Genomic DNA, 892,832 nt, shown 5'->3' with positions numbered 1-892,832 from the left:
AGAGCCGTTTGCGTTTCGGCGGAGAGACGGCCCGCTGGCGCGGGGCGATCGCACACTGGCCGGTCAGGGGCCGTCGCATGGACGGATGACAGTTCGTGAGGGACTTAGCTGTTGTGTTCGCTCCTCGAACCCCGAAAGGCTATTTCCACGGGCCGGACAACCACCGGTATGCCAGTCTCTCATTCTGGACAGCGCGTGACCGTCCTCGCGGACGCGCAGAACCTCTATCACACGGCTCAGAGCATCTACTCGCGGAACATCGACTACTCGTCGCTGCTCGACGGTGCCGTCGACGGCCGGGAACTGACCCGCGCGATCGCCTACGTCATCCGCGCCGACTCCCCCGAGGAGGAGACGTTCTTCGAGGCGCTCGACGACATCGGCTTCGAGACGCGGATCAAGGACATCAAGACCTTCCAGGACGGCTCGAAGAAGGCCGACTGGGACGTGGGGATGAGCCTCGACGCCGTCACGCTCGCGAAACACAACGACGCGGTGGTCCTCTGTACGGGCGACGGCGACTTCGCACGGCTCTGTCGGTATCTCCGTCACGAGGGCTGTCGCGTCGAGGCGATGGGCTTCGAAGAGTCGTCCTCTGAAGACCTCAAGGAGGCTGTCGATATGTTCGTCGACCTGAGCGAGGACACCGAACGGTTCCTGCTCTAGACGGCGCGGCCGTCTTCGGAGGTGCCGACCAGCAACGATCCGGCGGCGAGTCCCAGCGCGGCGACCGCTGCCGCGTACACCGGAACGCCGAGCGATAGCTGACCCGTACCGAGAATCAGGACACTGCTGACGAACAGCAGCAGCGCACCCAGTCCGACCTTTCGCGTATCTGTTGCCATGGGATCAGCTATGGATTCATCCGGTATAAATTTCCCCAAAACCGCCAGAGGGGCGTACGATAAATCATGATAGATTCCGAGAAGGCCGTCAACACTACACACGCTCGTGGACCGAAACACCGTTGTCCGCGGCCCGTCCAGAGCGACCATGACCGACCGAGAGCTCCGCGGGCTCCGCCGCTCGGCCGACTATCAGTTCGGTCGGGGCGCCGGAGCGGCGCTGTTTTCCCCGCCCGACGACCTGACGGTGACCCACACGTCGTCCGGTCGACCCCGGCAAGTCCACGACGGGGACGGCCGAGTGGTGACCTACGGGAGCGACGGCCGATTCAGGCTCGGACCGGCCGGCGGCACACGGCTCGCGGACGGGTTCGCGGCCCCCCGTCACCGCGTCGTCGTCGGCGACGAGAGCGAACCGTTCGTCCGTGAGGGACGCAACGTCTTCGCGAAGTTCGTCCAGCGGGCCGACCCCGAACTGCGCCCCGGCGACGAGGTGCTCGTACTGCACGAAGAGGGCGACCTGCTGGCCGTCGGACGGGCGGAACTGCCCGGCGCAGGCATGGCCGACTTCGAGACCGGGATGGCCGTGAAGGTCCGCCAGGGCATCGAGGACTGAGCGCTCCGGACGGCGGTCGGGTCGCTATGTTTTTCCGGACGGAACGCGCACCTCCGGGTATGTTCGGCGGAGGCGGCGGGATGAACCCGCGCAAGATGAAACAGATGATGGAACAGATGGGCATCGACATGGACGATATCGATGCCGAAGAGGTAATCATCCGCACACCCGACGAAGAGCTCGTCTTCACGGACGCGGAGGTCCAGCTGATGGAGGCCCAGGGCCAGAAGACCTACCAGGTCGTCGGCGAACCCGAGTCCCGGGAACTGGGCGCGGGCGAGCCAAACGAGGACGACACCGACGCGGACGACGGCGACGACGACAGCGCTATCGACGCCGACGACGTGGAACTCGTGGCGATGCGGGCCGGCGTCGACGAGGAGACCGCCCGCGAGGCGCTAGAAGCCAACGACGGCGACCTCGCCGACGCGGTCGACCAGCTGGAGTAACGTGGCCTACCTCTTCGTCCACGAGGACCGCGAGTACCTGCTGGAACCCGGCGAGCGCTTCGAGTCCGATCTTGGCATCCTGGAGGTCCCCGAGGACGTGACCCCCGGCGATGTCGTCGAGACCCATCTGGGCACCGGCTTCACCGTGCGGGCGCTGCGCGGGCCGGACCTCTTTACCCACCTCGAACGGACCGGCGCGCCGATGATGCCCCGCGACGTTGGGCTCGTCCTGGGGAAGACCGGAATCTCGGCTGGTGACCGCGTCCTCGACGCCGGGACCGGGACCGGTATCCTGGCCGCCTACATGGGGCGGGCCGGTGCCGAAGTGGTGACCTACGAGCGCGACCCCGACTTCGCTGCGGTCGCCCGCGAGAACATGGCCGTCGCCGGCGTCGCCGACACCGTCGCGGTCAGAACCGGCGACGTGACCGACGACCTCGCCGATCTGGCGGGGTTCGACGCGCTGACGCTCGATACCGAGGACGCGCCGACGGTCGTCGAGCGAGCGCCGACGCTGTTGTCCAGAGGCGGGTCGCTTGCGGTGTACTCGCCGTTCGTCGAGAACACCCGCGAGGCGGTCGCGGCCGCACGCGAGGTGGGTCTCGACGGGATCGAGACGCTGGACACGATCCAGCGGGAGATGGACTTCGACGACCGCGGGTCGCGCCCGTCGACGGGCGGGGTCGGTCACACCGGCTATCTCACCTTCGCGCGCCGGCCCTGATCGGGAGTCGGGGCGGGGTTTCAAACCCTTCTGGCCCCTACGGACAGGTAGATGAGCGACTCAGACACCACCGAGACGACCACATGGCCGGAACTGGCGATCGGACTCTACGACCGGCTGACCGGGCGAAACGCCGAGATCACCTACGATTTCGAGGAGATGGAGGTCGACGTGCCGAGTCGAACCGGCGACGACCCCGAGTACGCCCACTGGCGCATCGACGGCACAGTGACGGTCAGGACCCGCGAACAGGACTGAGCCAGTGACGACGACCCAGCGATCGCCGGAGGAACCGATCGAGACGGTCGCGGAACTACTGGATGTCATCGAACGCCGTCCGTCGCTCGCAGTCGAGGCCGACCTCACCGTCGCCGTCGACGGGACCGCCGTCGCCATCACCGGCTACGACGATGTCGTCGCGGCCGACGTGGCCTCGTTCGGTCCCGTCGTCGCGCTCTGGCGCCGCTACGGCGACCGGACGATGGACGGCGCCGCCGCGCTGGCCTCGGTCGGACTGACCGCGAGCTGCGCGTCCGTGGCGTCCCGGTGGCCCGCCTGGGTGCCGACGCCGATCCGAGCCCGCTCGCGCGCCGGCTCGGACTCGGGCCGGTCGAACTCGTTCCGGAAGGGCCGTTGCTGGCGGCGATCACTCGACGGCGCGGATGAGCCCGAGCAGTTCCTCCCGGTAGTCACGGCTCGGTCGCGTGAGCACGTCGGCGGGCGAGTCGATGTCGAGCACGTCCGCGACCGGCCGGTCGGGGTACGCGCCCGCCGCGATCCGGAACCCGTCGCCGTGCCAGACCGCGACCCACCCCTCGATCGAGAGCGTCGAATCGGCGTCTGTGAGCTCCAGCGACGCCGTGTACCGCCGGATGCGAGCGCGGTCGCCGCTGTCGACGCGGACGCGTTCGGTCCGGTCGCGGTCGACGGCGGCGAACCCCGCTCGCGCAGTTCGTCCGCGAAGGCCGACTGGGCCTCCGAGCGGACCGTCGGGAGGATCATCGCCGGGCCGATACCGGGCGACAGCGGCGGCTGGAAGGTCAGCCGCGTCGCGAAGAAAAAGCGCCACTGGCGGTCGATCCCGGTCGCCGTCTCGGCGGCCGCCCGCGTTCGGACATCGTCGTACAGCTTCGTCGCCCCGTCGACGCGCGCCGTCGGGAGCTTGAACACCGTCTCGACGCTCTCGTCGATCAGCTCCCAGCCGCCGTCGGCCAGGTCGTCGTCCGAAACGGTCGGGAAGGCGGCGTCGGACACACTACCGCCTCAGTGGTCGTCCTCGCGCCACTTGTGCTCGCACTCGGTACAGGTGAAAAAGCGCGTCTCCGACTCGTCGGCGGCCCGGATCTGTTTCATCTCGTAGTACGCGCGCTCGTTGCCACACTCCGGACAGCGCGCGCCCGTCGTCGGGCCCATGTCCTCGGCGTCGACCTCGGAGGTGTCGACGATCTCGGACTCCTCCTGGCCCTGTGTCGTCACCGCCATCTCCTGTTCGGCAGCCTCGTCGCGCAGCGTCTCGTAGCCACAGCTCCCACAGACCCAGCTGTCACCCTCGGTCTTCATCATCGAGCCGCAGTCGTCGCAGAATTTCATTGTTGTGCTCCTTTAGGCCGCTGGACCGTGTTAAACGCCGGGGTTCGGCTCAGTCGTTTTTCGTCCAGGCCGAGCAGGCGTCCATGTCGTCCATCAGTTCCTCGTGGAACCCGCAGTACGGTTCGATGTCGCCGTCGGCCATCACGTACTGGAAGTGCCGGCAGTTGCCACAGTAGGTGTCGGGTTCGCCGCGGTGGACGGCAGTGTCGGTGATCGGATCGCCCGAGAGACTCTGGGTCCCGCCGTCGGCGCTAGCGGTCGACTCCGGCCCGGCCTGGACGATGTCGGTGTCGAGGTCGGGCTGTGCCTGGTCCTGTGTCTGGCGCGGTCGCTCCGGCGACCGCTGTGGGTCGGTGTCGACCGTCTCGGTGCCCGCCGGAGACTCGCCGCCGGAACTGTGCTGGTGGTCCGTGGCGCCGCTCCCGTCGCTCCGGGCGGCCGACTGGCCCGCCCGGTTGGTCTGGGTCTCGACATCGCCGTCGGGCTCACCGCCGAAGAGACCGACGCCGCCCATCGACGGCACCGACCGGGCTTCCTCGACGAGGCGGATCGTCCCGGACTCGGTGACCTCCATCCGCGCGGTCCCGCCCGGATCGTTGCGGGTCTTGAACGTCGCCACGGCGGCAAACAGCGCCCAGAACGCGGCCAGGATCCCGAGCGAGTAGACGATGCTGACACCGAGCGCCAGCAGCGGCGCCGACTCGACCCAGTTGTAGGGGTAGATGCTGCGGAACAGCGCCACGCCGAGGACGGCGACGCTCGTCCCCAGCGCGGCGGCGGCGCGGGTCCGCCGGCCCGACGGCAACACGGTGAAGACGCCGAGGATGACCGCCGGCAACCCTAGCCCGGCGACCGTCCCCGCGACCTCCCGAGCCGCGTACTCCCCGAGCGCGAACCGCTGGCCGATCGGTGTGGTGGCGAAGGCGATGGCCGCGACGAGTCCCGCGGCACCCACCAGAAACAGCCCCATCCCGACGACCTGCTGACGGCGCGATGCGACGCGTCCGACCTCCCCGTCGTACACGTCAGTTAAACTAGTCATGATGGGCTCTAGCACCGCAACCGGCAAAACACCCCGTCAGACACGCGCATGACGCCCGGGGGAGCGGTCGACACCGAAAACACTAATCGAACCGACTGGCACAGTCCAGTTATGAGCGACGACGAGGAAGACGAGGAACCAGCCGTCGAACTCGGCGAGGGGCCCGATGTCGAGGGGGCACCGCTGGCCCGCGTCTCCGCACGGCTCACCTGGGGTATCGAGCACAGCACGATCGTCGACCGGGAGGGCGAGACGACCATCCGTACCCCCGACGGCCCACAGGAGCTGGCCGACGTGCTCGACGATGTCGACGTGCCGTACTTCTCGGATCGGCGCGAGTTCGAGTCCGCGGTCCGAGACGCCATCGGCACCGGTCCGGTCCCGACCGAGTAACGGTCACTCCCCGTTTTTCGAGTCCGCTGTGCCGGCCGAGCCGGGCTGGTCGTCGGCGTCCGGCGCTCCCAGACGCTCCCGGTCCGCCGAGAGCTCCTTGTCGACGTGGTCTTTGCGGTCGCCCGTCCACTCGTCGCGGGTGATGTAGACGGCGACGCCCAGCACGAGCACCACCGGAATGACCATCGCGACGAGCAACAGCGCGATCACGAGGAGGTCACCCACCCCCGGGCCGGCCTGTGCGAGCAGGAGCATACCGCGGTCTGGTCGGCGCGGCGGGTAAAGTGTTCGGAGAGCTATCGCATGTTGTCAAGCGCACAGACGGTATCCGAGGCCAGCCACTCCGTCTCGTGGTCGCCCTCGATGCTGAGCGCGAAAAAGGAATCGCGACCGTCGTCGACGGTGATCTCGTAGGCGTGGCTGGTCAGTCGCTCGGGCATATCGGGCCCAGTTCGCTCCGGAGACACACCTATCGCTCACAGGTTGGGACCGATAAACGGAACGGTTCGCCGGACAGAGCGTCTGTGATCGCATAATTCGGCTCTCGTCGGGTACTTTTCGAGCCGGCGAGCCCCGAGAGAACTACCGGTCGGGGTCGTCGGCCGCGTCGGCCGGACTACTCCGGCGTTTCCCGATCAAGTACGCACCGAGGAGGAGGACGGCGGGGACGACGAGCATCAGCATCAGCATCACGAAGACGACGAGCAGTTCCACGCCGCCCGGGATACCGGGGAACAGGAGGGAGACCATACCGGCGCTTGCGCGCCCGGGGTCGTATGTGTTCCGCCCTCAGAAGTCCGAGAGCTGTGACTGGAGCCCCGCGACCAGTTCCGACTTCCGGCGCAGCGGCCCGAGCCCGACCGGGAGCTGGTCGGAGACCGCCTCGAGCGTCTCGCGGAACGACTGCCCGATACCCGGTTCGCCCTCGAAGGCGTTGCGCACGCCTTCCCGGACCTGCCAGACGCCGACCGGCGCCCAGTAGTCGTCGGTGATCTCCCGGAGGACCAGACACTTTGCCTGGCGGCCCCGTCGTTCGAGTTCTTCGAGGACGCCCAGGCGGGCCGCGTAGTAGGCGCCGGCGGTCTCCTCGACGTAGCCGGTCCGCCCCTCGGCGCCCTCGTGGGCGCTGGCGAGGTAGTAGCCGGCTCCGGGGCGTGGGTTCCAGACGCTCTCGGGGGCTTTCATCTCGACGAGTTCGAACTCCCACCGGCCCGGTGCCAGCAGCACCCAGTAGCGGTTGCCCATGTACTCGTTGTACCAGACTTCCGGCTTGTCGATCGTGTCGGCGGTCCGCAAGGTCCCACGGAGGTACTGGCCGACGGTGTCGTCGACGGCAGTGATCGACCACCGGGTCGGGACGAGCGAACGCTCGCTGGCCCGGCCCAGCGCCCCCGCCGAGAGGATCGTGTTGATGTCGTACACGTCGAACCCGCGCCGGTAGAGGTAGGTCATCGCGCCCTCCGCGGCCCAGTCGTCGTCCGAGAGGGTCTTCTCGACCGAGCGCGGGACGTGGGGGTTCTCCGTGAGGTCCACGCCGGTCGCGTTGGCCCGTGGCCCGGTCGGCGTCCGCACGTCGTCGAAGCCCACGTCGATCTCCGGGGTCCCGTCCAGCCCGACCTCCACGTCGACGGGATGGTCGGCGATCGCGACCTCGCGCTGAACCCCGACGAACCCGTCCCACACGTCGTGGACGCCGCCGCGGTGCTGGACGGAGTCGACCGAGAGCGACTGTGCGGAGTTGAGCAGCCCCGTCCGTCGCTGGAGGACATCCTCGATGCCCAGCCCCGAGTCGTACCAGTCGCTACTGGTCGCGAACCCCTCGGCTGCCGCGTCGCGCTCGACGGGCGAGAGCAGCCCCGTCGAGACGTTCGGGTAGCCCGACCGGCCGACGAAGATCTCCGGGGCCGTCGAGCCGACGAGCGTGTCGTCCTGGACGACCTGCTGGACCTGGCGTTCGACGGTTTCGAGGTGGTCCGTGATCGCGTACGACTTCTCGGCGGCCAGGCGGCGCCGCTCGGCCGCCTCGTCGCGCTCGAACTCGTCGATGAACTCGTCGAGCCGCATTCATCCCGCGTTGGCGCCTGGCCGGCATGAACCTGTCCCCCCGGAACCGTCAACAACTATTACGTAGGAGGGTCGAGTAACAACAGGTGTAATAAATCATGTCCGAAACGAGAACTACCGCACTCAAGTGGGGGACGATCGTCGCGGCGCTGCTCAGTTTCGCCATAATCGGGCTCGTCGCGGTGTACAGACCGGCCCACGAGCAGGCGCTCATCAACCTGCTCCTGGGAGAGATCGGTGCGCTCGCGATCGGTCACACGGCCTATCGGATCTCCTCGGGGAAGCAGGCGAGCCCGCTCGGTGCCGGGGCCGCCGTGTTCTGTGGGCTCGTCCTGGCGGGCACGCCGTTCGTGTTCGCGAACTTCGATCCCTTCCTGACGATCCAGCTCGTCTGCGGGCTGGTGCTGGCCGTCGCCGGGCTCGGTGCGCTGGCCGAGCGCTACGTGGGCGGCGAGGAGGGACGCCGCACCGGTGCCGAGCGGATCGCGAGCCGCTCCGGGAACTGACGACCGCACGTTTTCGGCCCGACCACAACCGCTATACCGACAGGTCGGCCACCCACAGACGATGCCGGTCATCGAATGTGACGAGGCGGCGGCACGCGAACGGCTCGAAGCCGCGGGCGTCGCCATCGAGTCGGGCAACACCGATCACGAGCGCTGGCGCGCCGACTACGGGGGCGCGACCGCGGTCGCCTACGAGGGGAAAGTCGTCGTCCAGGGCGGTGACACCGCGCGACTCGAAGGGCTGTTGCGCGACGACGGGGGTCGGGTCCACCTCTATTCGGACGGGGCCGCCCGGGGCAACCCCGGCCCGGCCGCTATCGGCTACGTCCTCGTCGACGACAGCGGGATCGTCACCGAGGCCGGCGAGACCATCGGCCGAGCCACCAACAACCAGGCGGAGTACGACGCACTGATCCGCGCGCTGGAGGTCGCCGCCGACTACGGCTTCGAGGAGGTCCGGATCCGCGTCGACGCGGACCTGTTGGTCAAGCAGATCCGCGGTGAGTGGAACACCAACGACCCCGACCTGCGCGAGAAGCGGGTGACGGTGCTTGAACTCCTCCAGCGGTTCGACGACTGGTCGATCGAGCACGTTCCGCGAGAGATAAACGAGCGGGCCGACAAGCTAGCCAACGACGCACTCGACGATGACTGAACTCCCAGCCGACGTGATCGAGGAGGCCGAACGCCTCACCAGACTCGCGCGCGAGGCCGTCGACGAGGACGAGGCGGCGGCCTATCGAGCCGACCGCGACGACCTGCTCGCGGCCCACGACTACACCGCACGGGTCCGCGAGGACGACACGGGCGATGTCCTGGTCTGTCATCCCGAGGAGTGGGTCGCCGACGGCGTCATCCACCCCGACCGTGTCGAGGACATCGACCGCGGCGTCGAACGACAGCTCTCGGGGACCGGCGACCCGGACGAGTGGGACGATGTCGCCGACGCCAACGAGACCATCGCCGAGACCGTCGCCGAGGAACACGGCCCGGTCCACGGGGCGACGGCACGGGCGCTCGCCGACTTCATGAGCAACCACTACGCCAAACGGATCGCCGACGCGACGCCGGCCGAACTCGACGAGTTCGAAACCGAGTACTTCCCGCGGAACGCCTGGCCCAGCGAGGAACAGCGGTCGCTGGTCGGGGAGTCCGTCCAGATAGCTGTCGAAGAATCCGACGGTCGCCGTCCGGAGCCTTAGTTCTGCTGTGCGTCGACCAGGTCGTGGAGTTCGTCCGCGCGGCCGTCGTCGGTGACGAACTTCGAGAACACCCAGCCAAGCTGGTCGAGGACGGCCGCTTTGCCGTCCTCCGTCAGCGAGTACTGGTTGGTCCGCTTGTCGAGTTCGCTCTTCTCGACGAGTCCCATCTCGACCAGATCGTCGAGGTTCGGGTAGAGCCGGCCGTGGTTGACTTCGTCGTCGTAGTAGGATTCGAGCTCCCGTTTGATCGCGAGCCCGTAGCGTGGTTCCTCGGCGAGAATGACGAGGATGTTCTGTTGGAACGCGGTGAGTTCTTTTGCGATACCTGGGCTGCTCGTAACTGTTTGTGCCTCTGACATGGGTATAGACATGTCGTCAAACTATTTAACACTTGTTAACTCAGACATCCTATAAGGATTATTTGCGGGACAGCGCCGTCCCGAGGAGAGTAATGTCTTTGTCGGCAAACAGGCTAATAACAGGTGTTGTAACCGTATCGGCGCGCACCGTCGGGCGCCTCGCTAATATTCCGAGATGGCTGGAGAAATATCTTGTGACACACGATAGGGCGATGACGAAAGTCATTTTTGATGGCGCGGCGCACTCGCGGGTGATGACGAACCTCTGGGAAGACCTCGAAACCGGACCGAACCCGCCCGAAGAGATCTACGCCGTCGTCGAGTGTCTCAAAGGCGAGCGCAACAAGTACGAGTACGACAAGGACATCCCCGGCGTCGTGCTGGACCGGGTGCTCCACAGCAACGTCCACTACCCCAGTGACTACGGCTTCATCCCGCAGAGCTACTACGACGACGAGGACCCCTTCGACGTGCTCGTGCTGGTCGAGGACCAGACGTTCCCCGGTTGTGTCATCGAGGCCCGCCCGGTCGCGCTGATGAAGATGGACGACGACGGCGAGCAGGACGACAAGGTCATCGCCGTCCCCACCGAGGACCCCCGCTACGACCACATCGAGGACCTCGACGACATCCCCCAGCAGCAACTCGACGAGATCGACGAGTTCTTCGCGACCTACAAGAACCTGGAGGAAGGGAAAGAAGTCGAGACGCTCGGCTTCGAGGACAAGCAGGCCGCGAAGGACGCGATCGAACACGCCCAGGACCTCTACGACGAGAAGTTCGACTGACCCCGCGACCGCCGCGCCATGCTCATCGATAATATCGGCGTGTGTTGCCGATGATTTATGAGCATGGGTAATCTTTTGGGCGTGGGAGCGGTACCACCGTGTGTGATGGCGACCGACCAGACAGACGCCGTGCTCGACCACACGACGGTCGTTCCGGAGCGTGCGGACAGTGAACCGCCGGGAATCGACCACCTGACAGTCGTCCCCGAGAACGCCGAGACCGGCGAGTGACGCGGTCGCCGACGGACGGATTGCCGCTTCTCCCGACAGCACTGCGAAAAGAAGCTTCTTGTCCCCGTCACCAGTAGGGACGCCCATGGGACTATTCGACCGTCTGAAGGGTGACGACGGCCCCCGGGTCGCGTTTTTCGGCATCGACGGCGTACCGTACAGCCTCATCGACCAGCATCCGGACGTGTTCCCGAATCTCACTGAACTGGCGGCCGACGGGAGCGCCGGTGCGATCGACAGTATCGTCCCGCCGGAGTCGAGCGCCTGCTGGCCCTCGCTGACGACCGGCGTCAACCCCGGCCAGACAGGCGTCTACGGCTTCCAGGACCGGGAAGTCGGTTCCTACGACACGTACGTGCCGATGGGGCGGGATGTCCAGGCCGACCGCCTCTGGGACCGGATCACCGAGGACGGCCGCGACGCGACGGTGCTGAACGTCCCCGTCACGTTCCCGCCCCAGCGCAACGTCCAGCGGATGGTCTCGGGCTTTCTCTCGCCCGGCGTCGACAAGGCGGCCTACCCCGACGAACTGCGTGACCGCCTCCAGGCGACGGACTACCGGATCGATGTCAACGCGAAACTCGGCCACGACGACGACAAGACCGAGTTCATCGAGGACGCCCACGAGACCGTCGAGAAGCGATTCGAGACGTTCGAACACTACGTGCAGGAAGACGACTGGGACCTCTTTTTCGGCGTGTTCATGACCACCGACCGGGTCAACCACTTCCTGTTCAAGGACTACGTGAACGAGACCGACAACCGCGAGGCGTTCCTGAACTTCTACAGCAAGGTCGACGAGTACCTCGGGAAACTCCGCGAGATGCTCCCCGACGACGTGACGATGGTCGTCGCCTCCGACCACGGCTTCACCGCGCTGGACTACGAGGTCCACTGCAACGAGTGGCTCCGCCAGGAAGGCTGGCTCGACTACGCGGACGACGACCACTCGGAACTGGGCGACATCAGCGACGACACGAAGGCGTACTCGCTGATCCCCGGTCGCTTCTACGTCAATCTCGAAGGCCGCGAGCCAAACGGGAGCGTCCCACAGGACGAGTACGAACGGGTCCGCTCGGAACTCAAATCCGAACTCGAAGCCCTGGAGGGTCCCGACGGGAACCCGGTCGCCGACCGCGTCGTCACGAAAGAGGACGCCTTCCGTGGCGACCACGACGACATCGCGCCGGATCTGGTCGTCGTCCCGAACCACGGGTTCGACCTCAAAGCCGGGTTCAAAGGCTCGGACGATGTCTTCGGAGTCGGCCCGCGCAACGGGATGCACAGCTTCGACAACGCGACCCTGCTCGTCGAGGACGACGACGCCCGCATCGAGGACGCGGACCTCTACGACATCGCGCCGACGATCCTCTCGCTGATGGACCACGACTACGACCGCTCGGCGTTCGACGGCGCGAGCCTGGTCTGAGCCGGCGACCGCTCAGTAGATCAGATCGTCGTCGTTCTCGACCATGTACAGCGTCCGCGCGGCGATGTTGACCGCGTGGTCGCCCACGCGCTCGATATCGCGGATCGTCAACAGCAGGCGTGAGACATCGGCCATCAACTGCTCGATGTCCGTCCCGCTGGAGTCGGCGTCGATCTGGCGTTCGATGAGGTCACGGACGACTGCCTCGGAAGCGTCCTCACACTGTTCGTCGATGAGATCGTCGGTCTGGGCGATCGTGTAACACAGCTCGGGGTCTTCCTCGCTGTAGGCGTCCATCGCGTCCTCGATCATCTCGATGACGGCCGCGCCGATCTCCTGGATGTCGACCTCCGGGAACACGTCGCGTTCGGCCTCCAGTGAGTACTCCCCGAGATTCGTCGCCAGGTCGCCGACCCGTTCGAGGTCGGTGATGATCTTGAACGACGCAGCGATGAAACGCAGGTCCGACGCGACGGGCTGTTGGAGCGCCAGCAGGTCGATACAGTCCTGTTCGAGATCCAGATACAGCTGATTGACCTCGTCGTCGCCGTCGATGACCTCCCAGGCGAACTCCTCGTCTTTCTGTTCGAGCGCGTTGAGACCGAGCCGGAAGCGTTCGAGGACGATTTCCGACATGTAAAGAACGTCCTCGCGAAGGGTTTCGAGCCGCTCCTGATACGATTCGCGTGGCATGGTCGGGAGTGTGCCGGACGCGCGTATCAGCCTTTCCTTTCTCTCAATATCTCCCTATAGTGGACAATAGCCGCGTCGACGGGTCGGCAGCCGGCGCGACTCTGACGGGTTTAATATGCCCGCGTGTGCGAGTGCTCGGTATCACGGCCGGTCGGTAGCGGGCCGACCGACCCCACGACGAGGGAGTCGAAAACCGATGTGTACGATCGAAACGGCCGGGCCTGCCCCGCGCGAACGGAGTCGTCACGCACTATGAGCACTGTCGTCAACTGGCGCACGAGCGTCGCACTGACCGGGACGGTCGTGAAGTTCCTCTCGGTCGCGCTGCTCGTCCCGCTGGTGGCCGCGCTCGTCTACGGCGAGGACATCGCCGTCTTCGGCGTCTCGATCATCTTTGCCGTGGGCCTGGGCGTCGGACTCGAACAGCTCGACGGGGACGAGGACCTCCAGTCCCGGGAGGCACTGCTGTTCGTTGCGCTTGCCTGGTTCGTGGTCGCGGCCGTCGCTGCGGTTCCGTACGTCCTCGCGGGCTACGGAACCGAGTCGACGCTCGCGCGCCCGATCAACGCCTTCTTCGAGTCGATGTCGGGCATCTCGACGACCGGGGCGACGGTCATGGGTTCGATCGGGACCGACCGCCACTCCCACGCGCTCATGCTGTGGCGCCAGCTCACCCAGTGGCTGGGCGGCATGGGGATCATCGTCCTGATGGTCGCGATCCTGCCGGAGCTGTCGGTCAACGGCGCACAGCTCGTCAGCGAGGAGGCGCCGGGGCCGACCCTGGAGAAACTCACCCCGCGGATCGCCGAGACCGCCCGCATCCTCTGGCAAGCGTACTTCGCCTTTACCGTCCTGCTTGCGGTCCTGTTGTACGGCTTGCACGTGCTGGGCTACGCTCCGGAGATGGACCTCTACAACTCCATCGCGCACGCGTTCTCGACGCTGCCGACCGGCGGCTTCTCGACGAAGGCCGACAGCATCGCGGCGTTCTCGGCGGCCGTCCAGTGGGTCATCATCCCGTTCATGGTCGTCGCGGGCACCAACTTCGCGCTGTTCTGGCACCTCTTCGACGGCGATCTGAGCCGGCCCCTGCGTGACCGGGAGTTCCGGGCCTACGCCGGCGCGATCGCGGTCCTGACCGCGGTCCTGACCGGACTGCTGTTCCTGGGAGCCGCACCGACTGTCTCGCCCGGCGGGACCACACAGGGGGTCTTCTGGAACGCGTTGCGACAGGCCGCCTTCCAGGTCGGTTCGCTGATGAACTCGACCGGGTACGCGACGAGTAACTTCGCCGAGTGGACCACCCACGGCCAGCTCGTCCTCGTGGTCACCATGTTCATCGGGGGATCTGCCGGCTCGACCGGCGGGGGAATCAAGGTGATCCGCTGGCTCATCGTCCTCAAGTCGCTCCGTCGGGAGCTGTTCCACGCGACCCATCCCGAGGCGGTCCAGCCGATCCGGCTCGGGCGCCACGTCGTCGACGAGGCGGCGATCCGCGGCGTCGTCGGCTTCACGATCCTCTATTTCCTCCTGTTCGGGCTCGGCGCGGTGTTTATCTCGCTGGACGCCGCCAGGGTGGGGCTCGAACTGACCGCGCTCGAGGCCGTCGGCGCGAGCCTGGCCGCCATCGGGAACATCGGCCCCGCGTTCGGCCGGCTCGGCCCCTTTGGCTCGTATCTCGTGTTGCCCGACACGACAAAGTTCGTTATGATCCTGCTGATGTGGGCGGGTCGGCTGGAGATCATCACCGTCCTGGCGGTGTTCACGCCGACGTTCTGGCGGCGTTAGGACCGCCAGTACGCCCGCGTCAGCAGGACGAAGACCGGGAGGATCTCCAGGCGGCCGGCCCACATCAGCAGGACCATGTACACCTTGCTCGTCGGGGCGAAGTCGATGTAGCTGTTCATCGGCCCGACCGCGCCGAAGCCGGGCCCGACGTTGCCAAGCGTCGCCGCGACGGCCGACATGACCTCGAGGACGGAGACCGCGTAGCCGATCCGCACGGCGTCCAGAAACAGGAGGGCGACGCTGACGAAGAATATCACGACGTACAGCAGCGTGAACGCGTAGATCCCGCGGATCGCCCGCTCGTCGAGCGCCCGCCCGGCGAGCGTGACCGGCGCCACCGCCTCCGGATGGACGGTCGTGAACAGTTCCCGGCGGAGCGACTTGAGGATGACCAGCCACCGGATGACCTTGACCGCGCCGCCGGTCGAGCCGGCCGACCCACCGACGAACATCGCGAACAGCAGGAGGTACTTCGCCGGCTGGCTCCAGGTGTTGAAGTCCATCGAGGCGTAGCCCGTCGTCGTCACGATCGAGACGATCTGGAAGGTGGCGTGTCTGAGCGCCCGTTCGGCGTTGCCGGGGATCGCCGGAACGGTGTCGGGAACCGTCTCCAGCCCGGCGCCGACGCCGGCGAACAGCAGCCCGGCGACGACGGCGGTGAACGCGGCCATGACCCCGGTGTAGAAGCGAAACTCGCTGTCACGCCCGGGCGCCAGCGGGTCCCCCCGGAGCGCGCGCCACAGCAGCGCGAAGTTGGTGCCGGCGACGACCATGAACGGGACGATGATCCACTGCGCGACCGCGGAGAAGGCCTCGATCGAGCGGGCTTCCGGCGAGAAGCCGCCGGTCGGCAGCGTCGTCAGCCCGTGGGCGACCGCGTTGTACACGCCCATGTTCGGCGCGGCGCCGAGCAGGTGCGCGCCGTACAGCAACCCGATCTCAAGCAGCGTGAACCCGAAGTACGCGAACCAGAGGACCCGAGCGGTCTCGGCGATGTGGGGCGTCAGTTTCTCGATCCCCGGCCCCGGCGCCTCGGCGTCCATCAGTTGGGCGCCACCCACGGAGAGTTCCGGGAGGATCGCCACGGCCAGGACGACGATCCCCATACCGCCCAGCCACTGGGTGAGCTGGCGCCACAGCAACAGGGCGTGGGAGTGGCGGTCGAACCCGATCGAGCCCATCACGGTCGCCCCGGTCGTGGTGAACCCGGACATCGACTCGAAGAGGGCATTGATCGGGTGTGCGAGCGTCGACTCGGTGCCGTAGCCCGCGAGCAGATAGGGAAAGGTGCCGACGACGGCGACGGCCAGCCAGGTCAGCGACACCATCAGGAACGCCTCGCGGGCGCCCAGATCGGGGTCTGTGTCGACCTGCTCCAGCGCGACACCCAGGAAGACGGTCGCGACGATGGAGACGCCGAAGGTCGTGATCCCCTCGCCGTAGTACAGCGCGACGAGCAGGGGAAGCACCAGCGGCACCGAGAGGTACTTCACCACGCTCCCGACCAGCGAGACGGACGCCCGCCAGTCGACGCGCAGGTCACGGCGCCCCGCGACCGTACTGAGCGGCGTCACAGTTTCGAACTCGCCTCGTCGAGCGCCTCCGCGTCGACGAACACGACGACGTGGTCGTCGGGCTCGATGATCGTGTCACCCCGGGGGATGACGAGTTCGCCGTCGCGGGTGATCGCCCCGATGACGACCCCGTTCGGGAGGTCCCCGACCGACTCCCGGATCGGCCGATCGGCCAGCACGCTGTCGGCCTCCACCTCGATCTCCAGGACCTCCGCGCGGTCGGACTGGATGATGGCGACGTTCTCGGCGCGGTGTTCGCGGGTGAAGCGAGTGATCTCCTCGGCGGTGACCTCGCGAGGGTTGATCGCCACGTCGATGCCGACGGCTTTGAACAGGTCGACGTACTCGCCGGCGTCGACGACGGCGACGGCCCGGTCGGCACCCAGTCGCTTGGCCAGCAGGCCGGCGAGCAGGTTCTTCTCGTCGCTGTCCAGCGCCGCGACGACGGCGTCGACATCCTCGACGTGTTCCCGTTCGAGAAACTCCCGGTCTGTCGCGTCGCTCTCCAGGACGGTCGTCCCGGAGAGTTCCTCGGCCAGTGCCCGGGCGCGGTCGTGGTCGCGCTCGATGAGCCGGGGTTTGAGGCCCCGTTCCTGGAGGAGGCGAGCGGTGTGGTAGCCGATGTCGCTGCCGCCGACGATGAGCACGTCGCGGGCGCGGTCCAGTTCCGGCGACACGTCGTGGGCGAACGACTGGACGCTGTCACGGCTGCCGATGACGATGACATCGTCGCCCGTCTCGATGACGGTGTCCCCGCTGGGGATGACGACATCGTCGTCCCGGAGGACGGCGGCGAAGGTCAGCGACTCGTAGCGGTCGGCCTGCTCGACGGTCTGCCCGGCGACCGGGCTGCTCTCGATGATCTCGAACTGCGCCATCTGGACGACCCCGCCGGCGAAGGTCTCGACATCGTTCGCCGCAGGGAGCCCGATGACGCGGCTGACCGTCTCGGCAGTCATGAGGTTCGTCGCGACCATGTAATCGACGCCGAGCGCCCCCTCGGCGTGCTCCCAGGTCCGGAGGAACCGGGCGCTCTTGACCCGCGAGATGGTGAACACGTCGGCGACGGTCTTTGCCGTCCCGCAGGTGACGATGTTGGTCTCGTCGTTGTCTGTGCTGGCGATGACCATGTCCGCACGGTCGATCCCGGCCTCCCGGAGCGTCTCCAGGTCGGCCCCGTCGCCCTCGACGCCGAGGACATCGACATCGTACATCAGTCGTTCGACCCGGTCACCGTCGATATCGACGACGGCCACCTCGTGTGAGTCCGCGAGGCTCTCGGCGATGGCGGAGCCGACCTCCCCCGCACCGACGATGATCACGTACACGCGCGACCCTCCCAGTTCATGTCTGCTCGCTTCAGGTGGGGACGTGAAGTGGGTTTCTATCTCACGGGTGCCGCCAGACGTGAACGTTAACTAGCGTCCGTGCTTCGAGAGGGATATGAACCGGTCAGCCGCGGTGTGGTCGCCGAATCGCCACGAGCAACGGCTTCCCAACCGGAGGGGTATCGATGGCTGACCTGCTGGATCGGGTCGTCCTCCCCGTCGACAGCGAGGAGGACGCCGAGAGTTCCGCCCGTGCGCTGGCGGACCAGGAGTACGGCGAGGTCGTCGTCGTCAACGTCATCGAGAAAGCGGGGGGCGCCCCGGACAAGGCGGGCGTCGAACAGCGTGAACTCGCCGCCGAGGAGATGTTCGAGGCCGCGAAATCGGTACTCGGGGACATCGAGACGGAGATCTACTACGGGACAGATGTCGTCGAGACCATCTTCGAGGCGGCCGCGGACCACGACGCGACTGCGGTCGTCGTGACCCCGCGCGGTGGGAGCCGGTTCGTCCAGCTCATCACCGGCGACGTGGCGCTTCGCCTGATCACGGAGAACGACCACCCGGTCGTCGTCCTCCCCGACAGCGAGCCGTCGACGGACGAGGAGGTGACAGACGGCGATGGGTGACGAAGAACTCGCGAAGGACCTGGGGCCGCTCGCCGCCCTGACGATCGGTGTCGGGACGATGATCGGAGCGGGCATCTTCGTCCTGCCCGGCGACGCGATCATGCAGGCGGGCTCGATGGCCGCCGCCGCGTTCGTTCTCGGGGGTGTCATCGCCATGTTCACGGCACTGTCGGCCAGCGAACTCGGGACGGCGATGCCACGCTCGGGCGGCGCGTACTACTACGTCAACCACGCGCTGGGGCCGCTGTTTGGCTCGGTTGCCGGCTGGGCGAACTGGCTCGGCCTGGCCTTCGCCAGCGCCTTCTACATGGTCGGCTTCGGGCGTTACATCGCGCGGATCTTCGGGCTCAGCGGCTCGGTCGGTGCCGGCCCGCTCTCGCTCACCTACATCCAGTTGATCGCGCTGGTCGGCGGGGCCTTCTTCGTCGCGATCAACTACGTCGGCGCCAAGGAGACCGGGAAGCTCCAGAACGTCATCGTCATCGTGCTCGTCGCGATCCTGGCGGCGTTTACCCTGCTGGGGACGCTCCGGGCCGATCCCGCGAACCTCCCGCCGGCCCGGGACGTGGTCACGACACTGGAGACGACGGGACTCATCTTCGTCTCGTATCTCGGGTTCGTCCAGATCACGAGCGTCGCCGAGGAGATCAAAGAGCCGGGGAAGAACCTCCCGCGTGCAGTCATCGGCAGCGTCGTCCTCGTGACGGTCATCTACGCGCTCGTGCTCGTCATCATGAGCGCGGCCGTCCCCGAGGGATTCATCGCCGGCCTGTTCGAGAACGTCGCGCCCAACGAACCGCGGCCCATCGCCGTCGTCGAGGTCGGCCAGTACCTCCAGGGCGCACTGATGGGCGGTGCCTTGCTGTTTGGCGGCCTGCTGGCGACGGCTTCAAGCGCCAACGCCTCGATCCTGGCGTCGTCGCGCATCAACTTCGCGATGGGACGGGACCGGATCGTCACGCCGGCGCTCAACGAGATCCACGACCGCTTCGGGACGCCGTACCGCGCAATCGCCATCACCGGCGGCCTCATCCTGCTGTTCATCGTCGTCGGGAACCTCCAGTTGCTCTCCGGAGCGGCCTCGGGCCTCCACCTCATCATCTACGGCCTGCTCAACCTCGCGCTCATCGTGATGCGCGTCGTCGCGCCCGAGGAGTACAGCCCTGACTTTACCGTCCCGCTGTTCCCGGTGTTGCCGATCCTGGGGGCAGTGCTCTCCTTTGCCCTGCTCGCGTTCGTCCCGGAGGAGGCGCTGTTGCTCACCTTCGGTATCGCCGGCGCCGCGATCCTCTGGTACGTCGGCTACGCCCGGACCCGCACCGAGAAACAGGGGATCCTCTCGGAACACATCCTCTCGCGCTCGGAGGACCTGCCCGACGCCGCGGTCAACGCCGCGGCGAGCGTCCAGCCCGACGGCGGTCAGTACCGCGTGATGGTGCCGCTGGCGAACCCCGAACACGAGAAGGAACTCATCACGCTGGCCAGTGCCATCGCCAAACAGCGCGGCGGGACGGTCGTGGCGACCCACATCGTCACGGTCCCCGACCAGACTGCCCTGGCCGGGGCCGCAGAGCGCGCCGACGAGATCGACGAGACCTCGGCCGGACTGCTAGAAAGCGCCCGCGAGGACGCCGAGACGTTCGGCGTCGACATCGAGACTCACACGATCATCTCGCATCGCTCTTTCGAGGAGATCTTCGACGCCGCGAAGACGCACAACGCTAGCCTGGTCGTGATGGGCTGGGGGCCCGATTCCCACGGCTCGCCCGGCCGCGCGGAGTCCGCGTTCGACGAACTGACCGAGTCGGTCCCGTGTGACTTCCTCGTGTTGCGCGACCGCGGGTTCGACCCCTCCCGGATCCTCCTGCCGACCGCCGGCGGGCCGGACTCCGACCTCTCGGCCGAGATCGCGAAGTTGCTCCAGGAGGAGTACGGCTCCGAGGTGACGCTGTTGAACGTGGCGTCCGGAACTGGAACCGAGGCCGAAGCCGAGGCCCGGGACTTCCTCGACGCCTGGGCTGCCGACCACGGGCTCTCTGATGCGACACTTCGGGTGGAGACCGGCGACGTGGAACTCGCGATCGAGTCGGCCGCCGAGGACGCCTCGCTGGTCCTGATCGGTGCCACCGAGGAGGGGCTGCTCCGGCGGCTGATGTCGGGCTCGCTCGTGCTCGACATCGTCGACGACGTGGAGTGTTCGGTCCTGCTGGCCGAGAAACACCGGAGTCGCAGCCTGCTGGAGCGGCTGTTCGGATAGATGGACGCCACCGCTCGCCTGGAGGCGTACTACGACGCGCTGCGGGCGGGCGAGCCCCTGGCTCCGTTTTTCGCTGCCGACGAATCGGTCGTGAAGTTCGGCGTCTCCGAACGGCTGGTCGGGGGCAGCGAGGTCGCGGCCGGCCTGCGCGACCAGACCGCCTCGACGACCGACTGGACCGTCGAGAGCCACGCGCTCCGGGTGACCGACCGGGACGGGTACGCCTGGTTCAGCGACGCCGTCGACCTGGCCTGGACCGACACCGAGCGCGGGGTGGGACACGACTTCGAGACGCGCTGGAGCGGCACGCTGGAACGCCGGACCGACGGCGACCCCGATCCGGACGGGACGTGGCTGTTCGTCGGGATGCACGTCAGTGTCGCGTCGTCGCTGGACTAGCGGGGAACGAATTATGCCGCGGGCCGCCGTTGGCCCGAACGATGCCGGAGCTATCGATCACCGAGTCCCAGCAGGAGGAACTCGAAGCCGTCCGTGCGGCTGTCGAGGACACCTTCGTCGACACGTACGGTCACACCACAGTCGAAGACGCGCTCGATTATCTCCTCGATACGTACACGCCGCCGGACGAACAGGGCGGCGAGCGCGGCCCGTACGACCGGATCGCGTCGGCCGAGTACCCGGAACTCCAGCAGATCGCCTCGACCGTCGACGACATCCCCGGCAGCGGCATCAACGCCGACGAGATGCGCGGGAAACTGCTGACGACGCTGGGACCGGCGGAACTCGCCCGACGGCTCGACGGTGTGGAGGTCGACGGGGCTCACGACGGGACGACCGCGGCCGACTCCGGCACCGGCGGTGGGACGAACGACGGGACCGCATGTGACGGGGCCGAGGGAAACGCCACCGACGACGCCGGCGAACCCGAGCCGGTCGGCACGGACGGCCCTGGGACGGAGGGCACCGCGGCCGGCGACGGCGAGCGCGCGGCCGACGCGACGGCGGACGCCGATGACGAGAGTCCGAGCGGGGGCGACGACGGCCCCAGCGGCGTCCTCGCGGCGGCCAACCGCCTGCTCCGGGAACACGACGACAAGTGGCGAAAGAGCGAGACCAGCGAGGAACCCTACGAGGTCGACCTCCCCGACGGGACGACCACCGGGGTGCGAACGAAAGACGACGTGCGACAGCTCCTTTTCCGGCACTACTGAGCCGGTCCCCGTTAGCCGATCACTCGATCCGGACGTTACCGTCGGGCTGGAGCGTGACGTGGTGGCCTTCGATCTCGAACGAAAAGGAGACTGCACCCTCCGAGCGCAGCGCCGCCTCGACGACGGTCGCGTCGACGTAGTCCCGGAGCGTGCCGACATCCTCGACCGAGAGTTCGGTCGCGCTCGTGACGGCGTTCAGAACGGCGTCCTCGACGGTGAGCCGCCACTCCCAGCCGTTCTGGTCTTCGGCGATGACGTAGACGGACGCCAGGTCGTCGGCCGTGTCGAGATCACCGGTCAGAGTCGTGTTCGACGGTGTCGAGTACTCCACGACGGTCTCGGTCGACTTCGGCCGATCGATCTGCTGGCCGGTGGTGCCGTCTCCCGCGTCCTCGACGGTCCCGGCCGCCTCCTCGGTGGTGTCGGCGGGAGCCTCTGTCGGTCCACCCAGGTTCTCGGGGAGGACGACCTCCGCTTCGAACTCGGTCGCCGCCGACCGGAGCCGTTGTTCCGCGGGCGCGCCGAGCACCGAGACGTAGCTGTCGACCAGCCGCTCCACGACCGCCCGACGGTCGCCGGTCATCGACGCGACGGTGCCGTCGTCGGTGACGGTGAGCCCCTCGATCGACTGCGCGATGTCGATTGCACGCTGTCCGAGCAGCGAGCGCTGGGTCTCGACGAGCCGCCCGACGAGGTGTTCGTAACTCATCGCTGTCAGGCGAAGTGGCCGCTGGTCGTCTCGTACAGCATGTAGAAGCCGGCGAGCAGCAGGATCGTCACGACCAGATTGACGACGCTGCCCGCGCTCGCGGGCGGTTGCTGGAGCCGAAGCAGTTCGGTGGCCCCCGCCAGCAGTTGCCAACTGGCGAAGACGATGACGCCGCCGCCCACGACGAACAGCGCCTTCCCGATCTCACCGCCGTACGCACGCGCCGCCAGGACGACGAACGAGACGGCGGCGATAGAGAGCAACACCTGTGCGATCTCGCTCGTCGCGAAGAACAGTCCCGGCCCCTCGTTGGCGGCGGTCTGTGCGGCGGCCGGACCGGTGGCCGCCAGCGCACCCGCGACGAGCGCGAACACGCCCAGCGCGTACCGTCGAACTGACCCCTTGAGTATCATCTGTGATAACTACCGAGCACCTCGGTATAAAGATTTCTTCAGTGCGATGGAGAGATACCGATCCGGTACGTCGCAGTCGAACAGTTCTATCGGGTTTCGAAGCGCGCAAACCGGGGCGGTAGCGAGCATCCCGTAGTTTTTATCGACGATAGCTGCCGACGCCGAGCGGGGGCGCGACGCCGCCTGCCGGTGGGTGTCTATCGACTGTCGCGGGGTACCGACGTTTGAACCGCCAACAAAATGTTTAAATTAAATCGCGCGGCAAGCCCCGGTAATGGGTGGCGCAGCGAACGACAGTGGGTGGATGGAGCGATCAGTCCCGTCGCCGGTCCCGCCGGACGATACCGACGCCTGGTACGCGCCGTCGGTCCGGGAACAAGACGAGCTCTACCCCGGCGTCGTGGTCACTATCCGGTCGGTGGGCGACGACTTCGGCTACGAAGTCCGTGAACCGGTCCTGGGTGTCGAGGAGGCCGAGGCGCTGTCGACGGTGGAAGCGTACTTCGAGACGGCCACTCGCCAGCGGCCACGGACCAGAGAGGGCGCCATCGAGCGGATGCAACAGGGGTTCGACCCGAAACACCGCCGGGTACTCGACCGACTCGTCGACTGCTCGCCGGCCGGTCGGCGCCGGATCGAGTACCACGCGCTCTGTTCGCTGGCGTGTCTCGGCGACCTGACGCCGTACGCGCTCGACGACCGGATCAATGTCGCCGATATCGACGCCGACGGTGTCGTCGTCCACACGGCCGACTACGCCCCCGCCGAGACAGAGCTCGATCCCGACCCGACGTACATCGACCGGTTCACCAGCGAGCGCGTCGAGCGCCACACCGTCGAGTTCCACGAGTTCGAGATTCCGGTCGTCGTCTACCGGGAGCACCTGCTGGGCTCGGACCCGTTCACGACCAAGTACGCCGTCAGGGAGCCGTCGCTGCTCCCCGGGGACGAGGCACTGATCGAGGAGTGCAAAGAACGGATCTGGGAGACCAGCGTCGACGGGCTCGTCGAGGACCGCGTCGAGTTCGTCCGGGACCGCGCCCGGTCGCTGCTGGCACGCCAGTTGACGGTCCGGAACACGACCGAGTGGCTCGACGCGGCCCGCTACAGGCTCCGGGCCGCCCTGGCCGAGTTCGATCTGGCGGTCCCGCCCGTCGACCGCCGGTTCTCGGACGGCCGACTGGACGACCTGTTGTACTACGTGCTCCGTGATCTGGTCGGCTACGGGCAGTTGACCGTCCCGATCCGGGACCCGACTCTCGAAGACATCGAGGCGAACCGGGTCGGCGAGCGCGTCAAAGTCCTCCCCCGCGCGGACCTGGGCCACGACGGGCGGGTCCCGACGAACCTGACCTTCGACTCCGAACAGGGCTTCGTCAACGTGGTCACGCAACTGGCTGCGGACGACGGAACCGAACTCAACGCCTCGAACCCCAGCGCGAAGATCAACGTCGACCCCGACAGCGAGACGGTCCACGACGCCGACGAGACGGTCCGCTGTGCGGTCGCGCTCCCGACGATCAGCGAGAGCGGCCCACACATCTCGATCCGCAAGCAGTCGGCCGACGCGATGACGCCGGTCGACCTGGTCGAGCGGGACGCCCTGCCGACGGAGCTCGTGGCGCTGCTGTGGCTGTTCTACGAGTCCCACGGTGTCGTCCTGTTCTCGGGCGCGACCGGTGTCGGGAAGACGACGCTGATGAACGCCCACATGCCGTTTATCCCCTACCGCGACCGGCCGATCAGCATCGACGAGGGGTCACGGGAGGTCCGGATTCCACACGAAACGGGGGTGTCGCTGACCACACGCGAGCACGAGCGCGACCACCGTCGGGTGACGATGGCGGACCTGATGACGCAGTGTAATTACTTGAACCCCGACGTGGAGGTCATCGCCGAGATCAACACCCCGGCATCCTTCGAGACGTTCGCCGAGACGCTCAACACCGGCCACGGCGTCATCGGGACGACCCACGCCGACGACATCGAGACGCTCGTCAACCGCGTCATCGAGAAGGGCGTCCCGACGTATCTGCTCGAAGAGATCGATCTGGTCGTGTTCCCGCGCCACGTCGACGGGGAACGGTACGTCGGCCGAGTGGTCGAGTTCGTCGACGATGCACAGCCCGGCGACTGGGCCGGGACGATCCGCAAGAACGGTGCCGTCATCCACTACAACACCGTCTGCTGGCGACGGCCGGACGGGAGCTACGCCTTCGGCTACGACCACCCGTCGCTCGGCGACGAGAACCGGCAGGTCGAGACCGCCGCGTTCGAACGGCTCGGGCGACTGAGAGACGAGTCAGTCGAGACCGTCGAGGACGAGTTCCACCGGCGCCACCGCTACGTCAAGTACCTCGTCCGGGAAGGGTGTCGTGAGTTCGACGAGTTGTTCTCCGTCCTGGCGGACCTCCAGACCAACGAGGCCGCGACCGTCGAGCGACTGCGCCGGCGGGCCGACGCCGACAACGCCGGACCCGAGGCAGGGGCGAGCGATGACGACTGAGGCCCGGCACCTCGGACTGCTCGATCGGGGGCTCTACGCCCTGTTTGCCCACCACGCGGACGACGCTCGTCACTCCCGGACCCGGGAGCGGTATCGGGAGGCGAACCCCGATGTCGGCTTCGGACTGTACGTGGCACGGCTCTACGCGCTCTCCTGGGCCGTCTGTCTGGCGAGTGGGGCGCTGACCGCGTCGGCCGCAGTAGTGCTTCCGACAGCCGTCGTCGACGCGGTCGTCACGGTCGGGACCAACAGCCTCCCGGTTCTGGATCGGATCGAGACACCGCCGGTCCCGCGCCTCCTGACTGCCGTCGTCGCGGGGGTCGTCAGCGGTGGACTGGCCCGCTGGGCCGTCTTCCTGCTCGGGAGCCGCTATCTCGCCTGGGTCGCCACGGCGCGCCGGGCCGACATCGAGGCGACGCTCCCCGGCGCGGTCCGCTACCTCCGGGTCCTCGCCGCGGGCTCGCACGACCAGCGCGCCGTGTTGCGGGCCGTAGCCGAACAGGACGCCTACGGGGAGACCGCCGTGGCGTTCCGCCGAGCGCTCAACCGGGCCGCACTGACCGGGAGCCTCGACGAGGGGTTAGAGCGGGTCGCCAGCGAGACCCCGTCGCGTGATCTCCTGGCGCCGTTCCTGTTGAAGTTCCGCGAACACGCGAACCAGAGCGCCGAGGCGCTGGAGGGATACCTGAAGATGGAAGGGCGGCTGCTCTCACACCAGCAGAGCCGCCGCCACGAGCGGGCGACTGGGTATCTCGAACTGCTGGCGGAACTGTTCGTCGTCTTGCTCATCCTCCCCGCGCTCGTCGTCCTCATCGTGACGGTGATGAGCGTCCTCGCACCGGGGCTGTCTCGGCCGGTGTCGACACCGGTGGGATCGCTGTCGACACAGGCTGTCGTCGTCGCGGGAAGCGCCGCGTTCGTCCTCGCCGCGGGCGCGCTCTCGGCGGCCGTCGTCGTCACGCTTCGACCGCACAACGCGGGGACACCGTCGTACAGCCGCCCGGACGATCTCGTCTCGATCCTGGCGACGGCGCCGTCGAACCCCGCTAGTGCGACGGTCGTCTGTGTGCCACTCGGCGGGCTGATCGCGGCCGGGTTGTGGGCGCTCGGCTACGGGCCGCTGAACGTCGCGTTGCTCACGTACGCGGCCGTCGGGCTTCCGGTCGGAGTGGTCTCGATCCGGCGTGCGAGGCGGGACGACGCGAAAGACCGCGAGATCCAGGACTTCGTCCACGCGGTCGCGGGCCACGTGGCACTGGGGCGTCCGTTTCCGGACGCCGTCAGGCGTGTCGCACGGGATGTCGAGCTCGGTGCGCTGGCCGACGACGTACGGGCGCTCGCGTTCACGCTCGAACTCGGCGATAGCCCCTCCGACGCGTCCGCGGACCGGCGGGCTGCGGCGCTGGATCAGTTCGTCGACCGGGTCGGCACACCGCTGGCCGAACAGACCGTCGGCCTCGTCGTCGGCGCCCTAGACGCCGGCAGTGACGCGGAGGAGATCTTCGAGACGCTCCAGACGGAGATCGGCAAGCTCTACCACCAGCGGAAAGCCCTCCGGTCGGCACTGCTCGTGTACGTCGCCGTCGGCTGGACGACGGCAGTGCTCGTCGTCTGTATCACCGTCGCCGTGAACGTCTACGTCCTGGAGCGGTTCGCACAGCTATCCGCGGTGACGAGCGGACAGAGTATCGCGTTAGACCCCGACGCGATCGATCCGTCCCGTGCACGCCGGCGGTTCTATCTCGTCACACAGGCAACGATGCTCTCCTGTGGCTGGTTCGCCGGGACGGCCAGCCGGGGCGTCTACGAGGCGGTGCTCCACTCCAGCCTGCTGGTCGTGCTCGGCTACGTCGTCTACGCCGGGGTGGGACTGCTGTGAGGCGCGCCCAGTCACACGTCGTCGGTGTCGTCCTCCTGCTGGGGTTGACCGTCCTCGCACTGGGCGGGCTTACGGCCACGGTCGGGACCGTTATCGATGGCCAGACGGCCACGGCAGACGCGACCCGTGTCGCGGACACGTTCCGGAACGGGCTGGAGCCCGTCGCACAGACCGGCCCGGGAACGACACGGGTCCAGTTCACCGACGGACGGCTGACGACTGCACAGCGGGACCTCCGGGTGTTGAACGGGAGCGGCGTCGTCCGTGTCGTCCGGATCGACGCGCTCATCTACACCGCCGGCGGCGCCCGGGCCGCCTTCGTCGCCGGGGCCGTCACCCGAGGGCAACCCGGGGAGGGGTGGCTCGTCAGCGATCCGCCGGTGACCGTCACCCGGACCAACGACACGCTGGTCGTCGGCGCGCCACGGGTCAACGCCAGCGGCGGTGCAGTCGCCGGCGACGCTGTCACCGCGCGGGTTCGGACGAACGTCACGCACACCCGGGAGCGGCTTCCCAGCGACGACTACCGGGTCGCGATCGAGACCCGGACACCGGAGGCCTTCGGGCGATACTTCCGGCGGATCGGGCTATCGACGACGATCCGCGACATCGACGGCGACGGGACGCCGAGTGTCGTCGCCAGTGTGGGCGGACGGGAGACGGTCTATCTGATCGGCCACGACATGCGCACGGAGGTGGCACATGGATAGCCGCGGGCTCAGTACCGTCGTCGAGCGGCTGCTGGGACTCGGTGTCGTCGTCCTCTACATCGGGCTCCTGACGACCACGTTGTACGGCGGCGTGGTCCCCGAGTACCGGTCCGCAGTTGGGACGGAGCTGGGCGAACGAACGCTGGTGCAGTCCGCGGCGCGGGTCGAGGGGGCGGTTCCGCCACGGGCGCGACACGTCACCGCTGGGGTCCGGGTCGATCTGCCGGCGACCATCGACGGCACGGCGTACACGATCCGGACGGACGGCGGCGCGCTCGTCCTGGACCACCCGGACCCGTCGATCGGCGGGCGCGTTCGTCCGGTCCTCCCGCCACGGGTTAGTTCCTTCGACGGAACCTGGGAGAGCGGCGAGCGGACGGTCGTCACCGTCGACGGTGGGCGAGGGAACGTGACAGTGACCCTGGAGGGGAGTTGATGGGAGTCACAGGCGACCGCCGGAACGGGACCCGTGCACAGACATCGCTCCCGTCGCTCGCCGTCGCGTTGGTCCTGCTGACGGTTGTCACCGGGCTGGCGCTTTCGGTCGCGGACGGGACGCTGGCGCGTCACGACCGGACGCCCGACGAACAGCGGGTTGCCGCGGCCACCGCTGAACGGCTGGTCGATCCGACCGGACCGCTGGCAGCGCGTGCCAACGTCCTCAACGCGACACAGGTCGACGCGTTCGACCGGTCCCGACTCGTCCGGGCGGTCCCGCCGGCACGGAACGCAACAGTGACGGTGTCGCTGAACGGGTCGAGGCTCGCCTCGACCGGAACACCGGACGGTGGGGCGACGGTCCGGCGGATCGTCCTCGTCGAACGCCGGACGACCAGAAGTGTCACGCCGAACGTGACCGGGACCGGGTCGGTGACGCTGCCGCGCCGGACGACGACGGCGACGATCTCGATCTCGACGCCGCCCGGCACGGAACTGTGGACGGTCAGGGCCGGCGATCGAATCCTGTTGCACAACCGAAGCGGGTTAGCGGGGACGTTCACCGTGTCGCTGGTGCCCTACGAGACGACGGAGCTACGGTTCGAGGGGGCCGGGACCGTCCCCACGGGATCGGTGACGGTGGCCTACGCGCCCCCGCGGACGACGAAAGCGACACTCGAGGTGACCGTCGATGGGTAGGGGTCAGCTCCCGCTGTCGGTGCTGGAAGTAGCGATCGGTGTCGTGGTGATCCTGAGCGTCACGCTGGGCTTTGCGTTGGGGCCGCCGGCGGCGGACACCCGCGGCCCACAGCTGGACGCGTACGCCAGCGACGTGGCGACGGTGCTGGCCAACGAACAGCCGCGCCACGGCGGTTCGACGCGGCTCCGGGAGGTTCTCGCCAGCGAGGCGACGTTCGATCGGGAACGGGGTGCGCTCGAACGGCGCGTCGAGCGGATCCTCCCCGAGAACGTCCTGTTCCGGGTCGAGACGCCACACGGAACGGTCGGGCTCGCCCGGCCGCGACAGACGACGACGGGAACGGCCGTTATCCCCACCGGGATCGGACGGGTCAGGATCGAGGTGTGGTACGCGTGAGACAGCGCGGACAGCTCGTCTTGGTCGCGGCGATACTGGTCGCGGTCGCGGTCGCACCGCTGGTACTCGCAGCCTTGCAGCTCGGGTACCACGAGGATGTCCGCGCGACCGCCGACCACGACGAACCGACAGCCGCGACACTGCGCGTCCTCGACCGCGCGGTACCGGTCGCCAGTGCGAACGTCCCCGGGGAGTACGGGTGGGCCCGGCGCCGTGGTGCTGTCAGTGCTGTCCGTGGGGACCTCGCGCCGACGCTCGACAGGCTCCGGACGGGGCGTGTTCGGGACGGAACGGTCCGGAACGTCAGCTACAACACGACGGCCGCGGCGGCCTGGCAGCGCGCGCTGCCCGGGCGGTCCGAACCGTGCGTTCGGCCCCTGTGAGACGGATCGGGCCGTCGTCGTCCAGGAGCGCGCTGGCCGGACCCACGTGCTCGCGGTCGGGTTCGACGTGGCCGTCACGACACGCCGTGGGACCACTCGTGTCACGGTGGTCGTCACCGTCGCCGGCTGAAGTCGATCTCGATCGAGTCACTCATTACCGTACGACCGTATGTCGTGGTAATGACGCGGGATTCAGTCCACGGGGACGTTCAGTTCCTGACTGGCTCACCGGCGCGGTTCGCCGTGTTGTCCGCACTGGCCGAGTCCCCGGCCCGCCCCTGTGAGCTCTGTGACCGGATCGACGCGACGCGGACGACGATCCAGCGGATCCTGGCCGGCTACAGCGACCGACAGTGGGTCCGGAAGGTCGACGGTGACTACCGACTGACACTGACCGGTCGGCGGGTGTACGAACGCTACGAGTCGCTGCTTGCCGAAACCGAACGAGCCAAACAGTTCGGCCCGCTCGCGGAACACCTCGGACCGATCGGCGACGAGCTCCCGGATGTCGTTCTGGACACCGGAACGATCACGGTCGGCAGTGAACAGACCCCGTTGGCGCCTGTCAACCGACTCACCGAGTGGTTCGCGGCCGCCGAAGGCGATGTCAAGACGGTCTCACCGATCGTGGCCGCGATATTCAACAACACCGCGACGACCCTGCTGGAGCAGGGAACCAGAATCGAATCCATCATCGACCACAGCGTGTTAGAGCGGTCCGAACGGGAGTTCGACGACGCACTGGCGCGGGGGGTCGACGACGAGTCGATCGAGTTCTACGTCTACGAAACGTCGCTCGATTTCGGTCTCGTCGTCGACGACCGCGGCTGCTGTCTCGGTGCGTACGACGACAGCAACAACCTCCGGGTGACACTGGTCGTCGAGGACCCGGCCGCGCGAGAGTGGGCCCTCGACCGGTTCCACCGCTACCGCGAGGACGCGACACCGCTGGAGACCGTGCTGTCGGCACCGGAGTGACGGCAGTAGGAGAACTGGTGGCGGCGGTCTCCCGGGTGGAGGTAGGGCCGAAGCGTCACGGGACACCTGCCGCACCGGAAGGGCAGTAGACGTTAGTCGCCGTACCATCCTATACCTACGGCCCACACTATGTTACGGGACTCGGGACATGTTACAGCACCAGTAACAGTCGTTGTTGTCGACCCACGGCGCCACGCCAGCACTGGTCGAGCGGAGCCCAACACGTTCCGCCGTGCATATCGTATAAGTACCACCGGAGCGTCGGTGTAGATATGTCACCACCCGGACGGGAAGTCCAGTACACTGAGTCGGATGTCATCGAGGTGTTCAAACAGCGCGAGGATTACGCCGAGCCGTTGACTGCGTCCGAGATCGCCGATCGACTGGGCTGTTCGCGCCGGACGGCACTGAACAAGTTACACGCGCTGGAAGACGAGACGGACATCACGAGCAAGAAGGTGGGCGGGCGCTCGCGGGTCTGGTGGATCCCGGTCCGGACCGACTAGAGGTCCCACTCCTCGGCTCGTTCCTGTGCCTCCGTACGGGCCTGTTCGCGGATCGCTTCGATCTTCGCTTCGTTCTCTAAGAACGCTTCGACTGCCCCCTGTGGTGATGCCGCCGTGGAGTCGTCCTCACCGTGTGTCGCGGGTGCTGACTGGTCGGCGGGGGACGCCCGACGCGTGCTCCGGGCCAGCGCGGGATCACCGGCGAGTCGCTCCGCGGCCATGCCGGGGGGGATCTCGTCGGCCGTCGCGTTCGGGAGTGCCGACTGCGCCGTCGCGTGCATCGCGACGTGGTAGGGACCGGGGACCGCGAGGTCCGCGAGCGCCGGCGGGCCGCCCCGTTCGGTCCCAGTGTGATACGCCCGCGTCGGGACACCCTCCTCGAAGACGACGACTCCCTGCCCCTCGGCGTCGAGTAGCAGCGCGTCCTGGGATTCGAAGACCGCGTAGCCGGTGAACGCCCGGTCGAGCGCCTCGGCCAGCGTGTCCCGCGGATCGGCGACGACACGTGACTTCTCCAGACGACCCGCCGGCAGGTTCATGGCGGTTCCGGGATGACGGCGCTTCGAACGCGGTCGGCGACTGTCTCCGAGGGGACCTGACGGGGAGAGATCGCGTCCGCCGTGCGGCGGAAGGCCTCGGCCGCGTCACACGCCGGTGCGTGTGCGAGCAGCGGCCGTCCCGCCCGACGGGCCTCGCGAACCTGTTCGCTCTCGGGGACGGTCGCCAGGGTCGGTCCGTCGAAGTATCGCTCGGTCTTCCGGGCGATGCCCTCGATATCCGCGTCGGATCGGACCTTGTTGAACAGGACGCCCGCGACATCGGTTCCGTAGGAACTCCCGTACTCCTGGACCTTCAGCCCGTCCGAGATCGCGGGGATCGTGGGCTGGAGGACGACGACGATCCGGTCGGCCATCACGATGGGGAGGACCGACGCACGGCTGTCCAGTGCCGGCGGGGAGTCCAGCAGAAGGACATCGGTGTCGGCCGCAAGCGTCGCGACGGCCTCACGGAGCCGCTGCGGGTCGGCGTCGCGGAAGCCGTCGAGGCTCGTCCCGCAGGGGACGACCGTCATCCCGAAGCGGTCGTAGGCCGCCGCACGGACCGACCGATCGCCGGCGAGCACGTCGTGGAGTGTCGTCTCCGCGTCCGAGAGGCCGGCGTGAAAGAGGAGGTTCGCCATCCCGGTGTCGGCGTCGACGACGGTCACGTCGTAGCGCTCGGCCAGTGCCATCCCCAGGGCGACCGTGCTGGTGGTCTTCCCGGTCCCACCCTTCCCGCTGGCGACGGCGAAGACTTCGACCATGCCAGTTCTCCTTCCGCCCTCGCATAAAAAAGTTCGCAGATAATTCGGTCGAAAAAACTCACCGCAGCCCCAGCGACTCCAGGTCGACGTGATCGGTCACGAGGGCCTCAGCACGGTCGTACGGGTCGTCTCGACCGCGACCGCGATCGACTCGAACGTCGCTGCCGGCCGCATCGAGCGTGTTTTTCACGAAGGCAGTTCGCGCCTCGTCGTTCGCAAAGAGGTCGTGGAGGTAGGTCCCGAGAACGTCGTCGGTCGCGGCACCGCTGGAGGGAAACGGCCGGTCGATGTCGTCGAGTGGCTCCGTCTCGCCCATGTGGATCTCGTATCCCTCGACGACGCCGGTCGCGCCGGCCAGCGGACCGACTCCGTCGAGCCGGCGGCTGACGCGTTCGACCGTCTTGTCCGGCGAGAACGCCGTCTCGACCGGCAACAGCCCCAGTCCCGCGACCGTCTCGCTGTCGCCGGTGCCCTCGATATCGGCGTTCGTGATCCGCTCGCCGAGCATCTGGTAGCCACCACAGAGGCCCACTATCGGGCCGTCGAACGCCGACAGCGCCGCGTCGAAGCCCGCCTCCCGGAGCGCCAGGAGATCGTCGACGGTGTTCTTACTCCCCGGAAGCACGACGGCGTCGGCGTCGGCGAGCGATGCGGAGAGGGGAACGTAGGCGACACGGACACCCGGCGTCGCGGCGAGAGGCTGGAGGTCGGTGAAGTTCGAGATGTGTGGCACCCGCGGGACCGCGACCGTGATCGCGTCCGCGTCGGCGACGCCGTCGTCTGCTCCCTCGACCGCTCGGCCGCCGACCGGTGGGAGCGCGACGCTGTCTTCTTCGGGAAGTCCCGGGTCGTCGTAGGGGACGACGCCCAGGACCGGGACGCCGGTGCGGTCCTCGAACTCGTCGACCCCTGGCGCGAGCAACGACCGGTCGCCCCGGAACTTCGTGATCACCGCACCGGCGACCCGCTCCCGGAGGTCGGCGGGCAGCAACGCCAGTGTTCCGACCAGCGACGCGAACACGCCCCCGCGCTCGATGTCGGCCACGAGGAGAACGTCGGCGTCGGCAAACCGGGCCGTCTCGACGTTGGCCAGGTCCCGGTCGTGGAGGTTGATCTCCGCGATCGAGCCCGCGCCCTCGGCGACGATCACGTCGTGTGCGGCGGCGAGTCGGCGGTGTGCCTCGCGAGCGGCCGTCAGCGCGTCGTCCCAGTGCTCGTCGTAGTACTGGCCCGCCGACAGGTCCGCGACTGCCTGCCCGTCGACGATCAGTTGTGACTCGCCGTCGCCGCGGGGCTTCAGCAGGACGGGGTTGTGATCCGTCGTCGGCGGGACGCGAGCGGCCCGCGCCTGGACGTACTGGGAGACGCCGATCTCGCCGCCCGGCGTCGCGCGGGCGTTGGTGCTCATGTTCTGGGCCTTGTAGGGAGCGACCGAGACGCTCCGGTCGGCGAGATAGCGACAGATACCGGCCGCTATCGTGCTCTTTCCCACGTGGGAGGCCGTCCCGGCGACCAGGACCGTCCGTGCGTCCGGCATCGCTGGAGGTCGGGGCGGGGCGGACAAGAGTGATTCGGCGGCGGGCTTTTCGCTCCGAGAGACCAACGGGGAGTGTGAACGACCGGGACCGCCTCTACGAACACCTCGCCGCGACGGCCGAGCGCCCCGTCGAGCGGACGGCGAGCCACTGGCTCGGCGAGGCGGAGGCCATCGCCCGCGATCTAGCCAGGAGCGACCTCGGCCGCGAAGTGCGGAGAGAGCGCCTCGCAACCGTCGCGAGCCTCCTCTCGGAAGTCGAGGAGACGGGCGATCCGGTCGCTGACGACCACCTCGATCGAGCCCAGTCGCTCGTTACGGCACTGCTCGCGGAGTGAGTCAGTACTCGGTTCCCTTGCGCGCGGAGTGGCCGGCCTCCAGCGGGTGTTTGACCTTGGCGACCTCGCTGACGAGATCCGCGTGGTCGAGGACGTAGTCGGGCCGGTCGTGCCCGCCCGTGAGGACAAGTTCGAGCGAGTCGGGTTTGCTCTCGATCAGGTCGAGGAGCGCCTCGGGGTCGATCAGGCCGCGGTTGGCGGCGTACAGCACCTCGTCGAGGACGAGCATGTCGACGCCCGCGTCGGCCGGCCCGTCGGCGGGAAACGGGTCGGCTGTGGCTGCCTCGGCCGTCGCGTCGACGATCGCTTGGGCCCGGTCGAGCGCCCCCTTCGCCCGGGCGGCGTGTTCGTCGTCGTCGCTGCCGTCGAGGAAGCCGTGCCAGCCGTAGTGACCCGCGTTCTCGTAGGAGAAGCCCGGCAGCGCCGCGATGGCGTTGTACTCGCCACGCACGTCCTCGACGGTGCCGGTGCCGCCTTTCATGAACTGGAGGAAGTGGACCCGGTAGCCGTGGCCGACGGCTCTGGTCGCCATCCCGAGTGCGGCGGTGGTCTTTCCCTTCCCGTCGCCCCACCAGACCTGGACGAGGCCGAACTCCTCCGGGCTGGCCGGTTCGATCGGTTCGGCGGTCGGGCCGGCGTCGTTGGCGTCCATACCGGGGGGTTACGGCCTGTCGACATCTGTCTGACGGTCAGTGACGACGCCGTAATCGGTGGTCGCCGGCGCGGGCGGCCCGTCGTCGTAGTGGCTGTCGATGCTCGCCGCGACGGCGTCCCGGACACACGCCCGGGTCGCGGCGCCGACCGGGGTCGCGCTCCCGGCGAACGCGGCCCGCTCGCAGTCAGGGGCGGTCCCGACGAGCACTGCGTCGGAGGTGGTCCCCGGGACGCCGGCGAGCGCCCGGAGTGTCGCGGCCTTGGCTTCGACGGCCGTCGCCAGCAGCGTCGCGAGCGCGCCGTCGCCCAGCGCCCGCTCGACGCCGACGAGGAGGTTGACCGTCCCGGGGCGCCACGCCGCCGTATCGGCACCGTCGCCGGTCCCGCTCGTCGCCCCGTCGCCGTCGACCGGAAGCACCGCCGGATTGGAGAGTCCGGCCGTCGCGACCACCGTCACCGGTCCGTCCCGAGCGCGGCGGGCGTTGTCCATCCGGACGCCGGTCAGTAACGTCGGCCCGACCGGAACGCCCGCGGCACCGAGCCGTTCGGCCCGATAGCTGTCGAGGTCGGTCCGGTCGAACCCCGTCGGAACGGTGACGTTGTAGCCGGCGTCGGCCCGCTCGTAGCCGCCGTCCCAGGCCGTCGACAGCCAGCGCGTGTCCGGCCGACGGAGCTGACAGATCCCCTCGCGGACGGTCGTCTCGAAGGTCACACGCCCAGTGCCTCCAGCAGCGTGTCGTTGTCCGTCGGTGTGCGAACCGCCACGCGGACGTGGCTGTCCAGTCCGCGGAACGTGCGCGCGTCCCGCACCGCGATCCCCGCCTCGCCCGCCTCGGTCAGGAGGGCGTCGACATCGGTGTCCGACACCGACAGCAGGAGGAAGGGAGCGTCCGACGGGAAGACATCGAAGCGGCTCCGCAGGCGCTCGCGCATCCGTTCGCGTTCGCTGTCGACCCGCTCGCGCGTGCGGTCGACGAACGCCGACTGCCGGTAGCAGTGCGCCCCGACGACGGCCGCGGCGGTGCTCATCGACCACGCGCGCCGGGCCGTCCGGAGCCGTGCCAGGTGGTCGCCGGTCCCGACGGCGTAGCCCATCCGGACGCCGGGGAGCCCGAACAGTTTCGTCAGCGAGCGGGCGACGACGACGCCCGGTCGGCCGGCCAGCGACGGCTCGTCGGTAAAACCCAGAAAGGCCTCGTCGGCCAGCAGCGTCGTCCCGGCGGCCCGACAGCGGTCGGCGAAGGCCCGCAGTGCGTCGGGGTCGGCGGTCTCGCCGGTCGGGTTGTTCGGGGTACAGACCACCGCGAGCGCGTGGGGGCCGGGCTCCGCATCGAGCAGGTCGTCGTGAGCGACGAAGGCGGGCTCGGCACCCTGGAGACGGACCTCCCGTGCGTACTCGCCGAAACTCGGTCGCGGGAGGAGGACGGAGTCGCCGGCCCGGACCGTCGTCTGGATCGCCAGCCGGATCGCCTCCAGTCCGCCGGCGGTCGGGACGACCTGGCCGGGCTCGCAGTCGACGAACGCGGCAGCGGCCGCGCGAAAGTCGGGGTAGCCGTCGTTCGGGTACGTCCGCGCACGGTCGAGCGCGTCCGCGAAGACAGCCGCCACGTCCGGCGGCGTCTCCGGATTGGTGTTGGCGCTGAAATCCAGCACCGCGGGGTCGTCGCTGCTGCCGTGGGGCACCCGGCCGTCAGCGTCGATAGCGCCGTCGGCCCCGCCCCGTGCCCGCAGCCCTCGGACCGTCTCGGGATCCATGTCGCTCCGGACGGCCGGCAGCGTGGAGAACCTTTCGAGCCTACAGCCGGCGCTTTGCGACTCGGGCGTCGGCCAGCGTGTTGACGTTGACCGCCAGCCGCGGCTCGCGGAACAGGACCGCGTCGTCGCCCTCGTCGCCGACGACGTTGACGCCGGTCGGGGCGACCTCGCGGCCCTCACGGAGAAACGTCGTGTCGTCGCTGACACCCAACTCGCGTTTCAGTTCCGCCGGGACCAGGGCCGTCAGCGATCCGGCGTCGTAGCGGTCGAGGACTCGATCGACGGTCGGGCCGTCAAGCAGCGGCAGGTCCGCGGCGACGGTCAGCACCGGTGTCGACACCCGCTCGTCCGCCAGCGCCGCGTCTAGGTCCGTGACGTACCCCTCACCCGGCGTCTCGATGATCGGCGCGCCGAGGTGGGCGCGGGTCTCCGGGGCGTGTGGCGAGGTCACAGCATAGACGCGGTCGACGCCGCTCTCGCGGAGCGCCCGTCGCACCCGATCGACCATCGGGACGCCGTCGACCCGAAACAGGGGCTTCTCCCCGTCGGTGGCCAGTCGGGTCCCGCGGCCGCCACACATCACCAGCGCGTCCACAGCGCCACCTCCCCGAACAGCGCCGTCGCCGCGACCCCGGCGTGGAGCGCGCCGACGCGGGCGAGTTCGTTGGTCGCACCGAGGACATCGCCGCCGACGCCGTCGAGACGGGCGTGTGCCCACCGGCGGGCCAGCACCGCGACGCCCAGTCCCGCGACGACTGCGACCGCGGTCGCGGGGACCACGAGGACGGCGACCGGGACGACCACCGCCAGCGGACCGAGCAGGTCGGCCGGTCGCTTGTCGCCGGCCACGGTCGCGCCGAACCCCTCGTGGCTCGGTCGGCCCAGACACGCGACCGCCGCCATCGCGAGTTTCGCGCTCACCTCGGCGGCGACGACGAGTGCGACGGCGACGAACGCCGGGAGCGCGGCTGCCGCGAGCGCCCCGAGCGCAAGCGCGGCGAGAGCGGCCCCCAGCGCCAGCACCGCGCCGACGCCGACGGTCGTGTCCCGCATCACCTCGCGTCGCTCGCTCGGATCGCCGTGGACCGCGGCGGCGTCCCCGAGGTCGGCGAGGCCGTCGGCGTGGTTGACCCCGACGACGAGGACGACCGCAGCCAGGTAGCCCGCCGCCACGACCGGCGCCGGAAGCGTCCCGGCGGCCAGGAACGGGACGGCGACGAGCGCCCCGACGACGTAGCCCGCCAGCGGAAACGCCGTCGGACTCGCGGTGAAGGCCTCCCACGCCGCCTCGCTGTGGCCGACCGGGAGCCGCGAAAGGAAGCCGAGTGCACCCCGGAGCGCGCTCAGAGCCACGCGACCACCCCGACCAGGAGATACGCCAGCACGCCCGCCGCACCGACCCGGCGGACGGCCCGGCGTGCACCGGCGACCGACGGGAGGTCGCGGTCGGCGTTGAGGACGTAGACGCCTGGCTTCTCCAGCCGAGCGCCCAGGGCTGCCGCGGCGACGCCCATCGGCCACCCGGAGTTGGGCGAGGGGACCCGGTCGAGCCACCGGGAGGCTCGCCAGAGACTCCCCAGTCCTGGAAGCCCACGGCCAGCAACAGTGCGCTGAGCCGGGCCGGGAGCCACATCACCGCGTCGTCGAGTCGGGCCGCGGGCGTCCCGACCAGTTTCGAGCGGTAGCCAAGCATCGAGTCCATCGTGTTGACGGCCTTGACCCAGGCGCCGGCCGCGGCGGCCGCCGGGAGCGGTGGGAGCCCGACCAGCGGGGCGAGGACGAGCGCGACCGCGAACGCGCCGAGGGGCCCGACCAGCCCGTCCGCGAGGTTCTCGGCAGCGCTCTCGACGGCCGCGCTTCGCAGGTGCCCGGGCGAGAGGTCGGCAGCGTCGCGGCCGGCGAGTGCCAGGAGTCCCGCGCGGGCCGCGTCGACAGCACGGTCGCTGTCGCGGATCACGTCGTTCGCTGCCGACAGGAGCCGTCGGAGACTCGCCGAGAGGAACAGCGCCACGCCAGCGACGGCGATACCGAGGGGCGCCGCGAGCGCGGCCGCCGCGGCGACGAGCGATCCGACGGCGAGTGCGGTCCCGAGCGGGAGCACCACAGCGGCGAGCGCGCCCGCGACCAGCGGCCGGTTCCACTCCCGGTCGACGACGCCGACGAGCGCACCCAGCCAGGCGACCGGGTGCCAGCGCGTCGGGGGCTCGCCGACGGCACCCTCCAGGATAACAGCGACGAGGACAGCCAGGACCGCGGCTCGACTCACAGCGATCCCTCCCGACAGCGGCTCGCAACGGTCGCGAGCGGTGTCTCGTCGAGCAGGACCGACCGCGCACCGGCCCGCCCCGCACCGCCGTCGGTCCGGGCGTCGTCACCGACGTGGACGAGGTCGGCCAGCGCGACGCCGAGGGCGTCGGCCGTCGCCACGAAGCTCTCGCGGTGGGGTTTCCGCCAGCCACAGTCCACGCTCGTGACGACGGCGTCGAACGGACCGAGCGAAGTCCGATCGAGTGTCCGGCCGACCAGGCCCGGGACGCTACAGTTCGAACAGACCGCGACCGGCCCCCGCTCGCGTGCCGCGGCGACCGCCGCCTCGGCGTCCGGCCGGACGCGCACTGGTGTATCGAAAGCGTCGAGAACTGCCGCTCGCGCGACCCGGTCGGATGCGTCGACGCCGCGACTCGCGAGCGCGAGTCGGACGTGCTCTGGGAGTGGTGCCTCCCGGCCCCGCTCGTACTCGCGGTGGGAACACCGATAGGCGTCCTCCCAGTCGTCCGGGACCGTGACCCCGCGATCGGCCAGGGCGTCGGCGACGGCGTCCCAGGGGGCGTCGGGCCTGTCGGCCGTCACCAGTGTCCCGAACAGGTCGAACGAGAGTGCCACGTTCGCGTAGTTACTGCAATCGTACTTGAACGGTGCGGTGAGAGCGGCGTCGGTGCCGGTCGGCAGATATCAAGGGGTTCTGATAGTTCGGCGTCAGACAAGTGTCAGTCTTCGATTACTGTGGATCGGAGAAGCTACCATATTTTGTATGTTTCTTCGGCCGTATACAGTCAGATCGAGTACCTAAACCGCAAGACAATGCTCGGGTGAGTTCCACTCTGTCGACCGGGCGATCGGCGTGGCTGGGATCAGTATACGGATCGAAAAGTGATACGTAAACCGAGAGGAGTTCGTTACCAGCGGTGGTGGACACCGTCGTAAACAGTGTCCTCGTAGATGTCACGCACCGCGCCGTGGGTCTGGTTCGACAGCGGTTCCATCCCGCTGACCGCCGCGTTGGCCTGGACGTGTTCCGGGGTCGTCGACCCCGGGATGACCGTCGACACCGCGTCGTGGTCGAGGATCCAGCGCAGCGCCATCTGTGCCATGGTCATCCGCTCGGGCACGTGCTCCCGGAGCGCGTCGACGGCGTCGAAGCCGTCCTCGACGGGGAGACCCGCGAAGGTCTCTCCGCGGTCGAAGGCCTCCCCGTCGACGTTGAAGTTCCGGTGATCGTTCTCGGGGAACTCCATGTCCCGCGAGAGCGTCCCGGTCAGCAGTCCGGAGGCGAGTGGCACCCGTGCGATGACACCGATATCACGCCGGGCGGCCTCCTCGAAGAACAGCTCCGCCGGGCGCTGGCGGAACATGTTGAAGATGATCTGGACGGTCTCGACCCCGGGGTACTCGATAGCTTTCAGGGCCTGCTCGACTTTCTCGACGCTGACGCCGTAGTGGTCGACCTTCCCTTCCTCCTGCAGGCGTTCCAGGGCCTCGAAGGTCTCCGGCTGGTAGTACGCCTCCGTCGGCGGGCAGTGCAACTGCACCAGTTCGAGGGTATCGGTCCCGAGGTACTCCCGAGAACGGTCGACGAACCGCGAGAGGTTCTCGTAGTTGTAGCGGTCGGCGGTGTGGGGGTCCAGGCGCCGTCCGGCCTTCGTCGCGACGGTGACCTCGTCGCGGACCCCTCGCTCGTCAAGTACCTCGGCGATCCGTTGTTCGCTGAAGCCGTCGCCGTAGACATCGGCGGTGTCGATGAAGTCGATGCCGGCGTCGAGTGCGGCCCGAACCGCCTCGCGCCCCTCCTCGGCGTCGACATCTCCCCAATCACCGCCGATGTTCCAAGTTCCAAAGCCAACGTCTGTCACTTCGTAACCGGTCGAACCGAGTGGTCGGTGGTTCACACCTCGCGATAGCGGCGGTCGGCACTAATGCCTTCCTCCGAGCGCGTGGAAAAACGGGCGTGAGCCCGCGTGCGGGTCGCGGCGGACGTGCCATGTGGACGCCGACAGCTACTCGACCCACTTCGCCCGGCGGATGTCGTACCCACCGCAGACCGGACAGGAGTGGTATTGGATCTCGAAGGCGCTCCGGCAGGACAGACAGACGTACGGCTGTCGGTCCGCTGTGCCCAACCCGGAGACGACTTTCGCCTTGTCAAAGACACCCATCGACGACCACGTCAACCGTACTCGCCACGGCGGTATAAAAACCGGAGATCGTTCACGCCATTTTACGCGGCTGGAGTCTCCCGATTTGTTCGCCGAGACGGGGCCGGTCGACGGGACCGTCCGCAGCCGTATCCGCGTCGGCATCGGGAAGCAGATGCAAACTGTTTTGCGAAACCGATGTCGTCTCGTAGTATGAGCGACTACGCGAATCTGTTCGGTCGGGGCGGACTGAACGATCAGGTCGACGCGGACGCCTTGCTGTCCGACATCGGCCTCGACGAATCGGAGATCGCATGGCGCAAGTCGTTCGTCGGGTTCGACGACGCCGACGTAGATCGGTTGCTGACGCTGCAGGAGACGTTCGAGGACCACGCCGAAACGATCGGCGAGCAGTTCTACGAGAACCTCCTCGAACACGACCAGACTGTCGAAGTCATCGAGCGGTCGCCGAAAGCGATCGACGCGCTCAAACAGACTCAGGAAGCGTACTTCACGACCCTCGCGGGCGGGGACTACGGGGAGGAGTACTTCCGGAACCGTGCCCGGATCGGCAAACTCCACGACGTTCTGGAGATGCCGATGAAACACTACATCGGCCAGTACGGGGTGTACTACGACCTGATCCTGCCACTGCTCGCCGACCGACTCGAATCGCGTGTCAGCGACCGCCTGGCCTCGGAGTGGCCCGGGACGGCGGCCGACGGCGGCACCGCGGCGGCGTCGGGCGACGAGTCGACCGACCTCCCCGACTCGGTCGAGTCGGCTCTCGACGAGGAGATCACGGCGTTCGGACGGGAGTTGCTGTCGGTGCTGCGCATCATCAACCTCGATATGCAGGTCGTCGCGGACACGTACATCCACTCGTACAACGAGAAAGTCCAGGCGGAGGCCGCCCGCCGCGAGCGCCTGGCGACGGAGGTGGAGGAAGACCTAGAGGAACCACTGGCCGAGCTCCGTCGCTCGGCGGACGATATCGCCCAGCGAACACAACAGATCTCGGGGTTGACCGACGACCAGGCGGCGCACGTCGACACCATCGCCAGGGAGGTCTCCGGGATGAGTGCGACCATCGAGGAGGTCGCCGCCAGCGCGTCACAGGTCGAGACCAGTAGTACACGCGCCCGCGACCTCGCCGAAGAGGGCCAGACCGCTGCTGACGAGGCCGTGGACGTGATGGACGGTGTCAGTTCGGCCGTGGACGAGGTCGCCGACGATGTCGACGATCTCCGGGACCGCGTCAGTGAGATCGACGAAGTCGTCGAGGTCATCAACGACATCGCCGAGCAGACCAACATCCTCGCGCTCAACGCCTCGATCGAGGCGGCGCGTGCCGGGGAGGCCGGGTCGGGGTTCGCCGTCGTCGCCGACGAGGTGAAGTCCCTGGCCGGCGACTCGCAGGCCCGTGCCAGCGAGATCGAGACGTTGGTCGCCGACATCCAGGCCGACACCACCGAGACGGTCGAGAGTCTCGACACCACGACCGAGCAGATCGAACGCGGGATCGAACGGGTCGGGGAGGCGATGGACCTGCTCGCTGACATCACCGATGCGGTCCGCGAGACGGCCGACGGTATCAAAGAGGTCTCGGCGGCGACAGACGACCAGGCCGCGACGACCGAAGCGATCGCGAGTATGCTCGACGAACTCGTCGAACAGAGCGACACCGTCGTCGCGGAGGTCGAGCAGATCGCCGCCGCGACCGAACAACAGGCCGCGACCGTCGACGAGATCTCACGGACTGCGAGTCGACTGAGCGAGTGACCACGGAACAGTCGGACTGCCTGGCACCGTCGGGGAGCGAGTGTCGGTCCACGGGTCGACCGGAATTAGTATTGTGACACTCTGGGAAACTGGACCTTATAGCCCACAAACGACCGTTTGCGGAGATTTTACTGCTCACGTCGTTCGCTGGAGAAGTCCGCCCTCCCCGATTTGAACGGGGGACAAGTCGATCTACAGTCGACTGCTCTACCAGTCTGAGCTAAGGGCGGTTACGTGAGAAACGACCCGCTGTCAAGACTTAAGGGTTATTATTCGACAGGGGTGCGGCTGACCGTCACACGGGCGAATCGCACGAAAGAATATTACTGACGGTGGGCGTAGACAGTGGTACGGTGCTCGGGGACTGCCCATACTGCAACGACCGCTTGACCAACGCCAAGAAGTCCGTCACGTGCGATCACTGCGGAGAGGGGTTCCACGTCGAGTGCGCGCGTGACATCGAGGGCTTCGAGGTGACCGTCGAGTCGCATCTCCTCAGATCAGACACCTACTCGGTTACATGTCCGAACTGCGGGGACGACTGGGAAGTCGGGTTCGACCCCCGAGACGACTGACGACAGACAGCCGTCAGACAGCGCGGGAAGATTTAATTACTCGGGCGCCATCGTGTCTGACGAGTCGGATGAGCAAGATCACGTTCCGCGCCGACGACGACCTCGTCGCACGGCTCGAGGAGTTCGACGCCTCCAAGAGCGAGGTCATGCGGGAAGCCCTCCGGGAGTACCTGGGAGAGGGCACGCCTTCGACGGCCGACGGTGCCGTGTCTCCCACGTCGACGGACATGGACAGCATCGACGAGTTCATCGCGGAGCGTGTCGACACGATCATCGCCGACAGACTCGACGACGCCCCCAGCCGTCAGCGCGCACAGGACGTGAACGTAAACATCACGCTTGACGGCGACTCGCGGTCTGTGACGCCGGATTCGGAGTCCGAGTCCGACGGCGCCGACGGCGTGTCACACGACCCGTCGGCGGATGTGTCACACGACGCTGAGTCACGTAAGACGGACTCGGCCGCCGACGAAACCGCCGAGTCGAGCGTGGCACGTGACTGTGCCCAGTGTGGTGAGACGGTGTCGTCGTCCCACGTTTACTGCCCGAACTGTGGGGAAAAAGCGTCCCGCCGCGTGTTCTGTGAGTGCGGTGACGAGCTCCGGTCGGACTGGGGATTCTGCCCGAGTTGTGGCCGCCGGACGCCAGCAGCCGACGTTCTCGATAATTCGTAAACGCCGTGTACGCCACAGACAGCCCCGTTTGCGTCGGAAACGTCCCGATGTCATACGACCGGGGAAAGTTTTAATACATAACGGTCTGTGGTACAGGTTGCGTAAGACGGCTTGTCTTACGCGGCGGTCGCCGGGGCGGCATGGACGCCGCAGTCCGGCGGTTTCGCCGTGTAAACAGTCGGCCCGGGCCGCGTACGGCACCGGACCGAGTCGTCTTACCCAAAGGGGAAATACGAACATGGAGCGTGTGACACTACGGATTCCGAAACAGCAGATCGAAGAGGTCGAACAGATGGTCGCGACGGGGGAGTACCCCAACCGGAGCGAGGCGATCCGGGCCGCTGTTCGTGAGATGCTCGCCGAGCAGGAGAACTCCGAGCGGACCGGGAACCGCAAGCGGAGCTGGGCGAGGGCATAACGATGCAGGATATCGTCAACGAAGCCCTCGAACGCGACGAGCAAGAACAGAAGCAGCTGTCGGACGAAGATGTCGACGGGTTCGGTGACCCCCGTATCGTCATCGTCGGCTGCGGTGGCGCCGGGAACAACACGGTCAACCGCCTGTACAACATCGGCGTCGAAGGTGCCGACACCGTGGCGATCAACACGGACAAGCAGCACCTCAAGATGATCGAGGCCGACACGAAGATCCTCGTCGGGAAGTCCCTGACCAACGGCCTCGGTGCCGGTGGCGACCCCTCGATGGGCGAGCGGGCGACCGAGATGGCCCAGGGCACGATCAAGGAAGTCCTGGGCGACGCCGACCTGGTCTTCGTCACCGCCGGTATGGGTGGCGGGACCGGGACGGGTGCCGCCCCCGTGGTCTCGAAGATCGCCAAAGAGCAGGGCGCGATCGTCGTCGGCATGGTGTCGACGCCGTTCAACGTCGAGCGTGCCCGCACCGTCAAGGCAGAAGAAGGGCTGGAGAAGCTCCGCCAGGAAGCCGACTCGATCATCGTCCTGGACAACAACCGCCTGCTCGACTACGTCCCGAACCTGCCGATCGGGAAGGCCTTCTCGGTGATGGACCAGATCATCGCCGAAACCGTCAAGGGGATCTCCGAGACGATCACCCAACCGAGCCTGATCAACCTGGACTACGCCGACATGACATCGATCATGAACCAGGGCGGCGTCGCCGTCATGCTGGTCGGCGAGACCCAGGACAAGAACAAGACACAGGAGGTCGTCAAGGACGCGATGAACCACCCGCTGCTGGACGTGGACTACCGCGGCGCCAGCGGCGGCCTGGTCCACATCACCGGCGGCCCGGACCTCACGCTGAAGGAGGCCGAGGGCATCGCCCAGAACATCACCGAGCGCCTGGAGGCCTCGGCGAACGTCATCTGGGGCGCCCGCATCCAGGAAGAGTACAAGGGCAAGGTCCGCGTCATGGCGATCATGACCGGCGTCCAGTCCGCACAGGTCCTGGGGCCGACGACCCAGAAGCAGGCCAACAAGTCCCGTGAGGCCATCCAGGAGGTCGGCGACGACACCTCCTTCGACGCCAGCGAGAACGTCGAAACCGGTGGCGCGAGCGCCGGCGGCCAGAGCGGTGGTCGGAGCAGCAGCGGCCACTCCGCGGGCTACGGCGAGACCGACGGCGGGCGCAGCGAGGTCGAGACCAACAACGGTCTCGACGTGATCCGGACCAACGAGTAACCCGTCGACTCCCGACCCCCACTTCTCCCGTTTTTTCGCCCGACCAGCGACGCCGTCAGGCCACGCCCGTCTGTGCGTAGCCGTCGATCCGGTCGCCGTCCGCGTCGTTCAGGAACTCGATGTCGATCGTCCCGCTGCCGATGTCGTCGAGATACTTCACGTCGCCGGTGCTCTCTTCCAGGTAGACCAGTTCGGGAGTGCTGTCGCCGTCGACATCGGCAGCCGCCGTGGTCGCTTTCTGTGCGGTGGGTGCCGACCCGCCCGTCACGTCGCCGCTCGTCACCGTGTCCCCGCCGGTGTCGTCCGTGAGGACGATATCGTTGCCGCCGTCGACACTGGCGACTCGGACCGCGCCGTCGCCGTCGAAGTCGGCCATCGTCCCGGCACCGATGCCGGTACTGGAGCCGAGACTGACCGACGTATCCTGGACGCTGCCGCCGGGTTCGAGATACTGGACCGTCTGGCTCGCGTCGACGAAGACGAGTTCGTCCGTGCCGTCGCCGTCGATGTCGCCCGGTCCGACGACCGCGTTCGCCCCGTCGCCCGGCGCCGCGACGACGGTCCCGCCGCCGGCGGGCGTCGCTCGGTAGATGGCCGACGGGCTCGTGTCGTTGACGAAAAACACCGACGGCGGGCTCCCGTTCCAGGAGCCGGTGGCCAGGCGCGTCTTGTCTTCGGTGACATCGGGGACGGTCGCGCTGGTCGTGACGGTGGTCACGTCCCCGGTCGCGTCGACGAGTTTGACGGCCCCGCTCCCGTTGACGTACGGGACACCCGGTGCGCCGTCGCCGGTGACATCGGCGTTTGGCGGGCCGATGGCTTCGATCCCGCTGGCGTTCGGGACCACGCTGACGGTGCCGCCGTCGCCGGCGATGGTGGTGATCTCGGTGGCGTTGCCGGTGAAGATCGTCCCGCCGGGGAACCGACCGGAGGCGACCGTCGCCCCGATGTCGAACCGCGAGAGGATGTAGGAGGACGGTTCCCCCTCGGATTCGATCCAGACGATCCGGACGGTCTCGTCCTGGGGGAAGACGACGACCGACTGGCCGGCCGAAAGCGTCCGACCGCGGAGGACATCAGGATCGGCGACGCCACGGAGCGTGACGCGGTCGCCGTCGAGTTCCGGCCCGGCCTCGTGGACGAGTTCGTAGGCGCCGCTGTCGGTCCGTTCGAGGTCGAAGGCCGTCTCCGGGGCGGGCGTCTGTTCCTCGGTCAACTGGAAGACGAACACGGCGGACGCCCCCACCAGCAACACCACGATACCGAGCATGAGGACACCGCCGACGACCGGCGAGACGCTCCGCTCACTGGCGAAAGAGACCCCGGGGACCATCGTATCGAGTGGGAAGTAGTACTCGAACGGTGATAGTATCAACGGGACAGTATCGAAGTTGACAACGGTCTCAGGCGTCCAGCGCGTCCAGCAGGTTGCACTTCCGGCAGCGGTCGCGGGCGGTCGGCGCGCCGCAGTTCTCACACTCCCCGAAGTCGGCCTCGGCGTCGTCACCGCCGTAGGTGTCGGCCGCCAGGGCGGCCAGTTTCTCGTAGCCAGCCATGATCGAGTGGCGCGTCCCGGGGTGGTTCTGTTCGAGGCCCAGCATCAGCTCCTGGATCTCTCCCCGGTAGGCCTCCTCGGCGTGGGGACACTCGGTGATGTGGGCCGGCAGGTCCCGGAAGCGAGCGTACAGCGCGACCTCCTTCTCGGGGATGTCACGCAGGGGTTTGGCCCGCGGGACGTGGTGGTCCTGTGTTTCGCGGGCGCGGTCGGTCGGCGCGTCCCCGTCGCCCTCGAAGGGGCCCAGCGAGGCGTCGAAGTGTTTCGCCATCTGTGCGACATCGCCCTCCAAGAAGTTCATCAGCGCCGTCTCGGCCTCGTCGTCGAGATTGTGGCCGGTCAGCAGTTTGTCAGCGTCCAGTTTCTCGGCGTACCGCGAGAGCACGTCCCGGCGGAACACGCCGCAGTAGGCACAGGCGGCCATCCCTTCGGGGTCGTCCTCGACGACCTCGTCCATCCGGACGCCGAACTCGGACTCGTAGCCGACGACCTCGTGGCGGATGCCCAGCGCGTCTGTCAGCTCCCGGCTGGCGTCTAGACTCTCGTCGCGGTAGCCCTCGATGCCCTCGTGGATCGAGAGCGCGACGAGTTCGATCCGTGGGTCCTGCTCGAAGACATCGGTCAGGATCTCCGTCAGGACGACGCTGTCTTTCCCCCCGGAGAGCCCGACGACCCACGTCTCGGGGTCCTCCGGCGTCGCGTCGTCGGGGACCAGCCCGTCCTCGCGGATCCGGCGGCGGACCCGTTTCTCGACGGCCCGACAGAGGTGGTCCTCACAGAGATAGAGCCCCGAGTAGGCCGCGTGCAGCACCGCGTCCGCACCGCACTTGTCACACTCCATTACCCCTGCTTTCGCGTGGGCAGTGGTGAGGGTTTCGTCTCGGTTTGGAACCTCGTACGAGTTGTTTCGAGAGGGAAACCGTGATGTGTGTCTGGCCCCCTGCTGTGTGTAATGGGCGAGTCCCTGCGGACGAGATTAGAGCGGGTGGTGTTCAACTGGTGGCCCTCCTATCTGGGGACCGGTGGCCGGGTGACACACATCGAGGACGACTGGTCGGAGATCCACCTGAAACTCCCGCTGTCCTGGCGGACCCGAAACATCGTCGGCACCATCTTCGGCGGGAGTCTCTACAGTGCTGTCGACCCCTTCTACATGGTGATGCTCATGCGACGGCTCTCCGAGGAGTACGTCGTCTGGGACAAAGACGCCGCCATCCGCTTTCGCAAGCCCGCGACCGAGACGCTGTACGCGACCTTCGAGATGCCCGACGTGGAGGTCGAGCGCATCGAAACAGCACTGACAGATCAGGAATCGGTCGACCGGGAGTACACCGTCGACCTCGTCGACAGCGAGGGCGTCGTCTACGCGACCGTCGAGAAGACCGTCCACGTCAGCACCGACGAGGACAAACGCGCCTGATCAGAGCGCAGCGGGGCCCCGGTCCAGCGCGGCGAGCACGGTGTCGATGTGTCGCTCCCGACTCGACGAGGAGAACAGTTCGTGCCCGCCCTGGTACAGTCGGATGCGGTCGGCGTGGAGTCGCCGGCCGACGGCGCGGGGATCGACGACCCGGTCAGTGAGCGTACAGAAGGCGACGGCGTCCTCGCGGGCGGGCGGGAGGCGGTCGTGGGCGCGGCCGGTCGTCCGCAGGAAGGCCGGCGAGGCAGCGTCGGGGCCGTCGGCCAGTTGTGCCTCGGTCGCCAGGTCGCCGATAGCGTCGCCCTCCAGGTTCCCGGTCGGGACGACCGGTTTCGAGACCGGGAGACTCGTCACGAAATCGACGACCGCGTCGGGCAGCGGGAGGTCGCTGCCCCACCACGGCGAAAGGTAGACGCGGTTCGTCACGCCCGGATCGTCGAGGAAGGCCGTCGTGAGTCCGCCGGCGCTGTGGGCGAGGATCGGGAACTCGCCGAGGTCGGCGGCGTACTCACGGACGGGATCGACCCACTCGCGCTGGAGGTCGGTGATGTGGGTGGGGAGTTCGACCACGTGGGTCCGGTACTCACGGGCGACCCGGTCGACGAGCCACTGGACGTTCTCGTGGCGACAGCGGTTCCCCCAGCCCAACACGAGGAGACAGTCCTGCTCGGCGCCGTCGTCGTACACCCGGATCTGCATGGACGGCGCTGGGGCACCGTCGGTGAAAAAACCGTCCCCCGCGACGGAGAGGCAGGGTTTTCAGCGACCGCGTCCTACGCACCGTCAATGAGCATGGACCGTTCGACGGCCGTCGAGCGCGTCGAGGAGATCGTCGCGACCGTCGAGGACGAACGGATGGCGGTTCCAGTCCGGGAGGTGTGGGTGTTCGGCGACGTTGCGCTGGGACTCGATCCGATCGACCGCCTGGATGTCTACGTCACCAAGGACATCCTGTTCAAAGACGCCCCCGACCGGGCCGAGGAGTTCCAGCGGAGCCACGGCGTCGACGGCGTCGGCAAGACGGTCCGGGCCGCGTGGGCCGAGGAGTTCCCCGACTACCTGCGGGCCAACGCCAACGGCCACGCCGCGCCCGAGAAGTGCCTGGCCGCCCACCTCCTGCCCGACACAGACGAGCCGATCCACTTGGAGGTGTGTAACGCCTCCTTCGACGACAACGTCACCCAGCGGCTCAAGGGGGCGATGGCCCGCGACGACTACGAGCAACTCCTCGACCCGCGGGGTGCCTGCCTGTGGGTAGGGGGTGAGGCGAGCGGAGCGGGGCGATCCTCGTCGGACGCGTCCGACGGTGGACAGCGGTCGGCCGAGGCCTTCGAGAAACTGCGCAACGGCGAGTTCGTCCTCCCGACGCTGTCGGGCGCCCTGGAGATGCTCGGGATGGAGGAAGCCGAGGCCAGTGAGGCCGCCGACGCGGTCCGTACCTCCCGGGAACGCCAGGACGGGCCGTCGGTGCGGGGCGACGTAGTCTGACTACACCCGCCCGACGGTGACGAAGAAGGGGACCGTCTCGCGGCGCTCGTACGCCCGGTCGCCCATCTGATCGACGACGGTCCGGCCCATCTTCCGCCACCGCTCACGCAGACGGTCGAGTTCTTCCGGAGTGGTCTCGCCGTCCAAGATCGTCTCACGGTCGCTCTCCAGCCCCTCTCCTGTCGCTTTCCGACGCGCCGCGCGGACCGCCTGCTCGCCGTACGGCGGGGCGATCTCTCGGACCTGGTCGTACCGGCGCGTCGAGACCACCGACAGGCCGGCCCCCCGGAAGAGGTCGGCCGCGTCGTCGCCGAGCGCCACGTCGGTGTCAACGCCGTCGAGGTAGAACCGTCGGGCCCGCCGGGCCAGCGGCGGTTCGGCCGCGACCGTCGACTCGACGGTGACCGCCGCGTTGTCCGGTTCGACGGCCGCGATCCGGTCGGTGGCCACGCGGGCGAACTCCCGGACCGCCGCGCCCGGGTCCGGGAGGTTGATCAGCAGTGCCTGACAGACCACCAGATCGAAACTGTCGTCGGCGAAGGGGAGCCTGGTGGCGTCGCCCTGGACCGTCGGCTGGCCGACCGCGGCCAGCAGGTCGGCGTCGGCGTCGACGCCGACGACGGTCCCGTCCGTCTCCTCCCGGAGGACGCGGGTGAGTTCGCCGGTGCCACAGCCCACGTCGAGCACGCGGTCGGCGTCGGCGAGCCCGAGGTCGGCGAGCGCCTCGCGGGAGTCGGCCCACATCCCCGTTCGGGTGGCTTCCAGGTAGTCCGCAGTGAACTGTCGCACGGGTTCCTTCGAAGGATCTATTCCCGGAGTTCCCGGACTCGGTCGATGTTCCAGTCGAAGCTCTTGCCGTTCTCGGTCGGCGTCTCGAGGACGAGGGGCACGTCGGCGACGGCGTCGTGGTTGAGGAACGCACGCATCCCCGCCTTGCCGATCTCGCCCTCGCCGATGTGGGCGTGTTCGTCCTTGTTCGTCCCGCAGGCGTGTTTCGAGTCGTTGAGATGGACACAGGCCAGATCCTCCAGCCCGACGACCGCGTCGAACTCGGCGAACGTCTCCTCGACCCCCTCGGGGGTCGAGAGGTCGTAGCCGGCGGCGAAGGCGTGGGCGGTGTCCAGACAGAACTCGATGTCGAGGCCGGTCCGTTCCTGGACCGTCGCCAGGTGTTCGAAGTCGCCGCCCAGTTTCGTCCCGCTGCCGGCGTCGGACTCGACGAGGACGGTGACGCCCTCGGGCACGTCCAGTTCGTCGAGCGCCGAGGCGGCGTTGTCGAGGCCGCCGTCGACGCCGGCGCCGGTGTGGGCGCCCAGATGGACGTTGACGTAGTCGATGTCGAGTTTCGCGGCGGCGTCGACCTCCTTTTGCATCGAGTCGACGGATTTCTCGCGGAGGTCGTCTTTGGGCGTACAGAGGTTGACCAGGTACGAGGAGTGGATGACCCACGGCCCCACGTCGTGTTCGGCCGAGCGGTCTCGGAACTTCGCCGCCTCGTCGTCCTCGATGTTGGGGTCCTGCCAGACCTGTGGTGAATGGGAGAAGATCTGGCCGCAGTTGCCGCCGTAGTCGACCTGCTCGTCGACGGCGTTGTACGCGCCGCCAGCGATAGAAGTGTGTGCACCCACTCTGAGCATACCGCTGGATCGGGTTCGACCGGCCAAAGAGGTTCCGGACCGCCCCGATCACACCGGCCCGGCGTCCGAATCGACGAGCCCGGCCATCACGCGGGCCTCCGCCTTCCGGAGGTGTTCGGCCGCGGTCCCGGGCGCACAGTCGATGCGCTCTGCGACATCCGCGACGCTACCGCCCCGCGGATTGTCGTAGTAGCCGGTCTCGACGGCGGCCGCGACGGCCGCGAACTGCCGGTCGGTGAGCGTGCTCCCGGTGTCCAGCCGCCTGCTGTCGTACGTGCCGACCTCCAGTACGTCCACGTCGATCGAATCGGGGACGGCCTCGACGGCGCGCTGGACGGCCTGTCCCGGCCCGACCAGCGTCAGTTCGACGGTGCCGTCGGCCAGGTACGCGATCGGCGAGACGACGACCAGGCGGGCCCGCGTCAGCGCCTCGACGAGCGCCGCGTCGGTCTCGCTCGGGCGGTCCTGGACGTAGAGGTAGAACGTCTCGTCCGGACACGTCGTGATGGCGTAGTCGACGACGATGTCGGTCGCCTCCAGAGCCGCCCGGTAGGGGTCGGGCGGGAAGCCGTCGACGTGAAAGAGGAGCGTCTGGAGTTCCTCGCCGACGCTGTTGCCCCGCAGCATGTAGCTGGCGTCGTACCCCTCCGTCTCGACGAGGAACTGGTGCATCGGGTGGCGGATCTCGGGGCCCATCGCCAGCGAGAGCCGAACGTACTTCACAGCTGTCGTTTCGGTGCCACGTATAAATGCGCCTCGCATCAGAGGCACCAGTTCGACGGGGGTTGCCCGCGTGGGTACGCGTATGTCCCGGACAGTCGCCGTCGCCGACCAGGCAGGGGAGTCGGCGCTCGTCGCGCCGATCCGCGAACACGTCTTGGAGACCGAGCACCACGGGAACGCCCCCGCAGTCGTCGTCCGCGCAGACGAGGTCCAGAACGTCCTCTCGACGCTGAAGACGGAGGCCGGGCTGGACCACTGTGCCTGTGTCACCGCCCAGGCCTACGAGGACCGTTACGAGAGCATCTACCACCTCCGGAGCTACGACGATCCCACGAAGGAACTGTCCGTGGTCGTCCCCTCGCCGACCGACGACCCACACAACGAGTCGGCTGCGCCGGTGTACCCGACCGCCGGGTGGCACGAGCGGGAGGCCTACGATCTGGTCGGCATCGAGTACGACGGCCACCCAGACCTGCGACGCATCCTCCTGCCCGAGACCTGGCAGGGCCACCCGCTCTCGCCCGACTACGACCAGAACCAGCCCCAGATCGTCACCTACCGCGAACACGAGCGCATCCTCGAAGACCGCCGCGAGGGGCCCGACACCATGCACATCAACATGGGGCCACACCACCCCTCGACTCACGGCGTCCTCCACCTGAACGTCACGCTGGACGGGGAGACGGTCGCGGACGTGGACCCAGACATCGGCTACATCCACCGCTGTGAGGAACAGATGTGCGAGCAAGGGACCTACCGCCACCAGATCATGCCCTACCCCGACCGCTGGGACTGGAGCGGCGCCGGCCTCTGTAACGAGTGGGCATACGCCCGTGTCATCGAGGACATGGCCGACATCGACGTGCCCGAGTACGCCCAGGTGATCCGGACGATGAGCGCCGAGTTCTCCCGCATCCTCGGGCACATGCTCGCGGTCGCGACCTACGCGCTGGACGTGATCAGCGAGTTCACCGCCGTCTTCCAGTGGGGGATTCGGGACAGAGAGATCGTCCAGAACATCCTCGAAGACCTCACCGGCCAGCGGCTGATGTTCAACTACTTCCGGGTCGGCGGCGTCGCCTGGGACCTGCCCGAACCCCGCGCGGACTTTTTCGAGAAGATCCGGACGTTCGTCGATTCGCTCCCCCGGAAACTCACCGAGTACCACGACATGCTGACCAGCAACGAGGTGTTTCAAAAGCGGACCGTCGACACCGGACACCTCGCGGCCGAGACCGCCAAGGCCTACGGCTGTACCGGGCCGGTCGCGCGGGGGTCGGGCGTCGACTACGATCTCCGGCGGGACGACTCCTACGGCTACTACGACGAACTGGAGTGGTCGGTCGCAACCGAGCAGAGCGGCGACAACTTCGCCCGCGTGCTGGTCCGGATGCGCGAGGTCGAGGAGTCGGCGAAGATCATCGAGCAGTGTGTCGATCTCCTCGAAGAGTGGCCCGAGGAGGACCGCGAGATCCAGGCCAACGTCCCGCGGACGCTACGGCCCGATCCGGACACGGAACTCTACCGCGCCGTCGAGTCCGCGAAAGGCGAACTGGGGATCTACATGCGTTCGGACGGTACCGAGAAACCCGCCCGGTTCAAGATCCGTGGCCCCTCCTTCTCACACGTCCAGGTGCTCCCGGCGATCTCCGAGGGCGAGTTCATCCCGGACCTGGTCGCCAGTATCGGCAGTCTCGACCCGATCATGGGCGATGTCGACCGGTAGCGACCCGGGTGTCGGCGTGTCGCCTCTCGGCCGTCGCCTTTTGTAGTTCGCGCGCGTACGCGAGAGTATGACAGCACAGGCGACGTTCGCGGGCGGCTGTTTCTGGTGTACCGAGTCCGTCTTCAAGCAAGTCAGGGGCGTCGAGAGAGTCGTCTCGGGGTACGCCGGCGGCCACGTCGAAGACCCCAGCTACGAGGCGGTCTGTCGGGAGGAGACCGGTCACGCCGAGTGTGTCCAGATCACGTACGACCCGGACGTTGTGAGCTACGAGGACCTGCTTGCGGTCTTTTTCACGACGCACAACCCGACGACGCTGAACCGTCAGGGCAACGACGTGGGGACACAGTACCGCTCGGCCGTGTTCTACCACGACGAGGCCCAACGGACTGCCGTCGAGGCGTTCATCGAGGAGATCCAGCCGGGCTACGACGACGACATCGTCACCGAAGTCGAACCCCTGGAGACGTTCTACCCCGCCGAGGAGTACCACCAGGACTACTTCGAGAAGAACCCCAACCAGGCCTACTGCACCATGACGATCCCGCCGAAGATCGAGAAGCTCAAGCAGAAACACGCGGAACTCCTGGCATGAGCTTCGAGTACACGACGGAAGTCTCGGTGCGGTACGACGATCTGGACACGTACGGTCACGTCAACAACGTCCGCTACGGGACCTATCTCGAAGAGGCGCGGATCGACTATCTAGCCGATGTCGTCGGCAGCGGCGAGGACGACTTGCTGACCGCGACCGGTGGCGGGACCGGCATCGTCATCGCCAACCTAGAGCTCGACTTCGAACAGCCGATCCGGATGACAGACAGCGTCACCGTCGGCGTCCGGGTCCCACGCTTGGGCGAGAAGAGCTTCCTCTTCGAGTACGAGGTCCGGAACGACGACACGGTCGCGGCGACCGGCGAGACGACCGTCGTCACCTACGGTCGCGACGAGCAGGCCCCCGTCCCGATCCCCGACAGTTGGCGCGAGTCGATCGGCCAGTTCGAAGGGTTGTAGCGGCCAGCGGCCGGTTTTCGAGTAGCACTCGTGTCGAGCGGCCGGACTGTGCGTCTGACGCTATACACCTGTTGTCACGATAGGAAACGTCGATGGGGCGTCGTCCCGCTCGCTGGGGTACACGCTTCGGACGCACCCACAGTTTGAATTGAGAGCCCTTGCTAGACACGATCACGCGCATGGACCTAGGACAGTCGACCGGCGACAGCGCGAACCGGGGCGTCAAGGACACGACAGCAGCGGGAAGCCCGGACAGCGAGCGATGAGTAGTCACGGCAAACGCGCCCCGGAGGCCGAACTCGGCCTGCTCGACGCGACGATGATCGGGATGGGCGCGATGATCGGCGCCGGCATCTTCGTCCTGACCGGGTTGGCCGCAGAGATCGCCGGCCCGGCAGCGTTGCTCGTCTTCGTCCTCAACGGGATCGTCACCGCCTTCACGGCGCTGTCGTACGCCGAACTGGCTTCGGCGATCCCCAAGAGCGGCGGTGGCTACGCCTTCGTCCGCGAGGTGTTCGCGGACCTGCCGTCGTTCATGATGGGGTGGTTACTCTGGTTCGCGTACATGGTCGCCGGCGGACTGTACGCGCTCGGGTTCGCGCCGAACTTCCTTGAGTTGCTGCACGTCTACGGGCTGACGGCCGCGCCCGGCGAGGTCGGATCCGTCGCGATCCCCGCTCTCGGGGTCGGCGTGCCCGTCGCGGTCGGACTGGCGTTCCTGGCGGTCCTCCTGCTCGTGTCGCTGAACGCCGCCTCGACGGCCGCCAGCGGGAGCGTCGAGACGATCTTCACGGCGATCAAGGTGAGTATCCTCGTCGTGTTCGTCGGCTACGGCGTCACCTCGCCACAGTTCTCCGGCGCGGAGTTCCAGCCGCTCTTTCCCGGGGACAAGACCGCGTTCAGCATCCTCCCGGCGATGGGCCTGACGTTCATCGCCTTCGAGGGGTACGACCTCATCACGACGGTCACCGAGGAGGTCAAGAACCCGCGAGAGAACATCCCCAAAGCCATCTTCATCAGTCTGGCCGTGACGCTCGTCGTCTACATCGCCGTTGTCAGTGTCGCCATCGGCACACTCGGCTGGGTCGACCTAGCACGCGCCGGCGAGGCCGGCATCGCGGAGGCCGCGACGAACTTCATGCCGCAGTTCCCGGTCATCGGCAACGGCGGCGCCGTCATCGTCTTCGGCGCGGTGTTCTCGACGCTGACGGCACTGAACGCGGTGGTGATCGCCTCCTCGCGGGTGGCGTTCTCGATGGGGCGTGAGGGCCAGTTGCTCCCCTCGTTCGGCCAGCTCCACCACCGGTTCGGGACGCCGTTCTGGGCGATCCTCGCGAGCGCGGTGGTGATGTTGAGTTCGGTCGTGTTGCCGACCCAGAGCGCCGGGAACATGTCGAGTCTGTTCTTCCTGCTCTCTTTCGTCATCGTCAACGGCTCGGTCATCAAGCTCCGGCGCGAGCGGCCCGATATGGCACGGCCGTACGAACTGCCGTACTACCCGGTTCCGCCCGTCCTGGGGATCGCCCTGAACCTGCTGTTGACCGGCGTGCTCGTGGTCTACCTGCTCCGGACGGACGTGCTCGCACTGCTTTTGAGCGGCGGCTGGATCGGCCTCGGTGTCGTCGCATACTACGGATTGACGACACTCAGGACATCGGCGGAGGAGGCCGAGACGGAACGAGCGGCCGCGGAGGACGACTAACATGACACAGGACATATCGGTCATCATCGTCGGCGGTGGGCGTGTCGGCTTCCAGACAGCGGAGTTACTCGACGACCGCGGTCACAAGATCACGATCGTCGAGCGCGACCCTGCCGTCTGTGAGGCACTGACCGACGAGTGGCTCGCGACGGTCATCAAGGGCGACGCGACGAACCCGGAGATCCTCGCCCAGGGAGGCCTGGAGAAAGCGGATGTCGTCGCCGGCCTGACCGGCTTGACCGGGGTGAACCTCGCGGTCTGTATGATGGCGACCCGGCTGTCGCCGGACACCCGAACCGTCGCGCGGATCGACCACGGGGACGGAGCCGGCTACGAGGAGTTCGTCGACGCCATCGTCTACCCCGAACGGTCGGGTGCGCGCGTCGCCGCCAACGAGATCGTCGGCAGCGACGTGCAGACACTGGCCGACGTAACCGGGACCCTCGACATCATGGAAGTGCTCGTCGAGGAAGGCGCACCGGCCGCGGGGAAACAGCTCGCCAACGTCCGGTTCCCGGCCGGAACGCTCGTCATCTCCGACGAGGACGGCGATCGAATCGCCCAGCCGGACACGGAACTCCGTCCCGGTCGCCGGTACGTCGTCGCTGTCGAGCCCGATGTCGTCGACGAGGTCATGAACCTCCTCCGGGGGTAGTCGTGTCTCAGAGCCGCTTGCTCCGTGACGCGACGACATCCAACCCGGGGCTGTAGTAGTAGACCGGGTCCGCGTCTGGGCGTGCGAACCCGGCCGAGGCGAGAAGCGTGTCCGTGCCGATATCGGCCTCAGCCGGGTAGAGCGTCCAGGGGTCGTGGTCGACATCGGTGTAGCGGATCGAGCCGTCCGGTGCCTGCGTGTAGAACCGATAGCGCTCGACGAGAAACGCCGCGAGCGGGTCCGACGGCGCGGAGAACGGCTCACCGCTCGGCCAGTACGTCCCCTCGTAGCGAGCAGGACGTGCCCCCGGGTGGTGCCGGCGGCTGGTGAACCGAACACGTCCCTGCTCCCATCGCAGCCCGATTCGGGCGTAGAAGTACGGCAAGTGGTGGAACAGGCGTGCGCCGACGACGCTTGCGACCCCCTGTGCGTCCAGGCTGAAGAAGTAGACGCTGGGGACACCCCGGTGGGTGACGTACGTTCTGAGGTTCAGTTCCGGGAGCCTGATCCCGAGCGGTTCCGGCAGGCCTTTCGGTCTGACGGCGACGTTCGTGAACGGGACAGCAGAGAGCCAGGCAGTGCCGTCGTGAACGTCCGGTTCCAGCACCGCCGGGAGATGTGCGTCCATCACGTCCGGGTCGACCGGCCAGTTCTCGAACAGGAGGTGTCGCCACCCCATCTCCAGCGGAAGGACCATGGCGTCTCTCGGTGGTCCGTCGGAAAACACTTTGTGCCGGGTCGGACCAGACGCGAGTAGCGTCGACGGCCCCGATCGGGCAGGCGACCGATCACCATTCTGTATAGCGAGATAAGATATATCGTGGTCGGCCCGTCCGACGCGCCGAGCTTTTACCAGTCCGGCGAGTACGAGCGTGTAATGGTCGAAAACGTCGCCCCGGTGGTCGCCGAGCTGGAGCAGGACGACATCAACCTGCTGTCGGGGGTCGAACACGGGATGCGGTTCTCGGAGTACGTCGCCCGCGAGAAACTCGTCGAGTTCTCCCGGCTGACCGCGGAGGAGGTCGACTACCGGCTGGATCGGTGTGAGGACCGCGGCCTCGTCGAGCGCAAGACCATCCAGTACCAGGGGTTCAAGCTCACCTTCGAGGGGTACGACGCGCTCGCGCTCCACACCTTCGCCCAGCGCGAGACGCTCGAAGGTGTCGGCGCGCCCCTGGGGGTCGGCAAGGAGAGCGATGTCTACGAGGCCCAGTCGTACAAGCCACTGGCCCTGAAGTTCCACCGCGAAGGGTACACGAACTTCCGGGAGGTGATGAAAGAACGCGAGTACACCGCCGACCGGGAACACGTCTCCTGGCAGTACACGGCCCGCAAGGCCGCCGAACGGGAGTACGAAGCCCTGGAGACGCTGTATCCCGACGTGTCCGTCCCACAGCCGGTCGACACGAACCGCCACGCGATCGTCATGGAGAAGATCGACGGCGTCGAACTCTCCCGGACCAAACTCTCGGACCCACAGGTGGTGCCCGTCCTGGAACTGGTCCTCGACGAGATGGGGACCGCCTACGACGCGGGGTTCGTCCACGCCGATATGAGCGAGTACAACGTCTTCGTCACCGAGCAAGGTGTCGTCGTCTTCGACTGGCCCCAGGCCGTCCCGACGGACCACGAGAACGCGCGGGAACTGTTGACCCGCGACATCGAGAACATCGTGAACTACTTCAAGCGGAAGTACCCCGCACTCGTCGGGTCGGTCGATACGGACGCGCTCGCGGGCGCGATCGCCGCGGGCGAGTTCGAAGAACTGGCCGCATACACCGAGTAGCCCGTTTCTGGCCGGGACCCGAAATCGACAGGGGACTCCGGCAGCGGACGGCGATAAACTTTATGCCACGATATCAAATCCGCCATCGCGCGGAATGCCCTCGAAGAGCGGCGGGCGCAGTGTGTTGTGTCTACTGGGGTGTGTCTGTCCAGGGCAAGCTACCAGTCGAGAATCCGTCGGAGTAGTCGGTGCAGTGCCGGGTCGGTAGCCCCGCTCGGGATCAGTCGCTCGCGTCGAGACTGACTCCGTCCGCCCGGACGCGGGAGAGTCGCATCGCGTTGCCGGTGACGCCGACGGTCATCCCGGCGTCGCCGGCGAGCACCGCGAGCCAGATGGGGACGAGCTGGAACGGTACCGCGAGCGCGAGGCCGGCCTTGACGAGGAGGCTCGCGCCGATGTTCTGCCGGATGACACCGTTGGCTTTGCCCGCGAGTTCGTAGAGGTAGGGCAGTTTCGAGAGGTCGTCGCCCATCAGCGCCACGTCGGCCGTCTCCAGTGCGGTGTCGGTGCCGGCCGCGCCCATCGCCACGCCGACGGTCGCCGTCGCCATCGCCGGAGCGTCGTTGATCCCGTCGCCGACCATCGCCGCGCCGCCCTCTAACTCCTCGACCAGCGCCTCGACGGCCGCGACCTTCTCGTCGGGGAGCAGTTCGGCGCGGTAGTCGTCGACGCCGACCCGCTCGGCGATCGCCGCCGCGGTCCGGTCGTTGTCGCCGGTCAACATCACCGTCCGCTCGACACCGAGGGCTTTCAGCCGCTCGATGGCCGCCGCGGCCTCGGGCCGAACCTCGTCGGCGACGGCGATGACCCCTTCCAGTTCGTCCTCGGTCCCGACGAGCACGACGGTCTTGCCCTCCGACTGGAGTGTGGGGACGGTGTCGGCGAGCAGATCGAGACAGTCGTTTCGCTCGCACAACTGCTGGCTGGTCCGGGTGACGACGCCGCCGTCGGTCGTCGCGTGGACGTGCGAGAGGTCGAACCCGAGTTCGGCGAAGAGCCCTGGCTTGCCGGCGTAGTGGGGCGTCCCGTCGAGTTCGGCCCGGACCCCTTTGCCGGTGATACTCTCGAAGTCGTCGACCTCGCGTTCGTCGAGGTCGGCCCCCTCGGCCCGCTGGACGATCGCTTCGCTGATGGGGTGTTCGCTCCGGGTTTCGAGCCCGCGGGCACACCGCAACACGTCCGCTTCGGTGTTCCCGTTGAGCGCCACTACGTCGGTCACCGTCAGTTCGCCCTTGGTGAGGGTCCCGGTCTTGTCGAAGGCGACGGCGTCGACCGCACCCATCGCTTCGAGGTGGGAACCGCCCTTGATCAGGACGCCGTTCTTCGCGGCGCTCGTGAGCCCCGACACGACCGAGACGGGCGTCGAGATGACGAAGGCACAGGGACAGGCCAACACGAGCAGCGTCAGGCCGTTGACGAACGCCTCGGACCACGTCGTCCCCAGAAGGAACGGCCCGCCGACCGTCACGAGGACCGCGAACGCGACCACGGCAGGCGTGTAGTAGGCGGCGAAGCGCTCGACGAACTGCTCGCGGTCGGTCTTGTTCGACTGGGCGTCCTCGATCATCTCGACGATCCGGGAGAGGGTGTTGTCGCTCGCGGCGGAGGTGACCTCGACTTCGAGGTATCCACCCTCGTTGATCGTCCCGGCGTACACCTCGTCGCCGGTGGTCTTGTCGATCGGTACCGATTCGCCGGTGATGGGGGCCTGATTGACCGCGCTGTTTCCGTCGACCACGTCGCCGTCCATCGGGATCTTCTCGCCGGGCCTGACGACGACCACGTCACCGACGGCGACGGCTTCGACGGGGACGGTCTCCGTGTCCTCGCCGCGCTTGACCGTCGCCTCGTCGGGCGAGAGGTCCATCAGTTCCTGTAGCGAGTCGCGGGCGCGGTCCATCGAGACGCGTTCGAGGAGTTCGGCGAAGCTAAACAGCGTCGCCAGCGTCGCGGCCTCGAAGTACAGCGCCTCGCCGAAGGCCAGACTGGCCGCCAGCGCGCCCAGGATCGCGACGCTCATCAGGAAGTCGATGTCGAGGTTCAGGCTCTTCGCGGAGTAGTAGCCGTTCCGGACGATCGACTGGCCGGCGACCGCGACAGCGACCAGAAACAGCACGTCGGCGAGCAACAGCGGTTCGCCGAGGACGGTCGCGAGTTCGGGGTTGGCGCCGCCGACGAGAAACTCCAGTGCCAGCCCGGCAGCGAGGAAGACGGCGCCGACGGCGGTCTTTTTCGCCCGCGTGCTGCGCCAGACGCCGGCTGTGGCCCCCTGTTCACGGTCGCTATCGTCGGTACCCCCGCCGTCGCTGTCGACGACCTCGTAGCCAGCGCTCTCGATGGCGTCGACGAGGGTGGCCTCGCTCGTGCGCCCGGCGTCGTACGAGACGATCACGCGCCCCGTCGTCGGCCGGGTCTCGTAGCCCGTGACGCCGTCGACCCGGTCGAGGCTGGTCTCCACCTTCCCGGCACAGGAGGCACAGTCCATCTCCGGAACCGAGAGCGTGATCGTTTCGTCGCCGTCGCTGTCGACGACCTCGTAGCCAGCGCCCTCGATAGCGTCGACGATATCGGACTCGGTCGCCCGCGCCCGGTCGTAAGTGACGACTACTCGGCCGGTGGTCGGCCGTGTCTCGTAGTCGAGGACACCGTCGACCCGGTCGAGCCCGCTCGCTACCTTCCCCGCACAGGAGGCACAGTCCATGTCGGGGACCGAGAGCCGGATCGTCGTGCCGGTCGATGTTTCGTGGTCCGAATCAGGGGGGCTCATTGTGTGAACGTAGTTCGCCACAGATTATTAAACTGGCTGTTAAAAATGGGCCGTTGGACCCAACTACTTGCTAAAGTATCTCGGATTATTTAATAACCTTCGCCAGCGACGACGCCACGACAGTCCGGCGTCAGTCCCGGGCGAGCGTCGCGAAGACGAACTCCGTACTCGATCCGAGCGGATCGTCGGCGGTCGTGGTCCGAAGGTCGTCGAACCCGGCCTCGCGGAGCCACTCCAGCGTGGTCGCCCGGCCGGGCGAGGAGAAGAACATCTCGCCGCCCATCCAGCCCCGCCGGACCGTCTCGAAGCGCCCGCCCGGCAGCGTCATGAGCAGGACACCGCCGGGTCTGAGGACCCGGGCGAACTCCGCGAAGACACCGCGTTGCTGGTCCCGCGGGACGTGGAACACCGCGTGGTAGGCGGTGACGCCGTCCACCGTGTCCGCGGCCAGCGGGATCGCAGTCATATCTGCCTGGAGGAGGCGAGCCTGCGGGACGGTCTCGGCCGCCAGATCGAGGCCGGCCCGGGAGAAGTCCAGGCCGAGGCTCCCGGGCGGGAGGTTGGCGAGCGTCCGCGCGCCGTCGCCACACCCGACATCGAGGACGACCGGGTCGGCAGGGAGTCCCGCCAGAAAATCGTCGAGTAACGCGGCGTCGGAACCGCTCGGGTCACGCGACCGGGCGTACGTCTCGGACACCGCGTCCCAGGCCGCTCGAACGTCGTTTCGGTCCATGGTCCGGATACGGGCTGGACGGCTGTGAGTCTTGGCCAACCGGGGTGCCTATCCGTCCCCGGTCCAACTGGGGGTATGACCGACGACGGCAGCGAGAACCGCCAGCGTGCGATCGGTGCGCTCGCCCGGCGAGAGTACGAACGGGCCGGCAACGAGTACACACGAGCGGCCTGGCACAGGCTCGCGACACCTCGGGCGGAGCAGTCCCCCTTCGACGCGGACGAGAAGGGGTGGGTCGGGGCGGGACTCCAATTTCTCTGTGTGGCCGCCATCGCCTACCGGGTGGCCGGCCGGGGCGCACGAGCGACCCGTCGGGGCGTCGAGGGGGTCTCGGTGGCGAAAGACCTCAAGCAGGGGCTCGACCGGCCGGTCCAGCGGGCCTGTCTCGACGAGTTCGTCGCCGACTTCCGGACGGCAGGAGACATGAGCGGCGTCGCCGACGCGTACCGGGACGCCGAATCGGCCTACGAGGGGGCCGGCGACGGGGTCGACAGCCCACAGGCAGTCGGGACGACGCCGCTGTTCGACGCCGCCGCGGGACCGATCAAACAGGTCGCGCGCAGCCTCGACGACGGCGAGATCGCGATCAAGTGGGAGGACCTCCACGGGAGCGACCCCGCCGACGCCGGCGCCTTCCTCGCACACCGTGCCAGCTACAAGCGACGGCGGTTCCCGAGCCTCGTCGATCGGGTGGTCGAATCGGGGTATCTGGCGGCGCCACGCGGGACGACCGAGTACAACAACGACAACCACCGCTGTCCGGCCTGCGAGTCGACCGATGTCAACTGGGCGGGCAACAACACGCTCTGTATGCGCTGTTCGACGCCTGTCGAGCGCCGTTAGCCCAGCAGGTCGTCCAGCCCGTCGCCGAGCGAGACGGTCGGCTCGTAGCCCAACTGGTCGCGCGCCCGCGAGATGTCGGGCCGGCTCTCACGGATGTCGCCCGGCCGGGGGTCGGTGTGGACGATGTCGGCGTCGGGGTCGATCCGGTCGCGGATCGCCTCGGCGAGTTCGCGGATCGTCGTCCGCTCGCCGGTGCCGACGTTGTAGGCTCGGCCGGTGGCGTCTGTCGTCGCCGCGAGCACGTTCGCCTGGACGATGTCGTCGATGTGGACGAAATCGCGGTACTGCTCGCCGTCGCCGTCGACGGTCAGCGGCCCGCCGTCGCGGGCCTGGTCGGTGAAGACGTTGATGACGCCGGCGTAGTCGCCGCCAGTCTGACCGGGTCCGTAGACGTTGAAGTACCGCAGCGGGACCGTCTCGAGGCCGTAGAGGTCGTGGTACAGCCGGCAGTAGTGGTCGCCGCTGAGTTTCTCCAGGCCGTACGGGGAGCTTGGCTCTTTGCGGTCGTCCTCGGCGATGGGGATCGACTCGGGCGCGCCGTAGATCGCCGCGCTGGAAGCAAAGACCACGCGGGCGTCAGCGCGGCGAGCGGCCTCCAGGATCGAGAGCGTCGCGTCGACGTTTGTCGCGTGGCTCGTCTCGGGGTCCTCGACGGACTGGGCGACGCTGACGACGGCCGCCTCGTGGAAGACCAGGTCGACGCCGTCCATGGCCGTCTCGATCGTCTCTCGGTCGCGGATGTCGCCTTCGATCACGGTCGCGCCGGCCGGACACCGCTCCCGTGATCCCGAGGAGAAGTCGTCGAGGATCCGAACGTCGTTCTCCGGGAGGAAGGCGTCGGCGATGTGGCTCCCGATGAACCCGGCGCCGCCGGTGACCAGCACCTGCCGACCAGTTGGCGTCTCAGTCATTGCCCGGAGGATGTCGCGGCCGGGATAAATACCCGGTGGACCAGGACGGGTCGGTGGCGCCGCCGGTCAGGCACGCCTGCGGAGCCGCCCCCGGACGAACGGGCGGACCGGTGTCAGACCGAGATTCCGCCGTTCGAGTTCGACCACGTCGAACGCGGGGTGGGAAGCAAAGAGTGCCGCCGTCCGCCGGGTGAGGTGACAGCCGCCCGCGAGGCGCCGCCACAGCGGTGCCAGGGCGTGCTGGACGTGTTCGCGCCAGCCGTCGTCGGCGACGTGTTCGAGGAAACGGAACTCCCCGCCGGGCCGGAGCACGCGTGCGGCCTCGTCCAGTGCCGCCTCCGGGTCGCCGATCGTACAGAACACCATCGACGCGATCACCGTGTCGAACGTGTCGTCGGCGTACGGCAGATCGGTCGCGCCGGCCGATCGGAGGTCGATGTCGAGCCCCAGAGCGCGCGCCCGTTCGGCGGCCCGCCGGCGCATGTGGTCGTCGGGTTCGACGGCGTGGAGGACCAGACCGCTGTCTGCCAGATACGGGAACGTCGCACCGGTTCCGGCCCCGAGATCCAACACCGTCCCGTCGAGGTCTCGGGCGAGGTATCGGCGGTGGGGCCGGAGGAGCGTCCGTTCGACGAGCGCGGTCGCCGGGTCGTAGATGGCCGCGAACAGCCGGTGGTCGGGGTCGTCCGGTTCGGTGGACACGCCGGCTAGTCCCCCGAGGCGGCGTCGGCGACACGTTCGGCCGCGGTCGCCTGCGGATCGCTGAGCCGGTCGGTCGCCTCCCCAACGGGAAGCCAGTCGTGGGCCGTGTGTTCGGCACTGACCGAGACCGCCCGATCCGTGACCCGGCAGTGGTAGTAGACCGCGAACCGCCCCTCGTCCGCCTCGTTTCGCCAGGAGACGGCGTGGACCGGCTCGTAGATGGTCGCGTCCAGCCCGGTCTCCTCGCTGATCTCGCGGTGGAGCCCGGCGGGAACGTCGTCGTCGTCAGCGTTGAGCCGGCCGCCGGGGAGCTCCCAGCCGCCGTTGCTGGCCCGCCGGAGCAAGAGCACGTCGCCGTCGGGCGCCCGGAGGACCCCACGGATGCTCACCGTCGCGTGCAGGTGCCGCTCGGTCATACACCACTGATGCGTCGAGTGGTGCCTGAAGCTATCGGTGCACCGAACGTCTGCCGGTTGTCCGCGGAGACGGCGGGTCGGTCTGTTTTATGCGGTCGGGACTCGTCGTCCCGTGCATGTTCGGAACGAGCGGCGTTCGCGGCCCAGTCGGGGAACGGATCACGGCAGCAGTGGCGCTTGACATCGGCCGCGCGGTCGGCACCGACGCCGGCCGCGTGGTGGTCGGCCGCGACGCCCGGGACTCCGGCCGGATGCTCAGGGACGCGGTGGTCGCCGGCCTCCAGGAGACCGGAACCGATGTCGTCGACGCCGGAACCGCGGCGACGCCGACGGTCGCCCGGGGGATCGCCCACCGGGACGCCGACGCCGGGATCGTCGTGACCGCGTCGCACAACCCCTCGCCCGACAACGGGTTGAAACTGTGGACGCCCTCGGGCCAGGCGTTCTCGACGGCCCAGCAGGACGAGATCGAGGCCCGGATCGAGGCGAGCGACTACGACCTCGCGGGCTGGGACGGACAGGGAGTCTGTCGGGAGTGGCCCGATGCCGGCGCCGTCCACCGGCGGGCGCTCGCCGAGGCGGGCCAACGCACCGCCGACGCCGCCGGCGTTTCCCTCGACGGCTTTTCGGTCGTCGTCGACCTCGGGAACGGGATGGGCGGGGTCAGCGCCGACGCGTTACACGAACTCGGGGCCGACGTGGAGACGCTCAACGCACAGCCCGACGGCCGGTTCCCGGGGCGGCCCAGCGAACCGACAGCCGAGACCTGCGAGACGCTGGCGACGACCGTCGAGGCGACCGGGGCCGACCTCGGAATCGCCCACGACGGCGACGCGGACCGGATGATGGCCGTCGCCGACGGTGGGGCGTTCGTCCCCGGCGACCTGTTGCTCGCGATGTTCGGCCGCGAGGAGGCCGGCGACGGGGAGTCGGTCGCCGCACCGGTCGATACGAGTCTGGCGGTCGACGACGCGCTCGCGGAGGTCGGTGCCGACGTGGTCCGGACCCGCGTGGGCGATGTCTACGTCGCAGAGCGGACCCGCGACGAGGGCGTCGCCTTCGGCGGGGAGCCCTCGGGCGCCTGGATCTTCCCCGAGGAGACGTACTGCCCCGACGGGCCGCTGGCCGCCGTGAAACTGGCCGTCCTGGCGGCCACCGAACCGCTCTCTGCGCGGCTCGATCGGATCGAGCGGTACCCGATCCGACGGGCGAGTGTCGAGACCGACCGCAAAGAGGCCGTGATGGCGGCCGCCGAAGACCGGATCAGGGCCGAGTACGACGACGTGACCGACCTGGACGGTCTCCGTGTCGGCACCGACGACGGCTGGTTCCTCGTCCGGCCCTCGGGCACTCAGCCGCTCGTCCGCCTGACCGCAGAGTCCCGCGACCCCGAGCGGGCCGACGAACTGCTGGCGGCCGCACGCTCGCTGCTCGACGACGCCATGGACTGAGACTCGGCTTTATTGTTCGGCCGGGCGAACTGGCGGTGTGTACTCCCGGGACCACGCACTCGGCTCGCTTGCGCTGGGCGTCGTTCTCCTGCTGGTGTCGGTCGCGCCGGCCCGTCCGGCCGTGTTGCTCCCCGTCGTCGTCGCTATCGGCGTCGGGATCGACTTCGATCACTTCCTCGTGGCGTACCTGAACACTGGGTCGACGAAGAACCTGCGCCGGGTCGTCCGCGACCCCCGGATCGTCCTCCTCGATCAGGGGGCGATCTTCGACCCCGACGACCTCTCTGAGCTCCAGCGGCTCCTCAGCCACGCCGTGCTCGCGGGCCTGGCCGTCTTCGGCCTGGTCGCGCTGGGCGAACAGGCGTGGGCGGTCGTCGTCGGGCTGACGCTGTACCTCCACGTCCTCTCCGACCTCGTCGCCGACGTTCGGAAGGACGCGCGGACGGAAAGGGGCTAAGGGTCGCCGGACCGACAGGCCGGTATGGCGCTCGACCTGCTCGCCGACGCCGACCTCGACCCGGCGCCCGGCGAACTCCTCGACACGGAACTGGCAGTGACCGACGACGTGCTCGTGAAGGCGTTCGCCCTCGGCCCGGGCGCGTCGATCGACCCGCACGAACACGCCGACGCGACGAACGTCTTCCACGTCCTGACCGGGACGGTCACCGTGACGCGCGACGACGAGGAAGCGACGATCACCGCGCCCGGCGTCGTCCTGAACGAGCGCGGGCAGGTCCACGGCGCGCGCAACGAGAGCGACGGGAGGGCGGTCCTGACCGCGAGTCTCTGCCCGCTACCGTAGGCGGCGGTGCAGTTATTGTCGCCAGCCGACAAGATCGGGTATGGCACCGTCAGCACCGACGAACGGACTCCGGGCGCGACTCGACGACGGCGGCGTCGCGCTCGGTATCCTCGACAACACGTACAGCCCGACGCTCGTGGAGTTCTACGGCGATCTGGGCGTCGACTACGTCTGGATCGACCTCGAACACGGCGGGCCGGACCCCTGGGACGCCGACGCCATCGAGCACCTGCTGCGGGCCGCCGAACGCAGCGGCGTGGAACTGGTCGTCCGCCTGCCCGACACCGAGCCGACGCTGGTCCGGAAGGCGCTCGACATCGGCGTCAGGACCGTCTTTCTCCCGCGTGTCGAGTCGGCCGCAGAGGTCGAAGCGGCGGTCCGGTCGGCCCGCTTTCGCTACGAGGACGGCCCGGGCGACCGCGGGCTGGCGGCACCGCGAGCGAGACGGTGGGGGTTGGCCGACGACTACATCGAGACGGAAGACGCCGAGACGCTGGTCGGGACGACCGTCGAGACGGCCGCCGCGGTCGAGAACATCGACGCGATCCTGGACGTGCCTGACCTGGGGTTCGTGTTCATCGGCCCGCTGGATCTGTCGATCTCGCTTGGCCACCCCGGCGAACTGGACCACCCCGAGGTCCTCGACGCGGTCGAGACGGTCCGCGCGGCGGCCGTCGAGGCGGGCGTGCCGGTCGGTGGTCTGGGCTTCGGGATGGACGATGTCAACGAGAAAGCCGCCGACGGCTACCAGTTGCTGAACCTCGGGACGACCACCGGCGCGCTACAGCGAACGGTCACGTCGTGGCTCGATGCCTACGAAGGAACGTAGTTCAGGCGCCCTGTGACTGGGCCTTCGCGTCGTCGAGCCAGTCCGGGTCGGCGACGGTGGTCGAGCCGACATCGGTCAGCGTGTACGACCAGGCTGCAGAGACCGGTTCGCCGGTGTCGGTGACACCGCGGACGGTCCACTCCGTCGAGCGCGCCAGCCCGTCCTCGTCGACCAGGACGACCACGGTGAAGTCGTTGATCGTCACGTTCTCGTCGGAGCCAAACGCTCCGGCGCCGTAGTTCCGCCAGACGGTCGGGTCGGAGTACTCGTAGCGCTCGACGGTGACGCCGTCGAACTGCTCTGTGCCGACGAACTGCGCGTCTTCGAAGTCGTCGTAGTCGTACAGCGCCCGGTTGCGGGCGTTGTCGAAGACGGTCGTCTGCTGGGGGGCGACCTGGTAGAACGACTCCGTGTCGTCCCCGTACTTGGTGTAGGTCATGTCGTCGGCGTAGAACGACTCGTAGGCGACAGCGCCGTCCGTGCCGGCCGTCTCGAAGGCCTCGTACGATCGGTTCTCGGCGAGGTTCACCCGGTAGGTGTTGGTGACCGTCGACGTGTTGCCGTCGCTCTCGGTCACGGCGAACGACCACTCGGCGGTGAAACTGCCGGCATCACGGAGGAGCCGGTCGGCGTCGCCGACGGCGAACTCGTCGGTCGTGGCCGCCGCGCCGTCGCCGGCAGCGCCGTCAGCACTGCTTCCACCGTCGGAACCGCTCGCGCCGTCGCTCGACGATCCGTCGCTTGCCCCACCGTCCGACCCGCTGGCGCCGTCACCGTTCGACGCCCCGTCACCGACGCCCATCCCCCCACAGCCAGCGACGACGACGGTCAACACCACGAGAAGTGTAGTAATCCGTATGTTTCTCATGGCGCTACTGACGCACCACCCTGATATAAGTTAGTACGGTGGAATGAAACGGCGTAGCAGGCCGTCCGACCCGTGGACTACAGCCAGTCGGTTTCGGGGTCGATCCGGTCGGGGGGCGTCTCGCCGGCGAAGGCCGCCCGGAGGTTCGCCGCGACGGTCGCGTTCAGGTCCTCGCGCGCCTCGACGGAGTACCACCCGGCGTGTGGCGTCAGGGTGCAGTTGTCCAGCCCCACGAGCGGGTTGTCCTCGGCCGGCGGTTCGTCCCGAAGGACATCCAGCCCCGCCGCCGCGATCTCCCCCGTAGTCAGGGCGTCGGCCAGCGCGCGCTCGTCGACGAGACCGCCGCGGCCGGTGTTGACCAGGACGGCGTGGTCCTGCATGGCTGCGAAGGCATCGGCGTCGGCCATCCCCTCGGTCTCGTCGGTCAGCGGCGCGTGCAGGGAGACGTAGTCCGCCCGCTCGTACAGCGCTTCGAGCGTCACTTTCTCGACATCGTCCTCGGCCATCTCCGCAGCGTCGACGTAGGGGTCGTACGCGACGACATCGAGGTCGAACCCGCGGAGCTGCTCGCGGGTGCGCCGGGCGATCGGCCCGTAGGAGACGAGTCCGAGCGTCCGACCGGCCAGGCGGTGGATGTCCCGGCCGCGGTTCCAGCTCCACGTTCCCGCCCGGACATCCCGGTCGTAGGCGGCTACGTCGCGGATACAGTCCAGCAGGAGCGTCACGGTGTGGGTCGCGACCTCGTCCGTGCAGTAGGTCGGGACGTTCGTCACCGTGATGTCGTTACGGGCCGCGGCCGGCACGTCGATGTTGTCGATACCGACGCCCGCGCGGGCGACGATAGCGAGCTGGTCCAGATCGTCGAGGACGGCGGCCGTCACCGGCGTGTTCACGTCGACGACGACGGCGTCGGCGCCGGTCGCCGCCTCGCGGAACGCGGCCTCGTCGGTCGTGTCCGCGGCGACGACTTCGGCGTCGAGTTCCTCGCGGAGCAACGGTACGTCGATCATCGGGTCGTCACTGGCGACCACGCGTGGCATACGTGTCACGTGGGCCCCCCAACATATAACGGCCCCCCGTCTTCCCAGCCGGTAGGAACTCGCCGCCAGGGGTGCCCGGAACAGTCGACGGCGTGTGATTCGACGGCCGGACCAGAATCCGTATTTACGATCCAGAGCCAACACGGGGTATGGACCGCCGCTCGTTCCTCCGTGCTGGCAGTGCCGGGGCGCTGGCCGCCGTCGCCGGCTGTCTCGGTGGCCTCGAAACACAGAGCACCCGCGCACCGCCGCTTGTCGAGGACCGGCCCGACGCCGTCTACTACCCGACCCACCTCGAAGGGATGGAGATGGTCGGGATGGCGGAGTCGGGCGACTACGCCTTCGGGCTGATGTACAGCTACCCCCACCGGTTCTGGAACATCAACGGCAGTTCCGGGTCGATGACACCGATCGGCTCGGACGACGACGTACACCTGATGTCGGCCGTCTGGGACCCCGAAACGGGGATGATCCTCCCGGACACCGGGCTGACCGTCGAGATCTACCAGGGCGAGTCGCTGGTCTCACAGGAGGCCATCTACCCGATGCTCTCCCAGCCGATGGGGTTCCACTACGGCGCGAACTTCGGCCTCGACGGCGACGGCGACTACCGGGTCGTCCTCAGCGTCGGCGCGATGTCGACCCGGCGGACCGGCGGCTTCGCCGACCGGTTCGGCGAGCCCACGACCGCAGAGATCCCGTTCACGTACAGCCAGTCCGCACGGGACGAACTCATGTACCGGACGCTCGACAACGCGGGCGACCCCGGCGCGGTCGAGCCGATGGCGATGGAGATGATCCCCGACTCGCTGGCCCCCAGCGAGGACGAACTGCCCGGCACGGTCCGGGGGAGCGCCATGAGCAACGACGCCCGCCTCGTCGTGACGACACTCGACGCGCCGCCGGCCGGGATCGACGCCGAGGGCAGCTACGTCGCCGTCTCCGCGCGGACCCGCTACAACGAGATGGTCATTCCGGCGATGGGGCTGTCGGGGACGCTGGAAAGCGGCGGCGAGACGGTGTACGACGGGCGGTTCCAGCGGACACTGGACCCCGACCTGGGCTATCACTACGGCGCCGTCGTCGACAGCGTGGCCACGGGCGACGAACTGGCCCTGACGGTGACCGCACAGCCCCAGACCGCCCGCCACGAGGGCTACGAGATGGCCTTCGGCGGCCTGCTGGGCGCGATGCCCGACGTGTCCGTGACCTTCTCGTGAGCGGGTGACACACCGGGGCCGGTTCGAACATCTTAAGGGCACCAGCGGGAAACAGTCGACAACTCGCTGGCGGACGGGCACCAGCGGGCACCTGCGTGTGCAGGTCGGGATGTGAGTCCCACTCGGGACTTGAACCACACAACGCCCGTGGTGAGACACCATGGCACGAAGTGCATACTCCTACATTCGAGACGCCTGGAAGAACCCGGGCGACGGAAAGCTCGCGGAACTACAGTGGCAGCGACAGCAGGACTGGCGCAACGAGGGCGCCGTCGAGCGCATCGAGCGCCCGACCCGCCTCGACAAGGCCCGCTCGCAGGGCTACAAGGCCAAACAGGGCGTCGTCGTCGCCCGCGTCTCCGTCCGCAAGGGCGGGGCTCGCAAGCAGCGGTTCACCGCCGGGCGTCGGTCCAAGCGCCAGGGCGTGACCCGCATCACCCGCCGGAAAGACATCCGGCGTGTCGCCGAGGAACGCGCCGCACGCGTCTACCCGAACCTGCGCGTGCTCAACAGCTACTCCGTCGGCCAGGACGGCCGCCAGAAGTGGCACGAGATCATCCTCGTCGACCCGGAACACCCGGCCATCGAGAACGACGACGACCTCTCGTGGATCTGTGACGACGACCACACGGACCGCGTCTTCCGTGGACTGACCGGCGCCGGCAAGCGCAACCGCGGCCTCGGCTCGAAGGGCAAGGGCACCGAGAAGACCCGCCCGTCCCTGCGTTCGAACCGCGGCAAGGGCAAGTAACGCGACTCCGCAGCGGTTTTTCGCGCTCGAAGAGCAGAGCACGACCAGACGCCTTGCTCCTGGCCGACCCGAAGAGTTACGACCAGACGCTTTGCTCCCGATCCATCACTGTCACCACGACCACGTGGGGCAGCGTGACGACGGCGATAAAGACCAGGTACAGCGCGACCGCCTCGGCGACCGTCCCGGGGCGGTTCGGGACGACCAGAGAGAGGCCGCCCAGTAACACGAGCGAGACGAGCGTCAGCGGCGCCGCGTCGCGGGCGAACCGGGCGAACGCTCCCGCGATGTCGTCGGCCTCCAGCGCCGCGACCGCGGCGTCGTCGACCGCCAGCAGCCGCGCAACGTGGCGCAGCGAGTGCCACAGACAGAAGTAGAGCCCGATGGCCAGCACCGGCGGAACGACGGCGAAGTACGCGACCAGCCCCGCCGTCTCGCCAGCGTCGAGCAGCCACGGCCGGCGGTCGTCGGCACGGTGGAAGCCGACGGCGAGCGTCCCGACGGCGAGAACGCCGTACCCGACCGCCAGCCCGGCCCGCACGTCGGGCCGGAACGCCCACTGGAGCGTCGTCGCCGCGGTCGGCGCGAACAGGCCCACGAGATCCGTCGCGACCCGGCGGTACCACGCCGGGAACGCGAGCAGCGGGACCAGCATCGGGAGCCCGCCCCTGACGACGACGGTGGCAAGTCGCTGCGGGACCGAGCGGAGGTGGTCGGCGCCGGCGAGTCCTCCGAGCGCGTAGAGGTCGCCCTGGCCCCAGTGGAACCAGGTGACGAGGATGAACACGACGAACGACAGCGCGGGCGCCAGGAACCACGCGACTGCGTAGGCACCGCCGACGACGACGTAGAGGACGACGACCCGGCCGATCGCCCGGCGGTCCGGCTCCCGGCCGCGTGCCCGCGCCACGGCGAGGTGGTCGACGGCACCGTGGGGCAGCCCCAGCAGGCCGACGCTGACGATCAGTGGGAGGTACTGCAACGACGCCGGAACCGACACGCCGAGCAAGAACACCACGGCGACGGGGATAACAGCCCACGAAGGAACGAGTCCTGTACTGCGGAGCCGCTCAGATCCGGTCGGGGAGAGCTGTCTCACGCCCATCTGTCGACCACCCAGACGTAGAGGACGATGCCCTGGACGACGAACAGCGACGTGAGGAGGAAGAAGACGGCTTCCTCGATCGGGAGCTTCAAGAGCGGAATCGCCAGGCCGACGGTGTATCGGTCCGACAGCGACCAGATGTCCAGGGAAAGCGCCACGCTGTCGATCAGCCAGAGGTACAGCGTCGGCACCAGCGTCCCGACGGCGACGGTCCGTCGCTCTCGGACGAGGAACTGCCAGCCGAACGTCCACTGGATCGCGAGGATCGGTGCCCCCCAGGCCAGCAGCGACCCGAGATACAGTCCGCTGGGTCGGTCGAGGAGCAGGAGGCCCGCGGCACCGACGATGGTCGCCGCTGCGAGACCGACCGCGCGGACGCTGGCCGGCGTCCGGAGCGACGGCGTCGTATCGATCCGGAAGCGAGCGAGCCAGAGGCCGACCAGGAACGGCTGGAAGACGAAAAAGAGGTACTCGCCGAGGGGCGCGGAGCGCCCGCGGACGAGGACCGTCCCCTCGCCGTACCACCAGACGCCGCGTTCGATGAGGTAGTTGTCCCACGGCGTCGTGTACACCAGCGCGAGGCCGGCGAGGAGCGCCGTCGCCGTGAGGACGGTGCGGCGGCCGGCGAGCCGGTACGGTGTCGTCACTGCCAGTCCCACCAGCACCGGGACGACGAACAGCGCGTGGAACTGGAGATAGGTGAGCAGAGCCGTCATCGACGCGGTGAGGCGGTTCTCACCCGCGCCAGGTCGGCTGTCCGGGGCTGGTGACCTCCGCCGGAACCGTTCCGGGGGACTGTTCCGAGACGGCACTCACCGCGTAAAACGTCGCCTCGGGGTCGCCGTTGCGACGCCAGTGCCACCAGGTCCGGGCCAGCAACCACAGCCGCCGTCTACGAGTCAGTTCGGGCGTCTCTGAGAGCACGTCGTAGCCGTGACTCCGGATGAGCCGATGGTGTTCGGCGTACAGTACCGCCGACAGCAGGACGCCGAACTGGCAGTCTTCGGGGAGATAGCGGATGCCGGCGACCCCCTCGCGATACAGTTCCTCGGTGCGAGCCAGTTCGGTCTGCATCACCGCCCGGAACCCGTCGTCGACCTCGGCGTCGGCCAGTTGTTCCTCCGTGACGCCGTGGTGTTCCAGGGTCTCCTGCGGGATGTACACCCGGCCGTAGTCGTGGATGTCTTCGCGAACGTCCCGGAGGAAGTTCGTCAGCTGGAACGCCTCGGCCAGTGCCTGTGCGTGTGGGAGCGCGGTCTCTTTCTCCGGAGGGTCCATCACCATCGTCATCATGTTCCCCACGGCGACGGCGGAGCCACGCATGTACTCGCGGAGGTCCTCGAAGGTCTCGTAGCGCGCCTGTGCGATGTCCATCTCCATGGCGTCGATGAAGACGTTGACCTCCTCGTCGGGGATGCCGTTGTCCTCGCGGAGTTGCTGGAAGGCGGCAAGCACCGCGCCCTCGTCGGAGTCCTCTGGCTCGCGGTTGCCGAGCGCCATCTCGCGGAACTCTTCGAGTCGCTCGTGCTGGACGTTCGGCGGTGGCCCCTCGGGCTGGTCGACGACCTCGTCGGCGACCCGGAAGAAGGCGTACATCACGTAGGTCGGGTGTCGGATACGCTCGGGGAGCAGACGGGTGGCGAGGTGGAACGTCCGGCCCGTTCGTTGCTGGATCGACTTGCTGGCCTGGATATTATCAGATTGCATTGAATTACGGTGTCAGTCAGTACGCACGTCGTGTCTCTGGCGCGATTGTCGACAGGCCCGTTCGCGGGTTCGGGACGGTTTCACCCGGCGGTCGCTCCGTTCGCCCCGGAGAGGGCTGTCGCTCGCCGAGATGGAGAGCCAAACGCCGCGGGCCGCTGGAACCCAGATGACACGTCATCTACAGACAAATAGTGGCACTGCGACTTTAAGCTGTGTACCCAACTACTTTGGACAGGGCGCACAGACGGGTCCCGTCGGTCGGTCACCGGGCATCGAATACCGCTGCGAGGAGCTTTCGCTCACCCGCACGGAGGTGCTGGTGGAACGTCGAGGGGGTGATATCCATCGACGCGGCGAGTTCGTCCCCGGCGACATCCCGGGGCCACTCGAAGAACCCGCCCAGATACCCCTTTCTGAGTGCGGTCAGTTGCCGGTTGGTCAGGTTGTCCTCGACGGACGTGAGAAACGCTTCCCTGGTCGTCGGGGGTTCGTCGCGCTCCCGGACCGAGAGCAGTTCGGTCTCGGCGTAGTGGTCCCTGACGTGTTCGACGACGGCACGGGTCTCCGTCTCCGCCGAGAGCGTCGCGGTGACTTCCGCCCGTCCCGGTTCGACGACGATATCCCGGGTCTCGGCACCGCGGTCGGCGAGCAGCGAAACGACCGGCGGATCGTCGACGGTGAACTCGAACAGCGACGTGTCCCCACTGGAGGAGACGTGGGTCACGGCGGTGACCTCGGGATGGTCGGCCGCCACTGCACAGACCGCCGACGGGTCGTCGGTGGAGACGGTGAAAAACATGACCGTCTCCTCGTGGTCGGCGACGCTCCCGCCGTACTCCAGCCGACAGTCCAGTTCGGTCGCGACCGCGACGAAGAAGGTCTCCTCGTCGGTGACCAGGAGTTCGAGTTCGGTGACGTTGTCGGCCGTGAGTATCCTGCTGGTCTCGATGGCGTCGATCGCCTTCGACGCCGCCTGTCCGATCACGCCGAGGATCGCTCGTTCGCGGGGATCGAACACGTCCGAGCTGTCGGCATAGACCGTCAACACGCCGTACAGCGATTCGCCGGAGGCCAGCGGGACAGCGGCCAGCGACCCCGATTCCGGGCCAGCGATCGCCGCGTGGGTGTCCTCGAACTGCCCGGTGACCGTCTGGATCTCCCGACGCCGGGCGGCCGTCGCGACCGGGTCGGCCGCGTCGAGCGGGATCGTCCCCGCCGTATCGTCCCCGGCCGTGAGCTCGAGCGTCTCCCGGCGGATGTCGAAACTCGCGATCCGGGCGACCCGGTAGGAGTCGACCGTTTCGAGTCGATCACAGATCGTCCGTTCGACCTCCGCGCGGGAGTCGGCCGACATCACGTCGTCGAGCACCGAGTGGACGAGTCCGTCGATCCGCGACAGCAAGTGTTCGAGGTCCTGGCGCTGTGCGTCGAGTTGGGCGCTCCGGCGCTCGGCCGCGAGTTCCGCGAGCTTTCGCTGGGTGATGTCGATGTGGGCGATGACGACGCTTCCGGCCTCCTCCGGCGGGAGCGGTGCCACACGCATCAGGAACCACTGCTGCTGGTCGGGCGTGTGACACGGATACTCCAGCGTGAACAGCTCTTTCTCCCCGGCGATGACCGACTTGATCCCGTCGACGGCGGCCTGGGCGTACTCGTCGGCCTCGACATCGGTCGTCTCGAAGTAATTGACTCCCCGGATCTCCTCGTCCTCGACGCCGGCGAACTCCCGCCAGGCCCGGTTGGTAAACAGGATCGTGCCGTCCCTGTCGACCACTGCAATGTTCATCGGCAACGTGTCCAGCGTCGAGCGCGCGAGTGTCTGTGATGCCCTCATAGCGAATCCGGCACCGTGGCGTGGTGTCGATACCCACAGTACCAACGGGCCGCGGATAAATCGTGGGGTAGTTCCCGCGACCCGGGGGAAAGGCTATTACGGAGTGGTCGCTACCGCCACGTATGTTCGGGTCCCGGCCCGACCGGCAGACGGTGACCTGCATCGGCTGTGGCGAGAGCGTCGCCCGGTCGGACGCCCGCGAGTACGACAAGCACGGCAACCGATGGGAGCGACAGCAAAAGGAGTTCGAGTTCTTCTGTACCGACTGCTTCGGCGACCTCTGCCGCCAGCCGCGTGACGGGCTGGAGACGACGCTCGACGCGGCCGGCGCCGGCGAGACCGACCGGGAGACGTTCCTTTCGCGTTACCGGGAACTCTCCGAGGAGCGCAACGTCGAGCGGTAGGGCCCGACAGCCCTAACTACGCCCTGGTCGTAGCCGGCCCCATGACTACCGACGACGCCCAGGCGGCGGCCGGTACCGCCGAGGGGCAGGGCCCCGTCGAGATCGACGAGGAGATGGCCCGACACCTCGAAAACAAGCGCGAAGAACTGTTCGAGAAGTTCGGCATCCGCGACGAGTTCCCGCCGGAAGTCCTCGAAGAGGCGGAGGCACGGACCGAGGGCGTTCAAGAGGAGATCAGCGACGAGATCGACGACCGCGAGGACCTGCGGGAGATGACCACCTGGACGACCGACCCCATCGACGCCCAGGACTTCGACGACGCCATCTCCGTCGAGGAGCGGGACGACGAGTACGTCCTCTGGGTCCACATCGCCGACGTGACCCACTACGTCAACCCCGACACCGCGATGTGGGAGGAAGCCGTCGAACGGGGCAACACCGTCTATCTCCCGGCCTACACGATCCACATGCTGCCGCCGGTGCTCGCCGAGACCGTCTGTTCGCTCGTGCCCAACGAGGAGCGCCTGGCCCACACCGTCGAGATGCACCTGGACAAGGAGAACCTCTCCTACGAGAACATCGAGATCTACAAGTCCGTCATCGAGAGCGACGCCCGCCTGACCTACACGGAAGCCGAACGGCTGCTCGACGACCCCGACAGCGCCGCGGATCTCCTGGAAGACCAGAGCGTCGACCTGGCCGAGAAGACCGAACTCGTCTGGGAACTCGCCGACCGGATGCACGAACAGCGCAAGGAGGACGGCTCGCTCGTCCTGAACCCGGCGCGTGACCGCGCCCACACGATCATCGAGGAGTGCATGCTCAAGGCCAACAAGGCCGTCACGCACGAACTGATGTGGGACCGCGGGGTCGAGGCGATGTATCGGGTCCACCCACAGCCCAGCCCCGAGGAGTGGGACGAGGCCTTAGTCGAGATCCAGGAACTCGACGGCGTCTCGATCCCCGGCAGCACGTGGGACGACCCCCGGAAGGCGGTCAACGCGACGCTGGAGCAGGCTCCCGGGCGCCAACTGGACAAGATCCAGTGGGCCGTGATGAAGGTGATGCCCCGGGCGAAGTACATGAACGACCCCTTCGGGGGCCACCACGCGCTGAACTTCGAGATCTACGGCCACTTCACCTCGCCGATCCGGCGGCTCTCGGACCTGATCAACCACTGGATCGTCTACACAAACGACGTGCCCGAGGACCTGATCGCGCTGTGTGACCGGGCCAGCGACCGCCAGAAAGACGCCGAGCAGTGCGAACGCGAGTACAAGAACTTCCTCCAGGAGGTCGGGCTGGACCCCTCGGCGGTCAACAACCGGGGGATCGAAGTCGTCGACGAGACGGACGACGACGAGAGCGAGGAAGCGGACGAGGCGTCGGCCTGACCTACGGGGCCTGCTCGACGGCGCCGAGGTGTTCCCGGCTCCACTCCCGGAGCAGTTCGATCACCGGCTCCAGCTCCTCGCCGGCGGCGGTCAGGGAGTACTCGACACGAACCGGCTTGTCGTCGATCACCTCGCGGGCGACCAGCCCGTCGTTCTGGAGTTCGTCGAGACACTCCGAGAGCACCTTATCGGAGATGCCGTCCAGGTGCGTCTTCAGTTCGGTGAACCCCAGCGGGCCGTCGGCCAGCAGCGTCGTTATCAGGAGCGGATGCCACTTGCGGCCGAGAATCGCCGTCGCCCGGCGGACCCCGCCCCGGTCACTCGGGTAGCTGTCTCGTGTCTCTCCCTCGCCGGCCATGCTATCAGTTCAGAACCGCGCGTAAAATAGCTACCCCCGTCGGGACGAGCGAGGCGGATGGTTCTCACGGTGTGCGGGGTCCCCGTCCGAGGCAGCCGGTATCCACGGCGGGTCGGCGACAGCCGGTATGGATAAGAGCTATCCGACCGCGCTCGTGCGATGTGGTATGGCCGCTCACCCCTCCACCGACCCGCCGGCGATCTCGACGGCGGGGCTGACGAAACGGTACGGCGACGCCGTCGCCGTCGAGGATCTTGACCTGACCGTCGAACGGGGCTCGGTGTTCGGTTTCCTCGGCCCCAACGGCGCCGGGAAGACCTCCACCATCCGGATTCTGACGACGCTGACCGAACCGACATCGGGGACCGCCCACGTCGCCGGCGAGTCGGTGACCGACCGGGCCAGCGTCGTCGAACACATCGGCGTCCTCCCGGAGGAACCGCCCGTCTACGACGAACTCACCGGCCGTGAACACCTGGAGTACATCGCCGGCCTGCGGGGCCACGACGACTGGGGCCGGGTCGAGTCGCTGCTCGATCGGTTCGAGCTCAGCGAGGACGCCGACCGTCGGGTGGGGACGTACTCGAAGGGGATGAAACAGAAGCTCGGCCTGGTGCAGGCCCTCCTCCACGACCCGAGCGTCCTCTTTCTCGACGAACCGACGAGCGGGCTCGATCCGCGAGCCGCCAGGACGGTCCGTAACACGATCGGCGAGGTGGCGGCCGAGGAGACGACCGTCTTCCTCTCGACGCATATCCTCCCGGTCGTCGAGGAACTGGCCGACACCGTCGGCGTCCTCGCCGACGGGGACCTCGTCGCGGAGGGTGCCCCGGCGGAGTTGACCGACAGCGTCGAGTCGGGGTCGACCCTGGAAGATGTCTTCCTCGACGTGACGAGCGACCGACGATGAGACGGCCCACAGCCCGGCGTGTCGGCCTGGTCGCACGGACGGAACTGCGCCGGACCTGGCGAAACCTCCGGGAGAGCACCCGCGGAATCCTGCTGTTGCTGCTCGGCGGCGCCGGCCTGGCGGTGTACAGCCTCGTCGGGGCCGGCGGCGCCTTTTTCGTCGGCCGCGCGATGGTCGGCGGCGAGTTCGACGCGGCGCGGCTGGCGATGACCGGGCTCACGGTCGGGCTGTTCGGGCTCGTCGCGTTCAGCACGGGCCAACACGCCGTCAAGCGGACCGCCGAACCCGACGCCCTCGACGGGCTGTTGACGACAGCGCCCGCCGCGGACATCCTCGGTGGCGTCCTCGTCGCCGAACTCCTCCGCGTCCTGGCCGCGCTCGCCGTCCCGCTGCTCGCCCTCACCGGCGGCCTCGCGGTCGGGACGGGATCGGTCGCCGTCGCGGTCGTCGTCCCGGCCGTCCTGTTTCCGCTTTTGGTCCTCGGGACAGTCGTCGGGCTCGGCGTTGGCCTGCTCGTGAAGCTCCTGGTCGGCCAGGTCGCGTTCGTCGCCCGCCACCGCGGCAGCGTCGGAACGGTCGCGTCGCTCGTTCTCGCCTGCGGCTGGGTTCTCGTCTGGACGACCCAGTCGGCACAGGCCGCCGCCCTCGAAGCCGTCACCGCGTCGCCGCTGTCCTGGCTCGCCGACGTGCTCCTGCTCGCGGTCCCCGGTGTCGACGCCGATCCGCTCGCGGCCGCGACCGCGGTCGGCGTCCTCCTCGCGAGCGTCCCTGTCGGCGTCGCCGCCCTGCTGTGGCTGGCCGAACGGGTCTGGTACGCGGACCCGATCCAGCCCGACCACGAGTTCGACAGCGACGACCGCCGGCTCTCGGACCGGCTGCTGTCGGGCTGGGTCCCGCGGGCGACCAGAGTCGTCGCCCAGAAGTCATGGCTCCGTGCCAGGCGGGCGCCGATCACCGTCCAGTTCGCGCTCGTCCCCGTCTTCCTGCTGGTGTTCCAGTTGCAGACCGTCATCTTCGACGGGACCGTCCCGCCGACACTGCCACTCGCCGCCGGGCTGGCGAGCGGGGCCACCGCCGGCGCGGCGTTCACGCTGAACCCGCTGGGCGGCGAGGAGGGCGTGCTTCCGTTGACTCTCACCGCCAACGTCTCGGGGCGTGCGTTCGTGGGCGGCCTCGTTCTGGCGGGCGCGCTCCCCGGCCTCGTCGGGGTGGCAGTGTCGGTGGTCGGCTTCGGCGTCGCTGCCGGCGTCTCACCGCTCGCCGTCGCCGTCGCGCTGACCGCGGGCCTGCTCGTGACGGTGAGCGCCCCTGCGATCGCCGCCGGTGCGGGCGTCGTCTTCCCGAAGTTCGAGTCCTCCTCGGTCCGGGGCCGGGAGGTCGTCGTCCCGAGTACCTGGGCCTTCGCCCTGTACGCCGCAGCCCTCGTCGTCGCCGTCGCACCCGTCTCGGGCGCGTATCTGGCGGTCGTCGGGACCCCTTTCCCGGTGGCAGTCGCTCCGGCAGTCACGCTCGTCGGTGGTCTCCTCGGAACGGCTGTCCTCGCCGGCGGGGGCGCACTCGCCGGGTTCTACTACGCCGGAAACCGCGTCGCTACGTACCGTCTCGACTAACAGATCGGCTTCGGGTCCAGTCCCATGTCGGCCAGCGTGTCGGCGTAGGCGGCGTAGGCGACACCGATCGCTTCGACCGCCGCGTCGCGTGCGTGTTCGCGGTCCTCGACGGCGAGGATACCGAGCACGTCGCGTGCCCGCTCCAGATCGCTCGCGTCGGTTCGAAGCTCGCGTGCGAGGTCCGCTCTCGCCTCGTTGGCCTCGTTGACGAAGAAGCTCACCACCTGGAGGTAGAACCGATCCAGAACGAGCGGCGCGGCGACGAGACCGGCACCGACACGCGCCGGCGTCCCCGTGAGTCCGCCCAGATGCGCCCCGAACGCGTCGGGGTCACCGGGTGGCGCGTCGAGTGTCGTCGCACGGGCTGCCGCCGCGTCGGCGGCCCCGGCGAACGCCCCGCCGACGGCGCCGTCGGTCTCCTCCCCCCAGTCGGACAGGACGGCCGCGAGCGCGTGTTCGCGTGTCGCCGCCGCTTCCAGAACGGCGTCAGCCTCCAGCGTCGCACCGGTCGCCGCGATCAGTGCCTTCTCCGAGCCCAGCCGATCCAGTTCGGTGGCCTGCTCCTCACGGACGGTCGAGATGACTCCGTCGGCGTCCATACTGGCTCTGCGTTCGAGAGCGGTATAGACCCTCCGCCCGATTTATCGCCGCCGGGACCGTACGTTCCGTATGGCCGACCCAACCCCCCCGACAGACGCTCCCTCGGTGACGCCAGCGGAACTCCACGAGCGGCTCCGGAGCGGCGAGCCGGTCCGGCTCCTCGATGTCCGGGACCGCGACGAGTTCGAGACGTGGCACATCGACGGCCCGTCGGTCACCGCGACACAGCTCCCGCTGTCGAAGTTCGTCCAGGCGTCGGTCACGGACGGCATCGGGGATCTGACCGACGAGATCCCCGGCGAGGGACCGCTCACCGTCGTCTGTGGCCGCGGCGAGGGGAGCGCCTTCGTCGCCGGCCTGCTGGAAGACAACGGTATCGCCGCCCGGAACCTCGCCGACGGGATGGACGGCTGGGCCCGACTCTACGTCGCCACCGAGGTCCCGTGTTCGAGCGCGACTGTCCTCCAGTACGAACGCCCCGCCGCTGGCTGTCTGAGCTATCTCGTCGTCAGCGGCGACGAGGCCGCCGTCGTCGACCCGCTGCGTGCGTTCGCCGACCGGTACGTCGCCGACGCCCGCGACCGTGGTGCCACGCTGACCACCGCGGTCGACACCCACGTCCACGCCGACCACGTGAGCGGTCTCCCAACCCTCGCGGCCGAGTCCGACATCGAACCGGTCCTCCCCGCTCCGGCGATCGAACGCGGCGTCACCTTCGACGTGACCGCGCTGGCTCCCGAGGCGTCGCTCGCCATCGGTTCGGCGACGCTCCAGTCGGTCCCCCTGCCCGGCCACACGTCGGGGATGACGGGTCTACTGGTCGGTGACGTACTGCTCGCCGGCGACAGCGTCTTCCTCGACAGCGTCGCCCGCCCTGATCTCGAAGCCGGGACCGACGGCGCGACGGCCCTCGCGCGGGACCTCTACCGAACGCTGACCGAGCGCCTCGCCGACCTCCCGGCGGACACGCTGATCGCGCCGGGCCACCACGGCGAGCGGACACCTCCTGCCGAGGACGGGACCTACACCGCTCGCCTGGGCGCTCTCCGCGACCGACTGCCGGCGTTCGGGATGGACCGCGACGCGTTCGTGACCTGGCTCCGTGACGATCTACCCCCGCGGCCGGCCAACTTCGATCGCATCGTCGACATCAACCTCGGCGTCGCCGCTGTCGACGACGAGGACGCCTTCGAACTCGAACTCGGTCCGAACAACTGTGCGGCGACGCCGGCGGACGACTGACTACAACGGCAACCGTCGCCGTAACTGTTCGAGCAACGATTCGTCTTCCTCCGGGTCCGGTGTCCCCACGACGTGTTCCTCCGGACGGATGACGGTCCGCTCGCCGTCGTCCTCGACCTCGATGAGGTCGTCCGCCTTCAACGCGGCCAGTGCCCCCTCGATTTGGTCGATGTTGACATCCGCGCGAGAACGGAGTTCGAACACCGTCATCCCCTCCTGGTGGCGGTCCGCGAGGGCGTCGAGCACCGCGACCTCCGCATCGTCCCGGTCTCGGTACTCGGGCTTCGCTCTCATACGTACCTGTATTACTGGCTAGTTCTTGTCTTTGTCCCTCATCGAACCGAACGGTTCCGTCGACGGCGAGAAGGCGATTGGTACGCGCTCGGCGACTATATTCCCTCTTCTGGGTGTGCCGGCCCGGGTTCGGCCTCGCCGATGTATAGCAGTTCGTACTCGCGTTCGGTGAGCGTCCCGTTCAATCGCGCGAGTCCCCATTCGTATTTGATGTGAGCACGTTCGTACAATCGTCCATCTTGTGTGCGGACGGTGACGTTGATCGTGCGGGGAATCCACGAGCGGTCAACATCTGCGTACGTACCTTCATCGTCAGCGTATCGATCAATCGAATATTTATATAAAGTGAGAATTACGCCCTGTTGCAAAAGATATTTTGAAGTATTATTCGTTGGAGCGTAGTGGACAATTTTGATAGTTTTGTTTGCTGTATCAATGTCTGATAGTTCAAGCGACGTATTTGAACTTTCAGTAATAGCTCCAATATAACGAGCGGAATATTGTTCGTATTTGTCATAACGCTCTCCCAAGATTTCGCTTTGAGATTTAGTTATGGTTTGGGTTGGATTTTCGGTTTTAGTGGATGGCGAGATAGATGTGTGCTCAGGGTGGTCAGTAGTATGGCGTTGTGGCGTTGTTGCTGTTTCTTTTGTTTCAGAAGGTTCTGAAGGGACTACACTAGATGTTTCTGTTTTATCGGCTTCTCCATCAAAGCTACTGCACCCCGCAACTGAGATGGAAACAGCGATCAGACATATGAGGAGTATCCTCCCTACATCAGGTTTTTTAATTTGGCACATTGTCTATGACTAGGTTATTGATGGGAGCTCTGTACTGGCTGTAAGTATCGGTTCGGCTCTGGTTTGTTCCTGAGGGGTTTGTACTGCATCCCATCGGTCCACAGTCACCGTCATCACCAGGTTTAAAAACTGGACCGGGGTTGTACGTAGATTCATCATCATCATCATCAGAGTTTTTTGAGTCGAATATGTTAATCGCAGATTCTTCCAGTTCTTCTTGAACTGTCTCTCCAGGGATTTTACCTCCGAATTTTTTAATTTCTGTGTCGTTCATGACAGTCACCAAATCACCGTTCCGTGAAACCTGCAGTCCGTCTTCCCCGTTCGCGTCGATCCAGACCTCGCTGCCGTTGTCGCTGTAGTGGATATCCGTGCTGTTCTTGTCCAGACAGCCGACCATGTTGCCCTCCATGTCCGTCCAGACGTAGCCGCCATCACACGCCGAGCCAGCGTTGCTGGTGTCGTCCGAGACTGGCGGAACGACGGTGACGTTCCGGCGCTGGTCCCGGAGGCGGACCTCGAACTCCCGCGGGAACGCACCGCGGTGTGTGAGGTGTCTGTTCTTCCACACCAGGGTCGTCTGACCGCCGCCGGAAATCGTCACGAACTGCTTTCGGCCGTCGATACGCCCATCGACGTAGAGCTTGAAGTTCTGCACTTTCCCGCGGTCGTACGTGCTTTCGATCGTGGCGCGTACGTCGAACCGCTCGCCGGTGTCGACCCGGTTCGGTACGTCGAGACTGGCGACCTGGAGGCGGCCGGCGTCGGTCACGTCGACCGACCGACTTCGATCGCCGACGCTGACGGAGTACTGGCCGCTGCGGTCGAACGACTCGGTGAACCGAACCCGTTTCTCGCCGCCGACAGACACGAACACGGATCGGTTCTGGACCGGTGTGCCGTCGACGGCCAGCGTCGCGTCGTACGTTCCGTGGCTCTGGCCGGTGTTCCGGATCGTCGCAGTGAACGCGGCGCGTTCGCCGATATCGAGCGTCCGGTTGGGGCCGGTGAGACGCGAGACGCGGAACGCCGCCGGACCGCGGGTCGGGGTGACGACGACCGAGGTCGACGCGGTTCCGATGCTGACAGTCCGGCGTCCGGAGTCGAGGAACTCGGCGTTGAAGGCGACGTACTTGGTTTCGCCGGCCGCGACCGTCGGCGATCGGCTATCGAGCGTCCGCCCGTCGATAGCAAACGGCGTGTCGAGCGTCCGGGGCGTGGTGTCCGTGTTGACCACGCTGCCGTAGATCGTCGCGGTCGTCCCCTGCTGGATGTCGCTGGGAACGTAGATCGTATCGACGAAGATCCGTCCGCCGCCGGAGACGGCCGGATCGACCTCGATCACCGTCGATCGGGCACCGACGGTGAGGGTGTACGTCCCCGGCTGTGTGAACCGGTGGCGGAACGTCGCCATGTCGGACTCGGCGGGGTCGAGCGCCACGGTCGTCCGGCCGGTCCGGGTCCCGTCGACGAGCAGCCGTGCCGGGTACGTGCCGCGAGCGGTCCCGGTGTTCTCGACAGTGGCCGTGACCGGGACCGACGAGTTCGTCGTCGTCCGGGCCGGTGCCGTCAGTTCGGTGACGGTAAACGATGGTGCCGTCCCACCCGGTCGCGACCCGTTCGTCGAGGGCGGACTCGACGGCGGGCCGGGGGATGGTGTCGGACCGGGTGAAGGACTCGGGCCGGGAGTAGGGCCGGTGGGCGGTGTCGGGGGTGACGGCGTCGTCGGCGGCCCCGACGCCCGCGTGACGGACAGTCCGTGTGTTGCGGCTCCGCGCCGACCCGCAGTGTCGTACGCGATCGCACGGATCCGTGCTGGCCCGATCGTGTCGAACTGGCGGGTGAGCGACACCGTCGCGTCACTCCCGGTGACTGGCTCGCGGCGGACGAACGTCCCGTCGACGACCCACGCGAGCGTATCGAGTTGCCCCGATGGAGCGGTCACGTCCGCCGTGACGGTCGTCTGGCGTCCGCGCGTTGCGGTCGCGGGTCCGGACAGTGACACGCCGGGGCCACCGGCGGGCTCGACGACGACCTCGAGGGTGTCCGATCGGCTCTGTCCGTCGTCGTCGGTGACCGTGAGTGTGACGTTGTACTGTCCGACGGTCGTCGGGCTGAACGTCGTCTGTCGGCAGGTGCGACAGGCTGGTGTCGCCGAACTGCCGGCCGGTCCGTCGATACGCCACCGAACGGACGTGATCTGCCCGTCGGGGTCGCGCGAACCGTTCGCGTCGAGGTGGACCGTCGTGCCCGGCGGGACGGTCTGGTCGAGTCCGGCGTCGGCAAGCGGCGGGTCGCTCGCGACCACGGTCGTCGATGCGACGACAGTTCCACACAGGACAACCACGAAGACGACGATAGCAACCGTACTCGTTCGCATCGGTAGCCGTTCGCCGCCTCCCATGGTATAAAATTTCGTTCGTAAGGCCGAAAATATAGTTCTTTCCGTTCGATCTCAGTCGGAACAACCCCGCCGTGTTGGGCGACAGGGAGGGTTTAAGTACGTCACGAGAGGAGACACTGGCAATGGGTCTCAAATGCTCCATCCTCGGGCACACGTACGGTGAGAGCACCGTCGAGCGCGACCGGGAAGAACAGGGGAGCGAAGTCGTCATCACTATTCAGGAGACAGAGACCTGCACACGGTGTGGCAACACGCGGGTCGTCTCCGAGAACAAGGAAGTGACGGCGATCGAAACACCGTCGGACATCGCCGGCGACGTGGTCGATGATACCGAAACCGACGCGACGGACACAATCGAACAGGAGTCACAGAACGACACGGACAGCGAGAGCAGCGATACCCCGACACCGCCCTCCCCGGCCCCGCCGGGCGAGGACGACGCCGAGATCATGGACAGCGACGACGGCGTCGAGAGCGGTGACGCCGAACTCGACGAGCCGGCGACGACAACCGAGGTACCCGATGCGGAGGCGGACGCGATGCCCGAGCGCGACCCCGAGGAAGACGACGCGGTGATCCTCGACGAGACGGACGACGACGCCGGTCGGGAGCCCGGAGAGTGGCCCGAGGAGGCGACGAGGGGCGACGACGAGACGCAGGAAGACGACTGGGAACCGGTGTCGACCGAGGTCGAGACCGACGACGGGCCGGATGTCGAGCCCCTCGGGGGAACGGCCGTCACAGTCCCCAACGGACAGTTTCGCTGTCCCGAGTGTGGCTTCACGACGGACGTAGAAGCCTCGTCGCTGCGGGCGGGCGATTTCTGCCCGGAGTGTCAGAAGGGCGCACTGGTCACGGAACCCACCGAGTGAACACAAAGGGTAAGACGGGGCCTCGCAAAATCCAACCCATGCGAGAGTACAAGATGCGACGGGGCGAACATCTGGAGGACCGCGTCCCGGATATGGAAGCGTTCGTCGAAGAGCACTTCGGCGAGGTGACAGACACCGAGGAATACAACGGGAGCGACCTGCTAGTCGTCGACGAACCGGACAACCCCGTGTTCGATCGGGTCGTCGCGGGCACCGTCACCTACAGCGGGAAGAAGGACAAACTGGCGCTGCACATCGACGAGCGGCCGGCCGAGAAGGTCATCGCCGAGGGCCACGTCGACGCGGCCGAAGACGCAGTGACCGTCAAGAACGACTTTCTGGAGTCGGCCACCGGTCGCGACGCGAAGGCACGCCGGGACTCGATGAAGCGGTCGGTCGAGGACGACGCGGACAAGCCGGACAACGTCTGAACCGGCGGAGAGCTGTTTTGTCGGTATAGGGTTCGAGAAGGCCGAAAACGGCCGGATCGAATATGTGTTTTGGCCGCCAGTACCGTGGCCGTCAAGGCTAAATGCGTTCGTGCCGTTCGTTCACATACGCCGTTCCCGGAGGCGCTCACAAGTATCCGGGCTCTGGCAGCGTTGCGCTGCTACGTCATGTGTTGATGACCTCCTGGAGGGTGGCTCCCTCCAGCCCTCAGTCATCTCCGTTCTCGATCCGTTCACTACTCCGCGAGACCGTAGCCCCGCGTGAACAACAGGAAATCGACCGCCAGAACCGCGACCGTCGCGCCGGTCAGGACGGCCAGCGAGGTGTTGGGATCGATCTCGGTCACGCCGATCATGCCGTACCGGACGCCGTTGACCATGTACACCATCGGGTTGAACAGCGAGACGCTCCGCCAGACCGGCGGGAGGACTTCAAGCGAGTAGAACACGGCGCCGAAAAACACCAGCGGCCGGAGGATGAACTGGTTCATCACGGTGAGGTAATCGAAGTCACTGGCCCACAGCCCGCCGATCACGCCGAGCCCGCCGAACAGCGTGGTGATGACGAGGACGAACGCGATCAGGTAGACGGGGTTGGCGACCGGCACCGACGTGAACACGAGGCCGACGCCGATGATCAACAGCGAGGTGACGATCCCTCGCAGCGCGCTCGCGCTCACGTAGGCCGCGACCATGTCTCGGTTCGCCATCGGGGATGTGGTCACGGCCTGGATGTACTCGTTCCACCGGCCATGGAAGATCGTAAAGGAGGCGTTCTCGAAGCTGTCGGAGATCGCACCCAGCACGACCAGCCCCGGGAGGACGAACTGGATGTAGCTCACGCCGGCGATCTCACCGATCCGGCTCCCCAGGATGACGCCGAAGACGGCGAAATACAGCGAGTTCGTGATGATCGGCGGCAGGAACGTGTTGTACGGCCGGCGGACGAACCGGAGCACCTCCCGCCGGACCAGTGTCAGGAGCTGCGTCGTCTGGTGGCTCATGCGGACACCTCCGCGTACTCGCGTTCGTCGCGGGTCATGTCGACGAACACCTCTTCGAGCGAGGCCCGGCGGATGTCCAGCGACGTGACGGTGTGACCCTGTGCTTCGAGCGTGCGCAGGATCGCCGGTGCGGTCTGGCTGCCGCCGGAGGCGGTGACGCTGAGGCCGTCCTCGGTCACGTCGACCGCCGTCACGCCGTCGACATCGAGCGTCGGGGCGGTCCGGGGTGGGTCCGCGAGTTCGACCGCGACGGTGTCGGTGCCCCGCGCCATCAGTTCGCCGGGTGCGGCCACCTCGACCTTCCGGCCGTCGTCCATGATCGCGACCCGGTCACAGAGCCGCTCGGCCTCCTCGATGTAGTGGGTCGTCAACACGATGGTCGTCCCGGCGTCGTTCATCCGGTTGATGATGTCCCAGAGGTCGTGGCGCAGTTGCACGTCGACCCCGGCCGTCGGTTCGTCCAGGATCAACAGGTCGGGATCGGAGACCAGCGCCCGCGCGAGCATGAACCGGCGTTTCATCCCGCCCGAGAGCCAGTCGAAACGGGTGTCCCGTTTCTCCCAGATGCCGACGGTCTTGAGCGCCTCCTCGGCGCGTTCGGTCGCCTCGGCGCTGGGGATGCCGTGGTAGCCGGCCTTGTGTTCCAGTACTTCGATGATCGGGAAGAAGCGGTCGACGTTGAACTCCTGTGGAGCGAGGCCGATACGGTCACGGACCTCGCGGTAGTCGTCCTCGACATCGAAACCGAACACCTCGGCGGTCCCGCTGTCTTTCCGGACGAGGCCGACCAGCGTGTTGATAAACGTGGTCTTGCCCGCACCGTTTGGCCCCAACAGACCGAAGAAGTCGCCACGCTCGACGGTCAGTTCCAGCCCGTCGAGTGCCTGCACGTCCCCGTACTGCTTGCGTACGTCACGGGCGCGGATCGCCGGCTCGGTCATCGTCTATCCAAGCGCTCGCAGGCCGAAAAACACGTCGAAGCCGGGCGCGTGTGACCCCTGGTACCGCGTTACCGACCCAGCCGGTCGCGGGAGATGCCCACGCCCGAGGGGGCGATGATGAGCTGGTCGTCGTCCTTCTGGACGATGTCCCCGCCCACTTCGTTGGTGACCTGCTTGAGTTCGTCGCTGATGTGTTCCATCGTCCGGTCCTGCGTGGAGTGGCGGATGATGTCGGCGATGACGATGTCGCCGTCGTAGACCGCGTCCTTGATCTCGATGACATCCTGGGTGTCGCTGATCTGTGCGATCCGGATCTGTCGGTCCACATCGGCCCCGGACGTGTCGAAGTCGTCGGCGTTCAGCTCGACGTAGTCGTCGGTCTTCCGTGACGACCCCGACTCGCCGAGGATCGAACTCATGAGTCCCATGTCCCCCACGGCGTGCCGTGACGATTTAGGTCTTACGTCAGACGCGGTTTTTATTTGGTTCGTTCGGATCGAAAAGTACCCCCGTCTCAGACGGAGAACTCGAACAGGTCGTCGCCGACGTGGTGGATCGAGGAGACGACCTTCCCGCTGTCGCCGACCATGTCGCCGCCGTCGGTCATCGCGCGGCCGATCGCCAGCACCTTCCCGTGGGACTCCTCGGCGATGGCGACCAGGTCCCCCTCGGCGATGTCGTCGTCGGCCTCGGTGATCCCGGGACGCATCACGTCGGCGCCGTCCGAGACGAACGAGATGGCGCCGGCGTCGACGGTGACGACGTGTTTCTGTGGCGGGTAGTCGTTGGCCCCTTCGACGGTGAGGAACGGCTCGTCGTCGACGTACAGCACCAGCGGGTCGCCGTCGACGAGGACTACGTCCCAGTCGCTGTCGTCGAACTCGACTTTCTCGTAGCTGTCGGCGTCCAGTTCGACGCCGAGGTTGTCCGAGAGGGCGGTCGTGATAGCGTCGACCTCGTCCGAGCGGAGGTGGTGGCGCGATTTGACGTTCATAGGCGCCAGTCGGATGCCGGGAAGCGTAAGCGTAACGACCTCTCGCGAGGGGAGTCCGAGCGGACCGGAGCGGTGGCTTTAGTCGGGAGCCGTCCGTAGAGCGGGTATGCGCGTCGTCACGCTCCTGCCGTCCGCGACGGAGATCGTCTACGCACTCGGGGTCGAACCGGTCGGGGTGTCCCACGAGTGTGACCACCCGCCCGCCGCCCGCGAACAACCGTCGGTCAACCGCTCGCGGGTCGACCCGACGGCCACGAGCGGCGAGATCAACGAGCAGGTCGCCGACGCCGAAGCCGGCGACGGCGTCTACGCCATCGACCGGGCGACGCTGGCCGAACTCGACCCCGATCTGGTCGTCACGCAGGGCGTCTGTGATGTCTGTGCGATCGATCACGTCCAGGTGGCGACGGCCGTCGACGAACTGGGCCTCGAAACGGAGGTGCTGACACTCGACGTGCACAGTCTCGACGACCTCTTCGAGTCGATCCACGAGGTGGGGGCCGCCATCGACCGTGGCGAACGAGCCAGCGACCTCGTGGCCGAGTTGCGCGACCGGGTCGCGGCCGTCGAGACGACCGCGGCGCGTGCCGAAACCGAACCACGCGTCGCGGTGCTTGACTGGCTCGATCCGGTCATGGTCGCGGGCCACTGGGTCCCCGAGATGGTCGATCGAGCGGGTGGTCGCTACGGGCTGGAAGCCGCCGGCGGTGACTCCCGCCCCCGAGAGTGGGCGGAGATCCGCGAGTACGACCCCGACGTGCTCGTCGCCGCACCCTGTGGCTTCGACATCGAGCAGACCCGCGAAAACCTCGCCGATCTGACCGGCCGGCCCGGGTTCGATGGCCTGACCGCGGTTCGGGAAGGTCGCGTCCACGTGCTCGACGGCCACCACTACGTCAACCGCTCGGGGCCACGGCTCGTCGACACCATGGAGTTTCTGGGGGCACTGGTCCACCCGGAGCTGTTCGACGCGCCGCCACGGGACGTGGCCCTCGACCTGGGAACCGTCCAGGCCTGATGACTGCCTCGGACGGGCGCGACAGTCTCAGTCGCCGGTCAGCGAACACCGACCGTCGTAGTCGGCGTCCGTGACACGCTCGATCGCCGGGTCGCTCCCACAGACCGGACAGTCCGCTGCGGGCGCGACGGGCACCTCCTCGACGGACATGTCGGCGGCGTCGTACGCCAGTAGTCGGCCGTCCAGCGAGTCGCCGTAGTCCATCGCGAGTTTGACGACCTCCGTGGCCTGGAGGCAGCCGATCGTCCCCGGGAGCACGCCCAGGACGCCGGCGGTCGCACAGTCCGGGACAGTCCCCGCCGGCGGCGCTTTCGGGAACAGACAGCGATAGCAGGGACCGTCGCCGGTGAACGTCGTCACCTGCCCCTCGAACCGGAAGACGGCACCGTGGGAGAAGGGCGTCCCCGAGAGGGTACAGGCGTCGTTGACAAGGAATCGGGTGGCGAAGTTGTCCGAGGCGTCGACCACGATATCGTAGCGCTCGACCAGGTCGGCGGCGTTGTCGGCGGCCAGGCGCGTCTCGTGGGCGTCGACGGTCGCGTCGGGGTTCAGCCCGGTGACGAACTCGCGGGCGCTCTCGACTTTCGGTCGGCCGATGTCGTCGTCGCGGTGGATCACCTGGCGCTGGAGGTTCGACCGCTCGACGGTGTCGTCGTCGACGATCCCCAGCCGGCCGATACCGGCCGCCGCCAGGTACTGCAGGACCGGCGAGCCGAGCCCCCCGGCACCGACCACGAGTACGTCGGTGTCGAGCAGCGCCGCCTGTCCCGCCGGCCCCACGTCGTCCATGATGACGTGACGCGAGTACCGATCGAGCTGTTCTGGGTCCAGATCCGGACGCATAGCGTGAGGTTGCGCCCCGGGGAGGATAAACGGCTAGATACGCTCGGCCGAAACGCCGTCAGTTGTTGCGCTGGAGGTCCGCGACCAGGTCGTCCATCTTCCGGTTGATCGCCGCGATCTGGTCGGTCTGCTCGACGGCCTCGTCGGCAATCTCGGCGGTCGAGTCGGCGATCCCTTCGGCGGCGGTCGTCGACTGGTCGAGCATGCTCGCGACCTCTTCGGTGGCGGCGGCCTGTTCGTCGGTCGCCGTCGCGACCTCCTCGATCCCGTGGTTGACCTCGTTGACCGCGTCGTCGATGTCGTCGAGGATCTCCGTCGACTCCTCGACGGTCTCGATCCCCTCGTCGATCTCGGTGTTGCTCTCTTCGAGGCTCTCGACGGCGTTCGCGGTGTCGTCCTGGATGCCCTCGATCATCTGCTCGATCGTCGTCGCCTGGGTCTGGGACTCCTCGGCCAGCGACTTCACCTCGTCGGCGACGACGGCGAACCCTTCGCCCGCCTCGCCGGCCCGAGCGGCCTCGATCGAGGCGTTCAGCGCCAGCATGTTCGTCTGGTCGGCGATGTCGTTGATGACTTCGACGATCTCGTCGATCTCCGCGACGCTCTCCTGGATGGTCTGGACATCCCGGGCGACGCTGTCGGCGGCCGCCTGGATGCGTTCCATGGCCGCGTAGACATCCTCGGCGTTGTCCTGGCCCTGTTCGGCGAGTTGTTTCGCCTCGCGGGTGGCCGCCGAGACCTCCTCCGAGGAGGCGGCGATCTCCTCGACGGACGCCGAGAGGTTCGACACCTCGCTTGCGACCTCCGAGACCGTCTCGTACTGGTCGGCCGCCTGTGCCCGGATGTCGTCAGTCTCCTCGGCGATGTCGACCGAGGAGTTCTCCAGTTCGGCGATCAGTGTCTGGATCTCGCTGGCCTGCTCGTGGTCGTAGCCGGCCTGGCGGTCGATGTCTTCGGCGATGTCGTCTTCGATATCCGCGTCGATGTCGTCGTCGATGTCGCTCTCGGTCGCTAATTCGTCGCTATCGAGCTCTCCTTGGACCATCGTGGTCAGTGTGTCGTACTACTGTTATAAAAGTGCCATACCAAACGGTATCAGAGGAGATAATCGGACGGACCGATCAGCAGTCGTACAGCGCGCGGTACTTTCCGTCGGCGTAGTCGAGGAAGTGATCGGCGGTGAAGGACTCGCCGGTCGCCTCCCTGACCAGGTCGTCGGTCGTGTACCGGGCGCCGTGGCGGTGGACGTGTTCGGTCAGCCAGTCGTGGATATCGTCGAACTCGCCGGCCCGGACTTGGTCGTCGACGGCGAGGTCCTGGCGGATGTGGTGGTCCAGTTGCGCGGCCAGTACCGACCCGAGCGTGTACGTCGGGAAGTAGCCGAAGGCGCCGTTCGTCCAGTGGATGTCTTGCAGACAGCCCTCAGCGTCGGTGTCGGGCCGGATGCCGAGGTACTCCTCCATCTTGTCGTTCCAGACCTGCGGAACCTCCGATACGTCCAGCTCCCCGCGGATGAGATCGCGTTCGATCTCGAACCGGAGGATGATGTGCATGTGGTAGGTCAGTTCGTCCGCCTCGACCCGGATGAGGTTGTCGTCGTACACCTCGTTGGCGGCCTCGTAGAACGCTCGGGGGGTGGCGTCGGTCCCGAGGTGGTCGTTGGCGGTGTCGGTGAAGAACTCCCAGAACGGGAGCGAGCGGCCGACGTGGTTCTCCCAGAAGCGGGACTGTGACTCGTGGACCGAGAGGTCCCGGTTCGAGCCAAGCGGTGTCCCGTACTCCGCCTGGGGCAGCCCCAGGGTGTAGGTCGCGTGGCCGAACTCGTGGATCGTCGAGCCGACGGCGTCGAGCGGGTCGTCGGGCTTGAACCGCGTGGTCACCCGAGCGTCGAACTGCGTCCCCGTCGAGAACGGGTGCGGGGCGGTGTCCAGACGGCCCCGGTCCCAGTCGTAGCCCAGCACGTCCAGGGCCTCCTCGACGAGGGCGTGCTGGGTGTCGTCGTCGTAGGTCCCCTCGAACGGGTCCGCGAGCGTCACGCCGCTGTCGGCGATGTCGTCGATCAACGGGACGAGTTCGTCACGCAGGCGGGTCAGCACCGCCTCGGCGGTGTCGATCCCCAGGTACGGCTCGTACTCCTCGAACAGCACCTCGTAGGGGTCCCGATCCGGGTCGATGGCCTCGGCGTACTCCCGGCGGAGTTCGACCAGTTCTTCCAGCGTCTCCTCGTAGGCCGAGAAGTCGTCCTCGGCTTTGGCCTCCTTCCACACCGGCAGGGCGTTCGAAGTAGCCTCCGAGATGCGCTCGACCAGATCCGAGGGGACCCTGACGGCCCGTTCGTAGTCGCGTCGTACCTCGCGGACGACAGACTGCTGTTCGTCGTCGAGGTCGCTCGCTTCGAGGTCGTCGAGCCACTCGCCCAGTTGCTCGTCGGTCAGCAGGTCGTGGTGGAGCGTCGAGATGGCCGAAGACTGCTTGGCCCGGGCCGGCGTCCCGGCGTCGGGCATCATCACCTGCTGGTCCCACTGGAGGACGCCGTTGGCGTCCTGGACGTAGTGGAGCTGTCGGACGTGATCGAGGAACTGTTCGTAGGTGGAGGACTGCTCGCTCGCGTGTGCCATAGGATGCCGTTAGGCGTCAGACGGTAAATGGACAGGGTCGGCGGTAAACGGTGTCAGTTCTCCGCTGCGGGCCAGGTCTCGGCGACCCGTTCGTATATCTCGCGACACCGCTCTAGGACTTCGATCGAGACGCTCTCGTCGGCGGTGTGTGCCTCGCCGGGTTCGGCCGCGCCGACGACGACACACTCCGTTCCGGCGTCGGCGAGCCAGCCCGCGTCGGTCGCGTGGGGCTTGACGACCTGTTCGGGGGTGCCGTCCTGCGCCGCGGCCGCGGCCGACCGGACGGTCTCGGCGAAGGCGGCGTCGCCACAGGCCATCGGCGGGAGGTCCTGATCGACCCGCAGGGAGACCCCCTCGACGGTCTCGACCCGCGAGAGCGGTGCCCGTTCGCCGGGAACGGTCCGCTCGTCGACGGTCGCCGTGCAGCGTTCGGGGACGACGTTCCAGGCGGACCCGCCGTCGATCTCGGTGACGGCGACGCTCCCCGACAGCGAGTGACCCAGCACTTCGGTCTCGGGGAACGACAGGTCGCGGACGATGTCGACGGCGTCACAGGCGCGATAGACGGCGTTCTCGCCTGCGTCGGGTTCGCTGGCGTGGGCCGCCGCGCCCTCGGCGACGATCGTCGAACCGCGACGGCCCTTGTGGGCGACGGCCACGTCCGTGACGCCGGCCGCCGAGTAGCCGGTCGACCCCTCGCCGACGACGGCGTAGTCGGGCGCGAACCCCGCCTCGATGGCCGCCCGACAGCCGATCCCGCCCTGTTCCTCGCCGACGAAGGAGGCGAAGACGAGTTCGCCCGCTGGGTCGGCCTCTGCGAACGCCAGCATCGCCGCCGCGACACAGCCTTTCATGTCGGCGGTCCCGCGGCCGTAGAGGCGGCCGTCGCGGCGCTGGACGACGTAGTCGCCGTCGGCGGTGACCTGGGAGTCGTCGGGCGGGACTACGTCGTGGTGGCCCACGAGCGCGAGGGAGGGGCCAGCCCCCTTGCGTGCGACGACGTTACCAACCTCGTCGCGCCGGACGGCGGCGTCGGTGTGGTCCCGAAGCCAGGACGCGACGAAGTCGCCGGCGGCCCGTTCGTCGTGATCGCCCTCCCGGTGGCTCGGAATCGCGACCAACTGCTGGGTGAGGTCCGCGACGGTCGTGGTCATGCCTGTCCCTGGGACCCCCCGGGTCAAGAGTTCGGCGGCGTCGCGCTTTCCGGGCCGGTTGAACATCCTTATCAGGCGACGGGACCCTACCGACTGTATGGAAATCGTACCGGACACGAGCGTGGTCATCGACGGCCGCGTGTCCGAGCAGGTCGAAGCCGACGCCGACCCCGACGCGACGGTCGACGGCAGGGGCTTTGCCGGCGCGACGGTCGTCGTCCCCGAAGCCGTCGTCGGCGAACTCGAAGCACAGGCCAACGACGGCCGGGAGACCGGCTGGGAGGGGCTCGAAGAGCTCCAGCGACTGGTCGACCTCGCCGAGGAAGGGGTCATCGACATCGAGTACGTCGGCCGCCGACCGGACGCCATCGAGAAGCGCGAGGCCGGCGAGGGCCAGATCGACGCGCTGATCCGGGACGTTGCACAGGACCGGGGCGCGACGCTCGTGACCAGCGACGACGTGCAGGCCGAGGTCGCCCGCGCGAAAGGGCTGGACGTGGAGTACGTCGAGCCCCGCGGTCGCACCGTCGAACGGCTCCAGATCGAGAACTTCTTCGACGAGGGGACGATGAGCGTCCACCTGAAAGTGGGGGTCCAGCCGTTCGCCAAGAAGGGGTCGATCGGCGACATGCATTACCAGCCGATCCGCGACGCCATCGCCACCGAGGACGAACTCCGCGAGTACGTCGAGGACATCGAGGAGGCCGCCCGCTCCTCGCCCGAGGGGTTCGTCGAACTCGACGAACCGGGCATGACGATCGTCCAGTTCAAGGACCTCCGGATCGCGATGGCCCGGCCGCCCTTTTCGGACGCCCGGGAGATCACCGCCGTCCGGCCGATCGTCAAGACCGAGCTGGACGACTACGAACACGCCGACGAACTGCGGGACCGCTTCACCGAACACCAGCGCGGCGTCCTCATCTCCGGGTCGCCCGGCGCCGGGAAGTCCACCTTCGCCCAGGCGGTCGGTGAGTTCCTCGTCGACGCCGACTACGCCGTCAAGACGATGGAGAAGCCACGCGACCTCCAGGTCGGTCCCGACATCACCCAGTACACCGCCCTGGGCGGGTCGATGGAGAAGACCGCCGACTCGCTGTTGATGGTCCGGCCCGACTACACGATCTACGACGAGGTCCGCAAGACCGACGACTTCGAGGTGTTCGCGGACATGCGCCTGGCGGGCGTCGGGATGGTCGGCGTCGTCCACGCGACCCGCGCCGTCGACGCGCTCCAGCGGCTGATCGGCCGGGTCGAACTGGGACTGATCCCCCAGATCGTCGACACCGTCGTCTACATCGAGGCCGGCAAAGTCGACACCGTCTACGACGTGACGACCGAGGTGAAGGTCCCCCAGGGCCTGATGGAGGAGGACCTCGCGCGCCCGGTGATCGTCGTCCGTGACTTCGAGACCGGCCAGCCCGAGTACGAGATCTACACCTTCAACCGCCAGGTCGTCACCGTCCCGCTCAACGAGGACGACGACAGCGAGGACTCCGGCGTCGACCGCCTGGCCAAACAGGAGGTCGAGCGCGAGATCCGCTCGATCGCTCGCGGCCACGTCGAGGTGGAACTGCGTGGCCCCAACACCGCCGTCGTCTGGGTCGAGGACGACGACATCTCACAGGTCATCGGCAAGGGCGGCGGGCGCATCTCCGACGTGGAGAACCGCCTGGGCATCGACATCGACGTGCGGACCTTCGAGGACCGGCCGGCCGGCCCCTCGGGCGGCCCGCAGGCCGACCCCGAGGGCAGCAAACAGGGCGAGATCGTCACGCCGGAGGTCACCTCCCGGCACGTGATGATCCCCCTGGAGGGCCACGCCGGCGAGACCGTCGAGGTCCAGGCCGACGGCGAGTACCTCTTTACCGCGACCGTCTCCCGCGGCGGCGAGGTCCAGGTCTCCCGTGGCTCGGGGATCGCCGAGGAACTCGAACGCGCGATCGACCGCGGCAAGACGATCACCGTCGCGCCGTCCTGAACGGCGGCGGTCTCGGTACTCCGGTAGTACCCCGAACTCGCGCCGGCGGCGCGAGTTCGGCCGTTTTCCCCACGTTTTTGCAACGGGGGTTCGCGCCGCGAACCCCCGCAGTAAAAAGTGGTTGGTCAGTCGTCGTCGGTCTCGATCCGTCCGCTCGGGCCGCCCGAGAAGACGAACTCGTGTTCTTCCTCGGTGTCGAACTCCCGGAGGATCTCCGAGAGGGGCGTCACGTAGCGGACGAGTTCGTCGGCCCGCCGGGAGACCTCGTTGAGTTCGGCGGCCTGTTCCTCGGCGGCGCCGGCGACGTTCTCGGACTCGGCCATCGTGGCCTCGGTGCGGTCGCCAACGTCGGTCAGCGTCCGGGTGACCTCGTCGAGGTGGGACTGTGCCGTCTCGGTGTCGCCCGATTCGAGGGCGGCGACGGCGTCGTCGACGCGTTCGATGGCCGACTGGAGGTCCTCGCGTTGCCGGTCGGCGTCGTCGGAGATCCGCTGGATCGATTCGGCGACCTGCTCTGCGGCCTCCTTGACACTCGCCGCACTGGAGCCGACGACCTGCCCGGACTCCTCGACCCGGTCGGAGAAGCTCTTGAGCTGGCCGACGGTCTTTTCGAGTTCCTCGATCATCTCGTTGAAGTCCTCTGCGATGGCGTCCATCGCGTCGTTCTCCCCGTCAGTCTCCATGCGCTGGGTGAGGTCGCCGGCGGCGGCCTGCCCCATGACCGCCGAGTAGTCGGCGGCGATGTGCTGGAGGTGGGCGTTGGTCTCCATGACCTCGTCGCGGGCGACCTGTGCCTTCTTGCGTTCGCGTTCGGCCTCGGCGATCCGGTCTTTCAGCGAGTCACGCATCGCCGCGAAGCCGTCGTAGAGCCGGCCGACGGTGTCGATCCGGCCCGAGTGGATCGTCACGTCGAGGTCGCCCGCCTGCATCCGCTCGGTCTTGCGGGTGAGTCGGTCGATCGCTCGGGTCGTGTTCCGGCCGAGGACGACGCCGATGACTCCGATGGCGGCGACGCCCAGCAGCGTCGCGTACAGGCCCTGGTTTGCGACCTGTCGGACGGTCCCGTAGGCGGTCCCGACGTTCGTGTGGACCAGGACCGTCCAGTCGGTGCCGAGTACCTGCGCGTAGCCGACGACGTACTCGGCGCCCGCGAGCGACGGTGTCTCGCCGAGCGCGCCCACAGTCGGGCCGGCACGCATCGCACCGGAGTCGGCGGGGCCGAGCTCCCGTGCCGCACCGGGTGCGCCGTTGTCCTCGCCGTATGGCTGGAGCAACAGTGCGTTCTTCTTCTGGTGGAGGAGGATGCGGTTCCGTCCGTCGACGACCATCGACGTGCTGTCGCTGGCGCCGAAACTGGTTCCCGTGAACGTCCGCAGCGGGACCGTGTAGACGACGTAGGTGTCGCCGTCGGCGGTGACCGGCGTGACGTACGCGATCCGGTCGCGCGGGTCCCCCAGCGTCGCGGTGCTGGTGTAGCCGTCGGTGACCCGGGTCCCCGACCCCGAGCGGATCGACTCGACGAGCGTCTCGTTCAGCATCGAGATGGTCGATCCGTGGTAGTTCGACTTCGAGGACGCGGTTATCTTCCCCGCGGAGAGGTCGACGTAGTGGAGGTTGGGCTGGCTGTCGTCGGCGTAGTCCCGCCCGCGCATCTCGGCGTCGAAATAGCGTTTTATCTCGGAGGTGTCCCCGGCGGTGACCGGGCCGGATCGGGCCATCGTCTCGACGTAGTTCATGTTTCGCTGGTTCCAGTCGGCCCGGCTCTCGGCCGCCTGTTTCGCGATGTTGGCGTGTTCGCTCAACACCTGCTGTTCGAACTCGCCGCGGACCTGCTGGGTGCCGTAGATGCCGACGGCGCCGACGAGCAGGCCGATACACAGCAAGGCGAGAAAGAACTTCAGCGCGAACCGCCGGCGCACGAAGTCCGGCGTCACCGTTCGAATCGCCCGGACCACCCCGTTCGGCTGTGGTTGCTCGTCCGTCATCGGTCACCTCGGTCGGTTCCGGTCGCCGGTGTCTGCTCGGTCCGCTGTGGGACCGTCGCTGCCGTCGGCCCCGCGGTGACATCCCCCTTGATGTCTCCTGTCAGTACATGTGCCATCAGTACGCATATATTCGTGAATTACTATTTCATAATAGTTTTGAACGGCTCGCCGTTCGAGCCGGGCGGGACCGGAGCCACAGGGGACCGACGGATAGATGTCGACAGCGGCCAACTGACGGACATGAGCGATGCAGTCGTCGGTACGCTGCTCGATCAGGAGACGCTCGCGGCCTGGGTCGACGCCGGGGACGCCCCGTCGTGGGTCGCCGACCACTGGCGGACGTTCCGGGACGGGCTGACCGGGCAGCGGAACGGCTCGCCGTTTCCCTGTTTCTTCGGCGCCGAGTCGGTCAGGGAAGGTGAGCCACTGTACACCGCTGTCCCCTCGCTGACCGACCCGGACGCGCTGTTTTCACTCGGAGAGACGCTGCAGTCGTACCTGGCGACCTACCGGGACCACAGCGAGCGGGCGTCGCTGGTGACGTTTTTCGAGCCGACCGAGCGCCCGCTGACCGAATCCGAGTACCACGACGCGCTCTGGCACGTCCTCCAGTTCCTCCACGTCCACGACCCGGAGCCCTGGCCAGAGGCCATCCCGACCGACCCCGAAGACCCTCACTGGGAGTTCTGTTTCGCCGGCGAGCCGATGTTCCCGACCTGTCGGGCGCCCTTCTACGACACCCGCAAGAGCCGGTACTGCCCGGTCGGACTCGAGATCACGTTCCAGCCGCGCGCGCTGTTCGAGTCCCTGGACGTGACCGCCGACACGGCCGCCGGCCAGCACGCCCGCGAGGTGATCCAGGACCGACTGACGGAGTACGACGGCGTCTGCCCGCACGCCGACCTGGGCGACTGGGGCGTCGAGGGCGACCGCGAGTGGCCCCAGTACATGCTCGCCTCGGACGACGAGCAGGCCCCCGACGAGTGCCCGATGACTGTCACGCGCGACCACCCGAAGTCGAAGTGGCTCGTCGGGCGGCCCGGACAGTCGGAGCCGGCCGACTGATGGCTCCCGATCCGGCGCTCCTGCTGGTGGACTTCCAGCGGGGGTTCGACGACGACCGGTGGGGCCCCCGCAACAACCCCGACGCGGAGGGCCACGCCGAGCGGTTGCTGGCGACCTGGCGCGAGCGCGGCTCTCCTGTCGTCCACGTCCGCCACGACTCGACGGAGCCGGACTCGCCCTTGCGGGACGGGGAGCCCGGGTTCGCGTTCACGCCGGGACTGGCACCGGACGACGGCGAACACGTCGTCACGAAACGAGTCAACGGCGCGTTCGTCGGCACGGACCTGGAGTCGTGGTTACGGGAGCACGACATCGGGTCCCTCGTCGTCTGTGGGCTGACGACCGACCACTGCGTCTCGACGACGGTCAGGATGGCGGAAAACCGCGGGTTCGCGGTCACCGTCGTGCAAGACGCGACCGCGACGTTCGACCGGACGCTGGACGGCGAGACGTTCCCGGCCGATCTGGTCCACCGGACGGCGCTCGCACAGCTCTCGGGGGAGTTCGCGACGGTCACGAGGACCGCACGGCTCTGCGAGCGGAGCGCGGAGTGAGAGAGAACGCGGATCGCCGATGGCCGGTCAGTCCGAGACGGCGGCGTCGGCTTCGGCCGGCTGTTCGGTGATCTCGTAGAGGTTCTGTCGCGCGTCGGCGAAGTATACGTCCTCCTCGATGACACCGACTTCGTCGAGGCGTTCGAGTGCGTAGCGTACCGTCCGCGCCGAGAGCATCGACTCCTCGACGATCCCTTTCTGCGTGAGCGGCCCGTCGTACTCCAGAACTTTGTACACGAGCTTCGCGCTCGGAGGGAGATCCGCGATTTCCTCCCCGTCGGATTCCGTCATTACCTCCACCGAGAGGCGCCGGATGCATAAAGATTGAGGAGTTAGTTCGAGAGACCGGCCCTGGCGGCCACGAGCGACCGCGGATCGCGGAACCGCGCCCCTTTTGACCGTGGGTAGTCCAAGTGCGCGTATGGCAACGGACACGGCGGACGGCATGAGCTCGCACATGCGAGGGCTCACCGTCACGACGATCACGGCGGTGGCCGGTATCGCCGCGGCGTTCGCCTCGAACGCCGTCGCGAGCGGGGCGACCGATACCATCGGCATCGCCATCCTCGCAGCCGCCGTCCTCGCACAGTTCCCGGTCCTCAAGGTCGTCGGCATCGGCCAGGATGACCTCTCGACGAAGGATGTCCTCTACATCGCCTTCATGACGTTCGCGCTCTGGTTTGTCGCCTGGGGCATCCTGCTGACCACGGGGGCGTAACGATGGCCGAGGACAGTATCGCGGTCGTGGACCTGGAGCGGTGTCAGCCCGACCGCTGCAACTACGAGTGCATGAACTACTGCCCGCCCAACCGCAGCGGGAAAGAGTGCATCGTCAAACGGGAAGACAAGTACGAGGAGGACGAACCCTTCGAGGGCAAGCCCGACCAGGTCAGCATCTCCGAGGAGATCTGTCTGGGCGAGTCCTGTGGCATCTGTGTCACCAAGTGTCCGTTCGACGCGATCGAGATCGTCAACCTCCCCCAGGAGTTGACCGAGGAACCGGTCCACCGCTACGGCGAGAACGCCTTCGCCCTGTACGGCCTGCCCGCGCCCGCGGAGGGCCAGGTGACCGGCATCCTCGGCCCGAACGGGATCGGGAAGACGACCGCCGTCCGCATCCTGGCCGACGAGATGGCGCCCAACCTCGGCCAGTACGGCACCGAGCCGGGCTGGGACGAGATCTTGGACGAGTACCGCGGCACGGCGCTGCAGGACTACCTCGAACAGCTCCGTGACGGGGACATCACCGTCGCGCGCAAGCCTCAGTACGTCGACCGCATCCCCGACCAGTTCGACGGGACCGCGAGCGAACTGCTCGAACGGACCGACGAACGCGGGGCGCTCGACGAACTGATCGAGCGAACCGGCATCGGCCCGGTCGTCGACAACCACATCGGCGACCTCTCCGGTGGCGAACTCCAGCGGGTCGCGCTGGTGGCGACGCTGGCGCGGGACGCGGACTTCTACTTCCTCGACGAGATCACGCCGTACCTGGACATCGGCCAGCGGATGACCGCCGCGCGGCTGATCCGCGAGTTGGCCGAGGACGGCGACCGCTCGATGCTCGTCGTCGAGCACGACCTGGCGATCCTGGACCTGCTCGCGGACAACATCAACGTCGCCTACGGGACCCCCGGGGCGTTCGGTGTCATCACCTCGCCCAAATCCACCAAGAAGGGGATCAACGAGTACCTCTCGGGCTACCTGGAGAACGAGAACATGCGGGTGCGCCAGACCGAGATCGAGTTCGAGGAACACGCCCCCCGGACGGCCTCGACCGGCGACGTGGTCATCGAGTACCCGAACCTCACCAAGAGCTACGGCGAGGGCGAGTTCTCGCTCTCGATCGATTCGGGCACCATCCGCGAGAGCGAGGTGCTCGGTGTGGTCGGCCCCAACGGCATCGGGAAGTCCACCTTCGCGAAGATGCTCGCGGGCCGCCTGGAACCGAGCGAGGGATCGGTCGACGCGGATCTCGACATCGCCTACAAGCCCCAGTACATCGAGATCGACCAGCCGATGCGGGTCGACGCGTTCCTCTCGACGATCACCGACGATTTCGGGACCTCCTACTGGAACACCGAGATCGCCCAACCGCTGCAACTGGAGTCGGTGATGGAACAGCAACTCACCGACCTCTCCGGGGGCGAGCGCCAGCGGGTCGCCATCGCGGCCTGCCTCTCGAAAGACGCCGACCTCTATCTGCTGGACGAACCCTCCGCACACCTCGACGTGGAACAGCGTGTGCTGGCGACCTCGGCGATCCGGCGCTACGCCGAGAACCACGACGCCACGGCCATGGTCATCGACCACGACATCTACATGATCGACCTGCTGGCCGACCGGTTGCTGGTCTTCGAGGGCGAGCCCGCAAAGCAGGGACACGCGACCCCGCCCCAGGGGATGCGCGAGGGGATGAACGAGTTCCTGGCGAACCTCGATATCACCTTCCGCCGGGACGAACGGACCTCGCGGCCCCGGATCAACAAGCCGGGCTCGCAACTGGACCGCGAGCAAAAGAACGCGGGCGAGTACTACTACTCGCCGTAACGGGTCGGCTGCCGTCTCCGGAGTACGACCGCGACGAGCGGCCGCTCAGTTGAACCGCACGCCCAGGTCGTGCAGGCCGTCGTTGTGCCGCGCGACGTTGATCAGAAGCGGAGTGAGTCCCTCGACCTCGGCGGCGTTGGCGACCGGGCCGCCGTCGAGCGCGCGAAGCCCCTCGATCCCTTCCGCGAGGTCACTGACCGTCGCCTTGGCGTCGCCGTCGTCGCCGACGACGATGGTGTCCCAGTCGAGGGCGGCGTCCAGATCCGAGAGCCGACCGGCCGCGAGGTTGTGGAAGGCGCCGACGACCGGCGTCCCCTCGGGCGCGGCGTTTGCGGCCAGTTCCGTGACGCTGCCGACGCCCGGGCGGTTGTAGTGGAACCCGTCCTCGTCGCGTTTCATCCCGACGGCCGGTGAGACCAGTACCGCATCGCCCAGGTCGTCGGCGACGGCCTCGACGGTGTCCGTGAGGTGGTAGGCAGGGACGGCCGCGACGACCACGTCGGCGCGGGCCGTCGCCTCGGCGTTCGTCGCCCCGTCGATCTCGACCGACCGGCCGTGGTCCGCGAGGACCGCCTCGTAGTCGGCCGCGCTGTCCTCGGCTTTCTCGGCGTCCCGGGAGCCGACGACGAGCGTGTGGTCGGTGTCTCTCGCCCAGCGCAGCGCCAGTCCCTCACCGATGTCGCCGGTGCCGCCGAGGATCGCGATTTCCATACCGGGAGGGTGGGCCGAGCCGCGAATAAGCGTTGTGCGACCGGAGGTGCTTGCCTAGGTGTAGTGTTCCCAGGCGTAATCGAAGCCGCCACCGTAGGCGACGTACAGCCCGACGGCCAGCCCGATCAGGAACCCGAGTAGCTGTGCGACGATCGCCAGCGGCGAGGTGTGGCCCAGCAGGGCGTTCGCGATCGTCACCAGCGGGACCGTCGCGACGAACAGCGCGAGGATGAACATGAGCATCCGTCCGGGCCGGTGGGCCTCCTCGACGGTCGCTTCGTTCCGCCGGATGGTCCAGTAGGCCGCGCCGAAGGCGACGAGCTGGAACGAGACGGCGTAGACGGGGACGAGATCGACGGCGGGTTCGTAGACGGCCGCGCCGCTGACGATGGCGGTCCAGAGGCTCACCAGAAACGCCCAGGCCAGCATCGTCCGTTGGCGCATACCCCGGGGTGGGACGCCGCCGGCAAAAGGCCTCCCGGTCTCACTCCAGCAGTTCGGGGAGGTCGTTGACCGACTCGACGACGGCACTGGCGCCGACGCCGGCGAACTTCCGCCGGCCGTCTTCGCCCGTGAGCCCGCCGGTGAGGACGCCGACACCGTAGTAGACGCGGTCGTCGGCCTCGCCGGCGTTGACCGCCGTCGTCACGTCGTCTAGGGTGTCGCCGACGAAGGCGATCCGCTCGGCGTCGAACCGTTCGGCCAGCGTCACGAGCGCGGCCGGGTGGGGCTTGCCCTCCGCCCAGTCGTCCATCGTGAACCGGTGTTCGTCGGGCAGCTCCAGCCCCGCCCGGTCCAGGGCGATGGCGGCCTCGGCGGCCGGGCGGCCGGTGACGACGCCGACGGCGTAGCGTTCGGCGAGCGCTTCGAGCGTCCCGTCCTCGACGATGACCGGTTCGTCGTGGATGTAGCCGGGCGCGTCGAAAGCCGGCTCCCCGTCCTCCAGATCGCGATACAGCTCGCTTCCCAGATACAGCGTCTGGAACACCTCCCGAAGCCGGTCGGGCTCCCAGGCGTCGAACACCCGGTCGGCGGCGGCCGGGTCGAGGAGTTCCCGGACCACGGCTTTCGCGGCGTCCAGGCCGCCGCCGCGCTCGGCGATGGCGTCGGTGAAGGCCGCGATGTCGGCCACGTCGGCCTCGCGGCTGGCCAGGACGAACAGCGCCGCGGCGTCGGTGACCTCCCAGTCATTGTTGAACCCGCCGGCGTCCTTGAACCGCTGGATGTCCGACCGCGAGATCGTCTCACCGTACACCCTGTCGACGGACTCGACGACGGCTCGCCGGTAGGAGTCGGCCACGTCCACCAGGACGCCGTCAACGTCGAGAACGACCGCATCGACCTGCATACCCGCCGGGAGACACCCCGGACTCAAGCCTGTTGCTATCCCCTGTCGGTCGTGCGGTACAGCGTCACACCCCCGGGCAGTGACTCCCGGTCGACCGGGACCACCGGCGGATCGCCCCCGAGCGTGGTGAACCAGCAGGCCGCACCGACGGCCCGGGCGACCGACCGTAACGGCCGGTGGAGTTCTGGGGGGAGGTTGCGGGCGTAGACGATGTCACTGCCCTCGTAGACAGCCAGGTCGGGATCGGTAACGTCGTCGCGGACGAACCGGACACCGTCGGGGGTGGGTCGGTGCTGGATGTCCGTCGCCGTCACGCTCACCCCTCGGTCGACGAGCGCGGCGGCGACCGTCGGCCGGTTCCCCACCCCGACCTCGACGACGGACTCGGCGGCCCCAGCGAGGCGGTCGGCGAGGGCCGCGTCGGGATTGCTCACGTCGGGATATTTATGGGACGGCGGGGCATATGCGTTCGCATGCACGTCGACATCGTGCCGGTCGGTGAGGTCTCGGCGCAGGTCAAGCGCGAGGCCTCCGACGGGCTGCGGGCGACCTACGACTGCGAGGTCTCCATGCACGACCCCCAGTCCATCCCGGCCGGTGCGTACGATGCCGACCGCGATCAGTACCGCGCCGAGGAGTTCATCGATCTGGCCCGCCGGGTCGGGTCGGGCGGGAAGAACATCGCGATCACTCCGATGGATCTGTTCTACCGGCGCCGCAACTACGTCTTCGGCCTCGCGTATCTGGGCGGTTCGGGCAGTGTCATCTCGACGTATCGGCTCCAGACTTCCTCGGACGGCGGCTTCTCGAACCGCTCGGCCGGCGAGATATTCTCGGCCCGCGTCCGCAAGGAAGTCGTCCACGAGATCGGCCACACCCTCGGTCTGGAACACTGTGACAACAAGCGCTGTGTGATGAGCTTCTCCCCGACGGTGCGCCAGGTGGATGTCAAAGAGCCCTCGCTGTGTGGTTCCTGCCAGCGAAACGTCCTCTGAGCGGCGTCTGACTACCGGACGCGAGCGTGCCTAACGAGTTAGGACATCTCGATAATACCCTCTACGTCCTACCTGAGAGTGCAATGAGTAAGAGTCAGTCCCCCGACCGAGCCGAGGAACTCGGTGACATCTTCGTCTCGGTCACCGGCGGCGAATCGGTCACCGAACACCAGGACGACGAGCCGTCCGACCGGGAACTCCGCCCGGACGAGGAGTTCGACCCCAACGAGGTCGCCGACGGCCTCGACGACGCGGTGGCCGGGTCGGAGACTGGCGACACCAGCGACCCCGCCGCCTGATCCGGCGCCGGGTTCTTTCGCTCTCGACTGCCCGAGCGGCGGTGCTGTCGCTCGTCCGGTGGAGAGGCCAGTAGAAGGGACGCCCTCAGGCGCCGGCTTTCTGGAACGCGTCCTCTAGGTCGTCGGCCTGCGTGACGCCGACGAAGCGTTCGACGATGCCGTCGTCGTTCTCGATGATGAGTGTCGGCAGCGAGCGTACCTGATACTCGTTGGCAACGTCTTGCTCTTCGTCGACGTTGATCTTCTCGAACTCGACATCGGTCCACTCCTCTTTGAGGTCGTCAAGAATCGGGTCCTGCGTCTTGCACGGACCACACCAGTCGGCGTAGAAGTCCTTGAGTGTAACCGTCATGGTCTGTTCGTTGTAACCTATGGTACCAGATAAGGGTTGTCCATGTGTGCCGGCCGAAGCCGAAAGGCTTACTCCGCGGGACTGACCACAGTGGTGTATGAGCAGTAGCGACGGCGGCGGACTCATGTCCAGTGCCGGGCTGGTCCGGTACTTCGACGCCGAAGACCAGAACACGATCCGTGTCGACCCGCGAACAATCGTCGCCTTCGGCGTCCTGTTCGGTGTACTGATGCTCGTGCTGAACGCGACGGCGATCTGAGGCCGCTTCTTCCCTCGGGTCGCTCGACGACCCTCTATCGGGAAAACGATATCTGCCGGGCGCTGGGTGGCGTCGCTCGCGATCACCGCTCGCCACCCGCCCGCGAGTCGCGGCGTTTTTGCTCGCGTGTCACCCACCGGCGTGTATGCACTTCACCCAGCGCGAACAGCACGCGCTCCGCGAGGCCGGCGTCGAGCAGACGACGATCGAGGCGGCCTCCGAGACCGTCGTCGAGGCGACCGCCGACGCGGCCGCCGACATCGAGGCCTTCTTCGCCGAGGCGGAGACGGTCTACTCCGACATGGATCGGGCACACAGCGCCACCGACATCCAGGAACACGCCGTCGACTACTGTGACCTGTTCACCCACGCCGACGACATCCGCGGATATCTGCGGTTCGACCGCTGGGGGGTCCCCGTCGAGGGCGGGCGCGTCCTCAGCGCCGACGTGATCGAGCTGACGCTCGGGCCGACAGTGGACGGCCGGGTCCGGTTCGCCCGCGACGAGGCCGCGCTATGACGGTCAAGCTCAGAGGGATCTACACGACGGCGCTGACCCACCTGCTGACCGAGGCCGGCCACGAGGTCGTCCAGGCGTCGGGGCCGATCCGCGAGCGGTTCGACACCGATTTCGGGACCGAGCGAGCGGCGGTGACCGTCGCGACGACCGAGGACCGCCAAGGCGTCGGCGTCAGCGGGGACGACGGGACGGCCGAGACCGTCCTCGATACCGTCACCGACATCGGCCGGGACACGCTGTGGTGGACGGACCCGACGCCGGCCGGCGCCGTCTTCGCCGGCGAGGTGACCGAGACGCTCGGGAGCGGTGCCGTCGTCGACCTCGGCGCTGGCGAGGGGTTCCTGCCCTACGGTAACGCCGACGACCGCGTCGAGACCGGCGACCGGCTGCGCGTCCAGGTCGCCGAGGCCAGCGCCCCCTGGACCAACGGCCGGCCCGTACTGGAGACGACCGTCGCCGTCCGCGGGTCGCTGCTGTCGCTCGTCCGCGGGGGTAGCGCCGACACCGGCGGCGTCGGCGGCCCGTCGATGCTGGACCTGGTGGCCGCAGAGCCCCGCGACGGCTGGGGCGTCTCCTGGGAGATGGCCAGCGACGACGCCGACTTCGACGCGCTGGCGGCGGCGCTGTCGGCGGCCAACGAGCGGGCCGAAGCCATCGACGCCGCGCTCGCCGACGCGGCGCCGGCCGCGGAGGCCGCCCCGGACTGTTACTGGGACGGCGAGGCGACGACGTGGGTCTGGTTCGGCCGCGAGAGCCGCTTCGAACTGGACGAGGCCCGCCGGGCGGTGACGACGACGATGTCGGGCCACCACCGGCTGAAGGCCGGCCACCGCACCGCGAGCGCCGCCGTCGACTACGTGGAGGCGCTGTGTGGCGATCCCGGCGGGGAGTTCCCGTTCGGCGTGACGGCCGAGCAGTTCGGCCCGCGGGAGGGCGGGTCGCTCGAACTGGGCCACGGCAAGCCCGACGGGCGGCTCATCAGCCTGGGCCGGGCCGAGGTCCAGTCCGTCGAGGCCGATGGAACCGTGACCGTCGAACGGGACATGTCCCCCGGCGGCGAGTACGACGCACTGGGCGTCCCGAAGGAAGCCGGCGACGTGGCCGAGACGACGCTGAAGGAGGGGCGCTGGTGGTACCCGACGACATACCGCGACAGCGAGGGGACGACCAAGGGAACCTACGTCAACGTCTGTACGCCCGTCGAAATCTTCCCGGAGACGGCCCGCTACGTCGACCTGCACGTCGACGTGGTGCGCCACGCCGACGGCACCGTCGAGCGCGTCGACGACGACGAACTCGACGCCGCCGTCGCGGCCGGATCGGTGCCCGAGGAACTGGCAGAACGCGCCCGCGGCGTCGCGGCCGCCGTCGAAAACGTGCTATCGTGACCGGCGGTCGCGGCGGGCGTACCACGCCGTGAGCCCCAGCGCCGACAGCGCCCCGAGGACGCCGAACCCGTCGCCGGCGGCGCCGGTGTCCGTCCGCTCGGCCGACGCGGCCGGTGACGCCGTCGTGGCCGTCGGCGTCGCGGCGTCGGCCGGGTCCGGGAACGTGTAGAGGCCGGGCTGGACCTCGGCGCCCCCGACGGCGTTCGTGCTCGTGGCGACGAAGCAGTCGCTGGCCCGCTGTGCGGTCCAGAACGCCGTGTCGTCGGCGTCGCGCCAGGCGGCGATTTCACGCGGGTTCGCGGGGTCCGAGAGGTCGTGGACCCTGACGCCGCCGTTGTACCACGCCGAGTAACACCGGCCGCCGACCAACTCGAAGTTGTGTGCCGTCGTCAGGACGCCGCCGGGCGTGGGGTCGCTCGTCGGCGGCGGGTCGATCGTCGCGAGGTGGGTCGGCGCCGACAGGTCGGCGATATCGTAGAGCGCGAGCCCGCTGGGGCCGCCGCTGCCGTCGCCAGCGAGGTCCCACGACTCCGCGCCGACGCCCAGCAGTCCGGCGTCCTCGTCGACGGTGACGAAGTGGTCGTTCCCCGGCGGCTCGGACCGCTCGGTGTCGGGGTCCTCGATCGCAGCGAGCTCGGCGGGCGAGCGACCGCGGACCCGTGCCAGGAGCTCCGGTGTCGTCGGGTCAGAGACATCGAGCACCCACGTCCCGGCGTCCCAGTAGGCCAGATACGCGCGACCGTCCTGCACCCACACGTCGTGGAGCGGGCGGAGCGTCGCGGGAGCCTCGGCCCATCGCTCGTCGGCGTCGGTCAGCCGCCAGGTCCCGACCTCCCGGCCGGTCCGGGTGTCGACGACCAACAGCGGGCTCCCCTCGCGGCCGTTCCCGGTGAGATAGGCGTAACGGCCGTCGAAGTCGCAGTTGTGGATCGTCGTCTCGACCAGCGCGCTCCCGGTCCGAGCGGGAGACTGCCGGTCGCTCACGTCGAAGACGACCAGGCCGTGGGCCCCCTCGGCGGGGTGGGCGGGACCGGCGACCAGCAGTCGTGTCCCGCTGACAGCGAGGTCCTGCACGCGGCCGATCGGGCCGCCCTCGCTGTCGCCCAGCAGGTCGGTCCGGCGTGCCAGCAACCGCGGCCGCGTGGGCGCGACGATGTCGACGACCGCCAGTCCGTCACCGGTCGCGGCGTAGGCCGTGTGGCCGTCGGGGCTGGTGACGGCCTCGTAGGTCGCCGAGAGCGCGAGAAAGCCGAGCGGACCATCGCCCGTGGGCGTCTCCGCGACGGGGGTCCGGTCGTCGCCCTCGGGCAGCGGGTGGCCGGACACGGTCTGGCTCCCGAGACCAGCACCGACACCGGCGAGGCCGACGCTGTGGAGAAACGCCCGGCGGTCCATACCGACGGTCGGGGCCAGGCAGCAAGAAACGTTGCGGTCGTCTCAGTTGCCCTGGATGGCGTCGATGACCATCGCGGCGGCGATGATGACCTCCTTCGGGACGGAACTGGCGTCGTCGATCGTGATGTCGTAGCGGTCTTTCATCGAGAACTGACCGTCGATGTTGCCGACGTGGCCGCCGTCGCTGTCGGTGATCTCGTACTTGTGGGGGATCCACTGGCCGAACGGGAGGAAGTTCCGGGCGAGCGTGACCGCGGCGCCCTGTGAGTCGATCTGGGCGAGCATCTCCTCGGTCCCCGCGTCGCGGATCCGCCAGGTATCCTGCAGGATCGAGAAGTCGTTGTCGAGGACGACCAGGTCCTCGCCGGTCTGGGAGTCGGTCAGTGTGTAGTTGCCAGCGACATCGAGCATGCTGCCGGCGTTGACCTCGAAGACATCGGTGTCGTTCTCGTCGACGAACGGGAACGACTCCTTGGCCTTGAACATCTTCTGTTTGCCACGGAGGACGACGCTGCCGGTCTGGTCCATCGCCTTGTACTTGTTGCGGACGAGACTCTGCTCGACGGTGTAGCTGTCGTCGGTCAGGTCCAGCCCCTTGATGTCGTACGTGCCAGTTGTACTCATATTTCTGATCGTCTACACACAGTCACTTAGTTGTGATGGAAGCAACAGGAATAATATACATAGTCATACCGAGAGCGGCGGAAACCGTCGTTCAGGCAACGAGACGGACACCGCCCGTACCCCCACGTGTTCGAACGACCACACGGCCGTCTGTGACTCGTCCGCTCGACGAGGTCGATCGGGCAGGACGGGCAGGAACCGACAGGGTTTCACGGCCACCGTCCTTGGAAGCCCCATAGATGAGCAAGGACGTCATCGAGGTCCGCGGTGCCGAGGAGCACAACCTCAAGGACGTCGACGTGGAGATTCCCCGCGAGGAACTCACCGTCGTCACGGGGTTGTCGGGGTCGGGGAAGTCCTCTCTCGCCTTCGAGACAGTGTACGCCGAGGGCCAACGCCGGTACATCGAGTCGCTGTCGGCGTACGCCCGGAACTTCCTAGGCCAGATGGACAAACCCCAGGTCGAGAACGTCGAGGGGCTCTCGCCGGCCATCTCCATCGACCAGAAGAACGCCGCCAACAACCCACGGTCGACGGTCGGTACGGTGACGGAACTCCACGACTACCTCCGCCTGCTGTACGCCCGGGTCGGGACGCCCCACTGCCCCGAGTGTGGCCGCGAAGTGGGCGAGCAGTCCGCACAGAACATGGTCTCACGGATTCTGGACCTCCCCGAAGGGACCCGACTGAAACTGTGTGCGCCGGTCGTCCGCGACCAGAAGGGCGCCTTCGAGGACCTGTTCGACGACCTCGTCAGCGAGGGGTACTCCCGTGTCGAGGTCGACGGGGAGGAGTTCGACCTGACGCTGGACCGACCGGACCTGGACGAGAACTACGACCACACCGTCGACGTGGTGGTCGACCGGGTGAAAGTCTCGCCCGACGCCCGCTCGCGGATCACCGACTCCGTCGAGACTGCCCTGGAAGAAGCGGACGGGACGCTGAAGGTCGTCGTCCCCGACCCGCCGGAAGGCGCCAGTGAGGCCCTGGGCGGGTCGACGGCCCGGTCGACCGGCGCACTCGGGGACGCCGAGGACGACGAGACGGCGGCCGAGGACGACCGCCTGGTCGTCGAACTCTCCGAAGATCTGGCCTGTACCCACTGCGGGATCGACATCTCGGAGATCGAGACTCGCTCCTTTTCGTTCAATTCGCCCCACGGGGCCTGCCCGGAGTGTGAGGGGCTGGGCGAGACCAAGGAGGTCAGCGAGGACCTCGTGATCACGGACCCCTCGAAGCCGCTGAAACACGTCTTCGAGCCCTGGAGCTACGACCGGACGTACTACTCCCGGCAACTGGACAACGTCGCCGACCACTTCGGCGTCTCGCTGGATACCCCCTTCGAGGAACTGGACGAGTCGATCCAGCGGCAGTTCCTCTACGGCACCGACGAGCTAGTCCACTTCGAGTGGCGGACCAAAAACGGCACCCGCGAGAAGACCGAGCGCTTCGAGGGCGTCATCCCGAACCTCGAACGCCGCCACGTCGAGACCGACTCCGACCGCGCCCGCGAGCACATCGAGGAGTTCATGGCGACGACGACCTGCCCGGCCTGTGAGGGGACCCGCCTCAAGGCCGAGTCCCGTGCGGTGCTGGTCGACGGCACCGCCATCACCGCGGTCAATCGGATGTCGATCGGCGACGCCCTGACCCACTTCGAGGAGATGGAGTCGAACCTCTCGGCCCGGGACACCAAGATCGCCGAGGAGATATTGAAGGAGATCCGCGCCCGTCTGGGGTTCATGCAGGAGGTCGGCCTGGAGTATCTGACCCTTGACCGGGAGGCAGCGACCCTCTCGGGCGGGGAGAGCCAGCGCATCCGCCTGGCGACACAGATCGGGAGCGGCCTTGTGGGCGTGCTGTACGTCCTCGACGAGCCCTCGATCGGGCTCCACCAGCGCGACAACGACCGGCTGCTCAACACCTTAGAGGAACTGCGGGACCTGGGCAACACGCTGCTGGTGGTCGAACACGACACCGAGACGATGCGCCGGGCCGACAACGTCATCGACATGGGGCCCGGCCCGGGCAAGCAGGGCGGCGAGGTCGTCGTCAACGGGCCACAGGAGGCGTTGATAGCCGCCGACGAGTCGATCACGGGCGACTATCTGGCCGGCGAGCGACAGATCCCGGTGCCCGACGAGCGCCGCGCGGCCGACGGTCACCTCACCGTCCGGGGCGCCCGCCAGCACAACCTCGCGGACCTGGACGTGGCGTTCCCGCTTGGCACGTTCACCGCCATCACCGGCGTCTCCGGCTCCGGGAAGTCGACGCTGATGCACGACGTGCTGTACAAGGGCCTCGTGCGCCGGATGAACGACACCGATGTCAATCCGGGCGAACACGACGCCATCGAGGGGATCGAGGCGATCGAGACGGTCCGCTTGATCGACCAGTCACCCATCGGCCGCACGCCACGGTCGAACCCCGCGACCTACACGAACGTCTTCGACCACATCCGAGAGCTGTTCGCCGAGACGAACCTCTCGAAGCAACGGGGCTACGAGAAGGGGCGGTTCTCGTTCAACGTCAAGGGCGGCCGCTGTGAGGGCTGTGGCGGCCAGGGCACCGTCACCATCGACATGAACTTCCTCTCGGACGTGGAGGTGCCCTGCGAGGAGTGTGGCGGCGCCCGCTACAACGACGAGACGCTCGATGTCGAGTACAAGAGCGCGACCATCGCGGACGTGCTGGGGATGACCGTCGACGAGGCCTACGACTTCTTCGAGAGCCACAGCGGTATCCGCCGCCGGCTGGAACTCCTGAAGGACGTTGGCCTGGGCTACATGCGACTGGGCCAGCCCTCGACGACCCTCTCGGGCGGGGAGGCCCAGCGCATCAAACTCGCGGAGGAACTGGGCAAGAAAGACTCCGGCGAGACGCTGTATCTGCTGGACGAACCCACGACGGGACTTCACCCGGCGGACGAACGGAAACTCATCGACGTGCTCCACCGCCTCACCGACGACGGCAACACCGTGGTGGTCATCGAGCACGAACTCGACCTCGTCAAGAACGCCGACCACATCGTCGACCTCGGACCGGAGGGCGGCGAACACGGCGGCCGTCTGGTCGCCGAAGGCACTCCCGAGGCCGTCGCGCGAACCGAGGAGTCTCACACTGGCCGGTACCTCCGTGATCTGCTGCCCGGCGTCGACCTGGAGGGGCCACGCGCCGACCGGGACGCCGACGAGGTCGCCGCGAAAGCCGACGACGACTGACGGGCGCTCGACGCCGCGAGCTGTGTTTACGGCCACCAACCCTTTTGTGACTGTCGCCGGACACGGTCCGTATGGCACAGTCGACAGCCGAGTCGACACGGAAACGGGGGATCGGTGGGCTGGCACAGCAGGCGAACCCGGCCTTTGCGGCGGGGGCAGTGGCGGTCCCGCTCGTGGCGTTCGCCGCGGCGGTCGCCAGCGGCCGAATCCGTGCGCTGACGTACGTCCACGTGATGGCCGGCGTCCTCTGGACCGGGATCGACCTGTTCATGGGACTGGTGCTGGGACCGGTGCTGGGCGGCCAGGAGCCCGAACAGCGTGCCTCGTTCTTCCAGTCGTTCACGCCGAAGATGACGTTCCTGATGCCGACGCTGGCGACGGTGACGATCACCGGCGGCATCCTGCTGGCGCTGCGACTCGGGAAGTTCCCGAACGCCGATCCGTGGCTGGCGCTCATGACCGCGGCGACGACCATCCCCGTCGTCGTGCTGATCGGCTCGCAGTTCGACGCGCTGACCGACCCGAAGACGCTGGTGGCGCTCGCCCTGGCGGTCGTCGGGTCGGGCGCGTACCTCTGGACCACGCTCCCCGAGTTCGCGATGACTTCCCCGTGGATCGTCGCCACGCTGGCGATCGTGACCCTGTTGACGATCCAGGGGTTCGGCGTGATCCTCCCCGGCGAGGTGCGGATCTACCGGCAGGTCGTCTCGGCGGACCCCGATGTCGACCTGATCTCGGAGATCGGGATGCGAAACGCCCGGCTGGGCGGGTTTCAGGGACTGCTCCAGTTGGCGATCGTCTTCGTGATGGTCGGCCTGCGGTGGTGGACCTGAACTGCCGGAGGCAGAAGACATATTGTCGCGTCGTAACAGGTTAGGCAGGTATGCCCGACCCTGACGCCGACGACGTGCTGGCGGAACTGGCGAGTCTCCCGACGATCGCACACCCGACCGCCTCCCCCGACGGCAGCGAGGTCGCGTTCTACTACGACGCCAGTGGCCGGAACGAACTCCACGTGCTGGATATCGAGACCGGCGAGCACACCCGGTGGAGCGACGGCGAAGTCCCGCGAAACGCCCGCTGGTTCGTCGAGTGGGACGCCGACGGCGACCGCGTGTACTTCCACCTGGACGACGACGGCAACGAGCAAAACGACATCTACGCCATCGACCGCGACGGGGCGGTCGAACCCGTCGTCGAACTGGACGGCCAGACCGTCCTCGCGGATGTCGGCGAGGACGGGGAGACGCTGCTCGTCGGTTCGACCCGTGACGGCCAGATGAACCTCTACAGTCACGACCTGGCGTCGGGCGAGACGACCAAACGCACCGACTACGACCGAGCGGTCCACGGGGGGCTGCTCTCGCCCGACTACGAGCGGATCGCCTACGCGACCAACGAGTCCGCCGACTTCGACAACCTCGATGTCTACGTCGCGAACGCCGACGGCTCCGACCCCCGGAACCTCGACCTCGGGGAGACCGGTGCGGAGGCGACGCCGGTCGACTGGGGACCCGACGGCGAGCGACTGCTCGTCTCAGACAACAGCGCCGACCTGACCCGGAGCGGCGTCTACGACCTCCGAACCGACGAGGTGACGTGGTTCGACTCCGACAGCGAGGAAGCGCCCGCCTTCTTCATGCCCGACGGCGAGCGGTTCCTCGCGATCCGGACCCGCGAGGCCGCGAAGATGCCCGTCGTCTCCGACATCGAGTCCGGCGAGTCCCGCGAACTCGATCTCCCCGAGGGGGTCGCCGGCTTCGGGCTGGCCGGCGACGCGGTCCTGTCCGACGACCGGGTCCTGCTGACCCACACGACACCGACCCGCCGGCCGGATCTGCTGGCCTACGACCTCTCGACCGACGAGACCGAGACGCTCGTGCCCGCCGAGTACGGCCCGTTCTCGCCCGCGGACTTCGCAGACGCCGAGTACGTCACGTTCGACTCCGACGGTGTCCCGGAGACGCCACAGGCCGCCGTCGAACACGACCCCTACGACACCTTCGAGATCGGCGGACTGTTGTACGACTCCGGCGAGCGACCGTCGCCGCTGATCGTCAACCCCCACGGCGGTCCCCGCGGGATGGACGACAAGGCCTTCGACCTGTACACGCAGTTCCTGATCCAGGAAGGCTACTCGGTGCTCCAGGTGAACTACCGGGGCTCGACCGGCCGCGGGCGCTCGTTCGTCCGCGAACTGTACGACGACTGGGGCGGCGCCGAGCAGGGCGACGTGGCGACCGGCGCCGAGTTCGTCCTCGCCGAGTACGACTGGCTCGATTCGGACCGCGTGGCCGTCTTCGGGGGCTCCTACGGTGGCTACTCGGCGTACTGGCAACTGGTCCAGTACCCGAAGCTGTACGACGCCGGCGTCGCCTGGATCGGCCTGACCGACCTCGAAGCGATGTACGAGACGACGATGCCCCACTACCGCACGGAACTGCTGGAGAAGAACATCGGGACGCCCGAATCGAACCCCGACCTCTACCGCGAGCGCTCGCCGGTCCAGTACGTCGAGAACCTCTCGGCACCGCTGTTCATGCTCCACGGCGTCAACGACCGCCGCGTGCCCGTCTCGCAGGCCCGCCTGTTCCGGGACGCGCTGGACGACTTCGGCTACACCGAAGACGAGGAGGGCGACTACGAGTACACCGAACTCGGGAAGGAGGGCCACGCCTCCTCCGACATCGATCAGAAGATCCGGCTGTTCGAACTGCTTTCGGACTTCCTCGACCGACGGCTGGGCGTCGAGTCCGCCACCGAGGACTGACACTCCGGCGGTAGTTTTCTGCCGGTCCGCCCCCTACCATCGGTATGAACACCGCCTACGCAGCCCTCTCGGATCGCGTCCTCGTCGGCACCGGCGACGAGTGGAAAGACCGACTGGTGAGCCACGACATCGAGTGTCTCGCGGCCCATCCCGGCGCGCCCGACCGGGCGTTCGTCGGCACCGTCGACGCCGGCCTCCAGTACACGACCGACGGCGGCAGTTCCTGGTCGATCGCTCTGGACACCGACGACCGCGTGACTGCGGTCACCGTCGACCCGCAGGACCCCGACGTGGTGTGGGCCGGAACGGAGCCGAGCGCCGTCTATCGATCCGGCGACGGCGGCCGGAGCTGGACCGAACGCGAGGGGCTGACCGACCTGGCGTCGGCGGCGCGATGGTCGTTCCCGCCCCGCCCCCACACCCACCACGTCCGCTGGCTCGCGGTCGCGCCCGACGACGCCGACCGACTCTACGTCGCCATCGAGGCCGGCGCGTTCGTCCGCAGCCCCGACGGCGGCGAGACGTGGCTCGACCACCCCACGGGCGCCCGCCGGGACAACCACACGCTCGCGACCCACCCGGACGCGCCCGACCGGGTCTACACCGCCGCCGGCGACGGCTACGCCCGCTCTGACGACCGCGGTGAGACGTGGACACACCCCCAGGACGGGCTGGCCCACCGATACGTCTGGAGCATCGCGGTCCATCCCGAGAACCCGGAGACCGTCGTCGTCTCGGCCGCGACCGGCCCGCGCCGTGCCCACTCGACGGCGGGTGAGAGCTACGTCTACCGGTCGACCGGCGACGCCTGGGAGCAGGCGATGGCCGGGCTGTCGGGTCCCGACGGCCTCGCTCGGCCGGTACTGGCCAGCGGCGAGAACGGGCTCTACGCGCTGACGAACCACGGGCTGTTCCGATCGGACGCCGGGCACGAGTGGACCCGCGTCGGCCAGTGGACGACCGAGTACGATCAGGTGCCCCGTGGGCTGGCAGTGGTCTAGAGAGGTGTTGTGATCCTGCCCCAGTAAGTTCCGTCAGCGATATTACTGTTCCTGTCGACAGTACCGAACTGGAATGGACGTTCCACAAGCCCGCTCTGACTGCGAGCAGGTCCTCCAGACCGTCTCGTCGTGTGTCGTCGCCGACCACGAGTTCCTCGAACAGATACTGACGGCGGTGCTCGCGCAGGGACACGTCCTCATCGAGGACGTCCCTGGAACCGGAAAGACGCTGACGGCGCGCAGTTTCGCGTCGGCACTTGGACTCTCGTTCTCGCGGATCCAGTTCACACCCGACCTCCTGCCCGCCGACATCACCGGCACGCACATGTACCGCGAGGAGCGCGGAACGTTCGAGTTCAGCGAAGGACCGATCTTCGCAAACTTCGTGCTCGCCGACGAGATCAACCGTGCACCGCCGAAGACACAGGCGGCGTTGCTCGAAGCGATGGGCGAGAGCCAGGTTACCGTCGACGGAGATACCCACCCGCTTCCGGACCCGTTCGTCGTCGTCGCGACCCAGAACCCTGTCGAGAGCGAGGGCGTGTTCCCACTCCCGGCGGCACAGCGCGACCGGTTCCTACTGAAGCGGAGTATCGGCTACCCGGACGCGACCGCAGAACGGGGGCTGTTACGCCAGCGGACACGCCGGGACGAGCGGACGCCGTCGGCCGAAACAGTGCTCGACCCCGAACGCGTCCGGGCGTTGCAGGCGGTCCCCGAGACGGTCACTGTCCACGACGACGTCATCGGATACATCACCGACATCGTCCACCGGACACGTGAGGACACACGCGTCGAGGTCGGGGTCTCCCCACGCGGGACGCAGCGCCTCCTCGAAGCCGCGCGGGCGAGGGCGGTCGTCGAGGGACGGGCGTTCGTCCGACCCGTCGACGTCACGAGGGTCACGGAACCGGTGCTCGCCCACCGACTCGCACTGACGACCGACGCGACCGTCGACGGAACGACCACCGAAGACGTCGTCGCGACAACAGTGGATACTGTCCCGGTCCCGACCGTCTCGGCTCCGGACGAGCGAGCGGTGACGGATGGGTGAGCCGATGACAGCCAAGACACCACGGGGCCGGAGGCGATAGCATGCAACGGCTGGTCCCGATGGCCCTCGCTATCCTCGCCGTCCTCGTACTGGGATTCGTCGCGGCGTCTGTCGGTACCGTCTCGACCACCCCGACCGTCGATTCGACGAAGACACCGCCACCGCAGACCAAAGATAGCGGTCCGCCCGGAATTGCCACCCGAGAACGCAACGGCACTCAGTCACAGCAGACGGTGACACAGCCTCGCGGAACGCCCACACCCACACCCGCGCCAGCGGACACAGCGCCCCCGCTGTGGCAAGTCGCCGCCGGTCTCGGACTGTTCCTGGTCGGGAGTCTCGTGGCTCTGTACGGACTGACCCGCGGCGACAGCGAGAGCGACGACACGTCGAACGAGGACGAGCCGTCGAGACCGACAGCACCCGACCCCGAGACGGTGACGCTCTCCCAGGACGTCCCCCCGACGAACGACATCTACCGGACCTGGCGAGCGCTACACGACCGGGTCGAGGTGAACGCGGACAGGACGACGCCGGCCGACGTCGCCTCGGCAGCGGTCGCGGCTGGCTACCCGGAATCGGCAGTCGCCACACTCACCGAGAGCTTCTGTGCCATCCGGTACGGTGACGCAGCACCGACAGAGCGTCGCGAACAGCAGGCCCGTGACCTGGCAGTGACACTGGGCCTCCAGATCAGTATGGAGGGAGACACGTGACCGAGCGTGAGCGCCGGATCGTCCTCCTCGGAGTCCTGGCGGCGGCCTGTGGTATCGCGCTGGTACTGGTTCCCGGACTGGGTGACGCGGTCCTCCCGCGTGTCGCCGCGGTACTGCTGACAGTCGCTGTCGGGGTCGGCGCAGTCGTCGTCGCCGTCGGGGAACTCTTCTCCGCAGACGATCCCGAGACGACACTGCCGACACCCGAGACACGACCCGACTATCGACGCCCCGGTTCGGAACTGGCGACCATACTATCGGCGGTCGGTCTGGTCGGCCGGCGCCGGCTGACCGACGACACAGTGCGAGGCGAGGAACCGACAGCACGAGAGCGACTCCATGCGGCACTCCACGAACTCGCTGTCGGTGTGCTGTCACGCGTCGACGGTACCCCGGCCGGCGTCGCCGCCGAACGACTGCAACGCGGTGACTGGACAGACGACGCGGCGGCGGCAGCTTTCTTCACCGGCGATCTGTGCCCACCACTATCGCGGTGGGCGTACCTGCCAGGTCGACAGCCCGATCTCCCGATCGTCGAACGGGCGCACCACGCCGTGACAGCGCTCGCAGACCTGTCTGGTGAGCCAGTCCCCGACCCGTCGGCTCGGTTCGAACCGCCGACAGCACAGCGTGACGACGACTGGCCGCCCGCCGATCCGCCCGAGACACGGGCTACGGGACGGACCAGACGAGTCGTCGTTGGAACCCTGCTCGCCAGCGGGGTCGGTGTGGTGTTTGGCTATCCGGGGACAGTCCTGACCGCGACGCTCGGAGTCGCACTCGCGGGGGCTGCCAGAGTGTGGACACCGACAGTCGATCTGCGCGTCACCCGCTCGCTGAGTACGACGACGCCGGCGCCCGGCGAGACGGTGACGGTAACCGTCACGATCGAGAACACCGGCCCGACGACGCTCCCGGACATCCGGGTAGTGGACGGGGTGCCGACCGGGTTGACAGTCGACGACGATTCGCCGCGGTCCACGACAGCGTTGCGGCCGGGCCGGGCCACGACAGTCTCGTACAGTGTCACAGCCGTCGAGGGGCACCATACGTTCGCCCCGACAGCCGTCGTCGTCGGTGACGTCGCCGGGGCGACGGAGACGCTCGTACCCGTCGCAGCGACCGACGGCCCGACGACGCTCCGCTGTGGGTTCACGGAAGCGGGCGACGAGACGCACACGCCTCGGTCCCAGGTCACACGCGATTCCGGCCAGCGGGTGGCTGACGCCAGCGGTGCCGGTGTCGAGTTCGACACGCTCCGGGAGTACCGACCGGGCGACCCGCCCACACGGATCGACTGGCACCACCGGGCAAAGACGGGCGATCTCGCGACAGTCGACTTCCGGGAGCCGCGACGCCCCCGCGTCGTTATCGTCCTCGATACGCGGCCGGAAGCGTACGTCGCGCCGACCGCCGGCGGCATCCCGGGACCACGACGGGGTGCGGTCGCTGCCGCGGAGATCGGCACAGGTCTGCTCGCGGACGGCGTGCCGGTCGGACTTACCACGACCACCGGAGGCTGCTGGATCTCCCCACAGGCGGGCGCCAAGCAGCGAACGACGATACGGACCGAACTTGCGGGGGAGGACGCCGTCCCCTGGCGGCCGCCGTCGACAGCTGACGATGTGGACGAGATCGCCAGGAGGGTCGGGGCACGCCTCGACCCCGACGTGCAAGTGGTGTTCGTCTCACCGCTGTGTGACGACGGCGGCGTCACGCTCGCGCGACGGCTGGAACTCGATGGCCACACCGTGAGCGTCGTCAGTCCGGACTGCACCGACCCGACAACCGTCGAAGGTGCGTACGGCCGCCTCGCCCGCCGGGGGCGCCTGTCCACGCTCCGTAGCCACGGGATTCCGGTGACAGATCGGACCCCTGCGGCGGGGAGTATGGAGGTGGGTGGCCGTGTCACAGTCTGAGTCGACGCCCGGAAACTACGCGCCACCACGACTCAGCCTCGGTCTCGGTGCCGTCGCCACACTCGCTGTCTTCGTACTCGTCGCCCCTGCCCCGGCACCGCTCGGTATCGCCACACTGGGCACGCTACTGGGTGTGCTTGGGATCGTCCGTGACCAGGACGTGCTCTGCTCGCTGGGCGGGATCGGGCTCTTCGGTAGTGTCCTCCTGGCCGGGACGGCGGAACACTCGGCGGTCTGGCTGCTCGGTGCCTCCATCCCCGTCGTACTCGCCTGGGCCACCGCCAGGTACGCCTGCCGACTGGGCCGGCAGGTGGGTCACGGTGTCCCGACTCATCGTGTCGAACTCGTCCACGCCGTCTCGACGCTGGCGATTCTCGTCGGTGGCGGCGGCGTCGGCTACCTCGCCTACCACGGTGCGGTGACGAGCACGTCGCCACTCGCACTGGGATTGCTGTTGCTCGCTGCCGTCGCGTTCACCGTCGCACTCCGGTGACCTACAGCGCCCCACCGACCAGGAGGAGCGGGACCGCCGTCACCGCCGTCGCGACCGCGGACAGGAGGACGATCTTGATCGCCGTCCGCCGATCGGCTCGCACCGCCTCGGCTTCGGCGACCGAGCCGGTCGTCCCGCCCGAACCCGTCAGGTCGTAGCGCGCCAGCGCACCGAAGGCAGCACAGAACCGGAAGTAGTCCTGCAGGATGCCGATCCACCCACCGAAGACGAACGCGATGGCGCCCCACACTGCGGTCGCCGGGAGCACGTCGAGAACGACAGCCAGGACGAGGGCCACCGCGACGGCGAACGATCCGACACCGGCGACCCGCCGCCGGCGTCGCTCGACCGCGCCGATGTTGCAGACACCGGGCTGGTACTCTGTCATGTCTGTCCGCAGGGGCCGAACAGGCATATGCGGTCCGACTACGGCAGCGGCCCAGGGGCGACCGGCCGTCGGGAGGGTTTATGTACCCGGGCTGATAATACGCGCCCGTGACCCGAATTGGTTCCCTCCACGAATTGAGCGACACCTGGCGGTTCGCCCTGCTGGGTGGCGTTCTCTCGATACCGTTCACCCTCACGAGCTACTGGCAGTCCGGCTCCGAGATGTCGCTGAGCTCGGTGTTCTTCGCCGCGATCCTCGTCGGCTATCTCGCGAAACAGCGCGGACTCCGGAGCAGCGCCGTCGGGGTCCGAACCGGAGTGGTCGGTTCGCTCCCGACGGTGTGGGTCGCCTGGGACATGGTGACCGCGCTGGCCGCGCTGGACGGTCCGACCTGGTTCGTCACCGGTGGCTCGATCGCGATGCTGCTGTTCGTGCTGGTGGTGCTCGGGATCGTGGCAGGGATCTCGGCGGTGTTCGGCGCACTGGGCGGACGTGTGGGCGGCTGGCTCGCCGAACGGAACGGCGGCGGCAACCGTCCGGCGGCCGGTCACTGATCGCCGCCCGAATCGAGAAGGCATTTGCCCCCTGACACCCTGACGACGCGTATGCACGACGTTGTCGTCGTCGGTGCCGGCCCCGCGGGCTCCCGGTACGCCCGCCGGGCCGCCCGAGCAGGGCTCGACGTGGTCGTCTTCGAGCAGGGGGCGGTCGGCGAGCCCCTGGCCTGTTCGGGCCACGTCAGTACGGACATCTGGCAGTTCACCGAGGACGCACGCGACGACCTCCTCCAGAACGAGGTCTTCGGCGCGCGCTTTCACACCGGCGGTCCCGGTAGCGACGACTACCCCTTCTACAAGGACGAACCCGTCTCGAACGTCATCGACCGCGTCGGGCTCGACCGCCACCTGGCCGAACTGGCTCGCGCGGCCGGTGCCGACGTTCGCGAGGGCCACACCGTCGTCGGCGTCACCGAGGACCGCGACGGCGTCACCGTCGCGGTCCGCGGGCCGGACGGCGTCGAGACCCACCGCGCCCTGATGGTCGCGGGCTGTGACGGCCCCAAGAGCCGCGTCCGGCGCGAACTGGGGCTGCCCGAACCCGGCGAACTCCTCCACGGCGTCCTCGGCTTCGACGGGGCCGCCGACCACGGCGACTTCGTCGATGTCCACCTCACCGTCCCGCGGTTTTTCGCCTGGCGCATCCCGCGCGGCGAGGCCGGCGTCGAGTACGGGCTCGCGGTCCCGCCCGGCGACGACGCGCCGGGCCGGTTCGAGGAGTTCGTCGGCGGGTACGGCGCGGACGTGAGCCGGCGCTGTTCGGGACTGATCCCGGTCGGCCCACCGAAGCGCGTGACGGGCCGGCGCTCGTTCCTGATCGGCGACGCCGCCGCACAGACGAAACCGTTCACCGGCGGCGGCATCCTCTACGGCATGACCGCGGCCGACCACGCTGCACGCGAGATCGATCCCGCGGAGCCGGCGACGCTCGGCGAGTACGAGCGGGCCTGGCGCGAGGAACTCCGGACCGACATCAGGCTGGGCCACGCCGTGCGGGCGGGCTACTCGGTGCCCGAACCGATCCAGCGGGCCGGGATGCGCCTCTTCGAGGGCGAGATCGGCGTCCACATGGACCGGCCGACGACGGTCTTCTCGCGCGAGCAGTTGAAGGCGCTGTTCTCCCGGTCCTGACTCAGTTCGCCAGCGCCCGGCCGACCGGAACAGCGACTCGCTTGTAGCCGAGCAGATAGACGCCCGCGTACAGTGCGAGCGCGCCCATCCCGAGTTCCCAGAGCCCGAAGACGGACTGACCGGCCAGCAGGTCCGCCAGCCCGGCGTTTTCCGCCAGCGCACCGACGGCGGTGAGGACACCGGCGGCGACGGCAGAGAGGACGACACCCAGAAGTTCCACGATCGACTCCGAGACGAATCCGTTCATCGACAGCGGCTATGCGAGAGGTGATTGTAGTCCTTTCGCCGAATGGAAACCGTCTTTACCCCGAGCCGTGGCCCACACAGTATGGGACAGACACAGAGTATGGATCACGCGACGATGGCGAAACGGGGGTTTTTTCTGGGCGTCGGGCTGTTCGTCGTCGGAGTGCTGGGTGAGACGGTCGGGCAGGCCGTCGCCGGCCCGCTGCCCGGCTGGGAACACCTCCTGTTGACCAACATGGAAGGGCTCGGTATCCTGATCGGGCTGTTGTCGCCGCTGGTGTTCGGGATCGTCCTGCCGCTGACGGAGTGACTGGTCGGTCGCCGGCCGTGTTGGTAGAAGCTATTTAGCACTACTCCAAGTACCACCGGCCATGCAGGCCTCACGCTTTACCGCCGCCGCGGCCGCGGTCGCACTGCTCGGCTGTCTGGTGGCGTTCGTGGCACCGCTGGCGCTCGGTGCCGGCCCCGGCATCCGCGGGAGCGTCACGCTAGCCGCCGTCGTCGGAGCCGTCTTCGCCGGCAAGAACGCACAGACGATCCGCGACCGTGGGCGACCACGGTTTGCCGCAGGTGTGATGGCCACGATGCTCGGGCTCTGGCTCATCGTCGCGCCGCTGCAGTACGAGGGTGTCGAGCCGGCGCTGACGGCGACCACGCAGTTCGGCGGGATGTGTCTGGCGGCGTTTTCCGCCTACACCGCGCTGGTGGCGATCGAGGGGTACCTCGGCGAGTCGGACGCCCCGGAGGACGACACCGGTTACGCGTAACGGGGCCGCCGCGCCGAGTCACCGGACCCCTCGACGAAGGGGAGGTCGGCGACGGTGGCGTCGACCTCGTTCCCGTCGACACGGACGGTGAGGGGCGTCTCCGGGAGCGCCCAGTCGACGGTCGCCAGCGCGATCGGAGCGTCGAGCGAGGGGCTCTCGACGGCGCGAGTCACCGACCCGACGTGGTCGTCGCCGGCGAAGACCGCGGCGCCGGCCTCGGGCAGCGCGTCGACGCGGAGGCCGACCAGCCGTGTCCGTGGGTGACCCCGGTTCTCGATCCGCGAGACGACCTCCTGGCCGACGTAACACCCCTTCTCGAAGTCCAGCGCGGTCCGCAGTCCGATGTCGTTGGGTCGGGCGCCCTCGATCTCGGTGTCGAACAGCGGCGTCCCCGCCTCCAGGGTCAGCGTCTCCCAGGTGTGGTAGCCGAAGGGGACGGCGTTGAGCCCCCGGTTGACGAGCGTGTCGAACACCCGCTCGGCGTCGGCGGCGCCACAGACCACGTCGAAGCTCTCCTCGCCGGCGAGGTCGTCGGTGCGGATCACCGTCACGCCGGCGTCGCCCAGTTCACCGCGCTCGAAGGAGAGGGCGCCTCGGGCGCCCCGGCCTGGTGGAGGACGCTGGCGATCTTCTCGGTCGCTTTCGGCCCGTGGACGCCGAAGACCGCGAAGTCGTCGGTCGCCACGCTGATCTCGACGTCCTGGATGAACGTCTTCTCGCGCCACTCCTCGGCCAGCGGGGCGGCCCGCTGGGGCGGTGTAAAGACCAGCAGTCGCTCGCCGGCGTTGTACACGTACATGTCGGTCTCGACGGCCCCCTGCGGGTCCAGTAACAGCGCGTAACACCCCTCGCCGTCGGCGTCGGGGACGCGGTTCGAGACGGCGTTGTCGACGTACTCGACGCGGTCCTCGCCGGTGACGACGAGGACGCCGTAGCCGAACTCACAGACCCCGACGACGTTGCGGACGGCGCGGTGGGTCCGCTCGGGACGGCCGTAGCTGTCGACGACGCGGCGGCCCCCGACGGTCCGGAACCGACCTCCGTGGGCCTCGTGGACCGCTTCGAGAACAGTCATCGCTCACGGATGGGGGCTTCGGGGGGAAAAGCGTCCCGCTACTGTCGTCGCACGGCCAGGGCCGCGAGCAACGCCACGGCGACGAGCGCGACCGCGGGCGTGAATCCGGGGCCGTCGGTCTCGATCAGCCCGCCGGGCCCCTCCGTCGGTGTCGGGGAGGGGGAAGCCGTCGGCGGCGGTGTGGCCGGCGTCCCCGTCGGAGTGGGGGTCGGGGTCCCCTCGTCGCCGGCCTGGACGCCTTCGAGGACGATACTGGTCGAGAGCGAGTCCGACCGTGCGCTGAACTCAACCGGCCCGGCGCTCGGGACCGCGGCGGTCAGGACGCCGTTCTGGTTCGTCGTCCCCACGGAACTGCCGTTGCGAGCGATCGCGACCCCCTCGATGGGGTCGCCGTACTCGTCACGGACCGTCAGGCGGGCCGTCTCCCCGACGACGACCCGGCGGTTGTCCGAGGTGAGGTTGAGCCGCGGCGTCCGCTGGATCGTGGCGTTGAGCGCCGTCTCGGACTCCCGGACCGTCAGGGTCTGGCGGGTCGTCTCGTAGCCGTCTTTCGTGATCGTCGCCCGGTACTGGTCGTTGACCGGGACCCGCAGGGTCGCCTCGCCGTTCGAGAGCGTCTGGACCGAGCCGACGGAGCCGACGGTGACGGTGGCGTTTCGCACCGGCTGGGGTTCCTCGAAGTGGTCGTCGGTGACCGAGAAGGTGACCAGCGCCGACCCCTCCTCGATCGTGATCTCACGGCGGGGCTGGCCTTCGAGCGTCCGGTCGACGCGGGTGTCGAAGTAGCCGGGCTTGGAGACGGTGACGCGGTACTGCCCCTCCTCGATGCGCTGTGAGGTCATCCGGCCGTCCTCGTCGGTCCGTTTATCGGTGACGAACCGCCCCGATCGGTACAGCGTCACGCGGGCGTTCTGGACCGGGGTACCGTTGCCGTCGACGGCAGTGATCGTCGCGACCGCGGCTTCGGAGACCTCGACCCGGACTTCCCTGCTCGTGGCGTCGTCGACCGACACCGGCGTGTTCCGGACGTACGTGTCGTCGTCGATGGCGATGGTGACATCCGCGCCCTCGGGAACGTCGACGAGCGCCTGGCCGTTGGCCCGCGTCGTCTCGTTGACCGGGCCACCGGTGCCGCCGTTCCACGTCGCTGAGACGACGGCACCGCTGACCGGGTCACCGTCCTGATCGACGACGGAGACGGTGAGTGTCACCTGAGACTGTGCGGCGACAGGGGCGGGGACGAGTGCCGCCGTCAACGCTGCCACGAGGAGACAGGCCGCGAGCGACCGCCACGGTGTGTGCATAGTCAGGATGACACATGGGTGCGGTAAATCTCTGTCGGCGGCTGCGACTACCGGCGTCCGGACCGTTCCTGCTCGACCAGCGAAGTCACGTCGGCGGCCTCGATGGGGACCATCGGCCCGGGCATCGTCCGTGCCAGCGCGGCGGCAGCGGCCCCGTACAGCAGCGCCTCGTCGGTCCCGCTACCGTCGGTCAGGCGGTCGATGACCGCGCCGACCAAGGCGTCGTGTTGCCCAGCGGTGTCGACGATGTCCGTCTCGATGGCGTCCTGTTCGTGGACGACACCGTCGTGGTACGCGACCGCGCCGTGTTCGCTGCGGGTGAGAAAGACGTAGTCGAAGTCGTACGACGACGCGAGCGTGTGGGTCAGTTCGCGGGGCGAACCGCTCCGGTCGAAGACGGTCGTCGCCTCGTCCTCGGCGAGAAAGAGGACATCGACGGCCCCGAACAGCGCCTCCAGTCGTTCGCGGGCCTGGTCGGCGTCCCAGAGGCCCGGATGGAAGTCCAGGTCGAGCGCGCGAACGCCGCCAGTCGCCCGCAGGAGCGCGCCGAGGGTCTCCGCCGCCGTCTCCGAGAGCGCGGCCGTCGACCCCGCGGCGAACACCACGTCTGCCGCCTGGATCGTGTCCATCGGCAGTTCGCCGGGCGTGACCGTCGCGGCGGCGACGCCCTCCCGGTCCTGGATGACCCGGTCGGGCCGCGGTGCGGCGGCGTCCTCGTAGAAGGTCAACCCCTGGCGGCCCCCCTCGTCGGCCCAGACCACGTCGGTCTCCAGCCCGTGTTCGTGGAGTTCGGCGACGACACGCCGGCCGAGCGGCGTGTCCGGGAGCTTCGAGAGCCAGACGGTCTCTGTCCCGAGCCGACTGGCCGTCGTCGCGACGTTGCTGGCGGTCCCGTCGGCGCGGAGGGCGACCTCTCGGGCCGTCTCGAACCGGTGGCCGGCCGGCGGCGCGAACCGAAGCGCCGTCTCACCGAAACTGACGAGTGTCATACCACCGCAATCGATACTCTCCGACTTAGTTCACACGCCGATATCGATGAATGCGCCCGGTCGCCGGCCGAACGAAGGCGCTCAGTCCCGCCGGCCGCCGTGACCGGGGTAGTCCCGCTCGAACCGGTCTTCCAGTTCCGTGTGGTCGATCTCGATGACCGTCGGCCGGCCGTGCGGACAGGCGTAGGGGTTCTCACAGTCGTCCAGCGCCGCGAGCAGGTCCCGGACCGATCCCTCCGCGAGCGAGGTGTTGCCGGTCACCGACGGGTAACAGGCCAGGTCGCCCAGCAGTTCGTCGGCCGCCGCCTCGACGGTCGCCGCGGCTTCGTCGGCCCCCTCGACGAACGCGCCCAGCACGTCCCGGACGATATCGGGGCCGGCGGCGTCGGCGATGACACCCGGTAGCGTGCGCACCTCGACGGTTCGCTCGCCAGTTCGGGCGGTGTGAAAGCCCAGGCTCGCCAGCGCGTCGGTACGGTCGGCCAACACCTCGGCCTCCCGGGCCGTCAACTCTAGTTCGACCGGCTCGGCGAGCGCCTGCGTGGTGGTCTCGCCGTCGAACGTCGCCTGCAGCCGCTCGTAGTTGATCCGCTCGTCGGCGGCGTGCTGGTCGATCACCACGAGCCCGTCGTCGGTCTCGGCGACGACGTAGGTGTCGTGGAGTTGGCCGAGAATCCGCATCGACGGCAGCCGGTCGTGGTCGGTCTCGGGGGCCTCGCCGAGTCGGGTCTGGTCGTGGCCGCCGGCGAACTTCCGGTCGGGATCGGTCTGTCGGCGGTCCGTCCGCGCCGTCGTCTCGGTGCCGTCGGCACCGTCCTCGTCGGTCGCCACCGGTTCGCTCGCTCCGGTGCCGGAGGCCTGTGGGCCGTCGGTTCCACTGGAAGCGGTCCCCGTACCGACAGACTCGGCCGTGCCCCCGGTCGACGCCGCCGTGTCCTCGCTCCCCGTTCCAGTCGAACTCGGGGTGTCGTTCGTGTCGACCTCGTCCGAAGTCGAGGCCGGATCTGTGTCGGTTCGACCCGAAACCGGGGTGTCGTCCGTCGCTGGATCGCTCCCCGTCTCCCCGTCGCCGGCGTCGGTCCCGCCGGGCGTGATCTCGGTCTGCTCGGGCTGTGAGCGGCCACGCGGGGCCGCCGACCGCAACAGCCCCTCCCGAAGCAGGGCGTCCTCGACGGCGGTCCGGACCTGCTCGCAGACCCCCTCGTCGTCGGCGAAGCGGACCTCCATCTTCCGGGGGTGGACGTTCACGTCGACATCGCCGGCCGGCACGTCCAGGAAGAGGACGGCGAAGGGGTACCGATCCGGCGCCAGTTGGGTCCCGTAGGCGTCGATAGCGGCATCGTGGGCCGTCTTCGCCCGGACGTACCGGCCGTTGACGTACGTCGAGAGGTACTCGCGGCCGGCCCGCGTGGTCTCCGGGTGCGAGACGAGCCCCGAGACGCCGTCGAGGGGGCCGTCGGGGAGGTCCACGCCGTCGACCTCGATCATCGACTGGGCGACCTCGCTGCCGTACACCGAGAGGACCGTCTCCCGGAGGTCGCCCTGGCCGGTCGTGGCGAACGTCTCGCGGCCGTCGTGGGACAGCGAGACCGCAACGTCGGGGTTGGCCAGCGCGTAGCTCGTGACGACGGTGTTGACGTGGGCGAACTCCGTCGCGGCCTGCTTGAGGTACTTCCGGCGGGCCGGGACGTTGTAGAAGAGGTCCTCGACGGCGACGGTCGTCCCCTCTGGACAGCCCGCCGGCCCCACGTCGGTCACCTCGCCGCCCTCGACGACGAGTTCGGTGCCCACGTCGCCCCCGCGCGGTCGCGTAGTGATCGTCAGCCGCGCGACGGCGCCGATGGCGTGCAGCGCCTCGCCGCGGAAGCCCAGCGTCCCGACCCCGGCCTCCAGGTCGGCGATGTCGCTGATCTTCGAGGTCGTGTGTTGCTCGACGGCCCGCTGGACCGACTCCCGGTTCATGCCGACGCCGTCGTCGCTGACCCTGATCCCCTCGGTCCCGCCGGCCTCGACGGCCACCTCGACACGACCGGCGTCGGCGTCGACGGCGTTCTCGACCAGTTCCTTCACGACGGAGGCGGGCCGTTCGACCACCTCGCCGGCCGCGATGCGTTCGACGGTCCGCTCGTCGAGTTGCTGGATGTCAGTCATGTCGGTCCCCGCGGTGTCATTGACGGTGCTAATAGACACACGGACTTGAGCGTGACTGGACCGACGACTATCAACTACCGTACGAAAATAGTTAACACGGATCAGTCCTCAGCACCGAGTGGGTGAGTGACGATGTGTCACCACAGCGACCACGACAGAGAGTGGACGACAGCCAGGGAGCCGATCGACGCCGAGCCGGACGAGGCGGATAGCGAGACCGAGCCGGGGCTCCCCTCCTTCCTCAACGAGACGGCCGAAGAGGACCACGAGATCATCACCGACGGCGGCGACGAGTCGTAGCGACCGGCCGGTTTTTCGCCAAAGGATTAGACGCTTCCGCCCACAATGGGAGGGTATGTCACTCGATTCGGTGTTCGGGCAGCTCCCGGACCCACAGTCATACTCGTTTCCCAGCTACTCGCTCCCGCAGGGTGAGCCGGTTCGACCGATCGCGCTGACGGCGGCCGAACTGGAGACGTTGCTGGGGCTGTACGAGACGTTCGCGGCGGTCGACCCGACGGGCATCGACAGCAACCCGTTCCTGCGAGCGACCAGTGAGTTCCTCCAACAGACCTTCGGGACGACCCTGGAACGGCCCGACGAGCAGCTCCACGACGATATCGCCGGGATGCTCAACGACTTCGCCGAGGCCCTCGACGGGGAGTCCGTCGGGGTCGTCGACGCGACGGCGGCCCACCACCGGACGCTGTATTTCTTCCTGACGGGCGCGAAGGGGTACCACATGGCGCCACACATCCGCTTCGAGCCGGAGCCGGCAGCCGTCGAGACCCTCTACGAGGTGTTCCAGCGGGTGCTCGACCAGGAGTTCTATCTCAAACGGCCGAAGTCGGTCCTGGAATGACGGCGACGGCCTGCCGGCGGAGCGTATTTCCAGTTGCCGAACCTACACTAGGTATGGCACTCGATGTCACTGTCCCCGATCCGCCCTCGCTGTCCGGGCCACAGCCCCGGGACGACTACGACGGGATCGACGCGCCCGAGGAGGAGCCCGAGGACGACTACCGGCGCGAGGAGATCGCCGAGGTGCTGGCCGACGGGGCCTGGGCGGACGGCTTCGAGGAGTGGACGACACAGACGGGCCTGACCGAGACGGAGTTCGACGTGATCCGCGAACACGGGCTGTTGGCGGGACTTGACTTCTACTGGGACCCGGCCTCGGGCGAGGTCGGCTACCGGGCGCCGACGCTGTCGGCGGCCGCCCGTGGCGCGATCGACCGCGCGGACGCCGACGAGATCGACTCCGAACTGGACACGCTGGGCCGGGTCGTCTCAGAGACCCTGGAGAACGACTACCTCGTCCGCAACGAGGAGACGTTCGGCTTCTTCGCCGACGAGGCCGACGAAGCATCGTTCGACTACGACGACGAGGCGTCGTGAGCGAGCGCCGCCGCGACCGGGGGTCGGTCGCGGTCGCACTTGGCGTGGTGCTGCTCGGTCTCGGTATCCTGGGCGGGCTGGTCTACGTCGAGGCGACGACGACGGTCACCCGCGCGGACTACCGGGCCTACCAAGCCGGCTGTGAAGACCTCGCGAACCAGACGCGGCTGGTCGACGGCGGCCTCGGGATGGAGCCGGTCGAACTCAACGAGACACACGTCCAGCAGTGCCGGAACACCTCCTTCGACGAGTACCGGGCCGGCCGCCTGCAAGCGATGGACGGCCCCCCGCTGAACGCCCGCCAGTGGGTGCTGTACGGCGGAGCCGGGCTGGCGTTCACACTGGGCGGTGCGGTGTTACTCCGTCAGGAACTGTTCCCCGATCGGTGAGTGCCACGGCGGCCCCGGCTCACTCCTCGAGGTCGTCCTGCCACTGCTTGACTCTCGCCATCAGTTCGACCGGCGGCGTCTCGTTCACGTCGAGTTCCCGTAACTCGTCCAGGACGGCCCGTGTCTCGTCGTCGAGGGGCGTATCGTCGGGCTCCTCGGTCGAAGCCAGTTCGGGGCTTCCGTCGGTTTCGACCGGTTCGTTCCCGGTTTCGAACTGCCCCGACGACAGGTCGAAGACAGCCTGCGTCGTCCCGCCGGTCGACCCGCCCTGTACCTCGATCGCCTTGTCGTCCCGGAGTCTGTCGAGGACTTCCTGTGAGCGTGCGACGACGGGGTCCGGGACCCCGGCCAGATCGGCGACGTGGATGCCGTACGAGCGGTTCGTCGGTCCCTCCCTGATAGTCCGCAGGAAGGTCACGTCGCCGTCGCGTTCGTCGGCGGCCACGTGGACGTTCTCGACGGCGGGAAGCGAGTCGCCGAGGGCCGTCAGTTCGTGGTAGTGAGTGGCAAAGAGCGTGAACGCATGCACCTCGTTTGCGATGTACTCGCTGGCCGCCCACGCGATCGAGATGCCGTCGAAGGTAGCAGTCCCGCGGCCCACCTCGTCTAGGATGACAAGCGACTCCTCTGTCGCCGAGTGGAGGATGTTCGACAGCTCCTGCATCTCGACCATGAACGTCGACCGGCCCTGTGCGAGTTCGTCCAGTGCGCCGACGCGGGTGTAGATGCCGTCGACGACGCCGACGGTCGCCGAGCGAGCCGGGACGAAACTGCCCACCTGGGCAAGCAGCGTCAACAGCGCTGCCTGGCGCATGTACGTCGACTTCCCGCTCATGTTCGGCCCGGTGACGATCAGGAACTGCCGGTCGTCGTCCATGTGGAGGTCGTTGGGGACGAACTCGGTGGTCTGCTCGACGACTGGGTGCCGGCCGGCCTCGATGGCGAGTTCCCGACTGTCGGTCAGTTCGGGGCGGGTCCAGTCGTTCGCGACGGCGTGGGTCGCCAGCGAGACGAACGCGTCGACCTCCGCCAGCGCCCGGCCCACGTCCTGCAACAGTGTGGCGCGGTCGGCCACCCGCTCGCGAAGCGCCTGGAACTGCTCGTACTCCAGGTCGTGCCGGCGCTCCTCCAGACGGAGCACGTCCCGCTCTCTCTCTTCGAGTTCCGGGATCGTGTACCGTTTGGAGTTCTTCAGCGTCTTGATCTCCTCGTACTCGTCGGGGACCTGGTCGGTCTCGCTGTTCCCGACCTGGATGTAGTAGCCGTCGGTCTTGTTGCGGTCGACCGAGAGGTGCGTGATCCCCGTGCGGGCTTTCTCGCGGTCGGGCAGGGTCTCCAGCCACTCCAGGGTCGCCTCGTGCTCGTCGATGAGTTCGTCGAGGTCGTCGTCGTAGCCCCGGCGGAACAGTCCGCCCTGTGTGACGGTTCCGGGTGGATCGTCGACGAGCGCGTCGTCGAGTTCGTCCGCCAGGCTGGCCGCGGCCTCGCGGTCGGCGTCGGCCAGCGCGTCCGCCAGGGGCGAGTCGGCGAGTCGCTCCGTCTCCGCGACGGCGTCGGCGATCTCTGGCAACAGCGCCAGCGTCTCCTGGACAGCCCGGAGGTCCCGCGCGTCGGCGCTCCCGGAGGTGGCCCGCGCGGCGAGCCGTTCGAGGTCGTAGGCGTCGCCCAGCGTCTCCCGGATCGCCTCGCGGGCCATCGCCGCCTGAGCCAGCGCACCGACGCTCGCTTGCCGGCGGCGGAGTTCCCCGCGGTCGCGGCGGGGCCGCTGGAGCCAGCGCCGGAGGAGTCGCCCGCCCGCGGCGGTGACGGTGTGGTCGATAGTGTCGAACAGCGACCCCGCGGCGTCGCCCTGCATCGTCTCGGTGAGTTCGAGGTTGCGCTGGGTCGTCGCGTCCAGATCGACCGTCTCGCGGGCGCCGTAGGCCTGGAGTCGCGTGACCGCCGCCAGCGTGCCGACGCCGGTCTCCTCGACGTAGGAGAGCGCCGCGCCGGCGGCGGCGACGGCCGCGTCGTCGTCGGCGACACCGACGCTCTCCAGGGTCTCTGCACCGAACTGCTCGCGGACCCGGTGGCGGGCCCGCCCTGGCGCGAACGCCTCCGTCGCGTGCAGGGTCAGCGTCGCGTCGGTCCGCTCGCCCAGCAGTTCGAGGAACTCGTCGTCGGCCCGCAGGTCCGGCCCGGGGAGGATCTCGGCCGGCGCGAAGGTGTACAGCTCCGAGAGCACGTCGCCGGGGGCCGCGTCGTCCAGCTGTGTCACCTGGAACTGGCCGGTGGTCACGTCGGCGAAGGCCAGGCCGTAGGTGTCACCGGACGCCGCTCCGGCGCTGTCCCGGACGACCGTCGCGAGGTACTGGGCGGCGTCGTCGCCCGTCTCGATGTGGGTGCCCGGCGTCACCACGCGGGTGATCTCCCGGGCGTGGCCGTCGGCGGTCTCGTGCTGGTCTGCCACGGCGACGCGGTAGCCCCGCTCGACCAGCGCGGAGACGTACGGCGTGAGGTCGTCGACCGGGACGCCCGCCATCGGGTACGAGGAGCCGTGCGAGGACTTCTGTGAGATCTTCAGGTCGAGTTCGGCCGCGACCAGTTCGGCGTCCTCGTCGAAGAACTCGTAGAAGTCGCCACACTGCATCGCCAACACGTCGGCGTCGGTCTCCTCTTTGAGCGCGAGGAACTCCCCGACGATACCCGTCGCCTCTGTCATATCCCTCTCTGTGACCGTCCGCGGGGTAAGGATTGCGGGAGCAGCCCGGAAGAGCACGCGGGCGAGAAGGTCCGAGTGGGGACGATCGGATGGGTGAATCCTCCGTCGGTGGGAGTCCGTCGGCGGCCCTACTGTGGCGTATTGAGGGCTATATAGCACGATTTCAACCGAAGCGGATATATGAGGGGTTGTTCAATCAAGACCATGACCGACACCGAGCAGTTCCACGTCGCGTTCGTCTGCGTGCAAAACGCCGGTCGCTCACAGATGTCGACTGCGTTCGCCGAGCAGGCCGTCGCGGAGCGCGGCCTCGACGGGCGTGTGACCGTCCACACGGGCGGAACCGACCCCGCCGACCACGTCCACGAGGAGGTCGTCACCGTGATGGACGAACTCGGCATCGACCTCGCGGACCGCGAGCCCCGTGAGATCCCGACCGCGGAGCTGAACGACTGCCATCTCGTGGTCACGATGGGCTGTTCGACGCTCTCGCTGGACACGGACGTGGAAGTCCGCGACTGGGCGCTCGACGATCCTGACGGCCAGGACCTCGACGCGGTGCGAGCCATCCGGGACGACATCCGCGAGCGGATCGACGGCGTGTTCGACGACATCGAAGCGCGGCTCGAATCGGCCGCCTGAAGGCACTGGACCGACCCGACGAGTGCGCTCGGCTGCTATCGGTCAACTATTTCAACCGTGAGCCGGTACCATGGGCCAATGCACAGGGCGCGCCGGTGGACCGTCGCCGCCGGACTCACGACCCTGCTCGTTCTCGTGGCGTTCGTCCCGGCGGCCGCAGCGACACCGGACGATACGTCCCATCGAGCGGGGGCGGTCGCCGCTACGCCGGAGACGCGCAGCGCCAACGTCTCCGGCCTCGTCGACGGCGAACAGATCGGTTCCCAGGAAGGCAATAGCGCCGAACAGGTCGCCGACAGCGATACGATCACCGTCCTCCAGTCGTTCAACCTCACGCGCAACCGCTCTGGTAGCGTCGCCGTTCGGTTGTCCTACACGGTCCCCGACCGGGTCCGATCGCTGGAGACGACACTCCCCGAGAACGCGACGGTGACACGCGCAGCGGGCTTTACGCGGGTCAACGGGACGACGTACGAGTGGGACGGCGAGTCGACGACGCCGGTGCTTTCCTACCGGCGAAACCCCAACGAGACGATCAACCGATCCGGCCCCGAGGGCGCCAGCGGCCGATACCTCGGTGTCGACGCGGGCGAGTGGGCGCTGTTTACCCGCTCGCCGACGCCGACCGAGTGGACCTACGTCGGGACCCCGCCGGTGACCTTCGAACGGGACATGCGGACCGTCGGTCCGGGTGCGACCGGTGACTGGCTGGTGTACCTGGGCGACGTTGAGACGGTCGAGCGGACGGCAAACGACCAGACGATCAGACTGGCCGTCCCCGAGCGTGCCTCGATGGCGGAGTCGCCCGAAGCGGTGCTGTCGTCGCTGTCGAACGCCTCGAACGCGCTCCGGGTGGGCGACCGGGACGAGCGCGTGTTCGTCCTCGCGGCTCCGACCGGGGAGAACGTCACCTGGGGCGCCCGCGGCTATCAGATCGGCGACGCCGACATGTGGGTCAAAGACACCGAGCGGCTCGACACGGCCGAGAACATCTGGCTCCACGAGTACGTCCACAGCAGGCAAGCGTTCAGGCCGACCACACAGACCCGCTGGCTCCTCGAGGCCAGCGCCGTCTACTACGCCGCGTCGCTGACCCTGGAGCAAGACCGGATCGACTTCGACGCGTACCGGTCACGGCTCGGCGCCGGGTCCGAACCGGTCTACGACGGCATCATCCTGGCGGCGCCGTCGACCTGGACAGACAGCGCCAACTACTACCGCGGTCCGCTGGTGGCCGGACGCATCGACGAACAGATCCGCCTGGCGACCGACGACGAACGGACGTTTCAGGACACGATGCGGCTGTTGAACGGCCGGACCCGCGCGGTGACCCAGGCGAGTCTGCTGTCGACGGTCGAGCGGGCCGGGGGGCAACAGGCCCGCACTCTGACGGCCGAGTACACCGAGTCGACGGCGACCGTCGGGATGTGGAACGAGAGCCACCACGCCGCCGTCTTCGGACAGCTCCCGGCCCGTATCGGCTACGCCCTCCCCGCGATGGACAACCGCTCGGCGTACCGAGTCGACGGCCCGTATCGGGTCGGACCGGTCGGGGGGAACACACCGATCCAGTTGGTCGTCGGCGAGACGCTGACCGTCGACGCGGCCGTTCGCAACGCCGGCGGGACCGAAGGCCAGTACAACGCGACCATGGACATCAACGGGACCACGGTGACGACCGATCGGGGGCGGATCGCGCCGGCGACGAGCCGGACAGTCTCGCTCGCACACACGTTCGTGACGCCGGGGCGATACACGCTGAGTCTGGACGGCGACAACGTCACGGTCGTCGTTCGGCGGCCGGCCCGGACGGAAGTCACCCAGGTCGCGGTCAGTTCGCAGACCGCCCGCGCGGGCGAGGAAGTCGTCGTGACGGCGACGGTCACGAACACGGCCGACATCCCCGCCACGGGACGTGTCGTGTTCACCCGGGACTTCGAGGGGGTCGCGGAACGGCAGGTGTACCTCCCGGCCCGGAACAGCACGGAGCTGTCGGCCGGCGTCTCGCTCGTCGAGCCCGGCGAGACGCTGCTGGCGGCGGGAAGTGCCGATCCGGTGACGGTCACGGTCACGCCGGCGGCGACGCGGGCAGGCACCCCGACGCCGACACCGCCCCCGCCGACCACGACGAGTCCGAACCGGACGACCGGGACCGACGGCCCGGGGTTCACCGTCGGGCTCGCCCTCCTCGCGCTGACGCTCGGCGCCCTGGTGGCGTCCCGACGCCGGGGCGACTGAGAGCTACCCATTAGTACCACCGACGAATAGACGACGACATGGCAGACCTTGGCAAGATCGATCGCGCGTTCTTCGACGAGTATGTCTACCCGAACCTCGGTGCCGACCGCGATGACGTGACACTCGGTCCACAGCACGGCGTCGACTTCGGTGTGATCGGCGTCGGCGACAGGGCAGTAGTGATGGCGACCGATCCCGTCTTTCTCATGCCGTCGCTCGGCTTCGAACGGGCCGCCTGGTTCGCGTTCCACATCCTCATGAGCGACGTGGCCGTCTCCGGCCTGGCGCCGACCCATCTCTCGGTGGACCTGAACCTCCCGCCACAGATGACCGACGACCAGTTCCAGGTCGTCTGGGAGACGTTCGACGCGGAGGCGACCGACCTGGGCGTCTCGGTCGTCACGGGTCACACCGGCCGGTACGCCGGCTGTAACTACCCGATGGTCGGCGGCGGGACCGCGGTCTCGGTCGGGGACCACGACGACCTCGTCCGACCCGACGGCGCGGAAGTCGGCGACCGGGTCGTCGTCACGAAGGGGCCGGCCATCGAGGCGACCGGACTACTGTCGATCCAGTTCGAGTCGCTCATGGACGGAGCGCTGGACGCGGAGACGATCGACGCGGCGACCGACCGGTTCTACGACATGAGCCCGGTCAGGGACGCGCTGACGGCAGCCGCGGCCGGCCCGGTCCACGCGATGCACGACGCGACCGAGTGTGGCATCTACGGCGGGCTCTACGAGATGGCCCGTGCGGCCGGCGTCGGCATCGAACTGGACCGCGAACGCGTGCCGATCCAGCCCGGCGTGCTGGAGGCCTGCGAGTTCTTCGACATCGATCCCTGGGTCTCCATCAGCGAGGGGACGCTGCTGGCGGCCGTCGCGCCCGACGGTGTCGACGCCGTACTGGACGCACTCGAAGCCGAGGGCATCCCGGCCGCCGACGCCGGTGTCGTCACCGAGGGGTCGGGCCTGGTCGTCGACGGCGAGCCTACCGACCATCCCGGCGTCGACCCCTTCTGGGGGACCTTCGAGGAGTACATGGGGAAACTCGACGAGTGAGACGGAGCCGGCGGCTCGGGCTGTCGAGCGCCGCCACGAAAACGGGGTTACGCGCTTGTTCGTTCCGACTCGGCACCGACCTCGACGGCATAGTTCGACTGGAGCCATGCCTCCGGGTTGTCCCGGTCGTAGATGACGACATCGCCGTCGCCCGTGGTGAAACTGCCGTACGCTGCTGGGGAGTCGTTCGCTTCGTCCGGTGCCGATTCCATCGTGCTGTCCCACTGTAGGCAATCGATGCCTCATAAACGTTTCTCGGGTGTGATATCGAGTATTATTAGCATACTAGGATCGGGCGACCGGCAGCGATTTTTGCCCGCCGGTCGAGCACTCGCCCATGACACGCGCAGACGCACCGGTCACGCCGCCCGTCGTGTTGACGATCGCCGGGAGTGACTCCGGGGGCGGGGCCGGTATCCAGGCCGACCTCAAGACGATCGAGGCCGGGGGCGGGTTCGGGACCAGCGCGATCACCAGCGTCACGGCACAGAACACGACCGGCGTCCAGAGCCAGCACCTGCTGCCGACCGCCGAGATCGACGCACAGATCGAGTCGGTGCTGACCGACTTCGACGTGGCGGCGGTCAAGACCGGGATGCTCGCGACCGGCGACGTGATCGAGCTGGTCGCAGCGCACGCCCCGACCCTGCCGAACCTCGTCGTCGACCCGGTGATGGTCGCCGCCTCGGGCGACCGGCTGCTGGACGAGGACGCGGAGGACGCCTACGAGCGGTTGCTGGCCGAGGCGACCCTGGTCACCCCGAACGCGGACGAGGCCGAGGTCCTGACCGGGCGGACCGTCGACGACCCGGCAGCCGCCGAACAGGCCGGCCGGGACATCGTCGAAATGGGCGCCGACGCCGCGCTGGTCAAGGGCGGCCACATCACTGGCGACGATGTCGTCGACACACTGGTGACCGGAGCCAGACAGGAAAGCGAGGACGGTGACCGGACCACGGTCTTTCGCCACGACCGGATCGAGACGGCGGCGACCCACGGCTCGGGCTGTACGCTCTCGTCGGCCATCGCGACCCGACTGGCCCACGGCGACGGGCTGTCGGCGGCGGTGACGGCCGGTATCGACCTCCTGACGCGGGCGGTCCGGTACCACCACGACATCGGCGAGGGACCCGGTGCCGTCCACCACATGGTCGACCTCCGCAACGAGGCGAACCGGACCGAGACTGTCGAAGCCGTCGAGCGGATCGTCTCGGCGTGTGTCGACCGGAACGTCTCGGCGCTGGTCCCCGAGGTCGGGATGACCGTCGCCGGCGCGACCCCCTACGCAGAGACGCCCGACGAGGCCGCCGCCGTCGAGGGCCGCATCACCCGGACGCGGGACGGCGTCCGGCCAAACCGTGGCGTCCGCTACGGCGTCGCCGGGACGGTCGGCCGGTTCCTGCTTGCCGCCCGCGAACACGACCCGGCCGTCCGCTTCGCCGTCAACTGCCGGCTGGACGACGACGTGCGGGCGGCGCTCGACGAGCTGGCCGGTACCGTCTCGGCGTACGACCGGGACGACCGACCGGCCGAGACGGAAGCGACCGCCTGGGGCGTCGAGCGGGCCTTCACAGCGAGCGCCGAGACGCCCGTCGCCGTCGTCGATCACGGCGAGGTCGGTGTCGAAGCGAGCGCGACGCTGCTCGCTGCCGACGCGGAGACACTGATCGGACGGATCGAGACGGTGCTCGACGCCGTCGAGGCGTAGTCCGCCCGTCCCCGGCAGTGCCGGCGCCCGCGTGGGTCGGTCCTACGCCGACTCCATCAGGTGGACTTCGTCGTCCGATATCTGGGCCACCATGTCGCTGTCGAGCGCGTAGTCGTCCTCGTCGACGTTCTCCCAGCCGAGTCGGGACATGATCTGGTCGGTGATCCCCGGGTCCGGGTCGACGTACGCTTTCCCGCCGCGGAAGCCCGAGATCATGCCGATCGTCTCGCCGTCGGCGTCGACGACGGTCTTTCCTTCGTCTTCCTCTGTCAGTCTGGTGCGTGCCATTGCGTCTCCCCATGCCGGGTGGAGTGGGATTGTTATACTGCCACAAGTCGGCGGGCCGTCGAACCCGATTGCCCTTACCGGACGGATAGGACCGTGTTAGCACGGACTGTCGACGCCACCGGGACGACCGCGTCGGCCAGCCTGTCAGTAAGCCTGACGGAGGCGGAAGGTTAATCCGATCGTTCGACCTGACTAGAGAGTATTACTGCCGAGATGTCGAGTGACGACACGCACAGCGACCCCCGTCTCAACCCGGAGTACGTCCGGCGAGTGCGAAGCGACGACGGCGATGTCGTGCTCGTGGGAACCGTCCACGACCACCCCGCGAGCGCGTACCGTGCCCGCACGGTCGTCGAGCGGGAGTCGCCGACGACCCTCGCCCTGGAGGCGCCGCCGCTCGCGGTCCCGCTGTTCGAGCACCACGCGGCCACCGAGCGCACGCCACCGGCCTTCGGTGGGGAGATGAGCGCCGCGATCCAGGCGGCCGACACCGACCGCGTCGTCGGCATCGACGGGCCGACCGTCTCCTTTCTCCGGCGCCTCGTCGGTCGCCTCTGGCGCGATCGGGCGTCGCTGGCGACGGTACGTGCCACCTGGCCGGCGCTGTGGACCGCGACGAGAGCGGCGGTGACCGCGCGACTGGCCGCGACCCTCGTCGCCCTGACCACGCTCCAGATCGCGGTCGACACCCCGACGGCGTACGACACCGACCGGGACGACGACCCGGACAGTCAGGCGGCCGACGAACGGGATCGGGTCCGAACCGCGACCGCGATGCTGTCCGCCTTCGAACCGCCGCCGGCGGCCACCGTCCGCACGGGGACCAGAGAACAGTACATGGCCGACAGACTGGCGACGCTCCGGACGACCGGCGACGTGGTCGCCATCGTCGGGATGGCCCACCTCGACGCCGTCGCCGCGCGCCTCCGCGAGCACGACTGATTCCCGACCGGTCATGCGTGTAACGCGCACGACCAGCCACCGCTCATCCCCGCCGAGTGAGTACGCGGGGACAGATGAGCGAGTCCCAGTCCAGTCAGCGTATCACGATATACTCCGACTACGTCTGCCCGTTCTGTTACCTCGGGCGCGAATCGCTCCGGCAGTACCAGACGCGGCGTGAGACGGCCCTAGAGGTCGACTGGCGCCCGTTCGACCTCCGGAGCGGAAAGCGGAACGCCGACGGGAGTATCGACCACTCCGTCGACGACGGAAAAGACGACGACTACTACGAACAGGCAAAGGAGAACGTGCGCCGCCTCCAGGAGCAGTACGGCGTCGAGATGGACGTAGAGATCGCGACCGACATCGACTCGCTGCCGGCACAGGTCGTCTCGTACTTCCTCAAGGGCCACACCGACTACGAGACCTGGCTCGCGTTCGACGAGGCGGTCTTCGACGCGCTCTGGCAGGACGGCCGCGACATCGGCGAGACAGCCGTGCTGGTCGATCTCGCCACCGAGGTCGGTGTCGACGCCGAGACCGTCCGATCGGCGCTCGACGACGAGTCGCTGCGCGAGGAGGTCCGCCAGCAGTTCACCGCCGCACAGCAGGCGGGCGTGACCGGTGTCCCGACGTTCGTCTACGACGGCCACGCCGCCCGCGGAGCGGTCCCGTCGGACCACCTCGAACGGCTCGTCGAGGGCGTCTGACGGCGAGAGATACGGCTCGTCGGTGGCTACTCGAAGCGACGCGAGAACGAGCCGTCAGCGCTGGCGACCGGTGCGTGCCTGGACGCGCATCTCCACGTAGCGCGCTGCCCAGTCCTCGAAGTGGTCTCGGAGGAACCCCAGTCCCGGCACAGCCAGCCCTGTCGGCGGGTGATCTTCGCTGCCGTCGTCGTAAGCTGCCTGCTCTGCTGCCTGGGGTCCCTCCTGAAGACTCATTACGCTACTAACTACCACACCCCCGTCAATAAACATTAGGGATTCGAGGGCGATCTGAAGGTAGTCGCGAGCCCACGCGGGAGTCTATAGCCAGTACTTGCACGAACGTTGTTGGGAGTCGGCGGAGACAACAAGGCCCTTATACCCAAATTCCCAACAGCGTTCTCAAGCCTCAATGACCGCGTCGCCATCGTCCGGGAGCGTACAGAAGACCTTCCTCAAGTATCAACACGTCTTCGTGTTTCTCGCACCGTTGCTGTTCGTCGTCGGGGTCTACTCGGCGGCACCGGTTCCGGAGAACGCGGGGACCGACTACTGGCTGGAGTACTGGTGGCTGTTCCTGGCGTTCATCGTCGGAGCGACCATCGTCAACACCGTCGGGATCAGCGGATCGGCGCTGTTCGTCCCCTTCCTCATCTTCCTGTTTCCGGTCATCGCCGGCGAGACGCTGACACCGGAGACGCTCGTGAAAGTCGGGCTCATCAGCGAGTCGTTCGGCCTCTCCAGTTCCGCGCTGGCGTTCATCCAGTACGGGCTGGTCGACCGCCGGCTGGCGCTGTCGCTGGTGCTCGGCGGGGTTCCCTTCGTCGTCGCCGGCGCCTTGCTCTCTTTCGTCATCCCGGCGTGGCTGTTCCACGCGCTGCTGGGACTTGCGCTGATCGCGGCGTCGTTCCTCCTGTTCAAGGCCGACCTCGGCCACGAGGAGCCCAGCGCCAGCGGGGACGAAGCGGACACTGCGGCCGACGGCGGCCAGCCCGGCCTGCCCAACGACGACGACAAGCTCGGCCCGGCCGGCGTCGAGAAGGCTGCCGACGGGACGATCACGCGTGTCGACCGCGACGGCAACGACTACACCTACTCCCACGGCGGCTACCTCGAACGGTTCGCCAACTACAGCGTCGGCGGCGTGTTCCAGGGGCTTGCCGGCTTCGGGATCGGCGAACTCGGCATCATCTCGATGCTGCGCACGAACGTCCCGGTCCGGGTCGCCATCGGGACCAACCACATCGTCGTCGCGCTGACGGCCGTGCTGGCCTCGCTCGTCCACGTCTTCGGCGGCGGGCTCGTCGGCGGACACACGATGGACCTCGCCTCGACCCCGTGGAACATGGTCGTCTGGACGGTCCCGGCGACGGTCACCGGCGGACAGATCGCCCCCTACGTCTCGGCCACGCTCGACACGAGCCTCATCAAGAAAGGCGTCGGTGCGTTGTTCGCGGTCATCGCCGTCGCCCTGTTCCTGATGGCGTTCGGTGGGTTCTAACTGTCCGGGCTGTTTTCCTCCGGCCATGTACGACGACATCCTGCTTCCCACCGACGGGAGCGACGGCATCGCCGAGGCGGCCAGACACGCGGGCGAACTCGCGGCGCGGTTCGACGCGACCGTCCACGTCCTCTCGGTCGTCGACACGCGCAACCGCTTCGAGAGCCCCACCGGCGGGCTCTCCGATGCCGCCTGGACGGAGGCCGAACGCGAGCGGGCGGAGGCGGCCGTCGAGAAGACCGTCGACGCACTGCCCGACGGGGTCGCTGTCGAGACCAGTATCGTCGAAGGGGTCCCCAAGACGACGATCCTCGATATCGTCGCGGACGAGGGGCTGGACATGGTCGTGATGGGGACCCACGGGCGGACCGGGCTGGATCACTACCTCATCGGGAGCGTCGCAGAGAAGGTCGTCCGGCGGTCCCCAGTGCCGGTAGTGACGGTCAGGCTCACCGAAGCGTGACGGCGCCGACCGGACGGCGTATCACGTCGATCACGCTGGGAACGAGCGACGGGCCGGGAGCCGCTCAGAGTGCGGCCGCAGTCCCGCTGTCGTCCGGCGTCCCCGGCCGGGAGTCCCCGGTTTCGGCGTCCCGGAGCTGACGGAAAGCGACCGAGATCACCGCGAGCGAGACGAGCGACACCGGCGCCTGGACCAGCGTGATCGCGAGCTGGGCCAGCGCGGCCGGCAGCAAGAGCGACGCGCCGAACCCGACCATGCCGCCGAAGACAGCGCCGACGGCGACCAACAGCACCAGGAGGCCGAACAGGGCGATCCGGTTGCCCGCGGTGAGCGCGTAGCTGCGCCGGAGCGCGGCCACGAAGTTCCGGTCCTCGACAGCGACGTACGGGACCATGAACACGAGCGCGACGTACAGGAAGAGCCCCGGAACGAGGAGCAACAGCGACCCCGCGAACACGAGCACCCCGTAGACCAGTCCGCCGACGAAGAGGTTCAGGACGGCGAGCGGGACGTTCCGGGTCAGCGCGTCCGCCGGGAACGACTCCCTCGTGCCGGCGACGAAGGTCCGAACGGCGACGATCGAGAGATACGCCGAGAGCACGCTGGCGACGAGGACACCCCCTGCAGCGAGCCCCAGCGGGATGTCGAGGACGAGCGGCAACACCTCGACCGCCGCGTCGAATCCAGCCTGCCGATACAGCGCCGCGAAGACGGTGTTCACCATCGACTGGATCGCGAGCATGAGGACCGCATAGCTCAGGAGAAGGATCGCGCCGGTGCGACTGACGAGTCGGTCGAAGGCCCCGCTGACGACGGGGCCGATCTGGAGGGACATCACTCCAGCGTTCACCGAACGGGGACAAAAGCGTTCGGACGGTGTGTCACAGTCCGAGACAGCGTTACTCGCGCTCGACGAAGGCAACGAGATCCGCCGTCGGGACGAAGCCGTCCGCGCGCCGGTCGACGAGTTCGCCGTCGACGAACAGCAGGAACGTCGGCACCGAGCGTACGTCGAATGCGGCCACGGCGTCGAGGTCTGCCTTCGGGTTGAAGACGACGACACGCGCGTCGGTCGCACGGGCGACGTTGTCCAGGATCGGCTCCATCGACTGGCAGATCGTACACCCCTCGGTGCGGACCATCACGAGGACCCGCTCGGCGCTCGCCAGGCTATCGTCGAGTTCGTCGCGTGTGTGGACTGTTGTGGGACGGTCGTGTGTCGGAGTCACAGCGCCGCTACGCTATCGGGCGCAAAAACGTTGTATTGTCGGGACGACAGGCGAAGAAGAGTGCTCGACGGAGCTACGGACAGGCGAGTTCGCCATCATTCTCGTCCAGATCCGACGGGGAAACATGGCCTCCACAGATCGGATCCGCATCCTTGGCCGACCCACCGCGGATCTCCAAATTACCATTCGTCCGACGGAGGAGGGGATGGACGTAGGTCGTATCGGTTTCGTCGAGCGAGACGGCGGCGATCGCTCCATCGCCATCGATGACTGGTCGGAGGTTCCCACTCCCTGGCACCTCGATTTCGGTCGACTCGATCTCGCCCTCGTCGAGCAGCCAGACGGTCGCGTTCCGGTCGGCGTCGGAACCGAGTCCCGAGGCTTTGGCGTTACCGCTCTTGCCCTGGAACGTCACCCCGGTCGCTGCTCGCTGGTCCGGACAGTCGACTTCGTACTCGACCGTCCGCGGGCTGGTCGTCTCGGCGTACACACTGTCGCCGTCCGCCGAGACATCGAACGAGACGACGCGCTGTTCCGTGCCACCGGGCGGACACTCGACAGCCGTCGACACGTCGACCGACTCGCCGACGCCGACATCGTCGTACCGGTCGACGTGTTCGGTCGGGTCGGCTATCTCGTCGGAGTCGACGGCGTACTCGACGGTGAGATCGACCGGTTGGTTGAAGTAGTTACTCACCGTCACGAACGCGACCGATTCGCCCGAATCGGCGCCCTCAGCGGTGTCCGCGTACCGCAAGGACATGTACGCGTCCTCGTCGCCGACCACTTCGACGGACACCTGCCGGTCGGCCGACACCGAACTGAACCCCTCCGTCGAGACGGCCAGCGTCGCGGCCGCTGTCAGTGCGAGCGCGAGCGCGAGGTGTTTATACATCGTCGACCTCCGCCGGGGTCTCGGCGGACTCCAGTCGCATCCCCCGCGAGAGGAGGAAGTGCGATACCGACGAGACGCCGAATGTCCCGAGGAGGAAGACCGTCCATCCGGCTGGCGGGATCGCGGCGAACGGCTGGACGCCCAGCGAGGCCAGTCCGACCAGGATGGCCCCGATGGCGCTGATACCCATGTAGTAGAAACTCCACGGGATGTCGTACTGGTCGACGATCTCCAGATAGATGTCCAGCTCCGACGCGGCGTCGGTGAGTTCGACGACGCCCGCCCGCCGGTCGAACTCGACGATGCCGGCGTCGTCCATCTTCGGGAGGTGGAACTGCTGGAGCGACGAGTACACCGTCTTGCGCTCGCTCGCCGAGAGCTCCGGGACGGTGCTGTCGTTCTCCCACGCCGCGACGTGTTCCGCCAGATCGGAGAGCGTCCCGGCCTCCTCCTCGTTTTTCAGGTACTGGATGACGAACCGGCGTCGCCGGTTGCTCAACATCTCGAATATCTCGTCGCGTGTCAGTGATTCGTTTCGACCGTCGTCCTCCGGTACCCGCAACTGATCGATGTCGATGCCACCGGTGCTTCGTGATTGCGATTTGCTCATGTACCTCCCACCCCTGGAAGTCTCGAACGCTGCAGTAGTGTTCGTAATCCCTACAGGTTACCTGTATATCAGAACGGCATAAGCTTGTTGTTCGTTTTGAATATTGATGTGAGGAGTACGCCGCTTTCTGTCGACCTGATCCCTTCACGAACCCGACAATCCCGGTCGTACGGGCGTACTGGCGTCCGTTTTGGGCCGACGTGAGCGTCGTCGATCGGACACGGTCAGAGGGGCTTTCAAACGGTCTATTCCTGGTTTCTCACTCAGTATGCACCACTTCGTCGGATGGGTCCGTCGGTTCAAACGGCGTATGCCGCGGTTCAATCGGCCTATGTGCTCGTGTCATAGAGCCTACTACAATATCCATTGCGTGTCTGGTAACTGATGGCGCACCGACCCTGTGGGGGTGGGTGCCACGAGGAGACTACCAATGCAACGACGCAAGTTTCTGATCGGAATGGGATCGCTCGCGGCCGGCGCGGCCGCCGCAACGGGTACCGGTGCGTTTGCAAGTACTGAAGCAACCCGGAGTGTCAACGTCAGTGTGGCCGGCGACGAATCCGCCTATCTGGGGCTGGAAGCGACCTCACCGTACGCGCAGGTGAACGGCAAACAACTGGTGTTGAACTTCGACGACAACGGCGACGGTGGACAGGGTGTCAACGCGGACAGCGTGACGACGTTCGACGGGGTGTTCAGGATGATCAACAACGGTCCAAACAATCTGGACATTACGATCGACAAATCCGGACTGGCCAACCCGGACCGGTGGCAGTTCGTTCCCAAAGAGGTCTACGAGGAGTACAGCGGGAACTACCCCGAGGACAGTTTCTATCCCAGCTGGGACGACTTCCAGGGGTACGAGAGTACCAACGCGAGCGGCGGTGGGCTCAACTCGGGGAACTCCACGCTTGTCGGTGCGATGATCGATACGCGGGACGTGGCGAGTCTACCAGGTGGGGAAATCACGATCGCCGTCACGGACGCGGACGGACCCTACGGGAGCGGGAGCCAGTCGTAGGGCAACTCTCCCCCACTAATCCAGTCGGGGGTGCGTTCTGAACGTAGACAACCGTGTCGAGGGCGACAGACTTCCGAACCACGGTTACAATTATTGTGTCGGGGAGTCCATCCGAGCCAGCGCCTCACTGCAAGAGCGTACCGCTCCGCAACAGTTCTTTCGAAGGTGGCCCGGACCAAGGTCGCCTGCGTGAAGTTGGTCAAACCGGGTTGCCAGTCCGGTTCAAAGTCAGTATACCGCCGCTCAATCGGTCTGTTATCTGACTCAAAGAGCGGACTACAATCCCCGTGGCGTCTCTTGTATCCGATAGCGCACCGACCCTGTGGGGGTGGGTGCCATAAAGGAGACTACCAATGCAACGACGCAAATTCCTGATCGGAATGGGATCGCTCGCGGCCGGTTCGGCGGCCGCAATGGGTACCGGCGCCTTCGAGACAGCGGAAGCAGAAAGAACTGCCGAAGTGAACGTCGCCGCGGACTCGAGTGGGTTCGTCGAGATCCAGGCACTCAACGACACGTACGCCTCCGGCACCAGCGACGGACAACTCGAACTCGATTTCAACTCGGACAGCGACCTCGGTATCTTCCCCGGTGATGCGGAAGGGCTCAACCCCGACTCGACGTACAATTTCGGGGAGCTGTTCCGCATCAGTAACATTTCTGGCACGGGAGATATGCGAGTGGTCATCGAAGCGAGCGGTTTCAATCTCGAATCGCTCGAACTGACCGCGTCCGGTGAAGAGGCGGTCGCAATTTCTGCGGGCACTTCGCTACGTGTCGATGACTACAGCGATGTCGACAATATCCCGAAGCTCGTGCAGCCCGACGGTGTCGATGTCGAAGCGACAATCGAAACGAAGGGCTCGACCGACAACGACGCTGGTGGAACGCTGACGATCCATGCTGCCACCGGTGGAAACCGAGATATGCTGTCCGATGTCCTCTAAGAAGACGGCCGCCTGAGTCCACGTCATCGGTTCCGTATTTTGCCCTCGTTCTGACAGATAGGGATTCCATCGTAGCAACGATCCATACGTCGGTCTGGCGAGTCGAGTTGGAGGAGGCAGACTTTCTGGCGGTACACCCAGCTATCACCATATCCAGTAGCGTCCTCCTCATTGGAAGGGAATCAGAGTATTTGCAGTTCTGGTCCGCGGTTTCGGCGTGGTCAGCGATCTAGACAGCGTTTGACAGGGTTTCGAAACACCGTCTAACAGTCTTTTCGCCCCCGCATAGAGAGAAATACAAAATCGTAGTGACTACAACACCCGGTGAGACCACCGTGTCCCGACGCGCACTCGCCCTCGTCGCCGCACTCGCACTGGCATCGGTAGTGATGCTCGTGCCGACGGGTGCGGCGCCGTTCACCCAGTCGGGCACCGACGCCATCAACGACGAGGTACACCTCGCGCCAGCGGAAGGCGACAACGGCAAGTACGCGGTGCTCAACGAGGAGGGCGAAATAGAACTCCTGTTGAGTGAGTCGAACCCCTACGCCGACGCGGACGGCGTCAAAGAGGACGCGACGACCCGAATCGGCAACGTATTCACGATCACGTACACGGGCTCCGACCAGGCCAAGGTGTGGCTGACGGACGACGCCGAGGATGTCCGGTTCTACCGGAGCGGCGGGGCGGCCGGCTCCCTCGAACGGGAGGCGAACGCGGTCGTGCTCGGACCGAACATGACGGTCCACGTCGGGTTGCGGATCGACACCCGCGGAGAACACGATGTCGACCAAGCCGACTCGTTCACCGTCCACGCCGAGACCCCCGACGGATCGACGCCGCCGCCGACGGAGACGGCGACGCCCGAGCCGATCCCTACGCCGGAGCCGACGGCGACTCCGGAACCGACGCCGGTCCCAACGTCGGTGCCCGAACGGGTCGACGACGATGACGACGACACGGACCGGACCGACCGTCGGGAACCGACGCCGACCGCGACGCCCGATCCGTCGGACGACTCGACGCCGATCGCGACCCCCAGCCGACCGAGCGAAAACGGAGACGACGGCGACGGGTCGACACCGACCCCCCAGGCAACCGGCACGCCGACCCCGACGACCGACGGCCGCGTCTCCTCGTCGGTGGGCGGGACAGACGGCGGGACCGCGACGCCGACGCGGAACCAGACGACGGCCGCCGGTGGGGCCGTAGACGGTGGCTCCGCCGGCGGGCAGCCGACGGAACTGGGCGGGTTCGCACAGCGTCCGGGAGTCGTCCTGGGGGGGCTCCTCGCACTGCTCCTGCTCGCGTATCTCCTGCGCCGGGCCGCCGAACGCCGGGGGGACGACATCGAACCGGAATGAACGGACCGGGCGAGCAGTCTGCTGCCGATCGGACGGTCACGGCGCGGACGGTGAGCCGGCTGTTCGACCGCGCTACCGTCGTCGATGTCGCGCTCCTGCTCGCGGTGCCCGCGGTGTTGCTCGCGGTCGCGTCGCTGCCGCTCCCCGTTCGCCGGGCGCTCGTCTTCGAGTACGCCGCCCCGTCGGTCGGGACGGCGATCGCCTCGCCGTTCGTCCACCTGGACGGGTCGCATCTGCAACGGAACCTCCTCGCGTACGGCGTCCTCGCGCCGACCGGCTACGCCCTGAGCGTCGCGAGCGGCCACCGGCAACGGTTCCGGGTCGTGTTCGTCTCGCTGGTCCTCGTCTGTCCGCCGGCGCTGTCGTACCTGAACCTGGCGATCGTCCGCGAGGGCGTCAGCGTCGGGTTTTCGGGCGTGGCGATGGCGCTGTTCGGGTACCTCCCGCTGGCGATCGCCGCGCATCTGGACCGGCGGTTCGACGTGGCCCCGACGCACGCGACCGCGCCGCTGCTGTTCTTTCTCGGTCTCCAGCTCATCACGGTACTGACGCTGGGCGCCGTCGCCACCAACCGGGTGAGCGTGCCGGTCCGCGGTGTCACCGTCCCGGTCACCTCGGTGCTGGTCGCGTCGCTGATCGGCCTCGTTGCAGCGCTCACGCTGGTGCTGGTGCTGTACACGCTGGCGGTACGCGACCACGTCACGGCACTCACGACAGCGCTTCGCACGACGACGACCCGGCCCGGCCACTTCGAGTTGTTCGTCCTCGCGACCGGCCTGTTCCTCGCCGTTCCGTTCGTCACGTTCCCCATCGACCCGATCGTCGGGGACGGCGTGTTGAACCTGTACGTCCACCTCGTCGGGTACGCGCTGGGCTTTATCGGGTCGTTCACGCTGGTGTCGATCGAGGAGCGGCTGTCGGCGTGAACCGGTCGCGAGTTCCTGTCAGGCCAGCAGGAATTTATACGTGGAGGACCAATCGCTGGCGATGAGGGTGTGGAGTTGGGTCGAGACACTGCTAGAGGTGGTTGTCGTCCTGTTCCTCGTGTCGATGGTCGTCGGACAGCTCCTCGGACAGCCGGTCCTGCTGGGCTACGTCACGACGGGGAGTATGCAGCCGACGCTGGACCCGGGCGACGGGTTCGTCGCGATTCCGGCGGCGCTGGCGGGTCCGGTCGACGAGGGCGATGTCGTCACGTTCCGGGCCGAGGAGATCCAGGGCGGCGGGCTGACGACCCACCGGGTCGTCGACCGGACCGACCGGGGCTACGTCACCCGCGGGGACAACAACCCGTTTACCGACCAGGACGGCGGCGAACCCCCGGTGACGGACGCACAGATCGTCGCCGTCGTCTGGCAACCGGGGGGGACGGTCGTCTCCGTCCCTGGCGTCGGCGTTCTCGTGACGGGGACACAGGAGACACTGGGAGCGGTCCAGCAACGGCTGGCACAACTCGCCGGGACACGGTCGCTGCTCGGGACACAGGGGGTCGCGTACCTGCTCGTCGCGCTCTCGGTCGCGGCCTACGTCGTCGATCTCCTGGTCGGCGGGGACCGGAACCGCGAGGGGCGGGACACGTCCCGGCAGACCGGCGTGAGCGCCCGGCTGATCCTGCTCGTCCTGGCGGGAGCGGTCGTGCTGTCGGCGACAGCCGCGATGGTCGGCCCGGCCGGCCCACAGGAGTTCGGCGTCATCAGCTCCGAGAGCGACTCCCCGGGGCTCCGTGTCATCGAGCAGGGGACGACCGAATCGACCCGGTACGTGCTGGGCAACGGCGGGTTCGTCCCGATGGTCACGTACGTTGAACCCGTGACCGAGGGCGTCACGTTCGAACCCCGAGAGACGGTGGTGCCGGCGCGGTCGACGGTCAACGCCACGCTCAGTATCACGGCTCCGGAAGACACCGGCTACTACCGCTACTTCGTCGTCGAGCACCGCTATCTCCACCTCCTGCCGCAGTCGACGATCCGGAGCCTCTACCGGATCCACCCGTGGGCGCCGATCGTCACTATCGACGCGCTGCTTGCGGGGTCGTTCTACGTGCTCGGGGCCGCGCTCGTCGACACCGGTCGGGTGCGCTCGCGGTCGCGGGACGCCCCATCCTCGCTCGATCGACTCCGTTCCCGGTTCAGGTAGTGTTACAATCCAAGAGATTACCACAGAGTAACCAGTATCCCAAATGGAATGACCCGTCGGAGCCGTCGCCTGCGGACGCTCGTCGCTGACAACTACGCCGTACTCGTCGCCGTCCTCCTGCTCGTCGGGGCCGTCGGTGGCTACGTCACCTACGCGACCCACGTCGAACCGGGGACGACGACGGAGACCCGTGAGGCCTCCTCCTGGCGATCCACGCTCGATTTCTCGCATCGGGCGCGTGTCGTCAACGGGAGCGAGGCCTTCGCCGAGGGAACGGTGCTCCGGAACCGGAGCGTCTACTTCCAGCGGGTCAGCCCGCGGTTGAACGGGTCGGCGACCTACGCCTACGCGGCGAGCGACGGGGGCGCTCTGAACGCGACCACGACGATCGCACTGGTCTTTCGCTCGGTCGATACGGGCGAGGGCGAGAACGGCTCCGTCTACTGGTCGGTCGAACGACCGGTCGCGGAGACGACCGTCGACTCGCTCTCGCCGAACGAACGGACGAGCGTGCCGTTCTCGGTGAACGCCACGGCGGCCGTCACGGAGGCCCGGCGGATCGAGGAGCGACTCGGCGGGTCCCCCGGGACGCTCGAAGTCGCCCTGGTCGCCCGGACGAACGTCTCGGGGACCCGGAACGGCCAGCCGGTCGACGCCACCAGGACGAACCGGCTGCGCATCACGGCCGACGGGAGCGTCTTCCGCGTCGAGGACTCGGAACCGGCCGTCGCGTCCGACAGCCAGAGCGAGCGTATCACCGTGCCGGCCGAATACGGCCCGATCCGTCGTCTCGGCGGCCCCCTGGCTCTCGGTGTCGGGCTGTGTGGGCTGGTCGGCCTCGTCGCCGCGCGGCGCACCGGCCGGCTGACGGTCTCCGAGGCCGAGCGCCAGTGGCTCGCGTACCGGGAGACGCGCGCGGAGTTCGACGAGTGGATCACCACCGGTCGGGTGCCCAGGCGGGCCGACGAGCCGCCGACGGTGACCGTCGACTCCCTCGAAGGCCTCGTCGACGTGGCCATCGACACTGACAACAGGGTCATCGAGGACCTCGACAGGAGGGTCTGTCTCGTGCTCGGGCGCGAGCAGTGGTTCCGCTACGACGCCCCCGAGGAGCCGCTGGACGAGGACGCGGCGGGGGTCGATCCACTGGATACGGACGCCGACGGCGAGGGGGACCCGACGGACGGGGAGCGACCCGACGGCCACCGATCCGACGAGCCACACCCCGACGGCGACGCCTGAGCCGGCCGACCGTGGGGTATTTGCCCGCCCGACTCCCCGGGTCGTGCATGGACGCTGCGCTTGGCCCACCCGAGAAGATGGCCGAGCTGGACGACGAGCTGACGCCGATGATGGCCCAGTACTTCGAGCTGTGTCGGCAGTACGACGACGCGCTCGTGCTCTTCCAGGTCGGGGACTTCTACGAGGCCTTCTGTGAGGCGGCCGAGCGGGTCGCACGGCTCTGTGAGATCACGCTGACACAGCGGACCGACTCCACCGGCGAGTACCCGATGGCCGGCATCCCCATCGACAACGCCGAATCGTACGTCGAGACGCTGCTGGACGCGGGCTACCGGGTCGCCATCGCCGATCAGGTCGAAGACCCGGACGCGGTCACCGGCGTCGTCGAGCGGGCGGTGACCCGGATCGTCACGCCCGGCACCCTGACCGAAGCCGAACTGCTGGGGGGTGCGGACAACAACTACGTCGCGGCGCTGGCCCGCGGCGACGAGTACGGGCTGGCGCTGCTGGATGTCTCGACCGGCGACTGCTACGCGACCAGCGTCGGCTCGGAGACGGCCGTCACGGACGAGCTGAGCCGCTTCGGCCCCGCCGAGGCTATCGTCGGTCCCGGTGTCGACATCGACGAGGAGGCTGTCTTTGGCCCCTCGTGTCTCGTCTCGGCGTACGACCCGTCGGTCTTCGAGCGTGAGGCGGCCGCCGACCTCGTCGGGCGGTACTTCGGCCCGCCCGAACGGCTGCTGGCCGGCGACAGCGAGATCCAGGCCTGTGGCGCCCTGCTGGCCTACGCGGAGTACACGCGGGGCAACAGCGGCGCGGTCGGCCCGGACGGGGAGCCGACCGGCGAGGACGACCCCACGGAGACACTGGGGTATCTCAACCACCTCACGCGGTACGACCCGCGCCAGTACATGCTGCTGGACGCCGTCGCCGTCGAGAGCCTGGAGCTGTTCGAGCGCCGGTCGGTGCGGGGCCACGAGAACCGGACACTGGTCGACACCGTCGACGAGACGGCGTGTGCGCTCGGCCGGCGGGAGCTGACCGACTGGCTCCGGCGGCCGCTGCTGGACGAGGACCGTATCGCCGGCCGTCACGAGGCCGTCGGGGCGCTGAAACGGGACCCCGCCACTCGGGAGCGACTGCACGAACTGCTGAGCGAGGTGTACGACCTCGAACGGCTGATCTCGCGGGTCTCGCGGGGCCGGGCGAACGCCCGGGACCTGCGGTCGCTGGCCGCGACACTCGGGGTCGTCCCCGACATCCGCGAGCAGGTGGCCGACGCCGACGCGCGGCTGCTCGCGGACCTGCACGCCACACTCGACCCGCTGAGCGACGTGCGCGAGGAGATCGAGGCCGCGATCCGGCCCGATCCGCCCCAGGAGATCACCGAGGGCGGGGTCATCAGGGAGGGGTACGACGACGAACTGGACGAGTTGCGCTCGACCGAGCGATCGGGCAAACAGTGGATCGACGACCTCGAATCGACGGAACGCGAGCGGACCGGCATCGACTCGCTGAAGGTCGGCCACAACAGCGTCCACGGCTACTACATCGAGGTGACAAACGCCAACCTCGACGCGGTGCCCGAGGACTACCAGCGCCGCCAGACGCTGAAAAACAGCGAGCGGTTCTACACGCCGGAACTGAAGGCCCGCGAGGAGGAGATCATGCGGGCCGAGACGGCCGCCGACGACCTGGAGTACGACCTCTTCCGGGCGGTCCGGGAGACGGTCGCCGACGAGGCCGAGCGGGTCCAGGCGCTCGCCGACCGGCTCGCGCGGTTGGACGTGCTGGTCTCGTTCGGGACCGTCGCCGCCCGGCACGACTACGTCCGGCCGGCCGTGGGTGCCGACGGCATCGACATCACGGCGGGTCGCCATCCAGTCGTCGAGCGGGCCGAGGACGCCTTCGTCCCCAACGACACGCACCTGGGCGCCGTCGGCGACCACGCCGGCGACGAGGACTCGCCCCACTTCGCGGTCATCACTGGCCCCAACATGAGCGGGAAGTCGACCTACATGCGCCAGGTCGCCTGTCTCTGCCTGCTGGCCCAGGCCGGGAGTTTCGTCCCTGCCGAGTCCGCGTCCGTCCCGATCCTGGACCGGGTGTTCACGCGGGTCGGCGCCAGCGACGACATCGCCGGCGGGCGCTCGACGTTCATGATCGAGATGAGCGAACTCGCGACGATCCTCCAGTCGGCGACGACGGACTCGCTGGTCCTGCTGGACGAGGTCGGGCGCGGGACCTCGACGGCCGACGGGCTGGCGATCGCACGGGCTGTCACGGAGTACCTCCACGACGAGGTCGGCGCCTACACGCTGTTTGCGACCCACCACCACGATCTGACCGACGCGGCGGCCGACCTGCCCGGCGTCGTCAACCGCCACTTCGAGACCAGTCCCGGCGACGAGGTCGTCTTCGACCACGAACTCGCGGCCGGGCCGGCCGGGGCCTCCTACGGCGTCGAGGTGGCCGAGATGGCCGGCGTACCCGATGCCGTCGTCGAACGCTCACGGGCGCTGTTAGACCGGGACCGGCCGGGGAGATCAGACGAGCACTCGACCGGCGATCCCGAGCAGGACGGCCACGGAGCGGTGGACGACCCCGACACGGCGGACGGGACCCTCCCGGCGTCGGTCCGGGAGACGCTTCGGGAGACCGACGTGGCGACGATGACGCCCCTGGAGGCGATGAACACGCTGGCGACGCTGGCGGACCGGATCGAGTAGTCAGTCGTCGAGCGCCGACTCCTCGTGTGGACAGGCAAGCAGCGCGGCGGCGAGCTTCCGTTCGGCCATCCGGAGGTGCTTGTGCAGCGTCGGCGCGGAGATGTCCAGTCTGCTCGCTAACTCCTCGGCGGTAGTCTCACGGGGCCACTCGTAGTATCCGGCCTCGTGTGCCGTCGCCAGCACGTCGCGCTGGCGGTCGGTCAGCGTGTCCGTGAGAGCCGCGTAGTCCCGGAACCCGAACAGCGGGGCGATCGACTCGCGCTGTTGTTTCGCCGCCAGCTCGGCCGCCGGATGAGCGTCGAGGAACGACTCGATCACGACGGCGGTGTCGGTCGCCGTCGGCACGTCGGCGACGATCGCGCCGTTTCCGTCCGCCCCTCTGGCCGTCCGCGGGACCGCGCCGGCGTCGGCGAGCGTCACGACCGGGCAGTGCTCCCCGACGGCGACCTCGACGAGTCCACCGTCGTCGGTTCGGTTCAGGACCCGGGCCTCTCCTCGCCCGTCCTCCACGAACCCCACGAACCGCTCCGGGTCGGCCCCCTCTACGGTGAAAAACTCGGTGTACAGCCCGTCACCGCTCGGGAGACACTGCTGCAGCGAGATCGTACACGACGCATGTCCCGACGCGAGGACGAACGGGTACGTACTGGCCGAGAGATCGAACTCCAGGCGCGTCGCACCACGTTCGTCACCACCGTGGGAATCCATGCCCGTTACTACCACACCAGGCGACAAGTATGTTCGTCCGACCGCGGGTAAGCGGTGGTTAAACAGCTAGCCACACACCCCTTGTGTGTGGCAGTCGTATCCAGGGACGGAGCCAGAAACTCGTGCCAGAACACCCTCCGCCGTTGACCGAGACACAGGTCGAGAACCGGGGCGTCGTCGAGACGGTCGTTCAGGCGGTCGCAGCCGTGGACGGCCGACCGGTGACGAAACTACCCCCACTCGGAGCGGCCGTCGATACGGACGGTCTCGCCGCGTTCGTCACGTCCTCGACGACCGACGGCCGGATCACGTTCGAGTACGCCGGCTATCGTGTGTGCGTCGACTTCGACGGCACCGTCACGATACACGAGTAGGCATAGCGTTCTCCTTCACAGCGGCCCGTATCGCTCCGCCGAGAGTGTCACTCTGCCTATCTTGTTAGGCATACATAACTTACCGTCGAAACGGCAACGAAGTGTATGGTTTCCCAGCCACGGCATGTCCGGGACAAACGGCCGCTGACCGAGTCCCACAGCGACGGGCACGAGCCGGTGCCACACCACGTCGTCCGGACGGTGGCCGCGGTCGACGGCGTCCCAGTCGACGCGCTCCCGCCGCTGAACGACGCGGTCGACACCGACGCCCTGGCGTCGCTGTTCGACGGCGAATCCGCGGTCGAACACCTCGCGTTCAGTTACCGGGGGTACCGAATCGTCGTCACCGACGAGCGTGTCACCGTGTACGAGCGCTAGGGCGGTTCGAGCGCGACGAACTCCAGGCCCTTCTCTGCCAGCAGTTGTCGCGCGCGGTCGGTCAGCGACGGCGCGACCAGGATTCCGCGGACTTCGGTCTCCGTGTGGAGCTCCCGCGCGAGCGCGTCGACGTAGCGGTCGAGTTGGCCGACCGCGTCGGGGCCGACCCGGCGCCGTTTCAGTTCGAGGACGACGGTGCGGCCGGCAGCGTCTTCGGCGTAGATGTCGACCGCGCCGGCGGGCGTCTCGCGCTCGGTCGCGAGCGGCGTGAGGCCGTCCTCGACGAGGGCCGGCGCGTCGAGGATGCGTTCTTTGAGGTCCGCCTCGGTCCCGGTCAGCGCCAGGTCCTCGGGGTCGCTCACGTCGAAGGCGGCGGCGTGAGCCACCCGCTCGAACGTGATCTCCAGTTCCTCGGCGGGTGTCTCCCGGGTCGACCGGACGACCAGTCCCGCGTCGGTGACGGCGACCGCGTGGTCACACCCCGGCGGTTGCCAGTTCACGGGCTGTTGGCCCTCGTCGGTGTGGACCAGCGCAGCGCCGTCGGGCTTGAGCGTGATATGTCGATCCCCGGGGGCGAGCGAACTCGCTGCTCGCCCCTCGTACTCGACGGCGCACCGCCCGAACAGGGTCACCATCGCGCCCCGGTCGATCCCCCGCTGGACGAGGTCACGGGCGGTGTCGGGCGCCGGATAGCTCAGCGTCTCGACGGCACTCTCGGCGGTCACGGCTGTCGGTTAGCGGTCCCTCGATAAAAATGGCGTGTCGTCGGGCGGGAGGGCGGTCCGCGCCCGCCGGTCCAGCGCACGAAGCAGGCCGGAACGGACGACACTGGGGGAGCGTCGTCGGTCCCGACAGGCACGGCTCTTGGTCTCGACCCACCACGCACGCAGGGCATCGAGGTCGGCCGTCGTCGCAAGCGCAACGTCGCCGGGGTCCGCAAGCGTCGGGTCGAGCCAGCAGACACAGTAGCTCCGGACGCCCCCGTCGACGACGACCACTCGGTCGTACGTGGCGTCGAGGTCGGTCCAGACAGCGCTGGCCGCCCGGTCTGTCGCAAGCGGCCGGGACTGTGCGACCGGATCGGCGCCGACGCCCCAATGTGCGACGCGGACGGCGACGCGACCGTGGGATATCGGTCGGACGACGAGCGTGCGACGACCCATCAGCGCCTCCGGACTGTCGGTGATCGCATCCTGTGGGCTCTGGCCCCGTCACCCTACTTGAAAGTCGGGTCACTCGGCCGGCAGCGACACCGTGATGCGGTTCCCGTCGGTGGCCTCGTCGAACGCGATCCGTCCGCCCGAGAGATCGACACACCAGAAGACCAGCCAGAGCCCGAGCCCGGTGGTGTGCGTGACTTCGTCCATCGGCAGGTCGCCCGTGAGCACGCCGAACTCCTCGGCGGGGATCGACGGACAGTCGTCACACACCTCGATCACCACCCACTCCTCGTCGGTCCGGACCGATACCGCCACGGTCGGCGCCTCGACTTCGGCGTGGATCACGGCGTTGTCGAGCAGTTCCGCCACGGCGGCACCGATCTCCGGCAGCGCCCGGGCGTCGGCCGTCTCCGGGATGTCGGTCTCGACGACGGCGTCGGGATAGGTCTCCCGGAGCGTCTCGACCGCGTCCTCGACGGTGGCGGCGATATCACGGGTGTCCGGCCCCCCGTGGTCGGTGAGCAGGTCGATGATCCGCCGCTGGGTCTCGGCGTCGTCCAGCAGCGCCTCGCCGACGCGGACGATCGTCTCGACGAACGGCGCCACCTCGTCGCCGCCCCGGTCGGCGATCAGGTCGGCGTTCCCGACGATCGTCGTCATGTCGTTGCGCAGGTTGTGCCGGAGGATGTTGCCCATCACGACGAGATGGCGCTCCCGTCGCCGGCGGTCCGAGATGTCGCGGGTGAACCCGGCGATACGGTCGACCGTCCCGTCCCTGACGATCGGGGTTCCTCGGACCCAGACCCAGACGCCGTAGTCCCGACGCGGGTTGACGCGGTACTCGATGTCGACGGACTCGCCGGCGGCGAGTCGGTCCAGCGCGTCGACGACCAGGTCGACATCGTCGGGATGGACCGCGTCGAGAAACGCCATCGGGTCCGCCCGGACGGTGTCCGGGGACTGTCCGTAGACCGTCTCGTAGGCGGAGTTGACAAACAGGAGTTCGCTCCAGTCGCCCTCGAACAGCCAGAGCACGTCGTCGGCCGCCTGCGAGAGGTCGAGCAGTTGCTCCTCGACGGCCGCGCGTTCGCGTTCGGCCTCCCGCCGACGTGTGATCTCCCGGGAACTGACGACGTACCCGTCGAGTTTCTCGTCCGTCCGGTTCGAGAACTGGCTCTCAAGCCAGACCCACCCTCCGGTACTGTCCCGGTGCCGGTACGAAACCGTCTCCGCGGTCGCCTCCTGGGTAGCGATGACCGTCTCGAAGGTGGCCCGTGTCGCGTCCCGGTCGGCGGGGTGGATGTAGTCGAAGGCGTTGTCCCCGACCAGTGTCTCGGGCTCGAATCCGAGGATGCGCCCGACCGCGGCGTTCGCGTACAGGTAGTCGCCGTCGGCGTCGACGAGGACGACCTTGTCGAGTACCTGGTCGAGAAGCACCGGGGGCGCCGGCCCCTCGTCGGAGTCCATTATCCGGACGTAGACGGACTACCATGGTAAGACTTTGTTTCGATGACTGAGATGTCGGACCGCCCACGGCCAGTTGCAGTGGTCGCCATCGTGCAGGCGATAGGCCTACGAGCACCGCGTCAGCGGTGGTCGGGTTCCGGATCGCTTCCTCGAAGTCGACCTGCCGACCGGTGTGGTAACTACCCACAACCCTCAAGTGTCGGCTCGTCGTAGTATCGAACATGATGGGGACCGAGTGGCTGTACGGCGCCATCGCACTGCTGGTGGGCATCCACGTACTGACGATGCTGTACGCCTACCGCAGTCGCGACGAAGTCGCCACGGCCGCGACCCAGTCCGAGGCCGAACCCGACCGGCCCCTGGAGGCCAGCGACGAGCGGGTCAACTGCCCCCAGTGTGGCACGACGAACGACCCCAGTTACCGGTTCTGTCGGACCTGTGTCGCCGACCTCTCGAAACGGCCGCCGCGGCGCCAACCGACCGGTGGGAGCCATCCACACTGACCGGCGACGAAGCGCTTATCTCGGGATGGCAACAAAACAACACGAGTGGCACGTATCGCCAGGGTGGCCGGATGGACCGGGTGATCGATCGCACGGCGACCGACGGGGCGGTTCTCGACCGAACGGAGAGCGACGGTGTTCTCGGGCGGTCCCTGTTGTGTTCGCCGCTGTCGACACACCTCCGCGAGACCGAACGGGCGCGATACGTCGCCTGGAACAAGAAGCGGGGCGTGACCTGTATCCACGGCGGTCCCGACACCTACACCCCCAGTGGGAGCTATCGGGCCTTCGCCGTCGCCACGGACACCCGACTCCTGTTCGTCGTCGGTGGGGACGGCAGTGACGGCGACCGCGTCTTCTCGTTGCCCTACAGCGACGTGCTGACCGTCGAGACGACCGCGAACTTCCTCGCCTCGACGCTGGAACTCGTCGCCGAGGGAAAACAGCGCTGGCAGTTCGCCTGCCGTGGCGACCTCGACCCGGTCGCGGGGTACGTCGACGAGGCCGTCCAGTGCTGGACCCGGGCCGAGACGCTGTTCGACCGGGCCGACGACCGGGTGTGCGAGGCCCGCAACGCCGTCGAGGACGGGCGACTGGACACCGCTGTGGAGGCCCTCGACGCTGCCGAGACACACCTCGCCGACGCACGGGACCACCTCGGCGAACTGGGGCCGGGTGCGGTGGCACGCGGGACCGCTGCCGCCGACGACATCGAGCACGACGCGGCCGACACCCGCGGTCGACTCGCCGCGACCCGGGGCGCCAGAGCCCACGAGAGCGCCCGCACGGCCTGGGACGACGGCGAGTACGCCGCTGCATACGACGCGTACGAACGGGCCCGCGAGGCCTACCAGCGGGCGCGTTCCCTGGGCGTGTCCGATCTCCCGCTAGAGGAGCGGCTCGCGACCGTCGACGGGGAGTGTGAGCAACTCGCCCGGGCACCGATCGAGCGGGCACGCGAGGCCGCCGACGCCGCCCGTGCGGCCGACGACGAGCAGGCCACGATCGAGCACTGGGAGACCGCGCTCGAACGGTACCGGACGGCGTTGGCGCTCGACTGGGGCCGGGACCGACGGTTCGACGGCGACCCCGAGCAGTTGCGGACCGCCGTCACCGACACCGCGACCGCCGTCGTCGACGCCCGGCGGCGAGTGGCACAGGACCGACTGGACCTGAGCGACTGGCTCGCCAAGAGCGGCGACGAGGAGGGCGCCCGCGCCGCGTTACGCGAGGCACGGGACCACTTCGAGCGCGCCCACGAGGTGGCGGCGGAACTCGTCCCCGACCGCCGGGACCGGACGACCGAGGACATGGCGTCGGTCGCCGAGCGGGTCGCCCGACTCGACGCCGACCGGGGCGCCTCCGACACGGAGGTTTAGGAGGGCGGGTCGCGTCCGCCCAGGTATGCGATTTGGCATCCTTTCGACGGCGAAGATCGGACGCGAGGACGTGATCCCGGCGATCCAGGCCAGCGAGCACACTGTCGCGGCGATCGGCTCCCGCGATGGCGAGCGAGCACGCCGCGTCGCCGCCGACCTGGGCATCCCCGAGGCCTACGGCGACTACGAGACGCTGCTGGCCGAGGCAGACATCGACGCGGTGTACAACCCACTTCCCAACGCCCTCCACGCCCGGTGGAGCCAGCGGGCCGCCGACTACGGCCACCACGTCCTCTGTGAGAAGCCCCTGACCGTCGACAGCGCCGAAGCGGTCGACCTCTTCGAGTACTGCGCCGACCGGGACGTGACACTGATGGAGGCGTTCATGTACCAGTTCCACCCCAGAACCCACCGCGCCCGCGAGGTCGTCCGCGAGGAGCTGGGCGACGTTCGCGCGGTCGAGGCGTCGTTCAAGTTCCGGCTGGACCGGGCGGACGACATCCGCCTCGACCCGGAACTGGCCGGCGGGAGTCTGATGGACGTGGGGTGTTACGCCGTCAGCGCCGTCCGCGGGTTCCTCGGCGAGCCGGACCGGGCGTTCGCCGTGGCCAGTGACGGCCGCGATGCGGGTGTCGACACGACTTTCGCCGGGACGCTCGCTTACGACGACGGCTGCGTCGCCCAGGTCGCCTGCGGGTTCGACTCCCCACACGTCGAGCGCTACCGGGTCGAGACCACCGACGGCTGGCTCGAAGCGCGGGACTGTTTCGGCCCCGAACCGGATCAGTCGGTCTCGCTGACCTACGCCGTCGACGGCCGCGAGGTGACCGAGACGTTCGAGCCGGTCGACCAGTACCGCCTCCAGGTCGAGGCCTTCGCCGAGGCCGCCACGAGCGGGGCGGCCCCACCCGTCGACCGCGCCGAGACGCTGGGCAACATGCGTGCCATCGACGCCCTGGCTCGCAGCGCCGACCGGGGCGCACCGGTCGACGTGGCCCCGACGACGTGACCGTCGGGTCACCGAAGTGACAGACGGCCCAACGGTTTTGCCGGCCGCGGCCGAGATATCGCCTGTGACACCCCCCACCAAGACACTTCCCAGCGGCGACGAACTCCCGATGGTCGGCGTCGGCACCTGGCAACTCCAGGGCGACACCGCCGAACGGTCCGTGCGTGCGGGCCTCGACGCCGGCTACGGCCACGTCGACACCGCCGAAGGCTACCGCAACGAGGCCGCCATCGGCGAGGCGCTGGCCGACTACGACCGCGAAGAGCTCTTTCTCACCTCGAAGGTCCTGGCCAAACACCTCGACTACGAGTCCGTGATCGAGTCCTGTGAGGCCTCGCTGGACCGACTCGGAACGGACTACCTCGATCTCTACCTGATCCACTGGCCCAACCCGGCCATCTCGCTGCGGGAGACGCTGCGGGCGATGGCTCGCCTCCACGAGGAAGGGCTGGTCCGGAACGTCGGCGTCTCGAACTTCAGCGCCTACCAGCTCTCGGCGGCCCACCACGTCTCGCCCGTTCCCATCGCCGTCAACCAGATCGAGTACCACCCCTGGAACACCCAACCGGATGTCGTCGAGTACTGCCGCGAGTCCGGGACCGTCGTCGAGGCCGCTGCCCCGCTGGCCCGCACCGCGGTCTTCGACGACCCGGTGATCCAGGACCTCGCCGAGGAGTACGACCGCGCGCCGGCCCAGATCGTCCTCAGGTGGGCCGTCGAGAACGACGTGGTGGTCCTGCCCAAGTCCAGCTCACCCGACCACGTCCGGGCCAACCGCGAGCTGTTCGGCTGGGAACTGGACGATGCCGACCACGAACGTATCGACGACATCGACCGCGAGGAGCCCGTCTACGACCACCCCGCCCGGGACTGGACCGACGACACCTACGGGATCTCACAGTAGGGATCGATGGGCTCGCCACCGCCGCTGGATCGCTACGACGCCGCCGCGGCCGCGAGCGTCGGTTGTCTGCTGGTGGTGGCGTACGTCCTCGCCCCCAGCCCGACCGTCCAGTACGCCGCGTGGCTGACGATCTTCTGTGTCTGGATGGCGTGGTTCGTCTTCTTCGGGGCGAAGTGGCTCTACGGATTCGACACCTAACCGCCCGACGGTGGAAGGGTTTACTCGATTCCGTGTCAGACGGATTTTATTATGCCTCCCGGAGTACACTCACTCGATGCCTCGCATCGAAGTCCCGGAGAGCCTGTACCGCCAGATCGAGGACGAAGCGAACGGCGACGACTTCAACGACACCCTCTGGAAGATGGTGGGATCGTACCGCCGCAAACACAACCCCGAAGCCGATCCCCAGTAACGGCGCTTGTCGAACGGATTCGACGATCAGTTCTGTGAGTCGCTGGTATCGCCTCGGCCGAGTAGCCGCCATCGCTGTCAGAGAGTGGCCCGTCGGCTGCTGCGGGACAGTCGCAGCGCTCGAACGGTCATGTGAGACGAGCAAGCGACTCGAACGGGCACCGGCAGAGAACCGTGATGGATTCGCCGGGGTTTCGCCACACTGCATGAAAAAATCGTACTAATCTCGATGCTGTCTCGTGACTAGAAACCCGAACCGATCAGTCGTCGTCAGCGGTGTAGGCCCCGCTTCGATGTTCGATACGATGAACTTCTAGCACCGACCCGCTCCGCTCGAGCGTGCAGGCGAGTCGGTACTGCCCGACACGGAGTTTCGAAAACGGTCCGCCAGTGAGCGGTTCCAGGAACTCATCCGGGTCGCGCCACTCCGACTCGACGACCTCGTCCAGTTTGGAGACAATGCGGTTTTCCACGTCCACTCGTCACTCGGCATCCTCGTCCCGACCCATCATCTCGACGACTTCTTCGCGCGACACGAGTGCAGCGTTACCCGAGCGAAGGTCGTGTTCGCTCGCCGCAATCTGTTTCCATCCTTCACGGGAGAATTCGGGGTGTTTCACGGCGTCCCGTGCTGCGTACCGCAGGAACTCGCTGCGAGAATTGAATCCCTGCTCCTTCCACGTCGAATCGATATCGTCCAGAAACGCTTGGCTGAGCCGAAGGTTGATCTGCACCATCTCGGGGCCGTCGTCTGCCGTGCTCGTGTCTGCATCGGACATATACGAATGCTTTACCCTCGTATATACGTAAACCTTGCTGCGACCTCGGTTCGACCTGCGATGGGCGCTGTAGAGATTACGCACGGAAAATGGCCGATTGAGTCGGGCCGAGACAGACAGATTCCGATACACGAATCGAGCCGGTAGCGTTCCCGACACGAATCACGACGGATTCCAGGAGAGTTCGTCATGGGTGCGACTAGACATCGGTAGAAGGCCTGAAAACGAAGATAAACCGGATATGGACTCGCCGGGATTCCGTCACGCCGTGTGAAAGATCCGTATTAATCTCGACGCTGTCGTGCGGTTCAGGGCCTGCCGCATCGAACAACTCGTGAGTCCGGATTCCGTTCTACCCTCGACACCGATCAGCGATGCTCGTCGATCCACTCACACCACGCGTGGAAATCGTTCGCACCACACTGGTCGGCAATCCGCTGCAGTGTTCCGACGCGGACTCGGTCGTGGAGCGGCACGGTAACGGTCCGTTTCTCGCCAGTCTCCGGATGGGTGTATTTGAGAATCGCGTGGTCACCACGTGTCCGATCGTGGCGATAGCCGAACTTCCGGAGGACGGTGACGATCTCGCTGCCCGAAAAGTCCCTCGTGACCATTCACGAGTCCTCAAACCACGGCGCGTCGGGTTCGGGAGCCGCCGTATCCTCGGCTCTCGCTTCCTTGGTGAGCTCGACAGCTTCGTCGAGGTTTTCGAGCGCCGCCGTCCGTGACGGTCCCTGACTGGCAACACCGGTTTCCTCGTCTACTGCCGACCACCAGCCATCGTCCTCTTCGATGAGGCGAATCTCGCGTCCGGTGCTCATACGGCACGATACGCCTGAATATCAGATAAGGGTTCGGCCGTGGTCGAAACGGGTGTACGTCTAGTCCACAACGAATCTAGGAGCGTCCATCATGGGTGCGATTAGACGGCGGTAGAAGAGCTGAGAATCGTGATACGCCGTATATGGACTCGCCGGGATTTGAACCCGGGGCCTCTTCCTTGCGAAGGAAGCGATCTGCCACTGATCTACGAGCCCGCGCGTTTGCCTCTCGAACGCCGGGTCGTAAAAACCCTGCGCGTGAGGGCGACCTTCGATAGCGATTCACACAGCCTGTGGACGTGTCCCGGCCTGCGGTTCGGTGCGGCCCGTCCGGAGACGGGATCGGAGCCGACGATCGGTCTCAGTCTTCGAGGACGATCTCGATCGAAACGTCGTTGGGCACCTGGATGCGCATCAGCTGGCGCAGCGCCCGTTCGTCGGCGTCGATGTCGATCAGCCGCTTGTGGACCCGCATCTCCCAGTGTTCCCACGTCGCGGTCCCCTCACCGTCGGGGGACTTGCGCGTGGGGACTTCCAGCGTCTTCGTGGGGAGCGGGACGGGCCCCGACAGCTCGACACCGGTCTTCTCGGCGATCTCCCGCACGTCGTCGCAGATGTCGTCGAGGTCGTCGGGGCTCGTGCCTGCGAGCCGAACGCGTGCCTGCTGGGACATGTATTATCGCTCGTTGACGCTGAGGACCTTGCCAGCAGCGATGGTCTGACCCATGTCGCGGATGGCGAAGGAGCCGAGTTCCGGAATCTCGCCGGACGGCTCGATGCTGAGCGGCTTCTGCGGGCGAACCGTGACGACCGCAGCGTCGCCGTTCTGGATGAAGTCGGGGTTCTCCTCGGCGACCTCGCCGGAGGCGGGGTCGATCTTCTGGTCCAGGGACTCGATGGTACAGGCGACCTGTGCCGTGTGGGCGTGGAAGACCGGCGTGTACCCTTCGGTGATGACCGAGGGGTGCTGCATCACGACGATCTGGGCCTGGAACGTCTCGGCGACCGACGGCGGGTCCTCTGCCGGACCACACACGTCGCCACGGCGGATATCGTCCTTACCGATCCCGCGGACGTTGAACCCGACGTTGTCACCGGGTTCTGCCTTCGGGACTTCCTCGTGGTGCATCTCGACGGTCTTGACCTCGCCGCCGACATCCGAGGGCTGGAACGAGACGTTGTCGCCCGTGTTCAGGATCCCGGTCTCGACACGGCCCACCGGGACCGTCCCGATACCGGAGATGGTGTACACGTCCTGGATCGGCAGTCGGAGCGGCGCGTCCGTCGGCGGCTCCGGTGCCGGCAGTTCGTTGAGCGCCTCGATGAGGATCTCGCCGTCGTACCAGCCCGTGTGCTCGGACTCGTCGGCGATGTTGTCGCCCTCGAACGCCGAGACGGGGATGAACTTCGCGTTCTCCGTGTCGAAGCGGACCTGGTTCAGGAGGTCCTTGACCTCCTCGACGACCTGCTTGTACTCGGACTCGCCGTAGTCGACGAGGTCCATCTTGTTGACGGCGACGATGAGTTCGCCGATGCCCAGCGTCCGGGCCAGGAAGACGTGTTCCTGGGTCTGGGGCTGGACACCGTCGTCGGCGGCGACGACGAGCACGGCGTTGTCGGCCTGGCTCGCGCCCGTGATCATGTTCTTCACGAAGTCACGGTGGCCGGGACAGTCGACGATGGTGAAGTCGTAGGCGTCCGTGCTGAACTCCTGGTGGGCGATGTCGATGGTGACACCACGCTCTCGCTCCTCGGCGAGGTTGTCCATGACGTAGGCGAACTCGAAGCCGCCCTTGCCCTTCTCCTCTGCCTCTTCTTTGTGCTGTTCGATGACGTGCTCGGGTACCGATCCTGTCTCGTACAGGAGGCGGCCGACGAGCGTACTCTTCCCGTGGTCAACGTGGCCGATGATGGCCAGGTTCTGGTGTTGTTCGTCGCTCATTGTTGAATCTCACGCGCAGGGGCGCTATATCGGAGTCTTTAGCCGGTGGTTCATAAAATGATTTCGAAAGCGAGCGGGCGTCATCCTGCCGCCATCGTGCGGTTCGGCATGGCGTGACATGACGGGCGCGCTGACTGCTCGGTACCGACCAGTCCGAACACGGGCAGACGTGACTGTGGGCACCGGACGGGGCTGCTGGCGACGGATCGACGATCGTGTCTCCCGTGCCTACGTGCCTGGTGAAACGGAGAGAACGGTGAGGGCCGCCTCGGTCGGCACCGAACGGTCACGTCGTCGACGACACACTCGAGAAATCCCGGCGCAAGGGCATTCGGCACCACCAGCGAACGGGGCTACGACCGACTACAGCGCGTCCTCGATGGAGCGCGCGATGTCGGCGAACACCGGCAGTTCGACAGTCTCCTCGGAGTACGCTTTGTACGCCAGGAAGAGGAACGCCCCGAAGATGACCAGGTTGAGCAGCGACATGACCAGCCCGGCCAGCGTCGCGAGTATCCCCGGCAGAAATCCGATCACGAGGCCCACTCCGAACCGGATGACGAACAAGCCAAAGCCGAAGGCGACGGCCTGTGCCGCGTTGAACCGCAGGAACTCGTTCCCCTCTTCCTCCACCAGGAGGAAGATCAGCGCGACGATCGGCAGGACGTACCCGATCGCGGCCGCGATGTTCGCCGAGAGCCCGAACACTGCGTCGTCGGCTCCCGCACCAGGCACCACCGTATCTGATTGCGTCGCCATACGTTCGGAATCTATGCCAGCATACATAATAATTTCCCCCTCTCGGACGAGCGTTAAAACTCGAGAAGTGGCCGCTTAGTCGGTGTACCCCGAAGGCAGAAATCACGGGACGGTGCCGGGTTCGGGAAAGAATTAGCGGACGGAAACCGTCAGTACACAGTTACTGGTCGAGTCGACCGACATCCGCGAGCACGGCACTGGCGGTTTCGGGGCCGCCGGCACCGCGGCCGGAGATGTTGAGCCGGCCGGCGTGCTCGGTCTCCAGTTGGACGATGTTGCGGGTCCCCGTGGGCGCGAGCGGCGCGTTCGCCGGGACGAGTCGCGGCCCGACCCGGACCTCGCCCTCGGCCACCTCGGCGATGAGACGGACGGTCCGTCCCTCCTCCTGGGCGAGTTCGATCGCGCTCCCGGCGATGTCCTGGATCCCCTCGACATCGGCGTCTTCGAGCGTGTACTCGGTCCCGTTGTCGGCGAGGACGTTGGCGACGATGACGCCTTTCAGCGCGGCGTCGGTCCCGTCAACGTCGAAGGTCGGGTCGGCTTCGGCCACACCGAGGTCCTGTGCCTCCGCGAGGACGTGTTCGTAGCCCAGCCCCTCGGCGCCCATCCGCGAGAGGATGAAGTTCGCCGTGCCGTTGAGGACGCCACGGACCGCAGTGATGTGTTCGGGGTCGAAGTCGTCGACCGTCGAGAGCACCGGCATCGCGCCGCCGACAGTCGCCTCGAACAGGACCGTCCCCTCGCTCTCCCGTTCGAGCGCCCGAACGTCGGCGTATCGCTCTGCGACCGGCCCTTTGTTCGCGAGGACGACGTGACGGTCGCGTTCGAGCGCGGTCCGGAGGTGTCCGAACCCGGGTTCTGCGTCGCCAAGCGTCGTCGGCGTGGCTTCGACTAGCACGTCGTAGGGCGCCGTCAGGGCGTCTTCCGGGCGCTCGTCGCCGACGGTTCCGTCCTGTTCTTTCCGGTCGAGGACGGCCGCAGCGTCGAGGCCGTCCGCGTCGACCGCGGCGCTCTGTGAGTCGGCGAAGGCGGTGACGGTGTGGCCGTAGTCGGCCGCGAGTTCGACGACCGAGCCACCGACCGCGCCGGCACCCATCACGGCCAGTCTCATAGTTCCCCTCCGGCAGCCAGCGGTTCGATGACACGCAGTTCCTTCTCCTCGGCGAGGTCCCTGATCGTCCCCATCACCGACTCGGTGGCGTTCTGTTCGGTCGCCAGCCGGATGCGGGCGCTGGAGGCGTCTTCGGTCCCTTCGGGAGCCGACAGCGAGAGGTCGGTCACCGTCGCGTCCGTTCGCTCTTGGATGCGCGAGAGCGTATCCGAGAGGTCCGTGTTGATGAGATGGCCCGTGAGGACGACCGTCAGCGTCTCGCTGTAGCGCTCCGCGCCGGCCTGGATGACGTTGATCCCCGCGTCGCGCAACGCGTCGACGATCCCGTCGAACCGTTCGGGAGTCGCCTCCATGTCGACCTCCACGGGAATGTGGCCGCGGGGCGTGACGTTGCCCCGCTCGTGGAAGATAGAGAGGAGGTTCCCGCCGTTGTCGGCGATGGGTTCGAGCGCCCGCAGCAGTTCGCCCGGTTCGTCGACCAGTTCGAGCCGAACTGTGTAGGACCGAACCTCGTCGGTCGAGTCGCTCATCGCCCGCTCACCTCCTGTGGAATATCGCCGCTCATTGTGGGTGACTCAGAGGGGGTAACTATAAGAATCCCAGCGTTTCGTCCGAGCCGGAAGGAATTTTCCGAGCGTGTACTTGGAGGAACCAACACACCTTTAGTGGCGGGTGTAAACTAACAGGTAGTTGCTTATGATTCACGAGACTTCGCTCCGGAAACTGTTCGTGGTCGTGTCGCTGGCCGGGATGCTCACGCTTGCCGGCTGTAGCGGTGGGACGTTCGGCCTCGGCGGCGGCGGTGGCTCCACGCCGCCGGCGACCGATCAGGTGCCCGCCGACATCAACGCCGTCGTGCACGTCGACATGGCGATCACCGACGACGCGACGACCCAGGCCATCGTCGAGGCCGGCGCCGAGAGCGCCTCGGCGACCGCGCCGAGCCAGCCCGAGAACGTCAGTGAGGCCCGCGACCAGTTCCAGTCCGAGACGGGACTGGACCCACAGCAGGCCGAGGAGATGGTCTTCTTCCAGCGGCGGAGTGAGTCCGGAAACCTCCAGACGACCGAGTACGCCGGCGTCATCCTCCACGCGAACTGGGAGACCGACGCGGCCGTCGAGTCGTTCCGAAACGACAGCCAGGCCGAGTACGAGGAGACGAGCTACAACGGCCAGACCGTCTACAGACCCACCGAAGCATCCGGTTTCGGCAGCGCGGACTGGTTCGCCGTGTTGGGTGACGGACAGTTCGTCTTCGGCAGCGAGGCCGCGGTCAAGGACACGATCGATGTCACCGCCGGTGACGGCGAGGCCTTCGGCGGCGACCTCCGCTCGGCCTACGACGGGACCCGGGACGGGCTGGTGACGTTCGCGACGACGGTTCCCCAGGAGCAGATCCCCGAGAGCAGCGGCGGACAGGTCGATACGGGCGCCTACCGGAACGTCGAGATCGTCACCGGCGTCTACTACACGTCCTCGAACTCCGCCGGCATGGAGATGCAGATGCTCACGGCCAGCGAGAGCAGCGCGACCGATGTCAGCGAAGTCACCGACGGCGCCGCGTCGCTCGCCTCGGGCTACACGCAAAACGAGACCGCCAAGGAGGCGCTGCGCAACATCGAGGTGACCCAGGACGGCTCGACCGTCACCGTCACCTACGAGGACTCGGTCGATACGCTCCAGGCTGTCCTGCGGTACCTCTACGAAGGCTAACAGCGCCGAATGGCGCTTCGCTCCCTGCTGTACAAGGAGGTCCGGTGGCTCCGCCACAACCTGTCGACAGTCGTGCTCGTCCTGATCGTCCTGCCGTCGATCGTCGCGCTCGGGACCGTCGCCTTCCAGCAGGTGATCCCCCGTGACACGCCGGTCGCGCTCGTCCCCGCCGACGAGGATGTCACCGACGACGAGATGACCGCGATGCGGGGCGTGACGACGGTGTTCTCCGAGCCCCACAGCTACGCGGCCGACGAACGCGACCGGGCGATGCGGGCCCTGACCCGCGAAGAGGTGTACGCGGTGTTCGTCGTCCCGCAGGGTGTCCTGGACCGGAACGCCCAGGTCACCGTCGAGATGTACGTCGAAGAGGAGATGGTCCCCTACGAACAGCCGTCGCTCGCCATCGCGAGTATCCTCCGGGGCCGCGCGAGCAGTGTCTTTCCCGCCGACGTGGGCGTCGAGCGGATCGCCGTCGGCCAGGACCGCACGCTCTCGGAGTACCTGGTCAGCGTCGGCGCGATGCTCGTGACGCTCCTCTTCGCGTTCGCGTACGTCCCGTACGTCCTCGCCGACGAACAGCGGGTGTTCCGCCGGATCAGGGTCGAATCGTCGCTGTGGGAACTGCTGGCCGGGAAGTTCCTCGTGTTGACGCCGCTGTTGCTGGTCCCCCTGCTCGCGTTCCAAGGGGTCGCGGCGTATCTGGACTTCTCGGTCGCCCTGCTCTCGCCGGGTGCGGTGGCCGTGACGCTGCTGACGTTTGGCTACTGTACCGCGGTGAGCCTGAGCGTGATGTTTCTCACCCGCTTTCGGACCGTCGGCCGGATGGCGAACGTGGCGATACTGTTCGGGGGCCTCGCGTTCTCGAACCTGGTGTATCCGGCCGGCTTCTTCTCGCCGCTCCGGCGCGAGATCGCCAAGGCGAACCCCCTGCACTACTCGATGGTCGTCCAGCGGGGCGTCTCGCTGAAGGGGCAGTCGGCCGCGTTATACGCCGACTACCTGCTCGCACTCTGTGGCGTCACCGTCCTGGCGTTCGTCCTCCTGGCCGGAACGGTCGCCTACTACGACCGCGGAGGGTACCGTGCCTGAGCCGATCCGTTTCGAGGCGGTCAGCAAGCGCTACGGCGCAGTCACCGCCCTGGAATCGGTCGACCTGACGATCCGGCCCGGGCAGTGTCACTGTCTCGTCGGCCCCAACGGCAGCGGGAAGACGACGCTGCTTGACCTCCTGCTGGGGTTGACCCGGCCGACGAGCGGCACCGTCGACGTGCCCGCCGTCTCCCTTGGCTGTAGCTTCCAGTCGCCGACGTTCTATCCGGGGTTGACCGTCGCGGAGAACCTCGACGTGTTCGGCCGCCTCTCGGGCTGTCCGGGACCGGAGTGGCGCGAACGGTTGGTCGACGTGCTGGGACTCGACCGGGTCGCCCACCGACCGGCCGGCACGCTCTCGGGCGGCTGGCAGCAGAAACTCGACCTGGCGCTTGGCTTCCTCAAACGGCCGACCTACGCTGTCCTCGACGAGCCGTTCAACGATCTGGACGACGTGTCACAGCGTCGCCTCCGGGCGTTCCTGGCGGAGTACTGTACCGACGACCGGACCGTGCTGGCGGTCACCCACCACGTCGCGGCCTTCGACGGCCTGCTCGACCGACTCACCGTCTTCGATCACGGCGAAGTCCGGTACGACGGGTCCGTCGACGCCGACGTGGGCGCTCACGAACAGTACCGCTCGGTACTCGATCAGGGGAGAAACTCGTCGTAGATGTCGTCGATCCACTCGTTGAACTGCTCGCCCCGCGGGGACCCCCAGGGGTTCCGCGAGAAGTAGTAGATCGCCGCGAACAGCGTCGAGAGCCACAGCGCGACCGCCGGCCCGAGCACTGACTGCCAGATGAACGTCGAGGTGCCGGCGATCAACGCCGCGATCAGCAGGTCCACGACCTGATAGAGTCGGCTCATACCGGGAGTTGGCCCCTGAGGGGCCTAAACGTATGGGAAGAGAGGAGTGTATCGTCCCAGACTCACACCGTCGGCACGAGTTCGGGTTTTCCATCTGGGTCGTCAGAGTGCGGTACAAGCAGACCGCGCGAACATCGTGAGCGCGGTTTCACGGGACCGAGCGTAGCGAGGTCCCGCCCTTTCTCGCCCACGTTTTTCACGGAGTGGTGGCCGAACGCAGTGAGGCCACCAGAGGCAGAAAACGGTGGTCTAGAAGTAGTCGATGGCCTGGGGCAGTTCCGTCTTCATCCCCTTGCGCTCGCGGATCTCGGTGATCTTCTCGGGCTGGAGGTTGTCGGCCATGACCTGGAAACCGGCGTTCTCGGTGTTCCAGGAGGCACGACCCTCCGTCGCACTGCGGATGTCACTGGAGAAGCCGATCATCTCGTCGACCGGGGCGACACCCTCGACGACCATGAGGTCGCCTTCCTGGTACATGTCGTCGACGCGGCCACGACGGCCCTGGATCTCGCCGCTCGCGGCGCCCATGTGGTCGTTGGGCACGTCGATACGGACCTGCTGGATCGGCTCCAGCAGCTTGATGTCGGCGTCGATCAGGGCGTTGTGAACGGCCTCGCGGACTGCCGGGATGACCTGTGCCGGACCGCGGTGGATGGCGTCCTCGTGGAGGCGCGCGTCGTGGAGACGGATGAGCGAGCCCTGGACCGGTTCCGCGGCGAGAGGGCCGTCGTCGAGGGCCTCTTCGAGCCCCTCGATGACCAGTTCCATCGTCTCGTTGAGGTGCTGGATCCCCTTCGTGTCGTCGATGAGGACGTTGGTCCCGTGGATGTGCTCGACGTTCTGGGACGTGTCCTTGTCCATGCCGGCCTCCTGGAGGGCTTCACGGCGCTCCAGTTCGGGCATGTCCATCGACGCTTCGCCGAGCTTGATCGTCTCGACGATGTCCTCGCCGAGCGGTTCGATGGTGATGTAGAACCGGTTGTGGTTGTTCGGCGAGCGTCCCTCGACCTCGCGGGAACTGGACTGGGGGGCCTCGCGGTAGACGACGATCGGCTCCCCGGTGTTGATCGGGATGCCCTGGTTGCGCTCGATCCGCTGGCCGATGACCTCCAGGTGGAGCTCACCCTGGCCGGAGATGAGGTGTTCGCCGGTGTCCTCGTTGATCTCGACCTGGATGGTCGGGTCCTCTTTCGCGACCTGCTGGAGCGTCTCGATGAGCTTCGGCAGGTCGTCCATGTTCTGTGCCTCCACGCTCTTGGTGATGACCGGCTCCGAGATGTGTTCGATGGACTCGAAGGGAGTCATCTCGACCGAGGAGACGGTCGAGCCGGCGATGGCGTCCTTGAGGCCGGTGACGGCGGCGATGTTCCCTGCGGGGACGTGTTCGACCTCCTCGCGCTCGCCGCCCATGTAGATCCCGACGCTCTGGATGCGGTTCTTGCCGGCGGTCCCGGAGACGTACAGCTCTTGGCCCTTCTCCAGCGTGCCGGAGAAGACACGTCCGGCGGCGATCTCGCCGGCGTGGGGGTCGACACCGATGTCGGTGACCATCAGGACGACTTCGCCGTCCTCGTCGACCAGGCGCATCCCCTCTGCGAGCTCCGACTCGGCGTCGCCACGCCAGATGCGCGGGATACGACGGGGCTGGGCGTCGATCGGGTTCGGGAAGTGCTCACAGACCATGTCGAGCACGACATCCGACAGCGGCGTGCGCTCGTGGAGCTCCTGGCGCTTGTCGCTGCGTTCGAGCTCCATGATCTCGCCGAAGTCCATGCCGGTGCGCTGCATCGAGGGCATCGAGACGCCCCACTTGTACAGCGCCGACCCGAAGCCGACGGTCCCCTCCTCGACGGAGACGGTCCAGTCCTCGATGTCGTCCATCTCCTCGGTCATGCCGCGGATGAGTTCGTTGACATCGCGGATGACCGCGAGCAGGCGCTCCTGCATCTCCTCGGGGCCTTCCTGAAGCTCCGAGATGAGGCGGTCGACCTTGTTGATGAACAGCGTCGGCTTGACACCCTCGCGGAGCGCCTGCCGGAGCACCGTCTCGGTCTGGGGCATGGCGCCCTCGACGGCGTCGACGACCACGAGCGCGCCGTCGACGGCGCGCATCGCACGGGTCACGTCTCCGCCGAAGTCGACGTGGCCCGGCGTGTCGATGAGGTTGATGAGGTGGTTCTGGTCCTCGTACTCGTGAGTCATCGAGACGTTCGCGGCGTCGATGGTGATCCCACGTTCCTGCTCGTCTTCTTCGGTGTCCATCGCGAGCTGTTCGCCCGCGGTGTCGTCGGAGATCATCCCCGCACCGGCCAGCAGGTTGTCCGTCAGCGTCGTCTTCCCGTGGTCGACGTGAGCGGCGATGGCGATGTTCCGGATGTACTCCGGATCGTCCATCAGTGTCTCACATTCCTGAACGATTTTCTTACGTCGGCCCATTATACAGAAGGGTATCAACAGGAGGGTCAAAAGGATAGTGTTTCGCCACGACCGGACGGGCGATTCCGGCCGCTGCGCGTGCTACTACCACACATTCTGTCTGCTGACGGCTCGCACGGCAGCCATCGACAGAGCGGGAGAGAGTACGGGCGGACCGCCCGCTCGGGTTTCTTCCCGGCGGACGACGGCGGAACGGCCGTGGATTAATGGTATCTCGACACCTGTGAACGACACACATGGAACTACACGTACAGGGCGGGCCGGCCGAACCGTTTCTGGGCGCAAGCGACCTCTTCTCGACGGAGTACGACCTCGATCGGCCGGTGACGGTCCGGGTCCGCGAGGACCCCGACGAGCGGACCCGCGTGAGCCACAGCGAGGACCGCCACCTGCTGACGATCTCCCGACAGGCCGCGACCAGCGCGATGGCCCGGGAACTCGCGCTCCACGAGTTCGCACACATGCACCACCACGAGCGGGGCCACCCCTCCCACACCCAGTCGACCGAGGAGGCGATCTACCTGGCGCTTGCCGGCCGGTCGGTCGAGCGCCGGAAGCTCACACACTGCTACCAGATCGCGAACCACATGCGCGACGTGTACGCCGACGATGTCTGGATGGCGATGGCGCCGGGCGACAAACTCGTGCCCTTCCTGGAGGCGAGCCTGGCCGCCGCGGTCGCGGACCGGCCGTCGGACCCGCCGGCCTGGGACCACGTGACGCCGATCGCACCGCGTGGACGGGGACCGGACGAACCGACCGCCAGGCTGACGCCGGCCGCCGACCCCGAGATCACCGCGGTCAACGCGGCGTTCGCGCTCGCACTCGTCGAGCGCCACGACCTCGTCGACGACGACCACCGGCTGTACGACCTCGCGCACGCGGCCGCCGCCGACGCCGAGGGCATCAGCCTCGCGGAGTTCAAGCGCCACTTCGCCTCGCTGTCGCCGGATCCCGACGCCTCGGAGTTCCGGAAGGCACTGGTCGACGTGACCCGCGCCTACGCCGGCAGCGGCCCGCAGGCGGCCGACTGACCTACACCGACACCAGCGGCGAGAGCGCCAGCAGGAAGCCGACGGCGACTACCGGGTAGTCCCGCCGCTCGAAGGCCATCGCCGGCGGGGTCGGGTTCCAGGCGAAACAACGGGCCCGGAGGGCGACCGAGAGCCGGTCGGCCCGCCCCAGCGCCCGCCCCAGACCGACGAGAGCGATCCGCTGTGCGCGGTCGACGACGGACCGGCGCTGGCCGCCCCGGGCCCTGATCGCGTCCCGGACCGACAGGAGGTCCCGCCGGAGCACCGGGAGAAACCGGAACGTGATCGCGACGCCGACGCCCAGGGCCTGTCCGAACCGGCCCGGGACGTGGCGCTGGATGGCCGCCCGGGTCGCCCGGACCGGCGTCGTCCGGACGTAGACGGCGCTGACGAACAGCACCAGGAGGACTCGGCCGACCGCGAGTGTCGGCGCCAGCGCGCGGTCGGGCGCCAGCCAGGGCGGTCCGAGGACGACCGTCGCCGAGAGCGGGCCGAGCGCCAGCACGGCGACGACGAACCAGTAGTTCCGGAGGACCGTCACCGGCGAGAGCCGTCCCGCCGCCAGCCCGACCCCAGCGAGGATGGCGAGCCCGGCGAGCCGTACCGGCGTCGGCCGGGAGAAGACGGCGACGGCGAACCCGATCTGGAAGGCGAGTTTCGCTCGTGCGTCGAGTCGGTGAGCGAACGTCGCGCCCGGCTCGTAGGTCAACATCCGGCGTCGACACCGAGTGGCTCCAGGTCCGGGACGACCGCGGCGGGGTCGCCGTCGGCGACCACCCGCCCGTCGGCGAGCGCGACGATCCGATCCGCCCGCTCGCGGAGGTCCCGCAGATCGTGTGTGACGACGACGACGCTGGTCCCGTCGGCGGCCAGTTCGTCGAGCCGAGCAAGCACCGATCGGCGCGCACGCAGGTCCAGGCCGGCGAACGGTTCGTCGAGGACGAGATGCGTCGGCTCCATCGCCAGCGCCCCGGCGATAGCGACCCGAGCCTGCTGTCCCCCGGAGAGTTCGTCGATGCGCGCGTCCTCCATCCCGCCCATGTCGACGGCCGCCAGCGCCGCCTCGACGTGGCGGTCGATCTCCGGACGGGGGAGACCCAGGTTCTCCGGGCCGAAGGCCACGTCGGCACCGACGGTCGCGGCCACCAGCTGATCGCGGGGGTGTTGGAACACCATCCCGACGCTCGTGCGCGCCGCGACCGGGTCTTCGGTCACGTCGACGCCGTCGACGGTGACGGTGCCCGAATCGGGTTCGAGCAGGGCGTTGCAGTGCCGGACGAGCGTCGTCTTCCCGCTGCCGTTCGGGCCGACCAGTAGGAGAAACTCCCCGTCCGCGATCGAAAGCGAGACGCTATCGAGCGCGACGGCCTCCCCGAACCGGTGTGTGAGGTCGCTGACGGTGATCATACGGCCTGTTGTCGGGCGAGAGCGCCAGCCCGGACCAGCGCCAGCGTCGCGGCGATCTTGATGGCGTCACCGGGGAGAAACACCGCGGCACCGACCGTCGCGGCCTCGACCAGCGGGAGTCCGGCCATGGTAGCGAGCCACGGGACACCGACGGCGTAGATGACGACCAGCCCGGCCACGAGCGCCCCGGCCTGGACGGCGACCGACACCTCCGAGAGCGGCCGCAGTCCCGAGCCACGGTCGGCGATCCCACCGAGGGTGCGGTGGACGATCGCACCGATGAGGACCGCCGCCACGAGGAAGCCGATCAGGTAGCCCCCCGTCGGTCCGAGGACGTACCCCAGGCCCGCGCCCCCGTTCGAGAACACCGGCGCGCCGGCGATCCCCACGAGCAGGTACAGCGCGATCGAGAACCCGCCCCAGCGTGGCCCCAGCAGGAGGCCGGCGAAGTAGACGCCAAACACCTGGAAGGAAACCGGCGCCGGGAGGCCGGGAATCGGGATCGAGACGTACGCGAACGCGGCCGTCAGCGCCGCGAGCACCGCGGCGAGCGAGATGTGTCTGACCGTCTCGTCACCCACGAGTTCGACGGAGTCGTGTTCCTGTGACATGGGAGACTGTCGCTCGTCAACCAAGATATAGCCGACGGTTTACCAGACAGTCGAGGGAGAAAGAACGGCCCGCTGCGGGCAAAATCGGGAGACTGCGTTACCGTGCGGCGGCGGCGACGCGCTCTTTTTCCTCTTTCTGGTTGACGGCGTAGGCCTGCACGTCGTTGTCGGCGGCGCCGATCAGCTGCTGGGCCAGGGCCTCAGAAGCACTGGTCGTCGTCTTGTACGTGCTGCCGTAGACACCCTCCGAGAGGAACTTCAGCGCCTGGTCGACGCGGCGCTGGGGTGCGACATCGACGGCCTTCGGGACGGAGATGCCACCGTACTTCAGGCGGACAGTCTCCTCACGCGGGGCGCTGTTCTCGACCGCGCTGACGAGCACCTGCACCGGGTTCTCCTCGGTGCGCTCGTGGACGATCTCGAAGGCGTCCTGGACGATCGAGGTGGCGAGCTGTTTCTTGCCCGTGTTCTCGTCGGTCTGCATCAGCCGGTTGATCAGCCGCTCGACGACGCTGATCTCGCTTTTCTTGAACTGCTTGTCGGCGTGGCGCCCCATCGTGTGGGCGATGGGCGTAACGGTGATGTAGCGCTCGGTCGACGGGTCGGAGTACTCGATGTTGGTGATCTCCCACTCGTCGAACAGCTTCGCGCGGGCGGTCTCCTCCTCGTCGGTGCCGGGTGCGTCCGGCTCGGGGGAATCTTCTTCGCTCATGGTTATCGGACGGGTTTCTCCGCGTTACCGCGGACGAGTTCGATCAGCGAGACACCGTTGACCTTCTCGACCTTGTAGTTGACACCGGAGAGGTCGCCCATGGCACGACCCTTCGCGCCACCGATCCCGGCGATCGTGACCTCGTCGTGCTCGTCGATGAAGGAGATAGCGCCGTCACCGGGGCAGAAGGCGGTGACCTGCTTGCCGTTCTTGATCAGCTGGACCCGCACGCACTTCCGGATCGCAGAGTTGGGCTGTTTCGCTTCGATGCCGACCTTTTCGAGGACGATGCCACGACCCTGAGGGGCACCCTCGAGCGGGTCGGACTTCTTGCCGAGCCCGCGCTCTCGTCGCGCGTAATCCGAGTCGGACCACCGGTGCTTCTGGCGGTCCTTTTTGAGTTTGCGGGCGGCGTATTTGCCGTTCGTCATAGTACGAATCCGTATCCAACGGAGGTACTTAAGACTCCTCTTTCGCAGCCGCGCCAGGGCGCGTGTGTCGTAGGCTAGCGTACGAATCCACTACATCCGCCCCGTGACAGCCAGTCGTATTCACTCCTGATAACCGGGGGGGTGGATTTACTACCGGTCTCACGGAACCATCGGGAAACGACTCGGGACAGGAATGAAAGCAACGTCACTACTCCCGGCAGCAGTCCGGAAAAGCTACTTACGGAAGTTCGCGCTCGCAGTCGGTCTCATCGCCGTCGTCGTCCTCAGCGCGGGGCTGGTCGCGGAGGGCGCCATCGCGACGGAACTGACCACACAGCGGACCGGCGAGCTGTTGACGACAACGGAGCAAGAGGCGGCGGCACTGGACCAGTGGGTCAGCGAACAGCGCGAGGCGACCAGGCTCCTCTCGAACCACTACTACATCAGCGGCGCCACGGACACGCGGATCGAGGCGACGATCAAGAACGAACGGGAGCGGCGCAACCGGACCGTCGACGAGATCCACCTGGTGAACCTCGCGACCGGGGAGATCGACCGGAGTTCGAACGAGTCGATGGTCGGGACGACGCTCTCGGAGATGGCGATCGCCTGGGACCGCGGGACACTCGTCTTCGACAGCCGGAACGATGTCGCCCGCTCGAAGGTGTTCCTGTGGGACGGCGACTACCACATCGCCTTCGCCAGCAAGGTCCCCGACCGGACGCGGGCGGTCGTGTTCACCTACGATGTCAGCACGCGCGGCTCGCAGTTCCGGAGCTCCATCGAGGGCGGGAAGACCCAGGTGCTCGCGGCCAACGGCGAGGTCCAGATCGCCGAGAACGAGTCGAAGATCCTGACCCGGTACGCCGACGGGACCGAGAGCGAGGTGGTCCGGGCCAGCCGTAACACCACGAACGGCACGGTCCAGGGGAGCGGTGAACTGTTCGCCTACACCGAGAGCGACGAGACGAACTGGCTCGTCGTCAAGCGAGTCCCGGTCGAGAACGCCTTCGCGGTCCGGGACCAGGTCGAACAGTATCTCTTCACCCTGCTGGGGCTCGCGCTCGTCGGGTTCGTCGCCTTCGGCGCGTTCGTCGGCCGGGACATCCGGCGGTCGCTCGCGGCTGTCACCGACAGAGCCGACGCGCTCGCCGCGGGCCGGATCGACGACGACACCGCCGACACCGAACGGATGGACGAGATCGGCCAGGTCGAGGACGCCTTCGGCGACATCGCCAGCTATCTCCAGACGGTCGCCGACCAGGCAGACGCGCTCGCCCAGCAGGAGTTCGACGACCCCGTCCTCGACCGGGACGTGCCCGGCCGTCTCGGCGAGTCGCTGGCGGCGATGCGGGTCGATCTCGAAGGGTTCATCGAGGAGATCGAACAGGCAAAGACAGACGCCGAGCAGGCCCAACAGGAGGCCGAGGAACTCGCGGAGTCCCTGGAACGCCAGGCCGAGGAGTTCTCGACCGTGATGCAGGCCGCCGCGGACGGCGACCTCTCCCAGCGGCTCGACGCCGACACCGACAACGACGCGATGCGCGAGATCGCGACGGCGTTCAACGAGATGATCGCCCAGTTGGGCCAGACGGTCGTCCACATCCGGGAGTTTGCCGCCGACGTGGAGGACTCGGCCGAACAGATCAGCGCCAGCGCGACGGAGGTCCAGAACGCGAGCGAGGGGGTCAGTCAGTCCGTCCAGGAGATCGCCGCCGGCGCCGATCAGCAACACGAACACATCCAGCAGGCCTCCGACGAGATGTCGAACCTCTCTGCGACCATCGAGGAGGTCGCCGCACAGGCCGACGAGGTCGCCACGACCTCCCGTGAGGCCGCCGAGATCGGCGAAACCGGCCGCACCCGGGCGACCGACGCCGTCGACGTGATGAACGACATCGAGCGCCGGGCCGAGACGACCATCGACCGCGTCGAGTCACTGGACGAGGAGATGGCCCGCATCGGCGAGATCGTCGACCTCATCGACGACATCGCCGAGCAGACCAACATGCTCGCGCTCAACGCCTCGATCGAGGCGGCCCGCGCGGGCGAGGCCGGCAACGGCTTCGCCGTCGTCGCCGACGAGATCAAACAACTCGCCGAGGAGACCGGCGAGGCGACCGAGGAGATCTCGGCGGTCATCTCGGAGGTCCAGTCCTCGACCGGCGACGCGGTGACCGATATCCGTTCGATGGGCGACAGCGTCTCGGAGGGGATCGAGACCGTCGACGGCGCCATCGAGTCCCTGGAGGCCATCGTCGACCGCGTCGAGGCGGTCAACGAGGGGATGCAGTCGATCAACGACGCCACCGACGAGCAGGCCACGGCCACCGAACAGACCGTCTCGATGGTCGACGAGATCGGGTCGATCAGCGAGGAGACCGCCAGTCAGGCCGAGAACGTCGCCGCCTCCGCCGAAGAGCAGACCGCGACGATCAACGAAGTAAACAGCAGCATCGACTCGCTGGCCGGCCAGGCGACCAACCTCCGGTCGCTGCTGGGACAGTTCGATGTCGAGACCGACCAGCGCACCAGCGGAACCGACGTGTACGATCCCGGTACCGACGAAGCCGCTGCCGACGACGACTGACGCGGTGGCTCGTGGACGGTCGGTCGAACGTGGAAAACGCGGGCGCGGTCAGGTCAGTTCGATACCGTCGATGTCGTAGTGGCGTTTCGCGAGCCGTCGAGCGGCGTCGATGTTGCGCCCGTCGCGCCCGATGGCGGCGCCGCGGTCCTCCTGTGCGACCTCGACGTAGGCGATCGTGTCACCGTTCTCCGAGACAGTGACGTTGTACACCGCGGCCGGCGCCAGCGCGTTGGCGACGAAGTCCTCGGGGGTGTCGGCGTCCTCGACCAGTTTCACGGGCCGGCCGAGCCGTTCCTCGACGTTCGCGACGGTCTCACCACCCGGTCCGATAGCGTCGGCCATCTCGCCGCGTTTGACCAGATAGACGACCTGATCGTGGGTCTCGTCGATCACGCAGTCCCGGACGGTGACGGCTGCCTCGTCCTCGAAGAGGGCGACCAGCTGTCGCGCGTCGTCCGAGAGCTCGACGCGCATCAGTCCTGACTCGCACCCATCCGGAGGTCGACATCGCCGGTCCCGAGCTTGATCGGCTTGCCGACGATGACGTTCTCGGTGACACCGTCGAGTTCGTCGATCTCGCCGTGGATCGCGGCGTCGAGCAGGTGGTTGACCGTCACCTCGAAGGCCGCCCGAGCGAGCACGGAGTCTTTCGACCCGCTGATCCCGTGGCGACCGATCGACTCGATGGTCCCCTCGTTGGTCATGATGTCGGCGACCAGCATCAGGTGACGGACGTTCACGTCGTCGAGCCCCTGCTCTTCGAGCGTGTTCATCGTCTCGTTGATCAGCGTCTCGCGGGCGGCCTCGACGCCGAGTTCGCGGTAGATCTCGTGGATGTTGTTACACGTCGTCCGCGAGGCGTCGACCCCCTCGATTCCCAGGACTTCACCGAAGTCCGATCCCTCGGTGTAGAGGACGAACTCCTCGCCGTTGTCGGTGTCTTCCTTGCGGATGACGACGCGGGAGATGTCCTCGATGCCCTTGAAGACGATGTCGCGCAGTTCCTCGACGAGCTGGAGGAGGTCCCGGTAGCTGGGTTCCTCCGGCCCGAACTCGATGACGGTCCCGACCTGCCGGGCCTGGACCCCCAGGTTGGACTCGATGGTGCCGGCGATCTCCTCGGCGATGGCGTCGACATCGTCGACGGTCGGCCACCGCTCCAGCAGCGTCTCGTCGTTGAGGTCGATCTCGACGAGCATGTCGGCGACGTTCGTCGAGATGTCACCCAGCGCCAGGATGCGCGTGGCCTCGATCTTCCAGACGACCTCGTGAGCCCGCCCCCGGTCGCTCGCGTACTCGTCGTCGAGGTGGACCGTCATCATCGGCGTGTCCGGGGTCTTGCGGGCGTCGACCAGCTCGATGAGCCGCGGGAGCCCCTGTGTCACGTCGATCTCGGCGACGCCGGCGTAGTGGAACGTGTTCATCGTCATCTGCGTTCCGGGTTCGCCGATCGACTGCGCCGAGACGGTCCCGACCGGGTCCAGCGGGTCGACGCGAGTGGTCTGGTACTTCGACTCGACGGCCTTGGCGATCCGGTCGGCGTCCTCGACGCCGACACCGCGCTCTTCGATGGTGCTGTACACCTCGTCTTTCAGGCGTCGCGGGAGGTCCGTGTCCTCGACGACGGCCTCGATGTCTTCGGATACCATGTTAGTCGTCCCCCTCGGCCATCCACCAGTCGTCGGCGTGTTCCGAGAGGTTGGTGCGTTCGGTGCGCTGTCCCAGGAAGCTCTGTTTCTCCTCTTCGGTTTCGAACTCCTCGTTGAGGACGCCGTCGGCGATCTCCTCGACATCGACCGCCGCCTCGTCCTGACTGGAGGAGACGGTGACCGGCGAGGTGCCGTCCTCGCCGAACTCGAACTGGACGATCGTGTCCGAGGTGTCCCGGACCGTGCCGTCGTACTGCGTTTCGAGTTCGGAGAGGGCGTTGATCAGCCGGCGCTGGAGGTAGCCGGACTTGGACGTACGAACGGCCGTGTCGACCAGGCCCTCGCGGCCACCCATCGCGTGGAAGAAGAACTCCTTCGGGGAGAGCCCCGACCGGTAGGAGGCCTCGACGAAGCCGTGGGCGTCCGCCGAGAGGTCGCCCTCCTCGAAGTGCGAGAGGGTGCGGTTCTCGTAACCGCGGTTGATCCGCTCGCCACGGACTGCCTGCTGGCCGACACAGCCGGCCATCTGGGTCAGGTTCAGCATCGACCCACGGGCGCCGGACTCGGCCATCACGACCGCCGGGTTGTCGTCGCCGAAGTGGTCCTCGGCGATGTCGCCGGCGGAGTCACGCGCCTTGCCCAGCGTCTGCATGATCTTCATCTCGAGGGTCTCGTCGACGGTCCGACCGGGCAGCGATTCGAGGTCGCCCCGCTCGTAGGTCTCGATGAGTTCCTCGACGCGGTCGTAGGCGTTGTCGATGGCGTCGTTGATCTGCTCTTCGGCCTCGCCGGGGATAGACTCGTCGTCGATCCCGATCGAGAACCCGAAGTGCATGATCGAGCGCATCGCCAGCGCCGAGACCTCGTTGACGAGGATGCGGGCGCGGGTCTTGGAGTAGTCCTTGGCGATGGTGTCGACGACCTCGCCGCCGAAAGCGCCGACGGCGTCCTCGTCGATCGTCCCGGAGGTCATCTGCCCCTCCTCGATCGTGACGGTGTCGCCCGCCGAGGAGGTAAACTCGAGTTCGAGGTCGTCGGGCAGCAGTTCCGAGAACAGCGACCGACCGGTCCAGTACGCCTCGCCGGCGTCGTCGACGCCGTCCGGTTCCGGCAGTTCGTCGATCCGGGTCGCCCGCAGCAGGTCGAGCGCCTGCGTCTCGTTGAACTGCGGGTTGGTGTGGGTCAGCAGGTAGGTCCCGCTGATGTGGTCCTGGATGGCGCCGATGATGTTCTCGCCGAACCGGGGCGAGAGCATCTGTTCCTGCACGCGCATGAGGACGCGCGCTTCGGCGCGGGCCTCCTCGTTCTGGAGGGCGTGCATGTTCATCTCGTCGCCGTCGAAGTCGGCGTTGTACGGCGGACAGACGGTGGTGTTCAGCCGGAACGTCTTGTACGGCATCACGACCACCTCGTGGGCCATGATCGACATCCGGTGCAGCGACGGCTGGCGGTTGAAGATGATGATGTCGCCGTCGGTCAGGTGCCGGGACACTTCCCAGCCGGGTTCGACCTTCTCGGCGAGTTCCTCGCAGTTCTTCTCGGTGACCTTCAGCCGGCGGCCGTCCTCGCGCCGGACGTAGTTGGCGCCGGGGTGGCCCTCCGGGCCGTTCGAGACGTAGCGGCGGGCGTCCGCGAGGTTGCGCTCGTTGACGTTCATCGTCTGGGTCATCTCACGAGCGACCCGTTCGGGGACGCCGACCTCGTTGAGCGACAGCGTCGGGTCCGGCGAGATCACGGTCCGGGCGGAGAAGTTCACGCGCTTCCCGGACAGCGAGCCACGGAAGCGCCCCTCCTTGCCCTTCAGTCGCTGGGAGAGCGTCTTGAGGGGGCGCCCGGAGCGGTGTCGCGCCGGCGGCGTCCCGCTGATCTCGTTGTCCATGAACGTGGTGACGTGGTACTGTAGCAGTTCCCAGAGGTCCTCAATGATCAGCTGTGGCGCGCCGGCCTCGCGGTTCTCCATGAACCGCTGGTTGATGCGGATGATGTCGACCAGTTTGTGCGTGAGGTCGTCCTCGCTACGCTGGCCGTTGTCCAGCGTGATGGAGGGACGAGCGGTGACCGGCGGCACCGGCAGCACGGTGAGGATCATCCACTCCGGTCGGGAGCGGGCGGGGTTCATCCCCAGGACCTCGATGTCCTCGTCCGGGATGTCCTCGAACCAGTCCCGGATGTCGCTTGGCATCAGCTTGTTCATGTCCTCCTCGGTCAGGTCGACGTTCAGCGCCTTCTCTAAGGCCCGGCGGTCCTCCTGCCGGGGACGGAACTCGCCGCTGAGGATCTGCTGGACGCGGCCGCTGTCGATGCCGGTCTCCTCGGCCAGTTCGCCCGGCGAGATGGGGTCGTCTGCCTCCTCCATCGCCTCGGCGATCCGCTCGGGGTACTCCGCGGCCAGCACCTGCTGGACCTCGTAGTAGGTCGTTGGCTTCTCGTGTTTGATGTCGTACTGCTTCTCGCCGCAGAACGGACAGCGGTCTTTCTTTCGTGCCTGGCGGATCGCCGCCTTGGTCACGTCGTTTAGGTCCCGACCCAGGTCGCGTGTGCGCTGGAGCTGGTCGCCGAACTCCTCGCGTTCGCTCTCGTCGAGACAGAGCCGCGAACACTCCCGGCAGGTCCCGCGCAGGAGCCGGCGGATGAGCTTCGCGAACCCGACGTGGATCACCGGCGCGGCCAGTTCGATGTGGCCGAAGTGGCCGTTACAGGACCCGCTGTGTTTCCCGCAGGTCTTACACTCCAGGCCGGGGTCGATGACCCCGAGCCGGGGGTCCATCAGCCCCATGTCGATGGGGAAACCGTCGTCGTCGTAGGTGTCGGCCGTGATCACTTTCGTGGCCGACATGTCCCGGTACTCCTCGGGGTCCATCAGCCCGAAGCTGATCTGCCCGATCTCTTTGGGTGTCTGTTGGGAACTCATCTTAGACTGCGTCCTCCAGTTCGATTCGCGGAGCGATACCGAGCGCCTTCATCTCGTCGAGGAGGAGCTTGAACGCGTAGGACATCTCGACCTCGTGGATGTCGGTCTCCTCCTCGCAGTTGGGGCAGTACACCCGCCGTTGCTCGACGTTCTCGACGGCGGTCATCCCACACTGCCCACAGACGTTGATCCACTCGCGGTCGGACTCGTCGAGCAGGCGCTCCTTGAGCGCCATCGCCGCGCCGTGCCCGATGAGCACGTCCCGTTCCATCTCCCCGACACGGAGGCCACCCTCGCGGGCGCGCCCCTCGGTGGGCTGGCGGGTCAGGACCTGCACCGGCCCGCGCGAGCGGGCGTGGAGCTTGTTCGAGACCATGTGGTACAGCTTCTGGTAGAAGATGTCCCCGACGAAGATCTCGGCCTCGATCTTCTCGCCGGTGACACCGGAGTACATGGTCTCCTTGCCGCTGGAGTCGAAGCCGTGGTCCTCCAGAGAGCCACGGAGTTCCTCCTCGTCTTCCCCGGTGAAGGCGGTGCCGTCGACACGGCGGCCTTCGAGCGCGCCGACCTTGCCGCCGATCATCTCTAAGATGTGGCCGACGGTCATCCGCGAGGGCAGCGCGTGCGGGTTGATAATGAGGTCCGGCACCACGCCCTCCTCGGTGAAGGGCATGTCCTCCTGGGGTGCGATGTGGCCGACGACACCCTTCTGGCCGTGCCGGGAGGCGAACTTGTCGCCCAGTTCCGGGATGCGCTCGTCACGCACCGAGACCTTCGAGAGTTTCGAGCCGTCCTCACCCTCCATCAGGGTGACGGTGTCGACGACGCCGGATTCGCCCGAGCGCATCGTGACGCTCGTCTCGCGGCGCTTCTGCGGGGAGAGCCCGCCCATGTCGTCCGGTTCTTCGAGGAACCGCGGCGGGGAGGTCTTGCCCAGCAGGACGGCGTTCTCGCCGACCTGTGTCTCGGGGTTGACCAGCCCGTCGTCGTCCAGGTGGGTGTAGGCCTCCTCGCCGCGAGCGCCCCGAACCTCGTCGTCGGGGATCTCGAATCGGTCCTCCTGACCACCGGGGTACCGGCGTTCCTCGCCCTCGTAGGTCCGGAAGAAGTGCGACCGGGAGAGGCCCCGGTCGACCGACCCCTGGTTCATCACGAGTGCGTCTTCGATGTTGAACCCCTCGTAGCTCATGACGGCGACGACGAAGTTCTGTGCCGCCGGGCGGTCGTCGTAGCCGATCTGCTCGGTGGTCTGGGTCTTGACCATCGAGAGCTGCGGGTAGTGCAGCAGGTGCTGGCGCGTGTCCGGCCGGATCCGGTAGTTCGCGCTCGGGAGGCCCAGGGACTGTTTGATCATCCCCGAGCCCATCGTGATCCGCGGGCTGGCGTTGTGCTCGGGGTAGGGAATCATCCCCGCACCGATCCCGAACATCAGCTGCGGGTCGACTTCGAGGTGTGTGTGGTTCTCGGTGAGTTCGTCCTCGTCGACCCCGACCAGGATGTCCTCTTCCTCCTCGGCGTCGATGAACTCGACGAGACCGCGATCGACGAGTTCGTCGAAGCCCAGCTCCCCGGATTTGACCTGCTCGACCTCCTCCTCGGAGATGAGCGGGTCACCGTTCTCGACGATCAACAGCGGGCGCCGGGCGCGGCCGGCGTCGGCGTTGATGATGACCTCGTCCGTGCGGTCCTTGACCGAGACGTTGACCATCTGGGAGACATCTCCCCGTCGGCGGGCCTGTCGGACCTGTTGTGCGAGCTGTTCGGGGTCGGGGTGTGTCCCGACCAAGCTACCGTTGACGTATACTTTGGCTTCGCGTCCCTGACTCATGTTAATCGTCCGCGGGCGTCTGTTCGATCGATTCGATGCCGGGGATGCCCTGGACCCCCATCTCGGCGAGTTCCTGTTTCAGTTCCTGTGGCTCCTCGACATCCTGTGAGAGCTCCATCGCCTGCGCGAAGTTCTTCACCAGGCCACAGTTGGGTCCCTCGGGCGTCTCCGAGGGACAGATACGACCCCACTGGGTCGCGTGCAGGTCACGCGCCTCGAAGTGGGGTTGCGAGCGGCTGAGTGGCGAGCGCAGGCGCCGGAGGTGTGAGAGCACACCCATGAAGTCGGTCCGGTCGACGAGCTGGCTCACGCCCGAGCGGCCCCCGACCCAGTTGCCCGTCGCGATCGGGTGTTCGAGCCGTTCGGTCAGCACGTCCGAACGAACGACCGTCGAGACAGAGAGCTGGCGGTTACGCATGTTGGCGCGTTCGAGCTGGTATTTCACGTCCCGGGCGAGCTTGTTCAGCGCGGTCCGGAACAGGTCGGTCATCAGGTCGCCGCTGACCTTCAGGCGCTTGTTGGCGTAGTGGTCCTTGTCGTCGGATTCCCGACGACCGAGCGCGAGTTCGAAACACGCCTCGGCCATCCGGCAGAGGTAGTAGGCCTTGTTGATCCGGACCTCCTCCTCGTCGACGCCCTCCTCGTGGAGGTGTGGCAGGAGGTACCGGTCGATGACGTAGTTGGCCCGTTTGAGCTGGTAGTTCTTGCCCTGGCCGGAGGCGACGCGCTGGCCCAGCGTCTCGATGGCACCCTCGGTGGTCTGGACTTCCGCTTCCTCCAGGTTTTCGAGCATGAACTTCACGATCTCGGGGTCTTCCGAGACGCGGTGGACGATCTCCTCGTCGGATTCCAGGCCGAGCGCGCGCACGAGCGTCACGAAGTCGATGCTGCCCGAGACAGACGGGAACGAGACCTCCAGCAGTCCGTCGCGGGTCCGTTCACACAGCACCAGGGCCCGGTAGCCACGGCGCTGGGAGAAGGTCTTCGCGACCTGGACCTCGTCGCCGTACTTGGTGTCGTATTCCGCGAGGATCTTGTTCGGGGCGAGGTCCTCGCTGGTCATCAGCACCCGCTCGGAGCCGTTGACACAGAAGTAGCCACCGGGGTCGGCGGGGTCCTCGCCGATGTCGATCAGTTCCTCGTCGGAGAAGCCGACGATGTTACACTTGTTCGAGCCGACCATGATCGGCATCCGACCGATCTTGGTCTCGGTCCGGTCGACGACTTCCTCTGGTTCCTCCTCGCCGCCGCGGACGATGGCCATCTCCATGAACACCGGCGCGGAGTAGGTGATGTTTCGCAGCCGGGCCTCCTGTGGGTAGAGCAGTTCCTCGCTCCCGTCGGCCTCGCGGACGCGGGGGGTGACGACGCGAACGTCGCCGAGTTCGACCCACACCGGTTCCTGCCCTTCCTTGTCACCGATGTCGGTCTCGATGGTCTCTTTCTCGTCGACGACCTGTTGCATGCCGCGGTCGAGAAAGGCGTTGAACGAGCGGAAGTGGTGTTCTGCGAGCCGTTCCTTGCCGAAGTATTCGCGTGAGATTTTGCGACGGTCCTGTGTGTCCATTATTCCACCACCAGTCGGTATACGACTGCTTCGTCGGTGGTTCGCGAGTCGCGGACGATACGGATGACATCACCGACCTCGGCGTCGTCCGGGAGTCCCGGGTCGGCGCGTTTGATCTTCGGGAGGTCGGTCTTCTTGATATCGTACTCGTCGAGCACTGCTTCGAGGTCGTCCTCGTCGACGACGCTGTGGTCGGGGACGAGGTCGTGTTGACTTACATCTACCATGTGTGTGCGTGTGCGTGGGGCCTGCTACTGGAGAAGGTGGCTGTCACGAGATACTACAGGCACGTATCGTCGGGACGCATATAACGCTTGCCAACTCGGCCGGCAGCGGCTATCGGACCCCGGTCCACACACGGACCGTGAGAAGCGCTCACGCATCGGTTCGGCCAGCGCAGATATAGAAGTTTGGGTCCCGTCACGCGTCACCATCACAGGGCGCCGCTCTTTGGAAAGTCTTAATACTCCCACCGGGATACGAAGAAGTGCAGCAAGGCAGCGTGCCCGGATGGTGTAGTGGCCCATCATACGACCCTGTCACGGTCGTGACGCGGGTTCAAATCCCGCTCCGGGCGCTTCTTCGAAATTAGCTCCCCAAGCGACGCGTTTCATCGCGTCGTGACCGCTCTATTTCGCTGTGCGACTGCAAGGGATTTGAACCCTGGAAGACGAGCGTAGCGAGTCTTCCTCCGGTTCAAATTTCGAGAGACGTGGTGTGTCTCTCGACGTTCGCGAACGCTCGGCGTTCGCTCACTCCCGCTCCGGGCGTCCGTCTCTCGAACTCGATTCCCCAGCGAGAAGTCTCGTCTTCGAGCGCCAGCGAGTTCGGAGAACCGCCGCACAGACGAGAGCGGAACCCGCGACCGTTACAGATGTTGAAAATCAGAGGGGTGCCGTTTTGTACGGCATCTTCCGAGTATGTGACAAGAGAGATCCGATGAGCAGGAGCCGCCAATCGACACACAAGGGGAGAGACCGGGGACAGGTGGGTATCGGCACGCTGATCGTGTTCATCGCGATGGTGCTCGTGGCCGCAATCGCTGCGGGCGTGCTCGTCAACACCGCCGGATTTCTCCAGAGCAGCGCCGAGGAGACCGGACAGCAGAGCAGCGACCAAGTGACCAACCGGCTGAACGTCGTCAGCACCGTCGGGACCAAGATCAGTTACAACGTCAGGCCGTCGGTCTCCGAAATCGAGATCACGGTCCGGAAAGTTCCGGGTGCGGGGAACATCGACCTCGGAGAGACCACGATCCAGATGGTACACACCTCCGGGTCGTACGACTTCCTCCACGGCGAGCGGGGCGGGCTCACCGACGCACCGAACAACACCCATTTTGCCGTGGACAAGGTCCAGGACGACGACGACTCCATCAGTGACAGCTACGTTCTCAACGACCCCGAAGACCGAGCGACCATCGTGGTCGATGTCGACGACGCCCGCGCCGGACAGAAGAACAACGGCAACGCGTGGGGCTTCGAAGAGGGAGAGACGGCGACGTTTCGACTGAACACCCAATCCGGCGGGACGACGGAACTCCGCGTTGTGGTCCCGGAGACGCTATCGGATACCTCTGTAGTCTCGGTGTGAGACAGGCCGGGGAAGCGGCCGACGCGTACGGTCCTCCGTTCACTGTCGTCGGTCCCGGGAGGCGGACGTATCTCACGCGACACCGTCCCGGTGTCTTCCTCCCGCCGCGCCGACAGACTGTTTAGGCGGCCCGTTCCAACTGTGGGCATGGACGACGTGGACGGCGAGGAGATGCCAGGGGCGATCGTCGAGCCGTTCCTCGAACGCGAGGAGGGAGCCAGGGCGCTGTTGCGGGAACTCGAACGACTCGCCGTCGAGGGGCGCCACGAGGAGGTCCGCGAGCGGGTGCGGGACCTCGCACAGAACAACGAGTCGGTGTTCTACACGGTCGCGTTCAGCCTGACGAACTCCCGGCAGTTCTTCGGCGACGTGGAGGCCCAACTGGACGTGACCGCTGCCGACCGACTCCGGGACATCGCCGAGACGTTCCCCTCGCTGGCCGAGCCGTTCAACATCGTTCGCACGGAGATCGCGGAGGACCGACACAACCCCGTGACGGACACGAGCTACACGGTGACCTACCACCACGCCGTCGAGTCGCCGATGGTGACCTACCGGCCCCGCTCGGGCGACGTGGAGCTGTACGAGTCCAGCGGAACCCCGAGTGAACTCCTGGGCGTCTCGACGGACCTGGCGGCGGCGACGACCGACGCCTTAGACGTGGCCCTGGAGAACGACTACTCCGTCAACACCGAGGAGTTGAGCGCGCTCATCGACAGGCGCGAGGAACTGGAGACGGAACTGTCGAAGCTCCGGGACCAGTTGGACGAACTGCGGCGGACACCGGTCAACGACGAGTGACCGGCCGTCGGCGGCGTCCAGCGGCGCTCGTGTCGGATTTCGTGAACTTGTATACAGGAACTGTGGCGTTTATGTATCGTCGCCGAATACGTGGGAACAAGATTCTCAATGGGACTGGACCGACTGACAGATCAGGTCGACAAGGAGAGCCGTGACCTGGCCATCCTCGAAGTCGTCATCGAGGAGGGGCCGATCGGGATCGTCCGGCTCGCGGAGGAGACCGACATCCCCGAGCACAAGGTACGCTACTCGCTGCGGATGCTCGAAGACGACGAACTGGTAGAACCGACGCCACAGGGCGCGATCCCCGCCGACGACATCGACGAACGACTCGCGGTCATCAACGAGGGGATCGACGACCTCGTCGCACAACTGACCGAATTGCGGGGTCTCGCGCCGGCCGAAACCGCCGAGCGCGGGCAGTAGCCATTTCTCGGGCGGCCACCTACGTCACGGTATGAACGTCGCCATCGTCAGCGACACGCACATCCCGTCCCGGGCCAGCGAGATTCCCGCGCCGTTCCGGGAACGCATCGAGGCAGCCGATCACGTCGTCCACGCCGGCGATTTCGACAGCGAGGGGGCGCTGTCGAACGTCCGGGCGATGGCGGCCCGGCTGACCGCCGTCGCGGGGAACACCGATCCGCGGATCGGACTCCCGGCGGTGGCGACCGTCGAACTCGGCGGCGTGACCTTCGTCGTCACCCACGGGACGGGGTCACGCCGGGGCTACGAGGACCGCGTCGCCGAGATCGTCCGGCGCGAGGTCGGGGCCGACGCCGTCGGGATCGCGGGCCACACCCACGAACTGCTCGACACGGTCCACGGCGGCGTTCGGCTCCTGAACCCGGGTAGCGCGACGGGCGCGTCGCCGGCCGACCGGGCGACGATGCTGACTGCCGACGTGAGCGACGGCGAACTCAGTCTAACGGTTCACGAACACTGAGAGCCGTCTCCAGCAGTTCGCCGGCGGCGTCGCCGGTCGGGGCGAAGGCCGAGAGCGGTCCCTCGGCGCGGCGAACACAGCCGGCCTCCGTCGCCAGTAGTTCGCCGGGCAGCTGTTCGCGTTCGTCGGGGTGGAGACAGACGAATCCGTCCAGCGCGCCCCGAGACAGCAGCGCCCAGTGGACGACCGGCGCCCACGTCTGGATACACCGTTTTGCGGTCTGGCCCAGTTCCCAGCGGATCTCGTCGGCGTTCTTCCGGCCCGGTCCGTCGTAGACGACCGGGTCACCGATGACGAACGCCACGGTCCCGGTCGCCAGCGGCGGCGTCTCGCCGTCGGTGACCGAGACGGCGGTCCCGTTGTAGGTCACCCTCCCCCGGGCGGCGACGTAGGTGTCGGCGAGCGCCGGCAGGACGACCGCCGCGGCGACGGGGTCGTCGGTCGCAGCGTCGACGGCCGCGACGGCGACGCCGAAGGTCGGGATGCCCGCGGCGAAGTTGTTCGTGCCGTCGAGCGCGTCGACCACCCAGCGGTAGTCCCCGTCGCCGTCGTGGTGGCCGGACTCCTCGGCGGTGACGGCGTGGGTCGGGAACTCGGCCCGGAGGTGGTCGACGACGCGGCGTTCGGCCTCGTGGTCGGCGTGGGCTTTCACGTCGGTAGTCCCGTACTCGGCGTCGGTCGTCCCGTCGGCGAACCGCTCGCGGAGATAGGCCCCGGCCTCCTCGGCGGCGGTCCGTGCGACGGCTGCGAGTTCGGTCGACACGACGGAGGCCTCGACGGGGACGCTATCGGCTCTTTCGGTTCCGCGCGAGCCGGGCCAGCGCCCACAGGCAGACGACACCGCCGACGGCAGCCAGGACGGTCCCGACCGGGCGGAGGACGGTGCCCGGGAGTCGGGTGATCGCCGCGGGTGCCGTCGCCGTCGGGACGAGCAGGAATCGCAGTCCGAGGCCGACGACGACGAACAGCCCACCGATCCCGTAGTCCCGTCGGACGGCGGTGGTCGCCACACCGCCGGTGACGGTCCTGACGGTGTGGAAGGCCAGCAGCAGTCCGGCGGTCGAGCCCATCGCGTGCAACACCACGAACGCCGCGAGCCGGGAGTCCATACCGGCCCTGTGGGACTGGCGGGGACACCTGCCCCGGTACCGGCAGCGGTTGCCGTCGTCGGGCGCCCTTGCACCTACCGGCGTCCTTTTTCCGACAGCGACCCCAGCGGGAGTATGGAGGTCTTCGCGGTCGAGGGACTGCCCGAAGTGCGGCCCGGCGACGACGTGGCCGGACTCGTCGCCGAGCGAGCGGACCTGCGTGACGGCGACGTGCTCTGTGTCGCAAGCACCGTCGTCTCGAAGGCGGCGGGCCGGCAGGCGGACCTCGACGAGTACACGGCCGGCGAGCAGGCCCGGCGGATCGCCGAGGCCATCGAAGCGGTCGCCGGCGAGCGCAAGGACCCCCGGTTCGCGCAGGCGGTCATCGACGAGAGCGAGGAGGTCCTCACCGAGGCGCCGTTCGTCCTCGCGGTCACCCGCTTCGGTCACATCACGGTCAACGCGGGCATCGACCGCTCGAACGTCCCCGGCGCGGACCTGCTGTTGTTGCCCGAGGACCCGACCGGAAGCGCCGAGCGGTTGCGGGCCGACATCCGCGAGCAGACAGGTGCCGACGTGGCGGTGATCGTCACGGACACCTCGGGGCGGCCGTTCCGGCTGGGCCAGCGCGGCGTCGCGCTGGGCTGGGCGGGCATCCCGGCCGCCCGGGACTGGCGGGGCGAACACGACCGCGAGGGACGGGAGTTGAGCGCCACCGTCCAGGCGGTCGTCGACGAACTCGCCGCCGCGGGCAACCTCGTCACCGGCGAGGGGGCCGGCGGGACGCCGGTCGCGGTCGTCCGGGGCTTCGACTTCGGCGACCACGCCGGCAGCGACAGCCTCTACCGCGAGGAAGACAGCGACATCGTCCGCGAGGCGCTCAGGGAGTGGTCACTGTAATGTACGCCATCGAACTCACCCCGGAACACCCGGTCGCACAGCTCGCAGACTTCGCCACGCAGGCCGAACAGGAGGGCTTCGACGCCGTCTTCGCCAGCCACCACTACAACAACCGCGATCAGTTCATGACGCTGGCACAGATGGCCGCTCGCACCGACGAGGTGCTGCTGGGACCCGGCATCGCCAACCCCTACGAGACCCACCCCGTGACGCTGGCCTCGCGGGTGGCGACCCTCTCCGAGATGAGCGACGGGCGGGCACTGTTCGGCGTCGGCCCCGGCGACAAATCGACGATCAGGAACCTCGGGTTCGACCACGACGACGCGCTCCGGCGGGTCCTGGAGACGTTCAAGGTCGCCCAACGGCTGTGGGACGGCGAGCGCGTCGACCACGACGGCACCTTCGAGGCCGTCGACGCCGGCCTCAACTACGACGCCGGCGAGATCCCGGTCTACGTCGGCGCACAGGGGCCACACATGACACGGATGGCGGCGAAACACGCCGACGGCGCGCTGTACAACGGGTCACACCCGAAGGACCTGGCCTGGGCCCGCGAGCAGGTCGAGGAGATGGCCGACGACCGCGTCGCCGAGGGGGAGTTCGACCTGGCCGCCTACGCCAGCGTCTCGATCGCCGAGGACGCCGACGCCGCCCGCGAGGCAGCGCGCCCCCCGGTCGCGTTCGTCGCCAGCGGCTCGCCCCCGCCCGTGCTGGACCGCCACGGCATCGACCACGAGACCGCAGACGAGATCGGCGACGCCATCTCGGCCGGCGAGTTCGAGCGGGCGTTCGACCTGGTGACCGAGCCGATGCTGGAGGCGTTCTGTGTCGCCGGGACGCCCGAAACCGTCGCCGAGCGGACCGAGAAACTGCGCGAGTCCGCCGACAGCGTGGTGTTCGCGTCGCCGCTTGGGCCGGATATCGAGGCGGCTATCGACCTGCTTGGGGCGGTTGTCGACCGCCAGCGCCGCTGAACAGCGAGAGGAAGGCACCGAGCGAGAGGTAGCCAAACACCGCCGAGGAGAGCCCGACGAGCGTCGCGCCGATGAGGATCAGGATAGCCGAGATGGGGTCGGCCAGCGCGATGTCGATGAACTTTCCGGGCATGTCGATGATGCTCTGGACGAGCTGCGTGGGGAGACTTTGCATACCCGGCCGTTAGCGGTGGCCCCACTTTGTGTTTCCGTTCGTGGCGAGTCAGCTATTTGCCGCTGGCCCGAGAACGTCGGGTATGGCCGAGGACGCTTCGCTGGACGAGTTTCTGGACGGCGAGGACGACGACACTGTGGAGTCGGCGGCCGACGAGGAACCAGCCGACACGGACCCGGCCGACGAGGTGTCGGCCGGCGGGGAGTCGGTAGAGACGGACTCCACGAGCGAGGGCGTGGCCGAGAGCGAGGACTCCAGCGGTGTCGAGCCCGCGACGACGACCTACGCCTGGACCGGCGACGGGGCGGTCTGTTCGGCCTGTGACGAGGTCGTCGAGCGCCGCTGGGAGCAGGACGGCGCGCTCGTCTGTTCGGCGTGCAAAGCGTGGTAAGCCGAGTGTGTGCGGTAGGTGCGCATCCATCAGAGTTACGTGTACTCACGCCGAAGACGTGAGCACACTGGAACCGCGCATGGAGTGGGCGAACACCTGCGGCGATCCGATCGTCGCCCCGTATGCCCTCCCGTCCCCGGTGTTCGTCGCGCGGGCCACACCAACATGACTGACACGGACACATCACGCGGACAGCAGTCGGACAGTCCCGTACGTGACGCGACACGGGTTGCGACGCGCGTCATCGAGAACGTCGAGGAAGTGATCGTCGGCCACCACGACGAGATCGAACACATCGTCATCGCCCTGCTCGGTCGGGGCCACGTCCTGCTCGAAGACGTGCCCGGCGTCGGCAAGACCATGCTCGCCCGGTCGGTCGCCGCCTCCTTCGACGGGGAGTTCAAACGGGTCCAGTTCACCCCGGACCTGTTGCCGACCGACGTGACCGGCGTCAACGTCTTCAACCAGAAGACCCGGGAGTTCGAGTTCCGGCCCGGCCCCATCTTCGCCAACGTCGTCCTGGGCGACGAGATCAACCGCGCCCCGCCGAAAACCCAGTCGGCGCTGCTGGAGGCGATGGAGGAGGGACAGGTCTCGGTCGACGGGACGACCCACGCCGTCCCGAGTCCGTTCACCGTCATCGCCACGCAGAACACCGTCGAGCGAAATCGCGCCTACGACCTGCCGATGGCCGAACTCGACCGGTTCATGACGAAGCTCCACCTGGGCTATCCGGGCGCCGACGAGGAGTCGGCGATGCTGGGCGAGGTCGTGGGCCACCATCCCATCGAGGAACTGACCTCGGTGGCGACCTTGGAACAGCTCTCGGCCGCACAGGCCACCGTCGCCGAGGTGACCGTCGAGGAGCCGATCCGGACCTACGCGACCCGGCTTGCCCGCTTTACCCGCGAACACGCCGAACTGGGCGTGAGCCCGCGCGGGAGCATCTCGCTGCTCCGGGCCGCACAGGCCCGGGCGGTGCTCGAAGGCCGCGAGTACGTCGTCCCCGACGACGTCCAGACGGAAGCCCCGGTCGTGCTCCCCCACCGGATCCGGACCGACAGCAGCGACCAGTCGGCCGAGGGACTCGTCCGGGAGGCCTTAGACAGCGTCCCCGTCGAATGAGACCGACACGCCGGGGACTGGCCGTCCTGCTCGTGGCGGCCGGCGCGTTCGCGATGGGGACCCGCTACGGACAGCCGGGGCTCAACGCCGTCGCCGGCCCCGCGGTCGTGCTCGTCCTCGCGGCGACGGGCCAGGTGCTGTGGGCCGGCCCGCCGACCGTCGACCGTGAGAAACCCCGACGGGGGTACCCCGGGGACGAGCGGACCGTCGCGTTCAGTGCAGACGGGAGCGGGATCGCGCGGCTGATCGACGGCGTGCCAGACGGCGTCGACGGCGACGGGCGCGTCACCCGCTCGCTGCCCGCGACGGTCCGGTACGACGTGACCTACACCGACCGCGGCACACAGCAGTTCGGCCCGATCGAGGCCGTTGTCACCGACCCGCTGGGGCTCGTCCGCCGGCGGTTCACGGTCGATGCGACGACCGAGACGCTCGTCTACCCGCCGGTGTACCGGATGGGCGGCCCGGAAGCGTTCTCGCGGACGCTGGCACCCGACGCCGAGGACCGCCAGGCGTTCGACCGCCTGCGCGAGTACGTCCCCGGGGACTCGCTGCGCGACGTGCACTGGAAATCCAGCGCCAAACGGGACGACATGCTCGTCAAGGAGTTCGCCGACCACCACAGCGACCAGGGACTACTCGTCGTCGGGGAGGCCGACGACGGCTGCGACGACGAGATGGCCGCCGCCACGGCGACGGTCGCGATGGGCGCGCTGGAGGCGGGGCTGACCGTCGAGCTATCGGTCCCCGGCGGAACCGTCCCGAAGGGGTACGGCGACACCCACCGGACCCGGTTGCTGGAGACGCTGGCCCGGACCGGCGCCGGCGAGACCGGCCGTGCGGACGCGGCCGACATCCTCGTGCGTGCCCGCGACGACGGCGTCACCGTCACCGTCGAGGGACGCCGCCACCGCTTCGCGGACGTGACGACAAGCCGTGAGAACCCGCTGGTCGGAGGGGAAGCGTGAGCGCGACGAGTCGGCTCCGGGAGCGCCTGCCCGACGAGCCCCGCCTGTTCGCGCTGTTGTCGGTCGCGCTGGTCCTCGGTGCGCCCCTGCGGACGATGTACCACCTCATCGATGTCGTCGGGTCACCGACGCTGTTTCTCGTGCTGGTGGCGCTGGCACTGCTGTGTGCGACCCTGCTCGCCCGAGTGTTGCGGCCCGGCTTCGCCATCGTCATCGGCGTCGCGCTGTTCGGGGCCGGCATCGCGTGGTACGTGACGAACCTCTCGACCGACCCCGAACTGGCCGCGCTGGTCCGGGACACCGTCGCGCTGGTCACGGGTCGGTCGCTGCTCCAGATCGCCAACGTCAGGCTGTGGGTGCTGTCGTTCGCGCCCGCGCCCGTCTTCCTGACGTGGTACTTCGCGCTGCGGCGGTGGTACGTCACCGCGACAGTCAGCGCCGGGACGACGCTTGCCTTCTTCGTCCTGACGACCGACGCCGGCCTGGTGACGACGCTTTTGGGCGTGGTCGGTGCCGTCGCGACGCTCGGCTTCGGGAACCTGGACGTGATCGACAGGACCGCCGAGACCGTCGTCGAGAGCGACGACAGCGACTCCGCTGACGGCATCGACGCCAGCCGCCGGGCGGTGCTGGAACAGCTCGCGGCGGTGATCATCGTCCCGTCGATCGCCTCGACGATCCCCTCCGTCGCCGGGAGTTCGCTGTCCTTTACCGACGACACGGACGGCCCGACCATCGAGACGAGCCTGATCAACGCGGACGAGACGCTGTCGGTCCAAGGCGACATCTCGCTGACGCCGACCGTGCGGTTCACCGTCGAGAGCGACGAACCCCGCTACTGGCGGGTGGCGGCCTACGACCGCTACACCGGCGACGGCTGGGTCCGGACCGGCAGCAACCGCTCGTACGGCGGCGGCCGGCTGTCGGGACCGGCAGGTGACAGCCGGACGCTGCGCCAGTCCTTCGAGGCCGAGTCCGCGGTCGCGACCGTCCCGGGCGCCTGGAAACCCGTTCGCTACCGCGGGGACCCCGGCTTCGAGGTGACGGCCCACGGTGGATTCCAGCCCAGCGCGGGGCTGTCGGCCGGCGACAGCTACGAGGTCACCTCCGAGGTCCTGGTGGCGACCCCACAGCAACTCCGGGAGGCGGGGACCGACTACCCGGACCAGGTCCGCGAGCGCTACCTCCAGTTGCCCGACAGCACGCCCGAGCGGGTCGGCGAGCGGACGGCGACGCTGACGGCGAACGCCGAGAACCCCTACGAGACGGCACTGGTCGTCGAGCAGTGGCTCTCGAACAACCGGGAGTACTCCCTCGAGGTCGACCAGCCAGACCGGGACGTGGCCGACACCTTCCTGTTCGAGATGGACCGGGGCTACTGCGTGTACTTCGCGACGACGATGGTCGTCATGCTCCGCACCCGGGGCATCCCGGCCCGGCTGACGGTCGGCTACACGCCCGGCGAGCGGGTCGACGAGGAGCGCTGGGTCGTCCGCGGGCTGAACTCCCACGCCTGGGTCGAGGCGTACTTCCCCGAGCAGGGGTGGGTCCGGTTCGACCCGACGCCCAGCGGTCCGCGCGAGCAGGCCGAGCAGAGCCAGCTCCAGGACGCGCGGGGCGCCTCGGTGCCCAACGTCGACACCGGTCAGACCGGCGGCGAGGAGTTCAGTCCGACACCGACGCCGACGCCACCGCCGCTGACCGAGACGCCACAGAACAACACCACGGAGACGGGGCCGACGCCGACGCCGCTACAGCCCGGCGGTAGGACGCCGTCGGGACCGAGCGGTATCACCACCGACAGCGGAGGGTTCGCCAGCGACATCGACCTCCCCTCCCGGGAGGAGACGACGCTTGGCCTCGTCGCCCTGCTCGGTGTCGCCGCGGGCGCTCGCCGGAGCGGGCTCTCCGAGCGGCTCTACCGGGCGGTGTGGGTCAGGTATCAGCGCCGGGTCGATCCCGAGACCGACATCGAACGGGCGTTCCAGCGTGTGCTGTACGTCCTCGGCCGGGAGGAGCGGCCACGGCGGGACGGCGAGACGGTGCGGGCCTATCTCGACGCCGTCGACGCCGACCCGCGAATCCGTCGACTGGCACGGCTGCGCGAGCGAACGCGCTACGGCGGCGTGGTCGACGAGACGATCGCCGACGAGGCCGTCGAACTCGCCGACGAGGTCGTCTCCGAGCGGTAAGCCTCGGTTTCCCCCGACAGTGTTTAATAGCAAGGTTTCGTACTGCCCGGTGTAATGTCGGAAGTCTGCTCGACGTGCGGGTTGCCTGAGGAGCTCTGCGTCTGCGAAGACGTGGCCAAGGAGTCCCAGGAGATCAACATCCGCATCGACGAGCGCCGTTACGGGAAAGAGGTAACGATCATCGAGGGGTTCGACCCGAAAGATGTCGACATGGACTCCCTGTCTTCGGACCTGAAGTCCAAGTTCGCCTGCGGCGGGACGGTCGAAGACGGCCAGATCGAACTCCAGGGCAACCACACCGGTCGCGTCGAGGACTTCCTCCGCGACAAAGGTTTCAACGTCGCCTGATCACCAGACTTCCCTTCTGCGGTTCGTGACCGACCCCCCAGTGGCAACGACCCAAGAACGTTTTTCACCGTGGATCACGCCACACAGGTATGGAGAGCGCTCGGGTCGCCGAGGAGTCGCCGGCCGGTGTGATGCTGTTTGGCGGGCTGTTGCTCTTTGCGGCGGTGTTCCATCACGTCGACGAGTTGCTCCTGCTTGACAACCCTGTCGGACCGGCGCTGGCGCTGCTTCTCGACGGGACGCCGGCGGTAGTGCTCGTCCTCGCCGGGTATCGGCTCTGGCAGTCGTCGCTCAATCCAGCGGAGCGCTGGACGGTCTCCACCTGGACGGTCGTCGGGAGCGTCGCCGGCGGCCTCGTCATCGGTGGGACGCTCGCGGTTCGCGCCTACGAGGGCCGACCGCTCGTCGAACCGGTGTTTCCGCTGTTGACGAGCCTCGGGGTGGGCGGCGTCGCCGGCGCCGTCGCTGGCTACTTCAACGCGCGGGCACAGCGGGACGCGCGGCGTGCCGCAGTCCTGACCGACGCGCTCTCGTTCGTCAACAGCGTCATCAGGCACGACCTCCTGAACGATCTCACCACCATCCGTGGGCACGCGGATGTCCTCGCAGAGGGCCACCGACCGGAAAGCGTCGAGACGATCAGCAGGAAGACGGACGAGGCGACCGAGCGCATCGAGACCAGCCGATCGATCGTCGAGACCGTGACCGGCGACGGCGCCTTAGAACCCGTAGATCTGACGGTCCCGATCGAGGAAGTCGCCGCACAGACCCGCGAGACGACGCTGGCGACGGTGACGACCGACTGTCCGGAGACGGCGACGGTTCGGGCCAACCGGGGGCTCCGCTCCATCGTCGACAACCTCGTCGAGAACGCCGTCGAACACGCCGAGGGAACAGAGCCGCGAGTCCACGTCGCCGTCACGCAGACCGACGAGACCGTCCGCCTGGCCGTCGCGGACGACGGTCCGGGCATCGACGAAGCGACCGCCCGGGCGTTGTTCGACGATTCCTCGGGGGCGGCGAGCGGGTTGAGCATCGTCGATCGCCTCGTCGCGGCCTACGACGGCGAGGTCTGGGCGGTGCCCCGGCCCGAATACGACGGACTGGGCGCGCCCGACTGGGACGAGGACGACGGGATAGTGTTCGTCGTGGATCTCCCGAGCGCCTGAGCGGCGGCCAGGTGCGGTCGGAGACGACGCCCGATCAGCGCAGCGTCCACAGGCCGAAGCGACCGAGCCAGTGGTCGGCCCCGGTTCGGACGAGGGCTTCGGCCATCCCGACGCCGACGGCGACACCCAGCAACAGCGGCCAGACGGTCAGATACGACGAGAGCGGGTGGAGGTGCGTGCCGTAGCGCCACTGCCAGACCGTCTCGCCCAGTATCCACAGCGTCATCAGCGCTGGCGTGACCAACGACAGTCTGAGCAGCAGATACACCGGAACGGCGCCGGTCAGGAACATCCCGCCGCCGGCAAAGAGGAACCCGACGACGACGGTCGGCAGCGAGTCGTCGGCGAAGGACACACCCGACGAGAAGAGCCAGGCGAGGACGACGACGGCGTAGACGATGCCACACGCCGTGGAGATGGCGCCGGCACTGTGGCGGGAGGGCAGTTGGACCATGTTCCCGAGCACTGCCGCCGGCCACAAAAAGTCGATCGGTGGCTGTGTCGGGAGATCGGCGACAGCGCCTCAGAAGAACTGGAAGAGGTCGTCCCGCTGGGCGTCGTGGAGGTGGGTCCGGACCGCCTCGCTCAGGGCGTCGATGTTCCCCCGTTTGGCGCTGATCGGCGCGATCGTCTCCTGCCACTGCTGCCAGGGCGGGTGCAGTCCCAGGCGGTCACAGAGGTCGTTCAGCCGTTCGTCCTCGTCGTCGACCTTGTCCATCTTGTTGACGGCGACGACCGGTTCGACGCCGACCTCCCGGAGGAAGTGAAACAGTTCGACATCGTGGGGGATCTCGTCGGGGCCGGAGTGACGGTCGATGATGTCGACCGCCGCTTTGCCGTCGACGACGAGGACGCCCACGATGATCTCCTCGGCGTGGCGCTCGACGTACCGGACGACATCGGTCTTGATCTGTTCGCGGACCTCGTCGGGGACGCCCTTCATGAAGCCGAAGCCGGGCAGGTCGGTCAGTACGAAGTCGGGACCGGTCCAGTCGTAGTGGTTCGGGCTGCGGGTGACGCCGGGGTTCTGGCCGGTGTCGAACGTGTGGCCGGTCAACTCTCGCATCAGCGTCGACTTGCCGACATTGGAGCGGCCGACCAGTACCACCTCGCTGCCGCGGTCGGGGCGTGACTCGAACATACCCCGTCTACTCCGCCGACCGGGAAAAGCGCGTCAGTTTCCGCGTGGTCCCGACAGGCGCCTTTTTACCTCCGGAGAGCGGACCGACAGCCGTGCGGCTGGTCCAGATCACGATTCCGACGGGCAAGCGGGACGCGGTGCTCGATGTCCTCGAAACCGAGGGGATCGACTACGTCCTCAACGACGAGACGAGCGGCCGGGAGTTCACCGCCGTCGTCTCCTTCCCGTTGCCGACGAACGCCGTCGAACCGGTCCTCGAACAGCTCCGGGCGGTCGGCATCGACGACGACGCCTACACCGTCGTTCTGGACGCCAACACGGTCATCTCCGAGCGGTTCGAGGAGCTGGAAGACCGGTACGCCGAGGAGGAGGACGAGGACCGGATCGCCCGTGAGGAACTGACCGCCAAGGCCCGCGACCTGGCGCCGTCGCTGCCCATCTACGTGATCATGACCGTCATCAGCGCGGTCATCGCCACCGCCGGCCTCCTGCTCGACTCGCCGGCGGTCGTCGTCGGCTCGATGGTGATCGCGCCGCTGATCGGGCCGGCGATGACCGCGAACGTCGGCACCGTCGTCGACGATCACGACCTGTTCGTCCGCGGGGTCAAACTCCAGGCGATCGGCCTGCTCGTGGCGATCGCCAGCGCGACCGCGTTCGCGACGCTGGTGCGCTATGCCAACGTCATCCCGCCGCTGGCCGACGTGACCTCGGTCGGTCAGGTCCGCGAGCGGGTCGCGCCGGACTTCCTCTCGCTCGTCGTCGCGCTGGGCGCCGGTGCCGCGGGGGTGCTCAGTCTCACCAGCGGCGTCTCGACGGCGCTGGTGGGCGTGATGATCGCCGTCGCGTTGATCCCGCCGGCGGCGACGGTCGGCATCGGGATCGCGTGGGGCCAACCGCTCGTGAGCCTGGGATCGGGCGTGTTGGTGCTCGTGAACGTCCTCTCGATCAACCTCGCCGTGCTCGTGGGCCTGTGGTACCAGGGGTACCGGCCCGAACACTGGTTCCGGGAGGGCGACGCCCGCTCGGCGACGCTCCAGCGCATCGGCGTCCTCGTCCTGTCGATCCTCGTGCTGTCGGCGTTTCTGGGCGGCGTGACGTTCGATTCGTTCAACCGCGCGACGACCGAGGAGGAGATCCGAACGGGGATCGAGTCGAGCGTCGACGGCCGCACCGAGGTGCTCGGCGTCGAGGTCGAGTACACGAACACGGCCATCTTCCAGCAGCCCCAGCAGGTCGTGGTCACCGTCGGCCTCCCGCCCGGCGCGAACGGGGCGCCCCCAGGACTGGCCGAGGAGTTCGACACCGTCGCCGACCGGGCCGCCGGCCGGAACGTCGAGACAGAGGTCCACTACGTCACCGTCGAACGCGCCGGCTAACGGTCAAGCTCTGTTTTGAGCGTGCGATGACATAAATACGACTGGGAGCGTTCCCCCAGTTATGGACGCGAAACTACTCGCGGTCGGCGGTGCAGTGGTACTGCTCGCGGTCGGTGCGGTCGGCCTGACGGTCGGCGACACCCAGACGGCGTCACCTGACAACGCGACGGTCAGCGTCAGCGCGACCGCCGAGGTCGAGCGGACGCCCGACCGGGCGGTCGTGACCGTCGCGGCCGTCGGACGGGGTGACACCGCCGAGGCAGCGCGCAACGCCCTCAGCGGCGACGCCCAGTCGATCCAGGAGGCGCTCAGAGACGAGGGCGCGACGGTGACCTCCTCGCAGTTCCGGATCGAACCAGAGTACGAGCGCACCGAGACCGGCCGTGAACAGGTCGGCTACATCGCGGTCCACACCATCGAGGCAGAGACGGGCGACGTGAACACGACCGGGACGCTCGTCGACGCGGCCGTCGACGCCGGCGCCGACCGCATCGAGGGAATCCGGTACGAACTGAACGAACAGACCCGGCAGGACGCCCGCGAGGACGCCCTGCGGACGGCGATGGACCGCGCCCGTGCGGACGCGGACACGGTCGCCGACGCGGCGGGCCGCTCGGTCGGTGAAGTCGCGACGATCCAGACGAGCCAGCGCAACGACTACGTCGTCTACGCCGAGGCCGCGACGGCCGACGCGGGCGGGCGGACGACCATCGAACCGACGACGATCACTGTCGACGCGTCGGTCCAGGTGACCTACGGACTGGACTGACGCCAGTTCCGAGCGATCGGGGCGAACGTTCATTTTCCAGCCGCCAGTGAGAGACCGGTAGACAATGGTCGCAGGCGGCCCCGTCGTCCAACTCGGTGTGATCGCTGTCTCCGTGCTCGGCCTCTGGGCGGGCGCGAGACTCCTCGTGGACGCTGTGGTCCGGCTCGCCCGCCGGTTCGGGCTGTCGGACCTCACGATCGGACTGACGATCGTCGCGGCCGGGACCTCGACACCGGAGCTAGCCGTCTCGGTCGACAGCGCCCTGAAGGGGTTGGGCGACATCGCCGTCGCGAACGTCCTCGGCTCGAACATCTACAACCTGGCGTTCATCCTCGGTGTCGTCTCGCTGATACGGGTGCTCCCGGTCACCGAGGGGCTCGTCCGCCGGGACGGCGTCGCCCTGCTGGGGAGTGTCCTCCTCGGCGGCGGCGTCCTGATCGACGGCGCCGTGACCCGGATGGAGGGCGCCGTCCTGGTGGGATCGTTTCTGGCGTACACGACGTATCTCCTCCGGACCACGACAGCGGACGGCTCCGCGGGCGCCGACCCCGCGGACGCGGTGACACGGGCGGTCACCGAGCGGGTGTCGTTCCGCGGCCGTGACGCCCTGTTGCTGGTCGCCGGCTGGCGCTCGTCCTCGTCAGCGGGGACTACATGGTGCTTGCGGCGTCGGCGCTGGCCCGTGGCGCCGGGATCTCCGAGTGGGTCATCGGTGGCACGATCGTCGCCGCCGGCACGTCGACCCCGGAGTTCGCCGTCTCGCTGGTGGCGATCCGGCGCGGGAGCGTCGGCGTCTCCGTCGGCAACGTCGTCGGCAGCAACATCTACAACAGCACGGCGATCGTCGGCGTGGCGGCGCTCGTCCGCCCGCTCGCGGTCAGCGGGACGGCGACGGAGACAGTGCTGTGGCTGGGAGGGGTCTCGGTCGCCATGGTCGCGGCACTGTGGACCGGGCGCGTGCTGTCCCGCCTGGAGGGTGCGCTGTTCACGGCCTCAGAGCTGGTCCGGTGGGCGCTGGGACTGCTGGGTTAGGACTCCTCGTCGAAGGGGAGTTCGAGTTCGTAGTCGACGGCCTCGACGGCGGCGTCGAGGACGCCCTCGACGTTGTCGCCCTCGGTGACGCTCATGTAGTGGTCGGCCTCGACATCCGTCGAGAGGTCGCTCTTGTTGGCGACCGTGAGGACGGGAACGTCGAACCGCTCGGCGATGGCGTCCCGGAGTTCGAGTTGCTGGTCCAGCGGGTAGCCACAGTTGCCGGTCGGGTCCAGCAGGACCAGGACGGCGTCGGCGGCGTGTTCCAGCGCGCTGACGGCCTGGGACTCGATCTCGTTGCGTTCCTCCGGGGGCCGGTCGAGCAGACCCGGCGTGTCGACGAGCTGGTAGCGGATGCGACCGTCCTCGAAGTGACCGACCCGGATCCGGGTCGTCGTGAACGGGTACGCGGCGATCTCGTTGTCCGCCCGGGTGACGCGGTTGACGAAGGAGGACTTCCCGACGTTGGGGTAGCCGGCGACGACGATCGTCGGCTCGTCGGGCCGGATGTCGGGGAGCACTTTCAGCGCGTCACGCGCGGTCGAGACGGCAGCCAGGTCGTCCGCGACCTGTTCGACGACATCGGCCATGCGGGCGAAGGCCTGCTTGCGGAGTTTGCGGGCGGTGTCTTTGTCCCCGCGGACCAGCCGACCCTCGTACTCCTGGCGGATCTCCGTGGCCTTCCGGCCGGCCCAGGAGACCCGCGAGAGGTGCTGTTTCAGTTCGTCGATGCCCCGTTGCTCGTCGCTCTCGGCGGCGTCGCTGACGATGGCGTCGGCCAGTTCCACGTAGAACGGGTTCAGGTCGTCGATGGTCGGCCAGGACTGGGCGACGTTTTCGAGGTTGTCCGAGACGATGTTCGAGGCGGTCATCAGCATCGACTGCTGGGCCTCGACGCCGTCTTTGGCGCCGCCGGCCCGGGTCGCCCGCGAGAACGCCTTGTCCAGAATCTCCTCGGATGTCGGCGTCGTCGGTAGATCTTCGAAGGGATGGCTCATTGACACCGGGTAGACGGTGACGGGGTAAAAGCGCGTCCACTCGACGATAACCGTGCGAGCGGTGGTCACGACCCGCCAGATCGTCGCGCCCCCGACCGCTTTTGTCCCTCGCGCCCTGGGGTCCGGTATGGCACACGTCGACGCCGGCGAGATCCTGCCGAACGAGCACGTCCAGCGGATGGCCGCCGAGGGGCGGGTCACACAGCTCCACCGCGGCCACGCCTACGCCGAGGAAGGCGACACCTTCGAGATCGACGGGACCCGCTTCGAGGTGACCGACGTGACCGAGCGGACGCTGGGCGACCTGACCGACGAGGACGCGCGCCGCGAGGGGTCCGAGGACCTCGACGCCTACCGCGAACGCCTCGCCCGCGTCCACGACTCCTTCGAGTGGGACGACGACAGCGAGGTCGTGCGCCACCGGTTCGAACCCGTCGGCGACGAGTGACCGCACCGCTGTCGGGGCCGACGCGTCTACCGCCGCTCGGCCAGTTCGTCCAGTAGCTCCTCGACATCCATCCCCTTCATCGACAGCACGACGAGCAGGTGGTAGACGATGTCGGCGGCCTCGTGGGCGATCTCCTCGCGGTCGTCGTCCTTGGCGGCCAACACGAGTTCGGTCGTCTCCTCGCCGAGTTTCTCCAGGACGGCGTTGTCCCCCTTCTCGTGGGTGAACAGCGAGGCGGTGTAGGAGTCCTCGGGCAGCGTCTCCTTGCGGTCCTCGATGACCGCGAACAGTTCCCGGACGATATCGGCATCCGCGGGGGCGTCGGCGTCGCTGTCGCTCATGTCCGATCGTCGGCGGGCGAGCGTTTCAACCCGTCGCTACGCCTCGAAGAAGGCCAGATCGTGGATCCGCGGGTCCTCTGTCAGTTCCGGGTGGAAGGAGGTCCCGACGACGGGGCCGTCCCGGACCGCCACCACGCGGTCGTCCCAGGTCGCCAGCACGTCAACGTCGTCGCCGACGTAGTCGATCAGCGGCGCCCGGATGAACACGGCCGGGAACGGCTCGCCCAGCCCGTCCACGTCGAGTGCGGCCTCGAAGCTGTCTCTCTGGCGGCCGAAGGCGTTGCGTTCGACGGTGACATCGAGGAGGTTCAGCGTGTCTACCCGGTCGTCGTGGGCGTCGCTGGCGGCGACGATGAGCCCCGCACAGGTCGCGAGCACGGGCTTGCCGGCCGCGACGTGGGCCTCGATCTCCTCGTCGATGCCGATACGGTGGATGTGCCGCGAGATGGTCGTCGACTCGCCGCCCGGCATGAGCAAGACATCACAGTCGGGGACGAGCCCCGCCTCGCGGATCTCGACGACCTCGGCCGCCTCGTCGTGGGCTGTGGCGGCCCGTTCGATCGCCGCCGCGTGCTCCGAGACATCGCCCTGGACAGCGAGTACACCCGCCCGAAGAGTCATATCACGCGGTACGGGAGCGGGGGTCAAAACCCTCTCGTCTCGGTGACAGTGCCAAACCGTTAGGTAGCGCGCGGTCTGAACGGGCGTATGGCACGGCGACGGCGGGACCCGGTCGAAGCGAACGCCGATCCATCCGAGGATCTCTACGAGATCGCGGACTGGGAGCCCCGCTCGGTGCTCGACCGGTTCGCCCACTGGTTCTACCACGTCTCCCTGCGGACGATCCGATGGCTGACGGTCCTGCTGGCGATCGTCATCCTCGGGCTCCAGATCGCGTTCGGGAGCCTGGGCGCGATCGGCGACCAACCCGTCGTCGCCGGGATGGCGCTGCTGTCGGCGGTGCCGGCCCTGGCGCTCGCGGCCTACATCTGGTACGCCGACGTGACGACCCAAGAGCCCCTGACGCTGCTGGTCGGGACCTTCCTGCTCGGGGTGCTGTTCGCCGGCTTCGCCGGGCTTCTCAACGTCTTCATCGGCGGCCCGGTCCAGGCGATCGGCTCGGGTTTCGGGCTCTTCCCGCCGGCCGGCCAGTTCTTCTTTTTCTTCCTGGTTGTCGGTCCCGTCGAGGAGAGCGTGAAACTGCTCGCGGTGCGCCTCTACGCGTTCCGTGACGACCGCTTCGACGCGGTCATCGACGGCGCGGTGTACGGCGCCGCGGCGGGACTGGGCTTTGCGACCATCGAGAACGCGCTGTATATCACCCAGAACACCGAGATCGTCAGCGGGACGCTCCGGACGATCGGCGAGACGAGCGGGATCACCGCGATCCGGGCGCTGGCGGGGCCGGGCCACGTCATCTATTCGGCGTTCGCCGGCTACTACCTCGGGCTGGCGAAGTTCAACCCCGAGGACGCCGGGCCGATCGTGGTCAAGGGCCTGCTCATCGCGGCGCTCATCCACGCGACGTACAACACGCTGGCGAGCCCGGTAACCATCGTCCTCTCGGAGGTGTACAACGTCAACTACCTCGTCGCTTTCTTCGGGTTCGTGGTCGTCTACGACTCGGTGTTCGCGCTCGTCTTGGTGCGGAAGCTACGGGCGTACCGACAGGCGTACTCCCGGGCGCACGACACCGACGACGGTTCACACCACCGGGCCGAACAGACCGAGTTCGAGCCCTGAAGGCGGGCGCAAGCGGTGGGCTTAGCTGTCTCCAGCGGGAAGGGCCACGACGATGTCGGACGATACATCCGAACGGACGACGATCCGCACCGGCCGCGAGTTCGAACAGACGTTTCGCCTCGACGCGAGCGAGGCGGGCGCGTTTCTCGTCGACCTGGGCGAACAGCTCCAGCAGGACGACGAGCTCACCCTCACGACCGACGAGTGGGAGCTTCCCTTCGCCTTCGGCGAGCCCGTCGAACTGCAAGTGGACTTCGACGGCGTCGACGACCCGGAGCTCGAACTGGAACTGGAACTGCCCGGTCGGACCGACGAGTCCGCACCGCAGGTCGAGTAGCGACGCGGCTGCCGTTCAGACGAGCTGTTCGACGTACTTGGCGACGACATCGACCTCCAGGTGGACGGGGTCCCCGACCGACTTCTCCGAGAGGGTCGTCTCGTCGTAGGTCGTCGGGATGATCGCGACATCGAAGTGGTCGTCGCCGCGGGCCGCGACGGTGAGGCTGATCCCGTCGACGGTGATCGACCCCTTCTCGACGAGGTAGTCCCGCTGGGCGTCGGGCAGCGAGAAGGAGAACGTCCAGTCTTCTCCCTCCTGTTCGATACCGACGACCTCGGCGGTGGCGTCGACGTGCCCCTGGACGATGTGGCCGTCGAAGCGGCCGTCGGCGGGCATCGCCCGTTCGAGGTTGACCCGGTCACCCTCGCGGATCTCACCGAGAAACGTCCGGGCGAGCGTCTCGCGGGCGAGAAAGACCTCGAACCAGCCGTCGCCGAACGCCTCGACGGTGAGGCAGGCGCCGCTGACGCTGATCGACTGACCGTGCTCGAACTCCCCGAACGGCGCGTCGATCCGGAGCCTGCGGCCCCCCTCGTCTTCTTCGACTGCCGTTACCTCGCCGGTCGCCTCGACGATGCCGGTGAACATACGCTTCGTAGGTCCGAGCGCGCGGAAAGCCCTTCGTTTCCGGTGGTCGCCACCGACGGCAGGGACGGGGACGCGATCGAACGTGTAACTCGCATCCGAGTTACTTTTATTCACCGTCGAGCGCAAAGAATTTATCCGAGACGGGAGTACCGGCGGCTATGCCATCGAAGGGCACGGCAGTGACCCGCGACGACGACAGCGACTGGACAGCGCGACACGCCCGGCTCCGCCCCCGGGAGCGACGGCCGTTCGTCGCCGACGCCGACGACCGCGAGGACACGTGGGACCGCCGTCACGCGGAGACGAAACGCACCGCCTGAACACCCCGCCAGGGAGCAGTTCTCAGCGCTGGAGGACCTCGACGCCGACGAGTTTCGCGCCGGTCAGCGCACGGATGTACGCGCCGCCCGCGATCGAGACGTGGCCGAACTCCTCTTCTTCCATGCCGTACATCTCGATCGCGCGGGAGGTGTCGCCGCCGCCGACCACGGAGAAGCAGTCGGTCTCGGCGATGGCTTCGAGCACGCCGGCGGTACCGACCGAGAAGCGTTCGTCCTCGAACATCCCGAGCGCGCCCTTCACGAAGACGGCCTCGGAGTCGCGGATGATCGGCGAGTACTCCATGACGGTCTCAGAGCCCACGTCCAGGTACGAGACGGTCTTCTCCTCGATGTCCGCGACGGCCTGTTCGGCGCGGTCGCCCTCGTCGTCCTCGTAGGCCAGGTCCACGGCCAGCGTGATCTGGTCGCCGTGTTCGTCGAGCATCGCCTCGATCTTCTCGCTGTTCTGTTCCCACTGCTCGTCGTAGAGGTTCGCGTCGTCGATGTCGTAGCCGACCGGGACGCCCGCCGCACGCAGGAACAGTTCGCCGGCGATTCCGCCCAGCAAGAAGTCGTCGACCTTCTCGTCTAAGTGGGTCATCACGTCGATCACGTCGGTCGCTTTCGTCCCGCCGACGACCATCGTGACGTTGCCCTCGAACTCCTTCTCGGCGATGGCGGTGTTTGCCTCGTACTCGGTCTCCATCACTCGGCCGGCGTAGGCGTCCATCACGAGCGGGAACCCGACGAGCGAGGCGTGCGAGCGGTGGGCCGCCGAGTAGGCGTCGTTGATGTAGGCGTCGAACTCGCCTTTCAGCGTCTGGACGAACTCGGTCTGGGCCTTCACTTCGGGGTCCTCCTCGGGGAGTTCGTCGTCGCACATCCGGGTGTTCTCCAGGACGAGCACGTCGCCGGCCTCCAGATCGGCGATGTCGTGGATGGCCTGTGGGCCGTAGGTCTCGTCGACGAAGGCGACTTCCTGGTCGATGTGGTCCGCGAGGATGTCGGCGTGCTGTTCGAGCGAGACGAAGTCGTCCCGGCCGGGCCGGCCCTGGTGGGCCATGACAGCGACCTCGAAGTCGCGGTCGATCAGTTCGCGGATGGTCTCGGTGTGGCGGTCGAAGCGACGGTTGTCCTGTACCTCGCCGTCCTCAACCGGCGAGTTGAGGTCGAGGCGGACGAGGACGCGCTGCCCGTCCTCGATGTCGTCGAGCGTCTGGAACGTCATGTGCGAGGGAACACTCGCCGCGTGTATAGTCGTTTCCGAGTCCGCCGCGGCGGTCCGGACCGGCCCGGCTCGTCCGTCCGGGACGCGCCGACCGACCCCTTTTCTCCGTCGAGCCCCTCTCTTTAGACGCATTGAGTCAGGATTTCACAGACATCACGGGACTCCCCGAGGAACTCGGTCTCGGGGACGACCTCGCCAGTTCACAGCAGCGCGTCACTATCAGCGTCGACACCCGCCGGTACGGCAAACCGGTGACCGTCGTCGCGGGGTTCGATCCGTCGGCGGTGGACCTCGCGGCCCTCGCCTCGACGCTGAAACGCCATCTCGCGGTCGGCGGCACCGTCGCCGAGGACCGCATCGAACTCCAGGGCGAGCACGGGGACCGACTCCGTGCGGCCCTCGCAGACGAAGGTTTCACTGTCGAGACCTGACGGAACGCGACACTATCGGTCGGCGTCCGATCGCAGAAAAACGTGCTACCGAGCGACAGCGTTACTGCTCGGTGATGTACTGCGCGACATCGAGCATCCGGCACGAGAAGCCGTACTCGTTGTCGTACCAGGTCAGGATCTTCGTCATCCCGTTGACGACGTTCGTCGAGCCGAGATCGACCTGGGAGGAGTAGGGGTCACCGAGGATGTCCGAGGAGACGATGTCCTCGTCGGTGACGCCCAGCACGCCCGCCAGTTCGCCGGCGGCGGCGTCCTCGAAGGCGGCGTTGACATCCGCCTCGGTCACGTCCTCGTCGAGGTCGACGACGAACTCCGTGATCGAACCGTTCGGGACCGGGACGCGGATGGCCATGCCGTCGAGCTTGCCCTCCAGTTCGGGCAGGACCTCGGTGGTCGCCTGCGCGGCGCCCGTCGAGGTCGGGATGATGTTCTCGGCGGCCGCACGGCGGCGCCGGGGCTTGCTGTTGGGGCCGTCCATCAGGTTCTGCGAGCCGGTGTAGGCGTGGACGGTCGTCAGCTGCCCGGCCTCGATGCCGAACTCGTCGTCGAGCACCTTCGCGACGGGCGTGATGGAGTTGGTCGTACAGGAGGCGTTCGAGACGACATCCTCGCCGTCGTACTCGTCGTGATTGACGCCGTAGACGAGCTGTTTGACCGGCTCCTCGCCCTTCGGGGGCGCCGAGATCAGCACCTTGTCGGCGCCCGCTTCGAGGTGCTGGCTGGCGTCTTCCTTGGTGCGGAAGATGCCCGTGGCCTCGAAGGCGACATCGACATCGAGGTCGTCCCAGGGGAGCTGGGTCGGGTCGGTCTCGTGGAAGACACCGGCCTCGAAGTCAGTGCCCTCGACAGAGAGGACGCCGTCCTCGACGCCGGCGCTGTCGAGTTTGCCCATGACAGTGTCGTACTGTGCGAAGTAATCGATCTCGTCGTCGTCCATCACGTCGTTGATCCCGACGATCTCGACGTTGTCGTTCTCCAGCGAAGCACGGAATACGTTCCGGCCGATCCGGCCGAAGCCGTTGAGGCCGACGCGAACTGGGTCGCTCATACCGCCTAGAACCCCGCCGGTTCAGAGTAAAGAGTTTTCGGAGTTGGCGCGGGATACTGTTCGTTTGTGCGCGTTATGTACCGAACAGAACGCGATCGGTGCGACCGTTTCCCACAGGAGTTCCCCGGAGGTCGACACCCCGACCGCGAGATACTGACCCCGTCAGAAGGCTTTTGGGACGGACGACCCTACCGTGGAGTAGTAATGAAGCGTGACGACGACGACCCGTTCGACGAGTTCTTCCGGGAGATCGAACGGATGATGGACGAGATGATGGGGGCCGAGGGGGATGTCCACATCGACCGTGATACGAGTACCGACGGCGGGAACATCCACGTCGATGTCCACGAAACCGACGACGAGGTCCGCGTCGTCGCCGACGTACCCGGCGTCCAGAAGGAGGCGATCGACCTGAAGTGTGACGGCACGGTACTGACCATCGACGCCGGCAGCCACGACCGGGAGTACCACGAACGGCTCACGCTCCCCAGCCGCGTCGACGAACACTCCGCCTCGGCGACGTACAACAACGGGATCCTCGAAGTTACCTTCGACCGCGAAGAGGACTCGGCAGACATCGAGCTCTGACGGTCGCTTTTTATTTCGTCCGGTGTGCCCGTTTCGCTCGCGAGATACTCACCGCTGTGCGGTCCGCTCGATCAGTCCCGCTAGATCGTCCCAGAACCCCGCTTCGTACTTCGTCGCGCTGTCGATGGTCGGTCTGGCGTTGGTCTCGTTGACGACCGCACGGTCGTCGGTGACGAGCAGGTCCACACCGAGATAGTCGATGTCGAGTACGTCAGCCGCTCGCTCGGCCAGTCGGCGGTGCTCCCTGGGGAGTGTGACGCCCGTCGCCTCGGCGCCGCGGTGGACGTTGTGCTTCCAGCGGCCCCGGTCGCGGTCGTCGGCCGGGAGTCGCCGCTCGACGGCCCCGACGTACTCGCCGTCGACGACCATCGCCCGGTAGTCCCTGGCGTCGGGGAGGTACGCCTGGACGAGAAAAGAGCGGTCGCCGGTCGCGCGATAGTCGTGGACCAGATCGAGGTAGTCCGCGATGCCCAGGAAGGAATCGAGGTCGTGAGCGATCGTGACACCGACGCCGCGGGTCGTGGAGTTTGGTTTGACGACGACCGGCGGTCCGATCCGTTCGAAGGCGGCGGCGAGGTCGGCTTCGTCGGCCGGGTTCGACACGACGACCGTCTCGGGAACCGGCACGTCCGCTCGTCCGAGTCGCGTCAACACGTCGGCCTTGTTCCGCGAGCGCAGGATCGCCTCGCGGTCGTTGACCCACGGGACCCCCAGCATCGCGTCGGCGACGGCCCCCTCCATGATCCGTGACGGGTAGACGAAGCCCACGTCGTACTCCTCGAAGGGTGATCCGGCGAGCGGAATCGCCCGTTCGGCGGTCTCGACGTGGCCGACCTCGATACCGCGCTCGGAGAGTGGGTCCTGCAGCCGCTCGAAGGTCTCCGCCTGGGTCGCGACGGCGAGTCGGAGCATCCAGCGGACCAAGGGCCGGTCGCTACAAAGACCTGTCTGAGTCGAGTGTGGCCAGGGCAGGCGAGCCTGCTCGGCGGAGGGCGACTCTGGAGTCAACCACGAGCCGTGCAGCTATGGAGACGTGCGAATAGAGTGGCGCTCTCAGCAAGCGGGACAGAACGGTAGTAGTCGGGGCCATCCGGCCCGCTGCGCGCCGGTTCGAAAGCGGCGAAGCACGACTGAGGACGCGAAGCGTCCGAAAAAGCTGCAAAACGTGGGTTTCGGTCGCGTGTCGCTTCTCCCGTTCGCGTGTTCGGAGCGTCTCGTTACGCTCGCCGCTCCTACATCATGCCGCCCATGCCGCCGCCCATGCCGCCCATGCCGCCCATGCCGCCGGCGCCGGGTGCGCCGCCGGGGCCGCCTGGGCCGCCTTCCTCGTCGTCGTCGTCGCCCTGGCCACCCTTGAGGTCGCCAGCGGCGATGACATCGTCGATGCGCAGGATCATCACTGCGGCTTCGGTCGCGGATTCGATCGCCTGGGTCTTCACGCGGAGGGGCTCGACGACGCCGTCCTCCTCCATGTCGACGATGTCGCCGGTGTAGGCGTCCAGACCGGCGGCGATGTCGCCACCGTCGTGCTTGGAGCGCAGGTCGACCAGCGAGTCGATGGGGTCGTGGCCCGCGTTCTCGGCGAGGGTGCGCGGGATCACGTCGATAGCGTCGGCGAAGGCCTCGACGGCGAGCTGCTCGCGCCCACCGACGGAGTCGGCGTGGTCACGCAGGCCGAGGGCCAGTTCCGTCTCGGGGGCACCGCCGCCGGGCAGGACCTTGCCGTCCTCCAGCGTGGCGGCGACGACGCCGAGCGAGTCCTCGATGGCGCGCTCGACTTCGTCGACGACGTGTTCGGTGCCGCCGCGCAGGATCATCGTGACGGCCTTTGCGTCCTCGACTTCCTCGACGAAGATGCGCTCGTCGCCGGCGATGTCCTTCTGGGCGACCGAGCCAGCGAAACCGAGGTCCTCGCTGGTGATGTCGTCGATGTTCGAGACGATGCGGGCGCCCGTCGAGCGCGAGAGCGCGTCGATGTCGGACTTCTTGGCGCGGCGGACCGCCAGGATGCCCTCCTGGGCGAGGTAGTGCTGGGCCATGTCGTCGATACCCTTCTGGCAGAAGACGACATCGGCGCCGGCCTCGGCGAGCTTGTCGACGTACTCCTTGAGCTGGGCCTCTTCCTGGTCGAGGAACTGCTGGAGCTGGTCGGGGTCGGTGACGTTGACCTCGGTGTCCAGCTCGGTCTCGGGGACCTCGATAGCCGTGTCGAGCAGCGCGATGTCGGCGTCCTCGACGGCGAAGGGCATGTTGTCGTGAACGCGCTCCTTGTCGACGATGACGCCTTCGACGAGTTCGGACTCGTCCGTGGCGCCGCCGACGACGGTCTCGACCTGGACGTTGTCGGTGTCGACGGTGCCGTCGTCGTCGGCGACGGCCTGGGCCGCGCGGACGACGAGTTCGGCCAGCACGTCCTTCGAGGACTCGGCGCCCTTGCCGGTCATGGCGGTACCGGCGACCTTCTCCAGGGTCTCGGTGTCGTCGGCGTCGACCTCGATGGCGTTCTCTTCGAGGATCTCCTTTGCCTTCTCGGCGGCCTGGCGGTACCCCTGGGCCAGGATGGTGGCGTGGATGTCCTGGTCGAGCAGTTCCTCGGCCTTCGAGAGCAGTTCACCGGCGATGACGACGGCCGTCGTCGTGCCGTCCCCGACCTCGTCCTCCTGGGTCTGGGCGACCTCGACGATCATGTTCGCGGCGGGGTGTTCGATGTCCATCTCGTCGAGGATGGTGACGCCGTCGTTCGTGACGACGACGGACCCGGAGTTGTCGACGAGCATCTTGTCCATCCCCTTCGGACCGAGTGTGGTCCGAACGGACTCGGCGACGGCCTTGCCGGCCGTGATGTTCATCGACTGTGCGTCTTTGCCGGATGTCCGCTGGGACTCCTCGGAGAGTACGATGAGGGGCTGGTTGCCCATCTGCTGTTGAGCCATGTTCAGGACGATGATTGATTGTCCTTCTATATAAATCTACTGGAGGTGTGCCGGGAGGCCGTCACAGACGGCGCCAAAGTGGTATGTGAGAGCGTACCGTGGGCAGTTTAAGTACGTATTCGGCGGATCGGCGCTCGGCAGCGATTCCCGCCCGCTTACCGGCTCATCCCGAACCGGCGGTGACGGAGTTCGGGCGTGATCGTGATGCGGTCGATGTCCTGGCCCGTGCGGTACCAGACGAACGCGGCCCGGGTGAACAGTTCGCGACACTCGATCCGGACCTCGCGGGGGTTGCCCTCGGTGCGCTCGTGGATGTCCTCGATTGCGCCTCGGGTAAAGAGGTCCGGCGCCCCCCCGTCGTACTCTTCGCCCCGGAAATACGCCAGCGACCGGGCGATGTACTCGGCGATGTCGCTCGGCGAGAACGGGTCGATCCCCTCGTAGTAGCGCAGTCGGGAGTCCAACGTTCCGCGGATCTCGGCGACGCGGCGCTTGCCCTCGGGCGTCCCCGAGAGGAACAGGCGGACGCCGGCGTCACCGGCGACTTGCAGGGGCGAGAGCAGGTCGGCGTCGAGCACTTCGATCTCGTCGACCACGAGCAACAGCGTTCGGTCGTCCTCGCGTACCCGCCGGACGACCTCGCGGACGGCCTGCTTGGCGTCCGCGGTCGCCCACGGGATGCCGTTGCGGACCTGCGAGTACCGGCCGAAATCGACCGAGTAGCCCGCGGAGTAGCCGGCGGTGAGGATCGTCTGGTAGAGCTTGCGGGCGGTCGTCTCGCCGGGGTTGTCCAGGTGGGTGACGACGAAGCGGTCGTGTTTCCCGAGATCCCGGAGGACGATCTCGCGGAACGCGGACTTCCCGGAGCCGTAGGGGCTCACGAGGCCGATGTGCTGGTCCTGAAGGAGCCAGGACGTGACCTGGTTCAGCATCTCCGTGTCGTGGCGGACGTACAGCGGTTCCGGCATGTGGTCCAGCCCGGCCTCCTCGGTAAAGGGGAGGTCCGTCACGTCTTCGGCGGGACCGCCCAGGGCCTCGCCGAAGGACAGCAGGCGCTGTTCGACTTCTTCGAGCTGGTCCAGCAGGACCCCGTCGGTGACCGAGTCGGAGTCTGCGTCCGTGCGGATCTGTTCGAGCTTGTCGACGACTTCGGCGACGGTCCGGCCGGTGTCACTGTCGGTGTCCGTTCCGCCCGAACCGGTGCTATCCTTTCCCACGATGTTCTTTGAGTGCCTTGACCGGCTGTCGGATTATATGTTACGCCCGTCGGCCGGCTGGATGGGGCGGAGTGTCACTGGCGGTCACGTTCGACCCCTCGGACCGCCCCCGTCTCGTCGACGGCGACGACCAGCGTCTCGCCGTCACGCCGGGCACGGACCGAGAGACGGGTCGGGTCGGACGACTCGACGGTGACGGCCGCGTCGCTGGCGGCGAACGGGAGCGTCCACGGCCGGGTCCGTCGGAGGTCGACGCCGTGGTCGTGGTAAAACCCCACGACCGCGGGGTGTGCCAGCAGGAGGCTACCGACTGTCGGGAAGTCGGGCGCGTGACAGGCCGTACACCGGCAGTAGACGAGCGGCTGTGGCACCGTCCGGGCGCGGTCGGCGTCGGGCGGGAGGACGACGCGGCGCTCGACCGAGCCGGAACAGCGGGGACAGACGCCGGTCGCGAAGATGCCCCGTTCGTGGTGGGCACGGCTGGCGACCGCTCGCAGGAGGCCGGCGTCGGTGTGGCTCTCGACCCCGCGAGCGGCGACGTGCATCTGCTCGTAGCCGATACCGCAGTCGGGACAACTCAGTTCGAAGAACTGTTCGTCGGTGTAGACCGCCCGGAGCGTCGCCCCGCAGGCCAGACAGTCCGCGTCCGCGTCGAACGCCCGGCCGACTCCGTCGGTTTCGAGCTTGGTCGAGGCCATGTGGTCCGCGAGCAGTCCCAGCCATGTCAGCCGGTACCGGTCGTCGGCCTTCCGGACGAACGTCCCGAGCAGCTCGTTGAGGTGGTAGTTGAACTGGCCGTTGTCGCGGATGTCGGTCGCGGCTTTCAGCTCCGAGTAGCTCTTCGTCGGCGGGCCGACGGCGTCCGCGGTATACACCTGGCGGTCGGTCAGCCCTGCCGGGTCGTGACCGTCCTCACCCGGAGCAGCGAGCGCCCGCATGATCGCCATTCGGTGCTCGTTTGCCAGCAGCGAGAAGGTGGCCGCGGCGACGGCGGGTCGGCCCTCGCCGTCCTCGCGTTCGCCGTCCATGACAGCACGGTTGGCGCGGCTCCCCGATAACTGTTTCCGGGTCACTGAGCCGAGCCCGAGAGCGCGTCGCGGAACCACCGGACAATCCGCGGCCAGGCGTCGGCTTCGGCCGCCGCGGCGGGCTCGGGCTGGCCGCCCAGATAGAGCTGGCCGCCGAGGTGGTGGTAGGTCGTCGGCTTGTGCGGGACGGTAATGACGTGGCCGGCCTCGTCGTAGACCAGCGACGCGACGCGGTGCTGGAACGACTCGGTGTCGAGCCGCGCGGTCAGGCGCGGGATCATCTCCTCCATCGGCCAGATGGTGTCGTCCAGTCCGCCGACGAGCAACACGTCGCCGGTGATCTGTTCGACCGGGATCGCCGCCCGGTCGAGCTGTGCCTGGTCGGCCGCGGAGAGGTCCGCTCGGATCTGGTCGGCGATCACGAGACGCCCCTCCTTCCGGCGGATCTCGCTGTTGCCCGAGCGCGATAAGGTCGGGACCGGCTCGCCGTCGACGGCCCAGGACGGACCCGCCGAAACCATGCCCGGGGCCATGAACGCGAAGGCGTTTGGCGCGATAGCGACCACGCCGTCGAAGACATCGTACCGGGAAGCGGCCATGAGCGCGAACTCAGCGCCCTTGGAGTGGCCGAGGACGCCGATCCGGTCGGTGACGGCCTCGCGGGACTGGAGCCAGGTCGCCATGGCGCGGGCCGACGAGAGCGGAATCTCGACCAACTGGTCCGGGATGGGTTCCTCCTCGCCGAACCACCTGGGCGCGAGGACGGCGAACCCCCGGGCGGCGAGCATCCGGCCGAAGTTCGTCAGCGGGGAGTTGCCGTTGCCGTGGAGCGCCACGACACCGGGGTGGGGACCCTCGCCAGGGGGTTCGAAGTAGTGGCCGACGAGCCCGCGGTCCTCGTCGCGGACGCGCTCGTGTGTGACGCCGTCGGGGGCGAACACGCGCGTCACCGTCCGCTCGGCGACGACCTCGTCGCCGACGCGTGCGGACAGGGTGACCGTCTGTTCGGGGCCGTCCTGGACGAAGTACGTCGGCGGGCGGCGGTACGTCAGTCCCATCGACCAGACCAGCCCCATCGACCGCGCGCCGGCGTAGCTGCCCGCGGCGGGCGCCGTCGAGGCCAGCGACGCGGTGCCCTGACGGTCCGTCGTCACGACCGCGCGGCTCCGCCAGGTGCGGTCCTCGGCGTCGGTCGCTCGTGCGGTCACCGTCACGTCAGTTTCGGGGACGAATCCGACGAGCGTGGGAACCAGGCGCGCGTCCCGGCGGCGCCCCGACTCGATCTCGATCCGCGGCGTCTCGCTCCCGCCGTCCGTGGTCAGGGGGTCCGTACAGCCAGCGAGCGTGGCGGCGCCACCCGCCGACAGCGAACGCAGCAGCGTCCGCCTGTCGACGTGTGTCGTCGGTCCGTCCATGCAGCCATCTGGGGCAGGGAGGGCAAAAAGCGGTCTGAGAAGCCAGTTTCTCGTAGCTGAGTACGAGAAACACATATCTCACACGATCCTGACAGTTCCGAGCGGCGACCACACGAGCCGTCACGGCCTATGGACCCGACGCCCCGACCAGTCCCAACGGTCAAGTGACCGCGCCCGACTGTTCGGGGCATGGGTTCGAGTAGTGAGGGGAGCGACGAGCCACGGCGCGTGTCCCGGCGGCGACTCCTGGCTTCGGTCGCGACCACGCTGGGGACGGCCGGGATCGGCGGGTGTCTGCGGAGCGATATTCAGGGAACGACCGCGACGCCGACGGGCCGCCCGGAGACGGCGGCCGCGACACCGACCCCGGGAGCGCGGTCCGAGACGGCGGTTCCGGAGACCCCGACCGAGACGCGGACCGCGTTCGAGACGCCCGAGCCGAACCGGGCGATCGCCGGCGAGTGGTCGACCGCCTACTACGACGCACAGAACACCGCCTACGCGGCCGACGCGACCGGGCCGGGCGTCGACGCCGAGACGAAGTGGCGAGCCGACATCGACGCGAACATCTTCCCCGGGGCCGGTCCCGCCGTGGTCGACAACACCGTTCTCATGGGTGTCTACGGGGGCGCGCTGCTCGCGTTCGACGGACGGGACGGGAGCGAACGGTGGCGGGCCTCGGTCGGTGACGACGTGTACGCGACGCCGGCAGTCGCCGACGGGACCGCCGTGTTCGGATCGGTCGGCGGAAAGATCCACGCTGTCTCGGTGCGCGACGGGAGCGAGCAGTGGGCCCACGAGATCGGCTATCCGCCGAACGTTCCGGTGACCATCGTCGACGACACCGTCTACGCGGTCGTCGAGTACGGCTACACCGAGGGGGCCGTCATCGCGGTCGACCTGGCGACGGGCCGCCGCCAGTGGCGCACCGACACCGGGACACAGATGGCCGCGACGCCGGCGGTCGCCGACGGGACCGTCTACGTCGGCTCCGGCGACACGATGTACGCGCTCGACGCCGCGACCGGGCAGGAACAGTGGACCAGCACCGGCAACGGCGGTCGCTACCGGACGGCGACGGTCGACGGCGGCCGGGTCTACGTGACCACCGGGGACGGCAACGTGCTGGCGTTCGACCGCGACGACGGAGCCACGCAGTGGTCCCGGTCGATTGGGACGGAGATCCCGGTCGGCCCGGCCCGGTCACCGGCCGGCGTGGTCGTCGCCGACGAGAGTGGGACGGTTCGGCTCCTCACGCCGTCGGACGGGACGGTCCGCTGGAGCACCTCGCTCGGCACCAGGCGACTCGTCCGCGGCCATCCCACTGTGACCCCCGAGGCGGTGTACGTCGGCAACTACCGGATCGATCTCGCCGACGGAACCGTCCGGGGAACGGTCGGCCCCGGCCAGAGCGCACACCAGTCCGTCGTCGCCGGCGGGACGCTCCTCTACACCGTCCGCGGGCAGTTGGTCGCGGTCCAGACGGAGGAGCCGCCGGCATGACAGGCGACTCCGGTAGGCGGCGATTCCTTACGGCGCTCTCGACCGGGATCGCCGGCTCGGTGGGCGGTTGTCTGGAGCTGCAGTCGCCCGGTGAAGGAACCGTGAGGGACACGGACGACGCCGAAGCGACGACACGCGAGCCGGCGACGGCAACGGCGAATCCCACGCCGCCGACCAGTCGGAGCGGAGCCGACTGGCCGGGCCATCGGCGCGGCCCCCGAAACAGCGCCAGCGTTCCCGAGGCGGCCGGGCCGCAGTCGAAACCGACGGCGGTCGGACGGATCAGTGCCGAGGAGGCCGAACTCGGAAGCGTCGCGGTCGTCGGCGGGACCGTCTACGCTGCCGACGACAGCGGCGGCGTCCGTGCCTTCGACGCGGCGACGGGGCGCCAGCGCTGGCACACGCCGGGGACGGGGACGATCTTCGAGGCGCCTGCAGTCGCGGACGGCACCGTCGTCGTCGGCGCCGGCAACGCGGGTGTCCGGGCCCTCGACGCCGAGACGGGGGCCGACCAGTGGTCGTGGTCGGTCGGCGAGCGCGTCGCGTCCTCCCCGACGATCGCCGACGGGACCGTCTACGCCGGCCGGGACACGCTCGCGGCGCTCGAACTCGACTCCGGGTCGGTCCGGTGGCGGCGGCGATTCGAGCGGTCTACCGGTACACCCGCGGTCTCCGGTGAGACCGTCGCCGTCCCGACCGCAGAGGGGGCACTCGTCGGCCTCGACCGCGCGACTGGCGACCGTCGGTTCCGGTTTTCCTCCGTCGCGCGGGTCCTCCGCCGGGTCGTGATCGTCGCCCGGTCGGCGTACGTCGCGGCCAGTGACGGGCGCCTCCACGCGATCCAGCTCGACACCGGGGAACAGCGGTGGGCGACGGCGATCGTCGAGTTGCCCGAGGGGCGGAACGCGCTCCCGTACTGGCCCGCTATCGCGGGATCGACCCTGATCACTGCCGCGGGCATCGAACGTGACGACGTGACCTTCGTCGGTCTGGATATGGCTGACGGGAGCACCAGATGGACGTGGTCGCCCGACTCGCTCGCCTCCGCACCGGTCGCAGCAGGGTCGACAGTCTACGTGAACCTCCAGGGCCGTCTCAGCGCGCGGTCGGCAGCCGACGGGAGCGAGCTGTGGACGACCGAGCAACGGCGGATTCCACCGGAGCTGGCGCTGTCTGGCGGACGACTCTACGCGACCGGCGGATCGGTACAGGTGTTCGGGGCCGAATGACTCAGCCCGTGAACTGGTGGTACTCCAGGCCCTTGTGTTTCATCTCGTTGTGCTTGCGTTCGAGGAACGAGTACACAGAGCCGTGGGGGGCGCCGTCGAGCAGCATCTCGGCGGCTTCCCGCACCGCGTCGACCTGTTCGGGACCTCCGATGATCCCCAGCGTCGACCCGTAGATGACGACCGCGGCACCCGACAGTTCCTGCATGAGTTCACGGGTCCGGCCGCCCTCGCCGATGAGTCGGCCCTTCTGGCGGCGGAAGTCGTTCTTGTTCCGGGAGGCGGCCTCGATGTCGATGAGTTCGAACATCATCATGTCGTCGTCCAGCAGCGCCAGCGCGTCGTCGGGGGCGAACCCGCGGCCGATGGCCTTGACGATATCCGGGCCTTTCAGCGCCGTCACGGGGTCGCCGACGGTCTCGACCTTGACCGACCCGTCCTCGGAGTCGATGTCGAGGCGGACCTCGGCACGCTCCTCGATCTCGCGCATCGTCTCACCACCGTCGCCGATGAGAACACCGATCCGGTCCTGCGGAATCTTCACGTGTTGCATAAGTATATTGCCGTAAGACGGTCAGCCTGTTTAAAACTTCGGCGTGCGGGGCGTCCTGCGACCGGTTCTCAGGCCGCGCAGGTGTGACTCCCGAGGAAGTCGGTCCCCTGCCGGACGGTCCCGTTGTCGGTCACCCACAGCGTGACGTAGTCGAACTCGATCGATTCGAGGTCGGTGTCGTGCTCGCGGTTCCACTGCTCGCAGTGATACTGGAGGAACAGCTCCCGCTCGGCCGCGTACCCCGGCTGTCGGAGGTTGCTCAGGTACTTGCGCCAGCGCTGGTTCGGGTACTGTGTCGCGAGGTCGTCCAGTCCGGCCGGGCGGTCGGCGGTGACGGGGCCGCCCCGCGCCACGTCGATCGTCGTTCCGTTCTCCAGGGTGCCGGGGAGGCGGTACCACCCCGTCTTCCGGAGCGGGTCGGGCGCGAACATGTTCCAGTACTGGGTGAGATACAGCGTCTCGCCGTAGGTCTCCAGCGGTTCGGGGGTGGTGTCCTGCGGGCCGACGCCGGCGCGGTTGGTCAGCACCTGGGCGTTGAACGCGCCGACGAACAACAGCGAGACGAGGATGACGACGACGGCGACGACCCGGAGGTGGCCGTGCAGTCTGGCGAGCAGGGCGGGTGTCGACAGCGTCGGGTAGAGCCCGCGCAAAAACTCCTCCAGCGCGGGCCGGCGGAATCGGTCGACCCGCTCGGGCGGGAGCAAGCGGTCCCAGACCGGCGTCGGCAGGAAGAGGAGCAACGCCGCGACGACGACCGCCGGGAACAGCCCCAGATGCATCGAGAGCGCCATCCCGACGTGCATCCCCACGAACAGGCCCGCGAGGACAGCGCGTCTCCACCCGGTCAACAGGAGGAGACCGGGCGAGAGCGTCCAGAGGACGAAGACGGTGTACCCCAGGACCGTGGTCACGAGCGGGAGCGTCCCGAGGAACTCCCCGAACGCGGTCGTGAAGTGGCCGAGCCGGAGGGTGTAGGTCAGGCCGTCGCCGGTCGCCCAGATCGTCCCCATGTGCTTGAACGCGGCGTTGGTGCCGTACATGAACAGGACCTGGCCCAGCAACGCCGCGGTGCCCAGCGAGGCGATCCGTTCGGGCGGGGCCTCGCGGTGGAGCGCGTCGACGGAGAACCGCGCGCCAAGCGGGACGAACAGCGACCAGAACAGCGAGAGCCGCAAGAGCGTGTCGCCGCCGTTGAGCGCGATGGGGAACCGGGCGTGCAACGAGAGCCAGCACACCCACGTCAGCAGCGTCGCCAGCCGGGTCCGGTAGCCAACGAGGAAGGCGAGCGCAACGACCCCCTGGAGCGCGAACAGCGCGGCCAGTTGCGGTACGTCGCCGACCGCCAGGTGGAACGACAGCGGGTCGTACAGCTCGATCGCGGCCGCCCTGGGGAACACCCCGCTGTCGCTGTAGTGCGCCCGGAGGTCCCGCGCACGGAGGAGGAGATCAGCGAGGAGAAGCACGCCCAGCGAGAGCCGAAAGACACCCAGCGCCCGCGTGTCGACGGCGACGCGGTCGCGGACTGCGGTCCGGAGCCGCTCGGGGAGTCGGTCGCGCCAAGTGCCCATACGTCCAGTCGACAGGTGCGCCTCTTAGCGTTTTGCCTGACTGAAAGGGCGGTTTGGGTCACTCGGGCGAGTCGTCGGTCCCGTCGGTGTCGCCCGTCTCGTCGGTCCCGCCGTCGCGCTCGGCCGCGACCGCATCGTCGTCGGCGCCGCGTTCGGTGTCGTCGTCGTCCCGCGGGGTCGCGTGTTCCCGAACGTAGGCGAGCAGGTCGTCGGGGTCGGCCGCGACCCCCTGGCGGGCGAAGAAGTTCGCGACGTTCCGGCAGTCCCGTTCAAGGAACTCCTCGGCGTTGGGGTGGTAGACGGTGACCGCCTGTCCGAGGTCGATGATGTACAGTTGCCCCTCGTGGAAGACGACGTTGTACTCCGAGAGGTCGCCGTGGACGAGGCCGGCGTCGTAGAGCCGGCGCATGTACTCTTTGACCACGTCGAAGGCCATCTGGGGGTTCTCGATGTGGACCTCGCTGAGCCGGCGGGCCCGTCCCTCCTCGGTGCCCAGGTACTCCATGACGAGGACGTTCCGTTCGACGGCGATGGGTTTGGGTGTGCGGACACCGGCCTTGCGGGCCCGCTTGAGGTTCGAGGACTCCTTGCGGACCCAGGCGGTGACGACTTTCTTCTTGTCCGAGCCGATCCCCTCGAAGCGCGGGTCGCCGTCGAGGTAACCCCGCATGTCGGTGAAGTCGGAGGCGTTGATGCGGTACACCTTGACGGCGACCTCCTCGTCGCCCGCCAGTGCGGTGTAGACGTTCGCCTCCTTGCCGGTCGAGATCGGGCCACCGAAGGCGTCGATGTGGCCGTCCTGAACGAGTTTGTACAGCGCGCCGTAGGTGGCGTCGTCGAAGACGCTTGCCTCGACTTTGAACTGGTCTGCGTCCTTGATGCGCTTGCGGAACTCGCTGAACTCGCGGTCCCGCTTGCGGGCGATGCGGTCGGCCTCGGTGTCGGAAACGTCGAGTTCCTCCCACTCGTCGCCCGGTGACTCGGCCTCCTCGGTGTCGAGGAGTCCGAACTCCGCCTCTGTCACGTGTCGGCCCTCGTTGATCGGGTCATCTGGTCGCTACTCCTGGATGTGTCCCTCCTCGCGGAGCTGGTCCGCGTCCTGCTTCTCGTAGCGCCAGGTGATGTCGGCCTTCTCGTCTTGCCAGTCCCAGGGCTCGACGAGTACCACGTCGTCCTCCCGGATCCAGATGCGTTTCTGCATCTTCCCCGGGATGCGGGCGGTGCGTTCGACGCCGTCCATACAGCGGACCTTGACGCGGTTCGCGCCCAGCATGTCTGTGACGATCGCGAACACCTCGTCGTCGTCGGGCATCCGCAGGTCTTTCCGGCTGTCGTTGTCGCTCATACGCGGACGTTCGTTCCCGGGAGGTTTAACTTCTGTCGACTAGCTTGAGTGCCCGACCGACCAACCACAATTCTTATTCGCGCGACTCCGAACTGTCTTGACACGATGAGCGACGAGCACGACCGCAGAGACTTTTTGAAGGTCGCTGCCTCGGGAACGGCTGCCTCTCTCGCCGGCTGTGTCTCCTCTGACGGCGACGAGGAGTCAGTCGACTCCACGGAGACGGCCCTTGACGAGACGCCGACCGAGACGACGATCCAGACCACCGAGGAGTCCGACACGGCGACGGTGATGGCCGCCGTCCAGCCCGAGCAAGAGAAGTTGGAGTCGATGCAGAGCGACATCACTTCGCGCGTCCAGAACGGCTCGATCAACCAGACCCAGGCCCAACTGGAGTTCCAGCGCCGGCGGGCGGAGCTGTTCGCCGAGAGCGCCCGGTCCTTCCAGCAGCACCTCTCGGAGACGCCGATGACGCTGGAAGCGGCGAAAGCCGAGAGCGGCGCCTTCCTCGTCAGCGGCCCGTCCGACGCGCTCGTCACGCTGCTCACGGACAACCGCGTCGAGGCACTGATCCCGGCGGCGGACTTCGAGAGCGTCTGAGGGAGCGTCGACAATGACTGTGACACTACCCGACGACGCCGCCGAGTGGGCGAGACTGTGGCGCGAGCGCCTCAACGACCGGGCGGCCTTCGAGACGGCCACAGAGGAGTTCGTCGCGACCTTCGAGTTCGAGATCCGTGCGGCCGACGACTACGACGGTGACTCGGTGACTGTCCTCGTCGAGGTCGACGACGGCGACTGCACCGACGCCGCGATCAGTGCGGACGGCGACTACGACTTCGCGCTCCGGGGGCCATACGCCGCCTGGAAAGCCCTGCTCCAGGGCGACCTCGACGTTTCCGAATCGGTGCTGAGCGGGACGTTCGATGTCGAGGGCAACACCATGACGCTGTTGCGCCGCCAGGACGCCATCACGGAGATGGTCGCGGCCGCACAGGCGATCGACACCGAGTTCGAGCACTGACCGACGGGCTTTTCTCCGCCGGCCGAACGAGTCGGGGTATGCTCGACAAACTCGGCGCGGTCGGTATCGCCGGCATCGTCGTCGCACTCGGTGGCATCGGACTCGTCGCGTCACAGGCGCCGCTGATCGCGGCCGGCATCGCCTTCGTCGTCGGCGGACTCGGACTCGTCGTCTACGGGCTCGTCTCCAGCCTCATGGCCGCCTTCGGGATGGGCGGAGCCGGCGGCCTCCCCTGAGCCCTCGGGGCAGTCGAACGCGAACCGAGCACCGCCCGACTCCCCCCTCCGTGATCGTCACCGCCCAGCCGTGGGCCTGCGTGATCGACCGGACGATCGCGAGCCCCGAAACCGGTGCCGTCCGCGAGGCTGATGCCGGGCTCGAAGACCCGCTCGCGCTCGTCGGACGGGATGCCCGGGCCGTCGTCCTCGACGGCGAAGCCGGTCTCCGTGTCGACGACCCGAATCCGGACGGGCGAAGAGCCGTGTTCGACGCTGTCGTCGGCCCCCGGCCGACTGCCCGTGGAGCCGTGCTCCACGCTGTCATCGGACTCCGTCCGATTGCTCGTCGAACCGTGCTCCACACCGTTGCGAAAGAGGTTCTCCAGCAGCCGCTGAAGCCGGTCCCGGTCGGCCTCGACGGTCCCGGTTGCGCGACAGTCGAGCGTCGCGTCCGGCGCCCGGATCGCGTCCCACGCGCTCGCCGCGACAGCAGCCAGGTCGACCGGCTCGGTCTCGGTTGCCAGCACCCCCTCGCGGGCCGCGCTGCGGATGTCGGCGATGATCGTCTCGATACGGCTGTGGGCCGCTGCCAGCCGGTCCAACTGCTCGGTCGCCTCGGGGTCGTCGACGCGAGCACGGGCCAGCGCCAGGTGGCCGCTGGCGACCGACAGCGGGTTCCGGAGGTCGTGTGCCAGCACGTCCGCGAACTCCGCGAGCCGTTCGTTCTCGCGGGCGAGTTGCCAGGTCTCGTCGCGGCGGTCGGTCACGTCTCTGCCGGTGCCGGCGAAACCGACCGCCGTTCCGTCGTCGTCGGTCAGCAGCCGGCCGGTCAGTTCGAACCGGACACGCCCCTCCGTGGTCCGGGCGACCGCTTCGACGACTGTCTCGCCCGTCTCGTAGATATCGGCCACTGCCGCCGCGATCGCCGACCGGTCCTCCGGGAGGAAAAACTCCGTCGGGTTCATGCCCGTGAGTTCCGCCTCGGTGAGATCGAACAGGTCTTCGAGCCGGCGGTTCCAGTAGACGAGCCCGTCCGTGCTGTCGTAGACGTAGAAGACATCGTCGAGCGTATCCAGTGCCTGCCTGAGGCAAGCTGTGTCCCCTACCATAGCCGACGGTACGCCGATCGGAGATATAACCGTTCCCTGCGCCACAGCTCTCGAAACGTCGTCAACAGACGCTCTCCGGCGCGTTGACGGTCGTCAGTCTTCGACCGGGCGGTCGGCGCGGTGTTCGCTGATGATCTGGTCGACCATCTCGGCGTTGCGCTCGCGCTTGCGGTCCTCGGCGCGCTCCTCCCAGTCGGCCAGCGCCGCCTCGACCTCGTGTTCGCGGGCCACCGCGAGTTCGTCGACCTCCTGGACGGTGACCATCTCCGCGGGCGCGACCGGGACGCGGTGGTCGAACAGCACCTTGTCGGCGGCCTCGGAGAGGTTGCCCGAGCGGAGCACGACGCGGGGCTCGATGTCCGCGAGCAGTTCGGCCGTCGACCGGCCGGCGCCGGAGGCGTCCCGGAGCAACACGATATCGCCCTCGACCAGCCCGAACCGCTCGTCGGCGGCCTCGATGTCACTACGGGTGAACTGCTCGACGACCTTGACCGGGACCAACCCCTCCTGTTTCTCCGAGACATCGGCGAAGTTCGAGTGATCGAGCTTCCAGAGGGCCTTCAGACGGTCGAGCTTGTCGGCCAATTCCTCGCGTCGCTCTCGTTCCTCCTCTAGGTCCCGCTCCAGCGCCTCGTTGCGCCGCTGGAGCCGCGTGACTTCGCGGTCCTTGCGGACCTCGCGCCGGCCCTCGCTGCGGGCCTTCTCTAACTGTTTGTCCTTCTCCTGGAGCTGGTCGTCCTTGCGCTGGATGGTGTCTTTGAGGTCGTCGACGTGGGACTCCAGCCGGTCGATCCGGGACCGGAGCCGATTTATCTCCTCCTCTTCCTCGGTCAGTTCCCGGGGTTCGTGGGCGGTCTCCTCCTCGTCGTCCTCGTCCTCCCCGGTGATGTCCGAGAGGACCGCCTCGACGGATTCCTCGCCGGCGACGACGCGGGCGACGACCGGCCCGACCTCCTCCTGTGGCGGGACCTTGCTCGCGATGCGGTCGAACTGGTCCTCGTGGCGGTCGTAGGCGTACAGCGCGGCTGCCATCGCGTCCCGCTCGTGGTCGTTGTCGTAGGCCTCCTCGCGGGTCCGGTGTTTCTTCTCGTCGACCGGGAGGTCCCGCTCTGGCTCCCAGCCGGCGGCGTTGAACGACCGGCGGAGCTTCTCGACGGTGTTTGGCATCGGCGTCACGTCGGCTGCGACGACGACCGGGCGCCCCCGCTCGATGATCCACTCGGTCGTCGCGGCCGTGTCGTCGGTGCGCGAGGAGTACACGTCGAGCACCTCGCCGTCGAGGCCGACGATGGCGACGGCCGTCGTCGTCCCCGGGTCGACCCCGACGACGACGTGGTCCCGCCGCTTGGCCAGCGGCCGGAACTCGATGCCGTCCCGGCGGACCCGTTCGATCTCGACGCGAGTGTCGCCCGAGCGGTTCCGGGAGACGGGGATGTCCTGTGGCCGTGCCTGCACGCGGAAGACGGCGTTCGAGAAGCCGCCGTACTTCTCGGTCACGTCGCGGTCGTACTCCAGGCCGGCCGCCTCCAGTTCGGACTCGACCTCCCGGGCGCGGGTCTTGACCGAGCCGTGGATGCGGCGGGTGTAGCGGTCCTCGGACCAGCCGCCCTTGCCGGTCGAGCGCCCGCGGGCGACCTTCACCTCGGTCGTGTCGGTGAAGGCCGACACCTCCTGGCCGACGTTCGCGGCCGCCAGGCGGGCAGCGGCCTCGGCCTCCTGCATCGGTTCCTTGCCGTAGGGGACCCCGTGGCGCTTGGCGACCCGCGAGAGCGGCTCCGGGCGCTCGTCGCCGGTCACCTGGACCAGCCGCGTCCCGTCCGGTAACTGACCGAGGAAGTGGACCAGCTGGTCCTTGTCGGCGGCCAGTTCGTACATGTTGTCCGTGGCGACCATCGCTGGCTCCTCGGCCTCGATCCGCCGGCGGAGCTTCCGGCGCGAGACCACGTCGCGTTCGACCGACTCCCCGTCGAACACCACGAGCGCGTAGGAGGGAGCGTCCCCACGCACGTCGCCACTCTGGATGTCGACCCCGAAGACGACCGCGTCCAGGGCTGCCGTGCGATTCACGCACGGCTGTAGGCGGCCAGAGACAGTGAATGTTACCCCGGCGCGGGGGCGCGGGACCACGGTCCGGTGCCGTCGGTATCCCTTTTTGAGGGCGGCGCCCCACAGGTCCGGTATGGTTCACCGTGCCAACTACGCGTGCTGTACGTTCCAGCAGCATCTCGGTCCGTCGGCGGACTCGCTCGACGTTCCGTGGGCGGAGTTCGTCGGCGACCGCAGCGACAAGGTCGCCTTCGACGTACCGGTCGCCGACCCGGTCGATCCCTACGTGGAGATGCAGGTCTACGATGTCGGCGACTACGACCACGAACTACTCGTCAACGGCGAGGCCCTCTCCGGGTTCGACATCGCGACCGGCGACGGCTGGCAGTACTGGATGGACACCGTCGTCCCGGCTCTGCTCCACGAGGGCGAGAACACGCTCCAGTTCCGCCGCAACGCCGACGGCAGGGACGCCTTCGTCGTCGGGACGGCGACCGTCCACTGGAAGGAACTGATCGAGTAATATATAAACGCGAACTCATCGGCACGATGTCCCGTGTGACCGAATGTCACAATATCGGGCCGATACCCTCGTAGTACTGCGATTTCTTCGGTTCGAGCAGGAACGGCGCCACGGCGACTGGCCGGCGACAACCCGTACTTTTATATAGAACCACATACAATCTCCGTCTGATTATGAGCCAGCGTCAGATGCAGGGACAGCCGATGATCATCCTGGGAGAGGACTCCCAGCGGATGAAGGACAAATCTGCACAGGAACACAACATCTCCGCGGCTCGCGCGGTCGCCGAGTCCGTTCGATCGACACTCGGTCCGAAGGGGATGGACAAGATGCTCGTCTCCTCGATGGGCGATGTCACCGTCACGAACGACGGGGTAACGATCCTCCAGGAGATGGACATCGACAACCCGACGGCCTCGATGATCGTCGAGGTCGCAGAGACCCAGGAAGACGAGGCCGGCGACGGGACCACCTCCGCCGTCGCCATCGCGGGCGAACTCCTCAAGAACGCCCAGGACCTCCTCGAACAGGACATCCACCCGTCGGCGATCATCAAAGGGTTCGACATGGCTGCGAGCGAGTCCAAGGACATCGTCGCCGACATCGCGACCGATGTCGACCCCGACGACGAGGAACTGCTCCGGAAGGTCGCCGAGACCTCCATGACCGGCAAGGGCGCCGAGCTCAACAAGGAGCTGCTCGCCCAGCTCATCGTCGACGCCGTCAACGCCGTCACCGTCGAAGCCGAAGACGGCTCCGTCGTCGCCGACCTCGAATACCTCAACATCGAGACCCAGACCGGCAGCTCGGCCGGTAACTCCGAACTGCTCGAAGGCGCCGTCATCGACAAGGACGCCGTCCACGAGGAGATGGCCGAGAACGTCGACGACGCGAAGGTCCTGCTCGTCGACACCGCCATCGAACTGGACGAGACCGATGTCGACGCCCAGCTCTCCGTCGACGACCCGAGCCAGCTCCAGACGTTCCTCGACAAGGAAGAAGCACAGCTCAAGGAGATGGTCGACCAGGTCGCCGCGACCGGCGCGAACGTCCTGTTCTGTCAGAAGGGCATCGACGACATGGCTCAGCACTACCTCGCCCAGCAGGGTATCCTCGCGATCGAGCGGGCCAAGAAGTCCGACATCGAGTTCCTGAAGGAAGTCCTGGGCGCCCGCGTCGTCTCCGACCTCGACTCGGCCACCGAGGACGACCTCGGTCACGGCTCGGTCGAACGCGACCAGGCAGAGGGCCTCTTCTACGTCGAAGGGACCGGTGCGGACGCCCACGGCGTCACGCTGCTGCTTCGCGGTTCGACCGACCACGTCGTCGACGAGCTCGAACGCGGCGTCACGGACGCGCTGGATGTCGTCGCCAGCACCGTCGCCAACGGCACGGTTCTGGGCGGCGGCGGCGCACCCGAAATCGAGGTCGCCGCTCGCCTGCGCGACTACGCGGACTCCGTCGAGGGCCGCGAACAGCTGGCCGTCGAGGCCTTCGCCGACGCGCTGGAGATCATCCCGCGCACGCTGGCCGAGAACGCCGGGCTGGACTCCATCGACACGCTGGTCGACCTGCGCGCGGCCCACGAGGACGGCGAGGTCAGCGCCGGCCTGAACGTCTTCACCGGCGATGTCGAGGACACCCTCGAAACGGGCGTCGTCGAGCCGGCCCACGCCAAGCGTCAGGCGCTGTCCTCGGCCGTCGAGGCCGCGAACCTGGTGCTCAAGATCGACGACATCATCGCCGCGGGCGACCTCTCGACCTCCGGTGACGGCGACGAGGGCGGCGCGCCCGGCGGCGCACCCGGCGGCATGGGCGGCATGGGCGGCGGCATGGGCGGCATGATGTAAGCCCACTTTTTACGCGAGGGCCTCGCGCTCGACCCCCGCGTAAAAACTTGGGGAAAAAGGCGGAATCGCCGCAGGCGATTCCGAGAACCGCGGCCTTCGGCCGCGGATGCTTGGCCTCCCCACCGTCTCCGCACCGCTCGCTGACTTCGCTCCGTTTTCGCGTCGATAGCGACTTCTCAGTCCTCGACGAGCGGTTCACCAGGTGTCGAATCGTCGTAGCGGTGGCACTGGACCGAACAGCCGTCGACGGACGCCGTCTCGGGCGTCTCGCTAGCACAGACGGTCGACGTGGCGGCCGCGAGGCGCTCGCGGGCGCGGTCGAGGTCACCACTGGCAACGGCCGCCGCGGCGCCGTCGACCGCGGCTTCGATACCCTCGTGAGAAATATCAACTGGGATGTCGAACGTCTCCCGAACCGCGGCCGTGTCGTCGAGTCCGTCGGGCAGTGCCTCGGCGTCGAGGGTGAACCGAAACGCTGCGACGGCCCGCCAGGTGTCCGTCGGGAGGTCCACACCGTCCGGTTGGATCACCGAGCGACAGCGCGGGTGGAACCGACAGCCGGTGGGTGGATCGGCCGGGTCGGGGACGGTGTCGGTCAGCGGCTCCGGGAGGCCCCGGTCGGTCGGGTCCAGGCTCGGGACGGAGTCGAGCAGGAGTCGGGTGTACGGGTGGGCCGGCGCCGACAGCACGGCGTCCGTCGGGCCGGTCTCGACGAGTTCGCCGAGATACATCACGGCCACCCGGTCACAGAACCGCCGGACGATGTCGATATTGTGGCTGATGAACAGGATCGACACGTCGTAGGCCTCGCGGATGTCGGCGAGCAACCCGAGGATCTCGGCCTCGACGCGGGCGTCCAGCGCGCTCGTGGGTTCGTCCGCGACCAGCAGGTCCGGGTCGACCACGAGCGCCCGGGCGATAGCCAGGCGCTGTTTCTCCCCGTCGGAGAACTCGTGTGGGTACCGCTCGCTGTCCGCCGCCGCCAGCCCGACCCGTTCGAGCAGATCGGTGACGATCGCGCGTCGCCGGTCGGCGTCGTCCATCCCGTGGAGAGCGAGCGGTTCGGCCACGGCCTCGCCGACAGTCATCCGCGGGTTGAACGCCTCGTCGGGGTCCTGGACGACCAACTGGACGCGGCGCTGGAACGCACGCTCGGCGGCGCCTGAAAGGTCGTCGATATCGTTTCCTTCGAAGAATATCTTTCCGGCCGTCGGCGTTTCGAGTCCGAGTATCGTGCGGGCGGTCGTGCTCTTGCCGCTCCCGGACTCGCCGACCAGCCCCAGCGTCTCCCCGCGCTCGACGGTGAAGCTCACACCGTCGACCGCCCGGATTCGGCCGACCTCCCGCTGGAGGAGTCCCTCGGTGACGGGGTAGTGGCGCTCCAGGTCCCGGACTGCAAGCAGCGGCGCGCTGTCGTCCTCAGTCATCGACGACCTCCGACTCTGCTTGGTCGGCGGCCCCAGCCAGTCGGTCCGGGTCGCCGTCGGGACCGTAGTGGACACACGATGCGGTGTGGTCGTCGCCGACGGCGTAGGCCGGTGGCTGATCGCCACCTGCACAGGCGTCGACGGCGTGGGGACACTCCGCGCGGAACCGGCAGCCGTCCGTCGGCAGGTCGTCGCGGGCGGGCCGGTCGGCCCGGCGCTCGAACCCGTCGTAGCTGGCAAGCAGCGTCCGCGTGTAGGGGTGGGCTGGCTGCTCGAAGACCGCCTCGACCGGGCCACGCTCGACGATGGTGCCGCCGAACATCACGAGGACCCGGTCGGCGACCTCGGCGACGACACGGAGGTCGTGGGTGACGAGCAGGAGCGCCAGCCCGTCGTCGAGCGACCCCCGGAGGAGGTCGATCAGGCGGGCCTGGACCGTCACGTCGACGGCGGTCGTCGGTTCGTCGGCGATCAGCAGGTCCGGGTCGGCCGCAAGCGCCGTCGCGACGGCGACGCGCTGGCACATCCCGCCGGAGAACTCGTGTGGGTAGTCGTCGACCCGGCTCCCGGCGTCGGGGATACCGACACGGTCGAGCAGCGCGACGGCCCGCCGCCGAGCCGCGTCGGCGGATCCGTCCGCGTTGGCGGTGATGGCTTCGCGCAACTGCGCACCGACGGTGTAGACGGGGTCCAGCGCGTGCTGGGGGTTCTGGAAGACGTGGCCGATCCGGTCCCCGCGGACGGCCGCCCGCGCGGCGTCGTCGTCGAGCGCGGTCCCGTCGAACGTGACGCGACCGTCGACGCGTTCGGCCGGCGGACTGGGGACGAGGCCGGTCAGGGACTCGCAGGTGACGCTCTTGCCGCTGCCGGACTCGCCGACGACACAGACCGCCTCACCGCGGTCGACCGTGAAACTCACGCCGTCGACGGCGCGGACGGTCCCGCGGTCGGTGTGGATGTGCGTCCGGAGGTCCTCGACCCGGAGGAGCGGGGGCGATCCGCCGTCGTGTCGTGGTGGGTCGTGTCGGGACATAGTTCAGGTGTCGGTCTGTGGGTCAAGCAGGTCACGCAGGCCGTCGCCGACGAGTTTGAACCCCAGCAACAGCAGCGTCAGTGCGAGCGCCGGGAGCGTCGAGATCCACCAGACCTGATGGGGGTGCATGTCCTCGGTGCGTAACCCCTCGGCGATGGTCGACCCCCAGGAGTACAGTTCCACGTCGCTGAACCCGAGGAAGGCGACGCCGGCCTCGGCCAGGACGAGGATCGCACAGAGGTGAAACACGGCGGGAACGAGCGTGTTGGTCACGTTCGGGAGGACGTGCCGGCGGGCGAGATACCGGTCGGAGGCACCGAGGCTGCGCGCCAGGACGACGTGGCCGGCCTCCCGGCGCTGGAGGACCTCACTGCGGACCAGCCGGGCGACCCCGCCCCAGCTGAGGAGTCCGAAGGTGAGCAACAACAGGAGTAGCGACGGGCCGTCGTACATGTACCCGATGAAGTAGACAAAGAGTGCGGGGACACAGAGTTGCACGTCGACGTAGCCCATGAGAAGGTCGTCGAGCCGGCCGCCACGAAGGCCCGCCACGACGCCGACGGCCGTCGCCAGCGGGAGGATAAACGCCGCGGCGAAGACGACGACGTAGGCCGCCGTCCGGGCGCCGTAGACGACCATGTACTCCATCGGGTGACCGCGGTGGTTGGTCCCGTAGGGGTAGTACGTCGAGCCGTGGCAGTACCGCGTGATCCCCTCGCCGACGGTCGTCTCGCCGTAACAGGACGGGCCGAACCGCTCGGCGGTGAACCCGAGCGGCGGCTGGAACGCGTCGGCGAAGTTCAGTTCCGGCCGGCCGATCAGCACCGGGACGACCGTCCCGAGCAGCCCGAACACGAGGAGTATCCCGAGGCCGAACGAGAGTCCGCGGCGGGAGCGAGCCCCGTGCAGGAGACGCCCGACCGCTGCCGGCCGGCGGAGCACCGGGACGACGCCGTAGGCCGTCAGGACGACCACGCCGACCATCGCCACCCAGTCGATCGGTAGCGGCTTCCAGGACCCGACGAGATAGACGTGTGCGACGAACCGGTGATAGCAGACGAGCGCGGCCACCCCGAGCAGCCCGGCCAACAGAACGCCGTGTTCGGCCCTGAGGCGGCGCGATCCGTCGTCGACCGACTGCCAATCGACACGCTGGAAACGGGGACCGTCCGGCTCGTCCATGGAGGGTATGCCAAGCCGTGTCACGAGGGAGTATAAAACCTCCCCCTTCGGAGCGCCGCCGGCTTTTTCAGCCGACGGGACACACCGGGCAGTGACGATGCCGCCCGCTCCCTCCTCCGCTCCTGCCCACCACGCCCGGCCGAGTCGCAGTCGCTCGCTCCACCCCGCCGCGGAGTGGTCCCGGTGACGCTCCTCCGGCGGTTGGTCCAGCGGCTGGCACTGGGCCTCGGGGCGGCCTGGGTCGTCCTGACGGCCGTGTTCGGCCTGTTTACCCTGACCGAGGACTGGGTGCTGAACCAGCGACTGGGGGCGCTCAAGTGGGCTGGGACGGAGGAAGCGGCCCTCGACCGGGTCCGGAACCAGTATCTCGCCGCCCGGGGACTCGACCGGCCGCTGTGGGTCCAGTACGGGGACTGGCTGGGGAACATGGTCACACTCGACTGGGGGACCTCCTTTCGCGTCGACGAACCCGTGCTCGGGCTGGTGATGGGCGCCGTCGGGCGGACGGCGGCGTACGTCCTCCCGGCGCTCGCACTGGCCGTCGCCGCCGGCGTCGCCCTCGGTGTGGCCGCCGCGCTCCGCCCGGACGGCCGCCCCCGAACCTGGGGCTCACCGGGAGCTACCTCGTCTTCGCCGTCCCGAACTTCTGGGTCGGCGGGATGGCCCTCTCGCTTGCGGCCGGCGGGGTGATCGACCCGCCGGCAGCCGTGTTCGAGCACGTCCTCCCGGTCGTCCTGACCGCGACGACGCTCCTGGGGGCAGTCGTGAGCTACGCCCGCGCCCACGCTCTGGAGTACGTCTCGACTGACGTGGTCCGGCTGGTCCGGGCGAAAGGCGCCGGGCCGCGCCGCGTGGCCGCACACGTCCTCCGGAACGCCGCCATCCCGATCTGCTCGCTGGTGTTCACCGAGGCGCTCGCGCTGCTGGTCCTTGCGGTGTTCGTCGTCGAGGTGCTGTTCGGCATCGAGGGGTTCGGACTCCTCCTGTTCCGGTCGGTCCAGCAGCGGGACCTCCCGGTGTTGCTCGGCGGGACCCTGGTCATCATCGCCGTCGGCGTCCTGGGCAACGTCGTCCAGGACCTCTCGTACGGGCTGCTCGACCCCCGGGTCGACACCGGCGACCGCTGACGAGTCGAAAGGGTTCTGCCCCTCGCCGCGAGAGCGTCAGACAGTGTCGCTGCTCGGTATCTTCGCGTCGGCCATCCTCCCCGTCGTCGGCGTGGCCGTCGTCGGGTTCGTCCTGGGCCGGTACGAGGGGGTCGATCCGGACCCGCTCAACACGATCACGGTGTACGTGCTGGCGCCGGCGCTGGTCGTCCACAGCCTGACCACCTCGGAACTGGCCGGCGGGACCATCTTCGCCGTCGTCGCCGCCGTGGGGCTGTTCACCGCCGGGATGCTGGTGATCGCGGAAGTGATCGGCCGGCTCTGGGGCCACACGGAGCCGTTCCTGGGCGCGTTCGTCCTCGCGAGCGTCTTCCCGAACACGGGCAACTACGGCATCCCGCTGGCGGACTTCACCTTCGGGCCGACGGGCCGTAGCGTCGCCGTCCTCGTGACCGCGCTCCAGGGCGTCCTGCTGTACACGGTCGGGATCTACGTCGCCGCCCGGGGCAGCGGGAGCGATCCGCTTGCGGACATGCGCCGGGTGTTCGGCGTGCCGCTCGTGTACGCCGTCGTCGCCGCGCTGGCGGTGCGGTGGCTGGGCGTGGTCCCGCCCACGGAGTCGACGCTGATGCAAACCCTGGAACTGCTTGGCAACGCCTCGATCCCAGTCATGTTGCTGATCCTGGGCATCCAGCTCTCCTCGGTCGACGCCGGCGGGACGCTCCGCCCGGTCGGGGTCGCGAGCGCGTTGAGACTCCTGCTGGCACCGCTCGTCGCCGTCGGGGCAGTCCTCGCGACGATCGCCCTCGTGGGCTTCGGGAACGCGACCGCCGCCCGCGTGGTCGTCCTCCTGTTAGCGACGCCGACGGGCGTGACGACGCTGATCCTCGTCGGCGCGTTCAGCGCTGACGGGGCCGAGGTCGCACCCGGGGAGTTCGTCAGCGCGACGGTGTTCGTGACGACGGTCGCCAGCGTGCTCACGGTGACGCTGCTGGTGGCCGCGTTGCAGTCAGGACTCCTCGTCTGAGAACGAGCGCAGGAGTCGCCAGCAGTCCCGCCGGACGCCCGCCGCGGTCTCGTAGCGCCCCAGTTTCCGCCTGGCGGTCGCCTTCTCGACGATCGAGTCGACTGCGTCGGGGAGCCGTGGGACCCGCTCGCTGGGTGCCGGCAGTCCTTCGGTCAGGACAGCCTGTCGGACGGTGTCGTAGTCGCCGGCCACCGGCGGGCATCCGGTCAGCAACCGGTAACACAGCGTCCCGAGCGCGTAGACATCGGTCGCGGCGTCGACGGCCCCGTACGACCGGTCGAAGTACTCCGGGGCGGCGTACCGGGGGTCCAGATACTCCGCAGGCTGGACGTGCTCCCGGACCGCCGCGAGCACGCCGACGTTGTCCAGCCGGGGGGCGGGCAGCCCGGAGAGCTCGCTGGAGGGGTAGACGACCGTCTTCGGGTCGAGTCCGCCGTGGACGACGCCGGTGTTGTGACAGTGGGCGACGGCGCCGGCCAGGTGGGCTGTCTCCCGCAGCGCGCGCTCGACGCTCGCTCGACCGCGGTCGGCCAGCGTCCCGTCGAGGTACGGCGTCGCCACCCAGGGACGGGGGTAGTCCCCCCAGTCGTGGACGGTCGCGATCCCCTCGTGGACGGCCAGGCCGTCCCACTGGGCCAGCGCCTCGGCGACGCCGGCGCCGAAGGCCCGCCGGGCCTCGCCCTCGTCGGGCGGGTCGAACAGCCACAACGCGACGCCGTGGGCCTCCCCGTCGATCGTCGCGCGAGTCCGCAACACCGAGCCGTACCGGACCGCCTGCTCCGGTTCGACGACGGTGATCTCCTCGAACCGTCCGAGGAGGCTGATCGCCTGGAAGACCTCGGACGCCTCGGCGCGGGCGATCCGATCGCGTCGCGCCACGGCCGCCGGGTCCCCGCGGTGTTCCCGGTCGGCCGCGCGGTCGGGGTCGGCCGCCCGACCGGTGGTATCCGTCTCGCGCTCGACGACCCCCGGCCCGGTCGGTCCCGCCTGCTCGCTGTCGACGGCCTGTCTGACCGCGCCGACGACACCACCGCCGTCCGCGGCGCGGTCGAACTCCCAGGGCTGGGCGTCGGCGATGGCACTCGACAGTCGGTCCCGGCTTTCGTGATCGGCGACGACGCGGCGGACGGCGTCGGTGTGATCGGCCGCAAGCGTCGCCAGCGTCCTGACGATGGGGCGCGTGTCGTCCGCGTCGGCGAGTCGCCCGACGAGGCGCTCGGTCAGCGCGGGGACGACCGACGCGTCGGCGTCGGCGAGCAGGCAGAGCGCGCACGCGGCCTGTCGGTCCGTGTCGCTCTCCAGCGCCGACAGCAGCGGCGTCCCGAAGACGGACAACAGGCTATCGGCGCTGTCGTCTGCGTCGGCACCGGAGCTCATGTCCGGCTGGTTGGCACGCGTTCACAAGAGTTTTCGTCAGACGGCCGTCACACGGCCACGGGAACTCCGGCAGGGGGTCCGACCGGACGATCAGTCGTCCGCAGTCGTCGGACCGCCCGCGGCCCGCGCGTCGGCGTCCCGCCAGGTTCCCCGCAGGAACCAGGCCGCCGCGATGCCGGCCGCGAGGACGTTCGAGACGCCAAAGGCGAGCCAGATCCCCTGCTCGCCCAGCGACTGTGCGAACAGGTCCGTCAGCGTCGGGCCGAGCCAGGCCGGGATCGACACGGGACGGGAGGCGACCCACGCGACGGGCAGACGGATGATCCCCAGCATCGTCACCGCCAGCGCGGCCGCCGTGAGCGTCTTCCCGGCGCCACGGAACCCGCCCGAGTACGCCCGGACGATCCCGATGAAGCCGAACGTGGGAGCGACCCACTGGAGGAACTCGGCGCCGATCCTGACGACCTCGGGGTCGTCGCTGAACACGCTGACGACCGTCGGCGCGGCGAAGATGGTGACCGCGCCCAGCGCGGTGAGGATGGCGAACGAGACCTTCGCGGCGAAGTGGTTCGCCGTCGCCGCCCGGTCGGGCCGGTCGGCGCCCAGGTTCTGCCCCGTCATCGTCTCGACGCCCCGGTCCATCGCGATGGCGGGCATGAACACGAGCGAGAACACGCGGATGCCGACGCCGAAGGCGGCCACGACGGTCACCGAGAACGTCCCGACGATGAACAACATCGCGTTGACCGACAGCGCCCGGCCGGTCCCCTCGACGGAGGCCGGGATGCCCAGACGCAGCAGTTTCCCCAGGTACGAGAAGTCCGGCACCATGTTACGGAGGTGGATCTGGATTCCCCGGGTCCCCCGCAGCATGATCGCGATGCCGACGGCGAAGGCCACGCCCCGCGAGAAGATGGTCGCGACAGCGGCCCCGATCACGCCCAGTTCGGGGAACGGTCCCCACCCGAAGATGAGGAACGGGTCCAGCGCGATGTTGAGGACGACGGTCCCGAACATCACGAGCATCGGGGTGATGGTGTCGCCGGCCCCGCGCATCAGCGAGATGAACACGAAGAAGCCAAACATCGTCGTCAGGCCCAGCGAGACGACCTGCAGGTAGCCCGTCGCGCCCGGCAGGACCTGCTGGGACGCCCCCAGGAGCGACAGGAAGTCCTCGACGAAAAAGAAGCCGACTGCGCCCAGGACGACCGAGGCGCCGACGGCGAACGTCAGCGTCTGTGAGGCGGCGTATTCCGCCTTCTCGGGTTCGTCCGCCCCGGTGTGTTGGGCGACCAGGACGCTGCCGGCCACGGACAGCCCCATCCCCAGCGAGATCAACAGGAAGATCATCGGGAAGGCAAACGAGATGGCCGCGAGCGCCGTCGTGGAGTACTGGCCGAGCCAGAACGTATCCGCGAGGTTGTACGCGACCTGGAGCAGGTTCGTGATGACGATGGGGAAAGAGAGATACAGCAGTGGCTTCCCGATGTCGCCGCTCGTGAGGTCGAGTTCGTCCTGTCCTTTGAACAGGCTCCCGAGACGGTCGGCGACTCGCTCGGCCGTGCTCCGGGGGCTCACGCCTCGACCTCCCGCTGGCCGGCGAGCAGGTGGGTCTCGACGTACTCGGTCAACATCCCCTTGGTACAGGCGACCGGCCGGCCGGTGGTGACCCGCTCGGTCGCCGCGCCGGTCAGGACCGTCACGATGAACTGCGCCGTGTCCTCGGGGTCGAGTTCGGGGTCGAAGCTCCCGTCCTCGATACCGTCCTCCAGGATCGCGGTGAGTTGCTCGATCAGATAGTCGTCGAAGCGGGTCAGTCGCTCGCGGAACCCGGGTTCGTACGGTGCCTGGGCGCGGATCTCTAAGATCGCCGTCCCGAACTCCTCGTCTTCGTCGTCGGGCTTGTCCAGCACGGCGTCGATCAGCCCCAGCAACCGCTCGCGGGGCGTGCCGTCGTCGGGATCGGTCCGCTCGACGAACCCGTCGTAGAGATACTCCAGGAACGCACACAGCAACTCGTGTTTGCTGTCGTAGTGGTAGTGGAGGGCCGCTTTGCTCTTGTCGGACTCGTCGGCGATGTCCTGCATCGTCAGGTCCGCGTACCCGTGGGCACACAACGCACAGTACGTCGCGCCCATGATGTCGTCTGCAGTGTCGCCGTTACTCATTACCGGTAACTAACTGACTGGTCAGTCAAGAATCCGTCGGTCCACCGACGGACGACACGCGTCCCCACACGGCGCGACCGCTCACCGGTCGTGGACGGCAGAACGGCGGCGCAGTTACTCGTCGTTGAGGTCGAGGTCGAACTGTTCGTTCTCGCTTGCGGCGTTGAGGACGACGGAGGTGTTGGACTCCTTGATGTCGGGGTCGGTCAACAGCTCCTTGATCTGAGCGTTCATCCCGTCGGTGTCGGTGAACTTCCCGATGGCGATGATGTCGTAGTCGCCGGTGACTTCGTAGACCGAGATCATCTGTTTGTGGTGCCTGAGGTCCTCGGTGACATCCGGCAGGGACGACCCCTCGACCTTCAACTGGACGATCGCCGTGACATCGTACCCCAGTGCCCCGTAGTCGACCTTTGGTGTGTAGCCGTTGATGATCCCCTCGTCTTCGAGTGTCGAGAGGTGGTTCGACACCGTCGTGACAGAGACATCGAGATCTTCACCGAGGCTGCGGAGACTGGCGCGTCCGTCTCCCAGCAGGGCATTCACTAACTTGCGGTCGAGATTTTCGTACGTCATTACATCCAATCACGCCCCGTGGGCATTAGAATTTTACGAACGTCCAGATGGTCGGGGCGAGTCCGGAATCTTTGCGCAAAACGGCAGGGTTTTAGTAGTGCCAGTGTTCCTATCCGGTGTTCAAAGATGACAAGCGAACTCTCCGACGAGGCACAGGCGGTGCTCGACGAGATCGAAGAGAAGAACGTCGACTTCCTTCGACTGCAGTTCACAGACATCCTCGGTACGGTAAAGAACGTCTCCGTCCCGGCCGACCAGGCCGAGAAGGCGTTCACCGAAGGCATCTACTTCGATGGCTCGTCCATCGACGGCTTCGTCCGCATCCAGGAGTCGGACATGCGCCTGGTCCCGGACCCGTCGACGTTCGCCCTGCTCCCGTGGCGGAGCCGCGACGACATCGACGGCGGCGCGAGCGCCCGACTCATCTGTGACGTGCACAACACCTCGACGGACGCACCGTTCGCAGGTGACCCGCGTGGCGTCCTCCAGGACGCCCTCGACCGCGCCGAGGAGATGGGTTACACGGTCAACGCAGCCCCCGAACCGGAGTTCTTCCTCTTCGAGGAGGACGAGGACGGCCGCGCGACCACCAAGACCAACGACGCCGGCGGCTACTTCGACCTCGCACCCAAGGACCTGGCGAGCGACGTGCGCCGTGACATCATCTACGGCCTCGAAGAGATGGGCTTCGACATCGAAGCCTCCCACCACGAGGTCGCCCAGGGCCAGCACGAGATCAACTTCGAGTACGACGACGCCCTGTCGACGGCCGACAACGTCGGCACCTTCCGGTCGGTCGTCCGCGCCATCGCGGCCGAACACGACCTGCACGCGACGTTCATGCCCAAGCCGATCCCGCGCATCAACGGCTCCGGTATGCACACCCACATCTCGCTGTTCACCGAGGACGGCGAGAACGCTTTCCACGACGGCGACGACGAGTTCGACCTCTCGGAGACGGCAAAGCAGTTCACCGCCGGCATCCTCGAACACGCCCCGGCGCTGGCCGCCGTCACCAACCCGACGGTCAACAGCTACAAGCGGCTCGTCCCCGGCTACGAGGCACCCGTCTACGTCGCCTGGTCGGACCGCAACCGCTCGGCCCTGATCCGCAAGCCGGCCGCCCGCGTCCCGGCCGCCTCGCGCATCGAGGCCCGCTTCCCCGACCCGTCGTGTAACCCGTATCTCGCCTTCGCCGCGCTCATCCACGCCGGGCTGGACGGCATCGAGAACGAACTCGACTGCCCGGACCCGGTGCGGGAGAACATCTACGAGTTCGACGAGGAGAAGCGCGAGGAGTACGGTATCGACACCCTGCCGACCAACCTCGGCGAGGCCGTCGACGCCCTCGAAGAGGACGAAGTCGTCCTCGACGCGCTCGGCCCGCACGTCGCCGAGAAGTTCGTCGAGGCCAAGCGCGAGGAGTTCAAGGACTACCTGGTCGATGTCTCCCAGTGGGAACTCGACCGGTACCTCGAAACGTTCTGAGCGCCGACACCGCTCATTTTTTCGCGAGCCGCTCGCCGGCCAGTGGCATCGCCAGCAAGAGCGCCGTCCCGACGGCGGCCGCGAGACCGGTCGCCAGCGGCGCCGGCCGAACCGCGAGGGTGGCGCCGGCCGCGGTGAGGACGACGGCGACGCCCAGTGCCGCTGTCAGCCGGGCACCCGCCGGCGTCGCCGCCGGACTCTGTCCGCCGAGGAGCCGCCAAATGATCGCACCGCCGACGCCGATCCCCAGTGCCGCAGCGGCGTTCTGGGTTAGTCCGCTCGTACCGATGCCGACGGCCGCGACGACGGCAGCCAGCCCGAACACGCGGTCGGGCGTTCGGAGTCGTGTCAGCGCCAGCCACAGCACCGCCCCTGCGGCGGCGAACCCGGCCAACACGTCCACGAGGAAGTGGACGCCGAGCACGAGCCGCGAGAGCCCGATCAACAGCGCCAGGCCGGCGGCGACCGCCACCCGCTGGCGGTGCCGGCCGATCCGAACTGACCACGCCAGACCGCCCCAGACCAACACCGCAGTCGTCGCGTGCCCGCTGGGGAAGCCGTAGCCCTCGCCGGTCGCCATCGAGACGTACAGGCCCCTGACGGCGGCGGGCAGGGAGTCAGCGTGGGCCGCCACGCCGGCACCGGCCGGTCGCGGCAGCCCGAAGAGACCTTTCAGCGAAACGGTCACGGCGACGGCCGCGGCCAACAGTGCGACGACCATCGCCGCCCGCTCGCGGGTGACACCGTGGCCGATACGCGGCGTCTGTGCCCCGAGCCAGTACAGCAGCGCCGACAGCGAGAACGTCAGCCAGAAGTCACCCAGTTGCGTCACCAGGGCGAACAGGACCACGACGACCCCCGGGAGCGACGACAGGAGGTCGCTGATACCGACGGCGCGGGTCACCGCCGCCAGTCACGGACCCGCTCGACCGCACGGCGGGGGAGGCCGGTCACCCGGAACGTGACGCCGACGGCGAGCATCACGACGTACAGCCCCAGCGTCGACAGCCAGACGACGAGCATCGCGCCGATCGCCCACGGCCCGTTCAGGTAGTAGAACGCGCCGAGCGTCATCAGCGTCCCGTACAGCAAGACCACGTACGGTCCCCAGCCGCGGGCGTGGCCGCGGCGCATCCGTCGTCGGACGTACTGTTTGAGATCGGATTCCACGTCCTCGCGGTGGAGCGTGCGCGACTCGACATCCTCCCGGAACTCCTCGAACTCCTCGCGCAACGCGTCGAGTTCCGCCTCGGTCAGGTCGTCGACATCCCGCCCGTCCCCCTCGGAACCGCTGGGCGGCGGCGTTTCGCCGGTGTGTGCGTCGGCGTCCTCGCTCATCGCTTTGCCGGACTCTCGAAGCGCGTCCTGTTGTAGTTGCCGGTCCGGACCGCCGGCCAGGCTTGCGTTCAGCGCCGCCCCGACAAGGAGTATCTGGCCGGCGAAGTAGAACCACGTCACCAGTAACAGGACGCCGCCGACGACGCCGTAGAGCTGATAGGCGTCGGCCTGGGCGGCGTAGATGTTGAACCCCGTCCCCAGCAGTGCCCAGCCGACGGCAGCGAGCGCCGCCCCGGGCAGCGCGTCCCGGACGCTCATCGGTCGGTCCGGGAACACGTAGTACAGCGGGAGGAAGGCGACAGTCAGGATCGGGACGAGCGCGAGGCCGCCCAGCGCCACCTCGACGCCGAAGACGGTCCCCAGCGCCCCGACGACACCCAGCCCGACGATCGCCAGCCCGATCCCCGCCAGTGCCGACAGCGCGTCGACGAGCTGTGCGCCGAACGATTTTGGATCGTGAGCCCCGTAGACACGGGAGAACGCCAGGTCGAGCCCGCGGAACACCTTCAGCGCACCCCACACCATCACCGCCAGTCCCAGGACCGTCGCGCCGCCACGGCCGACGGCGCTCGTCAGCGCGTCTTCCAGGAGTTCGGAGGCCGCCGGCGACAGCGCCGCGCCGACGGCACCGACGACCCGGGCCGCGAAGTCTTCCCCGCCCAGCAGCGATCCGACAGCAAGCGCCAGCAACAACAGCGGGAGCACGGAGACGAACATGTAGTAGGCGATCCCCGCCGCCAGAAACGAGACCTGCTCGGCCCGGACCGTCCGCAGGAGGTCGCGGCCGACACCGATAGCGCGATTCCGGTTCACGCCGTGTGGTCGGCGCGCGGGCACAAATATACTGGCCCCGCGACGGACACGGTGCGGTCACGCCGCTGTCGTGGTGCGGTCGTCGGCAGCGGCCGGCCGGAACTCCGCGGCGTAGTCGACGACGTACTCCCGGAGCGTCCGTGGCTCCCGACCGAGGAGCGCCCCCAGGTCGTCGGTGACACGGCCGGCCAGGCCCAGGCGGGCGGTCGTGTAGATACCGACCAACAACAGGACGAAGCCGAGCGGTTCGTCCCGGGCACGCCAGCGGGCGACGAACGTCGGGATCGACGGGTCGGCGTAGCGGATCGGTCGGTCGAGCACGTCGGTGAACACCGCGGCGACCGCGGCGTAGTCCGTGGCTTCCGGCCCGGTCAGGTCGTAGCTCCCGGCGGCACCCGCTGGGTCGGCGAGCACCGCGGCCGCCGCGGCGCCCACGTCACGGGCGTCGACGAAACTCGTCGCGCCGTCCCCGGCCGGGACGAACAGTTCGTCGCGGCGGCGAACGTCCTCGCCGTGGACCTCGTTGAGGTTCTGCATGAAAAACGAGGCCCGCAGGAACGTGGCCCCCATCCCGGTCGTCCGGAGGTGGCGCTCGATGCGGTGGTGCGGGATAACCGGGTTCTTCTCGGCTCCGAGCGCCGAGAGGTAGACGACGTAGGCGACGCCGACACGGGCGGCCGCGTCGGCGAAGGCCGTCGTCTCGTCGACGCCGACGCCAGGCACCCGCACGAGGAACAGACGGTCGACGCCGTCGAGCGCCTGCCCCCACGTTTCGGGTCGAAGGAAGTCGAACTCGACGAACTCGTCGGCGTCGAGGCGCTCGCTCGCGGCCGCCGGGTCACGGGTCGCCGCCCGGACGGTCACGTCGGTCCCTGCCAGTTCCGCGACGACGTGGCGGCCGACCGTCCCCGTCGCCGCGGTCACGAGCACCCGGGTCACGCCGCCCCTACCTTCGGCATCGCGCCGACGTAGCGCTCGTCCTCGATGCAGTCGAGCACGAACCGAGCCACGTCTGCCCGCGCGACGGACTCGAACCCCAGGTCGATGTCGCCGGCCCGGTAGTCGCCGGTTCCCTCGCCGTCGACCAACCGGGGGGCACGGACGACGGTGTAGTCGAGGTCGGTCGACCGGACCCGGCGGACGTGTTCCTCGGCGTCCTCCAGGACGCTGCGGGCCAGCACTTTCAACAGCGTGCCCATGACCCGTCCCGAGAGCGTGACGGACTCGCCCTCCTCGCGGACGCCGGCGCCCACGAGGGTGACAAAGCGGGTGACGCCGGCGTCGGTCATCGCCTCGACGATGTGGTCGCCTGCGACGGTCAACAGATCGTCGGGGCCGTCGCCGGTCTGCCCGAGGACGGAGACGACCGCGTCGGCGCCGATGACGGCCTCTTCGACGCCCTCGCCGGTGTAGGCGTCGCCCTCGACGACGGTCAGCGCGTCGGCCTCGACGCCGAACTTCGGCGCGGACCGGACGAACGCGACGACCTCGTGGCCGCGGTCGAGTGCCTGTTCGACGAGCGGGCGGCCGGTCCGGCCGGACGCCCCGAAGACGGTGAGTCGCATATCCGCAGTAGGGCGGGAGCGGGCTTATACTTGCGACTTCGTAGTTTCGAAGTATTGGCGCTGTCAGCGAGTTCGCTCCAAAGATACGAGTGTACAAGTGTGTCGGCGTCCGACCGACGGTAATGACAGATCGACCCGAGATCCCGGACCTGAGCACGGGTCTGTCCCGCGAGGAGGGCACGGCGTTGCGGGAGACGTTCGACCCCGCCGAACAGGAGCGCATCCAGCGGACCGTCGCTCACCTGCTGGACCTGCTGGGGAGCGCCCACGCGATGGCGGTCCTGTCCGCGTTTGCCTTCGCCGAGGGGCCGCTCCGCTTCAGCGACCTCGAACGGGAACTCTCGGTGGCGCCGAACACGCTGTCGGCCCGCCTCGCCGACCTCACGGACGCGGGGCTGCTCGACCGCACCGCCTACGACGAAGTGCCGCCCCGCGTCGAGTACACGCCCACGGAGAAGGCCGAGTCGCTGTTTCCTGTCTTCGCACACCTCCACCACTGGGCAATCGAGTACGACCTCTGACTACAGATTTCGAAGCGTGTTCGCCGGGATGAAGTCGAAGCTACATCCGTCGGCCGACCCTACGACGGGCCATGACAGGACCAGAGGCCGTTCCGCCGTCGTCGACCGCGGCGGACGGCGGGTCGCGAACCGACCGCGACAGCCCGCTGGCGGTCGACGTGTCGGGGCTCGAACTGGTGTACGCCGACGGGACCGCTGCGGTCGCCGGGCTGGAGATGGCCGTCCCCGAAGGCGAGTTCTTCGGCTTTCTGGGACCCAACGGGGCGGGCAAGACGACGACGATCAAGGTGCTCTCGACGCTTCTGTCCCCGACCGCCGGGTCGGTCCGGGTCAACGGCTTCGATGTCAGGACCGACCCCAGAGCCGTCCGGGAGTCGATCGGGTACATGGCACAGGAGACCAGCATCGACCCGGAGCTGACAGCTGCCGAGAACGTCCGCTTCGCCTGCGAGGCCTACGGCGTCCCCCGGGGCGAGCGGGCCGACCGCGTGACCGAACTGCTGGAACTCGTCGACCTCGCCGGGGTGGCCGACAAGCGTGCCGAGGAGTTCTCCGGCGGGATGAAAAAGCGGCTGGACGCGGCCACCGCCCTGGTCCACCGGCCGCCGCTCGTCTTCCTCGACGAGCCCACGACCGGGCTCGACCCGAAGGCCCGCAACCGGCTGTGGGACTACTTCCGGCGGATCAACGACCGCGGGACCACGATCTTCCTGACCACGCAGTACCTTGAGGAGGCCGACCAGCTCTGTGACCGGCTGGCGGTCATCCTCGACGGCGAGATCGTCGCCGAGGGGAGTCCCACGGCGTTGAAACGACGGGTCGGTGGGGAAGTGCTTGACATCGACATCGAGGACGGCAGCGACGCCCGCGAGCGGGCCGCGACCATCGCACGGGAGTTCGACGCCTTCGTCGACGCGACGGTCCAGGAGACCGACGACGGGATCAGTGTCACCGCCCAGCAGGCCCGCCAGCACGGGACCGACCTGCTGGTCGCGCTGCGGGACGCCGGCCTGACGGTGACTGGCTTCAACGTCCACGCGCCGACGCTCGACGACGTGTTTCTGGCGATCACCGGGGAGGAGGGAGAGCGCGGCGACGAGTCGGCGTCCGAGGAGGTGTCACAGTGAGTTCGCCGACCAGCGACGGGGTCCGTCGCTCGGGGAACACGTTCCTCGGGGACTGCTGGGTGAACTTCAAGCGCTGGAACCTGAAGGCGGTCCGGAACCCGTTCGTGCTGGTGGTCTCGCTCGTTCAGCCGATCATCTTTCTGGTGTTGTTCACGGAGGTGTTCGGCACCGTCGCCGGCGCCGCCGTCAACCAAGGACTGCCGGGGATCAGCTACGAGACGTATCTGGTGCCCGCGATCGCCATCCAGGTCGCGCTGGCGGCCGCGATCACCTCCGGGGTCGGGCTCGTCAACGACATCGAGAACGGGATGTTCGAGAAGGTGCTCGTCTCGCCGATGAACCGCACGGCGGTGTTCCTGGGGAAGACGGCCGCGGAGGTGTTCCGCATCGCCGTCCAGATCGCGATCATCCTCGGACTCGGCGTCGCGCTCGGTGCCGAGGTCGCCACCGGGATCGCCGGCGCAGTCGCCATCGTCGGCGTCGGCGTCGTCTTCTCGCTGTGGTTCGTCGCGTTCTCGAACGCGCTCGCCGTGGTGACCCGCGACCAGGAGTCGACGATCATCGGCGCGAACCTGCTCCAGTTTCCGCTGCTCTTTCTCTCCTCGGCGTTCCTCCCGCTGTCGACGCTTCCGGACTGGATACAGACGTTCGCCCGCCTGAACCCGGTCACGTACGGCGTCGACACGGCTCGTTCGCTGATGGTCGACCGGGACGTGATGACGGTCCTCGACGTGACGACCTTCGGTGGGACGCTTGACGGCGTCGTCCCCGGCCTGGTCGTCCTCCTGGCGCTCGACCTCCTCCTCGGCGGCGTCGCGGTCTACCTGCTGTCACGAGCGTCGAGTTCCGACGTTCGGTGACGATCCTAACTAGTAAGGACACATTTGCTCCCCGCGCCCCGTTGTCGTACAGAGTACAATGTCAGTCACGTCGAAGTCCGGCGAGAACCCGGACGCGAGCTACGAGATCCGAGCCGACGCCGCCGCGAACACGCTGTATCTGGAGTTCAACGGGACGCTCACCGCCGAGGAGATGCAGGTCGCCGCCGACGAGACGGTCGCCGCCGCCGAGCAACTCCGCGAGGGCTTCGCGATCGTCAACGACATCTCGACGTTCACGCCGCCCTCGCCCGAGGCAGCGAAGCCGATCAAGGAAGCGCAGGTCCAACTGAAGGAGATGGGCGTCGGCGATGTCGTCCGCGTGGTCGCCGAGGAGACCAGCACCGTCACGGAGAACGCCTTCCAGCGCCGCTCCCGGCAGGCCGGCTACGACGGCAAGACCGCCACCTCCGTCGCCGCCGCCGAGCGGAAACTCGACTGAACCCCGTCTTCTCCCTCGCCCTCAGTCGTCCAGTGCCGCGTCCGGCCGGTACGAGCGACTGACGACCCGCCACGTTCCCGACCGGAACCGGTAGTACGTGATCGCCGCCGGGACTGCCGTCTCGACGAGCAGCGAGGCGTACAGCGCGGTGACACCGATCGCGGGGACGGCGACACCGACGTACGCCACCGGGAGGGCGAACAGGTACATCCCCGTGAGCTGCGAGTACAGCGGCCAGCGAGTGTCCCCGCTGGCTCGGAGCGGGCCGGTCGCGCCGCCGTCGACGCCACGGAAGACGACGCTCGCACACGCGACGGCGACGAAGACGGTCACCAGCGGCAACAGCGTCGGGTCCTCGACGAACAGTCGACCGATCTGTCTCGAGAAGGGGGCGAGCGCCACGGCAACGAGCACGTAGACACCGATCCCGAGCCGAAGTACCGTTCGCGCCCAGGCGGTCGCGTCGGACTCGTCGTCCTCGCCGAGCGCCTGACCGACGAGGCTACTGGAGGCGAGGCTCAGCCCCCAGTTGGGCGTATCGAGCAGCGCACGCACCCGCAACGCGACGACGTACGCCGAGACGACATCGGGGCCGAACAGGCCGACGATGAACAGCCGCGGGAACTGCGCGCCGGTCCGGGCGAGGTTCGTCCCCACCAGCGGCGTCCCCATCTCCGCGAGGTCACGCGCCAGCGAGCGGTCCAGAAACGGCCGGGAAACGGGGATCTGCACGGGAAAGGGGACGCCCGGGAGGCCACCACGAGCCAGCCCGACCACCAGCGCGACGGTGACGAGGACGTTCGCGGCGACGGTGCCGACGGCGGCGCCGACGACGCCCCACCCCAGCCCGAAGATGAGGACGGCGTTGATGACGACGTTGACGACGGCCCCGCCGGCCCGGACGACCATCGCCGACCAGGCGTCGTCGGCGCCGACGAGCGTGCGACTGCCCACGAGGTTCAGCCCGGCGAAGGGCACCCCGAGCGCGACGACCCGGAGGTACGACTCGCCGTAGGCGACCGCCCGCGCTCCGGAGCCCACGAGGTCGACGAGCGGTCCAGGGACGAGCCAGTACAGCGCCGCGACGGGGACGGTGATCGCCGCGACGACGGCGGCGCTGGTCGTCACCGACAGCCCGAGTTCCGCGCGGGCGTCGGCCCCGTAGCGCTGGGAGACCATGCTGATCGTCGCGCCGGCGACGCCGCCACCCAGGGCAAAGGCCAGCCCCCAGAACGGCGTCGCGTAGCCGACGCCGGCGATCGCGGTCGGCCCGATCGCCAGTCCGACCATCGCCACGTCGGCGGTCGATTTCGACATCCGCGCGAGCCCGGTGACGATCCGCGGCCAGGAGAGGTCCGTCGCCCGTGCGATACGGTCACGGTCGACGAGGCCGGCCCGCGCGAGCAGGCCCCCGACAGCCAGCAGCAGCGCACGAACGGGATTGTAGCGGGAGCCGGCCACTGCCTTCGCTTCCGTGGCCGACGGTCAAAGGCGTTAAGAACCGCCGCGGCCGGTAGCAGTTTTTATACGACGGCCTGCCCTCCGAGCGGGTATGGTCTCCCCAGTCGCCATCCGGGACGGAACGCTCCAGGCGACACTGCTCCTGCTCGTTGCCGGCCTCCTGCTCGTCGGACTGAGTCTCCTCGGCGTCGGCGCGTCACTCCCGCTTGCGGCCGGACTCGTCGTCCTCGCGATCGGGCTGTTTCTCACGCGTCCGGAGACGACGGTCGGCCGTGTGGCCGGTGTCGATGTCGACCAGATCCTGCGATGGCTCTGGCTCGCACTGGTACTCGCCGCCGTCCCGCTGGTGATCCGGCCGACTGCGACGCCCGGTGAAGTCCAGTCGCTGGGCGGCCTGGTCGGCCTGGCCGGGATGGCGAACTACTTCCTGCGGCCGCTGTACCTGCTGGGCTACGATATCAGCCGCAAACTCGCCGCGCTGGGTGGCGTCGACAGCCGCTGACTACGCCTCCCGCGACCGGCGCTCCGTCGCCGCCTCCATTGCCGCCGCTACGTCTCGACGGCCTCGCGCATCTGTGCCACGTCCGCGTCGCTCTTGAACGTCGTCCCGCCGAAGTGGGTCCGGGTCGCCTCGTAGCCCGCGTCCCGAAGCGTCTGGAGGAACTCGTCCATCGCGTCGGCACCGCGCCCCCAGCGTTTACAGAGTCGGTGCTGGTCGTAGTGAGTCGGCGTGTCCAGTTCCGTCGCGAGCGTCTCTAACAGGTCGCGGGCGTCGTCGGCGGTCCCCATGTCGTCGGTGACGAACTCGGCGACCGAGCGGGCGAACGCGGGCTCGCAGGTCCGTCCCAGCCAGATCGGTCCGGCAGTCTGGAGGTGCTGTCCACATTCGGGGCACTCGTCGGGCGCGTCGGCGAGCAGCCCGCGCTCGTGGTCGCGCCAGAGACACTCCTGGCAGTGGTAGACGTGGCCCAGTTCGTCGATGCAGTCGTTGGCGACTTTCGCGCCGCGGTCGAACTCCAGGTAGGTGCGGGCGTAGTGGCGAGTCGCGTGGCTCAGGATCGGCCGGGCCGCGATGTCGTAGCGGGCCGCAGTCCGGACCATCGCCGACAGCAGGACGCGCAGCCCCATCTCGGCGTGGTACTCCGTGTTGCGCGGGACGGTGCTGTAGGTCCGGACGCCGCTCTCGAAGTGCGCGCCACACAGCGGCGCGGTGTCGGTCGCGGTCACACACAGGAGGTTCCGGGTGCCCTTGACCGCCGCGTCGGCGAAGGGCATCGGCGTCCCGAACGGGTCGATGTCGACCACGTCGAACGTGTCGGTGTGCATGAGGACGCTGGCGTCCGCGTGTCTGACCGACGCCGCCAGCCCGTTCCGTTCGAGGTTTCGCTCGCAGAGGTCGACCGCCTCCTCGTCGATGTCACACAGCGTCGTCTCCCAGCCGTCGGCAGCCGCCCGGACGCCGCGGACGCCGCTTGCTGCGGTGGCGTCTAGATACGACTCCGCGCGCTCCTCGCGCTCCCGGTAGGCCCGCAGGGTCGCCACCGTCAGGTCCCGGTTGAGTTCCTGGACGGGGTTGAAGAAGACGTTCTCGCCTCTCCCGGCGTCGGCCTGTTCGGGCACCGTCACGGTCACCTGCCCCTCGCTGACGCGCATACTCCGAGGATACCCGTCGAGTGCGAAAAGGGATTCGACACACGGCGTCAGTTCGTCTGCTCCGTGGGGAACCGGACGCTGACGGTCGTCCCCGACTCGACGGTGAACGTCAGTTCCGCTCCCAGGGTGGTCGCGACCCACCGGATCAGCCACAGCCCGATGCCGCTCCCGTGGTTCAGGTCCGTCTCCCGCCCGCTGTCGAGGACCGCCAGTTCGTGCTCGGGGATCCCCGGCCCGTCGTCGGCGACGGTGAGGACGACGCTCCCCCCGTCGACGGTGGCCAACACCTGAACGTCGGGATCGTCGGTGTGCTCTACGGCGTTCTCGACGAGGTTCTCGACCAGCACTTCGAGCAACACCGGCTGGGTCGACAGTTCCAGCCCGTCGGCGACCGAGACGGTCACGCGCTCGCCGGCCGGCGGGTCCAGCGAGTCGACGGCGTCGGCCAGGAACGACCCCACGTCGACCGTCTCGAACGCGTCACCCCCCGTCGAGACCTCCGACAGCGTGCGGGCCTTCTCGCCCGATTCGACCAGTCGACCCACCGCTGCCTCGATCGTCTCCGCGTGGCCCGCCTCCTCGCCCTCCAGTCCCGCAGCCAGCACCTCGGCTCGCCCTCTGATGACCACGCTCTCGTTGCGGACGTTGTGTCTGAGAAACCTGTTGAGAACCTCCAGACGCCGTTCGCGCCGTATCTCGTCGGTGATGTCCTGAAACAGGACCGTGTACCCCAGATGGGTTCCAGTCTCGTCACGGAGTTCGGTCTGTTGGGTCTTGAACTCCCGGCGATTTCGGTCGGTGCCGACACTGAGCCGTTCGCCCTCGCCGTCGACGGTGAGTGCCTCCTCGCCCAGAACCCCCCCTAGCGGCCGGGTCAGCACCGACTGCGTGTCGACGCCGAAGGTCCGTTCGGCCGCCGGGTTGAGCGTGACGATGCGCCCGTCGACATCGACGATAGCGACCGGGGTCCCGATGTCGTCGATGGCCGCCCGTTCGCCGATCCGACGAGTCGCCGGGTGGAACTCGAACATCCCGCCGCGGACGAACGCGTACGCGTCCAGCGCGACGTGGGGCAGGAACAGCACGGTGGTGAGGTTCACCGGCGGCCCCAGTCCCAGCGCCCACAGCAGCGCGCCGATCCCCGGGGGCAACGGGCTCAGTCCGACCGCGATCGCCTCCCGCCGGTACAGCGGCCCGTAGCTCACCACCGTGTCGAACAACAGGACCGTCCCGACGCTGACGAACAGCATCACGCCGATGATCGAGACGTAGCCAAGCGGGAGAAACGTGTACTCGGCGCCGAGGACGCCCAACACGCGGACCGGCTCGTAGCCGCCCCACAGCAGCGGCGTCTGTGTGCTCGCGACCGCCAGCAGCGAGGTCGCCAGCGGGACGACGGCGACCGTCCGGTACCACCAGCTTTCGAGGATCCCGGTCCGGCCGGTGTACCCCAGCGCGAACGAGAGGAAGAAAAAGCCGATCCAGGCCGCCGACACCCACGACAGCACCTCGACCGCCACCCGAAGCGGCGGCGTCGCCACGAGGATCCCGACGGCGTACCCGCCCGTCCAGACGGTGATCGTCCCGATGGTGGCGACGAACCACTTCGCGCCGGGCTTGTGCCAGTGCTCCCGCAGGCGTGCGAGCAGGTACAGCGATCCGACCCCCGAGGCCAACGCGCCGATCGCGGGCCAGGGGAGGTCGGGAGCCATACTCCGTCCCACGGCCCGCTCCCTGTTGACCCTTCCGGGGACGGGCCCACACGGCGGCGCCGTCCACGGGCAGACGACGCTGTTTAGTCGCCCCTCCCCGTACCGCCACTGTGACTGCGGTCGACGACTGGGTGACCCGGCTCGAAGCCGACGGGGAGTTGACTCCCGAGGGAGTCGAACGTATCGTCGCCGCCCACGGCGACCGCGGCCAACAGGCCATCGAGGCCGTCGGCGAGAGCCGGGTGAAACGCTACCGGGACTTCGTCGTCGTCGTCGGCCACAAGGACGAGTACATCGTCGAGGACGACGGCTGTACGTGTGCCGACGCCGAGTACAACCTCGGCCCCGACGAACTCTGCTGGCACGCACTGGCGGTCCGGATCGCCCAGGCCATCGACGCCGTCGACGACCACGACATGTGGTACTCGGACGTTCGGGACTTCCTATAGTACCTTTTTACGGCTCGGGTGTCCTCGCGGCGCGTCGCGCCGCTGTGGCACCACTCGCCGTAAAAATCTACGCTAAAAGGCCGGAATCTCGGCCGCCGGCCTCGATTCCGGTGTCCTGTGGGAGCACCGCGACCGCAGGGCTCGAAAGGCGAGCATAGCGAGGCTTTCGGTAAACCGGCGGCTTCGCCGCCGGATGCTCGTGGCAACCCTGCCCTTCCCCGGGTTCTCGCGGTCCCACCGCGAGGTTTGGGAGACCGCCGGTCTCCCGGCACGCTCGGCCGCGACTGCCGTCGCGGCACTCGCTCCCGGCCACCGCGACAGCGGCTCTGTTGAAATACGATCATTCAGCTGTTCTATCGGATGAAATAGCCGGTCGTTGAGAGTTGCATATCGGTTAATCCAAGCGGACTGGGACATTGGACTGGGGTTCAAACAGTACAGAATGACTTCAGAGTGTTCGAAACAATCTCCTTCGTTGCATGACTTCCAAGTCATGCGACGGCCCGGAATTGTACTTGATTCGGATTGATTCGAACGCGGAGTTGCTCCGACGTTGATGGCCCATATTGACGAGTCGCCTCATGGCCTATGTCGGTTGTGAACCGATATGTGTAGAGAGCGTCTCGCAACTCCTCAACTGTCGCTTTCACCATATCTCCGTCCTGGGTAGATGGAGCCAACTGATATGACCGCTGTAAGATACGCTCGTTTGCCTCCATGTCCGTCACAGTCATCATGAGAGTGAGTTCCGAGCCTGTCTCGTTGTAGAACCGGAAGTCAGCACGAGTCTCCACGTTAGATGGTGTCTCTGTGGAATCTTCCGATTTCGTACCTTGCGAAAGGCACCCGGCGAACCCACAAGCGAGACCACCGCTGGACAGGAGGAATCGCCGGCGCGTCGGTCGTGTCATATGATCGAATTACCGACTCGTGACAAAAACATTCTGCTGTGCTGACTAACTCTCTGTATCGGTCACGCCTTTTTAATGGACTTCTAAGAAGTAGCCGCTGGGTGCGGTAAGTGAGCAACCTTTACTGACCGGGACCAGGGCAGAATGTATCTTCGACTGGGATTTCTAACAGAGCCGCGACAACAGAAACAGCGACCGCCTACCGCTGCTCGGCGCAGTAGTCGACGAAGTTCCGCAGGATCTGGAGCCCGGTCTCGCCCGATTTCTCGGGGTGGAACTGGGTGCCGAAGACGTTGCCGGCCTCGTTGGCGACGACCGAGGCGAAGTCAACGCCGTAGTCGGTCGTGGCGACGACCGACTCCTCGTCGTCGGGCACGGCGTAGTAGGAGTGGACGAAGTAGGCGTACTCCCCGTCTATCCCGTCGACCAGCGGGTGATCTCGCTGGACGTCCAGTTGGTTCCAGCCCATGTGAGGAACGGTCTGGTCGCGGCTGAAGCGGACGTTCTGGCCGGGGATCAGGTCCAGGCCCTCGGCGTCGCCCTCGCCGGCGTGGTCGGCCTCCTCGCTCGTGGTCAAGAGCATCTGCATCCCGAGACAGATGCCAAAGAGCGGTTTGCCGGCGGCGGCCTGTTCGACCAGGGCGTCCCGGAACGGACCGGCGTTGTCCATCCCCTCGGAGAACGCCCCGACGCCCGGCAGGACGATCCCGTCGGCGGCGTCGAACGACGCGGGGTCTTCGGTGAGTGTCACCTCGGCGCCCGCGCGTTCGAGTCCGCGGGTGACACTCCGGAGGTTCCCCAGTCCGTAGTCGACGACCACCACCTCCGCGGCGGTCTGTCTGACACTCATACGTCCCGGTAGGCGGACCCCCGGTAAGTGCGTTCCTGTTCGCGCAACGGCGGGTGCGTGACCACCGCCCGCGCCCGCAGTCGACTCCCGCGAGGTGTCGTCGTGTCAGGCACCCACCGCGACACAGGCCACGCCGATCGGTCGCTGTGGCTGGACGAGCGCCCAGTTCTGGGCAGCACAACCGGAGAACCGCTACTGCAGGCAGTCGTCAGATATATAGAACTTGCTCTAGATATTGTCTTATATATAATAGACATATGAACGCTTTATTGGTTCAGAGTTGAAACGCCGGGCATGCGAAAGCGGAGAAACTTCCTGAAAGGTATCGGGGCACTCGGGGCAGCCGGCGTCGTCGCCGGTTGTTCTGGTGACAATTCCGGCGACGGTGGGTCCGGCAGCAGCGACGGGAGCGGCGCTGATGGCTCCTCCGACGGGTCCTCTTCCGACGGCGAGAGCATGGACACCGAAACGGAGACGGACACGCCCTCCGGGCCGGAGGTCACGTTCGGTGGCAACGAGGAACTCAACTTCAACCTCTCACCGAGCGTCCCCCAGGAAGACCTCTACGTCCAGTACGCGCCGCTGCGGGACCACCTCGAAGAGTACATCACGAACAACTTCGACGTTCCGGACGCGCTCGACGCCCAGATGAACGTCGGCAGCAACTACAGCGCCGTCATCCAGGCGCTGGGGCAGGGGACGGCCGATCTGGCCGAGACCGGCCCGTTCGCGGCCGCCATCGGCTATCAGACCGACAACTCCGACATCATCCTCCAGCGCTACGGCTACGGCGGCTGGACCTACAAGAGTATCATCGCCACCCGCAACGACAGCGACATCAGCGAGGTCGCCGACCTCGAAGGCCGCAGCGTCGCCTTCAGCGACCCGCTCTCGACCAGCGGCTTCCTCTACCCGACCGCCGCGATCCAGGACGCTGGGATCGACGTGGGCAACCTCCCGGAGGGGAACGGCTCCCAGGCCAGTTTCGACCCGACGTTCGCCGGCGGCCACGTCCAGTCCTACACCCTGCTCGAGCAGGGGCAGGTCGACGCCGCCGCGATGGGCGGGTTCGTCCGTGACACCAAGACGGGCCCGACGCCCGACGACTGGCAGAGCGTCGCGACGACGCTCCACGAGGACGAGGGCCTCCCGCGTGCGCCGATCGTCGTCAGCAGTGCCCTCGACGACGACGCACAGAACGCGATCCAGGAGGCGTTCCTCCAGGCGTCCGACACCGTCTTCGACGGCGCGGACGCCGAGGACGGGACCGACGACGACCTCTGGTTCAGCAAGGTCCGCGAAGCGGATGTCGAGACCTACCAGGGTGTCCTCGACGTTGCAGAGTCCCTCGGCGTCGGTGCCGACTTCTTCGGCAACTAACCCCCCGGTTTATCATTACAGGTTCTCTCATCAGAGTCATGCCCGCAGTTAGTTTCGACAACGTCACCAAGGTGTACGGCGAGGACACCGTCGCCCTCGACGGCGTCGATATCGATGTCGAGGAAGGCGAGTTCGTCATCCTGCTCGGTCCCTCGGGTGCGGGGAAGTCGACGTTCCTCCGTGTCCTGAACGGCCTCACACAGCCGACCGACGGGGAAGTGACCATCCAGGGCCAGTCGGCGACCAGCGCCCGCGAGGACGTTGGGATGGTGTTTCAGGAACACTACCTCATCGAGAGCCAGAGCGCCTTCCAGAACGCCCTGACCGGGGCGCTCTCCCGGAACGGCTTGCTCCGGAGCTTCCTCACCTGGCACAGCGAGAGCGACAAGCGCACCGCCCTGGAGGCGCTCGACACCGTGGGCCTGCTCCACGAGGCCGGCCAGCGGGCCGGATCGATGAGCGGCGGTCAGAAACAGCGTGTCGGCATCGCCCGGGCCCTGGTCCAGCAGCCGGACCTCCTGCTCGCGGACGAACCCGTCGCCAGCCTCGACCCGAAGGCGGCCCGCGACGTGATGCGCTACATGAAACAGGCCGCGAGCGAGCGCAACCTCACCGCCATCACGAGCCTCCACCAGGTCAACATCGCCCGGGAGTTCGGCGACCGCTTCATCGGCGTCCGCGACGGCGAGATCGTCTTCGAAGGGGGTCGAGAGGACCTGACGATGGAGATCGTCGACGACATCTACTACGGTGACACCGACGACGACCAACAGACCAGCATCGGCGTCGACGACACCGAGACGGCCTCCAAACCAGCCGTGGACGGGGGTGAGTCCGCGTGAGCACCGAACCGATCACGGCACAGCTCAACTCGCTCCGGCGCACCCGACGGGCCCGGCAGGTCGGGACGCTCCTCCTGATACTCGGGATCGTCGTGGTCACGTACCTGGGGCTCGGGTTCGTCCAGTTCGATATCGGCGAGATCCAGAGCGGCGTCCCGGCGTTCATCGAGTTCATCTTCGCCTTCTTCCCGCCGAACTTCGAGTCGCTGACGCTGTACACGAAGAACAACGCGATCACGGGTCTCTCGGCGATCGGTGCGAGCCTCGCCACCCCCGGAACCTTCGTCGAGACGCTCGCGTCGCCGCGGCTGACCCTCGTGAAAGCCGCGGTCGTGACTCTCCTGCTTGGCTTCCTCGGGACGGTACTGGGCTTCCTGCCCGCGCTCGTCCTGGGCGTGCTGGGCAGCGAGCAGGTGACGCCGTTCCCCTTCAACTTCATCTTCCGCGGGACGATGAGCGCCATCCGCGCGATCCCCGCGATCGTCTGGATCTTCCTCTTTATCCCGTTTGGCCCGCCGAGCCAGGCGACCGCCGTGCTGGCGATCGCCACCGACACGATCGGTAACCTCGGTCGGCTCTTTACCGACGAACTCGAAGAGGTCGAGGAAGGCCCCATCGAGGCCATCCAGTCGACCGGGGCCTCCCGGACCCAGACCGTCGGCTTCGGGATGTTGAGCCAGGTCTCCCGTTCCTTTATCGCCTGGACGCTGTACATCCTGGAGATCAACACCCGCATCGCCATCTCGCTGGGTGTCGTCGGCGCCGGCGGCCTGGGGCTGTACATCCGGAACCAGCAGGACCTCCTCCAGTTCCAGAATACCGCTGCGGGCATCGTCATGGTGTTCATCGTCGTCCTCTCGATCGAACTGCTCTCCTCGCGAATTCGTGCCCGCCTGCGCCCCGGCGAACACGAGAGCAAGGGCTTCGTCGAGGGGCTGCGTGACCTGCTGAACGCCGAGAAGTGGATCGGCCGGACCGAGAAGAACTAGAAGTCACCCAGCCGCTTCTGGCCGCTCTCGCCGTCGGTGAACTCGGCGGCTTTCTCCAGTGTCGACGCGAACGTCTCTTTCTGGCTTGGATCGTACAGCGTCGCCGCCGGGTGGACACAGACCAGCACGCGCTGGGGCGTCCCCTCGATGGCCACGTCGTACACCTCGCCGGCCTCGCCGGTGACCGCCACGTCCCGCCCGAGGAGGTGTTCGGCCGGGACCTTCCCGAGCGTGACGACGACCTCGGGGTCGACGGCGTCGATCTCGTGGTCGAGGTACTCCCGGCAGTTCTCCCGTTCCTCGACGTGGGGGTCCCTGTTGTCCGGCGGGCGACAGCGCACGCAGTTCGTGATGCGTACGTCGGCCCGGTCCAGGCCGACCTCCCGGAGCGTCTCGTCTAACACGTCGCCGCTGCGGCCGACGAACGGTTCGCCCTGTTCGTCCTCGTTGGCCCCGGGCGCCTCGCCGACGAACAGGAGGTCGGCGTCCGCCGGGCCGACGCCGTTGACGATCCGCGAGCGCGACGCACACAGCTCCGGGCAGCGCTCGCAGGCGACGACATCGAGCCCGTCCATCCGTTCCATACCGCCCGTTCGCACCCGGGCGTATCAAGCCCGGCGGTCCCGCCGCTCACTCGGCGTCGTCGAGGGCGCGGGCCGCCAATCGCGCCACCCGGAGCGGTTCCGGCCGGCCTCCTTCGGGGGTGAACGCCCGCACCACGTCGGCCGCCTCACGGTCTGGGAGCCCAACGCTGCGGACGTACACCGGCCGATCGTTGACGGTGACGGGGCGGCGGTCTGGCTGGGCGCGGTACGTCGCCAGGCGGTCCGCGACGACTTCGGGGTCGTCGAACGCCTCGCGGATCGCACACTCTAGACCGGGCGAGGCCTCGAAGGTCACCGAGACGGTCGGCAGCCCCGTCCGGTCGTGGAGTTCGTGCAGGTCGAAGACGTTGAACCACGCCGGCGCGACACCGGCCACGAGCAGATAGCGGATGTCCTCGCGGGCCAGCCGCTCGACCATCTCACAGACGGCGGCGGTCGCGTCGCTCCCGCCGACGGTACACGTCCCGAAAACGAACCCGTCCACCACCCGACTGGCGCGGACGACGGCCCCTGCGAGCTGACTGGTCGACTCCCGGTACGACTCCGCGATCCCGAGGGCTCGGACCCCCGATTTCACGTGTTTTTCTCGGTCTCCTTGATGTCTTCCAGGCGATCGAGTAGTTCGTCGTTCGACGCGGTGAACTCGTACTCGACATCACCCTCGTGGGTGTTGTCCTCCGTGTCGAGTCCATCGTCGTCGTCGAAGTCTGTGTCGTACTCCTGATTGTCTTGTTCTGATTCGTCGTAGCTCCCGAACCCCATGGTACGTCTACAACTACGCTGTTCCCACCAATAAATCACTCGGCGGACTCAGTTCTGGAGACGCCCCCAGGGGGAGTGTGGGCCAATCTCCCGTCCGTTTTCGACCATCGTCGAAGGACAGGTCGTCGCCCTCCGGCGGTTCGGTGGCGTCAGATCGATTCGCGTGGCTCGACGTTACGGTTGCCCGCGTGGGCGTCGGCGCCCTCTGTCGGCGCGGCCCACTCGACGGCGTTTCCGAGCACGCGCTGGACATCGTCGCGGTGGTAGATCGGGTACGTCTCGTGGCCCGGCCGGAAGTAGAAGACCTTCCCGCGGCCCCGGCGGTAACAACAGCCGCTGCGGAACACCTCGCCGCCCTCGAACCAGGAGGTGAACACGAGCCGGTCGGGTTCGGGGACGCCGAAGGGCTCGCCGTACATCTCGGCCTCCTCGATGACGATGGAGTCGTCCAGACCGTCGGTGATCGGATGTCCCGGGTCGACGACCCAGCAGCGTTCCCGCTCGCCGGCCTCCCGCCAGGTCAGATCACAGGGGGTTCCCAGCAGGCGCTGGAACGGCTTCGAGGCGTGTGCCGAGTGGAGGACGAGCAGTCCCATCCCGTCCCGGACGCGGGCGGCGACCCGTTCGACGATCTCGTCGTCGACCTCGTCGTGGGCGGCGTGGCCCCACCAGGTCAGCACCTCGGTGTCGTCGAGGACGCTCTCGGTGAGGCCGTGCTCGGGTTCCTGGAGGGTCGCAGTGCGTGTCTCGTGGCCTCGGTCGGCCAGCGCGTCGGCGATCGTCGCGTGGATGCCGTCGGGGTACACCTCGGCGACGGCTTCGTCCTCCTGTTCGTGGACGTACTCGTTCCAGACGGTGACGGATACCATATCCCGACGGTGGATGCGGGACGGGAAAACGGCTGGCATCGGGCGAGCCACGAGACTTATCCACACGGCGGCGGAACCGAACTGTCGATGGCCGACGAGTCGTCCGCCCGATCGACTGTCACCCGCCGTACGTTCGTCGCTGCCCTGGCGGCGGGCACTGCGGGCTGTGGCCGGTTCGGATCCCGGGAGGGGAGCCAGTCGACGCCGACGGACACGGCGTGGTCGACCCCGACGGACGACGCGGAGCCGACCGGGACGGTCACGGGCACCTCGACGCCCGACGGTCGGACGGTCGTCTGGAACGTGGCGAGCCACCTCGACGACGGGGGGCCGTCGGCGATCCGGGACGCGCTCCGCGAAGCGGGCGGGCTGGCGGACGGGATCACCGTCCGGATCACCGAGCCCACCTACGACACGGTGACGCGGCTCTCGCGGCTCAAACAGCGCCTCGCCGGCGGCGAGTCCCGGCCGGACCTGTTCACGATCAGCTACCGCGACCTCCCGGTGTTGCGCGACCTGGGTTACCTCCGGCCCGTCTCCGCGCTGGCCCCCGACGCCGCCCGGGCGGCCGACAGCCATCTCGGCCCGATCCGCCGAGCCAGCGAGTCCGTCGACGGGGACACACTGTTCGGCCTCCCGCTGTTCGTCGACCTGCCGACGGTCATGTACCGTCGAGATCTGGCCGAAGCGGCCGGCTACAGCCCCGGCACAGACGGGTGGGCGACCGAGCCGATGTCCTGGCGGGAGTGGTCCCAGGTGATCGCGGACGTTCGGGACCACGCCGGGGTCGACTACGGCTTCACGACCCAGTGGGACCGCTACATCGGCACCGCTTGCTGTTCGTTCAACGAAGTGCTGTCGTCGTGGGGCGGCGCGTACTTCGGCGGCCGCGAGACCCTCTTTGGCCCCGTCGGACAGCGCCCGGTTACCGTCGACGAGGCTCCCGTCGTCGAGAGCCTCCGGATGATGCAGCGGTTCGTCGACGGCACCAGCGTCGAAGGGTTCGAGGGATACGCACCGGACATCGCGCCCGCAGCCGTCCTCGACTGGACCGAAGAACCCTCGCGGGAGCCGGTCGCCGCGGGCCGGGCCGTCGCCCACCGGAACTGGCCGTACGCGCTCCGCAGGATGGGCGGGCCGGACGGCCCCTTCGGCCGGGACCTGGGCGCGATGCCGCTGCCCTACGCCCGCGCGTCGAGCGACGCACAGGCGCCGGCAGCAGACGGGACGACGGCCGCGCTGGGCGGGTTCGTCGTCGCGGTGAACCCACACAGCGACCGCCACGAGGCCGTCCGTGCGGTGCTCGACGCGATGGCCGAACCGGCGTTCCTGCGGTTCTACGCCGCGTTCGCCGGAACTTTCCCGCCGGACCTGTCGCTGTGGGCCGACGGGCTCGGCAGCGTCCCCGACCGGTATCTCCCGACGCTGCGGGTCGCCGCCGAGAACGCCGTCTCCCAGCCCGCCACACGGGTCTGGTCCCGGCAGGCCCGCGCGGTCGCCGACCGGGCCAACGCCGCCGTCGCGGGCGAGCAGTCCGCCGCGGCGGCGATGGCGGAACTCGCCGAGACGCTGTCGACCATCGAGCGCGAGGCCTGACCACGACACTGAAGCGGGCCCCGCTCCACCACTTGCCCATGGAGGTTCACACCGTCACCGCCGACGCCGAGACGTTCACGTGTAACGCCTACCTCGCGACCGGCGACCGGACGACGCTCGTCGACGCCGGCGCCTACGAGGGGGTCGTCGACGCCATCCGGGAACACACCGACACGCTCGACGCGGTCGTCCTGACCCACCAACACGGCGACCACGTCGAGCAACTCGACGCTGTCCTCGACGCCTTCGACGCCGAGGTGTACGCCTACGCGGACCACGCCCGGCGGGACCACGCCATCGCGGACGGCGACACGGTGCTGGTCGGCGACGAGGACTGCGAGGTCGTCTACACGCCGGGCCACGCCGACGACCATGTCTCGTTGGTCTCGGCGGCCTCGCTCTTTTCGGGCGACGTGGTCGTCCACGACGACGGCGCCTTCGAGGGCGGGTCGTTCGGCCGGACCGACTACCCCGGCCAGTCCCGCGAGCGACTCATCGAGAGCATCCGGGACCTGCTCGACCGCATGCCCGACGGCGTCGAACACATGTACTCGGGCCACGGGAGCGTCTTCCACGGCGACGTTCGAAGTATCGTCGAGCGGGCGCTCGAACGGGCCGAGCGGCGCGAACCGAAGTACCCGGACGAGTGAGCAGTCGCTGGCGGGAGGAGAGAACTCGAAAAGGCGACTCGGTTATGCGGACCGGGGTTCCTTGGCCTTCGGGCGCAGCTTGCCGTAGCCACACTTCCGGCACTGCTGTGCTCGCTGGGGGTTCCGGGCGTTACAGCGCATACAGATCTGTTTGTTGAGGAGTCGCTCTGACGCTTCTTCGAAGCTAGCCATGCGCGTTCGTTGCCAGTGGGGCGGTTTAAGCTTTGAGTTTCGGTCCCGCTCGCAGGCCCGTCGACACGCCGGTGCGTGTAGGTATCCCCTTTTTGCGTGTTCGAGCGGACGATATACTAAGTGCATCTGCAACTCTCCGTATACTCTCTCCTCCTGTTCGGTGCGACGGGACTCGTGCTCGTGGCCGCGTACGTCGGGGCCAAGCACCGACAGGCCCCGGGCACCCGCGCGTTCGTGGTCTTCATGCTGTTCGTCGCGATCTGGGCCGGGAGTTACGGGACACAGCTGTTGTTCTCCTCGCTGGAGCGACAGCTGTTCTGGGACAGCGTGCAGTACTTCGGCGGCCTCTTGACGCCCGTCGCGTTCGGCGTGTTCGTGCTGTCCTACGTCGGCAGCGCCGACCGCCTCACGCCCGCCCGACTCGGGGCTGGCGTGGCCCTCCCACTCGCCGTCTCGGTCGCCGTCTGGATCCCGGGGCTGCGCTGGCTCGTCCGGCGGGACGCGACCATCGAGACCGTCGGCGGGGTCGCGGTCGCACACATCACCCACGGGCCGCTGTTCCAGGCCGCCGTCGGCTACAGTTACCTCGTCATCCTGGGCGGACTCGGCCTGCTGGTCCTGACGACGTTCAGAACCCGACAGCTCTACCAGCAACAGACGGCACTCGTCACCGCCGCGGCGGTCGTCCCGTTCGCGGGCAGCGTGGTCACCTACGTGCTGGATCTGACCGTCGTCGACTACACCCCGGTCGGGCTCGCGGTGTTCGGGGTCAGTTTCGCCGTCGCGCTCACTCGATACCGGCTGCTGGATGTCTATCCGGTCCCGCGAAACCGGATCATCAGACACCTCGACAGCGGCATCGTCGTCACCGACACGACCGGGCGGGTCCTCGATAGCAACCCGGCCGCGGCGCGGATGCTGGACGTGACCGACCCCGTCGGTCGGGACCTGGCGACGCTGGACTCGGCGGCGGCCGCGGAGATGGCGGAGATGGCACCCGGGGCGACCCGTGTGATCGCCATGGAGGGCGACGACGAGCGGTACTTCGAGTGTGACAAGTCGCTGCTGACGACCTCGGGCGGGTTCGACGAGACGGAGCTGTACATCCTCTCGGAGGTCACCGACCGGTACCACAGCCGCCAGACCTTAGAGGAGCGAAACGAACGGCTCGACAGTTTCGCACAGGTGCTCTCACACGATCTCAGGAACCCCCTGTCTGTCGCGACCGGGGCGACCGAACTGGCCCGGGACGAACCCGACCCCGAACATTTCACGCGGGTACAGGACGCCCACGAGCGGATGGACGAGATCATCGAGAACATGCTCACGCTCGCCCGGAGCGGGCAGTCGATCGAGGAGCGCGAGCGCGTCGGGCTCCGGGCGGTCACCGAGGACGCGTGGTCGCTCGTCAGCACCCGGAACGGTACCCTCGTCGTCGACGAGACGACGCCGATCGACGCGGACCCACAGCGGCTTCAGCAACTGTTCGAGAACCTGTTTCGGAACAGCGTGGAGCACGGCTCCACGGGCAGTCGGCCGGGGGCCGACGACAGCGTCGAACACGGTTCGACGAGCAATCGGACGGAGTCCGATGACAGCGTGGAGCACGGCTCCACGGGCAGTCGGCCGGGGGCCGACGACAGCGTCGAACACGACGGGGGCGTCACGGTCCGCGTCGGGCCGACGGAGAGCGGGTTCTACGTCGCCGACGACGGCCCCGGGATCCCGCCGGACAGTCGCGAGGAGATCTTCACCTCGGGTGTCTCCTCGACGGCGGACGGGACCGGCGTCGGCCTCGCGATCGTCCAGACGATCGTCGACGCCCACGGCTGGTCGATCACCGTGACCGAGAGCGACGCGGGTGGCGCGCGCTTCGAGATCACCACCTGAGCCCGCCGGGCCACGCGGACACACCGTTTTCACGCCGGCCCGTCAAGCAGGGGTATGCCGACCATCGAGGAGACACACATCGTCAACCGCGAACGGGTCCAGCCCGGTGACGCGAACAACTACGAGAGCGCCCACGGCGGGATCGTGATGAAGTGGATGGACGAGTTCGGCGCGATGTCTGCGATGCGGGCCGCCCGGGAGTCCTGTGTCACCGCACAGATGTCCCGAGTGGACTTCGAGCGCCCCATCCCGATCGGCGACAACGCACGGATCGAATCGTACGCGTACGCGACGGGCCGGACCAGCGTCCGGGTCCACATTGAGGTCGCCCGGGAGAACCCTCACACCGGCGAGACCGAGCGGACGACAAGCGCCTACGCCACCTTCGTCGCCATCGATGAGGGGAAGCCGACCCCGGTGCCCGAACTGACCGCCGAGAGCGAGCACTCGAAACGGCTCCGCGAGCGGGCGCTCGAAGACGAGCCGTAGCCGGAGGGGTGGCAGTCTCAGAGGTTCTCGCGCTGGTAGCTCCCCTCGTAGGTCCCCTCGTGCGCCGCCTCCGCGAGGACGAGCTGGGCGATGCGAGCGCCCCGTTCCAGTTCGATGGGGTGGTGGACCTCCAGCAGCCCCTCGCCTTTCCCCTCGTAACCGGCGTCCCAGACGGCCGTATCCAGCATACAGGAGTTGCGCAACAGCGACGACCGGGGGTACAGAAAGCCGACGTGGCCCTCTGGGATGACGACGCGGTCGCCGTACTGGACGACGTACCCGCCCGGGTCGAGGTGGTAGACGCCGTCCTCGGCGTCGAGTTCCCGGCGTGTCCCGACGGTCTTGCCCTCCCGACCGATCCGTCCGGGCTCGACCTGTTCGAAGACGCTCCCGAGCGTGAGGTCGACCCCGTTGGGTTGGACCTGTTCGGCCCGAAGGTCGTCCAGTCGTTCGGCGACGAACCGCCCGCTCTTGAACATGACAGTCGCTGGCACCGCCAGGACGAAAGGCTTGCCGTTCCCTGGTTCCCACCCCGTGTCGGGGGTATCGAAAGGTGAAAAATAGGGAAGGATACGCGGGATTTATACGCTCGCGCAATCGACACTCGGACGTTATGGGACAGACGCTTACGGAAAAGATTCTCGACGACCACCTCGTCGAAGGGGAGCTGACACCCGGCGAGGAGATCGGTATCGAGATCGACCAGGTGCTCACACAGGACACGACCGGCACGCTCGTCTGGCTCCAGTTCGAAGCGCTGGGCCTCGAAGAAGTCCAGACGGAGCTGGCCGCCCAGTACTGTGACCACCAGACCTACCAGTTCGACTTCAAGAACACCGACGACCACCGGTTCCTCCGGTCGGCCGCCGGGACCTTCGGTGCGCACTTCTCCCGGCCCGGTAACGGCATCTGTCACAACGTCCACAAGGAGAACTTCGCCGAGCCCGGCAAGACGATGCTGGGGTCGGACTCCCACACGCCGACCCCCGGCGGCCTGGGCGAACTCGCCATCGGCTCCGGTGGCCTCGATGTCGCCGTCGCCATGGGTGGCGGTGCCTACTACATCGACATGCCCGAGGTCGTCAACGTCCGCCTCGAAGGCGAACTGCCCGACTGGGCCACCGCCAAAGACGTGATCCTCGAGCTGCTCCGTCGCCTCTCCGTGAAAGGTGGCGTCGGCAAGGTCCTCGAATACACCGGCCCCGGTGTCGAGACCCTCTCGGTCCCCGAGCGGACGACGATCACCAACATGGGGACGGAGCTCGGTGCGACCTCCTCGATCTTCCCGACCGACGAGAACACGAAAGACTACCTCGAACGCCTCGGCCGCGGGGACGTTTACGAGGAGTTCCAGCCCGACGACGACGCCGAGTACCACGACGAGATCGTCGTCGACCTCTCGGAGCTGGAACCGCTCATCGCCGAGCCGTCGATGCCGGACAACGTCGTTCCCGTCCGCGAGGTCGAGGGCGTCGATGTCGAGCAGGTCATGATCGGCTCCTGTACGAACGGCGCCTACGAGGACATCCTCCCCGGCGCGAAGATGCTCGAAGGACGCAACATCGACAAGAAGACCGAGATGATCGTCGCCCCCGGCTCCAAGCAGGCCTCCGAGATGCTGGCCCGCGAGGGCTGGACCGCGGAGATGATGGCGGCCGGCGTCAACTTCTCCGAGGCGACCTGTGGTGCCTGTATCGGCATCGGCCACGTTCCGGCAAGCGACTCCGTCTCGCTGCGGACGTTCAACCGCAACTTCGAGGGCCGCTCCGGTATCGAGGACGACAACGTCTACCTCTGTTCGCCGGAGGTCGCCACCGCGGCGGCCATCAAAGGCGAGATCGTCGACCCGCGTGACCTGTCCGACGAACTGGGCGATCTGGAGGCGCCCGGCCTGGAGATGCCCGACGAGTACATCGGCAACTCCGAGTCGGACCTCATCGCGCCCGACGAGGCCGTCGACGACGAACTCATCAAGGGCCCCAACATCGGCGACGTGCCGCTGAAAGACCCCCTCGAAGCCGAGGTCGGCGGCGAGGCCCTCCTGAAGATGGAGGACAACATCACGACCGACCACATCATCCCTGCCACGCAGGACATCCTGATGTACCGGTCGAACGTGCCGAAGCTGTCGGAGTTCACGCTCTCGCGTGTCGACGAGACCTTCGCGGAGCGCGCGCTCGAATCCGACGGCGGCGTGCTCGTGGCCGGCGAGAACTACGGCCAGGGCTCCTCCCGTGAACACGCGGCGCTGTGCCCGATGTACCTGGGCATCGAGTCCGTGCTGGCCCAGAGCTTCGCCCGCATCCACAAGGCGAACCTGTTCAACTTCGGGATCGTCCCGCTGGAGATCGACGAGGAGACCTACACCAACATCGAGCAGGGCGACGACATCGAGATCGTCGACGACGTGGCCGAGGCCGTCCGCGCCGGACAGGAGGAGTTCACCATCCGGATCAACGACGACTGGGAAGCGACGGCGACGCTGGACGCCTCCGCGCGCGAACGCGAGATCCTCGCCGACGGTGGCAAGCTGCCCCACACGAAGATGCAACACGACGAGGGCGGCGCCGCACCCGCCGACGACTGAGGACGATACCGATTTCGACCCATTTTTCCGGGCCGCCGCGACCAGCCGCCGCTATGTCGATCGTCACAGCACCCGCGAGAACGGCCCCGCTCGGACGGACTCCAGCAGCTACAGGGTACGAAAGTGGAAAGAGGGGGGTGGGTGGTGGGGGGTGGTGGCACCCAAAACGGGTGCACCTGAGAGTTCGCGACTGACGGATATGAACTTTGTGGCCATCGTGTCCCGGTGTCGACGGTTCACACGCGATCGGCGACAACGCATTTGTACTCACCGGCCCTACCGAGGGCCGTGACGACGGTGTCCCCCCGAAGGGCCGGCGACGCCGGACCCACCCGTGGTTCGTGTGGCCGAGCGTGCCGACCTGCTGGAAGTCCACCGGATCGAGCAGACGGTGTTCCCCCAGCCCTGGCCGTTCTCCGCGCTGGAGAGCTATCTGGGCGAGGACGGCTTCCTGGTCGCCGAGACCGACGACCCCACGACGGCCCCGACCGTCGCGGGCTACGTCGTCGCCGACGCCGTCCCGAACCACGGGACACCGCTCGGCCACGTCAAGGACCTCGCGGTCCGGCCCGACCACCGCCGACAGGGCGTCGCCACCGCGTTGCTCTCCCGGGCGCTCGGCGTCCTAGCGGCGACCGGTGTGCGCTCGGTCAAGCTGGAGGTCAGGGCCGACAACGAGGGTGCACAGCGGCTCTATCGGGCGTTCGACTTCGAACACCGCAAGACGATCCCGAACTACTACAGCAACGGGGCCAACGCGTACGTGATGGTCCGGCTGCTGTGATCGAACCCGACCGTTGATACGTCTTGACCGGCTTTTCCGAGCTATGGGCTACGCCTGTCCAGTCTGTTCGGACCCACAGGCCGACGACCGTCACCTGGCGAACCACCTCGCGTTCACCGCGATCACCGGCGACGCCGCACACGAAGAGTGGCTCGACGAGCACGTCCCCGACTGGGGCTCGATGGGCGAGACGGAACTGGCGCCCCTCGTCGTCGAACACGCCGAGGACACCGACTACCCCCAGGTGTTCGAGGACACCACCGACGACCGCGGTCAGGGCCACGGCCACGAGCACGACCAGGAACGGGACCTGCCGGAGGGAAGCGAGCGCCACCGCGGATCGCGGTCGCTCAGCGACGACGACCGCGAAGTGCTGGCCGAGGCGCGGGACCTCACCCGGCGGATGCTCGACGAGGACGAGGGCGACAGCGCCGACGCGGACGACGCGTCCGGAGACGAAACCCAGTAGTCCCGTCGTCGCCTACCTCGTCGCATGGAGACCGAGGGGCAGTTCTCGCCGTCGACAGTCGAGGCGGCCCGCGACCGGTACGCGTCGGTCGGGCCGACCGCACAGGTCGTCGTCAAAGAGGTCGCGAAGGCGATGGGGCTCGACCCCGAGGAGTACGAGCGGCGGGTCACGAGCGATGTCGTCGAGACGGCCCGTGACGTGCTCTTCGCCGAGTCGCTCGCGGTCACCGTCGGTACCCGCAGGGAGTTCGAGGAGTGGCGGGCTGACACCGACCACGAGGTCACCGTGGTGGGCTCCGAACACGTCGACAACGTCGTCTGGCACGCGCCGGTCTTCGTCGACGATGCGGTCGCCGCCACCTTCCAGGACGAACGGAACGCGGCCGTCGGGACGTTGCGCCGCCAGGCGTTCGGCCGGCTCTACCGCGAGGTCGTCTGATGCGCCCGGTCACCCGCAACACGCTCGTCGGGATTCTGGTCGTCGTCGTCCTCCTGCTAGCGCTGGGGGCGCTCCCGTCGTATCTCAAGAGCGGGGACCCCTACTACGTCACGGCGACGCCGACCGACGGAAGCTACAGCGTCGAGAACGGGACGGCGGTCAACGGGAGCGTGCTCACGGACCTGCGATATCCCTACACGGCGGCCGCACTCGACAACGCCACGGCCGACAGCGCGGGCCGCTCGGGGCCCTACTGGCGCGGGCCGGTCGGCCTGAAAGGCTCGTTCACCCACTCGCCGTTCGACGAGCGTGACGCCCTGGTCCAGCAGTACGACAACGCCACCGCCGCTGACGGCGTCGTCGTCAGTCACAACGGCACGTTTTACCGGGTCGGGATCACACAGTCGGTATGACCGACGCGAGCGAGTGGGACTGGCCGGTCGTCGAGTCGGCTGCCGAATACGAAACCGGCTGGTACACCGGCGGCTACGACCGCGTGCGGCAACCGGACGGCTCCGAGAAGGACTACTACTGGGCCGAACTGCCAGACGCCGTCGTCGTCGTGGCGACGACCGGCGACGAACTCGTCCTGGTCGACCAGTTCCGGCCGACGATCCGCGAACAGTGTCTGGAGCTACCCGCCGGAATCGTCGAGGACGGCGAATCCTACACGACCGCGGGCGAGCGGGAACTGCGCGAGGAGACCGGCTTCGCGGCCGGCGGCCTCTCGCTGCTGGAGGAGTTCTGGTGTTCGACCGGCGTGCTCCGGCACCGCCGGGGTATCGTCTTCGCCGAAGGATTGGAACCCGTCGACCGGGATCTGGACGACAACGAGTTCCTCTCGGTGACGACGGTTCCGGTCGAGGACGCACTCGAAGTCGCCCGGGCCGAACCGGCCAACGACGCCACGATCGAGGGTATCCTGCTCGCCCAGGCCGAGGGACTGTTGTAGTCCGGTGGACGTTTAGGCGTCGCCCGCTAGCCGCCGGTATGGACGGCGAAATCGGCGTCGAGGAACTTGCGTCGCGACTCGAAGACGACGACGCGGCTGTCGTCGACATCCGCTCGCCGCGGGCGTTCGACCAGGCCCACATCCCCGGTAGCGAGAACGTCCCGCTGAACCGCCTCGTCGACGAAGTCGAGCGCTTCGAGGGCGAGGACCGGGTCGCGACGGTCTGCCCGCACGGGAAATCGAGCGTCCAGGCCGCGCGGCTCATCGCCTCGTACGAGGGGTTCGACGGCACCGTCGAGAGTTTCGCGCCGGGCCTGGACGGCTGGGACGGCCCGCTCGAAGCCACCGAGTCCGACGAGGCTGACGAAGGCCCGGCCGCGCCGTTCTGAGCACGCGCTGTCGGGAGAAGACGCAACCACTCGCTGGTTCGCGGATGGTGGCTCGGGTGAAGCTATCGTCACAAGGGGCTCAGCGGGGGTAACGATTTCGTCATGGCCACCAGTAGACGGTAGCCTGCTATCGGTGAAAAACCCGTTCATCGAGCGCTCGGGATACAGGGAATCGGATCGGTCGACACTCTCGGTCGTGCTGACCGAATCGACTACAGCAACGGTGGTACACACGAGCACGAGAGTCTGTTCGTCGAAACCTGACACGCCGCTCCGAATTCTTGCAGCACATTCCCACTAACTACGTAGCTGGGACTGTCCTGTGATCTGATCGGTCTGCTCGGAACCGCCCCGTCACAACTACGAAATAGACTCGCCATTCAAGATCCAAAATGGACTGTTTTAGACACTAAAGCCCTATTTCTACCCAAGTATGTTGATGTTTGTGCCTTTTCTGAGAATATTACCGAAAACTTCTATCTAAAAACTCTCATATATATTTGAAAACTCAAAATTTGTAACTATCTGGTGGGATAAAGATGTCAGTTGGTGGGTCGGGGACTCCCTCCCGTCCACGTATTCACACATGTCTGTAGACACGCAGTGAGTGCGATCGGTCCGGCCGAACAGGTGAGTTCCGTTCTCACGTCGTCTGTTGTAGCCGATCCGGCGATCCGTTTGCATTCGGACAGTCCACCAGAATCGTTCGAAATGGACTACTTCGTCAGTCGGCACTCTATTCTCGTGTCTGCTTGTCCTGAACGACGTACTCCTGGAACAGTTCGAATTCGTGCTCACGGTAGGGGGTCCCGTCGTCGTGGACGAGGTCGTGGAACCACACGTCCGTGGTCTCGTCCTCGACAGCCTCGGCGATCGACGTCTGTGCGGTGCTCCAGGGGAGGTGTGTCTGGAGCTTTCCATTGACGAATCCCCACGTGTAACACCCAATACCTCGCTCCTTGAACACCGGGAGGTGGGTCTTCACGTAGTTGTCCCGCGACCGGGCAAGCCACTCCGTACAGAGCAGCGGCCGGCCCCAATCTTCCAGATCATCGAGCCGTTCTTTCGTGAACGCCAGTTCACTGTAGTCGTGGAAGGAGACGATGTCGGCTTCTCGAGAGCCGATGTTGTTCTGGTCGGTCCGGTTCGGGTCCCAGTTTACCCCCGCGGTGATGGGCTGGGACGGGTTGGCCTCGCGCGCCCAGGTGAACGACTCTGCGAGGAGCGGGTTCGAGGCCTGGTCCATGTCGCTGTTACCAGGTTCGTTGTACGTGTCCCAGACGCAGACGCGCTCGTCATCGCGGAACCACGACACCACGTCGCGGACGTAGTCGGCCAGGTCGGGCCACGTCGACCGGTCGACCACACGGTCGTGGCCAGGACTCGGCGTCCACTGGCTGTTGTGGGTGTTGGGTAGTGGATCGGCCTGCGGGCCGAGATAGGGTTCGTCTCCGGAGAACTTCACGTCGTCGAAGAACACCGGCATCGCCGTCATACCGTGGCGGTCGGCGATACTGAGGAACCGCTCCATGCGTTCACGGAGGCCCTCGGGGTCGTCCTTCCAGACGAGATACTGGAGGAACACCCGGACCGTGTTCATGCCCCAGTCGGCGGCCCAGCCCAGCTCCCGGTCGATGGTCTCCGGGTCGAACGTGTCGGCCTGCCACATCTCGGTCGGATTGACGGCGGTCGACGGGAGGTAGTTACACCCGACGAGCCAGTCCTGTTCTCGGTACCAGTCCCACGTCTGTGCTTCGGTCCAGCGATCTCGTCCTGTCATGTATCGTCCTGTGTGTCAGTCTGTCAGTCGGTCGTCTGTACGGTGTCGTCACCACTCTGCGACGCTCCCGTCCGGGTGGTGCCAGACGGGGTTGTGCCAGTCGACGTCCGTCGCGCTGGCCCGCACGACGTCGTGGTCGACATCGATGCCAAGGCCAGGGCCCTCGGGGAGGTCGACATAACCGTCGTCGTACTCGAAGACCGTCGGTTCCTCGAGGTAGGCGAGTTCGTCGGTGCCCTCGTTGTAGTGGATACCGAGGCTCTGCTCCTGAATCGTCGCGTTGGGTGCGACGGCGTCGACCTGCAGGCACGACGCCAGTGCGATGGGGCCCAGCGGGCAGTGGGGCGCCATCGCGACGTCGTAGGCCTCGGCCATGTCGGCGATCTTCTTGACCTCGGTAATGCCGCCGGCGTGTGAGAGGTCCGGCTGGATGACGTCGACCGAGCCGTCCTCGAGAACCTCCTTGAAGTCCCACCGGGAGTACATCCGCTCGCCGGTCGCGATGGGGACGCTCGTGTGCTCGGCGATGCCCGGCAGTGCGTCGTTGTGCTCGGGCAGGACCGGCTCCTCGATGAACATCGGGTCGTACGGTTCCAGCGCCGTCGCGAGGCGTTTGGCCATGGACTTCGAGACGCGGCCGTGGAAGTCGACGCCGATATCGACGTCGTCGCCGACCGCCTCGCGCACCGCGGCGAGTCGGTCCTCGGCGGCCTGAACGGTCGACGGCGAGTCCACACGGCGGAGCTCGGCGGTGGCGTTCATCTTCAGGGCGGTAAAGCCCTCCTCGACCATCTCACGAGCGGCGTCGGCGACGCCCTCCGGTCGGTCGCCGCCGACCCACTGATAGACCCGCATCCGGTCGCGGGCCTTCCCGCCCAGCAGTTCGTAGACCGGCATGTCGTGGTGTTTGCCCTTGATGTCCCACAGCGCCTGGTCGATGCCGGCGATGGCGGACATGAGGACCGGGCCGCCGCGGTAGAACCCGCCGCGGTACATGGTCTGCCAGTGGTCCTCGATGCGCATCGGGTCCTTGCCCAGCAGGTAGGTGTCGAGCAGTTCTTCGACGGCCGTCCGGACGGTACGAGCGCGGCCCTCGACGACTGGTTCGCCCCAGCCGACGATGCCGTCGCTCGTCTCCAGTCGCAGGAACAGCCACCGTGGCGGTACTTCGTACAGTTGGTAGTCGGTGATTTGTATCATGGCTGTCGGTCGTGCGTCGCTAGCGGTCGCTCGGGCCGCCCTCGGCGAGTTCGGCGACCAGCGTATCGAAGAGGTAGGTCGCCGTCGGGTGTTCGCCGTACTGCTGCCCGATGCGGAACGTACAGGAACAGGCCGTCGCGTCGTCGACGTCCCGGAACACGAGGGGGCTGCCCCAATTCGCCATCCAGCCCTCGATGTAGCCGACGTGGACGTCGTCAGCGTCGCCGTCGAGGTCGGTCGCGACGGCGTAGGGGTACATGCCCTCGAAGCCCCAGCCGAGCCGGTTGCCGTCGGCTATCGGGTCGAGGAGTGGACTCGCCTGCGCGTAGGTCGCGGACGCGAGGTTCCAGTTCTCGCCGGGGGGCAGTTCACGGTAGTCGAACAGCGCGGTCCGCGGCCCCAGGTCGTCCCCCTCGGGGAGGAACAGCGCCGGGGTCCCGTCGGCGACGGCCTCCTCGACGGCCGACGAGTCGTCGCTGGAGACGACGACGTCGGCGTCGACCACGTCGTCGACGACTGGGTAGCGTGCACCTCGCAGGCGCTCGGCGAGGTCGTGGTCCTCGACGTACAGGGACAGGTCGGTCGGCGCATCGTGTCTGGACGGGACGACGACGAGGGGGTCCTCGTTCCGTGTGGTTCCCGCTGGTCCCTCGACGGCCACCTCGAGGGTGACTTTGCGGGGGGCGTCCGCTGCGTCCAGCGAGAGTACCGGTCGGTCCACCGTCGTCGTCTCGAAGGCGTCCACGTCGACGGTCGTCTCGCCCGTGTCGACGACGTCGCCGCCGTCCCGGACGGCCCAGGAGACGGTCGTCTCGCCGCCGACGCCGGTGTCGTTGACGACCGAGACCTCGACCGGGAGTGGTTCGCCGGCCCAGCAGACGTGGCGTTCCGGCTCGACGACGGCGACCAGCGCGTCGTTCACCGCCGCGAAGTCGTCGTGGAAGACCTTCTGCTCGCGGAAGTAGTCCAGGATACCGTTGAACTCCCACTCCAGGTCCGTCCACTCGGTGATGACGTAGCCCGCCAGTTCGTCGCGGGTTCGCATCGACTCTATCTGGTCTTTCAACGAGACGAACTGTCGCCACTGCCAGGTCTCCGACAGCGCGTCGAGACCGCCGACCATCTCGGGCAGCGAGGTCTGTTCGTAGCGCTCCTCGAACCCGGCGGGCGACCGGCGGACGCCCGTCTCGAGGTGGAGGTGGTGGCTGTCCAGTTCCTCGCCGCGGTGTTCCTCGGGGATGAGGAACGAGTGATAGAACCACGGGGGTGGCCCGTCGTAGCGCTCGATCAGTCGCTCGGTGTCACAGAGCCCCCACGTCCCGAACTCCGACATGACGATGGGCGTCTCGTCTGGCTCGGTCCACTCGGCGGCGTAGTTGTCGGCCGGGTTCTCGATGATCTCGTCGAGGTTCGCCTCCCACGCGTCGGCCCGATCCGGACTCGCGAAGTACTGGTGGTAGTCGTTGATGTCCGTCGCGACGTGGGCCCACCCGGAGTTGTCACAGACGAGGCGGGTCGGGTCCCACTCGCTGGCCCGTTCGTACAGTTCCCCGAGCGTCTCCTGTTTCTCCGTGTCGTCCCAGACGTAGGTCTCCTCGTGGTGGTGGCCGATACCCCACTCCTCGTTGTACAGGCTCCAGGCGACGACCGAGGGACGGTTGAAGTCGCGGTCGATGAGTTCACGTGCCTGCTCACGGACTTCTCGTTTCGAGCGCTCGGTGTACCGGGCGGGGTTGGCTACCTCCTCCCAGACGAGGATGCCCATGCGGTCTGCTGCTTCGAGGAAGTCCGGGTGGGCCGGCTTGATGTGCTTGCGAAGCATGTTGAACCCCAGATCCTTCGCCGTCGCGATCTCGCGCTCGAAGAGGTCGTCCTCGAAGGGGCGATACAGCGTCTTCGGGTAGTAGCCCTGGTCGAGGGCGCCGCGGATGAACAGCGGGTCGCCGTTGAGGTAGAGCTGTTTCCTCTCGAACGAGACGGACCGCATCCCGAAGTAGTCGTGGTAGGTGTGACACAGGCCGTCGCCGTCGGCGAGATCGACCTCGAAGTCGTAGAGGACCGGGTCGTCTGGGTGCCAGTAGTCGGGGTCCTCGAGCGAGACCGTGACCGACGCCGTGCCGGTCGCCCCCTCGTCGTGTGGGGTGACCGGGACCCAGTCGGACGTCTCGATACCATCGCCGTCGCGGAGAACCCGGACGCGGACCGTGTGGTCCGACGCGTCGGCAGCGAGTCCGACGACCTCGATATCGATCGTCGCGGCGTCGGCGTCGAGGTCGGGCGTGGCCCGGGCGTCGGCGACCCGCGTGTGTGGACGCAGTTCGAGTGAGACGGACTGCCAGATACCACTGACCCGAGTGTACCACGGGTCGCCCTGCTTGCCGTGTGGAATCTCGTCGATGTTCTCGGGGTCTTGGACCCGGACGGTCACGACGTTCGTGCCCGGTTCCAGGGCGTCGGTGACGTCGACGTCGAAGGGGAGGTAGCCGCCCCGGTGGTCGCCACAGTGCTGGCCGTTGACCCAGACTGAACTCTCGTAGTCGACGGCACCAAAGCGGAGAACGGCGTCACGGTCGTCCGGTAGCTCCTCGACAGTGATCGTCCGCCGGTACCAGGCCGCGCCGGTGTAGTCATCGAGGTCGTCGTGTTCCTGCCAGGCGTGTGGGACGTCGACCGCGCGCGTCTCGGCGTCGTCCCAGTCCGTCACGGGGCTGGCCCAGTCGTCGTCGATACCGGCGTCGTCGGGGTCACAGCGGAACAACCACGAGCCATCGAGCGAGATGGATCGGGTCGCGACCGCTGCTGTCGGATGTGCTTCACTCATTGCGTCTCTCAGTTGCTGTGGGATTTCGTCAGAGTCCATATGTAGTTTTCGTCCGCGCTAGTCGGCGTGGTAGATACGAGAAGCGCTAGCCGCCGGCGGCCGGGATGCCCTCGTCACCTCCCAGCGGCGTGTCGTCGTCCCGTATCGCCCGGGTGACGACCTCGGTGTGATAGGTCGCTGCGATGGCCCCGAACAGGAGGACGAACCCGATGGTGAGACCGAGCGTAGCGACGAAGACGACCAGCGTCACGAGCAACAGCTGCAGGCCCGCGGTCGGTTCGCCGGCGATCCAGAGATAGGCGTCCCTGAGGGCGGGTTTCGGTTCTCGCCCCGCCGCCAGCATGACCAACGTCGGGATCATAAGGACGCCGAGATAGAGGCCGGCGTACAGTGCCCCGGCGGTCAGCCCCATCCCGACGAGCCCGGTCGAGAAACCGCTCAGGACGTACAGCGTCGCGATGCCGACGAACGCCACGGGGACGAACCCGAAGAGTGTCGCCGGTACCAGGGTTGCCCGCACGGTCCGGCGAACGCGGTCGCGGTCGACACGCCCGGTCTCCCGGAGCGAGAGGACCGTCGCGTAGAGACCGACGCTGGCCGGCCCGGCCGTCACGAGTGGCAGCGAGAGCAGCGCCCAGACCACGCTGGCCGGGACGAGGGCGGTGCTGTACCGGTAGACGAACCGGAGCGTCGCGACGGCGGCGTTCGAGTCGTCGGCGTCGTCTTCGTCCCCGTGTGCCCAGCCACTCGTCACCGCCGACGACTCGGGGTCGAACACCGACTGGCTGCTGGAGTCGACCGACCCGGACGACCGACCGCCAGTCCGGACGCGTTGCTCCGTGGACCGCGTTCCGTCCGCCGACGGTGTTGACTGGCGAGTCATGTTATCCTGTGGTCCCCTGCATCTGCACGGCGTTCACGAGGTGTTCCTGCAACACGAGGAACACGACGAACAGCGGGAGCACCGCGAGGAAAGTCCCCGCCATCTCGGCCCCCGGCTGGAACACCTGCGTCGGCTGCATCGTGACGATGCCGACCGGCAGCGTGAACTGGTTCTGTCCCTGCAGGACGATGAGCGGCCAGAGGAACTGGTTCCAGGTGTACACGAACGTGTACAGCGACAGCGCCGCGATGGCCGGCTTCATCAGGGGCAGGACGATCTTGTAGTAGATCTGGAACGTCGAGAAGCCGTCGAGTTTCGCGGCCTCGATGACCGAGTCCGGCAGGTCGCTGAAGAACTGCGTGAACAGGAACACGCCGATGGGCATGGCGCTGAACGGCAGGATGACCGCGAGCGGATTGTTGATCAGCCCGAAGTCGGTGATGATCGTGTACAGCGGCACCATGTTCGCAAACACCGGCACCATGAACGAGGCGACGATGACGGTGAACACGATGCGCTTGCCAGGCCAGTCCAGTTTGGTCAGCGAGAACGCGATCATCGAGTCGAGGATGACCACGAGCACCGTGGTGGTCGCCGCGATGATGAACGTGTTGATCCCCCACTGGACCATCGGTGCACCCGCGAGGACGGCGTCGTACCACCGGAAGGTAACCTCTGGCGGGATCCAGTAGGGCTGGTTCGTGAACGTGAACTGCTCTGGCTTGATCGACGTCGACACCATGTAGGCGTACGGCACCAGGAAGATGGCCGCTGCGCCGTACAGGGCGACGTAGACGCCCACCGACCGGACTCGCTCCGACAGGAACCGTGAACTTGCAGTACTCATGTTTCCGTCCCTCCGCTGACGAAGTAGTAGTTACCCAGTGAGACGGCCACCAGGACGAAGAACAGGAAGTAGCCGATCGCGGCCGCGTACCCGAACTGTCCCTCGTTGAACGCCATTCGGAACAGGTACATCACGAGCGTCTGCGTCGAGTTGCCTGGCCCACCGTTGGTCATGATGTACGCCTGGCCGAACACCTGGAACGACCAGATGAACTGGACGGTCGTGACAAACACGATGGCGGAACGCATCTGGGGGAGCGTGATGTCCTTGAACGCACGCCAGGAACTCGCCCCGTCGATTCGTGCCGCCTCGTACAATCGCTCGGGGACGCTCTGGCGTGCCGCGATCAGGATGACGAAGTTGAACCCGACGGTCCACCAGACAGTCGCGAGCGCGATGGCGGGCATCGCCCACGTAAAGGAGTTCAGCCACGCCGGCGGGTTCGAGACGAGGTACCCGACGTAGTAGTTTATCGCCCCGTACTGTGGTGCGTACAGCTCGGCCCAGATGAGCGAGACGACCGAGACGGTCAACACGTACGGACTGAAGAATATCGTCCGCAGCACTCGCTTGCCCTTGATGTCACGGTTGACACCGAGCGCCAGCGCGAGCCCCAAGACGACGAGCGTCGGTACCGTCAGGACCACGAAGACGACAGTGGCTCTGACCGACTTCCAGAACTCCGGATCGCTCAACATCCGCGTGTAGTTCTCGAAGAGGATGAACTCCGATTGGGCCGGCGCGAAGGCGTTCCAGGCGAAGAGGCTCATGTAGAACCCCTTCAGCAGTGGATAGAGGAGGAACACCGAGAACAGCGCGAGGTACGGCAGCGCGAAGAGGATGCCGTCCCGCGTCTCGGCGTCCCTCAGGTCGACCGCCCGGAGTTTTCCGATGAACGAGTAATTGTCTTCAGTTGCCATGTGGGGTCATCCCTGGAGGTTGCTCGTAACCTCGTCTGCGGCGGCCGGGATGGCGTCGGCAGCCTCCGCCTGTCCGGAGTAGATCTGCTGGATCGCCTTGTTGACCGGCCGCTTGTAGTCGTTGGTGTTCTCCGTGCTCGGCATGTAGGCGAGCTGGCCGTCCTGTGCCATCTCGTTGTACGTCGAGAGGGTCTTCTTCCAGACTGTCGCGGACCGGAGTTCGTCGGACTCCAGGACGCCGGAGGCGGCTGGCAGGTGACCGGCGTCGGTCCCCCAGGTCAGCCCGGCCGTCTGTGTGAGCCACTCGGCGACTTCGGTGGCTGCCTGCGCCTTGTCGGTCCCCGCAGGGACCCCGAGGGTGTGGCTGTTGGCCCACGTGATGTCGGTCTCTTGGCCCGGGCCGACGAACGGTTTGGTCATCCCCCATTCGAAGTCCTGTTCCTGGAGGACGCCGAAGTACCATGTCCCGTTGACGGTCATCGCCATGTCGCCCGACCGGAATGCCTTGGTCCCTCGGTTCTCCGTGGCGTCGGCCTGGTCCCAGCCCCACTCGCTGGTGATGTCCCCGTAGAACTCACCGATGGCCGTGCCGTCGGAGCCGCCAAACTCGGCGCTGGACTTGTCGCCGCTGAGGAACGAGCCGCCCCGTCCCCGGAGCCACGCGATGTACTGGCGCACGTAGAACCCGTTGTACGGTTCCGGGCTGAACGCCAGTTTGTCGGTTTCGGACGAGATGGTGTCGGCTGCCTCCTTCAGTTCCGAGAACGAGGTCGGGGGGCTCTCGGGGTCCAGACCCGCCTCCTCGAAGATGTCCTTGTTGTAGTACAGCCCGTTCGGGTGCGTGTCCAGCGGGACCGCGACACGCGAGCCGTCAAACTCTGTCGAGTCCCAGATAGACGAGACGTACTGGTCTGCGGCACCCGACGAGAGCGTGTCGCCGAGTGGCTGTAGCGCCTGTTTGAACCGCTGCAGTTCCGTCGTGTGGAAGACCGCGAGGTCCGGCGCGTTCCCGCCAGTCATCGCGGTGAAGAGTTTATCGTAGTATTCTGCGAACGGTTGGCGCTGGCGTTCGACCTGGATCGAGTCGTGCTCTTCGTTGAACTGGTCGACCATCGACTTCATCGCCTTCCCGTCACCACCGGCGAACAGCGTCCAGAACTGGAGCGTCGTCGTCCCGGACCCCGAGCCACCGGTCGAACCGCCGTCGCTACCGGAACCACCGTCGCTACCGGAGCCACCGCCGCCATCGCCGGAGCCGCCACAGCCAGCGAGGCCGACGAGCCCTGCAGCGCCGGCCGTCTTTATAAAGTTACGCCTGGTCCTGGAACTACGGTGTTCTCGTGCCATCATGTGCTCCAATGAATTTTAACTATTTATATTTTGGGATGGTGGCATAGATGGGCCGAGGATAGAAAACGGCGTTCAGATACGCTCGGCCGCGAAATCGGCGCTTCGGGGTTTCAAAGGATAAATTATATATGTTTGGTTAGACCACACTAGGATAGTCGGCCATGAGCCAGGTTACCTTTCAGAATGTCGAGAAGCGATACGACGACGTCGTAGCGGTCCAGAACATCGACCTCGAGATCAGAGACGGGGAGTTCCTCTCGGTCCTCGGTCCGTCCGGGTCCGGAAAGTCGACCGTGTTGCGGATGGTCGCGGGCCTCGAAGATATCACCGGCGGGACCATCAAAATCGGTGACCGCGTCATCAACGACGTCCATCCGCGCGACCGCGGCATCGCGATGGTGTTCCAGAACTACGCGCTGTACCCCCACATGACCGTCCGGGAGAACATGTCCTACGGGCTCCAGTTGACGACAGATCTCTCCAAGGACGAGATCTCCCAGCGTGTCGAGTCAGCCGCCGAGATGATGGGCATCAGCGAGCACCTGGAGAAGCGACCAGCCGGTCTCTCTGGTGGGCAACAGCAGCGCGTCGCGACCGGTCGCGCCATCGTCCGCGAACCGGAAGTGTTCCTGATGGACGAGCCCCTGTCGAACCTGGACGCGAAACTCAAGATGCACATGCGGACGGAGCTCCAGCGCATTCACGACGAGCTCGACACGACGACGATGTACGTCACCCACGACCAGGAGGAGGCGATGACGATGTCCGACCGCATCGTCATCATCGCCGACGGAACCATCCAGCAGGTCGGCTCCCCCGACGAGATCTACAACCAGCCGGCGAACCTCTTCGTCGCGGACTTCATCGGGAGCCCCGCGATGAACCTCTTCGACATCCGACTCGACGGCGACACCCTCGTCCACGACGAGTTCGAGTACGAGCTCTCGGCCGAGTTGGCAGAGCGCGTCCGGCACAACGCGACCAGCGACGAACTCATCATGGGTATCCGTCCCGAGGACATCAGCGTCGCCGACGCCGGGGCGACCAACGTCATCGAAACCGCCATCGATGTCGTCGAACCCATCGGGTCCGACAACTTCCTGTACGTCCAACTCAGCGATGAGGAATGTACGGTGCGGGCCTCAGCGGACTTCAAACCGGCCCACGGCGACCCCGTCTCGCTCACGTTCGACGAGACGAGTCTCCACCTCTTCGATACGCAGACGGACCAAAACATCCTGGCCGGAGAGGAGCGTCAGCTGGGACAGACCGCGTGACCGACGACACAGCACGAACAGAAATCCGTTGTCGCAGTTCAGGCGTAGATGGCGTTGACCTCGATGACGTTGGCCACGCCGGTCACGATCTCTGGGAGCTCCTCCTCCAGTCGCTCACCTTCCATCCGACTCCGCGGGGCCGTCACACTGACGGCGCCGTAGAGGTCACCGTCACCGAGGACGACGGGGGCGGCGACACACCGGATTCCTGGCTTGGCTTCCTCGTCGTCAATGGCGTAGCCCCGCTCGCGGGTCCGCTCCAGCTCGTCGAAGAGGCGGTCCCGGGAGGTGATGGTGTGTTCGGTGAACTGCGGGAGGCCTCGCTCGTCGACGATCGCCTCGACTCGTTTCCGTGGGAGTTCCGAGAGGATGGCCTTCCCCAGACCACTGCAGTGAAGCGGTTCCCGGAGACCGATCTCGTGGGAGGTCTGTATCGCGTCGTCGCCGTTGGACTTGTACATGAGCACGTTCTCTCCGTGCTCTTCGAGACTGAACAACGCGAGTTCGCCGCTCTCGTCGGCCAGCCGATCGACCTCGTCGGCGGCGATGTCGAAGACGCCGGTGCTGTGCTTGACCCGTTCGCCGAGGTCCAGGAACCGCAGGCCGTTCTCGTACTGGTTGCCCCGCTGGACGACGTAGTCCTCGGATTCGAGCCACGAGAGATAGTGCTCGACCGTGGAAGGCAACACGTCCAGCTCCTCTGCGACCGCCTCGACAGGTGCTTGGCCTCGCTCTTTCAGGACCTCGATGATACCGAAGGCCACGTCGAGACTGGCCGTCTGGTCTCCCAACGTCCGCCGGTAGTCGCCGTCGACCTGCTCGACTTTCCCTTCGGCACGCAGCGTCGAGAGGTGGCGGTGAGCGGCACTCTTCGAGAGGTCCAGCGACTCGGCGACCTCGGTGACACCTGCTGGTTGTTTGGCCTCGAGCGCTTCGAGAACGCGAAACGAGGTCTGGACTGTCTGCACCGTGTCACCGTCGGGGCCGGAACGCGAGTCGGACATGGCTAATATATAACGAACGATCAGCATTAAACGTTCCGATGAAAAGAACAGATGCGAAAATATATTTCACATGTAAGAATTCCTACCGTTTTATCTCGCCAATTGGAACACAGGTACCACCTCATTCAGTCTGGTAATACCTTGGGCCAGGGAGCGAGAAACAGGCGGTTGTGCGACGGAACAGAAAGATAACAGAAGTACACGTGTTACTATAATCGGTACGCCACGACTGACGGGGACAGTTTTCACGTCAGGTGTGGACTGTAGGGCCAGTGACTGCGTACCGACCGCGTCTCACGGCCCTTCCTGGGTATACCGAATGCCGTAACGACTTGTGCTGTCGTCCCGGCATTGTTAATTCTCCACCGTACGTTTCAGCAGGCGGGACGAAGTGTACGTCCGTCTCGTCATACAAAGAGTAATAACTGCCAGCCGTGAACTTACTAGCATGCAACGTGCGTTCGTCGCTCCCGGCCGTTATCTCCAGGGCGAGGGGATTCTCTCGGACCTCGGGTCTGCGACTGCGACCCTGGGGACCCAGGCGATACTCGTCGCAGACGAGACGGTACTCTCGGTCCTGGGAGATCGCATCGAGGCGGCGTTCGCCGAAGCGGCGTGTGCACTGTCGGTCGCCGAATTCGGGGGCGAGTGCACGGCTGGAGAGATAGATCGCTTGACGGACATCGCCCGCCAACTCGGCGCCGATGTCGTGGTTGGTGCTGGGGGCGGGAAGGCCCTGGACACGGCAAAAGCAGTACGCCCTGGCATTAGCGGGGCGCTCGTGACGGTGCCGACCATCGCGTCGACCGACTCGCCGACAAGTGGTCTGTCGGTTCTGTACGACGCGGACGGCGGCCTCGATACCGGCCGCACCCACGATCAGCGACCCGACCTCGTATACGTGGACACCGCGGTCGTCGCCGCCGCACCGACACGGTTCTTCGTGTCTGGTATCGGTGATGCACTCGCGACGGAGTACGAGGTGAGGGCGGCGGCTGGAAGCGATGGAGAGACGGTTGCCGGCGGCCGGCCGACCCGAGGGAGCTGGGCCATCGCGACCGAGTGCGGCCAGATTCTCCGCGAGCAGGGCCGGGCCGCTGTCGAGGCGGTCGAACGCGGCGCCGTGACGCCGGCGGTCGAGGACGTGACCGAGGCCATCATCCTCCTGTCGGGACTGGGGTTCGAGAACGGGGGGCTGGCCGCCGCCCACGCGATCCACGATGGCATCGCGACTGCCGTCGGCGGCGACGCAGCTCACGGCGAGAAGGTCTGTGTCGGCCTGCTCGCCCAGCTGGCGCTGGAAGACCGGCCGACAGCTGAGCGCCGGGAGATTGCCGCATTCGCCAACGACGTCGGTCTGCCCACGACGCTTGCCGGGGTCCACGTCGATGCCAGCGACGATGCGCAGTTGCGTGCCATCGCGGCCGCAGCCTGTGACGCGTCGACGAGTATGTCCAATCAGCCAGGGAATGTGACCATCGACGACGTCATCGAGGCCCTCTTGGCGGTCAACAAAGTCGGTCTCCCCTTCGACGGACGTAGATAAGCTATTTCGAGGCAAATAATGACATAATATCCAGATCTTCAGTAGAAAAATATACGGGGTCCAGAAAGAGTATCGTCGTCAGGAACGTTATGGTATTATATTCGCATTTTTTGATTTGAAATTGGTGGTTTTTACCTCCCAATATGTGGCTGCAAGTCGAACGGACAAGCAACTCACGGCTACGATGTACGTACCTGCGAAGGAAGGTCATACCTTCGTCGTGGGTTGTCCGTCACCGGATCATGAGTGTCTCCGTGGATAGGACGGCTGCTGACTATCGGCGAATCTATTAATAGAAACCGGGTCTCAGCGGGGGTAACGGTTCGTCATCGCCACCACACCGGTGTAGCGTTCTCTCCGTGAAAAACTCGTTTGTTGACGGACGAGCCTGGAGGTCGGTTATTTGTTGTAGCAAGCCGCTCGGACGGCCACCAGTCGGTAGCTGCACAACCTATACTATACGTCGTTGCGTAAAATCGGACAGTGTCCGAGCTGATGAAACGTCAAACCACGGTCTGTATCGACATCGGTACCGGAACCGACGTGTTCCGTCTCAGTGCGGCCGACGAGATACTCGATCTGCTCGCCGACGCCCACGAGACGGAGTTCTCGATACCCGAACTCGTCGACGCGACTGGTGCCGCCCGCTCGACGGTCTGGCGGTCCGTCGACCTGCTCGATAGCATCGGTGTCGTTCGAGTGCGCGAGACGCCACAGCGCAACTACGTCTCGATCGACCCCGAGCGCCTGCAGAAGAGCGACCCGATACTGGCTGTCGAGCAGGTCGAATTTCACGAGCCGATCCGTGCGTTCGTCGAGCGTGTTCGGGACACATTCGACGAGAGCGACGACAGCAGCGACCTCGTCGGCATCGTGGTGTTCGGCAGTGTCGCCCGCGGTGAAGCCGATAGACGGAGTGATATCGACCTGTTCGTCGTCGTCGACGGCGACCGGACTGCTGCGCGTCGACTCGTGACCGACGTAGTGAGCGACCTCTCGGAAGAGCGATTCGACGGCGATCGGTTCGCGTTCGAACCGTACGTCGAGTCCGTCGACAGCGCGGCCCGGGCAGGATCGAAACTTCGGGACATCTTCGACGAGGGGATCACCGTCGTCGGCAGTGAGCGACTTCAGTCGATTCGCAAGGCGGTGTTCGCCGATGAGTAGCACGCGTATCGAACAACTCCTCGCCGACGCACAGGCCGCCTTCGACCGGCGTCCGACCGACATCGAACGTGGCCTCGACGTTTCCGATGCCGCGTTGCCCCAACTCCGGAAGGCGTGTCGGTTGCTCGCCGGTGCGGAGGCGCTACAGGAACAGGGGTACTACACGCTCGTCATCGAGGCATCGTTCGTGGCGATGGAGCGAACCGTCGAGTTCCGACTGCTCGAACGCGGGACGATGGAGCCGAAAGATCTGCCGGGGACGCATCCACGGGTGTATCGGGAGGCAGCCTCGGCCGGTATCTTCGACGAATCGATGGCGGCCGCCCTCGCAGATCTGTGGCGCGACCACCGTGCGAAGACGTACTATCAGGATGGACTCGCGGCAGCAGAGCGCGCGGAGACGATGTACGCGCTTGCGACGGAACTCCACGCGTTCGTCGTGGGTCGGTCCTCACAGGGTCACGAGTGTCTCTGTGGATAGCCGCTTGTGCTGAGGAATCTATTACTAGAAACTGGGTCTCAGCGGGGGTAACGATTTCGTCATCGCCACCAGTTGCTGAGTGTCTCTCGCCGCTGAAAAACCCGTTTATCGAATGCTGGCCGATAAGTCAATAGAACAGTTCTGTGAGGAGACTGCTACTAGTCGACGGAAGCGCCCAAGCAACTGTAGCTTTGGGAGGCCTATGCGCTGTACTAACCGAATCCCATTCTCAATTTCCCCCACACACGACTGAACTGATACCATCGATACCAGCTTGGACTGCAATAGTCTCGATTTAGCACTACGCCAATCCTAATTTTCGATAGAATAGTATCATGAGCTCTCTAAATCACGATTGCAGTTCTAATAATATGCAGAAATTTTTAATCAAACGGGGTTCAAGCATGCGCAATGAGAGACGGATACGATCTCCCTTCAACTGCGCCCGGGCAGTACATGCCACTCCGGACCGATGAGCATCTCTCGAAGGCGTACTTCCCGGATAAACTTCCTCCAACACTGGAACTATCGCATGCTGTTGTTGCGGAAGTCTCGAGAGCGATGTGGTCTCTCGGTCGACTAGAGGGACTCGGCAGTGAGATCGACAATCCTGGCGCTGTGTTCAGTTCCTTTGTCTACAAGGAAGCTGAGCAGTCGTCCCAGGTTGAAGGGACAGCCGTGACTGTGTCTGACCTCTATCGATACGATGTCGACGAACTCCAGATCCGAGAGACAGTCGAGAGTGACCACGAAGCCGATGTGAGAGAAGCTCGAAACTATATCACTGCTCTCGACGATGCTATCTCGTTTCTCCAGACCGCCGGTATCGAACGGCAGAGTATAACGACGGAACTCATCAAATCGCTCCACGAGCAGTTACTAATCAAGGGACGGGCGGACGGAGAAGATCCATTACCGGGTGAATTTCGACCGGGGTACACTGCAATCGAAGAGCAGGGGCCACATGGCGTCGGGACACAGATTCGGTTCGTCCCGCCGAAACCAGACATGGTTCCGGGGCTGATCGACGATTTAGAGCGGTTCGTTCAGCAGGGCTCTGAGTGGCCCGATCTAGTCGACATCGCGATCGCTCACTATCAGTTCGAGACGGTCCATCCGTTCAAAGACGGGAACGGACGAGTCGGCCGACTACTCGTCGTGCTCATGCTCGTTTCGAGTGGCCTCCTTCATTACCCGATGCTCTACCTCAGTTCGTATATCGAACGACACCGAACCGAGTATGCAGATCGATTGCTTGCTGTGAGTGAAGAGGGCGCCTGGGACGAATGGCTCCAGTTTTTTCTCCGGGGAATCCGAGAGCAGGCCGAAGAGGCGTTCGTCCGAGCAAAACTGCTCGTCGACAAGAGAAAAGAGTACCAGTCTCGCTACTCGGACGCAGCGAAATCTGTCCGTCGTCTTTCTCTCGCACTGTTCGAGGATCCGTATTTTACCGTCCGTGAAGCTAGCGAACGAATCGACGTTGTCTATCAGACGGCAAACAACGCTATTGAAACACTCGAAACAGACGGTGTTGTAGAGGAAATAACCGGCAACGACCAGAACCGCGTCTTCAGAGCCGCCGAAATCATGGATATCGTCGAACGGCCTGCGAACCAACTGCCCGAATCCGACGAACTCGTCGATGTCGGGCAGGCATGGAAGCTACCCGAGCGATAGGAGCATCTATTAATAGAAACTGGGTCTCAGCGGGGGTAACAGTTCGTCATCGCCACCAGTCTCCGGTATACCGCCGCCGTTGAAAAGTTCGTCCATTACCAGGTTCCGGTTGAGACTGGTGGGAGAAGCCGATCCATGATATTCGTGTTGGGGTCGATAAACGGATGATAGAAACTCGTCATCGGAGCTGAGGTCTCTGAGTGTGCTCCCTGTTCAGTGATGTCGTAAACACCGTTTCCGAGATAGACAAGCAACCCCAAAGAAGCGAGTTTCTTACAGCGGTGATCGATGTGCTGGCGTGAGGATGGGACTCGTCGACTGTCAGCCACGGTGTGGGGCCTCACGTCCACAGTTCGCATCCACGTCGAGAGCGGGACAGTCCAACACGCCGATAGCGGTCCCACACTGGAAGAGGACGGCCGACCTGACGGGATGTCTGGTGTCTCTGATCGGACGGCGTTACGCGTCGATGGCCGGGGATTTCAGTTCGACAAGGTAGCCAAACGGGTCCTCGAAGTATATCGACGGGAACGCTCCCGTCGCGCCCAGCCGTTCATCGACGACATCGACGATCTTCGCCTCGCTCGCCGCTAATCGCTCTCGTACCATCTCTCGGGGTTCGTCTACGTAGAGTGCGACGTGGTTGAACGCGTCGTTGTCCGGTTCCGTGAACGAGTCGGTCGGAGCGACGTGGAACACCGACTCCTCAGTAACTCGTAGATAAAAGAATCCCTTCTCGCCGGCCCGGTAGTCGTCGAGGTGTTCGATCTCGAATCCGAGCGCGTCCCGGTACAGTGCGACGAACTCGTCGATACGGTCGGCTGGAACGCGGATGTTGAGGTGGTCGACCCACTTTGCATTCATGCCTGGCCGTTCCGTTAACGCCGAAAAATACCTTTCGGGATACCGACAGTAGGTCTGGGACTTGGTTGCTCTAACTGGGAATTTCGGAAGACATCGATGCTCCCTCACCGATCTCGGTACCGACAGCACGGTGCGCCCGTCGTCCACAGCGAGAGCTCCTCCTCGCCGAGCGTGCACGTGAACACCTCCGGTCCGACAGGGCCGCGCCACGTCAGAGAGGGTGACCGCTGTTCCCCGAATTAGTCGCAGAAATCGGATAGTGGTGTTATAATTCGGATTTTGAAGGACAGTATATGATATTTATATCTATATTTTCGATATTTATGACTGTTCAAGACCTATATTGTCCAAGAGAATATTTTTTGACTCTCTTGAGAATAGAATCCGAAATATCCGGACGTATATTGCATCTATTTCTGTCTTGAAAGGGTTCAGTCGTGACTCGCTCCCGAAACAGCCGACAACACCGCGCCGACCCCGCTCTCCGGGAACGACAGCGGGCTCCGTCAGATGCTTACCGATAACAGTAGTACGATCGTTATACCGACGGCTGCCGAGCGGAACTGTGGCAGTGATCAGGCGAGCACAGACCGGTACGGAATATATTACGTCGCCGCAGACATAGCATCCTACTGACCATATTACCCCGCCGCAGTAGTGTGTTTTCTCGTTCTATGGAGAGAAACGAACTAATGACACAACGACGATCATAGGGTATTCGCTCGTTCAGCAGTGCACGACTCGCTACTGGCGGACACCGCCGTGTCGTCGCCCAGGCGACCAGTCCGCACTGGTGGCCGTCCGGGGAGCTCGCACCGATACGTATTTACGCACCTGCACGAAACCAGGCACGTATGTCCGGTACTAGCCAGCCACCGCTTCAGGCAGTGGCGCCGAGCGATGTCACAGCCGAGTCAGTCGATCCGGCGGAGGTGGTGGCCGCACTCGAAGCCGACCGTGCACTCGTCCGCCGACGGGGCGCCCGCGTCTGTGCCGCGCTCGCGGCCGACGATGTCGACGCTGTTCGCGCGTTCGTCGACACGCTCGGGCGGCTCCTCCGAGACGACGATCCCGGCGTTGTCCAGGCCGCCGCCGCGGCGCTGACCGAAGTCGCGACGGCCGATCCGGACGCGGCCACACCTGTTCTCGACGACGCGACAGCGCTAGCCGACTCGACGCTCGGCGGTGTGCAGATCGCCGGCGCACAGCTGCTCGGGGCTGTCGCAAAGCGGCGGCCGGACCGCTGTACACCCGTCGTGGCGGCGCTGCTCGATCGGCTCGTCCGGCCACCGGATCACACCGAGAGCCAGTCGGTCGCGGCGCGTGTCGAGGACAGCGTCACCCAGCGGACGATACAGCACTACGAACAGGAAGAGCGCGAACGCGAACGGGTCGCCCGGCAGGTCTTCGCCAACGTCGTCGTCGCGGTGGCCGAGGCCGATCCGTCGGCGCTCGCCGGCCACGTCGAGACCGTCGCCGAGGTCGCGACGGCCGAAGACCCGGTCGTCCGCGGAGCGGCGTTGGACATCCTCGCAGCGGTCGCCCGGGAGTCCCCGCGGGCGGTCGATCCGGTCGCGGAGACGGTGATCGCGTGTCTCGACGCCGACGAGCGCGTCCTGCGGGCCCGTGCCGTCCAGACGCTCGGACACCTCGGCGACGAACGCTACGCCGACGCGCTCGACGAGATCGCCGAGACGGACGACGACGAGATAGCAGCCCTCGCCGCGGAGACGGCCGCGTTCCTCGACACGTAGGTCACTCCTCCATCGCTCGTTTCGTGCAGTACCAGTACGTCCCACCGAACGTGACGAGACAGCCGACGACGAGTATCAGGTCGACGAGCGCGATGACGTAGGCGGCGGTTCCCGGCTGGAGGAAGAGAAACGAGAACGCCAGGAGGAACCCCATCACGAGGACGACGGCGAGCAAGAGCGGAATCTGGTTCCGTTGCTCACAGGCGGCGTCGAGGACGTACTTTCCGAATGCCATACGTTTGCATCTGCGTGGACCTACATTAACGTCCCGGTCGGGCAGGTGGGAGCCATCGACCGTCGGTAGCCGGCCCGCCGACCTATCGGAGTGCGGCGGTAAAGCCCGCGGTCGCGTCGCGCCACGCCGAGACGACGGCGTCGTACTCGGGGTCGCTGTCCCAGTCGTCGATCGCGTCGTCGGCTTCGAGGCGGGCGACGGTGCGTTCGACACCCTCCGCCCACGAGACCGTCTGCTGGAAGCCCAGGTCGCGTTCGGCCTTCGCCGTGTCGAACACCGTCGAGAACTGGAAGTGGTTCAGCAGTGGCGCCACCCGGTCCGGGACCGCCTCACGAAGCGCGTCGGTCGGGACGTGGACTAGCTCCGGCTCCGGCGCGTCCAGGGCGGCCGCCGCCCGGCGGTGGTACTGATTCCACGTCATCGGCTCGGTCGCCGTGGTGTGGTAGGCCTCCCCGATCGCTTCGTGGTTCCCGATCGCGGCGACGAACGCCGCGGCCACGTCGTCGCGGTGGCAGGGTGCCCACACCGAGGTCCCGTCGCCGTGGACGACGATCGGTTTGCCGCGTCGGAGTCGATCGACGTACGCGTCACTGGAGAGCGTATCGATCAGCCCGCCGCCCTCGCCGTAGGTGTGCCACGGGCGGATGATCGTGGCCGGAAAGCCGGCGGTCCGGGTCGCATCGAACAGGCGGTCTTCACAGGCCGCCTTGTCCCGACCGTACTCGCTGACCGGTGGCTCGCGGGCGGCGCGTTCCCGGATCGGCATGGTCTCGACCGGCCGGTGGTACACGTCGACCGTGCTACAGAAGACGTACTGGTCGATGTGGCCGCGGAACACGTCGATCGCTGTCTCGATCTCCGCCGGCGCGAAGCCGACCATATCGATCACGCAGTCGGGTGCGACCGTCTCGCGGGCCCGTTCGAGAGCCCCACGCTCCGTCCGGTCGCCGGTGACGTGGTCGACTGTTGCCGGGAGGGCGGCGTCGGTCTTCCCGCGGGTGAACACCGTCACGTCGTGGCCGGCGGCGTCCGCTTGCCGAGCGATGCCCGTACTGATGAGCCCCGTGCCGCCGATGATGAGCGTTTGCATGGTCGACCCTCGCGGGCCGGGGTTGTATAGCTGTGGGCGAGCGGCGAGCCCTCAGTCTTCCAGCGGCGCGCTGTCCCAGTACTCGTGGTCGGGCTGGCTGCGGAAACACGCGGTACGGTGGCCGTCGGTCTCGCCCGTGAGGGCGGGACAGGACTCCCGGCACACCTCGCGTGCCTCCGGGCAGCGCGTGTGGAACCGACACCCGCTCGGTGGGTTCACCGGGTCCGGAATGTCGATCCGCCGCATGGGTGGCTCGCTAGCGCCCGCCGAGCCGAGCCCGAGGTCCGGCGTCGCCCACCGGAGGACCTCCGTGTAGGGATGGCTGGGGTCCTCGATGAGCTGTTCGGCGGGGCCGACTTCGACCAGTTCGCCGAGGTACATCACGCCGATCCGGCCGTCACCGTGCTCGGCGAAGTACCGCGCGTTCGAGAGGTCGTGCGAGATGAAGACGAACGACGTGTCGAAGTCGGCCTGCAGGTCGAGCATCAGGTCCATCATCTCGACGCGCAGGGAGACATCCAGCGCACTGATTGCCTCGTCGGCGAGGATGAGATCGGGGTTCATCAGGAGCGCCCGCGAGAGCGCGACACGCTGTTGCTCGCCGCCGCTGAGCTGGTGGGGATAGCGGTCGGCGAAGTCCGCGGCCGGGTTCATCCCGACGCGTTCGAGCAGCGAGTAGATACGCTCGCGGCGCTCGCCGCGGCCAACGTCCGGGTGTGTCAGTTTGATCGGCTGTGCGAGGATCTCGACGATCCGCTGGTTCGGGTTCAGCGAACTGCCCGGGTCCTGGTGGATGATCTGGAGCGACGACCGGATCTCCTCGAACGGGACGGTGACCTCACCCCGACCATCCTTGGCCGCCCAGACATCCTGCCCGCGATAGCGGACGGTCCCGCCGGTAGGGCGCTGGAGGCCGATGGCCGTCTTCCCGAGCGTCGACTTCCCACAGCCGCTCTCGCCGACGAGCGCGAGGACATCGTTCTCACCGATGTCCAGTGAGATGCCGTCGACGGCTCTGACGGTGTCGGGCTCCTCGAAGAAATCGAGCAGTCCCTGGTCTTTCTCGAAGTGGACTTCGACGTTCTCCAGGGAGACGAGCGGTGTGTCGGTCGGTGTGGTCGTGTCGGGGGTGTGATCGGGTGTACTCATGTGGACTCCTCCGAACCGTCGGCGACTTCACCGTCGTCGGCCGTCTCGTAGTTCAGCTCGATGGACTGCCGGGCTTGCTCCCAGTGGTGACAGGCCGTGCTGTGGCCGTCGCCCGTGTCGGAGAACTCGGGGTCGACCTCGCGACACTCCTCGGTCGCGAGCGGACAGCGTGGCGCGTACGAACAGCCCGACGGGACGTTGATCGGCGCGGGACTCTGGCCCTCGATCGCGGTCATCTCGTCGAGCGGCGCGTCGAGGTTCGGCGTGGAGTTGAGCAACGCGCGCGTGTACGGGTGCCCGGAGTCGCCGATGAGCCGATCGCGTGGCGCGACTTCGATCAGATCGAAGGCGTACATCACCGCCATCCGGTCGGCCAGCGCGGCCACCAGCGGCAGGTCGTGGGTGATGAACACCATCGTCAGATCGTGTTTCGCCTGGAGTTCCTGTAAGAGCATCAGGATCGACCGCTGCATCAGCAGGTCCAGCGCGGCCGTCGGCTCGTCCATCACGAGCACGTTCGGTTCCAACACGAGCGAGAGCGCGATGAGCGCGCGCTGTTGCATCCCGCCGCTGAGTTCGTGCGGGTACGCGTCGAGCACCCGCTCGGGGTCGAGATACAGGTCAGAGAGGAGTTCGCGCGCGAACGCCATCCCCTCGGTCACGTGTGCGTCGTGGGCCTTCAGCGTCTCCTCGAAGTGCCCGCCGACTTTCATCGTGGGGTTGAACGAACTCATCGCTCCCTGGAACACCATGGCGACTTCCTCCCAGCGGAACTGACGGAGCTCCTCGTCACTGAGTTCCAGCACGTCGATCGTCGTCCCGTCGTCCTTGTGATAGAGGATCTCCCCCGAGAGCCGGCCGGGATCGGGGATCGCGTCCAGCATCGCCGACGCGAACATCGACTTCCCGCTCCCGCTCTCGCCGACGACGCCCAGCACCTCGCCGCGCTCGACGGCCATGCTCACGTCGTCTAAGACGAACGTCTCGCCGTCGTCGTAGGTGACCCTGGCGTTGCGCATCTCGATGATGGGGTCGGTCGCGGCCGTCGGGTCGCCCCGCCGCTGTGTCACGGGCTCGGAGGCCATCTCAGAGCACCTCCGTCACACCGGCGTCTTCGTCGTCCGTGGCCGTCGACTTCGACTCGCCGGCCATCCGGGTCCGGACGCGGGGGTTGAACACGCGGTCCATCCCCTGTCCGAGGAGGATCAGCCCGAGCGACAGGCCCATGATGGCGACCATCGGGGCCAGCAGCCAGTGGGCCGCGCTCCAGGAGAACAGCGCGCCGCCGCTGTAGGCGAAGTTGAGCGTCACGCCCCAGTTCTGTGTCGAGTATGGCAACACGCCCAGGAAGTACAGCCCGACCGAGGCGAACATGACGTACCGCGCGGCGAACACGAAGTTGACCGTCACGTACGGCATCAGGTTCGGGATGATGTCCTTCACGATGATCCGGGGCGTGCTGACGCCCATCGTCCGGGAGGCCTCGACGTAGTCGTTCTCCCGGATGGTCAGCACCTGCGAACGCAGCGACCGGCCCAGTCCGGCCCAGTAGCTGATGTTGATGATGATGCCCAGCAGGATGGGGTTCTCGGGGTTGAGCGTCACCGCGAGGATGATGACCAGCGGGAGCCCCGGAATCGCCATCACGAGGTCGGAGACGGACATCAGCGTCCGGTCGACGCGGCCGCCCTTGTAGCCCGCCAGCGTCCCGATGGCGACGGCGACCCCTGTCGCCCAGACGGCACCGGCCGTGATCATCAACAGGATGTCAGGCGTCGAGTGGATGATCAGCGCCGCGAGGTCGGTCCCAGAGGCGGTCGTCCCCAGCGGATAGTTCATGTTCTCGAACAGCATCAGATACCGCGGGGCCTGGCTCGTCGACGGTTCCCGCCAGAGCCCGAGCACCGCCACGAGGGCCACCAGCAGGTAGCCGCCGATGATGAGAGCGCCCAGCCGTGTGCGCCAGTCCGCCCACGCGACGAGAAACGGCGTCCTGATCCGCTCTTCGTACAGTTCTCTGGCTCGCTCGCCGGTCGTTAGGTCGGGCGCCGACGAGCCCTCCGATCGCCAGTCGACGCTTTCGCTCTCAGTATGCTTCATCTGACTCACCTGCGCTGATCCGCGGATCGATCTTGCTGTATGTCAGGTCGGCGACGTAGACGCCCAACACGAGCGCCACGGTGATGACGAGGAAGGTGCCCATCATCAGCGGGTAGTCGTTGGCGTTCAGCGCCGAGATCATGTAGTAGCCCAGCCCGGTGTAGGAGAAGATCTGTTCTAAGATGACGGTCCCGCCGAGGCGAAAGCCGAGCAGGAGCAAAAAGCCGGTGTACATCGGCAGGATGGCGTTGCGGGCGACGTATCGCGTCGCGATACGCCGGTCGGACAGCCCGCGAAGCCGCGCGACCTGGACGTAGTCGTTACCAAGCACCTGGATGCTGTTGCCCCGCATCGCGAGCGCCTGGCCGCCGGCGGCACCCAGCGTGTACGAGAGGATCGGCAGCACGCTGTGTTTCAGCGCGCTGACGACGAAGGGGACGCCGAGTTCCCGCTCGACGCCGTTGGCGACCGTCCCAGCCGTCGGGAGCCAGCCGAACTGGTAGGCGAAGACGTACAGCATGACGACGGCGACGACGTAGAACGGCACCGACATCAGCGAGATCGAGACGCCCGAGACCAGTTGGTCGAACCGGGTCCCCTCCCAGTAGGCCTGGAGCGAGCCGAGGAAGATGCCGACCACGAACACGAGGATCGTCGAGACGAGCACGACGAAGATCGTCCACGGCGCCGCGCCGGCGAGGACCGCCGTCACGGGTTCGCCGAGCGAGATCGACTCGCCGAGGTTCCCCTGGACGAGCGCGAGCATGTAGTCGACGTACTGTCGCCACAGCGGCGCGTCGGGCCGGATGTTCTGGAGGTTCGCGATCCTGGCGTCGACCTCCTCGGCCGGCACTCCCTGCCGGAGCAGTTGGGCGCGCAACAGTGTGAACGGGCCACCGGGGAGCAGCCGGACCAGTCCGAACGTCAGCGACGCCACGAGGAAGATCGTGGCGAACACCCTGGCGGTCCGTCGCACGTAGTAGTTGACCATTGTGTTACTTCGTCGCGCTCAGTTTGCCCTGCTTGGGGAGCCAGTGCGACGGCCACTTGACGCCCCGCGCCGCGTCGTCCTTCGAGACGACATCCCACTCGGCGTCGGTGAGCCAGGACTGGTCGAACTTCCCGACCAGTCCCAGCATCGGGAGAGTCTGGTTGTGGTGCCACGCGACGCGAGTGACCGTCTCGGAGACGGCCGCCTCGTCCTGCGTCGTCGCGACGCTCTGGATCTCTTCGAGCGGGTTCAGCGTCATCTCGCCCGAGCCGTCCATGGCCGGGACGGTGTGGTCGCCCTCGGGGAAGTTGTGGCCGCCGTCGATGTCGGGGTTGGTCATCTGCCAGCGAAGCGGGAAGTACGGGAACGACGACCGAGCGCCGCCGGGCAGCCAGTAGAACGCGCCCATCGTGAAGTTGGACTCGATGTACGCGCCGAAGTAGTCACCGCCGGGCAGCGAGTTGATCTCGAAGTCGAACCCGAAGGCGTTCAACTGGTCGACGACGGTGTTGGTCGCGGTCGTCCAGTCGGTCCAGCCCGCCGGCGTCACGTAGCTCCCGCCCAGCGCGTTCCCGTTGCTGTCTTGCCACGTGCCGCCGGACTTCGAGTAGCCGGCGTCACGCAGCAGCGAGGCGGCTTTCTCCGACTGGGTGGCGTCCATGCCGTACCCCTCGAAGTTGCCGTAGGCGTCGCCGAGCCACGACTCCTGGTCGGCCGGCGCGATGCCGGTGACCTTCGGTGCGGGGTCTTTCGTCCGCGGGCCGGCGTTGTCGGCGACCTGCTGGCGGTTGATGACGTGTGCGACCGCCTGGCGAACCTTCCGCTTGCCGAAGTGCTCGTCGTCGTGGTTGAACAGGACGCCGTAGCCCCACTTGGCCGGGAGCGTGACTTCCTCGACGCGGTCCGGGAAGTTCGCGACGATCTTCGGCGGGGCGAACAGACTCGTGACGACATCGAGCCCGCCACCCATCAGCCCCTGCTGGAGGGCGGTGTTGTCCTGCCGGTTCAGGAGTTCGTACCCGGTGAAGTTGATGTTGTCGGCGTCGTAGAACTCGTCGTTGCGGGAGAGCGTCCAGGCCTGGTCGTTCTTCGACTCGAAGCTGAACGGGCCGTTGCCGTGGATGTCTTCCTCCCAGGCGAACTGCTGGATCGCCGCGGCGTCCTTGTCGAGGAACTCCTCGTAGACGGGCCGGTAGCCGTGGATGCGCAGGTCGCCGTTCGCGAGTGTGTGCTTGATGATCTCCGGGTTCGAGGGACGTTCGAGGTTGATGACGACCGTCTTGTCGTCTTCGCCCTGCTCGACGCTCTCGGCGAAGTCCCACAGGGTCGCGCCGGTCTTTTTCATCAGCCGGAACTGCAGGATCACGTCGGCGGCCGTGACGGCGTCGCCGGTGTCCCACGCGAGGTCGTCCCGGAGCGTGAGCGTGACCGTCGTCCCCTCGAACGACCAGTCCGACAGGCCCGCCAGTTCGAACTCCTGTGTGCTGAAGTTGTAGGCGGCGAACCGCTCGAAGAGGTGGTTGCCGGCGATCCAGTCGTAGTTCTGTGTCGCCATCGGGTTCACGTGGAGGTTCGACGGGACCCCGTTGTTCGTCGCCCCGGTGAGGGTGGTATCGATGACGCCCGACCCGCCCTGGCTGTCGGTCGAGGACGAGTCGCCCGTGCTGCCGTCACTGCTCTCGGTCGAGCCACCGTCGTCGCTGGAGCCGCCACAGCCGGCCAGCGCAGCCGCCCCGGAGACACCAGTCAGTTGAACGAATCGCCGTCGGCTAATCACGTCGCTGTAGTCGTCAGTCGCGTTAGACATGCGTACAGTCAGACGAGCCCACCAACCGATAATAAATGTTGTGGTCGATCATCGACGTTCCCCGACAGGACGGCTCCGGCTGCACGGCGTGGTGGCCAGTAGCGGGCCGGGCTGTCGGGGGGTAGCAGCGAAAGAATTAACATCTGGTATTCGGTACCACAGTCAATGCGTCCAGATGAGTCACAGGACCTCTCTCGCCGGGACTTCGTCCGCGCAGCGGTGGCGATCGGCGGGACGAGCGCCCTCTCGGCGTGCCTCGACAGCGAACAGGCGAAACTCGACGGGCAGAGCGAGTCAGCGCACACGACGACGGAGGCGGGGCCGCGGTTCCCGCGCGGCGACCCCGAGGCGGCCCCCGACGGCCAGCACCGATGGGGCGAGTTCCTCGTCCGGGACGCCCACGGCAACACGGTCCCGCCACAGCAACTCGTCGTCGTCGGCCTCTCCTACGAGGGGTCGGCGCCGCCGACGACGGCCGAGCGCTCCCAGGTGGCCGACGCGCTCGGGACGCTGGCTCGCGCCTTCCAGTGGGGGACGGGCGGCAACGCCGGGGCCGCGTTCAACCGCGGCCTCCTGTTCATGCTCGGTTACGCGCCGCAGTACTTCGAGCAGGTCGGTGCTGTCCCGGAAGCGATCACGACGCCCGAGTCGGTCCTCGAAGCCGTCGGCGAAGCACCCGAGAAGGCCGACGCCTACGACGCGGTCCTCGTGCTGACCAGCGACATCGGCTCGGTCGTCCTCGAAGCGGAGGCCGCGCTGTTCGGCGAGGTCGAGCGTGTCAACGGCCTCGCCGTCGACGCGACGTTCGAGGGCGTCTTCTCGACGGCCGGCCGCCACGTCGGCTACATCGGGAAGGGGCTGCCGGCCGACAAACTCGACTCCGACGACATCCCCGAGGACGCCCCGCTGTCGATGGGGTTCAAGTCGGGGTTCCGCGACAACCTCCCCAGCGAGGACCTGGTCACCATCGACGACGGCCCCTTCGCCGGCGGCACGACGCTCGCGTCCTCGACGCTCCGGATCGACCTCGACCGGTGGTACGACCAGTCCCGCGAGGACCGAACGGCCGAGATGTTCTGTCCGGCCCACAGCGCCGACGATGTCGGCCCCATCGGCGAGAAACTCGGCAGCGACAGCGGCATCACCGAAGCGGATGTCGACGACCTCGACGCTCACGCCGCGGCGTACGACCGGGTCGGCCACTCACAGAAACTGGCCCGTGCCCGGGACGACGACTTCGAGACGCGCATCCTCCGCCGGACCGAGGGCGTCGCGACGACGGTCCACGACGGCACCGGGTTCCAGTTCAACTCGGTGCAGGCGACGATGGCCGACTTCGTCGAGACTCGGCGGGCGATGAACGTCGACGAGTACGACTTCGACGTGCCCGCCGAGGACCACGGGATCGTCGACTACCTCGAGACGCTCCGGCGGGGGAGCTATCTGGTGCCCTCGCGTGAGCGGTGGGCGCTCCCGGTGGTCTGACGATGCGGGCTGGTGCGTTGGCGGTCGCGCTGTCGGCGGTGCTCGTCCTCGCGGGCTGTTCGGCGGCGGGGACGTTCGGGGGACTCGGCTCGGACTCCGCGGAGCCACGCCTCCAGTTCGAGGACGTGACCGCGTCGTCGGGACTCCAGTACGAGGCGATCGGTAGCGGCGTTGGCAGCGGCAACTCCGGCGTCTACACGGCGGACGTGAACGGCGACTCCTGGACCGACGTGCTCGCGATCGGCGGCCAGGAGCCGGTGTTGTTCGAGAACCGGAACGGGACCTTCGCCCGGAGTACGGCGCTGCCGTCGGTCGACGGCCGGGTCAAGAGCGCGGCGTTCGTCGATGTCGAACGGGACGGCTGGCCGGACCTGTTGCTGTTCACCCGGGACGGGACGGTCCACGCCTACCACAACGACCGCGGCACGTTCGAGCCGACCGACTACGGCCTCGGGACCCTCTCGTATCCGCTGGGTGCGACGGCGGCGGACTACGACGGCGACGGGGACACGGACCTGTTCGTCTACCAGTCCGGGTCCTGGCGCGACCGGAAGCCGGCGGGCTACTTCAACCTGAACACCACCGTCACCGAGGACAACGGGAACCCGAACGTCCTCTACGAGAACGTCGGTGGCGAGTTCCGCCGCGCCGAGACCGACGCGATAGAGGGCGACCACTGGAGTCTGGCGGCGAGTTTCGCCGACCTCACCGGCGACGGGCGACCGGACATCCACGTCGCCAACGACTACAACAACGACACGCTGTACGTCAACCGCGGTGACGGCACCTTCGTTCACCGGTCGCTCGGGGGCGCGACGGCCCGCAACGGCATGGCCTCGGAGGTCGCGGACGTGACCGGCGACGGCCGCCCCGACGTGTTCGTCTCGAACATCTGGTTCCCGGACCTGCAGGCGAACATGAGCCAGGAACGGTACGACCGGCTGAAACGGTTGCTGGAGTTCGTCATCCACTCCAGCCGGACGAAGGGCAACACGCTCCTGGTCAACGGTGGCGACGGGACGTTCACCGACCGCGCCGACGAGTTCGGCGTCCGCCACGGCGGGTGGGGATGGGCCGCCAGCGCGACCGACTTCGACAACGACGGCGACCGCGACCTCGTCCACACCACCCAACACGTCGTCAGAGTCGACCGGACCGATCCGGTGTACACCTACCCGATGGTGTTCCAGTCGACCCCGTCGGGTGAGGAGGCGTTCACTCGCGTGAACAAGACCGACAACGGCATGCGAGAGACCGACGGGCGGGGCCTGGCGACGCTCGACTACGACCGCGACGGCGCCCAGGAACTCGTGGTCGCGACCTACGACGATCCGTTCGTCGTCTACGACAACGGGGCCGCCGGCGCCCGGAACAGCCTCCAGTTCCGTGCCGTCGACGAGCACGGGGCGACGGCGCTGGGAGCGGTCGTCACCGTCACGGCCGGCGACACCGAGCAGACCGTCCAGCAGACCGCGAACGTCGACTACCTCTCGCAGGACTCCCGGGTCGAACACGTCGGACTCGGCCGTCACGAGACGGCGACCGTCCACGTCCGGTGGCCCGACGGGACCGAGCGGCGGTTCGACGGTGTCGACGCCGGCCAGCGGCTCCGCCTGACCAAATCCGGCGTCGTCGTCGCGGCACGAACCGACGACAGCGCGTGACGACGCGGACTGCGCCCATCCAAAAATATAAATGGGCGTGGTAGAATCGTTCTCACTATGCAGTCAACAGGCGAGCAACCACTGTATAGGGACGCGACCGTCTCGACACCGAAGCGTGTCGCCGACCTGCTCGAACGGATGACGCTCGAAGAGAAGGTCGGTCAGCTCGTGGGGACGTGGGCGGGCCACCTCGACGGGTTCAAAGACGCCGACGACGTTGCCGACGAGATCAGGGACCACGCCGTCGGAGCCGTCGCGTCGTTCGGCTGGGGCGGTGCGGTCGACAAGCGACTCGACGACATCGTCGAGACGGTCAACCGCTTACAGGAGGTCGCGCTCTCGGAGACCCGCCTGGGCATCCCGCTGTTGTTCAACGTCGACGCGGTCCACGGACACGCCTACGTCGCCGAGGGGACGGCCTTCCCCAACGGGCTGGGGGCCGCGGCGACGTGGGATGTCGAGGCGATCGAACGGGCCGCGAGCATCACCGCGACCGAGGTCCGCCGGAGCGGCGCCCACCAGAACTACTCGCCGACCTGTGACGTGGCCCGCGACCCGCGGTGGGGACGGACGTTCGAGACCTTCGGCGAGAGCCCCTACCTCTGTGGGAAACTGGCGGCGGCGAAGGTCCGTGGCTACCAGGGCGACGGGATCGAGGATCGGTCGTCGGTCGTCGCGACGGCGAAACACTTCCCGGCCTACAGCCAGCCCGAACGCGGCGAGGACGCCGCACCCGTCGAGGTCTCCGACTATCTGCTCCGGAACGTCTTCCTGCCGTCGTTCCTCGACGTGCTGGACGAGGGCGTCGAGTCGGTGATGCCGTCCTACAACGCGATCGACGGGGAGCCGGCACACGGCTCGCAGCGTTACCTGACGGACCTGCTCCGCGGGACGCTGGGCTTCGACGGCACCGTCGTCTCCGACTGGGGCGGCGTGAGGATGCTCGACGCGGACCACCACATCACTGCGGATCACTGCGAGTCGGTCCGCCAGACCCGCGAGGCCGGCCTCGACATCGCTTCGGTCGACGCCGTCGACCACGCCGAACACCTCGTCTCGCTGGTCGAGGACGGCGAGGTTGCCGAAGCCGTCGTCGACGACAGCGTCGAGCGCGTCCTCGAACAGAAGTTCCGCCTGGGACTCTTCGAGGACGCCTTCGTCGACCCGAGCGAAGCACGGGATATCGTCGGTGCCGAGGCCCACCGCGAGGCGTCGCTGGACGCGGCACGGGACTCGATGACGCTCCTGCAAAACGACGACCTCCTCCCGCTGGCGGACGACACCGACGTTCTCGTCGCCGGGCCGAACGCCGACGACGTAGTCCACCAGCTCGGCGGGTGGAGCGTCCCCGACCCCGAGGGGACCGACGTGGTGACGATCCGGGACGGGATCGACGCCGCCTCCGCCGGGCGTGTCGTCTACGAACAGGGGGCGACGATCAACGACACGCTCGACATCGACGCGGCTGTCGAGGCCGCAAAAGCCGTGGACGTGGCGGTCGTCGCCGTCGGCGAACCGTGGTACCTCCACGAGTTCGGACCGACCGCCGACACCGGGACCGAGCCCGAGGAGTTCCCAAACCGGCACACCCTCTCGCTCCCGGACGCCCAGCGGGAACTCGTCGAAGCGATCCACGAGACGGGGACGCCCGTCGTCGGCGTGCTCGTCACGGGCCGCCCGCTGGTCGTCGACTGGCTGGCCGAGCACGTGCCCGCCCTCCTCATGGCGTACTACCCCGGAACGATGGGCGGTCGGGCCGTCGCCGAGACGCTGTTCGGCAAGAACGACCCCAGCGGTCGACTCCCAATCACGATCCCACGGTCGACTGGACACCTCCAGTCGCGGTTCAACCACTTCCCCCACCCCACGCCGATCGGGGCGGACGAACACCCCTCCTCGTACGACCCGCTGTTCGAGTTCGGCCACGGACTCAGTTACGCCGACTTCGCGGTCGGCGATGTCGCGCTGTCGGCGTCGACGATCGGGCCACACGAGCCGACGACGGTTCGGGTCCCCGTCGAGAACGTCAGCGACCGCGCGGGGACCGAGGTCGTCCAGGTGTACGTCACCGACCACGCCAGCGACCGCGTGACACCGGTCCGGGAGCTCCGCGGGTTCGAGCGCGTCGAACTCGCCGCGGCGGAGGCGACGACCGTCGAGATCGAACTCGATGCCAGCGAACTCGGCCGGGTGGACGCCGACGGGAATCGAGAGACCGTACCCGGAACCTACACCGTCCACGTCGGCGATCAGTCCGTCGAGTTGACGATCGAAACGACCTACGCCTGACCGGCGTTCTCGAACGAGATCGCGTCGAGCGTGATCGTCTGTGCCTCGAAGTCCTCGAACACTGCTCCCCAGCCTCCCACCGAGAGTTCGTCCACACCCGTATCGACCCAGACGATCGAGTACGTCGAGAGTCGTTCGAGCGACGGCGAGTCGTTGACGAAGACGTTCGGGTAGTAGATGTCCGTGACCGTTCCAGTGAGTTCCCGTGCCTCGCGTGTCTCCGTGTCGATCCCCGAGACGGTGACGGTGACCGTCGCACCGTCGGCGTACAGCGGCGCGATGTCCCTGATGAACTCCTTGAGACTGATGTAGATCTTCGGTGTCTGCTGGCCCGCCGTCAGCGGGTCCCAGGAGTACCAGAGGCAGGTCTGGAAGTACCAGTGGTTGATAAACGAGAGGATGCTGTCGTTGATGAGGATGCCGTAGTCCTCTTTCGCCCGGGAGTTGGGCGCGAAGAACGTCTGCGTCCGGTCGAGCACCGCCAGGAACGGTCCCGGGATCTTCACGACGTGGATCTCGATGCCGGACGCAGCGAGGTCCCAGTCCTCGCTCCGATCGGCCAGGTCGGGTTCGTAGTAGACGGCGGCGTGGACGACGACGCCCCGCTCCGCGGCCCGTGTGAGTTCGGCCCGGAGCGACTCGAACTGGTCGGCCGTCAGCGCCACCTCGATCCCGATTTCGGCCTCCCGGATCTGGTTGCGGGTGTGTTCGAGCACCGTGTCGGCGTGCTTGACGACGCCGACCCGGTGGTCACTGAGATCCGGCTGTTCCCAGCGGTCCTCCAGCTCCTCGGCGGCGTTCGTGAACAGTTCGCCCCGCTCCCGGAGGTGTGTGAGGATGTCGACCGGGTCCGACGGTTCGGCGTGCAGCCGGTCGTGGTCGATAGTCTCGACGAACCCCTTCGACTCCAGTGACCGGAGCGTGTCGTACACCTGTGATGTCGGGATGTCGGACTTCTTGGCGACATCGACTGCCGGGAGTCGTCCGTAGTCGACAAGCGTCAGGTACGCCTCCGCCTCGTAGTTCGTGAGGTCGGCGTTCTCCAGCGCTCGTTTCAGCGTGTCGCGGTCCATGTCCCCCCTCTGGAACCCAGGGTATGAATGTCTACCGCCCGCTCGCACACCGGTAATAAGACAACAGACAGATACCGAAAGTGTTACTTCTCGCAGACTCATCCGAAAACCGTCAGTACGGCGGGTCACTGAATCCGGACAGAAAGCAGCTCTCTATCGCTGCTGTCGCACAATGGAAATCCGAACCGCTGAAAACATATTCACAGCAGAACGTCTCGATTCGGCGTGTAGTGACCGTATTAATATTTTATCTTATACGACTTCGGTTTTCGGCCGGTGATCGGCGCTGTATCCGCTTGCGTGTCCGCGCCCCGAAATAACGAGTGTACCGTTGTTACAGACGAGCGGGGGTTGCGGAACAGTGGGATAGATTGCGCCCGCACGTCCGATGTCTGGAACGGAGTGGGTCCGTGGCGAGGTGGACCGTCGCGTCCGCCGGATGAGGACGGAATATCGAGATTTATCGACTTCAAGGGTACTACTATGGGTGTATAGCCAGTATTGAGACAGAAAATCGGATCTTTCTCTCCTCAAATTCCAGTTTTATATCCGATAGCCTTGGAGAATAATCTGGACGCACGAATATATAAATAAAAATTTCATTAACCCGTTACGTTCGAATTTCTACTCACCTTTCACAGTTCTTTTTGCCGAGAGAGTTACGGACAGCGGTGAGCACGTCCACCCGACGGGGGGCGTCGGTAGCAGCGAAAGGAGCCAGGACCGACCGGGCGCGTGGCGCGCCGTCGATGTTCTCGCCGCCGGCCACCGGAGAGCGGTCGACCTGACGCGGAGTAAGTGACTGCCCGACGGAGTGTGACACTATTTTACACATACTGTTCGGGTGTAGTATATAGTAGTATATCCAGGTGCGAGACGGGTATAGGAGAACTGTGCTCTCATACTCGAAAGTACCCCTATTATAAACGAGTTTAATAGTCCTTCCCCCTGTCTCTGGTGATGGCGCACGACTCAGACCGGGTTTCGCGGCGGACGTTTATCGCAACGACAGGTGCAACCGGTATCGCTGCAGTGGCCGGTTGTTCGAGCGGTTCCAGTTCCAGTGACGGCGGCTCTGGCTCCGACGGCGAGAGCTCCGACGGCGAGAGCTCCGAGGACACGCCGACGGAGACGGCGACCGAGGAGATGGAAGAGGAAACCGAGAGTGGCTCGGGCGGCGCCGTCTCGGCGCTCGAATCCGGTGGCTCCTCGACGGTCTACCCCGTCGCGAACACCGGTGCCTCCTACTGGAACGCAAACCGGCCGGCCAGCGACTCCGAGTACTGGCCGTACGCGGACTACGGTATCGAGACGGACAAGGCCCTCGCCGACTACTGGGCGGGCCTGTACGGCTTCGAGCCGGGCGAGGACGGCGACCCGCCGTTCAACGTCACCGCGGGACTGTCCCACTCCGGGACCGGCGTCGAGAAGGTCATGAACGGCCAGCACGACATCGGTAACTCCTCGGGGAACGTCGAAGACGAACTGCCGGACCGTGACTCCTACGAGCAGTTCGTCGACCACGTCGTCGCAGTCGACGGCCAGCCGCTGGTCGTCTCCCAGGAGATCGCCGACGCCGGCGTCGAGCAGATCACCGGTGACCAGCTCAAGGACCTCTACAAGGGCCGTATCAGCAACTGGAGCGAACTCGGCGGGCCGGACCGCGAGATCCAGGTGCTGGGCCGTGTCAAAGGCTCCGGGACCCGGACCTCCTTCGTCTCGAACGTCTTCGGCAACCCCGAGGAAGACACCACGGTCGCCAACCGCTTCGGCCAGAACCAGCGCCTCGCCCAGGCGATCGCTCAGGCGGACAACGCGATCAGCTACCTCGCGCTGGCGTTCATCAACACGGACGGGCTCTCCCCCATCGCCCTCGAATGGGAAGGGACGACCTACGCCTACCAGGACGACGAGAACGGCCTCGACTCGACGGCGTACCCGCTCTCGCGTGACCTGCACATGTACACGTGGGAAGGCACCTCGATGAAGGAGGCCTCGTTCATCAACATGATCCTCCACGACTTCGGGCAGGACATCTTCGTCGCCCCGAACAACTACTTCACCCTCGGCGCGCGGCGTCAGGAAGAAGGGAAAGCGAAGCTCCCCGAGCAGACCCCGGTCTGATCGGGTCCTCCCCCGCGTTCGACCGCGGATCGGTATTTCCGGAGATACACTGGCAAGATACGACACGTCCACGATATTTTTCATACAACCACAATGTTAGACGAAGCACAGGTCGACGCGCGCGAACTACTCCTGGGTGGGGACGCGGCGGAGGGGTCGCTGCTGGCGGTCGGGGCCTCGGCCGCGACGCTGGTCGCGACCATCCTCGTGTTCCTGTTCAGGCCGGCGATCGCGCTCCCGATGCTGATGGCGTTTGTCATCGTGACAGCCGTCGGTTGGGTGACGTATCAGGCGGAAATCGCACGGATGCTGACGCTGATCGCGACGGTGTTGACGGTGTTGACGGTGACGTTCATCACCCTCTTCCTGTTCGCGACGGCGATGCCGGCGTTCCTCGAACACGGACTGGGACTACTGTTGGTCCCGATCCAGAACGGGGAGATCCGGTGGTTCTTCGGGCTGCAGCGGGTGCTGCCGGCCAGCGAGACGTTCTGGAACCCACTCAGCGGCGCCTACTCGCTGATCCCGGCGATCTGGGGAACCGTCGTCGTCACCCTCATCGCGGGCGCGATCGCGGGGCCGCTTGGCCTCTTTGGCGCGCTCTTTATCGCCGAAGTCGCCAGCGACGGTCTGCGCGAGGTCATCAAGCCCGGCGTCGAGGTGCTGGCTGGCATCCCGTCGATCGTCTACGGCTTCATCGGCTTCCAGGTGCTCAACAGCTTCATCCAGACCTCGTTCCTCGACGACGGCGCGAGCTTCCTCATCGCGGGCGTGGTCGTCGGCGTGATGGCCCTGCCGACGGTCGTCTCCGTCGGCGAGGACGCCCTCTCGTCGGTGCCCGACTCGATGGGTGACGGCTCGATCGCGATGGGCGCCACCAAGTGGCAGACGATGAAGTCCATCTCGATCCCGGCCGCGTTCTCGGGCATCTCGGCCGGCGTGATCCTCGGACTCGGTCGGGCGATCGGCGAGACGATGGCCGTGGCCGCGATCATGGCCGCCGGTGTCGGGCTGGCCGACCCGCTGTTCGATGTCTTCGACGCCAGCGCGACGCTGACGAGCCTGATCGCCGTCAACTACGGCAGCGCCTCGGAGAGTACGGTCGACGTGCTGTTCGTCGCCGGCGTCATGCTGTTCGTCATCGTCGCCGGCATGAGCATCGTCTCACAGTACATCGAGCGCCGGATGCAGGAGAAGCTCAAGGGGCAACAATGAGCGACGCCTACGCAGCCCAGAACCGACTGGTCAGCGCGGAGTCGAACTACTACGACCGCGGCCTGGATGTCGTCATCGCCACCAGCGTGGTGGCGTTCGCGGTCGCGATGATCACCCTGATCGATCTCGTCCCTCTGGACGCCAGCGGCGCGGGTCTGGGCGAGTTCTTCGGCCTGTTGCTGGCCGTCGTCGTCGGCGGCGTCGGCCTCACCGGGCTCGCCGCCTGGACGAACGTCGTCCCCGTCACCTCACGGCGGGTCCGTGGAATCGCACTGGGACTGGTCGTCAGCACGCTCGGGATGACCGTCGCCGCGTACGCGCTCCCGGTGACGCTCGCGACGCTGTTGGGCGGACTGCTCGTCCTGGAAGCGGTCGGCATCACGGTCGCCGGACTCGCCTCGCGGATGGCCGTCGTCGACACCGAGCCGAACATGACCGCCGGCCTGCTCGCCGGCGGCGCGTTCGGCACGATCGGCCTGGCGATCGGCGCGGTGCTTGGCGGGACGCTGCTCGGGTTCGGCTCGCTCACGTGGCTCGTCGCCGCCGTCGCGGTCGGGGCGCTCCTGTTCGCGCTCACCGTCCTCCCGCGGGAGGACATCGGATCGACGGTCCCGACGGCCATCGTCGTCGGGACGCTGGGGGTCACCATCGCGACGGCGGCCATCGGCGTCGGCTGGCAGTGGAACCCCGAGTCGCTCTCGGGCGGGTTCACGGGCGGCGCGGTCATCCCGGTGTTCGTCCTCGCCGCGTCGATCCTCACGGCCTGGGCGGCCGCGAAGGCCCGGGCGGGCTTCGGTGCCCGGGGTCGGGAGTTCGGTGCCTTCCTCGTCATCAACCTCAACGCCTTCCTGATGGTCGCGGTGATGATCACCATCGTCGTCTTCGTGACGCTCAAGGGCGTGGCCTACGCCTTCCACGGCTTCACGATCGGAGCGCTCGCGGCGCTGGTCGCGATCACGCCCCTGCTCGTCCTCGCCGTCGCCGTCGCCCGCCAGCCCGCGGGGACGAGCGACTGGCACACCGGTGCCCGGCAGTTCTTCCGGCTCCTCCCGCTGGCGGGCGTCGGCTCGCTCGTGGCCGTCCTCGCGTCGGTCGCGGTAACCGGGCGCGCGCTGTCGCTGCCGTTTACCTACACTGTGCTGGTCAACAGGCAGGAACAGGCCCTCGAGACGGCCGTCTCGGTGACGCCGGAACCGGTCGTGGGCGCACTCCTGCTCGTCGCGCCGGCGCTGCTCCTGTTCGTCTACTTCTTCCGGCAGTACGGGAACCTCCGGAACGTCGGGACGACGATCGAGGCGGTCGAGCGGGTCAGGCAGACGGTCCCCCTGGCGGTCGCGGTGACCGTGGGCCTGACTGGCCTGCTGGCGATCGTCGGCGAGTCACCGCTTGGCATCCCGATCGGTGGGACGCTCGGACTGGCACTCGTGTTCGTCGGCGCGCTCGCGTCTGGCGGACTCGCGGTGTTGCCGCTCGCGGGCAGCCTGACCGGCGAGGGCGCGCTCGCCGACCGAGCGATCGACAACGCGCCGATGTTCACCGTCGGCGTGTTCGGCGGGCTCGGCCTGCTGACGGCGGTCGTCTTCCTCCAGCCGGCGGCGACGGTCGCCCCGAGTGTCGGCCCGGCGAACCTCGTTCCCGTGATCGCACTGCTGGGCGTGGTCGCCTCGCTGGGCGTCGCTGTGCTGACGACCGTCGCCCGCCGGGCGGCCGACGAGTCGATCCAGCGGCGACTGCTCGCCGACGAGACGCGGCTCGGCCTGACCGCGGCGGCCGGCTACGCCGCCCTGCTGGGCCTCCACGTCGCCGCGACCGGGATCCCGTTCACCGTCCTGGGCGTCTCGGTCGCCAACGGTGGATCGCTGTCGTTCCCGATGGCGATGCAGCCGTACATCCCGCTAGGTGCCGAACCCGGCGGCATCTTCCCGGCGGTGGTCGGCACCGTCTGGCTCGTCGTCGGCGCGACGTTGTTCGCGGTCCCGCTGGGCGTCGGTGCCGCCGTCTTCCTCACCGAGTACGCCGAACAGGGGAAGTTCACCGCGCTGGTCGAGATCGCCACGAACGCCCTCTGGAGCACGCCCAGTATCGTCTTCGGGCTGTTCGGGGCCGCGTTCCTCATCCCCCGGCTGGGCGGTGACGAGTCACTGCTGGCCGGGATGCTCGTCCTCGGGTTCATGCTCCTCCCGCTGGTGTTGATCACCTCGCGAGAGGCGATCAAGGCCGTCCCGGACCAGTACCGCGACGCCAGCGCGGCGCTGGGTGTCACCCGCTGGGAGACGATCCGTAGTGTGGTCCTCCCGGCAGCGATGCCCGGCGTCATCACCGGCGTCATCCTCGGCGTCGGCCGCATCGCGGGCGAGACGGCCCCGCTGATCCTGGTGCTTGGCTCGACGCTGAACTCGACGGAGGCCGTCTCGGTGATCGACGGCTTCCGCTTTGTCGCCCGGCCGCCCTTCGTCGTCAACGACGCGCTGATGTCGGCGTCGGCATCGCTGCCGACCCAGGTGTGGGCAGTGATCGCCGCCGGCGTCAGCGGCTCCCCCTCGATGGGGTGGGCGACCGCGTTCATCCTGCTGATGGTCGTTCTCACCTTCTACGCCGTCGGAATCACCGCACGAACCTACTTCCGGAGGAAGCTGAACTATGAGTAACACAGTCAACGACACCCAGAGTACCGACCCCGAGACAGCCACCACGACGACCGCCGGCGAGAGCGAGGAACGGACCCGGCCCGAGTGGACCGACTACGACTTCGCGGGCCGCGCGAAGCTCTCGGTCGAGGACCTCAACGTCTGGTACGGCAGCGACCACGCGCTGAAGGATGTCTCGATGGAGATCCCCGAGAACAGCGTCACGGCGCTGATCGGTCCCTCCGGCTGTGGGAAGTCGACGTATCTGCGGTGTCTCAACCGGATGAACGACCGGATCAAGGCCGCCCGCGTCCAGGGGTCGGTCGAGCTGGAGGGGACCGAGATCTACGACCCCAACGCCAACCTCGTCGAACTGCGCAAGCGGATCGGGATGGTGTTCCAGTCGCCAAACCCCTTCCCGAAGTCGATCCGGGAGAACATCTCCTACGGCCCGCGCAAGCACGGTGACATCAACAAGGGGCTGCTCGCGCGGCTGTTCGGCCGGGACGACACCGACGAGGAGGCCGAACTCGTCGAGCGGTCCCTGCGCCAGGCGGCGCTGTGGGAGGAGGTCTCGGACCGATTGGACGACAACGCCCTGGGTCTCTCTGGCGGCCAGCAACAGCGGCTCTGTATCGCTCGCTGTCTGGCCGTCGACCCCGACGTGATCCTGATGGACGAGCCCGCCTCCGCGCTGGACCCCATCGCGACCTCCAAGATCGAGGACCTCGTCGAGGAGCTCTCGAAGGAGTACACGGTCGTCATCGTCACCCACAACATGCAGCAGGCGGCCCGCATCTCCGATCAGACGGCCGTCTTCCTCACCGGCGGCGAACTCGTCGAGTACGACGACACCGACAAGATCTTCGAGAACCCCGAGAGCCAGCGCGTCGAGGACTACATCACCGGTAAGTTCGGGTGAGCGCCCGTGTCGAGGGAGTCCTACCGGGAACGGCTGGCGGCGCTGCGAGCGGACGTGGTCGCGATGGGCGACCTCGTCGTCGAGCGCCTGGAGCGGGCACTGGAGAGTTTGCGGACCGGCGACGATGAACTGGCCCGGGCGGTCATCGACGGCGACAGCGAGATCAACGAGCGGTATCTCGCGCTCGAAGGAAACTGTATCGACCTCTTTGCCCTCCAGCAGCCGGTCGCCAGCGACCTCCGGTTCGTGGCGACCTCGTTCAAGGTTCTGACGGACCTCGAACGGATCGGTGATCTGGCGACGAACCTCGCCAACTACGGGCTCGCAGCCACTGCCGAGGTCGTCCCCGAGGTCGCCATCGACGACATCGGAACCGACGCGACTAGGCTCGTCGAGCGGGCGCTCGCGGCCTATCGGACCGACGACGCCGACGCCTGTCGCGCGATCGCGGCCGACGACGACGAGATCGACGCGCTCTGTCAGCACGCCAGCGAGACGGTCGTCCGGGACCTCATCGAGCGGGAGGCCACCGACGACGGACTCTGGTCGGTCGAGCAGGTGCTCGACGATGTCTCACGGGTCCTGTTGACGATCCGCGATCTCGAACGAATCGCCGACCACGCGGTCAACATCGCCGCACGGACACTGTACATGGTCGAAACGAGCACGGAACTCATCTATTGAGATGGAGACACGCAAGATCCAGCAGGTCGGTGGCGGAACGTACACCGTGTCCCTGCCCAAGGAGTGGGCCCAGCAGGCCGAGGTCTCCGCCGGTACCGTCGTGGACCTCCACACGCACATCGACGGTCTGCTCGTCATCCAGGCCGACGACTGCGACCACGGCGCGACCGGCCCCGTAGAGATCCAGGTCCCCTCCGACGGCGCGGACGCGGTCGAACAGACGCTGCGAGCGGCCTACGCCGCCGGCGCCGAGGAGATCCGGCTGACGGCACCACAGGGGTTCTCGGACGACCAGCGCCGCGTCGTCGACCGGGTGGCTCGGAACCTGACAGGCGTCGCCGTCGCCGAGGAGTCCCCGACCGAGGTGACCGTCCGGACGATGTTAGACGCCGCGGAGGTCTCGATCAGTCAGTCGGTCCGCCAGCTCCAGTTCGTCGCGCTGTCGATGCACCGGGACGCCGCCGCGGCGCTGACCGGCGAGAAGACGGTCGAGCAGCCGGCCGACCGCGACGACCAGGCCGACCGGCTGTACGCGATGATCGAGCGCCACTTCGAGCGCGGCCTCTCGAAGCTCGACGAGGTCGACGCGCTGGGACTCACCCGACCCGAACTGTTCCAGCTGTGGGCGACCGCCCGCGAGCTCGAACGGGTCGCCGACCACGCCGAACGGATCGCCCGCGTCGCCGCCCGGCTGGAGTCGCCCGTCACCGGCGATCTCGCCGACGAACTGGAAGCGATCGCCGCCACGGCACAGCGGACGGTCGAAGACGGGATCCGCGTCGTCATCGACGACGCCGGTGCGGACACCGCCCGCCAGGCGCTGAGCGCGCGCGACCGCGTCCGGGCCGACGCGACCGACCTCGATCGACGGCTGTTCGAGGCCCCCGAGAGCGACTACCGACTCACACACGTCGTCGACAGCCTCGAACGGACCGCCGAACACGGCGGCAACGTCGCCGAACTCGGCCTCCGACGGGCGGTCCGGACGGGTTCGCTCGCCCCGGCGGCCGATCCGGCGGACGCCAGCGACTGATCGCGTGGCTCGTAGCGGCTTTATGTCTCGGCTCGCGTAGTGAGAGCCGATGACGGTCAGACACGACGGGCTCACCGTCGAGTGGCTCGGCTACGCGACGATCCGACTCGCCGGCGCCGACACTGTCGTCTACGTGGACCCGGGCCGCTACGGCGTCCTGACCGGAGAGTGGGAGCCCTTCGAGGGCGGCGTCGGCCACCCGCCGGCGCGGGACTACGACGCCCGCGACGGCGACATCGTCTGTGTCAGCCACGTCCACCACTACGACCCCGACGCGATCGAACGGGTCGCAGCGCCCGACGCCACGGTCGTTGCCTTCGAGGGAATCGGCGGGCGCGACCGGGAACGGGACCTCCGCCCCCTGTCGGATCTGCCCTACGAAGTCCGGCAGGTCGGCGCCACCGACCGGCTCAGCGTCGACGGCACCGATATCTGGACGACGCCGGCGTACAACGAACCCGACGGGCCACACACCCGGCCGAACGGGACGCCCTACCACCCCGAGGGGTTCGGCTGTGGCTTCCTCGCCGTGGTCGAGGGGACCCACTGTTTCTGGCCGGGCGACACCGATGTTCTGCCCGGCCACCGGACCGTCGAGACCTCGCTGTTCTGTCCCCCGATCGGCCAGCGGTTCACGATGGACCGCCACGAGGCCGCACGGCTCGCGGCGACGATCGACCCCGATCTGGTGGTGCCGGTCCACTACAACACCTTCTCGACGCTGGCCGCGGACTCGCGGGCCTTCGCCGCCGACGTGGCCGCCGCCGGTATCCCGGTCGCCCTGGACGAGCAGTGAGCGCAAGCCGTCTGTCGCCAGCGGGTCCACCTGAGGTGTGCCCGACGCCGACCTCACCCAGCCGATCCGGTCGGGGATGCCGACCTACCCCGGCGACCCGTCCGTCTCGATCACCGACCACGCCACGTTCGATGGCGACGGCTCGCCGGTCCGGGCGGTCGCGCGGTACGACTGACCACCGCCCGCGCCTCAGGACCGATCCCAGGTGGTCCACTCCCGGTGGGCGGCGGCGACGGCGCGGACCTCCTCGCCGTCAAGCCGGCCCTGTTCGGTCAGCACCGCCGTCACCGCGTCGGCCGGCGTCACGTCGAAGGTCGGGTTCGCGACGGCCACGTCGGCCGTGCCGTCGTACAGTTCTGTCCGCTCTCGCGGTTCGAGGTCGTAGCCGTCGTCGGGAGCGATCTTGTCGCTCGCGGCGGCGACGAACACCGCACAGTCCGCGGCCGCGGCCGACAGTGCCGCCGCCCGCGTCCCGACCTTGTTGACCACCCGACCGTCGGGCAGGATTCGGTCGGCGCCGACGACCACGGCTTCGGCGTCCCAGTCGACGAGTTCGAACGCCAGGGCGGCGTCGGTCGTCAGCGTCACGTCCGTCGCCGCCGCCAGCGACTCGGCCACGGCCACGCCTTCCCGGCCCGGGCGTGATTCGGCGACCAGGACCGCCTCGGGCGCGGCCTCGTGGATCGCGGCGCTGACGGTTCCAGACCGCGAGAGCGTCGCGATCCGTTCGGGCAGGGTCTCGGCGGCGACCTGGGCGGCCTCGCGGTCGACGGCACAGGCCTGTTCGACCGCGCGGCTGGCGGCGGTCTCGACGGCCCGTGGCGACCGCTCGTCGCTCGCGGCCAGCATCGTCCGGTCGATCCGGTTGGCCAGGACGGCCATCGATGGCCGGGCGTCCCGCAGCGACCGCGCCAGGGCCGCCAGCCCGTCCCAGTCGTCGCCGGTCCGTTCGGGCCGCGTGCCGTCCGCCCGGTGTCCCTCGGCGACGACCGCCGCCTCGTCCCGGAGAACCTCCAGCGCGCGCATCGACAGCCACGAGGAGCCGTGGGTCCGGTCCTCGCGGACCGTCGCCACGCGCGGGCGGACCCGGTCGTAGGACAGCCAGAGCCGCGGGACCGTCTCCCGGCGGAGGATCTCCGGGGGCTGGACCCAGGCCGTCTCGACCGTCTCCGCGTTCGTCCGAACCCCACGGGAGTCACAGTCGAAGAGGAACGGGTAGACGAGCCACTGGTCCGAGTCGTCCTCGACCGGAAACGGCTCGCCCTGTCGGACCAGCGTGACCGCACGCTCCAGCCCGGTCTCCTCGGCGATCTCCGCCCGTGCCGCGGCCTCCGGGTCCCGGTCCGGTGCTGTCGGGTCTTCGCCGTCAGCTGCGACGTGTCCGGCCACGCCGCCCCACCGGCCGGCGTACGAGCCGACGGCGTCGCTGCGGCGCAACAGGAGCACCTCGCCGTCCGCTCGGAGGAAGCAGGTGACGACCGGCCGGGGAGTCATGGCAGCACCGTCGACGGCGAGGACAATGAGCGTGGGGGCTACAGCGCGTCGAGCAGTCGGTCCACGTCCTCGGCGGTGTTGAACGCGTGGACCGACGCCCGGACGGCGCCCTCCGGGTGGGGGAGCGACCGGACGACGACGCCGGCCTCGCCGAGCCGTTCGACCGTCGCCTCGGGGTCCTCGACGGCGAAGGTGACCAGCCCGGACTCGTACTCCTCGGGACTCAGCAGTCGGTCGCCGAGCCCCGCTTTCAGCCGGTCGGTCAGCCGCTCACCCCGGGATTGCACGGTATCGAGCCCGATCTCCTCGATCGTCTCGATCGCCTCGGCCAGCGCGACGTAGGGCGCCGGCGTGGTCGTCCCGACCTCGAAGCGCCGGCCGCCGGCGTGGTACGTGTACTCGCTGGCGCCGGGGTCCTCGACGCTCCGGTAGCCGATCCGGGTCTGTCGCAGTCGGTCGTGGCCATCCGGATGGACGTACAGCATGCCGGCGCCCCACACCCCCAGTAGCCACTTGTGGCCGGCACAGGCCACGAAGTCCGCGCCCCACTCGGTCACGTCGACCGGGTGGTGCCCGACCGACTGGACGGCGTCGACGAGCACCTGTGCCCCCGCGTCGTGGGCGATGTCGGTGACCTCGGCGACCGGGAGTCGGGTGCCGTGAGTCCAGGTGAGCGAACTCAGGACGACCAGCCGCGCGTCCGCGACGGCGTCTTTCAGCGCCGCCGTGTCGAGTCGTCCCCGCTCGGTCGGGACGACCCGAACCTCGATGTCGTGCGTGTCGGCCAGCCGGTCCCAGGGGAGTGTCCCAGCGGGGTGTTCGAGATCGGTCCGTACGACCACGTCGCCCGGCTGGAAGTCGATCGCGCCGGCGACGAGACTGATCCCGTCGGCGGTGCTACGGGTGAGCGCGAGGTCGTCGGTCCCGGCACCGAGGAAGTCGGCGGCCACCTCGCGGGCGGCATCGATCGCGCCAAAGCCCATCTCGTAGGGGTCCTGTGGGCCGTGGCCCTCGAACTCGTGGCGTTCTATGAAATCGGTCGCCGCCTCGACGACGTGGCGCGGGCTCGGGCCGCTCGCGCCGGTGTTGAAGTAGGTACACTCCTCCAGTGCCGGGATCGACCGACGGAGCTCGGCAGGGTCCATACCGGGTGCAGGTCCGCCGGCGTCTTGAGCCCTGCGCGCTACAGCGCGGCCCCGACTGCACTACCGACCAGAACCCCGACCAGGGCGGCCCCGAGCATCCCGCCGGCGTAACCCGCCGCCGCGCCGAGTTCGTCGTTCTCCGCTAACTGGACCGTCTCGACCGCGAACGAGGAGAACGTGGTGAACGCGCCACAGAAGCCGGTCCCGGCCGCCACCGTGACCGGCTCACCGACCGGGGCAGTGACGAGCAGGCCCAGCAGGACGCTCCCGAGGACGTTCACCGCGAACGTATCAAGCAGGTCGCGTTCGAGCGTCCGGGACAGGGTGTACCGGGCCAGCGCACCGACCGCGCCGCCGACACCCACCAGGAGCAACGGATTCACGACAGCCACCCCGCGAGGAGCTGCCCGCAGACGACCGCGGCGAAGCCGAGCCCGTAGTTCGCGGCGACGTTCAGGGCGGCGAGTTCGGGACCGAGCCCGCTTGTCTGGACGGCGAAGGTGCTGTAGGTCGTCAGCGACGAGAGGAAACCCGTCCCGACGAGCAGTCTGGCACGCGTGGTCAACACCTCCCGGGCGCCCGCGTCGTAGACGACCGCGCCCAGCAGGACGCTCCCGAGGAGGTTCGCGGCGAGTGTCCCGGTGATCGGGTCCTGCAGGACGGCGATCCCCGGCGTCGCGAGGGCGATGGCGTGTCGGAACGCGGCCCCGCAGAACCCGCCGACGGCGACCAGCGCGAGCGGCCCGGCCCACTCGTCGCGGAACCCACTCATTACCTGGGGGAGGCCGTCCGAGTACTCCTGCGTTGCGGTCGACGCCCGTCACGGATCGACGACGGCCGAGGCGCGCGGACTCCCACCGCCGTGTGGCGTCCGGCGCTCGCGCACCCGGACGTGGTGGACCGACTCAGTGGTGTCGTCGACGACGAGCGCCTCGCCGGGCGCCTCGGGCAGCCGCGTCGCCCAGTCGCCGTCGAGATACGTCGGGTGTGCGGCCGCGAGCGCCTCGATGTCGGCACGGCTGGTCAGCCGGTGGGTCAAGTGGAGGTCGGCCTGTGACACCGCGACCGTCGGCAGCGCGCTCGGGCGCTGTGTCGCCAGCCAGAGACTCACGCCGGGCTGGTGACCCCGGGTGACGAGCCGGCGGAGCGGGCCGGCGGCGACGCCGTCGGTGAACGCGTGGGCCTCGTCGACGAGCAGCCAGGGGAGCCGCGTCGTCGTCCCGTCGACCCGTCCCTCGTACAGAGCGGTCGCGACCGCGGCGAGCACCGCGCTCGCGGGCCGTCGAGCCCGGCCGGAGAGGTCGAGGACGGTCGCGCCCGGGCCGTCGAGCCCCGCTGCGTCTAGCCCGTCCGGATCGAACACGTCCCAGTCGGCCGCCAGTGCGAGGTGGTTCGTCGTCGCGCGTCTGATCGACCGGTCGGCGTCGGCGCTCTCGACCCAGCGACACATCGCCTGGAGCGTGTCGTGCCGGCTGGCCGCCCGCCAGAGGAGGCTCCCCGCGCCACGTTCGGGGTCCAGTCCGAGCAGTGCACACCACTCGCGCGGAGCGAGCGAGCCGGCCCGGACCCGTGGCTCGACGACGGTGGCCGGCGTGTCCCCCGCCGCGAGCCCGGCGAAGCCGCCCATCGGGTCGACGACGACCGGTGCGACGCCGTCGCTCTCTGCCAGCGCCTCCGCGAGGACCCCCAGGGTGTAGCTCTTTCCTGTCCCGCGTTTCCCGACGACCAGTCCGGCGTGGGGGCCGTCGAGATCCAGATCGACGCGGGCGCCGCGGCTCCCGTCCCGCGCCCGGTAGTGACCCAGCCGGGCCGTCGGCCCCGATTCCCCCTCGCGTCCGATGACGACCATGGCGGGGCTGGCCCCGGCTTCGTATTTGAACGCTGGGCCGAGGGTTCAAGTACCAACCCGGGACCAGGACGCTCCATGTTCGACGCCCTGTGGCGGGACGAACGTGGTATCGAAGGGCTGCCGATCCGGCTTGTCATCGCGCTTGTCGTCGGCGTCGCCTGCATGAGCGTGATGATGAGCACCATCTCGGGCATCCAGACGCTCCAGGTGACCGAAGTCGACGTGCAACCGGCCCCGGAGGTCACGAAACCCGGGAGCAGCTCAGTCGGTGTGACCGTCGTCGATCCGGACGGGGCGCCGGTCGCCGACGCGACGGTCGTCGCCAAGAGCGGGACGGCCACACTGTCGTCGGTCAAGACCGCAAAGACCGGGTCCAGCGGGACGGCGTCGCTGTCGCTGTCGCCGTCGCTGGGTCCGAATCAGGACGAGGGGACGGTGGTCTTCGAAGTGAAACCGCCGGCCGGCAGTAGCTACCAGGATAACCGAGCGAACACCGATCTGCTAGTGGTGAGCTCCTAGTCCCAGTCGATCCACTCGTGTTCCCAGCCCGGTCGGGTCTCGGCCGCCTTGCGCGCACGTTCGCGATCCTCCCGGTGGGTCCGGTTGCGTTCGACGGTGTCGGCCTGCTCGCCCTCGACGAGCATCGGCGCGAACGCGACACCCCCCAGGCGCTCGGTCTCCCCGTCGGCGTCGACGATCGTCAGCGTCTGTTCGCCGGCGCCGAGGGGCATCACGAGTTGTCCATCGGGAGCCAGTTGGTCGACCAGCGAACGGGGCGGACTGATCGCGGCGGCCTCCAGCAGGATGCGGTCGTAGGGCGCGTACTCCGGCAGTCCGTCGGCGCCGTTTCGGCGGTCGACCAGCACCGCGTCGTAGCCGGCCGTGGCCAGGTTCGACCGCGCCTCGATGACCAGCCGCCGGGTGATGTCGACCGCCTGGACGTTCGCGGCACCGACCCGCTCGGCCAGCACCGCGGCGGTGTAGCCGACGCCGGCACCGACGACCAGCACGTCGTCGTCCGCGGCCGGCCCGAGCGCTTCCAGCAGGCGTGCTGCGGTGCTCGGCGAGAGGACGCGGGTCCCCATGACCTCGAACGGCCGGTCGGAGTAGGCCTGCTCCTCGGGGACGAACGCCTCACGCGGGACCGACCGCATCGCCGCCGACAGCCACGCGCTCTGGACGGCACCCTTGCTGTCGTGTTGGAGGCTGTCGACCATGTCGTCCCGCAGCACCGCAGTGTCCATACCCGTGGGTTCGCGTGGAGCTATATGAATGACGCGGCCCCGGCCACCGACACAAGAGTGACCCGGCGGCGGTGTGAACAGCCGGCCATGCCAGGGACCCCGGACCCGGCGCTCGGTAGCGACACGCTGACGCGGGCCGTCTCGATCGTCGCGTCGGTGGTCGTCCTCGCCGGACCGTCCGTCATGGCCGATCGGTGGCCGCCGCTGTGGTTCGCACTCGGCGTCGGCATCGTCTACGCCGGTGGCTGTCTCGGGTGTTGGCTGGGGGCTCGGTTAGTGACCGGGGCGTTCCCGAGCGGACTGGTCGATCGCCCGATAGCGGTGCTACCCCTCGTCTTCGGCGGAGTCGCCGTCCTCGGGATACAGGCTGCGGTCCCGGTCTACGGATACGCACGCTACGGCGTCGTGGTCCCGCTGCTCGCGCTCGCCGTCGTAACGAACCTCGTCGTCTACACGTTCCTGCAGGTTCGTGGCGAAACCGACCCGCTGGGGTTGTACGCGCTCTTTTTCGGTCCGGCAGTGGTCGTCGGCCTCGCGGTGCTGGTCGGGCTTGAAGTCGTCGTCCGGCGGTTCGTCCTCGCCGGCTGGTGGCTACTGTAACGGGACGAACCGGACCGCCCCGTGTGCCTCGCGTTCGAGCGAGCCGTCGGCGCGGCGTCGGACGCGAACGAGTCGCTGAGGTTCGTCACCGAGCGGGGCGAGCACCAGCCCGCCCGGACGGGTCTGGTCGACGACCGCTCGCGGGAGTTCGGGGGCGGCACAGGTGAGATACGCGCGGTCGTAGGGAGCGTGGTCGGGCCAGCCCTGTTTGCCGTCGCCGGCACGGACCGACACGTCCTCGTAGCCGGTCGCTGTCAGGCGCTCGCGGGCTGTGTCGGCCAGCGAGTCGTGGTACTCCACGCTGTAGACGTGTTCGGCTCCGACCAGTTCGGCCGTCACGGCAGCGTGGTAGCCACAGCCGGTCCCGATCTCCAGCACGCGGTCGCCGGGCCGAAGGTCCAGAAGCGTCGCCATGATCGCGACCATGTGTGGCGCGGAGATCGTCTGGCCCTCACCGATGGGCAGCGGGCTGTCAACGTAGGCACGGTTGCGGCGCTCGTCGGGGACGAACTCGTGTCTGGGGACCGTCCCGATCGCGTCGAGAACCCGTTCGTCGTCGAGTCGGTCCTGGCTCCGGAGTCGCTCGACCAGCGCCGCGCGGGCCTGGTCTGTCATCCTACCAAGCCGACCACGCGGTCGTCGACTCGTCGCGGACGTACAGTCGGTTGATGTCCTTCGCGACGGCGCTGTCGCCCTCGTAGTCCAGCTTGTCGAAGTCGTAGCCGTGGGCGTCGTCGCGGATGTGGAGCCCCTCGACGGTGAACTCCTCGTCGCCGAAAGCTTCGGTCTCGCCGACGCGGAACTCGTAGTCACCGGGGACCTGGAGCTTGAAGCTCTCTGTCTCGTCGTGGCGGCCGTCCTTGGGGTGCATCGTGACGTTGACCGCGACGTTGCCGACCGCACGGGACCAGATGGTCTCGACGGCGTCGACCGGGGCGTCGTCCTCGCGGCCCTCGTCGGTCTCCAGGCTCGTGATCCGGGCCGTCACGACAGCTTCCTCGGTCTCTAAGAGGAACTCCTCGCCGACGGCGAGCTGTTCGTCCTCCGGTACGTCGACCCGTGCGGTGAACGATTCGCCGTCCTGAGAGACGACAACGTCCCGGGGCACGGTCGTCTCCTCGGGGAGCTGTTCCTTGTGGACGTGGTCACACTCCGTACACCGGACCGTGACCTGGCCGCCGTCTTTCAGTACTTCGTGGACGGTCTCCAGGTCGGGCGAACAGGCGGGACAGGGGAGGCCGAGCCGCTCGCCGGGTGAAACTGTAGTCATACCTCCGCGTTGACGGGCCGAGCGTAAATGGTCGTCGCCACGTCCGGCCTCGTGTGGGCCGCTGGCACGACCGGCGGCGCGCTGCGCTCTCGTGTCGTCGCCGACCGATCATTCGGCGGACGGGAGGTCGATCGCCTCGCCGTCGGCGTACACCGTGGGTTCGGTCAGGATGCCGTCCAGGTGGATCGGTGCGTGGGTGTCCCCGCCGATGGCGTGGTCGTCCCCGATGGCGATGTGGACGGTACCTGCGGCCTTCTCGTCCAGTAGGACCGAGCCGACCAGTTCCGTGACGGCGACGTTCGTCCCGATACCCAGTTCCGCGAGGTTGTAGGCGTCCCGGCCGACCGCCTCGGCGGCCGCCTCCAGTTCCGCCCGAACGTCGGGGTCGCCGACCTCGGTGACGGAGCCGTCCGCGACCTCGAACTCGAGGTGTACGCCGTCCAGTTTCCCGTGGGGACGCATCGTCCCGTCGACGACGAACCGCCCGTCTGCGGTCTCGGGCGCGAGGAACACCTCGCCGGCCGGGAGGTTCGACATCTCGCCCGGTTCGTGGACGATGCCGGTGTCGAGTTGCCACTCTCGGCTACCGAGACCGAACGTGATGTCGGTCCCCTGTGGCGAGGTGACTCGGATTTCGCTGGCGTCCCGGACCTGCGCGAGCACCGCCTCGCAGTGTTCGCGGATGCGCTCGTAGTCGGCGTCCAGTCCCATGAGGAAGACGCCCTCGGTGATACCCGGCAGCGTCGCGACACGGGCGCCGGCGGCGTTTGCCTCGCTGCGGGCCTCGGTGTGGCTCAGGCTCTTGGTCGTCGGTGCCAGCACCACGTCGGCGGTCCGCATCGCGCCGGCGACCGGCGCAGGAGGCTCCTCGCCGTGTTGGTCACCCGGCGGGTACCGGACGAAGACGGTGTCGTCGGTGATCTCGGCAGCGACCCGGTAGAGCGCCTCGCCGATGGCTTTCCGTTTGTCGTCGGTGACGACCGCACACGATTCGTCCGGCTGGAGGTTCAGACACTGCGTGACGGCCGTCTCGGCCGGGCGCCTGAGCGACGAGTTGTCCATACCGACGGCTGGGTCGGGAGCGGATTAACTCTTGGTACGGGAATCGAACGAACCGGTACCGCCGGGCGTTGTGTCGTGGTACCAGTGCCCGATAGTACAACGATCCGAGTTAATTTCTATTATTATTAACCGCAAAGAATATCCCCCTCTCCCGAGAACCATCGACTATGCTCCATGTGGGCATCAACGGCTTTGGCACGATCGGCAAGCGGGTCGCCGACGCGGTACGTGCCCAGCCCGATATGGCCGTCGCTGGCGTCTCGAAACGGACACCGAACTTCGAGGCGACGATCGCACACGACCGCGGCTACGACCTCTACGCGGCCGGCGAGGACGGCGGGGCGTCGTTCGACGCCGCCGGCCTCCACACCGACGGGACGGTGCACGATCTCGTCGCGGCGAGCGATGTCGTCGTCGACACGACGCCCGGCGGGGTTGGCGCGGAGAACGCCGACCTCTACGCCGACCACGACACGCCGGCGATCTTCCAGGGCGGCGAGGACCCCGACGTGGCCGAGATGAGTTTCAACGCCAGGGCCAACTACGAGTCGGCGCTGGAGGCCGACACCGCCCGCGTGGTCTCGTGTAACACGACCGGCCTGTCACGGCTGTTTGCCCCACTGCGCGAGCGGTACGGCATCGAGAAGGCCCGGGTGACGCTGGTCCGGCGCGGGGGCGACCCCGGCCAGACCAGCCGCGGCCCGATCAACGACACGCTGCCCGACCCGGTCGAGATCCCCTCCCACCACGGTCCCGACGTACAGACCGTCTTCCCGGATATCGACATCGACACGATGGGCATGAAGGTCCCGACGACACAGATGCACACCCACAGCGTCAACGTCACGCTCGACGCCGATCCCTCGGCCGCCGAGATCAGGGACCTGCTGGCCGAGGAGTCGCGGCTGTTCCTGATCCCGGAGACGCTCGGTATCGACGGAGCGGGCAAGCTCAAAGAGTACACCCGCGACGCCGGCCGGCCGCGGGGCGATGTCTGGGAGAACTGCATCTGGGCGGAATCGGTCACCGTCGAGGACGGTGACCTCTACCTGTTCCAGGCGATCCACCAGGAGGCCGACGTGGTGCCCGAGAACATCGACGCCGTCCGGGCGCTGTCGGGCCGGACCCCCGACGCCGCCCGCAGCATCAGCCGGACCGACGAGGCGCTGGGCGTCGGGCGCGGGCTGGTCCAACACGGCGGTGCGACCGCCCGTCGGACCGCCGACGACTGAGCCGCCCCGTGCTGTTCGGGACGGCACTCGTTGCTTATCCCAGTTCGTGGAACTGCAAGTCGCCGCCGTCGGTATCCAGTGTCGCGACCGAGAAGACACCCGGCGCCGGCGGGATGGCGATACCGCCGGGGTTGACACGGACAGTGCCCTCGTAGGTCTCGGTACCGCGCTCGTGGGTGTGGCCGTGGAAGACGTAGTCGTAGTTGCCACACTCGACCAAGGCGTCGACGATGGCACCGCTCGTGCCGTGATACACCGCGACCTCGCTGCCGTCGAGTGTGATCTCGCCCATCTCACCCAGGTACGTCCCGAACTCGGCGACGGTCGACTCGACGGCCCACTCGCCGTCGTTGTTCCCGCGGGCGGCGTAGAACGTCCAGTCGCCGTCGAAGGGGGTCACTGAGAACGGCGCGACGAAGTCGCCACAGTGGACGACCGCCTCGACACCTTCCGCGGTGAAGGTCTCGACCGCCGCCTCGACCAGATCCAGGTTGTCGTGTGTATCGGAGACGATGCCGACGTGCATATCCGTCGGTTCCGTCGCCGGCATGAAGAACGTACTCCCTCGGCCGTGGCGCGAGGCTTTTCCCCCCGCAGGGGCAATCTCACTCCAATGGCAGGAGGCATCCTCGATACGATCGGCCTGCTGACGGTCGTCGTCTTCGCGATCCCCGTCGCGCTGTTCGGCGCCGAGCACCTGCTCCGGGGCGAGTTCGTCGCCGGCGTCGGCTTTCTCGCGATCGCCGCCGGGATGGTCGCCATCGAGCAGTACCTCGTCACGCCGACGGACCTCCCGTCGATGGCCGCCGAGAAGACCGTCGGTGCCGTCGCCAAGACCGACGAGGACGACGATCAGGACTGATCGCGCCAGCGGTCCGGGTCGTCGGCGGCCAGATACTCCCGGAGCAGCGACGGGAAGGCCCGCCCCTTGAGATACCGGAGCCCGAAGTCCTCCGCCCAGTTGATGATCCCCTGATCCTCGGTGACGACGCCGGCGTCGAGTTCGCGCGCCAGGATCAGCAGATCGAAGTCCTCACGCGAGTCCAGCACGCCCTGCCGGAGCGTCGTCCGGTACTCGTCGCGGAGGTCCGAGATGACCTTGTCCACCTCGGTCATGTGGTCGTGTTCCTCGACGGCCTCGGCCCGTGACTCCTCGGCCTTGCGGACGGCCTTCTCCGAGACCCGCAGGCCACGGTCGACGCGGTCGGACATCTCGTCGATGAACGTGTAGACCAACTCGGCGGGGATCATCACCTCGTAGTGGGCCGGCGATTTGGTGATGACCCAGGTGTCGAGTTTGGTCAGCACCTCGTCGTCGACCGACCGGTCTTCGAGCATCGTCGTCAGTTCGTCCTTGATCGACGGGGGCATGTAACAGGAGATGTTGTGGATCTGTTTCGCCGCCGCGATCAAATCGAGCAGCTCCAGACAGGCCGCGTCGAGGTCCCCGTCCGGTCCGCGTATCTCCGTCGTGAGAAACAGCGACGTATCGAGCACGAACCGTTGTTTCAGCGGGCGGTCGGCCATACCCCCCGGTACAACGCCGACGACCAAAGGCGCTCTGCCGGCACCGTTTTGTCTATCGACTGTCAACAGTTGGCATGGGCGGTGACTGGACGAGCGCGCTGGACCTGGCGGGAACCGACCCCGCGGACCTCGAAGAGCACTTCGAGCGCGAGTGGTTCCGCGGCCGGGAGTACCGACACCTCTCGGCGGCCCGGCACGGCATCGAACGCGGGACTGCCGTCGTCGACGGCGTCGTCGTCCGTGGCTACCCCTCGCTCCCGCGTGCGCTCGTGCTCGACCCGACGGTCCCGGAGTTCTTCGACGGCCCGGTCGCCGTCGAGGAGAAACTCAACGGCTACAACGTCCGCCTCGCGCGTGTCGACGGCGACCTGCTGGCGTTCACCCGCAGCGGGTTCGTCTGTCCGTACACCACCGACATCGTCTCAGAGACGGTCGACGCCACGGCGTTTTTCGACGCTCACCCGGAACGGATGCTCTGTGGCGAACTGGTCGGGCCGGAGAACCCCTACACGGCCCACGACTACGACGACGTGGACTCGGCGGCGTTCTACGTCTTCGACGTTCGGGACCGCGAGAGCGGGGCGCCGATGCCCGTCGAGCGCCGCCGGGACTGCTGTCGCGAGTACGGGCTCGACGCGGTCCGGGAGTTCGGGACCGTCACGCCCGCGGCCGCCGTCGACACCGTCAGGGAGGCGATCCGGCGCCTCGACGCACAGGGGCGCGAAGGCGTCGTCATGAAGTCGGCGGACGGCCGGCGGGCGCTGAAGTACACCACCAGCACGATCCACCGGGCGGACCTCGCACACGCCTTCGGACTCCCTTTCGACTACGGCCGGGAGTTCGTCTTCCCGCGAATCCTCCGCGAGGCGTTCCAGGCCGTCGAGTTCGACGAGTCCGACGCCGAGGTGCGCGAACGCGCCCGGCGCCTCGGCGAAGCGGTCCTTACGCCGGCCGTCGAGACCATCCGGGCGGTCGAAGCCGGCGATCCGGTGGGCGAGACCCACACCGTCCGTGGCGACCCCGAAGCGATCGAATCGTTGCTGTCACACTTCCGGGACCAGGGGCTGGCGCTACACGTCGAACGGGACGACCGCGAGGACGGCGAACGAGTGGTGACGTTCACGAAGGTCGCACACGCGACCCGGGACAAGACGGAGTACTACCTGGCGGGCGGGACCGTCGACGAGTGAGTCGACGGGGCCGCGCCCTCAGTCGGCCGCGAGCGGTTCGCTGGCCTCGTCGAGCAGTTCCTCGATGGAACGCTCGCTGGGTTCGTTCTCCAGCAACACGTCGATTGGCAGCGTCGGCGCGCCGTCGACGAGGTTCTCCAGCAGGACCAGCCGTTCCCGGGCGCGGGACATCCCGACGTAGAACACACGCCGCTCGTTGTCGGTCAGGGTCGGCACGGGGCTGGTGTGTTTGGTGAACTCGTCGACACCGGGGACCTCGATCCCCTTCTGGTCGACCGTCGCGGCCATCTGCTCGACGACCTTCTCGGTGAGGTCGGTCGCGACGAAGACGTGGTCGGCCTCGCGCCCCTTCGCGGAGTGGATGGTGCCCACGCGGACCCGGTCTGCGTCCATCCCGCGGTAGTCGCCGGTGAAGTAGGCGTCGACGGTCCGCTCCTGGAAGTTCGTCACCTTCCGCAGCATGTCCCCGGCCGAGGCGGCGTCGGGGACGAACGGGACGTGGTCTTTGACCACGTCGGGCGAGATCTCGATCTCGGCGATGTCGTCTTTGACGTGGTTCTCCTCGATCGCCTCCAGTTCGTCGAAGAAGTCGTCGCGCTCGCCAGTCCCGAAGGCGGAGTCGGCGAGCATGTCGGCCAGCCGCCGGGCCTCCAGCACGGAGAGGTGTTCGTCGTTCTCGACGGCCTCGACGCCGCGGACGTACTGTGTCAGCCGATCGGTCCACATCCGCTGGTCGGTCAGACAGGAGAAGGGGATCCCCTCGTCGATGAACTCGTCGATGAACTGGAACATCTGGTAGCGCGCCCGGAAGAGGACCATCACCGTCTCGTCGGACTCGGCGACGGTCGCCTTGACGTTGCGGGCCAGGTCGAACATCGAGGGGTTGGGGACCGCCTCAACGCGGCCGCCCTCTTTGCGCGGGTTGAGGTCTTTCTCCTGGCGTTTCTCGATGTGGCGCACCTCGCGGTTGACCACGTTGAGGATCTGGGAGGGGAGCCGGTAGGAGTTGGGCAGGATCTCGTCTTCGGTCACCTGCTCTTCGAGCAGCAGGTCCGGGTCGGCGCCCTGCCAGGCGTAGACGACCTGGTCGTCGTCGCCGGCGATCAGTACCCGCTTCATGTGGGGTTTCCACTCCTGGTACACGTCGTACTGCAGCGTCGTGATGTCCTGAAACTCGTCGATGATGAGGTAGTCGACGCTTGGCAGCAGCGACCGCTGGGCGACCCGTTCGAGCATGTCCGCGAAGCCGATCACGTCGTTGTCACCCTTGTAGGTGCGCCAGCCCCGGATCGCCTCTGGCACGTCGACGCGGTCGTCGTCGGTCGGCCAGGTCGGGGTGTACTTGTTGCCCGTCTGTGCGTTGTCGTCGATCTCCGGGGGCAGGCGGACCTCCTCGTCGTCCCACTTGAACGGCACGTCGTACCAGTCGGCCACGTCACGCCGGGTCCGCTGGAGCCACTGGCTCGTCGCGATGATCTTGTTGCCAAGCGTCGTCGAGCGGGCCGACCGGCGCCGGGACCCCTCGTACTCGTCCTCGTAGTCGATCCCGAACTGGTCACAGAACTCCTCCTTGTCGTCCTCGCCGACGACATCGCCACGTGAGAGGTTCAGCAGTTCGTAGGCCTTCGCGTGCATCGTACAGACGTTGCCACGGAGCGCACGCGGGGTCACGTCCAGTCGTTCGGCCAGACGCTCCCGGACCTCCGCTGCGGCCGCGCGAGTGTAGGACACCACGAGTACGTCTCGGAAGTCGACATCGTCGTCTTCCAGCAGCTCGTCGACACGGTCGAGGAGGGCCGTCGTCTTCCCGCTGCCGGGCCCACCGAACAAGCGGACGACCTCGGTGGTCGGTTCAGTCATTGAAACGACAATGGGGGCGCGGACGGATAAACGGCGTGCTTTCCCGAGCGACCCTCACCGGTACAGCGAGACGTACAGCATCGAGAACCCGATGATGAAGGGGACGGTCTCGGCCATCTGGAAGAACACCCGCACCAGGGCGCCGACGTTGCCCGCACCCAGTTGGGTGATGACACTGGAGATGGCGACACCCATACTGATGAAGGCGAACCCGACGAAGGCGTACTGCAGTCGTTCCGAGGGGCGTTTGCGGTACGCCTGGAAGCTGATGAGCGTGATCCCGAGCGTCAGTCCGAACACCACCATCCGCATCAAAACGAGCACACCGCGCGCGATTGCGACACCCTCGGCCATCTTGTCACCTCTGTTTGCCGACCGGGGTGGTAAACGTTCGCGTCATCGCCGTCACTCGGGGTTGAGTTCGTCCCAGAGCTGGCTGAACCGGTCGGGGAGGTTCTCCTCGCGATAGATCCGGACCTTGTACTCCTGATCTTCCAGGGAGATGACCGTCGACTCGAAGTTGGATTGATACACCTTGTAGTGGTTGCCGTCCTCGGCGACGAGCGTCTGGTCTTTGATCAGGTCGTACTCGTCAAGCATCTCGATGCGGCGGTACACCGTCGGGAGGGAGAGGTCACACTCCTCGGCGAGTTCCTTGGCCGACTGGGGCTCCCGACTGATAGCGGCCAGCACGCGCCGTGCGTGCTGGTCGCCGATCGTGTCGAGAATCTCTTCGATGCTCTTGTCGTCCGGCACTATCATGCAATTCTCCCGGGACAGTAAAAGGGTTTCCGAGCGCCGAGGTCCTTTCAGGTTCAGAAAACACTACCGCGTATATATGCGACTGGCAACGGAAGCTCTGGGCGTGGATCACGTTCAGGTGAGACGATGTCCGGAGAAAACCTCCGTCGCATGACGACGGACAAGACCTTGGGCGAGACACCCGACGAGCAACTGACCCCTCTCGGCGGGACGGACCGTCCGGGACTCGACAGCGGCGCCATTCCGGAGCTGCTGTTGGCTTCGGTCGTCGACGATGTCGCCGACGGTGAACTCACCGTCGACGACGGCCTCGTGACCCAGAGCCTGGACGAGATCCTGCTCGCGCTGATCGCGCTGGCCGACGACGAGACACACGGCACCGGGCTCATGGAGGAACTCTCGCGGCTCTTCGATGCGGACCTGAGTCCGGGGACGGTGTACCCGCGTCTGCACGACCTCGAAGCCGAGGACCGACTCCGGATGCACGAACTCGTGCAGACCAAACAGTACTCGATCGACGACACGGCAGCCGCCGAGTCGATGATCGAGGAAGCGATGTGTCACCATCTCGCGATCGGACTGTTCCTCCACGCGTCACTGGACGCGGTCTAACGCTCTCTCCCCGAGGTCGATCCGGCGGCCCCTGACCCCGGCTGCCGGGCTCGACCCACGTTCTCTCGGAACCGATCGAGTGCTGTCGCTGGTAGCCAGCAGTCGACGGAAAAGCCGCGATCAGTGGGGCGAAACCGTCAGTTTACGGGTGTCCACCCACACACCGAGCACTCTGTCGCCGCAGTTTCGTGGAGACCGCCGCAGTCGGGACACTGCTTCTTGTTGTAGCTCTCCTCCCACTCGGCCACCTCGACTTCGTGGCCCCGCTGGGAGAGGAACTGGTCGAACATATCGTCACTGCTCGGTGCGGACGCCATACGTGATATGCTATACCACACCAGCATATAGGTCTACCGATACTCGGAAACATTTGCCGACGCCGGTCGCTCCACGACCGTTTCGACAGCGAGAAGACTCGTCTATGGGTGTCTACGTCGGGCTCAAAACAGGACCGTGCGGCCGCTCGACAGCTAGCTCTCCTGTAACGCCGGGCCCGGCTTCCAGGTGTTGCCCTCCAGGACGACCAGATCGTACCGTTCCAGCACCTGTAGCGTGTCGACGACGGCCTGGGCGTCGAACGACACCGTCATGTCGTCCGGGAGCTGCTGGGCGATCGCGCTCCGGGTCCCGCCGTTGATCCGGACGACAGTCTCCAGCAGTTGTTCGAGGTCCCCCAACAGCGGGTTGAGATCCGTTCGCCCACCGTCACCGGAGTGGAGCTTCGACATGACTTCCTCGTAGTCGCCGCTGAGTTCCATCGAGACGGACACTTCTTTCTCGTCTACGTCCTGGTTCTCGCTCATTGTTCCCGGTATGAGTCCACGACACCAAAACAATTACCATCGGTCCACGATCGGTTGACGTGTCTGCCGAATACGTACCTCGATCCACCCGGAATAGGGACAACCGCGGCGGCGACCGATCACGGCGGGTTACGCCTGTTGGCAGGGACAGCCGCCCTGTTCGAGGAACTCGGCGACCGAGTACTGTGTCCCGCACTGCTGGCACAGGACTTGCGCGTCGAGGAACACCTCGAACTCGTCGATGTCGATCCGGTCCGTGTCCCGGAGCTTCTCGATCCGCTCCTCCGTGACCGAGAGCGTCCGGGTCATCAGCCGCTGGATGCTCTCTAGGTCTTTCTCGATTTTCTCCTGATCGCTCAGCCCCTCGTACTCCGCGCCGCGCCACTCCTTGAGGTACGATCTGATCGCCTGATAGGTGACGAAGTCCCGTTCCAGGTCGTCGACATCGATCCCGTTCCGTTCGAGGCGGGTCCGGGCGTCGGTCCTGACACCGGTACTGACATCGTCGCCGGTGAGGTTCTCGTACGTCGTCCGGACATCGCTTTCGAGGGCGCTCAACCCGGCGTCGAGCAACGCCTGTTCGAGCAGCCGCTTGTTGAAAAACTCCGCGAGGTCACGGAGGCTCATCCGCTCGACGCCCTCGCCCGTCCAGCGTGCTTCCAGGTCGGCCCCGAGTCCCTCCAGTCCGTACTCGTCGATGAGGCGTGCGACCTTGCTCGCTGGCCGATCGTCCGGTGTGTCTGCCATCGTAGGTTCCCTTACGAGAATAGCGCCAAAAGGCTACTGAGTCAGATCGACGTGATGCGGTGGAACTCCTCGTCCAGCGCCTGTGCGTCCTCGGGCAGCAGCGCCACGACGAGGTACTGTGCGTAGTCCGAGAAGTACTCGACCAGTTCGGCGATCCGGTTCGAGTCGATCGCCTCCAGCGAGTCGAGCAGCATGAACGGCACGATCTCGTGGAGGTCGTGGACGAGATACCCCGCCAGCGCGAAGATGAGTCCGGTCACCTCCCGTTCGCTCTCGCTCAGGTGTTCGATGGTGTCCTCGTAGGCCGCCCCGTTCTCGGTCGTCCGGACGATGTGGAGCTCGAAGGCCGTCTTGTCGACCTTCTGGCGCCCCTCACGGACGGTCCGTTCGACCCGCTCGATCCAGATCCGTTCGAGGTTCTCGTACTCCATGATGTCGAGGATCGCGTCCATGTGCTCGTTGAACTCCTCGACGGCGCCGGCCTCGATCTGGTCGATCTTCGTCCGCTTGTCGGTGAGCTGGTCGACCAGTTCGTCACGCTCGGCCCGGAGGTCGTCGGCCCGGTCCAGCATCGCCTCGATCTCCTCGATCTCGTCGGTGACCGAATCGAGGTCCGACTCCAGACTGTCGATCTCGAACTCCAGTTGGTTGGCCTCCTTGTGCAGGGAGAGGATGTCGTCGAAGTCCTCGGATTCGAGGTTGTCGACTTCGGTCTCTAGGGACTCGACCTCGTCGGTGAGCGACTCGCGGCGCTCTTTCAGCGACTCGATCTGTTCCTCGCGCCGTTCTAGCTCGGTCTCGATGTCCTCGATCTGTCCTTGAACGTCGTCACGGCGCCGCTGTTGCTGTTCGGCCTCGCGCTGTTGGCTCTTGAGGTCGTCCAGTTCGGACTTGAGCTCGTTGAGCGCCTCGACTTTCTCCCGGCGCAGGTCCTGCAACCGGGTGACCGTCTCCTCGATCTGTTCCCGTTCGACCGTCGAGCCACACGTCCAGCAGACGACCGACTCCTCGTCGTCGGCCAGCAGTTGGTCGGTGACGGCGTCGGCCGTCGCCTCCTGCTCGTCGTCGAGCGACTGGACGACGCCGTAGTCCCCCTCTTCGAGGCGCTCCTCGTTGTACTGGATGAGACTCTGCAGGTCGGAGATCTCGGTGTTGAGCGACTGGCGTTGCTCGCGCAGGCGGCCGATCTCGTCGTCGAGATGCTGGTGTTCGCCCATCGGCGTCTCGGGCAGCTCCGCGAGCTCCGAGTCGAGCTCCTGGCGTTCCTGCTGTAGCGAGGAGATGCTCTCCTCCTGGGTCTCGATCTGGCGACGAACCGACTCCAGATCCGACCGTGTCGACCGGAGTTCGTCGAGCTTCGCTTCAAGCTCTTCCTGTTCTTTCCGACTCTCCTCGATATCGCGACTGTTCGAGTCGATTTCGTCTTCTTTTTCGGCTAGCTGATCTCGCTTCTCGGAGATACTGTCTCTAATATCGCCCCGTCGCTGTTCGAGGTCGGGAAGGTCCCGCTTTCTCGACTCTATCTTGGCTATTTCGTCGTTTATTTCGCCTTTTTGTTCTTCGAGCTGCCGGATATCTCGCTTTATTTCGTCGATATCCACCGGTCGCATGATGATCTCGCGCAGGTCGTCGCCGCGCGCGACCGACCGGCGTGCCTCGTTGGTCTCCAGGAGGAACGCGAACACGTCCGCGACCGCCGGATCGTCGAGGTAGCTCTCGCCCTCGAACTGGACGGTGCCGCCGGTCCGTTTCAGCCGCCGTTCGTACGACTCGCCGCCGATCGACAGTTCGACACTGCCCGTGTCGGCGTCGCCTTTCAGTGTCGCCTGGTCGCTCCCCATCGCCGCCATGATCGACTGGAGAAACGAGGTACGGTTCGTCGCGTTCTTGCCCGTGAGAACCGTCACACCCGGCGGGATGTCGACGCTGGTCTCGCCGATTCCACCGATGTTCTCGACCTGAAAGTGTGCGACATCAGTGGACTGTTGAGACATGCCCATACCTCCGTCCTTGGGCCCGACAATAAAAAACCATTCCATCGCCCGCCAACAGATCCGCACAGACCGATATGGATAACACACGTACTTCCGTTATTTATTTGGAATAGCTACGAGCGAACGCTAACTCGGATCCGAATAAATCCGATTTCGTCACGAAATCCTCAGTAGTCGGACCTCGTGAGAGATCGATAGCCAATTTTCGAGTTTTATATTTCAATCTTGTATATAGGGACACATACCACGGCTTTTCTTTCTTTCGAACGCATATACGATACTATAACCCCGATTACAACCACATATTTGGATAAATCTTCGAATATGTTTTTATATTTGTCCTACTTATCTCCATAAATCCGATCCGAGCACCAGGCAGTCCGTGTTCGAACGATGGCTCGTCCGGGAGTCACCACATCCCGAGTTCCCTGTGCTGCGACGCCGTGATCGGTGCTCACTCTCGATCGTGGTCCAGAACGGTGAGGTTGTCACCTGTCAGGGTGAGCGTCTCGTCGTGACGGCGGAACTGGATGGGCCCTGCCGGACTGTGAACCGTCTGCAGACTCACTGCGTTCGTCTGCCGGGGTTCAAATCCGGCAGTTCTCTCACACACGCTCGCTTCGCTCGGGGTGTTCGATGGGCCCTGCCGGATTTGAACCAGCGCTCAATCGGTTTCCCACGCCAGCGGAGGCCCGCCGACGATATGAGCCGATCGCTTTAACCAGACTAAGCTAAGGGCCCCTGTGTACGTGCGTTCTGTGGTGTCGCCCTTTAGCCTATCGGGATGGGGCCTCACGGCACGAACGCTTTTCGCCCGGCGGCCGAATAGCACGCCAATGGAACACAGGTTCGACTGCGTCACCAGGGTGGGTCCGTGATGGCGACGCTGGGCTTTTGGGTGTTGGTCGGCCTGGCGACGCTGACGGGGCTGGGAACCGCCTGGGCACTGGGTGCCAACAGCAACTCGCCGCCTTTTGCCCCGGCGATCGGCGCCAACGCCATCTCGACGATGCGGGCGGCGTTTCTCATCGGAATCCTGGCCGCGCTGGGCGCGCTCACCCAGGGGGGAAGCATCTCGGAGACGGTCGGGTCGGGACTGATCGCGGGAGAGCCGATCACCTCGCTTGCCGCGACGGCGGGCCTGCTGACCGCGACGGCGTTCATGGCCTTCGGGGTGTACTCGGGCTATCCAGTCCCGGCGGCCTTCGCGACGACCGGGGCGATGGTCGGCGTCGGTCTCTCACTGGGCGGGGCGCCGGTGTACGACACGTACCGGGAGATCCTCCTGTTTTGGGTCCTGGTCCCGCCGGTCTCGGGCGGGCTGGCGTACCTGACGGCGACGCTGTTGCGTCGGGACGATATCCCCGAAACTGTCAGCGTCCCGGCACTGGCGGCAGTGGTCAGCGGGATCGTCGCCAACGTCCAGTTGAGTGTCATCCCCGCAGCGCCGGGGGAGACACAGGCGTCGCTGGCGGGCTTTCTCGGACGGTTCGTGACGACGCCGGCGGTCGCCGGCCTCGAACTGGACGTGCTCGCGGCGACGCTGCTCGCCGCACTCGGCGGGTTCGCGTTCATCCGCCGCCGGACGCTCGACTCGATCGACCGCGGCGTGAAGACGTTCCTGGTCGCACTGGGGAGCGTCGTCGCGTTCTCCAGTGGCGGGAGTCAGGTGGGACTGGCCACCGGGCCCCTGGAGAACCTCTACCGGGTCGAACTGGGGCTGCCGGGGGTCGCGCTGCTGGCGATCGGTGCGAGCGGGATCCTCGCGGGCGCGTGGATGGGCGCGCCGCGGCTCCTCCAGGCGACCTCGCGGGAGTACGCACAGCTGGGAATCCGTCGATCGATCGCGGCGCTGGTCCCCGGGTTCGTCATCGCACAGGTGGCGATCGCGCTGGGAATCCCGATCTCGTTCAACAACATCATCATCTCCGGGGTCATCGGCGGCGGACTCGCGGCGGGATCGACCGGCGTCTCCCGGCGGAAGATCGGCGTGACGCTGACGTTCTGGGTGCTGACGCTCGGCACGTCGGTCGGCATCGGCTTCGGCCTCTATCGCGTGCTCGCGACCGCGCTGGGCGTTACCTGACGACGGTGACGGTCACCGGCGCCTCGCTGACGACGGCCGTCGCGACGGTCCCGAGGAGTCGGTCGACGAGGGACGGATCGGTCCGTCCGTGCCCGCCCATGACGACGTGATCGACGGCGTTTCCGTCGACGAACGCGAGGATCGTCTCGGCCGGGTCGCCGGTCTCGACGGCCGTCTCCACGTCTCGATCGGCCGCGCTGGCCGCCGTCCTGGCCCGATCGACGAGCGTCCGGGCACGGTCGTGGGCCTGCCGCTGGCGGCGCTCGCCGGCGCCGACGACGCCGCCCTCGCTCATCCCGTCGTCGAGCGGTGTCACGACGTTCAGGACGGTGACGCGACAGTCGAACGTCTCCAGTGCGTGTGTCAGCGCCGCGTCGGCCAGCGGCGACCCGTCCAGGGGGACGAGGACGTGCTCGGGTGCCATACGGTCGCTTGGCCGGCCGCGTTCAATACTCCCCCGCTCGGACCGAGCCGGTGGCCCGTGACCGGAACTATTTACTCGGTCTGAAAATAACATATTTCGTAGGTTATTTACTGTCTCGGCCAGTCGAGTCGGATGGCAGGCGAACGGGCTGTGACTCGTATCCCATCGTCGGACACCTGTCCCCCGACGACTTGCCCCACACGCGGGGCTCGATACCACTGTACCCAGACCGTCCCTGCCGTCGTCAGTCAGCCACGAGGCACACTCCGTGCCAGAGCGGTGCCTCGTCCACCAATACCACCGATTGCCTTGTCCGTCGGTGCACGCCGCTGTCGGCGTGTACCATCCCCCCATTCGACACGCTCGCCAGCGGCGCCGGACAGCCGCGCCGGGGCGGTCGCTCACTCCTCGAAGACGTGTTCAACGTCGGATTTAGCCTCCGGGATGACCCGCTGTTCGGCCCGCCGCATCGAGCGCAGCGCCTCGTCGGTGAACTCGACCTGGAGCGACGGGAGCGCTCTGGCGAGCCCGCCCAGCACCTCGCCCGGATCGATCTCCAGTTCGAAGACGAACGCGTCCCGATGCTCGCGCAGGGGCGTGCTGTACTCGAAGTGGCGTTCGACGATGTCGATGGCCGCCTCGTAGTCGTACACCTCCGCGACGGCGGGCCAGAACTCGTCGCTGTCGGCCGCGATCAGCGGTGCGATGTCGTCGCCGAAGGTCCGCTGGCGGGCCAGCAGCGTCTCGCGGATCTGTTCGCGCCGGTCGCCTCTGATGCTGTCGGCCAGCGAGTTCCAGTAGATGTCCCGAGCCAGCACCTCGTCGGCGTGTGCCTCGAAGGTCGCCTCGGAGTCGGCGGCGTAGTCGAGCACCGGCTCGAACTGAGCCATGATCTCGCGTTGATACTCTCTGAGTTTCGGGCGGACGACGTGGCGCTCCAGGGGGCGGCTGTTCTTCAACAGCTTGCTCACGGCTTTGCTCCCGCCACCGCGGGACCCGCGGAGGACGGCTGCCACGTCGAACGCCGCGTAGGTCTCGTCGACGAGGTCCGAGAGATACCGCTCGAACCCGTCTTCCACGGCACGTCTTGTCACACTACTCTCTCCGGGCTCCACCACCCTATCCCTTACGCCGGTCCGATCGATTTATCCCCGCCTCGGATAATCCTGTGGTATGACCCAGCGAGTATCGCGTTCCGATCCGATCGCCGACGCGGGCGAGCGGACTCTCGTCGTCGGCGGTGACCGCCCCATCAGAATCTCGGCGGGCCACCGCCTCATGCACCACGACGGGAAGTGTTCGCGCCCGCACGGGCACAACTACGAACTGACGGTCCGGCTCACCGGCCATCTGACCGACGAGGGCTGGGTCGTCGACAAGGGGGAAGTCACCGACGCGATCGACGCCTGGGACCACCGGTTCCTGCTGGAGGCGGGCGATCCGTTGATCGACGCCTTCGAGGAAAGCGGGGACGGCGACGCGGTCGTCGTGCTGGAACGGCCGCCGACGGCGGAGGTCATGGCGACGGTCCTCGAACGGCGACTGGCCGATCGGCTGCCCGACACCGTCTCCGAGATCGCCGTGACGGTCCGGGAGACCGGCGAGCTCTGTACCCGCTGATGCCCGTCGCGAGTGACGCCGACGCGCTGGAGGGCGTGGCGACCGCGTCCGCGGAGACGGCCGACGCCCTCCCGATCAACGAGCTGTTTTGCTCGCTCCAGGGCGAGGGTCGGCTGGCCGGCACCCCGTCGGTGTTCGTCCGGACCAGCGGCTGTAACCTCCGGTGTTGGTTCTGTGACTCGTATCACACCTCCTGGGAGCCCACCGGCGACTGGTACGCGATCGAGGACCTCCTCGACGCCGTCGCGGGGTACGACGCCGACCACGTCGTCCTCACCGGCGGCGAACCGCTCGTCCACGACGCCAGCGCGGACCTGCTCGACCGACTGGCCGACCGGGGGTATCACACCACCGTCGAGACCAACGGGACGATCGTCCCGGACGCCCCGATCGATCTAGCCAGCGTCAGCCCGAAACTGGCCTCCAGTACACCGACGCCCGACCGCGACCCGAAGGGAGAGGGCGAGTGGGCACGGCGTCACGAGAACCGGCGCCTCGACGTGGACGCGCTCGCGGCGCTGGTCGAACGATACGAGACGCAACTGAAGTTCGTCGTCACCGGCCCCGAGGACATGAGCGAGATCGAGGCGCTGCTGGAGCGGGTCCGCGCTGCCGCTGACGACCCGGTCCCCGACGACAGCGTCCTGTTGATGCCGGAAGGACGGACCCGGGACCGACTCGACGAGACCCGCCCCGTCGTCGCCGACCTGGCGCTGGAACACGGCTACCGGTACACGCCCCGGCTCCACGTCACGCTCTGGAACGACGCGCCGGGCACCTGATTCCCGACCCGATACGAATGTCACACAACCACACGACCCACGACGACCGCGCCGTGGTGCTGGCCTCCGGCGGTATGGACAGCGCCACGGCCGCTTACGAGGCACAGACTCGCGGGTACGACGACCTGTACCTGCTGCACACGAGCTACGGCCAGAACACCGAACAGCGCGAACACGAGTGTGCGAGAGCGCTCGCCGGCCACGTCGACGCCGCCGACTTCCTCCACGTCGAGACGGGCCACCTCCAGCAGATCGGCGGCTCCTCGCTGACCGACGACGGGCTGGCCGTCGCCGACGCCGACACCGACAGCGAGGAGATCCCCAGTTCGTACGTTCCGTTCCGGAACGCGAACCTGCTGTCGATGGCCGTCTCCTACGCCGAAGCCAGCGGCGCGAGCGCCGTGTTCATCGGCGCCCACAGCGAGGACTTCTCGGGGTACCCGGACTGTCGGCCGGCCTTCTTCGAGGCGTTCCAGTCGGTCGTCGACGTGGGGACCAGACCCGAGACGGAGATCGCACTGGAGGCCCCGTTCGTCGAGTGGTCGAAGACCGACATCGCCGAGCGCGGCCTCGACCTCGGGGTCCCCTACGCGGACACCTGGAGCTGTTACCGCAGCGACGAACCCGCCTGTGGCACCTGTGACGCCTGTGCCTTCCGACTGGCGGCGTTCCAGCGACTGGGCGAGCGTGACCCGATCCCCTACGAGAGCCGGCCCGACCACACCTGACCGGGCGAGCGACCCGCTCAGTCGTCGGCCCGGTCCGCGGCGAGTCCGTCCAGGATGTACTCCGCCGAGGTCCGCGTCGTCGCCAGCGGTACGTCGTGTACGTCACAGATGCGCAACAGCGCCGTGATGTCCGGCTCGTGTGGCTGTGCGGTGTGGGGGTCCCGGAGGAAGACGATAGCGTCCATCTCGTCCTGTGCGACCTCGCCGCCGATCTGCATGTCCCCGCCCAGCGGTCCGCTCTGTTTGCGCTCGATCTCCAGGTCGGTCTCGTCCATGATCCGCTGGCCCGTCGTGCCGGTCCCGACGAGGTCGAACTCCGAGAGCAGCGACTCGTAGCTCCGGACGAGGTCGATCATCTCGGGTTTCTCGTCGTCGTGAGCGATGAGTGCGACGCGTGTCATAGCTCACGCATCGCGGGCCGGGATGAAAGCTGGTGGGGTCCCGCTGTGGCTGCACGTTTCGCATCTTCTCGCGTGCGCGACCGAGACGAACTGCTACTCGGGCCAGCCCTACGCAACGTCGACCAGGCCGTCGGCCGAGACGGTGACGGTGTGTCCCTCGACGGCGAACGTCTCGGGCTCACCGCCGTCGGAGACGACGCGTCGCAGCGCCGTCTCGTCGACGTAGCCGTCGATGTCGCCGATCTCCTCGACAGTGAGGTCCGTCGCCGCCAGCACCGCGTCGGTGATGACTTCGTCTGCAGGCCCCGGGCTCGCCCACCCGTCGGCGTCGTCCTGCAGCAGGTACACTGTGCCGTTGTCGGTGCTCATACACGCCGATACGCCCGGTTCCCCCTTAACAGGCGCTCAGTGGTTTCAGAGCGTGAAAGAACTCCCCGTCGGCGCGTGACAGGGTCGCGTCTGCCGTGCCGAGCGAGCATCGCCACCCGCCCGACGGTCGAAAGCGGTGTCGGAGGGCTCCCGGACGAGGGCTGTCAGAGGCACGGTCCGAGTACTCTCTCCCCAACACCACCCATCTATACTTCGTGGTACTACTTAATCATTCGTCTCGACCCACAGAACCATACCGGAACTGTCACGTACATATCCGGACGTTCCAGGCCGGTCGCCTCCGTTCGCCCGTGATCGTCGACGATATGTCGCCGCGCAGACGGGCCGGAACGACGGTGGGCACGGCGTTTTTGTCGGTACCGGTACCACTGTCTGCTATGGACGGCATCGTACTCGCGGCCGGGTCGGGAACACGGCTTCGGCCCCTAACAGCCGACACGCCGAAGGGACTCGTTCGGGTCGCCGGGCGACCGCTGCTCTCGCACGTGTTCGACACCGCGCTGTCGGTCGGTGTCGAACGGCTCACCGTCGTCGTGGGCTACCGAGCCGGCGATATCATCGACCACTACGGCGACGGCTATCGGGGCGTCCCCGTCGAGTACGTCCACCAAGACGAGCAACTCGGGACCGGCCACGCGCTCCGGCGGGCGTTCCCGCTCGGCGGGACCACGGTCGTCCTGAACGGGGACAACGTCTGCCGGGCCGACCTCGATAGGGTCGTCGACCGCCACCGGGCGACCGACGCCGCCGCGACGCTGCTGGTGGAGTCGGTCACGCGCGAGCGGGCCCGCGAGACCGGCGTGGTCGTGACCGACGACGGCCGGGTCACGGGGCTCGTCGAGAAGCCGGACGACCCGCCGTCGACGCTCGTCGTCCGGGGCTTCCAGGTGGTCGAGCCGACCGTCGAGCCGGCCTGTCGCCTGCTCACACCGTCGGATCGGGGCGAGTACGAACTCACCGACGCGGTCGATCTCCTCGTCAAAGCGGGCCACCGCGTCGAGACGGTCGAACTCGACGGCTGGTGTCACAACGTCAACGACACCGCGGATATCGAGCGCGTCACCGAACGGCTCGGGTGAGCGGAGAGAAGCGGGCGGCGTCAGCCTTCGACGCCGCTGAAGGAGAGTCCACCCTCGATGTAGCGCTGGGCGAACAGATAGACGAGCATGATCGGTGTCGCGAACGTGAGCGCGAACGCGGAGAAACGCGCCCACGGGATCGAGTACTCGTCGACCAGCGAGTAGAGCCCGACCGGCAGGGTGTAGTTCTCCGTCCCCAGCAGCGTCTGGGCGACGACGAACTCGGTCCAGCCGGTCAGGAAGGTGAAGATGAACACCGTCGCGAGCCCGGCCGCGGACATCGGGAGGATGACCTCCCAGACCACGCGCCACGGCGGCGCGCCGTCGACGACGGCGGCCTCCTCGTAGGAGACCGGAATCCCGTCCATGTAGGTCTTCAACAGCCACGTGTTGAACGGCACCGCCGTCGCGGCGTAGTAGACCGCGAGCGCCAGTTTGTTGTCGTTGATGCCGAACTGGACGTAGATCGCGTACATCCCGATCAGCAGGGCGACGCCGAGTCCGCCGCCGACCTGGGTCATCAACACGTACAGGAACAGGATCTTCCGCCGGAAGAGGAACTCGCGGCGCGAGAGCGCGTACGCCGCGGGGATGACCAACCCCATCGCGATCAACACCGTCGGGATCGCGACCGTGACGCTGTTCCAGAGGAACCGCTTGAAGCTCGACGGGCGGTCGACGCCGAACGCGGAGGCGTCGAGGAAGCTGATGCCGGGCGTCTCGAAGACGAAGGCCAGATCCGTCAGCGGAATGGCGACGGTGATCGCCAGCGACGGGATGCCGACATCGCCGACCACCCAGATGAAGGGTTTCACCGTCGGGTTCGGCGGGATCAGCGTGATGCTGTCGGACGTGTACAGCGACGCACCCGACCCGGAGATCGCCGCGGTGAAGATCCAGTAGATCGGGAACAAAAGCGCCAGGACCATCGCCGTCGCGGCGATCGTCGAGACGATGACGCGCAGCACCTCCGAGGCGGGCACCTCGCCGCGCTGGACCGCCTCGACCGTGTACTTCCACTGCCGGAGTGTCTCGACCGGCGTGCGGGCGATGTTCAGCGCGTCCTCGGTGAGTTTGCGCGTGATGTTCGAGAACAGCCCCATCAGTCGTTCACCCCGTCAGCCAGCCGGCCTTTCTTGACGTTCAGCCACATGAACGCGCCGATAAAGGCGAGCGCGACGATACTGATCGCGGCACCGCGCCCGTACTCCTGGAACTGCAGCGCCTCGCGGTAACCGTAGACGACGATGAGTTCGTTCGCCCGGGCGGGTCCCCCGTCGTTGAACACGTAAGGGATGAGGAACTGCTGGAACGACGCCGCCGACGTGAGGATCGTCGCGAACAGCACGGGCCGTTTGATCGACGGCAGCGTGACGTGGACGAACCGGGAGACGAAGCCGGCGCCGTCGACGACGGCGGCCTCGTGGAGTTCCTCGGACACGTCCTGGAGCGCACTGACGGTGATGATGACCATGAACGGGTAGGCCAGCCACGCCTCCGTGACGTTGTAGGCCATGAACGCGGTCCACCGGCCCGACAGCCAGGAGACGGCGCTGAACCCGAAACTGGTCAACAGCTGGTTCATCAGGCCGAACTGGGCCGAACTGAAGATGCCGCGCCACACCGTGATGACGAAGATCGGCGGCAGGCCCATCGGGAAGATGATGAACGACCGCAGCAAGCGCTTCCCACGAACGAGGTCGCTCGTGACCACGAGCGCGATCGAGAGGCTCGTGACGATCTTGAGGACGACACTCGTCGCGACGAACAGCCAGGTCACCCCGAAGGAGTTCCAGAACTCGGGGTCTGTCAACACGTTCGCGTAGTTCTCCAGACCGACGAACGTCGCCTCGCCGAACGTCAGAACCGCGAACGCTCCCTCGCCGGCGAAGAGGTTCGCCGGCTCTGCGTTCGTAAAGGAGATGCCGACCAGATAGACGACCGGGAACAGCATGAACGCCGAGAAGATAAACAGCCCTGGCAAGACGAGCAACAGCGACGTGTCTTCCCGATCGAGGAAGGGAACGTTCTCAACGCGGCGTGCGACGCGTGAAACTGTACTCATGAGTGTCCTCTAGCCTTCCCAGTTGCTGCGGATCTCCGAGGCGGCCGTGTCCAGTGCCTGTTGGGCGCTGGCGTCGCCGTTGAACGCCTTGGTCAGTGCGTTGCCGACCGGGTCCCAGACATCGTCCATGCGCGGTGCGCTGGGCATCGGAGTCCCCTGACCGGCCGACTCGGAGTAGGCCTGCACTTCCGCCGGGAGGTCCGAACTGCCGACGAGGCTGTCAAGCACCGGGATCGCGCCCTGCTCCTGGGCGAGCATGCTGAGGTGGTCCTCGTTGGTGACGTACCACTCGACGAAGTCCCGCGCCGCCGTGGCGTCGGCGCCGCCTTCCTCCATCGGCTTGGCGAAGTACCACACCGAGATGCCCGTGTAGGGGCTCTGTGTCCCCTCTTCCATCTCGGGGAAGCTGAACACTTCGTAGTCGATGTCGTTGTCGCTGAACGTCGCCAGCGACCACGGCCCGTTGATGGCGAAGGCGGCGTTGCCCTCGTTGAACGCCGCGGCCTGTGGCTCGTAGCTTGGGTCGTTCGGCATGTACGGACGGAGGTTCTCCAGGGCGTACTCCAGCCCTCGGACGACCTCGTCGGAGTTGACACCCAGGGGCTCGTCGGCCTGGGGGTCGTAGTAGTGCCCGCCGAAAGCCTGCAGGAACCCGCTGGAGAAGTACGGGTCGAACGGGTACGAGAGCCCGTACTGACCGTTGTCGGGGTCGTGGTAGTCGTCCATGATCGAGATCATCTCGTCCATGCTCTCGGGCACGGAGTCGACGATGTCCATGTTCGCGATCGGCGTGACCGTCTCGGCACCGAACGGCAGGCCGACGAGGTTGCCCTCGTACTGGACGGCGTTCTGTGCCGTCGTCGTGAACTGATCGAGGCTGATCGACACCTGGTCGCTCTGGTCGACGGTGAAGCCCTGTTCGTAGGTGTTGCCGGCCCAGTCGTGTGCCCAGTCGAAGATGTGAGGGCCCTGACCGGCCGGGATAGCACTGGAGGTCTTCTTCTGGAGGTCCGAGATGTCGGACCCTTCGATCGTGTGCTGGCTCTGTTCGTTGAACGTGCTGACGGCGCCCTCCCGGATCGCCTTCTCGCTGTCACTCAGCGACCACCAGGCGGTCGCGGTGCCGGCCGGTCCCTGACTGTCTGTCGAGGACCCACCGTCACTGGACCCGTCGCTGGACCCGTCACTCCCGTCGGAACTGCTTCCGGACCCACCGTCACCGGAGCCGCCGTCCTGTTGTTGCACGCTACACCCAGCCAGAGTCGCTGCCACGCTGACGCCACCGAGCTGCTTGAGGATTGTTCTGCGGTCCATTGTCATGGATCGATAATGGATGAAATAGTCTTTCACAACTTAAATCATTCGATGGGTAAGGTACGTTTATGATATACCGCGGTACACCAGTGGCTCCGGGAGAACACGTCGTCTCGCCGCTGGCCGGCAACGGCCTCTGACGACGAAACGACGGTCGAGTACAAAAGTTCTACGAAATCGTACCTCTCACTTTTCAACTTCGAGCCATCCGGCGAAAGACCCAATTACCCGACTGTGTACGGTGGGCATATGCACCATCCTGGTCCGCCCCGGTTCTGTCACGTCGGCGAGTCCGTCGAACTCGCGCCGCGCGCGCCGGACCCCGACGCCACCTACCGCTGGACGCTCACCGAGACACCCGAAGACAGCGCCGTCACGATCGACGAGGGACCTGTCGTCCACCTCGAACCGGACCACCCTGGCACCTACCGCGCCGAACTGACCGCGCCCGACGGGACCCACTCCCAGACGGTACGAGCGTTCCCGGCGCGGTACACCGAACGGGTCCGCTTCAGCGTCACCGACGCCGAGATCGAGGGGGAGGAGGCCGACCTCGCAGCTGTCGAGGAGGCCGTCGTCATCGGGAAGTTCAACGACTTCACGATGGGCGAACACTGGGCCGAGCGGGACGGCGACGAGTGGGTCTTCGAGACGGAACTCCCGCCGGGGACCCACGGCGTGATCTTCGCGTTCGACGGGGAGTTCGATCCCTACGCCACCGACGAGGTGACGGTCGAAGGGCCCGGTCGGCCACGGATCGAACTCGACGCCCGCGTCGCGGGCGACGAGCTGGTCGTCAGTGCCGACTCCAAGGCGGCGCCCGACGGCAGCGACCCCGTCGTCGAGTTCCACCTGGACGACCGAGACGCGCTCACGGAGGCGGACGTGATCGTCGACGATGACGAACTCCGCGCGCCCCTCGCCGCCCTTCCGGACGGCGCACGCGTCCACGCGGTCGCCGCCGCCGAACACCACAGCGTCGCCGACACGCTCGAACTCGGCGGCGACGGGACGGTCCACCGGCCGGCCGACGCTCCCGACTGGGCCGGCGACGCGACGATCTACGAGATCTTCGTCCGGGAGTTCGTCGGCGACATCGCCGAGACCTCCTTCGCCGAGATCGAGCGGCGGGTCCCGTACATCGAGTCGCTGGGCGTCGACGCCGTCTGGTTCACGCCGGTCGCACAGAGCCCGACCCGCCACGGCTACCACATCACGGACCTGTTCGACACCGCGGGCGACCTGGGGACCCGCGCGGAGTTCGAGTCGCTGGTCGACCGGCTCCACGAGGCCGGGATCTCGGTGGTGTTCGATCTGGTCATCAACCACACCTCCCGGGACCACCCCGCCTTCCAGTTCCACCGCTCGGGCGTGCCCGGCTACGAGGACCACTACGAACGAGTCCCGGCCGAGGCCGACACCTCCGACATCGACTGGGCCGGCGACGACGCCCCGGGGCTGTACTTCAACTGGACGCGCATCCCCAACGTCAACTACGACTCCCTGGCCGTCCGCGAGTGGATGCTCGACGTGGTCGACGAGTGGGCCGGTGTCGTCGACGGCTTCCGCTGTGACGTGGCCTGGGGCGTTCCCCACGGCTTCTGGAAGGAGGTCCGAGAGCGCGTGAAAGCCCAGGACAGCGACTTCCTCCTCTTGGACGAGACGGTCCCCCGGGAGGCCGACTTCCGGGAGAACGAGTTCGACGTACACTACGACACCGACTTCTACGAGACGCTGCTTTCGATCGGTCGCGGCGAGGAGCCCGCCACCGCCGTCTTCGACGCGCTCGAACTGTCCGAAGTCCGTGGGTACCCGGATCGGGCAGTCCACATGCGCTACGTCGAGAACCACGACGAGGACCGCTACCGCGACCAGTGTGGCGTCGCCCCGCTCCGGGCCGCCGTTGGAGCGACGTTCACGGTACCGGGCGCGCCGATGATCTACTACGGCCAGGAACGCGGCGTCGAGGACCAGCGCGGGACGATGCGCTGGCACGACGGCGACAGCGACCTCACCGACTTCCACCGCCGTCTGGTCGCGCTCCGTCAGGACCACCCGGCTCTGCGCGCGCCCGGCGTCGACCCGGTCGAGGTCACCGTCGACGAGGGCGACCCCGAGAGCGTGGTCGCCTACCGCCGCTCGGACGGCGAAGAGACCCTCGTCGTGGTCCTGAACTTCGGGGCCGACCCGGCGACCGTCTCGCTGGCCGCCGACGTGACCGGCCGGGATCTGCTGGCCGAGACCGACGTGACGACCGACGACAGCCTCGGGGTCGAGGACATCGTTGTCACGCCAGTCGAGTGACCGGCCGCTCCCCCGGCTACTGTGTCGAACGTAGACACACCGATCGATCATAGAAACCGTCAACGGTACGTAGGTGAGTGTGCCGGGTATGACTGCTCCCCGCCGCCCCGTCGTGCGGTTCGTCCTCGGCGCGACGCTGGGGTCCGTCGCACTCGCCGGCTATCTCGCCGTCGTCGGCTCCGATGCCGTCCTCGCCCGTGCGAGTGCCATCGCTCCCTGGGCGGTCGCCGCCGTCGCGGCCCTGGTCGTCGCCGAGGGCCTGGCCGACGCCGTCGGCGTCTGGGCGTCGATCCGCCCGCTCGGTGACGGGCTCTCGGGCGGCCAGAGCGTCCAGTTCGCGCTCGCCGGGGACTTCTTCGACACGCTCAGTCCCGCCGGGCCGGTCAGCTCCGAGCCGATCATGGCGCGCTTTATCGGCGTCACCACCGACACCAGCTACAGCGAGGCGCTGGGGGTCCGGGGCGTCGCCAAGTACGTCAAGTCCGGGACGCAGTTGCTCGTCTCGACGACCCTCGCGCTCCTGTTGCTCGTCGGGACGCCGGACGCCCGCGTCGTCGTCACCGTCCTTGGTGCGGCGCTCGTCGGCCTGCTGGCTGTCGGTGCGGCCCTGCTGTGGAGCCGCGACCGGCTCTCGCGGGCGCTCGTGGCACTGCTTGCCCCGGTCGTCGGGTTCGTCTCGGCGCGGTACCGCGAGGACCCACACGACCGCTCGGCCGTCGCGGCCGCCCTCGACCGGTTCTGGACCCGGATCGTCCGCTTCCGTGACCGACCGGGGCTGCTCGCGCTGATCGCGGCCGGCGGCGTCCTCGAACAGTTCCTGACCGCCGCGGCGATCTGGCTGGCGCTGTCGGGCACCGGGACGGTGGTCCCACTCCTGCCCATCGTGGCGCTGGTGCCGCTCCCGCAGGCCGCGAGCGCCGTCCCGATCCCGGCGAGTCTGGGCGCGTACGACGTGTTGTTGAGCGGCGGACTCGCGATCGTGGTCGGCGTTCCGGCGGCCGCGACGGCCGCGCCCGTGCTCGTTGTCCGGGCGCTCTCGATCCCCTTCGCACTCTCGGTGGGCGGCGTGGCAGTGGCCTTCCTGCGCGGCTGGCGGCTCTAACAGGGTCGACGCGCTTTCGGAGACAGCTCTGTGACCCGACGCTGACAGCCAGAGAGCCTCGTCCTGTCCCTACTCCCCGCGGTCGGTGACGGTCCGCCGTTCGATCGCCACCGCAGCGTCGACGATCTCCCCGGCGTCGTCGGCGGCGACGAAGGTGACGGTGTTGTGGCTGCCCGAGAGGGGGACCTCGACGGTCAGACGCTCGCCGTCGGGCTCGAAGCGCCGGGTCTCGTCTTTGCTCCGGACGAGCAGTTCGGCGGCGTCGGTGATCACCTCCACCGGGAGCGGCGAGTCCTCGGTCGTCGTCGGGAACTCGCCGACGGTCAGCGAGGGCCGGTCCCGTTCGGTCCCGAACCGCTCGGCGACGACGGCGGGCGTCTCGACCGGTTCGCCAGCGTCGACGGCGTGGGCCAGGCGGACGTACTGGGCCATCGACCACGACAGCGGCGTCGCCGAACCGGTGCCCTCGCCGAACATCCAGTCGTACTCGGTGGGTTCCTCGCGGTCCCAGACCTGCTCGGGGAGCATCCATCCCTCGTTGGCGAAGGCGGCCATCGTCGACAGGAGGGTCCGGGGGGTCAGTTCGCCCGAGTCGGTGCCGCGGCGGAGTTCGTACTCGCCGCGTTCGCCGGTGAGGAGCGGCCAGAGCCGCCCCTGGCCCGAACTCCGCCAGGGCGAGCCGTCGGCCTGCTCCCCGTAGCCGTCGCCGGTGTAGCGGTACCAGGCCGGGCCGTTCGGGGTGTCCCGGCGGATGGTCTCGTCGACGACCGAGACGGAGTTTCTGATGATAGGGTCGTCGGCCGGGCGGATCCCCAGGCGGACGAGTTCGAGGAAGCCGGCGTCGACGACCGCACGTTCGTCGAGAGTCGGCCCGCCGTTGGCGAGGGCCAGATCGGCCCCGTCGTCCGGGTCGGTGTCGTCGTTGATCCGCATGTAGTAGGGCGGCTCGTGGCCGTCGGCGCCCGTCGTCGTCACACACCAGTCCTCGACCGAGCGGGCCCACTCGTCTGCCGTGGCGAGCCACACCAGCGCGTCGCTTCGCTCGCCCGCGTCGGCGGCCAGCACAGCCGCGCAGGTCAGCCCGGCGATCTCGGCGGCGATGGTCGACGGCGAGTAGCCGCTCTCCTCCCCCCAGCGTTCCTGGCCCGTCGCCGGGCCGCTGTCGACCACGTAGTCGGCGACGGCTCCGAGCTGAGCGTAGCTGTAGTCGACCGAATCGAGTCCCAGCCCGTGACGGTCGGCCAGCTGATAGGCCATCACCAGCGGGAGCGCCGCCCCGTCCAGTTGCTCGCCACGCAAGCGGGGCCGACCGTCGACGAAGGTGTTCTGCGGGATGGAGCCGTCGTCGCGCTGCTGGGACTCGAAGACGTACTCGACGGCCCGGCGGGCGCCCTCGATGTCGCCCATCGCTCGCAGGGCGGTAAACGACTGGTAGCGGTCCAGCGCCCGGACGAAGTTGTACCCGTAGTCGCTGGGCGTCACGGCGCCGACGGCAGAGCCCCAGGGGACCGACGGGCTGGCGATGCCCCCGCCGAGGGAGGTCTTGTCCTCGACGGCGGCAAGGACCATCGCCGCGGCCCGATACTGGGTCGTCAGGTCCGGTTCGTCGGCGACGCTGTCGGGGACGGTCACCTCGCCGAGATACGACTTCCAGCCCGAGACGTAGGCCTCGCGGGCGCTGTCGTAGCCGGCGTCCAGCGCCGCCCTGGCCGTCCCGCGGGCGGTCTCCTGGTCGCGGCCGGTCGCGAATCCGAGCGCGAGGTGGGCCCGGCCGCTGCCGGTCACCAGTCGGCCGGCGAGGTCGACGACGCCCTCCACGGAGGCGCTGTTCGTCCACTCGCCGGCCTCGGCGAGCGCCTGGCCGTCGTCGGGTGCGAGCGCACTGGCACGGCTGAACCCGCTGTCGGCGACCAGCCCCAGCGCCACCTCGTAGCTGTCGCCGTCCTCCCGGACGACGTGCTGGCTGTCGTTTGCGTCGGTGTCCCAGGCGGCGAGTTCGTAGCCGGCGGCGGTCGGGACCCGCCGGCCGAAGTCGGCGCCGGCGCTCTGCGAGCAGGCGGTGCGGGCAAGCGCGTACACCTCGTGGCGAGCGGCCCCGTCGAAGTCGATCCGGCCGAGCAACGCGTCCCGCTCGGGGTCTGTCACCCACTCGGCGGTGAGTTCCCAGCCGTCGCGCTCGGCCGGGGAGAACGCCTGTTCGTACACCAGCGCGCGGTCGGTGGCGAGCGTCGTCGAGCGGTCGACGCCGTCGGGGGTCGTCCGATCGGGCTCGTGAGTCCGCCAGGCGGTCCCCGCTTCGGTGTCGACGACGACGAACTCCAGCGTCCGGAGGTTCAGCAGGTCCACGCGTGGGAACCGGACCTCGGTGACGGCACCCCGAGTGAACGTCGCCCACACCCGCGAGGGGTCGTCGCTCCCGTGGTCGGGGACCGTCGCCACGCCGAACTTCCGTCCGGTCGTCCAGGTCGGCGGCGGGGCCTCGATGGATGTCTCGGTCGCCGTCCCGTCGGTCCCTGTCTCGGTACCACTGTTCCGTTCTCCCCCACCGAACCGCCCCGGACATCCTGCGAGGCCGGCCAGCCCGGCCCCGCTCGCGAGCCGCACGAACTCCCGTCGTCGCGTCATCTGCTCGCCCCGTTTGGCCCCCGGCCGTGAATCACTGTCGACCGGCCGGGATCGTCCGGTAAATATACTACGAAATTTCCCCTCGCAAATTGGAGATCTTGGGGAACATTTATCATGCAGGAAATGTACAACGGTGGTAATGGCGAGTCTGGAACTTGAAACGCTTCGGAAGGAGTTCGACGGCGGGTCCATCGTGGCTGTCAACGACCTGGACCTCTCGATCGACGACGGGGAGTTCGTCACCGTCGTCGGGCCGTCGGGTTGCGGGAAGTCGACAACACTGCGGATGATCGCCGGGCTCGAACGGCCCTCGGGTGGACAGATCCGCCTCGGCGGCACCGATATCACCGATGTGCACGCGCGCCACCGGGACGTGGCGATGGTGTTCCAGAACTACGCGCTGTATCCACACAAGACCATCGAGCAGAACATGGCGTTCGGCCTGCGGATGAGCACGGACATGTCCGCCGAGGAACGCGAGAAGCGCGTCTACGAGGCCGCCGAGATGATGGGCATCGAGGACCTGCTGGACGACACGCCCGACGAACTCTCCGGCGGGCAGAAACAGCGCGTCGCCCTGGGCCGTGCCATCGTGCGCGAACCCGAAGTGTTCCTGTTCGACGAGCCACTCAGTAACCTCGACGCGAAACTGCGGACGACGATGCGGACCGAGATCCAGCGCCTCCAGGAGGAACTGGGGATCACGGCCGTCTACGTCACCCACGACCAGGAGGAGGCGATGACGATGGGCGACCGCATCGTCATCCTCAACGACGGGAAACTCCAGCAGACCGGCGCCCCGACACACGTCTACAACAACCCCGCCAACCAGTTCGTCGGCGGGTTCGTCGGCTCCCCGTCGATGAACTTCGTCGACGTGGCCGCCGAACCGCTCGACGGCGGCGTCCGGCTGACCGGGGCCGACGGCGCGTTCACCTACGACCTGACCAGCGGGCGGGCCGACGCCTTCGGCGACATCGGCGGCGGGACGTACGTCCTGGGTATCCGCCCGGAACACGTCTCGGTGGGCAACGAGGGTGCCCAGTCGGCCGTGCCGGCGGTCGTCGATGTCGTCGAACCCGTCGGGAGCGACAACTACCTGTACCTCGATCTGGGGACCGACTCCCGGGAGTTCGACACCGAGGACGCACCGGACTTCATCGCGCGGGTCGCCGCCGACATCGAACCCGAGGTCGGCGACACGATCCACGTCTCCTTCGAGGAGTCGTCGGTCCACCTCTTCGACGACGAGACCGGCGAGGCGGTCACCGCTGTCGAGGAAGAGCCCGTTCCGGCGAAGTGATCCAGTCCCGCTAACCCGCGAACCGGCGCCGACCATTTTTCGTGGCTCCCGGTTTTCCGCTCACTCCTGACTCACACGCAGACCATCGGACAGCGCAGCGATCGGCGTGCGAACAGTCCAGTGAGATGAGACCCCCTCCGTCTTCGGCCGGCGACTGTATGGAACCCCTGTAGTCCCCCGGCAGCCGGTTCCCCGATAGTATTCCCTGACTCGAAATGTATATGTGTGGCTACGGTAAAAGAAAGTTTAGACGGAGCTAATTCATAGCGTTACTTTCCAACTATGTCACGTAGTACGGATTCCGACAGAGCGGTGACGAGACGCGACGCACTGCGCGCCGGCGGTGCGGCGGCGCTGATGGGACTGGCCGGGTGTACAGCACTGCCGGACGCGCCGGCACAGACCGGCGGTGACAGCGACGACGGGGGCGGCGAGCCAGTCGCCGTGGCCTCGTTCTTCAGTTTCTTCGACTTCGGCAGGCAGATCGCCGAGGGGACACCACTGACCGTAGAGAACCTCGTCCCGACGGGGTTACACGGCCACGGCTGGGAGCCAAACGCCAGTATCACACAGCGCATCATCGAGGCCGACGCGTTCGTCCACGTCGGTACGGACTTCCAGCCCTGGGCCGACCGAGCGATCGAGACGATCGAAGCCGACGACGTGGACACGGCGTTGATCAACGCCCGCGAGGGGATCGAACTGGTGGACCTGGCGGCCTCTCTCGACCGCGAGGAAGAGGGCGTCGGCGCCCAGCGCGGGAAGGACCCACACTTCTGGCTCGACCCCCGACGCGCGAAACAGTCCGTCGGCAACATCGCCGAGGGGTTCGCCGACGTGGTCCCCGAACACGCCGACACGTTCCGTGAGAACGCCGAGCGCTACAACGCCGAGGTACTCGACCGGATCGATTCGGACTACGAGGCCGTCTTCGAACAGGCCGAACGCGACGTGGTCCAGTTGGCCGCACACAACGCCTTCCAGTACATCGGGGTGCGCTACGGCGTGCGGATGCGACCGCTGGTGACGAGTCTCGCCGCGAGCGGCGATGTCAAACCCGCCGACATCCGCGAGGCCGCGCGGGTCATCCGCGAGAACGACATCCGGTACATCGCCAACGGGGTCTTCGAGTCCCAGCGCCCGGCCCAGCAACTCGTCCGCGAGACGGGTGTCGAGGCGTACTTCCCGGCGACGCCGTACGCCGGTGTCCGCGAGGAGTGGGTCGAACAGAACTGGGGGTACGAGGAGATCGCCGACAACATCAACAGGCCGACCTTCGAGATCGTACTGGGCAACAAGACGCCCGAGGAGGCGGCCCCGTCGGCGGCGTGGCTCGAACAGTGGCGGAACTTCGAACCGGTATGACGACGCGAGAACGGCCCGATCACGGAGCCGGCACACACGAGCGAGAGGGGGTGACCGAACCGGTCGTCGACCTCTCGGCGGTCACCTTCGGCTACACGGCCACGCCGGTCGTCGAAGACATCTCGCTGACGATCGAGTCGGGCGAGTACGTCGCCGTCGTGGGACCGAACGGCTCGGGGAAGTCGACGCTGTTGCAGTTGGTACTGGGACTTCGACGCCCCGATTCGGGGACTGCTCGTCTGTTCGGCGAGCGCGCCGACCAGTTCGACGACGGCGAGCGGCTCGGCTACGTCGCACAGCACGCAAGCGCCGCGAAGGAGATGCCCATCACCGTCCGCGAGGTCGTGAAGATGGGTCGGTTCCCCCACGTCGGCTTCGGTCGCCTCTCCGAAGCGGACTGGCGGCTCGTCGGTGACGCGCTCAGGACCGTCGGGATGGAGTCGTTCGCCGACCGACGGATCACGCAGCTCTCGGGCGGCCAGCGCCAGCGCGCGTTCATCGCCCGGGCGCTGGCGAGCGAAGCCGACCTCCTCGTGCTGGACGAGCCGACCGTGGGCGTCGACGCCGAGTCGGTCGACGCCTTCTACGACCTCCTGGCGACGCTCAACGCCGAAGGGATCACCGTCCTCCTCATCGAGCACGACCTCGGGGCGGTCGTCGAACACGCCGACCGGGTCGTCTGTCTGAACCGCACCGTCTACTTCGACGGGCCGACCGACGAGTTCGTCGACAGCGACGCGCTGGCCCGGGCGTTCGGCACGGAGGCGCGGGTGCTCACGGGGGTCCAAGAGTGAGCGCGGACCTCGTGGCCACGTTCGTCGCGGGCGTCCTCGCCGCCGTCGATCCGTCGCTCGCCCTGCCGTTGCAGGCCGGGCTGGGTGCGGTCGGCGACCTGCTCTTCGGCGTCCTCCTGTGGGTCCTCGAACAGTGGTACTGGCTGATGGACTGGGCGTACTACCTGACCGGCCTGGAGATGCTGAACCCGCGATATCGGTTCATGCACCGGGCGATACTCGTCGGCCTCTGTGTCGGCGTGATGGCCCCGCTGATCGGGACCTTCCTCGTCCACCGACAGCTCGCGCTCATCGGGGACGCGCTGGCCCACACCGGGTTCGCCGGGGTGGCCGTCGGGCTGTTCCTGAACGCCGTCATCGACCTTGGGGTGTCGCCGTATCTCACCGCCGTCGTCGTCGCGATGATCGCCGCCTTGTTCATCGAACTCATCTCCGAGGTCACCGACGCGTACAACGATGTCTCGATGGCCATCGTCCTGTCGACCGGATTCGCTCTGGGGACGACGCTGATCAGCCTCAACGCGGGCGGGCTCGCGGTCGGCGTCAACCAGTTCCTCTTCGGGAACCTCTCGACGGTGTCGCCACAGAGCGCGGCCATCCTCCTGGTACTTTTCGCCGTCATCGTCGGGACAGTCGCGCTGACGCGCAACCAGCTCCTGTACGTGACCTTCGACGAGACCGCGGCCGCCGTCTCGGGGATCTCGGTCAACTGGTACAACCGCGTGATGGTGATGCTGACGGCGATGGTCGTCGTCGGCGCGATGCAGATTATGGGCGTCATCCTGGTCGCGGCGATGCTCGTCGTGCCGGTCGCGGGCGCGACGCAGGTGTCCCGGAGCTTCTCCGAGTCGCTCGTGGTCTCGGTCGTCCTCGCGGAACTGGCCGTCTTGCTGGGGATCGGGGCCGCCTACTACGGCGGCGTCACGGCCGGCGGGGTCATCGTCCTCATCGCCGTGGGGATCTACGTCTGTGCCGTCGCACTGGGGAAAGTACAGTCCGCCCGTGGCGAGCGCGAGACGCCCGAGATGGGGAGTATCGCCTCCGGCGGGACCGACGGAGACTGAGCGCGGCCACTGCTGTCTCTGTTCGACGGGCGCCTACTCAGCCGGCCCGGCCGCCTCTTCTGTCCGTAGCTCGCCGGTCGCGTCGAGGTGTGCGACCGTCGCCAGCCGCAGCGCGTGGGGCCACCCCAGCGGGGTCGCACAGTCCGGTGTCCCGTCGTCGTACAACTGCTCGGAGAGGTAGCCGTTCGGCTGGACGAGCGACCCGCCTGGGAGGAGTTCGCCCAGCAGGTCACGCGAGCGGGCGTAGGCGGTCGCCGCGCGGACGCCCTCGCCGTGGTCGGAAAGCAGCGAGCCGAGCTGTGCCGCCGCGTTGGCCCCCCAGGCCGTCGAGACCGTCCAGACCTTCTCGTCGGCCTGGCCGTTCTGTCGCCACTCGTCGCCCTCGAAGCGGACGAGCCCGCGGATCGCGTCGGTCTCGCGTTCCAGGCCGTCGAGCGTCGCTCGGATGTGGGTGTCGAGGCGGTCGAGCGTCGCCTGGGGGAGTTCGACCACCTCGCCGTACTCCCGGACGGCCCCGGCCAGCGCGAGCGTGCCGGAGTCGAGCCGCTCGTCGAGTTCGCCGTCCCGACTCCGGAGCGCGTAGGAGTCGCCGGTCCAGAGCCGATCGAGGCCGTCGTGGACGGCGCGGGCCTGCTGGCGGGCGTGGTCCCGCAGCGCCTCGTCGACCGGTGCGCGTGCGACGGCGGCGTAGGCGTGGAGGAAGGTCGCGGCGGTGTGCGTAAAGCGGCCCTGCATGTTCTCCCAGGCGTTCTGGCAGTCGATCGGGAGGCCGTCATCGAGGAGCGTGTCGTCGAGGCTCTCGACTCCCCGTTCGATCGCCGACTCGATCCGGTCGGGGTCGTCGGGAGAGCCGGTCCGGAGATAGGTCGCGAGAAAGCCCAGCACGCTGCCGGTCTGGTCGGCCTGGTAGTCGGTATCGTCGCCGCTCTCGATGCGGGCGTTGGCCCAGCCCGGCGCCAGCGTCTCGTCACCGGGCCAGACGCGGTGGGGCCAGCTCCCGTCGGGGAGTTGGGTCCGACAGTAGAAGGCGGCCGAGCGCTCGTGCCAGTCGGCCAGCCCGAGACCGAGGTACTGATCGCCCCCGAGCAGGAAGCCGGCGATCTCGGCGTCGTCACGGAACCAGGTGTAGCCGTAGCCGCCGGAGGTGACGAAGAACGGATCGAAGTCCGGCCCGGCCATGCGGGCGCCGTTGTCCGCCGACAGCAGGGAGACGACCCGCAGATCGTCGACGACTGTCTCCCGGGAGGGCGTCGACTCGGGGACCGACCAGGATCGGCGCTCGTCGCTCGCCCGGGCGAGCGTGTCGACGCTGTCGTGTGTGGCGGCGAGGTCGGCCACCTCGGAGAGGGCGTCGGCCCGGTCCGTCTCGTCGATGTCGGTCAGCAGCGTCACGAGCGTGACGGCGCCGTCCTCGAAGGAGGCACTCACGACGGCACCGCCGGTCAGGACCGCGTCCTCGTAGCGTTCCTGTGTCGTCTCCCTGGGGAACTCGACCGGGCCGTCCGCGACCAGTTCGTCGAACCGCTCGGGGATCTGTCCGTGGACGGTCTCGATGCCGGTCGAGACGCCGAGGTAGTCGTGTTCGTCGCGGTGGTACGCCTCGACGGCGTCGTCGTGGACGAGCAGGCTCGTCCGACCCTCACGGCCGTCTGGAGCGAAGCCGACGAACGCCTGTAGCGTCGGGTCCGCCGGGGCGTCCCCGCGGAGTTCGAACCGTGTGACGTGTGCACAGCCGATGGTGCAGTCGGACTGGACGACCGACCAGCCCGACCGCTCGTGGACGGTCTCGACGACGCCGGTCGCCCCGCGGTAGCGCTGCTCCGCGTCGGCGTCGAACCACGTCGTCTCGTCGGTCTCGACGCCGAAACGGGACTGGTCGATCCCGGAGAGGCCACAGAGCGGATACGAGTAATCACGCAGCGACCCGTCGGCGTCGACGTGGACGAGCCGGTCGTCGAAGCCCGAGAACATCCCGTCGGTAGAACGCAACTCGCCCGGGAAGTGCCGGTCGTGGTCCCGGTTCCGTTTGAAGTCGTTCAACGATGTCCGGAGCGTCATTGTCACTGTTCATCACGTCCGCCACCATAAATGATGGTGTAATACTTTTTCGTAGTTCGAATCTGCGGGACTTCTCAGACCGACTCTTGCCGGGTCGTCGTCGCCACGTCGGGAAGGTTGCCCGTCGCGGCGACGACGGTGACGCGGCTGTCTGCCGGCGCCGCGACGGTCAGGTCGAGGCCGCCGCCCTCGACGTGGACCGTCTCGTGTTCGGTCGTGACGACCACGTCCTCGCCGTCGCTCTCGCCGGTGACTGTGACCGTCTCCCCGGTCCGCTCGATGGTCACGTCGAGGTCGGGACCGACGGGTCGGTCGCCGTCGAGATACCGGTCGGCGACGACGGCGGGCGTCTCGACCGGTTCGCCGGCGTCGATACTCCAGGCCAGCCGGACGAACTGGGCGTTGGTCCACGACAGCGGCGTCGCGCTGGAGGTCCCCTCGCCGAACGCCCAGTCGAAGGCGTTGCCCTCGTCGTGGTCCCACACCTGCTCGGGGAGCATCCGGCCGTCGTTGCCGAAGCCGGCCATCGTCTCAAGGAGGGCGGTCGGCTCGAAGGTCGGGTCGTCGCGGCGGAGTTCGTACTCCCCGCGTTCGCCCGAGAGGAACGCCCACAGCCGCCCTCGTCCGGTCATGTCGGGCTGCCAGGGGGCGCCCGCCCGGAAGGGCTTCTCGCCGTAGCCGTCGCCGGTGTACCGGTACCACGCCGGCCCGTGGGGCGTCTCGACCATGATGTCGTCGTCGTACTCGGCGACGCTGTTGCGGATCGTCTCGTCGTCTGCCGGTCGGATGCCCAGCCGGACGAGTTCGAGGAAGCCGCCGTCGATGATGTCCCGCTCGTCGAGGGTCCCACCGCCGTTCGTGTGGGTCCGGAGTTCCCCGTCGTCGGGGTTGGCCTCGTCGGTCACGCGGACGTAGTACGGCGTGTGCTCGTGCCGGTCGGTGCCAGTCTCGGTCGCGTGCCAGTCTTCGAGTCGATCGGCCCAGTGGTCCGCGACCCCGAGATACGTGATCGCGTCGGCGCGCTCGCCGGCCGCCAGTGCGAGATCCGCCGCACAGACGAGTCCAGCGATCTGTGCCGCCGTCGTCGACGGGGAGTAGCCGGCTTCTTCCTCCCAGCGCTCCTGCTGGCTGTCCGGGCCGTTGTGGACGATGTACGCCGAGGAGCGCCGGACGTGCTCGTAGTCGTAGCCGGCTTCCTCGAACCCGTAGTCGTGGCGCTCCCAGAGTTGCTGGGCCATCACCTGCGGGACGGCGATCTCGTCTAGCTGCTCGCCGCCCCAGCGGGTCCGGCCGTCGAGGAAGGTGTTCTGCGGGAGGAAGCCGTCCGCGCGCTGCTGGCGAGCGTAGATGTACTCGGTGGCGTCGATGGCGCTCTCGATGTCACCGACGGCCTCGAACCCCGTGAAGGTGTGATAGAGGTCACGCCCCCAGACGTAGTTGTAGCCGTAGTCGGCCGGCTCGTTGGCTTCGACGGCGTCCCCCCACGGCACCGACGGGCTCGCGATACCGGCGCCGGGGTAGCGTTTGGAGTCGGCGGCTTTCATCACCATCACCGCCGTCCGGTACTGGGCCAGCAGGTCGTCGTCGTCGGCGACACTGTCGGGGACGGCCACTCCGTCGAGATACGACCGCCAGGAGTCGACGTAGGCCGTCCGGATGTCCTCGACCGGTGTCTCCAGTGCGCGCTGGGCGGTCGCCAGGGCCGCCTCGTCGTCGGCGCCCTCGGCGAAGCCGAGCGCGACCGTCGCGTCGCCGCTCGCCAGCCGGCCGGCCATGACGACGTTGCCCGCGGCCCGCTCGCGGCGCTGGCTCGCGTCGCCCTCGCCCAGCAGCGCCGTCTCGACGCTGCCCTCGCGGTGGTCGACCGTCGTCCAGTCGAAGCCGTCGGCGCTGGCGACGCCCAGTCCCACGTCGATCGGGCGGCCGTCGTCGTCGCGGAACACCCGCTCTGGTTCGCCCTCGTCGTGGTGGGCGACCAGGCTGTACTGGCGGCCGTCCTCGGCGGTCGACCGTTCGAGGACGGTGGTCTCGACATCGGCCTCGGCGTTCGTCGCCGGACCCTCCCGGGCGATGTCGAGACCGACGTTGACGCCGTCGCCGTCGTCACTCTCGAACGCCGACGACGCCGCTGGCGGTTCGTGGCGGGCCAGGAGTCCGTCGCCGGTCGCTCGCGCGATGTCGTGGTTCGCGTGACAGGACAGCACCGGGTCGACGACGACGTAGCAGTCGTAGCCGTCGCCCTCGAACTCGATGTCCACGACGAGCGCGTCCGCCTCGGGGTGGGCGACGTGGTCGACGGTCAGTTCCCAGTCGCGGTCGTCGGTCGGCTCAGCGGTCTGTCGAAAGAGCAGCGCATCGTCGCTCGCTGCTGTCGTCGTCCGGTCGACGGCTGCCTCCCTGTCGCGTCGCTCGCGGAAGGTCCGAACGGCGTAGCCGTCGCCGTCGGTGACCAGGAAATCCACCGTCCGGACGTTCATCACGTCGATCCGAGGGAACCGGACCTCGGTGACAGCGCCTTCGGTCAGGGTGTACCAGACGCGGGAGGGATCGGTCGACTCGTGGTCACAGACCGTCCCGAAGCCGTACTTCTCGCCGACGGTCCAGTGGGTCGTCGGCTCGACTCGCGGGTCGTTCGATGGCATACCCCCACCTGAACGACCAGTACCTTAATGTTTTCTCGAAATGTATTGAACTATTACAACGAAACTGGCGGATCGGTCGACAGCGGCTCGCGCACGACCGAAACACAGTTACTTGCGACTACGGAGATTGTGACAACAGATGGACGACTCAACGCTCGCAGCGCGGCTCGAACAACTCGGTCTCTCCGAGAAGGAGGTCGACACGTACCTGTCGATCCTCCGGACCGGCGAGGCCAAGGCCAGCGAGATCGCCGACGACACCGGCGTCTCGAAGCGCTACGTCTACAGTATCAGTGAATCGCTCGAAGAACGCGGGTTCGTCGATGTCAACGATCACGTCGTGCCGACGACGATCCGGGCCCGTCCGCCCGAGGAGGTCATCGCCTCCCTGACCGACCAGTTGACCGAGATGGAGACGGCGCTCGCGGATCGGTTCGCCGATACGGAGCGGGAACCCCAGCAGTTCGATGTCATCAAGTCCCGCGTGACGGTGGTCAAGCGCCTCAGCGAGTACATCGCCAACGCCGAGAGCGAGATCATGCTCTCGGTCCCCCAGCAACACCTCCCGGAGATCGGCGACGAACTCGCCGCCGCGGTCGACCGCGGCGTCCTCGTCATGCTCGTGGTCAACAGCACAGACCGGATCGACGCGACCGATGTCGCCGGGAAGGCCTCCGTCGCCCGCGCCTGGGAACAGGGAATGCCGATCATGCTCACGGTCGACGGCCAGTACGGACTGGTCGCGCCGGCGGACATGGTCCTCCGGACGAACTCCGACCAGCGGGCGATCGCGTTCGTCCAGAAACAGATCGTTCCGATCCTCTCCGGGTCGTTCCTGGGGAACTACTGGCCGATGGCGACCGAACTACACGTCGCCGAGCCGCGCCCGCTCCCGGCGACGTACCGGAGCTTCAGGCATCTCGTCTTGCAGGCGACACTCCGGCTTCGGGCCGACGAGGACGTGACCTTCTCCGCCGAGGTCTACCCCGTCCAGGCCGGCGGCGACACCCGACACATCGAGGGCCGGGTCGTCGACACGCGCCAGGGGATGGCCGAGCCACAGACCAACGCCTATCCCATCGAACACACGCTGGTCATCGAACTGGGCGAGGAGACGGCGACGATCGGCGGGCCGGGCTCGTTCCTCGAAGACTTCGAGGCCGGCGAGGCCCGCCTCAGCTAACGGGTGCTCGGGTCCGGCCAGCGGTAGACGACGTACGTCTCGGTCTCCTCGCTCGTGTCCGGCTCCCAGACGAGCCTGAGCGTCGCCTCGCTCAGATCGAGGTGTTCGCCCGGTCCGACCCCGCTGAAGTGGTCGGCGTTGATGGTGAGCTCCGTCCCCGCTCGGATCTCCGTGGGCGCCTGTGCCTGGACGGGGCTGGCGGTCAGCGAGACATCGTTCCCGCTGGAGTCTCTGGCGCCGCTCACGACGATCGAGAGTTCGTCCCGCTGGAGCGTGTCACCGCTTCCGACGCTCAAGTTCAGATACTCCCCGCTGGGATCGGTCTGCTTGTTGTAGTCGGCGACGATCGCGACCTGTGGCGCGTTCCGTGGCTGTTGCTGGCCGAGATCGAGGACGAACGACCCGACCACCGCCGCCAGGACGACGACGATCGCGATCATCAACACGACGCCGATGACGGTGCTCACCCCCCGCGCGTTCCCGACGAGATCGGTCATTGCACCAGTATCTGCGACTATCGCTTAAAAACGCTGCCGTCCACTCAGTCCGCGATACGGCGGCCGGCGAACCGTGATCCGCGTCAGGCCGTCGCCAGCAGGTCCTCGGGGAGGTCCCCGGGCAGGTCGTCACGGTCGTGGGAGGCCGAGAAGTCCGGGTCGGGCCCCATCGGGACGATGCGCTTGGGACTCACGTCCGGGTGGGTCGTGTAGTAGTGCTCTTTGATGTGGTCCATGTTCACCGTCTCGGCGACCCCCGGCGTCTGGAAGAGGTCGCGGAGATACGGCCAGAGGTTGTCGTACTCGCGGACGAGCCGGTGGTTACACATGAAGTGGGTGTGGTACACCTCGTCGAACCGGACCAGCGTCGTGAACATGCAGATGTCCGCCTCGGTCAGCCGGTCGCCGGCGAGGTAGCGCTGGTCTTCGAGCACCGCGTCCCAGTGGTCCAGGGCGTCGAACAGCTCCGCGACCGCGTCGTCGTAGGCGTCCTGGGTGTCGGCGAACCCGGTCCGGTAGACGCCGTTGTTGATCGGTTCGTAGATCTCGTCGATGAGCCGGTCGACCTCGTCCTGGTAGCCCTCGGGGTAGAGGTCCACGTCGTGCTCGGCGAGCGCGTCGAACTCGGTGTCGAGCATGCGCAGGATCTCCTCGGACTCGTTGTTGACGATGGTCGCTTCCTGTGTGTCCCACAGGACCGGTACCGTCACCCGCCCGGTCATCTCCGGGTCCGCCGCGAGATAGACCTCGCGGAGGTAGTCGGCACCGTTGACCGTGTCCTCGGTACAGCCCGCCTTCTCGGGCGTGAACTGCCAGCCGTCGTCGTCACGGTACGGGTCGACCACGTCGACGCTGATGGCGTCTTCGAGGCCCTTGAGCCGCCGGACGAGCAGCGTCCGGTGAGCCCACGGACAGGCCAGCGAGACGTAGAGGTGATAGCGTCCCGCTTCGGGCTGGAAGCGCGCGTCGGGGTCGTCCTCGATTCGATCGCGGAACGCCGTCTCCTGCCGGTCGAACTCCCCGTCGTCGTTGGTCGTCTCGTACGCGTCCGTCCGCCATTCGCCGTCGACGAGCATGTTCATGGTATCCTATCGGAGGGCGTGAACGGGGATAAACACCCCAGCAGGGTAACACCAGTGTCACCTCCTGTGCCGTCGGAAACCGCCATCGACAGGGGATGACACGCCGTCGCGTTGGCTTCGAAGCGCTTATCCCCCCGCTCGGCCACGTATCGGCCAAGAGTACGTATGTCGGAAAAACCCGCCTCAATGTACCGGGACATCGACAAGCCCTCGTACACGCGCCGCGAGTACATCACGGGCATCCCGGGTTCGAAGATCGCACAGCACGAGATGGGCCAGAAACAGACCGATCGTGACGACTACCCGGTCCAGATCAGCCTCATCGTCGAGGAGTCGGTCCAGCTTCGCCACGGCTCGCTGGAGGCCTCCCGCCTCTCGGCCAACCGCCACCTCATCAAGGAACTCGGCGAGGACGGCGACTACAAGATGACCCTGCGGAAGTTCCCCCACCAGGTCCTGCGCGAGAACAAGCAGGCGACCGGTGCCGGGGCCGACCGTGTCTCCGACGGGATGCGCCAGGCGTTCGGGAAGATCGTCGGCACCGCCGCCCGCGTCCAGTCCGGCGAGCGCCTCTTTACCGCGTACTGCCAGGTCGAGGACGCCCCCCACGTCAAGGAGGCGTTCCGCCGTGCCTACAACAAGATCACGCCCTCGTGCCGGATCAAGGTCGAACGCGGCGAAGAGCTGCTGATCGCCTGAGTTTTCGTCTCGGAGTCGCCTCCGGCGATCCCATTCGGGGACCTGTCGTTCGAAACCGTCCGCAGTCACACGAGCCGTGCGTCCGGTGTCGTCGGCCCCGACGCTCTCCGGGTATCACCGCACACGAGGGAACTATTTCTCGACCGGCACCGTCGTCGTCCCCACGTCGCTGTACCGCACGGACTCGGTCACCCGTAGGGTCGTCCCGTCGCGGACGACGGTGTACTGGAGCGCGTACGAGCGGACGACGCCGTTTGGCGTCACCGTCGCCGTGAAGCTCACACCGCCGACGCGGTCCGCGGTCACGACGGGAATCCGAGTGCGGTCGGTCGCACCCTCGGTCGAGACGCGATACAGCGGTGCCTGGTTGAGCTGCATGATCTCCTCGTTGGTCAGCGAGACGTTGGTGACGTTGACGGCGCCGAACAGTGTCCGGATACGCTGGTTGAACGTGGGATCGAACGACAGCGCGTCCCGTGGCGGGAGCGGCGGCCCGCCGATACCGCGGCTGTCGGCGGCGATTCGTCGGTCGGTCGTCCCGTTCGCGGTCGTCCACTGGACCGCGCGGCCGTCCTCCCAGTGCGTCCGGACGGTCCGGTTACTGACGGCGGTGCCGGCGACGGCGCTGCTCGCCCGGTAGGCGTCGTACCCCGCGGCGGTCTCGACCCGGGTGTCCTGGCGGAGCCGGACGGTCCCGTCGGCCGTCTCGACCAGCCGCCGACGGTCGACGGTGTACGAGCGGTTCGAGAGCACCGCGACGTGAGCCCGCGTCAGCGCGTCGGCGTCGTCGACGCCCGCCTCGGTGAGCCCCGGCGCGACCCGGACCGTCCCCGGATCGGGCGTCGGAACGGGGGCCGGCGTGACGGGCGTCGCCTGGTCGGGCCCGCCGACGAACCCGCCACAGCCGGCCAGCGCGAGACAGAGCGCGACGACCGTCACTCGGAGCACGCCGTGCATACGCGAACGTGGTCGCGGAGGGCCATAACGGCTCGGCCGGGAATATCTCCGTCGAAGGTTCTTGTGGCCGCATATAAGTTCCAGCGGGTGCCACCATCGGACATGCAGACCCTGTTGCTCGGTCCGGACGCAGTCGAGAGACACGCCGACCTCCCCGCGGTCGTCGACGCGGTGTCGGCCGCGTTCGCCGCCGACGCGCGTGGGAACACGATCATGCCCGCCAAGTCCTACATCGACCTCCCGGAGTACAACGGCGACTTCCGGTCGATGCCGGCCTACGTCCACGCGGGTGAGTGGGACGCCGCGGCGGTCAAGTGGGTCAACGTCCACCCCGACAACCCGACCGATCACGACCTGCCGACGGTGCTGGGGACGCTGATCTACTCGGACCCCGAGACGGCGTTCCCTCTCGCCGTGATGGACGGGACCAACCTGACCCGGCTTCGGACCGGTGGGGCCGCGGCGGTAGCGACCGATCACCTCGCGGTGCCCGACGCCCGCTCGCTCGGCCTGGTCGGCGCCGGGACCCAGGCGTACACGCAACTGGAAGCGATCGCGACGGTCCGGGACATCGAGACAGTCGTCATCGCCGACCGGAACGAGCGGCGCCAGCGGGCGTTCGTCGAGCACTTCGCGGACCGGTTCGACGTTCGCGCCGGGAGTATCGCGGACGCGGCGGGCTGTGACGTGCTCTCGACGATCACGCCCGTCGAGTCGCCCATCGTCGACCGCGAGTGGGTCGGCGAGCACACCCACGTCAACGCCATCGGCGCCGACGCCGCCGGGAAACACGAACACGACGACCGCACGCTCCAGGACGCCAAACTCGTCATCGACGACTACGAGCAGTGTACCCACTCGGGCGAGATCAACGTCCCCTGGAGCGACGGCCTGCTGGACGACGACGACATCTACGGCGAACTCGGCGCCGTCGTCGCCGGCGACATCCCGGGCCGGGAGCGCGACGACGGCATCACGCTCTTTGACTCGACGGGGCTCGCGATCCAGGACGTGGCCGCCGCTCACGTCGCGTACACGAAGGCACGAGCGGCCGGCGACGGGACCGACTTCGAACTCGTCGGGACCGAGACGACCTGACTGGCTAGTTCGGTGCCAGCGACTCTGTCACCTTCGAGATCAGCCAGACGATGACGATAAACGGGAGCAGGGGGACCAGCAGGATCACGATGGTGAGGAACATCCCCCAGCCGAAGATGTCCATCTCCTGATCGGGGCGGTTGCCGGTCAGCGGCGTCACGGTCCGGAGCGGTTCGGGGAGGAGCGAGCCTGTCGACTCGCTGTCAGTCGGTGTGTCGTCTGCCATACCGAGTAGTTCGTCGGAAGTGACAATAAGCCTATGCCGAGGGCGGGGCGCGAGGCCCAGCGTGGCAGGACGGCCCAGTGAAGGGAAAGCTATAGCAACGTCGGTGTCCGACGTTCCGGTATCTATGACCACGACCGGTGACGAACGCGAGCGCGGGTTCGACCACACGGCCATCGAGCCCCACTGGCAGGAGGCGTGGGACGACGCGGACGTGTTCCGCATCGAGGACGACGCCACGGACCCCGAGTACGTCCTGGCGATGTTCCCCTACACCTCCGGGAGCCTCCACATGGGCCACGTCCGGAACTACACCATCACGGACGCGTTCGCCCGCTTCGAGCGGATGCGCGGCGAGCACGTCCTGCACCCGATGGGGTGGGACTCCTTTGGCCTGCCGGCCGAGAACGCCGCCGAGGAACGGGACACCAACCCACGGGACTGGACGCTGAAGTGTATCGACTCGATGAAAGAACAGCTCACGGAGATGGGCTTTGGCTACGACTGGGAGCGCGAGATCGCCACCTGTGAGCCGGACTACTACAAGTGGAACCAGTGGCTGTTCAAGCGCTTCGACGACGCTGGCCTGGTCGAGCGCCAGGGCGCCGAGCTGAACTGGTGTCCCTCCTGTGAGACGGTGCTGGCCGACGAACAGGTCGAAGGCGAAGACGAACTGTGCTGGCGGTGTGACACGCCCATCGAGCACCGCGAGATGGACCAGTGGTTCCTGACGATCACCGACTACGCCGAGGAACTGCTGGACGCGCTGGACGGGCTGGACGGCTGGCCCAACAACGTCCGGGAGATGCAGCGCAACTGGATCGGCAAGCAGGAGGGCGCAAGCGTCGCCTTCGAGGTCGGCGACTACGGCGCGGTCGACATCTTCACGACGCGACTCGACACCATCTACGGCGCGACCTACTTCTCGCTGGCGCCGGGCCACGAGGTCGCCCAGGAGATCGCCGAGGACAACGACGAGGTCGCGGAGTACATCGAGATTGCCGAGGGGGCCGACGAGGACGACCTCGACGTGACCAGCGGTGTCTTCACCGGCGAGTACGCCACGAACCCCGCGACGGGCGAGGAGATCCCCGTCTACGTGGCCGACTACGTCCTGACCGACGTGGGGACCGGCGCGCTGTATGCCGTGCCCGCCCACGACGACCGCGACCACGAGTTCGCTGAGGCCCACGACATCCCGATCACGCAGGTCGTCGAACCCGGTCCCGAGGCCGCGGTCGACGCCGACGAGATCGACGTGCAGGAACAGGCCTACACCGAGGACGGCGTCCTCGTCGACAGCGGCGAGTACGACGGGCTCCACAGCGAACAGGCCCGCGGGGAGTTCGTCGAGGTGTTCGACGGCGACCACCGCACGGAGTACAACCTCCGGGACTGGGGCATCTCCCGCCAGCGCTACTGGGGGACGCCGATCCCGATGATCGACTGTGACGACTGTGGCTACGTCCCGGTCCCCGACGAGGACCTCCCGGTCGAACTGCCGGAGTTTGTCCACACCACCGGGAACCCGCTCGACGCGGCCGAGGAGTGGAAACACGTCGACTGCCCGGAGTGTGGCGGCGACGCGGTGCGGGAGACCGACACGATGGACACCTTCGTCGACTCCTCGTGGTACTTCCTGCGCTACACCTCGCCCGACCTCGACGACGCCCCGTTCGACACCGAGCGGGCGACCGACTGGATGCCCGTCGACCAGTACGTCGGCGGCATCGAACACGCCGTGATGCACCTGCTGTACGCCCGGTTCTTCACGAAGGTGCTCGACGACATCGACCTGCTTTCCGGCGGCGTGCGCGAACCGTTCACGAACCTGACGAACCAGGGGATGGTCCTGGGCGCGGACGGCAACAAGATGTCCAAGAGCCTGGGCAACGGCGTCTCGCCCCAGCGGATCATCGAGGAGTACGGCGCCGACACCGCCCGGCTGTTCATCATGGAGGCCGCCCAGCCGGAGAAGGAGTTCGCCTGGAGCGCCGAGGGCGTCCAGTCCGCGCACAGCTTCCTCCAGAACGTCTACGAACTGACGACCGACTACGTGGCCGGCGACGTGGCCGCCGAGAGCGGGAGCGAGGACGCGGCCATCGCGGCGTACGTCGCCCGCGAGATCGACGCGACGGCGGCGGCTGCGACCACCGAGTACGAGCAGTTCCGTTTCAACCACGCGCTGCAGGCAGTTCGGGAACTGGTCTCCCTGCTCCGGCGCTACGAGGAGGCGACCGACCCCGACACCGAGACTTTCGAGCGCGGGCTGGTGACGGTGACGAAGCTGCTGGCGCCGGTCGCGCCCCACGTCGCCGAGGAGATCTGGCAGGAACTGGACAACGAAGGACTGCTCGCCCAGGCCGACTGGCCCGCCGGCGAGGCCCCCGCGGAGTACGACCTCGAACGGCGCCTGGTCGAAGACACCCGCGAGGATGTCCGGGATATCGTCGAGACCGTCGGCATCGAGGACCCCCAGCGGATCACGCTGGCGATCGCGCCGGCCTGGAAACACCGGGTCGTCGACATCGCCCGCGAGGCCGACAACGTGGTCCCGGCAGTGATGCAAAACCAGGAGCTCCAGCAGTACGGCGAGGCCGCCGCGGACTTCGCCAAGGACCTGGCCGGCCGCGCGACGTTCCCGGACCTGCTCGCACCCGAACGGGAAGTCGAAGCCCTCCGGCGGGCGGCGTGGCTGATCGAGCGCGAGTTCGGCGCCGAGGTCGTCGTCCAGGCACCTGAAGAGGCCGACGACAGTCTGTTGGACAACGCCGAGCCCGGTCGCCCGGCGATCGATATCGACGAGTAGCTACTCCATCGGGACCAGGCCCGCTTCCATCAGGTCCCGCAGGACTTCGGCGGCGTGGCCCTCCGCCCTGACGCCCTCGTAGACGCCGACGATCTGTCCCTTCGCGAGGACGTAGGTCGTCCGGCGGGCCCGATCGCGCTCGCGGATCTCAACGTCGAAGGCCTCCGCGAGGGTCCCGTCGGGGTCGGCAAGCAGGTCAAAGGAGAGGTCGTGTTTCTCGGCAAAGTCACAGTGGCTGTCGACATCGTCGGTCGAGACGCCGTACACCTCGACCCCGGCCTCGTGATACTCCTCGTAGCGGTCGTTGAACGCCTGTGCCTCGGTCGTACAGCCCGGCGTGTCGTCACGCGGGTAGAAGTACAGCACCGTCGGCGTCTCGAAGTCCGGCGAGACGCGGTCGCCCCACTGGTTGGTCGCGGTGATCGACGGCGGTCGCGTGCCGGGTTCGAGCACCATCGTCAGTTCACCGGGATGTCGGTCCCGTCGTCGGCGTCCTCGACGACCTTCGGCAGGTGGACGGTCAGGACGCCGTCCTCGTAGCTGGCCGTGGCGTCGTCCTCGACGGCGGCCGGGAGCCGAACGCTGCGGCTCAGCGACTGCTGACGACGCTCCCGGGTGATGTACTGCCCGTCGACGGACTCGTCGGACTCGCCGTGGTCGGCGGTGACAGAGAGGGTCCGATCCTCGACGAGTTTGACTTCGATGTCCGCGCTGTCGAAGCCCGGGAGGTCCATGTGGACGACGAACTCGTCGTCGGTCTCGACGACATCGGTCGGGACCGCACCGAGGGAGACCCCGAACTGGTCGGACAGGACATCGAACGCGCGCTCGATCTCGCCGAGCGGATCGCTGTCGGTCATACCTGGCCATACGCGGCCCCCAAACTTAATCTTCCGACGACAGGTCGACGCGGTGCCGACGGCTCAGTTGATGACGGTCTGGGAGTCGTACGACCCCAGCCGGCGGACCCAGCCGTTCTCGGCGAGGGCCTCGATGTCCGCCAGCGCGTCCTGGGTGCGCTCCTCGTAGAGGCCGGCGGCGATGTCGATGTGGAAGACGTAGTCGCCCAGTCGCTCGCCGCTGGGGCGGGACTCGACGCGGGTGAGGTTGATGTCCCGGTCGGCGAAGGGTTCGAGCAGTTCCAGCAGGAGGCCGGGGTAGTCGGCGTTCGGGTAGACGATGAAGGAGGTCTTGCTGCCGGCGTCGCTGCGCTCGCTGGCCGGCGCGACGACAACAAAGCGGGTGGCGTTCGAGGAGCGGTCCTGGATGTCCTCGGCCAGCACTTCGAGTTCGGTGCCGTTGGTGGCGTTCGCGGGGTGGCCGATCGCGGCCACCGACGGGTCCTCGCGCGCCCGCTCGACGCCGCGGGCCGTCGAGGTGACCGCCTCAACGTCGATCCCGGGGTAGTGTTCGTCGAGCCAGCCGCGACACTGCGCCAGGGCCTGTGCGTGGCTGGCGACGAGGTCGAACGACTCGCCCTGCGCCAGGAGCGCGTGTCGGATCGGCGTGATGATCTCCCTGACGACGGCGACATCGTACGTGCTGAAGGCGTCGAGCGACTCCGTCACCGAGCCTTCGATGCTGTTCTCGACCGGGACGACGCCGCGGTCCGCCTCGCCGTCGGCGACGGCCTCGACGATGGCAGTGACCGACTCGGAGAAGGTGATGTCGTCGTCCGCGACCGCCTGCGCGGCCCGGTGGGAGTACGTGCCGGAGGGGCCGAGCGTGATTGTCGTCATAGCTCCGGATACATCGCATTCCCTGAAAAACACCCCGGTGTCGGCGGCCCACAGCCGCCTGCGCCGCGGGCGGCCACTCGATGCCTGGCCTCAGGAGAGTCGGGCCAGTTCGTCGTCAGTCAGTTCGATCGCGCTGGCGGCGACGTTCTGTTCGAGGTGTTCGATGCTCGACGTGCCGGGGATCGGCAGGGTCACGTCCGAGTGGCCGAGCAGCCACGCCAGTGCGATCTGGTGGGGCGTCGCGTCGTGGCGCCGTGCGATCTCCTCGATCCCGTCGACGCCGTCGAGCTCGCCGGCGGCGAGCGGGTACCACGGGATGAAGCCGATCCCGGCGTCTTCACAGGCCTCCAGGACGGCCTCGGCGTCCCGGTTGGCGACGTTGTACTGGTTCTGGACCGTCGCGATGTCGACGATCTCGCGCGCCCGGTCGAGCTGGTCGACCGAGACGTTCGAGAGGCCGACGTGACGGACGAGCCCCTCGTCTTTCAGCTCCGCGAGCACGTGGACCGACTCCTCGAAGGGGGTGTCCGGGTCCGGGCGGTGGAACTGGTAGAGGTCGATCGGGTCCATCCGCAGCCGGTCGCGCGAACACAGCTGTGCGTTCCGGAGGTAGTCGGGGTCGCCGTGGGCGAGCCAGTCGGCGTCGGTGTTGCGCAGCAGGCCGCCCTTGGTCGCGATCACGAGGTCCTCGCGCTCGGTGTCGAGCGTCTCACCGATCAGCCGCTCGGAGACGCCCGGGCCGTACGAGTCCGCGGTGTCGATGAAGTCGACCCCGAGTTCGACCGCGCGCTGCAGGACAGCGCGGGCGTTTCCGATGTCGTCCGGCTCGCCGATGATACCGTCGCCGGTGATCCGCATCGCACCGAATCCCAGCCGCTTGACTGTCAGGTCGCCGCCGATGTCGAAGGTGTCGCTCTCGTTCGTGACCATCGACGGCCCCTTCGCCGCCGAGACGTAAATGTCGTCGGCGTCGTTATCCGGTGCGATAATCGCCCCAGTAGAGTCATATGCGGCCACGGTCAACGGCCGATATCATGCCGACGCCCCGTCCGCTCGCTGCCCTGGCCGTGGCGGTCGCGGTACTCGCGATCGTCTCGGGGCCGCTGGTCGGGGCCGTCGATCTCACGCGGGCGACGCCCCCGGCTGGGGCCGGCGACGCGACCGTCTCCGTGGACTCCGTGCCGGCCGGGCAGATCGTCCTCGAACGGAGCCGCTTTGGCGCCGGCCGGTACCACCTGTCCGCACCGCCGGCGGTCGTCTCTGTCGGGTCCGTCGACGGAAACCCGGTCGTCCGGTACACCATCGACATCCCGGGCTTGTGGACGACGGCGACGAGCAGATATCAGCTGGCCGACCGCAGTGGCGAGCGGATGGGGCTCCGGCCGAACCCGGTCGGGATCAGCCCACAGCGGATCGACCAAACGCGGTACAACGCGACGGTCGCGATCTGGCTCCGCACCGGCGACCGCGAGCGCGACCTGATCCAGCGCCGCATCACCGTCGAGGTCCAGCGATGAGCGAGGGGGTCATAGACCGGTTGCTCGCCGGCGAGAGGGTGTCGGTCGCGACTCTCCGGACGGCGGTGTTCCGGGGGGTCTTCGGTGACCGGGTGGGGGCGCTGATCGGCCTCGCGGCGCTGGTCTGGTTCGGACTCAGCTGGGAGCTGAACTTCTTCTCCAGCGACCAGTACGCGTTCGCGAACACCCTGGTCGCCGTCCTCGACGGCCACCTCTTCATCGCCGAGGCCGTCTACGGTCCCCCCTCGGGCTCGACACCGGGGACCTATCTGGTCGACGGGCGCGTCTACGGACGGAACTACGCTATCGTCGTCGTCTCCGCCCTCTGGCTCGTCCTGTACCGACTCCTCGCGGTCCTCCTCGACCTCCGCGTGCTCCTGGTCGGTCTGTGGTCGCTCGCGGTCGCCGGCCTGAGCTACGGGGTGGGAAGCGTCCTCGGCCGGAGGCGGGCGGGCGTCCTCCTCGGGACTGGCCTCGGCGTGGCGCTGTTCGTCGGCAACCTCGCGGTCGCGACGCCGCTCCCCGCACGGTGGCTCCCGATGTTGGCCCTCCAGACGACGACCGCGCTCGCCGCCGCCGCCGTCGCCGTCGTCGCCTACCGGCTCGGCACGGCGGTGTCCACGCGCCGGGTCGGAGTCGCCATGGGCGTCGTCGCCGCCGTCGGGACGCCGGTCGGGTTCTGGGCGACGATCCCGAAACGCCACAGCGTCAGCGCGCTGGTGGTCGTCCTGGCGATGTACACCCTCTACCGGAGTCGGGCGGCGACGAGCCACCGCCACGCGAGACGGTTCCGGGCGCTGACCTACGCCTGGGTCGGGGCCGCGGCCTGGGTCCACGCCGCGGAGGGACTGATCCTGTTGCTCGCCGTCGCGGCGGTCGACCTCCCGACGGCGCGGTCGAACCGGCCGCGCGACCTCGCTGTCGTCGGCGCGACGCTGTTCGCCTCCTTGCTCCCCTTCTTCCTGACGAACTGGCTGATCGCGGGCAATCCCGTGGAACCGCCACGGCTCCTGCCGAGCTACGACGGCGACGTGCTCAGTCCGGCGGCGACCGACGGGGGGACGGGCACACAGCAGGCCACGGGCGACGCTCCGGCGGGCAGCGGCGCGGGCGGCGAGTCGACCGGAGACACCCCGATCGGCGGCCTCGTGGCCGCGCTCGCGGGAATCGGCCAGCGGCTCCTGGGCCTCGTGATCGGGTCGTACGGACTGTTCCTCACCGATCCCGGCCGAATCGTCGCGGTCTTCGCCCGGACCGGCTACCTCGACGGGCTCACCGCGTCGGAGGACGCGGCGATCAACCTGAGCGTGCTGGCGTCGATGCCGCTGTTGGGTGCGCTCGTCGCTGCGCCCGCCCTGGCCGCGAAGCGACAGCTACCCGCACTCCAGTCGCCGCGTGAGTGGTCCCCGATCCGGGTCCTCGACGCCTTCTCGGTCGGTTACGTGGTGTTGCTGCTCGGCATCTCTCTGGGCTCGCTGCCGGTCCACCACATGTTCACCGTCCGGTACCTCCACCCGCTGTACGTCGTCGGCCTCTACTGGCTGGCCCGACTGCCGGCGGTCCGGCGCGTCGTCGAGTCACAGGGGCGGGCGCTCGCGGCCGCGACGGCCGGGACCGCACTGGCCGGGGCGGGTGTGTACCTCGGTGTGATCGCCGCCGCCGACCTCGTCCTCGGGGAGTCTGTTCAGGTGTACGCGCTGTGGGCGCTGACCGTCGCCGTCGCCGTCCTCGCGTGGGCGGTGCTGGCGACGGTGCGCCCGGGGTTCGATCGGGCGGGCGCAGTCGTCCTCGGTGTCGCCGCCGGCTCGATGGCGGCGTACCTGCTGGTCGGTGGCCTCTCGCTGTTTCCCGTCACGGGCGAGTTCGTCCTCCCGCTCTCGCGGATCCTCGTCGACGCCGTCCACTACACTCGGCTGTACGGCAGTTCGCCGCCGTTCTGACTACTGGTCGGACATCGCTTCGCTCGCGATCGAGCGACCCCGGGCTTCGAGCTGGACTTCTCGGCGGGTCCGAACCGGCTCCAGGATGTCGGCCGCCAGCAGGCGGTCGTACACCTCCTCGACGGTGTCGATCTCCATGTCGACGAAGTCCGGGATCTTGAACGGCGAGATTCCGGAGTACAGCGCCATCAGCACCTGTGTCTCCTCGTCCGAGAGCTCCACGTCGTCGGCGACGTTTCGCTGTTCGCCCTGGCGGACCAGTCCTTCCAGCAGCGAGACGTGGCGCGGGCCACCGGAGATGTGCGTCTCGACGCTGGTCCCCTCGACGGTGTGTTCGACCGAGAGCATCGGGCGCTCGCTGCCGCGTATCTCCATGTCCTTGGCTTCGACGGTCCCCACGTCGTCGATGTCGAGTTCGACGAACGTCCCCGACGTGATCGCGAGGTCGATACAGTCCCCGTCGAGTTTGACGCGGGCTTTCTCCCAGCCGATGTCCCGGACGACACCACCCTCGACGGCGGGGTGTTTCGCCAGGACGACGATCTGATCGAGCAGGGCGCCGTAGAGGATTTCCTCGAACTCCTCGTCGGCTTTCGGGGCGACGAGGGTCACGTCGCCGCCCGATCTGAGTTTCACGTAGCTGTCGACCTGTGCCAGCGACTGGTTCATCTGGCTAGCGGTGACCCTGGTCAGCGAGGACAGCGGGATCGTCCGTTTGCCCTCGTTGGTCGCCAGCACGAGCCGCTTGTTCGACAGCAGGATCCGTCCGGGAATCCACTCGATGTCGTTGCGCTTTCGCCCGTCCTTGACGACCTGGACGAACTTGCCCTGCGTGTCGAGGAGTTTGCGCTCACCGTCGCTCATCGCTCTGTTCGCTCACTCACGGCTACGGGTGGGCGGTACTTGAGCCGACCGGCCGGCGAGCGCCGCGAAGAGCGCCGACTCATCCGCGCCCACCCAGCTTCGAGATCGCGGAGAAGGCCTTCTTCCGGACGGTCTCGTTCTCTGTCTCGTCGATGAGCTTGTCGAGCACCTTCCGGGAGCGCTCGCCGCCGACCTTCCCGAGCGTGAATATCGCCTGGCCCCGGACGGCCGGATCGACGCCGGTGTCCTCGACGATCGGAAGCAGGCGGCGCTCGACCATGCTGTCGTCGTCGTCCAGTTCCGCCAGACTCGTCGCGGCGAACTGCCGGATCATCTGGCCGTCGTCCGCTAGCGCGTCGACGAGGGCGTCGATGACCCGCCCCCGTTCCTCCTGAGTGGTCACCCGACCGAGCAGCCAGGCGGTGTTGCGCCGCTGTGCGGCCTGGGTGCTCTCTTCGAGGATCTCGACCAGCGGGACGACGACGCTGCGGTCGTCCGTGTTAGACAGTTTCTCGACGACGGTCTCGCGGATCTCGTGGCTCTGGTCGGTCGGGACGTTCGAGAGGAGTTCGATCAACGAGTACACCGCCGTCCGGCGAACCCCCGGCGAGTCGTCCGAGAGCGCCTCGGTGAGGTAGTCGACGGGCTGGTCGTTGTCGAAGTTGCCGAAGGCGTCGACCGCGATGCGGCGGACCGCCTCGTGGTCGTCCTCGTACAGCGGAAGGAGCGAGCGCAGCGCCTGGCGATTGCCGATGTTTCCCAGCGCCTGGGCGGCCTCGCGGCGGACCGCCGACTGGGAGTCGGTCAGCAGCGACTCCAGGGAGTCTGTCGCCCGCGAGTCGCCGAGCTTCCCGACAGACCGGGCCGCCCGCGCCCGGACTCGCGGGTCGGGATCGTCGAACCGCTGTGCGAGGTTCGGGACGGCGTCGGCCTGGTCGAGCCCGCCCAGCGCGTTGGCCGCGGCCATCCGCAGTTCGGGCACGTCGGCGTCGAGCGCCTGCGTGTACGCCTTGGCTTTCACCCAGTCGGCCGAGTCGTCGCCGAGGTCGACGCCGGCCATCGTGCCGATGAGCTGTTCGATCGCGTCCCCGCCCAGTTCGTCCAGCGAGTCGATCGCCTGTGCCGTGACGGCGTCGCTGTCCCGCTGTGTGGCCGTGACCAGGGCGTTGATCACGTCCCGGCGGTCGTCGTGGTCGGCGAAGTTCCCCAGCAGTTCGGCCGCCCGGGTCTGGACGCGCTCGTTGTCGCTCTCCCGTAGGACGCGGATGAGTTCCTGTACCTCGCCGTCCCGTTCGAGTTCGTAGAGGCTCATACGCGGCGGTAGATCCGGTGTTGCTTGTCGACCGGTTCGAACGAGTCCCGACACTCGGTGGGGAGGGTCTCGGTCATCCCGATCATCAGGTACCCCCCCTCCCGCAGCGAGCCACGGATCGTCTCGAAGATCGGGACCTTGTACTCGGAGTCGATGTAGATGAGGAGGTTCCGGCAGAACACGAGATCGAAGTCCCGTTTGGGCTCGCCCCGGATCAGGTCGTGTTGCTCGAAGGTGACCATGTCGGTGACCCGGTCCCGGACCGTGAACGTGTTGCCGTCCTGTTCGATGTACTCGGAGTAGTCGTCGAGTGGTTCCAGTTCCTCCGCGATGTCGGTCGTCTGGGAGGTCTCGTAGGTCGCCCGGCGGGCGTCCCGGAGGATGTCGGCGTTGATGTCGGTCCCGGTGATCTCGACCCGCCTGGCCTCGATCTCGGGGTCGTCCAGCGCCAGCATCGCCGCCGAGTACGGCTCCCGGCCGTCGGCGCTGGGGGCCGACCACAGCCTGACACGGCGGTTCTCCCGGGTCAGATCCCGGAGGACCGGGCGAAGCGCCTCCCAGGCCTCGGGGTTGCGAAAGAAGCCGGTGACGTTGATCGACAGCGAGTCGAGCAGGTGCTCGCGTTCGCCGTCGTCGCGCTGGAGCAGTTGCTTGTAGGCCCGGTAGGTCTCGGTGTCGGTCCGGCGCATCCGGGCGGTGATCCGCCGGTCGAGGTACGCGTCGTTGTAGAAGCCCGATTCGAACTCCATCTCGTCGCCGATGAACGTCAGTAGCTGGGAGAACTGTCTGTCGCTGCCTTTGTTCATAGCGTCACCACGTCGAGGATGTGGACGATGTTGCCGTCGCCCAGCACGGCGGTCCCCGAGAGCCCCGGGGTCCCCGAGAGGATACCTTCCAGGGGTTTGACCACGACCTCCTCCTGGCTGTTGACCGAATCGCAGTACAGCGCCACCTGGCGCTCTGACTCCCGGATTCGGACGAGCATCCCGTCGCCGTTGGTGGCGGCGCCGTCCACGTCGAACGTGTCGGCCAGGTGGATCACCGGGTAGATGTCGTCGTTGTGTTTGATGACCTCGGTCCCGTTGACCTGCTTGACCGCGTCGGTGGCGGTGATCTCGTCGACGTTCTTGATCGGGACGCCGTACTCCTCGTCGCCGACCTCCACGAACAGCACCTTCACGATCGCCATCGTCACCGGCAGGCGAAGCGAGACAGTCGTCCCCTCGCCCGGGTCTGACTCGACGCTGACGGAGCCGTCCAGTTGGGTGACCGTGTCGTGGACCACGTCCATCCCGACCCCGCGGCCGCTGGTGTCCGTGACCTCGTCGGCCGTCGAGAAACCGGGGTGGAAGATCAGGTCGTAGATCGAGGAGTCGTCCATCGCCTCCAGTTCCTCGGGCGAGCGGACGCCTTTCTCGATGGCCTTCTGTTTGATCCCCTGTACGTCCAGGCCGGCGCCGTCGTCCTCGACGGTGATGATGACGTGGTCCCGTTCACGGGAGGCCCGCAGTTCGATGTGACCGGTCCGGGGCTTGCCGGCCTGTTCGCGCTCTTCGGGCGGTTCGATCCCGTGGTCGACGGAGTTGCGCAGGATGTGCATCAGGGGGTCCGAGATCTCGGTGAGGATCGTCCGGTCGAGTTCGATGTCCTCGCCCTCGATGGTGAACTCGATGTCCTTGTCGAGTTCGCGCGCGAGGTCACGGACCAGTCGCGGGAACTTCCCGACGACTTTCTTCAGCGGGATGAGCCGCATGTCCATCACCGTGTTCTGGAGGTTCGCGGTGATCTTGTCCAGTTCGTTCAGCGTCTCGCCCGCGGAATCGAGGTCGTCCTGTTCGACCGAGCGGCGGAGTTTGATCCGACTCGTCACGAGCTGCTCGACGAGGCCGTGGAGGTCGTCGAGCTGGTCGACATCGACCCGCACCGATTTGATCTCGTCGACGCTGTGTTCCTCCGAATCGTCCGTCTCCGTCGCCCCGGCGGTCATCGACGGGGCGTCCGTCGTGCCGGCGGTCAACCGCTCGGTCACGTCGGTCGCGTCGAAGCTGTCGATCTTCCCGACCGACCCCAGTTCGGCGTCGACGGTCGCCGCGTCGGAGGCGTCCAGATACAGCACGAACGTCTCCTCGAACTCGCCGTCCTCGATGGCGGCTCGGTCGGGCTCCATCGAGAGGATCTCGAAGACATCCTCGACGGCTTCGAGCGCCAGCATGGAGTCGACACCGAGCATGTCCGACTCGCCCACATCGACTTCGACGTGGACGATCCGGTCGTCGGCCCCGTCCGGGTCCAGATCGGCGTCGACGGCGACGCTGTCGTCGCTGTCGTCGTCGGTGTCGCTGCCGGACCCGGCCGTCGGATCGCCGCCGGCGGCCTCGGCCCCTTCCTCGAGGACGGTCCGAAGCTCCGCGACCATCTCGTCGGTCTCGGTCTGTGATTCGCCCTCGGCCTCGATCTCGTTGACGATCACCTCGATCTGGTCGACGCCGGCGAAGACGAGATCCATCACCTCTGGCGTGACCTCCATCTCGCCCTGGCGCATCTCGTCGAGGAGGTCCTCGACGGCGTGGGCCAGGTTCGCCGCGTCGTCGAAGCCCATGGCGCCGAAGTTCCCCTTCAGCGTGTGGGCGGTCCGGAAGATCGAGTCCATCGCCTCGGTGTCCGAGGGGTCCGATTCCAGGTCGAGCAGCGAGTTGTTCAGTTCGGTGATCGCCTCCTCGCTCTCGCGGATGAATGCGTCGAGATACTGGTCGTCCATTGTCAGGTCACCTCAGTCGTGATCGTATCGAGAATACCGCTCGCGATGTCGTCGATGGGGAGGACGGCGTCGACACAGCCCGTCTCGACGGCCCGTTTGGGCATGCCGTACACCGCCGAAGTCGCCTCGTCCTGTGCGATCGTGTCCCCGCCCGCGGCCTTGATGGCCCTGATCCCCTCGGCACCGTCCTCGCCCATCCCGGTGAGGATCGCGCCGACGAGGGGGTCGTCGATCGTCGTCGCCGCCGACTCCATGGTCACGTCGACCGCCGGGCGGACGCTGTTGACCGGCGGATCCCGGTTCAGTTTCACCCGGAGTCGGCCGTTCCGGTAGTTCTTGACGACCATGTGCCGGTCGCCGGCCGCGATCATCGCCTCGCCGCCGCCGAGCCGACCGCCGTCGGTCGCCTCCCGGACTTCGTAGTCGCTCCGTGCGTCGATGCGCTCGGCGAACCGGCCGGTAAAGCCCTCGGGCATGTGCTGGACCACCAGCACACGGAGGTCGGCGGCCAGCGGGAGCGCGCCGAGGACCTTCTCGACCATCTTCGGGCCGCCGGTCGAGGACCCGATGACGAGTGTGGGGTTGTCGACGTAACGTCGGCCGTCCGCCGGCCCGCCGGAGCGCTGCGTGCCGGAACGGGTGCCACCGGTTCCGGACTGTGTCGCCGACCGGCGGCCGTTCCCGGCGACATCGACCTCGGCGACCGAGGTCACCATCTCGACCAGTTGGTCTTTCAGCCGGGACATCTCCATCGACACCTCGCCGCCCGGCTTGGTGAAGAAGTCGACCGCACCGTTGTCGAGGGCTTCGAACGTGACATCGGCGTTCTCGTCGGTGTGTGCCGACAGCATCAACACCGGGGTCGGCTGCACGTCCATGATCCGCGCGGTCGCGTCGATCCCGTTCAGCTCGGGCATCTCTACGTCCATCGTCACGACATCCGGCCCGTGTTCTTCGACGGCTTCGACGGCTTCGACGCCGTTTCGTGCCTGTGCGACGACCTCGATCCCCCCCTCCTCCAGGATATCGGAGATCACACTCCGCATGAAATGGGAGTCGTCGGCGACCACCGCACGCGGCGCGCGGCCGGCCATTGTCACGACGACCCCGGGGTCCGGGTAGTTCGCGAGCGCCACATCATACCTACCCCGAAATCGGGTTCGGCCCCGAAATAAAGACTCCGCCCGCGTAATCAAAGTTGATATCCCAGCAGGCAGCTTTATGCCGGGCTGTCGCCCTATCTCCTGACACTCCCAGGAACAGCTATGTCAGCCCAGTCAGCCACGACCGGCCAAGTGCTCGAGTTCAAGCTTGGAGACGAGACCTACTGTGTGAGTATCGACTACGTGACGGAGATCGTCGACGTTGGGGAGCTGACGAAAGTCCCGAACGCGCCCCCACACGTCGAGGGCGTCATGGACTTGCGTGGGCGAACGACCTCGATCGTGAACCCGAAAGCGGTGTTCGGGATCGACGAGGACGGTGCCGAAAAGCGGATCATCGTCTACGACCCCGAGATCGTCCAGACCCAGAGTGCGGCCGGGTGGCTCGTCGACGAGGTGTACCAGGTCGTCCAGATCTTGCCGGAGCAGGTCGACCAGTCCCCCGCGAACGACAACGGCTCGATCCGCGGTGTCGTGAAACGCGACGACGAGTTCGTCATCTGGGTCGATCCGGCGGTCGTCCACGCGGCCGGCTGACGCTCGGCAAATGATTCGTGAACAAGACTTTTGCCCGCCCGTCACACAGAACTACCTAACTTCCCCGTATCAAAAACACGAAAAATGATAGAGATAACCAAAACAGGCATCGACGGCCTCGATTCCATTCTGAACGGCGGTATTGTCACTAACTCGACGACGTTGGTAAGCGGAAATCCCGGCGCCGGGAAGTCGATCCTCTGTCTCCAGTACATCTACAACGGCGTCGAACAGTTCGACGAGAAAGGGATCTACCTCTCCTTCGAGGAAAACGAGGCCGACCTACGGGAGGCCGCCGAGTCGATCGGCTTCGACAAGTGGCCCGAATTCGTCGAGAACGGCGACATCAAGGTGTACGACAAGCAGGTCCTCCTGCGTGAGAACGACTTCTCGTCCTCGCTGGATCTCCTGCTCGACGACCTCGAAGACGAGGAGTACGACCGGCTCGTACTGGACTCGCTTGCGATGTTCAACCTCTTTTTCGACGACGAGGCCGAGAAACGGACCTACCTCCTGAAGTTCACCGACATCCTGCGGAGCAACGGGCTCACCACACTGTTGACCAACGAGCAGGGAGCGGTGTTCCCGGACACCGATATCGGACTGGAGAACTACCTGACCGACGGTAACATCTACCTCATCCAGACGCCGACCGACTCCGGCGTGAGCCGCTACGTCTGGGTCGCGAAGATGCGCAAACAGGACATCGAGACGGACATCTACCCGATGGAGATCGAGTGGGGCGGGATTCAGGTCCACGAGAACGCGAGCGCGTTCTCGATGATGAGCGAAGGGGATTCGCCGATCTGAACGCACCGATTACCCGATTATTATTGGAGAGAACGGCCGATAACAGCCCTCTCCCGTCATCCTCGGACACCCATCCCCGACCGGAGGAGTGCGCCCGACTCAGGAACTATCACAGGCGATAGCTTTATGCAGGACTGAATATATTTTCTGATAACGATGGCTTCGGCGGAGATCCTACAGACGCTGGGGAACAAATACAGCGCCGAAATTCTCGATGCCACCGACGAACCCGTGTCGGCACAGGACCTGAGTGACGAACTGGGGATCCCGATCGCGACCTGCTACCGACGGATCGACGAACTCACCGAACACAACCTTCTCGAACTCCACGACAACATCCTCTCGGACGACCGGCGACGGATCAAAGTGTACCGCCGAAACGTCGACGAGCTCCGTGTCGACTTCGAGGACGAACTGACGATCCACGTCGAGGAACGGTCGGAAGTGACGAACAAACTCGACGAAGCGTGGCGGACCCTCTCGGAGGGGTAAACCGGCGGTTTTCGGCGGACTGTGACGTTATCAACAGAGATATTTTAGCGGGTGGATTTATGCGTCGGACCGTGTTACCCTATCGTAATGCCGATGATCGAGCTCCTCTACACGATCTCGACGCTGGTGTTTGTCGTCGCTGGACTCACCATGGTCGGGATGGCGATGCGGGCCTACGTCCAGACATCACGGCGAGCGATGCTTCACTTGTCGGTGGGGTTTTCCCTCGCCGTCGCTGGCGCCGCCGCGACGATGATCAGTGCGTTCGTCAACGACTTCACGGGCGTCAAGTCGCTGCTGCTCGTCAACAGCGGCCTCACGACGTTTGGCTATCTCTTCGTGATGTATAGTCTTGTCACCTACGAGTAGTCCCTGCGCTCGCGGCAGGCGACCCCAGGGTCGCCGTTCGCTCTCCTCGAATCGGCCGACGATCCCGACACGATCCGTCCCGATATCCGGTCGTGACCTCCACTCGAAACGGACGTGTCAAGATTCCGTTCGCTCCACAAAATAGCGGTTTCAGGTCCCCAGACACTCGTTATCAGGAGAGATATTTTCGGGAGAGGTATTATAACCCGTGAAAGAAACAAGTCGATAGGGTCAGACAGACCCGGATTAACCAATGTTCATGGAATCAGACGAGGATCGCGGGCAGGTCGGGATCGGCACCCTCATCGTGTTCATCGCGATGGTGCTTGTCGCCGCTATCGCCGCTGGCGTCCTCATCAACACGGCCGGCTTCCTCCAGAGCAGTGCCGAGGAAACCGGACAGCAGAGTAGCGATCAAGTCACCAACCGCCTCGAAGTCGTCAACACCGTCGGCGACAACATCAACCAGAACGACAAGGTGATCCACACGGTCGAGGTGACGGTCAAGAAGGCACCTGGTGCGGCCAACATCGACATGGGCAGTACCATCGCTCAGTGGGTCGACACCAGCGGCTCCTACGACCTCACGTACGCCTCGTCTGCGGACGCCAGTAGCTTCTCCATCAATACAGTCCAGGACGACGACGACTCGATCACCGACAGTCAAGTGCTGAACGACCCCTCCGACCGAGCCACGCTTATCTTCGACGCGCAGGCGATTCGGGGCGGGAATGGTGACGATGGTATCGGCGAGGGTGAGACCGCGACGATCCAGCTGAACACTCAGTCCGGCGGGACCTCGACGGTTCGAATCGTCGCTCCGGAGACTCTGTCTGGTAACTCCGCGGTCACGCTGTAATCTGTCTCGCGTTTTTTCGCTTCATTCTCTCGTCTTCGCGTGCACGACCCGCGAGCGGTAAGCTGGCCGATCCACTAGTAGAAGTCCAAACATGTCTCGTCCGTTTTATATCAGCCAGAATTCGTCATATCCCCACTTCACCCATCTCAAACCGCCGTTATCAGGAGAGATATTTTCGGGGGAGGTATTATTACCCGTGAAAGGAACGAATCGGTAGGGTCAGACAGACCCGGATTAACCAATGTTCATGGAATCAGACGAGGATCGCGGGCAGGTCGGGATCGGCACCCTCATCGTGTTCATCGCGATGGTGCTTGTCGCCGCTATCGCCGCTGGCGTCCTCATCAACACGGCCGGCTTCCTCCAGAGCAGTGCCGAGGAAACCGGACAGCAGAGTAGCGATCAAGTCACCAACCGCCTCGAAGTCGTCAACACCGTCGGTGAGGACATCGACCAGGGCGAGAAAGTGATCCAACAGGTCGAGGTGACGGTCAAGAAAGCCCCCGGTGCGGCCAACATCGACATGGGCAGTACCATCGCTCAGTGGGTCGACACCAGCGGCTCCTACGACCTCACGTACGCCTCGTCTGCGGACGCCAGTAGCTTCTCCATCAATACAGTCCAGGACGACGACGACTCGATCACCGACAGTCAGGTGCTGAACGACCCCTCCGACCGTGCCACGCTCGTCTTCCGCGCGGACAACATCCGTGGTGGTTCCAGCCCGGCAGCTGGTGACGGGATCGGTGAGGGTGAGACCGCGACGATCCAACTGAACACCCAGTCCGGCGGCACCAGTACCGTCCGACTCGTCGCACCGGAAACCCTGTCTGGCAACTCCGCGGTCACGCTGTAATCCGCGTCGTTCTCTTTTCCGTTTCTCTCGCCGACGGAGTTATACCGCTCCTTGACACAGTGTAGTGTATGGCACAGGGGTCAGACGACACGAACCCTGAAGACGGGAAGATTCTCTCCCCCGAGGAGCTCGACATCGCGGAGGACGAACACGTCACGCAGATCGACGACGGGCGATACGTCGTCTCGTCGGATGTCCGCACCGACGAGCGGCACGGAAACGTCGCGAACACCCCTGACCCCCAACCCGACCCGACGCCGGAGCCCGAACCGGAGCCGACACCGGAGTTTACCGACGCGAACGTCCACGAGTGGCTGGCCGAGCAGATGGACGACTCCAACGCCCGGTACGGCTTCGACGTGACCGCGAAGTTCGACGGCGAAGTGGATCAACAACAGCTCGTCTCGAACGATATCGTCACCGTCTTCGAGAGCTTCATGCTGTGGTACGGCCGGCAGATGGACGGTTCGACGCCGGTCGAGGACGTGCTGGGAATCCTCCTCTCGGAGTCGAACGTGCCGGTCCGGTACCCACCCGAGAGTATCAAGACGCTGTTGCGTTCGACCCAGCTCTCGCCCGACGACACGATCGCCGACCTCATCGAGGCCGTCGACGACGAGGGAATCGAGCTCTGAGCGCCGGGGGATTTATTCCCGGCGGCGACAGTTGTCACGGCAGGCGATGACCCCCCGGTCGCTCCCGTCGCTGTGTGCCGCGTTCGTCGTGCTCTCGCTCGTCGCTACCGGCCCGCTGGTCGGGATCGACGTGACCCAGGGCTCGCCGGAGTCGTTCGGCGAAGGAACGGCGACGGTCACGGCCGTCGATGTCGAGTTCAGCGAGCTCCGAGTGACGGACGGTCGCTTCGGAACCGACGTGTCCTACCTCCGGGTGCCGACAGCGAGCGTGACGGTCGGATCGGTCACCGGGCGGCCGCGGCTGGTCTATCTGGTGCGCGTCCCGGCGGTTGACATCGAGGTGGTCTCGACGACGCTGGTGACCGAGCCGTCCCGGACCTACACGCTCGATCCGGGCGACGAAGGCGTGGAACGCGGGAGTGTCCAGGGACCGGTCACCGCGACGGTGACGGTCCGGGTCCAGAGTTTCTCGGTCGATCGGACGATCACTCAGCAGAACATCACCGTGGAGGGGCAGGCGTGACAGGCGTCCCCGGGGCGGGGCCGGCCGGCGGCCGCCTGTCGACCGACCGCCTTCGCAGCCTGCTCCGCCGAGGCGGACGGTGGGTGTTCGGCGACCGCTACGGGCTGGCGCTCTGGCTTGGGCTCGCCCTGGCGTTCGGGCTGACCTGGCGTGTGGGGTTTTTCATTCAGGATACGTACACGACGGCGAACACGCTCGTCGCGCTCTCGAACGGCCAGCTCCACGTCACGGAGGTGCGCTACTCGCTGTCGCTGGGCCCGCTCCCGGGAATGCACGAGGTCGGCGGGCGGCTGTACGGCCGTAACTACGGCCAGCTCGCGCTCGCTCTCCCGTTCGTCTGGGGGCTCGAAGCGATCGCGGGGGTCGTCGATCCGGGGGTACTGCTCCCGGGGTTGTGGGCGCTGGGCGGGCTCGCGTTCGTTCGGACGATAGCCGGGCTGGAGTGGTTCGACCGCGACCGGACGCTCACAGTCGGGTCGGTGGCGGTCGCCGCGTTGTTCGTCGCGTCGCTGCGGGCGGCGACGGACCTTGACCCCACTCGGCTCGCGCTGGTCGGGTACCAACTGTCGACGCTACTGGCGGCCGCGACGCTGTGTCTCCTGCTGTACCGGCTCGTCTCGCTCGTCCACGACAGACGAGCGGGGCTGGCGGCGGCCCTGGTGACGGGGCTTGCCACGCCGGTGGGGTTCTGGGCGACGATCCCGAAGCGACACACCCTCGTCGCGGCGATGACCGTCGGCGTCGTCTACGCGTTCGCAGTCAGCTGCCACAGCGAGGGGCGGACAGCACTGCGTGCCCGAACCGGCGCGTACGCGCTGGCTGGACTGGTCACCTGGACCCACGCCTTCGAGGGGTTCTTTCTCGTCGTCGTCCTGACCGGTGTCGACCTCCTGACCGGCGGCTCACGGCGGCCGCGTCACCTCCTGCTCGTCGGGCTCGTCGTCCTCCTGGCGCTGACGCCGATGCTGGCGACGAACTACGCCATCTCGGGGAACCCGGTCGAGCCCCCGAGGGTGTTACCGAACGCCGAGGCCACTGACACGGGCGGGTCGGGGGCGTCGGGCGGTGGCCAGGCCGACGGCGGAGCCGCGTCCCCGGCGACACCGCGTCCGGGCGGTGGGCAGTCCGGCCCGTCGGTCCCGACACGTGCGATCGGTGCAGTGGCGACACTGGTCGGCTTCGTCTACGAGTTCGCCGGGCGGTCGGTCGTCGACGGGCTCGGCGTCCTGGGCAAGCCCGACCGACTGGTCGATATCTTCCTCCGGAGCGGGCGGATCGACGGCCTCAGCTACGACATCAACGGGTACGAGGTCGTAGAGCTGGCGTTGCTGGAGGCGATGCCGGTCGCCGGCGCCGTCGCTGCGCTCCCGCTGCTTGCGGCTCGTCGGGTTCGCGGTCGGGCCGAGCGGGTTCGATCGCTCGCTCGTCCGTGGACGCTCACGCCCGTCGGACAGACGGACCTGCTCGTCTGTACCCTGGCGGCAGTGTTGACGGTGGTCTACCTCTCGCGGCTCCCGCTTTTCAGCCAGCTCACGGTCCGATACCTCCACCCGGTACTCCCGCTGCTCGTTTACGCGGCCGTCCGGCTCCCGGCAGTCCGGGCGGGACTCGACGGGGGCCGGCGGTTCCTGGCGGTTGCCACGGTCGGCTGGACCGGCCTGGTCAGCGCCGGGATGCTCGGTGCGATCACGACCCTGGCGCTCGCCGTCGGGGAGGCGGTACAACTGCACGCGGTCGTCGCGCTCCTGTCTGCGGCCGGTTGGGCGGTCGCGGTGATCGCTCGAACCGTCACCCCGGAACGGGTGTCCGGGCGACTGGTGGCCGTCGCTGGGACGGCGACGGTCGGCGTCGGCATCTCCTACGTCGTGGTGTCGGCGTTCGTATACTTCCCGTACGGCCGCTACGCGCTCCCTGTCGTCCGGGCCGTCGCGGCCGGACTGCCGACGGTCTGAAACCCCTCACGTAGTGCGGTATCAGACGCGATAATTTACGGGACACCTTTATTTAGCTCATTCCGGTATTTCGGTTCGATAAGTCATGCCAGACGTACTGATAGCCGACGACTCCGAATTTATGCGCAACCTCCTGCGCGAGATTCTGGAGGAAGACCACAACATCGTTGGCGAGGTCGAAAACGGCGTCGAAGCCGTCGAAGTGTACAAAGAGGAGACACCGGACCTGGTGATGATGGACATCGTCATGCCGATCCGGGACGGCATCGAGGCCACCGACGAGATCAAGACCTCGAACCCCGAGGCCAACGTGATCATGTGTACGAGCGTCGGCCAGGAAGAGAAGATGAAAGAGGCCGTCAAGGCCGGCGCCGACGGCTACATCACCAAACCGTTCCAGAAACCGAGCGTGATGGAGGCGATCGAGGACGTTGTGCCCTCATAGATGAACGTCGAGATCCAGTCGCTCGGCACGTTCAACCAACTCGCACACGAGGGGGCACAGCAGGCGACGGCGTCGATGTCCCAGATGACGGGGATCGACGCCAGCGTCGACGTGACGAAGATCACGCTCGTCCCGCGGGCCGACGTGGGCGAGGAACTGAAGGGGAGAGACTTCGTCGGCGTCCAGTTCGACTTCGAGGGCGTCATGGACGGGGAGACGGTGTTGGTCTTCGACGCCGACTCGGCAGACACCATGGTCGAGACGCTGGTCCCCGGCGGTGCGAGCGACGCGGCGATGGCACAGAGCGGCGTCGAGGAGATCGGCAACATCATGATGAGCGGCTTCATCGACGGCTGGGCCGACTATCTGGGTGCGACGATCGACCACTCCCCGCCCGAATACATCGAGAAGTCGGGCGCCGACGTGTTGCCCGAGGCACCCGAACACGACGCCCACGATCAGGTGTTCGTCTTCAAGTCCGAGATCGAGTGGGTCAACGAGTCGGTGAACTTCTACATCTACATGCTCCCCGAGTACGAGTCGCTCACGGAGACGATGATGTCGAACGCCGACACCGACGGCGACGCCATCCCGATCGACAAGCTGGAGACGTTCAACGAGATGACCGAGAGCGGGACCGAACAGGCCGCCAGCAACGTCGAGATGATGACCGGCATCCAGACCGAGGCGGAGGTGACCCAGATCAGTTTCGCCCCGATCACCGACGTGCCAAAGCAGATCGGGACCGAAACCTACGTCGGGACCGTCGTCGAGTTCACCGGCGTCCCCAGCGGGTACCTGCTGGTGCTGTTCGACGAGGAGTCGGCGGTCACCGTCGCCGAGGCGATGATGCCCGTCGAGATTGACAGCGACGAGTTGACCGACCAGCACAAGGCCGCGATCGAGGAGCTGGGCAACATCATGACCAGCGGGTTCGTCGACGGATGGGCCAACGTCCTCCAGACCTCGGTCGATCACACGCCGCCGCGGCTCGTCCACGACATGGGTCGAGCCATCGTCGATCCGCTGGCGGCACAGGTCGGTCAACACCAGGAGCACGCCTTCATCATCGACTCGGAGATGCACACCCCCGATGTCGACTTCGCTGCGGAGATTCACGCACTCCCCAACGAGAAGGAACTCCGGGCGGCACTAGACGACCTGGATGTCGAGCGAGCCGACGAAACGGACGCCAGCGTGGAACAGATCTTCGAATAATGAAAGTCTACGACGGGAGCCAGACGAACGGACAGCAGGAGAGCACGCCCGAGCGGATCAAAGTCGGCATCGCGGAGTACAAGGTGACGACAGATTCGGCGGTACTGACCACGAGCGGGCTCGGATCGTGTATCGGCGTGGCGCTGTACGACGAGACCACCGGTGCGGCGGGACTCGTCCACGTCATGCTCCCGACCGCGGAAGATGTCGAAGGCGGGAACCGCGCGAAGTTCGCCGACACCGGCGTCGAGGCCCTCGTCGACGCGCTCGAAACCGCTGGCGCGAGCACGGCTTCGATGCAGGCCAAGATCGCCGGCGGGAGCGACATGCTCGACTTCTCGGAGAGCGGCTCCTCGATTGGCTCCCGGAACGCGAAACAGGTCCGGGCGACCCTCGACGAGTACGACATCCCGATCGTCGGCGAGGATGTCGGCGGCGACCACGGTCGCTCGATCCAGTTGAGGGCCGACAGCGGCGACCTCGTCGTCAAGAGCGCCAACACCGAGTCGACGACGTTGTGATTTCTGAAAACTGACGAACAGAACCGGTCACTCCTCGCGGCTCCGTGTCTGACGGACGGCAGTCAGTTGGCTGACGGGAGCGCGTCCGCAATCCGCTGTTGGCCGGATATTTCCAGCGGAAACGACGGTCGAAAAATTTATTCGGAGTCGGGCGCGTTGAATTTAGCCACGGGCGCGGCTAGTAACTCCAGAGTTATCACTCGTGATACGCTAGACGGAATATTGAAGGGTATCTGAGGACATCTTTCAGAGAGAATGAACAGTCCCGCTCTCGCCACGGCGCTCGCGGAGCTGGCCGCGCCAGCGCTCGTGGTGCTCCTCTCGGGCGGTCTCGTCGGGATGAGCATCAAGAACATGTTCGACTCGATCCTGTCGGACAGCGAGAGCGAGGACGACGACGACGGCGACGGGATGGCCGACGGCGGCGGGCTGATGGCCGAGGAGGGAGGCGGTGACGGCGACGACCTGGGTGGGTTAGGCGGCTTCGACGACGGCGACGACGAGATGGGCGGGTTCGGCGACGACGAGTTCGGCGACATGGAGGACGCCACCGGCGCCGACACCGACGAACTGGAACACCGGCTCGACGAACTGGAAAACGAGGTCGGCAGCCTCTCCTCGACGGTCAACACCGTCCGGACCGAAAACGAGAGCATCTCCGAATCGGTCGAGGAAGTCGAGGAGAACGTCCGGAAGCTCCTGGACATCTACGAGATGGTCACGCGCGGGGTGAACCCCTTCGCGGACGATGTGGACGCCGGGATGGGCGGCGGGATGGACGGCGGGGGCTCGTTCGGCCTGTTCGACGACGACGAGGGCGGAGACGACGAGGCGGAACTGGACGACGACATCGCCAACGCCGACGCGGAGGGCTTTTTCGACGAGGACCTCGTCGAGGACGACGGTGGCGACATGGGGATGGGCGGTGGCGGCGATGTCGACGAGATGTTCCCGGAGGACGAGGGGGACGACTTCGGAGGCGGCGACGGGACGTTCGACGAAGCGTTCGACGACGACATGAGTATGGACGACGGGCTGGAGGACGACGGCATGGAGATGGACGACGAGAGTGACGACGGCGGGGACGGCGGCAAGTCCTTCGCCGAACTGAAAGACGAGTACGAGTCCGGCGACGCCGAGTGGGCCGACGGCGAGGAACCCGAGGACGACGAGGACCTCTTCGACGACGCCGGCGACGAGATGCTCGGCGACGACGCCATGGACGACGGGATGCTCGAAGACGACGGCGACGCCATGGACGACGGAGGGCTCGAAGACGACGACCTCTTCGACGAGGTCATCGAGGAGGACGACGGCGACGACACGGCAGTCGAAGACGACGCAGCGACGGTCGAGGACGACGCGGACGAGACGATCGCCGTCGAGGAGACGACCGCATCGGAACCCGAGCCGGAGCCCGAACCGACGGCTTCGGCCGAGACCGAAGCGGAGCCCGACACCGAGGACGAGTCGGCCGACGACGGCGGCAAACCGTACCTGTCGACCCTACCCGACGGCTTCGGGTCGGAGCTCATCGTCGTCGAGTGGCTGGAGTTTCTGGTCAGCGAGTCGGGCTACCACGAGGCGACCAGGGCCATCGACTACTACGAGACGATCGACTGGATCGACGCCTCCGTCGCGGCGGACCTGCGGACGTACCTCCAGGGGTTCGACGACGTGGCCGACAGCGGCGAGGCGCTGACGATCGACCACCACACCGAGAGTCTGACCTACATCTCGCAACTCGACGGTGACAGCGGGGCCGAGGGCGTCGCGCTCTCGAAGCTCGTCCGTGGAGGTGGTTCCGATGGGCTTCAGCGTTAGCGGCTCGGCGGCCCTGATCTTCGTGGCCGCGTTCATCGGCTTCGGGATGTTCTACACCGCGTCGGCCAACAGCTTCGAGAACGTCAACGACGCCCGGGACGCCAGCGCCGACCAGACCCTCGAACAGCAAAACACCGCTATCGAACTGCGGACCGTCGTCTACAACGGCACCGCCGACTCCCTGAACGTCACCGTCGACAACACGGGCTCGACGGAGCTGTCGGTCGAGGCCGTCGACGTGCTGGCGAACGACCGGTATCTGAGCGGCTACCGAACCGCCGTCGACGGGTCGACGACCACCGACCTCTGGCTCCCCGGCGAGACCCTGACGATCAACGCGACCGGGCTCACCACCGACCCGGGACGGGTCAAACTCGTCACCGGGCCGGGCATCGAGGCGACGGCGACCTCGACGGGGGTGCCCTGAGATGGCGAGCGTCTCGGTGTCGCATCTGATCATCTTCATCGCCTCCATGATGATCGCCGCCAGCGTCGCCGGCGTGTTTACCGACACCGTCGGGCAGTTGAGCAGCGCCGTCTCCGAGCAGGGGCTGGATGTCAGCAGCGACGTTCGCACCGACATCGAGATCATCTCCGACAGCGGCTCCAGCGCGATCTACGACAGCAGCGGGAACGGGAACATCACGCTGCACGTCAAAAACACCGGTTCGGAGGGGCTGGCAGCCGATCCCGGCGAACTCGACGTGTTCGTCGACGGCGAGTTCGCGACCGCGTACAGCGTGCGATTGATGCCGGACGGCGGGCTGTCCTGGGACCCGGGCGACGTGGTCCGTCTGGAGATCTCGACGGGGGCGCTGGCGAACTGGCAGCCAGGCGGTGACCACCGTGTGAAGGTCATCGTCAACGGTGACGAGGAGGTGTTCGAGTTCCGCACATGAGTATCGCAAGCAACGATCTGTTCTCGCTGGGACTGGACGATCACGACCGACTGAACAAGGAACTGGGCGGGGGCATCCCGCCGGGCAGTATCATCCTCGTCGAGGGGGATTACGGGGCCGGGAAGTCCGCGATGAGCCAGCGGTTCGCCTACGGCCTCTGTGAGGAGGGGATCGACGTGACCTACCTCTCGACGGAGTTGACCGTCGGGAGCTTCCTCGATCAGATGCACTCGCTGTCGTACGACATGGTCGATCACATCCTCGACGAGAACGTCCTGTTCCTCCACGCCGACATCGGCGAGTCCAACGCCCTGACCGGCACCAACGAGGACCAGGAAGACCGCAAGGAACTGCTCAAGCGGCTGATGGAGGCGGACGTGATGTGGAACAGCGACGTGGTCATCATCGACACGTTCGACGCCATCCTCCGCAACGACCCCAAGTTCGAGGCGCTGGTCCGACAGAACGAGGAGCGCCAGGCCGCCCTGGAGGTCATCTCGTACTTCCGGGACGTGATCTCGCAGGGGAAATGCGTGATGTTGACCGTCGACCCTTCGACGCTCGACGAGGAGGCCATCGGCCCGTTCCGGGCCATCGCCGACGTGTTCATCGAGTTGGAGATGATCGAGGTCGGCAACGACGTGCGCCGCCAGATCAACGTCCTCCGGTTCGCGGGGATGGGCGAGCAGGTCGGTGACACGATCGGGTTCTCGGTCCGGTCGGGAACCGGCATCGTCATCGAATCCAGGAGTGTTGCCTAACAATGACAGACCACGGACGCGCCAAACCATCCGACGAACTGCGACAGATGGCCGCACGGCGACCACACCTGCGGGACCACCTGAAGAAGTTCAAGCAGATCACCGGGGAGTTCCCTATGCTCATCGACGAGGCCGACGGCGACTACGAGTCCGACCGGCCGAACGTCCTCTACCCGGTCGGTGGCCCCATCTTCTGTCACATCTACGGCGATGTGGGCCAGGACATGAAGTACTACGCCATCGAGCCGGAACTGGACGAGGACGAGCAGGTCGTCTTCGGGAAAGTTCGGAACCGCCTGCTCGAAAAGAGCGTCAACAAACCCGCTCCCGAGAGCGAGGCCCAGTACGACGACCGGATCGAGGAACTGCTCCAGGAGACGACGACAGTCAAAAACGAGGACGGCAACGACGGCGTGCTCACGCGGCTGTCGAACCTCACCAGCGTCGGCAGCGTCGAGGTCACTCAGTCGACCTACGAGAACATCCTCTACCGCCTGAACCGGGACATCGTCGGGCTCGGGCCGCTGGAACCAGTGATGCGTGACCCGGCGAACGAGGACATCCACGTCATCGGCCGCAGCGAGTGCCACGTCGACCACGGCGTCTACGGGATGCTGGAGACGACCGTCGAGTGGGAGTCCGAAGAGGCGTTCGACCAGTGGCTGCGCAACATGGGCGAGCGGATGGGCGACCCCGTCAGCGACTCCGATCCGATCGTCGACTCGACGCTGCCGGACGGCTCGCGGCTGAACCTCATCTACTCCGACGACGTGAGCCTGAAAGGGCCCTCGCTGACCATCCGCCAGGGCGACGAGGTGCCGCTGTCGATCTTCCAGATCACGAAGTGGATGACCCTCTCGCCGGAACTGGCGGCGTACCTCTGGCTCTGTCTGGAGAACGAGCAGACGGTCTTCGTGGTCGGGGAGACGGCCTCGGGGAAGACGACGACGCTGAACGCCATCACCTCCTTCATCCCCGACGACGCGAAGATCTACACCGCGGAGGACACCGCCGAGGTGCTCCCGCCACACAACACCTGGCAGCAGTTGTTGACTCGCGAGGGCGAGGACGAGGGCACGAGCATCGACATGTTCGACCTGGTCGCCGCGGCCCTCCGGTCGCGTCCGGACTACATCATCGTGGGCGAGGTTCGTGGCGAGGAGGGGCGGATGGCCTTCCAGGCCGCCCAGACCGGTCACCCGGTCATGCTGACCTTCCACGCGAGCGACATCGTCTCGATGATCCAGCGTTTCACCGGCGAACCGATCAACGTCCCCGAGACGTTCATGGACGTGGCCGACGTGGCGCTGTTCCAGAACCGGGTCAAACAGGGCGATCAGGTCCTGCGCCGGGTCACGAGCGTCCAGGAGATCGAGGGCTACTCCAAGGAGATGGACGGGGTCGTCACCCGGCAGGTGTTCAACTGGGACCCCGTCGAGGACGAGATCGTCTTCCAGGGGATGAACAACTCCTACGTCCTCGAAGAGCAGATCGCGACGCTGCTCGGTTACGAGGACACGCGTGACATCTACGACGACCTGGAGTTCCGGGCGAACATCATCCGGCGCGCGATCCAGGAGGGGATCACCGGCTACCACGAGGTCAACGACTTCATCAGCGACTTCCAGCGCGACGGCATCGAGGGGATCCCCTTCAGCATGACCCGACCCGACTGACATGGCCCAGAGCGAAGCCGAGGGGCTGGACCTCACGATCACGGAGTTCGTCCAGGGACTGGCGGAGTCGTACCGCCAGATGGAGATTCCCCTGGAGCGGTATCTCACCTACATCCTGGCGCCGTCGGTGGTCTTCTTCCTCATCACGGTCGGCGCGGGGCTGTTGCTGCCGCTCGCGGTCGCCATCCGGGCACCGATCCCGTTGCTTGGCTTTCTGGTGCTCGTGTCGGCGGTATTCTACCCGAAGATCCTGCTGTCCCAGCGCAAGAGTGAGCTCAACAACCGGTTTCACCTGATGGTCACCCACATGACGGTGCTGGCGACGACCAAGATCGACCGGATGGAAGTGTTCCGCACGCTGGCGGAGGAAGACGAGTACGGCGAACTCGCCATGGAGATGCACCGCATCGTCCAGCTCGTCGACACCTGGAACCAGAGCCTCGACGACGCCTGTCGGCGCCGGGCGAAGGAAGTGCCAAGCGACGCCGTCTCGGACTTCCTGGACAGACTCGCCTACACGCTCGGCGCCGGCCAGTCACTCGAAGACTACCTCCTCTCCGAGCAGGAGCAGATCATCCAGCACTACACGACCGTCTACCGGAGTTCGCTGGACAGCCTGGAGGTGATGAAAGACCTCTACCTGTCGATGATCCTCTCGATGACGTTCGCGCTGGTGTTCGCGGTCGTCCTGCCGGTGCTGACCGGGACGAACCCGACGATGACCGTCAGCGCCGTCATCGTGATGTTCGTGTTCGTCCAGTCCGGGTTCTTCCTCGCCATCCGGTCGATGGCGCCCTACGACCCGCTGTGGTTCCACCCCGTCGAGTACCCATCGCCGATCAAACAGAAACTCGACCGGTCGATGTACGTCGGCGTCGGTCTCTCCGTGCTGTTGCTCTGTCTCTCGCTGGGCGGGATGACCGGGCTCTCGCCGGTCGGACTGGACGAGTTGCTCTTCATGTTCGACGGCGTACCCCTGCCGTTCTACGCCGCGGTCCCGGTCACGCCGATGATCATCCCCGGGATCGTCTTCCGGCAGGAAGAACAGAAGATCAAGGCCCGCGACCAGGAGTTCCCCAGTTTCATCCGGGCGCTAGGGGCGACCGAGGGGGCCAAGCAGTCGACGACCGGGCAGGTGTTGCGGACGCTGCGGAAGAAGGACTTCGGCCCGCTGACCCCGAACATCAACGACCTGTACAAACGCCTGAACATGCGGATCGAGCCGACCGCGGCCTGGCGGTACTTCACCGCCGACTGCCGGTCGTATCTCATCCAGACGTTCTCGGAGATGTACCTCATCGGCCGGGAGATGGGTGGCTCGCCCAAGCAACTGGGCGAACTCATCGCCGAGAACATGAACGAGGTGCTCCAACTCCGCCAGAAGCGAAAGCAGGCGGCGACGACGCTTATCGGCCTGCTGTACGGGATCACGGCCGCCTCGACCTTTGCCTTCTTCATCGGTCTCCAGGTCGTCAACATCCTCGCACAGATGTCGCTCGATCTCAACGCCGGGAGCCGGCTGGACGTGAACTCCCTGATCAACACCGGCGTCTACAACATCCCGCTGATCGAGTTCCTGCTGGTCATCATCATCATGTTCTCGGCGATGCTGTCCAGCCTGATGATCAGGACCGTCGACGGGGGCCACAAGGCAAACACCTACATGCACTTCGTCATCCTCACCTGGATCGGCGCCATCACGGGGACGTTCACGAAGTGGCTGGTGACCCAGTTCCTCCAGATCTGAGTCAGCGGGCGACGGTGATCTCCGCGCCCTCGCCGATGACATCGCCGGACTCGTCGGGGATGTGGCCGGTCCGAGGGTGGTAGCTGTTCGTGTACGGGCGATCGACGCCGGTCGGGGACGCGAAGTCGAGCTGTCCGTTGCCGTCCTCGTCCTCGTAGGCGACCGCGTACAGCACGGTCGACTCGGCGACCGGGCGGTCCAGTTCGACCGTGACGTTCTGGTGGAGACCGGCGTCGAGTTCGTCCGAGGCGCCGACGAGGCTCTCGCGGAACTGCCCGTTGACGAACGCGTAGCGGTGGATCGCCACGAACCCGCCGTCGGCGAGCGAGACGGCCCGGACCGTCACCGACTCGCCGTCGGTCGTCTGTGACCGGAACTCGACGTTCGTCGGGCCGGGCGTGTACCCACAGGCCAGCACCGAGTCCGAGGAGCCGTTGGTACAGGCCCGGAACTCGTCGGGCGGCCCCGGGACCGCGTGGGACTGCGGGCTGGCAGCCGCGTCCGATCCGGTGACCGCGACCGCCGCGCCGGTCCCGGACAGCAGCGCCGTCGCCACGAGGACGGCCGCCGCGACCGTCGCCGTGACAGTGCGTGGGGAGCGCATCTACTGCTGGACGATGATGGGATCGACGATACCCAGCACCGTGCTGATGCTCTTTGCCCCGTTGAACGCCGTCGGCGCCGGGTTCTCGCCGTTGAGGTGGCGGTAGAAGGCCGCGTGGTTGGCCTCGACGCTGTGGATCTCCAGGGCTGGCGGGATGAAGGCCGCGTTGCTGATCTCGGGGGCAGCGCCGGCGTAGGCGTCGACACCGGTCGACTCCAGTACCTGTGCGACGGCGGTGAACTCCTCGACCGTCTCGATGTCGTCTTTGCCCAGTGGCGCCGCGAAGTCGTACTCCTGGGCGGGGCCGACCGGCGTCCCGCCGTTGTCCGAGATGGCCGTCGTCAGGAAGTCGACGTGGGCCTGCTCGTGTTCCTGCGTGTCTCGGATGTAGTCTCTGGCGGTGAAGCGGGTGCCAAAGCCGAAGTCCTCCAGCAGCTCCGACCGCTGGAAGTCCCGCTCGCTGAACTCCGAGAGGTACTCCTTGTAGAACTCGTTTTCGAGGTGTTCCAGCGTCAGGGCGTAGTTGAGGATCTCGATGTCGGACCGGCCGCTCTGCTGGGCCGACGCCGTATCGAGGACCGCTGGTGCCCCGACGGCCGCCGCCACGCCGGCCGCACCCGCGAGGAAGCCGCGTCGGCTGGTCGAGGAGTCACTGGACTGGTCGTCGCCGTCGTCATGGGAGTCGTGTGCCATGCAGGCAAACAGGGGCAGGCGACCATATAGTAAATTTTCCGAGATGTTACCCAGTTGCGGCCAGCCTGTGACCCCCCTGTCACCCAAATTCGGGACTCCCAGCGGTCACGCCTCGAAGCCGTCTTCCCACCGGAACAGGCCGTCGTGCTGGATCACGTCGCCGTCGACTTCGAGCCGTGAGCCCTCGCCCATCGTCGTGATGAGGTCCTCGTGGACGGCGCTGTCGTTGCCGGCGACACCCTCGGGCAGACAGGCGTCGTAGGCTCGCCCCAGCGCCAGGTGGACGGTCCCGCCCATCTTCTCGTCGAAGAGGATGTTGTCGGTGACCCGGTCGACGCCGCGGTTCATCCCGATGCCCAGTTCGCCCAGCCGTCGGGCACCCTCGTCGGTCGACAGGACCTCCTCGATCACGGCACCGCCCTGTTCGGCGTGCCAGCCGACGACGGCGCCGTCCTCGAAGGTGAGTTCCACGCCCCTGATCCGCCGGCCCTGGACGGTCATCGGTACGTCGAAGGTGACGACGCCCTCCGTGGCCTCGGGGGCGGTGAACACCTCGCCCGACGGGAGGTTGTGCGAGTCGTAGGCGACGCTGGCCGCCGAGTTGACCGCGATCCGGTCGGCGATGGACATGGTGAGGTCGGTCCCCGCCGCGACCAGGTGGACCTCGCTGCCGTCGTCGAGGATCTCCTTCAGTCGGGCCTGTTCCTCGGCCAGTGCCTCCCAGTCCCGCAGCGTCGCCTCGTAGACGAAATCCCTGTAGGCCTCGTAGGCCATCCCGGCCTGCTGGGCCATCGCCCGCGTGGGGTGTTGGGTCGACACCCAGTCGGTGTCCAGGCGGGCCTCACGGATTCCCGCACGTGCCTTGGCGTAGGCCTGGCGGCGCTCGCCGGGCACGTCCGCGCTGCCGGCGGTGTTGTTCGACCCCGACAGCGAGAGGACGCTGTCGGCCCGCTCGTACAGCGCCAGGGCGTAGTCGGGGTCGGTCGTGAACTCGCCGTCGTGCGCTCGCAGGTACGCCCGCGTGATCTCGTCGCTGTCGTACACCGACAGGAGGTTCGCGCCGCGCTCGCCGAGGGCCTCGGCGACGGCGACCGCGAGGTCGTGGGCGCCCTCGTCGACCCGGAGGACCACGTCGTCGCCGGCCTCGATGCGCGCGCTCCAGTCGACCAGGACCCGTGCGTGTTCCCGGATGCGTTCGTCCATGCGCACGCCGAGGGGGCCGAGCCGTGAAAACGTACCGTCGCGTGAGTCGGTTCCACCCGAAACGGGGTGCGTCGGGGTCGGTTACGACTCCGTCTCCAGCAGCCCCTCGACACGGCGTTCGAACTCCCCTTCGTCGATCTCGCCGCGGGCGTACCGCTCGCGCAGCGTCGCGAGCGGGCCCGAATCGGTCGGCGACGGTTCCGACGATCGGTCGGCGGCCGCGGATCGGCGTCGCAAGAGGCCGATCGTCAGCGGCAACACGCCGCCGTAGCCGACCGGGAAGGCGACCCACGCCCACGGAATCCCGAGCGCGAGCCCGCCGAGGCCGACGAGCAATATCAGCAAAGAGAGCGTCCCGGTGACGAGTCCGTACGTCACAGCGTCGTGATCGGTGTCCATACCGGCGGTAGTGGCCCCAGCCACATAAAGCTGAGTGAGTGCTTACTAACTTTGGTGGGGACAAAAACGCCCACATTTTCACGGCCCCCGTCTGACCACGGTCCAGTCCTAACGGCCCGATATGAGTACGGCCGTTCCGACCCGTGTCCGTCCGGTCCTGGGAGCCGTCGAGTCGACGAACCGTCCACTGACCCTCTCGCGGCTCGCGCTGGTCGCGGTGGCACTTTGCTTCGGTGCGCTCCGGCTGGCCGGTGTCTCGCTGTCGCTGTCGACACAGGCCGCCATCTACCTGTTCGGGATGGTCGCGCTGAACCTCCCTCACGGCGGCTACGAGCACTTCGCGAACCTCCGGCGGCGCCGGCTCGCCTTCCGCTGGCGCTACCTCGGGCTGTATCTCGCGCTCGTCGCTGCCTTCGTCGGACTGTTCGTGCTCGCGCCGGTCGCGGGGCTGGCGCTGGCGATCGGCGTCGCGGTCGCGAAAGGGGGCCACGGCGGCCTGCGGGTGCTGGACGCGACGACCGGGACCGACCACCTCGACAGCCACGTCCAGCGGGCGCTGGCCGTCGCGGTCCGGGGCGGCGCGGTGATGGCGCTGCCGATCTTCTTCTGGCCCGGGGTGTTCCAGGCGTTCAGCCACGCGATGGTCGCCATCTTCGAACCCGGCGCGCTGGCCGAGTACGCCGCGTACTTCGGGACGACCCGCTGGCTCGTCGGCGGCGGGTGGGCGCTGGCGGCGGTTACACACGTCGGGCTGGGGTACGTTCGCGGTGGCAGCAGCTCCTGGCTCGCCGACGCCGGGGAGACGTTCCTGCTGGGCGTCTACTTCGCGGTCGTCCCGGTCGTGGTGGCCGTCGGTCTGTACTTCCCGCTGTGGTACTCGACCCGGCAGGTCGGGCGGGACGTGGCGCTGGACAGCCGTCGGGGGACCGGCGGCCCTGACCTGCTCGCCTTCGAGGACCCACAGCGGGTGGCGCTGGTCACGTGGGGGCTCCTACTGGCCGGGGCGATCCTGACGTTCGCCATCGCGGGCCTGCTGTACCAGTTCGCACCGAACCCGCTGGGGACCGCCTCGCCGCTCGTGGGCGGAGTTGCCTTCTGGAGCGTCTTCGTCTCGATCATCGCGCTGCCCCACGTCGTCGTCGGGGGCTGGCTCGACAGCCAGCAGGGGATCTGGATGGTCCCCTGAGCACGCTCGAACCGGAACCCCTACTTGCCCGCTGGCTGGAGTGGCGGTATGGAACTTGGCGTCATCGGACTCGGACGGATGGGTCGAATCGTCGTCGACCGCGTCCTCGATGCGGGGCACGACGTGGTCGTCTTCGACATCGACGAGGCGGCGGTCGCGGACGCCGCCGAGGCGGGGGCGCGCCCGGCAGAGAGCATCGCCGACCTCGCTGACAGTCTGGGCGAGGAGAAACGCATCTGGCTGATGGTGCCGGCCGGCGACCCGGTCGACGCCGCGCTGGACGAACTCGACGGCCTCGTCGACGAGGACGACGTGGTCGTCGACGGCGGGAACTCCTACTTCGAGGACTCCGTCCGGCGGGCGGAGTCGACCGACGCCGCCTACCTCGACTGTGGGACCTCCGGCGGTCCCGCGGGCGCCGAACTGGGCTTCTCGCTGATGATCGGCGGTCCAGAGTGGGCCTACGAGGAACTCACGCCGGTCTTCGACGCCGTCGCCACCGGGCCCGCGGGCCACGACCGCATGGGTCCCGCCGGCTCGGGCCACTACGTCAAGATGATCCACAACGGCGTCGAGTACGCCCTGATGCAGGCCTACGGCGAGGGGTTCGAACTGCTCGCCAACGGCCGCTACGACCTCGATCTGGAGGCCGTCGCGCGCACCTGGAACAACGGCGCCGTGATCCGCTCGTGGCTCCTGGAGCTGTGTGAGGAAGCGTTCCGCGAGGAGGGCACCGATCTGGGGACCGTCGCCGACCGCGTCGAGGGTGGCTCGACCGGGACCTGGACCGTCCAGGAGGCGCTCGAACAGGAAGTGCCGGTGCCGCTGATCTACCAGGCGTTGGCCGAACGCTTCGGCTCGCGGGCCGACGACGGGCGGTTCTCGCGCCGGCTTGCGAGTCGGCTCCGGTACGGCTTCGGTCGCCACGACGTGCCGCGACGATAGCACCGGCGACCCGTCGTTTTGCGGTGCCGGCGCTGTGCCTGAAACAACAGCTAATTAAATCAGTACTCCAAAGGCGTCCACATGGTCGAACTCGTAAGTATCGCTGGGGGGGCCGCGGTGACCCTGATCGTGGTGGCACTCCACTACGCGAAAGGGACCGGCTGGGAGGCCCCGGAGGACATCTCTCAGGAAGTCCTCGAACAGCGTGCTGCCACAGTGCCGGAGACGGACTTCCCCGAACCGTACAACCGGTCGATCGGCGGCGGCGGTGCCGCAGCGATCCCGGCCGGCGAGGCCGGCGAACTCGGTGAAGGCGAAGAAGAGGAAAAAGAGGCCGGCTTCGATCCCGACGACATCGCCGACGACGAGGTCGAGTACTACGAGATCGAGTTCGCGAAGGAAGGCGAGACCATCGAAGTCGCCAACAACGAGACGATCCTCGACGCCGGCGAAGACGAGGGGTGGGACCTCCCCTACGCCTGCCGACAGGGCCAGTGTATCTCCTGTGCCGGCCACATCCAGGACGGCCCGGCCGAGGAGTACATCCGCCACAGCCAGAACGACTCGCTGATGGACGACGATATGGAGGAAGGGTACTGCCTGACCTGTGTCGCCTACCCCGTCGCGGAGTTCAGCATCGAGACCGGCGAGTCCCCGTAAGCGCTCCCGTTCACAACCGTTAAGACGAGCTACCCAGTACGGCCTATCGAGGGCGGCTAGTTCAGCGGACAGAACGCCTGGTTCCGGACCAGATGGTCGGGGGTTCAAATCCCTCGCCGCCCGTGCAACGAAACTGCCGAGCGACAGCGAGGCAGTGAGTGAACCGGCAGCGAGGGATTTGAACTCTGCCAGTCGCGCGCAGCGAACTCTCGTAATCTGATTCGAACCGCGCGCCACCCGTGTTTCCCCTGGACGACTCTCGAGTACTAACTACTCCCTCCGCACACGGCACCGAGGTCTCAGCTCAGTCGGCGACACGACGGTACACGACAACGCCGACGAGGGTGGTCGCCGACAGCACCGCGACGGCGCCGAGGACCTCGTCGCTGGGCGGGAGCAAGCCGTCCGTGAGGATGAACGTCACCAGAAGGGAGCCGGCGCCGATCAGTGCGACGCCAAGCAGTGCCGCACCGAACGAGAGCCAGCGGACGACTGTTCCACTATTCATGCCGTCTCTTCCGTTCGATCGGGCGGGTGATAATGTTACCCCAGCGAAACGTACCCCGGCGGTCACGGTACGTCGGCGCGACGATCCCGCTGTTGCCGGCTATCGGAAGTGTCCTGACGACAGCAAGCGCTTCACGCACCGAAGCCCTCCCGGATTCACGACGCCGCGGCTGTGCGACATCGCGTTCGGCACGCGGAATACCCGGTTCGCGTCGCTGGCTAGCCGACGAATCGGGAGAAGCGCCACCGCCAGGGCTCGAACCTGGGACAACCTGGGTAACAACCAGGTGCTCTACCAACTGAGCTACGGCGGCTTTCCGCATCCATGGATTGCTGGAGTTGGTAATTAGGGCTTTCGTTTCCGGCCCGCATCGACACGCTTTCACGCACTCTGTGAGTAGCGCGGCCCATGAGCGACGAGTTCGACGCCGTCGTTGAGCGGGTCCGCGAGCGAGTCTCGCCCGACGACGAGGAGCGCGCCCGCCTCCAGCGGGTCGCCACAGCGGTGCGACGACGGGCGGCCGACGCCGTCGCGGACCTCCCGGTGGCGGCCGAGATCGTCCAGGTAGGATCGACAGCTCGCAACACCTGGACCGCCGGTGACAGAGACATCGACGTGTTCGTCTGCTTCCCGCCGGAACTGGACCGCGAGACCTTAGAATCGTACGGCCTGGAGGTCGGTCACGCGGTGTTGCCCGAGGGCCGCGAGGAGTACGCCGAACACCCCTACGTCGTCGGCGAGGTCGAGGGGTACGCCGTCGACCTGGTGCCCTGTTACGACGTGGCCGAGGCGACGGCGATCCAGTCCGCTGTCGACCGCACCCCCTTCCACACCCGCTATCTCGAAGCACGGCTGGACGACCGGCTGGCCGGCGAGGTGCGGGTTACCAAACAGTTCCTGAAAGGCATCGGCGTCTACGGGAGCGACCTCCGGACGCGGGGCTTCTCGGGCTATCTGACGGAACTGCTGGTCGTCGAGTACGGCGGGTTCCGGGCGTTCGTCGAGGCGGCGGCCGATTGGCACCCGCCCGTCGAGTTCGATCCCGAGGACCACGCCGCGACGACGTTCGAGGACCCGCTGGTGGTCGTCGACCCGACCGACCCCGAGCGCAACGTGGCCGCGGTCTGTTCGGCGCGAAACGTCGCCCGACTCCAACACTACGCCCGGGACCTGCGTGCCGACCCACGGGACGGACTGTTCACGCCCAGCGAGCCCGCCCCCTACGACGCTTCGGCTGTCCGGGCGGCCATCGAGCGCCGCGGGACGACGCCGGTCGCGGTCCGGTTCGAGACCCCCGACGTGGTCGAGGATCAGCTCTGGCCGCAACTGGAGAAGTCCCTGGCCGGTCTGACCGAGGAACTGGACCGGCGTGGGTTCGACGTGCTCCGGTCGGCGGCGTTCGCCGGCGAATCCGCTGTACTGCTGGCCGAACTGACCGTCGCCGAGCGGCCGGCCGTCGAGCGCCACGAGGGGCCGCCGGTCCACGTCCGCCAGCACGCCGAAGGGTTCTACGACGCGTACGCCGACGCCGACGTTGCCGGCCCGTTCGTCGACGGCGACCGGTACGTCGTCGAGCGCGACCGGGAGTTCACGACGGCCGCCGACTTCCTCGACAGCGACGCCCTCTTGGACGTGCGGCTTGGCCCCCACGTCGAGTCGGCACTCGAAGCAGGGTACGACTGTCTCGTCGGTGAGGAACTCTCCGAACTCGTCCCGGCGTTCGGCGTCGACCTGGCGCGTTACTTCGACCCGAAGCCCTGATCGGCCAGTTCATCAAGCACCGCACGGGCGTCCTCGTCGACCTCGCCCTCGGAGACGACCGGTTCGTAGCCGTCGAACACCTCGTGGACGGTCGTGATCGAGTCCGCGAGCGTGTCCAGCCCGTAGCCCCCTTCCAGCACGAACCCGAGGCCGGCCCCGCAGTCCTCGGCCAGCGTCCGCATCCGCTGGGTCATCGCGCCGTACCCCTCGGTCGTGACCCGCATCCGCGAGATCGGGTCGTGTTCGTGGGCGTCGAAGCCGGCACTGATGAGCAACAGGTCGGGGTCGTAGTCCGCGATCGCCGGCGCGATACAGTCGTCGATCGCCGCCAGGTAGTCGGTCGTGTCGGCACCGGGTTCGTACTTGACGTTGAGGGTCGCTCCCTCGCCGTCGCCGGCCCCGGTCTCGTCGAGGTCGCCCGTCCCGGGGTAGAGGCCGTCCTCGTGGATCGAGGCGTAGAACACGTCCCCGCGGTCGTAGAAGATGTCCTGGGTGCCGTTGCCGTGGTGAACGTCCCAGTCGAAGATGGCGACCCGGTCGGCCTCGCGTTCCAGCGCGGCCTGTGCGGCGACGGCGGCGTTGTTGATGAAACAAAAGCCCATCGCGTCGTCCTCGACGGCGTGGTGTCCCGGCGGGCGCCCGAGGCCGAATGGCGTGTCACGGCCGTCCAGCCCGTCGAGCGCGGCTTCGGCCGCCCAGACGGCGGTGCCGGCCGACGCCAGCGCGGCGTTCCAGGTTGCCTCGACGGCGACCGTGTCGGCGTCCCAGTTACCCCCGCCGTCGTCACAGAAAGCCCGGAACTCGTCGATGTAGTCGCTGTCGTGGACGGTCCTGACGAGGTCCGTGTCGGCGTCGTTGGCGGCGACGTACTCGACGCCGTGGCGTTCCTTGAGCGCGCGACGCACGGCGCGGAGTCGGTCGGGACTCTCGGGATGGCGCGGCCCGGTGTCGTGGTCGAGACAGACCTCGCGGTAGCCGAAGTTCATTCAGAGTCAGTAGTACTGCCCGAGTTCGAAGTACGTCTCGATATCCTCGCCTTTGATCGTCCGCCGGCCGGCGTGTCGGGCCAGCGCCGCGGCGGCCGTCGCCGTGTCGTCGGCGAACCCTTCGAGGATGTCCGCCAGCGCGACGCGGGCGTCCATCGACACCCGATAGTCGTCGTCGATATCGAGTCGGGCGATGCGATCGACCGGAGCCACCGGTAGTTCGAGCGTGTCCTTATCCGGGATGCCGTCGACGCCGAAGTCCTCGGGCATCAGCGTCTTCCGCCCGTCCGCGGTCGCCTCGGTGGCCGCGTCGACCGCCAGGGACGACCCGCGTGTCTGGATCCGGCGCGCCAGTTCCTCGGCTGCCTCGGCGCTCACCCGCAGCCCGTCCGCGTTTCGCCGGATAACGGCGTCGACCGGCGCGAACGGTAGCTCGACACTCATACCCACAATCGGGGGTGTTGCGGTCTTAAGAGTTTCCGTAGCGGCGTTGGCACGCGCAGAGGCGTTCGATGGACACCGAGGCCGGTCACGGCGGGCGGAATCGACGGACGGAGCAGGGATCTCAGAACACGTCGTCGGCGTCGATGCGGTCGTCGTCGGTCGAGCGGCCGCGGACGGTGACCTCCTGGCCGAGCTGGACCCGTTCGTCGGTCTCGACGGTTCTGGTCTCGCTCCCGTCGTCCAAGATGATCGGATCGCCGGTCTGGACGACTGTCCCGGTGAACTCGACCGTTTCGCCGGCGACGGCCCCACCATCGGCCGACGCGCTGGCTGTGGCGGTCGCGTCGGTGCCGGAGTCGGCCGCGGACGCGGTCGTGTCGTCGCCCTCGGCGAACTCGCCGAGCCCTGCGTTCTCCTCGTCGCCGCCCGCGGACGCGGTCACGTCGACGGTGTCTTCGAGGACGACGACCGTCGACGCCCAGTTGGCGGAGGCCTCCTTGTCGTCTTTCCAGCCGTCCTGGATCTCGACATCGGCGGCGAGTACCTCGTCACCGGGTCCGATCTCCTTGTCGGCCTTGTCGCCCCACAGGGCGATGCGGATATCGCCCGTGCCGTCCTGAACGCGGATGTTCCGGACCTGTCCTTCCCCGCCGTCGTCCCGGTCGAAGGTCCGCTTCGGGTCGGCCGAACGGACGACGCCCGCAACGTCGACCGTCTCGCCGATCTCGACGGCGGCGATGTCGTCGGCGTCGGGTTCGAACGCGACCGACTCGTCGATCTCGTCGACCGCCCCGCCGTCACCGACGTGGAGTTCCAGCGAGCCGTCCCGCTCGCGGACGTACCCGTCGACGACCTCGACGGCGGTTCCCGCGGACAGTTCCTCGGCACGGTCGGCGCGGTCGTCCCACAGCGTCACGCGAACGCGGCCGGTCTCGTCGCCCAGCGTGAGGTTCGCTACGCGGCCCTCGCTGCCGTCGTCGCGGTCGAACGTGCGGATCGAATCGGTATCCAGCACCAGTCCGCGGAGCGTCACGTCGCCCTGGCCGAGCGTCAGCGACTCGATGGTCGAGCCGCCGCCGGGGTCGACATCGATCGTCGCCTCGTCGTCGGGTTCGGCCTTGTCGACGGAGAGTTCGAGCCCGTTGTAGCCGTCCTTGGGTCGGCCCTTGATCCGGAGCACCTCGCCGACCGAAAGCTGTCCCTCGTCGATCGAGACCGCCTGTTCGTCCCAGAACGCCAGGCGAACGCTGTCTGTCTCGTCGGCGACATCGACGTTGATGACCCGGCCGTCCTCGTCCTCGCCGTCCCGCTCGAAGGTCCGCAGGTCGCCGATCGACATGACCTTCGCGAGGAACTTCACCTCCTCCATCCCCGGTTCGATGTCGGCGACGGCGTTGACCTCGCCCTCGCTGAGTTCGTGGGCGATGAGCATCGCGGCCGTCTCCTCGTCGGCGAGCCCCCCCATCTGCTCGACCTTCTGCTCGACGGCCTCCCGGAACTGCTCCTCGGAGACATCGGCTTCGATGTCCGCGTAGATGTCCTCTAGTGCGCCCATCTATCTATGGGACGCAGGGATGGACCGCGCTTAAGCGTTGTCGTTGGACAATTCCCCCGCCGCAGTCTGGCGATTCCGTCGCACGCTGTCGCATCGTCTCTCCCTGGCTCCGCGATCGTATATAAACGTCCGCCGTGGCCCCTCACATCCCGCTCGTGCGTGTGACTTCCTGTGGCCCGTCGCCACGGTCGTGGGTGACCACGACGGTCTCGGGGAGTCCACGTGACATCGAGACGACGACCCGGTACCGGATCTCGACGATGGCTTGCGTGCAGGCGACGGCCGTCTCGTCGGTCCTGTCGACCGTCTCGACGGCGACGGTCAGTTCTCCTGTCTCCTGATCGTACGTCGCCGACGAGAGTTGTGCCGTCCGGCAGCCGTTGCGGCCCCAGATCGTCCCGGTGACGGTGACCGTCGAGGCGTCGTTCGAGACGCTCGCCGTGTCCCGTTGCTGGCCGTCGGTCCGCCCCCGGAGGGAGAACTCGACCGTGTCGACGACCGGGGGGCGGTCGGTCGTCGGGGCGTCCGTCGGTGTGTCGTCGGCCGGCCCACCGGCGAGACAGCCACTGACGAGGGCGCCACCAGCCGTGCCGAGACAGCGGAGCAGGGTTCGGCGGTTCACGGCTCTACAGAGCGCACTAGAAATAAAGGCCCTTGTGTTCGTTGAAAGCCGTGTTTCAGCGTCGTGTGCACATCCGTCGCGCGGGTGGGTCGAACCGTCACCCTTTTGAGTACCACCACCCTCCGCTAATACGAGTCCGGGTAGGGTAGTGGACTATCCTCTTGGCTTGCGGAGCCAGGGACCGGAGTTCAAATCTCCGTCCGGACGTTCACGCTGTTCACGACCGACGGGCTCCACGCTCGCTTTCGCTCGCGTGGAACTCCGTCCGGACGTTTTCCAGTCCACCAGACGACGAGCAACGGGACGCTACCTGACAGTTGGCGGTCCGGGTCCTTTTGCCCAGGCGCCACCAACGGCCGCCATGCGCCCCCACCTCCGTGCCGGGATCGCCGTCTACAACGCCGGCCGGTACCACGCGGCTCACGACGCCTGGGAGGACCGCTGGCTGGCGCTCGACACCGGGGACGACGAGCGGTTTCTCCACGGGCTCATCCAGTTCACCGCCGTCGTCCACCACGGCCGCGGGGAGAACTGGTCGGGCGCGCAGGGACTCGCGGAGAGCGCCGGCGAGTACCTGACCGACCTGCCGGCCGACTATCGGGGCGTCGACCTAGAGACCGTCCGGCGGTTCCTCGTTCGTGTGGCCGCCGACCCCGAAGCGATCGACTGGACCGAGCCGCCCGAACTCACCCACGACGGAAGCGTCCTGGGGTACGAGGATCTGGACTTCGAGGCCACGGCGATCGCGGCGACCGTCATCGCGGAGGCCGACGGCTACGACGAGGCCCTCGTCGAGGGGGCCATCGACTACGCTCGCGACGAACTCGCCGACAGCGAGGACGGGCGGTTCGTCGGCCTGCTGTTCTCGTTCGTCCGCGAGCGCGACCAGCGGCCGGTGGTCTATCAGCGGCTCGGCGATCACGTCAGACGGGAACAGCAGAAAGACGACGACGTAGCGGGGCTGTTCGACTAGAGGTCGGGTTCGACGACCCGGTCTTCACCCTCGAAGTGCGCGGAGTTGTCCCGCGGTTCGTAGCCAAGGATCTCCTCGGCGCGCTCGATGGAGTAGTACTTCCGGTCGTTGTCGGAGATACCGTAGACGATCTCGTAGTCGTAGTCGGCCTGGAGCGCGCAGTCGTGAATGTGTGCACAGTCACGGTAGGAGAGCCACATCGCCTGGCCGCGCTCGTAGTCAAGCGGCGGGTGTCCGCGGGTGAGGTTACCGATCCGGATGTTACACACCTCGATGCCGTACTCGTCGTGGTAGTACCGCCCGAGCACCTCGCCGGTGGCCTTCGAGACGCCATACAGGTTCCCGGGGCGAGGGAGTTCGGTGCCGTCGAGCAGGAAGTCGTCCTCCGGGCGGTACATCTCCGGCGTCCGGCGGTCGGTCTCGAACGCGCCGACGGCGTGGTTCGAGGACGCGAAGACGAACCGCTCGACGCCCTCGGCGGCGGCCGCCTCGTACATCTTCTGGGTGCCGTCGATGTTGTTGGTCAGCACCGACGGCCACGGGGCCTCCGGACGCGGGTCGCCCGCGAGGTGGACCACTGCGCCGACGCCGTCCATCGCCGCGTTCACGTCGGCTTCGTCGTCGACATCGCCGATGAGATACTCGTGGTCGGGCTCCTCGGCCGGAGGGTTGTGAAACAGGAGTCGCCAGTCGTAGGCGTCCCCGATCCCTTCGAGGATCGCCTCCCCTACTGCCCCGCCGGCGCCGGTGAGCAGAACCGTCTCGTCCATGTTATCGGATGAATAGGTACCATCGAATAGGTAGCTTGCGGTTCGGTTATGTGCCGTGCGAGTGAACAGTCGGCCATGGACCCGACGCCGTCGGAGGTCGCGTGTTTCGAGGCCGGCATCAAGTTCGGCTCGCTGTACCACCAGTTCGCGGGGACCCCGGTCAGTCCCGACAGCGCCGACTCGCTGGCCCGAGCGATGGAGGAGGCCATCGAGAACCAACCGTACTGCGAGTCGGTCACCGTCAGCGTCCGGACGGACGCGCTCCGGCAGGCGATCGAAGACGCCGACGCCGACTACACGGAACTGACCGGCCGCTTCCTGGACGTGGCGATGGTGATTGAGTACGAGGGGGTCACCGTCGAGACGAGCATGGCGATGGAGGGGGACTACCCGCTGATGCAGGTCGAAGATCTCAGGGACTGAGACAGTTCCAAACGTTTACTGTCGGTGCTTTCACATCGGTAGACGCTATGACCCTCCACGCAGTCGACGACATCGACGAGGCGATCGACGCTACGAAGTCGTTCCTGTTCCCCTTCGAGTTGCGCCAGTGGCTCCGGATGGCCCTGGTCGTCTTCTTCATCGGTGGCGGCACCGGGACCGGCGGCGTCCAGAACATCGGCCAGTTCAGTAACTTCGGCGACGAGGGCAGTCCCTCCGCCGGCGAGTTCTCGCTGACGGCGCCACTGGAGTCAGTCCCCGCGGTCCCCGGGCCGGGACGGCTGTTCCAGGTCGGTGGCCGGGTCCCCGCGGAACCGAGTTCGCTCGCAAACGAGGTCGGTGCGGCGGTCCTGATCGCGGCCGTCGCCGCCGTCGTCGTCCTCGCGCTCGTGTTCGCGTACCTCGGTGCCGTGATGGAGTTCGCGCTCGCGCAGTCGTTGATCGACCAGGAAGTCCACGTCCGCCGGTATCTCCGCCGACACGCGGGCAACGGGCTGTGGCTGTTCGGCTTCCGGGTCGTCCTGGGTGTCGCATCGCTGGTCGTGCTGATCAGTGGACTGGCTGCTTTGTACGTCGTCGCCGGCGGGAGTTTCCAGAACCCGAGCGCGTCGGTGCTGCTTGGGTCGCTCGGACTCGTCATCGTCGCCGTCGTCGGGTTCGCGGTCGTCTACGGGCTGATCAACGGCTTCACCAACGTCTTCGTCGTCCCGATGATCGTCGAGCGCGGCGACGGCCTGGTCGGGGGCTGGAAGCGCCTGTGGGGATCGATGCGACGGGAGCCCAAGCAGTATCTCGTCTACGTCTTCTTCTCGGTCGTGCTGGCGATCGGGGTGGGAATCGTCGGGGGCATCGCCGGATTCGTCGCGGCGCTGATCATCGCGATCCCGTTCGGTCTCGTGGGACTGCTCCTCGGGTTCGGACTGGCGACCGTCAGTCAGGCCGCCGGGATCGCCGGCGGTGCCGTCGTCTTCGTCCTGTATCTGCTCGTGTTGCTCGTCGTCGCGAACATGATCAAGGCGCCCCTCCAGACGTTCCTGCGGTACTACGCGATGCTCGTCCTGGGCGACATCGACGAGGGGCTCGACCCGATCCCGGAGGTCCGTGGGGCACTGCGAAGCGACGAGGCCGCGTGAGGCGGCCACGACACCCCACAGTTTCGGTTTCGCCGCGCCCGGCGACGCGCAGTCGTGCGATTACACTTTCACTTTCAGGCGGGCTTTTAATCCCCCGCCCGTCGAACGGGTCGATATGGGACAGACGAGTCTGGACGACGACGACCTGTTCGGCGAGGCGGCAAGCGAGATGCGCTCGGACGTGGAGGCGTCACTGGACGCGGCCCGGGCAGCGCTGCCCGACGCCGACGACATCTGGGACGTTGAGGCGGACAACACGCTGGGCGTGCTCAACGCACTGAAGACGGCACTGGATGTCGGCGACGCCGAGGACCACCTCCGCGACGCGAAGAAGTGGTACACGATGGGCGAACGCGCCGACGCCTTCGAGGACGCCGACGACCTCGCAGAGGCGATCGAGGAGGTCGACGACCTGATCGCCGACATCGAGGACGCCCGCGACCAGGTCGGAGACCTCACCGCGACGATTCCCCAGCTACGGGGGACCCTCGAAGAGTTCGAGGACGGCGACGACGGCGCGGACGCGGAGGCCGACGCAGACACCGAAGAGGCCGAAGCCTAACGGCTCCGGACCCGGTCCAGCAGCGCCGCCAGCGCGTCGCTCGCCTCGTCGAGGAGCGCTTCGCCACGGTCGGGGCCCCCTCACGTGGGTCCCCGACCGTCCCGTTCTCGCTGAACTCGTCGGTGTCGTAGGCCAGGTTGACGCCGTGGACCCACTCCCCCCAGCGGTCGGCCCCGCCAGCGGCTGCCTCGTCCAGCCGGTCCTCCCGGACGAGTTCCGGAGAGACGTGCTGAAGGAGGCTGGTCTCGACCGGGCCGCCGTGGCCCATGTCGGGCGCGTCGACGGCGTCGAACCACGTGAACGGTACCGCGTACGCGTCGTCGTGTCTGGTCACCCGGCCACACACCTCCCGAAGCGGGGCGACGTTCCCACCGTGGCCGTTGACGACGACGACCCGGTCCCAGCCGTGGTGGGCCAGACTGCCGATCGTCTCCCGGACGTACTCCCGGAAGGTGTCCTCGCTGACCCACAGGGTCCCGGCGAAGTTGCGGTGTTCCTCGGCGACACTGACCGGGATGGCGGGCGCGACGACGACCTCGCCGTCGTAGGCGTCGACTCCCGCGTTGGCGACCGCTTCGGCCGTCAGCACGTCGGTGCCAAGCGGCGCGTGTGGGCCGTGTTGTTCCGTGCTCCCGACCGGGAGGACCGCCAGATCGGTGTCGACGGCCTCGGCGTCGGTCCAGGCCGACTCGCGTAGGTGCATGCCTCGGTCTGCGTGCGAGGAGTACAAAAGTGACCGGCCGAGCCCTCACACGATCGAGTCGGGGCGGGACGCGAAGTACTCGAAGACCATCCCGAGCCCCACGCCGTAGACGACGTGGGCGAGCAGCGTCAGGACGGCGTAGAGGACGAGTTCGACACCGGTCTGGCCCGTGTAGAACGCCAGGACGAACCCGGTCCACATCGCGGCCCCGAAGAACGCGCCGCTGATGGCGTCGGACGACTGGCCGGGCAGATACGCCTTGAGCGAGGCAAACAGCAGCGGCCAGGGGAACATCCCGCCGCCCAGGAAGATGAAAAAGCCGAACAGTACCTCCGGCACGTACCCGGTCAGCCCGACCAGTTCGGTCAGGATGGCGAAGTCGGTGAGACTGAACGCGCCCAGCGACTGCGCGATGAGGAAGACGACGGTCATCATCGCGGTCCCGACCAGGCCGCCAGCGGCACCGACGACGCCGTCGGCGACGATTCCGACGAGGCTATCGAACTCCTCGGTGTCGGTCACCGACTCCTCGGCCATCGGGTCCTCGATGCTCGGTGGCGTATCGCTCATGATGTGGTGTAACATACCAATGGGTAAAAAGGTTCCCGCACATGTACGGCGGACGACCCGTTTATGTAATCCTGCTGTCCATAATGACTAATACCCGGTGCGGAATATCATCAACGAAATGGCGGGATATGTGATACCACACACCGTGGTCGGGGCGCCGTTGCACGGAGGGAGCGTCAGAGCTCCCGCCGACGTGTTCAACAGTATCTTCGAGGTGTTCCTCGGACTCGGGACGCTTGTCGGGGTCGTCGTCGTCGCGTACACGATGTACCACGCGCTCAAGTACCGCGAGTCCGCGAGCGAGGACGACCCCTACGCCGACAAGGTCGAACGGCCCTCGATGGGCGAACTGCCTACGGGCGGGTCGGGCGGGCGGAAGGTGTTCTACTCGTTCGGGATCAGCGCGATCATCGTCATCTCGCTGATCGCCTGGACGTACACGACGCTGTTGTACGTCGAGACCGCGCCCGAGGGCGACAACATCGACGCCATGGAGATCGACGTAGAGGGATACCGCTTCGGCTGGACGTTCCGGTACCCCAACGGGTACGAGAGTTCGACGCTGCGGGTCCCCAAGGACCGGGTGGTCGAGTTGAACGTGACCTCACGGGACGTGTTCCACAACTTCGGGATTCCCGAGTTGCGGGTCAAGACCGACGCGGTCCCCGGCCAGAGCACGTCGGCGTGGTTCACCGCCCCCGAGACGGGGACCTACGAGGCCAAGTGCTACGAACTCTGCGGGAGCGGCCACTCGGTGATGACCGCGACCGTTCGGGTGATGCCCGGTGACGAGTACAACGCCTGGTACGCGAACACGTCCGCGCCCAACGAGACGGCGATGGCGTCGAACCAGTCCGCGAGTCTGGCGCCGCGCGAGTCCGCGAGCGTGGCCCCCACCGCACCCGCCGCGGCGCCCGCGAGCCTGACTGCACCGCAGGAGGTGCCGGCATGAGCCACGACCACGACCACGGCCTCCCGCCGAAATCCTCCGTCAGCCGGTGGTTCCTGACGACCAACCACAAGGACATCGGCATCCTCTATCTCATCACCGCGCTCTTCTTCCTCGTCTTCGGCGGGATGCTGGCGCTCCTCTTTCGCCTGGAACTCATCACGCCCGGCGCGGACCTGCTGGGCTCGATCGGCTACAACCAGGCCGTCTCGACCCACGGGCTGTTGATGGTGTTCTGGTTCATCTCGCCCTTTGCCTTCGGCTTCGCCAACTACATCGTCCCGCTCCAGATCGGGGCCGACGATCTGGCCTTCCCGCGGCTGAACGCGCTGTCGTACTGGCTCTACCTGTTCTCCGGGATCCTGATGGGCGTCTCCTTCTTCCAGGGGACGACCTTCGCCGGCGGCTGGACGATGTACGCGCCGCTGAACACGCCGGCGTACATCCCCGGTGAGGGGCTGGGCGCCACGTCGGTCGTGCTCGCGCTCATCATGTTCACCGCCGCGGTGACGCTTGGCTCGGTCAACTTCCTGACGACGATGTACCGGATGCGCGCCGAGGGCCTGCGGATGCGGGACATCCCGATCTTCTCGCTGACGATCAACCTCACCGTCTGGATGATGCTGTTTGCCTTCGCCGCGCTGCTGGCGGCGCTGATGATCCTCGCCTCCGATCACATCATCGGGACGACCTACTTCCAGTTCGCCAACGACGGGTCGACGATGGCCACGAGCGCCGAGAACCCCGGCGCCTCCTTGCTGTGGGCACACCTGTTCTGGTTTTTCGGCCATCCCGAGGTGTACATCGTCTTCTTCCCCGCGCTGGGCGTGATGGCCGAGTGCTTCCAGACCTTTACCGGTCGCCGGCTGGTCGGGCGCAAGTGGTTCATCATCTCGATGGTGTTGGTGGCGATCCAGAGCTTCGTCGTCTGGATGCACCACATGTTCCTGACCGGGATCAACCTCCCCATCAAGACGGTGTTCATGGCGACGACCATCGGCATCTCCCTGCCCTTCGACCTGATGGTCTTCTCGCTGATCTACACGATGGCGAAAGGCCGCGTCCGGTTCACGACGCCGTTCCTGTTCTCGCTCGGCGCGCTCATCCTCTTCATCGTCGGCGGGATCACCGGCGTCTTCCTGGGCGCGATCGTGCTCGACTACCAGTTCCGGGGCACCTACTGGGTCGTCGCGCACTTCCACTACGTGATGGTCGCGGGCGCGACGGCACTCTTTGGCGGGCTCTACTACTGGTATCCGAAGATCACGGGCAAGATGTACGACGAATTCCTCGGGAAGCTCCACTTCGCGGTGTACTTCGTCGGGTTCAACCTGCTGTACTTCCCGATGTTCGTCGCCTGGGAGACGCCCCGACGGGTGTTCGAGTACTCCCAGGACCTCCAGATCTGGCACTCGATGGCGACGGTGGGTGGGTTCATCCTCGGCGCGAGTTTCCTCATCATGTTCTACAACCTGTTCGTCTCGCTGTGGCGGGGCGCGGACGCGGGGGACAACCCCTGGGAGTACGCCACCACCGCCGAGTGGGCGGTCTCCTCCCCGCCGCCGCTGGAGAACTTCCCGGGACTGCCCAGTTACGCCGACGGCTCGCTCTCCTTCCTCTCGGACGAGGAGGTCGCCAAGCGGACCGACGGGGTCGCCGCCGACGGCGGCACCGCGACCGACGGCGGGACGGCCACGCCGGTGACTGCGACGGGGGCAACGGCACTGGGAACGGCACAGGAGACGGCCGGCGGTGACCACGCCAGCCACGCGAGTTTCTGGCCGTTCCTGATCAGCCTGGGCGGGTTCGTCCTGTTCCTCGGGCTCTCCGGGGTTCGGACCGGCAGTGTCGTCTACGTCGGGATGGCACTCGCCGGCGGCCTGGCGACGTTCTCCTCGCTGTTCGGGATGACCCGCGAGTCGTTCCACGCCCCCGAGATGGCGATCGCCGAACGGTGGCCCTTCGAGGGCGTCGAGAAGATGAAACTCGGGATGTGGACGTTCCTGGCGAGCGACATCGTCCTCTTTGGTGCCTTCATCGGCTCGTATGCCTTCGTCCGGGTCGCCTACGGCTGGACGGACTGGCACCACGACCTGATCCCGGCGGCCCACGTGACCATGCCGGGGCTGATCAACACCTACCTGTTGCTCACGTCGAGTTTCCTCGTCGTCATCGCGATGGTCGCCGCCGAACGCGAGAGCAGGCGGGGCACCGTCGCCGCGCTGGTCGGGACCTTCGCGCTCGGCGTCGGCTTCCTCATCAACAAGGGCATCGAGTGGAACCACCTGTTCCACATCGAGACCGCGGCGTTCCCCAACGGCTGGAACCTCTCGACGAACATCGGCTCGTCGACGTTCTACCTGACGACCGGGCTCCACGGCGCCCACGTCGTCATCGGGCTGATAATCTGTGCGTACATGGCCGTCCGGGCCTGGAACGGGGCCTACCAGGGCGACGACAAGCCCATCGAGTACTTCGGGTTGTACTGGCACTTCGTGGACATCGTCTGGCTGTTCCTGTTCCCGCTGTTTTACATCCTCTAGAACAATGGACTGGAAAGGATACACTCTGATATACGTCGTGTTGTTCGCCTTCGCGACCGCTCAGGCGGTCGTCGAGTTCACCGGCCTCGTCGACAGCGCCTACTGGCTGGCCTTCGCGGTCATCATGGTGTTGTCGATCATCAAGGCCGTCGGCGTCGCCGCCTACTACCAGCACCTGCGCTGGGAGCCCCGGGCGGTGACGTACCTCGTCCTCGGTGGAACGACGGCCGCGCTGGCGCTGACCGCCGCGGCGGCGTACTCGATCGTCTGAACCCGCGTTGCTCTGCGTTTTCGGCCACCGACGACGGTACACGTACCCGTGTCTCCGGGCGTGCCCTACATCACGAGCCGAACGACGATGGCGACGAGAAAGAGCGCGCCGCCGACCGTCGCGGACTCGGCGACCGCCAGCGATCGGGGATGACCGCGCCCGCTGGCCGCGGCGTAGACCCCGTAGAGGAGATAGCCGACGACCAGAGCGCCGCCGCCGACGGCGATAGCCATGCCGACCATCGGCTGACTCCCGCCGGGCGCGGAGATGTAGACGACCGGGAGGACCAACACCGCGACGACCAGCAGGGCGAAGGCGGCGAGCTGGACCGCCGGCTGGCTCGCCAGGCGGCCGATCGGCCCGCCGTCCGCGGCGTCGGCCGGTTCCGGCAGTCCTGCAGCGTCCCGAGCCGGCGGTGCGTACTGGTACCACTGCCGACCGTTCATCAGCCATGCCACCACCGCGACCGCGAGCACCGCCATCAGCGCCGTACTCACGAGATATGCGGTCGCCATGCTACGTCGTTACATGACACACTGTAATAACAGTTTACCCGACGTGCCCGGGAGGCCGACGGGAAGCACACTCAGTCGTCGGCGTCGGTCCGGGCGCGGCGCCGGACCGCCCGCTGGACGAACTCCTCGGGGAGTTCGTCGATCTCGCCGGCCTGGACCGCCCAGAGGTTCGCGTACAGGCCGTCGGCGGCCAGCAGATCGTCGTGGGGGCCGCGTTCGACGATCTCCCCGTCTTCGAGGACGACGATGGTGTCGGCGTCTTTGATCGTCGAGAGGCGGTGCGCGATGGCGAAGGTCGTCCGGTCGGCGGTCAACTCGTCGAGGGAGCGCTGGATGAGCATCTCCGTCTCCGTGTCCACGTCGCTGGTGGCCTCGTCCAGCACGAGGATCTCGGGGTCTTTCAGCATCGCACGGGCGATGGCGATGCGCTGGCGCTGGCCGCCCGAGAGCTTGACGCCGCGTTCGCCGACCATCGTGTCGTAGCCGTCGGGGAGGTTCTGGATGAACTGGTGGGCTTCGGCGGCCTCGGCGGCCTCGCGGATCTCCGCGTCCGTGGCGTCGAAAGTGCCGTAGGCGATGTTGTCCCGCACCGTCCCGTAGAAGAGGAACGTGTCCTGGCTGACGTAGCCGATGGACTGCCGGATGCTGGGGATCTCCACGTCCCGGAGGTCCTGGCCGTCGATGCGGATGGCGCCCCCGTCGACATCGTACATCCGCAGGAGGAGCTTCATCACCGTCGACTTACCCGCGCCGGTCGGGCCGACGAGCGCGACCGTCTCGCCGCCATCGACCGAGAAGGAGACGTTCGAGAGCACCGGATCGTCCCCGTCGTAGCTAAAGGAGACATCGTCGTACTCGACGGCCCCCTCAGTCACCGACAGCGGCGTCGCGTCCTCGCGTTCTTCGAGTCGCCCGGGCGTCTCCATCAGCCCGAACACCCGCTCGGCGGAGGCGTAGGCCCGCTGGTACATGTTGATGATCTGTCCGAACTGCGCCATCGGCCAGACGAACCGCTGGGTGTAGATGATGAACGCGACGAACTCCCCGGGGGACAACGACGCCGTCAGCGGCCCCGGGGGCTGGCCGATCACCATCAGCCCGCCGACGGCGAAGGTGGCGACGAAGCCCAGTCCCGAGACCAGCCGTAGCCCCGGGAAGAAGGTGATCCGCGTCTCGATGGCGTCCCAGTTGGCGTCTAAGTACTCCTGGGAGCTGTCCTCGACACGATCCGACTCGTACTCCTCGGTGTTGGCCGTCTTGATGATCTGGATGCCGCTTAAGTTGTTCTCCAGCCGGGAGTTGAGCTTCCCGACAGAGGAGCGCACGTCGGCGTACTTGGGCTGGATGGTCTCGATGAACCGCTTGGTGAACACCGCGATGATCGGCACCGGCAACAGCGCGACCAGCGCCAGTTGCCAGTTCATGTAGAAGAGGTAGGCGGCGATGCCGACGACCATGATGACCAGCCGCGAGGAGGAGTTGAGCCCGTCGTTGAGGAACTTCTCCAGCCGGTTGACATCGTTCGAGAGCACGGACATCATCTCGCCGGTCTGCTTGTCCGCGAAGAAGTCCATGTTCAGCCGCTGCATCGTCTCGTAGGTATCGGTCCGCACCGCGTGCTGGACGTGTTGCGCGAATTTATTCCAGCCCCAATTTCTCGAATAGTGAAAGACAGCGCCGAGGCCGAACGACGCCGCGATCAGCCCCGCAGTCAGCCACAGTCGGGCGGCCCGGCCCGCCGGAATCCAGGCGTCGGGAACCAGGAGGAGACTGTAGGTGCTGTCGGTCTGCTGGATGACGGTATCCAGCGCCAGCGCGAGCAACAGCGGCGGCAACAGGTCGAGCATCCGGGCCGCGATGGAACTGACGAGCCCCACGACGAAGGCCAGGCGCTGGCCGTGACCGTAGTCGGTGAACAGCCGCCACATCGGCCGCTCGACCCGCTCGCGGGCGTCCTCGAAGGCGTCGTCGTCCGACGCCGCGTCGATATCCATTATCGGTACGACGGCCCGGACGCGCAAAAGACCGTCGGGCTACGCGACGCCGGCGGGCAGTTCGACCCGGTCGCCCACCTCGACGCCGGTCCGGTTGGTCCACCCGCGGTTCACTTCGAGGACGTACTTCCCGCGGCCCTCGTACCGCCGCAACGTCTCGTCACCCGGCGGCGGCAGCGACGCGTGGTGGATCGTCGTGATCGTGCCGTCGGCGTCGACGAAGATGATGTCGAGCGGGAACGACATGTTCCGCATGACGTAGGCGTGGGTGTCGGCCTCGTCGTGGACGAACAACATCCCCTCGTCGGGGCCGAGTTCGTCGGTCTCGCTGAGCCCGACGTAGCGTTTCGTCGTCGTGTCCGCGATGCGGACCTCGACGGTCGCCAGCGTCGGCCCCGCGTCGGATTGCCTGACCGCGACGGTCGTTCCGGGAGTGGCCGTCCCCGTCGGCGTCGGTGTCGCGGCGGTCGGCGTCGTCCGCTCCGTGACGGTGACCGTCCCGCGCTCGTAGTCGCCGGTCCCGACGAGGTCGACCCACAACCCCGACTGGAGGACGACCGCCCCGCCGACCAACAGCGCGACCGTCCCCAGAATCACGATACCGGCGCGTCGCTCCATACCGGACGGTGGGCCAGCGCGGGCCTAAGCGTTCCGACCGAGAGAGAAAGCGTTATTCCTGCCGATGGGGAACGGGAGAGTGCGGGTCCGTGGTCTAGTTGGTTATGACGTGGCCTTTACAAGGCCGAGGTCGGTGGTTCGAATCCGCCCGGACCCATAGATTCTCCGCGAACGACTCGTGAGCGGTGAATCGCTCTCTCGGGCGGTTCGAACCCTGGAAGTCGCAACCGCGAGCGAAGCGAGCGGTCCGTCTTCCTCCGGTTCGAATCCACCGGGAGAGCGACGCTCTCCCGAGCCCTGCGCTCTCGCGCAGGACGCCCGGACCCATTCCGCGAACGACTCGTGAACGGCGCAAACGAGCACCGACGACGGGGCGACATCGGGACACGGCGAGACGCCAGCCACTGCTGTCGCTGTGCCAACACGTGACGAAAGCCATTTATCCCGGTCTGTGGTACCGCGAGGCATGATCGACGGATCGACGTGTCCTCGGTGTGACGGCGATGTCTCGACGACCAACGGTACGGAGTACGAGTGTGACGACTGCGGAGCGAGTTACGACAGTGCGGACCTGTTCCTTCCCTGACCGGGACCACCCGCTTTCGAAATCCTTTTTTATACACTGGCCATCGGTGGAAGTGCGCGCCGCCTTAGCTCAGACTGGGAGAGCACTCGACTGAAGATCGAGCTGTCCCCGGTTCAAATCCGGGAGGCGGCATCCCGATTCTACGCGATCCGCATTCGAGAGCGTTACGTACTCGACTGAAGGTCGACCTGTCCCCGTTCCCGGAGCGAAACGAGCGGGAAGTCGAAAGACGAGCGAAGCGAGTCGATCGGTGGTGGTCCCGCTTAGCAGGAGATCACTGCACACCCGCTCGCACGACAGTGTGGCCGGTGTATTGTCCCAATTGGTGCGATCGGAGTGACCGCAAGAACGTGTGTGAGTTGGAGTATCGACGGCCTAGGTCGGAAGCGCGGGGGCTGTCGTCGGTCACGCGATAACGGCACCCTCGAGGGCAACACATCCGACTTGGTGTGGACTCCCGTACAGAAACGAGAGTTAGGAGTGCTCTAATCCCCGATACAGCGCGTATAACAAATGGACGAATAGAAGATGTAGTCCAGTGATGGGCGTCAAAGAACAAAAAGAGGGTTCTGACGAGTACGAGGTTCGGTGGTTCCAACGGGACGACCGCCACGGGATACTCTCGCTGTACGAGACCGAGTGGGACAGACGCCCCACCCCCGACTGGTTCGACTGGAAGTACGTCGACGATCCGTTCCTCTCGCACGTTCCGATCAACGTCGCTACTCACGGCGGCGAGATCGTCGGCACCCAGGCGTACGTCCCAGCCCGGATACGCCGAGGTGACCGGTCAGTCCTCGCGCTTCAGCCGGCCGACGCGATGGTCCACCCCGACCACCGCCGAAAGGGACTGTACACACGGATCACCCGGAGCGCCATCGATCGGTACGAAGACGGCGAGCCGGCGTTCTTCTTCAACTTCCCGAACCCCGGCGCCCTGTCGGTCCAGCGTGACCTCGGCTGGTCGGCCCTCGACCGCGTCGTGACCCACTACCGGGTCCAGCGCCCCGCCGAACTCCTCACCCCGGGAGACGCGGGGGTAGGGAGGCGGACACTCGGCCGGACGATGAACGCGATCGCACGCGGGGCGCTGGGTGTCGTCGGGGCCCGTCGGTCGTCCAGTGACGACTCCGTCGAGGTCGACCGCTACGAGACGGTGCCGGCGGAGACGCTGGAAACCCTCTACGAAACCGCCCCACCTCGACGGTTCCACGTCCAGCGAGACAGCGCCTTCTATCGCTGGTGGTTCGCCGACCCCGCCTACGAGGACACGACGTACGTCGCCTCACGCGATGGCGAGCCCGTCGCCGCCATCGTCACCCGCACGAGGAACGGACGGAAAGTCAAACTCATGGATGCACTCCCGGCGGGTCCGGGCGAACCGGCATTCGGACGACTGATCGCGACTATCGTCTCCGACAACGCCGACGCGAGCGTCCTGGCCGTCTCCGGATCGACGCTCCCGTCTCCGCTCCTCTCGCGGTTCGGATTCGTCCCCGACGAAGCCCCGATCGTCTCCCGGTTCCGGACGCCAACCGAGATGGCGGTACGTCCGCTCACGAGCGATTCTGAGGCCGATCGACTCCCTGTCGGCGAGCTCGCTGACGGGTCGAACTGGCGAACGACGTTCACCGAACAGGACAGGGACTGAACGACATGAGTGACCAGAGACCCCCGCGGGTGATAGTCCTCGACGGAGACTACGACAACGCCATCCAGGTCGCGACCGAACTCTCCGAGGACCTGGACGCGACGATCGTCGGCATCGGGTCGGCCGGGAACAGCCGACTGCTCCGCTCGAAGTACTGCGATATCGGCGTCACGGCAGATCCCGAGGCGGACGGGTACGGCGAGGAGCTGCTCGAGATCATCTGGTCACACGAACCGGATGTCGTCCTGCCGGTCGGCTATCAATCGGTCGTGACACTCGACGGGCTACGGGACCGACTCCCAGGTTCGATCCGCTGTTGCCTCCCTCCGACGGAGCCGTTATCGACCGCGGTCGACAAGCGTGCGACACTCTCGCTCGCCGACGACTGCGGTATCGACACGCCCGACGACTACACGACCCAGGTCACGACGCTGGACGAACAGGGTCGACCCGGCAGCATCGATCAGCTTCCGTTCCCGGTGTTCCTGAAAGCCCGCCACGAATGCGGAGAGACCATGACGGCGAAAGTCGACGAGCCGGCGGCGTTCTGGTCGACGTACGAGGACCTGGCTGAGGAAGCAACCGACGATATCCTCGTTCAGGAGTTCATCGACGACCCTCGGACGTTCGGCTGTGGCGTCCTCTACTGCGACGGCGACCTCAAGATGCTGTTCGAGCACGAGGAACTTCGCTCCGTTCCCCGAGCGGGCGGGAGCGGGACGCGGGTCCGCATCTACCGCCACCCGGCCCTCGAAGCTGCGACCATCGCGCTGTTGGACGGGCTCGACTGGAACGGTCCCGCCCTAGTCGAGTTCAAGCGTCGCCCCGACGGCTCGTTCGTCCTGATGGAGGTGAACCCGAAGCTCTGGGCATCGTACGCGCTCGCGAGTCAGTCTGGCTACCGGTTCGTCTCCTCGATCGTATCCGAGCTCCTCGATCTGCCGTGGGAGCCGTCCACGTGCCAACCCGCACAGGTCGGCGAGATGGTGTTCCCGTTACGCGAACTCTACTTCTCGTACAGCCACGAGAGCGAGTCACTGCTGCGATCCATCGTCGCGATGGCGTACCCGCCGGCTCGGATCGACCTCAACTTCCGGGACCCGATATCGTGGTTCACACCCCCATCGGGAGACGCGGAAGCGGACGCAGAGCCACCCGTTCGCGGCTCGGACGCAGACACACGCTCGGCCCAGGGCGGTTCGGAGGAGAACCTCACGGTCGACGCAGACGATCCCGACATCGACCGGGAGACGGTGGCGAACGGAGATCGATGACCACCGAACAGACGGGCCCGGTCGATCTGTCGACCACACGCGCTCCGACGCTCCTCCGGGAGACGCTCGCGTACGCACGGGAGCGCGACTACACCGGGTGGGATTACGCCGACGGACTGAGTAGTAAGCTCCTCCGGGCCGTCCCCGTGGACAACAAGTGGGTGAACATCGCCGTACAGGAGAGCATAAAGCGAGCCCCGGTGAACGTGCGGCCACTGTTCCTAGTCGAACAGCGCCGGAATTACATGGGAGCGGCGCTCTTCGCGATGGCCAACCTGACGTACGCCCGTCTCCTCACGGCCGGGGCGGTCGACGAACCGGCAGAAGCGAGTGTCGATCACGTCGGGGAGGCGAGATCCCTCGTCGACTGGCTGATCGAACACCGGAGCGTCGGTTACAGCGGGTTCTGTGGCGGTCACAAACACGAGATTCAGACGCTCAGGGTCAAGGGGCTCCCGAACCATCCGTCGGTGGTATCGACCGCCTTTCCGGTGCGGGCGCTCCTCGCAGCGGCCCCGCTGGATCCGTCCTACGCCGAGGTCGCCCGGACGGCCGCGGACTTCGTCGTCGACGACCTGAACTATCGAGCGGTCGACGGCGGTGCAGTCATCGACTACCACGTCCAGGACACCGATGAGTACTACACCATCAACGCCGGCGCGCTCGGTGCACGCCTCCTCGTCGATCTGTACGATGTCTTCGACGAGTCGGCCCTGCGCGAGCGGGCACGGCGAATCTTCGACCACGTCGCCGACCTCCAGACGGATCGCGGTGGCTGGTACTACCGCGAGCCGCCCGATGCGTCTCACCTCTCGATGGACAATTTCCACAACGGGTTCATCATCGAGAGTCTCCAGCGGTACGGGGATGTCGTCGACGAACGCTATGCGGACGTGGTCGAGGACGGAGTCGAGTTCTATCGGAACGAACTGTTCGAGGCGTCTGGAGCGCCGAACTGGGACGAATCCTGTTCGTACCCCCGAGACATCCACGCCAGCGCCCAGGGGATCCTGGTGTTCACTTACGCCGGACGGCTCGACTTCGCGCGTCGGATCCTCGAATGGACCCTCGATAACCTCTACGGGGGTGACGGCCGGTTCTACCACCGGAAACACCGGTACCACACGAAGCGGACGACGCTGATGCGGTGGTGTCAGGCCTGGATGGTCTACGCGATCTCGGAGTTCCTCCGCGTCGATCGGGGTATCGAACCGCAAACGACCACCAGCCCCGTCTGTTCCCAGCCCCTCCGTCCGGACCAACGGGGTGAGCCCCGGTAGCCCAGACTGGAAGAGTACTCGACCGGAAGCTCGGGCTGTCCCCGCCTCCGCGAGCGGAGGCTCGGAAGGCGAGCGTCAGCGAGTCTCCAGGCGATTCAAACCTGGGAGGCGGTCCGTCGCCGCAGCCGACCGGTTCGCTTCGAGAACTCGCCGACTCGTGTCACACCGCCGACTCGGGGTCAGTCGGGATCGCTCCAGGTACCCTTGTTCGGGAACTCCAGAAACCGGTCGAGTTTCCGTCTCGCGTCCGTGAAGACCGAGGAGCCGTGAAACACCAGTCCGGCATCGAACTCGTAGGTCTGGAGGCGTTCGAGGTTCCGTTCGGCCGTCGCGAGATCGTCGGAGTAGACGGCCTCGACCAGAAGGAAGTACCCCGCGGGTAGCCCACGCCAGTCGGCGCCGATCATCGCGTCACCCATCACGACGAGGTCGTGGTCGGACGCGACCAGCGCGTAGTTGTCGGCAGTGTGCCCGGGAACGTGGACGGCAGTGAACGGCCCGACCGTCGTCTCGTGGTCGTAGCGGTGGTCGGGAGAGTGCTCCGTCGACAGCGTCGACTCCTGGGGAACCCACGTCGTCGGGTCGTAGCTGTCGACGACCGCGTCGAACCCCCCGACGTGGTCGTGGTCGGCGTGGGTGAGCACCACCCGTTCGGGCACGATATCGAGGGTCTCGATGCGGTCGAGGAGCGTCCCCGCGTTCGCTGCCGGGCCGCAGTCGACGAGCGTCGGCCGGTCCCAATCGAACAGGAACGCCCGGTATCTGGCCGGGTCGCGGGTCAGCGTGAGGTCGTACACGTCCGGGCGGATCTCGGTGATCGGGTCGTCCGTGTCGGGTCGATCCGTCACGGGAAGCGCCGTTCGAGAAAGCGTGCGACGGCCATGACCGCGAGCATCTGGGTCGAGTCGGTCGGATCGAGTCGGGGCGCGACCTCCATGAGGTCCATCGCACCGATATCCCGACACCGGCCCAACCGATCCATCGCGGCCAGCAGTTGAGCGCTGGTGAGCCCGCCCGGTTCCGGGGTCCCCGTCCCGGGGGCGAACGACGGATCGACGGCGTCGATGTCGACCGTCAGGTAGACGTGGTCGGTCCCGTCGGTCGCGTGCTCGATGGCCTCCTCGACACACGTCTCGATCCCCTTCTCGCGAACGTCGCGGGCGTAGTTGACCTGAATCCCGTTCGACTCGACGAGGTCGGGGAACCCGGACCGCTCGTAGGCCCGAATCCCGATCATCGCGTGGTTCTCGTAGCCGCCCTGTTCGAGGTCGTCGATCCGCGCCATCGGCGAGCCGTGCCAGTGTTTTCCGTACAGGTCTCCGTCGTCGGCCGTGTCCGAGTGCGCGTCGAGGTGGACGAGCCCAACGTCGCCCTCGACGCTCCCGGCGTAGCCGGCGAAGGCCGGATACGTGATGTAGTGGTCGCCCCCGAGGACGAGCGGAAAGGCGCGTTCGGCGACAGCGCCCACGTAGGCGGCGACCTGATCCCGTGTCCGCTCGGCGTCGTTGGGGGCGACCGGGGCGTCCCCGCAGTCGTAGACGCCGAGGGCGCGCTGGTCGACGTGGCGGCCGGTGTCGGCGTTGTAGGCCCGCCCGTTCTCGTCGCCGAACTGCGCGATCCACTCGCTGGCCGCGCGGAGCGCCCTGGGGCCGTATCGGGTGCCGGGCCGCCGGGAGACGGAGCCGTCAAACGGGACGCCGACAGCGCCGACCCGGGCGTCGGCTGGGAGCCCCTCGGGGTCGACGACATCGGCGCCGAGGAACGTCTGGATACCGGCGAACGCGGTCTCGGGGAGGCGGCTCGTCGGTTCCGTGATGTCGTTCGTCATTGGTGCGTGGTGAACTGGCGTGGCTGGCGGGCGGTGCCTGGAGCGGGGGTCGGGTTCGGCCACTTCGGGGGAGAATCCCCGGCGGCCGATCCGCCGACGGGAGCGAGTCGCGCATCGATGCGGTCCGTGGCAGTGCTATCTCGTCTCATACATCGACGTTCCCACCGTGGTACATAAGATGTGTCCAGGTATTGTGGGAGTGAATTAAAGATATAATATCACGTTCCCGGTCGGTCATGCCGATACAAGTGCGTTCGTCGTCCCGAGGCCGGTCCGGACCACTCGACGAGTCGGCAGTCGGCCCCGACGGAATCGACGACCAGGGCGGTTGGCGGCGACGGGAACCGTGTGCCTCGCGTGTGACACAAGACCTATCTTGCAGACAGGCTTCCGCCAGAGTATGACAGCCGTCGACCTCGCGTTCGACGAGCAGGAGTACCTCCCGGCGGTCGCCCAGGACGCCGAGACGGGCGAGGTCCTCATGCTCGCGTACGTCACCGAGGAAGCGCTCGACCGGACCCGGGAGACGGGCTACGCGCACTACTACTCGCGCAGCCGCGACGAACTCTGGAAGAAGGGGGGGACGAGCGGCCACACCCAGGCGATCGAGGAGGTCCGTGTCGACTGTGACGGCGACGCGGTGCTGTACGTCGTCGACCAGGCTGGCGGGGCCTGTCACACGGGCTACGAGTCCTGTTTCTACCGGACCGTCGACGGCGAGGAGGTCGGCCAACAGGTGTTCGACCCGGACGAAGTCTACTGATGTCCGACGCCGTCGACCGCCTGGAGCAGGCCGAACGCGAGCGCGAGCAGGCACGGGAGCGAGTCGAGGAAGTCGGCGCCGACCGGCTCCGGACCTGCCGGGACGCCTACCGGGAGCTGACGCGCCTGCTCGACGACTACGACGGTCGGGCGACCGGGAGCGGGGACTTCCAGGCCTACACCCAGTTCGAGGGGGCCGTGGCGACCGTGGTGGGGAACCTCGACGAGGACGTGCCCGAGTACGACACCTTCGAGGCCGTCGACGACCACCTCCAGCAGCGCCGGCTCTCGGAGAGCGACTTCGAGCGGGCCCGGGAGATGCTGGCGCCGGTGGCCGATCTCGTCGGCCGACTGGACGACCTGGAAGCGGCCCGGGAAGCGTACGTTCAGGCCCGGCGGGACGCCCGGCGGCGAATCGGAACGCTGGACGACCGGGTCGCGGAGCTGGAACGGCTCGAACGGCTGGGCGACGCCGATCTGGACGCGCCGGTCGAACGGCTCCGGGAGCCCATCGACGCGTACGACGAGGCCGTCCGCGAGGCGTTCGGGGCGTTCCGGGGCGACGCGTCGGCGCGGGACCTCCTCGACCTGATCGAACGGGCCGGCGCCTTCCCCCTGGTCGAGTTCCGCTCGCCGCCCGCGGAGCTGCTGACCTACGTCCACGACCACGAGGCCGGGACCGAGCCGCTGCCGACGCTACTGGAGTACGCCGACTACTCCGGGTCGAAACTGGACCACTACGTCGAGGATCCGGCGGCGCTGCGCTCGGCCGTCGCGACCCGGCGAACCTACCTCCGGGACATCGACGCCGAGCCGCTCACCGTCGGCTGGCCGCCGCCCCCGGCCGCGGAACTCCCGTGGCTGTGCGGGGAGTACCGCTCCGTCGTCGCCGGGTTCGCCGACGAGTCGGTCGTCGCCCGACTGCGCGAGGTCCGGGCGCTGGCCCGCCGCGAGGAGTACGAGCGACTCCGCGAGAGCGCGCTGGCTCGCTCGGAACTCACCGACGAGGAGCGCGAGCGGGTCGCGAGCGGCGCCGTCGAGCGTGATCTGGCGGCCGCTCGGGAGGAACGGGCGGCCATCGAGGAGGCGCTGTCGACCCACGGCGAACTGGGCGACCCGCCCTGAGGACTGTCGGCCGCCGTGGCGTGACTTACTCGGCGGCCGCGACCATCGCTTCCGCCAGTTCCGTCGCCCGGTCGAGGCTGCGGGCTTCTGCGTAGACGCGGACGACCGGTTCGGTGCCCGACGGCCGGGCGAGTACCCAGGCGTCGTCGTAGTTCAGCCGCCAGCCGTCGGTCCGGTCGACGGCGGCGTCGGTCTCCTGTGCGTAGCCCTCGACGCCGGCGAGCATCGCTTCGCGTTCGTCGTCGTCGTCGTACCGGAGGTTCCGCCGGACGTTCGCGTAGTCGTCGAACGGCGCGACGAGTTCGCTGACCGGGGTCTCGGCGGCGAGTTCACAGAAGCGTGCCGCGGTGTAGGCGCCGTCCCGGGCCACCCGATACGCCGGGAAGATGATGCCGCCGTTGCCCTCGCCGGCGACGGCGACGCGGGTCCCCGCGGCCTGGAGGTCGGCGATGCGACTGACGATGTACGTCGAACCGATCGGAGTCAAGGAGAGTTCCGCGCCGGCGTCCTCGGCGACATCGACGAGTCGCTGTGAGGCGTTGACCGCCGAGACGACCGCGTCGTCGGCGTCGAGTTCGGCGGCCGAAAGCGCCGCCAGTGCGGCGTCGCCCTCGACGTGGTCGCCGTGCTCGTCGACGAAGATTGCCCGGTCGCCGTCGCCGTCGTGGGCAATTCCCAGGTCCGCGTCGGTGGCCCGGACGTACGCCCGCAGGTCGGCGAGGTTGGCCGCGACGGGCTCGGGATCCCGACCCGGGAAGTGGCCGTCGGGCTGGGCGTTGATCGTGTGGACCGTACAGCCCAGTTCCCGGAAGAGGTCGGGGCTGGTGAGCGAGCCCGCGCCGTGGCCGGGGTCGATCACGACCGTCAGGTCCGCGGCGGCGATGCGCTCGCGGTCGACGGCATCGCGGAGTTGATCCCGATAGCTCTCGCGGGCGGTCTCGATACATCGATCGGTGCCGACCCGGTCCCACCCGGCCAGTTCCGGGTCGTCGGCCTCGACGGCGGCCGCGATGTCGTCGAGCGTCTCTCGGCGGAGTTCGACGCCGTCGGCGCCGATCAGTTTGACGCCGTTGTACGCCGGGGGGTTGTGGCTGGCGGTGATCATCACGCCGGGGACGCCCTCGCGCTCACAGTAGGCCTGGAGCCCGGGCGTCGGGACGACCCCGAGGCGGTCGACGGCGAAGCCGAGTGCGGTCAGGCCGCTCGTCGCGGCGTTGGCGAACGTCCGCCCGGTGGTCCGCGTGTCACGCCCGATGGCGACGCGGTCGTACTCGTCGGTCCAGACGCTTCCCGCGGCCTGTGCGATGCGGACGACGTACCGCGGCGTCAGTCCCTCGCCAGCGACATCCCGGACGCCACTCGACCCGAACACTTGCATTCGAACGGGAGTGTGTCACCGAGTGGCTTAGGAATGTCGACGTTACTCGGCGTCGGCCAGGGGATTCCAACAACCCTTAGCCCCCTGCCAGCAGAGAGCCTGTATGCCCAACCAGGAACTCATCGACGCGCTCCGGGACGCGGACGCCGTGAAATACGGCGAGTTCGAGCTTTCACACGGCGGTACCTCGAACTACTACGTCGACAAGTACGTCTTCGAGACCGACCCCCGCTGTCTGGAACTGATCGCCGCGGCCTTCGCCGAGCGACTCGACGGGACGAAACTGGCCGGCGTCGCCCTGGGCGGCGTCCCGATGGTCGCCGTCACCAGCGTCGAGACCGGCCTCCCCTACGTCATCGCCCGCAAACAGGCAAAAGAGTACGGCACGGGCAACCGCATCGAGGGCGAACTCGAAGCGGGCGAGGAGGTCGTCGTCATCGAGGACATCGCCACGACCGGCCAGAGCGCCGTCGACGCCGCACAGGCGCTGCGGGAGGCCGGCGCCGTCGTCGAACGGGTCCTGGTCGTCGTCGACCGCGAGGAGGGCGCCCGGGAGAACCTGGCCGACCACGACCTGCACCTGGAGTCGCTCGTGACCGCGTCGGACCTGCTGGCGGACGCCCCCGCAGAGAGCGACGGCTGACCGCCCGACCGGCGCCGTCCGATCTCTCGGCGGGACTACCAATTTTGGCCGTTCTCGCCACGCTTATGCCCGTCTGTATAGAGACAGGCACCAATGGGTACGCTGGAGCAGTTGTTCGAACTCGACGCACACGACACCACCGTCCGGACCGAGTTGGTCGCGGGGTTGACGACGTTCCTGACGATGAGCTATATCGTCGTCCTCAACCCGGCGATCCTCACGGCCTTCCCGGACAACGGGACACCCGGTGGCATCGCCATCGACGGGTACAGCCCGCCGGAAGTACTGCAGATGCTCGCGGTCGTCACCATCCTCTCGTCGGTCGTGGCGATGCTGGTGATGGCCTTCTACGCGAACAGACCGTTCGGCCTGGCGCCCGGGCTGGGCCTGAACGCCTTCTTCTCGATCACCGTCGTCGGCGTGCTGGGCGTCCCCTGGCAGACGGCACTCGCCGCAATCGTCGTCGAGGGGATCATCTTCATCATCCTCACGGCGGTCGGAGCCAGAGAGTACATCATCAAACTGTTCCCCGAGCCGGTGAAGTTCGCCGTCGGGGCGGGGATCGGCCTCTTTCTGGCGGTTATCGGTCTGCAGGCCATGGGGATTGTCGTCGACGACCCGGCGACGCTGGTCGGCCTGGGGAGCATCGCCAGCGACCCCGTGGCGATCCTCTCGGTCGTCGGTCTCTTCCTGACGTTCGTCCTCTACGCGGCTGGCTTCCGCGGCGCGATCATCGCCGGCATCGTCCTGACGACGGTCGCCGGCGCCGTCGCGACCTTCCTCGGGCTGGCCGAACCGGGCGTGCTCGCGACCGAAGCCGTCCGGAACGGCGGGTTCGACGCCGCACAGCTCTCCTCGGCACAGTACGACATCACGCCGCTGGCGGGCGCGTTCATCGCCGGCCTCCAGAACGTCGAGGCCTTCGCTTTCGCGCTGATCGTGTTCACGTTCTTCTTCGTGGACTTCTTCGACACCGCCGGGACGCTCGTCGGGGTCGGGCAGGCCGGCGGCTTCCTCGACGAGAACGGTGACTTCCCGGACATCGACAAGCCGCTGATGGCCGACGCGGTCGGGACCACCGTCGGCGGAATGCTGGGCACCTCGACGGTGACGACGTTCATCGAGTCCGCGACCGGTGTCGAGGAGGGCGGCCGGACCGGCCTCACGGCCCTCGTCGTCGCCGGCCTGTTCATGGCCTCGCTCGTCGTCGTGCCGCTGGCGACGGCGATCCCCCTCTATGCCTCCCACATCGCGCTGGTCGTCGTCGCCGTGTTGATGATGCGCAACGTCGTCGACATCCAGTGGGACGACTTCTCGCACGCGGTGCCGGCCGGCCTGACGATCATGGTGATGCCGTTCACCTACTCGATCGCCTACGGTATCGCCGCCGGCATCGTCTCCTACCCCGTCGTCAAGACCGCCCAGGGCGAGTTCGACGACGTGTTGATCGGCCAGTGGGTGCTGGCACTCGCGTTCGTGCTCTACTTCGTCGTCCGGACCGGCGGCGTCCTCGCGAGCGCGGTCTGACGGCCCTGCGCGCGCCGGACACACCACCGGTGTCCTCTTGTCGCTGGCGGCCATACCGACGGCCGCAATGGCCAACCTCGAACTCTACGAACTGGAGGGCTGTCCGTACTGCGCGAAGGTAATCACGAAGCTCGACGAACTCGGCCTGGAGTACGAGTCCCACATGGTCCCGCGCTCACACGGCGACCGCACCGAAGTGAAGGAGGTCTCGGGCCAGACCGGCGTCCCGGTGCTGGTCGACCCGGACAACGGCGTCGAGGGGATGCCCGAGTCCGACGACATCGTCGAGTACCTCGAAGAGACCTACGGCAGCGGCGCAGCGTAACGCCGCGAGCGGAGCACGCGGCTTTTTGCGGTCGTCGATGCGGTGGCCGGGAGCGAGTGCTGCGACGGTAGTCGCAGCCGAGCGACCTGGGGACGGGCAGGGCGGTACCGAAAGCGTACCGCGAGCATAGCGAGCGGTTTCACCGAGCGTGAGCGAAGCGAACGCTCGGCAGTTTTTCCCCACGTTTTTGCAAGCGGGGTTCGCGGAGCGAACCCCGCAGTAAAGTGGCTAGGCAGTCTCCTCGTGGTCCTCGCCCCGTTCCATGATGAGATCGCGCAGGTCGACGGCGTCCTCGATCTCCTCCATCTCTGCCTCCTCGATGATGGCGGTGCCCTCGACGGACTCGCGTTCGAGTTCGTCGACGACGTACACCGACCGCGTCCGGGTGACCTCGCCGACGGAAGACATGATCCGTGCGCGCTTCTGTGCGGTCTCGGTGAACGGCGAGTGGCCGGTCAGGACCTGCTCGCGGCGGCGGCCGTTCTCGTTGACCGCCGTAAACGGTGCCCGGTCGGTGGGGTGGACCTCGAAGCCGATCCGGGTGAAGACGGTGACGATGGGTTCGTCCTCGGGGTCCGCGTCAGGGTCCTCGGGGGTCGGTTCGTCGTCTCGGACCTCCTCGGCGCCGTCGAGGACGCTCACCGGCGCTGTCAGCGGCGCGTCGAAGAGGTCTTCGAGTTCGGCGGCCACCTCGACGGAGGCGTCCATGCCGTCCTCGTACTTCGAGACGGTGCGCCGGGAGACGCCCAGTTCCGAGGCCAGGCGTCCCAGCGACCACTCCTTGTCCTCGCGGGCGTCCGCGAGCACTTCCGAGTCGATGTTGACGTAGAGGCCGCCCGGCGCCGCGTAGATGAGCGGCGGGACCTCCTCGAGGAACAGGTCCATGGCGGTGTCGGGCGATAGGACCGGGACGCCGTGCCGGAAGTAGACGACGCCGGGTTTCAGCTCCTCGTCACGGGTCCGTAACCCGACGACGATGGGCGTCGCGTTCAGATAGGTCCCCAGGCGGCGCATCTCCGCGCCGGTGACGCCGTCGAAGGCGTCGATGTTGCCCAGGATCTTTACCAGCAGCACGTCCTCGCCGCGCCGGGCCGCGATGTCGAAGCTCTTGGGTCTGATCGCACAGCGGTCGCTGACGAGAAACCCCGCGTCCTCCAGCATCGCCGTGACGTTACCGACCAGTGCCGACCGTGACATACTCCTCCGTACCTCTACCGAAGGTAACCAATCGTCGTATATATGATTTGTGGCGGTACCCGCGGGGATTCGCACGACGAAAGGGGTTTGGGCACCACCGGCCAACGACAGAGCGTGACAATCGTCGGCCTCGACGACACCGACTCCCGGGAAGGCGGGATGTGTACGACCTACGCCGCCAGGCAGTTGGCCGACGACATCCGCGCGGCCGGCGGGCGCGTCGAACGGCTGCTGTTGGTCCGGCTGAACCCGGCCGTCGAACACAAGACCCGCGGGAACGCGGCGCTGGCGGTCCACACCGACATCGACGCCGATCGGGCCGTCAGCCTGGCCGAGTCGACGCTCGACCTGGCCGAGACCGACGACCCGCGGACGAACCCCGGCGCGCTCGTCGCCGACTGCGCCCCAGCGGCGGTTCCGTCGGCGGTCGCCGACTTCACGACGGACGCGATCCGAGCGATCCAGGACCGAGCGACGGCGACGACGCTTGCCGATCACGCCGGCTTCGCCCGTCTGGAGCGGGGAAACGGCCGCGGGCTGATCGGCGCGCTGGCGGCCGTCGGCGCGTGGTCGGCCCTGGAAGAGTGGACCCACGAACACATCGCCTACCGCGAGCGCGAGCGGTGGGGGACGGATCGTGAGGTGGACACCGAGAGCGTGTTCGCTGCCGCCGAGGCCCACTATCCGGCAGTCTGGGACACCGTCGACCGGGAGTCGAACTACCCGGTCTGTGTCCCACGGACGCCGTGTCCGGTGTTGTACGGCATCCGCGGTGACGATCCCGAGGCCTGTCGGGCCGTCGCCGACGCCATCGAGAGCGAACCGATCGCCCAGCGGGCGACGTTGCTGACGAACCAGGGAACCGACGTACACCTCCGGGACGCCTCGCTGTCGGCGGTCGAGGACGACAGGGCGTACCGGGTCGCCGGCGAGGTGGTCGACCCACCGGAGACCCGGGCCGGCGGGCACGTCTTCCTGACGCTCGCCGGCGACGGGGCGACCCTCCAGTGTGCGGCCTTCGAGCCGACCAAGCAGTTCCGTGATCGGGTTCGGAGCCTCCGGGTGGGCGACCGGGTGACCGTCTGTGGGGAGGTCAGCGACGGCACGCTCAAACTGGAGAAGTTCCGGGTCGACGAACTGGTCGAGACCGAACGGGTGACCCCGGACTGCGCCGAGTGTGGGCGGTCGATGGCGTCGGCCGGCCGTGACCAGGGGTATCGCTGTCGTGACTGCGGGACCAGCGCCGACGGGAAGGTCGAGCGAGCGATCGAGCGAGCGATCGACCCGGGGCTGGTACGAGGTCCCGCCGGTGGCGCGGCGACACGTCGCGAAGCCGCTGATCCGGGGCGGGTTCGACGGCCCGGTCCATCCCGAGCGGTAACGCGACGACCAGAAGCCGCGTGGAGCGCCCGAGCGGGGTCGGAGTAGGCGCCAGATAACAATGGATACGCAGCGACTAGCGGGGACATGAGCACCGAACACGTACGGGACGACGCGAGGGACCGACTTCCACAGGACGAGTTCAGCGACACCGTGCTGGTCGCCGAACTGGAACCGTCCGCCCGGGGCGGCGAGCGGGCGATCCTCTACCCGAACGACCGCTCCGGCACCGAGATGGCGACCCGCTGGCTCGCCGCGTCGGTGGACCTCCTGATCCCCGTCGAGGCGGTTCGGTGATCCCTTCCGTCCACCTAGTTAGTCGGTAACAATAGCGACAGTGCCCGACTGCGTCCAGCATGGGAACGGAACACGTCTCACAGACGGGCGGAACTCCCTCGCCCGATCCCGACGAGGGGGTGTATCCCGCGGTCGTCAGAACCAGATCGGACGGGGACGAGCGGTACATCTGTTACGCCGGGGATACAGACGCGGCCGACGCCGACGCCGAGTGGTTCTCGGTCGACGCCGCCGTCCCCGTCTCCTTGCTCCTGTGGCGTTGATCAGGCGTTGCGGCCGGTCAGCGCGACCACTACGTCGTCCGCCGGGGTGAGGACACCCCGCTCCCTGAACTGTTCCAGCGCCGCCGTCGCCGTCGCACAGGTCGGTTCGACGTGGAACCCCGCGGCGGCCAACCGCTCGTGTGCGGCCCGGGTCGCCGGTTCGTCGACGGCGACGGCGTCCCCGTCGGTGGCCTCGATGGCCGCCCGGAGCTGGTCGGCGCGGGCCGGCTCCCGGATCTGGATGCCGTCGGCCAGGTCGTTGTGCCCTCCGCTGTCGCCGTGACGGGCGTCGGCGATGGGGCTGGCACCGGCCGCCTGGGCGCCGAGCAGTCGCGGTACGTCGTCGGTCCAGCCGGCCCGTTCAAGCGCCCGGAACCCCCGGTAGGCCCCCAGGAACAGCGTCCCGTGGCCCAGCGGCGTGACGACGGCGTCGGGGACCGACCAGTCGCGCTGGGCGGCCAGTTCGTAGGCGATCGTCGCGGTCCCGGCGAAGAAGGCGGGATTCCAGGCGTGGCTGGCGTAGTAGCCCTCGCCGGCCTCGACGGCGGCGATACAGGCGTCGGTGACCGCTTGCCGGTCGCCCTCGACGGGGACGACCTCGGCGTCCGTGCGTTCGATCCGGCGGCGTTTCCCCGCTTTCGCGTCGGCCGGGACGTAGATCTCGGCGTCGATGCCGGCGCGAGCGGCGTAGCTCGCGACCGCCAGCCGGCGTTGCCCGAGGAGTCCTCCAGCACGCGGTCGGCGCCGACCGCCTGCGCTTCGGCGATCACCGCCGCCGCGCCGCGATCCTTGAAGCTCCCGGTCGGGTGCAGCGACTCCAGTTTGACCGTCACGTCCCACTCGGGCGCGTCGACGAGCGGGGTCCACCCCTCCCCGAGTGTCACCCGCTCGTCCATCGGCAGGAACGCGTCGAACGCCCAGATGCCCGCCGCGCGGTCGAACGCGGGCGGTTCGCCGTCGGGCACCGGCAGGTCGGTGTAGTCCAGTGCGTGGCCACAGTCACAGCGCCACGGCCGGTCGCGGGGATACTCGCGGCCGCAGGCCTCGCAGTGTCGCATGGGGGCACTGGGGCTGGGAGCCATCAAAAGGTGGTGGTCCAGTACGCAGAAGGTTTATTTCGACGGCGTCGGGTGGTCCGACAATGGTCTCCCGCAGAACCTACCTCCGCGGCGTCGGTACCGTAGCGGCGGCGCTATCCGCAGGCTGTTCCGAACGGCTCCCCGGTTCGGACGGCGACATTCTCGTCCAGAACTGGGACGAAGACACCCACGAGTTCACCGTCACGATGGACCGCGGGGAAGGCTACGACGTGACAACGGGGGCCGTCACCGTCGCCGGCGACGAGCAGGGCGAGATCGCCGACCTGCTCCCGAACTCGGACTGGCCGTACCCCTTCCTCCTGCACACCTCGGTCGACGGCGACCACGTGGCGACCACACACCACAAGTGGAACGACCAGATCGGGATCGTCTACCGCGCCGACGGGACCGTCCTCGCCAACGAAGTTCCGGAGGAGCACACCATCACGCCGTCCGCTCCGTACCGGACGGAAAACGGACCGAAACCGAGTAGCGAGGACCGCGAACGTGGAGAGCGACGCTCGCTAGAGCGAACCACAGCGTAGCGAGGGTCGAAGCCGAGCAACGGGACAGCGGTGCAGTGGCCGTGAGCGAGTGGCGCGACGGCAGTCGCGCCCGAGCGAAGACGGGGAAGGGCAGGGCTGTACCGGGAGCATACCGCGCCGCAGGCGCGGTTTCACGGGACCGAGCGAAGCGACGGTCCCGCCTTTTTCGCCCACGTTTTTCGAGGAGTGGTTCGCGCGCAGCGACTGCTGCGCGCGAACCCGACGATGAAAAAGGTGGGTTAGTAGGTATCGATGTCAGTCCCGACCGAGCAGACGTACTCGCCGGTCGCGACCTGCGGGAGGCGACGGGAACGCCAGAAGATGCCCGAGGAGTCGGCGGTGATCGTCTCCTTGACCTGGCCGAACACGTCGGTGATCTCGAACAGCGTCTCGCCGCGGGAGACCCGCTCGCCCAGGTCCGTCTGGAAGTCCACGAGACCGCCGGCGGGGGCGCCGTACTGCTCGAAGCCGCTGGCGCGGGTCTGTGGCGTGGGGCTGTAGTGGCCGTCGAGGAAGCCGTAGTAGGTGAGGACGTTGAAGACGCCGTCGACGCCTTTCCGGATCGACTCCTCGTCCCAGCCGACACAGCCGCCCAGTTCCGGGTCGATGGTCGGGACGCCCTCGTCGGGAGCCGCGCGGGCGAGTTGGCCGTCCGGCCCCTTCTGATCGAGGATGTGCCCACAGCCGAAGACCTTCGCCAGTTCGAGACACTCGCTGTGGAGGCGGTGGCGGGTGCCACACCGGACGCGACACTCCTCGATCATCCGCGAGGTCGAGCCCTGGTGGAGGTCCAGGACGAGGTCGGCACCGATGGCGGCGTCGAAGGTCGCGGCGGCGATGCGCTCGCTGGAGGTGCCCGTGTCGTCGCCGGGATAGGCCCGGTTCATCTTCGTGTCGTCGATGGGATTGCGGTGCTCGGCGACCTGGAAGGCGTGGTAGTTGACGATGCCACAGACGATGATCGTGCCGGCGATCTCCGAGGGGTCGAGCCGCGGGAGCACCCGCTGGATGACGCCGACGCCGTTGAGTTCGTCGCCGTCGCTCGCGGCCTGGATGTAGAGTGTCTTCCCGTCGGCGGCGCCGTTGACCACGGCGACGGGGAGTCCGACGGAACTCCCGTCGCGGGTCTCCCCCACCTCCAACCGTCCCGTGTCCCGCTCACCGGGGACGGCACTCGCCGTACCGAAACGTACCATTGTCCGACTCGTTCGGCCTGTGTGCCTTTACTGGTTCGGATTCCGGCCAACACGGACCGACGCCGTCTTGAGCCACGCGACCCTACCACCGGGCGTGTCAGAGAGCGAGCAACCCAGCGGCCGGGCCGCGATGGTGCAGGCGCTGAACGTCCCGCGGAACGCGAAACTCGGGTTCGGGTTCGCGCTCGTGGTGACCGGCCTCGTCTTCGCGACGTTCGTCCTGCCCGGGACCGGGCGGCCGGCGTATCTCTACCTCGCCCTGGCGTTCGTCCTGGCGATGTCGCTTGGCGGGCTGGCGACGGCCGTCCTGACGATCGGCTCGGCCGTTCGGCTGGCGCGGCGGGACAGGCCGGACTGAGCGGGGCCGGGCAGTCCGTGGAACACCCCCCGGGATTTAGGAGCCGGGAGCCGACACGGCCCGGTATGGACAGAGCCCTCCCCGCCGCGGCGCTCGTCGGTCTCGCGGCCGGTACCGTCGTCACACAGGTGCTCGACGCCGGCTGGTACCTCGCCCTCGGAACTGCCCCGCTGTACGCCGGGTGGAGCTACTTCGCGATCAGCTACCCGGCAGCGCTTTCCGCGAGCGTGTACTCGTTCGGCCGGCGCCGTGACAAACTCGGCTACGCGGCCGGCGTCTTCGGAATCAGTGTCACACCGCTGGCGATCGGTGACGCCGCCGGCAGCGGGACGGTCGCCTTCGCACCGGTCGTCGCCGCGTTCGGCATTCTTGGGTTCCTGTATACGCTGGGGGCGGTACTGGCCGTCGAACCCGGCGTGGTGACCGTCGAGCCTTAGCCGCCGGCCAGCGCGACGAACCGCTCGGCGCCCGAACGGGTCCCTTTCGCGATGACGACATCGCCGGCCTGCAGCGGCGTCTCCGGGCCCGGCGAGACGACCCAGTCGCCACCCTCGCGGCCGGTGCGGTCGCTCTGACTCCCCGGCCGACGGATCGCGATGATCCGCATGCCGGTGGCCGTCTTGATCTCCTGTTCGCCGATCGTGGCGCCCGCGAAGTCGCTCGATTCGGTGATCGTCGCCTGTGTGAGGATCTCGTCGGACTCCTGGACGGCCTCGGCGACGACCGGGTGCGTCGAGAGCCCGCGGAGGACGCCCTCGCTCATCTCCAGGGCGGCGTCGGAGATGACCTCCGTCGAGCGGGCCAGGTGGACCAGGCCGCGCAAGGAGACGGGGTCGTCGCTCTCGCCGGCCGCCCGGAGCACCCAGGCCTCGAACCGGGACTGGAGCGCGTCGACCTCGGCTTCGAGTTCGACGACCTCCTCGGCGACGGCCTCGCTGTCGAACAGCACTGCGCCGTAAGCCAGATCGACCGCCAGTTCCGCCATGTCTTTCATCAGGACGATCGACGTGACCGCCCGGTCGAGGTCCTGTGCGGCCCCCTCGGGCGGGTCCGGCGGTTCGTAGCGCTCGCCGGTGGCGTCCCGATACACCTCGCTGATACCGGACTCCGGCCCCCGGAACAACACGACATCGCCGGCTTGCAGCGCCGTCTCCCGGTCGGGGTTGAGCAGCCAGTCACCCTGGCGGCGGATCGCCAGTGCGCGGACGCCGGTCTCTGTCTCCAGGTTCAGCGCGCCCAGCGTCCGTCCGGCCAGCGGGGAGTCCGGCGCCACCGTCGCCCGCACGAGCGTCTCGAGGGCCTCGGGCAGCGCGGCCCGCATCGTCTCGGGCAGGCCGATGTCTTCGAGAACTACCTTCGCGATGTCGCCGGCGGCGTCGCTGATCTTCTCGGCGGCGCCGACCATCCCCAGGACCGGCGCCAGCGCCTCGGCGTCCTCCGTCGAGCGACAGGCCATCAGCAGGCTCATCCGCGCCCGCAACTGGAGTACGTCCATCTTCTCTTCGAGTTCCAGCACCTCCGCGGCGACATCGTCGCTACCCAACAGGACCGCCGAGTACGAGAGGTCGATGAGCAACTCCGCGGTGTCTTTCATCTCGGCCAGCACCGACTTGACGCTGACCGGTTCGTACTCGACCGACACTGTCGGGTCCATGCCCGGCGGTTCGACGCCACCGGGCAAAAGCGTTGACCACGGCCACAGCGGGTGAGTCATCGCCCACACACAGTGAGGCGGTGCGCCCGTCACTGTGGATGGTCGGACAGTTACCGGGCCGAAGAGTTGCAGTGTTCAATTTATAGCCGTCGTTGCTGGGCATTTCGCCATCGAAAACGTTTCGGCAATATTACATCGGCGGCCGGAAAGAAAATGTTTTTCCCGGCAGGTCGGGAACCCACAGCGTATGTCCGACGACCTCAAGAAGGGGCTCGAAGGTGTCCTCGTTTCCGAGTCCAGCCTCAGCATGATCGACGGCGACGCTGGCAGGCTGGTCTACCGCGGCTACACCATCGAGGACCTCGCGAACGGCGCCAGCTACGAAGAGGTGCTGTACCTGCTCTGGCACGGCCACCTCCCGAACGCCGAGGAGCTCGCGACCTTCGAGGACGCGATGGCGGCGGAGCGGGAGGTCGACGACGACGTGCTCGAAACCGTTCGCCGGCTGGCCGAGGCCGACGAGAACCCGATGGCCGCGCTACGGACCGCGGTGTCGATGCTGTCCGGGTACGACCCTGCGCCCGAGGACGCAGAGCCCACCGACGAGGAGGTCAACCTCGCGAAAGGCCGCCGGATCACCGCGAAGATGCCCACCATCGTCGCGGCGTTTACCCGCATCCGGAACGGTGAAACGCCGGTCGAGCCCCGCGAGGACCTAGACCACGCCGCGAACTTCCTGTACATGCTCAACGGCGAGGAACCCGACGACGTGGCCGCGGATGTCTTCGACCAGGCGCTCGTCCTCCACGCCGACCACGGGATCAACGCTTCGACGTTCTCCGCGATGGTCACCGCCTCGACGCTGTCGGACATCCACAGCGCCGTCACCTCCGCGATCGGCACCCTGAAGGGCCCGCTGCACGGCGGCGCCAACCAGGATGTCATGGAGATGCTCAAAGAGGTCGACGACGCCGAGCAGAACCCGCTGGACTGGGTCACGAAGGCCCTGGACGAGGGCCGTCGCGTCTCCGGGTTCGGCCACCGCGTCTACAACGTCAAGGACCCCCGCGCGAAGATTCTGGGCGAGCGCTCGAAGGAACTGGGCGAGGCCGCCGGCTCGCTCAAGTGGTACGAGATGTCGACGACCATCGAGGACTACCTCATGGAGGAGAAGGGACTGGCCCCGAACGTCGACTTCTACTCGGCGTCGACGTACTACCAGATGGGTATCCCCATCGACATCTACACACCCATCTTCGCGATGTCCCGCGTCGGCGGCTGGGCGGCTCACGTCTTGGAGTACATCGAGGACAACCGCCTGATCCGGCCGCGCGCTCGCTACACCGGTCCCAAGCCTGAGGACACTGAGTTCGTCCCGATCGAGGAACGATAGGCGGCTTCGGTTCGCTGTTTTTCACGCGGTCGATAGTCTCTGCATCGGTATTCCGGAGGGGAACGAGGACACATCCGAGAGAGTCCCTCGGTGGTGCTGTGGCCGTGATCGAGTGGCGCGACGGCAGTCGCGCCGGAGCGAAGACGGGGAAAGGCAGGGCGACCCGAGAGCATCCGGCGGCGGAGCCGCCGGTTCACTCGGCCGAGTGCAACGAGGCCGAGCAGTTTTTCCCCGCGTTTTTGCAAGCGGGGGTGCCCGCAGCGAGCAGAGCGAGCGAGGACACCCCGCAGCAAAAAGTGGTTACCCGAACAGCTCCCGGAACCGCGTCACACCCTCGTCCGTGCCGGCGACGACGAGTTCGTCGCCCCGGCGGATGTCCACGTCCGGCCCCAGTTCGGTGAGCACGTCGCCGTTGCGCTCGACCGCGATGACGGTACAGCCGGTCCGCGAGCGGATGTCGGCCTCGCCCAGTGTCGTCCCCGCGAGGCCGTCGGCGGTGGTCCGAACGACCTCGACCTGCTGGTCCATCGAGATCACGTCTTCCTCCCGGAGGATCGTCGAAGCGAGCATCCGGCCGCTGACCGTCGCCAGCGAGAGGACGTAGTCCGCGCCGGCGCGATAGATCTTCTGGACGTTTTCGGTGCCCTCGGCGCGGGCGATGATCTCCACGTCGGGGTTCAGATCCCGGACCACGAGCGTCGCGAACTCGGTGTCGGTGTCCTTCGAGAGCGCGAGGATGACCGTCCGGGCCTCGTCGACGCCGACCCGCCGGAGGTCCTCGGGTTCGGTGGCGTCGCCGACCACGTCGACGTTGGCCTTCTCCTGGCGGTCGAGGATCGTGTACGGGACGCCGGCGGCCGTGAGTTCCCCACAGATCGTCTGGCCCACCTCGCCGTAGCCGACGACGACCGTCTCGCCGGTGCGGTACTGGCGGACGTTCGAGAGCGTCATGGTCTTGAGTTGCTCCAGTTGGGACTCGGTGCCCGAGACCAGCAGGACGGTGCTGCCGTCGAGTTCGGCGTCGGGCGAGGGCGGGCTCTGGAACTGGCCGCGGAACCACGCGCCGATGACGTTGACGCCGGTCCCCTCGCGGATGCCGCTGTCGGCCAGCGTCGTCCCGACGAGGTCGCTCCCGCGGTGGATCGGCAGTTCGGCGATGTCGAAGTCCTCGCCGAGTTCGATCGAGTCCCCCAGCGTCGCCGAGACGCCGGTGGTGACCTTCCCGGCGAGGCTCCGCCCGAGGATGCCACGCGGCGAGAGGACCACGTCGGCGCCGGCGAGTTCGTGGTAGCGCTCGCGGTCGGGTTCCTCGACGACGCTGATGGTCCGAACGTCCTCGTCGACTTCGCGGGCGGTGAGGACGATACTGGTGTTGACCTGGTCGGAGTCGTCGGCCACGAGCGCGCGGGCCGAGGAGAGCCGCGCGTGTTCCAGTCCCTCGACGGACTGGGGGTCGGCGTGGATGACGTTGTACCCCTCGTCGTAGAGGTCGTTGGCGGTCTCGCGGTCGGGTTCGACGACGACGTAGTCCACGTCCCAGGACTCCAGTTCCGTGACGAGCGTCTCGCCGCGGGGGGTGAACGTACAGATGACGATGTGGCCGCTGAGGTCGTCCTCGACGGTGGTCGGGGCGGTCGTCTCCATCGCCTCCTCGAACAGCGGGAAGAGGAGGACGGGCAACGCGAGGAAGATGAGGACGACGCCGGTGACATCCATCAGGATGACGAACACGCGCATCACGTCGGTGTCCCACGGCGCGTCGGAGCCGTAGCCGGTCGTCGTGAACGTCTCGACGACGACCTGCAGCGAGTGCAGGAACTCGCGAGGCCGGTTCTCGAAGACCGTCATGCCGTAATCGTAGGCGAAGGTGTAGGCCACTATGACACCGACCAGTCCCACGACGTACAACAGCGTCCGGCGTTGCCAGGTGTCCATCCACCCACTGTTACTGGACGGAGCCATACCAGTGTTGGTACCGACGGCCGACAGGACAGACAGTTATCATCTGTGACAGGTTGACAGTCAGACGCGGGGCCGACGCCGGGCAGACAGCGCTCCCACCGCGGCTTCGTCCCGCACTTTCACTTTCGCCGCGGTTCGACTGGTTTTATATCACCGGGTGTGCATACTCCGGATGCAGTCACACGCTCCCCCTTACGTTTTCCCGCAGGCCTAACATCCCACAGCGAGTAGGCCGTGCCATGCTCTCCCTGGACGACGTGCTGGCGGCGCGCGACCGGGTCGCCGAGACTTCCCGGCACACGCCGCTCGACTACTCACACACGTTCTCGTCGATGACCGGGGCCGACGTGTACCTCAAACTCGAACTGTTCCAGCGCACCGGCGCGTTCAAGATCCGGGGGGCGACAAACCGGATCGCGACGCTCTCACAGGCAGAGCGTGACGCCGGCGTCGTCACCGCGAGCGCGGGCAACCACGCACAGGGGGTCGCGCTGGCGGCGACGCGGGCCGGTGTCGACTCGAAGATCGTCATGCCCGAACACGCCCCCATCTCGAAGGTCGAAGCCACCCGGAACTACGGCGGCGAGGTCGTCCTCTCGGGACAGGACTACGACGAGGCCGCCGAGCGCGCCCACGGGATCGAACGCGAGGAGGGCCGGACCTACATCCACGCGTTCGACGACGAGATGGTGATGGCCGGCCAGGGGACGATCGGCCTGGAGATCTACGAGGACCTCCCCGGCGTCGACACGGTCGTCGTCCCCATCGGCGGTGGCGGACTCGTCAGCGGCATCGCCACCGCGCTGAAGGGGAAGAACCCGGACATCCGCGTCGTCGGCGTCCAGGCCGAGGGCGCATCCAGCGTCGCCGAGTCACTGGCGAAGGGCGAGCGGGTCGTCCGCGACGAGGTCCGGACGATCGCCGACGGGATCGCCACCCGGACGGTCGGCGAGCGGACCTTCGAGATCATCCAGGACCGGGTCGACGAGGTAGTGACCGTCGACGACTCCGAGATCGCCGTCGCGCTGACGACGCTGTTAGAGCGGGCGAAGATCATGGTCGAGGGGGCCGGCGCGGTCGCGCTGGCAGCGGTGCTCGAAGACCGGTTCGACTACGACGACGGCGAGACGATCGTCCCCGCGCTGTGTGGGGGCAACATCGACCTGAACACGCTGACGAACGTCATCATGCGCGGCCTGGTCGAGACGGGGCGGTACGTCAAGATCAGGACGGTCCTGACCGACCACCCCGGCTCACTCGAACGACTCGTCTCGGTGCTGTCGGCCGAGCAGGTCAACATCTACGGGATCGAGCACGACCGGACCAGCCGCGACGTGGCGATGGACGACGCCGAGGTGGAACTGGACCTGGAGACGAGAGGCCCCGACCACGTCGAGGCACTGCTTTCGGCGCTGCGCGAGGAGGGGTATCAGGTCGAGGTACTCGTCTGAGCGAGGGCTTTTAAGCCGCTGGCGGCCGCCGCTTCGGGTATGAAAGAGACGGTCCACACCGACGAGGCGCCCGCCGCCGTCGGCGCGTACAGTCAGGCGACGACCACCGACGATCTGGTGTTCACCGCGGGCCAGATCCCGCTGACACCCGACGGCGACCTGCTCGACGGCGCCGCCGTCGATGTCCAGACCGAGCAGGCCCTGACGAACCTCCGGGCGATCCTGGAGGAGGCCGGCACGACGATGGACGACGTGCTGAAGGTGACGGTGTTTCTGGACGACATCGAGGACTTCGACGCGATGAACGACACCTACGAATCGTTCTTCGACGACGAACCACCGGCGCGATCGGCCGTCGCCGTCGCGGACCTCCCGAAAGGCGTCGCCGTCGAGATCGAGGCCGTCGCCGCGAAGTGATGGACGCCGCGACGAAATCGAGCCTCCTGTGGGGCGTCGTCGGCGCGCTGTCCTTTCTCGTGCTCGTCCAGGGGTACGAACTGTTCGCAGCGCGACCGATCGCCGCCACGGTGAAGGTGGGGGTGGCGCTGGCCGTCGGCGTCGGGGCCACCGTCCTCACCACCGTTGCCCGGGGGCGACTACCCGGAAACGAAAGCCATTAACCGACGGCCGTCAGACTCACGATTGCGAGCCAGAGTGGCCGAACCTGGTAAGGCGCACGCCTGGAAAGCGTGTTCCCTTTGGGATTCTGGGTTCAAATCCCAGCTCTGGCGTAGTTCTGTCGTCGATCGGTTCCCGAGCGGAGCCTACAGCGGTTCCAGACAGTGCCGACAGTAGGTGAACCCGGGCTCGTTGCTCGTTCCGCAGTGGGGACACGGGTGGCTGTCGGCCGGCGAGTCGTCGCTGTCGTCGGACTGCGGGTCGGGCGGACGAGGTTGCCCCCGTCGCCGTCGCTGACGGCCCTCGCGGACGATCCCGACGAGGACGGGGACCGCAGCCGCCAGCGCCGCCAGCAGCAACACCGTCACGGCGAGCAGGTACAGCTGCCCGGGTTCGATCACGGCCGGACTACGCGGGCCAGCGACGTAGCTCCTCGGTCACTCCCACTGGAACAGTTCGAGCGTGTACCCCTCGGGGTCCTCGACGAAGGCCGCATACGCGTCGGCCTCAGGGATCGTCGTCGGCTCCAGAACCGCCGCGCCGCCGGCCTCGACGGCCGTCTCGAACGCCGCGTCGACATCCGCGACGGTGAAAGCGACGTGGTCGGTATCCGCACGGCTGGGTGCGATCGGTGTGGTTCGGTCCGGATCGTACCGGAGCTGGATGTCACCGTCCTCGCCGGATCGCCCCAGGTAGACGTTCTCGACGCCGTTCAGCGTGAATCGGTTGGTCTCGGAAAAGCCCATCTCCTCGTAGAAGGCCATCGCGCGATCGAGGTCCGAAACACAGAGTGCGACGTGTGCAAGGTCCATACTCGCCGGATTCGAGAGCACCAGGGATGACTGTACCGGTGCGGAAACGGTCGCCGGTTCTTTGGGGCCACGGACGAAACATTTGGGCCGGATGAACGATTCGGGTCCCTCGACCCTCTTGCTGGAGTACACGCAAGACAAGATCGCCGTACTGGACGAGTCGGGGACCTACACCTACGTCAACGCGGCCGCAGAGCACGTTATCGGCTACGAACCGGCCGCACTGATCGGAACGAACGCCTTCGAGTACGTCCATCCCGACGACCGTGGGGTGTTACAGGACGCCTTCGAGACGATCGTCGGAACCGAGGAGTTCCAGGCGGACACGGCGACGTACCGCTACCGCGCCAGCGACGGGTCCTGGACCTGGCTCGAAAGCCGGATGTCGAACCTGACCGACACGGAACTGGCGGGCTACGTCGTCAGTTCCCGGGTCGTCACCGACCGCATCGAGGCCGAACGGGAGCGCCAGGAGAGCCAGGCACGGCTGCGCGAACTGGCCGATACGACCGACGATGTCCTCTGGCTGGTCGACGGAGATTGGGAGGAGGTGCTGTTCTGTAACCCGGCCTACGAGGCTGTGTTCGGCCGCCCGGTCGAGGAACTGGAAGCGGGGCCAGAGAACATCCTCGACTGTGTCTACCCGCCGGACCGGCCCGTCGTCGAGGAGTCGATGAAACAGCTCTCGGAGGGGGTCCCGACCGACAAAGAGATCCGGGTGAACCCCTCGACCGGCTACAACCGCTGGGTGTGGATCCAGGGGGAACCGATCGTCGAGGACGGCGAGGTCGTCCGTATCGCGGGGTTCAGCCGGGACGTGACACACCGTCGCCGTCGGGAGCGACAGCTCGCGGTGCTCGACAACTTCCTGCGGCACAACATCCGCAACCAGTTGAACGTCGTCATCGGGAGCGCCGAGACGCTCGAATCCGACCCGAACGTCGACATCGAGACACACGCGACGATGATCCGACGGGCCGGTGAGGGGCTGCTGGAGACCGCGGAGAAACAGCGCGACATCGTCGAGATGCTCACCAGCCAACCCCGAACGGCGACGACCGACATGAGCGAGGCGGTCCGAGACGCTGTCGGGCGACTGCGGAACCAGTACCCGGCGACGAACATCGAGACGGTGCTCCCCGAGACGGCGGTCGTCGACGGCCCCGGCGAACTGGAGTGTGCGGTGGCCGAACTCGTCGAGAACGCGATCCGCCACAACGATCGGGGGACCCCGCGGGTCCGGATCGCCGTCGAAACGGTCGGCGACCGGGTCGAGGTGACCGTCGAGGACAGCGCGGCACCGATCCCCGAGTACGACCGGAACGTCCTGCTGGGCGACCACGAGATGTCGGCGGTCAACCACAGCCGGGGGTGTGGGCTCTGGCTCGTCTACTGGACGGTCGACCTGGCCGGCGGGACCATCGACCACACGGCCGACGACAGCGGGAACACGGTGACACTGTCGCTGCCGCAAGCGTCGGAGCCAGAGGCCTGACAGCGACGGGAATTTATCCGTCGCGTCCGATGCCGAGCCATGGAGTACACCACACTCGGTTCGACCGGGATCGAGGTCAGTCGGATCTGTCTGGGTTGTATGAGCTTCGGGAGCGACCGCGAGTGGATGCTAGACGCCGAGGAGGGCCGTGAACTCGTCGAGCGGGCGATCGACCTGGGCGTGAACTTCTTCGACACCGCGAACGTCTACTCCGCGGGCGAGAGCGAGGCAATCCTGGGCGACGTACTGGCCGACTACGACCGCGACGAGCAGGTCGTCGCGACGAAGGTCCGGTTCCCCGGCGCCGACGACCACCGGAACGCGAGCGGGCTCTCGCGGAAGACCATCGAGCAGGAACTGGAACACTCCCTCGATCGATTGGGGATGGACACCGTCGACCTCTACCAGATCCACCGCTGGGACTACGACACGCCCATCGAGACGACGCTGCGGGCGCTGGACGACGCCGTCCGGCGCGGCCAGGTCCGCCACATCGGCGCCTCGTCGATGTGGGCCAGACAGTTCCAGCGGGCGCTGCAGATCAGCGACCGCGAGGGGCTAGCTCGCTTCGAGACGATGCAGAACCTCCATCACCTGACCTACCGGGAGGAGGAACGCGAGATGCTGCCGCTGTGTGACCGCGAGAACGTCGGCGTCATCCCGTGGAGCCCGCTGGGCGCCGGGTATCTGACCCGGCCCCACGAGGAGTTCACCGCGACGACCCGTGGCGTCCACGAGAACGAGACCGCCGAGGTCCCCTACGACGAGGGGCCGGGCAGCGAGGAGATCAACGAGCGAGTGCAGGAGTTGGCCGCCGACTACGGCGTGACGATGGCACAGATCGCGCTGGCCTGGCACTTCGAGAACGGCGACACGACCGCGCCGATCCTCGGGACCTCCAGCATCGAGCACTTAGAGGAGGCCGTCGAGGCCCTGGAGATCGACCTCTCGGCCTCTGACGTGGCGTATCTGGAGGAGCCCTACGAGCCGGTTCCTGTGTACGGGCACGAATAGCGAGACTCCGAGCATAGCGAGGAGTCTCGACGAAGCGGTGAGCGAAGCGAACCGCGGAGTACCCTGGCGTCTTTGCTACACCAACTCACCGCTGGCGACCGGGACGACGCTGCCACCGACCTCGACGGTGACCGGGTCGCCGCCGGCGTCGGCCGACAGCTCCAGCAGCGACGGACGCCCCATCTCGTACCCCTGTTCGACGCGGGCGTCGACGGTGTCGTCGCCGAAGAACTCGTGGCGGGCGAGATACGCCGCGAGACAGCCGTTCGAGGAGCCGGTCGCCGGGTCCTCCGGGACATCGTAGAACGGCGCGAACACGCGGTCGGCGAGGTCGTTGGCGTCGTCCCGGGGGTCGGCACAGAACGCGAGGACGTTCTTGGCGTCGCGGGCGCCGGTCACCCGGTCGTAGGCCGTCCGGTCGATGTCGATACTGGTCAGCGCCTCGCGGTCGGCCAGCGGGACGACGACCGTCGGGAGCCCGGTCGAGACTATCTGGACGGGCCAGTCTGTCGCCAGCGCCTCGGTGGGGAGGCCAAGCACCGCCGCGAGGTCCTCGTGAGCGAGACGGTCGCCAAAGTCGGGGGGCTGTTGGGTCATCCACAGCGACTCGCCGTCGTCGCGCTCGACGGCCTCGACGGGGACCTCGCCGACCTGCAGGTCGAGCACCACCGTCTCGGGCCGGCCGTCGGCGAGGTGGTCGCGGATCACCTGGGCGGTCCCGAGCGTCGGGTGGCCGGCGAAGGGGACCTCCTCGGCCGGCGTGAAGATCCGGACGGGCCAGGCGCCGTCCGCGGGGGGACCGGTGACGAACGTCGTCTCCGAGAAGCCCATCTCGGCGGCGATGGCCTGCATCTCCGCGGTGCCGAGGGAACCGGCATCACGCACGACGGCGAGTTGGTTGCCGGCGTAGCGTTCGCGGGCGAACACGTCGACGAGGTGGAACGGGCGGGACATGTCTGCGGGGTCGGCGGCACCGCCAAAGAGCATGTGGGAACCGTGGTACCACACCACTATTTGTCCGTGGCACTCGCTGCGAGCGTATGGACACTGTCGCGGTCGTCTGTTACGAGGGGTTCGACGAACTGGACGCCGTCGGCCCCTACGAGGTGTTCGAGAACGCCGCCGACGCCGGCGCGACCTGGGACGTGACGCTTCGCTCGGTGGAGGAGGCCGAAACGGTGTCCGCCAGCCACGGGCTCCGGGTCCGCCCGGACGGTCCCCTGCGCGCCGTCGACTCGGACCTCGTGGTGGTCGCCGGCGGAGGCTGGAACGCACGCGGCGACGAGGGAGCGTGGGCGGAGGCCCAGCGGGGCGCGTTACCCGAACTGCTGGCGGCGGCCCACGACCGCGGCGCGACCGTCGCCGGCGTCTGTACCGGTGGGATGCTCCTGGCCCGCGCGGGCCTGCTGGACGGCCGGCCGGCGGTCACCCACCAGGCGGCTCTCGACGACCTCCGGGCGACCGACGCCGAAGTCGTCGACGCCCGCGTGGTCGACGACGGGGACGTACTGACCGCCGGCGGGGTCACGTCGGGCCTCGATCTCGCCGTCTACCTGGTCGAGCGCGAGTGGGGCGCGAACGTGGGCCAGCGGGTCACCCGAGAGATGGAGTACGAGCGCCGCGGCAGCGTCTATCGGGGTGATGGCGAGGAGCGGTAGATTTATATTCTGTGTAAAGCATGCTTTACACGTAAAGCGTCCTTTACGACAAGCGCGCTTTACGTGGTTCCCGATGACGACTGCACACACCCTCACGACGTACCGACGCACGTACTTCGGTCTCTGGGCCGGCGGTGGCCTGGCGCTGGCACTGTTGATCGCGGCGGGCTACCCGCTGGTCGGGGTCGCCGGCTTCGCGCTGACCGCCGTGGCCGCCACGGCCCTGCAGTACCGCACGCCGGTCATGTTCGACGAGCGGGACACGACGGTGTTCCAGGAGGCCGGCGCGAACACCGTCGCCGCCGTCGGGATGAGTTCGGCCGTGATCTTCCCGACGATGACGGTGTTGCGAGCGCTGGGGCTGGTGGCGTGGCCGCTGTGGCTCGTCCACCTCGCGTGGTTCGTGACCGGGCTGTTCGCCCTGTGGGCGCTGCTGGTCGGCGTCGCGCGGGCGAAGCGATGAGAAACAGCCTGCCCGAGTTCCGCGAGCGCCGCGGCGAGAGCCAGGCCGACCTGGCCGCCGCCGTCGACGTGACACGCCAGACGATCAACGCCGTCGAGCGGGACCGCTACGACCCCTCGCTGGAACTGGCGTTCGCGCTGGCGGCACACTACGACTGCGCGATCGAGGACATCTTCTCGCCCGAGTGAGCCACCGGACTCAGGCGTTGGCGTGGGCCTCGTTGAGCAGGTCCTGTACGTTGACCGGTTCGCCGCGCTCGCTGCTCTCGATCGCGGCGAAGACGATCGCCATCGATTCGAGGACGGCGTCGACGTTTGTCTCCATCCGCTCGTTCCCGTCGAGCCAGTCACAGAACTGCTCGATGAGCCAGGTGTTCTCCCAGGATGGGCGTTCGTCCAGCGTGATGGGTTCGCCCTCGGGCTTCCGTCCCCAGTCGCCGACATCGTCGGCGTCGAAGGGGTAGCGGGTCAGTTCGCGGTGGTCGAGGACGATGGTCTCGTCGCGACACTCCGCGCGGAACTGCTCGTGGCCCCAACCGTTCAGCGCCGTCGCGTTGCCGTAGCTGCCCTCGTACTGGACGCGGGTGCCGTCGGCGAAGTACATCGTCACCAGACCGGTACAGTCCCCTTCGTAGTCGGCGGCGTCGGGGACCCAGGTGTCGGCGTACACCTCCTCACAGGGCGCGTCGACGAGCGACGCCAGGATGTCCAGGTGGTGGACCGCGCCGTCGAGCAACAGTAGGTTCTCCATATCGTGGACGTAGTCCGAGTACAGCCCCCGTTCGCGGACGTTGCCGGTGTACCTGGCCGTGAGGTAATCGACCGGACTGGCGTCCTGGACCGCACGCCGGAACGTCGTCTTGTCCTGGTCGAACCGGTGGCTCATCGTGATCCCCATCTTCTTGTCCGCCTGCCGGACCTTCTTCGCGATGCGGACGGAGCCCTCCAGCGTGTCCGCGATGGGCTTCTCCGAGAGGATGTGACAGTCGTGTTCGAGGGCGATGTCGACGACCGGTTCGTGGGCGGCCGGCGGTGTCACGATGGAGACGAAGTCCGCCTCGCGTTCGCTCAGGGCCGTCTCCAGATCGGTGTAACACCGTTCCGGGTCGAGATCCAGTTCGGAGCGAGCGAGCGTGAGACGGTCGGGATCGGTGTCGACCGCGGCTGCGACCTCGATACGGCCGGCCGCGACGTTGGGCGGGATCGACTGCTCGACCCAGTGGTGGCCGCGACCACCGAGGCCGACGTGTACCATCCGGTAGGTCATACCTCGGCTACCGCGTCAGTACCTAAAGGTACAACTATTCGGCGTCGGGGAAGGCGACCTCGCGTTTGTGGCCGTCGTCGGGGACGAACACCTCGCCGTCGAAGACCTCCCTGGCCTCGGCGGCCAGCCGGTCGGTCTGGCCGGCGTAGCGCGTCGAGATGTGGGTCAGCGCCAGCGTGCGGACCCCGGCGTCGGCCGCGACCTGGCCGGCCTCGCGGGCCGTCGAGTGGGCGGTCGCCTGCGCGCGGTCGGCCCGGTCCCCCGCGAAAGTCGCATCGTGGACGAGCAGGTCGGCGTCGGCGGCGGCTTCGACGACGCCGTCGGTCGGTCGGGTGTCGCCGGTGTAGACGAACGTCCGGCCGGGTCGGGGCGGCCCGACGACCTCCTCGGGCCGGATCGTCCGGCCGTCGTGTTCGACCGCCTCGCCACGGTGGAGCTTCGAGTACTTCGGTCCCGGCGGAAGCCCCAGTTGCTCTTCGGCTTTCTCGCGATCGAACCGGCCCTTGCGGTCGTCCTCGTCGATCACGTAGCCAACCGAGGCACAGCGGTGAGTGGTCGCGATCGCCCGGACGGTGTAGTCCTCGCCGTCCAGCGCAACGTCGCCGGCCGACAGTTCGTTGATCCGGACCGGGAACGAGGGTTTCGTCCCGTTGGCCTCGATGAGTTGGCGGACGTTCCCGCGGGTTCCGGCGGGCACGTGGATAGCGATAGGGGCGTCCCGGTCGTTGAAGTCGAACGTCTGGAGCAGCCCCGGGATTCCCAGGACGTGGTCGCCGTGGAGGTGGGTCACGAACAGGTGGTCGACGGCGAAGCCGGTGCCAAAGCGCATCATCTGGCGCTGTGTCCCCTCGCCGCAGTCGAACAGGAGGTAGTCGCCGTCCTTGTTGACGAACAGCCCGCTGGTGTTTCGCTGTGTCGTCGGCACGGCCCCACTCGTCCCGAGGAACGTCACTCGCATCTCGTCGCACCGTCGGCCGCCGACGGGTAAACGCGTGTCGAAACCCACTGGCCGTCAGACGCTCCAGACGAAAGTGTCTGGAAACATACTGTTACGACATGGTGTCCCGTACGGCACCGGTCGGTCGGGCTATCGGTAACGTCCACGTATCGGACCGTCGGTGGGTCGAACAAACTGGTTTCCGGTTGCATAAGTCGGTGTTTCCTCGCGTAACCGACGGTAACCACACCTGTCCGTCTGTGAACAATTATCGCGCTTTATCAGCCGTTCGGGAGTTCGTTCGGGTGGCCATGGACACGGCTACAGAGAAACTGACAACGATCACGGTAGTCGCAATACTGACTCTCTCGACGCTGACAGCCGTCGCGTTCGTCGGACCGGGCGCGGCACAGGTCGGGAACGTCGGAAACGCAGGGAACGCCGCGGTATCGTTCGCCGATCAAACGACGGACGGGACGACAGTCACGGTCGAGTCGGTGAACGTCTCCGAGGGTGGGTTCGTCGCCATCCACAACGAGAGCCTGCTCGACGGTGACGCGGTCGGCAGCGTCGTCGGCGTCTCCGAGTACCTCGCGCCCGGCAACTACACGAACGTCACCGTCACCCTGTTCGACGTGCCCGGCGCGAGCTTCAACGAGACGGAGCTAACGGAGAACCAGACGCTGATCGCGATGCCTCATCTCGATACCGACGGCAACGAGACGTACGACTTCGTCTCGTCGGACGGTGCCGTCGACGGGCCGTACGTCGACGACGCCGGCCAGCCCATCACCGACAGCGCGAACGTCACCGTCGCTGCAGGGGTCAGTGGCGAGTCGTTCACCGTGAGCGACCTCAACGTCCCCACAGTCGTCCGGCAGGGGAGCTCCGAGGTAGTGAACGCGGTGGTGACCAACCCCAACGATGTCACGGACACCCAGCGGGTGACGTTCCGGTTCCAGGGCGATGTCGTCTCGCGCGAGCAGGTGACACTCGGCCCCGGCGAGTCGACCACCGTCAGGTACTCGCTCAACACGAGCGTCGCCGAGGGGACCTACTTCCTGGGCATCTACACGCGGACCCGCGGCCAGCCCGCACAGGTCATGATCGTCGACGAGGTCCAGTCGTTCGGCGTCACCGACCTCTCGGCCCCCGCGACGGCGACCGTCGGTGAGACGATCACGGTGAACGCGACGATCACGAACCCGAACCCGTTCGCGACCGATCAGCTCGTCGAGTTCCGGTTCCAGGGCGACCGCCTGGCGGAACAGAACGTCACGCTGCCGGCGAACGACTCGACGGAGGTCACGTTCACCGCCGACACCACCGGGATCGAACCCGGAACCTACATCCACAGCGTGTTCACCGAAGGGAGCGGCCAGTCGGCGCTCATCGTCCTGGGCGAGGACACGGCACCGCCGACGGACAACGAGACCGAAACGGTCGTGTTCTCGGACCAGGAGAGCGACGGGACCACGGTCACGGTCGAGTCGGTGAACCTCTCCGAGGGCGGGTTCGTCACGATCCACAACGAGAGCTTACTCGACGGTGACGCCGTCGGCAGCGTCGTCGGCGTCTCCGAGTACCTCGCGCCCGGTAACTACACGAACGTCACCGTCACCCTGTTCGACGTGCCCGGTGCGGCCTTCGACGAGGACGAACTGACGGAGAACCGGACGCTGATCGCGATGCCCCACCTGGACACGAACGACAACGAGCGGTACGACTTCGTCTCGACGGGCGGCAGCGCCGACACCCCGTACGTCGACGACACCGGCCAGCCCATCACCGACAGCGCGAACGTCACAGTCGGCGGTACCGACGACCAGGAACCGCCGTCGCCGACCCCCGAAAACGACACGGCGACCGAGACGGGCTGACCCCCCTGTCACCCGTTCACATTTATACCGGAGGCTGTCGTATCGGCCCCCATGAAGTTCGTCATCGTCGGCTACGGTCGTGTCGGCTCGCGGACCGCACGCATCCTCCAGAGCGAGGGCCACGAGGTCAGTATCGTCGAGAACGACGTTGAGAAGGCGGATCGCGCCCGTGACGCCGGGTTCACAACCTTCGATGGCGACGGGACCGACGAGAGTATCCTCAAGGACGCCGGGATCGAGAGCGCCGACGCCATCGGCGGACTGACCGGCGATCTGAACACCAACTTCACCGCCTGTATGATCGGCAAGGAGTTCGGCTGCCGGACCGTGCTACGGATCGACGCCGACTACCGCGAGGAGATCTACGAGAAGTACGCCGCCGATGTCGACGAGATCATCTACCCCGAACGGCTCGGCGCCGCTGGCGCGAAGACAGCACTGCTGGGCGGGGACTTCAACGTCTTCGCGGATCTGACCGAGAAGCTCTCGATCGCCAGCGTCCGGGTGCCCGAGGGGTCGCCGGTCGTCGGCAAACGGGTGGTCGAACTGGAGTTGCCCGGCGACGCGCGGGTCTACGCCCACGGCCGTGCCCGCGAGTCGATGACGATTCCGCTGCCACAGACGGAGATCGAAGCCGGCGACAACGTCGCCGTGATGGCCGCCCCCGACGGACTCGACGCGGTCCGTGCGGCGTTCCGCGGCGAGGCGTCTGCCTGAGACTCCCGGCTGTACCGAACTGGCGGGTCGCCACACAGAGTGGAAACTATCTGTACGAACGGCCAGCCTGTGGCACACGGGTACAGAGAGGGGTATGGGGTATCCGGGCGCGCTGTGGGAGGATAGGATAGGATTGGTCGCCGGTGCGCGCCCGGGTGAACGGATGGCTTCTCGGGAGATAAACACCCGTCAGACACGCGGCAGACGGGACGGTTTTTGTGCCTCGGCCCGTCGTCCCCGTATGACCTGGGACGACCTGTTCGAGCGGGCCGGCGAGTACGAGACGACCGTCGAGCGGGTCCGCGAGGCGCTCACGGAGCGCCGTGACGATGCCTGAGGCATCGCCCGCCCGCGTCGTCGCCGACGCCGACGTGCTGGCGGCCGATCTGCTGTGTGGCGACGGGCCGGCCCGCGCCGCGCTGGATCACGTGCGCCGGCACTCCTGGGTGACCCTCGTCGCCAGCGACCCCCTGCTCGACGACGCGCAGGCGGTGATCGAGGCACTGAGCGAGCCGTCGCTGGCGGCCGACTGGCGCGACCGGATCGAGACCGAGCGCGAGCGGGTCGAACACCCGGCCGGCGATCACCCGGCGCTGGCCTCGGCGTACCGCGGCGGGGCCGCACACCTGCTGTCCTACGACGAGGGGCTCCGGAGCGCGAAGACCGGCGCCGCGCTCCAGGCACACATGCACCTGAGCGTCAGACCGCCCGACGCCTTCGCCCGGCTGTTCGACCCGGCGTCGCTGTACGCCGCCGTCGAGGACGGGGAGTACCCCGGCCCCGACCGGGACCCGCGTGCCTGACCCGGCGGAGGCGTGGGAGTTTTTGCGTCGAGCGACGAACGGCGGACAGAGATGCTGGCCCGACTCCGAGACCCCGAGTACACCGGCGAGAACCGCTGTCTGCCCTGTACGATCGTCAACAGCGCGATCGCGGTCGCGCTGGCGGGCGCGGTCGGTGTCGGGATCGCAGTGGCGACGACACCGGTGCTCGCCGGCGTCGCGGCCGCGCTGGTCCTCGCCGTCTCGGCGCTGTCGATCTGGCTCCGGGGCTATCTGGTCCCGGGGACCCCGGAGCTGACCAAACGGTATATGCCCCCCTGGCTGCTCGCCTGGTTCGGGAAGGGGCCGGCCGCCCGGGCGGGTACCAGTCGCTTCGAGGAGGAAGGCGTCGAACTGGAGACGATGTTGCTGGACCTCGACGTACTGGAGCCCTGTGCGGAGGTCGACGACCTCTGTCTGACCGGGGCGTTCGACGACGCCTGGCACCGCGAACTCCGCGAGGTCCCCGAGAGCGTCGACCCCGAGCGGGTCCTCGACCTGCTCGGCCTGACGGCCGGCGAGGTCGGTCTCGAGGAGTTCGACGGCGCGGTCGCGATCAACCGCGACGGAGAGCGACTGGGCCAGTGGCCCTCGAACACGGCGTTGCGCGTCGATGTCGCCGCGGCCCGGACGCTGGCCGACTGGACCGACGAGTGGGCGAAGCTCTCGCCCGCCGCCCGCGGCGAGGTCCTGGCCGGCCTGCGCGTGTTCGTCCGGGAGTGTCCCGACGGCAGTCCCGCGACGTTCAGCACCGACACCGTCGAGTCCTGCTGTTCGAGCTACGAGGTCGCCACCGTCGTCTGTGATGGGACCGGCGACCGACTGCTCGAACAGCCCGTCAGCGGCCCTCGTTGACCAGGCGGGCGAGTCGCCGCGTCACCGAACGGGGCGCGAGCCGACCCAGCACGTCGACCGCCCGCAGCAGCCGGCTCGGGACGACGACCGTCTCGCCGGCGACGAGGCCGTCGTAGGCGGCCGTCGCGACCGCCTCCGGAGTGTTGGTCGTCAGCGAGCCGACGGTCGAGTCGCCCATGCCGGCCCGCTCCTGGAACTCCGTCTCGACGGGGCCGGGACAGACGACCGTCACGTCGACCGGCGTCCCGCGTAGCTCCTCGGCGATAGCCTGCGTGAAACTGTTGACGTAGGCCTTGCTGGCGTAGTAGCCCGGGAGGAAGGGGCCAGGCTGGAAGCCGGCCATCGAACCGACCGACAGCACCGCGCCGCCGTCGTCGAACTCGTCGAGAAAGAGGCGGGTCAGTTCCACCGGGAGGACGACGTTGAGCCGTAACTGCGTGCGCTCGGCGTCGAGGTCGCTGTCGGCGAACGGGCCGTAGGTGCCGACGCCGACGTTGTTGACGAGCACGCCGACCTCCAGCCCCCGGTCGGTGACGGTCTCGTACAGCTCAAGCGCCGCCCGGGCGTCGTCTAAGTCCATCGCGATCGGCGTGGCGTCGACGCCGTACTCGCGTTCGACCTCTGCCGCCAGCGACCGCAGGCGCTCCTCGCGGCGGGCGACGAGCACTACGTCGTGGCCGTTGTCGGCGAACTCGCGAGCGAGCGCCGCACCGATCCCCGCCGAGGCACCGGTGATCAGCGCCGCCCCGGCGACGGTCATCGGTCGGCGTACCACGCGGCGAACGATTCGAGGGCGCGCCCGCGGTGGGAGACGGCGTTTTTCTCCTCGGTGTCCATCTCGGCGAAGGTGGTCCCGTCGTGTTCGAAGATCGGATCGAAGCCGAAGCCACCCTCGCCCCGGGGCGCGACGAGGCGGCCGTCGACCCGGCCCTCGAACAGCGCCACGGGTGGCTCGTCGCTCCCCCTCGTCGACCCGCTCGGCCGACAGCGCGTCGCCGTCACAGTAGGCGACGACGGTCTTGAACGCCGCCGAGCGGTCCGGCTCGGGTTCGGTCATGCGCCAGACCCGCTCGACGCCGACGGTGTCCTCGACGTACGAGGAATAGGGGCCGGGGAAGCCGTCGAAGGCGTCGACGAAGAGGCCGGCGTCGTCGACGACGACGGGGCCGTCCGCGGCGCGGTAGGCCGACCGTGCGCCGTGGGCGGCCACCGCGGCCAGGTCGTCGGCCTGGATCTCCGGATAGTCGAAGTCGAACTGTGTGACATCGTCGTCGAGATACGATACCGCCTCCCGGACCTTCCCGGGGTTGGTCGTCACGAAGTTGAGCATACCACAAGGGGGGGAAGCGACGGCAAAAGAGCCGTCGAAACCGTCTACTGCCGGACGATATCGGGAGCCAGAGCGTCTCAGTCGACGACGACTTCGACCGGTTCGTCCTCGTCGTCCTCGTCGAGTGCCTTCCGCTTGCTACTGCGTTCGAGGTACAGCATCACGCCGGCGACCAGCAGTACGACCCAGGCCCGCCAGTTGGCCAGGTTCAGCGTGTAGCCGATGCCGAAGGGCTTCTCGACGAGCATCCCCTCGCCCGGCTTCCAGTACGAGGACACGAGGCGTTTGAGGCTCGGTCGCTCGAAGTTGTACGGCACGCCAAAGAGGGTCCCGGACTGTGGCTTGTCGTCCATACCACCCGATACTGTCCCGGGCGTTAAGTCAGTTGTCACCTCGGCAGTGTTGGGTGCGAGCGGGTAAGCCCATCGTACCGGTAGCGACCCGGCGACTACCGGTAGCGCCCGCGGCCCTCGATGTCGTCGAGCGACGCCAGCACGGGGTCGGGATCGCTCGCCTCGGCACGGTAGGCCGACAGCGCCGCCTCGAACAGTGCGTCGGGGTCGTCGGCGGTGCCGGCCAGCGACTGGGCGAAGACGTGGAGGTCCATCGCGTGGTCCTCGGGTTCGTCGGTGTAGTAGCCCAGGCCGAAGTCGATGAGGAAGGTGCGCCGACGGTCGGCCCCGGGCCGGACCCGAACGTTCCGCGTCGTCGGGTCGCCGTGGACGAAGCCGGCGTCGTGGATACGAGCGAGTGCGCGACCGACATCCCGGACGTGGGATTCGGTCAACGCTCCGCGCAGGTCCTCGTCGCCGACCCGCTGGAAGACGATCCGGGAGTCCCGGAGGTCCACGTCCCGGACCAGCGGCGTCGGGACGCCGTTCCGGCGGGCGTCACTCGTCAGGCGGACCTCCTGGCGGGTGCGTTCGGTCCGCAGCCGCTCGTCCAGCGCCGGGTGGCGGTAGCTCCGCGGGACCCGCTCCTTGACGACGCGGTCGGCCTCGATCCTGACGGTCGCCTCCGCACCGGTGACTTCGGTCGCCTCGTGGTCGGTCGACCCGTCGACCCGTCGATCCGCGTCGGCCCCGACGGCCTCGTCGGCCCGCCAGGTGACCGGCACCTCGTCGGGCCGGAAGTTCGAGTCGATCCCCGACTCCTCGATCGCGAGCGTGTCGCCGGCGGCGACCATCCGGGCGCCAAGCATCGCGATCATGCCGGCGTTGTCCCGCAGGAAGCGGTCCTCGGGGGCGTAGAAGTCGGCCCCGCGTTGCTCGCACATCTCCCGGAGCATCCCCTGGAGGCGCTCGTTCTGGCCGACGCCGCCCCCGAGGACGAGTTCGTCGGCGCCGGTCAGCGACAGCGCGCGCTCGGCGACCTCGGTGAGCATCGCGAAGATCGTCTCCTCCATCCCGCGACAGACGTTTTCGACCGGCGTGTCGTCGTCGACGGCCTGCTTCGCGGCGGACATGATCCCCGAAAAGGAGAAGTCCATCCCCTTGACGACGTAGGGCAGCGGGTGATACTCGCCCTCGCGGGCGCGGCGCTCGACTTTCGGCCCGCCGGGGTGTTGCCAGCCGACGTGGCGGGTGAACTTGTCGATGGCGTTGCCGACGCCGGTGTCCATCGTCTCGCCCAGCACGCGGTACCGACCGTTCCGGTAGCCCAGGACGTGGGCGTTCGCGCCGGAGGCGTTCAGACAGACCGGCGAGTCGAACCCGGAGCGGTAGCGGCCGACCTCCAGGTGGGCGACCATGTGGTTGACCCCGACGAGGGGAACGTCCAGGCGCTGGGCGACGGCGCGGGCGGCGGTCGCGACGATGCGGAGACACGGCCCGAGGCCGGGGCCACGCGAGAAGGCCACGGCATCGACCGGCGGTCCCGTCTCCCCGGCGGCGTCGGCCCGCTCGCGGGCGTGAGAGAGTGCCGTCCCGACGACCTGGGGGATCGCCTCGCCCATGTGTTCGGCGGCCTCTCGCGGGTGGATGCCGCCGCTGTCGGGCTGGTAGGCGTCGGTCTCGATGAAGACGTGATCGTCGCTCGCTACGACCGCGGGATCGTCGGTCTCGAACACCGAAGCACTGGCTGCCCAGGCGGTGCCTTCGATACCGAGAACGCGCATACGGCCCGTTACTTCCACTCGGTGTAACCGCACTTCCCGCAGTGCGTGCGGTCGTCGTGGTCGGCAAGCACCGTGTCACCGCAGCGCGGGCACAGTTCGCGGTCGAGTTTACCGTCGGAGTAGTATTCGTGGTGGGGCATTATGCCTCCTCACCCTCTTCGCCGTCGGCGACGATCTTGTTGCGTTCGAGCATGTAGTCCTGCTCGACATCGCGGGCGTGTTCGGGGCTCTCGTAGACCTTCGCGTAGCCGACGGTCTTGCGCATGCCGAACTTGGTGTCGAGTTCGTGGATGACGACCTCGTCGGCGTCCTTGTTCAGCATGGCGGCCAGCGAGTCACGCACGGAGAGTCGGGAGGGCGTGGCCTCGTCGTGGACGACCTCGAACCGGACGTCCGTCCTGTGCAACATCGGATTCTCGTCCTCGTTGATGATATCGATGTCCATAGTTCGTTGGCTCTACTTCCCTCCGAAGCGCCTAAAAGGATTTCGAAGCCGTGGAATCCGCGAACACCGTGATCGACCGAGTGATGTGACCGCCAGGGGCCGACACTGCTACCGTGGTCGGGACGCATCTCAACACTGAGAATGGAAGGGGGAAAGCCTTGTACGGGGCAGCCCAACCCAGGTGATATGACGACGAGTGAAACCGGCCGGCTCTCCACCGGTGTCGACGGACTCGACGGCGTTCTCGACGGCGGACTGCTCGGCGGCCGGAGCTACCTCGTCCGTGGCGCACCCGGGACCGGAAAGACGGTGCTGGGCCTGCACTTCCTGACCGAAGGCGCCGCCGCGGGCGAGTCGGTGCTGTATATCAACCTCGAGGAAGCGACCGACGACATCCGCGAGAACGCAACGGCGCTCGGCTTCGATCTCTCTGGCGTGACGTTTCTGGATCTGAGTCCCTCATCGGCGTTTTTCGCGGAGGATCAGTCCTACAGTATCTTCGAGGCCGACGAGGTCGACCGCGAGCCGATCCAGCGACGGATCCGTGACAGCGTCGACGAGATGGAACCGGACCGCGTGTTCGTCGACCCGGTGACGCAGTTTCGCTACCTCTCCAGTGACGAGTTCCAGTTCCGCAAGGAAGTCATCTCGTTCATGCGGTACCTGAAAGAGGCCGACGCGACCGTGCTGTTTACCTCACAGCGGTCCGCCGAGACGCCGGACGACGACCTCCAGTTTCTCGCGGACGGCATCGTCGAACTCCGGCGGGACGACGAGGGCCGGTCGCTGTCGGTGCCGAAGTTCCGCGGTTCGGATCGCCAGAGCGGCGCACACTCCATGGAGATCACCGACGCCGGCATCTCGGTGTACCCGATCCTGGACCCGGGCGATCACGCCACGGAGTTCGACACGACACCGATCCCCTCGGGGAACGCCGAACTGGACACGCTGCTGGGCGGGGGCATCGAGCGAGGGACGATCACGGTCGTCAGCGGCCCGACCGGCGTCGGCAAGACCACGACGGGGACGCTGTTCATGCAGGCCGCGGCCGACCAGGGCGAACGCTCGGCGATCTACCACTTCGAGGAGTCCCCCCGGACCTTCCGCCACCGCTGTGAGTCGATCGGGATTCCCGTCTCAACGCTCGAAACTGACGGCGCGCTCACCGTCGAGGCCGTCGAGGCGCTTGACTACTCCGCCGAGCAGTTCGCCGCACACGTCCGGGAACAGGTCGAGGAGCGGGGCGTCAGCGTCGTCATGATCGACGGGATCAACGGCTACAAGCTCTCCCTGCAGGGCAACGAGGACGCCCTCGTCGGGAAGCTCCACGCGCTGGGTCGCTACCTCAAGAACATGGGCGTGACCGTCATCTTCGTCGACGAGGTGGGATCGGTGACTGGGTCGTTCGAAGCCACGGAGGCCGGTATCAGCTACCTCGCCGACAACGTCGTCTTCCTGCGCCACATCGAACTCAACGGGGAGCTTCGGAAGGTGGTCGGCGTGTTGAAAAAGCGCGTCAGCACGTTCGAACGGACGCTCCGGGAGTTCGAGATCACATCGGACGGAATCGTTATCGGCGATCCGCTCACGGACGCCAGCGGCCTGCTCGAAGGGACGCCGGACATCGAACGGAGCGACCGATAGCCGATGGACGACGGGCAGGGAACGTCGGCCGGCGGACCGCTGTTCGCCGAGTCGACCGACCGCATCGAGCTCCTGTTCGATCACGACCGCAACGGCGAACTCCTCGGGGAGTGGCTCTCGGAGAGTTTCACGGTCGGGACCGCCACGGAGCCGCGCCTGGACGAGTCGACGGACCTCTGTCTCGTCGACACCGTCGCGTTCGCCCGCCACGAGACGGCCCTGCGAGCGTGGAAACGGGCGAGCGCCCCGGTGTTCGCGCCGGTGTTGCTCGTCAGCGAAGCGCCGGTCAGCGAGCAGTTCGATCCCGAGGAGTGGCGCACCATCGACGGGCTCTACGTCGTCGACGATGTCATCGCGACCCCGATCGAGAAACCGGTGCTCCACCGACGGCTGGCGAACCTCCTCGAACGGCGGGCGCTCTCGGAGCGCCTCGACAGCAGATACCGCCACAGCGAACAGCGGTTCGCGTCGCTGTTCACGACGCTCCCCGATCCGGCCTTCGTCAGCGACCCCGAGGGGACGCTGCTGTTCGTCAACGACGCGTTCTGTGCGACCGTCGGCACCGACCGCGAGCGCGCCGTCGGCAGCCCGCTTGCCGCGCTCTCCTCTCTCGACGACGAGACGACCGCGACGCTCGAACAGTGTCTCGGTCGGGCGATCGGCGACGACGCGCTGGCTGTGGACCAGATCGAACTCACGGCCGCCGACGGCGAGGGGCGACACCTCGAACTCAACGCGACCGCGACGGCGATCGACGACGAGCAGTTCGTCACCGTCGTCCTGCGCGACGTGACCGAGCGGGTTCGCCAGACGGACCGCCTCGAAGAGAGCGAACGACGGTTTCGACGGATCGCGACGCACCTCAACGAAGTCATCTGGATGCTCGACGCGGACGGGGAGTTGCTGTATATCAGCCCCGGCTACGAAGCCATGACCGGGCGTCCGCTGGACAACCTCCACGGGAGTCCGCTGGAGACCGCGCTGGAACACGTCCATCCCGACGACGAGGACCACGTCACCACCGTGATGGAAGCGATGTTCGACGACCTCCAAGCGGGGACCGTCGACGGCGAGTACCACTTCGAGTACCGCCTGGTCGACCGAGACGGGACAGTGCGGTGGATCCAGTCGGACGCGTATCCGGTCGATACCCCGAACGGCGAGTCACGACGCCTCGTCGGCCTGCTCGACGACGTGACCGAACGGAAGCGGCGGGAGCGCTCGCTCGAACGGCAAAACGACCGCCTAGAGGAGTTCGCGGGCATCGTCAGCCACGACCTCCGGAACCCACTGCAGGTCATCGACGCACGGTTGGACATGCTGACGACCGACGACGAGGAGCACGTCGAAGCCGCCCAGCGAGCGGTCGGGCGGATGCAGCGACTCATCGACGACCTCCTCTCGCTGGCCCGTGAGGGCGAGACCGTCTCGGAGGTCGAGGCCGTCGAGATCGCGACCGTCGCGGAGTTGGCCTGGGGGAGCATCGACGCCCCCGAGGTGACGCTGGACATCGAGAGCGACGCGGTCGTCGAAGCCGACCCCTCACGGCTCCAGCAACTGTTCGAGAACCTCTTTCGGAACGCCATCGAACACGGTTCGACGGGCGGTCGGCCGGAGACCGACGACGCCCCCGAACACGGAGCGGCCGACGGGACGATCACCGTCGGCACGCTCGACCGCGGGTTCTACGTCGTCGACGACGGCCCGGGAATCCCCGAGGACCAGCGCGACCGGGTGTTCGAGCAGGGCTACTCCACGCAGGCCAACGGCACCGGGTTCGGGCTGAACATCGTCGCGGACATCGTCGCCGCCCACGACTGGTCGGTGTCGGTCACCGACGGCGAGGAGGGCGGCGCCCGCTTCGAGGTCACCGGCGTCGACACCTACTGAGTCTCGGCCAGGTTCGCCAGCAGGTTCGAGAGGTGGATCCGCTCGTTTGCCGCCTCGGTCAGCGCCATGTCCGTCTCGCCGGCCAGCCGGTGGACCGCCGCGAGGCGCTGGCCGGAGTAGCGCGACCGAGCGACCGCCAGCACGTCTTCGAGCACGTCACCGGCACCGTACCCCTCGTCGACCAGCAGGTCGTCAAGCGTCGAGCGCGCGTCGGTAAAGCGGCCCTCCTCGGCGGCGACGACCATCGACTCGACCTGGTCGTCGGCTTCGAGGTCGTTCAGCGTCTCGTAGGCGGCCTCCATCGTCACCGCGCCCTCGGCCTCGTAGGTCGTCTGTGCGGCCAGGATCGCCGACCGGAGGTCACCGTCGGCGTAGCCGGCGACGTACTCCAGCCCGTCGGCGTCGTGGTCCGCGCCGGCCGCCGTCGTCACGCCCTCCAACACCGAGACGGTCTCCTCGTGGGTCGGCGCCCGCATGACGACCGGGAAACACCGCGACCGGATCGGCGGGATCAGCGCCGAGGGCTGGCGCGTGGCGATGACGAACTGCGTGGCCTCGTAGTACTGCTCCATCACGCGGCGCAGCGCCTGCTGGAAGTCCTCGCGCATCCCCTCGGCGTTGTCCAGCAGGATCGTCTTGTACGTCCCCGAGACCGGCGCGTAGCTGGCCGACTCCTTGAGGACGTGGTTGATGAGGTCCGCCTTCGAGGACTCCCGGCGGCGCTTACTGTCGATGAACGAGGCGAACCGGGGGTCGTTGGCGACCTCCTTTTTCGTCATGTCGAACACGTCGGCGACGTTGAGTTCGGTGAAGTCGGCGTCGGGGTTGTCGTGGACCTCGCGGGCGAAGGCCCGCACGGCGGCCGTCTTGCCGCTCCCTTTCGGCCCGTGAACGAGGAGGTTCATCGGCTCCTCGATGGCACCCTGGAGGTGCTCGCGAGCCTGTGGCTGCGGGATCTCGTCGAGTGCCGGCGCGTACGTCTCGGTCCACAGCGGGGCGTCCATCTGTCGACCGTCGGTTGGTGTGGCCGGGACAAGTATCCCGCGGTCGGGCGCTCGCTCTGCTCCAGGGCTCCCGTCGGTCGGTGCCGCCCGCCTGCTCCACGGTTCGCTTCGTTCACCGTTCCGTCGAGGACCTTCGCTGCGGTCAGCCCCTCGCTGCTCCACGGTTCGCTTCGCTCACCGTTTCGCCGAGAGCCCTCCCTGTGGTCGGGCTCTCGCTACTCGAACAGCTCCTCGAACACCTTCTGCTGTGCGGCCCGGAGGTGCTGGTGGTAGGTCGGCCGGGAGATGTCCATCGCGGTCGCGAGTTCGTCGCCGTCGATCTCGCGGGGCCAGTCGAAGAAGCCGCCGAGGTACGCGGTTCGCAGCGCCGTCTCCTGACGGTCGGTGAACCGCTCGGACAGCGAGGCACGGAACTCCTGGCGGGTCTGGACCGGGCGCTCGTGCTCGTGGTAGCCGACCAGATCGGTGCCGTCGTAGCTGTCCTCGACCAGCCCGAACACCTCGCGGGCTTCGGTCTCGTAGGGGAGTTCGATCGTGTAGCGGGCGACACCGTCGGCGGCGGTGACACCCGTGGTGACCGCGCCGTGGTCGGCCAACCGGGCGACGAGTGACTCCCCGAGCGTGATGTCGAACAGCGCGTCGCCCTCGTGTTCGACGATGCGCTTGACGCTACGGACCGACTCGTCGGTCTCCAGCGCGTCGAGGACGGCGTCGGTGTCGGCCCCCTCGGCGGTCAGGTACATCCGGAGCGTCCCGTCGTCGTCGAGGACGGTCCCCTCGGATTCGAGGGTCGCGCCGGTCGACGCCGAGAGCCGGCTCAACAGCAACTCGCGGTCGTCGACGGTGAACTCCAGTTCGACGATCCGGTCGGCCGACAGGATCTTCCCGCTCTCGATGGCGTTGATGGCGTTGGCGACGGCCTGGCCCAGCGCCTCCAGGACGACCCGCTCGCGTTCGTCGAACGCGTCGGCCTGGTCCGAACAGACGTAGAGGACGCCGTAGGTCGAATCCGTGTACGAGAGGGGGATCGCCATCACCGACTCGACGCCGGCCGCGCGGGCCCGTGGCCCCCACTCGGCGTCGACCGTCTCGAGGTTCGTGAGGACTTCTGACTCCTGGGACGCGAGGGCACGCGCGCCGGGTTCGTCCGCGTTCGTCGGGACGCTCACGTCGTCGACTTCGACGGCGGCGTCGCCGGCCCACGCACGGGCTTCGAGTCGGTCGCTGCGGACGTTCGGCCGGGCGATCCAGGTGAAGACGTACGGCTCGGTGGCCGCGACCTGCTCGCAGACCCCCGCCTCGACTTCCTCGCGGGTCGTCGCCTCGACGAGCACCTCGATGGTGTCCTCGACGAGGCCGTTGATCCGTTCGAGGATCCCCGCGATGCGCTCGCGGGTCTCCCGGACCTCCTGTTCGCGTTTCGCCCGGTTGCACGCCGCCGCGGCGTTGGTCGTCAGCAGGTCCGCGACCATGTGGTCGATGTCGTCGAAGGCGTCGGGGTCCGTCGACATCACGCTCAGGGTGCCGTGGACACCGATCGGGAAGTACATCGCCGAGCGGAACCCGGTCTCGTCGTCCTCGATGTCGTCGTAGAGCGCGGGTTCGCCGGTGGCGAACACCTCGCCGGGCCGTCCCTCGTCGATCCCGTAGATCGGGCGATCCCCGAGCAGGGCGTCGGTCCGGCCCGAAGTCGCCGCCGGCCACAGGGTCTGCTCGTCGCCGTCGTACAGCCTGACGACGTTGAGGTCCATTCCCAGGACCGTCTCGGCCGCACTGGAGACGATGTCGGCGACGGCCTCCCTGCTCGGTGCCTGCATCAGCGCCCGCGAGGTCTCCTGGAGTTCCGAGAGCATCTCCTCGCGGCGCTTGCGTTCGGTGATATCGCGGATGACCCCCGCAGTCCCGCGGAACCGGCCGTTCGGGCCGTACAGCACCGTCATGTGGTCCTCACAGGGGAACGGCTGGCCGTTCTTGGGGCGGATCTCCAGTTCGAACGTGGTCTCGACCTCGTCGGGCCCGGAACTGGACAGCAGCGACGCGAGTTTCTGTTCGGCCAGTTCGACGGTGCCGCGGTCCTTGATGATCGCCGTGTGCTCGCCCAGCAGTTCCTCGGTCGGGTATCCCGTCAGGTCCGCCATCGCCTCGTTGACGAAGACGAACTGTCCCTGGTCGTCGAGGGCGTAGACGCCGTCGTCGAGCGCGCTGATGACTTCCTCGTACCGATCGAAGTCGGTCCCGGCGTCGTAGCTCGTGTACACGCCGGCCGCCCGCTCGACGCGATACCCGAGGACGGCGTACTGCTCGTCGGTCCCTCGCTGGACGTAGTCAGTCGCCCCGCCGTCGAGCGCCCGCTGGACCGTCTCGGGACCGCCGCTGTCGAAGACCACGACCGGCAGCGACGGCGACCGGTCCCGCAGTTCCGTGACGATCGCCGGGAGGGCGCTGTCGACGCAGACGACACAGTCGACTGCCCCGACCGCGTCGGCGGCCACCGACCCCGTCGCCGTCTGGGCGGCCATCCCATCCCGCTCCTCCAGTGCTGCCGCCGTGTCCGCGACGGCGGTCTCGTCCCCGCCACAGACGAGGACGCTGATTCCGCGTGACATACCTAACAGGTTAGCCACCCAGGTATAACAAGGTAGTGGTCGGGACCCCGATACAGCCCCGTCGCCAGGCGGTAGAGCAGGTCAGACTGAACAAACCGCAGAGCGCCGGATATCGCGGGGCGACGGTCTGGTGGCGGACGACTACTGGAGCGAGCGAACGCACAGTGTTTGCGGGCCACGACGGCGCAGTCCGTCGGTGATCGGACCCGGTGGTGAGAGCCCAGTGTTCGGCGTGGTGTACTTCCCGCTGGATTGTATTCGTTGCTCGCGGATTGTTCGTCCCAAAACGCGCCGGCCGGGAGTTCACCGAGTGTCACGAGGTGAACGTCGGGCGGCAAACGACCCGAGGGAGTGCGCCGGCCGGGAATTGAACCCGGGCTATTGCCTTGGGAAGGCAATGTCCTACCACTGGACCACCGGCGCGCACGACAGAGCGTCGGGAGAGCCCGACGCACGACAAACCGGCGACGCCGCGCGAGGCGCGGACGACTACTCGCACTCGTGGGTGAACGGTCGGCACACTTGAACGTAGCGTTTCGGCTGGCACCGCCGCTGGCCCGACAGCGAGCCGTCACAGGACGAGCGTCCCGTCACCGCCCTCGACACTGGACGGACGGTCGGAAATCCTGCGTCGATAGGTGGGTATTAGTCGTCGCCGGCCTACACGTCGGTATGGCCGAAGCCGACGCGATCGTCCGTGCCGAGGACCCCCTGGACCTGACGTTCTCCGAGGCGGAACTGGAAGCACATCGCGAGCACTGCACCGCGTTCGTCCGCGAGCAACTCGACGCAGCCGGCGTCGACCGGGCCGTCATCGGCCTCTCGGGCGGGATCGACAGCACGCTGACTTCGCACCTGGCCGTGGAGGCGCTGGGTGCCGACGCGGTCCACGGACTCGTCATGCCGAGCGAGGTCAACCGCGACGAGAACATGAGCGACGCCGAGCGCGTCGCCGACGAACTGCTGGGTATCGAGTACGACGTGATCGAGATCAACCCGCTCGTAGATGGGTTCCTCGATGCGTTCCCGGCCGCCGCGGGCGACCAGCTCGCGGTCGGGAACCTCCGGGTTCGCTGTCGGGCCGTCCTGAACTACCTCGTCGCGAACCACGAGGACGCCCTGGTGCTGGGGACCGGTAACCGCAGCGAGGCGCTGGTGGGCTACTACACGAAGTACGGCGACGGCGCCGTCGACTGTCACCCCATCGCGGGGCTGTACAAACAGCAGGTCCGCCAGCTCGCGAAACACGTCGGCGTCCCCGACGATCTAGCCGAGAAGACCGCCAGCGCCGAGATGTGGGCGGGCCAGACCGACGCCGCCGAGATGGGGATGGACTACGACACGCTGGACTCGATCCTCGCGTTGCACGTCGACGGCGGCGTCCCCAAGGCCGCGACCGCCGACCACCTCGGCGTCCCCGAGTCGGCCGTCGAACAGGTCCGCGGGATGTACGAGCAAAGCGCCCACAAGCGGGCGATGCCGCCGGGCCCGGACCCGCTGTACTGAACTCAGTCCTCGCGGGCCGCGATCAGTTCCGCGAACGCCGCCCGTTCGCGCGCTTCTCGCTGCTCCCGGTCACCGCCGTCACGGAGCAGTCCCTTCACCGTCCTGAGCGCGCCGTGGTCGACCGCCGCCAGCTCGCTCGCGACCTGCCGTGGCTCGTCGGTCACCCGCGAGACCAGTCCCAGTCGGAGCGCTTCGGTGGCGTCGACGGTCCGTCCGGTCAGGGCCAGGTCCATCGCCGCGCTCTCCCCGACGATCCGCGGGAGTCGAACGGTCCCGCCCCAGGCGCCGAAAAGCCCCAGTCGGACGCCGGTCTCCGCGAACGTCGCCGCGGGCGTCGCCACTCGGAGGTCACAGGCCAGCGCCAGTTCGACGCCGCCACCCCTGGCCGCCCCGTCGACGGCGGCCACGACCGCGCCGTCGTACCCTTCGATCGTCCGTGCGACGTGCTGGCCCAGCGCGGCGAACTCGCCGGCCGCGTCGGCGTCGAGACCGGCGATCACGTCGAGGTCGGCGCCGGCACAGAACGCCTCGCCGGCCCCCCGGAGGACGACGACCGGCGCCGTCGCGTCGGCCAGGGTGCTTTCGAGGTCACGGAGCGTCTCGCGGGTGAGCGCGTTGCGCTTCTCGGGCCGGTCGAGCGTGATCGTACGGACAGCACCGTCGGCCGTCGTCCCCACCATGCCGTCCCTCACTCCGGTGTTTCCAAAGGTCTTTGCCCTTCGCGCCGCTAGGTTTTGCCAATGGAGGAACTGGCGGCGGTCCGCCGAGCCGCGGTGGCAGCGGTCGACGACATCGAACCCGGACATCTCCGAGACCGGATCGTGTCACGCCTCGACGACGCCGCGTTCGCGCCCGGAATCCTGACGCTGGCCAGCGCAGACGCTGCGCGGGACCGGACGGCAGAGCCCGGCGACGGCCTCACCGACCGCGCCGCGGGCGTCCAACTCATCTACGAAGGGCTGGCGCTGACCCGGACGCTCGCCCACGACGACCCCTGGGAGCACGGCGACCGCGACGCCGCGGACCTGGACATCCTGATCGCCGACATCCTGGTCTCGCGGGGGTTCTACCTGCTCGCCCGGACCGAAGCCGCCGACGACGCCGTCGAAGTCGTCCGCTCCTTTGGGTCGGATCAGACGGTGCTTCGCTCGACCGGCGACGAGCGCTTCGACGCGAACCTGGAGACCGACGTACTGGAACTGGCCGTCGTCGCCGGCGTGACTGCGGCCGGGGAGACCCCGACCGCCGGCCTCCGGGAGTACGCCGTGACGCTCGCCGACGGCGGCTTCCCCGAGCACGCGGTGTTGCTGGGCGAGGACGTTCGGACCACGGTCGCGGCCCGCATCGGGGTCGATACGCCCGCGACCGACGGGACAGAGGCGGCCGCCGACCACTGAGAACGACCGCCATACCCGAGCGGAATCGAAACGCCTAAAGACAATTGCCGGGAAGAAGGAGATGCGTGCCTGGGTAGCTTAGCGGTAAAGCGCGTCCTTGGTAAGGACGAGACCCCGGATTCAAATTCCGGCCTAGGCTTAAGCGGCCTTACAGGCTCTCTCAGTCGATTTCGGCCTTCTCATGAGAGCCAAACGATGTCCAATAACACCCGAAAACGCTACAACCCGATAGCCGCGCAGTCTTGCGATTCGAGAATGTGTCATGGCACACAAACAAACGGAGGTGTGTGCGCGTGACCAACCAACCCGATCCACTGGATAACCTCCCCGCTGGTGGTGGCACCCCTCAGGATGGGCTTCCATCGGCTCCAGAACCAGTGGAACTCGATTTCCCGCTCGTCAGTGAACGGTCACGCGAAGACCTCGAAGCGTACGGACTCAATATGGTCGACGACTACCGGGACTTCAAGAAAGAGCTCCTCTCGTGGCTCGGCTCGTATGGGAAACACCCAGAGAAAGGTCAGGGCCTCGCCCAGAGTACACTTCAGTCGACACACTACAAGCTTGAAATTGCGTTTCGGTGGCTCTGGGAATATGAAGACGCCTACACGACGGCGTTTACACCAGATCATGCAGATCGACTCATTCGACTCCTCAACCGCTCAGACGAGATGGCTGATTCAAGCGTACTTCACTACGGGAAGGCTGTCCAGCGGCTATTCAAGTATCAAAACCATATCCACGGAACCGATTACGACTGGGAACCGAAGCCGGAACTGAGTCAAGCAACTGGCGACGAGCGCGATTATCTTCGCCGGACGGCTTTCAAGCCGCTCTATCAGGCGGCGCTGGAATACAATTCAGTCAAGAGCTACCATAGCGACATGTCCTCCGAGGAGCGTGATCGGCTGAAGACATTCGTCTCCCAGCGACTCGGCGTGCCCAAGTCTGAGGTCGGCCCCGAGCACTTCAAACAGGCTAACTCTTGGAAAGAACCGTCGATTATCGCTGTGACGTTGGACACTGGGCTTCGTCCCATCGAGGTGGGCCGAGCTACTACGGAGTGGATCAATCTTGAGAACAACGAGCTCAACATTCCCAAAGACGAGTCCACAAAGAACGAAGCTCACTGGAACTGTTCAATCAAGGGGCGCACAGCGAGAGTCCTCGAACGGTGGTTGGAGGAGCGAGCAACGTATGACAAGTATCGTGGTCGAGACGAACTCTGGCTCACGAAGCAAGGGACTACGTACAGTTCGAAGTCATGTAACTACCTACTGAGCCGGCTCGTCGACGATGGTGACCTTCCCATTCCAGACCACAAGGACATAACATGGTACGCGATTCGCCACGGGGTTGCGACATACTGGGCGAATCATATCGGTCCGCACCACGCGAAAGAGCAGCTTCGTCACAAGAGCGTCACGACGACGATGAAATATCTCCACTCCGACGCCGAAACTCGAAACGACGCGGCCGAACAAATCTGGTAACGCTCACCGAAAAAGCGAGTGACTCTACACCCTCACGCGTCCGTTCACGATAGGAACTAGTGTTCCCACGATAGAACATTTACTGAGCATCGGAAGCAGGACGTGTCTAAAGAGATAGCTTCTGAACGGATGGATATGAGTGGTGATGTCCTGGACAAACACTACGGTAAGCGAACAGAGCGAGAGAAAGCGGAGCTTCGGAAAGAATATCTGGAGAGTCTTTAGCTGATAAGCTAAGGATCTCTTTGGATCTCTCCACACTGAGAAGCTCTGTTGACTACCAATAATCAGTTGTGTGTCTATAGAGCTTGATATATTGGATATAGAGATAGAACATTTAAACAGGCAAAGCATTTGTAATTTCACAGACCAGTATAGAGCATAACTGATGGATGACCACAAACTAATCAAGGTCCCTCAACCCGGTGGCAAGCTGAAGCAGGACAAACTGGAAACAAAGATTGGTATCGGGGAAAATGAGGGATATACTGTAGTTGAGTCAATTTCTGTGAAGGGGACAACGAAGTACTTGATAATGGCTAAAGACTAATGTGAGGCCGCAGAGCGAGCTATATACGGATTGACTTTCGGAATGTTGCTGGTGGCAATCTCCGCTTCAACGTCGTCCAGCGTCGGCTTCATACAACGAGATGTTCGCCGCCACATCAGTTGCAGTATATTTGTGAATCACTCTGTCCATCTCTTGCACTCGATCTTGTGAGCCACTCTCGACCGCTTGCAGATAGGTTGGTGCCAATGACTCACCGAAGATCGTGTTGGTCAGTTCCTCGCCTTGCCATTCAGTTGGTTCCACAACAATGCCATGGGCCTCCAATGTCTCCTCAAGACTCGGCCATTTCTCCCCAGCTTCAGATGCCCGGCGTTTCCGAGGGCGAAAGAGATCAATATGATGGTTAGTACATGATAGCTCGGGTTCTCCGTCGAACGGGAGGCGAGTGATGCGCCCCTGCAAATAATCAAGATCGAAATCCATCCCATTGAATGTCACCAGTGCCGAAGGTTCGAACTCGTTAATTCTCTCAAAGGCACGTCTGATTAACGTACGTTCACAGCCCAGTGCACCGCCGTATGTGAGGACATCAATTGACTGCTCCTCGTTGAGTTCGTCATAGAGTCCAATCCCGATTGCTACCGTCTGGCTTTCGCTTGGGTCGATTCCATCAGTCTCGATGTCGATACTGGCGTATCGGGTTACAATGTTTTCAATTGGCAATTGATATTTCAGGAGCTCTGTCGCGGACATATCTCATGACCAGAGCGTGCATGCTTAAATATATCTATAATAAGACAGGTACATATACTGTCATATATGTATGCCGTTCAAATAGTCTCAAAGACAGGTGTTATGGGATTAGAATCTAAAATATTCAAGAATACTTATACTTGTCTGCGCCCTATTTTTATTTGGGGACATACCCCAATACAGCGGTAATCCGTTAACTCCGTCGGCAAGATAGCTAACAGAGCAATACCGGGAGAATCTCACTGAGCGGTGCCTCTCTCGGTGACACATCTGTTCCAAACACGGCGAGAGACATCACTACTATGTTCAAAACATCCAAAATTACGAAATCAAGAACCGATCACGAGACACGCAAAAACACTCCGAGTAGTCGCGTACCCACATCGAATCAATCCGAGGAACATCAGGTAACCCACACCAATGACTGATGTTTCCTCAGACGAGCTCGCCTACACCCTGGGACTCATCAGTGGTGAGGGCTCTTTCTTCATCACGTTCGTACGCGACGACCGATACAATCACAATGTCTGGTACAGTCCCAAGATGTCGGTATCGATGGGCGAATACAGTCGGGAGCTACTCAAAAGTCAGCAGGCACTGTACGGCCTCGGAACCGTCACTGATCATCCGAAAGGATACGCCTGGACGCTCTCATCACGGTCGGACTGTCACGAGCTTCGCCGGCTCATTGACGGACACATCAGACGACATGAGAACACAGCGTTCGTCCAGAGCCAGAAATACCAGTCGTATCAAAAATGGTGTGAGGCGCTCGAAATTCTACAGCCCGACCGATCACTCAGTGAGAGCGAGGTAATCGAACTTGCTGACCTTCGAGAGGGGATGAACAACATCCAAGCAGCGAGTCATATCTCCCCGGAAGAGATCAGGAGAACACTCACTCAAGAATAGCCAGCGAAGTACAGCGGTATCCGACCACCGTTGTCGGATATCCCATTATTATATCAGAAATATTATACTTGTATAACTCCAATATTCATATGGGTCCACTCACAGGACTCATAGAGGACGTGACCTGGGGAGGTTATCGACGCCGGGTAGCTGTCGCTATCTGGCCCCTCTACGAGACGGCAACTGGCGGCTGATTCTGGTTCTGGATCAGCCGAGTCGTCTCTTCATCGAAGCCTCATCAGTCGTGCTCACTGACGCGTGAGTGCTCGTTATCGGCGGCGTGCTATCCGAGAGAAGTACGCGTCATTATGCCTCACGATGATTGTGCGAGCCACAGCTCTTCAACCCGGTACGTAGATACCACACACTTCGAATAAGAGTGATATTTCAGCCAGGGGGCAAATCGGGTATCCATCATCCCCCTCCTGATCGTTGGCCCCTAAAGGCCGTTATTTCGAGTGGAGACTCGGTTTGACCTCCTCTAATGGGCACACCGATTGAGAGAGAGTCAGGCGGCGGTAAACGCCTCGTGTCCCATCCGAACCATTGCCGCATACGCATCAGCTATATCATCCAGAAGTGCATCGTCAAGGCTCTCAGCATCATCTATATTCCATTTGCGGGTGACGACACGGTAGGTTTGATTACCGGTAATCTCGAGTCCGTGTGCTTCGAACTCAGTCTGCATCCCCTGAAGCTCTGAGATACCCGTCTCACCCTGTACGTCGATTGCGATTACCACAGTTCCGTCATCGGGCTTGGGCGCGAGGCGATATGTGATTGATGTCGGGTGATTCTCGTTCTGAGACACAAGTTCTGGTTCCCGATCGTCGATGCCATCCGGAAACAGGTCACTGACTGAGGCCGCGTTCGTCACGGATTGGAAACGGGGAAATGCCCGTTCAAGAATATCGTTGGTCAGGACAGGGTACGTCGGACTTGGCCGGTCTTTGGGACGGACTCGCCCTGGCGGATAATCGACTATAGTCGAGCTTGCGACAATCCGGTTGTGACCCTCAGCAGAGTGGAACGCCTGAAGCTCGACGCACTGGAAATCAAGGCCTTCATCCAGCAGATACCGTACGTTCATTTCTGTTCGCCGGGTGATTTCCTCCGCGATGACGACCATCCGCTCAGTAGAACCGAACTGATCCTCATCCAGCGTTTCCCCAAACACGGCTTCAAAGTCTGACTGGAGAGTGCCACCAACAACGTTCGAGCCATCGACATCCCACTCTCCGCTATTCACGCGTTCCACGTATTCTTGGTATAGCTCGTTGAGGTCGTCATATCCGAAGTGGCTCAGGGACTGTGCGTAATTCTGAGGTTGACTCAGAATGGTCTCCTCTGATGCACTACCTGAACCCGAACGGCCAATTTTCACCTCGAAGATTACTACGTTGCCCCAACAGTCGAGCCCGATGAGATCAGCGACGCCAGTTTCCAGTCGGGCCTGACGGCTGATTACGAGGATTTGCTCATTCAAGAGTAGCTCCGGATTCTGGTGCAACCAGTCTTCCAGTGTCTCTTCGGGGTGTATCGAAGTTTGTTCGTACTCAGCAGCATCAGGCACTGATTCCGTCTCGCTCATCTCGTGTACCCGCATAAGAGGTCTGTCAAATCGGATCACCCTATAATTTCGGACCGGTATGATTTTCTGACCGGTTAGAATTTCTTTTATATACTACTCGCATTATCGGTCTGATTTCCTGAGTGAATGTCTCTACTGGGTGCGACGAAAGAGTCGATCCTGCGTGAGCTCAAGGAAGAGCCAAAGCACGGATATGCTATCGCCGATGCCGTTGAGATTTCCTCTGGTGGCGTATATACCCATCTACAGGATTTAGAGGAGGCGGGGATGGTCGTGGTTGACGAAGAAGAAAAAGAAGGTAGAGGAGTCACAACGTATCGGCTGACCGAGGCTGGTGAATTGCTTGTTGAAGCATTAGAAAAAGCAGACACTGCGTGAGCCAAGTTGGTGGTGGCATGTCTGCTCTCTTTTTGTCTCTCCGACTGGAATTTGTTTTCTTGCGCCTCACACATTCCTGGTGGCTTGGTCGTTCAGGTGAGAGGTATGCCGGCACAGTTATCGCTGACCGAAACCGGCGACTGTTGAGTGGCTAAAGTGAATTAGCTTGGCGTATCGGTCCGCAATTTTTTGACCATCTCACGGACTTTGTCAGGACCCCACATCCCACCCGTCAACGATAACACGATAGGACTAATGTGAAGTCACTGGACGAATTCTGAATCAAAAGTCCCCGGGGTGAAGGCCAGCGACCGCAATCAAAGAGCCTGAACACGTAACCAGTACGTCAGGTATCCTGATAAGCTGCACTCGTCTGACTCGTAATTGTGACATGTCCGCCATGACGATATCAACCGGTTTTCGCAGATATTCCCTTGAGAAATCGTAGTTTTCAACATACAGATCCGGACCTTGACCGATCACAGACAACTCTGCATCCCGATGAGGAACAGGGAAAACTGGTATTAATAGTGGGATACCTTTCTGCAAATAGAGATGGACATGACGACCGTTAGCCTAGATAAGGCAACAAGAGACAATCTTCAGATAGTCAAAGAAGAGCAGGAGCTTCCACACTATGACGCTGCGGTGTCCTGGTTAATCAACGAGGTGGGAGAGTAACGACTCTCGGTTAGCTGGAAAAGCCGAGCAAAAGGGCACCTGCTCGGCTTGATTGGGAGGCTGGGGATACCAGCTCCACGCTCCGTGTAGATCTTGTATCCCGACGTTATTGGCTTTTTCCCTGAGAGTTCCGTATAATTTCCAGCTCCCGTCCAATTTATTATATAATGACTGGTTCAGACGACGATCAAATCAAACCCGAAATCAGAGATCCGACTACCGATCTTGCAGCGGTTGACATACACAAATGTACTCCACCTAATCGGGGAGAGAAAAGTATCGATATCGAGCAACGACGGGGTGAAATCGAAAACAATCGGTATGCTCAGGTTCAAAATAATGATGGACTCAGTATCTTAGGAGATGACCCAGGTATCGGTAAGACAACCAGTTTCACACGTGGTGTAGCAAATCAGAACGAACCATTCGTCATTTATCTCCCGAAACATCAGAATTGCAGGGAATTCGAATTAGATGAGTTGAAGCCAGATATTGGCCTCCATTTGAAAGGGCCGAATCAGCCGAAACATGATGGCTGCTTAGATGCAGAGATTGAGGAGAAGCAGTGTGACAACCACGGTGATAGTGTGTGTCCCAAGATGTGTCCAATCTATGAACAGGCTCCTGATGATTCGATCCGACGTCGTTTTGAAGCCGTCCGAAAAGAGCGTGGGACAGGACAGGCGCATAGGGCACTCAATCTCAAAGAGAAAGACTGGCATGGTGATAAATGTCCTTGGCAACGACAGTGGGACCGATTAGACAATGTAGAGCGTGTGGTCACAGTCACTGAATATGCCACTGACGAGCGCGTTAACAGTCACGGCCTGAACATTATTGATGATCTCCCCGGATTTTTAGAAAAAGAGCAGACTCTTTCTGAAAGGAATCTTCGCGAGATTATCGGCGGGCTTGAGTATTTGGCTGAAACTGGAAACAGTTCTATTTCCAATTCGGTCGCTGAGTTGGTTGATTTCATTCAGCAACTACAGGACACACTGCAAGAGGATGAACCATCTGAGATGAAGACGCTATCGCCGCCTAATTTCACACCACAAAAAGAAATAGGCGATCGTTTGAGCGATGACACTGATGAGTTAGCGGAGCTCCTTGCTTGGATTCAACATGCCTACCGGGAGCACTTGCTATTGAAAACAGTCGATAAGAGCGGAGAGCTACAGACATACTATGATGCTGATGACGAGACTCCGTTCTATCTTGACTCGATATTCATGGCCGCGGCTGTAGCTGGATTACCCGAAGACTCGGTTCGCCGTGCTATTGGAGCATCACCGGGCGTTGAACAATGTCCGCGGTGTGGTGAAGGATCAAAATACAATAAAGGACAGATAGAGAATATTTTCACAAAAGAGTCTTATCAGACCCAGAGATACGTCAATACCAGCTATCATAGCTGTGGGGAGTGTGGATGGTCGGAAAAAAATGATTTGCTAACTGAGGGAGATATCGAACTCCCGAGAGCGAATATATGGATTCAAAAAGATGATCCAGACAAATTAGACCCAATTCACAAATTCATATATCGTCAACTCCCACTGGTCGACGACCTACCGAACCCTTCTCAGACTGTAATTCTTGATGCAACACCTGTGCCAGAAGCATATGCTCTACTGTTCCAGATCAACCCTGACGACATCACTGTGACAGGTGAGGAGCCAGTGGAACTCAATGCGACGATAACGCAAATCGTTGATGGACAGTACCATCGTGGAACAATCGCGAACGATGAACGTGGTAAAAGTCTTCAAGATAGGCTTCAGCGGGGTATTGACGCGCTATCAGCGCAGCATAATCGTGTAATTGTCGTCGGTCATCAAAAGGCAAAAGAATATTTCGAGGTCCCAATAAATGCTGAATGGATAAGCTTCCATTCCGGGCGGGGACTTGATTTCCCAAAACATGATGCTGTGATTATTATCGGTGCTCCCCACACCCGGACAAAGGACTTTGTTGAAGATGCAAAGCTACTGGCGATGGACCAGAATGCTGTCCGACTGGGTGGCGAAGAACACTCCACACGCCGAGATACAGAGGTTTCAGAGCCTGTTTATCGGAAATATTATTATCGGGATAGCTCAGGAATGGGCCGAGCTGTCCCAACGAAATCTTACAAGGGCTTAGTCGGTAAGTTATTCAGAAACAGAAGAGAAAACGAGATTGTTCAACTTGCCCACCGTATTCGACCGACTATAGCCGATGAAGAGAAGCAGATCTACCTATTGACTAATGTCCCGACCGAACTCCCTGTCGACAATCTCGTCACACTACCCGAACTCACAGAGCCAGTTTATCACCAGCTGGATATAACAGAGGGTGCGGTACGATTGTTAGAACTCTGTGTTCAACAGGCTGAAGAAGGACGCGCAGCTGAAAAAAACCGCTGGTTCAACGAGTGGGATGAGAACACGCTCCAGCACACAGTTTCGGGGTTCCATGAATTCGCAACTTCGCAGAAAGATGGTCTTGATGTGGAAGAACGAACAATTAGAAATTACATCAAAGAGCTTCAGAGCCTCGGAATTGTGGAAGAAGGAGAGTATATTCAGCGTGAAGGGCGAACATACGATTTCGACATTGCTACCTCGAAAAAGGCGTTATTGATACTAACTAATAACACGGATTTCGAAGTAGACACTGTCCGACGATTAGCCGAAATAGTGGACAGTGCAAATGAATCCACAGAATGGATTGAGTGGGTATCTGAGCATCTTCAGACCAGTGACGAATCTGGAGTACTATGACAGCCATCTTCTAATAGGATTGATCGGTGGCTACTGAGTACGGATTCGGATTATCACATCCGGACTTGCCCTAACAATGCCAATAGTTGCGCTGGCCTGATGACTACGCTGAGAAAGTTTGACCGGTCCTCCACGACTGGTGTAACTACCGCATCCATTCGAGAATCTGTAAGTAGCGGAACCCGGTTCTGCGGTAGCAGGGGCTATTTTGTACTACACGCAAGAGAATGACACAAACTACGTTCTCGTCGGAGAACGCCGATTAACGGCTACAGGCCTAAAACAGAGGGTAGAAATTATTCCCGGGTGCCTTTGAGCCGCTGTAACAGTGTATGCTTGAACCGTTTTCGGGGTCCTTTCGATACACTCTGGCCCTCGAAGCCTGGGTTGTTTTCGTCCATCTTATCCCTATCTTGAGGCTCCCGGGTAAAATATCTTGGCACCGCTGATTTCAGTAATCCAGATTGAAAATATGATAGCTCACACCAGTCATTATTAATGAGGTTATGATGAATACTGAGAGGTCAAATCGGAATCCTGCGTTGATTTGAAGCCAGATATCGAGTATATAATTTCTAATTTTATATATTGGCGGAAGTACTTGAATTATTGTCGACAATATAAACACTCCAAAACTTATTCCGAAGTACCATTGGAAGGATCGATCAGGGACCAATGCAATCTTGATAGCGATTATTAAAAGAAGGAGATCAATGATGACAAGTGGCAACCACAAAAAATCGTGGACCTGAGTTTGAATCGCACCTGTAGTAATCACCCCGATAGTCAAGAAAGCAATACCATTAACCGCGGATATTACTGTATAAGCCATCAGGTCACCATTCCGTTCTAGGACCTTCTCGTTGTCAGAAATCCATTTTGCGTAACCAAGAGCAAGTTCACGATAGAGTTCATCAATGACATAATCTTCGCTCAGAGTATCTTTGATATCTTCCTTCCTCACTCCGATGTCAATGTCTGAGGACGTGTAGGTAACGCCAGCGAAAGCAATTGACGTAACCAGAGACAAAGCTCCGAATGCGGAATTAATGTTTATCAGGTATCCAATTTCTACACCATCGTTACGAACTGCGATTGAGATGGCCCCGACAACAACACTGATCAAAAGAATATTCGCACGATAAATTCTGACAGCGTTATCGTCAATATTTCCTAATGTACTGGCTTGGTAATCAACTGTGTCGCTTGCTTCTCCAATAATTCGCTCTAATGAATCAATAGTAGCATCAGTATCATTAATCTCGATTTCATCTGACTCACTGTCCTCCATGAGTTATAAGCGAATCTATGTCAAGGGCAATATGCTCTTTCATCACCGCAGGAGAGAGTAGGATTTCGTCTTAGCACGGGAGTGATTATATCATGCCACCAGAGCCGAGAGCTGACAGTCGATAATCAGTAAACGCTGTTCTCAGCGTACTCTGGATACTCTTCGTAGACTTCATCAATGACCTCTGGAAGGGACATCTGCTCGTTGTAACGCTGCTTCACAGATTTCGCTAATTCGATGATGGCTTGGGCATCATCATCATCCCGCTGCTTCTCAGCAACTTCGCGTCCCGAATCGTCAACTCGATATAGATACTTGAGGTCGCCCTCATCATTGTACTCAACCTCGTTCTCGATGAGCAGATCCGCGTCAATCATCTCGTCAATATCCTCAGCCAACTCTTTCGAAAACGGTCCGTAGTCGTATGCGAAGTATTCATAGAAGCGGTCTTCGCTGTAATCCTCTGTCTGAGATAGTTCCTGCTGGATGACGAAGACCATCTTTTGAAGCCGAGTCCGACCTTCTATCGGATTCTCATCTCCCACGCAGGCGAGTGCAAGGGGGATGAGTCGTTTGTGCATATGATTATACCTCGGTTGCGTTCTCTTTTGAAGTCTTAAACGCCTTAAGCAAAATGTTTACTGACTCGTCATCTTCGATTTTAACCCCTGTATCTCCTCTCCCGAAACGCATAATCGCCAGCTCGTCGTCGACAAGGGCTAATGAAGAGTCAAAACGCTCCTGAGTCCAAGCCCGGGCTCCCGCGTCATCGACGAGCTGTTCGAGTTTGTCGCTCCATCCTGACCAGCCGATGACTTCGACAGTAACATCATCGTCAACTAATTGACCCAGATCGCGAATTTGATTGGATTGAATCCATTTCCCGTCGTGGTCCATCAGTAGGATGCGATCCTCGGCACTGTTAATCGCATCAACCAGTTCTCGCTTCGTCCCAGAGATGCCAGGCATGACCCAGGCGGGATGGCGTGGGTCAGCTCGTTCACGCTGTATCTCGTGTTGCTGCTCCAGATGCCCGATAGCAGCATCGGCCTTCTCATTGAACTCGTCTTGTTTGTCTCCCAGTAGAGACCGTGGATGCTGAGCTTGGTACCGTTTCGGTTGGTGGCCCTGTATGTTGACTGCGTTACCCTCTAACTGGCCCATAATATCGTAGACCCGGCCTTGGGGTACATCGGTCATGGCGACAATTTCGCTGGGTTCCAGTGGACCATGCTGAGCGACAGCCACATATGCTGCAGCTTGGTACGCCGTCCAATCCATAACGTCCCGCACGTATTCCCTCAGCTCATCCCCGCTGAGAGAAGTGGGTCGTTCATCGCCTCCTGACGGACCTGCACTATCCATAGACAACAACATTAGTTGTTTTGTTAGACCATCATAAATTCACTTCTTATTACCACGTCTAACAATGTTGTTTATGCAATTCTACTTACCAATTCCCGTCGTACTGTACGCTACATGCCAATCAAGAAGAACTGGAGTCGAGCCAATTCCAAGCATATCAACGCCAACGTCCCAACGAAAGGGGGAGTTTACGAGCTCAAAGCCTTCGGGGAGCTGGTCTATATCGGTAAGACGAGTAACCTACGACGTCGGCTCCTCGAACACCTCAACGAACGAAACCCGAACTACTACCGGTTCAAGAAGGCCGGATTCTTGCAGAGTCCGAGTGGCTTAGAGAGTGAGCACTTGGAAGCATACGGAACTACTCAATCCGAAACCCCATCTTGGAACGAGCGGTTCCCGCGAGCGTAATAGATTCAATTCTTCCTCATGACTACGTACGATACCATTGAAGGCTGGATTCGCGATGAAAACGAGGGTCACGACAGCGTGGAAGATCAAGTGGACGCCGCCTACTGGTTCTGGGACCGAAATATAACAATCCCGAAAGACCGGGTTGCCAGAACGAGCCAAGTGGACGAACACATAGCGCACCGACTTGACCATCAGATTCGCACCAGCCTCGATAATCTCGAGGACATCGGTGTGTTGGCACAACTGGATCCGCCGGGTAGTGGACAGTACATCCGCCACCACCGTACAGAGACGAATTTCTACGACCCAAGTACGCGAGATTTCGTCCCTCTACTTGAGGAAGATATGTCGCGGTTTCTGGATGACCTGGCCAACAGGACAGAGCAAGAATTACAGATTGCAGATGGGGGTGAAGATGGCGACGATATCCCCGAAACACTTCGAGATGTTGCGGCCGAGGCATTAGATGTGGACGCCCAGAATGTCGAAAAGACGCTGACCAACCCTTCAGATCCGGTTGTGCGAATGAACCGCTATGATTCTGTCGTGAACGCCATCAAAGAGAATGAACGGGTGTCTCGGAACCGAAACTACGACGAGATGGGATGGCGGAACAGTGCGCTCCGGTGGAGTCTATCGGAGCGTGCAGCGCATATCGAGGCAAACCACTCGCTTCCATCTTAGGACTACATATGGGATATGAAACTGGAGCGGTAAAGTGGGCGATCGGGATGTTACTCACCCCCGTCGGGTTCGCGTCGCTCTATCTCTTCGGAGATGCAATTTGGAATACGGTGACCCACCTCCAAGCGTTGTTCCATCTCCTGCAGTTCACTGACCAGCCACAGATTCTGATCATGGGTCTCATAGAGATATATGTCCCAACGCCAGAATCAGTGGTAGAGTCATTAGTGCTCTATCCCCTGGTTGGAGCGACCGTCGGCGCACTACTCTGGTATCGTGGTGTAAAGTTCTAAACTACCGCTCTCATTCATCCACATCGAAGTGCTGATACAGGCGCTCCAATGAAAACTGATTCCTGAGCTTCGTTACAGTGTTTTGATTTGCGTACATGCCGGTTTCCCAGTAGGCCTCCTCAAGTGGCCGGTCATCAATCCACTCGACACCGACAAGATACTCACGCAGTGCTTCGTCCTCTACGTTCTCGTCCATCGCCTCGGCGTCGATATCCACATCAAGAATCGATTTTGTCCCGTCGTCGGTCTCGACCTCAAACTCCCCAACCGGGGTTTTCTCTTTCGTGACTGTGCCGACACCAACGTATCCTCTCTTTGGAATATGAACAAAAATCCGATCGTCCACAGAAAGTTGATCCAAGGTTCGACTGTACCACTCACCCTGGCCACCGGATATAAATCCGTACTCACGTGCATCTGACCAAGATCGGTGTTTTCCATGGCCGAAGGAAGCGTAGTAATCGCGGCCGTTCCATGCTTCGCGTTTACTCGGCGGTTCAGGCGTCTCTTGCGGATCAATGAGCCAAGTGCGACCAATGTATTCTCGGCCGTCGTCTTGATAATAATTGAAACGGACAGCGTTGACTGGTACACTGTATTCCTCCGCAAGATACTCTACGATACGTTCTGTAGCAGCATCCAGTTCTGAAGCGACGATAGTGAGACTATGGGTTTGATTGATATCTTCTGGAACACCAGAGGCACCCTCTGGTCTCGCAGAACTGAACTTCTCACCAAAGGCTTCCTCAAACTCCCGGGTGTCATCGAAATCATCGTGTATGTCCGTGATATCATCGTATGTCAACTGACGGACCCACGAGGCGTAATCAAGCGCCTGAGCGACGACATCTCGGGGCGTTCGATCTCGTTTCAATTCGATAATGTGTAGATCGCCATCTGCGTCGATGCCGAGCAAATCAAGTCTATTTCCGCTTGCCGTTCTGATTTGTTGACCAACTATGAGGAGATCGCGACCCAGCATATTCGGATCTTCGATGAGTAGTTTTTCGAGGCGAGATTCGTCGTTAAGTTTCCCAGACGAGAGGCGCTGAAAGTCATTGTCGTCAATTCTCCAGAGTCCAAATTCGATAGGCATACTTCCTCCACACAGACGCTGCATATTGTCTTTGCGACGGTGCTGAGCAGTTGTCAAAGGAGGCAACCCGCGCTACCTGACCGTCATAGGGAAATCGGGTATGCCTGCTTTACAATACGCGTCTACCGATAGAGATTCTCGCGATGGCGAGCTTCGTGGACGACAATCTCGTTCTCCTCCTCAACGATGTCGACAAAGACACGGTAGGAGCCCCAGTTATATTTGCCGTTGGACTGGCCGCTCCACGGTGAGTAGTCCCAATCCGTAGGCGACCGGAACTCCGCAGTAGCGACACGGTCGAGTTTCTTCTGAATCTGGGAAACGGCCTCGCTGTTCAGCGTCTCAAACGCCGTCTCGGAACCGCTTCGGAAGGAAATGTCGTAGGCCATGGGTGGGTTAACGACACAGCCGAAGCCGCGACTGTGCCGTTATACAGCACCCTGCTGAGGGGCCAATTTCAGGTGGCCCGCACAATATAGCCTATCTTGTACCATTAATAAACAGGTCAGAGTACTTGAAACTACTGAGAGAACAAGTGACAGTGCAGGAAATCACACAGAGAATAGGAGACGGTTCGAAATCACCACCTCTTGCGTCATCTATTTGTGAGTTGGCGGAAGCAATCTGGTATATCTCGAATGAGCCAAGCCACTCTCTCTGAACGACCATATGTAAACTCGAATCTGTTCTCCAGCCACTATCTGGATGGTCGGGTGCAGGAGCGAGACGAGTGGGACTGCGATGAAGCAGCTCGTCAAGCGATGGAAGAGCTCCAGTCGTTATACGAGTTAGAAGGCCCACTGGTCGAAGGGTATGGCGAGGACGCGCTCATCGATAACTGGATAGATGAAGTTCTCGATGTGCTCGGGTTTGGGACGCAGGACGAAGTTACACTCCCCAATGGGGGTGGATTCGTTGACGAGCTCCTGTTTGAGACGCCTACAGCTCGCCGTGAGGCCGCGAAGGTCTACTTAGATACCCAGGATACAACTGACCTGTTTGAACGTGGTGTGGGCATTGTCGAAGCCAAACAGTGGGACGCCGATTTCAACGTGCAGTTTAGCGAACAGCGCCCATACCGGAACGCCTCTCATCAGACCAAGCATTATCTCGAAAATACACCGTCGCACATTCAGTGGGGCGTACTCACCAACGGTCGCAAGTGGCGACTCTACGGTACCAACGATTACGAGACCCAGACCTACTACGAAGTAGACCTCCCCGAGCTGCTTGAACGCGGCGACATGGAGGCGTTCAAATACTTCTACTTGTTCTTCCGGCCCGCCACGTTTCACGAGTCCGGTGGGACGACGTTTCTGGACGAGGTGTGGTCCGAAAGCGAGACGGCGTCACAGGAACTCGGAGAGAATCTACAGGACAACGTCTTCACCGCCCTGCGGGTACTCGGACGAGGATTCGTCGAGACCAACGACGACCTTGACATTGACCCCGACGATGAAGAATCTCTGGACGAACTGAAAGAGCAGTCGCTCGTGTTCCTCTACCGGCTGATGTTTGTACTCTACGCAGAGGCGCGTGGGCTCATCCATCCCGAGGACCAGCGAGCGCAGGACGACTACGAGGAGAACTTCAGCCTTGATGCTCTCCGGCTCGAAATCCACGATAAAATCGGGGAAGTCGACGAGGGGTTCGCCGAAGAGTTCAGTGACTACTCGACGGGAATGTGGGGCCGACTCGAAGACCTGTTTCGGCTTATTGACGAAGGCGAGGACGACCTCGGTATTCCGCCGTACAACGGTGGCTTGTTCGATCATGAATCCCACGATTTCCTTACCGAGCATGAGGTGAGCAACCAGTACCTCGCAGAGGTCATCTACCGGCTATCAACCACGCAAAACGATGAGGGTCGCTACGTGCTAGCGGACTACGCCGACCTCGACACACGCCACCTCGGGAGCGTCTACGAGGGCCTGCTTGAGCATCAGTTCCGTATTGCATCCGAGCAGTATGCAGCGGTCGCGGAGGACGGTGGCCAGGTCTGGAAGCCTGCTACCGAAGTCAGCGTAGCCGACGCCGTCGAGACCGTCCGCGAGGGCGGCCTATACGTCGTCAACGATGAAGGCGAGCGCAAAGCCACCGGTGCGTACTACACGCCCGACTATGTCGTGACGTACATCGTCGAGGAGACGGTCGGCCCGCTGGTCGAAGAGATACGCGAAGACCTCATCGACCAGGGCTTCGAGCCGGGCACACAGGAGTACATCGGACCTTTCTTCCGTCGTGTGACCGACCTTCGGATTCTTGACCCCGCAATGGGTAGCGGTCACTTCCTGACGAAAGCGACAGGCTATCTGTCCGAGCAGGTGATGGCCGAGGTCCGAGAGGCCGAGACCGAGTTCGGCGTGGCCTTCGACGAACAGCACATTCGGCGAGAAATCGCCAAGGAGTGTATCTACGGTGTCGACCTGAACGGGATGGCCGTCGAGCTGGCGAAGCTGTCGATGTGGTTGGAGACCCTGGCCGCCGACCGTCCGCTCGCCTTCCTCGACCACCACTTCAAGCAGGGCAACTCACTGGTCGGTTCAGACATTGAGGACATCGAGGAACTGGAATCCGACGCCAATGGAGACGGCGAGCAGGCGTCATTGGCTGAGTTCGGCGCGACCCGTGAAGGCACTATCGAGCGCCTGATGGACATCTATAGCGAGTTCCTCGACATAGAGAATGAGACAGTCGAGGACGTGCGCGAAATGAAACGTAAGTACGCCGAAATCGAGCAAGACGAACTCCGTCGACGACTCGTGGCGATGGCGAACGTCCATACAGCCGAGCGGTTTGGCCTCGATGTACCAAGTGGTGTCTACGAACGCATGGCGAAGGCACTGGAGGATGACGAAGAGTGGATGGCCGTCAAAAATACTGATTGGTTCAGAAGTGCCCAAGCGACAGCCGGTGAGCAAGATTTCTTCCACTGGAAGCTGGCGTTCCCAGAGGTATTCTACAGAGAGGGCGGGACAACGCGAGAAGACGCCGGATTCGATGCGGTAATTGGGAATCCGCCATACGTCAAGATTCAGAATCTCAGGCGTTCAGTACCACAGTTCGCGGATTACGCTCTACAGACGTTCGATATCGCAACGGGTCGGTTCGACATCTATGCGCTGTTTGTCAAGGTCGGGACAGAACTTACGGCTGATGGTCGACTATCGTATATCCTCCCCAACAAGTTCTTCGAATCTGGTGCCGGGCAACCGCTACGACAGTATCTCGTCTCGAACCAGCTACTCCGCGAAATCGTTGACTTCGGTCGACATCAGGTGTTTGAAGGTGTGACGACTTACACCTGTATCCTATCTCTCCAGAGCAGAGGCCAGGCGTTCGAATACGCCGAGGCCAGCGAAGCAAGCGAAGTCGGACTCAACCAGGCACCAAGAGCTGAAATTAAATTGGACGACCTTGATGATGAAAAGTGGGCACTAACAGGACCACGGGAACGCAACGTGCTCGATAAACTTCGGGAGGGTGGCACACCAATAAAAGAACAATCACAGTACCTGTCGGAGGGCATCGTTTCTGGAGATAACAAAGTCTTGTTTGTAGAGATAATCGAGAGGAATAAGGAGACGGTGAAGATTGAGTGTGCCTTAGATGGTGCTCAGTACGAATTGGAATCAGAGATTGTCAGACCCCTACTTCGAGGTGACGTTATTGAACGGTTTGGCTCCACACAGGCCCAAGAAGCGGTCGTCTATCCGCACGAAACACACCGGGGAGAAACACGCCCAATTCCGGAAAACAAGCTCCAGAACGAGTATCCATTAACATTCGAGTATCTCACCGAATTCAAAGAGCGACTTGCTGACCGGGGGACTGGGGATATGCGTTATCGGGAGTGGTATGCCCTCTACCGGTCGCGGGAGAAACAGTTGTTTGAGGCACCCAAAGTTATCACTCCAGACGTTTGTCAAAGATGTGAATTTACCGTAGACCATAGCGGGACCACCTTCCTTCCCGACACAGCTTACGGTATCGTGCCTGAGCGAAATGAAGAGCGACACCGAGAGTATCTGCTCGCTGTGCTAAATAGTGCCCCGATGTGGTTTTTTGTCTACCATACAAGTTCCGTTCTGCGCGGTGATTTCCGCCGATTCAAGACCTCGTATCTTTCTCCACTCCCTGTCCCTGATTCATCACCAGCAACTGAGCGGGAGACAGAGCCGACATTCGAGAACGTAATCAAAGACAAGGAGATGAGTCCCGGAGAACGCCTTTCCGACTTAGCATGTGTAGCTCTAAATCTTAGCGAGCGGCGAGATGACCTGAATCTTGCTCTCCTCGACTATATACAGCCATATTCGGAGGGACCATCACTCACTGACATCGGCATCTACCAGCCTCCAGAGGGAGTTGGCGACACGAAACTGGCCGCCACAAAGGAGGAGTACGGGAACATTCGGATCGGGACTGTAACGTGCGAACGCGAGGACCAGAGCACAGTCATCATCCACGCTACGGCTCGCTACAAGCCTGACGATGAAGATGCATACGAGACCGACCAGTGGGGCTACACAGAAACAGAGCCGATGCCTGCGATGCGTCTGACCGACCTCTCCGAAATCAAGGCCGACCTCGTGGAGGCGTTCGTGCCGGTCGCCGTCAAGGAAGCCGGTGGTTTCGCCGGATTCCGCGAGACAACCACGAAGACGAACTCGCTGGTCGACCGGCTGGAGGCGATAACTCTCCCTGACCCCGACGACGTGGCCGACGACCTCAAACGGTATCGAGAGGCCATCGAGCGAGCGGAGGAACTCGACGGGAAGATTCAGCGCACAGACGACCTGATCAATCAAATCGTCTACGATTTGTACGGCCTGACCGACGAAGAAATCGAGATTGTCGAGGAAGCAGTCGTCAATGAGTGATCCCCAGCTTGACGAGTTTGACCCACGCGCTGAACTCGTCCGAAGACAGCTTCAAACGTTCCCTCTCAAATTTCGGGAGTTGGGTGAAGGCGGCGAGCTAAGGCGGGTTCTGGATGCTGACAAACCACAGACACTGCAAGGACCACTTGTCGGACAGCAGCCAGAGATGTTCACTGAGCAGTATCTCATTGAGCCGATTTTACATGGACTTGGTTACACCGACCCTGCATCACCAGAATACGATGGGACAGGTGCATACTTCGTCCGCCGCCCGACCACATTCAGAAGTGTCGAAGCGAAACGTCCAGACTACCTGCTTGAACAGGTGGATTCCGCTTTAGTTTGCATACTCGAAGCGAAGGCGGCAAACAGGGAACAACAATCGGAACGCGCAGCAACCGATGATATTCGCGACTACATAGAGGTAAACACGTTCTGTAGATACCTGCGAGACATCAATCACGAGTATCTTGTCGCCATTGGGACTGATGGACTGCGATGGACACTGTGGCAATCAAAGCTCCAAGAGGATACACAGGGAGAGGTATGCCATGTTGACTTATCTGCAGAAATAAAGACGATAGCTAAGCAACTTGATGTGATAGAGGGCGAATCCGACCGGACTCCGCATAGCATCAGAGAGTCGCTCAGGGAGTTCACGAATCACTTTGCTGCGGATCGCCTTCCAGAGGTCGTGAAGGAATAACTGAATCTCGGGCCATCACGGGCTGTACAGTTCGATATAGAATTGAAACTGAGTGAGAACATGCCACCAAAACCGTTGGCCGGGTTTCGTTGAGACTCTTCTCAACTCCCCGTCTGTATGTACATACAAGCCCATATGTACGTACAGAAATCGGGGCACAGTAGATATTTACGGGGTGGTAGGGTAATCCTCCTGAATGACTACCGCTGTGGAGATACCGCCACGACTGGTCAGAACGGTGTATCGAAAGGCCAGTGAGCGAAATCAATCGTTTGAGAAGCGGGAAGACTGGGACAACTATGCCAGAACGTGGGGTGTTGACCCTGAAGACCGACACGTAATCGGACTCTTGGGTGAGATGGCGTTCGCTATCTATGCTGATTTGCAGATTGATACGGAACTTGTACGATGGTCAGATGGTGGTGTTGATTTCGAGGTTTCTATCGATGGCATCAAGCGGACGGTTGATGTGAAAACCAGTCGGAAAGAGCCGTACGCCTTACCGGTTAAGGAGTGGCGTGTTGACTCAGAGTATTACGTTCTCGCTCATTTGGAGGGGGCGTTGGAAGATACGTTAGAAGATGTCACGGTGAATCTCATAGGAACGGCAACGGAAGAGATGGTACTTGATGCGGACCGGAAGAAGTCGAATTTTGACCATTACAACTACGAAGTGCCGGTTTCGTCGCTGAATCCGATTCCAGACAGTGCATCTATCGTCAGTGAATAGTGAAGGCCATAACTGTTGACGTAGTTCGGCTTTCCGCACGGCCCTGAGAAATGATCAAGAGAACGGTCCGGTGCCATCAATTTCAACGGCCACGGCTGGTTCTGTGGGTTGTTTTCCGGAACGTGCGCCTGTGGCTCCCGAGAATGTATCATCGCTTATTTATAGGCTCGTGTAGTGATTTCGGGATGAGAAGGACCGGAAACGGTCGAGAACCAGCAATAGTAGCTGTGAAACGTCCGATTTGGTCCGGTGTCGACCAGGACCTTGGTAAGGACGAGACCCCGGATTCAAATTCCGGCCTAGGCTTTCTGCGACGAACGAACGTGAGGAGCGAAAGCTAAAGTCGGAATTTGAATCCCTGCCAGTCGCAGCCCGCGCAACGACCGCAGGGAGTGAGCAGGACCGTCTGGCTCTGGTTCAAATTCCGGCTTAGGCTCTTCTTGGAGATCACCTGCGAGCGGCGCGTCTCGTCGCGCCGCATCCCGTATCGTCGTACGAGACGGACCGGGATTTGAATGCCTGGAAGACGAGCGTAGCGAGTCTTCCTCTGGTTCAAATTCCGGCCCAGGCTTCTTCCGCCCACAGTTCTGCCAGGGGGTTCCGTCACCGGGCAGTCGCTACGGTCCGGAAGGAAGGCGGAATCCTCCGAAACGACATGTGAGCGGCCCGTCACTCCCCGACAGAGTCGGGTCAGCTTTTTCTCCACGCACCGACGATAGTCGACAATGGCCGACGACGCGGCCGACTACTACGTCGGGATCACCTGGTGTGACGAGTCGTGGCTGGCGGTGGCGTTCGGGACCGAGGGGTTCGACCACGTCGCCGTGTGTGACGGGATCGGCGACTGCTGGGCGCGGTACGAGGAGACGGCACGGCGGATTCTGGTCGATCTCCCGGTCGGCCTGGTCGAGTCCGGCGACCCCGCCAGACGGTGTGACGACCTCGCCCGGCGAGTGCTGGGGCCACAGGCCGGGACCGTCTACACGCCGCCGGTCCGGGAGGCGACCCGCAAGCGGCGGTACTCGGCCGCGGGTCGCGTCCACGAACGCAAGAGCGGCGAGGCGCTGTCGGAGGCCGCCTTCGAGGCCCGCGACGGGATCGCGATGCTCGACGAACTCCTCCAGGAAGTGCCGGAAGCCGCCGCAGTGATCCGGTCGTCAGATCCCGAACTGTGTTTCCGGGCGCTCGCCGGTGATCCGCTCGAACAGCCCCGCGGGACGGCGGCGGGCTACGCCGAGCGGATGCGGGTGCTGGCCCACTACGACCGGGACGCCGCCCCGACCGTCCAGCGGGCCGCCGACGAGACGGCCGGCCACGCGGTCACCGTGGCCGACGTACTCGACGCGGTGGTGCTCGCGTACACGGCCGCACCGGGCGACGGGGCACTGCGGACGCTCCCGCCCGAGCCACCGACGGACGCGAAGGGGCTCCCGGTGGAACTGGTCTACCGGGCGAGCGCGGCGCTGTCGGGTGAGTGAGTCGGGCCGCCGAGCGCCGGCGCGGTCGCTGGCCGATCGAGTGAATAACTGCAGGCAGAAGTCGCCTTACAGTCGGGTGACGTTGGTCGCGCGCGGACCCTTGTCAGCCTGTTCGATGTCGAATTCGACTTCCTGTCCCTCTTCGAGGTCCGGGCCGCCAACGTCTTCCATGTGGAAGAAAACGTCCTCGTCCTCGTCCTCAGTATCGATGAAACCGTAACCGCCAGTGTCGTTGAAGAAATCAACCGTTCCTTTCGCCATTGCATCTGAAGGGACGCCGAGACCACGGATAACAGTTCCGATACGTGTACCCCAGGTGAGATGGCAGAACCGCGAGACGGCGAATCGCTGGTGAGTGCTACCACGAGTCACCCGGGCCGAGAGTCAGCAAGCCAGCACGGCCGTCCCAGCCGCTATGGTGGTCGGGGCCGACCGTCCGGTATGCTCCGCCGTCTCCGCGAGAACGGACCGGTCGTGTTGGTTCCGCTGGCCTGGACGTTCGCGCTGGCCGCACACGTCGACGTGCTCGCACTCCGGACGGTCCTCATCGCGCACCTGGTGATGGACACCGTCATCGTCGTGTTCACCGCCCTCTCGTGGCGCGAGATGACCAGTGGGGTGTTGCGGGCCTGGAAGCTGGTCCTGCTCGCTGGCCTGGTGGCGACGCTCGTCGGGACCGCGGGACTGCTCGCGACACCGCCGATCCGGCCGGCGCTGACCGCGACGGTCGTCGCCTGGATGCTGATTCCCGCGGCCGGACTCGCTTACACCGGCCAGCACGTCGATCGGTTGGCGTCCATTTACACCGTCGGAGCCGCACTCAGCGTCGTCGGAGCAGGCGTCTACGTGGCCGGCGTCGCCAGCGTGGGCCCCCTGCTCGTCCCTGCCGGCCTCGCGCTGACGGGAGTCGGCCAGACCGCCGGGATCGTCGCCGCGGTCGTGGGGTACTGACCCCGGGTGGATTTAAGCCCCGAGCTACCGATGCACGGGCAGAGTCACCCGTGAGTGCTGACGAGCCAGACGACATCGACCGCGCGTGGTGGAAGGAATCGTTCGTCTACCAGATCTACCCGCAGAGCTTCAACGACAGCGACGGCGACGGGGTCGGGGACATCCAGGGGATCATCGACCGCCTGGACTACCTGGACGACTTGGGCGTCGAGATCGTCTGGGTCAATCCGCTGTACGACTCACCACACGTCGACAACGGCTACGACATCCGGGACTACCGCTCGATTCTGGCCGAGTACGGGACGATGAGCGACTTCGATGAACTGCTCGCGGAGATGCACGACCGGGACATGCGCCTCATCATGGATCTGGTCGTCAACCACACCTCGGACGAGCACGTGTGGTTCCAGAAGTCCCGCCAGCGGGAGGACCCCTACACCGACTACTACTGGTGGCACGACGGCGACGGCAGCGAACCGCCGAACAACTGGACCTCCGGCTTCGGCGGGTCGGCCTGGGAGTACGACGAGGCCCGCGAGCAGTACTACCTCCATCTGTTCGACGAGAAACAGCCCGATCTCAACTGGGAGAACGAGGCCGTCCGCGAGGAGGTATACGAGATGATAAACTGGTGGCTGGAGAAGGGGATCGACGGCTTCCGGATGGACGTGTTCAACCTGATCTCCAAGCCCACCGACCTCCCGGATGGCGACGAAGAGGAGGGGTGGGTCGGCTCGGAGCTGTTCGCGAACGGCCCGAAGGCGCACGACTACGTCGCCGAGATGGTCGAGGAGACGTTCGCCGACTTCGACGTGATGACCGTCGGCGAGGGGATCGACGCCGGCGTCGAGGACGCAAAACGGTACTGCGGCACCAGCGGGGACGGCCTGAACATGCTGTATCACTACGAGCACGTCCTGCTGGATTTCGACGACGACGAGGGGTGGTGGAAGGTCGACCCCTGGGAACTGGACGACCTGCGCGAGATCCTCTCGAAGTGGCAGCGGGAACTCGACGGGGACGACGCCTGGAACACGGTGTTCCTGGGCACCCACGACTGGCCCCGCATCGTCTCGCGGTGGGGCGACGACGGCCAGTACCGGCGGGAGTCGGCGAAACTGCTGGCGACGTTGCTGTTCTCGCTCCAGGGGACCCCCTTCCTCCTTCAGGGCGACGAGATCGGGATGACGAACTACCCGTGGTCGAGCCTCGACGAGATCCAGGACGCCGACGCGACCAACCGGATCGAGGGGGCGATCGAGGACGGCGAGATCGACGGCTTCGAGGACGTACAGGAGCTCATCCGCTACCGGTGTCGGGACAACGCTCGGACGCCGATGCAGTGGGACGACTCCGAGAACGCCCGCTTCACCGACGACGACCCCTGGCTCGCCGTCAACCCCAACCACGACGAGATCAACGTCGCGGCCGCCCGCGCGGACCCGGCGTCGGTCTGGCACTACTACCGGGAACTGATCGAACTGCGCGGCGACAGCGACCTGCTCGTGTACGGGAGTTACGACCTGCTGACCGAGGACGACCCGCAGGTGTGGGCCTACCGGCGGACGCTGGGCGAGGAGCGGGCGCTGGTCGTGCTCAACTGGAGCGAGGAGCCGGCGACCTACGAACTCCCGAGCGACGCCGACCCCGCGGAACTGGAGCCGATGATCGGGAACTACGAGGACCCGACAGCGGCGGGACGAACGCTCTCGCTGTCGCCCTACGAGGCCCGCATCTACCGGGCGTAGCGACCCCGCGCTACGCCAGCCCGACAGCCTGCATGATCGCGAAGAGCACGTCGCCGTAGGTCAGCGAGACGACCAGGCCGGCGAACATCGGGACGATGAACGGGATGCCCGGCGAGACCCACACCTCCTCTTCCTCGACCAGTACGTCCAGTCCCTCTTGGAGCTGGGTCGGCGTCGCGCCGTAGGCCGAGTGGTCGATGTCGTCGAGGAACTGCTGGGCGCCCCAGGGGTCGGCCGTGCCCGCCGTCCCGTCCGTGTCGTCCGGCACCGTGACCGGTTCGCCGCCGTCGGTCGCCAGCGAGCCGTCACCGGGCGGGTTCGGATCCGTCGGGAGCGACGCTGGATCGCGGTACCGCTCGGGGTCGGCCAGCACCTCCGCGAGCGTCAGCCCGCGGTACTGGAGATACATCCGGAGCGCGTCCAGGTCCAGCCCGCGCCGGGTGAACCCGTCCGGCGATTCGAGCAGCCTGCCGTACTCGTCGGTTATCTCGCCGACAGCGACGGGTTTCCCGATGAACATCGCGAGGTCGAACTCCCCGCGGGCGACGTTGCTCGCGGCCACCCCGATCGGGTAGACGACGCCGGCCAGCACGGTGTTCGAGAGGATCGTCAGCGAGAACACGCCCAGCGTGGTCGGTTCCAGCGGCAGCGCCACCGACGGCGAGGACAGCAGATAGGTGGGATAGACCGGAAAGAGGACGGCGATCAGCATGAACGCCTTCGCGTCGGCCCCGCCGAACCCGCCGATCCGCCAGAAGGCGTACGACAGCGGCAGGACGAACCCGAGGCTGATCGCGACACGGAGGAAGAACAGCCGTCCGCCGGCCGTGTTCAGTACCGTGTACGCGTCCCAGACCAGCAGGCCGGCCGCGAACAGCGCCAGCGGCCCCCAGATCTGGTTGGGGATCCGACGCGTCTTCACGTCGCGGTACGCCGCCCACCCGAAGACCGGGACGGCGACCAGTCGCAACAGGTCCGGTATCGACCCGAGCACGACTGTCACCACTTGGTGTGAACCCCTAATGGTTCCGGTCAGCGGCGCCGCCGCTGCCGGAGGGGGGAAGACGGTGAAAACTGCAGAGAGCGTCAGATGACGCGGTTCTGCAGGTAGTCGAGATGCTTCGCGTTGTAGACGATCTTGACCTCGTCGGCGTCGGGGGCTGCCGATGCAGGTCAGGCGGACGTTCTTCTCTTCGACTTCCTCGTCGCTGAGGATCTGCTGCATGTCCATGTCGATGTCGCCCTCGACGACGATGGCAGCACAGTTCGCACAGGCGCCGGCGCGGCACGAGAAGGGCCAGTCGTAGCCCTGTGCCTCCGCCGCTTCGAGGATGTACTCGCCTTCGTTGACTTCGATCGTTCCGTGGTCCTCTTCGCCAAGGCCCGCGTCGCCGGCCTTCTCGAAGAGGTCGTCGTCGTAGATATCCCAGCCGTTGTCGTCCACTACTTCGTAGTTAAGGTACTCTACCGTGGGCATCACCTGACGGGTTCGAACGCCGACTTGTTAGACTTTGCCCTTCAACACCGCGGGGCGAACAATCGTGAAGGTTAGGCCACCGGGAGAAACCGAAAGACGAGGTAGGCGGCGACGGTCGCGATCGAGGGGACGATGTTCTGCAGGAAGATGACGCGAGCCGTCGTCGCGGGCTCGAACAGGTCCGACGCTTTCGGGAGGTCTTCGCCCGACTCCTCGCCGATCGGTTCCGTGTCCTTTGGCTCGGGCGTCCCCTTCTGGCCGCCGACGGTCGGGGCGTCCTCTGCGTCGGCGGTCAGCGCCCCGACCGAAACGTCGGGTGCTTCACCCTGGACGGTGTCCGAGAGCCGCGTCGTCCGTGTCGCCCGCCCCCAGCCCAGCCCGACGATACTCATCGTGGCGATGATGACGAAACTGGCGGGGATCCCCAGCGCCGAGAGGAAGGTGACGATCGTCGAGGCGACCGCCGCGACGACGATGGCCGCCACCAGCGGGAGATCGGTGAGGTCGTTCCCGACCGTGTCCATCGTCCGTCGGGCGATGGTAAACGCGCCCAGCCCGATCGCACCGCCGCCCAGCAGGATCGCCGGGTACAGGTCCAGCGAGCCGTTGCCGACCAGCGGCGCGACGGCGTTGGCGACGTTCGACGCCCCGGCCGAGAAGCCCATGTAACAGCCGATCCCGATGACGACGACGGTCCCGACGAACTCGCGTGGGGTGGTGTTCTCGCCCAGTCGGACCCAGGGGAACCCCGAGTCGTCCCGCTCGACGAGCGCGCCCTCGCTCTGTGAGACGGCGAACCACTCGACCAGCGTCGGGTAGAAGTACCGGCCGATGACGCCGCTGACCCAGAAGGCGATGATCGGCGAGACGAGCCACCACGAGACGATTTCGAGCATCAGTCCCGCGTTGAGCGTGTTCTGGGCCAGCCCCAGGCCGGCGATGGCGCCGACGGCCGTCATCGAGGTCGACGCGGGCACGCCGGCCACGTTCGAGAGAAACAGCGCCGTCCCGATGAAAAAGAGGACGACGATGCTGATCAGCGGCGAGAACTGGGTCCCGACCAGGTCGCTGCCCAGGCTCTGGACGACGGCCGGGCCGACGAGCAGTCCACCGGCCAGCGCGAACACCGTCATCAGGGCCGCCGCCGAGAGCTTCGTCAGCGTGTTCGACCCGACCGCCGGGCCGAAGGCCACGCCCGTCGAGGAGCCCCCGATGTTGAATCCGACGAAGACCGCGACGACGAGCCCCAGCGCGAAGAGAACCTCGACCATACACCTGCCAGACGCTGGCGGGGGTAAAGGGTACCGTCTTCGGAATCGGCCGGCAGGACCGGACCGGTCGACGCTCGTTCGATCAGGCGTCCTCGGGGTCGTCCCCGCTGGGAGCGTCCCCGGGGTCGTCCTCGTTGCTTGCGAGTCGCTGCCGTTTCTCGGCGGCCGTCTCCTCGACCTCGGAGACGGTCTCCTTCGCGGCCTCGACTTCCTCGGTGACGGACGCGGCGGTCTCCTTGGCGTCGCTCGTCTTCGTCTGTGCCTCGGTCGCCTTGTCCTTGACTTCGGTCACGGTCTCTGCGGCGTCGTCGGAACCGGTCTCGGCCGCGGTCCGTTCGACCTCGTCGGCCGTCTGCTCGACCTCGACGGCGGCCTCGTCGACCGTCTCGGCGGCGTCCTCGACCGAATCGACGGTCGTCTCCAGTTCGTCGACGGTCTGTTCTAACTGCTCGGCGGCCTGTTCGAGTTCCGCAGCCTGTGTCGCGACATCCTCGTTGGTCCGCTGGAGGACGTTCGCCAGGGCGAGAAACTGGAGGAGGCCGACGACGACGAACGCCGAGACGGCGACGCTCGCGGCCGTCGCGAGTACCTCTTCCCAGGCGGGACCAGCATCGACGAGCCCGACGGTCACCAGCCCCCACGCCAGCGACAGTGCGACGGCGACGACCAGCACTGCCTGTGTGAACAGCCGGTACTGTGCCTCGTAGCGGCCGAACATGACGGCTTCGAGACGCCGAGCGAGCGGCGAGAGCAGTGGAACACCGGGCGACATACCCTACCGTTTCGCGGACAGCGGCAAAAGTCCGGGGCTCGAACGCTCCCAGTTCCACGGCTCACCTCCTCCACCGTTCCACGGCTCACTACGTTCGCCGTTCCGCCTCGATGTTTTCGCTGGCGCTCGGCACAACTCCCACCGCTCCACGGCTCACTACGTTCGCCGTTCCGCCTCGATGTCTTCGCTGGCGCTCAGACATCGCTACCGACACGCTTTCGACCGATGCCGACCCAGCCACGTCCATGTTCCCCGAGTTCGAGGTCGTTCCGGCCGTGGACATGCAGGACGGGCAGGTCGTCCAACTGGTCGGCGGCGAGCGCGGCACCGAGAAGACCTACGGCGACCCGGTCGAGGCCGCACGGCGGTGGATCGACGCCGGCGCCGGAACGTTGCACCTGGTCGACCTCGACGGTGCCTTCGAGGGCGAGCGCAAGAACGCCGCGGCTATCGACGCCGTCCTGGACGCCGTCGACGACGACGTTGGCGTCCAGTTGGGCGGAGGGATCCGGACCGTCGACGACGCCGTCTCCCTGCTCGATCGGGGCGTCGACCGTGTCATCCTCGGGACCGCCGCCGTCGAGACCCCCGAGATCGTCGCCGAGATCAGCGAGAGCCACCCCGGCAGCGTGCTGGTGAGCCTGGACGCGAAAGACGGCGAGGTCGTCGTCTCGGGGTGGACCGAGGGGACCGGGCTGGACCCCGCCGAGGCCGCACAGCGGTACGCGGACCGCGGTGCCGCCGGAATCCTCTTTACCGATGTCGACGTGGAGGGCCAACTCGCGGGTGTCCGGACCGACCCAGTCGAACGGCTGGTGGAGGCCGTCGACATCCCGGTGATCGCGAGCGGGGGCGTCGCGACCGTCGACGACGTGGTCGCGCTCCGGGATGCCGGTGCGGCCGCCGTAGTCGTCGGCAGCGCCCTCTACGAAGGGGCGTTCACGCTGGCCGAGGCGACAGACGCGGTCGACGGGTCGTGATCTGTCGGGGAGCAACGGTTATCTCGCCGCTCTGCCTATCGATGACATGCAGGGGAGCACTGTCGCAGCACTGTTGGTGACGGAGCGTGCGGCCGAGCGGGAACGGTTCGTGGACTTTTTCGCCACCGATCGGGAGATCCTCCCCAGTGTCGCGGGCTCCGCCGAGGCGGCCCTGTCCAGCCTCGACGCGACCGACATCGACTGTGTCGTGAGCGAAGCGCCCCGGGCCGAGCGTGCGCTCTCCGTGCTGACGGCCGCACGGACGGTCCGGGCGACTGTCGCGACGGTGCTGCTCACCTCCGACGTACCGAACAGCCGGTCCGACGGCGTCGCCGACATCGTCCTCCGCCGGACGGCGGCGAAGACGGACCTCCCCAGGCTCGGCGAGGCGATCCGGACGGTGACCGGCGTGGCCGAGATCGACCGCTCCGGCGGGAACGACTGGCGGTTCCTCGGGCGGTTCGACTGGGCCGAGAGCCCGGATGTCGGGACCGCCATCGTGACGGCGCTGGCCGGGGCGATCGGCCGGGACGCGCTGGAGATCGACCCGCTGTACGACAGCGTCGACCCCGGTGCGCTCGCACAACTGGTCGGCAGCGACGACTCGGGACCCGTCGTCGTCCAGTTCCCCCTCGCGGAGTACGTCGTCAGCGCCTCCGCCGCGGGGCCAGTGTGGTACCGCCCCGAGGTCGCCTGATCGGACGCTCGCGACTCACCCCGAGTACAGCGTCACCGCCGTCGCCCCGTATCCCTCGTAGAACGGTCTGATCCCGCCCTGTGTGTTGCCGGCGGAGACGCGGCCGTCGGGGGTCTCGAACACGAGGCTGTTCTCCATCGGGAAGTCGTTGGTCGGGTCACCGACGAGCCCCTGGCGGACCTCGACGACCGGGACCCGCTCGTAGGTCCGCTCGCTGCTGTCGAGGCCGGTGACGGTCACGTCCGCAAGGAGGTCCCGGCCGGCCGCCCGGTGGAGCGCGGCGTTGGTCGCGGCGGTCCGGAGGTGGTCGTAGGTCGCCGGCAACGGGTCCGGCTCCGTGACGTGGCGGTCCTCGCCCATCGGCCAGAAGTTCGCGACGACGTTCCCGAAGAAGCCGCTGCCGATCTCCCGCTGGGTGAACGCCAGCGCGTACTCCTCGCCGTGTCGGCCCGAGAGGACGCCGTGGGCACCCATCAGCCCCCGCGTCTCGTCGGCGATGACGTGGACCGGCGCCGTCGCGTCCCAGGTCCGGGCCACGTCTGCGATCCGTCCCCACTCCTCGTCGAGGGCGTCGGCGGACAGCGGCGCGACCGCCAGCAGGTAGACGAACACGCCCCGCTCCTGGGCGTCGGCCAGCGCCGTGCGGAGGTGTTCGATCTCCGGTGCCGGCACGACCAGCAGCGCCTCGTGGTCGGCCACGTCGAGTGCGCTCCGTGCGCGCTTGCGGACGGTCGCCCGCGAGTGGACGACCTCGACGGGCGGCCCCCCGTCGGCGGGCTGTTCGTAGAGGTCGTCGATCGTCTCGCCGAGTTCCTCGACCCGCGTCGACAGCGCGCCGATGGCGTCCTCGGGCGGTCGGGCGCGCAACACCGTCGGACTCTGTGTCTCGTCGATCGTCACCAACCCACGGTCGGCCAGCGCCGCGGCGATGTCGTAGACGTACCCCTGCGAGACATCGGCGGCCCGCGATACCTCCCCCGTCGTCGCCGTGCCGGCCTTCAGGACGGCCAGATAGGCCTCGATCTCCTTCTCCGAGAGCCCGAACGTCGCGAGGTGGTCCCGGAGCGCGTCGCCAGACATGGGAGAGGATTGTACTACTATATACAAAATATTTTTCCACTAGGCCACACAGGGTGGAGTATGAACGAGACGGCCAACGTCCACGGGGCCGAGACGGAACGAGACACCAGGCGGTGGTGGACGCTGGCCGTCTTCGCGTACGTCGCGCTGGAGGGGGCCGGCCTGCAGATGCGCGGGGCGGTCATCCCCGAACTGCGGACCACGTTTGGCGCCCCCGACTGGCAGTTGGGGCTGGTCGCGCCCGCCGGGACGCTCGGGTATCTGCTGGTCGTGATGCTCGTCGGCGCGGTCGCGAGCCACTTCGACACGCGCCGTCTGCTCCTGGTCGGCTTCGTCGGGACCGGCGTCGGGATCTTCTTCATGGGCGTCGCCCCGTCGTTCCTGTTGTTCCTGTCCGCGCTCGCTGGCCGCGGGCTCTTTACCGGCGTCGGCCGGGGGACCGACCGGCCGCTGTTGAGCCACCTCTACCCGGCCCAGCGGGGGCGGCTCTTTAGCTACTACGACATGATGTGGGCGGTCGGCGCGACCCTCGGGCCGGCGCTGGTCGCGGCGGCCGTCTGGCTGGGCGACTGGCGGCTGGCCTACTTCACGCTCGGGCTCGCGTTCGTCCCGCTGGTCGGGCTGGTGTGGTATCTCCCGACGCCGACGGTCGACGGCGGCGACGACACCCTCGACATGGCCGAACTCCGTCGGATCGGTCGCCAGCCCGAGGTGCTGGCGACGGCGGTGACGCTGTTTCTCTCGGCCGGCGTCGAGGGCGGGCTGTTCACGTGGCTGACGACGTTCGCCGACGGCCGGCTCTCGGGCCCGCTCGCGACGGCCTCGCTGAGTATCATGCTCGCCGCGTACATCCCCGGCCGGCTGGCGTCGGGGCGGCTCTCGGAGCGCTTTGGCTACGCCCGTCTGGGACTCGTACAGGCCGCCCTGCTCGTCCCCGCCTTCCTCTACACCTTCTTCTTCGCCGAGGGGCTAGCGCTGCTTGCCGGCTTCTTCCTCATCGGGCTGGTGCTGTCGGGGCTGTACCCGACGATGCTGGCCTACGGGACCGAGGCCGTCCCCGAGCACAGCGCCCCGGTCAACGCCATCGCCGCGGTCACCTCCGCCGCCGGGATCGCCGCCGTCCCGGCCGCCATGGGCTTTCTGATCGGTGACGCGGGCATCCTCCAGGCGATGCGCCTGCTGTGGGTCCCGATCGCGGTGTTGCTCGCGGTGACGCTCGCGACCTGGCTGGTCATCGGCCGGGTGACGGAGTAGCGGTGACGGAGGGCTGCGGCTTCGGAGACACTGATTCGAACGGCCAGTCCCCCGAGTTCAGCCGGCCGGGACTTTCTGGCCCTCACACGACCACAACACACCAGCAGCGGGTACAGCGACGCCTAGCCGTGAGGTCCAAATAGCCGGCCCGACACCGTGGGAGTATGACCGACCGCACGGCGGCCGTCACGCGCGAGACGGCCGAGACGGAGATCGAGGTGACCCTGGAGGTCGACGGCGACGGCGAGTCGACGGTCGAGACCGGCGTCGGCTTCTTCGATCACATGCTGACCGCCTTCGCCACCCACGGACTGTTCGACCTGACGGTCCACTGTGACGGCGACCTAGAGATCGACGACCACCACACCGTCGAGGACGTGGCGATCACGCTGGGAGAGGCCCTGTCCGACGCGCTGGGCGAGAAACGCGGTATCCGGCGCTTCGCCGACCGGCGGGTGCCACTGGACGAGGCCGTCGCAAGCGTCGTCGTCGACATCTCCGGCCGGCCGTACTACGAGTTCGACGGCGAGTTCTCCCAGGCCGAGGTCGGCGGGATGACCAGCCACATGGCCGGGCACTTCTGCCGGTCGCTGGCGATGAACGCCGGGCTGACCCTCCACTGTGGCGTCGAAGGGGAGAACGCCCACCACGAGATCGAGGCGCTGTTCAAGGGGCTCGCGCGGGCCTTGGACGACGCGACCCGCATCGACGAACGGCGCTCCGACGTGGCGAGTACGAAAGGCGAGCTATAGATGTTCGACGAGATCATGGAGAAGTTCGCGGACTCCCCGGGCCAGCAGGCCGTCATCCGCCTGCTGCTCGAACGGGGGTTCTCGGTCAACGAGGACGGCCGGGTGGTCTCGGGCGGGATCGAGATCCCGAACACGGGGATCGCCCGCGAGGCCGGTGTTGACCGGCGGGTGGTCAACGCGACGACCGACGCGATCCTGGACGACGACGAACTCCGGCGTATCTTCCGGAACATCTCTGCGGTGCCGAGCCTGCTGGACCTGGCGCCGGTGCTGGACCTGACCGCGATCACGGTCCACGTCCGGGACGCCGACGAGTCGGGCATCGTCGCCGCCGTCACGGGGGCCATCGCCGACCGGGGCATCCCGATCCGGCAGGTCCTCACCGAGGACCCGGAGTTCACCGACGAGGCCGTCCTCTACGTCATCACCGACGAGGAACTGCCCGGCGATCTGGTCAACGAGATCACCCGGATGGCGTTCGTCCGGACGATCGAGCTGGCGTAGCGCCCGCCACGTCTTTGTCCCGCCACACCGACTGTCGAGGCATGAACCCACGGACACTCGTCCGGGCCGAAGGGGCGATCGTCGCCGCCGCCGCGACGGCGACCTACGCGCTCCAGGGGCGGTCCCTGCTCGTCTTTCTCGCGCTCGTGCTCCTGCCGGACGTGTCGATGGCCGGCTACCTCCACAGCCGCCGGGTCGGCGCGACTACGTACAACGCCGTCCACACCTACCTCGGCCCGGTCACACTGGCGGCCGCCGGAATCCTGACCGGGACCGGACTTGCCGTCGGTGTCGCGCTGATCTGGACCGCTCACATCGGGGCCGACCGCCTGTTCGGGTACGGGCTGAAGTACGCCGACCGCGAGTTCGGCGACACGCACGTCCAGCGGCTATGACCGCGACGATCACCGTCGAGAGCCCGGACGGCGAGCGCCGCGAACTGACCGCCGACGCTGGGGCGGTCCTCCGGGACGTGTTGCTGGCCGCCGACATCTCCCCGCACGGCCGGTACGCGCGGTCGCTCAACTGTGGCGGCCGGGGCATCTGTGCGACCTGTGGCGTCCGGGTGGCCGACGACCCCGAACCCGAACACTGGCACGACGACCTGGCCGACCGCTTTGGCTATCCGCGGCTGTCCTGTCAGCTCCGGGTGCGTGACGGGATGGTCGTCAGGCTGCTGGACAAGCGGGTGTGGGGGAGCCGAGACCCCGGAGCCAGCGGGCCGACGGGGGGCGAGGGGGAGCCGGAAGGATAAGCGCTATTCGCCTCCCGCCGGTACTGGCTCCCGTGCCAGACAGCTACCGGACGGTCGGCGAGCGGGCCGAGGCACGCTTTACCGTCCAGGGCTCGGAGTTCATCGGCCACGTCGCTCCGGCGACGACCACCGACGCGGCCGAGGCGTTCGTCCGCGAGATCGAGGCCGCCTACGACGACGCGACCCACAACGTCCCGGCCTACCGGGTGCGATCCGACCCGTTTCGGGAGTATTCCAGCGACGACGGCGAGCCAAGCGGCAGTGCCGGCAAACCGGCGTTGAACGTCCTCCAGCAACGCGAGATCGAGAACGTCGTCTCCGTCGTCACCCGCTACTACGGCGGGACGAACCTCGGCGTCGGCGGCCTGGCCCGGGCGTACTCCCGGGCGGTCAAGGACGGCGTCGACGCGGCCGGCGTCGTCGAGGAGGTTCCCCACGAGACGTTCTCGGTCACGGTGGCGTACGACGATTCGGGCAGCGTCCGGGGCCTGCTCGAATCCGCCGGTGTCGAGTTCGAGGCCGCCTACGAGGCCGACGTGCGCTTCGACGTTCGGGTCCCGGTCGCCGAGGGGGCGGGGCTGCGCGACGAGATCAGGAGCGCCACGAGCGGCCGCGCCGACATCGACGGGTACTGACTGCGTCGCCGACACCGCCGACTGCAGCGGCTGGTGCGCGACGGACGATGACACGACACACGGATTGGATAGTAGTTCGACTGGAACGGGTCACCCGACGACGTGTCGCGTTCTCCAGTTGAAACGAAGGGGTTAGGGAGCGGGGCGGCGGCGAGAACTCGCAGTACCACTCGTTCACCGATGCACCTAAAAGATGTTTCGGTCCGCGCGGTCAGTCCGTCCGGAAAGCGCGGTCGCCGGCGTCGCCCAGGCCCGGGACGATGAACCCGTCGTCGTCCAGTTTCTCGTCGATCGCGACGGTCAGCACGTCCACGTCCGGGAACGCGCTGGAGACACGGACGATGCCGGGCGGGGCCGCCACGGCCGACAGCGTCAGCAGCGTCTCCGGATCTGTCTGGCTCGTCGTGATGTGTTCTAAGACCGCACACATCGTCGACCCCGTCGCGAGCATCGGATCGGCGACGATGACGGTGTCCTCGGGGCGGATCTCGGGCAGTTTCACGTAGTCGATCGAGATGGGGAACTCGCCGTCCTCGTCCATCCCCGCCGCCTCGTCGCGGCTGGCGGAGATGACGCCCTGTCGGGCGCGGGGGAACGCCTTCAACAGCCCCTCGACGAAGGGTGTGGCGGCACGGAGGACGTTGACGATGACGACATCGTCCAGCCCCTTGACGCGCTCGCCCATCGTCGTGGTCAGGGGCGTCTCGATCTCGACGTACTCGGTCTCCATCCGCCCGTCGACGATCTCGTACCCACAGAGCCGACCGAGCCGGACCAGTCCCTTCCGGAAGGCGACCTGTTCGGTGCCGACATCGCGGAGCTTCGAGAGTTCGTCTTTCGCGAGGGCGTGGGTGACGACGGAGGCGTCGCCGCGCTGTTCTATCGCCATGTCCCGGGCCTACAGCAGGCTGGGGGTAAACAGTTTCCACTCCGGTGGCTCTGTGGTGGGCGCCGACTGCCAGGCGCGGAGAGCGTATCGACCACCGTTCGAGTCGGTCGACACGACGCGGACGAGTGACCTGCTCGGTCGATCGGACGGGGAATCGCCGGCACCAGCCCGGACGAGTCGGACACGGCGGCCACTGGTCACCGCCTGCCTCGTCGCTTCTCGAAGAACAGCCGCACGACGTGGATAGTGGCGGAGTACAGGAGGAGGAGTCCGCCACCGATCGACACGAGGCCGGAGATGTCCGAAGACCGGTAGAGACCGTTCGACGCCGCCTCGTTTAGCACGATTCCGAAACCGAGGATCACTGCCCCCATCGCCCCTGCCACGTTCTCTTTGCGGACCCGCCACGATCCAAAGAGGCGGAGGTTGAGATAGTCGTCGACTGCCGAGACGGCGACGAATGCCGGCGGGGAGACGACGACGAACCCCACGATCGCCGCGATCGCCGGCGACTGGTCGGCGATCCGACTGAACCAGGAGACAAAGGGCGCCAACCCGAGTAGGGCCAGACCGCTTCCGAGCAGCATGACGAGAGTTTCGGCGAGCGACGCTTGCTCCTGTGCCATTTCGCTCGAAGACGCGCTGGCCGGGTCGGCGGCGGAACTCTCTGCAGCAGCGGAGTTCGGATCCTCGGTGCCGTCGTGTTCCGTCTCGGCGGTCGGCGACGACTCCGGGAATTCGATGTCCTCGACGGCGACGCCGAATCCTGCGGCGTCGGGCGAGAGGTCGTCGGGCGAGATGATCTGGACACCGTATTCGTCCGCCGCCGTCTGTGCGTCGGGGCTGATCCCACCGGGAGACGTGAGTGCCAGGTGCCCGATGTCTTTCTCTTTCCCAGTTTCGAGCAGATACTTCACGTGGGGGAGGTCGATCACTGTATCCGCTGCGGTCTCGACGAGGCAGAGGGAGCGTTCCGGGCCATCGGAGACCTCGCTGGCGACGCAGGCGATCAACACCGCCGAAGCGTTGAGCTCGTTTGTCGCCGTCTCGTACCCCTGAGAGTGGAGGTAGTGTAACACGCTGTCGAGATATCGTTCGGGGTCGACAGCTCCGTCGGCACGTCGGTCCCGGTCAGATCCGACCATCCGGTGGAACGTGACAGCGCAGTATTGTTAAATGTGACCGACACACGTCCTGTCTGCGACAGGGTCGTCGGCCCCCACGACCGGAGTGTCACACCCGGGCCGTTCAGGTGGGTTCGGCGCCGGCGGACTGCTCGGCCGGGATCTGGCCGCGCTGGCGGTTCTTGAGCAACAGCAGGGCAAAGAGGACGCCGCCGACCGCGCGGAGGCCGAGGTCCATCACGAGCGTGACTTCGCCGCCACCCAGTCCCAGCAGGCCGGTGATGTCGAACAGGCCGGAGACGGCCAGCCCCGGCGCCATCAACAGCAGCGAACTGACCGCGAAGGCAGTCCGTTCGAGCCGGGAGACCGGACCGTAGACGAATCCGATCACGGTCGCGGCCAGCGCGACGACGCCGACGAACACGCCCAGGACCGGGATCAACACGTCGAAGACCGCGAACCCGGGATCGGCGAAGTCCGACAACTGGACGACCCGGTACTGCTCGCGGATCGGGAGTTCGTCGGCGTTTTCCCGCCGGCGCAGGAGGACGATCCCCGGCGAGAGGATGAACGCGAAGGGGACGATGGCCTTGTTCAGCGACAGCGAGAACGCGTCGATCCCGGTCTGGAAGGCGTCGGACTTGGCGACCCCCGAGGCGGCGTAAGCGGCCACTGCGACCGGCGGCGTGATGTCGGCGATCACCCCGAAGTAGAGGATAAAGAGGTGCGCCGCGAGCAGCGGCACGCCGAAACTGGTCAGCGCCGGCGCCAGCAGCGAGACGAGGATGATGTAGGTGACCGTCGTCGGCATCCCCATCCCGAGGATGACCGAGGCGACGGCGGTCACCAGCAACAGGAGGACCAGCGACCCGCCGGCGACCGCACGGATGAGCGCGACGAGGTTCGGGCCGAGTCCCGAGACGCTGATGACGCCGGGGATGATCCCCGCGGCCGCGACGGCGATGACGACCGGGACGGCCGTCCGGGCGCCGCTCTCCATCGACTTCCCGAGGAAGACGGTCAGCCGATAGAGCCCGTTGCTCGCGAGTTCCGAGCGGCCCAGCATGTCCGCCGTCGAGACGGCGGCCTCGTCGACCGCGTCGTCGAACGAGAGGATCGGCGACTGGGTGCGCGGGCGGGTCGCGAGCGTCAGGACGCCGGCGAGGATCGACAGCGTCCCGAGGCCGCCGACCGTCGCCGCGAAGGCCGCCTGGGCCGACTGGGCACCGGTCCCCTGGCCCGTGATCGCGCCGACGATCCCCGCGCCGGCGAGCAGTTGCGCGAGGAAGGTCCCGACGAACAGGACGGCGAAGATCCCCCCCAGTCGCGCCCGGGTCTCGTCGCTGTAGGCGGCCACGAGCGTGATCAACGCCCCGATCGCGATGAGCGTGAACCACGCCGAGCGGGCCACCGAGAGCCGTTCGATGATGAGGTAGTACAGGAGGAGGCCGATCGGGACCAGATAGAACCAGCCCGAGCGGACGTGGCTCCGGATGTCGACCAGTTCAGAGGGGTCCAGGCCGCCGATGTTCTGTTTGACCGCCTCGAAGTGGACCATCACCCAGACGCCGAAGAAGAAGACGATCGCCGGGATCGTCGCCGCGACGATGACCTCGCGGAACGGCGTCGCCGTGTACTGGACGATGAGGAAGGCGGCGGCCCCCATCACCGGCGGGAGGATCTGCCCGCCGGAGGAGGCGGAGGCCTCGACCCCCCCGGCGAACTCCGGGCGGTAGCCCGACCGTTTCATCAGCGGGATGGTGAACGCCCCCGTCGTCACCGTGTTCGCGATCGACGAGCCGGAGATGGTCCCCATGAAACCGCTGGCGAGGATGCTCGCCTTCGCGGGGCCACCCCGGCGGGTCCCCGTCGCGGCGTAGGCCAGATCGATGAACCACTGGCCGGCCCCGGACATCTCCAGGAAGGCGCCAAAGAGGATGAAGATGTAGATGAACTGCACGGAGACGGTCACCGGGATGCCGAAGACACCGTTTTCCGTGTTGTACCAGAGGTTCTGGATGATCGAGTCCCAGCCAAGCGGCGGGATCGAGAGGACGCCGACGTAGGCCGCCCCCTGCGGGATCAGGAAGCCAAAGCGGGCGTAGACGACGAACGCGGCGACGATGACCATGAGGTAGAGACTGATCGCACGCCGGGTCGCCTCCAGGACGAGCAAGACGCCGATCGCCCCCAGCACCATCGCGTACGAGAGCTCCGCGAGCGGTCCCAGCAGGCCCGCGATCGGGTCGAGGAACGTAAACACCTCCTGAATCGGCCGGCCGCTCTCCAGGCCCAGTGCGCGCATCCGCTGGATCTCGTCGAAGTCCGTGATGAAGTACGCCGCCGCGAGCACGGAGACGAACATCAGGACGACATCGAACGGCGTCACCCGGTCGAAGTCGGGGTCGACGAACAGCCACGCCAGCGCCGCGCCGACCCCACGGGTCGCCCGCGTGACGGGGTGCTCGGGACCGAGTCGGTCGTCCAGCCACGCCGCGAACCGGATAGAACGGGTCGCGAGCGGTCCGTCACCGGTGCTCGACGGATACAGCAGGAAGGCAAGCACCAGCCCGAAGGTGACGTGGATCGCGTTGATCTGGAGCAACTGTAACGAGGCGAACTGGATCGTCCCGAGGACCGGAACGTCGATCGAGAGGACGAACCCCTTCGCGGCCAGCCACATCTGGAAGACCGAGAAGGCGATGCCGATGACCGCGACGGCGACCGCGGCCGCCCCCCGGAGCGAGCGCTTGCGTTCGATCTCCTGGAGGACTTCGTCGACATCCTCTTCGCTGAGCTCCTCAGACGAGTCGTGTGCTGTCATACGTTGTGAGTGTGTCCGTGGCGGCGGCGAACGCGGACCGCCGGATCACGTGGACGTGGACGGACCGCTCGTCGGTGAGTGCGACCAGATCGACCGTCCTCGTCCCGACGTGGAGTCGGTGGCCGGCGATCGAACCGGGCGCGACGGTCACTCGCTCGTAGCTCCCCGGCGGGTCGTAGACGAGCGTGCCGTTCTCGCGGGTGACGTTCGCACGACTGGGGAGGCCCCAGCCGTAGGACTCGAACTCCATGCGGGTCATCACCAGCCGGTCCCCGCGGACGGTGTACTCGTCGTAGACCCGAGTCCGCTCGACGCTGTGTGTGTACTCCAGCGCGACGGTGGTCCCGTTCGCGACCGGCACCGTGAGGTACCGCTGGCCGGTCTCGGCGTCTTCGACGACGAGCGCGGGGCCGCCGGGGACCGCGGCGGCGCTCCCCGCGACGATCAACACGACGAGCGCGGCGACGATTCCTCGGCGCATGGTGGGGTTATCGTTGCGGCAGCCGGGTCCAGGTCCCGAACGAATCGATAGCGGGGCTCACATGTCGAAGTACGCCGCTGCACCAGGGTGGAGCTCGATCGACATCCCGTCCTGGGCCGACTCCCTGCTGATGAAGTCGGTCTTGATCGTCAGCTGGTCGACGTTGTCGAAGATGGCCGCAGTGACCGTCTCGACGGTGCTGTCGGCCAGTTCCGACCGGGTCGCGATCATCGCCTGGACGGCGACAGTCTCGATAGCCTCGTCGACGCCGGTGTAGGTGCCCGCGGGGATGGTGTCGTCGGCGAACCACGAGGCCGCGTCCTTGACCGCCTCGCGGTTGTCGCCCTCGATGGGGACGATGACGATGTCGTTCGTCGTCGCGAGGTCCTCGATCGCGCCGACCGGCCAGCCGCCGACGACGAAGGCCGCGTCGATGTCGCCGTTCCGGAGCTGATCGGCCGCCTGTGAGAAGGAGGCGTTCTGCTCCGTGAAATCGGAGATCCCGACCGCTTCGAGGATCTGGAGGGCGTTGACCTGCGTCCCCGAGCCGAGGTCGCCGGTGTTGATCGTCGCACCGGAGAGGTCCGAGAGGCTGGTGATCTCGGTGTCGGCGAGTGTCACGACCGTGATCGTCTCGGGATACAGCGTCGCGACACCGACCAGGTTCTCGACTGGGTTGTCCTGGAACGCCTCGATCCCGGTGCCGTTCTTCGCGAAGAACGCGATGTCGTTCTGGATGAGCGCGAAGTCGGCGTCCCCGCTGGCGAGGTTGCCGACGTTCTCGACGCTGGCTCCGGTCGATTGGACGTTCAGCGTGAAGTCGGTGTTGGCCTCGACGACCGTCTTGAACTCGTTCGAGAGCGGGAAGTACGTCCCGCCAGTCCCGCCGGCGTGCCACGAGAGTCGCGTCTCCGTGTCGCCGTCACCGCCGTCACCCTCTGTCTCGCCGTCACCGTTTCCGTCACCGCCGTCGCCCTCTGTCTCGCCGTCGCCGTTTCCGTCACCGCCGTCGCCCTCTGTCGCGCCGTCACCCTCTGTCGCGCCGTCGCCGCCGGTACCGCCATCGCCGTCGGCGCCGTCGCCACCACAGCCAGCGAGTGCGAACACGCCAACCGCGCCCGCCGTCCGGAGGAACCGCCGTCGTGTGTGGTCTTTTGACATACGGTCGATACTGTTTCCGATTCTCCCACTAAGCTATGCGCTGGTTACGCGCCGTAAGAAGAGGAATCCAGTCACAAAGGCGATACTACCGACTGACGGGTCGGGGTGTCCGGTACCGGAGGGACAGCAGTCGTCGTTAGGACGAGGTTTCCACGCCGAGTTCGTCGAGCAGCGTCCGGGCGGCCCGCGCCGACGAGGGCGGCCCGCGTGCGGTGATCAGGTCGCCGTCGACGGTGACGCTCGTGTCGGCGTCGAGTTCGGCGTCCCAGTCGGCGCCGGCGGCTTTGACCTCGTCTTCGACCCAGTAGGGGAGTTTCCGGCCGTCGGGCATCAGGTCGTCCTCGTCGACGATGCCCTCCTCCCAGGCGTTCGGGAAGCCGGTGACAGAGCGGCCGGCGACGAGCATACCGCCGTCGCTGTCTGCTCGCGGCGCTTGGCCGCTCTCGCTGTCCCGCGTAAAGGCGAGGATACCGACGGCGTGACAGACGACCAGTGCCTTCCCTTCGTCGCCCTCGACGGCGTCCCGGAGCAGCCGGCGGGCGTCGCTGTCCTGTGTCACGTCCCACTCGGTCCCGTGGCCGCCGGGGAAGACCACGGCGTCGTAGTCGGCCGCCTCGACCCGAGCGATCGGTGTCGGGTCGTTGAGCCGCTCGTCTTCCTCGTGGACCGAGCGGACGTGTGCGGCCGTCTCCTCGCCCACCTCCTCGGGGTCGACGGAGCGTTCGTCCAGGACCGGCGGCTCGCCGGTCGGCGTCGCGACGGTGATCTCCACGCCGGCCTCGGTGAGCGTGGTCAGCGGCTCGATACACTCCTCGCCCCAGTAGCCGTGTTCGCTGACGACAAACAGTGCGGATGGCATCGTCGGCCGTTACGCTCCCGACGGGCATAAGCCGCCGGTCGACGGGTCGGCGGAAACGCTTAACCAGTCAGAGCGAATACTGAAACAGAACACGATGGAGACCACAGCGGAGACTGTCCGACCCATCGGTATCCGATTTTACAATGGCTGACATGGAAGAGAGCGTTTCAGGCTTCAAGATGCGAGGCGGCTGGGTCGCCGTCGTCGAACACGGCGAGCGGATCACCCGGGCGCTGAAAGACCTCGCCGGCGACGAGGATGTCGCCGAACCGGTCGACGAGGACGCCCTCGACGAGTTCGACGACTGGCGGCCCAAGAGCCACGAGCGGCTCGACGAGGACGTAAACGAGAAGACGGCGGAGCAGGCAAGCGTCGACGAAGGGCGGGGCGAACAGGCCGGCAAGGACCCCGACGAGGACCTCCAGACCGCCGGCGAGAAACTGAGCGAGTCCTACGAAAATCTGGACGAACCGGACGAGGCCATCGACAAGTGGGGCGAGTCCGTCGACTACGTCGCCCGCGCGGCCGACTCGGCCGGCCGGAAGGCCCTGCGGAAGGTCGAGGACGCCGTCTACCGGAACGTGATGACACAGATCGCGCCCTACTACTTCGACAACGAACTCGTCAGCGCGAACCTCCGGCGGATCAACGGCGAGGACAACCCCGAGTACGTCTTCGAGGTCAACGTCAACGACGACGACCTGAAGCTGCGGGTCTCGAACCGGCTGGCCGACTACGACCAGTCGGTCGAGCGGTGGCACGTCGACACCGAGAAGGTGACCGAGGCCGTCGAGGCCGCCGAAGGCGTGGACGCGGTCGAACCGGGGGAGGAGACCGATGCGAAGACGAACTGAGCTCGCCGCCGTGCGAGCGGCGTCGGCTTCCAGCATCGCAGACGCCAAAACGGACTAAGGCCGTCTCCGTACGGCCGGCATCGGTTTGGCGTCCGAGAGGCGAAGACGAACTGAGTTCGCCGCCGTGCGAGCGGCATCGGCTTCCAGCATCGCAGACGCCACGACCGATCAGGCGGCCCGTCGAGCACTGAGAGAGCCTACGTCTCTCCCTGTCGAAATTCCGGTCGGTACCTGACGGTTCCGGACACGGCGTCTAACGCGCCGTCGTGCAACGGATCGACCATGAACTCCTCGTCCACACCGTACTCGTTTTCGAGCCCGTACTCGCTCGCCGGTTCGAAGCCAAAGCGCGAATAGTACTCGGGGTCGCCCAGTACGACCACGGCGTCGACACCGGCCTCGCGACAGGTCGCGATCCCCCGTCGGATCAGCGACGAGCCGACGCCCTCGTTCTGGTGTTCCGGGAGCACGCCGACTGGTGCGAGCCCGACCAGTTCGACGCTCGCTCCGTGATCGTCGACCGCCACCGGAGAGAACAGGACGTGGCCCACGACGTGGCCGTCTGCGACTGCTACGAGCGAGACCACAGCCGTGTCGGCGTCGTGGAGCCGCTGTACGATGCGTGCCTCGTCGAGGCGCCCGTCGAAGGCACGGCGGTGTATCTCGAAGACGGCGTCGGCATCACTCTCGGTGAACGGTCGGATCTCCATGACTGTCCCTCTGATCGAGGGGAGTCGGCTGTGTTACAAGAGGTGATCGGTCGAGCCGACGACCCCCCGAAGCAGGAGCCCCGCAGCCACGATCAGACACCCCCCGAGCCCGACGAACGCCAGCCGGTAGCTCGCGACGGCGGCGAGCCAGCCCATGTACACCGGGCCGAGCGCGCCGACACCCAGGAACAGCGCCCGCGCGGCCCCCAGGTCGGCGCCGAGGTTGTCGTCGGGCGCGGCGTCCAGCAGCGTCGCGTCGGCCACCGGGAACACGGCCTTGTAGCCGACGGCGTAGACGGCGATTGCGAGGCCGACGGCGACTATCGACTCGGCCGCGACGACGGCCGCCAGCGCGGCGACACCCAGGAGGAGACCACCGGCACCGACCGCCCGGCGAGGGACCCGATCCGACAGCGTGCCCGCCGTGGGCTTGACCACCACGCCGACGACGAACACCACGGCGTACAGGCCGGCGGCGACGGGTTCGGCAAAGCCTTTCCCGTCGGTGAGATACGCCGGGAGAAAGTTCACCCACGCGCCGACGACGAAGAAGAACAGTGCGAACGCGACCAGCGCCTCCCGCTGGCGGCGGGTCGTCGCCAGCCGCCGGACCGTCGCGACGAGTTCCACGTCGGTGCGACCGAGCCGGTAGGGATCGCGGTTCCAGGCGACGTAGGCCAGCGAGACCAGCGCGAGGACCCCCGCGACGGGGACGAACGGCGTCCGCCAGTCGATCCCGAGTACCGGTTCGAGGCCGATCAGCGCCATGGTCGCGCCGCCGCCGGTGACGATGACGCCGCCGACCGAGGCCAGTATCCCCCCGATATCGGTGCCCGCGGCGTACAGCCCCAGCGCCTGGCCGCGGCGCTGGACGAACAGATCCGACAGTTGGGCACGGGAGGGGACGGCGAACAGCCCCTTCCCGAGGCCGAGCAACACCGCGGCGGCGCCGAGCAGCCACACCGTCGTCGTCCCCGACACGACCAGGAAGCCGGCGGTGAGCACGACCAGTCCGGGGACCACGAGCGACGGTCGGGTGAACCGATCCGAGAGCCGGCCGCTGGGAAACTGGGTCACGGCGTAGACGGCCTGGAGCGTGCCCAGCGCGACACCGGCGACGACCGTCGTCGTGCACAGGTCGGCGATGATGGACGGCAACAGCGGCGGCAGGAGGAACCGCCCCAACTGCAGGGTGGCCCAGGCGACGCTCAGCGTCGCGAGCATCCGCCCGCCGTAGCCCGAGAACAACCGCTCGGTGCGTGCGGTCACTGTCGGCATTCGCCCCCCGAGCGGTTTAGGCGGCGCGGTCGCGGCAGGCGCGTCGTCGGTGTCGACTGGCGGGTGTACGCGAGCAACAGCGAGAACTGGGGATGTCCCGACCCACAGAACGACGGGTCGTGACATACTCCGGTCGTGTCCCTAGCCGACGGTGATGGGACCCAACGCGACAGCGGCAGCAGACCCGCTCGCTGGCCGGTCGGCGACGGTCGTCGGTGCGGGCTTTGGCGGCCTGGCGGCGGCCTGTTACCTGGCCGACGCCGGCGCGGACGTAACGCTGCTCGAACAGCACGACCGACCCGGCGGCCACGCGAACCGCATCGAGGACGACGGGTTCACCTTCGACACCGGGCCGTCGTGGTACCTGATGCCCGACGTGTTCGAGCGCTTCTTCGGCCACTTCGACCGGGAGCCAAGCGACTACTACGACCTCGTCCGCCTGGACCCGCACTACCGGGTGGCCTGGAAGGGCGGCGCCGACGGCGAGATCGCCGACAGCGTCGACATGCGCCCGGACATGGCCCACAACCGGCAGGTGTTTCGCTCCTACGAGGCCGGTGCCGACGAGGCGCTTGACGCGTATCTCGACGAGGCCGAACACACCTACGAGGTCGGCATGGAGCGGTTCGTCTACGAGGACCGCCAGCGACTCCGGGACTTCGTAGACCCCGAAGTCGTCCGGTCGGCCCGCGGGCTCACCTTCCTCGGGTCGATGCAGGACCACGTGGCCGACTACTTCGAGCACCCGAAACTGCGCCAGTTGCTGCAGTACACGCTCGTGTTCCTGGGCGGGTCGCCGTACAACACGCCGGCGCTGTACAACCTCATGAGTCACGTCGACTTCGAACTGGGCGTCTACTACCCCGAGGGTGGCATCTACAGCGTCGTCGAAGGGATGGTCGAACTGGCCGAGGAGCTGGGCGTGGCGATCCGGACCGGCGAGGAGGTGACCGGGCTGGCCGACGCGGGCGACGGGGTCGCCGTGACGACCGGGGACCGGCAGGCGACGACGGACCTCGCGGTGGCGAACGCGAACCTCGCCCACGTCGACCGGGACCTGCTGCCCGACGGGACCCGTGAGACCCGCCAGGGCTACTGGGAGAGTCGCACCTACGCGCCCTCGGCGTACATGCTGTATCTGGGCGTCGAAGGTGACGTGGCCCCGCTGGAACACCACACGCTGGTGTTGCCCGAGGACTGGGAGCCACACTTCCGGAGCATCTTCGCGGAGCCACGGTGGCCGGCCGATCCGGCCTACTACGTCAACGTCCCCTCGATTACCGACGACGGGGTCGCGCCCGAGGGCCACCACGCCGTCGTCGTCCTGGTCCCCATCGCGCCGGGGTTGGACGACGACCGGCCCGCCCGCGAGCAGTTCCGCGAGCAGGTCCTCTCTGATCTCGCACGGCACGCTGGCGTCGACCTCCGGGACCGGATCGTCGTCGAGCACGAGGCCTGCGTCTCGGAGTTCGCCCGGCGGTACGACGACCCGCAGGGGACCGCGCTGGGGCTGGCTCACACGCTGCGCCAGACAGGCCCGCTGCGGCCGGGCCATCGCTCCTCGGCGGTCGACGGGCTCTACTACACCGGGTCGTTCACCACGCCGGGTATCGGCGTGCCGATGTGTCTCATCAGCGGTCAGCACGCGGCCGACGCGGTCGTCGAGGACCACTGACACGTATGCTAGTCGTTGCCATACCCCTTCGTTTCAGGTGGAAATCCGCCGTGTCGAGCGGTAGGCTCATTGCAGGGTAGGGCAAACGCCGGGGTAGATGGTCGCGACGAGTGTGCTGGTGACGCTGGTGGTGGCGGCAGCGGCGAGTCTGTTCATGGCCTGGACGATCGGTGCCGGCTCCTCGGGGTCGACACCGTTCGCGCCGGCCGTCGGGGCGAACGCGATCTCGGTGATGCGGGCGGGCTTTTTCGTCGGCATCCTCGGGCTCGCCGGCGCCGTCCTGCAGGGTGCAAACGTCACCGAGACGGTCGGCGGTGGGCTGATCGTCTTCCCGGAAGGCGGCGGGCTCTCGGCGGCGGCTGCGATCGTCGCGCTGCTGACCGCCGCAGCCCTGGTCGCGGTCGGTATCTTCACGGGCTACCCGATCGCGACGGCGTTCACCGTCACGGGCGCCGTCGTCGGCGTCGGCCTGGCGATGGGCGGCCAGCCGGCCACGGCGAAGTACATCGAGATCGTCTCGCTGTGGGTCGCGGTGCCGTTCGTCGGGGGCGGCATCGCGTTCGCGACGGCCTGGCTGTTGCGCCACGAGGGGACCAGCGAGGAGCTACTGGTGCCGGGACTGGGCGCGCTGGTCGGTGCGATCATGGCCAACGTCCGGTTCGTCCTGTTGGCACCGGGGAGCGAGCAGGCCTCGGTGGCACAGGCGCTCGCGACCGCCGCCGGGACGGCCCAGCTCCCGACCGTCGTCGGTGTCACGCTCGTGGTCGCGCTGCTCTCGGGCGGCCTGCTGTACCGGGACGTGCGGGGCGATCTCGACGCCGGCCAGCGGCACTTCCTGCTCGTGCTGGGTGGCCTAGTCGCGTTCTCCGCGGGCGGGAGTCAGGTCGGGCTGGCGCTGGGTCCGCTGCTCCCGTTGCTCGGCGAGGGACCGACTGCGGCGATCCCGATCACCGGCGTCCTCCTCTTTGGCGGCGTCGGCCTGCTCGTGGGGTCCTGGACGGGCGCACCGCGGATGATCAAGGCGATCGCACAGGACTACTCCTCGCTTGGCCCGCGCCGCTCGATCGCGGCGCTGATCCCGAGTTTCATCATCGCACAGACAGCGGTGTTCCTGGGCGTGCCGGTCTCGTTCAACGAGATCATCGTCTCGGCGATCGTCGGTTCCGGAGCGGCCGCCGGCGGGGGCGAGGTCAGCCGCTCGAAGATGGGCAAGACGGTGCTGGCCTGGATCGGATCGCTCGCGCTGGCGTTCGCGGTGAGCTACGGCCTGTTCGCGCTGGTCGACGGGCTCTGACTACTCCGGCCGGCTGTAGTCGGGATCGATCATCTGTGCCGAGGTCGGCGCCGGGTCGCCGGGCGTGAGGTTGTATTCCGAGAAGTCGGCGACGCCGGCCGCTCGGAGGATGTCCTCGTCGTACAGCGACTCGCCAGTGAACTCCGCGGGGTCGTGCCGGAGGATCTGGAGGACGGCGTCGGAGACCACGTCGGGCGTGCGCCAGTCGTCCTCGGTGCCCAGCCCGAAGTGTCTGGTCGCCCGGGTGTCGATGGCGGTGACCGGCCAGAAGGTGTTACAGCCGATGTCGTGCCCGCTCAGCTCGCCGGCCAGCGAGAGCGTGACGAACGACATCCCGAGTTTCGACCAGAGGTACGGCCCCGAGCCCGGGCTCCGGTCGACGGTGACCGGCGGCGCGTTCGTCAGGATCCACCCCTCCTCGACGCCTTTCAGGTGGTCGATGAAGGCCCGCGAGACGAGGTAGGTCCCGCGGACGTTGACCTCCGTCAGCAGGTCGAAGCGGTTGGGCGGCAGGTCCTCGACGGTCGCCAGTTGGATCGCACTGGCGTTGTTGATGACTATGTCGACGGTGCCGAAGCGATCGATCGCTTGGTCGGCCGCGGCCTGAACCGCCTCGGGGTCGCGCACGTCGAGCTGGATCGGCAGCGACTCCGCCCCTCGCTCGCGGACCTCGCGGGCGGTCTGTTCGATCGATCCCTCCAGGTCGCGCTCCTCGCCGTAGTCGCCCTCCTCGCTGGTCTTGCCCGTCGAGACGACGTTACAGCCCCGCTCGGCCAGCGCGAGCGCGATCGCCTTCCCGATCCCGCGGGTCGTGCCGGTGATAAACGCCGTACTACCCGAGAGATCGGGCGTCTCCAGTGTCATGACTTCCCAGTCGACACAGAGCCACATAGTAGTAGCCCTCTGACCGGCGAGAAACCGCAGTAGCGACCGTGAGGAGTTTACTCGGTCGAGGCTTCCTCGGGGTCGGTCGCGTCGCCCCCGTCCTGGTCGAGGCGGGCGACGCGGGCTTTCATGATCCGGGTGTTCTCGACCTGTTCGACACGGATCTCGACGCCGTCGTAGGTGATCGTCTCGCCCTCCTCGACGAGTCGGCCCGCGCGGTTGAAGATGAAGCCGGCGATGGTCTCGAACTCCTCGCCCTCGGGGAGTTCCAGTTCCAGCGCCTCGTTGACCTCCTCGATGTTGACCTCGCCTTTGACGACGACGGTGTCGTCGTCGACGTACTCGATCGGTTCTTCCTCCTCGCCTTCGAGGATCTCGCCGACGATCTCCTCGGTGAGGTCCTCCATCGTCACCAGCCCCTCGGTGGTCCCGAACTCGTCGATGACGATGACCATGTGCATGCGCTCTTTGCGCATCTCGGTCAGCAGGTCGTCGACGTTCTTGGACTCGGGGACGTGCAGCGTCGGTTCGATGAGGTCTTCGAGCGCGATGTCTTTCGCGATCGCCTCGCCGTAGTTCAGGTCCCGAACCAGATCGCGGATGTGAGCGATGCCGATGACGTTGTCGAGGCTGCCTTCGTACACCGGGACTCGCGCGTGGCCGCTCTGGATACACGTCTCTAAGGCCTCCTGGACGGAGTCGTCCTTCGCGACGGCGGTCATGTCCAGCCGCGGGGTCATGACCTCCTTGGCGATGGTGTTGTTGAACCGTAGCGTCCGCTGGAGCATCTCCCGCTCTTCCTCGTCTAAGACGCCCTCGCGTTCGCCCGTCTCGATGATGTCCTGGATCTCCTCGCGGGTGACGTAGGAGGTCTCGATCGCCGACCGGCCGCCGGTGATCTTGTTGACGATCCGGGTGAGGTAGTCAAAGAGGAGGATCAGCGGGATGAGTGCCTTCTCGGCGAACTTCAGCGGCCGGGCGATCGTCAGCGCCCAGGATTCGGTGTTCTCGACGGCGTAGCTCTTGGGGGCGCTCTCGCCGAACAGCAGGACGATCGCGGTGATGCCGAAGGTCGCGGCCAGCACCGCCTCGCCACGCGAGAGGTAAAAGCCCAGCAGCCCCGTCGCGATCGAGGACATCGCGATGTTGACGAGGTTGTTCCCGACCAGGATCGTCACCAACAGTCGGTGCGGGTCGGACTTCAGTTGCTGGAGCGTCTTCGCGCCCTTGATCCCGTCCTCGACGAGCGCCTCGGTCCGGTGGGCCGGCAGCGAGAACATGGCGATCTCCGAGGAGGAGAAAAACGCCGAGAGCCCGATGAGAACGACGATCGTGACCAGCCCCGTACCGACGATGACGTTCTGTGGGATCTCCACGCCGAACACCGGGACTGACTGGAGCAACAGGGAAGCCAGCGCGAACGACACAGGTGGGTCCAGGGCCATCAACGGTCCGAGTTGTAATGGACGGGGATTAAGACTTGTCATGGCAGAGCAGTGGCGAAGCCCTTACCCTCGGTTCGGTCTTACGGGGGGTATGAGCGAGCCAGCGATCACCCTGTACCGGTTGCAGGCGTGTCCGTTCTGTGAACGCGTCGTCCGGGTACTCCAGGAACACGGCCTGGAGTACCGTTCGCGGTTCATCGAACCGATGCACTCCGAACGGGACGTGGTCAAGCGACTGACCGGCAAGCGGACCGTCCCGGCCATCGTCGACGAGAACACCGGGATCACGATGAGCGAATCCGCGAACATCGTCGAGTACCTGGAGCGGACCTACGGAGACGAAGCGCAGACAGCCAACAGGGGTGAGGCCTGATGGACCTCGGCTTCGACATCGTCGATCTTGGCGCGGCCGATCCGCCCGCCGAAGGCGAGCAGGCGCCCGACTTCACCCGGCCGCTCGTGAACGACGAGTACTGGGAGGACGTGGCGCTCTCGGCGGTGTGTGCCGAGAGCGACGACCCCGTCGTCCTCGTCTTTCACCCGATGGACGGGGCCTTCCCGGCGACGTACGTCTGGAACGAGATCCGGGACCGGGGCTGGCACGAGTCGGCGACGGTCGTCGGCCTCTCGATCTCGACGCCGTACGCCCACAAGGACCTGCTCGACGAGCGGTCGATCGGGGGCGACTACCGTCTGTACTCGGACCCGGGCAACGGCGTCGCCCAGGAGTACGGCATCGCGATGGACACCGACGGGATGGCCGGCATCGAGGAGCCCCGCCCGGCGGTGTTCGTCCTCGACGACGACCGGACGATCGAGTACGCCTGGGTTGGCCAGCAGTGGCCCTCCTTCCCCGACTACGACACGGTCGAAGCCCAGCTCTGAGATGAGCGACGACATCGATGCCGCCGCGGCGGCCGTCCGCGACGGGAAGCTGGTCGTCTACCCCACCGAGACGGTGTACGGCCTGGCCGCGGACGCCCTCGATCCCGCGGCCGTCGAGCGGGTCTTCGAGGCGAAGGGCCGAGCACGGGACAAACCGATCTCGCTCGCGGTGCCCGACATCGAATCCGCGCGTGAGTACACCCGACTGACGGAGCGTGAGGTCGCGTTCATGCGGGAGTTCCTCCCGGGACCGGTGACGGTCGTCGCCGAGCGCCGGTCGGTCGTCCCGGACGTACTCGTCGACGGCGGCGACCGGGTCGGCGTCCGGATCCCCGACCACCCGGTCGCGCTGGAACTGCTCGACGCGGTCGCGCCGCTGACGGCCACCAGCGCCAATATCTCGGGGAACCCCAGCGCCACCTCGGTCGCGGAGTTGGACGCGATCGGCGAGCGGGCGGCGGTCGCCCTCGACGGCGGCCAGACGGGCGGGACCGGCTCGACCGTCGTCGACGTGGAAGCGGGGACGATCCACCGGCGGGGCGCGCGGGCCGACGCCGTCGAGGCCTGGCTCGCCGACTCACAGGAGCGAGCGTAGCGACCGCGTCCTGACGCCACACTGCTCGCGGTACTCACAGGGCGAGCACTTCGCGTCGCTGTCGGCTCTGGCCGGCGGGCCGTCGATGGCTTCGGCGGTCCGCAACGCCGCCCGGTAGACGCCAGCGCGCCGGGCCGTCACTTCGATCCGGCGGACGACGCCGTGGGCCGGATACTCGGCGTAGGCGTGTTCGACCGATCGCTCGCGCTCCCAGGAGAGCGCCTTCGCCGCCGCCACGAGCCTGACGGTCTGGGGCTCCCAGACCCCCTGGTCGGGCGGCGCACCGGCGAACACGAGCGACGGAACCGGGCCGTCGACACCGTCGACGAGTTTGTGCGCGACGCCGCGGGCGTCTTTCCCGTCGAGATACGCGTCGCGGACGGCCGGGTCGACCAGCGCGTCCCAGGCGTCGAGTCGGTCGCGGGCCGCCCGGAGGCGGTCCCGGACCGTGGCCGGGTCAACGTCGAACGGGGCGGCAAGCAACGCGGCGTCGTCGGTCAGGAGTCGCCCGTAGTCGAAGGCCAGGTCGCGGACGCGACCCACGTCGTCGGGGATATCCGGTGGCCCGTCGCGTCGGCGGTAGTAGAGCTTTCGCGGGCAGTACGCGGCCGTCTCCAGATCGCGAAAGGTGTGGGTGTCCGGCACGGGGGGTCTGGCCCCGGCTTCGGGCAAAAGGGTTCACATCGATACGTCGGCGTCCGAGTCCAGCGAGTCGATGTCCTCCGTCGCCTCGTCCAGCCCCGTCTCCCGGACCGCGGCGGTGTGCTGTGTCGAGAGGCCGGCCTCGGCCAGGGCGTCCTCGAACTCGCTCTGGAAGCGGTGGCTCACCTGCCGGGCGGCGGCCTGTGCCGCGACGACGGCCCGGTAGTGGGCAGCAGTCGCCTCGTCGACGCCGAACTCGGCGGCCAGGTCGGCGGCCGTGGCGTCGTCGGTGACGACCCGCTTGCGGAACGTGGCAACGTCGAAAGGCGCGTCGTCGTCTGTCTCCCGGATCAGGTGGAGGTCGAGGCGGGCGCGGACGACGGCGTCCTCGTCGGCGTCGAGCCGGTCGGCCAGTTCGGCGTCGCTCTCGCCCTCGTAGAACCCGCGCACGACCGTCTCCAGGGCCGCGTCGTCGAAGTCGGTCCGGAAGTCGTACCGGTCGCGCATCCGGGCGACGACCGCGCGAAGCCGGTCCGACACCGACTCCTCGTCCGCGTCAGCCAGTGAGCCACGGGTGTCCTCCTGGGACTCCGTGACGCGTTCCTCGCCGGAGACATCCATGAAGATATCACGGAGCTCCTCGGTCTTTTCGTCCATCGGACCGGAACAACGCCGTCCAACGGGTAAATATCTGTCGGGGAAGCGAACGGTCGGCGCCACCCTTACCGCCGCCGACCCCGACGGGGAGGTATGGACGTGGCACTGGTGACCGTCGGCGACGAGTTGCTCGCCGGCGAAACCGAGAACACGAACGCGACGTGGCTGGCACAGCGACTCGCTGCGGCCGGGGCACGGGTCACGCGGATCCTCACTGTTCCGGACGAGGAAGGCGTCATCGCCGACGCCGTTTCCCGCTTTCACGACTCGTTCGACGCCGTCGTCGTGACCGGCGGTATCGGCGGGACCCCGGACGACGTGACCAAAGCCGCCGTCGCGCGGGCGTTCGGTCGGGACCTCGTCGTCCCGGACGACGTACGGGCCCACCTCGAAGCGAAGGCCGAGCGGTTCGCCGACGACAACCCGGAGATGGTCGACCGCTACGAGATGGACCTCGATCTGGACGCCTGGGCGGCGATCCCCGAGGGGGCCGAGCCGCTGCTGACCGACGAGAGCTTCGCTGCGGGCTGTGTCGTCGAGGGCGTCTACGTCCTGCCGGGCATCCCCGAGGAACTACGGGCGATGTTCGCCACCGTCGCCGACGACTTCGGCGGCGACCGGACGACAGAGACGATCCACACCCCGGCCCCGGAGGGCGCCGTCGTCGCACAGATCACCGAGGCCCGCGAGCGGTTCGGCGTCGCCGTCGGGAGCTACCCCCGGAAAGACGGGACGCCGGGGCGGGTGACCGTCACCGGCGACGACCCCGACCGGGTTCGGGCGGCGACCGACTGGCTTCGCGAGCGCATCGAGACGGTCGAGTAGTCAGACCAGTTCCAGGACGCCCATCGCCGTCGCGGCCAGCAGCACCTCGAACGACAGCGTCCCCAGCGCCGACAGCGCGACGAACCGGCGCGTCTCCATGCCCGCGACGCCGGCCGGGACGGTCAACATCCCACGGGTGAACAGCAAGGTGTTGCTCAGCGGCACCGCCAGGATACCGAACCGGTCGAACATGTGGCCGAAGCGATCCAGACGGTCCTCGCTCACCCGGAACCACGGCCGGTCGAGCAACCACTCGCGGCCGCCCCGCTTCGCCAGCAGAAAGAGCGCGGTCTGGCCGACCGTCGCGCCCGCCACTGCGACAGCGAGGATCGCGGCGACGCTCGGGAGGTCGTAGCCGCCACCAGTCCGGGCGAGGATCGCCACCGCCGCCGGGACCAACGCCTCGCTGGGTGCGAAATACAGCAACATAGCGCCTTCCAGAACGAAGACGAGAAACAGCGCCACCAGGCCGTACCGTTCCAGCAGGCGCTCGGCGTAGGCCGTATCGCCGAAGACGTAGAGCGCGACGCCGGCCACGCCAAGCAGCGCGAAGCCGGCGGCGACCACGAGCAGGCCGTAGTCCTCCGCGAACGTTCTGACCGGGCCGCGGCTCGTGTCGGTCGCCATCTATCGCCCTGTGGCGGGGCCGCGGATAAATCGTTTCTGTCCTGCGGTGGCGGGCAGCCTCGCAAGCGGTGGGTTCATGGCTCTCACTGCCCGACACCGGGTATGGACACGACACGTCGCCCGCGCCGGCTCCGGACCGACGGCGTCCGGCCGCTCGTGCGCGAGACCGACCTGGCCGCCTCGGACCTGATCGCCCCGGTGTTCGTCGACGCGACGACCGACGAGCGGGTCCCCATCGAGACGATGCCAGGCCACGAGCGGGTGCCCGTGGACGAGGCCGTCGCCCGTGTCGAGGAGATCCGCGAGACCGGCGTCCAGGCGGTGATGCTGTTCGGGGTGCCCGAGTCCAAAGACGAACGCGGCTCCCGGGCCTGGGCCGAGGACGGCGTCGTCCAAGAGGCGACCCGCCGGATCACCGCCGAGACCGACGCCTACGTCGTCACGGATGTCTGCCTGTGTGAGTACACCGCTCACGGCCACTGTGGCGTCCTCGAGGACGGCGCCGCCGAGGACCCGACGCTGACGGTCCGCAACGACGAGACGCTCGACCTGCTGGGGAAGATCGCCCTCAGCCACGCCCGGGCCGGCGCCGACATGGTGGCGCCCTCGGGCATGATCGACGGCATGGTCGGGGCTATCCGCGAGGCCCTGGACGAGGACGGCCACACGGCGGTGCCGATCATGAGCTACGCCGCGAAGTTCGAGTCGGCCTTCTACGGCCCGTTCCGGGACGCCGCCGACGGCGCGCCCGCCTTCGGCGACCGGCGGCACTACCAGATGGACCCCGCAAACGCCCGCGAGGCCCGCCGCGAGGTCTCCCTGGATGTCCAGCAGGGCGCCGACGTGTTGATGGTCAAGCCCGCGCTGCCGTATCTCGACATCGTCGCGCAGGTCCGAGAGGCCCACGACCACCCCGTCGCCGCCTACAACGTCTCGGGGGAGTACGCGATGCTGCACGCCGCCGCGGAGAAGGGCTGGCTCGACCTCGAAGCGGTGGCCCACGAGTCGCTGCTGTCGATCAAACGCGCCGGCGCGGACCTGATACTCACCTACTTCGCCGAGGACATCGCCGACCGGCTCTGAGACAGACCCCGAACCTATTCAACCGCCAGGACCACACGCACACGCACATGCGACGACAGACCCTCCTCGTGGCCGTCGTGGCCGCGGTCGCCCTGCTGTCGTTCAGCGTCGGTGCCGCGAGCCTCGACGCGAGCACCGGTCGGGATCGTATCGACCCCGAGATGGACGACAGAGAGATCGACAATCCCGGCGCGGACTACCCCGGACCGGACGACCCCAGCGACGCCTCCCCGCCGGCCGAGGACGGCGGCGCCCGCTCGCTGCTCCCCACGCTCTCCTCGCCGGCCGTCGGCGCGCTCGTGGTCGCGTTCGCCGCGGTGGTCGTCGCCGTCTGGCGCTTTGCCGGCGGCGGTGAGACCCCCGACGACGACACCGAGAAGGCGTTCGTGACCCCCGGCGAGTCGGCGGACACGCCGACGTACTCGACCGACAGCATCGACGTGCCGCTCTCGAACGACGTGTACCGGGCCTGGGCCGACCTGACCGAGCGGCTCGGGCCGGCCGACGGCGCGACCACTCCCCGGGAGTACGCCCGGCGGCTGGCCGGCGCCAGCGAGGACCCCGACGCGCTCGAGCAGTTGCGTGAGACCTTCGAGCGGGTCAGATACGGCGGCGAACAGCCGACCGCCGAACTGGAACAGCGTGCCACGGAGGCGCTGGACCGGGCGACGGTCGGTCCGGAGGACGACCGATGAGCGACGGGCTGCGGCCGGTGCCCCTGGCCGTCGGCCTGGGCGCGACGGTGCTTGCCGTCGGGCTGGGCGCGGTCGGCGTCGCCGTCGTCCCCGACGACGCCCGGAACCTGCTGTTGATCGCCGTCGCGGTCGTCGCCGGCAGTTTCGCGCTCCTGGCGTTGCTGGTCCACTCGCTCGAAGGAGACGAGCGACCGAGGCTGCCCGACACCGACAGCCGGACGGCGACGATCCCCGGCGACGAGGTCGACACGGCGCTGTCGGCCGGCCGGGACGGCAAGGCGATCCGGGACCGGCTCCAGTCGGTCGCGCTCTCGGTGCTGGAACGGCGGGGCCTGACCCGCTCGGCGGCCGAACAGCAGTTGGCCGAGGGCACCTGGACCGAGGACGGGCGGGCGGCGGCGGTGCTGTCCCGCGGGGAGATTCGCCCGTCGTTGCGCGCCCGGATCGAGGGGTGGCTCTCGGGTGTGCGGCCGTTCCACCGCTGGGTCGGTGCCGTGACGACCGAGTTGCTCGCGCGCGAGGACGACCGATGAGCGAAAGCGCGGGCGGCAGCGTCCACCAGACCGGGCGCTGGCTCGGGCTGACCGGGGCCGCCTTGCTGGCCGCGGCGGTGGGCCTGGTCGCACAGGCGCCCGCGCTGGTCCTGCTCGGCGGGGTCGGCGCGGCGCTTGGTGCCTACGACCGGGTGGCGGTCCCGCCGGCCGCGAGCGTCGCCGTCGAGCGGTCCATCGAGCCGACCGACCCCGGCATCGGCGAATCGGTCACCGTCCGGCTGACGGTGCGCAACGAGGGCGACCGGACCCTCCCCGACGTTCGCGTGGCCGACGGCGTCCCGGAGACGGTGCGGGTCGTCGACGGCTCCGCGTCGGTCGGGACCAGCCTCCGGCCGGGCGCGAGCACGACCGTGACCTACGAGATGACCGGCGGGAACGACCGGTGCGTGTTCGACCCGGCGACGGTCGTCGTCCGGGACGTGGTCGGCGTGGTCGCCCGTCACGACCGGATCGACGTACAGCCGGAATCGGTCACCTGGGAGCGCCCCAGCGGCAAGGCGATGTTGGCGCTGATCCCGGCCGTCTACCGCCGGCCCGGGCAGGTCCCGGTCGACGACGGGGGGGCCGGGCAGTCCTTCTACGCCGTCCGGGAGCGCCGGCCGAACGACCCCCTATCCCGGGTGGACTGGAACCGCTACGCCCGCACGGGCGAGTTGACGACCGTCGAGTTCCAGCGCGAGCAGGCGGCGACGGTGATCGTCCTCGTCGACAGCCGGCAGGCCGCCGCCGTCGCGCCCGCGGAGACGGCACAGACCGCCGTCGAGCGGTCGCGGACGGCCGCGCTGGCGCTCGTCGAAGGGCTGCCGGAGGACGGCCACGCGGTCGGACTGGCCGCTCTCTCCCCCAGGAGAGCTGGCTGCCACCGGGGCAAAGCGAGTCCCACCGGCGGCAGGCACGCGAGCGGCTCCGGGAGGACCGGGCGTTCACGGCGACGCCGGTGACCGAGGCGCCCGACGTGGACCGGCTGTTCGCACAGCTCCCGGCGGCGGCGAACGTCATCTTCCTGAGCCCGCTGTGTGACGACGAGAGCGCGAGCGTCGCCCGCCGGCTGGCCGCCAGGGGCCACCCGGTGACGGTGGTCAGCCCCGACGCGACGGCGACCAACACGGCCGGTCACCGGCTGGCCCGCTTAGAGCGGGGCGATCGGCTCAGGGAACTGCGGGCGGCCGGCGTCGAGGTGTACGACTGGGCCGAGGGTCGGTCGCTGCAGGGACTCCTCGGCCAGGCCGGAGGTGGTCGGTGATGGCGCCACAGACGGGACAGGGGTGTGCGCTCGCGGCCGGGCTGGCGACCGTCGGGACGCTCTTCGTCGCCGGGATCGGCCCGCTCTCGACGGCCGCCGCGCTCCTCGCACTCGTCGCGCTGCCGGGAGCTGGCTCGCCGACAACGGGCTGTTGGCGAACCTCGTCGGCGCGGCGCTGTTCGGCGCGGTCCTGCTCGCCGGCGTCCAGGGCGCCTCGACGACGACGGTACTCGCCGGCGGCGTCGGGACGGTACTCGCCTGGACGTTCGCCCACTCGGCGCTCGAACTCCGGGACGATCTGGGCGAGGCCCGGAGCCGGCGCCTGGAGTTGAGCCACACCGCCGGGACGACGGGGCTGGTGGCCGGGGCCGCCGTCGTCGCCGCGGTGTTGTTCCGCGCGAGTTCCTTCGAGTTGCCGCCGCTGGCGCTGGCCGCGCTCGTCCTGGCGGGCGTGGCACTGACCGCGGCGCTCAGGCGCTGAGTCCTACTCCGAGAGGGTCTCCAGTTCCGACCCCTCGGGGTCGAGGGCGAGAACGTCGCCGTCACGCTCGACCGCGGGGAGCCTGATCGTGACGACTGTCCGACCGGCCACGCGGTCGTAACCGAGGGTGCCGCCGGCCGACTCGGCGACCCAGCGAGCGAGCCAGATCCCCAGCCCGCTGCCGTGCTGGAGGGTGGTTATCGTCTCGCCCTCGAAGACGGCCGCGCGTTCGATATCGGGGATGCCCGGGCCGTCGTCTTCGACCCGCAGAAAGATCTCGTCGCCGTCTCGCTCGATTCGGACCCGGACCTCGGTCCCGTCGGGCGTGTGTTCGACGGCGTTCTCGACGAGGTTGTCCAGCGCGTCGTACACCCCCGGCCCGCCCGGGACTGCGACTGGGGCGGGGATATCGGTCTCGATCGACGCCACCTCGGGATAGCTGTTCGCGACGCTCCGGGCCAGCGAGACCGGATCGACCGCTCGGGAGGTGGTGTTTGCCAGGGCCGATTCGACCTCCTTCGCCTGCTGGCTGACCGCGTCGATGCGTCCCGCGGCGTCGAGGATCCGCTCGATCATCGTCTCCGCGTACGTGTCGGTCACGGCGTTGCCGAGGTGTTGGGCCGCACCGAGGACCACCGAGAGGTCGTTCCGGAGGTTGTGTCGCAACACCCGGTGGAGCACCCGCAGCCGTTGCTGTCGACGGCGGTCCTCGGTGACATCGGTGTAGATGGCGAAGCCGTACCGTCGGCCGTCCTCGGCCCGATACGGGACGCTGTGGTAGTCGAACTCCCGGCGACCGTCGACGGTCTGCCGGGAGACGACGGCGTGGTTCGTCTTCCCGTCGGCGGTGCGCTGGTCGTAGTCGGTCGCCTCGGCGTCTTTCCCGTCGGGGACGATGAGTTCGTTGAGCGACTCGCCGAGGGCGTCCGGCGTGTCGTGCCCGAAGGTCGCGGTAAAGGAGACGTTGACGGCGCGGACGACGGGCGTCCCGTCGACGATCTCGAAGGCCACGGCTGGGTCCTCGATGAGATCGAAGAGGTGGTCGAACCGATCGTGGACGCTCGTCGAGCGGTGGACCGCACAGACGACCGGACCGTCGGCGGCCGTCACCTCGACCGTCGCGGGGAGCTGGCGCTCGTCGCCGTCGAAGGTGACCTGACAGCCCCGTGTCTCCCGGTCGTCGGCGCTGCGGACGGCCTGAATCGCACGCTCGACGGTCTCGGCGTCGTCGGCCGTGACCAGCGACGAGAGCTGTCTGCCCGTCAGTGACGCCGAGTCCGCCGACAGCAGCGTCGCGAACTCCTCGGTCACGAACGAGAGCCGGCCGTCACGGTCGACCCCGAACATCAGCGGGTCACGATCCGGAGGAAGGGCGGTGCCGACAGCGCTGTCACCGACCGCCGGACGCCGGTCGTCCCCACGGGAGAGGTGCGGAGTTCGACCGTACTCTGGCCGTCCTCGCGCCGCAACAGGAGCGTCTGGTCGGCAGCGTCGGTCGCCTGCTCGCCGGCGCGCTCGTCGATCGCGGCGATCTCCTCGTCGACGGTGACCGACGTGGCCTGGACGACATCGAGGGCGCCCTGCGCGTTCGCGATACCGCGGTCCTCGGTCGTCACCTGTGGGATAGCTGGTTCGTTATGTACGTTCATATTCCGGAAGATTGGCAAATTTGTTTGGATATACGAAGCTTTCGACAGGTTTCCTCCAATAGTATTGCTCGTTACAATAGATCCGTTCGAATACAGCCCCATAACCTTGCCGCCGCTGGCAACACCCGCCGAGCGGGGGTGCGCGCAAGCAAATCGGGCCGATATCGGCCTGAGCCGCCGGTCTAGCGGTCGACGTTCGTCCAAAATTTTCGCGGACAGACGCTTCATTTCTTGACGGAGAACAACCTTATATCGATAATATTGTACGGTAATTCGGACAATCGTCTACTGAACACCTCCCAATTTCCACTTTCATAAAGCAAACCCTTATGTATACCTCTGCCAAGAGACTTCTCCGTGAACGAAGTGACGAAAGTTGGAGCGAGCGGCGATAGAGTTGGACGTTCAAACTAAACTTCGAACTAAACTGAAACAGGTGAACACAAAAAATGGTACTTGCACCACTCCAGGTGACGACTGACGCACTCAACTACACGTGGATCCTCGTGGTATCGTTCCTGATCTTCTTCATGCACGCCGGCTTCGCCATGCTCGAAGCCGGGCAGGTGCGCTCGAAGAACGTCGCGAACCAGCTGACGAAGAACCTCCTGACCTGGTCGGTCGGGGTAACGGTGTTCTTCGGGATCGGCTCCGGCATCGCCTCGCTGGCAGGTGGGGGCGGCTTCTCGGCCGCCTTCATGACCAGCGGGACGGGCTGGATCGACTGGCTCTACGGCGCGGTGTTCGCGATGACCGCCGCGACCATCGTCTCCGGGGCGGTGGCCGGTCGCGCGAAACTCCGTGCGTACATGACCTACACGTTCCTGCTGGCCGCAGTCATCTACCCGGTCGTCATCGCGATGACCTGGAGTTCGACGGGCCCGGGACTGGTCGAGGTCATCACCGGCACCGCCTTCACCGACTTCGCGGGCGGGATGATCGTCCACGGCATGGGCGGCATCGCCGGCCTGACCGCGGCGGCGATCCTCGGCCCCCGGATGGGACGGTTCAACGAGGACGGCTCCGCGAACGTCATCCCCGGCCACTCGATGACCTTCGCAGTGCTGGGAACGTTGATCCTGGCTTTCGGCTGGTACGGCTTCAACGTCGGCACCTCGGCGATCATCGGTGACGCGTTCCTGGGCGAACAGCTCGGCCGCGTCGCGATGACCACCACCATCTCGATGGCGATGGGTGCCATCGGCGCCGCCGCAGTCGCGTGGCTCAAGACGGGGAAGGTCGACACGCTGTACGTCGCAAACGGGCTGCTTGCCGGCCTCGTCGGTATCACGGCGATCCCCCACACCACGGCCTGGTGGGGCGCGTTCGTCGTCGGCGTCCTCTCGGGTGCCCAGCTCCCGATCGTCTTCAACTTCGTCGAACGGACGCTCAACATCGACGACGTGTGTGCAGTCTTCCCGGTCCACGGCAGTGCGGGCGTGCTGGGGACGCTGCTGTACCCGTTCGTCGCCGCAGGTAGTGTCGCGATCGTCCCCGCGTTCATCGCACAGCTCGTCGGTGTCGTCATCATCGGCGGCTGGACGATCACTGCGACGGCCGCAATCTGGTTCGTTCTCAAGTCGGTCGGACAGGCACGCGTCACCCCCGAACACGAGCAGGAAGGGCTGGATGTCAGCGAACACGGCGTCGAGACCTACCCCGAGTTCGGGAGCGACGGTGTCGTCGCCGACGGTGGCAACGTGAGTGAAATGATCCGCAGCGACGGAGGTTCCAAGGATGAGTGAAACTGACGACCGCGAGATCAAGATGATCGTGGCAATGGTACGGCCGGACAAACTCGGTGACGTGAAGAAGGCGCTCGCGGAGGTCGGCGCGCCCTCGCTGACAGTCACCAACGTCTCCGGGCGGGGCTCACAGCCCGCGAAGAAAGGCCAGTGGCGCGGCGAGGAGTACGTCGTCGACCTGCACCAGAAGGTCAAGATCGAGTGTGTCGTCGCCGACGCACCGGTCGAGGATGTCGTCGGAGCGATCAAAGACGGCGCCCACACCGGGGAGAAAGGCGACGGGAAGATCTTCGTCCTGCCGGTCGACGAGGCCTACCAGGTCCGGACAGGCGAGAGCGGACCGGACGCGGTGTAAGCGCCGGGGATGGTCGACGAGATCGACAGGGCGGTCGTGAACGCGCTGTTGCGGGACGGCCGAGCCAGCGCACGCGATGTCGCGACGGAGACCGGCGTCGCGGCGACGACCGTCTCACGGCGGATGGACGAACTGGAGTCGACCGGTGTCATCGAGGAGTACACCGCCCGCGTCGACTACGGTGCCCTCGGCTACGATGTCACGGCGGTGTTCCAGCTCTCGGTCGACGGCGACGGACTCGTCGACATCACCGAGTCGATGCGCGAACAGCACAACCTGCTGGCCGTCTACGAGGTCACGGGTAGCCACGACATCGTCGCGATCGGGAAGTTCCAGGACACCGACGAGATGAACGCCTACATCAAACGGCTCGTGACAGACGAACACGTCCGATCGGTCTCGACGGCGATCGTCCTGAACGCGGTCCGTGAACACGAACAGTTCCCGGTCGACGACGACGACCGGTAGCGTCGCCGGCCTCGCCGGGACACCGGTATTCTCTCCGCACTATCGACGACCGACCAGCCCCGGCTGTCGACGGCGGGGGGTCGGGACACCGTGAATCCGGGTCGAAGCGGCCCCGCGGGCGCTCTATGCCACCCGACTGGCCACCGCGACGGATCCTCAGGAAAGTATTACCAACAGGTGTAGTACTAAATAATACGAAACGAATTGTCCCCCATGATGGATAGTGAAGGACCGTCCAGACGCGCGGTTCTCCGGGCTGTCGCGGCCGGGACTGCAACAGTCGGGGGGGCCGGCTGTATGGGCGGTGACGGCGGCGGGTCGACGGCGACACCGAGCCAGTACGCCAACCAACCCGTCGGCGAGGACAGCGTCACGTTCGGCTTTCCGATCGCCCTGTCCGGCCCGTTCGGCTCCGACGGGGAGCGCCAGGAACGGGGGTTCAGGCTCGCGGTCGATCACCTCAACGAGGGCGGTGGGTGGGTCGACAGCGGGAAGTTCCCGTCGCTGAGCGGCGACGGCGTGTTGGGGCGGACCGTCGAGATGGTGACCGCGAACACGGAGTCCTCGCCCGAGACCGCCGTCAGCGTCGCCAGGGACCTCATCGCCTCCGAGGGGGCGGTGATGATCGCCGGCGGGTCGTCGGGCAACACGGCGGTGAAGCTCTTCGATCTCTGTCACCCGCGCGGCGTCGTCCACATGATCGGGTTCGCGCCGGGGACGAACGTCACCGGCGCGGACTGTTCGCGGTACGGGTTTCAGGAGATGTTCAACCCGAAGATGGCGGCACAGGCCCTCGTCCCGGTGTTGCTCGACCGCTTTGGCGACCGCGCGAGCGTCTACGGCCTCCACGCGAACTCGGACTTCGGGTTCACGCAGGCAAACGAGTTGCGGCGGCTGTTGCTCGACAACAACTGGGACTACCAGGGCGACACCCAGACCACCGTCGGGACCTCCGAATACCGCCCGCAGCTAGAGGAGGCGAAAGCCGCCAACCCGGACGTGCTGGCGCTGTCGTACCGGGGGATCGACGGTGCGAACGCGATCCGACAGGCCCGGGAGGTCTTCGACGACATCGAGATCGTCGCGCCGCTGTTGAGTCGGACCACCGCGGAGCTGACCGGCGAGGCCATCGAGGGCGTCGTCGGGACCATCTCGTGGGACCCGAGCATCGACACGCCGCTGTCCCAGACGTTCAGCGAGGCGTTCCAGCGGGAGTTCGGAGAGCCAGAGGAACGGCCCGACTGGCGGCTGGGCTCGGACCAGGCACATCTGGCCTATGGCCAGACGCTCCAGTACGCCGCAGCGGTCGAGCGCGCCGGGACCTTCGAGCCGCCGGCGGTCATCAGGGAACTCGAAGGCCACCAGTACGCCATGGGCATCGGCCGGGAGACGATGCGGGCCTGCGACCACCAGGCGATCCGGCCGGTCCCGGTCGTCGAGGGACTCCCCGCGGCCGAGCAGTCAGAGAGCCGCTACTACGACTCCGTGACGATCACTCGGGAAGTCGGCTACGGGTGTGACGAGGACCCCGCCGACGACTGCCGGGAAATGGGTCCGTACGAACCCACGACCGAGACCGGGTGAGGCGGGGAAAACGTATACAGGTCCGACCGAATACGTAGCTATGAGTCTACAAGTCGACGTACGAAAGCTCGACCTGTTCAATCAGATGGCGAAGGAGGGATCGAGCACCGTCGCCGATCACCTCGGGCAGCTAACCGGGCTCGACGCCGGCGTTCGGACCTCGCAGATCAACTTCCTCGACATCGAGGACGTGAAGACACACATCGGCTCCGACGAGCGGGTCGGCATCTACGTCACGTTGGAGGAGGCCCCCCACGGGTACGTGTTGTTCATGCTGGAACCGGCAGACAGCAAGCGCCTGGCCGGCGCGATGATGGGCGGCATGGGTGAACCGAGCGACGGCGAGGGGTTCAGCGAGATGGAGCGGTCGGCGATGCAGGAGATCGGCAACATCATGACCTCCGGTTTCATCGACGGCTGGGCGAACGTCCTCCGAACGACCATCGACATGGGGACGCCCAACTTCGTCTACGGCCCGGCAAGCGGCATCGTCGACGAGATGGGCGGCTGGCCGGACTCGGAACTGGTCTTCGTCATCAACTCCCGGATCACCGTCGACGGCGGCGACCTCGGGATGACCGTCTACACCTTCCCGGAACTGAAAGCGCTCGTCGACCTCATCACGAACATCGACCTCGATACGAACGTCGTCGAGGACACCGACGCCGGCGACATCGTCTGAGACGGCCAGGTCCGGCGAAGAGGCGTGTCCGAAGCTGGGTGGGTAGCGACCGGTGTGGTCAGGTCGAGCGCGAACACAGCGACTGCAGGGTCGCCCGCGTGTCGATGTCCGCGACGGTCTCGGGCGGGCCGGATCGTGGACGACGACCGGCGAGAGCCGATCGAGGAAGTCCGTGACCGACCGCGAGCCCGTCCCGAGGGTCGTCCCGGCGGCCGCGACGGCGGCGTCGGTGGCGTAGACGGCCGTCAGCGGTCGGTTCCGACCGGCGATCCGCGGGACCGCCCCGTCGCCGCCACACTGCTCGAACAGCGTTTCGATCAGCGACGGCTCGACGAACGGCGTGTCACAGGCGGTGACGACCGTCCACTCCCCGCGGGCGACCCGACAGCCGGTCCGGATACCCGCGACCGGGCCGCCGTCCGGGACCGGATCGATCGCGTAGCGCACGTCGGCGCTGCCGACCGCCTCGGCGATGGCGCCGCGTTGCTCGTCCCGACAGTTGACGACCACCTCGTCGACCGCCCCGGCGACGCTGTCGACGACTTGGCGGATCAGCGGGTCGCCGTCGAGTTCGGCGACTGCCTTGTCCTGCCGGCCAAAGCGGGTGGAGTACCCGCCGGCCAGGACGACCGCGGACCGCATCAGTCGTCCCCGGAGACGGCCGCGTCGGTTCCCCCGGAACTGCCGACGAAGCCGGCGGTGTTGGCGACTTTCGCGACCTCGGGGCGGAACACCCACGCCGACAGCAACACGATGGGGATCATCGAGGCCGCGACGACGGAGTAGCCCAGGTGGAGGTTCGCCAGCCACGGTGCGGAGTAGATCAGCGGGTAGACGATCCCGCCGACGGTTCCGACGCCGCCGACGACGCCCGCGACCGCCCCGGAGCTGTTGGGGAACATCGAGGGGACCATCGCGAAGATCGATCCCTCGGCGAAGGCACAGGCCGTGCCGACGAGGAAGCCGACGGCGACCGCACCCAGCAAGACCCCCGACAGGCCGGCCAGGGTCATCCCGAACATGGTCACGACGACGAAACACAGCGTGACGAACGTCCACTGCTCGCGGTAGCGCCCGGTGAAGACGGGCAGGATGTCCTGCTCTCTGCGAGCGAGCACGTCGCTGACGTAGCCCCCGATCGGCCGGAGCAGGCCGGCGGCGACCGAGAACGTCGCCGCGAACGTGCTCGCGATGACGAGGTTGTCCTGGTTGAACGCCTCGCGGTAGTAGGTCGCGAGCCAGCCGTTCATCGACAGCTCCAGACCGAAGGTCATCACGTACGCCAGCGCGAGGACGACGGTCCCGTAGCGGGTGGCGGTGTGGAGCCAGTCTTTGAAGCTCGCGTTGTCCTTGGTGGCCTGGCGCTTCTCCTCGCTCTTTGCGGCCTCGCCCAGCGTGTAGTAGGCCACCGCCAGGAGGATCGAGACGATGCCGGTGTAGAAGAAGGCGGCCCGCCAGTTCGTCGAGAACAGCGGCCCGTTCCAGCCGCTACCGAACACGCGCGGGAGGACGAGCGCCCCGCCGGCGGCGCCGGCGTTACCCACGCCGGCGTAGATGCCCTCCGCCAGCCCGAGGTTCTCCTCCTCGAACCACTCGGCGACGTGCTGGATGCCGATGACGAACGTGATCCCGGCCGTCGCGACGATGATCCGGGTCACGAAAAACAGCGAGTAGTCCCGCATGAACGCACTCGCCATCGAGAAGAGGCCGACGTAGGCCAACACGATGGCGAAGATGGCCGGTGCGCCGAACTTATCGGAGAGCCACCCGGTCAGCATCCGGCCGAAGGGCGCCATCCAGATGGCCGAACTCGCGAGAATGCCGATCTCCGCCGTCGAGAGGCCGAACTCCTCGGCCATCGGTCCCGTAAACGGCGCGAAGGAGAACCAGATCAGGAACGAGAAGTTGAACCCGATCGTCGCCAGCAACAGCGTCCGGTACTTCGTCATCTTGATCAGTCCCATGCTGGCACCTCCGCGGACGTGGACAGCTGTCCAGACCCGAACCCTACGTTTTGTATTTCACGAACTTTACTCGGTTTTTCTACCATGTTCGAACACATTATAGCTGCTTTAGCCCATGATTCAGTACCTCATAACGGTATCCGTTTACAAACACGAAATTAGCGCTGCGTTGTCGGACGACCGGCAAATGTGGGTGTCGCTGGCCCGGTTCTGCCGGCCGGATTTCCCAACGTCAAATAGTCGGTGGGGTATCTCCGGAATCGTCAATTGGGCGATCTTCCTCTGTGCTGCCGCTGTGAGCGGGTGCAGCGTCGACCCGGCTCGGGACCGGCTGCCGACTTGTCATCCGAAGGGCGATATTTTCGTTCATCGAAACTGTTATTCGGTCGTTTGGGTAACAATACCCCAAGTATAAACCGTAGAAATGCCCAATCACCACATCATTTCTGCTCGGCGTTGCACGATCGAACACCGGGCACGGACGCGGGTTCGAGCACGCCCATCGCCGTCGCCGCCATTCAGTCCTCGCGCACGAGCAGTGTCGACGACCGGTCCGGAACCCGAGGTGGCCCGGCGATGACCCAGTGGAAGCCCACGACCTGTATGCGGTGTGCCGTCGGCTGCGGACAGCTCCAGCGCGGCGTCGACGAGGGGTACGGCGTCGACGAGGTCCAGGGCGACCACAGACACCCCACCGCCGACGGCCTGGCCTGCGAGCGCGGCATCCGGGAGACGAAAAACCCCGACGGCGAGTGGCTCACCGAGCCGCTGATCCGGCGGGGCGACACGCTCCGGCCGACGACCTGGGACACGGCACTCGGGACAGTCGCCGCGGAGTTCCTCCGGGCGATCGGCGAGGACCGTAACTCGGTGGCGGTGCTTGGCAGCGGGCAACAGACGAACGAGGCGGCCTACGCGCTGGGGAAACTCGCCCGGGGCGGGATCGGGACTCGGCACTTCGACGCCAACACCACCCTGTGCATGGCCAGTGCCGTCACCGCCTACTACGACGCCTTCGGCAGCGACGCCCCGCCCTGTACCTACGACGATATCCCGGCGGCCGACACCCACGTCGTCTGGGGGGCCAACCCCGCGGTCGCGCACCCGGTCCTCTACCGGTGGATTCTCGACAGCGCGAACGAGGCGGACGGACGGCTCGTCGTCGTCGACCCCGTGGCGAGCGAGACGGCCGCCGACGCCGACCACCACGTCGCCCCCGAGCCGGGGACCGATCTCGTCCTCGCTCGCGCGGTCCTCGCACAGCTCGTCGAGACGGACGGGATCGACCGCGAGTTCGTCGAGGCGGCGACCGACGGGTTCGACCGCCTCGTGGCCGCCCTCCCGGCTGTCGAGACCGCCGCGGAGACCGCCGGCGTCACCGTCGAGACAGTCGCCGACCTGGCGGCCGCCTTCGCCGACCCGACGCTGCTGTACTGGGGGATGGGCGTCAACCAGAGCACCCACGGCACCGCCGCCGCGCGGATGCTCATCAACCTCTGTCTGGCGACGGGCAACATGGGGCCGGGCAGCGGCCCGTTCTCGCTGACGGGGCAGGCGAACTCGATGGGCACCCGGGTCTGTTCCTCGAAGGGGACCTGGCCGGGCCACCGGGCGTTCGACGACCCGGAGAGCCGGGCGCTGGTCGCCGACACCTGGGACGTGCCCGTCGACCGGCTGCCCGACGACCCCGGTCCCGGCCCCGTCGGGATCGTCGACCGGATCAACCGCGGCCACGTCGACGCCTGCTGGGTGGTCGCGACCAACCCCGCGGCGGGGATGCCCCACGCGACGAACGTCAAGCGCGCGCTCGACGATGTCTTTCTAGTCGTCCAGGACGCCTTCCGCTCGGAGACCGTCGAGCACGCCGACGTGGTGTTGCCGGCGGCGACCTGGGGCGAGAGCGAGGGCACCGTGATGAACATGGAGCGCCGCGTCTCCCGGGTCACCGCCGTCAGCGAGACGATCGACACCGTCCGCCAGGACCTCGACATCATCGCCGCGGTCGGGAACCGCATCGAACCGGGCCTGTTCGACGAGCCGCCAGTAGATCCGGAGCCCGTCTTCCGGGAGATCCGTGAACTCACCGCGGGCACGCCCGCGGACTGTTCGGGCATCACCTACGACCGCCTGGAATCGGAGCGGGCGGTCCGCTGGCCCGCGCCCGACGCCACGAGCGAGGGCGGGTACCGCTACGACGACGGGGAGGGCTGGGCGTTTCCGACCGACTCCGGGCTGGCTCGCTTCGCCGCGCCGACGACCTACGAGGGCGTGCCCGAGCCGACCGACCCCGAGTACCCCCTGTTGCTGACGACCGGGCGGCGTGCCGGTGCGTACAACACCGGCGTCCGTAACCGCGAGACGGGCGAGGACGTGCCACGCGCCCGGATCAACCCCCAGACCGCCGGCCAGTACGTCGAGGTGCTGGATCGGGGTCGGACCGTCGTCGAGTCCCGTCGGGCGAGTGTGACCGTCACGCTCGTCCCGGACGACGGCATTCCGCCCGGGGCGATCTGGCTGGACGTACACCACCCCTCGGTCAACGACCTGACGCTCCCGGCGATCGATCCCGACTCGAACGAACCCAACTACAAGCAGTGTGCGGTCAGGCTGGCGGCACCGGACAGGTCCCCGCCGGTCGCCCGCGACGGAGTCGTCCGCACGGGAACGGTCGTCAGGCGGTAAGACAGGCCCTCACTCCAGCAGCTCCGGCGCGGCGTCGTAGGCGGCGACCTGTTGGCCGGGGACCGGCTGTTCGACCGTGGTCGGGCCGGTCCCGTCGGTCGGCTCGTCCTCGTGCATCGTCAGTCGTCCGCCGAGAGGGGCTGTCCGCTGGCGTCGGTCGGCGCGGGGCTCTCGCCGTCGTCGAAGGGGTACCACGACTGTTTCCCGTCGGCCAGACAGGGGTCGGTGTACCCCTCGACCTCCTCGGGTTCGGCGAGTTCGACGATCGTCTCGTGGCCGGTGGCGTCGACCCACTCGCGGAAGGTCTGACCCTCCTCGCGGAGCGCGGCGTAGGCCTCGACGATGTTTCTGATCATCCCCGGGACCTCGTCGGCGGGGACGCGCTGGCGGACCCACTCGATGAAGGTCGGGTCCTCGCCCATGCCGCCGCCGACGCCCACGTCCATCGCTTCGACCATCTGGCCGTCCTTGCGGGCGCGCATCCCCTGGAGGCCGATGTCGGCGGTCATCGCCTGGCCGCAGTCGGCCGTACAGCCCGAGAAGTGCAGCTTGATCCGGTCGACATCGTCGGGTACGTCGGTGTTGTCCCCGAGCCACCGGAGCAGGCGGGCCATCCGGGCTTTCGTCTCCGTGAGCGCGAGCGAGCAAAACTCCGTGCCGGTACAGGCCATCGCGCCCTGAACGAAGGGGTTCGGTTCGGGCGAGTGTTTCGAGAGCAGCGGCTCGCCCAGCAGTTCGTCGACCTTCTCGTCCGGTACGTCCATGATCAGCGGGTTCTGCCGGCGGGTCAGCCGGACCTCGCCGGAGCCGTACTCCGCGGCCAGGTCGGCCAGTTCGATGGCCTCCGCCGCGGGGAGACGACCGACCGGCACCGAGAGCCCGACGTAGTTGGTCCCGTCGACCTGGTCGTAGACGCCGACGTGGTCGTGGGCGCCCCGCTCGTCGGGCTTGCCGGCGTTGTAGGTGTAGCCACCGCGGAAATCCGTGCCGGCCGACTCGAACTCGAAGTCCAGCCGGTCGTCCAGTTCCTCGCGGATGGCGTCGGTCCCGTGCTCGTCGACGAAGAACCGCGCGCGGTTCTTCGAGCGGTTCTGGCGGTTACCTGCCTCGTGGTAGTACTCGACGAACGCACGGACTGTCTCGACAGCGTGTTCGGGCCGGACAAACAGGTCCAGCGGGCGGGCTTCACGGGGTTCGCGCCCGCCCAGGCCGCCGCCGACGCGGACGTTGAACCCCTCGACTTCCTCGCCGCCGATGAACTTGTGGGCCGGTTCCAGCCCGATGTCGTTGATCGCGTCCTGGGCACACCCCTGTTTGCACCCCGACACCGAGATGTTGAACTTCCGGGGCATGTTCGAGAGGTCGTCGTCCCCGCGGATCGTCTCCTGGATCTCGTCCAGAATGGGGCGGGACTGGACGTACTCCTCGGCCTTGCCGGCGACCGGACAGCCCGAGATGTTGCGCATCGTGTCCCCGCCCGCCGAGCGCGAGGAGACACCGACCGCCTCGAGTTTCTCCCAGATCTCGGGGATATCTTCGAGTTTAAGCCAGTGCAGTTGGATCGACTGGCGGGTCGTGAAGTCGATCCAGCCGTTGCCGAACTCGGGGTTGTCAGCCGGCCCCTGGGCGTACTCGCGGGCCACCTCGCCGATCGCACGCAGTTGCCCGGGTTCGAGGATGCCGCCACAGTTGGTCAGCCGCATCATGAAGTACGACTCCTGGCCGCCCCGGTGGTGGAACACCCCCCAGAACTTGAACCGCGAGAACCACTCCTCGCGCTCGTCTTCGGGGATCGAGTCCCAGCCCCGTTCCGCGAACTCCTCGAGTTTCTCCCTGACTGCGTCGCCGTACAACTCGCCTTTGATGTCCTCTTTCTTATGCGCCATAGCTGTCGAGTTCAGAACCTTCGTTTTGTTTGGTTTTCTTCCGAGTATCCGCGTTCATGTAGGGTATTTCTCGTTATGATAGATTATTCCATGTCTTGATAAGGCTATTCGTTAAAATATCTCCATACAGAACCGCCCAGACTAGCAATCGGTCGATACGGTGGCTGCGGGGCGCCGGACTGACCCCCGAGTTGGGGTTCGTCCAACAATCGGTCGGCTGGGAAACGTTCGTCCACCGGGCACCGTCTGGACGACGAGCGGGGAGCTAACAGGCGTGCAGTGTCGGACGGGGTCGAAAACGAGTCGGCGGATCAGTCCGCGGTCGCCGGCGGCAGATCCGCCTCGGGCGCGGCCAGCCGGACCGCACACTGTTTGAAGTGGGGCTCCTTCGATTGGGGGTCACGCTCGGAGAGGGTCAGCCGGTTGGTCGCGGGGTGGTGGATCGGCAGCCAGACCATCCCTTCCGGAACGCCCTCGTCGGGGTCGATTCGGGCCGTGACGGTCCCGCGGCGGGAGGCGATCTCGATGTGGTCGTCGACGACACGGCCGCTGTGGGCCGCGACGGTGTCGGGATGGATACGGGCGACGAGGTCGCCGGCGGCCCCGCCCCGCGAGCGGACGCCGGTGTTGTAGCTGTCGGCCTCGCGGGCCGTCGTCAGCGTCAGGGGGTACTCCTCGCCGGCCGGTTCGGGGAGGGCTCTCTGCCGACCGGTCGAGAACTGCGCCCGGCCGGAGGCCGTCGGGAACTCCCAGGACTCGTCGTCGTAGTACCGATAGCCCCCGGAACTGTCGGCGTCGGGGGCGGGCCAGCGGACGGCGTGTTCCGCGTCGAGGCGATCGTAGGTGATCCCCGAGCAGTCGGCGACGGTCCCCTCGGTGAGACCGGTGAACTCCTCGAACACCGCTCGGGGATCGGGCGAGGTCGACGCGAACAGGTCCGGGAACAGCCGGTTGCCGATGGTAGCGACGATGTCGATATCCGACCGGACACCGCTCGGGACCTCCGTGGCGGGCCGGACCCGGGAGATCGTCCGTTCCATGTTGGTAGTCGTCCCCTCGCTCTCGCCCCAGGTCGCCGCCGGCAACACCACGTCGGCGACGGCGGTCGTCTCCGTGTGGAAGGCGTCCTGGGCGACGACGAAGGCGTCCTCCAGGGCCTCGCGGGCGCTGTCGGCCTCGGGCATCCCGGCGACGGGGTTGGTCGCGACCGTCCAGACGGCGTCGGGACCGGCTTCGAGCATCCCGACGGGGCCGGGACCGGGGTCGTCGGGCAGCCGGTCGACGGGCACGTCCCACGCCTCGGCGACTGTCCGGCGGTGGTCGGGGTCCTCGAAGGGGCGCTGTCCGGGCCAAGTCCCCTTCGAAGAACAGATCCGGGTCCCCATCGAGTTCGCCTGCCCCGTCAGCGAGAACGGGCCGCCGCCGGGCCGGAGGTTCCCGGTCGCCAGCGTCAGATCGATCAGCGCCCGGGCCGTCTCGGTGCCCTGGACGTGTTGGTTGACGCCCATCCCCCAGTAGACCAGGGCCTGCCGGTCGAGCGCGTCCGCGAGCAGGTCGAGCGCGTCCATCCCGACGCCCGCGTCGGCCGCGGCCTCGGCGGCCGAGGGAAGCGACGTCAGGAGGTCCTCGAATCCGTCGGTCGCCGACTCGACGAAACCGGTGTCGACGCGGTCTGTCTCGACGATCCGTGCCAGAACCGCCCGGGCCAGCGCGAGGTCTTTCCCGGGGTCGGGCGCGACGTGGCGCTCGGCGTTCTCTGCGGTCTCGGAACGAACGGGGTCGACGACGACGATCTCGACGCCGTCCTCGTCGGCCGCCTGGCGGAGCCACCGGAACATCACGGGATGGGCGACCGCGGGGTTGGCTCCCCAGACGACGTGTCGGTCGGCCTCGTCGATATCGGCGTAGGTGCAGGGTGGCGCGTCGCTCCCGAACGCCTGGTAGTAGGCGGTGACGGCACTGGCCATGCACAGGGTGGTGTTGGCGTCGTAGTTGCGCGTGCCGAACCCCCCGCGAGCGAGTTTCCCCAGCGCGTAGGCCGCCTCGTTCGTCTGTTGCCCGCTGCCAAGCACCGCCACCGAGTCGGGATCTGCCTCGTGGGCCGTCCGGAGCCCCTCGATGGCCCGCGCGAGCGCCACGTCCCAGGTCGTCTGGCGGAGTTGCCCGTCGCTGCGGACCAGCGGGCGGGTGAGCCAGTCGCCGTCGGGGTCCTTGCTCTCGCGGATGCCCCGTGCACAGGCCAGCCCCTGATTGACCGGGTGTGCCGCGTCCCCGCGGGCCACGTCGATGCCGTAGCCCACGTCGGCTCCGCGGTGCATGTGTCCACAGCCGACCGCACACCGCATACAGGTCGTCGGCGTCCAGTCGCTCACGGCGGATCACGCGCCAGCGGGGCGCCCGACTGTCCACCCGGACAGTCGCTAATAACGTATCCTGACAGCATATCGGTGTCTGGATACACGAAAAGGTAGTGTAAAACAGTATCTCTTTACGAAGTTCGTTTATTCAGCGTTCGATATAGACGTTCGTGCATCCCGGTTCGAGAGGTCGCCGCCAGCGGGAGCGGCTGACCGTTCGTCCACCGCCGCGAGCAACAACTTCTTTCGAGGAGCGACCGAACGCGGGGGTATGAACCACGAGCAGTCGCGAGCGCTGTACGACCGTGCGCTGTCGGTCATGCCGGGCGGCGTCAACTCCTCCGTGCGGGCGGTGCGCCCGTACCCCTTTTTCATCGAGAAGGGCGACGGCGGCCACGTCGTCGACGCCGACGGGAACCGCTACATCGACTTCGTGATGGGCTACGGGCCACTCTTGCTGGGCCACGACCTGCCCGAGCAGGTCCAGGCGGCCGTCCAGCAGGCCGCCGCCGAGGGGCCGATGTACGGCGCCCCCACCGAGGTCGAGGTGGAACTCGCGGAGTTCGTCACCCGCCACGTCCCCAGCGTCGAGATGGTGCGGTTCGTCAACAGCGGGACCGAGGCGACCGTCTCCGCGGTCCGCCTCGCCCGCGGGTACACCGGCCGCGACAAGATCGTCGTCATGCAGGGCGGGTACCACGGCGCCCAGGAGTCCACGCTGGTCGAAGGCGAGGGCGACCACACCCACCCCTCCAGCCCGGGCATCCCCGAGAGCTTCGCCGAGCACACGCTGACGGTGCCGTTCAACGACCCCGAGGCGGCCCACGAGGTCTTCGACGAACACGGCGAGGACATCGCCGCCGTCCTCACGGAACCGATCCTGGGGAACTACGGCATCGTCCAGCCCGTCGACGGCTACCACGAGACGCTCCGGGAACTGTGTGACGACCACGGCTCCTTGCTGATCTTCGACGAGGTCATCACCGGCTTCCGCGTCGGCGGCCTCCAGTGCGCACAAGGGAAGTTCGGCATCGACCCGGATATCACCACCTTCGGGAAGATCGTCGGCGGCGGCTTCCCCGTCGGTGCCATCGGCGGGAAAAGCGAGATCGTCGAGCAGTTCACGCCCGCGGGCGACGTGTTCCAGTCCGGGACCTTCTCGGGGCACCCGGTGACGATGGCGGCGGGCCTGGAGACGCTGCGCTACGCCGCCGAGAACGACGTGTACGGCCACGTCGACGGCCTCGGCGAGCGGCTGCGATCCGGTCTGCAGGACATCCTCGAAGACCAGGCCCCCGAGTACACCGTCGTCGGCACCGATTCGATGTTCAAGGTGGTTTTCACCCGTGAAGCTCCAGATTCCTTCGAGGGACACTGCGAAGCCGGGTGCCAGCAGCGGGAGGACTGTCCCCGCTTCGAGCAGTGCCCGAAGAACGGCCACGACATCAAACAGGCCGAGACCGAACGCTGGGAGCGGCTGTTCTGGCCCGCGATGAGAGATCAGGGGGTGTTCCTCACGGCGAACCAGTTCGAGTCACAGTTCATCTGTGACGCGCACACAGACCAAGACATAGAGGATGCCCTCGAAGCGTACAAAGAGGCGATATGACGTGTCCGACGACGACATCGCCCTCTCCGAGAAGCGGATGTACGGCGAGAAACGACCGGAGACCCACGCCTACGTCGCGTCCGGCCTGGGCGTGACACGGGTCGAGACCGCCGGCGGCCAGATCGGCCGGTTCAGCCTCGTCGAGCGCTGTCGCGCCCGTGACGTGGCCGGCGCCGACGGCGAGATCGCGGTCGCGACCGACGAGTCCGTGCTGATCTCGACCGACGACGGCTTCGCCCCGACCGGGTTCGGCCCGGCGACCGCGGTGGGCTACGACAGCGACGGCCTGCTGGCGGCCGGGGAGGGCCGCGTCGCGCGGTACGTCGACGGCACCTGGGAGCAACTGGGCGAACTGGCCGACGTGCGAGCCATCGACGGCGGCCTGCTCGCGGCCGCGGACGGGGTCTACGCCCTGCCGGCTCTGGAACGGCTGGGACTCGCGGACGTGTTCGACGTGGCACCGGGCTACGCGGCGACCGCCGACGGTCTCTACGGCCGCGAGGGCGCGGAGTGGACCGCGATCCGTTCGGGCAGCCACCGAGCGGTCGCCAGCGACGGCCACCGCACCCACGCGGCGGCCGCGGACGGCCTGTTCGAACTGGTCGCGGGCCGCTGGGAACGCTGTCGGCTCCCGGTCGAGGAGCGGGTCGTGGACGTGACTTACGGCGACGACACGTACGCGATCACCGAGGACGGGACCTTCCTCGTCGACACCGAGGACGCGGCGACCGCCGACGGCCAGGGCGGGTGGCGCCAGCGCTCGCTGGGCGTCCCCGAGGTGGTCGGCGTCGCCGTGGCGTGACGGCGGCGGTTTCGGCCGGTGACACAGCCGGCGAGGGTCTGCCGGTGAGACACCCGCGAGAGGCGACCGACGACACAGCCGCCGAGATACCGCCGATACCGCAGCCGCCGGCCAGCGCCCGGTGACACGACCGACCGGAGGGACTGAAAGGGGCGACACGCTCGCCGAACCCCGACCCGACAAGCACCGAGCGGAGCGAGGCGCGCAGTCGCGGTCGCGGGAGGCGAGCGTGTCGGGGCTTTCGGGCGGTCCGTGGGCCTGGCCGCGCCGTCGACCGGAGTGACGGTGACGAAGAGCCCCCGAACCGAAACAGGGTTTAGCCCGGCCGGCCACCCCTCGCACATGATTGTCCCGGGGGAAGCCACACAGTCGTTCGCGGCGGCGCTCGCCGACGCCACGGGCGACGACCTGGCCCGCGTCGAGTACGAACAGTTCGCCGACGGGGAACACGTCGTTCGCCTCCCCGAAGCCGTCGCCGGCGAGCGAGCCGTCGTCGTCGCCTCGACCGTCGACAGCGACGCCCTCGTCCAGGTCCTCCAGCTCCAGGACGCCGCCCGCGAGGTCGGCGCCAGCGAGGTCGTGACCGTCCTCCCGTACATGGGCTACGCCCGCCAGGACGAGGCGTTCAGGGCCGGCGAACCGGTCTCCTCGCGGGCGATGGCGCGGGCCGTCTCGTCGGGGACGGACCGCGTCCTGACGGTCAACCCCCACGAGCCAAGCGTCTGTGACTTCTTCGACGTGCCGGCGACGGGCGTCGACGCCGCCGGCGTGCTCGCCGAGCCGCTTCCCGCCGATCTCACCGATCCCCTCTTCCTCTCGCCCGACGAGGGCGCGATCGACCTGGCGGTGACCGCGCGGGACGCCTACGGCGCCGGCGAGACCGACTACTTCGAGAAGGACCGCGACTACGACAGCGGCGAGGTCACGATCACGCCGAGCGACGCCGCCGTCGAGGGCCGGGACGTGGTGCTGGTCGACGACATCATCGCCACCGGGTCGACGATGAGCGAGTCCGTCGCCGTCCTCGAGGAGCGGGCTGCGAGCCGCGTGTTCGTCACCTGTGTCCACCCGATGCTCGCGGGCAACGCGCTGACGAAACTGACGACGGCCGGCGTCGAGGCCGTCTACGGCACCGACACGCTCGAACGGGCCGAAAGCGAGGTCAGTGCGGCGCCGGTCGTCGCCGCGGAACTCTGAGTCGGCGGTAGCAGCGTTCTCCGGCGGGTCTGTTCCCGCGTGGCAAATGGTTAAGTGGTCCGGGAAGCTCGGTGAAAGTGATGGACGACGACCCCGACGAGGGGATGCTCGGCTGGGACGAATCCGTGTTCCGCGACGAGCACGTCTTCGAGATCGACTGGCTCCCCGAGACGTTCAAACACCGCGAGAGCCAGATGGAGACGCTGAAGTACTCGCTTCGCCCGGCGGTGCGTGGCTCCCGGCCCCTGAACGTCATCGCACGCGGCCCGCCCGGGACCGGCAAGACCACGGCGGTCCAGATCCTCTTCGACGAACTCACCGCACAGACCGACGTACAGGCCGTGCGGGTCAACTGCCAGGTCGATTCGACCCGGTACGCCGTCTTCTCCCGGCTGTTCGCCGAGATCTTCGAGTACGAACCCCCCTCGTCGGGAATCTCGTTCAAGAAGCTGTTCTCCCAGATCACCGACCGCCTCGTGGAGAACGACCAGGTGCTCGTGGTCGCGCTGGACGACGTGAACTACCTCTTCTACGAGAGCGAGGCAAGCGACACGCTGTACTCGCTGTTGCGCGCCCACGAGGCTCACTCGGGCGCCCGGATCGGCGTCATCTGCATCTCCTCGGACCTGGAACTGGATGTCATCGACGCGCTGGACACCCGCGTCCAGTCGGTGTTTCGCCCCGAAGAGGTGTACTTCAACAAGTACGGACAGAGCGAGATCGTCGACATCCTCGACGAACGGGTCGATCGTGGTTTCCACGACGACGCCGTCGGCCCCGGCGTGTTAGACCGGGTCGCCGCACTCACCGAGGAGCAGGGCGGGGACCTCCGGGTCGGCATCGACCTGTTGCGCCGGGCCGGCCTCAACGCGGAGATGCGCGCCTCACGCGTCGTCGAGCGCCAGGATGTCGAGGACGCCTACGACAAATCGAAGTACGTCCACCTCTCGCGGCGGCTCCAGGGCCTCTCGGAGTCGGAGGCCGCGCTGGTCGAAGTGATCGCCGAGGGGGCAAGCGGCACCGCGGGCGACGTGTACGAGGCGTTCCACGAGCAGACCGGCCTGGGTTACACCCGCTACTCCGAGATCATCAACAAGCTCGATCAACTGGGACTGATCGACGCCGAGTACACGAACGTCGACGGCCGGGGGCGCTCCCGTGACCTGACGCTGAACTACGAGGCCGACGCGGTACTGGAACGGCTCTGACCGTTTTCGGTCCCGGTTCGCGCTCGCCGGTCACTCCCCGCCGACGACTTTTCGGGCCCACTGGACGGCGTACTCCGGGCCGTGGTCCCGGTAGGCCTCGGTCGCCAGCGCGTCGAACGGCGCCGGCAGTTCCAGCCCGTGTTTGACGGCGCTACAGGCCAGTTCCGCGGCCGCGGGAAAGCTCGTCTGGCCACGGGCGACCTCCGTCGGCAGGTCCGCGATGCGTGGTTCGAGCCGTTCGCCCGCGTCGGCCCAGGCGGCGTGGAGCCCGGGGTAGTCCTCGGCCCAGTCAGCGAATATCGTCCGGGTCTGGAGCCCGAGGTAGGCGTCGTACAGCGCCGCGGCCAGTTGATAGGTGTCGGCCGGCCCCATCCCCGCTGTGGCGTCGGCGAACCCGGGATACGCCTCGCCGAAGAAGCCCAGGAACTGCTCGGGCTCGTCGAGAGACACCTCGGCGAGCGCCTCGGCGATCAGGAAGTCGACGAAGTCGTCGGGCGATCCGGCCAGGCGCGGCTTGACGAACACGCAGGGCGGGTCAGTCTGGCGGGTCCAGGCGACGCCGCCGTCCCCGGGCATCCCGATCGTCAGTTCGTCGCCGGCGTAGCGCACCAGCAGTTCGGGCGCGTCCGGCGGGAGCCACTCGGCCGGGAACGAGAGCGGATCGACGCTGTCGGTCACGAGCAGGAGCTCCTCGGCGACCGCGGGGTCCAGCGACTCGAAGTCCTCCTGGCAGTCGAGTACGAGCGTCCCCGGTGCGAGGTCGTCCCGCAGCCGCGATAGCTCGGCCGACAGCTCGCGCTCGGTGAACATCTACGCCGAGAACAGGATCAGGTTCGCGATGATGAGCAGCGACAGCAGCGTCGATGCACCGATTGTCCCCAGGACGACCTTCGTTTCCGTGCTCATACGCCACCGTATCACAGGGCCCGCATTAAACCTTGAGAAACGGCTATCCGTTCGCCGCCACCGGTCCCGGTATGGAGCGACAGCGCGTCTCGACGGGCACCGACTGGGAATCGACCGTGGGCTACTCGCGGGCGGTCCGGACGGGCGACACCGTCCGGGTGTCGGGGACCATCGCCACCGACGACGAGGGCGAGGTCGTCGCGCCGGGGAACCCCTCCGAACAGACCCGCCACGCGCTCTCGATCGTGGCCGACGCGCTCGCGGAGGTGGACGCGAGTGTCGCCGATGTCGTCCGGACTCGCATGTACGTCACTGACATCGACGACATGGACGCCGTCGGGCGCGCCCACGGCGAGGTGTTCGGGGAGGTGCGGCCGGCGGCGACGATGGTCGAAGTGTCGGGACTGGCTGCCGAGGAGGCGGTCGTCGAAGTCGAGGCCGAAGCGGTCGTCGGGTAGTCAATCGCCCGCCGCACCCACACCGGCGTTCCGGGCCACGTCGCGCCACTTCCCGGTCCAGAAGCGGCCGGTGTTGACCGCCGCCTTCACGTAGAAGTCGCCGACGAGCGCGACGAAGATGGCCGGCAGCCCCAGGCCCAGGCCGGGCGAGACGGTGATCCCGACCAGCGGCACCGTCAGCGCGTAGGTCGTCGGCAGCGCCAGCACGGCGACCGGGAGCCGGAAGCCGTAGGAACCGAGGATCGTCCCGTAGAGCGGCCAGCGCGTGTCGCCGGCGCCCCGCAGGCTCCCCCGCATGGTCCGCGAGACCGAGAAGCCGGCCACGAGCAGGCCGAACACGCGGACGAACTGCGCGGCCAGTTCGGGATGGGCGGTCCCGAACAGGCCGACGATCGGGCGGGCGGCCACCACCAGTACCGCGCCGACGGCCAACTGGACCGCGAGCGCCACCCGCAGCGTCTGCCAGCCGTAGGCGGTCGCCGCGGCCTCCTCGCCCGACCCGAGGTGCTGGCCCACCAGCGTCGAGGCGGCCGTCGCGTACCCCCAGGCCGGCATCAGCGCCAGCAACATCACGCGCCGGCCGATGGCGTAGGCCGCGACGACCGGCAAGCCGAGCGTCGTCGAGAGCACGCCCAGGACGAACAGGAACGGGAACCGCGCGAACGTCTGGAGCAGGCGCATCCCGGTCAGGGGCAGCGCGACACGGACGATCTCGGTCAACAGCCCGAGGTCGAACTGCGGGCCACGAAGCGGGAGCCGGACGGCGTACCGGCCCGAGACGAGCAGGCCGAAAAAGATCGTCGCCGCCAGCGTGTTCGCGACGGCGGTCCCCCAGGCGGCCCCGGCGATGTCCATGCGGGGGAACGGCCCCAGTCCGAAGATGAGGACGGCGTTGAGCGCGACGTTGGTCGGTAGCGTCAGCAGGCGGACGTACATCGGCGTCTTCGTGTCGGCGCTGCCGGCCAGCGACCGGGAGGCGACCATGCTCCAGAACCGCGGCGCCATCGACAGCATCACGATCGAGAGGTACGTCGCGCCGTAGCGGACCGTCTCGGCGTCGTCGATGAGTACCCCCACGAGCACGTCGGGGTAGAGCCAGGAGACGACCGTCAGCGGCGCCGACAGCGCGAGCGCCAGCCACAGCGACTGCTTGACCGCCAGGTTCGCCCGCCCGGACTGGTCGCTGCCCTGGAGTCGCGAGACGACGCTGATCGTCCCCGAGGAGACCGCAAGGGAGAGCCCGAAGCCGACGAAGTAGTACTGAAACCCCAGTTCCAGCCCGGCGATCGCCGCGTCGCCCAGCGCGATCCCGACCATCAGGAAGTCCGCCAGGCGAAGGAGGATACGCAGCCCGCCGGTGACCATCACCGGGGCAGCGAGGTCGGTCGCCTCGGTCGCCTTCTCCCGGTCGACGAGGCCGACACGGGCCAGAGCAGCGGGGACCGCCCGGACGGACCGACGGAGCGCGTCACGGACCATCTACCGGTACTGAGAACGGCACACCCCTGTCGCTTTCGCTCCCGCGGGCGCCCGGAAGGGAGACGTTCAGACGAGTTGCTCGCCGTCGTCGTCGTAGACGGCGATGGCGTCGACCGGACAGGCCCGTGCGGCGAACTTCGCGTCCAGTTCGGCGTCCTCGGGCACCTCGCGGACGAACGTCCCTTCTGACGCCTCCTCGCTGTCCGTCAGTACGGCTTTGCCCGCGTCCTCGTCCCGCTCGAAGGCGTCCCACTCGGCGACACACTGGAACATCCCGATACAGGTGTCACGGTCGTACTCGATACGCATACCGGCCGTTGGCCGGTCACGGGCAAAGGCGTTCCCCTCGGCTACGGCGAGAGCCTGTCGAACGCCGCCACGACCGAGCGGGCCAGGATGCCCAGCAGGTCCCTGTCGGCGTCGGAGAACGCGTCCGGTTCGAGGGCCGCGACGCTGAGCAGTCCGTGGTCGTCGAGCGGGAGCAGGAACACCGTCTCGAAGGCGGTCGTCATGGCGTCGTCGTGGTCGGCGTAGTCTTCGACGAGCCGCGGTTCGCCGGCCTCGAAGACCTGCATCTCCAGGTCGCCCTGGGTGGGGTTCGTGGTGCCGGTCCCGTCGGTCGCGTCGCTCGCACGCTCGGTCGCGGCCTCGGTCACCGCCAGCGCGGTCAGCCGGTCGGCCTCCGGGCGGTACGTCCACACAGCCGCGAGGGACTCGTCGAACACTGTCTCGACAGTGTCGACCGCGACCCGGGCGATCACCTCGGGCGTGTCGGCCGTCAGCAACTGCCGGGTCGCGTCGTTGAGCGCTTCGAGGCGCTGCTCCCGTCGCCGCTGGTCGGTCACGTCCCGTAACACCACCTGGACCGCGGGCTGGCCGTCGTAGGAGATGGGCGTCCCACGGCTCTCGACGTGGCGGATATCGCGGTCCCCACGTCGCAACTGCCAGGCCGCCCAGCCGGCGCTCTCGCGCTCGTCGAGGGCCTGGTGCATCCGCCGTTCGATCCGGTCGCGGTCCTCGGGGTGGACGTACGAGAGCGGATCGGTGCCGTAGATCTCGGTCCGGTCATCGATGTCCAGCAGGTCGACGACGGAGTCGTTGGCATAGAGGATGTTCGGACCGCGGTGGACGAAGATCGCGTGTGGCGACGCCTCGACCAGGTTGCGGTAGCGCAGTTCCGTCTCCTGTCGCGCCCGCTCGGAGCGATGTCGCGCCACGGCGTTCTCGATCCGGTTCGCCAGCACGTCGTACTGGTCGCTGGTCGCCCGCTTCTGGAGGTAGTCGGTGACGCCGGCCGAGATCCCCTCGCTCGCGATCTCCTCGCTCCCGCGACCGGTGTAGAGGATGAAAGGGACCGACTCGTCGCGCTGGTGGATCTCCCGCAGCAGCGCGAGGCCGTCCATGCCCGGCATCTCGTAGTCGCTGACGACACAGTCGATCTCGGTCGCCTCGAACGCCGACAGCGCGGCCTGGCCGCCGGTGGCGGTCGTCACGGCAAACGAGTCACGGCGCTGTTCGAGATGCAGCGCGACGACATCGGCGAGATCGGCCTCGTCGTCGACGAGCAACACGCGGACGGTATCGGCAGTGACGGTCTGTCCATCGGGTTCACCGGCCCCTCGCATGTACGGCACGCTTTGCAGGCAGCCGGTATATCCGTTGGGGCACGACCACCTCAGTCGTCGGCGACGGCCTCGGAGTCGGGCGTCGTGACGGTCGCTCCCGTCTCGCGTCCCGTTTCGAGGGCGTGTTTGGCCGTCTGGCCGGCGGCAAAGGGCGAGCGAGCGGTCCCGACGCCGACGCGGAGGTCGACATCGGTCGCCGCCCGGACGTGTTCGATGGCGTCGTCGTAGGCCGGCTTCGGGAGCACCGGACACAGCGCGATGACGTTGTCGCCGCCGACGAAACTCGTCACGGCGTCGTGGTGCTCGCGCATGTACTCCGCGAGCGTGTTCGTCGCCCGCCGAACGACCAGTTCGGCGTCGACGGCGTTGACCCGGTCGGTGTAGGTGCCGGTCGCGTCGATCACGTCGAAGTGCGCGACCGAGAGCGGGCCGTTCGAGCCCGCTCGTGGTCGGCGGCCAGCCGCTCACACCGGTCGGCGTCCTGTGCGCTGCCGGTCGCCTGGAGCCGTTCGCTGGCAGCGCCCAGCGCCTCGACCGGGGTCGTGCCGGTGCCGACGCCGACGCTTGCGGTGACCGGATAGTGGTTCCGGACCCGTTCCTGGAACCGCCGGTGGTCGGCCGGGTCGATCCCGTTGGTCGCCGCGACCATGTTGTCGAACCGGCCGGGGAAGACGTAGCCGTCGCGGTCGCCCACGAAGTCGGCCAGGTCGGCGTACAGGCGGGACTGGAGCGCCTGGAGCGAGGTCTCACGCCGGGGTTCCGGCGTCACTGTCCACGGGCCGTAGTCGTCGAGTTGGACCAGCGAGAACTGGACTGCCGAATCCGCTGTCACAATCGTCCGGCCCTTCGGTCCAGAGTGGTATGACTGTTGGGAATTTCTCCGGCGATCGGCCGGTAACACGGCCGTAACCCGGTGACAGCGGTGTCTGCGAGGGCTTTTGTCCGTCTCGCTCCATCTGTTCGACGTGTCCCAGAACAAGGACGGCTACGCCGAGCAGGTATCCTACGACGAATCGCTGGACGACCACCCGACAGACGAGGAACTGGACGACGCAGTCGCGAACCTCGAAGCCCGCGGCTTCGATGTCGTCGTCGTCGATGACGCCGACGCGGCGCTTGCGGAACTGCAGGCCGAGATCCCCGCCGGCGCGTCGGTGATGGACGGCCACTCGACGACGCTGGAACAGATCGGGTTCATGGACCACCTCATGGAGGGCGACCACGACTGGGAGAACCGCCACGCCGAAGTGTACGGCATCGAGGACGACGCCGAACGCCTGCGCGCCCGCCGGGAGGCCCAGGCCAGCGACTACTTCGTCGGCAGCGTCAACGCCATCGCCCAGTCCGGCGAACTCGTCGCCGCCGACGCCTCCGGCAGTCGGATCGGGGCGTACCCCTTCGCGGCCGAGAACCTCCTGCTCGTCGCCGGGGTCAACAAGGTCGTCGACGACCTCGACGCGGCGCTCGATCGCCTGGAGGAGGTCGCCTATCCGCTGGAAGACGCCCGCGCACAGGAGGCCTACGGCCAGGGGAGCGTCATCGCCAAGCAACTGATCTACCGCCACGAGACCGAGGAAGACCGGACGACCCTCGTGCTGGTCCGCGACTCGCTGGGCTACTGAACGCGACCGGAGCACACAAACCGGTTCGTCACCGAATGCGGGCGTGACCGACTGCCACGAACACGCGGGCTTTTCGCGCCTGTTCGCGGGGAGCGAACTCACCGTGGGCACGGGGTTCCCCCTGACGGGCGACGCCGAGTCACGCCCCGCTGTCGAGCGGGAGACGGCGCTGATCGAACACGCCGAGTCGCTGGGCTACGCCGGATTGTGGGCCAGGGACGTGCCGCTGTACTGGCCCCGGTTTGGCGACGCCGGCCAGACGTTCGACCCATGGACGTGGCTGAGCCACGCCGCCGCCCACAGCAGCGACATCGCGCTCGGGACCGCGAGTGTCGTCCTGCCCCTTCGGCATCCGCTGCACGTCGCCAAGCAGGCCGCCTCGCTGGACCGGCTCTCCGGGGGTCGGTTCGTCATGGGCGTCGCGACCGGGGACCGTGACCCGGAGTTCCCCGCCTTCGGCGTCGATCACGACGACCGGGGCGAGCTGTTCCGGGAGTCCGTCGACACGCTGCGGACGGCCTGGCGCGAGGACTTTCCCGAGGCGTCCGGTTCGTGGGGCCACCTCGACGGGGAGCTCGACGTGGTGCCGAAACCGATCGAGGGGACGGTCCCGCTGCTCCCGACGGGCAACGCCCGCCAGTCCGTCGAGTGGCTCGGCGAGCACGGCGACGGCTGGCTGTTCTATCACCTGCCGACGGACACGCTGGAGTCGTATCTGGCCGACTGGCGCGAGGCCGCCAGCGAGAAACCGTACGCGATGGCGATGCAGGTGGCGCTCACCGAGGACCCGACGGCCGACCCGGAACCGGTCCACCAGGGGTATCGGGCCGGCAGCGAGTGGTTCGTCGAGTACCTCCGGGACCTGGACGCGCTCGGCGTCGACCACCTGATCGTCTCGACGCCCGGCGACGAGCCGGAAGCGGAACTGACGCGGTTCGCCGAGCGAGTGTTAGAGCGGGTGTGACGAATCTGTCGCTCACGGGTTCGTTCGCGGCGAGGATAGTCCATCCTGGATTCGAACCGGAGGAAGACGGACCGCTCACTCCGTTCGCGGTTGCGACTTCCAGGGTTCGAAGCCAGTTGGCACGGCAGCGACTCGCGGTGTTGCTCGTCGCAGAAGTAGTCCATCCTGGATTCGAACCAGGGTCGAAGCCCCCAGAAGGCTTCAGGATTGGCCACTACCCCAATGGACTGAGTGCAACCGACTGTACTGGGTGGTCCCTTGTAAGCGTTGCGCGATGGGGCCGGCTGTGTGGGGAGACAGCACGTCTCCCGGGCCGCGCGACGGACATCGACACCGATTTGCCCGGCCCCGCGCCACCCTCGCGTATGTACGTCGGACGCTTCGTCGTCGTCGGCCCCGAGTGTGGCGCCTACCGCGTCTCCTCGCGGTCGTTCCCGAACCGGCAGGCAGTCGAGCGCGGTGGCACCGTCACCGTCGAACCGACACCGGACGCCCCGGAGACGGACAACCCCTACATCTCCTACAACGGCGTGCGGGTCACCGACCGGGGCGCGGTCGTCGGCAACGGCTCCCACGTCGATCCCATCGCGGAGAAACTCGAACTGGGCTACCCGGCCCGGGACGCCCTGGCCGAACCGCTGCTTTCGCTCGACTTCGAGAAGGACGACTACGACACGCCCCGGATCGCGGGGATCGTCGGCGTCGACGCCGACGACCCGACGACGGCGGCCGACGGGCCGGGCGCGGTGATCGGCACCGTCCGCCGGGACGCGCTGCTCGTCGAGAAAGTGACCGAGCCGACGCTCGTGGCCACCTACGAGGAAGACAGCCCCACGTCGTTCGATCTGGCGGCGACCGACGCCGGGAGCGCGGCCCGCGAGGTGTACGACCACGAGTTCGAACACGCCGTCTGTGCGGCGGGCGTGGCCGGCACGGCCGGCGCCTTCGACGTGGCAGTGTACAACGGCGAGTAGACCACCGGGCGGGAGTGTGACAGGGAGTGACGACACTCAAGTCCCCCCGGTGACAATACACACACGATGAAACTCGGCGTTCTCTCCGATATCCACGGGAATCGGGTGGCACTCCGGGCGGTGCTGGCCGACATGCCGTCGGTCGACATGCTCGTCTGTGCCGGCGACGTGGTGGGGTACAACCCCTGGCACGCCGACTGCGTCGACGCGATGCGGGGGGTCGGCGACCACGCCGGCTACCCCGACGAGGAAGTGCCGACGGTGATGGGCAACCACGACCGCGCGGTCGCGGACACGACACCGTTCGCGTTCAACGGGATGGCGAAAGCCGGCGTCGAACACGCGACCGAACAGCTCGACGACGAGCAACTGGCGTGGCTCGCCGCTCTCCCCGACGAGCGCCGCGTCTGTGACGGTCGTGTGAAACTGGTCCACGGCCACCCCGACGACCCCGATCACTACACATATCCCGACGAGTTCGGCCCGGACCTGCTTGACGACGAAGCCGTCCTCGTCATGGGTCACACCCACCGCCAGCACCACGAGCGCTACGAGGAGGGCGTCGTGATGAACCCCGGCAGCGTCGGCCAGCCCCGCGACGGCGACCATCGGGCGGCCTACGCAGTGCTCGACCTGGAGACCCTCTCGGTCGACGAACACCGGGTGGCCTACGACACCGACACCGTCATCCACGCGGTCTCGGACGCGGGGCTCCCCCGCGAGATCGGCTTCCGGCTGACCCAGGGCCGGTGACTTCTGCGGCGATGGGAGCGAATATATGTCTCTCGTCACTAGTGGTGGCGTGGAGTCCCCATACGACATTCTGGGTCTCGACGAGGACGCCGACGACCGGGAGATCGTCGACGCCTACCGCCGTCGGGTCAAGGAGGTCCACCCCGACCAGGGCGGGTCGATCGAGGCGTTTCAGGAGGTCAAGACCGCCTACGAACGGATCCAGAACGGCTGGGAGCCCGGCGAACCCGTCCCGGAACCGACCCCCGAACCCGAGCCGCCGGAACCGGCCGGCCCCACCGTCGAGTACCTCAACTACGAGGTGGTCGAGGACCACGGCTGGTCGCTCGACGACGACGACCTCTTCGAGAAGGCCGACCGGCTGACCCTCTCGCGGGCCGACTACGGGGAGTTCGAACTGGACGCCGACAGCAACGAGTCGCTGCTGGAAGCCGCCGAGGGCCGCGGGTACGCCTGGCCCTTCGCCTGTCGGGGCGGCGCCTGTACGAACTGTGCGGTCGCGGTCGTCGACGGCGAGATGCCCTCACCCAAGAGTCACATCTTACCGTCGGACCTGCTCGAGAAGGGGATTCGCCTGTCCTGTCTCACCGCGCCGACGACCGACGCGAAGATCGTCTACAACGTCAAGCACATGCCCGAGGTCGGCGACCTGCTCCTGCCGGCCAGCCGGTTCGAACAGGCCTCGACCGACTAGAAGACCTCTTGGATGAGTTCGAGCGCCTGCTCGCGGTCGTCCCAGGGGACGAACACCGAGACCGATGTCGCCGACGTGATCACGTCGTAGAGGTGGATGTGCGCGTTCGAGACCGGATCGACGACCCGGCGAGCCAGGTCGGGCTGACTCGGGTCGCCGCCGGTGACGCGGATGACGGCGATGCCGTCCTCGACGGTGACCGACGAGAGCGTCTCGTCGTCGACGACCTTGTCGTGGAGCAGCGCCTCGGCGTCGTCGGCGTCGTCGGCGTCGACGTAGAACGTCAGGGAGTCCATCCCCGAGGAGTTGGCCTCGATGTTGATGTCCTCCTGGGCGATAGCACCGGACAGTTCCGCGAGGATGCCGGGACTGTTCCGGATGGCCCGCCCGGCGACGGTGACGCAGGCGACGGGGTTTTCCTGCAGGTCGATGAGGTTCTGGAACTCGCCCTCGATGGAGGTGCCGCCGGTCAGCAGGTCGCCGTGCTGGTAGTGGACGACCCGGACCCCGAGCGCGGCGTCCTTGTACGACAGCGCCGACGGGGCGACGACCTCGGCGCCCCGGAAGGACAGCGACCGCAGTTCGTCGACGCTGATCTCGCCGACGTTGCGTGCGCCCTCGACGACGCGGGGATCGCCGGTCATGACGCCCTCAACGTCGGTGACGATGACGACTTCGTCGGCGTCCATGTAGTTGCCCATCATCACCGCGGAGGTGTCCGAGCCGCCACGGCCCAGCGTCGTCACGCTGCCGTGGTGGTCCTCGGCGAGAAAGCCCGTCATGACGGGCACGACATCTTTCAGCTGGCCGGCCAGCGCGTGAGCGCGCTTCTGGGTCTTCTCGACATCGACCTCGCCGTACTCGTCGGTGATGATCGGCCAGTCTTCGCTGCCGGGTTCCAGGAACACCGCTTCGATCCCGCGGGCGGCCAGCGCCCCCTTGAGCATCCGGACGGAGGTCCGCTCGCCCATCGAGACGATCTCGGCGCGGTCCTCGTCGGCGGCGTCGTACTCGATTCCGTCCAGCAGTTCGTCGGTCGTGTTCCCCATCGCCGACGCGACGACGGCGACCTCGTGGCCCTGCTCGACGGCGGCCGCGATCGAGTCCGCGGCACGGTTGATTCGGTCCCCGTTACCGAGACTCGTCCCGCCGAACTTGGCGACTACGCGCATACGATCACCTGCGCGGTGTGTGCGTGAATCATTGCCGTCGGCTTGGCCGTCACCCGGGATAACTGTGTTCATCTCCGCAGGCAGGGGGCTCCGACACACGGTTTATTTGCGTGGGGAACACACACAGGGCTATGGAGGTACGTGACGCTGTCGAGGCTGACGCCGAGGCGCTGGCCGACCTCGCGACGGGGCCGCCGGACGTGATGCGAAACCTCGTCCACGATCGGACGGTCCGGGTCGCCGAGGAGGGCGAAGAGATCGTCGGGTTCGTCAGCTACGACGCCGAGCGGGGCACCGTCCACGTCACGCAACTGGCCGGGGACCGGACGGTCTGTGAGCGGTTGCTGGCCGAACCGATCGAGTTCGCCGAACGGGAACACATGACCGTCGAACTGCTCGTGCCCGACGACGAAGCGGCCGTCCAGACGGCCGTCGAGGCCAGCGGCTTCACCGACACCGGCTCCGGTCCGCAGTTCGAGGGCCAGCCGACGACCCGGTTCCGCCTCGAACCCGGCCGGGCCGAGCAGTAACACCACGGGGCCGCTTCTCGCCGCCGTTTCCCAGCAGCGTTACTTCGAGCGGAGCTTCCGGTAGAGATACGCGGCGCCGAGCCCGCCGGCGATCAGTGCCGGCAGCGGCGAGTCGGCGGCCTTCGCGGCCTGTCGACGGACCGTCTCGACGACCGACGACCCCTCGTCGATGTGCTCCAGAACGGCGTCGGTGTCGTTTGGCACCGGCTCGGGGTCGACACCCGCCTTCGCGGCGGCGTCGGGGTCTTTGAGCAGGTGGCCGGTGGTCAGACAGACGACGGACTCGTCGGCCCCGACGTCGCCCTCGCGACGGAGTTTCCGCAGGCCGGCGACGGAGGCGGCCGACGCGGGTTCGACGCCGACGCCCTCGCCGGCGAGGGCGCGCTGTGCCGCGGTGATCTCCTCGTCGGAGACGGCGACGGCGGTCCCGCCGGTCTCGCGGATGCCCGGCAGCGCCTTCGGGGCGTTGACCGGGTTGCCGATACGGATCGCCGTCGCGATCGTCTCGACATCGTCCCAGCGCCGGGTCTCGTCGTTGCCCTCCCGGATCGCCTCGACCATCGGCGCCGCGCCCTCGGCCTGGACGCCGGTGAGTTTCGGGACCTGGTCCTCGGTGATGGCACCGGCCTTGACGAGTTCGCGGAAACACTTGTACAGCGCCGCGGTGTTGCCGGCGTTGCCCACCGGCAGGACGATCCGGTCGGGGTACTCGCCGTTGTCGGCGTAGAACTCCTCCATGATCTCCAGACCGATCGTCTTCTGGCCCTCCAGACGGAAGGGGTTCAGCGAGTTCAGGAGGTACGCCTCGCCGCGGCTCGCGAGGTCCTGGACGATGTCGAGACACTGGTCGAAGTTCCCGTCGACTTCGAGGATACGGGCACCGTGGAGACTGGCCTGGGCGATCTTGCCGGCCGCGACCTTGCCGGCCGGCAGCAAGACCAGCGTCTCCATCCCGCCGCGGGCGCCGTAGGCGGCGAGCGCCGCCGACGTGTTGCCCGTCGAGGCACACGCCAGCCGGTCGACGCCGACCTCCTGTGCGACCCGGACCCCGACGGTCATCCCGCGGTCCTTGAACGACCCGGTGGGGTTCATCCCCTCGTGTTTGATCCGGAGGTTCGCGACGCCGATGTCGTCTTTCAGTCGCGGAACCTCGTGCAGCGGCGTGTCCCCCTCGGGAAGCGTCACGCCCTCCGCAAAGGGCAGTGCGTCGTGGTAGCGCCAGACGCCACGCCCCTCGTCTTCGAAGTCCTCCCAGGTCGGGAGCTCGGCGTAGCGGGCTTCGAGCAGTCCGTCACAGTGGTCGCAGGTGTAGCGGATCTCGGCGAAGGGAGCGAACGACTCCCCACACTCGATACAGGCGAGCCAGACGCCGTCGTCGGCTTCCGCGGGAACGCGGTCGGTCAGTTGCAGATCGGCCATTGTGCAAGCGCAGGACCCGGGCGGGCAAAAGTCGGACGGTTGGCCGCTGTGTCACTCCGTGCCGGCCGCGAACTCGTCGATGCGGTCGTGGACGGCCGCGGTCCACTGTTCGAGCGTCTCGTGCATCAGTTGCCGGGCCTCCGGACCCGGCGTCGCGGTGTACTGGTAGACGTGGCCGCCGCCGTCGAGCAGCCGCCGTTCGCGGCTCGCAAGCCCCTTGTCCAGAAGCGTCGACAGCGAGCGGTTGACGTTCGAGCGGTCCCGGTCGAGCGCCGCCGCGAGTTCCTCGACGGTACTGCCCGGAGCCGAGAGCAGCGCCTGGTAGGTCCGGACCTCGTGTGCCTGGACGCCGAAGACACAGGCCATCACCTCGTCGAGCGCCGGTTCGTCGTCGACCATCGACTCGGGGAGCTGGTTCCTGGAGACTGCCATGTGGGCAGTCGTACCACCGCGGGGCGCATAAACGAGGTCGTTACCCGGAGCTCACCCGGTAAAGTCGGTGTTACCGGGACGCCCGAGCGTCGGCCGGTCCGCCGACGTGGACGGTGGGCCGACCACCGACCGAGCTACTGTGCCAACAGTTCGCAACCGTAACGAAAAGGCCACCGTTTCGTCTGGAGAGGGGGGTGTCCACGATCACCGTGGCCCGACGAGCAGGGGAGAGAACTGTTGACATCCGGAGAAAAAAGGCCCTCGCTTCGGGTGGAGATCGGTGCGAGCCCCGTCCACTCTCCGGTGAGAACAACCCACAAACGTATCGAAAAGGGTGGTGTTTCGGGTGGAACTACGCCCCGTCGGCAAGCCGTGCCAGTTCGTGCTCGACGGTCGCCGCGACCCCGGTCCGGAGGGGCCGGTGGTCCAGTCCGAGTTCCGCGGTCGCCTTGCTGTTGTCACCGAGATACGTGACGCCGCCGAGGACGCGCAGGCTCTCGGCACGGTACTCTTTTGGCAGCGTCACGACACGTTCCAGCAGGCCGGCGACCGGTGCGAGCGCGCGGAACAGCGCCGGTGAGACGGCCCGCGGCGGGTCCCGGCCGCTCACGTCGGCCACGATGTCGAACAGGTCGACCAGCGTCGCCGGCTCGCCACAGACGTTGTACGACTCGCCGGGCGTCCCCGCCTCCATCGCCAGGACGTGCGCCCGGGCGATGTCCTCAACGTGGCCCGGCGAGTACGCTACCCCGCGGGGGATTACCGGGAGCGCACCGCGGAGATAGTCACGAAGGGCGTCGCCGAAGACGCTGGTGTCGCCGGGGCCGTAGACGAGTCCGGGCATGACCGTCACCAGGGGGAGACCGTCTTCGACCATCGGCTCGGCGACCTCGTAGTGGGCCTCCCACTTCGTCCGGTCGTAGGCGGTCAGGTGCCGGCCCGCGAAGCGGTAGCTCTCGTCGACGACCTGTCCGCCGGTGTCGGAGTTGACCGCGAGCGTGCTCGTGTAGACGCCCTTCGGAACGTCCAGGTCGGCCATCAGTTCCAGGACGTTGCGGGTCCCCTCGACGTTGATGCGGTCGCCAAGGGTCGGGTCGTCGGCCCCGATGTCGTACCAGCCGGCGACGTGGAAGACGCCGTCGACGCCGGCCATCGGCTCCCGCATCGTCTCCGGGTCGAGGATGTCGCCCTCGACGACCTCGGCGCCGGCGGCGTCGAGGGCTGTTGCCTTCGAGGGCTGGCGCGCGAGCGCGACCACCTCGTGCCCGGCGTCGAGCAGGTGTGTCGCGACGTGGCCGCCGACGAATCCCGTTCCCCCGGTGAGGAAGTATCGCATAGTAGCGTGAGGCGTCCGAGCGGCATAAACCCGCGATCGCGGCGCGGGGGTCGTCGCCACGACGCGGTGAGCGGGTGGCGGCAGCTCTCGCTCGCGCAAAAACGTGGGGAAAAGCCGCGCTTCCCTTCGGTCAGCCCGGGATGGCTGCCCGCGGCAGTCGCCGCTCGCTATCGAGACCTTCGCTTCGCTCGGGCTCTCGCTACTGTTCGGCCAGCCACACCAGCAGCCCGTTCTGCGCGTGGAGCCGGTTCTCGGCCTGGTCCCACACGATGGCGTTGTCCGACTCGACGACCTCGTCGGTGACCTCCTCGCCGCGGTGGGCGGGCAGGCAGTGCATGAGCGGGCGGTCGCCGAGCAGGTCCGTCGTGACCTGGAACCCGTCGAAGTCGGCGAGTTTCTCCTCGCGGCGGTCCTCCTGGCCCATGCTGACGAAGACATCGGTGTAGACGAGGTCGGCGTCGGCGACGGCCGCCTGCGGATCGTGGGTCGTCTCGGGCGCGTTGTCGAAGCCGGCTGCCCGTTCCAGCACGTCGTCGTCGACCTCGTAGCCCTCGGGCGTGGCGACGGTGAGGTCGATCCCCGCCATCGCCGCGCCCAGGACGAACGACTGGCAGACGTTGTTGCCGTCGCCGACCCAGGCGACCGACACGTCGAAGTCACCGAACTGCTCGCGGATCGTCAGCAGGTCCGCCAGCGTCTGGCAGGGGTGGGCGTCGTCGGTCAGGGCGTTGATCACCGGCACGTCGGCGTACTCGGCCAGTTCCACCACGTCCGCGTGGTCGAAGACGCGGGCCATCACGAAGTCGACGTACCGGGAGAGCGCACGAGAGGTGTCCTTGACCGGTTCGCCGTGGCCCAGGTGGATGTCGTCGGGGCCGAGGAAGACGGCGTGGCCGCCCAGTTGTGTCATCCCGGTCTCGAAGGAGACCCGTGTCCGGGTCGACGGCTTCTCGAAGATCATCCCCAGCGTCTGCTGGTGGAGGGGGTCGTCGGCCCCGTCGCCTTTGATCTCGGCGGCGCGGTCGAGCACCGCAGTCAGTTCCTCGGTCGTCAGGTCGTCGACATCGAGCAGGTGCGTGGGCATGGTTACAGCAGGCGTTCGGTCACGTCTTCGAGGACGGCGACCGAGCGGTCGTACTCCGTGAGGTGGAGGTGTTCGTTCGGTGCGTGATCCAGGTCCGAGTCGCCCGGGCCGTAGGTGACCATCGGGCAGTCCCAGGCCTGAGCGTAGATGTTCATGTCGCTGGTGCCGGTCTTGCGCAGGAGGTGGGGTTCGCCGCCGTGGCTCCGGATCGCGGCCCGGAACGCGCGAGCGACGCTGGTCCGGGGACTCTCCATCACCGGCTCGACCCAGTCGTCCCAGTTGACGGTGCCGTTCTGGAGATAGCCGTCGGCGATCTCGCGGATCTCGTCGGTCGCGTATTCGGGCGGGACGCGCAACTGGACCTGCATCGTCGCCTCGACCGAGAGGCCGTCGTCGGAGATCCCCCCGTCGAAGTCGACGGGTTTGCAGGTGACCCGCTCGAAGACGGGGTGCCACTCGTCTTTGGCGAACTCGTCCTCGACCGCGGCCCACCAGTCCATCGCGTCCTGGATGGCGTTGTTCTCGGGCCGCGAGGAGTGGCCCGATTCGCTGGTGGCGACGTAGGCACCACCGAGCAGCCCCCGGTAGCCCAGCGTGATCCCCTCCCAGCCGGAGGGCTCGCCGTTGATGACGGCGTCCGGCGCGGACTCGCGGTCCTCGACGAGGTGGCGGCCGCCGGTGGAGTCGACTTCCTCCATGACGACGCCGACGAAGGAGGCCCCAGTGCGGACCGCGGTGACGGCCATCGCACAGAGCGGCCCCTTCGCGTCGACGCTGCCTCGGCCCCACAGTACGTCGCCCTCGCTCGACTCCTCGACCCGGACCGGGATGTCGCCGGGCACGGTGTCGATGTGGGAGGTCAGCAGGACGCCGTCGTCGGCCGGCGCGCGGACGTTGCCGACCTCGTCGATCCAGACCTCGCGGTCGTGGGCCTCGAAGAACTCGACCAGGCGCTGGGCGGCCTCGCGCTCGTTCCGTGAGACGGAGGGGGTGCGGACGACCGCCTCCAGCAACTCGCGGGCCTCGGTGTCGACCTCGCGGGCGGCGGCTTCGCTCATCCGACCACCTCCGCCATCGCCTCGACGACGGCGTCGGCGTGGGCCTCGTCGATGGTCAGCGGCGGGAGCAGGCGCACGACGGTTCGACCGGCCGGCAGCGCGAGCACCTGGTGGTGCAGTGCCAGTTGCTTCAGGGCCTTGTTGGCCCCACGGCCGACCTCGACGCCGATCATCAGCCCCTCGCCGCGGATGTCACGCACCTCGTCGCCGATGGCCGCTTCCAGTTCGGTCTGGAGGTACTCGCCCATCACGGCGGCGTTGCCCGGCACCGAGTCCTCGACGATGGTCGAGACGGTCGCCCCGGCGGCCGCGGAGATGACCGGGCCGCCCGAGAACGTCGAGGCGTGGGAGCCGTAGTCCTGGGCGATCCAGTCCCGACACAGCGTCGCGCCGACCGGGAAGCCGTTGCCAAGTCCCTTCGCCGAGGTGATCATGTCGGGCGTGACGGCGGCCCGCTGGGAGTTCCACAGCGCGCCGGTCCGCCCCATCCCGGTCTGGACCTCGTCGAAGATCAGCGCCGCGCCCGCCTCCTCGGTGATCTCGCGGGCCGCTTCCAGATACTCGGTCGAGGCGGGGTTGATGCCGCCCTCGCCCTGGACGGGTTCGACGATGAAGGCCGCCGTCTCCTCGTCGACGGCCTCGTCGAGTGCTTCCGCGTCGTCGTAGGGGACGAACTCCACGTCACCCATCAGGGGCTCGTACGGTTTCTTGTACTTGTCCTTCCAGGTCGTCGCCAGCGATCCCATCGTCCGGCCGTGAAAGCCCTGCATGGTGGCGACGACCTTCGACTCGCCGGTGGCCGACCGGGCGAACTTCAGCGCGGCCTCGTTGGCCTCGGTCCCGGAGTTACAGAGCCAGGTCTTGTCGATGGGGTCGGGTGCCGTGTCGGCGAGCAGTTCGTACAGCGCCGTCCGCTGGGCGTTGGGGTACGACGCCTGGACGTAGGTCAGCTTCTCGAACTGCTCGGTGACGGCGTCCTGGACCGCCTCGTGGCCGTGTCCCAGCGGGACACAGGCGTACGAGGCCCCCATGTCGAGATACTCTGTGCCGTCGTCGTCGTAGACGTACGCGCCGTCGCCGCGTTCGATCTGGATCGGTTTCTCGTTGAAGACGAATCCGCTCATGTGTGTTCCTCCGTCGTGAGTGCGCTCGCGTGGAGATGCGTTCCGCTACCTTCGAGGGCAGAGGTGATCGGGTCGTCGGCGTTGGCGTCCGCGACCACGACTTCGGGTGCGCCGCCGTCGAGCGCCTCCTCGGCGGCCATGACCTTCCGGCCCATGAACCCTTCTGCGGCCTCTTCCAGAGCCGTCCAGTCCTCGCCTGTCTCGACGGACTCGATCAGCGTCGCGGGATCGTCGGGGTCCTCGTAGACGCCCTCGACATCCGTGAGCAGGACCAGGGTCGCCTCGAGTTCGGCGGCGATCGCGGCCGCCGAGCGGTCGGCGTCGGTGTTGACCGGGATGATTTCGCCATCATCGTCGCCTGCCATCGGCGGCGCGGCGACCGGCGTGTAACCGTCCGAAAGCAGCGATTCGAGCAGGTCGCCGTTGACTTGTTTGATCGTCCCGGAGTGGTCGCCCCGTCTGATCTTCTTCTTCCCGTCCTCGACGACCCGGACCGCGGACTTGCGGGGGCCATAGAGGAGTTTCCCGTCGACGCCGTTCAGCCCGACCGCGTCGACGCCCTCGCTCTGGAGGCCGGCGACGAGTTGGGTGTTGAGGTGGCCGAAGGCCATCTCGAAGACCTCCATCGTGGCCTCGTCGGTGAATCGCCCGACGACGCCGCCGGGCGTCTCGACGTACTCGGGGTCGATCCCGAGTCGGTCGAGCGTCTCGTCGACTTTCGTGGAGCCGCCGTGGACGACGACGACCTGCTCTCCGTTCGAAACAAGTGTGGCGACATCGGCGAGCGCGCCGGCGGGATCGACCGCCCGAGCGCCGCCGACTTTGATAACTACTGTCATGAAAAAGCCTCCGTGTTATGGTGCGCCGACGGGGTGGAGCCCCTGGAACTCCAGGCCCGCCGTCTCCTCGATACCCAGCGCGACGTTGGCCGCGTGGACGGCCTGGCCGGCCGACCCCTTCATCATGTTGTCGATGGCCGAGAAGACGACCAGACGCTTGTTGCCGGGGTCGAGTTCGAAGCCGACCTCCGCTTTGTTCGTCCCCGCGACGGCCTTCGGTTCGGGGTAGCGGTAGACGCCGCCACCGCCGGCGACGAGTTCGACGAACGGTTCGTCCTCGTAGCTGCCACGGTAGGCGCTCCAGAGATCGCCCTTCGAGACCGGGCCGTCGGGGAAGACGTGGCAGGTCGCGCTCGCGCCGCGGGTCATCTCCACCGCGTGGACGGTAAAGGAGACATCGACGCCGAGGAACTGCTGGATCTCGGCCTCGTGGCGGTGGCCTGTCGGCGCGTACGGACGGACGACGCCGCTGCGCTCGGGGTGGGACGACGCCTCGCCGCCGCCGGCCCCGCCCTCGCTGGAACCGACCTTCACGTCGACGACGATCTGCTCGTCACCGCCGAGTACGTCGGCCTCGAACAGCGGGAGCAGTCCCAGGATCGTCGCCGTGGCGTTACAGCCCCCGGAGGCGATGAGGTCCGCGCCCGCGAGGTTCTCGCGGTTGAGTTCCGGCAGCGCGTACTCGCTGTCGGCAAGCAGGTCCGGCCGCGTGTGGCCGTCGTACCACTCGTCGTACTGGGCCTCCGTGTCGAGGCGGAAGTCCGCCGAGAGATCGACGACCGTGTCGGCGGCGTCCCGGAACCGGTCGATCTGCTCCATCGAGACGCCGTGTGGCGTCGCGGCGAAGAGCACGTCGACCGACTCTAGGTCCTCCGGCGAGGAGAAACGCAGATCCGTATGCCGGAGGTTCGGATGCTGGTGGCCGATGGTCTTGTTCTCCTTCGAGCGACTGGTCGCCTGGGCCAGTTCGAACTCGGGGTGGCCGTCGAGCAGGCGGAGCAGTTCCCCGCCGGTAAAGCCCGACCCGCCGACGACGCTCGCGGTGTAGCTCATGCCGTCACCTCCGAGGCCTGGGCTTTCGCTTCCAGCCAGTCGACTACCTTCGAAGGCACGTCGACATCGCTGACCTCGTTCAGCGCCTTGAACTCGACGGTGTGGTTGACCTCGTGGACGGTGTAGTCGTCGGGCTCGCGCGCTCGCGGCTCGTCGCCGCTCGCGTCCTGGGTGTCGCTTTGTGACACCCCGACTTCCATCAGGTCGACGCCGAGCAGACCGCCGCCGACCGCGTCGCTGGCCTTCTCGACGAGTTCGAGCGCCCGGTCGTCCAGTTCGAAGGTGTCGGTCTCGGCGCCTTTCGCGGCGTTGGTGAGCCAGTGGTCCGACGAGCGGACCATCGCGGCGACCGGTTCGCCGTCGGTCGCCAGCACCCGGATGTCGCGGCCGGGTTTGTCGACGAACTCCTGGACGTAGAAGATCTTGTGCTCGTAGTGGCCAAGCGTCTCCTTGTGTTCGAGGATCGCCTCGGCGGCCGACCGGGAGTCGATCTTGGCCATCAGGCGGCCCCACGAGCCCACGACGGGCTTGAGGACGCAGGGATAGCCGAAGTCCTCGATCGACTCCAGCGCGGCGTCTTTGGTGAAGGCCACGTCGGTGTCCGGCGTCGGAACGCCCGCCCGTTCGAGCGCGAGGCTGTTTTTCACCTTGTCCGCACAGACTTCCGCGACGCCGGGACCGTTGACGACCGGCACGTCGTAGGCCTCGACGAACTTCGTCGCGTAGACGCTGCGTGAGGTCGCCAGACAGCGATCGACGACGATGTCCACGTCCTCGAACGCCGCGGGCGCCTCCGAGATGTTGAACCGCTGCTTGCGAACGTCGATCTTCTCGATCTCGTGGTCGCGCTCGCGCAGTTCCGACAGCAGGAGCTTCTCGTCCCGGCGGATACGCGAGTAGAGGAGTCCGACCTTCATCATGTGTCCTCGCTGTGTTCGCGGGCGGCGTCGGCCGGCGTCGCGAACGGGACACTGGGCCACGCCGCGGCGGTCATCACTCGCCCCAGTCCTCTTCGAGTTCGGGTGCGCTGTCGAGTTCGACCGGGTCCGTTCCGATCACTTCGAGCTCGGCACCGCAGGTCGCACAGTCGACGATCTCTCCGACTTCGAGGTTCTCGTGCAGGGAGACCTCCGCCCCGCACTCGATGCAGTCTGCCATTGTAGCTCACTCTCGGACAGCGACCCACTTAAGCACTTCGAACTTGTCAGCAGAAAATAGTGATCGTACTACCCGCTAACGGTGTTTCGATCGGTAGTACGCGGCGTGACTGATACTAGTATCAGAATTGTGGTATACTGTCCCCGGACGGGGATCGTCGCTCAGACATAGCGGTCGACCTCCGTCGCCAGGCGATCGGCGGCCTGTTCGAGTCCCCGCCGGCGATCGTCGAGGGCCTCCGTGTCGACGGCCAGGGCCTCCTGGGCGGTCGAGCGCTGGTCGGCGACCGCCGACGGGGCCGGGCCGCCACGGGAGTCCCGCATCGCGACGCTCTCTCGGGTCCAGCGCCGCCTCGACGGCCGCGCGGTCGACGTACTCCGAGAGCGGCGCGTCGAGTACGTCCGCCGCGACGGCCGCGATGGCGTCGTAGTCGGGGGCGTCCTCGTCGGGATCGAGGTCGGCCGCGACCTCGGCGACGACCTCGTGGGCGGTCCGGAACGGCACCCCCGCCATCGCCAGCAGGTCCGCGACGCCGGTCGCCGTCGAGAAGCCGTCGGTCGCGGCGGCTTCGAGCGCGTCGGCGGGCCACTCGGCCGTGGCGACCGCACCGGCGGCAACCTCGACGCTCTCGGTGACGCTGTCGATGGCGTCCCAGGCGTGGCGACCGGCCCGCTGGAGGTCGCGGTTGTACGCACGGGGCTGGCCCTTGAGGTTGGTCAGCAGGCCGTTCAGTCCGGCGACGGCGTCGCCGGTACGCCCGCGGACCAGTTCCAGCGTGTCCGGGTTCTTCTTCTGGGGCATGATCGAACTCGTCGAGGCGTAGTCGTCGTCGAGGTCGACGTGGCCCTTGCTCGCCAGCACGACCACGTCCTCCGCGAGCTGTGAGAGCGTCGTCGCAAGCCCCGCGACCGCGCTCGTCGTCTCGACGAGGAAGTCCCGCGCCGACGCCGCGTCCATCGAGTTCTCGACGCACCCCTCGAACCCGAGCAGGTCCGCCGTCCGGTCGCGGTCGATGTCGAACGGCGTCCCGGCGAAGGCGGCGGCCCCGAGCGGGTTCTCGTTCACGCGTGCGTACGCGTCGAGCAGCCGTCCGGTGTCCCGCTGGAGCGCCTGTTCGTAGGACAGCACCCAGTGGGCGACCGTCGTCGGCTGTGCGGGCTGGAGATGCGTGTAGCCCGGCATCACCGTCTCGTCGTGGTCGCGGGCGACGGCGAGTAGCTGTTCGCGCGCGCCGATCACTGCCGAGAGCAGTTCGAGCAGGTCCTCGCGCAGGCGATAGCGGATGCAGGCGGCCACCTCGTCGTTGCGCGAGCGGGCGGTGTGCATCTTCCCGCCGTCGGCGCCGACCCGGTCGATGACCGCGCTCTCGATGGCCTCGTGAACGTCCTCGCCGTCCGGGAGGGCGGCGTGTCCCGTCGTTTCGATCGCTGCCAGTGCCGCGAGGATGTCGCCGGCCGTCTCCCGGTCGACGATCCCCTGTTCCGCGAGCATCACGACGTGGGCGCGGTCGACCGCCAGGTCCGCCGCGAAGATGCGCTCGTCGTCGGCGAGCGAGGAGAGGAACGACCGGGCGGGGCCGCCGGCGAAGCGGTCACGGCGGACGACGCTCTCGCCGGCCTCGCTTGCGGCGTCGCCGTGCGCGCTCTCCGAGACCTCCCCGTCGTCGTTCTCTCCGTCGCCCATGGCTTACTCCTCCGAGGTGTCGCTGGCTGCGTCACCGTCCGCGTGCGTCGGGTCCTCGCTCCCCCCGTCGGCCACCGTCGCCCCCTTCTTCGCGTCGTCGAGGATCCGGTTGGCGAGACGCGACTGGAACCCGTGGTACTTCGCGACGCCCGTGGCGTCCTGCTGGGTGATGCCGCCGGTGATGTCCTCCTCGTCGAAGGACGCGGCGGACTCGCTGTAGACGGCGTACTCCGATTCGCGGGAGACCGGGCGGCAGTGCCCGCCTTCGAGTTTCACCGTCACGGTGCCGGTGACCCGGGCGTTAGTGTCCTCGACGAACGCCTCCAGCGCACCGGTCAGGGGCGCGTCGACCAGCCCCTCGTAGGCCTTCTGGGACCACTCCTGGTCGACCTGGGCCTTGAACTGGCGTTCCTCCTGGGTGAGGACGAGCCCTTCCAGAGCCTCGTGGGCCGTCAACAACACCGTCGCCGCGGGGTGTTCGTAGTTCTCGCGGACCTTGAGCCCGAGCATGCGGTCCTCCATCATGTCCGTGCGGCCGATGCCGTGGGCGCCGGCCTGTGCGTTGAGCTGTTCGATCAGTTCGACCGAGCCCAGGTCCTCGCCGTCGACGGCGACCGGGACCCCCTCTTCGAAGGTGACCTCGACGAGTTCCGACTCCTTCCCCGAGGGGTTCTCGGTCCACTTGTAGATGTCGTCGGCCGGGATCGTCGACGGGTCTTCCAGTTCCGACCCCTCGATCGAACGGCTCCAGAGGTTCGTGTCGATGGAGTAGCGGCCGCCGTCGCCGCCCTCGACGGGCAGCCCCTTCTCCTGGGCGTACTCGTTTTCCCACTCGCGGGTCAGACCGAGTTCGCGGACCGGCGCGATGACCTCCAGGTCCGAGTCGCGCCAGATGGCCTCGAAGCGCAGTTGGTCGTTGCCCTTGCCGGTACAGCCGTGAGCGATACCGTCACAGCCCTCCTCCTCGGCGACCGAGAGGATGGCCTTCGCGATGACCGGGCGGGCCAGCGCCGTCCCGAGCGGGTACCCCTGGTAGTCGGCGTTTGCCTTCACGGCCTGGAAACAGAGGTCGGCGAACTCCGCTTTCGCGTCGACGACGTACTGCTCGACGCCCAGTGCCTCGGCGGTCTCTTCGGCCTCCTCGAACTCGTAGTCGGGCTGGCCCACGTCGACGGTGACGCCGATGACCTCGTCGTAGCCGTACTCCTCTTTCAGCAGCGATACACAGACTGTCGTGTCGAGCCCACCGGAGAAGGCGAGCGCGACGGTTCCGTTTCCTTCGGACATTGGTTTGGTGGTGTGACTGTCGATTTCGGGTACCGGCCGGACAGTCGACGGCGGGAGTCAGCGACGAGACGAACCGTGAGAGTGGGAGTAGTAGTGGGCCTAGAGACGGCCCCGTCGTCGTCGGCGTCGCTGCGAGAAGGAGTCGGACCCCTCGCTGACGCCTGCGAGCGTCCCGGCGGGAGCGGTCCGAGTCATGTACGTAACGGTACTGTAAGTCTGGTACTAATAGCTTCCGTGTCCACTCGCCGTGCGTGGCGCGTTGGCACGCCTCGGGCCGGCGCCGCGACGGCCACAAGAGGTTTGTCCCGGCTCCGGAACCACCAGCTATGGACACACTCCCCGACATCGACACGCTGTTGCAGCTCCTGCTCGTCCTCGTGGTCGTCTGGGTCGGGCTGGCGGTCGTCGAAGAGATCCTGGGCCTGCTGGGCTGGCTCCTCGGGCCGCTCCAGCCGTTGATCGGACTCGCCGTCGTCGCCCTGGCGGTGCTGTGGCTCTACAAGCAGCGGTGAGCCGCCGCTGCCCTCTCCGTTCGGGACCGCGCGGTTTTACCGGCTCGGAGCACTCCGGAGCGGTGTGTACAGTCTCAACGTCCCGCTCCCCTCGGCGGTCACCGCGCTGGCGGGCCGACTGGCCCGGGAGTGGCCGACGGCGACGCCCCGAGCCCGCGGCGAGCACACCCTCGTGGCGAAGCGCCTGGGCGAGGGCGACCACGCCGCCTACGCACGCCTGGAGTCGAAGGCGCGCGAGATCCTCCGCGGGCAGCCGACCTTCGAGGCCCGGATCGGCGGCGTCGAGCAGTTCGAGACGGCCGCGACCGGTCCCTCGCCCGTGGTGTACCTCGCCGTCGAGAGCCCCGGGCTGGTCGCGCTGCACGAACGGCTCTGCGAGCGGTTCGAACCGGTCGAGGGCGTCGAAGGGCCTGAGTACGTCCCCCACGTCACGGTCGCCCGGGGCGGGGACGCCGCGGCGGCCCAGCGGCTGACCGAGCGGGCGATCGATCCCGTCGAGTGGACCGTCGACAGCCTGAGCTTCTACGACGCCGAGCGGGGCCAGACCGCCAGTACGCTGTCGCTACCGGCCTGACTCGGGCGGGAGACAGCGACGGGGACTCGGCGGTGACCGAACCAGCGGTGACAACGTTTTTGCCGGCGCCTGCCGTCCCGTTCGTGTATGGATTACCGGGAAGTCGACAGCACGTCCGAGTACGTCTGCCGACTGGACCACGGCGCCGACTGGCGCGGCGAGATCGAGGCGTTCGCCGACGAGCAAGGGATCGACGCCGGCTTCTTCTACGGCCTGGGCGCGGTGCAGGACGCCGAACTGTGGTTCTACGATCAGGCGGACCAGGCGTACGACCCCGTCACGTTCGACGAACCGCTGGAAGTCGCCGCCTGCGTGGGCAACGTCTCGCATCTGGACGGGGACCGGTTCGCCCACACCCACGCCGTCCTCTCGCGGCCGGACGGGACGGCGCTTGCGGGCCACCTCGACAGCGCCACCGTCTTCGCCGGGGAACTGTACGTCCGGGCGTTCGACACCCACCTCGAACGCGCCCACGACGAGCCGACCGACCTCGACCTCTGGGAGCTCTGAGATGCGAGAGGCCGACGAACAGTACTTCGAGACCCTGGAGACGGAACTGGACCACGCGATGGCCGTCGCCGAGCGCGCCCGCGAGCGCGGCGGCGACCCCAAACCCGAGGTGGAGATCCCGACCGCCCGGGACATGGCCGACCGCGTCGAGAACATCCTCGGCATCGAGGGCGTCGCCGAGCGGGTGCGCGAACTCGAAGGCGAGATGAGCAGGGAGGAAGCGGCGCTCGAACTCGTCGACGACTTCGTCGAGGGGACCGTCGGCGACTACGACACCCGCGAGGGGAAAGTCGAGGGTGCGGTCCGGACGGCGGTCGCGCTGCTGACCGAAGGGGTCGTCGCCGCCCCGATCGAGGGGATCGATCGCGTGGAACTGCTGGAGAACGACGACGGGACGGAGTTCATCAACGTCTACTACGCCGGCCCGATCCGCTCTGCGGGCGGGACCGCACAGGCCCTCTCTGTCCTGGTGGCCGACTACGCCCGGGCGCTGCTCGACATCGACCAGTACAAGGCCCGCGAGGAGGAGATCGGCCGCTACGCCGAGGAGGTCGACCTCTACGACAAGGACACCGGCCTCCAGTACTCGCCCAAGGAGAAGGAGACGAAGTTCATCGCCGAGCACATGCCGATCATGCTCGACGGGGAGGCCACCGGCGACGAGGAGGTGTCGGGCTACCGGGACCTGGAACGGGTCGACTCGAACTCCCCGCGGGGCGGGATGTGTCTGGTGCTGGCGGAGGGGATCGCGCTGAAGGCCCCGAAGATCCAGCGCTACACCCGGAATCTGGACGAGGTCGACTGGCCGTGGCTCCAGGACCTCATCGACGGCACCATCGGCAAGAGCGACGGCGACGAGAGCGACGATGCGGCCGAGGCGACCGACGAGGAGAGTGCGGGCGACGACGGCGACGCGGACGGTGAGGACGAAGCGGACGACGACTTGGCCGGTCCGCCCCGCGTCGACCCGGCGACGAAGTACCTCCGGGACCTCATCGCCGGCCGGCCGGTCTTCTCTCACCCCTCGAAATCCGGCGGCTTTCGCCTGCGCTACGGCCGTGCGCGCAACCACGGGTTCGCCACCGCCGGCGTCCACCCGGCGACGATGCACCTGGTCGACGACTTCCTGGCGACGGGCACACAGATGAAGACCGAGCGGCCGGGGAAAGCCGCCGGGGTCGTCCCCGTCGACACCATCGAGGGGCCGACGGTCCGACTCGCAAACGGCGACGTGCGCCGCATCGACGACGCCGAGGAGGCCCTGGCGGTGCGCAACGGCGTCGAGAAGATCCTCGATCTCGGGGAGTACCTGGTCAACTACGGCGAGTTCGTCGAGAACAACCACCCGCTCGCGCCGGCGTCCTACACCGTCGAGTGGTGGGAGCAGGACCTCGAAGCGGCGGGGGCGGACATCCAGGCGCTGCGGGACGATCCGACGGTCGACCTCGCGGCCCCCAGCGCCGACGAGGCGCTGCGGTGGGCCCGGAAGTACGACGCCCCCCTCCACCCGGCCTACACCTACCTCTGGCACGACGTGAGCGTCAAACACGTCGGCGCGCTGGCCGACGCTATCGACGACGCCGAGGTGGTCCAGACCGACGGGGCCGTCGCGGAGCGTGGCGCCGGAGCCACCGGCGGCGACCTCGTCCTCCCGCGGACCGAGACCGTCCAGCGGGCGCTGGAACACCTCCTCGTCGAGCACACCCAGACCGACGAGTCGCTCATCGTGGACGACTGGCTCCCGCTGGTCCGGACGCTCGGGTTTTCACGGGCGCTCGAACGGGACTGGACGCTGGACGATATCTCCGAACACGCCAGAGAGTACGGCGAACCGGAGTCCGTCGACGCCATCGGCTACGACGAGTCCAAGGACCGCGAGGGCGGACAGAACGCCATCGAGGCCGTCAACGAGGTCGCGCCCTTCACCGTCCGCGAGCGGGCGCCGACCCGGGTGGGCAACCGGATGGGTCGCCCGGAGAAGTCAGAACGCCGGGACCTCTCGCCAGCGGTCCACACCCTCTCACCCATCGGCGAGGCCGGCGGCGCCCAGCGTGACGTGGCCAAGGCGACGAAACACGCCGACTCGATGAGCGACACGCCCGGCCGCGTCGAGGTCGAGGTCGCCCGGCGGCGCTGTCCCGACTGCGTGACCGAGACCCACGAAGCCCGCTGTCCCGACTGCGGGACCCTCGCCGAGACGGTGTACGTCTGTCCCGACTGCGAGGCCGAGGTCGAGCCCGACGAGTCCGGCCGCGCCGAGTGTCGCCGGTGTGAGACGCTCGCGTCGCCGACACAGTACACGGTACTGGATCTCCAAGAGACGTACCGCGATGCCCTCGAATCGGTCGGCGAGCGCGAGACAGCCTTCGAGACGCTGAAAGCCGTCAAGGGGCTCACCTCCGAGGAGAAACTGCCCGAGCCGATGGAGAAGGGAATCCTCCGGGCGAAACACGGCGTCTCGGCGTTCAAGGACGGCACCGTCCGCTACGACATGACCGACCTCCCGGTGACGGCGGTCCGACCGGCCGAACTGGATGTCGGGGCTGACCGGCTGCGGGCGCTTGGCTACGGGACCGACATCCATGGCGACCCGCTGACCCACGACGACCAGCTGGTCGAGCTGAAGGTCCAGGACATCGTCCTCTCGGACGGCGCGGCCGAGCACATGCTCAAGACCGCCCGCTTCGTCGACGACCTCCTCGAACAGTACTACGGGCTCGAACGGTACTACGAGTTCGACGACCGCGAGGACCTCGTGGGCGAACTCGTCTTCGGGATGGCGCCCCACACCAGCGCGGCGACAGTCGGGAGAGTTGTTGGTTTTACGACAGCAGCAGTTGGCTACGCGCACCCGTATTTCCACGCCGCGAAACGGCGAAACTGCGATGGCGATGAAGATTGTGTGATGCTTCTGATGGACGGCCTGTTGAACTTCTCGCGAAAATATTTGCCGAACAAGCGCGGCGGGCGGATGGACGCCCCGCTGGTGATGTCCTCCCGGATCGACCCCAGCGAGATCGACGACGAGGCCCACAACATGGACATCATGGACTCGTATCCCCGCGAGTTCTACGAGGCCACGCGGGAACTGACACCCCCCGAAGAGGTCGAGGAGATCATGACTATCGCCGAGGAGACGTTGGGGACCGACAGCGAGTACACCGGGTTCCGACACACCCACGACACCACGAACATCGCCGCCGGGCCGGACCTCTCGGCGTACAAGACGCTGGGCTCGATGGAGGACAAGATGGACGCACAGCTGGCGATCTCCCGGAAGCTCCGCGCGGTCGTCGAGAGCGACGTGGCCGAGCGGATCATCGAGTACCACTTCCTGCCCGACCTCATCGGGAACCTCCGGGCCTTCTCGCGCCAGGAGACCCGCTGTCTGGACTGCGGGGAGTCGTACCGCCGGGTCCCGCTGACCGGCGACTGCCGGGAGTGTGGCGGGCGCGTGAACCTCACCGTCCACGAGGGGTCGGTCAACAAGTACATCGACACCGCCATCCGGGTCGCCGAGGAGTTCGGCGCCCGCGACTACACGAAACAGCGGCTACGGATCCTCGAACGCTCGATCGAGTCGGTGTTCGAGAACGACCACAACAAACAGTCCGGCATCGCCGACTTCATGTGAGTCCCGCGTCGGACGGTACCCGTCGGTTCAGCCGCCCGACGCTGTCCCGTTGATACCGCTCTGGGTCAGGAACCACCCGGCGGGGCTCACGAACAAGAAGAGCAGAAAGATGACGAGTTGACTCTGGTCGGCTACGGCTTCGGCGCCCTCGGCGAGCATCCACATGCCGTATATCGGGACGATGACGAGTATCGGTGACAGGTCAGCGTCCGTCCCGGAGTCGAGTTGCGAGGCTGCCTTGTACATCCAGAAGATGCCGTACAGCCCGAACGTCACGATGAACAGGGCGACCTGGATACCGAGCGATCCCTCCTCGAACGCCGATGGGTTTGTAATCTGAGCGGACATCCCACTACATCATGTTTTAATATTATATTTAAAGCTATCGAAATATCAGATTGATATTCATTTACGTACCCGACTCGTCCGGGACGGCCCCGAACGGGCCAGTCTCGGACCGGGAGACAGTCGCGTGGGCCAGGCGGGGTCGGCCGACAGATGACGCTCGCGTGACGGCCGTCCGACGGGTGTTTTTGCCCGTCGATATCCACGGTAGCGGTATGCAAGCACGTGACACATCAGTGGCGACGCCCGCTGCCGCCGAGAGTCAGCGCCAGTCCGCGAACGCCCGGTACGAACTGGAGATCGCGCTGTTGCGCCAGCGGATCACGCAGCTGGAGTCGGCCGTCGAGGCAGAGCGACAGCGACGACAGGCGGTGGTCGATCGGTACGAGCGGCTTCTCGAACAGCGTTAGAGCGTAAACTCGAACCGGGCGCCGCCCTCGGCGCTCGCCGTCGCGACGACCGACCAGCCGTGGGCCTCCGCGATCGTCTTCACGATGTAGAGCCCGTAGCCCGTCCCGTCCGCGGAGTCGGTGTAGCCCATCTCGAAGACCTGCTCCCGTTCGTCGGTGTCGATGCCCGGGCCGTCGTCTTCGACGTAGAACCCGTCCCCGTCCGGGAGCATCCCGACGCTGATACGGACCGTATCGCCCTTGCTGTCGTGTTCGACGCTGTCGTCGGCTTCTGGCCGATTGCTCGTGGAGCCGTGTTCGACGGCGTTCCGAAACAGGTTCTCGAACAGTTCGACCAGCCGCGAGCGGTCCGCCCGGATCACCGACAGCGAGTCGGTCTCGACGGTGGCCCGGGACGGACTCACCGTCGCCCAGGCGTCGGTGACCACCTCGTCGAGGTCGACGGGTTCCGTGTCGCCGACGGTCTGGCCGTTCTTCGCCAGCGTGAGCAGTTCGTCGGTCAGGTTCCCCATCCGATCCAGAGCGGCGTCGATCTTCTCGAAGTACTCGTCTTTCGGGTCGTCGCGGGCGATGTCGACGTAGGCGCTGGCGACCGACAGGGGGTTGCGCAGGTCGTGGCTGACGATGCTGGCGAACTCCTCTAAGCGCTCGTTTTGGTGTTCCAGTTCGCGTTCCCGCTCCGCTCGATCCAGCGCCGCCTCGACGTTGGCAGCGAGGATCGTCACCAGGTCCAGGGTGAACTCGTCGACCGCCTCCTCGCCGGTCGTGACCCCGAGAGCGCCGTGTTCGCCGAGCGGGACGACCGCCGCCGTCGGTTCGGCGATGGTCTCCCGGTCCGTCTCGACGCGCCCGTCCGTGTGGATATACTGGGCCTGTCCGTCCCGAAACGCCGTCCGGTAGTGGTCGCCGTAGCTGTCGTAGATGTCGGTGTCGTCGGTCGCGACCGGTGCCAACTCGCCCGTCGAGGTGTCGACGAGCGCGACCTGAACGCGGGGCAGTGCCGGGATGTCCTCGGCGATAGCGACGGTGATCTCGCCGATCTCGGCCCGGTCGCTGGCCCGGACCAGGTCGCGGCTGGCCTCGTAGATCGCCCGGACCATCCGTTCCTGGCGCTTCTCCTCGGTGACCTCGCGGGTCCCGCCGACGATGCCGATGGGCGTCCCGTCCGCGTCGTACCGGGGCGCCTTGGTGGTCGAAACCCAGTGGCTCTGGCCGTCGTCGTCGACGTAGTACTCGACCTTGTTCACCATCGGCTCCCCGGTTTCGAGGATCTCCTGGGCCTCCGCGTAGAGGTCGTTGGCGTGGTCCCGGGGGAGCAGTTCGTAGTCGGTCAGCCCGATCAGTTCCTCGCGTGCGAGGTCGTACTCCTGGGCCGTGACGGCGCTTGCCTCGGCGAACCGCCCGGCGGTGTCCTTGATGAAGATGTGGTGAGGGAAGTAATCCAGCAGCGAGTCCAGCAGGTCGGCGTCGTGCTGGAAGTGTCGTTCCCGACCGACGGCGTGGTAGATCCGTCGGGCGACCAGTTCGGTCCGGCCGGGGTCCATCGTCATCGGGATGCCGCCGGCGTCGAGAACCGCCTTCGCGAACGTCCGGGTCGTGAACTCGGTGTCGCCGATATCGTGACCGTAGACGGCGACCGGGACGGGACAGCCCTGATCGAGGAGCCGATCGAGGAGTGTGAGGCCGTCGACCGCCGGCAGGGTCGGCGTCGCGGGCGCGTGCAGGACGACACAGCAGTCGTGGGCCGCCGGCCGGACCCCGTCGGCCGAGTCGGCGACGGTCACGGCGATGTCGTCGATCCCCCGTAGCGTCGCGACGAACGTCCCGAGTCGGCCGTCGGGATCGACACAGCAGACGGCGACGGTGTCGCTCACCGCGTGTCCTCCAGGCCGGTGATCTCGAACCGGGCGTGCCCGTCGGTCCCGGTCGTGGTGACCGCCCAGCCGTACGCCTCGGCAATCGTCGAGACGATGTAGCGGGCGTACGGCGTGGTCTCGTCGGTCGGGAGTCCGCCGTCGGACAGCGACAGCTCTGTGAGCGGCTCCGGCAGGGATGTCCCCGAGAACTCGATCGCCAGTCCGTCCCCGGCAGCGGTCTCCTCGACGCGGACCGTCCCACCGCCCTCGTTCTTCCGAACCAGTTCCCAGAAGAGGTGTTCGAGCAACTGGCGAAGCCGTTCGCTGTCGGCGACGACCGAGTCGATCTCGCCGACCTCCAGTGCGACGCCGTCGGTGTCGATACTCGACCAGGCCCGCCGGGAGAGTCTGGCGGGGTCGACCTCGACGCGGTCGCCGACGATCTCGCCCCGATCGGCGAGCGTGAGCAGTTCGTCGACGAGGCGGTCCATCTGTTCGAGCGCGGAGTCGATCCGGTCGACGTGAGGCGAGTCGGCGTCGAGGAGATCGGTCGCCCCCATCGCGACCTGAAGGGGGTTCCGGAGGTCGTGACTCACCATCATCGCGAACTCCTCTAAGCGCTCGTTCCGGAGACGGAGTTCCCGCTCGTGGTCCCGCAAGGCGGCCTCGCGTTCGGCGCGGTCGAGCGAGGCCTCGACGGTCGCCGAGAGGACGTTCGCCAGATCGAGCGTGAACTCGTCGAACGTCGCCTCGCTGGCGCGCATCCCCAGGGCGCCGTGGTCACCGAGCGGGAACACGGCGACATCGATCGTCGACGGGTCGGCGAGATCGGTCGGCGACTCGCCCTCCGGTCCCTCGGTGACGTACTGCGGATCGCCGGTCTCGAACGCCCGCCAGAACCACCGCTCGTAGTCCGCGAACAGCGAGACCGAACCGCAGTCGGTGTCGGCCGGGGTGAGCAAGGAGCCGTCGTGGACGACGACCTGGACCGCGGGGAGGGCCGTGATGTCCGCGGCGATGTCGGTCGTGACGCGGCAGACATCGGTCGTCGTCTCCGCGCGCATCAGATCGCGACTCGCCTCGTGGAGCCGGGCGACCAGTCGCTCCCGCCACCGGAGATGGGTCACGTCGCGTGTCCCGCCCACCAGGCCGGTGATCTCGCCGTCCTCGTAGCGCGGGACCTTGGTGGTCGCGACCCACCGGTCCTCGCCGTCCTGTAAGAAGTGTTCGACCGCGTTGACGACCGGTTCGCCCGTCTCGCGGATCCGCTGTTCCTGCTCGTAGAGCGCGTCGGCCAGGTCCGGCGGGAGCAGTTCGTAGTCGGTCAGCCCGACCAGTTGCTCGCGGTCGTACCCCTGTGGCTGGCCCGTCCCGTTGCTGCCGACGGCGATCCGCGAGGTGTCGTCCTTGATGAAGATGTCCTCCGTGTAGTACTCGAAGAAGTCCTCCAGGAGTTGCGCTGGATCGGCGAACCCGTCCTCGCCGGTGGCGACACAGCGGACCCGGCGTGCCAGCAGTTCGCCCCGTTCGAGCGGGACGTAGATCGCGTCGGCCGCCCCCGCGTCGAGCGCATCGATCGCCACGTCCGCGCCCGGGAACCCGACCGCGTACAGCACGACCGGGCACTCGACCGTCTCGACGGCTCGCTCGACGGCCGCGACGCCGTCGACGGCCGGTGTCGTCGTCTCGTCGTGGGGAACGACGACCAGATCACAGCCCGCGGCAGTGTCGGCCGAGAGCGTCTCGGTGGTCTCGACAGTGATCCCCTCGTCGGCGAGCACAGCGGCGAGGGCCGACAGCCGCGTGTCCCCCCCGACCAGCAGGGCTGTCACTGGCTCCCCTTCGTCCTGAACCATCCTGAACTGTCGGTCTCGTCCCTGGCTATAAACGGTTATCGCCGCGAAAATCAGTCGCGAGAACGTCCCGTTACTCGTCGCCCAGCGCGACGTAGGTCGTCTCGATGATGCGGTCGTCGCCGTTCAGTCGGTCGAGCACCTCGGCGGTGGGCTGTTCGTCGAGGTTGTACACCGAGAGCGCCTCCCCGCCGATGGTCTCGCGGCCGTTGAACATCCCGGCGATGTTGATGTCGGACTCGCCCAGGACGGTGCCGATGAAACCGATCGTCCCGGGTTCGTCGCGGTTGCGGACGACGAGCATGTGGCCGTGCGGGACGGCCTCGATGCGGTGGTCGTCGATCCGGACGATCCGGGACTCGTCGCCGGCGAACTGGGTCCCACAGACGGAGACCGACTCCTCGCCGTCGGAGACGGTGACGGTGATGAGGCTCTGGTAGTCGTCGGCGGAACTGGTCTTTGACTCGGTCACGTCGATCCCGCGGTCCTCGGCGACCTGCGGGGCGTTGACGGCGTTGACCTGGAGTTCCGAGGGGGCGAACACGCCTTTCAGCGCGCTGGCGGTGACGTACTCGACATCTTCGTCTGCGATGTCACCGGCGTAGGTGACCTGGACCTCGGACATGTGGCCGTCGAACAGCTGGACGGCGATGCGGCCGGCGGTCTCGGCCAGTTCGAGGTACGGCCGGACCTGCTTGAACGTCGCCTCGTCGATCGATGGGGCGTTCAGAGCGTTTGCGACCGGCTCCTCGTCGAACGCGGCGACGACCTGATCGGCCGTCGAGGTCGCGACGTTCTCCTGGGCGGCCTCGGTCGAGGCACCGAGGTGGGGCGTGACGATGATGTCCTCGACAGCCAGCAGCGGGCTGTCCGCGGGCAGCGGTTCCTCGCCGAACACGTCGAGGGCGGCGCCTTTGAGCGGGCCGTCTTCGACGGCCTCGGCCAGCGCCGGCTCGTCGATGATGCCGCCGCGGGCGCAGTTGACGACGTACCCCTCGCCGATGCGTTCGAGTTCCGCCTCGCCGATCATGTTCTCGGTCTCGGGGGTCAGCGGCGTGTGGATGGTCACGAAGTCCGCGGCGTCCAGGCAGGCTTCGAGTTCGTCGACGAGTTCGGCCCCGAACTGATCCGCCCGCTCCTGGCTGATGTATGGGTCGAACGTGACGATGTCCATCCCGAGGCCGCCCAGCCGCTTTGCGACCTCCTGGCCGACGCGGCCGAAGCCGACGACGCCGAGCGTCTTGTTGTTGAGTTCGGTCCCCAGGAACTCGCTTTTGGCCCACTCGCCGGCCTTGAGGCGGTTGTGTGCCTGCGGGATCGAGCGCGCCGTCGCGAACGCCATCGCGACGGAGTGTTCGGCGGCGGCCCGGACGTTGCCGTCCGGGGCGTTCGCGACGATGACGCCGTGATCGGTCGCGGCGTCGATGTCGATGTTGTCCACGCCGATGCCGGCGCGGCCGACGATGATCAGGTCCGGGGCGGCGGCGAGGACCTCCTCGGTGACCTCGGTGCCCGAGCGGACGATCATCGCGTTGGCGTCGGCGACCGCCGAGAGCAGTGCGTCGCCCTCCACGTCGTAGGCTGTCTCGACCTCGTGACCGGCCTCGCGGAGTCGGTCGAGGCCGGCGTCGTCGATCGGGTCCGTGACGAGTACCTTCATGTCGGAGTGGATTTCCCGGGGGGCAATAACGCTTGTTTTCTCGCCGCGTGCACACTTGCGACACGCCCTCGAAAGCGTGCGGAGAAAGGTCAACGTTTATTCGACCGGTCGCGGTAGCCCGTGGTGTGTCAGACCACGACGACCCGCCGACCAGGCGTCGCTTCCTCCTCTCGGCCGCGTTGGCCAGCCTGGCCGGCTGTCCGGGGCGACCGTCCGACTCGTCGGCTGACGACCCGACGGCGTCGGCGACGCCGGCTCCCGGGACCGGCTCCCCGACCGGGGTCCCCGATCTCGACGCGCCGCCACAGGCGGCAATCGACGGGAGTCACGCGCCGGGGCCGCCGGTGTTTACGAGTGTCGGCGCGTCGGTTCGCGCCCCCGAGTTTGCCGGCGTCGAGAGCAACCTCGCGCCCCGGAACCCCGACCCGACCGCCGGCTACGACTGGTCGGTCGTCGACGCGCCGGCCGGGAGCGAGGCCGCCGTCGGCGACGGCTTCGCCGTCCAGTTCCAGCCGGACGTACCCGGCACGTACGCCCTCGAACTGCGCGCGCCCGACGGCGTCCACCGACAGACGGTCAGGGCGTTCCCCGAGCGGACCGCCGGGGACCCGCGGCCGACGCTCTCGCTCGACGGCGACGTGGCCGACGGGACCGCCGAGATCCGGGCCGACGTTCGCCCGCCGACCGACAGCGACGCCGCGCCTGGTGATCTCACGGTCGAGTTCCTCGTCGACGACCGCGATTCTTTCGAGGGCAACATATCCGTCGATGGGCATACCGCCAGGCTTCCACTGGATGCGATGGACGGACCGGTTCGCGTCCACGCGGCCGCCGCGGGCGAGACGGGGCGCAGCGTCGCCGATACGCTGGTCGTCGATCCCGACGCCCGGGAACTGCGCCACCCGACCGAACCGCCCGAGTGGGCCAGCGACGCGGTGGTCTACGAGGTCTTCGTCCGGCGGTTCGGCGCCGACGTGGACTTCACCTTCCTCGAATCGAAGGTCGAATACATCGACTCGATGGGCGCCGACGCGGTCTGGCTGACCCCGATTCTCGATGCCCACAGCCACCGCGACGAGAGCCAGCCCGGTGGCCCCCACGGCTACGATGTCGTCGACTACTTCGAACCGGCCGACGCGCTGGGTGACAGGGCGGCCTTCGAGTCGTTCGTCGACGCCTGTCACGACCGGGGGATCAAGGTGATATTCGATCTCGTGGGCAACCACACCGCCCGCCAACACCGCTACTTCCGGGCGGCGAAGGCGGCCGTGACAGACACGGCGGTGTCGAACAGTTTCGCCGAGTGGTACCGCTGGACCGACGAGCAGGCGCTGTACTACTTCGGCTGGCGGGGTATCCCGGCGTTGAACTACGACACGCTGGCGGTGCGGTCGTGGTTCCTGGCAATCGTCGCGGAGTGGGCCGACGTGGTCGACGGCTTCCGCTGTGACGTGGCCTGGGGGATGCCCCACAGTCTCTGGAAGGAGGTCCGCGAACGGGTCAAACGCGACCACCCCGAGTTCCTCCTGCTGGGGGAAGCGGTCCCGTGGGACGCCGACCACGCCGACTTCGCCGAGAACGAGTTCGGCCTCCACTACGCCGAGGGGCTGTTCCGAACGCTCCAGGCGGTCGGTCGGGGCGAGGCTCCCGCCGACGACCTCCAGAACGTCGTCGCCGAGCGCCGTGACGCCGGCTACCCCGCCCACGTCGGGCTGCTCAACTACGTCGAGAACCACGACACAGATCGGTTCCTCTCGTTCGCCGACCGCCGGTGCCAGCGGGCTGCTGGCGCGGCGACGTTCACCCTCCCGGGCGCGCCGCTGCTGTACTACGGCCAGGAAACCGGGCTGACCGAGCCCCGCGAGCGGATGAACTGGGACGAGGCCGACCGAGAGTTGCGGTCGTTCTACCGGTCGCTGGCGGAGTTGCGCCACGACCTGACGCCGCTGCAGTCAGACGCGGACGTGGTCCCGCTGTCGGTCGCGCCGGGCGACGACCGCGTCACCGGCTACGCCCGCGAGGCCGACGGCGAGCGCGTCCACGTCCTGTTGAACTTCGGCGACGGACCGACGACCGTCGCGCAACACCCGGCCGTCGGCCGGACCGACCTCGTCTCCGGGGAGTCCGTCACCGCCGGCGAGGGTGTCACCGTCGAGGCCGCCGTCGTCCTCCGGGCCGACGCCCTGTCCGGCCGGGGTGCGCCGCGTGCGACTTTTTCCGATCCCGCGGGCGACGCGACGCCGCCGGCGGGTCGCCCCGCGGGCGAGTACGACCTGACCGGGATGGCCGTCCACGAGTCGGACGACGGACTTCAGTTCGCCTGGCGCCTGTCGTCGCTGCCGGCGGACGGCGGCCCGACCGTCGAGGCGTATCTCCGGGACCCGACCGCCGACGGCGGGAGCGGCGAGACACGCGGCGTCGGCGCGACGCTGGCCGCGCCCGCACAGCACCGGGTCGTCGCGACGACCGAGGGAGCGACCGTCGAGCGAGTGGACGGGACGACGGTCGCCGACCTGCCGACGCGGCGGGCCGGGAGCGAGTTGGTCGTCGAAGTTCCGTCGAGGGTAGTTCCCGACGACCCGAATGAACTGGCCTTCACGACGCTTCTCAGGGGTGACGGCGCGGCCGGCGACGGGACGGCTATCGCCGACCTGCTCGTCGGCCCGGTCGACGACGAGTCGTCGATCCGAGCGGCCGACCGGCCAGTCCTCCCGATGGTTCCGCTCGCGGCGGGCGTCCGGAACCGGTTGCTCGACGCAGAGCGGGTTGCCGCCTGGACGGACCCGGCGGGGGACGACCACGGCCCCGGTGGGTTCACCTACCCCGAGACCGAACGCTGGGAGCCGGGGAGTCTGGACCTCCGGCGCGTCGCCGTCTTCGAGGGGGCCGATCGGTACCACTGGCAGTTCGAGTTCGCGGAGCCGGTCCCCGACGGCGTCGACCGGAGCCGGCTCGCCCAGCACCTCCAGGTGTACGTCCGGGACCCTGACACAGACGGGGGGTCGACGGCCACGCGGGCCGGCGTCGGTGGCCGACTGGCCGCCCCACACCAGCGCCGACTCGTCGTCAACAAATCGACGGCAGCGGTCGAACGCGCCGACGGGACGACCGTCAGCGACGCAGTCACCGTCGCCTCCCGCGACGGGCTGGACGGGCTCTGGGTGAGTGTGCCGAAAGCTCCGCTGGGCGACCTCCGCGGGGCCGAGGTCGCGGTGCTCTCGCTGGGCGGGTCACTGACCGGCCCCGGCGGCGTCGCACAGGTACAGCCCGAGAACAGCGTCACCGACTTCGGGGGGCGAACGCGGCCCACCCAGGCGAACGTGATCGACCTGCTGGTCCCCGAGCGAACCGACCAGGCGACCGCCCTGTCCGTCGGGGACGGCGACGTGACGCTCCCGTACGTGCAGGTCTCGGCGTCGGAGCCCGGGTCGTAGTCAGGGTAGCTGGGCGTCTGTCTCGGCGATCAGGTCCCGGGCGCGAGACTCGAAGGCGGCGGCCACGTCGCGGTCGGTGTCGGCCGCGAGGTCGTAGGACAGGTCCGGCGGTTCGCCCTCGACGACCTCCGGGAGCAGCGTGTCGAGTTCGTAGCGGCGCAACCGCACGTCGGCCTCGTGGACCCGTTCCCAGGCGGCGTCGGTCGGCGGGGCGAGGTCGAAGGCGGCCCAGACGGCGTCGAGGATCGCCCCCTCGACCTCCTGGTACCGGTCGAGGTGGCGCTTGACCGGCGAGACGAGATCGGAGACGTACGCCTCCGGCGCGTCGTGGAGCAGGCCGTACAACTGGACCCGCGGCGTGGCGTCGCGTGCGGCCAGGTCGCGGCTCACGTACAGCGAGTGGAGCCCGACGCTGTAGAACTCCCGTGTCTGACCCGAACACCGACAGATGTTCGAGAGCCCGTGGGCGATGTCGGCGAGCGCCACGTCGCCGGGCTGTGGGTCGAACGGTCTGAACTCCCGCCCGCTGACCGTGTTCATCACGGCAGCGTGGGGGTCCGAGCGAGGGGTCGTGGTCATACCCGTTGGTCGGTCCGATTCTGGTTAAAATTTGTGGACCGTTACGCATTTGTGTGCAAAGTTGTTTGCACGCAATCGGTCACCTCCCGGTGATGGGGAAACGCTTTCACGGCGGCGCGACAGGACTGGGCCAGTGAGCGAGACGGTCCACCTGATCCCGGTCGGTATCGATGTCGAGCGACTGTTTTTGCCCATCACCCAGGGCGAGCTGGCGGCCGACGCCGTAGTCCTCTACCGGGCGCGCCGGCACAGCGACGACCGGGAGGTCGCCGACCTCGCAGAGCGGATGTTCCACCGATTGGAGTACACCTTCGAGCGAGTGCTGGGCGCCGACGTGGAGACGGCCTTCATCGACAGCGTCCACGACTACGAGAACGCCTACAAGACCGCCTACCGGGCGATCCGGGAGCGAGTGCCCGAGAGCGAGGTCTGGATCAACATCTCTTCGATGCCCCGCACGGTCTCCTTTGGCTTCGCGACGGCGGCGAACACGCTGGTCAACGAACGTCCCGAGTTGCGCGATCAGCTTCACGTCTACTACGTTCCGCCCGAAGCGTACCTGACGACCAGTCTCCTGCGTGAACTGGAGGCCGAACTGTCCTTCCTCAGGGAAGGTGGCGACGCCGACGAGCGCATCGCCGAGATCGAGGCCCTCTTAGAGACGGTTCGGGAACGAGGGATCACCACCGGCGCCCGCGAGATAGACGGCCAGCGCTACGTCGAGTTGCCCGCGGCCCCGCTGGCCGAACTCCGCGCCTTCGAGCGGGAACTGGTGGAAGTGCTCGGCGAACGCGGGCCGACGAACTCTACCTCGGCGCTCGCCCGGGAACTGGCCGCCCGCCGGGGCGAGGAGGCCGACGAGTCCCTGCGGAGCAAGGTCCAGTACAACGTCCGCCAGCTCGAAGCGAAGGGGTTCCTCCGGCGGGTCGATGTCGGCGGGAGCTACGAGACCCGACTGACGAAGATGGGTCGACTGTGGGTCCAGACCCACTGACCGCTGTCGGGTACCGTGTCGAAGAACCGATCGGAACGAGTGATGCGACCCGAGTTATCGCCACTCGGGAAGGGACGCGGCGTCTACCAGTGGGAGTGTCAGATAGGCGTCGTCTTGCGAGATGTCCGCGATGACGAGCGTGTCGGTCGTGTCTTCCTCGACGGAAGCCATGACTTCTGCGTCCTCAGCAACCTCCACTGGGGCGACCGTGTCCGGCTCCATGCATGACAATATGTAGCACTTGTATATAAACGTAGCGGAATCGATAGACGGGGGTGGCGTGCGTGTCGTCTCTCTGTCTGACACATGTCTGCCATCTGTCAGGAGCGTGAGAGACAGCGGTGACCGCTCGCGCCGGTCAGCAGGGGTTCTGAGAGTGGTCCCAGCCGGCCACAGCGGCGAAAACCGGCGGATGTTAAGGACTTAGTAGATGCGGGCAGGAGGTTCTGGCAGTATGAACGTTGCAGACGCGATGACGCCGCGCTCGGAGGTCGTCACGGTAGAGATTCCGGGCACCCGTGACGATGTCCTCGAGTACCTCCAGGACCGGGGCTTTTCCTCCGTCCCGGTCATCAAATCGACCGACGACGGCGAGGAGTTCCGTGGGCTCGTCACCCGGGAGGCGCTCATCGACCGGCCAGACGAAGACCAGCTCGCGATGCTCGTCGAGGAGGTCCCGACGACCACCGCCGACGCCACCCTCGAAGCGGTCGCCCGGCTGATGCTCGAAGAGGGCGAGCGTCGCGTCCCCGTCGTCGGTGACGGCCTCGACGGCATCGTCACGATGACCGATGTCATCCGCGCCATCGCCAACGGGGATGTCGACGGGAGCGCGAGCGTCGGCGACCTTGCCCGGTCGGATGTCAACAGCGTCTACGTCGAGACGCCGCTGACAGTCGCCGAGCGGGAACTCTCCTACGCCGAGGTCCCCTACGCCGTCGTCCTCGACGACCACGGCGACATGACCGGGATGCTCACCGAGGTCGACATCATCGAGGTCGCCCGCGTCGTCGAGGGCGAGGACGACACCGGCGACTCCATCGCCGGCCAGGACGACGAGTGGGCCTGGGAGGGGATCAAGGCCGTCGGCGGCCGCTACATGCCCACCCGGAACGTCGAGATCCCGGCCGAGCCCGTCGGGGAGTTCATGACCGACGACGTGGTCACGGTCAGCAAGCGCCGCACCGCCGAGGAAGCCGCGCAACTGATGATCGAGCACGACATCGAACAGATCCCGCTGGTCGCCGGCGACCAGCTCGCGGGCATCGTCCGGGACGTAGACCTCCTGGAGGGCCTATGAACGAGGGCGAGCGCCTGACCGAACTGGCCAAGCGTCGGGGCTTTTACTTCCCCGCCGCCGGGTCCTACGGCGGCGCCGCCGGCTTCTGGACCTACGGGCCACAGGGCGCCGCGCTGAAAGACAACATCGAGGACGCCTGGCGCGACCGGTTCGTCGTCCGCGAGGGCCACCAGGAGATCTCGGCCCCCGACATCATGCCCGAACCCGTCTTCGAGGCCTCGGGCCACCTCGACGGCTTCGACGACATGATCATCGAGTGCGCCGACTGCGGTGCGACCCACCGGGCCGACCACGTCGTCGAGGACGCCACCGACATCGAGGAGGCCGAATCGCTCCCCAACGAGGAGGTGATGGAGCTCATCGCCGACCACGACATCGAGTGTCCCTCCTGTGGCGCCCCCCTGGCCGGCGAACCCGTCGAGAACTTCAACCTCATGTTCGAGACGAACATCGGTCCCGGGAGCTCCTCGCCGGGCTACCTGCGGCCCGAGACCGCCCAGGGCATCTTCGTCGAGTTCCCGCAGCTCTCGGAGTACGCCCGCAATCAACTGCCCTTCGGCGTCGCCCAGATCGGCAAGGCCTACCGCAACGAGATCTCCCCGCGGAAGTCCCTCGTTCGCGTACGCGAGTTCACGCAGGCCGAACTGGAACACTTCGTCGACCCGGAGGAGGACGAGCCGCCGCTGTCGGCGGTCGCGGACGTGGAACTGCCGCTGTACTCGGGCGAGGCCCAACAGGCCGAGGACGGCGGCCAACAGCAGTTGACCGTCCGCGAGGCGGTCGACGAGGGCGTCATCGCGAGCGACTGGGTCGCCTACTACCTGGGCGTCGCCAAGGGCTGGTACGAGCGCATCGGCGTCGACATGGATCGCTTCCGCTTCCGCCAGCACCTGCCGGGCGAACTGGCCCACTACGCCTCCGATTGCTGGGACGCCGAGGCCGAGATCGACGGCGACTGGATCGAGATCACCGGTTTCGCCTACCGGGGCGACTACGACCTCACGAAACACGCCGACCACTCCGGCGAGGACTACACCGTCTTCAAGCAGTACGACGAGCCCGTGACCGTCGAACGGCCGACGGTCGACCCGGACATGAGCTACCTCGGGCCGGAGTTCGGCGGCGCCGCCCAAGAGGTCGCGGACGCCCTCGAAGCGCTGGCCGAGCGTGACCCCGACGCCTTCGACGGCGACGAAGTGACGGTCGAAGTCGACGGCGACTCGGTCACGGTGCCGGTCGAGCAGACCGGGTTCAGCGTCGAGGAGATCACCGAGAGCGGCGAACACGTCCGCCCGCACGTCGTCGAGCCTTCCTTCGGCGTCGGCCGCCTGGTCTACACGGTGCTGGCTCACGCCTACAGCACGGACGAGGTCGACGGCGAGGAGCGGACCTACCTCGATCTGCCGGCCGAGCAGGCCCCGACGACCGTCGGCGTCTTCCCGCTGATGGACAAGGACGGGCTGGACGAACTGGCCCACGAGATCGCGGGCGACCTCCGCGGTGCGGGGCTGTCGGTCACCTACGACGACTCGGGCGCGATCGGCCGGCGCTACCGCCGGCAGGACGAGATCGGGACCCCCTACTGTGTGACCGTCGACTACGAGTCCAAAGAGGAGGGGAGTGTCACACTTCGGGAGCGGGACACGACCGAGCAGAGACGCGTCCCGATCGAGGAGCTGACGGACCACCTCGTCGCCCTCAGCGAGGGCGAGACGACCTTCGACACCCTGTAAGATGGCCGACGAGGTCGCCAGACGCCTGGTCCACGTCACCGGGTCTGCGGTCCCGCTCTGTCACCTGGCAGTCCCCGACATCGTGACCTGGGGGGTCGTCCAGGGGTTCCTGGCGCTGTGTCTGGTCGTGGTGGTCGTCCTGGAGTACCTGCGCCTCTCCGTGGGGCTCGACTGGGCGATCTACGATCGGCTCACCCGGGAGTACGAACAGGACAACCCGGCCGGGTACGCGCTGTACATCGTCGGGATGGCCCTGGTCGCGTTCGCGGTCGGGATCGCCGGGATGACGACCGCCGTCGCGGTGCCGGCGATGCTGATGCTCGCGATCGGGGACCCGATCAGCGGACTGCTCGGTTCTGCGAGCGCCAGCGCGGTCAAACAGGGGTGGGTGCTCCTGGTGATGTTCGGCGTCTGTACGCTGCTCGCCGCGCCGTTCGTCCCGACGGTCGCGGCGGTGCTGGGCGGAGCCGCCGCTACCTTCGCGGACGGGGTCAAACCCACGATCGCCGGCTACGTCGTCGACGACAACTTCTCGATCCCGGTGCTGGGTGCGGCCGCGATGTGGGTCGGCGTGACCGTGCTGCCGGTGTAGCCGCTCCCCTCGGCCGGTTCACTTTCACCGTGGTACCTGAACCCTTAACCACGACCGGGGACAACTCGGTACAAATGGCGACCGTCGAAGGCGGGGAGTACCTCGACCGGCCGATGGTGACCCCGGAGTTCCTGGAGAACCGTCGGTACCAGGTCGAGTTGGCCGACACCGCCGGCTCGACCCACACGCTGGTCTGTCTCCCGACCGGCCTCGGGAAGACGACCGTCTCGCTGCTCGTCACGGCCCAGCGGCTCCACGCTGTCGGTGGGACCTCGCTGATGCTCGCGCCGACCAAGCCGCTCGTCCAGCAACACGCCGAGTTCTACCGCGAGGCCCTGACCGTCCCCGACGACGAGATCGTCGTCTTCACCGGCGAGGTCAGCCCCGACAACCGGGCAGCCCTCTGGGACGACGCTCGCATCGTCATCGCGACGCCCCAGGTCGTCGAGAACGATCTGGTCGGGAACCGGATCTCCCTCTCGAACGTGACCCACTGCACCTTCGACGAGTGTCACCGCGCCACCGGCGACTACGCGTACAACTACATCGCCGAGCGCTACCACGCCGACGCCGACGACCCGCTGGTGACCGGGATGTCCGCCTCCCCGGGCGACGACGAGGAGGCGATCCTCGAAGTGTGTGAGAACCTCGGGCTCTCGGAGGTGGCGGTGATGACCGAGGACGACGCCGACGTGGCCGACTACACCCACGACACCAGCGTCGAGTGGAAGCGGATCGAACTGCCGGAGGTGGTCGTCGAGATCCGGGACGCGATCAACGAGGTCGTTGCCGACCGGCTCGAACAGCTGAAGGAACTGGGTGTCACGAACAAGTCCTCGCCGGACCTCTCCGAGCGGGAGATCCAGGGGATGCAAGCCGAGCTACGGCAGTTGATGGACAACGACCAGAGCGAGGGGTACCAGGGGATGAGCCTGCTCGCCGAGATCCGGAAGCTCCGCACCGCGGTCACCTACATCGAGACCCAGAGCGTCGAGTCCCTGCGGCGGTACTTCGAGCGGCTGAAAGAGGCCGCCCGCTCGTCGGGCGCCTCGAAGGCAGACCAGCGACTCGTCAGCGAGCCCAAGATCCGCGAGGCGATCCGGAAGGCCCGCGAGTACGACGACCTCCACCCGAAGTTCCGCCGGACCCGGATGTTGCTCGCGGAGACGCTGGGTATCGAGAACGGCGAGCGCGTCATCGTCTTCACGGAGTCCCGGGACACCGCCGAGACGCTCGTGGACTTCCTCTCGGACCACTTCGAGACCGAGAAGTTCGTCGGGCAGAGCGACACCGACGGCAGCGAGGGGATGACACAGACCCAGCAACAGGAGACCTTAGACCGGTTCCGGGCCGGCGAGTTCGAGGTGCTCGTCTCGACCTCCGTCGCCGAGGAGGGGCTGGACGTGCCCGAGGTCGACCTCGTCCTGTTCTACGAACCGGTGCCGACGGCGATCCGGGCGATCCAGCGCAAGGGCCGGACCGGCCGCCAGGCCGAGGGCCGGGTGGTCGTCCTGCTGGCCGAGGACACTCGCGACGAGGCGTACTTCTGGAAGGCCCGCAACGACCAGAAGCGGATGCAACAGGAGCTCCAGAATCTAAAGAGCGTCGCGGGCGACCTCGAAGCCGAACTCGACCAGACCGGCCTCGACGAGTACGAGGGCGTCGAGAACGACTCGGCCGGGAGCGACGCCGGCGGGTCGAGTGGAACCGGTGGGGGGGAGGCCGCCGCCGGGTCGAACGCGGCCGCTCCAGCCGAAACGGGGAGCGACGGCCAGGCCGGGCTGGACGCCTTCGCCGGCGAGACCGACCCCGACGGCTCCGCGGACGTGGACGCCACCAGCGACGACGGTGCGGAGCGCGAGGGGACCGTCGCCACCGCCGACGGCGACGAGGAGGTAGTCGAGATCGTCGCCGACCAGCGGGAACTCGACGCGACGATCGCCCGGGACCTCTCGACCCGCGAGGGCATCGAGACACGACTGGAGACGCTCGCAGTCGGCGACTACGTCCTCTCGGACCGGGTCGTCGTCGAGCGCAAGACCGTCTCGGACTTCCTGGACACCCTGACCGGCGGCGACCGGTCGATGTTCGAGCAGGTCGGCGACGCCACCCGCCACTACGCCCGGCCGGTCGTCGTCATCGAGGGCGGCGACCTCTACGGCGCCCGGAACGTCCACCGGAAGGCGATCCAGGGCGCGCTCTCGTCGCTGTCGGTCGACTTCGGCGCGAGCGTCCTCCAGACAGCAGACGAAGACGAGACGGCGGACCTGCTCGAAACGATCGCCCAGCGCGAGCAGGAAGACGCCGACCGCGAGGTCAGCGTCCACGGCGAGAAACAGTCCCGAACACTGCCCGAGCAACAGGAGTACGTCGTCGCCGCGATCGGCGAGGTCGGTCCCGTCACCGCCCGCTCGCTGCTCGCGCACTTCGGGAGCGTCGAGGCCGTCATGACCGCCGACGAGGCGGCGCTCCAGGCCGTCGACGGCGTCGGGTCCGTGACCGCCGAACGGATCAGAGAGGTCGTCGGCAGCGACTACCGCGGGGAGTGAGCCACGGCTGGCAGCGACTCGTCGGTTCACACCGGCGATCAGACAGTTCCGGCGTCGGCCGCGTTTTCGGCCATCGAGCGCGGTGACGGCCCGTGAGCCGGGTCTGGCAGCCCGACGAAAACGTTCATATCAGGGGACGATATAGAACGATTGGGGGGAACTGACGTGACACAGTCGCACTCCGAGAAGCGATATTTCGAGTTCGAACTCCACAACATCGGCGCCGGCAGCGAGGCGCTCGCGTCCAGTGATCTGGCGGCCGATCACGACTACGTACTCGCGGTACTGTTGCGAAACCACTACTGCCCGCTGTGTCGGGAACTCGTCCGGAACCTGGCCGACCGGTACGAGGAGTTCGCCGCTCGCGGGGTCGCCGTCGTCCCGGTGTTACCGGACATCAGGGAGCGTGCGCTGCTGTGGCATCGGCGCTACGATCTCCCGTTCCCGATGCTCGCGGACCCCGCGACTGACATCGTCAGCGAGGACGGCGCGCCCGAGGAGTTCGAGACGTTCGCGCCGTTCCAGCGGACGATCCCGCGGCTCCCGGGGGTGGCGTTGTTCGAGTGTGAGGGCGAGCGACTCCGGATCGTCTCGCGCCACGGCGGGCCCAATCCACAGGACGTGCCGACGATCGACGACCTCCTGGATCGGGTCGACCGCCACCGCGGCGACGGGGTCCCCGATCGGCCCGGAGAAGCCACCTCGGACGGCGGGCTGGTGAATCTCAACTACTGACCGGACCGCCCGTTTCGTCTCGGCCGTCGCGTGTCCCGGTCGTTCTCAGAAGTTCGTCGCGTCCAGCGCCGCGGCGGCCTCGCGGGCCGCCTTGAGGTGCTCCCGCGCGTCACGGGGGTCCTGGCTGTCGGCCGCGCGCTGTGCGAACTGGTGGGCGGTCTCGGCGAGGAGTTTCTTCGCCTCCGTCAGGTCGGTCGCGGCTTCCTCGGGAAGCCCGGCGGTTCGAGTGGAAACAGTGGGGGAGCGATCGTGGGACTCGTTCCCGCTCGTTGACGGGGGTCGTGCGGCCGGAGTCTGGGTATCGACAGTCGACTGCTGGTCGGCTCGTCCCCCAGTTTCGGATGGAGCAGCCTGTGCGCCGTCGTCCGCGCTCGGCACCGCGTGCTCGGTCGGCGCAGTCGCGGCCGTCTCCGCGCTCTCGGCGGGGTCGGCCGACCCGTCCGGGGCGGCTCCCGCCGACCCGTCTGTCGGCGTTGCTCCCGCCGACTGCTCGGCTTCCGCCTGGTCGCCTTCTGCCTGATTGCCGCCGAACTGCACGCGGGCCTCGTCGCTGGTGTCCGCGACCTCGATGTGGTCGCCGTCGGCGTCGTCGGCACCGTCGTCCGCTCCGCTCTCCCGTGTGATCGGTTTCTGGCAGGTGGGACAGAACTCCTGGCCATCGTAGCGAAAGACCGGATCGCCACAGGTGCTACAGTGGGCGTTCGTCATCGTCGCCCCCTTCAACAGGAGTTCGCTCATCTGCTCGGTCGCCTCGCGCTGTTCGTCCTCCTTCTCGAACTTCTCGCGGAGTTTCTCGCGTTCGGCTTCCTTGTCGAAGTCGCTCATACCCAGTACAACGCCACCACGCTGAAAACCCTTTACGGGTCCGAGAGCCGACCCGGAGACAGGGGTTTCGACACGTTTAACGTCCGCGCGGGAGGCGTTTCGGATGGTATGACAAAGGTAAGCGTAGTCGGCGCGGCCGGGACGGTCGGCGCCGCCGCAGGGTACAACATCGCGCTCCGTGACATCGCCGACGAGGTCGTCTTCGTCGACATCCCCGACAAGGAAGAAGACACCATCGGCCAGGCCGCCGACACGAACCACGGGATCGCCTACGACTCGAACACGACGGTCCGCCAGGGCGGTTACGAGGCGACCACCGGCTCCGACGTGGTCGTCATCACGGCCGGTATCCCGCGCCAGCCCGGTCAGACCCGGATCGACCTGGCCGGCGACAACGCACCGATCATGGAGGACATCCAGTCCTCGCTGGACGAGCACAACGACGACTACGTCTCGCTGACGACCTCGAACCCGGTCGACCTGCTGAACCGCCACCTCTACGAGGCCGGCGACCGCGCCCGCGAGCAGGTCATCGGCTTCGGCGGTCGGCTGGACTCGGCGCGCTTTCGCTACGTGCTGAGCGAGGAGTTCGACGCCCCGACCCGGAACGTCGAGGCGACGATCCTGGGCGAGCACGGCGACGCACAGGTCCCCGTGTTCTCGAAGGTCCGCGTCGACGGCACCGACCCCGAGTTCGACGCCGACGAGCGCGAGCGCATCCTGGGCGACCTCCAGGAGTCGGCCATGGATGTCATCGAGCGCAAGGGCGCGACCGAGTGGGGGCCCGCCCGCGGCGTCGCTCACATGGTCGAAGCGATCGTCCGTGACACCGGCGAGGTGCTGCCGGCGTCGGTCAAACTCGACGGCGAGTTCGGCCACGACGACACCGCCTTTGGCGTGCCGGTTCGGCTCGGAAGCGACGGCGTCGAGGAGATCGTCGAGTGGGACCTCGACGACTACGAGCAGGAGCTGATGGCCGAAGCCGCCGACAAGCTCTCCGAGCAGTACGACGAGATCGCGTAGGCGTTAAATCGATCGTTCTCGCGGCCCCTTCGGTTCGTCGCGGCCCCTCCGGTTCGAGTCGATCGGCTCAGGTCGCTTCGTCTTCGAGACAGTCCACGTCCCCAGTGTCGGCCCTGGAGCGGTCGAGGTCGGTCCCCAGGAGGGCTGCCCATTCCTCGATGTGTGAGTCGGTCGGCGAGTGGTCGTCGGTGGACATACGCGAAACCTCTCCGGCAGCGACTATAATGGTTTTCACGGAGAGACCCGGAGAATAGCGGGTCTACAGGCGGAGCAGGCCGAGTGCCGTGGGGCTCGACCCCGAGAGGTTCACAGGCGGTTCGGGTCAGTCCCGGATCGCTTCGGGGACCTGGATGGAGTAGCGGCCGTCCTCTTCGAGCGCGACGATGTACTCCTCGCGGTCGTACAGTTCCATCAGGTTCAGTTCGTACTGGCCCGGTTCAAGGACCTTGATCGACTCGAACTGCTCGTTGAGTTCCTCCCGAAGCTCCGAGAGGTCCGGCCGGTCGTCCGAGCCGTCGTCGGTCTCGGCGGCGTCGGCCGGGTTCTGGGTTCCTTCCCCGGCGTCGGGCGACTGTGTCTCGCCGGTCGGTTCCGCGGCCGGCGGGTCGTCCGGGAGTTCGTCAGGCCCGACGATGTCGCCGCGTGCGCTCGCCTGCGCGGCGTCCTCGGTTTCGGCTTCGGTTTCGGCCGCCGGCGGCTCCGCCGGCGTGTCTGGCGCCGGCTCCGCCCCTCGGTTCGACTGGACCCGGCGGCTCCGGCGGCGTCGTCCCCGCCGCCGACGAAGTCACGAACTGTCGCCGCCGTCTTCCCGACGGTGCGGGCGACGGTGCTGTCCGATCCGGGCGGCTCCGGCGGTTCGGGTGGCTCCGCGTCCGTCCCGGGCGGTGTCGAGCTGTCGACGCCGTCCGGTTTGAACTGGAACTTGTTGCCGCCACAGTCGGGACACCCCGAGAGCATCTCCTTGGAGCCGTCCTCGAACGCGCGGCCACAGTTCGTACACTGATGGGGCATTATTTCCGGGAGACGAGTGCGCTGATGAGGTTTTCGTCCTTGTGGAGCGTCTCGATCTGGTTGGCCGGCCCGATGACCGTGAGCTTCTGTGTCGATTCGTTACCCATGAGCCGGTCGAGCAGGCCCGTGTTGGCCGCCTCGGACTTGGGGTAGGTCTCGATCTCGATGCCGTTGAACTCGTCGGGGCTGATCTCGGTCATGGTGACCTCGATGAGCCGGGACTCCTCGTCGGGCGAGAGCCCCTCTTCGAGGATGACGATGTTGCCGTCGCGGACGCCGTCCAGCACCGTCCGGATCTTCTCCATCGTCGTGAGCCCCTCCATGCGCTCGCCGCTGACGAGGTCGATCTGCACGCCGTCGTCGGGATCCTTTATCTCAGGCATGGGATCACCCGAAGTACTCCGCGATCTTGTCGTACACTTCGTCCATGTTGTCGCCCTCCAGCGCCGAGAGCGGGATCGTCTCGTGCTGGGGGTAGGCGTTGCGGATCCGCTGGACGGAGGAGTCCTCCAGATCGATCTTGTTCGCGAGGATCAGGACCGGGAGGTCCTGACTCTCGATGATACCGATGAGCATCGTGTTGACCTGCGTGAACGGGTCCGTCGCCGAGTCGAGCACGTAGATGACGCCGTCAACGTCCTCCCGGAGCCAGTGCATCGCTTCCGCGACCCCCTCGGTGGCTTCCCGGGACCGACGGACGGCGTCGTCTTTCTCCATGTCGTGTTCGAGAAACTCGGTGTAGTCGACCTTCGTCGTCACGCCCGGTGTGTCGACGATGTCGATCGTGACCGTCTTGCCGTCCCGTTCGATCTCGACGTTCTCCTTGCGGCGAGCCCGGCGTGTCTCGTGTGGGACGTGACTCTCCGGCCCGACGGCGTCGCCGGTCCAGTCTCGAGCGATCCGGTTCGCGAGGGTCGTCTTCCCGGCGTTTGGCGGCCCGTAGATACCGATCCGCTTTGGGTCCTCCTCCGAGAACAGTGTCGATGCTGCCCGTGAGATGCTGTCTTTGAGGTTTGTTAGCAGTCCCATCCTATCCTCCCGCCGCCCGGACGTGCCGGTATGGCGGCTTCTGGCTGTAGAAGACAGTGGAATTTACTTAAGCCTACGTCAGACAAAGATAACTTTTCGGATAGGTTTGACAAGGAGTCTCACCCGCACGAGCGCCGTGATCGGCAGTCACCGGAGTGGGTCGACCCGCCCCCTGGAAGCCCCCCACCCCTTCGTTTCGAGTGGAACACCACACCCCCGTGTGGGTGGGAGGGTGTGAGAGCCGGGTTGGACGGGAAAGAGTGGGGTGTCGGTCAGTCGCGCGTCGAGAGACGAACTAGGGACTAGTGTACCTAGAGCCGCTCTAACACTAGTATACGACTAGACCACTGAAAAGAAGAATCCTTTCTTTCTAGTGCGGGTTTGGTTTATTGGTATGGTACATAAATCTTGTCTAGCCTAGAGCCGGATCCACTCGAACCCCTCCCCCACCCCCCGGTCCGATTCGTCGTTCCACTCGAAACGAAGGGGTGGGGGGGTTAGGGTCACTCGACAGCGATCAGTCCCAGATCTGAAACGTAGCTCTCGGGATACGGCGGTTCCGGGCGAGTAACCTTCGATTACCGATATGTCCCCGTGCCGTTCGCCGTTCCCGTTCACACGTGACGCTCCCCACGCCCCGCCCCCGTTTCCCGTCCACTCGACAGATCCCCCCACTCGAACCGTGATTTCGACCGAAATATTTAATATCCGCTCACGCACGACTTCATGTGGTTCAACTGGACGCACCCGAGAGCGTCGAAAATCGGTAGGAACGGTGTATCGGAGTTTCTACCGTCCGTTTTCTGGGTGCGGACAACGCTTTCCACCCGAAACTGGGGGGTTCACCAACCACGATGACCGACCCAATCGATCGATCGACCGGAGAGCAAGACTCGTCGTCGGAGGGAGACAGTCCCGAATCCGACGGCCCCGAGCCGCGCGACGGCGACGCCGGGACGGAGCCATCGCCGACGACGCGCCCCGACCTCGACGACGTGGTCTTGGACAATCTCGACACCGGCTCCGACGGCTCCGACGAGGCGTCCCGCGGGCTGTTCGACGACCTCCTGGAGGGCGAGCCGATATTCGAGAACAAGGAAGTCCTCAGACCCTCCTACACCCCGCACAAACTCCCCCATCGCGAGGAACAGATCAACAACATGGCGACGATCCTGGTCACGGCACTCCGGGGGGATACACCCTCGAACATCCTCATCTACGGGAAGACCGGGACGGGAAAGACCGCCAGCGCGAAGTTCGTCAGCGAGGAACTGGAGACGACCTCGCAAAAGTACGAGGTCCCCTGCGAGGTCGAGTACATCAACTGCGAGGTGACAGACACCCAGTACCGCGTCCTCGCGCAGTTGGCGAACAAGTTCATCGACAAGAACGTCGAGGTGATCGACGACCGGGTCGCGGAACTCAACGACCTCCGTTCGCGCGTACGCGAGGACGAGGCGACGCTCGACGGGACGGAGTTCGCCGATGTCGAGGCGATCGACGACCGGATCGACTCCCTGGAGGCCGACAAGGCGGGATTCGAGGACGTTCCGATGACCGGCTGGCCGACCGATCGGGTCTACAGTTCCTTTTTCGACGCCGTGGACTACCACGAGCGCGTCGTCGTCATCATGCTCGACGAGATCGACAAACTCGTCGAGAAGTCGGGCGACGACACGCTGTACAACCTCTCCCGGATGAACTCCGAACTGGAGAACTCCCGGGTGTCGATCATGGGGATCAGCAACGACCTGAAGTTCACCGACTTTCTGGACCCCCGCGTCAAGTCAAGCCTCGGTGAAGAAGAGATCGTCTTCCCCCCCTACGACGCGAACCAACTCCGAGACATCCTCCAGGCCCGCTCGGACGTGGCGTTCAAGGGCGAAGCGCTCTCGGACGACGTGATCCCGCTGTGTGCCGCCTTCGCCGCACAGGAACACGGTGACGCTCGCCGGGCGCTCGATCTCTTGCGGACCGCCGGCGAACTCGCCGAGCGCGGCCAGACCGATCAGGTGGAGGAAGCCCACGTCCGCCAGGCCCAGGAGAAGATCGAACTCGACCGGGTCGTCGAGGTCGTCCGGACCCTCCCGACACAGTCGAAGATCGTCCTCTTCGCGATCATCCTCTTAGAGAAAAACGGCGTCCACAGCATCAACACCGGCGAAGTGTTCAACATCTACAAGAACCTCTGTGAGGAGATCGACGCCGACGTGTTGACCCAGCGGCGCGTGACCGACCTCATCTCGGAACTGGACATGCTCGGGATCGTCAACGCCGTCGTCGTCTCGAAGGGACGGTACGGGCGGACGAAGGAGATCTCGCTGTCGGTCCCGACCGAGGAGACCGAAGCCGTGTTGCTGTCGGACTCGCGGCTGGGCGATATCGAAGACGTACAGCCGTTCGTCCAGGCCCGCTTCGACAACTAAGCGGGACCGACGGTGACGCGAGCGACGGCGGTCCCGGCCTGGTTCCACTGGAGACGGATCTCCCCCAGCAGCGGGACCCGCATCTCGGCGGTTCCGATGACCCACTCGGGCCGAACGACGCCGCTGATCCCGCTGACCTGGTCGTAGGCGCCGTTCGTCTGCTCGTTGTCGCCTTTCGTGATGAAGCCAGCGTGGGGAGCCGGACAGTTCCGCAGCTCCTGGCAGTTGTCCGCGGCGCCGACGGCGGTCTCGTCGGCGCGGTCGTACCAGTTCTCGCCCGCGTCGACCCAGAGGCGCGCCCGGTGGATGACCGGCGTCCGGCGCTCGTCCCCGTTTGGCTCGTAGACGATGACATCGCCGCCCCCGGAAAAGCGGCTGTAGCCGTCTGCCTGCTGGGCGGTGACGACGCCGTGGGTGGCCTGGGGGCCGGCGAAGCGCTGTTCGGACATCACGAACACCATGTCGCCTTTCTGGACGTTCGGCTCCATGCTGGACGACTCCACAGCGACGAGCGGGGGCCAGACGCCGCTGACCGCGAACAGCAGGGCACCGACCAGCAAGACGCTGCCGACGCTGCTCAGGATATCGAGGACGTAGGCCATGCGCTCTGGCTCCTCGCTCTCTGCCGGCACGGAGTGGCTGTCGGTGCCGTCCATCGAGTTGCGGCTTTACACAGCCGGGCTATCAACTTTCCGTTGTGTGGTTTCTGCCCGCGACGACCGCAGGCTCAGCCAGCCGAGCTCCGAGGCCCGTGCCTCCGCGGTGCCGACGATCCACTCCGGGCGGACCGGTTCGCTGATCGCCCGCTCGCCGAGCTGGTCGTAGCCGCCGTTGTAGTCGCCCTTGGTGATGAAGCCGGCGTGGGGGGCCGGACAGTACCGGAGGGCCGCGCAGTCGTCGGCGGTTCCGAGAGCGTCCTCGTCGGCGCGGTCGTACCAGTTCTCGCCGCCCTCGACCCACAGCATCGCCCGGTGGATGACCGGTGTCCGGCGCTCGTCCCCGTCCGGCTCGTAGATGATGACATCGCCTCCGCGGCCGAACCGGTCGTAGCCCGTCTCCGTTCCCGCCGCGGCCGTGACGATCCCGTGGGTCGCGTTCTCGCCCGGGAACCGTTCGGCCGACATCACGAACACCATGTCTCCCGTCTCGATGTTCGGCTCCATGCTGGGGCTCTCGATGGCGACGAGCGGCGGCCAGAGACCGCTGACCGCGAACACGAACAGCCCGACCATCGCGACGGCTCCGACGCTGCTGACGATGTCACGAAGGTAGCGCCACCACCGCTGGCCGCCCGGCCGTTCCTCGCTCTCCCCGTCGTCGGCTGCCATTCGTTCGAACACCTCGGGGCCGAGCGGTCAATATTGTGTCGGGTCCGGCAGTCTTTTGCTCTCGGACACGGAGTGTCGACCGTGCCTCTGGAGACGCCGGCACGCATCGTCAGCGAACTCGCTAGCCGGGGCTACAACGCCGAACGCGAGGCGGTCACCCGGATCGCCGACGCACCGGACCCCCAGGCGACGCTCGCTCGTGCACTAGAAACGATGCCGCCGGACGCGCTGAAACTCACCGCAGACCACGTCGATACGGTCAGAAACACCGGACCGGGCGACGATAGCCCCGATCGCTCGATGCGATCGGACACCCCCGCGGACGACCCCTCTGTTTCACCTGGAACGGACCCGCCCGAACCGACGGACGTGGGGGGGCAGTCTCCACCTGAAACAGGGGGGTCTCGCGATGTCGACCCGACGCTCCGGGCGATCGAAGTCGCGAACGACATGACCGGTCACTCGACGGGGACCGGCGAGTACCAGGACTTCGTGACGGTGTTCCGGGACCGCTACGAGAAGCTCTCCGCGCACCTGCGCGGCCGGGTCAACCACCGACCGACCGACGCCATCGAGCGGATGGGTGGCAACAGCGAAGCGGCGCTCATCGGGATGGTCTCGGACATCAGAACGACCGCGAGCGGCCACTGGCTCGTGGAACTGGAAGACACCAACGGCACCTTCCCCTGTCTGGTGATGAAAGACCGCCCGATCGCCGATCTCGTCCAGCAACTCCTGTTCGACGAGGTCATCGCCGTCGAGGGGACGCTGGCCGACGACGGCGGGATCCTCTTCGTCGACTCCCTGCACTTCCCGGATGTACCCCGGACACACAGCCCGTCGACCGCCGACCGGCACGTCCAGGCGGCGCTGATCTCGGACGTACACGTCGGCAGCCAGGAGTTCATGGCCGACGCCTGGCACCGCTTTACCGACTGGCTCCACACCCCCGAGGCCGAACACGTCGAGTACCTGCTGATCGCGGGCGACATGGTCGAGGGCGTCGGCGTCTACCCCGACCAGGACGAGGAACTGGACATTATCGACGTGTACGAACAGTACGAGCAGTTCTCGGAGTACCTCAAGGAAGTCCCCGGCGACATGGAGATCCGGATGATCCCGGGCAACCACGACGCGGTCCGCCTCGCGGAGCCCCAACCGGGGTTCGACGAGGAACTCCGGGAGATCATGACCGCCCACGACGCGCAGGTCCACTCGAACCCGGCGCTGGTCACCGTCGAGGGCGTCACCGTCCTGATGTACCACGGCGTCTCGCTGGACGAGGTCATCGCCGAACTCCCCGACGAGGAGGCCAGCTACGAGGAGCCACACAAGGCGATGTACCAGTTGCTGAAGAAACGCCACGTCGCGCCGCAGTACGGCGGCCACACCCGCCTGGCCCCGGAGGACCGGGACTACCTCGTCATGGAGGAGGTGCCCGACGTGTTCCACACCGGCCACGTCCACAAACTCGGCTGGGGGAAGTACCACAACGTCCTGGCGCTGAACTCGGGCTGTTGGCAGGCCCAGACGGAGTTCCAGAAGTCCGTCAACATCGACCCCGACGCCGGCTTCGCGCCGATTCTGGACCTCGATACGCTCGACATGACGGTCCGGAAGTTCGCCTGACCACCGTTTTCGACCGGAGAACCGCGTCGCCGACGGCGAACACACTCCAACGTATTTCAGCCACGCTCCCGAACGCTTCCCATGGAGATCGTCGAGAACACCCTCTCGGTCCCCGTCGACGACTTTCTCGACCGCCCGCTGTTCTGTTTTCTCGCCCAGTCCTCCGGATCTGGCCCCCGGGTGTCGCCGCTGTGGTTCCTGTGGGAAGACGGCCGCGTGTGGCTCGTCGCTCAGGAGGACGCCCGATCCTACCCCGATCGCGTCCGGCAGTTCCCCGAGTCGGCGCTCGCCGTCGTCGACTTCGATCCGCGGTCGGGCCGCGTCGAACACGTCGGGATGCGCGGGCACGCGTCGCTCGAACCGTACGATCCCGAGCGTGCCGACCGCCTCTTGTCGTCGTATCTCGGCCCGGACCGATCGGAGTGGGACGAGCGGTTCCGCGGGCTGGCCGCCGACGGCTACTCGCTCGTTCGGTTCGATCCCGAGACCGTCGTCGGGCGTGACCAGTCCTACGAAGGGTCGCTGTCGGAGTGACTGTTCCGGAAAATTCGCCGGTATCTCCGAGCAGTGGCCGGGGTAACCGGAGGAATCGGGGTTTAAGACCACGCCGGGCGAGGTGTCGGACGTATGAGCGACGACGACACCGAACGCGGATTCGAGACCAACGCACTGCACGTCGGACAGGAGGAGCCCGACCCGGCCACCGGCTCGCGTGCCCCGCCACTGTACCAGACGACATCCTACGTCTTCGAGGACGCCGAGGACGCCGCACAGCAGTTCGCCCTGGAGAAACCGGGTCACATCTACTCCCGGCTGATGAACCCGACCGTCGGAATGCTCCAGGAGCGCCTGGCGAAACTGGAGGGCGGCGTCGGCGCGGTCGCCACCGCCTCCGGGATGGCGTCGCTGAACCTCGCGACCTTCCTGCTTGCGGATGTCGGCGACAACGTCGTCACCGCCTCCTCGCTGTACGGCGGGACATACACCTACTACACCCACACGGCACCGCGAAACGGGGTCGAGACCCGCTTCGTCGACACGCTGGACTACGACGCCTACGCCGAGGCCATCGACGAGGACACCGCCTACGTCCACTGTGAGACCATCGGCAACCCCGCGCTCGTCACGCCGGACTTCGAGCGTCTGGCCGAGATCGCCCACGACCACGGCGTCCCCTTCTTCGTCGACAACACGTTCGCCACGCCGTACCTCTGTAACCCGATCGAACACGGCGCGGACCTGGTCTGGAACTCGACGACGAAGTGGATCCACGGCCACGGGACGACCGTCGGCGGGGTGCTGGTCGACGGCGGCTCGTTCCCCTGGGACGAACACGCCGAGAAGTTCCCCGAGATCGCCGGCGACAACCCCGCCTACCACGGCGTGAACTTCCGGGACCGCTTCGGCGACGCCGCCTTCACCTACGCTGCCATCGCCCGTGGCCTGCGGGACCTGGGCTGCCAGCAGTCCCCCTTCGACGCCTGGCAGACGATGCAGGGCCTGGAGACGCTGCCCACCCGGATGGACCGCCACTGCGAGAACGCGATGGCGGTCGCCGAGTTCCTCGACGACCACCCCGAAGTCTCCTGGGTCACCTACCCCGGGCTGGACGACCACGAGACCCACGACACCGCGAGCGAGTACCTCGACGGCGGCTACGGCGGCATGATCACGTTCGGCCTCGCGGACGGCTACGACGCCGCCCGGACGACCGTCGAGTCGACCGAGATCGCCAGCCTCCTGGCCAACGTCGGCGACGCGAAGACGCTGATCATCCACCCGTCCTCGACGACCCACCAGCAACTCTCCGACGAGGAGAAGGCCGCCGCCGGCGTCACGGACGACATGGTCCGACTCTCGGTCGGGACCGAGTCCGTCGCGGACATCGAGGCCGACCTCGACCAGGCGATCGGCCAGGCCACCCGCTGAGTTACGGCAGTAGCCCAGTCCCGACCCACACCAGCGGGACCAGTACGACGAGATACGCCGCGGCCGACAGCGCCCAGTCCCGGCCGATCGCGCTCACGCGCTGGCGGGCCAGCCCCGGCCGGGGCAAGACGACGCCGACGAAAAACGCCACCATCAGCGCGAAGAGCACGACCGTCGTCACCAGATAGCTCACCGCCGAGACGCCGCCCAGCAGCCCCTCGACGAGAAAGAGCAGCGTGACGAACAGCGGCCCGGTCCCGCCGCCGGCGACGTAGTGGACCGCCGACGCCAGCCGTTCGGGTGCGGTGTCGGGCGACTGCTCGGTGAGGACGCCCGCAGCGACCGTCGGCGGCGTCCCGCCTTCCGGCAACCGTGCCATCACGAGGTCCATCCCCAGCGTCGCGACGACGCCCGCGAAGACCCCGAGGACGATTCTTAACGCGACACCGACCGACGCTGCAGGCTCGACGACCATAGCGGGGCTCAGGACTGTACCCACTTCTGGCTACCGCCCGTCGCGGTGCCGACGGCGTGAGCGGTCGGCGGTCCCGCTCGTCTCACGCCCCGTATTTAGGGGCCACCACTGGTGAGGCAGCGGTCCTACCGTCACAGACCGAGAACTACCACAGTGTGAGCTATGCAACAGCACCACTCCTCGACCGGTGACCGCGGAGGGCTCTTGCCCCTCCTCGACGAGACTGTCGCCGGCCACGAACCACGCTGGAACGCCACGGCGACCGCCTGCACGATGTCTGACACTGCCGGGGAGGGAGACCGATGACGGCCCACCTCGGGAAGATGTGGGTCGACCCCGACGAGGAAGTGACCTGTATCGCCTGTGGCGAGACGGTCGCACGCGAGGCCGCCCGGGAGTACGACAAACACGGCGACCGCTGGGACCGGGACGACAAGGCGTTCGAGTACCTCTGTACGGACTGTTACGAGGACTGCTGTCACCAGCCCCGCGACGGCCTCGAAGCGACGCTCGTGGCGGCCGACGCCGGCCGGACCGACCGGGCGACGTTTCTCAGCCAGTACCACGAGCGAGTCCTCGACGACGATTGAAACACCCACACGCCGGCACGGACTCTACGGGTCGGCCGGGCCGACTCGGGCAGTCGAACGGCAGTGACCGAAACTCTCCCCACAGACACTGTCCACTGTTGCCCGATATTTGTGTTCGTATAACGTACTAGAACGAACATAGTTGTATAAGACGAAGAAATATACGGGCCCTGTCCCAACGATGCCGCTGTCGGTTGGCACGAGCCGCCAACCGCGGAGTCAACCATGTCCATCATCCGGTGCCTCACCGACACCGTCCGCAGCCAGGCTCGAACCTACGTCTGTCGGTACTGTCGACTGTCCTTCGACGAGCGACGGACGAACTGTCCAGCCTGTGGCTGTAGCACAGTCGAACCCGACCGCTGAGCTTCAGCGGGTTACAGAATCCCCTCGCTCTCCAGGAGTTCCCGGAGTTCCGCCATCGTCGAGACGACTTCGTCACACGACGGCTCGACGGCCGGTTTCGGCTCGAACCCGATGGCGAGCCCGGCCACTTCCAGCATCGGCAGGTCGTTGGCCCCGTCGCCGACCGCGACGGTCGCCGTCCGGTCCTCGCCCAGGATCGCCGTCGCGACCTCCATGGCGTCGTCTTTCGTCCCCTCGATCAGCGGCCCCTCGACATCGCCGGTGAGTCTCCCGTCGGCGACCGGCAGGCGGTTGGCGACGATGGCGTCGACCGCGACGCCCTCCCGGTCGAGCGCCGCCTGGACGCCCCGCTCGAAGCCGCCCGTGAGGATGACGACGTGGACGCCGGCGTCCCGGAGCGCCGCGATGACATCGGCGGCGCCGGGTCGGAGTTCGACCTGGTCGAAGGCGGCCTGGGCCTGCTCGTCCGGGAGGTCCGCGAGCAGCGCACACCGCTGGCGCAGGCTCTCCGCGTATTCGATCTCGTCGTTCATCGCCCGCTCCGTGATCGATTCCATGTCGGCGGCCGTGCCGTTCTGGTTGCCGAGCAGGACCGTCATCTCCGAGTCCGAGAGGGTCCCGTCGAAGTCGAACGCGACTAGCATTACCCGCCCGTTTCGCGTGGAGCCCTTCAAACTATCCGGTTTCCGCCGGGTCGTTTGGGACGGCGTTTTTGTCGTCCGGTCCCCGACACCCGCTATGGAGCACGTCTCCGTAGACGAAGTCGAACCGCAGTCGCTGGGTGGCGATGTCGACCGACGCGGGCTCGCGGACCCGCTGGGCGCGACCGACGTGGCGATCAACCGCTACGTTCTGGAGCCGGGCGAGGGCTTCTCCGGCGGGCTGCACGCCCACCTTGACCAGGAGGAACTGTTCTACGTCGTCGAAGGGACTGCGACCTTCGAGTACCGGAGTGATCCCGCCGGCGAGAGCGAGACGGTCACCGTCGGCCCGGGCGAAGCGGTCCGGTTCGCACCTGGGGACTACCAGCAGGGGCGCAACGAGAGCGACGAGCAGGTCGTCGCGCTGGCACTCGGCGCACCTAAAGAGACCACCGAGAGCCGCGTCGCACAGCCCTGTCCCGACTGTGACAGCGACGTTCTCGCGCTCGCACCGGCCGACGAGGGTTTCCTGCTCGTCTGTCCCGATTGCGGGACCGAACTGGAACCGGACCTCTAACGACGCCCGTCGACCTCGGCGTCGAAGCGGTCGACGAACCGCTCGACGAACGCCCGGCGGTCCTCGGCGATGTCCCGGCCGGCGTCGGTGTACATCCGTTCGGGCAGGTCCAGGATCTTCTTGTGGAGGTGGTTGTACTGGCTCTGTCCGGCCGCCGTCGGGTCCGCTTCGGGCGGCAGGTCCGGATCGTGGATCGTCTCGCCCAACTCCCCGCCGTAGGTGAACGAGCGGGCGACCCCGACGGCACCCAGCGCGTCCAGGTTGTCGGCGTCACAGAGGATCTCGGCCGCGCGGCTCGCCGGTTCGACGGCGTTGGAGTACCGATGTGCCCTGATGGCCTGTGTCACGGTGTCGATCCGCCCGTCGGCGACCCCGCGCTCGGCCAGCACCCGCTCGGCCTCCCGAGCGCCCCACGCCGCGTGGTCGTCGATCTCGCCGGCGTCTTCTCTCGCCCGACCGATGTCGTGGAACCACACCGCCAGTTCGACGGTCCGCTCGTCGACGGCGTACTCGCCGGTCAGGCGCTCGGCCAGCGCCTCGACCCGCTGGACGTGGTGCCAGTCGTGGGCGGGGCTCATCGAGTCCGCGAAGTACGACCGCGCGACCGCTCGGAGGGAGTCGTCTGCCATCGGATTCATCTCGGCCCGGTCGATAAAAGACGTGCCGAAACGATCAGTCGCTGCGCTCGAACCCGTGTTCAGGGCTTGGGTGGTGGGCCGTCGTATGCACCCATGTCCTGATAGAAGTTCAGCATCGCGAACTTCAGTTTCTCGGGGTCGATGTCGACCATCTCGCGGCGTTCTTCCGGCGGGAACGTGCCCCGAACCGCGTAGTCGTGCATCTCCATCTCGGCGGCCTCGGTGTAGCGCTTGTCGAGCAGGATGCGGGCGCCGAAGTCGTCTGGCGAGCGGACCACCCGTCCGAGCGCCTGGCGCGTCTTGCGGACCGTGGGGATCTCGACGGCGTAACGCCAGCCCGCGTCGTCCGATGTCGTACCGGTCTCGCTGTCGGCGAAGGTGGTCGCGTAGGCGTCCTGAACGGCCTCCATCCGGTCGTCGAGGTGGGGGTAGGGGACTCCGACGACCACGACGGTCCGGGCGTCCTCGCCGTCGTAGCTGACCCCCTCGCCCAGGGTCCCCCACAGCGAGGTAAAGAGGACGCCGTCGTCGCCGTCGACGAACGCCTCCCGGAGGTCACGGGCCTGCGTGCCGGGTTCGTCGAGGTAGCGGGTCCCGCTGACCGCGACCATCTCGTAGTAGCGCCGGGCCTCGCTGTAGGACGGACAGAACACGAGGGTGTTGCCCGGCGTGAACCGGATCACGTCCTCCAATGTTCGGGCGATCGTCTGCTGTGTCTGTGGATCGTCGCGCTCGCTCGAAAAGAGCGCCGGCCCGTCGACGGCGTATGTCCGCCGGCGCTCCTCGGGGAACTGCGCGCCGTAGGCCATCGTCACCGGGTCGTCCAGTCCGACCACGTCCTCGGTCACGTCGAAGGGCCGCAGCGTGGCGCTCATCAGTACCGACGCGTGCAACTCCTCGAAGAGGTCTCGCGTCACTTCCTCGGGGATGCAGGTGTAGAGTTCCGCCCGGCCGTACACCGCGTCGGTGCTCTCGTCCCGGCGGACGCTGACGACTGGGTACTGGCCGTGTTCGTCGCTCTCGGCCAGCCAGTCGTCGAGGAAGGCAGCGGCCTGGAGGGTCTGACACTCCTTGCGGGTGTCGAGTTTCCCCTCCTTGAACTGCTCCTCGTAGCGGGCGTCCAGATCCCGGCCCAGTTCGACCGCCGTCGACAGTTCCTCGTGGAAGCCGGGGCCGGTGTACCCCTGGAGGAAGGCGAGCGTGAGGTCGTCTTTCCGATCGTCGTTGGCGACGGTGATGTCCTCCCAGTGGTCGTCGACCTGCTCGCGATCCCCGAACCCGAAACTCTCCTCGTAGGCCTCGACCAGTGCGTCCCGGAACGTCGACAGGACGTTCCCGGCCGCCCCGGCCCGGTCGTCGTCGACCCCGTCGAGTTCGTCGATGGCCTGGTCGAGCGTGTTCTCGGTCAGCGTGCGGCGGGCGTGGTCCCGGGCCGCGGACTCGACGTTGTGGGCCTCGTCGAAGACGGCGATGATGTCTTCTGGGTCTCGGCCCAGCCACCGGAAGAACTGCTCGCGGATCGTCGGGTCGAGCAGGTGGTGGTAGTTACAGACCACCAGATCGACCCCGTCCATCCCCTCTTTCAGCAGTTCGTAGCCGCACATCCCCCGCTCGTGGGCGTACTCGTAGACATCGTCGGGCGTCCGCACGTCGTCGTAGAGCCAGCCGTAGAACGCCTCCGTGTTCTCGGTGAGGTTCCGGTAGTAGTGGTCACAGGTCGACCGTTCCGACTCCAGCTCTTCGAGGTCGTCCTGGAGCCCCCGGAGTTCGTCCACGACGGCGTCCCGGGCCTCCATGGCCTCGCTGCTGCCCTCCTGTCCGGCTTCGAGCAGTTCCCCCTCGCGCTGTTCGAGGTCGGCGATGTCCTGCTCGGTCTCGACCAGATCCCGGGTCGTGTCCCGCAGGGCCTGACACTCCTCGTAGTCCACGTCGATGTGACACATCGACCCCTTCCCGCGGAAGACGACCGCCCGCAGTCGCTCCTGGTCGGTGATCGCCCGGGCGTCGGCCACGAACTGGCGCATCTGCTGGTGGACGTTGGTCGTGATGACGACGGTCTTGTTCGTCTCGCGGGCGTGTTCCAGCGCCGGGACCAGGGAGGCAAGTGTCTTCCCGGTGCCACAGGCCCCCTCGAAGAGCACGTCCCGGCCGTCCTCCAGCGCCTCGAAGATGGTCGCCATCGCCTCCTGCTGGTGGTCGTAGGGCTCCTCGTAGGGGAAATACCGCAGGTAGCCGTCGTCGCTCGTCGCCACGGGCCTTGGTTGGCCGCTCTCGGGCAAAAGGGTTCGCCCCGGCAGCTACTTCCGGCCCGCGTCCGTCCATCGGGGCATGTGGCGGCCGCTCGCAGTCGTCGGACTCGTCCTGCTGGCGGGCTGTTCGGGGTTCCTGGGGACGGACGCCGGCGGTCCGGACCGGACGGTGACCCCGGCGCCGCTCCCCGAGACGCCGACGGACCGGCCGGTCGAACTCCCGCGAGCGAACGGCTCGGTCGATCTCCAGCGTGTCCTCGTGCGCCACGACACCGCGCTGGCGGGCCGGAACTTCCACCGGCGGGTCGTCCGGGAGGGGCCGCGCAACACCAGGGATGTCTGGGTCGACCGGGACGCTGATATCGTCCGTGTCAGACGGACGCTCGGGCCGGTGGCCGACGACGCTGTCGTCGCCGACGGGACGCTGTACCGCTCGGTCTCGGACGACCCCAACCGCGACTACTTCACGACGCCCAGCGACGGCTCGGTTCCCTACGTCAGTACGCTCTCGGGCGTGACACTGCTTCGGGTCTTTCTGACCGACTACGACTACGAGCGGGTCGGGACCGTCACTCGGAACGACCGGACGCTGGCGGTGCTGTCGACCAACGATACGGACGTTCCGATCACCGCGGGCGATCCGGACCAGACGGTCGCGGTCCGCTCCCGGGTGTACGTCGACCGGGGCGGGGTCGTCAGATACGTCGACCACTACGAACGGGACTCGGACGGGACAAACCGGACCGTCCAGATGCGTGTCACGACCGGCACCGACCGGATCGCGGTGCCCTGGTGGCTCGCCGATGTCGATATCTACGCCGGCTGACCGGTCCCGCTCGTCTCGGGTTCGATGTACACCTTCCGGACGCTCTCGTTTGCGTCTTCCAGCGCCCGCTCGATGTCGCTGATCGCCCGGTCGACCCCTTGGGTATCCAGGTCGGACGCGAACGCGATGTCCGCCGACACCAGCAGCCGTCCCGGACCGAAGTAGACCGTCCGGAAGTCGACGATATCGGTGACGCTGTCGTTGTCCCGGATGACCGTCTCCAGTTTCCGCTCCTCGTCTTTCGGGAGGCTCTCGCCCAGCAGGAGCCGTTTGTTCTCCCACGCCAGCGCCAGGGCAAAGCCCATCAGCATGAGCCCGATCAACACCGCCGAGAGCTGATCGAAGACTTCGTTGCCCGTCTGCTGGGTGAGAAAGAGCCCGACGAGCGCGATGACGATTCCGGCGAGTGCGATAGCGTCCTCGGTCAGTGCGGTCAGCGTCGTCACGTCGCTGGTCTTGCGGAACGCCTCCCTGTAGCCGCTCCAGTCGTTGGCGTCGATCTGGCGTTGCATCTCCGCGCGGGCCTTCCACAGCGCCCACGTCTCGAAGGCGAAGGCGCCGAGCAGGACGGTGTAGTTGACCCACAGCGGGTCGAGCCACGCCGGCGGCGTGTACTGGATGAACAGGAAGTCGATCCCGGCCTGTGCCCCCTCCGAGCCGTGGCCGCCGGACGTGAGTTCGCCGTAGCCGTGTTTCAGGCTCTCCCAGCCCGCGATGCCAAAGAGAAACACCGAGACGAGGAAGCTGTAGAAGAACTGTGCCTTGCCGTAGCCAAAGGGATGTCTGCGGTCGCGTTCGCGGCCGCTGTAGCGGATCCCGATGAGCAAGAACACCTGGTTCCCGGTGTCGGAGATGCTGTGGTACGTTTCCGACAGCATCGCGGCGCTTCCGGTCAGGAGGAACCCGAAGAACTTCAGGATCGCGATGGCACCGTTGGCGACGAGGGCGGCGAGGACGACTGATCTGCTTCCGGCCATTGGGTGTCCTCTCACGACCCGCACGCAAAGTGGTTCGGGATTTATACCCGGCGCCCCTCTGTTCGGTATGCTCACGGTCATCTCCGACACGCACGGGACCGACGACCACCGGTTGACGGGCGCGACGCTCGACGCCGTCCGGACGGCCGATCACGTCGTCCACGCGGGCGATTTCACCACAGAACGGGTCCTCGACGCCGTCGAGGGGGTGGCGCCGTCGCTCACGGCGGTCGTCGGGAACAACGACGGACCGGCGATCAGAGAGCGCCTCCCGTCGGTCGCCACCTGTGACTGGCGGGGACTGCGGGTGCTGGTCGTCCACGGCCACGAACACACGGAGACGGCGCTGACGATGCTCGCGCGCCAGGAGGGAGCCGACGTGGTGGTCGTCGGCCACTCACATCGGCCGGAGTTGCAGGCACGTGACGAACACTTGCTCGTCAATCCTGGAAGTTACGCCGACCCGCGGCGGTACCGGGCAGCCCACGCCGAACTCGACGCGACTGCCGAGCGCGTCCAAGCCCGCCTGCGCTCGCCCGACGGGACCACGCTCGAATCGGTCCAGTGGGAGCAGTGACGACACACGGAGTAGTGCCGGTGGAATGCCAGTGGTGGAGTGTCAGACTGGATCCCACGGGTCGGCGCACGTGAGTGTATACCACCCAAACTAAAGGAGCTACTGGAGAGTCAAACGACCGTTTTACACACGACGCTGGGCGTACCACAGAACCGTCATCGCCGCGAGAACGACCGCGCCACCGGCGAAGAAGGCGATCCCCGGTGCGACCGCGGCTGCCGCGTCGGCCCCGCCCTGTGTCGCCCCGTCGATCGCGCCGACCGCCGTGTCGGTGAACCCACCGTCGGCGATCGTCCCGTTCTCGGCGTAGAGGCTCGGCTGTGGATCGGTCGTGTCCGCGCTCCCGCTGCGGACGGTCGGCCCGAACAGCGCCGAGAGCCCGCCACCGAACACCTCCTGGACGAAGACGCTCGCGAGCGCGACGACGGCGAGTCCCCCCAACAGGTTCGACAGCGCTGCCCGCAGCCCCGAGGTCTCCTGTTCGTCGCCGGCACAGATGACCAGCGGCTGGTTCGCGGGCGCGAACACGTCCATCTCGCGGCCCTTCTGGGAGTAGGCGGTGTCGACGACCTCGACGGCTCCGGCGTTCTCCAGTTTGTCCAGATGGTACTGTGCGTTCTGGAGGGACGTGTCGACACGGTCCGCGAGTTCGCCCGGTGGCGCCGGCTCACGGTTGAGTTCTGCGAGCAAGTTTCGGGCGGTCTCCGCCGAGAGTGCGGACAACACGTCGTCCGCGTCCTCGCTGTCCACGCCGATGACTCGGGGCTCGGCGTCGGGGGTTGCCGGGTCCCGAGAGGGCAGCAGCGACATGAAATTACGTATGTTCTATCGGGTTATGAGTCTTTGCCAAGGTTCGACAGCCGTTGCACATATCGCTCAAACACCTATTTCACTCTCGGAAATCGACCGCCTCGGCCCGTCTGTCGCCCGGTGGCGAAACCTCTTTGAAGTCCCGCTGACAACTGCCGGTATGGTCGATGTCATCACGCTGGGACTCCTGGCTGCCGTGCTCCTCTTTTTCTTCTTCATGTACCTCATGCTTCGGCGGACCTTTCTCGGCTTCAAAGAGGGGTTCCAGCAGAGCAAAAAGAAGTAGCGGGGGCGAAAACGGTTTGTGGCCGTCGCTAACAGTAGCGGTATGGACCCGCGTATCCGCGAACATGCAGACGTTATCGTCGACCACTCCATCGACCTGAGCGCCGGTGACGACATCGTCATCGACGCCCACCCCGTCTCGGATGATCTCGTCGTCGCTCTCCACGAGGCCGCCGCCGACCGCGGAGCGAACCCGCTGGTCGTCCAGGAACGACTCGGCGAGCGGTTCCGCCGGGCGTATCTCCGGAACCGCGAGGAGTTCGAGACGCCGAGCCACGTCCAGGCCCTCTACGAGGAGATGGACGCCTACATCGCGATTCGGGGCAGCGCCAACGTCACCGAGACCAGCGATGTCGACCCCGAAGTCACGAGCGCGTACCAACAGGCCCAGCAACCGCTGTTGAACGAACGCCTCTCGAAGACCTGGTGTCTCACGCAGTTCCCCGCCGCGGCCAACGCCCAGCTCGCCCAGATGTCCACCGAAGGGTACGAGAACTTCGTCTGGGACGCCGTCCTGAAAGACTGGGACGCGGTCCGCGAGCACCAGTCCCAGATGGTCGACATCCTCGACCCCGCCGAGGAGGTCCGGATCGTCTCCGGGGACACCACCGACGTACGGATGTCGATCGCGGGCAACGAGACGCTCAACGACTACGGCGAGAAGAACCTGCCTGGCGGCGAGGTCTTCACCGCCCCCGTCCGCGAGAGCGTCGAGGGCGAGGTGCTGTTCGACAAACCCCTCTACCACCAGGGCCGGGAGATCACCGGCGTCTACCTCCGCTTCGAGGACGGCGAGGTCGTCTCCCACAGCGCCGAGAAGAACGAGGCCCTGCTGACCGAAGTCCTCGACACCGACGAGGGCGCTCGCTACCTCGGGGAACTCGGGATCGGCATGAACCGCGACATCGACCGGTTCACCTACAACATGCTGTTCGACGAGAAGATGGGCGACACCGTCCACATGGCCGTCGGCCGCGCCTACGAGGCAAACGTCGGCGAGGACAACGAACAGAACGAGTCGGCGGTCCACGTCGACATGATCGTCGACATGAGCGAGGACTCGTACATCGAGGTCGACGGAGAAGTCGTCCAGCGGGACGGGACGTTCGTCTTCGAGGATGGCGAGGTCTGAGGGAACCGAGGACTTCGGTTCGGAACGGCGACCGCAAAGACGGATTCGAGCGGTGTGATTCGCGGCGGAGAACTGCCTGCCCCTCGCGAGCAGGCTACAGTTATTTAACAGGTTCGGCCGAACAGACGATCGAACCATGGTCGGGAGGGGGAACTACCGTCAGGGGTTGGCAGCAGCGATCGGTGTCTGCGTGCTCGTCGTCAGTGCCTGGGGGATGTTCGCGACAGTATCGGCCTCGGCCGCGCTCTCCGAGACGCCGTCGGCGACGGTTTCGACGAACGCGGACATCGATAACGACGGAGCGATCGACGAGGTAACGGTCCAGAAAGCGGCCGGACAGGAACTCACGGGAACGGCGACAGTCGCTCCGGGAACGGCGCTCGACGTACGAGTGACCGGGACCGACAGCGGTGCGCCGTTCGTGAAGCCGCTGTCGACGACCGTCCAGTCGGACGGCACGTGGTCGGTAACCGCAGACTTCAGCAGCAACGCGCAGGGGGCGAACTTCACCGTCGATGTCAAGCGGAGTGACGGAACCTCGCTGCTGGAGGAAACAGTGGACGGTCGGATCGGCAGGGCGCCGACCGCGAGCGTGACGTTCAACGATCAGGACTCGGTCGGCGACACTGTCACCGTCGCATCGGTCACGATGTCTGACGGCGGGTTCGTCGCAATCCATCTCGACAACGCCAGCGGAAACGTCGTCGGCAACAGTTCGTACATCGAGGCCGGATCGGCGACCGACATCCGGATACAACTGGCCCCATCACTGACCGAAGACGCCACGCTGGTGGCGATGCCACATCAGGATACCGACGCCGACCGGCGCTACGAGTTCCAGTTCGGGTCGTCGGTCGATGCACCGTACACAGAGAACGGGTCGGCCGTGGAAGACTCTGGATTGGTTACGGTGACGACACCGACGGCAACGCCGACGCCCACGCCAACGGCAACGCCGACGCCCACGCCGACAGCGACGCCGACGGCAACTCCGACGCCGACGCCAACACCGACGCCGACGGCAACACCCACGCCAACGGCAACGCCGACAGCGACGCCGACGGCAACTCCGACGCCCACGCCAACACCGACGCCGACGGCAACTCCGACGCCCACGCCGACAGCGACACCAACTCCGACGCCCACGCCAACCGCAACGCCGACGGTAACACCGACGCCAACACCGACGCCGACGCCAACACCGACGCCGACGGCAACACCCACGCCAACGGCAACGCCGACAGCGACGCCGACGCCCACGCCGACAGCGACACCAACTCCGACGCCAACACCCACGGTAACGCCGACCCCCGAACCCACACCGCCAGAGCGGGACGTGGTCGAGCGGTACGACACGAACGGTCGAGCGGGTATCCAGATCGGCGAGGTGTACCGGGCGCTCGAACGCTACCGGATGGGCGAGGAGACGGGACTTACCCTCATGCGCCTTATCGCCGCACTGAACGAACGCTGACGAGTCCACGCCGAGACCACCTGCTTCGGTGGGCGGTCCCCGTCACGCCTTGTGCAGTTTCGCGACGTAGCGCGGCCCCTCACGTTCGACGGCGTCGACCGTCCAGCGGGTCTCCTCGACGAGGTCCCGCATCGTCTCGGGCGCGGCGTGGAGGTAGTCGTGCCACTCGCCAATGTACTGGCGGTACCGGGTTCGGATGCGGATTCTGCCCGGCAGCCGGTCGCGGTCACGGTTGCGCTCGTGGTAGTTCAGGTGTGCAGGGTCGTCGGTGTCGAGCGGGTCCAGACTCGACGCGATCAGTGTCGCGGCGTCGGTCGTCGCTTCGGCGAGCGAACCCAGAACCTCGGGTGCCCGCTCGGCACTCCCGACGAGGCCGAAGTTGTTGCCCAACAGCACGGCCGAGTCGAAGAGCCCGTCTAAGTCGGCGGCGTCGGCCACGTCATAGCGTTGCACGTCCTCGACGCCCCGATCCCGCGCGACACCGATCGCGCCCGGCGAGAGATCGATCCCGGTCACGTCGTGACCCCGCTCCTGGAGCGCCAGCGCGTGCCGGCCGGGACCACAGCCCACGTCGAGGACGTGACCCTCGGCCCACTCGACGGCGGCGTGGCCGAGGGCGCTCCACTCGTCGGGCGTCGAGAAGTACAGCTCCGGGCCGGCCGGGCACTCGACGAACCCGTCGTCGCGTTCGATCACCTCGAAGGCGTCGCCGCCTTCGTGGTAGTCCCGACACATCGCGCCGAAGGCGTCCGACTCGGGCAGGTCGTCCATACGCGTCGGTCGACGACGGGAGGAAAAAGCGTTCGGTGACCGTGACACACCCACACAGTCCGGCTCGAATCACGGACGACACCGAGAGCACGACGGACCGACACGACACTTATCCCCGCTGCCGGGGTAGTATCGACTATGCGCGATCAGCCGCCGCTGCTCGTCCGTGCCGTCTGGTTCCTGTTCGTGGGGTGGTGGCTCACCGGGCTCTGGCTCACCGCCGCCTGGCTGTTGAACCTCACCATCGTCGGCATCCCGCTGGGGATCGCCCTGATCAACCGGGTCCCGGTAGTGGTGTCGCTCAAGCGACGGGCCCCGCCGCCGAAGGAGCGCCAGAGAGAGCCGTATTCGCTGCCGGTTCGTGCCGTGTGGTTCCTCTGTATCGGTTGGTGGGCGAGCGGTCTCTGGACGGCCGCGGCGTACGCGCTGACGCTGACGGTGGTCGGCATCCCCGTCGCCGTCTGGATGCTCGCCAGACTCCCCTTCGTCGTCTCGCTGTACGACTACTGACGCAACTGTTAGCGTGAGCGAAGGATACTCACCGTTCCAGCCCAATGTCAGGTTATGGCAATCGGACAGGTAGAGCTCGCGATCCGGGTCGCTGCCGGCCTGTTCGTCATCGTCGCCCCGACCCTCCTCTTCCTGGGACTGTGGCGGGGACTGGAAGCGATGCGTGACGACGAACTGATCCAGCGCGCACAGCAGCGCGCCAGGTCGATGGAGAGCGACCACGGCGGCTGGAACATCGACGCGACGGCGGTGCGGGCGGCGGCGACGCGAGCCGACCCGGTCCCCGACGAGATGATCGCCTGTGACAGCTGTGGCACCCACAACCGTGACGACGTGACCTACTGTCAGGACTGCCTCAGCGACCTCTCTGGCCGCTGACTCGCCACTCAAGCTGATATTTCAGCTATCGGGGTGTTTAGGCGCGGAGCGACCGCGTGTCGAGTGTGATCGATACCACCGGAGACGGGACCCCTCTCACGGACGGTCGAACGGGACCAACCCGACATCGAGGTGTGTCCTGACGTGTCACGATCCCGCCGCGATACCGACGAGAGCGACGCCGACCGCCGTCGTGGCGAGCGCCTCGCTCGACTGGCCGGGCCACACGGCGAGCGCTTCGAGCGGCTCTGTTTCCGGCTGGCGCTCGCGGTCAGCCTCGTCGTCGCCCTGTTCCCGATCTACTGGACCGCCGTCGTCGCGGTCACCCCACACCCCCAGGTCTGGCAGAACGTCGGGGTCGTCCCGACGACCGTCTCCGCCGAGGGGGTCGCGCTCGCGTTCGGGACGACCAACTGGGTGAGCGTGCTGGGCAACAGCCTCTTTATCTCGCTGCTGACGACGGCGTTCGTCCTCCTGGTCGCGACGCCGGCCGGCTACGTGTTCGGCCGACTGGAGTTTCCCGGTCGGAGACCGCTGCTCGTCGCCGTCCTTCTGGTCGCCGTCGTCCCACCCCAGGGGATCGCGCTCCCGCTGTACCGCCTGTTCCGGGGATACGTCAGCGTCGCCGGCGTCTCGCCACCGGAACTGTTCAACACTCCGGCGGGGATCGTCCTCCCGTCGAGTGCGCTCATCGTCCCGCTGGCGATCGGCTTGCTCACCGTCTTCTTCGCCGGCGTCCCCGACGACCTCGAAGACGCGGCCCGGATCGCCGGCGCGACCCGGGGTCAGGCGCTCCGACTGGTCATCTTCCCGCTGGCCCGGCCCGGGATCGTCAGCGTCGCCACGCTCGTGTTCATCGAGGCATACACGGAGTACTTCTTCACGGCGTTCATGACCACTGGAGCCCGGGGGATCGGCTACACCGTCCAGTCGCGCCTCCAGGAGTTCGTCACCCCGCTGTGGCAACTGGGGTATCCGAACATGGTCGCGGTCGCCTCGCTGATCGGACTCGTTCCGCCCGCACTGGTCATCCTCTACATGAGCGGCCAACTCGACAGCTGGCTGTCGGCGTGGGGCTCGGCGACTGGATGATACAGGCACGTCGATCGCTCGATTCCGCGAACCAGCGGCGCTGGCGCCGGGAATCTAGTCCCCGGCGGCGGCCCGTCCGCTCGCGGTCCCGCCCGAAACGGGCGTCCGCTCGACGACCGTCGCGTCGTAGGTCGGGTACTGTTCGACGATCTCGCCCTTTTCGAGGTCGCCGTCCTCGACCATCTCCTCTAAGAGCCACCAGGCGAGTTCGACGTGGTCCGACTTGACGGTGTAGAACTCCTCGGGGACGCCTAACTCGACGAAGCGCTGTTCGCCGGCCCAGGCCTTCCCGTAGACCAGCGTCCCGTCGTCGGTCACCTCGTCGAAGGGCCGGCGGATGTTCCGGGCCATGCGTTTGAGCCGCGAGCGGTGCTGCGCGGCGTCTTTGAACACGCTCGTACAGAAGTAGACCTTCTCGTGGTCGCCCATCCGTTCGAGGATGTCGTGGGACCCCTCGACGGCGCTCATGTGGTCGTCTTTCAGCTCGAAGCCCGCCTCCTGCATCCGGCGGTAGTTCCCGTCCGACATCTCGAACTCGTTGATGTTACAGAAGTCGGCGGCTCCCTCGTCTAAGAACTCCAGGAACTCCTCCTCGGCGCGGATGCCGGGGATCTCGAAGGCCGGTGTCAGCCCCTCCTCGCGGGCGATGTAGAGGATCTCCTCCCACTCGGTGCCGTGGAGGTCACCCCACTGCTCCAGCGGCGGGTGGAAGCGAATCTCGTCGAGTCCGGCCTCGCTGAGCCGGCGCATGTTCTCGCGGCCGCCGGGGATACCGGTGTAGAGGTGCGTGTGGTGGTCCTCGCCGAACTCGTCTTTGAGGAGTTCGAGGTAGTGACAGGTCCGGTCGAGCACTTCCTGGGGCTCGCCGCCGGTGATCGAGGTCCCCAGCGCGCTCATGCGCTTTGCCTCCTCGATCACGTCCGCGTCGGACTCGACGGGCCGCTCGTTGGCGTACATCTGCGTGACGTTCTTGCGGTTCTCCCCGAGCGGGCAGTAGAAACAGTCCCGCTGGTCACAGTAGCCGTAGACGAACAGCACCATCTTGCCGCCTTTGGCACACTGCTCGCAGCCCTCGGAGATCATTGCGTACACGGAGTCACCGCCTCCAGCGGCAAAAAGCGTGCGCATCAGGTCGGCCGTGGCGCGTGTGGGCTGGCCCCACACCGTAGCTTTACGCCTGCCGGCCGCCCACGGCATCGTATGCAGGAGTCCGCCCGCCGCCGCGGGTTCGCCATCGTCTTCGCCGTGGTCTTTCTGGACCTCCTGGGCTTTGGCATCATCATCCCCATCCTCCCGTACTACACGCGGTCGTTCCCGGGTGGGACGGAGTTCGTCATCGGGCTGCTGGCGGCGTCGTACTCGGCGATGCAGTTCGCGTTCGCCCCGCTCCTGGGATCGCTGTCGGACCGCGTCGGCCGGCGGCCGGTGTTGATCCTCTCGCTGTGTGGTTCAGTGGTCGCCTGGACGGTCTTTGGCCTGGCCGACGCGCTGTGGCTGCTGTTCGTCTCCCGGATGCTCGCCGGCGCGATGGGCGGGAACCTCTCGACGGCGCAGGCCTACGTCGCCGACGTGACGCCGCCGGAACGTCGCGCGGCCGCGCTTGGCTACATCGGCGCCGCGTTCGGCCTGGGGTTCATCTTCGGACCGGGGATCGGCGCCGTGTTGAGCTTCGACGCCACCGTCGCGGCCGTCGACGCGGTGGTCCCCGCGGTCCCGATCACGCGGTTCTCGCTGCCCAGTTTCGCCGCCGCCTTCGCCAGCCTCTGTGGGGTCGTCGTCGCGCTCGCCTTCCTGCCCGAATCCCGCTCGCCCGACGGTGCACCGACCGAGCGACAGTCGGCGATCGGCCAACTCGGGGCCGCTGTCTCGACCGCGGGCCTGCGGGAACTGCTCGTGGCCTTCTTCCTGGTCTCGTTTGCCTTCTCGGGCGTCCAGATCATGTTCGTCCCCTACGTCGCCGACATCTACGGCTACACCGCCGCCCAGAGCGCGCTGCTGTTGACCTACGTCGGCGTCCTCGCGGTGGTGACACAGGGCGTCCTGGTCGGTCCGCTGACCGCCCGCTACAGCCCGATCGCCCTCTCGCTGGCCGGCACGGCCGTCCTCGTCGTCGGTGTCGGTGCCCTCCCGTTCTCGATCGCGGTCGGCACCGTTTTCCCGTCGCTGACCCACCTCGTCCCGTTTCTCACCGCCGACCTGCTGGGACTGCTCGCCGTCCTGACGCTGCTGCCGGTCGGCAACGGCGTCCTCTCGGTGACGCTGACGGCGCTGGTCTCTCAACGGGCCAGTGCCGACCTCCAGGGGAGCGCGTTCGGCGTGACACAAGGCGCCGGCAGCCTCGCCCGGACGGTCGGTCCGCCAGTGATGGGCGGGCTCTACGCCGCCGTCGGCTACTGGTCGCCGTTCGTCGTCGGGAGTCTCCTCTTGCTCCCGGTGGCCGCTCTCGTCGTCAGACTGCGCACGCAAACGGACAGCACCGACCCCCCGAAACCCCGGCCCGCCGACCCCGGCCACATCAGATAGGGACGCCATTCTTACACGCTCGGTGACATACGTCCGGTATGGCGAACGAGGACCCCGATTCGGTCGGCGGGTCGCTCGACGCGGAGTCGCCCGACGAGCGCATCCTCGCGTTCAGCGAGACGCTCATCCGCTACGTCGAGGTCGTCGCGGCGCTCGTGTTGGTGGTGCTGTTCGCCATCGGCGTCTTCGATCTCGGACTCCAGATCTTCCAGAGCGGGGTCAGGGGCGACATCACGGACCCGCTCGTCGTCGTCGGCTTCATCGACACCGCCTTGCTCCTCTTTATCATCGTCGAGGTGTACCAGACCGTCGTCGCCTACACCCAGGAGAGCGACACCCGCCAGATCGTCCGCCTGGTCATCTACACCGGCGTCATCGCGATGGTCCGGAAGGCGATCATCTTCCGGACCGGCGAGTACGCCACCGAGCAGCTAGCGCTGCTGGCGGCGGCGGCCTACACGCTGATCATCTTCGGCCTGGCGGCGCTGCTCGTCGTCGAGCGCCGGACCCGTCTCGACGCCGAGTGAACGCCAGAAAGCAATTAACGGCCGGTCTCGTAGCCCGGACTATGCTGCTGGTGCTGTGTGTCGACCTCGACGACGACCTCGGCCGCAAGACCGACGTGGAGACGCCGGTCGTCGGCCGCGACGCCGTCGAGGAGGCCGCGGTGGCCCTCGCCGAGACAGACCCCGAGGACTCGGACGTGAACGTCCTCTTCGAGGGGGTCCACATCCACGACGCGGTCACCGACGAACCCGTCGCGGTCGCCGCAGTCACCGGCGTCGACGGCAGCGATGTCGCGGCCAACCGCGCCGTCGGCGAGGAGGTCGATACGGTCCTTGCCTCGCTGACCGCGCGCGAAGACGTTCGCGCCCTGGTGGTCACCGACGGCGCACAGGACGAGTCCGTCGTCCCGGTGATCCGCTCGCGGGTCCGGATCGACGGCGTCCGCCGGGTGGTCGTCCGCCAGGCCCAGGACCTCGAATCGATGTACTACACCATCAAGCAGGTGCTCGACGACCCCGAGACCCGCGGGACGATCCTCGTCCCGCTCGGGATCCTCCTCCTGATCTACCCGCTGACGATCCTGCTCGACTACCTCGGCTGGCCGGGGTCGGCACTGGGCGTCATCTCCGGCCTGTTCGGGCTCTATCTGCTCGCCCGCGGACTCGGCGTCGAACAGTTGCTCGACGACCTCGTCCAGCGGACCACCGCCGGGCTGTACGCCGGCCGGGTGACGATCATCACCTACGTCGTCGCCGCCGCCCTGCTCGTCATCGGCGGCGTCAACGGCGTCCAGACACTGGAATCGCTGTCCGACCCCGTCTCGGCCGTCGAGGTGCTGTCGGCGCTGGTCTACGGCGCGATCCAGTGGTTCGCCGTCGCCGGCGTCACTTCGAGCCTCGGGCGCGTGACCGACGAGTACCTCCGCGAGGCGTTCGAGTGGCGCTACCTCAACGCGCCGTTCTACGTGCTCGCTATCGCGGCGGTACTCCACGGCGTCAGCGCCTTCTTCCTCGGGTTCCAGGACCTCCAGTACCTCGCGGCAGTGTTGACCGGCGGGACGCTGCTGGGACTGTCCAGCACGCTCGCCTTCGCCGTCGCCGAGTCCCGCCTGGAGACGGCCGACCGAGTGAACCAAGGCCCCGGCGGCCCCTCGTCGGAATGATGTACGTCTCCCGCGCCGTCGAGAGCATCCGTGCAGACCCCATCGCGGGCGAGTCGATCGGCCTGGTGCTGGAAACGGCTCCCGACGCCGAGCCCGAGGCCGTCGCCGACGCGGCCGCGGCTGCCGGCGCGGCTGTCGACCGACACCTCCAGTTCGACGACCTGGCCGTTACCGTCCCGCAGACGGCCGTAGAGGCGGTCTGTGCCATCGACGGACTGGCCGCGGTCCAGACCACCGACGCTATCTCGATCACTCACGAGGACGCCAGCGACGAGGATGTCGAGTTCGACGGCTGACTTTCGCACTGCTTTTGAGACTGCCGCGTCACGTTCGGGTGAGGGCACGTAGCTCAGTCCGGATAGAGCGTCGGACTTCTATCCCCGTCGTGACTGCGGTGGGGGAAGACATCCGACGGTCGTGGGTTCGAATCCCACCGTGCCCGTCCCGAGACTGTCGGTTACTTACTTCCCCGCTCAAATACGGTTATTACCGGGTATAGACGATATAACCCCCCATCTCAGAACCAATCTCGTTCTGAGAATCTGGTGTTCGTAACGTCGTGTAACGGCTCCCGACGCTGTCCGGCGATTTCCGTTGTTCCTCGACGGCGTAGGGATGTCTGGTGTGAGCTTCCCCAGCGGACTTTTGCCCGCTCGCTCGCTACGCGGGGCTATGATCGACTTACGGAGCGACACCGTGACACGGCCCAGCGAGACGATGCGGGAGGCGGCCCGTGACGCCGCGGTCGGCGACGACGTGTACCGGGAGGACCCGACGGTGACCGAACTCCAAGAGCGGGTCGCCGAGGTGCTCGGGACCGAAGCGGCGCTGTTTGTCCCCTCGGGAACGATGGGCAACCAAGTCGCGGTCCGGACTCACACCGACCGCGGGCAGGAAGTGCTCTGTGAGCGGGAGAGCCACGTCTACAAGTGGGAACTCGGGGGGCTGGTCCAGCACGCCGGGCTCCAACCACGGACCATCGACGGGGGCGAGCGCGGGGTCGTCACGCCCGAGCAGGTCCACGAGGGTCACGTCGAGGCCGACGGGCACCGACCGGGGACCGGCCTGCTGACACTGGAGAACACCCACAACAGCAAAGGCGGGACCGCGATCGTCCCCGAGGCGATCGCCGCGGCGGCCGAGGCCGCTCACGACCGTGGTGTCCCGGTCCACCTCGACGGGGCGCGGCTGTTCAACGCGGCGGTCACACGGGGGGTCCCGGCCGCGGAGTTCGTCGCGCCGGTCGACTCCGTGATGTGCTGTCTCTCGAAGGGGCTGGGTGCGCCGGTCGGGTCGGTACTCGCGGGTCCGGCGACGTTCGTCGAGGACGCCCGCCGGGTTCGGAAACTGCTCGGCGGCGGGATGCGCCAGGCGGGGATGATCGCCGGACCGGGGCTGGAGGCCATCGAGAACCGCGACCGACTCGCGGAGGACCACCGGCGCGCCGAGCGGTTAGCGGCGGGCCTGGACCGCATCGACGGGCTCTCGGTCGACTCGCCGGAGACGAACATCGTCCTCGTCGGGACCGATCGATCCGCAGAACCGTTTCTCGACGCCTGCGAACGCGAGGGGGTTCAGGGGGTACCGTTCGACGACCACGTCGTCCGGTTCTGTACGCACTGGGACATCGACGACGCCGATATCGACCGCGCGATCGAGGCGGTCGAACGGGCCGCGTAGCTACATCCCGCTGTAGGCGCTTGCCAGTTGGTTGATGACCTCCTCGTTGGAACTGCCGGAGATGAACGAGGAGATCGCGGAGTTGACACCGGAGGCCGCTTCCGGCGGTGCGGCGAGGCCGTGGGCGACCGACGGTGGCTGGGCGCTGCTGTTCTGGAAGTCGTTGATCTGGTCGGCCGAGAAGTCGTTGAACGGGTCCGTCGACACGTCGCTCCGGGGCGGGATCGCGCCCTTTCCGGGGTTGAAGATCTCCTGGGCCTGGGTGGTCCCGACGAAGCGACACCACAGCGTCGTCGCCTGGGGCGAGGGGTTGTCGATCGGATACGGGAACGAGTCGATGACCAGCGAGTAGTAGCTGTCACTGCCCGGGAACGGGACGTAGTTCCAGTCCTCGCCGTAGGCGAAGTCGTTGACGTAGTAGGTGCTCGCGGCCCAGTCGCCCTGGTGGATGAAGGCGGCGTCGCCGTTGATGATCCCGGAGTTGGCCTCCGTCCAGGAGATCGAACCGGCGTCGCTGGGGTAGAACTCGCTGTAGTCGCGGACGATGTCCAGCGCGGCCCCGAGTTCGTCCCGGTAGGACTCGACGGCACCGTCTTCGAACACTTCCGAGTAGGTCTGGGCGTCCTGCTGGGCCAGGAAGATGGTCTCGAACATCTGGACCGTCGACCAGGGGGCGTTGGTCTGGTGGGCCATCCCGGTGTAGCCGGCGTCGGCGACGGCTTCCAGTCCGTCGACAACGTCCGACGGCGTGTTGAAGTCCGAGGGGTCCACGTCGGCGTCCTCGACGACGCTGACGTTGTAGAAGAGGTTGTTGAGCCGGTGGATGTTCAGCGGCACCGTCACGTAGTTGCCCGCCGGCTGGGCGACGTTCTTGACGCCCTCCAGGTAGGCGTCTTTCATGTTGTTCTGGTCCCAGACCGACTCTTCGATGTCTTCGAGGAGGTTCGCGTCCGTGAACGGGATCAGCGCCTTGCCCGGCCAGTTCTGCCAGGTGCTCGGGTGGTTCCCGTTCTGAATCCGGGTCCGGATGTTCGACTGGAGGTTCGTCCCGGCGCCGCCGGCGATGAGGTTCTCGTCGAAGTCGACGTAGGGGTACTCCTCCTGGAAGGCGTCCATCACGGCCTGGATCGCCTCCAGGCCGTCGCCTTCGCCCCACCAGTGTGCCACTTCGAGCGTGTTGGTCTGGGTCTGGCCGTCGCCGCCGTCGCCGCTGCCACCGTCGCCGCTGCCGCCGTCGCCGCTGCCACCGTCACCGCTGCCACCGTCACCGCTGCCACCGTCGCCACTGCCACCGTCGCCACTGCCACCGTCGCCGCTGCCGCCGTCGCCGTCGCCGCCACAGCCGGCCAGTGAGGCCGCACCGGCCGCACCGGCGATTCGCAGCGCGTTCCGTCGCGACAGGTTCCGTTCCGAGTTGTCGTCTGACATCTGTCTCGTCCTTATATATCAGTCTATGATGTAAAAGCCGTTCTATGACAACAGGGGCGACTTCACATATCGGCACGGAGGGTTCCCGTCCCGAGGACTCGCCAGCCGTCGGCTCGCCGCCACACAGGTCGCAAGCGTTTTGCCCGCGGCTCCTGTACGCAGGGTCATGGCCGACTGCCCGCTCGCGGACGAATGCCCCAGTTTCACCGAGCGTATCGAGGGGATGGGGTGTACGCACTACGGTGACAGAGGTGGCGCCGAGTGGTGTAACCACTACAACCAGCCCATCTCCGATCTGAAGAGCCAGCCGGTGAAGCCGGGCCAAGAGGTCGTCGTGACCGTCGAGGACATCCACGAGAGCGGTGCCGGCGTCGGGCGGACCGAGGACGGGTTCATCATCATGGTCGACGGGGTCCTCCCGCCGGCCAAGTCGAAGGTCAAAGTCACCAAGGTTCGGTCGAACCACGCTCGCGCGGAGGAACTCGAACGACTGGAACTCGACGAGGACGAGACCGAAGACGAGGAAGCCGACGAGGAGACACAGGTCGAGGCCCAAGAGGACGACGAGGACGACCGACGGCTGGGGAGCCGCGACAACTTCTGGGGTAGCTGAGCGGTCGGCGACCCGAGGTTCTTTCTACCGACGCGCCGCCCACCCGATATGGAACTCGAACTCGAGGGCAACGTCGCGCTCTGTACCGCTGCGACGAGTGGACTCGGACTCGCGAGCGCCCGCCGACTCGCGAACGAAGGCGCGGACGTAGCAGTCTGTGGAACCACGGCCGAACACGTCGACCGGGCACGGCAGGATCTCGATGACGCCGGCACGGGCGACGTGCTGGCGGTCCAGGCCGACATCACCGACCGGGCCGCCGTGGAGGCGTTCGTCGAGGAAACAGTCGACGAACTCGGCGGGCTCGACCACGTCGTCACGAGCGCCGGCGGCCCCGCGCCCGGCCCGTTCCTGGAGACGACCGAACGCCAGTGGTACACCGCCTACGACCTGCTGGTGATGAGCTACGTCTGGACGACCCGCTTCGGGGCCCCGTATCTGCGGGACTCGGATGCCGGCACTGTCGTCGCTATCACCTCCCGGTCGGTCCAGGAGGTCATCGACGACCTGGTGCTCTCGAACGCCGTCCGGCGAGCGGTGATCGGGCTCGTGAAGACACAAGCACGCGAGTTCGCCCCGGAGGTACGGGTCAACGCCGTCCTGCCCGGCGCTCACGAGACGCCGCGGATCGAGGAACTCGTCGAGGCGGCCGTCGAGCGCGGCGAGTACGACTCCTACGAAGAGGGCATCGCCGACTGGTCCGACGCGCCCCTTGGCCGGGTCGGGAATCCGGAGGAACTGGGCGACGTGGTCGCCTACCTCTCCTCGGCTCGCTCCTCGTACGTCACCGGGACCGCGCTCCCGGTCGATGGCGGGTCGATGCGAAGCTAGGGGCGGTCGAGTCGCTCGGTGGCGTCGGTGTTGTCCGTCGCCAACTGCCAGACGAGCGTCCCGAGCGAGACCAGCGCGACCGCCGCGGTGGCGATGTAGCCCGTGCTGCCGACCTCGAAGAGCCGATCGGGAAACAGCGCGCCCATCACGAGCAGCCCGACGGCCGAAAACCCCGCGAGAAACGGGATCACGAGCAGCCAGAACCGTCGAGCGACACCGTCCATACTGGGTCCGATACCACGCGAGACAATGACTGTTTCCCCCGGATCGCCCCTCAGAACGCGTCCTCGTTCCTGAGTTGGGCGACCACCTCGCGGACTCGCTGGCTCTTTTCTTTCGGGACGACCAGCGTCCGATCCCCGAACGAGGCGACGACGAGATCCGAGACGCCGACGACGCTGGCGTGGCCGTCGGTCGCGACGACGTTGCCGGCGGCGTCGATCGTGACTGCGTCCCCGAGGACGGCGTTGCCGTCGCTGTCGTCGAGCACTCGCTCCAGGGCGTCCCACGAGCCCAGGTCGTCCCACGATAGGTCAGCGGGGACGACGGAGACGTTCTCGGCCCGCTCTAACACCGCGTAATCGACGCTGATCGCGTCGACCGCGTCGAACGCTGCCGCGGGGTCGTCGCCGAGGCGTTCGATCAGGGGTGCCAGTGGCGTCTCCCGGGCCGCGTCGAGAAACGCCGTCGGTGTCCAGGCGAACAGCCCGGCGTTCCAGTAGAACCCCTCCTCGACGTACCGCCGTGCGGTCTCGGCGTCGGGTTTCTCGTGGAACGCGTCGACGCTGTGGTAGCCGTCTGCGGGCGCGCCCGGCTTGATGTAGCCGTACTCCGTCGCGGCCCGACTCGGCTCGATACCGACCGTCACGAGCCCCCCTGTTTCGGCTGCAGTTCGGGCCGCGCGCTCGCCCACGGCCCGGAAATCGCCCTCGACGTGGTGGTCGCTGGGGAGACAGAGCAACACGCAGTCGCCGACCTGCTCGCGGATCCGGTGGGCCGCATACGCCAGCGCCGGCCCGGTGTCTTTGGGTTCCGGTTCGGTCAGCACGGCCACACCGGGCGCTCGTTCGCGTACGCCGTCGACGTACGCCTCGCGGGTGAGGACGTACGTCTCGTCGGCGAAGCCCGCTCGCTCGACGGTCTCGGCCAGTAACGACCGTTCGCGGCCGAACGACTGGAACTGTTTGGGTCGGTCGCTGCGACTGGCCGGGTAGAGTCTGGTGCCGGTTCCGCCCGCGAGCACGAGCGCGACGAGAGGCCTGTCCATACCCGGCGTTGTCGCCGGTCCGTCTCAAAGCTGTGGGGTCACCACGTCTCGACGGTCCCGTCGCGGATGTCCTCGACACAGCCCTGACAGTCGGGGTGGTCGGCGTCGAAACAGTCCGGGCGGGCCTGCGCGTCCAGCGAGACGGCCCGCCGGTCGGCATGGCGGCGACAGACGACCTTCGCGCGCCCGTCCTCGTCGCGGGGGAGCCCGGCCAGCGCGGCCCGTTTCCCGTCGCTGTAGGCCCGTTTGGCGTCCGACAACTGCTGTCCGGCCGACCGGAGCGTGTTGCTGATAAAGCGCGCGATCCGGTCGCCGTCACCGTCGGCCATACCACACAGTTGCGGCCGGCAACGGATCAATCTTCCCGCGCTCGCGTCCACCGACACGTCCGTCGGTTTCACTTTCACTCCGCCGGGCGAGTGTTTATATCCGAAGGCGACCAACGCTCAGGTGTCTCCCATCGAAAACCAGGCGGAGACAGTGAACGCCAATGACTGCAACAGATTTGCGTACCCAAGCCGAAGAGATACACGAGCAGTTCGCCGACCAGCTGGACCTCGCTGTCGAGGACGTTCAGGAACGGCTGGACACACTCGTCAACGACTATCAGGTTCCCGTCAACGAAGCGCGCCGGAGCGTCGTCAACACGTACTTAGACGAGGCCGGCATGGACCGGGACCAACTCGCCAGTGGCGGCGGCAACGAGCAGGTCCAGGTGAGCGATGTCGACGCGCCCGAAGAGTGGGTCGACATGCGCGTCACCGTCGTCGAACTGTGGGAGCCCCGCGCCGACGCCGTCGCACAGGTCGGGCTCCTGGGCGACGAGACGGGCACGATCAAGTTCACCAAGTGGTCGAAATCCGACCTCCCGGAGCTCTCCGAAGGGACCTCCTACGCCCTGCGCAACGTCGTCACGGACGAGTACCAGGGCCGATTCTCCGTGAAGCTCAATCGGACGACCACCATCGAGGAACTCGACGAGGAGATCGAGGTCGGCGACGACAGCGTCGAGGTCGAGGGCGCGCTGGTCGACATCCAGTCGGGCTCGGGCCTCATCAAACGCTGTCCCGAGGACGACTGCACCCGCGTCCTCCAGAACGGCCGCTGTAGCGAACACGGCGAGGTCGAGGGCGAGTTCGACCTCCGGATCAAGGGCGTGTTGGACGACGGCGAGGAGGTCACCGAGGTCATCTTCGACGAGGAAGCGACCGAACGGCTCACCGGTATCTCCCTGGAGGAGGCAAAGGAGATGGCCATGGACGCGCTGGACACCACGGTCGTGGCCGACGAGATGCGCGAAGGCATCCTCGGGCGCTACTACCGGGTCACCGGACCGACCTTCGGCCGCTACGTCCTGGCCGACGAACAGGAGCGGCTCACCGGACCAGTGGATGCGGACGAACTGCTGATCAAAGCGAGGTCGATCTAGATGGCGAGTACACCCACCCGCGAAGTCGCCCGCCGCGTCTTCGCCCGCGAGTTCAACGATTCGAGTTACACGTTCAAGGAGTCCGACGACGACCGTGCACCGGTGTACGTCCTCCTGCCGACCGGCGAGCGCGCCAACCGCGTGTTCCTCGTCGGGACGCTGACCGAGACCGAGGATGTCGGCGAGGACAGCGAGTACTGGCAGGGCCGTGTCGTCGATCCCAACGGCGACACGTTCTTCATGTACGCCGGGCAGTACCAGCCCGACGCCGCGTCGATGCTGCGGGAACTGGAACCGCCTGCCTACGTCGCCGTCGTCGGCAAACCCCGAACCTACGAGACCGACGAGGGCGACGTGAACGTCTCCGTCCGGCCGGAGTCGATCTCGGAAGTCGACGAGGCGACCCGGGATCGGTGGGTCGCAGAGACCGCCGAACGGACGCTCGAGCGCATCCAGCGGTTCACCGACGCCGACCCCGACGACCCGGCGACCGACGAGTACGTGACGATGGCCCACGAGGAGTACGGCGACGACATCGAGCCGTACCGCCAGTCCGTCGTCGGCGCGCTGGAGAGCATGCAGGACGAGCAAGCGGAAGCCAGCGCCGACTGAGCGAGGCCGCACCGTCGTGTGGCGCGCACAGTCGCGCAACCGATTTCCGTTCGCCCCCACTCGCTCCGACGAATGGACACGGCTACTCTCCGGACAGCCGACGGCCTCTCGATACGTGTCGCACAGCATCTGGCCGACGCTGACGCCGTCGGTACCGTACTGCTCGCACACGGCATCACCCAGGACATGGACGAAGGGGGGATGTTCGTAAGACTCGCCGACAGGCTCACGACGGCCGGATTCGACGTGGTCCGGTTCACCTACCGCGGCCACGGCGACAGCGACGGCGAGTCGGCGGGCGTGACTATCGGCGGGGAGTTGCTGGACTTCGAGGCGGCCTTCGAACACACCGTCACCGAGTTCGACGGCCCCTACTTCGTCGTCGCCAAGAGCTTCGGCGCGGTGTCGACGTGCCTCTCGCTCGATCGGTACGCCGAGGATATCGCCGGCGTCGCCCTCTGGAACCCGGTCCTGGACATCGAGGGAACGTTCCTCGATCCGAGCGTCGAGTGGGGCAGGCATCACTTCACGGGCGAGCGGCTGGAGACGCTCTACGCCGACGGTGCGCTCCCGCTCGACGAGGAGTTCAGCATGGGCCGGGTCCTCTACGAGGAACTCCACCGATACGCGCCGGGCGAGCGGTTCGTCGAGAGTACCGTCCCCGCGCTGGTCGTCCACGGCACCGCCGACGAGATCGTCCCGTACGACGACACGCGACGGGTGGCTCGACGAAAGGGCGCTGCGTTCCACACGATCGAGGACGCCGATCACGGATTCGTCAGGCCGGGCGAGCGTCCCGCGGACGAGGACAGGGAACAGGACAGACGAACGGTCGAGTGGCTCACGGCCCGGACGAGCGACTGATCTCGGCTCGCGTCTCAGGGTTCGAGCAGTTCGACCAGGTTCCCCTCGGGGTCGACGACGAAGAGAATCGCCGTCCCGCTCTCGGTCGTCTGTGGCTCGCTGAGCGTCTCGACATCGGCCGGGAGTTCGTCGGCGACGGCGGCGAGATCGTCGACTTCCAGCCCCAGGTGTGTCGCGCCCGGTTCGTTGAGCCGTGGCGCCGGTCGCTGATCGCCTTCGGGATCGTAGCTGACCAGCTCCAGACGGGCGTCGCCGGCGTCTAGATGCGCGAACTCGGCGCTGGCGCCGTCGACGCCGACCCCGGTGGCGAAGGCCTCACCGCCGACGGAAAAGCGGGAGAGAACGTCCAGGCCGAGACTGTCCCGGTAGAACTCGATCGAGCGTTCGAGGTCCTCGACGGTGATCGCGTAGTGGTGTGCTGTCGCGTCCATACCGAACGCCAGAGCGGCGGCGGTTAAACCGCTGTGGTCGCCGTTTCTTTCAGCCGTCTCGTGAACGTGCGAGCGTCTGACAAACGATTAAATACGAGGACGGACGACTAGGAGACAACGATGGGCAACAAAAACAAGACGATCTCCTTCCGCGTGAGCGAGGACAAGTTCGAGACGCTCCGCGAGATCGCCGAGGAGCGCGACATCTCGCTTTCCGCGGTGTTCCGGGACTACGTCGACACGCTGGTCGCCCACGACGGCCAGGTGAAAGTCGCCCCCGAGCACGAACTGGAAGCGGCCGCCGAAGAGTCCAGCACCGAGAGCTTCCCGCCGAAGGTCGAGGTCCCGAAGAGCTTCGTCCGGGAACACGAACGGCTGGAACTGGAGGCCGAACACCTCCGCGAGCAACTCGAAGAACACAAACGCTACGTCACGAAACTCCGCCAGCAACTCGATCAGATGGACCAGGACGAGGTGATCCACCTCGAAGACCTGGACGACGAGGAGGAAGACGACGCCGCGTCCTACCGGATCGGCAGTTTCGAAGAGCTATAACAACCGCTGGCGGCGGTTGCGTGTTTCGTCTGCGACCTCGTTCTCTCCCTCGACATCCGCCAGCGTCTCGACCGCTTCGAGCGTCCGGACGGAGTCGTCGAGAAAGGAGAGGATATCGCCGGGGTAGGCATAGAGCATGTAGTCGTCGGTCATCACGTCGACGATCGCGTCCGGTCCCATCCCCTGTTCGCGCAGTTCCAGGAGGTACGCGACGAACTTCCGCTCCGGACAGCCACAGTGGGGCGCCCCCTGGCACTCACAGTCCATGAAGTCCTCGGCGAAATCCAGCACCCGATCCCGGGTCGCGTCGTCGAGTTTGACCAGCCCCTCCCCCTGGAAGAGGATGTCGAGCGTCGCGCCGCTGAAGGCCCCTTTCGGGAAACTCGTCTCTAACTGGGAGGCGAGTTGCTGGTGGTTCTTGACGTAGATCTTGTCGGTGATGGCCACGCGTGGGGACACGTAGTCGGTGATCGGATAAAAGCGTCCCGGGACTGCCGTCCGGGAGCGGGTGACGAGCGCCGTCGGCACCGGCCAGCCGACGGTGCCAGCGCCGACCTGTGTGCTACCGTCGCCGCTCGACGCCGCCCCAGCGGTCGCGTACGGGGTCGAGCGCGCGCTCCGGGAACAGCGACGACGACCGGGTCGAGACGACGGTCCCGTCGTCGGCCGGGCTGAGTCCGAACGCCGCCCGGAGCAGTGCGAACGGTGCGCCGGCGCCCCACGCCTGTGGGACACAGGTCGCTGGGTACGGCGTCGGGGCGGTCTCGCGGTCGAAGCCACAGTACAGCTCCGGGAGGCGTTCGTGTCGCGTCCGTGCGCCGGCGACGAGGACGTGCCGGCCGATCCGTTCCGCGACATCGCCGTAGCCGTAGCGGCCGAGTCCGACGGCGACCAGCGACGTGTCGTGTGGCCAGACGCCCCCGGCGTGGTACGACACGGGACTGTAGCCGGCGTCGGTGGCGCTCATCGTTCGGATCCCCCAGCTATCGGCCAGCTCAGGCTGTTGGAGCGTCTCGACGACCGCCCCGGCTCTGGCTTCCGGGACGAGACCGGTCCACAGACAGTGGCCGACGTTCGAGGTCACCGCGTCGACGATATCGCCCGCGCCGGTCTTCGCGAGGCCGTAGAACGAGCGGTCGGGGAGCCAGAACTGGTCGTCGAAGCGCCGTTCGATGGCGCTGGCCCGGTCGCGGTACTCCACGCACCGGTCCGTCGATACGTCGGCGGAAGCCTCGTGACGGGCGATCCGGCCCAGGAGCGAACTCCCGCGCCGGAGAGCGGCTGCGGCGTAGCCCTGTACCTCCGCGACGGCGAGGGGCCCGTCGGCGGTCGTCCCGTCGGCGAACCGGACGCTTGCGGTCGTGTCCTTCCAGGCCCTGTGTGCCAGGGCGGTGCCGGTGGCCGTGTAGTAGAGAAACGGGTCGTCGGGCCCCGACGTACTCGTCTCGTACACCCAGTCGAGGGCCGCCCGCAACGACTCGGCGAGGTCGGCGGCCAACGCCGGGGTCCCCCGCCAGTCGCAGGTCTCGGCCAGCAGGAGGACCCACAGCGGCGTCGCGTCGATCGTGCCGTAGTACGGCGTGTGTGGCACGAGTCCGCGAGCCGCGAGCTCCCCCTGGCGCTGCTCGTGAAAGATCTTCCCCGGTTCCTCTTCACGGCGGTCGTCGGTCCGCTGGCCCTGGTGTGCCGCGAGATACCGCAAGGTCCCGGCCGCCAGTTCCGGGGCGACCGGGAGCGCCTGATACGCCGTGATGAGCGCGTCCCGACCGAAGGGGGCGGCGAACCACGGCGTCCCGGCCAGCGGGACGCGGCCGTACTCGGTGTCGGTGGTCAGGGCGCGGAGGTCCGCCGCGGCCTGTTCGACCACGCCAGCGAGTTCGTCGTCGGCCGTGGGGACGGCGGGGATGTCGACGCGGTCCGTGTCGCCCGACGCCGTCTCCGCCGAGGGAAGGGCGTCGTCGAGGCCGATCCGGGTCGTCACGGTCGCGGTGTCCCGGGGCTCGACGCCGAGGGAGAACCGCGCCTCGTCGTCGGTCAGGCTCGTGGGCGCGGGGTCGAACGCGACCGTCGTCGCGTACCTCGTGTCCGCGTCGCCGTGTGTGAACGAGTAGCTCTTGTGGACGGTGTCCTCGGCGATGCGGGTCTCGACCGTCCGGTTGATGTCGGCCTCGAACCCGCGGACCTCGAACACGTCGGCGAAGTCGGCCTCGAACCCGAGTCGCAACTCCACCGACTCGGGGTCGGGCGAGTGGTTGCGGACGGTGATCGTCTGGACCGCACCGTGTCCCTCGGTCACGCTGAGGCGGCGCGTGAACGACCGGTCCGTGTGTTTCGCGACTTCCCCGGTGCCGGTCATCGTGTTCACCCCGGTCGCGGCCGGCACGAACGTCTCGGTTCGGCTCCGCGGCGAGACCAGCGTCGACTGGAGCCGCGTCAGCGTTCCCGTCGCAACGTCACAGGACAGCTCAGAGAGGTACCGCGTGTCACGGTCGTACAGCCCGCCAGTGTCACCGGCGGTGATGTCGGCGTGGGTGGCGGTCGGGAACACCAGGTACGTGTACCCGTCGACGAGCGTCTCCTGGGTCATCTGTTCACCCTCGCGGGACAGTTTCACGCTGGTCTTCGGGGGTCGGTTCGATCCGGATTGGGGCCATAGCTCAGACTGTGAAGGGCAGAAAAATAACACTTTGGATGAACACAACAACTCCGAGAGGTTGTTATCCAATAGAGTTTTAAATGATTATTACAAACAGTTCTACATATGCCTCCGCATGATAACACGCGGCACGATCGGGCGGCGGGAACAGAGCGACAGTCGCTGAGTCGGCGACGGCTCCTCGAACTCGGGAGTATCGCTGCTGCGGCCGGGCTGGCCGGTTGTGGCGGCGACGGCGGTAGCGGCGATGGCGGCAGTGGTGACGGCGGCAGCGGTGACGGCGGCAGTGGCGACGGCGGCAGCGGTGACGGCGGGAGCGGCGGTGGCGGAGAAGAGACCGCGAGCGAGATCGGCTACTGGAACATCCACAACGGCGACGACTTCCGGGAACCGATCAACACCATCGTCAGCGACTTCGAGGACAGCGCCGGCACGACCGTCAACACCCGGTACGTCGACAACGACGACATCTCCGAACAGCTGTCCAGCGCGGTCGCGTCGGACACCCTGCCGAACGTGGGGCTGCTCGCGATCCAGACGATCCAGCGCCTCGGTGCCGACGGCACGCTCTCCGCGGAGAGCACGACATCGGTCGTCGACGAGATCGGCGAGGACGACTTCCGGGACGGCCCGTTGCAGTTCATGAGCGACGGTGACGGCGGGTACTACGGCGTCCCGGCGGACGCGTGGGTCCAGGGCATCTGGTACCGCAAGAGCGCGTTCGAGGAGGAGGGGCTCGAACCGCCCGTGACGTGGGACGCCATCCTCACGGCGGCCCAGGCGTTCCACGATCCGGACAACAACACGTACGGTATCGGGTTCGGAACCCAGGTCGACGCGTACGCACGCCAGTGTTTCACGCAGTTCGCCCGGTCGAACGACGCGCGGGTCGTCGACGCAGACGCGAACGTCGTCTTCGACTCCCAGGAGATGGTCGAGACGCTGGAGTACTACCAGCAACTGAGCCAGTACACGCCGGGTTCGGTCACATTCAACGACACGCGGAGCCTCTACGGGAACCGGCAGGAACACATGTTCCTCTACTCGTCGTACCTGCTCCCGGACCTGCTGGCCGACGAGGGCGAGGAGATGGTCGCCGACACGGGGCTCGCACCGGCGACCGAGAAACAGCGACGCAGCACGTACGGGCAGGTGCTCGGACACTGCATCTTCGACGACACCGACGCCAGACTCACTGCGTCGGAGGACTTAGTCAACCACGTCATGAGCGGCGACTCCTACGTCAACTGGGTGCACACCCAGCCCGGCGGCACGATGCCGGTCCTGCAGTCGACCTCCGAGAGCGACGCGTACCGCGACAACGAGACGCTCTCGGCCTGGAGCGATACCATCAGCCAGATCTCGTCGGCGCTGGGGAACATGGAGCGGTTCGACGTGGTCGACGGCACGCTCGTTCCGGAGTTCGGCCAGATATCCAGCCAATCGCTGGTCGCGGAGGCGGTCAACCGGGTCTGTATCAGCGGCGACGACCCCGAGACCGTCGCGACCGAACAGGCAGAGAAGATGCGTAACGCGCTCGAATGATGTCGGTCGGGACCCGGCTCGCATCCGTGACCGGTCTCGATCAGTACTTCGAGTCCCCGGCAGAGCAGCGGGAGGCCCTCCTCGGCATCGGGTTGATCCTGCCGGCGGTCCTCCTCATCGGCGCCGTCATCCTCTATCCGATCGGCTACAACGTCTATCTCAGTTTCACCACTGTCCCGCTGAACCCGGACAGGGCGCCGACGTGGGTCGGGCTCGAAAACTACGTCGGACTGTTGTCCAGTACCCGGTTCTGGTCGGCGTTCTCGACGACGCTCGTGTTCACTGTCGGCAGTACCGTCCTCTCGACGGTCGCCGGACTGGTCGTCGCGATCCTGTTCAACCGGGAGTTCCGCGGGCGGCGACTCGCTCGCGGACTCGTCTTGTTGCCACACGTCACGCCGATCATCGCCGTCGCGTTCGTCTGGCAGTTCATGCTCAGCCCGCTCTGGGGCGCGATCCCGAACATGCTCGCCGAGTGGGGGCTGTACAGCAACAGCACTGGCCTGCTGGCACAGAGTTCCACGGCGCTTCCCATGGTTATCGTCTTCTCGGCGTGGCGGAACTTCCCGTTCGCGTTCCTCCTCATCGTCGCCCGGCTCCAGGCCATCCCCGAATCGATGTACGAGGCGGCACGGATCGACGGGGCGGGGCCGCTGGCACAGTTCAAAGACATCACCCTCCCGGAGCTACGCGGGACGATCACGATCGTCGTCCTGTTGCGGTTCATCTGGGAGTTCAACGCCTTCGCGCAGGTCTGGCTCCTCACGCGACAGGTGCTCACACTGCCGATCTTCGCCTACCAGACCGCCTTCGCCAACTTCGAGCAGGGGACCGGCGCGGCGATCTCGCTGCTCCTCTTTCTCGTCCAGGCGATGTTCGTCGTCGGGTTCGTCACGCTGTTCGGGGAGGACAAGATATGATCCTCCGGATCTACGCACAGGTCCGGTCGAGCCTCGGCGTCCTCAAGACGGGCTACGACACCGATAGCCGCCTCGGTCACCTGGGGTTTTATCTGAGCCTGGCGCTGACGCTCCTGATCGCGCTCCTCCCGTTCTACGTGATGCTCATCACGAGTCTCACCCCCGACGCCGCCATCTACTCCGACGACCCGTCGCTGCTGCCCGGCGAGGTGACGCTGTCGCAGTACTCCGTCCTGTTCACCTCGGAGACGTTCGCGTTCACGAGCTACTTCTTCAACAGCGCGATCGTCGCGCTGGTGACGGCGTCGTTCTCGCTCGTCGTCGGCGTCATCGGCGCGTACAGTTTCACGCGCCTGGAGTTCCCGGGCAACGGTCTCGTCCGGCGCGGAGTCGTCGTCGTCTACATGCTCTCGGCGATCACCGTCGTCGTCCCGCTGTTCCAGTTGCTCGCGCGGTTCGGCCTCGTCGACACCCGGCTGTCGCTGTTTATCACCTACACCGTGAGTACGCTCCCGCTCACGCTGTACATGCTCTGGAACTACTTCGAGAGCCTCCCGGTCGAGATCGAGGAGGCGGCGCTGCTGGACGGCTACTCCCGGGTCGAGACGATCTTTCGCGTGGTCGTTCCGCTGAGCCTCCCGGTGCTCGTCGCCGCCTTCCTCTTCGCGTTCAAGATCGCCTGGAACGAGTACATCTTCGCGTCGGTGTTTCTCAAATCACAGGCGAAGCTCACGCTCCCGATCGGTATCGAACAGATGAACAGCAACTTCAACAACGTCTGGGGACAGATCATGGCGGCGTCGTTTCTCACCACGCTGCCGATCATCGTGATGTTCCTGTATCTCGAACAGTACATGGTCAAAGGGCTAACGGCCGGGGCGGTAGAGGGGTAACGATGGCAGAGCACAGTCACACTCCCGCGGCGGACGCGGCCGAGCGCACCGCCATCGGCGCGGTCGGGGACGCCGTCGGCGGCAACTCGGTCCGACTGCGCGGGCTCACGAAACGGTTCGACGAGACGCTCGCGGTCGACGGCGTCGACCTCGATGTCGACAGCGGCGAACTCCTCGTGTTGCTCGGCCCCTCGGGCTGTGGCAAGACGACGACCCTGCGGATGGTCGCCGGCCTCGAACCGATCACCGATGGGACCGTCACGATCGGCGACCGGGACGTTTCCCGGACGGTCCCACAGGACCGCGACGTGGCGATGGTGTTCCAGAGCTACGCGCTGTATCCCCACAAGACGGTCCGGGAGAACATCCGGTTCCCGCTCCGGAAGACGGACCTCGACGACGACGCCGTCGGGGAGCGCATCCAGTCGACGGCCGCGCTGTTGGATATCGCGGACCTCCTGGAGAAACGACCCGCCGCGCTCTCGGGCGGCCAGCGCCAGCGAGTCGCGGTCGGACGGGCGCTCGCGCGGAACCCGTCGGTCCTGCTCATGGACGAACCGCTGTCGAACCTCGACGCGAAGCTCCGGATACAGACGCGCTCCGAACTCCGGGACCTCCAGCAACAGCTCGGGATCACGACACTCTACGTCACACACGACCAGGAGGAGGCGATGAGTCTCGCCGACCGCATCGCCGTGATGAACGGCGGCCGTATCGAGCAGGTCGGGACGCCCGAGGAGGTGTACCGCCGGCCCGACTCGGAGTTCGTCGCCACCTTCCTCGGGGATCCCTCGATGAACGTCTTCGACGTGACCGGCGGGGCCGGACCGGTCGTCGACGCACTCACCGCCACGAAACCGTCCGACGCACGGCGGGTGGGGATCAGACCCGAGGATGTCTACCTCGCTGGCGACCACACCGAGGCTGGACCCGCCGAGCGGACTCCCTCCGTCGACTGCCGGGTCACGGTGGTCGAGCCCATCGGTCGCGCCTACGAACTCACGGTCGAGACCGGTGGGCGGACCTTCGATGTCAGAACCCGGTCGGTCCCCGCGGACCTCGACCGCGGCACGCCGACGGCGGTGACGTTCGACGCGGACGCGGCCTCGTACTTCGACGCCGACGGGAGGCGGATCCGTTGATGGTTGAACTCGCCCTCGACGGCGTCACCAAGCGCTACGACGACGCGCAGGGGACCGAAACCGCCGTCAGCGACTTCTCGCTGACCGTCGAGGACGAACTGCTCGTGTTGCTCGGTCCCTCCGGCTGTGGCAAGACGACGACGCTGCGGATGATCGCCGGGCTCGAAACCGTCACCGACGGGGCCATCCGCATCGACGGCCGCGACGTGACGGGACTGGCCCCCAGCGACCGATCGATCGCGATGGTCTTCCAGGACTACGGGCTCTACACGATGATGTCCGTCCGCGAGAACATGGCCTACGGGCTGAAACACTCCACGGACCTCTCGGCCGCCGAGCGGGAGGCACGCGTCGAGGAGATGGCCGAGATGTTCGACATCGCGGGCCTGCTGGACCGGTCGGTGACCGACCTCTCGGGCGGGCAGAAACAGCGGGTGTCGCTCGGCCGGGCGATGGTCCGGGAACCCGACGTGTTCCTCCTCGACGAACCGCTTGCCAGTCTCGACGCGAAGCTCCGGTCGGAGATGCGGACGGAGCTCCAGCGCCTCCAGTCGGAACTGGACATCACGACCGTCTACGTCACCCACGACCAGAAGGAGGCCATGACGATGGCCGACCGCATCGCCGTCCTCGACGACGGTGTCCTCCAGCAGGCGGGGCCGCCGGACCGGGTGTACGCGGACCCGACGAACCGCTTCGTCGCCGACTTCCTCGGGACCCCGTCGATGAACCAGCTCCCGGCGGTTCTCGACAGACAGGATAGCGACCGGTACACCGCCCGGTTCCCGGCCGACGACCCGACGGTCCCGCTCGCTGCCGTCCCGAGCGGGGTCGCGGTCGCTCCCGGCACCGAGGTCGTCGTCGGCATCCGCCCCGAGGACATCGACATTGACGCGCAGTCGCCCGATGGCCCGGTGTTCGAGGCGGAGGTCGTCGTCACGGAGTACCAGGGGAGCGACAACTTCGTCCACCTGCTGGTCGGTGGGACGGAACTGACCGCCGTCTCGCCGCCGACCGTCAAACCCGAGCCCGGCGAGACGGTCCGTCTCAGCGTCTCCCCGTCGGACATCTACCTCTTCGACGCCGAGACGGGCGAGGCGATCACCACCAGCGGCCGTTCGGTCCCGGCGCGCGAGCGGGACGCCTGACCCCCGTTCTCACTACCGGGTCTGACCGCCCCGACACGCCGGTCACAGCCCCGGTGCCGGGACCGTCGCTCGCCGGAGCGCGAACGACTCGTCCTCGCGAGCGACTTCGGCGAAGACCTCCCACTCGTCGCCGCGAGTCAACACGTCGACGTACCGGCAGGTAGCGAAGGTGTCGACTCCCGTGTCGCGCTCGGCGGCCGGGCCGCTGTAGACGGGGCCGTCGGGCGACGTGTCGGTCACCCGTTCGAGGTCCGGCGACACCGCCACGCCGGTCCGGAGGTTCCACGTTCGGCCCGTGTCGCTGATGCCGCTCCCGTCGTAGAACACGAGCCAGACGGGTGCGTCGGGCGCGGGGACGACGGCCGATACTCTGACGTGGTGGTCGTGCCAGTAGGCCCGCTCGATGACGGGGTTGTCCCCGTGGCGGGTCCACGTCTCGCCGTCGACGCTGGTCGCCAGATGCGCCTGCTCCGAGCGGCCGTCGGCCCCCGCGTAGAACATGTAGTACCGGCCCCCGACCGTCTCGATCACGGGGTCTTTCACCGTCCCCGCGTCGGTCGTCCCCGGTTCGGGCGTGAGGACGGTCCGGGCGGTGTCCGGGTCCAGGTCCGACGGCGCCTCGGCGTCGGCGAGTTTCTGTATCACCCAGTCGTTGCCGCCGCGGTCGACGGGGAGGTAACACTGGAGCGCCCCCGTCCGTGGGTCCGTGACGAGCGCCGCCCGCTCGACACTCACGACTCCGAGATCGGCCGCTGTCAGGGCTGCTCGCTGCGTGAGCGACCGGTCGTCGCCGTACTCGTACACCGTCACCTCGTGGCCGCGCCGGTCCGGATCACGCCACCGGACGGCGAGGTAGGGCACGCCGTCGTGGCGGTGGACACACGGTGCACCTACCCAGTACCCCTGCCGCTCACCGGACGGTTCGAGCACCGTCTCCGCCGCGTCGATGTCGATGTCCGGGGGTGTCGCGTAGGTCGACATGATAACAACCACGAATCGTGGTGTTAAATAACACGGGGGGCGTGTACACACCTGATGCACACCGCCCCGAGGCCGCCGACCCAGCGCGACCCGACCGCACAGCGGCGACGACAGACCGATAGCGGATCACCGGACCCATGAGTGACAGCAGACTGACCAGCCGCCTCGAAGAACTCGGGCTGACATCCTACCAGGCGAAGGCGTACGTCGCCACCGTCCGCTCGGGGAAGGCGACCCCGACGGACCTCGTCGACGCCTCCGGCGTCCCGCAGGGCCGGATCTACGACGTGCTGTACGATCTCGAAGAGATGGGCCTGGTCGAGATCAGGTCCCGCGGGCGGGGGAAAGAGGTCATCGCGCCGTCGCCGCAGGATGTCCTGAACGACCTCAAACGACGGCGAATCGACGAACTGAGCGAGACGATCGACACGCTGGGGTCGGAACTGCGTCGGGTCCACGACGACACCGTCGACGTGTCCGACGACTACGTGACGATGGCGAGCCGCGAACAGACGGCGCTGCGGCACATCGAACAGGCGATCGAGGCCGCCGAGTACTGGCTCGTCGTCGCCACGTCACCACGGATCTACCGACAGATCGAACCGGCGCTCCGAGTGGCGCTCGAGGACGGCGTCACGGTCAGGCTCCTGATGAGCGGCGACGCGTCGACGGCCGAACGCACGTATCCCGATCGGATGTCGGTCCGGTCCCGCGCGACGGCAGACACGGTCGTGGCCGCCGACCGGACCTACGGGATCTTCGGGAGCAACCACCCGATACAGGACACGCAACGATACCTGATCACGCAGGAGTCGAACCTCGTCTTACTGCTGCAGGACTACACCGAGACCGTCTGGGGGGCGTCGGCCGTCGTCCGGACCGGACGGACGTTCCCGCGCCGGTATCTGGACCCGCGCCGAGCGATCACCGATCTCCGTTCCGAACTCGACGACGGGACTCGGTTCCGGGCGACGATCGAGGGGTACCACACCGACTCGCACGAACCCGGTACGTGGGAGGGCGTCGTCGAGGACTACGAACTCCAGAGCGAGGTCGAGATCGACTTCTCGTTGGCCCCGCCGACGGTCTCGTCGCTGACACTGTCGACCGCCGAAGAGACGCTCACCGTCGGCGGGTGGCGAGCGACCGTCGAGGATGTCGCGGCCACGGGCATCGAGATCACGCCGATCGCCGAGTGATCGACGAACCCGGGCTGTCGTCTGTCGTCGTGTCGCAGACTGAAGCGGCGACGACGGCCGTGTAAGGGTGTCTCGAACCGACCGGGGAGTCGTAACGTATTTCTGTACCAGCGGAGTAGCTAAGGCTGCTTCAGCACGCGTGTCCGGGTTGGGGTAGTGGTATCCTTCAGCCTTGTGGTGGCTGAGACGTGGGTTCAATTCCCGCACCCGGACTCATTTAACATATCTTACACACCCGCTACGACGCTCCATAGTTTCACATTCACGCTGGTCAGCGTGCTTTTATTTTCGAACGCGCAGAACATAATTGTATGTCGCATACGTGCCCGACGTGTGGACGACAGTTCGACAGTCGGCGAGGCCTCGGTGTCCATCATAGCCAGTCACACGACGAACGGCTTCCGAACCGGCAATGTGATCGGTGTGGTCAGCAGTTCTACTGTGAGTACGAGAAGCGATACTGCTCGGACGATTGCCGTGAAGAGGCGGTATCGTACCAGGGGGCGGCTAACCCGAACTATCGCGGCGGCAAAACACAGACCGAGTGTATGATCTGTGACCGGACGTTCGAGTATTACCCGTCCGCCAAGGAGGGAGTCTACTGCGCGGACTGTGTGCAGACTGAAACGTGGCGAGAGCCACCGTCACAGTCGGGGGAGGACCACCATTCTTGGACGGGTGGAACCCTGACACTGGAATGTGATGTCTGTGGTGACCCTGTCGAACGATACCCCAGTCAGATTGAGGGCGAGGTCACGCTCTGTAGTCGTGACTGCCACGCAGAGTGGCTCTCGGCGGCGTTCACCGGCGACGGCCACCCCAACTGGCAGGGTGGCGGGATCGACGACTACGGGCCGGGGTGGCCCGCGGTCCGTGAGCGGGCGCTCGGCCGTGACGGGCACGCCTGTGTCGTCTGCGGGGCCGACGACGCCGACATCGGTCGGAACCCCGACGTCCACCACGTCGTCCCGGTTCGGCTGTTCGCCGCCTCGCCGGTCCTGACCGTCGCCGACGCCCACACCCTCGACAACGTGGTGTCGCTGTGTCCGGCCTGTCACCGGCGCGCGGAGTTCGGTCGGCTCACGCGGGCGGAACTGCGCTTTCGGGCGGGGACCGCTCGCCCGGCGGGCGAGCACGATCCGCGCTCGCGGGTCTGCTGATCGGGGTCAGGGTTTCGGCCGGAGGGAACCGCGCTCGCCGGCGGCTGGCGCGTAGTCGCCGCTCGATTTGATGATCGAGAGCGCGGTCATGATGTCCGAACGGGTGAGCAACCCCTGGAAGGCGCCGTCCTCGTCGGTGACGAGCAGGCGGCCGACGGAGTTGTCCTGCAGTTGAGTCAGCGCGTCCATCACGTCGGTCGTCGGGGAGACGGTCACGAGGTCGGTCGTCATCACGTCGCCGACGGTGTAGGCGTCCCGTTCGACCTCGCGGACGGCGCGGGCGTCCTCCAGGGCGACCAGGCCGACGACCTCGCCGTCGCGCTCGACCGGGTAGCCGGTGTGGCGCTCGGCGAACATCGTCCGGATGAGGTCCCGGACCGACTGGTCGGGGGTGACCGTCGTCACGCGGTCGGCGGGGGTCATCACGTCGCCGACGGTGACACCCTCGAAGGCCGCCGCCATCGAGGTCTGGCGGGCCTCGCCGGCCGCGCCGATGTAGATGAAGAAGGCCAGCCCGGCCAGGAAGATGTTGCCGACGACGAACAGCCCGAACAGGCCCAGGAAGATGGCGAACACCTTCCCGACCTCGGCGGCGATCTCGGTCGCCCGGGCGTACGGCCGGGTGCGAGCGAGCAAGGCCCGGAGGACGCGGCCGCCGTCCATGGGAAACCCCGGGAGCATGTTGAACACGGCCAGCGCGAGGTTCATCACGGCGAGATACGCGAGGACGAACCGGACCGACTGGAGCAGCGTCGACTCCGTCGCGGGCAGGACCGCGAACGCGACGTACGAGAGGCCCCCGAGGAGCACGCTGACGATCGGACCGGCGACGGCGATGGCCAGTTCCTGCTTCCAGTCGTCGGGCATCTCGGTGAGCTGTGCGATCCCGCCAAAGAGCCACAGCGTGATCGAGTCGATCGGGAAGCCGTAGCGCATGGCCACGAGCGAGTGACCCAGTTCGTGCAACACGACACCCGAGAACAGACCGACGGCGGCGGCCACGCCCAGCACCCAGACCAGCGAGCCGACGGTGAGAACCGACGGCTCCAGCCCGGCGCCGAGCACGTCGTTGAGGAGGTCGGCGGTCTCGCCGACCTGTGTCCCGATGATCCAGGCGAACAGCGGCAGGACCAGCAGGAAGGTCAGATCGAGCTGGATCGGGATGCCGAACGCACTGCCGATTCGGAACCGGCGCATATGATCGTGTTGTCGGCCGACCGACTTAAAGTCGCCGTGGAGGCGTCCCGAGTGACTGAAGTAGGGGCCGCGTCGTACACACAGCCGTGTCCCAGCAGGCTGCACAGGTCGATACGCTGTTTCTCCACGAGCGCGGCGAGGAGTACACGGTCGTCGCCGAACGTGACGGGGAACGGCTGTTCCACGGCGTCCTCGAAGTCAAGGAGACCGACGCGGGGCCGCGACCCCGCCGGCTCCGCATCAAGGAAGGCACCGACGAGGACCTGCGATCACCCGACCAGTTCGTCGAACTCGCCCGGCGGGCGGCCCGACTGCGTATCTCCGAGCAGACCTCCAGGCGGGCCCGCGACCAGGCCCGGCGGCTGTTCGACGCCTATCAACTGTCCGCGAAAGTCGTCCGGACCTGTCGGTACTGCGCCAACGCCGGCCGGTACTCCCCGATCACGAGCGAGACGGAGATCCACACCGACGGGGAGAGTATCTGCCCCGACTGTGCCCGCGAAGAGCTGGACCGCGAACTCGCCTTCGAAGGCACCATAACCGGTGAGGCGCGCGAGCGCCTCGAAGAACTCATGCTGGAGGTCCAGGACCTGGACCGCATCTCGAATCTCCTCTCGGGGAACTTGGACCCCGACCTCACGAAGTTCGACGAGATCTCCGCGACCGTCGACGATGTCGAACTGGTGCCGACGGACTCGCTGTCGTTGCACCCCGGTATCCAGGACCATCTGGAGTCCCGGTTCGACACTCTGCTGCCGGTCCAGAGTCTCGCTGTGGAGCACGGCGCGACCGACGGGCAGGATCAGCTCATCGTCTCGGCGACCGCGACGGGGAAGACCCTCGTCGGCGAGATGGCCGGCCTGGACCGCGTGCTCAACAACAAGGGGAAGATGCTGTTTCTGGTCCCGCTGGTCGCGCTGGCGAACCAGAAGTACGAGTCGTTCCGGGAGCGATACGGCGACATGGTCGACGTGTCGCTGCGGGTCGGCGCCAGTCGGATCGCCGGTGAGGGCGGGCAGTTCGACCCGAACGCCGACGTTATCGTCGGTACCTACGAGGGAATCGACCACGCGCTCCGGACCGACAAGGACCTGGGGACGATCGGGACGGTCGTCATCGACGAGGTCCACACGCTCGGGGAAGACGAACGTGGCCACCGGCTCGACGGGCTGATCTCGCGGCTGAAACACTACTGTGAGACCGGTGGCGCGCCCGACTCGGGGGCCACACAGTGGATCTACCTCTCGGCGACGGTCGGCAACCCGAGCCAACTGGCCGAGAAGCTCCGTGCCCAGCTCATCGAGTTCGAGGAGCGCCCGGTCCCCATCGAACGCCACGTCACGTTCGCCGACGGTCGCGAGAAGATCGAGACCGAGAAGAAACTCGTCAAGCGGGCCTTCGACACGAAATCTAGCAAGGGGTACCGCGGTCAGACGATCATCTTCACCAACTCCCGGCGGCGCTGTCACGAGATCTCCCGGAAGCTCCAGTACGACTCGGCGCCGTATCACGCCGGCCTGGACAACAGGCGCCGCCAGCGGGTCGAGCGGCAGTTCGCCGACCAGGATCTCGCCGCTGTGGTGACGACGGCGGCGCTGGCGGCCGGCGTGGACTTCCCCGCCTCGCAGGTCATCTTCGACTCGCTTGCCATGGGGATCGAGTGGCTCACCGTCCAGGAGTTCAGCCAGATGCTCGGGCGCGCCGGCCGGCCGGACTACCACGACAAGGGGACCGTCTACGTCCTCGTCGAACCCGACTGCACCTACCACAACAGCATGGAGATGACCGAGGACGAGGTGGCGTTCAAGCTCCTCAAAGGCGAGATGGAGCCGGTGATCACCCGTTACGACGAGAGCGCCGCCGTGGAGGAGACACTGGCGAACGTCACCGTCGCCGGCAAGCGCGCGAAGGCGCTCAACGACCGGATGATCGGCGAGGTCCCGACCAAACACGCGCTGGGCAAACTGCTGGAGTACGAGTTCATCGACGGACTCTCGCCGACACCGCTGGGGCGGGCCGTCACCCGGCACTTCCTCGCGCCCGACGAGTCGTTCCAGTTGCTCGACGGCATTCGGAAAGGCGACGACCCCTACGAGATCGTCGCGGCGATGGAACTGCGCGACGAGCACTGACTGGGGCGGAGCGTACATTCTTGTAGCGGGCCACCCATCCGATCGGTATGGGGCTGTTCGACAGTATCCGCCGGACGCTCGGCGGCGGCGACGACACCGCGAACGAGCACTCCGAGAGTGGCGAGTCCGCGACCGAACCGGCCTCGGACGGCCCGACAGTGACCGACAGCGCCGCGCTCTCGCCGGCGGAGTTCCGCCAGCGGGCCGAGACGGTCGCCGACCGGTCGGCCGACCTCGATTTCTCGACGGCGTCGCTCTCCCGGCTCGACGCTGCCGTCGCCGATCAGTTCGACGACGAGCCCGTCGCGGCCAGCGAGGACACGGCGTACACGACCCACACCGTCCGTTTTGGCAGCTATCTCGGCGAGGTGCTGGTCCGGGAGCTGGACGGCCGCTGGGTCCAAGACGACGGCTGGGGTGTTACCGTCGCCGGTGCCGACGACGAACGCACGGTCGCCGTCTTCGACGTGGCCGCGCGCTCGTTCGCCGACGAGCCGGTGTTCGCGGCCGTCCTCGATCGACTAGAGACGGAGCTGTCCGTCCCCGCCGACTCCGACGGTCCGGCGGGAGCGGGCGACCCCGCAGACGAACCGGAGCCAAGCGGGCCAGCCACCAGCGAGTCGCCACAGGGCGACGACACGGACTCGACGGTGACGAGCTGGGAGGACGCCGGCGGCTGGCAGCCGGCGACGGAGACGCCCGGGTTCGACGGGAGCGATGCCGACGCGGACGAGGGGAGCGATGCCGACGCAGACGAAGGAGGCGTCGCCGACACACCGGACGACGCGGACCCGGTGGACGACGACGCGTTTCACATCCCGGACGCTGAGGGGGGCGTCGCTGCGACGGCCGGCACCACGCCACCGGCCGACGCGGACACAGATACCGACGACGGGAACCAGACCGGCACGGACGCCTGGTCGCTGGCTGCGGCGTCGGACCCCGAGGCCGGGGGCGACCCCACAGAGTCGCTACTCGACCGGATGGATCGGAAGGGCGATCCGGCGTCGGACCCGGCTGCCGGCGACGGCCTCCGCGCCGACCACGCCGAGCGAGCGGCCGAGTTCGCCGAGTTCTGGAGCGAACGCGACCTGGATTTCACCCCCGAGTCGCTGACTCGTCTCGACGACCTCGTCGACGCCGAGTGGGAGGACGACCGTTTCGCCGACGCGACCTACGGCGGGACCGACAGTTTCGACGACCGGGCGTTCACGAGCCTCGTCGAGGAGCTTGGCAGCTACTTCGGCGAGGTGGTGGTCCGGGACCTCGACGGGGAGTGGACCGACGAGACCGACCACGACGCCGTCGTCGTGACGGGCGCCGACGGCCGGCTGGCGGTCCCTGTCTCGGAGGTAGCGATCGGCGCGGTCCGCGACGACGGCGCGTTCGACCGGAGCTACCGCGCCTTGCTCGCCGATCTGGAGGCGTGACTCCGCACGCTTTTTGCCTGCCGCTCTCTCACTCCCGGTGTGCTGGAGTCAGTCACGCCGGGGATGGCGTTCGTGTTCGCGCTGATCCTCCTGGCGCTCGTGCTGTTTGCGACGGAGGCGCTCCCGGTCGACGTGACCGCGATCAGCGTCATGGTCGCGCTGTTGCTCGTCGAGCCGGTGACGACCGTCGCCGTCGACGCGAACCTGCTGGCCGATCCGGTGTACGTCCTCCACCAGCCCGGGGACGGCGGCTCGCCACTGACTGCGGGGCTGTCGGGCTTCGCGTCGACGGCGACGATCACCGTCCTGGCGATGTTCATTCTCTCCGATGGGGTGCAACGGACGGGTATCGTCCAGTTACTCGGGGCGAAACTCGCCTCGCTGACCGGCGACAGCGAGTCCCGACAACTGGGCGCGACGGTCGGACTGGTCGCGCCGATCTCCGGGTTCATCAACAACACCGCAGCCGTCGCCATCCTACTCCCGATGGTGACAGATATCGCACACGAGGGCAAGATTTCACCCTCGAAACTCCTCCTGCCGCTGTCGTACGCCTCGATGTTCGGCGGGATGCTCACCCTGATCGGTACCTCGACGAACATCCTCGCCTCCCAGCTGTCGGCGGAACTGCTCGATCACCCCTTCGGGATGTTCGAGTTCACGCAACTGGGCCTGCTCGTCTCCGTCGTCGGGACGGCCTACCTGCTGACGGTCGGCCGCTGGCTCGTCCCGTCGCGGATCGAGGCCCGCGAGGACCTCACCGACGAGTTCGAGATGGGCGAGTACCTCACCGAAGTTGTCGTCCGGGAGGACTCGCCGATCGTCGGCCAGACCGTCCAGACCGCACTCGAAGAGACCGAGTTCGATGTCGACATCGTCCAGCTCGTCCGGGGCGGCCGAACTTTTCTCGAACCACTGGGCCCGAAATCGATCCGGGCCGGCGATGTCTTCGCGATCCGGACCGACCGTGACACCCTCGTCGACCTCCTCGACGCCGAGGGGCTGGACCTGATGCCCGAGGTCGAAGTCGACGACGCGGAACTCGAAAGCGCCAGCGAGCGGACGAACCTCGTCGAGGTCGTCGTCGCGCCGGGCTCGTCGCTGGTCGGCGAGACGCTCGCCTCCACCAACTTCCGCCAGCGCTACGACGCGACGGTGCTGGCGCTCCGGCGCGGTCGTGAGCTGTTCCGCCAGCGCATGGACCGGGTTCGGCTGAAAGTCGGTGACACTCTGCTGGTCCAGGCCACGCCCGAGAGCATCGACCGCCTCAACATCAACAACGACTTCATCGTCGCTCAGGAGATCGAACGACCCGACTTCCGGCGGTCGAAGATCCCCGTCGCCGTCGGCATCGTCGCGGCCGTCGTCGGCGTCGCCGCACTCACTCCCATCCACATCGTCGCCTCGGCGCTCGCCGGTGCGGTCGCGATGGTGCTGACCGGCTGTCTGCGCCCCCAGGAGCTGTACGACGCCGTCCAGTGGGACGTGATCTTCCTGCTCGCGGGGGTCATCCCGCTCGGGATCGCGCTCCAGGAGACCGGCGGTGCGGACCTGCTTGCGGACCTGTTCGTGATGACCGCGCCCGGGTTCGCGCCCATCGTCGTCCTCGGACTGATGTACGTCGTGACGGCGCTTCTGACGAACATCATCTCGAACAACGCCTCCGTCGTCCTGATGATCCCGGTCGCCGTCGAGGCGGCCCAGCAACTGGGCGCCTATCCGTTCGCGTTCGTCCTGGCGGTCACCTTCGCCGCGTCGACGGCGTTCATGACTCCGGTGGGCTACCAGACGAACCTCCTCGTCTACGGGCCGGGGGGCTACCGGTTCAGCGACTACGTGAAAGTGGGTGCGCCGCTGCAGGCGGTGTTCGCCGTCGTGACCACGCTCGGAATCGCGTTCTTCTGGGGCCTCGCGCCACCGTAGCACGGCCCGACGGGCAACGAAACCCTTTACTCGGTGACGGTCGCATCCTCACGTGCGGGATCGTGGGGTAGCTTGGTAACCTTCGGGCCTTGGGTGCCCGTGCCCCTAGTTCAAATCTGGGCGATCCCACTTCACTCCGGTTCTCTCGACCACCTAGCTACTGCTGGACCGTCTCCCGGACCGCTCCGACGACCTGCCGGTCGATCTGGTCGTGTGTCGCCTCGACCGTCTCGGAGTTGTCGACGACGACGTGGTCGCGCTCGAAGGGATCGAACGCCGCTCGGTGTTCCTCGTAGACTGCGAAGTCGGCGTCGCTGACGCTCCCTTCCCGGGCGCGAATCCGCTCTCTGACGACCTCGCGCGAACAGGTCACCCTGACGAACAGCAACTCGGCGCCGGTCGAACGGGCCGTCTCGGCGGCCATCTCGCGGTAGGCCGTCGAGTTGAACGTCGCGTCGACGACGACGGACTCACCACGTTCTAGCTCCGCTCTGGCCTGCGAGAGCAGTTCCTCGTAGGTCCGCTCGATCTCGGCGTCGGTGTAGGAGGGGTCCTCGAACAGCGATTTGCGCACTTCGTCGCTCCGATACCGCGAGGCCTCGCACTGCCGGGCGGCGTAGCCAGAGGCCGTCGACTTCCCCACACCCGGGAGACCACAGAACGCGATGAGCACTGGGCTGTCCACGCCGGCCGTTCACACACTCGCGGCTTAACTCACACGGTTGCACACCTGTCGCCGACAGACCCATACTGCGCCGGCGTCCACGCTGGGCTATGAGCGAGTACACCGAGGCCGACTGGCTCCGGGACCACATCGAGGGCGTGCTTGCGTTCTACTACCCCGACTGCGTCGACGAGACCCACGGCGGGTTCGTCGCGCAGTTAGACACCGAAACCGGTGAGATCTACGATCCCGACAGCAAGCATCTGGTCGCGGCGGCGCGGTTCACCCGGAACTTCGCGCTGGCCGTCGACCTGTTCGGGGCCGACCCGTGGCTGGGCGCGGCCGAACGCGGCACCGACTTCCTCTACGAGCAGTTCCGGGACGTAGAACGAGGCGGCTACCACTGGCTGCTGGACGGGACGACACCGGCCGACTCCCGGCGGGTCTGTTACGGCCACGCGTTCGTCGTCCTCGCGTACGCCCGAGCGACCGAGGCCGGCGTCGCGGGGGCGCAGGCGGCCCTCGACGAGACGTGGGAACTGCTGGACGAGCGGTTCTACGAGCCAGAGCAGGGATTGTACCGGAGCGTCTTCGACGCCGACTGGGACACCGCCGAGGACTACCGCGGGCAGAACGCCAACATGCACGCCTGCGAGGCCAACATCGTCGCCTACGAGGTCACCGGCGAGGAGCGGTATCTCGACCGCGCGCTGACCGTCGCCGAGCGGCTCTGTGTCGACCTAAGCCGGCGAGACCGACGGTCGGCTCTGGGAACACTACACCGCCGACTGGGACCACGACTTCGCGTACAACCGCGACGACCCGACCCACCAGTTCCGACCGTGGGGGTACCAGCCCGGCCACCACGCCGAGTGGGCGAAACTGCTGTCGATCCTCCACCGCCACGCCGGCGAGGCGTGGCTGCTGGACCGCGCCACGGACCTGTTCGACGCGGCGCTCGACGGCTGGGACGACGACTGCGGGGGGGTTCTACTACTCGCTGGACCGGGACGGCGACCCCGTCGTCGACGACAAGTACGGCTGGGAGGTGGCCGAAGCGATCGGTGCCGCCGCCGCGCTGGCCGAGCGGACCGACGACGACCGATATCTGGAGTGGTACGACCACTGCTGGGACTACGCCGCCGAGACGATGGTCGCGCCCAGTGGCAACTGGTACGAGCGGGTCGACGCCGACAACGAACCGTATCCGACCGGCGACGGGGCGGCGGTGGAACCGGGCTATCACCCTATCGGCGCCTGTTACGAGAGCCTCCGCAGTTTCGGTGAGTAGGCCGGCCGAGCCGCTAGCAGGGTCGGCTCGTCCCGATGCCGTCTGTCGGTCCCGCGGTCCCGACGGTCGGTCCGCCCGTGCCGTCACTTCCGCCGCGGTTGCCGAAGGTTCTTAGCCTGTCGGGCGCAATCGTTGCCCAACCAGATGGCGACCGCCGACAACACCGAGCTCATCGACCGCTTCGAGGAGTTCTACCGCAACTACTACCGCAACGAGATCGGTGAGCTCGCCCAGAAGTACCCCAACGACCAGAAGTCGCTGTACATCGACTGGCAGGACCTCTACCGGTTCGACCCCGACCTGGCCGACGACTACCGCACGAAGCCCGAACAGCTTCAGGAGTACGCCGAGGAGGCGCTGCGGCTGTACGACCTCCCCGTCGATGTCTCGCTGGGTCAGGCCCACGTCCGTGTCCAGAACCTCCCCGACTCCGAGGACATCCGCGAGATCCGCCACGAACACCACGGCAACCTCATCGCCGTCCAGGGGATCGTCCGGAAGGCGACCGACGTTCGCCCGAAGGTGATCGAGGCCGCCTTCGAGTGCCAGCGCTGTGGCACCCTCACCCGCATCCCCCAGAGCACCGGCGACTTCCAGGAACCCCACGAGTGCCAGGGCTGTGAACGCCAGGGCCCGTTCCGGCTCAACACCGAACAGTCCCAGTTCATCGACGCCCAGAAGATTCGCGTCCAGGAGTCACCCGAGGGCCTGCGCGGCGGCGAGACACCTCAGTCCATCGACATCAACGTCGAGGACGACATCACCGGGACGGTGACGGCGGGCGACCACGTCAGGGTGACGGGCGTCCTCAAGCTCGACCAGCAGGGGTCGGACCAGGACAAGTCCCCGATGTTCGACATCTACATGGACGGAGTCAGCGTCGTCATCGAGGACGAGCAGTTCGAGGACATGGACATCACCGACGCCGACAAGAAAGACATCGTCGAGCTCTCGAACGAGCCCGATATCTACGACCAGATGGTCGGCGCCATCGCCCCCTCCATCTACGGCTACGAGAAGGAGAAGCTCGCGATGATGCTCCAGCTGTTCTCCGGTGTGACCAAGGAACTCCCCGACGGCTCACGCATCCGGGGTGACCTGCACATGCTCCTGATCGGTGACCCCGGTACGGGGAAATCGCAGATGCTGTCGTATATCCGAGAGATCGCCCCTCGGTCTGTCTACACGTCGGGGAAAGGCTCCAGTTCTGCCGGCCTTACCGCGGCGGCTGTGAGAGACGATTTCGGCGACGGACAACAGTGGACGTTGGAGGCTGGAGCGCTCGTTCTGGCCGATCAAGGGATCGCCGCCGTCGACGAGCTGGACAAGATGAGTTGCGTGACCGGGGACACCCTCGTCCACGGAGCCGACAGGATCAGCAGGATCCGTGATCTCGCCCACGAGTACGCCGAAGACGGTGCCGTCGAGCCCCTTTCGAACGGTCGCATAATCCGTGCTATCGACGACCTGCAGGTCTGGACGATGACCGACGATGGGCGGCTCGTCACCCGCCCGGTGACGGCCATCCACGAGTACGACGCGCCCGAGGACCTGACGCGGGTGACACTCCAGACGGGCGAACGACTCACCGCGACCGCGGACCATCCGTTCTTCGTCCGCGAAGGCGGCGAGCGTGTCGAACGGCCAGCCGCCGATCTGGAGGCCGGTGACTGGGCGTACGTTCCACGAGAGCTGACCGGGACGGCCGCCGACGGCGGAACAGTACCGACTATCGAATCGGACTCGTCGACGGTGCTTTCGGCTGGTGATTCAGATGGAGTGCCCCCCTCTGAACGTCCAGAGCTTGCCACCGAGGACGTGACGTGCCAGCGTGTCGAATCGGTCGAGACGGTACCTGCGGAAACTGAATCCAGACCGGATCCGTGCGTCTACGACCTGACCGTCGCTGGGACACATAACTTCGTCGCCAACGGCATGGTCGTCCACAACTCCGAGGACCGCTCGGCGATGCACGAAGCGTTAGAACAGCAACGGATCAGTGTCTCGAAAGCCGGGATCAACGCCACACTGAAGAGTCGCTGCTCGCTGCTGGGCGCGGCCAACCCCAAGTACGGCCGGTTCGATCAGTACGAGCCCATCGGCGAGCAGATCGACCTCGAACCGGCGTTGATCTCCCGCTTTGACCTGATCTTCACGGTCACCGACCAGCCGGACGAGGAGGAGGACCGCAACCTCGCCCAGCACATCATCCAGACCAACTACGCCGGCGAGTTGAACACCCACCGGGTCGAGACCTCGACTTCGAACTACTCGGCCGAGGAGGTCGAGACCGTCACCGACGAGGTCGCACCGACCATCGAACCGGATCTCCTGCGGAAGTACATCGCCTACGCGAAACGGAACTGCTTCCCGACGATGACCGAGGAGGCAAAGACCGTCATCGAGGAGTTCTACGTCGACCTGCGGTTGAAAGGCCAGGACGAGGACGCCCCCGTTCCCGTGACCGCCCGGAAACTGGAGGCGCTGGTCCGCCTGGCGGAAGCCTCCGCGCGCATCCGGCTCTCGGACACCGTCGAGGAGGAAGACGCGGACCGGGCCGTCGAGATCGCCCACTACTGTCTGAAAGAGATCGGTGTCGACCCCGAGACCGGGGAGTTCGACGCCGACGTGGTCGAGACGGGGACCTCCAAGAGCCAGCGGGACCGCATCCAGAACATCCGCGGGATCATCGCCGACATCGAAGACGAGTACGACGAGGGAGCGCCCGTCGACGTGGTGGTCGAGCGCGCCGAGGAGGTCGGTATCGACGAGTCCAAAGCCGAACACGAGATCGAGAAGCTCAAACAGAAAGGCGAGGTGTACGAGCCACGCACCGACCACCTCCGGACGACATAATGGACCGCATCTCCGCACTCCGGAACGTCGAGGAGGCGCTTGCGACCTTCGAGGACGGCGACTGTTCGCTGGCGGACCTCGAACGGGAGGTTCGCGGGGTCTTGCGTACCTACGCCACGGACTTCGAGGGCGAGTTACGAGCCTACCGAGCCGACGGGGACGGTCCGGCCGACGGCTTGGTCGTCCTGGCCACGGACCGTCCCACCGCACGCGACCGGATCCGCTCGCTCGTGGGGGAGCCCGGCCCCTTCGAGGTCACCCCGGTGGAACGGTAGTGAAAGTGGTTTTACACCAGAAGGACGTATCAGGACTCGACACCGATGTGTGACCTTCCCGAGCGGCTCGACGGGGCGACGAACACGGTGCTCTGTGCCCCGTCGATGAGCGGTCACGCCGGTGGTGGCGGGCTCTGTACGGAGTTGCTCCAGGCCCCGGAGCCGCCGGGGAGCGTCCTGTGGGTCACCTATACGCGGTCGCCGTCGGCGTGTGTCGAGGCGGTTCGCTCGTCGTCGATCGAGACGGCGTCGCTGTCTGTCATCGCCGTCGGCGAGGCGCCCACCGGGGCCGACTCGCTCTCGTCGGTCAGCATCGACAGCGTCTCGACACCCAGTGACCTGACCGGCCTGGGGATCACACTCAGCCAGCGGCTGTCGGACTGTGAGGATGTCGTCGTCTGTTTCGACTCCCTGACGGCCGTCCTCCAGTACGTCGAACTCGAACCGCTCTACGAGTTCCTCCACGCGGTCGTCGGCCACCTCCACGCGGCCGACGCACGAGCGCACTTCCACCTCGACCCGAGCGCCCACGACAGCCAGACGGTCGACGCGGTGACATCGCTGTTCGACGCCGCCGTCTACGTCCGGGACGGGGACCGAGAGATCCGCACTCGGAAAACGTTGCAGGAGTGAAAACGCGGAATTTTTCCACCTGGGGGCCACAAAATACGGTCGATGTTGCTTGTCGTCACCCACTCGCGAGCGGCTCGCCGGGACCTGCGTAACGTCTGTCGGGCACACGACCGCTGTGTCGTCCGGCGGTTCGGTCGGGCCGCACTGCTCTCGGCGACTGAGTTCGGGGCGTTCCAGGCGCTCCGGCTCCAGGCGAAACACGGGGTAGACGTGCAACTGGAACGGGTCCGCCCGTTCGAACCGGCCGACGCGCCCGACCACGTCCGGACGGCTGCCCGGCGATACGAGGACCGCGCGGAGCCCGCGGTCCCCTACGAGCGGTTCGCGTCGGGGCGAGCGCTCCCGTCACCGGCCTCGATGCGGGAGGAGCCGCTGTGAGACTCACCGTCGGGGCGACGACCTACGAGGGACGTGTCGTCGATCTGCGGGCGCGGTCGGTCGACGGCCGGACTGTCGCCGCAGCCGTCCGGGGCGAGCGGTGTCTGCCGGCGGTCGACGCGCCCGAACCGACGGCCGTCTACGACGCCGCCGGATACGTCCACCCAGACCTCGGACTGCGGACGCGGACGGCCCTGGCCGCCGCGGCCAGATCGGCGGGCCACACGACTCCCGAGGACGGGGCGATCGAGGAGGTGCGCGAGCGTCTCGCCGACATCGAGCCGGCGGTCCCCGACCGGACGACGCGTGCCGACGCCGTCCCCGAGCACGACCTCGCCGCGCTGCAGGAGTCGGTCGGGGTCCACCGCGGCCGCGTTCGGGCACGCGAGGCGCTGGACGCCGACACCGAGGACGCGCGTGCGGACCTCGAAGCGGCCGCCGCGACGCTCGCGGAGCGCCGGACCGCGCGGACCGCGGCCGAACAGAGCCGCCGCCGCCGGCGCGAGGAACTCCGGACGTACCGCGACCACCTGGCCCAGCGCCGCCGCCTCGAAGACCGACTCGCCAACCGCCAGCGGGCCGCCCGGGCCACGCTGGTCGAGCGACTGCGTCCGGCGTTCGAGACGGCCGTCGCCGACGCGCCCGGCCCGACACCGACCGACCCCTTCGACGCGGAGCCGGTGACCGCTGCCTTGGCGGTCCTCCGGGTCGCCAGCACGCCGGCCCCGGTCGTCCTCTCGGTCGACCGGTTCACGACGCCCGCGGCCGCCGCGGCGTGGCTCGACGCTCCGGTCGTCCGGTGCTAACGTTTAGAACCCAAGCCGGGACCAGGGCGCGTATGGCCTCGATCGAGTGTTCCTGGACACACCACGAGGGGGTGACGCTGGTGACCGCCGGCGTCACCGTCGCCGAGGAACCGACACACGTCACCGTCACCAACTGTCTCGACGGCGCAGTCCGTCCGCCCCGACGTGAGGGCTGTCCGGTGCCGGGCTGGACCGACGACGGCTTCGCGGGCGTCGTAGACCCTGGGCACCACGCACTGGGGTACGCCGTCGAGGCACCTCCGGCCGATCCGCCGGCGCGGCTCGGCGCGGCGACCCCCGCTCCGGACGCCCAGCCCGTCGGCGAGCGAACCACACCGGGGGCGATCGTCTGTGACCTCGGCGACCCCTCGCCACCCGCCGACGCCGTCCCCGCAGCGGACATCCCCGACGCCCCCGACTCCGGCGTCGAGCCGGCGACAGCCGGGGCAGGTGTGGAGGGTGACGACCCGCCGCTGGCGACGCCCGGCGACCTCCCATCGGTAGTGACCGACTGGCTGGACGCCGTGGAACGGCGCCTCGAACGACGTGAGCAGTCCGAGGCCGGGAGAGCGGTGGAGACGGATTCTTCCGACGAGGACGGCCGGCCGGCGCTCCCCGACGAGCGGGCGCTCCGACAGCTCGCCAGACGGGGCGACCGGCTCGCGGACCGCCGTCGAACGCTGGCGGACCCACCGGGCCGAGTGGAATGATCCTGACTGTCACCGGCGGCAAGGGCGGCGTCGGGAAGTCGACGGTCGCGTACAACCTCGGGGCAGCGCTCGACGGTGTCGTCGTCGACGGCGACCTCGCGATGGCCGACCTCCCGGAACGGCGCGGGCCGGACCTCCACGATGTCCTGGCCGGCCGCGCGGACCCGCTGACGGCCGTCGACGAGAGCGGGCCGGTCACCCTGTTGCCCTGCGGGCGAACGCTCGCGGGGGCACGGGCGTCCGACCCGACCGCGCTCGCCGACGTGCTCTCGCGGCTCGACCGGGCCTACCGCTGGGTCGTCGTCGACTCGCCTGCCGGGCTTCAGGCAGACGTGGGACTCCCGCTGTCGGTCGCCGACGCCGCCGTTCTGGTCACCGTCCCCGACCGGGCGGCACTCGCCGACGCGCTCCGCGTCCGGGCGCTGGCCCGGGAACTCGACACCGGGCTCTGTCGTGTCGTCCTCAATCGTGTGCAGGGGACCGCTCGAACGGCCGATCTGGCCGACCAGTTCGGCGCGCCGGTCGTCACGATCCCGGAGAGCGGCCGGCTGGCGACGGCCCACGAGCACGGGCGCCCCGTCGGTCACACGGCGCCGGACTCCCCGGCCGCCGAAGCGTTCGAGACCCTCGCGAGCGCCGCCTACGGCTGTAGCTCGCTGTAGGTTCCCCGAAGCGTCACCGGCGTCACGTCGGCGACCGCGGCCGCCTCGGCCTGCGTGAGATCGAGGTCGTGTCTGCGCCCCGCGGTGTACAGACAGGCCGCTGCGACCCCTGCCGGGTTGCGGCCGCTGACGAGGTTTCGCTCCCGCGCCTCGCCGACCAGGTCCTCCGCACACTGTCTGACAGCCGCCGGGACATCGAGTTCCGTCGCGAACCGCGGGACGTACTCCCGGGGGTCGATCGGGCCGGTCGGAAGCCCCAGGTCCCGGTTCAAGGCGTCGTAGGCCGCCCGCAACTCGTCGGCGTCGGCCTTCGCGACGCGACACAGTTCCTCGACGGTCCGGGCGACACCCTCCGTCCGACAGGTCGCGTAGACGACCGCCGCCGCGAACCCTTCAAGCGACCGGCCCTGTAGTAGGTCCGCCTGCTGGGCGGACTCGAACAGCACGCACGCCCGATCCCGCAGCGCGTCCGAGAGTCCGAGCGCGCCGACGATCCGCCGGATCTCGGTGAAGGAGTAGATCTGGTTGCGCTCCCGTTTCGAACTGACCTGTGCTCTGGTGTGTTCCCGGCGCAGTCGGGCCAGTTGCCGGCGCTTCCGGCCCTTGAGCCGCGTCGATCGACCGATCTCCGTCGACAGTCCGCGGTCGTGACGCGAGCAGGTCAGCGGGGCGCCGGTCCGCGCCCGTTCGGTGTCGTCGTCGTCGAACGAGCGCCACTCCGGGCCGCGGTCGATGGCGTCCTCGCCGACGACCAACCCGCAGTGGGAACAGACCGTCTCTGCCCCGGTTCGTTCGACCGTGCTATCGCATTCCGGACAACTCGACACTGTCGCACTCATCGTATCGTTTCCTACGGGCGATAGGGGGGTTAAAAAACCGATCCGAGGCCGCGAAATCGACGTTTTCACGGCCGAACTACCGACCGGTAACCGGTAGGTAGTGCCTGGGGGTCGCCACGCGCTGGGGGCGGGGAGTCGCCAGGGTTAAATTACTCTCGGGAGAACGTGAGACAAATGGCGCTGTCCGACATCGCCGCCGGGATCGAGGTCACCGAGCGACAGCGCGACCAGGGCGTCGCCGCCGTCGACGACACCGACACCACGCTCGCCGAACGGCTCACTCCGGTCGCGGCCGCGCTGCCCTGTCCGCCCGCGGACGCAGCGACCGTCGTCGAGGCCTACGCTGCCGGCCGAACTGTCGGCGCCAGCGGTCACGCGGCCGGGATCGCCCCGGTCACCGCGGCGAAGACGCTCCACCTGCTCGGCGAGCAGGTCACACCCGTCGGCCCACAGGGGCGTGAGATCGTCCGGGACTGGCTGTCGGGCACCCTTGCGCGGACGGACGCGCTGGCGCTCTCCGGACTCGGCGACCGCGAGTTCGCACTGGCGGTCTACTGTGAGACCCACGACCCGCTGCCGGCGGCCCGGGACGCCGTCGAGGGCGCGCTGTCGACACGGCAGGGCGACCCGCTGGACGAGACGATGAGCGACATCGACGAACTGTTGTGAGTCGGCCGGAGCCACGGGGATTCGGACGCTGGAGCCGGTGAATGTGTTCGATTCCGACCGTGGCGTGTGTTACTAACTGTCTGGGTCGCAAACGGGCGACGTATGCTGATTCAGGCCGTGTCGTTCCGCGAGCAACTCGCCGCTATCGGGACGGAACTGATCGACGGCATCACCGCCGCGATCCCGAAAATCGTTCTCGGGACGCTGTTTCTCGCTATCGCCTACGTGGGAATTAGAATCGTTCTCACGATCGCCCGCTCGGTGTTCGAGCGGGTCTATCCCGCGAGCCAGCGGCTCGTCGTCGACCTGACCGTGACGGTCATCGCCATCTTCCTGTGGTTCGGTGCGGCGCTGGTCCTGTTGAACATCGTCGGACTCGGGAACGTCGCGGCGAGTCTGGGGACCGCGAGCGGGTTCATCGGGCTTGGTGTCGCCTTCGCACTGCAGGACATGATCGCGGACACGGTCGCCGGGGTCTACCTCCTCCGGGACCCGGATTTCAACGAGGGGTATCGCGTCGACACGGCGTCGGTGACGGGTCGGATCACTGCCATCGGACTCCGGAAGACCCGGCTGCGCGTCGAGGACGGCTCGCTCGTCGTCCTGGCCAACCGGGAGGTCGAGAAGCGCTGGCGCCTGGAGGAGTCGAGCCGCGACGGGACCGGCGACTGAAGGGACGAGCTACTGGACCACCCTTAATAGTCCCCCCGGACAACCCCGTTGTATGTCGGCTTCGGAACTGGCAGCGCAGGTTCGGCAGGCGCTCGATGTCGATGGTGAAGCGTTCAACGAGCGTGCCCGGGCGGAGGCCGCCCACCTGAAGGAGGCGGTCCGGTCGGGCACCTTCGACAACACCGAAGCCATCGTCGGGATGGAACTGGAGCTGTACGCCGTCGACGATCGGACCGACGCGCTCCGCCGGGTCCCCCGTCAGTTGCTGGAACTCATCGGTTTCGAGAAGGAACTTGGCTTGCACAACGCCGAGATGCAGACCAGCCCACAGCCGCTGAACTCCCACGGGCTGGCCGCACAGCGCAACGAACTGAAGGCGTCGCTGATGCCCGCCCAGCAGCGGCTGGGTAACGAAGGGATCCGGTTGGTCTCCGACGGGATGTGGACGGTGCCGCCCAACGGCGAGACCGCCGGGAGCTACCTCTGTGACGCCGTCGAACACGACAGTGTACGCATCGGGACGAACATGTCAGACTCGGTCCGGTACCACACGATGGCAAACACCGAGTACCCCGCCGCGTTCGAACTCGACGCCCCCAACGTCTCCCTGTCGGCGCCGACGGTGATGCCCGAGGCGCTCATCACGTCGATCCAGCCCCACTACCAGATCCCACACGCGCCCGATCTCCCCGAGTACTTCAGCTACGCCCTCCGGGTCGCGGGCCCCCTGCTCGCGCTCGGCGTCAACTCGCCCTTTTTCCCGCCTGATCTCTACGACGACGCCCCCGACCGAGAGATCGTCGCCGACGCGCACATGGAGAACCGTATCGGCGTCTTCGAGTCCGTTCTGAATCCGCCGGCCGGCGACTCGACACCGCCGAAAGTCTGTTTCCCGCCGGACTTCGAGACCGTCGAGGACGCCATCGACGACATCGTCGAGGACGACACCATCGTCCCGATGGACATCCAGTCGGGCGGTCGGTTCGACGACGACTTCGTCCACATCCGGCACAAACACGGCTCGTACTGGCGGTGGATCCGGCCGGTGTTCGAGGGCGCGACCCGCTCTGCGGCCAACGCCCGGATCGAGTTCCGGCCACTGCCCGCACAGCCGACGCTTGCCGACGCCATCGGGTTCGAGGCGGTCTTCGCCGGGCTGATGGAGAGTCTCCGGCGGTTCGAGCACCCGATCCAGTCGCTGGACTGGGAGACCGCCCAGGACAACTTCTACGCCGCCGTCGAGGACGGTCTGCGGGCCGACATCGAGTGGATCACGGCCAACGGGGCAAGCACTACCGCGACCGACGAGATCTACGGCGAACTGTTCGAACTCGCCCGCGACGGGCTCGAACAGCGCGGGCTCTCGACGGAGGAGGCCCACGAGTACATCCGACCGCTCCGCGAACGGGTCGACCGCCGACTGACGCCCGCCCGCTGGAAACACGACTTCGTCCGCCGGCGCGTCGAGGAGAACGTCCCGCTCGCCGAGGCGATCTGGGGGATGCAGGCCCAGTACATCCGCAACCAGCGCGACACCCTGCTGTCGAGCAGTTTCGTCGACTGGTTCGAGTGATCGGTCAGGCCGTCAGCTCCGCTCGCTCGCGCTCGTCCGGGTAGCGCTCGACGCCGGCGTAGGTAGCCACGTCCGCTCCCAACTCGTCGACGCGCTCGGCGATGTCGGCTTCGACGAGCCGGCCGTCCTCGAACGCCTGCCACGAGTTCGGGATCGCGACCTGGGTCGGCAGGGGCCAGGCCTTCAGCTCCCGGCAGGTCGCCCGCAGGTGTTCAGCGCCGGCGTCGGGAACCCGCCGCCGGCGACCGCCAGCAGGCCGACGGTCGTCCCCTCGACATCCTCGATGCTACAGTAGTCGAGCGCCGTCTTCAGCGGCGACGAGTACGACCCGTGATACATCGGCGTCCCCACGACGATCCCGTCGGCCGCGCGGACCCGCGCCGCCAGTTCCGGGCCGTCGCCGGCGTCGTCGGCGTCCGGATCGAACAGCGGAAGTTCCCACTCCCGCAGGTCGAGCAGTTCGGTCGTCGCGCCGGTCGCTTCGGCGGCGTCGAGCGCCCGTTCGACGGCGATCCGCGTCCCGCTGTCGTCGCTCAGACTGCCACACAGCCCGAGGACGTGGTCTGTCGCTGTCATCGTAGGACGATCCAGGGCAGCCGGTACTGTAAAAACTCTGAGAACTCCGTTTCAGTAACTCTCCTTACACGTCGGACACGGCGCAGGCGTTTAGTACGGACCGGTCGAAACGGCCGTATGGCCGACGACGAGGGCGTCTCCCACAGAGCGCCCGAGGAGGCGTTCGGACTCTTCAGCCACGAACTCCGCGTCGAGATTCTGTTCGCGCTCTGGGCGGCCGACGGCCACGCGCTGCCCTACGCACAACTACAGGACCGCGTCGGCGAGCGCGACAGCGGGAAGTTCAACTACCACCTCTCGCAGGTGACGGGCCAGTTCGTCGGGAAAGAAGGCGACGACTACACGCTGCGCTATCCGGGCCACCGCGTCATCGACGCGATCCGCAGCGGCGTCCTCCACCGGGAGGCCGAAGTCGACTCGGTGTCCCTCGACGCGGCCTGTCCGGACTGCGGGGCGTCGCTGACGTTCACGTACGAGGACTACCTCGGTCGGGTGGGCTGTCTCGACTGTGCGTCGATCGTCCTCTCCTTTCCGTTCGATCCGGGCGGGATCCAGGACCGTTCCCCACCGGCGGTCGCGGCGGCGTTCGACCGGCGGACACGGCTGTTCTGGCGGTTCGCGCTGGCCGGCGTCTGTCCGGTCTGTGCCGGCGTCGTCGAGACGCGCCTCGCGTCGGGCGCCGGGTCGGAACTGGACAGCCACTACGCCGACGACCACCCGGCCGTCCTCGCCGTCGACTGTGCGGGCTGTAGCTTCTACAACTATCCGCCGGTCGGGATCGCCGTCCTCGCCCACCCCGCCGTCGCGGGCTGGCTCTACGACCACGGGGTCGACCCGCGGACGACGCCGGCCTGGGCGTTCGACTGTGTCGTCGACCCCGATCGTATCACGGTCCGGGGGACAGATCCGTGGACGGTCACGGTCACGCTCTCGGCTGGCGGCGAACGGCTGGCGGTCGACCTCGACGAGCGCGCGGCGGTGACGTCGCTCGAACGCCGACCCGCCGACACCGACGCCCGGTTGTGAACTCGGTTTCACAGGCGATCGACCGCTTATGCCGCTCCGGTCCGTACCCGGTCCCATGCGTCTCTCGACGATCGAACGCCGACTGGTCTGGATCGGGACGGCACTGGCCGGTATCGTCCACCTACTGGTCCCGGGGCTCCTGTTACGGACCGCCCGGATCGGCTACCGCGTCACGCTCGCGGTCGATTTCCGGCCCCGGAGCGGTGCCCGCGGCCGGGTCCGGGCGGTGGGGATCGGGCTGCTGGCGCTCGCGGCCGTCGTCCGCCGACTACAGCGTTGACTCGACGTACTCCACGGCTTCCCGTGGCGCCTCGACGTGTTCGACCCCGTCGATGTCGTGGGTGTCTATCCCTGCGACCGGCCGGTTCATGTCGAGGGCGTGCCCGATCTCCGAGAGCGTCCCGGTGTTGCCGTCGACGGCGATCGCCGCGGCACCGTTCATCACGACCAGGACGTTCCGGGCGCTTCCCAGCCCGGTCGCGATGACTGTGTCGACGTAGTCGTTTGCCGCTGCGCGACGGTCGCCCGGGACGATCCCGATAGTGTGCCCGCCGGCCCGGCTCGCGCCCTTGCAGACCGCTTCCATGACGCCGCCCAGCCCACCACAGACGACCTCGTGACCGCGTTCGCCCAGCAATCGACCGACTTCCCGTGCCTGGCTGTACTGGTCGTCGGTGACCGCCGAGCCGCCGATGACGGAGACGCGCATAGCTGTCGATAGGGCCGCGAGTGTGAAAAAGAGCGGCCGCGCTACAGCTGGTCGAGCCAGTCTTGGGCGCGGGACTCGGTCGTCTCGGCGATCTCGGCCAGTTCGGCCGCGTCGTACTCCGCGAGGTCCGCGACGGTCTCGATCCCGGCCGCGTGGAGGCGGTCGGCGTAGGTCGGGCCGATGCCCGAAACCGTCTCGACATCCGCGGCGGCCTCGACGCCGCCTTCCTCGGTCGCGGCAGCGTCGTCGACCGGGTCCTCGTCGTGCTCGCCGGGCGACTCGACCGCGATGTCGACTTCGTCGCCGCGGTTGCGGTCGCTGTACCACTGTGCCACCTCGGGCCAGAGGTCCGCGTGAGTCGACGAGGACACCGAGAGGCCGATGTGGCCCGTCGAGAACTCGATAGTTCTGGTGTCCTCGCTGGCGATGACATCGTTGAACGGCTTGGAGGCCTCCGGCGGGATGAGGTGGTCGTACTCGCCCATCAGCTGGAGGACTGGCATGTCGATGTTGTTCAGGTCGACGTGTTTGCCGTCCAGCTCCAGTTCGTTCCGGTAGAGCTTGTTGTCCTGGTACACGTCTTCGAGGAACTGGACGTACGCTTCCCCGGCAACGTCGATACCGTCGCCCAGCCACTTCTCCATCCGGCCGAAGTTCTCGACGAAGCCCTCGCTCTCGATGTTCTCGGCCAGGCGGATGTACTTCGAGACGTAGTTCTCGACGGGGTCCATCAGCGCGAAGCCGATGTCGAGCATGTCCGCCGGGACGTTCCCGAACGTCTCGGTCACGTCCTCGGGGGAGTAGTACTCGTCGCTACCCCACTCTTCGAGGACGCCACCGGTGTGGTCGAAACAGAGGCCGGCGGCCATCAGGCCCAGTGCGTTGACCTTCTCGGGGTGGAGCGCGGCGTACATCACCGACATCGTCCCGCCCATGCAGTAGCCCAGGATGTTGATGGCGTCCTGGCCCGACCGTTCCCGGACCACGTCGACGCAGTTGTCCATGTAGCGGTTGACGTAGTCGTCCAGGGTCAGGTGCTGGTCGAGCCGGGAGGGCTCGTTCCAGTCGATGAGGTAGACATCGTGGCCGCCCTCGAGCAGCCGTCGGACGACCGACCGCTCCTCCTGGAGGTCCAGGATGTACGGTCGGTTGATCAGCGCGTACGTGATGAGGATGGGGACAGACTCCTTGTCCTCCTCGGCGACCTCGATGCCCGCGGCCTCGGCGTCGTAGTGGAGCAGTTCGAGCTTGTTCTCCTCGTAGACGACCTCGCTGGGCGTCTGGCCGACCTCGACCGACTCCATCAGCTCCAGGCGCTCGTCGGCGATCTGGCTCCGGTCGGCGGCGTCGCTCATCGATTCCAGGGTCTTCGTCTGGACGTTCAGTGCCGCCGCGAAGGGGTTGAGTGGGTTGCTCGACATGGCTTACTCCTCGAGGTGTTCGAGGACGCGGTCGAGCTTCTGTTCGACGGCGTGCTGGCGGCGCTCGACTTCGAGCAGGCGCTCGCCGACCTCGTCCATGTCGTCCCGCGTCGGGAACCCCATCTGTGCGATGGCGTCCTGGCTCACCTCGTCTGCCTCCTGTTGCATCTCCATCATCGACTCGACGAGCTGGCCGTTGGCGGCGGCGAAGGCCGACGTGCTCATCACGTTCTTGAACGCCTCGTTGGCCGCCTGCAGCCAGATGTCACGGAACTCCGCCGGGTCGACATCCTCGCCCTGTGCGGCGTCGGTCGACCGTTCCATCAGCTGTTCGGTGGCGTCGAGCCAGGTCTCGTAGGCCTGTCCGTACCCTTCGAAGCCCTCGCTCATCTCCTCCTGTCCCAGCATCGAATCCTCGACGGCGTCCGCCCAGGACTCGACGAAGGCCGACTGGGCCTTCATGTTCTGTTCCATCGAGTCGGCGACCGCGTTGTTCATCTCCTCGACCATCTCCGCCCATTCCTGTTGCATCTCGTTGTTGCTCATAGTAATAGCTCGCGCGTTCGCGCACAAAAAACGGCTGGTTCGTTACGCCTCGACGGCGTCGGCGGCCTTCGCCTGGACTTCCTCGACCTGGGCCTGCATCTCCTCGACCTGCTCCTGGACCTCGTCGAGCTGGTCGCCGAACTGCTCGGCGGCCTCGACGGACTGGGACTCCAGTTCCTCGTGTGCCTCGACGAGCATCTCGACCTGCTCGGTGACGGCGTCGAGGTACTCCTGGGTCATCTCGTCGTAGGCGTCGGCGCCTTCGACCATCTCGCTCTCCATGTTGTCGAACAGCTCGGCGTGGTTCTCCAGCAGGAAGTCGTACTGGTCGTCGACTGCCTGGCGGACCTCCTCGACGCTGCCGGCGACGCCGGGCATCGTCGACTCGATGGCGTCGAGGTAGCTGTGGAAGGCGGTCTTCGAGAGTTCGACACCGCGGCGCTGGGCCGACTCCTGGGTGTCGAGGCTGCCGATGACGGCCTCGTTGACGTTCTTCTGGAACTCGAAGCTCTGTTCGAGGGCCTTCTGGCTCTGTTCGATCGACGCGCGCTGCATCTCGAAAGCGGTCGTGACGGGGGTTGTGTAGTCTACCATTGTAATCACTCTGAATTTTTACTGACCGGGAGGACGACTGCCTGGACGATGTCCCCTTCTTCGATGTCCAGCGCCTCGCGCTCGGCATCGGGGATGCTGATTCGACCCCCGCTTTGCACGCGGGTCTTGAACGTCGCCATCTGGCTCATTGCACCGAGCTGGTTCATATCCATGCTCGGCATGCCGCCGGAGGCGAACAGCTGTTTCATCATCTCCTGCTGTTGTTGCATCGCGTTCTCGCTCGCCTGTTGCATCCCTTTGAACATCGGGGGCCACAGCAGGCCATCGTCCTCGTCGGCCATCGGTACTACCGTCTACTCCCTTCAACGACATAAAACTTCCCCTCAATACCATTCGTTACCATTCAATGGTAGCAAGTGGAGAGCGGTAATCTGTCCTTTCGTCCCGGCCCCGTCGGGCGATATATGTCGTTCAAGCTGACCGTAAAACACCCTCCCCGGCGGATAGACGGGCTCTCGGGGCTGTAAACGGTGAAACAACGCCAAGGTTTAATACCCGGACGACTAGATATCAGTATCGATGAGTTCTGAATCCCATCGGAACCCGCTGCTGGACACGTGGACGGAGACTTCCACACACATGTTCAACAGCGTTGTCGCGGCCAACCGGGCAGCCTTCGCCGCCTTCGGCGTCCAGCAGGACGACGAGGACGTAGCTGAACCCGTCGAACGTATCGAACCCGACGAAGACCTCCCCGAGTGGCACGTCTCGCTCTCGGAGGACCATCCCGACTACCTGGGTGTCGGGGACCGTGCGGAGTTCACGAAGACCATCTCCGACGACGATGTCCGGCAGTTCGCCGCCGCGAGCGGCGACACGAACCCGCTCCACCTCGACGACGAGTTCGCCGAGCAAACCCGCTTCCGCGGGCGGATCGCCCACGGGACGCTGGTCGGGAGCCTCATCAGCGCGGCGCTGGCACGGCTTCCCGGCCTGACGATCTACCTCTCGCAGGACCTGGAGTTCCACAACCCGGTTCGCATCGGCGACCGACTGACAGCCGAGTGTGAGATCGTCGAAGACCTCGGGGACGATCAGTACCGCCTGACGACCCGCGTCATCGACGAGGGCGAGGTCGCCATCGACGGCGAAGCGGTCGTCCTGATCGACGAACTGCCGAACTAACAGAAGGCCCGCAGTGCCCGGTTGAACCGCTCCGGCTGTTCCCGTGGCGGACAGTGTCCGCACTCCCGCAGTATCTCCAGTTCGCTATCCGAGAGCGACGCGGCCGCCCGTTCGGCCCACGATTTCGGGAGCAGCGGGTCCGCCGCGCCGTGGACCAACAGCGTCGGCACCTTCACCTCCGAGAGGCGGTCGGAGTAGTCGGTCTTGAACCCCGTCGCGCGGAACTCGCTGCGCTGCCAGCGCCGCATCGCCCGGACGGTCCGGCGATCCACGACCGACGCGACCCGGTCGACCAGTTCCTGTGGTGGCTCCGTCGCCCCCATGCTTCGCAGCCCCGATCTGATCGCCGGTTTCGACGTGCTGACGCCCTGCCAGAGCATATTGCCTACGACGGGTGTCTGAAAGATCCCCGTCGCGGCGACCCGCCAGTACGCGTCCGCGCCGAGGCCGTAGCTGTCGACGAGGACGAGCCGTTCAACCTCGCCGCCGTCCAGCGCGTACCCCAGCGCCAGCGCACCCCCCATCGAGAGGCCCGCGAGCGCCGGCTGCGTGATGTCGAGGACGTCGAGAAACGCCGTGACCGTCTCCAGGTAGTACTCGGTCGTGTACGCCCGATCGGGTTTGTCGCTGCGTCCGTGGCCGGGGAGATCGGGCGCGTAGACGGTCCGTTCGCCCGCGAGCGCGGGGAGCGCGTGGCGCCAGGACACCGTCGCGGCGTCCAGCCCGATCCCGTGGAGAAACACCAGCGGCGGCCCGTCGCCACCGGTCCGGTAGTGAACGTCGATGTCGTCGCCGTCGACTGTCAACTCGACGGATTCCGACGTAATCTCGGCGGTCATCGGCGGTCATCAGTGTTGGAACTGTATCAGGCTTTCTCTCACCGCTGCCGGAGACAAAATATAATTGTAATCTGACCAACCGTTACGGGGCCGGAGTGTGTCGACAGCGCTGTCGACACGAGTCGGTCCAGACCACTGCCGTGCGGTGCTTCCGCCTCACAGACCGTCGCTACCGGCTACTCGTCGGAACTATTTCTCTCGTAGGCACCTCGACTCGTGAGCCGGCCCTGCTCGCGGACGACCGACGGCGTCCGACACCGCCCGGGCTCGCCGGTCACCTGCGGGATCGTACAGTTGTTACAGCTCTCACACAGCGCGTCCGCGCCGGCAAGCAGGCGAGCGCCAAGCCGCGGTTCGGCGTAGAACGGGCGGGCCATCCCCACCAGGTCGGCAGCAGGCCTGTCGCTGCCGGTGCCCAGATAGCGGTCACAGTCCGCCCGGGTCCGCAGCCCGCCTTCGAGCAACACCGGCACGTCGACCCGTTCACGGACCGCCCGACAGAAGTCGGCGTTCCAGCCCGGGTCGTGGTCGAACCGCCTGGCCTGAAACCGGTTCAACAGCGCCACGGCCCGCGCCCGCAGTCGACTTCCGAAGACCGACGCGTAGTCGTTCTGGAGGTCGCTTGCGGCCCACGCGCGGTCCGGGAATGCCCCGCGGACGATGCTCATGTCCCAGAACGTCGACACCTCGACGGGGACCAGGCCGTCGTAGCCGATCCCGGCGAGCCGCTCGGCGATCGCGAGCCCGTCGGCTCTCGATAGATGCCTTCGAACGAACTCCGGTGCGACCGTCTCGGCCGGGACCTTGGTCACCAGGGGGATCGATCCGGCGTGGTCGCGGACGGCGTCGTGGATCGCCTCCAGAAACCGCACGCCGTCGGCGAACTCGTCGTTCCGGCGGTTGTAGAACGGCGAGAGGAACTGCTGGATCAGGCTCATGTTCGCCGCCGAGAGGTGGACGCCGTCGTAGCCGGCGTCGGCCGCGTAGCCGGCACACCGGCCGAACTGCTCGGCCAGGTCCCACACCTCGTCGGTCGAGAGCACGGCCGGCCGGAGCGAGATCAGGCCCGCCCGGTCCAGCAGTCGGAGCTGCCAGGGCGGGCGCGAGACGGCCAGTTGGCGCTGTTCGGGATGCCGTTCACGATAGCCGGCGTGCCAGGTCGACATACTTCGCAGGCCGCCGTGGGCCAACTGGAGGAAGATGCGCCCGCCGTGGTCGTGGACGGCGCCGGTCAGCCGCTCCAGGTCCGCGACGAAATCGGGGTCGTGGACCCGCGTCATGTTCGGGGCCGCACAGCCGCCCCTGTCGGTGACGATGCTCGCCCCCTGGAAGACGAGGCCGACGCCGGACTCGGCGGTCGGTTCGAGTTCGTCGACGAGCGTGTCGACGGCGTCCGGTCCGTTGCCGGCGCATTCGAGGACCGGTGCTCGGTAGAGCCGGTTCGGGACCGTGAGCCCGCCGATGTCGACCGGATCGGTCAGTGCGGTCACGGTCTCCGGCGACGACAGACACGCGAGTCGATACCGGTTCGGGCAGTTCGCGGCGAATCCATGGCCCAGCGTAACACACAGCGCGGAAAAACACTGTCGCTACTTCTCGACGGGCAACAGCGCGACCCGCTCGTGGACGGCATCGGCGATGGTTCCCTCGGTCGCAGCCAACTCGGTGTCGGTCACGTCGAAAAACGAGCGGACCCGGTCGCGGTCGTACTCCCCCAGCGTCTCACCCGGGTCGAGCAGGTCGCCAAGGGCGGCGGCAGCGGCGGCTTCGTCCCCGCCGACCACGACGGCGACGACCGGACAGTCCCCGTCGCTGAGGCCCATCTCCAGGGCCTGGTTGATCTGGCGCCGTCCGGCGGCGTACAGCAGGATCTCGACGCCGAAGTCCTCGGCGATCCCCTCGCCGCGGTCGCGGGCGCGGGTCGCCAGTTCGACCGCCCGCTCTACGTGTGCGCGGTCGACCACGTAGCGGGCGTCGAACGCCTGGATCGTCGCGCCGTAGGTGTCGCCGATCCCCTCAAGCTCCGCGACGAACGCCCCCACGTCGTCGACCGTCGTGGTCCCGTCGACGACCTCCATCAGAAATCCCCCAGGCTGGACTGGTCCTCGGCAGTGTCGTCCGACCGTTCTCCGGCCGAGCCGTCGTCCGCCACGACCGCAACGTCCGGGTCCGGTTCGACCCCCTCCATCGAGGGGTTCCGATGGCCGGCGTTCTCCAGGACGTTCTCGGCGGTCTTCTCCCGGCCCCGGAGCGCCGCGAGGACGGTCGGTTTCGGGGCGTCGCGCAGCGCGGCGCGGTCGGTGATGCCGGCGTCGTAGAGCCGTCGGGCGCGCTTGCGGCCGACGCCGCGCACGCCCGCCAGATCGATCAGCTCCTCGCCGACGCCGTGTTCGACCCGCCGCCTGGCCTCGCTGATCGCCGGTGCGGCGTCCAGACCGACCTCGCTTGCCAGGGACTCGGCGGCCCCCAGCAGCCACTGCGCGGTCTCGACTTTCCCGCGGATGTCGCCCGGGCCGACGCCGTAGCGTTCGGTGATCGTCTCCTCGTCGATCTCGGAGGCCCAGTCCTCCAACAGCCGGCCGGTCTTGAACGCCGCGAGCCAGTCCTCGAAGCGGTCGTCCTCGAACTCCGAGGGCGTCGGCCCGAGCAGTTCGGCCTCGCGCTCGTACACCGCCATCTCGTACTCCTCGCGGTCGCCCGACCGGAGGTACAGTTCGTACATGTCCGGCGTCCGCGAGACGAGATGGAACAGGCCCAGCGCCGAGATGTCGTCGGGGTCCGTCCCGGCCGCGCCGGCCTGCTCGCCGTCCGCGAGTTCGCTCGCGGTCGTGAACCCGTCATCGGCGGCCCGCTCGGCGCCGTCGGTCGCCGGTTCGGCCGCGTGGCGCTCCCAGTGTTCCAGCCCGTCGACGATCTCGGCGGCGCTCATCGGATCGAGGTAGAGCCGCGAGACGGTGTGGCCAAGCGACGTGGCGTCGAGTTCGTCGCCGTCCCGCTCGACGAAGCCGTTCCGTTCGAGGTAGGTGAGCACGTCGCCGACGACCCGTTCGAGCCGGCCGCTCTCGGTCGTCTGGCTCGCGTACAGCGTCTGTTCGAGAAACTCCAGGAGGCCGCCGCGCGACCGGGCGAACCCGGAGGCGACCGTCGCCAGGATGTGTGTCCGCAGAGCGGGTTCGGCGGCGAGTTTCGACCGCACGGGCTCGGGGTCGGCCCAGACGTACCGCTCGAACAGTTCGTCGAGTTCGTCGTGGCTGTTGGCGATCAGCGCCGCCTCGCCGTAGGGGTCGAGTCCGGGCCGGCCGGCCCGCCCCATCATCTGGTGGACCTCCAGCACGGAGAGCGGTTGCATCCCGCCGGCCTCGCCGTCGTAGCGGCGCCAGTCCCGGACGACCACGCGCCGGGAGGGCGTGTTCACGCCGGCGGCCAGCGTCGGCGTCGCACAGACGACCTTCACGAGCCGGTCCCGGAACGCCTCCTCGACGAGTTCCCGGTGGCCCCGTGCCAGCCCGGCGTGATGGAACGCCGCGCCGTCGGCGACGGCGTCGGCCAGGTCGTCGCTGGTCTCGGTGTCGCTCACGTCCCGGATCTCGGCGGCCACGTCGGCCAACTGGTCGCGCTCGTCGTCGCTGAGGTGGGGTCGGACCGTACTCCCCAGCCGGCCGGCGGCCGACTCGGCGTTGCGCCGGGAGTTGACGAACACCAGTGTCGAGCCCCCCTCCTCGACCACTTCGCCGTCCTCGTCGGTGTCGTCGGTCAGCGTGTCCCGGACGATCGCGGCGGTCGGCTTCTCGTTGTTACGGACGGCGAGGCGCTGCTGGCTCCCGTCTTCGAGGTGGAGCGCCTGGCCGTAGTGGACCCCCTTCTGGAGGTCGATGGGCCGCCAGTCCGAGTCGACGAGTTCGGCGTCGAGCCAGCCGGCCAGTTCGTCGGCGTTGCCGATGGTCGCCGACAGCGCAACCGTCTGCAGGTCGGGGTTGAGCCGGCGGAGCTTCGCCAGGGTCACCTCCAGCGTCGGTCCCCGGTTCCCGTCGTCGACGAGGTGGACCTCGTCGCTGACGACACAGCTCAGGTCCCCGATCCAGGGCGCGTCGTTTCGCACGAGGGAATCGACCTTCTCGCTGGTGGCGACGACGATGTCCTTGTCGGCCAGCCAGCCGCCGTCGGACTCGTAGTTGCCCGTCGAGACGCCTACGTCTAAGCCGTACTCCTCGAACTGTTCGAACTCGGCGCGCTTCTCGCTTGCCAGCGCGCGCAACGGGACGATATACAGCGCCGTCCCGCCGCGGGCGACCGAGGACAGCATCGCCAGTTCCGCCACGAGAGTTTTCCCGCTCGCGGTCGGGATGGCGGCGACGAGGTTCTCACCGCGCGTGACCCCGGCCTCGACGGCCTCGGCCTGGGGTGGATACAGCTCCTCGATCCCGTCTCCGCGTAGATGGTCGGGCAGCCAGTCGGGCACGCCCGGCAGGTCCGCAACGTCCATTACTGCTCGGTTGGGTCCTGCCGCGATTTAAACTGTCGCACTGTCGGCCGAACACTCATGTGGATGGCCGGCTCGGTCCACGGATCACGGAGTCGACAGCCTCGCCGGCCGAACACTCATGTGGACGGCCGGCGGAGGCTACGGTATCGAATGGCTCGTCGCTACGACCACACGCGGGTCCAGGAGTACTGGCAACACGTCTGGGAGCGGGAGGGCGTCTACGACTGTCCCGACGACGCTACCGACCCGACCTACGTCCTGGGGATGTTCCCCTACACGTCGGGATCGCTCCACATGGGCCACATCCGCAACTACGCGATCACCGACGCCTACGCCCGCTATCGCCGGATGGACGGTGACGATGTTCTCCACCCGATGGGGTGGGACGCCTTCGGGCTGCCGGCCGAGAACGCCGCCTACCAACGGGACACCGACCCCGAGTCCTGGACTCGCTCGTGTATCGAGCGGATGCGCGACGACCTAGAAGAGATGGGCTTTGGCTACGACTGGTCCCGGGAGATCACCACCTGTGATCCCGACTACTACCGGTGGAACCAGTGGCTGTTCACCCGCTTCTACGACGAGGGACTCGTCGAGTACGACGCCGCGACGGTCAACTGGTGTCCCGACTGCGAGACGGTGCTGGCCGACGCCCAGGTCGAACGACCCGAGGGGAGCGAGCGCCACCGGAGCCACGGTCCCGGCCACGGCGACGACCGCGGGGTCTGCTGGCGCTGTGGCACCGGCGTCGAACAGCGTGATCTCGACCAGTGGTTCTTCACGATCACCGACTACGCCGACGAACTCTACGACGGCCTGGACGACCTCGACGGGTGGCCCGAAGGCGTCCGGGACAGCCAGCGCAACTGGATCGGCCGCCAGGAGGGCGCCCGCGTCGCCTTCGAGACCGACGCCGGCCCGATCGAGGCGTTCACGACCCGGCTGGACACCGTCTACGGCGCGACCTACCTCGCGCTCTCGCCGGGCCACGACCTCGCCCGTGAACTGGCCGCCGCGGACGAGGCCGTGGCCGACTACGTCGAGTCGGTCGCCGACGCCGACGACGCCGGCCTGTCCGGCGTCGAGACCGACCTCACGGCGACCCACCCCTACACCGGCGAGGAGCTGCCGGTGTACGTCGCAGCCTACGTCTTAGACGACGTGGGGACCGGCGCGGTGATGGGTGTCCCGGCCCACAACGAGCGGGACCACGCCTTCGCCGGCGAGCACGACCTCCCGGTCGAGCAGGTCGTCGAACCCGTCGACGGCACCGGAACGAACCTCCCGGGGGAACCGTACACCGACGACGGGATGCTCACCGCAAGCGGGGAGTACGACGGGCTGGCGAGCACGGCCGCCCGCGACCGTCTGCTGGCTCACGACACCGCCGAGGCGGCGACCACCTACCGCCTGCGGGACTGGCTCATCTCCCGGCAGCGCTACTGGGGGACGCCGATCCCCGTCGTCCACTGTGCGGACTGTGGACACGTTCCGGTCCCCGATGAGGACCTCCCCGTCGAACTGCCGGAGTACGTCCAGACGACCGGGAACCCGCTCGACGCCGCCGAGGAGTGGAAACAGACGACCTGTCCGGACTGTGGGGCCGACGCGGTGCGGGAGACCGACACGATGGACACGTTCGTCGACTCCTCGTGGTACTTCCTGCGCTATCTCTCGCCCCACTTCGACGACGCCCCCTTCGACCAGGCGACCGCCGACGAGTGGCTTCCCGTGGACGTGTACGTCGGCGGCGAGGAACACGCCGTGCTCCACCTGCTGTACATCCGGTTTTTCACCCGCGCGCTCGCGGACCTGGGACTGCTGGACCGGCGGGAACCGGTCGACCGGCTCATCAACCAGGGGACGGTGCTGCACGGCGGCGAGAAGATGTCCAAGTCGAAGGGCAACGACATCGCGCCCCACGAGTACGGCGCCGAGACGACCCGGCTGTTCGTCCTCTCTGCGGCCCACCCGGCCCAGGACTTCGAGTGGACGGTCAAGGACGTGTCGACGGCCTACGACTTCCAGCAGACTCTCTACGGGATGGCAACCGACTTCGCCGAGGGGACGGGCCGGACCGACAGCGCCGACCACGACGCCTACCTCGAACGCGAGATCGACCGCACCATCGCCGCTGTCACCGAGGAGTACGAGCGGTTCCGCTTCCACCGCGTCGTCAGCGAACTCCAGCGGTTCGCGCGCCTGTTGCGCCGGTACGCCAGCTACGACGAGCCCTATCGGTTCGCCTACGGGCGGGCGCTGCGCGTACTGACGAAACTGGTCGCCCCGATCGCCCCGTATCTCGCCGAGGAGATGTGGCTCACCCTGGACGAGGAAGGCCCGGTCGCGGCCGCCGACTGGCCCGAGTCGCTGCGGGATGTCGAACACTACCGTATCGAGCGCCAGCTCGTCCGGACGACGCTCGACGACGTTCGGGACATCACCGAGGTGGTCGACATCGACGATCCCGAGACGATCGAACTCGTCGTCGCGCCCGACTGGCAGTACGACGCCTACGAGATCGCCCGCGCGGCCGATCCCGGCGACGCCATCGTCGGCGCCATCATGGACGACGAGCGGATCAGGGAGCATGGCGACGCCGCGGCCGACTACGCCGCCGACCTGGCCGCGGAGGGTGCCGGGCTGGAACCGATCGTCGACGGCGACCGGGAACTCGCCGTGTTGGAGCAGGCCCGCTGGCTGTTCGAAGACGAGTTCGGTGCCGACGTGACTGTCCGACGGGGCGGCGACGACGACCTCGCCCGGAAGGCCCGGCCGAACAAGCCCGCCATCCACATCTCCTGACCGGGGTCGCAACGGTTTTCCCGCCGCCGGCCGCCATCCGAGCTATGGCAATCGGTGACGTGTTCGAGGCCGACGACTGTGCGGATGTCTACTACGTCGACACCGGGATGTACGATGTCGAGGAATACGGCTCGGTGTACATCGTCGACGCCGAGCGGCCGGCGCTCGTGGACACGGGCATCGGCACCCGCTACGAGAACATCCTCGATGCGATGGACGAGGTCGGGGTCGCTCCCGAGGCCCTCGAAACGATCGCGGTGACACACGTCCATCTGGACCACGCCGGCGGGGCCGGCTACCTTGCGGAGGCGTGCCCGAACGCCACGGTCTACGTCCACGAGTCGGGCGCGCGCCACCTCGTCGACCCCGGCCGACTCTGGGAGGGGACCAAACAGGCCGTCGGCGACCAGATCCAGTACTACGTCGAACCGGAACCGGTCCCCGAAGAGCGCATCGAGACGGTCGAAGACGGCGACGAGATCGACCTGGGCGATCACACCTTCGAAGTGATCCACGCGCCGGGCCACGCCCCCCACCAGGTCGTCTTCCACGACCCGACCATCGACGGGGTGTTCACGGCCGACGCCGCCGGCATCTACACGCCCTCGACCGACGAGGTCCACGTCACGAGCCCGCCGGTGAACTTCGAACTGGAGACGGCGCTCGAAGATGTCGAACGGCTCCAGGAGATCGACCCCGAGACGCTGCTGTACGGCCACTTCGGCCCCGCCCCGACCGACGACCGGCTGGCGGTGTACGCCGACAAACTGTCGGAGTGGGTCGCCGACGTGGCGACGGTCCGTGCCGACCGCGAGGACGACCAGGCGGTCGTCGACCACTTCGTCGAGACCGTCACGACTCCCGATGTCTGGAGCGACCACAAGGCACGGGCGGAGGTGGCGATGAACGTCCGTGGCGTGCTGGTCGCGCTGGACCGGCGCGACACCGAGCACGGCGAGTAGACGCGTTTATCAGTAGGCCGTCCGTCACCCGGGACGATGGAGGACACCAGTGGCTGGTAGCTCCGCCCTACTGATTCCACTCGTCGCCGGTATCATCGGACTCGGTGTGCTCGCACAGGTCGCGGCCGCCCGGCTCAGGGTCCCGAGTATCATCTTCTACTTGCTCGTCGGAATCATCATCGGGCAACCCGGACTGGGGATCATCGGCAGCGGCACCTTCGGCGGTGCCCTGTCGGCGATCGTCGGCCTGGCCGTCGCGATCATCGTCTTCGAGGGGGCCTACCACCTCCGGTTCGAGCGTATCCGCGAGGCCCCTGCGGCGACGTTCCGGCTCGTGACACTGGGCGCGGTCATCGCCCTCGTCGGCACCGCTATCGCGGTCAAGTTCGCGTTCGACGACCCGGCCGTCTCCTGGAACCTCGCGGTGCTCATCGGCGCCCTGCTAGTGGCGACGGGGCCGACGGTCATCACGCCGATCCTGAGCGTCGTCCCGGTCCGGGACCGGGTCGCGACCGCCCTGGAGACGGAGGGGATCGTCAACGACGTGACCGCCGCGATCATCGCCGTGGTCGTCTTCGAGACGGTCAACCCCGCCACGACCAGCGAGGGACTGATCCAGGCGTTCGCGCTCCGACTGGGGACCGGCCTGCTGGTCGGCCTCGTCGTCGCCGGGCTGTTGTACTACCTCCTGCAGTACATCGACCTCTCGCCAAGCGACGCACCGCGGAACGCCCGGCTGTTGACGCTCGCCGGCGCGCTGGTCGCCTACGCCGTGGCCAACACCATCGCGACCGAGGCGGGCGTCGCCGCGGCCGCCACCGCCGGGATCGCGCTCGGTAACATCGACCACCCCTACGAGGAGGACATCGAGGAGTTCAAAGGCGACATCACGCTGCTGGTCCTCTCGTTCGTGTTCATCGCGCTGGCCGCCCAACTGAGCCTGGACGCCCTGATCGATGTCGGACTGGCGGGGATCGTCGTCGTCGCCGCCGTCGCCTTGCTCATCCGCCCGCTGCTCGTGTTCATCTCGACGGCCGGGGACCGGTTCACGCGGGGCGAGAAGCTGTTCGTCAGTTTCGTCGGGCCACGCGGGATCATCCCGGCGTCGGTCGCGACGCTGTTCGCCGTCGAACTGAACACCGTCGCCGAGGAGGTCGGCGGTGCGCAGGCGGAACTGCTGGCCACACAGGCGGAGATCCTGCTGGGGACCGTCTTCCTGGTCATCTTCGTGACCGCGCTGTTCGAGGGCGGTCTCGCGCGCTACATCGCGGAATATCTGGACGTGATACCAATGAGAGTCATCATCGTTGGCGGCGGACAGGTGGGCCGTGCGCTCGCCGAACGCCTCGAAGATCGAGGCGAGAACGTCGTCATCATCGAAGAGGACGAATCGATCGTCGAACGTGCCCGGAACCTGGGGTATGCCGTCGAGATCGGTGACGGTACCGATACCGACGTGTTACGCTCTGCCGGGGCCGAGAACGCCAAGACCGTGGTCGCGGCCACCGGCGACGACGACGCGAACCTGCTGGTGTCCCAACTGGCCAGTTCGAAGTTCGATGTCGAGCGGGTCATCGCTCGCGCGAACAACCCCGACAACGTCGAGGCCTTCGAGGACCTGGGCGTGCGGACCATCTCCTCGGCGATGGCGACCGCCTGGGCCATCGACAACCAGATCGAGCGGCCGGCGATCGCCCACTGGATGACCGACGTGGGCCGGACCGGCGACGTACAGGAGGTCGAACTGACGAACTCGGACCTCGTCGGCAAGTCCGTCCGTGAGGTCGGGCCGATGCTCCCCGAAGCGTGTCTCATCGCGCTGGTCAGCGGCGAGAACTTCGAGGAAGCACAGGTTCCGACGGCCGACTACGTCCTTCAGGACGGCGATATGGTGACGCTGCTGGGTCGCCGTGAGTCCGTCCGTGACGGAATGAAACTGGTCGGCAGCGACTAAGCGTCCTCGTGTCGCCAGGGCGATCCGTCGCCCTCGCCGCTCGTCTTGTACGTCCCGCGAGCCGTCGCGACGTGGTGGTCGTCGGCGTCGTACACGTCGATGTCGACGACGGCGACGCTCCCGCCCATCCGGACCACCTCGGCCTCGGCGTGGAGGTCCGCCGTCGCCGGCGCGAGATAGTCGATCCGCATGTCGACGGTCGGCGAGATCGTCCCCGACAGCGAGACGACGGCCGCGCCGCCGACGGTGTCGACCAGCGAGTACGTCACGCCGCCGTGTGCGATCTGTTTCGCCGGGTTCGAGGAGTGTTCGTCCGCCAGCGGGAGCCGTCCCTCGGCGTGGCCCTCTTCGACGGTGGTGAGTTCCATTCCCAGCTCCTCGACGAACGGCAACTCGTTGAAGATTCCCTGAACGTCCATACGGTCACGACGACAGCGAGCGGTAAAAGCCCGTGAGAATTCGGAGCAACGTGTCAGTCGTGGTACCGAACGTCACCGTCGATGGACTGAAGGCGTCGGCCACGCCATTGCGTGCATGGCGGAGACGGTAGCGCAGTTGACCCGGTTCGGGCTCTCGGAGACGGAGGCACGCACGTACGTCGCGGTGTTGGAACGGGGTTCCGCGACCATCGCGGAGCTCAGTACGGCGACCGACATCTCGACGGGCTACGTCTACGACCTCGTCGAGAGCTTAGAGGACCGCGGGCTCGTCGTCGTCGACGATCACCGCACGCCGACACAGGTCCGGGCGGTCGACCCGGAGTCGGCCATCGAGTCGATGACCGACGAGCTCTCGGAACTGGCGACCGACCTCGCCAAGCGCCACACCGAGACGGAACCGGACTACCCCGCGGTCGAACTCGTCCGGACGCGGGAGACCCTCTACGACCGCCTGGAACGGCTCATCGAGGACGCCGAGCAGGAGGTGTTCCTGTCGGTTCCCGCGCCCGCGATCAGCCGCCTCGCGGCGCCGCTCGAACGCGCCGTCCACCGGGGCGTGTTCGTCGCCGTCCTGCTGGGGACGGCCGGGATCGACGACCGTGTCGATGTCGAGCAGATCGCCAGCGGGGCACACGCCGTCCGGACGTGGGAGGCGACCGTCGCGAGTCTGGCCGCCGCCGACGGGCGTGTCTCGATCACCAGCGACTCCTCGCTGTTGCACGGCAAACACCGTCAGGGGGAGTACGGCCTCGCGATCGAACAGAGCCCGAAAAACGCCATCGCGATCCTCTCGCAGTGGTCGAACTTCTGGGCGGCCGGCGACCAGGTCTACCGCGCCGACTGCCCCTCGCTTCCACTGGAGCGGGTGTCGTTTCGCCACGGGCTGTTCGCCGTCGCGACCTACCACGACCCCCAGTCGCTGACGGTGACGGCCCACCTCTTCCCGGGACAGGGAGCGGAGACGGTGACGGGGCGAGTCGTCGAGACGAAACAGGGGCTGGTCGAGCCCGCGACAGCCGAGTTCACCGGCCAGAACGGACTCGTCCTCGATGTCGAGGGGACCCACCGCAGCGTCGGCGGCAGCGGCGCCTACACCGAGGACCTGGCCGCCGAACTGCTCTCCGTACGCGAGGAGTGAGCCCTGCCGCGCGACGACGACCCTCTGCTGTGGGATGACAACGGCTATCCCGGTCCTCGCCGATCCCCCTCGTATGAACGCTCTATTCGACAGCCCCGCCGTCCGCTACGGGATGGGCTTTGTCAGCGCGCTGGTCCTCACGTTCGTCGCGTTCGTCTTCCTCTCGGGGCCCCTCCGGTGGGTCGTCCTCGCGCTCGCGGCCTTCGAGGCCGTGTTCGTCCCCCGGATACTCGCCCAGGTCGGGTAGTCGGCCGACCAGGGACAGCCCGTGGTCGGCCGCTCCGCGCGAGCAGCGCGTCAGGGCCGGTGGAACTCGATGGCCGCGCCCTGGCCGAAGCCGACACACTCGGTCGCCAGCCCCAGGTCGGCGTCCCGGCGGTTCATCTCGTGGACGAGCGTCACCGGGAGGCGGGCGCCGCTGGCCCCGAGCGGGTGGCCGATGGCGATGGCGCCGCCGTTGACGTTGAACGCGTCGTCGTCGAAGCCCAGTTCCCGCTGGCAGTACAGCGTCTGGGAGGCGAAGGCCTCGTTCAGTTCGATCAGGTCGTACTCGTCGGTGTCCCGGCCGATCCGTTCGCCCAACTGCCGGACCGCGGGGACCGGCCCGATACCCATGACCGTCGGGTCGACGCCGGCGACCTCGTGGGCGCCGATCTCCGCGAGCACGTCCAGCCCGCGCTCTTCGGCGAACTCCCGGGAGGTGACCATGAGGCCGGCCGCGCCGTCCGAGACCTGCGAGGCGTTGCCCGGCGTGACGGTGCCGTCGGACTTGAAGACGGTCGGCAGGCCGGCGAGCGTCTCCAGGGAGGTGTCACGGCGGATGCCCTCGTCCTCGTCGACGCGGCCCTCGTCGGTCTCGATCGGGACGATCTCGTCGCCGAAGCGACCGTCGTCGGTCGCCGCGGCGGCCCGCTCGTGACTGCGGAGAGCGTACTCGTCCTGTGCTTCGCGTGTGATCTCGTGTTCCTCGGAGACCTTCTCGGCGGTCATCCCCATCTGGAGCTCGCCGATGTTGTACAGCTCTGCCAGCCGCGGGTGGACGTTGTGAGTGTTCTCGCCCATCTTCACCCGGGACATCGACTCGACGCCGCCGGCGATCAGGACCTCGCGTTGCCCCGCGGCGACGGCGTCGGCGGCCCGCATCAGCGCCTCCGCGGAGGACGCACACCAGCGGTTGACCGTCGATCCGGGGACCGACTCGCCCAGGTCAGACAGCAGCGAGATCACGCGGGCGAGGTTGTTCCCCTGTTCGCCTCGTTGCTGGGCACAGCCCCACAGCAGGTCGTCGACCTCGTCAGATTCGACGCCGGTGCTGGCGAGCAACTGGTTGACCAGCGGGATCGACAGATCCTCGCTGCGAACCTCGGCGTACGCGCCGTCCTCTTTCCCCTGTGGCGTCCGCACTGCGTCGACGATGACCGGTGTTGGCATGGCCGACTCAACGCTCCCGCTCGTGTTAAACCCTGACAAACTCCGCACACCCGGTGGGGAGTTGTCGAGCCGGGCTCAGGCCTCGCCAAAGCCCGGCGGCAGCCCCGTGTGTTTGATGCCGTCGCGGTCCTCGATCCGGAACCGATAGACGACGATGTCGTCCGATGCGATGGCCCGCTCGAACACTTCCGGACGCCACGCGCCTTCGAGCACCGTTTCGAGGTCCGCCAGTTCCGACTCGGGGACGGCTTCGGGCCGGCCGGTCAGGACCACGCTCTCCCAGTTGAACATCGACCGAACGTCGTAGACGAGAAAGCCTGCCGTCTCGGCCCGGTCGACGAGCTGTCGCTTCCGGCTGTCAGGGCCGCCGACGAACGTGAAGTACAGCGCCTCGCCGTCGTAGCCGTAGGAGATCGGCACCATGTACGGTGCGTCCTCCGCCGGCAGGCCCAGCACGCCGACGCGCTGGCTTTCGAGGAACGCCTCGATGGCGTCCTCGTCCATCCGCGTGAGTCCCGCCGATTCGAGTGAATCAACTGTCATGTTCGGAACTTCGGGGGAAATCCGCTTAAGTAGTTCGGGCATTCTCCCCAGCGGAGAACGGTCGGTCGGCGTTACTCGGCGGTTTCGGCGCCCGGAGCGTGGCGTTTCACGCCTTCGATGGCGTCGATGGCCTTGTTTCGTTCCGTGTATCCTTCGCCGCTGTCGGCGAGGACGTTCCCGTTCCGGTGGCGCAGTCGCCAGCGCCACTCGTCGGCTTTGTCGGCGAACAGTTCGAAGACGGTGCTCCCGACCGGGAGCAGGCCCGCGTCGGCCGCGTAGTTCTGGACCCGTTCGAGGCCGTCCATGGCCTTACTGCGGTTGCTGTAGCCCTGGCCGCTGTCGGCGACGATCTCGCCGTTTTCGGCCCGGAGCCGCCAGCGCCACTTCCCGGCGGTGTCCTCGTAGACCTCGAAGCCGTCGTCGACGGCCGCCGCCGGTGCCCGCTTCTGGACCCGTTCGGCCGCGCGTCGGGCGCTGGCGCGGGTCGTGTACCCCTCGCCGCTGTCGGCGAGGACGTTGCCGTTGCGGTGGAGCAACCGCCAGCGGAACTCGCCGGCGGCGTCCGGATACACCTCGAATCCGACGGGATCGAGCGTGAGGTAGGGAGCGCCGGCCACGTACGCCTTGACGCCGGCGAGGCCGCGGCGGGCGTTGGACTTCGAGGCGTACCCTTCGCTGCCGTCGGCGATGATGTTCCCGTTGTCGTGACGCAGCCGCCAGCGGAACTCCCCGCCCTTGTCCTCGTAGACCTCGTAGGTCGCCTGGCTCTCTTCGGCCGGAATCTCCGGGACATCCTCGGCCGTGTCGTCCTCCGTGGCGTCCGGGAGGAGCACGACGCCGCCGCCGGCGGCGTTTGCCTGGACGCTGCGCAGGCCCTGCATCGCCTTCTGTCGGGAGGCGTACCCCTGGGCGCTGTCGGCGATGACGTTCGAGTTCCGGTGACGGAGCCGCCAGCGGTACTTCCCGGCCCTGTCCGCGTACACCTCGAAGGTCGCCTTGCTCTCCATCGCGGCCGCGATCGTCTCGTGTGCAGCGGTCAGTTCCGCCTCGGTCGCGTCGAGCACCGTCGCCATCTCCTCGCGTGCGGCGTCGCTGGTGGCCAGTTGCTCGGCCAGCGAGTCGCGTTCCTCGGTCGCCTGCTCGGCCGCCCGAGTCGCCTCACTCGCCGCCGCCGACGATGCCTTCGCCGTCTGCGTGGCGGTTTCGGCGGTCTCACGCATCCGCTCGTACTCTTCCTGTCGGCCGGTCAACAGCGGTGCGACGATGGCGCCGACGGCCGTCAGGAACAGGCCGAGCAGGTACACGGAGATGACGCCGACGTGTCCGGTCGGCCCCGTCCAGTTCGCCGGGTAGACCATCGTGAACCAGACGATCCCGGCCAGACAGACGACCGCCCCGACGTACGAGAGCGTCAGTGCCCGCCGCGACAGCGGTAAGCGGAGCGTCGGCCCAACGATGAGCGAGACGAGACCGATCGCGCCGGCGATGTAGCCCAACTGCCGGGGGAGGGAGTTGTCCGGCGAGAAGTAAAACAGCAGTAGGCCCGCGATACCGAGCAGGATGCCCAGGACGAACAGCCAGTAGCCGTACGCTTCGTCGTCCGTGGTCGGTTCGCCGATCCGCCCGCTGTACATCCGAACGAGGGAGTTTCGAGATGACATAGACGTAATATTCTAAGCGAAACTATATATCTGTTTGCGCTGGTGGGCACGCTCCGAGTCACTTATGCCCGTCGCGGGCCAATCAAAGTGGGAATGAGCAACGCGGAACTGGATGTCGTCGAGTTCCTGCTGACGACAGTCGTCTACACGGACCGGCGGGACCTCGAACCGGACGACCTTCCGGCGGCCTACCGGGCGGTGTTCTGGAGCGACGGGACGATCGAACGACCGCTGTCTGCGACGGAGTCGACCGCCAGCGAAGCGACCGGCGTCGAGCAGCCCTGGGCGACGGTCTCGGGGCTGATGTTCACCGACCGGGACGACTTCTCCGGGACGATGTCGTTCACGAACCGCGAGATGGCCGAGGAGTGGTTCCTCGACCGGGTCGACGCCGACCGTCTCCTGGCCAACCCCGTCCTCGCGGCCGAGTTCGACCGGGAGTTCGACGACCTCGACTACGAGCGGGCACGCGAGCAGAACCGGCCGGCGCGGGCCGACCGGGCCTTCATCGACGCCATGCTGGAGGAGGCGTTCGACACCGAGGACGAGGACGACGAGGAGATGCTCGACCTCGTCGACGTTCGGGCCCCCGAGGAGGTCGAGATGACCCTGAACGACCTCGTGCTCACCCCCGACCAGGAAGGCGAGATCCAGAAGATCGTCAAGGCTATCGAACACCGCGACTACCTCGCCCAGATCGGGCTTCGAGAGATCGGGAAACTCCTCTTCGTCGGGCCGCCCGGCACCGGCAAGACCAGCGTCGCCCGCGCGCTCGCCCACGATCTGGACCTCCCCTTCGTCGAGGTGAAACTGTCGATGATCACCTCCCAGTATCTGGGCGAGACCGCCAAGAACGTCGAGAAGGTCTTCGAGGTCGCCAAACGCCTCTCGCCGTGTATCCTCTTCATGGACGAGTTCGACTTCGTCGCAAAGACCCGCTCGTCGGACGAGCACGCGGCGATCAAGCGGGCGGTCAACACCCTGCTCAAGAGCATCGACGAGATCTCGCTCATCCAGGACGAGGTGTTGCTCATCGGCGCGACCAACCACCCCGACCAACTGGACGCCGCGGCCTGGCGGCGCTTCGACGAGATCGTCAACTTCCCCAAGCCCGACCACGACATGCGCGCGGACATCCTGCGGATCATCACTAGGGAGATGGACATCCTGGATTTCGACCCGGCGACGCTCGCCGATCTGACCGAGGGGCTGACCGGCAGCGACCTCCGACTCGTCCTCCGGGAGGCTGTCCTCGAAGCCCTGACCGAGGAACGGACGACGCTGACCCAGCAGGACCTCGAAGACGCCGTCGCCGACTTCGAGGAGCGTGACAACCTGAAGAACATGGACATGATCGAGGGCGACCACGACGCCCTCGTCGCCGGCGGGGACTTCTCCGGAGGCGACGGCGGCCACGACCACGATCACGACCACTGATCGGGCAGTAACAGCTATCTACCCGATCGTCGTCTGACAGGTATGGCAGACGATGTGTTCACAGACACCGACGAGACGGCCGAGGACTGGGTCGACGTACGGATGACCGACCCCGAGAGAGGCGAGTGGGACATCGACGCGGTGGTCGCGGGCGGACAGGTCGAGTACGTCGACCTGCGGATCGACCCGGCGCTGTTGTCGGGCTTTATCGAGTGTCTCGTCGGCGATGTCGGCGACGAGCGGGCCGCGAGGGTTCTCGCACGGACCGCCGACAGACTGGGGCTCGATCCGGCGACTCTGGGCGACCGCCTGGAGTAGCCCGCTAGGACTCCGGGAGCGACCGGACGAAGACGACATCGTAGGCGTCGTCGGTCCCGATCCGGCCCGAGATGCTCGACAGCGTCGTCGTCAGCCGACCGCCGTCGCCCGAGCCGACGAACACCATCGACGCGCCCGTCCGCTTTGCGAGTTTCCGGATCGGTTTCGCGATGGCGTTGGCCGACGGCGGGCGGCCGGTGGTCTCGTAGCGAAACGACGCGTCCGGTGCAATCTCTGCGACGCGTTCCCGGAGCGCCGTGGCGACCCGCTCGGCGTCGAAGGGCTCGCCGGGGTCGAGCCACCCCACCTCACGGGCGTAGGCGGCGTCCGTCGGGATCACGGTGGCTGCCAGGACGGATTCGCCGACGCCGCTGCCGAGCCTGTCGGCCCGTTCGAGCGCCGCCCGGGAGCGTGGTGAGCCGTCGAACGCGACCAGGAACGTCATGTCGGGAGGGCGGGGCCGGGTCCGCTTAGCACCACCGAACCAAAGCGGGGGGCTTAGGGCCGTCGCCCACACACGGGGAGGTGATGGAGGTCACACTGCTGGGGACCGGCGACACGACCGGGACGCCGACCGTCGACTGTGACTGTGCCACCTGCGAGCGGGCGCGCGAGCCCGACCCGGAGCTGTGCGAGCGCGTCCGCGAGCGCGGCATCGACCCCGCCGGCGGCGTCGAACGGTCACGCTTCTCGGTGTTCGTCCGGAGCGAGAGCGGCGAGTCGCTGCTGATCGACTGCAGCCCCGACTTCCGCCAGCAGTTCCTCGACGCCGACGTTGGCCTGCCCGACGCCGCGCTTGTCACCCACGTCCACTTCGACCACCTCGACGGGCTGGGCAACGCCTACCGCCTGTTCGACGACCTCCCCGTGTACGCCGCCGACGAGACCGATCCCGTGACCGGCGAGAGCGTCGCCGAGGGAATCCGGAGCCGCTACGACTACCTCGACACCGTCTCGGTCGAACCCCGGACACCTCACGACCCGTTCTCGGTCGCGGGTCTGGAGGTGACGCTCGTCCCCGTCGAACACCCGCCGCTTTTGTGTTACGGCCTGCGCATCGAGGAGCCGTCGACGGGCGCCGTCCTCTCGATCTCGGGGGACACCTGCTACGACGTGCCCGACCGATCCCGCGAGGCCCTCTCCGGCGCGGACCTGGGGCTGGTCGAGGGGCTCGTCCACCCCGAAGCCTGTGAATTCCACCCCAAAGGCGGGGCCGACTTCGACGACGAGGGCGTCCCGCGGACCTTCGGTACCAAACACATGACACTCCCCGGCGCCCGCCAGTTCGCCGCCGACATCGGGGCCGAGGAGTACCGCATCGTCCACACCGCCCACTACGTCCCGGCCGACCGCGCGTTCGCCGACGACATCGCCCTGGACGGCGAGCAGTTCTCGCTGTGAGCCGGGCCGGCACTCGGAAGTGAACGAGCCGACCGGCTCGCGAGCAGTCGCCCGCGAACGACTCGCAGCGTGAAACCGACGCTACTCCTTTGTGGGATGCTCACCCAACAGAACGCATGGACAGGCGTGGTATCGCGGAGGTCGTCGGCGCGGCGCTGGTCAGCGGCGGGCTCGCGGTCGCCGGCCTCCGGTTGTTCGCCGGCCGGATCGACTGGGTGCTCGTGGCCGGCCTCGTCGCCACTGTGAGCCTCGCCGCCGCGGCGAACTACCGGGGCCGGACCGGCCACGCCGAACAGGTCGCTACCGAGGCGCCCGACGCGACCGCCCGGGACTTCGAGGCACACGCGCCGGACGCGGCGGGTAACGGCGGCGACCCGTCCGACTCGGCTGCGGCGGAGGCGGCCACCGACCGGGACACCTGACGCTGCCGAAGCGGTCGAGGCCGGACTGCCGGCGGACACGGCCCGACGGGTCGGGCTCCCAGGGCGTCCGCCCGGCACGCAGGCCGTCGCCGTCGAACACGGGTGGGTCGGCGGGGTCGTGACCCTCGCAGTCGGCCCCACACTCGTCGCTCGCCCGGACGGCCCGGCCCAGCCACTCACAGTAGGGTCGGCCGTCGCCGTCGGGCACACACCGGCTACAGGCGGGGTAGTCGAAACTGCGCCACCCTTTCGCGTAGGCGCGCTCGGCCAGCCGACGGCGCGCCCGTGCCTTGGCCGCCGCGTCGACGATCCGGATATCCGTCCGTCCCGGGTGGGAATCGAGGGGTTCGACGCCGGCCTCGTCGGTCGGAAGCGGTGTCGGCTCCCGGACCACCTCGCGGTCGCCGGTCTCGGGGTCGAACCGCCAGACGCCGACGGCTTCCGGGATGCGGTTGAGGTGGGCACGGGTGACGTAGGAGGCCGTCGCCAGCACGACCTCGTCGGCAAGCGCCAGCGACACGTCGGTCCGAAGCTGGGCCTGGAGGTCGCCGGGCCGGTCGAGGTCGGGCTTGTTCTCGATGGCCGTGATCCCGCCGACCCAGTCGGGATAGCGGGTGGTCTGGCGGACGTAGGTGCGGCCGCCGCGGCGTTCGCGCTCGAAGAACCCCCGCTCGACGGCCAGTTCGACGGCTTGCCTGGCGCGGTCGGGATGACAGTCGAACGCGGGCTTCCAGTAGCGGGCCTCGCCCGGTCCCACGTCGGACTCGACGGCGGCCGCCGGGAGCCGTTCGGCGGTGATCGCGGCCCGCTCGTCGAACTCGGGGCCGGGCTCGATCACGACGGTATCGAGCACTCGGCGCCCGTGGACGTGCCCGCCCAGTTGCCGGCTGACGAGATGCCCCGCGCGTTCGAGGTGGGCACACAGCGCCAGTTCGAAGTCGAACTCCCGCACACCCACAGCGAGGGGCGCTGTCGGCAAAAGCAGTCCGCCCTCCGGCGCCGTGCTGGTGTTGTTGAACTGTCTCTTCGTAGTTTTTTCAGCGCGTGAAACCACCGCTGACCGTTTATTATGCGATCTCTCCAACCGAGATCACATGGGGCTGGGTACCGGAGACGCCGACGGCGACGCCGGCGCGCACACGCGGCGCGTGCTCGTCGTCGACGACGAACCGATGGTGGCGACCGCCGTGGCGGAGTACCTCGACGCGGTCGGTGACGCACTGGACGTGGTCCACACGACGGCGCCGACGGCGGCACTCGAACGGCTCGACGGGTCGTTCGATTGGGTGGTGACCGACTACGAGATGCCACGGCTCGACGGACTGGCGCTCATCGAACGGGCCGAGACGGACGCCGAGTTCGTTGTCTTCTCGGGTGTCGACGACGACGCGGTGGTGCGCCAGGCCCGCGAGCGTGGAGCGACCTTCGTCTCGAAGGGTGTCGGCACCGGGCCGTACGACGAACTCGCGACCCTCGTGGCTGGACAGGAGCGCTGACACCGCGGGACAGAAAGCAGTTCATTCGGGCTGTCGACGGACCCGTACGATGAGCGGGTCGCCCGACCACGGTGTGAAACTCGACGGCGTGGCGCTGCGCTGTCCGAACTGTCAGACCGGCCTCGGATCCGACGCGGGCGACGCCTCCAAGAGCGCTAGGCTGGCGGCGCTCCGCGCGCTGCTGATCACGGGCGTCGGTCACGTCTCTCTCGGCGAGATCGCCCGCGGCGTGGGCTGGTTCGTCGGGGGGATCGGCCTCGCCGTGGTGGTCGCGGTGACGGTCCCCGAACTTGGACCGGTGAGCTTCCTGATCCCGGTGGCCGCCGCGGCCGACGCCGACGCCCTGGCGGCCTGAGAGCGACACGGCGGGTCGGCCGCACGTGGGGCGATCGTGGCTCTCGCGCGTGCAGAACAGTAGGTTTATCACCCGCAGGCGGCGAACTTCCCACCACGATTACTCCCGACATGACATCGAACAAACAACCGGAGGTGAACATCGGACTCGTCGGCCACGTCGACCACGGCAAGACCACGCTCGTCCAGGCGCTCTCAGGTGAGTGGACCGACCAGCACTCCGAGGAGATGAAACGCGGTATCTCTATCCGGCTCGGCTACGCGGACGCGACGTTCCGTCGCTGTCCCGAGGCCGAGGAGCCCGAGGCGTTCACCGTCGAAGAACACTGCGAGGACCACGATGTCGACACCGACCACCTCCGAACGGTGTCGTTCGTCGACGCCCCCGGCCACGAGACGCTGATGGCCACGATGCTGTCGGGCGCAGCGATCATGGACGGTGCGGTCCTGGTCGTCTCCGCGACCGAACCCGTCCCGCAGGCACAGACCGAAGAACACCTGATGGCGCTCGACATCATCGGTATCGACAACATCGTCATCGCCCAGAACAAGGTCGACCTCGTCGACCAGGACCAGGCGATGCGCAACTACGAGCAGATCCAGGAGTTCGTCGAGGGGACCGTCGCAGAGGACGCCCCCATCGTCCCGATCAGCGCCCAGCAGGAGGCCAACATCGACCTGCTCATCGACGCCATCGAGCAGGAGATCCCGACGCCCGAGCGCGACCCCGACGCCGACCCGCGCATGATGGTCGCGCGCTCGTTCGACATCAACCGCCCGGGCACTACCTGGGAGGACCTGATGGGCGGCGTGCTGGGCGGCTCGCTCGTCCAGGGCCAACTCGAAGTCGACGACGAGATCGAACTCCGGCCCGGCCGCGAGGTCGAGGAGGGCGGCAAGACCGAGTGGCGGCCGGTGACCACCGACGTTCGCTCGCTGCAATCGGGCGGGGACTTCGTCGACACGGTCACCCCCGGCGGGCTACTGGGCGTCGGAACCGGACTCGACCCCGCGATCACCAAGGGCGACGCCCTGGCCGGCCAGGTCGCCGGCCCGGAGGGCACGCTCCCGCCGACCCGCGAACAGTTCACGATGGACGTGGACCTGCTCGAACGGATCGTCGGCGACGAGGGTGGCGAGGTCGAACAGATCTCGACCGGCGAACCGCTCATGTTGACCATCGGGACGGCCACGACGGTCGGCTCGGTCACCAGCGCCCGGGACGGGGAGTGTGAGGTCGCGCTCAAACGGCCCGTCTGTGCCGAATCCGGTGCGAAGATCGCCATCAACCGCCGTGTCGGCGCGCGCTGGCGACTCATCGGTGTCGGGACGCTGCGTTGATGATCGTGCTGGACACCAACGCACTCATGATGCCGGTCGAGTGTGACCTCAGACTGTTCGAGGAACTCGACCGGGTCGTCCGCGAGACGATCGACCGCTCGGCCGACGACGCCAGCGCAGTCGCCTACGTCGTCCCCGAGGCAGTCCGTGCAGAACTGGACAAACTCGCCGACGGCGCCGGCGCCGAGGCGACCGCGGCGGCGGTCGGCCGGGACCTGCTCGATCGGTGTTCGATCCGGCGGACCGACGCCGACTACGCCGACGACGCGGTGCTGGAACTGGCACGCAGCGACGACGCGACACACGCAGTCACGAACGACAAACCCCTGAAACGCCGCCTGCTCGACGCAGGCGTTCCGGTAATTAGTTTACGGGGCAAGAACAAACTGGGTATCACTCAACCATAACACATGTACAAACGGGTACGCCTCCGCGATACGGTCGAAGTTCCACCACGGCATCTGGCAGACGTTAGTCCGGATCTCGTCAAGAAGCTCCTGCAGGACAAACTCGAGGGACGGATGGACGAGGATGTCGGCAGCGTCGTCTCGGTCATCGAAGTCCACGACATCGGTGACGGGGCCGTCCTGCCCAACAAACCCGGCGTCTACTACGAGGCCGAGTTCGACGCGCTGACGTTCGATCCACAGATGCAGGAAGTCGTCGACGGCGAGGTCGTCGAAGTCGTCAACTTCGGTGCCTTCGTCGGCATCGGCCCCGTCGACGGCCTGCTGCACGTCTCCCAGATCTCCGACGAATATCTCGCGTACGACGAGGAGAACAACCAACTCGCCTCCCGCGAGTCCAACCGAATCCTGGCCGAGGGCGACGCCGTCCGGGCCCGCATCGTCACCAAGAGCATCGACGAGCGCAACCCCCGCGACTCCAAGATCGGGCTGACGGCCAAACAGGTCGGCCTGGGCAAGCACGGCTGGCTCCAAGAGGAGCGCGAGAAACGCGAAGCAGCGGCGGAAGCCGGTGAGAGCTGATGGCGGACCGACTCGTCTGCCGGGACTGTCACCGCGTCCAGGGCGCCGAAATCGAGAGTCAGTGTGAGGCCTGTGGCGGTACCTCGCTGACCGAGGACTGGGCTGGCTACGTCGTCATCGCCCACCCCGAGAAGTCCGACATCGCCAAAGAGATGGAAGTGACGAAGCCGGGCCAGTACGCGCTGAAGGTCCGCTAACGTGGCAACCGTCGTTCTCGAACTCCCGGCGGCGCTCCGGACGGCACTCAAGGAGCCACTGGGGCCGATCTACACCGACACAGCGGCGCTGCTTGCCGACGCCGGCGACCCGATCGTCGCGGTCGGCGACATCGTCACGTACCACCTGCTCGAAGCCGACCGGACGCCCGACGTGGCACTGGTCGACGGCCGGACCCACCGCAGCGCGGTCGACGAGGCGGTCGAGGCCGCCGTCGACGGGTTCGACCGCGAGGTGACCGTCGAGAACCCGGCGGCGACGCTGACCGAGGAGCTGCTCGCCGCGCTCCGGGCCGGACTCGACGACGACGGGACGACGCTGCTCGTCGTCGACGGCGAGGAGGATCTGGCGGCGCTGCCGGCGGTGCTCGCCGTGCCCCCGTCCGGGAGTGTCGTCTACGGCCAACCGGACGAGGGGATGGTGCTGGTCACGCCCGACGGCGACGCGCGCGACCGGGCGCGGTCGCTGCTCGAACGGATGGACGGCGACAGCGACCGGGCGCTTGCGGTTTTACGCGGCGAGTGAGGCGGTTCGACAGCAGCCGCGTCTGTGGTGTCACGAGAGGACGTGGACGTGCCGGACCAGCGACCGGTGGACGCGCCGTTCGAACCGGTCGGTGACGGTCCAGCCGGCGTCCACTGCGGCGTCGCTCCAGTCGCGGTCGGCGACGACGACACACCGCGGTGCGACCCGGCGGGCCTCCGCGAGCGCGCCCGAGACGAGCGGCGCGAGGTCGCCCTCGATGCGGGACTGGCGGCCGTAGGGCGCGTCGAAGACGACCGCGTCGACGGCGCCGTCCGGGAGCGGGAGCGAGGCCGCGTCCGACCGGAAGAGGTCCCAGCGACCCGGTTCAGGGTAGTCGTCCCGGCCGGGGTGGCCGTCGCCGTCGAGGACGTGCCGGAGGTTCTTCCGGCTCCCCGCGACCATCTTCCGCTGTGCGTCGCCGCCGAGCACGCTGGCGCCCAGGAGGCCGGCCTCCAGGAGGACGCCGCCGGTGCCACACATCGGGTCCAGGACGGTCGCGCCCGGGCGGGCACCGGCGATGTTGACGAGCGCGCGGGCCTCCAGGGGCGCCATACTACCCGGCTGGAAGAACGGCCGGTCGGTCGGCCGGCGACCGCCGAAATCGCGGTGGCTCTCGACGGCCAGCCACCCGACCGCACAGCAGGCCGCGCCCTCGCTCTCGTTCGACTCCTCGTCGCCCGCGGGATCGGTGAAGTAGGCGTACAGGACGTTGTCGGGGGTCTCCAGGTCGACGGCGAAGCCCTGCCCGGTGAGTACCCCGCCGAGTTCGCGCTCCGCGCGCTGTGTGTCGACGCCGGTGGTGCCACGAACGTCGACCGCGCGCACGGCGACGGTCCCCTCGCGGTCGAGCGGTGCCGACGTGAGCACGGCGCGTGCGCTGTCGATGTCCGGGTCGCCGGTCCCGACCAGTTCGCAGGCGCGGTGAGTCAGCGCGAGGTGGCCCACTCGGTCGGTGATCCCGCGTGCGGTGGCCAGCCCGGCCCGATCCGCTCGACGCCGCTCGCCCCGCTGGCCGCTTCGCGGGCCGCGAACGCGTCGTCCTGGCCGCCGAGTTCGAGGACGTACACGCCCGAGTGCTGTCTCCCGGCGCGTATGAGCGTGCCGGTCCCCGGCTCAGCAGTCAACAGAATGACGTTTCCACTGGCCGACCTGTCATCGATGGCATGAACCTTTATAAGCCTTAAATACGAGGTTTAAATCGAGATATGGCTGACCCCAAGGAGACCATCAACATCGAAAACGTCGTCGCCTCGACTGGAATCGGTCAGGAGCTCGACCTCCAGAGTGTGGCGATGGACCTCGAAGGGGCGGATTACGACCCAGAGCAGTTCCCCGGCCTCGTCTACCGCACCCAGGACCCCAAATCGGCGGCGCTGATCTTCCGCTCGGGCAAGATCGTCTGTACCGGCGCGAAATCCACCGAGGATGTCCACCAGAGTCTACGGATCGTCTTCGACAAGCTCCGCGAGCTGAACATCCAGGTCGACGAGGAGCCCGAGATCGTCGTCCAGAACATCGTCACCAGCGCGGACCTGGGCGAGAACCTCAACCTCAACGCTATCGCGGTCGGGCTGGGGCTCGAGAACATCGAGTACGAGCCCGAGCAGTTCCCCGGGCTGGTCTACCGCCTCGACGAACCCGACGTGGTCGCGCTGCTGTTCGGGTCGGGCAAGCTGGTCATCACCGGCGGCAAGGAGCCCGAGGACGCCGAGAAGGCCGTCGATCAGATCGTCTCCCGGCTCGACGACCTCGGGCTGTTGACCGACTGATCGACCGGCCGATCGTCGCTCCGGACGGCACCGACTCCCGGGGCCGGTGTCTCACACCGATCCCGCTGAAACACAACGCACAAGCGCCGCGCGGCCCCACAGTGGAACATGTTGCTTCAGGCCGGCCCGTCGGGACTGACCGGCGGCGGACTGCTGGCGGTGGTCGTCACGCTGCTCGTCACGTGGCTGTTCTACGCCGCCACTCTCCACCTGGCGGCGACGTTCTTCATCGGCGAGGTCCCCAGCCAGCTCGCGGCCAAGGCCGCGATCGTCCCCGCGATCGTCTCGCTGTTGCTCCAGCAGTACGGCCTCCAGAGCGGTATCGTCTCCCCGAGCCTGGGCGTGCTGGTCGTCGTCCTCGTGACGATGCTGGCCGACGGCATCGCGATCAGTGCCGTCTACCGTCTCTCGGGCCGCTCGACCGCGCCGCTCGTGGTGTTGCACTTCACCTTCGCGGCGGTGCTTGGCATCGCGCTCAACAACATCTTCGGGCTCGTCTGAGCCGGTCCGGAAACCGTTAACCGCCTTCGCCCGTTCCCTCCCGGTATCGGATGCGAGAGAACGATCGCGCCATCGTCGCCTTTACCGGACTGTCACACGCCGTCGTCCACACCTACGAGCTGTCGATCCCGATTCTCGTGCTCGTCTGGCTCACCGAGTTCCCGGTGACGACGGCGACACTCGGATCGGTGGTCGCCGTCGGGTACGGCCTGTTCGGGGCCGGTGCGCTCCCCGGCGGGGTGCTGGCCGACCGATACGGCCCGCAGTGGCTCGTCGTCGGCTGTCTCCTGGGGATGGGTGGATCGTTCCTGTTGGTGAGTCTCGCCCCGAACGTCCCGACGATCGCGCTCGCGCTGGGGGTGTGGGGACTGGCAGCCAGTGTCTACCACCCCGCCGGCCTGTCGCTCATCTCGACCGGGGTCCACGACCGCGGGACCGGCTTCGCCTATCACGGGATGGCCGGCAACGCCGGGATCGCGCTCGGCCCGCTCGCGACCGCGCTCCTGTTGCTCGTCTTCGACTGGCGGCTGGTCGCCGCGCTGCTCGCGATCCCGGCGGTCCTGGCGGTCGGCGTCGCCCTCACCGCGGAGTTCGACGCGACGGCGGCCGTCAGCGCCGACGGGGGGACCGAGGACGGGGCGGGCGAGGACGACGCAGCGACGACCGAGGAGACCGACGCACCCGCGTCCCTGTCGGCGTTTCTGGCCGACTCCCGGACGCTGTTCACCGCCGGCTTCGCGCTGGCGCTCGGCGTCGTCGCGATGAACGGACTGTTCTACCGGGGGACGCTCACGTTCCTCCCCGACGTGTTGAGTGGGTACCTCCCCAGTGTCACCGAGTACGTCCGGCTGTTCGAGCCCGGCAGCGCCATGGCCGAGGAGTTCGACCTGGCGTACTACATCTACACGGGGCTGCTCGTGGTCGGGATCGGCGGCCAGTACGTCGGCGGAAAACTCACCGACAGGGTACCGGTGACGACCGGCCTCGCCGGCGTCTTCGCGGGGCTCTGTGTCGTCGGCGTCCTGTTCGTCCCGGCGGCCGAGGCCGGCGTCGGCCCGCTGCTTGCGGTCAGCGCGGTGCTTGGCTTCCTGTTGTTCGCCATCCAGCCGCTGTATCAGGCGACCATCGCGGAGGTCAGTCCGGCGGGTGACCGGGGGCTGTCGTACGGCTACACCTACCTGGCGAACTTCGGCGTCGGCGCGGCCGGCGCGGCGGTGTCGGGCTACCTGCTGTCGGCCGTCGGCGAGGGCGGGACCTTCCTGGGGCTGGCGCTCTTCCCACTGGTCGGCGTGGTGCTCGCGGTCGCCCTCCGCGGCCGGCGCGGAACGGACGCCGGGGCGGCATGACGACACTCAGTCCCGGTTTGACTGTCCACGAGACACTTACGCCAGCCAGGCGAACAGCCGGATATGTCACTCGACCGTCGACAGTTTCTCGCGGCCGGTGCCGGGGCCGCCTCGGCCCTGACTGCGGGCTGTGCGGGCCGACTCACGCAGTGTGTCCCGTTCGGCGGGGACGGACTGCCCCACGATGCGGCACTCGCCGTCACACCCGTCGACTCGGTGCCCGACGACGCCGACACCGTCGCTCTCGCCGACTTCGCCGAGCGGGAACGCGAGATGCTCCGGACGGCCATCGACGAGGGAGTCGTCAGAGCGTGCATGCGCGAGGAGACTGACCGGACAGCCGCGCTCGACGGGATCGCCGACGCGGTCGGTGTCGATACGTACCTCACGGACGGTTCGGACGCCTACGGCCTCTGGGTCCGCATCACCGACCAGGTGTTCGCGGCGAGCGGCGACCCGCCCGAGGACGACGCCTCGCCCTGTTGCTGACACAACCGTTTTCCGGGCTGCCGCCGCCACTCTCCCCATGGACAGCGAACCGAACCTCGACCGGTTCGACTCCCGGCGGTCGACGGCCTACGGGACCCGCGGCGTCGTCGCGACGAGCCAGCCACTCGCCGCTCAGGCGGGTATCGATACCCTCCGGGACGGGGGCAACGCCTTCGACGCGGCCGTCGCGACGGCGGCGACGCTCAACGTCGTCGAACCGATGAGTACCGGGCTGGGTGGAGACGCCTTCGCCCTCTATCGGACGGCGGACGGCGATATCGGCGCGATGCGGGCCTGTGGCGGCGCGCCAGAGGCCGCCACGCTGGAGCAGGTCCGCGAGGCCGCCGCCGCGGAACAGGGAGGCGACCCCGCCGACGCCGAGATGCCCGAACGCGGGCCGCTGGCGGTGACCGTGCCCGGTGCCCCCCGGGGCTGGGAGGCCACCGTCGAGCGTTTCGGCCGGCTGGACCTGGAAGACGTGCTCGCCGACGCCATCCACTACGCCACCGAGGGGTTCCCGGTCAGCGAGGTGATCGCCTCGGCCTGGGATCTCTGTGAACCGGCGTTGCGGAACGACGCCGCCCGCGAGCAGTATCTCGTCGACGGCGAGCGCGCCCCGTCGGTGGGCGAGACGGTCGCGCTCCCCGAACTCGGGTCGACTCTGGCGACGCTCGCGGCCGAGGGCGCCGACCCGTTCTACGAGGGCGAAATCGCCGACGAGATCGTCGCGACGGTTCGGGACGCCGGCGGCCTGCTCGATCAGTCCGACCTCGCGGCGTTCACCGTCGAGTACCCCGACCCCGTCTCGACCACCTACGACGGCGCGGAGGTGTTCGAACTGCCGCCGAACAACCAGGGACTCGTCGCGCTGGAGGCACTGAACGTCGCCCAGCAGCTCGGCGTCCCCGAGACCGACGATCCGGTCGAGCGGACCCACCTGCTCGCGGAGGCGACGAAACTGGCCTTCACCGACGGCCACCGCTACATCACCGACCCCGACTACGAGTCGATCCCGCCGCTGAACTCCGCCGAGTGGGCACGCGAGCGGGCCGCCGAGATCGGCCAGGCGGCCATCGACTCGCCCGAAGTGGGGATGCTCGACTCGCCGGCGGAGGACGCCGACACCGTCCTGCTGACCGTCGCGGACGGCGACGGCAACGTCGTCTCCTTTATCAACTCTCTCTTCATGGGCTTTGGCAGCGGACTGGTCGCCGGCGACACCGGCCTCACCCTCCAGAACCGCGGCGCGTCGTTCGAACTCGATCCCGACCACCCCAACCGCGTCGCCCCGGGCAAGCGCCCGTTCCACACGCTGATCCCCGGGCTGGTACGGTTCGGCGACCGCGACTGGGCCGCCTTCGGCGTCATGGGCGGGTACATGCAGCCCCAGGGCCACGTCCAGGCCCTCTCGAACCTGCTGGACCGTGACATGCCGCTGCAGGCCGCGCTTGACGAACCGCGCTGGCGCTACCGGGAGGACGGGACCCTGGCGACGGAGGCCCGGTTCGACGCCGACGTGGCCTCGAAACTGGCCCGCCGCGGGCACGACGTAGCCGTCGACATCCCGCCGCGCTTTGGCGGCGCACAGATCGCTCGGTGGGCGGACGGGACGCTGTCGGGGGCGACCGAACCGCGCAAGGACGGCACCGTCGACGTGTTCTGAGCGGGTGGTACCGTGATTGCGGTCGCGGTCTGTTGCCGTCGCGGCAGCGGAGCGCCCCGAGGATACCCGGTGACGGAAAAAGATACTATTCCACCAGGCGCTCGATCTCGGTCACCAGCACGTCGCTGGCGCCCACTCGCTTGAGGTCGTTGATCGTCTCGAACACGTCGCTGTCGTCGACGACGGCGTGGACGGCCACGTCCTCGCGGCCGGCGATGTCCATCACGGTCGGGCCGCCCATGCCCGGAAGGACCTCCTCTACGTCGTCGACGGCGTCCTGGGGGACGTTCATCATCAGGTAGCGTTTCCCCTCCGCAGCGAGGACCGACTGGAGCGCGGTCCGGACCTGCTGGACCTTCTCGTCGTCGGCCACGTCCTCGCGGGCGAACAGCCGGACCGACGACTGCAGGACCTCGTCGACGATCTCCAGGCGGTTCATCCGCAGCGTGGTCCCCGTAGAGGTGATGTCGACGATGCCGTCGGCGATGTCGACGTGGGGGGTCAGTTCGGTCGCACCGGAGACCTCGGTGATGTCGACATCGATGTCTAACTCGGCGAAGTAGCTCCGTGTGACGTTGGGGAACTCCGTGGCGACTCGGCCGCCGTCGAAGTCGTAGACGGTCTCGATGTCGCTCTCCTCGGGGGCGGCCAGGACGAGTCGACAGCTCCCGAACTCCAGGTCGAGGAGTTCGTCGAGGTTGTCCGGGTCGGCCTCGTGGACCTGGTCGAGCCCGGTGATGCCCACGTCAGCGGCGCCGTCGGCGACGTACTCCGGGATGTCGGCGGCCCGGGCGTACAGCACCGTCACGTCGGGATCGACCGTGTCGGCGTACAGTTGGCGGTCGGCCCCGTCGACGATGTGCAGCCCGGCCCGTTCCAGCAGGTCCTCGGCGGGGTCGTGCAAGCGGCCCTTGTTGGGGACGGCGATGCGCATACGGACCCTGAGAGGGGAGCGGGCAACTGCTTTTCCCTCCCGGAGAGCCGCCCCAACTAAGAGCGGTCGCCCCGAACCCGGTTCCATGACCGACCTTCTCGTCAGCGGTGGGCGGGTGCTCCGACCGGACCGGACAGTCGAACGTGCCGACATACTCCTCGACCAGGACGGCGGCGAGATCCTGGCCGTCGACGACCCGGGCGAACTGGGCGGCGACGACGAACTCGACGCCGACGGCGGCCTCGTGATCCCCGGGCTTGTCAACGCCCACACCCACGTCGCGATGACGCTGTTGCGGGGCTACGCCGACGACAAGCCCCTGGACCGGTGGCTCCAGGAGGACATCTGGCCTGTCGAGGCGGAACTCACCGCCGAGGACATCCGCGTCGGCGCGGAACTGGGCCTGGTCGAGATGCTCAAGTCCGGGACGACGGCGCTGTCGGACATGTACTTCCACGTCGAAGAGATCGCCGACGCCGTCGAGCAGGCCGGCCTGCGCGCGGTGCTTGGCTACACGGCGGTCACCGTCGGCAAGGACGACGAGGGTGCCCGGGCGGACCTCGAAGAGAGCCTGTCCGTCGCCCGGGACCTCGACGGTGCCGCCGACGGTCGCATCAGGACGACGTTCCAGCCCCACTCGCTGACGACCGTCGGCGAGTCCTATCTCCGGGAGTACGTTCCCCAGGCAGTCGAGGACGGGCTGGCGATCCATCTGCACGCGAACGAGACGACCGACGAGGTCGATCCGCTCGTCGACGAGCACGGCGTCCGCCCGCTCGAATACGCCGACGACATCGGACTGCTCGGCGAAGATACCTTCCTGGCTCACTGTGTCCACGTCGACGACAGCGAGATCGAATTGTTGGCCGACCGCGACACTGGAGTCGTCCACTGCCCGGCCTCGAACATGAAACTCGCGAGCGGTATGGCGCCGGTCCAGGAGTTGCTCGACGCCGGTGTCACCGTCGGCCTGGGGACCGACGGTGCCGCCTCGAACAACGATCTGGACATGTTCGACGAGATGCGCGACGCGGCCATGATCGGGAAACTGGCGGCCGACGACGCCAGCGCGGTCGACGCCGGCACCGTCGTCGAGATGGCGACGAAGCACGGTGCGGAGCTACTGGGCTTCGACAGCGGGCGGATCGAAGCCGGCGCCAACGCGGACCTGGCGGTGCTGGAGCTGAACAGTCCCCACCTGACCCCGGCCCACGACCTCGTCTCGCATCTGGCCTACGCTGCCCGCGGGAGCGATGTCCGTCACACTGTCTGTGACGGGCAAGTTCTCATGCGTGATAGCGCGGTCACCGTCTTCGACGAGGCGGCGGTTCGCGACCGGGCCAGCGACCACGCCCGCGCCCTTATCGAGCGCGCGACCGACGACGAATAAACGACGAGGGCAGTTTTTAAACACTCTAAACAGTTCTCAAGCATTTCCATCACTTCCGGAACGACGGTGAACGAACTGAACGGCAGGGGGGGTTTACACCGGGTTCGGGTATACCGGAGAGACGAGATGAACGCGAAACTGTCAGCATTGATCGCTTCACTGGGCCTGGTCCTGTTTGCCGTCGGACCGGGTGCACTCGGAAGTGTCGGGGCGGCGACGGCGGGTAACGCCGGTAACGCCGGGAACGCATCGCTCGGCGTCAGCGTCACACAGGCGGGCAACCAGGCCGCCACGGTGTCGGTGACGGCGAACGACTCCGCCGTCGAGAACGCCTCGGTCAACGTCACCGTGCGTGACGAGAACGTCACCTACGCTGGCGCAGGCAACTACACGACCGACGAGAACGGGACGGTCGACCTGCCGGCGCCCAACGAGACGCTGACCGTCGACGTGACCGCGACGGCCGACGACCGCACGGCGACGACGATGGAGACGCTGAGTGAGCGCACGGAGATCGACTCCCCCGATGCGTTCGACGACGCGTTCACTTCCTACGTGATGTATCTGATCGTCAGCGGCTACTACACCGGACCGGACGCTGACACCGCCCGTATCGGCGAGGAGATCGCCGAGTTCACGGCGGCGAACAACCCGAGCACGATCGACGACGGGTCCGAAGACGACGGCGACGAGACGGAGGATAGCGACAACGATACCGAGGACGACACCGAAGACGACGAGACCGACGGTGAGCGTGGTCCCCCTGAGGACGCCGGCCCGCCTGAGAACGCTGGCCCGCCCGAGGACAGTGACGATTCGGACGACAGCGAAGAGTCCGACGACGAGCGCGGCCCGCCTGAGAACGCCGGCCCGCCCGAGCATGCCGGTCCGCCGGAGGACAAGTTCGACGACGACGAGGAATCCGAGGACAGCGACGACGCGGACGAAGAGGAGTCCGAAGAGAGGGAGGATAGCGACGAAGAGGAGTCCGAAGAGAGGGAGGATAGCGACGAAGAGGAGTCCGAGGACAGTGACGATGCAGACGAAGAAGAATCCGAGGACAGTGACGATGCGGACGAAGAAGAGTCCGAAGACAGCGACGACGCGGACGAAGAAGAGTCGGAGGACAGTGACGATGCGGACGAAGAGGAGTCCGACGACGACGAACGCGGTCCGCCCGAGAACGCCGGTCCGCCCGAGAACGCCGGCCCGCCCGGCCACGCTGGTCCGCCCGCCCACGCCGGCCCGAAGTAACGCTCGCGACCTGATCGGCTGACACAGCCGAACCGCGGGACCTTTTTTAGGATCGACGGCCAGCCACCGCGCGGTCGATCGTCTCCGTTCGGTAGGGTTTAGGGTCCGGTCGCCTACCGTTCTAGCATGACAGAGCCGATCTCAGCCCGTCTCGACGATGTCGAGACGGCCCGTGAGTCCGGTCGCCGGAAGATGGACTGGGCGGCCCAGCACATGCCGATCCTCTCGGCACTGCGCGAGCAGTTCGAGGCCGACCAGCCGTTCACCGGCGAGACGATCGGGATGGCGATGCACGTCGAAGCGAAGACCGCGGTCCTTGCAGAGGTCCTGGCCGCCGGTGGCGCCGAGGTGGCGATGACCGGCTGTAACCCGCTCTCGACGCACAACGATGTCTCGGCGGCGCTGGACGACGTGGTCGGCGTCACCTGCTACGCCGAGCGCGGCGTCGACGACGAGGCCTACTACGACGCGATGGAGGCCGTACTGGCCCACGAACCGACGATCACCGTCGACGACGGGATGGACCTGGTGGCGATGGTCCACGAGGACTACCCCGAACTGATCGACACGATCGTCGGCGGGGCCGAGGAGACGACCACGGGCGTCCACCGACTGCGTGCGATGGACGAGGACGGCCAACTCGACTACCCCGTGTTCGCGGTCAACGACACGCCGATGAAACGGCTGTTCGACAACGTCCACGGGACCGGCGAGTCCTCGCTTGCCTCCATCGCCATGACGACGAACCTCTCGTGGGCCGGCAAGACCGTCGTCGTCGCCGGCTACGGCCACTGCGGGAAAGGCGTCGCCAAGAAGGCCAGCGGCCAGAACGCCGACGTAGTCGTCACGGAGGTCGAGCCCCGGCGCGCCCTCGAAGCGCACATGGAAGGCTACGACGTGATGCCGATGGCCGATGCGGCCGAGGTCGGCGACGTGTTCATCACGACGACGGGCAACCGAGATGTCATCGTCGAGGACCACTTCGAGGCCATGCAGGACGGCGTCTTGCTGGCCAACGCCGGCCACTTCGACGTGGAGATCGACCTGGACGCCCTCTCGGACCTAGCGGTCGACACCTACGAGGCCCGCGACGGCGTGCAGGCCTACGAGATGGCCGACGGCCGGCGGCTGAACGTTCTCGCGGAGGGTCGGCTGGTGAACCTGGCGACCCCGATCGCCCTGGGCCACCCCGTCGAGGTGATGGACCAGAGCTTCGGCATCCAGGCCGTCGTCGTCCGCGAACTCGTCGAGAACGGCGACGCCTACGACGCCGGCGTCCACGACGTTCCCGACCGACTGGACAAGGAGGTCGCGGAGATCAAACTCGACGCCGAAGGGGTCGCCTTCGACTCGCTTACCGACGAGCAGGCAGAGTACATGGACTCCTGGCAGCACGGGACGTAGGTTCTCGCGCCGAGCGAGCGGACCGGACAGCCGAACGGCGTAGCCGTGCGGTAGGAGGGGCCGACGAAAGCGAGCGTCACTCAGTCCGTCGTCGTGCCGGACTCCGCGTCGGGCTGTTCCGCCGGTTTCTCGCCGACGACCGACTCGTCCCAGTTCCCGACGAGGAACCACACCGCGACCAGCGCCGCCGCCGCGACGTGTGAGAGCGCGATCCCCCACCAGACGCCGCCGGCGGCCATCCCGAGGACGGTGATAAACAGGTACGTCGGCGGGATGCGAAAGAGCCACTGGGAGGCGATCGAGAAGCCAAGCGCCGTCCGGGTACTCCCTGCACCGCGGAAGGCGGCGTTGAGCAGGTGGAACAGGCCCATGAACACGTAGGTCGGGCCGATGATCCGGAAGTACTCAGCACCCATCGTGAGGACCGCCGGGGCGGTCTTGGCCGGATCGAGGAAGGCGGTGACGATCCCGGCGGCGAAGGCGTAGGCCGCCAGGCTGGCCGCCAGGAACACCGCCCCGCCCAGTCCCGCCGCCAGCAGGACTGACTTCCGTGCACGGCCGGACTGGTCGGCCCCGAGGTTCTGGCCGACCGCCGTCTCGACGCCCTGTGCCAGGCCGACTGCCGGGAGGTAGACCAGCGTGTTGATGCGGTTGCCGACGCCGTAGGCCGCGACGGCGTCGGTCCCGACCAGCGCGACCAGCACCGTCATCCCGGTGTAGGCAAGCGAGTCCGCCGACCGTTCCAGCCCCGCTGGCCCGCCGACATCGAGGATCTTCCAGACGGTCTCGCGGTCGAGCCAGAGGTCCGATAGCGCGATGTCCAGGCCCAGCCGGCCCGAAAACAGGAGCCAGAAGCCCGCAAGCGCCGCCCCGCCGCGGGCGACGACGGTCGCGATGGCCGCGCCGGAGACACCCATCCCGGCAAAGCCCGTGGCGGCGTACAGCGACGCCTCCAGCCCCTGGAGCCCGGCCAGCGAGAAGACGACGTTGTCCTGGAACCCGAGGACGAGAAACGGGTCCAGCACGGCGTTTGCGGCGACGCTGCCCAGCATCAGGTACATCGGGGTCGTCGTGTCGCCCCAGCCCCGGAGGATGGCCTGGAAGGCGAACGCGCCGAACATGAAGGCCGTCCCGGCGAAGACGATCCGGGTGTACTCGACGGCCATGACGTGGATCGCCGAGCCGGCGGTCGTCCCGATGTAGGGCAGCAAGGTGGGTGCCGCGACGTAGCCGACCGCCGAGAGCGCTCCCGAGACGAGCGCGGTGACGGCGATAGTCTGGCCGGCCACCTCCCGGACTCGGTCGTCGTTGCCGGCCCCGCGGTGCTGGGAGACGAGGACGGTGCCGGCGATGGTCAGCCCGCTGCCCAGCGAGATGGTCAGGAAGATAAAGGGCAGCGAGTACGTCAGTGCCGCGACTGCCTCGTCGCCCAGGCGCCCGACGACGAACGTATCGACGAGGTTGTACGCGACCTGCAGCAGTTGGGTGCCAACGAGTGGCAGGGAGAGTTTCAACAGCGGCACCAGCAGGGGGCCGTCTGTCAGGTCGACGGACCGGTCCAGATCGCTCACGTGCTGTCTCGACCGAGCACTCGTGACGTGATAATTCATCGGGATTTGATCGCGGTCGGTGACGGCAATTTTATTCGGGCCGGTCCGCAAGGGGCCACAGATGCAACCGCTCCACGCACGCTACCCGTTCATGGCCGCCGCCCGGGAGGCCGTCGAAGCCGCGGCGGTCGATCTGGGCGAGGTGGTCGCGACCGACGAGGCAGTCGTCGAGCGCGCGCTGGAGCGGGTCCAGTCGGCGATCACGAACCGGACCGTCGGCGAGCCACACCGACAGACGCGGGTCGAACTCCTCTCGTACCCGGTCGCGCGGGTGCTCGTGTCGCTGGTCGACCAGCACGTCTGTACCCGGAAGTACGCCGAAGCCGAGGCGGAGACTGCCTACGACCGCTTCGTCGAGGCGTTCGAGCGCACTACGGAGCTCAAATCCACACAGGGATCACAGGTCTCCCTGCGGGACCTGCTCGCGGAGTTCGACCTCGGGAGCGTCGTCCACGAGCGCTCCGACGGCTACTGGATCGAGGTCGGGCCGTACCTGGAGATGGCGGCCGACCAGCGCGGCGACGAGTGGCGCCTTGTCAACCGCACGCTCGCGGACGGCCGCGTCGCGATCACGCGGGCCGAACTCCACGTCCTGCTCAAGCAGGCGATCCGCCACCGCGTCGAGGACGGACTCCCCTTCGACGTGCCCGACGCGATCGGGCAGGAACTCACCGACGAGGCCGAACAGATTCGGGAGGTGTTGTCCGAACTCGATCTCACTCGCGAGATCGACACCGTCGTCCCGGAGCTGTTCCCGCCGTGTATGAAGGCACTGCTCGACCAGGTCCAGAAGGGCGAACACCTCGAACACCACTCCCGCTTCGCTATCGCGACCTTCCTCGTGGGGATCGGGATGACGACCGACGAGATCGTCGAGCTGTTCCAGGTCAACCCCGGGTTCGGCGAGGAGGCCACCCGCTACCAGGTCAACCACATCCGCGGGGAGACCAGCCCGACGGAGTACTCGACGCCGGCGTGTTCGACGATGCAGTCCTACGGCGACTGCGTGAACAAGGACGACCTCTGTGAACGGATCGCCCACCCGATGGGCTACTACGAGCAGAAGCTCGACGACTCCGAGGACGACGAACTGACCGACTGGCGCGACGAGCAAGACGAGGGCGGCGACGAGGACGCGGCCGACGCCTAGAAGTTCTGCCGTTCCAGCCAGAGACCGGCACCGAGCATGAACACGACGAAGACGCCGATCGCGGTGACGATGCCGATACCACCCTGCGGGTCGAGGCCGCCGTTGGTCCCGTACGTACTGGAGACGTAGACGGTCGCAGCGACGAAGAGCGCGAGGGCGATAGCCGAGATAACGATCTGCACGACGGTCTCCCGCTCGATATCCATGTCCTGCGGTTCTGCTGGCCCGGGCAAAAGGGTGTCGAAGCGCCCGAGTGGCCGAGACACTTAGGGCCGTCGAGCACCTATATTTCGACTGGACACACCCCAGAACACAGCCGTGTCCGCCTCCCATGACGCTACTCACGCCACCCGACGACACCGATCGGACTGCACTCGCACCGGACCTCCGTTCGCTCACCGACCGGGCCGCACGCGCCTGGACCGAGCGCATGGCCGTCCGCGAACTGGGCGACGGCGAGTACGCCGTCACGACCGACAGCGGCCACACCTACGTCGTCGACCTCCCCGACCGGTCCTGTAGCTGTCCCGACCACCGTATCCGGGGCGAACACTGCAAGCATCTGCGCCGGATCGCCATCGAGATCACCGCCCGCCGCGTTCCGGCGCCGGGCATGCAACGGGCCCGCTGTGACGCCTGTGGCACCGAGACGTTCGTCGACGAGGAGGTGCCGGCTCCCCACCTCTGTGAGACCTGCCGGCTCGACCCCGGCGACGTGGTCCGGGACCGCGAGACGGGCAAGCGCCTGGTCGTCGTCCGGGTCACCGACGACCGCGCGGACGAGCGGATCATCGAGTCGACCGGCCGCTCGGTCGCCGCTCACGAGACCAACGAGGGGTACCCGGCGACGGATCTGGTCGTCGACGCGGTCTACCTCCCCGCGGCCGTCCGCGAGGAGTCGCCCCGGGAGTACGCGTTCCCCCACTCGCGTCTGGAGCGGACCGACGCGCAACTGCTCGATTTCCTCGACTGAGCGAGCCCACTGATCCCGCCTGCGCCCACTCAGTCGAGCATCTCGGCCGCCTCTTCCGTCGAGAGGTCGCCGCGCTCGAACGCCGCGAGGATGTCGAGTGTCGCCTGATCGGGGCCCTCATCCCCGACAGCGTCGAGCGTGACCTTCTCGGAGTGGCCGACGAACTCCTCGAAGTCGGTGCCCTCGGCGATCGCCTTCTCCTTCTTGACGCGGTAGTTCCCGCCGTCGGTCGTGTAGAGGTCGCCCGGATGGAAGAAGTACCAGTCCTCGCGGTCGAAGCGGACGCCGATGCGGGGTTTGGCGCCGAAGTTCCGCGCGAAAAAGAGCAGCGCCTCGACCTCCTCGCCGGTGAGATAGATGGGGTCGCCGGCGCTGGACTTGGCCTCGATAGCGTAGAACGTCTCCCCGTCGCCGGTCAACACGTCCGGCAGTTCGCGCTCGGTGGCGCTGCCGCTCGCAGGCGCCCGCATCACCGCGAAGCCGGCCTCGTCGAGTTCGTTGACGAGTTCCCGCTCGCGGCGGTCACCCTTCGCGTTCGAGTTTGCCATTGTCGAGTGGTCGGTCGTCGGCGATAAAAAGGACTCGCGCTCTCAGCGGTCGTCGTCGGTCCGGGACCGGAGTTCCTGAACGACCTGCTCGGTCTCGCCGCCGTCGCCCCGAACCGCCCGGGCGTAGCGTTTGTACTCCTCGGGGGAGACCTGCACCGTCTCGGTGCCGCCCTCGTGTTTCAGCTCCAGGCGGACCGTCCCGCCGGGGGTGTTGCGGATCCGGAAACTCGCCATCGCCGTGAGGACGAACCACAGCGCGAGACAGCATCCCAGAAAGTACGCCATCGTCGTCTCGAAGGCCAGCGTCTCGGCTCCGTTCGTCCAGCGGGCCGGGTACGCCCGGACGAACAGGCCGATCCCGACCAGACAGCCGGCGCTCCCGAGGACGACGCCGAGTTGCTGGCGGCGCGACGAGGGGAGGACGGCGACGACCGAGAGGAACAGCGCCGGGATGCCAAGCCCGCCCAGAACGCCGGCGAGTTTCTCGGCAGCCCGGACATCGGTGACCCCCAGCACCGCCGACAGCGATGTGGTCACGACGAGGATCGCAGTCACGAGCGCGCCGACGCCGGCGACCCCGAGGACGACCCCGGCGGCGATCCGCCGCGGGTCCCGGCCGTTCCAGCGGCGTCCTCCGTACGCATCCCCGAGATTCTCCATGGGGAGGCTTTGACGCTCCCACCACAAAACGGTACGTCAGACAGTCGCAAGACGACTGCGCTACTCGCTCTGGATACGCGGCGCGAGCATGTAGGTGACCCGGCCGTTGCCCTCGGCGAAGTTGAAGTGCATCTTGACGGGGAACTCCTCGCCCAGTTCCATCTCCACTTCGGCGTCTTTGGGGATGGCTTTGTTCATGTTTTTCAGATAGTCCAGCGAGAACAGCGAGTGGGCGTTCCCGACGGTCAGATCGATGAGATCCTCCTGAGTGAGTTCGAGGTGTACGTCGTCGGTGTCGCCCTCGGCGTCGACGTAGAACACCTCGTCGGTCGTGTCGACCCCCAGCGCGATGTGGTCGCTGACCATGTCCGCCGCGGTGACGGCACGGTCGATGTCACGGCCCTCGATGACGATGTGGGCCGAGAGGTCCAGGTCGGGGAGGTCGGGCTCCTGGCGGATCGAGTCGGGGTCGATCAGCGCCAGCGTGTACTCCAGGCCGTCGATGGCGATGTGGAGCTTGCGTGTCTCCTCGTCGAGTTCGAGGTGGACGAGCTGGCCGGCGTCGGCCATCCCCGCGATGTCTTCGAGCCGCGAGAGGTTCACGCCGATGATCCCCCCGTCCGTCTCGTAGGACTCGAAGGCCGCCGCGTCCAGTCGCAGATCGACCATCCCGACGTTCGCGGGGTCGACCGCCCGGATTTCCAGCCCGTCGTCCTCCAGGTGGATCTTGCACTCGTCCACCAGCACGCTCACCGAGTCGAGAGCCGCCTGGAGCGTGTCTGCGCTCACGATGGCGTTGAACATCTTGGGCCGAGCTACGCCCCCATCCGTTAAAAAGCCGGCTATCGTACCCGCGTGCGCGCAGGCGCTCGGGCGCCCAGACCGCCGGTTCGCTGTCGGGTCAGGCCTCCGGTTCGAACACCTCGGGGTTCTTGGGGCCCTCGCGGTTGATGACCGCGAGCATCCCCTTGCGAGCGACCCGCGAGAGCGCGTGGTCGACGAGCTTGATCGGTCCGGGCACCTCGGCGTGCAGCGTCGCGATGGCACACGAGCCCGGTTTGACGGGCGTCGTCTGGACGAACTTGTTGGGCGCACTGGCGACGGCGCCCTGTTGCCAGACCTCGTCCCACACCGAGCCGATGGGGTGGAAGCTCGAATCGAGGTTCGGCCCGCCGGTGACGAAGTACACCCGTGCGGTCTCGCCGGTCCCTATCGACGGCGAGCCGTACCGGTCGGGCGTGATAGCGTACTTCTCACCGTTCATCAGGACGTAGGTCGGGTCCTCGGCTTTCATCGACTCGATGTCGAAGTCGTGGTGGCCCTCCTCTCCGGCCTCGCCTTTGGTGTACAGTTCGTGCTGGCCGAAGTAGAACTCGTGGTCGACCTCGGGCAGCCCGTCTTTGGGCTCGACGAGGATCATGCCGAACATCCCCGAGGAGATGTGCATGTCCATGTTCGGGACCGCACAGTGGTAGATGAACGCCCCGGGGTAGGTGGCCTTGAACCGGAAGGTCTTGGTCTGGCCCGGCGTCACCATCGAGGCCTCCGCGCCGCCGCCGGTCCCCCGGACCGCGTGGAGGTCGATGTTGTGGGGCATCGAGTTGCTCTCCTCGTTGGTGACGGTCAACTCGACGGTGTCGCCACGGCGAACCCGGATCATCGGTCCCGGCACCTGGCCGTCGAAGGTCATGTACGTGTACGTGACCCCCGGTTCGACCTCGGCGACCTGCTCTTTGGTCGTCATCTCGACCGAGTGGGTCGTCGGCTCCGACCGGCTGATCGGGTCGGGGATGTCGGTCGGGTCCGCGGCGATACGGTCAACGTCGGTGGGTTTGGCTTGGTTCATGGCTGGCTCGACAGGCGTGGTGCGTTCGGCGGTCGGTTCCTCGTCGGTGCCGGGTGCCTGGGCACAGCCGGCGACCGCTGCGGTGCTGACACCGAGCGCCTGGAGCACCCGGCGCCGCGTCGCCGTCGGGATGGATGACATCAGTGTGGGCCTCCGTACACGTTGGTCTGTGTCGCCGTGACACATATACCGAGAACCCTGCTCTCAGGGCGTGAGAGGCGTTTTCAGGCGACGAGAAGCGGCGGGAACGTGTTCGGGCGCTTTTTAATATCTCCGTTCCCCGCCCGGTATCGACTTGGCACTCGCTACCGAAGGGCCGCGTATGGACGAGGAAACTGACGACCGTGTCCAGGTGTGGCTGGTCGAGCGCACCTACTCCGACGACGAGCAGAACCTCATCATCCTCACCTATGCGACCCCCGACGGCGAGCGGTACTACCGGAAAGAGCGGGCACTCACCTCCTTCACCGACGTTCGTGACACGACGGCGGCCGTCGAGACCGACCCCGAGAACCTGGGCGCGGTCGGGGACGACGACCTCCGCGAGCAGTACGCCGCCGAAGCCGAGCGGATGGCACAGGTCCACGACCCCGAGGACGTGATCTGAAGACGAGGAGCGGGCCGGCGCCAACACCGCCACTGACCGCTTCGACGGATTGCCGGCCGGTGACAGCGGTCTCGACTGTCCGCTATCGGAAGCGGCCCACTAGACCGTCCGTCGGTTGCGATCTCTCCCGCCGTCGGCGACGGAGGCGACTTCTGCCGATGATGCTGCTCCCGATCAGATAGAACGGGACGACGATCGCGCCGAGCGTGCCGATCGCCGGAAGCCACGGGTGCTCGCCGTGGAGTTCGGTCAGCAGCGATGCCGGGAGTACTGCAACGTACCGGTGTGTGGTGAGCAGCCGCTGGTAACTGCCGGTATCGGCCGGTGCGTGCAGTGTGACAGTGACCTCACGGCGACTCTGTGGCGGAACCCGGACGACCCGATCCGACACGCCGACCCCGTCGCCGGGGACGAGATAGACGACGTTCGGGAGGTAACTCGGGTTCCTGAGCTGTCGCGTCCGGGTCGTCGACTCCCCGGCAGGGACGATGTCCGCCCGTTCGGAGTCGAAGCTCGAACTGATGATCTCCGTCTCCGTCGTGCCGCCCTGGACGACTGTCGGGACCGTCAACCCGACCGCCAGGACGAGCGCACAGGCGGCGACGAGTATCCGCGGATCCAGCCCCTGCGAGCGGCTCCGATCCGTGTCACGGTCCCGCTCGTCGCGTGTGCCGTAGACGCTGTCGAATCCGAGGTACCCGAACGCTGCCGCTGCGACTATCGTCAACAACCCTTCCGTTCCCAGAAACAGCTCGGTACCGGACCAGCGAGCGAGTGTCAACTGGGCCCCCTGGACCGCGTCTCCGACCACACCGATACCGGCACCGAGTCCGGGGATTGCGACCACCCAACCGTTGATCTGGAGCACCTCCGCGACAACCTGGTGGTCCCCCACCGGCGGCTCACCGGCCGTCTGATCGGTGATCGCGTTCGCGTCCCCTCTGGTGATGTACCCGTCCTCGGTGGTCCCGACGACCCGGTGTGTGGTCAACCCACCATCCTGAATCTCCTCGGCCTCGAAGACGATCACGTCGCCCGGCTCCGGTGGTCCGGTGAGCGCGCTGGGGATCGCGACGAACCCGTCGTCTGGTTCGAGCGCCGGATCCATGCTCCCGGTCCGAACGAACCCGAGCAGGACGGGTTGTCCGAGCAGTTGCCCGACAAGCAACGCTAAGACGACGAGTACGAGTACCGTCTCGGCTGCGTTCGTGATCCCCTCCTGTATCGACATGGGCTTCCTTTCACCCCCTTTGATTCCACACTCCGTCGGTACAACGGAACACCGTCGGTGTGGATCAGCCGCCAGTCGTCGGGTTAGCCGCGACATCGGCGCTGACGACGAGGTTCCCCGAGAGGTCCGGCGTCCCTTCGCCACCACGCGTATCGACCTGCAGCGACACGTAGATCGCCTCACCCGGCGGAATCCCTTCGTTCCCGCTGACGTTCCCCTCCTGGAAGCTCAGCGCCTGATCGTTGTCCGGTGACCCGGTCGTCTCGTCGAACTCGATCGCACTGGTCGCGACGGCGCCGTCGGTCCGCGTGTTGTCGTCGCTCGGGCCGCCCGACTCGGCGATCTCGCTGGCGTGGCCCTGTAGGTACAGCGCCGCACCGTCGTCGTCCCCGTCGGCGTTTCCGTCGTCGCCGTTGTTCGTGAGTTCGTACCCGATCTGGATGTCGAGTGTCTGGCCGCTCTGGTTCCGGACGACGAACGCCGACTGGTCGATATCCGAATCGGGGTCCGACGGTGCGTCGTCGGGAACGAACGGGGTGCCGGCACCCGCCGCCGCCGGATTCGTGTCGTCGTCGTAGAGGCTCTCGAAACTGACGTCGGTGCCGCTGGCGTCGTCGTCCATGGCACCGATCTGGTACCGGGAGTCGTCGTTCACGCCGCTCCCGTCGGCACCGTTTCCGTCGAAGTCGATCTGGAGTTCGCCGCCGGCGACCGTGAGCCGCTCGCCGGCTCCGGGTGCGCCACCCTCGTCGAGTTTGATGTACGCTTTTTCGTCCGTCACGACGCCCACGTCGCCGTTCCGGCCCAGCCTGGCGGCCGTGAACGCGCCTGTACCTGATCCAGCCGCCCCGCCGGCGGCGAGCGATCCGAGTCCGATGAGGAACTTTCGTCGGTCCATCTGTTGTCACCGCCCGCAGTCACCCCGCGAGCGTATCCGCCACTGTGTCCCAGAGGGGTGTCGTTATACAGGCGTGTTCGTGGGGCGAAACAACCGATTTCGTCGGTCGAGCGGTCGAAACGCCACCCCTTCGGCCACGCGCACTAGGTGGTTAGTACCGACCCGGACTGACGCGTCGAGTGCCGACACGGTCCCGTTTTCCGCGGTTTCGCCACCTCAATGGTCCATTGAGCTCCGGTTTTGCGGGTTAATAGTCACTGGGTATTAATGTACAATGGGTTGACTGCTCGGGTGACGGGGGTCGGGGGTCGATGCAAGAGATTACACAGTTCCAACACACGGACGAAACGAGGGCAAACAGGGCGGCCGGAGAGATCGACAAACTGTTCGATATCATGAGCAACAGCCGGCGACGTGCGGTGTTCCACTATCTCAAACAGGGTGACAGAACCGCCGTCGAGATCAGCGAGGTCTCCAGGCAACTGGCTGCCTGGGAGTGCGAGATCGAGCCCGAACAGGTCTCCTACAACGACCGTCACTCGATCCACACCTCGCTCCGGCAGTTCCACCTCCCGAAGATGGAAGAGGGCGGCCTCGTCGAACTCAACGACCAGGGTACCTGTGTCACCCTCACCGAGGCCGCCAACCAGATGGACATCTACGTCGAGACCGTCTCTGAAGAGGAGGTCCCGTGGTCGACGTATTTCCTCTCGCTGTCGGCCGTCCTGGGGATCGGGATCGCGGCGGCGACCCTCGGCGTCCAGCCACTGGCCCTGTTACCGGCCCAGGAGTGGCTCGTCGTGGAGTCTATCGCCTTCGCCGTCTCTTCGCTCGTGTTCTGGTCCAGCCAACAGGAAGATCTCCTGGGGGCCGGCAACGCTCCCCCACTATTTTCGGAGCAGTGACCCATGCACAAACTGTTCGTTCTGGCGGTGCTGGGGGCGCTCGTTGCCAGTACGCTCTCGGTCGGGACCGGTGGGTTCACCGCCGGACAGCTCTCCCGGCCCACCACCGTCGATGTCATGTCCGACGACCGTGCCGCACTTGGCTACGACGCCCACTGTCGGGGCGTGGAACTGCTCGTCACGGTCACGAACCGGGGTGTCGGGGGTGATCTAATGCTGTCCGTGTTCGTTTCCGGGACCGAGCGACGGGCGACGGTCGGTCCCGCGGAGTCCGCGACACTCCGGTTCGTCGACGCCAACCCAGGCGATACGGTCACTGTCCGGGCACACAACGAGGGAGGCGGGCTGGCGATCGAACTAGAACGGTCCGTCCCCGAGGACTGCCGGGACCGGCGTGCGATCAGTTGGATCGCTTTCTGCGGTACCCCGCCGACAGCCCCACCAGTGGTCACGGCGACGGACGACGACGGTCCCACTGCAGTCCACTGGTCCGACACCGGCGACGGTGAGGTGGTGTACAAGGCCGGACCGACGGTGTACAGTACGACCGACGACGGCGTCCTCCGTAGCGGACAGGGGGCTCCAATCGAGAGCGCACGCGGCGGCGGCGAGTCGGTCTCGACTCCCTGTCCCGTCGTGACCGACGCCTCGGGCACGAAGTTCGAGTACAACACGTCGACCGAGATCTTCGAGTCTGAGCGTTGAGACACATCCGGCGGTCGCCACTACTGTGCTCGTCCCGGGGTGAGTCGGCACCCATTTCAGCGTTGATAGCCTCGGGTCCCGTATGAACGACCGTTCGTCCAAGCACCGGGGTGTCTCCTGATGTCTGGCAAAGACGACTACTACAACAGAGCGAAACAGGAGGGGTACCGCGCCCGCTCGGCCTACAAGCTCCAGCAGCTCGACGAGACCGCCGGACTGCTGGGCGAGGGCCGGACTGTCGTCGACCTCGGGGCGGCGCCCGGCGGCTGGCTCCAGGTCGCGGCCGAGCGCGTCGGCGAGCGGGGCACCGTCGTCGGCGTCGACCGCCAGCGCATCGACCCACTGGACGACCCCGATCCGTCCGTCGAGTACGTCCGCGGGGACATGACCGACGACAGCACGAAAGCCGAGATCCGCGAGGTCGTCGGGGCTGACGACGGCCAGGGCGGCCCGGTCGACGTGGTCCTCTCGGACATGGCGCCCAACATGACCGGCGAGTACGACCTCGATCACGCCCGTTCGGTCCACCTCGTCCGGCAGGCCTTCGACGTGGCGACCGACCTGCTCGACGCCGGCGGGGACTTCGCCGCGAAAGTGTTCGACGGCCAGGACCTGGACGACCTGATCGCCGACATCGAACCGGAGTTCGAGTACGTCCGCGAGGTCCGCCCCGACGCCTCCCGGGACTCCTCCTCGGAGCTGTATCTGGTGGCGAAACACCGCCTGACAGCGCCGGTCCGGGAGGGCGACGTGGTCGAGGTCACCATCGAGGACATCGGCGAGGAGGGCGACGGCATCGCCAAGGTCGAGAACTTCACCGTCTTCGTCAGCGGCGTTGAGGACGGCCAGACCCTCGACGTGCGCATCGACGACGTGAAACCGCGCTACGCGTTCGCCCAGCCCACCGAGTAGCTACTGGACGACCGAGGCCGAGCCGAACTCTCGCTGCCGGACGAGGCCGACGACGGCGTAGACGAAGGGCGTATCGACCACCGCGATGGCGAGTTTCAGCAGGTACTGGCCGACGATCAGCGCCAGCGCCTCGCTGGGCGGGACCCCCTGGAAGACGACGAAGCCGACCGAGATGAAGATGATCGTGTCCAGCAACTGGCTCGTGGCCGTCGAGCCGATGTTCCGGAGCCAGAGCTGTTTCGGGCCGGTCCGCCGGCGGATGGCGTGGAAGACGAACACGTCCCAGTTCTGGCTGACGACGTAGGCCGCCAGGCTGGCGACGACGATGCCGGTGCTGGCGCCAAGCACCGACCGGAACGCCGCCGGATCGACCGGCTGTGCGGCCGCCGGCAGCCCCGGCGCGAAGATAGTGCTCCAGACCAGCCCCAGCAGGACGAAGTTCATCGCGAAGCCGACGTTGACCAGCACCGTGGCCGCCCGCCGGCCGTACAGTTCAGCGTAGCAGTCCGAGGCGAAGAACGTCAGTGCGTAGGCGAGCGCCGCCCCGGGGAGCACGAGCGTCTCGCCGGCCAGCGGGACCCCGAAGGGCAGCCCGAACGCGAGCAGTTTCGAGGCGGTGACCTGCGCGACGACCAGCGCCGTCACGAACAGGCCGATCAGCGCGACCCGTGCCGGCGAGCCGTCCTCACTCGTCATCGTCCAGGCGGCCGTGGCGAGCGTCGATGTCGTCCAGTACGTCGAGTGTCTTCCGGACCGAGGCACGGATCGCGTCGCTCCGGTTGACGAACTTCCCGTCGTCGCCGACGTGTTCGTCTAGATCGTCCAACAACTCCGCGGGCATCTCGACGCTTATCTTGGGCATATCTGAGGAATATCGTCGGCGCCCTTTATTGTTTCTCGAACGGTCCGTGCCGCGGGGACAGTGGACACCGCTACAGAAACAGGAGGAAGTACGCGAACACGAGCAGGATGCCACCGACGAGGAAGTTACCCAGCGCCTCCTGGCGCATGCGTTTCCCGAGCCCGAGGTCGGGGTCGTCGGTGACGACGAACTTCGGGGCGTCGCCGGCGTCGACGACGGCGGTGGTCACCGCCTCGTCGGGCGCGGACGCGGCGTCGACGCCTGCGTGCCCGGCCACGCGAACGGCCCCGTCGGCGTCGATCCGGTACTCCCTGTACCAGCGTTTACGGCTCGCGACCGGCTGTACCGATGTCTCCCGGTCGAGGAACTCGCCGATGAACGCCGGTGGGTGATCGCCACCCTCGACCTCGAACTCGTCGCCGCTTGTCAGCACTACGTCCGCGTCCGACGGTTCGATGTAGGCGGTGCCGGTGCCGTCGTCCAGGACGAACGGTTCGAACTCGGTGGCGGAGTATTTGGTGTTGCGTCCCACGCCCTCACTCCCCTCCCTCGTTGCCGGACGGGTAGTACTCCATGACCTGGACCTGGTAGGCGACACACTCGGTGTCGGTCAGCGGAGCGGTGAGGGGTTCCTCGACCGGTCGCGCGTCCCCGACGAGTTCCACCGGGGCCGACCGCCCGCCGAGCGATCCGACCGCCGTCTCCTCGACGGAACGCGAGGTGATCGCCCTGAACACCGCCTGCAACCCCCAGAAGACGAACCAGAGCCCGGCGGTCCCCACGAGGGTCCCCCAGAACCCGAAGTCGGTGACCACCGAGACACCGACCACTGCCAGGAGCCAGACCACGACCCAGCGTTTCCAGTCGTCGTTTACGTTCCCGGTGTTGGCCAGCATCTGATCCATGCTAACATCTCACTATCACGTACGTGACACCCGACCGTCTTTTATCCACTGGTTCGTTCAGCGGGCGTGGTGTGGTCGTGACGGCGGTCGGAGACGACATGTCGCGTCGTGTGGAGAAACCCGGTGTCCGCGTGAACACGGTCGGCGTGGCTCGCGACCGTCGCTCAGTCGGCCGGTTCGCTCCGCCGTTCGGAGGTCCGTCGGCCACCGAGCGTGTACACCCACAGAACGCCCAGTCCGAACAGGTACGCCAGTGCCGTCGGGATGCCGACGATGAACATGGTGAAGATGCCGTTTGGCGAGAAGATCGCCGAGACGGCGACGATGGCGATGACGACCTCCCGCCAGCGAGTGTACATCGTCTCGAAGGGGACGATCCCGCCCTTGTGGAACAGGAACATCGTCACCGGGATCTCGGCCAGCAGCCCGATCCCGACGGTGAGGAAGAACACGAGCCAGCCGAACTTGCTAACCCGGTAGGCGATCACCATGTTGGCCTGCAACTGGTCGTAGGCGATCGCCGAGATCGTCAGCGGCGCGAAGTAGAGGAACCCGAGCAGGCTCCCGCCGATGAGCGCGCCAAACAGCGTCCCGCCCCAGACCGCCAGGATGTTGCGGTTCCCGACGACGAAGCCCCGCTCGCGCAGCGCCGGCCACGCGAAGTACAGCAGGACGGGGATCACCGCGACGGCCCCGACGATCGTCGAGAACTTCACGATGAAGACGAGGTGCTCGACCGGGTGTAGCGTGACGATCCCCACGTCGTCTGCCATCTCCGCCGGGAGCCGGCTGACGAAGGTGCGCTGGATCTCACCGATCCCGCCCTGGTAGAGAAACAGGAAGGCAGCGCCCATCACGGCACCGAAGACCCCCAGGATCCAGAACGACTTCGAGGCGATCGAGCTGAAGATGAACTGCAGGTCGTAGTAGTACCCGCCCACGTCGTCCTCGGTGGTCTCGTCTTCGGTGAAGGCGTTGAGCATCCCCGCCGTGGTCGAGGTGACCACGTCGTCCTCCTCGGCCTCGCCCTCGGTGTCGGCGGCCTCGCCCTCGCCGTCGTCCTCGTTCGCCATGTCCCAGCGATCGAGGACGAGCTGGGCCTTCTCCTCGTCGCCCTCGGACAGCGCCGTGTCGGCGTGGCCCAGGGCCTCCTGTTCGGTCATCTCCTCGAAGACTTCCGGCGGCGCGACCTTGATCGCCTCCGCGTTGAGTTCGTCCACATCGATCGCGGTCGGGTCGCCGTGTCGGTCCGGTACCGTCCGGGCCGACAGCGCCCGCAGGACGTGGACGTAGAGGACGGCGATCCCGCCGACGAGGCCGAACAGGACGCCAAACAGTGTCGCGGTCCCCTCGACCGAGAGGCCAAACAGCGCCGGCGGCTGGACGTTCCCGGTCAGCCGTGTCGAGTACTGGGCGGCGAACGCCTCGGCGGCCTGGACGTACTGGAAGGCCGGCGAGGACAGCAGGTAGTACATCGCGGCCCCCGACAGGAGGCTCCCGCCCAGGATCGTGTTCCAGTTCGAGAGCCCGACCTCGCGGGTGCTGACGAGTTCGCTGGACCGTCGGAACAGGACCGCGACCTTCGCCAGCGCGAGGCTGATGCCGTAGAGGCCACACAGCGGCGCGGCCCACATGATCTGGGTGAACGGGTCCGGCGGCGAGAACAGCGCGCCGAAGGCGAAGATCCCCATGACCGCGTAGCGCCACTTGTCCCGGAACGTCTCGTAGGGGACGATCTCGGTGTAGGAGAGGACCGTCATCAACAGCGGCAGTTGCGCTGCCAGGCCGAAAGAGACGGCCAACATGAAGACGAACTGGAACCACTTGACGATGGAGTACTGCGGCGTGAACCCGGCGTCGAAGGCGTCGCCCGCCAGGAAGTTGAACATGATCGGGAAGAACAGTTCGTAGGCGTAGGCGACGCCGGCGGCGAACAGGACGAGGCTGATCGTCACGAACGACAGGAGCTTCCAGGCGGGGATGTGTTCGGCCGGCCACCACCCACGGCGGCGGAGTCCGTCACGGCCGAAATAGATCAAAAGCGGCAGCGACATGAGGATCCCGACGACGGCACCGATCTTCACCTGGAGCAGGATCACGTCGAAGGGAGTGACGGCGACGATGCTGGTCGCCTCCTGTGTGGTCAGGTCCATCTGGGAGTACAGGAGGTCCTGGCGCAGGCGGTCCCAGACGCCGTACTGGAGCCCCATGATCGTCCCGATCATCCCGACGACGAAGACGATAAACACCTTCTGGAGGTGTGTCTGGGCGCTACTGAGCATCGCCCCCAGTGTGGCACGGCCGCTCTGGACCGTTTTGACGGTATCCTCGTCGATCGCGCTCGCCATCTCCCCTGGGTGTAGCCAATTGTGCGTTATCAATTTATTCATCCCACCAGCACGAGACGGCCCTCGCGGAACGGCTCGCCGGGGGACCTCGAAAAGAAAGTTTACAATCACCTCCCGCTAAACCCCTCCAGATGCCGGACGGCGACGACAGCGACGAAGAGCGTGGGCCCACAGAGCCGATGCTGTCCGACGACGACACGGACAGGCTCCCCGAAGCCGACAGAGAGGGAGCGCTGCCGTCCGACGAGGACGGAGACAGGCCGGTCGGTGCCGACGGCGGCCCGGCCGACGCCCCGGTCGGCGGCGACGAGGCGACCGCCGGAGCACACGCGCGGCCGGCCGAGCCGGCGACGCCGCTGTTCGAGCGCGACCCCGACGACGTGGTCGCCGCGACGCCGGCCGACGTGCCGACCGACTGGGGGATGCCCGCCTCGCCGACGGCCCACACTTCCTACGGCGGCGAGAACGTCCCGACGCCGGGCGACAGTACGCCCGCCCCGGACCCCGACGCGGACTTCGACTACGGCGAGGAGGGCGCGCCCGACGACCAGGAGATGCCCCTGGCCGACCACGTCGAGGAGATGGCGATGCGGCTGTTCGTCGTCGTCGGCGTGATGGCCGTCGTCACCGTCCTCGCGCTCCCCTCCTCGGACCAGTTGATCAACTTCCTGTGGTACTCCTTCCTGGACGGCCCCGCCGAGGCCTGTGGCCAGTTCGTGGCCAACGCCCAACCCGGCGGTGAGAGCACCGTCGCCGGCGCCGACTGTCCGCACGTCTACAGCCCGCTCGCGCTGATCCTCGCCCGCCTGAAGGTCTCGTCGCTTGTGGGCCTGATCGTCGCGCTGCCGGTGTTCGTCTACGAGACGTACCTGTTCATGCGGCCGGGGCTGTACCCCACGGAACGGCGGTACTACCTCGCGGCGGTGCCGACCAGCCTCGTGCTCGCGACCATCGGCGTCGCCTTCGCGTACTTCCTCGTCCTGCGGGCGATGTTCGACTACTTCATCACCTACTCGGATCGGGCCGCCGACCTCGCGTTCGGCCTGGGCGAGACGTTCAACCTCATCATCCTGATGCTCGGGTTCTTCGCCATCGTCTTCCAGATCCCGCTGTTCGTGATGCTGGCGATCATGATGGGGGTCACGACCCGCCAGTGGCTCGAAGACCGGCGGCTGTACTTCTGGGGTGGGTTCGCCGCCATCGCGTTCGTCTTCAGCCCCGACCCGACCGGGATGGCGCCGCTGATGGTCGCCGTGACGATGATCGGCCTGTTCGAGGGGACGCTCCTGCTCCTGCGCTGGACCCAGGAGAGTTCGCCCATCCCGACCGCCGAGGAGGCCGCGGCACAGCGCCCGCTCGCCTGGGTCGTCGCCGGCCTGGCCGGCTACGTCCTCAGCCCGGCACCGGTGCCGACGGGCTACTACCAGCAACTCCCGACGGCGGTCACCAGCGCGCTCGACAGCGTCGGCCTCGCACCGCCCCTGCTCGTGGGTGGGAGCGCCATCGTGGCCTTCGAACTGCTGGCGTACGTCAACAAGAACTACATCGTCAACATCCGCGTCTGGCGGACGCTGCGCCGCGTTCGGCTCCCGGTCTGGGGGACAGCCATCGTCGTCGGCTACCTCTCCAGTGCCGACCCGACGCTGTTCCGCCTGGTCAACCAGGTGAGCCTGACGCCGACGGCGGCCGTCGCGGTCACCGGCGTGCTCGTGATCGCCTTCGAGGCCGCGATCCTCGCCGGGAAACGCCGGGGGGCCGCGACCGATGAGTGACGCCGACGCCGCGACCGTCCTCGTCGCGCGCCACGGCGAGACCCACTGGAACCGCGAGAGCCGGGTCCAGGGGTGGGCGCCGACCGGTCTGACCGACCGCGGTCAGGAGCAGGCCGCGGCGCTGGGCGAGGCGGTCGCCGAACGCTACGCCGTCGATCGGATCGTCTCCTCGGACCTGCAGCGGACCCGCGAGACGACGGCTGGCGTCCTCGACGGCGGGTCGGACCTACCGGACCCGGCGTTCGACGCCGACTGGCGCGAACGCGGGTTCGGCGTCCTCCAGGGGTTGCTCGCCGAGGACCTCTTCGAGCGGTACCCCGCCCACGACGACGGCGACAGCGTCTCGGCGCTGCCGGCCGCGCCCGAGAACGGCGAGACCGTCGCGGGCTTCCGTGACCGCGTCCGCGATTCGTGGACACGACTCGTCCGGACCGTCGAGCCCGGCGAGACGACGCTCCTCGTGACCCACGGCGGCGTCATCAAGGTCCTGCTGGCGACCGTCGACGAGCGGTCGCTGGACGCGGCGCTTGCGGCCCACTCCCAGGACAACTGTGCGGTCAACGAGGTTCGCGTCGCGGACGACCGGACGACCCTCGTCGCCGAGGAACTGACCGACTGGCGCTGACGAACGCTTATCGGGCTGGCGCGTGTCTGTCGAACAAATGGGACTTTTCAACAAGATCGGCCGGAACGTCGAACAGTTCAAGCAGACGGCCACAGACGCCGCCAACGAGCAGGCCGACTACGAGTGTCGCGCGTGTGGCTCGCGGCTCCACACCGACCACGAGGAGTGCCCGGAGTGTGGCGCGAACGAGGTCTACCCGGTGGACGACTCGGAGAGCGAGGACGACGAGGCGTGACTACTCGACGCTCGGGTAGTCGGTGTCGAACACGTCCGCGACGACATCGTCCTCGCTCTCTTCGGGGCTGACGCTCCCGGTCTGGTAGCCGTGCAGGTCCAGCGTGACGTGGTCGAACCCGCAGTCCTCGACGTGGTCGCGCGCGGCCCGGACGAAGTCTGGGTCGAGCGCGGTCTCCAGTTCTTCTTCGCCGACCTCGATGCGGGCCAGGCCGTCGTGGTCGCGCACTCGGAACTGCTCGAACCCCCAGGTACGGAGCAGTTGCTCGGCTTTCTCGACGCGGGAGAGGCGGTCCTCGGTCACCTCAAGTCCGGTCGGGATCCGCGAGGAGAGACAGGCCATCGACGGCTTGTCCGCCACGGAGAGGTCGTACTCGCGGGCGATCTCCCGCACCTCGGACTTGTCGATGTCGTGTTCCAGCAGCGGGGAGTAGGCGTCCAGTTCCTCGACGGCCCGCAGGCCGGGCCGGTGGCCCTCGCCAACGTCGGAGGCGTTGGTGCCGTCACACACCACGTCGATCTCCAGTTCCCGGGCGCGGTCGTACATCGCGCCCAGGCGCATCGACCGGCAGTGATAACAGCGCATCTCGTCGTTGCTGACGAACTGCTCGCTGTCCAGTTCGGAGAACTCGACGATCTCGTGGCGGATGCCGATCTCCTCGGCGACCCGGACGGCGTCGTCGAGTTCGGCCGCGGGCAACGTCTCCGATTTCGCCGTGCAGGCGACGGCGTCGTCGCCGAGCGCGTCGTGGGCCAGCGCGGCGACGACGCTGGAGTCGACACCGCCGGAAAAGGCGATCACCACGCCGTCCTGCTGGGCCAGGTCGTCCCGGGCGGCGGACGCCTTCGTCGCGACTGAGGACATTGCCGTTCGTTTCGTCTGGACGGGCAAAAGCGCGTCGCGTTCTCCGTGTCCTCGTCGGGAAGCGGGACGCCTGCGCGGCGGCGACGGGTTTTTTCTGACCGGCGCCGAACGGAGCGGTAGATGGACCTGGAATCGGTGCCCGGCGTCGGCGCCAAGACCGCCGCGGCGCTCCGGGAACTCGACGACCCCGAGCGCGCGCTCCGGGAGGGCGACGTTGCCACGTTGTCACAGGCCCCGGGGATCAGCGAGGGCCGGGCCGCCCGCGTCGCTCGCGGGGCGATCCGGGCCGACCACGACGACCCGGGCGGGTTCGCCGCCACCTCGCGGGCCCGTGAACTGTTCCGCGAGGCGCTCGGACTGGTCCAGGAGCGGACCGTCACCGACTACGCGGAGAAACGCCTGGAGACGCTGTATCCCAGCGGGACCCGGAGCCGAATCGAGGAGGTCCGGGCGTTCGCCGAGTCGGCGATGGCCCGTGACCCCGCCCTCGCCGTCCGGGACCCCCTCTCGAACGTCGAACCGCTCTCGGAGGCCGGCGGTGTCCGGGTGCGGGACCGCTGTCTGGCGACGAGCGACGCCGAGCGGTACGCACAGGCCCAGGACGCGATCCCCGAGGTCAGCGTCGAGGTCGTCGACGACGCCCGCCAACTGGCCGAACTCGCCCGCTCGTACTCGACGGTCGTCGCCCTGGATGAGGCCTTCGCCGGCGTCGACGTGGAGGGCGATGTCCGGGTCGAACCCGACGCGCTCGCGAACCCGTCGTCGGTCGTCCCCGAACGTGTCCTCGCCTTCTTCTCGCGGAACCGGGACCCGGTGCTGGCCGCCGCCGAGGTCCACCGGATCGCCGACCTGGACCCGCCCTGTGATCTGGACACCCTAGAGCGCGCCCTCGACCAGCTCGCCGAGGACGGCACCGTCCGCGGTGACGACGAACTCGACCGGTTGGCGACGGCGGTCGACGACCTCGACGCGGCCGTGGGGATGGCCGAGAACGTCGCCAACGACCACCTCCGGGCGGCAATCGAGGAACGGGATGTCACCATCGAGGGCACCGACCTGCTGTCGCTGGTCGAACGCGGCGCCGGCGTCGACTCGCTGCTCTCGCGGGAACTGGCCGACGAGTACGCCGCCGCCGTCGAGAAGGCCCGCGACCACCTGATCGAGACGCTCGACCTGCGCGACACCGAATCGATGGCCCGCCGGGCGTTCCCCGACGAACCGACCTACCCGGTCGAGCGCCAGGAGGACGTGGTGAGCCGGCTCCGGGAGGAACTGACCGCCGCGCGGGACCGGAGAGCGACCCGCCGCAAGCGCGACCTGGCCGACGACCTCGCGGACCTCCGGGACGACGCCGCGGCGCTCGTCTCGGCCGCCCTGGAACTGGACGTGGAACTGGCCGTCGCCCGCTTCGCCGCCGACTTCGACTGCACGCTCCCCGAGATCACCGAGGAGGGCGGGTTCGCCATCGAGGGGGGCCGGTCGCCGCTGCTGGACGTTCCCTTCGAGGCGGTCGACCCGGTCGACTACGCCGTCGACGGCGTGACCGTGCTCTCGGGGGTCAACAGCGGCGGGAAGACCTCGACGCTGGATCTGGTCGCGCTCGTGACGACGCTCGCGCACATGGGGCTCCCGGTACCCGCGGAATCGGCCCGGGTGGGGCGGGTGACCGAACTCCACTACCACGCCAAGACTCAGGGGACGCTGGACGCGGGCGCGTTCGAGGCCACGATCCGGGAGTTCGGCGATCTCGTCGACAGCGTCGGCGACGGCGCCACGGCGGGCGATGGTGACGACGGCGCGAACACCGGCGGCCCGCGCGTGCTCGTGCTCGTGGACGAACTCGAATCGATCACCGAACCCGGCGCGAGCGCGAAGATCATGGCTGGCATCCTCGAAGCGTTGAGCGAGCGCCGGGCGACGGCGGTCTTCGTCTCCCACCTCGCGCGGGACATCCGCGAGGCCGCTGCCATCGACATCGACATCGACGGCATCGAAGCGGTCGGCCTGGAGGACGGCGAACTGCTCGTCGACCGCTCGCCGGTCAAGGGGAAACTCGCCCGGTCGACGCCGGAACTGATCGTCGAGAAACTCGCCGCGGACGACTCGGGCACCTTCTACCGGGACCTGCTCTCGAAGTTCGAGGAGTAGCTCACCAGGCGGTCAGCCCCGAGCGCCCGTGGCGGTAGGTGAGGACACCGGCGAACACCGCGACGCCGGTGAACGCCGACGCCGCGCCCAGGTAGAACACCCACTCCATGCCGACGTTCGTCGTCAGCCAGCCGCCGGCCAGCGGTGCCAGCACGGCGCCGGGCCGCCAGACCAGATCGCGGACGCCGAAGCTCGACGCAACGCCCTCGCCGCTCCCCTCGTCGGCGAACAGCGCCATGCTCGCGGGCTCGCGGATCGAGTCCGCGACGCCGAGCAGCCCGTTCAGCGCGATCAGCGGGAGGAAGGCGGGCGAGAGGTCCCCGAAGAACGGGAACACCGACGGGAGCCCCAGTGTCGCGCCGATGGCGGGGGTGAAGGGAACGACCACGGCCACGAGCCCGTAGGCCAGCCCGCCGAGGAAGACGAACCGCGCCCGGCCCTGCCGGTCGGAGAGGCCACCGGTGTAGGGCTGACAGCACATGTTCGTGAACTTCTCGGCCGCGAGGACGACCGCGACGGCGGTCGCACCGTTGACCGCCGCGTTGTAGCCCAGCCCGCCCGCGGCCGCGACGCCGGCGAAGATCGGCACCCACGTCCGGACGAGCGTCACGGCGACGGCGTACTGGGCGCGAAACGTGGTGATCGTGAGGATGCGGCGGTTGAGCGCCAGATCGGCCAGCGCGAACCCCTCGGTCGTCGTCTCGTCGCGGTCGACGAACAGCAGAACCGCCAGGAACGCGACGAGCGTGATCGCCACGAGCAGCCCGAAGACGGCGTCGAAGCCAAAGCGGTCGTACAACAGGCCCGCAGACAGCGACCCGCCGATCGCCGCCGCGAACCGCCAGGCGTTCGAGGTCCCGATAGTGGTCCCGCGGGCGCTGTCCCGTGCAAGCTGCCCGACCAGCGCCAGGCCCAGCAGGCCGGCGGTCGTCGCCGCGATGCCCTGGAGCCCCCGGACGAAGACGAAGCCCCAACTGGAGTCGACGAGCGGAAACAGTCCGTAGACGGCCGCCGCCAGCGCCAGCCCCGCGAGCAGTACGGTCCGCTTGTCGAAGCGGTCGCCCAGGTACGACACCGGCACGACCGCGCCGGCCTGGGCCAGCGTCAGCCCGGTCGCGAACATCCCCAGCACGAACCCCTGCGGTTCCAGGAGATCGATGTACGTCGGCAACAGCGTCAGCAGCGTGACGATCCCGAAGGCGGTGGCAAAGCGTGTGAGAAACAGGGCCTGGAGCTGTCGGCGTGCGGTCACTGCGTTGGCACACCGGACTGGCCGACTAACCGTTTCCGGTCCGTCGAAGATATCCGCTCGTGCTCGCGGAAAGAAAGGTACTCGTGCCGTGGCCGCTCACGGCTCGGGGCGTTCGACCGCGCCGATCTGCTGCATGAGGCCCAGCAGGTCCGGTTGGACCCATCGCTCGGCGATGCGGTCGTCCTCGATCCGGGTGAAGACCATGTTGTCGACCTCGACTTCGGTGTCGGTCGCGTCGATGCCCATGAACTCGCCGACGTGTCGGCCCCGCAGCGTGACCCGCATCGCGACAGTGTCGCCCTCGGCGACGCTGTCCTCGACGGTCGCCGAGAAGTCCGCGAAGGCGTTTCTGATCGACCGGATCTGTGCTTTCAGGGCGTCCCGTCCCGTGATCTCGCCCAGCGGGCTGTGGTCGGCGACATCCTCGGTACAGATCTCGTCGATCAGGTCGAGTTCGCCCCGTGTCGCGACCCCTTCCGGGATCTGTCGTGCCAGTCGTTTCTTTTCGACTAATGTGTCCAGTGATGCCATCGTTGTCCTCCCTGCGCTCGCGGTCCGTCCACGCCGTGTCACGGCCTGTCGAGAACCGAGCGCTACGGGAACGTACGACGTCTCGTCTGGTAGCTTTTGTCACACGTTACGTGTAGTCGCTCACCGGTTTGTCACACCACTCTCAGTGGACAGTCTCGGCAGCAACCGACGACCGGGTGGCCGTCACACCGCTCGGTGGCTCCGGCTTCAGTCCGAGGCTTCCGCCGCAGCGACCGGTGCGATGGCGATCTCCATCGCCACGTCCTCGACCGACCAGGTCTTGCGGTGGCCGTCGGCGACGGTGCCGAACTCGTCGGCCCGCACTTCGTCGGCGATCAGGTCGCGGTGTTCGTCGACCAGCGCGGCCACGCGGTCGTCGGCAACGTCCAGATCGACGACGATTCGCTCCTCGATGTCCAGTTCGAGGTCCTTGCGCATCTCCTGAACGCGACGGATGACCTCGCGGGCGTACCCCTCGCTCTCGATGTCCTCGGTGAGTTTCGTGTCGACGTAGACGACGCCGCCGCCGTCCAGTGCCGCGAACTCGGTCCCGGTGACGCCGCTTGGCGTCTCGCGGCGGAACTCGACCATCTCGTCGGTCAGGTCGACCGGTTCGCCCAGTTCGTCGGCGACGGCCGCTTCGAGCGCGTCGATCGAGCGCTCGGTGACGCGGGCGTCGTTGAGCGCGTTCATGACGCGGCCGGCGTCGTCACCGAATGCGGGCCCGAGTTCGCTCATGTCGGCTGCGGCGGAGTAGCGCAGTTCGCCCCACTCCTCGTCGGCGCCGACGACCTCGACCGCCCGGGCGTTCAGCCGGTCGGCGACGATCGCGGTCTGGGACGCGACGGCGTCGGCGACGGCCGCGCTGTCCACGTCGACGATCACGCGCGTGACCGGCCAGCGGAGCTTGCGCTCGGCCTGCTGGCGGGCGTTCGAGCCGGCCTCCTCGACCTCGCGGACGACCTCGATCTCGTCCTCCAGTTCGGGCTGGCGCAGCGACTCGTCCGGTTCGGGCCAGTCACACATGTGGACCGTCGGGTGGCCGGCCTCGCCGGTGAGGGCGTCGTAGATCTCCTCGGCGACGAACGGGGTAAAGGGCGCGAACAGGGCCGCAACGTCCTCCAGTACCCGGTACAGCGTCGCGTAGGCGGCCCGCTTGGAGTCCGAATCGGCCTCGTCCCACATCCGCTCGCGGACGACCTGGATGTAGAACCGGGACACGTCCTCGACGACGAAATCGAGCAGTTCGTCGGCGGCCTTGTCGTTCTCGAAGTTCTCCATGTGCTCGGTCATCGCGGCCTCGACGCTCTGGAGCCGCGAGAGCACCCACTCGTCGACGAGTTCGAGGTCGTCGTGTACGTCCTCGACGCCCGTTCCGGCGGCTTCGCCGCCTTCACCTCGTTGGGACTCCGCCCCAACGCTCGTCTCCTCGGGGTCGAAGTCGTCGGCCCGCATGTACGGCAGCGGGAAGCGAGCGACGTTCCAGAGGATGTTGAGCCGCCGTTGCATCTCGGCGGTCTCGTCCCACGAGAAGTTCATGTCCTCGCCCTGGGCCGTCACGGACAGCAGGAAGAGTCGCATCGGGTCACGGCCGTACTCGTCGATGACCTCGTGGGGGTCGACCAGCACGCCCTTCGATTTGGACATCCCGCGACCGTCGGGCATGTTGGCGTAGCCGTGCATCAACACCTGCTTGTAGGGGGTCTCGCCGGTCGCTGCCGTCGACATGCCCAGTTGCGACCAGAACCACCCGCGGGTCTGGTCGTGGGCCTCCATGATGAGGTCGGCGGGCCACAGCTCCTCGAAGGCCTCCGTCTCGGAGGGGTAGTCCAGCGTCCCCCACGTCGCCACCGAGGAGTCGAGCCACACGTCGAACACGTCGCCGACGCGGGTGTAGGTCGTCCCGTCCCGGGTGATCGTCAGGTCGTCGACGGTCCCCTTGTGGAGGTCGACGGCGTCGGGGTCGATCTCCTGGTCGACCGACTCGGCCAGTTCCGCGCGGTCGCCGACGACGACGACATCGTCCATCGAGCCGTCCCAGTCCTCGGGCGTCCAGATCGGGATGGGGATGCCCCAGTAGCGCTGCCGGGAGACGTTCCAGTCCGGCGCTTCCTCGACGAAGTCCCTGAAGCGGTTGTCCCGGGCCCACGAGGGGTACCACTCGCTGTCCTCGATGTTTTCGAGCAGTTCGTCCTTGATGTCGGTGACCGTGATGAACCACTGGTCGGTGACGATGCGGACGATGTCGGTGTCACAGCGCCAGCACTGCCCTTCCCGAACCGAGTGCCCCTCCTCGTGGGCCAACAACAGGCCCTTCGCGTCGAGGTCGGCGATCACGTCGTCGTTGGCGTCACGGACGAAGGTGCCCTCGTACTTGCCGGCGGCGTCGGTGTAGACGCCGTCGCTGCCGACCGGGCAGAACACCTCCAGATCGAGTTCCTGCCCGCGCTCGAAGTCCTCCTCACCGTGGCCGGGCGCGGAGTGGACGAGCCCGGTGCGGTCCGCTTCGACGTAGTCGGCGGTGTAGACCTGTCCCGACCCCTCGGCGCTCGCGTGGTCGGGCACCTCCTCGGCCAGCGGGTGGTCGTACTCCCAGCCCACGAGGTCCTCGCCGGACAGTTCCTCGACGACCTCGTAGTCCTCGTAGCGGCCGGCCTTCAGGACGCCCTCGACGCACGGTTTCGCGACGTAGAGGCGTTCGGTCTCGCCGTCTTTGGTGGCGTCGACGCCGACGTACTCCAGGTCCCCGTCGACGGCGACGAAGGTGTTGGCCACGATGGTCCAGGGGGTCGTCGTCCAGATGACGACGCTGCCCTCGCGGCCTGCACTCGCGGTTTCACCGCTCGTGTTTTCCGAGGACTCCCCCTGATCGTCCTCGCTCAGTGGAAACTTCACGTAGATGGACGGTTTGTCAACGTCGTGATACTCGACCTCGTTGTTGGCGATGGCGGTCTCACACCGGGGACACTGGTTGATCGAGCGTTTGCCCTGCTCGACGAGGCCCCGCTCGTGAGCCTGCTGGAACCCCCACCAGGCGGCCTCCATGTACTCCGGGTTCACCGTCTTGTAGGGATCGTCCCAGTCCATCCAGACGCCGAAGTCCTGGAAGTCAGTCTGGAGCCCCTCCAGTTGCTCCTCGGCGAAGGCCTTGCACTCCTCGATGAAGTTCTCCTCGCCGAAGCGCTCGATGTCTTTCTTGTTCTCGAAGTCCAGGCGCTCCTCGACTTTCGTCTCGATGGGGAGGCCGTGCATGTCGTAGCCCGGCCGGTCCGTAACGTCGTACCCCTGCATCCGGAGATAGCGGATGTAGAGGTCTTTCAGCGTCTTGTTCCAGGTCGTCCCCATGTGGGCCGCGCCGGAGGTGTAGGGTGGCCCGTCGACGAAGAAGTACGTCTCCCCGTCGGCACGATGTGCCTTCGTCTGCTCGTAGGCGTCGACATCGTCCCAGTAGTCGAAGACCGTCTCCTCGACGGCCTCCGGGTCGTACTGGTCGTCGATCGCGGCGAATCGGTCCATACCGGTCGTATTCGCCGCCGGCATTAAATGACAATCGGTTACCCACGCGGCGTGGCACGTCCCGACTTCCGCGGGGTCACAACCGTTATCCTGCTCTGGCACCAGGTTCGGGTAGACGTGACGTGCCGTCCCGGCCGACGGCAGTCACCGACACGCGATGGCTTCACACGCCGACCCCCACACCATCCCCGAATGCGCCCTGTCGAGTGGCGAGGACGGGCTGATCGACTGGGCGTCGCCGGGGGTCGAGACGGTCTTCGGCCGACCGGCCGAGGCGGTCGTCGGCGAACCGGTCGTGTCGGTACTGGGTGCGACACTCGCCGAGCGACCCGACGGCTCGCTCGAACCGACGACGCGGGAAGTCACCGTGACGGCGGCCGACGGGACGACCCGGGATCTGTCGGTCACCGTCCTGTCGCTCGCTACCGGCGCCGCGACGCTGTATCTGTGCCGTCCGACCGGGACCGATCAGCTCTCTCTCGGGACGGTCCTCTCGCGTGTCTCCGACAGCATCGTCGCACTGGACACGGAGTGGCGCTACACCTACGTCAACGAGTTCGCCGAGGCAGTGCTCGGCCACGCACGGGATGACCTCCTCGGGGAGGTCATCTGGGAGGTGTTCCCGGGGGCGGCGGACTCGGCGATGCGGGACCGCTTCGAGCGGGCCATGGAGACCCAGGAGCCCGTCACCATGGAGTGGTACGGCGACAGCGTCTCGACGTGGTTCGAGATCCGCGCCTACCCCTCCCCATCGGGGATGTCGGTCTACTTCCGGGACATCACCGATCAAAAGGAGCGTGAGACGGCCCTCCAGCAGGAACGGGATTTCACCGAACAGCTCCTGGACGCGAGTCCGGTCGGCATCTGTGTGCTGACGCCGGACGGTCAGTTCGTCCGGGTCAACGAACGCGCCGAGGACATCCTCGGCGTCTCGCGCGATCGCCTGCTGGACGAGTCGTTCCGGGAACCGACCTGGGAGGTCCGCGGCCCCGACGGCGAGGAGTTGGCCGACGAGGAGTTCCCGTTCACGATCGCGCTGCGCACCGGCGAACCGACCTTCGGGCACGAACAGACGCTCAGGCGGGCCGACGGCACGCGCATCTGGGTGGCGGTCAGCGCCGCGCCGATCCACGCCGACGGCGCGGTCCACCGCGTCGTGGTCACCTTCGAGGATATCACCGAGCGAAAGGAGACCCAACAGCAGTTCGAGGCCGTCTTCCAGGGGACGCTCGACGCACTGATACTGGCCGACGACGAGGGCGACTATCTCGCTGTCAACGACGCGGCGTGTGCGCTGTTTGGGCTGTCCGAAGACGAACTCATCGGCCACAACGTCGCGGAGTTCGCCCCCGCCGAGTACGACGTGGTGGACGCGTGGTCGACGTTCCTCGACGAAGGGATGTCTCGCGGAGAGTTCTCTGTCGTCCGCCCCGACGGCACGGAACGGATCGCCGACTTCGCAGCGACGGCGAACGTCCGTCCCGGAGTTCACCTCTCGGCACTGCGGGATGTCACCGAACGAAAGGCCGCCGAACGTCGTCTGGCCCAACAGCGTGACGAACTCCGGCGACTCAACCACGTCAACGAACTCATCCGTGACGTGAACCGCGCTATCGTCGGCGCGACAGACCGGGACGCCATCGAGGCGGCCGTCTGTGCCAGCCTCGCCGACTCGGACCGCTATCCGGTCGCGACGACGCTCCGGTTAGCGTCCGACGAGCGGCTCCGGGTGCAACACCGGGCCGGGCTGTCCGCTGCGGCGTTCGAGTCGCTCGAACCGGCCGACGACGGGGCTGTCGAGGAGGCGATCGAGACGGCAGCCGCGACGAACACGCTCACGGTCGTCACGGACCTCCAGACCGATCCCGAACTGTCCGCGTCGGTTCGGGCCGCCGCGACCAGCGCCGGCGTTCGAGCGCTCGGAAACGTCCCGATCGAGTACGACGGCGTCGTCCACGGCGTCCTGTCGGTCGGGGCGAGCGAGGACGACGCTTTCGGCGAGCGCGAGCAGGCCGTCTTCCTCGAACTGGGGCAGATCATCGGAACGGCTATCGACGCGATCCAGACGAAGAAGCTCCTCTACGCCAGCGCGTTTCAGGAACTCGAACTGGAACTGGCGGCGGCGGCCGACCCGCTGCTGGCGCTCAACGACCGGCTCGGCGGGACGTGGGTCCTCGACGGTGTCGTCCCGGTCGAAGCGGGCCGGTACCTGGTCTACGTCGACATCGGCCAGACACCCGTCGAGACCGGGACTGCGAGCGCCGAGACCGAGGGCATCGAGGTGCTCCGGACCATCGAGACGGACAGCGGCACCCGACTCGAACTCCGACTCGGCGGTGACTCGCTGTTCGGTGCGATCCTCGACGCCGGCGGCTGGGTCCGCGCCGCGACCGTCGAGGGCGGGACGGGGCAGTTCGTCGTCGACGTGACGCTTGACACCGACGTACGGACGTACATCGCGCGGCTCGAACGGAGCGGCATCGACGCGACCATGCGCACCAAACGCGAGGTCGAACGGACGCCGCCGGCGTGGTCGGCCGGCGACACCGCCGACGAACTCACGGCCCGCCAGCGGAGCGTCCTCGAAGCCGCCGTCCGTTCGGGATACTTCGACTGGCCGCGCCGCCGGACGACCGGCGAGGAACTGGCCGACGCGCTCGACATCGCCTCCTCGACCCTCCACCAGCACCTCCGGGTCGCTACGGCCAAGATCCTCGAACAGTACTTCGCGGTCGATCCCTCGGACCCGAACTGACCCGCGTCGAACACCTCACCATGCCGATACGATGCCGGACTGTTCCGGTATACCGTTCATGAGGATGAGTCTGTTACCCGAGAGCATGAGGTCACAGAACGAACGGCCCGTGCAATCGATCGGGGACGCTGTGGATGTCCTGGGCAGTTACCGGCGGCGGCTGGTCCTTTCGATCCTCAGCGGCCGGTCGGGGTCGATCGATGTCTCCCAGCTCGCGACGCGACTCGTCGCCCGGCAACGGAACAAATCATCCGCGGCAGTGACCGACGAGGAGCGACGCGAGACGGAGATTCGTCTCTATCACGCCGACCTGCCGCTGCTCGCTGCGGCCGACCTCGTCAGGTTCGACGCGTCACGGGCGCACGTCGAGAGCGCCGACCTGCCGCTTGACGGCGACGACTGGCTCGACATGCCGGTCGCCGAGGCCCTCTCGGCGTGGAACCAGTGATCGGTGCTGTCACCGCTCGCGCTGGAGGAGTAAGGCGGCGGTCTGACCGCTCTTTTCGGTGATCGGCGCGGCGACTTCCCAGCCGTCCGCACCCAGGTCGTTCAACTCGTCTTCGGGGACGCTGCTCGAACCGAACATGCCGGTGTCGACCTCGAACACCTTGTACTCGTAGGAGGGCATACACCGGGCGAGAGCGGCGCCGACGGCACAACTCTTGTGGTCACCCGGAGCGGGATGAAAACACAGTTAGTCCCTGAACGTCCTGAGATGTGGTAGAGACAATGGTACACACGAGCGTCATCGGCTGTGGAAACATGGGCAGTGCCCTCGTCACGGGCCTCTGGAAGTCCGGGAACCACACGGTCATCGCGTGTGATCTCGACCCGGCGGCCCTGGCGGCAGTCGCCGACTACAGCACGGAGACGACGGAGGACATCTCGCGGGCCGCGGAGGCGGACGTGGTGTTCGTCGCCGTCAAGCCCGACATCGTCGAGGCGGTGCTCTCCGAACTGGACCTCTCCCCGGAGCAGACGCTGGTCACCATCGCCGCCGGCGTCCCCACCGACTTCGTCGAGGCCCGGACCGACGCCGACGTGGTCCGGATCATGCCGAACCTGGCTGCCGAGACCCGGGACATGGCCGCCGCCGCGACCGGCGACCTCTCGCCGGCGGTCCGGGAGCTACTGGACGACGTGGGCGAGTTCGCCGAGATCGAGGAGGCACAGATGGACATCGCAACCGCCGTCAACGGCTCCGGGCCGGCGTTCGTCTTCTATCTCATCGACGCGATGACCCAGGCCGGCGTCGCGGGCGGGCTCGACCACGAGGAGGCCGAGACGCTTGCGGCACAGACGTTCAAGGGCGCCGCCGAGACGATCCTGCGGGACGACCGCAGCGCCGACGAACTGATCGACGCCGTCTGCTCGCCCAACGGGACGACGATCGAAGGGATGGAGGTCCTCTGGGACAGCGACGCCGACGAGGCCGTCGCCGACGCGGTCGCGGCCGCCGAGCGGCGTTCGAAGGAACTCGCGGCCGACTTCGAGGATGAGTGACGCCGTCGACGCCGAGACCGTCTCGGCGACCCGGCGACTCGCGGCCGACGCCCAGCGGGTCATCGTCAAGGCCGGCACGAACTCCCTGACCGACGACGAGTCGAACTTAGACGACGAGAAGCTCGACAAACTCGTCGACGACCTGGAGGACCTGCTCTCGCGGGGGAAGGAGGTCCTGCTTGTCTCCTCCGGTGCCGTCGGCGCGGGCATCGGCCGGGTCGACCATCCCACGGGGACCGTCGAGGAGTCCCAGGCCCTCTCGACGGTCGGCCAGAGCCACCTGATGCGTCGCTACACCGAGAGCTTCGAGCGCTACGACCGGAAGGTCGCCCAGATCCTCATCACCGAACACGACCTGGAGAACCCCGAGCGGTTCACGAACTTCCGCAACACCGTCGAGACGCTGCTGGACTGGGGGATCGTCCCCATCATCAACGAGAACGACGCCGTCGCCACCGAGGAGCTCCAGATCGGCGACAACGACATGATCTCGGCCTCCATCGCCATCGGCGTCGACGTTGACCTGCTGGTGACCCTGACCGACGTGGGCGGCGTCTACACCGGCAACCCGAAGGAAAACCCCGACGCCGAGCGCATCCCGGTCGTCGGCCAGAACTACAGCGAGGTCGAGGGGATCGTCTCCGACAGTTCGACGGGCGGGTTCGGCGGCATCCAGACGAAAGTCAGCGGTGCTCGCGATGTCAGCGAACACGGCATCCCCGCGATCATCGCCCGGTCGACCGAACCGGACGTACTGGAGAAGGTCGCCAACGCGGAATCGGTGGGCACAATATTCGTGCCGATCAACGGGGACGTAGATGACTGACGCCACCGAACGCCAGGTCGAACAGGCACAGTCCGCGGCCCTGCGGCTGGCGAACGTCGACGCCGCCGACCGGGACGCCGCGCTCGAAGCGATCGCCGACGCCATCCGGGCAAACAGCGAGGCGATCCTGGAAGCCAACGCCGACGACGTGGCGGAGGCCGAGGAACTGCTCGCCGAGGGCGAGTACACCCAGGCGCTGGTCGACCGCCTGAAGCTCGACGCGGGGAAACTCGACTCCATCGCCGGGATGGTCGAGTCCGTCGCCGACCAGGCCGACCCCCTCGGGAAGACCCTGGCGGCCCGCGAACTCGACGACGACCTCGAACTGTACAAGGTCGCTGTCCCCATCGGCGTCGTCGGGACCATCTTCGAGTCTCGGCCCGACGCCCTGGTCCAGATCGCCGCGCTCGCGCTGAAGTCGGGCAACGCCGTCATCCTCAAGGGCGGCAGCGAGGCCAGCGAATCGAACCGCGTGCTGTACGAGACCATCGTCGAGGCGACGAGCGAGATGCCCGACGGCTGGGCGACGCTCATCGAGGCCCACGAGGAGGTCGACGCGCTCCTGGAGATGGACGACAAGGTCGACCTGGTGATGCCCCGGGGGTCCTCGGAGTTCGTCTCCTACATCCAGGACAACACCCAGATCCCCGTCCTGGGCCACACCGAGGGCGTCTGTCACGTCTACGTCGACGACGACGCCGACCTGGGGATGGCCGAGGACATCGCCTTCGACGCGAAGGTCCAGTACCCCGCCGTCTGTAACGCCGTCGAGACGCTGCTCGTGAACGCCGACGTGGCCGACCAGTTCCTGCCCGGGATGGTCGAGCGCTACCGCGAGGCCGGCGTCACGCTGCGCGGGGACGCCGCCACCCGCGAGGTCGTCGCTGTCGACCCCGCGACCGACGACGACTGGTCGAGTGAGTACGGCGACCTCGAACTCTCGATCAAGGTCGTCGAGGATGTCTACGCTGCCGTCGACCACGCCAACACCTTCGGCTCGAAACACACCGAGTCGATCGTCACCGAGGACGCCGACGCGGCGGAGACGTTCATGACCGGGATCGACGCCGCCAGCGTCTTCCACAACGCCTCGACCCGCTTCGCCGACGGCTACCGCTACGGCCTCGGCGCGGAAGTCGGTATCTCGACGGGCAAGATCCACGCCCGCGGCCCGGTCGGCCTGGAGGGGCTGACGACATACAAGTACTACCTGGAGGGCGACGGCCAACTGGTCGCGAGCTACGCCGGCGACGACGCCCTGCCGTTCACTCACCGCGAGTTCGACGGCGAGTGGCGCCCCGGCCACCTGGCCGACGAGTAACGCCGTCCGATGCCGACGTTTCCCGCTCCCGACAGCCAGCACGCGCTGGCCGACGACTGTCGGCGCTGCCCCGCGCTGGCCGACGCCCGCGACTGCATCTCCTGGGGGAACGGCCCGCCCGACGCCGCCGTGGTCGTCGTCGGCGAAGCGCCGGCCGCCGGTGACCCCGACGCCGACCGCTGGCGGGGCGGGAATCTGACCGGGCTGGCCTACACCTCGCGGGCGTCGGGTCGGAAGATCCGGGACCTGCTGGCCGACGCCGGCTTCGGCCACGAGGACTGTTACTTCACGAACGCGGTGAAGTGCCACCCACCGGACAACCGGGACCCGACCGCCGCGGAACTCGCCAACTGCCGGCCCTACCTCGTCGAGGAGGTCGAGACGGTCCAGCCGCGTGCGGTCGTGACGACCGGGAAGCACGCGACGAAAACGGTGCTAGCGCTGGACGACCAGTCCCTCGACGGCTTCCTCGATTCGGTCCTCGATCCGCGTGAGAGCGACACGCTTGGCGTCCCGGTCGTTCCCCTTCTCCACCCGAGTTATCAGGAGGTGTGGCTCGCACGCCTGGGCTACGACCGCGACGGCTACGTCGACGCGATCCGCGAGACGGTCGCTGACTGTCGGTCGTAACCGGGCCGAAGCTTCTTGTCGCCGCCGGCCGACCCACCGTCCATGAGCGACTGTATCTTCTGTCAGATCGTCGACGGCGACATCCCGAGCCGGACCGTCTACGAGGACGACGCCGTGCTGGCCTTTCTGGACGCGAACCCCCTCTCGCCGGGACACACGCTGGTCATCCCGAAGGCCCACCACGAGCGGCTGAACGACCTGCCGGCCGGCGCTGCCGGGGAGGTCATGGCGGCGGTCCACGCGCTCACGCCAGCCGTCGAGGCGGCGGTCGACGCGCCCGCGACGACGGTGGCGTTCAACAACGGCGAGGCCGCCGGCCAGGAGGTCCCGCACGTCCACGCCCACATCGTCCCGCGGTTCGAGGACGACGGCGGCCGGCCGATCCACGCCCTGGTCAGCGAGCGCCCGGACCTGGCCGACGACGAACTCGACGACATCGCGGCCGCCATCACCGACGGCGTCTGAGCTTCCACATCTTTTTACGGGAGAACGCGCGCAACGAAGGGTATGGGACTGTCGACGCTCGCGTTCGTGGGTGCGACGGGTGGTGCAGGGACGACGCGACTGGCCGTCGAGACGGCGGCGACGCTGGCCCGGGACGGCCACTCGGTCACCGTCCTCGACGCGGCCTTCGCCACGCAGGGGCTGGCGACGTACGTTCCCGAGTCGATCCGCGGGGACACGACGGCGGTCGCGACCGGCGAGGCGACGCTCTCGGAGGCGACCTACGACGCCGACTTCGACGTGGCCGGTCGGGTCGCGCTCTGTCCGGCCCACGCCCCCTTCGAACGGATCGCTCGGGCGAAGACGCCGGAGCACGCACAGGCGTTCGAACAGGCCGTCGCCGAGGCGGCCGACCGGTACGACCACGTCCTGCTGGACGTGCCGCCGGTCGCCGCCAACCAGGCGCTTGCCGCCGTCGACGCCGCGCAACGCCGTGCGCTGGTCGCGCCGGCGACTGCGCGGGGCCGTGATCTGGTGCCACAGCAACGCGGCCGATTACAGGACATCGACGCCCCCGCAGACGCGGTCGTCGCCACGCGGACCGACGCCGCCGACGCCGTCGCCATCGAGGACGCCGACCACGCGGTTCCGGCCGGCGACCCGAACCGGACGCGGCCGTCCGCACTGGACCCGAACACGCCGCTCGCGCCGGCTGTCGCCGACACCACCGAGGCGCTGTTGGACGTGGAACTGGGGCTCTCGTTCGATTCCGGCGGCCTGCTCTAGAGATCGGGCAGTGGCACCACTACGACGGGACGGGTCGCCGCCGACAGCACCGCCTGCGCGGTCGCCCCGATGCCCTCGGCGCCCTCGGTGCCGCGGTTGGCGCCGAGCAGGACGATGTCGGGGTCGTGCTCGTCGATGGCCGCCAGCAGTTCCTCGGTGGGGTCGCCGTCCCTGGTTTCGGTGGTCGGCATCGCGGCCGCGAGCCGCGAGCGGGCGACGTTGGCCGCGTCGCCGGCGTCTCTGGCCGACGCGTCGGGGTCGCGGACCGCGACCACGACGACGCTGTCCGCGCTCGGGTCGAGTCGGTCCTGCAGGTAGTCGGCCGCCGCGGCAGTCACGTGGACCGACGCGGTGGCGACGAGGTACTCGGTCATACCGTCTCTGGGGACGCCGCCGGCTTCGCCGTTTCGCCCCGTCCGACGAACTTACGTCGACCGCCGCCCCTACGGGAGAGCGTGCGCGTCGAGAACAGTTTCATCGGGGTCGAGGGCGTCGGCGAGAAGACCGAACGGAGCATCTGGGAGCAGGGGGTCACCCACTGGGACGAGTTCGAACCGGGGGTCGTCGGCGGGAAACGCGGCCAGCGAATCGGGTCGTTCATCGACGAGGGCCGGGACCGACTCGCGGCGGCCGATGTCGACTACTTCGACCGGGCGTTCCCCAGCAGCGAGCAGTGGCGCCTCTACGAGACGTTCCGCGACCGGGCCTGTTTCTTCGACATCGAGACGACGGGGCTGGACGAACACCGTAATCAGGTGACGACGGTCAGCCTCCATCACGACGGCGAGACACAGACGCTGGTGGCCGGCGACGACCTCACTGCCGGGAACCTGCGGGCGGCCTTCGCCGACGCCGGCCTGCTGGTGACGTTCAACGGCAAGCGCTTCGACGTGCCCTTCCTGGAGGCGAACTTCGATGTCGACCTCGATCACCCCCACCTCGACCTCATGTACACCTGCAAGAAGCTCGGCCTCTCGGGCGGGCTCAAGCAGGTCGAGCAGGACATCGGTATCGAACGGGACCGGCCGGACATCTCCGGGCGGGACGCGGTGCGGCTGTGGCGGGAGCACGAACGCGGCGTCGACGGCTCGCTGGAGACGCTGATCTCGTACAACCGCGAGGACACCGTCAACCTCCGGACGCTCGCCGACCGGGTGACCGGCGATCTGGACGACGAACTGTTTCTCGGTTAGGGGTTCGTCGGCTCCGGCCCGTCGAGGGCGGTCCCGGGCCGCAGGAGGTGGGCGCGGCCGGCCAGGAAGCCGAGCAGGAGGCCGGTGAAGTGTGCGATCAGCGCCACGCCGGGGTTGGCGGTCGCGATGGTGATAGCCGCCGCACACAGGCCGCCCAGCGCGAGTTGCGCCCGCGGCGACAGCGAGACGCCGCCGACGACTGTCTCGGTCAGCCGGTTCGAGGCCAGCAGGTAGCCCAGGAACGCGAAGATGGCACCGCTCGCGCCCAGCACGTTGACCTGACCGACCATCCACGGGACGACCGGCCCGAGCAGGCGGGCGGCGTACACCTCGGCCAGGCCGGCGATCGTCCCGGTGAGGACGAAGAAGGTGTGATAGCGCAGACTGGTCGTCTCGCGTTCGAGCAGGAAGCCAAGCACTGCCAGCGCGACGGCGTTGGACAGCAGGTGGGAGGGGCCGCCGTGAGCGTAGACGCTGGTCACGAGCGTCCACGGCTGTGCGACCGGGCGTGACATCCCGAACACGAGCGTCTGCGGGAGGATCAGTCCGACGACCTGCTGGAGGGCGAAGACGGCGCCGATGGCCCCGAGCGTGACGACCGTCGGGCTCTCGGTGAGGCGGGGCATACCCGTACTTTCGCCCACTGCTACAAGAAAGGTCGGCCCGAATCCAGAACGCATACGTGGGGCCGCCGCGTTCGACCGGACATGACAGAGCCGCTCAGCGAGTCGCTCGCCGACGCGTTCGCGGAATCGACCGACGAGGAGACCGCCGCCGAGGCCGGCGAACAGATCGCGGAGTTCGTCGCGGACTACGAACGCGACCTCACGGCCGAGGCCCTGCTGGACCGGTTCGCCGAGGCGCCCTACGACGACTTTGCCCACCGCTACGACTGGCTCGTCGGCGAACTCGCCGCCGAGACCGAGGACTGCACGGACTCGCGGGCCTACCGGCTCGACGGCTTCGGCGATCTGGCGGCCGATCCGACACAGGGCGCCTGAGCCGATGGCCGGTGGGACGTACACCCTCGTCCTCGAACGCGACGAGTCCGCGACGATCGCGGTCGGCGCGCTCGGCGAGCGGGCGTTCCCCGAAGGGTGGTACGCCTACACCGGCAGCGCGCTCGGCTCGGGCGGGTTCGGCCGGATCGACCGGCACCGTGCGGTCGCGGCCGGCGAGAACGACACCCGCCACTGGCACGTCGACTACCTGCTCGGCGATCCGGCGACGACCGTCGACACCGTCGTCCGGACCGAGGCCGACATCGAGTGTGCGGTCGCCAGGCGGGTCGACGGCCCCGCTGTCGAGGGGTTCGGTCACGTCGCCGGCTTCGGCTGTTCGGACTGTGACTGCCCGACCCATCTCACCTCCCACGAGCGCCGGGATCTGTTGCTCGCGGGCGTCGAACGGGCCCACGAGGCCGCAGCGGCCGATTCGGCTTAGACCAGTTCGTAGCCGGCGTCGGCGACCGCCGACGCCAGCGCGTCCTCGTCCACGTCGCCGTCCGTCTCGACGGTCACCGTTCCGGCGTCGTGATCTGCCGACGCAGAGACGACGCCCGGCAGGTCACCGAGCGCCTGTTCGACGGCGTCCTCACACCCTGTACAGGACAGCCCACTCACCGAGAGCGTCTGCGTGCTCATAGGGGCCCGTACCTACCGGCCGGACAAAACCGCTTCCCTCGCGGCAGTTTCGCCGTGTCCACGGACGGCCTGGGGCGGGACCGACACGCCTAATTTCCGCCGTCGAGAACCGACGCCCATGTTATCGAGACAGTTCGTCCGGGAGAACCCCGAGACGGTCCGGGACGCCATCGAACGCAAGGGCGTCACGGGCGTCGATCTCGACGAGATCCTCGACATCGACGAGGAGTGGCGCGGACTGAAAGCCGAGGGCGACGGCCTGCGCCAGGAGCGCAACGAGATCTCCAGCAAGATCGGCCAGTACAAACAGGAGGGCGATGAGGAGGCTGCCCAGGAAGCCATCGAGCGCTCCCAGGAGCTGAAAGCCGAACTGCAGGAAGTCGAGGAGCGCGCCGAGGAACTGGAAGACCGGCTGGAGGCGGCGCTGCTGGAACTGCCCAACGTCCCCCACGAGTCGGTCCCGACCGGCGAGGGCGAGGCCGACAACGTCGAGCGGTACCGCCGCGGGTTCGACGACCTGCGCGAGCTTCCGGATGAGGTCGTCCCTCACTACGATCTGGGCGAGGAGATGGACATCCTCGACTTCGAGCGCGGCGCGAAGGTCTCGGGCGGAGGCTACCAGTTCGTCAAGGGCGAGGGCGCCCGGCTGGAACACGCCCTGATCCAGTTCATGCTGGATGTCCACCGCGAGCAGGACTACACGGACGTGTTGCCGCCGATCCCCGTCAACTCCGCCTCGATGGAGGGGACCGGTCAGCTCCCGAAGTTCGACGACGACGCCTACCGCGTGGGCGCCCGCCAGGACGACGACTACGACGACGACGACCTGTGGCTGCTCCCGACGGCGGAGGTACCGGTCACGAACATGTATCGCGATGAGATCATGCTCGACGACGACCTCCCGGTCAAACACCAGGCGTTCTCGCCGAACTTCCGGCGCGAGGCCGGCGAACACGGCACGGAAACGCGGGGCTACGTCCGCGTCCACCAGTTCCACAAGGTCGAACTCGTCAACTTCGTCCGGCCCGAGGACAGCTACGACCGTCTGGAGGGACTGCTGGGCGAGGCCGAAGCGGTGCTGGATCGCCTGGACCTGCCCTACCGCGTGCTGGACATGTGCACCGGTGACATGGGATTCACCCAGGCCAAGAAGTACGACATCGAGGTGTGGGCGCCCGGCGACGACATGGACGACGGCCCCGCGGTCGGTGGCCGCTGGCTCGAAGTCTCCTCGGTGTCGAACTTCGAGGACTTCCAGGCCCGACGGGCCGGCCTGCGCTACCGGCCCGAGCGCCACGAGTCCGCGGAGTACCTCCACACGCTCAACGGCTCCGGGCTCGCGGTGCCCCGTGTCCTCGTCGCCATCCTGGAGTACTACCAGAACGACGACGGGACGGTGACGGTCCCCGAACCGCTGCGTCCGTACATGGGCGGCCAGGAAGTCATCGAAGGGCACGAACCCGTCGGCGAGAGCGCGGTCGGCGCCGGCGAGAAGGAGTAGCGTCACTCGCCGTCGGCGAGGGAGCGACAGAGCTGTCGGACCTGCGGGAGCGTCGTCGCCGGAACCGCGGCGGGATCGACCCACCGACACGCGAAGACGCCTTCGCCGGCGTTTGGCTCGACGCCCGAGGCCAGCAGGCAGTCGAAGACGGTGTAGACAGACACCACGTCAGCCCGTCCCTGGTGCCGGTAGGGGAACCACGCGCCGGGCGCCCCGACGTACACCCGACAGCCCAGTTCCTCGCGGAGTTCCCGGCGAAGCCCCGTCTCGGGGCACTCCCCGGGCTCGACGCCGCCGCCGGGCAGCGTCCAGAACGGCGTCCCGTCGCCGTGGCGCTCCCGGACGAGCAGCACCGACGAGTCGGTCCGCACCAGCGCCTTGGCGCCCCGCCGGACCGTGAACCCGCCGGAACCGTGGTCGACGGACCGACCCTGCCGCGTGCTCGTGTCGCTGCCCATACGGGAGTCCCTGTCGAGGCCGACGAATAAACAACTACCTCCTACTGCCCCGTCGTCGGGCAGCCACTCCCCGACCGACCGGTAACCGGCCCCTACTCCACGGCCCCTGTCACCGCTCCTCTCCCCTGTTTCAAGTGGAACGCCTTCGTGCGTCGACAGGATGTGTTCCCAGAGTGACTGGACCGACGCGTTCGGCCGGATGGTCCGTGACTTCCATCGGGACGCTGTCGACGAACAGCCACGGTACCGGCGGCTCGACGGGTCGACCGGCCCGGCCCACCTGGCGGGGTACTTCGAACCACCGTCGGCCTGGCACGACTTTGAACGGACGCTGCTCGCCGAGTGTTCGGGTCGGGTCCTCGATGCCGGCTGTGGCGCCGGCCGACACGCGCTGGCCCTCGACGACCGGGGCTACGACCTCCTGGCGTTCGACCGCAGTCCCGGTGCGGTCGCCGTCGCCCGCGACCGCGGCGTCGATCAGGCTGTCGTCGGCGACATCCGGGCCCCGCCGGTGACCGGGCCGTTCGACACCGTGGTCGCGTTCGGCAAGCAACTCGGTGTCGGTAGCTCGGTGGCGACCCTGCAGACGACGTTGCGAGCGCTTGCCGGCGTCGTCGCCCCTGGCGGGCGACTGCTGGCCGACCTGGACGACTGTCGCCGGGATGCCCCGGACAGGACGTGGGTCGGTAACGCCGCTGTCCGGCGGTTTCGCGTGGAGTACGACGGACTGACCGGACCGTGGACCGACCTCCTGCTGGTCGACCCAGCGCGGTTCGAACAGGCCCTCGACGGGACGTACTGGCGGCTGGAGCGGGTCCTCGGTGCGGACCGTGACCGGCCCGACTACGCGGTCGTCCTCGAACGCACGGCTCAGTCGGTGTAGGTGTGTAACTCGGTGATGTGGCCGTCGACGGTGAACACGTCGACGAAGCCGAACAACACGTCGCCGTCGGCCGCTTCCAGCCGGCCGCGGACGGCGACCTCACCCCCGCCCTCGACCGGCTCGTACACCCGATCCAGATGGTGGGTCGTGTCGGGCTGGGGCCGCTCCTCGCGCATGAACCGGACGAACCGGTCACGGCCGTCGAGGGTCCGGTCGGGACGGTGGTGGACGAACTCCGCCGCCAGTAGGTCGGCGAGCGAGTCGTACTCGCCGGCGTCGATGGCCCGGTAGTACGCCCGGACCAGTTCGGTCGGCTCCACGGGTCAGTCCTCCGTCTCGGTCCCGTCCTCGTCGCTATCGCTCCCGCTCACCGGGCCGGTGTCGGGCGTGACGTAGCCGCCGAACTCGTCGTTCGGGGTGCTGTAGTCGCCCGCCTCCTCGGGGTCGTCGTCGGTCTCCCTCTCCTCGTCGACCGACTCCTCGCTCGTCTCGCGCTCGGGCGGCGCGTCGACCATCGTGGTCGACTCCGTCGGCACTTCCTCGGGGCGTTCGGGCTGCTCCGCGGCCAGTTCCGCCTGGAGGGCTGCCAGGTCCTCGCCTTCCTCGTCGGCGTCGTCGCCGGCGGCGACGCTGTCCGGCGGTGCGTCGACCATCGCCGTCGGCTCCTCGGTGACCTCCTCCGGGGTGGGCTCGGATTCGGGGTGGGTGGCTTCGAGCTCGGCCTGGATCGCTTCGAGTTCGGCGTCGCCGATGGCGTCGTCCCCGTCGTCGGTCGCGGCGGCCGCTTCGCTCTCGCTCGCCGCGTCGTCGGCCGGTTCGGGGCCGCTCGACCCGGCACCGCGGTCCGCTGTCTCCGGCGCGTCGTCGGCGGCCTCGACCTCGGCGTCGATATCGACATCCAGTGTCGCGTCCTCGGGGTCCTCGGTCGTCGGGAGGACGCTCGCTCGCTCGGTCTCGGCTTTCTCCAAGTCGTCCATCTCGGGCGGCCAGTCGTCCGGATCGGGCGGTTCCTCGTAGCTACGGGCGGTCTCCAGGGGCCGTTCGGCGTCGTCGCGCCACTCCTGGCCCGCGGCACCGCTCCCGCTGGAGTAATCGCTCGCGGATTCGGCCATCCAGTCTGCGGCCTGCCAGAGGGCGTTCGCCTTCGTCTTGGCCCCCTCGTAGATGGCGGCCTGCCCGTCGTCGTCGACGAACCGCAACGCCGTGTCGAAGCGGTCCTCGGCCTCGGCGAACTCTTTGCGGGCCTGCTGGAAGTCGTTCTGGGAGAGCATCCACTCGGAGTCCTGGTAGGCGCCCATCGCGGACGTGAACGCCCGCCGCCCCTCGGTGTAGTGGGCGTGTCCGACGCGGTAGCGGGCGAAGGCCGTGTCGTCCCCGCCGGTCGCGGCGATGGCGTCTTTGATCGGTTCGACGGCGGGTAACTCGGTGAGGTCGGCCGTGCTCCAGGTGTACTGGACCACCCCGTCATGGTCGATGACGGCGACGCCGCGCTCGATCAACTGCTGGCCGATGTCGTCGACGAAGTCGATACCGTACTCGCCGGCCACGTCGTGGTCGGTGTCGGAGAGCAGCGGGACGTTCAGTCCATACTGCTCGGCGAACGCGCGGTGGCTGTAGACGGAGTCGGGACTGACGCCCAGGATCCGAACGTCTTTCTGCATCGTAAAGAGGTCGAGTTCGTCCAGATCACAGGACTCGCCGTCGCAGGCGGGGTTGAAATCCGCCGGGTAGAACGCTAGGATGACAACGTCCTCGCCGACGTAGTCGTCGAGCGCGACGCGACGGCGGTCGCCGTCGACGAGGGCTGGTAATTCGAACGACGGTGCCACCGTCCCCTCTGAAATCACAGTCTGTACTTGCCGTCCTGTCACTTAACAGTGTTTCTCTCGGGACTGGTTCGCCCGGTCCGAGGGCGGCGAATCGCGCGTCTCCGGCCGAACGAGCGGTTTTTGCCCGTCGGTGCGGTAGCCCGGGTGTGGAACTACACGTTCGCTACGAGGGTGACGACGACCCCGAGAAGTGCAGCGCCCGGAAGCTCGCCCGGTTCGACCTGGCCGAACTCCACCGGGCGACCCGGTCGACGCCGCCGGGGGTCGTCCTCAACCCGTTCGCCGACCGCGCGCTCTCGCCGGCCGACCGGGCGACGGCGGGCGACGGCGCCCGTCACGACCGCCTGGTCGCGCTGGACTGCTCGTGGGAGACCGCCGAGCGCGAGGCGTTCGATCTGGAGGGGGTCCACCGCTCGCTGCCCTTCCTCGTGGCCGGCAACCCCGTCAACTACGGGACCCCGTTCCAGCTGAACACCGTCGAGGCGTTCGCCGGCGCGCTCTGTATCCTCGGCGAGCGCGACCAGGCCGAGCGCATCCTCTCGAAGTTCTCCTGGGGGCACACCTTCCTCGAACTCAACGAGGAACCGCTGGCCCGCTACGCGGACTGTACGGACTCCAGTGACGTGGTCGCGGTCCAGGATGACTACCTCGTCGAGGAGTGACGAGTCAGGCGAACCCGGTACCGATCCCGCGGGGGTCGGCCGGCGGGGTGAGCGGACTCCCCGGCAGAGTGCGCCCGGCGTCGGGGTCGTTGTACCCGCCCGGCGCCACGTCGTTTGGCCCGTCGGGATAGCACAGCGACGCCAGCGCCTGGATGTGGTCCCGGCCGACGCCGAGTTCGAACTGGCCGCCGCCGTACAGCCCGATCCCCTCGTCCGCGCAGTAGGCGATCGTCTCCAGTACCGACTCGACGGTGCCACACCGGGAGGGTTTCATGTTGAGCCAGTCGGGCTCGAACGGCAACTCCCGGATGCTCTCGACGCCGGTGATGGGCACGTCCCAGGTGACTCGCCCCTCGCGGCCGTCGAACACCGGCCGCGTCTCGTCGGTCAGATTCGGGTCCTCGACGAACGCGTCCGGGAGCCCGTCGACCACGCGGCGGTAGAAGTCGGCGTCGGGCTCGACCGCCACCTCGTTGTCGTCGTACAACCCCTTCATGTCGACGACGCGAACGTCGTAGTCGGAAAGCGACGCCACGAACGCCTCGTCCCAGTCGGGCGTCGGATCGAGCTTGAACGCCAGGTCGTCGTGGATCGCCAGCAGGTCGTCCAGGCGGTCGGTCGAGGGGGGGTCGTCGCCCTGGGGGTCCGAGAGGCGCGTCGAGACGACGAAGTCGACCGGATCGTACGCCCGGCCGAGCGCGGCCCCGAGGCTCGTGTCGGCCTGTTTCAGCGCGAGGTCGAGTGCCGCGCTCTCGAATCCCCACCGCCGGTAGTGGCGAAACCGCTCCTCGTCGGGTGGTTCGGGCCAGAGGTCGGCGTCGGCAAGCGCCGTCGAGAACGAGTCGAGGGTGTACTCGCCCGTCAGGTCGACGCTGTGGCCGGCCAGGGCCTCGTGGGCCTCGTTCGTGTAGGTCACGTCCTCGCCACGGCCCGTCTCGCCGGCCCCCGAGAGCGTGACTGTCGTCGTCGCCCGGTCGAACCCGCTGGACGTGGCTCGCTCCCGCAACTCGAAGGTACAGTCCTCGACGGTCAGCGCGAGGTCGGCCACCTGATCGTACATACTGATCGGTCGGGGTCCAGCGGCCTAAAACTCCCGCCCATCCCGACAGCGCCGGCCTCAGAACGGCAGGGGGAACGGGACCGAGCCGACGGTGTACCCCTCGACGGTCCCGTCGGGGCGACACCGGAACACCACCGTCGGCTGGTAGCCCGGGTCGGGCCGTTCGCCGTAGAGGCGGCCCCACTCGTCGTCCCGGAACGACGAGCAGTCGACGACGAGGACGGCGCCGGGATGGGCCGCCAACTGGTCGCGGGTCTTCGCGTCCGTCGAGGCCGTCAGCGCGCCGACGGCGGTGTCTACCTGTCGTCGGGTCGGCGGGCGGGGCCGGGTCACCTCGACGAGGGTGTCCTCGACACGGAAGTCGACGGAGTGGCCCGACCCCAGTTCGACCTCCGGTTCGATCTCGTTGCCCGCGTCCACGAGGAGTTTGGCGACGTTGAACTCCCCCATCGTCGCGGCCATCCGCGTCCGGTCGAACCCCTCACTGGTCCCCAGTTTGCTCGCCATCGTGTACCGGAACCGGTCCAGGGCGCCGCTGCCCAGGAAGTCGTCGTAGAAGGAAAGCGCCGTCTCGCGGTCCGTGTCGGGGAAGCCGGCCGCGTGGTCCCGGAAGAACTGCCGGGTCGACTCCCGACCGTCCTTCGAGAGCAACACCGGGAGGAAGAAGTGTGCCAGGTGGTCGTACTCGGTGAGCCACGGGTCCTCGACCTCCAGTTGTGCGAACAGCTCCCGCTGTGCCCACTCGGCGATGGGGTCTGGGCTCTCCTCGAAGGTGTACTTCGTCGTCTGCCAGAGCGCACGCGGCGTCTCGGTGTTGCCGAGCCAGTAGGCCTCCTGGCCGTTCCAGCAAAACAGCGCCAGGTCGCCGTTGTGCATCTCTAAGCGTCTGGCGGCCCATCCCTCCGGCGGTGCGAACCACGGCCCCGTCAGGTCGGCACCGAACGAGTCCGCGAGCGGTGCCAGCAGGTCCCGCCGGACGCGGTCCTCGCTCCAGCGCTCTGTCGAACGACGAAATCTGATCGGGCCAGCCACACTCCGTCTAGGTCGGCTGGTGTCTTGTGGGTTCCGTCTGCGTCGTCGCCGTATCGGCGTTTCTCACGACGGAATCTCGGCGAACTGGGGTGACCGTTACATTGATAGGTATTAGTTCACAAGGTTGGGTGTGGTAAGCTATGTCGATGGGAGCGTATGACGACGACGAACACGAACGCCGTGAGCGCAAGAACAACGAGGTCGACCTGTCGGAGGACGACGACCGCACAGCGTATCACGGGTCTGTCGAATACGATTCCGGGGAGTCGACGGAGGAGCTCCTCGACCAGTTCAAGCAGATCAACTCGGAGTAGCGTCCGCGGTTCTGGACCTGACTCGTAGCAACAGCACGGACAGACCCGTCACGACCGTCACTGCCGTCACGTGTGCCAGGAGCGCCGCCAACAGCACCGGGTAGTTCAGCACGAACGGGACCAACACGAGCTGTAAGATTCCAAAGCCCAGCGTCTCCAGGTCCGCCCGCTGGAAGACGCGCGCGGTCTCCGGGTCGAACCGATAGCGAGCGGACCGCCAGAGACCGGTGACACTGGCCCACCAGCCGGTACCGATCCGGTAGCTCACGTCCCAGAGGATGAGCAACATGAGATAGACCACGAGCACCGGCGGCTCCTCGCCGAAGAGATCGGTGACGATCGGTGAGGCGCTCGTCTGCGGGTCGAACACGAACAGGTGGGTCAGCATGGCGATGTAGGCCAGCACCGACAGCACCACCTCGACGTTCGAGGAGAACAACAGCGCCTGATACGTCTCGGGCACGTCGATCCGGCGGACGAGCGTGCTGATCCGCAGCATCTCGACACTGCCGATGGAGGCGACGATGACTACCGCGGTCCCGGCGATGGCGGCCGGCCACACGTCGTAGTACCACGACAGCGCGACGATGCCGACCTCGAAGACGAACAGCTGGATCGCGACTGCTGCCCACGTGGGTAGTCTTATCCCGGGCAGCGCACCGACGATACTCTCGTACACCCAGGTTTCGCCGTAGACCGGATGTGGCTCCCCGCGACTCACCGGCGGTCCCCCCCGGCGGCGACCACGCGCTGTGGGGCTGGCTGTCGAGGCTGGGTGGCCGCCCGCCTGACCGCCGCCTCGAACGATGTCGCGTCGACCGGGACCACGTCGTCGAGCCCGGTGTCGTCGGCGACGACCGGTGTCTTCAGGCCGTCGACGAGCGGGCGGGCGACGCTCGTGGGGACATCCGTCAGGAGTCCCACCCAGTAGGCGGCGACGCCGGGCGTGAACATCGGCACCGGGACGATCCGCGGCCCGGTCCTGCCCAGCAGGTCCCCGGTCCGGCGGAGGATCTCGGCGTAGCTCATGACCTCCGGGCCGCCGATCTCGTAGGTCTCGCCGGCCGTCTCGGGGGCGTCGAGGAGCCCCACGAGGTAGGCGACCACGTCGTCGATGGCGATTGGCTGACAGTCGGTGCGGACCCACTTGGGCGCGACCAGCACCGGAAACCGGGTCGAAAGCGCCCGGATGACCCGGAAACTGGCACTGCCCTCGCCGACGATGATCGCCGCACGCAGCGCGGTCAGATCGTACTCGCCCGCAGCCAGCAGCGTCTCGACCTCCCGGCGGGAGGCGAGATGCTCCGAGAGCCCGTCTTCGCCACCGAGGCCTCCGAGATAGACGACGCGGTCGACGCCGGCACTCTCGGCCGCCGTACGGAAGTTCCGGGCCGCTCGCCGGTCCCGATCGGCGTAGTCCGCGCCGGCCCGCATCGAGTGGACCAGATAGTAGGCGGCGTCGACGCCCGCGAGTGCCTCCTCGAAACTCCCGGGGTCCAACAGGTCGCCGGCCGCGACCTCGACACCCGGGGGTGGGTCGTATTCGGCTGGATCGCGGACCAGGACGCGAACGTCGTGGCCGGTCCGACACAGCGCCTCGACCAGGTGGCTCCCGACGAACCCCGTCGCACCGGTGACCAGGACGTGCATACAGCCACACAGGCCGGCAGGGGGTTAAAAGGTCGGCCGCTCCCTGCGGCAGTCGTCAGTTCCGCTCGGCGACAAGCACCCCGACCTGCTCGCTGACCATCTCGACGGCGGTCAGGGCGTAGCCGGCGCCCGTGAACGCGTCGGCCAGCACGCCGACCGTCGCCGGGTCGTCGACCTCGGGGCTGTAGAACGGGTCCTCGGGGTTCGGTTCGCCGAAGAACATCACGTCACCGAGGACGATCCGGCGGGGCGCCAGACCGGCGACGACATCGATCGCCTCGCGTTTCTCCGCGTCGCTCAGGTGATGTAGCGCGAAGTTCGAGGTGACGATGTCGACCGCGCTGTCGACGTTGGGGTCGCGGAACCGGCCCTCGCCGAACGTGGCGTTCTCGATCCCGCGCTCGGCGGCCTTCTCGCGGGCCCGTTCGAGCATCCCCTCGCTGATGTCCCGGCCGATCACGCGCTCGGCGTCGGGTGCGACCCCGAAGGCGATTGCGCCGGTGCCGGCGCCCAGGTCGAGTACCACGTCGTCCGCCCCGGGGGCGGCGTGTTCGACGACGAGATCCGCACAGGCCCGGTACTCCCGGGAGTCCTGGCTCTCGTCGTAGTCGGCGGCGTGGTCGGAGAACCGTGCTGCGTGCTCGTCGATGGACTTCTTCATGGGCACAGGTTCGAGCGGGGCGGTGAAGTACGTCCCGATGCCCACCGGTGGGGAAAGACATTCCCGCACCTCGCCCTAACGGCCGGTATGGCATCCCAGCCCTGCGACGGCTGTGGCACCGCGGTGTCCATCGGCGGCGGTATCACGGGTATCTGGGCGAGCAAGAGCCAGCCGACCGAGGGGATCATCCTCGAACTGGCCGACGACACCGAACACTTCCTCTGTTACGACTGTATCGACCGGCTCCCGGACGACCGTGAGGTCACCGCCGCCGACGTGGCCGGACTGGGCGAGTAGCGACGCCGCTGGCCGAACACGGACTCGTCGACGGCAGACAGCGCGGTCGCTCACCGGTTTGCTGTCGAAGAAATCGCCTCAGACGCGACCGCCGGCTGGCGGTCCGAAATCAGCTTAGTTGCGGACGACGTTGGTCGCGCGCGGGCCCTTGTCGGCCTGTTCGATGTCGAATTCGATCTCCTGTCCCTCTTCGAGGTCCGGGCCGCCAACGTCTTCCATGTGGAAGAAAACGTCCTCGTCCGCGTCCTCAGTATCGATGAAACCGTAACCGCCAGTGTCGTTGAAGAAATCAACAGTTCCTTGCGCCATTGCAACCAATCGTACAGCCGGGGGAGGGATAAGAGTTCTGAGAGTGGGCGTCACACGACCGTGTGTGTGTGACCACGGCCCACGAGCGGTTCGTCGCGGCGGCTGGTCACCCGGGCTTCGACGCCGGGACAACGGACGACAGGAAAGGTTTACGCCGGCGCTGACCCTGCCTCCTGTCGTGTACCCGGCGCGGATCCACGACGAGTTTCCCGCCCCCAGCTACCGCGGGAACCAGAAACAGGCCCTGGCGGACATCCGTGCGGCGTTCGAGGCCGGCAACGATGTCGTCCTCGTGCGTGCGCCGACTGGCAGCGGCAAGTCCTTGCTGGCCCGGGCCATCGCTGGCTGCGCCCGCACGGCCGGCGAGGCCGCCGCCGAACAGGTCTGTGACGCCTACTACACGACGCCACAGGTCTCACAACTGGACGACGTGGCCGAGGACGCCCTGCTGTCGGACCTCTCGGTGATCCGCGGGAAGAACAACTACGACTGCATCCTCCCGGGCGAGACGGACACGCCGGTGAACCAGGCCCCCTGCGTCCGCGAACGGGAGTTCGACTGCCAGGTCAAACACCGCTGTCCGTACTTCTCTGACCGCGCTATCGCCTCGAACCGCCGCATCGCCGCGATGACGCTCGCGTACTTCATGCAGACCGCCGGCAGCGATGTCTTCGGCAAGCGCGACGTGGTCGTCGTCGACGAGGCCCACGGGCTTGGCGACTGGGCGGAGATGTACGCCACCATCGACCTCTCGCCCGGGACCATCCCGCTGTGGGGCGACATCGACGTGCCCGCCCTCGACGGCCTGGACGACGCCGTCGCCCTGGCCGAACGGGTCGAACACGTCGCCGAGCGCCGCGTGAAAGCACTCCGGGGCAACGCCGAACTCTCGCCCGACGAAGTGGCCGAGCGGGACTCGCTGAACACGCTGCGCCAGGACCTCCAGTGGTTCCAGGAGGACTACCGTGATCCCGACAGCGCGACCACCTGGGTCGTCGACCAGCCCGACGGCGAGGGCGGGGCGGTCACGATCAAGCCGATGAACCCCGAGCGGTACCTCAAACACACCGTCTGGGACCGCGGGAACCGCTTTGCCCTGCTGTCGGCGACCATCCTCAACAAGGCGGCCTTCTGTGCCAACGTCGGCCTCGACCCCGAGAACGTCGCCTTGGTCGAGGTCGGCCACACCTTCCCCGTCGAGAACCGGCCGCTGTACGACGTGACCCAGGGGAAGATGACCTACGAGCACCGCGAGGAGACACTGCCGGACATCGCCCGGACGGTCGTCCGCATCATGGCGGCCCACCCCGACGAGAAGGGACTGGTCCACTGCCACTCCTACGCCATCAAGGAGCGCCTGCGGGAACTGCTGGACGACTTCGGCGTCGGGTCCCGTGTCCGCGACCACGACAAAGAGGGACGGGACGCCGCCCTCTCGGCCTGGAAGCGCAGCGACAACCCCGACTGTTTCCTCTCGGTGAAGATGGAGGAGGCCTTGGACCTCGAAGGTGACCTCTGTCGATGGCAGGTCGTCTGCAAGGCGCCCTACCCCAACACCCGGGACTCCCGGGTCGCGCGCCGCCTGGAGGACGACCAGTGGGGCTGGTACTATCGGACCGCTCTGCGGACGGTCATCCAGGCGTGTGGCCGTGTCGTGCGGGCGCCCGACGACTACGGCGCGACCTACCTGGCGGACTCGTCGCTGCTCGACCTGTTCGACCGGGCGAGCCACGACACCCCCGACTGGTTCGGTGCACAGGTCGCTCGGCTCTCGAAACCGGACCTCCCGCGGTTCGACCCGGACGCGGCGCTGTCGGGTGTCAGCGCCGGCACGAAACGGCGTCGCGACCGCTCGCGGTCGCGCTCGGGCGACGGGAGCCACCCCCTGTCCGATGTCTGGGACTAGAAGACGACGAAAGAGAGCCCGTAGACGATCCCCGACCCGACCATCAACAGCGTCAGGAAGATCGCCATGATCTGCTGTCTGTCCATAGCCTCTCTTGACCGGTGGCACAATTAGGCGTTACGACGCACACAGCGAGCGCCGCGCCGGAGTCACTCCACACGGGCGTCGACGACGACGTGGGCGACACCCTCGCTGTAACCTTTCACGCGGCGGGTGTCGAGCACCTCGACCGACCGACCGGCGTCGGCGGCCGCCGATTCCAAGCGGTCGACGGGGCGGTCGAAGACCAGCGCTTCGGGCGTGGCCTCGTGCATGTGGACGACGCCGCCCGGCGCGAGCGCGGCCAGCGCGCTGTCGAGGTACTCGTGGGAAGCGTCGGGCGGAGCCCGACTGTCCTCCGCGCGCGGCGCGGAGGCCTCGTAGTAGCCCATCACCACGCGGTCGGCGCGCTGTTCGGTGGCGAGATTGGACACGACATCGCGACAGTCCGCCCGGTACGGTTCGACGCGCTCGCTCACGTCGTTGAGCATCGTGTTCTCGACGAGAAAGCGGAAGGCGGTCGGGTTGCGCTCGACGGCCGTGACGTTCGCCCCCGCGCGGGCCATCGGCAGCGTGAAGTAGCCGACGCCGGCGAACATATCCAGCACGTGTTCGTCCCGCTCGACCGCCTCGCCCATCCGAGCGCGCTCGGCCTTGTTCCCCGGCGAGAACATCACCTCGGCCAGATCCAGCGCGTAGCGGGTCCCGTGTTCGACGTGGACCGTCTCGGTGTCACCGGTGCCGGCGATCACCTCCACGTCCGGTTCGCGGTGGTCGCCGGCGATGCCGTGGCGGGCAAGCACGGTGTCGGCCTCGCCGTGTAACTGGAGGAGCGCCTCGCCGACCTCCGCCGGCCGGGGGCTGTCGCCGATGTCGACGAGGACGACGCTGCCGATGACGGCCCACGACGAGGGGGCCTGCTCGCACTCGGCGTCGGTCCAGCTCCGCTCGCGGAGGTGGTCGGCGAGCGTCCGAAGCCGCGGTTCCCCGACCTGTCGGACCACCTCGCGGTACGTGACCGACTGTGGCGGCTCGGTCACCGGGACCGCGACGCCCGCCTCGTCCCACGCCTGGACGCTCCGGTCGGCGTCGTAGACGCCCTCCGCCCGGAGCTGTTCGATGACCGTCTGTGCGCGGGGTTTTGCGATGACGACCGCGAGTGCGTCCCCGTGGCTCGTGGGGTCGCTCCCGGGCTGGTCCTCACTCATCGTCGGCCCGCTCGGGCAGGATATGCAGCCCCGACCGGCTCTTGATGACCGTCACGGTGTCGGCGTCGGTGTCCAGATAGTCCGGTCGGGGCACGGTCACGCTCTCGAACGTCTCCGGATCGAGGACCTGGACGGCGTGGGCGTCCTCGACGGCGACCAGGGTGGTCTCCTGGCCGTCCTCACGGAAACCCAGTCGCGTCGCGTCGGGTGCCTCGCCGTCCTCGAACCGGGCCTCGTAGTGGTCGCCGGTCGCCAGGCGCACGCCCTTGAGGTTCCCCTGGACCGACCGCACGAGGACGGGGCCGTCGCCGTCCTCGGGGTCGATGACCTCGCCCTGGCGGTACCGTGGCAGGCGGACGGCGTAGGTGACCCGATAGAGGCGCTGGCCGTCCTCGTCCTCGCTGATGAGACGTTTCGAATCGGAGTACGACCCGCCCAGTTGGGCAGTGATGCGCTTTGCGATCCCGTGGCCCATCTGGGTCGTCGAGATCTTCATGTTCAGCCCCTCGTCGACGGTGCTGGTCTCCGTGATGAAGGCGTTGCGGTCGCCGGTGTCCTCGCGGGCGGCGATGTACTCCTCGGCGATCTCCTCGGCCCGTTCGAGCTCCTCGTCGGTCGGGTCCCGGCCGTCCGCTCGCACCTGGACGACGCTGGCGAACGACCCCCCGGCGATCTTCCCGCAGCGCTCGCAGGTCTGGCGGGAGATCTTCACCGGGACGACGACCTCCTCGGTGACCGGCGTCTCCCGGATCACGCCGGAGAACTCCGCGTGCATCCGGATCGTGTTCTTGTCGACCTGCTCGGGGGCGACCTGCCAGGCGACCGACTGGGCGTCGACGTGGACTCCCAGGGCGTCGCTGACCTGGTCGACGGCGATGTCGGTGTAGTCCTCGGCGCCGACATCGACCCAGCGGTTCCCCTTGTGGACCGCGCCACACCGCGAGCAGACCCGTACCTCGATGCGGTCGGGCGCGTCGACGAGGTCGAACTCCTCGAAGTAACAGGCGTCACACAGCACGCTGTCCGGATCGCGCTGGCCGGCGACGCTCGGCCGCTCGCCGGCCCGTTCCGGAATCTCGTCGCCACAGCGCGGACAGAACTCTCCCGACCGGCTCATTGTGCGGCCGTAGACGACTGGGCCGCTTAAGCGGTGCGTTTGCCGCCCAGCGCCGGCCGGGACCGGTTCGGCCGGATAAACTAAGTCACCCAAGGTTCATCTGTGGGTAATGGTGCCACGGTCAGTCGGTGGTGGTCGATGACGCTCGCGTCCGTCCTCCACGTCGCCGTGCTCGCGCTCTCGGTGGTGGTGACGACCGGACTGGCCGGCTACGCCTGGCGCCACCGGCGCGAGCACGGTGCGACGGCGTTTCTGGGGTTGATGGCCGGCTTCTCGGTGTACTCGGGCACCCACCTGATCGGCCTCCTGACGGTCGATCAGGGGTGGCGACTGTTCTGGGAGTACGTCCAGTGGACCGGCACCGCCGTCGTCCCGGTGTTCTGGCTCCTGTTCGCGCTGGCCTACACCGGCTACGACGAGGTGGTCGACCGCCGGACCGTCGCCGCGCTCTCGGTCGTGCCGGCGATGACCGTCGCGCTCACGTGGACGAACGGCTGGCACGGGCTCATGTGGGCCCAGAACACGCTGATCGTCGTCGACGGGCTGGCGATCTTCGAGCAGACGTTCGGCCCGTGGTTCTGGGTGTACACCGTGTTCATGTACGGCGTCGTCGGTGCCGGTGGCGTCCTGTTGCTCCGGCTCGTGTGGGTCTCCGATCACCTCTACGCCGATCAGGCGATCCTCGTCGTCCTGGGGGTGGCCGCACCCATCGTCGCCAGCGGGCTCTCCGTACTCTCGGTGACACCGACCGGCAACCCGCCGCTGGACATGACGCCGTACTCGTTCCTGGTGACCGGGACGGCCTTCGGCTACGCGCTGTTTCGCCACCGGCTGTTCGATCTGGTGCCCGCGACCCGCCAGCTCGGCCGCAACGCCGTCATCCAGCACCTCGAAGACGGCGTCGTCATCGTCGACACGGAGCGGCAGGTGCTGTATATCAACCTGACCGCCGCGGAGCTGTTCGACTGCACGCCGGCGGCCGTCCTCGGGCGCCCGGTCCGCTCGCTCGTCGACGACTCGGCCATCGACTTCGACACGGAGGACGCGCTGGCGGAGGTCGAACTCGACGGCGGCGTCTACGAGGTCCGGACCTCGCCGATCCAGGACCGCCACGGCCGGCTGACCGGCCACACGCTCGTCGTCCACGACATCACGGCCCGGACGCGCCGCGAGCGTCGGCTCGAACGCCTGGACGACCTCAACACGGCGGTCCGCGGCGTCCACCGGGCGCTGGTCGGCGCCGACGGGGACGACGATGTCACCCGGGCGGTCTGTGACCGACTCGTCGACACCGGCCTCTATCAGGCTGCGTGTGCCGCCGACCTCGCGACCTGGAACGGCGAGGCCGACTGCTGGACCGTCGCCGGGGCCGACGGGGAGGAACCGACGCTCCCCAGCGACATCCCGGTCCAGACCGACGGCGGGGCGGCGGTCGCGGTCGCCGACCCCGACGATCAACACGGCACCTGGACCGTCGTCCCGCTGGTCTACGGCCCGACCGTCTACGGGGCGCTGGCACTGCAGTCCTCGCGGGACGACGGCACGATCACCGACCGGGAGCGCGAGGTGCTGTCCGAACTGGGCGAACTCATCGGCTACGCGCTCGACGCCGCCGAGAACCGCCGGCTCCTGAGCGCCGACTCGGTCGTCGAACTCACGTTCCACAGCGAGGACACCGACGGGACGCTGCTCGCGGCCGCCGGCGGGGCCGACTGCCGGCTCGAACTCGACGGGCTGGTCCCGAACGTCGCGGACGGTCACCTGGCGTATCTCCGCACCGACGGCGACCCCGAGGCTGTCGCGACGGAACTCGCCGCGCTCGGTGCGACCCGCGTGCGGACGGTCCACGCCGACGACGGACTGCTCGAACTCCTCCTGCCCGAGGGGACACTCGTCGGCGCGCTCGTCGACGACGGCGCACACGTCCTGGAAGTCACCGTCGCGGACGGGACCACCGAGGCCGTCGTGGAAGTCGCGACCGACGCCGATGTCCGGGGGATCGTCGATCGGGTCACGTCGGCGTTCACCGCGACGCGGCTGGACGCCAAGCACCGGCGCGACCGGCCGGCGCTCCGTGACGACGGGCTCTCCAGCGAGACGACCGCGGCGCTCACCGACCGCCAGCGGGAGGCACTGGAGACGGCCTACCGGGCGGGCTACTTCGACTGGCCCCGGGAATCGACGGCCGAGGAGGTCGCCGCTACGCTGGAGATCACGGCGCCGACGCTGCACGCCCACCTCCGGAAAGCCGAGGGGGCGCTGTTTGCCGACCTCTTCGACCGGGATCGTGACCAGAACGCGTGAATCCGACCATCGGCCGTTTTCCGGCTCGAAACCGGTCCGAAACCGCTGATATCGCTATCACGAACCGGCGACACTACACAGTTAGTGGCAACCTACTCGTCGGTAACCAGTGACCTGTCGGCAACGACCATGGGTTCTGATGACGAGACCGAGACGGTCGACCGACGGACGCTCTTACGAACTGCCGCCGCGCTGTCGACGGCGGGCCTCGCTGGCTGTTCGATATCGACGCCTTTCGGGGACCTCGGCGGGGGCGGTAGTGGGGGCGGGGGAAGCAGCGCCAGCGGTGGGGGCGGTAGCAGTGCCACCCGGACGCCGACGCCGGTGACGGCCACGCGCCAGCCAAGCACTGCGACGCCCACGCCGACAGCTACCGATACACCGACGGCAACGGCGACGGATACGCCGACCGCGACGGCGACGGATACGCCGACTGCGACGCCGACCGCGACGGACACGGACACGCCGACCGCCACGCCGACCCCGTCTACCAACCCCGTCGTCACGCCGATCGAGCCACAGACGCCGATCCCCTGTGTCGTCGACGGGAGCTGTGTGCCCGACAGCGTCGTCGACAACAGCACGACGCTCCCCCAGGAACCGGTGTTCGTCCCGGAGGAGCCGCTCCTGCCGGCCGACCCGGTGATCGTCGACCCGAGCGTGTTCAACAACACGGGCACGTCGTCGGTCGGCGACCCGAGCGAAGTCTCGAACAGCGGCACCATCGACGTGACGGTCACGCCCGAGACGGGCAGGGCGAGCAGTTCCACCGTCGGCAGCAAGGGGACCGAGCGGCGCGGCGACATGATCTGTACGACCCAACAGCGCCGCGTCACGTCCGGTAGCGGGACGAACTTCCTGTTGAATCCCCAGTTGGGAACCATCTGGCCGGGGGCGATCATCGAGGCCGAGAGCATCGCCAAGGGACAGTTCTCGCCGGCGCTGTCGTCCAGCCGCCGCAACGGGACTCCCGCGAGCCAGATCCGCAATCCGATCGAACTGTCGGTCTCGCTACGGAACATCAGCGGGGAGAACACGCGGACGGTCCAGACCCCCTCTCTGGGGAACTTCCGGAGTGCACTCGACGATATCCTCGGGCAGTACAACCGGAACGCGAGCACGCCGGCCCGGATGCAGTACAGTATCCACCAGATCCACTCGGCGAAGCAACTGGATGTCACGCTCGGCGTCCACTACGACAGCCTGAAGGTCCAGGTCGACAACACGTTCGACTTCTCCAGCCGGTCGGAGACGAACAAGCTGATGGCACAGTTCTATCAACAGTACTACACCGCCGACATCTCGCTTCCCAACCCCGTCGCCAACGGCGTCGTCTCGGACCCGGCGACGTATCTCGAACCCAACGATGTCGTCGTCAAGAACGTCACCTACGGACGGATGCTGTTGTTCTCGGCCGAATCGAAGTACGAGCGGACCGAGATCGAAAACGCGCTCGACGTTGCGCTGAACATCGGCGCGGGCCGAGGAACGGCGTCGCTCGATGTCAAACACAAACAGGTGCTCCGGGACACCGAGATCAACGTGCAGGTGCTGGGCGGGGCCGCCACGCAGGGGGCACAGCTCATCAGCAAACCCGGCGAGGGGGCGCTCCAGGCGATCAAAGACTTCATTCAGGACGGCGCGACCTACGACCCCCAGCAGTCGCCGGGGGTCCCCATCGCCTACCAGACGAAGTATCTGAGCAACCTCGATACGGCGAACACCTACATGACCACGACCTACACCGAGCGCAACTGCCGGCCGACGACGCGGTCCTACCGCGTCCACAACATGGACTGGCGGGTCGTCACGGAGGACGATCCCGGCAACGAGGAGGAGATCTACGGCGACGTGTACGTCGTCGGCTGGCCGATCCAACAGGGGGCACAGGTCACGGGCACGAGTGCCCGCATCGAACCCCGCGGCGGCCGCAGCGACGGCCGCGTCTGGCACCGGTCGCGCAGTTCCCACGTCAACATCAGAGAGGGGCGGCGCAAGGGGCTCAACGTCGACGAGGAACTCGTCTTCGACGGCGCCCACGAACTCGACACGAGCCGGTCGTACATCCAGGTCACCGCCCGTCCCTACGAGAAAGACCCGACCTCGAACGACGACTTCGGCAACAAAAAGAACGTCAAGTGGTTCCTCGACCAGTCGCCCAGCGACCCCGACCGCGCGGGACGGGGCGGCGGGAAGTTCACCCAGCGCTGGAACGACCACGGGTCGGAACTGGAACTCTCGTTCGACATCTCGCCGATGCCGCCGTGAGGGACGAGCGACGGCGGGGACGGGCTGCTCGGCGACTCGGCTACTCGGCCAGCAGCGTCGGCTCGTCGACCGCGGCGTCGCCGGCCGTCCGCCAGTCGTGTTCGGGCGCCCAGTCCAGCAGACTGCGGGCCGTCGCGGTCGAGAGCGCCGACTGCTCGCCGTCCAGTTCACACTCCGCCGGGAGTTCGCCGAAGTACTCGGCCACGAGGTCGGCGGTCGGTCGGCCCATGTAGTTGTCCGCCGCAGCGGCGTGGAACGCCTCGTGCCCGTCGAAGTCGGCGTCGAGGGCCGCGGCGACGAGACTCGCCACGTCTCGAACGTCGACGTACGACCAGCAGTTGCCGGCACCGTCGGCCAGATCCTCGATATCGAGGCAGTTGTACTCGCCGGGGTACTGGATCCAGGAGGGCCGGATCGAGGCGACGCTGATCCCGTCCCGGCGGGCGACCATCTTGGCGACCGCCTCGCCGGCCACCTTCGAGGTGCCGTAGGGGTCTTCGGGCGCCATCGGATGTCCCTCGTCCATCGGGAGATACGCCGGCAGCGGCGTCTCCGCGGCGAAGGCCAGTCCGTAGGCGCTCTCGGAGGAGGCCCACACCACGTCCGCACCCGCCCGGCCCGCGGCGTCTAGCACGTTGTAGGTCGCCGAGACGTTCGTCTCGAACACGCGCGTGCCGGCGTGGCGTTCGGGCGCCGGCAGCGCCGCCCAGTGGACCACCGCCGCGGGGTCGAACTCCGCGACGAGGTCCCGGACCTCGCCGCCGTCGGTCACGTCCGCCGCCCGGAAGGTGAGGTGGTCGCGTTCGGCGACCTCCCAGCCGGGGTGGTCCAGGTCGATACAGACGACATCGTAGTCGCCGGCGAGGCGGTCACAGATCCAGCGCCCCGAGCGGCCACGGCCGCCGGTGACCAGCACTGTCTCGGTCATGAGCGGGGTTCGGACCGGGCACACAAAGACGTGCGGTCGTCGCCCCGTCCGTGCGGGATCGACACACGATAACGGGGTTTTAGAGTCTCGGTCGCCTACGCCCGCCTATGCAGTGGCAAACCGACTGGGGACTCCGGGGCCGGATGGTCCTGACGATGTTCCTCCTCTTTGGCCTGTACATCGTCTTCCTGGGCTTTCTGACCCTGTACTTCGGCGATCGACTGCTCCCGATCGTCCTCGTCATGGGGCTGTTCCTGGGCGGGCAGTTCTTCTTCAGCGACAAGCTCGCGCTGTACTCGATGGGGGCCAGGGAGGTCGACGCCGACGAGTACCCCGAACTCCACCGGGCGGTCGAACGGCTCTCCCAGCAGGCGGACCTCCCGAAGCCGAAAGTCGCCGTCGCCGACTCGCGGGTGCCAAACGCCTTCGCGACCGGCCGCTCTCAGAAGAACGCGGCCGTCTGCGTGACGACGGGGATCATGAACACCCTCGATCAGGAGGAACTGGAGGGGGTCATCGCCCACGAACTCGCCCACGTCAAGAACCGCGACGTGATGGTGATGACCATCGCCTCCTTTCTCTCGACGATCGCCTTCCTCATCGTCCGGTGGGGGTGGCTGTTCGCGGGCGGCCGTGACCGGGGCGGCCAGCAGGGCGCGCCGGTGATCGTCGCCATCCTGGCGTCGCTGGTGGTCTGGATCGTCTCGTTCCTGCTCATCCGGACGCTCTCCCGGTACCGGGAGTTCGCCGCCGACCGCGGCGCCGCGGTCATCACCGGCAAGCCCTCGGCGCTGGCGACCGCGCTCATGAAGATCGACAGCGGCATGGAGAAGGTGCCAAAGGACGACCTCCGCAGCCAGTCGGAGATGAACGCCTTCTTCATCATCCCGATCCGGGCAGACTGGATCGGGCGCCTGTTCAGCACCCACCCCTCGACCGAGAAGCGCATCGACCGCCTGCGCGACCTCGAACGGGAACTGGAAGGGCGCTAGGGACCTGCTGGAGTTCTCCGGCAGTGATGGGTGTCAGGAGCTATGCTGTCTAGATGGTGCGTGTCTTCGTGCAGTCTCCGGGGCCTCACCGGATTTCGCCGCCCGCTACCACCGGCAGAGTACCCGTCGTCTTCCGTCCGCGGCGGCCACCATTGGTCGACCCCCCTCAGAACCTATATCTGTCCCAATCGTATTCCTCGGTATGCGCCGAAACCTGAGACGGTCGATCGGAATCGGTGTCGGCATGCTCCTCTGTGTGGCGGGCGGTGCAGTCTGGCGCTGGAAACGGCGACGACTCGCGGAGCTATCGGCCGGGAGTGAGCTCGTCGAAACAGAACGGGGTGTCGTCGAAGTCGCCCGACGGGGCTCGGGGTATCCCGTGCTGGTACTGCACGGAGCACCGGGCGGCTACGATCAGGGACTCCTCCTGGACGGGGCGCTTGGAGATGGGATCGAAGTCATCGCTCCCTCCCGACCGGGGTTCCTCCGGACGCCCCTCGACGACCACCGGTCCTTCGAGGACCAGGCCGCCCTCCTCGTGGCGCTCCTCGACGCTCTCGACGTGGAACGTCCGATCGTCGTCGGTATCTCCTGTGGGGGCCCGGTCGCCCTCCAGCTCGCCGCCGAGTATCCAGAGCGAGTCGCGGGGCTCGTCCTGGCCTCGGCGATCACGATCGAGATCGACGAGCGAACGTACGACACGGGCAACCCGATCCTCGACCCGTTGCTCACCTCGACGCCGGTACTCGACATTCGCTCCGGTCTGCTCGCCTTCTTCCATCGGTTCACGCCCGACCGGTTCATCGAGAACATGCACGCCGGGCTCTCGACGCTGGAGGGTGACGCCCTCGAAACCTTCGTCGAATACATCCAGACACACCCTGCACAACACAGGCGGGATCTCGCGTTCGCCCCGACCATCCTCCCCGCCAGCGCCCGCATCGACGGGACGCGCAACGACGAACGCTGGTGTCGCGAGCTCCCCGTCGTCGACTACGAGACGATTGCATGTCCGGTCCTGGTCTTTCACGGGGAGTTCGATGCGGCCGTCCCGATCTCCCACGCCGAGTTTGTCGTCGAAGCACTGCCAGACGCCGAGTTCGTCCGGGTCGATGCCGACCACCTCGCGGGTGTCGGCCCTGATGCCGACCGCGTCCGAAGAGCGCTCCAATCGTTCGTTGAGTCGATCGTCGAGGACGCGAATTCGACGCCGACTCGACGGTAGGCCCCGCTGCGCTTCCGGCGTGGAAGCGGCCGATCAAGGTCTCGACTGCTGGGCACACCCCCTGTCGCACACTGCCGGTAACTTCGTCTCCACCGTCACGCGGTACTACCGCCTGATACGATTCACACACCGCCCACACGACGGCAGTGTGATCTGGCGTGCATCGTTCTCCAGTGGCCACGACAGGACGAAAACCGCCTTATTGTCGGCCGCCGACGTAGGGATATGGGACTACTCGACGGACTCAAGAGCGTCCTCGGCGTGAAAGCCGAGGCCGACGCCACCCGGGAGGCCGACCCGGACGACCTGTTCGGGATGTCGACGGCCTACATCACGATGGAGGCGGACCTGGGCTACGAGGCGACCGGGGACGCCGCGCTCTGTTTCGGCGATGTCGACAGCACGGACTTCCAGGACGCCAAACAGGAGGTCCGGGAGATCTTAGACGCCGGCGCCCGGGAGACCGGCACCGAGGTGGAGTTCACGGAGGACGACCACGGCTACCAGTGGGTGGTGCTCCACGACGACGACTTCGAAGACCTGGTCACGTCGATCCACTTCGCCGCGGACACGCTCATCGAGCGCCGCTACGGCTCTCGTCTGCTGGCGGCGCTGTTCGCCTTCGAGAGCGATCGGAACTTCGACTCGGTCTACTGGGTGTACTCGTTCCGCCGCGGGGCCTACTACCCGTTCGCGCCCGACCCGGACCGCGACCACGAACGGGACACTACGGCGGAGTTCAAACTGGAGAGCAACTTGGACGGCGAGCTCACCGTCGAGAGCGACAAGGAGTACTGGTACCCGCTGTGGCCCGACCGGGCCGGGGACCACCCCTGGGAGTGACCCGTGGTCGACAGCCCAGCGGTCTACGACCACCTCCGGCCGACGACGGCCGACTGTCCGGCGGGCGTCTACCGGGTCGTCGGCGTCGGCGACGACGGCGCCACGCTCCTGCGCGTGGGCGACGCCGACGAGCAGCGGGTCAACACCGGTGCGGTCGTGACCGTCCCCGCCGACTCGCTCGCGGGCTTCGAGCGGGCCGACAACCCCGACGGGAACCGGCGACCGACCGCCCTCGTCCGGTCGTCGCTCGACAACTTTTCCTGGTCGGCCCGGGCGTTCGTCCGGACGCTCGCGAAGCGCCCCCTCGTGTCGGCGGGCGCGCTCGCGCTCTTGCTCGCGGGCGAGTTCGGACAGGACGCCCTCTCGTTGACGGGACTCCAGGCCGGCGTGCTCATCGTGGTCGGCGGCCTCGCCCTGGTCTACGTCGGGAGCGGTCGGCTCTGAGCGCGCCGACCGAGCTTCCCCTTCCCTTCTAAATCCCCCGATCCTGGCCCGACCTGTCCGGCCGCTGTCGGGCTGTTTCACTTTCACTCTCCTGTTAACGTGGGTTTATGTGCGGTCGGGCGCAAGCCACGTCCATGTCCGCAAGCGAGGACCTCGAAGACCTGCCCGGCGTCGGCCCGGCGACAGCAGAGAAACTCAAAGACAACGGCTTCGACTCCTACCAGGGGATCGCGGTCGCCTCCCCCGGCGAACTGTCGAACACGGCCGACATCGGCGAGTCGTCGGCCGCCGACATCATCAACGCCGCCCGCGAGGCCGCCGACATCGGCGGTTTCGAGACCGGCTCGACGGTACTCGAACGCCGCGAGCAGATCGGCAAGCTCTCCTGGGGCGTCGACGAGGTCGACGAACTCCTGGGCGGGGGCGTCGAGACCCAGTCGATCACCGAGGTGTACGGCGAGTTCGGGGCCGGCAAGTCCCAGGTGACCCACCAGCTGGCCGTCAACGTCCAGCTCCCGGCCGAACACGGCGGGCTCGAAGGGAGTGCCATCTTCATCGACTCCGAGGACACCTTCCGCCCGGAACGGATCGAACAGATGGTCGAGGGCCAGGACGACGAGGTCATCGAGGACACGATGGTCCTCCACGGCATCGTCGAGGAGGGCGAGGCCGACGCCACCGACGACGAACTGCTGGACGCCCTCGTCGACTCGGTGCTCGACAAGATCCACGTCGCCAAGGCGTTCAACTCCAACCACCAGATCCTCCTGGCCGAGAAGGCCCAGGAGATCGCCAGCGAGACCCAGGAAGAGGAGTTCCCGGTTCGCCTGCTCGCCGTCGACTCGCTGACGGCCCACTTCCGCGCCGAGTACGTCGGCCGCGGTGAACTCGCCGAGCGCCAGCAGAAGCTCAACAAGCACCTCCACGACCTGATGCGCGTGGGTGACCTGAACAACACCGCCGTCCTCGTCACCAACCAGGTGGCCTCCAACCCCGACTCCTTCTTCGGTGACCCGACCCAGCCCATCGGCGGGAACATCCTGGGCCACACCTCGACGTTCCGAATCTACCTCCGGAAATCGAAAGGCGACAAACGCATCGTCAAGCTGGTCGACGCGCCCAACCTCCCGGACGGCGAGGGCGTCATGCGCGTCGAGGAAGGCGGCCTGATGAACGAGTAGCGACCGACTTCACGTTTTTCGTCCGTTCGATCGGCCAGCACCGCGGACGGCCGACCCGCCGCTCGTCACCGACACCCGTGACATCTGTCCCCGCGTCCCGAACCCCTTCGTTTCATCTCGAACCCGCCGCCGTCCGGCGTCTTTCGCGTGTCTGACGGAGCGGGGTGAAAGTGGTCTCCACGCCACCGAACCGCACGACGGCGATACATCTCCTGTCGAAACAGAGGGGTACGCGGCGAAAACCACACGAAGAAGCGGTGACTTACTGAGACGCTCGGGAGTCGTCTCTCGGGTGCAGCTACGGACGACTGGGGACGCGAGTGGTAACTACTCGGAAACTTCCGTCGTCGCCGGACGACGCCTCGGCCGTTCAGTCGCCGGCGGACTTCATACCGGTCCCGTCCAGGTCCGCGCCGCCGACCGAGGACCGCAGGGCGTCCATCCCGTCGTCCCGATCGATCCCGAAGTTGTCGGCGTACAGTTCCTGGACTCGATCGAACTCGTCGTCGCTGAGCGGCGGCGTGTCCGGCGCGCCGCCCCACTCGTCGATGTCGTCGGTCGTCCGGAACGTCGGCGTGACCGAGGCGACCTCGTCGTGGGCGAGTAACCACTGGATCGCGGCCTGGCCCATCGTCCGCTCGCCGTCTCGTTTCAGGAACTGCAGGGTCTCCAGTTTCTCCCAGCCGGTCTCGTACCACTCGTCGGGCCGGTGAGCGCGGTGGTCGCCTTTCCCCAGTTCGGTCTCGGGGGTGACCTGCTCGTTGAGCAGCCCCGACGAGTGGGGGACCCGGGCGATGATCGAGGTGTCGGCGCCGTGTTCGCGGATCGTCTCCACGAAGTGCCGGCCCGGCGTCTGCTCGAAGAGGTTGAACACCGTCTGGAGCGCGTCGAACTCCGCCGTGACGGCGGCGTCGCCCTCGGCCAGCCAGCCGATCGAGGGGCCCAGCGCCCAGCCGATCGCTTCGACTTTCCCCTCCTCGCGGAGTTCGTCGAGCGCTTCGAGCACGTCCTCGTCGACCTCGTCGACGTTGGCGTTGTGGAGCATCAGCAGGTCGACGTACTCCATGTCCAGGCGGTCCAGCGACCGCTCGGTCGCGGTGTGGATCCACTCGGGGGTGACTTTCTTCGGGAGTTCCCCGTGGCCGGCCTGGGGGTTGTTGTAGAAGTCGTAGCCGATCTTCGTGCTGACGGTCACCTCGTCCCGGCGGTCGGCGAGGGCCTCGCCGACGATCTCCTCGCTGTCGCCGTGGCCGTAGACATCGCCGGTGTCGAAGTAGCGCACGCCCTGCTCGACGGCGTGGTCGATCATGGCGACGGCGTCTTCCCGCGTCCGGTCGCCCCACCAGTCGGTCCCGACGACCCAGGCACCGAAGCCGACCTGTGAGACCTCGACGCCTGCTGTCCCGAGCGTGTCGTATTTCATGTCCGGCCGTTGGGCTGGAAGACACTTATCGCTCGTGGTTCTCCCGGATGCCGTACCGCAGCGTCGGTGTCGCGATCGCCTCGCGGATGGCAACGTCGCCGTACTCCCGGCGGACCCACCAGGCGAGCGCAGCCGTCCCCAGTAGGAGGCCGACGAGCGCGATCAGGCCGCCCTCCGGGCCGAACGACCCCCCCGTCACCAGCGGGACGCCGGTCACCCGGGTCCCGACGAGCGCGGCACCGGTCCGCAGGCCGCTGACCGGGAACCCGTACAGCCCCAGGGTGAAGTTCCAGGCGACGTGGAACCCGCAGGCGATCCCCAGCCGGCCGGTCAGGACGTAACAGCCACCCAGCAAGAGCCCGTACAGCGTGATGTTCGCGATGCTGAGAAGCGTCGCGCTGGGGTTGCTCGCGTGCAGGACACCGAACAACACGCCGGTCGCGACGGTGGTGACGACCACCGCTCGCCACTTCCCGAGCGTGCCGGCCAGGCCCTCGGCGGCGTTCGTCAGCAGGTACCCCCGAACGATGATCTCCTCGGCGGAGGCCTGGACGACGAAAAACACCGCCAGCAGGGCGAGCCGTTCGACGGCACCCAACGGGCCAAACGCGAAGGTGTCCGACGGTCCCGTGACGAGGAGTCCCGTCACCGTCAGCAGGCCGGCCGCGAGTTGACCGAGGAGAAACAGCGTCGGGAGCCCGACACCCAGCGCGATCCCGAACCCGGCGTCGCGCCACCACTGCCGGTCGAACCCCAGGCCGTAGTCCGAGAGCCGGCGCCGGTCCAGGAGATAGCCGATGCCGACGGCGATGGCCGTTCCGCCGGCGTAGACGGCGATCGTCCGGAGACCGACGTAGGCCGCACGGATGTCGGGGGCGAACGAGGCCGGATTCACCACCTGCGAGAGCGCCCCGGTGAAGACGATCGCGACGAAGGTCGCCACGAAGAACCAGAGGACGACACGCCAGAGGGCGCGCAGGCGCTTCTCGCGGGGGTTGACCATGTAGCCGCGGATCTCCATGATGAAGTCCGACCTGACCATACCGGCCTGTCGGCCTCCCCGGTCTTATACCGACTGCAGAAACGCCGGGAAACCGTGTGGAGGTGTGTCGTGACACCGCCGTCACCGGGTGCCGAACAGGTAACGGAAACCCATATCTGCGACCGAACCGATGCTGTTGCTATGACGAAACGCCACGTCTCGCTGCCGCCGCTCGCCGAGGAAGGCTTGCGGAGTTTCATCGACGAGGTCGACGAGCGTCTCACCGGCGAGGAAGACACCTGCGACGTGGTCACCGACGTGTTGATCGACCTCCACGGCGACCGGCAGGCGTACGAGCGCTGGCAGTCCGGCGAGGACGTGTCGCCGGCCGAACGCGTCCGTCTCCAGGGGTACGACCCCTGTAACACCACCCTAGAGAGCGAATACTACGCCGAGAAGGACGAACAGCGGTTCAAACGATCGAAACACCTCCAGTGGCTCTGGCGGCAGTTCGACGCCACACCGATGGCCGACAACGTGGAGTTCGCGCTGCGCTTCCGGCGGATGCTCGCAGATCACCTCTTCGAGTCCTGTGGCGACGACTGCCGCTTTTTCAAGGGGATCACCTTCACGTACGGCCACAACATCGAGATCGGCGACAACGTCGTGATCCACGACGATGTCCACCTCGACGACCGCGGGAAACTGACCATCGGGGACCGCGTCTCGATCTCGGACGACACACACGTCTACAGCCACGACCACGACGCCGTCGACCAGACCCACGTCGACAACTTCCACACGATCATCGAGGACGACGTGCGCCTGACCTACGACTCGATGGTCCGGGCCGGCGTCCGCGTCGGCGAGAACTCGATCCTGGCCGCCAAGTCGATCGCGAGCAAGGACATCCCCGCCCACCACATCGCCGCCGGCACGCCGGCCAAGTCCATCGCGATCAAGGAGGGCTGGGAGTCCGTGGCGGACCCGATAGACGACGCCGGGGCCGACCGCCGCAGCGAGCGGCAACTCGACGACGACCTCCCGGACAACCTCGATGTCTTCGACGAGTTCCAGCGCGACCTGACACCGCCGAAGTAGTCCTCTGAGTATCAATTCTGATATCTGGTGGCGAACACCGAAGTGACTGTCGCCACCTCGTTCGTGTATGCAACTGTGGGGCTGGCTCATCGCGTACGTTGTCACGTTCGGGCTCGTGCAACTCCTCCTGTACCACTACTTCCAGCACCGCAACACGTCGAGCGAGTCCCCCGAGTCGACGCCGGTCGGCGCCGGACACGGTCGCCCGGCGGTCGAACCAGACGGCTCGTCCACGCCGGCCGAAGCGGTCGCCTGCCCCGACTGTGGCACGCCGAACGAGGGACACACGATGATCCGCTACTGCCGGGTCTGTGCCGCCACACTCCAGTAGGCACTTGCCCCGCCGGCCCCACACTCCGGTATGCGCAGCGTCGCGATCAACGTCGGGGCCAACACCAACGAACCGGGCTTCCGTGGTCCCGTCTTCCCCGACGGGTCCTTCGAGTACGTTCCGATCCCCGAGTCCGAGGAGACCGCCGAACCGGTTCCGACCTACGCCGACCTCGACCTGGAGACGGACGTTTCCGCGGTCGCCGACCGACCCGTTCACTTCGATCCGGAGTTCCCCGAGGCCGGCGGCCAGCGATACACCTACGGCGACGAACACGGCGTGAAGGCCGGCCCCCTCTCGGAACTGACGGCGGGCGACTACCTCGTGTTCTACGCGACGCTGACGACGACCGGCGAGCGACCTGCCTGGGCGCCGCCCGAGTGGGGCGCCTACGTCGTCGGCCACTTCCGACTCGCCCGCGACGCCGTGACCGGCGAGGAGTACCGGGACCTGCCCGCCGACGAACGGGCCGTCTTCGACTCGAACGCCCACGTCAAGCGCGACTCGTTCGACGCTCGGGTCCTCGTACTGGGCGATCCGGCCGAGTCACGGCTCTACGAGACGGTCGTCCCGCTCTCCCGACCCAGCGGCGGCACCGACGCGAACCACGTCGTCACCGACTGGTCCTCGGACTCCGGGAAGGGACCGTGGTGGCGCCGTCCCATGCGCTTCGACGCGGCCGGGACCGAGCGACTGCTGGCGCTCGCTTCGGACCCGCCCGCGAGTGGCTCCGGTGAAACAGGCGAATGAGTTATCACGGGTGAGAACAGAACGTGAAAGCATATGTCGAAACGTGCTCAGGCTGGAGGTATGCGTGTCTCCAGCGGTGTCCCCGGGTTCGACGAACTCGTCGAAGGCGGGCTCCTGACCGACCGCCTGTACGTCGTCAGCGGCCCTCCAGGTAGCGGAAAGACGACGTTCTGTTCGCAGTTCATCACACAGGGGGCCAAAGAGGGCGAGTCCTGTCTCTACGTGACGATGCACGAGACCAAGACCGAACTGATGCAGGACATGTCCGGCTACGAGTTCGGCTTCGACCGGGCGGTCCAGTCCGACGCCGTCCAGTTTCTCAATCTCGTGACCGAGAACGGCAAACGGACGATCACCCAGTTTGGCTCCGAGGGCGGGCTGACCAACCGACTGGTCGCGTACATCAGACAGAACGACATCCAGCGGGTCGTCATCGACTCGACGATGCTGCTCCAGCACTTCATGAACGATGTCAGCGACGAGATCACGGGCTTTCTCTCGGCGCTGAAACAGACCGAGGCCACGACGCTTTTGATCTCGGAGATGACCGATCCCTCCTCCTACAGCGACGAACACTACCTCGCCCACGGGGTCATCTTCTTCCACAACTTCCTGGAGGGCGGGAGTATGACCCGAGGCATCCAGGTCATCAAGATGCGCGGGACCGCTATCGACTGTGACATCCGGAAGATCCAGTTCTCCGACCGCGGCCTCCAGGTCGTGCCCGACGAGAAGGTCGAGTCATGAGCCGCTACGCGCGCGAGTTCGACACCGACTGGGACACGCTCGACAAGGACGAGGCGACCGAGCACGCCTACGCAATCGGCGTCGCCGAGCGCCTCGGGGAGTACAACCGGGAGGAACTCGAGCGCATCTACGCCGAGATGACTTCGGCCTACCAGAAGAGCATGGTCGAACTGGCCTACGACGAGGGCCGCAACGAGGCCCAGGCGGTCGCCGAGCGGGGCGACGCCGACGAGAGCGCCGTCTGGGACGAACTGGTCACCGGCGAGACGACGTATCTCGACGAGGACGAGCCCCCGACCGGCGGTCGGGACGGGCTCCCGGAAGCCTTAGAGCCCTCGGAACTGCTCGACAGACAGGCAGTCGACAGCACGGACCGGGTCGACCGGCCGGACTTTCTGGACCGGTAGCTCACTCCGGCGGTTCCACCGGTGCCTCTAGCTGGGCGACATCGACGACGAGCTGGTTGTTCGTCGTGTCGACGGCCTTGACCGTCCCGGCGACGACGAGGCCCGCGACCGGCGTCGGCCCGAGCGCGACCGCCTGGCCCACGTCGAACTGTGCGACCGAGTCCTGGAGGTGGACCCGGGCCTGGCACTTCTCGGGGTGGTGGACGCCGGTCAGGTTGATCTCTTCGACCGTGACATCGACGCGTTCGTACTCGCGGGCCAGTGTCACCGACTCGGCGTCGTCGGTCCGGTCGCGACCGATCGCCTCGTAGGCCAGGTCGGTCGGCTCGTACCCGCCGCTCGGGCCGGAGACGCTCTCGACGAGGCCAAGTGCCGCCAGGCTCTGCATCTGGTTCTGGACGGTGCCGAGGTTTCGGTCGATCTCGTCGGCGATGACACGGCCCTTGACCGGCGCGTCGGCCGACTGGTGCCTGTTGACCAGCGCCGTGAGTGTGCGCTGTTGGCTGCTGGTCAACTCGATCTGGACCATACCGGCTGTTCCACGACGACACACTTATACTGTTGGCTCCGACGAACGAGCGCGACACCACCGGCAGCAGGAGTTATATACCAGAGTCGATAAGCCGGCGACTGTGAGCAAAGTCAAGGTGTCCCTGTCGGACCAGACCGTGTCCGACATCGAACGGCTCGTCGAACAGGGAGAGTTCATCAATCAGGATCAGGCCATCGAGGACCTCCTCAAGCGTGGGGTCTCGGCCTACAACACGACCGAAGAATCGACCGAGTCCGCGCTGGACGACCAGATGTTCGGCCAGACGGCCGCGGACCAGCAGGACCCGGCGATGCAGGACGACGACTACGGCTTCTGAGCGCGGCAGCTACCGGAGATCGTCGCCGAAAAAACCGTGTGCTGGGGCCGCCCGCGAACTAGAACGAGACCTGATCCGGACCGTCCTCGCCCATCGCGATCGGGTCGCGGTCGGAGTAGCCCTTGCGACCGATCGCCTTGCTGGAGACGGCCGAGTACGTCGCGAGCCGTGCGTCCTCCGGTGTCTCGTAGGTCTCGGAGTCGATCCGGCCCAGCGCGTCCGCCAGGGTCTCGGTCCCGTTTGGCAACTCCAGTGTCGTGTCTCCGACCGCCTCGATCAGTTCTTCGGTCGTCAGTGGGTACGTCTGTGCGTCGAACGTCTCCGTCGCGTCGGTCAGCATTCGCATATCCAGGGAAAGTTAACGGAAGATAATAAACCTTCACTATTGATAATCATAATACTCTTTAATGCGTATAATGACCACCCGGCGTGTGTGGCCAGGGCCCACACCGGCGCGTGTCGAAGGGACTTCCTGCCCGGACGAACTGGCCTCCGTATGGTTGTCGCGGATCTCCACGTCCACACGACACGCTCGGACGGGACGCTCACGCTCTCGACGCTCTCCGAGGCCGCCCGGGCCGCCGGCGTCGAGGCGGTCGCCGTCACCGATCACGACCGGATCAACCCCGATCTGGACGGTCCGGTGACGACCAGGGACGGCCTGACCGTCGTCCACGGGATCGAACTCCGGGTCGACGCGGGCGACCAGCGACTCGACCTGCTGGGCTACGGCGTCGACCCGACCGAGGACCTCCGGGAGGCGTGTGCCACCATCCAGCGGAACCGCCGCGAGCGGGGACGCCGGATCATCGACTGCGTCGAGGACCGCCTGGACGTGACGCTCCCGGTCGAACCCCGCGAGGGACTTGGCCGGCCACACATCGCCCGTGCCATCGCCGAGGTCAGCGACTACAGCTACGGTGACGCCTTCGAGGAACTCATCGGCGACGACTGTCCCTGTTTCGTCGCCCGTGAGATCCCCTCTTTCGAGCGCGGCCGCGACCTGCTCGCCGACGCCTGTGCGCTCGTCGGGCTGGCACACCCGTTCCGCTACGCCGACACCGAAGCCGCGCTGGCCCGCTGTGACTCGCTCGACGCCGTCGAACGGTGGTATCCCTACGACCGCGCGGTCGACACCGACCGGATCGAGCGCGCCGTCGAGCGGTACGATCTCGTGCCGACCGGCGGCAGCGACGCCCACGGTGAGACCGTCGGCGGGGCCGGCCTGGACGCCGACGCCTGGGGGCGGGTCCGGCGTGCGCTCGGCGTCTGACGGACGGCGCACGGAATCCGAGGGTTCAATGTGGGCCGGATACTACCCCGTTGTATGCAGTGTCACTACTGTGACGACGAGGCCGACATCGCCGTCGAGAAAGACGGTCTGAAGGTCGGTGTCTGTAAGACCCACTTCCGCGAGCAGATGGCGGAACTGGAGGACGCCGACTGGATGGACGAACTCGACGAGCAACTCGACATCGACCGGCGGGAGTGAGCCGCTGGCAACGCTTTTCTCGCCGTGGCGACACGGTCGCGTATGCGGAAACTCTCTCTCGACGAGGTCGACACGCGAATGGGGCCGGCGAGCGTCAGACGCGAGCTCGCCGAACCACTGGGCATCGAAGACGCGGCACTGAACTACTACGAACTCGCGCCCGGCGACGCCTTCGGCTTCGGCTATCACCGCCACGCCGACCAGGAGGAGGTCTTCTACGTCCAGACCGGAACGGTCACGTTCGAGACCGAGGACGGTGACGTGGTCGTCGGCGCGGGCGAGGCGATCAGGTTCGCCCCCGGCGAGTGGCAACTGGGCCGCAACGAGGGCGCGGAGCGCGTCGTCGCGCTGGCGATGGGCGCACCACGGGAGTCCGGCGAGACGGAGATGCACCGCGAGTGTCCCGACTGTGGCGAGCGGACGCGAAACCGGATCGAGTTCGCCGACGGCCGCGAGGCGCTGGTCACGCTGTGTGAGGAGTGTGGCGCCGAGACTGGCCGGTTCACCTAACCCTGGCAGGTCGTCGTGAGCGCCGTCGACTCGTTGGTGCCGATGGTCAGCCGCGCCTCGACAGCCGTCGCGTCGGGCTGACAGCGGAACCGCGTCCAGGTCCGGACCCGATCGTCGCCGGTCGTCCGCCGGACGACCAGCCAGACCCACGAGCCCCGTTCGCTGTCCCGGAGTTGCATTCCGATCCCGCTGTTGGCCGGGACCCGGAACTGTTCGCTGGTGACGTTCCCGCCGACCAGACGGATGTCGGTGACCCGCCCCAGTTCCGACGGCGGCGAGTCAGTCAGGACGCTCACCGGTCGGCGAACGACGGTCCCGTTGGCGTAGGTGACATCGACGCCGACGGGATCGTCGGGGACCACCGAGACGCGCACGTCGTAGGGCTCGGACGCCCGATTGTCGACCGACAGCGAGATCGGTTGCCCCGGGTCCGGGGTGGGCTGGCCGCCGAAGTCGACACCGAGACACCCCGCCGTGAGCCAACACAGCGCCAGCACCAGGGGCAGTCGCTTCATACCTCAGCGTCGGATCGCAACCGCAAAACCCTGTGGGCGAACGTCAGCGTTTAGTGTGGCCACCCTGACGCTCGGCTACGGTGTCTCACGAGAACCGCACGGCGTGGGCCAGACAGACCGGGCATGTCGGCGTGCTCCTGTCCGCGCTCGGGGTCGTGGTCTGGGCCAGCGGGCTCCCCTTCCTGTTTCCCAGCCTCGGGCCGACGGCGTACCTCTACGCCACCCGCCCCTCGGCACCGGCCTGTACCCCTCGACGGGTCCTGGGTGGCCACGCCGTCGGCGTCGCCGCCGGCCTCTTGGCGTACCACACCGTCGCCGGGGGCGTCGTCATCACGGCGTCGATGACCGCCGGGGCGCCGGGGACGCTCCGGCTGGCCGTAAGCGGCGTCGTCGCGGTGATGCTGACGACGGTGGGGATGCTCGCGACCGACACGCGCCACGCCCCAGCGTGTGCGACGACGCTCATCGTCGGCCTGGGCATCCTCCCGTCGCTCCGAGAGGGGGGAATCATCCTCGTGGCCGTCGCGGTGCTGGCCGTCGAACACGCGCTCGTCAGCCGACTGTTCGCGTAGATCAGTCGTCGTCGGCGGCGACCGTCCCGTTTGCCGCGCCGGTCGCGTCGGACTGGACCGTCCGGACGTAGTCGGTGAAGTTCTCGAACAGCCGCTTGGCCTCACAGGCCGCCCGGTAGTTCTCCTCGGTGATGCCGTCGACGACCCGCTGGACGCGCTCGTCGGGCAGTTCGTCCTTGCTCTCGGTGACCATCTCGGCGGTCTCGGTGTCGTACTCGGGGTGGAACTGCACGGAGAAGACGCGGTCCTTTCGGAACCCGTGGACGCCGTAGTCGTTCTCGGCGAACTGCTCGGCCCCCGGCGGCAGTCGTGCGACGTGATCCGAGTGGGTCGTAAACACGGTGAACGACTCCGAAACACCGTCGAGCAGCTCGCTCTCGCCGTCGTGCTCGACGGTCCGGTAGCCGATCTCGTAGTCGTCCATCGGCTCGACACGGCCACCCAGCGTGTGTGCCAGCAACTGGTGGCCGAAACAGACGCCCAGGAACGGCAGCCCGCGATCGATCGCGTCGCCGACCCACGACTCCAGGTCGGCGATCCAGGGCTCGTCCCAGTAGACCGAGGCCCGCGAGCCCGTGACCAGACAGCCGTCGAACGCGAAGTCGTCGGGCAGTTCGCGCTCGGTGACATCGTACTCCACGAGGTCGGCGTCCAGTTCCCGCCGGAAGTTCCGGCGGTTGGCCGCGCCGTCGTGGGCCGCGTTCAGCAGGGCGATACGCAGACTCATTCACCGAGAGACAGACGCCCGAGGCGTAAAAACCTGCATATCCCGCCCGGAACTTGCCGCTCACTGCGACAGCGCGAGTCCGACCGCCGCCGCCGTCCCGTAGCCGACCGCGACCGCCACCGGCCAGATCGTCGCCGTCGTCAGCACCCACGGGAGGGCGACGCCGTACGCGACCCCGAGCAGTGCCCCGGTCGCGGTCCTGACGGCGTTGTGGCCTCGCCGGTCGGTGACCGTCGTCACCGCCCAGTCGGCCAGTGCCGGGGCTGGCCCGAACACGACGAGTGGCGCCCACAGCCCGCTCCAGGCGCCAAGCACGAAGAGCACGACGCCGGCGACGATCCCCGGATAGACACCCGCACAGCGGGCACAGACGGCCACTTCGCGGCCGCTCACCCTGATCCGGTGACACCGGTGGCGCTCGTCGGTCCGGTGGTGCGAGAGGAGATAGGGTGCTGTCGCGGCCAGTCCACGGCGCAGTTCCGCGAGCCGCCTACTCCCCGCCGCCATCGCCGCCCTCGCCGAGGCCGTTCCCGCCGTCGTCGGCCCGAACGGACGCCTCGTCGGACCCCTCGTCCGTGTCCGCATCGTCGACGTACCGGCGCTGGAACTCCGCGTCGGTCTTCGTGAGATAGAGGATGCCCTCGATCAGCCCCGCCAGCGCCGGGATGCCGGTCCAGAAGAAACAGAGGTACAGCACGCCGATGCCGATGTTGCCCAGGTAGAAGTGGTGGGCACCCAGCCCACCCAGCAGGATCGCCAGGACGCCCGCGGTGACGCGGTCTTTCGGCGACTCGGCGGTGCTGCCGGCGGCAGTCGAACCGGTCCCGGACTGCTCTGCCCCACACTCCGAGCAGAACCTCGCGTCGGCGTCCAGTGTCGTCCCGCAACTGTGGCAGTACTTCTTGCCCGCCGGCGCCCGCTCGATCGTCTCCTCGCTGTCGGTCGGTTCCGTCTCGGAGGCGCCTGTGTCCTCGTCGGCGGCCTCGGGTCCGCCCGCCTCGGCGCCACGGTCGTCGGTCGTCTCGTCGAACTCGACCCAGTCGTCCTCGTCGAGGGGTGCGTCCCCCTCCTCGGTGGGGTCGCTTCGGTCGTCGGAGGTATCGTCGTCCGGGGACATACCAGAACCACTCGACAGCCCGGCTGTTAAACCTCGTGGTCGGTGTGGGCGTCGAGCGTCGCCAGCAGCCGGTCGGTGACCGCCGGCGCGTGCTCGACGAAACAGAGGTGTCGCCCCTCGACAGCCTCGCTGTCCCCACGTGGGAGGTCCGCTGCAAGCGACTCCGCGGCGTCGGGGGCCACGACCGGGTCGTCGAGCCCGTAGAACACCGTCGTCGGGAGCGTCACCTCGTACAGCGGCGGGGCCGAAAAGTCCGTCACCGCCGCCGCTTGCGCCTGCCAGGCGTCGCCGGTCGCGTCCTCCTCGCGGCGCCACTCGGTGATCCGGTCGAGCAGGTCGGTCGCGTCCGCCCGGAACTGGTCGGAGAAGGCGCCCGAAAGCGACGCCTCGGGGCCGGCCTCCAGCGAGAGGGCCGCGAGCGCCTCGGCGTCGACCGCGCTCCCCTCGGCGGCCGTACAGTACAGTGTCAGCGTCCGTGCGCGGCTGTACTCGTGGGCGTACCGCAGCGCGACCATCCCGCCCAGGCCGGCGCCGACGAGGTGGGCCGACCGGACGCCGTGGTCGGCCAGCACCGCCTCCAGGTCGGCCGCCAGGGCCGCCACGTCGTAGGGGCCGGCGGGGGCGTCCGACCGGCCGGTCCCCCGGTGGTCGAACACCACCGTCTCGTAGGGGCCGGCGACCGCGTCGTGGTGCCAGCCCCACAGCCACGCGCCGTAGCCCACGTCGCCGACGAAGGCGACGGTCGGTCCCTCGCCGTCGGTCTCGTAGTAGAGGTCCACTCCGCGGTTGGTCGCTGTCGGCATCGCTCGGGAGTTTCCGGACCAGGGGCCTGGCTCTTTCGGTCCCTCAGCGGGACTCGGCGACTTCGGCCCGCAGGTCGGTCGAGGCGACCGGCTCCTCGGCCGCGGGAGAAAGCGCCGGTACGACCCCGTCCCGGGCGGCCTCGCGGTAGTGGTACCCCCAGAAGGCCCCGGAGGCGTAGAGCCAGTACGTCGAGACGAACGCCGGCCCGACGAAGGTGAACCAGGCGGCCAGCCAGACCGCCCCGAGCAGGAGGCTCAGTCCCAGCCAGAGGACGAACCCCTTCAGATACGCCGGGCGAGCGGCGAACGCGCCGGCGAACCGCTGGGAGAACGACGCGCCCACGCGGCCGGTCGCCGCACACGTCGTCAGCACCGCCGGCGTGACGTAGAGGCCGGCCAGCGCGACGGCTGTAAGCGTACCCGCCTCCCAGGCGCCACCCACGCCGGCTTCCGCCAGGAGCGCCGTCAGCGACGCGCCCAGCGCGGCGGCGACGCCCCACAGCACGACCAGCGCGACGGTGGCCCGTAGCCCGTCGACGAGCAGGTCGCGCCACCCCGCGAAGGCGGGCTGTGTTCGGTCACCGTGGGCCGCCGCCTCGGCCAACTGGACCGCGTAGCCGGCGGTGAACAACTGCAGGGGCGGGAGGATCGCGCCCAGCAGGCTCACGATGCTCCCGAGGAGGAACGGTTCGTACTCGTCGTGGACCGGGTAGCCCAGCGCGAACCCGGCGGCGTCGCGCTCGAAGGGGTCGTCGGGCTCTGTGTCGCTTGCCGACCCCGAGCGGGCGCGGCCGTCCGTCGAGTCCGCGGCCGAGACTGGCGTCCCCAGTTCGTGGCCACACTGCTCACAGAAGTTGTCGTCCGCGTCGACGGCGGCCCCGCAGGCCGTACAGTACGCCATACGACTGACAGTTCGACGCGAGGGGGTTTCGTTCTTTCCCTCGCCGCGGTCGTGAAACCGACCTCAAACGTCCGCGACCGACCGCAGGATGTCGGGGGCCTCGGCGAGTGCGTCGTCCAGCGCCTCGCCGTCCGGGCCGCCGCCCTGTGCGAAGTCCGGCGGGCCGCCGCCGCCGCCGCCGACCCGGCCGGCCAGTTCGCCGACGACCTCGCCCGCGTCGACGCCGACGCCCTCGGGGACGGCGACGACGAACTGGGCACCGTCCCGGCCCGAGCCCAGTACGGCGATCTTCCCCTGTTCGACGAGGGCGTTGGCCTGTGCGCGCAGTTCGTCCATGTCCGCGTCGATGCGCTGGACGACCGCGGTCGTCTCGCCCACGTCGACCTCCTCGGCGTCGGCTCCGCCGGAGGCGCGGGCCTCGGCCAGTTGCTCTTTGAGCGCCTCGATCTCCTTGCCCCGGGCCTTCCACTCGTCGAAGAACCGCGCGGCGGTCTCGGGGACCTCCTCGTGGGCCACGTCGAGGATGTCGGCGGCGTCGTAGAGCGCGTCCTCGGTCGCGTGTGTCGACTCGATGGCCGCGTTCCCGGCCGCGAAGGTCAGCCTGATGACTCCGTCCTGGATCCGCTCGGTGTTGAGCAGCTTGATCGCGCCGATGTCGCCGGTGCGGGCGACGTGGGTCCCGCCACAGGCCTGGATGTCCTCGGCGACCTGGATCAACCGGATCTGTTCGCCGGCGGGGATCCCGCCCTGGTAGAGGTCGAAGCCGTGTTGCTCCTCGGCCTCGTGGCGGTCGGGCCACTGCTGGCTGACCGAGACGTTGTCCTGGACGAGTTCGTTCGCCAGCAACTCGATCTGTTTGACCTGCTCGCGGTCGATCGAGTCGTAGTGGCGGATGTCGATGCGGGCAGAGTCGGTCCCCTTCTGGGCGCCCGCCTGCCGGACGTGTTCGCCCAGTACCTGGCGGGCGCTGTGGATGACGACGTGGGTCGCCGTGTGGTGTTGCATCAGTCGCTTGCGCCGGCTCGCGTCGAGTTGTCCGCGGACGAACTCGCCCTTGCCGGGGTCGTCGTCGCAGGTGTGGACGATCACGCCGTCGTAGCGCTGCACGTCGGTCACCTCGACGGTCACGTCGTCGGTCGCCAGCGTGCCGTGGTCCGGGGGCTGGCCACCGCCCTCGGGGTAGAACATCGTCTGGTCCAGCACCACGTCGAAGTCGCCGTCCTCGCGGTCGAACACCTCCAGGACGACTGCCTCGAACTCCGTGCGCTGCTGGTCCTCGTAGTACAGCTGGTCGGTGTCGGGCAGCTCTGCCAGCCGGTCGGCGTAGGGCATCTCCTCGCCGGCGTCGGTCGCCTCCCCGCCGCCGTGGCGGCTCGCGACCACCGAGTAGAAGTCGTCGGGCACGTCGACGGCGACCCCGCGCTCGGCGGCGATCTCCTCGACCATGTCGGGCTGGATACCGTGGGAGTCGTACAGTTCGACCAGCTCCTCGGTCGGGATCGGCTCGCCGCGCTCGGCGTACTCGTCGGCGATCTGGCGGACCCGCCGGCCACCGCGGTCCAGCGTCTCGCGGTACTTCTCGACCTCGGTCCGGACGATGTCACGGATCGTGTCGCGGTTCCGGTAGCCCAGGCGCTCGGCCTGCATGTCGACGAGTTCGTCCAGCGGCGCGTCGACGCCGACGGTGTCGACCAGGCGCTTCGTCCGCCGGAGGACCATCCGGGCGAGATAGCCCGTCCCGACGTTCGAGGGGACGATGCCGTCCCCGAGCATGTAGGCGAGCGTCCGGCAGTGGTCGGCGATGGCGTAGATATCCTCCAGGGGGGCCATCAGTTCCCGCAACTCCTCGACGGTGACGCCGACCTCGGCGGCGATATCGTCGCGGGCGGCCTCGATGTCCTCGGCCTCGTCGATGTCCATGTGGCCCGCCAGTTTCGCGGCGTCGTGGACGACGGTCGCCTCCTCGTCGGTGAGGTCGATGCCGGCGTTGTCCTTGAGGAAGGCGATCATCTCGGGGTAGATGGCCTCGTACACCGTCGGGGTCCCCTGGCTCATCCAGGTCCATCGTTCGAGCCCGTAGCCGGTGTCGACGATGTAGGTGTCCATCTCCGAGTACGTGTTCCCGTCTTTCATCTCGTACTCGCCGTCGGGATCCTGTTCTAAGGACATGAACACGAGCGTCGCCAGCTCGGCGCCCTTGTAGATGACCTCGAAGGCGGGGCCGGCGTTGCCCCCGCCGACCCACGGGTCCTCGATCAGCGTGAGTTCGGCGGGGTCCGCACCGAGTTCCTCGAACAGTTCGACGCAGTACTCGACGGTCTCGTCCTTCCAGTAGACCTCGCCCTCGTAGGCGTACTGCTCGGGGTCTTCGATGTCCTCACGGGCGTTGAAGGCGTGGTGGGCCATCATCTCGAAGGCCATCGTGTGCCGGCCGGTCTTGCCCACGTTGTCGATGTCCTGCATCCGGATGCAGGGCTGGCTGATACACAGCGGGTTCGCCGGCGGCGGCGTCGTCCCGCTCGTGACCAGCGGCTGGAAGTCGTAGATCGACGCCTGGGTCAACAGGACATCGTCGCGCCAGCGGTTGGCAGCGACCGGGTACGGGTCGATCCGCTCGTGGCCCCGCTCCTCGAAAAAGGAGAGGAACACCTCCCGCATCTCTTCGAGCGTGTACGAGTCGTCGAACCCGGGGTCGTCGATGAACCCGTACTCCGCACAGGGTGGCTCGCCGCAGGTCTCGCGCTGGGTCCGCGCCCAGAAGGTGGCCCCACAGGACGAGCACTCCTGGCGGCTAAAGCCCGCCTCCGCGAAGTACTCCAGTTCGTAGGCCTCGTCGAGGTCGCTCATTGGGCTACAGTTGGCCCACGTTCGCGTAAAACTGTTCCGAAGGGGCCTACACCTGGACCGCGGAGCCGCCCGAGAGGGTCTTTGGGACGACGACCTGCTCGGTCGTACTCGCCCCCGACGTGGTGGTGATCCGGACCGTCGCCGTCTCGCCCTCACCGATCTCCTGGCCGAAGGTGTCGGCGGTGTTCCCGGTCCCGGCGTTGGCACCGACGTTGTCGTCCCCGAGGTCGAGCGTGATCCTGAACCGGTCCTCCGAGTCGTCGAGGACCGGCTGTGAGTCGTCGTCGTCCTGGATCGTCGTCACGAGGAACCGGCCGTCCGGATTGCCCTGGGCGCCGTCCTCTGCGAGCTGGTAGTACGAGCCACTCGGGCCGATCCACTGGATCGTCGCCTGCCCGAGATCGACCGGGCCGGAGCCAGGTGTCCGCCTGACGGTCAGGTTCACCACGCCGACCTCCTTGTTCGTGAAGTGACTCCCGGTCGCGCTGACGATCCCGACTCGGTTGGTCGTCGAGTCGCTGGACTGCTCGCCGGTCGTCTCCGCGGAGTTCTGGAGATAGCCCGAGGTGTCGATGAGGACGCCCGCTGCGATGGCCGCCACCAGCACCATCGAGATGAAGACGATGAGTGTCCCGATGCCGACCTGGCCCCGATCGTCCGCCGTTCGGTCCGTCGAACTGTGCATTTCAGTAGTTGATAGCTGATCGCTCCTCCGACATAAGAGTCAGTGCGCAATTATTAGCGGTGAGAACTGGACGTTCACGCCCTATCGAGCGTGTTCAGCCCGACCGACACTCCCGGGGTCGGACGGTAGCTACCCGTGCTGTCTCTCGGTTTTCACTCGTCGGAGCCGAGCTACGCTCGGCGCTCACTCAGACTGTGCGAGCGACGCCAGCATCGCCTCCAGTTGGACCCGTTCGTTCGCGCCCTGGGTGATGCGGTAATCCGTCTCGCCGACGCGCTCCAGTACCCGCACCGCCGCCCGGTCGTCGATGTCGAACTCCCAGATCGAGCGGTGGAGCTGGTCGATGATATCGCCGCCGGCGATCCCCTCCTCGGTGAGCAACCGATCGAGCGTCGCCCGGGCGGCGGTGAAGTCACCGTCTAGCGCCGACTGGACCATCTCGTGGATCTCCTCGGGTCGTGCAGTCGAGGTGATGGCGTACACCGCCGACTCGTCGACCACGTCGCCGCTGACCGAGGCCGCCTGGAGGCCGTTGATGGCCTTGCGCATGTCGCCGGCGGCCGCGTAGACGAGCGCGTCGAGCCCGTCGTCGGTCAGTTCGATCCCCTCCTCGCCGGCGATATGGCGGATCTCGGCGGCGACGGCCTCGTCGGAAAGTGGCGAGAACCGAAAGACCGCACAGCGGGACTGGATCGGGTCGATGATCTGACTGGAGTAGTTACACGAGAGGATAAACCGGACGTTGTTCGAGAACTGCTCCATCGTCCGGCGGAGTGCTGACTGTGCGTCAGAAGTGAGCGCGTCGGCCTCGTCGAGGAAGATGATCCGGTACTCGTGACCGCCGAAACTGGTGCGGGCGAAGTTCTTGATCCGGTCCCGGACCACGTCGATCCCCCGCTCGTCGGAGGCGTTGAGTTCCAGGAAGTGCTCGCGCCAGTCCTCGCCGTACAACTCGCGGGCGATGGCGGTCGCGCAGGTGGTTTTCCCCGTGCCTGCTGGGCCCGAAAATAACATGTGGCTCAGGTCGTTCCGGGAGACGTAGCTCTGGAGACGGCCGACGATGTTCTCGTGGCCCATCACGTCGTCGAGCCGCTCCGGGCGGTACTTCTCGATCCACACCTCTTCACGCCCCGCCCGCGACTCGGAGTCGGCCTTGCTCATGTCTCCGGGGAAGCGTGGGCCGGCCTTAAACGAACCGTTCAGTCCGGCCAGTCGCCCCGATACCGCCAGCCGACACACTCAAGCCCGCGATGCCAGTAGGGACGGCCATGCACGTCACCGTCGAGGTGGCCGGCGACGACACCCACGAAGTCGAGGTCGACGGGGACGCGACCTACGCCGACCTGCTCGAACCGCTGGGGCTCTCGCCACACGCCGTCTCGGTGCTGGTCGACGATCGGACGGTTCCCACCGACCAGCCCGTCGAGAGCGACCGCGTCACGGTCGTCCGACTGATCAAGGGCGGCTGAGCCGGCTCACTCGCTCGCACCGTCGGTCCGGACGATGGTCCAGAGGAGCCCGACGCCGCCGCCGAGCTGGAGCGTGCCGGTGAGCGCGTAGAACCAGACGCTGTCGAGGAGGGTGATTCTCGACAGTGTCTGTGACGCGTAGACCCCGCTCAGCGAGAGGAACCCACCGACGGCGACGAGGGCGGCGAACAGCCGGATCGATCGCTGTCTGTCCATACACCAGCGTCGACACCGAGCGACAAGAAACCGCACGAAGACGGCCCGCCGTTACGGTGAGTCTCCCGCTCACCGCCCGCTTTTGTCCGTTCGGTCCCTACCGGTCGCCATGTCGACACCCGCGACGGAGTTCTCGCTCCCCAACGTCGGTCCCGGGCCGGACCCAGTCTCGCTGTCGGCGCTCGCGGCCGAGCACGCGTTCGCCCTACTCCTGTTCCAGCGCGATCACTACTGCACGAACTGCCGCCAGCAGGTCCAGACCGTCGCCGGCCGGTACGACGAGTTCGCCCGGCGGGACACCGAAGTCGTCTCGATCGTCCCCGAACCGGCCGAGAAGGTCCGGGAGTGGCAGGACAGCTACGACCTCCCGTTCCCGCTCGTGGCCGATCCCGAAGCCTCGGCCGGGGACGCCTACGACCAGCCGGTCCGTTTCGGCTTCCTCGGCGACTGGAGTGACTTCCTGGGCCGGATGCCCGAGGCCGTGCTGATCGACCTGCGCGGCGAGCCGACTGTCGTGTGGTCCTACCGGAGCAGATCGACGTTCGACCGGCCCAGCGTCGACGACCTCCTGGCGGCGATCGAGGAGGCACGCGACACCCCGCCGGAGGGCTGAGCCGTGCGGGTCCGGGACGCCACCGTCGAGGACCTCCCGTCGGTGATGAACGTCCTCGACGGCGCAGTGCTGGCAACCGATGTCGAGCGGGTCAGGGCGAGTATCGCTCGGGACGGGACGCTGGTGGCGGTCACCGAGGACGAGCAGGTCGTCGGTGCGCTCGTGCTCGACGGGGGCCGCGTCGACGCCGTCGCGGTCCGGCGCCGCCGGCGCGGGCAGGGGATCGGGACGGCGTTGGTCGAGGCCGCGGCCGACCGCCGGGAACGGCTCACCGCCGAGTTCGACGCGGCCGTCCGGCCGTTCTACGAGTCACTCGGCTTTACCGTCGAGTCACTGGCCGAGCCCGGACGCTGTCGTGGCGTGCTGTCGGAGTGACGGTCAGTTCGACCGGCCCGCCAGCTCCTCGATCCGGAGTTCGTACAGCGTCAGGTCGAGTTCGTCCAGCGACTCGTCGAAGACGCGGATGGGCTCGAAGCGCTCGTTGATCTCGACCGCGTCGTACGCGGGGTCGTCCTCGGGGACTTCTCGGATCGGCCCGCGGGCGAGGACGCTCCAGCCGGTCTGGCCGTCGGGGTCGGCGGTCGGTTCGGCCTCGTAGACGACGTAGGTCGCCGTCGCCGTCGTCTCGACGAACGCTGCCTTCCGGCTGTCGGGGGACTCGCCGAGACGGAAGTACAGCGAGCCGTCGGCGTAGTGATGGAAGACGGGGACGGCGTAGGCGTCGTCGCCGTCGGCCAGCGCGAGGACGCCGTCGGGTGTCGATTCGAGCCGTTCGACGACCGTCTCGCGGTCCATCCCGTGCGTGTAGGCGAAGGAAACGTCGAGGTCCATGTCACACCAACACAGGGAGTGGAGTTAACGGTTTGTGGGCGCTCGTCCGTTCGCCGACCGCTGCTCGGCCGAACGCGGTCAGACCAGCGGCGTGACGATCTCGCGGCCGGCCGAGAGCAGTTCCCCCACCCGGTCCTTGCTGCCGGCCTCGGCGTAGACGCGCAGTTTCGGCTCGGTGCCGGAGGGCCGGACGAGCAGCCAGGTCCCGTCTTCCAGGCGGATCTTGAACCCGTCGACGGTGTTGATCCCGTCGACTGCGACGCCGGCGACTGACTCGGGCAGGGACTCCTCCAGTTCCGAGAGCACCGGCTCCTTTCGCTCGTCCGGACAATCGACGCTGATGCGGTCCTGGTGGATCTCGCCGTGGGCTTCGAGTAGTCGGTCGACGCGCTCGTCGAGCGGTTCCGCCTTGTCGGCCGCGACAGCGAGCAGCGACATCAGGACGCCGTCCTTGTTCCGGACGTGGTCGGTCAGGCCGAACCCCCCCGACTCCTCGCCGCCGAAGAGGGCGTCGTGTTCGGCCATCGCCTCGGCGACCCACTTGAACCCGACTGCCGTCTCGTAGACGGACTCGTCGTGGGCCTCGGCGACCCGGTCGATGATGCTCGAGGAGGAGACGGTTCGGACGACGGGGCCATCACGCGATTCGAGGAGGTAGTCGTACAGCGCCGCGAAAAAGAGGTTCGGCCCCAGGAACCCCCGCTCGGGCGTGACGATCCCGATTCGGTCGGCGTCGCCGTCGTTGACGATCCCGATACTGCCCTCGCCGTCGGCGACCCGGTCGATGAGTTCGCCGACCTTCTCGGCGGTCGGTTCCGGCGAACTCCCGCCGAACTCGGGGTCGAGGTCGTCCCGGAGCGCGGTCACGTCCGCGCCGGCCCGGGCGAGCAGGTCGTCGGTGACGCCGCGCCCGCTCCCGTGCATCGCGTCGTAGACGACCGAGTGTCCCGAGAGGTCGACGCCGGCGTAGTCGAGCGCGTGCTCTCGGTAGTCCTCGACGAGCGACTCCTCGGTGATACTGCCCCACTCGTCCTCGGGCAGCGGGTCCGGTTCGGCCAGCGCGGCCTCGATCTGTTCGGTGAGGTCCGGCAGGGCGGGCGCGCCCTCGTCCGAGAGGAACTTCACGCCGTTGTACTCCGGCGGGTTGTGACTGGCCGTGATCTGGAGCGCGCCGGCCAGTCCCCGGTCGCGGACCGTCCAGGCGACGACGGGTGTCGGCGTGTCCCGGTCGGGGAGGAGCACGTCGAACCCGTTGGCACAGATGACCCGGGCGAGTTCCTCGGCGAACCCTCGCGAGGTCTCCCGGGCGTCGTAGCCGACGGCGACGGGTCGGCTCTCGTCCCGGGCGTCGAGCGTCGTCGCGACCGCCTGTCCGACCATCCGGACGCGGGGCGTCGTGAACGTGTCAAGCGTCGCCCGCCAGCCGTCGGTCCCGAACTCGATGGCCGCAGCCTTCTCGGCAGCACCGTCTGATCCCATACTCCGGAGTGCGCCCCGGGTGGGCAAAAAGCTCCCGTCGGTTCCCGGCGTCGCCGCTATGAGGCCGGCGCGACACACGGCGTCGATTCGGCCGGTTACCCGACCAGATCCGCCTTCTGCTGTCGGGAGAGTTGCTTGATCTCGTACTCCCTGCTCATCGCCGCCGACTTGCTCTCGAAGCCCTCGACGTGGACCAACTCCACAGGGGTCCGGCCGCGGGTGTATTTCGCCCCCTCCCCGGCGTCGTGTTCGGCCACGCGGCGCTCGACATCGGTCGTGTAGCCGGTGTAAAACGTCCCGTCGTCACAGCGAAGCACGTAGGCGTAATGTTGCGCACGCTGCGAGGTGGTCATCGGTCGATACAGGGGAACGGCTGGGCCTTACACTTGTCGGGCACGCTCTCTCGACACTTCGGCGATGCCGGCGTTCGCCGAACAGTTGGGGCAGGCTCTGATGTGTCCGTGCTCGTCAGCGAACACACGGGCGAACTGTTCCGAGACGTGCGCGCCACAGTGGTCACATTCAGTCATCGTATTCGTCGGCAGTTCGACCACCGACAGTACTCTCTTTGAGCCCACCCCCTGAATCACGTGTGCCCAACTAGTTTGGTGGACGTTGCCACCCCGCCGGATCACCGGAGAGCGCCGATCTGGCGTCCGATCAGCCCCGCCTGGACGCCGGCGGTGAACCCCGCATCGACGTTGACGACGGAGAGCGCCGTACAGGACTGGAGCATCCCGGAGAGGGCGGCTTCGCCCTCACCGCCGTGTCCGTAGCCGGTCGAGACCGGGAGGCCGATCACCGGCACGTCGACCAGCCCCGCGACGACCGTCGGGAGCGCCCCCTCCCGGCCTGCGGCGACGACGAGCACGTCCTGATCGCGCAGGCGGTCGACGGCGTCGATTGTCCGTGCCATGCTAGCGACACCCACGTCGTCGATCCGGGTGACCGTCGCGCCCATCTCCCGCGCTATCATCGCGGCTTCGCCGGCCGGCACGGCGTCGGAAGTCCCGGCCGTGACGACGCCGACGTGGGCGTCGAGCGTGGGTCGATCGAAGTCGGCCGTCGTCGCGACCAGCCAGCGGGCGCGCTCGTCCCAGCGAACCGTCACTGCCGTCTCGGCCAGGCGCTCCCTGACCGCCGTGGCTGCCGCCTGCTCGATCCGTGTCACGATGGCTCGGCCGGTCGTCTCGGCGGCCGTCTCGGCCAGGGCCGCGATCTCCGTCGGTGTCTTCCCGTCGCCCAGGATCGCCTCCGGGACCCCCGAACGGGACTCCCGTGCCGCGTCGAACCGTCCGGCGCCGTTCGTGGCGTAGCCCGCCAACTGTGCCTCGGCCTCGGCCGGGCTCACGTCGCCGGCCGCGACCGCTTCGAGTAGCTCGCGCATACGATCGTTCAGGTGCGCGGGCCACTCCTAGTCGTCGGTTCGCCCCGTGGTCGTCCGAGCGGGCCACAGCGCACCGCTGTCGCGCGAGCGCGGCGATCGGGCCGACAACGGGCAATTTTCTCTCGTACTGTCCCGTTTCGGCCGGCATTTATTAGTACCCCGATAGCCGAAATCGCCTCAAACCCCCGCGAGTAGCGGACAGAGCGGGATCATTGGGGAAAGTATTTAAGCGCCCCCTTCGGATGGTTTGACTGTATGGCAGACCTGATTGTCAAAGCCGCCGTGAAGGAATCGCTCGACGACATGAACGTTGCCTCTGACTTCTACGACGCACTCGACGAGGAGGTCGAGGAGCTCCTCGCCGACGCTGCTCGCCGCGCAGAGGCCAACGACCGTAAGACAGTTCAGCCGCGCGACCTGTAAGGTCACACTACTTTCTTTCTTTCGACGCGATCGGTCAGCGACAGCGCCAGCTCTCTTACAACTCGCGGACAGTGACGCCGCCGCCGACGACGGTCACGGCTCGCGGATAGAGACGCCGCCGCAAACGATGGTTACGGCTCGCGGACAGAGACGCCGTCCTCGCGTCCGACGTGGATCTCGTCGGCCAGCCCGACGAACAGGCCGTGCTCGACCACGCCGGGGGTGTCGGCCAGGTGGCGAGCGACCGTCGCCGGCTCGTCGATCGCGCCCAGGTCACAGTCGAGCACGAGGTTGCCGTTGTCGGTCACCACGGGGCCGTCCTTGCGTTCGGCGGCACGAAGCCGGGGCTCGCCCCCGAGTTCCTCGACGGCCGCGGCGACGGTGGTTCGGGCGGCCGGCAGGACCTCGACGGGCACCGGGACCGACAGCGTCTCAGCCTCTTTCGTCGGGTCGGCGACCACCAGGAACCGGTCGGCAGCGGCGTCGACGACCTTCTCTCTGGCGTGGGCCGCCCCGCCGCCCTTGATGAGGTCCCCGCCGGCCACCTCGTCGGCGCCGTCGATCGCCAGGTCGACGGATACCTCGTCGAGGTCGGCCAGCGGAATCTCACACTCCCGTGCCAACGCCCGTGACTGGAAGGAGGTCGCAACGCCGGTCACGTCCAGCCCGGCGTCGACCTGCCGACCGATCGCCCGGATCGCGTGGGCCGCCGTACTGCCCGTCCCGAGCCCGACGACCAGCCCGTCTTCGACGGCCTCGGCTGCCGACTCTCCGGCCGCGCGTTTCGCCGCGTCGGAACCGCCCTGTTTCATGCCTGCGGAGTCGTGGCTGGCGGACAAAACGTTTGTTCTCCGGCGAGCGGGTAGCGCCTGTCCGCACGGCGAGAGACAGCGTGGCCGGACGGCCACAGAAGAGACGGTAGTGACCCCAGTTCGTTATCCGCGTCGCGTCGACCGCGCCTCGCGAACGTCGGCGCCGTCCCGGATCTTGTCTTCACACTGCGGGCACACTCGCGGCTTCTCGACCCCATTCGGTGTAAACACCCGCGCGTAGGCGGCTGTAACAAAATTACCGCAGTTCTGGCATTCCGGCATACAGCCGGACGAACGGTCTATTCCCTCTTAATTGTTGGTGCTTTGGTACGAACTCACACACCCGGATCAGAACTCGTTCGTGACGGTACCGTCCTCCGCGAGTTCGACGACGCCGTCGAAGCGGTCGCGGAAGGCGGCGACCGTCTCGGCGTCGTGGACCTCCTGTGCGAGGTGGAACATCCCGACGGCGTCGTACTCCTCGAGGAGTTCCAGGATGTCGTCGACGGCCGCCAGCGCCTGCTGTTCGTCGGCGTAGTAGATCAGTTCGGTGACGGAGTCGAAGCTCACCCGGAGCTTCCCGTCGTGGTCCTGGAGGAACTGCTCGGTCTGTTCGACGATCCCCGCCAGGTCGTCGGGCGCGGAGACGTACCGGACGTTGTCGGACTGCCGGCGGGTGTAGCCGCGTTCGACCGACAGGGTGTCGAGGATGGTCGCGGCGTCCTCGTCGACCTCGTAGTACTCCAGTTTCTGTTTGACCTCCCGTGCGGTCGTCCGGGTCGAGATGACCAGCATCGCGTCGGTGTCGGTCGACAGGAACTCGGTGTCGAGCCGGTCGGTCTCGCCGGTGCTCGGGTGCAAGAGGAGAACCCCGGTGCCACCAGGGACGGTGTCCGGCGCGTTGTCGATCGCCAACGTGTACTCCATATGCCGGGGAAAGCGGCCGGATGCGCATTAAGTCTGCGGGTCTCTGGCCGATCAGAACACGCTGTCGGCGGTCGCGGCCCCGACGACGCTGAAGATGGCGCCGACCGCCGTTGCCTTCAGCGTCGTCACCGCGAGGCGCATCGGCGTCGGGTTGGGGAGGATATCGTTTTTCACCAGGAACGTCTCGGGCGCCGTGAACACGAGCGCCAGGGTCGCGACGGACCCGAACGACACGATCATCAACGAGACGAACCGGACGGGGATGCCGGCCACCTCCGCTTCCCGTTCGATGTCGCGGCCGGCGTCGGCCTTGTAGAGGGCGCCGTAGCCGATCGCGAAGACGATCGCCGTGACCACCGCCGCGTGGTAGAGCGTCATGTTCGCGGCCAGCACCCACACCTCCTCGGTGACGACGAAGGGACCGGCCAGCAGGAACCCACCGACGACCTGCTGGGCGGTGTCGGCGATCCGGTAGCGTCGGCGGCGTGCCATACCCTCCCGTTGGAACGTCCCTTGGGATAACGCTACTGGGTCAGCCCTCGATCGGGGACGCCGGCCGATCCCTAACGGACAGCGGCTTCCCGAAGCACAACCGGTTTTTGAGTCGGGCGCGGTAGTGTGGCCATGAGCGTCAGCGACGAGTTCGACGAGTGGGCCGCCGCGGGCAAGGACCGCGGGATGGAAGAGCGCCACTGGCACACGGCAAAGCACGTCCTGGCACGGATGCCGGTCGAGGCCGGCGAGACGGTACTGGACCTGGGCTGTGGCAGCGGCTACGCCGGCCGCGCGCTCAGAGAGACCAAAGGCGCCGGCCGCGCCTACGGCATCGACGCCTCCCCGGAGATGGCCCACAACGCCGCCAGCTACACCGACGACCCCCAGGTCGGCTATCTGGTCGGGGACTTCGAACACCTGCCCTTCGAGACCGACAGCATCGACCACTGTTTCTCGATGGAGGCGTTCTACTACGCGAGCGACCCCCACGCCGCGCTGGCGGAACTCGCCCGCGTCGTCCGCCCCGGCGGCACCGTCCACATCGCAGTCAACTACTACGAGGAGAACGTCCACTCCCACGAGTGGCAGTCGTTCATCGACGTGCCGATGACCCGCTGGGACAAAAGCGAGTACCGCGAGGCGTTCCGCGACGCGGGCTTCTCGGTCGCCGTCCAGGACAACATCCCCGACCGCGAGATCGAGATTCCGCCCGAGAGCGCGTTCCCGACCGAGGACTGGGAGCGCCGCGAGGCGATGGTCGAACGCTACCGGGAGTACGGCACGCTGGTCACCGTCGGCGTGCGCTGAGTCCGGGAACGCTTTTGGCCCCGCCCGGCGAAGAGCCGGCGTGTCATCCCGGCAGCGGACCTACGTACTCGCCGGCTTGCTCGCCGCGACGGTGCTGCTGGCGACGTGGCTGCTGTCGAGCGTGCTGGCGACGGTCTTTTTCGCCATCACGGTCGCGTACGTCCTCTATCCGCTCTCGACGTGGCTCGTCGACCGCGGACTCTCGAAACGGGTGGCGGCGGCGGTCTCGACGACCGTGGCGTTCCTGGCCGGGACGGTCATCACGATACCGCTCGTCGCCGTGCTGTACGTCCGCCGTCGGGACCTGTTCGAGTTCCTCCAGCAGCTCCCGCCGACGATCACCCTCCGGATCGGCGAGTTCATCTACCCCCTGAACATCGCCGACCTCCTCGTCGGGCTGCGGGGGACGGTCCGGGCGCTGGCGGTGGCGCTCGCGACCCTGATGCCGATTCTGGCGCTGAAGGCCGTGCTGTTTACGATCCTGCTGTACGCGCTCCTCTGGCGGCCCGCAGCACCGAAACACGAACTCTACGAACTCGTTCCACGCCGGTATCACGACATCATCGATCGGCTGCACAGGCGGCTCCAGTCGACCCTGTACGCGATCTACGTCCTCCAGGCCGCGACCGCCTTCGGCACGTTCCTGGTCGCGTGGGTCGTGTTCGCGGTGCTTGGCTACGAGAGCGCGTTCGCACTGGCGGTCGTCGCCGGGATCTTCCAGTTCGTCCCCGTCATCGGCCCGAGCGTGGTCGTCCTCGCGATGGCCACCGCACAGGTCGTCGCCGGTGACGTGGTCGGCGCCGTCCTCGTCACCGTCTTCGGGCTCGTCCTCGTCGGGTTCCTGCCGGACGCGGTCATCCGGCCGCGGCTGGCCCGCTACACGACGGGCATGCCGGCCAGCCTCTACTTCGTCGGGTTCACCGGCGGCGTGCTGTCACTGGGGATCGTCGGGTTCATCGCCGGGCCGGTCATCGTCGCCCTGCTCGTCGAGGTGCTCAACCTGGTCACCGACGACGGGGCGTCGACCTGGAACCGGCACGCCTAGGTGTCGTCGCTGCCGGTCGCCAGCGGACGGTCCTGTGCCTCCCACTCGGTGAGGCTCCCCTCGTAGAAGCCGATGTCGGCAAAGCCCAGTTCGCGGAGCACGACGTAGGTGTGACTGATCCGCCGGGCCGTGTTACAGTAGAGGACGACGCGTTTCTCCGGGACGATGCCGGCAGCCGCGAGCACGTCCAGCGCCTCGTCACGGGGGAGCAACCCGCGCGTCTCGTCGTCGACGAGGTCCCGCCAGTCCAGCAGGACCGCGCCCGGGATGTGGCCCTCGGTGTATTCGCTCTCCTCGCGGGTGTCGACGACGACGGCGTCGGGGTCCTCGGCCGCCGCCGACACGGCGTCGGGGCCGACCAGCGGTGTCTCGCTCGGCGGGTCGACGACGTAGTCGGTCGGGTCGACGGCTGGCGCCTCGCTCGTGGTCTCGAAGGCCCGTTGCCAGGCCGAGAAGTCCCCGTCGAGCAGGTGCAGTCGCTCGGGGTCGTGGCCCAGCAGCTCCGCCGTCACCAGAAACCGGGCAGCGAAGACGCCGTGGTGGTCGTCGTAGGCGACGATGTCGTCGTCCCCGCCGATCCCGGCTTCGGAGAGCAACGCCGCCCAGTCGGCTTCCGGGGGGAGCATCCCGTCCTCGCCGTCCTCGCTCCGGAACGTGTCGAAGGGGACGCTCACTGCGCCCGGCAGGTGGCCGAGGCCGTCGTACTCCCAGGCGTCCCGCACGTCGACGATCCTGAGCCTATCGAGGCGGTCGTCCACCCACTCGGCGGAGACGATATCTGTCATTATCAGGCGGTATCGACTCCGACGGCTTGAAAACTCCCATCGAGTCCGGTCGAAGGTGGTGGCATATGTTGCCGGCTCCGGGGGAGTGGCATGGTCTGACACGACAACATCGGCGATTCGCCCGCCTGCGTGGGGTTGGCGGCGTCGATCCGGGGTTGCTGGCCCCCCGCCTGTCAGTTGATCGCCACGATAGGGGCAACATCTGCCGGCGAAAGGGATGACTGGTCGAACCTGCCGACACTCGTGGTAATATATGGGTGGTAGACCAACGTGAGGACGCATTATGACTGATTACGCCAACGACGTGCTCGTCTCGGCCGACTGGGTCAGCGAGCATCTCGACGAGTTCCAGAGCGACGACCCGGCCCACCGGCTGGTCGAGGTCGACGTAGACACGGAACTGTACGACGAGAGCCACATCCCCGGGGCGATCGGCTTCAACTGGGAGACCGACCTTCAGGACCAGACCACGCGGGACATCCTCTCGAAGGAGGACTTCGAGGACCTGCTGGGCAGTCACGGCATCAGCGAGGACTCGACTGTCGTCCTCTACGGTGACAACTCCAACTGGTTCGCCGCCTACACATACTGGCAGTTCAAGTACTACGGCCACGACGACGTGAAGCTGCTCGACGGCGGCCGCGAGTACTGGGTCGAGAACGACTACGAACTTACCGACGAGGTCCCCGAGTTCGACGCCGTCGACTACGAGGCCGCCGGCCCGCGCGAGTCCATCCGCGCCTACCGCGAGGATGTCGAGAACGCGATCGAGCGCGAGCTTCCCCTCGTCGACGTTCGCTCGCCCGAGGAGTTCTCCGGCGAGATCCTCGCGCCCCCTGGACTTCAGGAGACCGCCCAGCGCGGCGGCCACGTCCCCGGCGCGAAGAACATCTCGTGGGCGGCCGTGACCAACGACGACGGCACGTTCAAGAGCCGCGACGAGCTCGCGGAACTGTACGCCGAGGAAGGCATCGACGGCGACTCGACGGTCGTCGCTTACTGCCGCATCGGCGAGCGCTCCTCGGTCGCCTGGTTCGCGCTCCACGAACTGCTTGGCTACGACGACGCGATCAACTACGACGGCTCCTGGACCGAGTGGGGCAACCTGGTCGGTGCGCCTATCGAGAAGGGCGCGGGCAACTGAGCGTAGCGAACGCGCCCGCGAAGCGGCAAACGCCCGTCTTCTTCGCTGTTTTCTTTCGACGGTCCGGTCCACGTAGCGACGCCGACGCTGCGAACGCGGCCGTGGATTCAAGACGACTGAGACCAACTGTCACTCGTGGACAGAACAGCACTCGAACGGGAACTCCGGAGCGCCTTCGACGCCGAGGAGACGACCGTCTCCGTCGTCGCGAGACAGGCACGTGATATGGCCGAGGGTGGGCAGTTCGTCGACGACTTCGAGGCGGAGCTGACGCCGGCGACCGTCGTCAGCAACCTCGAAGACGCGCCCGAGGGGTACTCACTGGTCGAGCGGTGGAACTGGTGGCTCGGCGCACTCGACCTCTCTCACGGGGGGTACGCTCGGTTCAGCGTCCGGCCGGATATCGAGCAACAGCCGTAGCTCGGGGGGGTCGTGGGTCGGAGAAAACCGGCGCCAGCGCCAGCCGGCTCAGAATACGCTGAGCCCGTGTGATTCCCGTGCGTGTTCGAGAAGCTCGTCCGTGCTCTCGAACGATTCACCGCAGCTGCACGTGTGATACGTGGTCGTCGGTGTCTGCTGGCGTGTCGCCATGACAGTTATGTGTAGATAGCCAACCATAATAATTGTTTATGGTAATATGGTACCGAGGAACAACCGTCGTGTTGGCGAGACACACAGTCCCGGTCGATAGGCCGACCGAACCCGTCGCTGTCCCCGGATCTGTACCCCGGTAGTACGGGCCGTGTAACTTACTCGGGGCCACTCTTGCGTGCCCACATGGTTCGACCACTGCCTGTCCGAGTCCCGCCAGTCCGACCGGCCGACCAGCGCGGCGCCACGGCGGTGACCGACTGATGGGGCGGTTCCGCGCCCTCGTCGCCACCGGCGTGGCCGCGCTCGCTCTCTGGATCGGGTGGGGGCTGTACGTTGCCCGGTCGGCCGAATCGGTGCCCTACGAGGTTCAGGCGACACTCGACGGGGTCGAGATCCGTCGGTACCCCGAGACGGTCCTCGTCGAGACGACCGCACCCGACGCGGGAGCGGCGTTCCAGCGGCTGTTCCGGTACATCAGCGGCGCGAACGCCCGCGAGGAGGCGGTCGCGATGACGGCGCCGGTCGTGACAGGGGCGTCCGCTCCGGCGCCCGGGCCGACCGACGGCGAGTCGATCCCGATGACGACGCCGGTTCGGACCGACCGCGACGAGACGGGTGTGACGATGGCGTTTTTCCTCCCGTCCGACTACACCCCGGCGACAGCGCCCGTGCCGACAGACGACGCCGTCCGGCTGGTCGTCGAGCCCGCTCGGACCGTCGCCGTCACGTCGTTCTCGTGGTACGCCACCGAGGATCGGGTCGAACGCGCCCGGTCGACACTCGACCGGGTGCTGTCGGACGCCGGGGTGACGGCCCGCGGGGAGCCGTCGCTGTTACAGTACGACGACCCGTGGACGCCCCCCTTCATGCGGACGAACGAAGTGGCCGTCCGCGTCGACGCGGAGACGGTCCCCGCCTGAGCCACCCGTCAGAGCGTGGCCCGTCTTGCGGTATCGTTCTCACAAGAGTCATACGGATGGAACCCTTGAATCTGATCAGCCATAGGCCTCTCCAGCATGACTACCGCCAATTCGTCTCCGCCCGCCCGGGAGCAGGTCTACGAAGCTTTCGCCGACCGGAGCCGGTCGTTCAGCGACGCGGTCACGACGGCGCTGTCGGCCGGTTGTGACCGGCTCGGTCTCTCGGTCGGCTTTCTGACGGAGATCACCGACGGGACACAGTACGTTGAGGAGGCGGTCGGCGGTCACCCCGAGATCCGCCAGGGTGCCGAGTGCCCGCTGAGCGAGGCGTACTGTCGCCGGACGGTCGAACTCGACGGACAGTTGAGCGTTCAGGACGCCGCGGCGTCGCCCGAGATCGCCGACGCGGCGTACGACCGCTTCGGGCTGGGATCGTACCTCGGAAGCCGGGTCGTCGTCAACGGCGACGTGTACGGGACCGTCTGTTTCGCCGACGAAGCCCAGCGAAACGAGCCTTTCACCGAGGCCGAGGAGCTGTTCGCCGAACTGGTCGCGCGACTCGTCGGCCGGGCGATCGAGCGCCGAGCCTACGAGCGCGAGCGGGCCGAACAGACTGCGCGGTTGGCCGCGGAGAAACGCCGGTTCGAGGGGATCGCGGAGAACAGCTTCGACGTGCTGTTTCGGATCGACACCGAGGGCCGATTCACGTACGTCTCTGACGCCGCCAGACGGATACTCGGCTACGATCCCGATACCCTGGTGGGCGACGCGTTCGCCGACTACCTGATCCAGACTACTGCCGCCGACGCCCTGGACACTTTCGACGGCTTGCTGTCCGGCGATCCGGTCCAGGGACTGGAACTATCCTTCGAACACCGCGACGGGAGCGAGGTCGTCGTCGAGGTCAACGCCACGCCGATCACGGACGACGGCACCGTCACGGCGGTCCAGGGTGTCGGCCGGGACATCACCGAGCGCCGTGAGCGCGAACAGGAACTCCGGGTTCGGACCCGCGCGATGGACGAGGCCGAGGTGCCGATCACCATCGCCGACGCCAGCGAACCGGACAACCCGATCATCTACGCCAACGACGCCTTCGAAGCGGTGACCGGCTACAGTCAGGCCGAGATAACCAGTCAGAACTGTCGGATCCTCCAGGGTCCCGACACCGACCCGGAGGAGACGGCACAGCTTCGAGAGGGGATCGAAGAGGACCGTCCCGTCACCACCGAGCTTCTCAACTACCGTCGGGACGGCTCGCCGTTCTGGAACCGAGTGACGATCACGCCGGTCCAGAACGACGACGGGGAGATCACTCACTACCTCGGGTTTCAGCAGGATGTCACCGACGGCAAGCGCAGCGAACGGCTCATCGGGCTGTTGAACCGTGTCCTCCGGCACAACCTCCGGAACGAACTGACGGTCATCCAGGGGTACACCGAGTTCATCGACGACCCGCCGCCCGACACCGACATCGCGGCCAGCATCCGCCGCCCGCTCGATCGGCTCCTTGACCTGAGCGAGACGGCCCGCGAACTGGAGACCTACGCGCGACAGGAGCGGTACCCGGTACGGCTCGACCCCGCGGCGTTTCTTCCGACGGTCGCGGCGTCGCTCCGGAGCGCCCACCCATCGGCGACGGTCTCGGTGACGGTCGAGACCGACCGCGACATCTGTGCGGGCGAGGAACTCCAACGCGCCGTCGAGGAACTCCTCACCAACGCCCTCGAACACGACCCGAATCCGGAGACGACAGTCGAGATCACCGCCCGGGACCAGGGCGAATGGGTCGAGATCGAGGTCCGCGACGACGGGCCTGGTATCCCGTCGATGGAGGCTCGCGTCGTCGAGACCGGCGAGGAGACCAAACTCCAGCACGGGAAGGGACTTGGCCTGTGGCTGGTCAACTGGACGGCGACCCGCTACGGCGGGTCGTTCCAGATCGCGGGCGGGGACGGCACCGTCGCGACCCTGCGCCTGCCCGCGATCACGGACGACCAGTCCGTCGAGGCGGTCGCCCGGCGGCCGACGGTCCTCTTCCGATGACGAACCGACGGAGGGAAACCCGCGGCGGCGCTACGTCGGCGTGATGGAGGTCCAGTTTCTCGGCGGCGCCGGCGAGATCGGGCGCAGCGCCGTCCTGCTCGACGGGCGCCTGCTGCTCGATTACGGGATGGCAAGCGAGTCACCGCCACAGTATCCCGTCGGCGATGTCGACCCCGACGCCGTCGTTATCTCACACGGCCATCTGGACCACGCCGGTGCCGTCCCCGCGCTGATGTCCAGTGGCGACCTCCCGCCGGTCCACTGGACGCCCCCGACGCGGGATCTGGCGACGACGCTGGCCGAGGACACCCTCAAGTTACACGGCTCGACGCCGCGCTGTCCGTTCACCGACACCGACGTTCGCCGACTGACACAGGCGTCTGTGACCCACGGCTACGGCGAGTCCTTCGAGGCGGCCGGCTACGAGGTCACCTTCTACAACGCCGGCCACATCCCCGGGAGCGCACACGTCCTCGTCTCCGACGGCGAGACGCGACTGCTCTATTCGGGCGACTTCCACACCGGCGAGCAGCGACTCGTCGCCCCCTCGACCGCCCGTCCGGACGCGGATATGGTCATCTGCGAGTCGACCTACTCGGACGTGACTCACGAGGCCCGTGAGACGGTCGAGAAGCGCTTCGCCGAGAGCCTCCAACAGACGGTGTGGGAGGGCGGGACCGTCGTCGTTCCCGCATTTGCTATCGGTCGCACGCAGGAGGCGATGCTCGTCTGTAACGCCCACGACATCGACTGCTATCTTGATGGCATGGGTCAGCGAGTGACCAAGCAACTGAAACGCCATCCCGAGTTTTTGAGAGACGCAGATGCACTGCGAGGGGCCACCTCAAGCACCCGCTTTGTGACCGGTCGACACGGGCAACGCGAGCGGATAGCCAATCAAAACACTGTCATCATCACCACGTCGGGAATGCTCAATGGTGGGCCAGTAGTCTCGTACGTCCCCAAGATTCGAACCAACCCGACGAACAAGATCGCTATGACCGGCTATCAGGTTGAGGGCACGCCCGGACGGGAACTGCTTGAACGTGGCCGGGCAGAATTCGATGGCCGAGTGATGCCCGTCAGTGCCAAAGTCGAGTCCTACGATTTCTCGGCACATGCTGATAGAGATGGTTTGCTGGAATTCTTAGACGAATATCGAGAGACAGAGATTGTGCTCAATCACGGAGACCGGTGTGGGGCCTTCGCCGAAGAACTGCGAGCTGAAGGGTACGACGCACAGGCTCCCGAACTTGGCGATGTCATCACCTGCTGAACAGCAGGCAAAGACCTGACGCGGTCGACAAAAGACGAACCAATCGACGAGCAATTGCTACGTAGACGGCGTGACATCCTCGCCTGCACGACGCAGGGTTCCCCACAGGGGAATTAGAGTAAGATTCTCGCGCTACCTCTATGTGTCACTGACGGGATTTCCGTCTCGACACAAAGTGCCCGGTGGCCCTGTCACAGGGCTCCCACCCTATGGCGAGTCATCGCTGTTCGGTTTCCAAGAACAGCTCTCTCCCCACGAGCATGCGCGGCGGGCAATGTTGACCGCCGCGTTGATATCTGCCTGAAATTCGGCGATACAGATGCCACCGAGGTCTTCTAGGACGATACTCGGCTCTTCGAATTCTGATGCAGACGACACTGCGCGTCTTGCGGTCTGTTGGCTTTGTTGAAATCCTATTCCTCAAACACATTCTCGTCTGAAACAGCTGGCTAGTGGGGGCTGCATACTGATCATACAATAAACCGTACTGCCAAAATTGGGAGAGAGCTGAGCGAGACTGTCAAAAGTCTTATGAAACTATGGCTAAACAGCCTACACGATGCGACGGCGGTGTTTCCTGACAGCAGTCGCAAGTGGGACCGTCCTTGGACTGGCAGGCTGTAGCTCGGGAACCCTCGGGCCGAGCGAGCGCCAACTTGACGCCCGGCGGACGGACCTGCAGGAGCGAAACGACGCAGTGGTCGGGATGGTAACCCCCGACAACGCGTTCGCACCGGCGACGGTGACCATCAGTGTCGGCGAGTGCGTCGGGTGGATCAACGATTCAGAGTGGGGCCATACCGTCACGGCCTACGAAGACGGTATCCCTGACGAGGCTGCATTTTTTACGACTGGAGGGTACAACACGGAGCAGGCGGCGCGGGACGCGTGGCCGGACGGAGATCTTGAATCCGGCGAAACCTACGAACACACCTTCGCTGTAGCCGGTGAGTACGACTACTTCTGTGTCCCACACGAGGACGAGATGGTGGGAACCGTGATCGTCAAGGAGTAACGATTAGCGGTCGAATTTTGCAGCCAGAGCGGTCAGCACTGAGGCTATACCTAACGACCATCCAACTGCAAGACCCGCGCTGTGTATTCAGCAGGACTGCTGAAACCTATCACCGATTGAGGATTACAACAGAGCCGGCAACTTCTATCCACTAAGCCCTTTTCCTTTACTGACCACAACCGGGTCAGAACCTGTCCCTTTCTGAGGGTTTCAACAGAGCCGGTCTGTTCCATGATCTCGGTCAGTGCATTTTTATTTCAGACAGTCGGCCAACTGGTCGGGCGACAGCCCCATTACCATGCTTGTACCCGAATTATATCAATACCTGTGACGTTTAGGAGAGCGTATATTCAAATACTACTGCGGATAGTGATTCTGCATGAAACGCTATACGAAGAGGGTCAATAACGATTGCCTCAGTATACGGAGACAAGCGTCTTCGCTATCTTCTCGGTACCCATATCAAAACTACAATATAAAAACCAATCGCGCGCACATGTTTTCGCGAGTCGCTTCTCGCCACCGTGTCGACTCTATGGGTGTCCTTCGTGGCTGAACGCACGGATGGCGAGGCCAATGGGGACGCCGAACTTCCAGTTCCGGTCGCTGAACCAACGCTCTCAGAGACCGTTCCAGTCCCTGACCCAGTCGAACCACGGCCCTATATCGAGATACGCCCGGCAGAGACGACGGTCGACCCTGGTGCTGTAGGGCAGGCTATGGATCTCCTGCACACGTTGCTCACCGATTTCACTCAAACGGGATTGAAAGACCGCCTGTTCGGATCGACACAAATCCCGCTCGTTGAGTGGTTGCTCCTTTCGGATGGCCGTGAGGATCCACAGATTCGCTATCTCGTCGGGACCAACTATTCTGATCTGATCGAGGATCTACTGGGCGTTCTCCGGACGTGTTTTCCGAACTCCTATGAGTTTCGTGAGATCGAATTCCATCCGCGTTATATCGAGGAGTTTCTGCCAATCGCAGATCGTGGGGTGCAACCAACGCCGACATCACCAACCGGTCAGGAGATAGATACCCGGATACATCCATACATTGTGGGTGTCGAGTACCGCGGACAGGCCACACGCAAGCGTGACTGGCAGACACCCCTACAGCGCTTTGGCCATCGTGGTGCGTCTCGGGATGAAACGCGGTGGACACCAGGTGGCGACCAGCGTCACTATCGAGGGCAGAATCGGCCAACGGACACTCGCGAGGAGTCCGCCCAGTCACATCGCGTTCCGTTAGCCCCACTCGTCGAAACGATCTGTGAAGCCACCGTCCCGGTGTGTTATCAAGTCGTCTGTCGACCACACGAAGACTGGAGTAAGAACGCGAATCGCTATCTTAAAGCGCTCGATGAGGGCCAACTCGGGCTTGCCAGTGGCGTCGTTGATTTCATTTCGCCACGCTCACGTGAGCAGCTGGCCGCCTACGAGCCACCACTTGAAGACCGCAACCGAATTGCAGGCATCCAACAGCGTGACCCACAGCGGACCTTTGCGGTTTCGGCCCGGGCAGTAGCGATGAGTCGTGAGCGTCCCGGGCGTGTCGAAGCTGTGGCCCGTCGTCTTCGAAATGCGTTGTCGAGTGTGAACGGCCAGTATCACACCATCGTCGGACAGGTTCGGAGTGACGATGAAATGCATGGCTCTACGGTCCCACCAGGCTCAGCGATCTTCGGGGACCTCTGTAGCCGGGCGCTCTATGACGTGAGCTACGAGGCGTTCGTGAATCCCTTTTCTCGAAATACACCCGAGAGTACGGGTATTGTCGTTGCGCCCGCAGAGTTACCGGGACTGTGTCTCATCGATGGGACGGGCCTGACACCCGGTGGACAACGGGCGCTCTCGGCGCGTCGTCGTGAACGGACCGGGCTCACCTTGCCTCCGCCCCAACAGCTCATGCGCTACCGACCACCGGGGATGGCCCTGTGTATGCCACTCACGCATGACCGCCAGCCGTATGGCCAGCCACTGTATCTGCGTCCGAGTCAGCAGGATAGACACCTCGTCGTGGTCGGAGACACGGGGGCAGGCAAATCCGTACTGATGGAGCAGGCGGTATTGACGAATCGGGAAGCGACAGCTGGGCCGGAGATTCTCTTTGATTACAAAGGCGGAGGCACGGCCGAGGAGTACCTTCGAGCGCACTACGCCGAATACGGCAATCTGGACGATGTGTTGTATTTCGACCTCTCGAAGGTGTTACCTGCCTTCTCGTTTTTCGACATCCAGCCGCTGCTGGATGCTGGCATTGCTCGGGAGGAAGCTCGTTCGCGAACGGCCGGGCACTACGAAGAGATTCTGAAAGGGCTCATGGGCGCAGAGAAATACGGCGAGGCCGCAGAATCAGTGAAGGCCATCCGCAACCACCTGCGAGCGCTCTATGATCCCGTCCATGGCAATGATGCCTTTTCGCACTCGGAATTATATTATGTGCTCCAGCGTGCCCAGCGCGGCGAGGAGATGCCCCCAACGAGCGATGAACAACTGACTGCGTACTTCAATGGGCTCGCTGATCGAGATAGAGATATCTTCACGAAGGTACTGGGCGGGGCCGTTGGCCGTGTCGAGACCATTGCCACGGACGGCCGGCTTGCACCCGTCTTCGATCACGTGCCTGTGGACGGGGACGGTGAGGATGGTGGTCCAGCACCCCACTTCGATTTCACCGACTGGCTCGCAGAAGACGCTGTCATCGTCTTCGATTTCGGTGGAATGGAGTCATCGATTAAGCGCACGCTGACGATGGTCATCTTATCGAATCTCTGGCGTGCGCTCAAGGCCCGCGAGCAGGCTACCAGAGGGACCGATGCGCAACTCCCCCAGGTGAATCTGTATCTCGAAGAAGCTCGTGACGTCGGGGCAACCAAGCTCATGGACACACTGCTTTCGGAGGGTCGCAGTTTCGGCCTCTCGATGGCACTGGGTGTGCAGTTCCTCGAACAACTGGACTCGCCAGACCCCTCGAACAATACCTATCAAGAGGCGCTCAATGAGACGGCCACCTTTGTCGTTGGGAACGTCTCGGTCGATACGGACCTCCCACGGGCGCTCGCGACTGAGGCGATGGATCCCGAGGGTGTTGCCAGACGACTGAGTGCCATGGGTCGTGGTGAGTGGCTCGTCCGACCGGGCAGTGAGTTTGGTGATGAACCAGTCAAACCGTTTCTCGGGGAATCATTGCCCGCTCCGGCTGGCCACCCTGCGAGTGAGGCTCCACTCGACGGGCAGACGATGGCAGCGTTTCGGGAGGCATTCGAGACGATGCAGCAGGAGACGGCGAACGTGTCAGGTCTCGTCCACGCTGAGACTGGTTTGTTTGGAGAGGAGACGGTCGACGAAGACTCCGACACTGAAGCTGACACAGACAGCGAGGACGACGTTACGGAAGAAGAGACAGAGGTGATTGCACGCTCTGGTTCGGAGGGTCGTCTCGATACGCTACTTACCCACACCAAGCGCATGCCGTCGTGTGTTCGCTTCGATGCACAGACTGACGCACTCTGTTGTACCAACTGCGAGAATCGCTATGACCCATCGATTAGAGGGATGGAGCGGGCCATCGAGTGCTGTCACGACCTCGAAGAGGTGGACAGCGACGACATCCCCATTTGTGAGTTTAACCTGAAGCTCTCGCCTGCGGAGATCAGTGACTCGGAATGGTCGCTCAAACAGTTGCTGTTCATTCAGGCAGTGTACAACGCCCAGCAACTGCGTTATGACCCACTGGAGTACGACCTGATGAGCGATTCGATGCTCCGACTGCGTGAGTACGTGGGCATCGAGACTGACGAGGTACAGGAATTACTGGATGCGAAGCTGGTTCGCATCGATGGTGACCATCCCCACCGGCTGTATTCGGTCTCGCCAGTTGGGCGAAAGACCGTTGGAGAATCCTACAGAGAGGGCATCGATTACGGTCATGGCAGAGGCGACTTAGAAGAATCCAGTGAGCACGTCTTGGGTGTCCAACTCGGTATTCAATTGCTCGAACAGGAGTTCCGAGATGATCCTGACTCCGATGTCGAGATCGTCCGGCCGTATCATGAACTCCGCAGGGGAGAATTGCCCGCCTCGGCGTTCATGGGTACGGGCGCGGAAGTCGAGGATGTCACTGAGGGCTATGAACAACGACGCTTGGACGTCGCCGGGCTCGATAGTGAGGAGAACGTTGTTGTGGCTATTGAGGTCGAACGGGTGAATCACGACACTCGCCGTGCAGTCCCGGCTGATTACGATAAGATGGCTGCCTGTGGGGTCGAAGAGGCAATCTGGATCGTCATTAGTCGGAAGGATGGACACGAAGTACTTGCGGCGCTGAACGATCCACTTGAGGGACCGCCACGGGTCGAAAAAACGGCGGTGGTGAATCACCAGACGTAGCTTGATTTCACTGTTTTAGAGATTGCTTGATGTTGTGAACCGCACACATCAGGACGAGTTCACGAAATTCACCGTACCAGGTTCGTGCACGCACGGCGTCACCGAGCGTGCGCTTGATCGTGGAGAAGACGGTCTCACACATCGCTCTCTGGCGGTATCGAGGCCCATCGATCCGCGCGTTGTGCGCGTGATCGATGGGCCGGAACTCACGATGTTTGATCAGCGGTCTCACGCCTTCTTCACGGAGTTTATCGCGTAAATCCATCCAGTCGTAGCCTTTGTCAGCAGCGAGGCTGGCGAGGTCGCCCGCGTTGCGGAGGGCGACCTGCCAGCCGTTGTGTGTCGTGGCGTTTCTCGGTCGTACAATGAACGTCCAGAATGGCTTGGCTTTCTGTGTCGACGAGAGCAGTTGCTTTGAGTGTCTGAACCCGGTAATTCGTCCGGCGACAGTAGTGCTTGCTAGCGTTTTCGCGGTCGAAGAATGTCGCGTCTATCGCGGCGTGACCGCTCGGCTCGTGCAGTTGCGCCGACAGGCGCAGCAGCACTCGCCAGAGTGCTGTCTTGATTCTGTCAAACCACTTGATTAGCGTCGAGTGGTCGGGGAGATCGGCCGTGTCGAGTCCGATCTCCCCGAGTATTTGTGGCATCTCGCTCAGCAAATCAAGTGCTTCTCGGTAGGATTTTTCCAGGTAAACCCGCAGACAGTGCAGCGACACCACCGCATACTCGGCGAAGCCGCCACCCCTTCGGGGGCGGCGACTTCGCCTCGCTCACCAACAGCATTTTTAGCTAACTGAACGACTTTGCTCGTGAAGCGGGAGATCTTCGACATAGAGCATCGGCGGTTTCCCGCTTCAACTTCCTTAGTTCTAACGGTCGAAGTCGCCGTCGTCCAGCGATTCACCAGAGCCGAAAAAACCTATAGTGAGAATACGCCACCGTCACATTTCAAGATCGACACGCCAGGGTTGACGGATATTCTCCCGATTGGGTATATCCGGAGTTCGGTGTTGGACTAGCGCGGGCTCCCCTACTCCGGTTCTGCACATCTAGCGACTGTGTGTGATTAATTGTCGCTCGCGTACAATGATATTGAAGACAGTGGCCCTGCTCAACATATGTAATGGCAGATGAGCCCGAAGAAGGAGGTGAGTCCGAAGTTGATCGTTCTTTGTTTACTGATCTAGAGACCGCTGATTCGGATGGGACGTTCCCTACGGAAGGTGACGGATTTTGGTACCCAACGGTTGATGAAATCGTCGAGATCCACGATGAGATAATCGCCGAGGATGACGACAGCCAGTCCGGTATCGAAGACCGAGACCGAATTCAGTTTGCGATTGATTATATCAGAGACGGGATAATGGGAAAAGAGCCTGAGACTGTTCATGAAAAAGCGTTTGCGCTAATGCGCCTCATCGCCTCAAACCATTGGTTTGTCGATGGAAATAAGCGTACTGCGCTGAATACTACTACGCTGTTCTACCTTCTCAACGGCTATGACCTCACCTACGGGGAAGATCTCAGGTCGATGCTCAAATTGCTCGCTGTGAGAGAGGATCTAATCAATCGTGAGGTTGCGAGTCAATACTTGGCTGATCAAACAGAGCCGCTGGATATGTCGACAATCCTTGGCATGGCTCTTGTTTCGATCGCCGATAGCTTCTTAGAGGATATGAATGCTGAGGACATAGTCGGAGATCTCATTGGTGGTAACGGAGAGGCGAATTGAGCAGAGCTGACTAACCATAATGGTTAACAGCACAACGGACACTAGTTTCAGGTACGCAATGGCTGTCGAAGATAACGAAGAGGCTCCACCGAAGAACGTCATGGAGCAACTCCTCAACTCTGTACGAGAAAAATATATTGAGGAACACGGTGAGAAACCCTCTGAGGATTTCATGCGCCGAGCACGGAATGAAATCGTGCATAATCTCGCCAGCCATGACCGCGAAGAACATCGAGCAATATACGACGCACTCGCGGACGAATAACAACTGCTTACGAGGACTGGTCAGTATCTCAGCCTTTGCGACCGTCTGAATCGCAACAACGATGGAACCGCCCGCATGTGGACCAACCGTACAGCCTCGTTCTTTGTGAGTGTACTCCGCTCACCCCAAAAGCAGCTGAAAGGGAGTCTCTGCGAGTTCGACCTTCGCGACCTCTGCGTCCTGAATAACGACTACTGCTTGCTCGTAGCCATCCCAGTAGTGCGCTGCACCAGCACCGTCGACTGAAGATGGGGTCCTACTGTTCACTGTGATTTTGAGGTGGGGACTGGAGTCCTCGGCCACTGGTGGTGGACTGCTGGGGCGTCTTCATGATGTATTCGAGACAAACTGTGTCTCCCGATTGGTACTGCATATGAGTAACAAGTATGTTCATAGCATAGAGTCGGAAATATGACATGTGTCCAAGGTTCTGCGGGGTGAACCTACAGAGACTCATGTCCGAGTTCGGAACCATCACGCTCATTCCGAGTGTTCATTACTCACCAGTCCATCGGTCTCGCGTTCGAACGACCATCCGAGAGACGGATCCCGACATCGTCGCCGTCGAACTCGGGACGGAACGCTACGACCGTCTCCAGATGGACAGTTCGTTGGACGCCTGCAATCTGGCACATGATCTCCCGGAATCGACTGCACCCACGTACCAGACGTTGAAAGCTCTCCAGCAGACAGTGGCGCGTCTGTATGGACTCGACCCGGGGCAATCCGACATGGCAACAGCCATCGACACAGCAGCCGACCTGGATATCGACGTTGCGCTCATCGACAACCCGATATCAGCACCCATCGAGGCGATCTCGGCTCGTGTCGGTCTGGACACCATGCCGAAGATGCTGCTCCGGACGCAGTCCATTGGCCCACGGGAGTGGGTTGAGCAGGTCGAGCTCTGGATGCGGCCGCTTGGCACCATCACCAGCGGCGATGACGTCCAGCCAGCGATCGACCAATTGCGTCGGCTCCTCCCAGAGGTTGCGAGAGTGCTCATCGATCAGCGTGACCGGGCCATGGCACATCGGCTGCACAGGCTCCGATCTGAGGGCGCCGATGTGGTTGCAGTTATCGGGGCAGGCCATCACAATGGCATCAAGACTGTTCTTGATGAGCTCACAGACCAACCTGTCGAGTCCGACATCACTGTCCCGATCCGATCGCCCAGTCGGGACGTGACCACTATTCCGATTGAGTAGCTTCGTGTGGATTGTGGTCGGTGATTCATGCTATTCAGCAGTGCTCTGCCTATTTGCCACGACAGCGGTACAGTTCGAGCATCTTGGCGTAGCATCTGAGACAGGAAATTCAGATATACCGGGCGCTCCATTGACGCCGTTTTAGCTGTGCGCTTCGACGACATCGTTCGAGAGCGTGCCAACGCCTTCGTACGTGATTTCTATCGTATCGCCAGGGGTGACTGTGCCCGGATTCGCCGGGCTCCCGAACGCAATAGCATCACCCGGTCTGAATGTGAATCGCTTAGAGAGGAAGGAGACTATCTCCTGGGGGCTGAACAGCATCTGTGCTGTCGTGGCCGATTGTCTCGTTTCGCCGTTGATGATGGTCTCCATCTCGATATCGTTGGGATTGAGGTCCGTTTCGATCCAGGGCCCGAGCGGCGCGGAGGTCTCGAACGCTTTGCGTGCCGTCCGGCCCTGTTGATCCAGCGCGTCGATATCGTTCATGACCGTGTAGCCACGGATGATATCCGATACCTCATCCACGTCGACATCATGGCATCGCGTGTCAATTACCGCAACAAGTTCCCCTGCGTAGGTGAGTTCATCGGTCCAATCCGGGTATCGCACCGGTTGTCCGGGACCGGTCAACGCAGCCGGTGGCTTGATGAAAAAGTCCGGTTCGTCCGGTCGGTCGTAGTCCATCTGATCGAGTGTTTCGGTGAAGTTCCGACCGACACAATAGAGAGCTGACGGAGAACAGGGATAGGTCAGTGAGCCGTCGCGCCTCTCAACGTATTCACCGTCGTCAGTAGTTAGGACTCCATCTTCATACTGCCCGCTGACGATGCCATCGGGGGTCTGCATCCGCGCTCGTTTCATACCCACGCATTCAACGGGAAGGCAAAAAACCCAACCACAGTAGTCTCAGCCGAGAGAGGGGGACATGTGGTCGTTGCAACAGCGCAGTCCTCTAACCTGAACTCATATTGAACCTAGTGATCGTGATTAGTGAGATAATCACGACCCATCGTTGAGCGGTATCTGTATGATAACCGTCGCGGAGAACCAGACTTCCTTACTGGAGTTTCCTACTAGACGCACAACTGATAGGTAGCTTCCGTACTGTTTCTATGGCCGTAGATTAAATATCGTTGTCGTTCATCGACATCTATGGGGAGCGAACAGACAGCCGACGAGCTCTTCCAGCTCCTATCCGACGAGATCAGACTCGACATACTCCGGACAGTGGCGGTCGCACAGAACGAGAACAAACAGCGGGGCGTCGCTTCGCTCTCGTTCTCCGAGATCTACGACCGAGTCGAAGTCGACGACACGTCGAAGTTGTCGTATCATCTCGGCGAACTAACCGGCACGTTTCTCAGGAAACACGACGAGAACGACAGCTACGCGTTCACACACGCCGGGGAGCAACTGGTCCGGTTCGTTCTGGCCGAGAACTACCGCCAGCCCGATCCAGTCGGCCCCATCGAGACGGAGGGTGGGTGCCAGTGGTGCGGAGAGCAGACGCTGGAAGCGATACTCGAGGACCAGTACTTCATGATGTACTGTACCGCCTGTGAGCGGGGCGCGACCGCGTATCGTGTCCGACCAGCCCAGGTTCGTGACCGAACGGGTGAGGACCTCATCGACGCTGTCGCCCGGGAGCAAGTCGGGGACCTGCTCAAATCACGGCGTGGTGTCTGCCCGGACTGTGCGGGTCGCATCGAGACCGAGATCTGGGACACCGAGGACGTCCCGTTTCCCGGCGAGCCACCTGTCCCGTTCATCACCGCCAGTGAATGTCAGTCGTGTCTTCGGTTCCTAAGTCTCCCGCTCCCGGTGGCTGCCGCCTACCATCCGGAGTCGATATCGTTCCACTGGGGGCACGGACTCGACATCCTCGACGCCGGTATTTGGAAGTTCAATGGCTACCTCTACGACGACCAGTGGACAGCAGAGCGCGTCGCGACGGACCCGGCCGAATACCGGGTCGAGTTCCGTCGTGAGGAAGCCACCCTTCGACTGTTCCTCGACGAGACTGCCACGGTCACACACACCGAGCGCGTGCGACGCAGAGGCCAGCGATAGCGACCATAGTGATAGAATTATTTCAAAACCCTCGTTGAGCGATCTAGACCGTTTCTGGATTATTCTCCTGAATAGCTTTTCTATATCCTCTCGAGCCACTCAAATCGCTTAAATTCGGTTTTGAAACGATCGCGATAATATATCAATTCTTCGATAATTCTTATAGGTGGGTAGTGTGACGTTCCGGCTGTCGACAACGATGATCGAACCGATCTCGCCGACCGAGATTCCCCCGGCGACTCGACCTGTCGTACAGCCCACCGAACGTCTACAGTATCCAGTCGGTTTCGACGATGTCTCCAGAGAGCGAGACAGCAGCCGATGTCGCTGGCAATCGGTGATACTACCCCGCAGTTCGACCACTCTCCCGTCCGTCCGAACGGAGGTGGGTGCCGAATGATAGCACGTCGGCTCACCACCGTTCTGGTCGCAGCTGTCCTCCTGACCGCATCCGGGACTTCGTTGGCTGCAGTCACCGGAAGCCCCGACATCACGGCCTCGCTTTCGGACTCGACGGTCGTCCCCGGGGAGGAGGCAACGTTCGACGTCGTCCTGACCAACACCGGATCGCTCGACACTGCGTCCTCGCGGAATCCGGGGTTCAACAGTGAAGTGACGACCGCCCGTGGACTACGGGTCGACATCAAGGACGGGGACGGACCGTTCACGATCACGACCGACGAGCAGGTGTACGGGTCGTTCCCACAGGGGACGACCGAGCCCCTCTCGTTCGCTGTTGTCGTCGACGAGAACGCCGAACCGGGCACCTATCGACTCCCGGTCGTCCTCGAGTACAAGTACACCGAATTCATCTCCGAGACCAGCGGAGACAGGGACGAAGCCACCGAGACCACCCGGGAGATGGTCACCGTCACAGTCGCCGACCGGCCGACGTTCGCTATCACTGACGTCGACTCGAACGTCCGAGTGGACTCGACGGGGACGGTCGAAGTCACTGTCGAGAACACCGGGTCTGAAACCGCATACGACGCGGCGATCGGCTTCGAGTCCAGTAGTCCCGACCTCTCCGTCGGTGGACAACAGGCCAGTTCCCGGTACGTTTCGGCATGGGGGCCCGGAGAGACCCGGACGTTCCAGTACCGCATCGGGTCCGCACCGAACGCCAACGCCGACACGTACGAGTTCGGCGTGACCGTCGACTTCGAAGATACGGACGGCGTGCGTCGACAGTCCGTCGAGCAGTCGGTCGGTGTCCCGGTCGCCCCAGCGCAATCGTTCAGTGTCGTCGACACCGAGAACGACGTCACCATCGGTGACGATGGCTCGTACGACATCACGCTCCGCAACGAGGGGCCAGTCGCGGTCACTGACGCGACGGTCCAGATCAGCTCACAGAGTAGTGATATCTCGTTCGGTGACGCCACGTCGACGACCCAGTACGTCGGTTCCTGGCAGCCCGGTGAGACCCGGACCGTGAGCGTCCGGGCAACGGCAGACTCGAATTCCGACCGACAGTCGTACGCGCTTTCGGCACAGGTCAGATACGAGGATCCGGAGGGAGACAGTTCGCAGACCGACCCCCTGTCTATCGGGCTGACGCCACAGCAGGAGCAGTCGTTCCGACTCGACGGTATCGACGGCACGTTGCGTACCGGTGACGACGGCCGAGTGAACGCCACACTCACGAACACCGGCGACCGTGCCGTCGAGAATCTCGTGGTGAACTGGCAGAGCGACCACAGCAACATCTCGCCACAGGAGACCCAGTTCGCGGTCGGTGACCTCGCTGCGGGCGAGTCGGCGACGGTCACGTTCGGCGTCGACGTCTCCGACAGTGCGGACGCCGGACCCCGGCAGTTCGAATTCGTCGCTGTCTACCGTGACGGCGACGGCGACCGCCACGAGAGCGACAGTCTGGTAGGGCAGGCTACTGTTGCCGACGCGACCGACGAATTCGACGTGTCCGTGGACAACGGGACCGTCACCGCTGGTGGGTCCTCGACCATCGACGTTATCGTCACCAACACTGGTGACGAACAGGTGACCGACGTCTCCGCCAAACTGTTTGCCGACGCTCCCATCTCGGTGTCTGACGACGAGGCGTTCGTCTCCTCGCTCGCTCCCGGCGAGTCCACCACGCTCAGGTTCAGCATCAGCGCGAGCGGTGGCGCACTCACGAAGGCCTACCCGCTCTCGCTGGACTTCCGCTACGAGGAACCGGACGGCGACACGCCAGTGTCGGATACCTATCGCGTACCGATTCGGGTGTCCTCCGAGAGCGGCGGCGGTGTCCCGCTGACTGCCGTCGGCGGCCTCGTGATCGTCGGACTCCTCGCAGTGGGCGGCTACAGCAGGTACCAGTGAGATGAACTACCAGGCGCTCATCGACCGGATCGACGACCGCATCGTTGACGACTCGCGGCGAGTCGTTGCTACCTTCCTGGTCGTGACGCTGCTGTTCACTGCGGGTCTGGGCAACGTCTCGACGAACTCTGGGACCTCCCAGTTCACGAGCGGCCTGCCCGCCGAGCAGGCCTTCGAGCGAGTCAACGAGGAGTTCTCGCCGACGTTCACGGCGGATACCGGGAGTGCGCAACTCGTCCAGCGTGGTGAGAACGTCCTCTCGAAAGAGGGGTTGTTGCGGATGCTGCGGGTCCAGCAGCGTCTCTCCGCGGACGACGACCTACGTGTCCAGAGTACATCCAGTGCAGCGCAGTTGGTGGCCCAGCGGCTCGACCCGTCGGCGACCACGCTTGGGGCACAGATTCGGACCGTCGAACGGGCCTCCGAGAGCGACGTTGACCGTGCAGTCCGTGACGTCGCAGCGACGAACCCCCGGTTCGGTTCGCTGGTGAGTACAGATTTCAACCGGGAGGCCGCGACAGCCTCCGCGACCGTCGGCATCGTCACCCACGAGGTTCCAGCGGGACTCTCCTCGGGGACGGGACAGAGCGGGTCCAGCCCGCTGACGAGTATCCAGCAGCGGGCGCAGTTCACCGTGCAGTCGGCTGCCGGTGGCTCGATGACCGTCTTCGGGACCGGTGTCGTGGCCAGCGAGAACGCCAGCGTGCTGGTCGATTCGATCCTCATCGTCGTCCCTGCCGCAGTGCTGTTCATCCTCCTCTTCCTCGTGGTCGCCTACCGGGACCTGGCGGACCTGCTGCTCGGGACCCTCTCGCTGTTCATGGCGATCGTGTGGACGTTCGGCTTCATGGGGTTGGCGGGTATCCCGTTCTCGACGCTCCTGATCGCCGTTCCCCCGCTGTTGCTCGCAGTGGGGATCGACTTCGGGATCCACGCCGTGAACCGGTATCGAGAGGAGCGGGCAGACGGTACTGGCATCGCCGACTCGATGCGGGTCACGACCGATCAGCTCCTGGTCGCCTTCTTCATCGTGACTGGGACGACTGTGATCGGGTTCGGAGCGAATCTCACCAGCTCGCTGCCTCCGATCAGGGACTTCGGTGCGGTGGCCGCTATCGGAATGACGTTCACGTTCCTCATCTTCGGTGTGTTCCTGCCGGCTGCCAAAGTAGAGCTCGACCGGCTCCGAGAGCGATACCCGATCCCGACGCTCAGCCGCCGGCCGCTCGGGTCCGACGGGTCAGCGCTGGCACGAGTCCTCGGGGGCGGCGTGTACGTCGCGAACCGCGCGCCTGTCCTGTTCGTCGGCCTGCTCCTCCTCACGAGCGCTGGTTCCGGGGTGTACGCGACGGACGTCTCGACCAGTTTCGAGCGGACTGACTTCCTCCCCCCGGAAGAGAACCCCGACTTCCTGATGCAGCTCCCGGAACCGTTCCGGCCTGGAACCTACACCGTCACCGAGCAGATCAACTTCCTGGACGACACCTTTGACGCCCGGCAGAGCGACACGACCACGATATACCTGGAACGGCCGATGCGACAGGACGACGCGCTGGAGTCGATCTACCGGACCAACAGGGACCCACCCGACTCGTTCGTTCGCGAGAACGGCCGGGCCGACGCGACGTCCATCCTGACCGTGATCCAGGACCGGGCAGCACGTGACCCCGAGTTCCGGCGGCTCGTCCAGCGCAACGATCACAACGACAACGGGGTTCCCGACGACAACCTCGGCAAGGTGTACGACTACCTGCTGGACTCCTCGTCTAGGGACCGAGCGCTCCGGTACATCGGCGAGGACTATCGGAACGCCCGCATCGTCTACATGGTGCAAGCCGACGCCAGCAACGACGACGTGGCGGCGGACACCCGCCAGGTCGCCGCCGACTTCCGGTACACTGCCATCGCCACCGGAAACACCGTGGTGTTACAAGCAGTGACCGACCTTGTCCTGGAATCGGCGGTGCAATCGCTCGTGGTGGCACTCGCCGGAACCGCGCTGTTCTTGATGGCTGCCTATCGGGTTCTGGAAGGTCAGGCGTCCCTCGGCATCGCGAACCTCGTGCCCATTGTCGTCACCGTCAGTGCCATCGCCGGGACGATGCGACTGCTCGGCATTCCGTTCAACGCCATCACGGCGACGATTCTCGCGGTCACGATCGGGCTCGGCGTGGACTACACTGTTCACGTCACCCACCGGTTCGCCGACGAGATACAGGAACAACCGCTCCAGGCGGCACTGGACGCGACTGTCAGCGGAACCGGCGGTGCATTGCTGGGCAGCATGTTGACGACGACGGCAGGCATCGGCGTCCTCGCCCTGGCGATCTCCCCGGCGCTGGGCCAGTTCGGCGTTCTCACCGCAATCTCCATCGTCTACGCGTTCCTCACCTCGGTGTTCGTGCTGCCATCCGTCCTGGTTATCTGGTGGCGAGTTACCCAGCGCGAGTGGTCTGTCACGCCGCGCCCCTCGCTCGGAGAGACGGATTCTCCGATCCCGGGCGACGACTGATACCATCTCCGGCGTCCTCTCGATCCATTCTAGACCTCCTTCTTGTTGTGCGCGTACGAGAACAGCATCCTCCCTGACGACAAGTATGAAAGAATAGTTTCAAAAGCACGTTTTACTGAATCGATACGGCACACGGCAGCTCTCTTGCATTGTAATTAAACCCGTTCTCGGTCCCACGAAACCGCTTAAATCCGATTTTGAAACACTCTCGATAATATATCAATCATTCGATAATACTTATGTGTAGTCGAATCGTCGTTTCGGGTGTGAATCGAGGCAGACACCGATATGACGACGACTGACACCACCACAGCGAACCGATCGACCGAACAGTTCGAAGCGTATCTGGACCAACTCGCACGATCACACGGGGTCTCCGGGTACACGATGACGCCCGAGGGAACACTCGTCTACGCCGCATACGATGGCGGCGAGTACGATCTGCAGACGCCAAACGGCTCACTCACCGACGCCGATGGCGACCTCACGAACCCCACCTGGCTCCGGGACCGTGGCACACTCCTCGCATACCGCGACCAGGGTGGCACAGAGCAGTACGACCTCCTGGAAGTCGATCCCGAGAGCGGGTCGACGACGCCCGTCCTCAACGATGGGTTCCGAAATTTCCGTGCCCGTCAGCATCCGACGGTGTCGGATCAGGTCTCGTTCGTCTCGAACCGGAACCGCTCGCTGGACCTGTACACGGTCACGCTCGACGACGGCACCGTCACCAGACTCTCCGAGAGCGACGCGCCGGTGATGGGATACGCGTGGTCGCCCGACGGCACGCGGATCGTCTATCAGGCAGGCACCGTCGACGACGCCTGCCTCCGTGTCGTCGACCGTCGTACCGGACGAGACGACGTGTTCGTCGACGAACCCGACTCGGAACAGTCGTTCGCGTTCACCGACGACGGCCGCGGTGCTTGGGGGACAGATGGAGTCGTGTTCACGACTAACCACCAGACCGGCTACCGTGAACTCGCGGTCGCCGAACCCGACGGTGACTACACCCTCCGGTACGTGAACAACCGCGACAAGTACGACCCCCAGTGGACCGAGGGCGGTGATATCGTCTTCCTCGAAGCCAGCCGAGGCGATTGGAAACTGCGTCGACTCACCGACGGCGCAGTCACGACCGTCGAGTCGTCCGGGATGAACGTGGACGTCAAGACCATCGACGGTGACGTCTATTACAGGCATTCGAACTCTGCGACCGACGGCGACCTCCACCGAGACGGTGACCCCGTGGTCACGGTGGGTCAGGTCGACGGTCCGACAGTCTCGCCCGAAGACGTCACCTACGAGTCGTTCGACGGCACCGAGATAGCAGCCCGGCTCTACATGCCCGACTGCGCTCCGGTCGGGGGAATCGTCAAAGCCCACGGCGGGCCGGAAGCACAGGCCTACAACCCCCTCGACCTCACCACACAGGCGCTCGCCCACGCCGGCTTCGAAGTCCTAGCCCCGGACGTCCGGGGGAGCCTCGGTTACGGTCGAGCGTTCCGGACGGCCAGCGACGAGGACCTCGGTGGCGACGATCTCACGGACGTGGTCGCAGCCGCAAGTTACCTCCGGGAGCGGGGGCGAGAGAACGTCGGCATCGTCGGGACCGCCTACGGCGGCTCCATGGCACTGCTGGGCGTCGGTGCGACCGACGCGTTCGACGCCAGCGCGAGCGTCTGTGGTGTCGTCGACTGGGAGACTGCCGTCGAGAACACCAGGGGGGACACCGCCGATATGCTGCTCCGGAAGTTCTGTGGGGCCCCAGCGGAGAAACCGGATCTGTACGCCGATCGGTCGCCGATTACGTACGTCGACGACATCGACGTTCCGGTACTGATCGTCCAGGGTGGGAACGACCCCCGGGTTCCCCAGAGCGAGGTCGATCGACTCATTGCGTCACTGCAGGAGCGCGACGTCGAACACGAGTACCTGCTGTTCGACGACGAGGGCCACGGCGTCGAGCGAACGGCGAACCGCGTCGAGTACAACACACGGACTGTCGAGTTCTTCGGCAGTACCCTCTGCGAGAACTAGCGACCGAATACAATGACTCATTCAGACCATACCGACGGCACTCACGATCATCGAACGGCACAGCCGACCGACACCGATCCAGTCTCACACCAGTCGATGTCGGTCTCCGAGATCAAATCCTGGTACGCGGACCACGCCGACTGGATGCACCGGTTCGAACGCGTCGACCGACTCCTCACGGGACGCTATCGCCGCCACCGGTTCGGTGATGTCGACGGCCGAGTACTCGACGTCGCCTGTGGAACCGGGGCGAACTTCCGGTATCTACCCGAGTCGGCCGACCTCGTCGGGATCGACATCAGTCCGGCGATGCTGGACAGGGCCAGCGACCAGCTCGCGTCGCTCGGCCGCGACGGGACGCTCCGGGAGATGGACGCGCAGGCGCTCGACTTCGCCGACGACAGCTTCGATGCAGTGATCTCGGCGATGTCGACGTGCACTTTCCCGGACCCCGTCGCCGCGCTCCGGGAGATGGAACGGGTCTGTCGACCGGACGGTACGATCCGTCTCGTCGAACACGGTCGGAGTGACGTGGCACCCATCGCCCGCTGGCAGGACTGGCGGGCCGACGCCCACTACGAGAAGAGCGGCTGTCGCATGACCCAGGATCCACGCGAGGTGGTCGAGGCTGCGGGCCTGTCGATCCAGGACACCACGACAGGTCTGTTCGGGATACTCACGACCTTCGAGGTGGCACCCGACGGGAGTGACGAGAGATGCTAGCGCTCTCTGCCGACGCACTGGAGTGGATCGCCGTCGGGGCCCTCGTCACTGTCGCGGGCGCACTGATCAAGTTCCGCGGGTGGACGTTTCTCCTGGCCGGGTACGACGAGAGCGTCCCCGTGTCGGAGGACACGGTACAGAACGTGGCGGGGAACACTGTCCTCCGCGTCGGCATCGCCGTCTTCGCGTTCGGTGTCCTCCGAGCGGCACTGACTCTCCCGTCGTACCTGGGTGCGTTGATCGGGGCTGCAATCGTCCTGGAGGTGGCCCGAATGGTGTACCGGGTGAACGCCCAGCGCCCGGCCGCAACGTGAGGGCCACGGATCAGGAGAGATGGTCGAGGAGTGCGTCGGTCACCGCATCCCGTTCGTGGTGGACCCAGTGGGACGCATCGGGAAAGGTCCGTACCCGACCGGTAGCACAGTACTCCATACTTCGCTCGGCCATCGAGGAAACGAGCGCGACGTCGTCCTCGCCCCAACAGAGCAGCGTGGGCTGGGTGACGCTGGTACGGGGTGGCCGTTCCGATCTGCGGAACCCACGGTACCAGTGGATCCGTGGTCGAATACCGGTGTGCTCCCAGGCCGCTCTGTAGCGGTCGATCGTCCCCTGGTCGAACGTCTCGGGATTCGACGTCAGTTCGAGCGAGTCGACCATGTTGTCCATTCCGTTCCGGGCCAACAGCCACTCGGGCAGTTTCGGCAGTTGGTAGAACCAGACGTACCAGCTCCGGAGGAGCTGTCGGGGACTGGACCGAAGCGTCTCTCGATACACTGTCGGGTGGGGGACGTTGAGAATACCGAGTCGGTCGACGAGCGACGGGCGCCGGAGTGCGAGGTTCCAGGCGACGAACCCGCCGAAGTCGTGCCCGACGACGTGAGCCGACTCTCGGCCCTCGCTGTCGATCAGGTCGGCGACATCCGCGACGAGTTCCGAGAGCCGATAGGCGTCGATTCCGTCGGGGGCGTCGCTCAGATTGCACCCCCGCTGGTCCGGGACGACCACGCGGAACCCCGCGTCGACGAGGGGACGGATCTGGTCACGCCAGCCGTACCAGAAGTCGGGGTGCCCGTGCAGTAAGACGACCAGTGGCGCGTCCGGATCGCCAGCAGTGACGACGTGTAACTCGACGTCGTTTACCACCCGAGAGGAGGATTCGATCTCTATGTCGGCCACTAACGACGCGTCAGTATCGGGACGTGATCTCGTGACCGACATCAGTATCGACTCGAAGCCGCGACCGTGGTTGGATGCTGTCTATCGAACATCGTTGTCTCCTGTCGTAGACGAACATACGGTGCCGGGTTCCGTACGCCGATTGCCCCATCCATGGGGCTACTTATGTTCCGACAGCTCGGTTCCGACCGCAGCCTGCAGGAATTCGTCGGAAAGGTCGATAGACTCAGGTTGGTTCAGCCCGATTCACTGCTGTTTGGAACTGCACGGTGATCTGTTTTGTATACTAGCGAGACCGCGTCACTGGACGATTTCGCTGAATACCCGATGTTCGGCTTTGCGAAGGTGTTCGCCGACGGTTCCGGGCCTGATTCCGACGACGTCGCTGATATCCTCCAGTGATGCCTGGCGGGGCTCGTCGTAGTAGCCCAGCTCAACTGCGGTCTCCAGAACCTCTTCCTGTCGATCGGTGATCGTCCTGCTGAACGTCGACCGGTCGGATTCGTACTCACCTGTCTGGAGCACGTCGACGTCCATGTATTCGACACGCTCGACGTAGGCGTACAGATCGCTGAACACCTCGTCGGTCCCGAGGTACGTGATCTTGAGCGCATCGTCGGCGGTGAACCGGATCGGGGTATCGAGTACCAGCGGCGACTCACGTTGGAGCTGCAACGACTTGCGAACCACCGCTGTCGGTTCGAACTGACTGACAGCCATCCAGGGGTCCTCTCCGGCAGTGAGATAGCTGCTGACGTGTGGGGAGCTCTCCATGATCTCGCTGTACTGTTCCTGATCGCCGCTCGCCTCAGCTAACAACAGGACAGTATCGTCGGTGAGCAACTCCACGTGATGGATCGCCCGGCGTTCGATGGACTGTGCGGCCGTCAACTCCTCGCCGAGCGGGTGGAATGCGCTCTCTCCCTTCGGCCTAACTAACAGGGTGAGATATCGCATACACCGCCTTCGACGGGCTGTAAGTAAACCACTGTGGAGAGCGATTACTTATATCCCACCACTGGTGAGGCAGTTCAGCTACTCGACCGAGCCGTGAACTGCAACCAGACGGGCGATGCAACAGCAACACCGTTCACCCGAAGATCAGTTCGTAGACAGTGTCGTCACAGCACTCGACGACGACGGGCTCGTCGGCCGGGAGTCACACGAGAACGCTCCAGCAGCCGTGGTCCGGGCCGACAGTGTCGAGAGCGTCCTCTCGACGCTTCGCTCCGAGGGAGGGCTCGAACACTGCTCGTGTGTGACTGCCCAGGAGTACGACGACCGCTTCGAGACGATCTATCACCTCACCAGCTACGATGATCGGACACGGGAGCTGTCGGTCGTCGTCCCGACGCCGAAAGACGAGCCGGTCAGTGAGTCCGCCACGTCGGTCTACCGAACGGCCGAATGGCACGAACGAGAAGCCTACGACCTCCTGGGGATCGAGTACGAGGACCACCCGGACCTGCGTCGCATCCTCTTACCGGAGACGTGGCAGGGGCATCCACTGTCTGACGACTACGACCAGACACAACCGCAGATCGTTCCCCTTCGCGAGAACGCGAACCCACTTGCTGAGGACCGCCGTGACGGGCCCGACACGATGCATCTCAACGTCGGGCCCCATCATCCCTCGACCCACGGGGTCCTCCACCTGAACGTGACGCTGGACGGTGAGACGGTCGCTGCTGTCGAGCCGGATATCGGCTACATCCACCGCTGTGAGGAGCAGATGTGCGAGAAGGGGACCTACCGTCACCAGATCATGCCCTATCCCGACCGCTGGGACTGGGGCGGTGCAGGGCTCCTCAACGAGTGGGCCTACGCCCGCACGATCGAGGATCTGGCCGACATCGACGTCCCCGAGTACGCACAGGTGATCCGGACGATGAGCGCCGAACTGTCGCGTATCCTCTCGCACTTCCTGTTCACTGCGATGTACGCGCTGGACGTTAGCGGCGAGTTTACAGCGACGTTCATGTATGGCTTTCGGGACCGGGAGGTCGTCGAAGACATCTTGGAGGACCTCACCGGCCAGCGCATGATGTTCAACTACTTCCGGGTCGGTGGCGTCGCGTGGGATATTCCTGAACCCCGTGAGGAGTTCTTCGAGGCCGTCCGTGCGTTCGTCGACGACCTCCCAGCGAAACTCGGTGAGTACCACGACCTGCTGACGAGCAACGAGACGTTCCAGCTCCGCTGTGTCGGAACCGGCGAACTCCCTCCCGAGGTCGCAAAGCAGTACGGTGTCACCGGCCCAGTCGCTCGTGGGTCCGGCATCGACTATGACCTCCGACGGGACGATCCGTATGGCTACTACGACAATCTGGACTGGAACGTCGTCACCGAGCACGACTGTGACAACTTCTCGCGTGTGCTCGTCCGGTTACGAGAGATCGAGGAATCTGCAGCGATCGTCGAGCAGTGCGTCGACCTCCTCGAAGACTGGCCCCAGGACGAGCGTACTCTCCAGGCCAACGTTCCGCGGACGCTGAAACCCTCGGGTGAATGCTACAGGGCCGTCGAGGGTGCGAAGGGTGAACTGGGGATCTATATCCGCGCAGACGGGACCGAGACACCCGCACGGTTCAAGATCCGGGGGCCCTCATTCTCGAACCTGTCGGCGCTCTCCGCGATGGCCCAAGGGGAGTACGTCGCTGACCTCGTCGCGACGCTGGGGAGCCTCGACACCATCATGGGGGAAGTTGACCGATGACGATGTCGCTCTCGCGACGCACAGCGGGTGCTCGCTCGGTCACCCGATGTCCACGGGGTAAGCTAGCGTACAGCGTTGCGGACGAGACGTACGACCTCCCGAACGGGACGAACTGGCTGGTATACGGTCTAGGGCTGGTGGCCACGGGGGTGTTTTTGACGCTCAATTACACGACTTGGATTGGAGGCGTGGTGGTACTCGTCGGTCTCTGGTTTGTTCTTGACGGCGCGACCACGATTTGATATGGCTCCGCTCGGACACCACACGAGTTCGTCTTGGGACCGGAATCCGAGGCAATGCTCCGGATGCAAATTCTAAACACGGTGTACCGGACGCTTCGTGAAAGCAACCGGCCCCACACCCCCGCGAAACTTGCCGACGTTTGCGACCTGACCGAGTCACAGGTCAGATCAGCCCTTGAGTACTTAGAACAGCGAGGTCTGGTTACCAAGACAGAGGAGGAATACCGAGCGGTACCACAGACTTGGGATCGAGTGACACCTGTCGTACAGTTCGGCGCTTGGGTACCACGCCAAATACTCCGTCCGTTTTTTCAGGGTCGCAATAACCGATAGGTGCGATCCGACACGTAGGCTGCGCTCGGCGGAACGACGTTGACTACTCTCTACGGGAAGATCCTTTTGAAGCGATCCCACATCAGGTAGAATCGGTTCGTATAGCGACTGTACTGATCGTTAGTAAGTTCGAGAATGCTGAGATAATCACGACCACTTTGCAGAGAGCTAGCACCTCTGCTTAGCCCTAATCGTAGCAATGCTGGTGGCAAATATCCCGTCTGAGAATTGGCAGCACACTCTTATGATATCTGCTAAGAGAGGTTTATATATGGGTCATCTGCCAGACGTTCATGTTCTACACGTTGATGACGAGCCGGATTTTGCTGACGTCGTAGCTGACTTTCTCGAACACGAGGACAATAGACTCGCAGTCGAAACCGCAACGAGCGCCAGCGAGGGATTAGACAGACTTGCTGACGAGGACTTCGACTGTATTATCTCTGACTACGATATGCCTGAGCAGAACGGAATCGAATTCCTCGAAACAGTTCGTGAGATGGCTCCTGAACTGCCTTTTATCCTGTTCACCGGCAAAGGGTCGGAAGAAGTTGCCGGCGATGCCATCTCGGCTGGTGTTACTGATTACTTGCAAAAAGAGCGTGGCACTGACCAGTATGCCGTGTTAGCAAACCGCGTCCGAAATGCCGTCGAACGATACCGTGCCGAGCACGCCCGTGAGCGTCAGCGCAAAGCCAGCGAAACCGCACACGAGGGCATCAGCATCCTCAACGAAGACGGCGAATTCATCTACGTCAACCAGGCGTACGCGGATCTCTACGGCTACGACCCCGAAGACATACTCGGCCAACACTGGGAATTGGTGTATCCCGACGACGAAGTAGCAGTCGCACGGAACGAGATTTTGCCGACGGTCGCTGACGAGGGCTCTTGGAGCGGCGAAACGACCGGTCTCCGAGCCGATGGTACTACTTTTCCCGAAGACCACCGGGTCGTCCAGACGGATTCTGGAGAACTGATCTGCTCGGTTCGGGACCTCTCTGCAGAACAAGAATTGCAAATCGAACTGACGCGATTTGCCACGCTTGTAGAGACGCTCAGTGACCCCGTCTACGTGCTTGACGAGACGGGACGGTTCGAATATGTAAATGATGCGTTCGTTGAGATGGTCGGGTACGGCCGTGACACCGTTCTCGGCGCGACACCAGCACTGATCAAATCACCGGATGCGGTCGAACGAGCAGAAGCCAATCTCGGTCGCATTCTCCCATCGGACGGTCCCGACAGCGTGCAGTTCGAGATCGAGATTCAGCCCAATGACGGGGAGCCGATTCCCTGTGAGGACCACATGGGCATCTTACCCTACGAAGGGGAGTACTTCGAGGGCTCAGTCGGAATGTTGCGTGATATCACCGAGCGCAAAGACCGCGAACGGGAATTGAAACGGCGGAACCAGCGTCTCGACGAGTTCGCCAGCGTCGTCTCTCACGACCTCCGGAATCCGCTCAACGTGGCTTTCGGTGGGGTAGATCTCGCACAGGCGGAGTGTGACAGCGAACATTTAGAGCGCGCCGAACGCGGTCTGGATCGAATGGATGCCTTGATCGACGATCTGCTGACGCTAGCTCGTGCAAACGAGACGATCACTGACCGCGAATCGGTCGATATCACAAGGATCGTCGAGGAGTGCTGGTCGAACGTCGAGACAGGCGACGCCACGCTCGTCACCGACGTTGATTGTACGATCGACGCGGACGAGAGTCGGCTGAAGCAGGTATGTGAAAATCTCGTTCGTAACGCTATCGAACACGGTGGCGACGACGTGACCGTAACTGTCGGTGAGTTTGAGGAGGGAGTCTATATCGAAGACGATGGCGTGGGGATCCCCGAGGACGAATACGATGATATATTCACTGCGGGATACTCGACGAGCGACGAGGGAACGGGCTTCGGACTGAGTATCGTCGAACAGATTGTCGAGGCCCACGATTGGGAAATACGCGTCACAGACGGCTCCAAAGGCGGTGCGCGCTTCGAAATCATCAGCAGTGAGTTCGTTACTGCGTAAATCGACTGTCGTAGCCGAGACTCCGCCTGTATTCCATGGTTATACTGTCGGTGTAAGTCCACTTTCGATATCGGCTCATCTAACGGCTCGTCTGACAGTCCGTCGACGAGCTGTCCGTGGCTGCCGACGGAATGAAGATGATTGTCGGCGCCGGAATTCGTGCTAGTCTCGCCGGAGAGGGTGTCTGGTTCTACTGTTTGCGCGTACCGACACCTGAGATGACGATGCGGATTCCGTCCTGATACGACGTATCGAGCGTCGTCTCCCAACCGTGGGTCTCGGCGAGCATCCGGAGGTTTGGGAGCGTCAAACCGGCCTCGGCGTCGGGAATCGCGCTCCCATACTCGAAATACGATGCTGGGTCGGTGTTGCCGGTTGGCGCACCGTCATCGGTGATCGCAAAGCCAGTGTCGGTGACGGTAACGGTAGTCTCGGTCGCACCGTTGTGCGCACCGAACGTGAACGCATTGATAAATAGTCTTTCGAGACGCTCGGGGTCAGCTGTGACTTCTACACTGGATTCAATAGAGAGGGAACCATTGTCAACGTCAGCAGTCGCCCATGCCGCCTTCGCGATAGTTCCGAGGTCAACCGTCTCGGTCTGGCTGTCTTCGACGCTTTGGCCGTATCGAGCGAGTTTCGCCAAGTCATCGACGATATCTGCCATCCGCTCTGAGGTGTCCGAGGCGGTCTGCAAGCTATTCCGAGCTAAATCCACCTCACCGTCTTCAACCGCGTCGCCAGCGATGTCGATTCTGGCGCTGACAATCTGCAGTGTGTTGAGCAGTTCATGCCGGATAGCGGCGGCGAACCCTTCCAGTTGTTCATTCTGCCGTTCTAGCTCCCGACGCTGCCGTTCGGTCCGAGTCACATCGGTAAACAACACCATCCGGCCGATGCCAGTCTGGCCCAGCGAAAAGCGCGTGTCACTCACCAGATAGTGTTTGGTCTCGCCGGCCCTGGTCCGGTCGAGGATCCAGTTTCGGTCGCCAAGTTCCGTGCTCGCGGGTGGGATAATGTCGTCCAGTGGTTCCCCTGTCGCCCCATCGAGGTCCGGGAACAGCTGCTCAGCGCGTCCATTGTAGTGGCTGATTCGGTCATCGCGGTCCAGATAGACGACCGGCGCGTCAACGCCGTCGGTGAGTTGGACGGCGAGAAACTCCTCTTCGAACACGTACAGGACGCCGATTGCGAAGACGGCAACGCCAAGCGGCTCGTAGTTGATGTCAATGAGGGCATCGCTGGCGAAGCCGACGATATCGAACACCACAGGGAGGCCAGTAATCCCGACAAGCGCGGCCAGTGGCCGTGTATCGTAGTCGGCGTCCAGAAATAGTTCGTACAACATGAAGAATCCCACCGCGACAAGCGCGTAGGAGAGCCCGGTGACGACCCAGTGAAAAGTCCCGTGTATGATTGTCTGATGCGGAAACGGCTCGGTGACGAAGGTCGTCTGAAAGTACCAGCCGTGGAGTGGATTCGTGAGTTTCACTGCGACGATAGCGAGATACAGCGCCACCGCGAGACGTCTATACATCTTATCTCGGTGAAATGAGCGTCCGGTATAGGCTGAGGTAAAATAGAGCCAGGCCCCGACGGTAGTGAGTCCGATAATCAGGCTGAGTGTGTAGGCTCCGTAGCCTACCGTTGGAGTTGGAGCGACCAGAAAGGCCAATTGTAGCGCGGCCCAGCCACCACTCCCAACCAGCAACGCGACCAACCCTCGACGGGTATCGGTGTCTGTGACCTGCCGGGCACGACCGAGAGCGGCTATACAGCCGAGTGCGGCCAGTCCGTAGGCGAAAACATATGCCAAAAACGCTGGAGAAACGCCGAGGACGGTCATCTATCAGATTTATTTGACTGACTGATTTGAGTCCTATGCCCGTATTACGACAGTTGATAATCACGGCACTGCGGTCAGCCAGCTACTGTTATATACGAAATTGTGCCCGTCGGTATTCCTTCATGAGAGAAGCACGACCAGTTATTTTTCAGCCACTCCCTGAGAAGCGCCACCATTGCTAATTCGTCCGAGAGGATGAGGGGCAATGTACCCATGTGTTCCCACAAGGGGAAACAACTTATCCGGCCGGCCTCCATACTCTCCACTATGAGCCAAGAATCGCTTGACGATACGATTAAATTCCGCGCCGGCCCGCTCAAGGAGGCGGCAACCGAACTGGATGCCGTCCATCTTGGAGGCATCAATATTAGCGAACTCGGACGAGAGGGGCTTACCGAGATGCTTCGGCGAGCGATGACTGACGACGACAAAATCGCGATTTACGAGCACTACTCTGCGGGCGATATCTCGGAGGAAGCTGCTCGAGTCCTCCTCGGGGAGGAGTTCGATTTGCTCCAGGAGGACACTGAGGCCTTCCGCGAGGCTACTGAGGCTGACACCAGCGACTATCTAGCCTAAATGGCCAGTGGCGACACACGGTATCCGATTCTCGTCGATACGGATACGCTGATTGCCGTTGCGAATAGCTCGTTGTGGACTCAGATAACGGACAACGTCGGCCTCACGACGACAAACGTCTGCAAACAGGAGCTAGAGCGACACGCCGAGGAGACGCGCGAAACCGCACCTGAAGGAAGTCGTCCGTACCGACTCCATCACGGAAGCCGTGCTGCACTTGCGGCGCTTGCGGATGAAGACACACCGCTCACCCAGGTGACTAGTGTTCCCCGGCCCCATGGAGCGGACGCTGGCGAGGAATCACTCCGACAGGAAGTGGTACAGAACCCGGAGGCTATCGACTACGTTATTCTGATGGACGCGGCAGGCCGACGCTCGGTCCGCCGCGCAGTCGACGATCAAAACGAAGATATCCGTGTCGTGGCACCGCCGTTTCTGTTCTACATTCTCTACGATACCGACCTCATTTCTCGTCGCGAGTTCTGTGAAGCGTGTGGTGAGCTGTTGGAACGAGAGGGGTGGACCGGATACAAGGCTGTGAAAGCCGCATGGGAGGGGATTCCGATTGATTGTAGCGACATTCTTGACGACAATCTGCTCCCGTGATCGAACTAGCTCCCGCAGCGAGACGTGCTGGTTCGATATCGCTCACGGAGTCCTTCGAACGCTACCTCCAAGACAAGGGGAAAGGGCGTGGTGGTGACGGCGGGAACTACCGTCGTAATGCGGCCCGCGAACTCAAACGGTTCGGCCGGTGGGTTGCGGGCGACTGCGGTCGGAACGAGTGGACAGGAATCGTCCCCGAAGATGTCGACCGGGACCCGTCCTTCTAGGATCTCGATGAACGAATGTTCCGGGCGTACGCCCGGCATCTCGGCAGTGACCGCGCGCTCAAGCAAAACACCATCCACACGTATTATCACTATATCTCTGCGTGGTGTGGTTGGTGTGCGAACGAGGGATATCTCAGGGGTCACTACGCCCGGCGAGCGAGTGCGATGGCCCCACTCCCGATGACGACGGTCGCAAACCCGGCGACCAGCAGATATGGACATCTGAGCAGCGTCACGAACTCATCCGACACGTTGACGAGCGAGTCCAGGACGCAATTGAGACGTACAGAGCGCTTCCGGATGATGTCGATCCCCTCGACAGGCAGCGAGCGCGATATACGATCCTAAAGGCGGCTCGTGACCGCGCTCTCGTCTTCGTTCTCGCATACACAGCTGTTCGCGTTGGTGAGATTCTTCGTGACCCGAACGATCCACGGCGGCGTGGTGTCCAGTGGGGAGAGATTTCGCTAGATGACGGGAGCATGGATGTCTACCGAAAGAAACAGCAGTGGGATGTTGCGAGTCTCCCAGATCCTGTGATCGCGCCACTCCGGAGACATCGAACGCTGATGGATCCACCGACGGTGCAATGGCCAGTGTTTCCCACGTTCGACCAGCGGACGCTCGCAACGCTCGTCCAAGACGGGCCAGATACAATCGAGAAACAACGTGACGAGTACGCTCGGGACTTCTTGTTGGCTCTCGACGAGGATATCCACCCACTGTCGATCACGACCGATGGGGCGCGGTCGATTCTTCAACGGCTCTCGACGCAGCGGAGGTCGACCTTGAGCATCCGAAACACGATTATTTCGCTCCTCATGGTGGCCGACGGGGAATGGGCGAAATCCTTGTCCGCGGATTCGGATACACGGTTGCTGACCGATATCTCGATAACTCAGAGAAGATGATTCGTAAGCGCTACTCGCACATCGAAGCCGATGAATTGGGTGCGCTCGCGACCGAAGCAATCAACGAGATCGATTCCATCTGAAGATACTGAGACCGCTGTTGGTTGCCGACCAATGGCGGTGAGACGGTTGAACCTCCCTGCATGCTGCGACATTCACGTCCAAACTATCTAATGAGGAGTTTACAACGCTTGGCTCACATTAGACGATCCTGTCCCGCCCTGTACACGCTGTTTTTCATGTGGTGTGCACCAGTCAAGCCCTCTGCGTCCGCCGCTTCGAGACACCGGTCGGCCGGACCCGTCGTGAGAGTGGACCATCCTGTCGATCGCAAGAGTTGACTTATTTCTCGCCGATGGAGAGTTTGTCGCAAGACAGTCTTTATCATCATTCTGTATTGCGTCCGTGACCACGCAGTCCCTAGTTCCTGTACGTGCCACCATGCTCCTTGGCTCCGGTCTAATATGTACAGGCACTCGGACTTTCAAATCGGGTTTGATTCAAAACTGTTTAGATGGCTGTGGGGTTATATATTGAAGTATCTCTGTGCCCTTCATTGAGTCCAGCGCTAAGTAGTTCAAACCGATACGTGGTGTAATCAGATGACAGTGACTGACTCCACTCTTGACACGGCTCAGATTCTCGTTGTTGGTTCAACAAAATGGCTCGAAGCGTTTACACGTACGATACGCAGCCAAACTGGGGGGTCTATTACGACGGTTAAGACAGTGCCTGAGGCACTAGATACCGTCGGTAAGAGGCCCATCGACTGTATCGTTACTGCATATAAGCTCGGAGAGCAAACCGGGATTGAACTAGTGAATCGTCTCAAAGAAACGTACCCGTCCACCCCGATCATTCTCGGCACTAAAGACGGTAGCGAGGCCATAGCGAGCGAGGCTATCCGGGCTGGAGTCACCGATTATCTCGCAGTAACCGAGTCCGATGACCAGACAAATGAGGATCTTATCGAACGGGCTGTGGACGCGGTTCGTACAGCGGAGCAGACGATCACTCGCAACGAGCGGGCACAGCAGTTTGAAGCCGTCTTCCAGGACAACCAGACGGCGACATGGGTACTCGACCCACAGGGCACACTCAAGCGCGTCAATCAACGGGGACGGAAGATGATAGATCATGACTGTGACGCTATGATCGGTAAGCCGTTCTGGACACTGCCGTGGTGGGACGAGACAGAGGCGGCCCAGCGGGATGTTCGACAGCTCGTCACGTCGGCGCGTGAAGGCCGGTTCAGTAACGCCGTCGTCTATCAGGCACCGGCGACCCCCCATCGCGTCCTGGACCTTTCAGTCCGCCCTGTCGAGAACGACCGTGGCGACGTCGTCTCGATCGTGGTCGAAGGAATCGACGTTACCGACCAAGTCAAACTCCAGCGCGATCTCCAAGAGTCCGAAGAACTCCACCGGGTCACGCTCAACAACATGACCGACACCGTCCTCATCACAAACGACGACGGTGAGTACACCTACGTCTGTCCGAACGTCCACTTCATCTTTGGCTACACCGCCGAGGAGATCTACGAGCAGGGAACCATAGACGGGTTACTCGGTGAGGATCTCTTCGATCGTGACGACCTCGCTGACAACAGGGCACTCAAGAACATCGAGTGTACGGCGACTGACAAAGCTGGCCGCGAACACACGCTACTGGTTAACGTCAGGGAAGTCGACATCCAAGGGGGCTCGTTCCTCTATAGCTGTCGTGACATTACGAAACGAAAACAGCGCGAAGAGGCCCTGGCTACCCTCCAAGAACTCGCCCGGTCGTTTCTCTATGCCGGGACCCACGACGAGATTGCACAGCATATCGTCGAGGACGCGCCGAACGTGATCGGTGTCGAGGCGAGTGCGGTATATCTGTTCGACGCGGACGGAAACGAGCTACGTCCTGCGGCGCACTCACAGACGATGCGAGACCTGCACGGACCGCTGCCGAGTGTCCACGCCGATGGCGACACACTCCCCGGACACGGGTTCATCACGGGCGACAGGCAGGTGTTCGCGGATATCCACGAGTCTGGCCGTCTCGACAATCGGGCGACGGACCTGCGGAGTGCCAGCTACATCCCGTTGGGTGACCACGGCGTCTTCGTCGCGGGATCGGACACGGTGGGTGCCTTCGACGAGGTGACACGGGAACTCGCCGACTTGCTCGCCGCGGCCGCCGAGGCCGCCCTGGACCGTGTGACCCGCGAGTCGAAGCTCCGCACACAGGAGCGGCAACTTCAGCAGCAAAACGAGCAACTCACCACCCTGAATCAGATCAACAAGACGATTCGGGCTATCGACCGGGCCGTCGTCAAGGCTGAAACCCGTGAGGAGATTGACCACGCCGTCTGTGAACTGCTGACCGACGATGGCCGGTTCCGTTTCGCGTGGGTCGGAACCGTCGACCCGACGACGGACACGCTGGAAGCCCGTGCCTGGGCCGGCAACGAGCAGGGATATCTGGACGGCAACCAGTTTGTGGTCGGAACCTCCGGGACGGAACCGGCCGGGCAAACGGCGGCGTCGGGGGAGCTCACGATGGTGCCAAACGTCGCGGCCGACCTGCGGGAGGACTCCTGGCGGACGGACGCGCTCACACGCGATTTCATGTCAGTGCTGAGTATTCCGCTGGTGTACAACGAAGTCACGCACGGCGTGTTGACCGTCTACGCGGATACCAGAGACGCTTTCGACGGGATGGCACAGACAGTGTTGACCGAACTCGGCGAAACTATCGCCGCCGCACTGAGCGCCATCGAACGGAAGAACGCTCTCCTCACGATGTCGATAACCCGCCTGGTGTTCGAAATCGACGATCCGACGTTCGTCCTCTCGCGTCTGGCGCGGGAGGCCGACTGCACCCTCACCTATCAGGGTGGTGTGCAACAGACAACCGACGGGAGCTACGTCTTCGTTACTGTCGACGACGCTGACATCGGAACCTTACAGGACTGTGCATCGGAACTGGCCGGCATCGATGCTGTCCAGGCCATCAGTGCCGACACCGACGGCGGTGTTCTCCGCCTCGGACTGACACAGCCGTTCCTCGCTCTGGAACTGGCCGACCACGGCGCCGTCCTGCGCGAAGCGACTGGGGAGCCAACGAAGACCACACTCACAATCGACGCTCCGGAGAGCATCGACGGCCGGACCATCAGACAGCTGGTGAACGACACGTTCGTCGAGGTCGCCCTCGACAGCAAGCAGACCCTCGACCAGGCCTTCGACCGCGATATCCACGCACAGTTCCTCGCAGCACTGACCGACCGCCAACTGGAAGTCACCCAGACGGCCTACTACAGCGGCTTCTTCGAATCACCACGCGAGAGTACGGGTGAAGAGGTCGCGGATTTCCTCGATATTTCTCCTCCGGCGTTCTACCAGCATATCCGGACGGTACAGCGGAAACTCTTCACAGCGGTGTTCGAGGACGCGAAGTTTTCGGTAGCCGGTCAGTCCAGGTAGGTTCAATAACGAACACCCTACTGTCTGGATACCTTGGTAGTAAACTGCTGACTATTCGATTCTGTACTGGGTATGTAGTCACGAGTGTCGCGCGTCGACAGCGGGCACTCGTGAATATCCAATGCGAGATGTCACGCAAACGCCCGACGAGGAAACGCCGTACGAGTGCTTCGAGTGTGGTACTGTCGTCACTGCGGAGGACAACCCCGGCCCCTGTCCCGACTGTGGGGGCGAGATGCGCAACCGGCAGACACCGGTCGAGTGACGATGCTATCGGACTGGACCGGAGCCGAGGCCAATCGAACTGGGGCCCGGTCGTGTTGTGGCCGATCTAAGCCTGTCACACACGCGGTTGTCCGTCGGGACAGCCTCGTAGACACCAGGAATGGTACCGGTTTCGGTGCCAGTCGTGGGGCGGGAAAACATTTGACCGCCGCCCGCGGTTTCGGGGCCACCCGACTGCCCGACGCGCAGTACGCGTACTCTCATTCTTCCTGAAAAATATCGCTCCAGAGACGACCCCGAACTCAGACGCATCGAAGACCCGGCGACAGCGGCGTGTTTCAGGGCTGTCACCCAGATCTGGTACTTCCCCTCCGGCCGCGTACTCCTGGAACGGGACCAGTACCGCGACTGTCTGCTTCCAGAGGTCGACCGGATAGACGTCCCCGCCAGCGGTTGCGAACGCGTGGGGGACGCGGTCGCTCTTGACGCCGATACGACGGTCGAAGTGGTCGACAGAGCGGACAGACAGATATTTAAATATATTAATACAAAAATAAAATTAGAGCAATAATTAAAGACAAATATTAGTTAAACAAGCCTCAATTAGTAAAAACCAAACTTAAATTTAGTATAAAAACTCAGATAAGACAGTTAGGTTTTGGTATCTCGGTTCACCTGCGACATGTATGTCGGTGCTAAACCCGTACGAGAATCTGCGTACGCAGATCGACGAAGCAGCTAGCTATGTTTATGTGTCGGATGGGAAACTAGACGACTCAAGACACCCGAGCGCGTGGTGGAGATGAATCTGGCTGTCGAAATAGACGATGGGTCGACCGAGGTGTTCCGTGCCTACCGGTCACAGTTCAACGGTGACCGTGGCCCTTACAAGGGCGGTATCCGCTACCACCCCGGAGTTACCCGTGATGAGGTCAAAGCGCTGTCAGGGTGGATGGTTTATAAAACTGCCACCAGTGATATCCCGCTCGGCGGCGGCAAAGGCGGTATCATCACCGACCCGAGTGAGTACTCCGAGTCGGAACTCGAGCGGGTCACCCGTGCATTCGCCGTCGAACTGCGCCCCTTCATCGGGTCTGACCGTGATATCCCCGCTCCCGACGTCAACACGGGCCAGCGTGAGATGAACTGGATCAGAGATACCTACGAGACCCTCGAGAATACGACTGAACCAGGTGTCATCACCGGGAAAGATATATCTAGTGGCGGGAGCGAAGGTCGCGTCGAAGCGACCGGCCGGTTGACGGTCATCGCCGCACGCGAGGCGTTCGAGTATCTCGACAAGGACCTCAGCGGGGCCTCTGTCGCTGTACAGGGGTATGGAAATGCCGGCTGGATAGGGGCCAAACTAGTCTACGAGATAGGCGCCGATGTGGTCGCCGTATCAGATTCCAGCGGTGGTATTTCTGCCACAGATTCGCTCGACCCCTACTCTGTCAGGGAACACAAACAAGCGACCGGCAGCGTCGTCGGCTACCCGGGTGCAGAACAGGCTCTGACAAATGAGGAACGCTCTTCCGAAGGAGATTGTTGATGCTGCTTTCCGTAGTAGGTTGATACCTGAACCGGTAGTTTGAGTCCTTGACCAGCCCGTTCTCGTTGAGCCTAGTTCAGCATAGAACCGCAAGAGGGCTCTACATCAACAATGTGCTACGCAAGAGCGAATGAGGAATTGCTCACGATATGCAGCGATTGCTCAACGACTGGTATGCGGATATCGGACAGCTCATTCAGGAGTTCGAAGATCGATATAGTCGGGACTCGGACGACCGAGAGAACCAGCCGCTGCAGTCCTGTTCCTGATTCCTGCAATCTCAACTCTCTAGCGCAGCAGTATTGTGTATTTTACACAAAAGCATACGAATACCTATGGCTGAAGAGATCGAGGAGATCCGACGACAGAAATTGGCGGAGCTTCGAAATCAGGCTGGAACGGGCGGTGCTGGGGAGTCCGACTCGCAGAGTCCTTCTGAGCCGATCCATATCGACGGCGGCGCCGAGCTGACCGAAACTGTCGCCGAACACGATGTCGTGCTAGCCGACTTTTACGCTGACTGGTGCGGACCATGCCAGATGCTTGAACCGGTCGTCGAAACGATCGCCGCCGAGACGGGTGCGGCTGTGGCGAAGATCGATATTGACGCGAACCAGCAACTTGCCGCCGAGTACAGTGTCCAGGGGTTGCCGACGCTCGTCTTATTCGCCAACGGTCAGCCTGCCGAACGCCTTGTCGGAATGCAGGACGAAGCGCAGCTTCGCTCTGTGATAGAAAAGCACGTGTAAATCAGCGACGACCGATGGGCCTGCTGAGGCGGACGACCGCCGTTCGAAGGGCTCCCTTGTGGGTGGCGAGTACGATGTCCTGTACCGGGACGAGGCGGCATCCTCACAGTACACTGCGTCCGATATTCGGTCGATTCTAGAACACATTCAGTTGGAGGCAATCGGCACTGCAGTCTACGAGGAATACCACGGAGAGCCGCTGCACGCGACCGTTCGCGTATACGATACACTGGTCACCATCGCTGTACCGGTCGAGGAGACGATCGGGCTCGTTGTCGTGGTACGGAATGATGGCTCATACGATCTGCATTCGATAATTGAGACAGTCGAAAACGCGGCATACGCCGGTAATTTCTAACCGCCATAGGGGACCGCAACGTCTTTCAGACGACGAGGAGTGGTATTGGGCAACAATGGATCTCACAAGCAATATCACTCGTCGACGCGCCCTTCTCGCTGGCGGCGGGGTGCTTGCGCTCGGGGGTGGTGTCGCGTACGTCGCGTCACAGCCTGAGCCGAGTGAGCAGCGCTACGTTCCGGATACCTCCCACGGCAGCACTGCGACGACGGACTTCGGCGTCGAACTCGCCGGGCGACCGATCGCCGGCGAGCGCGACGCTGCGGTGGACATCTACTACTGGACGGACTATCTGTGTCCGTTCTGCAAGAAGTTCGAGACGGAGACGTTCCCCGATATCGGCCGCAACTACCTCGACACCGGCGACGCCCGCCTGGTGGCGCTCTCATATCCGAACATCGGACAGTACTCGATGCCAGCGGCAGTTTGGGGGCGCTGTGTATGGTCGCAGGTCGCCGACAGCAACCCCGCCGCGTTCTGGAACTGGCACGCGGCGGCGTTCGACGAACAGCCCGATTCAGGGACGGATTGGGCCGACGAGGAGGCGTTTACCAGTGTCACCGAGCGGGTAGATGGTGTGGACGTATCCTCGGTCGATACCTGCCGCGAGGAACGAGGGGACTCGATTCGTGAGAGCATGGATCCAAACCTCGACGTAGCCCGCGAGGCGAGGATTCAGGGCACACCGGGTTTCGTTATCTACAATCGTGAGTCCGGGGCTGCCGGGAGGCTCGTCGGGGCCCACCCCTACGAGAACTTCGCCGACGCCATCGACCAGGTGATGGAATCGTGAGCGTGAGACGGACCATTGCGAGTCGCGACTGGACTCGTAGCCTCCGCGGAGCGCTCGTTTACCCGCTCACGTCTGATCGACGGCTGCTGCTGACCGCCGCCGGGACGGCCGTCACGTACGTCGTCCTGGTCTTGAGTTCGTTCCCTCAGTTCTCGCTCCAGATCCTCGCGAACGACCCGGGCGACGTCGTCTACGCGGTCAGCGCACTCACTCGGGAAATGTACCTGAGCACTGGGGCGGTCGGTCTCGCTCTGGTCACTGGATACGCGGTCCTGACCGGTATCGCGACGACCAACGCGCTGGCGCTGGTCGGCCGTGCGCGTCGCCGAGGTGCATCAACCATCGTGGGCGTCCTGCCCGGAATGGTCGCCGCCGGCTGTGCGAGCTGCGGTGCGGGCGTGCTCGGAGCGTTGGGCTTCGTCGGTGCGATGGCGGCCCTACCGTACGACGGCAACCTTCTCCGCGTCGGCGGTATCGTCCTGCTCCTCATTTTCCTCGGGCGCGCGGGTGATCCGCGGACGTGCTCGATCGACCCGACGTAACCATGCGATGGAACAACCGACGACAGATGGTCGAGATGTGGCATGCATCGGACAACCGAACGAACGGCACTCGACGACGGGAGGTTGGGCTGTGACGGCTCTCCCGTATTCCCGATTCGTCAGGAGCGCCGGCGTCGGCGTCGGGACTCTCCTGCTGTTCGGCGTCGTGACCGGACTGATCCCGAACCCCCTGTACGTTCGAATGGTGGAGCGTACCCCGGCGGACTACCTCTTCCTAGTCGCTACGGCGGCGTTCGCCGCCGGCTTCGTCTACCAGCGGTCGCTGACCGACGACCCGATCGGAGACCGCTACGCCGCCGGCGGTATCGTCGGCGGGTTCCTGGCTTTCGGTTGCCCGATATGCAACGCCGTGCTGCTGGCGCTGTTCAGCTCCTCGGCGCTGATGACGTACTTCGACCCGCTGCGACCGGCGTTCGGGGCCGTGAGCGTCGCCGCCTTCGGCGGACTGCTCTACTATCAGCGACGGCGCTGTGAGGCGTGCGGCCGCTGACGGATCAGGCCTCGCAGCTTCCGCCGCCGGTCCGAAGCCGGACGAAGCCGGCCAGGAGCCCGACGGTCACGGCCGTCACGAGAATCTGGACCAGGTTCCCACCGAGGACGGCGGTAGTACTGCCGCCAGCGACGGCGCCGGCCGCGCCGGTCGACGCCGGGGCCGCGACGAGACAGCAGAGGCTCAGCGCGCCGCCGATCCCCAGCAACGACCAGTGCGATCGCGTCGACTCGGCAGTGCCGTCCGCCTCGGTCATCTCTCGGCTGCTGCTACCGTCCGGTCTCGTTTGTGTTTTGGGGTCGCTCACTGGGGCGAGACCGTGCCACTGTCGGGAGCAGCGACTCCGCTCCGTGCGTCCCAGGCGACGAAGGTCCGTGCGAGTCGGGCGAGTGCCGCGAAGACACCCTCGGCGGCGTCTTCGGCCTCGACGGTCTCGTGAAAGTCGTCGAGCCAGCCGAGGCGGCCGACCGTCTCCCGCTGGTGCTCGCGGACCGCTGCGAGCTCGTCGGTGGCGTCGCTACGGTCAGCGAGCAGGGTGGCCTCCCGCTCGCAGAGCGCGCGCATGAACTCCAGTTCGGCGGCGAGGTGGTCGGGAATGGCGTCGCCGCGCTCGGGTTCGAAGCCGACGGCCGCATGGGACCGCGCGGCCGCGGCAGCGGGGTCGCCCAGCAGTTCGCCCGCCGCCCCGGCGTCGTGGTACGGCGAGTCGGACTCGAAGTCCTCGCTGGGGTCGTCAGCCCAGGCCGACGCGAACGGGGGGACGTAGTGCGGACCGGGGACGACGAACAGGTTGTCGTAGCCGACCCGGAGCCCCTCGGTGTCGAGGTCGGGGCGGTCGAACGCATCGCCGTCCGCGTCACCCAGGAACCGGGTGACGAGGTCGGCCAGGGTCCCGTCGCCGAGCGCGGCCGCGAGCGTCTCGTGGTCGCCGTCGAACGCCGCGGCGAGCAGCCCGTACACCGCCGCTCTCGCACGGGCGGCGTCGGCGTCGCCGCCGGATTCACCGCCCACGGCCGTGGTGGTGGCGTCGTCCATCGGGATCACTTCCGCTCGACCTCGACGAAGGCGTCGTACTGGGCGTTGCTCCCGCCGACGAGGTCCGAGAGGCCGGTGTCGCCGAGGTCTTCGTCGAGCGGCTGGAGGTGGTTGATCGCGAACCCGGCGTCGCGGCCCTTCGCCAGCCCGGCCTCTTCGGTCATCGGCTCGTCGAACTGGTAGGGCGTGTGGCCGTCTTCCTCAACCAGGCCGCGGGTCTCGCCGTCGATAGTCTCTTCGACCGCACCGTCTCCGGACCGACCCCAGCCCCACATGGCACCGACGACGCCGGGGCGGATGCCGTTCGTGACCATCGCGACCCCTTCCGCGGTGCGTCGGCCGGCGTCGATGGCGATCTCGTCGCCGTTCTCGATGCCGCGCTTCTCGGCGTCGCGCGGGTTGATCCACAGCGGGTTCTGCGGCCTAGTCTCCCGGAGCCACGGGCTGTTCGTGGTGCGGTGCATCCCCTGGGTCCGGGGCTTCCAGTTGATCAGCCGCAGGGGGCGCTCGGGGTCGCCGTCGTCGGTGACCGGCGCCTGGACGCCGCCGTCGTAGTGTTCGACGTCGTCGACCCGCGGGAGCGGGTCGAACCGCTCGCCGGTGTAGGAGTGTTTCCCGTTCGGCACGACCTCGCTGTAGAAGTCCACGCGCGAGCTGAGTCTGTAGCGCATCTGGTCGCCGTCGTAGGCGTTGCTATCGTCGAAGCGCTCGGCGTAGTCGTACTCGTGGCCGTGCTCGGCGAACCGGTCGGCGTAGTCGTCGACGGGCTCCTCGAAGCGGCCGCCGCGGTTGAGCACGGTGACGACCTTCGCCCACTCCTCGTCGCTGACGACCCGCTTCCAGCGGTCGAGGTCGAACGAGTCGCCGAGCCCCTGCTCGTGGCTCTCGCGGAAGACCCGCTGCTCGTCCTCGCTCGCATCGGGGACGGGCTCGCGGGCGTAGGCCATGTTCGCCGCGAGCTTCAGGTAGAAGTCCTCGGCCCGCTCGAGCGGCCACAGATCCCCGTCCGCGTCGGGGATCGCGTCCTCGCCGACGCCGGGGAGGTCCAGTTCCGTCCAGAGGTCGATCAGGACCTCCTCGAACGGCCGCGCGTCGGGAACCACCTCGACCGCGGGCTGGCTGATCTTCTCGTCGGCCAGCCGCTTGTTCGGGTACGTGCCGAAGTTCTCCCACCGTTCGAGGTAGGTCGGCTCCGGCAGGATGTAGTCGGCGTGCTTGCTCGTCTCGCCGATCACCGTGTCGGAGGCGACGACCAGCGGGATAGTGTCGGGGTCGCCGAGGATGTCGGGGATCTGGTCGCCGCCGGCGACGGCCATCACGTGGTTGTTCGAGTACGGCCGGATGAACAGCGCCTCGATGCCGTAGGGGTACTCGTCGGCGGCGCTGCCGTACAGTTCCTGGGTGGCCTGAGGTGGCGCGACGGGGAACCACGGCCGCTTCGCCGGGTAGCCGCCGTCGCGTTCGAACAGCGTGGTGTCCTCGTAGTTGACCCCGCCGCGCAGCAACGGGATCCCCCACGGCGAGTGGCCGTCGGGGACCTGTTCGAGCTCGTAGCGGCCGGACATCGTACTGTACCCGGCGTAGGGCGTGATCTGGCCCCCTTTCCAGTCGTAGTTACCGATGAGGTGCTGCAGCGTCGCGATGGCCCGGGTGTTGTAGAACCCGTTGGTGTGTTTCGCCGGGCCGCGGTAGGCCATGATCGCCGCTCGCTTTCCGTGGCTGGTGAACTCGTCGGCGACCTCGGCGATCCGGTCGGCCGAGACGCCGGACATCTCGGCGTACTCCTCGACGGTGTGCTCGAACACCCGGTCGCGGTACAGGCTCCAGACACTCTCGACGGCGGTTCCGTCGACGGTCAGCGACACGTCGAGGACACCGGTCTCGACCTCGCTGGCCGGCCGCGGTTCGCCGGTCGATGCGTCGACCGCGACGAAGTCGTCAGCCAGTTCGTGGTCCGCCGGGACGAGCCCGAGGTCGGCGGCGCGGGCCTTGGGACCCGCCTCCTCGTCGACGAGGACGAGGTGGGTCGCGTCGCTCCAGGTTGGCTCGCCGTCGCTCTCGGCGGCACTCTCGGCGGGGTTGCGGAGGTACTCGACGTCGTGGCGGTCGTGTTCGAGGATCCAGCGGGCCATCCCGAGCGCGAGCGCGCCGTCCGCGCCAGGTTCGACCGGGACCCAGGTGTCCGCCTTCTCGGCGGTCTTCGACAGCCGCGGGTCGACCACATCCATCCGCATCCCGTCCTCGATGGCGCTGGTCAGCTTCGGCGCGAGCCAGGTCGGTCCCTTGTTGGCGACCATGGGGTTGGTCCCCCACACCAGCAGGTACTCGCAGTTCTCCACGTCGGGGTACTGGCGCTTCTTCTGGGCCGCGTGCGAACGGACGTTCCCCATGACGCTGGAGAAGCCGCAGGTCCCCGCGTGGTGGACGCTGTTGATCGACCCCAGCCCCTGGTGCCACAGGCGAGTCCGGATGAAGTTGCGCCGGAACCCGCCCACGTCGACGATCTGGTTGGCTTTCGGCCCCATGTCGGGGTGGTCGGTGTCGATTAAGACGTCCTCGTACTTCTCGTCGAAGGCCGACTTCTCCAGCTCACCGGACTGGACGGCTTCCCAGTCGTCCATCACCTCGTCCTCGGGCGCGTAGCCCCACAGAGCGCGCAACCCGGGGTGGCCCAGGTCGTCGTCACCCTCGACGATCTCTTCGATCGCCTGTTCCCAGGAGATAGTCTTCCACTCCCCGGAGCCGCGGGGACCGACGCGTTTCATCGGCTTGCGCACTCGGTAGCTGTCGAACGCCGTCTGGATGCCGGCCTGGCCCTTCAGGCAGATCCGGCCGCCCGACAGCGACCACCGGTCGGCGTCCACGGCACCGCTCCCCGCCACGTCGCCCGTGGCCACGTCTTCGGGGTCGCTGTCGTAGGGCACCTGCGAGAACGGCTGGGTGTTCAGGAACGAGTACGGGTTGCCGGCCAGCTTGCGGACGAGCGAGCTGTACTCGCCAGTCCCGCTGTCGTCGGCCAGCCGGACTTTGATCGGGCAGAACGTGTTGCACTGCCCGCAGGTCGTGTGGATCACGTCGCTCGCGCCGTACTCGCCGTAGTCGTCGCCGACGTAGTGTTCGGTGTCGTCGGTCCAGAGGTCGTCGGTGTCGACGTTGACGGTCGCGGCGCTGGCGGCGCCGATGGCGCCGACGGCTCCGACCGCCTTCACGAGGTCGCGTCGCGTGAGCGACGGCCCCTCGTCTTCGGTCCCTCCGGCGTCTGCGTCGGTGGTGTCGTCGGTTGACATCAGTGGTCACCTCCGTCGAGCGGCGTCAGCGGCAGCAGTTCCGCGCCGATCGTGTACAGGAGCAGTCCGACCGCGATCATCCCGGCGCTGGTCGCCCACTCCACGGCCGATGGGAAGTACGAGCCGTGCGGGAGCCCCTCCATGACGGGGCGGATCTGCGGCGGAACGACGATGTTGAACCGCACGGCGACGATGCCGATCACGACGCTGAGCCCCGCCAGCGCCATCAGCCACGGCGTGCGTCGCCACTCCCGCTTCGAGAGCATGACGAGCGGGAACACCCACCCGAACCCGACCATGAACCACCAGAACGACCACGACATCTCGCCGAACGCGATGATCTGCCAGGTCTCGACGACGTGGGGGTGGAAACTGACGATCGCGATCAGCGCCTCGATGGCGGTCAGCGCCACGTCGACGACGACGAACGCGGCCAGTAGCTTCGCCAGCTGGTCGAGCAGGTCCCGGTCGACGGGCTCGTCGTCGAACAGCTTCGTCCGGAGAACGTACAACAGCATCACCAGCGCCGTCCCGGAGAGCACCGCCGAGACGATGAAGATCACCGGGAATAGCCCGCTGTTCCAGTACGGGCGGGCCTTCGAGACGGCGAAGAGGACGCCCGTCCCGCCGTGGACCATGAAGATGGCCAGCGGGATGCCGACGATCCCGGCTCGCGTGAGCCAGGTTCGGTCGGTGGTCCGGGAGGCCTCGGTCGTCGCCCGGCGACCCAGCGTCAGGAGGGCAGCGAGTCGGGCGCGCAGTCCCGACCCGCGCTCGGCGACGCGGGCGAGGTCGTAGCGCATCGAGAAGTACAGCTCGGTCACGAGCACGCCGATGTAGGCGACGTACGCGTGGACCTCCCAGGAGAGCGCGGAGGTGAACTGCCGCCAGACGAACGGGTGATACATCCGGTCCATTCGGCCGAGATCGGTCCAGACGAACAGCAGCGCGACGGCCATACTGACGATCGCTGCGAACAGCGCGTCGCGGTCGATCCGGTGCATCGCCTCGACGCCGAAGACGTTCGCGAGCGTGCTGACGAGGAACGCCCCCGCCGAGAGGCCGACGAAGTAGATGTAGAAGGCGACCCAGGCGCCCCAGGGGGTCGTGCTCGTCAGGTTGGTGCTCGCCATCCCCTCCGTGATCCGCAGCCACGTCGCGTACCCGCCGACGAGCAGGAGCGCGCCGAGGACGGCGTACCAGGCGACGCGCAGGCGGTCGCTGACGAACCCGGGGTCGAACTCGAACCGCGAGTGTTCGGTCGCCATGGTCACTTGAGGTAGTAGACGTTGGGGTCGGTCCCCTCGCTCTCTTTCAGCTGGAACGCCCGTGAGGAGTCGGCCATCTCGGAGACCTCGCTGTCGGGGTCGTCGAGGTCACCCATGTTCCGGGCGTCGCCGACGCAGGTCTCGACGCAAGCCGGCTCCTCGCCGCGCTCCAGGCGGTGCGTGCAGAAGCTACACTTGCGGACGTTGCCGACCGGCGACTCGTCGCCCTCGCGCTTCCCGCGGTCGACGCCGTACTCGGGGCTGGTCACCTCGCCGGCCTCGTCGACCTCGTCGTCGTAGTTCTCGCCGAAGTCGAAATAGCGCGCCCCGTACGGGCACGCGATCATGCAGTACCGACAGCCGATACAGCGGTCGTAGTCGACGTTGACCACGCCGTTGTCCATCTTGTAGGTCGCGCTGACGGGGCAGACCTGCACGCACGGCGGGTTCTCGCACTGCATACAGGGCCGAGGGACGTTCGTCCGCGTGACCTCCGGGAACTCCCCGTGTTCCTCCTCCATCACGACGTTGTAAGAGACGCCCGGCGGCGTCCGGTTCTCGGCCTTGCAGGCGACCGTACAGGAGTCACAGCCGACGCACTTCTGGAGGTCGATGACCATCCCCCAGCGCTCGTCGCCGTCCGCCCCGTCGCCGGTCGCGTCGGCCCCGTCCCCGTCGGCGGAGAGCTCGCAGGCGACCGAGTCCATCGAGCCGACCGAACAGCCCAGCGAGTCCGCGGTCTCGTCGGCGATCGTCTGGTCGCCGCTCTCGATCGATGGGTTGGGGGTCTCGCGATAGGTGTCGCCGAACTCGCGTTCGGCGGCCTCGTCGTATCGCTCCCAGTACTCCTCGGCCGACAGTTCACCCCGGGAGACGCGCTTGGCGTCCTCGGCCATCGCTATCCCGAGGTCCGTGTCGTGGTCGGTCTTCGACAGTTCCGCCCTGGGATCGGCCGCCTCGTCGTCGACCATCGCGTCGAGGTCGGCGGCGCCCGCGTCCGGGACGCCCGGCAACCGGTCGTCGCTCGCGCCACTCATCGGTACCACCCGCACATCGGGCCGCGTCCGTATGGCCGGTCGAACTGAGGCATACACGTAGACCTACACGAGCCGGGGAGGTGAGCGTGGTACCGATACTCTTTGCCCCGCCGGACGGGACCGAAACGGGGGATAACTCCCGGCCCAATACTGTTTGGAACGCCGGAAACGGGCCCGTGCCGGTCGCCCGCTGGACCGCGTCCCAGCGACTGGGAAAGCCCGAGGGCTTATACGAGGAGGTGCGAACAAGTTCGAGCTATGACTGCGCTCGTTGACCGACACCCCCGATCCGTCGTCGGAGGTGGACGCTCTTGAACGGGGTCCTCGTCGCCTCCATCCTCCTCAGGCTGACCGGAGTCGGGTACTCGCTGGTGTTGCTCGCCCGGAGCAGCGACCGTCGGTTCGGGTTCCTGACGGTGATGCTGTCGCTGATGGCCACTCGTCAGTTGCTGTCCGCCCGGAACTCGACGACGCCGGTCGAGGAGCTTCCGGGACTTGCGGTCAGCGTCCTCGCGCTGTTGACCGTGTATTACCTGTCGAGCTACGTCGTCGAGGAGCGACGCGTTACCGAGCGCCTTCGAGGGTTCCGGAAGGCGATCGAGCACGCCGGTCACGCCATCTTCCTGACCGGCCCCGGCGGGACCATCGAATACGCGAACCCGGCGGTCGAGAGCGTCGTCGGTTACGGCCCCGAGGAGGTCGTCGGCGAGAACCCGCGCCTGTGGCAGTCCGGGGAGCACGACGAGGCCTTCTACACGGAACTGTGGGAGCAGATCTCCTCGGGCGACGTCTGGGAGGGCGAGATCATCAACCGTCGGAAGTCGGGGGAGCTGTGCTGGGTCGACACGACCGTCGCGCCGATCACCGACGAGGGAGGGACGGTCGAGCGGTACGTCGCGGTCGAGCGGGACGTGACCGAGCGCAAGGAGCGACAGCTCCGGATCGAGGAGCAAAACGACCGCCTCGAGCGGCTGAACAACACGAACGAGGTCATCCGGGACATCAACCGGGAGCTGGTGGGGGCGTCGAACCGGCGCGAAATCGAGCGTGTGCTCTGTGACCGGTTCGCGTCATCGCACCTGTTCGACGCCGCCTGGGTCGGCACCCGGAGACTCGTCGACGGGGACGTCGCGGTCCGGACCGCTGCCGGCGTCGACCCGGAGGAGGTCGAGGCACGCCTCGAATGCTCGTCGACCTACCGTGACGTCGCCGGTACGGTCCTCGAACAGCGGCGACCGGCATTCGTCGAAGACGGTGGGGCGCCCGTCGACGACCCCGCAGCGGCCTCGGGCGTCGTCGTCCCGTTATCGTATCAGGACGCCGACTACGGCGCGCTGTTCGTCGAGACCGGGACGGACGGCGCGTTCGAGGCCATCGATCGGTCGGTGTTCGCCGAGCTCGGGTTGGCTGTCGGGGACGCCATCAACGCGGCCGAGAACCGCCGGACGCTCGCGTCCGACGAGGTAACTCGCCTCGAGTTCCGGCTCGACGGGACGGACGACCCGCTGGTCTCGCTGTCGTCGGCGCTGGAGTGCACGGTCGAACTCGACCGGGTCGGGGACGGCAAGGAGGGCGACTGTGCCGCCTACGTCTCCGTGAGGGGCTGCGAACCGGACGCCGTCTCGGCCCACGCCGGCGACGCTCCGGGGATCGAACGGGCCGAAGTACTGTGCGACGGCGACGAGCGGTGCGGCGTCAGGCTGACTCTCGACGACGCCGTCGTGACGACGCTGGCCCGGTACGGCGCGGCCGTCCGATCACAAAGGGTTACCGATGGTAGCGGTCGTCTCGTCGCCGATATCGCCCGGTCCAACGACGTCCGGTCGGTCGTCGAGGCCGTCCAGTCGTCGTATCCGGACCTGGATCTGGTCGCCCAGCGCGAGCGCGAACCCGACGCGGCCGCCGAGACGAAACTCCGGACGGCCTTCGAGGAGTCGCTGACCGACCGCCAGCTTGAGGCCGCCCAGACGGCCTACTTCGCGGGCTTCTTCGAGTGGCCGCGTGACGCCAGCGGGGAGGAAGTCGCAGCGACGATGGGGATCAACCAGTCGACGTTCACTCAGCACCTCCGCGCCGCGGAGCGCAAGCTGTTCGCGGCGCTGTTCGACCGTGCGGACGACGCAGTCGCCGAACCAGCCGGGCTGTGACCTTCGACGATAGCTCGGGCGGGCTCGCCTCGACACCTGAGGCTGTCAGCCGATCCCTCGTTCCTGGTATTGTGAAATTCGCGAAATACTTTAGTTTGAGACAGTCGAACCTACGGTTATGAGCGAGACGTTCGTGGTCGTCGGCGGTGACGCCGCGGGGATGAGCGCCGCGAGCAAGGCCAAGCGCGAGGACCCAGAGCTGGACGTGGTCGTCTTCGAGAAGGGCGAGTGGGTGTCCTACGCAGCCTGCGGGATGCCCTACTACGTCAAGGGCGAGGTCGAGGACCTGGAGGATCTCGTCGCCGTGACGCCCGAGGAGTTCCGCGAGGAGCGCGATATCGACCTCCGGACCGGCCACGAGGTCGTCGGCATCGACCCCGAGGCCCAGACTGTGACCGTCGAGGGCGACGGCGAGACGTTCGACCAGCCCTACGACCACCTGCTCGTCGCGACGGGGGCGAGTGCCATCGAACCGCCGCTCGACGGGCTCGGCCTCGACGGCGTCTTCACGATCCACGACATGGACGAGGCCGACGCCATCGAGAACTACGTCACCGAACACTCGCCGGACTCCGCGGCCATCGTCGGCGGCGGCTACGTGGGCGTCGAGATGGCCGAGGCGCTGTCGGCGCGCGGCGTCGACGTCTACCTCTACGAGATGCTGCCACACGTCCTCCAACCGTTCGGTGACGCGGTCGCGGAGGTCGTCGAGGACCACCTCCGCGAGCAGGGAGTCGAGCTCCACCTCGACACCGCCGTCTCAGGGTTCGAGGGTGCCGACCGGGTCGAGCGCGTCATGCTCGACGACGAGTCCCATCCCGCTGACGTCGCCATCGTCGGCGTCGGTGTCGAACCGAATACGGATTTGGCGGCGGACGCCGGCATCGGGCTGGGCGAGACCGGAGCCGTCGCGACTGACGAGTACGGTCGGACGAACTACGAGAACATCTACGCTGCGGGCGACTGCGCGGAGGCACGCCACGTCGTGACCGGCGAGCCGGACCACGTACCCCTGGCGCTGACCGCCAACCGCGCCGGCCGCGCAATCGGCCAGACCGTCGTCGGCGACCCGGAGCCGGTCGGCGGAATCGCCGGAACGGCCATCGTCAAGGCGTTCGAGCTCGGCGCCGCCCGGACCGGCATCCTCGACGAGGAACGGGCACGGGACGCCGGCTTTGACCCCGTCTCAGTAACGATATCGGCACCGACGCGGGCTCACTACTACCCCGATGGGGCAGAGCTCACCGTCACGCTGGTGGCCGACCGGAGCTCCGGTCGGCTACTCGGCGGGAGCGTCGTCGGCCGGGAGGGTACGAAGCGCATCGACACGGTCGCGACGGCGCTCACGGCTGGTATGACCGTGACTGAACTCCGAAATGCCGATCTGGCGTACGCCCCGCCGTTCAGCCCCGTCTGGGACCCGATACTTACGGCGGCGAAAGTCCTCGAGGGGAAGTTAACGGGCGAATGAGCGCCGCTACGCCATCCGAGTACGTGCGAGCACACCGAGAGGAACTGGTCGCGCTCGCCCTCGACCTCCTCGCGATTGAGACGTCGAACCCGCCCGGCGACACGCGCGAAATCGTCGCCAAAATCGAACAATTCCTCGACCCGCTTCCGGTCGAAGTAGAGAGTTTTGCAGTCGATCCAGCGAAGCCGAATCTGCTCGTTCGACTACCGGGTGGCTCCGACCACACACTGCTGTATAATGGCCACCTCGATACGGTGCCCTTCGACGCAGATGCCTGGTCTCACGATCCACTCGGCGAGCGCGTCGATGAACATGTCTACGGCCGCGGTGCAACCGACATGAAGGGTGCCGTAGCGTCGATGCTGTTCGCAATACAGGCCTTCGCAGCCACCGACACTGAGCCACCTGTCGACCTTCAATTCGCGTTCGTGAGCGACGAGGAAGTGGGTGGTGACGCCGGCTTGCCAGCGCTACTCGACGCTGGTGAGCTCGACGCTGAGGCATGTGTGATTGGCGAGCCAACCTGCGAGGAAGGCCGCCACTCCGTCACAATCGCGGACCGGGGCAGCATCTGGCTGACGCTCGAAGCCAGCGGTGAGGGGGCCCACGGCTCCCGGCCGATACTCGGCGTCAATGCCATCGACCGGCTCTACGACGCCGTCGGGACGATGCGCGAACGGTTCGGCACCCAGCGACTCGAGATCGACGCTGACGTGGCGCCGATCGTCGAGGAGTCAGTGGAGTACTACACCCCATCGATGGGTGGGGCCGCCGCTCGAGAGCTGTTCTGGTACCCCTCGATCAATCTCGGCGTCCTCGAGGGCGGGGACGCGATAAACACCGTCCCGCAGTCTGCGCACGCCGAAGTTGACGTGCGACTGACCGCAGGTGTCCACACGCCCGATGTGCTCGCGGAGATCCGGGAGTGCGTCGCCGACTGCGAAGGTATCACAATCGCCGACGTCTCCTGGAGCGTCGGTACGGCCGAAGCACCCGCCAGCCCACTCGTCGAAGCCGTCGCGTCGACCGCGGAGGGGGCCACGGGTGATCGCGTTTTCCGGCGGAGCGCTACGGGTGGTGGTGATGCCAAGAAACTCCGGAATGCGGGCATCCCGACCGTCGAGTTCGCGCTCGGAACCGACACTGTCCACGCGCCGGATGAGTACGTTCCGGTCGACGTACTCGTCGACAACGCCGTCGTCTACGCTCAGCTACCAACACGGTGGCAGTCCCAGCTCCGGTAGGTAACCCCTCTAGACTCACGGTTGTATCGGGCTGCTCGGGCGGTTGGGGGAAGTTGTCGGGAAACACTTAGGTAATAGTATAGTATATTTGTGGGCATGAAGAGCAATATTAGTGCGACAGACAGTCGAATCCGGATCGGTATCGGGCTGGGTTTGGCGGCTGTCGGAGTGGCCTCACTCGGAGGACTGTTTGGAGTTGGGACGGTGGTCGGCACAGTCCTGGCCCTGCTGGGTCTCGTTCTCGCCGGGACTGGCCTCGTTCGAGTCTGCCTCCTGTATCGCCTGCTGGGAGTGGATACGTCGGGGTCCGGCTAGGGATGGAGCGCTTCCAGAACACCGGCCAACCCGACTGGGACTGGTGGAGCAAACTTTGGCCGACACCCGGCGCGACGCTCCGGGAACTCGGCGTCAAATCCGGCGAGTCGGTCGCCGAAGTTGGCTGTGGAAGCGGCTACTTTGCCCTTCCAGCCGCCCGAATTGCCGACCCCGAGCCCGTTTACGCTATCGACCTGGATGGGTCACTGCTTGATGAACTCGATGATCTCGCCGAGCAGAAGGACATCGAGAACGTCGTTCCGACCCACGGTGACGCCCGGAACCTGACTGGCGTCCTCCCCGACTCAGTAAGCACCCTCGTCGTGGCAAACACGTTCCACGGCGTCGACGACCAGTTGGGGTTGGTCGAGCAGGCGTTTCAGGTGCTCGAACCTGGCGGGAGCCTGATCATCGTCAACTGGCACGACCGCCCACGTGAAACGACGACTGTCGGAACTGAACCTCGTGGACCTCCAACGAAACTTCGGATGACGCCGAGAGAAACTGAAGATGCCGTGCTTCCAGCTGCAGCGTTCACGCTCGACCGGCAGGTCGAGCTGCCGCCGTACCACTACGCGCTCGTATTCGAGCGGTAAGCCCTCCTCCTCTATGATTTCAATATTATCTTCCGGCCGGTCGTCCCAGGCCCATAGGTTTTCAGAATCTTGGAACGGACACACAATACTAATATAGGGCAGCTCCAACTACTGCCTGTGAGCTCTCTATGACTGATATCGAGCCTGACGATACCGTCGATGCCAGAGGCGCAGCATGCCCCGGCCCGTTGATGGACCTCATCGGAAAGATTCGGAGCGCCGAGTCGGGGGACGTGATCCGACTGCTGAGCGACAACGACCAGTCGCTCACCGACGTTCCTGAGTGGGCCGAGGAAGCCGGTAACGAGCTACTCGCGGTCGAGGAACGCGACGACCACAACGAGTTCTACGTGGAGAAAGCATGACCGAGCACGTCGTTATCGTTGGTGGCGGGACCGGCGGCACCGTCCTCGCGAACGACCTCGCCGACCGACTCGAACCCGAACTCGACGCCGGCGACGTCCGAGTCACGCTCGTCAACGACGACCCCGACCACGTCTATAAGCCGGTCTGGCTGTACGTGCCGTTCGGCCAGCGCGAACCCGACGACGGCCGTCGCCCGCTCGACGACCTCGTCGACGACGCAATCGATCTCCGGATCGATCGCGTGTCGGACATCGGCCCCGAGGCCCAGCGGCTCCAGTTCCACGGGAGTGCCCCACCAGTCAGCTACGACTACCTGGTCCTGGCGACCGGGTCGACGCTGGAACCCGACCAGATTCCGGGCCTCACGGAGGGCGGTCACAACTACTACAGCGAGTCGGGCGCGACCGACTTGCGCGATGAACTGTTGGAGTTCACCGAGGGTGACCTCGTGTTGAGCGTCATCGGGACGCCCCACATGTGTCCGGCGGCACCCCTGGAGTTCGTCTTCATGGCCGACGACTGGCTCCGCGAGCGCGGCCTCCGGGAGGACGTCGATATCACGTACACGTATCCGATCCAACGCGTCCACGGCAACCCCCACATCGCCGAGTGGGCCCGCCACATCATGGCGGAACGGGACATCAACGTCGAGACGTTCTTCAACGCCGAGTCGGTCGACCCCGACGCGGAGACCATTACGTCGATGGAAGGGTCCGAACTCGACTACGACCTCCTCGTGACGATTCCACCCCACGGCGGCATCGACCTGATCGAGGAGGCTGGGCTCGGCGACGACGGCTGGGTCGACGTCGACAAGCACACGCTCGAAGCCGAAGCTGCCGACAACGTCTACGCGCTCGGCGACACCGCCGACACCGGCGTCCCGAACGCGGGCAGCGTCGCCCACTACCAGGCCGGCGTCGTCGCGCAGCGCCTCGCTAGCGAGATCCGTGGCCGCCCGGCAACGGCAACCTACGACGGGAAGACGCTGTGCTTCATCGAGACCGGGATGGACGCGGCGTCGTTCGTCGAGTTCGACTACGAGAATCCGCCGTCGCCGGCGCCGCCGTCGGAGAAACTCCACTGGTCGAAACTGGCGTACAACGAGTCCTACTGGCTGACTGCACGAGGACTGCTCTGACCATGTCTGAACCGCAGAACCCCGGGCCGTCCGAGTTGGAGGCGGCGATTGAACGGAACCCCGAGGCGGTCGCCGAGTTCGTCCAGCGCCTCGACGCCGTCAACGAGCTGCTGGACGTGCTCTCGCTCGGCGAGAGCGCGCTCGACGACGAGATGGTCCGCGAGCTCTCGGCCACGGGATCGACACTGGCAGAGTCCGCCGACGGGCTGGCTACCGACGAGACCGTGGCGCTGGCCGAGACGGTCGGCGAGAACGGCGACGACCTGCGGGAGGCCCTTGACACGTTGCTCGCGCTCCAGCAAAGCGGGACGCTCGACGACCTAGCCGAACTCGCGGAGGTAGGGTCGTTGGCGACCGCGGCGCTCGACGACGATATGGTCACGTCACTGGCCGGTACCGGTGCTGCGGTCGGTGAGGTCGCGCAGACGACCGCTGACGACGATACTCGTGATGGCATCCAAACGCTGCTGGAGAGCGTCGGTGAGGCGGAGCAAAGCTCCCCCCAACAGGTCGGAGCTGTTGGTCTGCTTCGCGGATTGCGTGATCCGGATGTCCAGTACGGGTTGGGCTACCTGCTGGCGCTCGCAGGCGCGCTCGGCCGTGCGCAATCCACCGAGAAGTCACACTAACCGCTCTCTCCCAGTCGATGTAGACTGGGGAGTGACCGCACCATATTGTATTGTGCGGTAGGCCCAAGACTATTAAACATCCGGTGCGTAGAGTCTCGTAATGGCAACACAGACAGCGGAGACGGACCGCGTGGTTTCGCTCGGTGACGACGACCTCGAAACGGTCGTCGAAGACAGCAGCGTCGCGCTCGTGGAGTTCTACACTGAGTGGTGTGGCACCTGCAAACGAATGAAGCCAGTCCTCGAAGCACTCGCCGAAGACACTGACGCGACGGTGCTGACGATCGACATCGAGTCGAACCTCGAAACGGCGATCGAGTTCGGTGCCCAGAGCACGCCGACGTTCGTCCTGTTCGTTGACGGACAACCGGTGAAACAGCTTCGCGGCGGCCAGACCGAGCAGACACTCCGCGACCTGATCGCCCAGTATCAGGACTAACTCACCGACAACGAGATGACTCCTAGAGAACTTCGCGCCGACACGCCCGCCTTACACGAGGACGTCTACCTGAATTTCGGCGCTCACGGGCCGAGCCCACGGTACGTTGTCGAGGCTGCTGACGAGTTCGTGCGGTCACACGAGTACGAGACGAACACGCGAAACGACCCCTACGAGGTGGCGTTCGACGCCTACGACCGCGTGCGGGAGCGCGTCGCCACCTTCGTCGGTGCGGACGACGACGAGATTGCGCTTACGGAGAGCACGACTGCGGGCATCAACGCTGTCGCGACCGCCATCGACTGGGAGCCCGGCGACACCGTCGTTCGAACCGCCCTCGAACATCCGGCTGGGACGCTCCCGTGGCAGCGCCTAGAACAGGAGGGCGTCGAGGTTCGCGTCGTCGAGACGGAGAACGGTCGCGTCGACCTCGACGCCTTCGCCGAGGCTGTCGCCGACGCGCGCCTGGCCTGTTTCAGCGCGGTGACGTGGACGCACGGCACCCAGCTGCCCGTCGCCGACCTCGTCGACATCGCTCACGAGGCTGGCGCGTTCACGCTCGTCGACGCTGTCCAGGTTCCGGGACAGCTTCCCCTCGATGTCGGCGAATGGGGGGCGGATGCGGTCGCGGCGGCCGGACACAAGTGGTTACTGGGGCTGTGGGGCGGCGGCTTCCTCTACGTCAACCGGACAGCTGCTGACTCCCTCGCGCCCACTACAGTTGGCTACCGAAGCGTCGAAACGCCGACTGAAGATCCCTACAAGTTCGCAGCCGGCGCCCGCCGATTTGAGGTCGGCTCGGCGAACCCGGCTCCGCACGTCGCCCTGGCGGAAGCCATCGAGGCGATCGATGAGGTCGGAGTCGACCGTATCGCTGCCCGAATCCAGGAATTGGCTGGCCAGCTGGCTGATGGGGTTCCAGACGACCGGCGTCTCAGCCCCGCAGACCCGGAGTCGGGACTCGTGACAATCGACGTGGACGACTCCGAAGCGACGGTCGACCGACTCGCCTCGGAAGGAATCGTCGTTCGTGCCGTGCCGACACCGGACGCTGTCCGCGCGTCGGTCCACGCGGTCAACACTCACGCTGAGGTCGAGCGGCTGCTGGACGCACTCGAATCGGAGTGGGCCTGACAAGACCGCTGCCTCCCGCTACGACACTCCCTAAGCGTCTACTCGTTGAACACGGATGGCGCTCCTGGAGTGACCGTCGGGGGGATTCCACTATCGAAGAAAAAGTTCTGTCTGCTTCAGTCGACCTGTACACGACCGCTGTCGTCGACGACGACGTCGTGACCACGATACGCGAATCGCACCTCGAGGTCAGACGCCCTCGAATCCTCGACCAACGTTCCGAGCGCATCCGGATCGACGACCTCGGCTAGCGGCGGATCGAGTGTGACTGGCTCGACGCTCTCTGCCTCCGCGACGGCCTCGACAATCTGGGGAATCGGATCCTCGAGTTTGTTCATCGGAGTTTAGACCAGAAGCTGGATGTCGGCGTCGGCCATGTCCTGGAGGGCGGTCGCCGCGCCGACGCCGGTGGTGACGCCGTCGTAGAAGTCCGCCTCGTCGTAGTCCATCAGGTCGATGGTCATCTGGCAGGCCTGGAACTCGACGCCCATGTCGAGGCTCGTCTCGATGAGCTCCTCGATGGTCGCGGTGTCGTTGTCCGCGATCTTCTTCTCCATCATCTTCGTCGTGACGCGGTCCATGCCCGGGAGCGCGGCGACGGCGTTCGGTACGGGCATGTTGGGGTTGCCGACGGAGCTGAGTTTCAGGTTCTTCGATCGCTCCTCGTGGAGGATGTCCAGCCCCCAGAACGTGTGGAAGACGGTCACCTCGTAGCCGAAGGCGGCCGCGGTGCTGGCGAGGATGAGCGGCGGGTACGCCATGTCGAGGGTCCCCTTCGTCGCGATGATGCTCATCTTCTTGCCGTCGTCGTCACTGGTGGCTTCGGCAAGGGCATCCTCCAGTTCGTCCACGCGTGCGGCCAGTTCCGCACGCGAGGGGGCGTCGTCGGCCGGCGCGTCGGGAGTGTCCGTACTCATCGTTACTCCGTCTTGCGGACGTAGTGTTTGAACACGTCGTCGCCTTCCTCCTGGTCGACGAGTTCGACGCCCTCGGTTCCGGACGCCCAGCCGTCGATGTCGCTCATGCTTCCGGGATCGGTCGCCAGCACTTCGAGGACTTCACCTTCCGAGAGCTCGTCGATGGCCGACTTCGCTTTCACCACTGGCATGGGACACGATGCACCTTTCACGTCTAGCGTCTCCGTAATGTCGAATTCAGCACTCATTGGTTATCTGCTCCGTTTGTCTGTATTGGAGCTATCGCACAATACCCTCTACCCAAGTAAAAGATTGTTGGTTCTTGGGAATACTCTACCAATACAAACAACGGTGTATCTTCCATACACCGACCTATATACCTAATTTCGGATGGTTGAGGGAAACGGAACCGTCTATACTCGGACTAGTATTGTGTAATTAGGGAAATTCCATGCAAATACTTTTGTACGTCCACCCAGTAGAAACGACTGCACAACATGAACGCCGATGACTTTCCGACTCCGGACGTCGACGTCGAAACCGTCGACCCGGAATCGCTCAAGGACCGCAAGGACCGCATCAACGCCGGCGAGGACGTCACCCTCCTCGACGCGCGTATGCAATCAGATTACGAGGAGTGGCGCATCGACGGTGAGAACGTCACGTCGATCAACGTGCCGTACTTTGAGTTCCTCGAGGACGACATCGACGCGGATGTCCTCGAGCAGATCCCCGACGACCGCGAGGTGACCGTCCTGTGTGCGAAGGGCGGCGCCAGCGAGTTCGTCGCGGGCACGCTCGCAGAACAGGGCTACGACGTGAACCACCTAGAGGATGGAATGAACGGCTGGGCGAGCATCTACGAGGCCGTCGAAGTCGAGCGCTACGACGGCGCCGGCACGCTCCTCCAGTACCAGCGCCCCTCCTCGGGCTGTCTCGGCTATCTCCTCTACGACGACGGCGAAGCCGCGATTATCGACCCGCTGCGGGCGTTCACCGACCGCTACCTCGAGGACGCGGCCGAACTGGGCGTCGACCTGCAGTACGCATTGGACACGCACGTCCACGCCGACCATATCTCGGGCGTGCGGAATCTGGACGCGGAAGGGGTCGAGGGCGTCATCCCCGAGGCCGCCGTCGACCGTGGCGTCACGTACGCGGACGAACTGACGACGGCTGCGGACGGCGATACGTTCGACGTCGGCGACGCGACCATCGAGGCGGTCCACACGCCCGGCCACACGACCGGGATGACCTCCTACCTCGTCGACGACAGCCTGCTCGCGACCGGCGACGGGCTGTTCGTCGAGAGCGTCGCCCGCCCGGACCTCGAGGAGGGTAACGACGGCGCCCCCGAGGCCGCGAGCATGCTCTACGAGTCACTGCAGGAGCGCGTCCTCTCCCTGCCCGACGACACGCTCGTCGGCGGAGCCCACTTCAGCGACGCCGCCGAGCCCGCCGCCGACGGTACCTACACCGCCCCCATCGGCGAGCTCGTCGACGAGATGGACGCGCTCACGATGGACCAGGAGGAGTTCGTCGAGCTGATCCTCTCGGACATGCCACCGCGGCCGGCCAACTACGAGGACATCATCGCGACGAACCTCGGCCAGCACGCCGTCGACGACGACGAAGCGTTCACCCTCGAACTCGGGCCGAACAACTGCGCAGCCAGCCAGGACTCGCTCGCGGGTGACTAACGACGCCGATGGTCACTGACCCAGTACTACTCCAGGCGGCCGTCGAGCTGTTCCCCAACGGGATCAGTCGCTACGCCGTCGGCGGCCTGCTCGTTGGGCTCGGGACCGTCCTGATCTACGTCGGGACGGGTATCCCGGCCGGGGCGAGCACGTTCCTGGAGTCGACGCTGTCGTACGTCTCCGACCAGTCGCGGTTCCAGCAGTACGTCGCCTCGCGGGACTGGCGGCTCGTGTTCACGGCCGGGATCATCCTCGGCGGGCTGGCATTCGCTGCCACGTTCCAGTCCGGTCTAGTCACGAGCTCGCTGTACGAGCCCGGAACGACCGGCCAGCTCTACGAGGTCGCCGGCGTGACGCTCTGGCAGACCGACATCCAGCCGTGGCGACTGTTTATCGGCGGTATCCTGGTCGGCATCGGAACCCGGATCGGCAAGGGCTGTACGTCCGGACACGGCGTCTGCGGTGTCGGCTCGGCGTCGAAGACGTCGCTGGTCGGCGTCGTGACGTTCCTGACTGTGGCCATCGGGACCGCCCAGATCGTCGCTGCGCTGGGGGTGAGCCCGTAATGGCCGACCGCCACCCGCTGTTCAAGCCGCTAATCTTCGTCGGCGGTATCGTGTTCGGGTTCGGGCTCGGGTTCAGCCACATGGCGCGCCCGGAGGTGGTGCTGAACTTCCTCCAGTTCGAGGATCTGGGCCTCCCGTTCGTGATGTTCGGTGCCGCCATCGTCTCCGGGATCGCGTTCGCCCTGTTGCCCCGTATTCGGGACGCGGCACCCCTCACGGGCGACCCCTACGAGCGCCGCCTGAAGCCCTTCGACAGGAACGTTCTGGTCGGCGGCGCGGTCTTCGGCGTCGGCTGGGGCCTCTCGGGCATCTGCCCGGGCGCGGCGTACGCGAGCCTCGGCACCGGAAACGTCGCGATCCTCTGGGCACTCGCCGGGATGTTCCTCGGCGCGTACGCCCAGGGCTACTGGCGGAGCCGCAGCCAGACGCGTGACACCGCCCCCACGGGTGCAGACTAACTCACCTCTATGGACCCCGCTCTCGTCGCTCTCTTCGTCGGTGCAGCGCTGGCCAGCCTGTTCATGGCGTGGGTCATCGGCGCCGGCTCAAGCGGCGCAACGCCGTACGCTCCTGCCGTCGGCGCGAACGCCATCGCGACGATGCGCGCCGCGTTCCTCGTCGGCATCTTCGGTTTCGTCGGCGCCGTCACCCAGGGCGGCAACGTCTCGGAAGCCATCGGGAGCGGCCTCGTCGGCGGCATCAGCCTGCCCGTCGCCGGCGTCATCCTCGTGCTCGTGCTGGGCGCCGGCCTGATGGCGGTCGGGATCACGACCGGCTATCCGATCGCGACGGCGTTCACCGTGACCGGCGCCGTCATCGGTGTCGGCCTCGCTCTCGGTGGCACGCCGGTCTGGCCGAAGTACGGGCAGATCGCCGCCGTCTGGGTGTTGACGCCGTTCGTCGGCGGCGGCATCGCGTTCACCATCGCGAGTCTCCTCCCGCGTCCCGACGTCCCCGAACGGTACAGCATTCCCGCCCTCGCCGGCCTCGTCGGTGCAGTCCTCGTGAACGTCCGGTTCAGCTTCCTGGGCGAGGGGAGCGCACCAGGGACCCTCCGCAGTCTCGGACAGCGGGTGCTCGCAGTCGACGGGCTCGCCTGGGCAGCCAGTATTACCGGCTTCGCAGCGCTAGCCGTCGCGGTTGTCGTCTGGTGGGATGTCAGTCGCGACGAACGTGGCGGTCTGCGTCGTGTGCTGCTGGCGCTCGGGTCGCTCGTGGCGTTCTCCGCTGGGGGGAGTCAGGTCGGGCTCGCCGTCGGACCGCTGCTCCCGCTACTCGACGAGGCCGGGATGGTCTCGACGTTCGCCGTGCTCGTCGGCGGTGGCCTCGGAATGCTCGTCGGCTCGTGGACGGGCGCGCCGCGGATGATTAAGTCGCTCGCCCAGGACTACTCGTCGCTCGGGCCGCGCCGCTCCATCTCGGCGCTCGTCCCCTCGTTCCTGATCGCACAGCTGGCAGTCCTGCTCGGTGTCCCCGTCTCGTTCAACGAGATCGTCGTCAGCGCCATCATCGGGAGTGGCGCCGCTGTCGGTGGTCGGCAAGCGGTGGATGCTAGAAAAATTCTCCTGACAGTCGGGGCGTGGGCAGGGTCGTTCCTCCTCTCGTTCGCGCTCGCGTACGGCACCGCGTTCCTCCTACTGTAACCCACAAATGAACCTGCTGAACTCAAGCACCAATGACTACGACAACTGAATTCGAACAAGGGATCCGCGAACACCTCGGGCAGTTCTCGCTGCACGTCCTGCTCGTCTTCGCGACCGGCCTGACCATCGGCTCCGAACGAACCGTCGTTCCCGTGCTGGGGGAGGACGTCCTCGGCGTCGAATCGTTCCTCGTGATCGGCTCGTTCGTCGTCTCGTTCGGGATCGTGAAGTCGGTCCTCAATCTCTACGCCGGCAAGTGGGGCGAGGAGTACGGCCGCAAGCCCGTCCTCGTCGCCGGGTGGGCGACGGCGCTCCCGCTGCCGGTCATCCTCATCTTCGCCCGGAGCTGGGGCTGGATCACGGTCGGGAACGTCCTGCTGGGGATCAACCAGGCGTTGACCTGGAGCATGGCAATCAACGCGAAAATAGACTCGCAGGGCCCGAAAAGCGCGGCCTCGCGGTCGGCATCGACGAGGCCTTCGGCTACACTGGCGTCGCCGTCGGCGCTTGGATCACGGGTGTCATCGCCGGTCAGTGGAGTCTGCGGCCGGAGCCGTTCTACTTCCTCGCCGTGGTCGTCGTGCTGGCGTTCCTCATCTCCATCTTCCTGATCAAGGAAACCGTCCAGTACGCACAGGCCGAGGGTGACGACGACCATCACGACGCGAACCTCCCGTTCAATAAGGTGCTGAAGCGCGCGACGTACGGCGACCGGACGCTGTTCGCCGCCGCGCAGGCGGGCCACATCGAGAACTTCGTCGATACGCTGTTCTGGATTGCGGTCCCGCTTTATTTGGTAAGTCAGGGCCTCGGTATCGCGGCGGTCGGGGTCGTCGTCGGCGTCCACAGCGCGATGTACTTCCTCCAGATCGCGACCGGGGGGGCTCGCGGACCGCATCGGCCGCCGTCCGCCCGTCATCGCCGGGATGTTCCTCGCGGGCGCAGGCGTCCTCGGAATGGTGTTCGTCGATGGCTACCTCCCGTGGGCCGTGCTGGCTGGCGTCTCCGGTCTGGGGATGGCGCTGCTGTACCCGAACCTGATGACGGTTCCGAGCGACGCGGCCCATCCGACGTGGCGCTCGGCGGGGATGGGCGTCTACCGGATGTGGCGTGACTCCGGGTACGCTGTCGGCGCGGTCCTGATCGGACTCTCGATGGAGTTCGTGAACGTTGAAGCCGCGTTTTACCTGACCGCTGGTCTGATGTTTGTTTCCGGGGCGGTGGTGTATCTCTGGATGGAGGAGACTCATCCCGAGTTCGGTACTCATGAGCCACCCGCGCCTGCGAGGGCCGGAAGGGGAAGCGTCACTGAAGACTGAATGCTCCGTGGGCCCCATCTCGTGAAGCCCCGCGCCCTGAGAGCTAGCAAGGGCTGCCGGCGCCCGACAATATCGCAGCCCTGGTGTTGTCTCTCTCAGACTGCCCGGGGTGGCGGGACGAGAAAGACGTTTCCAGTTGCCTGTGCGACGATCTCCTCGGAGACACTCCCCAACAGGAGCCGTCGGATACGGCTTCTCCCTTTCGACCCGACAAGGACTGTCGACGGTGTTACCTCAGATTCGACGGCGAGGATTTCGTTGGCGGGATCGCCGTGTCGGACTTCGACCTGTGTCTCGATGCCCCAGTTTTCCAGCGTGCTCGTATGCTCGGCCAACTGCTCCTGTGGGCTGGCATCGGCGTCGATGACCTCGTCTTTCGGCGATCGAACGTGAACGAGCGTTACCTCCTCGGTCGCGTGACGGAGGTACGAGAAGGCGTCGAACGCTCGGTTGGCGTTCTCAGAGAAGTCCGTCGCGAAGAGAATACGCTGAAAGAGGTGTTCCCGGAGAACCTCGGGGTCGTCGGTCTCCCGCTCGACCCGGTTGACCAACAACGGAACGACAGTCGTCCGCGCGAGGTTGCGGGCCGTCGACCCGATGATCCGGTTCTGTAACGGGCTTTGTCCCCGTGAGCTGACGACCGATAGATCGGCGTGGACGGTCTCAGCGATGCCGTTGATACGTCGATAGGGGGTCCCACGGACGACGTGAGTCTCGACGTCGAACCCGGTGGCCTCGATGACCGTCCGATACTGATCGAGCGCTCGTCGACGTTGCTCTTCGAAATTCACGCCGGGCATCCCAGAGTGGACGTTCGCCGGAACGACCGTCACGAGGTGGATCGTATCGACGCCGATGCGGCCCAAGCACTCGAGGCAGGTTTCGTTCTCTATTGCGGCTTCACTTGCAGCCGACAGGTCGGTCGCGCACAGGGCTCTCATAGCGACACTTTTGTCGAGTGTCCACAACATAGTTTTGTTCGAATTTGTAGGAATAGTCGACAACGGTATCTCCGCTGAGAAGTTTCGTGAGTGGCCAGCGCCCATATGTTTCCTATAAGTTATCGATACTCTGGCCGAGGTTACCGGAATATAGTATTGTATAGTAATCCCAAAATCGTTATAGGTACGAGGCGAGTAAGGGCTACTGAGCAGAAATGTGCAAACAGCGAATTTCCGTGTTCGAAACTCAGAGGGAGAACCGATGGCAGGATTAGAGATTCCCACCTGGGATCCGGAGACAGCCTTGCTTATCGGCACGATACTACTGGAAGCGATCGTGCTGTACGTGGGCTACGGCGGCCTCGAACGGCTCTTCGGGCCCTATCTAATGAAGTTCCTCGTCGGGGGTGACGCGGATGCTCGATAGTCTCCTCGACGGCCTCGGGATCCTGGGAACCAGTCCCGAGATGCTGGCGCTGTTCGTCGGCTTCGGTCTCGTCGTCGGGGTCCTGTTCGGCTTCTTCGGCATGGGAGGGTCGTTCCTCGTCACCCCGGCCCTGCTGATGCTGGACTACGAACCGTCGGTCGCCGTCGGGAGCGGGATGGCGTTCGTGTTCGGGACGGCCGTCATCGCGACCCTGAAACACCACGACCTCGGGCAGGTCGACTACAAACTCGGCGCGATCATGATCACCGGGACGACGATCGGAATCGAGGCCGGGCGCGCCAGCGTCTACTACCTCGAGTCGCTGGGGCTCGCGGGCGGCATCATCAGCGTCGCCTACGTGGTCCTGCTCGGCGGTGTCGGCGCGATGGTGACCCGTGACGCCCTCAACAGCGACGGCGGCGGTGGAATCGATCACGAGGCAGCTGACAAGGACCTCGACGAGTACGAGATCCCAGAAATCGCCAAAACGATTCAACAGACCGTGCGGATTCCGCCGATGGTGACGCTCCGCGGTGACGTCCGCGTCTCCGCGTGGGTCATCACCGCTGTCGCCTTCGCGACCGGCCTGCTGTCCGGCTTCCTCGGCGTCGGCGGGGGCTTCATCCGGATGCCGGCGATGATCTACGCGATCGGCGTCCCGGTACCCGTCGCCGTCGGAACCGACCTGTTCGAGATCGTCTTCTCCGGCGGTCTCGGAAGTTACCTCTACGGCCAGGGCGGCGGCGTGAACCTCGGTATCGTCGTCCCGCTGCTGTTCGGGAGTGCACTCGGTGCGCGTATCGGCTCTGCTGCGACCGCCGTTGTCGACGCTGACGGCATCAAGATCTACTTCGGCGGGATGCTCCTAATCGGTGCCATCGCCGTGGGTATCGGCGAGATCGGCTCCTACGTTGGAAGCCCAACGCTCGAGCTGATAGGGCTGGTACTGGTTATCGGCGCGGCGGTCGTCGTCGCCTTCGCGATTCTGTACACGACGATTTCGTCGCTGCGGCAGAAGCGTCATCAGGGAACCACGGTTACCAACTAATCGGTTTTTCGCACCAACCCGTTACCCGGTCGGGTTAATTGATTGTTCACTCCCTGGATCTCACCAGAGTGAGGAGTAGCTGTTCACGCCTTTTCCTGTTTACTTCTCTTGGCTCACCGCGAAATTGTTCGAACTGTGCAAAAGTCTTTTAACGGGCTAGAACGTACGCAGTATTGATAACAATGCCAGATTCGATGTCTGAACAGCTCCGTCGGGACATGGAGTGTGAGGGGCTGCTGGAGTGTTTCCACGGTCTCAAAGAACTCGATAAGGAGTGCTTCCAGGCGCTCGTTGAGTCCGAAGAACCGCTGACCGTCGACGAGATTGCCGAGGCTGTTGACCGCGAACGCTCGACCGCCTACCGTGCTGTTCAGCGACTGCTCCAGACCGGTTTCATCGAGAAAGACCAGATCAACTACGACCAGGGCGGCTACTACCACGTCTACTCACCGACGGACCCCTCGAAGATAGCCGATGACATGCAACGCCTGCTCAACGACTGGTACGCGAAGATGGGCCAGCTCATCCAGGAGTTCGAAACCAAGTACGAACAGCCTGAGACCGCGGCTCCTGCAGCCGAAAGCTAAAGCTCTACTTTTCTCTATTTCTGGCTCAAAGACTCTCCCCGAGAGCTGAATTTGCGGTCTCGAGTTCCAATCGGAATTTTGGATGGCGTCTAGTATTGGGTAGAATTGTATATATCACCCAAAACTCTTAATTAGCGCTGGTACATACGTACTGGTGATGGCAACTGATACTGCATCCGACGCTGGCACCGCGTCCACGAATGAACCGCTGCACGTCGACGGCCAGTCTCAGCTCAACGACATTGTCACCGAGAACGAGGTTGTCCTCACGGACTTCTACGCCGACTGGTGTGGGCCCTGCAAGATGCTCGAACCGGTCGTCGAGACGCTTGCCGCCGAGACCGACGCGACGGTGGCGAAGGTCGACGTCGACGCCAACCAGCAGCTCGCTCAGTCCTACGGCGTCCGTGGCGTGCCGACGCTCGTCCTGTTCGCTGACGGCGAGCAGGTGGAGGAAATCGTCGGGATGCAGGGCGAAGAGCAGCTGCGCTCCTTAGTTGGGAGGTATACCGAGTAAATGACTGAGGAGATACGAGACCTAGTCATCGCAGGTTCAGGCGTTGCTGGTCTCTCAGCAGCCGTTTACGCGGCTCGAGCCGAGCTCGGACCCCTTGTGCTCGAGGGCGACGAGCCCGGCGGCCAGTTGACGCTAACGACCGACGTTGAGAACTACCTCGGGTTCCCAGACGGCGTCGGCGGGATGGAGCTGATCCAGCGCGGGAAGGAGCAGGCCGAGCAGTTCGGCGCCGAGTTCCAGCACGGCAGCATCGAGTCTGCAACACTGGACGGAGAGCCGCTGGAGCTGTCGCTCTCGACCGGTGAGACGATCCGAACCCGTGCCCTGATCGTCGCGACTGGTGCCAGCGCCCGATGGATCGGCGCCGATGGTGAGGACGAACTGATGGGGTACGGTCTCTCGACGTGTGCGACCTGTGACGGCGCGTTCCACCGCGGTGACGACGTGCTCGTCATCGGAGGTGGGGACAGCGCGATGGAAGAGGCCCTCTTCCTCGCGAAGTTCGCCGACTCCGTGACGGTCGTCCACCGCCGCGACGAGCTCCGTGCGTCGGAGATCATGGCCGACCGCGCTCGCGACAACGAGGACATCACGTTCGCCTGGAACACGGAACTCTTGGCGATCGACGGGTCTCAGGAGAACGGCGTGACTGACGCGACACTCGTCTCCCACCCGGACGGCTACCCTGCCGAAAAGTACGAAGCCGGTGAAGATGTCGAAGTCGAGGAGATCGATATCGGTGGCGTGTTCTACGCCATCGGCCATGAACCCAATACTGACTTCCTCCGGGACACGCCCGTTGACCTCGACGACAGCGGGTACGTGCAAACGTCCTCCGCCGGGGATGCGTGGGCGACGACGGCGACGGCCGCCGACGGCGTCTTCGCGGCCGGTGACGTGATGGATCGCGAGTACCAGCAGGCGGTCACCGCCGCCGGCATGGGTAGCATGGCCGCCCTGGACGCGGAGGAGTGGCTCGAATCAGCGGAAGCGGCGTCGGCCGACAGCACTGGACCGATCCCGACGGAGGCTGACGACTGATGGGATCCGCAGAGAGACGAAACGTCAATACGACGGACCCGGCCACGGTCGAGGACCAGGCGGATCGGGTCCTCGTCTCATTCCGGTCGCCGGAGACCGACCCCGACGAAGACGAGGGATGGTGGGTCGCCGACAGCGAGTGGCTGCAGGAGAACATGACGGAACGCACGTACCGCCGATACCTCTGGTGGGCCCACGCAGGACCGGTCTCGGTCGGCGACGAATGGGAGGAGTTTGTCAACTGCGGTTGTGCGAACCCCGAAGACGTGATCCTCTGCGTCGAGGCCGTCGACGGCGGAACGGCGATCGGATCGGAGACGACTATCGAAGTGATCCCCCGAAAGGCAGTCGTCGAAGGCGATGTCGAAGAGATAGAGAACGACGCCAGTTAGTGGGTTATTACGGTGCCACCAGTAACATCGGTCCTGTAAATCTCTTCTGTCTCACAGGAAGAGCGCCGGAATCGTATTCCGGAAGATGTTGAGTGAGATGACGAACAGCAACGCGACGACGAACCAGTTGAACTTCTCCTCGTCGACCTCGAGACGGCGGAGGTACGTCCCGAGTAGAAGGCCGACGATAGTGACGATCGCGATCATCGACCCCAGCCACAGTCGATAGGATGTCAACAGGTCCGTAAACAACGCCATCTGGATAATTCGAACTGTGAAAATGGCCCCGAGGACCATCGAGAGGCCACCGATGTACCGTTCAGTGTCCCGCTCGAACGTGTGGAAATATGCCGGGAGCAGTGGACCGAGGTTGGCGACGGCTAAAAGGAATCCCTCGAGGAACCCCGCGACGCTGAGTCCGAGCGGATTGTGCGTCTCTTCGACGGTGACGAAGTCCTGGACGATCTGGAAGACGACGTAGCCAAAGATCACGAGGCCGATGAGGAACGGAACGATCGGACCCGTACTAAATTCGGCGAGGAACGCGACTCCGATTACTGAGCCCACGATAGGTAGAAGGACGAGAACCCACTCCTCGCGGATGAAGGATAGACCGGTGTTGGTTTCTCCGATCTGGAACATATTGATCTCCACGGCGGAATAGCTAAGACGACGACCGCGAAGGTTGGATCGATCACGGAAGCGAATATGGGCGTCGTGATGAGTGCATAGCCGAAGCCCACCATCCCCTTGACGACGCCAGCGATAACCGCAACGAGAATGAACCCTGCCAACAGTGTAAGCGAAATGTCGGCTTGTAGGCCCTTGCTGAGATTATCGAATCCGGGGAAGAAGACGATAGAACCTGTGACGACAGCAAGCGTCGCGAAGACCATCATTACCTCGCGGTACTGGAACTCGAGAAAGTTCGAGACAAACTGTTCGACATCTACTCATGATTCTGGAGTACTCATAGATCCCACTGTTCGGCCGAATCCGAATTCAACGCTTACTGAGGCTCTGGTGAATCGCTGGACGACGGCGGCTTCGACCGTTAGAACTAGGAAGTTGAAGCGGGAAACCGTCGATGATTCATGTCTAAGATCTCCCGCTTCACGAGCCAAGTCGTTCAGTTAGCTAAAAATGCTGTTGGTGAGCGAGGCGAAGTCGCCGCCCCCGAAGGGGTGGCGGCTTCGCCGAGTATGCGGTGGTGTCGCTGCACTGTCTGCGGGTTTACCTGGAAAAATCCTACCGAGAGGCACTCGATATGCTGAGCGAGATGCCACAAATACTCGGGGAGATCGGCCTCAACGCGGCCGATCTCCCCGACCACTCCACGCTAGTCAAGTGGTTTGACAGAATCAAGACAGCACTCTGGCGAGTGCTGCTGCGCCTCTCGGCGCAGGAGCACGAGCCAAGCGGTCACGCCGCTATTGATGCGACGTTCTTCGACCGCGAAAACGCTAGCAAGCACTACTGTCGGCGGACGAATTACCGGGTTCAGACGCTCAAAGCGACTGCTCTCGTCGACACAGAAAGCCAAGCCATTCTGGACGTTCATTGCACGACTGAGAAACGCCACGACACACAGCTCGGCTGGCAGGTCGCCCTCCGCAACGCGGGCGACCTCGCCAGCCTCGCTGCCGACAAAGGCTACGATTGGATGGATTTACGCGAAAAACTCCGCGAAGAGGGCATCAGACCGCTGATCAAACATCGTGAGTTCCGGCCCATCGATCACGCGCATAACGCGCGGATCGATGGGCCTCGATACCGCCAGAGAGCGATGTGTGAGACCGTCTTCTCCACGATCAAGCGCACGCTCGGCGACACCGTGCGTGCGCGAACCTGGTACGGTGAATTTCGTGAACTCGTCTTGATGTGTGCGGTTCACAACATCAAGCAATCGCTAAAACAGTGAAATCAAGCTACGTCTGGCGATTCACCACGGCCTGTGAGACCAACACGAACGAGGCGCTGACTACACGCTCTGTATTGACCACGACCAAGCCAGAATATCTCACTTGCTGAGGATTTCAACAGAGCCGTTCGAGAATAGTCCAGCCGATCTCAAATTGTGAGTGCCCTCACGAGATAATAGGACGCTGGTTATACATCCCGAAATTAGCCTGCCGAGCCCATTCAGCTCAAAATTGATCCCGACGGTGCTATCCTGCGTTGAATACCTCATGACCGAGGGTAACGAGGTCAACGTATCTGGCTGCTACTCGTTTGATAAACTCCTCTTGTCGGAGGTCGCTCACCTCGATTCCCTCCCATGTGTCTACGACAATCCGCATAGAGTCTCGCTGGCTCACCGAAAACCCCTGTTCTCGAAAGAGATCACGGTTCTCTCGAAGCTGGTTTGCCGCGTTTGTGTTTCCGTCACCGGAGGCATCGATTGCGACTTTGATTTCCTTATCATCGTATGGATTCACTCGGAGGGCGTATCGGACCGGCGCTGGATGATCAGTGGCCTGTGACTCGAGATAGGGATAGTTTGTCGTGAGATTCCCAAGGAGTGGGTCCATACTAGGTGCACAGAGAGTATCCTTGATTTTCGGGAACGCTGTGGTAAAGACGCGTATGGTAAAAGCACGATCACCAGGGCTGGACCGTGCCGGAGTCTTTGTCCGCGTTTCATCGTAGTCAACGATTGTGGTTGCTCCGAAGAACATATCGCCAGACGGTGCCTCGAAACGCTGGACTTCGACAGCCTGGATATCGAGTCCTCGATCACGTAACCACCGAGCCGACTGGCGCGTCTGTGAGGTGATCTCCTCAGCGACGATGACTAACCGTTGTGCTTGATTCAGCTCCCAGGCATTTCTGTCCTGGTCGAAAAATTCGTTGTACGCCTCAACGAGTGAGGTGGTTTCTGCAACCGCAGCAGGGACGTTCCAGTCACCGCTGTGGTAGTGGTCGAACAGTGAATTCAATTCGTAGTAATCGTACCGGTCGAGTGCCTGAGCGTACAGCTGTGGTTGGCTGACGATACTCGCCTCCGAGGCAGACTCTGAACCAGAATCTCCGCGTTTGAGTTCGAACACGACGCTGTTTCCGAAGCGATCGAGGCCAAGCAAATCGGGAACACCAGTTGGAAGGCCTGGCTGTCGGGCAAACACGAGAATCGGTTCGTCTAGGAGTGCATCGGGCGATGCATTGAGCCAGTCTTCAAGTTCTTCTTCCCCCTCCCCTTCGCTTGCTGGTGCAATTGGAGATGAACGTAGAGGTGTTGCAGTGGATTCTGTTTGCGGTGAGTCAAACCGATACAGGCGCATTGGCACACACACTCAAACCCGTGGTATAAATACGCTGGATGCCCGATGCATGTGACAGAATATTCCAACTGGTGGTCGGGATTCCTCCGTGTTCAGGCGGAGAGGGATGTCAACCTCTCACCATTTAGAGCGTAGGGCACCTGAAGGCAGCAATCAGCTCTTCTATGTCTGGTCTTCACTGGAAACGGTGGTGTGTGATATGACGTGGTTCCGTTCAGCAAGTACAAAAAGGCGGACTAGTGTGGAGTACACCGCTTGACTCCTCCCACGTTCATCCAGATTTTCCCACAAGTCGCCCGTCGCCACACATATCGACCACACCTCAACACACGCTTTTCGCCACAAACGTCCCTCTAAATTCCCCTCTCTGAACTGTCCGGACAAACCACTCTCACAGCACCGATAGACATACTTATGCCAGCCTCCACGAAGAGAACTCTATGCCATCCAAACCCGACTATGAGTTCCCATCACGCCCATTCTCGATAGACGAAGCACTCTCACTTCGAAAGCGCGTTGGCTCCTTTGACTACACGGCACCGACAGTTGGACTCCAATCACGAGAAGCAGGACAGGCCACGAACTCCAACGCAGTCGTTGGGCTGTATGTGGGTATCGCCAACGGTGGGCACTACTTTGGATTCAACAACGAAACGAACGAGTGGGAGTCGGTGAGTACGTTTGCTTACGATGGCCAACCGACTCAGGCAGACCTCGCCGCACCACTTGAGGACCTGATGACCTGGCTTACGCGCATGTATCCGGGAGAACCGCTCGTCACGTACGGCCGGAACGACCCGGGTATGAACTGACTCCGTTCACTATTGACTCCACATGAGGATGGCGCCCTCCTCCCGATAGATGAGTGTTGACCCTCTGTCGGGGCCAAGGACACTCGGACAACAGAAAACCACACACCCACGAAGCCTACTTGCTCAGTCGTCACCCTTGTACGCACCCTCTCGTTTTCGAACACTCTCGACACGGAGCGTTGTCGACTCGTGGTGCAACCGACACCCGCGACGGTAGCCGCCAACACGTAACTTCTGGAACGGGGAGTTCGTCAGTGGTTCGAGGAATTCGCTTGGATCACGCCACTCAGAGGATACGACTTCGTCTAGCTTGTCGATGATGCGCTGTTGGCTGTCAGATGGCACCTGAGCGGACTGCTTCTCGGCTCGTGGCGAGAACTCCCAGTCCCAACCTTCCTCACTCGTCGTCGGACCCATACCGTGCTCGAATCTCGTCGCTCGAAATGCCCTCGCCTTCGTCAAACTGCGCTTCGCTGAGTTCGATATCCTTCCAGACACCCGCACCTTCCGGATGGTTCACCGCATCGCGCAGCGCGAACCGGATGAACTCACTACGGCTATTGAACCCCCGTTCGCGCCACGTCTCATCGACCACGTCGAGAAACGACCGCGCAATACGGAGATTGATCCGGTCACTCTCAGGATCAGGGTCGTTCGAATCCCCTTCTGACATACAGACGTACATCTATCGCACTCACAAAAAATGCTACCGCCACTTGTGTTCGTCACTCCTGTGTAGTCCGGTCCGACGGTCAAACAGAGAGGTACGCTAGAATGACACAACTGCGGACACAGTGGGGTGCGAGAAGAGCGATGTATCCTCGGACGTTGTCGATAGAGAGTCCACTATGTGTAGTCTTCGAGCCGTTTCTCGTCCATCTTCACCGGAAACGGTGGTGTGTCTAGAAGGCCCCGTTACTTACTACCACAGAGATTATCTGTCTCACTGTGAAACCCTGTCCCGAGACACCCGCCCTCAATGATGTCGACTTCTCTGGGCACGTCTGGGTGCAGGAACTCCCAACAGGCGCCCAGTTCCGATTCCAGGTAGCTCCCTCTGGCCTCGTGACCTTCGCCACGAATCAGCAATCCTTCGATACCATCACCGCTCTACCACCGCAGTTTCGCCGAGCAGCCGAAACAATTAACGAACGACTGGACCGCCAAGCCCTCGAAGCAGCAACGGACGATCCAAGCGACGTGACCTTCTGTGGGATTGCGACTCGAAACGAGGGTATCGAGTACGATTGGGATTCGCTCCCCCCGTTCGTCGGTGTCGACGTCTACTCTGGCCGAAAAGACCAGTTCCTCTCACCGGATTCGGCGACTGGCGTCTTCAAGCGGTTGGGAATACCAGCGTTATCTGCTATCGACAAAGAATTGAACGCTGCCCACGCTGATCTCTCCCGCTACGAAGATGAGTCGGAATTTCCACCCTCTGCGTGGCGAGATAGACACACCGCTGGCGTCTTGATTCGGGATAAATCCGGTGGACGCGGCCTCGCGTGGGCCGAAGAGTCCAGTTCCGAACCGACGAGCGAAGCCAAAGCCGCAACGGAACTGGCCAATGAATACGCCACCAAGGAGCAAATCACACAGACGATTGCGGCGTTACGCGAAGGGGATCAGTCGGTGACGGTCGACACAATCCGTGACCGCCTCGTCGCAGACGTGACACGGGAGTCGTATGCAGACCTCTTCTCAGAGGAAGAGTTTCTCACCTCACTGTCGGCGTTTCAGTCAGCCGTTGCTGAGCGTGTTCAGCAACATCAGTCCTCATCAGAATAGAGCCGGGTCAGCCTGCAATTGTTATCGCATGGGGATTGGAGAGAACAGCCACGACGTTGCTCTGTTGCGATAGTTGGGTGCAGTCAAGACAGAAGGATTTCTCGGCGATGAACGGACTTTCTGAGCCAAGCTTTCTCATGGGAGTGAGAACACTCAACCCGAAGAGGACAGAGAACGGGCGCTGTCATCTGCTTCGTAGTGAGCGTGTCCGGCCCTCGGAAAATGGCGCGTGATGAATCGGCGCACTGCGTCGAGAACACGCGAGGGGCGTCCGAACGGAGTGAGGACGACGGCTGGGGAGGGGCTGGCGTCATGAAAAAAGCCACTCTGAGGGTGCTGAAAGTTGCTCTACTAGCGAAACTGCTCTTTCACTCGGGCAACGCTCGTGCGCCCGTCCGAACACACTCCCAGCATGGGAACTCCTCAAGACACTCCTCACATTCGTCGTCTTCGTCAACCGACTGTCTCTCTTCCTGACTTGCCCGACCTGCTGCGGTCTCAACACCACCATCTGCGACCACCTGCCTGTTCGCTGCGTCTAGGATGGGTGCTCGAATTGCTACCCCAACCCGGTGCTTACACGCACCATCGAACCGTGCGTCTGCAGGACAGGTACATGTCTGTGGTAAACCCTCGTCAATTGTCACCAGATATTCGTGCTCCTCTGGGTTCGCATGACTCCCGTTTCGAACACGAACGCCCTCGGGGACGATTGTAAACTCGAAGGCTTCGTACTGGGCGCGTTTTGCCACTCGCTTCGTGAATGCTAAGCGCGAGAGTGGATGGGTCGGTTCAGCTGCCTGCGGTAAGTTTGTCTTCGACATTGGTTGTTCGGGACACATCGATGATGTGCCCCGCGCCCCTCGCGGGGCACCTACAACACAGGTGCAGCGTGTTTCCCGAGACTCTGAGCCACCCCATCATACATAAGTACGCCAGTACACTAATCACGCCAGCACACTAATTTCAGGATATGCCCCTCAGCATCGACGAGTTTGAATCTGGAGAGCTACCATCGGGACCGAGCGTCCCTGAACAGGTGATTCGGTACTTGCTCTCCAACAACGACCAGGCATTTACCCGAGCTGAGATTGCAAGCGCCATCGAAGAAGCGCCGAATACAGTCGGGACTGCCCTCTCACGACTCAAGGATCGAGACCTCGTCCGTCACAAGGGCGAATACTGGGCTATTTCCGACGACATAGAACACGTGAGGGCTGCCTATGATCTCCACACTGCAAGCGAACGATTAGACGACGACGGCGGCATTGACGCTGATGCATGGGATAACACTGCCCCTGAGACAGCCCATCCCAGCGAACGCAACGGAGCAGAGTAGCTGATGGAACCCGAGCGTGGTGATGTCGTCCGGAGTGTAGATCCGTTCAAACTCGGAACGGATAAGCAACGACCTTGGCTGATCATCAGCAACTCTGAGCACCCCTTTGATGGCGAGCAGTACGTCGCAATCGCCATTTCGACCAAAGAGTACGACGACTCAATCGCTCTCGCTCCAGATATCTGGGAAACAGGTGGTGTCCCCGTCGAGTCTTTTGTGTCTCCGTGGACGATTCATTCACCACGAACAGAGGATTTCATCGCTTGGCAAGGCCGCGTCACTGATTCATTCGTCGATCTCGTTGTTGATCGACTTGAATCATCTCGCTTTCCCCACATATCGAGAGCTTAGATGATAACTCGACCGTCACTGAAATCTTGACTGCGCTTCGGAATCTTTCTCCTGAAGAGGTTCCGTCAGGGGAGGGAGAGTCAGAACTTGAGTCGATTGAGCGCGAGAAGCGCGAAGCAGCCTTTAGAGAAGGAATCTACGAAATCTACGAATGCTGTGCTGTCTGTGGCTCCCGAATCGAAGGACCAGATGGATCACACAACCTAGAAGCCGCACATATCCTCCCGAAGAGTCAGGGTGGGCCGGACGTGTTACAAAACGGCGTTGCACTGTGCAAACGCCATCACTGGGCATTTGATAGCGGGTGGTTCCATATCACGACGGATTACGATATCGTCGTCCACGACCAATCGGAACTAGCCGGATACAACGAGATTGAAGCGTATGAGGGTGTGTCCTTGGACGTCCCTGATGCTCAGTCATTACGCCCTCATCCGACCTATCTTCGACAGCGAAAGCCATCCGAGACCTCTCAGGAATAAGGAGTCACTCTATTCTGTGCTCAGGATGAATAGTGATTCGTGACCGTCACCAGTACGATCTGATGAAAGAAATCACGATTTCTGCAATCGCAATTTCCAAAATCGAGAGTTCTATTTATGACGAGGTGGTACAGATTGCATGGACCAATTCGTTGATCGGGACGCTGAACTCGATCAACTCGCCGAGTGCTATGCGTCCGAGTCAGCCGAATTCGTCGTCATCTATGGCCGCCGTCGCCTTGGCAAAAGCGAACTCGTCCGCCAGTCCATCGCTGATCGGGACGACGCCGTCTATTACCAAGCAGTCGAGTCCACGGCACCAAACCAACGAGAGCAATTCGTCGAGACCGCTACTGCACAGTTCCCATCGCTTCGCAACGTTCGCCGTGACTGGGAGGTACTCCTCGAAACACTGGGCGAAGAGGACGCCGTCGTCGTCATCGACGAATTCCCGTTTCTCATCGAGGAGGACCAGTCGCTACCGTCTCGGATACAACGCGTTTGGGATATGAAACTACAGGAGACGGGAATGACACTCGTACTCGTCGGGTCCTCGATTAGCGTGATGGAAGAGAAGGTCCTCTCGGGAAGTGCCCCGCTGTACGGTCGCCGGACAGCGACGATTGACCTCAAACCTCTCGCCGTAGCCGACGCACAACAGTTTTTCCCGGAGTACGACCCCGAGACCACAATCACGGCGTGGTCAATCTATGGGGGTACTCCATACTACCTCCAGACTATCGATCCCAACCAACCGTTAGGAACGAACGTCCAACAGTCGATTCTATCAGAGCGCGGCCTCCTCTATTCTGAGCCCGAGTTTTTGCTCCGTACCGAACTCCGACAGCCAAATACGTACTTCAGCATTCTCCGTGCGCTTGCTCACGGGCGTCGCACCCCAAACGAGATTGCCGGCATGGCAGGCATAGAGTCGGGCTCACTCAGTACGTACCTCCAGAAGCTTCGCCGGCTTCGTCTCGTCGAACGCCACATCCCCGTAACGGAATCACCGACAACCTCGAAGCGTGGTCGGTATCGCATTGGAGCACCACTGTTCCGATTCTGGTTCCGATTCGTCTATGGGAACCAAGATCAGCTCCGTATACTCGGTGATGACGCCTACGAAGAACTCGTGGCACCGGAACTGGCTGATTACGTGAGTCCCCTGTTCGAACGCCTCTGTCAGCAAGCGCTCCCAGCGCTCATTGACCGACAGTTCCAGGACGTCGGGCAGTGGTGGTTCAAAGAGCATGAATTGGATGTCCTCGGTCTCACAGACGAGGGACTCGTTGCTGGGGAGTGTAAATTCACCTCGAAACCGGTAAGCGAAGGGATCCTTGCCAACCTCGAACGAACAGCATCGAACGTACGGTGGTCAAAGGAGCCAGCAGACGGGACGACGCTGTATGTCTTATTCAGTCGCTCGGGGTACACTGAGGATCTTACAGACGTTGCTGACGGTCGCGATGACGTTCGTCTCGTTGAGTTGTCCGAGCTACTCACCACCGATAGCAGCTCCTGAACGGTAGCTAGACTGGTACTGATTGGTCTTCGGAAAGTGGCGCGCGATGAATCGGCGCACTGCGCCGAGAACGCGTGAGGGGCGTCCGAACGCAGTGAGGACGACGGCTGGGGAGGGGCTGGCGTTATATTATAAAAAAGTCACTCTGAGGACTCTGAACAGTGCTGTATTCGCGACTGGTTTTCATTCGGGCAACGCCCGCACTCCTGTCCGAACACACTCCCAGCACGGAAACTCCTCAAGACACGTCTCACACCCGTCGTCTTCGTCGACCGACTCCCCTTGCTGGTGATTCGCCCGACCCGCTGATGTCTCAACACCACCATCCGCGACCACCTGCCTGTTTGCCGCGTCTAGGATTGGCGCTCTGATCACCACCGCTACCCGGTGTTTACACGCCCCATCGAACCGTGCGTCCGCAGGACAGGTACACGTTGCTGGAATTCCGCCTGCAACACGCACGAGATACTCGTGCTCCTCGGGGTTCGCATGACTCCCGTTGCGAACACGAACGCCCTCGGGGACGATTGTGAACTCGAAGGCTTCGTACTGGGCACGCTTTGCCACTCGCTTCGTGAATGCTAAGCGCGAGAGTGGATGGGTCGGTTCAGCTGCCTGTGGTAGGTTTCTCTTCGACATTGATTGGTCGGGACACATCGATGATGTGCCCCGCGCCCCTCGCGGGGCACCCTACAAACCCACTGATGGCGGAATGCTCTCCCGTGCTATCACTCGGCTTATCTCTCCACTTCACTATCCTCCTGTGGTCTCACCGCAAGCACTTCGCCAGTACGAAGACTTGGGGATAGTTCGTTGGCACCGCATTCATGAACTCTTAGAACTAACAACGAAATTGCTACTCACGCTCCGATACAACAGATACTCTCTTTCAAAAGAGCCCCCATCAAGGTTCGTATCGAGAGTAACGAATACTTTTATTTACGCGGTCCGAACGCTGCTAGTAAGAGTACTGCCCATGAGCATTGAGATCTCCCTCTCTCCAAAGGATAACGGTGACTGGCTTGCCAGCGCTGTTAATGGCGAGTCTGTCGATATTTGGAAGCAAATGGCAGACGCAGAGCGAAAGCGTCGGGCAAAGGGTGCACACGTGGAAGCACTGGCAGACCAGCTAGCCACCACAGACATGGGCAAAGACGTGGCTGAAAGAGTAGCCAAGACGTTCATCGAATATCTTGATGAGACGGAGTATCGCGAGATTCGTCGGGCTGCACTCACAGATGATAGTGACGGAGATTATCTTGACCGGCTCACCACACAATTCGTCCAACGGCTTCGTGAGTACCTGCATGCAACACAGCAGGCCCGAAACTCGAGACAAGTAGTTGCATCATCCGTCTTTAGTTAGTCGAGAAACCGCGTGACAGCGACGGCTTATCGAGGCTTCTTTTCGAGAGGAATGAGGAGGCAACGGCTGTGCACACCAAAGCCTCCTCATCGAGAATCATGCGTCGGCTCACTACACTGTTTCCCTCCGAGTTCCTCGAAGAGCACGCCGAGGAACTCGGCGTAGTCGAACGAAACAGAAAGGCGCAGATGCCCGCCCTCGTGTGGTCATTCGTGTTCGGCTTCGCCGCAGGCGAGAGCCGAACACTTGCTGGCTTCCGGCGTAGCTACAACGCCACTGCCGATGAGACGCTCTCTCCCGGCGGATTCCATCAGCGGTTGACGCCAGCTTTTGCGGAGTACCTCCGCGACCTCGTCGAGCACGGCATCGACGAGGTCGCTGTTCCTGACGCTGTTGACATCGATATCGACCGATTCAAAGACGTGATGATCGCCGATGGAACCGTGCTGCGGTTGCATCGGCTTCTCTCAGATGAGTTCGAACCACGGCGAGGGGAGCAGGGTGGAGCGCGGCTCCACCTGCTCCACAACGTCACCGACCAGACAATTAATCGGTTCAGCGTCACTGACGAGAAAACACACGACAGCACCGAGTTTTCCACAGGATCGTGGCTGGAAGACCGGTTGGTGCTGTTCGATCAGGCATACTTCAAGTACCGCCGCTTTGCGCTGATTGACGAGAACGACGGCTACTTCGTGAGTCGGCTGAAACCGAACGCAAACCCGGAGATAACGGCGGAATTGCGGGAATGGCGTGGCGACGCCATTCCCTTGGAAGGGGAGAAGATCCAGAATGTCGTAGACGATCTCTACCGCGAGTACATTGATGTCGAGGTCGAAGCGACGTTTCAGCGACGCGAGTACGCGGGCACGCAATCATACGATAGCAAGACATTCCGTGTCGTCGGCGTCCGTGACGAGGACGCCGACGACTACCATCTCTACATTACGAATCTCCCGAGAGAGGAGTTTCTGCCGGCAGATCTAGCGACGATCTATCGCTGTCGGTGGGAGGTAGAACTGCTGTTTCGTGAGCTGAAGACGCAATATGAACTGGATGAGTTCGACACAAGCAAGACGTATATCGTGGAAATTCTGCTGTACGCGGCGTTGCTGTCGCTGTTAGTGAGCCGTGATCTGTTGGATCTGGTTACCGAGCAAGCCGACGACGAGATCGTGTTTCCGCCGGAACGCTGGGCGGCGACCTTCCGGTCGCACGCCCAGGTTATCCTCCATGAACTCGGTGAGTTTCTCGGCTACTCACCACCGCCACTGCTGGAGCGACTGATCGAAGATGCCCAGAAGATCCATCAGCAACGACCGATCTTACAAGAGACGCTCGCTACCGCTACGCAACCGAGGTGTGAGGCCTAACTAAAGACCAATGGTAGTTGCATATACTCAAGGGGCTGCCGATACAATTAGCGGCTGTGAGCCAGCACGTGCACCTGTTGCAGCGTACGCCCACACGCACCCGGCGGGTCTGTCTCCGCAGAAACCGGTTGTAGAAATCACCGACCAGGCTGAACACCAGACTGCCGACTACTCAACTGACGCCCCCGATACGGTACCATTCGAACGGTAACGGCTCTTTATCCCGTTCCTGCGTTGGTATCCCGATACCTCGGTAAACTAGTCCCCAAATTTATATTCTGAAGTGGTGATACTGGCAGTATGACCGGTATCCGGGACCACACTCCCTTCTTGTACTTCTCTGTCGCATCTACTCAAATAAGGGAGAGTTAGTCATGCAAGCCACACGATATCAGGTACTAGCAGTTGATCTTGAACTCAATGACCCCCATCTCAGTGATATTGAGGACGGTGCTATTGGAGCTGAGCTTACCCCTGGGAGCGAACCAACATTTAACGAAGAATTAGGAGCACTTGTGGGCACAGCTACACTCGATATTGATCTCTACGCCGACGATGAGAGTGATAGAGCACCAGCGGAGATGGTTGGTGATTCGGACCTACAGCTTGGTGACATCGCTGTTGATTTCCGTATTATCCTTCCCGAAGATCGGGACTCTATCGAAGAACATCTCGAAACGTGGCAAGAAGACGGCTACCACGAGCTGGATAGTGATTTCCGATTCCATCTTGAGAGCGGCATCGGGACCGAGATAATGAATCCGCTCTCGGACTTAATCGATGATTCGTTTCGAGGATTGCTCCCCTATACACGGTTCACTCCAGAAGCCGATGCAGAGGACGTAGAGTCGGGATCTCCTGACAATTCAGAGTGACTTATACAAAACACAGGAGAAAACCCACGGCTTTAGCCGTGAGATGAATCCGTCACTGCTGAATCAAACCACCCTCCTGTAGCAGGCTGACTTCCCAGAGTATAAGAAACACTAGTGTCAAATATAAGATATGGAAGTACGGCGTACCGTCCCCGTTGTGCTCGACGTGGACAGCGACGACGCCGTACTCCTCGAAGACACCGTAGATACCTTCCTGTGGTGCGCTCAGTACGTCGTAGACCACGCTTTCGAAGGCGAGTACGTCACCACCAGCAAAACCACGCTGGATGAGGAAACCTACGACGATGTACGCGAAGCCACAGACGGCTTCAACGGTGGCCTCGTACAGGCCGCCCGCAACAAGGCCGCCGAAGCCTGCAAAAGCGTCGTCGCCCGCTGGAAGAACGGGAAGAAGGCGTCAAAGCCACGCTTCACTAGCCCGCACGTCGTCTACGACCACCGCACCGCCACGTTCCACGACGACTACGTATCTCTCGCCACCACGGACGGTCGCATCGAAGCTGACTGCGTCCTGCCCAACGAGGACAGTGATACACCACACTCGAAATACCTGTTTTCCGACGAGTACGAAACGACGGGTGCGGAACTGCACTACCACGGCGGCGACTGGATGCTTTACATCCACTGCAAGAAGGACGTAGAGACTGACACGTCGGAACAGGCAGCCACCGAGAACGGAACTGTTCTCGGGGTTGACCTCGGCGTGAACAACCTCGCCGTCACCTCGACGGGGACGTTCTGGACGGGCGAGGAGTTCGACCACTGGCGCCGAGAATACGAGAAACGCCGTGGCGACCTCCAGCAGTGCGGGACACGGTGGGCGCACGAGACCATCCAGTCTGTCGGTCGGAAAGAGGAAGGGCGGTTTAAATTGATGCTGCATCGTATCAGCAATGAACTCGTCGCGGAGGCGCGTGAGAACGGGTGTCGGGTCATCGCGTTCGAGGACTTGACCGACATTCGTGAACGGACTGGCGCGTCGTGGGGACACAAGTGGGCGTTTGAGCGCCTGTACGAATACGTCGAGTACAAAGCCGAAGAATACGGCATTGTGGTCGAGGAGGTTGCCCCTGAGAACACGTCACGGCGTTGCTCGCACTGCGGGTTCACGCACCCGAACAACCGCGACGGTGAGCACTTCAGGTGTCAGAAGTGTGGGTACGAGAATGACGCGGACTACAACGCCGCGAAGAACATCGGGTTACGGTATCTCCGTCGGAACCAAACTGGGTCTGGCGGAGGCGCACCCTTGGGCGTGCGCTTAAACAGCGGGACGCTGAACGTGAACGGAGGCTATTCTCCTGCCTCGTCAGAGGCCAGAACGGGAGTCCACGCTGAATCCCACCGCTTTAGCGGTGGGTAGCTCAATCGAAGATATAGACGACAATACCCTCGTGTTCACAGACAG

Annotated in this window: 910 protein-coding genes, 16 tRNA genes and 26 pseudogenes; 524 read left to right on the top strand and 428 right to left on the bottom strand. The window is 66.7% G+C overall.

Annotated elements, in window-relative coordinates; genetic code table 11:
• Positions 1-168 precede the first annotated feature (168 nt).
• Positions 169-666 carry a LabA-like NYN domain-containing protein gene (locus P1L40_RS12900; protein ID WP_284007544.1) on the top strand — a complete coding sequence of 166 codons (498 nt, stop codon included), beginning with the start codon at positions 169-171 and terminating at the stop codon, positions 664-666.
• Here the strand turns inward: P1L40_RS12900 and P1L40_RS12895 are convergent.
• Positions 663-845, bottom strand: coding sequence for a DUF8178 family membrane protein (locus P1L40_RS12895; protein WP_284007543.1), 183 nt, complete (start codon positions 843-845; stop codon positions 663-665). The genes P1L40_RS12900 and P1L40_RS12895 overlap by 4 nt on opposite strands.
• 148 nt (positions 846-993) lie before the next feature.
• On the opposite strand from P1L40_RS12895, the gene P1L40_RS12890 reads away from it, so the two are divergent.
• From P1L40_RS12890 to P1L40_RS12875, 4 genes are read left to right on the top strand one after another with little or no spacing between them, the layout of a single operon-like run.
• Complete coding sequence (locus P1L40_RS12890) at positions 994-1,461, top strand: PUA domain-containing protein (protein WP_284007542.1); 468 nt, start codon at positions 994-996, stop codon at positions 1,459-1,461.
• A 59-nt stretch (positions 1,462-1,520) separates the two neighbouring features.
• A complete protein-coding gene (locus P1L40_RS12885) occupies positions 1,521-1,910 on the top strand; it encodes a nascent polypeptide-associated complex protein (RefSeq protein ID WP_284007540.1) in 390 nt (129 codons plus the stop codon).
• Position 1,911: 1 nt separating this feature from the next.
• Positions 1,912-2,634 (top strand): methyltransferase domain-containing protein, encoded by a 723-nt coding sequence (locus tag P1L40_RS12880; RefSeq protein ID WP_284007538.1) that lies wholly within the window; start codon positions 1,912-1,914, stop codon positions 2,632-2,634.
• Between the two features lie 51 nt (positions 2,635-2,685).
• On the top strand, positions 2,686-2,892 hold the full coding sequence (locus tag P1L40_RS12875; protein ID WP_284007537.1) for a hypothetical protein: 207 nt from the start codon (positions 2,686-2,688) through the stop codon (positions 2,890-2,892).
• 388 nt (positions 2,893-3,280) lie between these two features.
• Here the strand turns inward: P1L40_RS12875 and P1L40_RS12870 are convergent.
• The 3 genes and pseudogenes from P1L40_RS12870 to P1L40_RS12860 all read right to left on the bottom strand — a co-directional run bounded on the left by P1L40_RS12870 (position 3,281) and on the right by P1L40_RS12860 (position 5,266).
• Positions 3,281-3,888: pseudogene (locus tag P1L40_RS12870) on the bottom strand (DUF6517 family protein).
• Between the two features lie 9 nt (positions 3,889-3,897).
• On the bottom strand, positions 3,898-4,224 hold the full coding sequence (locus tag P1L40_RS12865; protein ID WP_284007535.1) for a transcription factor S: 327 nt from the start codon (positions 4,222-4,224) through the stop codon (positions 3,898-3,900).
• A 49-nt stretch (positions 4,225-4,273) separates the two neighbouring features.
• The gene (locus P1L40_RS12860; RefSeq protein WP_284007534.1) at positions 4,274-5,266 is read right to left on the bottom strand and encodes a cell division protein CdpA domain-containing protein; all 993 of its coding nucleotides are present in this window, start codon (positions 5,264-5,266) and stop codon (positions 4,274-4,276) included.
• Positions 5,267-5,377: 111 nt separating this feature from the next.
• On the opposite strand from P1L40_RS12860, the gene P1L40_RS12855 reads away from it, so the two are divergent.
• Entirely contained in the window at positions 5,378-5,659 is a 282-nt protein-coding gene (locus tag P1L40_RS12855; RefSeq protein ID WP_284007533.1) for a DUF5789 family protein, read from the top strand.
• A 3-nt stretch (positions 5,660-5,662) separates the two neighbouring features.
• Here the strand turns inward: P1L40_RS12855 and P1L40_RS12850 are convergent, their stop codons facing one another.
• The 4 genes from P1L40_RS12850 to nreA all read right to left on the bottom strand — a co-directional run bounded on the left by P1L40_RS12850 (position 5,663) and on the right by nreA (position 7,723).
• Positions 5,663-5,914: a hypothetical protein gene (locus tag P1L40_RS12850; RefSeq protein WP_284007531.1), complete on the bottom strand. Its 252-nt coding sequence runs from the start codon at positions 5,912-5,914 to the stop codon at positions 5,663-5,665.
• A gap of 41 nt (positions 5,915-5,955) precedes the next feature.
• A complete protein-coding gene (locus tag P1L40_RS12845; RefSeq protein ID WP_284007530.1) occupies positions 5,956-6,099 on the bottom strand; it encodes a hypothetical protein in 144 nt (47 codons plus the stop codon).
• A gap of 142 nt (positions 6,100-6,241) precedes the next feature.
• Positions 6,242-6,409 carry a hypothetical protein gene (locus tag P1L40_RS12840; protein ID WP_284007528.1) on the bottom strand — a complete coding sequence of 56 codons (168 nt, stop codon included), beginning with the start codon at positions 6,407-6,409 and terminating at the stop codon, positions 6,242-6,244.
• Positions 6,410-6,448: 39 nt separating this feature from the next.
• Positions 6,449-7,723 carry a DNA repair protein NreA gene (gene nreA, locus P1L40_RS12835; RefSeq protein WP_284007527.1) on the bottom strand — a complete coding sequence of 425 codons (1,275 nt, stop codon included), beginning with the start codon at positions 7,721-7,723 and terminating at the stop codon, positions 6,449-6,451.
• 98 nt (positions 7,724-7,821) lie between these two features.
• Here nreA and P1L40_RS12830 point away from each other — a divergent pair, with 98 nt between their 5' ends.
• The 3 genes from P1L40_RS12830 (at position 7,822) to P1L40_RS12820 (ending at position 9,431) form a co-directional block, all read left to right on the top strand.
• Positions 7,822-8,229 carry a hypothetical protein gene (locus P1L40_RS12830; RefSeq protein WP_284007526.1) on the top strand — a complete coding sequence of 136 codons (408 nt, stop codon included), beginning with the start codon at positions 7,822-7,824 and terminating at the stop codon, positions 8,227-8,229.
• A 61-nt stretch (positions 8,230-8,290) separates the two neighbouring features.
• On the top strand, positions 8,291-8,884 hold the full coding sequence (gene rnhA, locus P1L40_RS12825; protein WP_284007524.1) for a ribonuclease HI: 594 nt from the start codon (positions 8,291-8,293) through the stop codon (positions 8,882-8,884).
• A complete protein-coding gene (locus tag P1L40_RS12820; RefSeq protein ID WP_284007522.1) occupies positions 8,877-9,431 on the top strand; it encodes a DUF7108 domain-containing protein in 555 nt (184 codons plus the stop codon). The genes rnhA and P1L40_RS12820 overlap by 8 nt, the downstream gene beginning before the upstream one ends.
• On the opposite strand, the gene P1L40_RS12815 is transcribed toward P1L40_RS12820, so the two are convergent.
• Positions 9,428-9,790 (bottom strand): PadR family transcriptional regulator, encoded by a 363-nt coding sequence (locus tag P1L40_RS12815; protein WP_284007521.1) that lies wholly within the window; start codon positions 9,788-9,790, stop codon positions 9,428-9,430. The genes P1L40_RS12820 and P1L40_RS12815 overlap by 4 nt on opposite strands.
• Before the next feature lie 254 nt (positions 9,791-10,044).
• Between P1L40_RS12815 and P1L40_RS12810 the strand changes: the two genes are divergently transcribed.
• From P1L40_RS12810 to P1L40_RS12800, 3 genes are all read left to right on the top strand, one after another.
• A complete protein-coding gene (locus tag P1L40_RS12810; protein WP_284007520.1) occupies positions 10,045-10,578 on the top strand; it encodes an inorganic diphosphatase in 534 nt (177 codons plus the stop codon).
• Between the two features lie 105 nt (positions 10,579-10,683).
• On the top strand, positions 10,684-10,809 hold the full coding sequence (locus P1L40_RS12805; protein WP_284007518.1) for a hypothetical protein: 126 nt from the start codon (positions 10,684-10,686) through the stop codon (positions 10,807-10,809).
• Positions 10,810-10,894: 85 nt separating this feature from the next.
• Entirely contained in the window at positions 10,895-12,238 is a 1,344-nt protein-coding gene (locus P1L40_RS12800; protein ID WP_284007516.1) for an alkaline phosphatase family protein, read from the top strand.
• A 12-nt stretch (positions 12,239-12,250) separates the two neighbouring features.
• Here the strand turns inward: P1L40_RS12800 and phoU (P1L40_RS12795) are convergent, their stop codons facing one another.
• Positions 12,251-12,931, bottom strand: a complete 681-nt coding sequence (gene phoU / locus P1L40_RS12795) for a phosphate signaling complex protein PhoU (protein WP_284007515.1) — start codon at positions 12,929-12,931, stop codon at positions 12,251-12,253.
• A 252-nt stretch (positions 12,932-13,183) separates the two neighbouring features.
• On the opposite strand from phoU (P1L40_RS12795), the gene P1L40_RS12790 reads away from it, so the two are divergent.
• Complete coding sequence (locus P1L40_RS12790) at positions 13,184-14,719, top strand: TrkH family potassium uptake protein (protein WP_284007514.1); 1,536 nt, start codon at positions 13,184-13,186, stop codon at positions 14,717-14,719.
• Here P1L40_RS12790 and P1L40_RS12785 read toward each other — a convergent pair.
• Both P1L40_RS12785 and trkA read right to left on the bottom strand, forming a co-directional pair.
• Complete coding sequence (locus P1L40_RS12785) at positions 14,716-16,293, bottom strand: TrkH family potassium uptake protein (RefSeq protein ID WP_284007512.1); 1,578 nt, start codon at positions 16,291-16,293, stop codon at positions 14,716-14,718. The two genes, P1L40_RS12790 and P1L40_RS12785, sit on opposite strands and share 4 nt — an antisense overlap.
• A complete protein-coding gene (trkA, locus tag P1L40_RS12780) occupies positions 16,290-17,621 on the bottom strand; it encodes a Trk system potassium transporter TrkA (protein ID WP_284007510.1) in 1,332 nt (443 codons plus the stop codon). Before trkA ends, P1L40_RS12785 begins: the two co-directional genes overlap by 4 nt.
• 185 nt (positions 17,622-17,806) lie before the next feature.
• Here trkA and P1L40_RS12775 point away from each other — a divergent pair, with 185 nt between their 5' ends.
• Genes P1L40_RS12775 through P1L40_RS12760 form a run of 4 tightly spaced genes read left to right on the top strand, consistent with a single transcriptional unit; the run spans position 17,807 to position 21,679 of the window.
• Positions 17,807-18,250: a universal stress protein gene (locus P1L40_RS12775; RefSeq protein WP_284007509.1), complete on the top strand. Its 444-nt coding sequence runs from the start codon at positions 17,807-17,809 to the stop codon at positions 18,248-18,250.
• Positions 18,243-20,507 carry an amino acid permease gene (locus tag P1L40_RS12770; RefSeq protein ID WP_284007507.1) on the top strand — a complete coding sequence of 755 codons (2,265 nt, stop codon included), beginning with the start codon at positions 18,243-18,245 and terminating at the stop codon, positions 20,505-20,507. Before P1L40_RS12775 ends, P1L40_RS12770 begins: the two co-directional genes overlap by 8 nt.
• Positions 20,508-20,906 (top strand): nuclear transport factor 2 family protein, encoded by a 399-nt coding sequence (locus P1L40_RS12765; RefSeq protein ID WP_284007505.1) that lies wholly within the window; start codon positions 20,508-20,510, stop codon positions 20,904-20,906. It begins immediately after the preceding gene.
• A 41-nt stretch (positions 20,907-20,947) separates the two neighbouring features.
• Positions 20,948-21,679 (top strand): hypothetical protein, encoded by a 732-nt coding sequence (locus P1L40_RS12760; RefSeq protein ID WP_284007504.1) that lies wholly within the window; start codon positions 20,948-20,950, stop codon positions 21,677-21,679.
• A gap of 19 nt (positions 21,680-21,698) precedes the next feature.
• On the opposite strand, the gene P1L40_RS12755 is transcribed toward P1L40_RS12760, so the two are convergent.
• Together P1L40_RS12755 and P1L40_RS12750 are read right to left on the bottom strand one after the other, a co-directional pair.
• Positions 21,699-22,388 carry a HalOD1 output domain-containing protein gene (locus P1L40_RS12755; protein ID WP_284007503.1) on the bottom strand — a complete coding sequence of 230 codons (690 nt, stop codon included), beginning with the start codon at positions 22,386-22,388 and terminating at the stop codon, positions 21,699-21,701.
• A 5-nt stretch (positions 22,389-22,393) separates the two neighbouring features.
• Entirely contained in the window at positions 22,394-22,801 is a 408-nt protein-coding gene (locus tag P1L40_RS12750) for a hypothetical protein (protein WP_284007501.1), read from the bottom strand.
• Between the two features lie 274 nt (positions 22,802-23,075).
• Between P1L40_RS12750 and P1L40_RS12745 the strand changes: the two genes are divergently transcribed.
• The 9 genes and pseudogenes from P1L40_RS12745 (at position 23,076) to P1L40_RS12705 (ending at position 31,297) form a co-directional block, all read left to right on the top strand.
• Positions 23,076-25,307 (top strand): type II/IV secretion system ATPase subunit, encoded by a 2,232-nt coding sequence (locus P1L40_RS12745; protein ID WP_284007499.1) that lies wholly within the window; start codon positions 23,076-23,078, stop codon positions 25,305-25,307.
• Positions 25,297-27,186 (top strand): type II secretion system F family protein, encoded by a 1,890-nt coding sequence (locus P1L40_RS12740; RefSeq protein WP_284007497.1) that lies wholly within the window; start codon positions 25,297-25,299, stop codon positions 27,184-27,186. The genes P1L40_RS12745 and P1L40_RS12740 overlap by 11 nt, the downstream gene beginning before the upstream one ends.
• Positions 27,183-27,896, top strand: a complete 714-nt coding sequence (locus tag P1L40_RS12735; protein ID WP_284007495.1) for a DUF7289 family protein — start codon at positions 27,183-27,185, stop codon at positions 27,894-27,896. Before P1L40_RS12740 ends, P1L40_RS12735 begins: the two co-directional genes overlap by 4 nt.
• A complete protein-coding gene (locus tag P1L40_RS12730) occupies positions 27,889-28,332 on the top strand; it encodes a DUF7266 family protein (RefSeq protein ID WP_284007494.1) in 444 nt (147 codons plus the stop codon). The genes P1L40_RS12735 and P1L40_RS12730 overlap by 8 nt, the downstream gene beginning before the upstream one ends.
• The gene (locus P1L40_RS12725; RefSeq protein ID WP_284007493.1) at positions 28,332-29,033 is read left to right on the top strand and encodes a DUF7263 family protein; all 702 of its coding nucleotides are present in this window, start codon (positions 28,332-28,334) and stop codon (positions 29,031-29,033) included. Before P1L40_RS12730 ends, P1L40_RS12725 begins: the two co-directional genes overlap by 1 nt.
• Positions 29,026-29,430, top strand: coding sequence for a DUF7262 family protein (locus P1L40_RS12720; RefSeq protein WP_284007492.1), 405 nt, complete (start codon positions 29,026-29,028; stop codon positions 29,428-29,430). The genes P1L40_RS12725 and P1L40_RS12720 overlap by 8 nt, the downstream gene beginning before the upstream one ends.
• A pseudogene (locus P1L40_RS12715) lies at positions 29,418-29,943 on the top strand (DUF7261 family protein). The gene P1L40_RS12720 and the pseudogene P1L40_RS12715 overlap by 13 nt, the downstream one beginning before the upstream one ends.
• A gap of 50 nt (positions 29,944-29,993) precedes the next feature.
• The gene (locus tag P1L40_RS12710; RefSeq protein ID WP_284007489.1) at positions 29,994-30,791 is read left to right on the top strand and encodes a helix-turn-helix transcriptional regulator; all 798 of its coding nucleotides are present in this window, start codon (positions 29,994-29,996) and stop codon (positions 30,789-30,791) included.
• Positions 30,792-31,063: 272 nt separating this feature from the next.
• Positions 31,064-31,297 carry a helix-turn-helix domain-containing protein gene (locus P1L40_RS12705; RefSeq protein ID WP_284007487.1) on the top strand — a complete coding sequence of 78 codons (234 nt, stop codon included), beginning with the start codon at positions 31,064-31,066 and terminating at the stop codon, positions 31,295-31,297.
• Here the strand turns inward: P1L40_RS12705 and P1L40_RS12700 are convergent.
• From P1L40_RS12700 to P1L40_RS12690, 3 genes are read right to left on the bottom strand one after another with little or no spacing between them, the layout of a single operon-like run.
• Positions 31,294-31,836: a DUF8054 family protein gene (locus P1L40_RS12700; protein ID WP_284007486.1), complete on the bottom strand. Its 543-nt coding sequence runs from the start codon at positions 31,834-31,836 to the stop codon at positions 31,294-31,296. The two genes, P1L40_RS12705 and P1L40_RS12700, sit on opposite strands and share 4 nt — an antisense overlap.
• On the bottom strand, positions 31,833-32,600 hold the full coding sequence (locus P1L40_RS12695; RefSeq protein WP_284007484.1) for a nucleotide-binding protein: 768 nt from the start codon (positions 32,598-32,600) through the stop codon (positions 31,833-31,835). The genes P1L40_RS12700 and P1L40_RS12695 overlap by 4 nt, the downstream gene beginning before the upstream one ends.
• A 58-nt stretch (positions 32,601-32,658) precedes the next feature.
• Positions 32,659-34,137 carry a cobyric acid synthase gene (locus P1L40_RS12690; protein WP_284007482.1) on the bottom strand — a complete coding sequence of 493 codons (1,479 nt, stop codon included), beginning with the start codon at positions 34,135-34,137 and terminating at the stop codon, positions 32,659-32,661.
• Positions 34,138-34,211: 74 nt separating this feature from the next.
• On the opposite strand from P1L40_RS12690, the gene P1L40_RS12685 reads away from it, so the two are divergent.
• Complete coding sequence (locus tag P1L40_RS12685) at positions 34,212-34,472, top strand: DUF8152 family protein (protein ID WP_284007480.1); 261 nt, start codon at positions 34,212-34,214, stop codon at positions 34,470-34,472.
• Between the two features lies 1 nt (position 34,473).
• Here the strand turns inward: P1L40_RS12685 and P1L40_RS12680 are convergent, their stop codons facing one another.
• From P1L40_RS12680 to P1L40_RS12645, 8 genes and pseudogenes are all read right to left on the bottom strand, one after another.
• Positions 34,474-35,124, bottom strand: a complete 651-nt coding sequence (locus P1L40_RS12680) for a cob(I)yrinic acid a,c-diamide adenosyltransferase (protein WP_284007479.1) — start codon at positions 35,122-35,124, stop codon at positions 34,474-34,476.
• 9 nt (positions 35,125-35,133) lie between these two features.
• Positions 35,134-35,838 carry an adenosylcobinamide amidohydrolase gene (locus P1L40_RS12675; protein WP_284007477.1) on the bottom strand — a complete coding sequence of 235 codons (705 nt, stop codon included), beginning with the start codon at positions 35,836-35,838 and terminating at the stop codon, positions 35,134-35,136.
• Complete coding sequence (gene cobD / locus P1L40_RS12670) at positions 35,835-36,881, bottom strand: threonine-phosphate decarboxylase CobD (protein ID WP_284007475.1); 1,047 nt, start codon at positions 36,879-36,881, stop codon at positions 35,835-35,837. Before cobD ends, P1L40_RS12675 begins: the two co-directional genes overlap by 4 nt.
• 40 nt (positions 36,882-36,921) lie before the next feature.
• Positions 36,922-37,461 (bottom strand): NTP transferase domain-containing protein, encoded by a 540-nt coding sequence (locus tag P1L40_RS12665; protein WP_284011071.1) that lies wholly within the window; start codon positions 37,459-37,461, stop codon positions 36,922-36,924.
• Positions 37,461-38,234 (bottom strand): adenosylcobinamide-GDP ribazoletransferase, encoded by a 774-nt coding sequence (gene cobS, locus P1L40_RS12660; protein ID WP_284007473.1) that lies wholly within the window; start codon positions 38,232-38,234, stop codon positions 37,461-37,463. The genes P1L40_RS12665 and cobS overlap by 1 nt, the downstream gene beginning before the upstream one ends.
• Positions 38,225-39,147 (bottom strand): annotated as a pseudogene (locus P1L40_RS12655) (CobD/CbiB family cobalamin biosynthesis protein). Before P1L40_RS12655 ends, cobS begins: the two are co-directional and overlap by 10 nt.
• Entirely contained in the window at positions 39,144-39,764 is a 621-nt protein-coding gene (locus P1L40_RS12650; RefSeq protein WP_284007472.1) for an HAD family hydrolase, read from the bottom strand. Before P1L40_RS12650 ends, P1L40_RS12655 begins: the two are co-directional and overlap by 4 nt.
• Before the next feature lie 293 nt (positions 39,765-40,057).
• Complete coding sequence (locus tag P1L40_RS12645; RefSeq protein ID WP_284007470.1) at positions 40,058-41,047, bottom strand: aldo/keto reductase; 990 nt, start codon at positions 41,045-41,047, stop codon at positions 40,058-40,060.
• A 94-nt stretch (positions 41,048-41,141) separates the two neighbouring features.
• Between P1L40_RS12645 and P1L40_RS12640 the strand changes: the two genes are divergently transcribed.
• Both P1L40_RS12640 and P1L40_RS12635 read left to right on the top strand, forming a co-directional pair.
• Positions 41,142-41,510 carry a hypothetical protein gene (locus P1L40_RS12640; RefSeq protein WP_284007469.1) on the top strand — a complete coding sequence of 123 codons (369 nt, stop codon included), beginning with the start codon at positions 41,142-41,144 and terminating at the stop codon, positions 41,508-41,510.
• Entirely contained in the window at positions 41,507-43,075 is a 1,569-nt protein-coding gene (locus P1L40_RS12635) for a globin-coupled sensor protein (protein WP_284007467.1), read from the top strand. The genes P1L40_RS12640 and P1L40_RS12635 overlap by 4 nt, the downstream gene beginning before the upstream one ends.
• Before the next feature lie 156 nt (positions 43,076-43,231).
• Here P1L40_RS12635 and P1L40_RS12630 read toward each other — a convergent pair.
• Positions 43,232-43,305 (bottom strand) — tRNA-Tyr (locus P1L40_RS12630).
• A gap of 102 nt (positions 43,306-43,407) precedes the next feature.
• Here P1L40_RS12630 and P1L40_RS12625 point away from each other — a divergent pair.
• The 4 genes from P1L40_RS12625 to ftsZ all read left to right on the top strand — a co-directional run bounded on the left by P1L40_RS12625 (position 43,408) and on the right by ftsZ (position 45,986).
• Positions 43,408-43,650, top strand: coding sequence for a hypothetical protein (locus P1L40_RS12625; RefSeq protein WP_284007466.1), 243 nt, complete (start codon positions 43,408-43,410; stop codon positions 43,648-43,650).
• Positions 43,651-43,718: 68 nt separating this feature from the next.
• Positions 43,719-44,324: a double zinc ribbon domain-containing protein gene (locus tag P1L40_RS12620; RefSeq protein ID WP_284007465.1), complete on the top strand. Its 606-nt coding sequence runs from the start codon at positions 43,719-43,721 to the stop codon at positions 44,322-44,324.
• A 238-nt stretch (positions 44,325-44,562) separates the two neighbouring features.
• Complete coding sequence (locus tag P1L40_RS12615) at positions 44,563-44,742, top strand: ribbon-helix-helix domain-containing protein (protein WP_284007463.1); 180 nt, start codon at positions 44,563-44,565, stop codon at positions 44,740-44,742.
• A gap of 2 nt (positions 44,743-44,744) precedes the next feature.
• The gene (gene ftsZ / locus P1L40_RS12610) at positions 44,745-45,986 is read left to right on the top strand and encodes a cell division protein FtsZ (RefSeq protein ID WP_284007462.1); all 1,242 of its coding nucleotides are present in this window, start codon (positions 44,745-44,747) and stop codon (positions 45,984-45,986) included.
• Positions 45,987-46,041: 55 nt separating this feature from the next.
• Here ftsZ and P1L40_RS12605 read toward each other — a convergent pair whose 3' ends face one another.
• A complete protein-coding gene (locus P1L40_RS12605) occupies positions 46,042-47,319 on the bottom strand; it encodes a type IV pilin domain-containing protein (RefSeq protein WP_284007460.1) in 1,278 nt (425 codons plus the stop codon).
• Positions 47,320-47,389: 70 nt separating this feature from the next.
• Positions 47,390-48,382, bottom strand: coding sequence for a tRNA 2-thiolation protein NcsA (gene ncsA / locus P1L40_RS12600; RefSeq protein WP_284007458.1), 993 nt, complete (start codon positions 48,380-48,382; stop codon positions 47,390-47,392).
• Positions 48,383-48,493: 111 nt separating this feature from the next.
• On the opposite strand from ncsA, the gene P1L40_RS12595 reads away from it, so the two are divergent.
• Positions 48,494-48,961: a DUF4442 domain-containing protein gene (locus tag P1L40_RS12595; protein WP_284007456.1), complete on the top strand. Its 468-nt coding sequence runs from the start codon at positions 48,494-48,496 to the stop codon at positions 48,959-48,961.
• On the opposite strand, the gene P1L40_RS12590 is transcribed toward P1L40_RS12595, so the two are convergent.
• Positions 48,962-49,660, bottom strand: coding sequence for an alpha/beta hydrolase (locus P1L40_RS12590; RefSeq protein ID WP_284007455.1), 699 nt, complete (start codon positions 49,658-49,660; stop codon positions 48,962-48,964). It abuts the gene before it with no gap.
• Between the two features lie 93 nt (positions 49,661-49,753).
• Between P1L40_RS12590 and P1L40_RS12585 the strand changes: the two genes are divergently transcribed.
• The gene (locus P1L40_RS12585) at positions 49,754-50,449 is read left to right on the top strand and encodes a DUF7095 family protein (protein ID WP_379775898.1); all 696 of its coding nucleotides are present in this window, start codon (positions 49,754-49,756) and stop codon (positions 50,447-50,449) included.
• On the opposite strand, the gene P1L40_RS12580 is transcribed toward P1L40_RS12585, so the two are convergent.
• The 3 genes from P1L40_RS12580 to P1L40_RS12570 all read right to left on the bottom strand — a co-directional run bounded on the left by P1L40_RS12580 (position 50,450) and on the right by P1L40_RS12570 (position 52,809).
• Entirely contained in the window at positions 50,450-51,193 is a 744-nt protein-coding gene (locus P1L40_RS12580; protein WP_284011070.1) for a class I SAM-dependent methyltransferase, read from the bottom strand. It abuts the gene before it with no gap.
• A 62-nt stretch (positions 51,194-51,255) separates the two neighbouring features.
• A complete protein-coding gene (locus tag P1L40_RS12575) occupies positions 51,256-52,086 on the bottom strand; it encodes a deoxyribonuclease IV (RefSeq protein WP_284007452.1) in 831 nt (276 codons plus the stop codon).
• 48 nt (positions 52,087-52,134) lie between these two features.
• Positions 52,135-52,809, bottom strand: coding sequence for a helix-turn-helix domain-containing protein (locus P1L40_RS12570; protein WP_284007450.1), 675 nt, complete (start codon positions 52,807-52,809; stop codon positions 52,135-52,137).
• An 82-nt stretch (positions 52,810-52,891) separates the two neighbouring features.
• On the opposite strand from P1L40_RS12570, the gene P1L40_RS12565 reads away from it, so the two are divergent.
• From P1L40_RS12565 to P1L40_RS12545, 5 genes are all read left to right on the top strand, one after another.
• On the top strand, positions 52,892-54,535 hold the full coding sequence (locus tag P1L40_RS12565; RefSeq protein ID WP_284007448.1) for an NADH-quinone oxidoreductase subunit D: 1,644 nt from the start codon (positions 52,892-52,894) through the stop codon (positions 54,533-54,535).
• 67 nt (positions 54,536-54,602) lie between these two features.
• On the top strand, positions 54,603-55,127 hold the full coding sequence (gene msrA / locus P1L40_RS12560) for a peptide-methionine (S)-S-oxide reductase MsrA (protein ID WP_284007445.1): 525 nt from the start codon (positions 54,603-54,605) through the stop codon (positions 55,125-55,127).
• Positions 55,124-55,546 (top strand): acyl-CoA thioesterase, encoded by a 423-nt coding sequence (locus tag P1L40_RS12555; RefSeq protein ID WP_284007443.1) that lies wholly within the window; start codon positions 55,124-55,126, stop codon positions 55,544-55,546. The genes msrA and P1L40_RS12555 overlap by 4 nt, the downstream gene beginning before the upstream one ends.
• A 262-nt stretch (positions 55,547-55,808) precedes the next feature.
• Positions 55,809-57,248: an APC family permease gene (locus tag P1L40_RS12550; protein WP_284007442.1), complete on the top strand. Its 1,440-nt coding sequence runs from the start codon at positions 55,809-55,811 to the stop codon at positions 57,246-57,248.
• A 1-nt stretch (position 57,249) separates the two neighbouring features.
• Positions 57,250-57,903: an NAD-binding protein gene (locus tag P1L40_RS12545; protein ID WP_284007440.1), complete on the top strand. Its 654-nt coding sequence runs from the start codon at positions 57,250-57,252 to the stop codon at positions 57,901-57,903.
• Between the two features lie 7 nt (positions 57,904-57,910).
• Here P1L40_RS12545 and P1L40_RS12540 read toward each other — a convergent pair whose 3' ends face one another.
• The gene (locus P1L40_RS12540; RefSeq protein WP_284007439.1) at positions 57,911-58,600 is read right to left on the bottom strand and encodes a YqjF family protein; all 690 of its coding nucleotides are present in this window, start codon (positions 58,598-58,600) and stop codon (positions 57,911-57,913) included.
• Between the two features lie 180 nt (positions 58,601-58,780).
• Between P1L40_RS12540 and P1L40_RS12535 the strand changes: the two genes are divergently transcribed.
• Entirely contained in the window at positions 58,781-59,689 is a 909-nt protein-coding gene (locus P1L40_RS12535; RefSeq protein WP_284007436.1) for a serine/threonine-protein kinase RIO2, read from the top strand.
• A 220-nt stretch (positions 59,690-59,909) separates the two neighbouring features.
• Here the strand turns inward: P1L40_RS12535 and P1L40_RS12530 are convergent, their stop codons facing one another.
• Together P1L40_RS12530 and P1L40_RS12525 are read right to left on the bottom strand one after the other, a co-directional pair.
• On the bottom strand, positions 59,910-62,456 hold the full coding sequence (locus P1L40_RS12530; protein WP_284007435.1) for a heavy metal translocating P-type ATPase: 2,547 nt from the start codon (positions 62,454-62,456) through the stop codon (positions 59,910-59,912).
• A gap of 130 nt (positions 62,457-62,586) precedes the next feature.
• Positions 62,587-63,189, bottom strand: a complete 603-nt coding sequence (locus tag P1L40_RS12525; protein WP_284007433.1) for a class I SAM-dependent methyltransferase — start codon at positions 63,187-63,189, stop codon at positions 62,587-62,589.
• 75 nt (positions 63,190-63,264) lie between these two features.
• On the opposite strand from P1L40_RS12525, the gene P1L40_RS12520 reads away from it, so the two are divergent.
• Positions 63,265-64,032 carry a hypothetical protein gene (locus P1L40_RS12520; RefSeq protein WP_284007432.1) on the top strand — a complete coding sequence of 256 codons (768 nt, stop codon included), beginning with the start codon at positions 63,265-63,267 and terminating at the stop codon, positions 64,030-64,032.
• Here P1L40_RS12520 and P1L40_RS12515 read toward each other — a convergent pair.
• The 3 genes from P1L40_RS12515 to P1L40_RS12505 all read right to left on the bottom strand — a co-directional run bounded on the left by P1L40_RS12515 (position 64,029) and on the right by P1L40_RS12505 (position 66,061).
• Positions 64,029-64,943 (bottom strand): NAD-dependent epimerase/dehydratase family protein, encoded by a 915-nt coding sequence (locus P1L40_RS12515; RefSeq protein WP_284007430.1) that lies wholly within the window; start codon positions 64,941-64,943, stop codon positions 64,029-64,031. The two genes, P1L40_RS12520 and P1L40_RS12515, sit on opposite strands and share 4 nt — an antisense overlap.
• Before the next feature lie 66 nt (positions 64,944-65,009).
• Positions 65,010-65,645, bottom strand: coding sequence for a class I SAM-dependent methyltransferase (locus P1L40_RS12510; protein ID WP_284007429.1), 636 nt, complete (start codon positions 65,643-65,645; stop codon positions 65,010-65,012).
• Positions 65,646-65,650: 5 nt separating this feature from the next.
• Positions 65,651-66,061, bottom strand: a complete 411-nt coding sequence (locus tag P1L40_RS12505) for an NUDIX hydrolase (RefSeq protein ID WP_284007427.1) — start codon at positions 66,059-66,061, stop codon at positions 65,651-65,653.
• Positions 66,062-66,177: 116 nt separating this feature from the next.
• Between P1L40_RS12505 and glmM (P1L40_RS12500) the strand changes: the two genes are divergently transcribed.
• The 4 genes from glmM (P1L40_RS12500) to P1L40_RS12485 are packed head-to-tail and all read left to right on the top strand — an operon-like array spanning position 66,178 to position 69,143.
• Complete coding sequence (glmM, locus tag P1L40_RS12500) at positions 66,178-67,512, top strand: phosphoglucosamine mutase (protein WP_284007425.1); 1,335 nt, start codon at positions 66,178-66,180, stop codon at positions 67,510-67,512.
• A 37-nt stretch (positions 67,513-67,549) separates the two neighbouring features.
• A complete protein-coding gene (locus P1L40_RS12495) occupies positions 67,550-67,969 on the top strand; it encodes a hypothetical protein (RefSeq protein ID WP_284007423.1) in 420 nt (139 codons plus the stop codon).
• 24 nt (positions 67,970-67,993) lie between these two features.
• Positions 67,994-68,314, top strand: coding sequence for a cupin domain-containing protein (locus P1L40_RS12490; protein WP_284007422.1), 321 nt, complete (start codon positions 67,994-67,996; stop codon positions 68,312-68,314).
• A 40-nt stretch (positions 68,315-68,354) separates the two neighbouring features.
• Entirely contained in the window at positions 68,355-69,143 is a 789-nt protein-coding gene (locus tag P1L40_RS12485) for an HpcH/HpaI aldolase family protein (protein ID WP_284007421.1), read from the top strand.
• A 1-nt stretch (position 69,144) separates the two neighbouring features.
• Here the strand turns inward: P1L40_RS12485 and P1L40_RS12480 are convergent, their stop codons facing one another.
• Both P1L40_RS12480 and P1L40_RS12475 read right to left on the bottom strand, forming a co-directional pair.
• Complete coding sequence (locus P1L40_RS12480; protein WP_284007420.1) at positions 69,145-70,011, bottom strand: DUF7537 family lipoprotein; 867 nt, start codon at positions 70,009-70,011, stop codon at positions 69,145-69,147.
• A gap of 77 nt (positions 70,012-70,088) precedes the next feature.
• Positions 70,089-71,051, bottom strand: coding sequence for a C-terminal binding protein (locus P1L40_RS12475; RefSeq protein WP_284007419.1), 963 nt, complete (start codon positions 71,049-71,051; stop codon positions 70,089-70,091).
• Positions 71,052-71,200: 149 nt separating this feature from the next.
• On the opposite strand from P1L40_RS12475, the gene P1L40_RS12470 reads away from it, so the two are divergent.
• Both P1L40_RS12470 and P1L40_RS12465 read left to right on the top strand, forming a co-directional pair.
• Positions 71,201-72,271 carry a DUF7350 domain-containing protein gene (locus P1L40_RS12470; protein ID WP_284007418.1) on the top strand — a complete coding sequence of 357 codons (1,071 nt, stop codon included), beginning with the start codon at positions 71,201-71,203 and terminating at the stop codon, positions 72,269-72,271.
• A gap of 160 nt (positions 72,272-72,431) precedes the next feature.
• Complete coding sequence (locus P1L40_RS12465) at positions 72,432-73,022, top strand: 50S ribosomal protein L15e (RefSeq protein WP_284007417.1); 591 nt, start codon at positions 72,432-72,434, stop codon at positions 73,020-73,022.
• A 76-nt stretch (positions 73,023-73,098) separates the two neighbouring features.
• On the opposite strand, the gene P1L40_RS12460 is transcribed toward P1L40_RS12465, so the two are convergent.
• From P1L40_RS12460 to P1L40_RS12445, 4 genes are all read right to left on the bottom strand, one after another.
• Positions 73,099-74,127 (bottom strand): Brp/Blh family beta-carotene 15,15'-dioxygenase, encoded by a 1,029-nt coding sequence (locus P1L40_RS12460; RefSeq protein WP_284007415.1) that lies wholly within the window; start codon positions 74,125-74,127, stop codon positions 73,099-73,101.
• Positions 74,118-74,843 (bottom strand): lycopene cyclase domain-containing protein, encoded by a 726-nt coding sequence (locus tag P1L40_RS12455; RefSeq protein ID WP_284007413.1) that lies wholly within the window; start codon positions 74,841-74,843, stop codon positions 74,118-74,120. The genes P1L40_RS12460 and P1L40_RS12455 overlap by 10 nt, the downstream gene beginning before the upstream one ends.
• Positions 74,844-74,862: 19 nt before the next feature.
• Positions 74,863-75,834 (bottom strand): phytoene/squalene synthase family protein, encoded by a 972-nt coding sequence (locus tag P1L40_RS12450; RefSeq protein ID WP_284007412.1) that lies wholly within the window; start codon positions 75,832-75,834, stop codon positions 74,863-74,865.
• 262 nt (positions 75,835-76,096) lie between these two features.
• Complete coding sequence (locus tag P1L40_RS12445; RefSeq protein ID WP_284007410.1) at positions 76,097-77,668, bottom strand: bacterio-opsin activator domain-containing protein; 1,572 nt, start codon at positions 77,666-77,668, stop codon at positions 76,097-76,099.
• 122 nt (positions 77,669-77,790) lie between these two features.
• On the opposite strand from P1L40_RS12445, the gene P1L40_RS12440 reads away from it, so the two are divergent.
• Together P1L40_RS12440 and P1L40_RS12435 are read left to right on the top strand one after the other, a co-directional pair.
• Positions 77,791-78,072, top strand: a complete 282-nt coding sequence (locus P1L40_RS12440; RefSeq protein WP_284007409.1) for a DUF7562 family protein — start codon at positions 77,791-77,793, stop codon at positions 78,070-78,072.
• Between the two features lie 41 nt (positions 78,073-78,113).
• On the top strand, positions 78,114-79,466 hold the full coding sequence (locus tag P1L40_RS12435) for an RNB domain-containing ribonuclease (protein ID WP_284007407.1): 1,353 nt from the start codon (positions 78,114-78,116) through the stop codon (positions 79,464-79,466).
• Between the two features lies 1 nt (position 79,467).
• On the opposite strand, the gene P1L40_RS12430 is transcribed toward P1L40_RS12435, so the two are convergent.
• On the bottom strand, positions 79,468-79,824 hold the full coding sequence (locus P1L40_RS12430; protein WP_284007405.1) for a winged helix-turn-helix transcriptional regulator: 357 nt from the start codon (positions 79,822-79,824) through the stop codon (positions 79,468-79,470).
• A 166-nt stretch (positions 79,825-79,990) separates the two neighbouring features.
• Between P1L40_RS12430 and P1L40_RS12425 the strand changes: the two genes are divergently transcribed.
• Both P1L40_RS12425 and P1L40_RS12420 read left to right on the top strand, forming a co-directional pair.
• Positions 79,991-80,734, top strand: coding sequence for an ABC transporter ATP-binding protein (locus P1L40_RS12425; RefSeq protein ID WP_284007403.1), 744 nt, complete (start codon positions 79,991-79,993; stop codon positions 80,732-80,734).
• Positions 80,731-82,344 carry a hypothetical protein gene (locus tag P1L40_RS12420; RefSeq protein ID WP_284007401.1) on the top strand — a complete coding sequence of 538 codons (1,614 nt, stop codon included), beginning with the start codon at positions 80,731-80,733 and terminating at the stop codon, positions 82,342-82,344. The genes P1L40_RS12425 and P1L40_RS12420 overlap by 4 nt, the downstream gene beginning before the upstream one ends.
• Here P1L40_RS12420 and P1L40_RS12415 read toward each other — a convergent pair.
• Positions 82,341-82,943 (bottom strand): transcription antitermination protein, encoded by a 603-nt coding sequence (locus P1L40_RS12415; RefSeq protein WP_284007399.1) that lies wholly within the window; start codon positions 82,941-82,943, stop codon positions 82,341-82,343. The two genes, P1L40_RS12420 and P1L40_RS12415, sit on opposite strands and share 4 nt — an antisense overlap.
• Before the next feature lie 70 nt (positions 82,944-83,013).
• Between P1L40_RS12415 and P1L40_RS12410 the strand changes: the two genes are divergently transcribed.
• On the top strand, positions 83,014-84,186 hold the full coding sequence (locus P1L40_RS12410; protein ID WP_284007398.1) for an MBL fold metallo-hydrolase: 1,173 nt from the start codon (positions 83,014-83,016) through the stop codon (positions 84,184-84,186).
• On the opposite strand, the gene P1L40_RS12405 is transcribed toward P1L40_RS12410, so the two are convergent.
• From P1L40_RS12405 to P1L40_RS12395, 3 genes are all read right to left on the bottom strand, one after another.
• Positions 84,187-84,480, bottom strand: coding sequence for a DUF6432 family protein (locus P1L40_RS12405; protein ID WP_284007396.1), 294 nt, complete (start codon positions 84,478-84,480; stop codon positions 84,187-84,189).
• Positions 84,481-84,575: 95 nt separating this feature from the next.
• Positions 84,576-85,280, bottom strand: a complete 705-nt coding sequence (locus P1L40_RS12400; protein ID WP_284007394.1) for a hypothetical protein — start codon at positions 85,278-85,280, stop codon at positions 84,576-84,578.
• Entirely contained in the window at positions 85,267-87,660 is a 2,394-nt protein-coding gene (locus P1L40_RS12395; protein WP_284007392.1) for a CARDB domain-containing protein, read from the bottom strand. Before P1L40_RS12395 ends, P1L40_RS12400 begins: the two co-directional genes overlap by 14 nt.
• Before the next feature lie 146 nt (positions 87,661-87,806).
• Here P1L40_RS12395 and P1L40_RS12390 point away from each other — a divergent pair, with 146 nt between their 5' ends.
• A complete protein-coding gene (locus P1L40_RS12390) occupies positions 87,807-88,556 on the top strand; it encodes a DUF7093 family protein (protein WP_284007390.1) in 750 nt (249 codons plus the stop codon).
• Positions 88,557-88,594: 38 nt separating this feature from the next.
• Positions 88,595-88,987: a DUF5611 family protein gene (locus P1L40_RS12385; RefSeq protein ID WP_284007389.1), complete on the top strand. Its 393-nt coding sequence runs from the start codon at positions 88,595-88,597 to the stop codon at positions 88,985-88,987.
• 254 nt (positions 88,988-89,241) lie between these two features.
• On the opposite strand, the gene P1L40_RS12380 is transcribed toward P1L40_RS12385, so the two are convergent.
• From P1L40_RS12380 to P1L40_RS12365, 4 genes are all read right to left on the bottom strand, one after another.
• Positions 89,242-90,009: an ABC transporter permease gene (locus P1L40_RS12380; protein WP_284007387.1), complete on the bottom strand. Its 768-nt coding sequence runs from the start codon at positions 90,007-90,009 to the stop codon at positions 89,242-89,244.
• Positions 90,006-90,950: an ABC transporter ATP-binding protein gene (locus P1L40_RS12375; RefSeq protein ID WP_284007385.1), complete on the bottom strand. Its 945-nt coding sequence runs from the start codon at positions 90,948-90,950 to the stop codon at positions 90,006-90,008. Before P1L40_RS12375 ends, P1L40_RS12380 begins: the two co-directional genes overlap by 4 nt.
• Before the next feature lie 68 nt (positions 90,951-91,018).
• Positions 91,019-91,378, bottom strand: coding sequence for a cell division protein SepF (locus P1L40_RS12370; protein ID WP_284007384.1), 360 nt, complete (start codon positions 91,376-91,378; stop codon positions 91,019-91,021).
• Between the two features lie 86 nt (positions 91,379-91,464).
• Positions 91,465-91,944, bottom strand: a complete 480-nt coding sequence (locus P1L40_RS12365; protein ID WP_284007382.1) for an RNA-binding protein — start codon at positions 91,942-91,944, stop codon at positions 91,465-91,467.
• A gap of 106 nt (positions 91,945-92,050) precedes the next feature.
• On the opposite strand from P1L40_RS12365, the gene P1L40_RS12360 reads away from it, so the two are divergent.
• Positions 92,051-92,962, top strand: coding sequence for a cobalamin-binding protein (locus P1L40_RS12360; RefSeq protein ID WP_284007380.1), 912 nt, complete (start codon positions 92,051-92,053; stop codon positions 92,960-92,962).
• A 27-nt stretch (positions 92,963-92,989) separates the two neighbouring features.
• Here the strand turns inward: P1L40_RS12360 and ubaA are convergent, their stop codons facing one another.
• The 4 genes from ubaA to P1L40_RS12340 form a co-directional block, all read right to left on the bottom strand.
• The gene (gene ubaA / locus P1L40_RS12355; RefSeq protein ID WP_284007379.1) at positions 92,990-93,805 is read right to left on the bottom strand and encodes an SAMP-activating enzyme E1; all 816 of its coding nucleotides are present in this window, start codon (positions 93,803-93,805) and stop codon (positions 92,990-92,992) included.
• 58 nt (positions 93,806-93,863) lie between these two features.
• Entirely contained in the window at positions 93,864-94,469 is a 606-nt protein-coding gene (locus P1L40_RS23730; protein WP_473092373.1) for a methyl-accepting chemotaxis protein, read from the bottom strand.
• A gap of 457 nt (positions 94,470-94,926) precedes the next feature.
• A complete protein-coding gene (locus P1L40_RS12345) occupies positions 94,927-96,423 on the bottom strand; it encodes a carboxypeptidase M32 (RefSeq protein WP_284007377.1) in 1,497 nt (498 codons plus the stop codon).
• 53 nt (positions 96,424-96,476) lie between these two features.
• Entirely contained in the window at positions 96,477-97,577 is a 1,101-nt protein-coding gene (locus P1L40_RS12340; RefSeq protein ID WP_284007375.1) for a M20 family metallopeptidase, read from the bottom strand.
• Between the two features lie 97 nt (positions 97,578-97,674).
• Here P1L40_RS12340 and P1L40_RS12335 point away from each other — a divergent pair, with 97 nt between their 5' ends.
• Complete coding sequence (locus tag P1L40_RS12335) at positions 97,675-99,555, top strand: PINc/VapC family ATPase (RefSeq protein WP_284007374.1); 1,881 nt, start codon at positions 97,675-97,677, stop codon at positions 99,553-99,555.
• Positions 99,556-99,680: 125 nt separating this feature from the next.
• Here P1L40_RS12335 and P1L40_RS12330 read toward each other — a convergent pair whose 3' ends face one another.
• Positions 99,681-101,540, bottom strand: a complete 1,860-nt coding sequence (locus P1L40_RS12330) for a PDC sensor domain-containing protein (RefSeq protein ID WP_284007372.1) — start codon at positions 101,538-101,540, stop codon at positions 99,681-99,683.
• A 240-nt stretch (positions 101,541-101,780) separates the two neighbouring features.
• On the opposite strand from P1L40_RS12330, the gene P1L40_RS12325 reads away from it, so the two are divergent.
• Both P1L40_RS12325 and P1L40_RS12320 read left to right on the top strand, forming a co-directional pair.
• Positions 101,781-102,605, top strand: coding sequence for a YqcI/YcgG family protein (locus P1L40_RS12325; protein ID WP_284007370.1), 825 nt, complete (start codon positions 101,781-101,783; stop codon positions 102,603-102,605).
• On the top strand, positions 102,605-103,159 hold the full coding sequence (locus P1L40_RS12320) for a cysteine hydrolase family protein (RefSeq protein ID WP_284007368.1): 555 nt from the start codon (positions 102,605-102,607) through the stop codon (positions 103,157-103,159). Before P1L40_RS12325 ends, P1L40_RS12320 begins: the two co-directional genes overlap by 1 nt.
• 27 nt (positions 103,160-103,186) lie before the next feature.
• On the opposite strand, the gene P1L40_RS12315 is transcribed toward P1L40_RS12320, so the two are convergent.
• Complete coding sequence (locus P1L40_RS12315; protein ID WP_284007366.1) at positions 103,187-103,450, bottom strand: ArsR family transcriptional regulator; 264 nt, start codon at positions 103,448-103,450, stop codon at positions 103,187-103,189.
• Between the two features lie 130 nt (positions 103,451-103,580).
• Here P1L40_RS12315 and P1L40_RS12310 point away from each other — a divergent pair, with 130 nt between their 5' ends.
• Entirely contained in the window at positions 103,581-103,877 is a 297-nt protein-coding gene (locus P1L40_RS12310; protein WP_284007364.1) for an EMC6-like membrane protein, read from the top strand.
• Positions 103,878-103,879: 2 nt separating this feature from the next.
• Positions 103,880-105,709 carry a ribosome biogenesis/translation initiation ATPase RLI gene (locus tag P1L40_RS12305; RefSeq protein ID WP_284007363.1) on the top strand — a complete coding sequence of 610 codons (1,830 nt, stop codon included), beginning with the start codon at positions 103,880-103,882 and terminating at the stop codon, positions 105,707-105,709.
• 45 nt (positions 105,710-105,754) lie between these two features.
• On the opposite strand, the gene npdG is transcribed toward P1L40_RS12305, so the two are convergent.
• The 4 genes from npdG to P1L40_RS12285 are packed head-to-tail and all read right to left on the bottom strand — an operon-like array spanning position 105,755 to position 108,202.
• Positions 105,755-106,420: an NADPH-dependent F420 reductase gene (gene npdG, locus P1L40_RS12300; RefSeq protein WP_284007362.1), complete on the bottom strand. Its 666-nt coding sequence runs from the start codon at positions 106,418-106,420 to the stop codon at positions 105,755-105,757.
• Positions 106,421-106,474: 54 nt separating this feature from the next.
• Positions 106,475-106,864, bottom strand: coding sequence for a hypothetical protein (locus P1L40_RS12295; protein ID WP_284007361.1), 390 nt, complete (start codon positions 106,862-106,864; stop codon positions 106,475-106,477).
• A gap of 40 nt (positions 106,865-106,904) precedes the next feature.
• Positions 106,905-107,768 carry a TIGR01548 family HAD-type hydrolase gene (locus P1L40_RS12290; RefSeq protein WP_284007359.1) on the bottom strand — a complete coding sequence of 288 codons (864 nt, stop codon included), beginning with the start codon at positions 107,766-107,768 and terminating at the stop codon, positions 106,905-106,907.
• A 35-nt stretch (positions 107,769-107,803) separates the two neighbouring features.
• The gene (locus P1L40_RS12285; RefSeq protein ID WP_284007357.1) at positions 107,804-108,202 is read right to left on the bottom strand and encodes a UPF0146 family protein; all 399 of its coding nucleotides are present in this window, start codon (positions 108,200-108,202) and stop codon (positions 107,804-107,806) included.
• A gap of 39 nt (positions 108,203-108,241) precedes the next feature.
• On the opposite strand from P1L40_RS12285, the gene P1L40_RS12280 reads away from it, so the two are divergent.
• Both P1L40_RS12280 and P1L40_RS12275 read left to right on the top strand, forming a co-directional pair.
• On the top strand, positions 108,242-108,763 hold the full coding sequence (locus P1L40_RS12280; protein ID WP_284007355.1) for an archaemetzincin family Zn-dependent metalloprotease: 522 nt from the start codon (positions 108,242-108,244) through the stop codon (positions 108,761-108,763).
• 83 nt (positions 108,764-108,846) lie between these two features.
• Positions 108,847-109,062 (top strand): hypothetical protein, encoded by a 216-nt coding sequence (locus P1L40_RS12275; RefSeq protein WP_284007354.1) that lies wholly within the window; start codon positions 108,847-108,849, stop codon positions 109,060-109,062.
• Between the two features lie 85 nt (positions 109,063-109,147).
• Here the strand turns inward: P1L40_RS12275 and P1L40_RS12270 are convergent, their stop codons facing one another.
• Positions 109,148-109,414 carry a thioredoxin domain-containing protein gene (locus P1L40_RS12270; protein WP_284007353.1) on the bottom strand — a complete coding sequence of 89 codons (267 nt, stop codon included), beginning with the start codon at positions 109,412-109,414 and terminating at the stop codon, positions 109,148-109,150.
• A 97-nt stretch (positions 109,415-109,511) separates the two neighbouring features.
• On the opposite strand from P1L40_RS12270, the gene P1L40_RS12265 reads away from it, so the two are divergent.
• The 3 genes from P1L40_RS12265 (at position 109,512) to P1L40_RS12255 (ending at position 111,581) form a co-directional block, all read left to right on the top strand.
• Positions 109,512-109,673, top strand: a complete 162-nt coding sequence (locus P1L40_RS12265) for a preprotein translocase subunit Sec61beta (protein ID WP_284007352.1) — start codon at positions 109,512-109,514, stop codon at positions 109,671-109,673.
• A gap of 145 nt (positions 109,674-109,818) precedes the next feature.
• Positions 109,819-110,193 (top strand): DUF7532 family protein, encoded by a 375-nt coding sequence (locus P1L40_RS12260; protein WP_284007351.1) that lies wholly within the window; start codon positions 109,819-109,821, stop codon positions 110,191-110,193.
• Entirely contained in the window at positions 110,190-111,581 is a 1,392-nt protein-coding gene (locus P1L40_RS12255) for a ribonuclease FAU-1 family protein (RefSeq protein ID WP_284007350.1), read from the top strand. Before P1L40_RS12260 ends, P1L40_RS12255 begins: the two co-directional genes overlap by 4 nt.
• Here P1L40_RS12255 and P1L40_RS12250 read toward each other — a convergent pair.
• Positions 111,573-112,976, bottom strand: coding sequence for an LVIVD repeat-containing protein (locus P1L40_RS12250; RefSeq protein ID WP_284007349.1), 1,404 nt, complete (start codon positions 112,974-112,976; stop codon positions 111,573-111,575). The two genes, P1L40_RS12255 and P1L40_RS12250, sit on opposite strands and share 9 nt — an antisense overlap.
• Positions 112,977-113,018: 42 nt before the next feature.
• Positions 113,019-113,600, bottom strand: coding sequence for an LURP-one-related/scramblase family protein (locus P1L40_RS12245; protein ID WP_284007347.1), 582 nt, complete (start codon positions 113,598-113,600; stop codon positions 113,019-113,021).
• Positions 113,601-113,839: 239 nt separating this feature from the next.
• Between P1L40_RS12245 and uvrA the strand changes: the two genes are divergently transcribed.
• The 8 genes from uvrA (at position 113,840) to P1L40_RS12205 (ending at position 124,774) form a co-directional block, all read left to right on the top strand.
• Positions 113,840-116,821 (top strand): excinuclease ABC subunit UvrA, encoded by a 2,982-nt coding sequence (gene uvrA / locus P1L40_RS12240; protein WP_284007346.1) that lies wholly within the window; start codon positions 113,840-113,842, stop codon positions 116,819-116,821.
• Positions 116,822-116,892: 71 nt separating this feature from the next.
• The gene (locus P1L40_RS12235) at positions 116,893-117,654 is read left to right on the top strand and encodes a hypothetical protein (RefSeq protein WP_284007345.1); all 762 of its coding nucleotides are present in this window, start codon (positions 116,893-116,895) and stop codon (positions 117,652-117,654) included.
• A gap of 50 nt (positions 117,655-117,704) precedes the next feature.
• The gene (locus P1L40_RS12230; protein ID WP_284007343.1) at positions 117,705-119,591 is read left to right on the top strand and encodes a S9 family peptidase; all 1,887 of its coding nucleotides are present in this window, start codon (positions 117,705-117,707) and stop codon (positions 119,589-119,591) included.
• A 44-nt stretch (positions 119,592-119,635) separates the two neighbouring features.
• The gene (locus P1L40_RS12225; RefSeq protein WP_284007341.1) at positions 119,636-120,592 is read left to right on the top strand and encodes a WD40/YVTN/BNR-like repeat-containing protein; all 957 of its coding nucleotides are present in this window, start codon (positions 119,636-119,638) and stop codon (positions 120,590-120,592) included.
• A 73-nt stretch (positions 120,593-120,665) separates the two neighbouring features.
• Positions 120,666-121,646: an AAA family ATPase gene (locus P1L40_RS12220; protein WP_284007339.1), complete on the top strand. Its 981-nt coding sequence runs from the start codon at positions 120,666-120,668 to the stop codon at positions 121,644-121,646.
• A gap of 41 nt (positions 121,647-121,687) precedes the next feature.
• Positions 121,688-122,362 carry a DUF4129 domain-containing protein gene (locus tag P1L40_RS12215; protein WP_284007338.1) on the top strand — a complete coding sequence of 225 codons (675 nt, stop codon included), beginning with the start codon at positions 121,688-121,690 and terminating at the stop codon, positions 122,360-122,362.
• A complete protein-coding gene (locus P1L40_RS12210; protein WP_284007336.1) occupies positions 122,359-124,281 on the top strand; it encodes a DUF58 domain-containing protein in 1,923 nt (640 codons plus the stop codon). Before P1L40_RS12215 ends, P1L40_RS12210 begins: the two co-directional genes overlap by 4 nt.
• Positions 124,268-124,774: a DUF7519 family protein gene (locus P1L40_RS12205; protein WP_284007334.1), complete on the top strand. Its 507-nt coding sequence runs from the start codon at positions 124,268-124,270 to the stop codon at positions 124,772-124,774. Before P1L40_RS12210 ends, P1L40_RS12205 begins: the two co-directional genes overlap by 14 nt.
• 1 nt (position 124,775) lies before the next feature.
• Here the strand turns inward: P1L40_RS12205 and P1L40_RS12200 are convergent, their stop codons facing one another.
• The gene (locus tag P1L40_RS12200; protein WP_284007333.1) at positions 124,776-125,162 is read right to left on the bottom strand and encodes a hypothetical protein; all 387 of its coding nucleotides are present in this window, start codon (positions 125,160-125,162) and stop codon (positions 124,776-124,778) included.
• Positions 125,163-125,269: 107 nt separating this feature from the next.
• Here P1L40_RS12200 and P1L40_RS12195 point away from each other — a divergent pair, with 107 nt between their 5' ends.
• Together P1L40_RS12195 and P1L40_RS12190 are read left to right on the top strand one after the other, a co-directional pair.
• Complete coding sequence (locus P1L40_RS12195; protein WP_284007332.1) at positions 125,270-125,716, top strand: DUF5518 domain-containing protein; 447 nt, start codon at positions 125,270-125,272, stop codon at positions 125,714-125,716.
• Between the two features lie 51 nt (positions 125,717-125,767).
• Positions 125,768-126,850 carry a geranylgeranyl reductase family protein gene (locus P1L40_RS12190; RefSeq protein ID WP_284007331.1) on the top strand — a complete coding sequence of 361 codons (1,083 nt, stop codon included), beginning with the start codon at positions 125,768-125,770 and terminating at the stop codon, positions 126,848-126,850.
• A 1-nt stretch (position 126,851) separates the two neighbouring features.
• Here P1L40_RS12190 and P1L40_RS12185 read toward each other — a convergent pair whose 3' ends face one another.
• The gene (locus P1L40_RS12185) at positions 126,852-127,097 is read right to left on the bottom strand and encodes a DUF8151 family protein (RefSeq protein ID WP_284007330.1); all 246 of its coding nucleotides are present in this window, start codon (positions 127,095-127,097) and stop codon (positions 126,852-126,854) included.
• An 81-nt stretch (positions 127,098-127,178) separates the two neighbouring features.
• Between P1L40_RS12185 and P1L40_RS12180 the strand changes: the two genes are divergently transcribed.
• Both P1L40_RS12180 and P1L40_RS12175 read left to right on the top strand, forming a co-directional pair.
• Positions 127,179-127,406, top strand: a complete 228-nt coding sequence (locus P1L40_RS12180; protein WP_284007328.1) for a DUF7860 family protein — start codon at positions 127,179-127,181, stop codon at positions 127,404-127,406.
• Between the two features lie 61 nt (positions 127,407-127,467).
• Positions 127,468-127,863: a hypothetical protein gene (locus tag P1L40_RS12175; RefSeq protein ID WP_284007327.1), complete on the top strand. Its 396-nt coding sequence runs from the start codon at positions 127,468-127,470 to the stop codon at positions 127,861-127,863.
• Here P1L40_RS12175 and ygfZ read toward each other — a convergent pair.
• The 4 genes and pseudogenes from ygfZ to mutL form a co-directional block, all read right to left on the bottom strand.
• A pseudogene (gene ygfZ / locus P1L40_RS12170) lies at positions 127,854-128,938 on the bottom strand (CAF17-like 4Fe-4S cluster assembly/insertion protein YgfZ). The gene P1L40_RS12175 and the pseudogene ygfZ sit on opposite strands and share 10 nt — an antisense overlap.
• Before the next feature lie 38 nt (positions 128,939-128,976).
• Entirely contained in the window at positions 128,977-130,242 is a 1,266-nt protein-coding gene (locus P1L40_RS12165; RefSeq protein ID WP_284007326.1) for a carboxypeptidase regulatory-like domain-containing protein, read from the bottom strand.
• A gap of 47 nt (positions 130,243-130,289) precedes the next feature.
• Positions 130,290-131,231 carry a sugar kinase gene (locus P1L40_RS12160; RefSeq protein WP_284007324.1) on the bottom strand — a complete coding sequence of 314 codons (942 nt, stop codon included), beginning with the start codon at positions 131,229-131,231 and terminating at the stop codon, positions 130,290-130,292.
• 81 nt (positions 131,232-131,312) lie between these two features.
• On the bottom strand, positions 131,313-133,382 hold the full coding sequence (gene mutL, locus P1L40_RS12155; protein ID WP_284007322.1) for a DNA mismatch repair endonuclease MutL: 2,070 nt from the start codon (positions 133,380-133,382) through the stop codon (positions 131,313-131,315).
• A 132-nt stretch (positions 133,383-133,514) separates the two neighbouring features.
• Between mutL and P1L40_RS12150 the strand changes: the two genes are divergently transcribed.
• From P1L40_RS12150 to P1L40_RS12135, 4 genes are read left to right on the top strand one after another with little or no spacing between them, the layout of a single operon-like run.
• A complete protein-coding gene (locus tag P1L40_RS12150) occupies positions 133,515-133,682 on the top strand; it encodes a hypothetical protein (RefSeq protein WP_284007321.1) in 168 nt (55 codons plus the stop codon).
• A 55-nt stretch (positions 133,683-133,737) separates the two neighbouring features.
• Complete coding sequence (locus tag P1L40_RS12145; protein WP_284007319.1) at positions 133,738-134,244, top strand: hypothetical protein; 507 nt, start codon at positions 133,738-133,740, stop codon at positions 134,242-134,244.
• A 53-nt stretch (positions 134,245-134,297) separates the two neighbouring features.
• The gene (locus tag P1L40_RS12140) at positions 134,298-134,780 is read left to right on the top strand and encodes a DUF7992 family protein (protein ID WP_284007318.1); all 483 of its coding nucleotides are present in this window, start codon (positions 134,298-134,300) and stop codon (positions 134,778-134,780) included.
• Positions 134,777-135,169 (top strand): hypothetical protein, encoded by a 393-nt coding sequence (locus P1L40_RS12135; RefSeq protein ID WP_284007316.1) that lies wholly within the window; start codon positions 134,777-134,779, stop codon positions 135,167-135,169. The genes P1L40_RS12140 and P1L40_RS12135 overlap by 4 nt, the downstream gene beginning before the upstream one ends.
• Before the next feature lie 19 nt (positions 135,170-135,188).
• On the opposite strand, the gene mutS (P1L40_RS12130) is transcribed toward P1L40_RS12135, so the two are convergent.
• Positions 135,189-137,870, bottom strand: a complete 2,682-nt coding sequence (mutS, locus tag P1L40_RS12130; protein WP_284007314.1) for a DNA mismatch repair protein MutS — start codon at positions 137,868-137,870, stop codon at positions 135,189-135,191.
• Between the two features lie 204 nt (positions 137,871-138,074).
• Here mutS (P1L40_RS12130) and P1L40_RS12125 point away from each other — a divergent pair, with 204 nt between their 5' ends.
• From P1L40_RS12125 to P1L40_RS12115, 3 genes are all read left to right on the top strand, one after another.
• Positions 138,075-138,512: an arsenate-mycothiol transferase ArsC gene (locus P1L40_RS12125; protein WP_284007313.1), complete on the top strand. Its 438-nt coding sequence runs from the start codon at positions 138,075-138,077 to the stop codon at positions 138,510-138,512.
• A 78-nt stretch (positions 138,513-138,590) separates the two neighbouring features.
• Positions 138,591-140,750, top strand: coding sequence for a PGF-CTERM sorting domain-containing protein (locus tag P1L40_RS12120; RefSeq protein ID WP_284007312.1), 2,160 nt, complete (start codon positions 138,591-138,593; stop codon positions 140,748-140,750).
• Between the two features lie 38 nt (positions 140,751-140,788).
• Positions 140,789-141,811, top strand: a complete 1,023-nt coding sequence (locus P1L40_RS12115; protein WP_284007311.1) for an AIR synthase family protein — start codon at positions 140,789-140,791, stop codon at positions 141,809-141,811.
• Positions 141,812-141,858: 47 nt separating this feature from the next.
• Here P1L40_RS12115 and P1L40_RS12110 read toward each other — a convergent pair whose 3' ends face one another.
• A complete protein-coding gene (locus P1L40_RS12110) occupies positions 141,859-142,023 on the bottom strand; it encodes a DUF7331 family protein (protein WP_284007308.1) in 165 nt (54 codons plus the stop codon).
• 125 nt (positions 142,024-142,148) lie between these two features.
• Between P1L40_RS12110 and thiD the strand changes: the two genes are divergently transcribed.
• On the top strand, positions 142,149-143,519 hold the full coding sequence (thiD, locus tag P1L40_RS12105) for a bifunctional hydroxymethylpyrimidine kinase/phosphomethylpyrimidine kinase (RefSeq protein ID WP_284007306.1): 1,371 nt from the start codon (positions 142,149-142,151) through the stop codon (positions 143,517-143,519).
• Between the two features lie 42 nt (positions 143,520-143,561).
• On the opposite strand, the gene P1L40_RS12100 is transcribed toward thiD, so the two are convergent.
• Positions 143,562-143,807, bottom strand: coding sequence for a PRC-barrel domain containing protein (locus P1L40_RS12100; RefSeq protein WP_284007304.1), 246 nt, complete (start codon positions 143,805-143,807; stop codon positions 143,562-143,564).
• A 213-nt stretch (positions 143,808-144,020) separates the two neighbouring features.
• On the opposite strand from P1L40_RS12100, the gene P1L40_RS12095 reads away from it, so the two are divergent.
• Positions 144,021-144,749, top strand: a complete 729-nt coding sequence (locus tag P1L40_RS12095; RefSeq protein ID WP_284007302.1) for a TraB/GumN family protein — start codon at positions 144,021-144,023, stop codon at positions 144,747-144,749.
• Positions 144,750-144,823: 74 nt separating this feature from the next.
• Positions 144,824-145,459: a DsbA family oxidoreductase gene (locus P1L40_RS12090; RefSeq protein ID WP_284007300.1), complete on the top strand. Its 636-nt coding sequence runs from the start codon at positions 144,824-144,826 to the stop codon at positions 145,457-145,459.
• Positions 145,460-145,513: 54 nt separating this feature from the next.
• Here the strand turns inward: P1L40_RS12090 and P1L40_RS12085 are convergent, their stop codons facing one another.
• Entirely contained in the window at positions 145,514-145,693 is a 180-nt protein-coding gene (locus P1L40_RS12085; protein WP_284007299.1) for a hypothetical protein, read from the bottom strand.
• A 175-nt stretch (positions 145,694-145,868) separates the two neighbouring features.
• On the opposite strand from P1L40_RS12085, the gene P1L40_RS12080 reads away from it, so the two are divergent.
• Positions 145,869-146,957, top strand: a complete 1,089-nt coding sequence (locus P1L40_RS12080; RefSeq protein ID WP_284007297.1) for a sulfite exporter TauE/SafE family protein — start codon at positions 145,869-145,871, stop codon at positions 146,955-146,957.
• A 25-nt stretch (positions 146,958-146,982) separates the two neighbouring features.
• On the top strand, positions 146,983-147,420 hold the full coding sequence (locus P1L40_RS12075; protein WP_284007296.1) for a universal stress protein: 438 nt from the start codon (positions 146,983-146,985) through the stop codon (positions 147,418-147,420).
• Between the two features lie 64 nt (positions 147,421-147,484).
• Here P1L40_RS12075 and P1L40_RS12070 read toward each other — a convergent pair whose 3' ends face one another.
• The 4 genes from P1L40_RS12070 to P1L40_RS12055 all read right to left on the bottom strand — a co-directional run bounded on the left by P1L40_RS12070 (position 147,485) and on the right by P1L40_RS12055 (position 150,154).
• Positions 147,485-148,255, bottom strand: a complete 771-nt coding sequence (locus tag P1L40_RS12070; RefSeq protein ID WP_284007295.1) for a DUF7847 domain-containing protein — start codon at positions 148,253-148,255, stop codon at positions 147,485-147,487.
• Between the two features lie 64 nt (positions 148,256-148,319).
• The gene (locus P1L40_RS12065; RefSeq protein WP_284007294.1) at positions 148,320-148,649 is read right to left on the bottom strand and encodes a thioredoxin family protein; all 330 of its coding nucleotides are present in this window, start codon (positions 148,647-148,649) and stop codon (positions 148,320-148,322) included.
• A gap of 73 nt (positions 148,650-148,722) precedes the next feature.
• The gene (locus P1L40_RS12060; RefSeq protein ID WP_284007293.1) at positions 148,723-149,544 is read right to left on the bottom strand and encodes a hypothetical protein; all 822 of its coding nucleotides are present in this window, start codon (positions 149,542-149,544) and stop codon (positions 148,723-148,725) included.
• Positions 149,537-150,154: a DUF7344 domain-containing protein gene (locus tag P1L40_RS12055; protein ID WP_284007291.1), complete on the bottom strand. Its 618-nt coding sequence runs from the start codon at positions 150,152-150,154 to the stop codon at positions 149,537-149,539. Before P1L40_RS12055 ends, P1L40_RS12060 begins: the two co-directional genes overlap by 8 nt.
• A 430-nt stretch (positions 150,155-150,584) precedes the next feature.
• On the opposite strand from P1L40_RS12055, the gene P1L40_RS12050 reads away from it, so the two are divergent.
• The 7 genes from P1L40_RS12050 to mutS (P1L40_RS12020) all read left to right on the top strand — a co-directional run bounded on the left by P1L40_RS12050 (position 150,585) and on the right by mutS (P1L40_RS12020) (position 159,593).
• A complete protein-coding gene (locus P1L40_RS12050) occupies positions 150,585-151,175 on the top strand; it encodes a hypothetical protein (protein ID WP_284007290.1) in 591 nt (196 codons plus the stop codon).
• Positions 151,176-151,528: 353 nt separating this feature from the next.
• Positions 151,529-152,122 carry a DUF1102 domain-containing protein gene (locus tag P1L40_RS12045; RefSeq protein WP_284007288.1) on the top strand — a complete coding sequence of 198 codons (594 nt, stop codon included), beginning with the start codon at positions 151,529-151,531 and terminating at the stop codon, positions 152,120-152,122.
• A 335-nt stretch (positions 152,123-152,457) separates the two neighbouring features.
• Positions 152,458-153,486: a hypothetical protein gene (locus P1L40_RS12040; protein ID WP_284007287.1), complete on the top strand. Its 1,029-nt coding sequence runs from the start codon at positions 152,458-152,460 to the stop codon at positions 153,484-153,486.
• Positions 153,483-154,412 carry a hypothetical protein gene (locus P1L40_RS12035; protein WP_284007285.1) on the top strand — a complete coding sequence of 310 codons (930 nt, stop codon included), beginning with the start codon at positions 153,483-153,485 and terminating at the stop codon, positions 154,410-154,412. The genes P1L40_RS12040 and P1L40_RS12035 overlap by 4 nt, the downstream gene beginning before the upstream one ends.
• 61 nt (positions 154,413-154,473) lie before the next feature.
• Positions 154,474-155,622 carry a S26 family signal peptidase gene (locus P1L40_RS12030; protein WP_284007283.1) on the top strand — a complete coding sequence of 383 codons (1,149 nt, stop codon included), beginning with the start codon at positions 154,474-154,476 and terminating at the stop codon, positions 155,620-155,622.
• 48 nt (positions 155,623-155,670) lie between these two features.
• On the top strand, positions 155,671-156,864 hold the full coding sequence (locus P1L40_RS12025; RefSeq protein ID WP_284007282.1) for a DUF5305 domain-containing protein: 1,194 nt from the start codon (positions 155,671-155,673) through the stop codon (positions 156,862-156,864).
• Positions 156,865-156,911: 47 nt separating this feature from the next.
• Entirely contained in the window at positions 156,912-159,593 is a 2,682-nt protein-coding gene (mutS, locus tag P1L40_RS12020; protein WP_284007280.1) for a DNA mismatch repair protein MutS, read from the top strand.
• Here the strand turns inward: mutS (P1L40_RS12020) and P1L40_RS12015 are convergent, their stop codons facing one another.
• Complete coding sequence (locus tag P1L40_RS12015; protein WP_284007278.1) at positions 159,594-160,301, bottom strand: helix-turn-helix domain-containing protein; 708 nt, start codon at positions 160,299-160,301, stop codon at positions 159,594-159,596.
• Between the two features lie 122 nt (positions 160,302-160,423).
• Between P1L40_RS12015 and P1L40_RS12010 the strand changes: the two genes are divergently transcribed.
• Positions 160,424-160,675 (top strand): HalOD1 output domain-containing protein, encoded by a 252-nt coding sequence (locus tag P1L40_RS12010; protein WP_284007276.1) that lies wholly within the window; start codon positions 160,424-160,426, stop codon positions 160,673-160,675.
• A gap of 105 nt (positions 160,676-160,780) precedes the next feature.
• Positions 160,781-161,053 (top strand): HalOD1 output domain-containing protein, encoded by a 273-nt coding sequence (locus P1L40_RS12005; RefSeq protein ID WP_284007275.1) that lies wholly within the window; start codon positions 160,781-160,783, stop codon positions 161,051-161,053.
• Here the strand turns inward: P1L40_RS12005 and nucS are convergent.
• The 3 genes from nucS to P1L40_RS11990 all read right to left on the bottom strand — a co-directional run bounded on the left by nucS (position 161,050) and on the right by P1L40_RS11990 (position 163,680).
• A complete protein-coding gene (gene nucS, locus P1L40_RS12000; RefSeq protein WP_284007274.1) occupies positions 161,050-161,778 on the bottom strand; it encodes an endonuclease NucS in 729 nt (242 codons plus the stop codon). The genes P1L40_RS12005 and nucS overlap by 4 nt on opposite strands.
• 9 nt (positions 161,779-161,787) lie before the next feature.
• Positions 161,788-162,216 (bottom strand): hypothetical protein, encoded by a 429-nt coding sequence (locus P1L40_RS11995; RefSeq protein WP_284007272.1) that lies wholly within the window; start codon positions 162,214-162,216, stop codon positions 161,788-161,790.
• A 69-nt stretch (positions 162,217-162,285) separates the two neighbouring features.
• Positions 162,286-163,680 (bottom strand): PAS domain-containing sensor histidine kinase, encoded by a 1,395-nt coding sequence (locus tag P1L40_RS11990; RefSeq protein WP_284007271.1) that lies wholly within the window; start codon positions 163,678-163,680, stop codon positions 162,286-162,288.
• Positions 163,681-163,901: 221 nt separating this feature from the next.
• Here P1L40_RS11990 and P1L40_RS11985 point away from each other — a divergent pair, with 221 nt between their 5' ends.
• The 6 genes from P1L40_RS11985 to P1L40_RS11960 all read left to right on the top strand — a co-directional run bounded on the left by P1L40_RS11985 (position 163,902) and on the right by P1L40_RS11960 (position 167,887).
• Entirely contained in the window at positions 163,902-164,183 is a 282-nt protein-coding gene (locus P1L40_RS11985; RefSeq protein WP_284007269.1) for a DUF7577 domain-containing protein, read from the top strand.
• A gap of 71 nt (positions 164,184-164,254) precedes the next feature.
• On the top strand, positions 164,255-165,562 hold the full coding sequence (locus tag P1L40_RS11980) for a coiled-coil domain-containing protein (RefSeq protein WP_284007268.1): 1,308 nt from the start codon (positions 164,255-164,257) through the stop codon (positions 165,560-165,562).
• A 25-nt stretch (positions 165,563-165,587) separates the two neighbouring features.
• A complete protein-coding gene (locus P1L40_RS11975; protein WP_284007266.1) occupies positions 165,588-166,571 on the top strand; it encodes a Gfo/Idh/MocA family protein in 984 nt (327 codons plus the stop codon).
• Between the two features lie 64 nt (positions 166,572-166,635).
• Positions 166,636-167,475: an aldo/keto reductase gene (locus P1L40_RS11970; RefSeq protein ID WP_419181181.1), complete on the top strand. Its 840-nt coding sequence runs from the start codon at positions 166,636-166,638 to the stop codon at positions 167,473-167,475.
• A 6-nt stretch (positions 167,476-167,481) separates the two neighbouring features.
• Positions 167,482-167,673 carry a hypothetical protein gene (locus P1L40_RS11965; RefSeq protein ID WP_284007264.1) on the top strand — a complete coding sequence of 64 codons (192 nt, stop codon included), beginning with the start codon at positions 167,482-167,484 and terminating at the stop codon, positions 167,671-167,673.
• A gap of 76 nt (positions 167,674-167,749) precedes the next feature.
• A complete protein-coding gene (locus tag P1L40_RS11960) occupies positions 167,750-167,887 on the top strand; it encodes a hypothetical protein (RefSeq protein ID WP_284007262.1) in 138 nt (45 codons plus the stop codon).
• A 259-nt stretch (positions 167,888-168,146) separates the two neighbouring features.
• Here P1L40_RS11960 and P1L40_RS11955 read toward each other — a convergent pair.
• From P1L40_RS11955 to P1L40_RS11910, 10 genes and pseudogenes are all read right to left on the bottom strand, one after another.
• A pseudogene (locus tag P1L40_RS11955) lies at positions 168,147-168,359 on the bottom strand (type II toxin-antitoxin system RelE family toxin); the annotation flags it as partial.
• A 9-nt stretch (positions 168,360-168,368) separates the two neighbouring features.
• A complete protein-coding gene (locus P1L40_RS11950) occupies positions 168,369-168,665 on the bottom strand; it encodes a ribbon-helix-helix domain-containing protein (protein ID WP_284007260.1) in 297 nt (98 codons plus the stop codon).
• A gap of 368 nt (positions 168,666-169,033) precedes the next feature.
• Complete coding sequence (locus P1L40_RS11945) at positions 169,034-169,279, bottom strand: type II toxin-antitoxin system HicA family toxin (protein ID WP_284007259.1); 246 nt, start codon at positions 169,277-169,279, stop codon at positions 169,034-169,036.
• Positions 169,280-169,486, bottom strand: a complete 207-nt coding sequence (locus P1L40_RS11940) for a type II toxin-antitoxin system HicB family antitoxin (RefSeq protein WP_284007258.1) — start codon at positions 169,484-169,486, stop codon at positions 169,280-169,282.
• A gap of 144 nt (positions 169,487-169,630) precedes the next feature.
• Positions 169,631-169,702 (bottom strand) — tRNA-Ala (locus P1L40_RS11935).
• Between the two features lie 145 nt (positions 169,703-169,847).
• Positions 169,848-170,159, bottom strand: a complete 312-nt coding sequence (gene rpsJ, locus P1L40_RS11930; RefSeq protein ID WP_284007256.1) for a 30S ribosomal protein S10 — start codon at positions 170,157-170,159, stop codon at positions 169,848-169,850.
• Positions 170,160-170,162: 3 nt separating this feature from the next.
• The gene (tuf, locus tag P1L40_RS11925; protein ID WP_284007255.1) at positions 170,163-171,428 is read right to left on the bottom strand and encodes a translation elongation factor EF-1 subunit alpha; all 1,266 of its coding nucleotides are present in this window, start codon (positions 171,426-171,428) and stop codon (positions 170,163-170,165) included.
• A 363-nt stretch (positions 171,429-171,791) separates the two neighbouring features.
• Complete coding sequence (locus P1L40_RS11920) at positions 171,792-172,187, bottom strand: DUF4870 domain-containing protein (protein WP_284007254.1); 396 nt, start codon at positions 172,185-172,187, stop codon at positions 171,792-171,794.
• A gap of 160 nt (positions 172,188-172,347) precedes the next feature.
• Positions 172,348-173,298, bottom strand: coding sequence for a homoserine dehydrogenase (locus P1L40_RS11915; RefSeq protein WP_284007252.1), 951 nt, complete (start codon positions 173,296-173,298; stop codon positions 172,348-172,350).
• Positions 173,295-173,828, bottom strand: a complete 534-nt coding sequence (locus P1L40_RS11910; protein ID WP_284007250.1) for an amino acid-binding protein — start codon at positions 173,826-173,828, stop codon at positions 173,295-173,297. Before P1L40_RS11910 ends, P1L40_RS11915 begins: the two co-directional genes overlap by 4 nt.
• A gap of 166 nt (positions 173,829-173,994) precedes the next feature.
• On the opposite strand from P1L40_RS11910, the gene P1L40_RS11905 reads away from it, so the two are divergent.
• Genes P1L40_RS11905 through P1L40_RS11895 form a run of 3 tightly spaced genes read left to right on the top strand, consistent with a single transcriptional unit; the run spans position 173,995 to position 176,776 of the window.
• Positions 173,995-175,011, top strand: a complete 1,017-nt coding sequence (locus P1L40_RS11905) for a hypothetical protein (RefSeq protein ID WP_284007248.1) — start codon at positions 173,995-173,997, stop codon at positions 175,009-175,011.
• A 9-nt stretch (positions 175,012-175,020) separates the two neighbouring features.
• On the top strand, positions 175,021-176,103 hold the full coding sequence (locus tag P1L40_RS11900) for an ABC transporter permease (protein ID WP_284007247.1): 1,083 nt from the start codon (positions 175,021-175,023) through the stop codon (positions 176,101-176,103).
• A complete protein-coding gene (locus tag P1L40_RS11895) occupies positions 176,096-176,776 on the top strand; it encodes an ABC transporter ATP-binding protein (RefSeq protein WP_284007245.1) in 681 nt (226 codons plus the stop codon). The genes P1L40_RS11900 and P1L40_RS11895 overlap by 8 nt, the downstream gene beginning before the upstream one ends.
• On the opposite strand, the gene P1L40_RS11890 is transcribed toward P1L40_RS11895, so the two are convergent.
• Complete coding sequence (locus tag P1L40_RS11890; RefSeq protein WP_284007244.1) at positions 176,755-176,973, bottom strand: hypothetical protein; 219 nt, start codon at positions 176,971-176,973, stop codon at positions 176,755-176,757. The genes P1L40_RS11895 and P1L40_RS11890 overlap by 22 nt on opposite strands.
• A 249-nt stretch (positions 176,974-177,222) precedes the next feature.
• A complete protein-coding gene (locus P1L40_RS11885) occupies positions 177,223-179,409 on the bottom strand; it encodes an elongation factor EF-2 (protein WP_284007242.1) in 2,187 nt (728 codons plus the stop codon).
• Between the two features lie 236 nt (positions 179,410-179,645).
• Here P1L40_RS11885 and P1L40_RS11880 point away from each other — a divergent pair, with 236 nt between their 5' ends.
• The gene (locus tag P1L40_RS11880) at positions 179,646-180,443 is read left to right on the top strand and encodes a DUF5781 family protein (RefSeq protein ID WP_284007240.1); all 798 of its coding nucleotides are present in this window, start codon (positions 179,646-179,648) and stop codon (positions 180,441-180,443) included.
• Between the two features lies 1 nt (position 180,444).
• Here the strand turns inward: P1L40_RS11880 and P1L40_RS11875 are convergent, their stop codons facing one another.
• The 5 genes from P1L40_RS11875 to P1L40_RS11855 all read right to left on the bottom strand — a co-directional run bounded on the left by P1L40_RS11875 (position 180,445) and on the right by P1L40_RS11855 (position 183,604).
• Positions 180,445-181,155 (bottom strand): energy-coupling factor transporter transmembrane component T family protein, encoded by a 711-nt coding sequence (locus P1L40_RS11875; RefSeq protein ID WP_284007237.1) that lies wholly within the window; start codon positions 181,153-181,155, stop codon positions 180,445-180,447.
• Positions 181,149-181,850 (bottom strand): energy-coupling factor ABC transporter ATP-binding protein, encoded by a 702-nt coding sequence (locus P1L40_RS11870; protein WP_284007235.1) that lies wholly within the window; start codon positions 181,848-181,850, stop codon positions 181,149-181,151. The genes P1L40_RS11875 and P1L40_RS11870 overlap by 7 nt, the downstream gene beginning before the upstream one ends.
• The gene (locus tag P1L40_RS11865) at positions 181,847-182,461 is read right to left on the bottom strand and encodes a biotin transporter BioY (protein ID WP_284007233.1); all 615 of its coding nucleotides are present in this window, start codon (positions 182,459-182,461) and stop codon (positions 181,847-181,849) included. Before P1L40_RS11865 ends, P1L40_RS11870 begins: the two co-directional genes overlap by 4 nt.
• 97 nt (positions 182,462-182,558) lie before the next feature.
• Entirely contained in the window at positions 182,559-183,173 is a 615-nt protein-coding gene (locus tag P1L40_RS11860; RefSeq protein ID WP_284007230.1) for a 30S ribosomal protein S7, read from the bottom strand.
• Positions 183,174-183,175: 2 nt separating this feature from the next.
• A complete protein-coding gene (locus tag P1L40_RS11855) occupies positions 183,176-183,604 on the bottom strand; it encodes a 30S ribosomal protein S12 (RefSeq protein ID WP_276223153.1) in 429 nt (142 codons plus the stop codon).
• 193 nt (positions 183,605-183,797) lie between these two features.
• Here P1L40_RS11855 and P1L40_RS11850 point away from each other — a divergent pair, with 193 nt between their 5' ends.
• Positions 183,798-186,194 carry a methyl-accepting chemotaxis protein gene (locus P1L40_RS11850; protein ID WP_284007228.1) on the top strand — a complete coding sequence of 799 codons (2,397 nt, stop codon included), beginning with the start codon at positions 183,798-183,800 and terminating at the stop codon, positions 186,192-186,194.
• Positions 186,195-186,242: 48 nt separating this feature from the next.
• Here the strand turns inward: P1L40_RS11850 and P1L40_RS11845 are convergent, their stop codons facing one another.
• The 6 genes from P1L40_RS11845 to P1L40_RS11820 are packed head-to-tail and all read right to left on the bottom strand — an operon-like array spanning position 186,243 to position 194,376.
• Positions 186,243-186,668 carry a NusA-like transcription termination signal-binding factor gene (locus P1L40_RS11845; RefSeq protein WP_284007226.1) on the bottom strand — a complete coding sequence of 142 codons (426 nt, stop codon included), beginning with the start codon at positions 186,666-186,668 and terminating at the stop codon, positions 186,243-186,245.
• Positions 186,668-187,843, bottom strand: a complete 1,176-nt coding sequence (gene rpoA2 / locus P1L40_RS11840) for a DNA-directed RNA polymerase subunit A'' (RefSeq protein WP_284007225.1) — start codon at positions 187,841-187,843, stop codon at positions 186,668-186,670. Before rpoA2 ends, P1L40_RS11845 begins: the two co-directional genes overlap by 1 nt.
• 1 nt (position 187,844) lies before the next feature.
• Positions 187,845-190,754, bottom strand: a complete 2,910-nt coding sequence (locus P1L40_RS11835; RefSeq protein WP_284007223.1) for a DNA-directed RNA polymerase subunit A' — start codon at positions 190,752-190,754, stop codon at positions 187,845-187,847.
• 1 nt (position 190,755) lies between these two features.
• Entirely contained in the window at positions 190,756-192,582 is a 1,827-nt protein-coding gene (gene rpoB, locus P1L40_RS11830) for a DNA-directed RNA polymerase subunit B (protein WP_284007220.1), read from the bottom strand.
• Between the two features lies 1 nt (position 192,583).
• Complete coding sequence (locus P1L40_RS11825; RefSeq protein ID WP_284007219.1) at positions 192,584-194,149, bottom strand: DNA-directed RNA polymerase subunit B''; 1,566 nt, start codon at positions 194,147-194,149, stop codon at positions 192,584-192,586.
• Positions 194,149-194,376, bottom strand: a complete 228-nt coding sequence (locus P1L40_RS11820) for a DNA-directed RNA polymerase subunit H (protein ID WP_276223166.1) — start codon at positions 194,374-194,376, stop codon at positions 194,149-194,151. The genes P1L40_RS11825 and P1L40_RS11820 overlap by 1 nt, the downstream gene beginning before the upstream one ends.
• A 277-nt stretch (positions 194,377-194,653) precedes the next feature.
• Between P1L40_RS11820 and P1L40_RS11815 the strand changes: the two genes are divergently transcribed.
• The 5 genes from P1L40_RS11815 to P1L40_RS11795 all read left to right on the top strand — a co-directional run bounded on the left by P1L40_RS11815 (position 194,654) and on the right by P1L40_RS11795 (position 197,489).
• A tRNA-Asp gene (locus P1L40_RS11815) sits at positions 194,654-194,726 on the top strand.
• 362 nt (positions 194,727-195,088) lie between these two features.
• Positions 195,089-195,742, top strand: coding sequence for an archaellin/type IV pilin N-terminal domain-containing protein (locus P1L40_RS11810; protein ID WP_284007217.1), 654 nt, complete (start codon positions 195,089-195,091; stop codon positions 195,740-195,742).
• Between the two features lie 147 nt (positions 195,743-195,889).
• Positions 195,890-196,543 carry a hypothetical protein gene (locus P1L40_RS11805; RefSeq protein WP_284007216.1) on the top strand — a complete coding sequence of 218 codons (654 nt, stop codon included), beginning with the start codon at positions 195,890-195,892 and terminating at the stop codon, positions 196,541-196,543.
• Between the two features lie 108 nt (positions 196,544-196,651).
• Positions 196,652-196,969, top strand: a complete 318-nt coding sequence (locus P1L40_RS11800; protein WP_284007214.1) for a winged helix-turn-helix transcriptional regulator — start codon at positions 196,652-196,654, stop codon at positions 196,967-196,969.
• 31 nt (positions 196,970-197,000) lie between these two features.
• Complete coding sequence (locus P1L40_RS11795) at positions 197,001-197,489, top strand: metallophosphoesterase family protein (protein ID WP_284007212.1); 489 nt, start codon at positions 197,001-197,003, stop codon at positions 197,487-197,489.
• On the opposite strand, the gene P1L40_RS11790 is transcribed toward P1L40_RS11795, so the two are convergent.
• Both P1L40_RS11790 and P1L40_RS11785 read right to left on the bottom strand, forming a co-directional pair.
• A complete protein-coding gene (locus P1L40_RS11790; RefSeq protein WP_284007211.1) occupies positions 197,464-198,252 on the bottom strand; it encodes an inositol monophosphatase family protein in 789 nt (262 codons plus the stop codon). The two genes, P1L40_RS11795 and P1L40_RS11790, sit on opposite strands and share 26 nt — an antisense overlap.
• A gap of 22 nt (positions 198,253-198,274) precedes the next feature.
• Positions 198,275-198,598 (bottom strand): hypothetical protein, encoded by a 324-nt coding sequence (locus P1L40_RS11785; protein WP_284007210.1) that lies wholly within the window; start codon positions 198,596-198,598, stop codon positions 198,275-198,277.
• A gap of 114 nt (positions 198,599-198,712) precedes the next feature.
• Here P1L40_RS11785 and P1L40_RS11780 point away from each other — a divergent pair, with 114 nt between their 5' ends.
• Together P1L40_RS11780 and P1L40_RS11775 are read left to right on the top strand one after the other, a co-directional pair.
• Positions 198,713-199,477 carry a coenzyme F420-0:L-glutamate ligase gene (locus P1L40_RS11780; RefSeq protein ID WP_284007208.1) on the top strand — a complete coding sequence of 255 codons (765 nt, stop codon included), beginning with the start codon at positions 198,713-198,715 and terminating at the stop codon, positions 199,475-199,477.
• A complete protein-coding gene (locus tag P1L40_RS11775; protein WP_284007206.1) occupies positions 199,477-200,451 on the top strand; it encodes a 5,10-methylenetetrahydromethanopterin reductase in 975 nt (324 codons plus the stop codon). Before P1L40_RS11780 ends, P1L40_RS11775 begins: the two co-directional genes overlap by 1 nt.
• On the opposite strand, the gene P1L40_RS11770 is transcribed toward P1L40_RS11775, so the two are convergent.
• Positions 200,408-200,626 (bottom strand): DUF8024 family protein, encoded by a 219-nt coding sequence (locus tag P1L40_RS11770; RefSeq protein WP_284007205.1) that lies wholly within the window; start codon positions 200,624-200,626, stop codon positions 200,408-200,410. The two genes, P1L40_RS11775 and P1L40_RS11770, sit on opposite strands and share 44 nt — an antisense overlap.
• Positions 200,627-200,708: 82 nt before the next feature.
• Between P1L40_RS11770 and P1L40_RS11765 the strand changes: the two genes are divergently transcribed.
• From P1L40_RS11765 to P1L40_RS11740, 6 genes are all read left to right on the top strand, one after another.
• Positions 200,709-201,017, top strand: coding sequence for a DUF7573 domain-containing protein (locus tag P1L40_RS11765; protein ID WP_284007204.1), 309 nt, complete (start codon positions 200,709-200,711; stop codon positions 201,015-201,017).
• Positions 201,018-201,182: 165 nt separating this feature from the next.
• Positions 201,183-202,142 carry an AAA family ATPase gene (locus P1L40_RS11760; protein WP_284007202.1) on the top strand — a complete coding sequence of 320 codons (960 nt, stop codon included), beginning with the start codon at positions 201,183-201,185 and terminating at the stop codon, positions 202,140-202,142.
• Positions 202,139-203,110 carry a DUF58 domain-containing protein gene (locus tag P1L40_RS11755; RefSeq protein WP_284007201.1) on the top strand — a complete coding sequence of 324 codons (972 nt, stop codon included), beginning with the start codon at positions 202,139-202,141 and terminating at the stop codon, positions 203,108-203,110. Before P1L40_RS11760 ends, P1L40_RS11755 begins: the two co-directional genes overlap by 4 nt.
• A complete protein-coding gene (locus tag P1L40_RS11750) occupies positions 203,107-205,302 on the top strand; it encodes a transglutaminase TgpA family protein (RefSeq protein ID WP_284007199.1) in 2,196 nt (731 codons plus the stop codon). Before P1L40_RS11755 ends, P1L40_RS11750 begins: the two co-directional genes overlap by 4 nt.
• 54 nt (positions 205,303-205,356) lie before the next feature.
• A complete protein-coding gene (gene yciH, locus P1L40_RS11745) occupies positions 205,357-205,650 on the top strand; it encodes a stress response translation initiation inhibitor YciH (RefSeq protein WP_004516073.1) in 294 nt (97 codons plus the stop codon).
• An 89-nt stretch (positions 205,651-205,739) separates the two neighbouring features.
• Complete coding sequence (locus P1L40_RS11740; protein ID WP_284007195.1) at positions 205,740-206,819, top strand: ATP-binding protein; 1,080 nt, start codon at positions 205,740-205,742, stop codon at positions 206,817-206,819.
• 34 nt (positions 206,820-206,853) lie between these two features.
• On the opposite strand, the gene P1L40_RS11735 is transcribed toward P1L40_RS11740, so the two are convergent.
• Together P1L40_RS11735 and engB are read right to left on the bottom strand one after the other, a co-directional pair.
• Positions 206,854-207,273 (bottom strand): hypothetical protein, encoded by a 420-nt coding sequence (locus P1L40_RS11735; RefSeq protein ID WP_284007194.1) that lies wholly within the window; start codon positions 207,271-207,273, stop codon positions 206,854-206,856.
• Between the two features lie 69 nt (positions 207,274-207,342).
• The gene (gene engB, locus P1L40_RS11730; protein ID WP_284007192.1) at positions 207,343-207,960 is read right to left on the bottom strand and encodes a GTP-binding protein EngB; all 618 of its coding nucleotides are present in this window, start codon (positions 207,958-207,960) and stop codon (positions 207,343-207,345) included.
• Between the two features lie 92 nt (positions 207,961-208,052).
• Between engB and P1L40_RS11725 the strand changes: the two genes are divergently transcribed.
• The 3 genes and pseudogenes from P1L40_RS11725 (at position 208,053) to P1L40_RS23565 (ending at position 211,140) form a co-directional block, all read left to right on the top strand.
• Entirely contained in the window at positions 208,053-209,339 is a 1,287-nt protein-coding gene (locus tag P1L40_RS11725; RefSeq protein ID WP_284007191.1) for a TIGR00341 family protein, read from the top strand.
• A gap of 61 nt (positions 209,340-209,400) precedes the next feature.
• Positions 209,401-210,108, top strand: a complete 708-nt coding sequence (locus tag P1L40_RS11720) for an SIMPL domain-containing protein (protein ID WP_284007190.1) — start codon at positions 209,401-209,403, stop codon at positions 210,106-210,108.
• 64 nt (positions 210,109-210,172) lie between these two features.
• Positions 210,173-211,140, top strand: a pseudogene (locus P1L40_RS23565) (calcium/sodium antiporter).
• Here the strand turns inward: P1L40_RS23565 and P1L40_RS11705 are convergent.
• Positions 211,137-212,138: an NOG1 family protein gene (locus P1L40_RS11705; protein ID WP_284007188.1), complete on the bottom strand. Its 1,002-nt coding sequence runs from the start codon at positions 212,136-212,138 to the stop codon at positions 211,137-211,139. The pseudogene P1L40_RS23565 and the gene P1L40_RS11705 sit on opposite strands and share 4 nt — an antisense overlap.
• 127 nt (positions 212,139-212,265) lie before the next feature.
• On the opposite strand from P1L40_RS11705, the gene P1L40_RS11700 reads away from it, so the two are divergent.
• Positions 212,266-212,586 carry an ASCH domain-containing protein gene (locus P1L40_RS11700; protein ID WP_284007187.1) on the top strand — a complete coding sequence of 107 codons (321 nt, stop codon included), beginning with the start codon at positions 212,266-212,268 and terminating at the stop codon, positions 212,584-212,586.
• A gap of 26 nt (positions 212,587-212,612) precedes the next feature.
• Here the strand turns inward: P1L40_RS11700 and hisE are convergent, their stop codons facing one another.
• Together hisE and pdxT are read right to left on the bottom strand one after the other, a co-directional pair.
• On the bottom strand, positions 212,613-212,927 hold the full coding sequence (hisE, locus tag P1L40_RS11695) for a phosphoribosyl-ATP diphosphatase (RefSeq protein ID WP_284007185.1): 315 nt from the start codon (positions 212,925-212,927) through the stop codon (positions 212,613-212,615).
• Between the two features lie 36 nt (positions 212,928-212,963).
• Entirely contained in the window at positions 212,964-213,548 is a 585-nt protein-coding gene (pdxT, locus tag P1L40_RS11690) for a pyridoxal 5'-phosphate synthase glutaminase subunit PdxT (protein WP_284007184.1), read from the bottom strand.
• A gap of 87 nt (positions 213,549-213,635) precedes the next feature.
• Here pdxT and P1L40_RS11685 point away from each other — a divergent pair, with 87 nt between their 5' ends.
• Both P1L40_RS11685 and P1L40_RS11680 read left to right on the top strand, forming a co-directional pair.
• Positions 213,636-214,670: a PrsW family intramembrane metalloprotease gene (locus P1L40_RS11685; RefSeq protein WP_284007183.1), complete on the top strand. Its 1,035-nt coding sequence runs from the start codon at positions 213,636-213,638 to the stop codon at positions 214,668-214,670.
• 52 nt (positions 214,671-214,722) lie between these two features.
• The gene (locus tag P1L40_RS11680) at positions 214,723-215,007 is read left to right on the top strand and encodes an amphi-Trp domain-containing protein (RefSeq protein WP_284007182.1); all 285 of its coding nucleotides are present in this window, start codon (positions 214,723-214,725) and stop codon (positions 215,005-215,007) included.
• Between the two features lie 15 nt (positions 215,008-215,022).
• On the opposite strand, the gene P1L40_RS11675 is transcribed toward P1L40_RS11680, so the two are convergent.
• The gene (locus P1L40_RS11675) at positions 215,023-215,598 is read right to left on the bottom strand and encodes a riboflavin synthase (RefSeq protein WP_284007181.1); all 576 of its coding nucleotides are present in this window, start codon (positions 215,596-215,598) and stop codon (positions 215,023-215,025) included.
• 158 nt (positions 215,599-215,756) lie between these two features.
• On the opposite strand from P1L40_RS11675, the gene P1L40_RS11670 reads away from it, so the two are divergent.
• The gene (locus tag P1L40_RS11670) at positions 215,757-215,918 is read left to right on the top strand and encodes a hypothetical protein (RefSeq protein WP_284007180.1); all 162 of its coding nucleotides are present in this window, start codon (positions 215,757-215,759) and stop codon (positions 215,916-215,918) included.
• 22 nt (positions 215,919-215,940) lie between these two features.
• Here the strand turns inward: P1L40_RS11670 and P1L40_RS11665 are convergent, their stop codons facing one another.
• Complete coding sequence (locus P1L40_RS11665) at positions 215,941-217,146, bottom strand: phosphoglycerate kinase (RefSeq protein WP_284007179.1); 1,206 nt, start codon at positions 217,144-217,146, stop codon at positions 215,941-215,943.
• Positions 217,147-217,277: 131 nt separating this feature from the next.
• On the opposite strand from P1L40_RS11665, the gene yciH (P1L40_RS11660) reads away from it, so the two are divergent.
• Complete coding sequence (yciH, locus tag P1L40_RS11660; protein WP_379774393.1) at positions 217,278-217,577, top strand: stress response translation initiation inhibitor YciH; 300 nt, start codon at positions 217,278-217,280, stop codon at positions 217,575-217,577.
• A 61-nt stretch (positions 217,578-217,638) separates the two neighbouring features.
• Here yciH (P1L40_RS11660) and gap read toward each other — a convergent pair whose 3' ends face one another.
• The gene (gene gap / locus P1L40_RS11655) at positions 217,639-218,646 is read right to left on the bottom strand and encodes a type I glyceraldehyde-3-phosphate dehydrogenase (RefSeq protein WP_284007177.1); all 1,008 of its coding nucleotides are present in this window, start codon (positions 218,644-218,646) and stop codon (positions 217,639-217,641) included.
• A 204-nt stretch (positions 218,647-218,850) separates the two neighbouring features.
• On the opposite strand from gap, the gene P1L40_RS11650 reads away from it, so the two are divergent.
• A complete protein-coding gene (locus P1L40_RS11650; RefSeq protein WP_284007175.1) occupies positions 218,851-219,234 on the top strand; it encodes an Hsp20/alpha crystallin family protein in 384 nt (127 codons plus the stop codon).
• A gap of 48 nt (positions 219,235-219,282) precedes the next feature.
• Here P1L40_RS11650 and P1L40_RS11645 read toward each other — a convergent pair whose 3' ends face one another.
• The 5 genes from P1L40_RS11645 to P1L40_RS11625 all read right to left on the bottom strand — a co-directional run bounded on the left by P1L40_RS11645 (position 219,283) and on the right by P1L40_RS11625 (position 225,827).
• Entirely contained in the window at positions 219,283-220,146 is an 864-nt protein-coding gene (locus tag P1L40_RS11645) for an ATP-grasp domain-containing protein (protein ID WP_284007172.1), read from the bottom strand.
• Positions 220,147-220,466: 320 nt separating this feature from the next.
• Entirely contained in the window at positions 220,467-222,152 is a 1,686-nt protein-coding gene (gene thsA / locus P1L40_RS11640; RefSeq protein ID WP_284011067.1) for a thermosome subunit alpha, read from the bottom strand.
• Positions 222,153-222,322: 170 nt separating this feature from the next.
• Positions 222,323-223,294: an AAA family ATPase gene (locus P1L40_RS11635; RefSeq protein WP_336402187.1), complete on the bottom strand. Its 972-nt coding sequence runs from the start codon at positions 223,292-223,294 to the stop codon at positions 222,323-222,325.
• Positions 223,295-223,458: 164 nt separating this feature from the next.
• Positions 223,459-224,412 (bottom strand): DUF7351 domain-containing protein, encoded by a 954-nt coding sequence (locus P1L40_RS11630; protein WP_284007168.1) that lies wholly within the window; start codon positions 224,410-224,412, stop codon positions 223,459-223,461.
• A gap of 41 nt (positions 224,413-224,453) precedes the next feature.
• Entirely contained in the window at positions 224,454-225,827 is a 1,374-nt protein-coding gene (locus P1L40_RS11625) for an acyl-CoA thioester hydrolase/BAAT C-terminal domain-containing protein (protein WP_284007167.1), read from the bottom strand.
• A 189-nt stretch (positions 225,828-226,016) separates the two neighbouring features.
• On the opposite strand from P1L40_RS11625, the gene P1L40_RS11620 reads away from it, so the two are divergent.
• Positions 226,017-227,330, top strand: a complete 1,314-nt coding sequence (locus tag P1L40_RS11620; protein ID WP_284007166.1) for an outer membrane protein assembly factor BamB family protein — start codon at positions 226,017-226,019, stop codon at positions 227,328-227,330.
• A 101-nt stretch (positions 227,331-227,431) separates the two neighbouring features.
• The gene (locus P1L40_RS11615) at positions 227,432-228,559 is read left to right on the top strand and encodes an outer membrane protein assembly factor BamB family protein (RefSeq protein ID WP_284007165.1); all 1,128 of its coding nucleotides are present in this window, start codon (positions 227,432-227,434) and stop codon (positions 228,557-228,559) included.
• 1 nt (position 228,560) lies between these two features.
• Here P1L40_RS11615 and P1L40_RS11610 read toward each other — a convergent pair whose 3' ends face one another.
• The 4 genes from P1L40_RS11610 to eif1A form a co-directional block, all read right to left on the bottom strand.
• On the bottom strand, positions 228,561-229,109 hold the full coding sequence (locus tag P1L40_RS11610) for a KH domain-containing protein (RefSeq protein WP_284007164.1): 549 nt from the start codon (positions 229,107-229,109) through the stop codon (positions 228,561-228,563).
• A 68-nt stretch (positions 229,110-229,177) separates the two neighbouring features.
• The gene (locus P1L40_RS11605) at positions 229,178-230,680 is read right to left on the bottom strand and encodes an HTTM domain-containing protein (protein WP_284007162.1); all 1,503 of its coding nucleotides are present in this window, start codon (positions 230,678-230,680) and stop codon (positions 229,178-229,180) included.
• A 58-nt stretch (positions 230,681-230,738) separates the two neighbouring features.
• A complete protein-coding gene (gene rio1 / locus P1L40_RS11600) occupies positions 230,739-231,704 on the bottom strand; it encodes a serine/threonine-protein kinase Rio1 (protein ID WP_284007160.1) in 966 nt (321 codons plus the stop codon).
• Positions 231,705-231,737: 33 nt separating this feature from the next.
• On the bottom strand, positions 231,738-232,025 hold the full coding sequence (gene eif1A, locus P1L40_RS11595) for a translation initiation factor eIF-1A (RefSeq protein WP_284007159.1): 288 nt from the start codon (positions 232,023-232,025) through the stop codon (positions 231,738-231,740).
• Positions 232,026-232,130: 105 nt separating this feature from the next.
• Between eif1A and P1L40_RS11590 the strand changes: the two genes are divergently transcribed.
• The 3 genes from P1L40_RS11590 to P1L40_RS11580 are packed head-to-tail and all read left to right on the top strand — an operon-like array spanning position 232,131 to position 233,285.
• Complete coding sequence (locus P1L40_RS11590) at positions 232,131-232,625, top strand: twin-arginine translocation signal domain-containing protein (RefSeq protein ID WP_284007158.1); 495 nt, start codon at positions 232,131-232,133, stop codon at positions 232,623-232,625.
• A gap of 13 nt (positions 232,626-232,638) precedes the next feature.
• The gene (locus P1L40_RS11585) at positions 232,639-233,049 is read left to right on the top strand and encodes an SCP2 sterol-binding domain-containing protein (protein WP_284007157.1); all 411 of its coding nucleotides are present in this window, start codon (positions 232,639-232,641) and stop codon (positions 233,047-233,049) included.
• 38 nt (positions 233,050-233,087) lie between these two features.
• A complete protein-coding gene (locus P1L40_RS11580; protein ID WP_284007155.1) occupies positions 233,088-233,285 on the top strand; it encodes a DUF7470 family protein in 198 nt (65 codons plus the stop codon).
• Here the strand turns inward: P1L40_RS11580 and P1L40_RS11575 are convergent.
• Both P1L40_RS11575 and P1L40_RS11570 read right to left on the bottom strand, forming a co-directional pair.
• Complete coding sequence (locus tag P1L40_RS11575; RefSeq protein ID WP_284007154.1) at positions 233,222-234,376, bottom strand: PAS domain-containing sensor histidine kinase; 1,155 nt, start codon at positions 234,374-234,376, stop codon at positions 233,222-233,224. The two genes, P1L40_RS11580 and P1L40_RS11575, sit on opposite strands and share 64 nt — an antisense overlap.
• A gap of 93 nt (positions 234,377-234,469) precedes the next feature.
• The gene (locus tag P1L40_RS11570) at positions 234,470-236,443 is read right to left on the bottom strand and encodes a DUF460 domain-containing protein (protein WP_284007152.1); all 1,974 of its coding nucleotides are present in this window, start codon (positions 236,441-236,443) and stop codon (positions 234,470-234,472) included.
• Between the two features lie 112 nt (positions 236,444-236,555).
• Here P1L40_RS11570 and P1L40_RS11565 point away from each other — a divergent pair, with 112 nt between their 5' ends.
• Complete coding sequence (locus P1L40_RS11565) at positions 236,556-236,945, top strand: DUF7383 domain-containing protein (RefSeq protein ID WP_284007151.1); 390 nt, start codon at positions 236,556-236,558, stop codon at positions 236,943-236,945.
• Positions 236,946-237,118: 173 nt separating this feature from the next.
• Entirely contained in the window at positions 237,119-238,795 is a 1,677-nt protein-coding gene (gene thsB, locus P1L40_RS11560) for a thermosome subunit beta (protein WP_379774369.1), read from the top strand.
• A 176-nt stretch (positions 238,796-238,971) separates the two neighbouring features.
• Here thsB and P1L40_RS11555 read toward each other — a convergent pair whose 3' ends face one another.
• Genes P1L40_RS11555 through P1L40_RS11545 form a run of 3 tightly spaced genes read right to left on the bottom strand, consistent with a single transcriptional unit; the run spans position 238,972 to position 242,437 of the window.
• Positions 238,972-240,222 carry an ABC transporter ATP-binding protein gene (locus P1L40_RS11555; protein ID WP_284007149.1) on the bottom strand — a complete coding sequence of 417 codons (1,251 nt, stop codon included), beginning with the start codon at positions 240,220-240,222 and terminating at the stop codon, positions 238,972-238,974.
• Positions 240,215-241,255, bottom strand: coding sequence for an ABC transporter ATP-binding protein (locus tag P1L40_RS11550; protein WP_284007147.1), 1,041 nt, complete (start codon positions 241,253-241,255; stop codon positions 240,215-240,217). Before P1L40_RS11550 ends, P1L40_RS11555 begins: the two co-directional genes overlap by 8 nt.
• A 3-nt stretch (positions 241,256-241,258) precedes the next feature.
• Positions 241,259-242,437: an ABC transporter permease gene (locus tag P1L40_RS11545; protein WP_284007146.1), complete on the bottom strand. Its 1,179-nt coding sequence runs from the start codon at positions 242,435-242,437 to the stop codon at positions 241,259-241,261.
• Positions 242,438-242,620: 183 nt separating this feature from the next.
• Here P1L40_RS11545 and P1L40_RS11540 point away from each other — a divergent pair, with 183 nt between their 5' ends.
• Genes P1L40_RS11540 through P1L40_RS11530 form a run of 3 tightly spaced genes read left to right on the top strand, consistent with a single transcriptional unit; the run spans position 242,621 to position 244,570 of the window.
• Positions 242,621-243,127 carry an ABC transporter permease family protein gene (locus tag P1L40_RS11540; RefSeq protein ID WP_284007144.1) on the top strand — a complete coding sequence of 169 codons (507 nt, stop codon included), beginning with the start codon at positions 242,621-242,623 and terminating at the stop codon, positions 243,125-243,127.
• Positions 243,097-243,564, top strand: a complete 468-nt coding sequence (locus P1L40_RS11535) for an ABC transporter permease (RefSeq protein WP_284007142.1) — start codon at positions 243,097-243,099, stop codon at positions 243,562-243,564. Before P1L40_RS11540 ends, P1L40_RS11535 begins: the two co-directional genes overlap by 31 nt.
• Positions 243,565-243,607: 43 nt before the next feature.
• The gene (locus tag P1L40_RS11530; protein ID WP_284007140.1) at positions 243,608-244,570 is read left to right on the top strand and encodes an AEC family transporter; all 963 of its coding nucleotides are present in this window, start codon (positions 243,608-243,610) and stop codon (positions 244,568-244,570) included.
• Here P1L40_RS11530 and P1L40_RS11525 read toward each other — a convergent pair.
• The 4 genes from P1L40_RS11525 to lrp (P1L40_RS11510) all read right to left on the bottom strand — a co-directional run bounded on the left by P1L40_RS11525 (position 244,553) and on the right by lrp (P1L40_RS11510) (position 248,691).
• A complete protein-coding gene (locus P1L40_RS11525) occupies positions 244,553-245,947 on the bottom strand; it encodes a protein kinase domain-containing protein (RefSeq protein ID WP_284007139.1) in 1,395 nt (464 codons plus the stop codon). The genes P1L40_RS11530 and P1L40_RS11525 overlap by 18 nt on opposite strands.
• 90 nt (positions 245,948-246,037) lie before the next feature.
• Positions 246,038-247,525, bottom strand: a complete 1,488-nt coding sequence (locus P1L40_RS11520; protein ID WP_284007138.1) for an MATE family efflux transporter — start codon at positions 247,523-247,525, stop codon at positions 246,038-246,040.
• The gene (locus P1L40_RS11515; RefSeq protein WP_284007137.1) at positions 247,522-248,115 is read right to left on the bottom strand and encodes a TetR/AcrR family transcriptional regulator; all 594 of its coding nucleotides are present in this window, start codon (positions 248,113-248,115) and stop codon (positions 247,522-247,524) included. Before P1L40_RS11515 ends, P1L40_RS11520 begins: the two co-directional genes overlap by 4 nt.
• 114 nt (positions 248,116-248,229) lie before the next feature.
• Positions 248,230-248,691 (bottom strand): HTH-type transcriptional regulator Lrp, encoded by a 462-nt coding sequence (lrp, locus tag P1L40_RS11510; protein WP_284007136.1) that lies wholly within the window; start codon positions 248,689-248,691, stop codon positions 248,230-248,232.
• Positions 248,692-248,817: 126 nt separating this feature from the next.
• On the opposite strand from lrp (P1L40_RS11510), the gene glnA reads away from it, so the two are divergent.
• Positions 248,818-250,179: a type I glutamate--ammonia ligase gene (gene glnA / locus P1L40_RS11505; RefSeq protein WP_284007134.1), complete on the top strand. Its 1,362-nt coding sequence runs from the start codon at positions 248,818-248,820 to the stop codon at positions 250,177-250,179.
• A 13-nt stretch (positions 250,180-250,192) separates the two neighbouring features.
• Here glnA and P1L40_RS11500 read toward each other — a convergent pair whose 3' ends face one another.
• Genes P1L40_RS11500 through P1L40_RS11485 form a run of 4 tightly spaced genes read right to left on the bottom strand, consistent with a single transcriptional unit; the run spans position 250,193 to position 253,895 of the window.
• Positions 250,193-251,083 (bottom strand): phosphatase PAP2 family protein, encoded by an 891-nt coding sequence (locus P1L40_RS11500; RefSeq protein WP_284007133.1) that lies wholly within the window; start codon positions 251,081-251,083, stop codon positions 250,193-250,195.
• Entirely contained in the window at positions 251,080-252,330 is a 1,251-nt protein-coding gene (locus P1L40_RS11495; protein ID WP_284007132.1) for a YihY/virulence factor BrkB family protein, read from the bottom strand. The genes P1L40_RS11500 and P1L40_RS11495 overlap by 4 nt, the downstream gene beginning before the upstream one ends.
• Positions 252,331-252,387: 57 nt before the next feature.
• Positions 252,388-253,269 carry an NmrA family NAD(P)-binding protein gene (locus P1L40_RS11490; protein WP_284007131.1) on the bottom strand — a complete coding sequence of 294 codons (882 nt, stop codon included), beginning with the start codon at positions 253,267-253,269 and terminating at the stop codon, positions 252,388-252,390.
• A complete protein-coding gene (locus tag P1L40_RS11485) occupies positions 253,266-253,895 on the bottom strand; it encodes an NAD(P)-dependent oxidoreductase (RefSeq protein ID WP_284007130.1) in 630 nt (209 codons plus the stop codon). The genes P1L40_RS11490 and P1L40_RS11485 overlap by 4 nt, the downstream gene beginning before the upstream one ends.
• 122 nt (positions 253,896-254,017) lie before the next feature.
• On the opposite strand from P1L40_RS11485, the gene P1L40_RS11480 reads away from it, so the two are divergent.
• From P1L40_RS11480 to P1L40_RS11465, 4 genes are all read left to right on the top strand, one after another.
• Entirely contained in the window at positions 254,018-254,416 is a 399-nt protein-coding gene (locus tag P1L40_RS11480) for a winged helix-turn-helix transcriptional regulator (RefSeq protein WP_284007128.1), read from the top strand.
• Between the two features lie 71 nt (positions 254,417-254,487).
• Positions 254,488-255,543 (top strand): ABC transporter ATP-binding protein, encoded by a 1,056-nt coding sequence (locus P1L40_RS11475; RefSeq protein ID WP_284007126.1) that lies wholly within the window; start codon positions 254,488-254,490, stop codon positions 255,541-255,543.
• Positions 255,540-256,403 (top strand): ABC transporter permease, encoded by an 864-nt coding sequence (locus P1L40_RS11470; RefSeq protein ID WP_284007125.1) that lies wholly within the window; start codon positions 255,540-255,542, stop codon positions 256,401-256,403. Before P1L40_RS11475 ends, P1L40_RS11470 begins: the two co-directional genes overlap by 4 nt.
• A 58-nt stretch (positions 256,404-256,461) precedes the next feature.
• On the top strand, positions 256,462-256,863 hold the full coding sequence (locus P1L40_RS11465; protein WP_284007124.1) for a hypothetical protein: 402 nt from the start codon (positions 256,462-256,464) through the stop codon (positions 256,861-256,863).
• Between the two features lie 21 nt (positions 256,864-256,884).
• Here the strand turns inward: P1L40_RS11465 and P1L40_RS11460 are convergent, their stop codons facing one another.
• Positions 256,885-258,324 carry an MATE family efflux transporter gene (locus P1L40_RS11460; RefSeq protein WP_284007122.1) on the bottom strand — a complete coding sequence of 480 codons (1,440 nt, stop codon included), beginning with the start codon at positions 258,322-258,324 and terminating at the stop codon, positions 256,885-256,887.
• A gap of 91 nt (positions 258,325-258,415) precedes the next feature.
• Between P1L40_RS11460 and P1L40_RS11455 the strand changes: the two genes are divergently transcribed.
• A complete protein-coding gene (locus tag P1L40_RS11455; protein ID WP_284007121.1) occupies positions 258,416-258,826 on the top strand; it encodes a hypothetical protein in 411 nt (136 codons plus the stop codon).
• 47 nt (positions 258,827-258,873) lie between these two features.
• Here P1L40_RS11455 and P1L40_RS11450 read toward each other — a convergent pair whose 3' ends face one another.
• A complete protein-coding gene (locus P1L40_RS11450; protein ID WP_284007120.1) occupies positions 258,874-259,977 on the bottom strand; it encodes a tRNA (guanine(26)-N(2))-dimethyltransferase in 1,104 nt (367 codons plus the stop codon).
• A 47-nt stretch (positions 259,978-260,024) separates the two neighbouring features.
• Positions 260,025-261,689 (bottom strand): histidine kinase N-terminal 7TM domain-containing protein, encoded by a 1,665-nt coding sequence (locus P1L40_RS11445; RefSeq protein ID WP_284007119.1) that lies wholly within the window; start codon positions 261,687-261,689, stop codon positions 260,025-260,027.
• Between the two features lie 110 nt (positions 261,690-261,799).
• Between P1L40_RS11445 and P1L40_RS11440 the strand changes: the two genes are divergently transcribed.
• On the top strand, positions 261,800-262,138 hold the full coding sequence (locus P1L40_RS11440; RefSeq protein ID WP_284007118.1) for a hypothetical protein: 339 nt from the start codon (positions 261,800-261,802) through the stop codon (positions 262,136-262,138).
• Between the two features lie 1,110 nt (positions 262,139-263,248).
• Here P1L40_RS11440 and hisH read toward each other — a convergent pair.
• Entirely contained in the window at positions 263,249-263,899 is a 651-nt protein-coding gene (gene hisH / locus P1L40_RS11435) for an imidazole glycerol phosphate synthase subunit HisH (protein ID WP_284007116.1), read from the bottom strand.
• A gap of 294 nt (positions 263,900-264,193) precedes the next feature.
• Between hisH and phnD the strand changes: the two genes are divergently transcribed.
• From phnD to P1L40_RS11420, 3 genes are read left to right on the top strand one after another with little or no spacing between them, the layout of a single operon-like run.
• Entirely contained in the window at positions 264,194-265,279 is a 1,086-nt protein-coding gene (gene phnD / locus P1L40_RS11430; RefSeq protein ID WP_284007114.1) for a phosphate/phosphite/phosphonate ABC transporter substrate-binding protein, read from the top strand.
• A 38-nt stretch (positions 265,280-265,317) separates the two neighbouring features.
• Positions 265,318-266,121 carry a phosphonate ABC transporter ATP-binding protein gene (gene phnC, locus P1L40_RS11425; protein ID WP_284007112.1) on the top strand — a complete coding sequence of 268 codons (804 nt, stop codon included), beginning with the start codon at positions 265,318-265,320 and terminating at the stop codon, positions 266,119-266,121.
• On the top strand, positions 266,118-267,110 hold the full coding sequence (locus P1L40_RS11420; RefSeq protein ID WP_284007111.1) for a PhnE/PtxC family ABC transporter permease: 993 nt from the start codon (positions 266,118-266,120) through the stop codon (positions 267,108-267,110). The genes phnC and P1L40_RS11420 overlap by 4 nt, the downstream gene beginning before the upstream one ends.
• Here P1L40_RS11420 and P1L40_RS11415 read toward each other — a convergent pair.
• The 4 genes from P1L40_RS11415 to P1L40_RS11400 all read right to left on the bottom strand — a co-directional run bounded on the left by P1L40_RS11415 (position 267,107) and on the right by P1L40_RS11400 (position 269,346).
• On the bottom strand, positions 267,107-267,694 hold the full coding sequence (locus P1L40_RS11415; protein WP_284007109.1) for a uracil-DNA glycosylase: 588 nt from the start codon (positions 267,692-267,694) through the stop codon (positions 267,107-267,109). The two genes, P1L40_RS11420 and P1L40_RS11415, sit on opposite strands and share 4 nt — an antisense overlap.
• Positions 267,695-267,740: 46 nt before the next feature.
• Complete coding sequence (locus tag P1L40_RS11410) at positions 267,741-268,292, bottom strand: endonuclease dU (RefSeq protein ID WP_284007107.1); 552 nt, start codon at positions 268,290-268,292, stop codon at positions 267,741-267,743.
• Entirely contained in the window at positions 268,289-268,477 is a 189-nt protein-coding gene (locus P1L40_RS11405) for a DUF5786 family protein (RefSeq protein WP_284007105.1), read from the bottom strand. The genes P1L40_RS11410 and P1L40_RS11405 overlap by 4 nt, the downstream gene beginning before the upstream one ends.
• Positions 268,478-268,626: 149 nt before the next feature.
• The gene (locus P1L40_RS11400; protein WP_284007103.1) at positions 268,627-269,346 is read right to left on the bottom strand and encodes a ThuA domain-containing protein; all 720 of its coding nucleotides are present in this window, start codon (positions 269,344-269,346) and stop codon (positions 268,627-268,629) included.
• 87 nt (positions 269,347-269,433) lie between these two features.
• On the opposite strand from P1L40_RS11400, the gene P1L40_RS11395 reads away from it, so the two are divergent.
• Together P1L40_RS11395 and P1L40_RS11390 are read left to right on the top strand one after the other, a co-directional pair.
• A complete protein-coding gene (locus P1L40_RS11395; RefSeq protein WP_284007101.1) occupies positions 269,434-270,942 on the top strand; it encodes an extracellular solute-binding protein in 1,509 nt (502 codons plus the stop codon).
• Between the two features lie 38 nt (positions 270,943-270,980).
• Entirely contained in the window at positions 270,981-271,592 is a 612-nt protein-coding gene (locus tag P1L40_RS11390; protein WP_284007100.1) for an MBL fold metallo-hydrolase, read from the top strand.
• Positions 271,593-271,634: 42 nt separating this feature from the next.
• Here the strand turns inward: P1L40_RS11390 and P1L40_RS11385 are convergent, their stop codons facing one another.
• Entirely contained in the window at positions 271,635-271,784 is a 150-nt protein-coding gene (locus tag P1L40_RS11385; protein WP_276178089.1) for a 50S ribosomal protein L40e, read from the bottom strand.
• Positions 271,785-271,904: 120 nt separating this feature from the next.
• Between P1L40_RS11385 and P1L40_RS11380 the strand changes: the two genes are divergently transcribed.
• Both P1L40_RS11380 and P1L40_RS11375 read left to right on the top strand, forming a co-directional pair.
• Positions 271,905-273,674 (top strand): sensor histidine kinase, encoded by a 1,770-nt coding sequence (locus tag P1L40_RS11380; RefSeq protein WP_284007098.1) that lies wholly within the window; start codon positions 271,905-271,907, stop codon positions 273,672-273,674.
• A gap of 54 nt (positions 273,675-273,728) precedes the next feature.
• Positions 273,729-274,163 carry an acyl-CoA thioesterase gene (locus tag P1L40_RS11375; RefSeq protein ID WP_284007097.1) on the top strand — a complete coding sequence of 145 codons (435 nt, stop codon included), beginning with the start codon at positions 273,729-273,731 and terminating at the stop codon, positions 274,161-274,163.
• A 17-nt stretch (positions 274,164-274,180) separates the two neighbouring features.
• Here P1L40_RS11375 and P1L40_RS11370 read toward each other — a convergent pair whose 3' ends face one another.
• Complete coding sequence (locus P1L40_RS11370) at positions 274,181-274,642, bottom strand: deoxyuridine 5'-triphosphate nucleotidohydrolase (RefSeq protein ID WP_284007096.1); 462 nt, start codon at positions 274,640-274,642, stop codon at positions 274,181-274,183.
• 134 nt (positions 274,643-274,776) lie between these two features.
• Here P1L40_RS11370 and P1L40_RS11365 point away from each other — a divergent pair, with 134 nt between their 5' ends.
• The 7 genes from P1L40_RS11365 to P1L40_RS11335 all read left to right on the top strand — a co-directional run bounded on the left by P1L40_RS11365 (position 274,777) and on the right by P1L40_RS11335 (position 279,782).
• A complete protein-coding gene (locus P1L40_RS11365) occupies positions 274,777-276,750 on the top strand; it encodes an aconitate hydratase (RefSeq protein WP_284007095.1) in 1,974 nt (657 codons plus the stop codon).
• 343 nt (positions 276,751-277,093) lie between these two features.
• Positions 277,094-277,534 (top strand): GNAT family N-acetyltransferase, encoded by a 441-nt coding sequence (locus P1L40_RS11360; protein ID WP_419181180.1) that lies wholly within the window; start codon positions 277,094-277,096, stop codon positions 277,532-277,534.
• A gap of 43 nt (positions 277,535-277,577) precedes the next feature.
• A complete protein-coding gene (locus tag P1L40_RS11355; protein WP_284007092.1) occupies positions 277,578-278,003 on the top strand; it encodes a DUF5810 domain-containing protein in 426 nt (141 codons plus the stop codon).
• A 24-nt stretch (positions 278,004-278,027) separates the two neighbouring features.
• Positions 278,028-278,441 (top strand): DUF5809 family protein, encoded by a 414-nt coding sequence (locus P1L40_RS11350; protein WP_284007090.1) that lies wholly within the window; start codon positions 278,028-278,030, stop codon positions 278,439-278,441.
• Positions 278,441-278,854 carry a hypothetical protein gene (locus P1L40_RS11345; protein WP_284007088.1) on the top strand — a complete coding sequence of 138 codons (414 nt, stop codon included), beginning with the start codon at positions 278,441-278,443 and terminating at the stop codon, positions 278,852-278,854. Before P1L40_RS11350 ends, P1L40_RS11345 begins: the two co-directional genes overlap by 1 nt.
• The gene (locus P1L40_RS11340) at positions 278,851-279,393 is read left to right on the top strand and encodes an NUDIX hydrolase (RefSeq protein ID WP_284007087.1); all 543 of its coding nucleotides are present in this window, start codon (positions 278,851-278,853) and stop codon (positions 279,391-279,393) included. Before P1L40_RS11345 ends, P1L40_RS11340 begins: the two co-directional genes overlap by 4 nt.
• A gap of 38 nt (positions 279,394-279,431) precedes the next feature.
• The gene (locus P1L40_RS11335; protein ID WP_284007085.1) at positions 279,432-279,782 is read left to right on the top strand and encodes a rhodanese-like domain-containing protein; all 351 of its coding nucleotides are present in this window, start codon (positions 279,432-279,434) and stop codon (positions 279,780-279,782) included.
• Between the two features lie 736 nt (positions 279,783-280,518).
• Here the strand turns inward: P1L40_RS11335 and P1L40_RS11330 are convergent.
• From P1L40_RS11330 to P1L40_RS11300, 7 genes are all read right to left on the bottom strand, one after another.
• Positions 280,519-281,562, bottom strand: a complete 1,044-nt coding sequence (locus P1L40_RS11330) for a cellulase family glycosylhydrolase (RefSeq protein WP_284007084.1) — start codon at positions 281,560-281,562, stop codon at positions 280,519-280,521.
• 48 nt (positions 281,563-281,610) lie between these two features.
• On the bottom strand, positions 281,611-282,762 hold the full coding sequence (dgoD, locus tag P1L40_RS11325) for a galactonate dehydratase (RefSeq protein WP_284007083.1): 1,152 nt from the start codon (positions 282,760-282,762) through the stop codon (positions 281,611-281,613).
• Between the two features lie 19 nt (positions 282,763-282,781).
• Positions 282,782-285,583: a glycoside hydrolase family 2 protein gene (locus tag P1L40_RS11320; RefSeq protein WP_284007082.1), complete on the bottom strand. Its 2,802-nt coding sequence runs from the start codon at positions 285,581-285,583 to the stop codon at positions 282,782-282,784.
• A gap of 85 nt (positions 285,584-285,668) precedes the next feature.
• Positions 285,669-286,466, bottom strand: coding sequence for a hypothetical protein (locus tag P1L40_RS11315; protein ID WP_284007081.1), 798 nt, complete (start codon positions 286,464-286,466; stop codon positions 285,669-285,671).
• Between the two features lies 1 nt (position 286,467).
• A complete protein-coding gene (locus tag P1L40_RS11310; RefSeq protein ID WP_284007079.1) occupies positions 286,468-287,313 on the bottom strand; it encodes a carbohydrate ABC transporter permease in 846 nt (281 codons plus the stop codon).
• The gene (locus P1L40_RS11305; protein WP_284007077.1) at positions 287,310-288,233 is read right to left on the bottom strand and encodes a carbohydrate ABC transporter permease; all 924 of its coding nucleotides are present in this window, start codon (positions 288,231-288,233) and stop codon (positions 287,310-287,312) included. The genes P1L40_RS11310 and P1L40_RS11305 overlap by 4 nt, the downstream gene beginning before the upstream one ends.
• 6 nt (positions 288,234-288,239) lie before the next feature.
• A complete protein-coding gene (locus P1L40_RS11300) occupies positions 288,240-289,580 on the bottom strand; it encodes an ABC transporter substrate-binding protein (RefSeq protein ID WP_284007075.1) in 1,341 nt (446 codons plus the stop codon).
• Between the two features lie 164 nt (positions 289,581-289,744).
• Between P1L40_RS11300 and P1L40_RS11295 the strand changes: the two genes are divergently transcribed.
• Positions 289,745-290,860, top strand: coding sequence for an ABC transporter ATP-binding protein (locus P1L40_RS11295; protein WP_284007073.1), 1,116 nt, complete (start codon positions 289,745-289,747; stop codon positions 290,858-290,860).
• A gap of 38 nt (positions 290,861-290,898) precedes the next feature.
• Here P1L40_RS11295 and P1L40_RS11290 read toward each other — a convergent pair whose 3' ends face one another.
• On the bottom strand, positions 290,899-291,864 hold the full coding sequence (locus P1L40_RS11290; protein ID WP_284007071.1) for an IclR family transcriptional regulator domain-containing protein: 966 nt from the start codon (positions 291,862-291,864) through the stop codon (positions 290,899-290,901).
• Positions 291,865-292,312: 448 nt separating this feature from the next.
• On the opposite strand from P1L40_RS11290, the gene P1L40_RS11285 reads away from it, so the two are divergent.
• The 4 genes from P1L40_RS11285 to P1L40_RS11270 all read left to right on the top strand — a co-directional run bounded on the left by P1L40_RS11285 (position 292,313) and on the right by P1L40_RS11270 (position 296,735).
• Entirely contained in the window at positions 292,313-293,410 is a 1,098-nt protein-coding gene (locus P1L40_RS11285; protein WP_284007069.1) for a glycerol dehydrogenase, read from the top strand.
• Between the two features lie 495 nt (positions 293,411-293,905).
• On the top strand, positions 293,906-294,577 hold the full coding sequence (locus tag P1L40_RS11280) for a nucleotidyltransferase domain-containing protein (protein WP_284007067.1): 672 nt from the start codon (positions 293,906-293,908) through the stop codon (positions 294,575-294,577).
• Entirely contained in the window at positions 294,570-295,058 is a 489-nt protein-coding gene (locus tag P1L40_RS11275) for a DUF8154 family protein (RefSeq protein WP_284007065.1), read from the top strand. Before P1L40_RS11280 ends, P1L40_RS11275 begins: the two co-directional genes overlap by 8 nt.
• Positions 295,059-295,469: 411 nt before the next feature.
• On the top strand, positions 295,470-296,735 hold the full coding sequence (locus P1L40_RS11270; protein WP_284007063.1) for a Fic family protein: 1,266 nt from the start codon (positions 295,470-295,472) through the stop codon (positions 296,733-296,735).
• Positions 296,736-296,941: 206 nt separating this feature from the next.
• On the opposite strand, the pseudogene P1L40_RS23560 reads toward P1L40_RS11270, so the two are convergent.
• Both P1L40_RS23560 and P1L40_RS11265 read right to left on the bottom strand, forming a co-directional pair.
• Positions 296,942-297,073, bottom strand: a pseudogene (locus P1L40_RS23560) (MarR family transcriptional regulator); the annotation flags it as partial.
• 121 nt (positions 297,074-297,194) lie between these two features.
• A complete protein-coding gene (locus P1L40_RS11265) occupies positions 297,195-297,599 on the bottom strand; it encodes a VOC family protein (protein WP_284007062.1) in 405 nt (134 codons plus the stop codon).
• 854 nt (positions 297,600-298,453) lie between these two features.
• Between P1L40_RS11265 and P1L40_RS11260 the strand changes: the two genes are divergently transcribed.
• On the top strand, positions 298,454-299,353 hold the full coding sequence (locus P1L40_RS11260; protein ID WP_284007061.1) for a HEAT repeat domain-containing protein: 900 nt from the start codon (positions 298,454-298,456) through the stop codon (positions 299,351-299,353).
• Between the two features lies 1 nt (position 299,354).
• Here the strand turns inward: P1L40_RS11260 and P1L40_RS11255 are convergent, their stop codons facing one another.
• The 7 genes from P1L40_RS11255 to P1L40_RS11225 form a co-directional block, all read right to left on the bottom strand.
• On the bottom strand, positions 299,355-299,588 hold the full coding sequence (locus tag P1L40_RS11255; RefSeq protein ID WP_284007060.1) for a hypothetical protein: 234 nt from the start codon (positions 299,586-299,588) through the stop codon (positions 299,355-299,357).
• A gap of 82 nt (positions 299,589-299,670) precedes the next feature.
• Complete coding sequence (locus P1L40_RS11250) at positions 299,671-300,678, bottom strand: NAD-dependent epimerase/dehydratase family protein (RefSeq protein WP_284007059.1); 1,008 nt, start codon at positions 300,676-300,678, stop codon at positions 299,671-299,673.
• Positions 300,679-300,729: 51 nt separating this feature from the next.
• Positions 300,730-301,827, bottom strand: a complete 1,098-nt coding sequence (locus P1L40_RS11245) for an oligopeptide/dipeptide ABC transporter ATP-binding protein (protein WP_284007057.1) — start codon at positions 301,825-301,827, stop codon at positions 300,730-300,732.
• The gene (locus P1L40_RS11240) at positions 301,824-302,912 is read right to left on the bottom strand and encodes an ABC transporter ATP-binding protein (RefSeq protein WP_284007056.1); all 1,089 of its coding nucleotides are present in this window, start codon (positions 302,910-302,912) and stop codon (positions 301,824-301,826) included. The genes P1L40_RS11245 and P1L40_RS11240 overlap by 4 nt, the downstream gene beginning before the upstream one ends.
• A 1-nt stretch (position 302,913) precedes the next feature.
• Positions 302,914-303,927 (bottom strand): ABC transporter permease, encoded by a 1,014-nt coding sequence (locus P1L40_RS11235; protein WP_284007055.1) that lies wholly within the window; start codon positions 303,925-303,927, stop codon positions 302,914-302,916.
• Entirely contained in the window at positions 303,914-304,918 is a 1,005-nt protein-coding gene (locus P1L40_RS11230; protein WP_284007053.1) for an ABC transporter permease, read from the bottom strand. Before P1L40_RS11230 ends, P1L40_RS11235 begins: the two co-directional genes overlap by 14 nt.
• 4 nt (positions 304,919-304,922) lie before the next feature.
• On the bottom strand, positions 304,923-306,725 hold the full coding sequence (locus P1L40_RS11225) for an ABC transporter substrate-binding protein (RefSeq protein ID WP_284007050.1): 1,803 nt from the start codon (positions 306,723-306,725) through the stop codon (positions 304,923-304,925).
• A 165-nt stretch (positions 306,726-306,890) separates the two neighbouring features.
• Between P1L40_RS11225 and P1L40_RS11220 the strand changes: the two genes are divergently transcribed.
• Genes P1L40_RS11220 through P1L40_RS11210 form a run of 3 tightly spaced genes read left to right on the top strand, consistent with a single transcriptional unit; the run spans position 306,891 to position 312,163 of the window.
• Entirely contained in the window at positions 306,891-308,210 is a 1,320-nt protein-coding gene (locus tag P1L40_RS11220) for a DUF7405 family protein (RefSeq protein ID WP_284007049.1), read from the top strand.
• Positions 308,211-308,212: 2 nt separating this feature from the next.
• Positions 308,213-309,874, top strand: a complete 1,662-nt coding sequence (locus tag P1L40_RS11215; protein WP_284007048.1) for a CRTAC1 family protein — start codon at positions 308,213-308,215, stop codon at positions 309,872-309,874.
• A 57-nt stretch (positions 309,875-309,931) separates the two neighbouring features.
• The gene (locus P1L40_RS11210) at positions 309,932-312,163 is read left to right on the top strand and encodes a glycoside hydrolase family 3 N-terminal domain-containing protein (protein ID WP_284007047.1); all 2,232 of its coding nucleotides are present in this window, start codon (positions 309,932-309,934) and stop codon (positions 312,161-312,163) included.
• Here the strand turns inward: P1L40_RS11210 and P1L40_RS11205 are convergent.
• The gene (locus tag P1L40_RS11205; RefSeq protein WP_284007046.1) at positions 312,154-313,236 is read right to left on the bottom strand and encodes a TrmB family transcriptional regulator; all 1,083 of its coding nucleotides are present in this window, start codon (positions 313,234-313,236) and stop codon (positions 312,154-312,156) included. The two genes, P1L40_RS11210 and P1L40_RS11205, sit on opposite strands and share 10 nt — an antisense overlap.
• Before the next feature lie 960 nt (positions 313,237-314,196).
• Here P1L40_RS11205 and P1L40_RS11200 point away from each other — a divergent pair.
• The 8 genes from P1L40_RS11200 to P1L40_RS11165 all read left to right on the top strand — a co-directional run bounded on the left by P1L40_RS11200 (position 314,197) and on the right by P1L40_RS11165 (position 322,812).
• Positions 314,197-315,360: a substrate-binding domain-containing protein gene (locus P1L40_RS11200; protein WP_284007044.1), complete on the top strand. Its 1,164-nt coding sequence runs from the start codon at positions 314,197-314,199 to the stop codon at positions 315,358-315,360.
• A 93-nt stretch (positions 315,361-315,453) separates the two neighbouring features.
• Positions 315,454-316,575, top strand: a complete 1,122-nt coding sequence (pstC, locus tag P1L40_RS11195; protein ID WP_284007042.1) for a phosphate ABC transporter permease subunit PstC — start codon at positions 315,454-315,456, stop codon at positions 316,573-316,575.
• On the top strand, positions 316,572-319,223 hold the full coding sequence (pstA, locus tag P1L40_RS11190; RefSeq protein ID WP_284007041.1) for a phosphate ABC transporter permease PstA: 2,652 nt from the start codon (positions 316,572-316,574) through the stop codon (positions 319,221-319,223). Before pstC ends, pstA begins: the two co-directional genes overlap by 4 nt.
• The gene (pstB, locus tag P1L40_RS11185; protein WP_284007039.1) at positions 319,216-320,124 is read left to right on the top strand and encodes a phosphate ABC transporter ATP-binding protein PstB; all 909 of its coding nucleotides are present in this window, start codon (positions 319,216-319,218) and stop codon (positions 320,122-320,124) included. The genes pstA and pstB overlap by 8 nt, the downstream gene beginning before the upstream one ends.
• 6 nt (positions 320,125-320,130) lie before the next feature.
• Entirely contained in the window at positions 320,131-320,808 is a 678-nt protein-coding gene (gene phoU, locus P1L40_RS11180) for a phosphate signaling complex protein PhoU (protein WP_284007038.1), read from the top strand.
• 1 nt (position 320,809) lies between these two features.
• On the top strand, positions 320,810-321,841 hold the full coding sequence (locus P1L40_RS11175) for a PhoU domain-containing protein (RefSeq protein WP_284007037.1): 1,032 nt from the start codon (positions 320,810-320,812) through the stop codon (positions 321,839-321,841).
• Positions 321,842-321,890: 49 nt separating this feature from the next.
• Positions 321,891-322,637: an MBL fold metallo-hydrolase gene (locus P1L40_RS11170; protein ID WP_284007036.1), complete on the top strand. Its 747-nt coding sequence runs from the start codon at positions 321,891-321,893 to the stop codon at positions 322,635-322,637.
• Between the two features lie 37 nt (positions 322,638-322,674).
• Positions 322,675-322,812 carry a hypothetical protein gene (locus tag P1L40_RS11165; protein WP_284007035.1) on the top strand — a complete coding sequence of 46 codons (138 nt, stop codon included), beginning with the start codon at positions 322,675-322,677 and terminating at the stop codon, positions 322,810-322,812.
• Positions 322,813-322,826: 14 nt separating this feature from the next.
• Here P1L40_RS11165 and P1L40_RS11160 read toward each other — a convergent pair whose 3' ends face one another.
• Genes P1L40_RS11160 through P1L40_RS11140 form a run of 5 tightly spaced genes read right to left on the bottom strand, consistent with a single transcriptional unit; the run spans position 322,827 to position 327,125 of the window.
• Positions 322,827-324,131, bottom strand: coding sequence for an eIF2B alpha/beta/delta subunit family protein (locus P1L40_RS11160; protein WP_284007034.1), 1,305 nt, complete (start codon positions 324,129-324,131; stop codon positions 322,827-322,829).
• Positions 324,132-324,169: 38 nt separating this feature from the next.
• A complete protein-coding gene (locus P1L40_RS11155; RefSeq protein WP_284007032.1) occupies positions 324,170-325,276 on the bottom strand; it encodes an aminotransferase class V-fold PLP-dependent enzyme in 1,107 nt (368 codons plus the stop codon).
• 38 nt (positions 325,277-325,314) lie between these two features.
• On the bottom strand, positions 325,315-325,659 hold the full coding sequence (locus P1L40_RS11150) for a fluoride efflux transporter FluC (RefSeq protein ID WP_284007030.1): 345 nt from the start codon (positions 325,657-325,659) through the stop codon (positions 325,315-325,317).
• On the bottom strand, positions 325,656-326,048 hold the full coding sequence (locus P1L40_RS11145; RefSeq protein WP_284007029.1) for a fluoride efflux transporter FluC: 393 nt from the start codon (positions 326,046-326,048) through the stop codon (positions 325,656-325,658). Before P1L40_RS11145 ends, P1L40_RS11150 begins: the two co-directional genes overlap by 4 nt.
• Before the next feature lie 48 nt (positions 326,049-326,096).
• The gene (locus tag P1L40_RS11140) at positions 326,097-327,125 is read right to left on the bottom strand and encodes an ATP-binding protein (RefSeq protein ID WP_284007028.1); all 1,029 of its coding nucleotides are present in this window, start codon (positions 327,123-327,125) and stop codon (positions 326,097-326,099) included.
• A gap of 75 nt (positions 327,126-327,200) precedes the next feature.
• On the opposite strand from P1L40_RS11140, the gene P1L40_RS11135 reads away from it, so the two are divergent.
• Positions 327,201-327,644: a DUF7382 domain-containing protein gene (locus P1L40_RS11135; protein ID WP_284007026.1), complete on the top strand. Its 444-nt coding sequence runs from the start codon at positions 327,201-327,203 to the stop codon at positions 327,642-327,644.
• Here P1L40_RS11135 and P1L40_RS11130 read toward each other — a convergent pair.
• Complete coding sequence (locus tag P1L40_RS11130; protein WP_284007025.1) at positions 327,641-328,369, bottom strand: protein-L-isoaspartate O-methyltransferase family protein; 729 nt, start codon at positions 328,367-328,369, stop codon at positions 327,641-327,643. The genes P1L40_RS11135 and P1L40_RS11130 overlap by 4 nt on opposite strands.
• Before the next feature lie 87 nt (positions 328,370-328,456).
• On the opposite strand from P1L40_RS11130, the gene P1L40_RS11125 reads away from it, so the two are divergent.
• Positions 328,457-328,969, top strand: coding sequence for a hypothetical protein (locus tag P1L40_RS11125; protein ID WP_284007017.1), 513 nt, complete (start codon positions 328,457-328,459; stop codon positions 328,967-328,969).
• Here the strand turns inward: P1L40_RS11125 and P1L40_RS11120 are convergent.
• The 3 genes from P1L40_RS11120 to P1L40_RS11110 form a co-directional block, all read right to left on the bottom strand.
• On the bottom strand, positions 328,961-329,584 hold the full coding sequence (locus P1L40_RS11120; protein WP_284007015.1) for a protein-L-isoaspartate(D-aspartate) O-methyltransferase: 624 nt from the start codon (positions 329,582-329,584) through the stop codon (positions 328,961-328,963). The two genes, P1L40_RS11125 and P1L40_RS11120, sit on opposite strands and share 9 nt — an antisense overlap.
• Before the next feature lies 1 nt (position 329,585).
• The gene (locus P1L40_RS11115) at positions 329,586-330,239 is read right to left on the bottom strand and encodes an HVO_0476 family zinc finger protein (protein WP_284007013.1); all 654 of its coding nucleotides are present in this window, start codon (positions 330,237-330,239) and stop codon (positions 329,586-329,588) included.
• 108 nt (positions 330,240-330,347) lie between these two features.
• A complete protein-coding gene (locus P1L40_RS11110) occupies positions 330,348-331,301 on the bottom strand; it encodes an aminopeptidase (protein ID WP_284007012.1) in 954 nt (317 codons plus the stop codon).
• Positions 331,302-331,468: 167 nt separating this feature from the next.
• Here P1L40_RS11110 and P1L40_RS11105 point away from each other — a divergent pair, with 167 nt between their 5' ends.
• A complete protein-coding gene (locus tag P1L40_RS11105; protein WP_284007011.1) occupies positions 331,469-332,533 on the top strand; it encodes a type II glyceraldehyde-3-phosphate dehydrogenase in 1,065 nt (354 codons plus the stop codon).
• 34 nt (positions 332,534-332,567) lie between these two features.
• Here P1L40_RS11105 and P1L40_RS11100 read toward each other — a convergent pair whose 3' ends face one another.
• Positions 332,568-333,059 carry a metallophosphoesterase gene (locus P1L40_RS11100; RefSeq protein WP_284011065.1) on the bottom strand — a complete coding sequence of 164 codons (492 nt, stop codon included), beginning with the start codon at positions 333,057-333,059 and terminating at the stop codon, positions 332,568-332,570.
• Positions 333,060-333,146: 87 nt separating this feature from the next.
• Between P1L40_RS11100 and P1L40_RS11095 the strand changes: the two genes are divergently transcribed.
• Entirely contained in the window at positions 333,147-333,395 is a 249-nt protein-coding gene (locus tag P1L40_RS11095) for a DUF7533 family protein (RefSeq protein ID WP_284007010.1), read from the top strand.
• Here the strand turns inward: P1L40_RS11095 and P1L40_RS11090 are convergent.
• A complete protein-coding gene (locus tag P1L40_RS11090; RefSeq protein ID WP_284007009.1) occupies positions 333,386-334,060 on the bottom strand; it encodes an RNA ligase partner protein in 675 nt (224 codons plus the stop codon). The two genes, P1L40_RS11095 and P1L40_RS11090, sit on opposite strands and share 10 nt — an antisense overlap.
• 74 nt (positions 334,061-334,134) lie before the next feature.
• On the opposite strand from P1L40_RS11090, the gene P1L40_RS11085 reads away from it, so the two are divergent.
• Positions 334,135-335,250, top strand: a complete 1,116-nt coding sequence (locus P1L40_RS11085; protein ID WP_284007008.1) for an RNA ligase — start codon at positions 334,135-334,137, stop codon at positions 335,248-335,250.
• Positions 335,251-335,268: 18 nt separating this feature from the next.
• On the opposite strand, the gene P1L40_RS11080 is transcribed toward P1L40_RS11085, so the two are convergent.
• Genes P1L40_RS11080 through P1L40_RS11070 form a run of 3 tightly spaced genes read right to left on the bottom strand, consistent with a single transcriptional unit; the run spans position 335,269 to position 337,872 of the window.
• A complete protein-coding gene (locus P1L40_RS11080) occupies positions 335,269-337,110 on the bottom strand; it encodes a UvrD-helicase domain-containing protein (RefSeq protein WP_284007006.1) in 1,842 nt (613 codons plus the stop codon).
• 54 nt (positions 337,111-337,164) lie between these two features.
• Positions 337,165-337,464: a DUF7521 family protein gene (locus P1L40_RS11075; RefSeq protein ID WP_284007005.1), complete on the bottom strand. Its 300-nt coding sequence runs from the start codon at positions 337,462-337,464 to the stop codon at positions 337,165-337,167.
• A 51-nt stretch (positions 337,465-337,515) separates the two neighbouring features.
• Entirely contained in the window at positions 337,516-337,872 is a 357-nt protein-coding gene (locus P1L40_RS11070) for an ArsR/SmtB family transcription factor (protein WP_419181179.1), read from the bottom strand.
• A gap of 150 nt (positions 337,873-338,022) precedes the next feature.
• On the opposite strand from P1L40_RS11070, the gene P1L40_RS11065 reads away from it, so the two are divergent.
• Positions 338,023-338,484 (top strand): PadR family transcriptional regulator, encoded by a 462-nt coding sequence (locus P1L40_RS11065; protein WP_284007002.1) that lies wholly within the window; start codon positions 338,023-338,025, stop codon positions 338,482-338,484.
• Between the two features lie 137 nt (positions 338,485-338,621).
• Here P1L40_RS11065 and P1L40_RS11060 read toward each other — a convergent pair whose 3' ends face one another.
• From P1L40_RS11060 to P1L40_RS11040, 5 genes are all read right to left on the bottom strand, one after another.
• Positions 338,622-338,801 (bottom strand): HVO_0416 family zinc finger protein, encoded by a 180-nt coding sequence (locus P1L40_RS11060; RefSeq protein ID WP_284007001.1) that lies wholly within the window; start codon positions 338,799-338,801, stop codon positions 338,622-338,624.
• 153 nt (positions 338,802-338,954) lie between these two features.
• On the bottom strand, positions 338,955-339,287 hold the full coding sequence (locus P1L40_RS11055; RefSeq protein ID WP_284007000.1) for a hypothetical protein: 333 nt from the start codon (positions 339,285-339,287) through the stop codon (positions 338,955-338,957).
• 129 nt (positions 339,288-339,416) lie between these two features.
• Positions 339,417-340,034 carry a rod-determining factor RdfA gene (gene rdfA / locus P1L40_RS11050; protein WP_284006999.1) on the bottom strand — a complete coding sequence of 206 codons (618 nt, stop codon included), beginning with the start codon at positions 340,032-340,034 and terminating at the stop codon, positions 339,417-339,419.
• 41 nt (positions 340,035-340,075) lie between these two features.
• The gene (locus tag P1L40_RS11045) at positions 340,076-342,034 is read right to left on the bottom strand and encodes an archaea-specific SMC-related protein (RefSeq protein ID WP_284006997.1); all 1,959 of its coding nucleotides are present in this window, start codon (positions 342,032-342,034) and stop codon (positions 340,076-340,078) included.
• A 631-nt stretch (positions 342,035-342,665) separates the two neighbouring features.
• Positions 342,666-342,769: transfer RNA gene (locus tag P1L40_RS11040), tRNA-Ile, on the bottom strand.
• A 136-nt stretch (positions 342,770-342,905) separates the two neighbouring features.
• Here P1L40_RS11040 and P1L40_RS11035 point away from each other — a divergent pair.
• Positions 342,906-344,114, top strand: a complete 1,209-nt coding sequence (locus tag P1L40_RS11035; protein ID WP_284006996.1) for an inorganic phosphate transporter — start codon at positions 342,906-342,908, stop codon at positions 344,112-344,114.
• On the opposite strand, the gene P1L40_RS11030 is transcribed toward P1L40_RS11035, so the two are convergent.
• Positions 344,107-344,538 carry a universal stress protein gene (locus P1L40_RS11030; RefSeq protein WP_284006995.1) on the bottom strand — a complete coding sequence of 144 codons (432 nt, stop codon included), beginning with the start codon at positions 344,536-344,538 and terminating at the stop codon, positions 344,107-344,109. The genes P1L40_RS11035 and P1L40_RS11030 overlap by 8 nt on opposite strands.
• A gap of 401 nt (positions 344,539-344,939) precedes the next feature.
• Complete coding sequence (locus P1L40_RS11025; RefSeq protein ID WP_284006993.1) at positions 344,940-345,632, bottom strand: hypothetical protein; 693 nt, start codon at positions 345,630-345,632, stop codon at positions 344,940-344,942.
• 79 nt (positions 345,633-345,711) lie between these two features.
• Between P1L40_RS11025 and P1L40_RS11020 the strand changes: the two genes are divergently transcribed.
• Genes P1L40_RS11020 through queC form a run of 3 tightly spaced genes read left to right on the top strand, consistent with a single transcriptional unit; the run spans position 345,712 to position 347,668 of the window.
• Entirely contained in the window at positions 345,712-346,158 is a 447-nt protein-coding gene (locus P1L40_RS11020) for a 6-pyruvoyl trahydropterin synthase family protein (RefSeq protein WP_284006992.1), read from the top strand.
• The gene (locus P1L40_RS11015) at positions 346,158-346,940 is read left to right on the top strand and encodes a 7-carboxy-7-deazaguanine synthase QueE (RefSeq protein ID WP_284006990.1); all 783 of its coding nucleotides are present in this window, start codon (positions 346,158-346,160) and stop codon (positions 346,938-346,940) included. Before P1L40_RS11020 ends, P1L40_RS11015 begins: the two co-directional genes overlap by 1 nt.
• 17 nt (positions 346,941-346,957) lie before the next feature.
• Complete coding sequence (gene queC / locus P1L40_RS11010; RefSeq protein ID WP_284006989.1) at positions 346,958-347,668, top strand: 7-cyano-7-deazaguanine synthase QueC; 711 nt, start codon at positions 346,958-346,960, stop codon at positions 347,666-347,668.
• 17 nt (positions 347,669-347,685) lie between these two features.
• Here queC and P1L40_RS11005 read toward each other — a convergent pair whose 3' ends face one another.
• Both P1L40_RS11005 and P1L40_RS11000 read right to left on the bottom strand, forming a co-directional pair.
• Positions 347,686-348,069, bottom strand: coding sequence for a methylglyoxal synthase (locus P1L40_RS11005; RefSeq protein WP_284006988.1), 384 nt, complete (start codon positions 348,067-348,069; stop codon positions 347,686-347,688).
• A 108-nt stretch (positions 348,070-348,177) separates the two neighbouring features.
• Positions 348,178-348,438 (bottom strand): hypothetical protein, encoded by a 261-nt coding sequence (locus P1L40_RS11000; RefSeq protein WP_284006987.1) that lies wholly within the window; start codon positions 348,436-348,438, stop codon positions 348,178-348,180.
• A gap of 398 nt (positions 348,439-348,836) precedes the next feature.
• On the opposite strand from P1L40_RS11000, the gene P1L40_RS10995 reads away from it, so the two are divergent.
• Positions 348,837-349,538, top strand: coding sequence for a sugar phosphate nucleotidyltransferase (locus P1L40_RS10995; protein ID WP_284006986.1), 702 nt, complete (start codon positions 348,837-348,839; stop codon positions 349,536-349,538).
• A 20-nt stretch (positions 349,539-349,558) separates the two neighbouring features.
• On the opposite strand, the gene P1L40_RS10990 is transcribed toward P1L40_RS10995, so the two are convergent.
• Genes P1L40_RS10990 through P1L40_RS10980 form a run of 3 tightly spaced genes read right to left on the bottom strand, consistent with a single transcriptional unit; the run spans position 349,559 to position 352,923 of the window.
• Positions 349,559-350,641, bottom strand: coding sequence for a sugar ABC transporter permease (locus tag P1L40_RS10990; RefSeq protein ID WP_284006984.1), 1,083 nt, complete (start codon positions 350,639-350,641; stop codon positions 349,559-349,561).
• Positions 350,641-351,603: a carbohydrate ABC transporter permease gene (locus tag P1L40_RS10985; RefSeq protein WP_284006983.1), complete on the bottom strand. Its 963-nt coding sequence runs from the start codon at positions 351,601-351,603 to the stop codon at positions 350,641-350,643. Before P1L40_RS10985 ends, P1L40_RS10990 begins: the two co-directional genes overlap by 1 nt.
• Positions 351,604-351,612: 9 nt before the next feature.
• Positions 351,613-352,923 (bottom strand): extracellular solute-binding protein, encoded by a 1,311-nt coding sequence (locus P1L40_RS10980; protein ID WP_284006982.1) that lies wholly within the window; start codon positions 352,921-352,923, stop codon positions 351,613-351,615.
• 243 nt (positions 352,924-353,166) lie between these two features.
• Between P1L40_RS10980 and P1L40_RS10975 the strand changes: the two genes are divergently transcribed.
• Both P1L40_RS10975 and P1L40_RS10970 read left to right on the top strand, forming a co-directional pair.
• Positions 353,167-355,221 (top strand): alpha-amylase family glycosyl hydrolase, encoded by a 2,055-nt coding sequence (locus P1L40_RS10975; RefSeq protein ID WP_284006981.1) that lies wholly within the window; start codon positions 353,167-353,169, stop codon positions 355,219-355,221.
• Positions 355,222-355,309: 88 nt separating this feature from the next.
• Complete coding sequence (locus P1L40_RS10970) at positions 355,310-356,323, top strand: lysylphosphatidylglycerol synthase domain-containing protein (protein ID WP_284006980.1); 1,014 nt, start codon at positions 355,310-355,312, stop codon at positions 356,321-356,323.
• 69 nt (positions 356,324-356,392) lie between these two features.
• Here the strand turns inward: P1L40_RS10970 and P1L40_RS10965 are convergent, their stop codons facing one another.
• Positions 356,393-358,948 (bottom strand): glycoside hydrolase family 15 protein, encoded by a 2,556-nt coding sequence (locus tag P1L40_RS10965; protein ID WP_284006978.1) that lies wholly within the window; start codon positions 358,946-358,948, stop codon positions 356,393-356,395.
• Positions 358,949-359,087: 139 nt separating this feature from the next.
• Between P1L40_RS10965 and P1L40_RS10960 the strand changes: the two genes are divergently transcribed.
• The 4 genes from P1L40_RS10960 to P1L40_RS10945 all read left to right on the top strand — a co-directional run bounded on the left by P1L40_RS10960 (position 359,088) and on the right by P1L40_RS10945 (position 363,474).
• Positions 359,088-360,251 carry an ABC transporter ATP-binding protein gene (locus tag P1L40_RS10960; RefSeq protein ID WP_284006976.1) on the top strand — a complete coding sequence of 388 codons (1,164 nt, stop codon included), beginning with the start codon at positions 359,088-359,090 and terminating at the stop codon, positions 360,249-360,251.
• Between the two features lie 312 nt (positions 360,252-360,563).
• Complete coding sequence (locus P1L40_RS10955; RefSeq protein WP_284006974.1) at positions 360,564-361,616, top strand: metal ABC transporter substrate-binding protein; 1,053 nt, start codon at positions 360,564-360,566, stop codon at positions 361,614-361,616.
• Positions 361,613-362,410 carry a metal ABC transporter ATP-binding protein gene (locus P1L40_RS10950; protein WP_284006972.1) on the top strand — a complete coding sequence of 266 codons (798 nt, stop codon included), beginning with the start codon at positions 361,613-361,615 and terminating at the stop codon, positions 362,408-362,410. Before P1L40_RS10955 ends, P1L40_RS10950 begins: the two co-directional genes overlap by 4 nt.
• Positions 362,407-363,474: a metal ABC transporter permease gene (locus P1L40_RS10945; RefSeq protein ID WP_379774245.1), complete on the top strand. Its 1,068-nt coding sequence runs from the start codon at positions 362,407-362,409 to the stop codon at positions 363,472-363,474. Before P1L40_RS10950 ends, P1L40_RS10945 begins: the two co-directional genes overlap by 4 nt.
• A gap of 33 nt (positions 363,475-363,507) precedes the next feature.
• Here P1L40_RS10945 and P1L40_RS10940 read toward each other — a convergent pair whose 3' ends face one another.
• Complete coding sequence (locus P1L40_RS10940) at positions 363,508-365,532, bottom strand: DUF7997 domain-containing protein (protein ID WP_284006970.1); 2,025 nt, start codon at positions 365,530-365,532, stop codon at positions 363,508-363,510.
• Positions 365,533-365,606: 74 nt separating this feature from the next.
• On the bottom strand, positions 365,607-368,174 hold the full coding sequence (locus P1L40_RS10935) for a glycoside hydrolase family 15 protein (RefSeq protein WP_284006968.1): 2,568 nt from the start codon (positions 368,172-368,174) through the stop codon (positions 365,607-365,609).
• A gap of 139 nt (positions 368,175-368,313) precedes the next feature.
• Between P1L40_RS10935 and P1L40_RS10930 the strand changes: the two genes are divergently transcribed.
• Complete coding sequence (locus P1L40_RS10930) at positions 368,314-369,357, top strand: TrmB family transcriptional regulator (RefSeq protein ID WP_284006967.1); 1,044 nt, start codon at positions 368,314-368,316, stop codon at positions 369,355-369,357.
• Here the strand turns inward: P1L40_RS10930 and P1L40_RS10925 are convergent.
• Together P1L40_RS10925 and P1L40_RS10920 are read right to left on the bottom strand one after the other, a co-directional pair.
• Positions 369,354-369,854 (bottom strand): type IV pilin N-terminal domain-containing protein, encoded by a 501-nt coding sequence (locus P1L40_RS10925; RefSeq protein ID WP_284006966.1) that lies wholly within the window; start codon positions 369,852-369,854, stop codon positions 369,354-369,356. The genes P1L40_RS10930 and P1L40_RS10925 overlap by 4 nt on opposite strands.
• A gap of 83 nt (positions 369,855-369,937) precedes the next feature.
• Entirely contained in the window at positions 369,938-370,936 is a 999-nt protein-coding gene (locus tag P1L40_RS10920; protein ID WP_284006965.1) for a glutathione S-transferase family protein, read from the bottom strand.
• Between the two features lie 165 nt (positions 370,937-371,101).
• Here P1L40_RS10920 and P1L40_RS10915 point away from each other — a divergent pair, with 165 nt between their 5' ends.
• On the top strand, positions 371,102-371,635 hold the full coding sequence (locus P1L40_RS10915; RefSeq protein WP_284006963.1) for a 50S ribosomal protein L16: 534 nt from the start codon (positions 371,102-371,104) through the stop codon (positions 371,633-371,635).
• A gap of 132 nt (positions 371,636-371,767) precedes the next feature.
• Here P1L40_RS10915 and P1L40_RS10910 read toward each other — a convergent pair whose 3' ends face one another.
• Entirely contained in the window at positions 371,768-372,592 is an 825-nt protein-coding gene (locus P1L40_RS10910; RefSeq protein ID WP_284006962.1) for a hypothetical protein, read from the bottom strand.
• 102 nt (positions 372,593-372,694) lie between these two features.
• On the opposite strand from P1L40_RS10910, the gene P1L40_RS10905 reads away from it, so the two are divergent.
• Complete coding sequence (locus P1L40_RS10905) at positions 372,695-373,690, top strand: ornithine cyclodeaminase family protein (protein WP_284011063.1); 996 nt, start codon at positions 372,695-372,697, stop codon at positions 373,688-373,690.
• Positions 373,691-373,694: 4 nt separating this feature from the next.
• On the opposite strand, the gene P1L40_RS10900 is transcribed toward P1L40_RS10905, so the two are convergent.
• Positions 373,695-373,916 (bottom strand): DUF7535 family protein, encoded by a 222-nt coding sequence (locus P1L40_RS10900; RefSeq protein ID WP_284006961.1) that lies wholly within the window; start codon positions 373,914-373,916, stop codon positions 373,695-373,697.
• A gap of 124 nt (positions 373,917-374,040) precedes the next feature.
• Between P1L40_RS10900 and leuS (P1L40_RS10895) the strand changes: the two genes are divergently transcribed.
• On the top strand, positions 374,041-376,722 hold the full coding sequence (gene leuS / locus P1L40_RS10895) for a leucine--tRNA ligase (protein ID WP_284006960.1): 2,682 nt from the start codon (positions 374,041-374,043) through the stop codon (positions 376,720-376,722).
• Here the strand turns inward: leuS (P1L40_RS10895) and P1L40_RS10890 are convergent, their stop codons facing one another.
• The 4 genes from P1L40_RS10890 to P1L40_RS10875 form a co-directional block, all read right to left on the bottom strand.
• Complete coding sequence (locus tag P1L40_RS10890; RefSeq protein WP_284006958.1) at positions 376,723-377,178, bottom strand: peroxiredoxin; 456 nt, start codon at positions 377,176-377,178, stop codon at positions 376,723-376,725. It lies immediately after the preceding gene.
• Positions 377,179-377,180: 2 nt separating this feature from the next.
• The gene (locus P1L40_RS10885; protein WP_284006957.1) at positions 377,181-377,582 is read right to left on the bottom strand and encodes an Hsp20 family protein; all 402 of its coding nucleotides are present in this window, start codon (positions 377,580-377,582) and stop codon (positions 377,181-377,183) included.
• 63 nt (positions 377,583-377,645) lie between these two features.
• Positions 377,646-378,461 (bottom strand): prephenate dehydratase, encoded by an 816-nt coding sequence (gene pheA / locus P1L40_RS10880; RefSeq protein ID WP_284006956.1) that lies wholly within the window; start codon positions 378,459-378,461, stop codon positions 377,646-377,648.
• A gap of 90 nt (positions 378,462-378,551) precedes the next feature.
• Positions 378,552-379,391 carry an aldo/keto reductase gene (locus tag P1L40_RS10875; protein ID WP_284006955.1) on the bottom strand — a complete coding sequence of 280 codons (840 nt, stop codon included), beginning with the start codon at positions 379,389-379,391 and terminating at the stop codon, positions 378,552-378,554.
• 104 nt (positions 379,392-379,495) lie between these two features.
• Between P1L40_RS10875 and P1L40_RS10870 the strand changes: the two genes are divergently transcribed.
• Positions 379,496-379,978, top strand: coding sequence for a hypothetical protein (locus P1L40_RS10870; protein ID WP_284006953.1), 483 nt, complete (start codon positions 379,496-379,498; stop codon positions 379,976-379,978).
• Positions 379,975-381,918 (top strand): hypothetical protein, encoded by a 1,944-nt coding sequence (locus tag P1L40_RS10865; RefSeq protein ID WP_284006952.1) that lies wholly within the window; start codon positions 379,975-379,977, stop codon positions 381,916-381,918. The genes P1L40_RS10870 and P1L40_RS10865 overlap by 4 nt, the downstream gene beginning before the upstream one ends.
• Here the strand turns inward: P1L40_RS10865 and P1L40_RS10860 are convergent, their stop codons facing one another.
• From P1L40_RS10860 to P1L40_RS10840, 5 genes are all read right to left on the bottom strand, one after another.
• Complete coding sequence (locus P1L40_RS10860) at positions 381,919-382,782, bottom strand: CheF family chemotaxis protein (RefSeq protein WP_284006950.1); 864 nt, start codon at positions 382,780-382,782, stop codon at positions 381,919-381,921.
• Between the two features lie 79 nt (positions 382,783-382,861).
• On the bottom strand, positions 382,862-384,094 hold the full coding sequence (locus P1L40_RS10855; RefSeq protein WP_284006949.1) for a HEAT repeat domain-containing protein: 1,233 nt from the start codon (positions 384,092-384,094) through the stop codon (positions 382,862-382,864).
• The gene (locus P1L40_RS10850) at positions 384,091-384,900 is read right to left on the bottom strand and encodes a CheR family methyltransferase (protein WP_284006948.1); all 810 of its coding nucleotides are present in this window, start codon (positions 384,898-384,900) and stop codon (positions 384,091-384,093) included. The genes P1L40_RS10855 and P1L40_RS10850 overlap by 4 nt, the downstream gene beginning before the upstream one ends.
• Positions 384,897-386,852, bottom strand: coding sequence for a chemotaxis protein CheA (gene cheA / locus P1L40_RS10845; protein WP_284006947.1), 1,956 nt, complete (start codon positions 386,850-386,852; stop codon positions 384,897-384,899). Before cheA ends, P1L40_RS10850 begins: the two co-directional genes overlap by 4 nt.
• A 2-nt stretch (positions 386,853-386,854) precedes the next feature.
• On the bottom strand, positions 386,855-387,946 hold the full coding sequence (locus P1L40_RS10840; protein ID WP_284011062.1) for a protein-glutamate methylesterase/protein-glutamine glutaminase: 1,092 nt from the start codon (positions 387,944-387,946) through the stop codon (positions 386,855-386,857).
• Positions 387,947-388,117: 171 nt separating this feature from the next.
• On the opposite strand from P1L40_RS10840, the gene P1L40_RS10835 reads away from it, so the two are divergent.
• The 18 genes from P1L40_RS10835 to flaJ all read left to right on the top strand — a co-directional run bounded on the left by P1L40_RS10835 (position 388,118) and on the right by flaJ (position 404,139).
• A complete protein-coding gene (locus P1L40_RS10835; protein ID WP_284006945.1) occupies positions 388,118-388,552 on the top strand; it encodes a chemotaxis protein CheW in 435 nt (144 codons plus the stop codon).
• Between the two features lie 84 nt (positions 388,553-388,636).
• Positions 388,637-389,362: an ATPase domain-containing protein gene (locus tag P1L40_RS10830; RefSeq protein ID WP_284006944.1), complete on the top strand. Its 726-nt coding sequence runs from the start codon at positions 388,637-388,639 to the stop codon at positions 389,360-389,362.
• Positions 389,363-389,518: 156 nt separating this feature from the next.
• Positions 389,519-389,854 (top strand): helix-turn-helix domain-containing protein, encoded by a 336-nt coding sequence (locus P1L40_RS10825; RefSeq protein WP_284006942.1) that lies wholly within the window; start codon positions 389,519-389,521, stop codon positions 389,852-389,854.
• A 93-nt stretch (positions 389,855-389,947) separates the two neighbouring features.
• Positions 389,948-390,223 (top strand): DUF7521 family protein, encoded by a 276-nt coding sequence (locus P1L40_RS10820; RefSeq protein WP_284011061.1) that lies wholly within the window; start codon positions 389,948-389,950, stop codon positions 390,221-390,223.
• Between the two features lie 253 nt (positions 390,224-390,476).
• Positions 390,477-391,082 carry an archaellin/type IV pilin N-terminal domain-containing protein gene (locus P1L40_RS10815; protein ID WP_379774211.1) on the top strand — a complete coding sequence of 202 codons (606 nt, stop codon included), beginning with the start codon at positions 390,477-390,479 and terminating at the stop codon, positions 391,080-391,082.
• A gap of 241 nt (positions 391,083-391,323) precedes the next feature.
• Positions 391,324-391,938, top strand: a complete 615-nt coding sequence (locus tag P1L40_RS10810) for an archaellin/type IV pilin N-terminal domain-containing protein (protein ID WP_284006938.1) — start codon at positions 391,324-391,326, stop codon at positions 391,936-391,938.
• A 68-nt stretch (positions 391,939-392,006) separates the two neighbouring features.
• A complete protein-coding gene (locus P1L40_RS10805) occupies positions 392,007-392,573 on the top strand; it encodes a DUF7500 family protein (protein WP_284006937.1) in 567 nt (188 codons plus the stop codon).
• 46 nt (positions 392,574-392,619) lie between these two features.
• On the top strand, positions 392,620-393,096 hold the full coding sequence (locus P1L40_RS10800) for a hypothetical protein (protein ID WP_284006936.1): 477 nt from the start codon (positions 392,620-392,622) through the stop codon (positions 393,094-393,096).
• A complete protein-coding gene (locus tag P1L40_RS10795; protein ID WP_284006935.1) occupies positions 393,093-395,048 on the top strand; it encodes a hypothetical protein in 1,956 nt (651 codons plus the stop codon). Before P1L40_RS10800 ends, P1L40_RS10795 begins: the two co-directional genes overlap by 4 nt.
• An 85-nt stretch (positions 395,049-395,133) precedes the next feature.
• Positions 395,134-395,493: a chemotaxis protein CheY gene (gene cheY / locus P1L40_RS10790; RefSeq protein WP_284006933.1), complete on the top strand. Its 360-nt coding sequence runs from the start codon at positions 395,134-395,136 to the stop codon at positions 395,491-395,493.
• Entirely contained in the window at positions 395,494-396,711 is a 1,218-nt protein-coding gene (locus P1L40_RS10785; protein WP_284006932.1) for a chemotaxis protein CheC, read from the top strand.
• Positions 396,711-397,232, top strand: a complete 522-nt coding sequence (locus P1L40_RS10780; RefSeq protein WP_284006931.1) for a chemotaxis protein CheD — start codon at positions 396,711-396,713, stop codon at positions 397,230-397,232. Before P1L40_RS10785 ends, P1L40_RS10780 begins: the two co-directional genes overlap by 1 nt.
• A 255-nt stretch (positions 397,233-397,487) precedes the next feature.
• Positions 397,488-399,056: a FlaD/FlaE family flagellar protein gene (locus P1L40_RS10775; RefSeq protein WP_284006930.1), complete on the top strand. Its 1,569-nt coding sequence runs from the start codon at positions 397,488-397,490 to the stop codon at positions 399,054-399,056.
• Complete coding sequence (gene arlF, locus P1L40_RS10770; protein ID WP_284006929.1) at positions 399,040-399,483, top strand: archaellum stator protein ArlF; 444 nt, start codon at positions 399,040-399,042, stop codon at positions 399,481-399,483. The genes P1L40_RS10775 and arlF overlap by 17 nt, the downstream gene beginning before the upstream one ends.
• A 1-nt stretch (position 399,484) precedes the next feature.
• Positions 399,485-399,955: an archaellum stator protein ArlG gene (gene arlG, locus P1L40_RS10765; protein ID WP_284006927.1), complete on the top strand. Its 471-nt coding sequence runs from the start codon at positions 399,485-399,487 to the stop codon at positions 399,953-399,955.
• Positions 399,952-400,716 (top strand): archaellum protein ArlH, encoded by a 765-nt coding sequence (arlH, locus tag P1L40_RS10760; protein WP_284006925.1) that lies wholly within the window; start codon positions 399,952-399,954, stop codon positions 400,714-400,716. The genes arlG and arlH overlap by 4 nt, the downstream gene beginning before the upstream one ends.
• A 2-nt stretch (positions 400,717-400,718) precedes the next feature.
• Positions 400,719-402,392: a type II/IV secretion system ATPase subunit gene (locus tag P1L40_RS10755; RefSeq protein WP_284006924.1), complete on the top strand. Its 1,674-nt coding sequence runs from the start codon at positions 400,719-400,721 to the stop codon at positions 402,390-402,392.
• A gap of 1 nt (position 402,393) precedes the next feature.
• Positions 402,394-404,139: an archaellar assembly protein FlaJ gene (flaJ, locus tag P1L40_RS10750; protein WP_284006923.1), complete on the top strand. Its 1,746-nt coding sequence runs from the start codon at positions 402,394-402,396 to the stop codon at positions 404,137-404,139.
• A 1-nt stretch (position 404,140) separates the two neighbouring features.
• Here flaJ and P1L40_RS10745 read toward each other — a convergent pair whose 3' ends face one another.
• The 4 genes from P1L40_RS10745 to P1L40_RS10730 form a co-directional block, all read right to left on the bottom strand.
• Entirely contained in the window at positions 404,141-404,743 is a 603-nt protein-coding gene (locus P1L40_RS10745; RefSeq protein ID WP_284006921.1) for a DUF7282 domain-containing protein, read from the bottom strand.
• Positions 404,744-405,436 (bottom strand): ferritin-like domain-containing protein, encoded by a 693-nt coding sequence (locus tag P1L40_RS10740; protein ID WP_284006920.1) that lies wholly within the window; start codon positions 405,434-405,436, stop codon positions 404,744-404,746. It abuts the gene before it with no gap.
• Between the two features lie 105 nt (positions 405,437-405,541).
• The gene (locus P1L40_RS10735) at positions 405,542-406,639 is read right to left on the bottom strand and encodes an aminopeptidase (protein WP_284006919.1); all 1,098 of its coding nucleotides are present in this window, start codon (positions 406,637-406,639) and stop codon (positions 405,542-405,544) included.
• Between the two features lie 81 nt (positions 406,640-406,720).
• The gene (locus P1L40_RS10730; RefSeq protein ID WP_284006918.1) at positions 406,721-407,038 is read right to left on the bottom strand and encodes an SHOCT domain-containing protein; all 318 of its coding nucleotides are present in this window, start codon (positions 407,036-407,038) and stop codon (positions 406,721-406,723) included.
• A 121-nt stretch (positions 407,039-407,159) separates the two neighbouring features.
• Here P1L40_RS10730 and P1L40_RS10725 point away from each other — a divergent pair, with 121 nt between their 5' ends.
• The 4 genes from P1L40_RS10725 (at position 407,160) to P1L40_RS10710 (ending at position 409,952) form a co-directional block, all read left to right on the top strand.
• On the top strand, positions 407,160-408,224 hold the full coding sequence (locus P1L40_RS10725; RefSeq protein ID WP_284006917.1) for a Brp/Blh family beta-carotene 15,15'-dioxygenase: 1,065 nt from the start codon (positions 407,160-407,162) through the stop codon (positions 408,222-408,224).
• A 48-nt stretch (positions 408,225-408,272) separates the two neighbouring features.
• Positions 408,273-409,169, top strand: a complete 897-nt coding sequence (gnd, locus tag P1L40_RS10720; protein ID WP_284006915.1) for a phosphogluconate dehydrogenase (NAD(+)-dependent, decarboxylating) — start codon at positions 408,273-408,275, stop codon at positions 409,167-409,169.
• Between the two features lie 81 nt (positions 409,170-409,250).
• Complete coding sequence (locus P1L40_RS10715; RefSeq protein WP_284006913.1) at positions 409,251-409,829, top strand: 2Fe-2S iron-sulfur cluster-binding protein; 579 nt, start codon at positions 409,251-409,253, stop codon at positions 409,827-409,829.
• A gap of 50 nt (positions 409,830-409,879) precedes the next feature.
• Positions 409,880-409,952 (top strand) — tRNA-Arg (locus P1L40_RS10710).
• A 181-nt stretch (positions 409,953-410,133) separates the two neighbouring features.
• Here the strand turns inward: P1L40_RS10710 and P1L40_RS10705 are convergent.
• Positions 410,134-410,337 carry a hypothetical protein gene (locus P1L40_RS10705; protein ID WP_284006911.1) on the bottom strand — a complete coding sequence of 68 codons (204 nt, stop codon included), beginning with the start codon at positions 410,335-410,337 and terminating at the stop codon, positions 410,134-410,136.
• 240 nt (positions 410,338-410,577) lie between these two features.
• Positions 410,578-410,650 (bottom strand) — tRNA-Asn (locus P1L40_RS10700).
• A gap of 95 nt (positions 410,651-410,745) precedes the next feature.
• Between P1L40_RS10700 and cca the strand changes: the two genes are divergently transcribed.
• Positions 410,746-412,098: a CCA tRNA nucleotidyltransferase gene (gene cca, locus P1L40_RS10695; RefSeq protein ID WP_284006909.1), complete on the top strand. Its 1,353-nt coding sequence runs from the start codon at positions 410,746-410,748 to the stop codon at positions 412,096-412,098.
• On the opposite strand, the gene P1L40_RS10690 is transcribed toward cca, so the two are convergent.
• The 4 genes from P1L40_RS10690 to P1L40_RS10675 form a co-directional block, all read right to left on the bottom strand.
• A complete protein-coding gene (locus P1L40_RS10690; RefSeq protein WP_284006907.1) occupies positions 412,077-413,084 on the bottom strand; it encodes a histone deacetylase in 1,008 nt (335 codons plus the stop codon). The genes cca and P1L40_RS10690 overlap by 22 nt on opposite strands.
• Before the next feature lie 6 nt (positions 413,085-413,090).
• Positions 413,091-413,528 (bottom strand): histone, encoded by a 438-nt coding sequence (locus P1L40_RS10685; RefSeq protein WP_284006905.1) that lies wholly within the window; start codon positions 413,526-413,528, stop codon positions 413,091-413,093.
• A 121-nt stretch (positions 413,529-413,649) separates the two neighbouring features.
• Positions 413,650-415,083, bottom strand: coding sequence for a single-stranded DNA binding protein (locus P1L40_RS10680; protein ID WP_284006903.1), 1,434 nt, complete (start codon positions 415,081-415,083; stop codon positions 413,650-413,652).
• 142 nt (positions 415,084-415,225) lie between these two features.
• Positions 415,226-415,705: a hypothetical protein gene (locus P1L40_RS10675; protein WP_284006901.1), complete on the bottom strand. Its 480-nt coding sequence runs from the start codon at positions 415,703-415,705 to the stop codon at positions 415,226-415,228.
• Positions 415,706-415,839: 134 nt separating this feature from the next.
• Here P1L40_RS10675 and P1L40_RS10670 point away from each other — a divergent pair.
• Positions 415,840-415,912: transfer RNA gene (locus P1L40_RS10670), tRNA-Arg, on the top strand.
• 154 nt (positions 415,913-416,066) lie between these two features.
• Positions 416,067-416,678 (top strand): DUF309 domain-containing protein, encoded by a 612-nt coding sequence (locus tag P1L40_RS10665; RefSeq protein WP_284006899.1) that lies wholly within the window; start codon positions 416,067-416,069, stop codon positions 416,676-416,678.
• Here the strand turns inward: P1L40_RS10665 and azf are convergent.
• Positions 416,675-417,448 (bottom strand): NAD-dependent glucose-6-phosphate dehydrogenase Azf, encoded by a 774-nt coding sequence (gene azf / locus P1L40_RS10660; RefSeq protein WP_284006897.1) that lies wholly within the window; start codon positions 417,446-417,448, stop codon positions 416,675-416,677. The two genes, P1L40_RS10665 and azf, sit on opposite strands and share 4 nt — an antisense overlap.
• A 75-nt stretch (positions 417,449-417,523) precedes the next feature.
• Between azf and P1L40_RS10655 the strand changes: the two genes are divergently transcribed.
• The 3 genes from P1L40_RS10655 (at position 417,524) to P1L40_RS10645 (ending at position 419,584) form a co-directional block, all read left to right on the top strand.
• Positions 417,524-417,871, top strand: coding sequence for a dihydroneopterin aldolase family protein (locus P1L40_RS10655; RefSeq protein ID WP_284006895.1), 348 nt, complete (start codon positions 417,524-417,526; stop codon positions 417,869-417,871).
• A 47-nt stretch (positions 417,872-417,918) separates the two neighbouring features.
• Positions 417,919-419,022 carry a DUF7544 domain-containing protein gene (locus P1L40_RS10650; RefSeq protein ID WP_284006894.1) on the top strand — a complete coding sequence of 368 codons (1,104 nt, stop codon included), beginning with the start codon at positions 417,919-417,921 and terminating at the stop codon, positions 419,020-419,022.
• Positions 419,023-419,137: 115 nt separating this feature from the next.
• Positions 419,138-419,584: a DUF5790 family protein gene (locus tag P1L40_RS10645; protein ID WP_284006893.1), complete on the top strand. Its 447-nt coding sequence runs from the start codon at positions 419,138-419,140 to the stop codon at positions 419,582-419,584.
• On the opposite strand, the pseudogene P1L40_RS10640 reads toward P1L40_RS10645, so the two are convergent.
• Together P1L40_RS10640 and P1L40_RS10635 are read right to left on the bottom strand one after the other, a co-directional pair.
• Positions 419,581-420,287: pseudogene (locus P1L40_RS10640) on the bottom strand (creatininase family protein). The gene P1L40_RS10645 and the pseudogene P1L40_RS10640 sit on opposite strands and share 4 nt — an antisense overlap.
• A 45-nt stretch (positions 420,288-420,332) precedes the next feature.
• On the bottom strand, positions 420,333-420,857 hold the full coding sequence (locus tag P1L40_RS10635; RefSeq protein ID WP_284006892.1) for a DUF6789 family protein: 525 nt from the start codon (positions 420,855-420,857) through the stop codon (positions 420,333-420,335).
• Positions 420,858-420,975: 118 nt separating this feature from the next.
• Here P1L40_RS10635 and coxB point away from each other — a divergent pair, with 118 nt between their 5' ends.
• Genes coxB through P1L40_RS10620 form a run of 3 tightly spaced genes read left to right on the top strand, consistent with a single transcriptional unit; the run spans position 420,976 to position 424,620 of the window.
• Complete coding sequence (gene coxB / locus P1L40_RS10630; protein ID WP_284006890.1) at positions 420,976-421,809, top strand: cytochrome c oxidase subunit II; 834 nt, start codon at positions 420,976-420,978, stop codon at positions 421,807-421,809.
• Positions 421,806-424,349, top strand: coding sequence for a cbb3-type cytochrome c oxidase subunit I (locus tag P1L40_RS10625; RefSeq protein WP_284006888.1), 2,544 nt, complete (start codon positions 421,806-421,808; stop codon positions 424,347-424,349). The genes coxB and P1L40_RS10625 overlap by 4 nt, the downstream gene beginning before the upstream one ends.
• 4 nt (positions 424,350-424,353) lie before the next feature.
• Positions 424,354-424,620: a cytochrome C oxidase subunit IV family protein gene (locus P1L40_RS10620; protein WP_284006886.1), complete on the top strand. Its 267-nt coding sequence runs from the start codon at positions 424,354-424,356 to the stop codon at positions 424,618-424,620.
• Positions 424,621-424,685: 65 nt separating this feature from the next.
• Here the strand turns inward: P1L40_RS10620 and P1L40_RS10615 are convergent, their stop codons facing one another.
• The 3 genes from P1L40_RS10615 to P1L40_RS10605 form a co-directional block, all read right to left on the bottom strand.
• Positions 424,686-425,135: a hypothetical protein gene (locus tag P1L40_RS10615; protein ID WP_284006885.1), complete on the bottom strand. Its 450-nt coding sequence runs from the start codon at positions 425,133-425,135 to the stop codon at positions 424,686-424,688.
• 71 nt (positions 425,136-425,206) lie between these two features.
• A complete protein-coding gene (locus P1L40_RS10610) occupies positions 425,207-427,129 on the bottom strand; it encodes an ABC transporter ATP-binding protein (RefSeq protein WP_284006883.1) in 1,923 nt (640 codons plus the stop codon).
• Between the two features lie 39 nt (positions 427,130-427,168).
• Positions 427,169-427,747, bottom strand: a complete 579-nt coding sequence (locus tag P1L40_RS10605; protein WP_284006882.1) for a DUF192 domain-containing protein — start codon at positions 427,745-427,747, stop codon at positions 427,169-427,171.
• A gap of 83 nt (positions 427,748-427,830) precedes the next feature.
• On the opposite strand from P1L40_RS10605, the gene P1L40_RS10600 reads away from it, so the two are divergent.
• From P1L40_RS10600 to P1L40_RS10580, 5 genes are all read left to right on the top strand, one after another.
• A tRNA-Val gene (locus P1L40_RS10600) sits at positions 427,831-427,904 on the top strand.
• A gap of 487 nt (positions 427,905-428,391) precedes the next feature.
• Positions 428,392-428,465 (top strand) — tRNA-Phe (locus tag P1L40_RS10595).
• Between the two features lie 409 nt (positions 428,466-428,874).
• Positions 428,875-429,984, top strand: a complete 1,110-nt coding sequence (locus tag P1L40_RS10590) for a GNAT family N-acetyltransferase (RefSeq protein WP_284006881.1) — start codon at positions 428,875-428,877, stop codon at positions 429,982-429,984.
• A gap of 5 nt (positions 429,985-429,989) precedes the next feature.
• On the top strand, positions 429,990-431,258 hold the full coding sequence (locus P1L40_RS10585) for a carboxylate--amine ligase (RefSeq protein WP_284006879.1): 1,269 nt from the start codon (positions 429,990-429,992) through the stop codon (positions 431,256-431,258).
• Complete coding sequence (locus P1L40_RS10580; protein WP_284006878.1) at positions 431,255-432,538, top strand: antibiotic ABC transporter permease; 1,284 nt, start codon at positions 431,255-431,257, stop codon at positions 432,536-432,538. The genes P1L40_RS10585 and P1L40_RS10580 overlap by 4 nt, the downstream gene beginning before the upstream one ends.
• 179 nt (positions 432,539-432,717) lie before the next feature.
• Here P1L40_RS10580 and P1L40_RS10575 read toward each other — a convergent pair whose 3' ends face one another.
• Together P1L40_RS10575 and P1L40_RS10570 are read right to left on the bottom strand one after the other, a co-directional pair.
• Positions 432,718-433,386 carry an MBL fold metallo-hydrolase gene (locus P1L40_RS10575; RefSeq protein ID WP_284006877.1) on the bottom strand — a complete coding sequence of 223 codons (669 nt, stop codon included), beginning with the start codon at positions 433,384-433,386 and terminating at the stop codon, positions 432,718-432,720.
• A complete protein-coding gene (locus P1L40_RS10570; RefSeq protein ID WP_284006875.1) occupies positions 433,383-434,366 on the bottom strand; it encodes an agmatinase family protein in 984 nt (327 codons plus the stop codon). Before P1L40_RS10570 ends, P1L40_RS10575 begins: the two co-directional genes overlap by 4 nt.
• A gap of 400 nt (positions 434,367-434,766) precedes the next feature.
• Between P1L40_RS10570 and hisI the strand changes: the two genes are divergently transcribed.
• Positions 434,767-435,129: a phosphoribosyl-AMP cyclohydrolase gene (hisI, locus tag P1L40_RS10565; RefSeq protein WP_284006873.1), complete on the top strand. Its 363-nt coding sequence runs from the start codon at positions 434,767-434,769 to the stop codon at positions 435,127-435,129.
• Entirely contained in the window at positions 435,129-436,253 is a 1,125-nt protein-coding gene (locus P1L40_RS10560) for a DUF7118 family protein (protein ID WP_284006871.1), read from the top strand. Before hisI ends, P1L40_RS10560 begins: the two co-directional genes overlap by 1 nt.
• Positions 436,254-436,278: 25 nt before the next feature.
• Here the strand turns inward: P1L40_RS10560 and glmM (P1L40_RS10555) are convergent, their stop codons facing one another.
• Positions 436,279-437,631, bottom strand: a complete 1,353-nt coding sequence (glmM, locus tag P1L40_RS10555; RefSeq protein WP_284006870.1) for a phosphoglucosamine mutase — start codon at positions 437,629-437,631, stop codon at positions 436,279-436,281.
• A 103-nt stretch (positions 437,632-437,734) separates the two neighbouring features.
• On the opposite strand from glmM (P1L40_RS10555), the gene pyrE reads away from it, so the two are divergent.
• The 3 genes from pyrE (at position 437,735) to P1L40_RS10540 (ending at position 440,126) form a co-directional block, all read left to right on the top strand.
• A complete protein-coding gene (gene pyrE / locus P1L40_RS10550; protein WP_284006869.1) occupies positions 437,735-438,274 on the top strand; it encodes an orotate phosphoribosyltransferase in 540 nt (179 codons plus the stop codon).
• A 93-nt stretch (positions 438,275-438,367) separates the two neighbouring features.
• On the top strand, positions 438,368-439,801 hold the full coding sequence (locus P1L40_RS10545) for an NCS2 family permease (protein WP_284006868.1): 1,434 nt from the start codon (positions 438,368-438,370) through the stop codon (positions 439,799-439,801).
• Positions 439,802-439,868: 67 nt separating this feature from the next.
• On the top strand, positions 439,869-440,126 hold the full coding sequence (locus P1L40_RS10540; protein WP_284006866.1) for a glutathione S-transferase N-terminal domain-containing protein: 258 nt from the start codon (positions 439,869-439,871) through the stop codon (positions 440,124-440,126).
• 228 nt (positions 440,127-440,354) lie between these two features.
• On the opposite strand, the gene P1L40_RS10535 is transcribed toward P1L40_RS10540, so the two are convergent.
• Complete coding sequence (locus P1L40_RS10535; RefSeq protein ID WP_284006864.1) at positions 440,355-441,323, bottom strand: transcriptional regulator; 969 nt, start codon at positions 441,321-441,323, stop codon at positions 440,355-440,357.
• A 114-nt stretch (positions 441,324-441,437) separates the two neighbouring features.
• On the opposite strand from P1L40_RS10535, the pseudogene P1L40_RS10530 reads away from it, so the two are divergent.
• From P1L40_RS10530 to P1L40_RS10520, 3 genes and pseudogenes are all read left to right on the top strand, one after another.
• Positions 441,438-442,704, top strand: a pseudogene (locus tag P1L40_RS10530) (TiaS agmantine-binding domain-containing protein).
• Between the two features lie 86 nt (positions 442,705-442,790).
• Positions 442,791-443,000 carry a hypothetical protein gene (locus tag P1L40_RS10525; protein ID WP_284006863.1) on the top strand — a complete coding sequence of 70 codons (210 nt, stop codon included), beginning with the start codon at positions 442,791-442,793 and terminating at the stop codon, positions 442,998-443,000.
• A 59-nt stretch (positions 443,001-443,059) separates the two neighbouring features.
• Positions 443,060-443,263 (top strand): hypothetical protein, encoded by a 204-nt coding sequence (locus tag P1L40_RS10520; protein WP_284006862.1) that lies wholly within the window; start codon positions 443,060-443,062, stop codon positions 443,261-443,263.
• Here the strand turns inward: P1L40_RS10520 and P1L40_RS10515 are convergent.
• Positions 443,264-444,321 (bottom strand): annotated as a pseudogene (locus tag P1L40_RS10515) (pyridoxal-phosphate dependent enzyme).
• An 83-nt stretch (positions 444,322-444,404) separates the two neighbouring features.
• On the opposite strand from P1L40_RS10515, the gene P1L40_RS10510 reads away from it, so the two are divergent.
• Positions 444,405-444,887, top strand: a complete 483-nt coding sequence (locus tag P1L40_RS10510) for a hypothetical protein (protein ID WP_284006860.1) — start codon at positions 444,405-444,407, stop codon at positions 444,885-444,887.
• A 239-nt stretch (positions 444,888-445,126) separates the two neighbouring features.
• Here the strand turns inward: P1L40_RS10510 and P1L40_RS10505 are convergent, their stop codons facing one another.
• Positions 445,127-446,083 carry a succinylglutamate desuccinylase/aspartoacylase family protein gene (locus P1L40_RS10505; RefSeq protein WP_284006858.1) on the bottom strand — a complete coding sequence of 319 codons (957 nt, stop codon included), beginning with the start codon at positions 446,081-446,083 and terminating at the stop codon, positions 445,127-445,129.
• A 94-nt stretch (positions 446,084-446,177) separates the two neighbouring features.
• On the opposite strand from P1L40_RS10505, the gene P1L40_RS10500 reads away from it, so the two are divergent.
• Positions 446,178-446,441 carry a DUF7536 family protein gene (locus tag P1L40_RS10500; protein WP_379774175.1) on the top strand — a complete coding sequence of 88 codons (264 nt, stop codon included), beginning with the start codon at positions 446,178-446,180 and terminating at the stop codon, positions 446,439-446,441.
• 65 nt (positions 446,442-446,506) lie between these two features.
• On the top strand, positions 446,507-446,878 hold the full coding sequence (locus P1L40_RS10495; RefSeq protein ID WP_284006857.1) for a hypothetical protein: 372 nt from the start codon (positions 446,507-446,509) through the stop codon (positions 446,876-446,878).
• Here the strand turns inward: P1L40_RS10495 and P1L40_RS10490 are convergent.
• Positions 446,875-448,095: a potassium channel family protein gene (locus P1L40_RS10490; protein ID WP_284006855.1), complete on the bottom strand. Its 1,221-nt coding sequence runs from the start codon at positions 448,093-448,095 to the stop codon at positions 446,875-446,877. The two genes, P1L40_RS10495 and P1L40_RS10490, sit on opposite strands and share 4 nt — an antisense overlap.
• 247 nt (positions 448,096-448,342) lie before the next feature.
• Here P1L40_RS10490 and citZ point away from each other — a divergent pair, with 247 nt between their 5' ends.
• Positions 448,343-449,488, top strand: coding sequence for a citrate synthase (gene citZ / locus P1L40_RS10485; RefSeq protein ID WP_284006853.1), 1,146 nt, complete (start codon positions 448,343-448,345; stop codon positions 449,486-449,488).
• 300 nt (positions 449,489-449,788) lie between these two features.
• Here citZ and P1L40_RS10480 read toward each other — a convergent pair whose 3' ends face one another.
• Positions 449,789-451,423, bottom strand: a complete 1,635-nt coding sequence (locus tag P1L40_RS10480; protein WP_284006851.1) for a potassium channel family protein — start codon at positions 451,421-451,423, stop codon at positions 449,789-449,791.
• A gap of 266 nt (positions 451,424-451,689) precedes the next feature.
• On the opposite strand from P1L40_RS10480, the gene ilvA reads away from it, so the two are divergent.
• The 4 genes from ilvA to P1L40_RS10460 all read left to right on the top strand — a co-directional run bounded on the left by ilvA (position 451,690) and on the right by P1L40_RS10460 (position 453,632).
• Positions 451,690-452,901: a threonine ammonia-lyase gene (gene ilvA, locus P1L40_RS10475; RefSeq protein WP_284006850.1), complete on the top strand. Its 1,212-nt coding sequence runs from the start codon at positions 451,690-451,692 to the stop codon at positions 452,899-452,901.
• Between the two features lie 39 nt (positions 452,902-452,940).
• Positions 452,941-453,318, top strand: a complete 378-nt coding sequence (locus P1L40_RS10470; RefSeq protein ID WP_284006849.1) for a Rid family detoxifying hydrolase — start codon at positions 452,941-452,943, stop codon at positions 453,316-453,318.
• On the top strand, positions 453,318-453,521 hold the full coding sequence (locus P1L40_RS10465) for a DUF7981 family protein (RefSeq protein WP_284006847.1): 204 nt from the start codon (positions 453,318-453,320) through the stop codon (positions 453,519-453,521). Before P1L40_RS10470 ends, P1L40_RS10465 begins: the two co-directional genes overlap by 1 nt.
• Positions 453,522-453,549: 28 nt before the next feature.
• A tRNA-Ser gene (locus P1L40_RS10460) sits at positions 453,550-453,632 on the top strand.
• Positions 453,633-453,665: 33 nt separating this feature from the next.
• On the opposite strand, the gene P1L40_RS10455 is transcribed toward P1L40_RS10460, so the two are convergent.
• Both P1L40_RS10455 and P1L40_RS10450 read right to left on the bottom strand, forming a co-directional pair.
• On the bottom strand, positions 453,666-453,920 hold the full coding sequence (locus P1L40_RS10455) for a DUF7577 domain-containing protein (RefSeq protein ID WP_284006845.1): 255 nt from the start codon (positions 453,918-453,920) through the stop codon (positions 453,666-453,668).
• 36 nt (positions 453,921-453,956) lie between these two features.
• Positions 453,957-454,331 (bottom strand): VOC family protein, encoded by a 375-nt coding sequence (locus tag P1L40_RS10450; protein WP_284006844.1) that lies wholly within the window; start codon positions 454,329-454,331, stop codon positions 453,957-453,959.
• Between the two features lie 91 nt (positions 454,332-454,422).
• Between P1L40_RS10450 and P1L40_RS10445 the strand changes: the two genes are divergently transcribed.
• Together P1L40_RS10445 and P1L40_RS10440 are read left to right on the top strand one after the other, a co-directional pair.
• A complete protein-coding gene (locus P1L40_RS10445) occupies positions 454,423-455,826 on the top strand; it encodes a PAS domain-containing sensor histidine kinase (protein WP_284006842.1) in 1,404 nt (467 codons plus the stop codon).
• 39 nt (positions 455,827-455,865) lie between these two features.
• Positions 455,866-456,840 (top strand): aldo/keto reductase, encoded by a 975-nt coding sequence (locus tag P1L40_RS10440; protein ID WP_284006841.1) that lies wholly within the window; start codon positions 455,866-455,868, stop codon positions 456,838-456,840.
• 75 nt (positions 456,841-456,915) lie between these two features.
• Here P1L40_RS10440 and P1L40_RS10435 read toward each other — a convergent pair whose 3' ends face one another.
• Positions 456,916-457,794 carry a PhzF family phenazine biosynthesis protein gene (locus P1L40_RS10435; RefSeq protein WP_284011059.1) on the bottom strand — a complete coding sequence of 293 codons (879 nt, stop codon included), beginning with the start codon at positions 457,792-457,794 and terminating at the stop codon, positions 456,916-456,918.
• An 86-nt stretch (positions 457,795-457,880) separates the two neighbouring features.
• Between P1L40_RS10435 and P1L40_RS10430 the strand changes: the two genes are divergently transcribed.
• From P1L40_RS10430 to P1L40_RS10420, 3 genes are all read left to right on the top strand, one after another.
• The gene (locus P1L40_RS10430) at positions 457,881-458,498 is read left to right on the top strand and encodes a DJ-1/PfpI family protein (protein ID WP_284006839.1); all 618 of its coding nucleotides are present in this window, start codon (positions 457,881-457,883) and stop codon (positions 458,496-458,498) included.
• Positions 458,499-458,571: 73 nt separating this feature from the next.
• A complete protein-coding gene (locus tag P1L40_RS10425) occupies positions 458,572-458,961 on the top strand; it encodes a hypothetical protein (protein ID WP_284006837.1) in 390 nt (129 codons plus the stop codon).
• Positions 458,958-459,149, top strand: coding sequence for a helix-turn-helix transcriptional regulator (locus tag P1L40_RS10420; protein ID WP_284006835.1), 192 nt, complete (start codon positions 458,958-458,960; stop codon positions 459,147-459,149). The genes P1L40_RS10425 and P1L40_RS10420 overlap by 4 nt, the downstream gene beginning before the upstream one ends.
• Before the next feature lie 10 nt (positions 459,150-459,159).
• On the opposite strand, the gene P1L40_RS10415 is transcribed toward P1L40_RS10420, so the two are convergent.
• Complete coding sequence (locus P1L40_RS10415; protein WP_284006833.1) at positions 459,160-460,227, bottom strand: Gfo/Idh/MocA family protein; 1,068 nt, start codon at positions 460,225-460,227, stop codon at positions 459,160-459,162.
• A gap of 34 nt (positions 460,228-460,261) precedes the next feature.
• The gene (gene rnz, locus P1L40_RS10410) at positions 460,262-461,185 is read right to left on the bottom strand and encodes a ribonuclease Z (RefSeq protein WP_284006832.1); all 924 of its coding nucleotides are present in this window, start codon (positions 461,183-461,185) and stop codon (positions 460,262-460,264) included.
• Between the two features lie 290 nt (positions 461,186-461,475).
• On the opposite strand from rnz, the gene P1L40_RS10405 reads away from it, so the two are divergent.
• The 4 genes from P1L40_RS10405 to P1L40_RS10390 all read left to right on the top strand — a co-directional run bounded on the left by P1L40_RS10405 (position 461,476) and on the right by P1L40_RS10390 (position 465,437).
• A complete protein-coding gene (locus tag P1L40_RS10405; RefSeq protein ID WP_284006831.1) occupies positions 461,476-463,044 on the top strand; it encodes a DUF7282 domain-containing protein in 1,569 nt (522 codons plus the stop codon).
• 51 nt (positions 463,045-463,095) lie between these two features.
• On the top strand, positions 463,096-463,761 hold the full coding sequence (locus P1L40_RS10400; RefSeq protein ID WP_284006830.1) for a potassium channel family protein: 666 nt from the start codon (positions 463,096-463,098) through the stop codon (positions 463,759-463,761).
• Positions 463,762-464,090: 329 nt separating this feature from the next.
• Positions 464,091-464,564 carry a DUF7384 family protein gene (locus tag P1L40_RS10395; protein WP_284006829.1) on the top strand — a complete coding sequence of 158 codons (474 nt, stop codon included), beginning with the start codon at positions 464,091-464,093 and terminating at the stop codon, positions 464,562-464,564.
• Between the two features lie 51 nt (positions 464,565-464,615).
• Positions 464,616-465,437: a DUF8054 domain-containing protein gene (locus tag P1L40_RS10390; protein ID WP_284006828.1), complete on the top strand. Its 822-nt coding sequence runs from the start codon at positions 464,616-464,618 to the stop codon at positions 465,435-465,437.
• On the opposite strand, the gene P1L40_RS10385 is transcribed toward P1L40_RS10390, so the two are convergent.
• The 6 genes and pseudogenes from P1L40_RS10385 to P1L40_RS10360 form a co-directional block, all read right to left on the bottom strand.
• A complete protein-coding gene (locus tag P1L40_RS10385; protein WP_284006827.1) occupies positions 465,421-466,197 on the bottom strand; it encodes an SDR family NAD(P)-dependent oxidoreductase in 777 nt (258 codons plus the stop codon). The two genes, P1L40_RS10390 and P1L40_RS10385, sit on opposite strands and share 17 nt — an antisense overlap.
• A gap of 186 nt (positions 466,198-466,383) precedes the next feature.
• A pseudogene (locus P1L40_RS10380) lies at positions 466,384-466,767 on the bottom strand (non-canonical purine NTP pyrophosphatase); the annotation flags it as partial.
• 77 nt (positions 466,768-466,844) lie between these two features.
• Positions 466,845-467,120: a DUF5808 domain-containing protein gene (locus tag P1L40_RS10375; RefSeq protein ID WP_284006826.1), complete on the bottom strand. Its 276-nt coding sequence runs from the start codon at positions 467,118-467,120 to the stop codon at positions 466,845-466,847.
• 95 nt (positions 467,121-467,215) lie between these two features.
• Positions 467,216-468,883: a bifunctional N(6)-L-threonylcarbamoyladenine synthase/serine/threonine protein kinase gene (locus P1L40_RS10370; RefSeq protein WP_284006825.1), complete on the bottom strand. Its 1,668-nt coding sequence runs from the start codon at positions 468,881-468,883 to the stop codon at positions 467,216-467,218.
• Between the two features lie 8 nt (positions 468,884-468,891).
• A complete protein-coding gene (locus tag P1L40_RS10365; RefSeq protein ID WP_284006824.1) occupies positions 468,892-469,023 on the bottom strand; it encodes a 30S ribosomal protein S27ae in 132 nt (43 codons plus the stop codon).
• Complete coding sequence (locus tag P1L40_RS10360) at positions 469,023-469,328, bottom strand: 30S ribosomal protein S24e (RefSeq protein WP_284006822.1); 306 nt, start codon at positions 469,326-469,328, stop codon at positions 469,023-469,025. Before P1L40_RS10360 ends, P1L40_RS10365 begins: the two co-directional genes overlap by 1 nt.
• 186 nt (positions 469,329-469,514) lie before the next feature.
• On the opposite strand from P1L40_RS10360, the gene P1L40_RS10355 reads away from it, so the two are divergent.
• Positions 469,515-470,972 carry an ATPase domain-containing protein gene (locus P1L40_RS10355; RefSeq protein ID WP_284006820.1) on the top strand — a complete coding sequence of 486 codons (1,458 nt, stop codon included), beginning with the start codon at positions 469,515-469,517 and terminating at the stop codon, positions 470,970-470,972.
• A 3-nt stretch (positions 470,973-470,975) separates the two neighbouring features.
• Positions 470,976-472,862 carry a PAS domain S-box protein gene (locus P1L40_RS10350; RefSeq protein ID WP_284006818.1) on the top strand — a complete coding sequence of 629 codons (1,887 nt, stop codon included), beginning with the start codon at positions 470,976-470,978 and terminating at the stop codon, positions 472,860-472,862.
• Here P1L40_RS10350 and P1L40_RS10345 read toward each other — a convergent pair.
• From P1L40_RS10345 to P1L40_RS10335, 3 genes are all read right to left on the bottom strand, one after another.
• The gene (locus P1L40_RS10345) at positions 472,856-473,866 is read right to left on the bottom strand and encodes an AAA family ATPase (protein WP_284006816.1); all 1,011 of its coding nucleotides are present in this window, start codon (positions 473,864-473,866) and stop codon (positions 472,856-472,858) included. The two genes, P1L40_RS10350 and P1L40_RS10345, sit on opposite strands and share 7 nt — an antisense overlap.
• A 215-nt stretch (positions 473,867-474,081) precedes the next feature.
• Positions 474,082-476,472, bottom strand: coding sequence for a bacterio-opsin activator domain-containing protein (locus tag P1L40_RS10340; protein WP_284006814.1), 2,391 nt, complete (start codon positions 476,470-476,472; stop codon positions 474,082-474,084).
• Positions 476,473-476,824: 352 nt separating this feature from the next.
• Positions 476,825-476,895 (bottom strand) — tRNA-Gly (locus P1L40_RS10335).
• A gap of 249 nt (positions 476,896-477,144) precedes the next feature.
• Here P1L40_RS10335 and P1L40_RS10330 point away from each other — a divergent pair.
• Entirely contained in the window at positions 477,145-477,978 is an 834-nt protein-coding gene (locus tag P1L40_RS10330; RefSeq protein ID WP_284006812.1) for an NAD+ synthase, read from the top strand.
• A 2-nt stretch (positions 477,979-477,980) separates the two neighbouring features.
• On the opposite strand, the gene P1L40_RS10325 is transcribed toward P1L40_RS10330, so the two are convergent.
• Positions 477,981-478,658, bottom strand: coding sequence for an enoyl-CoA hydratase/isomerase family protein (locus P1L40_RS10325; protein WP_284006811.1), 678 nt, complete (start codon positions 478,656-478,658; stop codon positions 477,981-477,983).
• Between the two features lie 60 nt (positions 478,659-478,718).
• Between P1L40_RS10325 and P1L40_RS10320 the strand changes: the two genes are divergently transcribed.
• From P1L40_RS10320 to P1L40_RS10305, 4 genes are all read left to right on the top strand, one after another.
• Positions 478,719-479,375, top strand: a complete 657-nt coding sequence (locus tag P1L40_RS10320; RefSeq protein ID WP_284006810.1) for a DUF7114 family protein — start codon at positions 478,719-478,721, stop codon at positions 479,373-479,375.
• 67 nt (positions 479,376-479,442) lie between these two features.
• Positions 479,443-479,514: transfer RNA gene (locus P1L40_RS10315), tRNA-Thr, on the top strand.
• 154 nt (positions 479,515-479,668) lie between these two features.
• Complete coding sequence (locus tag P1L40_RS10310; protein WP_284006807.1) at positions 479,669-480,868, top strand: tyrosine-type recombinase/integrase; 1,200 nt, start codon at positions 479,669-479,671, stop codon at positions 480,866-480,868.
• A gap of 388 nt (positions 480,869-481,256) precedes the next feature.
• Entirely contained in the window at positions 481,257-481,418 is a 162-nt protein-coding gene (locus tag P1L40_RS10305; protein ID WP_284006806.1) for a hypothetical protein, read from the top strand.
• 66 nt (positions 481,419-481,484) lie between these two features.
• Here P1L40_RS10305 and P1L40_RS10300 read toward each other — a convergent pair whose 3' ends face one another.
• On the bottom strand, positions 481,485-482,132 hold the full coding sequence (locus tag P1L40_RS10300) for a ribonuclease H-like domain-containing protein (protein ID WP_284006805.1): 648 nt from the start codon (positions 482,130-482,132) through the stop codon (positions 481,485-481,487).
• 420 nt (positions 482,133-482,552) lie between these two features.
• Here P1L40_RS10300 and P1L40_RS10295 point away from each other — a divergent pair, with 420 nt between their 5' ends.
• Positions 482,553-483,044, top strand: coding sequence for an LAGLIDADG family homing endonuclease (locus tag P1L40_RS10295; RefSeq protein ID WP_284006804.1), 492 nt, complete (start codon positions 482,553-482,555; stop codon positions 483,042-483,044).
• 508 nt (positions 483,045-483,552) lie between these two features.
• Here P1L40_RS10295 and P1L40_RS10290 read toward each other — a convergent pair.
• On the bottom strand, positions 483,553-484,635 hold the full coding sequence (locus tag P1L40_RS10290; RefSeq protein ID WP_284006802.1) for a PDDEXK family nuclease: 1,083 nt from the start codon (positions 484,633-484,635) through the stop codon (positions 483,553-483,555).
• A gap of 126 nt (positions 484,636-484,761) precedes the next feature.
• Here P1L40_RS10290 and P1L40_RS10285 point away from each other — a divergent pair, with 126 nt between their 5' ends.
• Positions 484,762-485,013 carry a PadR family transcriptional regulator gene (locus P1L40_RS10285; protein WP_284006800.1) on the top strand — a complete coding sequence of 84 codons (252 nt, stop codon included), beginning with the start codon at positions 484,762-484,764 and terminating at the stop codon, positions 485,011-485,013.
• Between the two features lie 848 nt (positions 485,014-485,861).
• The gene (locus P1L40_RS10280) at positions 485,862-488,456 is read left to right on the top strand and encodes a hypothetical protein (RefSeq protein ID WP_284006799.1); all 2,595 of its coding nucleotides are present in this window, start codon (positions 485,862-485,864) and stop codon (positions 488,454-488,456) included.
• Between the two features lie 451 nt (positions 488,457-488,907).
• Here P1L40_RS10280 and P1L40_RS10275 read toward each other — a convergent pair whose 3' ends face one another.
• The 3 genes from P1L40_RS10275 to P1L40_RS10265 form a co-directional block, all read right to left on the bottom strand.
• Complete coding sequence (locus tag P1L40_RS10275) at positions 488,908-489,747, bottom strand: hypothetical protein (RefSeq protein ID WP_284006797.1); 840 nt, start codon at positions 489,745-489,747, stop codon at positions 488,908-488,910.
• A gap of 125 nt (positions 489,748-489,872) precedes the next feature.
• On the bottom strand, positions 489,873-490,328 hold the full coding sequence (locus P1L40_RS10270) for a hypothetical protein (RefSeq protein ID WP_284006795.1): 456 nt from the start codon (positions 490,326-490,328) through the stop codon (positions 489,873-489,875).
• A 4-nt stretch (positions 490,329-490,332) separates the two neighbouring features.
• The gene (locus P1L40_RS10265) at positions 490,333-491,112 is read right to left on the bottom strand and encodes a TrmB family transcriptional regulator (RefSeq protein ID WP_284006793.1); all 780 of its coding nucleotides are present in this window, start codon (positions 491,110-491,112) and stop codon (positions 490,333-490,335) included.
• 114 nt (positions 491,113-491,226) lie between these two features.
• On the opposite strand from P1L40_RS10265, the gene P1L40_RS23555 reads away from it, so the two are divergent.
• Genes P1L40_RS23555 through P1L40_RS10255 form a run of 3 tightly spaced genes read left to right on the top strand, consistent with a single transcriptional unit; the run spans position 491,227 to position 492,503 of the window.
• Positions 491,227-491,523, top strand: coding sequence for a DUF7508 domain-containing protein (locus P1L40_RS23555; RefSeq protein WP_419181178.1), 297 nt, complete (start codon positions 491,227-491,229; stop codon positions 491,521-491,523).
• A gap of 18 nt (positions 491,524-491,541) precedes the next feature.
• Positions 491,542-492,210, top strand: a complete 669-nt coding sequence (locus P1L40_RS10260; RefSeq protein ID WP_284006792.1) for a hypothetical protein — start codon at positions 491,542-491,544, stop codon at positions 492,208-492,210.
• A gap of 8 nt (positions 492,211-492,218) precedes the next feature.
• Positions 492,219-492,503 (top strand): hypothetical protein, encoded by a 285-nt coding sequence (locus P1L40_RS10255; RefSeq protein WP_284006790.1) that lies wholly within the window; start codon positions 492,219-492,221, stop codon positions 492,501-492,503.
• A 10-nt stretch (positions 492,504-492,513) separates the two neighbouring features.
• Here the strand turns inward: P1L40_RS10255 and P1L40_RS10250 are convergent, their stop codons facing one another.
• Together P1L40_RS10250 and P1L40_RS10245 are read right to left on the bottom strand one after the other, a co-directional pair.
• Positions 492,514-493,599: an endonuclease NucS domain-containing protein gene (locus tag P1L40_RS10250; RefSeq protein ID WP_284006789.1), complete on the bottom strand. Its 1,086-nt coding sequence runs from the start codon at positions 493,597-493,599 to the stop codon at positions 492,514-492,516.
• Between the two features lie 122 nt (positions 493,600-493,721).
• On the bottom strand, positions 493,722-493,988 hold the full coding sequence (locus P1L40_RS10245; RefSeq protein ID WP_284006788.1) for a type II toxin-antitoxin system RelE family toxin: 267 nt from the start codon (positions 493,986-493,988) through the stop codon (positions 493,722-493,724).
• 249 nt (positions 493,989-494,237) lie between these two features.
• Between P1L40_RS10245 and P1L40_RS10240 the strand changes: the two genes are divergently transcribed.
• The 4 genes from P1L40_RS10240 to P1L40_RS10225 all read left to right on the top strand — a co-directional run bounded on the left by P1L40_RS10240 (position 494,238) and on the right by P1L40_RS10225 (position 501,396).
• Positions 494,238-498,482 carry an Eco57I restriction-modification methylase domain-containing protein gene (locus tag P1L40_RS10240; protein WP_284006787.1) on the top strand — a complete coding sequence of 1,415 codons (4,245 nt, stop codon included), beginning with the start codon at positions 494,238-494,240 and terminating at the stop codon, positions 498,480-498,482.
• On the top strand, positions 498,475-499,188 hold the full coding sequence (locus tag P1L40_RS10235; protein ID WP_284006786.1) for a hypothetical protein: 714 nt from the start codon (positions 498,475-498,477) through the stop codon (positions 499,186-499,188). Before P1L40_RS10240 ends, P1L40_RS10235 begins: the two co-directional genes overlap by 8 nt.
• 196 nt (positions 499,189-499,384) lie before the next feature.
• Complete coding sequence (locus P1L40_RS10230) at positions 499,385-499,918, top strand: hypothetical protein (protein WP_284006785.1); 534 nt, start codon at positions 499,385-499,387, stop codon at positions 499,916-499,918.
• A gap of 725 nt (positions 499,919-500,643) precedes the next feature.
• Complete coding sequence (locus tag P1L40_RS10225; RefSeq protein WP_284006783.1) at positions 500,644-501,396, top strand: DUF429 domain-containing protein; 753 nt, start codon at positions 500,644-500,646, stop codon at positions 501,394-501,396.
• Between the two features lie 66 nt (positions 501,397-501,462).
• On the opposite strand, the gene P1L40_RS10220 is transcribed toward P1L40_RS10225, so the two are convergent.
• Positions 501,463-501,657 carry a cold-shock protein gene (locus tag P1L40_RS10220; protein ID WP_115864742.1) on the bottom strand — a complete coding sequence of 65 codons (195 nt, stop codon included), beginning with the start codon at positions 501,655-501,657 and terminating at the stop codon, positions 501,463-501,465.
• A 180-nt stretch (positions 501,658-501,837) separates the two neighbouring features.
• Here P1L40_RS10220 and P1L40_RS10215 point away from each other — a divergent pair, with 180 nt between their 5' ends.
• Together P1L40_RS10215 and P1L40_RS10210 are read left to right on the top strand one after the other, a co-directional pair.
• A complete protein-coding gene (locus tag P1L40_RS10215) occupies positions 501,838-502,347 on the top strand; it encodes a hypothetical protein (protein ID WP_284006780.1) in 510 nt (169 codons plus the stop codon).
• A 50-nt stretch (positions 502,348-502,397) separates the two neighbouring features.
• Entirely contained in the window at positions 502,398-504,095 is a 1,698-nt protein-coding gene (locus P1L40_RS10210) for a glycoside hydrolase family 13 protein (protein ID WP_284006778.1), read from the top strand.
• A 10-nt stretch (positions 504,096-504,105) separates the two neighbouring features.
• On the opposite strand, the gene P1L40_RS10205 is transcribed toward P1L40_RS10210, so the two are convergent.
• From P1L40_RS10205 to P1L40_RS10190, 4 genes and pseudogenes are all read right to left on the bottom strand, one after another.
• The gene (locus tag P1L40_RS10205) at positions 504,106-505,089 is read right to left on the bottom strand and encodes an A24 family peptidase (RefSeq protein WP_284006777.1); all 984 of its coding nucleotides are present in this window, start codon (positions 505,087-505,089) and stop codon (positions 504,106-504,108) included.
• 92 nt (positions 505,090-505,181) lie between these two features.
• A pseudogene (fer, locus tag P1L40_RS10200) lies at positions 505,182-505,572 on the bottom strand (ferredoxin Fer).
• A 71-nt stretch (positions 505,573-505,643) separates the two neighbouring features.
• Positions 505,644-506,843 (bottom strand): inorganic phosphate transporter, encoded by a 1,200-nt coding sequence (locus tag P1L40_RS10195; RefSeq protein WP_284006776.1) that lies wholly within the window; start codon positions 506,841-506,843, stop codon positions 505,644-505,646.
• A gap of 82 nt (positions 506,844-506,925) precedes the next feature.
• Complete coding sequence (locus P1L40_RS10190; RefSeq protein WP_284006775.1) at positions 506,926-507,615, bottom strand: hypothetical protein; 690 nt, start codon at positions 507,613-507,615, stop codon at positions 506,926-506,928.
• 245 nt (positions 507,616-507,860) lie between these two features.
• Here P1L40_RS10190 and hisA point away from each other — a divergent pair, with 245 nt between their 5' ends.
• Both hisA and P1L40_RS10180 read left to right on the top strand, forming a co-directional pair.
• Positions 507,861-508,595: a 1-(5-phosphoribosyl)-5-[(5-phosphoribosylamino)methylideneamino]imidazole-4-carboxamide isomerase gene (gene hisA, locus P1L40_RS10185; protein WP_284006774.1), complete on the top strand. Its 735-nt coding sequence runs from the start codon at positions 507,861-507,863 to the stop codon at positions 508,593-508,595.
• 46 nt (positions 508,596-508,641) lie between these two features.
• Complete coding sequence (locus P1L40_RS10180; protein ID WP_284006773.1) at positions 508,642-509,292, top strand: HalOD1 output domain-containing protein; 651 nt, start codon at positions 508,642-508,644, stop codon at positions 509,290-509,292.
• A gap of 15 nt (positions 509,293-509,307) precedes the next feature.
• Here the strand turns inward: P1L40_RS10180 and P1L40_RS10175 are convergent, their stop codons facing one another.
• Positions 509,308-510,372 (bottom strand): TrmB family transcriptional regulator sugar-binding domain-containing protein, encoded by a 1,065-nt coding sequence (locus tag P1L40_RS10175; RefSeq protein WP_284006771.1) that lies wholly within the window; start codon positions 510,370-510,372, stop codon positions 509,308-509,310.
• A 60-nt stretch (positions 510,373-510,432) separates the two neighbouring features.
• Here P1L40_RS10175 and P1L40_RS10170 point away from each other — a divergent pair, with 60 nt between their 5' ends.
• From P1L40_RS10170 to P1L40_RS10145, 6 genes are all read left to right on the top strand, one after another.
• The gene (locus tag P1L40_RS10170; RefSeq protein ID WP_284006770.1) at positions 510,433-511,626 is read left to right on the top strand and encodes an MFS transporter; all 1,194 of its coding nucleotides are present in this window, start codon (positions 510,433-510,435) and stop codon (positions 511,624-511,626) included.
• A 164-nt stretch (positions 511,627-511,790) separates the two neighbouring features.
• Complete coding sequence (gene hisB, locus P1L40_RS10165) at positions 511,791-512,378, top strand: imidazoleglycerol-phosphate dehydratase HisB (RefSeq protein ID WP_284006768.1); 588 nt, start codon at positions 511,791-511,793, stop codon at positions 512,376-512,378.
• A complete protein-coding gene (locus P1L40_RS10160; protein WP_284006766.1) occupies positions 512,379-512,882 on the top strand; it encodes a TrpY family transcription regulator in 504 nt (167 codons plus the stop codon).
• Between the two features lie 41 nt (positions 512,883-512,923).
• Entirely contained in the window at positions 512,924-513,277 is a 354-nt protein-coding gene (locus tag P1L40_RS10155; RefSeq protein WP_284006764.1) for a DUF4260 family protein, read from the top strand.
• Positions 513,274-513,636, top strand: a complete 363-nt coding sequence (locus P1L40_RS10150) for a 2Fe-2S iron-sulfur cluster-binding protein (protein WP_284006762.1) — start codon at positions 513,274-513,276, stop codon at positions 513,634-513,636. Before P1L40_RS10155 ends, P1L40_RS10150 begins: the two co-directional genes overlap by 4 nt.
• Before the next feature lie 32 nt (positions 513,637-513,668).
• Complete coding sequence (locus tag P1L40_RS10145) at positions 513,669-514,271, top strand: IMPACT family protein (protein WP_284006761.1); 603 nt, start codon at positions 513,669-513,671, stop codon at positions 514,269-514,271.
• 211 nt (positions 514,272-514,482) lie between these two features.
• Here P1L40_RS10145 and upp read toward each other — a convergent pair whose 3' ends face one another.
• The 6 genes from upp to P1L40_RS10115 form a co-directional block, all read right to left on the bottom strand.
• Entirely contained in the window at positions 514,483-515,160 is a 678-nt protein-coding gene (gene upp, locus P1L40_RS10140) for a uracil phosphoribosyltransferase (RefSeq protein WP_284006759.1), read from the bottom strand.
• A 197-nt stretch (positions 515,161-515,357) separates the two neighbouring features.
• Positions 515,358-516,305, bottom strand: a complete 948-nt coding sequence (locus P1L40_RS10135) for a hypothetical protein (protein WP_284006758.1) — start codon at positions 516,303-516,305, stop codon at positions 515,358-515,360.
• Between the two features lie 103 nt (positions 516,306-516,408).
• Positions 516,409-519,108, bottom strand: coding sequence for a TRAP transporter permease (locus tag P1L40_RS10130; protein ID WP_284006756.1), 2,700 nt, complete (start codon positions 519,106-519,108; stop codon positions 516,409-516,411).
• Complete coding sequence (locus tag P1L40_RS10125; RefSeq protein ID WP_284006755.1) at positions 519,086-519,589, bottom strand: DUF1850 domain-containing protein; 504 nt, start codon at positions 519,587-519,589, stop codon at positions 519,086-519,088. Before P1L40_RS10125 ends, P1L40_RS10130 begins: the two co-directional genes overlap by 23 nt.
• A 57-nt stretch (positions 519,590-519,646) precedes the next feature.
• Positions 519,647-520,750: a TAXI family TRAP transporter solute-binding subunit gene (locus P1L40_RS10120; RefSeq protein WP_284006754.1), complete on the bottom strand. Its 1,104-nt coding sequence runs from the start codon at positions 520,748-520,750 to the stop codon at positions 519,647-519,649.
• Positions 520,751-520,886: 136 nt separating this feature from the next.
• A complete protein-coding gene (locus P1L40_RS10115) occupies positions 520,887-521,609 on the bottom strand; it encodes a type 1 glutamine amidotransferase domain-containing protein (protein ID WP_284006753.1) in 723 nt (240 codons plus the stop codon).
• A gap of 143 nt (positions 521,610-521,752) precedes the next feature.
• On the opposite strand from P1L40_RS10115, the gene P1L40_RS10110 reads away from it, so the two are divergent.
• Positions 521,753-522,463, top strand: a complete 711-nt coding sequence (locus tag P1L40_RS10110; protein ID WP_284006752.1) for a DUF5828 family protein — start codon at positions 521,753-521,755, stop codon at positions 522,461-522,463.
• 197 nt (positions 522,464-522,660) lie between these two features.
• On the opposite strand, the gene P1L40_RS10105 is transcribed toward P1L40_RS10110, so the two are convergent.
• Positions 522,661-523,173 (bottom strand): GNAT family N-acetyltransferase, encoded by a 513-nt coding sequence (locus P1L40_RS10105; protein ID WP_284006751.1) that lies wholly within the window; start codon positions 523,171-523,173, stop codon positions 522,661-522,663.
• 33 nt (positions 523,174-523,206) lie between these two features.
• Entirely contained in the window at positions 523,207-524,451 is a 1,245-nt protein-coding gene (locus P1L40_RS10100) for an MFS transporter (protein ID WP_419181177.1), read from the bottom strand.
• Between the two features lie 154 nt (positions 524,452-524,605).
• Here P1L40_RS10100 and P1L40_RS10095 point away from each other — a divergent pair, with 154 nt between their 5' ends.
• Both P1L40_RS10095 and P1L40_RS10090 read left to right on the top strand, forming a co-directional pair.
• A complete protein-coding gene (locus P1L40_RS10095) occupies positions 524,606-526,126 on the top strand; it encodes a phytoene desaturase family protein (protein ID WP_284006749.1) in 1,521 nt (506 codons plus the stop codon).
• A 97-nt stretch (positions 526,127-526,223) separates the two neighbouring features.
• The gene (locus P1L40_RS10090; protein WP_284006748.1) at positions 526,224-527,420 is read left to right on the top strand and encodes an inorganic phosphate transporter; all 1,197 of its coding nucleotides are present in this window, start codon (positions 526,224-526,226) and stop codon (positions 527,418-527,420) included.
• Here the strand turns inward: P1L40_RS10090 and P1L40_RS10085 are convergent, their stop codons facing one another.
• Positions 527,421-528,284, bottom strand: a complete 864-nt coding sequence (locus P1L40_RS10085; protein ID WP_284006747.1) for an SDR family oxidoreductase — start codon at positions 528,282-528,284, stop codon at positions 527,421-527,423. It lies immediately after the preceding gene.
• A 77-nt stretch (positions 528,285-528,361) separates the two neighbouring features.
• The gene (locus tag P1L40_RS10080; RefSeq protein WP_284006746.1) at positions 528,362-529,750 is read right to left on the bottom strand and encodes a hemolysin family protein; all 1,389 of its coding nucleotides are present in this window, start codon (positions 529,748-529,750) and stop codon (positions 528,362-528,364) included.
• A 91-nt stretch (positions 529,751-529,841) separates the two neighbouring features.
• On the opposite strand from P1L40_RS10080, the gene P1L40_RS10075 reads away from it, so the two are divergent.
• The 3 genes from P1L40_RS10075 to P1L40_RS10065 are packed head-to-tail and all read left to right on the top strand — an operon-like array spanning position 529,842 to position 531,230.
• Positions 529,842-530,123 carry a glutaredoxin family protein gene (locus tag P1L40_RS10075; RefSeq protein WP_284006744.1) on the top strand — a complete coding sequence of 94 codons (282 nt, stop codon included), beginning with the start codon at positions 529,842-529,844 and terminating at the stop codon, positions 530,121-530,123.
• Positions 530,123-530,635 (top strand): redoxin domain-containing protein, encoded by a 513-nt coding sequence (locus P1L40_RS10070; protein ID WP_284006742.1) that lies wholly within the window; start codon positions 530,123-530,125, stop codon positions 530,633-530,635. The genes P1L40_RS10075 and P1L40_RS10070 overlap by 1 nt, the downstream gene beginning before the upstream one ends.
• Before the next feature lies 1 nt (position 530,636).
• The gene (locus tag P1L40_RS10065; RefSeq protein WP_284006740.1) at positions 530,637-531,230 is read left to right on the top strand and encodes an L-threonylcarbamoyladenylate synthase; all 594 of its coding nucleotides are present in this window, start codon (positions 530,637-530,639) and stop codon (positions 531,228-531,230) included.
• Here the strand turns inward: P1L40_RS10065 and P1L40_RS10060 are convergent.
• Together P1L40_RS10060 and P1L40_RS10055 are read right to left on the bottom strand one after the other, a co-directional pair.
• Positions 531,213-531,875: a CRISPR-associated protein Cas4 gene (locus P1L40_RS10060; protein WP_284006739.1), complete on the bottom strand. Its 663-nt coding sequence runs from the start codon at positions 531,873-531,875 to the stop codon at positions 531,213-531,215. The genes P1L40_RS10065 and P1L40_RS10060 overlap by 18 nt on opposite strands.
• A 33-nt stretch (positions 531,876-531,908) precedes the next feature.
• Positions 531,909-532,529 (bottom strand): conditioned medium-induced protein 4, encoded by a 621-nt coding sequence (locus P1L40_RS10055; RefSeq protein WP_284006738.1) that lies wholly within the window; start codon positions 532,527-532,529, stop codon positions 531,909-531,911.
• Positions 532,530-532,622: 93 nt separating this feature from the next.
• Here P1L40_RS10055 and P1L40_RS10050 point away from each other — a divergent pair, with 93 nt between their 5' ends.
• The gene (locus P1L40_RS10050) at positions 532,623-533,354 is read left to right on the top strand and encodes a competence/damage-inducible protein A (protein ID WP_284006737.1); all 732 of its coding nucleotides are present in this window, start codon (positions 532,623-532,625) and stop codon (positions 533,352-533,354) included.
• On the opposite strand, the gene P1L40_RS10045 is transcribed toward P1L40_RS10050, so the two are convergent.
• On the bottom strand, positions 533,355-533,981 hold the full coding sequence (locus P1L40_RS10045; RefSeq protein WP_284006736.1) for a DedA family protein: 627 nt from the start codon (positions 533,979-533,981) through the stop codon (positions 533,355-533,357). It lies immediately after the preceding gene.
• 102 nt (positions 533,982-534,083) lie between these two features.
• Between P1L40_RS10045 and hemB the strand changes: the two genes are divergently transcribed.
• The 6 genes from hemB to P1L40_RS10015 all read left to right on the top strand — a co-directional run bounded on the left by hemB (position 534,084) and on the right by P1L40_RS10015 (position 538,037).
• The gene (gene hemB, locus P1L40_RS10040; RefSeq protein ID WP_284006735.1) at positions 534,084-535,064 is read left to right on the top strand and encodes a porphobilinogen synthase; all 981 of its coding nucleotides are present in this window, start codon (positions 534,084-534,086) and stop codon (positions 535,062-535,064) included.
• Between the two features lie 47 nt (positions 535,065-535,111).
• Entirely contained in the window at positions 535,112-535,759 is a 648-nt protein-coding gene (locus P1L40_RS10035) for a DUF4129 domain-containing protein (protein ID WP_284006734.1), read from the top strand.
• Complete coding sequence (locus P1L40_RS10030) at positions 535,756-536,292, top strand: DUF7269 family protein (RefSeq protein WP_284006733.1); 537 nt, start codon at positions 535,756-535,758, stop codon at positions 536,290-536,292. The genes P1L40_RS10035 and P1L40_RS10030 overlap by 4 nt, the downstream gene beginning before the upstream one ends.
• Positions 536,289-537,254, top strand: coding sequence for a DUF7507 domain-containing protein (locus P1L40_RS10025; protein ID WP_284006731.1), 966 nt, complete (start codon positions 536,289-536,291; stop codon positions 537,252-537,254). Before P1L40_RS10030 ends, P1L40_RS10025 begins: the two co-directional genes overlap by 4 nt.
• Positions 537,251-537,556: a phospholipase D-like domain-containing protein gene (locus tag P1L40_RS10020; protein ID WP_284006730.1), complete on the top strand. Its 306-nt coding sequence runs from the start codon at positions 537,251-537,253 to the stop codon at positions 537,554-537,556. The genes P1L40_RS10025 and P1L40_RS10020 overlap by 4 nt, the downstream gene beginning before the upstream one ends.
• 151 nt (positions 537,557-537,707) lie before the next feature.
• Positions 537,708-538,037 (top strand): DUF7519 family protein, encoded by a 330-nt coding sequence (locus P1L40_RS10015; protein WP_284006729.1) that lies wholly within the window; start codon positions 537,708-537,710, stop codon positions 538,035-538,037.
• Positions 538,038-538,040: 3 nt separating this feature from the next.
• Here P1L40_RS10015 and P1L40_RS10010 read toward each other — a convergent pair whose 3' ends face one another.
• Both P1L40_RS10010 and P1L40_RS10005 read right to left on the bottom strand, forming a co-directional pair.
• A complete protein-coding gene (locus tag P1L40_RS10010) occupies positions 538,041-539,384 on the bottom strand; it encodes a sensor histidine kinase (RefSeq protein WP_284006728.1) in 1,344 nt (447 codons plus the stop codon).
• A complete protein-coding gene (locus tag P1L40_RS10005) occupies positions 539,384-539,686 on the bottom strand; it encodes a hypothetical protein (RefSeq protein ID WP_284006727.1) in 303 nt (100 codons plus the stop codon). Before P1L40_RS10005 ends, P1L40_RS10010 begins: the two co-directional genes overlap by 1 nt.
• Positions 539,687-540,135: 449 nt before the next feature.
• Between P1L40_RS10005 and P1L40_RS10000 the strand changes: the two genes are divergently transcribed.
• The 5 genes from P1L40_RS10000 to P1L40_RS09980 all read left to right on the top strand — a co-directional run bounded on the left by P1L40_RS10000 (position 540,136) and on the right by P1L40_RS09980 (position 544,520).
• A complete protein-coding gene (locus P1L40_RS10000) occupies positions 540,136-541,431 on the top strand; it encodes an ammonium transporter (RefSeq protein ID WP_284006726.1) in 1,296 nt (431 codons plus the stop codon).
• On the top strand, positions 541,424-541,786 hold the full coding sequence (locus P1L40_RS09995) for a nitrogen regulatory protein GlnK1 (RefSeq protein ID WP_284006725.1): 363 nt from the start codon (positions 541,424-541,426) through the stop codon (positions 541,784-541,786). The genes P1L40_RS10000 and P1L40_RS09995 overlap by 8 nt, the downstream gene beginning before the upstream one ends.
• Positions 541,787-541,795: 9 nt before the next feature.
• On the top strand, positions 541,796-542,254 hold the full coding sequence (gene lrp / locus P1L40_RS09990; RefSeq protein ID WP_284006723.1) for an HTH-type transcriptional regulator Lrp: 459 nt from the start codon (positions 541,796-541,798) through the stop codon (positions 542,252-542,254).
• Positions 542,255-542,551: 297 nt separating this feature from the next.
• Positions 542,552-543,838, top strand: coding sequence for an ABC transporter substrate-binding protein (locus P1L40_RS09985; RefSeq protein WP_284006721.1), 1,287 nt, complete (start codon positions 542,552-542,554; stop codon positions 543,836-543,838).
• 40 nt (positions 543,839-543,878) lie between these two features.
• Positions 543,879-544,520, top strand: coding sequence for a chemotaxis protein CheC (locus P1L40_RS09980; protein ID WP_284006720.1), 642 nt, complete (start codon positions 543,879-543,881; stop codon positions 544,518-544,520).
• A 231-nt stretch (positions 544,521-544,751) separates the two neighbouring features.
• Here P1L40_RS09980 and P1L40_RS23550 read toward each other — a convergent pair.
• A pseudogene (locus P1L40_RS23550) lies at positions 544,752-545,162 on the bottom strand (molybdenum cofactor guanylyltransferase); the annotation flags it as partial.
• The gene (locus P1L40_RS09975) at positions 545,162-546,484 is read right to left on the bottom strand and encodes an MFS transporter (RefSeq protein ID WP_284006718.1); all 1,323 of its coding nucleotides are present in this window, start codon (positions 546,482-546,484) and stop codon (positions 545,162-545,164) included. The gene P1L40_RS09975 and the pseudogene P1L40_RS23550, both read right to left, overlap by 1 nt.
• Before the next feature lie 576 nt (positions 546,485-547,060).
• Between P1L40_RS09975 and nasA (P1L40_RS09970) the strand changes: the two genes are divergently transcribed.
• Positions 547,061-549,166 carry an assimilatory nitrate reductase NasA gene (nasA, locus tag P1L40_RS09970; RefSeq protein ID WP_284006717.1) on the top strand — a complete coding sequence of 702 codons (2,106 nt, stop codon included), beginning with the start codon at positions 547,061-547,063 and terminating at the stop codon, positions 549,164-549,166.
• 119 nt (positions 549,167-549,285) lie between these two features.
• Here nasA (P1L40_RS09970) and P1L40_RS09965 read toward each other — a convergent pair whose 3' ends face one another.
• Both P1L40_RS09965 and nasA (P1L40_RS09960) read right to left on the bottom strand, forming a co-directional pair.
• Complete coding sequence (locus P1L40_RS09965; RefSeq protein ID WP_284006715.1) at positions 549,286-551,052, bottom strand: nitrite/sulfite reductase; 1,767 nt, start codon at positions 551,050-551,052, stop codon at positions 549,286-549,288.
• A 311-nt stretch (positions 551,053-551,363) separates the two neighbouring features.
• A complete protein-coding gene (gene nasA, locus P1L40_RS09960; RefSeq protein WP_284006713.1) occupies positions 551,364-553,370 on the bottom strand; it encodes an assimilatory nitrate reductase NasA in 2,007 nt (668 codons plus the stop codon).
• A 310-nt stretch (positions 553,371-553,680) separates the two neighbouring features.
• Here nasA (P1L40_RS09960) and hemL point away from each other — a divergent pair, with 310 nt between their 5' ends.
• The 4 genes from hemL to P1L40_RS09940 all read left to right on the top strand — a co-directional run bounded on the left by hemL (position 553,681) and on the right by P1L40_RS09940 (position 558,225).
• The gene (gene hemL / locus P1L40_RS09955) at positions 553,681-555,018 is read left to right on the top strand and encodes a glutamate-1-semialdehyde 2,1-aminomutase (protein ID WP_284006711.1); all 1,338 of its coding nucleotides are present in this window, start codon (positions 553,681-553,683) and stop codon (positions 555,016-555,018) included.
• Between the two features lies 1 nt (position 555,019).
• A complete protein-coding gene (locus P1L40_RS09950) occupies positions 555,020-555,820 on the top strand; it encodes an HVO_0234 family beta-propeller protein (protein ID WP_284006709.1) in 801 nt (266 codons plus the stop codon).
• 342 nt (positions 555,821-556,162) lie between these two features.
• Positions 556,163-557,017: a ribose-phosphate diphosphokinase gene (gene prs / locus P1L40_RS09945; protein ID WP_284006707.1), complete on the top strand. Its 855-nt coding sequence runs from the start codon at positions 556,163-556,165 to the stop codon at positions 557,015-557,017.
• Positions 557,018-557,097: 80 nt separating this feature from the next.
• Complete coding sequence (locus P1L40_RS09940) at positions 557,098-558,225, top strand: ORC1-type DNA replication protein (protein ID WP_284006706.1); 1,128 nt, start codon at positions 557,098-557,100, stop codon at positions 558,223-558,225.
• Between the two features lie 30 nt (positions 558,226-558,255).
• On the opposite strand, the gene P1L40_RS09935 is transcribed toward P1L40_RS09940, so the two are convergent.
• Positions 558,256-559,035, bottom strand: a complete 780-nt coding sequence (locus P1L40_RS09935; protein ID WP_284006704.1) for a DUF7089 family protein — start codon at positions 559,033-559,035, stop codon at positions 558,256-558,258.
• Positions 559,036-559,131 carry a hypothetical protein gene (locus P1L40_RS23545; protein ID WP_419181153.1) on the bottom strand — a complete coding sequence of 32 codons (96 nt, stop codon included), beginning with the start codon at positions 559,129-559,131 and terminating at the stop codon, positions 559,036-559,038.
• 71 nt (positions 559,132-559,202) lie between these two features.
• On the opposite strand from P1L40_RS23545, the gene P1L40_RS09930 reads away from it, so the two are divergent.
• On the top strand, positions 559,203-559,589 hold the full coding sequence (locus P1L40_RS09930; RefSeq protein WP_284006702.1) for a RidA family protein: 387 nt from the start codon (positions 559,203-559,205) through the stop codon (positions 559,587-559,589).
• On the opposite strand, the gene P1L40_RS09925 is transcribed toward P1L40_RS09930, so the two are convergent.
• From P1L40_RS09925 to P1L40_RS09910, 4 genes and pseudogenes are all read right to left on the bottom strand, one after another.
• Positions 559,590-561,068, bottom strand: a complete 1,479-nt coding sequence (locus tag P1L40_RS09925) for an MATE family efflux transporter (RefSeq protein WP_284006701.1) — start codon at positions 561,066-561,068, stop codon at positions 559,590-559,592.
• A 66-nt stretch (positions 561,069-561,134) separates the two neighbouring features.
• Complete coding sequence (locus P1L40_RS09920) at positions 561,135-561,377, bottom strand: ferredoxin (protein ID WP_284006699.1); 243 nt, start codon at positions 561,375-561,377, stop codon at positions 561,135-561,137.
• Between the two features lie 41 nt (positions 561,378-561,418).
• Positions 561,419-562,693 (bottom strand): response regulator, encoded by a 1,275-nt coding sequence (locus P1L40_RS09915; protein ID WP_284006697.1) that lies wholly within the window; start codon positions 562,691-562,693, stop codon positions 561,419-561,421.
• A 50-nt stretch (positions 562,694-562,743) separates the two neighbouring features.
• Positions 562,744-563,495: pseudogene (locus tag P1L40_RS09910) on the bottom strand (GTP cyclohydrolase IIa).
• Between the two features lie 163 nt (positions 563,496-563,658).
• On the opposite strand from P1L40_RS09910, the gene P1L40_RS09905 reads away from it, so the two are divergent.
• Both P1L40_RS09905 and P1L40_RS09900 read left to right on the top strand, forming a co-directional pair.
• Complete coding sequence (locus tag P1L40_RS09905) at positions 563,659-564,315, top strand: LUD domain-containing protein (RefSeq protein WP_284006696.1); 657 nt, start codon at positions 563,659-563,661, stop codon at positions 564,313-564,315.
• Between the two features lie 43 nt (positions 564,316-564,358).
• Positions 564,359-565,279, top strand: a complete 921-nt coding sequence (locus tag P1L40_RS09900; protein ID WP_284006695.1) for an LLM class oxidoreductase — start codon at positions 564,359-564,361, stop codon at positions 565,277-565,279.
• Positions 565,280-565,435: 156 nt separating this feature from the next.
• Here P1L40_RS09900 and P1L40_RS09895 read toward each other — a convergent pair.
• A tRNA-Gln gene (locus P1L40_RS09895) sits at positions 565,436-565,508 on the bottom strand.
• 136 nt (positions 565,509-565,644) lie between these two features.
• Between P1L40_RS09895 and P1L40_RS09890 the strand changes: the two genes are divergently transcribed.
• The 3 genes from P1L40_RS09890 (at position 565,645) to fer (P1L40_RS09880) (ending at position 567,700) form a co-directional block, all read left to right on the top strand.
• A complete protein-coding gene (locus P1L40_RS09890; RefSeq protein WP_284006694.1) occupies positions 565,645-566,253 on the top strand; it encodes an IMP cyclohydrolase in 609 nt (202 codons plus the stop codon).
• A 66-nt stretch (positions 566,254-566,319) separates the two neighbouring features.
• Positions 566,320-567,006: a metallophosphoesterase family protein gene (locus P1L40_RS09885; protein WP_284006693.1), complete on the top strand. Its 687-nt coding sequence runs from the start codon at positions 566,320-566,322 to the stop codon at positions 567,004-567,006.
• 49 nt (positions 567,007-567,055) lie between these two features.
• Complete coding sequence (gene fer / locus P1L40_RS09880; protein ID WP_284006691.1) at positions 567,056-567,700, top strand: ferredoxin Fer; 645 nt, start codon at positions 567,056-567,058, stop codon at positions 567,698-567,700.
• Here the strand turns inward: fer (P1L40_RS09880) and P1L40_RS09875 are convergent.
• Positions 567,697-568,872 carry an aspartate kinase gene (locus P1L40_RS09875; RefSeq protein WP_284006690.1) on the bottom strand — a complete coding sequence of 392 codons (1,176 nt, stop codon included), beginning with the start codon at positions 568,870-568,872 and terminating at the stop codon, positions 567,697-567,699. The genes fer (P1L40_RS09880) and P1L40_RS09875 overlap by 4 nt on opposite strands.
• A 131-nt stretch (positions 568,873-569,003) precedes the next feature.
• Here P1L40_RS09875 and P1L40_RS09870 point away from each other — a divergent pair, with 131 nt between their 5' ends.
• Entirely contained in the window at positions 569,004-569,402 is a 399-nt protein-coding gene (locus tag P1L40_RS09870; protein ID WP_284006689.1) for a hypothetical protein, read from the top strand.
• A 39-nt stretch (positions 569,403-569,441) separates the two neighbouring features.
• Here P1L40_RS09870 and thrC read toward each other — a convergent pair whose 3' ends face one another.
• The 12 genes and pseudogenes from thrC to P1L40_RS09810 form a co-directional block, all read right to left on the bottom strand.
• Positions 569,442-570,821 carry a threonine synthase gene (thrC, locus tag P1L40_RS09865; protein ID WP_284006687.1) on the bottom strand — a complete coding sequence of 460 codons (1,380 nt, stop codon included), beginning with the start codon at positions 570,819-570,821 and terminating at the stop codon, positions 569,442-569,444.
• Positions 570,822-570,872: 51 nt separating this feature from the next.
• Positions 570,873-571,253, bottom strand: a complete 381-nt coding sequence (locus P1L40_RS09860; protein WP_284006686.1) for a helix-turn-helix domain-containing protein — start codon at positions 571,251-571,253, stop codon at positions 570,873-570,875.
• 352 nt (positions 571,254-571,605) lie between these two features.
• A complete protein-coding gene (locus P1L40_RS09855) occupies positions 571,606-572,589 on the bottom strand; it encodes an NAD-dependent epimerase/dehydratase family protein (RefSeq protein WP_284006685.1) in 984 nt (327 codons plus the stop codon).
• Between the two features lie 199 nt (positions 572,590-572,788).
• Entirely contained in the window at positions 572,789-573,673 is an 885-nt protein-coding gene (gene argF, locus P1L40_RS09850) for an ornithine carbamoyltransferase (protein WP_284006684.1), read from the bottom strand.
• Positions 573,674-573,675: 2 nt separating this feature from the next.
• Entirely contained in the window at positions 573,676-574,731 is a 1,056-nt protein-coding gene (locus P1L40_RS09845; RefSeq protein ID WP_284006682.1) for a [LysW]-lysine hydrolase, read from the bottom strand.
• Positions 574,728-575,855: an aspartate aminotransferase family protein gene (locus P1L40_RS09840; RefSeq protein WP_284006681.1), complete on the bottom strand. Its 1,128-nt coding sequence runs from the start codon at positions 575,853-575,855 to the stop codon at positions 574,728-574,730. The genes P1L40_RS09845 and P1L40_RS09840 overlap by 4 nt, the downstream gene beginning before the upstream one ends.
• Entirely contained in the window at positions 575,852-576,694 is an 843-nt protein-coding gene (locus P1L40_RS09835) for an acetylglutamate/acetylaminoadipate kinase (protein WP_284006680.1), read from the bottom strand. The genes P1L40_RS09840 and P1L40_RS09835 overlap by 4 nt, the downstream gene beginning before the upstream one ends.
• Before the next feature lie 15 nt (positions 576,695-576,709).
• The gene (argC, locus tag P1L40_RS09830; RefSeq protein WP_284006679.1) at positions 576,710-577,747 is read right to left on the bottom strand and encodes an N-acetyl-gamma-glutamyl-phosphate reductase; all 1,038 of its coding nucleotides are present in this window, start codon (positions 577,745-577,747) and stop codon (positions 576,710-576,712) included.
• Positions 577,744-578,664 (bottom strand): RimK family alpha-L-glutamate ligase, encoded by a 921-nt coding sequence (locus tag P1L40_RS09825; protein ID WP_284006678.1) that lies wholly within the window; start codon positions 578,662-578,664, stop codon positions 577,744-577,746. The genes argC and P1L40_RS09825 overlap by 4 nt, the downstream gene beginning before the upstream one ends.
• 76 nt (positions 578,665-578,740) lie before the next feature.
• On the bottom strand, positions 578,741-578,905 hold the full coding sequence (lysW, locus tag P1L40_RS09820) for a lysine biosynthesis protein LysW (RefSeq protein ID WP_284006676.1): 165 nt from the start codon (positions 578,903-578,905) through the stop codon (positions 578,741-578,743).
• A gap of 161 nt (positions 578,906-579,066) precedes the next feature.
• Positions 579,067-580,588, bottom strand: a pseudogene (gene argH / locus P1L40_RS09815) (argininosuccinate lyase).
• Positions 580,589-580,591: 3 nt separating this feature from the next.
• Positions 580,592-581,875 (bottom strand): argininosuccinate synthase, encoded by a 1,284-nt coding sequence (locus P1L40_RS09810; RefSeq protein WP_284006674.1) that lies wholly within the window; start codon positions 581,873-581,875, stop codon positions 580,592-580,594.
• 326 nt (positions 581,876-582,201) lie between these two features.
• On the opposite strand from P1L40_RS09810, the gene P1L40_RS09805 reads away from it, so the two are divergent.
• The 4 genes from P1L40_RS09805 to P1L40_RS09790 all read left to right on the top strand — a co-directional run bounded on the left by P1L40_RS09805 (position 582,202) and on the right by P1L40_RS09790 (position 587,105).
• Positions 582,202-582,387: a DUF7554 family protein gene (locus P1L40_RS09805; protein WP_284006673.1), complete on the top strand. Its 186-nt coding sequence runs from the start codon at positions 582,202-582,204 to the stop codon at positions 582,385-582,387.
• A gap of 64 nt (positions 582,388-582,451) precedes the next feature.
• A complete protein-coding gene (locus P1L40_RS09800; protein ID WP_284006672.1) occupies positions 582,452-582,961 on the top strand; it encodes a 2'-5' RNA ligase family protein in 510 nt (169 codons plus the stop codon).
• A gap of 87 nt (positions 582,962-583,048) precedes the next feature.
• Positions 583,049-583,471, top strand: coding sequence for a PPC domain-containing DNA-binding protein (locus tag P1L40_RS09795; RefSeq protein WP_284006670.1), 423 nt, complete (start codon positions 583,049-583,051; stop codon positions 583,469-583,471).
• Between the two features lies 1 nt (position 583,472).
• Positions 583,473-587,105 carry a DNA polymerase II large subunit gene (locus P1L40_RS09790; RefSeq protein ID WP_284006668.1) on the top strand — a complete coding sequence of 1,211 codons (3,633 nt, stop codon included), beginning with the start codon at positions 583,473-583,475 and terminating at the stop codon, positions 587,103-587,105.
• A 27-nt stretch (positions 587,106-587,132) separates the two neighbouring features.
• On the opposite strand, the gene P1L40_RS09785 is transcribed toward P1L40_RS09790, so the two are convergent.
• Positions 587,133-587,453, bottom strand: coding sequence for a DUF4234 domain-containing protein (locus P1L40_RS09785; RefSeq protein WP_284006667.1), 321 nt, complete (start codon positions 587,451-587,453; stop codon positions 587,133-587,135).
• 212 nt (positions 587,454-587,665) lie between these two features.
• On the opposite strand from P1L40_RS09785, the gene P1L40_RS09780 reads away from it, so the two are divergent.
• Positions 587,666-587,860, top strand: a complete 195-nt coding sequence (locus P1L40_RS09780) for a hypothetical protein (protein WP_284006666.1) — start codon at positions 587,666-587,668, stop codon at positions 587,858-587,860.
• Here P1L40_RS09780 and P1L40_RS09775 read toward each other — a convergent pair.
• From P1L40_RS09775 to serA, 3 genes are all read right to left on the bottom strand, one after another.
• Positions 587,857-589,734 (bottom strand): sensor histidine kinase, encoded by a 1,878-nt coding sequence (locus P1L40_RS09775; protein ID WP_284006665.1) that lies wholly within the window; start codon positions 589,732-589,734, stop codon positions 587,857-587,859. The genes P1L40_RS09780 and P1L40_RS09775 overlap by 4 nt on opposite strands.
• A complete protein-coding gene (locus tag P1L40_RS09770; protein ID WP_284006663.1) occupies positions 589,731-591,572 on the bottom strand; it encodes a PAS domain-containing sensor histidine kinase in 1,842 nt (613 codons plus the stop codon). The genes P1L40_RS09775 and P1L40_RS09770 overlap by 4 nt, the downstream gene beginning before the upstream one ends.
• Before the next feature lie 70 nt (positions 591,573-591,642).
• Positions 591,643-593,229: a phosphoglycerate dehydrogenase gene (gene serA, locus P1L40_RS09765; RefSeq protein WP_284006661.1), complete on the bottom strand. Its 1,587-nt coding sequence runs from the start codon at positions 593,227-593,229 to the stop codon at positions 591,643-591,645.
• A gap of 125 nt (positions 593,230-593,354) precedes the next feature.
• On the opposite strand from serA, the gene P1L40_RS09760 reads away from it, so the two are divergent.
• On the top strand, positions 593,355-596,663 hold the full coding sequence (locus P1L40_RS09760) for an alpha-amylase family glycosyl hydrolase (RefSeq protein ID WP_284006659.1): 3,309 nt from the start codon (positions 593,355-593,357) through the stop codon (positions 596,661-596,663).
• Here P1L40_RS09760 and P1L40_RS09755 read toward each other — a convergent pair whose 3' ends face one another.
• Positions 596,664-597,242, bottom strand: a complete 579-nt coding sequence (locus tag P1L40_RS09755) for a hypothetical protein (RefSeq protein ID WP_284006658.1) — start codon at positions 597,240-597,242, stop codon at positions 596,664-596,666.
• A 133-nt stretch (positions 597,243-597,375) separates the two neighbouring features.
• On the opposite strand from P1L40_RS09755, the gene P1L40_RS09750 reads away from it, so the two are divergent.
• The gene (locus P1L40_RS09750) at positions 597,376-598,236 is read left to right on the top strand and encodes an HFX_2341 family transcriptional regulator domain-containing protein (protein ID WP_284006656.1); all 861 of its coding nucleotides are present in this window, start codon (positions 597,376-597,378) and stop codon (positions 598,234-598,236) included.
• A gap of 54 nt (positions 598,237-598,290) precedes the next feature.
• On the opposite strand, the gene P1L40_RS09745 is transcribed toward P1L40_RS09750, so the two are convergent.
• Positions 598,291-598,458, bottom strand: coding sequence for a DUF7556 family protein (locus P1L40_RS09745; RefSeq protein WP_284006654.1), 168 nt, complete (start codon positions 598,456-598,458; stop codon positions 598,291-598,293).
• Positions 598,459-598,690: 232 nt separating this feature from the next.
• On the opposite strand from P1L40_RS09745, the gene P1L40_RS09740 reads away from it, so the two are divergent.
• From P1L40_RS09740 to P1L40_RS09720, 5 genes are all read left to right on the top strand, one after another.
• Positions 598,691-599,536 (top strand): CBS domain-containing protein, encoded by an 846-nt coding sequence (locus tag P1L40_RS09740; protein WP_284006652.1) that lies wholly within the window; start codon positions 598,691-598,693, stop codon positions 599,534-599,536.
• Positions 599,533-601,269 carry a glycine--tRNA ligase gene (gene glyS / locus P1L40_RS09735; RefSeq protein ID WP_284006650.1) on the top strand — a complete coding sequence of 579 codons (1,737 nt, stop codon included), beginning with the start codon at positions 599,533-599,535 and terminating at the stop codon, positions 601,267-601,269. Before P1L40_RS09740 ends, glyS begins: the two co-directional genes overlap by 4 nt.
• Before the next feature lies 1 nt (position 601,270).
• The gene (locus P1L40_RS09730; protein ID WP_284006649.1) at positions 601,271-601,861 is read left to right on the top strand and encodes a dolichol kinase; all 591 of its coding nucleotides are present in this window, start codon (positions 601,271-601,273) and stop codon (positions 601,859-601,861) included.
• Positions 601,862-601,935: 74 nt separating this feature from the next.
• Positions 601,936-604,410: a DEAD/DEAH box helicase gene (locus P1L40_RS09725; protein ID WP_284006648.1), complete on the top strand. Its 2,475-nt coding sequence runs from the start codon at positions 601,936-601,938 to the stop codon at positions 604,408-604,410.
• Positions 604,411-604,575: 165 nt separating this feature from the next.
• Positions 604,576-605,145 (top strand): redoxin domain-containing protein, encoded by a 570-nt coding sequence (locus P1L40_RS09720; protein ID WP_284006646.1) that lies wholly within the window; start codon positions 604,576-604,578, stop codon positions 605,143-605,145.
• A gap of 45 nt (positions 605,146-605,190) precedes the next feature.
• On the opposite strand, the gene P1L40_RS09715 is transcribed toward P1L40_RS09720, so the two are convergent.
• A complete protein-coding gene (locus P1L40_RS09715) occupies positions 605,191-605,970 on the bottom strand; it encodes an Sjogren's syndrome/scleroderma autoantigen 1 family protein (protein WP_284006645.1) in 780 nt (259 codons plus the stop codon).
• Between the two features lie 108 nt (positions 605,971-606,078).
• Here P1L40_RS09715 and mdh point away from each other — a divergent pair, with 108 nt between their 5' ends.
• Entirely contained in the window at positions 606,079-606,993 is a 915-nt protein-coding gene (mdh, locus tag P1L40_RS09710) for a malate dehydrogenase (protein WP_284006644.1), read from the top strand.
• Positions 606,994-607,060: 67 nt separating this feature from the next.
• Here mdh and P1L40_RS09705 read toward each other — a convergent pair whose 3' ends face one another.
• From P1L40_RS09705 to P1L40_RS09685, 4 genes and pseudogenes are all read right to left on the bottom strand, one after another.
• Positions 607,061-607,189 (bottom strand): hypothetical protein, encoded by a 129-nt coding sequence (locus P1L40_RS09705; RefSeq protein ID WP_284006642.1) that lies wholly within the window; start codon positions 607,187-607,189, stop codon positions 607,061-607,063.
• A gap of 126 nt (positions 607,190-607,315) precedes the next feature.
• Positions 607,316-608,004: pseudogene (locus tag P1L40_RS23540) on the bottom strand (Zn-ribbon domain-containing protein).
• Positions 608,004-608,387, bottom strand: a complete 384-nt coding sequence (locus tag P1L40_RS09690) for a DUF2073 domain-containing protein (RefSeq protein ID WP_284006640.1) — start codon at positions 608,385-608,387, stop codon at positions 608,004-608,006. The pseudogene P1L40_RS23540 and the gene P1L40_RS09690 overlap by 1 nt, the downstream one beginning before the upstream one ends.
• Positions 608,388-608,391: 4 nt before the next feature.
• A complete protein-coding gene (locus tag P1L40_RS09685; protein WP_284006638.1) occupies positions 608,392-609,033 on the bottom strand; it encodes an Era-like GTP-binding protein in 642 nt (213 codons plus the stop codon).
• 854 nt (positions 609,034-609,887) lie between these two features.
• Between P1L40_RS09685 and P1L40_RS09680 the strand changes: the two genes are divergently transcribed.
• Complete coding sequence (locus P1L40_RS09680) at positions 609,888-611,459, top strand: Cdc6/Cdc18 family protein (RefSeq protein WP_284006636.1); 1,572 nt, start codon at positions 609,888-609,890, stop codon at positions 611,457-611,459.
• On the opposite strand, the gene P1L40_RS09675 is transcribed toward P1L40_RS09680, so the two are convergent.
• Both P1L40_RS09675 and P1L40_RS09670 read right to left on the bottom strand, forming a co-directional pair.
• Positions 611,456-612,061, bottom strand: a complete 606-nt coding sequence (locus P1L40_RS09675) for a S26 family signal peptidase (protein WP_284011057.1) — start codon at positions 612,059-612,061, stop codon at positions 611,456-611,458. The two genes, P1L40_RS09680 and P1L40_RS09675, sit on opposite strands and share 4 nt — an antisense overlap.
• A 66-nt stretch (positions 612,062-612,127) precedes the next feature.
• Positions 612,128-612,787 carry a S26 family signal peptidase gene (locus tag P1L40_RS09670; RefSeq protein ID WP_284006635.1) on the bottom strand — a complete coding sequence of 220 codons (660 nt, stop codon included), beginning with the start codon at positions 612,785-612,787 and terminating at the stop codon, positions 612,128-612,130.
• A gap of 81 nt (positions 612,788-612,868) precedes the next feature.
• Between P1L40_RS09670 and P1L40_RS09665 the strand changes: the two genes are divergently transcribed.
• The 3 genes from P1L40_RS09665 (at position 612,869) to P1L40_RS09655 (ending at position 616,345) form a co-directional block, all read left to right on the top strand.
• Positions 612,869-614,416, top strand: a complete 1,548-nt coding sequence (locus tag P1L40_RS09665; RefSeq protein ID WP_284006633.1) for a DNA-directed DNA polymerase II small subunit — start codon at positions 612,869-612,871, stop codon at positions 614,414-614,416.
• Between the two features lie 81 nt (positions 614,417-614,497).
• Positions 614,498-614,950 carry a pyridoxamine 5'-phosphate oxidase family protein gene (locus P1L40_RS09660; RefSeq protein WP_284006632.1) on the top strand — a complete coding sequence of 151 codons (453 nt, stop codon included), beginning with the start codon at positions 614,498-614,500 and terminating at the stop codon, positions 614,948-614,950.
• A 93-nt stretch (positions 614,951-615,043) separates the two neighbouring features.
• On the top strand, positions 615,044-616,345 hold the full coding sequence (locus P1L40_RS09655) for an O-acetylhomoserine aminocarboxypropyltransferase/cysteine synthase family protein (RefSeq protein ID WP_284006631.1): 1,302 nt from the start codon (positions 615,044-615,046) through the stop codon (positions 616,343-616,345).
• Between the two features lies 1 nt (position 616,346).
• On the opposite strand, the gene P1L40_RS09650 is transcribed toward P1L40_RS09655, so the two are convergent.
• Positions 616,347-616,820, bottom strand: coding sequence for a hypothetical protein (locus tag P1L40_RS09650; RefSeq protein ID WP_284006629.1), 474 nt, complete (start codon positions 616,818-616,820; stop codon positions 616,347-616,349).
• A gap of 162 nt (positions 616,821-616,982) precedes the next feature.
• Here P1L40_RS09650 and P1L40_RS09645 point away from each other — a divergent pair, with 162 nt between their 5' ends.
• Positions 616,983-617,126: a hypothetical protein gene (locus P1L40_RS09645; protein ID WP_284006628.1), complete on the top strand. Its 144-nt coding sequence runs from the start codon at positions 616,983-616,985 to the stop codon at positions 617,124-617,126.
• Positions 617,123-617,410, top strand: coding sequence for a DUF7562 family protein (locus tag P1L40_RS09640; RefSeq protein ID WP_284006626.1), 288 nt, complete (start codon positions 617,123-617,125; stop codon positions 617,408-617,410). Before P1L40_RS09645 ends, P1L40_RS09640 begins: the two co-directional genes overlap by 4 nt.
• 377 nt (positions 617,411-617,787) lie before the next feature.
• On the opposite strand, the gene serB is transcribed toward P1L40_RS09640, so the two are convergent.
• Positions 617,788-618,420: a phosphoserine phosphatase SerB gene (gene serB, locus P1L40_RS09635; RefSeq protein WP_284006624.1), complete on the bottom strand. Its 633-nt coding sequence runs from the start codon at positions 618,418-618,420 to the stop codon at positions 617,788-617,790.
• Between the two features lie 94 nt (positions 618,421-618,514).
• Here serB and P1L40_RS09630 point away from each other — a divergent pair, with 94 nt between their 5' ends.
• On the top strand, positions 618,515-618,994 hold the full coding sequence (locus P1L40_RS09630; protein WP_284006622.1) for a cupin domain-containing protein: 480 nt from the start codon (positions 618,515-618,517) through the stop codon (positions 618,992-618,994).
• On the opposite strand, the gene P1L40_RS09625 is transcribed toward P1L40_RS09630, so the two are convergent.
• Both P1L40_RS09625 and P1L40_RS09620 read right to left on the bottom strand, forming a co-directional pair.
• On the bottom strand, positions 618,991-619,623 hold the full coding sequence (locus P1L40_RS09625) for an HD domain-containing protein (protein WP_284006621.1): 633 nt from the start codon (positions 619,621-619,623) through the stop codon (positions 618,991-618,993). The genes P1L40_RS09630 and P1L40_RS09625 overlap by 4 nt on opposite strands.
• A 68-nt stretch (positions 619,624-619,691) precedes the next feature.
• Positions 619,692-621,884 carry an ATP-dependent DNA helicase gene (locus P1L40_RS09620; RefSeq protein WP_284006620.1) on the bottom strand — a complete coding sequence of 731 codons (2,193 nt, stop codon included), beginning with the start codon at positions 621,882-621,884 and terminating at the stop codon, positions 619,692-619,694.
• Positions 621,885-621,960: 76 nt separating this feature from the next.
• Here P1L40_RS09620 and P1L40_RS09615 point away from each other — a divergent pair, with 76 nt between their 5' ends.
• Positions 621,961-622,707 (top strand): hypothetical protein, encoded by a 747-nt coding sequence (locus P1L40_RS09615; RefSeq protein ID WP_284006619.1) that lies wholly within the window; start codon positions 621,961-621,963, stop codon positions 622,705-622,707.
• Here the strand turns inward: P1L40_RS09615 and P1L40_RS09610 are convergent.
• Positions 622,695-623,684: a cation diffusion facilitator family transporter gene (locus tag P1L40_RS09610; RefSeq protein ID WP_284006617.1), complete on the bottom strand. Its 990-nt coding sequence runs from the start codon at positions 623,682-623,684 to the stop codon at positions 622,695-622,697. The two genes, P1L40_RS09615 and P1L40_RS09610, sit on opposite strands and share 13 nt — an antisense overlap.
• A gap of 67 nt (positions 623,685-623,751) precedes the next feature.
• On the opposite strand from P1L40_RS09610, the gene P1L40_RS09605 reads away from it, so the two are divergent.
• On the top strand, positions 623,752-624,261 hold the full coding sequence (locus P1L40_RS09605) for a metallophosphoesterase (RefSeq protein ID WP_284006615.1): 510 nt from the start codon (positions 623,752-623,754) through the stop codon (positions 624,259-624,261).
• A gap of 123 nt (positions 624,262-624,384) precedes the next feature.
• Here P1L40_RS09605 and P1L40_RS09600 read toward each other — a convergent pair whose 3' ends face one another.
• Positions 624,385-625,071, bottom strand: a complete 687-nt coding sequence (locus tag P1L40_RS09600; RefSeq protein ID WP_284006614.1) for an ArsR/SmtB family transcription factor — start codon at positions 625,069-625,071, stop codon at positions 624,385-624,387.
• Between the two features lie 160 nt (positions 625,072-625,231).
• Here P1L40_RS09600 and P1L40_RS09595 point away from each other — a divergent pair, with 160 nt between their 5' ends.
• The 3 genes from P1L40_RS09595 to P1L40_RS09585 all read left to right on the top strand — a co-directional run bounded on the left by P1L40_RS09595 (position 625,232) and on the right by P1L40_RS09585 (position 627,962).
• Entirely contained in the window at positions 625,232-625,357 is a 126-nt protein-coding gene (locus tag P1L40_RS09595) for a DUF7859 family protein (protein WP_284006613.1), read from the top strand.
• Between the two features lie 42 nt (positions 625,358-625,399).
• Positions 625,400-626,488, top strand: coding sequence for an aminopeptidase (locus tag P1L40_RS09590; RefSeq protein ID WP_284006612.1), 1,089 nt, complete (start codon positions 625,400-625,402; stop codon positions 626,486-626,488).
• Positions 626,489-626,624: 136 nt separating this feature from the next.
• Positions 626,625-627,962, top strand: coding sequence for a DUF7282 domain-containing protein (locus P1L40_RS09585; protein WP_284006611.1), 1,338 nt, complete (start codon positions 626,625-626,627; stop codon positions 627,960-627,962).
• A gap of 42 nt (positions 627,963-628,004) precedes the next feature.
• Here P1L40_RS09585 and P1L40_RS09580 read toward each other — a convergent pair whose 3' ends face one another.
• On the bottom strand, positions 628,005-628,733 hold the full coding sequence (locus P1L40_RS09580) for a methyltransferase domain-containing protein (protein ID WP_284006609.1): 729 nt from the start codon (positions 628,731-628,733) through the stop codon (positions 628,005-628,007).
• A gap of 138 nt (positions 628,734-628,871) precedes the next feature.
• On the opposite strand from P1L40_RS09580, the gene P1L40_RS09575 reads away from it, so the two are divergent.
• From P1L40_RS09575 to P1L40_RS09565, 3 genes are all read left to right on the top strand, one after another.
• The gene (locus P1L40_RS09575) at positions 628,872-629,243 is read left to right on the top strand and encodes a YccF domain-containing protein (RefSeq protein WP_284006608.1); all 372 of its coding nucleotides are present in this window, start codon (positions 628,872-628,874) and stop codon (positions 629,241-629,243) included.
• A gap of 54 nt (positions 629,244-629,297) precedes the next feature.
• Entirely contained in the window at positions 629,298-629,621 is a 324-nt protein-coding gene (locus tag P1L40_RS09570) for a DUF7577 domain-containing protein (RefSeq protein WP_284006606.1), read from the top strand.
• Positions 629,622-629,765: 144 nt separating this feature from the next.
• Positions 629,766-630,713: a carbohydrate ABC transporter permease gene (locus tag P1L40_RS09565; RefSeq protein WP_284006604.1), complete on the top strand. Its 948-nt coding sequence runs from the start codon at positions 629,766-629,768 to the stop codon at positions 630,711-630,713.
• A gap of 54 nt (positions 630,714-630,767) precedes the next feature.
• Here the strand turns inward: P1L40_RS09565 and P1L40_RS09560 are convergent, their stop codons facing one another.
• Positions 630,768-631,796 carry a radical SAM protein gene (locus P1L40_RS09560; protein ID WP_284006603.1) on the bottom strand — a complete coding sequence of 343 codons (1,029 nt, stop codon included), beginning with the start codon at positions 631,794-631,796 and terminating at the stop codon, positions 630,768-630,770.
• Positions 631,797-631,913: 117 nt separating this feature from the next.
• Here P1L40_RS09560 and P1L40_RS09555 point away from each other — a divergent pair, with 117 nt between their 5' ends.
• The 6 genes from P1L40_RS09555 to P1L40_RS09530 all read left to right on the top strand — a co-directional run bounded on the left by P1L40_RS09555 (position 631,914) and on the right by P1L40_RS09530 (position 636,585).
• The gene (locus P1L40_RS09555) at positions 631,914-633,236 is read left to right on the top strand and encodes an MFS transporter (RefSeq protein WP_284006602.1); all 1,323 of its coding nucleotides are present in this window, start codon (positions 631,914-631,916) and stop codon (positions 633,234-633,236) included.
• A 38-nt stretch (positions 633,237-633,274) separates the two neighbouring features.
• Complete coding sequence (locus P1L40_RS09550; protein WP_284006600.1) at positions 633,275-633,763, top strand: phosphate-starvation-inducible PsiE family protein; 489 nt, start codon at positions 633,275-633,277, stop codon at positions 633,761-633,763.
• Between the two features lie 41 nt (positions 633,764-633,804).
• A complete protein-coding gene (locus P1L40_RS09545; protein ID WP_284006598.1) occupies positions 633,805-634,905 on the top strand; it encodes a DUF373 family protein in 1,101 nt (366 codons plus the stop codon).
• Positions 634,905-635,201 carry a hypothetical protein gene (locus tag P1L40_RS09540; RefSeq protein ID WP_284006597.1) on the top strand — a complete coding sequence of 99 codons (297 nt, stop codon included), beginning with the start codon at positions 634,905-634,907 and terminating at the stop codon, positions 635,199-635,201. Before P1L40_RS09545 ends, P1L40_RS09540 begins: the two co-directional genes overlap by 1 nt.
• Before the next feature lie 42 nt (positions 635,202-635,243).
• Positions 635,244-635,347 (top strand) — tRNA-Arg (locus tag P1L40_RS09535).
• 230 nt (positions 635,348-635,577) lie between these two features.
• Complete coding sequence (locus tag P1L40_RS09530) at positions 635,578-636,585, top strand: threonine aldolase family protein (protein WP_284006596.1); 1,008 nt, start codon at positions 635,578-635,580, stop codon at positions 636,583-636,585.
• On the opposite strand, the gene P1L40_RS09525 is transcribed toward P1L40_RS09530, so the two are convergent.
• Positions 636,586-638,013 carry an ABC transporter substrate-binding protein gene (locus P1L40_RS09525; RefSeq protein WP_284006594.1) on the bottom strand — a complete coding sequence of 476 codons (1,428 nt, stop codon included), beginning with the start codon at positions 638,011-638,013 and terminating at the stop codon, positions 636,586-636,588.
• Positions 638,014-638,179: 166 nt separating this feature from the next.
• On the opposite strand from P1L40_RS09525, the gene P1L40_RS09520 reads away from it, so the two are divergent.
• Entirely contained in the window at positions 638,180-638,626 is a 447-nt protein-coding gene (locus P1L40_RS09520; RefSeq protein ID WP_284006593.1) for a TRAM domain-containing protein, read from the top strand.
• A gap of 48 nt (positions 638,627-638,674) precedes the next feature.
• Positions 638,675-639,457 carry an SDR family oxidoreductase gene (locus P1L40_RS09515; protein ID WP_284006591.1) on the top strand — a complete coding sequence of 261 codons (783 nt, stop codon included), beginning with the start codon at positions 638,675-638,677 and terminating at the stop codon, positions 639,455-639,457.
• Here the strand turns inward: P1L40_RS09515 and P1L40_RS09510 are convergent.
• Genes P1L40_RS09510 through P1L40_RS09500 form a run of 3 tightly spaced genes read right to left on the bottom strand, consistent with a single transcriptional unit; the run spans position 639,454 to position 641,053 of the window.
• Entirely contained in the window at positions 639,454-639,681 is a 228-nt protein-coding gene (locus tag P1L40_RS09510; RefSeq protein WP_284006589.1) for a hypothetical protein, read from the bottom strand. The genes P1L40_RS09515 and P1L40_RS09510 overlap by 4 nt on opposite strands.
• Positions 639,682-639,731: 50 nt before the next feature.
• The gene (locus P1L40_RS09505; protein ID WP_284006587.1) at positions 639,732-640,724 is read right to left on the bottom strand and encodes a mannose-1-phosphate guanylyltransferase; all 993 of its coding nucleotides are present in this window, start codon (positions 640,722-640,724) and stop codon (positions 639,732-639,734) included.
• A gap of 38 nt (positions 640,725-640,762) precedes the next feature.
• The gene (locus P1L40_RS09500; protein WP_284006586.1) at positions 640,763-641,053 is read right to left on the bottom strand and encodes a DUF7091 family protein; all 291 of its coding nucleotides are present in this window, start codon (positions 641,051-641,053) and stop codon (positions 640,763-640,765) included.
• A 161-nt stretch (positions 641,054-641,214) separates the two neighbouring features.
• Here P1L40_RS09500 and P1L40_RS09495 point away from each other — a divergent pair, with 161 nt between their 5' ends.
• The 3 genes from P1L40_RS09495 to P1L40_RS09485 all read left to right on the top strand — a co-directional run bounded on the left by P1L40_RS09495 (position 641,215) and on the right by P1L40_RS09485 (position 643,629).
• Positions 641,215-642,153, top strand: a complete 939-nt coding sequence (locus P1L40_RS09495) for a replication factor A (RefSeq protein ID WP_284006584.1) — start codon at positions 641,215-641,217, stop codon at positions 642,151-642,153.
• Positions 642,154-642,765 (top strand): RPA family protein, encoded by a 612-nt coding sequence (locus P1L40_RS09490; protein WP_284006583.1) that lies wholly within the window; start codon positions 642,154-642,156, stop codon positions 642,763-642,765.
• 72 nt (positions 642,766-642,837) lie between these two features.
• Positions 642,838-643,629: an alpha/beta hydrolase gene (locus tag P1L40_RS09485; protein ID WP_284006582.1), complete on the top strand. Its 792-nt coding sequence runs from the start codon at positions 642,838-642,840 to the stop codon at positions 643,627-643,629.
• A gap of 14 nt (positions 643,630-643,643) precedes the next feature.
• Here P1L40_RS09485 and P1L40_RS09480 read toward each other — a convergent pair whose 3' ends face one another.
• Positions 643,644-644,060: a VOC family protein gene (locus P1L40_RS09480; RefSeq protein WP_419181176.1), complete on the bottom strand. Its 417-nt coding sequence runs from the start codon at positions 644,058-644,060 to the stop codon at positions 643,644-643,646.
• A gap of 120 nt (positions 644,061-644,180) precedes the next feature.
• Here P1L40_RS09480 and P1L40_RS09475 point away from each other — a divergent pair, with 120 nt between their 5' ends.
• Entirely contained in the window at positions 644,181-644,615 is a 435-nt protein-coding gene (locus tag P1L40_RS09475; RefSeq protein ID WP_284006580.1) for a DUF8146 domain-containing protein, read from the top strand.
• Here the strand turns inward: P1L40_RS09475 and P1L40_RS09470 are convergent.
• Both P1L40_RS09470 and P1L40_RS09465 read right to left on the bottom strand, forming a co-directional pair.
• Positions 644,610-645,062: a DUF5814 domain-containing protein gene (locus P1L40_RS09470; RefSeq protein ID WP_284006578.1), complete on the bottom strand. Its 453-nt coding sequence runs from the start codon at positions 645,060-645,062 to the stop codon at positions 644,610-644,612. The genes P1L40_RS09475 and P1L40_RS09470 overlap by 6 nt on opposite strands.
• Before the next feature lie 115 nt (positions 645,063-645,177).
• Positions 645,178-647,202 (bottom strand): amylo-alpha-1,6-glucosidase, encoded by a 2,025-nt coding sequence (locus P1L40_RS09465; protein ID WP_284006576.1) that lies wholly within the window; start codon positions 647,200-647,202, stop codon positions 645,178-645,180.
• A gap of 174 nt (positions 647,203-647,376) precedes the next feature.
• On the opposite strand from P1L40_RS09465, the gene P1L40_RS09460 reads away from it, so the two are divergent.
• The 5 genes from P1L40_RS09460 to P1L40_RS09440 are packed head-to-tail and all read left to right on the top strand — an operon-like array spanning position 647,377 to position 652,919.
• Entirely contained in the window at positions 647,377-648,816 is a 1,440-nt protein-coding gene (locus tag P1L40_RS09460; protein ID WP_284006574.1) for an ABC transporter substrate-binding protein, read from the top strand.
• A 26-nt stretch (positions 648,817-648,842) separates the two neighbouring features.
• On the top strand, positions 648,843-649,736 hold the full coding sequence (locus tag P1L40_RS09455) for a carbohydrate ABC transporter permease (RefSeq protein ID WP_284006573.1): 894 nt from the start codon (positions 648,843-648,845) through the stop codon (positions 649,734-649,736).
• Positions 649,733-650,629: a carbohydrate ABC transporter permease gene (locus tag P1L40_RS09450; RefSeq protein WP_284006571.1), complete on the top strand. Its 897-nt coding sequence runs from the start codon at positions 649,733-649,735 to the stop codon at positions 650,627-650,629. Before P1L40_RS09455 ends, P1L40_RS09450 begins: the two co-directional genes overlap by 4 nt.
• 2 nt (positions 650,630-650,631) lie before the next feature.
• Positions 650,632-651,771, top strand: a complete 1,140-nt coding sequence (locus tag P1L40_RS09445; RefSeq protein WP_284006570.1) for an ABC transporter ATP-binding protein — start codon at positions 650,632-650,634, stop codon at positions 651,769-651,771.
• On the top strand, positions 651,771-652,919 hold the full coding sequence (locus P1L40_RS09440; RefSeq protein ID WP_284006569.1) for an ABC transporter ATP-binding protein: 1,149 nt from the start codon (positions 651,771-651,773) through the stop codon (positions 652,917-652,919). The genes P1L40_RS09445 and P1L40_RS09440 overlap by 1 nt, the downstream gene beginning before the upstream one ends.
• 42 nt (positions 652,920-652,961) lie before the next feature.
• Here P1L40_RS09440 and P1L40_RS09435 read toward each other — a convergent pair whose 3' ends face one another.
• The gene (locus P1L40_RS09435) at positions 652,962-653,900 is read right to left on the bottom strand and encodes a glycoside hydrolase family protein (protein ID WP_284006568.1); all 939 of its coding nucleotides are present in this window, start codon (positions 653,898-653,900) and stop codon (positions 652,962-652,964) included.
• A 137-nt stretch (positions 653,901-654,037) separates the two neighbouring features.
• On the opposite strand from P1L40_RS09435, the gene P1L40_RS09430 reads away from it, so the two are divergent.
• The 3 genes from P1L40_RS09430 (at position 654,038) to P1L40_RS23395 (ending at position 656,259) form a co-directional block, all read left to right on the top strand.
• A complete protein-coding gene (locus P1L40_RS09430) occupies positions 654,038-655,099 on the top strand; it encodes a TrmB family transcriptional regulator (RefSeq protein ID WP_284006566.1) in 1,062 nt (353 codons plus the stop codon).
• A 142-nt stretch (positions 655,100-655,241) separates the two neighbouring features.
• Positions 655,242-655,312 (top strand) — tRNA-His (locus P1L40_RS09425).
• Positions 655,313-655,713: 401 nt separating this feature from the next.
• A complete protein-coding gene (locus P1L40_RS23395; protein WP_336402166.1) occupies positions 655,714-656,259 on the top strand; it encodes an HNH endonuclease in 546 nt (181 codons plus the stop codon).
• A 6-nt stretch (positions 656,260-656,265) separates the two neighbouring features.
• Here the strand turns inward: P1L40_RS23395 and P1L40_RS09415 are convergent, their stop codons facing one another.
• On the bottom strand, positions 656,266-657,456 hold the full coding sequence (locus tag P1L40_RS09415; protein WP_284006564.1) for a site-2 protease family protein: 1,191 nt from the start codon (positions 657,454-657,456) through the stop codon (positions 656,266-656,268).
• A gap of 86 nt (positions 657,457-657,542) precedes the next feature.
• On the opposite strand from P1L40_RS09415, the gene P1L40_RS09410 reads away from it, so the two are divergent.
• The 4 genes from P1L40_RS09410 to P1L40_RS09395 all read left to right on the top strand — a co-directional run bounded on the left by P1L40_RS09410 (position 657,543) and on the right by P1L40_RS09395 (position 663,070).
• Entirely contained in the window at positions 657,543-659,588 is a 2,046-nt protein-coding gene (locus tag P1L40_RS09410; RefSeq protein WP_284006561.1) for a DEAD/DEAH box helicase, read from the top strand.
• A 47-nt stretch (positions 659,589-659,635) separates the two neighbouring features.
• The gene (locus P1L40_RS09405; RefSeq protein ID WP_284006560.1) at positions 659,636-661,018 is read left to right on the top strand and encodes a hypothetical protein; all 1,383 of its coding nucleotides are present in this window, start codon (positions 659,636-659,638) and stop codon (positions 661,016-661,018) included.
• A gap of 63 nt (positions 661,019-661,081) precedes the next feature.
• Positions 661,082-662,941: an SLC13 family permease gene (locus P1L40_RS09400; RefSeq protein WP_284011055.1), complete on the top strand. Its 1,860-nt coding sequence runs from the start codon at positions 661,082-661,084 to the stop codon at positions 662,939-662,941.
• A 56-nt stretch (positions 662,942-662,997) separates the two neighbouring features.
• A tRNA-Pro gene (locus P1L40_RS09395) sits at positions 662,998-663,070 on the top strand.
• 28 nt (positions 663,071-663,098) lie between these two features.
• Here the strand turns inward: P1L40_RS09395 and P1L40_RS09390 are convergent.
• A complete protein-coding gene (locus P1L40_RS09390) occupies positions 663,099-663,626 on the bottom strand; it encodes a P-loop nucleotide/nucleoside kinase family protein (RefSeq protein ID WP_284006558.1) in 528 nt (175 codons plus the stop codon).
• Between the two features lie 89 nt (positions 663,627-663,715).
• Here P1L40_RS09390 and P1L40_RS23535 point away from each other — a divergent pair.
• The 8 genes and pseudogenes from P1L40_RS23535 (at position 663,716) to P1L40_RS09350 (ending at position 671,216) form a co-directional block, all read left to right on the top strand.
• Positions 663,716-664,896, top strand: a pseudogene (locus tag P1L40_RS23535) (AGE family epimerase/isomerase).
• A 144-nt stretch (positions 664,897-665,040) separates the two neighbouring features.
• A complete protein-coding gene (locus P1L40_RS09380; RefSeq protein WP_284006556.1) occupies positions 665,041-667,752 on the top strand; it encodes an AAA family ATPase in 2,712 nt (903 codons plus the stop codon).
• Entirely contained in the window at positions 667,752-668,027 is a 276-nt protein-coding gene (locus tag P1L40_RS09375) for a DUF7854 family protein (protein WP_284006554.1), read from the top strand. Before P1L40_RS09380 ends, P1L40_RS09375 begins: the two co-directional genes overlap by 1 nt.
• 45 nt (positions 668,028-668,072) lie before the next feature.
• Positions 668,073-668,660: a DUF7504 family protein gene (locus P1L40_RS09370; protein ID WP_284006553.1), complete on the top strand. Its 588-nt coding sequence runs from the start codon at positions 668,073-668,075 to the stop codon at positions 668,658-668,660.
• 42 nt (positions 668,661-668,702) lie between these two features.
• On the top strand, positions 668,703-669,038 hold the full coding sequence (locus P1L40_RS09365) for a DUF7855 family protein (RefSeq protein WP_284006550.1): 336 nt from the start codon (positions 668,703-668,705) through the stop codon (positions 669,036-669,038).
• Entirely contained in the window at positions 669,035-669,844 is an 810-nt protein-coding gene (locus P1L40_RS09360; RefSeq protein WP_284006548.1) for a DUF7856 family protein, read from the top strand. The genes P1L40_RS09365 and P1L40_RS09360 overlap by 4 nt, the downstream gene beginning before the upstream one ends.
• Positions 669,845-669,876: 32 nt before the next feature.
• Positions 669,877-670,554 (top strand): DUF7857 domain-containing protein, encoded by a 678-nt coding sequence (locus tag P1L40_RS09355; RefSeq protein ID WP_284006547.1) that lies wholly within the window; start codon positions 669,877-669,879, stop codon positions 670,552-670,554.
• The gene (locus P1L40_RS09350) at positions 670,551-671,216 is read left to right on the top strand and encodes a MinD/ParA family ATP-binding protein (protein ID WP_284006545.1); all 666 of its coding nucleotides are present in this window, start codon (positions 670,551-670,553) and stop codon (positions 671,214-671,216) included. Before P1L40_RS09355 ends, P1L40_RS09350 begins: the two co-directional genes overlap by 4 nt.
• Here P1L40_RS09350 and P1L40_RS09345 read toward each other — a convergent pair.
• The gene (locus P1L40_RS09345) at positions 671,195-672,055 is read right to left on the bottom strand and encodes a transcription initiation factor IIB (RefSeq protein ID WP_284006543.1); all 861 of its coding nucleotides are present in this window, start codon (positions 672,053-672,055) and stop codon (positions 671,195-671,197) included. The two genes, P1L40_RS09350 and P1L40_RS09345, sit on opposite strands and share 22 nt — an antisense overlap.
• 174 nt (positions 672,056-672,229) lie before the next feature.
• Between P1L40_RS09345 and P1L40_RS09340 the strand changes: the two genes are divergently transcribed.
• The 3 genes from P1L40_RS09340 to P1L40_RS09330 all read left to right on the top strand — a co-directional run bounded on the left by P1L40_RS09340 (position 672,230) and on the right by P1L40_RS09330 (position 674,969).
• A complete protein-coding gene (locus P1L40_RS09340) occupies positions 672,230-672,724 on the top strand; it encodes a DUF7858 family protein (RefSeq protein WP_284006541.1) in 495 nt (164 codons plus the stop codon).
• Between the two features lie 102 nt (positions 672,725-672,826).
• On the top strand, positions 672,827-673,396 hold the full coding sequence (locus tag P1L40_RS09335; RefSeq protein ID WP_284006539.1) for a mechanosensitive ion channel domain-containing protein: 570 nt from the start codon (positions 672,827-672,829) through the stop codon (positions 673,394-673,396).
• Between the two features lie 52 nt (positions 673,397-673,448).
• Entirely contained in the window at positions 673,449-674,969 is a 1,521-nt protein-coding gene (locus tag P1L40_RS09330; RefSeq protein WP_284006537.1) for a glutamate-cysteine ligase family protein, read from the top strand.
• Positions 674,970-674,973: 4 nt separating this feature from the next.
• Here P1L40_RS09330 and P1L40_RS09325 read toward each other — a convergent pair.
• A pseudogene (locus P1L40_RS09325) lies at positions 674,974-675,545 on the bottom strand (NADPH-dependent FMN reductase).
• 117 nt (positions 675,546-675,662) lie between these two features.
• On the opposite strand from P1L40_RS09325, the gene P1L40_RS09320 reads away from it, so the two are divergent.
• Together P1L40_RS09320 and P1L40_RS09315 are read left to right on the top strand one after the other, a co-directional pair.
• On the top strand, positions 675,663-676,571 hold the full coding sequence (locus P1L40_RS09320) for a DUF7351 domain-containing protein (protein WP_284006536.1): 909 nt from the start codon (positions 675,663-675,665) through the stop codon (positions 676,569-676,571).
• Positions 676,572-676,626: 55 nt separating this feature from the next.
• Positions 676,627-676,851, top strand: a complete 225-nt coding sequence (locus tag P1L40_RS09315; RefSeq protein WP_284006535.1) for a hypothetical protein — start codon at positions 676,627-676,629, stop codon at positions 676,849-676,851.
• On the opposite strand, the gene P1L40_RS09310 is transcribed toward P1L40_RS09315, so the two are convergent.
• The 5 genes from P1L40_RS09310 to P1L40_RS09290 are packed head-to-tail and all read right to left on the bottom strand — an operon-like array spanning position 676,840 to position 680,143.
• Positions 676,840-677,280 carry a TIGR00725 family protein gene (locus P1L40_RS09310; RefSeq protein ID WP_284006534.1) on the bottom strand — a complete coding sequence of 147 codons (441 nt, stop codon included), beginning with the start codon at positions 677,278-677,280 and terminating at the stop codon, positions 676,840-676,842. The two genes, P1L40_RS09315 and P1L40_RS09310, sit on opposite strands and share 12 nt — an antisense overlap.
• 41 nt (positions 677,281-677,321) lie before the next feature.
• A complete protein-coding gene (phaC, locus tag P1L40_RS09305) occupies positions 677,322-678,701 on the bottom strand; it encodes a poly(3-hydroxyalkanoate) polymerase subunit PhaC (RefSeq protein WP_284006532.1) in 1,380 nt (459 codons plus the stop codon).
• 3 nt (positions 678,702-678,704) lie between these two features.
• Positions 678,705-679,247, bottom strand: a complete 543-nt coding sequence (locus P1L40_RS09300; RefSeq protein ID WP_284006531.1) for a poly(R)-hydroxyalkanoic acid synthase subunit PhaE — start codon at positions 679,245-679,247, stop codon at positions 678,705-678,707.
• 42 nt (positions 679,248-679,289) lie between these two features.
• Positions 679,290-679,841, bottom strand: coding sequence for a hypothetical protein (locus tag P1L40_RS09295; protein ID WP_284006529.1), 552 nt, complete (start codon positions 679,839-679,841; stop codon positions 679,290-679,292).
• Positions 679,842-679,846: 5 nt separating this feature from the next.
• Positions 679,847-680,143 carry an AbrB/MazE/SpoVT family DNA-binding domain-containing protein gene (locus tag P1L40_RS09290; RefSeq protein WP_284006527.1) on the bottom strand — a complete coding sequence of 99 codons (297 nt, stop codon included), beginning with the start codon at positions 680,141-680,143 and terminating at the stop codon, positions 679,847-679,849.
• A gap of 298 nt (positions 680,144-680,441) precedes the next feature.
• On the opposite strand from P1L40_RS09290, the gene P1L40_RS09285 reads away from it, so the two are divergent.
• A complete protein-coding gene (locus P1L40_RS09285) occupies positions 680,442-680,987 on the top strand; it encodes a MaoC family dehydratase (RefSeq protein ID WP_284011054.1) in 546 nt (181 codons plus the stop codon).
• Here the strand turns inward: P1L40_RS09285 and P1L40_RS09280 are convergent.
• The 4 genes from P1L40_RS09280 to P1L40_RS09265 form a co-directional block, all read right to left on the bottom strand.
• Positions 680,984-681,826, bottom strand: coding sequence for an alpha/beta fold hydrolase (locus P1L40_RS09280; protein WP_284006525.1), 843 nt, complete (start codon positions 681,824-681,826; stop codon positions 680,984-680,986). The two genes, P1L40_RS09285 and P1L40_RS09280, sit on opposite strands and share 4 nt — an antisense overlap.
• Positions 681,827-682,002: 176 nt before the next feature.
• Positions 682,003-683,316: an oxidoreductase gene (locus P1L40_RS09275; RefSeq protein ID WP_284011049.1), complete on the bottom strand. Its 1,314-nt coding sequence runs from the start codon at positions 683,314-683,316 to the stop codon at positions 682,003-682,005.
• Positions 683,317-683,415: 99 nt separating this feature from the next.
• On the bottom strand, positions 683,416-683,904 hold the full coding sequence (gene cgi121, locus P1L40_RS09270; RefSeq protein WP_284011048.1) for a KEOPS complex subunit Cgi121: 489 nt from the start codon (positions 683,902-683,904) through the stop codon (positions 683,416-683,418).
• Complete coding sequence (locus P1L40_RS09265) at positions 683,904-686,309, bottom strand: ATP-dependent DNA helicase (protein ID WP_284011047.1); 2,406 nt, start codon at positions 686,307-686,309, stop codon at positions 683,904-683,906. Before P1L40_RS09265 ends, cgi121 begins: the two co-directional genes overlap by 1 nt.
• Positions 686,310-686,459: 150 nt before the next feature.
• On the opposite strand from P1L40_RS09265, the gene leuS (P1L40_RS09260) reads away from it, so the two are divergent.
• From leuS (P1L40_RS09260) to P1L40_RS09250, 3 genes are read left to right on the top strand one after another with little or no spacing between them, the layout of a single operon-like run.
• The gene (gene leuS, locus P1L40_RS09260; protein WP_284011046.1) at positions 686,460-689,114 is read left to right on the top strand and encodes a leucine--tRNA ligase; all 2,655 of its coding nucleotides are present in this window, start codon (positions 686,460-686,462) and stop codon (positions 689,112-689,114) included.
• Between the two features lie 44 nt (positions 689,115-689,158).
• Positions 689,159-690,076, top strand: coding sequence for an MBL fold metallo-hydrolase (locus P1L40_RS09255; protein ID WP_284011045.1), 918 nt, complete (start codon positions 689,159-689,161; stop codon positions 690,074-690,076).
• 49 nt (positions 690,077-690,125) lie between these two features.
• Positions 690,126-692,030 carry a cation:proton antiporter domain-containing protein gene (locus tag P1L40_RS09250; protein WP_284011044.1) on the top strand — a complete coding sequence of 635 codons (1,905 nt, stop codon included), beginning with the start codon at positions 690,126-690,128 and terminating at the stop codon, positions 692,028-692,030.
• On the opposite strand, the gene P1L40_RS09245 is transcribed toward P1L40_RS09250, so the two are convergent.
• Positions 692,027-692,449 (bottom strand): PaaI family thioesterase, encoded by a 423-nt coding sequence (locus tag P1L40_RS09245; RefSeq protein WP_284011043.1) that lies wholly within the window; start codon positions 692,447-692,449, stop codon positions 692,027-692,029. The two genes, P1L40_RS09250 and P1L40_RS09245, sit on opposite strands and share 4 nt — an antisense overlap.
• A gap of 115 nt (positions 692,450-692,564) precedes the next feature.
• On the opposite strand from P1L40_RS09245, the gene P1L40_RS09240 reads away from it, so the two are divergent.
• Both P1L40_RS09240 and P1L40_RS09235 read left to right on the top strand, forming a co-directional pair.
• On the top strand, positions 692,565-693,608 hold the full coding sequence (locus P1L40_RS09240) for a TrmB family transcriptional regulator (protein WP_284011042.1): 1,044 nt from the start codon (positions 692,565-692,567) through the stop codon (positions 693,606-693,608).
• Between the two features lie 73 nt (positions 693,609-693,681).
• Entirely contained in the window at positions 693,682-693,855 is a 174-nt protein-coding gene (locus P1L40_RS09235; protein ID WP_284011041.1) for a hypothetical protein, read from the top strand.
• Between the two features lie 50 nt (positions 693,856-693,905).
• Here the strand turns inward: P1L40_RS09235 and P1L40_RS09230 are convergent, their stop codons facing one another.
• From P1L40_RS09230 to P1L40_RS09220, 3 genes are all read right to left on the bottom strand, one after another.
• Positions 693,906-695,039: a thiolase family protein gene (locus tag P1L40_RS09230; RefSeq protein ID WP_284011040.1), complete on the bottom strand. Its 1,134-nt coding sequence runs from the start codon at positions 695,037-695,039 to the stop codon at positions 693,906-693,908.
• Between the two features lie 75 nt (positions 695,040-695,114).
• Positions 695,115-695,582, bottom strand: a complete 468-nt coding sequence (locus P1L40_RS09225) for a pyridoxamine 5'-phosphate oxidase family protein (RefSeq protein WP_284011039.1) — start codon at positions 695,580-695,582, stop codon at positions 695,115-695,117.
• Between the two features lie 71 nt (positions 695,583-695,653).
• Positions 695,654-697,216, bottom strand: coding sequence for a YegP family protein (locus tag P1L40_RS09220; protein ID WP_284011053.1), 1,563 nt, complete (start codon positions 697,214-697,216; stop codon positions 695,654-695,656).
• Between the two features lie 120 nt (positions 697,217-697,336).
• On the opposite strand from P1L40_RS09220, the gene P1L40_RS09215 reads away from it, so the two are divergent.
• On the top strand, positions 697,337-698,680 hold the full coding sequence (locus P1L40_RS09215; RefSeq protein WP_284011038.1) for an ATP-binding protein: 1,344 nt from the start codon (positions 697,337-697,339) through the stop codon (positions 698,678-698,680).
• 42 nt (positions 698,681-698,722) lie between these two features.
• A complete protein-coding gene (locus P1L40_RS09210; protein ID WP_284011037.1) occupies positions 698,723-698,998 on the top strand; it encodes a hypothetical protein in 276 nt (91 codons plus the stop codon).
• Positions 698,999-699,002: 4 nt separating this feature from the next.
• Here the strand turns inward: P1L40_RS09210 and P1L40_RS09205 are convergent, their stop codons facing one another.
• The gene (locus tag P1L40_RS09205) at positions 699,003-699,443 is read right to left on the bottom strand and encodes a universal stress protein (protein WP_284011036.1); all 441 of its coding nucleotides are present in this window, start codon (positions 699,441-699,443) and stop codon (positions 699,003-699,005) included.
• A gap of 83 nt (positions 699,444-699,526) precedes the next feature.
• Between P1L40_RS09205 and P1L40_RS09200 the strand changes: the two genes are divergently transcribed.
• Complete coding sequence (locus tag P1L40_RS09200) at positions 699,527-700,399, top strand: MBL fold metallo-hydrolase (protein ID WP_284011035.1); 873 nt, start codon at positions 699,527-699,529, stop codon at positions 700,397-700,399.
• Between the two features lie 300 nt (positions 700,400-700,699).
• Here P1L40_RS09200 and P1L40_RS09195 read toward each other — a convergent pair whose 3' ends face one another.
• On the bottom strand, positions 700,700-701,773 hold the full coding sequence (locus P1L40_RS09195) for a DUF5787 family protein (RefSeq protein WP_284011034.1): 1,074 nt from the start codon (positions 701,771-701,773) through the stop codon (positions 700,700-700,702).
• Between the two features lie 142 nt (positions 701,774-701,915).
• On the opposite strand from P1L40_RS09195, the gene P1L40_RS09190 reads away from it, so the two are divergent.
• The 7 genes from P1L40_RS09190 (at position 701,916) to P1L40_RS09160 (ending at position 705,742) form a co-directional block, all read left to right on the top strand.
• Entirely contained in the window at positions 701,916-702,317 is a 402-nt protein-coding gene (locus P1L40_RS09190) for a response regulator (protein WP_284011033.1), read from the top strand.
• Between the two features lie 49 nt (positions 702,318-702,366).
• Complete coding sequence (locus tag P1L40_RS09185) at positions 702,367-702,672, top strand: hypothetical protein (RefSeq protein ID WP_284011032.1); 306 nt, start codon at positions 702,367-702,369, stop codon at positions 702,670-702,672.
• Between the two features lie 110 nt (positions 702,673-702,782).
• Positions 702,783-704,012 (top strand): translation initiation factor IF-2 subunit gamma, encoded by a 1,230-nt coding sequence (locus P1L40_RS09180; protein WP_284011031.1) that lies wholly within the window; start codon positions 702,783-702,785, stop codon positions 704,010-704,012.
• Entirely contained in the window at positions 704,012-704,419 is a 408-nt protein-coding gene (locus P1L40_RS09175) for a twitching motility protein PilT (RefSeq protein WP_284011030.1), read from the top strand. Before P1L40_RS09180 ends, P1L40_RS09175 begins: the two co-directional genes overlap by 1 nt.
• A gap of 3 nt (positions 704,420-704,422) precedes the next feature.
• Positions 704,423-705,001: a DNA-directed RNA polymerase gene (locus tag P1L40_RS09170; RefSeq protein ID WP_284011029.1), complete on the top strand. Its 579-nt coding sequence runs from the start codon at positions 704,423-704,425 to the stop codon at positions 704,999-705,001.
• On the top strand, positions 705,001-705,198 hold the full coding sequence (gene spt4 / locus P1L40_RS09165; RefSeq protein WP_284011028.1) for a transcription elongation factor subunit Spt4: 198 nt from the start codon (positions 705,001-705,003) through the stop codon (positions 705,196-705,198). The genes P1L40_RS09170 and spt4 overlap by 1 nt, the downstream gene beginning before the upstream one ends.
• A 1-nt stretch (position 705,199) precedes the next feature.
• Positions 705,200-705,742 carry a GTP-dependent dephospho-CoA kinase family protein gene (locus tag P1L40_RS09160; RefSeq protein ID WP_284011027.1) on the top strand — a complete coding sequence of 181 codons (543 nt, stop codon included), beginning with the start codon at positions 705,200-705,202 and terminating at the stop codon, positions 705,740-705,742.
• A 30-nt stretch (positions 705,743-705,772) separates the two neighbouring features.
• Here the strand turns inward: P1L40_RS09160 and P1L40_RS09155 are convergent.
• A pseudogene (locus P1L40_RS09155) lies at positions 705,773-706,809 on the bottom strand (TIGR01177 family methyltransferase).
• A gap of 138 nt (positions 706,810-706,947) precedes the next feature.
• On the opposite strand from P1L40_RS09155, the gene P1L40_RS09150 reads away from it, so the two are divergent.
• The 5 genes from P1L40_RS09150 to P1L40_RS09130 all read left to right on the top strand — a co-directional run bounded on the left by P1L40_RS09150 (position 706,948) and on the right by P1L40_RS09130 (position 711,510).
• Entirely contained in the window at positions 706,948-707,511 is a 564-nt protein-coding gene (locus tag P1L40_RS09150) for a TATA-box-binding protein (protein WP_276178855.1), read from the top strand.
• A 111-nt stretch (positions 707,512-707,622) separates the two neighbouring features.
• Positions 707,623-708,012, top strand: coding sequence for a DUF7473 family protein (locus P1L40_RS09145; RefSeq protein ID WP_284011052.1), 390 nt, complete (start codon positions 707,623-707,625; stop codon positions 708,010-708,012).
• Positions 708,013-708,062: 50 nt separating this feature from the next.
• Entirely contained in the window at positions 708,063-709,358 is a 1,296-nt protein-coding gene (locus P1L40_RS09140; RefSeq protein ID WP_284011026.1) for an MFS transporter, read from the top strand.
• Positions 709,359-709,421: 63 nt separating this feature from the next.
• On the top strand, positions 709,422-709,847 hold the full coding sequence (locus P1L40_RS09135) for a hypothetical protein (protein WP_284011025.1): 426 nt from the start codon (positions 709,422-709,424) through the stop codon (positions 709,845-709,847).
• A gap of 37 nt (positions 709,848-709,884) precedes the next feature.
• Complete coding sequence (locus P1L40_RS09130) at positions 709,885-711,510, top strand: gamma-glutamyltransferase family protein (protein ID WP_284011024.1); 1,626 nt, start codon at positions 709,885-709,887, stop codon at positions 711,508-711,510.
• An 85-nt stretch (positions 711,511-711,595) separates the two neighbouring features.
• Here the strand turns inward: P1L40_RS09130 and hisG are convergent, their stop codons facing one another.
• Entirely contained in the window at positions 711,596-712,444 is an 849-nt protein-coding gene (gene hisG, locus P1L40_RS09125) for an ATP phosphoribosyltransferase (RefSeq protein WP_284011023.1), read from the bottom strand.
• 85 nt (positions 712,445-712,529) lie between these two features.
• Here hisG and P1L40_RS09120 point away from each other — a divergent pair, with 85 nt between their 5' ends.
• The 3 genes from P1L40_RS09120 to P1L40_RS09110 all read left to right on the top strand — a co-directional run bounded on the left by P1L40_RS09120 (position 712,530) and on the right by P1L40_RS09110 (position 716,492).
• Complete coding sequence (locus P1L40_RS09120; protein WP_284011022.1) at positions 712,530-713,834, top strand: amidohydrolase; 1,305 nt, start codon at positions 712,530-712,532, stop codon at positions 713,832-713,834.
• 126 nt (positions 713,835-713,960) lie between these two features.
• Positions 713,961-715,088, top strand: a complete 1,128-nt coding sequence (locus tag P1L40_RS09115; RefSeq protein WP_284011021.1) for a hypothetical protein — start codon at positions 713,961-713,963, stop codon at positions 715,086-715,088.
• Between the two features lie 126 nt (positions 715,089-715,214).
• A complete protein-coding gene (locus P1L40_RS09110; protein WP_284011020.1) occupies positions 715,215-716,492 on the top strand; it encodes an adenosylhomocysteinase in 1,278 nt (425 codons plus the stop codon).
• 80 nt (positions 716,493-716,572) lie between these two features.
• Here the strand turns inward: P1L40_RS09110 and P1L40_RS09105 are convergent, their stop codons facing one another.
• Complete coding sequence (locus tag P1L40_RS09105; RefSeq protein ID WP_284011019.1) at positions 716,573-718,063, bottom strand: MATE family efflux transporter; 1,491 nt, start codon at positions 718,061-718,063, stop codon at positions 716,573-716,575.
• A gap of 100 nt (positions 718,064-718,163) precedes the next feature.
• Between P1L40_RS09105 and priL the strand changes: the two genes are divergently transcribed.
• The gene (gene priL / locus P1L40_RS09100; protein ID WP_284011018.1) at positions 718,164-719,252 is read left to right on the top strand and encodes a DNA primase regulatory subunit PriL; all 1,089 of its coding nucleotides are present in this window, start codon (positions 718,164-718,166) and stop codon (positions 719,250-719,252) included.
• On the opposite strand, the gene P1L40_RS09095 is transcribed toward priL, so the two are convergent.
• Positions 719,249-719,458, bottom strand: coding sequence for a DUF7472 family protein (locus P1L40_RS09095; protein ID WP_284011017.1), 210 nt, complete (start codon positions 719,456-719,458; stop codon positions 719,249-719,251). The two genes, priL and P1L40_RS09095, sit on opposite strands and share 4 nt — an antisense overlap.
• 125 nt (positions 719,459-719,583) lie before the next feature.
• Between P1L40_RS09095 and P1L40_RS09090 the strand changes: the two genes are divergently transcribed.
• Positions 719,584-720,225, top strand: coding sequence for an SWIM zinc finger family protein (locus P1L40_RS09090; RefSeq protein WP_284011016.1), 642 nt, complete (start codon positions 719,584-719,586; stop codon positions 720,223-720,225).
• A 29-nt stretch (positions 720,226-720,254) separates the two neighbouring features.
• Here P1L40_RS09090 and hjc read toward each other — a convergent pair whose 3' ends face one another.
• The 4 genes from hjc to nirK form a co-directional block, all read right to left on the bottom strand.
• Positions 720,255-720,773, bottom strand: a complete 519-nt coding sequence (hjc, locus tag P1L40_RS09085; RefSeq protein WP_284011015.1) for a Holliday junction resolvase Hjc — start codon at positions 720,771-720,773, stop codon at positions 720,255-720,257.
• Between the two features lie 42 nt (positions 720,774-720,815).
• Positions 720,816-721,433 carry a cell division protein CdpA domain-containing protein gene (locus P1L40_RS09080; protein ID WP_284011014.1) on the bottom strand — a complete coding sequence of 206 codons (618 nt, stop codon included), beginning with the start codon at positions 721,431-721,433 and terminating at the stop codon, positions 720,816-720,818.
• 60 nt (positions 721,434-721,493) lie between these two features.
• Positions 721,494-722,237: a DNA polymerase sliding clamp gene (locus P1L40_RS09075; protein ID WP_284011013.1), complete on the bottom strand. Its 744-nt coding sequence runs from the start codon at positions 722,235-722,237 to the stop codon at positions 721,494-721,496.
• A 97-nt stretch (positions 722,238-722,334) separates the two neighbouring features.
• Positions 722,335-723,420: a copper-containing nitrite reductase gene (nirK, locus tag P1L40_RS09070; RefSeq protein WP_284011012.1), complete on the bottom strand. Its 1,086-nt coding sequence runs from the start codon at positions 723,418-723,420 to the stop codon at positions 722,335-722,337.
• A 181-nt stretch (positions 723,421-723,601) separates the two neighbouring features.
• Between nirK and P1L40_RS09065 the strand changes: the two genes are divergently transcribed.
• A complete protein-coding gene (locus tag P1L40_RS09065) occupies positions 723,602-723,886 on the top strand; it encodes a DUF7967 family protein (protein WP_284011011.1) in 285 nt (94 codons plus the stop codon).
• An 82-nt stretch (positions 723,887-723,968) separates the two neighbouring features.
• Here the strand turns inward: P1L40_RS09065 and P1L40_RS09060 are convergent, their stop codons facing one another.
• Both P1L40_RS09060 and P1L40_RS09055 read right to left on the bottom strand, forming a co-directional pair.
• Positions 723,969-725,117 (bottom strand): S26 family signal peptidase, encoded by a 1,149-nt coding sequence (locus P1L40_RS09060; RefSeq protein WP_284011010.1) that lies wholly within the window; start codon positions 725,115-725,117, stop codon positions 723,969-723,971.
• 64 nt (positions 725,118-725,181) lie between these two features.
• Positions 725,182-726,015: a hypothetical protein gene (locus P1L40_RS09055; protein ID WP_284011009.1), complete on the bottom strand. Its 834-nt coding sequence runs from the start codon at positions 726,013-726,015 to the stop codon at positions 725,182-725,184.
• 311 nt (positions 726,016-726,326) lie between these two features.
• Between P1L40_RS09055 and P1L40_RS09050 the strand changes: the two genes are divergently transcribed.
• The 3 genes from P1L40_RS09050 (at position 726,327) to P1L40_RS09040 (ending at position 728,537) form a co-directional block, all read left to right on the top strand.
• Positions 726,327-726,920, top strand: a complete 594-nt coding sequence (locus P1L40_RS09050; RefSeq protein ID WP_284011008.1) for a DUF7344 domain-containing protein — start codon at positions 726,327-726,329, stop codon at positions 726,918-726,920.
• A gap of 3 nt (positions 726,921-726,923) precedes the next feature.
• A complete protein-coding gene (locus tag P1L40_RS09045; RefSeq protein WP_284011007.1) occupies positions 726,924-727,625 on the top strand; it encodes a hypothetical protein in 702 nt (233 codons plus the stop codon).
• A gap of 120 nt (positions 727,626-727,745) precedes the next feature.
• Complete coding sequence (locus P1L40_RS09040; RefSeq protein WP_284011006.1) at positions 727,746-728,537, top strand: 23S rRNA (uridine(2552)-2'-O)-methyltransferase; 792 nt, start codon at positions 727,746-727,748, stop codon at positions 728,535-728,537.
• Here P1L40_RS09040 and P1L40_RS09035 read toward each other — a convergent pair whose 3' ends face one another.
• From P1L40_RS09035 to P1L40_RS09015, 5 genes are all read right to left on the bottom strand, one after another.
• Positions 728,538-729,233, bottom strand: a complete 696-nt coding sequence (locus P1L40_RS09035) for a queuosine precursor transporter (protein WP_284011005.1) — start codon at positions 729,231-729,233, stop codon at positions 728,538-728,540.
• Positions 729,223-729,399, bottom strand: a complete 177-nt coding sequence (locus P1L40_RS09030) for a ribbon-helix-helix domain-containing protein (protein ID WP_284011004.1) — start codon at positions 729,397-729,399, stop codon at positions 729,223-729,225. Before P1L40_RS09030 ends, P1L40_RS09035 begins: the two co-directional genes overlap by 11 nt.
• 70 nt (positions 729,400-729,469) lie before the next feature.
• Positions 729,470-729,931, bottom strand: coding sequence for a hypothetical protein (locus tag P1L40_RS09025; RefSeq protein ID WP_284011003.1), 462 nt, complete (start codon positions 729,929-729,931; stop codon positions 729,470-729,472).
• Between the two features lie 4 nt (positions 729,932-729,935).
• The gene (locus tag P1L40_RS09020; RefSeq protein WP_284011002.1) at positions 729,936-730,304 is read right to left on the bottom strand and encodes a hypothetical protein; all 369 of its coding nucleotides are present in this window, start codon (positions 730,302-730,304) and stop codon (positions 729,936-729,938) included.
• 164 nt (positions 730,305-730,468) lie between these two features.
• Positions 730,469-732,652, bottom strand: coding sequence for a twin-arginine translocase subunit TatC (locus tag P1L40_RS09015; RefSeq protein WP_284011000.1), 2,184 nt, complete (start codon positions 732,650-732,652; stop codon positions 730,469-730,471).
• A 131-nt stretch (positions 732,653-732,783) separates the two neighbouring features.
• Here P1L40_RS09015 and tatC point away from each other — a divergent pair, with 131 nt between their 5' ends.
• Genes tatC through P1L40_RS09000 form a run of 3 tightly spaced genes read left to right on the top strand, consistent with a single transcriptional unit; the run spans position 732,784 to position 735,284 of the window.
• Complete coding sequence (gene tatC / locus P1L40_RS09010) at positions 732,784-734,424, top strand: twin-arginine translocase subunit TatC (protein ID WP_284010999.1); 1,641 nt, start codon at positions 732,784-732,786, stop codon at positions 734,422-734,424.
• Positions 734,417-735,049, top strand: a complete 633-nt coding sequence (locus P1L40_RS09005) for a histidine phosphatase family protein (RefSeq protein WP_284010998.1) — start codon at positions 734,417-734,419, stop codon at positions 735,047-735,049. The genes tatC and P1L40_RS09005 overlap by 8 nt, the downstream gene beginning before the upstream one ends.
• Positions 735,050-735,086: 37 nt before the next feature.
• Positions 735,087-735,284, top strand: coding sequence for a hypothetical protein (locus P1L40_RS09000; protein ID WP_284010997.1), 198 nt, complete (start codon positions 735,087-735,089; stop codon positions 735,282-735,284).
• Here P1L40_RS09000 and larE read toward each other — a convergent pair whose 3' ends face one another.
• Entirely contained in the window at positions 735,285-736,148 is an 864-nt protein-coding gene (gene larE, locus P1L40_RS08995; RefSeq protein ID WP_284010996.1) for an ATP-dependent sacrificial sulfur transferase LarE, read from the bottom strand.
• Positions 736,149-736,268: 120 nt separating this feature from the next.
• Here larE and P1L40_RS08990 point away from each other — a divergent pair, with 120 nt between their 5' ends.
• Positions 736,269-738,296, top strand: coding sequence for a helix-hairpin-helix domain-containing protein (locus P1L40_RS08990; protein WP_284010994.1), 2,028 nt, complete (start codon positions 736,269-736,271; stop codon positions 738,294-738,296).
• A 1-nt stretch (position 738,297) separates the two neighbouring features.
• On the opposite strand, the gene P1L40_RS08985 is transcribed toward P1L40_RS08990, so the two are convergent.
• The 3 genes from P1L40_RS08985 to ileS form a co-directional block, all read right to left on the bottom strand.
• Complete coding sequence (locus P1L40_RS08985; protein ID WP_284010992.1) at positions 738,298-739,548, bottom strand: MFS transporter; 1,251 nt, start codon at positions 739,546-739,548, stop codon at positions 738,298-738,300.
• A 96-nt stretch (positions 739,549-739,644) separates the two neighbouring features.
• Positions 739,645-740,079: an ester cyclase gene (locus tag P1L40_RS08980; protein WP_284010991.1), complete on the bottom strand. Its 435-nt coding sequence runs from the start codon at positions 740,077-740,079 to the stop codon at positions 739,645-739,647.
• A 207-nt stretch (positions 740,080-740,286) separates the two neighbouring features.
• Entirely contained in the window at positions 740,287-743,595 is a 3,309-nt protein-coding gene (gene ileS / locus P1L40_RS08975) for an isoleucine--tRNA ligase (RefSeq protein ID WP_284010990.1), read from the bottom strand.
• A gap of 157 nt (positions 743,596-743,752) precedes the next feature.
• On the opposite strand from ileS, the gene P1L40_RS08970 reads away from it, so the two are divergent.
• Positions 743,753-746,350: a PAS domain S-box protein gene (locus P1L40_RS08970; RefSeq protein ID WP_284010989.1), complete on the top strand. Its 2,598-nt coding sequence runs from the start codon at positions 743,753-743,755 to the stop codon at positions 746,348-746,350.
• Positions 746,351-746,435: 85 nt separating this feature from the next.
• A complete protein-coding gene (locus P1L40_RS08965; protein WP_284010988.1) occupies positions 746,436-746,798 on the top strand; it encodes a DUF7344 domain-containing protein in 363 nt (120 codons plus the stop codon).
• Between the two features lie 9 nt (positions 746,799-746,807).
• Here P1L40_RS08965 and P1L40_RS08960 read toward each other — a convergent pair whose 3' ends face one another.
• On the bottom strand, positions 746,808-746,978 hold the full coding sequence (locus P1L40_RS08960) for a DUF4177 domain-containing protein (protein WP_284010986.1): 171 nt from the start codon (positions 746,976-746,978) through the stop codon (positions 746,808-746,810).
• A gap of 134 nt (positions 746,979-747,112) precedes the next feature.
• On the opposite strand from P1L40_RS08960, the gene proC reads away from it, so the two are divergent.
• The 6 genes from proC to P1L40_RS08930 are packed head-to-tail and all read left to right on the top strand — an operon-like array spanning position 747,113 to position 751,860.
• The gene (proC, locus tag P1L40_RS08955) at positions 747,113-747,853 is read left to right on the top strand and encodes a pyrroline-5-carboxylate reductase (RefSeq protein ID WP_419181199.1); all 741 of its coding nucleotides are present in this window, start codon (positions 747,113-747,115) and stop codon (positions 747,851-747,853) included.
• A complete protein-coding gene (gene proB, locus P1L40_RS08950; protein ID WP_284010982.1) occupies positions 747,846-748,679 on the top strand; it encodes a glutamate 5-kinase in 834 nt (277 codons plus the stop codon). Before proC ends, proB begins: the two co-directional genes overlap by 8 nt.
• Complete coding sequence (locus P1L40_RS08945) at positions 748,672-750,000, top strand: glutamate-5-semialdehyde dehydrogenase (protein ID WP_284010980.1); 1,329 nt, start codon at positions 748,672-748,674, stop codon at positions 749,998-750,000. The genes proB and P1L40_RS08945 overlap by 8 nt, the downstream gene beginning before the upstream one ends.
• A gap of 9 nt (positions 750,001-750,009) precedes the next feature.
• Positions 750,010-750,630 (top strand): uracil-DNA glycosylase, encoded by a 621-nt coding sequence (locus tag P1L40_RS08940; protein ID WP_284010979.1) that lies wholly within the window; start codon positions 750,010-750,012, stop codon positions 750,628-750,630.
• Between the two features lie 42 nt (positions 750,631-750,672).
• The gene (locus P1L40_RS08935; protein ID WP_284010978.1) at positions 750,673-751,095 is read left to right on the top strand and encodes an HIT family protein; all 423 of its coding nucleotides are present in this window, start codon (positions 750,673-750,675) and stop codon (positions 751,093-751,095) included.
• Between the two features lie 42 nt (positions 751,096-751,137).
• On the top strand, positions 751,138-751,860 hold the full coding sequence (locus P1L40_RS08930) for an AAA family ATPase (RefSeq protein WP_284010977.1): 723 nt from the start codon (positions 751,138-751,140) through the stop codon (positions 751,858-751,860).
• On the opposite strand, the gene P1L40_RS08925 is transcribed toward P1L40_RS08930, so the two are convergent.
• On the bottom strand, positions 751,857-752,234 hold the full coding sequence (locus tag P1L40_RS08925; protein ID WP_284010976.1) for a universal stress protein: 378 nt from the start codon (positions 752,232-752,234) through the stop codon (positions 751,857-751,859). The genes P1L40_RS08930 and P1L40_RS08925 overlap by 4 nt on opposite strands.
• Before the next feature lie 81 nt (positions 752,235-752,315).
• Here P1L40_RS08925 and P1L40_RS08920 point away from each other — a divergent pair, with 81 nt between their 5' ends.
• Positions 752,316-753,053, top strand: coding sequence for a ribonuclease H-like domain-containing protein (locus tag P1L40_RS08920; RefSeq protein WP_284010975.1), 738 nt, complete (start codon positions 752,316-752,318; stop codon positions 753,051-753,053).
• Here the strand turns inward: P1L40_RS08920 and P1L40_RS08915 are convergent.
• Positions 753,050-753,679 (bottom strand): rhomboid family intramembrane serine protease, encoded by a 630-nt coding sequence (locus P1L40_RS08915; protein WP_284010974.1) that lies wholly within the window; start codon positions 753,677-753,679, stop codon positions 753,050-753,052. The genes P1L40_RS08920 and P1L40_RS08915 overlap by 4 nt on opposite strands.
• 81 nt (positions 753,680-753,760) lie before the next feature.
• Here P1L40_RS08915 and P1L40_RS08910 point away from each other — a divergent pair, with 81 nt between their 5' ends.
• Both P1L40_RS08910 and P1L40_RS08905 read left to right on the top strand, forming a co-directional pair.
• Positions 753,761-754,054 carry a hypothetical protein gene (locus P1L40_RS08910; protein ID WP_284010973.1) on the top strand — a complete coding sequence of 98 codons (294 nt, stop codon included), beginning with the start codon at positions 753,761-753,763 and terminating at the stop codon, positions 754,052-754,054.
• Between the two features lie 4 nt (positions 754,055-754,058).
• Positions 754,059-754,496: a GIY-YIG nuclease family protein gene (locus P1L40_RS08905; protein WP_284010972.1), complete on the top strand. Its 438-nt coding sequence runs from the start codon at positions 754,059-754,061 to the stop codon at positions 754,494-754,496.
• Here P1L40_RS08905 and P1L40_RS08900 read toward each other — a convergent pair.
• On the bottom strand, positions 754,493-754,696 hold the full coding sequence (locus tag P1L40_RS08900) for a heavy-metal-associated domain-containing protein (RefSeq protein WP_284010971.1): 204 nt from the start codon (positions 754,694-754,696) through the stop codon (positions 754,493-754,495). The two genes, P1L40_RS08905 and P1L40_RS08900, sit on opposite strands and share 4 nt — an antisense overlap.
• Positions 754,697-754,814: 118 nt before the next feature.
• Between P1L40_RS08900 and serS the strand changes: the two genes are divergently transcribed.
• Positions 754,815-756,197, top strand: a complete 1,383-nt coding sequence (serS, locus tag P1L40_RS08895; RefSeq protein ID WP_284010970.1) for a serine--tRNA ligase — start codon at positions 754,815-754,817, stop codon at positions 756,195-756,197.
• Between the two features lie 2 nt (positions 756,198-756,199).
• Here serS and P1L40_RS08890 read toward each other — a convergent pair whose 3' ends face one another.
• Positions 756,200-756,655 carry an NUDIX hydrolase gene (locus P1L40_RS08890; protein WP_284010969.1) on the bottom strand — a complete coding sequence of 152 codons (456 nt, stop codon included), beginning with the start codon at positions 756,653-756,655 and terminating at the stop codon, positions 756,200-756,202.
• A gap of 160 nt (positions 756,656-756,815) precedes the next feature.
• On the opposite strand from P1L40_RS08890, the gene P1L40_RS08885 reads away from it, so the two are divergent.
• Positions 756,816-757,538 carry a class I SAM-dependent methyltransferase gene (locus P1L40_RS08885; protein WP_284010968.1) on the top strand — a complete coding sequence of 241 codons (723 nt, stop codon included), beginning with the start codon at positions 756,816-756,818 and terminating at the stop codon, positions 757,536-757,538.
• On the opposite strand, the gene P1L40_RS08880 is transcribed toward P1L40_RS08885, so the two are convergent.
• Both P1L40_RS08880 and P1L40_RS08875 read right to left on the bottom strand, forming a co-directional pair.
• Entirely contained in the window at positions 757,526-757,858 is a 333-nt protein-coding gene (locus tag P1L40_RS08880) for a nuclear transport factor 2 family protein (RefSeq protein ID WP_284010967.1), read from the bottom strand. The two genes, P1L40_RS08885 and P1L40_RS08880, sit on opposite strands and share 13 nt — an antisense overlap.
• Positions 757,859-757,861: 3 nt before the next feature.
• Positions 757,862-759,385: a redoxin domain-containing protein gene (locus tag P1L40_RS08875; protein ID WP_284010966.1), complete on the bottom strand. Its 1,524-nt coding sequence runs from the start codon at positions 759,383-759,385 to the stop codon at positions 757,862-757,864.
• Positions 759,386-759,513: 128 nt separating this feature from the next.
• Between P1L40_RS08875 and P1L40_RS08870 the strand changes: the two genes are divergently transcribed.
• Positions 759,514-760,029, top strand: a complete 516-nt coding sequence (locus tag P1L40_RS08870; RefSeq protein ID WP_284010965.1) for a DUF367 family protein — start codon at positions 759,514-759,516, stop codon at positions 760,027-760,029.
• A gap of 4 nt (positions 760,030-760,033) precedes the next feature.
• Here the strand turns inward: P1L40_RS08870 and P1L40_RS08865 are convergent, their stop codons facing one another.
• Entirely contained in the window at positions 760,034-761,089 is a 1,056-nt protein-coding gene (locus tag P1L40_RS08865) for an enolase-like domain-containing protein (protein ID WP_284010964.1), read from the bottom strand.
• A gap of 57 nt (positions 761,090-761,146) precedes the next feature.
• Entirely contained in the window at positions 761,147-762,121 is a 975-nt protein-coding gene (locus P1L40_RS08860) for a DUF5784 family protein (RefSeq protein ID WP_284010963.1), read from the bottom strand.
• A gap of 140 nt (positions 762,122-762,261) precedes the next feature.
• Here P1L40_RS08860 and P1L40_RS08855 point away from each other — a divergent pair, with 140 nt between their 5' ends.
• Positions 762,262-762,435, top strand: a complete 174-nt coding sequence (locus P1L40_RS08855; protein WP_284010962.1) for a DUF5786 family protein — start codon at positions 762,262-762,264, stop codon at positions 762,433-762,435.
• Here P1L40_RS08855 and P1L40_RS08850 read toward each other — a convergent pair.
• The 3 genes from P1L40_RS08850 to P1L40_RS08840 are packed head-to-tail and all read right to left on the bottom strand — an operon-like array spanning position 762,422 to position 764,746.
• Positions 762,422-763,156, bottom strand: coding sequence for a DUF7530 family protein (locus P1L40_RS08850; protein ID WP_284010961.1), 735 nt, complete (start codon positions 763,154-763,156; stop codon positions 762,422-762,424). The genes P1L40_RS08855 and P1L40_RS08850 overlap by 14 nt on opposite strands.
• On the bottom strand, positions 763,153-764,085 hold the full coding sequence (locus tag P1L40_RS08845) for an NAD(P)H-binding protein (protein ID WP_284010960.1): 933 nt from the start codon (positions 764,083-764,085) through the stop codon (positions 763,153-763,155). The genes P1L40_RS08850 and P1L40_RS08845 overlap by 4 nt, the downstream gene beginning before the upstream one ends.
• A 55-nt stretch (positions 764,086-764,140) precedes the next feature.
• Positions 764,141-764,746: a class I SAM-dependent methyltransferase gene (locus P1L40_RS08840; protein WP_284010959.1), complete on the bottom strand. Its 606-nt coding sequence runs from the start codon at positions 764,744-764,746 to the stop codon at positions 764,141-764,143.
• 87 nt (positions 764,747-764,833) lie between these two features.
• Between P1L40_RS08840 and P1L40_RS08835 the strand changes: the two genes are divergently transcribed.
• Complete coding sequence (locus P1L40_RS08835; RefSeq protein ID WP_284010958.1) at positions 764,834-765,043, top strand: DUF7561 family protein; 210 nt, start codon at positions 764,834-764,836, stop codon at positions 765,041-765,043.
• A gap of 114 nt (positions 765,044-765,157) precedes the next feature.
• Here P1L40_RS08835 and P1L40_RS08830 read toward each other — a convergent pair whose 3' ends face one another.
• Positions 765,158-765,352: a cold-shock protein gene (locus tag P1L40_RS08830; RefSeq protein ID WP_284010957.1), complete on the bottom strand. Its 195-nt coding sequence runs from the start codon at positions 765,350-765,352 to the stop codon at positions 765,158-765,160.
• Positions 765,353-765,530: 178 nt separating this feature from the next.
• Between P1L40_RS08830 and P1L40_RS08825 the strand changes: the two genes are divergently transcribed.
• Positions 765,531-767,258 carry a helicase C-terminal domain-containing protein gene (locus tag P1L40_RS08825; RefSeq protein ID WP_284010956.1) on the top strand — a complete coding sequence of 576 codons (1,728 nt, stop codon included), beginning with the start codon at positions 765,531-765,533 and terminating at the stop codon, positions 767,256-767,258.
• A gap of 149 nt (positions 767,259-767,407) precedes the next feature.
• Here the strand turns inward: P1L40_RS08825 and P1L40_RS08820 are convergent, their stop codons facing one another.
• Positions 767,408-768,505, bottom strand: coding sequence for a class I SAM-dependent methyltransferase (locus P1L40_RS08820; protein WP_284010955.1), 1,098 nt, complete (start codon positions 768,503-768,505; stop codon positions 767,408-767,410).
• The gene (locus P1L40_RS08815) at positions 768,498-769,622 is read right to left on the bottom strand and encodes a 60S ribosomal export protein NMD3 (protein ID WP_284010954.1); all 1,125 of its coding nucleotides are present in this window, start codon (positions 769,620-769,622) and stop codon (positions 768,498-768,500) included. The genes P1L40_RS08820 and P1L40_RS08815 overlap by 8 nt, the downstream gene beginning before the upstream one ends.
• A gap of 138 nt (positions 769,623-769,760) precedes the next feature.
• Here P1L40_RS08815 and P1L40_RS08810 point away from each other — a divergent pair, with 138 nt between their 5' ends.
• Positions 769,761-771,926, top strand: a complete 2,166-nt coding sequence (locus tag P1L40_RS08810) for a histidine kinase N-terminal 7TM domain-containing protein (RefSeq protein WP_284010953.1) — start codon at positions 769,761-769,763, stop codon at positions 771,924-771,926.
• 129 nt (positions 771,927-772,055) lie between these two features.
• Positions 772,056-774,194 carry a thiol-activated cytolysin family protein gene (locus tag P1L40_RS08805; RefSeq protein WP_284010952.1) on the top strand — a complete coding sequence of 713 codons (2,139 nt, stop codon included), beginning with the start codon at positions 772,056-772,058 and terminating at the stop codon, positions 774,192-774,194.
• A gap of 40 nt (positions 774,195-774,234) precedes the next feature.
• Here the strand turns inward: P1L40_RS08805 and P1L40_RS08800 are convergent, their stop codons facing one another.
• The gene (locus P1L40_RS08800; RefSeq protein ID WP_284010951.1) at positions 774,235-775,122 is read right to left on the bottom strand and encodes an NAD-dependent epimerase/dehydratase family protein; all 888 of its coding nucleotides are present in this window, start codon (positions 775,120-775,122) and stop codon (positions 774,235-774,237) included.
• A gap of 107 nt (positions 775,123-775,229) precedes the next feature.
• Here P1L40_RS08800 and htpX point away from each other — a divergent pair, with 107 nt between their 5' ends.
• From htpX to radA, 5 genes are all read left to right on the top strand, one after another.
• The gene (gene htpX / locus P1L40_RS08795) at positions 775,230-776,114 is read left to right on the top strand and encodes a zinc metalloprotease HtpX (RefSeq protein ID WP_284010950.1); all 885 of its coding nucleotides are present in this window, start codon (positions 775,230-775,232) and stop codon (positions 776,112-776,114) included.
• A 202-nt stretch (positions 776,115-776,316) separates the two neighbouring features.
• The gene (locus P1L40_RS08790) at positions 776,317-777,339 is read left to right on the top strand and encodes an alpha/beta fold hydrolase (protein WP_284010949.1); all 1,023 of its coding nucleotides are present in this window, start codon (positions 776,317-776,319) and stop codon (positions 777,337-777,339) included.
• A gap of 225 nt (positions 777,340-777,564) precedes the next feature.
• On the top strand, positions 777,565-778,182 hold the full coding sequence (gene pspAB, locus P1L40_RS08785) for a PspA-associated protein PspAB (protein ID WP_284010948.1): 618 nt from the start codon (positions 777,565-777,567) through the stop codon (positions 778,180-778,182).
• Positions 778,183-778,185: 3 nt separating this feature from the next.
• Complete coding sequence (locus P1L40_RS08780; RefSeq protein ID WP_284010947.1) at positions 778,186-778,626, top strand: hypothetical protein; 441 nt, start codon at positions 778,186-778,188, stop codon at positions 778,624-778,626.
• A 134-nt stretch (positions 778,627-778,760) separates the two neighbouring features.
• On the top strand, positions 778,761-779,807 hold the full coding sequence (gene radA, locus P1L40_RS08775) for a DNA repair and recombination protein RadA (RefSeq protein ID WP_284010946.1): 1,047 nt from the start codon (positions 778,761-778,763) through the stop codon (positions 779,805-779,807).
• Positions 779,808-780,177: 370 nt separating this feature from the next.
• On the opposite strand, the gene P1L40_RS08770 is transcribed toward radA, so the two are convergent.
• A complete protein-coding gene (locus P1L40_RS08770; RefSeq protein WP_284010945.1) occupies positions 780,178-781,230 on the bottom strand; it encodes an aldo/keto reductase in 1,053 nt (350 codons plus the stop codon).
• A gap of 25 nt (positions 781,231-781,255) precedes the next feature.
• The gene (locus P1L40_RS08765) at positions 781,256-782,272 is read right to left on the bottom strand and encodes a CPBP family intramembrane glutamic endopeptidase (protein ID WP_284010944.1); all 1,017 of its coding nucleotides are present in this window, start codon (positions 782,270-782,272) and stop codon (positions 781,256-781,258) included.
• Between the two features lie 141 nt (positions 782,273-782,413).
• Here P1L40_RS08765 and P1L40_RS08760 point away from each other — a divergent pair, with 141 nt between their 5' ends.
• The 5 genes from P1L40_RS08760 to P1L40_RS08740 all read left to right on the top strand — a co-directional run bounded on the left by P1L40_RS08760 (position 782,414) and on the right by P1L40_RS08740 (position 785,548).
• Positions 782,414-783,313 (top strand): acyltransferase, encoded by a 900-nt coding sequence (locus P1L40_RS08760; RefSeq protein ID WP_284010943.1) that lies wholly within the window; start codon positions 782,414-782,416, stop codon positions 783,311-783,313.
• 67 nt (positions 783,314-783,380) lie between these two features.
• Positions 783,381-783,644: a DUF7577 domain-containing protein gene (locus P1L40_RS08755; protein WP_284010942.1), complete on the top strand. Its 264-nt coding sequence runs from the start codon at positions 783,381-783,383 to the stop codon at positions 783,642-783,644.
• A gap of 30 nt (positions 783,645-783,674) precedes the next feature.
• Complete coding sequence (locus P1L40_RS08750) at positions 783,675-784,394, top strand: Nmad3 family putative nucleotide modification protein (protein WP_284010941.1); 720 nt, start codon at positions 783,675-783,677, stop codon at positions 784,392-784,394.
• A 60-nt stretch (positions 784,395-784,454) separates the two neighbouring features.
• On the top strand, positions 784,455-785,141 hold the full coding sequence (locus P1L40_RS08745; protein ID WP_284010940.1) for an ATPase domain-containing protein: 687 nt from the start codon (positions 784,455-784,457) through the stop codon (positions 785,139-785,141).
• Positions 785,138-785,548: a DUF8057 family protein gene (locus tag P1L40_RS08740; RefSeq protein WP_284010939.1), complete on the top strand. Its 411-nt coding sequence runs from the start codon at positions 785,138-785,140 to the stop codon at positions 785,546-785,548. The genes P1L40_RS08745 and P1L40_RS08740 overlap by 4 nt, the downstream gene beginning before the upstream one ends.
• Position 785,549: 1 nt before the next feature.
• Here P1L40_RS08740 and P1L40_RS08735 read toward each other — a convergent pair whose 3' ends face one another.
• Positions 785,550-786,077, bottom strand: a complete 528-nt coding sequence (locus P1L40_RS08735; protein WP_284010938.1) for a TrmB family transcriptional regulator — start codon at positions 786,075-786,077, stop codon at positions 785,550-785,552.
• A gap of 103 nt (positions 786,078-786,180) precedes the next feature.
• On the opposite strand from P1L40_RS08735, the gene P1L40_RS08730 reads away from it, so the two are divergent.
• Entirely contained in the window at positions 786,181-786,417 is a 237-nt protein-coding gene (locus P1L40_RS08730; protein WP_284010937.1) for a DUF7120 family protein, read from the top strand.
• Positions 786,418-786,475: 58 nt separating this feature from the next.
• On the opposite strand, the gene P1L40_RS08725 is transcribed toward P1L40_RS08730, so the two are convergent.
• Positions 786,476-786,763 (bottom strand): DUF5789 family protein, encoded by a 288-nt coding sequence (locus tag P1L40_RS08725; protein WP_284010936.1) that lies wholly within the window; start codon positions 786,761-786,763, stop codon positions 786,476-786,478.
• 150 nt (positions 786,764-786,913) lie between these two features.
• On the opposite strand from P1L40_RS08725, the gene P1L40_RS08720 reads away from it, so the two are divergent.
• The 3 genes from P1L40_RS08720 to P1L40_RS08710 are packed head-to-tail and all read left to right on the top strand — an operon-like array spanning position 786,914 to position 788,419.
• Positions 786,914-787,690 carry a PHP domain-containing protein gene (locus P1L40_RS08720; protein WP_284010935.1) on the top strand — a complete coding sequence of 259 codons (777 nt, stop codon included), beginning with the start codon at positions 786,914-786,916 and terminating at the stop codon, positions 787,688-787,690.
• A gap of 54 nt (positions 787,691-787,744) precedes the next feature.
• Positions 787,745-787,909: a DUF6757 family protein gene (locus tag P1L40_RS08715; RefSeq protein WP_276179021.1), complete on the top strand. Its 165-nt coding sequence runs from the start codon at positions 787,745-787,747 to the stop codon at positions 787,907-787,909.
• A 42-nt stretch (positions 787,910-787,951) separates the two neighbouring features.
• Complete coding sequence (locus P1L40_RS08710) at positions 787,952-788,419, top strand: cupin domain-containing protein (protein WP_284010934.1); 468 nt, start codon at positions 787,952-787,954, stop codon at positions 788,417-788,419.
• Here P1L40_RS08710 and P1L40_RS08705 read toward each other — a convergent pair.
• A complete protein-coding gene (locus tag P1L40_RS08705) occupies positions 788,416-788,934 on the bottom strand; it encodes a hypothetical protein (RefSeq protein WP_284010933.1) in 519 nt (172 codons plus the stop codon). The two genes, P1L40_RS08710 and P1L40_RS08705, sit on opposite strands and share 4 nt — an antisense overlap.
• Before the next feature lie 80 nt (positions 788,935-789,014).
• On the opposite strand from P1L40_RS08705, the gene P1L40_RS08700 reads away from it, so the two are divergent.
• Positions 789,015-789,506 carry an HPP family protein gene (locus P1L40_RS08700; protein ID WP_284010932.1) on the top strand — a complete coding sequence of 164 codons (492 nt, stop codon included), beginning with the start codon at positions 789,015-789,017 and terminating at the stop codon, positions 789,504-789,506.
• A gap of 1 nt (position 789,507) precedes the next feature.
• On the opposite strand, the gene P1L40_RS08695 is transcribed toward P1L40_RS08700, so the two are convergent.
• The 8 genes from P1L40_RS08695 to P1L40_RS08660 all read right to left on the bottom strand — a co-directional run bounded on the left by P1L40_RS08695 (position 789,508) and on the right by P1L40_RS08660 (position 797,747).
• On the bottom strand, positions 789,508-790,233 hold the full coding sequence (locus tag P1L40_RS08695) for a type 1 glutamine amidotransferase (protein WP_284010931.1): 726 nt from the start codon (positions 790,231-790,233) through the stop codon (positions 789,508-789,510).
• Positions 790,234-790,293: 60 nt separating this feature from the next.
• The gene (locus P1L40_RS08690; RefSeq protein ID WP_284010930.1) at positions 790,294-790,740 is read right to left on the bottom strand and encodes a DUF2085 domain-containing protein; all 447 of its coding nucleotides are present in this window, start codon (positions 790,738-790,740) and stop codon (positions 790,294-790,296) included.
• A complete protein-coding gene (locus P1L40_RS08685) occupies positions 790,724-791,350 on the bottom strand; it encodes an NINE protein (protein ID WP_284010929.1) in 627 nt (208 codons plus the stop codon). Before P1L40_RS08685 ends, P1L40_RS08690 begins: the two co-directional genes overlap by 17 nt.
• Before the next feature lie 26 nt (positions 791,351-791,376).
• Entirely contained in the window at positions 791,377-792,153 is a 777-nt protein-coding gene (locus P1L40_RS08680) for an alpha/beta fold hydrolase (protein WP_284010928.1), read from the bottom strand.
• Between the two features lie 43 nt (positions 792,154-792,196).
• Positions 792,197-793,054, bottom strand: a complete 858-nt coding sequence (locus tag P1L40_RS08675) for a DUF4013 domain-containing protein (protein WP_284010927.1) — start codon at positions 793,052-793,054, stop codon at positions 792,197-792,199.
• Between the two features lie 63 nt (positions 793,055-793,117).
• Positions 793,118-795,901 carry an alanine--tRNA ligase gene (alaS, locus tag P1L40_RS08670; protein WP_284010926.1) on the bottom strand — a complete coding sequence of 928 codons (2,784 nt, stop codon included), beginning with the start codon at positions 795,899-795,901 and terminating at the stop codon, positions 793,118-793,120.
• 46 nt (positions 795,902-795,947) lie between these two features.
• Complete coding sequence (locus tag P1L40_RS08665; protein ID WP_284010925.1) at positions 795,948-796,586, bottom strand: archaellin/type IV pilin N-terminal domain-containing protein; 639 nt, start codon at positions 796,584-796,586, stop codon at positions 795,948-795,950.
• A 183-nt stretch (positions 796,587-796,769) separates the two neighbouring features.
• Complete coding sequence (locus tag P1L40_RS08660) at positions 796,770-797,747, bottom strand: replication factor C small subunit (RefSeq protein ID WP_284010924.1); 978 nt, start codon at positions 797,745-797,747, stop codon at positions 796,770-796,772.
• 107 nt (positions 797,748-797,854) lie between these two features.
• Here P1L40_RS08660 and samp2 point away from each other — a divergent pair, with 107 nt between their 5' ends.
• On the top strand, positions 797,855-798,055 hold the full coding sequence (samp2, locus tag P1L40_RS08655; protein WP_284010923.1) for a ubiquitin-like small modifier protein SAMP2: 201 nt from the start codon (positions 797,855-797,857) through the stop codon (positions 798,053-798,055).
• Between the two features lie 6 nt (positions 798,056-798,061).
• Here the strand turns inward: samp2 and P1L40_RS08650 are convergent, their stop codons facing one another.
• The gene (locus tag P1L40_RS08650; RefSeq protein ID WP_284010922.1) at positions 798,062-798,271 is read right to left on the bottom strand and encodes a hypothetical protein; all 210 of its coding nucleotides are present in this window, start codon (positions 798,269-798,271) and stop codon (positions 798,062-798,064) included.
• Between the two features lie 109 nt (positions 798,272-798,380).
• Here P1L40_RS08650 and P1L40_RS08645 point away from each other — a divergent pair, with 109 nt between their 5' ends.
• A complete protein-coding gene (locus P1L40_RS08645) occupies positions 798,381-798,884 on the top strand; it encodes a peroxiredoxin family protein (protein ID WP_284010921.1) in 504 nt (167 codons plus the stop codon).
• A 3-nt stretch (positions 798,885-798,887) separates the two neighbouring features.
• A complete protein-coding gene (locus tag P1L40_RS08640) occupies positions 798,888-799,259 on the top strand; it encodes a GNAT family N-acetyltransferase (RefSeq protein ID WP_284010920.1) in 372 nt (123 codons plus the stop codon).
• 3 nt (positions 799,260-799,262) lie between these two features.
• Here P1L40_RS08640 and P1L40_RS08635 read toward each other — a convergent pair whose 3' ends face one another.
• From P1L40_RS08635 to larB, 5 genes are all read right to left on the bottom strand, one after another.
• Positions 799,263-799,715, bottom strand: coding sequence for a pyridoxamine 5'-phosphate oxidase family protein (locus P1L40_RS08635; RefSeq protein WP_284010919.1), 453 nt, complete (start codon positions 799,713-799,715; stop codon positions 799,263-799,265).
• A gap of 78 nt (positions 799,716-799,793) precedes the next feature.
• Positions 799,794-801,194, bottom strand: coding sequence for a phosphohexomutase domain-containing protein (locus tag P1L40_RS08630; protein ID WP_284010918.1), 1,401 nt, complete (start codon positions 801,192-801,194; stop codon positions 799,794-799,796).
• A gap of 95 nt (positions 801,195-801,289) precedes the next feature.
• Positions 801,290-801,547 (bottom strand): GIY-YIG nuclease family protein, encoded by a 258-nt coding sequence (locus tag P1L40_RS08625; RefSeq protein WP_284010917.1) that lies wholly within the window; start codon positions 801,545-801,547, stop codon positions 801,290-801,292.
• A gap of 27 nt (positions 801,548-801,574) precedes the next feature.
• Complete coding sequence (locus P1L40_RS23530) at positions 801,575-801,724, bottom strand: DUF7563 family protein (RefSeq protein WP_324760068.1); 150 nt, start codon at positions 801,722-801,724, stop codon at positions 801,575-801,577.
• 101 nt (positions 801,725-801,825) lie between these two features.
• Positions 801,826-802,581, bottom strand: a complete 756-nt coding sequence (gene larB / locus P1L40_RS08620; protein WP_284010916.1) for a nickel pincer cofactor biosynthesis protein LarB — start codon at positions 802,579-802,581, stop codon at positions 801,826-801,828.
• Between the two features lie 255 nt (positions 802,582-802,836).
• Here larB and P1L40_RS08615 point away from each other — a divergent pair, with 255 nt between their 5' ends.
• Positions 802,837-803,004, top strand: a complete 168-nt coding sequence (locus P1L40_RS08615; protein WP_276179058.1) for a DUF1931 family protein — start codon at positions 802,837-802,839, stop codon at positions 803,002-803,004.
• 131 nt (positions 803,005-803,135) lie between these two features.
• Here P1L40_RS08615 and rpiA read toward each other — a convergent pair whose 3' ends face one another.
• From rpiA to P1L40_RS08600, 4 genes are all read right to left on the bottom strand, one after another.
• Positions 803,136-803,816, bottom strand: a complete 681-nt coding sequence (gene rpiA / locus P1L40_RS08610) for a ribose-5-phosphate isomerase RpiA (protein WP_284010915.1) — start codon at positions 803,814-803,816, stop codon at positions 803,136-803,138.
• 123 nt (positions 803,817-803,939) lie between these two features.
• Positions 803,940-804,098 (bottom strand): DUF7563 family protein, encoded by a 159-nt coding sequence (locus P1L40_RS23525; RefSeq protein ID WP_419181080.1) that lies wholly within the window; start codon positions 804,096-804,098, stop codon positions 803,940-803,942.
• Between the two features lie 66 nt (positions 804,099-804,164).
• On the bottom strand, positions 804,165-804,743 hold the full coding sequence (locus P1L40_RS08605) for a DUF7090 family protein (protein WP_284010914.1): 579 nt from the start codon (positions 804,741-804,743) through the stop codon (positions 804,165-804,167).
• Between the two features lie 51 nt (positions 804,744-804,794).
• A complete protein-coding gene (locus P1L40_RS08600; RefSeq protein WP_284010913.1) occupies positions 804,795-805,235 on the bottom strand; it encodes a DUF2391 domain-containing protein in 441 nt (146 codons plus the stop codon).
• A 132-nt stretch (positions 805,236-805,367) separates the two neighbouring features.
• Between P1L40_RS08600 and P1L40_RS08595 the strand changes: the two genes are divergently transcribed.
• Both P1L40_RS08595 and P1L40_RS08590 read left to right on the top strand, forming a co-directional pair.
• Positions 805,368-806,045, top strand: a complete 678-nt coding sequence (locus P1L40_RS08595) for a class I SAM-dependent methyltransferase (RefSeq protein ID WP_284010912.1) — start codon at positions 805,368-805,370, stop codon at positions 806,043-806,045.
• Positions 806,046-806,085: 40 nt separating this feature from the next.
• Complete coding sequence (locus P1L40_RS08590; RefSeq protein ID WP_284010911.1) at positions 806,086-807,090, top strand: AI-2E family transporter; 1,005 nt, start codon at positions 806,086-806,088, stop codon at positions 807,088-807,090.
• On the opposite strand, the gene P1L40_RS08585 is transcribed toward P1L40_RS08590, so the two are convergent.
• Entirely contained in the window at positions 807,087-807,875 is a 789-nt protein-coding gene (locus P1L40_RS08585) for a sulfurtransferase (RefSeq protein WP_284010910.1), read from the bottom strand. The two genes, P1L40_RS08590 and P1L40_RS08585, sit on opposite strands and share 4 nt — an antisense overlap.
• 283 nt (positions 807,876-808,158) lie before the next feature.
• On the opposite strand from P1L40_RS08585, the gene P1L40_RS08580 reads away from it, so the two are divergent.
• From P1L40_RS08580 to P1L40_RS08550, 7 genes are all read left to right on the top strand, one after another.
• Complete coding sequence (locus P1L40_RS08580; RefSeq protein WP_284010909.1) at positions 808,159-809,019, top strand: sulfurtransferase; 861 nt, start codon at positions 808,159-808,161, stop codon at positions 809,017-809,019.
• Positions 809,020-809,154: 135 nt separating this feature from the next.
• Positions 809,155-809,439: a WNWW family protein gene (locus P1L40_RS08575; RefSeq protein WP_284010908.1), complete on the top strand. Its 285-nt coding sequence runs from the start codon at positions 809,155-809,157 to the stop codon at positions 809,437-809,439.
• A gap of 434 nt (positions 809,440-809,873) precedes the next feature.
• Positions 809,874-810,533: an SOUL family heme-binding protein gene (locus P1L40_RS08570; RefSeq protein ID WP_284010907.1), complete on the top strand. Its 660-nt coding sequence runs from the start codon at positions 809,874-809,876 to the stop codon at positions 810,531-810,533.
• A gap of 96 nt (positions 810,534-810,629) precedes the next feature.
• Positions 810,630-812,579 carry a PAS domain S-box protein gene (locus tag P1L40_RS08565; protein ID WP_284010906.1) on the top strand — a complete coding sequence of 650 codons (1,950 nt, stop codon included), beginning with the start codon at positions 810,630-810,632 and terminating at the stop codon, positions 812,577-812,579.
• 43 nt (positions 812,580-812,622) lie between these two features.
• The gene (locus P1L40_RS08560) at positions 812,623-813,855 is read left to right on the top strand and encodes an MBL fold metallo-hydrolase (protein WP_284010904.1); all 1,233 of its coding nucleotides are present in this window, start codon (positions 812,623-812,625) and stop codon (positions 813,853-813,855) included.
• Between the two features lie 559 nt (positions 813,856-814,414).
• Entirely contained in the window at positions 814,415-814,870 is a 456-nt protein-coding gene (locus P1L40_RS08555; protein ID WP_284010903.1) for a cupredoxin domain-containing protein, read from the top strand.
• Between the two features lie 719 nt (positions 814,871-815,589).
• Positions 815,590-819,261: an ATP-binding protein gene (locus P1L40_RS08550; protein ID WP_284010902.1), complete on the top strand. Its 3,672-nt coding sequence runs from the start codon at positions 815,590-815,592 to the stop codon at positions 819,259-819,261.
• Positions 819,262-819,268: 7 nt separating this feature from the next.
• On the opposite strand, the pseudogene P1L40_RS08545 reads toward P1L40_RS08550, so the two are convergent.
• Positions 819,269-820,093: pseudogene (locus P1L40_RS08545) on the bottom strand (IS5 family transposase).
• 291 nt (positions 820,094-820,384) lie between these two features.
• On the opposite strand from P1L40_RS08545, the gene P1L40_RS08540 reads away from it, so the two are divergent.
• The 3 genes from P1L40_RS08540 to P1L40_RS08530 all read left to right on the top strand — a co-directional run bounded on the left by P1L40_RS08540 (position 820,385) and on the right by P1L40_RS08530 (position 822,466).
• Positions 820,385-820,993, top strand: coding sequence for a type II toxin-antitoxin system death-on-curing family toxin (locus P1L40_RS08540; protein WP_284010901.1), 609 nt, complete (start codon positions 820,385-820,387; stop codon positions 820,991-820,993).
• Positions 820,994-821,051: 58 nt separating this feature from the next.
• Positions 821,052-821,258: a hypothetical protein gene (locus tag P1L40_RS08535; protein WP_284010900.1), complete on the top strand. Its 207-nt coding sequence runs from the start codon at positions 821,052-821,054 to the stop codon at positions 821,256-821,258.
• 455 nt (positions 821,259-821,713) lie between these two features.
• Entirely contained in the window at positions 821,714-822,466 is a 753-nt protein-coding gene (locus P1L40_RS08530) for a TraB/GumN family protein (RefSeq protein WP_284010898.1), read from the top strand.
• Positions 822,467-822,607: 141 nt separating this feature from the next.
• Here P1L40_RS08530 and P1L40_RS08525 read toward each other — a convergent pair whose 3' ends face one another.
• Complete coding sequence (locus P1L40_RS08525; protein ID WP_284010897.1) at positions 822,608-823,330, bottom strand: fumarylacetoacetate hydrolase family protein; 723 nt, start codon at positions 823,328-823,330, stop codon at positions 822,608-822,610.
• A 291-nt stretch (positions 823,331-823,621) separates the two neighbouring features.
• Between P1L40_RS08525 and P1L40_RS08520 the strand changes: the two genes are divergently transcribed.
• From P1L40_RS08520 to P1L40_RS08495, 6 genes are all read left to right on the top strand, one after another.
• Positions 823,622-824,539 (top strand): winged helix-turn-helix domain-containing protein, encoded by a 918-nt coding sequence (locus tag P1L40_RS08520; RefSeq protein ID WP_284010896.1) that lies wholly within the window; start codon positions 823,622-823,624, stop codon positions 824,537-824,539.
• Between the two features lie 396 nt (positions 824,540-824,935).
• Positions 824,936-826,864 carry a COG1361 S-layer family protein gene (locus P1L40_RS08515; RefSeq protein ID WP_284010895.1) on the top strand — a complete coding sequence of 643 codons (1,929 nt, stop codon included), beginning with the start codon at positions 824,936-824,938 and terminating at the stop codon, positions 826,862-826,864.
• Between the two features lies 1 nt (position 826,865).
• On the top strand, positions 826,866-829,376 hold the full coding sequence (locus P1L40_RS08510; RefSeq protein WP_284010894.1) for an efflux RND transporter permease subunit: 2,511 nt from the start codon (positions 826,866-826,868) through the stop codon (positions 829,374-829,376).
• A 288-nt stretch (positions 829,377-829,664) separates the two neighbouring features.
• The gene (locus tag P1L40_RS08505) at positions 829,665-831,416 is read left to right on the top strand and encodes a S9 family peptidase (RefSeq protein ID WP_284010892.1); all 1,752 of its coding nucleotides are present in this window, start codon (positions 829,665-829,667) and stop codon (positions 831,414-831,416) included.
• A gap of 96 nt (positions 831,417-831,512) precedes the next feature.
• Positions 831,513-832,139 (top strand): class I SAM-dependent methyltransferase, encoded by a 627-nt coding sequence (locus tag P1L40_RS08500; protein WP_419181198.1) that lies wholly within the window; start codon positions 831,513-831,515, stop codon positions 832,137-832,139.
• Entirely contained in the window at positions 832,133-832,453 is a 321-nt protein-coding gene (locus tag P1L40_RS08495) for a DUF3784 domain-containing protein (RefSeq protein WP_284010890.1), read from the top strand. Before P1L40_RS08500 ends, P1L40_RS08495 begins: the two co-directional genes overlap by 7 nt.
• 10 nt (positions 832,454-832,463) lie before the next feature.
• Here P1L40_RS08495 and P1L40_RS08490 read toward each other — a convergent pair whose 3' ends face one another.
• Positions 832,464-833,357: an alpha/beta fold hydrolase gene (locus P1L40_RS08490; protein WP_419181197.1), complete on the bottom strand. Its 894-nt coding sequence runs from the start codon at positions 833,355-833,357 to the stop codon at positions 832,464-832,466.
• Between the two features lie 258 nt (positions 833,358-833,615).
• Positions 833,616-834,272, bottom strand: a complete 657-nt coding sequence (locus P1L40_RS08485; RefSeq protein ID WP_284010888.1) for a helix-turn-helix domain-containing protein — start codon at positions 834,270-834,272, stop codon at positions 833,616-833,618.
• 115 nt (positions 834,273-834,387) lie between these two features.
• Here P1L40_RS08485 and P1L40_RS08480 point away from each other — a divergent pair, with 115 nt between their 5' ends.
• The 4 genes from P1L40_RS08480 to P1L40_RS08470 all read left to right on the top strand — a co-directional run bounded on the left by P1L40_RS08480 (position 834,388) and on the right by P1L40_RS08470 (position 838,635).
• Positions 834,388-836,031, top strand: a complete 1,644-nt coding sequence (locus P1L40_RS08480; protein ID WP_284010887.1) for an NADH-quinone oxidoreductase subunit D — start codon at positions 834,388-834,390, stop codon at positions 836,029-836,031.
• The gene (locus P1L40_RS08475; protein ID WP_284010886.1) at positions 836,028-836,273 is read left to right on the top strand and encodes a hypothetical protein; all 246 of its coding nucleotides are present in this window, start codon (positions 836,028-836,030) and stop codon (positions 836,271-836,273) included. The genes P1L40_RS08480 and P1L40_RS08475 overlap by 4 nt, the downstream gene beginning before the upstream one ends.
• A gap of 54 nt (positions 836,274-836,327) precedes the next feature.
• Entirely contained in the window at positions 836,328-836,606 is a 279-nt protein-coding gene (locus P1L40_RS23725) for a winged helix DNA-binding protein (RefSeq protein ID WP_465260789.1), read from the top strand.
• Positions 836,607-836,877: 271 nt separating this feature from the next.
• Positions 836,878-838,635: a PAS domain S-box protein gene (locus P1L40_RS08470; protein ID WP_284010885.1), complete on the top strand. Its 1,758-nt coding sequence runs from the start codon at positions 836,878-836,880 to the stop codon at positions 838,633-838,635.
• Between the two features lie 190 nt (positions 838,636-838,825).
• Here the strand turns inward: P1L40_RS08470 and P1L40_RS08465 are convergent, their stop codons facing one another.
• Positions 838,826-840,481, bottom strand: a complete 1,656-nt coding sequence (locus P1L40_RS08465; RefSeq protein WP_284010884.1) for a histidine kinase N-terminal 7TM domain-containing protein — start codon at positions 840,479-840,481, stop codon at positions 838,826-838,828.
• A 267-nt stretch (positions 840,482-840,748) separates the two neighbouring features.
• Here P1L40_RS08465 and P1L40_RS08460 point away from each other — a divergent pair, with 267 nt between their 5' ends.
• From P1L40_RS08460 to P1L40_RS08410, 12 genes and pseudogenes are all read left to right on the top strand, one after another.
• Positions 840,749-841,060, top strand: coding sequence for a DUF8065 family protein (locus P1L40_RS08460; protein ID WP_284010883.1), 312 nt, complete (start codon positions 840,749-840,751; stop codon positions 841,058-841,060).
• Positions 841,061-841,666: a hypothetical protein gene (locus P1L40_RS08455; protein WP_284010882.1), complete on the top strand. Its 606-nt coding sequence runs from the start codon at positions 841,061-841,063 to the stop codon at positions 841,664-841,666.
• Positions 841,666-842,887: pseudogene (locus P1L40_RS08450) on the top strand (site-specific integrase). Before P1L40_RS08455 ends, P1L40_RS08450 begins: the two are co-directional and overlap by 1 nt.
• A 519-nt stretch (positions 842,888-843,406) precedes the next feature.
• A complete protein-coding gene (locus P1L40_RS08445) occupies positions 843,407-846,277 on the top strand; it encodes a bacterio-opsin activator domain-containing protein (protein WP_284010881.1) in 2,871 nt (956 codons plus the stop codon).
• Positions 846,278-846,398: 121 nt separating this feature from the next.
• The gene (locus tag P1L40_RS08440) at positions 846,399-846,542 is read left to right on the top strand and encodes a rubrerythrin-like domain-containing protein (protein WP_284010880.1); all 144 of its coding nucleotides are present in this window, start codon (positions 846,399-846,401) and stop codon (positions 846,540-846,542) included.
• A gap of 646 nt (positions 846,543-847,188) precedes the next feature.
• Positions 847,189-848,030, top strand: a pseudogene (locus P1L40_RS08435) (Glu/Leu/Phe/Val family dehydrogenase); the annotation flags it as partial.
• Positions 848,031-848,191: 161 nt separating this feature from the next.
• A pseudogene (locus P1L40_RS23520) lies at positions 848,192-848,323 on the top strand (helix-turn-helix domain-containing protein); the annotation flags it as partial.
• Between the two features lie 66 nt (positions 848,324-848,389).
• Complete coding sequence (trxA, locus tag P1L40_RS08430) at positions 848,390-848,803, top strand: thioredoxin (RefSeq protein WP_284010879.1); 414 nt, start codon at positions 848,390-848,392, stop codon at positions 848,801-848,803.
• 58 nt (positions 848,804-848,861) lie between these two features.
• Entirely contained in the window at positions 848,862-849,161 is a 300-nt protein-coding gene (locus tag P1L40_RS08425) for a DUF7522 family protein (protein WP_284010878.1), read from the top strand.
• A gap of 55 nt (positions 849,162-849,216) precedes the next feature.
• The gene (locus P1L40_RS08420; RefSeq protein WP_284010877.1) at positions 849,217-849,954 is read left to right on the top strand and encodes a DsbA family protein; all 738 of its coding nucleotides are present in this window, start codon (positions 849,217-849,219) and stop codon (positions 849,952-849,954) included.
• 2 nt (positions 849,955-849,956) lie between these two features.
• Positions 849,957-850,496, top strand: coding sequence for a hypothetical protein (locus P1L40_RS08415; protein WP_284010876.1), 540 nt, complete (start codon positions 849,957-849,959; stop codon positions 850,494-850,496).
• Between the two features lie 91 nt (positions 850,497-850,587).
• Positions 850,588-851,007, top strand: a complete 420-nt coding sequence (locus P1L40_RS08410) for a hypothetical protein (protein ID WP_284010875.1) — start codon at positions 850,588-850,590, stop codon at positions 851,005-851,007.
• A gap of 4 nt (positions 851,008-851,011) precedes the next feature.
• Here the strand turns inward: P1L40_RS08410 and P1L40_RS08405 are convergent, their stop codons facing one another.
• Genes P1L40_RS08405 through P1L40_RS08385 form a run of 5 tightly spaced genes read right to left on the bottom strand, consistent with a single transcriptional unit; the run spans position 851,012 to position 857,634 of the window.
• The gene (locus P1L40_RS08405) at positions 851,012-851,263 is read right to left on the bottom strand and encodes a hypothetical protein (protein WP_284010874.1); all 252 of its coding nucleotides are present in this window, start codon (positions 851,261-851,263) and stop codon (positions 851,012-851,014) included.
• A gap of 47 nt (positions 851,264-851,310) precedes the next feature.
• Positions 851,311-852,042, bottom strand: a complete 732-nt coding sequence (locus tag P1L40_RS08400) for a TorD/DmsD family molecular chaperone (protein ID WP_284010873.1) — start codon at positions 852,040-852,042, stop codon at positions 851,311-851,313.
• Positions 852,043-852,047: 5 nt separating this feature from the next.
• Positions 852,048-855,329 (bottom strand): molybdopterin-dependent oxidoreductase, encoded by a 3,282-nt coding sequence (locus P1L40_RS08395; RefSeq protein ID WP_284010872.1) that lies wholly within the window; start codon positions 855,327-855,329, stop codon positions 852,048-852,050.
• Complete coding sequence (gene nrfD, locus P1L40_RS08390; protein WP_284010871.1) at positions 855,329-856,597, bottom strand: NrfD/PsrC family molybdoenzyme membrane anchor subunit; 1,269 nt, start codon at positions 856,595-856,597, stop codon at positions 855,329-855,331. The genes P1L40_RS08395 and nrfD overlap by 1 nt, the downstream gene beginning before the upstream one ends.
• Before the next feature lie 2 nt (positions 856,598-856,599).
• Positions 856,600-857,634, bottom strand: a complete 1,035-nt coding sequence (locus tag P1L40_RS08385; protein ID WP_284010869.1) for a 4Fe-4S dicluster domain-containing protein — start codon at positions 857,632-857,634, stop codon at positions 856,600-856,602.
• Between the two features lie 311 nt (positions 857,635-857,945).
• Between P1L40_RS08385 and P1L40_RS08380 the strand changes: the two genes are divergently transcribed.
• The 10 genes from P1L40_RS08380 to P1L40_RS08335 all read left to right on the top strand — a co-directional run bounded on the left by P1L40_RS08380 (position 857,946) and on the right by P1L40_RS08335 (position 867,116).
• Positions 857,946-859,781, top strand: a complete 1,836-nt coding sequence (locus P1L40_RS08380; RefSeq protein WP_284010868.1) for a bacterio-opsin activator domain-containing protein — start codon at positions 857,946-857,948, stop codon at positions 859,779-859,781.
• 118 nt (positions 859,782-859,899) lie between these two features.
• Positions 859,900-861,252 carry an FAD-dependent oxidoreductase gene (locus P1L40_RS08375; RefSeq protein WP_284010867.1) on the top strand — a complete coding sequence of 451 codons (1,353 nt, stop codon included), beginning with the start codon at positions 859,900-859,902 and terminating at the stop codon, positions 861,250-861,252.
• A complete protein-coding gene (locus tag P1L40_RS08370; RefSeq protein ID WP_284010866.1) occupies positions 861,249-862,496 on the top strand; it encodes a M20 family metallopeptidase in 1,248 nt (415 codons plus the stop codon). Before P1L40_RS08375 ends, P1L40_RS08370 begins: the two co-directional genes overlap by 4 nt.
• Before the next feature lie 96 nt (positions 862,497-862,592).
• The gene (locus P1L40_RS08365) at positions 862,593-862,811 is read left to right on the top strand and encodes a YgaP family membrane protein (RefSeq protein WP_284010865.1); all 219 of its coding nucleotides are present in this window, start codon (positions 862,593-862,595) and stop codon (positions 862,809-862,811) included.
• Between the two features lie 2 nt (positions 862,812-862,813).
• Positions 862,814-863,407, top strand: coding sequence for a class I SAM-dependent methyltransferase (locus tag P1L40_RS08360; RefSeq protein WP_284010864.1), 594 nt, complete (start codon positions 862,814-862,816; stop codon positions 863,405-863,407).
• 128 nt (positions 863,408-863,535) lie between these two features.
• A complete protein-coding gene (locus tag P1L40_RS08355) occupies positions 863,536-863,772 on the top strand; it encodes a sulfurtransferase TusA family protein (protein ID WP_284010863.1) in 237 nt (78 codons plus the stop codon).
• Positions 863,769-864,914 (top strand): NAD(P)/FAD-dependent oxidoreductase, encoded by a 1,146-nt coding sequence (locus P1L40_RS08350; RefSeq protein WP_284010862.1) that lies wholly within the window; start codon positions 863,769-863,771, stop codon positions 864,912-864,914. The genes P1L40_RS08355 and P1L40_RS08350 overlap by 4 nt, the downstream gene beginning before the upstream one ends.
• Before the next feature lie 2 nt (positions 864,915-864,916).
• Entirely contained in the window at positions 864,917-865,543 is a 627-nt protein-coding gene (locus P1L40_RS08345) for a helical membrane plugin domain-containing protein (RefSeq protein WP_284010860.1), read from the top strand.
• 100 nt (positions 865,544-865,643) lie between these two features.
• Positions 865,644-865,982 carry a thioredoxin family protein gene (locus P1L40_RS08340; RefSeq protein WP_284010859.1) on the top strand — a complete coding sequence of 113 codons (339 nt, stop codon included), beginning with the start codon at positions 865,644-865,646 and terminating at the stop codon, positions 865,980-865,982.
• A gap of 15 nt (positions 865,983-865,997) precedes the next feature.
• The gene (locus tag P1L40_RS08335; RefSeq protein WP_284010858.1) at positions 865,998-867,116 is read left to right on the top strand and encodes an aminotransferase class V-fold PLP-dependent enzyme; all 1,119 of its coding nucleotides are present in this window, start codon (positions 865,998-866,000) and stop codon (positions 867,114-867,116) included.
• 116 nt (positions 867,117-867,232) lie between these two features.
• Here the strand turns inward: P1L40_RS08335 and P1L40_RS08330 are convergent, their stop codons facing one another.
• The 3 genes from P1L40_RS08330 to P1L40_RS08320 are packed head-to-tail and all read right to left on the bottom strand — an operon-like array spanning position 867,233 to position 868,281.
• Positions 867,233-867,454, bottom strand: a complete 222-nt coding sequence (locus tag P1L40_RS08330) for a HalOD1 output domain-containing protein (RefSeq protein ID WP_284010857.1) — start codon at positions 867,452-867,454, stop codon at positions 867,233-867,235.
• A 6-nt stretch (positions 867,455-867,460) separates the two neighbouring features.
• Positions 867,461-868,033 (bottom strand): DsrE/DsrF/DrsH-like family protein, encoded by a 573-nt coding sequence (locus tag P1L40_RS08325; protein WP_284010856.1) that lies wholly within the window; start codon positions 868,031-868,033, stop codon positions 867,461-867,463.
• 2 nt (positions 868,034-868,035) lie between these two features.
• Positions 868,036-868,281 (bottom strand): sulfurtransferase TusA family protein, encoded by a 246-nt coding sequence (locus P1L40_RS08320; RefSeq protein ID WP_123619641.1) that lies wholly within the window; start codon positions 868,279-868,281, stop codon positions 868,036-868,038.
• A gap of 249 nt (positions 868,282-868,530) precedes the next feature.
• Between P1L40_RS08320 and P1L40_RS08315 the strand changes: the two genes are divergently transcribed.
• The 5 genes and pseudogenes from P1L40_RS08315 (at position 868,531) to P1L40_RS23515 (ending at position 873,261) form a co-directional block, all read left to right on the top strand.
• Positions 868,531-869,733 (top strand): MBL fold metallo-hydrolase, encoded by a 1,203-nt coding sequence (locus tag P1L40_RS08315; RefSeq protein ID WP_284010855.1) that lies wholly within the window; start codon positions 868,531-868,533, stop codon positions 869,731-869,733.
• Between the two features lie 8 nt (positions 869,734-869,741).
• Positions 869,742-870,299: a YeeE/YedE family protein gene (locus tag P1L40_RS08310; protein ID WP_284010854.1), complete on the top strand. Its 558-nt coding sequence runs from the start codon at positions 869,742-869,744 to the stop codon at positions 870,297-870,299.
• Positions 870,299-870,757: a DUF6691 family protein gene (locus P1L40_RS08305; protein WP_284010853.1), complete on the top strand. Its 459-nt coding sequence runs from the start codon at positions 870,299-870,301 to the stop codon at positions 870,755-870,757. The genes P1L40_RS08310 and P1L40_RS08305 overlap by 1 nt, the downstream gene beginning before the upstream one ends.
• A gap of 9 nt (positions 870,758-870,766) precedes the next feature.
• Positions 870,767-871,942: an inorganic phosphate transporter gene (locus P1L40_RS08300; protein ID WP_284010852.1), complete on the top strand. Its 1,176-nt coding sequence runs from the start codon at positions 870,767-870,769 to the stop codon at positions 871,940-871,942.
• A 32-nt stretch (positions 871,943-871,974) separates the two neighbouring features.
• Positions 871,975-873,261: pseudogene (locus P1L40_RS23515) on the top strand (MFS transporter).
• A gap of 95 nt (positions 873,262-873,356) precedes the next feature.
• On the opposite strand, the gene P1L40_RS08285 reads toward P1L40_RS23515, so the two are convergent.
• Positions 873,357-874,202 carry a universal stress protein gene (locus P1L40_RS08285; protein ID WP_284010850.1) on the bottom strand — a complete coding sequence of 282 codons (846 nt, stop codon included), beginning with the start codon at positions 874,200-874,202 and terminating at the stop codon, positions 873,357-873,359.
• Between the two features lie 262 nt (positions 874,203-874,464).
• Here P1L40_RS08285 and P1L40_RS08280 point away from each other — a divergent pair, with 262 nt between their 5' ends.
• The 6 genes from P1L40_RS08280 (at position 874,465) to P1L40_RS08255 (ending at position 878,214) form a co-directional block, all read left to right on the top strand.
• Entirely contained in the window at positions 874,465-874,629 is a 165-nt protein-coding gene (locus P1L40_RS08280) for a DUF7512 family protein (RefSeq protein ID WP_284010849.1), read from the top strand.
• On the top strand, positions 874,619-875,677 hold the full coding sequence (locus P1L40_RS08275) for a sulfite exporter TauE/SafE family protein (protein ID WP_284010848.1): 1,059 nt from the start codon (positions 874,619-874,621) through the stop codon (positions 875,675-875,677). Before P1L40_RS08280 ends, P1L40_RS08275 begins: the two co-directional genes overlap by 11 nt.
• A 182-nt stretch (positions 875,678-875,859) precedes the next feature.
• Positions 875,860-876,264 carry a helix-turn-helix domain-containing protein gene (locus tag P1L40_RS08270; protein ID WP_284010847.1) on the top strand — a complete coding sequence of 135 codons (405 nt, stop codon included), beginning with the start codon at positions 875,860-875,862 and terminating at the stop codon, positions 876,262-876,264.
• A gap of 157 nt (positions 876,265-876,421) precedes the next feature.
• Positions 876,422-876,781, top strand: coding sequence for a thioredoxin (gene trxA / locus P1L40_RS08265; RefSeq protein ID WP_284010846.1), 360 nt, complete (start codon positions 876,422-876,424; stop codon positions 876,779-876,781).
• Complete coding sequence (locus tag P1L40_RS08260) at positions 876,782-877,822, top strand: NAD(P)/FAD-dependent oxidoreductase (RefSeq protein WP_284010845.1); 1,041 nt, start codon at positions 876,782-876,784, stop codon at positions 877,820-877,822. It abuts the gene before it with no gap.
• On the top strand, positions 877,822-878,214 hold the full coding sequence (locus P1L40_RS08255) for a DUF7968 family protein (RefSeq protein WP_284010844.1): 393 nt from the start codon (positions 877,822-877,824) through the stop codon (positions 878,212-878,214). The genes P1L40_RS08260 and P1L40_RS08255 overlap by 1 nt, the downstream gene beginning before the upstream one ends.
• 51 nt (positions 878,215-878,265) lie before the next feature.
• Here P1L40_RS08255 and P1L40_RS23510 read toward each other — a convergent pair.
• A pseudogene (locus P1L40_RS23510) lies at positions 878,266-879,188 on the bottom strand (sulfite exporter TauE/SafE family protein).
• Positions 879,189-879,308: 120 nt separating this feature from the next.
• Here P1L40_RS23510 and P1L40_RS08245 point away from each other — a divergent pair.
• Positions 879,309-880,135, top strand: a pseudogene (locus P1L40_RS08245) (IS5 family transposase).
• A gap of 247 nt (positions 880,136-880,382) precedes the next feature.
• Here P1L40_RS08245 and P1L40_RS08240 read toward each other — a convergent pair.
• Positions 880,383-881,495, bottom strand: coding sequence for a hypothetical protein (locus P1L40_RS08240; protein ID WP_284010843.1), 1,113 nt, complete (start codon positions 881,493-881,495; stop codon positions 880,383-880,385).
• 440 nt (positions 881,496-881,935) lie between these two features.
• Between P1L40_RS08240 and P1L40_RS08235 the strand changes: the two genes are divergently transcribed.
• Positions 881,936-882,307 (top strand): hypothetical protein, encoded by a 372-nt coding sequence (locus P1L40_RS08235; RefSeq protein WP_284010841.1) that lies wholly within the window; start codon positions 881,936-881,938, stop codon positions 882,305-882,307.
• Between the two features lie 123 nt (positions 882,308-882,430).
• Here P1L40_RS08235 and P1L40_RS08230 read toward each other — a convergent pair whose 3' ends face one another.
• On the bottom strand, positions 882,431-882,724 hold the full coding sequence (locus tag P1L40_RS08230) for a type II toxin-antitoxin system RelE family toxin (protein WP_284010840.1): 294 nt from the start codon (positions 882,722-882,724) through the stop codon (positions 882,431-882,433).
• Positions 882,705-882,980, bottom strand: a complete 276-nt coding sequence (locus tag P1L40_RS08225) for a ribbon-helix-helix domain-containing protein (protein ID WP_379775839.1) — start codon at positions 882,978-882,980, stop codon at positions 882,705-882,707. Before P1L40_RS08225 ends, P1L40_RS08230 begins: the two co-directional genes overlap by 20 nt.
• Positions 882,981-883,255: 275 nt before the next feature.
• Between P1L40_RS08225 and P1L40_RS08220 the strand changes: the two genes are divergently transcribed.
• A complete protein-coding gene (locus P1L40_RS08220; protein ID WP_284010838.1) occupies positions 883,256-884,095 on the top strand; it encodes a hypothetical protein in 840 nt (279 codons plus the stop codon).
• A 368-nt stretch (positions 884,096-884,463) separates the two neighbouring features.
• On the opposite strand, the gene P1L40_RS08215 is transcribed toward P1L40_RS08220, so the two are convergent.
• The gene (locus P1L40_RS08215; RefSeq protein WP_284010837.1) at positions 884,464-884,919 is read right to left on the bottom strand and encodes an SWIM zinc finger family protein; all 456 of its coding nucleotides are present in this window, start codon (positions 884,917-884,919) and stop codon (positions 884,464-884,466) included.
• A 149-nt stretch (positions 884,920-885,068) separates the two neighbouring features.
• Here P1L40_RS08215 and P1L40_RS08210 point away from each other — a divergent pair, with 149 nt between their 5' ends.
• The 4 genes from P1L40_RS08210 to P1L40_RS08200 all read left to right on the top strand — a co-directional run bounded on the left by P1L40_RS08210 (position 885,069) and on the right by P1L40_RS08200 (position 887,789).
• Positions 885,069-885,434, top strand: a complete 366-nt coding sequence (locus P1L40_RS08210; protein ID WP_284010836.1) for a cyclic nucleotide-binding domain-containing protein — start codon at positions 885,069-885,071, stop codon at positions 885,432-885,434.
• Positions 885,435-885,437: 3 nt separating this feature from the next.
• Complete coding sequence (locus P1L40_RS08205; protein WP_284010835.1) at positions 885,438-885,785, top strand: hypothetical protein; 348 nt, start codon at positions 885,438-885,440, stop codon at positions 885,783-885,785.
• Between the two features lie 26 nt (positions 885,786-885,811).
• Entirely contained in the window at positions 885,812-886,267 is a 456-nt protein-coding gene (locus P1L40_RS23505; RefSeq protein ID WP_419181196.1) for an HNH endonuclease, read from the top strand.
• Between the two features lie 139 nt (positions 886,268-886,406).
• Positions 886,407-887,789, top strand: coding sequence for an ATP-binding protein (locus P1L40_RS08200; RefSeq protein WP_284010834.1), 1,383 nt, complete (start codon positions 886,407-886,409; stop codon positions 887,787-887,789).
• Between the two features lie 183 nt (positions 887,790-887,972).
• Here P1L40_RS08200 and P1L40_RS08195 read toward each other — a convergent pair whose 3' ends face one another.
• Entirely contained in the window at positions 887,973-888,428 is a 456-nt protein-coding gene (locus tag P1L40_RS08195; protein ID WP_284010833.1) for an SWIM zinc finger family protein, read from the bottom strand.
• 337 nt (positions 888,429-888,765) lie between these two features.
• On the opposite strand from P1L40_RS08195, the gene P1L40_RS08190 reads away from it, so the two are divergent.
• From P1L40_RS08190 to P1L40_RS08175, 4 genes are all read left to right on the top strand, one after another.
• Positions 888,766-889,155, top strand: a complete 390-nt coding sequence (locus tag P1L40_RS08190) for a hypothetical protein (protein WP_284010832.1) — start codon at positions 888,766-888,768, stop codon at positions 889,153-889,155.
• 98 nt (positions 889,156-889,253) lie between these two features.
• Positions 889,254-890,528 (top strand): IS4 family transposase, encoded by a 1,275-nt coding sequence (locus tag P1L40_RS08185; RefSeq protein WP_284011051.1) that lies wholly within the window; start codon positions 889,254-889,256, stop codon positions 890,526-890,528.
• A 374-nt stretch (positions 890,529-890,902) separates the two neighbouring features.
• Complete coding sequence (locus P1L40_RS08180; RefSeq protein WP_284010831.1) at positions 890,903-891,403, top strand: hypothetical protein; 501 nt, start codon at positions 890,903-890,905, stop codon at positions 891,401-891,403.
• Between the two features lie 130 nt (positions 891,404-891,533).
• Positions 891,534-892,787, top strand: a complete 1,254-nt coding sequence (locus tag P1L40_RS08175) for an RNA-guided endonuclease InsQ/TnpB family protein (protein ID WP_284010830.1) — start codon at positions 891,534-891,536, stop codon at positions 892,785-892,787.
• Positions 892,788-892,832 lie beyond the last annotated feature (45 nt).

It is taken from the genome of Haloarcula pelagica (assembly GCF_030127105.1).
GTDB classification, from domain to species: domain Archaea; phylum Halobacteriota; class Halobacteria; order Halobacteriales; family Haloarculaceae; genus Haloarcula; species Haloarcula pelagica.
This window is presented reverse-complemented; position numbering and strand designations above follow the sequence as displayed.

Bases quoted from the DNA above. Each gene is read 5' to 3' on its own strand.
- P1L40_RS12900 (WP_284007544.1), top strand. From the start codon at position 169: ATGCCAGTCTCTCATTCTGGACAGCGCGTGACCGTCCTCGCGGACGCG.
- P1L40_RS12895 (WP_284007543.1), bottom strand. From the start codon at position 845: ATGGCAACAGATACGCGAAAGGTCGGACTGGGTGCGCTGCTGCTGTTC.
- P1L40_RS12890 (WP_284007542.1), top strand. From the start codon at position 994: ATGACCGACCGAGAGCTCCGCGGGCTCCGCCGCTCGGCCGACTATCAG.
- P1L40_RS12885 (WP_284007540.1), top strand. From the start codon at position 1,521: ATGTTCGGCGGAGGCGGCGGGATGAACCCGCGCAAGATGAAACAGATG.
- P1L40_RS12875 (WP_284007537.1), top strand. From the start codon at position 2,686: ATGAGCGACTCAGACACCACCGAGACGACCACATGGCCGGAACTGGCG.
- P1L40_RS12865 (WP_284007535.1), bottom strand. From the start codon at position 4,224: ATGAAATTCTGCGACGACTGCGGCTCGATGATGAAGACCGAGGGTGAC.
- P1L40_RS12860 (WP_284007534.1), bottom strand. From the start codon at position 5,266: ATGACTAGTTTAACTGACGTGTACGACGGGGAGGTCGGACGCGTCGCA.
- P1L40_RS12855 (WP_284007533.1), top strand. From the start codon at position 5,378: ATGAGCGACGACGAGGAAGACGAGGAACCAGCCGTCGAACTCGGCGAG.
- P1L40_RS12850 (WP_284007531.1), bottom strand. From the start codon at position 5,914: ATGCTCCTGCTCGCACAGGCCGGCCCGGGGGTGGGTGACCTCCTCGTG.
- P1L40_RS12845 (WP_284007530.1), bottom strand. From the start codon at position 6,099: ATGCCCGAGCGACTGACCAGCCACGCCTACGAGATCACCGTCGACGAC.
- P1L40_RS12840 (WP_284007528.1), bottom strand. From the start codon at position 6,409: ATGGTCTCCCTCCTGTTCCCCGGTATCCCGGGCGGCGTGGAACTGCTC.
- nreA (WP_284007527.1), bottom strand. From the start codon at position 7,723: ATGCGGCTCGACGAGTTCATCGACGAGTTCGAGCGCGACGAGGCGGCC.
- P1L40_RS12830 (WP_284007526.1), top strand. From the start codon at position 7,822: ATGTCCGAAACGAGAACTACCGCACTCAAGTGGGGGACGATCGTCGCG.
- rnhA (WP_284007524.1), top strand. From the start codon at position 8,291: ATGCCGGTCATCGAATGTGACGAGGCGGCGGCACGCGAACGGCTCGAA.
- P1L40_RS12820 (WP_284007522.1), top strand. From the start codon at position 8,877: ATGACTGAACTCCCAGCCGACGTGATCGAGGAGGCCGAACGCCTCACC.
- P1L40_RS12815 (WP_284007521.1), bottom strand. From the start codon at position 9,790: ATGTCAGAGGCACAAACAGTTACGAGCAGCCCAGGTATCGCAAAAGAA.
- P1L40_RS12810 (WP_284007520.1), top strand. From the start codon at position 10,045: ATGACGAACCTCTGGGAAGACCTCGAAACCGGACCGAACCCGCCCGAA.
- P1L40_RS12805 (WP_284007518.1), top strand. From the start codon at position 10,684: ATGGCGACCGACCAGACAGACGCCGTGCTCGACCACACGACGGTCGTT.
- P1L40_RS12800 (WP_284007516.1), top strand. From the start codon at position 10,895: ATGGGACTATTCGACCGTCTGAAGGGTGACGACGGCCCCCGGGTCGCG.
- phoU (WP_284007515.1), bottom strand. From the start codon at position 12,931: ATGCCACGCGAATCGTATCAGGAGCGGCTCGAAACCCTTCGCGAGGAC.
- P1L40_RS12790 (WP_284007514.1), top strand. From the start codon at position 13,184: ATGAGCACTGTCGTCAACTGGCGCACGAGCGTCGCACTGACCGGGACG.
- P1L40_RS12775 (WP_284007509.1), top strand. From the start codon at position 17,807: ATGGCTGACCTGCTGGATCGGGTCGTCCTCCCCGTCGACAGCGAGGAG.
- P1L40_RS12770 (WP_284007507.1), top strand. From the start codon at position 18,243: ATGGGTGACGAAGAACTCGCGAAGGACCTGGGGCCGCTCGCCGCCCTG.
- P1L40_RS12765 (WP_284007505.1), top strand. From the start codon at position 20,508: ATGGACGCCACCGCTCGCCTGGAGGCGTACTACGACGCGCTGCGGGCG.
- P1L40_RS12760 (WP_284007504.1), top strand. From the start codon at position 20,948: ATGCCGGAGCTATCGATCACCGAGTCCCAGCAGGAGGAACTCGAAGCC.
- P1L40_RS12755 (WP_284007503.1), bottom strand. From the start codon at position 22,388: ATGAGTTACGAACACCTCGTCGGGCGGCTCGTCGAGACCCAGCGCTCG.
- P1L40_RS12750 (WP_284007501.1), bottom strand. From the start codon at position 22,801: ATGATACTCAAGGGGTCAGTTCGACGGTACGCGCTGGGCGTGTTCGCG.
- P1L40_RS12745 (WP_284007499.1), top strand. From the start codon at position 23,076: ATGGGTGGCGCAGCGAACGACAGTGGGTGGATGGAGCGATCAGTCCCG.
- P1L40_RS12740 (WP_284007497.1), top strand. From the start codon at position 25,297: ATGACGACTGAGGCCCGGCACCTCGGACTGCTCGATCGGGGGCTCTAC.
- P1L40_RS12730 (WP_284007494.1), top strand. From the start codon at position 27,889: ATGGATAGCCGCGGGCTCAGTACCGTCGTCGAGCGGCTGCTGGGACTC.
- P1L40_RS12725 (WP_284007493.1), top strand. From the start codon at position 28,332: ATGGGAGTCACAGGCGACCGCCGGAACGGGACCCGTGCACAGACATCG.
- P1L40_RS12720 (WP_284007492.1), top strand. From the start codon at position 29,026: ATGGGTAGGGGTCAGCTCCCGCTGTCGGTGCTGGAAGTAGCGATCGGT.
- P1L40_RS12710 (WP_284007489.1), top strand. From the start codon at position 29,994: ATGACGCGGGATTCAGTCCACGGGGACGTTCAGTTCCTGACTGGCTCA.
- P1L40_RS12705 (WP_284007487.1), top strand. From the start codon at position 31,064: ATGTCACCACCCGGACGGGAAGTCCAGTACACTGAGTCGGATGTCATC.
- P1L40_RS12700 (WP_284007486.1), bottom strand. From the start codon at position 31,836: ATGAACCTGCCGGCGGGTCGTCTGGAGAAGTCACGTGTCGTCGCCGAT.
- P1L40_RS12695 (WP_284007484.1), bottom strand. From the start codon at position 32,600: ATGGTCGAAGTCTTCGCCGTCGCCAGCGGGAAGGGTGGGACCGGGAAG.
- P1L40_RS12690 (WP_284007482.1), bottom strand. From the start codon at position 34,137: ATGCCGGACGCACGGACGGTCCTGGTCGCCGGGACGGCCTCCCACGTG.
- P1L40_RS12680 (WP_284007479.1), bottom strand. From the start codon at position 35,124: ATGGACGCCAACGACGCCGGCCCGACCGCCGAACCGATCGAACCGGCC.
- cobD (WP_284007475.1), bottom strand. From the start codon at position 36,881: ATGGATCCCGAGACGGTCCGAGGGCTGCGGGCACGGGGCGGGGCCGAC.
- P1L40_RS12665 (WP_284011071.1), bottom strand. From the start codon at position 37,461: ATGTGTGGCGGCCGCGGGACCCGACTGGCCACCGACGGGGAGAAGCCC.
- P1L40_RS12635 (WP_284007467.1), top strand. From the start codon at position 41,507: ATGAGCGACTACGCGAATCTGTTCGGTCGGGGCGGACTGAACGATCAG.
- P1L40_RS12620 (WP_284007465.1), top strand. From the start codon at position 43,719: ATGAGCAAGATCACGTTCCGCGCCGACGACGACCTCGTCGCACGGCTC.
- P1L40_RS12615 (WP_284007463.1), top strand. From the start codon at position 44,563: ATGGAGCGTGTGACACTACGGATTCCGAAACAGCAGATCGAAGAGGTC.
- ftsZ (WP_284007462.1), top strand. From the start codon at position 44,745: ATGCAGGATATCGTCAACGAAGCCCTCGAACGCGACGAGCAAGAACAG.
- P1L40_RS12605 (WP_284007460.1), bottom strand. From the start codon at position 47,319: ATGGTCCCCGGGGTCTCTTTCGCCAGTGAGCGGAGCGTCTCGCCGGTC.
- ncsA (WP_284007458.1), bottom strand. From the start codon at position 48,382: ATGGAGTGTGACAAGTGCGGTGCGGACGCGGTGCTGCACGCGGCCTAC.
- P1L40_RS12595 (WP_284007456.1), top strand. From the start codon at position 48,494: ATGGGCGAGTCCCTGCGGACGAGATTAGAGCGGGTGGTGTTCAACTGG.
- P1L40_RS12590 (WP_284007455.1), bottom strand. From the start codon at position 49,660: ATGCAGATCCGGGTGTACGACGACGGCGCCGAGCAGGACTGTCTCCTC.
- P1L40_RS12585 (WP_379775898.1), top strand. From the start codon at position 49,754: ATGGACCGTTCGACGGCCGTCGAGCGCGTCGAGGAGATCGTCGCGACC.
- P1L40_RS12580 (WP_284011070.1), bottom strand. From the start codon at position 51,193: ATGTGGGCCGACTCCCGCGAGGCGCTCGCCGACCTCGGGCTCGCCGAC.
- P1L40_RS12575 (WP_284007452.1), bottom strand. From the start codon at position 52,086: ATGCTCAGAGTGGGTGCACACACTTCTATCGCTGGCGGCGCGTACAAC.
- P1L40_RS12565 (WP_284007448.1), top strand. From the start codon at position 52,892: ATGTCCCGGACAGTCGCCGTCGCCGACCAGGCAGGGGAGTCGGCGCTC.
- msrA (WP_284007445.1), top strand. From the start codon at position 54,603: ATGACAGCACAGGCGACGTTCGCGGGCGGCTGTTTCTGGTGTACCGAG.
- P1L40_RS12555 (WP_284007443.1), top strand. From the start codon at position 55,124: ATGAGCTTCGAGTACACGACGGAAGTCTCGGTGCGGTACGACGATCTG.
- P1L40_RS12550 (WP_284007442.1), top strand. From the start codon at position 55,809: ATGAGTAGTCACGGCAAACGCGCCCCGGAGGCCGAACTCGGCCTGCTC.
- P1L40_RS12545 (WP_284007440.1), top strand. From the start codon at position 57,250: ATGACACAGGACATATCGGTCATCATCGTCGGCGGTGGGCGTGTCGGC.
- P1L40_RS12540 (WP_284007439.1), bottom strand. From the start codon at position 58,600: ATGGTCCTTCCGCTGGAGATGGGGTGGCGACACCTCCTGTTCGAGAAC.
- P1L40_RS12535 (WP_284007436.1), top strand. From the start codon at position 58,781: ATGGTCGAAAACGTCGCCCCGGTGGTCGCCGAGCTGGAGCAGGACGAC.
- P1L40_RS12530 (WP_284007435.1), bottom strand. From the start codon at position 62,456: ATGAGCCCCCCTGATTCGGACCACGAAACATCGACCGGCACGACGATC.
- P1L40_RS12525 (WP_284007433.1), bottom strand. From the start codon at position 63,189: ATGGACCGAAACGACGTTCGAGCGGCCTGGGACGCGGTGTCCGAGACG.
- P1L40_RS12520 (WP_284007432.1), top strand. From the start codon at position 63,265: ATGACCGACGACGGCAGCGAGAACCGCCAGCGTGCGATCGGTGCGCTC.
- P1L40_RS12515 (WP_284007430.1), bottom strand. From the start codon at position 64,943: ATGACTGAGACGCCAACTGGTCGGCAGGTGCTGGTCACCGGCGGCGCC.
- P1L40_RS12505 (WP_284007427.1), bottom strand. From the start codon at position 66,061: ATGACCGAGCGGCACCTGCACGCGACGGTGAGCATCCGTGGGGTCCTC.
- glmM (WP_284007425.1), top strand. From the start codon at position 66,178: ATGTTCGGAACGAGCGGCGTTCGCGGCCCAGTCGGGGAACGGATCACG.
- P1L40_RS12490 (WP_284007422.1), top strand. From the start codon at position 67,994: ATGGCGCTCGACCTGCTCGCCGACGCCGACCTCGACCCGGCGCCCGGC.
- P1L40_RS12485 (WP_284007421.1), top strand. From the start codon at position 68,355: ATGGCACCGTCAGCACCGACGAACGGACTCCGGGCGCGACTCGACGAC.
- P1L40_RS12480 (WP_284007420.1), bottom strand. From the start codon at position 70,011: ATGAGAAACATACGGATTACTACACTTCTCGTGGTGTTGACCGTCGTC.
- P1L40_RS12475 (WP_284007419.1), bottom strand. From the start codon at position 71,051: ATGCCACGCGTGGTCGCCAGTGACGACCCGATGATCGACGTACCGTTG.
- P1L40_RS12470 (WP_284007418.1), top strand. From the start codon at position 71,201: ATGGACCGCCGCTCGTTCCTCCGTGCTGGCAGTGCCGGGGCGCTGGCC.
- P1L40_RS12465 (WP_284007417.1), top strand. From the start codon at position 72,432: ATGGCACGAAGTGCATACTCCTACATTCGAGACGCCTGGAAGAACCCG.
- P1L40_RS12460 (WP_284007415.1), bottom strand. From the start codon at position 74,127: ATGGGCGTGAGACAGCTCTCCCCGACCGGATCTGAGCGGCTCCGCAGT.
- P1L40_RS12455 (WP_284007413.1), bottom strand. From the start codon at position 74,843: ATGACGGCTCTGCTCACCTATCTCCAGTTCCACGCGCTGTTCGTCGTC.
- P1L40_RS12450 (WP_284007412.1), bottom strand. From the start codon at position 75,834: ATGCAATCTGATAATATCCAGGCCAGCAAGTCGATCCAGCAACGAACG.
- P1L40_RS12445 (WP_284007410.1), bottom strand. From the start codon at position 77,668: ATGAGGGCATCACAGACACTCGCGCGCTCGACGCTGGACACGTTGCCG.
- P1L40_RS12440 (WP_284007409.1), top strand. From the start codon at position 77,791: ATGTTCGGGTCCCGGCCCGACCGGCAGACGGTGACCTGCATCGGCTGT.
- P1L40_RS12435 (WP_284007407.1), top strand. From the start codon at position 78,114: ATGACTACCGACGACGCCCAGGCGGCGGCCGGTACCGCCGAGGGGCAG.
- P1L40_RS12430 (WP_284007405.1), bottom strand. From the start codon at position 79,824: ATGGCCGGCGAGGGAGAGACACGAGACAGCTACCCGAGTGACCGGGGC.
- P1L40_RS12425 (WP_284007403.1), top strand. From the start codon at position 79,991: ATGGCCGCTCACCCCTCCACCGACCCGCCGGCGATCTCGACGGCGGGG.
- P1L40_RS12420 (WP_284007401.1), top strand. From the start codon at position 80,731: ATGAGACGGCCCACAGCCCGGCGTGTCGGCCTGGTCGCACGGACGGAA.
- P1L40_RS12415 (WP_284007399.1), bottom strand. From the start codon at position 82,943: ATGGACGCCGACGGAGTCATCTCGACCGTCCGTGAGGAGCAGGCCACC.
- P1L40_RS12410 (WP_284007398.1), top strand. From the start codon at position 83,014: ATGGCCGACCCAACCCCCCCGACAGACGCTCCCTCGGTGACGCCAGCG.
- P1L40_RS12405 (WP_284007396.1), bottom strand. From the start codon at position 84,480: ATGAGAGCGAAGCCCGAGTACCGAGACCGGGACGATGCGGAGGTCGCG.
- P1L40_RS12400 (WP_284007394.1), bottom strand. From the start codon at position 85,280: ATGTGCCAAATTAAAAAACCTGATGTAGGGAGGATACTCCTCATATGT.
- P1L40_RS12395 (WP_284007392.1), bottom strand. From the start codon at position 87,660: ATGCGAACGAGTACGGTTGCTATCGTCGTCTTCGTGGTTGTCCTGTGT.
- P1L40_RS12390 (WP_284007390.1), top strand. From the start codon at position 87,807: ATGGGTCTCAAATGCTCCATCCTCGGGCACACGTACGGTGAGAGCACC.
- P1L40_RS12385 (WP_284007389.1), top strand. From the start codon at position 88,595: ATGCGAGAGTACAAGATGCGACGGGGCGAACATCTGGAGGACCGCGTC.
- P1L40_RS12380 (WP_284007387.1), bottom strand. From the start codon at position 90,009: ATGAGCCACCAGACGACGCAGCTCCTGACACTGGTCCGGCGGGAGGTG.
- P1L40_RS12375 (WP_284007385.1), bottom strand. From the start codon at position 90,950: ATGACCGAGCCGGCGATCCGCGCCCGTGACGTACGCAAGCAGTACGGG.
- P1L40_RS12370 (WP_284007384.1), bottom strand. From the start codon at position 91,378: ATGGGACTCATGAGTTCGATCCTCGGCGAGTCGGGGTCGTCACGGAAG.
- P1L40_RS12365 (WP_284007382.1), bottom strand. From the start codon at position 91,944: ATGAACGTCAAATCGCGCCACCACCTCCGCTCGGACGAGGTCGACGCT.
- P1L40_RS12360 (WP_284007380.1), top strand. From the start codon at position 92,051: ATGCGCGTCGTCACGCTCCTGCCGTCCGCGACGGAGATCGTCTACGCA.
- ubaA (WP_284007379.1), bottom strand. From the start codon at position 93,805: ATGCGTCCGGATCTGGACCCAGAACAGCTCGATCGGTACTCGCGTCAC.
- P1L40_RS23730 (WP_473092373.1), bottom strand. From the start codon at position 94,469: ATGGAACGCATCCAGGCGGCCGCCGACAGCGTCGCCCGGGATGTCCAG.
- P1L40_RS12345 (WP_284007377.1), bottom strand. From the start codon at position 96,423: ATGGCACACGCGAGCGAGCAGTCCTCCACCTACGAACAGTTCCTCGAT.
- P1L40_RS12340 (WP_284007375.1), bottom strand. From the start codon at position 97,577: ATGACCACGACCGTCGCGGACCTCACCCAGCAGTTGGTCGCGATTCCG.
- P1L40_RS12335 (WP_284007374.1), top strand. From the start codon at position 97,675: ATGGAAATCGTACCGGACACGAGCGTGGTCATCGACGGCCGCGTGTCC.
- P1L40_RS12330 (WP_284007372.1), bottom strand. From the start codon at position 101,540: ATGACGGACGAGCAACCACAGCCGAACGGGGTGGTCCGGGCGATTCGA.
- P1L40_RS12325 (WP_284007370.1), top strand. From the start codon at position 101,781: ATGAGCGATGCAGTCGTCGGTACGCTGCTCGATCAGGAGACGCTCGCG.
- P1L40_RS12320 (WP_284007368.1), top strand. From the start codon at position 102,605: ATGGCTCCCGATCCGGCGCTCCTGCTGGTGGACTTCCAGCGGGGGTTC.
- P1L40_RS12315 (WP_284007366.1), bottom strand. From the start codon at position 103,450: ATGACGGAATCCGACGGGGAGGAAATCGCGGATCTCCCTCCGAGCGCG.
- P1L40_RS12310 (WP_284007364.1), top strand. From the start codon at position 103,581: ATGGCAACGGACACGGCGGACGGCATGAGCTCGCACATGCGAGGGCTC.
- P1L40_RS12305 (WP_284007363.1), top strand. From the start codon at position 103,880: ATGGCCGAGGACAGTATCGCGGTCGTGGACCTGGAGCGGTGTCAGCCC.
- npdG (WP_284007362.1), bottom strand. From the start codon at position 106,420: ATGGAAATCGCGATCCTCGGCGGCACCGGCGACATCGGTGAGGGACTG.
- P1L40_RS12295 (WP_284007361.1), bottom strand. From the start codon at position 106,864: ATGCGCCAACGGACGATGCTGGCCTGGGCGTTTCTGGTGAGCCTCTGG.
- P1L40_RS12290 (WP_284007359.1), bottom strand. From the start codon at position 107,768: ATGCAGGTCGATGCGGTCGTTCTCGACGTTGACGGCGTCCTGGTGGAC.
- P1L40_RS12280 (WP_284007355.1), top strand. From the start codon at position 108,242: ATGCACGTCGACATCGTGCCGGTCGGTGAGGTCTCGGCGCAGGTCAAG.
- P1L40_RS12275 (WP_284007354.1), top strand. From the start codon at position 108,847: ATGAGTAAGAGTCAGTCCCCCGACCGAGCCGAGGAACTCGGTGACATC.
- P1L40_RS12270 (WP_284007353.1), bottom strand. From the start codon at position 109,414: ATGACGGTTACACTCAAGGACTTCTACGCCGACTGGTGTGGTCCGTGC.
- P1L40_RS12265 (WP_284007352.1), top strand. From the start codon at position 109,512: ATGAGCAGTAGCGACGGCGGCGGACTCATGTCCAGTGCCGGGCTGGTC.
- P1L40_RS12260 (WP_284007351.1), top strand. From the start codon at position 109,819: ATGCACTTCACCCAGCGCGAACAGCACGCGCTCCGCGAGGCCGGCGTC.
- P1L40_RS12255 (WP_284007350.1), top strand. From the start codon at position 110,190: ATGACGGTCAAGCTCAGAGGGATCTACACGACGGCGCTGACCCACCTG.
- P1L40_RS12250 (WP_284007349.1), bottom strand. From the start codon at position 112,976: ATGGACCGCCGGGCGTTTCTCCACAGCGTCGGCCTCGCCGGTGTCGGT.
- P1L40_RS12245 (WP_284007347.1), bottom strand. From the start codon at position 113,600: ATGAGTACAACTGGCACGTACGACATCAAGGGGCTGGACCTGACCGAC.
- uvrA (WP_284007346.1), top strand. From the start codon at position 113,840: ATGAGCAAGGACGTCATCGAGGTCCGCGGTGCCGAGGAGCACAACCTC.
- P1L40_RS12235 (WP_284007345.1), top strand. From the start codon at position 116,893: ATGGCACAGTCGACAGCCGAGTCGACACGGAAACGGGGGATCGGTGGG.
- P1L40_RS12230 (WP_284007343.1), top strand. From the start codon at position 117,705: ATGCCCGACCCTGACGCCGACGACGTGCTGGCGGAACTGGCGAGTCTC.
- P1L40_RS12225 (WP_284007341.1), top strand. From the start codon at position 119,636: ATGAACACCGCCTACGCAGCCCTCTCGGATCGCGTCCTCGTCGGCACC.
- P1L40_RS12220 (WP_284007339.1), top strand. From the start codon at position 120,666: ATGGACGTTCCACAAGCCCGCTCTGACTGCGAGCAGGTCCTCCAGACC.
- P1L40_RS12215 (WP_284007338.1), top strand. From the start codon at position 121,688: ATGCAACGGCTGGTCCCGATGGCCCTCGCTATCCTCGCCGTCCTCGTA.
- P1L40_RS12200 (WP_284007333.1), bottom strand. From the start codon at position 125,162: ATGACAGAGTACCAGCCCGGTGTCTGCAACATCGGCGCGGTCGAGCGA.
- P1L40_RS12190 (WP_284007331.1), top strand. From the start codon at position 125,768: ATGCACGACGTTGTCGTCGTCGGTGCCGGCCCCGCGGGCTCCCGGTAC.
- P1L40_RS12185 (WP_284007330.1), bottom strand. From the start codon at position 127,097: ATGAACGGATTCGTCTCGGAGTCGATCGTGGAACTTCTGGGTGTCGTC.
- P1L40_RS12180 (WP_284007328.1), top strand. From the start codon at position 127,179: ATGGGACAGACACAGAGTATGGATCACGCGACGATGGCGAAACGGGGG.
- P1L40_RS12175 (WP_284007327.1), top strand. From the start codon at position 127,468: ATGCAGGCCTCACGCTTTACCGCCGCCGCGGCCGCGGTCGCACTGCTC.
- P1L40_RS12165 (WP_284007326.1), bottom strand. From the start codon at position 130,242: ATGCACACACCGTGGCGGTCGCTCGCGGCCTGTCTCCTCGTGGCAGCG.
- P1L40_RS12160 (WP_284007324.1), bottom strand. From the start codon at position 131,231: ATGACACTCGTCAGTTTCGGTGAGACGGCGCTTCGGTTCGCGCCGCCG.
- mutL (WP_284007322.1), bottom strand. From the start codon at position 133,382: ATGACTGACATCCAGCAACTCGACGAGCGGACCGTCGAACGCATCGCG.
- P1L40_RS12150 (WP_284007321.1), top strand. From the start codon at position 133,515: ATGTGTCACCACAGCGACCACGACAGAGAGTGGACGACAGCCAGGGAG.
- P1L40_RS12145 (WP_284007319.1), top strand. From the start codon at position 133,738: ATGTCACTCGATTCGGTGTTCGGGCAGCTCCCGGACCCACAGTCATAC.
- P1L40_RS12140 (WP_284007318.1), top strand. From the start codon at position 134,298: ATGGCACTCGATGTCACTGTCCCCGATCCGCCCTCGCTGTCCGGGCCA.
- mutS (WP_284007314.1), bottom strand. From the start codon at position 137,870: ATGACAGAGGCGACGGGTATCGTCGGGGAGTTCCTCGCGCTCAAAGAG.
- P1L40_RS12125 (WP_284007313.1), top strand. From the start codon at position 138,075: ATGACCGACACCGAGCAGTTCCACGTCGCGTTCGTCTGCGTGCAAAAC.
- P1L40_RS12120 (WP_284007312.1), top strand. From the start codon at position 138,591: ATGCACAGGGCGCGCCGGTGGACCGTCGCCGCCGGACTCACGACCCTG.
- P1L40_RS12115 (WP_284007311.1), top strand. From the start codon at position 140,789: ATGGCAGACCTTGGCAAGATCGATCGCGCGTTCTTCGACGAGTATGTC.
- P1L40_RS12110 (WP_284007308.1), bottom strand. From the start codon at position 142,023: ATGGAATCGGCACCGGACGAAGCGAACGACTCCCCAGCAGCGTACGGC.
- thiD (WP_284007306.1), top strand. From the start codon at position 142,149: ATGACACGCGCAGACGCACCGGTCACGCCGCCCGTCGTGTTGACGATC.
- P1L40_RS12100 (WP_284007304.1), bottom strand. From the start codon at position 143,807: ATGGCACGCACCAGACTGACAGAGGAAGACGAAGGAAAGACCGTCGTC.
- P1L40_RS12095 (WP_284007302.1), top strand. From the start codon at position 144,021: ATGTCGAGTGACGACACGCACAGCGACCCCCGTCTCAACCCGGAGTAC.
- P1L40_RS12090 (WP_284007300.1), top strand. From the start codon at position 144,824: ATGAGCGAGTCCCAGTCCAGTCAGCGTATCACGATATACTCCGACTAC.
- P1L40_RS12085 (WP_284007299.1), bottom strand. From the start codon at position 145,693: ATGAGTCTTCAGGAGGGACCCCAGGCAGCAGAGCAGGCAGCTTACGAC.
- P1L40_RS12080 (WP_284007297.1), top strand. From the start codon at position 145,869: ATGACCGCGTCGCCATCGTCCGGGAGCGTACAGAAGACCTTCCTCAAG.
- P1L40_RS12075 (WP_284007296.1), top strand. From the start codon at position 146,983: ATGTACGACGACATCCTGCTTCCCACCGACGGGAGCGACGGCATCGCC.
- P1L40_RS12070 (WP_284007295.1), bottom strand. From the start codon at position 148,255: ATGTCCCTCCAGATCGGCCCCGTCGTCAGCGGGGCCTTCGACCGACTC.
- P1L40_RS12060 (WP_284007293.1), bottom strand. From the start codon at position 149,544: ATGTATAAACACCTCGCGCTCGCGCTCGCACTGACAGCGGCCGCGACG.
- P1L40_RS12055 (WP_284007291.1), bottom strand. From the start codon at position 150,154: ATGAGCAAATCGCAATCACGAAGCACCGGTGGCATCGACATCGATCAG.
- P1L40_RS12050 (WP_284007290.1), top strand. From the start codon at position 150,585: ATGCAACGACGCAAGTTTCTGATCGGAATGGGATCGCTCGCGGCCGGC.
- P1L40_RS12045 (WP_284007288.1), top strand. From the start codon at position 151,529: ATGCAACGACGCAAATTCCTGATCGGAATGGGATCGCTCGCGGCCGGT.
- P1L40_RS12035 (WP_284007285.1), top strand. From the start codon at position 153,483: ATGAACGGACCGGGCGAGCAGTCTGCTGCCGATCGGACGGTCACGGCG.
- P1L40_RS12030 (WP_284007283.1), top strand. From the start codon at position 154,474: ATGAGGGTGTGGAGTTGGGTCGAGACACTGCTAGAGGTGGTTGTCGTC.
- P1L40_RS12025 (WP_284007282.1), top strand. From the start codon at position 155,671: ATGACCCGTCGGAGCCGTCGCCTGCGGACGCTCGTCGCTGACAACTAC.
- mutS (WP_284007280.1), top strand. From the start codon at position 156,912: ATGGACGCTGCGCTTGGCCCACCCGAGAAGATGGCCGAGCTGGACGAC.
- P1L40_RS12015 (WP_284007278.1), bottom strand. From the start codon at position 160,301: ATGGATTCCCACGGTGGTGACGAACGTGGTGCGACGCGCCTGGAGTTC.
- P1L40_RS12005 (WP_284007275.1), top strand. From the start codon at position 160,781: ATGGTTTCCCAGCCACGGCATGTCCGGGACAAACGGCCGCTGACCGAG.
- P1L40_RS11995 (WP_284007272.1), bottom strand. From the start codon at position 162,216: ATGGGTCGTCGCACGCTCGTCGTCCGACCGATATCCCACGGTCGCGTC.
- P1L40_RS11990 (WP_284007271.1), bottom strand. From the start codon at position 163,680: ATGGACTCCGACGAGGGGCCGGCGCCCCCGGTGCTTCTCGACCAGGTA.
- P1L40_RS11985 (WP_284007269.1), top strand. From the start codon at position 163,902: ATGATGGGGACCGAGTGGCTGTACGGCGCCATCGCACTGCTGGTGGGC.
- P1L40_RS11980 (WP_284007268.1), top strand. From the start codon at position 164,255: ATGGACCGGGTGATCGATCGCACGGCGACCGACGGGGCGGTTCTCGAC.
- P1L40_RS11975 (WP_284007266.1), top strand. From the start codon at position 165,588: ATGCGATTTGGCATCCTTTCGACGGCGAAGATCGGACGCGAGGACGTG.
- P1L40_RS11965 (WP_284007264.1), top strand. From the start codon at position 167,482: ATGGGCTCGCCACCGCCGCTGGATCGCTACGACGCCGCCGCGGCCGCG.
- P1L40_RS11960 (WP_284007262.1), top strand. From the start codon at position 167,750: ATGCCTCGCATCGAAGTCCCGGAGAGCCTGTACCGCCAGATCGAGGAC.
- P1L40_RS11950 (WP_284007260.1), bottom strand. From the start codon at position 168,665: ATGTCCGATGCAGACACGAGCACGGCAGACGACGGCCCCGAGATGGTG.
- P1L40_RS11945 (WP_284007259.1), bottom strand. From the start codon at position 169,279: ATGGTCACGAGGGACTTTTCGGGCAGCGAGATCGTCACCGTCCTCCGG.
- P1L40_RS11940 (WP_284007258.1), bottom strand. From the start codon at position 169,486: ATGAGCACCGGACGCGAGATTCGCCTCATCGAAGAGGACGATGGCTGG.
- rpsJ (WP_284007256.1), bottom strand. From the start codon at position 170,159: ATGTCCCAGCAGGCACGCGTTCGGCTCGCAGGCACGAGCCCCGACGAC.
- tuf (WP_284007255.1), bottom strand. From the start codon at position 171,428: ATGAGCGACGAACAACACCAGAACCTGGCCATCATCGGCCACGTTGAC.
- P1L40_RS11920 (WP_284007254.1), bottom strand. From the start codon at position 172,187: ATGGCGACGCAATCAGATACGGTGGTGCCTGGTGCGGGAGCCGACGAC.
- P1L40_RS11915 (WP_284007252.1), bottom strand. From the start codon at position 173,298: ATGAGACTGGCCGTGATGGGTGCCGGCGCGGTCGGTGGCTCGGTCGTC.
- P1L40_RS11910 (WP_284007250.1), bottom strand. From the start codon at position 173,828: ATGAGCGACTCGACCGACGAGGTTCGGTCCTACACAGTTCGGCTCGAA.
- P1L40_RS11905 (WP_284007248.1), top strand. From the start codon at position 173,995: ATGATTCACGAGACTTCGCTCCGGAAACTGTTCGTGGTCGTGTCGCTG.
- P1L40_RS11900 (WP_284007247.1), top strand. From the start codon at position 175,021: ATGGCGCTTCGCTCCCTGCTGTACAAGGAGGTCCGGTGGCTCCGCCAC.
- P1L40_RS11890 (WP_284007244.1), bottom strand. From the start codon at position 176,973: ATGAGCCGACTCTATCAGGTCGTGGACCTGCTGATCGCGGCGTTGATC.
- P1L40_RS11885 (WP_284007242.1), bottom strand. From the start codon at position 179,409: ATGGGCCGACGTAAGAAAATCGTTCAGGAATGTGAGACACTGATGGAC.
- P1L40_RS11880 (WP_284007240.1), top strand. From the start codon at position 179,646: ATGGAACTACACGTACAGGGCGGGCCGGCCGAACCGTTTCTGGGCGCA.
- P1L40_RS11875 (WP_284007237.1), bottom strand. From the start codon at position 181,155: ATGTTGACCTACGAGCCGGGCGCGACGTTCGCTCACCGACTCGACGCA.
- P1L40_RS11870 (WP_284007235.1), bottom strand. From the start codon at position 181,850: ATGATCACCGTCAGCGACCTCACACACCGGTTCGGGGAGGCCGTCGCG.
- P1L40_RS11865 (WP_284007233.1), bottom strand. From the start codon at position 182,461: ATGTCACAGGAACACGACTCCGTCGAACTCGTGGGTGACGAGACGGTC.
- P1L40_RS11860 (WP_284007230.1), bottom strand. From the start codon at position 183,173: ATGAGCGAAGAAGATTCCCCCGAGCCGGACGCACCCGGCACCGACGAG.
- P1L40_RS11855 (WP_276223153.1), bottom strand. From the start codon at position 183,604: ATGACGAACGGCAAATACGCCGCCCGCAAACTCAAAAAGGACCGCCAG.
- P1L40_RS11850 (WP_284007228.1), top strand. From the start codon at position 183,798: ATGAAAGCAACGTCACTACTCCCGGCAGCAGTCCGGAAAAGCTACTTA.
- P1L40_RS11845 (WP_284007226.1), bottom strand. From the start codon at position 186,668: ATGCGCGTCGAGCTCTCGGACGACGCGCGACAGCTGGTCGCCCTCTTC.
- rpoA2 (WP_284007225.1), bottom strand. From the start codon at position 187,843: ATGGTATCCGAAGACATCGAGGCCGTCGTCGAGGACACGGACCTCCCG.
- P1L40_RS11835 (WP_284007223.1), bottom strand. From the start codon at position 190,754: ATGAGTTCCCAACAGACACCCAAAGAGATCGGGCAGATCAGCTTCGGG.
- rpoB (WP_284007220.1), bottom strand. From the start codon at position 192,582: ATGAGTCAGGGACGCGAAGCCAAAGTATACGTCAACGGTAGCTTGGTC.
- P1L40_RS11825 (WP_284007219.1), bottom strand. From the start codon at position 194,149: ATGGACACACAGGACCGTCGCAAAATCTCACGCGAATACTTCGGCAAG.
- P1L40_RS11820 (WP_276223166.1), bottom strand. From the start codon at position 194,376: ATGGTAGATGTAAGTCAACACGACCTCGTCCCCGACCACAGCGTCGTC.
- P1L40_RS11810 (WP_284007217.1), top strand. From the start codon at position 195,089: ATGAGCAGGAGCCGCCAATCGACACACAAGGGGAGAGACCGGGGACAG.
- P1L40_RS11805 (WP_284007216.1), top strand. From the start codon at position 195,890: ATGGACGACGTGGACGGCGAGGAGATGCCAGGGGCGATCGTCGAGCCG.
- P1L40_RS11800 (WP_284007214.1), top strand. From the start codon at position 196,652: ATGGGACTGGACCGACTGACAGATCAGGTCGACAAGGAGAGCCGTGAC.
- P1L40_RS11795 (WP_284007212.1), top strand. From the start codon at position 197,001: ATGAACGTCGCCATCGTCAGCGACACGCACATCCCGTCCCGGGCCAGC.
- P1L40_RS11785 (WP_284007210.1), bottom strand. From the start codon at position 198,598: ATGGACTCCCGGCTCGCGGCGTTCGTGGTGTTGCACGCGATGGGCTCG.
- P1L40_RS11780 (WP_284007208.1), top strand. From the start codon at position 198,713: ATGGAGGTCTTCGCGGTCGAGGGACTGCCCGAAGTGCGGCCCGGCGAC.
- P1L40_RS11775 (WP_284007206.1), top strand. From the start codon at position 199,477: ATGTACGCCATCGAACTCACCCCGGAACACCCGGTCGCACAGCTCGCA.
- P1L40_RS11770 (WP_284007205.1), bottom strand. From the start codon at position 200,626: ATGCAAAGTCTCCCCACGCAGCTCGTCCAGAGCATCATCGACATGCCC.
- P1L40_RS11765 (WP_284007204.1), top strand. From the start codon at position 200,709: ATGGCCGAGGACGCTTCGCTGGACGAGTTTCTGGACGGCGAGGACGAC.
- P1L40_RS11760 (WP_284007202.1), top strand. From the start codon at position 201,183: ATGACTGACACGGACACATCACGCGGACAGCAGTCGGACAGTCCCGTA.
- P1L40_RS11755 (WP_284007201.1), top strand. From the start codon at position 202,139: ATGAGACCGACACGCCGGGGACTGGCCGTCCTGCTCGTGGCGGCCGGC.
- yciH (WP_004516073.1), top strand. From the start codon at position 205,357: ATGTCGGAAGTCTGCTCGACGTGCGGGTTGCCTGAGGAGCTCTGCGTC.
- P1L40_RS11740 (WP_284007195.1), top strand. From the start codon at position 205,740: ATGGAGAGCGCTCGGGTCGCCGAGGAGTCGCCGGCCGGTGTGATGCTG.
- P1L40_RS11735 (WP_284007194.1), bottom strand. From the start codon at position 207,273: ATGGTCCAACTGCCCTCCCGCCACAGTGCCGGCGCCATCTCCACGGCG.
- engB (WP_284007192.1), bottom strand. From the start codon at position 207,960: ATGTTCGAGTCACGCCCCGACCGCGGCAGCGAGGTGGTACTGGTCGGC.
- P1L40_RS11720 (WP_284007190.1), top strand. From the start codon at position 209,401: ATGGACGCGAAACTACTCGCGGTCGGCGGTGCAGTGGTACTGCTCGCG.
- P1L40_RS11705 (WP_284007188.1), bottom strand. From the start codon at position 212,138: ATGAGCCATCCCTTCGAAGATCTACCGACGACGCCGACATCCGAGGAG.
- P1L40_RS11700 (WP_284007187.1), top strand. From the start codon at position 212,266: ATGGCACACGTCGACGCCGGCGAGATCCTGCCGAACGAGCACGTCCAG.
- hisE (WP_284007185.1), bottom strand. From the start codon at position 212,927: ATGAGCGACAGCGACGCCGACGCCCCCGCGGATGCCGATATCGTCCGG.
- pdxT (WP_284007184.1), bottom strand. From the start codon at position 213,548: ATGACTCTTCGGGCGGGTGTACTCGCTGTCCAGGGCGATGTCTCGGAG.
- P1L40_RS11685 (WP_284007183.1), top strand. From the start codon at position 213,636: ATGGCACGGCGACGGCGGGACCCGGTCGAAGCGAACGCCGATCCATCC.
- P1L40_RS11680 (WP_284007182.1), top strand. From the start codon at position 214,723: ATGTCGGACGATACATCCGAACGGACGACGATCCGCACCGGCCGCGAG.
- P1L40_RS11675 (WP_284007181.1), bottom strand. From the start codon at position 215,598: ATGTTCACCGGCATCGTCGAGGCGACCGGCGAGGTAACGGCAGTCGAA.
- P1L40_RS11670 (WP_284007180.1), top strand. From the start codon at position 215,757: ATGCCATCGAAGGGCACGGCAGTGACCCGCGACGACGACAGCGACTGG.
- P1L40_RS11665 (WP_284007179.1), bottom strand. From the start codon at position 217,146: ATGACGTTCCAGACGCTCGACGACATCGAGGACGGGCAGCGCGTCCTC.
- gap (WP_284007177.1), bottom strand. From the start codon at position 218,646: ATGAGCGACCCAGTTCGCGTCGGCCTCAACGGCTTCGGCCGGATCGGC.
- P1L40_RS11650 (WP_284007175.1), top strand. From the start codon at position 218,851: ATGAAGCGTGACGACGACGACCCGTTCGACGAGTTCTTCCGGGAGATC.
- P1L40_RS11645 (WP_284007172.1), bottom strand. From the start codon at position 220,146: ATGCTCCGACTCGCCGTCGCGACCCAGGCGGAGACCTTCGAGCGGCTG.
- thsA (WP_284011067.1), bottom strand. From the start codon at position 222,152: ATGGGCAACCAGCCCCTCATCGTACTCTCCGAGGAGTCCCAGCGGACA.
- P1L40_RS11630 (WP_284007168.1), bottom strand. From the start codon at position 224,412: ATGGACGGCGAACGCGAGGACGGCGAGGGCCGACCCGCCGTCGCCGCG.
- P1L40_RS11625 (WP_284007167.1), bottom strand. From the start codon at position 225,827: ATGGACGGACCGACGACACACGTCGACAGGCGGACGCTGCTGCGTTCG.
- P1L40_RS11620 (WP_284007166.1), top strand. From the start codon at position 226,017: ATGGGTTCGAGTAGTGAGGGGAGCGACGAGCCACGGCGCGTGTCCCGG.
- P1L40_RS11610 (WP_284007164.1), bottom strand. From the start codon at position 229,109: ATGCAACACGTGAAGATTCCGCAGGACCGGATCGGTGTTCTCATCGGC.
- P1L40_RS11605 (WP_284007162.1), bottom strand. From the start codon at position 230,680: ATGGGCACTTGGCGCGACCGACTCCCCGAGCGGCTCCGGACCGCAGTC.
- eif1A (WP_284007159.1), bottom strand. From the start codon at position 232,025: ATGAGCGACAACGACAGCCGGAAAGACCTGCGGATGCCCGACGACGAC.
- P1L40_RS11590 (WP_284007158.1), top strand. From the start codon at position 232,131: ATGAGCGACGAGCACGACCGCAGAGACTTTTTGAAGGTCGCTGCCTCG.
- P1L40_RS11585 (WP_284007157.1), top strand. From the start codon at position 232,639: ATGACTGTGACACTACCCGACGACGCCGCCGAGTGGGCGAGACTGTGG.
- P1L40_RS11580 (WP_284007155.1), top strand. From the start codon at position 233,088: ATGCTCGACAAACTCGGCGCGGTCGGTATCGCCGGCATCGTCGTCGCA.
- P1L40_RS11575 (WP_284007154.1), bottom strand. From the start codon at position 234,376: ATGGTAGGGGACACAGCTTGCCTCAGGCAGGCACTGGATACGCTCGAC.
- P1L40_RS11565 (WP_284007151.1), top strand. From the start codon at position 236,556: ATGGTTCACCGTGCCAACTACGCGTGCTGTACGTTCCAGCAGCATCTC.
- thsB (WP_379774369.1), top strand. From the start codon at position 237,119: ATGAGCCAGCGTCAGATGCAGGGACAGCCGATGATCATCCTGGGAGAG.
- P1L40_RS11555 (WP_284007149.1), bottom strand. From the start codon at position 240,222: ATGACTGAGGACGACAGCGCGCCGCTGCTTGCAGTCCGGGACCTGGAG.
- P1L40_RS11550 (WP_284007147.1), bottom strand. From the start codon at position 241,255: ATGTCCCGACACGACCCACCACGACACGACGGCGGATCGCCCCCGCTC.
- P1L40_RS11545 (WP_284007146.1), bottom strand. From the start codon at position 242,437: ATGGACGAGCCGGACGGTCCCCGTTTCCAGCGTGTCGATTGGCAGTCG.
- P1L40_RS11535 (WP_284007142.1), top strand. From the start codon at position 243,097: ATGGCCCTCTCGCTTGCGGCCGGCGGGGTGATCGACCCGCCGGCAGCC.
- P1L40_RS11525 (WP_284007139.1), bottom strand. From the start codon at position 245,947: ATGAGCTCCGGTGCCGACGCAGACGACAGCGCCGATAGCCTGTTGTCC.
- P1L40_RS11515 (WP_284007137.1), bottom strand. From the start codon at position 248,115: ATGAGTAACGGCGACACTGCAGACGACATCATGGGCGCGACGTACTGT.
- lrp (WP_284007136.1), bottom strand. From the start codon at position 248,691: ATGACGTACGAAAATCTCGACCGCAAGTTAGTGAATGCCCTGCTGGGA.
- glnA (WP_284007134.1), top strand. From the start codon at position 248,818: ATGACAAGCGAACTCTCCGACGAGGCACAGGCGGTGCTCGACGAGATC.
- P1L40_RS11485 (WP_284007130.1), bottom strand. From the start codon at position 253,895: ATGCGACTCACCGTCTTCGGGGCGTCCGGCCGGACCGGCCGCCCGCTC.
- P1L40_RS11480 (WP_284007128.1), top strand. From the start codon at position 254,018: ATGACAGATCGACCCGAGATCCCGGACCTGAGCACGGGTCTGTCCCGC.
- P1L40_RS11475 (WP_284007126.1), top strand. From the start codon at position 254,488: ATGACAGGACCAGAGGCCGTTCCGCCGTCGTCGACCGCGGCGGACGGC.
- P1L40_RS11465 (WP_284007124.1), top strand. From the start codon at position 256,462: ATGTCAGTCACGTCGAAGTCCGGCGAGAACCCGGACGCGAGCTACGAG.
- P1L40_RS11455 (WP_284007121.1), top strand. From the start codon at position 258,416: ATGGTCTCCCCAGTCGCCATCCGGGACGGAACGCTCCAGGCGACACTG.
- P1L40_RS11450 (WP_284007120.1), bottom strand. From the start codon at position 259,977: ATGCGCGTCAGCGAGGGGCAGGTGACCGTGACGGTGCCCGAACAGGCC.
- P1L40_RS11445 (WP_284007119.1), bottom strand. From the start codon at position 261,689: ATGGCTCCCGACCTCCCCTGGCCCGCGATCGGCGCGTTGGCCTCGGGG.
- hisH (WP_284007116.1), bottom strand. From the start codon at position 263,899: ATGAGTGTCAGACAGACCGCCGCGGAGGTGGTGGTCGTCGACTACGGA.
- phnD (WP_284007114.1), top strand. From the start codon at position 264,194: ATGCGAAAGCGGAGAAACTTCCTGAAAGGTATCGGGGCACTCGGGGCA.
- phnC (WP_284007112.1), top strand. From the start codon at position 265,318: ATGCCCGCAGTTAGTTTCGACAACGTCACCAAGGTGTACGGCGAGGAC.
- P1L40_RS11415 (WP_284007109.1), bottom strand. From the start codon at position 267,694: ATGGAACGGATGGACGGGCTCGATGTCGTCGCCTGCGAGCGCTGCCCG.
- P1L40_RS11405 (WP_284007105.1), bottom strand. From the start codon at position 268,477: ATGGGGTTCGGGAGCTACGACGAATCAGAACAAGACAATCAGGAGTAC.
- P1L40_RS11400 (WP_284007103.1), bottom strand. From the start codon at position 269,346: ATGGTATCCGTCACCGTCTGGAACGAGTACGTCCACGAACAGGAGGAC.
- P1L40_RS11395 (WP_284007101.1), top strand. From the start codon at position 269,434: ATGGCCGACGAGTCGTCCGCCCGATCGACTGTCACCCGCCGTACGTTC.
- P1L40_RS11390 (WP_284007100.1), top strand. From the start codon at position 270,981: ATGGAGGTTCACACCGTCACCGCCGACGCCGAGACGTTCACGTGTAAC.
- P1L40_RS11385 (WP_276178089.1), bottom strand. From the start codon at position 271,784: ATGGCTAGCTTCGAAGAAGCGTCAGAGCGACTCCTCAACAAACAGATC.
- P1L40_RS11375 (WP_284007097.1), top strand. From the start codon at position 273,729: ATGCCGACCATCGAGGAGACACACATCGTCAACCGCGAACGGGTCCAG.
- P1L40_RS11370 (WP_284007096.1), bottom strand. From the start codon at position 274,642: ATGTTCAAGAGCGGGCGGTTCGTCGCCGAACGACTGGACGACCTTCGG.
- P1L40_RS11365 (WP_284007095.1), top strand. From the start codon at position 274,777: ATGGGACAGACGCTTACGGAAAAGATTCTCGACGACCACCTCGTCGAA.
- P1L40_RS11355 (WP_284007092.1), top strand. From the start codon at position 277,578: ATGGGCTACGCCTGTCCAGTCTGTTCGGACCCACAGGCCGACGACCGT.
- P1L40_RS11350 (WP_284007090.1), top strand. From the start codon at position 278,028: ATGGAGACCGAGGGGCAGTTCTCGCCGTCGACAGTCGAGGCGGCCCGC.
- P1L40_RS11345 (WP_284007088.1), top strand. From the start codon at position 278,441: ATGCGCCCGGTCACCCGCAACACGCTCGTCGGGATTCTGGTCGTCGTC.
- P1L40_RS11340 (WP_284007087.1), top strand. From the start codon at position 278,851: ATGACCGACGCGAGCGAGTGGGACTGGCCGGTCGTCGAGTCGGCTGCC.
- P1L40_RS11335 (WP_284007085.1), top strand. From the start codon at position 279,432: ATGGACGGCGAAATCGGCGTCGAGGAACTTGCGTCGCGACTCGAAGAC.
- P1L40_RS11330 (WP_284007084.1), bottom strand. From the start codon at position 281,562: ATGACAGGACGAGATCGCTGGACCGAAGCACAGACGTGGGACTGGTAC.
- dgoD (WP_284007083.1), bottom strand. From the start codon at position 282,762: ATGATACAAATCACCGACTACCAACTGTACGAAGTACCGCCACGGTGG.
- P1L40_RS11320 (WP_284007082.1), bottom strand. From the start codon at position 285,583: ATGAGTGAAGCACATCCGACAGCAGCGGTCGCGACCCGATCCATCTCG.
- P1L40_RS11315 (WP_284007081.1), bottom strand. From the start codon at position 286,466: ATGACTCGCCAGTCAACACCGTCGGCGGACGGAACGCGGTCCACGGAG.
- P1L40_RS11310 (WP_284007079.1), bottom strand. From the start codon at position 287,313: ATGAGTACTGCAAGTTCACGGTTCCTGTCGGAGCGAGTCCGGTCGGTG.
- P1L40_RS11305 (WP_284007077.1), bottom strand. From the start codon at position 288,233: ATGGCAACTGAAGACAATTACTCGTTCATCGGAAAACTCCGGGCGGTC.
- P1L40_RS11300 (WP_284007075.1), bottom strand. From the start codon at position 289,580: ATGGCACGAGAACACCGTAGTTCCAGGACCAGGCGTAACTTTATAAAG.
- P1L40_RS11295 (WP_284007073.1), top strand. From the start codon at position 289,745: ATGAGCCAGGTTACCTTTCAGAATGTCGAGAAGCGATACGACGACGTC.
- P1L40_RS11290 (WP_284007071.1), bottom strand. From the start codon at position 291,864: ATGTCCGACTCGCGTTCCGGCCCCGACGGTGACACGGTGCAGACAGTC.
- P1L40_RS11285 (WP_284007069.1), top strand. From the start codon at position 292,313: ATGCAACGTGCGTTCGTCGCTCCCGGCCGTTATCTCCAGGGCGAGGGG.
- P1L40_RS11280 (WP_284007067.1), top strand. From the start codon at position 293,906: ATGAAACGTCAAACCACGGTCTGTATCGACATCGGTACCGGAACCGAC.
- P1L40_RS11275 (WP_284007065.1), top strand. From the start codon at position 294,570: ATGAGTAGCACGCGTATCGAACAACTCCTCGCCGACGCACAGGCCGCC.
- P1L40_RS11270 (WP_284007063.1), top strand. From the start codon at position 295,470: ATGAGAGACGGATACGATCTCCCTTCAACTGCGCCCGGGCAGTACATG.
- P1L40_RS11265 (WP_284007062.1), bottom strand. From the start codon at position 297,599: ATGAATGCAAAGTGGGTCGACCACCTCAACATCCGCGTTCCAGCCGAC.
- P1L40_RS11260 (WP_284007061.1), top strand. From the start codon at position 298,454: ATGTCCGGTACTAGCCAGCCACCGCTTCAGGCAGTGGCGCCGAGCGAT.
- P1L40_RS11255 (WP_284007060.1), bottom strand. From the start codon at position 299,588: ATGGCATTCGGAAAGTACGTCCTCGACGCCGCCTGTGAGCAACGGAAC.
- P1L40_RS11250 (WP_284007059.1), bottom strand. From the start codon at position 300,678: ATGCAAACGCTCATCATCGGCGGCACGGGGCTCATCAGTACGGGCATC.
- P1L40_RS11245 (WP_284007057.1), bottom strand. From the start codon at position 301,827: ATGAGTACACCCGATCACACCCCCGACACGACCACACCGACCGACACA.
- P1L40_RS11240 (WP_284007056.1), bottom strand. From the start codon at position 302,912: ATGGCCTCCGAGCCCGTGACACAGCGGCGGGGCGACCCGACGGCCGCG.
- P1L40_RS11235 (WP_284007055.1), bottom strand. From the start codon at position 303,927: ATGAAGCATACTGAGAGCGAAAGCGTCGACTGGCGATCGGAGGGCTCG.
- P1L40_RS11230 (WP_284007053.1), bottom strand. From the start codon at position 304,918: ATGGTCAACTACTACGTGCGACGGACCGCCAGGGTGTTCGCCACGATC.
- P1L40_RS11225 (WP_284007050.1), bottom strand. From the start codon at position 306,725: ATGTCTAACGCGACTGACGACTACAGCGACGTGATTAGCCGACGGCGA.
- P1L40_RS11220 (WP_284007049.1), top strand. From the start codon at position 306,891: ATGCGTCCAGATGAGTCACAGGACCTCTCTCGCCGGGACTTCGTCCGC.
- P1L40_RS11215 (WP_284007048.1), top strand. From the start codon at position 308,213: ATGCGGGCTGGTGCGTTGGCGGTCGCGCTGTCGGCGGTGCTCGTCCTC.
- P1L40_RS11210 (WP_284007047.1), top strand. From the start codon at position 309,932: ATGCAGTCAACAGGCGAGCAACCACTGTATAGGGACGCGACCGTCTCG.
- P1L40_RS11205 (WP_284007046.1), bottom strand. From the start codon at position 313,236: ATGGACCGCGACACGCTGAAACGAGCGCTGGAGAACGCCGACCTCACG.
- P1L40_RS11200 (WP_284007044.1), top strand. From the start codon at position 314,197: ATGGCGCACGACTCAGACCGGGTTTCGCGGCGGACGTTTATCGCAACG.
- pstC (WP_284007042.1), top strand. From the start codon at position 315,454: ATGTTAGACGAAGCACAGGTCGACGCGCGCGAACTACTCCTGGGTGGG.
- pstA (WP_284007041.1), top strand. From the start codon at position 316,572: ATGAGCGACGCCTACGCAGCCCAGAACCGACTGGTCAGCGCGGAGTCG.
- pstB (WP_284007039.1), top strand. From the start codon at position 319,216: ATGAGTAACACAGTCAACGACACCCAGAGTACCGACCCCGAGACAGCC.
- P1L40_RS11175 (WP_284007037.1), top strand. From the start codon at position 320,810: ATGGAGACACGCAAGATCCAGCAGGTCGGTGGCGGAACGTACACCGTG.
- P1L40_RS11170 (WP_284007036.1), top strand. From the start codon at position 321,891: ATGACGGTCAGACACGACGGGCTCACCGTCGAGTGGCTCGGCTACGCG.
- P1L40_RS11160 (WP_284007034.1), bottom strand. From the start codon at position 324,131: ATGACTCCCCGGCCGGTCGTCACCTGCTTCCTCCGAGCGGACGGCGAG.
- P1L40_RS11155 (WP_284007032.1), bottom strand. From the start codon at position 325,276: ATGGACCCTGCCGAGCTCCGTCGGTCGATCCCGGCACTGGAGGAGTGT.
- P1L40_RS11145 (WP_284007029.1), bottom strand. From the start codon at position 326,048: ATGAGTGGGTTCCGCGACGAGTGGGCCGGGCCGCTCGCGCTGGTCGCC.
- P1L40_RS11140 (WP_284007028.1), bottom strand. From the start codon at position 327,125: ATGGTCGTCATCGGACGCGAGGGGGAATCGGGGCCGACGGCCCGGCTG.
- P1L40_RS11135 (WP_284007026.1), top strand. From the start codon at position 327,201: ATGTTCGACGCCCTGTGGCGGGACGAACGTGGTATCGAAGGGCTGCCG.
- P1L40_RS11130 (WP_284007025.1), bottom strand. From the start codon at position 328,369: ATGGACACTGCGGTGCTGCGGGACGACATGGTCGACAGCCTCCAACAC.
- P1L40_RS11125 (WP_284007017.1), top strand. From the start codon at position 328,457: ATGCCAGGGACCCCGGACCCGGCGCTCGGTAGCGACACGCTGACGCGG.
- P1L40_RS11120 (WP_284007015.1), bottom strand. From the start codon at position 329,584: ATGACAGACCAGGCCCGCGCGGCGCTGGTCGAGCGACTCCGGAGCCAG.
- P1L40_RS11115 (WP_284007013.1), bottom strand. From the start codon at position 330,239: ATGACTACAGTTTCACCCGGCGAGCGGCTCGGCCTCCCCTGTCCCGCC.
- P1L40_RS11110 (WP_284007012.1), bottom strand. From the start codon at position 331,301: ATGGACAACTCGTCGCTCAGGCGCCCGGCCGAGACGGCCGTCACGCAG.
- P1L40_RS11105 (WP_284007011.1), top strand. From the start codon at position 331,469: ATGCTCCATGTGGGCATCAACGGCTTTGGCACGATCGGCAAGCGGGTC.
- P1L40_RS11100 (WP_284011065.1), bottom strand. From the start codon at position 333,059: ATGCACGTCGGCATCGTCTCCGATACACACGACAACCTGGATCTGGTC.
- P1L40_RS11095 (WP_284007010.1), top strand. From the start codon at position 333,147: ATGGCAGGAGGCATCCTCGATACGATCGGCCTGCTGACGGTCGTCGTC.
- P1L40_RS11090 (WP_284007009.1), bottom strand. From the start codon at position 334,060: ATGGCCGACCGCCCGCTGAAACAACGGTTCGTGCTCGATACGTCGCTG.
- P1L40_RS11085 (WP_284007008.1), top strand. From the start codon at position 334,135: ATGGGCGGTGACTGGACGAGCGCGCTGGACCTGGCGGGAACCGACCCC.
- P1L40_RS11080 (WP_284007006.1), bottom strand. From the start codon at position 337,110: ATGACTGAACCGACCACCGAGGTCGTCCGCTTGTTCGGTGGGCCCGGC.
- P1L40_RS11075 (WP_284007005.1), bottom strand. From the start codon at position 337,464: ATGGCCGAGGGTGTCGCAATCGCGCGCGGTGTGCTCGTTTTGATGCGG.
- P1L40_RS11070 (WP_419181179.1), bottom strand. From the start codon at position 337,872: ATGATAGTGCCGGACGACAAGAGCATCGAAGAGATTCTCGACACGATC.
- P1L40_RS11065 (WP_284007002.1), top strand. From the start codon at position 338,023: ATGACGACGGACAAGACCTTGGGCGAGACACCCGACGAGCAACTGACC.
- P1L40_RS11060 (WP_284007001.1), bottom strand. From the start codon at position 338,801: ATGGCGTCCGCACCGAGCAGTGACGATATGTTCGACCAGTTCCTCTCC.
- P1L40_RS11055 (WP_284007000.1), bottom strand. From the start codon at position 339,287: ATGAGCGAGAACCAGGACGTAGACGAGAAAGAAGTGTCCGTCTCGATG.
- rdfA (WP_284006999.1), bottom strand. From the start codon at position 340,034: ATGGCAGACACACCGGACGATCGGCCAGCGAGCAAGGTCGCACGCCTC.
- P1L40_RS11045 (WP_284006997.1), bottom strand. From the start codon at position 342,034: ATGGGCATGTCTCAACAGTCCACTGATGTCGCACACTTTCAGGTCGAG.
- P1L40_RS11035 (WP_284006996.1), top strand. From the start codon at position 342,906: ATGGCGACGCTGGGCTTTTGGGTGTTGGTCGGCCTGGCGACGCTGACG.
- P1L40_RS11030 (WP_284006995.1), bottom strand. From the start codon at position 344,538: ATGGCACCCGAGCACGTCCTCGTCCCCCTGGACGGGTCGCCGCTGGCC.
- P1L40_RS11020 (WP_284006992.1), top strand. From the start codon at position 345,712: ATGACCCAGCGAGTATCGCGTTCCGATCCGATCGCCGACGCGGGCGAG.
- P1L40_RS11015 (WP_284006990.1), top strand. From the start codon at position 346,158: ATGCCCGTCGCGAGTGACGCCGACGCGCTGGAGGGCGTGGCGACCGCG.
- queC (WP_284006989.1), top strand. From the start codon at position 346,958: ATGTCACACAACCACACGACCCACGACGACCGCGCCGTGGTGCTGGCC.
- P1L40_RS11005 (WP_284006988.1), bottom strand. From the start codon at position 348,069: ATGACACGCGTCGCACTCATCGCTCACGACGACGAGAAACCCGAGATG.
- P1L40_RS11000 (WP_284006987.1), bottom strand. From the start codon at position 348,438: ATGAGCACCGACAACGGCACAGTGTACCTGCTGCAGGACGACGCCGAC.
- P1L40_RS10995 (WP_284006986.1), top strand. From the start codon at position 348,837: ATGGACGGCATCGTACTCGCGGCCGGGTCGGGAACACGGCTTCGGCCC.
- P1L40_RS10990 (WP_284006984.1), bottom strand. From the start codon at position 350,641: ATGGGGCTGTTCTCGAACATCACGCGCAAACTCACCGAGGACGCGCTG.
- P1L40_RS10985 (WP_284006983.1), bottom strand. From the start codon at position 351,603: ATGAGTACAGTTTCACGCGTCGCACGCCGCGTTGAGAACGTTCCCTTC.
- P1L40_RS10980 (WP_284006982.1), bottom strand. From the start codon at position 352,923: ATGACAATGGACCGCAGAACAATCCTCAAGCAGCTCGGTGGCGTCAGC.
- P1L40_RS10975 (WP_284006981.1), top strand. From the start codon at position 353,167: ATGCACCATCCTGGTCCGCCCCGGTTCTGTCACGTCGGCGAGTCCGTC.
- P1L40_RS10970 (WP_284006980.1), top strand. From the start codon at position 355,310: ATGACTGCTCCCCGCCGCCCCGTCGTGCGGTTCGTCCTCGGCGCGACG.
- P1L40_RS10965 (WP_284006978.1), bottom strand. From the start codon at position 358,948: ATGACGCGACGACGGGAGTTCGTGCGGCTCGCGAGCGGGGCCGGGCTG.
- P1L40_RS10960 (WP_284006976.1), top strand. From the start codon at position 359,088: ATGGCGAGTCTGGAACTTGAAACGCTTCGGAAGGAGTTCGACGGCGGG.
- P1L40_RS10950 (WP_284006972.1), top strand. From the start codon at position 361,613: ATGACGACGCGAGAACGGCCCGATCACGGAGCCGGCACACACGAGCGA.
- P1L40_RS10940 (WP_284006970.1), bottom strand. From the start codon at position 365,532: ATGACGCTCCGGACATCGTTGAACGACTTCAAACGGAACCGGGACCAC.
- P1L40_RS10935 (WP_284006968.1), bottom strand. From the start codon at position 368,174: ATGCCATCGAACGACCCGCGAGTCGAGCCGACGACCCACTGGACCGTC.
- P1L40_RS10930 (WP_284006967.1), top strand. From the start codon at position 368,314: ATGGACGACTCAACGCTCGCAGCGCGGCTCGAACAACTCGGTCTCTCC.
- P1L40_RS10925 (WP_284006966.1), bottom strand. From the start codon at position 369,854: ATGACCGATCTCGTCGGGAACGCGCGGGGGGTGAGCACCGTCATCGGC.
- P1L40_RS10920 (WP_284006965.1), bottom strand. From the start codon at position 370,936: ATGAACATGCTCGTCGACGGCGAATGGCGGACGGACGCGTACGAGACG.
- P1L40_RS10915 (WP_284006963.1), top strand. From the start codon at position 371,102: ATGTCGGAAAAACCCGCCTCAATGTACCGGGACATCGACAAGCCCTCG.
- P1L40_RS10910 (WP_284006962.1), bottom strand. From the start codon at position 372,592: ATGCACGGCGTGCTCCGAGTGACGGTCGTCGCGCTCTGTCTCGCGCTG.
- P1L40_RS10905 (WP_284011063.1), top strand. From the start codon at position 372,695: ATGCAGACCCTGTTGCTCGGTCCGGACGCAGTCGAGAGACACGCCGAC.
- P1L40_RS10900 (WP_284006961.1), bottom strand. From the start codon at position 373,916: ATGGCAGACGACACACCGACTGACAGCGAGTCGACAGGCTCGCTCCTC.
- leuS (WP_284006960.1), top strand. From the start codon at position 374,041: ATGACCACGACCGGTGACGAACGCGAGCGCGGGTTCGACCACACGGCC.
- P1L40_RS10890 (WP_284006958.1), bottom strand. From the start codon at position 377,178: ATGGTGCTCGAACCCGGCACGCGACCGCCGTCGATCACCGCGACCAAC.
- P1L40_RS10885 (WP_284006957.1), bottom strand. From the start codon at position 377,582: ATGACCGACAGCGATCCGCTCGGCGAGATCGAGCGCGCGTTCGATGTC.
- pheA (WP_284006956.1), bottom strand. From the start codon at position 378,461: ATGACGACAATCACGCTCGGCCCCTCCGGCACGTACTCCCACCGGGCC.
- P1L40_RS10875 (WP_284006955.1), bottom strand. From the start codon at position 379,391: ATGGTCACGAACGAGAGCGACACCTTCGACATCGGCGGCGACCTGACA.
- P1L40_RS10870 (WP_284006953.1), top strand. From the start codon at position 379,496: ATGCCGACGCCCCGTCCGCTCGCTGCCCTGGCCGTGGCGGTCGCGGTA.
- P1L40_RS10865 (WP_284006952.1), top strand. From the start codon at position 379,975: ATGAGCGAGGGGGTCATAGACCGGTTGCTCGCCGGCGAGAGGGTGTCG.
- P1L40_RS10860 (WP_284006950.1), bottom strand. From the start codon at position 382,782: ATGAGCGACGGTGAGCGCAAACTCCTCGACACGCAGGGCAAGTTCGTC.
- P1L40_RS10855 (WP_284006949.1), bottom strand. From the start codon at position 384,094: ATGAGCCTCTACGAACTCGAACGGGACGGCGAGGTACAGGAACTCATC.
- P1L40_RS10850 (WP_284006948.1), bottom strand. From the start codon at position 384,900: ATGAACAAAGGCAGCGACAGACAGTTCTCCCAGCTACTGACGTTCATC.
- cheA (WP_284006947.1), bottom strand. From the start codon at position 386,852: ATGGACGACCAGTATCTCGACGCATTCATCCGCGAGAGCGAGGAGGCG.
- P1L40_RS10840 (WP_284011062.1), bottom strand. From the start codon at position 387,946: ATGGCCGGCCGCGCGCCGCGTGCGGTGGTCGCCGACGACTCCCATTTC.
- P1L40_RS10835 (WP_284006945.1), top strand. From the start codon at position 388,118: ATGTCAGCCCAGTCAGCCACGACCGGCCAAGTGCTCGAGTTCAAGCTT.
- P1L40_RS10830 (WP_284006944.1), top strand. From the start codon at position 388,637: ATGATAGAGATAACCAAAACAGGCATCGACGGCCTCGATTCCATTCTG.
- P1L40_RS10825 (WP_284006942.1), top strand. From the start codon at position 389,519: ATGGCTTCGGCGGAGATCCTACAGACGCTGGGGAACAAATACAGCGCC.
- P1L40_RS10820 (WP_284011061.1), top strand. From the start codon at position 389,948: ATGATCGAGCTCCTCTACACGATCTCGACGCTGGTGTTTGTCGTCGCT.
- P1L40_RS10815 (WP_379774211.1), top strand. From the start codon at position 390,477: ATGTTCATGGAATCAGACGAGGATCGCGGGCAGGTCGGGATCGGCACC.
- P1L40_RS10810 (WP_284006938.1), top strand. From the start codon at position 391,324: ATGTTCATGGAATCAGACGAGGATCGCGGGCAGGTCGGGATCGGCACC.
- P1L40_RS10805 (WP_284006937.1), top strand. From the start codon at position 392,007: ATGGCACAGGGGTCAGACGACACGAACCCTGAAGACGGGAAGATTCTC.
- P1L40_RS10800 (WP_284006936.1), top strand. From the start codon at position 392,620: ATGACCCCCCGGTCGCTCCCGTCGCTGTGTGCCGCGTTCGTCGTGCTC.
- cheY (WP_284006933.1), top strand. From the start codon at position 395,134: ATGCCAGACGTACTGATAGCCGACGACTCCGAATTTATGCGCAACCTC.
- P1L40_RS10785 (WP_284006932.1), top strand. From the start codon at position 395,494: ATGAACGTCGAGATCCAGTCGCTCGGCACGTTCAACCAACTCGCACAC.
- P1L40_RS10780 (WP_284006931.1), top strand. From the start codon at position 396,711: ATGAAAGTCTACGACGGGAGCCAGACGAACGGACAGCAGGAGAGCACG.
- P1L40_RS10775 (WP_284006930.1), top strand. From the start codon at position 397,488: ATGAACAGTCCCGCTCTCGCCACGGCGCTCGCGGAGCTGGCCGCGCCA.
- arlF (WP_284006929.1), top strand. From the start codon at position 399,040: ATGGGCTTCAGCGTTAGCGGCTCGGCGGCCCTGATCTTCGTGGCCGCG.
- arlG (WP_284006927.1), top strand. From the start codon at position 399,485: ATGGCGAGCGTCTCGGTGTCGCATCTGATCATCTTCATCGCCTCCATG.
- arlH (WP_284006925.1), top strand. From the start codon at position 399,952: ATGAGTATCGCAAGCAACGATCTGTTCTCGCTGGGACTGGACGATCAC.
- P1L40_RS10755 (WP_284006924.1), top strand. From the start codon at position 400,719: ATGACAGACCACGGACGCGCCAAACCATCCGACGAACTGCGACAGATG.
- flaJ (WP_284006923.1), top strand. From the start codon at position 402,394: ATGGCCCAGAGCGAAGCCGAGGGGCTGGACCTCACGATCACGGAGTTC.
- P1L40_RS10745 (WP_284006921.1), bottom strand. From the start codon at position 404,743: ATGCGCTCCCCACGCACTGTCACGGCGACGGTCGCGGCGGCCGTCCTC.
- P1L40_RS10740 (WP_284006920.1), bottom strand. From the start codon at position 405,436: ATGGCACACGACTCCCATGACGACGGCGACGACCAGTCCAGTGACTCC.
- P1L40_RS10735 (WP_284006919.1), bottom strand. From the start codon at position 406,639: ATGGACGAACGCATCCGGGAACACGCACGGGTCCTGGTCGACTGGAGC.
- P1L40_RS10730 (WP_284006918.1), bottom strand. From the start codon at position 407,038: ATGGACACCGATCACGACGCTGTGACGTACGGACTCGTCACCGGGACG.
- P1L40_RS10725 (WP_284006917.1), top strand. From the start codon at position 407,160: ATGAGTACGGCCGTTCCGACCCGTGTCCGTCCGGTCCTGGGAGCCGTC.
- gnd (WP_284006915.1), top strand. From the start codon at position 408,273: ATGGAACTTGGCGTCATCGGACTCGGACGGATGGGTCGAATCGTCGTC.
- P1L40_RS10715 (WP_284006913.1), top strand. From the start codon at position 409,251: ATGGTCGAACTCGTAAGTATCGCTGGGGGGGCCGCGGTGACCCTGATC.
- P1L40_RS10705 (WP_284006911.1), bottom strand. From the start codon at position 410,337: ATGAATAGTGGAACAGTCGTCCGCTGGCTCTCGTTCGGTGCGGCACTG.
- cca (WP_284006909.1), top strand. From the start codon at position 410,746: ATGAGCGACGAGTTCGACGCCGTCGTTGAGCGGGTCCGCGAGCGAGTC.
- P1L40_RS10690 (WP_284006907.1), bottom strand. From the start codon at position 413,084: ATGAACTTCGGCTACCGCGAGGTCTGTCTCGACCACGACACCGGGCCG.
- P1L40_RS10685 (WP_284006905.1), bottom strand. From the start codon at position 413,528: ATGAGTGTCGAGCTACCGTTCGCGCCGGTCGACGCCGTTATCCGGCGA.
- P1L40_RS10680 (WP_284006903.1), bottom strand. From the start codon at position 415,083: ATGGGCGCACTAGAGGACATCTACGCGGACATCGAAGCCGATGTCTCC.
- P1L40_RS10665 (WP_284006899.1), top strand. From the start codon at position 416,067: ATGCGCCCCCACCTCCGTGCCGGGATCGCCGTCTACAACGCCGGCCGG.
- azf (WP_284006897.1), bottom strand. From the start codon at position 417,448: ATGGACGAGACGGTTCTGCTCACCGGCGCCGGCGGGGCAGTAGGGGAG.
- P1L40_RS10655 (WP_284006895.1), top strand. From the start codon at position 417,524: ATGGACCCGACGCCGTCGGAGGTCGCGTGTTTCGAGGCCGGCATCAAG.
- P1L40_RS10650 (WP_284006894.1), top strand. From the start codon at position 417,919: ATGACCCTCCACGCAGTCGACGACATCGACGAGGCGATCGACGCTACG.
- P1L40_RS10645 (WP_284006893.1), top strand. From the start codon at position 419,138: ATGGGACAGACGAGTCTGGACGACGACGACCTGTTCGGCGAGGCGGCA.
- P1L40_RS10635 (WP_284006892.1), bottom strand. From the start codon at position 420,857: ATGAGCGATACGCCACCGAGCATCGAGGACCCGATGGCCGAGGAGTCG.
- coxB (WP_284006890.1), top strand. From the start codon at position 420,976: ATGGCGGGATATGTGATACCACACACCGTGGTCGGGGCGCCGTTGCAC.
- P1L40_RS10625 (WP_284006888.1), top strand. From the start codon at position 421,806: ATGAGCCACGACCACGACCACGGCCTCCCGCCGAAATCCTCCGTCAGC.
- P1L40_RS10620 (WP_284006886.1), top strand. From the start codon at position 424,354: ATGGACTGGAAAGGATACACTCTGATATACGTCGTGTTGTTCGCCTTC.
- P1L40_RS10615 (WP_284006885.1), bottom strand. From the start codon at position 425,135: ATGGCGACCGCATATCTCGTGAGTACGGCGCTGATGGCGGTGCTCGCG.
- P1L40_RS10610 (WP_284006883.1), bottom strand. From the start codon at position 427,129: ATGGATATCGACGCGGCGTCGGACGACGACGCCTTCGAGGACGCCCGC.
- P1L40_RS10605 (WP_284006882.1), bottom strand. From the start codon at position 427,747: ATGGAGCGACGCGCCGGTATCGTGATTCTGGGGACGGTCGCGCTGTTG.
- P1L40_RS10590 (WP_284006881.1), top strand. From the start codon at position 428,875: ATGGGCGTCAAAGAACAAAAAGAGGGTTCTGACGAGTACGAGGTTCGG.
- P1L40_RS10585 (WP_284006879.1), top strand. From the start codon at position 429,990: ATGAGTGACCAGAGACCCCCGCGGGTGATAGTCCTCGACGGAGACTAC.
- P1L40_RS10580 (WP_284006878.1), top strand. From the start codon at position 431,255: ATGACCACCGAACAGACGGGCCCGGTCGATCTGTCGACCACACGCGCT.
- P1L40_RS10570 (WP_284006875.1), bottom strand. From the start codon at position 434,366: ATGACGAACGACATCACGGAACCGACGAGCCGCCTCCCCGAGACCGCG.
- hisI (WP_284006873.1), top strand. From the start codon at position 434,767: ATGACAGCCGTCGACCTCGCGTTCGACGAGCAGGAGTACCTCCCGGCG.
- P1L40_RS10560 (WP_284006871.1), top strand. From the start codon at position 435,129: ATGTCCGACGCCGTCGACCGCCTGGAGCAGGCCGAACGCGAGCGCGAG.
- glmM (WP_284006870.1), bottom strand. From the start codon at position 437,631: ATGCAAGTGTTCGGGTCGAGTGGCGTCCGGGATGTCGCTGGCGAGGGA.
- pyrE (WP_284006869.1), top strand. From the start codon at position 437,735: ATGCCCAACCAGGAACTCATCGACGCGCTCCGGGACGCGGACGCCGTG.
- P1L40_RS10545 (WP_284006868.1), top strand. From the start codon at position 438,368: ATGGGTACGCTGGAGCAGTTGTTCGAACTCGACGCACACGACACCACC.
- P1L40_RS10540 (WP_284006866.1), top strand. From the start codon at position 439,869: ATGGCCAACCTCGAACTCTACGAACTGGAGGGCTGTCCGTACTGCGCG.
- P1L40_RS10535 (WP_284006864.1), bottom strand. From the start codon at position 441,323: ATGTCACGGTCGGCACTGGTCGGTAACGTCACGGCGATGCTGGAGGAC.
- P1L40_RS10525 (WP_284006863.1), top strand. From the start codon at position 442,791: ATGAGCACCGAACACGTACGGGACGACGCGAGGGACCGACTTCCACAG.
- P1L40_RS10520 (WP_284006862.1), top strand. From the start codon at position 443,060: ATGGGAACGGAACACGTCTCACAGACGGGCGGAACTCCCTCGCCCGAT.
- P1L40_RS10510 (WP_284006860.1), top strand. From the start codon at position 444,405: ATGGTCTCCCGCAGAACCTACCTCCGCGGCGTCGGTACCGTAGCGGCG.
- P1L40_RS10505 (WP_284006858.1), bottom strand. From the start codon at position 446,083: ATGGTACGTTTCGGTACGGCGAGTGCCGTCCCCGGTGAGCGGGACACG.
- P1L40_RS10495 (WP_284006857.1), top strand. From the start codon at position 446,507: ATGGACAGAGCCCTCCCCGCCGCGGCGCTCGTCGGTCTCGCGGCCGGT.
- P1L40_RS10490 (WP_284006855.1), bottom strand. From the start codon at position 448,095: ATGGACCCGACAGTGTCGGTCGAGTACGAACCGGTCAGCGTCAAGTCG.
- citZ (WP_284006853.1), top strand. From the start codon at position 448,343: ATGTCCGACGACCTCAAGAAGGGGCTCGAAGGTGTCCTCGTTTCCGAG.
- P1L40_RS10480 (WP_284006851.1), bottom strand. From the start codon at position 451,423: ATGGACACCTGGCAACGCCGGACGCTGTTGTACGTCGTGGGACTGGTC.
- ilvA (WP_284006850.1), top strand. From the start codon at position 451,690: ATGCTCTCCCTGGACGACGTGCTGGCGGCGCGCGACCGGGTCGCCGAG.
- P1L40_RS10470 (WP_284006849.1), top strand. From the start codon at position 452,941: ATGAAAGAGACGGTCCACACCGACGAGGCGCCCGCCGCCGTCGGCGCG.
- P1L40_RS10465 (WP_284006847.1), top strand. From the start codon at position 453,318: ATGGACGCCGCGACGAAATCGAGCCTCCTGTGGGGCGTCGTCGGCGCG.
- P1L40_RS10450 (WP_284006844.1), bottom strand. From the start codon at position 454,331: ATGGACCTTGCACACGTCGCACTCTGTGTTTCGGACCTCGATCGCGCG.
- P1L40_RS10445 (WP_284006842.1), top strand. From the start codon at position 454,423: ATGAACGATTCGGGTCCCTCGACCCTCTTGCTGGAGTACACGCAAGAC.
- P1L40_RS10440 (WP_284006841.1), top strand. From the start codon at position 455,866: ATGGAGTACACCACACTCGGTTCGACCGGGATCGAGGTCAGTCGGATC.
- P1L40_RS10435 (WP_284011059.1), bottom strand. From the start codon at position 457,794: ATGTCCCGCCCGTTCCACCTCGTCGACGTGTTCGCCCGCGAACGCTAC.
- P1L40_RS10430 (WP_284006839.1), top strand. From the start codon at position 457,881: ATGGACACTGTCGCGGTCGTCTGTTACGAGGGGTTCGACGAACTGGAC.
- P1L40_RS10425 (WP_284006837.1), top strand. From the start codon at position 458,572: ATGACGACTGCACACACCCTCACGACGTACCGACGCACGTACTTCGGT.
- P1L40_RS10420 (WP_284006835.1), top strand. From the start codon at position 458,958: ATGAGAAACAGCCTGCCCGAGTTCCGCGAGCGCCGCGGCGAGAGCCAG.
- P1L40_RS10415 (WP_284006833.1), bottom strand. From the start codon at position 460,227: ATGACCTACCGGATGGTACACGTCGGCCTCGGTGGTCGCGGCCACCAC.
- rnz (WP_284006832.1), bottom strand. From the start codon at position 461,185: ATGCGAGTGACGTTCCTCGGGACGAGTGGGGCCGTGCCGACGACACAG.
- P1L40_RS10405 (WP_284006831.1), top strand. From the start codon at position 461,476: ATGGACACGGCTACAGAGAAACTGACAACGATCACGGTAGTCGCAATA.
- P1L40_RS10400 (WP_284006830.1), top strand. From the start codon at position 463,096: ATGAAGTTCGTCATCGTCGGCTACGGTCGTGTCGGCTCGCGGACCGCA.
- P1L40_RS10395 (WP_284006829.1), top strand. From the start codon at position 464,091: ATGCCTGAGGCATCGCCCGCCCGCGTCGTCGCCGACGCCGACGTGCTG.
- P1L40_RS10390 (WP_284006828.1), top strand. From the start codon at position 464,616: ATGCTGGCCCGACTCCGAGACCCCGAGTACACCGGCGAGAACCGCTGT.
- P1L40_RS10385 (WP_284006827.1), bottom strand. From the start codon at position 466,197: ATGACCGTCGCCGGGGCGGCGCTGATCACCGGTGCCTCGGCGGGGATC.
- P1L40_RS10375 (WP_284006826.1), bottom strand. From the start codon at position 467,120: ATGGACGACAAGCCACAGTCCGGGACCCTCTTTGGCGTGCCGTACAAC.
- P1L40_RS10370 (WP_284006825.1), bottom strand. From the start codon at position 468,883: ATGCGCGTTCTCGGTATCGAAGGCACCGCCTGGGCAGCCAGTGCTTCG.
- P1L40_RS10365 (WP_284006824.1), bottom strand. From the start codon at position 469,023: ATGCCCCACCACGAATACTACTCCGACGGTAAACTCGACCGCGAACTG.
- P1L40_RS10360 (WP_284006822.1), bottom strand. From the start codon at position 469,328: ATGGACATCGATATCATCAACGAGGACGAGAATCCGATGTTGCACAGG.
- P1L40_RS10355 (WP_284006820.1), top strand. From the start codon at position 469,515: ATGACGACGAGTGAAACCGGCCGGCTCTCCACCGGTGTCGACGGACTC.
- P1L40_RS10350 (WP_284006818.1), top strand. From the start codon at position 470,976: ATGGACGACGGGCAGGGAACGTCGGCCGGCGGACCGCTGTTCGCCGAG.
- P1L40_RS10345 (WP_284006816.1), bottom strand. From the start codon at position 473,866: ATGGACGCCCCGCTGTGGACCGAGACGTACGCGCCGGCACTCGACGAG.
- P1L40_RS10340 (WP_284006814.1), bottom strand. From the start codon at position 476,472: ATGTCACGCGGAATCAGCGTCCTCGTCTGTGGCGGGGACGAGACCGCC.
- P1L40_RS10330 (WP_284006812.1), top strand. From the start codon at position 477,145: ATGGCCGAAGCCGACGCGATCGTCCGTGCCGAGGACCCCCTGGACCTG.
- P1L40_RS10325 (WP_284006811.1), bottom strand. From the start codon at position 478,658: ATGGTGGGGACGACGGCCGACGGTGCTGTCCGTACGATCACGCTCGAC.
- P1L40_RS10320 (WP_284006810.1), top strand. From the start codon at position 478,719: ATGGAGGAACTGGCGGCGGTCCGCCGAGCCGCGGTGGCAGCGGTCGAC.
- P1L40_RS10305 (WP_284006806.1), top strand. From the start codon at position 481,257: ATGGATGACCACAAACTAATCAAGGTCCCTCAACCCGGTGGCAAGCTG.
- P1L40_RS10300 (WP_284006805.1), bottom strand. From the start codon at position 482,132: ATGTCCGCGACAGAGCTCCTGAAATATCAATTGCCAATTGAAAACATT.
- P1L40_RS10295 (WP_284006804.1), top strand. From the start codon at position 482,553: ATGACTGATGTTTCCTCAGACGAGCTCGCCTACACCCTGGGACTCATC.
- P1L40_RS10290 (WP_284006802.1), bottom strand. From the start codon at position 484,635: ATGAGCGAGACGGAATCAGTGCCTGATGCTGCTGAGTACGAACAAACT.
- P1L40_RS10285 (WP_284006800.1), top strand. From the start codon at position 484,762: ATGTCTCTACTGGGTGCGACGAAAGAGTCGATCCTGCGTGAGCTCAAG.
- P1L40_RS10280 (WP_284006799.1), top strand. From the start codon at position 485,862: ATGACTGGTTCAGACGACGATCAAATCAAACCCGAAATCAGAGATCCG.
- P1L40_RS10275 (WP_284006797.1), bottom strand. From the start codon at position 489,747: ATGGAGGACAGTGAGTCAGATGAAATCGAGATTAATGATACTGATGCT.
- P1L40_RS10270 (WP_284006795.1), bottom strand. From the start codon at position 490,328: ATGCACAAACGACTCATCCCCCTTGCACTCGCCTGCGTGGGAGATGAG.
- P1L40_RS10265 (WP_284006793.1), bottom strand. From the start codon at position 491,112: ATGGATAGTGCAGGTCCGTCAGGAGGCGATGAACGACCCACTTCTCTC.
- P1L40_RS23555 (WP_419181178.1), top strand. From the start codon at position 491,227: ATGCCAATCAAGAAGAACTGGAGTCGAGCCAATTCCAAGCATATCAAC.
- P1L40_RS10260 (WP_284006792.1), top strand. From the start codon at position 491,542: ATGACTACGTACGATACCATTGAAGGCTGGATTCGCGATGAAAACGAG.
- P1L40_RS10255 (WP_284006790.1), top strand. From the start codon at position 492,219: ATGGGATATGAAACTGGAGCGGTAAAGTGGGCGATCGGGATGTTACTC.
- P1L40_RS10250 (WP_284006789.1), bottom strand. From the start codon at position 493,599: ATGCCTATCGAATTTGGACTCTGGAGAATTGACGACAATGACTTTCAG.
- P1L40_RS10245 (WP_284006788.1), bottom strand. From the start codon at position 493,988: ATGGCCTACGACATTTCCTTCCGAAGCGGTTCCGAGACGGCGTTTGAG.
- P1L40_RS10240 (WP_284006787.1), top strand. From the start codon at position 494,238: ATGAGCCAAGCCACTCTCTCTGAACGACCATATGTAAACTCGAATCTG.
- P1L40_RS10235 (WP_284006786.1), top strand. From the start codon at position 498,475: ATGAGTGATCCCCAGCTTGACGAGTTTGACCCACGCGCTGAACTCGTC.
- P1L40_RS10230 (WP_284006785.1), top strand. From the start codon at position 499,385: ATGACTACCGCTGTGGAGATACCGCCACGACTGGTCAGAACGGTGTAT.
- P1L40_RS10225 (WP_284006783.1), top strand. From the start codon at position 500,644: ATGGCCGACGACGCGGCCGACTACTACGTCGGGATCACCTGGTGTGAC.
- P1L40_RS10220 (WP_115864742.1), bottom strand. From the start codon at position 501,657: ATGGCGAAAGGAACGGTTGATTTCTTCAACGACACTGGCGGTTACGGT.
- P1L40_RS10215 (WP_284006780.1), top strand. From the start codon at position 501,838: ATGCTCCGCCGTCTCCGCGAGAACGGACCGGTCGTGTTGGTTCCGCTG.
- P1L40_RS10195 (WP_284006776.1), bottom strand. From the start codon at position 506,843: ATGGTCGAGGTTCTCTTCGCGCTGGGGCTCGTCGTCGCGGTCTTCGTC.
- P1L40_RS10190 (WP_284006775.1), bottom strand. From the start codon at position 507,615: ATGTCGCCCGGTGTTCCACTGCTCTCGCCGCTCGCTCGGCGTCTCGAA.
- hisA (WP_284006774.1), top strand. From the start codon at position 507,861: ATGTTCCCCGAGTTCGAGGTCGTTCCGGCCGTGGACATGCAGGACGGG.
- P1L40_RS10180 (WP_284006773.1), top strand. From the start codon at position 508,642: ATGCAGGGGAGCACTGTCGCAGCACTGTTGGTGACGGAGCGTGCGGCC.
- P1L40_RS10175 (WP_284006771.1), bottom strand. From the start codon at position 510,372: ATGTCTGGCGACGCGCTCCGGGACCACCTCGCGACGTTCGGGCTCTCG.
- P1L40_RS10170 (WP_284006770.1), top strand. From the start codon at position 510,433: ATGAACGAGACGGCCAACGTCCACGGGGCCGAGACGGAACGAGACACC.
- hisB (WP_284006768.1), top strand. From the start codon at position 511,791: ATGACCGACCGCACGGCGGCCGTCACGCGCGAGACGGCCGAGACGGAG.
- P1L40_RS10160 (WP_284006766.1), top strand. From the start codon at position 512,379: ATGTTCGACGAGATCATGGAGAAGTTCGCGGACTCCCCGGGCCAGCAG.
- P1L40_RS10155 (WP_284006764.1), top strand. From the start codon at position 512,924: ATGAACCCACGGACACTCGTCCGGGCCGAAGGGGCGATCGTCGCCGCC.
- P1L40_RS10150 (WP_284006762.1), top strand. From the start codon at position 513,274: ATGACCGCGACGATCACCGTCGAGAGCCCGGACGGCGAGCGCCGCGAA.
- upp (WP_284006759.1), bottom strand. From the start codon at position 515,160: ATGGCGATAGAACAGCGCGGCGACGCCTCCGTCGTCACCCACGCCCTC.
- P1L40_RS10135 (WP_284006758.1), bottom strand. From the start codon at position 516,305: ATGGTCGGATCTGACCGGGACCGACGTGCCGACGGAGCTGTCGACCCC.
- P1L40_RS10130 (WP_284006756.1), bottom strand. From the start codon at position 519,108: ATGACAGCACACGACTCGTCTGAGGAGCTCAGCGAAGAGGATGTCGAC.
- P1L40_RS10125 (WP_284006755.1), bottom strand. From the start codon at position 519,589: ATGCGCCGAGGAATCGTCGCCGCGCTCGTCGTGTTGATCGTCGCGGGG.
- P1L40_RS10120 (WP_284006754.1), bottom strand. From the start codon at position 520,750: ATGTCAAAAGACCACACACGACGGCGGTTCCTCCGGACGGCGGGCGCG.
- P1L40_RS10115 (WP_284006753.1), bottom strand. From the start codon at position 521,609: ATGCCATCCGCACTGTTTGTCGTCAGCGAACACGGCTACTGGGGCGAG.
- P1L40_RS10110 (WP_284006752.1), top strand. From the start codon at position 521,753: ATGGCTGACATGGAAGAGAGCGTTTCAGGCTTCAAGATGCGAGGCGGC.
- P1L40_RS10105 (WP_284006751.1), bottom strand. From the start codon at position 523,173: ATGGAGATCCGACCGTTCACCGAGAGTGATGCCGACGCCGTCTTCGAG.
- P1L40_RS10100 (WP_419181177.1), bottom strand. From the start codon at position 524,451: ATGCCGACAGTGACCGCACGCACCGAGCGGTTGTTCTCGGGCTACGGC.
- P1L40_RS10095 (WP_284006749.1), top strand. From the start codon at position 524,606: ATGGGACCCAACGCGACAGCGGCAGCAGACCCGCTCGCTGGCCGGTCG.
- P1L40_RS10090 (WP_284006748.1), top strand. From the start codon at position 526,224: ATGGTCGCGACGAGTGTGCTGGTGACGCTGGTGGTGGCGGCAGCGGCG.
- P1L40_RS10085 (WP_284006747.1), bottom strand. From the start codon at position 528,284: ATGACACTGGAGACGCCCGATCTCTCGGGTAGTACGGCGTTTATCACC.
- P1L40_RS10080 (WP_284006746.1), bottom strand. From the start codon at position 529,750: ATGGCCCTGGACCCACCTGTGTCGTTCGCGCTGGCTTCCCTGTTGCTC.
- P1L40_RS10075 (WP_284006744.1), top strand. From the start codon at position 529,842: ATGAGCGAGCCAGCGATCACCCTGTACCGGTTGCAGGCGTGTCCGTTC.
- P1L40_RS10070 (WP_284006742.1), top strand. From the start codon at position 530,123: ATGGACCTCGGCTTCGACATCGTCGATCTTGGCGCGGCCGATCCGCCC.
- P1L40_RS10065 (WP_284006740.1), top strand. From the start codon at position 530,637: ATGAGCGACGACATCGATGCCGCCGCGGCGGCCGTCCGCGACGGGAAG.
- P1L40_RS10055 (WP_284006738.1), bottom strand. From the start codon at position 532,529: ATGGACGAAAAGACCGAGGAGCTCCGTGATATCTTCATGGATGTCTCC.
- P1L40_RS10050 (WP_284006737.1), top strand. From the start codon at position 532,623: ATGGACGTGGCACTGGTGACCGTCGGCGACGAGTTGCTCGCCGGCGAA.
- P1L40_RS10045 (WP_284006736.1), bottom strand. From the start codon at position 533,981: ATGGCGACCGACACGAGCCGCGGCCCGGTCAGAACGTTCGCGGAGGAC.
- hemB (WP_284006735.1), top strand. From the start codon at position 534,084: ATGGACACGACACGTCGCCCGCGCCGGCTCCGGACCGACGGCGTCCGG.
- P1L40_RS10035 (WP_284006734.1), top strand. From the start codon at position 535,112: ATGCGACGACAGACCCTCCTCGTGGCCGTCGTGGCCGCGGTCGCCCTG.
- P1L40_RS10030 (WP_284006733.1), top strand. From the start codon at position 535,756: ATGAGCGACGGGCTGCGGCCGGTGCCCCTGGCCGTCGGCCTGGGCGCG.
- P1L40_RS10025 (WP_284006731.1), top strand. From the start codon at position 536,289: ATGAGCGAAAGCGCGGGCGGCAGCGTCCACCAGACCGGGCGCTGGCTC.
- P1L40_RS10010 (WP_284006728.1), bottom strand. From the start codon at position 539,384: ATGTTCGGGGTCGACCGTGACGGCCGGCTCTCGTTCGTGACCGAGGAG.
- P1L40_RS10005 (WP_284006727.1), bottom strand. From the start codon at position 539,686: ATGAACGTACATAACGAACCAGCTATCCCACAGGTGACGACCGAGGAC.
- P1L40_RS10000 (WP_284006726.1), top strand. From the start codon at position 540,136: ATGGTACTTGCACCACTCCAGGTGACGACTGACGCACTCAACTACACG.
- P1L40_RS09995 (WP_284006725.1), top strand. From the start codon at position 541,424: ATGAGTGAAACTGACGACCGCGAGATCAAGATGATCGTGGCAATGGTA.
- lrp (WP_284006723.1), top strand. From the start codon at position 541,796: ATGGTCGACGAGATCGACAGGGCGGTCGTGAACGCGCTGTTGCGGGAC.
- P1L40_RS09985 (WP_284006721.1), top strand. From the start codon at position 542,552: ATGGGCGGTGACGGCGGCGGGTCGACGGCGACACCGAGCCAGTACGCC.
- P1L40_RS09980 (WP_284006720.1), top strand. From the start codon at position 543,879: ATGAGTCTACAAGTCGACGTACGAAAGCTCGACCTGTTCAATCAGATG.
- P1L40_RS09975 (WP_284006718.1), bottom strand. From the start codon at position 546,484: ATGGGACTGATCAAGATGACGAAGTACCGGACGCTGTTGCTGGCGACG.
- nasA (WP_284006717.1), top strand. From the start codon at position 547,061: ATGACCCAGTGGAAGCCCACGACCTGTATGCGGTGTGCCGTCGGCTGC.
- P1L40_RS09965 (WP_284006715.1), bottom strand. From the start codon at position 551,052: ATGGCGCATAAGAAAGAGGACATCAAAGGCGAGTTGTACGGCGACGCA.
- nasA (WP_284006713.1), bottom strand. From the start codon at position 553,370: ATGCACCGCGGAGCCGACGTGGGCTACGGCATCGACGTGGCCCGCGGG.
- hemL (WP_284006711.1), top strand. From the start codon at position 553,681: ATGAACCACGAGCAGTCGCGAGCGCTGTACGACCGTGCGCTGTCGGTC.
- prs (WP_284006707.1), top strand. From the start codon at position 556,163: ATGATTGTCCCGGGGGAAGCCACACAGTCGTTCGCGGCGGCGCTCGCC.
- P1L40_RS09940 (WP_284006706.1), top strand. From the start codon at position 557,098: ATGGACGACGACCCCGACGAGGGGATGCTCGGCTGGGACGAATCCGTG.
- P1L40_RS09935 (WP_284006704.1), bottom strand. From the start codon at position 559,035: ATGTTCACCGAGCGCGAGCTGTCGGCCGAGCTATCGCGGCTGCGGGAC.
- P1L40_RS23545 (WP_419181153.1), bottom strand. From the start codon at position 559,131: ATGAGCACGGAAACGAAGGTCGTCCTGGGGACAATCGGTGCATCGACG.
- P1L40_RS09930 (WP_284006702.1), top strand. From the start codon at position 559,203: ATGGAGCGACAGCGCGTCTCGACGGGCACCGACTGGGAATCGACCGTG.
- P1L40_RS09925 (WP_284006701.1), bottom strand. From the start codon at position 561,068: ATGGTCCGTGACGCGCTCCGTCGGTCCGTCCGGGCGGTCCCCGCTGCT.
- P1L40_RS09920 (WP_284006699.1), bottom strand. From the start codon at position 561,377: ATGCGTATCGAGTACGACCGTGACACCTGTATCGGGATGTTCCAGTGT.
- P1L40_RS09915 (WP_284006697.1), bottom strand. From the start codon at position 562,693: ATGCGAGGGGCCGGTGAACCCGATGGACAGACCGTCACTGCCGATACC.
- P1L40_RS09890 (WP_284006694.1), top strand. From the start codon at position 565,645: ATGTACGTCGGACGCTTCGTCGTCGTCGGCCCCGAGTGTGGCGCCTAC.
- P1L40_RS09885 (WP_284006693.1), top strand. From the start codon at position 566,320: ATGAAACTCGGCGTTCTCTCCGATATCCACGGGAATCGGGTGGCACTC.
- P1L40_RS09875 (WP_284006690.1), bottom strand. From the start codon at position 568,872: ATGCGCGTAGTCGCCAAGTTCGGCGGGACGAGTCTCGGTAACGGGGAC.
- P1L40_RS09870 (WP_284006689.1), top strand. From the start codon at position 569,004: ATGGAGGTACGTGACGCTGTCGAGGCTGACGCCGAGGCGCTGGCCGAC.
- thrC (WP_284006687.1), bottom strand. From the start codon at position 570,821: ATGGCCGATCTGCAACTGACCGACCGCGTTCCCGCGGAAGCCGACGAC.
- P1L40_RS09860 (WP_284006686.1), bottom strand. From the start codon at position 571,253: ATGGCAGTCTCCAGGAACCAGCTCCCCGAGTCGATGGTCGACGACGAA.
- P1L40_RS09855 (WP_284006685.1), bottom strand. From the start codon at position 572,589: ATGCGATACTTCCTCACCGGGGGAACGGGATTCGTCGGCGGCCACGTC.
- argF (WP_284006684.1), bottom strand. From the start codon at position 573,673: ATGCCCACGCACCTGCTCGATGTCGACGACCTGACGACCGAGGAACTG.
- P1L40_RS09845 (WP_284006682.1), bottom strand. From the start codon at position 574,731: ATGAGCGAAGCCGCCGCCCGCGAGGTCGACACCGAGGCCCGCGAGTTG.
- P1L40_RS09840 (WP_284006681.1), bottom strand. From the start codon at position 575,855: ATGAGCGGATTCGTCTTCAACGAGAAACCGATCCAGATCGAACGCGGC.
- P1L40_RS09835 (WP_284006680.1), bottom strand. From the start codon at position 576,694: ATGACAGTAGTTATCAAAGTCGGCGGCGCTCGGGCGGTCGATCCCGCC.
- argC (WP_284006679.1), bottom strand. From the start codon at position 577,747: ATGAGCTACACCGCGAGCGTCGTCGGCGGGTCGGGCTTTACCGGCGGG.
- P1L40_RS09825 (WP_284006678.1), bottom strand. From the start codon at position 578,664: ATGAAGGTCGGACTCCTCTACTCGCGTATCCGCCGGGACGAGAAGCTC.
- lysW (WP_284006676.1), bottom strand. From the start codon at position 578,905: ATGGCAGACTGCATCGAGTGCGGGGCGGAGGTCTCCCTGCACGAGAAC.
- P1L40_RS09810 (WP_284006674.1), bottom strand. From the start codon at position 581,875: ATGTCCGAAGGAAACGGAACCGTCGCGCTCGCCTTCTCCGGTGGGCTC.
- P1L40_RS09805 (WP_284006673.1), top strand. From the start codon at position 582,202: ATGGACACACTCCCCGACATCGACACGCTGTTGCAGCTCCTGCTCGTC.
- P1L40_RS09795 (WP_284006670.1), top strand. From the start codon at position 583,049: ATGGATTACCGGGAAGTCGACAGCACGTCCGAGTACGTCTGCCGACTG.
- P1L40_RS09790 (WP_284006668.1), top strand. From the start codon at position 583,473: ATGCGAGAGGCCGACGAACAGTACTTCGAGACCCTGGAGACGGAACTG.
- P1L40_RS09785 (WP_284006667.1), bottom strand. From the start codon at position 587,453: ATGTCCGCTCAGATTACAAACCCATCGGCGTTCGAGGAGGGATCGCTC.
- P1L40_RS09780 (WP_284006666.1), top strand. From the start codon at position 587,666: ATGCAAGCACGTGACACATCAGTGGCGACGCCCGCTGCCGCCGAGAGT.
- P1L40_RS09770 (WP_284006663.1), bottom strand. From the start codon at position 591,572: ATGGTTCAGGACGAAGGGGAGCCAGTGACAGCCCTGCTGGTCGGGGGG.
- serA (WP_284006661.1), bottom strand. From the start codon at position 593,229: ATGAAGGTACTCGTCACGGACCCGATCGACGACGCCGGCCTCGACCGA.
- P1L40_RS09755 (WP_284006658.1), bottom strand. From the start codon at position 597,242: ATGACCACGACCCCTCGCTCGGACCCCCACGCTGCCGTGATGAACACG.
- P1L40_RS09745 (WP_284006654.1), bottom strand. From the start codon at position 598,458: ATGGAGCCGGACACGGTCGCCCCAGTGGAGGTTGCTGAGGACGCAGAA.
- P1L40_RS09740 (WP_284006652.1), top strand. From the start codon at position 598,691: ATGAACGTTGCAGACGCGATGACGCCGCGCTCGGAGGTCGTCACGGTA.
- glyS (WP_284006650.1), top strand. From the start codon at position 599,533: ATGAACGAGGGCGAGCGCCTGACCGAACTGGCCAAGCGTCGGGGCTTT.
- P1L40_RS09730 (WP_284006649.1), top strand. From the start codon at position 601,271: ATGGCCGACGAGGTCGCCAGACGCCTGGTCCACGTCACCGGGTCTGCG.
- P1L40_RS09725 (WP_284006648.1), top strand. From the start codon at position 601,936: ATGGCGACCGTCGAAGGCGGGGAGTACCTCGACCGGCCGATGGTGACC.
- P1L40_RS09715 (WP_284006645.1), bottom strand. From the start codon at position 605,970: ATGAGCGACTTCGACAAGGAAGCCGAACGCGAGAAACTCCGCGAGAAG.
- mdh (WP_284006644.1), top strand. From the start codon at position 606,079: ATGACAAAGGTAAGCGTAGTCGGCGCGGCCGGGACGGTCGGCGCCGCC.
- P1L40_RS09705 (WP_284006642.1), bottom strand. From the start codon at position 607,189: ATGTCCACCGACGACCACTCGCCGACCGACTCACACATCGAGGAATGG.
- P1L40_RS09690 (WP_284006640.1), bottom strand. From the start codon at position 608,387: ATGCCTGAGATAAAGGATCCCGACGACGGCGTGCAGATCGACCTCGTC.
- P1L40_RS09685 (WP_284006638.1), bottom strand. From the start codon at position 609,033: ATGGGACTGCTAACAAACCTCAAAGACAGCATCTCACGGGCAGCATCG.
- P1L40_RS09680 (WP_284006636.1), top strand. From the start codon at position 609,888: ATGACCGACCCAATCGATCGATCGACCGGAGAGCAAGACTCGTCGTCG.
- P1L40_RS09675 (WP_284011057.1), bottom strand. From the start codon at position 612,061: ATGGCCTACGTCCTCGATATCCTGAGCAGCGTCGGCAGCGTCTTGCTG.
- P1L40_RS09670 (WP_284006635.1), bottom strand. From the start codon at position 612,787: ATGGCAGCCGACGACGGGGAGAGCGAGGAACGGCCGGGCGGCCAGCGG.
- P1L40_RS09660 (WP_284006632.1), top strand. From the start codon at position 614,498: ATGGAGATCGTCGAGAACACCCTCTCGGTCCCCGTCGACGACTTTCTC.
- P1L40_RS09655 (WP_284006631.1), top strand. From the start codon at position 615,044: ATGAGCGACGACGACACCGAACGCGGATTCGAGACCAACGCACTGCAC.
- P1L40_RS09650 (WP_284006629.1), bottom strand. From the start codon at position 616,820: ATGGTCGTCGAGCCTGCAGCGTCGGTCGGTGTCGCGTTAAGAATCGTC.
- P1L40_RS09645 (WP_284006628.1), top strand. From the start codon at position 616,983: ATGCAACAGCACCACTCCTCGACCGGTGACCGCGGAGGGCTCTTGCCC.
- P1L40_RS09640 (WP_284006626.1), top strand. From the start codon at position 617,123: ATGACGGCCCACCTCGGGAAGATGTGGGTCGACCCCGACGAGGAAGTG.
- serB (WP_284006624.1), bottom strand. From the start codon at position 618,420: ATGCTAGTCGCGTTCGACTTCGACGGGACCCTCTCGGACTCGGAGATG.
- P1L40_RS09630 (WP_284006622.1), top strand. From the start codon at position 618,515: ATGGAGCACGTCTCCGTAGACGAAGTCGAACCGCAGTCGCTGGGTGGC.
- P1L40_RS09625 (WP_284006621.1), bottom strand. From the start codon at position 619,623: ATGGCAGACGACTCCCTCCGAGCGGTCGCGCGGTCGTACTTCGCGGAC.
- P1L40_RS09615 (WP_284006619.1), top strand. From the start codon at position 621,961: ATGTGGCGGCCGCTCGCAGTCGTCGGACTCGTCCTGCTGGCGGGCTGT.
- P1L40_RS09610 (WP_284006617.1), bottom strand. From the start codon at position 623,684: ATGGCCGGAAGCAGATCAGTCGTCCTCGCCGCCCTCGTCGCCAACGGT.
- P1L40_RS09605 (WP_284006615.1), top strand. From the start codon at position 623,752: ATGCTCACGGTCATCTCCGACACGCACGGGACCGACGACCACCGGTTG.
- P1L40_RS09600 (WP_284006614.1), bottom strand. From the start codon at position 625,071: ATGTCGCTGCTGCCCTCTCGGGACCCGGCAACCCCCGACGCCGAGCCC.
- P1L40_RS09595 (WP_284006613.1), top strand. From the start codon at position 625,232: ATGGTCGATGTCATCACGCTGGGACTCCTGGCTGCCGTGCTCCTCTTT.
- P1L40_RS09590 (WP_284006612.1), top strand. From the start codon at position 625,400: ATGGACCCGCGTATCCGCGAACATGCAGACGTTATCGTCGACCACTCC.
- P1L40_RS09585 (WP_284006611.1), top strand. From the start codon at position 626,625: ATGGTCGGGAGGGGGAACTACCGTCAGGGGTTGGCAGCAGCGATCGGT.
- P1L40_RS09580 (WP_284006609.1), bottom strand. From the start codon at position 628,733: ATGGACGACCTGCCCGAGTCGGACGCCTTCGGCGCGATGTGTCGGGAC.
- P1L40_RS09575 (WP_284006608.1), top strand. From the start codon at position 628,872: ATGCGCGATCAGCCGCCGCTGCTCGTCCGTGCCGTCTGGTTCCTGTTC.
- P1L40_RS09570 (WP_284006606.1), top strand. From the start codon at position 629,298: ATGGCAATCGGACAGGTAGAGCTCGCGATCCGGGTCGCTGCCGGCCTG.
- P1L40_RS09560 (WP_284006603.1), bottom strand. From the start codon at position 631,796: ATGATCTCCGAGGGCTGCGAGCAGTGTGCCAAAGGCGGCAAGATGGTG.
- P1L40_RS09555 (WP_284006602.1), top strand. From the start codon at position 631,914: ATGCAGGAGTCCGCCCGCCGCCGCGGGTTCGCCATCGTCTTCGCCGTG.
- P1L40_RS09550 (WP_284006600.1), top strand. From the start codon at position 633,275: ATGGCGAACGAGGACCCCGATTCGGTCGGCGGGTCGCTCGACGCGGAG.
- P1L40_RS09545 (WP_284006598.1), top strand. From the start codon at position 633,805: ATGCTGCTGGTGCTGTGTGTCGACCTCGACGACGACCTCGGCCGCAAG.
- P1L40_RS09540 (WP_284006597.1), top strand. From the start codon at position 634,905: ATGTACGTCTCCCGCGCCGTCGAGAGCATCCGTGCAGACCCCATCGCG.
- P1L40_RS09530 (WP_284006596.1), top strand. From the start codon at position 635,578: ATGATCGACTTACGGAGCGACACCGTGACACGGCCCAGCGAGACGATG.
- P1L40_RS09525 (WP_284006594.1), bottom strand. From the start codon at position 638,013: ATGTCAGACGACAACTCGGAACGGAACCTGTCGCGACGGAACGCGCTG.
- P1L40_RS09520 (WP_284006593.1), top strand. From the start codon at position 638,180: ATGGCCGACTGCCCGCTCGCGGACGAATGCCCCAGTTTCACCGAGCGT.
- P1L40_RS09515 (WP_284006591.1), top strand. From the start codon at position 638,675: ATGGAACTCGAACTCGAGGGCAACGTCGCGCTCTGTACCGCTGCGACG.
- P1L40_RS09510 (WP_284006589.1), bottom strand. From the start codon at position 639,681: ATGGACGGTGTCGCTCGACGGTTCTGGCTGCTCGTGATCCCGTTTCTC.
- P1L40_RS09505 (WP_284006587.1), bottom strand. From the start codon at position 640,724: ATGGACAGGCCTCTCGTCGCGCTCGTGCTCGCGGGCGGAACCGGCACC.
- P1L40_RS09500 (WP_284006586.1), bottom strand. From the start codon at position 641,053: ATGGCCGACGGTGACGGCGACCGGATCGCGCGCTTTATCAGCAACACG.
- P1L40_RS09495 (WP_284006584.1), top strand. From the start codon at position 641,215: ATGACTGCAACAGATTTGCGTACCCAAGCCGAAGAGATACACGAGCAG.
- P1L40_RS09490 (WP_284006583.1), top strand. From the start codon at position 642,154: ATGGCGAGTACACCCACCCGCGAAGTCGCCCGCCGCGTCTTCGCCCGC.
- P1L40_RS09485 (WP_284006582.1), top strand. From the start codon at position 642,838: ATGGACACGGCTACTCTCCGGACAGCCGACGGCCTCTCGATACGTGTC.
- P1L40_RS09480 (WP_419181176.1), bottom strand. From the start codon at position 644,060: ATGGACGCGACAGCACACCACTACGCGATCACCGTCGAGGACCTCGAA.
- P1L40_RS09475 (WP_284006580.1), top strand. From the start codon at position 644,181: ATGGGCAACAAAAACAAGACGATCTCCTTCCGCGTGAGCGAGGACAAG.
- P1L40_RS09465 (WP_284006576.1), bottom strand. From the start codon at position 647,202: ATGACCCAGGAGACGCTCGTCGACGGGTACACGTACCTGGTGTTCCCG.
- P1L40_RS09460 (WP_284006574.1), top strand. From the start codon at position 647,377: ATGCCTCCGCATGATAACACGCGGCACGATCGGGCGGCGGGAACAGAG.
- P1L40_RS09450 (WP_284006571.1), top strand. From the start codon at position 649,733: ATGATCCTCCGGATCTACGCACAGGTCCGGTCGAGCCTCGGCGTCCTC.
- P1L40_RS09445 (WP_284006570.1), top strand. From the start codon at position 650,632: ATGGCAGAGCACAGTCACACTCCCGCGGCGGACGCGGCCGAGCGCACC.
- P1L40_RS09440 (WP_284006569.1), top strand. From the start codon at position 651,771: ATGGTTGAACTCGCCCTCGACGGCGTCACCAAGCGCTACGACGACGCG.
- P1L40_RS09435 (WP_284006568.1), bottom strand. From the start codon at position 653,900: ATGTCGACCTACGCGACACCCCCGGACATCGACATCGACGCGGCGGAG.
- P1L40_RS09430 (WP_284006566.1), top strand. From the start codon at position 654,038: ATGAGTGACAGCAGACTGACCAGCCGCCTCGAAGAACTCGGGCTGACA.
- P1L40_RS09415 (WP_284006564.1), bottom strand. From the start codon at position 657,456: ATGCGCCGGTTCCGAATCGGCAGTGCGTTCGGCATCCCGATCCAGCTC.
- P1L40_RS09405 (WP_284006560.1), top strand. From the start codon at position 659,636: ATGGGGCTGTTCGACAGTATCCGCCGGACGCTCGGCGGCGGCGACGAC.
- P1L40_RS09400 (WP_284011055.1), top strand. From the start codon at position 661,082: ATGGCGTTCGTGTTCGCGCTGATCCTCCTGGCGCTCGTGCTGTTTGCG.
- P1L40_RS09380 (WP_284006556.1), top strand. From the start codon at position 665,041: ATGGCGACCGCCGACAACACCGAGCTCATCGACCGCTTCGAGGAGTTC.
- P1L40_RS09375 (WP_284006554.1), top strand. From the start codon at position 667,752: ATGGACCGCATCTCCGCACTCCGGAACGTCGAGGAGGCGCTTGCGACC.
- P1L40_RS09370 (WP_284006553.1), top strand. From the start codon at position 668,073: ATGTGTGACCTTCCCGAGCGGCTCGACGGGGCGACGAACACGGTGCTC.
- P1L40_RS09365 (WP_284006550.1), top strand. From the start codon at position 668,703: ATGTTGCTTGTCGTCACCCACTCGCGAGCGGCTCGCCGGGACCTGCGT.
- P1L40_RS09355 (WP_284006547.1), top strand. From the start codon at position 669,877: ATGGCCTCGATCGAGTGTTCCTGGACACACCACGAGGGGGTGACGCTG.
- P1L40_RS09350 (WP_284006545.1), top strand. From the start codon at position 670,551: ATGATCCTGACTGTCACCGGCGGCAAGGGCGGCGTCGGGAAGTCGACG.
- P1L40_RS09345 (WP_284006543.1), bottom strand. From the start codon at position 672,055: ATGAGTGCGACAGTGTCGAGTTGTCCGGAATGCGATAGCACGGTCGAA.
- P1L40_RS09340 (WP_284006541.1), top strand. From the start codon at position 672,230: ATGGCGCTGTCCGACATCGCCGCCGGGATCGAGGTCACCGAGCGACAG.
- P1L40_RS09335 (WP_284006539.1), top strand. From the start codon at position 672,827: ATGCTGATTCAGGCCGTGTCGTTCCGCGAGCAACTCGCCGCTATCGGG.
- P1L40_RS09330 (WP_284006537.1), top strand. From the start codon at position 673,449: ATGTCGGCTTCGGAACTGGCAGCGCAGGTTCGGCAGGCGCTCGATGTC.
- P1L40_RS09320 (WP_284006536.1), top strand. From the start codon at position 675,663: ATGGCCGACGACGAGGGCGTCTCCCACAGAGCGCCCGAGGAGGCGTTC.
- P1L40_RS09315 (WP_284006535.1), top strand. From the start codon at position 676,627: ATGCGTCTCTCGACGATCGAACGCCGACTGGTCTGGATCGGGACGGCA.
- P1L40_RS09310 (WP_284006534.1), bottom strand. From the start codon at position 677,280: ATGCGCGTCTCCGTCATCGGCGGCTCGGCGGTCACCGACGACCAGTAC.
- phaC (WP_284006532.1), bottom strand. From the start codon at position 678,701: ATGTCGAGCAACCCACTCAACCCCTTCGCGGCGGCACTGAACGTCCAG.
- P1L40_RS09300 (WP_284006531.1), bottom strand. From the start codon at position 679,247: ATGAGCAACAACGAGATGCAACAGGAATGGGCGGAGATGGTCGAGGAG.
- P1L40_RS09295 (WP_284006529.1), bottom strand. From the start codon at position 679,841: ATGGTAGACTACACAACCCCCGTCACGACCGCTTTCGAGATGCAGCGC.
- P1L40_RS09290 (WP_284006527.1), bottom strand. From the start codon at position 680,143: ATGGCCGACGAGGACGATGGCCTGCTGTGGCCCCCGATGTTCAAAGGG.
- P1L40_RS09285 (WP_284011054.1), top strand. From the start codon at position 680,442: ATGTTCAACAGCGTTGTCGCGGCCAACCGGGCAGCCTTCGCCGCCTTC.
- P1L40_RS09280 (WP_284006525.1), bottom strand. From the start codon at position 681,826: ATGACCGCCGAGATTACGTCGGAATCCGTCGAGTTGACAGTCGACGGC.
- cgi121 (WP_284011048.1), bottom strand. From the start codon at position 683,904: ATGGAGGTCGTCGACGGGACCACGACGGTCGACGACGTGGGGGCGTTC.
- P1L40_RS09265 (WP_284011047.1), bottom strand. From the start codon at position 686,309: ATGGACGTTGCGGACCTGCCGGGCGTGCCCGACTGGCTGCCCGACCAT.
- leuS (WP_284011046.1), top strand. From the start codon at position 686,460: ATGGCTCGTCGCTACGACCACACGCGGGTCCAGGAGTACTGGCAACAC.
- P1L40_RS09255 (WP_284011045.1), top strand. From the start codon at position 689,159: ATGGCAATCGGTGACGTGTTCGAGGCCGACGACTGTGCGGATGTCTAC.
- P1L40_RS09245 (WP_284011043.1), bottom strand. From the start codon at position 692,449: ATGGACGTTCAGGGAATCTTCAACGAGTTGCCGTTCGTCGAGGAGCTG.
- P1L40_RS09240 (WP_284011042.1), top strand. From the start codon at position 692,565: ATGGCGGAGACGGTAGCGCAGTTGACCCGGTTCGGGCTCTCGGAGACG.
- P1L40_RS09235 (WP_284011041.1), top strand. From the start codon at position 693,682: ATGAACGCTCTATTCGACAGCCCCGCCGTCCGCTACGGGATGGGCTTT.
- P1L40_RS09230 (WP_284011040.1), bottom strand. From the start codon at position 695,039: ATGCCAACACCGGTCATCGTCGACGCAGTGCGGACGCCACAGGGGAAA.
- P1L40_RS09225 (WP_284011039.1), bottom strand. From the start codon at position 695,582: ATGACAGTTGATTCACTCGAATCGGCGGGACTCACGCGGATGGACGAG.
- P1L40_RS09220 (WP_284011053.1), bottom strand. From the start codon at position 697,216: ATGTACAGCGGGCGGATCGGCGAACCGACCACGGACGACGAAGCGTAC.
- P1L40_RS09215 (WP_284011038.1), top strand. From the start codon at position 697,337: ATGAGCAACGCGGAACTGGATGTCGTCGAGTTCCTGCTGACGACAGTC.
- P1L40_RS09210 (WP_284011037.1), top strand. From the start codon at position 698,723: ATGGCAGACGATGTGTTCACAGACACCGACGAGACGGCCGAGGACTGG.
- P1L40_RS09205 (WP_284011036.1), bottom strand. From the start codon at position 699,443: ATGACGTTCCTGGTCGCGTTCGACGGCTCACCACGCTCCCGGGCGGCG.
- P1L40_RS09200 (WP_284011035.1), top strand. From the start codon at position 699,527: ATGGAGGTCACACTGCTGGGGACCGGCGACACGACCGGGACGCCGACC.
- P1L40_RS09190 (WP_284011033.1), top strand. From the start codon at position 701,916: ATGGGGCTGGGTACCGGAGACGCCGACGGCGACGCCGGCGCGCACACG.
- P1L40_RS09185 (WP_284011032.1), top strand. From the start codon at position 702,367: ATGAGCGGGTCGCCCGACCACGGTGTGAAACTCGACGGCGTGGCGCTG.
- P1L40_RS09180 (WP_284011031.1), top strand. From the start codon at position 702,783: ATGACATCGAACAAACAACCGGAGGTGAACATCGGACTCGTCGGCCAC.
- P1L40_RS09175 (WP_284011030.1), top strand. From the start codon at position 704,012: ATGATCGTGCTGGACACCAACGCACTCATGATGCCGGTCGAGTGTGAC.
- P1L40_RS09170 (WP_284011029.1), top strand. From the start codon at position 704,423: ATGTACAAACGGGTACGCCTCCGCGATACGGTCGAAGTTCCACCACGG.
- spt4 (WP_284011028.1), top strand. From the start codon at position 705,001: ATGGCGGACCGACTCGTCTGCCGGGACTGTCACCGCGTCCAGGGCGCC.
- P1L40_RS09150 (WP_276178855.1), top strand. From the start codon at position 706,948: ATGGCTGACCCCAAGGAGACCATCAACATCGAAAACGTCGTCGCCTCG.
- P1L40_RS09140 (WP_284011026.1), top strand. From the start codon at position 708,063: ATGCGAGAGAACGATCGCGCCATCGTCGCCTTTACCGGACTGTCACAC.
- P1L40_RS09135 (WP_284011025.1), top strand. From the start codon at position 709,422: ATGTCACTCGACCGTCGACAGTTTCTCGCGGCCGGTGCCGGGGCCGCC.
- P1L40_RS09130 (WP_284011024.1), top strand. From the start codon at position 709,885: ATGGACAGCGAACCGAACCTCGACCGGTTCGACTCCCGGCGGTCGACG.
- hisG (WP_284011023.1), bottom strand. From the start codon at position 712,444: ATGCGCATCGCCGTCCCCAACAAGGGCCGCTTGCACGACCCCGCCGAG.
- P1L40_RS09120 (WP_284011022.1), top strand. From the start codon at position 712,530: ATGACCGACCTTCTCGTCAGCGGTGGGCGGGTGCTCCGACCGGACCGG.
- P1L40_RS09115 (WP_284011021.1), top strand. From the start codon at position 713,961: ATGAACGCGAAACTGTCAGCATTGATCGCTTCACTGGGCCTGGTCCTG.
- P1L40_RS09110 (WP_284011020.1), top strand. From the start codon at position 715,215: ATGACAGAGCCGATCTCAGCCCGTCTCGACGATGTCGAGACGGCCCGT.
- priL (WP_284011018.1), top strand. From the start codon at position 718,164: ATGCAACCGCTCCACGCACGCTACCCGTTCATGGCCGCCGCCCGGGAG.
- P1L40_RS09095 (WP_284011017.1), bottom strand. From the start codon at position 719,458: ATGGATATCGAGCGGGAGACCGTCGTGCAGATCGTTATCTCGGCTATC.
- P1L40_RS09090 (WP_284011016.1), top strand. From the start codon at position 719,584: ATGACGCTACTCACGCCACCCGACGACACCGATCGGACTGCACTCGCA.
- hjc (WP_284011015.1), bottom strand. From the start codon at position 720,773: ATGGCAAACTCGAACGCGAAGGGTGACCGCCGCGAGCGGGAACTCGTC.
- P1L40_RS09080 (WP_284011014.1), bottom strand. From the start codon at position 721,433: ATGGAGAATCTCGGGGATGCGTACGGAGGACGCCGCTGGAACGGCCGG.
- P1L40_RS09075 (WP_284011013.1), bottom strand. From the start codon at position 722,237: ATGTTCAACGCCATCGTGAGCGCAGACACGCTCCAGGCGGCTCTCGAC.
- nirK (WP_284011012.1), bottom strand. From the start codon at position 723,420: ATGTCATCCATCCCGACGGCGACGCGGCGCCGGGTGCTCCAGGCGCTC.
- P1L40_RS09065 (WP_284011011.1), top strand. From the start codon at position 723,602: ATGGACGAGGAAACTGACGACCGTGTCCAGGTGTGGCTGGTCGAGCGC.
- P1L40_RS09060 (WP_284011010.1), bottom strand. From the start codon at position 725,117: ATGTCGATACAGGAGGGGATCACGAACGCAGCCGAGACGGTACTCGTA.
- P1L40_RS09055 (WP_284011009.1), bottom strand. From the start codon at position 726,015: ATGGACCGACGAAAGTTCCTCATCGGACTCGGATCGCTCGCCGCCGGC.
- P1L40_RS09050 (WP_284011008.1), top strand. From the start codon at position 726,327: ATGCAAGAGATTACACAGTTCCAACACACGGACGAAACGAGGGCAAAC.
- P1L40_RS09045 (WP_284011007.1), top strand. From the start codon at position 726,924: ATGCACAAACTGTTCGTTCTGGCGGTGCTGGGGGCGCTCGTTGCCAGT.
- P1L40_RS09040 (WP_284011006.1), top strand. From the start codon at position 727,746: ATGTCTGGCAAAGACGACTACTACAACAGAGCGAAACAGGAGGGGTAC.
- P1L40_RS09035 (WP_284011005.1), bottom strand. From the start codon at position 729,233: ATGACGAGTGAGGACGGCTCGCCGGCACGGGTCGCGCTGATCGGCCTG.
- P1L40_RS09030 (WP_284011004.1), bottom strand. From the start codon at position 729,399: ATGCCCAAGATAAGCGTCGAGATGCCCGCGGAGTTGTTGGACGATCTA.
- P1L40_RS09020 (WP_284011002.1), bottom strand. From the start codon at position 730,304: ATGGATCAGATGCTGGCCAACACCGGGAACGTAAACGACGACTGGAAA.
- P1L40_RS09015 (WP_284011000.1), bottom strand. From the start codon at position 732,652: ATGGCGAGCGCGATCGACGAGGATACCGTCAAAACGGTCCAGAGCGGC.
- tatC (WP_284010999.1), top strand. From the start codon at position 732,784: ATGCCGGACGGCGACGACAGCGACGAAGAGCGTGGGCCCACAGAGCCG.
- P1L40_RS09005 (WP_284010998.1), top strand. From the start codon at position 734,417: ATGAGTGACGCCGACGCCGCGACCGTCCTCGTCGCGCGCCACGGCGAG.
- P1L40_RS09000 (WP_284010997.1), top strand. From the start codon at position 735,087: ATGGGACTTTTCAACAAGATCGGCCGGAACGTCGAACAGTTCAAGCAG.
- larE (WP_284010996.1), bottom strand. From the start codon at position 736,148: ATGTCCTCAGTCGCGACGAAGGCGTCCGCCGCCCGGGACGACCTGGCC.
- P1L40_RS08990 (WP_284010994.1), top strand. From the start codon at position 736,269: ATGGACCTGGAATCGGTGCCCGGCGTCGGCGCCAAGACCGCCGCGGCG.
- P1L40_RS08980 (WP_284010991.1), bottom strand. From the start codon at position 740,079: ATGGCATCACTGGACACATTAGTCGAAAAGAAACGACTGGCACGACAG.
- ileS (WP_284010990.1), bottom strand. From the start codon at position 743,595: ATGGACCGATTCGCCGCGATCGACGACCAGTACGACCCGGAGGCCGTC.
- P1L40_RS08970 (WP_284010989.1), top strand. From the start codon at position 743,753: ATGGCTTCACACGCCGACCCCCACACCATCCCCGAATGCGCCCTGTCG.
- P1L40_RS08965 (WP_284010988.1), top strand. From the start codon at position 746,436: ATGAGGTCACAGAACGAACGGCCCGTGCAATCGATCGGGGACGCTGTG.
- P1L40_RS08960 (WP_284010986.1), bottom strand. From the start codon at position 746,978: ATGCCCTCCTACGAGTACAAGGTGTTCGAGGTCGACACCGGCATGTTC.
- proC (WP_419181199.1), top strand. From the start codon at position 747,113: ATGGGCAGTGCCCTCGTCACGGGCCTCTGGAAGTCCGGGAACCACACG.
- proB (WP_284010982.1), top strand. From the start codon at position 747,846: ATGAGTGACGCCGTCGACGCCGAGACCGTCTCGGCGACCCGGCGACTC.
- P1L40_RS08945 (WP_284010980.1), top strand. From the start codon at position 748,672: ATGACTGACGCCACCGAACGCCAGGTCGAACAGGCACAGTCCGCGGCC.
- P1L40_RS08940 (WP_284010979.1), top strand. From the start codon at position 750,010: ATGCCGACGTTTCCCGCTCCCGACAGCCAGCACGCGCTGGCCGACGAC.
- P1L40_RS08935 (WP_284010978.1), top strand. From the start codon at position 750,673: ATGAGCGACTGTATCTTCTGTCAGATCGTCGACGGCGACATCCCGAGC.
- P1L40_RS08930 (WP_284010977.1), top strand. From the start codon at position 751,138: ATGGGACTGTCGACGCTCGCGTTCGTGGGTGCGACGGGTGGTGCAGGG.
- P1L40_RS08925 (WP_284010976.1), bottom strand. From the start codon at position 752,234: ATGACCGAGTACCTCGTCGCCACCGCGTCGGTCCACGTGACTGCCGCG.
- P1L40_RS08915 (WP_284010974.1), bottom strand. From the start codon at position 753,679: ATGCCCCGCCTCACCGAGAGCCCGACGGTCGTCACGCTCGGGGCCATC.
- P1L40_RS08910 (WP_284010973.1), top strand. From the start codon at position 753,761: ATGACAGAGCCGCTCAGCGAGTCGCTCGCCGACGCGTTCGCGGAATCG.
- P1L40_RS08905 (WP_284010972.1), top strand. From the start codon at position 754,059: ATGGCCGGTGGGACGTACACCCTCGTCCTCGAACGCGACGAGTCCGCG.
- P1L40_RS08900 (WP_284010971.1), bottom strand. From the start codon at position 754,696: ATGAGCACGCAGACGCTCTCGGTGAGTGGGCTGTCCTGTACAGGGTGT.
- serS (WP_284010970.1), top strand. From the start codon at position 754,815: ATGTTATCGAGACAGTTCGTCCGGGAGAACCCCGAGACGGTCCGGGAC.
- P1L40_RS08890 (WP_284010969.1), bottom strand. From the start codon at position 756,655: ATGGGCAGCGACACGAGCACGCGGCAGGGTCGGTCCGTCGACCACGGT.
- P1L40_RS08885 (WP_284010968.1), top strand. From the start codon at position 756,816: ATGTGTTCCCAGAGTGACTGGACCGACGCGTTCGGCCGGATGGTCCGT.
- P1L40_RS08865 (WP_284010964.1), bottom strand. From the start codon at position 761,089: ATGTACGATCAGGTGGCCGACCTCGCGCTGACCGTCGAGGACTGTACC.
- P1L40_RS08855 (WP_284010962.1), top strand. From the start codon at position 762,262: ATGTCGATGGGAGCGTATGACGACGACGAACACGAACGCCGTGAGCGC.
- P1L40_RS08845 (WP_284010960.1), bottom strand. From the start codon at position 764,085: ATGCACGTCCTGGTCACCGGTGCGACGGGGTTCGTCGGGAGCCACCTG.
- P1L40_RS08840 (WP_284010959.1), bottom strand. From the start codon at position 764,746: ATGAAGAAGTCCATCGACGAGCACGCAGCACGGTTCTCCGACCACGCC.
- P1L40_RS08835 (WP_284010958.1), top strand. From the start codon at position 764,834: ATGGCATCCCAGCCCTGCGACGGCTGTGGCACCGCGGTGTCCATCGGC.
- P1L40_RS08830 (WP_284010957.1), bottom strand. From the start codon at position 765,352: ATGGCGCAAGGAACTGTTGATTTCTTCAACGACACTGGCGGTTACGGT.
- P1L40_RS08820 (WP_284010955.1), bottom strand. From the start codon at position 768,505: ATGAGTGAGGACCAGCCCGGGAGCGACCCCACGAGCCACGGGGACGCA.
- P1L40_RS08815 (WP_284010954.1), bottom strand. From the start codon at position 769,622: ATGAGCCGGTCGGGAGAGTTCTGTCCGCGCTGTGGCGACGAGATTCCG.
- P1L40_RS08810 (WP_284010953.1), top strand. From the start codon at position 769,761: ATGACGCTCGCGTCCGTCCTCCACGTCGCCGTGCTCGCGCTCTCGGTG.
- P1L40_RS08805 (WP_284010952.1), top strand. From the start codon at position 772,056: ATGGGTTCTGATGACGAGACCGAGACGGTCGACCGACGGACGCTCTTA.
- P1L40_RS08800 (WP_284010951.1), bottom strand. From the start codon at position 775,122: ATGACCGAGACAGTGCTGGTCACCGGCGGCCGTGGCCGCTCGGGGCGC.
- htpX (WP_284010950.1), top strand. From the start codon at position 775,230: ATGCAGTGGCAAACCGACTGGGGACTCCGGGGCCGGATGGTCCTGACG.
- P1L40_RS08790 (WP_284010949.1), top strand. From the start codon at position 776,317: ATGCGCCGAAACCTGAGACGGTCGATCGGAATCGGTGTCGGCATGCTC.
- pspAB (WP_284010948.1), top strand. From the start codon at position 777,565: ATGGGACTACTCGACGGACTCAAGAGCGTCCTCGGCGTGAAAGCCGAG.
- radA (WP_284010946.1), top strand. From the start codon at position 778,761: ATGTCCGCAAGCGAGGACCTCGAAGACCTGCCCGGCGTCGGCCCGGCG.
- P1L40_RS08770 (WP_284010945.1), bottom strand. From the start codon at position 781,230: ATGAAATACGACACGCTCGGGACAGCAGGCGTCGAGGTCTCACAGGTC.
- P1L40_RS08765 (WP_284010944.1), bottom strand. From the start codon at position 782,272: ATGGTCAGGTCGGACTTCATCATGGAGATCCGCGGCTACATGGTCAAC.
- P1L40_RS08760 (WP_284010943.1), top strand. From the start codon at position 782,414: ATGACGAAACGCCACGTCTCGCTGCCGCCGCTCGCCGAGGAAGGCTTG.
- P1L40_RS08755 (WP_284010942.1), top strand. From the start codon at position 783,381: ATGCAACTGTGGGGCTGGCTCATCGCGTACGTTGTCACGTTCGGGCTC.
- P1L40_RS08750 (WP_284010941.1), top strand. From the start codon at position 783,675: ATGCGCAGCGTCGCGATCAACGTCGGGGCCAACACCAACGAACCGGGC.
- P1L40_RS08745 (WP_284010940.1), top strand. From the start codon at position 784,455: ATGCGTGTCTCCAGCGGTGTCCCCGGGTTCGACGAACTCGTCGAAGGC.
- P1L40_RS08740 (WP_284010939.1), top strand. From the start codon at position 785,138: ATGAGCCGCTACGCGCGCGAGTTCGACACCGACTGGGACACGCTCGAC.
- P1L40_RS08735 (WP_284010938.1), bottom strand. From the start codon at position 786,077: ATGGTCCAGATCGAGTTGACCAGCAGCCAACAGCGCACACTCACGGCG.
- P1L40_RS08725 (WP_284010936.1), bottom strand. From the start codon at position 786,763: ATGCGAATGCTGACCGACGCGACGGAGACGTTCGACGCACAGACGTAC.
- P1L40_RS08720 (WP_284010935.1), top strand. From the start codon at position 786,914: ATGGTTGTCGCGGATCTCCACGTCCACACGACACGCTCGGACGGGACG.
- P1L40_RS08715 (WP_276179021.1), top strand. From the start codon at position 787,745: ATGCAGTGTCACTACTGTGACGACGAGGCCGACATCGCCGTCGAGAAA.
- P1L40_RS08710 (WP_284010934.1), top strand. From the start codon at position 787,952: ATGCGGAAACTCTCTCTCGACGAGGTCGACACGCGAATGGGGCCGGCG.
- P1L40_RS08705 (WP_284010933.1), bottom strand. From the start codon at position 788,934: ATGAAGCGACTGCCCCTGGTGCTGGCGCTGTGTTGGCTCACGGCGGGG.
- P1L40_RS08695 (WP_284010931.1), bottom strand. From the start codon at position 790,233: ATGAGTCTGCGTATCGCCCTGCTGAACGCGGCCCACGACGGCGCGGCC.
- P1L40_RS08690 (WP_284010930.1), bottom strand. From the start codon at position 790,740: ATGGCGGCGGGGAGTAGGCGGCTCGCGGAACTGCGCCGTGGACTGGCC.
- P1L40_RS08685 (WP_284010929.1), bottom strand. From the start codon at position 791,350: ATGTCCCCGGACGACGATACCTCCGACGACCGAAGCGACCCCACCGAG.
- P1L40_RS08680 (WP_284010928.1), bottom strand. From the start codon at position 792,153: ATGCCGACAGCGACCAACCGCGGAGTGGACCTCTACTACGAGACCGAC.
- P1L40_RS08675 (WP_284010927.1), bottom strand. From the start codon at position 793,054: ATGGCGTACTGTACGGCCTGCGGGGCCGCCGTCGACGCGGACGACAAC.
- alaS (WP_284010926.1), bottom strand. From the start codon at position 795,901: ATGAGCGACCTCGACGAGGCCTACGAACTGGAGTACTTCGCGGAGGCG.
- P1L40_RS08665 (WP_284010925.1), bottom strand. From the start codon at position 796,586: ATGCACAGTTCGACGGACCGAACGGCGGACGATCGGGGCCAGGTCGGC.
- P1L40_RS08660 (WP_284010924.1), bottom strand. From the start codon at position 797,747: ATGAGCAAGGCCGACTCCGAGTCGCGGGCGGGGCGTGAAGAGGTGTGG.
- samp2 (WP_284010923.1), top strand. From the start codon at position 797,855: ATGCACGTCACCGTCGAGGTGGCCGGCGACGACACCCACGAAGTCGAG.
- P1L40_RS08650 (WP_284010922.1), bottom strand. From the start codon at position 798,271: ATGGACAGACAGCGATCGATCCGGCTGTTCGCCGCCCTCGTCGCCGTC.
- P1L40_RS08645 (WP_284010921.1), top strand. From the start codon at position 798,381: ATGTCGACACCCGCGACGGAGTTCTCGCTCCCCAACGTCGGTCCCGGG.
- P1L40_RS08635 (WP_284010919.1), bottom strand. From the start codon at position 799,715: ATGGACCTCGACGTTTCCTTCGCCTACACGCACGGGATGGACCGCGAG.
- P1L40_RS08630 (WP_284010918.1), bottom strand. From the start codon at position 801,194: ATGGGATCAGACGGTGCTGCCGAGAAGGCTGCGGCCATCGAGTTCGGG.
- P1L40_RS08625 (WP_284010917.1), bottom strand. From the start codon at position 801,547: ATGACCACCTCGCAGCGTGCGCAACATTACGCCTACGTGCTTCGCTGT.
- P1L40_RS23530 (WP_324760068.1), bottom strand. From the start codon at position 801,724: ATGACTGAATGTGACCACTGTGGCGCGCACGTCTCGGAACAGTTCGCC.
- larB (WP_284010916.1), bottom strand. From the start codon at position 802,581: ATGCGCGAGCTACTCGAAGCGGTCGCGGCCGGCGACGTGAGCCCGGCC.
- P1L40_RS08615 (WP_276179058.1), top strand. From the start codon at position 802,837: ATGGCAGACCTGATTGTCAAAGCCGCCGTGAAGGAATCGCTCGACGAC.
- rpiA (WP_284010915.1), bottom strand. From the start codon at position 803,816: ATGAAACAGGGCGGTTCCGACGCGGCGAAACGCGCGGCCGGAGAGTCG.
- P1L40_RS23525 (WP_419181080.1), bottom strand. From the start codon at position 804,098: ATGCCGGAATGCCAGAACTGCGGTAATTTTGTTACAGCCGCCTACGCG.
- P1L40_RS08605 (WP_284010914.1), bottom strand. From the start codon at position 804,743: ATGGAGTACACGTTGGCGATCGACAACGCGCCGGACACCGTCCCTGGT.
- P1L40_RS08600 (WP_284010913.1), bottom strand. From the start codon at position 805,235: ATGGCACGCCGCCGACGCTACCGGATCGCCGACACCGCCCAGCAGGTC.
- P1L40_RS08595 (WP_284010912.1), top strand. From the start codon at position 805,368: ATGAGCGTCAGCGACGAGTTCGACGAGTGGGCCGCCGCGGGCAAGGAC.
- P1L40_RS08585 (WP_284010910.1), bottom strand. From the start codon at position 807,875: ATGACAGATATCGTCTCCGCCGAGTGGGTGGACGACCGCCTCGATAGG.
- P1L40_RS08580 (WP_284010909.1), top strand. From the start codon at position 808,159: ATGACTGATTACGCCAACGACGTGCTCGTCTCGGCCGACTGGGTCAGC.
- P1L40_RS08570 (WP_284010907.1), top strand. From the start codon at position 809,874: ATGGGGCGGTTCCGCGCCCTCGTCGCCACCGGCGTGGCCGCGCTCGCT.
- P1L40_RS08565 (WP_284010906.1), top strand. From the start codon at position 810,630: ATGACTACCGCCAATTCGTCTCCGCCCGCCCGGGAGCAGGTCTACGAA.
- P1L40_RS08560 (WP_284010904.1), top strand. From the start codon at position 812,623: ATGGAGGTCCAGTTTCTCGGCGGCGCCGGCGAGATCGGGCGCAGCGCC.
- P1L40_RS08555 (WP_284010903.1), top strand. From the start codon at position 814,415: ATGCGACGGCGGTGTTTCCTGACAGCAGTCGCAAGTGGGACCGTCCTT.
- P1L40_RS08550 (WP_284010902.1), top strand. From the start codon at position 815,590: ATGGATCTCCTGCACACGTTGCTCACCGATTTCACTCAAACGGGATTG.
- P1L40_RS08540 (WP_284010901.1), top strand. From the start codon at position 820,385: ATGGCAGATGAGCCCGAAGAAGGAGGTGAGTCCGAAGTTGATCGTTCT.
- P1L40_RS08535 (WP_284010900.1), top strand. From the start codon at position 821,052: ATGGCTGTCGAAGATAACGAAGAGGCTCCACCGAAGAACGTCATGGAG.
- P1L40_RS08530 (WP_284010898.1), top strand. From the start codon at position 821,714: ATGTCCGAGTTCGGAACCATCACGCTCATTCCGAGTGTTCATTACTCA.
- P1L40_RS08525 (WP_284010897.1), bottom strand. From the start codon at position 823,330: ATGAAACGAGCGCGGATGCAGACCCCCGATGGCATCGTCAGCGGGCAG.
- P1L40_RS08520 (WP_284010896.1), top strand. From the start codon at position 823,622: ATGGGGAGCGAACAGACAGCCGACGAGCTCTTCCAGCTCCTATCCGAC.
- P1L40_RS08515 (WP_284010895.1), top strand. From the start codon at position 824,936: ATGATAGCACGTCGGCTCACCACCGTTCTGGTCGCAGCTGTCCTCCTG.
- P1L40_RS08510 (WP_284010894.1), top strand. From the start codon at position 826,866: ATGAACTACCAGGCGCTCATCGACCGGATCGACGACCGCATCGTTGAC.
- P1L40_RS08505 (WP_284010892.1), top strand. From the start codon at position 829,665: ATGACGACGACTGACACCACCACAGCGAACCGATCGACCGAACAGTTC.
- P1L40_RS08500 (WP_419181198.1), top strand. From the start codon at position 831,513: ATGTCGGTCTCCGAGATCAAATCCTGGTACGCGGACCACGCCGACTGG.
- P1L40_RS08495 (WP_284010890.1), top strand. From the start codon at position 832,133: ATGCTAGCGCTCTCTGCCGACGCACTGGAGTGGATCGCCGTCGGGGCC.
- P1L40_RS08490 (WP_419181197.1), bottom strand. From the start codon at position 833,357: ATGTCGGTCACGAGATCACGTCCCGATACTGACGCGTCGTTAGTGGCC.
- P1L40_RS08485 (WP_284010888.1), bottom strand. From the start codon at position 834,272: ATGCGATATCTCACCCTGTTAGTTAGGCCGAAGGGAGAGAGCGCATTC.
- P1L40_RS08480 (WP_284010887.1), top strand. From the start codon at position 834,388: ATGCAACAGCAACACCGTTCACCCGAAGATCAGTTCGTAGACAGTGTC.
- P1L40_RS08475 (WP_284010886.1), top strand. From the start codon at position 836,028: ATGACGATGTCGCTCTCGCGACGCACAGCGGGTGCTCGCTCGGTCACC.
- P1L40_RS23725 (WP_465260789.1), top strand. From the start codon at position 836,328: ATGCTCCGGATGCAAATTCTAAACACGGTGTACCGGACGCTTCGTGAA.
- P1L40_RS08470 (WP_284010885.1), top strand. From the start codon at position 836,878: ATGGGTCATCTGCCAGACGTTCATGTTCTACACGTTGATGACGAGCCG.
- P1L40_RS08465 (WP_284010884.1), bottom strand. From the start codon at position 840,481: ATGACCGTCCTCGGCGTTTCTCCAGCGTTTTTGGCATATGTTTTCGCC.
- P1L40_RS08460 (WP_284010883.1), top strand. From the start codon at position 840,749: ATGAGCCAAGAATCGCTTGACGATACGATTAAATTCCGCGCCGGCCCG.
- P1L40_RS08455 (WP_284010882.1), top strand. From the start codon at position 841,061: ATGGCCAGTGGCGACACACGGTATCCGATTCTCGTCGATACGGATACG.
- P1L40_RS08445 (WP_284010881.1), top strand. From the start codon at position 843,407: ATGACAGTGACTGACTCCACTCTTGACACGGCTCAGATTCTCGTTGTT.
- P1L40_RS08440 (WP_284010880.1), top strand. From the start codon at position 846,399: ATGCGAGATGTCACGCAAACGCCCGACGAGGAAACGCCGTACGAGTGC.
- trxA (WP_284010879.1), top strand. From the start codon at position 848,390: ATGGCTGAAGAGATCGAGGAGATCCGACGACAGAAATTGGCGGAGCTT.
- P1L40_RS08420 (WP_284010877.1), top strand. From the start codon at position 849,217: ATGGATCTCACAAGCAATATCACTCGTCGACGCGCCCTTCTCGCTGGC.
- P1L40_RS08405 (WP_284010874.1), bottom strand. From the start codon at position 851,263: ATGACCGAGGCGGACGGCACTGCCGAGTCGACGCGATCGCACTGGTCG.
- P1L40_RS08400 (WP_284010873.1), bottom strand. From the start codon at position 852,042: ATGGACGACGCCACCACCACGGCCGTGGGCGGTGAATCCGGCGGCGAC.
- P1L40_RS08395 (WP_284010872.1), bottom strand. From the start codon at position 855,329: ATGTCAACCGACGACACCACCGACGCAGACGCCGGAGGGACCGAAGAC.
- nrfD (WP_284010871.1), bottom strand. From the start codon at position 856,597: ATGGCGACCGAACACTCGCGGTTCGAGTTCGACCCCGGGTTCGTCAGC.
- P1L40_RS08385 (WP_284010869.1), bottom strand. From the start codon at position 857,634: ATGAGTGGCGCGAGCGACGACCGGTTGCCGGGCGTCCCGGACGCGGGC.
- P1L40_RS08375 (WP_284010867.1), top strand. From the start codon at position 859,900: ATGAGCGAGACGTTCGTGGTCGTCGGCGGTGACGCCGCGGGGATGAGC.
- P1L40_RS08370 (WP_284010866.1), top strand. From the start codon at position 861,249: ATGAGCGCCGCTACGCCATCCGAGTACGTGCGAGCACACCGAGAGGAA.
- P1L40_RS08365 (WP_284010865.1), top strand. From the start codon at position 862,593: ATGAAGAGCAATATTAGTGCGACAGACAGTCGAATCCGGATCGGTATC.
- P1L40_RS08360 (WP_284010864.1), top strand. From the start codon at position 862,814: ATGGAGCGCTTCCAGAACACCGGCCAACCCGACTGGGACTGGTGGAGC.
- P1L40_RS08355 (WP_284010863.1), top strand. From the start codon at position 863,536: ATGACTGATATCGAGCCTGACGATACCGTCGATGCCAGAGGCGCAGCA.
- P1L40_RS08350 (WP_284010862.1), top strand. From the start codon at position 863,769: ATGACCGAGCACGTCGTTATCGTTGGTGGCGGGACCGGCGGCACCGTC.
- P1L40_RS08345 (WP_284010860.1), top strand. From the start codon at position 864,917: ATGTCTGAACCGCAGAACCCCGGGCCGTCCGAGTTGGAGGCGGCGATT.
- P1L40_RS08340 (WP_284010859.1), top strand. From the start codon at position 865,644: ATGGCAACACAGACAGCGGAGACGGACCGCGTGGTTTCGCTCGGTGAC.
- P1L40_RS08335 (WP_284010858.1), top strand. From the start codon at position 865,998: ATGACTCCTAGAGAACTTCGCGCCGACACGCCCGCCTTACACGAGGAC.
- P1L40_RS08330 (WP_284010857.1), bottom strand. From the start codon at position 867,454: ATGAACAAACTCGAGGATCCGATTCCCCAGATTGTCGAGGCCGTCGCG.
- P1L40_RS08325 (WP_284010856.1), bottom strand. From the start codon at position 868,033: ATGAGTACGGACACTCCCGACGCGCCGGCCGACGACGCCCCCTCGCGT.
- P1L40_RS08320 (WP_123619641.1), bottom strand. From the start codon at position 868,281: ATGAGTGCTGAATTCGACATTACGGAGACGCTAGACGTGAAAGGTGCA.
- P1L40_RS08315 (WP_284010855.1), top strand. From the start codon at position 868,531: ATGAACGCCGATGACTTTCCGACTCCGGACGTCGACGTCGAAACCGTC.
- P1L40_RS08310 (WP_284010854.1), top strand. From the start codon at position 869,742: ATGGTCACTGACCCAGTACTACTCCAGGCGGCCGTCGAGCTGTTCCCC.
- P1L40_RS08305 (WP_284010853.1), top strand. From the start codon at position 870,299: ATGGCCGACCGCCACCCGCTGTTCAAGCCGCTAATCTTCGTCGGCGGT.
- P1L40_RS08300 (WP_284010852.1), top strand. From the start codon at position 870,767: ATGGACCCCGCTCTCGTCGCTCTCTTCGTCGGTGCAGCGCTGGCCAGC.
- P1L40_RS08285 (WP_284010850.1), bottom strand. From the start codon at position 874,202: ATGAGAGCCCTGTGCGCGACCGACCTGTCGGCTGCAAGTGAAGCCGCA.
- P1L40_RS08280 (WP_284010849.1), top strand. From the start codon at position 874,465: ATGGCAGGATTAGAGATTCCCACCTGGGATCCGGAGACAGCCTTGCTT.
- P1L40_RS08275 (WP_284010848.1), top strand. From the start codon at position 874,619: ATGCTCGATAGTCTCCTCGACGGCCTCGGGATCCTGGGAACCAGTCCC.
- P1L40_RS08270 (WP_284010847.1), top strand. From the start codon at position 875,860: ATGCCAGATTCGATGTCTGAACAGCTCCGTCGGGACATGGAGTGTGAG.
- trxA (WP_284010846.1), top strand. From the start codon at position 876,422: ATGGCAACTGATACTGCATCCGACGCTGGCACCGCGTCCACGAATGAA.
- P1L40_RS08260 (WP_284010845.1), top strand. From the start codon at position 876,782: ATGACTGAGGAGATACGAGACCTAGTCATCGCAGGTTCAGGCGTTGCT.
- P1L40_RS08255 (WP_284010844.1), top strand. From the start codon at position 877,822: ATGGGATCCGCAGAGAGACGAAACGTCAATACGACGGACCCGGCCACG.
- P1L40_RS08240 (WP_284010843.1), bottom strand. From the start codon at position 881,495: ATGCGCCTGTATCGGTTTGACTCACCGCAAACAGAATCCACTGCAACA.
- P1L40_RS08235 (WP_284010841.1), top strand. From the start codon at position 881,936: ATGCCATCCAAACCCGACTATGAGTTCCCATCACGCCCATTCTCGATA.
- P1L40_RS08230 (WP_284010840.1), bottom strand. From the start codon at position 882,724: ATGGGTCCGACGACGAGTGAGGAAGGTTGGGACTGGGAGTTCTCGCCA.
- P1L40_RS08225 (WP_379775839.1), bottom strand. From the start codon at position 882,980: ATGTCAGAAGGGGATTCGAACGACCCTGATCCTGAGAGTGACCGGATC.
- P1L40_RS08215 (WP_284010837.1), bottom strand. From the start codon at position 884,919: ATGTCGAAGACAAACTTACCGCAGGCAGCTGAACCGACCCATCCACTC.
- P1L40_RS08210 (WP_284010836.1), top strand. From the start codon at position 885,069: ATGCCCCTCAGCATCGACGAGTTTGAATCTGGAGAGCTACCATCGGGA.
- P1L40_RS08205 (WP_284010835.1), top strand. From the start codon at position 885,438: ATGGAACCCGAGCGTGGTGATGTCGTCCGGAGTGTAGATCCGTTCAAA.
- P1L40_RS08200 (WP_284010834.1), top strand. From the start codon at position 886,407: ATGGACCAATTCGTTGATCGGGACGCTGAACTCGATCAACTCGCCGAG.
- P1L40_RS08195 (WP_284010833.1), bottom strand. From the start codon at position 888,428: ATGTCGAAGAGAAACCTACCACAGGCAGCTGAACCGACCCATCCACTC.
- P1L40_RS08190 (WP_284010832.1), top strand. From the start codon at position 888,766: ATGAGCATTGAGATCTCCCTCTCTCCAAAGGATAACGGTGACTGGCTT.
- P1L40_RS08185 (WP_284011051.1), top strand. From the start codon at position 889,254: ATGCGTCGGCTCACTACACTGTTTCCCTCCGAGTTCCTCGAAGAGCAC.
- P1L40_RS08180 (WP_284010831.1), top strand. From the start codon at position 890,903: ATGCAAGCCACACGATATCAGGTACTAGCAGTTGATCTTGAACTCAAT.
- P1L40_RS08175 (WP_284010830.1), top strand. From the start codon at position 891,534: ATGGAAGTACGGCGTACCGTCCCCGTTGTGCTCGACGTGGACAGCGAC.